This is a genomic window from Terricaulis silvestris, from assembly GCF_009792355.1.
GTDB lineage: Bacteria > Pseudomonadota > Alphaproteobacteria > Caulobacterales > Aquidulcibacteraceae > Vitreimonas > Vitreimonas silvestris.
Genome location: NZ_CP047045.1, coordinates 1,452,501 through 2,340,044 on the forward strand (window position 1 = coordinate 1,452,501; position 887,544 = coordinate 2,340,044).

The 887,544-nt window shown below is 63.5% G+C and carries 910 protein-coding genes, 23 tRNA genes, 2 rRNA genes, 6 pseudogenes and 1 riboswitch (2 of these 942 running past the window's edge); of the genes and pseudogenes, 493 read left to right on the plus strand and 448 right to left on the minus strand.

Features of this window, described 5'->3' with window-relative positions; all coding sequences use genetic code 11:
- The 12 genes from DSM104635_RS07295 to DSM104635_RS07350 all read left to right on the plus strand — a co-directional run.
- Positions 1-1,581, plus strand: a 23S ribosomal RNA gene (locus DSM104635_RS07295) (it extends 1,209 nt beyond the left edge of the window).
- 111 nt (positions 1,582-1,692) lie between these two features.
- Positions 1,693-1,807 (plus strand): 5S ribosomal RNA (rrf, locus tag DSM104635_RS07300).
- Positions 1,808-1,929: 122 nt separating this feature from the next.
- A tRNA-Met gene (locus DSM104635_RS07305) sits at positions 1,930-2,006 on the plus strand.
- Positions 2,007-2,061: 55 nt separating this feature from the next.
- A complete protein-coding gene (locus tag DSM104635_RS07310; RefSeq protein WP_158765573.1) occupies positions 2,062-3,078 on the plus strand; it encodes a glycosyltransferase in 1,017 nt (338 codons plus the stop codon).
- Positions 3,075-3,851 (plus strand): class I SAM-dependent methyltransferase, encoded by a 777-nt coding sequence (locus tag DSM104635_RS07315; RefSeq protein WP_158765574.1) that lies wholly within the window; start codon positions 3,075-3,077, stop codon positions 3,849-3,851. The genes DSM104635_RS07310 and DSM104635_RS07315 overlap by 4 nt, the downstream gene beginning before the upstream one ends.
- A gap of 205 nt (positions 3,852-4,056) precedes the next feature.
- Positions 4,057-4,932, plus strand: coding sequence for a class I SAM-dependent methyltransferase (locus tag DSM104635_RS07320; RefSeq protein ID WP_158765575.1), 876 nt, complete (start codon positions 4,057-4,059; stop codon positions 4,930-4,932).
- A gap of 58 nt (positions 4,933-4,990) precedes the next feature.
- On the plus strand, positions 4,991-5,269 hold the full coding sequence (locus DSM104635_RS07325; RefSeq protein WP_158765576.1) for a hypothetical protein: 279 nt from the start codon (positions 4,991-4,993) through the stop codon (positions 5,267-5,269).
- A 134-nt stretch (positions 5,270-5,403) separates the two neighbouring features.
- Positions 5,404-6,501, plus strand: a complete 1,098-nt coding sequence (locus DSM104635_RS07330) for a sensor histidine kinase (RefSeq protein WP_158765577.1) — start codon at positions 5,404-5,406, stop codon at positions 6,499-6,501.
- A complete protein-coding gene (locus DSM104635_RS07335; protein WP_158765578.1) occupies positions 6,467-7,261 on the plus strand; it encodes a LytR/AlgR family response regulator transcription factor in 795 nt (264 codons plus the stop codon). Before DSM104635_RS07330 ends, DSM104635_RS07335 begins: the two co-directional genes overlap by 35 nt.
- Before the next feature lie 146 nt (positions 7,262-7,407).
- Entirely contained in the window at positions 7,408-8,082 is a 675-nt protein-coding gene (locus DSM104635_RS07340) for an SDR family NAD(P)-dependent oxidoreductase (protein WP_158765579.1), read from the plus strand.
- Positions 8,083-8,133: 51 nt separating this feature from the next.
- Positions 8,134-9,126 (plus strand): tRNA dihydrouridine(20/20a) synthase DusA, encoded by a 993-nt coding sequence (gene dusA, locus DSM104635_RS07345; protein WP_158765580.1) that lies wholly within the window; start codon positions 8,134-8,136, stop codon positions 9,124-9,126.
- Positions 9,123-9,938 (plus strand): sulfite exporter TauE/SafE family protein, encoded by an 816-nt coding sequence (locus DSM104635_RS07350; protein WP_158765581.1) that lies wholly within the window; start codon positions 9,123-9,125, stop codon positions 9,936-9,938. The genes dusA and DSM104635_RS07350 overlap by 4 nt, the downstream gene beginning before the upstream one ends.
- Here DSM104635_RS07350 and DSM104635_RS07355 read toward each other — a convergent pair.
- Positions 9,931-10,119 carry a DUF1289 domain-containing protein gene (locus DSM104635_RS07355; protein ID WP_158765582.1) on the minus strand — a complete coding sequence of 63 codons (189 nt, stop codon included), beginning with the start codon at positions 10,117-10,119 and terminating at the stop codon, positions 9,931-9,933. The two genes, DSM104635_RS07350 and DSM104635_RS07355, sit on opposite strands and share 8 nt — an antisense overlap.
- A 205-nt stretch (positions 10,120-10,324) precedes the next feature.
- On the opposite strand from DSM104635_RS07355, the gene DSM104635_RS07360 reads away from it, so the two are divergent.
- The 5 genes from DSM104635_RS07360 (at position 10,325) to DSM104635_RS07380 (ending at position 14,030) form a co-directional block, all read left to right on the plus strand.
- Complete coding sequence (locus DSM104635_RS07360; RefSeq protein WP_158765583.1) at positions 10,325-10,675, plus strand: hypothetical protein; 351 nt, start codon at positions 10,325-10,327, stop codon at positions 10,673-10,675.
- Positions 10,676-10,738: 63 nt separating this feature from the next.
- Positions 10,739-11,014, plus strand: coding sequence for a hypothetical protein (locus tag DSM104635_RS07365; RefSeq protein ID WP_158765584.1), 276 nt, complete (start codon positions 10,739-10,741; stop codon positions 11,012-11,014).
- A 36-nt stretch (positions 11,015-11,050) separates the two neighbouring features.
- Positions 11,051-12,241 (plus strand): acyl-CoA dehydrogenase family protein, encoded by a 1,191-nt coding sequence (locus DSM104635_RS07370; RefSeq protein ID WP_158765585.1) that lies wholly within the window; start codon positions 11,051-11,053, stop codon positions 12,239-12,241.
- Entirely contained in the window at positions 12,238-12,876 is a 639-nt protein-coding gene (locus tag DSM104635_RS07375) for a DUF2306 domain-containing protein (protein ID WP_158765586.1), read from the plus strand. The genes DSM104635_RS07370 and DSM104635_RS07375 overlap by 4 nt, the downstream gene beginning before the upstream one ends.
- A gap of 11 nt (positions 12,877-12,887) precedes the next feature.
- Positions 12,888-14,030 carry an acyl-CoA dehydrogenase family protein gene (locus tag DSM104635_RS07380; RefSeq protein WP_158765587.1) on the plus strand — a complete coding sequence of 381 codons (1,143 nt, stop codon included), beginning with the start codon at positions 12,888-12,890 and terminating at the stop codon, positions 14,028-14,030.
- A 105-nt stretch (positions 14,031-14,135) separates the two neighbouring features.
- Here the strand turns inward: DSM104635_RS07380 and DSM104635_RS07385 are convergent, their stop codons facing one another.
- Entirely contained in the window at positions 14,136-14,855 is a 720-nt protein-coding gene (locus DSM104635_RS07385; RefSeq protein WP_158765588.1) for a tetratricopeptide repeat protein, read from the minus strand.
- Positions 14,856-15,062: 207 nt separating this feature from the next.
- Here DSM104635_RS07385 and DSM104635_RS07390 point away from each other — a divergent pair, with 207 nt between their 5' ends.
- From DSM104635_RS07390 to DSM104635_RS07405, 4 genes are all read left to right on the plus strand, one after another.
- Complete coding sequence (locus DSM104635_RS07390) at positions 15,063-16,493, plus strand: AlkA N-terminal domain-containing protein (protein WP_158765589.1); 1,431 nt, start codon at positions 15,063-15,065, stop codon at positions 16,491-16,493.
- The gene (locus DSM104635_RS07395) at positions 16,490-17,041 is read left to right on the plus strand and encodes a methylated-DNA--[protein]-cysteine S-methyltransferase (protein WP_158765590.1); all 552 of its coding nucleotides are present in this window, start codon (positions 16,490-16,492) and stop codon (positions 17,039-17,041) included. The genes DSM104635_RS07390 and DSM104635_RS07395 overlap by 4 nt, the downstream gene beginning before the upstream one ends.
- Positions 17,042-17,060: 19 nt before the next feature.
- Positions 17,061-17,513, plus strand: a complete 453-nt coding sequence (locus DSM104635_RS07400) for a hypothetical protein (RefSeq protein WP_158765591.1) — start codon at positions 17,061-17,063, stop codon at positions 17,511-17,513.
- Positions 17,514-17,732: 219 nt separating this feature from the next.
- The gene (locus tag DSM104635_RS07405) at positions 17,733-17,957 is read left to right on the plus strand and encodes a putative quinol monooxygenase (protein ID WP_267129075.1); all 225 of its coding nucleotides are present in this window, start codon (positions 17,733-17,735) and stop codon (positions 17,955-17,957) included.
- Here the strand turns inward: DSM104635_RS07405 and DSM104635_RS07410 are convergent.
- Both DSM104635_RS07410 and DSM104635_RS07415 read right to left on the minus strand, forming a co-directional pair.
- Positions 17,893-19,854, minus strand: a complete 1,962-nt coding sequence (locus DSM104635_RS07410) for a DUF2339 domain-containing protein (protein ID WP_158765593.1) — start codon at positions 19,852-19,854, stop codon at positions 17,893-17,895. The two genes, DSM104635_RS07405 and DSM104635_RS07410, sit on opposite strands and share 65 nt — an antisense overlap.
- A gap of 115 nt (positions 19,855-19,969) precedes the next feature.
- Entirely contained in the window at positions 19,970-20,869 is a 900-nt protein-coding gene (locus DSM104635_RS07415; protein WP_158765594.1) for an SDR family NAD(P)-dependent oxidoreductase, read from the minus strand.
- 98 nt (positions 20,870-20,967) lie between these two features.
- Here DSM104635_RS07415 and DSM104635_RS07420 point away from each other — a divergent pair, with 98 nt between their 5' ends.
- Positions 20,968-21,588, plus strand: coding sequence for a glutathione S-transferase family protein (locus tag DSM104635_RS07420; RefSeq protein WP_158765595.1), 621 nt, complete (start codon positions 20,968-20,970; stop codon positions 21,586-21,588).
- Here DSM104635_RS07420 and DSM104635_RS07425 read toward each other — a convergent pair.
- Genes DSM104635_RS07425 through DSM104635_RS07435 form a run of 3 tightly spaced genes read right to left on the minus strand, consistent with a single transcriptional unit; the run spans position 21,585 to position 23,339 of the window.
- Complete coding sequence (locus tag DSM104635_RS07425) at positions 21,585-21,995, minus strand: low affinity iron permease family protein (RefSeq protein WP_323368350.1); 411 nt, start codon at positions 21,993-21,995, stop codon at positions 21,585-21,587. The two genes, DSM104635_RS07420 and DSM104635_RS07425, sit on opposite strands and share 4 nt — an antisense overlap.
- 46 nt (positions 21,996-22,041) lie before the next feature.
- The gene (locus DSM104635_RS07430) at positions 22,042-22,845 is read right to left on the minus strand and encodes a CHAD domain-containing protein (RefSeq protein ID WP_158765597.1); all 804 of its coding nucleotides are present in this window, start codon (positions 22,843-22,845) and stop codon (positions 22,042-22,044) included.
- A 20-nt stretch (positions 22,846-22,865) separates the two neighbouring features.
- Positions 22,866-23,339 carry a PaaI family thioesterase gene (locus DSM104635_RS07435; RefSeq protein WP_158765598.1) on the minus strand — a complete coding sequence of 158 codons (474 nt, stop codon included), beginning with the start codon at positions 23,337-23,339 and terminating at the stop codon, positions 22,866-22,868.
- Between the two features lie 66 nt (positions 23,340-23,405).
- Here DSM104635_RS07435 and DSM104635_RS07440 point away from each other — a divergent pair, with 66 nt between their 5' ends.
- The 4 genes from DSM104635_RS07440 to DSM104635_RS07455 are packed head-to-tail and all read left to right on the plus strand — an operon-like array spanning position 23,406 to position 26,121.
- Complete coding sequence (locus tag DSM104635_RS07440) at positions 23,406-24,029, plus strand: hypothetical protein (protein ID WP_158765599.1); 624 nt, start codon at positions 23,406-23,408, stop codon at positions 24,027-24,029.
- The gene (locus DSM104635_RS07445) at positions 24,029-25,174 is read left to right on the plus strand and encodes an acyl-CoA dehydrogenase family protein (protein ID WP_158768032.1); all 1,146 of its coding nucleotides are present in this window, start codon (positions 24,029-24,031) and stop codon (positions 25,172-25,174) included. The genes DSM104635_RS07440 and DSM104635_RS07445 overlap by 1 nt, the downstream gene beginning before the upstream one ends.
- Positions 25,174-25,611: a hypothetical protein gene (locus tag DSM104635_RS07450; protein WP_158765600.1), complete on the plus strand. Its 438-nt coding sequence runs from the start codon at positions 25,174-25,176 to the stop codon at positions 25,609-25,611. Before DSM104635_RS07445 ends, DSM104635_RS07450 begins: the two co-directional genes overlap by 1 nt.
- Positions 25,612-25,617: 6 nt before the next feature.
- Entirely contained in the window at positions 25,618-26,121 is a 504-nt protein-coding gene (locus DSM104635_RS07455; protein WP_158765601.1) for a CbrC family protein, read from the plus strand.
- A 488-nt stretch (positions 26,122-26,609) separates the two neighbouring features.
- Here DSM104635_RS07455 and DSM104635_RS07460 read toward each other — a convergent pair whose 3' ends face one another.
- A complete protein-coding gene (locus tag DSM104635_RS07460) occupies positions 26,610-27,878 on the minus strand; it encodes an alpha/beta hydrolase family protein (protein ID WP_158765602.1) in 1,269 nt (422 codons plus the stop codon).
- Between the two features lie 253 nt (positions 27,879-28,131).
- Here DSM104635_RS07460 and DSM104635_RS07465 point away from each other — a divergent pair, with 253 nt between their 5' ends.
- The 3 genes from DSM104635_RS07465 to DSM104635_RS07475 are packed head-to-tail and all read left to right on the plus strand — an operon-like array spanning position 28,132 to position 30,559.
- Positions 28,132-28,572, plus strand: a complete 441-nt coding sequence (locus DSM104635_RS07465; protein ID WP_323368351.1) for a uracil-DNA glycosylase family protein — start codon at positions 28,132-28,134, stop codon at positions 28,570-28,572.
- A complete protein-coding gene (locus DSM104635_RS07470) occupies positions 28,512-29,543 on the plus strand; it encodes an alpha/beta fold hydrolase (protein WP_158765604.1) in 1,032 nt (343 codons plus the stop codon). The genes DSM104635_RS07465 and DSM104635_RS07470 overlap by 61 nt, the downstream gene beginning before the upstream one ends.
- 26 nt (positions 29,544-29,569) lie before the next feature.
- Positions 29,570-30,559 (plus strand): hypothetical protein, encoded by a 990-nt coding sequence (locus DSM104635_RS07475; protein WP_158765605.1) that lies wholly within the window; start codon positions 29,570-29,572, stop codon positions 30,557-30,559.
- Here DSM104635_RS07475 and DSM104635_RS07480 read toward each other — a convergent pair.
- The 3 genes from DSM104635_RS07480 to DSM104635_RS07490 are packed head-to-tail and all read right to left on the minus strand — an operon-like array spanning position 30,526 to position 34,147.
- The gene (locus DSM104635_RS07480; RefSeq protein ID WP_158765606.1) at positions 30,526-31,536 is read right to left on the minus strand and encodes an ABC transporter ATP-binding protein; all 1,011 of its coding nucleotides are present in this window, start codon (positions 31,534-31,536) and stop codon (positions 30,526-30,528) included. The two genes, DSM104635_RS07475 and DSM104635_RS07480, sit on opposite strands and share 34 nt — an antisense overlap.
- Complete coding sequence (locus DSM104635_RS07485) at positions 31,533-33,110, minus strand: ABC transporter permease (protein ID WP_158765607.1); 1,578 nt, start codon at positions 33,108-33,110, stop codon at positions 31,533-31,535. Before DSM104635_RS07485 ends, DSM104635_RS07480 begins: the two co-directional genes overlap by 4 nt.
- Positions 33,101-34,147 carry an extracellular solute-binding protein gene (locus tag DSM104635_RS07490; protein WP_158765608.1) on the minus strand — a complete coding sequence of 349 codons (1,047 nt, stop codon included), beginning with the start codon at positions 34,145-34,147 and terminating at the stop codon, positions 33,101-33,103. The genes DSM104635_RS07485 and DSM104635_RS07490 overlap by 10 nt, the downstream gene beginning before the upstream one ends.
- A gap of 145 nt (positions 34,148-34,292) precedes the next feature.
- Here DSM104635_RS07490 and DSM104635_RS07495 point away from each other — a divergent pair.
- Together DSM104635_RS07495 and DSM104635_RS07500 are read left to right on the plus strand one after the other, a co-directional pair.
- Positions 34,293-34,367: transfer RNA gene (locus DSM104635_RS07495), tRNA-Val, on the plus strand.
- A 243-nt stretch (positions 34,368-34,610) separates the two neighbouring features.
- Positions 34,611-34,853 (plus strand): phosphoglycolate phosphatase, encoded by a 243-nt coding sequence (locus DSM104635_RS07500; protein ID WP_158765609.1) that lies wholly within the window; start codon positions 34,611-34,613, stop codon positions 34,851-34,853.
- A gap of 17 nt (positions 34,854-34,870) precedes the next feature.
- On the opposite strand, the gene gph is transcribed toward DSM104635_RS07500, so the two are convergent.
- Complete coding sequence (gene gph, locus DSM104635_RS07505; RefSeq protein WP_158765610.1) at positions 34,871-35,563, minus strand: phosphoglycolate phosphatase; 693 nt, start codon at positions 35,561-35,563, stop codon at positions 34,871-34,873.
- 86 nt (positions 35,564-35,649) lie between these two features.
- Between gph and glmU the strand changes: the two genes are divergently transcribed.
- Entirely contained in the window at positions 35,650-37,014 is a 1,365-nt protein-coding gene (gene glmU / locus DSM104635_RS07510) for a bifunctional UDP-N-acetylglucosamine diphosphorylase/glucosamine-1-phosphate N-acetyltransferase GlmU (RefSeq protein WP_158765611.1), read from the plus strand.
- Complete coding sequence (rpiA, locus tag DSM104635_RS07515) at positions 37,011-37,712, plus strand: ribose-5-phosphate isomerase RpiA (protein WP_158765612.1); 702 nt, start codon at positions 37,011-37,013, stop codon at positions 37,710-37,712. Before glmU ends, rpiA begins: the two co-directional genes overlap by 4 nt.
- On the opposite strand, the gene DSM104635_RS07520 is transcribed toward rpiA, so the two are convergent.
- Both DSM104635_RS07520 and DSM104635_RS07525 read right to left on the minus strand, forming a co-directional pair.
- Positions 37,709-38,215 (minus strand): SET domain-containing protein, encoded by a 507-nt coding sequence (locus DSM104635_RS07520; protein WP_158765613.1) that lies wholly within the window; start codon positions 38,213-38,215, stop codon positions 37,709-37,711. The two genes, rpiA and DSM104635_RS07520, sit on opposite strands and share 4 nt — an antisense overlap.
- Before the next feature lie 110 nt (positions 38,216-38,325).
- Positions 38,326-38,400, minus strand: a tRNA-Gln gene (locus DSM104635_RS07525).
- A 136-nt stretch (positions 38,401-38,536) separates the two neighbouring features.
- Here DSM104635_RS07525 and DSM104635_RS07530 point away from each other — a divergent pair.
- The 3 genes from DSM104635_RS07530 (at position 38,537) to DSM104635_RS07540 (ending at position 39,950) form a co-directional block, all read left to right on the plus strand.
- A tRNA-Pro gene (locus DSM104635_RS07530) sits at positions 38,537-38,613 on the plus strand.
- A gap of 115 nt (positions 38,614-38,728) precedes the next feature.
- On the plus strand, positions 38,729-39,109 hold the full coding sequence (locus DSM104635_RS07535) for a putative quinol monooxygenase (RefSeq protein ID WP_228445935.1): 381 nt from the start codon (positions 38,729-38,731) through the stop codon (positions 39,107-39,109).
- 4 nt (positions 39,110-39,113) lie between these two features.
- A complete protein-coding gene (locus DSM104635_RS07540) occupies positions 39,114-39,950 on the plus strand; it encodes a glycosyltransferase family 25 protein (protein WP_158765614.1) in 837 nt (278 codons plus the stop codon).
- On the opposite strand, the gene DSM104635_RS07545 is transcribed toward DSM104635_RS07540, so the two are convergent.
- Complete coding sequence (locus tag DSM104635_RS07545) at positions 39,938-40,369, minus strand: hypothetical protein (RefSeq protein WP_158765615.1); 432 nt, start codon at positions 40,367-40,369, stop codon at positions 39,938-39,940. The two genes, DSM104635_RS07540 and DSM104635_RS07545, sit on opposite strands and share 13 nt — an antisense overlap.
- 185 nt (positions 40,370-40,554) lie before the next feature.
- Here DSM104635_RS07545 and sppA point away from each other — a divergent pair, with 185 nt between their 5' ends.
- Positions 40,555-42,309: a signal peptide peptidase SppA gene (gene sppA, locus DSM104635_RS07550; RefSeq protein ID WP_158765616.1), complete on the plus strand. Its 1,755-nt coding sequence runs from the start codon at positions 40,555-40,557 to the stop codon at positions 42,307-42,309.
- Between the two features lie 178 nt (positions 42,310-42,487).
- Entirely contained in the window at positions 42,488-45,133 is a 2,646-nt protein-coding gene (locus DSM104635_RS07555) for an AAA family ATPase (RefSeq protein WP_158765617.1), read from the plus strand.
- 3 nt (positions 45,134-45,136) lie between these two features.
- Here DSM104635_RS07555 and DSM104635_RS07560 read toward each other — a convergent pair whose 3' ends face one another.
- The 3 genes from DSM104635_RS07560 to DSM104635_RS07570 are packed head-to-tail and all read right to left on the minus strand — an operon-like array spanning position 45,137 to position 47,456.
- Complete coding sequence (locus DSM104635_RS07560) at positions 45,137-45,541, minus strand: hypothetical protein (protein ID WP_158765618.1); 405 nt, start codon at positions 45,539-45,541, stop codon at positions 45,137-45,139.
- On the minus strand, positions 45,538-46,200 hold the full coding sequence (gene purQ / locus DSM104635_RS07565) for a phosphoribosylformylglycinamidine synthase subunit PurQ (RefSeq protein ID WP_158765619.1): 663 nt from the start codon (positions 46,198-46,200) through the stop codon (positions 45,538-45,540). Before purQ ends, DSM104635_RS07560 begins: the two co-directional genes overlap by 4 nt.
- A 41-nt stretch (positions 46,201-46,241) precedes the next feature.
- Positions 46,242-47,456, minus strand: a complete 1,215-nt coding sequence (locus DSM104635_RS07570) for a cytochrome P450 (RefSeq protein ID WP_158765620.1) — start codon at positions 47,454-47,456, stop codon at positions 46,242-46,244.
- A gap of 151 nt (positions 47,457-47,607) precedes the next feature.
- On the opposite strand from DSM104635_RS07570, the gene DSM104635_RS07575 reads away from it, so the two are divergent.
- The 3 genes from DSM104635_RS07575 to DSM104635_RS07585 all read left to right on the plus strand — a co-directional run bounded on the left by DSM104635_RS07575 (position 47,608) and on the right by DSM104635_RS07585 (position 49,171).
- Positions 47,608-47,835, plus strand: a complete 228-nt coding sequence (locus DSM104635_RS07575; protein WP_158765621.1) for a hypothetical protein — start codon at positions 47,608-47,610, stop codon at positions 47,833-47,835.
- A gap of 72 nt (positions 47,836-47,907) precedes the next feature.
- Positions 47,908-48,936 (plus strand): PstS family phosphate ABC transporter substrate-binding protein, encoded by a 1,029-nt coding sequence (locus tag DSM104635_RS07580; RefSeq protein WP_228445937.1) that lies wholly within the window; start codon positions 47,908-47,910, stop codon positions 48,934-48,936.
- Between the two features lie 79 nt (positions 48,937-49,015).
- Positions 49,016-49,171, plus strand: coding sequence for a hypothetical protein (locus DSM104635_RS07585; protein ID WP_158765623.1), 156 nt, complete (start codon positions 49,016-49,018; stop codon positions 49,169-49,171).
- A 19-nt stretch (positions 49,172-49,190) separates the two neighbouring features.
- Here the strand turns inward: DSM104635_RS07585 and DSM104635_RS07590 are convergent, their stop codons facing one another.
- From DSM104635_RS07590 to purC, 4 genes are all read right to left on the minus strand, one after another.
- Positions 49,191-50,009 carry an alpha/beta hydrolase gene (locus tag DSM104635_RS07590; RefSeq protein ID WP_158765624.1) on the minus strand — a complete coding sequence of 273 codons (819 nt, stop codon included), beginning with the start codon at positions 50,007-50,009 and terminating at the stop codon, positions 49,191-49,193.
- A gap of 79 nt (positions 50,010-50,088) precedes the next feature.
- Positions 50,089-50,631, minus strand: coding sequence for a hypothetical protein (locus DSM104635_RS07595; protein ID WP_158765625.1), 543 nt, complete (start codon positions 50,629-50,631; stop codon positions 50,089-50,091).
- 4 nt (positions 50,632-50,635) lie between these two features.
- Positions 50,636-50,881, minus strand: a complete 246-nt coding sequence (purS, locus tag DSM104635_RS07600) for a phosphoribosylformylglycinamidine synthase subunit PurS (protein ID WP_158765626.1) — start codon at positions 50,879-50,881, stop codon at positions 50,636-50,638.
- Between the two features lie 65 nt (positions 50,882-50,946).
- Positions 50,947-51,708, minus strand: a complete 762-nt coding sequence (gene purC / locus DSM104635_RS07605) for a phosphoribosylaminoimidazolesuccinocarboxamide synthase (protein WP_158765627.1) — start codon at positions 51,706-51,708, stop codon at positions 50,947-50,949.
- Between the two features lie 216 nt (positions 51,709-51,924).
- On the opposite strand from purC, the gene DSM104635_RS07610 reads away from it, so the two are divergent.
- Positions 51,925-52,248, plus strand: coding sequence for a DUF1476 domain-containing protein (locus DSM104635_RS07610; protein ID WP_158765628.1), 324 nt, complete (start codon positions 51,925-51,927; stop codon positions 52,246-52,248).
- Positions 52,249-52,310: 62 nt separating this feature from the next.
- On the opposite strand, the gene DSM104635_RS07615 is transcribed toward DSM104635_RS07610, so the two are convergent.
- Both DSM104635_RS07615 and DSM104635_RS07620 read right to left on the minus strand, forming a co-directional pair.
- Positions 52,311-52,760, minus strand: a complete 450-nt coding sequence (locus DSM104635_RS07615; protein WP_228445939.1) for a hypothetical protein — start codon at positions 52,758-52,760, stop codon at positions 52,311-52,313.
- 65 nt (positions 52,761-52,825) lie between these two features.
- Positions 52,826-53,374, minus strand: coding sequence for a hypothetical protein (locus DSM104635_RS07620; protein ID WP_158765630.1), 549 nt, complete (start codon positions 53,372-53,374; stop codon positions 52,826-52,828).
- A 196-nt stretch (positions 53,375-53,570) separates the two neighbouring features.
- Here DSM104635_RS07620 and DSM104635_RS07625 point away from each other — a divergent pair, with 196 nt between their 5' ends.
- The gene (locus DSM104635_RS07625) at positions 53,571-54,119 is read left to right on the plus strand and encodes a hypothetical protein (protein WP_228445941.1); all 549 of its coding nucleotides are present in this window, start codon (positions 53,571-53,573) and stop codon (positions 54,117-54,119) included.
- On the opposite strand, the gene purB is transcribed toward DSM104635_RS07625, so the two are convergent.
- Positions 54,116-55,423, minus strand: a complete 1,308-nt coding sequence (gene purB / locus DSM104635_RS07630) for an adenylosuccinate lyase (protein ID WP_158765632.1) — start codon at positions 55,421-55,423, stop codon at positions 54,116-54,118. The genes DSM104635_RS07625 and purB overlap by 4 nt on opposite strands.
- Before the next feature lie 97 nt (positions 55,424-55,520).
- Between purB and DSM104635_RS07635 the strand changes: the two genes are divergently transcribed.
- A complete protein-coding gene (locus tag DSM104635_RS07635) occupies positions 55,521-56,045 on the plus strand; it encodes an RDD family protein (protein WP_158765633.1) in 525 nt (174 codons plus the stop codon).
- Positions 56,046-56,073: 28 nt separating this feature from the next.
- On the opposite strand, the gene DSM104635_RS07640 is transcribed toward DSM104635_RS07635, so the two are convergent.
- From DSM104635_RS07640 to map, 3 genes are all read right to left on the minus strand, one after another.
- Positions 56,074-57,444: a spinster family MFS transporter gene (locus DSM104635_RS07640; RefSeq protein ID WP_158765634.1), complete on the minus strand. Its 1,371-nt coding sequence runs from the start codon at positions 57,442-57,444 to the stop codon at positions 56,074-56,076.
- 119 nt (positions 57,445-57,563) lie between these two features.
- Complete coding sequence (gene radC, locus DSM104635_RS07645) at positions 57,564-58,370, minus strand: RadC family protein (protein ID WP_158765635.1); 807 nt, start codon at positions 58,368-58,370, stop codon at positions 57,564-57,566.
- Between the two features lie 5 nt (positions 58,371-58,375).
- Positions 58,376-59,203, minus strand: coding sequence for a type I methionyl aminopeptidase (gene map / locus DSM104635_RS07650; protein WP_158765636.1), 828 nt, complete (start codon positions 59,201-59,203; stop codon positions 58,376-58,378).
- A gap of 120 nt (positions 59,204-59,323) precedes the next feature.
- On the opposite strand from map, the gene DSM104635_RS07655 reads away from it, so the two are divergent.
- Positions 59,324-59,782 carry a DUF1036 domain-containing protein gene (locus DSM104635_RS07655; RefSeq protein ID WP_158765637.1) on the plus strand — a complete coding sequence of 153 codons (459 nt, stop codon included), beginning with the start codon at positions 59,324-59,326 and terminating at the stop codon, positions 59,780-59,782.
- Positions 59,783-59,785: 3 nt separating this feature from the next.
- Here DSM104635_RS07655 and DSM104635_RS07660 read toward each other — a convergent pair whose 3' ends face one another.
- From DSM104635_RS07660 to DSM104635_RS07670, 3 genes are all read right to left on the minus strand, one after another.
- Complete coding sequence (locus DSM104635_RS07660) at positions 59,786-60,304, minus strand: hypothetical protein (RefSeq protein ID WP_158765638.1); 519 nt, start codon at positions 60,302-60,304, stop codon at positions 59,786-59,788.
- Between the two features lie 93 nt (positions 60,305-60,397).
- On the minus strand, positions 60,398-61,798 hold the full coding sequence (locus tag DSM104635_RS07665; RefSeq protein ID WP_158765639.1) for a PleD family two-component system response regulator: 1,401 nt from the start codon (positions 61,796-61,798) through the stop codon (positions 60,398-60,400).
- A gap of 10 nt (positions 61,799-61,808) precedes the next feature.
- Positions 61,809-62,174 (minus strand): response regulator, encoded by a 366-nt coding sequence (locus DSM104635_RS07670; protein WP_158768034.1) that lies wholly within the window; start codon positions 62,172-62,174, stop codon positions 61,809-61,811.
- Between the two features lie 135 nt (positions 62,175-62,309).
- On the opposite strand from DSM104635_RS07670, the gene DSM104635_RS07675 reads away from it, so the two are divergent.
- The 4 genes from DSM104635_RS07675 (at position 62,310) to DSM104635_RS07690 (ending at position 66,289) form a co-directional block, all read left to right on the plus strand.
- Positions 62,310-63,197, plus strand: a complete 888-nt coding sequence (locus tag DSM104635_RS07675; RefSeq protein ID WP_158765640.1) for an ROK family protein — start codon at positions 62,310-62,312, stop codon at positions 63,195-63,197.
- A gap of 145 nt (positions 63,198-63,342) precedes the next feature.
- Complete coding sequence (locus DSM104635_RS07680) at positions 63,343-64,605, plus strand: DNA polymerase IV (RefSeq protein ID WP_228445943.1); 1,263 nt, start codon at positions 63,343-63,345, stop codon at positions 64,603-64,605.
- Between the two features lie 28 nt (positions 64,606-64,633).
- Positions 64,634-65,095, plus strand: a complete 462-nt coding sequence (locus DSM104635_RS07685) for a RidA family protein (protein ID WP_158765641.1) — start codon at positions 64,634-64,636, stop codon at positions 65,093-65,095.
- Between the two features lie 42 nt (positions 65,096-65,137).
- The gene (locus DSM104635_RS07690; protein ID WP_158765642.1) at positions 65,138-66,289 is read left to right on the plus strand and encodes a GNAT family N-acetyltransferase; all 1,152 of its coding nucleotides are present in this window, start codon (positions 65,138-65,140) and stop codon (positions 66,287-66,289) included.
- Here DSM104635_RS07690 and DSM104635_RS07695 read toward each other — a convergent pair whose 3' ends face one another.
- From DSM104635_RS07695 to plsY, 8 genes are all read right to left on the minus strand, one after another.
- On the minus strand, positions 66,290-66,598 hold the full coding sequence (locus tag DSM104635_RS07695) for a hypothetical protein (protein WP_158765643.1): 309 nt from the start codon (positions 66,596-66,598) through the stop codon (positions 66,290-66,292).
- Between the two features lie 67 nt (positions 66,599-66,665).
- Positions 66,666-67,061 carry a hypothetical protein gene (locus DSM104635_RS07700; protein WP_158765644.1) on the minus strand — a complete coding sequence of 132 codons (396 nt, stop codon included), beginning with the start codon at positions 67,059-67,061 and terminating at the stop codon, positions 66,666-66,668.
- A gap of 32 nt (positions 67,062-67,093) precedes the next feature.
- Positions 67,094-69,391: a ribonuclease R gene (gene rnr, locus DSM104635_RS07705; protein WP_158765645.1), complete on the minus strand. Its 2,298-nt coding sequence runs from the start codon at positions 69,389-69,391 to the stop codon at positions 67,094-67,096.
- A gap of 131 nt (positions 69,392-69,522) precedes the next feature.
- Positions 69,523-72,156, minus strand: a complete 2,634-nt coding sequence (gene topA, locus DSM104635_RS07710) for a type I DNA topoisomerase (protein ID WP_158765646.1) — start codon at positions 72,154-72,156, stop codon at positions 69,523-69,525.
- Positions 72,157-72,364: 208 nt separating this feature from the next.
- Positions 72,365-72,511, minus strand: a complete 147-nt coding sequence (locus DSM104635_RS07715; protein WP_158765647.1) for a hypothetical protein — start codon at positions 72,509-72,511, stop codon at positions 72,365-72,367.
- Positions 72,512-72,540: 29 nt separating this feature from the next.
- Positions 72,541-72,792, minus strand: a complete 252-nt coding sequence (locus DSM104635_RS19880; protein ID WP_323368353.1) for a DprA-like winged helix domain-containing protein — start codon at positions 72,790-72,792, stop codon at positions 72,541-72,543.
- Positions 72,681-73,643, minus strand: a complete 963-nt coding sequence (gene dprA, locus DSM104635_RS07720) for a DNA-processing protein DprA (RefSeq protein WP_228445947.1) — start codon at positions 73,641-73,643, stop codon at positions 72,681-72,683. Before dprA ends, DSM104635_RS19880 begins: the two co-directional genes overlap by 112 nt.
- Entirely contained in the window at positions 73,640-74,317 is a 678-nt protein-coding gene (gene plsY, locus DSM104635_RS07725; RefSeq protein ID WP_158765648.1) for a glycerol-3-phosphate 1-O-acyltransferase PlsY, read from the minus strand. The genes dprA and plsY overlap by 4 nt, the downstream gene beginning before the upstream one ends.
- Before the next feature lie 88 nt (positions 74,318-74,405).
- Between plsY and DSM104635_RS07730 the strand changes: the two genes are divergently transcribed.
- The 3 genes from DSM104635_RS07730 to DSM104635_RS07740 all read left to right on the plus strand — a co-directional run bounded on the left by DSM104635_RS07730 (position 74,406) and on the right by DSM104635_RS07740 (position 78,732).
- Positions 74,406-75,857, plus strand: coding sequence for a glycoside hydrolase family 1 protein (locus DSM104635_RS07730; protein ID WP_158765649.1), 1,452 nt, complete (start codon positions 74,406-74,408; stop codon positions 75,855-75,857).
- Between the two features lie 847 nt (positions 75,858-76,704).
- Positions 76,705-77,595, plus strand: coding sequence for an AraC family transcriptional regulator (locus DSM104635_RS07735; RefSeq protein ID WP_158765650.1), 891 nt, complete (start codon positions 76,705-76,707; stop codon positions 77,593-77,595).
- Positions 77,596-77,904: 309 nt separating this feature from the next.
- Positions 77,905-78,732 carry an alpha/beta fold hydrolase gene (locus DSM104635_RS07740; protein WP_228445949.1) on the plus strand — a complete coding sequence of 276 codons (828 nt, stop codon included), beginning with the start codon at positions 77,905-77,907 and terminating at the stop codon, positions 78,730-78,732.
- A gap of 102 nt (positions 78,733-78,834) precedes the next feature.
- Here the strand turns inward: DSM104635_RS07740 and DSM104635_RS07745 are convergent, their stop codons facing one another.
- The 4 genes from DSM104635_RS07745 to DSM104635_RS07755 all read right to left on the minus strand — a co-directional run bounded on the left by DSM104635_RS07745 (position 78,835) and on the right by DSM104635_RS07755 (position 81,751).
- Positions 78,835-79,206 (minus strand): hypothetical protein, encoded by a 372-nt coding sequence (locus DSM104635_RS07745; protein ID WP_158765652.1) that lies wholly within the window; start codon positions 79,204-79,206, stop codon positions 78,835-78,837.
- A 126-nt stretch (positions 79,207-79,332) separates the two neighbouring features.
- Positions 79,333-80,613: a dihydroorotase gene (gene pyrC / locus DSM104635_RS07750; RefSeq protein ID WP_158765653.1), complete on the minus strand. Its 1,281-nt coding sequence runs from the start codon at positions 80,611-80,613 to the stop codon at positions 79,333-79,335.
- Positions 80,610-80,759 carry a hypothetical protein gene (locus DSM104635_RS19785; RefSeq protein WP_187448175.1) on the minus strand — a complete coding sequence of 50 codons (150 nt, stop codon included), beginning with the start codon at positions 80,757-80,759 and terminating at the stop codon, positions 80,610-80,612. The genes pyrC and DSM104635_RS19785 overlap by 4 nt, the downstream gene beginning before the upstream one ends.
- The gene (locus DSM104635_RS07755; RefSeq protein WP_158765654.1) at positions 80,759-81,751 is read right to left on the minus strand and encodes an aspartate carbamoyltransferase catalytic subunit; all 993 of its coding nucleotides are present in this window, start codon (positions 81,749-81,751) and stop codon (positions 80,759-80,761) included. The genes DSM104635_RS19785 and DSM104635_RS07755 overlap by 1 nt, the downstream gene beginning before the upstream one ends.
- A 163-nt stretch (positions 81,752-81,914) precedes the next feature.
- Between DSM104635_RS07755 and DSM104635_RS07760 the strand changes: the two genes are divergently transcribed.
- Positions 81,915-82,166 (plus strand): hypothetical protein, encoded by a 252-nt coding sequence (locus DSM104635_RS07760; protein WP_158765655.1) that lies wholly within the window; start codon positions 81,915-81,917, stop codon positions 82,164-82,166.
- Here the strand turns inward: DSM104635_RS07760 and DSM104635_RS07765 are convergent.
- Together DSM104635_RS07765 and ruvX are read right to left on the minus strand one after the other, a co-directional pair.
- Positions 82,163-83,080 carry an AEC family transporter gene (locus DSM104635_RS07765; protein WP_158765656.1) on the minus strand — a complete coding sequence of 306 codons (918 nt, stop codon included), beginning with the start codon at positions 83,078-83,080 and terminating at the stop codon, positions 82,163-82,165. The two genes, DSM104635_RS07760 and DSM104635_RS07765, sit on opposite strands and share 4 nt — an antisense overlap.
- Positions 83,073-83,549 (minus strand): Holliday junction resolvase RuvX, encoded by a 477-nt coding sequence (ruvX, locus tag DSM104635_RS07770; protein ID WP_158765657.1) that lies wholly within the window; start codon positions 83,547-83,549, stop codon positions 83,073-83,075. Before ruvX ends, DSM104635_RS07765 begins: the two co-directional genes overlap by 8 nt.
- A gap of 90 nt (positions 83,550-83,639) precedes the next feature.
- On the opposite strand from ruvX, the gene gatC reads away from it, so the two are divergent.
- From gatC to DSM104635_RS07800, 7 genes are all read left to right on the plus strand, one after another.
- Positions 83,640-83,930, plus strand: a complete 291-nt coding sequence (gene gatC / locus DSM104635_RS07775; protein ID WP_158765658.1) for an Asp-tRNA(Asn)/Glu-tRNA(Gln) amidotransferase subunit GatC — start codon at positions 83,640-83,642, stop codon at positions 83,928-83,930.
- Positions 83,931-83,932: 2 nt separating this feature from the next.
- Positions 83,933-84,205, plus strand: a complete 273-nt coding sequence (locus DSM104635_RS19885; protein ID WP_228445951.1) for a hypothetical protein — start codon at positions 83,933-83,935, stop codon at positions 84,203-84,205.
- Positions 84,202-84,666: a GNAT family N-acetyltransferase gene (locus DSM104635_RS07780; RefSeq protein ID WP_158765659.1), complete on the plus strand. Its 465-nt coding sequence runs from the start codon at positions 84,202-84,204 to the stop codon at positions 84,664-84,666. The genes DSM104635_RS19885 and DSM104635_RS07780 overlap by 4 nt, the downstream gene beginning before the upstream one ends.
- 4 nt (positions 84,667-84,670) lie before the next feature.
- Positions 84,671-86,149 (plus strand): Asp-tRNA(Asn)/Glu-tRNA(Gln) amidotransferase subunit GatA, encoded by a 1,479-nt coding sequence (gatA, locus tag DSM104635_RS07785; protein ID WP_158765660.1) that lies wholly within the window; start codon positions 84,671-84,673, stop codon positions 86,147-86,149.
- Positions 86,150-86,273: 124 nt separating this feature from the next.
- On the plus strand, positions 86,274-86,555 hold the full coding sequence (locus tag DSM104635_RS07790; protein ID WP_158765661.1) for a hypothetical protein: 282 nt from the start codon (positions 86,274-86,276) through the stop codon (positions 86,553-86,555).
- Positions 86,556-86,625: 70 nt separating this feature from the next.
- Positions 86,626-87,051 (plus strand): DUF3126 family protein, encoded by a 426-nt coding sequence (locus tag DSM104635_RS07795; protein ID WP_158765662.1) that lies wholly within the window; start codon positions 86,626-86,628, stop codon positions 87,049-87,051.
- Between the two features lie 4 nt (positions 87,052-87,055).
- The gene (locus DSM104635_RS07800; protein WP_158765663.1) at positions 87,056-87,439 is read left to right on the plus strand and encodes a hypothetical protein; all 384 of its coding nucleotides are present in this window, start codon (positions 87,056-87,058) and stop codon (positions 87,437-87,439) included.
- Here DSM104635_RS07800 and DSM104635_RS07805 read toward each other — a convergent pair.
- The gene (locus DSM104635_RS07805) at positions 87,436-88,128 is read right to left on the minus strand and encodes a DUF6058 family natural product biosynthesis protein (protein ID WP_158765664.1); all 693 of its coding nucleotides are present in this window, start codon (positions 88,126-88,128) and stop codon (positions 87,436-87,438) included. The genes DSM104635_RS07800 and DSM104635_RS07805 overlap by 4 nt on opposite strands.
- A gap of 154 nt (positions 88,129-88,282) precedes the next feature.
- Complete coding sequence (locus DSM104635_RS07810) at positions 88,283-89,050, minus strand: PhoH family protein (RefSeq protein ID WP_158765665.1); 768 nt, start codon at positions 89,048-89,050, stop codon at positions 88,283-88,285.
- 297 nt (positions 89,051-89,347) lie between these two features.
- Between DSM104635_RS07810 and DSM104635_RS07815 the strand changes: the two genes are divergently transcribed.
- The 3 genes from DSM104635_RS07815 (at position 89,348) to DSM104635_RS07825 (ending at position 92,017) form a co-directional block, all read left to right on the plus strand.
- Positions 89,348-89,890, plus strand: coding sequence for a gamma carbonic anhydrase family protein (locus DSM104635_RS07815; protein WP_158765666.1), 543 nt, complete (start codon positions 89,348-89,350; stop codon positions 89,888-89,890).
- A 45-nt stretch (positions 89,891-89,935) separates the two neighbouring features.
- Positions 89,936-90,787 (plus strand): TonB family protein, encoded by an 852-nt coding sequence (locus tag DSM104635_RS07820; protein ID WP_158765667.1) that lies wholly within the window; start codon positions 89,936-89,938, stop codon positions 90,785-90,787.
- Between the two features lie 75 nt (positions 90,788-90,862).
- Positions 90,863-92,017, plus strand: a complete 1,155-nt coding sequence (locus DSM104635_RS07825) for a L,D-transpeptidase family protein (protein ID WP_158765668.1) — start codon at positions 90,863-90,865, stop codon at positions 92,015-92,017.
- Here DSM104635_RS07825 and mepK read toward each other — a convergent pair whose 3' ends face one another.
- Positions 92,018-92,596, minus strand: a complete 579-nt coding sequence (gene mepK / locus DSM104635_RS07830; protein ID WP_158765669.1) for a peptidoglycan L,D-endopeptidase MepK — start codon at positions 92,594-92,596, stop codon at positions 92,018-92,020. It abuts the gene before it with no gap.
- A gap of 168 nt (positions 92,597-92,764) precedes the next feature.
- On the opposite strand from mepK, the gene DSM104635_RS07835 reads away from it, so the two are divergent.
- Positions 92,765-93,310 (plus strand): M23 family metallopeptidase, encoded by a 546-nt coding sequence (locus tag DSM104635_RS07835; RefSeq protein ID WP_228445953.1) that lies wholly within the window; start codon positions 92,765-92,767, stop codon positions 93,308-93,310.
- On the opposite strand, the gene DSM104635_RS07840 is transcribed toward DSM104635_RS07835, so the two are convergent.
- Positions 93,307-93,843, minus strand: coding sequence for a DUF4339 domain-containing protein (locus DSM104635_RS07840; RefSeq protein ID WP_158765671.1), 537 nt, complete (start codon positions 93,841-93,843; stop codon positions 93,307-93,309). The two genes, DSM104635_RS07835 and DSM104635_RS07840, sit on opposite strands and share 4 nt — an antisense overlap.
- Before the next feature lie 87 nt (positions 93,844-93,930).
- Positions 93,931-94,548 carry a PilZ domain-containing protein gene (locus DSM104635_RS07845; RefSeq protein ID WP_158765672.1) on the minus strand — a complete coding sequence of 206 codons (618 nt, stop codon included), beginning with the start codon at positions 94,546-94,548 and terminating at the stop codon, positions 93,931-93,933.
- Positions 94,549-94,666: 118 nt separating this feature from the next.
- Between DSM104635_RS07845 and DSM104635_RS07850 the strand changes: the two genes are divergently transcribed.
- From DSM104635_RS07850 to DSM104635_RS07860, 3 genes are read left to right on the plus strand one after another with little or no spacing between them, the layout of a single operon-like run.
- Positions 94,667-96,340: a choline dehydrogenase gene (locus DSM104635_RS07850; protein WP_228445955.1), complete on the plus strand. Its 1,674-nt coding sequence runs from the start codon at positions 94,667-94,669 to the stop codon at positions 96,338-96,340.
- Positions 96,337-96,975, plus strand: a complete 639-nt coding sequence (locus DSM104635_RS07855) for a Pr6Pr family membrane protein (protein ID WP_158765673.1) — start codon at positions 96,337-96,339, stop codon at positions 96,973-96,975. The genes DSM104635_RS07850 and DSM104635_RS07855 overlap by 4 nt, the downstream gene beginning before the upstream one ends.
- A gap of 43 nt (positions 96,976-97,018) precedes the next feature.
- On the plus strand, positions 97,019-97,531 hold the full coding sequence (locus DSM104635_RS07860) for an OmpA family protein (protein ID WP_158765674.1): 513 nt from the start codon (positions 97,019-97,021) through the stop codon (positions 97,529-97,531).
- A 35-nt stretch (positions 97,532-97,566) separates the two neighbouring features.
- On the opposite strand, the gene DSM104635_RS07865 is transcribed toward DSM104635_RS07860, so the two are convergent.
- The gene (locus tag DSM104635_RS07865) at positions 97,567-98,094 is read right to left on the minus strand and encodes a PAS domain-containing protein (RefSeq protein ID WP_228445957.1); all 528 of its coding nucleotides are present in this window, start codon (positions 98,092-98,094) and stop codon (positions 97,567-97,569) included.
- Positions 98,095-98,262: 168 nt separating this feature from the next.
- Between DSM104635_RS07865 and DSM104635_RS07870 the strand changes: the two genes are divergently transcribed.
- Positions 98,263-99,063, plus strand: a complete 801-nt coding sequence (locus DSM104635_RS07870) for a hypothetical protein (RefSeq protein WP_158765676.1) — start codon at positions 98,263-98,265, stop codon at positions 99,061-99,063.
- A gap of 107 nt (positions 99,064-99,170) precedes the next feature.
- On the opposite strand, the gene DSM104635_RS07875 is transcribed toward DSM104635_RS07870, so the two are convergent.
- Positions 99,171-99,629 carry a hypothetical protein gene (locus DSM104635_RS07875; protein WP_158765677.1) on the minus strand — a complete coding sequence of 153 codons (459 nt, stop codon included), beginning with the start codon at positions 99,627-99,629 and terminating at the stop codon, positions 99,171-99,173.
- Positions 99,630-99,734: 105 nt separating this feature from the next.
- Here DSM104635_RS07875 and DSM104635_RS07880 point away from each other — a divergent pair, with 105 nt between their 5' ends.
- The 3 genes from DSM104635_RS07880 to DSM104635_RS07890 all read left to right on the plus strand — a co-directional run bounded on the left by DSM104635_RS07880 (position 99,735) and on the right by DSM104635_RS07890 (position 102,125).
- A complete protein-coding gene (locus tag DSM104635_RS07880) occupies positions 99,735-100,166 on the plus strand; it encodes a hypothetical protein (RefSeq protein ID WP_158765678.1) in 432 nt (143 codons plus the stop codon).
- Between the two features lie 130 nt (positions 100,167-100,296).
- Positions 100,297-101,781 (plus strand): Asp-tRNA(Asn)/Glu-tRNA(Gln) amidotransferase subunit GatB, encoded by a 1,485-nt coding sequence (gene gatB / locus DSM104635_RS07885; protein ID WP_158768037.1) that lies wholly within the window; start codon positions 100,297-100,299, stop codon positions 101,779-101,781.
- Positions 101,778-102,125: a gamma-glutamylcyclotransferase family protein gene (locus DSM104635_RS07890; protein WP_158765679.1), complete on the plus strand. Its 348-nt coding sequence runs from the start codon at positions 101,778-101,780 to the stop codon at positions 102,123-102,125. Before gatB ends, DSM104635_RS07890 begins: the two co-directional genes overlap by 4 nt.
- Here the strand turns inward: DSM104635_RS07890 and DSM104635_RS07895 are convergent.
- On the minus strand, positions 102,122-102,304 hold the full coding sequence (locus DSM104635_RS07895) for a hypothetical protein (protein WP_158765680.1): 183 nt from the start codon (positions 102,302-102,304) through the stop codon (positions 102,122-102,124). The genes DSM104635_RS07890 and DSM104635_RS07895 overlap by 4 nt on opposite strands.
- A 136-nt stretch (positions 102,305-102,440) precedes the next feature.
- Positions 102,441-102,947, minus strand: coding sequence for an RcnB family protein (locus tag DSM104635_RS07900; protein WP_158765681.1), 507 nt, complete (start codon positions 102,945-102,947; stop codon positions 102,441-102,443).
- A 309-nt stretch (positions 102,948-103,256) separates the two neighbouring features.
- Between DSM104635_RS07900 and DSM104635_RS07905 the strand changes: the two genes are divergently transcribed.
- The 3 genes from DSM104635_RS07905 (at position 103,257) to DSM104635_RS07915 (ending at position 105,125) form a co-directional block, all read left to right on the plus strand.
- Positions 103,257-104,009 (plus strand): glutathione S-transferase N-terminal domain-containing protein, encoded by a 753-nt coding sequence (locus tag DSM104635_RS07905; RefSeq protein WP_158765682.1) that lies wholly within the window; start codon positions 103,257-103,259, stop codon positions 104,007-104,009.
- Positions 104,010-104,141: 132 nt separating this feature from the next.
- The gene (locus DSM104635_RS07910) at positions 104,142-104,411 is read left to right on the plus strand and encodes a hypothetical protein (RefSeq protein ID WP_158765683.1); all 270 of its coding nucleotides are present in this window, start codon (positions 104,142-104,144) and stop codon (positions 104,409-104,411) included.
- Between the two features lie 204 nt (positions 104,412-104,615).
- A complete protein-coding gene (locus DSM104635_RS07915) occupies positions 104,616-105,125 on the plus strand; it encodes a thermonuclease family protein (RefSeq protein WP_158765684.1) in 510 nt (169 codons plus the stop codon).
- A gap of 10 nt (positions 105,126-105,135) precedes the next feature.
- On the opposite strand, the gene DSM104635_RS07920 is transcribed toward DSM104635_RS07915, so the two are convergent.
- The 5 genes from DSM104635_RS07920 to DSM104635_RS07940 all read right to left on the minus strand — a co-directional run bounded on the left by DSM104635_RS07920 (position 105,136) and on the right by DSM104635_RS07940 (position 109,618).
- Positions 105,136-105,873 (minus strand): proteasome-type protease, encoded by a 738-nt coding sequence (locus DSM104635_RS07920; RefSeq protein WP_158765685.1) that lies wholly within the window; start codon positions 105,871-105,873, stop codon positions 105,136-105,138.
- 21 nt (positions 105,874-105,894) lie between these two features.
- A complete protein-coding gene (locus DSM104635_RS07925; protein ID WP_158765686.1) occupies positions 105,895-106,830 on the minus strand; it encodes an alpha-E domain-containing protein in 936 nt (311 codons plus the stop codon).
- On the minus strand, positions 106,830-108,344 hold the full coding sequence (locus DSM104635_RS07930) for a circularly permuted type 2 ATP-grasp protein (protein WP_228445958.1): 1,515 nt from the start codon (positions 108,342-108,344) through the stop codon (positions 106,830-106,832). Before DSM104635_RS07930 ends, DSM104635_RS07925 begins: the two co-directional genes overlap by 1 nt.
- Before the next feature lie 31 nt (positions 108,345-108,375).
- Positions 108,376-108,837, minus strand: coding sequence for a biopolymer transporter ExbD (locus DSM104635_RS07935; protein WP_158765687.1), 462 nt, complete (start codon positions 108,835-108,837; stop codon positions 108,376-108,378).
- Between the two features lie 97 nt (positions 108,838-108,934).
- The gene (locus DSM104635_RS07940) at positions 108,935-109,618 is read right to left on the minus strand and encodes a polysaccharide biosynthesis/export family protein (protein WP_158765688.1); all 684 of its coding nucleotides are present in this window, start codon (positions 109,616-109,618) and stop codon (positions 108,935-108,937) included.
- Positions 109,619-109,757: 139 nt separating this feature from the next.
- Here DSM104635_RS07940 and DSM104635_RS07945 point away from each other — a divergent pair, with 139 nt between their 5' ends.
- Both DSM104635_RS07945 and DSM104635_RS07950 read left to right on the plus strand, forming a co-directional pair.
- The gene (locus tag DSM104635_RS07945) at positions 109,758-111,281 is read left to right on the plus strand and encodes a GumC family protein (protein WP_158765689.1); all 1,524 of its coding nucleotides are present in this window, start codon (positions 109,758-109,760) and stop codon (positions 111,279-111,281) included.
- Positions 111,278-111,964, plus strand: coding sequence for a hypothetical protein (locus DSM104635_RS07950; RefSeq protein ID WP_158765690.1), 687 nt, complete (start codon positions 111,278-111,280; stop codon positions 111,962-111,964). The genes DSM104635_RS07945 and DSM104635_RS07950 overlap by 4 nt, the downstream gene beginning before the upstream one ends.
- Here DSM104635_RS07950 and DSM104635_RS07955 read toward each other — a convergent pair.
- From DSM104635_RS07955 to DSM104635_RS07975, 5 genes are read right to left on the minus strand one after another with little or no spacing between them, the layout of a single operon-like run.
- A complete protein-coding gene (locus DSM104635_RS07955; protein WP_158765691.1) occupies positions 111,952-112,860 on the minus strand; it encodes a glycosyltransferase family 2 protein in 909 nt (302 codons plus the stop codon). The genes DSM104635_RS07950 and DSM104635_RS07955 overlap by 13 nt on opposite strands.
- Complete coding sequence (locus tag DSM104635_RS07960; RefSeq protein WP_158765692.1) at positions 112,857-113,618, minus strand: polysaccharide deacetylase family protein; 762 nt, start codon at positions 113,616-113,618, stop codon at positions 112,857-112,859. The genes DSM104635_RS07955 and DSM104635_RS07960 overlap by 4 nt, the downstream gene beginning before the upstream one ends.
- Positions 113,615-114,544 (minus strand): glycosyltransferase family 2 protein, encoded by a 930-nt coding sequence (locus tag DSM104635_RS07965; protein WP_158765693.1) that lies wholly within the window; start codon positions 114,542-114,544, stop codon positions 113,615-113,617. Before DSM104635_RS07965 ends, DSM104635_RS07960 begins: the two co-directional genes overlap by 4 nt.
- A complete protein-coding gene (locus DSM104635_RS07970) occupies positions 114,528-116,012 on the minus strand; it encodes a lipopolysaccharide biosynthesis protein (protein WP_158765694.1) in 1,485 nt (494 codons plus the stop codon). The genes DSM104635_RS07965 and DSM104635_RS07970 overlap by 17 nt, the downstream gene beginning before the upstream one ends.
- Positions 116,009-117,652: an exopolysaccharide biosynthesis polyprenyl glycosylphosphotransferase gene (locus DSM104635_RS07975; protein WP_158765695.1), complete on the minus strand. Its 1,644-nt coding sequence runs from the start codon at positions 117,650-117,652 to the stop codon at positions 116,009-116,011. Before DSM104635_RS07975 ends, DSM104635_RS07970 begins: the two co-directional genes overlap by 4 nt.
- 141 nt (positions 117,653-117,793) lie before the next feature.
- Between DSM104635_RS07975 and DSM104635_RS07980 the strand changes: the two genes are divergently transcribed.
- Positions 117,794-117,884: transfer RNA gene (locus DSM104635_RS07980), tRNA-Ser, on the plus strand.
- Positions 117,885-117,952: 68 nt separating this feature from the next.
- On the opposite strand, the gene DSM104635_RS07985 is transcribed toward DSM104635_RS07980, so the two are convergent.
- Positions 117,953-119,299, minus strand: coding sequence for a GH1 family beta-glucosidase (locus DSM104635_RS07985; RefSeq protein WP_158765696.1), 1,347 nt, complete (start codon positions 119,297-119,299; stop codon positions 117,953-117,955).
- Between the two features lie 260 nt (positions 119,300-119,559).
- Here DSM104635_RS07985 and DSM104635_RS07990 point away from each other — a divergent pair, with 260 nt between their 5' ends.
- The 9 genes from DSM104635_RS07990 (at position 119,560) to DSM104635_RS08030 (ending at position 132,913) form a co-directional block, all read left to right on the plus strand.
- Positions 119,560-120,600 carry a LacI family DNA-binding transcriptional regulator gene (locus DSM104635_RS07990; protein ID WP_158765697.1) on the plus strand — a complete coding sequence of 347 codons (1,041 nt, stop codon included), beginning with the start codon at positions 119,560-119,562 and terminating at the stop codon, positions 120,598-120,600.
- Between the two features lie 4 nt (positions 120,601-120,604).
- Positions 120,605-123,526, plus strand: a complete 2,922-nt coding sequence (locus DSM104635_RS07995) for a TonB-dependent receptor (RefSeq protein ID WP_158765698.1) — start codon at positions 120,605-120,607, stop codon at positions 123,524-123,526.
- Between the two features lie 65 nt (positions 123,527-123,591).
- Positions 123,592-125,013: a glucoamylase family protein gene (locus tag DSM104635_RS08000; RefSeq protein WP_158765699.1), complete on the plus strand. Its 1,422-nt coding sequence runs from the start codon at positions 123,592-123,594 to the stop codon at positions 125,011-125,013.
- The gene (locus tag DSM104635_RS08005; protein WP_158765700.1) at positions 125,010-126,281 is read left to right on the plus strand and encodes a sugar ABC transporter substrate-binding protein; all 1,272 of its coding nucleotides are present in this window, start codon (positions 125,010-125,012) and stop codon (positions 126,279-126,281) included. Before DSM104635_RS08000 ends, DSM104635_RS08005 begins: the two co-directional genes overlap by 4 nt.
- Positions 126,278-127,159 (plus strand): carbohydrate ABC transporter permease, encoded by an 882-nt coding sequence (locus DSM104635_RS08010; protein WP_158765701.1) that lies wholly within the window; start codon positions 126,278-126,280, stop codon positions 127,157-127,159. Before DSM104635_RS08005 ends, DSM104635_RS08010 begins: the two co-directional genes overlap by 4 nt.
- Positions 127,156-127,977 carry a carbohydrate ABC transporter permease gene (locus DSM104635_RS08015; RefSeq protein WP_158765702.1) on the plus strand — a complete coding sequence of 274 codons (822 nt, stop codon included), beginning with the start codon at positions 127,156-127,158 and terminating at the stop codon, positions 127,975-127,977. The genes DSM104635_RS08010 and DSM104635_RS08015 overlap by 4 nt, the downstream gene beginning before the upstream one ends.
- Positions 127,974-131,096 carry a discoidin domain-containing protein gene (locus tag DSM104635_RS08020; protein WP_158765703.1) on the plus strand — a complete coding sequence of 1,041 codons (3,123 nt, stop codon included), beginning with the start codon at positions 127,974-127,976 and terminating at the stop codon, positions 131,094-131,096. Before DSM104635_RS08015 ends, DSM104635_RS08020 begins: the two co-directional genes overlap by 4 nt.
- A 12-nt stretch (positions 131,097-131,108) precedes the next feature.
- Positions 131,109-132,203: an ABC transporter ATP-binding protein gene (locus DSM104635_RS08025; RefSeq protein WP_158765704.1), complete on the plus strand. Its 1,095-nt coding sequence runs from the start codon at positions 131,109-131,111 to the stop codon at positions 132,201-132,203.
- Positions 132,200-132,913, plus strand: a complete 714-nt coding sequence (locus DSM104635_RS08030; RefSeq protein ID WP_228445960.1) for a carboxylesterase family protein — start codon at positions 132,200-132,202, stop codon at positions 132,911-132,913. Before DSM104635_RS08025 ends, DSM104635_RS08030 begins: the two co-directional genes overlap by 4 nt.
- Here the strand turns inward: DSM104635_RS08030 and DSM104635_RS08035 are convergent.
- Positions 132,910-134,550, minus strand: a complete 1,641-nt coding sequence (locus tag DSM104635_RS08035; protein ID WP_158765705.1) for a sulfatase-like hydrolase/transferase — start codon at positions 134,548-134,550, stop codon at positions 132,910-132,912. The two genes, DSM104635_RS08030 and DSM104635_RS08035, sit on opposite strands and share 4 nt — an antisense overlap.
- 100 nt (positions 134,551-134,650) lie before the next feature.
- On the opposite strand from DSM104635_RS08035, the gene DSM104635_RS08040 reads away from it, so the two are divergent.
- Together DSM104635_RS08040 and DSM104635_RS08045 are read left to right on the plus strand one after the other, a co-directional pair.
- Positions 134,651-135,556: a haloalkane dehalogenase gene (locus DSM104635_RS08040; RefSeq protein ID WP_158765706.1), complete on the plus strand. Its 906-nt coding sequence runs from the start codon at positions 134,651-134,653 to the stop codon at positions 135,554-135,556.
- Between the two features lie 2 nt (positions 135,557-135,558).
- Positions 135,559-136,134, plus strand: a complete 576-nt coding sequence (locus tag DSM104635_RS08045) for a TetR/AcrR family transcriptional regulator (RefSeq protein ID WP_158765707.1) — start codon at positions 135,559-135,561, stop codon at positions 136,132-136,134.
- Here DSM104635_RS08045 and DSM104635_RS08050 read toward each other — a convergent pair.
- A complete protein-coding gene (locus tag DSM104635_RS08050; protein WP_158765708.1) occupies positions 136,127-137,053 on the minus strand; it encodes an SUMF1/EgtB/PvdO family nonheme iron enzyme in 927 nt (308 codons plus the stop codon). The genes DSM104635_RS08045 and DSM104635_RS08050 overlap by 8 nt on opposite strands.
- Before the next feature lie 81 nt (positions 137,054-137,134).
- Here DSM104635_RS08050 and DSM104635_RS08055 point away from each other — a divergent pair, with 81 nt between their 5' ends.
- Positions 137,135-137,923: a glycerophosphoryl diester phosphodiesterase membrane domain-containing protein gene (locus DSM104635_RS08055; protein WP_158765709.1), complete on the plus strand. Its 789-nt coding sequence runs from the start codon at positions 137,135-137,137 to the stop codon at positions 137,921-137,923.
- On the opposite strand, the gene DSM104635_RS08060 is transcribed toward DSM104635_RS08055, so the two are convergent.
- Genes DSM104635_RS08060 through DSM104635_RS08085 form a run of 6 tightly spaced genes read right to left on the minus strand, consistent with a single transcriptional unit; the run spans position 137,920 to position 143,898 of the window.
- Positions 137,920-138,780: an RDD family protein gene (locus tag DSM104635_RS08060; RefSeq protein WP_158765710.1), complete on the minus strand. Its 861-nt coding sequence runs from the start codon at positions 138,778-138,780 to the stop codon at positions 137,920-137,922. The genes DSM104635_RS08055 and DSM104635_RS08060 overlap by 4 nt on opposite strands.
- Positions 138,777-139,772, minus strand: a complete 996-nt coding sequence (locus DSM104635_RS08065) for a stage II sporulation protein M (protein ID WP_158765711.1) — start codon at positions 139,770-139,772, stop codon at positions 138,777-138,779. Before DSM104635_RS08065 ends, DSM104635_RS08060 begins: the two co-directional genes overlap by 4 nt.
- Complete coding sequence (locus DSM104635_RS08070) at positions 139,772-141,085, minus strand: DUF58 domain-containing protein (RefSeq protein ID WP_158765712.1); 1,314 nt, start codon at positions 141,083-141,085, stop codon at positions 139,772-139,774. The genes DSM104635_RS08065 and DSM104635_RS08070 overlap by 1 nt, the downstream gene beginning before the upstream one ends.
- Positions 141,082-142,038: an AAA family ATPase gene (locus tag DSM104635_RS08075; RefSeq protein WP_187448176.1), complete on the minus strand. Its 957-nt coding sequence runs from the start codon at positions 142,036-142,038 to the stop codon at positions 141,082-141,084. Before DSM104635_RS08075 ends, DSM104635_RS08070 begins: the two co-directional genes overlap by 4 nt.
- Positions 142,025-143,254, minus strand: coding sequence for a hypothetical protein (locus DSM104635_RS08080; RefSeq protein WP_158765713.1), 1,230 nt, complete (start codon positions 143,252-143,254; stop codon positions 142,025-142,027). The genes DSM104635_RS08075 and DSM104635_RS08080 overlap by 14 nt, the downstream gene beginning before the upstream one ends.
- The gene (locus DSM104635_RS08085; protein WP_158765714.1) at positions 143,251-143,898 is read right to left on the minus strand and encodes a DUF4129 domain-containing protein; all 648 of its coding nucleotides are present in this window, start codon (positions 143,896-143,898) and stop codon (positions 143,251-143,253) included. The genes DSM104635_RS08080 and DSM104635_RS08085 overlap by 4 nt, the downstream gene beginning before the upstream one ends.
- 145 nt (positions 143,899-144,043) lie before the next feature.
- Here DSM104635_RS08085 and DSM104635_RS08090 point away from each other — a divergent pair, with 145 nt between their 5' ends.
- The 8 genes from DSM104635_RS08090 (at position 144,044) to DSM104635_RS08125 (ending at position 156,108) form a co-directional block, all read left to right on the plus strand.
- The gene (locus DSM104635_RS08090) at positions 144,044-145,330 is read left to right on the plus strand and encodes an FAD-linked oxidoreductase, L-gulonolactone oxidase family (protein ID WP_158765715.1); all 1,287 of its coding nucleotides are present in this window, start codon (positions 144,044-144,046) and stop codon (positions 145,328-145,330) included.
- A complete protein-coding gene (locus DSM104635_RS08095; RefSeq protein ID WP_158765716.1) occupies positions 145,330-146,466 on the plus strand; it encodes a DSD1 family PLP-dependent enzyme in 1,137 nt (378 codons plus the stop codon). Before DSM104635_RS08090 ends, DSM104635_RS08095 begins: the two co-directional genes overlap by 1 nt.
- 103 nt (positions 146,467-146,569) lie before the next feature.
- Positions 146,570-147,634 carry an NAD(P)/FAD-dependent oxidoreductase gene (locus tag DSM104635_RS08100; RefSeq protein WP_158765717.1) on the plus strand — a complete coding sequence of 355 codons (1,065 nt, stop codon included), beginning with the start codon at positions 146,570-146,572 and terminating at the stop codon, positions 147,632-147,634.
- Between the two features lie 83 nt (positions 147,635-147,717).
- Positions 147,718-149,391 carry a M28 family peptidase gene (locus DSM104635_RS08105; RefSeq protein ID WP_158765718.1) on the plus strand — a complete coding sequence of 558 codons (1,674 nt, stop codon included), beginning with the start codon at positions 147,718-147,720 and terminating at the stop codon, positions 149,389-149,391.
- Between the two features lie 91 nt (positions 149,392-149,482).
- On the plus strand, positions 149,483-150,091 hold the full coding sequence (locus DSM104635_RS08110; RefSeq protein ID WP_158765719.1) for a glutathione S-transferase family protein: 609 nt from the start codon (positions 149,483-149,485) through the stop codon (positions 150,089-150,091).
- A gap of 79 nt (positions 150,092-150,170) precedes the next feature.
- Complete coding sequence (locus DSM104635_RS08115; protein ID WP_228445962.1) at positions 150,171-151,028, plus strand: sulfite exporter TauE/SafE family protein; 858 nt, start codon at positions 150,171-150,173, stop codon at positions 151,026-151,028.
- 70 nt (positions 151,029-151,098) lie between these two features.
- Complete coding sequence (locus DSM104635_RS08120; protein ID WP_158765720.1) at positions 151,099-155,526, plus strand: hypothetical protein; 4,428 nt, start codon at positions 151,099-151,101, stop codon at positions 155,524-155,526.
- A 78-nt stretch (positions 155,527-155,604) separates the two neighbouring features.
- Positions 155,605-156,108, plus strand: coding sequence for a hypothetical protein (locus tag DSM104635_RS08125; RefSeq protein WP_158765721.1), 504 nt, complete (start codon positions 155,605-155,607; stop codon positions 156,106-156,108).
- On the opposite strand, the gene DSM104635_RS08130 is transcribed toward DSM104635_RS08125, so the two are convergent.
- A tRNA-Thr gene (locus DSM104635_RS08130) sits at positions 156,087-156,161 on the minus strand. The two genes, DSM104635_RS08125 and DSM104635_RS08130, sit on opposite strands and share 22 nt — an antisense overlap.
- Positions 156,162-156,522: 361 nt before the next feature.
- On the opposite strand from DSM104635_RS08130, the gene murA reads away from it, so the two are divergent.
- Genes murA through DSM104635_RS08180 form a run of 10 tightly spaced genes read left to right on the plus strand, consistent with a single transcriptional unit; the run spans position 156,523 to position 162,713 of the window.
- Complete coding sequence (murA, locus tag DSM104635_RS08135; protein ID WP_158765722.1) at positions 156,523-157,803, plus strand: UDP-N-acetylglucosamine 1-carboxyvinyltransferase; 1,281 nt, start codon at positions 156,523-156,525, stop codon at positions 157,801-157,803.
- Complete coding sequence (locus DSM104635_RS08140; RefSeq protein ID WP_158765723.1) at positions 157,803-158,240, plus strand: DUF2948 family protein; 438 nt, start codon at positions 157,803-157,805, stop codon at positions 158,238-158,240. Before murA ends, DSM104635_RS08140 begins: the two co-directional genes overlap by 1 nt.
- Positions 158,237-158,713, plus strand: a complete 477-nt coding sequence (locus DSM104635_RS08145) for a UPF0262 family protein (protein WP_158765724.1) — start codon at positions 158,237-158,239, stop codon at positions 158,711-158,713. The genes DSM104635_RS08140 and DSM104635_RS08145 overlap by 4 nt, the downstream gene beginning before the upstream one ends.
- Before the next feature lie 5 nt (positions 158,714-158,718).
- Positions 158,719-159,174, plus strand: coding sequence for an arsenate-mycothiol transferase ArsC (locus DSM104635_RS08150; protein ID WP_158765725.1), 456 nt, complete (start codon positions 158,719-158,721; stop codon positions 159,172-159,174).
- A gap of 46 nt (positions 159,175-159,220) precedes the next feature.
- Entirely contained in the window at positions 159,221-159,439 is a 219-nt protein-coding gene (infA, locus tag DSM104635_RS08155; RefSeq protein WP_135210512.1) for a translation initiation factor IF-1, read from the plus strand.
- Entirely contained in the window at positions 159,439-160,311 is an 873-nt protein-coding gene (locus DSM104635_RS08160; protein WP_158765726.1) for an SDR family NAD(P)-dependent oxidoreductase, read from the plus strand. Before infA ends, DSM104635_RS08160 begins: the two co-directional genes overlap by 1 nt.
- A complete protein-coding gene (locus DSM104635_RS08165) occupies positions 160,308-160,862 on the plus strand; it encodes a Maf family protein (RefSeq protein WP_158765727.1) in 555 nt (184 codons plus the stop codon). Before DSM104635_RS08160 ends, DSM104635_RS08165 begins: the two co-directional genes overlap by 4 nt.
- Positions 160,859-161,941 (plus strand): ribonuclease E/G, encoded by a 1,083-nt coding sequence (locus tag DSM104635_RS08170; protein WP_158765728.1) that lies wholly within the window; start codon positions 160,859-160,861, stop codon positions 161,939-161,941. Before DSM104635_RS08165 ends, DSM104635_RS08170 begins: the two co-directional genes overlap by 4 nt.
- Positions 161,938-162,120 carry a DNA gyrase inhibitor YacG gene (locus DSM104635_RS08175; RefSeq protein WP_158765729.1) on the plus strand — a complete coding sequence of 61 codons (183 nt, stop codon included), beginning with the start codon at positions 161,938-161,940 and terminating at the stop codon, positions 162,118-162,120. The genes DSM104635_RS08170 and DSM104635_RS08175 overlap by 4 nt, the downstream gene beginning before the upstream one ends.
- Complete coding sequence (locus tag DSM104635_RS08180; RefSeq protein ID WP_158765730.1) at positions 162,117-162,713, plus strand: hypothetical protein; 597 nt, start codon at positions 162,117-162,119, stop codon at positions 162,711-162,713. The genes DSM104635_RS08175 and DSM104635_RS08180 overlap by 4 nt, the downstream gene beginning before the upstream one ends.
- Here the strand turns inward: DSM104635_RS08180 and DSM104635_RS08185 are convergent.
- The 3 genes from DSM104635_RS08185 to DSM104635_RS08195 form a co-directional block, all read right to left on the minus strand.
- Positions 162,697-162,984 (minus strand): hypothetical protein, encoded by a 288-nt coding sequence (locus DSM104635_RS08185; protein WP_158765731.1) that lies wholly within the window; start codon positions 162,982-162,984, stop codon positions 162,697-162,699. The two genes, DSM104635_RS08180 and DSM104635_RS08185, sit on opposite strands and share 17 nt — an antisense overlap.
- A 157-nt stretch (positions 162,985-163,141) precedes the next feature.
- On the minus strand, positions 163,142-163,927 hold the full coding sequence (gene xth, locus DSM104635_RS08190; protein ID WP_158765732.1) for an exodeoxyribonuclease III: 786 nt from the start codon (positions 163,925-163,927) through the stop codon (positions 163,142-163,144).
- Positions 163,928-163,958: 31 nt separating this feature from the next.
- A complete protein-coding gene (locus DSM104635_RS08195) occupies positions 163,959-164,117 on the minus strand; it encodes a hypothetical protein (RefSeq protein ID WP_158765733.1) in 159 nt (52 codons plus the stop codon).
- A 90-nt stretch (positions 164,118-164,207) separates the two neighbouring features.
- Between DSM104635_RS08195 and DSM104635_RS08200 the strand changes: the two genes are divergently transcribed.
- Complete coding sequence (locus DSM104635_RS08200; RefSeq protein ID WP_158765734.1) at positions 164,208-164,540, plus strand: hypothetical protein; 333 nt, start codon at positions 164,208-164,210, stop codon at positions 164,538-164,540.
- A 387-nt stretch (positions 164,541-164,927) separates the two neighbouring features.
- Here DSM104635_RS08200 and DSM104635_RS08205 read toward each other — a convergent pair whose 3' ends face one another.
- The 3 genes from DSM104635_RS08205 to erpA form a co-directional block, all read right to left on the minus strand.
- Positions 164,928-165,587 carry a nitroreductase gene (locus tag DSM104635_RS08205; RefSeq protein WP_158768042.1) on the minus strand — a complete coding sequence of 220 codons (660 nt, stop codon included), beginning with the start codon at positions 165,585-165,587 and terminating at the stop codon, positions 164,928-164,930.
- An 84-nt stretch (positions 165,588-165,671) separates the two neighbouring features.
- On the minus strand, positions 165,672-166,301 hold the full coding sequence (locus DSM104635_RS08210) for a tetratricopeptide repeat protein (protein ID WP_158765735.1): 630 nt from the start codon (positions 166,299-166,301) through the stop codon (positions 165,672-165,674).
- The gene (erpA, locus tag DSM104635_RS08215) at positions 166,301-166,627 is read right to left on the minus strand and encodes an iron-sulfur cluster insertion protein ErpA (protein WP_158765736.1); all 327 of its coding nucleotides are present in this window, start codon (positions 166,625-166,627) and stop codon (positions 166,301-166,303) included. Before erpA ends, DSM104635_RS08210 begins: the two co-directional genes overlap by 1 nt.
- Positions 166,628-166,753: 126 nt before the next feature.
- Between erpA and DSM104635_RS08220 the strand changes: the two genes are divergently transcribed.
- The 9 genes from DSM104635_RS08220 (at position 166,754) to serS (ending at position 174,493) form a co-directional block, all read left to right on the plus strand.
- Entirely contained in the window at positions 166,754-167,947 is a 1,194-nt protein-coding gene (locus DSM104635_RS08220) for a deoxyguanosinetriphosphate triphosphohydrolase (protein ID WP_158768043.1), read from the plus strand.
- A gap of 123 nt (positions 167,948-168,070) precedes the next feature.
- The gene (locus DSM104635_RS08225; protein WP_158765737.1) at positions 168,071-168,682 is read left to right on the plus strand and encodes an SPOR domain-containing protein; all 612 of its coding nucleotides are present in this window, start codon (positions 168,071-168,073) and stop codon (positions 168,680-168,682) included.
- Between the two features lie 9 nt (positions 168,683-168,691).
- A complete protein-coding gene (gene nagZ, locus DSM104635_RS08230; RefSeq protein WP_158765738.1) occupies positions 168,692-169,714 on the plus strand; it encodes a beta-N-acetylhexosaminidase in 1,023 nt (340 codons plus the stop codon).
- A 124-nt stretch (positions 169,715-169,838) separates the two neighbouring features.
- Complete coding sequence (locus DSM104635_RS08235; RefSeq protein ID WP_158765739.1) at positions 169,839-170,660, plus strand: segregation and condensation protein A; 822 nt, start codon at positions 169,839-169,841, stop codon at positions 170,658-170,660.
- Positions 170,657-171,385 (plus strand): SMC-Scp complex subunit ScpB, encoded by a 729-nt coding sequence (gene scpB, locus DSM104635_RS08240; RefSeq protein ID WP_158765740.1) that lies wholly within the window; start codon positions 170,657-170,659, stop codon positions 171,383-171,385. The genes DSM104635_RS08235 and scpB overlap by 4 nt, the downstream gene beginning before the upstream one ends.
- Positions 171,386-171,427: 42 nt before the next feature.
- Positions 171,428-171,640, plus strand: a complete 213-nt coding sequence (locus tag DSM104635_RS08245) for a twin-arginine translocase TatA/TatE family subunit (RefSeq protein WP_158765741.1) — start codon at positions 171,428-171,430, stop codon at positions 171,638-171,640.
- 23 nt (positions 171,641-171,663) lie between these two features.
- Positions 171,664-172,200: a Sec-independent protein translocase protein TatB gene (gene tatB, locus DSM104635_RS19995; RefSeq protein WP_158765742.1), complete on the plus strand. Its 537-nt coding sequence runs from the start codon at positions 171,664-171,666 to the stop codon at positions 172,198-172,200.
- Entirely contained in the window at positions 172,197-173,048 is an 852-nt protein-coding gene (tatC, locus tag DSM104635_RS08255; RefSeq protein ID WP_228445964.1) for a twin-arginine translocase subunit TatC, read from the plus strand. The genes tatB and tatC overlap by 4 nt, the downstream gene beginning before the upstream one ends.
- Positions 173,049-173,080: 32 nt before the next feature.
- Positions 173,081-174,493 (plus strand): serine--tRNA ligase, encoded by a 1,413-nt coding sequence (gene serS / locus DSM104635_RS08260; protein WP_158765743.1) that lies wholly within the window; start codon positions 173,081-173,083, stop codon positions 174,491-174,493.
- Positions 174,494-174,633: 140 nt separating this feature from the next.
- Here serS and aat read toward each other — a convergent pair whose 3' ends face one another.
- Entirely contained in the window at positions 174,634-175,278 is a 645-nt protein-coding gene (gene aat, locus DSM104635_RS08265) for a leucyl/phenylalanyl-tRNA--protein transferase (protein ID WP_158768045.1), read from the minus strand.
- Between the two features lie 100 nt (positions 175,279-175,378).
- Here aat and DSM104635_RS08270 point away from each other — a divergent pair, with 100 nt between their 5' ends.
- The 8 genes from DSM104635_RS08270 to DSM104635_RS08305 all read left to right on the plus strand — a co-directional run bounded on the left by DSM104635_RS08270 (position 175,379) and on the right by DSM104635_RS08305 (position 181,436).
- On the plus strand, positions 175,379-177,337 hold the full coding sequence (locus DSM104635_RS08270; protein ID WP_158765744.1) for a ferritin-like domain-containing protein: 1,959 nt from the start codon (positions 175,379-175,381) through the stop codon (positions 177,335-177,337).
- A gap of 215 nt (positions 177,338-177,552) precedes the next feature.
- The gene (locus DSM104635_RS08275) at positions 177,553-177,900 is read left to right on the plus strand and encodes an ArsR/SmtB family transcription factor (protein WP_158765745.1); all 348 of its coding nucleotides are present in this window, start codon (positions 177,553-177,555) and stop codon (positions 177,898-177,900) included.
- A 46-nt stretch (positions 177,901-177,946) separates the two neighbouring features.
- Positions 177,947-178,384: a hypothetical protein gene (locus tag DSM104635_RS08280; protein WP_158765746.1), complete on the plus strand. Its 438-nt coding sequence runs from the start codon at positions 177,947-177,949 to the stop codon at positions 178,382-178,384.
- A 93-nt stretch (positions 178,385-178,477) separates the two neighbouring features.
- Entirely contained in the window at positions 178,478-178,978 is a 501-nt protein-coding gene (locus DSM104635_RS08285) for an SRPBCC domain-containing protein (protein ID WP_158765747.1), read from the plus strand.
- A 14-nt stretch (positions 178,979-178,992) separates the two neighbouring features.
- A complete protein-coding gene (locus tag DSM104635_RS08290; RefSeq protein ID WP_187448177.1) occupies positions 178,993-179,496 on the plus strand; it encodes an SRPBCC family protein in 504 nt (167 codons plus the stop codon).
- An 11-nt stretch (positions 179,497-179,507) separates the two neighbouring features.
- Positions 179,508-179,987 (plus strand): VOC family protein, encoded by a 480-nt coding sequence (locus DSM104635_RS08295; RefSeq protein WP_228445966.1) that lies wholly within the window; start codon positions 179,508-179,510, stop codon positions 179,985-179,987.
- 4 nt (positions 179,988-179,991) lie between these two features.
- Positions 179,992-181,062: a DNA alkylation repair protein gene (locus DSM104635_RS08300; protein ID WP_158765750.1), complete on the plus strand. Its 1,071-nt coding sequence runs from the start codon at positions 179,992-179,994 to the stop codon at positions 181,060-181,062.
- 8 nt (positions 181,063-181,070) lie between these two features.
- Complete coding sequence (locus tag DSM104635_RS08305; protein WP_228445968.1) at positions 181,071-181,436, plus strand: VOC family protein; 366 nt, start codon at positions 181,071-181,073, stop codon at positions 181,434-181,436.
- Here the strand turns inward: DSM104635_RS08305 and DSM104635_RS08310 are convergent, their stop codons facing one another.
- The 5 genes from DSM104635_RS08310 to aroQ are packed head-to-tail and all read right to left on the minus strand — an operon-like array spanning position 181,437 to position 184,470.
- Positions 181,437-181,664 carry a hypothetical protein gene (locus tag DSM104635_RS08310; RefSeq protein ID WP_228445970.1) on the minus strand — a complete coding sequence of 76 codons (228 nt, stop codon included), beginning with the start codon at positions 181,662-181,664 and terminating at the stop codon, positions 181,437-181,439.
- 31 nt (positions 181,665-181,695) lie between these two features.
- Positions 181,696-182,163, minus strand: coding sequence for a hypothetical protein (locus DSM104635_RS08315; protein ID WP_158765752.1), 468 nt, complete (start codon positions 182,161-182,163; stop codon positions 181,696-181,698).
- A 1-nt stretch (position 182,164) separates the two neighbouring features.
- Positions 182,165-183,520, minus strand: coding sequence for an acetyl-CoA carboxylase biotin carboxylase subunit (gene accC, locus DSM104635_RS08320; protein ID WP_158765753.1), 1,356 nt, complete (start codon positions 183,518-183,520; stop codon positions 182,165-182,167).
- 3 nt (positions 183,521-183,523) lie between these two features.
- On the minus strand, positions 183,524-183,994 hold the full coding sequence (gene accB / locus DSM104635_RS08325) for an acetyl-CoA carboxylase biotin carboxyl carrier protein (protein ID WP_158765754.1): 471 nt from the start codon (positions 183,992-183,994) through the stop codon (positions 183,524-183,526).
- Between the two features lie 17 nt (positions 183,995-184,011).
- On the minus strand, positions 184,012-184,470 hold the full coding sequence (gene aroQ / locus DSM104635_RS08330; protein WP_158765755.1) for a type II 3-dehydroquinate dehydratase: 459 nt from the start codon (positions 184,468-184,470) through the stop codon (positions 184,012-184,014).
- A gap of 78 nt (positions 184,471-184,548) precedes the next feature.
- Between aroQ and thiS the strand changes: the two genes are divergently transcribed.
- The 4 genes from thiS to DSM104635_RS08350 are packed head-to-tail and all read left to right on the plus strand — an operon-like array spanning position 184,549 to position 186,036.
- Positions 184,549-184,749 (plus strand): sulfur carrier protein ThiS, encoded by a 201-nt coding sequence (gene thiS / locus DSM104635_RS08335; protein ID WP_158765756.1) that lies wholly within the window; start codon positions 184,549-184,551, stop codon positions 184,747-184,749.
- Positions 184,746-184,955 (plus strand): DUF433 domain-containing protein, encoded by a 210-nt coding sequence (locus tag DSM104635_RS20155; RefSeq protein ID WP_158765757.1) that lies wholly within the window; start codon positions 184,746-184,748, stop codon positions 184,953-184,955. The genes thiS and DSM104635_RS20155 overlap by 4 nt, the downstream gene beginning before the upstream one ends.
- Positions 184,955-185,263: a hypothetical protein gene (locus DSM104635_RS08345; protein ID WP_158765758.1), complete on the plus strand. Its 309-nt coding sequence runs from the start codon at positions 184,955-184,957 to the stop codon at positions 185,261-185,263. Before DSM104635_RS20155 ends, DSM104635_RS08345 begins: the two co-directional genes overlap by 1 nt.
- Positions 185,260-186,036: a thiazole synthase gene (locus DSM104635_RS08350; RefSeq protein WP_158765759.1), complete on the plus strand. Its 777-nt coding sequence runs from the start codon at positions 185,260-185,262 to the stop codon at positions 186,034-186,036. The genes DSM104635_RS08345 and DSM104635_RS08350 overlap by 4 nt, the downstream gene beginning before the upstream one ends.
- A gap of 8 nt (positions 186,037-186,044) precedes the next feature.
- On the opposite strand, the gene DSM104635_RS08355 is transcribed toward DSM104635_RS08350, so the two are convergent.
- Both DSM104635_RS08355 and trmFO read right to left on the minus strand, forming a co-directional pair.
- Positions 186,045-186,512, minus strand: coding sequence for a nuclear transport factor 2 family protein (locus DSM104635_RS08355; RefSeq protein ID WP_158765760.1), 468 nt, complete (start codon positions 186,510-186,512; stop codon positions 186,045-186,047).
- A gap of 9 nt (positions 186,513-186,521) precedes the next feature.
- Positions 186,522-188,057 (minus strand): methylenetetrahydrofolate--tRNA-(uracil(54)-C(5))-methyltransferase (FADH(2)-oxidizing) TrmFO, encoded by a 1,536-nt coding sequence (gene trmFO / locus DSM104635_RS08360; protein ID WP_407703508.1) that lies wholly within the window; start codon positions 188,055-188,057, stop codon positions 186,522-186,524.
- 23 nt (positions 188,058-188,080) lie between these two features.
- Between trmFO and DSM104635_RS08365 the strand changes: the two genes are divergently transcribed.
- Both DSM104635_RS08365 and DSM104635_RS08370 read left to right on the plus strand, forming a co-directional pair.
- Complete coding sequence (locus DSM104635_RS08365) at positions 188,081-188,947, plus strand: hypothetical protein (RefSeq protein ID WP_158765761.1); 867 nt, start codon at positions 188,081-188,083, stop codon at positions 188,945-188,947.
- Between the two features lie 42 nt (positions 188,948-188,989).
- Positions 188,990-190,321 (plus strand): MATE family efflux transporter, encoded by a 1,332-nt coding sequence (locus DSM104635_RS08370; RefSeq protein ID WP_158765762.1) that lies wholly within the window; start codon positions 188,990-188,992, stop codon positions 190,319-190,321.
- On the opposite strand, the gene DSM104635_RS08375 is transcribed toward DSM104635_RS08370, so the two are convergent.
- Both DSM104635_RS08375 and DSM104635_RS08380 read right to left on the minus strand, forming a co-directional pair.
- Positions 190,318-191,208: a cobalamin biosynthesis protein CbiG gene (locus tag DSM104635_RS08375; protein WP_158765763.1), complete on the minus strand. Its 891-nt coding sequence runs from the start codon at positions 191,206-191,208 to the stop codon at positions 190,318-190,320. The two genes, DSM104635_RS08370 and DSM104635_RS08375, sit on opposite strands and share 4 nt — an antisense overlap.
- Position 191,209: 1 nt before the next feature.
- Positions 191,210-192,208, minus strand: a complete 999-nt coding sequence (locus DSM104635_RS08380) for an NADP-dependent oxidoreductase (RefSeq protein ID WP_158765764.1) — start codon at positions 192,206-192,208, stop codon at positions 191,210-191,212.
- Between the two features lie 129 nt (positions 192,209-192,337).
- Between DSM104635_RS08380 and gltX (DSM104635_RS08385) the strand changes: the two genes are divergently transcribed.
- Both gltX (DSM104635_RS08385) and DSM104635_RS08390 read left to right on the plus strand, forming a co-directional pair.
- Positions 192,338-193,675 (plus strand): glutamate--tRNA ligase, encoded by a 1,338-nt coding sequence (gene gltX / locus DSM104635_RS08385; protein ID WP_158765765.1) that lies wholly within the window; start codon positions 192,338-192,340, stop codon positions 193,673-193,675.
- A gap of 6 nt (positions 193,676-193,681) precedes the next feature.
- Positions 193,682-194,506 (plus strand): CPBP family intramembrane glutamic endopeptidase, encoded by an 825-nt coding sequence (locus DSM104635_RS08390; protein ID WP_158765766.1) that lies wholly within the window; start codon positions 193,682-193,684, stop codon positions 194,504-194,506.
- On the opposite strand, the gene DSM104635_RS08395 is transcribed toward DSM104635_RS08390, so the two are convergent.
- Positions 194,488-195,972, minus strand: a complete 1,485-nt coding sequence (locus DSM104635_RS08395; protein WP_158765767.1) for a TLP1 C-terminal extension domain-containing protein — start codon at positions 195,970-195,972, stop codon at positions 194,488-194,490. The two genes, DSM104635_RS08390 and DSM104635_RS08395, sit on opposite strands and share 19 nt — an antisense overlap.
- 130 nt (positions 195,973-196,102) lie before the next feature.
- Here DSM104635_RS08395 and DSM104635_RS08400 point away from each other — a divergent pair, with 130 nt between their 5' ends.
- Entirely contained in the window at positions 196,103-197,248 is a 1,146-nt protein-coding gene (locus DSM104635_RS08400) for a nitronate monooxygenase (protein ID WP_158765768.1), read from the plus strand.
- 109 nt (positions 197,249-197,357) lie between these two features.
- Here the strand turns inward: DSM104635_RS08400 and DSM104635_RS08405 are convergent, their stop codons facing one another.
- Complete coding sequence (locus tag DSM104635_RS08405) at positions 197,358-197,933, minus strand: LOG family protein (RefSeq protein ID WP_158765769.1); 576 nt, start codon at positions 197,931-197,933, stop codon at positions 197,358-197,360.
- 83 nt (positions 197,934-198,016) lie between these two features.
- On the opposite strand from DSM104635_RS08405, the gene DSM104635_RS08410 reads away from it, so the two are divergent.
- Positions 198,017-199,858 carry an ABCB family ABC transporter ATP-binding protein/permease gene (locus DSM104635_RS08410; protein ID WP_158765770.1) on the plus strand — a complete coding sequence of 614 codons (1,842 nt, stop codon included), beginning with the start codon at positions 198,017-198,019 and terminating at the stop codon, positions 199,856-199,858.
- A gap of 6 nt (positions 199,859-199,864) precedes the next feature.
- Here DSM104635_RS08410 and DSM104635_RS08415 read toward each other — a convergent pair whose 3' ends face one another.
- Positions 199,865-200,092 (minus strand): hypothetical protein, encoded by a 228-nt coding sequence (locus tag DSM104635_RS08415; RefSeq protein WP_158765771.1) that lies wholly within the window; start codon positions 200,090-200,092, stop codon positions 199,865-199,867.
- A gap of 178 nt (positions 200,093-200,270) precedes the next feature.
- On the opposite strand from DSM104635_RS08415, the gene DSM104635_RS08420 reads away from it, so the two are divergent.
- The gene (locus DSM104635_RS08420) at positions 200,271-200,504 is read left to right on the plus strand and encodes a hypothetical protein (protein ID WP_158765772.1); all 234 of its coding nucleotides are present in this window, start codon (positions 200,271-200,273) and stop codon (positions 200,502-200,504) included.
- An 845-nt stretch (positions 200,505-201,349) separates the two neighbouring features.
- Here DSM104635_RS08420 and DSM104635_RS08425 read toward each other — a convergent pair.
- The 3 genes from DSM104635_RS08425 to DSM104635_RS08435 form a co-directional block, all read right to left on the minus strand.
- Positions 201,350-201,787, minus strand: a complete 438-nt coding sequence (locus tag DSM104635_RS08425; protein ID WP_158765773.1) for a hypothetical protein — start codon at positions 201,785-201,787, stop codon at positions 201,350-201,352.
- On the minus strand, positions 201,784-203,421 hold the full coding sequence (locus DSM104635_RS08430; protein WP_158765774.1) for a phytoene desaturase family protein: 1,638 nt from the start codon (positions 203,419-203,421) through the stop codon (positions 201,784-201,786). The genes DSM104635_RS08425 and DSM104635_RS08430 overlap by 4 nt, the downstream gene beginning before the upstream one ends.
- A 110-nt stretch (positions 203,422-203,531) precedes the next feature.
- A tRNA-Asn gene (locus DSM104635_RS08435) sits at positions 203,532-203,606 on the minus strand.
- Positions 203,607-204,196: 590 nt separating this feature from the next.
- Between DSM104635_RS08435 and DSM104635_RS08440 the strand changes: the two genes are divergently transcribed.
- The 11 genes from DSM104635_RS08440 (at position 204,197) to DSM104635_RS08490 (ending at position 214,060) form a co-directional block, all read left to right on the plus strand.
- Positions 204,197-204,673 (plus strand): hypothetical protein, encoded by a 477-nt coding sequence (locus tag DSM104635_RS08440; protein ID WP_158765775.1) that lies wholly within the window; start codon positions 204,197-204,199, stop codon positions 204,671-204,673.
- On the plus strand, positions 204,673-206,040 hold the full coding sequence (locus tag DSM104635_RS08445) for a phage portal protein (RefSeq protein WP_158765776.1): 1,368 nt from the start codon (positions 204,673-204,675) through the stop codon (positions 206,038-206,040). Before DSM104635_RS08440 ends, DSM104635_RS08445 begins: the two co-directional genes overlap by 1 nt.
- Positions 206,033-207,865, plus strand: a complete 1,833-nt coding sequence (locus tag DSM104635_RS08450; RefSeq protein WP_158765777.1) for a prohead protease/major capsid protein fusion protein — start codon at positions 206,033-206,035, stop codon at positions 207,863-207,865. Before DSM104635_RS08445 ends, DSM104635_RS08450 begins: the two co-directional genes overlap by 8 nt.
- Positions 207,865-208,086 (plus strand): phage head-tail joining protein, encoded by a 222-nt coding sequence (locus DSM104635_RS08455; protein WP_158765778.1) that lies wholly within the window; start codon positions 207,865-207,867, stop codon positions 208,084-208,086. The genes DSM104635_RS08450 and DSM104635_RS08455 overlap by 1 nt, the downstream gene beginning before the upstream one ends.
- 1 nt (position 208,087) lies before the next feature.
- Positions 208,088-208,453 carry a DUF2190 family protein gene (locus tag DSM104635_RS08460; RefSeq protein ID WP_158765779.1) on the plus strand — a complete coding sequence of 122 codons (366 nt, stop codon included), beginning with the start codon at positions 208,088-208,090 and terminating at the stop codon, positions 208,451-208,453.
- Between the two features lie 5 nt (positions 208,454-208,458).
- Positions 208,459-208,716 (plus strand): hypothetical protein, encoded by a 258-nt coding sequence (locus DSM104635_RS08465; RefSeq protein ID WP_158765780.1) that lies wholly within the window; start codon positions 208,459-208,461, stop codon positions 208,714-208,716.
- 167 nt (positions 208,717-208,883) lie between these two features.
- Positions 208,884-209,372 carry a hypothetical protein gene (locus tag DSM104635_RS08470; RefSeq protein WP_158765781.1) on the plus strand — a complete coding sequence of 163 codons (489 nt, stop codon included), beginning with the start codon at positions 208,884-208,886 and terminating at the stop codon, positions 209,370-209,372.
- Complete coding sequence (locus tag DSM104635_RS08475; protein WP_158765782.1) at positions 209,369-210,853, plus strand: DNA primase family protein; 1,485 nt, start codon at positions 209,369-209,371, stop codon at positions 210,851-210,853. The genes DSM104635_RS08470 and DSM104635_RS08475 overlap by 4 nt, the downstream gene beginning before the upstream one ends.
- 250 nt (positions 210,854-211,103) lie before the next feature.
- Positions 211,104-211,472, plus strand: coding sequence for a hypothetical protein (locus DSM104635_RS08480; RefSeq protein ID WP_158765783.1), 369 nt, complete (start codon positions 211,104-211,106; stop codon positions 211,470-211,472).
- Complete coding sequence (locus DSM104635_RS08485; protein WP_158765784.1) at positions 211,469-213,307, plus strand: phage terminase large subunit family protein; 1,839 nt, start codon at positions 211,469-211,471, stop codon at positions 213,305-213,307. The genes DSM104635_RS08480 and DSM104635_RS08485 overlap by 4 nt, the downstream gene beginning before the upstream one ends.
- Positions 213,308-213,565: 258 nt before the next feature.
- The gene (locus DSM104635_RS08490; protein ID WP_158765785.1) at positions 213,566-214,060 is read left to right on the plus strand and encodes a hypothetical protein; all 495 of its coding nucleotides are present in this window, start codon (positions 213,566-213,568) and stop codon (positions 214,058-214,060) included.
- Here the strand turns inward: DSM104635_RS08490 and DSM104635_RS08495 are convergent.
- Together DSM104635_RS08495 and DSM104635_RS20160 are read right to left on the minus strand one after the other, a co-directional pair.
- Positions 214,057-214,479 (minus strand): hypothetical protein, encoded by a 423-nt coding sequence (locus DSM104635_RS08495; RefSeq protein WP_158765786.1) that lies wholly within the window; start codon positions 214,477-214,479, stop codon positions 214,057-214,059. The two genes, DSM104635_RS08490 and DSM104635_RS08495, sit on opposite strands and share 4 nt — an antisense overlap.
- A gap of 61 nt (positions 214,480-214,540) precedes the next feature.
- Positions 214,541-215,029 carry a DUF3551 domain-containing protein gene (locus DSM104635_RS20160; RefSeq protein WP_158765787.1) on the minus strand — a complete coding sequence of 163 codons (489 nt, stop codon included), beginning with the start codon at positions 215,027-215,029 and terminating at the stop codon, positions 214,541-214,543.
- Between the two features lie 152 nt (positions 215,030-215,181).
- Here DSM104635_RS20160 and DSM104635_RS19895 point away from each other — a divergent pair, with 152 nt between their 5' ends.
- On the plus strand, positions 215,182-215,373 hold the full coding sequence (locus DSM104635_RS19895; protein ID WP_228445973.1) for a hypothetical protein: 192 nt from the start codon (positions 215,182-215,184) through the stop codon (positions 215,371-215,373).
- 18 nt (positions 215,374-215,391) lie between these two features.
- On the opposite strand, the gene DSM104635_RS08505 is transcribed toward DSM104635_RS19895, so the two are convergent.
- The gene (locus DSM104635_RS08505; RefSeq protein ID WP_158765788.1) at positions 215,392-216,603 is read right to left on the minus strand and encodes a tyrosine-type recombinase/integrase; all 1,212 of its coding nucleotides are present in this window, start codon (positions 216,601-216,603) and stop codon (positions 215,392-215,394) included.
- A 211-nt stretch (positions 216,604-216,814) separates the two neighbouring features.
- A tRNA-Cys gene (locus DSM104635_RS08510) sits at positions 216,815-216,888 on the minus strand.
- An 83-nt stretch (positions 216,889-216,971) separates the two neighbouring features.
- On the opposite strand from DSM104635_RS08510, the gene DSM104635_RS08515 reads away from it, so the two are divergent.
- Positions 216,972-217,688, plus strand: a complete 717-nt coding sequence (locus DSM104635_RS08515) for an extensin-like domain-containing protein (RefSeq protein ID WP_158765789.1) — start codon at positions 216,972-216,974, stop codon at positions 217,686-217,688.
- On the opposite strand, the gene DSM104635_RS08520 is transcribed toward DSM104635_RS08515, so the two are convergent.
- The gene (locus tag DSM104635_RS08520; RefSeq protein ID WP_158765790.1) at positions 217,685-219,064 is read right to left on the minus strand and encodes an APC family permease; all 1,380 of its coding nucleotides are present in this window, start codon (positions 219,062-219,064) and stop codon (positions 217,685-217,687) included. The genes DSM104635_RS08515 and DSM104635_RS08520 overlap by 4 nt on opposite strands.
- Positions 219,065-219,160: 96 nt before the next feature.
- Here DSM104635_RS08520 and DSM104635_RS08525 point away from each other — a divergent pair, with 96 nt between their 5' ends.
- The 5 genes from DSM104635_RS08525 to DSM104635_RS08545 all read left to right on the plus strand — a co-directional run bounded on the left by DSM104635_RS08525 (position 219,161) and on the right by DSM104635_RS08545 (position 224,960).
- Positions 219,161-219,811 carry a protein-L-isoaspartate O-methyltransferase family protein gene (locus tag DSM104635_RS08525; protein ID WP_158765791.1) on the plus strand — a complete coding sequence of 217 codons (651 nt, stop codon included), beginning with the start codon at positions 219,161-219,163 and terminating at the stop codon, positions 219,809-219,811.
- A 221-nt stretch (positions 219,812-220,032) separates the two neighbouring features.
- Positions 220,033-220,536, plus strand: a complete 504-nt coding sequence (locus DSM104635_RS08530; RefSeq protein WP_158765792.1) for a DUF2497 domain-containing protein — start codon at positions 220,033-220,035, stop codon at positions 220,534-220,536.
- A gap of 114 nt (positions 220,537-220,650) precedes the next feature.
- The gene (locus tag DSM104635_RS08535; protein WP_158765793.1) at positions 220,651-223,503 is read left to right on the plus strand and encodes a valine--tRNA ligase; all 2,853 of its coding nucleotides are present in this window, start codon (positions 220,651-220,653) and stop codon (positions 223,501-223,503) included.
- Positions 223,503-224,465 (plus strand): NAD-dependent epimerase/dehydratase family protein, encoded by a 963-nt coding sequence (locus DSM104635_RS08540; protein ID WP_158765794.1) that lies wholly within the window; start codon positions 223,503-223,505, stop codon positions 224,463-224,465. Before DSM104635_RS08535 ends, DSM104635_RS08540 begins: the two co-directional genes overlap by 1 nt.
- Before the next feature lie 6 nt (positions 224,466-224,471).
- A complete protein-coding gene (locus DSM104635_RS08545; RefSeq protein ID WP_158765795.1) occupies positions 224,472-224,960 on the plus strand; it encodes a DUF4396 domain-containing protein in 489 nt (162 codons plus the stop codon).
- On the opposite strand, the gene DSM104635_RS08550 is transcribed toward DSM104635_RS08545, so the two are convergent.
- Positions 224,957-226,480, minus strand: a complete 1,524-nt coding sequence (locus DSM104635_RS08550; RefSeq protein WP_158765796.1) for a carboxylesterase/lipase family protein — start codon at positions 226,478-226,480, stop codon at positions 224,957-224,959. The genes DSM104635_RS08545 and DSM104635_RS08550 overlap by 4 nt on opposite strands.
- An 81-nt stretch (positions 226,481-226,561) precedes the next feature.
- Here DSM104635_RS08550 and DSM104635_RS08555 point away from each other — a divergent pair, with 81 nt between their 5' ends.
- Positions 226,562-227,542, plus strand: coding sequence for a DUF3137 domain-containing protein (locus DSM104635_RS08555; protein ID WP_158765797.1), 981 nt, complete (start codon positions 226,562-226,564; stop codon positions 227,540-227,542).
- Here the strand turns inward: DSM104635_RS08555 and DSM104635_RS08560 are convergent.
- A complete protein-coding gene (locus tag DSM104635_RS08560) occupies positions 227,532-228,542 on the minus strand; it encodes a WD40 repeat domain-containing protein (protein WP_228445975.1) in 1,011 nt (336 codons plus the stop codon). The genes DSM104635_RS08555 and DSM104635_RS08560 overlap by 11 nt on opposite strands.
- Complete coding sequence (locus DSM104635_RS08565; RefSeq protein ID WP_158765799.1) at positions 228,539-229,582, minus strand: CobW family GTP-binding protein; 1,044 nt, start codon at positions 229,580-229,582, stop codon at positions 228,539-228,541. Before DSM104635_RS08565 ends, DSM104635_RS08560 begins: the two co-directional genes overlap by 4 nt.
- 71 nt (positions 229,583-229,653) lie before the next feature.
- On the opposite strand from DSM104635_RS08565, the gene DSM104635_RS08570 reads away from it, so the two are divergent.
- From DSM104635_RS08570 to DSM104635_RS08580, 3 genes are all read left to right on the plus strand, one after another.
- Entirely contained in the window at positions 229,654-231,609 is a 1,956-nt protein-coding gene (locus DSM104635_RS08570) for an AsmA family protein (RefSeq protein WP_158765800.1), read from the plus strand.
- An 84-nt stretch (positions 231,610-231,693) separates the two neighbouring features.
- A tRNA-Phe gene (locus DSM104635_RS08575) sits at positions 231,694-231,769 on the plus strand.
- 187 nt (positions 231,770-231,956) lie between these two features.
- Positions 231,957-232,763 carry a M48 family metallopeptidase gene (locus tag DSM104635_RS08580; RefSeq protein ID WP_158765801.1) on the plus strand — a complete coding sequence of 269 codons (807 nt, stop codon included), beginning with the start codon at positions 231,957-231,959 and terminating at the stop codon, positions 232,761-232,763.
- Between the two features lie 508 nt (positions 232,764-233,271).
- Here the strand turns inward: DSM104635_RS08580 and DSM104635_RS08585 are convergent.
- The 13 genes and pseudogenes from DSM104635_RS08585 to DSM104635_RS08645 all read right to left on the minus strand — a co-directional run bounded on the left by DSM104635_RS08585 (position 233,272) and on the right by DSM104635_RS08645 (position 247,065).
- On the minus strand, positions 233,272-233,514 hold the full coding sequence (locus tag DSM104635_RS08585) for a hypothetical protein (RefSeq protein ID WP_158765802.1): 243 nt from the start codon (positions 233,512-233,514) through the stop codon (positions 233,272-233,274).
- Positions 233,515-233,677: 163 nt separating this feature from the next.
- Positions 233,678-234,844, minus strand: a complete 1,167-nt coding sequence (locus DSM104635_RS08590; RefSeq protein ID WP_228445977.1) for a hypothetical protein — start codon at positions 234,842-234,844, stop codon at positions 233,678-233,680.
- A 225-nt stretch (positions 234,845-235,069) separates the two neighbouring features.
- On the minus strand, positions 235,070-237,304 hold the full coding sequence (locus tag DSM104635_RS08595; protein ID WP_228445979.1) for a hypothetical protein: 2,235 nt from the start codon (positions 237,302-237,304) through the stop codon (positions 235,070-235,072).
- Between the two features lie 167 nt (positions 237,305-237,471).
- Positions 237,472-237,681, minus strand: coding sequence for a hypothetical protein (locus DSM104635_RS08600; protein WP_158765805.1), 210 nt, complete (start codon positions 237,679-237,681; stop codon positions 237,472-237,474).
- Complete coding sequence (locus DSM104635_RS08605; RefSeq protein ID WP_158765806.1) at positions 237,668-238,675, minus strand: ArdC family protein; 1,008 nt, start codon at positions 238,673-238,675, stop codon at positions 237,668-237,670. Before DSM104635_RS08605 ends, DSM104635_RS08600 begins: the two co-directional genes overlap by 14 nt.
- Positions 238,676-238,771: 96 nt before the next feature.
- Complete coding sequence (locus DSM104635_RS08610; RefSeq protein ID WP_158765807.1) at positions 238,772-239,134, minus strand: single-stranded DNA-binding protein; 363 nt, start codon at positions 239,132-239,134, stop codon at positions 238,772-238,774.
- Positions 239,135-239,372: 238 nt separating this feature from the next.
- Entirely contained in the window at positions 239,373-239,831 is a 459-nt protein-coding gene (locus DSM104635_RS08615) for a hypothetical protein (RefSeq protein WP_158765808.1), read from the minus strand.
- On the minus strand, positions 239,828-242,194 hold the full coding sequence (locus DSM104635_RS08620) for a CehA/McbA family metallohydrolase (RefSeq protein ID WP_158765809.1): 2,367 nt from the start codon (positions 242,192-242,194) through the stop codon (positions 239,828-239,830). Before DSM104635_RS08620 ends, DSM104635_RS08615 begins: the two co-directional genes overlap by 4 nt.
- Positions 242,195-242,727: 533 nt before the next feature.
- Positions 242,728-243,366 carry a DNA/RNA non-specific endonuclease gene (locus tag DSM104635_RS08625; RefSeq protein ID WP_158765810.1) on the minus strand — a complete coding sequence of 213 codons (639 nt, stop codon included), beginning with the start codon at positions 243,364-243,366 and terminating at the stop codon, positions 242,728-242,730.
- Between the two features lie 528 nt (positions 243,367-243,894).
- Positions 243,895-245,229: a sensor histidine kinase gene (locus tag DSM104635_RS08630; RefSeq protein ID WP_158765811.1), complete on the minus strand. Its 1,335-nt coding sequence runs from the start codon at positions 245,227-245,229 to the stop codon at positions 243,895-243,897.
- Positions 245,230-245,334: 105 nt separating this feature from the next.
- Positions 245,335-246,353 (minus strand): annotated as a pseudogene (gene hemB / locus DSM104635_RS08635) (porphobilinogen synthase).
- On the minus strand, positions 246,350-246,568 hold the full coding sequence (locus tag DSM104635_RS08640) for a hypothetical protein (protein ID WP_158765812.1): 219 nt from the start codon (positions 246,566-246,568) through the stop codon (positions 246,350-246,352). Before DSM104635_RS08640 ends, hemB (DSM104635_RS08635) begins: the two are co-directional and overlap by 4 nt.
- Positions 246,565-247,065, minus strand: coding sequence for a S26 family signal peptidase (locus DSM104635_RS08645; protein ID WP_158765813.1), 501 nt, complete (start codon positions 247,063-247,065; stop codon positions 246,565-246,567). The genes DSM104635_RS08640 and DSM104635_RS08645 overlap by 4 nt, the downstream gene beginning before the upstream one ends.
- A 264-nt stretch (positions 247,066-247,329) precedes the next feature.
- Here DSM104635_RS08645 and DSM104635_RS08650 point away from each other — a divergent pair, with 264 nt between their 5' ends.
- A complete protein-coding gene (locus DSM104635_RS08650; protein WP_158765814.1) occupies positions 247,330-248,025 on the plus strand; it encodes an SDR family NAD(P)-dependent oxidoreductase in 696 nt (231 codons plus the stop codon).
- A 35-nt stretch (positions 248,026-248,060) separates the two neighbouring features.
- Here the strand turns inward: DSM104635_RS08650 and DSM104635_RS08655 are convergent, their stop codons facing one another.
- From DSM104635_RS08655 to DSM104635_RS08665, 4 genes and pseudogenes are all read right to left on the minus strand, one after another.
- Complete coding sequence (locus tag DSM104635_RS08655; protein ID WP_158765815.1) at positions 248,061-250,883, minus strand: alpha-L-rhamnosidase; 2,823 nt, start codon at positions 250,881-250,883, stop codon at positions 248,061-248,063.
- A pseudogene (locus DSM104635_RS20210) lies at positions 250,884-251,207 on the minus strand (glycoside hydrolase family 78 protein); the annotation flags it as partial. It lies immediately after the preceding gene.
- Between the two features lie 52 nt (positions 251,208-251,259).
- A complete protein-coding gene (locus tag DSM104635_RS08660; RefSeq protein ID WP_158765816.1) occupies positions 251,260-252,558 on the minus strand; it encodes a sugar isomerase in 1,299 nt (432 codons plus the stop codon).
- An 11-nt stretch (positions 252,559-252,569) separates the two neighbouring features.
- Positions 252,570-254,672: a bifunctional rhamnulose-1-phosphate aldolase/short-chain dehydrogenase gene (locus tag DSM104635_RS08665; protein WP_158765817.1), complete on the minus strand. Its 2,103-nt coding sequence runs from the start codon at positions 254,670-254,672 to the stop codon at positions 252,570-252,572.
- 82 nt (positions 254,673-254,754) lie between these two features.
- Here DSM104635_RS08665 and DSM104635_RS08670 point away from each other — a divergent pair, with 82 nt between their 5' ends.
- The 3 genes and pseudogenes from DSM104635_RS08670 (at position 254,755) to DSM104635_RS08680 (ending at position 258,550) form a co-directional block, all read left to right on the plus strand.
- Positions 254,755-256,179, plus strand: coding sequence for an FGGY-family carbohydrate kinase (locus tag DSM104635_RS08670; RefSeq protein WP_158765818.1), 1,425 nt, complete (start codon positions 254,755-254,757; stop codon positions 256,177-256,179).
- Positions 256,176-257,303, plus strand: a pseudogene (gene lldD, locus DSM104635_RS08675) (FMN-dependent L-lactate dehydrogenase LldD); the annotation flags it as partial. The gene DSM104635_RS08670 and the pseudogene lldD, both read left to right, overlap by 4 nt.
- A 140-nt stretch (positions 257,304-257,443) precedes the next feature.
- Positions 257,444-258,550, plus strand: coding sequence for a cellulase family glycosylhydrolase (locus DSM104635_RS08680; RefSeq protein WP_158765820.1), 1,107 nt, complete (start codon positions 257,444-257,446; stop codon positions 258,548-258,550).
- A gap of 132 nt (positions 258,551-258,682) precedes the next feature.
- Here DSM104635_RS08680 and DSM104635_RS08685 read toward each other — a convergent pair whose 3' ends face one another.
- The 5 genes from DSM104635_RS08685 to DSM104635_RS08705 form a co-directional block, all read right to left on the minus strand.
- Positions 258,683-259,987, minus strand: coding sequence for an MFS transporter (locus tag DSM104635_RS08685; RefSeq protein ID WP_158765821.1), 1,305 nt, complete (start codon positions 259,985-259,987; stop codon positions 258,683-258,685).
- A 115-nt stretch (positions 259,988-260,102) separates the two neighbouring features.
- Positions 260,103-263,393, minus strand: a complete 3,291-nt coding sequence (locus DSM104635_RS08690) for a glycosyl hydrolase (protein WP_158765822.1) — start codon at positions 263,391-263,393, stop codon at positions 260,103-260,105.
- A gap of 65 nt (positions 263,394-263,458) precedes the next feature.
- A complete protein-coding gene (locus DSM104635_RS08695; protein WP_158765823.1) occupies positions 263,459-264,328 on the minus strand; it encodes an SMP-30/gluconolactonase/LRE family protein in 870 nt (289 codons plus the stop codon).
- Positions 264,325-265,746 (minus strand): FAD-binding oxidoreductase, encoded by a 1,422-nt coding sequence (locus DSM104635_RS08700; protein WP_158765824.1) that lies wholly within the window; start codon positions 265,744-265,746, stop codon positions 264,325-264,327. The genes DSM104635_RS08695 and DSM104635_RS08700 overlap by 4 nt, the downstream gene beginning before the upstream one ends.
- Positions 265,733-266,584 carry a fumarylacetoacetate hydrolase family protein gene (locus DSM104635_RS08705; RefSeq protein ID WP_158765825.1) on the minus strand — a complete coding sequence of 284 codons (852 nt, stop codon included), beginning with the start codon at positions 266,582-266,584 and terminating at the stop codon, positions 265,733-265,735. Before DSM104635_RS08705 ends, DSM104635_RS08700 begins: the two co-directional genes overlap by 14 nt.
- A gap of 99 nt (positions 266,585-266,683) precedes the next feature.
- Here DSM104635_RS08705 and DSM104635_RS08710 point away from each other — a divergent pair, with 99 nt between their 5' ends.
- Complete coding sequence (locus DSM104635_RS08710; protein WP_158765826.1) at positions 266,684-268,495, plus strand: beta-L-arabinofuranosidase domain-containing protein; 1,812 nt, start codon at positions 266,684-266,686, stop codon at positions 268,493-268,495.
- 195 nt (positions 268,496-268,690) lie between these two features.
- On the opposite strand, the gene DSM104635_RS08715 is transcribed toward DSM104635_RS08710, so the two are convergent.
- Together DSM104635_RS08715 and DSM104635_RS08720 are read right to left on the minus strand one after the other, a co-directional pair.
- Complete coding sequence (locus DSM104635_RS08715) at positions 268,691-269,611, minus strand: SMP-30/gluconolactonase/LRE family protein (protein ID WP_158765827.1); 921 nt, start codon at positions 269,609-269,611, stop codon at positions 268,691-268,693.
- A gap of 34 nt (positions 269,612-269,645) precedes the next feature.
- Positions 269,646-270,980 (minus strand): alpha-hydroxy acid oxidase, encoded by a 1,335-nt coding sequence (locus DSM104635_RS08720; protein WP_323368355.1) that lies wholly within the window; start codon positions 270,978-270,980, stop codon positions 269,646-269,648.
- A 40-nt stretch (positions 270,981-271,020) separates the two neighbouring features.
- Here DSM104635_RS08720 and DSM104635_RS08725 point away from each other — a divergent pair, with 40 nt between their 5' ends.
- From DSM104635_RS08725 to DSM104635_RS08765, 9 genes are all read left to right on the plus strand, one after another.
- On the plus strand, positions 271,021-271,935 hold the full coding sequence (locus DSM104635_RS08725; protein WP_158765829.1) for a LysR substrate-binding domain-containing protein: 915 nt from the start codon (positions 271,021-271,023) through the stop codon (positions 271,933-271,935).
- Positions 271,936-272,126: 191 nt separating this feature from the next.
- Positions 272,127-274,361 carry a TonB-dependent receptor gene (locus tag DSM104635_RS08730; protein ID WP_158765830.1) on the plus strand — a complete coding sequence of 745 codons (2,235 nt, stop codon included), beginning with the start codon at positions 272,127-272,129 and terminating at the stop codon, positions 274,359-274,361.
- A gap of 95 nt (positions 274,362-274,456) precedes the next feature.
- Entirely contained in the window at positions 274,457-275,818 is a 1,362-nt protein-coding gene (locus tag DSM104635_RS08735) for a spinster family MFS transporter (protein WP_158765831.1), read from the plus strand.
- Positions 275,815-276,576: an HpcH/HpaI aldolase family protein gene (locus DSM104635_RS08740; protein ID WP_158765832.1), complete on the plus strand. Its 762-nt coding sequence runs from the start codon at positions 275,815-275,817 to the stop codon at positions 276,574-276,576. Before DSM104635_RS08735 ends, DSM104635_RS08740 begins: the two co-directional genes overlap by 4 nt.
- A gap of 30 nt (positions 276,577-276,606) precedes the next feature.
- Positions 276,607-277,860, plus strand: coding sequence for a glycoside hydrolase family 183 protein (locus tag DSM104635_RS08745; RefSeq protein ID WP_228445985.1), 1,254 nt, complete (start codon positions 276,607-276,609; stop codon positions 277,858-277,860).
- 231 nt (positions 277,861-278,091) lie between these two features.
- Entirely contained in the window at positions 278,092-279,387 is a 1,296-nt protein-coding gene (locus DSM104635_RS08750; RefSeq protein ID WP_158765833.1) for an MFS transporter, read from the plus strand.
- Positions 279,388-279,489: 102 nt separating this feature from the next.
- Complete coding sequence (locus DSM104635_RS08755) at positions 279,490-280,620, plus strand: SMP-30/gluconolactonase/LRE family protein (RefSeq protein WP_158765834.1); 1,131 nt, start codon at positions 279,490-279,492, stop codon at positions 280,618-280,620.
- Between the two features lie 57 nt (positions 280,621-280,677).
- Complete coding sequence (locus DSM104635_RS08760) at positions 280,678-282,999, plus strand: DUF5060 domain-containing protein (RefSeq protein WP_158765835.1); 2,322 nt, start codon at positions 280,678-280,680, stop codon at positions 282,997-282,999.
- Positions 283,000-283,117: 118 nt separating this feature from the next.
- The gene (locus DSM104635_RS08765; protein WP_158765836.1) at positions 283,118-284,818 is read left to right on the plus strand and encodes an alpha/beta hydrolase-fold protein; all 1,701 of its coding nucleotides are present in this window, start codon (positions 283,118-283,120) and stop codon (positions 284,816-284,818) included.
- Positions 284,819-284,834: 16 nt separating this feature from the next.
- Here the strand turns inward: DSM104635_RS08765 and DSM104635_RS08770 are convergent, their stop codons facing one another.
- Positions 284,835-285,575 (minus strand): GntR family transcriptional regulator, encoded by a 741-nt coding sequence (locus DSM104635_RS08770; protein WP_158765837.1) that lies wholly within the window; start codon positions 285,573-285,575, stop codon positions 284,835-284,837.
- A 125-nt stretch (positions 285,576-285,700) separates the two neighbouring features.
- On the opposite strand from DSM104635_RS08770, the gene DSM104635_RS08775 reads away from it, so the two are divergent.
- From DSM104635_RS08775 to DSM104635_RS08880, 22 genes are all read left to right on the plus strand, one after another.
- The gene (locus DSM104635_RS08775) at positions 285,701-286,669 is read left to right on the plus strand and encodes a C-terminal binding protein (protein WP_158765838.1); all 969 of its coding nucleotides are present in this window, start codon (positions 285,701-285,703) and stop codon (positions 286,667-286,669) included.
- Positions 286,670-286,680: 11 nt separating this feature from the next.
- The gene (locus DSM104635_RS08780) at positions 286,681-287,754 is read left to right on the plus strand and encodes an alpha/beta hydrolase fold domain-containing protein (RefSeq protein WP_158765839.1); all 1,074 of its coding nucleotides are present in this window, start codon (positions 286,681-286,683) and stop codon (positions 287,752-287,754) included.
- 70 nt (positions 287,755-287,824) lie between these two features.
- On the plus strand, positions 287,825-288,598 hold the full coding sequence (locus tag DSM104635_RS08785) for an SDR family oxidoreductase (RefSeq protein ID WP_158765840.1): 774 nt from the start codon (positions 287,825-287,827) through the stop codon (positions 288,596-288,598).
- Positions 288,595-289,662 (plus strand): hypothetical protein, encoded by a 1,068-nt coding sequence (locus DSM104635_RS08790; protein WP_158765841.1) that lies wholly within the window; start codon positions 288,595-288,597, stop codon positions 289,660-289,662. Before DSM104635_RS08785 ends, DSM104635_RS08790 begins: the two co-directional genes overlap by 4 nt.
- Entirely contained in the window at positions 289,659-290,423 is a 765-nt protein-coding gene (locus DSM104635_RS08795; protein ID WP_158765842.1) for an SDR family NAD(P)-dependent oxidoreductase, read from the plus strand. Before DSM104635_RS08790 ends, DSM104635_RS08795 begins: the two co-directional genes overlap by 4 nt.
- On the plus strand, positions 290,423-292,519 hold the full coding sequence (locus DSM104635_RS08800; protein ID WP_158765843.1) for an alpha-galactosidase: 2,097 nt from the start codon (positions 290,423-290,425) through the stop codon (positions 292,517-292,519). Before DSM104635_RS08795 ends, DSM104635_RS08800 begins: the two co-directional genes overlap by 1 nt.
- A gap of 228 nt (positions 292,520-292,747) precedes the next feature.
- Entirely contained in the window at positions 292,748-293,113 is a 366-nt protein-coding gene (locus DSM104635_RS08805) for a hypothetical protein (RefSeq protein ID WP_158765844.1), read from the plus strand.
- A gap of 288 nt (positions 293,114-293,401) precedes the next feature.
- Positions 293,402-294,148 (plus strand): autoinducer binding domain-containing protein, encoded by a 747-nt coding sequence (locus DSM104635_RS08810; RefSeq protein WP_158765845.1) that lies wholly within the window; start codon positions 293,402-293,404, stop codon positions 294,146-294,148.
- A 204-nt stretch (positions 294,149-294,352) separates the two neighbouring features.
- Positions 294,353-296,392 (plus strand): type IV secretory system conjugative DNA transfer family protein, encoded by a 2,040-nt coding sequence (locus DSM104635_RS08815; RefSeq protein ID WP_158765846.1) that lies wholly within the window; start codon positions 294,353-294,355, stop codon positions 296,390-296,392.
- A complete protein-coding gene (locus DSM104635_RS08820) occupies positions 296,393-296,848 on the plus strand; it encodes a hypothetical protein (protein WP_158765847.1) in 456 nt (151 codons plus the stop codon). It abuts the gene before it with no gap.
- Positions 296,845-297,813 carry a P-type conjugative transfer ATPase TrbB gene (gene trbB, locus DSM104635_RS08825; protein WP_158765848.1) on the plus strand — a complete coding sequence of 323 codons (969 nt, stop codon included), beginning with the start codon at positions 296,845-296,847 and terminating at the stop codon, positions 297,811-297,813. Before DSM104635_RS08820 ends, trbB begins: the two co-directional genes overlap by 4 nt.
- A complete protein-coding gene (locus tag DSM104635_RS08830; RefSeq protein ID WP_228445987.1) occupies positions 297,810-298,142 on the plus strand; it encodes a TrbC/VirB2 family type IV secretion system protein in 333 nt (110 codons plus the stop codon). The genes trbB and DSM104635_RS08830 overlap by 4 nt, the downstream gene beginning before the upstream one ends.
- Positions 298,143-298,145: 3 nt before the next feature.
- Positions 298,146-298,409: a VirB3 family type IV secretion system protein gene (locus tag DSM104635_RS08835; protein WP_158765849.1), complete on the plus strand. Its 264-nt coding sequence runs from the start codon at positions 298,146-298,148 to the stop codon at positions 298,407-298,409.
- 11 nt (positions 298,410-298,420) lie between these two features.
- The gene (trbE, locus tag DSM104635_RS08840) at positions 298,421-300,868 is read left to right on the plus strand and encodes a conjugal transfer protein TrbE (RefSeq protein ID WP_158765850.1); all 2,448 of its coding nucleotides are present in this window, start codon (positions 298,421-298,423) and stop codon (positions 300,866-300,868) included.
- 10 nt (positions 300,869-300,878) lie between these two features.
- The gene (gene trbJ / locus DSM104635_RS08845) at positions 300,879-301,598 is read left to right on the plus strand and encodes a P-type conjugative transfer protein TrbJ (RefSeq protein ID WP_158765851.1); all 720 of its coding nucleotides are present in this window, start codon (positions 300,879-300,881) and stop codon (positions 301,596-301,598) included.
- Between the two features lie 14 nt (positions 301,599-301,612).
- Positions 301,613-302,653 carry a type IV secretion system protein gene (locus tag DSM104635_RS08850; RefSeq protein WP_158765852.1) on the plus strand — a complete coding sequence of 347 codons (1,041 nt, stop codon included), beginning with the start codon at positions 301,613-301,615 and terminating at the stop codon, positions 302,651-302,653.
- Positions 302,650-303,333: a conjugal transfer protein TrbF gene (gene trbF, locus DSM104635_RS08855; RefSeq protein WP_158765853.1), complete on the plus strand. Its 684-nt coding sequence runs from the start codon at positions 302,650-302,652 to the stop codon at positions 303,331-303,333. The genes DSM104635_RS08850 and trbF overlap by 4 nt, the downstream gene beginning before the upstream one ends.
- Entirely contained in the window at positions 303,330-304,181 is an 852-nt protein-coding gene (locus DSM104635_RS08860; protein ID WP_158765854.1) for a TrbG/VirB9 family P-type conjugative transfer protein, read from the plus strand. The genes trbF and DSM104635_RS08860 overlap by 4 nt, the downstream gene beginning before the upstream one ends.
- The gene (locus DSM104635_RS08865) at positions 304,178-305,257 is read left to right on the plus strand and encodes a TraB/TrbI/VirB10 family type IV secretion system protein (protein ID WP_158765855.1); all 1,080 of its coding nucleotides are present in this window, start codon (positions 304,178-304,180) and stop codon (positions 305,255-305,257) included. Before DSM104635_RS08860 ends, DSM104635_RS08865 begins: the two co-directional genes overlap by 4 nt.
- A 146-nt stretch (positions 305,258-305,403) precedes the next feature.
- Positions 305,404-305,577, plus strand: a complete 174-nt coding sequence (locus tag DSM104635_RS08870) for a hypothetical protein (protein WP_158765856.1) — start codon at positions 305,404-305,406, stop codon at positions 305,575-305,577.
- Positions 305,578-306,075: 498 nt separating this feature from the next.
- Positions 306,076-307,515, plus strand: a complete 1,440-nt coding sequence (locus tag DSM104635_RS08875) for a toll/interleukin-1 receptor domain-containing protein (protein ID WP_158765857.1) — start codon at positions 306,076-306,078, stop codon at positions 307,513-307,515.
- A 371-nt stretch (positions 307,516-307,886) separates the two neighbouring features.
- Positions 307,887-309,041, plus strand: coding sequence for an argonaute/piwi family protein (locus DSM104635_RS08880; protein WP_158765858.1), 1,155 nt, complete (start codon positions 307,887-307,889; stop codon positions 309,039-309,041).
- Positions 309,042-309,070: 29 nt separating this feature from the next.
- On the opposite strand, the gene DSM104635_RS08885 is transcribed toward DSM104635_RS08880, so the two are convergent.
- Together DSM104635_RS08885 and DSM104635_RS08890 are read right to left on the minus strand one after the other, a co-directional pair.
- A complete protein-coding gene (locus tag DSM104635_RS08885) occupies positions 309,071-309,655 on the minus strand; it encodes a hypothetical protein (RefSeq protein WP_158765859.1) in 585 nt (194 codons plus the stop codon).
- The gene (locus DSM104635_RS08890; protein ID WP_228445989.1) at positions 309,652-310,395 is read right to left on the minus strand and encodes a hypothetical protein; all 744 of its coding nucleotides are present in this window, start codon (positions 310,393-310,395) and stop codon (positions 309,652-309,654) included. Before DSM104635_RS08890 ends, DSM104635_RS08885 begins: the two co-directional genes overlap by 4 nt.
- A 338-nt stretch (positions 310,396-310,733) precedes the next feature.
- On the opposite strand from DSM104635_RS08890, the gene DSM104635_RS08895 reads away from it, so the two are divergent.
- From DSM104635_RS08895 to DSM104635_RS08960, 15 genes are all read left to right on the plus strand, one after another.
- A complete protein-coding gene (locus DSM104635_RS08895; protein WP_158765861.1) occupies positions 310,734-311,852 on the plus strand; it encodes a hypothetical protein in 1,119 nt (372 codons plus the stop codon).
- 167 nt (positions 311,853-312,019) lie between these two features.
- Positions 312,020-312,937 carry a DNA-processing protein DprA gene (locus DSM104635_RS08900; protein ID WP_158765862.1) on the plus strand — a complete coding sequence of 306 codons (918 nt, stop codon included), beginning with the start codon at positions 312,020-312,022 and terminating at the stop codon, positions 312,935-312,937.
- The gene (locus DSM104635_RS08905) at positions 312,885-313,541 is read left to right on the plus strand and encodes a hypothetical protein (RefSeq protein WP_158765863.1); all 657 of its coding nucleotides are present in this window, start codon (positions 312,885-312,887) and stop codon (positions 313,539-313,541) included. The genes DSM104635_RS08900 and DSM104635_RS08905 overlap by 53 nt, the downstream gene beginning before the upstream one ends.
- A 147-nt stretch (positions 313,542-313,688) precedes the next feature.
- The gene (locus tag DSM104635_RS08910; protein ID WP_158765864.1) at positions 313,689-314,396 is read left to right on the plus strand and encodes a hypothetical protein; all 708 of its coding nucleotides are present in this window, start codon (positions 313,689-313,691) and stop codon (positions 314,394-314,396) included.
- Between the two features lie 54 nt (positions 314,397-314,450).
- Positions 314,451-314,579: a hypothetical protein gene (locus DSM104635_RS20000; protein ID WP_267129076.1), complete on the plus strand. Its 129-nt coding sequence runs from the start codon at positions 314,451-314,453 to the stop codon at positions 314,577-314,579.
- Between the two features lie 157 nt (positions 314,580-314,736).
- On the plus strand, positions 314,737-315,012 hold the full coding sequence (locus DSM104635_RS08915; RefSeq protein WP_158765865.1) for a hypothetical protein: 276 nt from the start codon (positions 314,737-314,739) through the stop codon (positions 315,010-315,012).
- Between the two features lie 19 nt (positions 315,013-315,031).
- Positions 315,032-316,285: a tyrosine-type recombinase/integrase gene (locus DSM104635_RS08920; RefSeq protein ID WP_158765866.1), complete on the plus strand. Its 1,254-nt coding sequence runs from the start codon at positions 315,032-315,034 to the stop codon at positions 316,283-316,285.
- A gap of 101 nt (positions 316,286-316,386) precedes the next feature.
- A tRNA-His gene (locus tag DSM104635_RS08925) sits at positions 316,387-316,462 on the plus strand.
- A 124-nt stretch (positions 316,463-316,586) separates the two neighbouring features.
- On the plus strand, positions 316,587-317,585 hold the full coding sequence (locus tag DSM104635_RS08930; RefSeq protein ID WP_158765867.1) for a hypothetical protein: 999 nt from the start codon (positions 316,587-316,589) through the stop codon (positions 317,583-317,585).
- Positions 317,582-318,790 carry a glutamate ligase domain-containing protein gene (locus DSM104635_RS08935; protein WP_158765868.1) on the plus strand — a complete coding sequence of 403 codons (1,209 nt, stop codon included), beginning with the start codon at positions 317,582-317,584 and terminating at the stop codon, positions 318,788-318,790. The genes DSM104635_RS08930 and DSM104635_RS08935 overlap by 4 nt, the downstream gene beginning before the upstream one ends.
- A gap of 38 nt (positions 318,791-318,828) precedes the next feature.
- Complete coding sequence (locus tag DSM104635_RS08940; RefSeq protein WP_158765869.1) at positions 318,829-320,061, plus strand: patatin-like phospholipase family protein; 1,233 nt, start codon at positions 318,829-318,831, stop codon at positions 320,059-320,061.
- An 88-nt stretch (positions 320,062-320,149) separates the two neighbouring features.
- On the plus strand, positions 320,150-320,764 hold the full coding sequence (locus tag DSM104635_RS08945) for a hypothetical protein (RefSeq protein WP_228445991.1): 615 nt from the start codon (positions 320,150-320,152) through the stop codon (positions 320,762-320,764).
- 58 nt (positions 320,765-320,822) lie between these two features.
- The gene (locus DSM104635_RS08950; RefSeq protein ID WP_158765871.1) at positions 320,823-321,893 is read left to right on the plus strand and encodes an NAD(P)/FAD-dependent oxidoreductase; all 1,071 of its coding nucleotides are present in this window, start codon (positions 320,823-320,825) and stop codon (positions 321,891-321,893) included.
- A complete protein-coding gene (locus DSM104635_RS08955) occupies positions 321,890-323,062 on the plus strand; it encodes an acyl-CoA dehydrogenase family protein (protein WP_158765872.1) in 1,173 nt (390 codons plus the stop codon). Before DSM104635_RS08950 ends, DSM104635_RS08955 begins: the two co-directional genes overlap by 4 nt.
- Before the next feature lie 76 nt (positions 323,063-323,138).
- A complete protein-coding gene (locus DSM104635_RS08960; RefSeq protein ID WP_158765873.1) occupies positions 323,139-323,903 on the plus strand; it encodes a transglycosylase SLT domain-containing protein in 765 nt (254 codons plus the stop codon).
- Here the strand turns inward: DSM104635_RS08960 and DSM104635_RS08965 are convergent.
- Positions 323,900-325,096, minus strand: a complete 1,197-nt coding sequence (locus tag DSM104635_RS08965) for a CaiB/BaiF CoA transferase family protein (RefSeq protein WP_158765874.1) — start codon at positions 325,094-325,096, stop codon at positions 323,900-323,902. The two genes, DSM104635_RS08960 and DSM104635_RS08965, sit on opposite strands and share 4 nt — an antisense overlap.
- Positions 325,097-325,219: 123 nt before the next feature.
- Between DSM104635_RS08965 and spbR the strand changes: the two genes are divergently transcribed.
- On the plus strand, positions 325,220-326,365 hold the full coding sequence (spbR, locus tag DSM104635_RS08970) for a SpbR family protein (RefSeq protein ID WP_158765875.1): 1,146 nt from the start codon (positions 325,220-325,222) through the stop codon (positions 326,363-326,365).
- Here the strand turns inward: spbR and DSM104635_RS08975 are convergent.
- From DSM104635_RS08975 to DSM104635_RS08985, 3 genes are all read right to left on the minus strand, one after another.
- A complete protein-coding gene (locus tag DSM104635_RS08975) occupies positions 326,362-327,030 on the minus strand; it encodes a hypothetical protein (RefSeq protein WP_158765876.1) in 669 nt (222 codons plus the stop codon). The genes spbR and DSM104635_RS08975 overlap by 4 nt on opposite strands.
- A 71-nt stretch (positions 327,031-327,101) precedes the next feature.
- Complete coding sequence (locus DSM104635_RS08980) at positions 327,102-327,596, minus strand: Hpt domain-containing protein (RefSeq protein ID WP_158765877.1); 495 nt, start codon at positions 327,594-327,596, stop codon at positions 327,102-327,104.
- A 43-nt stretch (positions 327,597-327,639) separates the two neighbouring features.
- On the minus strand, positions 327,640-328,398 hold the full coding sequence (locus DSM104635_RS08985) for an NAD kinase (RefSeq protein WP_158765878.1): 759 nt from the start codon (positions 328,396-328,398) through the stop codon (positions 327,640-327,642).
- Between the two features lie 75 nt (positions 328,399-328,473).
- Between DSM104635_RS08985 and DSM104635_RS08990 the strand changes: the two genes are divergently transcribed.
- The 4 genes from DSM104635_RS08990 to DSM104635_RS09005 all read left to right on the plus strand — a co-directional run bounded on the left by DSM104635_RS08990 (position 328,474) and on the right by DSM104635_RS09005 (position 334,280).
- Positions 328,474-329,238, plus strand: coding sequence for a class II aldolase/adducin family protein (locus DSM104635_RS08990; protein ID WP_158765879.1), 765 nt, complete (start codon positions 328,474-328,476; stop codon positions 329,236-329,238).
- 14 nt (positions 329,239-329,252) lie between these two features.
- Positions 329,253-329,897 (plus strand): hypothetical protein, encoded by a 645-nt coding sequence (locus DSM104635_RS08995; protein ID WP_158765880.1) that lies wholly within the window; start codon positions 329,253-329,255, stop codon positions 329,895-329,897.
- A gap of 69 nt (positions 329,898-329,966) precedes the next feature.
- A complete protein-coding gene (locus tag DSM104635_RS09000; RefSeq protein ID WP_158765881.1) occupies positions 329,967-331,133 on the plus strand; it encodes an efflux RND transporter periplasmic adaptor subunit in 1,167 nt (388 codons plus the stop codon).
- 6 nt (positions 331,134-331,139) lie between these two features.
- Positions 331,140-334,280 carry an efflux RND transporter permease subunit gene (locus tag DSM104635_RS09005; protein WP_158765882.1) on the plus strand — a complete coding sequence of 1,047 codons (3,141 nt, stop codon included), beginning with the start codon at positions 331,140-331,142 and terminating at the stop codon, positions 334,278-334,280.
- Here the strand turns inward: DSM104635_RS09005 and DSM104635_RS09010 are convergent, their stop codons facing one another.
- Both DSM104635_RS09010 and DSM104635_RS09015 read right to left on the minus strand, forming a co-directional pair.
- Positions 334,281-334,751 (minus strand): c-type cytochrome, encoded by a 471-nt coding sequence (locus tag DSM104635_RS09010; RefSeq protein ID WP_158765883.1) that lies wholly within the window; start codon positions 334,749-334,751, stop codon positions 334,281-334,283. It lies immediately after the preceding gene.
- 71 nt (positions 334,752-334,822) lie between these two features.
- Positions 334,823-336,085 carry a S8 family serine peptidase gene (locus DSM104635_RS09015; protein WP_158765884.1) on the minus strand — a complete coding sequence of 421 codons (1,263 nt, stop codon included), beginning with the start codon at positions 336,083-336,085 and terminating at the stop codon, positions 334,823-334,825.
- A gap of 98 nt (positions 336,086-336,183) precedes the next feature.
- Between DSM104635_RS09015 and DSM104635_RS09020 the strand changes: the two genes are divergently transcribed.
- A complete protein-coding gene (locus DSM104635_RS09020) occupies positions 336,184-336,696 on the plus strand; it encodes an RNA polymerase sigma factor (protein ID WP_158765885.1) in 513 nt (170 codons plus the stop codon).
- On the plus strand, positions 336,696-337,427 hold the full coding sequence (locus DSM104635_RS09025; protein ID WP_158765886.1) for an anti-sigma factor family protein: 732 nt from the start codon (positions 336,696-336,698) through the stop codon (positions 337,425-337,427). The genes DSM104635_RS09020 and DSM104635_RS09025 overlap by 1 nt, the downstream gene beginning before the upstream one ends.
- 80 nt (positions 337,428-337,507) lie before the next feature.
- On the opposite strand, the gene DSM104635_RS09030 is transcribed toward DSM104635_RS09025, so the two are convergent.
- Positions 337,508-337,936, minus strand: coding sequence for a hypothetical protein (locus DSM104635_RS09030; protein ID WP_158765887.1), 429 nt, complete (start codon positions 337,934-337,936; stop codon positions 337,508-337,510).
- 125 nt (positions 337,937-338,061) lie between these two features.
- Positions 338,062-338,137: transfer RNA gene (locus tag DSM104635_RS09035), tRNA-Thr, on the minus strand.
- 89 nt (positions 338,138-338,226) lie between these two features.
- Here DSM104635_RS09035 and DSM104635_RS09040 point away from each other — a divergent pair.
- The 5 genes from DSM104635_RS09040 (at position 338,227) to DSM104635_RS09060 (ending at position 342,725) form a co-directional block, all read left to right on the plus strand.
- Complete coding sequence (locus tag DSM104635_RS09040) at positions 338,227-338,424, plus strand: glycine zipper 2TM domain-containing protein (RefSeq protein WP_158765888.1); 198 nt, start codon at positions 338,227-338,229, stop codon at positions 338,422-338,424.
- Between the two features lie 157 nt (positions 338,425-338,581).
- Complete coding sequence (locus tag DSM104635_RS09045; protein WP_158765889.1) at positions 338,582-340,030, plus strand: N-acetylmuramidase domain-containing protein; 1,449 nt, start codon at positions 338,582-338,584, stop codon at positions 340,028-340,030.
- Positions 340,031-340,071: 41 nt separating this feature from the next.
- The gene (gene metG, locus DSM104635_RS09050; RefSeq protein WP_158765890.1) at positions 340,072-341,778 is read left to right on the plus strand and encodes a methionine--tRNA ligase; all 1,707 of its coding nucleotides are present in this window, start codon (positions 340,072-340,074) and stop codon (positions 341,776-341,778) included.
- The gene (locus tag DSM104635_RS09055) at positions 341,778-342,269 is read left to right on the plus strand and encodes a GNAT family N-acetyltransferase (protein ID WP_158765891.1); all 492 of its coding nucleotides are present in this window, start codon (positions 341,778-341,780) and stop codon (positions 342,267-342,269) included. The genes metG and DSM104635_RS09055 overlap by 1 nt, the downstream gene beginning before the upstream one ends.
- Before the next feature lie 93 nt (positions 342,270-342,362).
- Positions 342,363-342,725: a hypothetical protein gene (locus tag DSM104635_RS09060; protein WP_158765892.1), complete on the plus strand. Its 363-nt coding sequence runs from the start codon at positions 342,363-342,365 to the stop codon at positions 342,723-342,725.
- On the opposite strand, the gene DSM104635_RS09065 is transcribed toward DSM104635_RS09060, so the two are convergent.
- Entirely contained in the window at positions 342,722-343,381 is a 660-nt protein-coding gene (locus tag DSM104635_RS09065) for a TrmH family RNA methyltransferase (RefSeq protein WP_158765893.1), read from the minus strand. The genes DSM104635_RS09060 and DSM104635_RS09065 overlap by 4 nt on opposite strands.
- A 190-nt stretch (positions 343,382-343,571) precedes the next feature.
- Between DSM104635_RS09065 and DSM104635_RS09070 the strand changes: the two genes are divergently transcribed.
- Both DSM104635_RS09070 and DSM104635_RS09075 read left to right on the plus strand, forming a co-directional pair.
- Positions 343,572-343,657 (plus strand) — tRNA-Tyr (locus tag DSM104635_RS09070).
- A gap of 33 nt (positions 343,658-343,690) precedes the next feature.
- Positions 343,691-343,764, plus strand: a tRNA-Gly gene (locus DSM104635_RS09075).
- A gap of 99 nt (positions 343,765-343,863) precedes the next feature.
- On the opposite strand, the gene DSM104635_RS09080 is transcribed toward DSM104635_RS09075, so the two are convergent.
- Positions 343,864-344,064: a dodecin family protein gene (locus DSM104635_RS09080; RefSeq protein WP_158765894.1), complete on the minus strand. Its 201-nt coding sequence runs from the start codon at positions 344,062-344,064 to the stop codon at positions 343,864-343,866.
- 67 nt (positions 344,065-344,131) lie between these two features.
- On the minus strand, positions 344,132-345,997 hold the full coding sequence (locus DSM104635_RS09085) for a TonB-dependent receptor domain-containing protein (RefSeq protein WP_158765895.1): 1,866 nt from the start codon (positions 345,995-345,997) through the stop codon (positions 344,132-344,134).
- A 147-nt stretch (positions 345,998-346,144) separates the two neighbouring features.
- Positions 346,145-346,350, minus strand: a riboswitch (cobalamin riboswitch).
- A 142-nt stretch (positions 346,351-346,492) separates the two neighbouring features.
- On the opposite strand from DSM104635_RS09085, the gene tuf reads away from it, so the two are divergent.
- The 26 genes and pseudogenes from tuf to DSM104635_RS09215 all read left to right on the plus strand — a co-directional run bounded on the left by tuf (position 346,493) and on the right by DSM104635_RS09215 (position 363,525).
- The gene (gene tuf, locus DSM104635_RS09090; RefSeq protein ID WP_158765896.1) at positions 346,493-347,683 is read left to right on the plus strand and encodes an elongation factor Tu; all 1,191 of its coding nucleotides are present in this window, start codon (positions 346,493-346,495) and stop codon (positions 347,681-347,683) included.
- A 192-nt stretch (positions 347,684-347,875) separates the two neighbouring features.
- Positions 347,876-349,816 (plus strand): alpha/beta hydrolase family protein, encoded by a 1,941-nt coding sequence (locus DSM104635_RS09095; protein WP_228445993.1) that lies wholly within the window; start codon positions 347,876-347,878, stop codon positions 349,814-349,816.
- 457 nt (positions 349,817-350,273) lie between these two features.
- A complete protein-coding gene (locus DSM104635_RS09100; protein WP_158765897.1) occupies positions 350,274-351,311 on the plus strand; it encodes a GIN domain-containing protein in 1,038 nt (345 codons plus the stop codon).
- A 404-nt stretch (positions 351,312-351,715) separates the two neighbouring features.
- Positions 351,716-352,030, plus strand: a complete 315-nt coding sequence (rpsJ, locus tag DSM104635_RS09105; protein ID WP_066774278.1) for a 30S ribosomal protein S10 — start codon at positions 351,716-351,718, stop codon at positions 352,028-352,030.
- Between the two features lie 4 nt (positions 352,031-352,034).
- Positions 352,035-352,832 (plus strand): annotated as a pseudogene (gene rplC, locus DSM104635_RS09110) (50S ribosomal protein L3); the annotation flags it as partial.
- Positions 352,833-352,849: 17 nt separating this feature from the next.
- Positions 352,850-353,554 carry a 50S ribosomal protein L4 gene (gene rplD, locus DSM104635_RS09115; protein ID WP_158765898.1) on the plus strand — a complete coding sequence of 235 codons (705 nt, stop codon included), beginning with the start codon at positions 352,850-352,852 and terminating at the stop codon, positions 353,552-353,554.
- The gene (locus tag DSM104635_RS09120; protein ID WP_158765899.1) at positions 353,551-353,847 is read left to right on the plus strand and encodes a 50S ribosomal protein L23; all 297 of its coding nucleotides are present in this window, start codon (positions 353,551-353,553) and stop codon (positions 353,845-353,847) included. Before rplD ends, DSM104635_RS09120 begins: the two co-directional genes overlap by 4 nt.
- Positions 353,847-354,683, plus strand: coding sequence for a 50S ribosomal protein L2 (gene rplB / locus DSM104635_RS09125; protein WP_158765900.1), 837 nt, complete (start codon positions 353,847-353,849; stop codon positions 354,681-354,683). The genes DSM104635_RS09120 and rplB overlap by 1 nt, the downstream gene beginning before the upstream one ends.
- Positions 354,684-354,687: 4 nt before the next feature.
- The gene (gene rpsS / locus DSM104635_RS09130; protein WP_158765901.1) at positions 354,688-354,966 is read left to right on the plus strand and encodes a 30S ribosomal protein S19; all 279 of its coding nucleotides are present in this window, start codon (positions 354,688-354,690) and stop codon (positions 354,964-354,966) included.
- A gap of 1 nt (position 354,967) precedes the next feature.
- Complete coding sequence (gene rplV / locus DSM104635_RS09135; RefSeq protein WP_158765902.1) at positions 354,968-355,366, plus strand: 50S ribosomal protein L22; 399 nt, start codon at positions 354,968-354,970, stop codon at positions 355,364-355,366.
- On the plus strand, positions 355,366-356,175 hold the full coding sequence (gene rpsC, locus DSM104635_RS09140; protein ID WP_158765903.1) for a 30S ribosomal protein S3: 810 nt from the start codon (positions 355,366-355,368) through the stop codon (positions 356,173-356,175). Before rplV ends, rpsC begins: the two co-directional genes overlap by 1 nt.
- A 6-nt stretch (positions 356,176-356,181) precedes the next feature.
- Positions 356,182-356,598, plus strand: coding sequence for a 50S ribosomal protein L16 (rplP, locus tag DSM104635_RS09145; protein WP_158765904.1), 417 nt, complete (start codon positions 356,182-356,184; stop codon positions 356,596-356,598).
- A complete protein-coding gene (rpmC, locus tag DSM104635_RS09150; RefSeq protein ID WP_158765905.1) occupies positions 356,598-356,813 on the plus strand; it encodes a 50S ribosomal protein L29 in 216 nt (71 codons plus the stop codon). The genes rplP and rpmC overlap by 1 nt, the downstream gene beginning before the upstream one ends.
- A gap of 3 nt (positions 356,814-356,816) precedes the next feature.
- Positions 356,817-357,056, plus strand: coding sequence for a 30S ribosomal protein S17 (gene rpsQ / locus DSM104635_RS09155; protein WP_158765906.1), 240 nt, complete (start codon positions 356,817-356,819; stop codon positions 357,054-357,056).
- 4 nt (positions 357,057-357,060) lie between these two features.
- Positions 357,061-357,429 carry a 50S ribosomal protein L14 gene (rplN, locus tag DSM104635_RS09160; protein ID WP_158765907.1) on the plus strand — a complete coding sequence of 123 codons (369 nt, stop codon included), beginning with the start codon at positions 357,061-357,063 and terminating at the stop codon, positions 357,427-357,429.
- Entirely contained in the window at positions 357,429-357,758 is a 330-nt protein-coding gene (gene rplX / locus DSM104635_RS09165) for a 50S ribosomal protein L24 (protein ID WP_158765908.1), read from the plus strand. Before rplN ends, rplX begins: the two co-directional genes overlap by 1 nt.
- A 127-nt stretch (positions 357,759-357,885) precedes the next feature.
- The gene (gene rplE / locus DSM104635_RS09170; protein WP_228446041.1) at positions 357,886-358,416 is read left to right on the plus strand and encodes a 50S ribosomal protein L5; all 531 of its coding nucleotides are present in this window, start codon (positions 357,886-357,888) and stop codon (positions 358,414-358,416) included.
- Between the two features lie 46 nt (positions 358,417-358,462).
- The gene (rpsN, locus tag DSM104635_RS09175; protein ID WP_158765910.1) at positions 358,463-358,768 is read left to right on the plus strand and encodes a 30S ribosomal protein S14; all 306 of its coding nucleotides are present in this window, start codon (positions 358,463-358,465) and stop codon (positions 358,766-358,768) included.
- Between the two features lie 13 nt (positions 358,769-358,781).
- Positions 358,782-359,177, plus strand: coding sequence for a 30S ribosomal protein S8 (gene rpsH, locus DSM104635_RS09180; protein ID WP_158765911.1), 396 nt, complete (start codon positions 358,782-358,784; stop codon positions 359,175-359,177).
- 1 nt (position 359,178) lies between these two features.
- Complete coding sequence (gene rplF / locus DSM104635_RS09185) at positions 359,179-359,712, plus strand: 50S ribosomal protein L6 (RefSeq protein ID WP_158765912.1); 534 nt, start codon at positions 359,179-359,181, stop codon at positions 359,710-359,712.
- Positions 359,713-359,715: 3 nt separating this feature from the next.
- Positions 359,716-360,072 (plus strand): 50S ribosomal protein L18, encoded by a 357-nt coding sequence (gene rplR / locus DSM104635_RS09190; RefSeq protein WP_158765913.1) that lies wholly within the window; start codon positions 359,716-359,718, stop codon positions 360,070-360,072.
- A 10-nt stretch (positions 360,073-360,082) separates the two neighbouring features.
- A complete protein-coding gene (gene rpsE / locus DSM104635_RS09195; protein WP_158765914.1) occupies positions 360,083-360,811 on the plus strand; it encodes a 30S ribosomal protein S5 in 729 nt (242 codons plus the stop codon).
- Between the two features lie 3 nt (positions 360,812-360,814).
- On the plus strand, positions 360,815-361,027 hold the full coding sequence (gene rpmD, locus DSM104635_RS09200; RefSeq protein ID WP_158765915.1) for a 50S ribosomal protein L30: 213 nt from the start codon (positions 360,815-360,817) through the stop codon (positions 361,025-361,027).
- A 30-nt stretch (positions 361,028-361,057) separates the two neighbouring features.
- Positions 361,058-361,543, plus strand: coding sequence for a 50S ribosomal protein L15 (gene rplO / locus DSM104635_RS09205; protein WP_158765916.1), 486 nt, complete (start codon positions 361,058-361,060; stop codon positions 361,541-361,543).
- A gap of 66 nt (positions 361,544-361,609) precedes the next feature.
- Positions 361,610-362,965, plus strand: a complete 1,356-nt coding sequence (gene secY, locus DSM104635_RS09210) for a preprotein translocase subunit SecY (protein WP_158765917.1) — start codon at positions 361,610-361,612, stop codon at positions 362,963-362,965.
- Positions 362,962-363,525: an adenylate kinase gene (locus tag DSM104635_RS09215; protein WP_158765918.1), complete on the plus strand. Its 564-nt coding sequence runs from the start codon at positions 362,962-362,964 to the stop codon at positions 363,523-363,525. The genes secY and DSM104635_RS09215 overlap by 4 nt, the downstream gene beginning before the upstream one ends.
- Before the next feature lie 155 nt (positions 363,526-363,680).
- Here the strand turns inward: DSM104635_RS09215 and DSM104635_RS09220 are convergent, their stop codons facing one another.
- Positions 363,681-364,244: an NADPH-dependent FMN reductase gene (locus DSM104635_RS09220; RefSeq protein WP_158765919.1), complete on the minus strand. Its 564-nt coding sequence runs from the start codon at positions 364,242-364,244 to the stop codon at positions 363,681-363,683.
- Between the two features lie 47 nt (positions 364,245-364,291).
- Between DSM104635_RS09220 and DSM104635_RS09225 the strand changes: the two genes are divergently transcribed.
- From DSM104635_RS09225 to DSM104635_RS09265, 9 genes are all read left to right on the plus strand, one after another.
- A complete protein-coding gene (locus DSM104635_RS09225) occupies positions 364,292-364,735 on the plus strand; it encodes a winged helix-turn-helix transcriptional regulator (RefSeq protein WP_158765920.1) in 444 nt (147 codons plus the stop codon).
- A gap of 129 nt (positions 364,736-364,864) precedes the next feature.
- Positions 364,865-365,245 carry a 30S ribosomal protein S13 gene (rpsM, locus tag DSM104635_RS09230; protein WP_158765921.1) on the plus strand — a complete coding sequence of 127 codons (381 nt, stop codon included), beginning with the start codon at positions 364,865-364,867 and terminating at the stop codon, positions 365,243-365,245.
- Between the two features lie 12 nt (positions 365,246-365,257).
- Positions 365,258-365,647: a 30S ribosomal protein S11 gene (gene rpsK / locus DSM104635_RS09235; protein WP_066774332.1), complete on the plus strand. Its 390-nt coding sequence runs from the start codon at positions 365,258-365,260 to the stop codon at positions 365,645-365,647.
- 58 nt (positions 365,648-365,705) lie between these two features.
- The gene (locus tag DSM104635_RS09240) at positions 365,706-366,725 is read left to right on the plus strand and encodes a DNA-directed RNA polymerase subunit alpha (protein WP_158768052.1); all 1,020 of its coding nucleotides are present in this window, start codon (positions 365,706-365,708) and stop codon (positions 366,723-366,725) included.
- A gap of 11 nt (positions 366,726-366,736) precedes the next feature.
- Complete coding sequence (gene rplQ, locus DSM104635_RS09245) at positions 366,737-367,156, plus strand: 50S ribosomal protein L17 (RefSeq protein WP_158765922.1); 420 nt, start codon at positions 366,737-366,739, stop codon at positions 367,154-367,156.
- Between the two features lie 113 nt (positions 367,157-367,269).
- Complete coding sequence (locus DSM104635_RS09250; protein WP_158765923.1) at positions 367,270-367,737, plus strand: VOC family protein; 468 nt, start codon at positions 367,270-367,272, stop codon at positions 367,735-367,737.
- Positions 367,734-368,069, plus strand: coding sequence for an ArsR/SmtB family transcription factor (locus DSM104635_RS09255; protein WP_158765924.1), 336 nt, complete (start codon positions 367,734-367,736; stop codon positions 368,067-368,069). Before DSM104635_RS09250 ends, DSM104635_RS09255 begins: the two co-directional genes overlap by 4 nt.
- A complete protein-coding gene (locus tag DSM104635_RS09260) occupies positions 368,066-368,533 on the plus strand; it encodes an SRPBCC domain-containing protein (RefSeq protein ID WP_228445995.1) in 468 nt (155 codons plus the stop codon). The genes DSM104635_RS09255 and DSM104635_RS09260 overlap by 4 nt, the downstream gene beginning before the upstream one ends.
- A gap of 91 nt (positions 368,534-368,624) precedes the next feature.
- Positions 368,625-370,097 carry a Do family serine endopeptidase gene (locus DSM104635_RS09265; protein WP_228445997.1) on the plus strand — a complete coding sequence of 491 codons (1,473 nt, stop codon included), beginning with the start codon at positions 368,625-368,627 and terminating at the stop codon, positions 370,095-370,097.
- A 5-nt stretch (positions 370,098-370,102) separates the two neighbouring features.
- Here the strand turns inward: DSM104635_RS09265 and DSM104635_RS09270 are convergent, their stop codons facing one another.
- Positions 370,103-370,513 (minus strand): VOC family protein, encoded by a 411-nt coding sequence (locus tag DSM104635_RS09270; RefSeq protein WP_158765926.1) that lies wholly within the window; start codon positions 370,511-370,513, stop codon positions 370,103-370,105.
- A gap of 35 nt (positions 370,514-370,548) precedes the next feature.
- Here DSM104635_RS09270 and DSM104635_RS09275 point away from each other — a divergent pair, with 35 nt between their 5' ends.
- The gene (locus tag DSM104635_RS09275; RefSeq protein WP_158765927.1) at positions 370,549-371,850 is read left to right on the plus strand and encodes a replication-associated recombination protein A; all 1,302 of its coding nucleotides are present in this window, start codon (positions 370,549-370,551) and stop codon (positions 371,848-371,850) included.
- Positions 371,851-372,002: 152 nt separating this feature from the next.
- Positions 372,003-372,749 carry an SIR2 family NAD-dependent protein deacylase gene (locus DSM104635_RS09280; protein ID WP_158765928.1) on the plus strand — a complete coding sequence of 249 codons (747 nt, stop codon included), beginning with the start codon at positions 372,003-372,005 and terminating at the stop codon, positions 372,747-372,749.
- 2 nt (positions 372,750-372,751) lie between these two features.
- Here the strand turns inward: DSM104635_RS09280 and DSM104635_RS09285 are convergent, their stop codons facing one another.
- On the minus strand, positions 372,752-373,150 hold the full coding sequence (locus DSM104635_RS09285) for a hypothetical protein (protein WP_158765929.1): 399 nt from the start codon (positions 373,148-373,150) through the stop codon (positions 372,752-372,754).
- Here DSM104635_RS09285 and DSM104635_RS09290 point away from each other — a divergent pair.
- The 12 genes from DSM104635_RS09290 (at position 373,149) to DSM104635_RS09345 (ending at position 383,807) form a co-directional block, all read left to right on the plus strand.
- Positions 373,149-373,886 (plus strand): RluA family pseudouridine synthase, encoded by a 738-nt coding sequence (locus DSM104635_RS09290; RefSeq protein ID WP_158765930.1) that lies wholly within the window; start codon positions 373,149-373,151, stop codon positions 373,884-373,886. The genes DSM104635_RS09285 and DSM104635_RS09290 overlap by 2 nt on opposite strands.
- Before the next feature lie 31 nt (positions 373,887-373,917).
- Positions 373,918-374,421, plus strand: coding sequence for a CC0125/CC1285 family lipoprotein (locus DSM104635_RS09295; RefSeq protein ID WP_158765931.1), 504 nt, complete (start codon positions 373,918-373,920; stop codon positions 374,419-374,421).
- The gene (gene crcB, locus DSM104635_RS09300; RefSeq protein WP_158765932.1) at positions 374,422-374,781 is read left to right on the plus strand and encodes a fluoride efflux transporter CrcB; all 360 of its coding nucleotides are present in this window, start codon (positions 374,422-374,424) and stop codon (positions 374,779-374,781) included.
- Entirely contained in the window at positions 374,778-375,776 is a 999-nt protein-coding gene (locus tag DSM104635_RS09305; protein WP_158765933.1) for an RluA family pseudouridine synthase, read from the plus strand. Before crcB ends, DSM104635_RS09305 begins: the two co-directional genes overlap by 4 nt.
- On the plus strand, positions 375,773-377,578 hold the full coding sequence (locus DSM104635_RS09310) for a 2OG-Fe(II) oxygenase family protein (protein ID WP_158765934.1): 1,806 nt from the start codon (positions 375,773-375,775) through the stop codon (positions 377,576-377,578). The genes DSM104635_RS09305 and DSM104635_RS09310 overlap by 4 nt, the downstream gene beginning before the upstream one ends.
- Before the next feature lie 21 nt (positions 377,579-377,599).
- Positions 377,600-378,052, plus strand: a complete 453-nt coding sequence (locus DSM104635_RS09315; RefSeq protein WP_158765935.1) for a cupin domain-containing protein — start codon at positions 377,600-377,602, stop codon at positions 378,050-378,052.
- Positions 378,049-378,753, plus strand: coding sequence for an ATP12 family protein (locus DSM104635_RS09320; protein WP_158765936.1), 705 nt, complete (start codon positions 378,049-378,051; stop codon positions 378,751-378,753). The genes DSM104635_RS09315 and DSM104635_RS09320 overlap by 4 nt, the downstream gene beginning before the upstream one ends.
- A 7-nt stretch (positions 378,754-378,760) precedes the next feature.
- Positions 378,761-380,293, plus strand: coding sequence for an acyl-CoA carboxylase subunit beta (locus tag DSM104635_RS09325; protein WP_158765937.1), 1,533 nt, complete (start codon positions 378,761-378,763; stop codon positions 380,291-380,293).
- A 7-nt stretch (positions 380,294-380,300) separates the two neighbouring features.
- Positions 380,301-381,209, plus strand: a complete 909-nt coding sequence (locus tag DSM104635_RS09330; protein ID WP_158765938.1) for an Imm63 family immunity protein — start codon at positions 380,301-380,303, stop codon at positions 381,207-381,209.
- A gap of 125 nt (positions 381,210-381,334) precedes the next feature.
- A complete protein-coding gene (locus DSM104635_RS09335) occupies positions 381,335-381,802 on the plus strand; it encodes a GNAT family N-acetyltransferase (protein WP_158765939.1) in 468 nt (155 codons plus the stop codon).
- An 837-nt stretch (positions 381,803-382,639) separates the two neighbouring features.
- Positions 382,640-383,119, plus strand: coding sequence for a DUF992 domain-containing protein (locus tag DSM104635_RS09340; protein WP_158765940.1), 480 nt, complete (start codon positions 382,640-382,642; stop codon positions 383,117-383,119).
- Between the two features lie 163 nt (positions 383,120-383,282).
- Positions 383,283-383,807 (plus strand): hypothetical protein, encoded by a 525-nt coding sequence (locus tag DSM104635_RS09345; protein ID WP_158765941.1) that lies wholly within the window; start codon positions 383,283-383,285, stop codon positions 383,805-383,807.
- On the opposite strand, the gene DSM104635_RS09350 is transcribed toward DSM104635_RS09345, so the two are convergent.
- The gene (locus DSM104635_RS09350; RefSeq protein ID WP_158765942.1) at positions 383,808-384,296 is read right to left on the minus strand and encodes a cupin domain-containing protein; all 489 of its coding nucleotides are present in this window, start codon (positions 384,294-384,296) and stop codon (positions 383,808-383,810) included.
- A gap of 39 nt (positions 384,297-384,335) precedes the next feature.
- Positions 384,336-385,079 carry an arginyltransferase gene (locus tag DSM104635_RS09355; RefSeq protein ID WP_158765943.1) on the minus strand — a complete coding sequence of 248 codons (744 nt, stop codon included), beginning with the start codon at positions 385,077-385,079 and terminating at the stop codon, positions 384,336-384,338.
- 238 nt (positions 385,080-385,317) lie between these two features.
- Here DSM104635_RS09355 and DSM104635_RS09360 point away from each other — a divergent pair, with 238 nt between their 5' ends.
- Complete coding sequence (locus tag DSM104635_RS09360) at positions 385,318-385,539, plus strand: hypothetical protein (RefSeq protein WP_158765944.1); 222 nt, start codon at positions 385,318-385,320, stop codon at positions 385,537-385,539.
- On the opposite strand, the gene msrB is transcribed toward DSM104635_RS09360, so the two are convergent.
- The 3 genes from msrB to DSM104635_RS09375 are packed head-to-tail and all read right to left on the minus strand — an operon-like array spanning position 385,536 to position 387,726.
- Positions 385,536-386,003 (minus strand): peptide-methionine (R)-S-oxide reductase MsrB, encoded by a 468-nt coding sequence (msrB, locus tag DSM104635_RS09365; RefSeq protein WP_158765945.1) that lies wholly within the window; start codon positions 386,001-386,003, stop codon positions 385,536-385,538. The genes DSM104635_RS09360 and msrB overlap by 4 nt on opposite strands.
- Positions 386,004-386,053: 50 nt before the next feature.
- Positions 386,054-386,458: a hypothetical protein gene (locus DSM104635_RS09370; RefSeq protein ID WP_158765946.1), complete on the minus strand. Its 405-nt coding sequence runs from the start codon at positions 386,456-386,458 to the stop codon at positions 386,054-386,056.
- Positions 386,455-387,726 carry an AAA family ATPase gene (locus DSM104635_RS09375; RefSeq protein WP_158765947.1) on the minus strand — a complete coding sequence of 424 codons (1,272 nt, stop codon included), beginning with the start codon at positions 387,724-387,726 and terminating at the stop codon, positions 386,455-386,457. The genes DSM104635_RS09370 and DSM104635_RS09375 overlap by 4 nt, the downstream gene beginning before the upstream one ends.
- A 163-nt stretch (positions 387,727-387,889) precedes the next feature.
- On the opposite strand from DSM104635_RS09375, the gene DSM104635_RS09380 reads away from it, so the two are divergent.
- Genes DSM104635_RS09380 through gshB form a run of 4 tightly spaced genes read left to right on the plus strand, consistent with a single transcriptional unit; the run spans position 387,890 to position 392,118 of the window.
- Complete coding sequence (locus tag DSM104635_RS09380) at positions 387,890-389,215, plus strand: MgtC/SapB family protein (protein WP_158765948.1); 1,326 nt, start codon at positions 387,890-387,892, stop codon at positions 389,213-389,215.
- Positions 389,216-389,226: 11 nt separating this feature from the next.
- Positions 389,227-390,606 (plus strand): class II 3-deoxy-7-phosphoheptulonate synthase, encoded by a 1,380-nt coding sequence (locus DSM104635_RS09385; protein ID WP_158765949.1) that lies wholly within the window; start codon positions 389,227-389,229, stop codon positions 390,604-390,606.
- A 2-nt stretch (positions 390,607-390,608) separates the two neighbouring features.
- Positions 390,609-391,172 (plus strand): hypothetical protein, encoded by a 564-nt coding sequence (locus tag DSM104635_RS09390; RefSeq protein WP_158765950.1) that lies wholly within the window; start codon positions 390,609-390,611, stop codon positions 391,170-391,172.
- Between the two features lie 7 nt (positions 391,173-391,179).
- A complete protein-coding gene (gene gshB / locus DSM104635_RS09395) occupies positions 391,180-392,118 on the plus strand; it encodes a glutathione synthase (protein WP_158765951.1) in 939 nt (312 codons plus the stop codon).
- Here the strand turns inward: gshB and folE are convergent.
- Together folE and DSM104635_RS09405 are read right to left on the minus strand one after the other, a co-directional pair.
- Positions 392,115-392,690, minus strand: coding sequence for a GTP cyclohydrolase I FolE (gene folE / locus DSM104635_RS09400; protein WP_158765952.1), 576 nt, complete (start codon positions 392,688-392,690; stop codon positions 392,115-392,117). The two genes, gshB and folE, sit on opposite strands and share 4 nt — an antisense overlap.
- A 35-nt stretch (positions 392,691-392,725) precedes the next feature.
- A complete protein-coding gene (locus DSM104635_RS09405) occupies positions 392,726-394,171 on the minus strand; it encodes an SLC13 family permease (protein ID WP_158765953.1) in 1,446 nt (481 codons plus the stop codon).
- A 105-nt stretch (positions 394,172-394,276) separates the two neighbouring features.
- Between DSM104635_RS09405 and DSM104635_RS09410 the strand changes: the two genes are divergently transcribed.
- A complete protein-coding gene (locus DSM104635_RS09410) occupies positions 394,277-395,356 on the plus strand; it encodes a M23 family metallopeptidase (protein ID WP_158765954.1) in 1,080 nt (359 codons plus the stop codon).
- Between the two features lie 4 nt (positions 395,357-395,360).
- On the opposite strand, the gene DSM104635_RS09415 is transcribed toward DSM104635_RS09410, so the two are convergent.
- Positions 395,361-395,447: transfer RNA gene (locus DSM104635_RS09415), tRNA-Leu, on the minus strand.
- Positions 395,448-395,594: 147 nt separating this feature from the next.
- On the opposite strand from DSM104635_RS09415, the gene DSM104635_RS09420 reads away from it, so the two are divergent.
- Genes DSM104635_RS09420 through DSM104635_RS09435 form a run of 4 tightly spaced genes read left to right on the plus strand, consistent with a single transcriptional unit; the run spans position 395,595 to position 397,877 of the window.
- Complete coding sequence (locus DSM104635_RS09420) at positions 395,595-396,155, plus strand: YqaA family protein (protein WP_228445999.1); 561 nt, start codon at positions 395,595-395,597, stop codon at positions 396,153-396,155.
- 53 nt (positions 396,156-396,208) lie between these two features.
- The gene (locus DSM104635_RS09425; protein WP_158765956.1) at positions 396,209-396,706 is read left to right on the plus strand and encodes a disulfide bond formation protein B; all 498 of its coding nucleotides are present in this window, start codon (positions 396,209-396,211) and stop codon (positions 396,704-396,706) included.
- Positions 396,703-397,260 carry a demethoxyubiquinone hydroxylase family protein gene (locus tag DSM104635_RS09430; protein ID WP_158765957.1) on the plus strand — a complete coding sequence of 186 codons (558 nt, stop codon included), beginning with the start codon at positions 396,703-396,705 and terminating at the stop codon, positions 397,258-397,260. Before DSM104635_RS09425 ends, DSM104635_RS09430 begins: the two co-directional genes overlap by 4 nt.
- Positions 397,257-397,877 carry a GNAT family N-acetyltransferase gene (locus DSM104635_RS09435; RefSeq protein ID WP_158765958.1) on the plus strand — a complete coding sequence of 207 codons (621 nt, stop codon included), beginning with the start codon at positions 397,257-397,259 and terminating at the stop codon, positions 397,875-397,877. The genes DSM104635_RS09430 and DSM104635_RS09435 overlap by 4 nt, the downstream gene beginning before the upstream one ends.
- Here the strand turns inward: DSM104635_RS09435 and DSM104635_RS09440 are convergent.
- Positions 397,874-398,761 (minus strand): methyltransferase domain-containing protein, encoded by an 888-nt coding sequence (locus tag DSM104635_RS09440; RefSeq protein ID WP_158765959.1) that lies wholly within the window; start codon positions 398,759-398,761, stop codon positions 397,874-397,876. The genes DSM104635_RS09435 and DSM104635_RS09440 overlap by 4 nt on opposite strands.
- Between DSM104635_RS09440 and DSM104635_RS09445 the strand changes: the two genes are divergently transcribed.
- Genes DSM104635_RS09445 through DSM104635_RS09465 form a run of 5 tightly spaced genes read left to right on the plus strand, consistent with a single transcriptional unit; the run spans position 398,760 to position 401,370 of the window.
- On the plus strand, positions 398,760-399,521 hold the full coding sequence (locus tag DSM104635_RS09445; protein ID WP_158765960.1) for a ComFC family protein: 762 nt from the start codon (positions 398,760-398,762) through the stop codon (positions 399,519-399,521). The two genes, DSM104635_RS09440 and DSM104635_RS09445, sit on opposite strands and share 2 nt — an antisense overlap.
- A gap of 16 nt (positions 399,522-399,537) precedes the next feature.
- Positions 399,538-399,792, plus strand: a complete 255-nt coding sequence (grxC, locus tag DSM104635_RS09450) for a glutaredoxin 3 (protein WP_158765961.1) — start codon at positions 399,538-399,540, stop codon at positions 399,790-399,792.
- Entirely contained in the window at positions 399,792-400,619 is an 828-nt protein-coding gene (locus tag DSM104635_RS09455; protein ID WP_158765962.1) for a carbon-nitrogen hydrolase family protein, read from the plus strand. Before grxC ends, DSM104635_RS09455 begins: the two co-directional genes overlap by 1 nt.
- Positions 400,616-401,041, plus strand: coding sequence for a DUF1178 family protein (locus DSM104635_RS09460; protein ID WP_158765963.1), 426 nt, complete (start codon positions 400,616-400,618; stop codon positions 401,039-401,041). The genes DSM104635_RS09455 and DSM104635_RS09460 overlap by 4 nt, the downstream gene beginning before the upstream one ends.
- Positions 401,041-401,370, plus strand: coding sequence for a hypothetical protein (locus tag DSM104635_RS09465; protein ID WP_158765964.1), 330 nt, complete (start codon positions 401,041-401,043; stop codon positions 401,368-401,370). Before DSM104635_RS09460 ends, DSM104635_RS09465 begins: the two co-directional genes overlap by 1 nt.
- On the opposite strand, the gene ubiG is transcribed toward DSM104635_RS09465, so the two are convergent.
- Positions 401,348-402,073: a bifunctional 2-polyprenyl-6-hydroxyphenol methylase/3-demethylubiquinol 3-O-methyltransferase UbiG gene (gene ubiG / locus DSM104635_RS09470; protein ID WP_228446001.1), complete on the minus strand. Its 726-nt coding sequence runs from the start codon at positions 402,071-402,073 to the stop codon at positions 401,348-401,350. The genes DSM104635_RS09465 and ubiG overlap by 23 nt on opposite strands.
- Positions 402,074-402,177: 104 nt before the next feature.
- Between ubiG and DSM104635_RS09475 the strand changes: the two genes are divergently transcribed.
- From DSM104635_RS09475 to DSM104635_RS09510, 8 genes are all read left to right on the plus strand, one after another.
- Entirely contained in the window at positions 402,178-403,440 is a 1,263-nt protein-coding gene (locus tag DSM104635_RS09475) for an aspartate kinase (RefSeq protein WP_158765966.1), read from the plus strand.
- 32 nt (positions 403,441-403,472) lie between these two features.
- On the plus strand, positions 403,473-405,734 hold the full coding sequence (gene ptsP, locus DSM104635_RS09480) for a phosphoenolpyruvate--protein phosphotransferase (protein ID WP_158765967.1): 2,262 nt from the start codon (positions 403,473-403,475) through the stop codon (positions 405,732-405,734).
- Between the two features lie 109 nt (positions 405,735-405,843).
- Positions 405,844-406,683, plus strand: a complete 840-nt coding sequence (locus DSM104635_RS09485; RefSeq protein ID WP_158765968.1) for a helix-turn-helix domain-containing protein — start codon at positions 405,844-405,846, stop codon at positions 406,681-406,683.
- 67 nt (positions 406,684-406,750) lie between these two features.
- On the plus strand, positions 406,751-407,890 hold the full coding sequence (gene ispG / locus DSM104635_RS09490; protein WP_158765969.1) for a flavodoxin-dependent (E)-4-hydroxy-3-methylbut-2-enyl-diphosphate synthase: 1,140 nt from the start codon (positions 406,751-406,753) through the stop codon (positions 407,888-407,890).
- A 3-nt stretch (positions 407,891-407,893) separates the two neighbouring features.
- Complete coding sequence (locus DSM104635_RS09495) at positions 407,894-408,310, plus strand: hypothetical protein (RefSeq protein ID WP_158765970.1); 417 nt, start codon at positions 407,894-407,896, stop codon at positions 408,308-408,310.
- Positions 408,311-408,319: 9 nt separating this feature from the next.
- Positions 408,320-409,402, plus strand: a complete 1,083-nt coding sequence (prfA, locus tag DSM104635_RS09500) for a peptide chain release factor 1 (RefSeq protein WP_158765971.1) — start codon at positions 408,320-408,322, stop codon at positions 409,400-409,402.
- Complete coding sequence (gene prmC / locus DSM104635_RS09505; RefSeq protein ID WP_158765972.1) at positions 409,399-410,250, plus strand: peptide chain release factor N(5)-glutamine methyltransferase; 852 nt, start codon at positions 409,399-409,401, stop codon at positions 410,248-410,250. The genes prfA and prmC overlap by 4 nt, the downstream gene beginning before the upstream one ends.
- A 313-nt stretch (positions 410,251-410,563) precedes the next feature.
- Entirely contained in the window at positions 410,564-411,256 is a 693-nt protein-coding gene (locus DSM104635_RS09510) for a DUF4167 domain-containing protein (protein WP_158765973.1), read from the plus strand.
- Here the strand turns inward: DSM104635_RS09510 and DSM104635_RS09515 are convergent, their stop codons facing one another.
- Entirely contained in the window at positions 411,257-411,943 is a 687-nt protein-coding gene (locus tag DSM104635_RS09515; protein WP_158765974.1) for an alpha/beta hydrolase, read from the minus strand.
- A gap of 179 nt (positions 411,944-412,122) precedes the next feature.
- Here DSM104635_RS09515 and DSM104635_RS09520 point away from each other — a divergent pair, with 179 nt between their 5' ends.
- The 10 genes from DSM104635_RS09520 to DSM104635_RS09565 are packed head-to-tail and all read left to right on the plus strand — an operon-like array spanning position 412,123 to position 419,740.
- Positions 412,123-412,566: an Rrf2 family transcriptional regulator gene (locus DSM104635_RS09520; protein ID WP_158765975.1), complete on the plus strand. Its 444-nt coding sequence runs from the start codon at positions 412,123-412,125 to the stop codon at positions 412,564-412,566.
- A gap of 5 nt (positions 412,567-412,571) precedes the next feature.
- The gene (locus DSM104635_RS09525) at positions 412,572-413,750 is read left to right on the plus strand and encodes a cysteine desulfurase family protein (RefSeq protein ID WP_158765976.1); all 1,179 of its coding nucleotides are present in this window, start codon (positions 412,572-412,574) and stop codon (positions 413,748-413,750) included.
- Positions 413,747-415,234 carry a Fe-S cluster assembly protein SufB gene (sufB, locus tag DSM104635_RS09530; RefSeq protein ID WP_158765977.1) on the plus strand — a complete coding sequence of 496 codons (1,488 nt, stop codon included), beginning with the start codon at positions 413,747-413,749 and terminating at the stop codon, positions 415,232-415,234. Before DSM104635_RS09525 ends, sufB begins: the two co-directional genes overlap by 4 nt.
- Positions 415,231-415,719, plus strand: a complete 489-nt coding sequence (locus tag DSM104635_RS09535) for a hypothetical protein (RefSeq protein WP_158765978.1) — start codon at positions 415,231-415,233, stop codon at positions 415,717-415,719. Before sufB ends, DSM104635_RS09535 begins: the two co-directional genes overlap by 4 nt.
- Positions 415,720-415,724: 5 nt before the next feature.
- A complete protein-coding gene (gene sufC, locus DSM104635_RS09540; protein WP_158768054.1) occupies positions 415,725-416,486 on the plus strand; it encodes a Fe-S cluster assembly ATPase SufC in 762 nt (253 codons plus the stop codon).
- Entirely contained in the window at positions 416,483-417,355 is an 873-nt protein-coding gene (locus tag DSM104635_RS09545; protein WP_158765979.1) for a SufD family Fe-S cluster assembly protein, read from the plus strand. The genes sufC and DSM104635_RS09545 overlap by 4 nt, the downstream gene beginning before the upstream one ends.
- The gene (locus DSM104635_RS09550) at positions 417,352-418,584 is read left to right on the plus strand and encodes an aminotransferase class V-fold PLP-dependent enzyme (protein WP_158765980.1); all 1,233 of its coding nucleotides are present in this window, start codon (positions 417,352-417,354) and stop codon (positions 418,582-418,584) included. The genes DSM104635_RS09545 and DSM104635_RS09550 overlap by 4 nt, the downstream gene beginning before the upstream one ends.
- A 5-nt stretch (positions 418,585-418,589) precedes the next feature.
- Complete coding sequence (locus DSM104635_RS09555; protein WP_158765981.1) at positions 418,590-418,940, plus strand: SUF system Fe-S cluster assembly protein; 351 nt, start codon at positions 418,590-418,592, stop codon at positions 418,938-418,940.
- 4 nt (positions 418,941-418,944) lie between these two features.
- On the plus strand, positions 418,945-419,307 hold the full coding sequence (locus DSM104635_RS09560; RefSeq protein WP_158765982.1) for a HesB/IscA family protein: 363 nt from the start codon (positions 418,945-418,947) through the stop codon (positions 419,305-419,307).
- A 4-nt stretch (positions 419,308-419,311) separates the two neighbouring features.
- Complete coding sequence (locus DSM104635_RS09565) at positions 419,312-419,740, plus strand: TfoX/Sxy family protein (protein ID WP_158765983.1); 429 nt, start codon at positions 419,312-419,314, stop codon at positions 419,738-419,740.
- On the opposite strand, the gene DSM104635_RS09570 is transcribed toward DSM104635_RS09565, so the two are convergent.
- Together DSM104635_RS09570 and DSM104635_RS09575 are read right to left on the minus strand one after the other, a co-directional pair.
- Positions 419,737-420,525 carry an enoyl-CoA hydratase/isomerase gene (locus DSM104635_RS09570; RefSeq protein WP_158765984.1) on the minus strand — a complete coding sequence of 263 codons (789 nt, stop codon included), beginning with the start codon at positions 420,523-420,525 and terminating at the stop codon, positions 419,737-419,739. The genes DSM104635_RS09565 and DSM104635_RS09570 overlap by 4 nt on opposite strands.
- A 52-nt stretch (positions 420,526-420,577) precedes the next feature.
- The gene (locus tag DSM104635_RS09575) at positions 420,578-421,633 is read right to left on the minus strand and encodes a GGDEF domain-containing protein (protein ID WP_158765985.1); all 1,056 of its coding nucleotides are present in this window, start codon (positions 421,631-421,633) and stop codon (positions 420,578-420,580) included.
- A gap of 160 nt (positions 421,634-421,793) precedes the next feature.
- Here DSM104635_RS09575 and DSM104635_RS09580 point away from each other — a divergent pair, with 160 nt between their 5' ends.
- Positions 421,794-423,245: a coniferyl aldehyde dehydrogenase gene (locus DSM104635_RS09580; protein ID WP_158765986.1), complete on the plus strand. Its 1,452-nt coding sequence runs from the start codon at positions 421,794-421,796 to the stop codon at positions 423,243-423,245.
- Here the strand turns inward: DSM104635_RS09580 and DSM104635_RS09585 are convergent.
- From DSM104635_RS09585 to parE, 3 genes are all read right to left on the minus strand, one after another.
- Positions 423,242-424,096, minus strand: a complete 855-nt coding sequence (locus DSM104635_RS09585; protein ID WP_158765987.1) for a CPBP family intramembrane glutamic endopeptidase — start codon at positions 424,094-424,096, stop codon at positions 423,242-423,244. The two genes, DSM104635_RS09580 and DSM104635_RS09585, sit on opposite strands and share 4 nt — an antisense overlap.
- A gap of 21 nt (positions 424,097-424,117) precedes the next feature.
- Positions 424,118-425,650 carry a DEAD/DEAH box helicase gene (locus DSM104635_RS09590; RefSeq protein WP_158765988.1) on the minus strand — a complete coding sequence of 511 codons (1,533 nt, stop codon included), beginning with the start codon at positions 425,648-425,650 and terminating at the stop codon, positions 424,118-424,120.
- A gap of 242 nt (positions 425,651-425,892) precedes the next feature.
- The gene (parE, locus tag DSM104635_RS09595) at positions 425,893-427,902 is read right to left on the minus strand and encodes a DNA topoisomerase IV subunit B (RefSeq protein WP_407703512.1); all 2,010 of its coding nucleotides are present in this window, start codon (positions 427,900-427,902) and stop codon (positions 425,893-425,895) included.
- Positions 427,903-428,169: 267 nt separating this feature from the next.
- Between parE and DSM104635_RS09600 the strand changes: the two genes are divergently transcribed.
- Positions 428,170-428,649: an outer membrane beta-barrel protein gene (locus tag DSM104635_RS09600; protein WP_158765990.1), complete on the plus strand. Its 480-nt coding sequence runs from the start codon at positions 428,170-428,172 to the stop codon at positions 428,647-428,649.
- A gap of 70 nt (positions 428,650-428,719) precedes the next feature.
- Here the strand turns inward: DSM104635_RS09600 and DSM104635_RS09605 are convergent, their stop codons facing one another.
- Positions 428,720-429,433: an NIPSNAP family protein gene (locus DSM104635_RS09605; protein WP_158765991.1), complete on the minus strand. Its 714-nt coding sequence runs from the start codon at positions 429,431-429,433 to the stop codon at positions 428,720-428,722.
- A gap of 121 nt (positions 429,434-429,554) precedes the next feature.
- Between DSM104635_RS09605 and DSM104635_RS09610 the strand changes: the two genes are divergently transcribed.
- Positions 429,555-430,517 (plus strand): helix-turn-helix transcriptional regulator, encoded by a 963-nt coding sequence (locus DSM104635_RS09610; RefSeq protein ID WP_158765992.1) that lies wholly within the window; start codon positions 429,555-429,557, stop codon positions 430,515-430,517.
- A 61-nt stretch (positions 430,518-430,578) separates the two neighbouring features.
- Here the strand turns inward: DSM104635_RS09610 and glnA are convergent, their stop codons facing one another.
- On the minus strand, positions 430,579-431,982 hold the full coding sequence (gene glnA, locus DSM104635_RS09615; RefSeq protein ID WP_158765993.1) for a type I glutamate--ammonia ligase: 1,404 nt from the start codon (positions 431,980-431,982) through the stop codon (positions 430,579-430,581).
- Between the two features lie 91 nt (positions 431,983-432,073).
- Entirely contained in the window at positions 432,074-432,412 is a 339-nt protein-coding gene (locus DSM104635_RS09620) for a P-II family nitrogen regulator (protein WP_158765994.1), read from the minus strand.
- Positions 432,413-432,589: 177 nt separating this feature from the next.
- Between DSM104635_RS09620 and DSM104635_RS09625 the strand changes: the two genes are divergently transcribed.
- From DSM104635_RS09625 to DSM104635_RS09675, 11 genes are all read left to right on the plus strand, one after another.
- Entirely contained in the window at positions 432,590-433,162 is a 573-nt protein-coding gene (locus tag DSM104635_RS09625; protein WP_158765995.1) for a histidine phosphatase family protein, read from the plus strand.
- Positions 433,159-434,637: an NAD(P)H-hydrate dehydratase gene (locus tag DSM104635_RS09630; protein ID WP_158765996.1), complete on the plus strand. Its 1,479-nt coding sequence runs from the start codon at positions 433,159-433,161 to the stop codon at positions 434,635-434,637. Before DSM104635_RS09625 ends, DSM104635_RS09630 begins: the two co-directional genes overlap by 4 nt.
- A gap of 71 nt (positions 434,638-434,708) precedes the next feature.
- Positions 434,709-435,431, plus strand: a complete 723-nt coding sequence (locus tag DSM104635_RS09635) for a hypothetical protein (RefSeq protein WP_158765997.1) — start codon at positions 434,709-434,711, stop codon at positions 435,429-435,431.
- Positions 435,432-435,531: 100 nt separating this feature from the next.
- Positions 435,532-435,616 (plus strand) — tRNA-Leu (locus DSM104635_RS09640).
- A 193-nt stretch (positions 435,617-435,809) separates the two neighbouring features.
- Entirely contained in the window at positions 435,810-437,219 is a 1,410-nt protein-coding gene (gene tig, locus DSM104635_RS09645; RefSeq protein ID WP_228446003.1) for a trigger factor, read from the plus strand.
- A 105-nt stretch (positions 437,220-437,324) separates the two neighbouring features.
- Positions 437,325-437,969, plus strand: coding sequence for an ATP-dependent Clp protease proteolytic subunit (locus DSM104635_RS09650; protein WP_158765998.1), 645 nt, complete (start codon positions 437,325-437,327; stop codon positions 437,967-437,969).
- A gap of 337 nt (positions 437,970-438,306) precedes the next feature.
- The gene (gene clpX / locus DSM104635_RS09655; protein ID WP_158765999.1) at positions 438,307-439,575 is read left to right on the plus strand and encodes an ATP-dependent Clp protease ATP-binding subunit ClpX; all 1,269 of its coding nucleotides are present in this window, start codon (positions 438,307-438,309) and stop codon (positions 439,573-439,575) included.
- A gap of 197 nt (positions 439,576-439,772) precedes the next feature.
- The gene (lon, locus tag DSM104635_RS09660; protein WP_158766000.1) at positions 439,773-442,175 is read left to right on the plus strand and encodes an endopeptidase La; all 2,403 of its coding nucleotides are present in this window, start codon (positions 439,773-439,775) and stop codon (positions 442,173-442,175) included.
- 124 nt (positions 442,176-442,299) lie between these two features.
- Positions 442,300-442,572 carry an HU family DNA-binding protein gene (locus tag DSM104635_RS09665; protein ID WP_158766001.1) on the plus strand — a complete coding sequence of 91 codons (273 nt, stop codon included), beginning with the start codon at positions 442,300-442,302 and terminating at the stop codon, positions 442,570-442,572.
- 94 nt (positions 442,573-442,666) lie between these two features.
- Positions 442,667-442,972 carry an ETC complex I subunit gene (locus DSM104635_RS09670; protein WP_158766002.1) on the plus strand — a complete coding sequence of 102 codons (306 nt, stop codon included), beginning with the start codon at positions 442,667-442,669 and terminating at the stop codon, positions 442,970-442,972.
- Between the two features lie 27 nt (positions 442,973-442,999).
- Positions 443,000-443,076 (plus strand) — tRNA-Arg (locus tag DSM104635_RS09675).
- A gap of 37 nt (positions 443,077-443,113) precedes the next feature.
- Here the strand turns inward: DSM104635_RS09675 and DSM104635_RS19900 are convergent.
- Positions 443,114-443,992 carry an integrase core domain-containing protein gene (locus tag DSM104635_RS19900; protein ID WP_228446005.1) on the minus strand — a complete coding sequence of 293 codons (879 nt, stop codon included), beginning with the start codon at positions 443,990-443,992 and terminating at the stop codon, positions 443,114-443,116.
- A gap of 165 nt (positions 443,993-444,157) precedes the next feature.
- Between DSM104635_RS19900 and DSM104635_RS09685 the strand changes: the two genes are divergently transcribed.
- A complete protein-coding gene (locus DSM104635_RS09685) occupies positions 444,158-444,652 on the plus strand; it encodes a hypothetical protein (RefSeq protein WP_158766003.1) in 495 nt (164 codons plus the stop codon).
- Between the two features lie 23 nt (positions 444,653-444,675).
- Here the strand turns inward: DSM104635_RS09685 and sseA are convergent, their stop codons facing one another.
- The 4 genes from sseA to recG all read right to left on the minus strand — a co-directional run bounded on the left by sseA (position 444,676) and on the right by recG (position 449,852).
- On the minus strand, positions 444,676-445,524 hold the full coding sequence (sseA, locus tag DSM104635_RS09690) for a 3-mercaptopyruvate sulfurtransferase (protein WP_158766004.1): 849 nt from the start codon (positions 445,522-445,524) through the stop codon (positions 444,676-444,678).
- A 70-nt stretch (positions 445,525-445,594) separates the two neighbouring features.
- Positions 445,595-446,842, minus strand: a complete 1,248-nt coding sequence (locus DSM104635_RS09695) for an SAM-dependent methyltransferase (RefSeq protein ID WP_158766005.1) — start codon at positions 446,840-446,842, stop codon at positions 445,595-445,597.
- Between the two features lie 87 nt (positions 446,843-446,929).
- Positions 446,930-447,709, minus strand: coding sequence for a glycosyltransferase family 2 protein (locus tag DSM104635_RS09700; protein WP_158766006.1), 780 nt, complete (start codon positions 447,707-447,709; stop codon positions 446,930-446,932).
- Positions 447,710-447,749: 40 nt separating this feature from the next.
- The gene (recG, locus tag DSM104635_RS09705) at positions 447,750-449,852 is read right to left on the minus strand and encodes an ATP-dependent DNA helicase RecG (RefSeq protein ID WP_158766007.1); all 2,103 of its coding nucleotides are present in this window, start codon (positions 449,850-449,852) and stop codon (positions 447,750-447,752) included.
- A gap of 83 nt (positions 449,853-449,935) precedes the next feature.
- Here recG and DSM104635_RS09710 point away from each other — a divergent pair, with 83 nt between their 5' ends.
- Together DSM104635_RS09710 and mfd are read left to right on the plus strand one after the other, a co-directional pair.
- Positions 449,936-450,199, plus strand: a complete 264-nt coding sequence (locus tag DSM104635_RS09710; protein ID WP_158766008.1) for an FAD assembly factor SdhE — start codon at positions 449,936-449,938, stop codon at positions 450,197-450,199.
- Positions 450,199-453,690, plus strand: a complete 3,492-nt coding sequence (gene mfd / locus DSM104635_RS09715; protein WP_158766009.1) for a transcription-repair coupling factor — start codon at positions 450,199-450,201, stop codon at positions 453,688-453,690. The genes DSM104635_RS09710 and mfd overlap by 1 nt, the downstream gene beginning before the upstream one ends.
- Here mfd and DSM104635_RS09720 read toward each other — a convergent pair.
- Positions 453,687-454,982 carry a PleD family two-component system response regulator gene (locus DSM104635_RS09720; protein ID WP_228446007.1) on the minus strand — a complete coding sequence of 432 codons (1,296 nt, stop codon included), beginning with the start codon at positions 454,980-454,982 and terminating at the stop codon, positions 453,687-453,689. The genes mfd and DSM104635_RS09720 overlap by 4 nt on opposite strands.
- A 109-nt stretch (positions 454,983-455,091) precedes the next feature.
- On the opposite strand from DSM104635_RS09720, the gene DSM104635_RS09725 reads away from it, so the two are divergent.
- The 5 genes from DSM104635_RS09725 (at position 455,092) to DSM104635_RS09745 (ending at position 458,280) form a co-directional block, all read left to right on the plus strand.
- On the plus strand, positions 455,092-456,198 hold the full coding sequence (locus DSM104635_RS09725; protein WP_158766011.1) for a CaiB/BaiF CoA transferase family protein: 1,107 nt from the start codon (positions 455,092-455,094) through the stop codon (positions 456,196-456,198).
- Positions 456,199-456,418: 220 nt separating this feature from the next.
- Positions 456,419-457,126 (plus strand): CoA transferase subunit A, encoded by a 708-nt coding sequence (locus tag DSM104635_RS09730; protein WP_158766012.1) that lies wholly within the window; start codon positions 456,419-456,421, stop codon positions 457,124-457,126.
- Positions 457,127-457,146: 20 nt separating this feature from the next.
- Positions 457,147-457,386, plus strand: coding sequence for a hypothetical protein (locus DSM104635_RS09735; protein WP_158766013.1), 240 nt, complete (start codon positions 457,147-457,149; stop codon positions 457,384-457,386).
- Positions 457,387-457,402: 16 nt separating this feature from the next.
- A complete protein-coding gene (locus tag DSM104635_RS09740) occupies positions 457,403-458,050 on the plus strand; it encodes a 3-oxoacid CoA-transferase subunit B (protein WP_158766014.1) in 648 nt (215 codons plus the stop codon).
- Between the two features lie 89 nt (positions 458,051-458,139).
- The gene (locus tag DSM104635_RS09745; RefSeq protein ID WP_158766015.1) at positions 458,140-458,280 is read left to right on the plus strand and encodes a hypothetical protein; all 141 of its coding nucleotides are present in this window, start codon (positions 458,140-458,142) and stop codon (positions 458,278-458,280) included.
- 43 nt (positions 458,281-458,323) lie between these two features.
- Here the strand turns inward: DSM104635_RS09745 and DSM104635_RS09750 are convergent.
- A tRNA-Ser gene (locus tag DSM104635_RS09750) sits at positions 458,324-458,413 on the minus strand.
- A gap of 165 nt (positions 458,414-458,578) precedes the next feature.
- On the opposite strand from DSM104635_RS09750, the gene DSM104635_RS09755 reads away from it, so the two are divergent.
- The 9 genes from DSM104635_RS09755 to DSM104635_RS09795 all read left to right on the plus strand — a co-directional run bounded on the left by DSM104635_RS09755 (position 458,579) and on the right by DSM104635_RS09795 (position 465,928).
- Entirely contained in the window at positions 458,579-459,757 is a 1,179-nt protein-coding gene (locus DSM104635_RS09755; protein ID WP_158766016.1) for a septal ring lytic transglycosylase RlpA family protein, read from the plus strand.
- Positions 459,758-459,841: 84 nt separating this feature from the next.
- Positions 459,842-461,023: a D-alanyl-D-alanine carboxypeptidase family protein gene (locus tag DSM104635_RS09760; protein WP_158766017.1), complete on the plus strand. Its 1,182-nt coding sequence runs from the start codon at positions 459,842-459,844 to the stop codon at positions 461,021-461,023.
- A gap of 7 nt (positions 461,024-461,030) precedes the next feature.
- Positions 461,031-461,639 (plus strand): dTMP kinase, encoded by a 609-nt coding sequence (tmk, locus tag DSM104635_RS09765; RefSeq protein ID WP_158766018.1) that lies wholly within the window; start codon positions 461,031-461,033, stop codon positions 461,637-461,639.
- A complete protein-coding gene (locus tag DSM104635_RS09770) occupies positions 461,636-462,640 on the plus strand; it encodes a DNA polymerase III subunit delta' (RefSeq protein WP_158766019.1) in 1,005 nt (334 codons plus the stop codon). Before tmk ends, DSM104635_RS09770 begins: the two co-directional genes overlap by 4 nt.
- A 2-nt stretch (positions 462,641-462,642) precedes the next feature.
- Positions 462,643-463,428: a TatD family hydrolase gene (locus DSM104635_RS09775; RefSeq protein WP_187448182.1), complete on the plus strand. Its 786-nt coding sequence runs from the start codon at positions 462,643-462,645 to the stop codon at positions 463,426-463,428.
- Positions 463,429-463,561: 133 nt separating this feature from the next.
- The gene (locus DSM104635_RS09780; protein WP_228446009.1) at positions 463,562-464,383 is read left to right on the plus strand and encodes an MBL fold metallo-hydrolase; all 822 of its coding nucleotides are present in this window, start codon (positions 463,562-463,564) and stop codon (positions 464,381-464,383) included.
- A 30-nt stretch (positions 464,384-464,413) separates the two neighbouring features.
- Positions 464,414-464,788, plus strand: a complete 375-nt coding sequence (locus tag DSM104635_RS09785) for a four helix bundle protein (protein ID WP_158766022.1) — start codon at positions 464,414-464,416, stop codon at positions 464,786-464,788.
- A 92-nt stretch (positions 464,789-464,880) separates the two neighbouring features.
- Positions 464,881-465,690: a nucleoside triphosphate pyrophosphohydrolase gene (gene mazG / locus DSM104635_RS09790; protein WP_158768056.1), complete on the plus strand. Its 810-nt coding sequence runs from the start codon at positions 464,881-464,883 to the stop codon at positions 465,688-465,690.
- Positions 465,691-465,694: 4 nt separating this feature from the next.
- The gene (locus DSM104635_RS09795; RefSeq protein ID WP_158766023.1) at positions 465,695-465,928 is read left to right on the plus strand and encodes a hypothetical protein; all 234 of its coding nucleotides are present in this window, start codon (positions 465,695-465,697) and stop codon (positions 465,926-465,928) included.
- A gap of 355 nt (positions 465,929-466,283) precedes the next feature.
- Here DSM104635_RS09795 and DSM104635_RS09800 read toward each other — a convergent pair whose 3' ends face one another.
- Positions 466,284-466,817 carry a hypothetical protein gene (locus DSM104635_RS09800; RefSeq protein WP_158766024.1) on the minus strand — a complete coding sequence of 178 codons (534 nt, stop codon included), beginning with the start codon at positions 466,815-466,817 and terminating at the stop codon, positions 466,284-466,286.
- Positions 466,818-466,826: 9 nt separating this feature from the next.
- On the minus strand, positions 466,827-467,669 hold the full coding sequence (locus DSM104635_RS09805) for an LD-carboxypeptidase (RefSeq protein ID WP_187448178.1): 843 nt from the start codon (positions 467,667-467,669) through the stop codon (positions 466,827-466,829).
- 53 nt (positions 467,670-467,722) lie between these two features.
- On the opposite strand from DSM104635_RS09805, the gene DSM104635_RS09810 reads away from it, so the two are divergent.
- A complete protein-coding gene (locus DSM104635_RS09810) occupies positions 467,723-469,126 on the plus strand; it encodes a UDP-N-acetylmuramate--L-alanine ligase (RefSeq protein WP_158766025.1) in 1,404 nt (467 codons plus the stop codon).
- A 123-nt stretch (positions 469,127-469,249) separates the two neighbouring features.
- Here the strand turns inward: DSM104635_RS09810 and hflX are convergent, their stop codons facing one another.
- From hflX to dusB, 8 genes are all read right to left on the minus strand, one after another.
- Positions 469,250-470,611 carry a GTPase HflX gene (hflX, locus tag DSM104635_RS09815; protein WP_158766026.1) on the minus strand — a complete coding sequence of 454 codons (1,362 nt, stop codon included), beginning with the start codon at positions 470,609-470,611 and terminating at the stop codon, positions 469,250-469,252.
- Positions 470,595-470,858, minus strand: coding sequence for an RNA chaperone Hfq (hfq, locus tag DSM104635_RS09820; RefSeq protein WP_158766027.1), 264 nt, complete (start codon positions 470,856-470,858; stop codon positions 470,595-470,597). Before hfq ends, hflX begins: the two co-directional genes overlap by 17 nt.
- Before the next feature lie 105 nt (positions 470,859-470,963).
- Positions 470,964-471,809 carry a D-amino-acid transaminase gene (locus tag DSM104635_RS09825; protein ID WP_158766028.1) on the minus strand — a complete coding sequence of 282 codons (846 nt, stop codon included), beginning with the start codon at positions 471,807-471,809 and terminating at the stop codon, positions 470,964-470,966.
- Positions 471,806-473,194, minus strand: a complete 1,389-nt coding sequence (gene ntrX / locus DSM104635_RS09830; protein WP_158766029.1) for a nitrogen assimilation response regulator NtrX — start codon at positions 473,192-473,194, stop codon at positions 471,806-471,808. The genes DSM104635_RS09825 and ntrX overlap by 4 nt, the downstream gene beginning before the upstream one ends.
- Positions 473,195-473,196: 2 nt before the next feature.
- Positions 473,197-475,431, minus strand: a complete 2,235-nt coding sequence (locus DSM104635_RS09835) for a sensor histidine kinase NtrY-like (protein WP_158766030.1) — start codon at positions 475,429-475,431, stop codon at positions 473,197-473,199.
- A gap of 60 nt (positions 475,432-475,491) precedes the next feature.
- Positions 475,492-476,874 (minus strand): sigma-54-dependent transcriptional regulator, encoded by a 1,383-nt coding sequence (locus tag DSM104635_RS09840; RefSeq protein WP_158766031.1) that lies wholly within the window; start codon positions 476,872-476,874, stop codon positions 475,492-475,494.
- Positions 476,871-477,953: a two-component system sensor histidine kinase NtrB gene (locus tag DSM104635_RS09845; RefSeq protein WP_158766032.1), complete on the minus strand. Its 1,083-nt coding sequence runs from the start codon at positions 477,951-477,953 to the stop codon at positions 476,871-476,873. The genes DSM104635_RS09840 and DSM104635_RS09845 overlap by 4 nt, the downstream gene beginning before the upstream one ends.
- A complete protein-coding gene (gene dusB / locus DSM104635_RS09850) occupies positions 477,950-478,933 on the minus strand; it encodes a tRNA dihydrouridine synthase DusB (protein ID WP_158766033.1) in 984 nt (327 codons plus the stop codon). Before dusB ends, DSM104635_RS09845 begins: the two co-directional genes overlap by 4 nt.
- Positions 478,934-479,030: 97 nt before the next feature.
- Here dusB and DSM104635_RS09855 point away from each other — a divergent pair, with 97 nt between their 5' ends.
- Positions 479,031-480,170 (plus strand): bifunctional 2-C-methyl-D-erythritol 4-phosphate cytidylyltransferase/2-C-methyl-D-erythritol 2,4-cyclodiphosphate synthase, encoded by a 1,140-nt coding sequence (locus tag DSM104635_RS09855; RefSeq protein ID WP_158766034.1) that lies wholly within the window; start codon positions 479,031-479,033, stop codon positions 480,168-480,170.
- Here DSM104635_RS09855 and DSM104635_RS09860 read toward each other — a convergent pair.
- Complete coding sequence (locus DSM104635_RS09860; protein ID WP_158766035.1) at positions 480,167-482,887, minus strand: fused MFS/spermidine synthase; 2,721 nt, start codon at positions 482,885-482,887, stop codon at positions 480,167-480,169. The genes DSM104635_RS09855 and DSM104635_RS09860 overlap by 4 nt on opposite strands.
- An 88-nt stretch (positions 482,888-482,975) precedes the next feature.
- Between DSM104635_RS09860 and DSM104635_RS09865 the strand changes: the two genes are divergently transcribed.
- The gene (locus tag DSM104635_RS09865) at positions 482,976-483,467 is read left to right on the plus strand and encodes a CinA family protein (RefSeq protein WP_158766036.1); all 492 of its coding nucleotides are present in this window, start codon (positions 482,976-482,978) and stop codon (positions 483,465-483,467) included.
- Here the strand turns inward: DSM104635_RS09865 and DSM104635_RS09870 are convergent.
- A complete protein-coding gene (locus tag DSM104635_RS09870; RefSeq protein ID WP_158766037.1) occupies positions 483,447-483,911 on the minus strand; it encodes a type II toxin-antitoxin system RatA family toxin in 465 nt (154 codons plus the stop codon). The two genes, DSM104635_RS09865 and DSM104635_RS09870, sit on opposite strands and share 21 nt — an antisense overlap.
- Before the next feature lies 1 nt (position 483,912).
- The gene (gene lipA / locus DSM104635_RS09875) at positions 483,913-484,878 is read right to left on the minus strand and encodes a lipoyl synthase (protein WP_158766038.1); all 966 of its coding nucleotides are present in this window, start codon (positions 484,876-484,878) and stop codon (positions 483,913-483,915) included.
- A 204-nt stretch (positions 484,879-485,082) separates the two neighbouring features.
- Between lipA and DSM104635_RS09880 the strand changes: the two genes are divergently transcribed.
- On the plus strand, positions 485,083-486,651 hold the full coding sequence (locus DSM104635_RS09880) for an AMP-binding protein (RefSeq protein WP_158766039.1): 1,569 nt from the start codon (positions 485,083-485,085) through the stop codon (positions 486,649-486,651).
- A gap of 23 nt (positions 486,652-486,674) precedes the next feature.
- Here DSM104635_RS09880 and DSM104635_RS09885 read toward each other — a convergent pair whose 3' ends face one another.
- The 17 genes from DSM104635_RS09885 to DSM104635_RS09965 form a co-directional block, all read right to left on the minus strand.
- The gene (locus DSM104635_RS09885) at positions 486,675-487,496 is read right to left on the minus strand and encodes a hypothetical protein (RefSeq protein ID WP_158766040.1); all 822 of its coding nucleotides are present in this window, start codon (positions 487,494-487,496) and stop codon (positions 486,675-486,677) included.
- Complete coding sequence (locus DSM104635_RS09890) at positions 487,493-487,876, minus strand: RidA family protein (RefSeq protein WP_158766041.1); 384 nt, start codon at positions 487,874-487,876, stop codon at positions 487,493-487,495. The genes DSM104635_RS09885 and DSM104635_RS09890 overlap by 4 nt, the downstream gene beginning before the upstream one ends.
- Before the next feature lie 427 nt (positions 487,877-488,303).
- Positions 488,304-489,713: a dihydrolipoyl dehydrogenase gene (gene lpdA, locus DSM104635_RS09895; RefSeq protein WP_158766042.1), complete on the minus strand. Its 1,410-nt coding sequence runs from the start codon at positions 489,711-489,713 to the stop codon at positions 488,304-488,306.
- Between the two features lie 67 nt (positions 489,714-489,780).
- Complete coding sequence (locus DSM104635_RS09900) at positions 489,781-490,425, minus strand: MarC family protein (RefSeq protein WP_158766043.1); 645 nt, start codon at positions 490,423-490,425, stop codon at positions 489,781-489,783.
- A gap of 180 nt (positions 490,426-490,605) precedes the next feature.
- Positions 490,606-490,956 carry a hypothetical protein gene (locus DSM104635_RS09905; protein WP_158766044.1) on the minus strand — a complete coding sequence of 117 codons (351 nt, stop codon included), beginning with the start codon at positions 490,954-490,956 and terminating at the stop codon, positions 490,606-490,608.
- A 71-nt stretch (positions 490,957-491,027) separates the two neighbouring features.
- A complete protein-coding gene (locus DSM104635_RS09910) occupies positions 491,028-491,702 on the minus strand; it encodes a DUF4386 domain-containing protein (protein ID WP_158766045.1) in 675 nt (224 codons plus the stop codon).
- 58 nt (positions 491,703-491,760) lie between these two features.
- Positions 491,761-492,165, minus strand: coding sequence for a hypothetical protein (locus DSM104635_RS09915; RefSeq protein WP_158766046.1), 405 nt, complete (start codon positions 492,163-492,165; stop codon positions 491,761-491,763).
- Complete coding sequence (locus tag DSM104635_RS09920) at positions 492,162-493,499, minus strand: pyruvate dehydrogenase complex dihydrolipoamide acetyltransferase (protein WP_158766047.1); 1,338 nt, start codon at positions 493,497-493,499, stop codon at positions 492,162-492,164. Before DSM104635_RS09920 ends, DSM104635_RS09915 begins: the two co-directional genes overlap by 4 nt.
- Positions 493,500-493,510: 11 nt before the next feature.
- Positions 493,511-493,954, minus strand: coding sequence for a nuclear transport factor 2 family protein (locus DSM104635_RS09925; protein ID WP_158766048.1), 444 nt, complete (start codon positions 493,952-493,954; stop codon positions 493,511-493,513).
- A 12-nt stretch (positions 493,955-493,966) separates the two neighbouring features.
- Positions 493,967-494,401 (minus strand): nuclear transport factor 2 family protein, encoded by a 435-nt coding sequence (locus DSM104635_RS09930; RefSeq protein WP_228445643.1) that lies wholly within the window; start codon positions 494,399-494,401, stop codon positions 493,967-493,969.
- A gap of 14 nt (positions 494,402-494,415) precedes the next feature.
- Positions 494,416-494,826 carry a GFA family protein gene (locus DSM104635_RS09935; protein ID WP_158766050.1) on the minus strand — a complete coding sequence of 137 codons (411 nt, stop codon included), beginning with the start codon at positions 494,824-494,826 and terminating at the stop codon, positions 494,416-494,418.
- A complete protein-coding gene (locus DSM104635_RS09940; protein ID WP_158766051.1) occupies positions 494,823-495,236 on the minus strand; it encodes a hypothetical protein in 414 nt (137 codons plus the stop codon). The genes DSM104635_RS09935 and DSM104635_RS09940 overlap by 4 nt, the downstream gene beginning before the upstream one ends.
- Entirely contained in the window at positions 495,236-496,642 is a 1,407-nt protein-coding gene (locus tag DSM104635_RS09945; protein ID WP_158766052.1) for a pyruvate dehydrogenase complex E1 component subunit beta, read from the minus strand. Before DSM104635_RS09945 ends, DSM104635_RS09940 begins: the two co-directional genes overlap by 1 nt.
- Positions 496,642-497,040 (minus strand): MAPEG family protein, encoded by a 399-nt coding sequence (locus DSM104635_RS09950; protein WP_158766053.1) that lies wholly within the window; start codon positions 497,038-497,040, stop codon positions 496,642-496,644. The genes DSM104635_RS09945 and DSM104635_RS09950 overlap by 1 nt, the downstream gene beginning before the upstream one ends.
- Complete coding sequence (locus DSM104635_RS09955) at positions 497,037-497,480, minus strand: ABZJ_00895 family protein (RefSeq protein ID WP_158766054.1); 444 nt, start codon at positions 497,478-497,480, stop codon at positions 497,037-497,039. The genes DSM104635_RS09950 and DSM104635_RS09955 overlap by 4 nt, the downstream gene beginning before the upstream one ends.
- Positions 497,477-498,466, minus strand: coding sequence for a pyruvate dehydrogenase (acetyl-transferring) E1 component subunit alpha (gene pdhA / locus DSM104635_RS09960; RefSeq protein WP_228445644.1), 990 nt, complete (start codon positions 498,464-498,466; stop codon positions 497,477-497,479). The genes DSM104635_RS09955 and pdhA overlap by 4 nt, the downstream gene beginning before the upstream one ends.
- Before the next feature lie 225 nt (positions 498,467-498,691).
- Positions 498,692-498,961: an FtsB family cell division protein gene (locus DSM104635_RS09965; protein ID WP_158766055.1), complete on the minus strand. Its 270-nt coding sequence runs from the start codon at positions 498,959-498,961 to the stop codon at positions 498,692-498,694.
- Positions 498,962-499,393: 432 nt separating this feature from the next.
- On the opposite strand from DSM104635_RS09965, the gene DSM104635_RS09970 reads away from it, so the two are divergent.
- Together DSM104635_RS09970 and DSM104635_RS09975 are read left to right on the plus strand one after the other, a co-directional pair.
- Positions 499,394-500,101, plus strand: coding sequence for a M15 family metallopeptidase (locus DSM104635_RS09970; protein ID WP_228445645.1), 708 nt, complete (start codon positions 499,394-499,396; stop codon positions 500,099-500,101).
- 100 nt (positions 500,102-500,201) lie between these two features.
- Entirely contained in the window at positions 500,202-501,443 is a 1,242-nt protein-coding gene (locus DSM104635_RS09975) for an SH3 domain-containing protein (protein ID WP_158766056.1), read from the plus strand.
- Here DSM104635_RS09975 and DSM104635_RS09980 read toward each other — a convergent pair whose 3' ends face one another.
- Together DSM104635_RS09980 and DSM104635_RS09985 are read right to left on the minus strand one after the other, a co-directional pair.
- On the minus strand, positions 501,444-502,472 hold the full coding sequence (locus DSM104635_RS09980; protein ID WP_158766057.1) for a D-alanine--D-alanine ligase family protein: 1,029 nt from the start codon (positions 502,470-502,472) through the stop codon (positions 501,444-501,446).
- Positions 502,469-503,518, minus strand: coding sequence for a putative zinc-binding metallopeptidase (locus DSM104635_RS09985; RefSeq protein ID WP_158766058.1), 1,050 nt, complete (start codon positions 503,516-503,518; stop codon positions 502,469-502,471). The genes DSM104635_RS09980 and DSM104635_RS09985 overlap by 4 nt, the downstream gene beginning before the upstream one ends.
- 6 nt (positions 503,519-503,524) lie before the next feature.
- Here DSM104635_RS09985 and DSM104635_RS09990 point away from each other — a divergent pair, with 6 nt between their 5' ends.
- Positions 503,525-505,357: a SulP family inorganic anion transporter gene (locus DSM104635_RS09990; RefSeq protein WP_228446045.1), complete on the plus strand. Its 1,833-nt coding sequence runs from the start codon at positions 503,525-503,527 to the stop codon at positions 505,355-505,357.
- Here DSM104635_RS09990 and eno read toward each other — a convergent pair.
- From eno to rpmF, 3 genes are all read right to left on the minus strand, one after another.
- Positions 505,354-506,634, minus strand: a complete 1,281-nt coding sequence (eno, locus tag DSM104635_RS09995; protein WP_158766059.1) for a phosphopyruvate hydratase — start codon at positions 506,632-506,634, stop codon at positions 505,354-505,356. The two genes, DSM104635_RS09990 and eno, sit on opposite strands and share 4 nt — an antisense overlap.
- Positions 506,635-506,726: 92 nt before the next feature.
- Positions 506,727-507,287: a hypothetical protein gene (locus DSM104635_RS10000; protein ID WP_158766060.1), complete on the minus strand. Its 561-nt coding sequence runs from the start codon at positions 507,285-507,287 to the stop codon at positions 506,727-506,729.
- 45 nt (positions 507,288-507,332) lie between these two features.
- Positions 507,333-507,515, minus strand: coding sequence for a 50S ribosomal protein L32 (gene rpmF, locus DSM104635_RS10005; RefSeq protein WP_158766061.1), 183 nt, complete (start codon positions 507,513-507,515; stop codon positions 507,333-507,335).
- A gap of 159 nt (positions 507,516-507,674) precedes the next feature.
- Between rpmF and DSM104635_RS10010 the strand changes: the two genes are divergently transcribed.
- Entirely contained in the window at positions 507,675-508,121 is a 447-nt protein-coding gene (locus DSM104635_RS10010; RefSeq protein ID WP_158766062.1) for a CBS domain-containing protein, read from the plus strand.
- On the opposite strand, the gene DSM104635_RS10015 is transcribed toward DSM104635_RS10010, so the two are convergent.
- Genes DSM104635_RS10015 through DSM104635_RS10025 form a run of 3 tightly spaced genes read right to left on the minus strand, consistent with a single transcriptional unit; the run spans position 508,122 to position 510,520 of the window.
- Positions 508,122-508,937: a metallophosphoesterase family protein gene (locus tag DSM104635_RS10015; RefSeq protein WP_158766063.1), complete on the minus strand. Its 816-nt coding sequence runs from the start codon at positions 508,935-508,937 to the stop codon at positions 508,122-508,124.
- An 8-nt stretch (positions 508,938-508,945) separates the two neighbouring features.
- Positions 508,946-509,863: a diacylglycerol/lipid kinase family protein gene (locus DSM104635_RS10020; protein ID WP_158766064.1), complete on the minus strand. Its 918-nt coding sequence runs from the start codon at positions 509,861-509,863 to the stop codon at positions 508,946-508,948.
- A gap of 42 nt (positions 509,864-509,905) precedes the next feature.
- Positions 509,906-510,520 (minus strand): GIN domain-containing protein, encoded by a 615-nt coding sequence (locus DSM104635_RS10025; protein ID WP_158766065.1) that lies wholly within the window; start codon positions 510,518-510,520, stop codon positions 509,906-509,908.
- Between the two features lie 113 nt (positions 510,521-510,633).
- Between DSM104635_RS10025 and DSM104635_RS10030 the strand changes: the two genes are divergently transcribed.
- Positions 510,634-511,488: an alpha/beta hydrolase gene (locus DSM104635_RS10030; protein WP_228445646.1), complete on the plus strand. Its 855-nt coding sequence runs from the start codon at positions 510,634-510,636 to the stop codon at positions 511,486-511,488.
- Here DSM104635_RS10030 and DSM104635_RS10035 read toward each other — a convergent pair.
- From DSM104635_RS10035 to tpiA, 4 genes are all read right to left on the minus strand, one after another.
- A complete protein-coding gene (locus tag DSM104635_RS10035) occupies positions 511,485-512,069 on the minus strand; it encodes a TerB family tellurite resistance protein (protein ID WP_158766067.1) in 585 nt (194 codons plus the stop codon). The genes DSM104635_RS10030 and DSM104635_RS10035 overlap by 4 nt on opposite strands.
- A gap of 81 nt (positions 512,070-512,150) precedes the next feature.
- Positions 512,151-513,785: a CTP synthase gene (gene pyrG / locus DSM104635_RS10040; RefSeq protein ID WP_158766068.1), complete on the minus strand. Its 1,635-nt coding sequence runs from the start codon at positions 513,783-513,785 to the stop codon at positions 512,151-512,153.
- A gap of 58 nt (positions 513,786-513,843) precedes the next feature.
- Complete coding sequence (gene secG, locus DSM104635_RS10045) at positions 513,844-514,620, minus strand: preprotein translocase subunit SecG (RefSeq protein ID WP_158766069.1); 777 nt, start codon at positions 514,618-514,620, stop codon at positions 513,844-513,846.
- A gap of 111 nt (positions 514,621-514,731) precedes the next feature.
- On the minus strand, positions 514,732-515,490 hold the full coding sequence (gene tpiA / locus DSM104635_RS10050; protein WP_158766070.1) for a triose-phosphate isomerase: 759 nt from the start codon (positions 515,488-515,490) through the stop codon (positions 514,732-514,734).
- Between the two features lie 89 nt (positions 515,491-515,579).
- On the opposite strand from tpiA, the gene DSM104635_RS10055 reads away from it, so the two are divergent.
- The 7 genes from DSM104635_RS10055 (at position 515,580) to lexA (ending at position 523,385) form a co-directional block, all read left to right on the plus strand.
- Complete coding sequence (locus DSM104635_RS10055) at positions 515,580-517,493, plus strand: peptidylprolyl isomerase (protein ID WP_158766071.1); 1,914 nt, start codon at positions 515,580-515,582, stop codon at positions 517,491-517,493.
- The gene (trpE, locus tag DSM104635_RS10060; RefSeq protein ID WP_158766072.1) at positions 517,490-519,037 is read left to right on the plus strand and encodes an anthranilate synthase component I; all 1,548 of its coding nucleotides are present in this window, start codon (positions 517,490-517,492) and stop codon (positions 519,035-519,037) included. The genes DSM104635_RS10055 and trpE overlap by 4 nt, the downstream gene beginning before the upstream one ends.
- 9 nt (positions 519,038-519,046) lie before the next feature.
- The gene (locus tag DSM104635_RS10065; protein WP_158766073.1) at positions 519,047-520,150 is read left to right on the plus strand and encodes a DNA glycosylase AlkZ-like family protein; all 1,104 of its coding nucleotides are present in this window, start codon (positions 519,047-519,049) and stop codon (positions 520,148-520,150) included.
- Positions 520,151-520,286: 136 nt separating this feature from the next.
- Positions 520,287-520,862: an anthranilate synthase component II gene (locus DSM104635_RS10070; RefSeq protein ID WP_158766074.1), complete on the plus strand. Its 576-nt coding sequence runs from the start codon at positions 520,287-520,289 to the stop codon at positions 520,860-520,862.
- Complete coding sequence (gene trpD / locus DSM104635_RS10075; RefSeq protein ID WP_158766075.1) at positions 520,859-521,869, plus strand: anthranilate phosphoribosyltransferase; 1,011 nt, start codon at positions 520,859-520,861, stop codon at positions 521,867-521,869. Before DSM104635_RS10070 ends, trpD begins: the two co-directional genes overlap by 4 nt.
- Positions 521,866-522,642: an indole-3-glycerol phosphate synthase TrpC gene (trpC, locus tag DSM104635_RS10080; protein ID WP_158766076.1), complete on the plus strand. Its 777-nt coding sequence runs from the start codon at positions 521,866-521,868 to the stop codon at positions 522,640-522,642. The genes trpD and trpC overlap by 4 nt, the downstream gene beginning before the upstream one ends.
- A gap of 71 nt (positions 522,643-522,713) precedes the next feature.
- The gene (gene lexA, locus DSM104635_RS10085) at positions 522,714-523,385 is read left to right on the plus strand and encodes a transcriptional repressor LexA (protein WP_158766077.1); all 672 of its coding nucleotides are present in this window, start codon (positions 522,714-522,716) and stop codon (positions 523,383-523,385) included.
- Here lexA and DSM104635_RS10090 read toward each other — a convergent pair.
- Positions 523,376-525,490: a ComEC/Rec2 family competence protein gene (locus DSM104635_RS10090; protein ID WP_158766078.1), complete on the minus strand. Its 2,115-nt coding sequence runs from the start codon at positions 525,488-525,490 to the stop codon at positions 523,376-523,378. The genes lexA and DSM104635_RS10090 overlap by 10 nt on opposite strands.
- A 79-nt stretch (positions 525,491-525,569) precedes the next feature.
- Between DSM104635_RS10090 and gltX (DSM104635_RS10095) the strand changes: the two genes are divergently transcribed.
- The gene (gltX, locus tag DSM104635_RS10095) at positions 525,570-526,958 is read left to right on the plus strand and encodes a glutamate--tRNA ligase (RefSeq protein ID WP_158766079.1); all 1,389 of its coding nucleotides are present in this window, start codon (positions 525,570-525,572) and stop codon (positions 526,956-526,958) included.
- A gap of 4 nt (positions 526,959-526,962) precedes the next feature.
- Positions 526,963-528,270, plus strand: coding sequence for a citrate synthase (gene gltA, locus DSM104635_RS10100; RefSeq protein ID WP_158766080.1), 1,308 nt, complete (start codon positions 526,963-526,965; stop codon positions 528,268-528,270).
- 1 nt (position 528,271) lies between these two features.
- On the opposite strand, the gene lpxB is transcribed toward gltA, so the two are convergent.
- The 17 genes from lpxB to DSM104635_RS10185 all read right to left on the minus strand — a co-directional run bounded on the left by lpxB (position 528,272) and on the right by DSM104635_RS10185 (position 545,879).
- Positions 528,272-529,408 carry a lipid-A-disaccharide synthase gene (gene lpxB, locus DSM104635_RS10105; RefSeq protein ID WP_158766081.1) on the minus strand — a complete coding sequence of 379 codons (1,137 nt, stop codon included), beginning with the start codon at positions 529,406-529,408 and terminating at the stop codon, positions 528,272-528,274.
- Positions 529,405-530,259 carry an LpxI family protein gene (locus DSM104635_RS10110; protein ID WP_158766082.1) on the minus strand — a complete coding sequence of 285 codons (855 nt, stop codon included), beginning with the start codon at positions 530,257-530,259 and terminating at the stop codon, positions 529,405-529,407. Before DSM104635_RS10110 ends, lpxB begins: the two co-directional genes overlap by 4 nt.
- Before the next feature lies 1 nt (position 530,260).
- The gene (gene lpxA, locus DSM104635_RS10115; protein WP_158766083.1) at positions 530,261-531,052 is read right to left on the minus strand and encodes an acyl-ACP--UDP-N-acetylglucosamine O-acyltransferase; all 792 of its coding nucleotides are present in this window, start codon (positions 531,050-531,052) and stop codon (positions 530,261-530,263) included.
- The gene (gene fabZ, locus DSM104635_RS10120; RefSeq protein WP_158766084.1) at positions 531,049-531,534 is read right to left on the minus strand and encodes a 3-hydroxyacyl-ACP dehydratase FabZ; all 486 of its coding nucleotides are present in this window, start codon (positions 531,532-531,534) and stop codon (positions 531,049-531,051) included. Before fabZ ends, lpxA begins: the two co-directional genes overlap by 4 nt.
- Positions 531,521-532,525: a UDP-3-O-(3-hydroxymyristoyl)glucosamine N-acyltransferase gene (gene lpxD / locus DSM104635_RS10125; protein WP_158766085.1), complete on the minus strand. Its 1,005-nt coding sequence runs from the start codon at positions 532,523-532,525 to the stop codon at positions 531,521-531,523. The genes fabZ and lpxD overlap by 14 nt, the downstream gene beginning before the upstream one ends.
- 42 nt (positions 532,526-532,567) lie before the next feature.
- A complete protein-coding gene (locus tag DSM104635_RS10130) occupies positions 532,568-533,197 on the minus strand; it encodes an OmpH/Skp family outer membrane protein (protein ID WP_158766086.1) in 630 nt (209 codons plus the stop codon).
- A gap of 14 nt (positions 533,198-533,211) precedes the next feature.
- A complete protein-coding gene (gene bamA / locus DSM104635_RS10135) occupies positions 533,212-535,638 on the minus strand; it encodes an outer membrane protein assembly factor BamA (RefSeq protein WP_158766087.1) in 2,427 nt (808 codons plus the stop codon).
- A gap of 79 nt (positions 535,639-535,717) precedes the next feature.
- Positions 535,718-536,920 carry a M50 family metallopeptidase gene (locus DSM104635_RS10140; protein WP_158766088.1) on the minus strand — a complete coding sequence of 401 codons (1,203 nt, stop codon included), beginning with the start codon at positions 536,918-536,920 and terminating at the stop codon, positions 535,718-535,720.
- Positions 536,921-536,970: 50 nt separating this feature from the next.
- Positions 536,971-538,167 carry a 1-deoxy-D-xylulose-5-phosphate reductoisomerase gene (dxr, locus tag DSM104635_RS10145; RefSeq protein WP_158766089.1) on the minus strand — a complete coding sequence of 399 codons (1,197 nt, stop codon included), beginning with the start codon at positions 538,165-538,167 and terminating at the stop codon, positions 536,971-536,973.
- Positions 538,164-539,120: a phosphatidate cytidylyltransferase gene (locus DSM104635_RS10150; protein WP_158766090.1), complete on the minus strand. Its 957-nt coding sequence runs from the start codon at positions 539,118-539,120 to the stop codon at positions 538,164-538,166. Before DSM104635_RS10150 ends, dxr begins: the two co-directional genes overlap by 4 nt.
- Positions 539,014-539,766 carry an isoprenyl transferase gene (locus DSM104635_RS10155; RefSeq protein ID WP_158766091.1) on the minus strand — a complete coding sequence of 251 codons (753 nt, stop codon included), beginning with the start codon at positions 539,764-539,766 and terminating at the stop codon, positions 539,014-539,016. Before DSM104635_RS10155 ends, DSM104635_RS10150 begins: the two co-directional genes overlap by 107 nt.
- A 6-nt stretch (positions 539,767-539,772) precedes the next feature.
- A complete protein-coding gene (gene frr, locus DSM104635_RS10160) occupies positions 539,773-540,339 on the minus strand; it encodes a ribosome recycling factor (RefSeq protein ID WP_158766092.1) in 567 nt (188 codons plus the stop codon).
- 10 nt (positions 540,340-540,349) lie between these two features.
- Complete coding sequence (gene pyrH / locus DSM104635_RS10165; RefSeq protein WP_407703482.1) at positions 540,350-541,093, minus strand: UMP kinase; 744 nt, start codon at positions 541,091-541,093, stop codon at positions 540,350-540,352.
- A 121-nt stretch (positions 541,094-541,214) separates the two neighbouring features.
- Positions 541,215-542,153, minus strand: coding sequence for a translation elongation factor Ts (tsf, locus tag DSM104635_RS10170; RefSeq protein ID WP_158766093.1), 939 nt, complete (start codon positions 542,151-542,153; stop codon positions 541,215-541,217).
- 64 nt (positions 542,154-542,217) lie between these two features.
- Entirely contained in the window at positions 542,218-543,030 is an 813-nt protein-coding gene (rpsB, locus tag DSM104635_RS10175; protein ID WP_158766094.1) for a 30S ribosomal protein S2, read from the minus strand.
- A 234-nt stretch (positions 543,031-543,264) separates the two neighbouring features.
- Complete coding sequence (locus tag DSM104635_RS10180; RefSeq protein ID WP_158766095.1) at positions 543,265-544,506, minus strand: amidohydrolase family protein; 1,242 nt, start codon at positions 544,504-544,506, stop codon at positions 543,265-543,267.
- Positions 544,503-545,879: an amidohydrolase gene (locus tag DSM104635_RS10185; protein WP_158766096.1), complete on the minus strand. Its 1,377-nt coding sequence runs from the start codon at positions 545,877-545,879 to the stop codon at positions 544,503-544,505. Before DSM104635_RS10185 ends, DSM104635_RS10180 begins: the two co-directional genes overlap by 4 nt.
- A gap of 146 nt (positions 545,880-546,025) precedes the next feature.
- Here DSM104635_RS10185 and DSM104635_RS10190 point away from each other — a divergent pair, with 146 nt between their 5' ends.
- Positions 546,026-547,183: an acetyltransferase domain-containing protein gene (locus DSM104635_RS10190; RefSeq protein WP_158766097.1), complete on the plus strand. Its 1,158-nt coding sequence runs from the start codon at positions 546,026-546,028 to the stop codon at positions 547,181-547,183.
- Here the strand turns inward: DSM104635_RS10190 and dnaE are convergent.
- The 34 genes from dnaE to DSM104635_RS20005 all read right to left on the minus strand — a co-directional run bounded on the left by dnaE (position 547,180) and on the right by DSM104635_RS20005 (position 579,050).
- Positions 547,180-550,596 carry a DNA polymerase III subunit alpha gene (dnaE, locus tag DSM104635_RS10195; RefSeq protein WP_158766098.1) on the minus strand — a complete coding sequence of 1,139 codons (3,417 nt, stop codon included), beginning with the start codon at positions 550,594-550,596 and terminating at the stop codon, positions 547,180-547,182. The two genes, DSM104635_RS10190 and dnaE, sit on opposite strands and share 4 nt — an antisense overlap.
- 55 nt (positions 550,597-550,651) lie before the next feature.
- Positions 550,652-551,341: an ABC transporter ATP-binding protein gene (locus DSM104635_RS10200; protein WP_158766099.1), complete on the minus strand. Its 690-nt coding sequence runs from the start codon at positions 551,339-551,341 to the stop codon at positions 550,652-550,654.
- On the minus strand, positions 551,334-552,608 hold the full coding sequence (locus DSM104635_RS10205) for a lipoprotein-releasing ABC transporter permease subunit (RefSeq protein ID WP_158766100.1): 1,275 nt from the start codon (positions 552,606-552,608) through the stop codon (positions 551,334-551,336). The genes DSM104635_RS10200 and DSM104635_RS10205 overlap by 8 nt, the downstream gene beginning before the upstream one ends.
- Positions 552,608-554,140 (minus strand): aminoacyl--tRNA ligase-related protein, encoded by a 1,533-nt coding sequence (locus DSM104635_RS10210; RefSeq protein WP_158766101.1) that lies wholly within the window; start codon positions 554,138-554,140, stop codon positions 552,608-552,610. The genes DSM104635_RS10205 and DSM104635_RS10210 overlap by 1 nt, the downstream gene beginning before the upstream one ends.
- A 72-nt stretch (positions 554,141-554,212) precedes the next feature.
- Positions 554,213-554,461, minus strand: coding sequence for a DUF1467 family protein (locus tag DSM104635_RS10215; RefSeq protein WP_158766102.1), 249 nt, complete (start codon positions 554,459-554,461; stop codon positions 554,213-554,215).
- Complete coding sequence (gene mce, locus DSM104635_RS10220) at positions 554,458-554,883, minus strand: methylmalonyl-CoA epimerase (protein WP_158766103.1); 426 nt, start codon at positions 554,881-554,883, stop codon at positions 554,458-554,460. Before mce ends, DSM104635_RS10215 begins: the two co-directional genes overlap by 4 nt.
- 32 nt (positions 554,884-554,915) lie before the next feature.
- Entirely contained in the window at positions 554,916-556,595 is a 1,680-nt protein-coding gene (locus DSM104635_RS10225; protein ID WP_158768062.1) for a ribonuclease J, read from the minus strand.
- The gene (locus DSM104635_RS10230; protein WP_158766104.1) at positions 556,595-557,371 is read right to left on the minus strand and encodes a type III pantothenate kinase; all 777 of its coding nucleotides are present in this window, start codon (positions 557,369-557,371) and stop codon (positions 556,595-556,597) included. Before DSM104635_RS10230 ends, DSM104635_RS10225 begins: the two co-directional genes overlap by 1 nt.
- Positions 557,372-557,374: 3 nt before the next feature.
- Positions 557,375-558,124 (minus strand): biotin--[acetyl-CoA-carboxylase] ligase, encoded by a 750-nt coding sequence (locus DSM104635_RS10235; RefSeq protein WP_158766105.1) that lies wholly within the window; start codon positions 558,122-558,124, stop codon positions 557,375-557,377.
- 13 nt (positions 558,125-558,137) lie between these two features.
- Entirely contained in the window at positions 558,138-559,595 is a 1,458-nt protein-coding gene (nuoN, locus tag DSM104635_RS10240; RefSeq protein WP_228445648.1) for an NADH-quinone oxidoreductase subunit NuoN, read from the minus strand.
- Positions 559,592-561,103 carry an NADH-quinone oxidoreductase subunit M gene (locus DSM104635_RS10245; protein WP_228445649.1) on the minus strand — a complete coding sequence of 504 codons (1,512 nt, stop codon included), beginning with the start codon at positions 561,101-561,103 and terminating at the stop codon, positions 559,592-559,594. Before DSM104635_RS10245 ends, nuoN begins: the two co-directional genes overlap by 4 nt.
- Positions 561,100-563,127, minus strand: coding sequence for an NADH-quinone oxidoreductase subunit L (nuoL, locus tag DSM104635_RS10250; protein WP_158766106.1), 2,028 nt, complete (start codon positions 563,125-563,127; stop codon positions 561,100-561,102). The genes DSM104635_RS10245 and nuoL overlap by 4 nt, the downstream gene beginning before the upstream one ends.
- A 2-nt stretch (positions 563,128-563,129) precedes the next feature.
- Positions 563,130-563,438, minus strand: a complete 309-nt coding sequence (gene nuoK / locus DSM104635_RS10255) for an NADH-quinone oxidoreductase subunit NuoK (protein WP_158766107.1) — start codon at positions 563,436-563,438, stop codon at positions 563,130-563,132.
- A complete protein-coding gene (locus tag DSM104635_RS10260) occupies positions 563,438-564,046 on the minus strand; it encodes an NADH-quinone oxidoreductase subunit J (RefSeq protein WP_158766108.1) in 609 nt (202 codons plus the stop codon). Before DSM104635_RS10260 ends, nuoK begins: the two co-directional genes overlap by 1 nt.
- Positions 564,047-564,112: 66 nt before the next feature.
- Entirely contained in the window at positions 564,113-564,604 is a 492-nt protein-coding gene (gene nuoI, locus DSM104635_RS10265) for an NADH-quinone oxidoreductase subunit NuoI (RefSeq protein ID WP_228446047.1), read from the minus strand.
- Positions 564,605-564,611: 7 nt separating this feature from the next.
- A complete protein-coding gene (locus DSM104635_RS10270) occupies positions 564,612-564,851 on the minus strand; it encodes a hypothetical protein (RefSeq protein ID WP_158766110.1) in 240 nt (79 codons plus the stop codon).
- The gene (gene nuoH, locus DSM104635_RS10275; RefSeq protein WP_158766111.1) at positions 564,851-566,005 is read right to left on the minus strand and encodes an NADH-quinone oxidoreductase subunit NuoH; all 1,155 of its coding nucleotides are present in this window, start codon (positions 566,003-566,005) and stop codon (positions 564,851-564,853) included. Before nuoH ends, DSM104635_RS10270 begins: the two co-directional genes overlap by 1 nt.
- Entirely contained in the window at positions 566,002-568,062 is a 2,061-nt protein-coding gene (nuoG, locus tag DSM104635_RS10280) for an NADH-quinone oxidoreductase subunit NuoG (protein ID WP_158766112.1), read from the minus strand. Before nuoG ends, nuoH begins: the two co-directional genes overlap by 4 nt.
- Positions 568,063-568,295: 233 nt before the next feature.
- A complete protein-coding gene (locus DSM104635_RS10285; RefSeq protein WP_158766113.1) occupies positions 568,296-568,595 on the minus strand; it encodes a YciI-like protein in 300 nt (99 codons plus the stop codon).
- Positions 568,596-568,599: 4 nt separating this feature from the next.
- Entirely contained in the window at positions 568,600-569,913 is a 1,314-nt protein-coding gene (gene nuoF, locus DSM104635_RS10290; RefSeq protein WP_158766114.1) for an NADH-quinone oxidoreductase subunit NuoF, read from the minus strand.
- Positions 569,900-570,157: a hypothetical protein gene (locus DSM104635_RS10295; RefSeq protein WP_158766115.1), complete on the minus strand. Its 258-nt coding sequence runs from the start codon at positions 570,155-570,157 to the stop codon at positions 569,900-569,902. The genes nuoF and DSM104635_RS10295 overlap by 14 nt, the downstream gene beginning before the upstream one ends.
- Positions 570,154-570,807 (minus strand): NADH-quinone oxidoreductase subunit NuoE, encoded by a 654-nt coding sequence (nuoE, locus tag DSM104635_RS10300; protein WP_158766116.1) that lies wholly within the window; start codon positions 570,805-570,807, stop codon positions 570,154-570,156. Before nuoE ends, DSM104635_RS10295 begins: the two co-directional genes overlap by 4 nt.
- A 2-nt stretch (positions 570,808-570,809) precedes the next feature.
- Positions 570,810-571,007, minus strand: coding sequence for a hypothetical protein (locus DSM104635_RS10305; RefSeq protein ID WP_158766117.1), 198 nt, complete (start codon positions 571,005-571,007; stop codon positions 570,810-570,812).
- On the minus strand, positions 571,004-571,384 hold the full coding sequence (locus tag DSM104635_RS10310) for a hypothetical protein (protein WP_158766118.1): 381 nt from the start codon (positions 571,382-571,384) through the stop codon (positions 571,004-571,006). Before DSM104635_RS10310 ends, DSM104635_RS10305 begins: the two co-directional genes overlap by 4 nt.
- The gene (locus DSM104635_RS10315) at positions 571,381-571,821 is read right to left on the minus strand and encodes a hypothetical protein (RefSeq protein ID WP_158766119.1); all 441 of its coding nucleotides are present in this window, start codon (positions 571,819-571,821) and stop codon (positions 571,381-571,383) included. The genes DSM104635_RS10310 and DSM104635_RS10315 overlap by 4 nt, the downstream gene beginning before the upstream one ends.
- The gene (locus DSM104635_RS10320; protein ID WP_158766120.1) at positions 571,818-573,032 is read right to left on the minus strand and encodes an NADH-quinone oxidoreductase subunit D; all 1,215 of its coding nucleotides are present in this window, start codon (positions 573,030-573,032) and stop codon (positions 571,818-571,820) included. Before DSM104635_RS10320 ends, DSM104635_RS10315 begins: the two co-directional genes overlap by 4 nt.
- Positions 573,032-573,430: a VOC family protein gene (locus DSM104635_RS10325; RefSeq protein WP_158766121.1), complete on the minus strand. Its 399-nt coding sequence runs from the start codon at positions 573,428-573,430 to the stop codon at positions 573,032-573,034. Before DSM104635_RS10325 ends, DSM104635_RS10320 begins: the two co-directional genes overlap by 1 nt.
- Positions 573,427-573,690, minus strand: a complete 264-nt coding sequence (locus DSM104635_RS10330) for a hypothetical protein (protein WP_158766122.1) — start codon at positions 573,688-573,690, stop codon at positions 573,427-573,429. Before DSM104635_RS10330 ends, DSM104635_RS10325 begins: the two co-directional genes overlap by 4 nt.
- A gap of 35 nt (positions 573,691-573,725) precedes the next feature.
- Positions 573,726-574,340 (minus strand): NADH-quinone oxidoreductase subunit C, encoded by a 615-nt coding sequence (locus DSM104635_RS10335; protein ID WP_158766123.1) that lies wholly within the window; start codon positions 574,338-574,340, stop codon positions 573,726-573,728.
- Complete coding sequence (locus tag DSM104635_RS10340) at positions 574,337-574,900, minus strand: NuoB/complex I 20 kDa subunit family protein (RefSeq protein WP_158766124.1); 564 nt, start codon at positions 574,898-574,900, stop codon at positions 574,337-574,339. Before DSM104635_RS10340 ends, DSM104635_RS10335 begins: the two co-directional genes overlap by 4 nt.
- A 4-nt stretch (positions 574,901-574,904) precedes the next feature.
- The gene (locus tag DSM104635_RS10345; protein WP_158766125.1) at positions 574,905-575,282 is read right to left on the minus strand and encodes an NADH-quinone oxidoreductase subunit A; all 378 of its coding nucleotides are present in this window, start codon (positions 575,280-575,282) and stop codon (positions 574,905-574,907) included.
- 343 nt (positions 575,283-575,625) lie between these two features.
- Positions 575,626-575,702 (minus strand) — tRNA-Asp (locus DSM104635_RS10350).
- A gap of 83 nt (positions 575,703-575,785) precedes the next feature.
- Positions 575,786-576,280 (minus strand): hypothetical protein, encoded by a 495-nt coding sequence (locus tag DSM104635_RS10355; RefSeq protein ID WP_158766126.1) that lies wholly within the window; start codon positions 576,278-576,280, stop codon positions 575,786-575,788.
- A gap of 145 nt (positions 576,281-576,425) precedes the next feature.
- Positions 576,426-579,050 carry a M10 family metallopeptidase C-terminal domain-containing protein gene (locus DSM104635_RS20005; protein ID WP_158766127.1) on the minus strand — a complete coding sequence of 875 codons (2,625 nt, stop codon included), beginning with the start codon at positions 579,048-579,050 and terminating at the stop codon, positions 576,426-576,428.
- A gap of 347 nt (positions 579,051-579,397) precedes the next feature.
- Between DSM104635_RS20005 and DSM104635_RS10365 the strand changes: the two genes are divergently transcribed.
- Positions 579,398-579,604, plus strand: coding sequence for a hypothetical protein (locus tag DSM104635_RS10365; protein WP_158766128.1), 207 nt, complete (start codon positions 579,398-579,400; stop codon positions 579,602-579,604).
- Between the two features lie 15 nt (positions 579,605-579,619).
- Here DSM104635_RS10365 and DSM104635_RS10370 read toward each other — a convergent pair whose 3' ends face one another.
- A complete protein-coding gene (locus tag DSM104635_RS10370; RefSeq protein WP_158766129.1) occupies positions 579,620-580,891 on the minus strand; it encodes a beta-barrel domain-containing protein in 1,272 nt (423 codons plus the stop codon).
- Positions 580,891-582,624, minus strand: coding sequence for a type I secretion system permease/ATPase (locus DSM104635_RS10375; RefSeq protein ID WP_158766130.1), 1,734 nt, complete (start codon positions 582,622-582,624; stop codon positions 580,891-580,893). The genes DSM104635_RS10370 and DSM104635_RS10375 overlap by 1 nt, the downstream gene beginning before the upstream one ends.
- Positions 582,625-582,899: 275 nt before the next feature.
- Between DSM104635_RS10375 and DSM104635_RS10380 the strand changes: the two genes are divergently transcribed.
- Both DSM104635_RS10380 and DSM104635_RS10385 read left to right on the plus strand, forming a co-directional pair.
- Positions 582,900-583,748, plus strand: coding sequence for a YjiK family protein (locus tag DSM104635_RS10380; protein ID WP_158766131.1), 849 nt, complete (start codon positions 582,900-582,902; stop codon positions 583,746-583,748).
- Positions 583,741-584,901 (plus strand): metallophosphoesterase, encoded by a 1,161-nt coding sequence (locus tag DSM104635_RS10385; RefSeq protein WP_158766132.1) that lies wholly within the window; start codon positions 583,741-583,743, stop codon positions 584,899-584,901. The genes DSM104635_RS10380 and DSM104635_RS10385 overlap by 8 nt, the downstream gene beginning before the upstream one ends.
- Here DSM104635_RS10385 and DSM104635_RS10390 read toward each other — a convergent pair.
- The 4 genes from DSM104635_RS10390 to DSM104635_RS10405 all read right to left on the minus strand — a co-directional run bounded on the left by DSM104635_RS10390 (position 584,879) and on the right by DSM104635_RS10405 (position 587,441).
- The gene (locus DSM104635_RS10390; protein ID WP_158766133.1) at positions 584,879-585,928 is read right to left on the minus strand and encodes a hypothetical protein; all 1,050 of its coding nucleotides are present in this window, start codon (positions 585,926-585,928) and stop codon (positions 584,879-584,881) included. The two genes, DSM104635_RS10385 and DSM104635_RS10390, sit on opposite strands and share 23 nt — an antisense overlap.
- A 165-nt stretch (positions 585,929-586,093) precedes the next feature.
- Positions 586,094-586,168, minus strand: a tRNA-Val gene (locus DSM104635_RS10395).
- Positions 586,169-586,179: 11 nt separating this feature from the next.
- Positions 586,180-586,986 carry a potassium channel family protein gene (locus DSM104635_RS10400; RefSeq protein WP_158766134.1) on the minus strand — a complete coding sequence of 269 codons (807 nt, stop codon included), beginning with the start codon at positions 586,984-586,986 and terminating at the stop codon, positions 586,180-586,182.
- Complete coding sequence (locus DSM104635_RS10405; RefSeq protein ID WP_158766135.1) at positions 586,983-587,441, minus strand: GFA family protein; 459 nt, start codon at positions 587,439-587,441, stop codon at positions 586,983-586,985. The genes DSM104635_RS10400 and DSM104635_RS10405 overlap by 4 nt, the downstream gene beginning before the upstream one ends.
- Before the next feature lie 49 nt (positions 587,442-587,490).
- Here DSM104635_RS10405 and DSM104635_RS10410 point away from each other — a divergent pair, with 49 nt between their 5' ends.
- Positions 587,491-588,705, plus strand: a complete 1,215-nt coding sequence (locus tag DSM104635_RS10410) for a CaiB/BaiF CoA transferase family protein (protein ID WP_158766136.1) — start codon at positions 587,491-587,493, stop codon at positions 588,703-588,705.
- Between the two features lie 79 nt (positions 588,706-588,784).
- On the plus strand, positions 588,785-589,138 hold the full coding sequence (locus DSM104635_RS10415; RefSeq protein WP_158766137.1) for a YMGG-like glycine zipper-containing protein: 354 nt from the start codon (positions 588,785-588,787) through the stop codon (positions 589,136-589,138).
- 167 nt (positions 589,139-589,305) lie between these two features.
- Here DSM104635_RS10415 and DSM104635_RS10420 read toward each other — a convergent pair.
- The 8 genes from DSM104635_RS10420 to DSM104635_RS10455 all read right to left on the minus strand — a co-directional run bounded on the left by DSM104635_RS10420 (position 589,306) and on the right by DSM104635_RS10455 (position 595,792).
- Positions 589,306-589,382: transfer RNA gene (locus DSM104635_RS10420), tRNA-Pro, on the minus strand.
- 46 nt (positions 589,383-589,428) lie between these two features.
- Positions 589,429-589,917: a DUF192 domain-containing protein gene (locus DSM104635_RS10425; RefSeq protein WP_158766138.1), complete on the minus strand. Its 489-nt coding sequence runs from the start codon at positions 589,915-589,917 to the stop codon at positions 589,429-589,431.
- A 64-nt stretch (positions 589,918-589,981) separates the two neighbouring features.
- Positions 589,982-590,056, minus strand: a tRNA-Glu gene (locus tag DSM104635_RS10430).
- An 84-nt stretch (positions 590,057-590,140) separates the two neighbouring features.
- A complete protein-coding gene (locus DSM104635_RS10435) occupies positions 590,141-591,370 on the minus strand; it encodes a pyridoxal phosphate-dependent decarboxylase family protein (protein WP_158766139.1) in 1,230 nt (409 codons plus the stop codon).
- 36 nt (positions 591,371-591,406) lie between these two features.
- Positions 591,407-593,146 (minus strand): single-stranded-DNA-specific exonuclease RecJ, encoded by a 1,740-nt coding sequence (gene recJ, locus DSM104635_RS10440; protein ID WP_228445650.1) that lies wholly within the window; start codon positions 593,144-593,146, stop codon positions 591,407-591,409.
- Positions 593,147-593,237: 91 nt separating this feature from the next.
- A complete protein-coding gene (gene glpX, locus DSM104635_RS10445) occupies positions 593,238-594,185 on the minus strand; it encodes a class II fructose-bisphosphatase (RefSeq protein WP_158766141.1) in 948 nt (315 codons plus the stop codon).
- Between the two features lie 75 nt (positions 594,186-594,260).
- The gene (locus tag DSM104635_RS10450) at positions 594,261-595,463 is read right to left on the minus strand and encodes an LL-diaminopimelate aminotransferase (RefSeq protein WP_158766142.1); all 1,203 of its coding nucleotides are present in this window, start codon (positions 595,461-595,463) and stop codon (positions 594,261-594,263) included.
- The gene (locus tag DSM104635_RS10455; protein ID WP_158766143.1) at positions 595,460-595,792 is read right to left on the minus strand and encodes a hypothetical protein; all 333 of its coding nucleotides are present in this window, start codon (positions 595,790-595,792) and stop codon (positions 595,460-595,462) included. Before DSM104635_RS10455 ends, DSM104635_RS10450 begins: the two co-directional genes overlap by 4 nt.
- A 110-nt stretch (positions 595,793-595,902) precedes the next feature.
- On the opposite strand from DSM104635_RS10455, the gene DSM104635_RS10460 reads away from it, so the two are divergent.
- Positions 595,903-597,885 (plus strand): PHA/PHB synthase family protein, encoded by a 1,983-nt coding sequence (locus DSM104635_RS10460; RefSeq protein ID WP_158766144.1) that lies wholly within the window; start codon positions 595,903-595,905, stop codon positions 597,883-597,885.
- On the opposite strand, the gene argC is transcribed toward DSM104635_RS10460, so the two are convergent.
- From argC to DSM104635_RS10480, 4 genes are all read right to left on the minus strand, one after another.
- Positions 597,878-598,828, minus strand: coding sequence for an N-acetyl-gamma-glutamyl-phosphate reductase (gene argC, locus DSM104635_RS10465; protein ID WP_158766145.1), 951 nt, complete (start codon positions 598,826-598,828; stop codon positions 597,878-597,880). The genes DSM104635_RS10460 and argC overlap by 8 nt on opposite strands.
- A gap of 334 nt (positions 598,829-599,162) precedes the next feature.
- Positions 599,163-599,657, minus strand: coding sequence for a 30S ribosomal protein S9 (gene rpsI, locus DSM104635_RS10470; RefSeq protein WP_158766146.1), 495 nt, complete (start codon positions 599,655-599,657; stop codon positions 599,163-599,165).
- A gap of 2 nt (positions 599,658-599,659) precedes the next feature.
- The gene (gene rplM / locus DSM104635_RS10475; protein ID WP_158766147.1) at positions 599,660-600,136 is read right to left on the minus strand and encodes a 50S ribosomal protein L13; all 477 of its coding nucleotides are present in this window, start codon (positions 600,134-600,136) and stop codon (positions 599,660-599,662) included.
- Positions 600,137-600,246: 110 nt separating this feature from the next.
- Positions 600,247-601,272, minus strand: coding sequence for a COX15/CtaA family protein (locus DSM104635_RS10480; RefSeq protein ID WP_228445651.1), 1,026 nt, complete (start codon positions 601,270-601,272; stop codon positions 600,247-600,249).
- Between the two features lie 79 nt (positions 601,273-601,351).
- Between DSM104635_RS10480 and DSM104635_RS10485 the strand changes: the two genes are divergently transcribed.
- Positions 601,352-601,555 (plus strand): DUF2842 domain-containing protein, encoded by a 204-nt coding sequence (locus DSM104635_RS10485; protein ID WP_158766149.1) that lies wholly within the window; start codon positions 601,352-601,354, stop codon positions 601,553-601,555.
- Positions 601,556-601,609: 54 nt separating this feature from the next.
- On the opposite strand, the gene DSM104635_RS10490 is transcribed toward DSM104635_RS10485, so the two are convergent.
- Positions 601,610-602,074: an RcnB family protein gene (locus DSM104635_RS10490; RefSeq protein WP_158766150.1), complete on the minus strand. Its 465-nt coding sequence runs from the start codon at positions 602,072-602,074 to the stop codon at positions 601,610-601,612.
- A 290-nt stretch (positions 602,075-602,364) separates the two neighbouring features.
- Between DSM104635_RS10490 and otsB the strand changes: the two genes are divergently transcribed.
- The 4 genes from otsB (at position 602,365) to DSM104635_RS10510 (ending at position 606,443) form a co-directional block, all read left to right on the plus strand.
- Positions 602,365-603,120, plus strand: coding sequence for a trehalose-phosphatase (gene otsB / locus DSM104635_RS10495; protein ID WP_158766151.1), 756 nt, complete (start codon positions 602,365-602,367; stop codon positions 603,118-603,120).
- Complete coding sequence (locus tag DSM104635_RS10500; protein WP_158766152.1) at positions 603,117-604,904, plus strand: glycoside hydrolase family 15 protein; 1,788 nt, start codon at positions 603,117-603,119, stop codon at positions 604,902-604,904. The genes otsB and DSM104635_RS10500 overlap by 4 nt, the downstream gene beginning before the upstream one ends.
- Positions 604,901-606,331 (plus strand): alpha,alpha-trehalose-phosphate synthase (UDP-forming), encoded by a 1,431-nt coding sequence (locus tag DSM104635_RS10505; RefSeq protein ID WP_158766153.1) that lies wholly within the window; start codon positions 604,901-604,903, stop codon positions 606,329-606,331. Before DSM104635_RS10500 ends, DSM104635_RS10505 begins: the two co-directional genes overlap by 4 nt.
- A 34-nt stretch (positions 606,332-606,365) precedes the next feature.
- Positions 606,366-606,443 (plus strand) — tRNA-Pro (locus DSM104635_RS10510).
- A gap of 13 nt (positions 606,444-606,456) precedes the next feature.
- On the opposite strand, the gene DSM104635_RS10515 is transcribed toward DSM104635_RS10510, so the two are convergent.
- The 5 genes from DSM104635_RS10515 to DSM104635_RS10535 form a co-directional block, all read right to left on the minus strand.
- Entirely contained in the window at positions 606,457-606,906 is a 450-nt protein-coding gene (locus DSM104635_RS10515) for an OmpA family protein (protein WP_158766154.1), read from the minus strand.
- Positions 606,907-606,966: 60 nt separating this feature from the next.
- Positions 606,967-607,278, minus strand: coding sequence for an integration host factor subunit alpha (locus DSM104635_RS10520; protein WP_158766155.1), 312 nt, complete (start codon positions 607,276-607,278; stop codon positions 606,967-606,969).
- Between the two features lie 82 nt (positions 607,279-607,360).
- On the minus strand, positions 607,361-608,329 hold the full coding sequence (locus DSM104635_RS10525; protein ID WP_158768065.1) for a beta-ketoacyl-ACP synthase III: 969 nt from the start codon (positions 608,327-608,329) through the stop codon (positions 607,361-607,363).
- Complete coding sequence (gene plsX / locus DSM104635_RS10530; RefSeq protein WP_158766156.1) at positions 608,326-609,384, minus strand: phosphate acyltransferase PlsX; 1,059 nt, start codon at positions 609,382-609,384, stop codon at positions 608,326-608,328. The genes DSM104635_RS10525 and plsX overlap by 4 nt, the downstream gene beginning before the upstream one ends.
- Positions 609,385-609,472: 88 nt before the next feature.
- Complete coding sequence (locus tag DSM104635_RS10535; protein ID WP_158766157.1) at positions 609,473-610,084, minus strand: ubiquinol-cytochrome C chaperone family protein; 612 nt, start codon at positions 610,082-610,084, stop codon at positions 609,473-609,475.
- On the opposite strand from DSM104635_RS10535, the gene DSM104635_RS10540 reads away from it, so the two are divergent.
- A complete protein-coding gene (locus DSM104635_RS10540; RefSeq protein WP_158766158.1) occupies positions 610,083-610,568 on the plus strand; it encodes an outer membrane protein assembly factor BamE in 486 nt (161 codons plus the stop codon). The genes DSM104635_RS10535 and DSM104635_RS10540 overlap by 2 nt on opposite strands.
- A 70-nt stretch (positions 610,569-610,638) precedes the next feature.
- On the opposite strand, the gene DSM104635_RS10545 is transcribed toward DSM104635_RS10540, so the two are convergent.
- The 10 genes from DSM104635_RS10545 to glyA all read right to left on the minus strand — a co-directional run bounded on the left by DSM104635_RS10545 (position 610,639) and on the right by glyA (position 619,806).
- Entirely contained in the window at positions 610,639-612,819 is a 2,181-nt protein-coding gene (locus tag DSM104635_RS10545; RefSeq protein WP_158766159.1) for a sodium-translocating pyrophosphatase, read from the minus strand.
- A gap of 164 nt (positions 612,820-612,983) precedes the next feature.
- Positions 612,984-613,454 carry a hypothetical protein gene (locus tag DSM104635_RS10550; RefSeq protein WP_158766160.1) on the minus strand — a complete coding sequence of 157 codons (471 nt, stop codon included), beginning with the start codon at positions 613,452-613,454 and terminating at the stop codon, positions 612,984-612,986.
- A 36-nt stretch (positions 613,455-613,490) separates the two neighbouring features.
- The gene (gene thiL, locus DSM104635_RS10555) at positions 613,491-614,564 is read right to left on the minus strand and encodes a thiamine-phosphate kinase (RefSeq protein WP_158766161.1); all 1,074 of its coding nucleotides are present in this window, start codon (positions 614,562-614,564) and stop codon (positions 613,491-613,493) included.
- An 11-nt stretch (positions 614,565-614,575) separates the two neighbouring features.
- Complete coding sequence (nusB, locus tag DSM104635_RS10560; protein WP_158766162.1) at positions 614,576-615,043, minus strand: transcription antitermination factor NusB; 468 nt, start codon at positions 615,041-615,043, stop codon at positions 614,576-614,578.
- A complete protein-coding gene (gene ribH / locus DSM104635_RS10565) occupies positions 615,040-615,516 on the minus strand; it encodes a 6,7-dimethyl-8-ribityllumazine synthase (RefSeq protein WP_228445652.1) in 477 nt (158 codons plus the stop codon). Before ribH ends, nusB begins: the two co-directional genes overlap by 4 nt.
- Positions 615,513-616,640, minus strand: a complete 1,128-nt coding sequence (gene ribB, locus DSM104635_RS10570; RefSeq protein ID WP_158766163.1) for a 3,4-dihydroxy-2-butanone-4-phosphate synthase — start codon at positions 616,638-616,640, stop codon at positions 615,513-615,515. Before ribB ends, ribH begins: the two co-directional genes overlap by 4 nt.
- A complete protein-coding gene (locus DSM104635_RS10575) occupies positions 616,637-617,248 on the minus strand; it encodes a riboflavin synthase (RefSeq protein WP_158766164.1) in 612 nt (203 codons plus the stop codon). The genes ribB and DSM104635_RS10575 overlap by 4 nt, the downstream gene beginning before the upstream one ends.
- A 9-nt stretch (positions 617,249-617,257) precedes the next feature.
- Positions 617,258-617,923 (minus strand): bifunctional diaminohydroxyphosphoribosylaminopyrimidine deaminase/5-amino-6-(5-phosphoribosylamino)uracil reductase RibD, encoded by a 666-nt coding sequence (ribD, locus tag DSM104635_RS10580; protein WP_158766165.1) that lies wholly within the window; start codon positions 617,921-617,923, stop codon positions 617,258-617,260.
- Between the two features lie 73 nt (positions 617,924-617,996).
- Positions 617,997-618,461, minus strand: a complete 465-nt coding sequence (gene nrdR / locus DSM104635_RS10585; RefSeq protein ID WP_158766166.1) for a transcriptional regulator NrdR — start codon at positions 618,459-618,461, stop codon at positions 617,997-617,999.
- 43 nt (positions 618,462-618,504) lie between these two features.
- On the minus strand, positions 618,505-619,806 hold the full coding sequence (glyA, locus tag DSM104635_RS10590) for a serine hydroxymethyltransferase (protein WP_323368303.1): 1,302 nt from the start codon (positions 619,804-619,806) through the stop codon (positions 618,505-618,507).
- 217 nt (positions 619,807-620,023) lie between these two features.
- Between glyA and DSM104635_RS10595 the strand changes: the two genes are divergently transcribed.
- Entirely contained in the window at positions 620,024-620,461 is a 438-nt protein-coding gene (locus tag DSM104635_RS10595) for a Ros/MucR family transcriptional regulator (protein WP_407703483.1), read from the plus strand.
- Here DSM104635_RS10595 and DSM104635_RS10600 read toward each other — a convergent pair.
- Both DSM104635_RS10600 and hemA read right to left on the minus strand, forming a co-directional pair.
- Positions 620,458-620,685, minus strand: a complete 228-nt coding sequence (locus DSM104635_RS10600) for a DUF6898 family protein (RefSeq protein WP_187448145.1) — start codon at positions 620,683-620,685, stop codon at positions 620,458-620,460. The two genes, DSM104635_RS10595 and DSM104635_RS10600, sit on opposite strands and share 4 nt — an antisense overlap.
- Positions 620,682-621,905 carry a 5-aminolevulinate synthase gene (gene hemA / locus DSM104635_RS10605; RefSeq protein ID WP_158766167.1) on the minus strand — a complete coding sequence of 408 codons (1,224 nt, stop codon included), beginning with the start codon at positions 621,903-621,905 and terminating at the stop codon, positions 620,682-620,684. Before hemA ends, DSM104635_RS10600 begins: the two co-directional genes overlap by 4 nt.
- An 87-nt stretch (positions 621,906-621,992) precedes the next feature.
- On the opposite strand from hemA, the gene hemB (DSM104635_RS10610) reads away from it, so the two are divergent.
- Positions 621,993-623,003, plus strand: coding sequence for a porphobilinogen synthase (gene hemB / locus DSM104635_RS10610; RefSeq protein WP_158766168.1), 1,011 nt, complete (start codon positions 621,993-621,995; stop codon positions 623,001-623,003).
- A 7-nt stretch (positions 623,004-623,010) separates the two neighbouring features.
- Positions 623,011-623,394: a hypothetical protein gene (locus DSM104635_RS10615; RefSeq protein WP_158766169.1), complete on the plus strand. Its 384-nt coding sequence runs from the start codon at positions 623,011-623,013 to the stop codon at positions 623,392-623,394.
- A gap of 3 nt (positions 623,395-623,397) precedes the next feature.
- Here the strand turns inward: DSM104635_RS10615 and DSM104635_RS10620 are convergent, their stop codons facing one another.
- From DSM104635_RS10620 to DSM104635_RS10640, 5 genes are all read right to left on the minus strand, one after another.
- A complete protein-coding gene (locus DSM104635_RS10620) occupies positions 623,398-623,826 on the minus strand; it encodes a nuclear transport factor 2 family protein (RefSeq protein ID WP_158766170.1) in 429 nt (142 codons plus the stop codon).
- 9 nt (positions 623,827-623,835) lie between these two features.
- Complete coding sequence (locus tag DSM104635_RS10625) at positions 623,836-624,888, minus strand: hypothetical protein (RefSeq protein ID WP_158766171.1); 1,053 nt, start codon at positions 624,886-624,888, stop codon at positions 623,836-623,838.
- A gap of 65 nt (positions 624,889-624,953) precedes the next feature.
- Positions 624,954-625,805 carry a response regulator gene (locus tag DSM104635_RS10630; protein WP_158766172.1) on the minus strand — a complete coding sequence of 284 codons (852 nt, stop codon included), beginning with the start codon at positions 625,803-625,805 and terminating at the stop codon, positions 624,954-624,956.
- A gap of 93 nt (positions 625,806-625,898) precedes the next feature.
- Positions 625,899-626,765, minus strand: a complete 867-nt coding sequence (locus DSM104635_RS10635) for an NAD(P)-dependent oxidoreductase (protein ID WP_158766173.1) — start codon at positions 626,763-626,765, stop codon at positions 625,899-625,901.
- A gap of 2 nt (positions 626,766-626,767) precedes the next feature.
- Positions 626,768-627,268 carry a flavin reductase family protein gene (locus DSM104635_RS10640; RefSeq protein WP_158766174.1) on the minus strand — a complete coding sequence of 167 codons (501 nt, stop codon included), beginning with the start codon at positions 627,266-627,268 and terminating at the stop codon, positions 626,768-626,770.
- Between the two features lie 84 nt (positions 627,269-627,352).
- Between DSM104635_RS10640 and DSM104635_RS10645 the strand changes: the two genes are divergently transcribed.
- The 3 genes from DSM104635_RS10645 (at position 627,353) to DSM104635_RS10655 (ending at position 629,550) form a co-directional block, all read left to right on the plus strand.
- Complete coding sequence (locus DSM104635_RS10645; protein ID WP_158766175.1) at positions 627,353-628,270, plus strand: flagellar motor protein MotB; 918 nt, start codon at positions 627,353-627,355, stop codon at positions 628,268-628,270.
- Positions 628,271-628,366: 96 nt separating this feature from the next.
- Positions 628,367-629,233, plus strand: coding sequence for a TorF family putative porin (locus tag DSM104635_RS10650; protein WP_158766176.1), 867 nt, complete (start codon positions 628,367-628,369; stop codon positions 629,231-629,233).
- A gap of 14 nt (positions 629,234-629,247) precedes the next feature.
- Positions 629,248-629,550, plus strand: a complete 303-nt coding sequence (locus DSM104635_RS10655; protein ID WP_158766177.1) for a hypothetical protein — start codon at positions 629,248-629,250, stop codon at positions 629,548-629,550.
- 20 nt (positions 629,551-629,570) lie between these two features.
- Here the strand turns inward: DSM104635_RS10655 and DSM104635_RS10660 are convergent, their stop codons facing one another.
- On the minus strand, positions 629,571-631,619 hold the full coding sequence (locus tag DSM104635_RS10660) for a M13 family metallopeptidase (protein WP_158766178.1): 2,049 nt from the start codon (positions 631,617-631,619) through the stop codon (positions 629,571-629,573).
- Between the two features lie 542 nt (positions 631,620-632,161).
- Between DSM104635_RS10660 and DSM104635_RS10665 the strand changes: the two genes are divergently transcribed.
- Positions 632,162-632,488, plus strand: coding sequence for a PadR family transcriptional regulator (locus DSM104635_RS10665; RefSeq protein ID WP_158766179.1), 327 nt, complete (start codon positions 632,162-632,164; stop codon positions 632,486-632,488).
- Position 632,489: 1 nt separating this feature from the next.
- Positions 632,490-633,647 (plus strand): PspC domain-containing protein, encoded by a 1,158-nt coding sequence (locus tag DSM104635_RS10670; protein ID WP_158766180.1) that lies wholly within the window; start codon positions 632,490-632,492, stop codon positions 633,645-633,647.
- A gap of 60 nt (positions 633,648-633,707) precedes the next feature.
- Here the strand turns inward: DSM104635_RS10670 and DSM104635_RS10675 are convergent, their stop codons facing one another.
- The 16 genes from DSM104635_RS10675 to folK form a co-directional block, all read right to left on the minus strand.
- On the minus strand, positions 633,708-634,109 hold the full coding sequence (locus DSM104635_RS10675; RefSeq protein WP_158766181.1) for a hypothetical protein: 402 nt from the start codon (positions 634,107-634,109) through the stop codon (positions 633,708-633,710).
- A gap of 2 nt (positions 634,110-634,111) precedes the next feature.
- On the minus strand, positions 634,112-635,179 hold the full coding sequence (locus DSM104635_RS10680) for a M48 family metallopeptidase (RefSeq protein WP_228445653.1): 1,068 nt from the start codon (positions 635,177-635,179) through the stop codon (positions 634,112-634,114).
- A gap of 12 nt (positions 635,180-635,191) precedes the next feature.
- A complete protein-coding gene (locus DSM104635_RS10685) occupies positions 635,192-635,767 on the minus strand; it encodes a LemA family protein (RefSeq protein WP_158766182.1) in 576 nt (191 codons plus the stop codon).
- Between the two features lie 52 nt (positions 635,768-635,819).
- Complete coding sequence (gene parC, locus DSM104635_RS10690) at positions 635,820-638,063, minus strand: DNA topoisomerase IV subunit A (protein WP_158766183.1); 2,244 nt, start codon at positions 638,061-638,063, stop codon at positions 635,820-635,822.
- Between the two features lie 95 nt (positions 638,064-638,158).
- A complete protein-coding gene (gene recO / locus DSM104635_RS10695) occupies positions 638,159-638,887 on the minus strand; it encodes a DNA repair protein RecO (protein WP_158766184.1) in 729 nt (242 codons plus the stop codon).
- Positions 638,887-639,099 carry a DUF433 domain-containing protein gene (locus tag DSM104635_RS20165; RefSeq protein WP_158766185.1) on the minus strand — a complete coding sequence of 71 codons (213 nt, stop codon included), beginning with the start codon at positions 639,097-639,099 and terminating at the stop codon, positions 638,887-638,889. Before DSM104635_RS20165 ends, recO begins: the two co-directional genes overlap by 1 nt.
- Before the next feature lie 31 nt (positions 639,100-639,130).
- The gene (era, locus tag DSM104635_RS10705) at positions 639,131-640,063 is read right to left on the minus strand and encodes a GTPase Era (protein WP_158766186.1); all 933 of its coding nucleotides are present in this window, start codon (positions 640,061-640,063) and stop codon (positions 639,131-639,133) included.
- The gene (rnc, locus tag DSM104635_RS10710; protein ID WP_158766187.1) at positions 640,056-640,754 is read right to left on the minus strand and encodes a ribonuclease III; all 699 of its coding nucleotides are present in this window, start codon (positions 640,752-640,754) and stop codon (positions 640,056-640,058) included. Before rnc ends, era begins: the two co-directional genes overlap by 8 nt.
- Positions 640,751-641,521, minus strand: a complete 771-nt coding sequence (lepB, locus tag DSM104635_RS10715; RefSeq protein ID WP_228445654.1) for a signal peptidase I — start codon at positions 641,519-641,521, stop codon at positions 640,751-640,753. The genes rnc and lepB overlap by 4 nt, the downstream gene beginning before the upstream one ends.
- A gap of 121 nt (positions 641,522-641,642) precedes the next feature.
- Positions 641,643-642,062, minus strand: a complete 420-nt coding sequence (acpS, locus tag DSM104635_RS10720) for a holo-ACP synthase (protein ID WP_158766188.1) — start codon at positions 642,060-642,062, stop codon at positions 641,643-641,645.
- A gap of 9 nt (positions 642,063-642,071) precedes the next feature.
- The gene (locus DSM104635_RS10725; RefSeq protein ID WP_158766189.1) at positions 642,072-642,830 is read right to left on the minus strand and encodes a pyridoxine 5'-phosphate synthase; all 759 of its coding nucleotides are present in this window, start codon (positions 642,828-642,830) and stop codon (positions 642,072-642,074) included.
- The gene (gene pyrE / locus DSM104635_RS10730; protein WP_158766190.1) at positions 642,827-643,411 is read right to left on the minus strand and encodes an orotate phosphoribosyltransferase; all 585 of its coding nucleotides are present in this window, start codon (positions 643,409-643,411) and stop codon (positions 642,827-642,829) included. Before pyrE ends, DSM104635_RS10725 begins: the two co-directional genes overlap by 4 nt.
- Positions 643,412-643,566: 155 nt before the next feature.
- Entirely contained in the window at positions 643,567-644,304 is a 738-nt protein-coding gene (locus tag DSM104635_RS10735) for a hypothetical protein (protein WP_158766191.1), read from the minus strand.
- Positions 644,291-646,522 (minus strand): RelA/SpoT family protein, encoded by a 2,232-nt coding sequence (locus DSM104635_RS10740; RefSeq protein WP_158766192.1) that lies wholly within the window; start codon positions 646,520-646,522, stop codon positions 644,291-644,293. The genes DSM104635_RS10735 and DSM104635_RS10740 overlap by 14 nt, the downstream gene beginning before the upstream one ends.
- 4 nt (positions 646,523-646,526) lie before the next feature.
- The gene (gene rpoZ / locus DSM104635_RS10745; protein ID WP_158766193.1) at positions 646,527-646,877 is read right to left on the minus strand and encodes a DNA-directed RNA polymerase subunit omega; all 351 of its coding nucleotides are present in this window, start codon (positions 646,875-646,877) and stop codon (positions 646,527-646,529) included.
- A gap of 90 nt (positions 646,878-646,967) precedes the next feature.
- Entirely contained in the window at positions 646,968-647,492 is a 525-nt protein-coding gene (folK, locus tag DSM104635_RS10750) for a 2-amino-4-hydroxy-6-hydroxymethyldihydropteridine diphosphokinase (protein WP_158766194.1), read from the minus strand.
- Between the two features lie 47 nt (positions 647,493-647,539).
- Between folK and DSM104635_RS10755 the strand changes: the two genes are divergently transcribed.
- On the plus strand, positions 647,540-648,184 hold the full coding sequence (locus tag DSM104635_RS10755) for a uracil-DNA glycosylase (RefSeq protein ID WP_158766195.1): 645 nt from the start codon (positions 647,540-647,542) through the stop codon (positions 648,182-648,184).
- 113 nt (positions 648,185-648,297) lie between these two features.
- Here the strand turns inward: DSM104635_RS10755 and smpB are convergent, their stop codons facing one another.
- Together smpB and dapA are read right to left on the minus strand one after the other, a co-directional pair.
- A complete protein-coding gene (gene smpB, locus DSM104635_RS10760) occupies positions 648,298-648,771 on the minus strand; it encodes an SsrA-binding protein SmpB (protein WP_158766196.1) in 474 nt (157 codons plus the stop codon).
- Between the two features lie 4 nt (positions 648,772-648,775).
- Complete coding sequence (gene dapA, locus DSM104635_RS10765) at positions 648,776-649,675, minus strand: 4-hydroxy-tetrahydrodipicolinate synthase (RefSeq protein WP_158766197.1); 900 nt, start codon at positions 649,673-649,675, stop codon at positions 648,776-648,778.
- 97 nt (positions 649,676-649,772) lie between these two features.
- Between dapA and DSM104635_RS10770 the strand changes: the two genes are divergently transcribed.
- The gene (locus DSM104635_RS10770; RefSeq protein WP_158766198.1) at positions 649,773-651,830 is read left to right on the plus strand and encodes a lytic transglycosylase domain-containing protein; all 2,058 of its coding nucleotides are present in this window, start codon (positions 649,773-649,775) and stop codon (positions 651,828-651,830) included.
- Between the two features lie 87 nt (positions 651,831-651,917).
- On the opposite strand, the gene DSM104635_RS10775 is transcribed toward DSM104635_RS10770, so the two are convergent.
- Both DSM104635_RS10775 and hrpB read right to left on the minus strand, forming a co-directional pair.
- Positions 651,918-652,862, minus strand: a complete 945-nt coding sequence (locus DSM104635_RS10775; protein WP_158766199.1) for a threonine ammonia-lyase — start codon at positions 652,860-652,862, stop codon at positions 651,918-651,920.
- Positions 652,862-655,294: an ATP-dependent helicase HrpB gene (hrpB, locus tag DSM104635_RS10780; protein ID WP_158766200.1), complete on the minus strand. Its 2,433-nt coding sequence runs from the start codon at positions 655,292-655,294 to the stop codon at positions 652,862-652,864. Before hrpB ends, DSM104635_RS10775 begins: the two co-directional genes overlap by 1 nt.
- 98 nt (positions 655,295-655,392) lie before the next feature.
- Between hrpB and DSM104635_RS10785 the strand changes: the two genes are divergently transcribed.
- Entirely contained in the window at positions 655,393-655,932 is a 540-nt protein-coding gene (locus DSM104635_RS10785; RefSeq protein WP_158766201.1) for a hypothetical protein, read from the plus strand.
- On the opposite strand, the gene tgt is transcribed toward DSM104635_RS10785, so the two are convergent.
- The 6 genes from tgt to gyrA form a co-directional block, all read right to left on the minus strand.
- A complete protein-coding gene (gene tgt, locus DSM104635_RS10790; protein ID WP_158766202.1) occupies positions 655,929-657,053 on the minus strand; it encodes a tRNA guanosine(34) transglycosylase Tgt in 1,125 nt (374 codons plus the stop codon). The genes DSM104635_RS10785 and tgt overlap by 4 nt on opposite strands.
- A complete protein-coding gene (gene queA / locus DSM104635_RS10795) occupies positions 657,050-658,108 on the minus strand; it encodes a tRNA preQ1(34) S-adenosylmethionine ribosyltransferase-isomerase QueA (protein WP_158766203.1) in 1,059 nt (352 codons plus the stop codon). Before queA ends, tgt begins: the two co-directional genes overlap by 4 nt.
- Before the next feature lie 72 nt (positions 658,109-658,180).
- Entirely contained in the window at positions 658,181-658,642 is a 462-nt protein-coding gene (locus tag DSM104635_RS10800; RefSeq protein WP_187448146.1) for a peptidylprolyl isomerase, read from the minus strand.
- Positions 658,615-659,505, minus strand: coding sequence for a peptidylprolyl isomerase (locus DSM104635_RS10805; protein WP_158766204.1), 891 nt, complete (start codon positions 659,503-659,505; stop codon positions 658,615-658,617). The genes DSM104635_RS10800 and DSM104635_RS10805 overlap by 28 nt, the downstream gene beginning before the upstream one ends.
- Positions 659,505-660,008, minus strand: a complete 504-nt coding sequence (gene coaD / locus DSM104635_RS10810) for a pantetheine-phosphate adenylyltransferase (protein ID WP_158766205.1) — start codon at positions 660,006-660,008, stop codon at positions 659,505-659,507. The genes DSM104635_RS10805 and coaD overlap by 1 nt, the downstream gene beginning before the upstream one ends.
- Positions 660,005-662,755, minus strand: a complete 2,751-nt coding sequence (gene gyrA, locus DSM104635_RS10815) for a DNA gyrase subunit A (protein ID WP_228445655.1) — start codon at positions 662,753-662,755, stop codon at positions 660,005-660,007. Before gyrA ends, coaD begins: the two co-directional genes overlap by 4 nt.
- A gap of 119 nt (positions 662,756-662,874) precedes the next feature.
- Here gyrA and DSM104635_RS10820 point away from each other — a divergent pair, with 119 nt between their 5' ends.
- Entirely contained in the window at positions 662,875-663,459 is a 585-nt protein-coding gene (locus tag DSM104635_RS10820) for a superoxide dismutase family protein (RefSeq protein WP_158766207.1), read from the plus strand.
- On the opposite strand, the gene DSM104635_RS10825 is transcribed toward DSM104635_RS10820, so the two are convergent.
- From DSM104635_RS10825 to ssb, 3 genes are read right to left on the minus strand one after another with little or no spacing between them, the layout of a single operon-like run.
- On the minus strand, positions 663,443-664,336 hold the full coding sequence (locus DSM104635_RS10825; protein WP_158766208.1) for a DMT family transporter: 894 nt from the start codon (positions 664,334-664,336) through the stop codon (positions 663,443-663,445). The genes DSM104635_RS10820 and DSM104635_RS10825 overlap by 17 nt on opposite strands.
- 46 nt (positions 664,337-664,382) lie before the next feature.
- Positions 664,383-665,372, minus strand: coding sequence for an LLM class flavin-dependent oxidoreductase (locus DSM104635_RS10830; RefSeq protein WP_158766209.1), 990 nt, complete (start codon positions 665,370-665,372; stop codon positions 664,383-664,385).
- Positions 665,373-665,422: 50 nt separating this feature from the next.
- Positions 665,423-665,902, minus strand: a complete 480-nt coding sequence (gene ssb / locus DSM104635_RS10835; RefSeq protein WP_158766210.1) for a single-stranded DNA-binding protein — start codon at positions 665,900-665,902, stop codon at positions 665,423-665,425.
- Between the two features lie 348 nt (positions 665,903-666,250).
- Between ssb and ygiD the strand changes: the two genes are divergently transcribed.
- From ygiD to uvrA, 3 genes are read left to right on the plus strand one after another with little or no spacing between them, the layout of a single operon-like run.
- Positions 666,251-667,024 carry a 4,5-DOPA-extradiol-dioxygenase gene (ygiD, locus tag DSM104635_RS10840; RefSeq protein WP_158766211.1) on the plus strand — a complete coding sequence of 258 codons (774 nt, stop codon included), beginning with the start codon at positions 666,251-666,253 and terminating at the stop codon, positions 667,022-667,024.
- On the plus strand, positions 667,021-667,428 hold the full coding sequence (locus DSM104635_RS10845; RefSeq protein ID WP_158766212.1) for a hypothetical protein: 408 nt from the start codon (positions 667,021-667,023) through the stop codon (positions 667,426-667,428). Before ygiD ends, DSM104635_RS10845 begins: the two co-directional genes overlap by 4 nt.
- Positions 667,425-670,409 (plus strand): excinuclease ABC subunit UvrA, encoded by a 2,985-nt coding sequence (uvrA, locus tag DSM104635_RS10850; protein WP_158766213.1) that lies wholly within the window; start codon positions 667,425-667,427, stop codon positions 670,407-670,409. The genes DSM104635_RS10845 and uvrA overlap by 4 nt, the downstream gene beginning before the upstream one ends.
- A gap of 13 nt (positions 670,410-670,422) precedes the next feature.
- On the opposite strand, the gene DSM104635_RS10855 is transcribed toward uvrA, so the two are convergent.
- Genes DSM104635_RS10855 through dapF form a run of 5 tightly spaced genes read right to left on the minus strand, consistent with a single transcriptional unit; the run spans position 670,423 to position 673,489 of the window.
- Complete coding sequence (locus DSM104635_RS10855) at positions 670,423-671,397, minus strand: hypothetical protein (RefSeq protein ID WP_158766214.1); 975 nt, start codon at positions 671,395-671,397, stop codon at positions 670,423-670,425.
- Positions 671,398-671,451: 54 nt separating this feature from the next.
- Positions 671,452-671,880 (minus strand): VOC family protein, encoded by a 429-nt coding sequence (locus tag DSM104635_RS10860; RefSeq protein ID WP_407703484.1) that lies wholly within the window; start codon positions 671,878-671,880, stop codon positions 671,452-671,454.
- A 22-nt stretch (positions 671,881-671,902) separates the two neighbouring features.
- Positions 671,903-672,253, minus strand: coding sequence for a VOC family protein (locus DSM104635_RS20170; protein WP_407703485.1), 351 nt, complete (start codon positions 672,251-672,253; stop codon positions 671,903-671,905).
- Positions 672,254-672,257: 4 nt separating this feature from the next.
- Positions 672,258-672,680, minus strand: coding sequence for a hypothetical protein (locus DSM104635_RS10865; protein WP_158766215.1), 423 nt, complete (start codon positions 672,678-672,680; stop codon positions 672,258-672,260).
- Complete coding sequence (dapF, locus tag DSM104635_RS10870; protein WP_158766216.1) at positions 672,677-673,489, minus strand: diaminopimelate epimerase; 813 nt, start codon at positions 673,487-673,489, stop codon at positions 672,677-672,679. The genes DSM104635_RS10865 and dapF overlap by 4 nt, the downstream gene beginning before the upstream one ends.
- A 133-nt stretch (positions 673,490-673,622) precedes the next feature.
- On the opposite strand from dapF, the gene DSM104635_RS10875 reads away from it, so the two are divergent.
- Together DSM104635_RS10875 and DSM104635_RS10880 are read left to right on the plus strand one after the other, a co-directional pair.
- Positions 673,623-675,731, plus strand: coding sequence for a prolyl oligopeptidase family serine peptidase (locus DSM104635_RS10875; protein ID WP_228445656.1), 2,109 nt, complete (start codon positions 673,623-673,625; stop codon positions 675,729-675,731).
- A 59-nt stretch (positions 675,732-675,790) separates the two neighbouring features.
- Positions 675,791-676,129, plus strand: coding sequence for a DUF1475 family protein (locus DSM104635_RS10880; RefSeq protein WP_158766217.1), 339 nt, complete (start codon positions 675,791-675,793; stop codon positions 676,127-676,129).
- Here the strand turns inward: DSM104635_RS10880 and DSM104635_RS10885 are convergent.
- Positions 676,126-677,037 (minus strand): hydrogen peroxide-inducible genes activator, encoded by a 912-nt coding sequence (locus DSM104635_RS10885; protein WP_228445657.1) that lies wholly within the window; start codon positions 677,035-677,037, stop codon positions 676,126-676,128. The two genes, DSM104635_RS10880 and DSM104635_RS10885, sit on opposite strands and share 4 nt — an antisense overlap.
- Positions 677,038-677,196: 159 nt before the next feature.
- Positions 677,197-678,573, minus strand: coding sequence for a sensor histidine kinase (locus DSM104635_RS10890; protein WP_158766218.1), 1,377 nt, complete (start codon positions 678,571-678,573; stop codon positions 677,197-677,199).
- 115 nt (positions 678,574-678,688) lie between these two features.
- Between DSM104635_RS10890 and DSM104635_RS10895 the strand changes: the two genes are divergently transcribed.
- The 12 genes and pseudogenes from DSM104635_RS10895 (at position 678,689) to ftsY (ending at position 688,670) form a co-directional block, all read left to right on the plus strand.
- Positions 678,689-679,783, plus strand: coding sequence for an NAD(P)/FAD-dependent oxidoreductase (locus DSM104635_RS10895; protein ID WP_158766219.1), 1,095 nt, complete (start codon positions 678,689-678,691; stop codon positions 679,781-679,783).
- 160 nt (positions 679,784-679,943) lie between these two features.
- Positions 679,944-681,434 (plus strand): signal recognition particle protein, encoded by a 1,491-nt coding sequence (gene ffh / locus DSM104635_RS10900; protein WP_158766220.1) that lies wholly within the window; start codon positions 679,944-679,946, stop codon positions 681,432-681,434.
- Between the two features lie 23 nt (positions 681,435-681,457).
- Positions 681,458-681,957 (plus strand): annotated as a pseudogene (gene rpsP, locus DSM104635_RS10905) (30S ribosomal protein S16); the annotation flags it as partial.
- A gap of 591 nt (positions 681,958-682,548) precedes the next feature.
- Positions 682,549-683,052 (plus strand): ribosome maturation factor RimM, encoded by a 504-nt coding sequence (rimM, locus tag DSM104635_RS20080; RefSeq protein ID WP_323368359.1) that lies wholly within the window; start codon positions 682,549-682,551, stop codon positions 683,050-683,052.
- Between the two features lie 14 nt (positions 683,053-683,066).
- Positions 683,067-683,465 (plus strand): hypothetical protein, encoded by a 399-nt coding sequence (locus DSM104635_RS10915; RefSeq protein WP_158766223.1) that lies wholly within the window; start codon positions 683,067-683,069, stop codon positions 683,463-683,465.
- A 4-nt stretch (positions 683,466-683,469) separates the two neighbouring features.
- The gene (trmD, locus tag DSM104635_RS10920) at positions 683,470-684,132 is read left to right on the plus strand and encodes a tRNA (guanosine(37)-N1)-methyltransferase TrmD (protein WP_158766224.1); all 663 of its coding nucleotides are present in this window, start codon (positions 683,470-683,472) and stop codon (positions 684,130-684,132) included.
- A 1-nt stretch (position 684,133) separates the two neighbouring features.
- Positions 684,134-684,478, plus strand: coding sequence for a hypothetical protein (locus DSM104635_RS10925; RefSeq protein ID WP_158766225.1), 345 nt, complete (start codon positions 684,134-684,136; stop codon positions 684,476-684,478).
- A gap of 43 nt (positions 684,479-684,521) precedes the next feature.
- Positions 684,522-685,037, plus strand: a complete 516-nt coding sequence (locus tag DSM104635_RS10930; RefSeq protein ID WP_158766226.1) for a hypothetical protein — start codon at positions 684,522-684,524, stop codon at positions 685,035-685,037.
- A gap of 107 nt (positions 685,038-685,144) precedes the next feature.
- Entirely contained in the window at positions 685,145-685,558 is a 414-nt protein-coding gene (gene rplS / locus DSM104635_RS10935; protein ID WP_158766227.1) for a 50S ribosomal protein L19, read from the plus strand.
- A 5-nt stretch (positions 685,559-685,563) separates the two neighbouring features.
- The gene (locus DSM104635_RS10940; RefSeq protein WP_158766228.1) at positions 685,564-686,379 is read left to right on the plus strand and encodes a class I SAM-dependent methyltransferase; all 816 of its coding nucleotides are present in this window, start codon (positions 685,564-685,566) and stop codon (positions 686,377-686,379) included.
- Positions 686,380-686,415: 36 nt separating this feature from the next.
- A complete protein-coding gene (gene mtaB / locus DSM104635_RS10945) occupies positions 686,416-687,717 on the plus strand; it encodes a tRNA (N(6)-L-threonylcarbamoyladenosine(37)-C(2))-methylthiotransferase MtaB (RefSeq protein WP_158766229.1) in 1,302 nt (433 codons plus the stop codon).
- The gene (ftsY, locus tag DSM104635_RS10950; RefSeq protein ID WP_158766230.1) at positions 687,714-688,670 is read left to right on the plus strand and encodes a signal recognition particle-docking protein FtsY; all 957 of its coding nucleotides are present in this window, start codon (positions 687,714-687,716) and stop codon (positions 688,668-688,670) included. Before mtaB ends, ftsY begins: the two co-directional genes overlap by 4 nt.
- Positions 688,671-688,785: 115 nt before the next feature.
- On the opposite strand, the gene DSM104635_RS10955 is transcribed toward ftsY, so the two are convergent.
- Positions 688,786-688,926 carry a hypothetical protein gene (locus tag DSM104635_RS10955; protein ID WP_158766231.1) on the minus strand — a complete coding sequence of 47 codons (141 nt, stop codon included), beginning with the start codon at positions 688,924-688,926 and terminating at the stop codon, positions 688,786-688,788.
- Between the two features lie 93 nt (positions 688,927-689,019).
- Positions 689,020-689,934, minus strand: coding sequence for a peptidylprolyl isomerase (locus DSM104635_RS10960; RefSeq protein ID WP_158766232.1), 915 nt, complete (start codon positions 689,932-689,934; stop codon positions 689,020-689,022).
- Positions 689,935-690,026: 92 nt separating this feature from the next.
- Between DSM104635_RS10960 and DSM104635_RS10965 the strand changes: the two genes are divergently transcribed.
- Together DSM104635_RS10965 and DSM104635_RS10970 are read left to right on the plus strand one after the other, a co-directional pair.
- On the plus strand, positions 690,027-690,692 hold the full coding sequence (locus tag DSM104635_RS10965) for an inner membrane-spanning protein YciB (protein ID WP_158766233.1): 666 nt from the start codon (positions 690,027-690,029) through the stop codon (positions 690,690-690,692).
- A gap of 111 nt (positions 690,693-690,803) precedes the next feature.
- Positions 690,804-691,379 carry a MarR family winged helix-turn-helix transcriptional regulator gene (locus DSM104635_RS10970; protein ID WP_158766234.1) on the plus strand — a complete coding sequence of 192 codons (576 nt, stop codon included), beginning with the start codon at positions 690,804-690,806 and terminating at the stop codon, positions 691,377-691,379.
- On the opposite strand, the gene DSM104635_RS10975 is transcribed toward DSM104635_RS10970, so the two are convergent.
- From DSM104635_RS10975 to ccmA, 5 genes are all read right to left on the minus strand, one after another.
- Complete coding sequence (locus DSM104635_RS10975; protein WP_158766235.1) at positions 691,376-691,900, minus strand: DsbE family thiol:disulfide interchange protein; 525 nt, start codon at positions 691,898-691,900, stop codon at positions 691,376-691,378. The two genes, DSM104635_RS10970 and DSM104635_RS10975, sit on opposite strands and share 4 nt — an antisense overlap.
- Positions 691,897-692,043, minus strand: coding sequence for a heme exporter protein CcmD (locus DSM104635_RS10980; protein ID WP_158766236.1), 147 nt, complete (start codon positions 692,041-692,043; stop codon positions 691,897-691,899). Before DSM104635_RS10980 ends, DSM104635_RS10975 begins: the two co-directional genes overlap by 4 nt.
- Positions 692,040-692,759 (minus strand): heme ABC transporter permease, encoded by a 720-nt coding sequence (locus tag DSM104635_RS10985; RefSeq protein ID WP_158766237.1) that lies wholly within the window; start codon positions 692,757-692,759, stop codon positions 692,040-692,042. Before DSM104635_RS10985 ends, DSM104635_RS10980 begins: the two co-directional genes overlap by 4 nt.
- A gap of 100 nt (positions 692,760-692,859) precedes the next feature.
- On the minus strand, positions 692,860-693,510 hold the full coding sequence (gene ccmB / locus DSM104635_RS10990) for a heme exporter protein CcmB (protein ID WP_158766238.1): 651 nt from the start codon (positions 693,508-693,510) through the stop codon (positions 692,860-692,862).
- 259 nt (positions 693,511-693,769) lie between these two features.
- Positions 693,770-694,384, minus strand: coding sequence for a heme ABC exporter ATP-binding protein CcmA (gene ccmA, locus DSM104635_RS10995; RefSeq protein WP_158766239.1), 615 nt, complete (start codon positions 694,382-694,384; stop codon positions 693,770-693,772).
- A gap of 76 nt (positions 694,385-694,460) precedes the next feature.
- Between ccmA and DSM104635_RS11000 the strand changes: the two genes are divergently transcribed.
- Positions 694,461-695,468, plus strand: a complete 1,008-nt coding sequence (locus DSM104635_RS11000) for a DUF4349 domain-containing protein (protein WP_158766240.1) — start codon at positions 694,461-694,463, stop codon at positions 695,466-695,468.
- Positions 695,469-695,520: 52 nt separating this feature from the next.
- Here DSM104635_RS11000 and DSM104635_RS11005 read toward each other — a convergent pair whose 3' ends face one another.
- Positions 695,521-696,750: an OmpA family protein gene (locus DSM104635_RS11005; RefSeq protein ID WP_158766241.1), complete on the minus strand. Its 1,230-nt coding sequence runs from the start codon at positions 696,748-696,750 to the stop codon at positions 695,521-695,523.
- A 325-nt stretch (positions 696,751-697,075) separates the two neighbouring features.
- On the opposite strand from DSM104635_RS11005, the gene acnA reads away from it, so the two are divergent.
- Positions 697,076-699,769: an aconitate hydratase AcnA gene (gene acnA / locus DSM104635_RS11010; RefSeq protein ID WP_158766242.1), complete on the plus strand. Its 2,694-nt coding sequence runs from the start codon at positions 697,076-697,078 to the stop codon at positions 699,767-699,769.
- Positions 699,770-699,823: 54 nt separating this feature from the next.
- Positions 699,824-700,552, plus strand: coding sequence for a DUF1223 domain-containing protein (locus DSM104635_RS11015; RefSeq protein WP_158766243.1), 729 nt, complete (start codon positions 699,824-699,826; stop codon positions 700,550-700,552).
- On the opposite strand, the gene DSM104635_RS11020 is transcribed toward DSM104635_RS11015, so the two are convergent.
- From DSM104635_RS11020 to DSM104635_RS11035, 4 genes are read right to left on the minus strand one after another with little or no spacing between them, the layout of a single operon-like run.
- Positions 700,553-701,581, minus strand: coding sequence for a DUF4340 domain-containing protein (locus tag DSM104635_RS11020; protein WP_158766244.1), 1,029 nt, complete (start codon positions 701,579-701,581; stop codon positions 700,553-700,555).
- Positions 701,578-703,521 (minus strand): GldG family protein, encoded by a 1,944-nt coding sequence (locus DSM104635_RS11025; RefSeq protein WP_158766245.1) that lies wholly within the window; start codon positions 703,519-703,521, stop codon positions 701,578-701,580. The genes DSM104635_RS11020 and DSM104635_RS11025 overlap by 4 nt, the downstream gene beginning before the upstream one ends.
- A gap of 3 nt (positions 703,522-703,524) precedes the next feature.
- Positions 703,525-704,277, minus strand: coding sequence for an ABC transporter permease (locus tag DSM104635_RS11030; RefSeq protein ID WP_158766246.1), 753 nt, complete (start codon positions 704,275-704,277; stop codon positions 703,525-703,527).
- Positions 704,274-704,996: an ABC transporter ATP-binding protein gene (locus DSM104635_RS11035; protein WP_187448147.1), complete on the minus strand. Its 723-nt coding sequence runs from the start codon at positions 704,994-704,996 to the stop codon at positions 704,274-704,276. The genes DSM104635_RS11030 and DSM104635_RS11035 overlap by 4 nt, the downstream gene beginning before the upstream one ends.
- A gap of 510 nt (positions 704,997-705,506) precedes the next feature.
- Between DSM104635_RS11035 and DSM104635_RS11040 the strand changes: the two genes are divergently transcribed.
- A complete protein-coding gene (locus DSM104635_RS11040; protein WP_158766247.1) occupies positions 705,507-705,818 on the plus strand; it encodes a DUF2794 domain-containing protein in 312 nt (103 codons plus the stop codon).
- A gap of 66 nt (positions 705,819-705,884) precedes the next feature.
- Here the strand turns inward: DSM104635_RS11040 and DSM104635_RS11045 are convergent, their stop codons facing one another.
- Complete coding sequence (locus DSM104635_RS11045; protein ID WP_158766248.1) at positions 705,885-706,649, minus strand: Bax inhibitor-1/YccA family protein; 765 nt, start codon at positions 706,647-706,649, stop codon at positions 705,885-705,887.
- A gap of 256 nt (positions 706,650-706,905) precedes the next feature.
- Between DSM104635_RS11045 and DSM104635_RS11050 the strand changes: the two genes are divergently transcribed.
- A complete protein-coding gene (locus DSM104635_RS11050; RefSeq protein ID WP_158766249.1) occupies positions 706,906-709,521 on the plus strand; it encodes a transglycosylase domain-containing protein in 2,616 nt (871 codons plus the stop codon).
- Positions 709,522-709,597: 76 nt separating this feature from the next.
- Here DSM104635_RS11050 and DSM104635_RS11055 read toward each other — a convergent pair whose 3' ends face one another.
- A complete protein-coding gene (locus DSM104635_RS11055) occupies positions 709,598-710,359 on the minus strand; it encodes a M48 family metallopeptidase (RefSeq protein ID WP_228445658.1) in 762 nt (253 codons plus the stop codon).
- A 57-nt stretch (positions 710,360-710,416) separates the two neighbouring features.
- On the opposite strand from DSM104635_RS11055, the gene DSM104635_RS11060 reads away from it, so the two are divergent.
- Positions 710,417-710,770 (plus strand): GFA family protein, encoded by a 354-nt coding sequence (locus DSM104635_RS11060; protein ID WP_158766251.1) that lies wholly within the window; start codon positions 710,417-710,419, stop codon positions 710,768-710,770.
- Between the two features lie 190 nt (positions 710,771-710,960).
- Here the strand turns inward: DSM104635_RS11060 and DSM104635_RS11065 are convergent, their stop codons facing one another.
- On the minus strand, positions 710,961-712,250 hold the full coding sequence (locus tag DSM104635_RS11065; protein ID WP_158766252.1) for a polyhydroxyalkanoate depolymerase: 1,290 nt from the start codon (positions 712,248-712,250) through the stop codon (positions 710,961-710,963).
- 229 nt (positions 712,251-712,479) lie between these two features.
- The gene (locus DSM104635_RS11070; RefSeq protein ID WP_158766253.1) at positions 712,480-713,184 is read right to left on the minus strand and encodes an SCO family protein; all 705 of its coding nucleotides are present in this window, start codon (positions 713,182-713,184) and stop codon (positions 712,480-712,482) included.
- Between the two features lie 115 nt (positions 713,185-713,299).
- Between DSM104635_RS11070 and DSM104635_RS11075 the strand changes: the two genes are divergently transcribed.
- On the plus strand, positions 713,300-714,073 hold the full coding sequence (locus tag DSM104635_RS11075; protein ID WP_158766254.1) for a phosphodiester glycosidase family protein: 774 nt from the start codon (positions 713,300-713,302) through the stop codon (positions 714,071-714,073).
- Positions 714,074-714,209: 136 nt separating this feature from the next.
- Here the strand turns inward: DSM104635_RS11075 and DSM104635_RS11080 are convergent, their stop codons facing one another.
- Positions 714,210-715,184, minus strand: coding sequence for a DUF6607 family protein (locus tag DSM104635_RS11080; RefSeq protein ID WP_158766255.1), 975 nt, complete (start codon positions 715,182-715,184; stop codon positions 714,210-714,212).
- 13 nt (positions 715,185-715,197) lie between these two features.
- A complete protein-coding gene (locus tag DSM104635_RS11085; RefSeq protein ID WP_158766256.1) occupies positions 715,198-717,414 on the minus strand; it encodes a TonB-dependent hemoglobin/transferrin/lactoferrin family receptor in 2,217 nt (738 codons plus the stop codon).
- A 134-nt stretch (positions 717,415-717,548) separates the two neighbouring features.
- On the opposite strand from DSM104635_RS11085, the gene DSM104635_RS11090 reads away from it, so the two are divergent.
- The 4 genes from DSM104635_RS11090 (at position 717,549) to DSM104635_RS11105 (ending at position 720,314) form a co-directional block, all read left to right on the plus strand.
- A complete protein-coding gene (locus tag DSM104635_RS11090) occupies positions 717,549-718,859 on the plus strand; it encodes an ActS/PrrB/RegB family redox-sensitive histidine kinase (RefSeq protein ID WP_158766257.1) in 1,311 nt (436 codons plus the stop codon).
- A gap of 48 nt (positions 718,860-718,907) precedes the next feature.
- Positions 718,908-719,456 (plus strand): ActR/PrrA/RegA family redox response regulator transcription factor, encoded by a 549-nt coding sequence (locus tag DSM104635_RS11095; RefSeq protein WP_158766258.1) that lies wholly within the window; start codon positions 718,908-718,910, stop codon positions 719,454-719,456.
- 9 nt (positions 719,457-719,465) lie between these two features.
- On the plus strand, positions 719,466-719,810 hold the full coding sequence (locus DSM104635_RS11100; RefSeq protein ID WP_158766259.1) for a hypothetical protein: 345 nt from the start codon (positions 719,466-719,468) through the stop codon (positions 719,808-719,810).
- Positions 719,811-719,897: 87 nt separating this feature from the next.
- Positions 719,898-720,314, plus strand: coding sequence for a hypothetical protein (locus DSM104635_RS11105; protein ID WP_158766260.1), 417 nt, complete (start codon positions 719,898-719,900; stop codon positions 720,312-720,314).
- Positions 720,315-720,336: 22 nt separating this feature from the next.
- On the opposite strand, the gene DSM104635_RS11110 is transcribed toward DSM104635_RS11105, so the two are convergent.
- Positions 720,337-721,542, minus strand: coding sequence for an exo-beta-N-acetylmuramidase NamZ family protein (locus DSM104635_RS11110; RefSeq protein WP_158766261.1), 1,206 nt, complete (start codon positions 721,540-721,542; stop codon positions 720,337-720,339).
- A complete protein-coding gene (locus DSM104635_RS11115; protein ID WP_158766262.1) occupies positions 721,539-722,060 on the minus strand; it encodes a DOMON-like domain-containing protein in 522 nt (173 codons plus the stop codon). The genes DSM104635_RS11110 and DSM104635_RS11115 overlap by 4 nt, the downstream gene beginning before the upstream one ends.
- Before the next feature lie 202 nt (positions 722,061-722,262).
- On the opposite strand from DSM104635_RS11115, the gene tyrS reads away from it, so the two are divergent.
- Entirely contained in the window at positions 722,263-723,516 is a 1,254-nt protein-coding gene (gene tyrS / locus DSM104635_RS11120; RefSeq protein WP_158766263.1) for a tyrosine--tRNA ligase, read from the plus strand.
- A 64-nt stretch (positions 723,517-723,580) separates the two neighbouring features.
- On the opposite strand, the gene DSM104635_RS11125 is transcribed toward tyrS, so the two are convergent.
- Together DSM104635_RS11125 and DSM104635_RS11130 are read right to left on the minus strand one after the other, a co-directional pair.
- Positions 723,581-724,081, minus strand: coding sequence for a hypothetical protein (locus DSM104635_RS11125; protein WP_158766264.1), 501 nt, complete (start codon positions 724,079-724,081; stop codon positions 723,581-723,583).
- Positions 724,082-724,149: 68 nt separating this feature from the next.
- On the minus strand, positions 724,150-727,710 hold the full coding sequence (locus tag DSM104635_RS11130) for a YhdP family protein (protein WP_158766265.1): 3,561 nt from the start codon (positions 727,708-727,710) through the stop codon (positions 724,150-724,152).
- A gap of 129 nt (positions 727,711-727,839) precedes the next feature.
- On the opposite strand from DSM104635_RS11130, the gene bcp reads away from it, so the two are divergent.
- The 4 genes from bcp (at position 727,840) to DSM104635_RS11150 (ending at position 731,293) form a co-directional block, all read left to right on the plus strand.
- The gene (gene bcp / locus DSM104635_RS11135) at positions 727,840-728,319 is read left to right on the plus strand and encodes a thioredoxin-dependent thiol peroxidase (protein WP_228445659.1); all 480 of its coding nucleotides are present in this window, start codon (positions 727,840-727,842) and stop codon (positions 728,317-728,319) included.
- A 182-nt stretch (positions 728,320-728,501) separates the two neighbouring features.
- Positions 728,502-729,740, plus strand: coding sequence for a peptidoglycan DD-metalloendopeptidase family protein (locus tag DSM104635_RS11140; RefSeq protein ID WP_158766267.1), 1,239 nt, complete (start codon positions 728,502-728,504; stop codon positions 729,738-729,740).
- 19 nt (positions 729,741-729,759) lie between these two features.
- Positions 729,760-730,278 carry a bactofilin family protein gene (locus tag DSM104635_RS11145; RefSeq protein ID WP_158766268.1) on the plus strand — a complete coding sequence of 173 codons (519 nt, stop codon included), beginning with the start codon at positions 729,760-729,762 and terminating at the stop codon, positions 730,276-730,278.
- A gap of 277 nt (positions 730,279-730,555) precedes the next feature.
- The gene (locus DSM104635_RS11150) at positions 730,556-731,293 is read left to right on the plus strand and encodes a hypothetical protein (protein WP_158766269.1); all 738 of its coding nucleotides are present in this window, start codon (positions 730,556-730,558) and stop codon (positions 731,291-731,293) included.
- Positions 731,294-731,298: 5 nt separating this feature from the next.
- Here the strand turns inward: DSM104635_RS11150 and DSM104635_RS11155 are convergent, their stop codons facing one another.
- The 7 genes from DSM104635_RS11155 to DSM104635_RS11185 form a co-directional block, all read right to left on the minus strand.
- The gene (locus tag DSM104635_RS11155; RefSeq protein ID WP_158766270.1) at positions 731,299-731,688 is read right to left on the minus strand and encodes a DUF1761 domain-containing protein; all 390 of its coding nucleotides are present in this window, start codon (positions 731,686-731,688) and stop codon (positions 731,299-731,301) included.
- A gap of 22 nt (positions 731,689-731,710) precedes the next feature.
- A complete protein-coding gene (locus tag DSM104635_RS11160) occupies positions 731,711-732,313 on the minus strand; it encodes a TetR/AcrR family transcriptional regulator (RefSeq protein WP_158766271.1) in 603 nt (200 codons plus the stop codon).
- On the minus strand, positions 732,313-732,882 hold the full coding sequence (locus DSM104635_RS11165; RefSeq protein ID WP_158766272.1) for an SRPBCC family protein: 570 nt from the start codon (positions 732,880-732,882) through the stop codon (positions 732,313-732,315). Before DSM104635_RS11165 ends, DSM104635_RS11160 begins: the two co-directional genes overlap by 1 nt.
- A 43-nt stretch (positions 732,883-732,925) precedes the next feature.
- Positions 732,926-733,921, minus strand: coding sequence for a hypothetical protein (locus DSM104635_RS11170; protein ID WP_158766273.1), 996 nt, complete (start codon positions 733,919-733,921; stop codon positions 732,926-732,928).
- Between the two features lie 18 nt (positions 733,922-733,939).
- A protein-coding gene (prfB, locus tag DSM104635_RS11175; RefSeq protein ID WP_158766274.1) for a peptide chain release factor 2 occupies positions 733,940-735,071 on the minus strand; the annotation gives its coding sequence in 2 pieces (ribosomal slippage) (positions 733,940-735,001 and positions 735,003-735,071; 1,131 coding nt in all).
- Positions 735,072-735,127: 56 nt separating this feature from the next.
- The gene (locus DSM104635_RS11180) at positions 735,128-737,716 is read right to left on the minus strand and encodes a penicillin-binding protein 1A (RefSeq protein WP_158766275.1); all 2,589 of its coding nucleotides are present in this window, start codon (positions 737,714-737,716) and stop codon (positions 735,128-735,130) included.
- A gap of 105 nt (positions 737,717-737,821) precedes the next feature.
- Positions 737,822-738,967, minus strand: a complete 1,146-nt coding sequence (locus DSM104635_RS11185; protein WP_158766276.1) for an N-acetylmuramoyl-L-alanine amidase — start codon at positions 738,965-738,967, stop codon at positions 737,822-737,824.
- Positions 738,968-739,114: 147 nt separating this feature from the next.
- Here DSM104635_RS11185 and DSM104635_RS11190 point away from each other — a divergent pair, with 147 nt between their 5' ends.
- The 4 genes from DSM104635_RS11190 (at position 739,115) to DSM104635_RS11205 (ending at position 745,370) form a co-directional block, all read left to right on the plus strand.
- Positions 739,115-740,386 (plus strand): hypothetical protein, encoded by a 1,272-nt coding sequence (locus DSM104635_RS11190; RefSeq protein WP_158766277.1) that lies wholly within the window; start codon positions 739,115-739,117, stop codon positions 740,384-740,386.
- 410 nt (positions 740,387-740,796) lie between these two features.
- Positions 740,797-743,118, plus strand: coding sequence for an Rne/Rng family ribonuclease (locus tag DSM104635_RS11195; RefSeq protein WP_158766278.1), 2,322 nt, complete (start codon positions 740,797-740,799; stop codon positions 743,116-743,118).
- A gap of 86 nt (positions 743,119-743,204) precedes the next feature.
- Positions 743,205-744,584 (plus strand): M48 family metalloprotease, encoded by a 1,380-nt coding sequence (locus DSM104635_RS11200; protein ID WP_158766279.1) that lies wholly within the window; start codon positions 743,205-743,207, stop codon positions 744,582-744,584.
- A 63-nt stretch (positions 744,585-744,647) separates the two neighbouring features.
- Positions 744,648-745,370, plus strand: coding sequence for a DsbA family protein (locus DSM104635_RS11205; RefSeq protein WP_158766280.1), 723 nt, complete (start codon positions 744,648-744,650; stop codon positions 745,368-745,370).
- Here the strand turns inward: DSM104635_RS11205 and DSM104635_RS11210 are convergent.
- The 12 genes from DSM104635_RS11210 to DSM104635_RS11265 form a co-directional block, all read right to left on the minus strand.
- Positions 745,367-746,080: a phytoene/squalene synthase family protein gene (locus DSM104635_RS11210; protein ID WP_158766281.1), complete on the minus strand. Its 714-nt coding sequence runs from the start codon at positions 746,078-746,080 to the stop codon at positions 745,367-745,369. The two genes, DSM104635_RS11205 and DSM104635_RS11210, sit on opposite strands and share 4 nt — an antisense overlap.
- A gap of 105 nt (positions 746,081-746,185) precedes the next feature.
- The gene (locus DSM104635_RS11215; RefSeq protein WP_158766282.1) at positions 746,186-746,815 is read right to left on the minus strand and encodes a urate hydroxylase PuuD; all 630 of its coding nucleotides are present in this window, start codon (positions 746,813-746,815) and stop codon (positions 746,186-746,188) included.
- Positions 746,816-746,904: 89 nt separating this feature from the next.
- Entirely contained in the window at positions 746,905-747,894 is a 990-nt protein-coding gene (gene secF, locus DSM104635_RS11220) for a protein translocase subunit SecF (RefSeq protein WP_158766283.1), read from the minus strand.
- 9 nt (positions 747,895-747,903) lie between these two features.
- Positions 747,904-749,505 (minus strand): protein translocase subunit SecD, encoded by a 1,602-nt coding sequence (gene secD / locus DSM104635_RS11225; RefSeq protein WP_158766284.1) that lies wholly within the window; start codon positions 749,503-749,505, stop codon positions 747,904-747,906.
- Positions 749,506-749,510: 5 nt separating this feature from the next.
- Positions 749,511-749,861 (minus strand): preprotein translocase subunit YajC, encoded by a 351-nt coding sequence (yajC, locus tag DSM104635_RS11230; RefSeq protein ID WP_158766285.1) that lies wholly within the window; start codon positions 749,859-749,861, stop codon positions 749,511-749,513.
- A 151-nt stretch (positions 749,862-750,012) separates the two neighbouring features.
- The gene (locus DSM104635_RS11235; RefSeq protein WP_158766286.1) at positions 750,013-751,032 is read right to left on the minus strand and encodes a M23 family metallopeptidase; all 1,020 of its coding nucleotides are present in this window, start codon (positions 751,030-751,032) and stop codon (positions 750,013-750,015) included.
- Between the two features lie 37 nt (positions 751,033-751,069).
- Entirely contained in the window at positions 751,070-751,714 is a 645-nt protein-coding gene (locus DSM104635_RS11240) for a protein-L-isoaspartate O-methyltransferase family protein (protein ID WP_158766287.1), read from the minus strand.
- The gene (gene surE, locus DSM104635_RS11245; RefSeq protein ID WP_158766288.1) at positions 751,711-752,499 is read right to left on the minus strand and encodes a 5'/3'-nucleotidase SurE; all 789 of its coding nucleotides are present in this window, start codon (positions 752,497-752,499) and stop codon (positions 751,711-751,713) included. Before surE ends, DSM104635_RS11240 begins: the two co-directional genes overlap by 4 nt.
- Positions 752,500-752,541: 42 nt before the next feature.
- Entirely contained in the window at positions 752,542-752,946 is a 405-nt protein-coding gene (locus tag DSM104635_RS11250) for a DUF1761 domain-containing protein (RefSeq protein ID WP_158766289.1), read from the minus strand.
- Positions 752,947-753,060: 114 nt separating this feature from the next.
- On the minus strand, positions 753,061-753,429 hold the full coding sequence (locus tag DSM104635_RS11255; protein WP_158766290.1) for a DUF2155 domain-containing protein: 369 nt from the start codon (positions 753,427-753,429) through the stop codon (positions 753,061-753,063).
- Positions 753,426-753,908, minus strand: a complete 483-nt coding sequence (locus tag DSM104635_RS11260) for an MlaD family protein (protein ID WP_228445660.1) — start codon at positions 753,906-753,908, stop codon at positions 753,426-753,428. The genes DSM104635_RS11255 and DSM104635_RS11260 overlap by 4 nt, the downstream gene beginning before the upstream one ends.
- The gene (locus DSM104635_RS11265; protein ID WP_158766292.1) at positions 753,905-754,309 is read right to left on the minus strand and encodes an NADH:ubiquinone oxidoreductase subunit NDUFA12; all 405 of its coding nucleotides are present in this window, start codon (positions 754,307-754,309) and stop codon (positions 753,905-753,907) included. The genes DSM104635_RS11260 and DSM104635_RS11265 overlap by 4 nt, the downstream gene beginning before the upstream one ends.
- Before the next feature lie 194 nt (positions 754,310-754,503).
- On the opposite strand from DSM104635_RS11265, the gene DSM104635_RS11270 reads away from it, so the two are divergent.
- The 3 genes from DSM104635_RS11270 to DSM104635_RS11280 all read left to right on the plus strand — a co-directional run bounded on the left by DSM104635_RS11270 (position 754,504) and on the right by DSM104635_RS11280 (position 758,413).
- A complete protein-coding gene (locus DSM104635_RS11270; RefSeq protein ID WP_158766293.1) occupies positions 754,504-757,293 on the plus strand; it encodes a TSCPD domain-containing protein in 2,790 nt (929 codons plus the stop codon).
- Between the two features lie 67 nt (positions 757,294-757,360).
- The gene (locus DSM104635_RS11275; protein WP_158766294.1) at positions 757,361-757,894 is read left to right on the plus strand and encodes a pentapeptide repeat-containing protein; all 534 of its coding nucleotides are present in this window, start codon (positions 757,361-757,363) and stop codon (positions 757,892-757,894) included.
- A gap of 63 nt (positions 757,895-757,957) precedes the next feature.
- A complete protein-coding gene (locus DSM104635_RS11280; protein ID WP_158766295.1) occupies positions 757,958-758,413 on the plus strand; it encodes a pentapeptide repeat-containing protein in 456 nt (151 codons plus the stop codon).
- Positions 758,414-758,649: 236 nt separating this feature from the next.
- Here DSM104635_RS11280 and aspS read toward each other — a convergent pair whose 3' ends face one another.
- Positions 758,650-760,452, minus strand: a complete 1,803-nt coding sequence (gene aspS / locus DSM104635_RS11285) for an aspartate--tRNA ligase (protein WP_158766296.1) — start codon at positions 760,450-760,452, stop codon at positions 758,650-758,652.
- Positions 760,453-760,555: 103 nt separating this feature from the next.
- On the opposite strand from aspS, the gene DSM104635_RS11290 reads away from it, so the two are divergent.
- Genes DSM104635_RS11290 through rnd form a run of 3 tightly spaced genes read left to right on the plus strand, consistent with a single transcriptional unit; the run spans position 760,556 to position 763,354 of the window.
- Positions 760,556-761,203, plus strand: coding sequence for an SOS response-associated peptidase (locus DSM104635_RS11290; protein ID WP_158766297.1), 648 nt, complete (start codon positions 760,556-760,558; stop codon positions 761,201-761,203).
- Positions 761,200-762,174 (plus strand): MBL fold metallo-hydrolase, encoded by a 975-nt coding sequence (locus DSM104635_RS11295; RefSeq protein WP_158766298.1) that lies wholly within the window; start codon positions 761,200-761,202, stop codon positions 762,172-762,174. Before DSM104635_RS11290 ends, DSM104635_RS11295 begins: the two co-directional genes overlap by 4 nt.
- A 31-nt stretch (positions 762,175-762,205) precedes the next feature.
- Complete coding sequence (gene rnd / locus DSM104635_RS11300; RefSeq protein ID WP_158766299.1) at positions 762,206-763,354, plus strand: ribonuclease D; 1,149 nt, start codon at positions 762,206-762,208, stop codon at positions 763,352-763,354.
- Between the two features lie 135 nt (positions 763,355-763,489).
- On the opposite strand, the gene DSM104635_RS11305 is transcribed toward rnd, so the two are convergent.
- Genes DSM104635_RS11305 through DSM104635_RS11330 form a run of 6 tightly spaced genes read right to left on the minus strand, consistent with a single transcriptional unit; the run spans position 763,490 to position 771,321 of the window.
- On the minus strand, positions 763,490-765,520 hold the full coding sequence (locus DSM104635_RS11305) for an adenylate/guanylate cyclase domain-containing protein (protein WP_158766300.1): 2,031 nt from the start codon (positions 765,518-765,520) through the stop codon (positions 763,490-763,492).
- 57 nt (positions 765,521-765,577) lie between these two features.
- Positions 765,578-765,835 (minus strand): DUF3297 family protein, encoded by a 258-nt coding sequence (locus DSM104635_RS11310; RefSeq protein ID WP_158766301.1) that lies wholly within the window; start codon positions 765,833-765,835, stop codon positions 765,578-765,580.
- Positions 765,832-767,325, minus strand: coding sequence for a Ppx/GppA family phosphatase (locus DSM104635_RS11315; RefSeq protein WP_158766302.1), 1,494 nt, complete (start codon positions 767,323-767,325; stop codon positions 765,832-765,834). The genes DSM104635_RS11310 and DSM104635_RS11315 overlap by 4 nt, the downstream gene beginning before the upstream one ends.
- Before the next feature lie 12 nt (positions 767,326-767,337).
- Positions 767,338-769,548 carry an RNA degradosome polyphosphate kinase gene (locus tag DSM104635_RS11320; protein WP_158766303.1) on the minus strand — a complete coding sequence of 737 codons (2,211 nt, stop codon included), beginning with the start codon at positions 769,546-769,548 and terminating at the stop codon, positions 767,338-767,340.
- A 3-nt stretch (positions 769,549-769,551) separates the two neighbouring features.
- The gene (locus tag DSM104635_RS11325; protein ID WP_158766304.1) at positions 769,552-770,238 is read right to left on the minus strand and encodes a P-loop NTPase family protein; all 687 of its coding nucleotides are present in this window, start codon (positions 770,236-770,238) and stop codon (positions 769,552-769,554) included.
- A 12-nt stretch (positions 770,239-770,250) separates the two neighbouring features.
- Positions 770,251-771,321, minus strand: coding sequence for a DUF8605 domain-containing protein (locus DSM104635_RS11330; RefSeq protein WP_228445661.1), 1,071 nt, complete (start codon positions 771,319-771,321; stop codon positions 770,251-770,253).
- Between the two features lie 81 nt (positions 771,322-771,402).
- Here DSM104635_RS11330 and purM point away from each other — a divergent pair, with 81 nt between their 5' ends.
- The 7 genes from purM (at position 771,403) to DSM104635_RS20015 (ending at position 776,711) form a co-directional block, all read left to right on the plus strand.
- A complete protein-coding gene (gene purM / locus DSM104635_RS11335; RefSeq protein WP_228445662.1) occupies positions 771,403-772,443 on the plus strand; it encodes a phosphoribosylformylglycinamidine cyclo-ligase in 1,041 nt (346 codons plus the stop codon).
- Positions 772,444-772,623: 180 nt separating this feature from the next.
- Positions 772,624-773,196: a phosphoribosylglycinamide formyltransferase gene (gene purN / locus DSM104635_RS11340; protein ID WP_158766307.1), complete on the plus strand. Its 573-nt coding sequence runs from the start codon at positions 772,624-772,626 to the stop codon at positions 773,194-773,196.
- 119 nt (positions 773,197-773,315) lie between these two features.
- Entirely contained in the window at positions 773,316-774,035 is a 720-nt protein-coding gene (locus tag DSM104635_RS11345; protein WP_158766308.1) for a Crp/Fnr family transcriptional regulator, read from the plus strand.
- Positions 774,036-774,207: 172 nt separating this feature from the next.
- Positions 774,208-774,399, plus strand: a complete 192-nt coding sequence (locus DSM104635_RS19910) for a hypothetical protein (protein ID WP_228445663.1) — start codon at positions 774,208-774,210, stop codon at positions 774,397-774,399.
- A gap of 54 nt (positions 774,400-774,453) precedes the next feature.
- A complete protein-coding gene (locus DSM104635_RS19915; protein WP_228445664.1) occupies positions 774,454-774,903 on the plus strand; it encodes a Crp/Fnr family transcriptional regulator in 450 nt (149 codons plus the stop codon).
- Positions 774,904-775,713: 810 nt separating this feature from the next.
- Positions 775,714-776,523: a methyltransferase domain-containing protein gene (locus DSM104635_RS11355; RefSeq protein ID WP_158766309.1), complete on the plus strand. Its 810-nt coding sequence runs from the start codon at positions 775,714-775,716 to the stop codon at positions 776,521-776,523.
- A gap of 56 nt (positions 776,524-776,579) precedes the next feature.
- Entirely contained in the window at positions 776,580-776,711 is a 132-nt protein-coding gene (locus DSM104635_RS20015; protein WP_267129024.1) for a hypothetical protein, read from the plus strand.
- A gap of 58 nt (positions 776,712-776,769) precedes the next feature.
- On the opposite strand, the gene ndk is transcribed toward DSM104635_RS20015, so the two are convergent.
- The 7 genes from ndk to DSM104635_RS11390 all read right to left on the minus strand — a co-directional run bounded on the left by ndk (position 776,770) and on the right by DSM104635_RS11390 (position 780,619).
- Positions 776,770-777,192: a nucleoside-diphosphate kinase gene (ndk, locus tag DSM104635_RS11360; RefSeq protein ID WP_158766310.1), complete on the minus strand. Its 423-nt coding sequence runs from the start codon at positions 777,190-777,192 to the stop codon at positions 776,770-776,772.
- A gap of 112 nt (positions 777,193-777,304) precedes the next feature.
- Complete coding sequence (locus DSM104635_RS11365; protein WP_158766311.1) at positions 777,305-777,625, minus strand: I78 family peptidase inhibitor; 321 nt, start codon at positions 777,623-777,625, stop codon at positions 777,305-777,307.
- A 12-nt stretch (positions 777,626-777,637) separates the two neighbouring features.
- A complete protein-coding gene (locus DSM104635_RS11370; RefSeq protein WP_158766312.1) occupies positions 777,638-777,967 on the minus strand; it encodes an I78 family peptidase inhibitor in 330 nt (109 codons plus the stop codon).
- Between the two features lie 10 nt (positions 777,968-777,977).
- On the minus strand, positions 777,978-778,319 hold the full coding sequence (locus tag DSM104635_RS11375) for an I78 family peptidase inhibitor (RefSeq protein WP_158766313.1): 342 nt from the start codon (positions 778,317-778,319) through the stop codon (positions 777,978-777,980).
- On the minus strand, positions 778,316-778,759 hold the full coding sequence (locus tag DSM104635_RS11380) for a DNA polymerase III subunit chi (RefSeq protein ID WP_158766314.1): 444 nt from the start codon (positions 778,757-778,759) through the stop codon (positions 778,316-778,318). The genes DSM104635_RS11375 and DSM104635_RS11380 overlap by 4 nt, the downstream gene beginning before the upstream one ends.
- Complete coding sequence (locus tag DSM104635_RS11385; protein WP_158766315.1) at positions 778,752-779,042, minus strand: hypothetical protein; 291 nt, start codon at positions 779,040-779,042, stop codon at positions 778,752-778,754. Before DSM104635_RS11385 ends, DSM104635_RS11380 begins: the two co-directional genes overlap by 8 nt.
- Before the next feature lie 83 nt (positions 779,043-779,125).
- Complete coding sequence (locus DSM104635_RS11390; protein ID WP_158766316.1) at positions 779,126-780,619, minus strand: leucyl aminopeptidase; 1,494 nt, start codon at positions 780,617-780,619, stop codon at positions 779,126-779,128.
- A 140-nt stretch (positions 780,620-780,759) separates the two neighbouring features.
- Between DSM104635_RS11390 and DSM104635_RS11395 the strand changes: the two genes are divergently transcribed.
- The 6 genes from DSM104635_RS11395 to rsmA all read left to right on the plus strand — a co-directional run bounded on the left by DSM104635_RS11395 (position 780,760) and on the right by rsmA (position 788,470).
- Complete coding sequence (locus tag DSM104635_RS11395) at positions 780,760-781,887, plus strand: LptF/LptG family permease (RefSeq protein WP_158766317.1); 1,128 nt, start codon at positions 780,760-780,762, stop codon at positions 781,885-781,887.
- Between the two features lie 3 nt (positions 781,888-781,890).
- Positions 781,891-782,991: an LPS export ABC transporter permease LptG gene (gene lptG, locus DSM104635_RS11400; RefSeq protein ID WP_228445665.1), complete on the plus strand. Its 1,101-nt coding sequence runs from the start codon at positions 781,891-781,893 to the stop codon at positions 782,989-782,991.
- A 102-nt stretch (positions 782,992-783,093) separates the two neighbouring features.
- Positions 783,094-785,340 carry an LPS-assembly protein LptD gene (locus DSM104635_RS11405; protein ID WP_158766319.1) on the plus strand — a complete coding sequence of 749 codons (2,247 nt, stop codon included), beginning with the start codon at positions 783,094-783,096 and terminating at the stop codon, positions 785,338-785,340.
- 13 nt (positions 785,341-785,353) lie between these two features.
- Positions 785,354-786,586, plus strand: coding sequence for a peptidylprolyl isomerase (locus DSM104635_RS11410; RefSeq protein ID WP_158766320.1), 1,233 nt, complete (start codon positions 785,354-785,356; stop codon positions 786,584-786,586).
- Positions 786,587-786,590: 4 nt separating this feature from the next.
- A complete protein-coding gene (pdxA, locus tag DSM104635_RS11415; RefSeq protein ID WP_158766321.1) occupies positions 786,591-787,601 on the plus strand; it encodes a 4-hydroxythreonine-4-phosphate dehydrogenase PdxA in 1,011 nt (336 codons plus the stop codon).
- Entirely contained in the window at positions 787,598-788,470 is an 873-nt protein-coding gene (gene rsmA, locus DSM104635_RS11420) for a 16S rRNA (adenine(1518)-N(6)/adenine(1519)-N(6))-dimethyltransferase RsmA (protein WP_158766322.1), read from the plus strand. Before pdxA ends, rsmA begins: the two co-directional genes overlap by 4 nt.
- On the opposite strand, the gene DSM104635_RS11425 is transcribed toward rsmA, so the two are convergent.
- The 3 genes from DSM104635_RS11425 to DSM104635_RS11435 all read right to left on the minus strand — a co-directional run bounded on the left by DSM104635_RS11425 (position 788,460) and on the right by DSM104635_RS11435 (position 790,721).
- Positions 788,460-789,140, minus strand: a complete 681-nt coding sequence (locus tag DSM104635_RS11425; protein WP_158766323.1) for a YceI family protein — start codon at positions 789,138-789,140, stop codon at positions 788,460-788,462. The two genes, rsmA and DSM104635_RS11425, sit on opposite strands and share 11 nt — an antisense overlap.
- A gap of 83 nt (positions 789,141-789,223) precedes the next feature.
- Positions 789,224-789,862, minus strand: coding sequence for a guanylate kinase (gene gmk, locus DSM104635_RS11430; protein WP_158766324.1), 639 nt, complete (start codon positions 789,860-789,862; stop codon positions 789,224-789,226).
- Entirely contained in the window at positions 789,852-790,721 is an 870-nt protein-coding gene (locus DSM104635_RS11435; RefSeq protein WP_158766325.1) for a YicC/YloC family endoribonuclease, read from the minus strand. Before DSM104635_RS11435 ends, gmk begins: the two co-directional genes overlap by 11 nt.
- 107 nt (positions 790,722-790,828) lie before the next feature.
- On the opposite strand from DSM104635_RS11435, the gene DSM104635_RS11440 reads away from it, so the two are divergent.
- Positions 790,829-791,131: a hypothetical protein gene (locus tag DSM104635_RS11440; RefSeq protein WP_158766326.1), complete on the plus strand. Its 303-nt coding sequence runs from the start codon at positions 790,829-790,831 to the stop codon at positions 791,129-791,131.
- Between the two features lie 89 nt (positions 791,132-791,220).
- On the opposite strand, the gene mltG is transcribed toward DSM104635_RS11440, so the two are convergent.
- From mltG to fabD, 7 genes are all read right to left on the minus strand, one after another.
- Positions 791,221-792,249 carry an endolytic transglycosylase MltG gene (gene mltG, locus DSM104635_RS11445; protein ID WP_158766327.1) on the minus strand — a complete coding sequence of 343 codons (1,029 nt, stop codon included), beginning with the start codon at positions 792,247-792,249 and terminating at the stop codon, positions 791,221-791,223.
- Positions 792,249-793,529, minus strand: a complete 1,281-nt coding sequence (gene fabF, locus DSM104635_RS11450; RefSeq protein ID WP_158766328.1) for a beta-ketoacyl-ACP synthase II — start codon at positions 793,527-793,529, stop codon at positions 792,249-792,251. Before fabF ends, mltG begins: the two co-directional genes overlap by 1 nt.
- A 16-nt stretch (positions 793,530-793,545) precedes the next feature.
- Positions 793,546-793,782, minus strand: coding sequence for an acyl carrier protein (locus tag DSM104635_RS11455; protein ID WP_135210639.1), 237 nt, complete (start codon positions 793,780-793,782; stop codon positions 793,546-793,548).
- Positions 793,783-793,905: 123 nt separating this feature from the next.
- A complete protein-coding gene (fabG, locus tag DSM104635_RS11460) occupies positions 793,906-794,646 on the minus strand; it encodes a 3-oxoacyl-[acyl-carrier-protein] reductase (RefSeq protein ID WP_158766329.1) in 741 nt (246 codons plus the stop codon).
- Between the two features lie 26 nt (positions 794,647-794,672).
- A complete protein-coding gene (locus DSM104635_RS11465; RefSeq protein ID WP_158766330.1) occupies positions 794,673-795,191 on the minus strand; it encodes a DUF1697 domain-containing protein in 519 nt (172 codons plus the stop codon).
- Entirely contained in the window at positions 795,188-795,505 is a 318-nt protein-coding gene (locus DSM104635_RS11470) for a hypothetical protein (protein ID WP_158766331.1), read from the minus strand. Before DSM104635_RS11470 ends, DSM104635_RS11465 begins: the two co-directional genes overlap by 4 nt.
- Positions 795,506-795,514: 9 nt before the next feature.
- A complete protein-coding gene (gene fabD / locus DSM104635_RS11475) occupies positions 795,515-796,453 on the minus strand; it encodes an ACP S-malonyltransferase (protein ID WP_158766332.1) in 939 nt (312 codons plus the stop codon).
- 162 nt (positions 796,454-796,615) lie between these two features.
- On the opposite strand from fabD, the gene DSM104635_RS11480 reads away from it, so the two are divergent.
- The 14 genes from DSM104635_RS11480 to DSM104635_RS11545 all read left to right on the plus strand — a co-directional run bounded on the left by DSM104635_RS11480 (position 796,616) and on the right by DSM104635_RS11545 (position 808,790).
- Positions 796,616-796,879, plus strand: a complete 264-nt coding sequence (locus DSM104635_RS11480) for a hypothetical protein (RefSeq protein WP_158766333.1) — start codon at positions 796,616-796,618, stop codon at positions 796,877-796,879.
- A gap of 236 nt (positions 796,880-797,115) precedes the next feature.
- Complete coding sequence (locus DSM104635_RS11485) at positions 797,116-797,433, plus strand: VPEID-CTERM sorting domain-containing protein (RefSeq protein ID WP_158766334.1); 318 nt, start codon at positions 797,116-797,118, stop codon at positions 797,431-797,433.
- A gap of 22 nt (positions 797,434-797,455) precedes the next feature.
- Positions 797,456-799,096 carry an exosortase E/protease, VPEID-CTERM system gene (gene xrtE / locus DSM104635_RS11490; RefSeq protein ID WP_158766335.1) on the plus strand — a complete coding sequence of 547 codons (1,641 nt, stop codon included), beginning with the start codon at positions 797,456-797,458 and terminating at the stop codon, positions 799,094-799,096.
- 218 nt (positions 799,097-799,314) lie between these two features.
- Complete coding sequence (locus tag DSM104635_RS19790) at positions 799,315-799,908, plus strand: hypothetical protein (RefSeq protein WP_187448148.1); 594 nt, start codon at positions 799,315-799,317, stop codon at positions 799,906-799,908.
- A gap of 6 nt (positions 799,909-799,914) precedes the next feature.
- Entirely contained in the window at positions 799,915-800,775 is an 861-nt protein-coding gene (locus tag DSM104635_RS11500) for an OmpA family protein (RefSeq protein WP_158766336.1), read from the plus strand.
- Positions 800,776-801,009: 234 nt separating this feature from the next.
- Positions 801,010-801,417: a 30S ribosomal protein S6 gene (rpsF, locus tag DSM104635_RS11505; protein ID WP_158766337.1), complete on the plus strand. Its 408-nt coding sequence runs from the start codon at positions 801,010-801,012 to the stop codon at positions 801,415-801,417.
- Positions 801,418-801,420: 3 nt separating this feature from the next.
- A complete protein-coding gene (rpsR, locus tag DSM104635_RS11510) occupies positions 801,421-801,702 on the plus strand; it encodes a 30S ribosomal protein S18 (protein ID WP_158766338.1) in 282 nt (93 codons plus the stop codon).
- Between the two features lie 13 nt (positions 801,703-801,715).
- Positions 801,716-802,297: a 50S ribosomal protein L9 gene (rplI, locus tag DSM104635_RS11515; RefSeq protein ID WP_158766339.1), complete on the plus strand. Its 582-nt coding sequence runs from the start codon at positions 801,716-801,718 to the stop codon at positions 802,295-802,297.
- 126 nt (positions 802,298-802,423) lie between these two features.
- Positions 802,424-804,352, plus strand: a complete 1,929-nt coding sequence (locus DSM104635_RS11520; RefSeq protein ID WP_158766340.1) for a S9 family peptidase — start codon at positions 802,424-802,426, stop codon at positions 804,350-804,352.
- 110 nt (positions 804,353-804,462) lie between these two features.
- Positions 804,463-805,938 carry a replicative DNA helicase gene (locus tag DSM104635_RS11525; RefSeq protein ID WP_158766341.1) on the plus strand — a complete coding sequence of 492 codons (1,476 nt, stop codon included), beginning with the start codon at positions 804,463-804,465 and terminating at the stop codon, positions 805,936-805,938.
- Positions 805,886-807,001, plus strand: coding sequence for an alanine racemase (gene alr / locus DSM104635_RS11530; RefSeq protein WP_158766342.1), 1,116 nt, complete (start codon positions 805,886-805,888; stop codon positions 806,999-807,001). Before DSM104635_RS11525 ends, alr begins: the two co-directional genes overlap by 53 nt.
- Before the next feature lie 38 nt (positions 807,002-807,039).
- Entirely contained in the window at positions 807,040-807,768 is a 729-nt protein-coding gene (locus tag DSM104635_RS11535; RefSeq protein ID WP_158768075.1) for an MlaE family ABC transporter permease, read from the plus strand.
- A gap of 4 nt (positions 807,769-807,772) precedes the next feature.
- On the plus strand, positions 807,773-808,534 hold the full coding sequence (locus DSM104635_RS11540) for an ABC transporter ATP-binding protein (protein WP_158766343.1): 762 nt from the start codon (positions 807,773-807,775) through the stop codon (positions 808,532-808,534).
- 28 nt (positions 808,535-808,562) lie between these two features.
- Positions 808,563-808,790: a hypothetical protein gene (locus tag DSM104635_RS11545; protein WP_158766344.1), complete on the plus strand. Its 228-nt coding sequence runs from the start codon at positions 808,563-808,565 to the stop codon at positions 808,788-808,790.
- Between the two features lie 2 nt (positions 808,791-808,792).
- Here DSM104635_RS11545 and DSM104635_RS11550 read toward each other — a convergent pair whose 3' ends face one another.
- Entirely contained in the window at positions 808,793-809,281 is a 489-nt protein-coding gene (locus tag DSM104635_RS11550; protein WP_158766345.1) for a glutathione peroxidase, read from the minus strand.
- Between the two features lie 57 nt (positions 809,282-809,338).
- Between DSM104635_RS11550 and radA the strand changes: the two genes are divergently transcribed.
- Positions 809,339-810,715: a DNA repair protein RadA gene (gene radA / locus DSM104635_RS11555; RefSeq protein ID WP_158766346.1), complete on the plus strand. Its 1,377-nt coding sequence runs from the start codon at positions 809,339-809,341 to the stop codon at positions 810,713-810,715.
- Here the strand turns inward: radA and DSM104635_RS11560 are convergent.
- Entirely contained in the window at positions 810,712-811,677 is a 966-nt protein-coding gene (locus DSM104635_RS11560; RefSeq protein WP_158766347.1) for an MBL fold metallo-hydrolase, read from the minus strand. The two genes, radA and DSM104635_RS11560, sit on opposite strands and share 4 nt — an antisense overlap.
- A 182-nt stretch (positions 811,678-811,859) precedes the next feature.
- On the opposite strand from DSM104635_RS11560, the gene DSM104635_RS11565 reads away from it, so the two are divergent.
- Genes DSM104635_RS11565 through DSM104635_RS11575 form a run of 3 tightly spaced genes read left to right on the plus strand, consistent with a single transcriptional unit; the run spans position 811,860 to position 814,699 of the window.
- Positions 811,860-812,465, plus strand: coding sequence for a CvpA family protein (locus DSM104635_RS11565; protein ID WP_158766348.1), 606 nt, complete (start codon positions 811,860-811,862; stop codon positions 812,463-812,465).
- Between the two features lie 6 nt (positions 812,466-812,471).
- The gene (purF, locus tag DSM104635_RS11570) at positions 812,472-813,995 is read left to right on the plus strand and encodes an amidophosphoribosyltransferase (protein ID WP_158766349.1); all 1,524 of its coding nucleotides are present in this window, start codon (positions 812,472-812,474) and stop codon (positions 813,993-813,995) included.
- Entirely contained in the window at positions 813,992-814,699 is a 708-nt protein-coding gene (locus tag DSM104635_RS11575; protein ID WP_158766350.1) for an SDR family NAD(P)-dependent oxidoreductase, read from the plus strand. Before purF ends, DSM104635_RS11575 begins: the two co-directional genes overlap by 4 nt.
- Positions 814,700-815,086: 387 nt before the next feature.
- On the opposite strand, the gene DSM104635_RS11580 is transcribed toward DSM104635_RS11575, so the two are convergent.
- Positions 815,087-815,449 carry a hypothetical protein gene (locus tag DSM104635_RS11580; protein ID WP_158766351.1) on the minus strand — a complete coding sequence of 121 codons (363 nt, stop codon included), beginning with the start codon at positions 815,447-815,449 and terminating at the stop codon, positions 815,087-815,089.
- A 647-nt stretch (positions 815,450-816,096) separates the two neighbouring features.
- Between DSM104635_RS11580 and DSM104635_RS11585 the strand changes: the two genes are divergently transcribed.
- Positions 816,097-817,275, plus strand: coding sequence for a BaiN/RdsA family NAD(P)/FAD-dependent oxidoreductase (locus DSM104635_RS11585; RefSeq protein ID WP_158766352.1), 1,179 nt, complete (start codon positions 816,097-816,099; stop codon positions 817,273-817,275).
- On the opposite strand, the gene DSM104635_RS11590 is transcribed toward DSM104635_RS11585, so the two are convergent.
- From DSM104635_RS11590 to DSM104635_RS11625, 8 genes and pseudogenes are all read right to left on the minus strand, one after another.
- Positions 817,263-817,730, minus strand: coding sequence for a hypothetical protein (locus DSM104635_RS11590; protein ID WP_158766353.1), 468 nt, complete (start codon positions 817,728-817,730; stop codon positions 817,263-817,265). The genes DSM104635_RS11585 and DSM104635_RS11590 overlap by 13 nt on opposite strands.
- 48 nt (positions 817,731-817,778) lie before the next feature.
- A pseudogene (gene der / locus DSM104635_RS11595) lies at positions 817,779-819,113 on the minus strand (ribosome biogenesis GTPase Der); the annotation flags it as partial.
- A gap of 12 nt (positions 819,114-819,125) precedes the next feature.
- A complete protein-coding gene (locus DSM104635_RS11600; protein ID WP_158766355.1) occupies positions 819,126-820,484 on the minus strand; it encodes a BamB-related PQQ repeat family beta-propellar protein in 1,359 nt (452 codons plus the stop codon).
- On the minus strand, positions 820,481-821,194 hold the full coding sequence (locus tag DSM104635_RS11605; RefSeq protein WP_158766356.1) for a tetratricopeptide repeat protein: 714 nt from the start codon (positions 821,192-821,194) through the stop codon (positions 820,481-820,483). Before DSM104635_RS11605 ends, DSM104635_RS11600 begins: the two co-directional genes overlap by 4 nt.
- A 66-nt stretch (positions 821,195-821,260) precedes the next feature.
- Entirely contained in the window at positions 821,261-822,124 is an 864-nt protein-coding gene (gene panB / locus DSM104635_RS11610) for a 3-methyl-2-oxobutanoate hydroxymethyltransferase (RefSeq protein ID WP_158766357.1), read from the minus strand.
- Positions 822,125-822,257: 133 nt separating this feature from the next.
- Positions 822,258-822,650: a hypothetical protein gene (locus DSM104635_RS11615; RefSeq protein WP_158766358.1), complete on the minus strand. Its 393-nt coding sequence runs from the start codon at positions 822,648-822,650 to the stop codon at positions 822,258-822,260.
- Positions 822,647-823,204 (minus strand): RNA polymerase sigma factor, encoded by a 558-nt coding sequence (locus DSM104635_RS11620; protein WP_158766359.1) that lies wholly within the window; start codon positions 823,202-823,204, stop codon positions 822,647-822,649. Before DSM104635_RS11620 ends, DSM104635_RS11615 begins: the two co-directional genes overlap by 4 nt.
- Before the next feature lie 10 nt (positions 823,205-823,214).
- Positions 823,215-823,595: a DUF6249 domain-containing protein gene (locus DSM104635_RS11625; protein WP_158766360.1), complete on the minus strand. Its 381-nt coding sequence runs from the start codon at positions 823,593-823,595 to the stop codon at positions 823,215-823,217.
- 181 nt (positions 823,596-823,776) lie between these two features.
- Here DSM104635_RS11625 and DSM104635_RS11630 point away from each other — a divergent pair, with 181 nt between their 5' ends.
- From DSM104635_RS11630 to DSM104635_RS11665, 8 genes are read left to right on the plus strand one after another with little or no spacing between them, the layout of a single operon-like run.
- Entirely contained in the window at positions 823,777-824,109 is a 333-nt protein-coding gene (locus tag DSM104635_RS11630) for an ArsR/SmtB family transcription factor (RefSeq protein ID WP_158768076.1), read from the plus strand.
- Positions 824,109-824,744, plus strand: a complete 636-nt coding sequence (locus DSM104635_RS11635) for a glutathione S-transferase family protein (RefSeq protein ID WP_228445667.1) — start codon at positions 824,109-824,111, stop codon at positions 824,742-824,744. The genes DSM104635_RS11630 and DSM104635_RS11635 overlap by 1 nt, the downstream gene beginning before the upstream one ends.
- A 1-nt stretch (position 824,745) precedes the next feature.
- Positions 824,746-825,204, plus strand: a complete 459-nt coding sequence (locus DSM104635_RS11640) for an SRPBCC domain-containing protein (protein ID WP_158766361.1) — start codon at positions 824,746-824,748, stop codon at positions 825,202-825,204.
- On the plus strand, positions 825,201-825,659 hold the full coding sequence (locus DSM104635_RS11645; protein WP_158766362.1) for an SRPBCC family protein: 459 nt from the start codon (positions 825,201-825,203) through the stop codon (positions 825,657-825,659). The genes DSM104635_RS11640 and DSM104635_RS11645 overlap by 4 nt, the downstream gene beginning before the upstream one ends.
- Positions 825,660-825,666: 7 nt before the next feature.
- A complete protein-coding gene (locus tag DSM104635_RS11650) occupies positions 825,667-826,146 on the plus strand; it encodes an SRPBCC family protein (RefSeq protein ID WP_158766363.1) in 480 nt (159 codons plus the stop codon).
- Positions 826,147-826,148: 2 nt separating this feature from the next.
- Positions 826,149-826,709 (plus strand): dihydrofolate reductase family protein, encoded by a 561-nt coding sequence (locus DSM104635_RS11655; protein WP_158766364.1) that lies wholly within the window; start codon positions 826,149-826,151, stop codon positions 826,707-826,709.
- A 10-nt stretch (positions 826,710-826,719) separates the two neighbouring features.
- Positions 826,720-827,076, plus strand: coding sequence for a YciI family protein (locus DSM104635_RS11660; RefSeq protein WP_158766365.1), 357 nt, complete (start codon positions 826,720-826,722; stop codon positions 827,074-827,076).
- Positions 827,077-827,085: 9 nt separating this feature from the next.
- Entirely contained in the window at positions 827,086-827,754 is a 669-nt protein-coding gene (locus DSM104635_RS11665) for an alpha/beta hydrolase family protein (RefSeq protein WP_228445668.1), read from the plus strand.
- Between the two features lie 203 nt (positions 827,755-827,957).
- On the opposite strand, the gene DSM104635_RS11670 is transcribed toward DSM104635_RS11665, so the two are convergent.
- The gene (locus DSM104635_RS11670) at positions 827,958-828,317 is read right to left on the minus strand and encodes an ArsC family reductase (RefSeq protein ID WP_158766366.1); all 360 of its coding nucleotides are present in this window, start codon (positions 828,315-828,317) and stop codon (positions 827,958-827,960) included.
- 35 nt (positions 828,318-828,352) lie between these two features.
- On the opposite strand from DSM104635_RS11670, the gene DSM104635_RS11675 reads away from it, so the two are divergent.
- Genes DSM104635_RS11675 through DSM104635_RS11685 form a run of 3 tightly spaced genes read left to right on the plus strand, consistent with a single transcriptional unit; the run spans position 828,353 to position 831,803 of the window.
- Positions 828,353-828,985, plus strand: a complete 633-nt coding sequence (locus DSM104635_RS11675; protein ID WP_158766367.1) for a glutathione S-transferase family protein — start codon at positions 828,353-828,355, stop codon at positions 828,983-828,985.
- A 46-nt stretch (positions 828,986-829,031) separates the two neighbouring features.
- Positions 829,032-830,492: an IMP dehydrogenase gene (gene guaB, locus DSM104635_RS11680; RefSeq protein ID WP_158766368.1), complete on the plus strand. Its 1,461-nt coding sequence runs from the start codon at positions 829,032-829,034 to the stop codon at positions 830,490-830,492.
- A 33-nt stretch (positions 830,493-830,525) separates the two neighbouring features.
- Entirely contained in the window at positions 830,526-831,803 is a 1,278-nt protein-coding gene (locus DSM104635_RS11685; RefSeq protein WP_158766369.1) for an RsmB/NOP family class I SAM-dependent RNA methyltransferase, read from the plus strand.
- A gap of 171 nt (positions 831,804-831,974) precedes the next feature.
- Here DSM104635_RS11685 and DSM104635_RS11690 read toward each other — a convergent pair whose 3' ends face one another.
- The gene (locus DSM104635_RS11690) at positions 831,975-832,694 is read right to left on the minus strand and encodes a hypothetical protein (RefSeq protein WP_158766370.1); all 720 of its coding nucleotides are present in this window, start codon (positions 832,692-832,694) and stop codon (positions 831,975-831,977) included.
- Positions 832,695-833,193: 499 nt separating this feature from the next.
- Here DSM104635_RS11690 and DSM104635_RS11695 point away from each other — a divergent pair, with 499 nt between their 5' ends.
- Positions 833,194-834,750 carry a toll/interleukin-1 receptor domain-containing protein gene (locus tag DSM104635_RS11695; protein WP_158768079.1) on the plus strand — a complete coding sequence of 519 codons (1,557 nt, stop codon included), beginning with the start codon at positions 833,194-833,196 and terminating at the stop codon, positions 834,748-834,750.
- Positions 834,751-834,758: 8 nt separating this feature from the next.
- Here the strand turns inward: DSM104635_RS11695 and DSM104635_RS11700 are convergent, their stop codons facing one another.
- The gene (locus tag DSM104635_RS11700) at positions 834,759-835,682 is read right to left on the minus strand and encodes a hypothetical protein (protein ID WP_158766371.1); all 924 of its coding nucleotides are present in this window, start codon (positions 835,680-835,682) and stop codon (positions 834,759-834,761) included.
- 91 nt (positions 835,683-835,773) lie between these two features.
- Here DSM104635_RS11700 and DSM104635_RS11705 point away from each other — a divergent pair, with 91 nt between their 5' ends.
- A complete protein-coding gene (locus DSM104635_RS11705; protein WP_158766372.1) occupies positions 835,774-836,013 on the plus strand; it encodes an acylphosphatase in 240 nt (79 codons plus the stop codon).
- A gap of 50 nt (positions 836,014-836,063) precedes the next feature.
- Entirely contained in the window at positions 836,064-837,662 is a 1,599-nt protein-coding gene (gene guaA / locus DSM104635_RS11710; RefSeq protein ID WP_158766373.1) for a glutamine-hydrolyzing GMP synthase, read from the plus strand.
- Between the two features lie 66 nt (positions 837,663-837,728).
- On the opposite strand, the gene DSM104635_RS11715 is transcribed toward guaA, so the two are convergent.
- Positions 837,729-838,133 (minus strand): OmpA family protein, encoded by a 405-nt coding sequence (locus DSM104635_RS11715; RefSeq protein WP_158766374.1) that lies wholly within the window; start codon positions 838,131-838,133, stop codon positions 837,729-837,731.
- Positions 838,134-838,350: 217 nt separating this feature from the next.
- Between DSM104635_RS11715 and DSM104635_RS11720 the strand changes: the two genes are divergently transcribed.
- Together DSM104635_RS11720 and DSM104635_RS11725 are read left to right on the plus strand one after the other, a co-directional pair.
- Positions 838,351-838,947 (plus strand): DNA-3-methyladenine glycosylase I, encoded by a 597-nt coding sequence (locus tag DSM104635_RS11720; protein ID WP_228445669.1) that lies wholly within the window; start codon positions 838,351-838,353, stop codon positions 838,945-838,947.
- 38 nt (positions 838,948-838,985) lie between these two features.
- Positions 838,986-839,369: a VOC family protein gene (locus DSM104635_RS11725; protein WP_158766376.1), complete on the plus strand. Its 384-nt coding sequence runs from the start codon at positions 838,986-838,988 to the stop codon at positions 839,367-839,369.
- Here DSM104635_RS11725 and DSM104635_RS11730 read toward each other — a convergent pair whose 3' ends face one another.
- Both DSM104635_RS11730 and DSM104635_RS11735 read right to left on the minus strand, forming a co-directional pair.
- Positions 839,370-840,080 carry an RlmE family RNA methyltransferase gene (locus DSM104635_RS11730; RefSeq protein ID WP_158766377.1) on the minus strand — a complete coding sequence of 237 codons (711 nt, stop codon included), beginning with the start codon at positions 840,078-840,080 and terminating at the stop codon, positions 839,370-839,372.
- Positions 840,077-841,120 (minus strand): Ppx/GppA phosphatase family protein, encoded by a 1,044-nt coding sequence (locus DSM104635_RS11735; RefSeq protein ID WP_158766378.1) that lies wholly within the window; start codon positions 841,118-841,120, stop codon positions 840,077-840,079. The genes DSM104635_RS11730 and DSM104635_RS11735 overlap by 4 nt, the downstream gene beginning before the upstream one ends.
- A gap of 239 nt (positions 841,121-841,359) precedes the next feature.
- On the opposite strand from DSM104635_RS11735, the gene hspQ reads away from it, so the two are divergent.
- Complete coding sequence (hspQ, locus tag DSM104635_RS11740) at positions 841,360-841,683, plus strand: heat shock protein HspQ (RefSeq protein ID WP_158766379.1); 324 nt, start codon at positions 841,360-841,362, stop codon at positions 841,681-841,683.
- A 484-nt stretch (positions 841,684-842,167) separates the two neighbouring features.
- On the opposite strand, the gene DSM104635_RS11745 is transcribed toward hspQ, so the two are convergent.
- From DSM104635_RS11745 to DSM104635_RS11775, 7 genes are all read right to left on the minus strand, one after another.
- The gene (locus DSM104635_RS11745) at positions 842,168-842,473 is read right to left on the minus strand and encodes an addiction module antidote protein (RefSeq protein WP_158766380.1); all 306 of its coding nucleotides are present in this window, start codon (positions 842,471-842,473) and stop codon (positions 842,168-842,170) included.
- The gene (locus DSM104635_RS11750; protein ID WP_158766381.1) at positions 842,470-842,778 is read right to left on the minus strand and encodes a type II toxin-antitoxin system RelE/ParE family toxin; all 309 of its coding nucleotides are present in this window, start codon (positions 842,776-842,778) and stop codon (positions 842,470-842,472) included. The genes DSM104635_RS11745 and DSM104635_RS11750 overlap by 4 nt, the downstream gene beginning before the upstream one ends.
- 54 nt (positions 842,779-842,832) lie before the next feature.
- Positions 842,833-844,173 carry an N-succinylarginine dihydrolase gene (gene astB / locus DSM104635_RS11755; RefSeq protein WP_158766382.1) on the minus strand — a complete coding sequence of 447 codons (1,341 nt, stop codon included), beginning with the start codon at positions 844,171-844,173 and terminating at the stop codon, positions 842,833-842,835.
- Positions 844,170-845,618 (minus strand): succinylglutamate-semialdehyde dehydrogenase, encoded by a 1,449-nt coding sequence (gene astD, locus DSM104635_RS11760; protein ID WP_158766383.1) that lies wholly within the window; start codon positions 845,616-845,618, stop codon positions 844,170-844,172. Before astD ends, astB begins: the two co-directional genes overlap by 4 nt.
- Positions 845,608-846,642 (minus strand): arginine N-succinyltransferase, encoded by a 1,035-nt coding sequence (gene astA, locus DSM104635_RS11765; RefSeq protein ID WP_228445670.1) that lies wholly within the window; start codon positions 846,640-846,642, stop codon positions 845,608-845,610. Before astA ends, astD begins: the two co-directional genes overlap by 11 nt.
- Positions 846,639-847,904: a hydrolase gene (locus DSM104635_RS11770; protein WP_158766384.1), complete on the minus strand. Its 1,266-nt coding sequence runs from the start codon at positions 847,902-847,904 to the stop codon at positions 846,639-846,641. The genes astA and DSM104635_RS11770 overlap by 4 nt, the downstream gene beginning before the upstream one ends.
- Positions 847,905-848,031: 127 nt before the next feature.
- Entirely contained in the window at positions 848,032-849,078 is a 1,047-nt protein-coding gene (locus DSM104635_RS11775; RefSeq protein WP_158766385.1) for an OmpA family protein, read from the minus strand.
- 549 nt (positions 849,079-849,627) lie between these two features.
- Between DSM104635_RS11775 and DSM104635_RS11780 the strand changes: the two genes are divergently transcribed.
- Positions 849,628-849,963, plus strand: coding sequence for a hypothetical protein (locus DSM104635_RS11780; protein ID WP_158766386.1), 336 nt, complete (start codon positions 849,628-849,630; stop codon positions 849,961-849,963).
- An 11-nt stretch (positions 849,964-849,974) separates the two neighbouring features.
- Here DSM104635_RS11780 and DSM104635_RS11785 read toward each other — a convergent pair.
- The 6 genes from DSM104635_RS11785 to DSM104635_RS11810 form a co-directional block, all read right to left on the minus strand.
- Positions 849,975-850,047 (minus strand) — tRNA-Lys (locus DSM104635_RS11785).
- A gap of 62 nt (positions 850,048-850,109) precedes the next feature.
- Positions 850,110-851,603 (minus strand): glycerol kinase GlpK, encoded by a 1,494-nt coding sequence (gene glpK / locus DSM104635_RS11790; RefSeq protein WP_158766387.1) that lies wholly within the window; start codon positions 851,601-851,603, stop codon positions 850,110-850,112.
- 107 nt (positions 851,604-851,710) lie between these two features.
- Positions 851,711-852,031, minus strand: a complete 321-nt coding sequence (locus DSM104635_RS11795) for a hypothetical protein (RefSeq protein ID WP_158766388.1) — start codon at positions 852,029-852,031, stop codon at positions 851,711-851,713.
- Positions 852,032-852,043: 12 nt separating this feature from the next.
- On the minus strand, positions 852,044-852,499 hold the full coding sequence (locus DSM104635_RS11800) for a hypothetical protein (RefSeq protein ID WP_158766389.1): 456 nt from the start codon (positions 852,497-852,499) through the stop codon (positions 852,044-852,046).
- An 11-nt stretch (positions 852,500-852,510) separates the two neighbouring features.
- The gene (locus DSM104635_RS11805) at positions 852,511-852,726 is read right to left on the minus strand and encodes a hypothetical protein (protein WP_158766390.1); all 216 of its coding nucleotides are present in this window, start codon (positions 852,724-852,726) and stop codon (positions 852,511-852,513) included.
- Between the two features lie 186 nt (positions 852,727-852,912).
- Positions 852,913-853,872, minus strand: a complete 960-nt coding sequence (locus DSM104635_RS11810) for an NAD(P)H-dependent flavin oxidoreductase (protein ID WP_158766391.1) — start codon at positions 853,870-853,872, stop codon at positions 852,913-852,915.
- A gap of 78 nt (positions 853,873-853,950) precedes the next feature.
- On the opposite strand from DSM104635_RS11810, the gene DSM104635_RS11815 reads away from it, so the two are divergent.
- The 10 genes from DSM104635_RS11815 to DSM104635_RS11860 all read left to right on the plus strand — a co-directional run bounded on the left by DSM104635_RS11815 (position 853,951) and on the right by DSM104635_RS11860 (position 863,185).
- Complete coding sequence (locus DSM104635_RS11815) at positions 853,951-855,828, plus strand: methylmalonyl-CoA mutase family protein (RefSeq protein ID WP_158766392.1); 1,878 nt, start codon at positions 853,951-853,953, stop codon at positions 855,826-855,828.
- Entirely contained in the window at positions 855,825-856,595 is a 771-nt protein-coding gene (locus DSM104635_RS11820) for a glycoside hydrolase family 25 protein (RefSeq protein WP_228445671.1), read from the plus strand. Before DSM104635_RS11815 ends, DSM104635_RS11820 begins: the two co-directional genes overlap by 4 nt.
- Positions 856,592-856,975 carry a hypothetical protein gene (locus DSM104635_RS11825; protein ID WP_158766393.1) on the plus strand — a complete coding sequence of 128 codons (384 nt, stop codon included), beginning with the start codon at positions 856,592-856,594 and terminating at the stop codon, positions 856,973-856,975. The genes DSM104635_RS11820 and DSM104635_RS11825 overlap by 4 nt, the downstream gene beginning before the upstream one ends.
- Positions 856,972-859,125, plus strand: coding sequence for a methylmalonyl-CoA mutase (gene scpA, locus DSM104635_RS11830; RefSeq protein ID WP_158766394.1), 2,154 nt, complete (start codon positions 856,972-856,974; stop codon positions 859,123-859,125). Before DSM104635_RS11825 ends, scpA begins: the two co-directional genes overlap by 4 nt.
- A 3-nt stretch (positions 859,126-859,128) precedes the next feature.
- Positions 859,129-859,356, plus strand: coding sequence for a hypothetical protein (locus tag DSM104635_RS11835; RefSeq protein WP_158766395.1), 228 nt, complete (start codon positions 859,129-859,131; stop codon positions 859,354-859,356).
- On the plus strand, positions 859,347-860,057 hold the full coding sequence (locus tag DSM104635_RS11840) for a lysoplasmalogenase (RefSeq protein WP_158766396.1): 711 nt from the start codon (positions 859,347-859,349) through the stop codon (positions 860,055-860,057). Before DSM104635_RS11835 ends, DSM104635_RS11840 begins: the two co-directional genes overlap by 10 nt.
- Positions 860,054-860,665, plus strand: coding sequence for a class I SAM-dependent methyltransferase (locus DSM104635_RS11845; RefSeq protein WP_158766397.1), 612 nt, complete (start codon positions 860,054-860,056; stop codon positions 860,663-860,665). The genes DSM104635_RS11840 and DSM104635_RS11845 overlap by 4 nt, the downstream gene beginning before the upstream one ends.
- Positions 860,666-860,680: 15 nt before the next feature.
- Entirely contained in the window at positions 860,681-862,513 is a 1,833-nt protein-coding gene (gene recQ / locus DSM104635_RS11850) for a DNA helicase RecQ (RefSeq protein ID WP_158766398.1), read from the plus strand.
- Between the two features lie 63 nt (positions 862,514-862,576).
- The gene (locus DSM104635_RS11855) at positions 862,577-862,960 is read left to right on the plus strand and encodes a VOC family protein (RefSeq protein WP_158766399.1); all 384 of its coding nucleotides are present in this window, start codon (positions 862,577-862,579) and stop codon (positions 862,958-862,960) included.
- 51 nt (positions 862,961-863,011) lie between these two features.
- A complete protein-coding gene (locus DSM104635_RS11860) occupies positions 863,012-863,185 on the plus strand; it encodes a hypothetical protein (protein WP_158766400.1) in 174 nt (57 codons plus the stop codon).
- A 3-nt stretch (positions 863,186-863,188) separates the two neighbouring features.
- Here DSM104635_RS11860 and DSM104635_RS11865 read toward each other — a convergent pair whose 3' ends face one another.
- Genes DSM104635_RS11865 through DSM104635_RS11875 form a run of 3 tightly spaced genes read right to left on the minus strand, consistent with a single transcriptional unit; the run spans position 863,189 to position 865,748 of the window.
- A complete protein-coding gene (locus DSM104635_RS11865) occupies positions 863,189-864,445 on the minus strand; it encodes a helix-hairpin-helix domain-containing protein (protein ID WP_158766401.1) in 1,257 nt (418 codons plus the stop codon).
- Entirely contained in the window at positions 864,445-865,569 is a 1,125-nt protein-coding gene (locus DSM104635_RS11870) for an OmpA family protein (protein WP_158766402.1), read from the minus strand. Before DSM104635_RS11870 ends, DSM104635_RS11865 begins: the two co-directional genes overlap by 1 nt.
- Positions 865,566-865,748, minus strand: coding sequence for a hypothetical protein (locus tag DSM104635_RS11875; protein WP_158766403.1), 183 nt, complete (start codon positions 865,746-865,748; stop codon positions 865,566-865,568). The genes DSM104635_RS11870 and DSM104635_RS11875 overlap by 4 nt, the downstream gene beginning before the upstream one ends.
- Positions 865,749-865,850: 102 nt before the next feature.
- Between DSM104635_RS11875 and DSM104635_RS11880 the strand changes: the two genes are divergently transcribed.
- Genes DSM104635_RS11880 through DSM104635_RS11890 form a run of 3 tightly spaced genes read left to right on the plus strand, consistent with a single transcriptional unit; the run spans position 865,851 to position 868,349 of the window.
- Positions 865,851-866,657, plus strand: coding sequence for a TrmH family RNA methyltransferase (locus DSM104635_RS11880; protein ID WP_158766404.1), 807 nt, complete (start codon positions 865,851-865,853; stop codon positions 866,655-866,657).
- Positions 866,638-867,576: a class I SAM-dependent methyltransferase gene (locus tag DSM104635_RS11885; RefSeq protein ID WP_158766405.1), complete on the plus strand. Its 939-nt coding sequence runs from the start codon at positions 866,638-866,640 to the stop codon at positions 867,574-867,576. The genes DSM104635_RS11880 and DSM104635_RS11885 overlap by 20 nt, the downstream gene beginning before the upstream one ends.
- On the plus strand, positions 867,561-868,349 hold the full coding sequence (locus DSM104635_RS11890; protein ID WP_158766406.1) for a crotonase/enoyl-CoA hydratase family protein: 789 nt from the start codon (positions 867,561-867,563) through the stop codon (positions 868,347-868,349). Before DSM104635_RS11885 ends, DSM104635_RS11890 begins: the two co-directional genes overlap by 16 nt.
- Here the strand turns inward: DSM104635_RS11890 and DSM104635_RS11895 are convergent.
- Genes DSM104635_RS11895 through DSM104635_RS11905 form a run of 3 tightly spaced genes read right to left on the minus strand, consistent with a single transcriptional unit; the run spans position 868,343 to position 873,868 of the window.
- Positions 868,343-871,669 (minus strand): error-prone DNA polymerase, encoded by a 3,327-nt coding sequence (locus DSM104635_RS11895; protein ID WP_158768082.1) that lies wholly within the window; start codon positions 871,667-871,669, stop codon positions 868,343-868,345. The two genes, DSM104635_RS11890 and DSM104635_RS11895, sit on opposite strands and share 7 nt — an antisense overlap.
- A complete protein-coding gene (locus DSM104635_RS20175) occupies positions 871,666-873,327 on the minus strand; it encodes a Y-family DNA polymerase (protein WP_158766407.1) in 1,662 nt (553 codons plus the stop codon). Before DSM104635_RS20175 ends, DSM104635_RS11895 begins: the two co-directional genes overlap by 4 nt.
- Positions 873,233-873,868, minus strand: a complete 636-nt coding sequence (locus DSM104635_RS11905) for an ImuA family protein (RefSeq protein WP_158766408.1) — start codon at positions 873,866-873,868, stop codon at positions 873,233-873,235. The genes DSM104635_RS20175 and DSM104635_RS11905 overlap by 95 nt, the downstream gene beginning before the upstream one ends.
- Before the next feature lie 153 nt (positions 873,869-874,021).
- Here DSM104635_RS11905 and DSM104635_RS11910 point away from each other — a divergent pair, with 153 nt between their 5' ends.
- Together DSM104635_RS11910 and DSM104635_RS11915 are read left to right on the plus strand one after the other, a co-directional pair.
- On the plus strand, positions 874,022-874,564 hold the full coding sequence (locus DSM104635_RS11910) for a methylated-DNA--[protein]-cysteine S-methyltransferase (RefSeq protein ID WP_158766409.1): 543 nt from the start codon (positions 874,022-874,024) through the stop codon (positions 874,562-874,564).
- A gap of 132 nt (positions 874,565-874,696) precedes the next feature.
- A complete protein-coding gene (locus DSM104635_RS11915; RefSeq protein WP_158766410.1) occupies positions 874,697-876,739 on the plus strand; it encodes an alkaline phosphatase D family protein in 2,043 nt (680 codons plus the stop codon).
- 7 nt (positions 876,740-876,746) lie between these two features.
- Here DSM104635_RS11915 and DSM104635_RS11920 read toward each other — a convergent pair whose 3' ends face one another.
- From DSM104635_RS11920 to DSM104635_RS11935, 4 genes are all read right to left on the minus strand, one after another.
- On the minus strand, positions 876,747-878,573 hold the full coding sequence (locus tag DSM104635_RS11920; RefSeq protein WP_228445672.1) for a DUF885 domain-containing protein: 1,827 nt from the start codon (positions 878,571-878,573) through the stop codon (positions 876,747-876,749).
- Between the two features lie 78 nt (positions 878,574-878,651).
- Positions 878,652-879,077 (minus strand): PaaI family thioesterase, encoded by a 426-nt coding sequence (locus DSM104635_RS11925; RefSeq protein ID WP_158766411.1) that lies wholly within the window; start codon positions 879,075-879,077, stop codon positions 878,652-878,654.
- A gap of 3 nt (positions 879,078-879,080) precedes the next feature.
- On the minus strand, positions 879,081-880,316 hold the full coding sequence (locus DSM104635_RS11930; RefSeq protein ID WP_158766412.1) for an acyl-CoA dehydrogenase family protein: 1,236 nt from the start codon (positions 880,314-880,316) through the stop codon (positions 879,081-879,083).
- 353 nt (positions 880,317-880,669) lie between these two features.
- Complete coding sequence (locus DSM104635_RS11935; RefSeq protein WP_158766413.1) at positions 880,670-881,785, minus strand: acyl-CoA dehydrogenase family protein; 1,116 nt, start codon at positions 881,783-881,785, stop codon at positions 880,670-880,672.
- A gap of 144 nt (positions 881,786-881,929) precedes the next feature.
- Here DSM104635_RS11935 and DSM104635_RS11940 point away from each other — a divergent pair, with 144 nt between their 5' ends.
- The 3 genes from DSM104635_RS11940 to DSM104635_RS11950 all read left to right on the plus strand — a co-directional run.
- Entirely contained in the window at positions 881,930-882,502 is a 573-nt protein-coding gene (locus tag DSM104635_RS11940) for a hypothetical protein (RefSeq protein ID WP_158766414.1), read from the plus strand.
- 58 nt (positions 882,503-882,560) lie between these two features.
- The gene (gene pepN, locus DSM104635_RS11945; RefSeq protein WP_158766415.1) at positions 882,561-885,164 is read left to right on the plus strand and encodes an aminopeptidase N; all 2,604 of its coding nucleotides are present in this window, start codon (positions 882,561-882,563) and stop codon (positions 885,162-885,164) included.
- A 133-nt stretch (positions 885,165-885,297) separates the two neighbouring features.
- Positions 885,298-887,544 carry the 5' portion of a PAS domain-containing sensor histidine kinase gene (locus tag DSM104635_RS11950; protein WP_158766416.1) on the plus strand. Its footprint extends 201 nt past the window's final position, so the window shows 2,247 of its 2,448 coding nt (coding positions 1-2,247); it begins with the start codon at positions 885,298-885,300; its stop codon lies off the right edge, out of view.

Below are 887,544 nucleotides of genomic sequence, written 5' to 3' on the forward strand. Positions count from 1 at the left end.
ATACTGAGCGGTAGCGGAGCGTTCCGTAAGCCTGTGAAGGTGAACCGTAAGGTTTGCTGGAGGTATCGGAAGTGAGAATGCTGACATGAGTAACGACAAACAGAGTGAGAGACTCTGTCGCCGAAAGACCAAGGGTTCCTGTTCAATGTTAATCAGAGCAGGGTTAGCCGGCTCCTAAGGCGAGGCCGAAAGGCGTAGTCGATGGGAAGCACGTAAATATTCGTGCGCCAGTTGGTGTGTGACGAATGACGGAAGTTGTGTGAGGCAGTTGGTGTCCGAGCGCAGCCTAGTTGTTCCAGGAAATAGCCCCAACATAGACCGTACCCGAAACCGACACAGGTGGTCAGGTAGAGTATACCGAGGCGCTTGAGAGAACTATTGTGAAGGAACTCGGCAAATTGCCCTCGTAACTTCGGAAGAAGAGGGACTGATTTCGCGCAAGCGAACGTCAGTGACACAAGCCAGGGGGTGGCGACTGTTTATCAAAAACACAGGGCTCTGCGAAGCCGCAAGGCGACGTATAGGGTCTGACTCCTGCCCAGTGCCGGAAGGTTAAGAGGAGAGGTGCAAGCCTTGAATCGAAGCCCCGGTGAACGGCGGCCGTAACTATAACGGTCCTAAGGTAGCGAAATTCCTTGTCGGGTAAGTTCCGACCTGCACGAATGGAGTAACGACTTCCCCGCTGTCTCCACAATAGACTCAGTGAAATTGAATTCCCCGTGAAGATGCGGGGTACGCGCGGCTAGACGGAAAGACCCTGTGAACCTTTACTGCAGCTTCGCTGTGGCGTTATCGACGGTTTGTGTAGAATAGGTGGGAGGCTTTGAACCTTGGGCGCCAGCTCGAGGGGAGCCACCAGTGAAATACCACCCTAATTTTCGGTGACGTCTAACCGCGATCCGTTATCCGGATCCGGGACCCAGCGTGGCGGGCAGTTTGACTGGGGCGGTCGCCTCCCAAAGAGTAACGGAGGCGCGCGATGGTAGGCTCAAACCGGTCGGACATCGGTTGTTGAGTGCAATGGCATAAGCCTGCCTGACTGCGAGACTGACGGGTCGAGCAGAGACGAAAGTCGGTCATAGTGATCCGGTGATCCCGTATGTGGAGGGTCATCGCTCAACGGATAAAAGGTACTCCGGGGATAACAGGCTGATCGCCCCCAAGCGTCCATAGCGACGGGGCGGTTTGGCACCTCGATGTCGGCTCATCACATCCTGGGGCTGGAGCAGGTCCCAAGGGTATGGCTGTTCGCCATTTAAAGTGGTACGTGAGCTGGGTTCAGAACGTCGTGAGACAGTTTGGTCCCTATCTACCGTGCGTGTTGGAAACTTGAGAGGATTTGTCCCTAGTACGAGAGGACCGGGATGAACGCACCTCTGGTGCACCAGTCGTTCTGCCAAGAGCGCAGCTGGGTAGCTAAGTGCGGACGGGATAAACGCTGAAAGCATCTAAGCGTGAAACCCCCCTCGAAACTAGGTTTCCCTTGAGAGCCGTAGTAGACCACTACGTTGATAGGCTAGGTGTGGAAGAGCCGCGAGGCTTGAAGCTGACTAGTACTAATCGCTCAATCGGCTTGAACGGTCATTGTTCATGCACGGCGACGATTGCGTCGCCCGACCACGATAAAATTTGAACGCAACAGACGATGTCTTCTCTTGTCTTGTACAAGAGCTTTCGCGCGGGTCTTGCCGACCTGGCGGCTATGCCGGGGGGTCCCCACCTGATCCCATCCCGAACTCAGTCGTTAAGTCCCCCAGGGCCGATGGTACTACGTCTTAAGGCGTGGGAGAGTAGGTCGCTGCCGGGTCTGCTGGATCCGTGTGAAAATCGAAAAATCCTTAGAACCCTCAATCACAATGTAACGGCCTCGGCCGTCTTAAGCGGCCGCCATAAAAAGCGGCCGTTTGTGTTAGAAGAACTGAAGTTTGCCGCGGGATGGAGCAGCCCGGTAGCTCGTCAGGCTCATAACCTGAAGGTCGTAGGTTCAAATCCTACTCCCGCACCCAAACACGACGGCCCCGCTGGCGACGGCGGGGCCGTTGTCGTACAATCGGAGCGCGCATGTTCGTGCTGCAGGCAGCGGTGGTGAAAGGTCGCGGCGGCATCGCAACAGCGGTCGCGCACTACGAGCGTATGTTTCGCGCCGTCGGCGTACGCTCCGCCGTTCTGTTTTCCGGTCCGTCGACCGACACGCTGCGCGAACAGGGCAACGATGTAATCGAAGCGCCGTCGCTGCTCACGTCGCCGCTCGCCGGCGTGCTGCCGCTACTGAGCGCGCTCCGCAGCGCCATAGAACAGCGCGCCGCCGGCGAAGACATCCTGGTCATCGTCCATAGCGATCTCACGCTGCCCGCGCTCAAGCGTCTCTTCCCGCGCGCACGTTTCGCGACGCCCTGCCACTCCGACAAGTTCAAACACAAAGCCCGAACCGATCTCGTCATCACGCTGAACGACACGCAGCACGCGCTGGTGCAAGCCGGCTTGCCGAGCACCCGCGTTGCGCTCCTCGGCAACCCTTATGTTGCGTCAGAACCCGTACCGCTCGCTACAGGCGCTGCGCCCCGCTTTAATTTCGTCGCGCGCTTCACGCCGACCAAGGACCCGCTGACGTTGCTCCGCGCCGCAGCACTTCTAAGCGCACGCACCGAAATTCGCTTCATCGGCGCAGGCGAGCTCGATGCCGAGCTGCGCGCGGCAGCGGCGAGCTCGGGCGTAAACGCCACCTTCCCTGGATGGCTCACAGCGCCGCTCGCTCACTTCCACCGCAACGACATCCTCGTCCTTCCATCGCAATGGGAAGGCCTGCCGTATCTCCTCCAAGAAGCGATGGATCACCGCGTCCCCATCATTGCCGCAGATAACCCCGGCAATCGCAAAGCCTTGGCCGATGGCGCCTACGGCGATTTGTTTCCGTTTGGCGACGCAAGCGCGCTCGCCGCCGCCATGCGCGCGGCCTTGGCCGATCTTGACGGCCTTCGGGCCAAAGCTGAGAAGGGCCGCGCGGCGCTCAGGCCCGCGTGCGGCGCCGAAGCGTTCTGGCGCAAACTCACGGCCGAGCTGGAAAAATCACACGCATGATCGAGTGGCGTTCTCTTTCTTCCGATCCGACAAACCGTGCCGCCACCATGCGCATGGACGAATTTCTGCGCTCCATCACGCGCGTCGAACGCGTTACGCGCATGGATATGATCCTCGATTTCTGCCGTGGCCAGGATGTCCTGGACATCGGCGCCGGCGAGCATGACGTCGCCTTCTATTCGGAGGAGGGCTGGGAGCATGGCCGCATTGTGCGAGTCGCGAAGAAGGCCGTCGCCGTCGAGATCAATCCCGAACTCTGCGCGCACTACAAAGCCAAGGGCTTCGACTTCCGTTGCGTCGACGCCACCAGCGACGCCGATCTCGGCGAACGCTTCGATCGCGTATTCATCGGCGACGTGATCGAACACGTGAACGATCCTGTCGCGTTGCTCGCTTTCACAAAGCGCCATCTGAAACCGGACGGCCGCATTCTGCTGACGACGCCGAACCCGTTCGCGCCGCGTTTCCGCCGCCACCGCAGCGAGCGCCACACGCGTTACGTCATGGCCAATCTCGAGCATACGCGTTGGGTGTCGATCTCCAACATGCACGAACTTGCATGGCGCGCCGGTCTGCAACTTTCCGCCCTGCGCTGGCCGCTTCTGAAGAAGCCGAAGACAGGCCTCGCGCGCACATTGGCGCTTTTCGGCAAGGAATGTCTCCTGGCCATTGCGCCTATCGAAGACGTGTTCGTCGAATACGCTTTTGAGCTTGCGCAGCCCCGCGAAAGCCGCTCGCCGAAGGCGTCCGACGTCGCGAAGAGCGCTGCGTAGGCCAAGTTTCGTCCTCACAAGCCCATTGACCGCCGGTTTGCGCGCCAAGGCGGAGAGGGCCGCGCGGCCTTGACCGCAACGTATGGCGCGACAGCGTTTTGGAGCCGTCCGCAACGCGAGTTGCATGAGTGCGCGACATAGTCTGCTTCGCGTCGTAAGAAGCCCAAATGGCATCCCAGGTCTTCGCCTGGGTGGAGGTCGCTGCGTGGGTGTCAGCAAAGAGGCTCTGGGTCTGTTGGGTTTGGCGCGCGTAAGCGGCGCCGATTTTTCACGCGTGATCACGATTGGGCGCCAGAGGCTCGACGTGGAGATGCCTTTCGTCGAACAGTTTTTTCGCGATCGCGGGCGCGGTGATTTGGCAACCCAGCTAGCGGGGACGCCGGGCGACGGTTATTGCGAGTCGCTCTTGAAGATTGCTTTCGGCGCTGGCGTCATACAATCCATTGATGCGTCGGACTATGAGCATGCCGACATCATTCATGACATGAATACACCGATCACAATCCCTGAACGCTACTCGCTTGTTGCTGACTTCGGCACGATTGAGCACGTATTCAACGTGCCTGTGGCGCTGGACAATGTTGCGATGCTTGCACGCCCTGGCGCCTTCATCTTGCACATGCTCCCGAGCAACAATTTTGTAGGCCATGGCTTCTATCAATTTTCACCCGAGCTCTTCTTCCAAGTTTATGCAGCTGAGCGCGGCTTCGACGGAACTCGCGTGTTCGTCGCGCCTGGAGGCACGCCTGATTTGTGGTACGAAGTGCGCTCGCCGAAGGAACTGGGAAGACGTGTCGATATCACCAGCCGAGATCAACTACACGTCATGGTGCTGACGAGGAAGATCGGCGAATCTGTTTCACTCACCCAAAGGCCGGTACAACAGTCGGATTACGTTGAAACCTGGAACAAAGGTGCTTCCAAAGCCAAGGTGAAACGTTTGCGTAGCGGCTTTGAGCGCCACGTGCGAGATGCGTTCAGCGGCGTGCGCCAGCAACGCAAAGTCGATCGCAAAGACTTAAGGCGCTCACGTGGAGACTTGGTCCCCCGTCCATTGCGCAACCTCGTGCCAAACTTCTAATCGCGAGCTTCAGCTCACAACACGCTCGTTCGCGTTCATCGCCGAGGCGGATTATGTCATGGCCAATCTCGAGCACGCGCGCTGGCTCTCGATGTCGACGATGCATGAACTAGTGTGGCGCGCGGGCCTTGAGATGACGGCGCTGCGTTGGCCTCTGATGAAAAAGCCGAAGACGGGCCTCTCGCGCGATGTCGCGTTATTGGCGAAGAAGGCGCATCTCGCCATCGCGCCTCTCGAAGAAGTGTTCAGCGAATACGCTTTTGAGCTTGCGAACCGCACTGAAAGCCGCTCGCCTACGCAGGTCGGGACGGAACGGGCGTCTGCGCAAACCAGCTAAGAAACCGCGACGAACCGACGTGTGTGTACGACGAACGGCGTGAGCTGCATTGGGTCATTCCAAGCACATGCGCTAAGTCGTTAGGCTGGCGCTGGATGACACGACAGGCAGATGGGGACGAGCGTGCGGTGAGCATGGCGAGGGATCTCCTCGACCATCCCGCATGGACGCGCTGGGGCGCGCACGTTGCGTTTTGGTTGGTCTATCTCGCCGTCCGCACCGCCGCCGCCGCCGCGGACCCGCCAGATGATGTCACAGACTTCCCGTATCTGCTGAATCGTGTGCTCGTGGTGGCGAGCTATTTTGTGCTCACGGGCGTGTTGCTGGCGTTGATCGCCGGCCCGCGGGCGAGCCGCTCCAACTGGGCGCGCAATCTAGCGCTGGTGCTGGGCGCGCTCGCGGTTGCACCGATCACGCAATGGAGCGAGCAGGCCTGGCCACTCGCGCTCGCTGGTTTCTCACCAGAGCCGTATCCTTTCGTGATCTACCTCTTCCAGTTCGGCTGGGCCTTGCCGCTGTGGGGGCTGACGCAAGCGCTGCTCGGCTACCACTTCGAGACCATGGCGCAGGCGCGCGCCGTCTCTCGTGCGCAAGCGTTGGCGTACGATGCGCAGCTCAAGATGCTGCACTATCAGATCAATCCCCATTTTCTGTTCAACACGCTGAACGCGATCTCGACGCTGGTGCTGGAGAAACGCAACGAGCAGGCCGAGAACATGATTCTCAGGCTCGCGGGTTTCTTACGGTATTCGCTCGATCGCCAGCCAACCGAACTCGCAGCACTCGCCGCTGAGCTGGAAGCGCAACGCAAGTATCTGGAAATTGAACGCACCCGCTTTGACGATAAGCTCAAGGTCAATTTCAACATCGAGCCGGGGCTCGAGACCGCGCGGCTGCCGAGCCTCATCCTGCAGCCTATCCTCGAGAACGCGATCAAGTACGCTATCACGCCGCGCGTCGAAGGCGGCAGCATCGACGTGTCGGCGCGGCGCGACGGCGAGTTGCTGCGCATCTGTATCGAAGACGACGGGCCAGGCTTGCCGCCCAACGGTGACGTGCGCGCGCGGCGCGGCGTTGGCCTCGCCAACGCACGCGAGCGGCTTGAACTGATCTACGGCGAACGCGCGGGCCTAACCGCGCGCAATCGCGACCCCAACGGGTGTCGCGTGGATATATGGCTACCATTGGAGGAAGACCGTGTCGGCAGAACCCCTGCGCCTGCTCTTAGCTGACGACGAACCGTTAGCGCTGCGCCGCATCAAGCTGGCGTTGCAAGATATACCGGACGTCGAAGTCGTCGGCTCGGCGAGCGATGGCGCGCAAGCGATCACGTTCATGCGCGATCTACGCCCCGACGTCGTGCTGCTGGACATCAAGATGCCCCTGGCCGACGGCTTCGAAGTCGCGAATGCCGTCGAGGATTCTGGTGGTCCCGCCGTGATCTTCGTGTCTGCGTTCGAATCCTACGCAGTCCGCGCGTTCCAAACCTCTGCGGTCGACTATCTCGTCAAACCGGTGGAATTCGAACGTCTCGCCTCAGCACTCGATCGCGCGCGCGAACGTCTCGCCTCGAAGGACGCCGGCCGGCGCGCCGAAGAACTGCAAGCCGTGCTCGAAGCGCTGAAGAAGGAGTCTGACGAGCGCGAGGGCCCGCGTTACGAAAAAGAATTCTGGATCCGCGATCGCGGTCGCTTCTTGCGCGTTCCAGTTGCGGACGTCGAACGCATCGAAGCCGAGCGCGACTACGTGCGACTTTACTGGGAAGGGCGCACGCTTCTGCATCGGGAAACCATGTCTCACCTCGAAGAAAAGCTCGATCCCAACATGATGCTGCGCGTTCACCGCTCGGCGTTCGTGAACTGGAAGCGCCTCAAGTCCGTGCGGCGCGACGCCAATGGGCGGCTTATGGCCGTGCTCGAAAGCGGTGACGAAGTGCCGGTGAGCCGCGCCTACGCCCAGCGCGTGATGCAGGAAATGAAGGCCCGCAGCTAAAGAAAAGGCGGGCGGCCGAAGCCGCGCCGCCAAGGTAGGCATAAGGCAGACGAGACAATCTCGTCTCCCTAGTTGGATGCCGGCCAATGCGGTTTCGGATGCAGAGGCGCTGAGAGCCCGCTAGAAGAACGCCCGGAGGCGTTCGAATGCGCGACAAGACCATCGTCATCACCGGCGCGTTTGGCGTGCTGGGCCGTGCCGCGGCCGATCTGGCCGCGCAGCAAGGAGCGCGGGTGGCAATGCTTGATGTGAAGGTCAGCGCGCAAAGCGTCACCGCGCCGGACCTGGCGATCGCTGTGGACCTGACGGACCTCAAGGCCACGACGCGTGCTATGCAGTCGGTCCGCGCGGCGACGGGCGCCATCGACGCCTTGCTCAACATTGCCGGCGGCTTCGCTTGGGAAACCGTGAGCGACGGCGACGTCGCCACCTGGGAGCGCATGTTCGCGCTCAATCTCAAAACAGCGCTGACGGCGAGCAAAGCCGCGCTGCCGCATCTGATCGAAGCGCGTGGCGCCATCGTCAATGTCGGCGCTGCAAGCGCGCTCAAAGCCGAAGCGGGCGTCGGCGCTTACACGGCATCGAAGCAGGGCGTGATGAAGCTCACCGAAAGCCTCGCCGCTGAACTCAAAGGCCAAGTGCGCGTCAACGCGGTGCTGCCGTCGATCCTCGACACGCCGCAGAACCGCACCGACATGCCCATGGCTGACCCAGCCAAATGGGTGCAGCCCGCCGAGTTGGCCCACGTCATGCTCTTCCTCGCATCAGACGAAGCCAGCGCCGTCACCGGCGCGCTCGTTCCGGTGACCGGCCGCGTCTAGCTGGCGTCATGGCTTGACCCAAACGCGCGGCTGCCCGAAGCAGCGCCACAGATGAAGCAGCTCGACCGCCGATTTTCCATCGCCCCCATGATGGACTGGACCGACCGGCATTGCCGGGCGTTCCATCGCGCGTTGACAAAGCACGCACTGCTCTACACCGAAATGCTGACGGCGGACGCCATCATCCACGGCGATCGCGAACGGTTGCTCGGCTTCGACGACGTCGAGCATCCCGTCGCGCTTCAGCTTGGCGGCAGCGATCCCGCGAAGATGGCCGAAGCCGCGCGCATCGGCGCGGCGTTCGGCTACGACGAGATCAATCTCAATATCGGCTGCCCGTCTGACCGCGTGCAGGCCGGACGCTTCGGCGCATGTTTGATGCGCGAGCCGGCGCTGGTGGCGGCGCTCTGGAGTGCGGCGCAAGAGGCGGCGCCGAACATCCCAGTCACGATCAAGTCGCGCATCGGCGTCGATGACCAAGAGCCACGCGATGCGCTTTACGAACTGGTCGATACTTCAGCGCGCGCGGGATGCAGCACCTTCGTCGTGCATGCGCGCAAGGCCTGGCTCGACGGGTTGTCGCCGAAAGAAAACCGTGACGTGCCGCCGCTGGATTACGAACTTGTCCGCCAGCTGAAGCGTGATCGTCCTGACCTTGAGATCATCCTCAATGGCGGCCTCAAAGACCTCGATCACGCGCTCGCCGAACAGCACGGCGTCGATGGCGTCATGCTCGGCCGCGCGGCTTATCAGCAGCCGGCGACCTTGCTCGACGTCGATGAGCGTGTGTTCGCCACCGCCGCGCCGTCGTGCACGCGCGAAGAGGCCGCGTTTGCGTATCTGCCGTACATCGAAACGAAGCTCGCGGAAGGCGTAGCCTTGCACGCGATGACCCGGCACATGCTCGGCCTGTTCAATGCGCGGCCCGGCGGCCGGATTTGGCGTCGCGTGCTCTCCGAGCGCGGCGTGCGCCGTGGCGCGGGTGTCGAGGTTGTGCGCGCGGCGTTCGATGAAATGAACCAAGCCGCTGCGCTCGCGGCATGAGCGCCGAACTCGTCTGGTTCGCCGCCGGCCTGATCGGTGCGGGCCTTCTAGCGGGATTTGTCGGCGGTCTTTTCGGAATCGGCGGTGGCGTTGTCGTCGTTCCCGCTCTTTATTTCGTGCTCACCGCGCTTGGTGTGCCCGAAGATATTCGCATGCATGTGGCCGTCGGCACTTCGCTCTCAACCATCATCTCGACATCATGGCGATCGCTCGCCGCGCACACAAAGGCCGGCGCAGTCGACTACGACATCCTGAAAGCCTGGGCGCCGTGGATCACCGTCGGCGCGTTGCTCGGCGCGGTTGCCGCGGGGTTCGCATCAACGGAGGTGTTGCTCATCGTGTTCGGCGCGGGACTGTTGCTGATCGCGGCGCAGATGGGCTTGGGCACGCCGGATTGGCGCGTCGCGCAAGCCATGCCCACCGGCGCGCCGCGCGCAGCCCTTGGCGGCGGCATCGGTTTCTTCTCAGCGATGATGGGGATTGGCGGTGGCGCGTTCGGGGTCACGTTGATGACGCTGTGCGGTCGGCCGATCCATCGCGCGGTAGCGACGGCGTCCGGCTTTGGCGCCGCGATCGCGCTGCCGGCCACGCTTGGCTACGTGGTGGCCGGGTGGGGTCGCGAAGGCTTGCCGCCGTATTCGCTGGGCTTCGTTAGCGTGCCCGGCTTACTCGCGTTGGCGGCGCTGACCGCGATCACCGCGCCGGTTGGCGCGCGGCTTTCGCATCGCCTGCCTCAGCTCACTTTGAAGCGCGCTTTCGCCGGGCTGCTGGCCCTTGTCGCGCTCAACATGCTGCGCGAGGCGCTCAGCTGACCGGTGGCGCCGCGGCCAAACGCTGCGGCAGCTCTTCCATGATGGTCCTCCGCTGGGCTTCATCCATCCCGCCCCAGCCAGCGATCTCCGCCAGCGTGCGCCCACAGCCGATGCAAAGCCCGGTCGCGCCGCTGACGGCGCAGAGCTTGATGCAAGGGGTGGAGACGATCGGCCGATCCATGTCGAAGAGCTAAGACGCTGAATTCGTGAGAGCAATCGCCTCAGTAGAATCCGTATCGAATTTCGATAAATTCACGTTGACTCTCGATAAAGAATATCGTATATCGATATCTGTCTGAATTCGCGGACAGAACGCATCCGGAAGCTGATCCGGCCGCATCTCAAGGTGAACAGACGCCAAACTTTGCTCTGTTGGAGGGTTTTCAATGCGTTTCGCTCTTATCGCCACCAGCGTCGCCGCCGCCGTGGCCGTGCCGTTCGCGGTCGGCGCCAGCGGCCCGCAAATGTCCGGTGACCAGTTTTTGTCCGCCGTCCGCTGCACGGCCTACCAAGACATCGCTCGCCCAGACGCCGAACTGGCCGAGGTGAAATACCAGCTCAACACCGAGGCGCGCTTGCAGCCGGCCGCGACGGCCGCTCAGGCGCGGGCCGAGGTCCGCGACATTGCTCGCAATGCTGTGAACAGCGCTGCGGACGCGAACGTGTCTATGATCAGTCAGCCTTCCTGCGCCGGCGCACAGCTGGCGACGGGTGCGGACTCGCCCGAGGCGGTCTAAGGGCTTAGAGAAAGCGTGCTGTCGGCTCGGGAGCGGGGCGCCACACGCGGGGAGGGACGTGACATGAAGGTCTGGGTTCTCGCCGGTGTTTTCACGGTGGCGACGGCGCCGATGGCGTTCGCGACCGAAGACACCACCGAATGTCAGCTCGACGACGCGCGCCGTTCTGCGCAACAGCAGGTCGAAGCGCCCGCCTCGCCCACCATCGCCCGGCCCACCGTCGCCGAGCGCGAAGTCGTGGACCCGGCCCCGGCGCCATCACGCGCACCTGCCGAGCGGCGCCGTAGCGGTAAGCGAATTCCCGACGCTCAGTTGATAGGCCCTCGCGGCGCCTTATAGTCGTGCACGCGCGATCAACGCGCGTGGGCCGACATCATGGATCTGAATTTTTCGCAGGAAGAAATCGCGTTCCGCGACGAAGTGCGCGCGTTCATCGACGCGAACTATCCGGCGCAAGTTAAAGGCAAAGGCCTGCGCGAAGATCTCTCGAAAGAGGACTTCCTCGCCTGGCACAAAATCCTCGGCAAGAAGGGCTGGTCCGCGCCCGCATGGCCGAAGGAATACGGCGGCACCGGTTGGACCGCGACGCAGCGCTACATCTGGCTTGAAGAGAACGCGCGCGCCGAAACCATTCCGCCGCTGCCGTTCGGCGTCTCGATGGTCGGCCCCGTCATCTACACGTTCGGCACGCCGGAACAGAAAGAGCGCTTCCTGCCCGGCATCCTCAAAGGCGACGTTTGGTGGGCGCAAGGCTACAGCGAACCCGGCGCCGGCTCCGATCTCGCTTCGCTCAAAACCAAAGCCGTGCGCGAAGGCGATTTCTACGTCGTCAACGGCCAGAAGACTTGGACCACGCTCGGCCAACACGCCGACTGGGGATTCTTCCTCGTCCGCACCGATGCAAGCGCCAAACAACAAGAAGGCATCAGCTTCCTGCTGATCGACATGAAGTCGCCCGGCGTCAGCGTCCGCCCGATCAAGCTGCTCGATGGCGGTTACGAAGTGAACGACGTCTTCCTGCAGGACGTGAAAGTCCCGGTCGATCAGCGCATCTATGAAGAAAACAAGGGTTGGACCTGCGCCAAATTCCTGCTCGCGCACGAACGCGCCGGCATCGCCGGCGTGGCGCGCTCCAAGCGCAATGTCGAAAAGCTGAAGAGCATCGCCAAAGCCGAGATCGGCGACGACGGCAAGCCGCTGATTGAGGACGAAGACTTCCAGCGCAAGCTCGCGGAACTCGAGATCGACCTTTCCGCGCTGGAAATGACCGAACTCCGCGTCCTCGCTCGCGAACACGCCGGCAAGGGCCCTGGCCCTGAAAGCTCCCTGTTGAAGATCAAAGGCACCGAAATCCAGCAGCGCCTCACTGAGCTGACGCTCGAAGCCGTCGGCAATTACGCGCAGCCCTACACGCGCGAATTGGGCGAGGGCAACGAGTTCGCGGTCGGCCCCGATTATTCGCGTGCCGCATCGCCGATCTATTTCAACTGGCGCAAAGCCTCGATCTACGGCGGCTCCAACGAAATCCAACGCAACATTATCGCGAAGATGGTGCTGGGGCTGTGACCATCGCCGCCAACGCAGCGCCTGCCGCGCCGCGTTGGCTCGGCGCTCTTGGTTGGGGGCTGATGGCGTTCCTGTCGCTCGGAATCGCCGCGTATGGGATCTCGTACCTGGCCGGCACACAGGCGCCGCCCGTCGTTGAAGACAACGGCATGGGCATGCGCGTGCTGATGATCCATGCCAGCGCCTCGGGTATCGCTCTTTTGCTCGGCCCGCTGCAATTTCTAGAACTGATCCGCCGCCGCGCGCGCGTGTTGCATCACTGGATCGGGCGCACATACATCCTGGCCTGCTTGGTTGGCGGCATCTCCGGCGGTCTGCTCGCGCCCTTCACCGCTGCCGGACCGATCGCGGCGTCGGGCTTTCTCATGCTGGCGCTGCTCTGGCTCTGGGTAAACGCCTTCGGCTGGCGTGCTGCCGCGGTGAAGCGCGATTACGACGAACACAAAAATTGGATGGTGCGCTCGTTCGCACTCACCTTCGCCGCTGTGACTCTGCGGCTTTATCTCATCCCGCCGCAGATCGCCGGCATCGATTTCGTCACCGCCTATCAATGGATCGCCTGGCTCGCCTGGGTGCCTAACATCGCGATCGCCGAATGGTGGATCGCTTCGCGCCGCACACGCCTGGTTCAGTAAGGAACTGCACGATGAACTTCGACTACACCGACGAACAGAACGCAATTCGTGACTCGCTCTCCAAGTGGGCGGCGCAGCAGTATGACTTCGACAAGCGCCGCGAAGCGCTGAAGATCGAAGACGCCTGGAAAAAGAACTGGGCCACGTTCGCCGAGTTCGGCCTACTTGCCGCACCGCTGCCGGAAGATTTCGACGGCTTGGGCGGCGGCGCGATCGATGTCAGCGTCGTCACCGAGGAATTCGGCAGGGCGCTCATCGTTGAGCCCTATGTGCCGACCGTCGTCATCGGCGGCGGCGCGCTCAAATACGCCGGCAGCGACGCGCAGAAAGACGAACACCTCACCGCCATCGCCGGCGGCGAGCGTGTCATCGCCTTCGCGCAAGGCGAACCCAAGAGCCGCTGGGCGCTGAACGATGTCTCGACCGCCGCAAAGAAGGACGGCGCGGGCTACGTGCTGAACGGCCAGAAGGCGGTGGTGCTCGGCGGCCCGCAAGCGGATCACTTCCTCGTCACCGCGCGCACCGCCGGCGGCCAGCGCGATGCAAAGGGCATCTCGCTCTTCCTCGTGTCGAAGACCGCCAAGGGCGTCACCACGCGCGACTACCCGACCATGGACGGCACGCGCGCCTCGGAAGTGTATTTCGAAAACGTCAGCGTCGGCGCCACCAACCTGATCGGCGCGGCCGATGGCGCGCTGCCGCTGGTCGAACGTCTCGTCGACGAAGCCAACGCCGCCTACTGCAGTGAAGCCGTTGGCTGCATGCGGATGATGACCTCTTCGACGCAGGAGTACGCCAAGACCCGCAAGCAGTTCGGCAAAGCCATCGCCGAATTCCAGGTGATCCAGCACCGCCTGGTCGACATGTTTATCGCCACCGAGGAAAGCGTCTCCATGGCGCTTTTGGCCACGATCAAACTCGGCGAGAGCGACGCCGAGCGCGCCAAGGCCGTCTCCGCCGCGAAAGTCTCGATCGGAAAAGCAGCGCGCTTCGTCGGCCAAGCCGCGGTGCAAACCCACGGCGGCATGGGCGTCACCGACGAAATGCGCGTGGGACACTACTTCAAGCGCGTGACCATGCTGGACGCCACGTTCGGCAACGTCGATTATCACCTGAAGCGCTACACCGCGCTGAACGCGAAGGCGGCTGCCTAGAGCCCAGATCTTCGCAGGTTGGAGCGCGCGCCTTCAGGCGCGCACTTCTTCACTAAGCGAGGCGCTTGTATTCAAGCGGGGCTGAAGCCCCGCGCTCCAACCTGCTTAGAGCCCGAAAGCCGCAAACGCCGGGTTATCCGGATCGAGCGTTTGCGCGCGGTCGAAGTCCGCCAGCGCACGCGTCATGTCGCCCATGGCGCGGTAAGCTTTGCCGCGATTGTTGTAGGCGCCCGCGTAGTCCGGGTTGATCGCGATCGCCTGCGTGTAGTCGCGGATTGCCGCATCGTGCTGACCCTGCGCGCGATAAGCATTGCCGCGATTGTTGTAGGCGTTGGCGAACTGCGGATTGAGCCGGATTGCAGTATCGTAGTCAGAGATCGCGCGGGCATGATCGCCTTGGTCGCCATAGGCGCTGCCACGGTTGTTGAATACGTTGGCAAAACCCGGTTCGAGCGCGATGGCTTGATCATAGTCGGCGATGGCGGCCGTCAGGTTGCGTTGAGCGCGATAGGTGATGCCGCGATTGTTGAAAGCGTTGGCATAGCGCGGATTGAGCGCGATGGCCTGATCGTAGTCGGCCAGCGCGCGGTCAAGTTCGCCCTGGCCGCGATAGGCATTGGCGCGATTGTTAAAGGCGATCGCCAAACCCTCGGCGTTGACGCTGCCATACTGGATCACCGACGTGCAGGCGCGGATCTGATCCTCGCGCGAATACGTGCCGCCTTGGTTGGCGCACTGCGCGCGCTGGTGGCCGACCTGCGCATGCGCTGGCGCACCGGCCAGCATCACGCTCGCGAAAATCAGAGTTGCACTGAAAGCGCGCATGCGCGGCTCCTGCTGCGGCGCTGAACCGGTTAACGCGCCACGCCATTTTGGACAGTTGGACACTAGCGGCGCGCGCCTTCAAGTGCACGCGATCACGCGCCTCGCGGGCATTTTGGCTGCAGTATGGTGAAGGGCCGCGCCACGGCGATGCACATATATGTCCGAATCCGGCGAGACGTTCCGGTCGGTTCGCCCCATATTCCGCCCATGAGCTTGGACGCCGAAACCTGCCACGCCGCCTGTGAGGCCAAGGACCGCCGATTCGACGGGCGCTTCTACGTCGGCGTCACCTCCACCGGCATCTATTGCCGCTGCATCTGCCCGGCCCGCACGCCGAAGCCACAGAACCGCACCTTTTGGCCCTCCGCCGCAGCCGCCGAGGCCGCCGGCTTCCGCCCCTGTCTACTCTGCCGCCCCGAACGCGCCCCAGGCCTCGCACCGATCGACGCCCCAGCGCGCCTTGCCGCCGCCGCCTACGCCCGCATCGAAGCGGGCGCGCTGGAGGAGCAGGGCCTGGAAGCGTTGGCCGACGGCCTCGGCGTCACTTCGCGCCATCTCCGCCGCGTGATGAACGCCCAGTTCGGCGCCAGCCCCATCGAGATCGCACAGACCGGGCGTCTGCTCGCGGCACGGCGGCTGCTCAACGAAACCGCGCTCCCCGTCACCGAGATCGCCTTCGCCGCCGGCTTCCGTTCGCTCCGCCGTTTCAACGCCACCATGAAAGATCGCTACGGCGCGCCGCCGTCGAAGATGCGCGGCCGCAAAACCATCGCGCGCGGTGAGACTTTCACCGTGAGCCTAAGCCCGCGCGGCGATTACAACATCGCCTCGATCGCGGAATTCCTGCGCACGCGCGCACTGCCGGGCGTCGAACTCGGCGGCGCCAAGACCTACGCACGCACGCTGAAAATGGGCGACGCGCTGGGCTGGATAGAGATCGGCATGGGTCCGAAGGGGCTGATGCTCACGCTCTCTGAAAATCTAGCGCCGCACTTGCGCCCACTCGTCGCCAACGTCCGCGGCGCTTTTGATCTCGATGCGGAAATGACGGCGGTGGACGCGCACCTCTCCACCGATGCCGGCCTCGCCAAGGACATCAAACGCGAGCCAGGCGTGCGCATTCCAGGTGCGCTGAACGGCTTTGAAACAGCCATTCGCGCGGTCTTGGGCCAGCAAGTCACCGTCGCCGGTGCGCGCACGCTGACGGATCGCCTCGTCACCAAATTTGGCGCGACGCTCGAACGCGGACCCGAGGGGCTCAACCGCGCCTTCCCTGATGCACCCACGCTTGCCAATGCCGGCGCCGCCGCCATCGCCAAGATCGGACTGCCGCTAAAACGCGCGGAAACACTGCACCGCCTCGCGGTCACGTCGAGCAGCGGCAAGCTTCCGCTCGATCGCGGCGCTATCGCGTCGGGGCGCGCAGCGCTTGCGGAGATTGCCGGCATCGGGCCGTGGACGATCGAGTACGTCGCCATGCGCGCGCTGGGCGATCCCGACGCGTACCCCGCGACGGACATCGCACTCATCAACGCGCTCGGCCGCAAGGGCGAGACGCTCGAACACCTAAAGCCGTGGCGCGGCTATGCGGCAATCCGCTTGTGGCGGCGCGGCGCCAAGAAAGGAATTCGGCCATGATCAGTTCAGTGTACGACAGCCCCATCGGCCCGCTCACGCTGGCATCGAATGGCGCAGCGCTAACGCAGCTCGAGTTCGAGAATCCGAAGCATCCGCTGCCGCCCGTCGCACCGGGCAACGACAAGATCATCGAGCAAGCCAAACGCGAACTGGACGCCTACTTCAAAGGCAAGCTGAAGACGTTCACCGTGCCAGTCGCGCCGCAAGGTACTGAGTTTCAGCGAAAAGCCTGGGCCGCGCTGCAGAAGATTCCGTACGGCACGACGCGTACCTACGGCCAGCAAGCGAAGGTCATCGGCAGCCCAGCCGCCTCGCGCGCGGTCGGCGCAGCCAACGGCCGCAACCCAGTCGCGGTAATTATCCCATGCCATCGCGTGATCGGATCCAACGGCAGCCTGACTGGTTTCGGCGGCGGTATGGAACGAAAGAAGTTCCTGCTCGACCTGGAGCAGGGCGAATTGCTGTCCGCTGAGGATTACGAAGTCGCAACGGCCTTAGCCCATCGCGTTTCCGTCGGCGATCGTGCTAGCAAATCGCGCCGAGGGTGATTTTGTGGGAGACGGCGGAATGCGGAAATCGTTGGCGGTGATTGTGTGCGTGACGGCTCTGGCGGCGCCGAGCGTAGCGCCGGCTCAAGGCGCGGGTTGGTCGTACGCCTACACTGCCGGCGTCGCGACGGCGACCGAGCGCGACGACAACGGCCGCGTCACCGCAACGCTGACATGCCGTCCGCCGACGGGCGATATCGTTGTAACCGATTACACGCTGGGCCGCGCCGGCCGCCGCGCGTCGCAAGCTGCGGTGCGGATTGGCGCAATGAGCGTGAACGTGCCCGCCAGCGTAAACGGCCGCGGCAGACAAGCCGCCCTGGTGATCAATCTTCCGCAGCGCCCGCCGATTCTCGCCGCGGTGCAGCCGGCCGATCGCTTGAGCGTCACGGTCAACAACCAGACCCACACGTTCCGCGAAGGCGGCCCCGCCAAGATGCGCGAAGTGGCGTACGGCTGCTGGGGCAGTTGAGCAGCTACGGCTGAGCCTCAGGGTTGCGCGGCGTAAAGATTACAGCCTAACCTTCGCCTCAATTGGGCAAAGGACCCGCCGGGGGGCGGTGCGTGTGCACAGATGGGGTGGGCTGAACCAAGTCAGACACGGCCAGCGCGAGCGCCGCGTCCACGCGCGGTGTGCGCGATTTTACGCGCCGAGACGCGTCCGGGCGTCGACAACGAATTCGAAGCTTTGATGAGCGATCTCGCGCACCACGTCCGCGCCAGCGAGGCGGGATGCGATTCTTATACGGTGACGCGCGCCATGGGCTCTGAAGCCCATTTCGTCGTGCATGCGCGCTTCTTGGATTGGAACGCGTTCGAGGGGCACGCCGACACGCCCCACCTGAACCGCTTTATGCCGCGTCTGAGTGCGCTGCTTGCCGCTCCACTCTCGATGGAGATTTTTCTGGAAGTTTGAGCGGCTCTGGCGCTCGCGTGACGCCAGGCGCGAAATTGACGCCGATCGCCGCGCCGATGCTCAACGCCACTGCCGCCGCGCGCGCCCATTCAGGCAACGTCTCCGCGTGCGCCGCCTCAATGATCAGGAATGTTGCTGTTGAGACGGCTGCTGCGCCCAAAGCCCAGCGCGCTTCGGATTCATCCCGGCGCGTCCGCCAGAACGCCCAATGCCCCCAGAACAACGCGGCCGGCAGTGCAAACCCAAGTGACGCACGCGTCATCAGCCCAGCATCCAGAGGCGCAGCGAACGTCGCGGCATGAAGCCCAGCGCTGACCGTCAGCGCCGCCAATGCCAACAGGCCCAGCGCGCGCATCGCGAATTCCCGCGCGCTCACCGCGCCAAGCTTGGCGCGCGCACCGATCATAAGCGCCGCCGTCAGCCAGATCGCGGCATGCACGCCGGTCTCCACGAACGTCACCGGCCGCAGCAGCGGCGCACCTTCGGTGAAGCCGACGCGCACGGCCAGATTGGCGGCGCCGAGCGCGAACGCGATCGCGCTGAGTTCGAAGAAGGCCGATATCCGCGCCGATTTGGTGCGCATGAGAACGAACGCCGTCGCGCCCGCGAGCGCCGATGAGAGCACCACACCCGTCGCGATAACGGCAAACGGCGGCCACGCGACCGCCTCGCCGAGCACCGCGCGCGCGGTGAGAGCGGCAAACATCAAGGCGCCCACGCCAGCCATGGCGGCGAAAAAGCGCCAAACGTCGTTGCGCAGGCGTTCATCGAGCGCGACGAGGCCGAGCGCCAAGGCGGCACTGGCCGGCGCCGCGAGCTGAACAGGCAGCGCAAGCGCAATTGCAGCGCTGACGGCGACGAAGGCGCCAAGCACCAGCACCCAAAGTGTGACGCGCAAGCCCTCCAAACCGCGCGCGCGCCGCAGCGCGCTCTGCGCGATCACCCCAGCCAAAAGCGCCGCCAAGCCGAGGAATGCGCCTGCGGCCGCGTACGGATTAGCAAGACCATGCTGCGCGGCGTTCAGGGCGGCGATCGCGCCCAGCGGAGCAAACGCACCGGTGCCCGCAAGCGCTACGCCCCGCGCGCCGAGCTGCGGCACGCGCACAGCGGCGATCGCCAGGAACAGGGCGCCGGCCCAGGCCGCAGCCGGCGTGAACCAAATCGCGGCGCTCGGTTGGCCGCTCAGCACGAACAACCCGATCACCGCGGCGCCGAACGCCGCAAGATGCATAGCCTCCAGGCGCAAGCTCATGGCGCCGACGATGGCGGCCACCGCGACAATCATGCCGAACGCAACACCCGCCGCGCCAACCATGCCGGTCTGGCTCGCCAGCGCCAGCGCCGCCGCGGCCATGGTCAGCGCCATCGTTGAGCCAGGCGTGGCGCGGCGCAGGTGTGCGTGCGTGATGCCGGCGACGGCGCAGAACGCCACGAAGATCGAATAGCTGGCGGGATCGGCGTGCGCCGCGCCAAGTGCGAAGCCGACAAGCGCCCAAGCGCCGGCGGTGCAAACTGCCGCCCAAGCCGCCGCCCGCCAGATCGGCCGCAGCGCGATGATCATCATCGCCGCGGCGATGGCCAAGCCGGACGCAACGATGGCTGGCTGATCGGCCTGGAAGAAGAAGGCGATCGCCGGCGAGGTGGCCATCAGCGCCAGGACCAGCCCGCGCCCAGTCTCAGGTGAAAGCGTCGGTCCGCGCAGATTCCCCGCGACCGCCTCGGCGCGTTCGCCCCAGACCCGCGCCGCCCGCGTCAGCGGATTTTCCGGCCGCGCTTCGGCTGAACCGTCGCGCAATGCGCCGAGCTGAGCCTCGAGAGACTCGATGCGCCGCCACAGCACCGCAAAGCCGGCAATGCTCAAAACGACGTGGAGCGCGAGGAGGAGAACGAGCGCCATGCGACGGGCTTCCTAGCGGAAGCGCCGGTGGAAAACATTCCCAAATCCGGAGAACAGGCGCCCGCGCTGCCGTCGGGTTTGACGCGCGAGCCGGCGCAATTGTTCCCGATCGTCGCTAGACGGCTGATTTTCGCAGGAATTTCTGCGTCTGCAACGCGCCTGCGCCGTACGCCTCAGCGCCTTCAGGGTTCTCGATCTGGGTCCAATGGTCGCGAACCGCCTCAGCGCTTGCCGTAGCGCCAAGGTAGGCGCCTTCGGTCTCCACGATCCGCGCCACGGCGAAAACGCCAGCGCCGGCGGTGAGGATCGCGCCGTTCGGCGCTTCTTTCGAGGCGAGATAGACCACGCCCGGCGTCACGTGCTCGGGCCCGAACTTCTCGAGCATCGCCGGCGGCATGATGTTGTCCGTCATCCGCGTGGCGGCCACCGGCGAGATCGCGTTGATGCGGATGTCGTTCTTGCCGCCTTCGAGCTTCAGTGTGTTCATCAGCCCGATGAGCGAGAGCTTGGCCGCGCCGTAGTTTGCTTGGCCGAAATTGCCATAGAGCCCGGTGGACGAGGTGGTCACCACGACGCGCCCGTAATTCTGCGCGCGCATGATCTCCCACATCGCTTTCAGCGGCTTCACCGCGCCCATCAGGTGCACGTCGACCACGGCGGCGAAGTCCTTCAACTCCAGCTTGGCGAACGATTTGTCGCGCAGAATGCCGGCATTCGCGATCAGCACGTCGATGCGGCCCCACTTTGACATGGTGCGCTCAACCAGATTGGAGACGCCGGCATCGTCCGTGACCGAAGCGCCGTCCGCGATCGCTTCACCGCCTGCCGCAACGATCTCCGCAACCACAGCGTCCGCAGCCGCTGACGAGCCGCCTGAACCACCGAGCGTTCCGCCCAGATCGTTGACCACAACCTTTGCGCCCCGACGTGCGAGTTCCAGCGCGTGGCTTCGGCCCAAACCGCCGCCGGCGCCGGTGACGATTGCAACTTGGCCGTCGAAGCGGATGTCAGACATTGTGTGGGGCGCACTTCGTGATCTTGGCGCTTTGTCGCGGAAGCGCTTAGCTGCGGTCAAGACGGCGCCCGTAGGGCGCCCGGCGTTCGGGGATCGGGATGAAGCTCTATGTCGCGCCTTATGCGCCCAACCCGCGACGGGTGATGATGTTCTTGGCCGAGAAGGACATCACCGATATCGAACTCGTGACGCTCAACCTGCAAGAAGGCGAGCACCGCACCGACGCCTTCCGCGCCAAGAGCCCGCTCAGCCAAATCCCAACGCTTGAGCTTGATGACGGCCGCACGCTCACCGAAAGCCGCGCCATCTGCGGTTACATTGAAGCGATGCAGCCTGAGCCAAACCTGATGGGCCGCGACGCATTCGAACGCGCCTTCATCGAAATGTGGGACCGCCGCATGGAGTTGTTATTCTCGGTGCCGCTGATGATGTGGGTCCGCCACGGCAATCCGGTACTCGGCGCCGTCGAGCGCGACCAGAACGCCGAAGTAGCCAGCTACAATCAAGGTCAGGCGATGCGCATGGCGAAGTGGCTGAACAGCGAACTGGGGGCACGGCAATGGATCGCCGGCGACCGCTTCACCATCGCCGACATCACCGCCGCTTGCGGCATGGATTTCGCCAAGATGATGCGCTGGCGTCCCGGTGACGATCTCCCGCACTTGAAGCGCTGGCGCGGGATGTTGGGTAATCGCGCGGCCGGAAACGTCGCCGCCTAAGCTGTCTTGCGCTTGCGTGCCGGCGGTTTTGAGCCACCGCGCTCGCGCTTGCGGCGTTCTTCGTGCAGCTTCTCGGCGCTTTGCTCGACTTCCTTCAGGATGTCCTCGAGTTCTTCATCACTCATGTGCTCGATGCCGATGAACTTGTTGTCGGAATCGCTGGTGCGGATGATTTCGTCGAGCTTGGCTTGAATGGCGGCGTTGTCGCGGTTCTGTGTGTTCTGGATCAGGAACACCATCAGGAAGGTGACGATGGTCGTCGTCGTGTTGATGACGAGCTGCCACGTGTCGGAGAAGCCGAACAGCGGCCCCGAGAGCGCCCAAACCAGCACTAGAGCGCAGCATAGAATGAACGCGATCGGCCGGCCGGTCCATTTGGATACGGTGGTCGCGAAACGAGTGAACATTTTGCGCATGGCGCTGGGCAACAGCGCAGCGACCCTGGAAGTTCCCTTAGGCCGCGCCGCTGTGAACCCGTGCGCCCAACGCGTCCGCGCGATCGGCGAACCGAACGCAGCGTTTGCGCAGTACGCGCGTAGCGCGTTTGGCGGCATTGCCTTCGCCAGCCATGGCGGGGTCGGCCTCAATCCGGTCCATCAACAGCAAGGCGTCGCGCTCAACGCCCAATACATCGCCCAGCTTGTCGCCAAGCTTCAGCCGCCGCGCCGTTGGCCAAGCATCATCCAACAGTAGTGCCGCGTAGTAACGATCCTTCTCGCGCTTGCGCCATTCGTGCCGGTGCGCCGGTTCATCCGAGCCACGGCCGCGACGGCGCGCCTTGCGCGCGCGTCGAATGACGCGCTCGGCGCCGCGCTTGATCTGGCGATGCGACGCTTCGGGCCAGACCTGCGCCAGCGCGAGCAAATCCTTCAGTCCCGCCCGCGCGCCGTCGATATCGAGCGGCGGCAGAAATCCGCGTTCGACATCCAAAGTGGAAGCGACGTCGAGCAGCGCTCGCGCTTCGCGCTTATCACCCTTCTTCGCCGCGCGCCGTGCTGCTTCCGCCAGCGCCACGAGATCGCGCGCTTGACCAAGCGTGCGCATCACCCCGCGCGCGGAATCGTTGAACACTTCAGCCAAGCCTGGCGCGCCAGCACGGCCGATGCGCGCCAACGCACGCGCGCGTTTAATGCGCACGCGGCAGCGATGCACGCCCTTCGGACGCCCGCCGGACATATCGAGTTCTTCAATGGCGGCGCTCAATTCCCGCGACAACGCCGCGCGCAAGTCGAACGCCGGTCCAGGCGATCTCATCATCAACTACCCCCGCTCACGCGTTAGCCCCGCGGTAGCGGATTGATTTTCTTGAGCGTGCCGGAAAATGCAAGCAGCGGACGTGAATCTTGTGTCACAAGTCCGCGCACGAAAATCAGCGAGCGCGTCTCGCGCAACACTTCGCCGTCTGCGTACACAAAGTTATCCACAGCGCCGGCGCTCAGAAATTCGCTGTTGCACGTCAGCGTCACCGCGTGCGCGCCACGCAAAGCATTGTGGGCGATGGCAAAAAGCGAAAAGTCGGCGAAGCTCATCAGCGCCCCGCCATGGATTGTGCCGCCGCCGTTCAGGTGCTCGCGCCGCGGCTGGAACGCGCAGCGGGCGCGGCCATCGGCCTCGAGGCGAAAGCAGAACGGCCCGATCGCGGTTTCGTACGGGTCCGCACCGTTGCTCCAGGAGGTCCAGCCCTGGAACGGGCCTTCCGTGATCACAACGGGCTGACTTGGGCTCTGCTCGGCCCCTCCATCGGCGCTCATGGAACGATTTCTCCTTGCTGGCGCCGCGTGCTCGCATGGTATCAGAGGCCGGGCAAGGCAGGGCAGATGCGGTTTGTTTTCGCGATCCTAGCGATGTTCGCGCTGGCGACGTGCGCCAGTTCGGGCGAGGACGACCGCTTCCGCGTCGGCGCTTCCCAGCGCGCCTTTGTCATCATTGGCGTCGCCGAAGCGGCCGAGAACACGTCAGCCACGTACGATCTGCTATGGCGCCGGCTTGACCCCAACGGAAATTTCACCCCCGAGATCGATGGCGGCCGCACCGCTTTCCAGGCCGAGACCAACGAACGCGGCACGCTCCGCATGCGCGGCATTCCCGGCGAATTCGTGATGCGCGAAATCGATCCTGGGGTTTACGCGCTCGACAGCGTCTTCGCCGTAATCGCCGACGACCGCGTCAACTACATCGCCAACGGCGTCATGACCGGCCCCGAGCGGCCCGCCTTTGAAGTTCGCGCCGGCGAAGCGATCTATCTCGGCATTTGGCAGGTTAACATCGAGGACGTCACCGCCGTAGCGCGGCCGTGGCGCCTGAGCGAAGCCGATCTCCGCGCCGTCCTGGATCGCCGCGACAAAGTCGCCGGCGAAGTGCGCCTGCGCGAAACCCATACCCGCGCCGTGCCATGCACGCCGCAGCGTCTCAATTCCAGATCACAACGCCGGGTGTGCTGATGCACGACAACGAGATACTCACCCAATTGCTCGACGCCATCCGCCGCTTCGTCAACGAGCGCCTGATCCCGCTTGAGGCCAAAGTTTCCGAAGACGACGCTATCCCTGCTGACGCGCTCGCGGAAATGCGCGCGCTCGGCCTGTTTGGTCTCTCCATTCCGGAAGAGTACGGCGGTCTCGGCCTCTCCATGGAGGACGAGTGCCGCGTCATGTTCGAATTCTGCCGCTGCTCGCCGGCGTTTCGTTCGGCGTTCGGCACCAATGTCGGCATCGGCAGCCAGGGTCTCGTCATGTTCGGGACCGAGGCGCAGAAGGAAAAGTGGCTCCCGGGCATCGCGTCCGGCGACACCGTCACTTCATTCGCGCTCACTGAACCCGAAGCCGGCTCAGATTCCGGCGCCGTGCGCACCAAAGCCGAACGCGATGGTGATCACTACGTCCTCAGCGGCTCCAAGCGCTACATCACCAACGCCAACCGCGCTTCGCTCTTCACCGTGATGGCGCGCACCAATCCCGACGTGAAAGGCGGCGCCGGCGTCTCTGCCTTCCTGGTGCCGAGCGATCTGCCTGGCGTTTCCGTGGGCAAGCCCGAAAAGAAAATGGGCCAGCAGGGCGCTCACATCTGCGACGTCAACTTCGACGGCGTGCGCGTGCCCAGCGAGCTTCGTCTCGGCGAAGAGGGCCAAGGCTTCCGCATCGCCATGCAAGTGCTCGATCGCGGCCGGCTGCACATTTCGTCCGTCTGCGTCGGCGTTGCCGAGCGTTTGATCGAAGAGAGCGTCCGCTACGCCGCCGAGCGCAAACAATTCGGCCAAGCCATCGCCAACTTCCAGATGATCCAAGCCATGCTCGCCGACTGCCGCGCCGAAGCCAACGCCGCGCGAGCCATGGTGCTCGACGCCGCCCGCAAGCGCGATGCCGGCGCCGACGTCACAATGGACGCCGCCTGCGCCAAGCTCTTCGCTTCAGAAATGGTCGGCCGCGTCGCCGATCGCGCGGTGCAGATCTTCGGCGGCTCCGGCTACGTTGCCGATCACGGCATCGAGCGCTTCTACCGCGACGTCCGCATCTTCCGCCTCTACGAAGGCACCAGCGAAATCCAGCGCCTCATCATCGCGCGCGAGATGATGAAGCGGGGCAAGTGATGGCTGACGAACCCAAGCCACAGAAGACTCTGGCCGACCATGCGCGTGGCATCGCAGCGCTTCCGGGAGAGAAATTCGCTGAGCTGAAAGCGTACGGCGCGGAAAAACTCCAAGATACCATGGCCGCGTTTCAATCGGCGTTGCCCGCGCTACGGCGCGCTGGTTATGAGATGCGAGAGTTCGAAGTCGAACTCGGCCTGGCACCGAAGATCATCGCTCACTTCACACCAGCAGCCACCCATGACGCGGCCATTGTCGAAGCGCGTGAAGCGCTGAAGGACAACAAGATCGGCGCCGCCATGCTGAGCGTGCTCGCGCGTGCCGGCGACATACACCGCCAGATCAAGGCACCCGGCTTCTCTTGTGGACACATGGAAATCGACGTCGGCTTGTTGCCAGCCGTGCGTTTGCGCTACCGCGCGGACGAACTGGAATAGAGACACGTGACAGACAAGCCGTTCTTCCGCTTCCACCCCGACGCGTACGATCACGGCGTGTTCGAGGAGTCCGACGAGCCTTGCAGTGCATGCGGTAAACCCTGCGTCTGGAAATACACCCAGCACATCTACGCGCTGCCGCCCGATCCCGAAGCGATCTGCGCGCGTTGCATCGCCGACGGCACCGTCACCAAGGCGGTTCCTGAAGGCGATTATGGCCTCCATGATTTCTCGTTCGACGAAGAACCATCCGAAGCGCTCGCCGCCGAAGTCGAGCAGCGCACGCCGGGCTTCGCCACCTACAATCCCTTCGTCTGGCCCGTGCGCGATGGCATGCCGCTGGCTTTCTTAGGCTTCGGCGAAGACGCGAACTTGGCCAACGTTCTCGGCGTGAAGGCCGCGATCGCGGCGCTAGCGTCAGACATGGGCGGTGAAGTGGCGCCGGGCTACGCGATGATCTTCAAGACGCTAGAGGGCGACACCTACATCGCCACCCTTGATATGGATTGATGGAATGGGGGATAGAGCCGCGCTCTATCCCCCACTTTGCGCAAGCGTTGGCAAGTTGGAGCGCCCGGCTCCGCCGCGCTTAGCGCTTTACTTTCAAGCATTTTCGCCAATGCGCGGCAGAGCCGGGCGCTCCAACTTGCAAGAATCTATCCGACCGATTTGAACCACCCCTACACTGCCGGCATCTCTCACACGGGAGGTTCAAGTGCTAGCCGAACACCTGAGCGTGAGAGACGTGATCGAACGTGAGATAGCCAGCGGGGCTTGAAACCGCTGGGGTCCGGGCAGAGGCACTGTCCGCACGTCTCGAGCGTCCGGCTCCGGAGTGAACAGCTCCTCACCCGGTGCGCTAGAGCCAAACGATTGCGCGGGACGTGTCGTGCGCGCGAAAACACTCACTCTCCCTTTGGTCCAGCGCTCACGGCGCGTCCCGCTCTCCTGTTGGAGAGGACTTGTCGAACCCGTGCAACGACGTTGCGACGGCGTCGCTAGCGCGTCTTCAGATGCGCATCGAGAAAATCGAGAAACACGCGCCAATCCTGCGCCGTGACGCCGTGCAAGCCGGGCCGCGTGTAGTAGGCGAGATCGGCCTCCAGGTTCGGCGTGCGCATATCCTCCTGCGCCAAGCCTTGTGCGCCATAGAGCTCGTACGCCGGCGTCGCGGCACGCGCAGCTTGCCAAGCGCCATGCGGATCGGACCAAGCATCGCGCGCGCCGTTGCCGAGCAACACAGGCCGTGGCGCGATCAACGCCAACAGCTGATGCTGATCCATCGCCGGATCGCGTGGCGCGTCGGCGAACGCCGGCGGAAACCACCACGGAAACGCCTCCATCATCTCGGCAATGCTCTCGCCTTCGTCGCTCCGAGACAACGAAGCGCCGCCGCGTCCGGATTGGTGCGCAATAACGGCCGCGATGCGCGGATCACGCGCCGCCGCGTAGAGCGCCGCCTTGCCATTGCGCGAATGCCCCCAAACCGCGACGCGACGTGCATCCACGCGCGGATCGGCGGCAAGCACATCGTAAGCCTGACTATAAAGCCACGCCCAAACCGCAACCGCGCCGGTATTCTCGGCGTCGTCGCCATAGAGCCGCGCCAAACCCTCGCGCGCGCCGACCGCTTCGTCCGCGACGACGTCGCCGGCATAGAACATCGCCAGCCCGTAGCCGCGCGCGAGAATGTCTTCGTACGGCGGCCCATTGATGTAGCGGCCAAACACAGTCTCGATCAGCGGATACGCCCAAGGCGCATCGCACGCCCACAACACTTCGGTCAGCGGCCCCGCGATCTCGTCTGGCGCATCAGCCATCGCAGCGCGATTGCCGCAGAAATTCTCCATGATGACGAGCGGAACGGGTCCGGTCGCATCACGCGGCAACACAACCACCATGTTGAAATGCGGCGGCGCGTCGGCAGGTCCGACTGCAACACTCCATTGTTCGATGCGCGCGACGTCAGCCAGCGGTGCGTAGCTGATCTCATCGCGCGAAAGCACGCGCGCCGGCGCGGCGTTCGGCGGGTAGGGGCCGTACACCTCGCGTTCGAACGCCGCATGCAAGAGCGGTGCACGGCGCGTCTCCCATTCCATCGTGGTGCTGATCGGCGGATCTTGCCCAAACGCGCCAAGCAAAGGCGGCGGCGCTGCGGGGCCGAGCGTTGGATCGAGCGCGACTGCCGGCAGCCTGATGGCGGCGCATCCCACCAGTCCCGCGCTCACAACCGCGATCGCCGCCAAAGCGATCAAACCCCACCGCATGCGTGTTCCCCTCGTTGGAACGGGAAACTCCGCCGCCGCGTGCGACTTGTCGAGCGCTTATGCAATGCAACCCTTGGCGCCGTGGGGAAGCGCGCCCAGTACAACGCAAGTGACGCACGCTCTGACCAAGCTGGTGAAGGACATCGAAGCCTGTCGCGTGTGCGCAGAAGTGCTGCCGCACGAGCCGCGCCCCGTCGTTTGGGTGCATCCGGAAGCACGCATACTCATTGCGGGCCAGGCGCCGGGCCGGCGCGTGCACGAAAGCGGCATTCCGTGGAACGATCCGTCCGGCGATCGTCTGCGCAGCTGGATCAATCTCGACCGCGAGCAGTTCTACGACAAACGGAATATTGCCGTCGCGGCGATGGGTTTTTGCTATCCCGGAACAGTGAAAGGCGCGGATTTACCGCCGCTCCGCGAATGCGCGCCGTTGTGGCGGCCGCGCCTTCTGCCATTGCTGCAAAAAGTTCGTCTAACCCTCCTCGTCGGCGCTTACGCACAGCGCTATCATCTCGGCGCCGCGGTGAATCGGACGCTGGGGGAGACAGTCCGCGCTTGGCGCGACTATCCCGACAACGTCATGCCTTTGCCGCATCCTTCGTGGCGGAATAGTGCATGGTTGAAACGCAATCCATGGTTCGAAACGGAATTGATCCCCGAGTTGCGGCGAAGAGTTTCCTCAGCTTTGCGCTGATGCTGCTCGCGGCGTGCGTGCCGACGGTGCAGCGCGCGCAATCGCAAGTCGATGGCTTCACCGGCCCGCGCTTCAACGTTGCGGCGGAGCGTTTCGTCTCGTTCGACGGCGCCGAACTTGGCCTCACCGCGTGGTTGCCGCCGGAAGGGCAAGAGCCGACCGATGTCATCGTCGGCCTTCACGGCATGAATGACTACGCCAACACCTTTTATCTGGCTGGTCCGTGGTTCGCTGAACGCGGCGTCGCTGTCTATGCCTACGACGCACGGGGCTTTGGCCGTTCGCCCAATCGCGGTGTCTGGGGTGGCGAGCGGCTGATGACGGAGGATCTCCGCACCGCCGTGCGCGTCGCGCGGCGCACCCACCCCAATGCGCGCATCAGCGTCGTGGGTGACTCCATGGGCGCGGCCACCGCGATTGCGACGTTCGGCGCACCCAATGCGCCCCAGATTGATCGCCTGGTCCTGGTCGCGCCCGCGGTGTGGGGCTGGTCGACAATGCCGAACGAGTACGCGCTGGCGCTCTGGGTTGGCGCGCACACCTTCCCGTGGCGGGCAGTGCAGCCGCCACAGCGCGTCTATCGCCGAATCACGGCGTCGGACAATCAGGAAGCGTTGCTGCAAGCCGGTCGCGCGCCGCACATGATCTGGACCACGCGGATCGACGCGGTTTATGGCCTCGTTGGCCTGATGGAAGAAGCAACGGACCGCTCCGCCAATCTCGAGGGCGACGTGCTCTTCCTCTATGGCGGACACGATCAGATCATTCCGCGTAACTCCGCCATCGCTACCGCGCGGCGCCTGCCAGGTACGGTGCGCACCGCGTTCTATGAGCATGGCTGGCATTGGCTGCTCCGCGACCTACAGCGCGAGGTCGTGTACGAGGATATCCTCGCCTACATCCGCGACCCCAACATCCAGCTGCCCTCGCAGGCGCCGCCGCTTTTGCCCGTCGTCCAAGCAAATCGTTAAGACGACCCGGCTATGCTTGCCGCACTATGGCGGCACTTAACACTCTGTTTAACAAGAAAAAGCTCGCGCTAACGCGCGCGAAGCTAGCTGCGTGGTGGGACGGCGAAGCCTTCGACGAAGCCGCCGCCCTGGCCGCGTTCGAAGCCAAGGCCGCAAACGAAAACACCGCCGCCGATAGCGGCGCCGATGACGAATTGTTCGACGCCCCAGTCTACGACATGCCGCCCCGCCTCGCCGCACTCGGCTTGCTCTGGGGCGAAGGCCGCGTCCGCCCCGGCGATTCGACCGCCGACGGCCTGGAGCCGGCGCGGATCGGTTTGAGCAGCGAAGGCGTGCTCGCCGTGCTGGGCCCGGGTCTGGAAGGCTCGCTTGCAGCCGTCGCCGCCGCCCACCCCGGCAAGATCGAAGTGTTCGAGTGGCGCGAAGAAACCTTCGACGCGCTGAAGCACGGTGTTGAAAGCGCCAAGCTGGATGAACGCGTCTCCGTCTCTCGTATAGATCTCGAAGCGCACGTGTTCACGCCGGCAAGCTTCGACGGGCTGTTGAGCACCGACGACTTCGCCTATTGCGGCTACCCTCCGCACTTGGCGCAGCAGATCATGAAGAGCCTAAAGCCGGGCGCCTGCGCCGTGGTGGAATGCTACGTCGGCTTCAAGTCCGACGCGCTCGCGACTGCCTTCGCCTCGTCCTTCGCCGAACCACAAATCCGCGCCCACGGCGACATCCTGCAATTCTTCACCGACGCAGGTCTCGCGTTGGAAGCCGACGAGGATCTGACCGACGAATTCCTCGACACCGCGCGCACCGCGTTCAAGAGCCTCGGCGCCAAGCTACAGGAAGCCGGCGCCGTGGAGCCTGCCGTCGCGCGCGAGCTAGCGTGGGAAACCGAAGCTTGGCGCGTTCGGCTGCTGCTGTTGGCGCAACGGCGGTTGGAGCGCCGCCGCTTCATTCTGCGCCGGCCGGTCGATGATGCAGCGCCGGCTCAGGCTGAAAACGCAAACGCGCCTGCGGGCTGAATCGTAACATCAACGGACTCGCCGAGCGTCGAGCGCGCGGGAACGAGCGCGCGCCAGATGGCGCCTTGCGCCTCGATGCGCACCAGATCGTGTGCGCCGTGCGGGCGAACTTCGATGACGCGCGCCGCGGCTCCGGGGCTGAGCGCAAGCGCTTCAGCACGTACGGCGGCCTGCGCCGCTGTCCCGTTCGGCAGTGCAGCCGCGACCGGCCCGAACGGCGTCGTGATGGCGCCGCTCTCGACGCGGCCAGAAAACACGTTGATCGGGCCCAGCGCAGCCGCGGCGTCGATCGAGGTCGGACGGTCGTAAGCTTCGCGCGGCGTCGCTTCTTGCAACAGGCGTCCGCTCTTCAGGATCGCGAGTCGATCAGCCACTTGTAGCGCGTCCTCGGCATCGTGTGTGACGAACAGCGCCGTGGTCTTGGCTTCGGCGAGTGTCGCCAACGTAGCGTCGCGCAGCTCAGCGCGCTGCACGGGATCGAGCCCGGAGAACGGCTCGTCCAACAGCACCGCGCGCGGTTGCGGAGCGAGCGAGCGCGCAAGTGCGATGCGTTGCTGTTCACCGCCCGAGAGCTCGTGCGGATATGCGTCGGCGCGATGCTTCAGACCAACACGATCGAGCCACCGCAGCGCCAGCGCGTCTCGTTCGGCGCGTGCAAGCTTATCCAGGCCGAAGCCCACGTTCGCTGCGGCTGTGAGATGGGGAAAGAGCGAGTAGTCCTGGAACACCATGCCGAGGCGGCGTTGCTCAGGCGGCAGCGTCACGCCAACGGATGAAGCGAGTTGATCGCCGATCCTGATCTCGCCGGCGTCCAACGGTTCAAGCCCGGCGATCAGCCGCAGGATGGTGGACTTGCCCGAACCCGAAGGGCCGAGCAGCGCGAGCACCTTGCCCTCGGGCGCGGTGAGCGAGACGTCGTCAAGCGACCAAGCGCCGTTGTAGGCGCGGCGTACGCGGGTGAGCGTGACGGTGCTCATCGTGCGCCCGCCCGTGCGCTGGCGATGCCGTGTGACAGGATGAGAATGGGCGCGAGGCCCGCGACGAAGATCAGCAGCGCAGGCGCCGCGGCTTCGAGCAGACGTTCATCGGAAGCGTAGGAATAGGCCTTCACCGCAAGCGTATCGAAGTCGAACGGACGAAGTATGAGCGTGGTCGGCAGCTCCTTCAAAATTTCAACGAACAGGATCAGCGCTGCCGCGGCAATGCTTGGCGCGGCGATCGGCAGATCGACTTCGATTAGACGCCGCCAAGGCCCAGCGCCCAACGTTCGCGCCGACGCGTCGAGCCCCTTGGAAAGCCGCGATAGACCAGCGTCGATCGGTTGTACGCCAGCCGATGCAAACCGCGCCGCGTAGGCCCAAAACAGCGCGGTCAGCGCGAGGCCTGTGCTTAAGCCGCCGATCCAGCCCGCTTCGCGTGCGGCGGCGAAGATCGCAAGCGCGCCCATCGCGAGCACCGCGCCAGGCGCGGCGTAGCCCATCGCTGCCGCGAACAGCGACGCTTGTCCCAAGCGGCGTGAACGGCGCGCGGTCACGGCGATAGCAGCGGCGAGCGCGAGCGTGATCAGCGCGCCCATAGCCGAGAGCACGATCGAGTTTACTAGCGCTGGCGCAATGTCGCCGATGTTGGCGTGCAAAAGCGCCAGCCGTGCGAGCCATGCCAACGGCAAGGCTGCTCCAAAGAAGACAAGCAAAGCGCAAAAGGCGGCCGCCAACATGCCCATCGGCGCGGAGAGCCCATAGCGTGGCAGTGGCCGCCAACGTGTCGAACCGCCACCGAACGCCGCGCGCCCGCGTGCCCGCCGCTCCAGCATCAAGAACACCAACGCGGCGATCAGGAGCACGGCCGAAATCTGAAGCGCCGCGTGTAAGCTTTGGTGTGCATACCAAGCGCGAAAGATCGCGGTGGAGAGCGTCGTCAGGCCAAAGTGCTGGGCCGCGCCGTAATCGGCGGCGATCTCCATCATCGCCAACGAGGCGCCTGCGGCGATGCCGGGCCGCGCGAGTGGCAACGCCACGCGCCAGAACAGCGAGCCAGGCGAGGTCCCCAGCGTGCGCGCCGCCTCAAGCGCGCAGGCCGATTGGCTTGTGAACGCCGCGCGCGCTGCGAGGTACACATAAGGATAGAGACCAACCGCGTAGACGAAAGCCGCGCCCCAGATGCCGCGTACTTCGATGGGGCTGACGCCGCCAGCCCAGCTGAAGCTTGCGTAGGAATACGCAAGCACGTAGCTCGGCGCGGCCAGCGGTAGCACAAGCGCCCATTCGAACAGTCCGCGCCCTGGAAACTTGCACAGACTCACCAGCCACGCAGCGCCGGCGCCGAGCACAGTCGCACCGCCACCGCCCAGGAGCATCTGCGTCAGAGTGCCGAGAGCACCGTCGCGCAAGAGATTGCCGCCAAAGGCGACGCCTTCGCGATCAGGCGAAAGTGCAAAGCTAATGACGGCGATAGCTGGCGCGGCGCACGCCAATGTCGCCAGCACCGCGACGAGCGCGACGCCGTCCACCGCGAAACCGCGAGAGCGCGCCGCTACAACGTCTATCGCCACCCAACCTCTTCAAAAATCCGCGCCGCTTCGGCCTGATGGCGCCCCAGCGCATCGAGCGGGATGTTCTCTTCCTTGAAATCACCAAGCGCCGCAAGCGCCGGCGCAGGCGCTATGGTCGGTCGGATCGGGAATTCGGAGTTCAACGGCGCCAGCGTGGTCTGCGCTTCGTCGCTGACGAGATATTCGAGGAAACGAACCGCGTTGTCGCGGCGCTGGGCGTGCGCGGTGACGCCGCCGCCGGAAATGTTCACGTGGGTTCCCGCCCCAGCTTGATCCGGGAAAACAAGACCGGTGTTGGCGATAGTCTGACGGTCAGCCGGATCGTCCGACTGCGTCATGCGGAAATAGTAATAGTGATTGCAGAGCGTGGCTTGCGCCTCACCGGCGCCGACCGCTTTGATCTGATCGGTATCGGCGCCTTGCGGGTCGCGCACGAAGTTCGCCCGCACGCCTGCCGCCCAAGCGCGCGCATTCTCCGCACCGAGGCGTTCGATGCGCGCCGCCAACGTGGAGAGCTGATAGACGTTGGTAGAAGAGCGCATCACGATTTGGTTGCGGAAGCGGGGCGTCGCCAGCGTGTCGTAGGTGGCGACTTCGTCCGGTTGCACGTTCGCCTTATTGTAAATGATGACACGTGCGCGCTTAGCAAAGCCCCAGAACGCTCCCTCCGGATCGCGCAGGTGCGCAGGTACGCCTTGCTCGAGTGCAGGCGTTGCCACGTTTTGGAAAAGGCCCGCGTCCTTCACGCGCCAGAGATTGCCCGCGTCGGCGCTGACAAACACGTCGGCGGCGGTGGCGTCGCCTTCGGCGCGCAAACGCTCCAGCAATTGTTCAGCGCTGCCGGTCAGTGCACGCACGGCGATGCCGGTGGCCTCTTCGAACCCAGAGTAAAGCGCGCGGTCGGCCTCGTAGTGACGGGCGGTATAGACGTTGATGAAATTTTCGCCGCCGCGAACGCCGCCGCTCGGGTTACAGGCCGCAAGCGCTGTGGCGGACGCGCCGAGGGTAAATCCACGGCGGCTTAATCTGAAGGTCACGAGCGTCTCCCGCCAGAAATTGCGAATGGTTCGCAGTTGCTCATTTCGGCGGTGTCAGGTCAAGCCCGGCGCGGCGCGCGGCTTGACGCAGGCGCCGCCGCGCTTATGGTCCGCGCCCTTCGAGACCGCCGATTTGGCGGGTTTCGGGCGCGTAGCTCAGCGGGAGAGCACTCCCTTCACACGGGAGGGGTCACAGGTTCAATCCCTGTCGCGCCCACCATCTCCAACGCCGCCTACGACGCCATGGCGCCCCCGGTTACCCCCTGCGACGATCAGGAAATCGTGAGTCGGATTGCGCGCTTGTCGTGGTCCCGCCATATCCGCGCCTCGCTCAGCGTCCATAAGGAACGCTGCTGCGAAGCGATCAGGGGGCTGACGCAAGGCGCGGAGCGTTTACCGCGCGACCGGTCCCGGGGCCATTGAGCCCAACCCCGGAACCGAACGAACGAAGTGGTGGAGCTGAATGGATCACGATTTCTGCAATGTGGACGGCGCTAGGCGCTTGAAACAGCGGATCGAGGAGTATTGGCGGGAACGTGGGTTCACCGTCGATGTGAAGCTCATTGAGGCGGGCTTTGTCGCCGCAATGCGCTCGGCGCGCACGGACGTGCGCAGCGACATGGTCAACGGATTTCCGACCAAGCGCGCCTCGAATGAAAAGGAACGCGCAAGCCCTAACCTGCGCGGCTTGATGGAAGTCGCGTAAGCGCCGCACCCTGTGGGTTACGGGCGCGCCGCCAAGAGGCGGCGACAGGCCGGCGCCAACTCCGAAAATCGATTGAGAAGCACATCGGCGCCGAGTTTCTCGGCGCCGATGTCGCAATAGCCGAACGCAACCACCGCCACAGGCGCGCCCGCGGCGCGCGCGGAAGCGACGTCGGCCGCCGTGTCACCGACCATCATCGACCGCCGCACCGTGCCGCCCGCGCGCGTTACGGCAGCGCGATAATGATCCGGATGCGGTTTCTTCTCTGCCACAGCATCAGCGCCGACGATCGCCGAGAAGCGCTCCGCCATGCCGAGGGTTTCCAGTAGTTGCACAGAGAGCGCCGTGCGCTTGTTGGTGCATACGGAGAGCTTGGCGCCCAAAGCGCTCAGCGTATCGAGCGCCTCCAGTACGCCAGGAAACGGCTTCGTCTCGCGTGCGATATCGGCGGCATAGAAGCGGACGAGTTCGTTTGTGAGTTCGTCCAAGCGCTCGCCAGAGAAACTCACCCCATGCAGTGCGGCCACCCGCTCGATGAGATTCCGCGCCCCTTGGCCGACCAGGAGGCGCGCGGTATCGACCTTGGCGTGCGGCAACCCTTCCAAGTCCATGGTTTCGTTCAGGGCCCGCACCAAGTCCGGCGCGCTATCGACGAGGGTGCCGTCGAGGTCGAAAACAATGGTGGCGTCGGCGAGTTCGCCGCTGGTCATGGGGTGCCTCGGGAGCGGGGGCGTCCATCGCGCCGCCCGCCGGTTTCCGCTAGAACGCCGCTAGGATTCGGACAAGCGAGTAACTCATGAGCCGGGCGCGCGCCGCGATCATTCTAGCCGCAGGACAAGGCACCCGGATGAAGTCCGAGTTGCCCAAGGTGCTGCACCCTGTCGGCGGGCGCGCGATGCTGGACTGGGCGATTGCCGCGGCGGCGAAGATCGGCGCGACGCGGACAATCGTCGTCACCGGCGCGCATGCGCCCGCAGTTGGGGAACACGTCGCCAAGGCGCTTGGGCCGAACGCGTCGGTTATACAGGATCCGCCGCTCGGCACCGCGCACGCGGTGCGGGCTGCGGAAACGGCGATGGCCGGCTTCGACGGCGACGTCATCATCCTCTACGGCGACGCGCCCTTCGTCCCGCCGGCGCGGCTTGAAGACATGTTCACGCTGCGAACGGAAAAGAACGGCATCGTCGTGCTGGCGTTCGAGGCGCGCGATCCGACTGGATATGGCCGCGTGGTGCGCAACGCCGACGGCACGCTAGAACGCATCGTAGAACACAAGGATGCGAGCGAGGCGGAGCGCGCGAACACGCTCTGCAATTCGGGCGTGCTCTGCGCTGACGCCAAGACCCTGTTCGGGCTGTTGGCCAAGGTGAAAAACGAGAACGCCAAGCGCGAATATTATCTGACAGACATTCCCGCCATCGGTCGCGCCGAAGGCGTGCAAACGCAGGTGCTGATCGGCGAAGAGTCCGACGCCATGGGCGTGAACTCCAAGGTCGAACTCGCTGCTGCGGAAGCCGCGTTCCAACAGCGGGCGCGGATCGGCGCGATGGAAGCCGGTGTCACGCTGATCGATCCGGCGACCGTGTTTTTCTCCTACGACACCGAAATCGCGCCTGATGTCGTGATTGAGCCCAACATATTCTTCGGCCCCGGCGTCAAGATCGCCAAGGGCGCGCTCATCCATGCGTTCTGCCATTTCGAGCGCACTGAAGTCGGTGAAAACGCTGCGATCGGTCCGTTCGCGCGCTTCCGGCCCGGATCGAAGCTCGGCAAGAAAGTGAAAATCGGCAATTTCGTTGAAGTGAAGAATTCCGTGTTTGGCGAAGGCGCGAAGGCAAGCCACCTCGCCTATATCGGCGACGCCGATGTCGGTCCGCGCGCCAACCTCGGCGCCGGTACCATCGTCTGCAATTACGACGGCTTCGACAAATATCGCACCACGATCGGCGCCGATGCCTTCATCGGGTCCGACACCGCGCTGGTCTCGCCCGTGACCATCGGTGATCGCGCTTACACCGGCACAGGCAGCGTGATCACGAAGGACGTGCCCGCCGGGGCGCTCGGAGTCGCACGAAGCCGGCAAGTCAATCTCGAAGGCTGGGCGGACAAGAACCGCGAAAAGAAGCTCAAGGCCAAAGCCGAGAAGGACAAGCGCGAATGACCGAGGATCTCTCCAAGTTCAACGCCGCGCAAGCCGCGCTCGAATACGTCAAGGATGGCATGGTTGTCGGCCTCGGCACGGGTTCGACCTCAGCGCACTTCGTGCGTCAGCTTGGCGAGCGCGTGCGTCAGGGCTTACGGGTGAAAGGCGTCCCCACGTCGGAGGCGACGCGCAATCTGGCCGAACAGGTCGGCGTGCCGCTCTTGGAGATTTCGCAGGTGACGGCAATCGATCTCGACGTCGATGGCGCCGACGAAGTGGATTCCGCCTTCCGCCTTATCAAGGGCGGCGGCGGCGCCTTGCTGCGCGAGAAGATCGTCGCGGCGGCCTCAAAGCGCATGGTGGTGATCGCGGATGAGTCAAAGTGGGTGGAAACGCTAGGCGCCTTTCCGCTCCCCGTCGAAGTCACGCGTTTCGGTTTTGCGCTGACACAAACGCGCGTTGGCGAAGCTCTACGGACTTCAGGGTGCGCCGGCGGTGAAGTGGTGCTGCGCATCAGCGGCAAGGCCAACGAGCCGGTGATCACCGATGGCGGCAACTACATCCTCGACGCCCATGCCGAACGCATTCCCGATCCCGAGGCGTTGGCCGTGGCGCTGAAGAATATCGCGGGTGTTGTCGAACACGGTCTCTTTATCGGTCTCTCGCAAGTCGTCATTCTCGGCAAAGCCAAGGGGGCCGACGTCAAGCAAATCTAGGCGCGTTTCTTCGCTTTCTTCGTCTTCACTTTCGCCGTCTTTGTTTTGGCCCGCGTGCGCGCTGCGGCCGCTGCACGCTTGGCGACCGGCTTCGCGCGCCTGGCTTCGCACTTCGGGCAGGCGCAGACGTCTTTCAGGTATTCTTTGAAATAGTTTTCGCCGTAGTCGTAATTGAGCTCTTCGCCCGACTTGATGCGGCGCAGTGCGTGAATGAAGACGCGGCCTTTATGGATGTTGGGCTCGCAATTGGCTTTGCAGGAATGATTGATGTAGCGCGCGGTGTTGTAGCGCGGCGCGCCGTTGATGGTTTTGCGGGCGTTGACCTCGAACAGATAGAGCGAGTTGATATTGTCTTCCTCGCCCTTGGGCACCACCGGGCCGACGTACTCGATGACGCAGGCGCCCTTTGGAATCTCTGTCTCGCCAACGAAGAGCCCGAGCCCGGACTTTGACCGCTTCACGACCAGGTCAAAGTCGCCAGGGGTGTAGCTCTTTCTCGCCATCGTTTGCTCCGAACGCGTTCTGCGGCCGCTGCAGGGCCAGCCGGCGCGTTTATGTGATTTGCGGAGGGGCGGCTAGTCCCTTGGTTGGAAGGGGCATGCGCGTTGAGGGATGGCTGGGGTGCTAGGATTCGAACCTAGGAATGGCGGTACCAAAAACCGCTGCCTTACCGCTTGGCGACACCCCAAAACCGGGAAGCGGGTACTTAGAGGCGCCCGCCAGCCGATGCAACAGCGCCCCTTGGACGCGCCGGTCTGGGCCGCAGTTTGTCGGTTTCGAGTGCGTTGCAAGGCCCGCGGTCGCGGTCTATAAGCCCGCCTCCTCGGAGTATAGCTCAGCCTGGTAGAGCACCACGTTCGGGACGTGGGGGTCGTAAGTTCGAATCTTGCTACTCCGACCATCCTTCGCTCGCGCAGCGAGTGCAGGATGGTCGTCCGCCGAAGCCTTGGCGAAGGGGGACTTTCCATCGCGAGCTTCGGATGGCTCACGCCACCTAAGCGATCTAGAACTTCCCGATGACGCTGAAACGCCGCACAATATTGGCCGCAGGCTTCGGGCTTTGCGCCAGTTCGGCGCTGAGCGCCTGTATCGCGGAGGGGGCCATGTACGGCCTGATCGGCAAGATGATCGCAAAGCCCGGCCAGCGCGATGCGCTGGTGGCGATTTTGCTTGAGGGTACGGGCGAGATGCCCGGCTGCCTCAGCTACATCATCGCCACCGACCCAACCGACGCCAACGCGATCTGGATCACTGAAGTTTGGGACACACAGGACCAGCACGACCGATCGCTGCAGTTGCCTGCGGTTCAGGCTGCGATCGCACGGGCGCGACCGCTGATTGAAGGTTTCGGTGAGCGCTTCGTCACGGAGCCGGTTGGCGGCGTGGGGCTGAGCTGAAGCTATGAGCGCGCCGTTCAACGCGCGTGTTTTCACGCAAGTGCTGAACATGGACCGCAGCGCCGCGCGTTTGGCGACGATCGATGGTTATCTCAAGGCAGCCGGCATCGAGTACCAGCGCTTCTCCGCGATCGACGGCAGCAAACTCGATATGGCGGCGCCGGAGATCAAGGCGATGTTCGATCTCGATGCCTGGGTTCGCGGGCATCACCGCAATCCCACCAACGCCGATGTGGGCTGCTATCTGAGCCATTATCGCGCGCTCGAAGCGTTTCTCGTGCAAGACAAACCGTTCGGGCTAATCTTCGAGGACGATGCGACAATCCCAGCGGATTTCATCGAAAAGGTTAGCTACGCGCTCAACGACATCGAGGCGTGGGACATCCTGAAGCTGCACGTGCGCCATCCGGGCCCGTTGGTGTTGCGCCATACCTATCGCGATGATGTGCGGCTTTGCTCGTTCCTGGTGCGACACGCGGGCGGGACCGCCTACATCGTCACGCGCGCAGCGGCTGCGAAAATGCTGCGCCACATGAAGCCCGCGCGCCGGATGATCGATTGGACTTACGACGAAGGTCACCGCATGAATCTGCGCGTGCGCACCATCGCGCCGATGATCATTGGCCTGCAGCCGGTACCCACCACGCGCGACACCGGCATGAGCCGCAAGCGCTCATGGATCGAGCGACAATCTGACAGACCGTTGCTGCCGCGCTGGTCGTTGCCCTTCCGCCGGCTTGGCGACGACTTCTATCGGCTGCTCTTCAATTTGTTCGGCGACGGCGGTCTGCGCGCACTCGTGCTTGGTCCGGATCGGCCGCAGGGTCCTCACACCACGTAGTGCGTAACCATCCACACGGCGCCGAAGCCGATCGCGATCAGCAGCATCCAGCGTGTCGTCTCCGCCAGCATGTGCACGAACCGTCGCAGCGGGCCGAACATCGTGAGCGCAAGCGTAACGGCGAACGTGGCGCCGACAGCGAGCCACACTTCAAACTCGCCAAGCTGCGAGTCCACTGCCGCGAGGAAGGCGAGATAAGCGCCGAACGCCGCCAGCGTGAAGCGCACGACGGCTTTGAGAATGGTGCTGCCGGTTTGATGTGGATCGATCTGCGTCGAGGGGGCGGTCGCTTGTGCTGGAGGTGGCGCGGCCAACTCATGTCGCAGGCGCCGCCAGGCCTCAGCCTCAAGCTCGGCGCGCATTTGCTGCTCGTGCATCCAGTCGTCACTGGCGAACACTGGCCTTTGTGAGCCGGACATCGACGCGCACCCTCCAAACCCATCATGCGTCAGCTTCGCGGTCTGGGAAATACGCTGCGTCAGCATTCCGGCCAGGGACGTGGTTACTGCGGTCTTATCATTTTTCGATAAGAAGATGCTTGCCTTCCGGGCTCGTTCATATCATTTATCGATAAAATCGGCTTGGGTCTCGTGGAGTAGGGTCGTTGAAGCAGTTCCTGATTACCGTAGGCGGCGTTCTGGTCGGCCTGGTCGTTTTCCTCTTTCTGATGCCGTTTCTGATCATCGGCATGATCACCGCGTCCGCCAGCCCGCCGCCGCAACCGGCGCGCATGGTGCTGCAGCTGGATCTGCGTGAAGCCATGACGGACCAGCAGCCGACGAACGCCTTCGCGGCGTTCGGCGGCGAGCAGGCTCTGCTGGACGTTCTCGGACGCATCGACGCCGCCCGCACCGACAATGCGGTGCAAGGCATCTTCATCCGTTCCAACACTGGCGGCATGCCGGCTTCGCAAGCGGAAGAAATCCGCACCGCGATCGCGGCTTTCCGTCAGACCGGCAAGTTCGTGATCGCCCACGTCCAGAATGACGGCGTGCGCATGTCGATGCCCGGCTACTTGGCTGTCGCCGACGCAGACGAAGTTTGGCTGCAAGAGTCGAGTGAGTTCATGCCCATGGGCCTCTCGGCGGAGGTCACGTTCTTCGCCGGCACGCTGCAGCGCTATCATATGCTGGCGCAGTTCGAGACGCGCGAGGACTACAAGAATGCCGCGGCCACGCTCACGGATCGCACGTTCTCCCCGGCGCACCGCGAGTCGATGACGAGCCTGATGACGGGGCTCTATGACAACATGCTCGCGTCGATCGCCGCGGATCGCGAAATCGAACCCGCCGCGGTGCGCACCGCCGTGGAATCCACGCCTTTCACAGCGGCGCGAGCCGTTGAGCTGCGGTTGGTCGATCGTCTCGGCCGCCCCGAAGAAGCCGCGCGCGCGGCGCTTGCTCGCGCGGAAAACGCGGAAATGGTGGAATTCGCGGAGTATCGCGCGCCGACGCACAGCGGCGGACGCGTGATTGCAATCGTCCAAGGCGAAGGCGCAATCGTGTCAGGTCCAGTGGACGACGACATCTTCGCCGACGACAGCGCCATGAATAGCGACCGTATCGCCGAAGCGCTGCTTGATGCTTCGGATGACGAGGATGTGGCCGCCATCGTGTTCCGCGTGTCGAGCCCCGGTGGTTCGGTGGTGGCTTCGGACCAGATCCTCGCCGCGCTGCGCACGGCCCAGGAACGCGGCAAGAAGATCGTGGTCTCGATGGGCGATGTTGCCGCGTCCGGCGGCTACTACGTCGCCGCCTACGCCGACGAAATCGTCGCCGAGCCGTCAACCATCACAGGTTCAATTGGCGTGGTGGGCGGCAAACTGATCATCGGTGGCGCGATGGATCACTATCTCTCGTCCAACACCGAGACCATCACCGTCGGTTCGCCGTTGGTGGAAATGTTCTCCGCCGACCGGCCGTTCAATCAAGCTGAGCGCGCCGCCTTCGCAGGCTTTATCGATCGCGCCTACGCGCAATTCATCGCCCTGGTCGCCGAAGGCCGCGAGATGACACCGGAACAAGTGCGCGCCGTCGCTGGTGGGCGCGTGTGGACCGGCCAACAAGCGCTGCAGCACGGCTTGGTGGATAGCCTCGGCGGCTTCAGCCACGCCGTCGTGCGAGCACGCGCGTTGGCCGGGATCGAAGAAGACGCTCGCGTTCAGCTTCGCTTCTATCCGGCGCAGGAAAACCCGTTCGAGTCCTTGGGTCGTCTGTTCGGCGCATCCTCGGAAAGCGTCGAGGCGTTGGTTCGTATTAACGCCGCGTTGTCCGACCCACGTGTGCAGCGCGCGATGTCGATGTTGCGTGAAGAGGACGCCAACGTCCGCGCCGAGGCGGACCCCTTCACCGTGCGCTAAACGCAAAAGCATCCATTCCCCTCACGGCCCTCCTTCGGGAGGGCCGTTTTGTTTGCGCTTGGTGAACGTGCCGTTAGCGATCCTTGCTAATTGGTTCGCAAGAAAACCAAGCGAGCATCAATGCCGGTATGGGTTGGGATGCTGCGACAAGCGGCGCCCGTTGCAATGCGGACGCTTCGTGATCGACGCTGCAAGCAGACAAAGAGCGCGTACGCGCGCCAGGCGCGCGCGGTCGGGTGCGGGCGTATCGCCTTACGCGCCGAGCGAAACGCCGTTTCCGGCGAACGCGTTGGACATCGAGGGCGAGGCGGAGTTCGTTCCGGAGCGATCGAGCGCGCCGGTTCTCTCGCTGGTCTCGACGCCCCCACTCGAACGCGCCGCTGATTTCGACGCGGAGGAAGAGACGGAGTTTGTTCTCCAGACTCCTGCGCTCGGCGATGAGCCGGCGCCCAACGTGCTCGTCCTTGGGGACAGCGGCGAGGACGAGTTGCCGCCGTTCGATCCGCCGGACGTTGAAGACCTTCTCGGCGTCGCCGAGCCCGAACTAGAGGACGACGCGCCGTTCGATCCGCCGGAAACGCTGGAAGAGTTCGTGCGGGCCGCCAGCGTCGCGTCGGCGCCGCTTGTGGACGACGAAGCGCAGCGACCGGCGAATGAAAATACCGCGCCGCGCCCGCTATCGCGTAGGCCGGCTGAGGATCAGCGTCCGCACGCGCCGACGCCGCCGATCTCCGTCCACATCAGTTGGGATCGCGGCCATTCGGGCGAACTCGCGGGCGCGCTTGCGTCGGATCGCCGAATGGCGCGCGCCGACATTAGTCACGAACGCGGCGGCCTCGACGGCGCCATCGTGCGCTTCGCCGCTCAACAAAGTCCGGATCTGCTCATCATCGACACCACGCTAAGCGGGCTGGCGATGTTCAGAGCGTTGGAGCGCCTCACCGGCCTGCTCGACGCCAAGACCAAGCTTGTCATCATTGGTGCGGTCAACGATGTCGGACTCTTCCGCGAACTCGCGGCGCGCGGCGTCAGCGAATATGTGCTGACGCCGGCCTCGCCTGAGCAGCTTGTTGACGTGGCCTGCCGCCTGTTCGCGGAAACCGACAGTTCGCACGTGATCGCCGTGATCGGCGCCCGTGGCGGCGTCGGCGCTTCAACGATCGCCCGCAACCTCGCCTGGTCCATCGCCGAAGAGCATGAGATCGCGGCGGCCCTGGTGGATCTCGATTGGTCGTTCGGCACGGCGGCGTTCGAGGCGCAGATCGAAACGCCGCGATCCATTGCCGATGCGTTGGCTCAGCCCGATGACGAAGGCGCACCGGATCGCGTCGCGGTCCAGTGCGGCGAGCGGTTGCGCATCCTGAGCGCGCCGGCTTCGTTGCAGAAGGAAGATCACCTTGATCCAGAGCACGTCGAAACGTTGATCCGCCGCGTCCGGCGTTTGAGCTCCTTTGTCGTGTTGGACCTGCCCCACACATGGGCGCCATGGGTCAAGCAGGCGCTGGTCGCGGCCGATGACATCGTCATGGTGGCGTCGCCCGATCTCGCCAGTCTGCGCAATGCCGAAGCCATCCTGCGCGCCGTGAAGAGCGAACGCGCCGGCCGCGCCGAGCCGATCGTCGCACTGTCCATGGTTGGCGTGCCGAAGCGGCCGGAGATCACGCTCAAGGATTTCGCGGAAGCGTTAAACATCGCGCCGGTGGAATCATTGGCGTTCGATCCTGCACTCTTCGGCGCGGCGGTCATCAAGGGTCAGATGCTGGCCGAGGTGGCGCCGCGTTCGAAGGGCGCCGTCTCCATCGCCAAGCTCGCTTCGCTGATCACCGGCCGCGAACCTGTTCAACGCGCGCGCATCGCGAAGCCGCCAAGCATTCCGCAGGAAGAACCGCCCATCTCCACTGATGGCATCGCGAGCGAAGGTTCCGAAGAGATCGCCGCCGAACAAGCGCCACTAGAGCTTGTCGAGCCAGCGCCGCCCATCGCGGATTACATCGTCAAGGCGCGCCAGGCCGCCGAGGCAGAACTCATCACGCCGACCCGCAGGCGCGAGGACCCCGAAGAAGAGTTTCGCTTTCCGATCGGGCTCGTGAAGGTCGCGGCGTGTGTCGGGGCGCTTGGCTTCGGCGCCTTCTGGTATGCGCAGAGTGAGGGAGAGGTTGTCGCCACGATTGAACCCGCATCGGCGGCGGCGGTGATCTTGCCTGCGCCACAGTCGGCCAACGATCTGCCGCTGCGCTATGAAACCGCGCTGCAGCTGATCGATCAGGGTGATCAGGCGGAAGGCATCGCGCTGCTTCAGGAAGCAGCTGACGAGAACTTCGCGCCAGCGCAGCACCGGTTGGCGCAAATGTACGCAGCCGGCGAAGGCGTCGCCGCCGATCCGGCGCTCGCGCGGCAGTGGACTGAGCGCGCGGCTGCCGCCGGCAACGTCCGCGCCATGCACGACCTCGGTGTCTATTTTGCGCGCGCCGAGCGTGCCCCCGCCGATGAAGCCGCCGCGTTCCGCTGGTTCAGACAAGCGGCGGAGCTCAATCTCGCCGACAGCCAATTCAATCTCGGAATCCTCTACCAGCAAGGCCGAGGCGTGAACGCGAGCGCCGAAGAAGCGCTGTTCTGGTTCATGCTCGCCGCGCGCCAGGGTGACGAAGGCGCGGCCGAGCGCGCGGCGCAACTTGAGGCGCAACTGCCGGCAGCACAGGTTGAACAGGCGCTGGCGCGCGCTCAGGCGTTCTCGCCGCGTGAAGTCAATGCGCGCGCCAATGTCGCGCCGGATGTCGTTGAAGCGGCAACAGAGGCGCCTGCGGGTGAAGCCACGCCGGGCTGAGGCTCAGCCTTTGTTCTCGACTTCGTACTTCGGCAGATCGGCGCGCAGCGTTTCGTACAGGCGCTCCACAAAGCGCGCCGGATCGTCATCGACGAAATCGTCGAAGTACGCTTCCAGATTGCTCTCGAACACGTACTCGCCGTCCTCGGCGAAGATGAAGCCAAGCTCTTCGTCGGTTTGAACGTGGATGACGGCGATCTGGGTTTCGTCGTCCTCATCGTCGGCGAGGGCAAACGCAAGCCGGCGCGAGCGGATTTTGTCCGCGAGAATTGGCGCGAGCGCCTGCAGTGCAGCGAGGTCGTCGAATCCCGTTTCCTCGTTCAGCGATGCTTCGAGACGCTTCCGCGCACCATCGACTTCGGAGTCGAAGTCCGAGCCTGACGCGCTGGCTTGTTTCTTCGCGCTCATGCGGCCTCGAGCAAGCTCTGGAACACCGCCGTACCGCCAGTGCGGCCTAGCACCGGATCGGACGCGCGTTCGGGGTGCGGCATCATCCCCATCACGTTGCCACGCGCGTTCATGACGCCGGCGATGTCGCGGTCGGAGCCGTTGGGGTTGGCGAGATAGCGGAAGATCACTTGGCCTTCGCCCTCGATGCGATCGAGCGTGTCCGCGTCGGCGATGAAACGGCCGTCGCCGTGCGCGATTGGGATTTCGGTTTCGCGCGTCTCGCGATAAGCCCGGGTAAAAGCGGTGTTCACATTGGTGATAGCCAGCGGCACTTCCTTGCAGCTGAACTTCAGGCCCGCGTTGCGCGCCAGCGCGCCGGGCAGGAGCCGCGTTTCGGTAAGCACCTGGAAGCCATTGCAGATGCCGAGCACCAGTCCGCCGCGTTCCGCATGCGCAATGACTGCCTTCACCACCGGGCTCTTCGCGGCCATAGCGCCGGAGCGAAGGTAATCGCCGTAAGAAAAACCGCCTGGCAGCACCACCAGATCGGTGCCTTCGGGTAGATCGGTATCTTTATGCCAAACCATCTTCGCAGGCGTGCCGGTAATGCGCGTCAGCGCGCGGGCGGCATCACGGTCACAGTTTGACCCCGGAAAGACGATCACGGCGGATTTCATGGGCCGTAGATAAAGGCTGGCGTGATTCCGGCCAAGAGCGATCAGCGGCTGAGAGGTATGCGGGCATAGCCGCGGAAGCCGTAGGTGGTCTTTTTTCGCGGCATGTCGGTGGGAACGAGGCTGAGTCCCGGGAAGCGTGCGAGCAGGCGCTCGACCGCGAGTTGCGCTTCCAGCCGGGCCAAGCCCGCGCCGAGGCAACCGTGCGCGCCGCCGCCAAAGGCGAAATGCTTGGGGACAACGAGCCGGTCGATGCGGAAGGCGTGTGGTTCTTCGCACAGGTCGGGGTCGTGATTGGCCGCCAACAGCGAGGCCTTCACGGTACCGCCTGCGCGCATCGGGCACCCCATGACCTCTCCGTCCTCGACCACGTGGCGCGCGACGGCGCTGACTGGTGGTTCAAGGCGCAGCGACTCTTCTACCGCGCAGGCTACCAGCCTCGGATTGCCTTCGAGCAATGCGCGCTGATCGGGGTTCTGCAGCAGCAAGACGATGGTGTTGCCGATCAGGTCCGTCGTGGTCAGGCTGCCGGCGATCATGCCGAAGATGCAAAGCGGCGCGACCTCGGAATCGTCGAGGCGGCGGCCGTTCGCTTCGGCGAGGACGAGGGTAGAGAGCAGATCGTCCCGTGGCTCGGCGCGTCGCGCGGCGATGGTGTCGAACACCAGCTTCCGCAGGCCTGCCGCCGAGGTCATTAGGCGGATGTTCTGCTCGGTGGTGCGATTGGGATGCATGCCCAGCACCGCGGCGTCTTCTGCCCAATCGCGCAGCTGTGCCAGATTGTCTTGTGGGAGGCCGAAGATCGCAGTCATGACGCGGATCGGAATAGGCGCCGCGAAATCGCGCATCGCGTCAAAGCGCGCGCCAAGACCGTCGAGCGCATCGTCGATGATTTGCGTGATCAGGCCGCGGCGGCTCTCCACGCCGCGCGTATCGAACGCTCGCGCCACCAGCATGCGGCCAAGCGCTAACTCCTCGCCATCCTTGTCGAGCAGCGTGTCGGGCACGGCCTCGGCGCCGCGCGAGTAGGTCTTCTTGGTGTCCCGCGTCAGCGATCGATCGATTAGTGCCGCGCGCACGTCGGCGTGGCGGGTCAGAAAAAGCCGCCCAGTCTCGGACGCGGGATCTTGGTAGCGCGGCGCTTCGCAGCGCAGACGGTCCAGCCGCGCGTGCGGCTGCTCGCGATAGATCGGATCGAGTTCGCTGAGTTCGAGGCCCTCGGGCAAGGGCTGCGGAATGGCGCTCCGAATATCCTTCATAGCGCCTCCCCCGAGTCACCGCAGGCCGAAGCCCAGTTGCGCGAGGGTACGTTGCCGTACTGTCACATGCAACGCGATGGAACCTGAAACGTAGCGCGCTTTACGCGGTCGGCATGACTTCACCCCGCCGCCTTGCTAAGAGCCAGCGCCAATGATCCCGACTTTCACTATCGTCACGACACTGGTCACGATCGGCGTCACAGCGTTGCTGATCGGCATCCTGGTGAGGATCAACAATCCCAACCGGCAGAAGCGAGACGACGGTGATGGCGCCGCAACGCCGCTGGTTGTGGACAACGGCGGGTCAAGCCGGCGTCAGGACCAGGACAGTTCGGATGGCGGCAGCGACAGCGGTGGTGATGGCGGCGGCGGGGACTGAGACGAGGCTGTCACAAACGGTGGGCAAGACGCGGGCGCTGCGATTCACGGCGAAGCAATGAGGGTGAGTATGATGACGCGTGGACTTTCAATACGTGCGGCGGTGGTCGTCGTTGCAATTGCCGCGCTCGCGGCGTGCGGCGGCGAGGGCCAACAGCAAGCCGGCGGCGGCGCGGGCTCCGAACAGATCGCTATCGACGGGTCGTCCACGGTGTTTCCGCTGGCCGAAGCGGCGGCGGAAGGCTTTGGACAAAGCCAGCGTGGCGGCGCGCGCGTCACTGTCGGCGAAAGCGGCACCGGTGGCGGCTTCGGTAAGTTTTGTCGCGGTGAGACGCAAATCTCCAACGCGTCGCGTCCGATCTCAGCGGAGGAGATGGCCATTTGCGCCGGCGCGAATATTCAGTACGTCGAAATCCCGATCGCGTTCGACGGCATCAGCGTCGTCGTGCATCCGTCGAACCCGGTCTCCGGCGTGACGATGGCCGAGCTCCGCCGCGTCTGGGAGCCGAGCGCTGAACGCACGGTGACGACCTGGCGGCAAGTCAACCGCAGCTGGGCGAACGCCCCGTTGCAATTGTTTGGCCCGGGCACGGCGTCGGGCACGTTCGACTTCTTCACCGAAGCCGTGAACGGCGACGGCGGCGCTTCGCGCACAGATTATACGCCGAGCGAGGACGATAACGTCATCGTGCAGGGCGTGGCGGGCAATGCCGGCGGCATGGGCTATTTCGGCTATGCTTACTACGAGCAGAACCGCGAGCGGCTTAAAGTGCTGGCTATTGATGGCGTGACGCCGTCGCCGGAAACGATTGCGTCGGGCTCCTACGCGCTCTCGCGGCCGATGTTCATCTACGTCAACGCCGAAGCGCTCCGGCGCCCGCAAGTTCGCCGCTTTGTCGATTACTTCGTGCAGAACGCGGCCACGCTGGCGCCGCGCGTTGGCTACGTGGCGCTGCCGGCGGATGCTTACACCGCGATTGGCGAACGCGTCGGAAATTCACAAACCGGCACGGCGTTTGGCGGTCACAACGAAGTGGGCTTGTCGATCACCGAACTGATGGCGCGGCCGTTGAGCAGTGAAGCGGCGCTCGTGCCGCAATAACATAACACCGAAAATGCATCAGGCGTCTGCAGTTGCGGCGCCTGACGCGACAGGTGCAACGCCCCACCTAAGGGGCATGATGACGATTGAGATCCTCGCGGTCGCGATCGGTTTGGCGAGCCTGATAGCGCTTACGCTCCTTTCCATCCGCGGCCCACGCGATCGCGGCGGACGCCTTCGTGGCAATGGCGGCCCAATTGTACCGCTGGGCGATGACGACAGCGGCGGTAAATAGCCTGAGCGCTTGCCGCGGTTCAGCCGTCGTTGCGCACGCGGCAGCTTTCGCGCTCTTGCGGGATTTCGACGGCGTGAGGATCGGCAAGATCGAACAGCCACGCGACCGATCCAGGAGAGACGTTGCGCCATCCGCTCATGTCGTGGTGCCACAGGCCGATGCATTGACGGAGGGGCCGGTCGCCGATCGCGATGGCGATGCGTGAGCTGAGCAGCGCAACGGCGCCTGCACGTTCGCTTTGCCCGGCCGTCAGCACCCACCGCGTGTCCGGCTCCGACCTGAACCAGCTGCGCAAGTCGTTGACCGGCGAATGCGCCAGCACAGCGCTAAAGAGATCCGGCCGGCGCGACGCAGCAGCGATGGCGAAGTCGGCGCCGTTCGACATGCCGCCGACGCCGCGTTGAGAACGCTCGGTTGAGGCCCCAGCGTGAATCTCCGCCCAGGGCAGCACGGTGTTGGTGAACCACGCGAAGTGCGCTTCCCAAATCGGGCTGTCGCGCCGCCCCAGCGCATATTCAACGCGGCGGTATTCCGGATTCGCCGCCATCGCGACCACGACGATCGGGCGCGCACGCCCTTCAATGATTGCGGGGCGGATACGAGAAACAGCGACCTCCAGGCCGGCAAAACCGTCCGCCATGTAAAGCACCGGCAACGGCCCATCCGACGCGTTCGGCGGGCGCCAGAAAAAGACTTCCCGCGTCTCGCCTTCGTTGGGGCCAGGAAGCATCTGGTACAACGTCTCGGCCGCGATTTGCTCCGTAGGCGACCACTCCTGCGCCGATGCGGGTGCGGCAAGGCAGGCGAGCGAGAGGGCGGCGATCAGGGTTCGAAGCATGACAAAACGCTAAGGGGCGGCACGCCACGCTCAAGCGTGATGCGACGAAGCACGCGCCCGATCAGCAAAGTGTGATCGCTCAGGGAGTGTTCGCGGGCGCCGGGATACGGGTGAAAATCGCCGTCTCGCTGCCCGGTTCGCCGTTTTCGAGATAGGTCTCGTTACGCGCGAACGTCCCGTCGGCGTGGCGGCGTATCCAGAATTCGTGCTGATGCGCGACGTTGGCATCGGGCAGGTTGGTGGCGTCCCGAAACGTGAAGTGCAGTCGCTCGTTCGATGTCTCCGGGCGGTATTGCAGGCGAGGCTGATTGCCTTGCGGGCAGTAATGCGTCGCGATCAGCGCATTGCCATCCATGTGATCGACCGTCATCGATTGGGGCGTTGGCGACATGGTCCAGGTTTCGACCAACACGGTGTCATTCGCGGTTAGGCGATAGCTGACCTGGAATTGGCGCTCGCTCTCCGTCACGCCCTGCCAATCGCCGACAAAGGATTTCAGCGTTTGAAACGCTTGCTCGGGGCGAAGGGGGCCGGGTTGAGCGTACGCTCGCGAACCGCTCGTGCCGACACCAAGCATCATCGCCGTCAGCGCAAGCATTGCGACGCGGCGCGTGGCGACCATCGCGCTAGCGCGAAATCTCGACGCGGTAGCTTTCGATCACGGTGTTGGCGAGCAGCTTTTCGCACATCTCGCGGACCTGCGCTTCAGCGGTTTCCGGATCGAGATCGCCGTCGAGCTGGATTTCGATCTGCTTGCCGACGCGCGCGTCGTGGACCGCACCGAAGCCAAGCTCTTTCAAAGCGCCGGCTACGGCCTTGCCTTGCACGTCAAGGACGCCCGGCTTCAGGCCGACAGTCACGATCGCTTTCATAACGCTCCCCCTCGAACCGAACGCGCCCGCGTAGCAAACCGGCGAGGAGGGTTCGTTGAACTCACTCAATGCACTATGTCGCCGCCACCGCCGGCGGCGACGTTCTGCTTGACGATGCCAAGCCGCCGCGCGACTTCGACATAAGCCTCGGTGACGTTGCCGAGGTCGCGACGGAAGCGGTCCTTGTCCATCTTCTCGTTGGTCTGGACATCCCACAGCCGCGCGCTGTCCGGGCTGATCTCGTCGGCGATCACGGTGCGGACCATGTCGCCCTCGTAGAGGCGGCCGAACTCGAGCTTGAAGTCGACGAGCTTAATGCCGACGGCGCCGAACATGCCGAACAGATAATCATTCACGCGCAGCGTCAGCGCCATGAGATCGTCGATCTCTTGCGTCGACGCCCAGTTGAACGCGGTGATGTGCTCTTCAGCGACCATCGGGTCGTTGAGCTCATCCTTCTTGTAATAGAACTCGATGATCGAGCGCGGCAACGGCGTGCCTTCCTCGATGCCGAGGCGCGTCGACAGCGAGCCGGCGGCGATGTTACGGCACACCACTTCGAGCGGGATGATCTCGACTTCACGCACGAGCTGTTCGCGCATGTTCATGGTCTTGATGTAATGAGTGGGTACGCCGATCGCGTTCAGGTTCTGCATGATGAACCCGGAGATCTGATTGTTGATCACGCCCTTGCCTTCGAGGATCGCCTTCTTCTGCGCGTTGAAAGCGGTCGTGTCGTCTTTGAAGTATTGGATGATGGTGCCGGGCTCGGGACCTTCGAACAGGATCTTGGCCTTACCTTCGTAGATCTTCTTGCGACGCGACATGGGTGGCTCCCTCCTCGAGGGGCGGCGCTCCGAAGCGCCTTGGTGGCTCAGATGCGGCGCCAAAGGCGGAATCGCTCCGCCCGGGCCTAGCTAAGTACTTAGGGGAGAAGCCCAAGCGCCACAATTGGCGGACTCCGCTGGCGCGAGTTCAGGCTGCCATTGATCCGCCCGTGTGACGTCCCTATTCAGAGGCTGAAGACGAGGAGAAGCCCGGCCATGAGCCAATTCGACGATCGCAAGCGCGGCGAGGAAATGAAATACCAGCTCGATCAAGAGCTTGAGTTCAAGGCCCAGGCGCGCCGCGCCAAGATCGTTGGGCGTTGGGCGGCGGGGCTCATGGGCCTCACCGACGAGGCCGCCGAGGACTACGCCAAGTCGGTTGTCATCGCCGACCTGGAGGAGGCCGGCGTCGAAGACCTGTTCCGTAAGATCCGAGGCGATCTCGACCTGCACGCGGTCCAGCTCTCCGACCACCAAATCCGCGCCAAGATGGAAGAAGCGCTGGGCGAAGCCCGCGCCTCGGTGAAGGCCGGGACTTAAGCGTCACGTTGCATTGAGTTTGCCGAAGGGCGGTCGCGCGAAAAGCACGGCCGCCCTTTTCGTTAGCGCAGGATGCCGCGCTTCGTCGCGAAGCGGGCGTACCAGATGAAGAAGACACAGCTCGCGGCGATGACGCCGCTCATGACGATGGCGATCATGCCGTTGACTTCGGCGCCGTTGGTGAAGCCGTAGGTGTAGATGACGCTCAGCACGAACGCGGCGAACGAGACGACGAAGACGTGGAAGGCCCATTTGCTGCGGAGCAAGAACAGGGCGGAACCGAGCAACGCGCCCCACACACCAACTGCCCAAGCGCCCGTCATCCACGCGGGCATGGCATGGTAGAAAGCGATCTGCGCTGCGGTCATGCCATAGGAGCGGAGGTATTCATCACCGCCCGTGTTGGTCATGTAGTAATCGTAGCAGCCGAACGCATTCCATAAGAGCGAAACGACGCCGACAACCCACAAGTGCCAAGGCGCGCCGGACTTCGCTGGTGCAGTATCAGTCACGATTCCCTCCCGCGTTTCGCCCATGTTAGCGCCGCGGGAGGGGCTCGTCAGGTCTGTAATGGGCCCTACTGGATGCGGGTGAGATTCATTTCGATTGTCTGCGTCCAGGTCGCGCCGTTGTCGCGCGACATCTCACCGATTTCATTCCACGTATTGGCGCCGAGGGTGATCGTGTAGCGGATGATGACGGGCGAGAAATTCATCGTCCATTGCAGGCGGCCATCGTCCAGGAAATGTGCTTCCGCGGTCGCGGCGCGACCGTCATTGTAGACACGGAATTCGTAGATCTGGCGCGCGTCGTCGTACGAGATGACACCGAGCGCGTTGAAGATCGGCGCGCCGGTCCGGTCGGCCGTTGCGTAGCCGTTGCCGTGAATGACAAGCAGCAGCCCGTTCATGTCGCGCTCGATATGCTCGTTTTGATGAACCGTGCGCGTCGCCGGGAAAGTGACGTTCGCCTCACCTCGCCAATCGCCCGCCATGCCAGCGATGCGCTCCATTGCGGCGCGCTGGGCAGCGAGGTCGGGGCCCTGGTGCGCTTGCGCGTAGGCTGCTGTGGCGGGGGCTAGAATTACTGCAGCCAGCAGGGCGACGGTCATAGCAACGATACGCACGATTGATCTCCTGTAAAAGAACTTTGTGATACAAAGCACATGGGGCGACGAAGGTCAAGCGACTGCGGTTAAGCAGGATTAGCCCCGTTAATGAACGGTTCCTCTACGCTGCCAAGGCATTGTTCCCTCGATGCGGCGGGCGTTAGCGAGTGTGTTGGTCTTGGCGACGGCGGCGTGCGCGCAGGCGCCTGTTCGCATGCCGGCGGCCGAGGCCAGCGAACTCCTCGCGCGCTTCGCTGCAGGGTCAGGCGGCGCGGACGTGTGCACGTCCGAGGGCCGGGCGGTGCTGCGCGGCGCCGTGCGGGCCTACAGCGCTGAGATGCAGGCCAATGGCGTCACGTGGCCGATGATCCCAGCCATGGGCGGCGATCCGAATGCACTCAGCAGCATCGACGTCAGTGTTCTCGTCGCCTTCGCCGCAGGGTTCGTCGATGCCTCCGATTTCCGCGGCCAGGCGCGCCAATTGGTCGGCCATCTCTCATTCGCGCAATGGCCGGAGATACGCAGCATGCGCCAAGCCGCCCGGGTGGCGTGCTCTGACGTCGTAGAATTGCAGCAAGCGGCCGCACGGTTCGTGTTGGAGAGCGAGCGCCTGCGCGAGATGGCCGAGCGCGCGGAAAACGCACGCAACAGCCAGCGCGCCGTCGAGCGGTTGCAGCGCCAATCCGTCCGCGTTGAGCGCGCGCAGGCGCAGATGCAGACCATGGCCGCTGTCGTGCAGGCGCGGATGAACGACGCGAGCTAGCCGAAAACGCGCGCGAAGATCTCATCGACGCGCGCAAAGTGATGTGCATCGTCGAAGCAGCCTTCGAGCGTCTTGGGGTCAAGCTTGGCGGTGACGTCGGGGTCCGCCCTCAGCCGATCGATCAGCGCTGTGCTCGGCCGGGGCGGCGGGCTTTGCCACACCGCCATCGCGTTGCGCTGTACCAGGCGATAGGCGTCTTCGCGGCTCACGCCGGCTTGCGTCAGAGCGAGCATCACACGCTGCGAATTGTGCAGTCCGCCGAGCAGCGCCAGATTGCGCGCCATGTTCTCGGGATAGACGACAAGCTTCTCAATCACCATCGCCACTCGGTGCAGCGCAAAATCGAGATGGATCGTGGCGTCCGGGCCGATGCCGCGCTCGACCGAGGAGTGGCTGATATCGCGCTCATGCCAGAGCGCCACGTTTTCCATCGCCGGCGTCACCGCGCTGCGCACCAGTCGCGCCAGGCCGCACAGGTTTTCCGTCAGCACGGGGTTGCGCTTGTGCGGCATTGCCGACGAACCCTTTTGGCCGGGCTCGAAGAATTCCTCTGCTTCCAACACCTCGGTGCGCTGCAAGTGGCGCACTTCAGTCGCCAACCGCTCGATCCCAGCGGCGACAACGCCGAGCGCCGCGAAAAACGCCGCATGGCGATCGCGCGGGATGACTTGTGTTGAGACCGGCTCAGGGACTAGCCCCAGCTTCTCGGCGACATAAGCCTCAACGCGCGGGTCGATCTGCGCGAAGGTGCCGACGGCGCCGGAGATGGCGCAGGTCGCGATCTCGAAGCGCGCCATGTGCAAGCGCTCGAGATTGCGTGCGAACTCGGCGTAGTGGCCGGCTAGCTTCAGCCCGAACGTCGTGGGCTCAGCGTGGATGCCGTGACTGCGGCCGATCGTCGGCGTCATCTTGTGTTCGATCGCGCGCTTCTTAAGAGAAGCCATCACGCGTTCGCAGCCGGCGATGAGCAAATCACTCGCGCGTGCCAGCTGGACGGCCAAGCACGTGTCCAGCACATCGCTTGAGGTCATGCCTTGGTGGGCAAAACGGCTTTCCGGCCCGACGTGCTCGGCGACGCTGGTGAGAAACGCGATCACGTCGTGCTTCACCTCGCGCTCGATCTCGTCGATGCGGGCGACGTCGAACTTGCCCTTGGCGCGATACTCTACCGCCGCACTCTTTGGGATCGTGCCCAACTCCGCCATCGCCTCCATGGCGAGCGTCTCGATCTCAAGCCAGATGCCGTAGCGGCTCTCAGGCTCCCAAATCGCCACCATGTCGGGGCGTGCATAACGTGGAATCATGGGCGGTTGATGCGGCGGGGAGCGTCGTTCGTCAACGGACGCGCCCCCTTTTGCGCCGCGCGGGCTTGTTGCTAAGGTTGCGTGGGGGAGAAACACGATGGCGGACGTTCAGAAAACGGCGGTTCAACAAGCTGCTGAAGACATGGACACAGGCGGGATCTTGGTGCGCCGTTGGCTTGGCTGTTGGATCGATCTGCTTGCGCTGGTGGCGCTGTTCTTCGTGCCCGCCTTGGCGATCGGCCTGATCCCGAACGGCAGCGAGCTTCCCGCGAACACCATTCTCATTCCCGCGCTCGCACTCTCAGTGCTCTACTTTCCGGTCACCGAAGGCTTTCGGGGCCGCAGCCTCGGCAAGCTGATCACAGGGTTGAAGGTGGTCGATAAGGACGGCCGTACGCCAGGTATCGGTCGCGCTTTCGTGCGCACGCTGACGCGGCTCGTTGAAGTCAACCCGGTCTTGGCGGGCGGCGTGCCGGCGGGAATCGTCGTGCTCTGCACCAAGCGCAAGCAGCGCCTCGGCGATCTGCTCGCCGGCACCTATGTCATGAGCGCCGACAGCCTGAAGCAAATGGCCGATGTGGACGCGACCCTCGCGGCAATGCGAAGCGCGCGGGCGCAGTAGGCTTACGCTACCCGTCCCGCCGCGCTTGTCAGCTGATGCGGTCCTTCACCAGCGTACGGCCCGCGAGCAGGAAGTGCAGCGCCGCCCAGCCGAGGAAGAAGATCGTCGCGCCGAGCGCGTATTTTAGACCGAGGCCCTGGGCGCTGGCGCAAGCGGCGGCGTTCTCGGGCGCCACGGTTCGTGGATCGCATTGCGCAAGCGTCAGCGTGCTGGTGTCGGACAGGATCTGGGAGGCGAAGAAGTCGTTGGCGGCGCCGACGAAGGGCGGGCCGAGGCCAAGGCCGATCAGGTTTACGATGAGGATCAAGATAGCGATGGAGGTGGCGCGCTGCAGCGGCGTCGAGACGCCCATCGACACGGCATACATGGAGCCAAGATAAAGATAGTGGAAAATCGGCGCGAGCATGAGGAATGCAAACGCCCAGATGAACTGGGTTTGCAGGAACGAGAGAACGTAAAGCGGAATGGCGATGCCGACCCCTAGCGCAGGCAGCCATGAATTTACCCGCGGATGCCTGGGTGCGAGGCGGTCGGCAAGATAGCCGCCGAAGAATGTGCCAAGCGCGGTCGAGAGGCCGGCGACCGCGCCCATCGCATAGGACGCGTGGGCGATTTCCAGTGCTGGCGTGGCGCCCAATTCGTAGTTGCGCACAAGGTGCGACACCAAGAATTGCGCGCTGCCATAGCCCACGAAGCTGATAAGCGCGCCGCCAAAGGCGACGTGCCAAAAAGATGCCTTCTTAGAAAGCGCGCGTAGTGTCTCGCCGAAAGTTGGTGGCTTGATCTGCGTGCCGGAGCGCGGAGGTTCTTTGACAGTGAATTTGAGAAGCAGGGCAGCAATGATCCCTGGAGCGCCGAGGATCCAAAAGGCGGTGCGCCAGTCGAAATTGGACACCAACCAGCCGCCGCCAAGATAGGCCAGCGCGCTGCCAAGCGGAATGCCGAGAGAGAAGATCGCCAGCGCCGAAGCGCGGCGGCTGGCTGGGAAGTAGTCGGCAATCACGGATTGTGAAGGCGGTACGCACGCCGCTTCGCCGATGCCCACTCCCAGGCGGAAAATCGCGAGCTGCACGAAATTGCCGGCAAAGCCGCAGGCTGCCGTCATCAGGCTCCACAGGAACGCGCCGATCGAGACGATGGTGATGCGGTTGGCGCGTTCGGCGAGGCGCGCGATCGGGATGCCGAGCGTCGTGTAGAGGACGGCGAAGACAGGCCCGCCAAGCAGACCGAGATAGAAGTTGGAAACGCCGAAGTCTTCGCGGATCGCTTCCTGCACGATCCCGATGAGCTGGCGATCGATGAAGTTGAAGGTGTAGATAACGACGAAGACGCCCAGCACGTAGGCGCGATAGCTCTTGGTGCCGTAGCCCTGAAAGGCCGCCGCTGGTGCGTCGGTCATGCGTCCTCCCGCTTATCGTTGCGGATGTTGTGGCGGGCGGGGACGGCGCGGTCAAACGCTCTCGCGGGCGCCGAACCTGAACGCTTGCTGCCGTGGCGCGATGGCGCCGTCAGGTTCAATCAGAGCAGGCCAAGGCTCTTGAAGCTCTCGACCCCGTTGCGGCCGATCACGAGGTGATCGTGCACTTTGACGCTTATCGCCTCTGCGGCGGCCACTATCTCGCGTGTGATCGCAAGATCGGCGGTGGAGGGCTTCGGGTCTCCGGAGGGATGATTGTGCACTAGGATGACCGCCGCCGCCGAAAGCTCCAGCGCCCGCCGCGCCACCTCGCGCGGATAGACCGGCGCGTGATCGACGGTGCCCTCGTTCATCACCTCATCGGCGATCAGCTGGTTCTTGGCGTCGAGAAAGAGCACGCGGAACCGTTCGCGCGGTTCGTGCGCCATGCTCATGCGGCAATAGTTCACCAGCTGTGACCATGAGCTGATGACAGTGCGCTGCTTCAACTCGCCCTTCGCCGCGCATTCGAGCAACGCCTGCACGAGCTTCAAGTCCTGCGCGACGGCAGGGCCGGCGCCCTTCACCTCGGCAATGCGCTGCACCGGCGCGGCGAACACAGCCGCCAGCGTTCCAAACTTCGCGAGCAGTGCTTTCGCCAAGGGCTTAGTGTCTTGGCGCGGAATGGTTCGGAAGAGCGCCATCTCCAGCAACTCGTAATCGGCAAGCGCAGCGGGGCCAGCCTCGTCGAATTTTTTGCGGAGGCGTTCGCGGTGCTGAAGGTAGTGCGGCCGATCCTTGTGGATTGTTGGCGGATCAGGCCGAGCGACCACGATCGGCGGCGTCGCATCGCGCTTGAACGGGAAAAGTTCGCTGTCTTCGACATGCGGCACGGCGGCGTCGCGTGATTTGCGCGAGCCCCCCGCCATCGCCGTCACGCCGCCTTGATGGCATGCGGCTGATCCAAACCAGCCGGTGATTTTGTGAAGATCTCGACGCCTGCTTCGGTCACGCCGACTGAGTGTTCGTATTGCGCAGACAGCGATTTGTCCTTGGTCACTGCCGTCCAGCCATCGCCCAGCACCTTCACCGACGGTGACCCCAGATTGAGCATCGGCTCAACGGTGAAGATCATACCCGGCTTCAGCACTGCGCCCTGACCGGGCTTGCCGAAGTGGAGGATGTTCGGCGCGTCGTGAAAGACTTTGCCCAAGCCATGGCCACAGAACTCGCGCACCACGGCCGTGCGCTCACCCTCAGCGTAGCTTTGAATCGCATGGCCAAGATCGCCCAAAGTCGCACCAGGCTTCACAGCATTGATGCCGCGCATCATCGCTTCGTACGTCACGTCCATCAGCCGCTCGGCTTTGCGCGCGACTTCGCCGATGCCGTACATGCGGCTCGTATCGCCGTGCCAGCCATCGAGGATCACGGTGACGTCGATGTTGACGATGTCGCCGTCCTTCAACATCCGATCGCCCGGGATGCCGTGGCAGACGGTGTGGTTGAGCGACGTACAGATCGTGTGGCGGTAGCCGCGGTAGAACACGCACGCCGGCAGCGCGCCGTTGTCGAAGACGAATTGCCGCGCGAGGTCATCGAGACGCCCGGTGGTCACGCCTTCCTTCGTCTCGGCCACGAGCATGTCGAGGCATCGCGCCGCGAGCCGGCCGGCCGCAGCCATGCCCGGAAAAGCGACCTTCGGGTCGTGGATCTTGATCTGGCCAGCGCGGTCGTAAGCTTCGGCCTCGGCGTAACTCATGCCCACTCCAATTTTGGGATCCTCATAACATAGGCGAGGCGGCTTAACATGCGAAGGGGCGCCAATTGACGAGCGCCGCCGCGTGGGTTTTCTTGCCGGGGCGAGGATGGAGGGCCGTTGATGAGCTTGAGATTTCTGGCGGCTTTGGCGGCGTCGCTGGTGTTGACGTTCGGACCGGTTCCGACCGCCCTGGCCCAGAAAGGCCCCACCACGGGCGGTGAACAGATCGCCATCCGGGTCTGCAACAACGCCAACGACAACGCCCGCATCGCCCTTTCGTACCAGCCCGTCGGAAGCGATCAGTTCTTCAACGAAGGCTGGTTCGCGGTGCCGTCTCGGTCGTGCCAGGACATTGCGACCACCAGCAACGGCTACTTCTACGGCTATGCCGAAGTGGAAGGCGACGGCGCGCGGCACTGGAACGGCGATTTCCCGCTCTGTGTGCAGTATCCCGGTCCGTACGAGTTCTGGAGCGTTGGGCACACGTCCTGCGACTCACGCCAAGCGCTTCAGTACTTCGTACAAATGCACTCCGAACGATGGGGCGTTTACACGTGGACGCTCGACCCTGGGCCGTGAGTGTTACGAAGCCCGGCGCCGATAGATAAAGTCGTAGTCGGTCGTCCACGTCGCGCCGTCGGTGGAGGTTTCGCCATGCTGACGCACCGTGCCGTCCGCGCTGGGCGTGAAGGTCATTCGGGTTTGCCGCGGACCGTCCTGACCGGCCGAGATATTCGCGGGATCGACGAGCCGCATCCCGCCTTGGTACGGCGCGCCGACAAAGCGCGTCACCTCGCCGGTGGAGTCCGCGTAGAACTGGTTCCACTGGCCGGTGACGCGATCGTAGATGTTTATGCTTTGGCCGGTGTAAGCGCTGCGTGCGCTGGTCCAGTGTTCGGTGATCACGCAGCCGGCATTCTCGCTGCGGATCGAGCTTCGGCCGGCGAGATTTTCAGTGCCGGCGACATAGGCGTCCCATTCACCAATCCAGAAATCGAACGCACGGTGCTCCGCGGCCGCGCAAGTCGGCATTTGCGGCGGGGCTTGCTGTGCATGAGCGCAAGCGGTCAGCAAGACAAATGCAGCGAGAGTTTTGAGCATGGAGATCTCCCGCGCCAAGCACGCGCCGACGAACGCGCTCGCGCAACGCCTTTGCGACGCGACGCGGATTTCCTCGTACGAATGCGTGAGGTGCTAGCGAACCACGCGTGCGGTGTTCAACTCGCCGTGATCGAATGCCTTGCCGATCACGCGATTGCGACCGGTGCGCTTGGCTTCGTAGAGCGCTTCATCGGCGCGCTTCAGCAGTGTTTCGACGCTGTCATCGCTGTTGGTCGCGGCAGCGACGCCGATTGAGACCGTAACGTCGATCGCATGGGCCACACCCGGCACCATAAAGGGCGAGGCACATACTGAGCGCCGCAGACGTTCCGCCGCGAGACAAGCGATGTCGCCGGATGTTCGCGGCATGATCACCACGAACTCTTCGCCTCCCATTCGGCACGCGAAATCCGATGGCCGCGTATTGGAGCCAAGCCGCACCGCGAAATCGCGCAACACAGCATCGCCGGCATCGTGACCATAGGTGTCGTTCAACCGCTTGAAGTGATCGATGTCGATTGTCATCACCGACACCGCTTCGCCGCCGCACTGTGAACGCTGCACCAAGGGCGCGAGCTGCCCAAACAGGAAGCGGCGGTTGTAAAGCCCGGTGAGCTGGTCGGTGATCGCGAGTTCAAAGCTCTGGTCAAGCCGTGAGCGAAGTGCGTCCATGTAGCGCTTGCGGCGCATCAGCGTGCGCGCGCGCGCTTGGATTTCTTCTTCGTCGATTGGGCGCGCGATGATGTCGTGGGCGCCAAGCTCCAGCGCGCGGACTAGGCGCTGGCGATCATCGGGATCGACGACGGCCAGGATCGGCAGGTGCCTGGTCGCTTCGCCTGAGCGCATCCGCGCGATAATACGGAAGCCGTCGAAGCTCTTGGCGGTGACCGAAACCACGCAGAGATCGGGCGCTTCAGCCGCGTCGGCCTCGCCTAGCATGCAGACGCGATGCTCGACTTCGAGCGCCGCCTTGATGCGTTTGACCTGAGAAGCGTTGTCATCGACCACGAGCACATTGCCAGCGGTCAGGCGGTGCTGCTCCAGCGGATCGCGCGCGTCTTCGCCGATCACGCCCATGCGCTTGCCGCTGGCCTCGCGCGCGCGGAGTTCGTCGATCACCACTTTGAGGGCGAGCAGACTTTTCACCCGCGCTATCAGCTGCACGTCATCAATCGGCTTCGTCAGGAACTCTTCCGCGCCGGCTTGCAGCCCGCGCAACCGGTTCTCGCGATCATCGAGCGTCGTGAGGATGATAATAGGGATGTGCCGTGTTTCCGGCATCGACTTCAGCCGGCGGCAAGCTTCGTAGCCGTCGATGCCGCCTGGCATCATGACGTCGAGCAAAATGAGATCGGGCTTCTCGCGCTTGGCCAGCTGCACCGCTTCTTCGCCGCGCTGAGCCGTCAGCACGTCGTAATAGTCCGCGCCCAATTTCGCCTCGAGCAGACGGCGGTTGGCTTCGAGATCATCGACGACGAGGATACGCGCGCTCAAGCGTGCCTCCTCATCCGATAAACTTGCGGATGGTTTCCAGAAAGGTCGTCACCGAGATCGGCTTCGACAAATAAGCGTCGCAGCCGGCGGCCATGATCTTCTGCTCGTCGCCGCGCATCGCGAAGGCGGTGACGGCGACCACCGGGATCGATTTCAGCGCAGGGTCTTTCTTGAGGCGATCGGTGATTTCCAGGCCGGAGATTTCCGGCAGCTGGATATCCATGACAATGAGGTCGGGCCTGTGCTCGCGGGCGAGAGGGAGCGCCTGGCGGCCGTCGCGGGTTTTTACCGTGCGGTAGCCAAACGCCTCCAACAGGTCGTTGAACAGCCTCATATTGAGTTCGCTGTCTTCGACGATGAGAACGGTCTTGGCCATTACCCGCTTCGCTTTCGCGACCCCGGCGCCCATTCGGACGCACATTCTTGCGCCCTTATAGCGTCAGGGCCTTAACAACCCATCGCAACACCAGCAATCTCGCTCCTCTCGTTAAGAACCTCTTAAGGAATGAAAATGCGCCTCGGCGTGGACTTTGGCGGCACCAAGATCGAAGGCGCGCTGCTTGATTCAAAGGGAGAAATTCTAGTGCGCCAGCGTGTCCCCAATCCTGGGGATTATCATAGCGCCGTGCGTGCGCTGGCCGATCTGACCGCGCGAATCGAACAAGCAGCGGGCGCCCGTGCCGACACGGTTGGCGTAGCGCTTCCCGGATCTCTCTCTCCAAAGACTGGAATGATCCGCAATGCGAACTCTGTGTGGATGAACGGCAAGCCGTTCTTAGAGGACCTGAAGGTCGCGCTCGGACGCCCGGTGCGCGTCGAGAACGACGCCAATTGCTTCGCGCTCTCGGAGGCGGTGGACGGTGCGGCGGCGGGCGGACGCGTGGTGTTCGGGGTCATCATTGGCACGGGTTGCGGCGGCGGCGTGGTCGTTGATCGCAAGGTCGTGACGGGCGCGAACGCCATCGGCGGCGAATGGGGACACACGCCGCTGCCCTGGCCGCGCGAGGACGAGAAGCCGGTGCGCGATTGGTGCGGGCGCTGGGGTTGCCTCGAACAATGGATTTCCGGCACCGGGTTCAAACGCTGGGCCGGCATGAGCGCGGGTGACGCCGACAAGGCAGCGCAAGCTGGCGATCCCAAAGCGCGGGTCATGCTTGATCTGCTGGCGGATCGCATTTCGCGCAGCCTCGCCGTCGTAATCGATATTCTTGACCCAGACGTGATCGTGTTCGGCGGCGGCGTGTCGAACGTGGAAAGCTTGTATCCCAGCATCCGCGGCAAACTGCTGGCGCACATCTTCTCCGACGTGCTGCATACGAGGCTCGTGCAGAACAAGCACGGCGATAGCTCCGGCGTACGCGGCGCCGCTTGGCTGTTCACGGCCGAGGAGGCGGCGTGAGAAGCACAAACCGCAACCCTCTCCCTCGCGGAGAGGGTCGGTCGCGTAGCGACCGGGGTGAGGGGCGTTCCAACACGCAGGCGCCTGATCGTCTGAACGCCTCTCACCCCCTGACCCCCTCTCCGCAAGGGAGAGGGGGAGCGCAGTGATCCTTTGCCGCGCCTGCGCTCGACCAACCGCAACATCACTCTGTGTGTGCGGTGAAGAGCAACCGCTTGAGCATGCTGAGCTGAACACGCTCTCAATCGCGCACCTCGATTGTGACGCGTTCTACGCTTCGATCGAAAAGCGCGACGATCCGAGTTTGCAACCATTTCCTGTAATCGTCGGTGGCGGCAAGCGCGGTGTCGTCTCCACCTGCTGCTATGTCGCGCGCGCGTACGGCGTTCGCTCTGCCATGCCGATGTTCAAGGCGCTTCAGCTCTGCCCGCAAGCCAAGGTCGTGCACGGCGACATGAGCAAATACGTCGAAGAGGGCCGTCTCATCCGACACTTGATGGAAGACCTGACGCCCCAAGTGCAGCCGCTCTCCATCGACGAGGCGTTCATGGACCTGACAGGCACCGAAGCGCTGCATGGCGGCTCTCCGGCGCAGTCGCTCATCAAGCTGCAAAACAAGATCTGGGACGAGCGCCGCCTCACCGTTTCGATCGGCCTGAGTTTCAACAAATTCCTGGCCAAGACCGCGAGCGATCTCGACAAGCCGCGCGGGTTCTCCGTCATCGGCCGCGCCGAGGCGCTGACCTTCCTTGAGTCACGCTCAGTCAGCACTCTGCCAGGCGTCGGTCCGGCGGGCGCCACGGCGCTCGAACGCAATGGTCTGAAGAAGATCGGCGACATCCGCACCGTCGGCCCACAGCGTATGCGCGCGCTCTATGGTGATTGGGGCGCGCAGCTGTTCTCGCTCTCGATGGCTGACGATCCGCGCAAAGTCGATCCAGATGGCGAACGCAAGAGCATCTCGGCGGAGACGACGTTCTTCGAGGACATCAGCGATCTCGAGGCGCTCGAAGATATTCTGTGGCCGTTGTGCGAGAAGGTCGCCACACGGTGCCGCGCCAGCGAGACGGCGGGGCTCACGCTGACGCTGAAGCTCAAGGACACCAAGTTCAAGATCATCACCCGCCGACGTCAGCTGCCGGAGCCTACGCTGCTGGCTTCCCGCATTTTCGCCGCTGCGCGCGAGCTGCTTGCTGGCGACGCTAATGGGCGCACCAAGTATCGCCTGATCGGCGTCGGCCTCTCAGACTTCAGCGATGCCGGCGGCGCCGACAAAGGCGACATGCTCGACACCGAGACCCCGAAGCGCGCCGCGGTTGAGGGCGCTATCGCGAAAGCCCGCGGCAAGTTCGGCCGCGACGCTGTGCAGACCGGACGGGCATTGAAAGCACAGCACGATGATGAGTAGAACGGCCTAACTTTGAGGGAGCAGAACGATGGCAGGGGTTGAAGCACGGCTGCGGGAATTGGGCATCACGCTGCCGACGCCGCCGGCGCCGGTCGCCTCCTACGTGCCGTTCGTGATCGTGGGGAACGTGGTCCACGTCTCCGGCCAAGTCTCGGTCGATGCCGCAGGCGGCATCAAGGGCAAGCTCGGCGACGCCATCGAAGTCGAGCAGGGCCAAGCCGCCGCTCGGCTGTGTGGCCTGAACCTGCTGGCGCAAGTGAAAGCGGCATGCGGTGGTGATCTGGATCGCGTCAGGCGCGTGGTGAAGCTCAACGGTTTCGTGAACGTCACGCCGGACTTCGATCCAATCCCGCAAGTGATGAATGGTTGCTCCGATCTCATGGTGTCGGTGTTCGGCGACGCCGGCCGCCATGCGCGCTCCGCCGTCGGCATGGCCAACCTGCCGCTGAACTACGCAGTCGAAGTCGATGGGCTGTTCGAGATCGCCTGACGGGCTTGGTTTTGCCGCAGGCGCGGCCCTAGATAGCGTCCGATGGACGGGTCAGACGCTCTGACAATCTCAGTGGTTGGCGATCTCGCCAACATTGATCGCGTGTCATGGGATGCGTTGGCGAACCCGTCTGACGCGCCGTACGATCCGTTCCTCTCTTGGGATTTTCTGCAAGCCTTGGAAGAGAGCGGCTGCGCCAGCGCCGAGCAGGGTTGGCAACCGGCGCACCTCGTCGCGCGCGATCCGCGCGGCGCCCTTGTCGGCGCCATGCCGCTCTACGCCAAAGATCATTCCTACGGCGAATACGTGTTCGACCACGCTTGGGCCGATGCGCTGCATCGCGCGGGCGGGCGCTATTACCCGAAGCTTCAATGCGCCGTGCCGTTTACGCCAGTACCGGGCCGGCGCATCTTTGCGCGTGAGCCGAGCGTGGAGCTTGCGCTGGCGCAAGGCGCGCTTGGCCTGGCGCAGCGGGCCGATGCGTCGTCAGTGCACGCGACGTTCGCAAGCGAGGCGCTTTGCGCACGGCTGAAGCCGCTCGGTTATCTCACGCGCATCGGAGTCCAGTATCACTGGTTCAATCGCAGCTACGCGACGTTTGCGGATTTCCTCGCCGATTTATCCTCTCAGAAGCGTAAGACCATCCGCCGCGAACGCGCCCGCGCTTGCGAGGGCGTCATAGTGCGTCGCTTGCGCGGGCCGGAGATTACGGAGCGCGATTGGGATTTCTTCTTCCGCTGTTACATGGATACAGGCTCGCGGAAATGGGGCTCGCCGTATCTCAACCGCGAATTTTTCGCGCTGCTCGGCAACCGCATGGCCGATCAGTGCGTGCTCTTCATTGCTGACATCGATGGCCGTCCCGTCGCGTCAGCGCTCAATCTGATCGGCGGCGAGGCGCTCTATGGGCGCTACTGGGGCCGCGTCGCGGAGATTCCGTTTCTGCACTTTGAACTTTGCTATTACCAGGCGATTGAACTGGCGATCGAACTCGGTTTGGCGCGCGTCGAAGCTGGCGCGCAAGGCGATCACAAGCTCGCGCGCGGCTACGTAGCGACGCCCACCTACAGCGCGCACTGGATTGGCCACCCTGGCCTCCGCGACGCAATCGCTCACTACCTCCGCGCCGAGACGCCTGCTGTCGTTGAGGAAGTGGAAGCGCTTGCCGAGGCAACACCCTTCAAGAAGGGCTGATCAGCCGGGCGTGGTTTCTTGCGCCAACTCAGCCCGCGTCTGACGCTCGTACTCCTTCGGATCGAGCTTGCAGTAGTTGATCTCGTTCTCGATGCGCTGCGTGTCGCGCACGTCGGTGCTTGGATTGGTCAGCCTCGACGGCACGCTCGACACGTACCAAGCCGCGTAGCCCTGGCACCAACCTTCTCGCGCTTCGAATGGCGCAGTGGCCTCCGGCGCCGGCAACGCCGGTCGCGACGGCTCGACTTGCGCCAACGCCGCCGTGGTAGCGGAAGCAAGCAGTAGTGTAGCAGAGATGACTTTGTGCATGGCGTGATCCTTCGGGAGGGCAACGCCGCGCGACAGGCCCCGTTCCGATCACACCACCGTCATGTCCTCAGCAGCGTTGAGACATACCGTAGGAACCGTCAGCGTTGCCGATCATCAAGGTGTTCCGATCGACAATGGCGACGCGCACCTGAAACGTGCCCTCGGCGCCGGTCATGCTCATGACGTCACCGTTGAGCGACCATGTGCCGCCACCGCCGGTGTACGAAGCAAATGTGCCATCCGCGTTGAAGACGACGTCCTTGGTGCAATCGCCATTGTCACCCCAACGACCCAAAAGCATGGCGGGCGTAAGCGCGCCTGTTGCTGGCGTCGCCGTATCGGGCTTGGCTTCATCGCTCGTCGTTGTCGCGGTTTGTGCCGGCGCCGCCGCTGGCGCGGCAGGCTGACCGCAGGCGGCGAGCAACACCACGAGGCTTGCTGCAATTGATCGGATAACGCTCATGATGTTCCCCTCTAGCTTGATAACCGCCGCAATCAGCGACGTTTCTTGCCGCGATGTTTCTTGCCGCCGCCCCGGTCGCGGTCGAACCCGCGCGTCTGATTGCTTTGGCGCGATTTCTTCCAGCCTGGCGCCGGCGGCAGCGGATCGGTCATGACCGCAAACACAAGTCCGCCGCTGATCGGCGTCGCTTCCTCCAGGCGCACTTCAACCCGCATGCCCAGCGGATAGCGATAGCCCGATTGTTCTCCAACGAGTGCATGCGCTGTTTCATCATGGACCCAGCGTTCGTTGCCGAGCGTGGAGATCGGCGCGAGGCCATCAGCCTGGGTTTCGTCGAGCCGGATGAACAAGCCAAAGCGCGTGACGCCTGTGACGCGTCCCTCGAACTCGTTGCCGATACGATCGGCCAGGAACGATGAGATGTAGCGCGCGGTTGCGTCGCGTTCGGCCGCCATCGATGTGCGTTCGGTTTCGCTGATGTGCTGAGCTGTTTCCTCGTAGCGTTTCTCTTCGGCATCGGTGGCGCCATCGTCGCCCAACCTCAGCGCGCGGATCAGCGCGCGGTGAATGGTGACGTCAGCGTAGCGGCGGATTGGCGAGGTGAAGTGCGAGTAACGCGCCAGGTTCAGGCCGAAGTGGCCGATATTGTCGGGCGCGTACACAGCTTGTGACTGCGTGCGCAGGACGACTTCGTTGATGATGTCCTTGTTCGGGGATTGCTCGGCGAGATGCAGAATGCGGTTGAAGCGGGCGGCCGTGACGACCTGGCCCTTGCTCCACGCCATGTCGACCGTCGGCAGGAAGTCGGAGATCGCTGCGATCTTCGTGTCGCTGGGCTTGTCGTGGATGCGGTAGATTTGCGGGCGCTGCTTCTGCTCCAGCGTCTCCGCCGCGCAGACGTTTGCCTGGATCATGAATTCTTCGATCAGCTTATGCGCATCGAAGCGCTCGCGCCGCTTCACGCCGGCGACCTTGCCGTCCTTGAAGATGATCTTGTGCTCCGGCGCGTCGATCTCGAGCGGCTGGCGCTTCTCACGGCCCTTCCACGCGCAGGCGTGAGCGGCCCACAGCGGCTTCAAGATCGGCTCAAGCAGGGGACCGGTTTTCTCATCCGGCTTGCCGTCAATCGCCGCTTGCGCCTGTTCATAGGAGAGCTTCGCCGCCGAACGCATCAGCCCGCGCGTGAACTTGTGGCTCTTCTTCCGGCCTTCGCTGTCGAACACCATTTCGACCGCAAGGCAGGCGCGATCCTCGTTTTCACGCAGCGAGCACAGATCGGCCGATAGCGATTCCGGCAGCATCGGTGCGACGCGATCGGGGAAATAGGTGGAGTTGCCACGCCGCCACGCGCCGCGATCGAGCGCGGAGCCGGTCGTCACGTATGCGGCAACATCCGCGATTGCTACCCACACGCGCCAGCCGCCTTTGTTGTTCGGCTCATCATCTGGCTGCGCGAACACGGCGTCGTCGTGATCCCGCGCATCTTCAGGATCGATCGTGATCAGCGGCAGCTTGCGCAGATCGGTACGGCCCTTGAGCGTCGGCTTTTGGGCAGCTTCCGCCTGCGCGTTCTCCTCCGGCGTGAAGCCCGGCATGATGCCATGCGTGTGCATCGCCAGGATCGACGCCGCGCGCGGATCGCTCTCTTTGCCGATGATCTCCTTGATCGTGCCGCGCTTCGGCCCGTGCGCGCGTTCGTTTTGACCTATGCGGAGTTCGACCAGCACCAGATCGCCTTCATTGGCGTCGCCGACGTCTTGCGGTTCAACCAGGATGTCGTGCCGCGTCTTGCGATCCGCCGGTACGACGCGCCCGCCGCCGAAGCGCCGGCCGCGATCGTCTTTGATGGCGCGGAACACGCCCAGCACTTGGTGCGCACTTTGGCCAAGGCGTTTGACGACGCGCGCTTCGTGCTCGCCCTCGTCGTTGCGTGTGATCTTCGCCAGCACGCGATCGCCGACGCCGACGGCCGGTTCGCCTTTGCGTCCGCGCGCTTCGCCTGGAGCAAGACGCACGGTGGGGCCAAACAGGCCCTCTGGTCCGCGCATGCGCGCAAGCAGCTCGCCATCGTGATCGCGGTCGACGATATCCATCACGCCGGATTCCGGCAGCGCGTGCGCGTCGGCGTAACTTTTGCGCCCGGTGCGGCCGAGCGCGCCGGACTCCTCCAGTTCGCGCAGGATGCCGCGGAGTTCTTTTTTCTGATCTGGCCCGATGCCCAGGTCGTGCGCGATGTCGCGTTTCTGCGCCTTGCCACCCGCTTTGCGGATCGCCTCAAGCACGCGCTCGCGGGTCAGGGGTTCATTCGTTGGTGGTCGATTCTTCGCCATATTCTCAATCTGTCATCTCTCGCCCACGAGGGGGAGAGGTCGCACCGAACCTTGTTCGAGCGGGTGAGGGGCGTGGCGCAAGCGCGCGCACGCCGTTGATGTAGGTTTTGTGGCGCCGTGGGGCTGAGAAACTAGGCTTTCTTCGCAGCCTTCTTCGCCGGCGCCTTTTTCGCGGCGGCCTTTCTTGGAGCAGCGGCCTTCTTTGGCGCCGTAGCTTCCTTCTTCGGCGCCGCTTTCTTCGCAGCGGGCGCCTTTTTCTTCTTCTTTCCGCCGCCGGCCTCTAAACGCGCCGCGAGGAGCGACAGCGCTTCATCCAGCGTCACGTCCTCCGGTTTTGTGCCGTTGGGAACGTTGGCGTTGATTTCGCCGTCATTGATGTAGGGGCCGTAGCGGCCGTTGAGCACGCGCACCGGTTTGCCGGTCACCGGGCTTTCACCGAGTTCCTTGATCGGCGCCGGCGCCGCGCGACCGAAGCGGCCTTTGCCGCCGCCGGCTTTCTTTTCGTCGATCACCGCGACCGCGCGGTTCATTTGGATCTCGAACACGTCTTCGATCGAAGGCAGGTTCGCGTACATCTTGCCCATCTGCAGGTACGGGCCGTAGCGGCCGACGCCGGCGAGCACCATTTCGTTCTCGCTCGGATGCATGCCGACTTGGCGCGGCAGTGCGAGCAGCGCGAGCGCTTTTTCTGGCGTCGTTGACTCAGCGGTCCAGCCGCGCGGCAAGCTTGCGCGTTTGGGCTTGTCGGGATCGTCGGGGTTTGGTGTTTCAAAGTACGGCCCGAAGCGGCCGCTCTTCAACACGACCGGGCCGGCCGGGCCGTCGCCGAACGGCAAGCCGTCCGATGGAATGGCGTTTTGTGCTTCATCACCATTGCCGGCGAGAGGACGCGTGAATTTGCATGGCGGATCGCCATTGTAGTTCGAGCAGCCAACGAACGCGCCGAACTTGCCGAGGCGTAGCGAAAGCTGCCCGACATTGCAGAGCGGGCAGACGCGTGGATCGCTGCCGTCTTCCTTCGGTGGAAAGATGTGCGGACCCAGCACTTCGTTCAACGTGTCGAGCACCTGCGTGATGCGCAGGTCGCTGATGTCGGTGATGGCGCCGGAGAAATCCGTCCAGAACTCGCGCATCAGCGTCTTCCACTTCAGACTACCGGCGGAGACCTCGTCAAGCTTGCCTTCCAGATCGGCGGTGAAATCGTACTCGACGTACTTGGCGAAGAAATTTTCCAGGAACGCCGTGACGAGGCGGCCGCGGTCATCGGCGATGAAGCGGTTCTTGTCCATGCGCACATAGTTGCGCTCGCGCAGTTTCTCGAGGATCGCCGCGTAGGTGGACGGCCGGCCGATGCCGAGTTCTTCGAGCTTTTTGACCAGGCTCGCTTCGGAATAGCGCGGTGGCGGCTCAGTGAAGTGCTGATCGGCTTTGACGTCGTGGACGTTGACGCTCTCGCCCTGCTTCAGCTGCGGGAGGCGGCGATTTTCTTCGTCTTCCTCGTCGTCGCGGCCTTCCTGATAGAGCTTCAGAAAGCCGTCGAAGAGAATGACTTGGCCGGTGGCGCGTAGCTCGACTTTGCCGGTCGGCTCGGTGAAATCGATGCTGGTGCGTTCGATCGACGCCGATTCCATTTGCGACGCGACAGCGCGTTTCCAAACCAGATCGTAGAGTTTCGCCTGATCGCCATCGAGGCTGAGTTGCTGTGGTGTGTTGGTCGGATCGGTTGGCCGGATCGCTTCGTGGGCTTCCTGCGCGTTCTTGATCTTCGACACGTACTTGCGCGGCTCAGCGGGCACATACGGATTGCCAAATTGCTTGCCGATCGCGGTGCGCAGCTCGCGCATCGCGCCTTCGTCCATGCTGACGCCGTCGGTACGCATGTAGGTGATGTGGCCAGCCTCATAGAGGCGTTGCGCCGTCTGCATCGTGCGCGATGCATTGAAGCCGAGCTTCCGGGACGCTTCCTGTTGCAGCGTCGAGGTCGTGAACGGCGGCGGTGGGTTGCGCTTGGTGGGCTTCGCTTCAACGGCGCTGACCTTGAAGCCGCCTTTCTTCACTGCATCACGTGCAGCATGCGCCACCGCTTCAGTGGCGATGTCGAGACGCTTTAGCTTCTTGCCTTCGAAGGCCGAGAGACGGGCGGGGAAAATATCGCCGCGCGTGCTCGAAAGCTGGGCGTCGACCGACCAGTATTCTTGCGGCTTGAATTTCTCGATCTCGACTTCGCGGTCGACGACGATCCGGAGCGCCACCGATTGCACCCGGCCAGCCGAACGGGAGCCCGGCAGCTTGCGCCACAGCACAGGGGATAAGGAGAAGCCGACGAGATAATCGAGCGCGCGGCGGGCGAGGTAGGCGTCCACCAGCTCCATGTCGATGTCGCGCGGCGCGGCCATCGCGGCTTGGACCGCCGCTTTGGTGATCGCGTTGAAGGTGACGCGTTTGACCGTCTTGCCCTTCAGCGCCTTGCGCTGATTGAGGGCTTCCAAAACGTGCCAGGAAATGGCCTCGCCTTCGCGATCAGGGTCGGTGGCGAGGATAAGGTGGTCGGCGCCTTTCATGGCGTCGGCAATTTCCTTAACCCGCTTTGACGATTTCGGGTCGATCTCCCAGTCCATGGCGAAATCGTCGTCCGGCTTTACCGAGCCGTCCTTGGCCGGCAAATCGCGGATATGACCATACGAGGCCAGGACCTTGTAGTCCGGGCCCAAATACTTGTTGATTGTCTTGGCCTTAGCCGGAGATTCGACGACGACGACGTTCATGTTTTGTAGGGTCTTTCGTTCTTGGCCGAGGCCAAAACGGGCCGGAAACTGGGGGTGGCGCCCCCGTAAGTCAACGCGCCGGACGGGCAGCCGGACAGCCCTTATCCGCCGAGGGACCTAATTTTCCTTTGCGGATCCAGGGCTTGATGGCGCGAGACGGTGAGCGCTTTATTAAGCAACCATGGGCTGATATCAGGCCGTAACACAACTAGAGAGCGCAACTCGCATGGCGGAGAGCAACGAGATAGGTGTTCGAGACGTCGCCGAATACGTCCGGGATTTGTCCCTGGAACTTGCCCATATGGCGCGTCGTGCCGGCCTCGTCAGTGTCGCCGGTGGCCTGGAGCAGGCTCATCGCGCCGCGGATGCCGAGTTGCGTGCACTTCAGTCGCCCAGCGGGAACGCCGCGCCAGACGAGGCCGCGTAGCCTCCAGGCAGCGATGCGGCGCGCCCACTCAATTCTAATTCCGTCAGCGCCGCCGCGACCGCGCCCATGGGCGCTTCCACCAGACGAGCCAGATCGTTCACATGGATCGGTGTCGGCGATAACAGCGCGGCGATCTTCTTCGGCAGACCTGGCGGCGGTGGCGGCGAGTCGCGTTCCTCGAACAACGGCCCAGCCGAGAGCGGGCGCAACGGCGGGCGCCGTCACCGAGCGCGGCGATGACGTCCTCCGCGTTTTCAATCAGCGTCGCACCTTGCTTGATGAGCGCATTCGAGCCGCGCGCTCTCGGGTCGAGTGGTGATCCGGGAACGGCCATCACGTCTCGCCCCTGATCCGCGGCGGCACGTGCGGTGATCAACGAGCCTGAGCGCAATGCTGCTTCGATGATGACGACGGCGCGAGAGAGGCCGGAGATGATGCTGTTGCGGCGGGGGAAGTCGCGCGCCCGCGCCACCGATCCCAGCGGCGCTTCGCTGACGACGACGCCGCGTTCGCAGATGGCTTCGTGCAGTTTCAAGTTCTGCGGCGGGTATGGGTGATCGAGGCCGCCTGCTAGCACCGCACTCGTTCCAGTCGCCAGCGCGCCTTTGTGTGCCGCGCCGTCCAGGCCGCGCGCCAGGCCCGACACGATGGTGAAGCCTGCTGCGCCGAGGTCGGTCGCGAGGCGTTCGGCGAACATCAGCGCGGCACCCGACGCTTCGCGTGAGCCGACGATGGCGATGGCGGGCTGCTTCAGCCATTTCGCGTCGCCGCGCACGGCGAGCAGAGGCGGCGGAGCGTCGAGTTGCGCAAGCAACGGCGGATAGTCGGGTTCGCTTGAGGCGATCAGGCGGGCGTTGAGGCGTTCGAGGTTGTCGATTTCAGCTTCGATGCGGTCGACAGGCGGCGGCGCCAAATCTGAGAAGCGCGGCAGCGCCTCGAGGGCTGCGCTTGCGGTGCGATATTTTGCGATCAGCCGGTGAAACGTAAGCGGGCCTACACGTGGCGTGCGCGCCAGCCGCGCCCAAGCGATCCGCTCGGGGCGCGAGAGCGTGCGGGTCATGTTTCCGTGGAGGGTTCGGTCGCGGGTGGCGCCGTGGCGACGGGAGGTTCTTCTTTCTTGTCGCCGATGCGCGGCTCGGTCCCCGCGCGCAGGCGCATGATGTTGGAGCGGTGACGCCAGAAGATCAGCAGGCCCAGTACGCCGGTGAAGGCGACTTCTTCCCAGCCGAAGCCCGCGACGGCCGCTGCGATCGGCGCAACAAGCGCCGCGCAAAGCGAGCCGAGCGAGGAGTAACGCCAGATCGTCGCGACGGCGAGCCAAGTCACGCCGGCGATGACGCCGAGTGGCCATGGTCCGGCGAACAGGACGCCGAAGAATGTTGCGATGCCTTTGCCGCCTTTGAAGCCGAGCCACACGGGGTAGCAATGGCCGATGAAGGCGGCGGCGCCGGCCACAAGGCCGATTTGGTACGCGGTGGTCTCCGGCACGCCGGCGGCGCCGGCGATCCAGCGCGCCAACACAAGCGCGATGCCAGCTTTCAGCGCATCCAGTAGCAACGTCGCGAGTGCGAGATCCTTGCGGCCGGTGCGGAGCACGTTGGTCGCGCCGATATTGCCGGAGCCGATCTGGCGAATGTCGCCGAGCCCCGCCGCGCGAACGAGCACCAGCCCAAACGGGACGGAGCCCAGGAGATAGCCGCCTATCGCGGCCAGAATGAATGAAACCACCAGCACGGGATCGTCTCTATCAGGACAAATTGCGCCTGGGGAGAGGCGACTTTGCGAGGCGGGCGGCTAAGCTGCCGGTGACAGGGGGAGTGCGATGGGCGTCACGCGGCGAGACTTGGCGTTGGGTGCGGGCGCGGTGGCGCTCGCGGGCTGCACGCGTACCGGCGATCTTTTTATGCCTGCGCCGCGTGAGCGGCAGTTTCCGGCGGACTTTCTTTGGGGCGTCGCCTCGTCGGCTTATCAGATCGAAGGCGCGCTCGACGCCGACGGGCGGGGCCGCAGCATCTGGGATGTGTTTCCGCGCGAGCGCATTCATGATGGCTCGGACGCGGCGATTGCGAACGATAGCTATCATCGCGCCGCCGAAGATGTGGCGCTGATCGCTGACGCTGGACTGAACGCCTATCGCTTCTCCATTTCGTGGCCGCGTACCGTGCCGGATGGAGAGAGCGCGCAGCAGCTGACGCCCGGCGGATGGGATGGCTTCAATCGTGCTGGCGTCGACTATTACTCGCGATTGATCGATGCGCTGTTGGCGCGGGGCGTCACGCCGTACGCGACTTTGTTTCATTGGGACTTGCCGCTGCAGCTGCAAGAACGTGGCGGTTGGACATCGCGCGACACGGCGCAGCGCTTCGCCGATTATGCGTCGGTGGTGAGCGAGACGCTCGGCGATCGGTTGAAGCATATTGTGGTTTTGAATGAAGCGGCGGTGCATGCCGTTGTTGGGCACGTCATTGGCGAGCATGCGCCGGGTTTGCGCGATGCGGATCAGTTGGGCGCTGTGATTCACCATCAGAATTTGGCGCAAGGGTTGGCGATCCAGGCGATGCGCGCGGGGCGTAGCGATTTGATCATCGGCACCACGATGGCGCTGATGCCATCGCGGCCGCAGAAGGCTGTCGTGCCGTGGCTGAACGAGCTGGCGGCGAAGGGGTTCGACGAAATTTGGAACGGCGCGTTCTTGGATCCGTTGTTCAAGGGCTCTTATCCGGGCGCGGCTGCCGACATGGTCGAGAGCGTTGTGCGACCAGGTGACCTCGCCATCACGCGTCAGGCGGTCGATTTTCTTGGCGTGAATTATTATTCGCCGTCGTACATGCGCTTCAACGCGAGCGCGCCAAGTTTCATCGAAGCGGGCGATCCGCCAGAAGGTGTTGAGCGCGACGCGTTCAACCGGCACGTCGATCCGAGCGGGCTCTATGAAGTGCTAGTGCGCTTGCGCAGCGACTACGGCAATCCGCGCGTGCTGATTACCGAGAACGGATGCTCCGATCCGTTCAGCGATGGTCCGGCCGATCTCGAGGACGATTTCCGCGTCGACTATGTGCGCCGTCACCTCGAAGCGGTGAAGAGTGCGATGGAAGCCGGTTCGGATATTGGGGGCTACTTCCATTGGACGCTGGTCGACAATTGGGAATGGGCTGAGGGTTATCGCTCGAAGTTTGGCTTGGTTGCGCAGGATCGTGCGACCGGTGCGCGCACGCCGAAGCAATCGTATGCGTGGTTCAGTGCGCTGGCGCGCAGTGGAGCGTTGGACGCGTAGGCGCGGCCGCCGATGCGGGTTTTCGGAATTTGCTCCGCAAGAGTGGGAGCCGGGGCGCGTGGTTCGCGCTGAGTAGTCTCTAGGGTGCTGCATTGCTGCAGCCTGCGCGTTGCACGCGCCCCCGTTTCCGGTCGTTTTTCCCGGCCTGGGACGAGGAGTTGTTGAACGCTGACGATGGCCAGCTCGCCTCCTGCACGGTGCGCTTCCGGCGTTACCCTTCACCGAAGGATGCGCCTTGGGGCTTAGCTCCATTCCCAATTCGCCGGTGCTGTGGGCAAGGCTTCCGAACCTTGGACTCGACGGTTTCACTCCCCGCCGACAAATCCCACCGACCGTGTCCACACATTCCAAAGTTTCGGAGCTCTTCGAAATCTCCCGTGTGCGGACAAGGGCGGTGTATGCGTGTGTCAATTCGGTCGGATAGATCGGCGCAAATATTTGCAAGTGGGAGCGCGCGGCTCCGCCGCGCATTGGCGCAAAGGCTTGAAAGTGAAGTGCTAGGCGCGGCGGAGCCGCGCGCTCCAACCTGCGGGCGTTAGCGTCTATCCTCCGGATTGAGGCTGGGTCTATCCCCGCTTTCCCGTGCGTCCGTTTTTCGCTGTGAGTTCAACCAATCGACGCAACACGTACCTTGGATCGAGGTCGTGGAGCGAGGCCAGGAGAAGATATCGCCGTATGTCCGCCGCTCAGAGCAGAGTTGTGGGAGCGCTGGAATGGGATGAAGCCGGCAAAGCAGTGCGAACGCGCCCTCACCTAGACGAGCGCTGCTGGTAGTCGGATGCAGAGACTGTGGTAGACTAGGGGCCTGCACGGAGTGGCCACCCGAAGGCGTCGAGGCCAGAGGAGCATGAACGAAACGCACCCCTCACGCGGTCGCTACCAGGTTGCGGGCGTCATCGAGTCGTCCGTCGGTCGCGGTTGGCGCGGAATATCCGCTGAGCTTCGATCACACGATCCAGGTGAGATCGCCGGGTATGAGCCTTTGCTCACCGAGATCGGCGTAAGTATTCGGGGCGACACCGTCGTAACCCGACATGCGCACGGCATTCGCCAGCGTATCGTTACGCGGCCTGGGACGATGGGAATTGTCCCTGTGGGCGTGCGTGAAGATTTTGCACACGTCTCGAACTTCGCCGACGAGATCGTGCATATCTATCTTGCGGTCGATTCATTCGCGGCGCTCACCAAGCGCATGTCTCGCAATTTTGGACCCGGCGCACTCCGGTACGATGCAGGCTTCGAAGATCCGCTCATCTTCGGCGTCGCTTTGGCCTTGGTCGGTGAACTTCGTGATGAGACGTCGTGCGGCGATCTCCTGGCGGAGACGCTCGCTGACACTCTCGCGATGCGCTTGCTCAACAAATATTCGACTTGGAGCGGCGGGCCGTATCAGGTCGTGCGCAAGGCAAAGGCATTGGCCGCTAGGCGGCTTAAGCGCGTGCTCAGCTACATTGAAGAAAATCTCACGCGCGAAATCACAATCGACCAGTTGGCCTCCGTGGCATCGCTCAGCCGTTTTCATTTTTCGCGGATGTTCAAGGCGGCTACGGGACGCTCGCCGAGCAGTTTCATCGGCATGCAGCGACTTGAATTGGCCAAGTCGCTGCTCGCTGACGGCGGTACAATCGCCGAGGTCGCAGACGCGTGCCGGTTTTCCTCGGCATCAAACTTCGTCCGCGCGTTTCGAAGGACGGCAGGGGTCACGCCGGCCCAGTATCGCAGCCAACGGGAGCAATAGGCCCCACGCGACCGGTGCTCAAGAGCGCACGCAATGAATACAGAACCGCACATGCGGAGCATGACCTGCTTCGGGTGTGCGCTAACGTCGTCGATAAAGTGTCCGTGGCTGGAAGCGCCGATGACCCGCAACCGCGATCGTCTCGCGAACAGCTGCCCCGGCCTTTGTACAGCGTTGAAGCACAAGCGTGGAGTTCACATGGCGGATTTCATCGCGTCGCGCAGAGACGTTGTTACCGGCGCATCAGCGAGCATCTTCTTGGCGGCCTCGACGTCAGCGTGCAGCACAATTCCTTCGGAGCAACCAGACATGGCGACCTTTCAGACGCGTGACGACGTGACGATTTTCTACAAGGATTGGGGTCCGAAGGCGGGTCCTGCGGTCGTTCTCTGTCACGGCTGGCCGCTGAGCGCCGACAGCTGGGACGGGCAGGCGTTTCATCTTGCCGGCAATGGCTTTCGCGTGATCGCACACGATCGTCGCGGCCATGGTCGTTCGAGTCAGCCGTGGGACGGCAACGACATGAATCACTATGCCGACGATTTGGCGCAGCTGATCGATCATCTGCGTTTAGCCAAGACGTCGATCTTTGGCTTTTCGGCCGGCGGCGGGGAGGTGGCGCGTTTTGTCGGACGTCATGGCACTGCGAAAGTAGAAAAGCTGGCGCTGATTTCCGCCGTGACGCCGTACCTTCTTAGAAGCGCAGACAATCCGAACGGCGCTCCGATGGAGGTGTTCGACGGGCAGCGCGCTGAACAGGTTGCGGACCGCGCGGGGTTTTTCCGCAATGTCGCGAACGGACCGTTCTACGGGTTTAACCGGCCCGGCGCGCGGACATCTCAGGGTGAAGCGGACTCGTGGTGGCGCCAAGCCATGATGTCCGGGCTCAAAAATACATACGATTGCGTTGCAGGATTCTATGAGGACTTCCGTCCGGACGTTCGCGCGTTCGACCGACCCACGCTTGTGATCCACGGCGATGATGATCAGGTCGTTCCGATCGACCTGTCGCTGCGCGCGGTTGAGCGATTGCTGCCGTCAGCTCAGTTCAAAATTTATCCGGGCGCGCCGCATGGTTTGACTTTCACGCATCGTGAGCAGCTGAATGCCGACCTGCTCACGTTCCTGCGAAGCTGACAAAGCAAAAGGGACAACCGCTCAATCCGCTTGCGGATCAGTCAAATTCGGCTTCGACAAAAGATCAAAGACCAGCGACGGCTTCGGACCAAGAGCCGAACGCTAACTCCCGCGGCAGTTCACCGGTGCGGCGCGGCCGACTTCCCATTGCGCGGCGTCGCCGCCGCCGCGGAAGGCGTAGCGGCCGTTGGAATAATATTGGTCGCCGGCGTTGGGCAGCACCATGGATGGGCCGCCGATGATGGCGACGCGGGCTTGGCTGCCGGTCGCTTCGACCATGAGCTGGGTGCCGTCGCTGCAGCGATACGCGATCGGGCCGTTGAGCGGGATCGGCGGCGGCAGGCCGTCGGGGCCTGGATCGCCGGGGCCGGGGCCGGGCGTGCTGCAGGCGGCGAGAGTCAGCAGTGTGATCGCGAGCGCGGCTTTTCTCCACCCATTCCCGGATTGGCGCGAAGCGACAGGTCCGGGACCCATAACCCCAAGCGTTGCGTCATTTCCCGCGCGGTGCCCGGCGCCATTCGTGTTTATGGGTCCCGGGCTCTTCGCCGCGCGAAGCCCCGGGAATGGGTGTGGGGTATTGGAGCGCATGTTCGTGACTCCCTATGCGGCGAAGACGGTTTTGCCGCCGATGAATGTCCGTTTGACGGCGCCCTGCAGCGTTTTTTCGTCGAACGGTGAGTTGTTGGATTTGGAGCGGAGCTTGTCGGAGTCCAGCCGGAACGGCGCGCCGATGTCGATCAGGATGATGTCGGCGGGTGCGCCTTTGGCGAGACGGCCAGCGGGGAGTCGCAGCAATTCGGCGGGGCGCTGAGTCATGGCGCGGATGAGTGTGTTGAGTTGGACGTCGCCGTTGTGGTGCAGTGTGAGTGCGGCGGCCAGCAGCGTTTCGAGACCGACGGCGCCGAACGCGGCCTCTTCGAACGGTAGGCGTTTGTCTTCGGCTTGCTGTGGGTCGTGGCCGGAGACGATGACGTCGATCAGTCCGTCGCTGACGGCGCCGACGAGCGCTTTGCGATCATCTTCGCTGCGCAGTGGCGGCGAGAGCTTTGCGAAGGTGCGATAGCCGTCGACGTCTTGTTCGTTGAGGACGAGGTGATGGACGTTGACGCTGGCGAATGCCTTCACGCCTTTCTGCTTGGCGCGTTTTAGCGCGGGCAACGTTTGCGCTGACGAGAGCATATCGAGCAGCAGCTTGCCGCCGGTGAGTTCGGCCAGCAGCAGATCGCGCTCGGCCATGATGGCTTCGGCGGCGGCGGGGATGCCGGGCAGGCCGAGACGCGCGGCGAGTTCGCCTTCGTGCATGACGCCGCCTTCGGCGAGGTACGGGTCTTGTGGGCGGTGCGCGATGAGGGCGTCGAATGAGGTGGCATACGAGAGCGCGCGGCGGAGCACGCGGGACGACACGATGGGCTTGTCGCCGTTGGTGAAGTAGGCGGCGCCGGCTTCGGCCATCAGGCCGATCTCTGTCATCAACTCGCCGTCGAGGTGCTTGGTGAGCGCGGCCGCAGGCAGGATGTGCACGCCGCCGGAGCGATCGACACCACGGCGCAGCACGAAGTCGATCAAGCTTTGGTCGTCGAGCACCGGTTCGGTGTTGGGCATCATCACCATGGTGGTGACGCCGCCCGCCGCCGCGGCGCGGCCGGCTGATTTGAACGTCTCTTTATGCTCGGCGCCCGGTTCGCCGATGGTGACGCGCATGTCGATCAGGCCGGGCGCGACGTGATTGCCGCCGGCGTCGATGATCTCGGCGCCGTCGGGCGCGCTTGTGATGGCGCCGACGTCGAGGATCTTATCGTCGAACAGGATCGCGCCGTCTTCGACCTTGTTCTTCGCAGGGTCGATCAGCTTGGCGTTGGTGATGAGAGTTGGTCGCGTCATTTGCCCTTCGCTACGACGGAGAGCGTTGTTGAGAACGCGATGGCGATGATGAAGGGCACCCAGATCGGCAGGTGGCCGAGGCCGGGCGTTTCGAGCGCGGCGGCGAGGTGATCGTCAACGGCCCACCAGAGCAGGAACATCCACATTAGCGCGCCTCCTCGTTGGCGCCGCTTTCGGCGAGGGCTTCGAGCACCGCCATGCGCACCGCGACACCCATGCGCACTTGGGTTTCGATGAGCGAGACGTTTGGGTTGTCGGCAACGGTGCTGTCGATCTCGACGCCGCGGTTCATCGGCCCGGGGTGCATCACCAGCGCGCCGGGCTTGGCGAACTTTAGCTTTTCTTCGTCGAGGCCGTAGAACCAGAAGAACTCGCGCGCGCTCGGGAAGAAGCCGCCAGTCATGCGCTCGCGCTGGACGCGGAGCATCATGACGACGTCGGCGTCCTTTAGGCCGTCGCGCATGTTGTGGAACACTTCCGCGCCCCAGCGGTCGGCGCCGATGGGCATCAGTGTCGGCGGGCCGACGAGACGCACGCGCGCGCCTAGTATGTTCAAGAGCGCCACATTGGAGCGGGCGACGCGGGAGTGCAGCACGTCGCCGCAGATGGCGATGGTCAGGCCTTCGATGTTGCCTAGGCGGTCGCGGATGGTGAAGGCGTCGAGTAGCGCTTGGGTTGGATGCTCGTGCTTACCGTCGCCGGCGTTGACGACCGCGCAGTCGACTTTGCGCGAGAGCAATTCGACGGCGCCGGAGGAGCCGTGGCGCACTACGAGCAGATCGGGGCGCATGGCGTTTAGCGTTGCGGCGGTGTCGATCAGCGTTTCGCCCTTCGCCACCGACGAACTCTTAACGCTCATGTTGACGACGTCGGCGCCCATGCGCTTGCCGGCCAACTCGAACGAGCTCTGTGTTCTTGTGGAATTCTCGAAGAAAAGATTGATCAGCGTTCGACCACGCAAGGTGTCGAGCTTCTTGACCTTCTTTTCGCTCAGCTCGGCGAAGGCCTCGGCGCGATCGAGTAGAGACTCGACCTCGAAACGATCGAGGTCAGCGATGGCCAGTAGGTGCTTGTGGCGGAAACGAACGGGACTGGAGCGCGCTTCGGATTTCTTCACGCCAGTCGGTCGCTGAGCCATGCGCGCTTGTTAGGCCGCATGCCCGCTTCGCCGCAAGGTGGCGTCACGGAGCTGGGGAGAAATCGTTTCAGCCACCTTGTCGCCGCAGACTCGGTGCTGTACTTGTTTTGTTCTAACGGGGAACAGGGCGGGTTTGGGCTGAACATGAAAGCTGCGGTCCAAGATGACGAAGCACTTGAAGCGCGAAGACCAAGCGTTGCCGTTGAAGCCTGTGGGCTTGGCGTTGGCGGCTGTGGTCGCCGGTCTCGGCGCGGGTAAGGCGCAGGCGGTCGAAGCGCGTCCGCACGCGCCGCTTGAGCCGGCGTCGCAGGGCAACAGCTATTTCGTCGATCCGACCAATCATGCTGGGTTTGAGGAAGACGCCGACATGGTCGTGGGCGCGAGCACGCCGGTCGCGCCGTTCGGCAAGCGCTAGCGCAGCGCAAGCGTAATCGCGATCGGCATGGTGATGAACGAGAGGATCGTGGTCGCCGTGATGATGGCGGCCATCAGACGCGCGTCGCCGCCCATTTCGCGTGCGAAGGTATAGGCGGCCGCCGCTGTCGGCGTGGAGGCGATGCCGACGGCGACGGCGGTCGGCAATTGCGCGACACCCAGCAGCGAACACGCGCTCCAGACCAGAATCGGCGCCAAGATCAGACGCATCGAAGAGGCGACAGCCACCTTCGCGCCAGCGCCGCGCAGGGCTTTGAAATCGAGCCCCGCCCCGACGCACATCAGCGCAACCGGCATCGCAGCGCCGCCAAGCAGGCGCAGGGCGTCTGTCACGGGGCCAAGGTCGCGCAATCCGGCGAAGTTGGCCGCGAGCCCGAACGCGCAGCCAAGGATCAGCGGATTGACCACGATCTGATCCAGCACGGCGCGCATCGAGGTGGCGCGCGCAGAGCCCCAGCGCGACAGCACGATGACGCAGATGATGTTGAGCGTCAGCACCAGCGGGCCGAAGGCGAGGCCAATCAGCTCCGGCCCGCGCTCGCCATAGAGGCTCGCCGCTGCAGCCAGTAGCGCAAAGCCATTCCAGCGCACGCTGCCTTGAAAGACGCTGGTGTAGGCGGCGTCCTCACCGCGAAACACTAAGCGCAGCGAAAGTGCGACCAACACGAGCGCCAGAAAGCCGCCGAGCACGGCAAGCAAAAACGGCCCCGCGTCGCCGCTAGCGAAGTTCGCGCCGGAGATCAGCGTGAACAGGAACGACGGATAGAGAATGAAATACCCGAAGCGGTTCACCATGCCGAACTGCTCGGCCGTCGCGATATTTGTGGCGCGCGCCGTGTAGCCCAGCGCAATCAGGATGAACGTCGGCAGGAGCGCGCTGAAGACCTCAGCCATCGAGCCGCCGCTCCTGCATCGCGTCGAGCGCGCCTTGCAGCATGTAGCTGGCCGCCACTTTGTCGACGACCTCGCCGCGCCGTTTCCGCGAGGCATCGCCTTCGATCAAGGTGCGCGTCACGGCGGCGGTGGAGAGCCGCTCGTCCCACATCAGCAGTGGGACATCGCGCTTGGCGAGCAGGTTGCGACCGAAGGCGCGGGCAGATTGCGCGGCTGGTCCTGTCGAGCCGTCCATGTTCAAAGGAAGTCCGATGACGAAGCCGGCGCATTGGCGCCCGTCATAAAGCTTCAGCAGCGCGTCGACGTCAGTGGCGGACTTTACGCGGATCACTGTGTCTAGCGGCGACGCGATCAGGCGCGTTAGATCGCTGATCGCGACCCCGATCCGCTTCTCGCCGGGGTCGATGCCCAGAATGGCGGCGCGCGCTGGTAGGGCGGCGGCAAAATCGGGAAGTTCGAGCAGGGCCAAGCGGCGGATGTGCGCGCGAAGCAGGCAAGGCGTCAATCTAGCACGCGCGGTCCTTGAAAGCCCGGGCAGGCGCCTTTAAGCCCCGCTTCCATGTCGATCGATGAAAAAACTGTCCGCAAGGTGGCCAAGCTCGCGCGCCTGGCGCTGCCCGAGGAGCGCGTCGCGCCCATGGCCAAGGAGCTCAACGGCATCATGGCCTGGATCGAGCAGCTCAACGAGGTCGATGTCGAAGGCGTCGAGCCAATGACGAGCGCGGTCGAAGGCTTGAGCCTGCCGATGCGCGACGATGTCGTCACCGCGGGCGACGATCCGGGCAAGGTGTTGAAGAACGCGCCGAAGAGCGAAGACGGATTCTTCGTGGTGCCGAAGGTGGTGGAGTAGCCGTGACAGGCTCCGATCTGATGACGATTGGGTTCGTCGCGCTGCTGACTATGGCAGTCGCGGTGGCGAGCTATGTCGTTATGAGCGTCGCGCAGAAACTCTTGCGAGCACCTTCATGGCGTTGGCTGCCGTTGATCATTTCCCTTCTCGTCACAACGATTGTGTTCTGGGGCCCATGGGGGCTTCTGAATCCAAAAATGATTCTCGTTACCGGCGTGGGGCACCTGTTGGCTTTCGCCTCTCGAGCAATGCTTACGAAGCGAGCGTCATCGTGAGCTTCACCATCGCCACCGAAACAGCGTTGTCGGACGACGTGCGCGCGCTGGTGAAACAGCTGAACGAGTTTACGTTCGAGCTGACGCCGGCCGAGTATCGCCATCACATGACGGTCGAGCAGATGGCGCAGGACGATACGACTTTGTTTGTGGCGCGTGATGCGAGTGGCGCGCCGCTGGGCATGGGCTGCATACGGCGTCACGAGAATGGCGTTGGCGAAGTGAAGCGCATGTTCGTGAAACCGGAGGCGCGTGGGCTTGGTGTTGGCGGCGCGATCCTGGCGCGGATCGAGGATCTCGCACGACAGGAAGGCTTGAGCCAAATCGTGCTGGAGACTGGCTCCAACTTTGACGCCGCCAAGCGTGTTTATGAGCGCGGTGGCTTTCAACCCTGCGAGCCCGTTCTCAATTATCCGCCGAGCGCCTGGACGGCGTTCTACGCAAAACCTTTGAGTGCCTGAATTTATGACCAACCTCACCACCCTGACTTTGGCCGAAGCGCTCGACGGCATGGAGAAGAAATCCTTCTCCTCGCTCGAGATCACCAACGCGTTCATCGACGCGATCGATAAGGCCAATCCGCATCTCAACGCCTATGTCGTCACTACGCCGGAGCTGGCGCGGGAACGCGCGAAGCAGAGCGACGCCAAGCGCGCGCAAGGCAAAGCTGGCGCGCTTGAGGGCGCGCCGCTTGGGATCAAGGATCTGTTCTGCACCGAGGGCGTGCGCACGACGGCGGCGTCCGGCGTGCTTGGCGAGTTCACGCCGACGTATGAGAGCACTGTCAGCGGCAATCTGTTCCGCGATGGCGCGCTGATGTTGGGCAAGCTCAACATGGACGAGTTCGCGATGGGCTCGTCGAACGAGACCTCGCACTTTGGGCCGGTGGTGTCGCCTTGGCGGCGCGGCAACGAGGATTCCAAGCTTACGCCGGGCGGCTCGTCCGGCGGCAGCGCGTCGGCGGTTGCGGCTGATCTTTGCCTAGGCGCCACGGCGACGGACACTGGCGGCTCGATCCGCCAGCCCGCTGCCTTCACAGGCACCGTCGGTATCAAGCCGACGTATGGCCGCTGCTCGCGTTGGGGCATTGTCGCGTTTGCGTCGTCGCTGGATCAGGCGGGGCCGATTGCGAAGACGGTCGAGGACGCGGCGATGCTGCTGCAATCGATGGCCGGTCACGATCCGAAGGATTCGACGTCGCTGCCGAATGCGTTGCCGGATTTCCGGGCGGCGACGCAGCGTTCCATCAAGGGCATGACGATCGGCGTGCCGGAAGAGTATCGCGTCGACGGCATGCCGCAGGAGATTGAGGATCTTTGGCAGCAAGGCATCGCCTGGGCCAAGGATGCTGGCGCGACGATCAAGCCGATTTCGCTGAAGCACACCAAATACGCGCTGCCGGCGTACTACATCGTGGCGCCAGCCGAAGCGTCATCAAACCTCGCGCGCTATGACGGCATGCGTTATGGCGCGCGCGTCAGCGGCAAGGATTTGAACGCGACGTACGAGAACACGCGCGCGTCTGGCTTCGGCGCCGAAGTGCAGCGCCGGATCTTGATCGGCACCTACGTGCTGAGCGCGGGCTATTACGACGCATATTACCTGCGCGCCCAGAAAGTCCGCCAACGCATCGCGCAGGATTTTCGTGATGCGTTCGGTAGCGTTGACGCGATCCTCACGCCGGCGACGCCGTCTGCGGCGTTTGCGCTTGGCGAAAAGGGCGACGATCCGGTGGCGATGTATTTGAACGACATCTTCACGGTCACTGCCAACCTCGCCGGCCTGCCGGCGCTCGCGCTGCCCGCTGCGGTGGACAAGCAGGGGCTGCCGCTGGGTCTGCAGGTGATCGGCAAGGCGCTGGACGAAGAGAGCGTCTTCGCGGTCAGCGCGGCGCTGGAGAAAGCCGCGGGCTTCCGCGCCAAGGCCGCGAAATGGTGGCTCTGAAATGAACCGCCCGTCGCCCGCGCGCATTTTGGCGCGGCGGGCGCATGCGCGCATTCGTTACGCTAAGCCAACGGTGCAAGCATCGGCGCGACGTGTGGCGCCGAATCCCGCTAACATTGCGCCCATGAGCAAGCGCAAAGCCTCCGCGTCCAAGCCGCAACGCCGTCCGCGCGGCGAGATCGACCGCAACTATTTCTACGGCGACGTGCTGATCAAAACCGGGGTCGCCGTCGGCGTCGCACTCGGCCTGATCGCGCTCTACACGCCGTTCACGCTGATGGGCGCGATCAATGACGGCATGTACGATTACCTGGCGGTGATGGGGACGTTCGGTGTCATCGGCATCGTGGCGTTTTTCGCCGGCCGGCACCTTCGGCGCGAAGCCACCCACTGGGACTTCGACTAAACTTCACCAGTGGGCGCCTTGACCTCGCCCGCCCAAGAGCCGAGTTTCCGCCGACGAACGGGAGCCGGTCTTGAACGCAGCAGAATGCACACGCCTTGGCGCTTATCTCAGCAAATTGCTGGGTTCGCCCACTGTGTCGGTGGTGTCGAAGAGCGCTGAAGAAGCCAACGTCCTGGTCGATGGCAAGAACATAGCCACGCTGATCCGTGACGAGGACGAAGGCGAGTTGAGCTACGCGCTCAGCCTCGCTGTTCGCCCCGCGCCGGGCGTCAAGAAGAATGCGCCGATCGACGACGCCGAACGCGCGCGCTTGCAAACCGAATTGCGCACGGTGCTGCATGCTGCCGATCTCGACGTGCGCGCCCGTCCGCGGAAGACCGATAGCGCCGAGGTTTATGTGCACGACGAATTCGTCGGCACTGTCTCGGTGGATGAGGATGATGGCCAGGTGCTGACCATGAGCATCCTCGACATCGATCTCGACGGCGAAGAGTAACGCCATGGCGGACGATTTAGTCCGCCTCCTTTCCTACATGCTGGCGTCGACGGTGGTGCTGGCGGTAGTCATCGTTTTTGTCGGCGGTTTGCGCGGTGGACGCGCGCCGGGGTGGCCTGCGGCTCCCGGCGTTGCGCTGCTGATTTCGGTGGTCGGGATATTGTTTGGCAAGTACGGCGAGAATTTCGACTTGCCTTGGTGGATCTATTACACCGTGCCGATGCTCGCGACGGTGCTCATCCCGCCGCTCGCGTTTCGCTTCAATCTTTGGCGTGCGGCGCTCTACGTACTGCTTGCCGTTGCAACAGCGCCCTTGATCCACGCTGCGTTCTTTTATGCGCTCGGCTGGGGCGACTTCATGCCGTTCCTTGCGCTGCCGGCGCTCTAGACGGCGTAACGTTCGCGCATCGCGTCGATATATAGCCCCGGCGTCCCGTGTGGGCGTTCAAAGGGCGCGAATGAAAGCATCACCGCGTCGAGGCTTTCGATCGCATCCTGCAACGCCAAGCGCTCTGCCGCTGAGAGCGTGTCGCGCGTCCCGTCCGCTGTGATCGTGCCGATCCGCGCCCGCTCCAGGTCTTTGGTGACGACGTGGTAGCCATTCCAACGGCGCAGGCACACCGCCCAGCCACCATTCATCCAATCTGCGTTCAGAGACTGCACCTCCGCAGCCAGCGCATCGCGATCCACTGCGCCGTCCGTTGTAAAGAGGCGCGCCCATCCGTGCACACGCGCGTCCGGTGCTTGCGCTAGGAGCGCCGCCTCGAAGCTCTCGCCGAACCAAGTGCGCAGCGCATCTGCATCAAGTAAGGCCGCGCGGCGCAGCCATGCGATGACGGCTGGTGCGTAGAAGGCGCGTCCGCCTTGCTGCGGCGGTTCTCCCAATTCCCGGATGGCGCTGCGGATGGCGCCGTCAAACAGTGTGTAGGTTGCGGCAGGCATGCCGCCAGCTTCTTCAAGCCCCTGCAGCGTCGCCTCATCCACGCCGCTCGCCGCGGCCAGCAGCTCGCGCGGCGTGCAGGTGGATTCGACGTAGGCGCGGGAGCGCTCGAAGAGATCACGATCGGCATCAAACATGGTCGCACGCTAGCACCAGGCCCGCGCGTGATGTTTCGATCCCGGTCGAACCGATCAAGAAAAACCCCGGCCTCTTGAGGCCGGGGTGAAGGTCGTTCGTTAAATCCAACTCAATTCAACGCGATCTCCAGAGGAAACAGCGTGGCGCGGGCGCTTACAAGACGCCCAGCATGGCGGCGACCAGGGGATGGCGGACGATGTCTGAATCGGTGAGGCGGCAGACCGCGATGTTGCCGATGTTCTCCAGCTTGTCGGCGACCGAAGCCAAACCGGAGAGATCCGGCAGCAAGTCGGTCTGGGCCGGGTCGCCGGTGACGACCATGGTGGAATTCCACCCAAGGCGCGTCAGCAGCATCTTGATCTGCCCGTATGTGCAGTTCTGCGCTTCGTCGATCACCACGAACGCGTTGTTGAGCGTACGTCCGCGCATGAAGCCAACCGGCGCGATTTCGATCAGCCCTTCCGCCATCAGCGCCTTCAGGCGCTTCGGCGAAAGCCGTTCCTGCAGCGCGTCGTAGAGCGGGCGAAGGTAAGGGGCGAGTTTGTCTTCCATGGCGCCTGGCAGGAAGCCCAGCGTTTCACCCGCTTCAACCGCGGGCCGCGACAACACGATGCGGCCGACTTTGCCGCCTTCGAGCGCTTCGACCGCCTTGGCGATGGCGAGATAGGTTTTCCCGGTGCCCGCCGGGCCAAGCGCCAGGCAAAGGGCGTGCGTGTCGATCGCCTCCATCAGGGCAGTTTGCCCTTTGGATTTGGCGCGGACGGTTTTGACGAAGCTCGTATCGCGTGCGGCGGCGTCATTGGCCGGTTTGTAGCCGCCATCGAGCACCTGCAGATTGCGCTGCCGACGGTCATCACGCTGAAATTCCTGAACGTTGAGCACGCCTTGTGCATGCCGACGCTTGGTGGTGCGCTTCGCCATTAAGGTCTCCTTCCGGGAGCGGTGATTGCCCGCGCGGCTTCTGCCGGGCGGGTGTTCGAAGAATTGATCCAAGGAGTCGTCGAGGGGAACGCCGGGCGGCGGTATGTCGAGTGCGCTGATCTTGCGCCGTGCGCCCACATTCTCCCCCAGATGCGAACGCTGGCTACCAGCGCTCTGGAGACGGGTGGATCAGAAAAGCCCTGATCCGATGGGTTACAGGAGACGCTACATCGGTTAACGACGCGTTGAGGAAGCGGAACGTCTCAAATATTTCGCACAAGCTCGGGAGCCGAAACGATGCCGATATTTGCCCTGGCTGATGCCGACCTCGAGGTCGAGGACGAGGACGAGGACGCCTACTGGGTCGCGCCGACCGCGGTGCTGATTGGCCGGATCGTTCTGAAGCGGAACGCGTCGGTGTGGTTCGGCGCCGTGTTGCGCGGCGACAATGAACCGATCGTGGTGGGCGAAAATTCCAACGTGCAGGACGGCAGCGTACTCCACACCGACATGGGTGCGCCGCTGACGATCGGGCGCGACGTCACCATTGGCCATCAGGTGATGCTGCACGGCTGCACCATTGGCGACACCTCGCTCATCGGCATCAAGGCGACGGTGTTGAACCACGCGGTCGTCCCCCGTCACTGCCTTGTCGGCGCGCATGCGCTGGTGACGGAGCGCAAGACGTTCGAGGAAAACTCGCTCGTCACGGGCGCGCCCGCGCGGGCCATTCGAACATTGGACGAACCGCAACGGCAGATGTTTCAGTTCTCGGCCGCGCACTACGTTGAGAACTGGAAGCGCTACAAGCGGGACTTGAAACCCAGCCGGCTCGCCTAACCAGCGCCTTCACATGGCCATCCTGCAAGCCTAGCTTACCGCCACATGACCGACGTGCCAGAACCACCATCGGGGCCGCCGCCAGAGCCGCCGCCGCAAGCCGCGCCTGAACCGGCGCCAGCGCCGGCGTCGCCGCAACAGCGTCCGCCTTGGCTGCCGATCGCGATCGGCGTCGCGGCCGCTCTCGTTCTTGGTCTCGGATTTTTGGCGTATCGCAGCATGAGCGGCGGCGCCGTCGAGGACGCCTACACCGTCGAAGCCTATGCGCCGCAAACCGAACTCGTCACCGCAAGCGAGCGCGTGGCGGGATACGAAGCGCCTGACGCTGCAAGCCCGCAGGCGGTGGCCTTCGGCGCTGGTGTTACGTTGAACGTCACTGGCCGGGTGTCGCGTGGATTGGGCGGTGATTGGTACGCTGTTGGATGGAATGAACGCACTGTCTTTGTGCGCCAGTCTGATGCCGTCGCGGGCGCAGGCGCGCCGCCGCCTGTCGCTGAGCGTGAGGAAGAGCCGGAAGAAGAGGTCAAGGAAGACGACAAACCAGATCCGCTCGAAGAGCCTGAAGAAGAACAGGTTGCCGAGGGCCCCGCGCCGACATGGGGTCTCGAGATTTCGGACGTGAGCTGGGTGCGCGAGCCAAGCTCGCGCGACTTCGCGCGGTATTTCCCGCGCCGCGCATTGGATCAAGGTCAGTCCGGCCGTGTGACGCTTGACTGCGTCATTGCCGGCAATGGCCGTCTTGATTGCTCCGTGGCGCAGGAAAGTCCGTCCGGTTACGGCTTCGGTGATGCAGCGCTCAGCATTTCGCGCAATGCTCGGGTGCGGCCGACCTTGCCGGACGGTTCGTCGGGTGCCGGTCGGCATCTTCGCTTGCCGCTTTCGTTCCGCGCAGGCTGACGCGCGAAGTTCCGGCGCGGAACGAAACCGCGCGCCGCCGATTGAGCACCTGAGGGATTATCAGGGGTAGCTCACATGAAGTTCATCGCCGTTGTCACGCCGTTGGTTTTGCTAGCGGCTGCGTGTTCGCCGCCTGCCGCCGATACGCAAAGTTCCGCACCCGTGGTGCAGATGGCCGAAGCCACGCGCGCCGAGATGGATCGCGTCAACGCTTCGCGCTTCACGACGCCCATGCCCGCGCAGGCGCCGGATCCGACTGAGCGTTTGCAGCCGGCCGCCGCGCCGACGCCCGCACCGCCGCCGGCGGGTGAATCGCCGACGGCGACGACCCCCGCATCCACGGTGAGCTACGATGCTGGCCTGGTGCGCATTCAAGTGCTACTCGACCGCGCGCATTTCTCGCCGGGTGTGATCGATGGCTATGACGGTGAGAATGTCCGCAAAGCGGTGTCAGCGTATCAGCACGCGAACAATTTGCCCGTGAACGGTCTCGCCGACGATGCATTGTTGACGCGCCTGGAGCAGGCGGATTCGTCGCCTGCGCTCGTGGCCTATGTGCTGACGTCAGAAGACGTGTCTGGGCCCTTCGTGGATGTGCCGCAGGATCTCGAAGCGATGTCACGCCTTGAGCGCGTCGGCTACGAGAGCGCCGCCGAGGCGATCGCCGAGAAATTCCACATGGACGAGGATCTGCTGCGCACGCTGAATCCCAGCGTGGACTTTGCGACGGCCGGCACGGAAATCGTTGTCGCCAACGGCGGTGGTGAACTTAGCGCCACAGTGGCGTCGGTCCAGGTTGATATCGATGAAGGCGCGGTGCGTGCGTTCGATGCATCGAACCAACTCGTTGCCTACTACCCCGCCACCATCGGCAGCGGCGATGCGCCTGCGCCGGTCGGCGAGCACACGGTGCGCGGCGTCGCGTTTGACCCGACCTATCGCTACGATCCAGCGCGTTTGCCGACGTTTGGCCGCCGTAGCCACGGTGCGGTGGACATCGCCGCGGGTCCGAACAATCCGGTCGGCGCGGTGTGGATTGCGCTGAGTGCGGAAACCTACGGCATCCACGGCGCTGCCAACCCGGCGCAAGTGAGCAAGACGCAGTCACACGGTTGCATCCGTCTCACCAACTGGGATGCGACTGAACTTGGCCGCGCCGTCAGCGTCGGTGTGCCAGTGACGATTCAGGAAGGCAGTGGCCTGGCCGCGCGCGAAAGCGGGCGCGGCTAACTACCAGCGGCGAACGCGGCCGGTATCGACGTGGATGAAGTCGGAGGCTTGGTAATAGCCAACGCCTCCGGCGGCCATGTCAAGCGCCGCGTCGCGCAAGCGGGCGGTGTCCACGCCGCGGATGCGTATGTCGATGGCGCGGCCTTCCATGTGCAGGCTGCGCGTTGCAACGCCGCTCGATCCTTCGTGCAGCGCGGCGTTGGTCACGGGCGAGCGATAGCCGGAAATAATCTGGTAGGGTGTTTGCGTTTCGACTGCGCCTCGCAGCGCGTGCAGCTGATCGAGCAAGCGCGGATCGATCTCGTGCGCTTCGCTGGAGCGGTGATCGCGCATGACGTGATTGATCGCCGCCATCGCGTCGGGGACGTAGTTGCCCGCTTCCCAGTACGCGTCGGCGAACGTGTCGCCCGTGTGCGTGTTGACGAATGCGAGCCGCCGCGCCTCAGCCGCGCGCGTGGCAGGCGGCCCGGTTAGCGTAGTCGCGTTTGCGGGCAAGATCAGCGCTGCAGCGCCGCCGCCGACCAGCGCGCCGTTCAGCAAAGTTCCGCCCGCGAATTGCAGCAAGTTCCGTCGGTTCATGCGCCCTTTGCTCCGCAGCAGCAGTGGCCTGACGCAGCGTCGCGACCATTATGAGGCGTTAAGGCGCCGCTTGTGTAGCGGGAACTTCAGCGACGCGCGGCGTGTTGCGGTAGGATGAGAGGCGTTTGGCTTCATATCATCGGATTAGTCGCGACTTTGGCTGTGGGCGTGGCGTTGTGGCCGCGTCAGGCGCCTGTGCCGCTGTCTGCGCCCGCTCAGGATGCCGAACTCCTCGTCAAACACCGCCAGCCCACGACGCCGCAGCAGCGTCTGCGTGCGCGTCTCATGATACCGGTCGAGGGCGTGACACGCTCCGAGTTGCAGGACACCTGGGGCGACGCGCGGTCCGAAGGACGCACACATCAAGGCATCGACATTATCGCGCCGCAAGGAACCCGCGTGCAGGCCGTGGCGGACGGGCGCATTGTGAAATTCTTCGACAGTGTCCGCGGCGGGATCACGATCTATCAATTCGATCAGACCGAGCGCTTCGTCTATTATTATGGTCACCTCAGCGCGCGCGCCGCTGGGTTACTCGAAGGCGATCAAGTCCGCCAAGGCGCGACGATTGGATATGTCGGCATGACGGGCAACGCGCCGGTGCCGCATCTGCATTTCGAGATTCAACGTTTGCGTGGGACCGAGCGCCGCTGGTGGCAGGCGGACTCGATGAACCCGTACCCGTACCTGATGACGGGTGTGCCGCCGACTTAGGCTTTCGCTTCCGCGCGCAGCGGGCCGTTCCACACTTTGCCGATGCGGACATCGACTTCCGGGCCGAGGTTGAACCAGGCCAAGCGATCGCGGGTAGCGTCGACCACGACAAAGCGATCGCCGCGTTCGAGTGTTTGCGAAAGCGTGTTGCGAACAACGCCAGAGGTGAACTTGGTGCGCACGAGCCAGAGGCCGGGCGCGAGGTCGCAGACTTGGCCCATGCTTTCGAGCGCCGCCATGAACGCCATCCACGAACCGGAGATGATCTCGGCGTGGACGAAGATGTTGGCGGCTTCCGAAGCGCCGGCGTCGTTGCTAGCTTTCGGCGTGCGCATGGCGCGCAGTTCGGTCACGCGGCGGGCTTCGGTCCAACCGGTGTCGGGCTGTTGCGAAACCATTGATGTCTGGCGCACGCGGCCTTCCGCGAGAAAGCGCGCCATTTGCTCAAGGGAGTATGGGCCAAACGCTTTGCCGCGGATCTGCACCCACCAGGTCGAGGCGGTTGCGATCTTGGGAGGGGCGACGTCGCTCACGGGCTCATGCTCCAATTCAGCACGATGAGTTACTCGCCTCATCGGTGAAGTGGAACGGAAGCAATCGCCGTGCCGGAGAAGAGTTTATTAGGGACGTTTGTGCTGGTCGAAGTCGATGGCGAAGCCGCCCTCGATTAAGCGAGCCACGCGGCCATACACCGTGCCCACCCGGACCCACACGCCAATCAGGGGCGGCGGCCGCTTACTCTTTATGGTGATGCCGGCGAGCGAGAAGTCGACGACTTCGCCCTCGTACGCTTCGCCAGTCTCGAATTCGAGTTTCACCAGCTGAGCGCCGTCGCTGATCGTCGGGCGCACCGGCGCCTCGATCCCGAGATCGCGGTTAACGATCAGTGTCAATTGCTCGGCGAGCTTCTCGCGCTTGTGCGCAGTGAAGTCGAAGATGACAGCGACTTCGCCTTCGCCGCAGCTGCGCGCGACTTTGCCGGACACGCGGCCGATGCCTTCAAGATAGATAATGACGCGTTCGCCGATCGGCGGCAGCGTGGTGGCCGCGATGCGGACGTCACCGGGCGAAATGTCTTCAGTCCGGCAATCGTGTTCGCGCCCGAACGTATCCAGCAGCCGGCCGCTGACTTGGATCGGCATGCGGCGGAAGCGGCGGCGTTCGCGCAGGCCGACCTGAGCGGCGGTGAGCCGGCGCGCGGCGGCGGCGAGATCGAGCTTTGCTGCAATCTGGGTCATCGCATCATCAATGCACTGTTCACCGTAAACGTTTGATTAAGCTTTGACGGAGGGGCAGGGCTTGGCGCCGGGGCGGCGGGCGCGCAAAGGTTCCGGCAACCATAAGAGGGACGGAAACGTGGCGGATATAGAGAGTGGCGATCGCTTCGATTACGTGATCGTGGGCGCCGGCAGCGCCGGGTGCGTGCTGGCGACCCGGCTGAGCGAAGACCCGAATATCAGTGTCGCGCTGCTGGAGGCGGGCGGCCATAACGACACCCTGCTCGTGAACATGCCGGCGGGCGCCAGCCAGCTCTTCAACAACAAGAACGCGACGAACTGGGCGTTCGAGACAGCGCCGCAAGCTGAGCTCGGTGGCCGGCGTCTGTTTCAGCCGCGCGGACGCGGTTGGGGTGGCTCATCCTCGATCAACGCGATGATGTATATCCGCGGCCACGCGCGCGATTACGATCACTGGCGCCAGACGGGCCTGACCGGCTGGGGCTATGCGGACGTGCTGCCCTACTTCAAGCGCTCGCAGAACAACGAGACCGGCGGCGATGCTTGGAACGGCGAAGGCGGGCCGCTCTACGTTTCCAAAAGCCCGCCTGGGTATCCGCTGCAGAAGGTGTTCATCCGCGCCGCCGCGCAAGCCGGCTTCCCGGTCACGCGCGACTTCAACGGCTATCAGCAGGAAGGCGCCGGCATCTACAGCCTGACCATCAAGGATGGGAAACGCTGGTCGACAGCGAACGCGTATCTGCGCCCGGTTGTCGGTACGCGCCCGAACTTGACGGTGATCTCCAACGCGCATGCTGGGCGCATCATCATTGAGCGCAACATGGCGGTCGGTGTTGAGTATTCCGCCGGCCTCGGCAAGCCGGTGAAGACTGTTTACGCCAAGCGCGAAGTGCTGGTGAGCGCGGGCGCATTCCAATCGCCTCAGCTGCTGCTGCTCTCAGGCATCGGGCCTGCTGACGACCTGAAGAAGCTTGGCATTCCGGTTGAGGTCGATTCACCGGAAGTCGGCCGCAACCTGCAGGATCACATCGATTGCGGTGTGCTGTACGGATGCACCAAGCCGATTACGCTGTACTCGCTGCTTCAGGGCTCGAAGCAGACGATGGTCGGCATCGAGTACATGCTGCGCGGCACCGGGCATGGCCGAACGATCCACTTGCACTCGGGCGCCTTCATCAAAACGCGCGGCGAGTTGGACCGGCCGGATGTGCAAATTCACTTCGTCAACGCCCTGATGCGCGATCACGGCCGGGTTAAAGCGGAGGCGGACGGTTTCACCATTCACACCTGCCCGCTGCGGCCAGAGAGCCGCGGTACGGTGCAACTGGCGTCGCGCGATCCGTTCGCGTCGCCGATCATCGATCCGCGCTATCTCAGCGAGCCAAACGATATTCGCTGCATGCGCGACAGTATCCGGTTGATCCGGGACATCGTCTCGCAAGAGGCGTTTGATCGTTATCGTGGCGCGGAGATCGCGCCGGGTGCGCACATCCGGACGGACAGCGAGCTGGATGCGTGGATCCGGTCCACGGCGGAGACGCTCTATCACCCCGTCGGTACCGTGCGCATGGGCGTGGATGCCAAGGCGCCGGTGGATCAAGAGCTCCGCGTGCGTGGCATCGACGGGCTGCGCGTGATCGACGCGTCGGTGATGCCGACCTTGATCGGCGGCAACACCAATGCGCCCACCATCATGATCGCGGAGAAACTCTCCGACATGATCCGGGGCAAGGCTTTGCTGCCGCCGCAGGATGCGCCGATCGCCGAGGACGAACGCGTGGGCGCCGTATGAGCGCCGCGCGGCTTGCGGCTATCGTGGGCGCGTTGGTCGGCGTGTTCGGACTCATTCTGCAGCACGTGCTACTGTACGCCGACATGACGTCGAACGGCGCGTCGCCGGTCGAAGCGACGTGGCGCTACTTTGCGTATTTCACGATTCTCACTAACACGTTCGTCACGTTGGTGATGGCGCGTGCGGCGCTCAATCCTGCTAGCGCCACCGGCCTCAACAGTCGTCGCGTCGAGTTGATGGCGGTGACGTCGATCCTGTTCGTGTGCATCACCTACAACGTGCTGCTGGCGGCGCGCTGGGACCCGCAAGGCTGGCAGAAGGTGGCCGACGTCATTGTCCACAACGTCGTGCCGATCCTGTTTGCGATCTTCTGGGCGTTGCGTCCGCATGGCGGCCTGACTTGGCGCGATGCGGCGTTCGCGGCGCTGTGGCCCGCCGCTTATGCAGTTTATGGGCTTACGCGCGGCGCGTTCGACGGCTTCTATCCGTACTTTTTCATGGATCCGACAGCGATCAGCTATGTCCAGATTGCGGTGAACCTAGCCGGCCTCGTTGTCGCGTTCATGATCGGTGCGGGGATCATCGTCGCTGTCAGCGGCGCGCTGGGGCGGCGCAAGGCCCCAGATTCGCCATAGACGCGGAACACATCAGCGGCGGTTGCTGTGAGGGAGCCGTCCCATGCGTTCATTGCTTGTGGCCATTGCACTGGTAGCCGCGTCCGTCGCACCGGCCTTCGCGCAGCAAAGCGAGATGGACCGCGCTGAGCAGGACTTGCGAACCACCATGGCGCCGTCTGCCTCCGCTGGCGCGACGGTCGAGCGCGTATCGCCCAACGAAGTCCGCGTGCGGATGCCGTCCGACATCACCTTCGACTTCAACCGCGCCAATGTGCGCTACGAATTTACGCCGCAAATCCGCCAACTGGCGCAGACCCTGTCGCGCTATCCCGGCATGTCAGTGACGATCATCGGTCACGCGGACGCCATCGGCTCTGACGATTACAACCTTCGCCTCTCCGAACGCCGCGCCCGATCCGTCGCCGATGCGCTGACGGATTATGGCGTCCGCCATCGCCGCATCGACACCGACGGCATGGGCGAGTTCGAGCCGATCGCTACAAACGCCAGCGAATGGGGCCGCGCACAAAATCGCCGCGTGGAAATTCGTATCGCCTCGGCTTCGGCGAAATAACTCAGGATCGGGTCGCATTTGCTCCGCGTACGCATCTAGTCGTTCACGACGACGAGCCGCATGCCCTTCGGCGCCTTGGCCGCCGGCGGATGCAATGAGCCCAATCGTAACAGCTGAATCGAACATCCATCCAGGAACGGTTCGCCGCCGAGCGATTGGAAGAGGCCGAGAAAGCGGTTGCCTAGCTTGTGGTCGACCTTAAGCGGCGTCAGCAGGATTTCCGCGCCGAGCACTGATCCGCCGGCGGTCTCCGCGGTAATGCGTGCAATGCCGGGTTCGCCCGCGGTCGCGCACGCATCGATTAGCGCATTCATCATCGCGAGATCAGGGGCCAAGAAGAAGCGCGCGAAATCGTGTTCGCGCAGGTCGCGGCCGAATAGCTTAACCAGATCTTGCCCGAAGGTGCGGATCGGCATGCGGCCGTCCTTGGTGCGCTCGATCACGAACAGACGCTCAAGCACCTGATCGGCGCCGCCCTTCTTAGGCGGCGCGCCCGCGCCAGCGAGCGCTCGGCCATAGGCGAGGAGCGCGCGTGTGTCGGGATGAAAGGTCTCTTCCCCCATCATTAAACTTAACAGCCGTGATGTTGCTTCGAGTGCGCAAGGGCACACGCAAGCCTCAGGCCCAAGCGAGACAAGGGAATTGCGTGCTGAGAAGGGGCTGTTTCGCCGTTAACGCGAGACTGGCCCCTCGCTTGCAGCACGCCGGGAGAAGTTAAGGAGAAACGGCATATGACCGTTCCAGCCCGGTACATTCTGGCCGCGATCGCGTTTGGCGTCGCAGCCCTTGGTTTTCTGACGCTGCCGACGGAAGCGTCTGCGGATTGCGGCGGCAATAGCTGCCACCGTCCGCCCGCGTGCCATCACGGCTGCAACCCACCCCCGCCGCCACCGCCGCCGTGCTGCACGCCGCCGGTCGTGATCGTGCCGCCGCCGAATGTGCCGCCGCCGAATATCGTGGTAGTGAACGCCGGCGCCCGCGCTCAGGCTAGCGCTTCCGCGTTTGCCATTGCGGTCGCCAACGTCCGCACGGGCGACACCATCATTCGTCAGAACATGGTGATGGAAGGCGGCGCGACTGCTGCTGTCACGTCTGGCGCCTTCGCTGTGGGCGAAGCGTCGGTCGAGATGGAGAGCGTCACCCGTGAGCGCGATTTGCTGATCCAAGCGATCTGCATCGACGCCAGCAACAACCCGCACCCGGCGTCGCAAACCTTTGGCGGCCGTGATGTCGCCCACGGCTATCGTGGCGAGATCTATCGCTGCATGTCGGGCACCCGCATGCGCTACACCATCGACGGCCGCTCGGCCGACTGCGCCCAGGGCGAAGCGCTTTGGTACGAAGGCGGCCGCGTTGAGTGCCGTCCGCAGATCGCGCGCCGCCCGTGCAACGAGCGTTCGCTGCTGCGCCGCCACGGCCCCGGCGACAAGCTGGTCCGCATCCGCGACACCGAAGTGCGCGCCTCGCGCACCGAAACCACCTTCAACGGCGCCATGACTATGGATGGCGGCGTTGGTCAGAGCGTGTGGTGATCCCACACGCAAACGCTTCGACCTCTCTCCCAATCTAACTCAAGGCCATCACCCCTCGGCCTGCCCCCGCGAAAGCGGGGGTTTTTATTTTGGGCCGAGGGGTGTGCCTATTGGGCGGTGACGATGTCGGTGATTTCAGCCAGCTGCTGGCCGCCGCACATGATGCGCACGGCGCGATATTGCTGCGCGATGGCGGGGCCTTCGTAACGCACGGGCGTTGGCGTCACGACTTGCGCGACGATGCCGCTGGGCGCTGTCGAGGTGACGATGAGCTGCTGCACCGGAATCGCGCTGCGGTCGGCGGGGCCGAGATCGAGCGTCGCGGCGTAGCCTGGCGTCGGCAAATCCACTTCGCCGGTCACGATCAGCGTGCGCTGTGCACCCGGCCCAGGCATGGCGTTGACGTGAGCAGTCCAATTGCGGTTGGCGATCACGGCGCATGAGCTCGCGGCCGGCGCTTCCGCGACGGGAGCGGGCGCAGTGATTGGGTCGGTGGTGGCGTTGGTTTGGCCGCAGGCCGCGAGCGCCGTGATGGCGCAGGCCAGCATTAAGTGGGTGGTCTTCATCCGAGTGCTCCGAGCGCCCGTCCCCGGCCAGATACTTGCGTACCGATGGCCAATTGGAAAGCGAAACCGGGTTCTCCGCAGGCGTCGTTGGTTTAGAGTTGTGTCATGAAGCGGCTTGTTCTCGCCCTTGGCGTTGGCTTTCTCGGCGTAGCGCCCGCGCGCGCGCAGGATCGCAGCATCAGCGTGCAAGCGATCTGCATGGATGCCCGTGGCATGCCGCACCCCGCGTCGCAGACCTTTGCCGAGCGTGATGTGGTCGCGACCTATGCGGGCGAGCTGTTTCGGTGTCTGCCCGGCACATCGATGCGTTACGTCGCGGACTCCCTCAATCACGATTGCGCTGCGGGTGAGGCGCTTTGGTACGAAGACCGGCGCTTGAGCTGCCGCGCCGAAGTTGCCTCAGACGCTGAGCAAGAACGCGAAATGCTGCGCCAGTTTGGACCTGGTGAAAAGGCGGTCCAGATCGCATCCGGCCCGTCCGCCGAGCCCGCGCGCGCTGCCCCGCGGATTGTCAACGGTTACGCCCGGACGCGTTGAGGTTGGAGCGCGGGGCTTCAGCCCCGCTTGAACACAAGCGCCTCGCTTAGTGAAGAAGTGCGCGCCTGAAGGCGCGCGCGCCAACCTGCAGCCGGTTGCGTGGTTCGGCCAATCCTCTTATCTCCGCACCATGACTGCACTCGATATCCGCTCCGCCCGCCCTGACCAGCTTGTTGCCGGCCAGAAGACCCAATGGGAAATCATTGTGGGCCTCGAAGTGCACGCGCAGGTGACTTCGAACGCGAAGCTGTTTTCGGGCGCGAGCGCCGCTTATGGCGGTGATCCGAACGCGCATGTGTCGCTAGTCGATGCGGCGATGCCCGGCATGCTGCCGGTGATCAACAGATTTTGCGTGGAGCAAGCGGTCCGCACCGGCCTTGGCCTCAATGCGCATATCAACAAGAAGAGCCGGTTCGACCGGAAGAACTATTTCTATCCCGATCTGCCGCAAGGCTACCAAATCAGCCAGTACCAACACCCGATCGTTGGCGAAGGCGCGATCGAGATTGAGCCGGATGGCGAAGCGCCGATCGAGATCCGCATCGAGCGCCTGCACTTGGAGCAAGACGCTGGCAAATCGATCCATGATCTGTCGCCGAACGAGACGTACGTCGATTTGAATCGCGCGGGCGTCGCGCTGATGGAAATCGTCTCGCGGCCGGACATGCGTTCATCGAAGGAGGCGGCGGCTTACTTCAATAAGGTGCGCTCGATCGTGCGCGCGCTCGGCACCTGCGACGGCAACATGGAAGAAGGCTCCATGCGCGCCGATGTGAACGTCTCGGTGCGCAAGGCCGGCACCAAGGAATGGGGCACGCGGTGCGAAATCAAGAACGTGAACTCGACGCGCTTCATGCAGCAAGCGATCGAGTACGAAGCGCGCCGTCAGATTGAAATTCTCGAAGGCGGTGGCAGCATCGATCAAGAGACGCGCCTGTTCGATCCGGACAAGGGCGAAACGCGCACCATGCGCTCCAAGGAAGACGCGCACGACTATCGCTACTTCCCAGACCCGGACTTGCTGCCGCTGGTGCTGGACGATGCGTGGATCGCCGAGATCAAGGCGTCGCTGCCTGAATTGCCGGACGCGAAGAAGAAGCGCTTCGTCGCCGATTACGGGCTGACGGCGTATGACGCTGGCGTGCTGTCGGGCGATAGCGAAGCGGCGGCGTATTTCGAAACAGTCGCCAAGGGCCGCGATGGCAAGCAAGCGGCGAACTGGGTGACGCAGGAACTGTTCGGCGCGCTGAACAAGAGTGGCCTGGAGCTGGCGCAATCGCCGGTGAAGGCCGACGCGCTCGGCGCGCTGCTCGATCTGATCAAGGACGGCACCATCAACGGCAAGATCGCTAAGGACGTCTTCGCCAAGATGTTGGAGACCGGCGACGCGCCCGGCGCCATCGTGGATCGCGAAGGATTGCGCCAAGTCACCGACACCGGCGCAATCGAGAAAGCCATCGACGAGTTGATGGCCGCGAACGCCGATAAGGTCGCTGACGTGCAGAAGAACCCGAAGGCGTTCGGCTGGTGGGTCGGCCAGGCGATGAAGGCGACCGGCGGCAAAGCGAACCCAGCGGTGGTGAACGAGATTTTGAAGAGGAAGCTCGGCGTGTGAGCGAGGCGAGCGAGCGCCTCTTCTCCTACGGGACACTGCAACTGCCCGAGGTGCAGCGCGCCACGTTTGGGCGGTTGCTCGACGGCGCGGCAGACGCGCTCGTGGGCTTCAAGAAAGAGTTGGTCGAGATCACCGATCCCGATGTGCTCGCCAAGAGCGGCGAGCGCTTTCATCCGATTGTGGTGCGCTCCGAATATCCGGCAGACCGCGTGCCAGGCACGGTGTTCGCGATCACGCCAACGGAACTCGCCGCCGCGGATTCCTACGAAGTGTCAGACTACAAGCGCGTCGATGCCGAACTCGCGTCCGGCCTGCGTGCTTGGGTCTATGTGAAGCGCAGTTAGCGCGCGCGAGCCGCAAGCGGTGTGTAGCGCGCCACGTGCCCAGCCGCGCCAATCACGGCAGGGCCGTCGATCTCGGCCCGGAGGTGCGCTTCGAACGAGCCGGCCTGGAGCGAGGCGATGCGATCGCCGCCGGGCACGAAGGCTTGCACCATCACGCACATCCAGATGTACATCAGCATGTGAAAAGGCTCCTCGGTGGTTCGTTGGGGAGCCTCAATCAGTTTAGTTGAGCGCGGGTTAATGCACATAAAGTGCGCCCCGCAGCCGGGGAGGTGCTGCGGGGCGCTTTGAAGGCATCAGGCCAACAAGGGAGGGTTAGTTGTCGGCCAGCATGATGCCCAAGATCACGCCGGTCGCGATGCCGACGAGCAGCAGATCGCCGCGGTCATCGCGGACGTAGTGGTAGCCGCGCGGCGGACGGCGATAGCCGTAGCGATCATAGTCGCGCACTTCGACATAGCGGGTGCGGTAGTATGACGGCAGGCGGTCGCCACGGCGCCAGCTGCGATAGCCGTAGTCGGCGTAGTCGCGATACGCAGCGGGCGGCGGGCCATAATACCAGCGGCCGCGATAGTTGTAGCCATTGTAGCGGCTATGATCCCAACCGCGGTGGCGGCCGCGATCTCTGCGGTCACGGCGATCGTCGCGATCCCAGCGGCCGTCACGGTCGCGACGATCATAGTCACGATCTCGATCTCGATCACCGCGGTCACGGTCACGATCCCAGTCTCGGTCGCGATGTTGTGCAGCGGCTTGAGCCGGCAGAGCCAGCGGCGCCGCGAATGTAGCAGCGGCAAGCGCCGCCATCACAAAGCGTTTCATAACGAGGTCTCCTTCCTGCTTCCCTTGAACTGCTCCGTTCAAAAGAAGGTCCCTCTTTGCCCTGCGAGTTTGTCGTCGCTTGACTGAACTGTGTCTGAATGAATGCGGAACTCTGTGCTTAGGCTTTGTCAGAGTTTGTCATCGCGTTGATTTGCAATACTCAGACGTATCTTTTGACCGCGTCTTGCAGTGTTCCGACCGAGCGTCACGTCCTCGTGAAGTCTTTGTCGGAGGCGAACTCACTCTGCGTGAGCTAGCGCGACGCGCGATCTGTTCCCATGTTCGTTCAGGTTAGATTCAGGAACGCCGATGCCGCAGCCGATTGAAGCCTACATCTGGCCTACGCCGAACGGCCACAAGATCACGATCGCGCTCGAGGAAATGGGCCTCCCACACGTGATCAAGCCCGTGAACATCGGCAAAGGCGAGCAGTTCACGCCGAGCTTCATGGCGATCTCGCCGAACAACCGGATGCCCGCGATCATCGATCCCGATGGGCCGGGTGGAGCGCCAATTTCGATCTTCGAGTCCGGCGCCATCCTTCAGTATCTCGGACGCAAGAGCGGCAAGTTCTATCCTGCGGATGAACGCGCACGCGTCGTGGTTGACGAATGGTTGATATGGCAGGTGGCCAATCTTGGCCCGATGGCCGGGCAGGCAAGCCATTTCATCAACTACGCGCCGAAGCTCGTCGATGATGAGACGCTGATCGAGTACGGCCGCACGCGGTACGTGAATGAGCTCAATCGTCTCTGCGGTGTCGTCGAACGGCGGCTGAGTGAACTGCCATATCTCGCAGGCGAGTATTCGATCGCCGACATGGCGTCGTGGCCATGGCTGCGCGGCGCGCATCGGCTCGGGCAGAGCTATGATGATTTCCCAAAGCTTAAAGACTGGATCGATCGCATTTATGCGCGCCCGGCCGTGATGATTGCCGTCAAAACCGGCGAGGCGTTACGCGCCGCAGCAGATCAAAACGCCGCGGAAAATAAGGAAAGCGCGCGCTTCCTGTTCGGACAGACGGCGAAGTCAGTTTCCGATGCGCTCAAGAAACAAAGCTAGCGGCGCTTAAGCTTATCGCAAGTTATGCACGTTATTGATCCACCTCTGACGGCGCGAAAAATGCACGTCATTGGGGTGGAACGGATATGGCTAAAGCCAGACGTTCCTAAGTGGTACAAGGGAGCGGCCAGAATGGCGTTTACAGATCATGAAATCGCTGAGGCGCACGAAGCCGTGCGTACGCAAAGCGATAGCGACAACCTCTACAAGCTGGGCTTGATCTATTCGACCGGCCAAGAGCTGGACCTGGTGCAAGCGCACATGTGGTTCAATCTCGCCGCGTCGCGCGGTTCGGAAGCGGCCAAGGAATGCCGCCGCGAACTCGCCGACCAAATGTCGAGAGATCTTATCGCGGAAGCGCAAAAGCGCGCCCGCGAGTGGCTTTCGGTTAAGCACCACTAAACAACGGGGTCGAGCTCAGGGCGCGGCCACTTGTGCATGCCTTCCCGATTTCTTCGGCCGGCGTACGCGCGCCGGCGTCGGCGGTCCAAGTGGCCGCTTAAGTTGGTCTCCGGGACGACCATCTCGGTGGTCGTTGGCGCGTGGGCGTTTGATCTCCCTGCAGAGCTTGCCGCGCTACCTGTCACGAACGTCGAAACATTTGCGATGGCGACCGCTGCGGCGGTGGTCATCGTCGGCGCAGCGCTCATTCCGACGCGCTACGGATATTTCCTTTGGCACGCGTTCGCCAACGCGCTCGCCGAAAAAAAACCGCATCTCCTTACACAGCCGTGGATCATAGACGGCGACACCATCGATGACCTCGCGACGGGCATCCGCTATAGGTTCGCCAACATCGACGCACCGGAAACCGGCGACAACGCAAAGTGCTTCTGGGAGCGCTCCCGCGGTGAAGACGCTAGATCGGCGGCCATTCGATTGGTCCGCAGCGCGAGTGTCGTTAGCGTCCGCCGCACATTTCGTCATGACATTTATGGCCGCCGCATCGCCTACGTGCTCGTAGATGGTCAGGATCTCGGCACACTCCTGGTGAACGAGGGCCTAGCGCGGCCATGGCGCGGCACGCGCCGAAAATGGTGCGGTCCGCGAGGTGGGCTGTCGCTGATCGCTCGTAGCGGCGCGCGCGGCCATTCCTGCAAAACTTGCGGCGCCTAGTTTAGAGGCGTCAGCTCAGCCAGGGCGGGGCCGGCAGGTCGCGATAGGCTTCGCGCAGCGCTTCCGACCAGCGCGTGCGGATATCCTTGAAGTACGGATCGTCCTCGGCGATCCGCTCATACGCCGCGATCTCCTGCGAGTCACGCCGGTAGATCAGGAGGTCCGCCGGCAGGCCGACTGAAAAATTCGACCGCAGCGTCGAGTCCATCGAAATCAGCGCCAGCTTCACCGCGCCGTCGAGCGGCGTGTCGTAGCGTGCGACGCGATCCAGGATCGGCTTGCCATACTTGGCTTCGCCGATCTGGAAGAATGGCGTGTCCACCGTCGCCTCAATGAAATTGCCCGCCGCGTAGATGTGGAACATCTTCATCTTGTCGCCAGCGATCTGCCCGGCGACGATGATGCTGGCGTCGAACATGAAATTCTGCGCATTCGGCCCCGACGTCGCTGAGGTGTAGACGCGGCTGACGGCGTTGCCGATCAATTGCGCCGCCTCGTACATCGACTTCACTGTCATCAGCGTATCGAACGGCTCGTTTGGATCGAGACCGAGGCCATCGATCACGCGCGCCACCACCGCTTGCGTGACGGCGAGGTTACCGGCGCTCATCATGGCAATGACGCGATCGCCCGGGGCGACCACGTTCATCTTGGTGAAGCTGGCAATATTGTCCGGCCCCGCATTGGTGCGAGTGTCGGACAGGAGCACGAGCCCCTCCTGCAAACAAAGACCAACGCAATACGTCATAAAATCCCGCCGAGAGCGCTGCTAACGCATGTACAGATTCGCTATTTGATCGCCTAGTTCTCTCGTCTTATCGATGTGGTCTGTCAGTGCTTCATGCAGACCGGTCTGGAAAATGTCCTCGATACGGCCGAAACGAAGTTGAGCGGCGATGGCTCCGGCCTGCCGGTGGCACTCGCCGCGTTTGCCGCCGTGGATTTTGGAGAGTTCCTCGAGGCAGCCAACGATGCCGTCATAACAGGCGCGCAACGATCGCGGCATCTCGGGCCGCAGGATCATCAGTTCGGCGACGTTCCAGGGCTGCACCTCTTCGCGGTAGACCCACTGATACGCGCGCACGGCGGACACCGCGCGGAGCACGCTGGTCCACTGGTAATAGTCCAGCATGCCGCCGACGCCGGAGGACTCGCGTGGCAGCAGCAAGTGATATTTTACGTCGAGGATTCGCGCCGTGTTATCAGCGCGTTCAACAAAAGTGCCGAGCCGCACGAACCAATAATTCTCATTGCGCAGCATCGTAGTTTCGTACGCGCCGGAAAAGCGCGTCGAGAGCGTGCGCACCCAGTCCAAGGTTTCCGCGAGGCGCGCGGACGAAAAGTGCTGTTCAGTCAGCGCGCGCGATTCGAGCCAGCCCTGATTGACCGCCTCCCACATGTCGCGTGTTAGCGCCGTGCGCATCGCCCGCGCATTGATGCGGGCTTGATCGAGGCAGCTGATGATCGAAGAATCGTTGTCGGGGCCGGTGCACAAAAAGCGCGCCGCGGTATCGGGCGTCACCTCATCGTAGACTTCGTCGAAGAGCTCATCGACGCCCGCGGCCGCAAGCGCAGAGCGCCATTCTTCGGCTTCGCTCGAGACGCCGGCCATGCTTTGCGCCGCTTCGATCAGGCGGGCGAGGTTGTCGATGCGCTCCATGTAGCGCGCGAGCCAGAACAGGGCGTCTGCGGCGCGCGCGAGCATCAGCGCCCGTTTCCGTTCGACCGCAGCACCCACGTGTCCTTGGTGCCGCCGCCTTGGCTCGAGTTCACGACGAGCGAGCCGTCCTGCAGCGCCACGCGCGTCAAACCGCCAGGAACGATGCGCACGCCATCGACGCCCGATAGCACGAAGGGCCTGAGATCGACGTGGCGCGGCGCGCAGACAGAGCCAGCAAAGGTCGGGCAGGTGGAAAGCGCCAAGGTCGGCTGCGCCACGTAAGCCGAGGGGTTGCGCTGCAGTTTCTTTGCGAACGCATCGCGGGTCTTCTTGGTCGCGTGCGGACCCACTAGCATGCCGTAGCCGCCAGAGCCGCGCGTCTCCTTGACGACCAGCTCTTCCAGATGATCCATCACGTATGCGAGTGCGCCTTCATTGGCGCAATCCCATGTCGGCACGTTCTTTAGGATCGGTTCTTCGCCCAGATAAAAGCGCACCATCTCCGGCACGTGCATGTAAACGGCCTTATCGTCCGCGAGCCCCGCGCCTGGCGCATTGGCAAGCGCCACGTTGCCTTCACGGTACGCTTCCATCAGCCCCGGTGCGCCGAGTACGGAGTCCGCGCGGAACGCGAGCGGGTCGAGGAAGTCGTCGTCGATGCGCCGGTAGATGACGTGGACGCGCTTCAGCCCGTCGGTGGTGCGCATGTAGACTTTCTTGTCCTGCACCGTGATGTCCACGCCTTCGACAAGCTCGACGCCCATCTCATCAGCAAGGAAGGAGTGCTCGTAATAGGCGCTGTTGAACTGGCCCGGCGTTAGCACCACGACGCAGGGCTCTTCGCCGATCGGCGTCGTCAGCGAGCGGAGTGTCGCCAGCAGGTCTTGCGGATAACGTGCAACCGGTGCGACGCCCACGCGCGCGAACAGCTCCGGAAAGAGCCGCATCATCACGGCGCGGTTTTCCAGCATGTAGGAAACGCCGGATGGCGTGCGGCAATTGTCCTCCAAGACGTAGAACTCGTCGGCGCCGGTGCGCACGAGATCGATGCCGGCGATGTGGGTGTAGATGCCGCCTGGCACCGAGACGCCCTGCATCTGCGCGCAATAGGCGGGTTGGTTGTCGATGTATTCGTTGGTGAGCTTGCCGGCTTTGACGATCTCACGGGAGCCGTAGGCATCGGCGAGGAATCGATTCAGCGCGGTGACGCGCTGGACGAGGCCGCGTTCGAGTAGAGACCATTCCTCGGCGTCGAGCACGCGCGGGATGATGTCGAACGGGATCAGCCGTTCGGTGTCGCCGCCTTCGGTGTAGACCGCGAAGGTAATGCCGACGCGGCGGAAGAGGCGCTCGGCTTCCTCGCGCTTGGTCTCCAGTACGTCGGACGGTGTATCGGCGAGCCATGCGGCGATGGCGGCGTAGGCGTTGCGGACCTCGCCGTCAGTTCCGTACATGTCGTCGAAGAAGTTGCGCATCTGTCGCGATGATGCGTCCGATCTGCGGCGGAGCGCCAGGGCTTTCGCCGCGTTTGGCGGCGCCCGCGCCCAAGTATGCAGCATTCGCGGCGCGGGGCGCCGGTTTCAACGGCGCCTAGGGGGCGTCCGCGTCCTGCGCAACGATGCTGACGCGCTGGAACTGAGCCGCCTGCAAACCCTCAACGACCGAAACGACGTCCTGGTAGGAGACCTCGAGGTCGGCGCGCACGAACAGCTTTCCCTCCGTGAGCACGTCTTCTCGTGCGAGCGCGGTATTGGCGGCCAGAATATGGGCCATTGCTGCGGCCGGTAGCCCAGCACGTGAGACCTCTTCGCCGTTCAGGAAAACGCGGGCGCCTGTGGGCGACGCGCGAACTTGGACAATGGTCGGCTCAATGACGAGATGCACGGATGGTCCTGGCCGGGGCAGGTCCACGCGCAAATCGGTTGTGGGCTTCGGCGCTGTGACCATGAAGATGATCAGTAGAACCAGCAGCACGTCGATGAACGGAATGACGTTCGGGTCTACGTTGGGTGCGAACGAAACGCGCGCGCGGCGTGCCAGCGCCATGGCCATGATTTGCCTCCCTTATCGTTGCAAGGAAGCGTGCGCGCTTGCCAGCAGGCGCGGCAAATCACGTGACTGAGAGGCCGATCACAAGCCCGAGATCGGGCTAGTTGTTACGGTCGCCGCGGAGATCGTAGTAGAAGCTGAACTGCACCGGCAGAGCGTCGCGAACATACTGCTGCATGAACAGGTTCACTTGGCTGATCGCCGAGCGCGGCACGTAGACGACGTCATAACGCTGCAACGCCTGCGCATTCGGAAAGCCCTGCCGCATTGCGCGCGGCGAGAGATCGACTTCCGACACCGCTGTTGCGCCGCTCGCACGTGACAACACTAGCACATCGCCGCGCCGCGCGCTCGGCAGGAAGCCGCCGGCGAGGGCTACGGCTTGGAACGCATCGATGTTCGCCGGCATCTCGTAGATACCAGGCCGCGCGACTTCGCCGCCGACGAACACTTGCCGCGAGCCATACCCACGCGGCGTCACGCTAAGCTCGGGCGTGCGCAGTTGCGGCGAGTAGGCGGCGATCAGGCCGTCGTGCAATTCTTCCGCGGTGAGATCGGCCGCGCGGACGGCGCCGATCAGCGGCAGCGCGATGCGGCCGTCAGGACCGACGGTGACATTCCGGCTTAGTTCCGGCGCCGAAAAGACCGTGATCTCGATCTCGTCGCCTGGATAGAAGCGATAGGCGGGCGTCGTATCCGTGTAGGCCATCGGCGCCGGCGCTTCCTGCGCGCTCGCGCTAGCCAACCCAAGCGCCGCCACAATGGCCAGAACTGCGATCCGCATACTTAAAGCTCCAACGCTTTGTTAGCGCGCGCCCGTTAACGGTGCGTGCGCTTGCGGGAGACAGCCTGCGTGATGGTTGGTGAATGATCATTTACCAAATGGCGCCAAGCTTCGTTTCGCGCACGACCCAGGAGCGCTGATGAGACCGAGCACCGAGGCGGCGAAGCCGAGAAACGGCTGGACCGAAATGCCACGCATGGGGATCGCGGACTTTGCGGCCATGCTGTGGGCCGAGCGCGTGCTCGTGCTCGGGATCGGCGCGGCCATCTGTGCGCTTGGCCTGGTCGCGGCGCTCATGGCGCCAAAGTCCTACACCGCGCGCAGCGAGCTCATCGTCCGCATGGGCGAGGAATACGTCTACCAGCCCGCCTCCGGCGGCGCGGCAACGCCTGACATGCAGACTGTCGTGAACTCCGAAATGCGTCTGCTTGGCTCCGGCGCCGTTGTGCGTCGGGCGATCGAAGCGGTTGGCCTCGCGACGCTTTACCCGGATATCGCCAGCGCGCCTGAGAGCGACGCGCGCAAGCTCGCCGCCGCCGAGCGCGCCTTTTCCGAGCACCTTACCATCGAAACCGCGCCACAAACGCCGTCGATTGGACTCTCCTTCGAGCACCGCAATCCCGAGGTCGCCGCGCAAACGCTAAACGCGCTGGTCGCGGAATATCTTGAGCACCGCCGCACCGTCCTCGTCGGCGGCGAATTCGAAGCGCTCTCGGCCGAGACCACCGACCTCAGCTCTCGCGCCGCCACCGCCAGCACGGCGCTCGCGGCCTTCCTTACCGAGCACGAGATCGGCGACTTCGAAAGCGAGCTTGCAGCGCTCGCCGCCCGCTCCGGCGACATCGAAACGCAGATGCTCGATGCCCAAACGCGCCGCCGCGAAGCAGAGGCCCGCGCGGCTTCGCTGCGCGCGCGCTATCAATCCGAGCCTGAGCAGATCGAGCTTTATGCGGAATCCGATGCGCGCCGTGATCTCGTCGAAGCCCAGATGGAGCGCGAGCAGTTGCTGTCGCGCTACCAGCCCGACGCCATGCCGGTGCGCGAAGTCGATCGCCGCATTGCGCAGCTGGAATCCTTCCTCGCCGGTGGCGATCCGCCGAGCGTCACGCGCCGCGGCGCCAACCCGGTGCGCCAAGACATCGCGAGCCAGCTCTATGCGATGGAGGCTGAGGCTCGCGCCCAACGCGGCCGCGAAACTGCGTTGACGCAGCAGCGTACTGAAGTGCGCGCGCGTATCCGCGAAATGCAGGTGCTTGAACCGCGCTTCCGCCAGCTGCAACGCGAGCGCAGCACTCTTGAGATCAACGCCGGCACGTTCGCCACGCGCGCCGAAGAAGCGCGCACCCGCAGCCAAATGCTCGGCCGCGCCACTGACAACATCTCGCCGGTAGAACAAGCCAGCGTGCCGACGCAAGGCAAGAGCCTCCGCTGGCCGATCATGATCGTGACGATTTTGATCGCCGGCATTGTTGCCGTCGCCGCCGGGCTCTCGCGCGCGCTGATGCGCCGGTCGTTCCCGACGCCATCCAGCGCTGGACGCACGCTCGATACGCCCGTCCTCGCAGTGATGCCGCGCCCGCCGCAAGCCAGGCCAGTGAAGGCGAAGCCGGATAAGTCTGCGAAAGCAAAACCTGAGCTGACAGTCGTGGAGGGCGGCGCGTGAGCCAACCGGCGTTTTCCGTCGAGGGCGTGCTGGATGCGCTGGCGATGCAGCCGCGCCGCGGCGCCGGTGATGGCCGCGCCATCATGTTCATCGCCGCCCGGCGCAAGGAAGGCGTCACCACCGCCGCCCGCGCTGTCGCACGGGCCGCAGGGCCAGGCGCGATCTACGCCATCGACCTCGATCTGAAGCGCAACGCGTTTGCGCGCGAACTCGCCAACATCGAACCGCTCGGCCCGAAGATCGACGGCCGCCTCAATGCCGCGAGCTTCTACAGTGTGCGCGGCCCGAACGGGATGCTGCTGCCAGAACGCGCGCCTGCGTTCTCCTATCATCGCGTCGGTCGCACACGTATTTATGCAGGCGTGTTCGACCCGCGCTTGTTGCCGGAGGGCGGTCGCGTCGTAATTTCCTCAGCGCCGCAGTATTGGGATGCTGCTCGCGCCGGTGGTGCGATAGCTGTGGTGGATGCGCCCGCGCTTGAGCGTAGCGAGATCGGTTTGCGGCTTGCACGCAATATGGATGGTGTCGTGCTCGTCGTGGGATCGGATCGCGGTGCAGCGCCAGCGGCAATTGCCGCAAAGCAGGCGCTTGTCGATGCTGGCGCCAATCTTATGGGGATCGTCTACGCAGGCGCGTCAGCGCCGGTTATCGCCATTGAGCGTTTGCTCCGTCAGGCCGGCTGACGCACAAGCGCTTCGCCGTAGAAGCGCTGCTCCCAGAACCAAAACACTTTGCCCGCTCCGCGCGCGGCGCGATCGAGTAGCGCCAGCGCGCGTGGCGTAGAGCCGGCGAGCGCGATCGCGCTCGCGGCGCCGAACACGATGGCTTGGCCTGCGCCAATCGCCATGTGCTTGGCGAGGCCGGCGAAGTCGCGTGTGGCCCACGCGGTTTCGCACGGACCTTGCCCATATGCGAACGCCCGCTTCAAGCCGTGCTTCAAATGCGTGCGTTCGGGGCCGAGATGCTCGATCACCCAAGCGTCTGCTGCCCAAGCGAAGCGCGCGCCGACATCGGCCCAGGAGGCGAACAGCGCGTCATCCTCGCCGCCGGTCTGATTGGCGCGCGGATCGAACGGCTGCGCTTCCTCGAACATCAGGCGCGGCTGCAGCGAATTGCCGATGCCGTAAGCGCGCTCCGAATAGCCGCTCTCGGTCGGCCCGCTGCGCGAGTACAGGTTTTCGTAGAAGTCGGCATTGTCCTCACACGCGCACCGCGCCCGCACCGGGCCGAACACACTTTGCGCGCCCGTTTCGCGCCGTACGGCGATCAGCGACGCCAGCCAATGCGGCGATGCTTCTTCGTCGTCGTCGAGCCACGCCGCCAGATCGCCCTGCGCCAACGCTAGCGCCGCATTGCGCGCGTGCGCGACGCCGGCGCGTGGCTCATGCGCCCAGCGGAACGGGATGGACGCGTCGCCTTCGAGAATGCGAAACGCTGCCAGCGCCGAGCCTTCCGGCGAATTGTCGACTGCAATCAGTTCGACGCCCTCGACGCCTTGCTGCGCCAGCACGCTCCGCGCCGCGCGCAGGAAGCTCTCCGGACGACGGAACGTCGGAACCAGAACACTAACGCGGATCATGAGAGTCTCCGTTCCAGCGCCGGGGTGACAGGCATCACCACAACGCCCAGCGCTTTTGCCGCCTTGAGCAGCGCGTCAAGATCAGCCGCGCTCGTGCCCCACGGCGACGGCGTGTCGGAGATGTCGTGCGTGAAGGCGATCAACCAAGCTTTGCGCTTCGCCGCGCGCTTCAGCGCGTCGCAAACCCGAGCCATGCCGCCTTCGCCGAACATCGGATACGAGCGCAACTGCGCGAGATCGGTGCGGCCAAGGTTCAAGCCCGGCAGAATGCCGCGCGCGCTGTAGAAACGCGGCGGCAGGCTGGCTTTGAGTTTCGGTTGCGTCTCGCCGTACGGATACGCCAGCGTGCGCGACGGTTCGTACGCGCCCATTTCGTTTAGCGCATCGCGGTTCTTTGCCAGGCCGCGCAGCGTGTCGTACACGCCGCGCTTGGCGCAATCGCCGTGATCGTAGGTGTGGCACCCGATCTCGTGGCCGGCGGCGATCAGGCGCGGGATGTCATCGCGATTGAAGTTTGACCCGCACGGGCCGTCAGTCTCCGCGAGGCCAGCGGCCGCGTAGAAGGTGCCGCGTGCGCCGTGGCTTTCCAAAATGCGAGCGCCGAGATCGCCGGCGCTCACCGGGAAGTCGTCGAACGTGATGGAGAGGATCGGCTCATCGAAGCGCAGATTGGCCGGTCGCGCGGCGCGCCACTGGGTCCAGCGTCGTTGCACTTTGCTCAGCGCGTCGCGTGACGGGGCGTAAGATGTCATGGTCATGCGAGGTGCTCCGCAAAGTGGCTCGCCCGGTAAAGCTTGAACGCGGCGCGTCGGATTGGCATCGGCGTCGCCCGCAATGGATCGCGCGCAAACCATGCGAATGCACTGCGCAGGCCGCGCACCGGCCGCACTGTCCGCGCCGCGCGATAGGCGGCGAAGCGGCGCACCGCTTTCGGGTGCTTGGCGGCGAGGCGTGCGAAGTTCGGGCCGGCTTCGGCGCTCTTGCGCATCAGCGTGGTGATTGAATCCAGGCCCGCATGCGTCACCGGGTTGTCGATGTGCTGGATGCGCGTGTGGCGCGCCGCGGTCAGCGCCCAGTCGGTGTCTTCGAAGCCCCAGCCCGTGAAACCGTCATCGAATGGCGTCGCCAACAGGAAATCGCGGCGCACGAGCAGGTTCGAGGCTGCGGTGCTTTGCGCCGCTGCGCGCGCGCGCAGGCGGGCCGGCGCGCAATCGGAGCGGCCGAACAGATTAAAGTGCAGCGCGGTATCGGGCGTCTCTTCCGCCTGCTCCAGCGACAAGCCGCCGAACGCGACGAGTGGACGCTCGTTGCGGATCGTGGTCAGCCAGCGATGCAGGAAATCGCTTTGGTCCGGGATGAGATCGGCGTCGAGGAAGAGTACGTACTCGCCGCGCGCTTCTTCGATCAGCCGATTGCGCCCAGTGGCGCGGCCGCGGTTGCGCGCCCAGATTACGATGCGCACGCTCGTTCTCAGCGCTTCGGCCGCCTTCACGACGTTTGACAATAGCTCGGCGCTCGCCGAACCGTCGTCCAGTAGCACGAACTCGACGTCTCGTGACGCGGGCGCCATGCGCTGCAACAGCGCTGACGGGTCGTGCTTGTGGAACGGCGTTAGCACGCTGAGCCGAGGCGCGCGCGCCTGCGGCCCGATGCAGAGGACGCGTTGCTCAAGTGCGGCGGACATTGACGCGCTCCATGAAGGCGGTTTGAGCAAAGGCGCGCGACGTGTTGCGCAACGCGGCGGCAGCGCGGACGCGAACGCCAAGGATGTTCAGTGCGATTGCGGCGGCAAGGTAAGCAGCGGCGCCGACACTCACCTTCACGACGAGCCCGAACAGACCGGGATAAGCGGGTGTGGCGATCACGGCGGCGCTCATAAGCGCGGTAGCGGCGCTGACCTTGGCCAACAGCCGCCACGACATCGGCAGCGCGATCAGGCGGCGGCCGATCAGTGCAAGCAGGATGGTGCCGGTGATCGCGCCCGCCGCAGCAGCCATCGCCGCGCCAATCGCGCCGAACGTGGACGTCCACAGCAGCGTCAGCACCAGCTGCACGACGCCGGGCGCAACCATTACGGCCGCGCGCAAGCCGGTCCGGCGCGTCAGCTGAAACGCCTCCGACAAGTAATAGAGATTGAAGCCTGCCGCGACGCCGCCTAGCGCCAACCACGGTAGCGTCCGCGCCGCCGTGTCACACAACCCGTCGCCAACCAGCAACGCAGAGAGCGGCTGCGCAACCAGCGCCAGACCGGCCGCCGCTGGGATCACCAGCGCGGCAAGGACGGCGAATGTCTTGCGCGCGACATCACGCGCGGCGTCAGCGCCTTTGTCTTCGTACGCTGCGAGCATCAGGGGCGCGAATGCCGCGCCAGCGCCGAGGAAGATCAGATCGAGCGGACGCGCCAACCCGAAGGCCGCTGCGTAGGCGCCGAGGTCGGCAACGCCGCTTTGGTGCGCGAGGATGAAGCGTGCGATCGTCTGCACGCCGAGGTCTAGCGCCAGCGCCAGCGCCAACGGCGCACCGTAGGACGCATACGTCGTGGCGCGGTCGAGCGATGGCGCGCCGCCCTTGGCGCGCTTCAGCAGTCGCGGTGCGTCGATGAGAAAAATCACAGCGCCCGCCAGCAATAAGCCGGCAAACGGCGCTATCGCGCCCAGGTCGAAGCGCATCAGCAGCGCAACGCCAGCGGCAAACCCGACAGCCAGGTACGCCGTTTCCAGCGCGGCATAGCGGCTGATATCGAACGCGGCCCGGTCGCTCTCGCGCGTGATGCGGGTGAGAAAGCGGAACACTGCGGCGCCAGCCGCGAATGCTGACAGCGCCGCAACATCTTCGCGAACGCCAACGAACGCGAGCAGCGCGCCTGTCGCTACTAGAACAATGGCGCCCAGCGCCACCGCGAGCGCTAGCAGCGTCGCGAAGTGATCAGCCAAGCGCTTTTCGGCACGGGCGGCCGCGAAAAAGCGGAAGGCAGCCGCCTCTGCCCACGTGAACAGCAGCGTGTGCGCCAGCATCGAGGCGGAGAGCACGAGCGCGTAACGGCCGAACTCTTCCGGGCTCATCAGGCGCGTGAACGCGGCGATCGCGCCAAGCCCGACGAGGGCTTGGGCGATCTGCAACGGCGCAAGCGTGAGTGCGCGGCGTGCGTTCACCGCACCGCCTCGTAGTCGCCCAGCAGCGCCGGCGCCGAACGCACCAGGATTTCCAGATCGAGCCAAAGCGAAGCACGCGACACGTATTCCAGATCAAGCTTCACGCGGCGGCGGACAGCGGCGGGGCTTTCCACGGGTCCGCGCGAGCCATTGACTTGGGCCCAGCCGGTGATGCCCGGCTTCACGCAATGGCGGTGCGCGTACTCGGCGACGATCTGCGTGAGTTCACGCTCGTCCGCCTTCATGCCGATGGCGTGCGGGCGCGGACCAACCAGGCTCATCTCGCCGCGCAGTACATTGATAAGCTGCGGCAGCTCGTCGAGGCTGGTGCGGCGGAGATAGGCGCCGATCTTGGTGACACGCGGGTCGTTGTGTTCGACCTGCTTCAGCGCGGCATTCGGTTGATGCTGCATCGAGCGGAACTTCAGCACCGTGATGACGCGGTTGTTGAAGCCGTGACGGCGTTGGCGATAGAGCACCGGGCCGCGGCTGTCGCATTTGATGGCGATCGCGATCGCCAGCATCGGCAAAGCGAACAGAGCCAGGAGGCCCGCACCGATGACGATGTCCTGCGCGCGCTTCACCAGCGCACGGCGATGATTGCGCGGACGGCCGGAAACGCACGCCACCGCCGAACCGGTGAGGCGGTCGATGCGTTTGCCGCGCACGTTCAGCGTCTGATAGTCTAGCAGGAGGTCAACCCGGTTCGGCGCCACGCGCAGTCGCTTGATGATGTCGTTGACGCGGCCCTCGGCCTTCTGCGTCACCGTGATCACGATGCGATCAATGTGCGGCAGGCCTTCCCACTTCAGCAGATCGTCGAGATTGCCGCCCACGGGCGCATCGCCGTGGATGGGGCCAACGCGCGACAGCCGATCGTCGACAATCGCGACGACTCGCGCTTCGCCGGTTTTCGCGGCGCGCTTGGCCATGCGTTCGGCGGCTTCGGTCGCGCCGACGAGCACGATGGTTTCGGAGAAGACGCCCTTTGCGTGGGCGGCGCGGATCCAAACCGCGAGTGCTGCGTGCATCCCCGCCAGCAGCATCGCGGCGACCGGCAGCACTGCCGAGAGCGCCGCGGAGGATCGCGCGTCCGGTGCAAAGAAGGTGGCGACGCCAAGGCCCAGGATCGTCCCGAGGGCCAAGCCGCCAATGCCGCGCTCGGCGCGGATGCGCGCAACGCTGAGGCGATAGGATTCAGTGAGCCAAAGACCGGCCTTCAAGGAAATGGCCGCGGCCAAGAACGCCGCCGCGCCGCCGATGGAAAGCTCCGCCAGGCCCATGCCCGCGCCCCAAAGGGCGGCGACTTGCGCGGCGACAAGCACCATCATCCAATCCAGCGCCTGGATGAATTTCACCGGAGCGGTGGGGTCGATGTGAACGCCGCGACGGTTCAGATCAGGAAAGGTAAATCCGGGTTTCGCGTCATTGGCCGGCGCTTCTGGCGCCGCGTCCTCGACGCGGTAGGCGGCGTCGGCTGTCCACAGGCTCTCGTCTTCAAGGCAGATGTTCAGGCCAAAGAGGCAGAACTCCCCCGCCAATTCCGCCAAGCGACGCGCCTCCGTGGCGTCATCAACCACATAGGTCAGCACCGGCTGATCCAAATCGGCGCCGGCGAGCAGCAAAGCAGGCTGGGACATTGGTTAATTCGCCCTTCAGACTAAGTTTCTGGAGGGCGCTCGCGCAAAGCTTACGCCAGTTAACCAAGGGTCGATCCGGACGGGGGCTGGGATTTGCGCCTTGCGGGCGAAGCCGGGGGCAGGCTAAGGCGATGCTCTGCCGGAGACGTGGCCGAGTGGCTTAAGGCGGCGCCTTGCTAAGGCGTTGTACTCGAACAGGGTACCCAGGGTTCGAATCCCTGCGTCTCCGCCAGGACTAGCCATTTCGCCCTTAACGCCCTGGCGGGCTCCGCACTGGAAGTAGTTAATGCGTAGCACGGTTCAGGCCAGCGCAGCACCGCCATTGCTAGCGATCACCTCGGCATAGAAGCGCGCGCTGTCCTTCGGGGTCCGCTGCTGGGTTTTGAAGTCGACATGAACAATGCCGAAGGTCTTCGAATAGCCCAGCGACCACTCAAGATTGTCGAGCAACGACCACACCATGTAACCGCGCACATCGACGCCGGCCTTGATCGCGTCGTTAACGGCGGAGAGGTGCGTGCGCAGGTAATCGACACGATGCTGATCTTGCACGCGACCACCAGCAATCGGAGGGTCCTTCATGGCCGCACCGTTCTCTGTCACGTAAAGCGGCAGATCGCCGTAGCGCTCCTTCATCCACACCAGCGTGTCCGTAAGGCCCTTCGGAAAAAGCTCCCAACCGGTCTCCGTCAGCACCGCGCCTTTCGGCGGCTCGTTGCGTCCGCCCACCGGCCACGCCTTGGGATCGGCTTTGGTGACACCGCGCGTATAGTAATTAAGTCCGAGCCAATCGATCTTCTGTTGGATCAGCGCGTAGTCCTCGGCCGGCCATTCGGGCCACGCTTCACCGAACACCTCTTTCATCTCCCCTGGGTACCTCCCGAAGAAGATCGGATCGAGATACTGGCGGTTCATGTAGGCGTCAGCGCGCTTTGTGGCGGCGATATCGGCCGGATCGTCACTCGCCGGATGCTTTGGCTCGATGTTGACGACAATACCGATCTGGTTCTTGCCCTCGGCGCGATAAGCCTTCACCGCAGCGCCGTGCGCGCGCAGCAGATGATGCGAAGCGATCGGCGTCTCGAACAAATTCTCATGCCCCGGCGCCAGCGCGCCATGCAGATAGCCGCCGTCCGTCACCACCCACGGTTCGTTGAGCGTCGCCCACTTTTTCACGCGCCCGTCGAGCTTGCGGTACATCACGCTTGCATAGTCGGCGAACCAGTTGGCGATATCCGGATTGAGCCAACCGCCGCGATTGTCGAGCGCTTCCGGCAAATCCCAGTGGTAGAGCGTGCACAGCGGTTCGATGCCATTCTCCAGCAGCGTATCGACGAGACGGTCGTAGAAGCCGAGACCTTTCTCGTTCACGCGGCCGTTGCCGTCCGGCAGCACGCGGCCCCAACCGACGCTGAAACGGTACGCTTGCATGCCGAGTTCGCGCATCAGCTTCACGTCATCGGCGTACCGTCGGTAGTGATCGCAGGCGATATCGCCAGTATCGCCATTGACCGTTTTGCCTGGGGTATGACTGAAGCGCTGCCAGATGCTCGCGCCCGCACCATCGGCGAGCGGGGAACCTTCGATTTGATACGCAGCCGTCGCGCTGCCCCACAGAAACCCTTTCGGAAACTCGCGGCGTGTCATTCGTTGTCCCACTCGAAAGCGGCATGTTGCGGTGCATCAAAACGCGCGACGCGCGTAAGCCTCTGGCTTGATCTTGATGATTTCCCGCAACAACGCACGCTCGAAAATCGCCCCCAACGTGTAATCGTTTACACCGGTGATGTAAACGATTACAGTTTGAATCGACGCTTGGCGAAGACCGGGCGCGAGGCATAAGGGAGGGTTCGCGGCTTGGCGGTCCCACGGCACAAATTCAATCTGCATCGCGCTGAGCTGCGGTCATGACGCGCCGCGCCCGCGAACGCAGCGCCACGATCAAGGACGTGGCCCGCGAGGCTGACGTTTCAGTCGCCTCCGCATCTCGCGCGCTTAACGGTTTCTCCAACGTCGCCGAACCAACACGCCAACGCGTGCTCGCCGCGGCGCAACGTCTTCGCTACGTCCCGCACATCGGCGCGCGCAACTTGATTATGCGCCGCACCAACATGATTGGTGTCGTCTTGCCGGACATGTACGGCGAATTCTTCTCCGAACTCATTCGCGGTGCGGATTCCGGCGCGCGCGAGCACGGCATGCACCTGATCGTCACCAGCGCGCACGGCGACGCGCGGGAGGCCGGCGAGATCGTCCGCGCTATGCGTGGCCGCGTCGACGGCATGATTATGATGTCGCCGCATGTGACCGAAGATTTCGCGGACGAGTACTTCGACCACGATCTGCCTCTGGTCCTTATGAACGGTCGCACCGGCCGCGCAAGTCACACCACAATTAACATCGACAACCGGGGCGGCGCCGAGACCATGGTGCGCCATCTCCATGCCAGCGGTCACCGCCGCATCGCCTTGATTGGCGGCCCTAAAGGCAACTTCGACGCCGAAGAGCGCTTGCGCGGTTGCCGTGCTGCTCTACGCGCGTTGAAGCTCGAAGTGAGCGCGACACTTGACGGTGATTTCTCTGAAGAGTCTGGCCGTTCAGCCGCGCTCAAACTGCTCAAAGCCAAACGATTGCCGGACGCTGTCTTCGCACTGAACGATATGATGGCGATCGGTTGCATGGCGGCTCTGGAAGATGCGGGCGTCGACGTTCCGGCACAGACATCGGTCGCCGGCTTCGACGACGTTCCGATCGCCGCTTACGTGCGGCCGGGCCTCACCACGATGCGCGTGGATATTGCAGGCCTTGGCCGTCAAGCGGTCGAGCAACTTCACACTTCTATTCGCGGCACTGCGAAGGCGGCCGGCGAAGCCACGACGGCGCCGCTGGAACTGATCGTGCGGGGGTCGACGCGCACAAAGACGAACAAAGAGAACCGGGAGGGATAGGGAAATGGCGGACAAAGTCAGAAAGCTGTTCGGCGCTTCATTGGGCGCGATAGCGGCATCACTCGCGATGAGCGGCGCAGCCACCATCGCGTTCACAACGCCGGCGCTCGCGCAAACCGCGACGGCTGGCATTGCGGGTGTGGCATCGGCTGATGCGGAAGTCGTCGCACGTAACGTCGATACCGGTTTCACCGGCCGCGACGTCGCGGATTCCGGCGGCGGCTACACCATTCGCGGCCTGCAGCCGGGCACGTACGAGGTCACTGCCGCCGGCGGCACGGCGCAGCGCATTCGCGTGCTCGTTGGCCAGACCGCGACACTCGATTTCGTCGATGACGCCGGAGGCGAGATTGTCGTCGTCGCTACCCGTTCGGGCGTGGACATCACGTCGTCGGAGGTCTCGACCAACGTCACCCAAGAGCAGATTGAAAATCTGCCGCAAGTGAACCGCAATTTCATCAACTTCGCGGCGCTCGCGCCCGGCGTCGGCGTGTCGCAAGACGAGCGTGAAGTCACCTTCCGCGCCGGCGGCCAGAACGCGATGGCGGTCAACGTCTTTATTGATGGTCAGAGCCAGAAGTCGCAAATCATCGATGGCGGCGTGGCTGGCCAGGACGACAGCCGCGGCAACCCGTTCCCGCAGCTCGCCGTTCAGGAATTCCGCGTGCTGACGCAGAATTTCAGCGCCGAGTACGACCAATCGTCGTCGGCGATCATCACGGCGGTGACGCGTTCCGGCACCAATGAATTCCACGGCGAAATTTTCGGCGTCTACCAGGACCCGAACTGGGTCCATTACAACGACATCGCCGGCTTCAATCCGTCGAGCCACCCCGAGGTCGAGCGTCAACAATACGGCGCGGCGTTGGGCGGCCCGATCATTCAAGATCGCCTCCACTTCTTCGTTAGCTATGAAGGCAAGCAGGAAGATCGCTTTGGTGTCGTCACGCTTGGCCGGTCAGGTTACGACGCGCAATTCCCCGGCGTGGAAGGCGTTGTCGGCACTCCGTTCGAGGAAGACCTCTGGTTCGGCAAACTGAGCTGGCAGCCGAACAACGATCACCTAGTCGATCTCAGCGCGACCATCCGTGGCGAACAGGATATTCGCGACGTCGGCGGCCAAGACGCCGCACAACGCGCCAACTCGCTCAACGTCGACGAAACCAAGATCAACTTCCGTCACCAATGGTCTGGCGAAGGTTGGTTCAACCAAGCTCAGGTCGACTACCTTGAAAGCAACTACAATCCGCGCGCGTTGAACTTCGACGATTTCGGCCAGGATCACGTAATCTTCCGCGACGCCGACAACATCACGCCGGGATTCCAATTCAACGTGGATCAACAGGAAGCCACCGTGATCCGTCTCGGCGGCCGTGGCGACAACCAGGACATTCGCCAGCGTTCATTGACGGTGCGCGACGATCTGACCTTCGACTCGGTCAACGGCCACACCTTCCAGATCGGCGGCCGCGTCACCTTCAACAACTATTATGTTGAAAAGCTGTTCAGCGGAAACCCGGTCTTCCTGTTCGACGTCGATGGGCGCCCGGAGATCAATGGCGATCCGGATATCCCGGTCCGCGTCCGCGTCGGCGCGCCGACGGAGGCGGCCGACGTCGACAACACTGTCTATGGCCTCTATATCCAAGACGATTGGCAGGTCACTGATCGCCTCGAACTCAATCTCGGCCTCCGCTGGGACTATGAGGACAATGCGTTCAACAACGACTACACGACGCCCGACGACATTGTGGATCTGCTCAACGCCTACGAGACGTTGCCGGGCTACGTGATGGCGTTCGATCCGGACGACTACATTTCGGATGGCGATCGTGAGGTCTTTGCCGAGGCGTTTCAACCGCGGATCGGCTTCTCCTACGATCTGAGCGGCGACGAGACTTTGGTGCTATTCGGCGGGGCGGGCCGCTACTACGACCGCGTGCCGTACAACTTCGCCTTCGACGAACGTTTCAAGCCGCGTCAGTTCGACGTCCAGATCAATTTCTCAGAAGATGGCGCGCCGGGCACCACGCTCTGGGATCCGGCCTATCTGACGCCGGAAGGCTTACAGCCATTGATCGACGCCACGCCGGGCGCGGGTGAAGTCTTCCTCGTGCGGAACGGCGCCGAACCGCCGGTCACCGATCAGTTCAACCTTGGTCTTCGCCATGTCGTGAACGATTGGCGCCTGTCGGCCACCCTTGCGCACGCGGAATCGCGCAATGGCTTCGGCTGGTACATCGGCAACCTTGGCACCGGGCCGGACCCGCGCTTCAACGGCCCGACGCCGTCGTCTCTGGGCTTCACCCAGTTCCGCAACCTGGTCTTCATTTCGAACCATGACCAGGAACGCGAGTTCAACGCGCTCTACCTGACGGCCGACAAGCCGTACACGGAAGAGGCGGGTTGGGGCTTTGGCGTGTCGTACACGTATAGCCGCGCCACGCAGAACGGCAGCCGCGACAGCAACACCGCGCCGTTCGACTTCGACTACGCGACGATCGATCTCTCGCCGACCTATCCGTCCGCGAACGACGAGCGCCATCGCTTGGTCATCTCGGGCATTGTGGACCTGCCGTTCGACTTCCGGGCGTCGGCGCTTGCGACGTTTGGTTCCGGTTCGCCGTTCACGGTGTTCGGACCGAACCCACCGGGCTGGTATTCGGGCACGCCTGAAGCTGACAACATGTTCTTCTTCGGCGATCTGTTCGCTTATCAGAACATCGATCTGCGGTTGTCGAAGGACATCGAGTTCGCCAACGGCAGTGAGACGTACTTCTACGTCGATGTACTGAACGCAACGGACCAAGAAAATCCGAGCGCCTCGAACGTGGAGCAATGCTCTTGCGCTTCTAACTTCGGTCAGATCACGCCGCGGACCCTGCAGGGTCGGTCGTTCCAGCTCGGCGTGGGCTACCGCTTCTAACTCTCTCCCCGACTTGAGGGGCGTCGCCACTAGCGCGACGCCCCTTTTTGTTTTTGGAATAGACAATGCTTAGACGGACGTTTGCGCTGGGGGCGGGGGCCTTACTGACGCTGCCCGGATGCACCGGCGCGTCTCCCCTGATCGCACCCGATGCTCCTGTCGATAGCGATGACGCGTTCATCGTCGAGCTGCAGGAACGCACCTTCCGCTGGTTCTGGGAGCAGACCCCCAACGACACCGGTCTCACGCCCGATCGCTGGCCCACGCCATCGTTCTGTTCAATCGCCGCCGTTGGCTTTGCGCTGACCTCGTGGGGCATTGGCGTCGAACGCGGCTGGGTTACGCGCGCGCAAGCGTTGGAGCGGACGCTCAACACGCTCCGCTTCTTCCGCAACGCGCGCCAAGGTGACGCCGCATCGGGCGTCATCGGCCATCGCGGATTCTTCTATCACTTCCTTGATGCCCGCGCCGGCACGCGCTTCGAGCGGACGGAGCTCTCCAGCATCGACACGACGCTGCTGCTCGGCGGCATGCTGTTCGCCGGCGCCTATTTCGACGGCGATAGCGCCGACGAACGCGAAGTCCGCCTCCTCGCTGACGAGATCTACGCCCGCGTCGAATGGACTTGGATGCGGCCGCGTGCGCCGCTGGTGTCGATGGGCTGGCATCCGGAGAACGGCGGCGCCTTCATCGCTTACGATTGGGATCAGTATAACGAAGCGGCTTTGCTCTATGTGCTGGCGCTGGGTTCGCCGACGCATGCGTTGCCGGACCGCGCCTGGGAGGCGTGGACGGCGCGGTTTGAGCGGCAATGGGGCGTGCATTGGGGCCAGGAGCACCTGCATTTCCCACCGACGTTAGCGGCTCACTACAGCCCGACCTGGATCGATTTTCGCGGCATCCAGGACGCCTACATGCGCGGCAAAGGCATTGACTATTTCGAGAACAACCGCCGCGCGGCCTACGCGCAGCAAGCCTATGCAATCGCCAATCCTGGCGGCTTTCGCGATTATGGCGCGAGGATTTTCGGGCTTACAGCGTGCGATGGCCCGGGTGATTTCGTCCTGGAGGTTGACGGACGCCGACGCGAATTCTTCAGCTATTCAGCACGCGGACCAGGAGACCGCGATGACGGCACGCTGTCGCCGTGGGCCGTCGGCGGCTCGATCCCGTTTGCGCCGGAGATCACCATTCCCGCGCTCAAGGAAATTCGCAACCGCTACGGCGAAGGCGTCTACACCCGCTACGGCTTTCTCGATTCCTTCAACCCGACGCTCACCGACACTAGCGTTCGCCTCCAGCACGGACGCATTGTTCCAAATGTCGGCTGGGTTGACGGCGACTATCTGGGCATCGATCAAGGGCCCATCGTGTGCATGATCGAAAACTGGCGCAGCGGCCTGATCTGGAACGTGATGCGCCGCAGCCCACATATCCGGCGCGGGCTTGAGCGCGCGGGCTTCACCGGCGGCTGGCTCGCGGGATGACGACAACCCGCCGTCGCGTCTTAGCCGGCATCGGCGCAGCGGCGGCGACATCAGCATGCGCGCGCAACACCGACCCCAACGTGCTGACGATGTGGGCGATGGGGCGGGAGGCGGAGGTTGTCGGCGAAGTGCTGCCGGGATTTCTGGCTGAGCATCCCGGTGTCCGCGTCGAAATACAGATGCTGCCGTGGACGGCGGCGCATGAGCGCCTGCTCACGGCGTTTGTCGGCGATTCACTTCCAGACATCGCCCAGCTCGGCAACACGTGGATACCGGAATTCTCGTCGCTCAACGCGCTTGAGCCGCTCGACGCGCGCGTCTCCGGGTCCTCGATCGATCAAGCCGACTACTTCCCCGGCATCTGGAACACCAATCTCTACGGCGACACGCTCTACGGCGTGCCCTGGTACGTCGATACCCGCGTCCTGTTCTATCGCCGCGACATCCTGCAACGCGCTGGCGTCGCGCGCGTGCCGCAAACGTGGCCGGACTGGCGTGCGGCGATGGAAGCGGTAAAGCTCGAAGTCGGCCCGCAGAACTTTTCCGTGCTGCTACCGCTCAACGAGTTCGAACCGATGCTGGCGCTCGGCTTGCAGCAAGATGAGCCGCTGCTGCGCGACCAAAACACGCGCGGCAACTTCCAAAGCGAAGGCTTCAAGCAAACGCTCGCCTTCTACAAAGCGCTGTTCGACGACGGTCTCGCGCCGCCATCCTCGAACACGCAGATCTCCAACGTCTATTCCGAGTTCGATCGCGGTTACTTCTCGTTCTACATCACCGGCCCCTGGAACATTGGCGAGTTCCAGCGCCGCTTGCCCGCCGATCGCCAAGACACTTGGATGACGGCGCCGCTGCCAGGCCCGCGAGGTCCGGGCGCATCGATCGCCGGCGGCTCAAGCCTCGTCGTCTTCCGCACCTCGCCGAAGAAGGAGCTTGCCTGGGCGCTCACCGAATATCTCTCGCGCCCCGAAGTGCAGATCGACTTCCACGCCAAGACCGGCGACCTGCCGCCGCGCCGCAGCGTTTGGGAGACCAGCACGCTCGCCGACGATCCCTACATGGCTGCGTTCCGCGACCAGCTCGAGCGCGCTAAGGCCGCGCCGCCGGTGCCGGAATGGGAGCGCATCGCTGACGAACTCCGCCTTGTCGGTGAAAGCATGGTGCATGGCGAGATGGACGTCGAGCAGGGCGCAGCCGCCCTCAACGCACGCGCCGATCGCATTCTCGAGAAGCGCCGCTGGATGGTGTCGGAAGGGCGCGCGGTATGAAGCGCTCGGCAACCGGATGGCTGTTCGCCGGCCCGGCCGTGTTGGCGATCTTCGTCTTCTTCTTCATTCCGGCGACGGCAGCGCTCATCCTCAGTCTCACCGACTTTGACATCTACGCGCTCGCTGACATCCGCAATCTCCGCTTCGTCGGCCTCCGCAACTACGCCGAACTGCTACAGCTGCCACTGTTCTGGCTCGCGCTCGGCAACACGCTCTACTTCGTCTTTGTCGGTGTGCCGCTTTCGCTCGCGGCTTCACTTGGCGCGGCGATGCTGATCAATTCTAAGCTGGTCCGCTTCAAGCCACTTTATCGCACGATCTTCTTCGCGCCGTTCGTGATGACGCTCGTCGCCGCCGCTGTCGTCTGGCGCTATCTGCTGCACACGCGCTACGGCATGGCGAATTATGGCTTGGAGCAAATCGGGCTTCAGCCGATCGATTGGCTTGGCGATCCGGCGTGGGCGATGCCGTCGATCATCCTGTTCGCGATCTGGAAGACGTTCGGCTACAACATGATCATCTTCCTTGCGGGGCTGCAGAGCATTCCGCAGGACCTCTACGAAGCCGCGCGCATCGACGGCGCCTCACGCTGGCAGCAATTCCGCCATGTCACGCTGCCCGGCCTGACGCCCGTGCTGCTGCTGACCGGCGTCCTGACCATGGCGCAATACTTCCAGCTCTTCGCTGAGCCGTACGTGATGACGCAAGGCGGCCCAGCGCAGCGCACCGTCACCGTGCTCTACTTCATGTACGAGCAGGGCTTTAAATGGTGGAATCTCGGCTCCGCGTCGGCCGTTGCGTTCGTGCTCTTCGTCTTCATGTTCATCTTCACGATGTTGCAGTTTGCCATCGCCCGCCCGCCACGAGGCCGCGCATGAGCCGCCGCACCGAAACCATTCTCATGAACGCGCTGGTGATCGTGGTGGCGCTGTTCACTGCTTTCCCGCTGGTCTGGATGCTCTCGGTCTCGTTTATGTCGCCGGGCGAAGCGTCTGTCTTTCCGCCGCCGCTCTGGCCCGCGAATGCGACCCTTGAGAACTACGTCGAACTCTTCGCCCGCGGCGGTGTCGGCCGCTACGTCTTCAACTCGTTCCTGATCTCCACGTGCGCCACGTTGCTCGCGCTCACGTTCAACGTCACCGCCGGATATGCCTTTGCCAAGATGCGCTTTGCCGGCCGCGACGCGGTGTTCGGCATCCTGCTCGGCGCGCTCATCATCCCCGCCCAGGTTGGCATGATGCCGCTGTTCCTGATGCTGAAATCGATGGGCATCATCAACACCTACGCCGGCGCACTCGTGCCGTGGATCGCCAGCGTGTTCGGCATCTTCTTGGTTCGCCAGTTCGCGCTTTCGATCCCGGACGAGATGATCGAAGCCGCCCGCGTTGACGGCGCCAGCGAGTTTCGCATCTTCCGGTCCATCATCATGCCCGTGCTGACGCCGGTGCTCGTGACCGTCGCGCTCTTTACGTTCCTCACCAGCTGGAACGACTTCATGTGGCCGCTGATCGTGCTGACGGGTGAGCAGAACTACACGCTGCCCGTCGCACTCGCCGCGCTCTCGCGCGAGCACGTGCAGGACAATGAAATGATGATGGCCGGCGCTGTCATCACGACAATCCCAGTGCTGTTGCTCTTCCTGGCGCTGCAGCGCTTCTACATCCAAGGCATGCTGAGCGGGAGCGTGAAGGGATGAAGCGCATCCTCCACGCAATCGCCGTTATTGCGCTGATCGCCACGCTCGGCAGCGCCGAAGCGCAACAACGCGCGCGCGTGCTCGATAGCTTCGACACGATTGCGCCGTGGGGCACGGTGCTGTCCGATGGCGTCTCCGCCGCGATCACACAAGTCGAGGGCCAAGAAGGCGGCGCGGCGCGCTTTGCCTATAATTTCAACGGCGGCGCCGGATACGCTTCGATGCGCCGTGCGCTACCGTTGCGCTTCCCCGCGAACTACGAAATCTCCTTCCTCATCCGCGGCGAGGGGCCGGCGAACAATCTAGAATTCAAGCTCGCGGATGAAAGCGGCGAAAACGTCTGGTGGCGTGTCCAGCGCAACTTCACGCCATCGAGCGAATGGCAACGTGTCACCATCCGTAAACGTCACATCGAGTTCGCCTGGGGCCCGACCGAAGACCGCGCGCTCCGCCAATCTGCCTTCCTCGAATTCGTCATCAGCGCCGGGTCAGGCGGGCAGGGAGCGATCGAGATCGACCAACTCACCATCCGCGAACTCCCGCCGGCGCCCGCGACCTTCCCGACCATCCGTGGCAACGCCACTTCCGGCGCCAACTTCGCCGCAGCACTCGACAACAACCTTGAAACCGCTTGGCGCAGTGAAGCCGCCGGAGCTCAATCCATCACCTTCGACCTCGGCCTCGCCCGCGAATTCGGCGGCGTCGTTTTGCGTTGGGCACCCGACGCCCACGCTGTGCGCTACGCACTGGAGTCATCGCTCGATGGCGAAGAGTGGCGCGCGCTAGGCGAAACCGCGCAAGGCGACGGCGGTGTCGATCCGTGGATGCTTCCCGAGTCCGAAGCGCGCTATATTCGTCTCCGGCTACAAGAAACCAACGCGCCCGCCTACGCCCTCGCCGAATTCCAGCTCCGCGATCTCGCCTTCGGCGCGACCCCTACGGCCTTCTTCCAAGCGCTCGCCCTGGAAGCCCCTCGTGGCGCTTATCCGCGCGGCTTCGTCAACGAACAAACGTACTGGACTCTCGTCGGCGTCGACGGCGGCGGCCCGCGCAACGCATTGCTCGGCGAAGAGGGCGCCGCCGAACTCGGCCGCGGCGGCGTTTCCGTCGAACCCTTCGTGCTCGCCAACGGCCGGCTCTTTTCCTGGGCGGATGTTACGCTGACGGCCTCGCTGCGCGACGCCTATCTACCGATCCCCAGTGTCGAGTGGCGCACGCCGCAATGGCGCATGACCGCGACCTCGGCCGCCAACGGCAACCTCGCCGTCCCGCATCTCGCGCAGACCTACGTCCTCGAAAATCTCACGGATCAACAGCAAGAGCTGGCGTTCATCCTCGCGATCCGCCCATTCCAAGTGAACCCGCCACAGCAATTCCTCAACACGCCAGGCGGCTTCAGCCCGATCCGCGACATCGCGTGGACCGGCTCAACGCTACGCGTGAATGACTGGGACACGATCCATCCCTCCGTCGCGCCCGACTCCGTGCAAGCCATTCCCTTCGACGATGGCGCGTGGCTCACCGCGACCAGCACCGCAACGTCCGCCGCCAGCGCGCAAGGATTCGCCGCGGCAGCGCTGCGTTACACCGTGCGTCTCGCCCCACGCCAACGCGCCGAGTTCGGATTCGCCGCGCCGTTGGCCGAGCGCGCCGAGATTCAGATTCCCGCGCGCATCACTCAGGCTTGGCTCCAGCGTGAGCAAGATGCCGCCGCCCGCAGCTGGCGCCGTCAGCTTGATCGCGTCCATTTCACCGTGCCGGACGAGGGCGCTCGCCACGTCAACACGATCCGCTCTTCCATCGCTTACATGCTGATGTCGCGCGATATCGCCGCGTTGCAGCCCGGCACGCGCTCATATGCGCGTTCGTGGATCCGCGACGGCGCCATGATGTCCGAGGGATTGCTTCGCGTCGGCCTCGACCAGCCTGTGCGCGACTACCTCGAATGGTATCGCCCTTACCAGTTCGAGAACGGCAAGGTCCCGTGCTGCGTCGATGCGCGCGGCGCCGATCCCGTGCCCGAGAATGATAGCCACGGCGAACTTATCCATCTCGCCGCCATCGCCTATCGCTACACCGGAGAGCGCGCGCTGCTCAACGAAAGCTGGCCTCATGTCGAACGCGCGATCGCGTATATGGAAGAGCTGCGCGCCTCCGAGCGCACCGCCGCGAACCAAACGCCCGAACGCCGCATGCTCTACGGCCTGATGCCGCCATCCATCAGCCACGAAGGCTACTCGGCGCGTCCGGCGTACTCCTATTGGGACGATTTCTGGGCGCTGCGCGGCTATATCGACGCCATCGACCTTGCAGAAGCGCGCGGCGATAGCGTCGCCGCCGCACGCATCGCCGCCCAGCGCGACGAATTCCGCACCGATCTCTTCGCCTCGATCAGCGCCTCCGCGGCGCACTTCAACGTCAATTACATCCCCGGCGCCGCTGACCTCGGAGACTTCGACGCCACCTCCACCACGATCGGTCTCGCGCCAGGCGGTCAGCAAACCGCGCTACCACAAGAGTTGATGCGCGCCACGTTCGAGCGCTACTGGCAGAACTTCGTCACCCGCCGCGATAGCGCGACCTGGGACGCCTACACCCCCTACGAACTCCGCGTCGTCGGCACATTCGCGCGCCTCGGCTGGCGCGATCGCGCCAATGAAGCGCTGGCGTTTTTCTTCGACGATCAACGCCCCGCCGCATGGAATCACTGGGCTGAAGTCGTCGGCCGCGAAGAGCGCACGCCGCGCTTCATCGGCGACATGCCGCACGGCTGGGTCGCGTCCGATTATCTCCGCTCCGCGCTCGACATGTTCGCTTACGAACGCGAGCCAGACCAGGCCATCGTCATCGGCGCCGGCCTGCCCACATCGTGGTTCGACGGGCAGGGCGTCGCCATCTCGGACCTCAACACGCCATTCGGCAAGGTCGCTTACAGCATCCGCCGCGCCGGCGACGGCTATCGCATCCGCATCAGCGGCAACACGCGCCCGCCCGGCGGCTACGTCGCGCAATTGCCGTGGCCGAGTGCGCAACAGCGACTTTGCATAGGCAGCCGGCCTGTCGCAGGCGAACTCGTCATCCAACGTCCAGGCCAAACCGTCACGGTGCGCCCATGCTAAGCGAGAGACCTCATGGCGCACGTTGAGATCAAACAGTTGAGCAAATCGTTCGGCGCAACCAGCGTCCTGAAGAGCATCGATCTCGCCATAGACGACGGCTCGTTCGTCGTATTCGTCGGACCTTCCGGTTGCGGCAAATCTACTCTGCTGCGCGTGATCGCCGGCCTCGAAGACGCCACCAGCGGCCAAGTGTTGTTTGACGGCAAAGTCGTCAATGACATGACGCCGGCGCAGCGCGAGATCGCGATGGTGTTCCAATCCTACGCGCTCTACCCGCACATGACCGTCGCCGAGAACATGGCGTTCAGCTTGAAGCTGCGGAATGCGTCGAAGGAAGAGATCGACCAGGCCGTTGCGACAGCCGCCAAGATGCTCGGTGTCGAAACTCTGCTCGACCGCCTCCCACGCGAACTCTCCGGCGGTCAACGCCAGCGCGTCGCCATCGGCCGCGCCATCGTGCGCAAGCCGAAAGTATTCCTGTTCGACGAACCGCTCTCAAACCTGGACGCTGAACTCCGCTCCCGCATGCGCTACGAACTCGCGCGCCTGCATAAGCAGCTGGCGACGACCATGATCTACGTCACCCACGATCAGGTCGAAGCCATGACGCTCGCCGACAAGATCGTCGTCCTCTCGGCTGGCCACATCGAGCAGATCGGTGCGCCGCTCGAACTCTACCAGCACCCCGCCAACATCTTCGTCGCGGGCTTCATCGGATCACCGAAGATCAACTTGATGCCGGCCGAAGTCGTCGGCGCGGACGCCAATGCAATGACGCTGGGCGTTACGCAGCAACTCACCCTCCGCGCCGCCGTCAACGGGGGCAGCGCCAAGCCCGGCGACAAGGTCAGTATCGGCATCCGCCCTGAACATCTCACACTCGGCGATGGCGAGAACGCCTTCGACGCCCGCATCGACTTCATCGAACGCCTCGGCGGCGTGTCTTATGCCTACGCCAACGGCCCCATCGAAGGTGAAGCGCTGACGCTCCGCTTGGCTGACGACAGCACCGCCGCCATCGGTGACACCGTCCGCGTCGCGCCATCGCCCACCGACGCGCACGTCTTCAACGCCGACGGCGCCGCGTTCCCGCGCCCGCGCGCATGAGAGCCGCGCTCGCCGCAGCACTCCTCTGCGCCGCTTGCGCGAGCCATACGCCAACCATCGGCATGAGCGCTCAACATTTCGAAGGCCAAGTGAGACGCGCCGTGCAGTACGAATACCTGCTCTACCTGCCGCCGTCGTACACCGAGAGCGACGAAGCATGGCCGCTCGTCATCTTCCTCCACGGCTCCGGCGAATCCGGCGCCGATCTCGGCATGGTCCGCGCCCACGGCCCGCCGCGCCTCATCACCGAAGGCCGCGATTTCCCTTTCATCATGGTGGCGCCACAAGCACCCGAAATGCGCCCCTGGGACATCGATGCGCTCGATCTCTTGCTCGACGACATCATGCGCACGCACCGCGTTGATCCAGATCGCGTCTATCTCACCGGCCTCAGCAACGGCGGCAAAGGCGCCTGGAGCTGGGCCATCGCGCGCGCCGATCGCTTCGCGGCGCTCGCGCCCGTCGCCGGCTACGGTGACGCCAACCGTGTTTGCGCTCTGGGTCAGCTGCCAGTCTGGTCCTTCCACGGTGCGCTTGACGACGTCGTTCCTGCGGCGTTCGACACCGCAACCGTCGAAGCGCTGCAACGTTGCAACGGCAATGTTCGCTACACGCTCTACGAAGATGCGAACCACGATTCCTGGACACGCACCTACGCCAACGACGAACTTTACACCTGGCTGCTCAGCCAGCGCCGCGCGCAGCGCTAGTTCGACCAGTAGATGTATTCCTGCTCCTCGCGCCACGGCGTGTTGAGCGGCACATCGATTCGCACGGCGCCTTCGATCAGAGCCGGCCAAAGGGGCGCCGGCATCTGAGCATTTTGCGCTTCGATCATTGCCCGCATTGCCGCCACACGCTGAGGCTCTGCCGTGGAAAGATCGCGTCGCTCAGTGGGATCGTCGCGTAGATTGAACAGCCATGCTCGGTCTGGTGTCTCCGAAACCTGCAGCTTCCAATCGCCGTCCCGCACGACGCGATAGGGCCCTGAGCGCCAAAATAAACGTCGATGCGGCGCACCCTGCGCTCGTCCGGTCAAATACGGTAACAGATCCACACCATCCAGATTCTGCGCGGCTGGCGCGCCCGCCGCCGCGGCTGCAGTCGCGAAAATATCCATATGCGTCACTGGACCTTCGACACGCGTAGCCGCTGGCAGTCTTGCCAACCAACGCGCGAAGAATGGCGTGCGGATGCCGCCTTCGAAGAACGTCGCCTTCCAGCCGCGATAGGGCCGGTTAATGTTCGGCAAGCCGACGTACCAGGCGCCGCCATTGTCGCTGGTGAAGATGACGAGCGTGTTCTCGTCCAAACCTTGTTCGCGCAACGTCTCCATCACGCGCCCGACGCCACGATCCAGCGCGGTGATCATCGCGCCGTAGACACGCTCGGTATGGTCAGGAATGCCGCTCAGCGCGTCATAGTCTGCGCGTGTCGCTTGCAACGGCGTGTGCGGCGCGTTGAAGGCCAGATACATGAAGAACGGCCGGTTGCGGTTCGCGACGATCGCGGCGGACGCTTGCTCAGCCAAATAGTCCGTCATGTAGCCACGTGGCCGAAAGCGTTGCCCGCCATTCAACTGAACTGCGTAGGGCAGGTTCGCCCACAGGAAGCGATCGATCGGATCGAACGGCAGTTCGGCGTTGATCACGTCAGGATCGTTCGGGCGCATATACATCGCAGCGCCCGCCATGAAGCCCAAGCTCTCGTCGAAGCCTTGCGCCTCCGGCCGCATTTCCGGCGCTTCGCCGAGGTGCCATTTGCCCAGGTGCAGCGTGTGATAGCCCTGATCGTGCATCACTTCGGCAATCGTCACTTCGCTTGCCGGTACGCCCAACTCTTCCAGCGGCGGCATGTCTGCCACGCGTTCGTTGTGGAAGATCGGCTGGTGCAGCGCGTTGGAATCGGAGTGCGAGAGATAGCGCGCGAATGCTTGCGGTGCGCCAGTGAACTCAAAGCCGAACCGCGTCGGGTAGCGCCCCGTCATGATCGCCGCGCGCGATGGCGAGCACGTCGCGTTGCTGGCGTAGGCCTGAACCACGCTCACGCCTTGCTGCGCCAGCGCGTCGATGTTGGGCGTGCGCACGACGCCGCCGCCGACGCCGCCATTGATCGAAATGTCGTTGAAACCTAGATCATCCGCCACAATCACGATCACGTTCGGCGGTCGCACGCCCTCTGCCGCATGCGCTGGCCCGCTGGACCACGTCACTTCGTGATACGGCGCGATTGGGTCGCGAATGTTGCTGATGATGCCCGGCAGATAATAGCCGTACTGCTTGAACGCGAGGAAGCCGCCGAGCGCGAGCAGGGCGAGGACGCCCACGCCAATGACAAGCCGCTTCATCTCTCACCCCGCTTGACGGCCAGCCGAAACAAGTGGCACTAATAGTGCCACTATATGGACGTGCCAAAACGCCGTCAAATGGCTTCCGATGGAGGGCCTCATGGATGTCCTGCGGACACCGGACGAACGCTTCGAGGCGCTTCCGGATTTTCCCTACGCCCCGCATTACACTGAAATCGCGGATGAATCCGGCGCCCATCTCCGCATCGCCGCGATCGACGAGGGCCCACGCACCGCCGCGCCCGTCCTGCTCCTGCACGGCGAGCCGACTTGGTCCTTCCTCTACCGAAAGATCATCGCGCGCCTCGCCGCCGCCGGTCATCGCGCTGTTGCGCCTGACCTCATCGGCTTCGGCCGCTCCGATAAACCCGCCGATCGCGCGGATTACACCTATGAGCGCCACGTCAAATGGATGAGCGACTGGCTCGTCGCCACCGACCTCCGCGACATCACGTTGTTCTGCCAAGATTGGGGCGGGCTCATCGGTCTTCGTCTGGTCGCCGCATTTCCCGAGCGCTTCGCTCGTGTCGTCGCCGCCAACACGTTCATGCCAGAAGGCTCAGGCGCTACGCCCGCGTTCGAAGCATGGCTAGCTTTCAGCCAAGGCGTGCCGGTGTTTCCGACACCCATGATCGTCAACGGCGGCACCGTGCGCGAACTGAGCGAGGCCGATCGCAACGCCTACGAAGCGCCATACCCCGATGAAAGCTACAAAGCCGGCGCGCGGCAATTCCCAGCGCTCGTGCCAGTCAAACCGGAGATGGCGTCGGTGAAAGAAAACCGAGAAGCCTGGAAAGTGCTGGAGCGGTTCGAAAAGCCATTCCTCACCGCCTTCGCTGATCAAGATCCCATCACCCGCGGCGCCGACGCGCGTCTGCAAGCGCGCATCCCCGGCTGCAAGGGTCAACACCACACCACCATCGTCAACGCCGGCCATTTCCTCCAGGAAGATCAACCCGAGGAAATCGCCAAGGTGATCGACGATTTCATCAGGGCGACGCCATAGACATGGCGCGCGCAGCCGAACAACTCGATGGCCGCCGCCAGCGTGCCGACGTCAGTCGCCGTCGTATCGCCCTCGCCATGCTCGAGCTCGTCCGCGAAGGCGAGGTGGAGCCGAGCGCCGACCTCGTCGCCGAGCGCGCCGGTGTCGGCCGCCGCACGGTGTTTCGACTGTTCTCCGACATGGAGGGCGTCTACCGCGAAATGCACGCCGTTATGGTGGAGCGCCTGACGCCGGACTTCATAGCGCCGTTAGAGGGGGCTACCTGGCGTGAACGACTCGACGAGATCGTCCTTCGTCGCGCCCGCATGTTTGATCAGATGCTGCCCATCAAATCGGCATCCGACGCACACCGCTATCGCTCGAAATTCTTGCAGACCGAACACCGCAAGCTCACGCGCATGCAGCGCGACAGCCTGCGCCGCGTGCTCCCCGCCAATGTAGCCGATGGTGAAGCGTTCGAAGCGCTCGATCTGGCATTGAGCTTCGAAGCCTGGCGACGCCTGCGCCAGGAGCAGGGGCTCAGCGCGAAGCAAGCCATCGGCGTGTTGCGCCACGCAACGCGGGCGCTTGTCAGCTAGGCGGCGCGTCGCCAGCGGTTCGGAATCCAAGATGCGACATGCCCAGCCCTTCATCGCCGGGCTGGCGTGACCCACTGCGGAAGCGCGAGCAGAAGTTCGAGGCGCAGAGGTTTGAGCCGCCCTTGAGCACGCGCATCGGCGCCTCGCCGTCGCGCGCGACATCGCGCGGCGCTGCGCCAACGAACGGATCACTCGTCCACTCCCAGACATTGCCGATCGTGTCGTAAAGCCCGCGCGCGTTGGGCGGGAAGCACGCCACGGGCGCAGTTCCCGTGAAGCCGTCCGCGCCCGAGTCCTGGAATGGAAAAACGCCCTGCCAGGTGTTTGCGATCGGCGTGCTGCCTGCCGCATACGCTTCAGCGCGTACATCCGCCGAAGCCGGCCCGGCGCCGCGCGCGGAAAATTCCCATTCGTTTTCTGTCGGCAGCCGCCGATGCGCCCAACGTGCGTAGGCAACAGCGTCTTCGTACGCGACCGCAACGACGGGATGGCGCTCGCGTCCGCGGATCGACGAGCCACGTCCTTCGGGATGGCGCCAATTCGCGGCCGGATCGATGCGCCACGCGCCCGTCGCCCGATCGAACACCGCCGCGCCCATTGGCGCGCCATCAGCGCCCAGGCGCTCGGCGAGTGTTGCGTACGCCGTCGCGTCCACGAACGCCGCATACTGCGCGTTTGTCACTTCGTGCGCGTCGATCGAAAACGCGGCGACGTCGCCCTGACCGCCGTTGTGTTCTTCCGGCTCGAACACGTTCGCGCCGCGCGCGACGTGGCCAGCCGGGATATCGACAGCTGCGCCGAGCGCGGCGGCCGAACATTGGCGCGCTTGCTCCGTCCGCGCGCATGCCGCGAGCGCGAGAGCGGTGAGAAAAACCGCGGATATGACAATCCAATGATGCACGACGTTTGAGTACCGCATCGTAAGTCCAGAGCAAGCCCGCCAACCCCGATGACTTCGCGGCGCCCACATGCTTTAAATGTCCCAACGGAGGGGCGATTCATGGCGGATATCACAGCGGGCGGACCGCAAGAGCGGTTCGATTTCGGCCGGGTCGTCGGGCAAACATTCAGCCTGATCGGTCGCAACTTCGTGCTCTTTTTCGTGTTGGCGTTGCTGTTCGTCGGCGTACCGCAATTCGGTCTGCTCTATGCTCAGAGCTACATGACGCAAACGCAGGGTCTCGGCGGCTTGTGGCAGGTGGCGCTGATGGGCGTCGTCGTCATGATGGTGAGCGCCTTCGTTCTGCAGGGATCGCTGACACGCGCCGCGGTGGACGATCTCTCGGGTTCAGGTGTGAAGTTCGGCGCAGCACTTGGCGATGGCTTTCGCTATTTCTTTCCGTTGTTGATCGTCGGCATCCTCGTGACGCTCGGGATCTATATTGGCCTCGTACTGCTGATCATCCCCGGCATCATTCTCGCGCTACGCTGGTCGATCACGGCGCCCGTAGTTGTTATCGAACGAGATGGGCCGACGCGATCGATGGGCCGCAGCGCCGAACTGACTGAAGGTCATCGCTGGGCGATCTTCGGCCTGTTCCTGCTCTATCTCATCGCTGCGTGGATCATGCAGATCGTAGTCGGCGCCGTGTTTGGCGCGCTCGGCGTCGCGCGCGGATCGCCGGTGATTGGCCTCAGTACATTCGGGCTCGTGTTCATGGGCGTCAGCGCCGCCGTGCAGGCTTTGATCACCTTGATCAGCACCGTGGGCACAGCGGCGCTTTATTTCGAACTCCGGCGCGTGAAAGAGGGCGTTGGCGTCGAACAGATCGCGTCGGTGTTCGACTAACTCAAATCGTGCTTGTCGCGCTTGCGCTTGCCGAACAGCAGCCGCTGTTCCAAGCGCCGGCGCAGCGCGGCGTAGTAGGCTGAGAGAAATTCCGAATCGAGTTCGCGCCCGGTCTTGCGCCAGCTGATCTTGGTGCGAATGCGCTCGGCGACGGCGGTCATTGCCGTTGGGTCCGCATTGCGCAGCACGCTCTCCAGCACCTGCAATTCCTTGACGCCGTACTGATCGAGCTGGGCGTCCGTGAACACAAAGGCAGGGTCACCCGCCCGCGCGCTCGCCATGTCGGGAAGCAACACTTGCTTCGGCGCCTTGATCACCCATGTCCCGGCGATGATGTCGCCCAGCCGCAACCGGTCGCGGTTGAAGAGGGGAAGGAAAACGAAGATCGCGCACCAGACGATGCCGCAAAGGATGATCAAAGCTTCGACGTCGCTCCCGTTGGCGAAGAGAAAGCCAATCGGCAAATAGAGCTCAAGCTCACGCATCGCGTTGCGCGCGACCACCTGATCGACCCGAAGCGCCCCACCACTGCGGGCGGCGACGCGGAGGCCCAGGATACGCTTGCCTGGCGTCGCCCCACGCGCTCCGCATTCGAACGCTGTGAAGTAGAAATTGCGCAGCAGGAAAAATCCTAGCAGCCAGATGATCGCCGCCAGCTGGCCGCTGGCGCCCTGCATGCCCGTGGCCATGCCAAAGCCAGCGACCACCAGCGTTGCCGCGATCAGCGCGGCCACGATAATCGCCAAGTCGATCAGCAAGGCCGCGCCGCGTTCGCTGACAGGCGCGATGCGCACGCGAAGGTCGACGCCCTCTGGCGTCACCAGCGGCCGCACTTCAGGATCGGCGGTGACGGTCATCTGCGCTGCCCGCGCGGGATGTAGAAATAAAGCGCCCAGATCACGGCGCTGGCGCCGGCGATGCTCCAGCGCACCAGATCGGCCTGGATCAGCTGGCGTGCGAAGCCTTCCAGCAGCCCCGCCAGCATCAGCATGACGACAACGCCGATCATGGCGACGCCGCCTTCGCGCCCCGCCCGTTCGGCCGCCTCGAGCCGCGACAGCGCGCCAGGAAACGCGACGGCCCAGCCAACGCGCAAACCCGCTGCGCCGGCGAGCGTAATGGCCAAAAGCTCGGTCACGCCGTGGATCAGCACCCAACCGCCAAACTCGAACGCCAAACCATGCGCGGCAAACACCGCGAACATCGCGCCCAAGGTGCAGCCGTTGTAGGCAATCAAGAATATGCTCGGCAGACAGAACGCGACGCCCAGCGCAAACGCAAAGATCGCGATCTGCGCGTTGTGGGTGAACAGAAACGTCGCGAACACGCCGAGCGCGTCATCGACGTCGACGGGTTGGTAAAGCGTCTCGCGCAACTCCGCCGCGCTGGCCCCTGGATCACGACCGCCGGAGAGCTCCGCGGGGACGAACGAAAAGTAAAACGCCGGGTCGCTCTGAATTAGAAAGAACGCCGCGAGAGCGCCGACCGCCATGATCAGACCCGCCGCAATGGTCTCGCGCCACATGTTACGAACCGCGTTCGGCCAGGAATAGGCGAAGAAGTCGCCGATCCGCTCCACCAGCGTCGTGCGTGCGCCATAAACGAAGAAATACGCCCGCGCACACAACGCCTCGAGATACTCGATCAGCGCCAAGTCCAACGACGTGGCCCGCGCCACCGAGAGCGAGGACAATGTCGCCCGATAAAGGCTGGGGATCGCCAGCATGTCTTCATCGCTCAGGCTCGCCGGTGAGCGGCGCTCCAAACGCTTGAGCAAGTCTTCGAGCTGAACCCAAGTCGCTTCCCGTTCCTGCCGGAAGCGCAGGCTGCGCAGCGAGACATTCGCCATCAGACCCGCTCCCGACGCCGGAGATAATCGTAAGCACGCACCAACGCCGGCCCGAGGTTCTCAACCGGCGCCGACACGATGTGCACGCCCAGGCGTTTTAGCCGTGCCAACACCACCGCACGCTCCTGCAGCAAACGCTGCGCGATCACCGCGCGCGAAACATCATCGCTGGTGACCGGCGTCGCGTCGCGCAGCGTTTCCAGCTCCTGGTCCGCGAACGCCACGAACACAATCATATGCCGCCGCGCCAGCCGCGTGATGTTCTCCACCATCAGCTCCGCGCTCACGGAATCCGCGAAATCCGTGAACACGATCACCATGGAGCGCCGCTGCAGCTTCTCCATCAGCGTCGCCAGACCCCAGGTGTGGTTGGTCTCTTCGGTCGAGTAATCGATTTTCGCCGTCTGGCTCAGCAGCAACGGAAACGCCCGTGCGCCGGAGACGAACCCAGTCGAAACATGCGGCCGCGAGTCAAAGCCGAAGAAGCTCACCCGATCGCCAAGCTTCAAGCCGACATAGGCCAGCAGCAGCGAAGCGTTGATGCTCCAGTCCACCCGCGGCGCACCCGCGATCGGCTCACACATGGTTCGGCCGGTATCGATGGCGAAGGCGATTTGATGGTTGCGCTCGGCGCGTACTTCTTTCGCCAGCAGCTTCGCGTGCCGCGCTGTTTGCTTCCATTCCACCAGCCGGCGATCCATGCCAGGTGCGAACTCCGCCAGCGAGTCGAACTCGGAGCCATCGCCGCGATCCCGAAGTGGCTTGATGCCGTGAATAAGGCTCCGCGAGAACAGCCGCTCCGCCTCGCGCTGAACACCGGCCAAGTCCGGCGCGATACCGACGTGGCGATTGAGCGGCTGAACGATCTGCCGCCACGCGAGGCCCAACGGCCCGGTCCAGCGTCCATGCACGTTCTCGATTACGCCATCGCCGCGCCGCATCGGCTTCAGCCGCAGCGCCAGCTCGGCCTCACCTCCGCCCACATCGCCGCGCTGTGTTGGCGGCGCTGCTAGCACAGCGTTCGTTTCCAACGCGACATCGACCGCGCGCGGTCCACGTCCGGGCCACACCAGCCGCACCAGCGTGTCGAATGCCCCAGCGCCGATCGGCGCAAGCCGCGGCGCCGTCACCGAAATGCTCGCGCGCTTCGGCGCCGGCGCCAGCACGCCATCGAACACCGTGAGCATCGCAATGCCCAACGCCCACGCGACGCCCAGCAGCCAAAGGTTCGGCGCAACCGCCGTCGCCAACAAGAGCGAGAGCGGCGCGCCGATCATGGCAAGCAGAATGGCGCGGCTGGTGGGTGCGATCATCGCGGCGCTTCGACCTGATCGAGGATGTCCTTCAACGCGGAGTCCGACGTGCGCCCCTCAATCTCCGCAGCCGGCGACAGCACCACGCGGTGCCGCAGCGCGGGACCCGCGAGCGCCTTCACGTCATCCGGGATCACATAATCGCGCCCGTCCAGCGCGGCCCAAGCGCGCGCGCCGACGCCCAACATCGCCGCCGCACGGGGCGACGCGCCAAGCTCGAACGCCGCGCCGTCACGCGTCGCGCGCACGATGCTCACGATGTAGCGGATCACTTCCGGCGTGAGGCGCGTCTGGTTCACCGCCGCCACTGCAGCCGTCAACGCATCGCCAGTGACGATCTTGCGCAGACCGAGAGCCACCGGATCGTGCCGCTGACTATGCGCGCCCTGTTCGCTAACGATCCGCAGCTCGTCCTCGAGACTCGGATAGGAAAGCACGTGCTTGAACAAGAACCGGTCGAGCTGCGCCTCCGGCAACGGGTAGGCGCCTTGTTGCTCGATCGGGTTCTGTGTCGCGATCACCGTGAAATGGGCGCTCAGCGCGTGCCGGACACCATCCAGCGTCACGCCACGTTCCTGCATTGCTTCTAGCAGTGCCGCCTGTGTCTTCGGTGGCGTGCGGTTGATTTCATCGGCCAACAACACATCGCAGAATATTGGCCCTTTGGTCAGGGTGAACGCGCTGGTCTGGAAGTTGAACAGGTTCGAGCCAAGGATGTCGCCCGGCATCAAGTCCGGCGTGAACTGAATACGCCCGAACTTGAGATCGAGCGTGTGCGCAAAGCTCTGCGCCAGTAGCGTCTTCGCCGTGCCCGGCGGCCCTTCGAGCAGGATGTGCCCCCCTGCCAGCACGGCGGTCAGCATCAAATTGACGCTGTCGGTTTGCCCAATCACCGCCTTGCCGATCTCGCCCCTTACGGCGTCGGCCATCTGTCGCAGCTCAGCGAGTTGCACGTGTCATCTCCTCTTTCCAAGCGTGCAGCTTGCGCGCCGCTTCCAGCATCTGGTGTGGTGTCTTGGCGTTGGCGGCTTCCGCCTCCAACTGCGTATAGTTCGGCGTGACGCCATGAATCCCCGCCAATCGGTTGAGCAAGGCAGCGGCTTCCTCATCGGATTTGCGTGATCCCGATATCAGCTCCGCCAAATCACCAGCGATAAGACGCGCGTAACCTGCGCCCATGCGCTGCTCGCGCCGAGCCAAGCGGATGAGCGCTGCGGAATTGTCTGCAAGAGCCGCCTTGCCCAGCGCAATCGCGCGCCTTGCGGGTGCCGCCGGCCCAAATCGCGCCGCCGCGCGCCAGCCAAGCAGGCCCGCACCTATCGCCAACCCCAGCGTCGCGCCCAGGAACGGCGGCTCGAACGCGAGACGCAACGCACTCCGCGAAGCGCCCAACCCGTTCAGCGTGACGTCAAATATGATCGGCTCGTTCTCAACGCGCATTTGATCGAGCATCGCCAGGCCGGCCTGCGCCGTGTTGCGGTCGCCCATGCCGAGTGTGTTGAGGAAGTCAGGATCGGCCAGAATGTAGATCGGCAGGAAGCCTCCGCGATCGAAGCGTGCAAGCACGGTGCGGCCCGAGCCATCGGTGACCATCGGCGTCAGGTTCGGCCCACTGATCGTTTGCAAGCGTTCAATACGGCCGCTGGTGCGGGTGGTCTTGTCCCGATAGCTGAGTCGCACCGCGCCTTCGCCTTCCGCCTGCGCGAACACCACGCCAGGCGCGATCTCGTTGATCAGAACGCCCAAACTGCCATCGTCGTATTGCGAGTAGCGCGAAACCCAGCCGCGATGGGTCGGGTGCGGACCCACCGCCCATTTGGGTAACACCACAAGCGTTGCCGAACCTGCCGCGTCATCGAGTTCTTCGATCGAAATCGGATTCTCGGGCGTCAGCACCACCAGCGACTCAAGCCGCGCCGGGTCCATCGGTTGGCGTCCGATCGAAACGTCCACGCCGCGCACGCGCTCTAGCCGTACAACGCCCGCGAACCCGACTGCCGACGTCGAAAGAGCGTGTGCGCGCCCGTCGCGTCCTGTGGTGAGCTCCGGCGCGAACGCCGAGAGCGTGAAGAACGCGGCAAACGAAAACACGCCGACGAGGATGACCGCGAGCATCACCATCGGCGAAAATCCGCCGCCACCGCGGCGAGCAGGGGCAACGGCCGTCATCGCCGCGATCCTTGCAATGCGAACGACGCGTACGCTTCACGACATTGCGCAAAGTCCTGCGCGCCCAACGCTCGCCCGCCGAACAAGCTCATCTCCACCGCGCGCGCGATACCTGAAAACACGTCACGCCCTTGCGGCGATAGTGGATCGAGCCGCGCGATCTCGCGGCTGGTCAAACCCGGCCCGATCGCCAAACTGAAAACTTGTTCGAGGTCCTCGATGCTTCGATGCAGTAGCACGCGCGCCGCTTCGCTGTAGCGGCCTTGGGCGGCGAGGCGGTCGGCCTCTTCGAGCAACGCTTTCGCGCGCGCGTAAGCGGGACGATAGGCCGGCGCGGGTTGCGCCTCAGTTGCGGCATCTCGTTTGCGCCCGGGCAGGCGGCGCATGATCTCAGTGCCGATCACGTACAGAATGAGCAGCGCGACGACCGCGACGCCTGCCCAAAACACGTAAACGAGAAACGGTGCGATCGCCTGCAGGAAGAGGGCGAGGGGCTCCAACCATGCCGGCGGTTCCGGCGGCACGAGTGCGTCCATCTGGAATTGGAGGCTTTGGTCCGCGCGTAGCTCGGCGTGCGCCTCCGCGAAGGCGCTATCAGCCCCGCCGGCGCTTGCGGCCTGCTGCGGTCCCACCGGTACGGTCATGCTCCCCCTTAGCCCAGCTTTTTGCCAGCACCAGGACAGGACACGCAACCTCGGGGGGCGCCGATTTGGTGAACCAGACAGCCCGGCTTGCTAGCGCGGGCGGGGCCCGGCTATGCCCGATGACGGTTTTGCGTAGGGCGAGTGCATGGCGCGCGGGTGGAAAAACTGGTCTGGCAGCGTGCGGAGCCAACCTGCGGTGCTGGCGCGCCCGGCGATGTTGGCTGAACTCGGCGGGCTGGTGCGGCGATCCGCCCATGTCCGCATCACCGGCGCTGGCCACTCTTTCACGCCGCTATGCGACACCAGCGGCACGCTGATCTCCCTCGCTGACCTTGAAGGCGAGCTTGAACTTAGCGCCGATAAAGCGCGCGCTTGGGCGCCCGCCGGATGGAGCCTGAAGAAGCTCACCACAGCGCTCTGGGAAAAGGGCGTCTCGCTGATCAACCAGGGTGACGTCAATCCGCAAGCACTCGCTGGCGCAATCGCCACCGGCACACACGGCACCGGCGCGCAACTGGGATCGCTTTCCACCGCTGCGCGTGCGTTCGAACTGATGCTCGCGGACGGCTCGCTCGTCACTTGCAGCGCCACCGAGCGCGCTGATCTCTACGAAGCGGCGCGCCTCTCGCTCGGTTTGCTTGGCGTGGCTACGCGCATCGAGATCGACGTGCTGCCGGCATATCATCTGGAAGAGAAGATCGAGTCCCATCCTCTTGGCGATGTCGAGGCGCAGTGGAGCGAACTCGTCGCCGCCAACCGCCACGTCGAATTCTGGATATTCCCCTACAACGACTACGCTATCCTAAAGCGCCTAAACCCGGCGCCCTCCGAAGGCCCGCTGAAGCGCATGAGCGACATGGACGATCGCGCCTTCAGCGTCATCTGCGACCTCTGCGCCACGTTCCCGTTCCTCACGCGCAAGCTGCAGCCGCTCATCGTCGGCGCCGGCGTGAAGCAACGCCGCGTCGGCCCGGCGTACCAAATCTTCCCGTCAGATCGCTCGGTGCGCTTTGAAGAGATGGAATACGAAATGCCGCTCGAAGCGGGCTGGCCGGCACTCCGCGAAGCGATCGAGCGCATCAAAGCGAAGAAGCTCCCAGTCACGTTCCCGTTCGAATTCCGCATCACCGCCGGCGATGACATCTGGCTCAGCCCCTTCAACGGCGGGCCGCGTCTCTCCATCTCCATGCACCAATACGCCCGCATGCCGTGGAAGGGCGTGTTCGGCGAAATCGAGCCGATCTTCCGCGCGCATGGCGGCCGACCCCATTGGGCCAAGCGGCACTCGTTGACAGCGCAAGATGTCAATGCGCTCTACCCGCAAGCCAGACGTTTCGGCGCCGTACGCGCCGAGTACGATCCCACCGCCAAGTTCGCCAACGCGCACTTGGCGCAATTGTTCAGCATCGACGCAGCACGGAAAGCCGCCTGATGACCGACTTCGATCTTCACCGCCCACTAATTGGCCAACAAGGCTCACGCGCTGCACTCAACACCCCCGCGCTCGTGATTGACCGTGACGCGCTCGATCGCAACATCGCCGCCATGGCCGCCTTCGCAAAGCAGAATGGCCTCGCGCTCCGCCCGCACGCCAAGACCCACAAAAGCATCGACATCGCCCGCCTGCAAATGGCGGCAGGCGCGCTCGGCGTCTGCTGCGCCAAGCTTGGCGAAGCCGAAGCCTTGGCCGGACAGGGCATCAACGCCATGCTCATCACCTCGCCCGTCGTCACGCCGCAGGCGATCGCGCGCCTCGTCGCGCTGCACGAACGCATCGGCGATCTCATGGTCGTCGCCGACAATCCCGCCAACGTCGCAGCTCTTGCCACCGCCACCAAAGACGCTTCGCGCCCGCTGCCAATCCTCGTCGACATCGATCCCGGCATCCGACGCACTGGCGTTTCATCACCCGAAGCCGCGGTCGCACTGGCGCAGGCGATCGCCGCCGCGTCATCACTCCGCTTCGCCGGCGTCCAGTATTATTGCGGCGCGCAGCAGCACATCGAGAAATACGAAGAGCGCCGCGCCGCCATCGTGGACCTCACCACCTACCTCACATCGGTCATCGATCAGCTCAACGCTGCCGACCTCGCGCCCAAGATCATCTCGGGCGGCGGCACGGGCACGCACCGCATCGATGCCAGCCTCGGCGTCTTCACCGAACTCCAAGTCGGATCCTATGTTTTCATGGATCGCCAATACGGCGATTGCGATCTGGGCGGCGAGGCGGCGCAACCGTTCGAACGCGCGCTCTTCGTCGATGCGCACGTCATCAGCGCCAATTCGCAAGGCATGGCCACGATCGACGCCGGCTTCAAAGCGCTCTCGACCGACGGCGGCTCGCCCAACGTCATCTCCGGCGCCCCGGAGAATGCGATGTTTGTGTTCATGGGCGACGAACACGGCGCGCTCATCGCCATGGATCACGCCTTCAAGATCGGGGACGCCGTCTCGCTCTCGCCGCCGCACTGCGATCCGACTGTAAACCTCTATGACGCGTACCACATTGTGCGTGAGGGCACGTTGATCGACATCTGGCCCGTCACGGCTCGCGGCCGCTCGCGCTAGGTTCTGCGGAAATAGCGCCCAGATATGCGTCGGCGGCGCATCATCCGCGAGACGCGGGCGCAAGATCGCATTAGATCAGAACCAGTCCGGTTTGGAGTTGGGAATGACGCAGGGCCACGTAAAAGCAGAGCAGGCGACGCCCGGCGAAGCGTACGAGACTGACGTCATCATCGTCGGCGCCGGCCCCGTCGGCCTGTTCGCTGTGTTCGAACTGGGCCTGCTCGACTTGAAGTGCCACGTCGTTGACGTGCTCGATCGTCCGGGCGGCCAGTGCGCCGAGCTCTATCCCGAAAAGCCGATCTACGACATTCCTGGCCTTCCTATCGTCAGCGGACAGGAACTCACCGACCGGCTCATGCAGCAGATCGCGCCGTTCCACGCGACATTTCATTTACAGCAAATGGCGGAGTCTCTCGAACGTCTGCCCGACGGCAAGTTCAAACTCCGCACCGAGCTCGGCACGACGATCACTGCGCCCGTGCTCGCGATCGCCGCGGGCGGGGGCTCATTCGTGCCGCGCAAGCCGAAGATCGAAGGCATCGAGCCGTTCGAAGGCAAGACCATCCACTACTCCGTCCGCCAAATGGAGCGTTTCCGCGACAAGGACATCGTCATCGCCGGCGGCGGCGATAGCGCACTCGACTGGGTGCTGAACCTGCAGCCGATCGCTAGGAGCACCACGCTGATCCACCGCCGCGATGATTTCCGCGCCGCGCCGCACTCCGTTGCCAAGATGCGCGCGCTGGTAGCGGAGAAGAAAGTGCGCCTCGAAATCGCTGATCTCAAATCCGTCGTCGGCGCCGATGGGCAGCTCACCTCGGTCGGCTGCGTCACCAAGGAAAAAGGCGCCTACGAAATCCCGTGCAGCGAGCTACTCGCGTTCTACGGTCTCACCATGAAGCTCGGCCCGATCGCGAATTTCGGCCTGAACCTCAACGAGAACCTCATCCCGGTCGATACCGAGAAATTCGAAACCAACGAACCTGGTATCTTCGCTATCGGCGACATCAACACCTATCCTGGCAAGCTAAAGCTCATCCTCTGCGGCTTCCACGAAGGTGCGCTGATGGCGCAAGCGGCGTTCCGCATCTGCCGGCCCGGCGAGCGCTTGGTGTTTCTCTACACGACCTCATCCACCGACCTACAGAAGAAGCTCGGCGTCGCCTGACGAACGCCCCCGACGCTGATCGCAAGGCGCTTCCATCGCCGCGACGCCTGTATAAGCTGCCGGCGAATCTTGGGGACGCATTGATGAACCTACGTCACGCCTTCGCGGCGGCCATGCTCGCGCTCAGCGCCTGCGCCACCGGCGACAACGCCAGCGCGCCGGAACCAACGCAAGCCTTCGCGGGCGCGCCGAACTCACCCGAAGCCTTGATGCAACACATCCGTGTCCTCTCATCCGATGAATTCGAAGGCCGCGCACCCGGCACCAACGGCGAGCGTCTCACGCTGGAATACATCGAACGCATGTTCGCCGGCGCGGGCTTGCAGCCTGGCGTCACGCTGCCCGACGGCACGCGCTCCTGGCGCCAGGAAACGCCGCTCATCGCCGCCACGCTTACCGAAGCGCCGACGCTCACGTTCACCGGCCGCGATGGCGCGCGCTCCTACGCGTACGCCACGCAATTCTCCGCTTGGACGCGCCGCCTGCAGGACACCGTCACTGTCGAAAATGCCCCGCTCGTCTTCGTCGGCTACGGCGTCGTGGCGCCCGAACTGAACTGGAACGATTACGCCGGCATCGACATGCGCGGCAAAATCGCTGTCATCCTCGTCAACGATCCCGACTTCGAAACCGGCGTCGATGGCGGCTTCGGCGGCCGCGCCATGACCTATTACGGCCGCTGGACCTACAAGTTCGAGGAAGCCGCGCGCCAAGGTGCGGCCGGGGCCATCATCATCCACGAAACTGGCCCCGCCGCGTATCCGTGGGCCGTCATACAATCCGCCACCGGCAGCACGCGCTGGGACATCGTGCGCGAAGACCGCGGCATGGGTCGCGCCGCTTTCGAAGGCTGGATGCAAAACGATGTCGCGCTGGAAACTTTCCGTCGCGCCGGTCTCGACTTCACCCAGCTAAAGACCCGCGCGCAGCAGCAAGGCTTCCGCCCGGTGCCAATGAACCTGACCGGCTCAATGACGCTGCACACGAGCATTGAACAGCGCACCACCTACAACGTCGTCGGCGTATTGCCGGGCGCCGCGCGCCCGAACGAGACGATCCTCTACTCAGCGCACTGGGATCATCTCGGCCGCTGCCCTGCCATCGACGGTGACGACATCTGCAACGGCGCGGTCGATAACGCGACGGGCGTCGCTTCGCTGATCGAACTCGCGCGCCGCTTCTCCGCCGAGGGCGCGCCAGAACGCTCCGTCGCCTTCATCGCGCTCACAGCCGAAGAGCAGGGCCTGCTCGGCGCACTCTCTTACATGCAGCATCCGCTGTTCGCGCCACGCGATACCGTCGCCGCCATCAACATAGACGGCGTCAACAATCACGGGCCCACCCACGACATCGAAGTCATCGGTTTCGGCAAGAGCGAGATGGACGCTCTCATAACAGCCGCGGCGCAGGCCCAAGGCCGTCGCGTCGAGCCAGACTCCTCGCCGCAGGCAGGCTATTTTTATCGCTCCGACCACCTGCACTTCGCCCAGCTCGGCATCCCGGTGCTCTATATGAAGCACGGCATCGACATGATCGAAGGCGGCCGAGAACGCGGCGAGGCGCTCAATGCCCGCTACGTCGCAAACGATTATCACAAGCCGTCCGACGAAGTGACGGACGAGTGGGACATGTCCGGCGGCGTCCAGGATCTCGAACTGCTTTACACGGTGGGCCACGGACTCGCGGATGGCTCAAGCTGGCCGCAATGGAACGCCAACGCCGAATTCCGCGCAGTGCGCGAAGAATCGCGGCGCTAGAGTCCAGCGAGCATCGCTCACACACGGTGTGATCGTGTTTCGCTTGATCGGGTAAGGGCGCTGCAATATGGCGGCGCCCGGAGGGCGGCTCATGACAAATGGCTTCACACTTTACGGCAGCTCCATCAGTGGCAATTGCCTAAAACCCAAATGGGTGGCCGAACGACTCGGCGTGCCGGTGAAATGGATCGAGATGGATTCGTTTGACGGCTCGACGCGTACGCCCGAGTTCCTCGCACTCAATCCCGCCGGCCAAGTGCCGCTCGCAATATTCGATGACGGTCGCAAGCTCGCGCAGTCGAACGCCATCATGATCTACCTCGCGGAGGGCAGCGATCTCATTCCGCGCGACGCTTACGATCGCGCGCGCATGTTCGAGTGGTTGTTCTGGGAGCAGTACAGCCACGAACCGGTCGTCGCCGTGCGCATCGCGCGTCTGCACTATCTGAAAACGCCCGAAGCCGAGCTTGATCCCAATCTGCTCAAGAAGGGCAACGCCGCACTCGCGCGCCTCGAACTTCAGCTTACCGAGACGCAATACTTGGTTGGCGCCACGCTAACCCTCGCCGACATCGCGCTGGTCGCTTACACCCGCAAATCGCAGTTGGGCGGCTTTAACCTTTCCGATTATCCCGCTGTTATGGCCTGGATTGCGCGCGTCGATCGCGATCTTGGAATTGAAGGCCAGTATTTAGCGTAGCTAAAGTGAGAGGGAACCGCCGCGCTCTAGCCGTATTGCGTTGCAACGGGTTATGCTGGGCTTCGAGCAAAGAGGGCGCATGGACGTTTACGGGGATTTTTGGCCCGTTCTGCTGACGACGTTCGGCCTCTTCTTGGCGGTCGGCTTCCTCGCACAATTGATCGATGGCGCGGTGGGGATGGCCTACGGCGTCATCTCGTCTTCCGTCTTGCTCGCGTTCGGCGTGCCGCCAGCGCAGGTCTCCGCCACCGCGCACGCGGCGGAATGCTTCACCACCGGCGCCTCGGGCGCGTCGCATCTCATCCATCGCAATGTCGACTGGAAACTGTTCTGGCGCCTCGCGCCCGCCGGCGTGGTCGGCGGCGTCATCGGCGCGTATCTTCTCACTGGGTTCGACCCAACCTTCATCAAGGCCGTCGTCATCGCCTATCTCGGCGTGCTCGGCGTGTTCATGCTTGGCCGCGCAATCGCGGGTCCAAAGGAAGAGCCGCCGCATCTGAAACACGTCGTGCCACTCGGCGTCGTCGGCGGGTTTCTCGACGCCAGCGGCGGCGGCGGCTGGGGGCCGATCGTTACATCAACGCTGCTCGGCCGCGGTCACCCGCCGCGCTATGTCATCGGCAGCGTCAACTCCGCCGAGTTCATCGTCACCGTAGCCATCTCGCTCACCTTCCTCTGGACGCTGATCACCGGCCGCTTCGAACTGGAAGGCGGCCTCGTCGCTGGCGGCGCGGCGCTGGCGGGCCTCATTGTTGGCGGCTTGATCGCTGCTCCGCTGGCTGGCTACGTCACCAAGATCGCCCCGGCGCGATTCCTCCTCGGCGCCGCCGCGATCCTCGTCATGGGGCTGTCAATCTGGCAGGGCATCCAGCTCTGGCCGCGCCTGTTGGAATATCCGGTTTTCCGCGAGTTCGCCGAGAGCGCGGCGCTGCATTAACCTTTGAGTGCGAACGCCGTGTTTACGACCGCTAAGCGAAACTAAAGGCGCTTCGCGGAGCAGGCGGTTCGTGGTCAGCACGGTCAATTCAGCCATCGCGTCGGCGCTCTTCGGGGCGTCGTCCAGCGATTCGGTCGGCGTCAGCGCCGACATGCTGACCGCGTGGGCGCGCGCCAAAGCCGGCGTCGGCGTTGATACCGCGACGGCAACACAGGACCCCAACGCGCCAATCACACCGGTCTGGACCCCGGGCATTTCGCCCAGCGCTGCCGCGCTGGTGCAGCGTGCGCTCTCCAACAAGGCGTTCTTCGACACCGACGCCAAGCTCTATTCAGATCTCGGCGCCACCGGCGACTACAAACGCCTGTTCGCGCTCTACTCCGGGCTCTCGACGCTGCAGGCGCTTGCGGGCCATTCGGAAGACACATCGCTCTCGAAATCGCAGCTCGCGCAAACCGCCGCGCAATTCACGCGTGGCCTCGGCGAGCTTGAAGCCTTCTTCACGCAGCAACAATTCGAAGACATCCGCTTGGCCCAAGGCGATCGCGTCGATGCCACGCAATCGACGCTCGCCATGCCGACCAAAACCGAGGACTACACGACCGCGATTATCCATCGCGGCGGACTCTACAACACAGTCTCCGGCCTCGCCGACGACGCGAAGTTCAACATCGTCGCCACTTCCGCGGGCGGCACAGTGAACACCATCGCTATCGATCTCTCCGAGATGGGGTCGATCACGCGCACGCTCGGCAATGTCGTAAGCTATGTAAACGGCAAGCTTGCCGCCGCCGGCGCCGCATCGCGCATCGAGACTGTGGATCTGACGCCGAAGACCAGCTCGATCGTGGTCGGCGGCCGCGCTATCGAGACGCGCTACACCGGCCCACGCCAGTACGCGCTCAGGGTCGATGTGCGCAGCAGCGAGAAAGTTGCGTTCGAGCCAATCGCCGCCGATCCCGCCTTCTACGTCGTCGGCCAGACCGCCAACGGCGCGCGGCTCATCAAGCTCTCCGACGTTGACGGCGCCGCCGGCCAACCCGTCCTGCTCGATCGCCCGGGCGCCGCCACCGATCCGACCGGCGCCAACGTCGCCACCGGCTGGCTCGGCCCCGGCGCGCCATACACGTCCATCACCAACGCCAGTGAGCAACGCACCAACGCGATGATGACGGGCGGTCTGGGGACGTTTGAAACGCTGCTGCGCGACGCCGGCGAAGCGGTGCTGCAACTCGAGTTCGCCGATGGCCGCAAGCTTTCCGTCAGCACCGGCTGGCGCAGCGACGATCTGGAAGCCTGGCGCACACGCGCGGGCGAAAGCAACGATCGCGCAATCATGGACGATCTTGCCGAACGCTTAACGCAGCTCTTGCATGAGCAGGGCGTCGCGGCCGCCGTCGATGTCTGGGAGGACGCTGGCAATATCGGGTTCTCGGTGTTTGGCGCCGAAGGCGTGCGCGCGTCGAACCTTTCGGTCAGCGGCAGGAACGCCACGATCACCACAATTGAACCGCCCGGCATGGTCGGCGGCTTGCGCGACGGCGTGTTCGCGCGCCGCTTCGAAGCCGGCGCCGTGGCGGCCGCAAGCGCGCTTTTCGCCGGGAGCCAGACATTCGTCATCACCACCACGAACGGCACCCACACCATCACCATCGACGGCGGCGAAGATGGGGTCGACGCCGCGACCTTGACCGAACGGCTCAACGAAAAGCTGATCGAACGCGGCGTCTCCGCGGCAGCCTATCTCATCGATAATAGCGGCGCCCTCACGCTCCGCTTCGATGCGCTCCACGACGTCACCGCAATCAGCGCCACGCTTAACGAAGACGAGTTCGACGCCACGCTGCAAGCGCCCGGCGCCTGGGCCAATGGCGGCTTGCCGGCGTCGAGCGCCGGCCAACCCTACGGCGACGCTATCCGCACCTACACCGCCGCTGGTTCTCCGCTCACCACCCATGCCGGCGCGCTCAGCATCGAACTCGTCGTCGCTACGCCGACAGGTAACAAGACCGTCAGCGTCTCGATCAGCGCGCAAGAGCGCCTCGATCATCCCGACTCCGGCGGCGATCTCAACCAACTCTTCCAAGATCGCATCGCGACCGCGCTCAACGCCGCTGGCGCATACGTCGGCGCGTCGAGCGGCGATCTCACGCAATGGCAAGTCGCCGAAGTCTCCGGCCAGCGCATCGCATCAATCACCGTCAACGGCGACGCCCAAACGCTAACCGCCCTGCAACCGAGCTTCGCGCTCGGCGGGGCACAATCGGCCGAACGCAGCTTCACCGGCGCCCAAGCCGCCACTGGCGTCAGCGATGACGTCGCAGCACTATTAAGCGACGACAATGTCTCCATCACCTTCAGCACCGTCTGGGGCGACCGCACAGTCTCCGCTTCGCTCCAACCCGGCGACCCACGCACACTCGAATCCGCAGCGCTCCGCCTCAACGAAGCGCTCGCGTCACAAGGCTACGACCTCGGTGTCGCCGCCACCGCGCTTTCCGGCGCCGGCGCTGGCTTGCGCGTCGTCACCGGGGCCTCGCACACAGTTCGCGGCGTCTCCAACATCGCACTCGGCGCTTCGAACAACGCGAGCACACTCGACGCCATCGATTCCACCAGCAGCGCCGACGATCCCATCGGCGCCCTCGGCGTCGCCCAGCGCGCATCGCGCGGCGCTGCTGTCAGCGAAACCGTTCCTGCCTCCTCGTCACTCGTCGCGCCTTCCGCCAACGGCGCCGCATGGTTCCCCGGCCGCGCGTTTGACGTCAGCATCGGCGGCGGCGCCAAAGTCGCGACCGCCCGCGCTGTCGCCACCGGCGCCGACGGCGCGGTCTACGTGCTCGCCGATCTCTCCGGTGACTCCGCCAACCGCGCCATCAAAGGCGCGCGCGACGTAGCACTGCTCAAATACGATTCCGCCGGCAAGCTCGCCTTCACGCAGATGCTCGGCGCAAGCCAATCCGCCAGCGGCTTTGCGCTTGCCGTTTCCGCCGATGGCAAGGTCGCCGTCGCCGGTTCGGTCGAAGGCCAACTCTCCGGCACGACCGGCAAAGGCGGTGCGGATTCCTTCGTCACCGTGTTCGACGCCAACGGCAAAGAAGCATGGACCGCGCGCCGCGGCGCAACCTCGGACGACCAAGCCCTCGCCATCGCGTTCGCACCGAACGGCAGTCTCGTCGTCTCCGGCAAAACCAATTCCGCGCTCGGCGGCCAAGTCGCGCTCGGCCAAAGCGACGGCTACGTCCGCGGCTATTCCCCCGCTGGAGCCGAACTCTTCACCCGCCAATTCGGCACTGGCCGCGATGACGCCGCGTCCGCCTTGCTCGTGCGCGACGATGGCTCGGGCGGAATAGAAATCTTCACCGGCGGCGTCGAGGACAATCGCGGCGTCCTCCGCCGTTTCACGTACTCCAGCAGCGCCGGCTTCGCCACCGGCGCCACGCGCGACATCGGCTATTTCCACGGCGGCGCCATCAACGCCATCGCCGCTGACGGTAGCTCACTCTATGTCGGCGGCGAAATCGGCGCTGATCGTTTGACGCTCGGCACAGCTGCGCGCGGTGCGGTCGCGGGCAAGGACGGTTTCGTTGCGCGCCTCGACACCGGCCTTATCTCAACGTCGCTCGATCGCGCTACTTACATCGGCTCATCGCAAGACGACGCCGTGAAGGGGCTCGCCATCGTAGGCGGCCAAGTCTACGCGGCAGGCACGAACGGCGGCGTTCTCGTGGGGGCAGGCTCAGCCAACGCGCCGCAAAGCTTCCTCACCCGGCTCGACGGGGCGGGTGACATCGACTGGAGCCGCACCTTCACCACCGCCGGCGGCGCGATGACCATGAGCAGTCTCGCCGTCGATCAATCCGGCGCCTCGCCGCTCGACATTCTTGGACTGCCGCGCGGCGTCGTCGCTTCGAACCAATCCGCACCGTTGGTCGATCGCAACGCGCTTCGTGTTGGCGACGAATTCCGCATCGGCGCCGAAGGCCGCCGCATGGTCACCATCCGCATCACCGAAAAAGACACGCTCGCTACGCTGGTCAATTCGATCACCCGCGCTATCGGCTCAGCCGGCCGCGCCGAGATCGTGAAGGAAAACGGCGTCGAGCGGTTGAAGATCAGCCCGCGCGGCGAACAAGCCGTTCGCATTGACGCCGGCCGCGCCGATCAGAACGCGCTCCCCGCGCTCGGTCTCGCGCAAGGCGTCGTTTCCGTGAACACGGCGGGCCGCGGCTCGATCAAGACGTTCGGCCTCGGCATCATCGCGGCCGATCTGAAGCTCGACAGCAAAGAATCCATCACGCGCACCAAGGCGGAGCTCTCCGCCGCAATCTCCATCGTGCGCCAAGCCTACGACACGCTCTTGAACCCAAACGCCAAAGAGCTGACCGAGGAAGACAAAGCGCTCGCCGCCCGCCGCCAAGCCGCCGGCGCAGCACCTGAGTACTACAACGCGCAACTCGCCAACTACCAAGCCGCGCTGGCGCGGTTGGGCGGTTAGGGGGGGCAGCTAGACCGCCGCATGTGCTATGTTGCGTGCGTCAGTGCCTAGACTGGCATCAGGTGTTAGGTGGCAACCTTGAAAGCGATAGCCGGATTCATATTGGCAGCGTCCACGTTGCTGGCGGCAGCTTGCAGTCAGTCGGTCGAGGAAGTCTTACCGATCGAGACCATTCACTTGAATGTGCCGATTGAAACGCGCTCTGACTTCGTGCGTACACTTCGCGGTTATGCTGACGAAGGCGGTTACAGAGTGGGAATTCGCACCGGATCAACGTCGCGATGGGGAGAACCGCTCGATTTCGAACTGCGCCGCCGTGATTTCTCAATCCTTGGGCATTGCGTCCTGCTCGATGGCGCCCCGAGCGGAATAATCGTGGCGGACGGTAGACCTCAGATAGATGCGGCAATCGATCCGGAGATGTTTGAGGTCTCATTCTATCCGGGCAACCAGGGTCGCAGTGATGCGCAGTACTCCGCGATGATTGACCGGTTTGTCGGTCGAGTGGATGCCCTGGAAGGAGTCGAGGTCGTCACAGGCGAAGGCCCTCAGTTTGCGACTGGTGCCACGGGTGAGGATTGAACTCACGACCTCACCCTTACCAAGGGTGCGCTCTACCACTGAGCTACCGCGGCGTTGCCAGGAGCGGCGAGGCCCAGCGGGCCGCCGTCGAGACCGGGGCTTCTAGCCCGCGTCGCCGGGCGATGGAAGCCCGGCGCGGCGGGGCGCCGCAGACGCCGTCTTGCGGTCACGCATGTCCGTCCGCAGGATGCGCCAGAGACCGGATCGAATCGCGCCCATGACCACCAAGCCGCCGCCCGCGAACCCGCGTGACAAGCGTCTCGCCGAAGCGTTGAAACGCAACATCGGCCGCCGCAAAGCCGCGCAAAAGCCGGATCAACGCAAGAAGTAGCGCGGCCGCTTGGGCTCGCCTTGCTTAGGCCCGGTCCGCACCCCATAACGCGCGCTTGGGGCCGGGGCCGACGAAAGCACTTCATGGACCGCATTGTCATTACGGGCGGGGCGCCCCTCAACGGAACTATCCCGATTTTCGGGGCGAAGAACTCAGCGCTGAAACTGCAGGCGGCGTCCTTGCTGTCGGCCGAGCCGCTGATGCTCGAAAACATGCCCGACCTCGCCGACACGCGCTTCATGGCGCAGCTGCTGATTACGCTTGGCGTCGACGTCACCTGGATCAAGGAAACGCACACGCTCCGGCTCCACGCAGCCGACATTGTCTCGACCATCGCGCCCTACGACCAAGTCCGGAAAATGCGCGCCTCGTTCAACGTGCTGGGCCCGCTGCTGGCGCGCGCCGGGCACGCCACCGTGTCGCTGCCCGGCGGCTGCGCCATCGGCGCGCGTCCGGTCGATCTCCACCTCAAAGCTTTCGAAGCGATGGGCGCCGATATCGTCATCGAGCAGGGCTATGTGAAAGCTGCGGCGCTGCGCGGTCTCAAGGGCGCTGAGATCGACTTTCCGTTCGTCTCCGTCGGCGCCACCGAGCACGCCATGCTCGCCGCCGTGCTGGCGAAGGGCGATACGGTGCTGAAGAACGCCGCCCGCGAGCCCGAAATCGCCGACCTCGCCGATTGCCTCAACGCCATGGGCGCCAAAGTCGAAGGCGCGGGCACGAGCGAAATCCGCATCCAAGGCGTCACGTCGCTCAGCGGCGCCAAGCACGCCGTCGTCGCCGACCGCATCGAAGCGGGCACTTACGCCATGGCGGCTGCTGCCGCGGGCGGCAACGTCCTGCTCTCGGGCGCGCGCTTCGAACATCTGGGCGCCATGATCAAATTCCTGCGCGACGTCGGCGTGACGGTGGAAGCCGAGGGCCGGGGCCTGCGCATCGTGCGCAAGGTGAATGGTCGTCTCAAAGCCACCGATTTCGAAACCGAAGCCTTCCCCGGGTTCCCGACCGACCTGCAAGCGCAAGCGATGGCGTTGATGAGCCTCGCCGAAGGCCGCTCGCGCATCAAGGAAACCATTTTCGAGAACCGCTTTATGCATGCGCCCGAACTCGCGCGTCTCGGCGCGCAGATCGCCGTGCATGGCAACGAGGCCATCGTGACCGGAGTCGATAAGCTGATCGGCGCGCCGGTGATGGCGACGGACCTTCGTGCTTCCGTCAGCCTCGTCATCGCCGGCCTCGCCGCCGAGGGCGAAACCGCGGTGAACCGCGTTTATCACCTCGACCGCGGCTTCGAGAAACTCGAAGCCAAGCTCGTCGGCGTCGGCGCTCAAGTCGCGCGCCAGCGGGAGGAAGAAGCGGCCTGATGAGCGGCTTGCTGAAACTGATGGCCGAAGACGCCGCCGATTTGGAAATCATCGGCGCGGCGGTGCAAGACGCGTTGGTGCGCGTCGGCGAGATCAATGTTGATAAGCGCGCGCGTCGTTTCGCCATGCTCATCAGCCGCTTTCGTTGGGAAGAAGCCGGCGCCACCGGCCCCTTCGAGCGCATCCGCGCAGCACTTTCATTCGAAAGCGTGCTCGGCATCAAAAGCCGCAAAGTTCGCCTCGATTCCAAGGAAGCGCTCGCCTCGCTCCTCTCCGTTTCGTTCACGCCCGCCGAAGAACCACCCGGCGGCATCGTCCGCCTCGTCCTCGCCGGCGGCGGTGAAATCGAACTTGAGGTCGAGTGCCTCGACGCTTTGCTGATGGATCTCGGCGCCACCTGGCAAACCCCGCGCCGCCCCGATCACGAAAAGGCATGAGCGAGGAGCGCAACCGCCTCGCCGACGTCACGCTCGACGAAGCCTCGCTCGCGCCTGCTTCGCCCGACGCCGAACACGAACGCCGCATCGCGCTGTTCGATCTGAAAGAGAGCAATTCCTTCGTCGTCATCGGCGAAGATCGCGGCCCCTACCTGTTGACGCTCGCAATGTCCGACGGGCGTCTCGCGTTCGACGTTGCAGTGGAAGCCGGCGAGCGCGTCATCCTGCATCACATGCCGATGTCTGCGCTGCGCAAGATGATCAAAGACTACTTGATGATCTGCGACAGCTACCAGAACGCCATCCGCAACGCGTCGCCCATGCAGATCGAAGCGATCGACATGGGCCGTCGCGGTCTCCACAACGAAGCCGCCGAAGTTCTGCAAGATTCCCTGCAAGAGCGCATAACCATCGACCTCGAAACCGCACGGCGCCTGTTCACGCTGGTCTGCGCACTCCATGTGCGGAGCTAAAGCTCGTGTCGGGGGTATTGCCGGCGTCGGTGCTGTTTGCGTGCACGCACAACATCATCCGCTCGCCCATGGCCGCTGGCCTGATGCAACTCCAATTCGGCACGCTGGTCCGCGTCGATAGCGTCGGCGTACGCCCCGGCGAGGAACTCTCCACCATGGCCGCCTTCGTCATGGATGAAGCTGGCATCGACATCTCGCGCCAGCGCCCAAAGGGCCTCGACGCCTTCGGCGAGTATTACGACGACGGCCCGTTCGACCTCATCGTCACGCTCAGTCCCGAAGCGCACCACACCCTGCTGGACCAGATTCCCCAGCTGGGTGCGGCCGCCGAGTACTGGCCGACTTTCGACCCCTCCCTGGCGGAAGGCTCACGCGATCAGGTTCTTATGGAATACCGCGCGGTTCGGGACGGTCTGGCCAAAAGGATCGCCCAGCGCTTCGTCCGCCCATCGACGGGCTAAGCTGGCCCCCCTATAAGGCCCCCGCCGTGCCGATTCAGGAGAAAGAATGGCCAAGGAAGAACTATTGGAATTCGCGGGAACCGTGGTTGAGCTACTGCCCAACGCGACGTTCCTGGTGAAGCTCGAGAACGACCACGAGATCATCGCCCACACCGCCGGCAAGATGCGCAAGAACCGCATCCGCGTTCTGGCCGGGGATAAGGTGCTGGTTGAGATGACCCCGTATGATCTGACCAAGGGTCGGATCACGTACAGATTCAAGTAATGGCATCAGGCTCACTCGATCGCGCCGTCGTTGTCACCGGCGCCAGCACCGGCATCGGCCGGGCCGCCGTCACGAAAGCCGTGCGGGAGGGCGCTCACGTCTTCGCCAGCGTCCGCAAGCAAACCGACGCTGACGCACTGCAAGCCGAGTTCGCTGACGCCGTCACCCCGCTCATCTTTGACGTCGCCGACGAAGCCGCCGTCCGCGCTGGCGCCGCGCAAGTGGCCGCCGCGCTGGGCAACCGCAAGCTGTTCGGCCTCGTCAACAATGCCGGCATCGCCGTGCCTGGCCCGTTGCTGCATCTCGACACCGACGACATGCGCCGTCAGTTCGAGATCAACGTGTTCGGCGTCCACACCGTCACGCGCGCCTTCGCCGATCTGCTCGGCGCCGAGGAGAGCCGCACCGGCAATCCCGGCCGTATCGTGATGATCTCGTCCGTCGGCGGTCAAAACGGCGCGCCGTTCGTTGGGCCTTACGCGTCATCGAAGTTCGCCATCGAGGGCTATTCGCAATCGTTGCGCCGCGAACTCATGCTCTACGGCATCGACGTCATCGTCATCGGCCCCGGCGCTATCGCCACGCCGATCTGGGACAAGGCTGAAGGCGAAGACCTGAAGCGCTTCTCCAACACCAAGTACGCGCCGATGGTGGAACGCGTCGCCGACTACATGCTGAGCCAAGGAAAAAAAGGTCTGCCGGCGTCCGACGTAGGCGACCTGATCTGGTTCTGTCTCAGCGATCCTAAGCCCAAGACGCGCTACCACATCCTGCGCAATCCCTTCATGGACCGCACACTGCCGCGGCTTATGAACCCGCGCTTAGTGGACCGTATCATCGCTGACCGCCTGGGCTTCCCGAAGCGCCCATGACGCGTCTTGTGCTGGCGAGCGCGAGCCCGCGCCGTCTGGCGCTCTTAGCGCAGATCGGGATCACACCCGACGAAGTCGTCGCCACCTACATCGATGAAACCCCTCTCAAAGGCGAAACCCCACGCTTGCTCGCGCTCCGCCTCGCGCGCGCAAAAGCCGAAGCGGTGAACGCCGACAACGCCATCATCCTCGCCGCTGACACCGTCGTCGCCGTTGGTCGCCGCCTTTTGCCCAAAACCGAAACCGAACAACATGCGCGCGAGTGCTTGGCACTACTCTCCGGCCGCTCGCATCGCGTGCTCACCGGCGTCGCGGTGAAGGCCAAGGGCGTTACACGCACGCGCCTCGCGGAAGCCCGCGTCGCCTTCAAGCGCCTCAGCGCGCAAGAAATCGACGCCTACATCGCCAGCAACGAATGGCAGGGCAAAGCCGGCGGTTACGCCATTCAGGGCCTGGCCGCGCGCTACGTCACCAGCGTCATCGGCTCCTACACCGCCATCGTCGGCCTGCCGCTCTACGAGACGGCAAACCTTCTCGAGTCCGCGCGATGAGCGAACCGCTCGAAACCTGGATCGACGCCGCGATCGGCGAAACCCGCGAAGCGCTCGTGCGCGAAGGCAAGCCGATCGCGCTGCGCGTTGCGCGCGCCAGCGACGAAGGCCGCCGCGCCCGCTGGGGCGAGCTTTATTGTGCGCGCGTTCGTGAAGTGGATAAACGCCGTCGCGGCGCCTACCTCGATCTCGGCCTCCGCGATCAACAGGGCTTCCTACCCCTCGGCGACGACGGTCGCGTCCGCATGCGCAAAGAGCGCGTCGTCTTGCACGAAGGCCAAGGCGTCATCGTCGCCGTCACCCGCGAAGCCGCGCGCACCAAGAACCCGGTGCTCGACCTCAGCGAAATCGGCCACGATGGTGAAGCCCCGCACCGCATCGGCCAACACGAATGCGACAGCGAACTCATCCTCGCCCGCGCCGCCGATCCCGCCATCCGCGCCAAGCTCGATGCGTCAATCGAAGACTCTCTCGCCCGCACCGCGCCCATTCCCGGCGGCGGCGCGCTCACCATCGAACCCACATCTGCGCTCGTCGCCATCGATGTCGACGCCGGCGGCCGCGCCGGCTCCGGCGATCCCGAACGCTTTGCGCTCGATCTCAACGTCGCCGCCGCAATCGAAGCCGCCCGCCAGATCAGGCTCCGCAATCTCGCCGGCATCATCGCCATTGATTTCGTGTCGATGCGCGCCAAATCGCATGGAAAGCAATTGGAGGAGGCCGTGCGCCAAGCCTTCGCCGGCGATCCGTGGAGCATTCAGTTCGGCGCGCTCTCCCGCTTCGGCGTGTTCGATCTCGCCCGCGCGCAACTCCGCACGCCGCTGCACGAACAACTCCGCGACGTGGACGGCCGCCTCAGCACCGAAACCGTAGCGTTGATGGCGCTCCGCGCCATCGAACGTGAAGGCCGCGCCCAGACCGGCCGCCAGATCGCCTGCACAGTGTCACCGGATGTGAAAGCCTGGCTCGACGCCGCCGAGATCGATTGGCGCGCGCAGCTCTCCAATTCCATCGGCATGCGCTGGACGCTCGACGCCCAACCCGGCCCGCGCGACCGCATCGATGCGAGAGCGCTATGAGCAAGTGCGCCATCTGCGGCAAGCCGCAGGACCCAAAGTTCAAACCGTTCTGCTCAAAGCGCTGCGCCGACGTCGATCTGAACCGTTGGTTCTCCGGCGGTTACGCTATCCCAGCCATGGAAGAAGACGATCCGGACGGCGAAGCGCCGGACCCGCGCAGCGAGCGCGGCGAGACGTGAGCCTGGAGATTATCCTCAGCGCACTCGGCATCGCCATCGGTGGCATCGCCATCGTGTTCGCGCTGATTGCGCTCGCGCCCGCGCGCACGTTGCTCGAACTCGACAGCGCCAAGGGCCTCGCTCACATGCGCGTACGCCCGCTTTGGGGTCTCGCTGCCGAAACCGAGTTCATCCGCAACCGCGGCAACACCAAGAAAAGCCGCGTCGGAAGCTTGCTGAAGCGCATCCGTGAGCTCCCGCGCATGGCTCACGCCGCGCTGATCGCGCCGAAGCTCGTCGCGCCCGCGCGGCAATTGCTCCGCGACATCGGCGCACTAAAGCCCAAGGCCAGCACCATCGTGGTATTCGTCAACGCTGGTCACCCGATGGCCAATCTGGTGATTGAAGTTGCGCAAGGGCTGAAGGCGACGTCACCACTCGGCTTCGAAATCCGCACCCGCGAAGGCCTCGGCCTCGATCTCACCGCCCACATCGAAGCCAACGCCTCGCCGCTCACGCTCTGGAGCGTCTATCGCCGCTTTCGCACCGAGCCGAACGTCCTGGAATTCCTGCGCCGCCTGCGCAAGGAGAGCGAGCCTAAGCCGCCGAGATAAACACCGTGAACGGCTGCGGCTCGCGCCCGGCGTCCTCCGCCATGTGCAGCGAACCGATCGCGACCACCGTCTTCATGTCCTTGTTCTTCACCACGCCATTGAGTTCGTATTCGACATGCCCGCGCGTGAACACTTCGCGGTCAGCGTGCTCGAAGAACGCCGCCACGACATCGTCCGCCGGCCGGCTCATCAGGTCGTCGCGGTGTTCGAACTTGTAGGAACCTTCCGCGCCAGTCGCGGAATCCATCATGCGCGCGATATAGGTCGCCATCGGTGAGCCTCTCAATGAAAGGGTCACGCCATAGCCGCGCAACGCGACAGCTCCGTGACAATATGGACCGCCGGCGCCTCGCCGGCATACGGAGCTTCAACCGCCGACGCGATTGCAGGATGAGCGAAGAAGCCGGCGAGGGCGCCGGCGGTCCATATTAGTCCGCGAACGTCCCAATAATCGGCACGTGGTCGGACGCCTTCTCCATCGACCGCGCCTTCTTGTAGATATCGACGTTCTCCAGCGCGTCCGCCGCTTGCGGCGAGAGCAGGAGGTGATCGATGCGGATGCCGTTGTCGCGCTGCCAGGCGCCGGCTTGGTAGTCCCAGAACGTGTACTTATGCGCCGCGCCATCGGCCTGCATGTAGGCGTCCGTCAGCCCGATATTCTGCAGCGCGCGATAGGCGGCACGCGTCTCCGACTGAAATAGCGCATCCGTCACCCACGTCCGCGGATCGACGCAATCCACGTCGCGCGGGATCACGTTGTAATCGCCCGCAATCACGAAGCGCTCTTCCAGCGGCAGCAAAGATTGCAGATGCGTGCGCAGCGCTTCCATGAACTGCAGCTTGAACTGAAACTTCTCCGTCCCGATCGGATTGCCGTTCGGCGCGTAAATCGAAGCCACGCGCACCGGCCCGCCGGGCGCCGCAATCACTGCTTCAATGTAGCGTGAATGCTCATGCTCAAGGCCGGGAATGCCGCGCGTGAATTCCTCGATGCGATACTTCGAGAGAATGGCGACGCCGTTATAGCTCTTTTGCCCGAACGTCTCGACGTTGTAGCCCATCGCCTCGAACTCAAGCCGGGGGAAGCGCGGGTCTTCGCACTTGATCTCCTGGAGGCACCAAATGTCGGCGCCCACGTCCTCGAACACCTTCAGCGCCGTCGGCAGGCGCGCGAGGATGGAATTGACGTTCCAGGCTGCAATCTTGAGGGCCATGCGCCCGCCTTAGCGGGCGTCGGGCTAGGGTTCAATTGCCAAACCAGAAGGCGCCAAGCGCAAGAAAGCCGATCAGCACCAGAACGATCGACACCACCATGATGTAACGAACGTGCTGCGTCCCGGATTGCCCGGCGCGGGCCTCTTCGGCTTCCACTTCGACGTGGTCGCCAACCTTATGGGCGGTCATGGGCGTACTCCTTCGCCCCCGTTCTCGACAGTTTCCGCCTGTCGCAAGCCCAAGGGAAGCCAATTTCACGGCGCCGTGTTAGAAAGCGCCATGACTGTAATCCTATGGGCCTTCACCTTGTTCCATGTGGCGGTAGGGCTGGCGAGCCTCGCCGCCGCCGTACGGTTGCTCACCCCGCAAGAACGCGCGCACTGGCGCTCGACGGTAGCGCTTCTCGTCGCTGAGCTGCTGTGCTGGATTTACCCGATCGCTGCGTTCGTGAGCGTGAAGAGCGCCTGGGCCGCCAACGCAGCCGGGCACCCGTTCGCGATGATCATGCTGCTCGCACCAATCCTCTGGCTCGTGCTGATGGGCGTGATGTTCGCCATCGTGGACTTCGCGGAGGACGGCGTGTTGGGGAATGCGCGGGATAGGGGCGCGTAAGCGTAGCGCCGGTAGTTCGTCACGTCCGACGTCGCCACCTAGTGAAGAACGCAATTGCGTAGAGCAACGCTGAGATCGTCAAGAGAACCGCTAGACCGAAGATCACGAGGTTCACCTCGGCTCTCTGAGGAACGACGAAGCGACCAAGAAGGACGCCTGAGGTTACAAGCAATCCGCATATCGCCCACGGTATAGACAACAGCATATACGCCGTGGCGAGTTGAAGCGCGCCAGGTGTGGCGGAAGCCAAAATGAGTGATCCCGGAACGAAGAACAACGCCGGCAAGAACACATAATGCTCAGGCAAGCCCGCGACATATATCGCGAGCCCGGTGAGGCAGAGCACGCCGCCCGCGACGTGTTGCAACCTCAAGCTTTTCGCCAACATCAGAATCCCCGAAACTCCGCAATCTCATCCACCTCTGCCCGATCGCTGCGCAGCGCATTCACCGGCTTCGCCGTGTCCGCGTATCCCAGCGCCATGCCGCAATAGATCATCTCTTCGTCGCGCAGCGAAAAATGCGCCGCCAACGGCGTGCGCACGCGCGCCCAAGCTTCCTGCATGCAGCTTTGCACGCCGCGCTCGATCGCCGTCAGCGCCACGCTTTGCATGAACATGCCCAGATGCGCCCATTGGCCGTGACCCATGGCTTTCTCGATCACAAAGAACAAACCCACCGGCGCGCCGAAGAAATTGAAATTCTCCGCCAGGTGCATCAGCCGCGCGCCCTTGTTCTCGCGCGGAATCTCAAGCTTCGCATACATGTCCTCGCCCAGCTTGTAGCGTCGCGTGCGATAGGGCTCCCAAAGGTTCGCGGGATAAACCAGCCGCTCGCCCTCATCCCCCGGCAAGTTCGCCCGCGCCAACGCCACCACCGCATCGCGCTCCGCGCCCGCCACCGCGATCACCTTCCAAGGCTGCAAATTTCCGCCCGATGGCGCAAACCGCGCCACATCCAAAATCTCGCGCACTAGCGCTTCGGGGATGGGGTCAGGCTTAAACGCGCGCACAGAAATGCGGGTCTTGATGGCTTCAGTCACGTTCATATCGGCAGTAGGCAGTCGGCAATCGGCAGTCGTCAACAGATTGGCGCCCGATTGCCGACTGCCGACTGCCGATTGCCGGGCGCGCTAGCGCCGCGCATCCCGCGCCCGCTGCGCAATGTCCTTAGCGTAAACCCGGCCGGCCTTTTGCGCCGCGTCGATCTCCGCCGCCGTCATCTCCCGCGCCAGCGCCTTGGCGCGCTTGCGCGCCGCATCATTCCCCGAAAGCGACACGCCCGCATAAAGCCAAGACAGCGCCTCCACCGGATCGCGCTTCATCAGCATGTCCGACAGATGCATCATCGCTGGCGCATGTCCGAGCTCGGACGCCCGCAGCAACCAACGCCGCGCGTCGTCCGGCTCACTCAGCGTCGCCAGCTCGATCATCGCATCGCGATCGCCCGCACCCGCCGCCGAGCGAAACAGCGTCCGCGCTTTCTCTACGTCCTTGTTCACGCCAGAGCCAGCGCGCAGCGCAATCCCGTACGCGGTCTCCGCGCCCGAATGCCCGCCATCCGCCGCGCGACGAAAGCACGCCACCGCGGCTTCCTTCTCGCGCGGCCCGCCAAGCCCGCGCCAATACAGGATGCCAAGATGGTAGAACCCCGCCGCGCGCTCTTCGTCTTGCGTCGCTTCTTCCAGCAACCGCCGCGCACGGCGCCAGTTGCCTTTCTCGAACGCGTCCAAGCCGCTGTCGAGTTTGGAGCGGCCGAACATCAGACCGAGAAACTCACGCCGCACCCACAGGCCGACGTCGCGTTGGGGTTCTTCACTTTGAACGAAGCGCCGATCAGCTCCTCGACCCAATCCACCTCGGAGCCCAACAAGAAGGGCAGCGAAACCGGATCGACGAACAGCCGCGCCCCATCGCGCTCGATCACCAGATCGTCGGTGTTGGCCGCGCCCGCCACTGCGATCTCGTACTGAAAACCGGAGCAGCCGCCGCCTTCGACCGCCACGCGCAAGCCAGCGCCGGCGGGCTCGGTAGCCACCACGGTCTTGATCCGCTCGGCGGCGGAGGCGGAGAGGGCGATGTCAGCCATTCGTTAACGCAAATCCATGAGCGCTTTCTCAAGCGACTGTAGCCCATATATGGTCTCAACCAGACCAAGAGGAGAAGCCAGTTCGTGGCTGACGGGCAGAAAGCTGTGAAACGCACCAAGGCCAAACTGGCCGGCGAGGGCGGTTACGTCCGCCCGCCACGCGCGCCCTACGCCACCGATCCAGCGAAATCCCGCGGCCGCCTGCACCCGGAACCCGAAAGCCGCAACCGCAATCCGTTCGAGCGCGACAGGGACCGCATCGTCCACTCCAGCGCGTTCCGGCGTCTGCGCGGCAAGACCCAAGTATTCGTCGCCCACGAAGGCGATCACTACCGCACGCGGCTCTCGCACTCGCTCGAAGTGGCGCAGATCGCGCGCACCGTCGCGCGCCAGATGGGCCTCGATGACGATCTCGCCGAAACCCTCGGCATCGCTCACGATCTTGGCCACCCGCCATTCGGCCACACCGGCGAAGACGTCCTCGACGCCGCAATGGAAGGCTACGCCGGGTTCGATCACAATGCGCAGACCCTGCGCGTGCTGACCAAACTCGAGCGCCGCTATCCCACCTTCGACGGCCTCAACCTCACTTGGGAAACGCTGGAAGGCGTCGTCAAACACAACGGCCCGCTGATCCGCTATGGCGCCACGCTGCAGGACCTTCCGATCGCGATCCAAGAATACGTCGCCACCCACGATCTCGAACTCGAGTCCTGGCCCGGTCCAGAAGCCCAAGTTGCCGCCTTCTCAGACGACATTGCCTACAACAATCACGACATCGACGACGGCCTCCGCGCCGGCTTGTTCACACTCGCCGAAATCCGCGCCGACGTGCCGATGGTCGAACGCGTGCTCGTCACCGTCGAACGCGACTACCCGGACATCGACGAATTCCGCACCTCAGCCGAAATGGTTCGCCGTCTGATCGGCGTGCTGGTGGATGATCTGGTCTGGGAATCCACTAATCGCCTGAACGATCTAAAGCCGCAAACCCCCGAAGACATCCGCGCCGCCGGCAAGCCCCTCGTCGGCTTCAGCGATGTCATGAACGAGCACCAATCCGTGCTGCGCCGCTTTCTGATGCAGCGCATGTACCGGCACTGGAAGGTCAACCGCTCCCGTAGCCACGCCAAGCGCATCTTGCGCGAGCTGTTCGATCTCTTCCTCGGCGAACCGGAACTCTTGCCTCCGGCGTGGCAAGAGGGCGGCGACGGCCCCCGCGGCCAACGCACCGCCCGCCGCGTTTGCGATTATATCGCCGGCATGACCGACGATTACGCCATCGAAGAACACCGGCGCCTTTTCACCTTAGAACGCTAAGGCTTCCGTTACGCCTGCGGAATTATGGATTCCTCGCGGAGTTCCCGCGCGCATTAAGCGGTGGTGAACGCCGCGCGTGGTAAACAACCGTAAACGCCCGCGATTCCGGGCAGGTGGCGCACAATGAGCAGAAGCTACGATCCACGCATGCACGCGTATGACGATCAGGCGCGTCACGCGGGCATGGTCTATATTCTGATGCTTGTCGTTGCGGTCGCGTTCGGTGGCTTCCTTTGGCAGCTCTACAGCGCCCCAGAAATCCCGCGCATCACAGCGCCAACATCGCCGTACAAAATCGAACCGCCAGCCGAAGCGCGCAACGCTCCGGATCAAGTTGAGCAGGGCGCCTTCGCGGATTCGCTCGAAGGCGTCAGCGAACAAACCGCCGAAGTGACCCCGCGCCCCGCGCCGGAAACGGTCATCGTCGAAAACGCGCCGGCCGAAGGCCCGCCACAACTGGGCACGGCGCCGATCTTTGCCAACAACGGCCCTTACGTGGCCCAACTCGCCGCACTGCAATCGGAGGCCGCGACCGACCAAGCCTGGCGCCGTCTTTCTTCACGCGCACCGCAACTCTTCGCCCACGCGCGTCTCGACGTCGAGCGCGCCGATCTCGGCCAGCGCGGCATCTACTACCGCGTCCGCGCCGGCTACTTCGCCGACCGCGCCAACGCCGCCCGCTTCTGCGAGCGCATACGGCAGATGGGCCAGGACTGCATCGTGGCCGCGCGCTAAGAGACCGCCATGCTTTCAATTGCCTTAGGCGTGCGCCAAGCCAAGCTCGACGCGGAGATGCGCGCGTTCTTCCAAGATGCGCGCCCGTGGGCGTTCATCCTCTTCCGCGAAGCCTGCGTCTCACGCGTTCAGGTGCAAGCGCTCTGCAACGAACTGCGCGAAGCCGCTGGTCACGACGCCATTGTCTGGATCGATCAGGAAGGCGGCCGCGTCGCGCGTCTCAAAGCGCCCGAATGGCCAACGTGGCCAGCTGCTGCAAAATATGGCGAGGCGTTCGCGCGCGACAATGTCACCGGCATCGAAGCGACCTATCTCGGCCACCGCCTCATTGCGCACGAACTAAAGTCCATCGGAGTCGATGGCGACTATGCGCCGGTGCTGGATGTGCCTGTCGAAGGCTCAGACAAAATCGTCGGCGATCGCGCCTTCTCCGCCGAACCCAAGCTGGTCGCCACGCTCGCGCGCGCCGCGCTCGAAGGCTTGCACGATGGCGGCGTCGCCGGCTGCATCAAGCACATGCCCGGCCACGGCCGCGCCACCGCCGACAGCCACCTTGCGCTGCCGCGCGTGAGCGTGAGCGAAGCCGAACTCATCAACGACATCTATCCCTTCACGCGCCTCGCCGACGCCGAAGCCGCGATGACCGCGCACATTATCTACGAAGCCTGGGATCCCGATCGACCCGCGACTTGCTCGCCGAAGGTGATCGACGAAATCATCCGCGCCACCATCGGATTCGAAGGCCTGTTGATGAGCGACGACCTCGACATGCACGCGCTGCAATTTGCCATGAACGGCGGCCTGCAGCAGCGCGCCGAAACCGCGCTCAAAGCGGGCTGCGATGTGGTGCTGCAATGCTCCGGCAAGCTCGCCGACATGCAGGAAGCCGCCAAAGGCTGCGCCAATCTCACCGGCCCCTCCATGGTTCGCGCCCGCGCCGTGGAATCCTTCGCAAAACGCCCAGCGCGCGAATTCGACGCAGACGCTGGCTGGGCCCGTTTCAATCTGTTGATGAATAGCCAAACCAGCTAAAATCCGTCATTCCGGGGCTCGCGAAGCGAGAACCCGGAACCCAGGGGCAACCACACTGGTCTATGATCCCCTGGGTTCCGGATCGCGTGTCCCACGCGTCCGGAATGACGAACGTGATTTTGAGATGAGCAGCGACGACATCGAAATCATTGAAGGTGATCTCTTCGCCGCCGAGCAGGCGGACGAGGGCGAAGCGCTCATGCTCGCGCTCGATCACTTCGAGGGTCCGCTCCATCTCCTGCTCGAACTTGCGCGCGCCAAGAAGATCGACGTCGCCAAGGTTTCCGTCGGCGAGATCGCTGACCAGTATCTCGCCTTTATCGCTGAAGCGCGCTCGTCGAACGTGGAAATCGCCGGTGATTATCTGGTCATGGCCGCGTGGCTCGTGGTGCTGAAATCGCGCCTGCTGATCCCCAAGCCACAACTCGCAGAAGACGAACCAGACCCGCAAGCCATGGAAGCGGCGCTCCGGCAGAAGCTCATGAACCTGCAACTCGCGCGCGCCGCCGCGAAACGCTTGCAGGAGATGCCGCAACTCGGCCGCGACGTGTTCCTGAACGGCCAGCCCACGACGACGGTGCTCACCAAGCACACCGTCTGGCGCGCCGATCTCTACGAATTGCTCAACGCCTATTGCGCCGAACGCGCCAAGAGCATCCGCAAGCGCGCCTACACAACGCAAGTCCGCCGCGCTTATCCGCTCGAAACTGCGCGAAAGCGCCTCGAACAGGCTCTTACGCGCCTGGAAGAATGGAGCTCTATCCGCTCCATCACGCCGCCGATGGACTCCAGCGAAGACGCACCGCCGGCGGAGAGCTATCTCGCCTCCACCTTCGGCGCCGCCCTCGAACTCGCCCGCGAGCACAAGCTCGAACTGCGGCAAGCGGAAGCGTTCGCGCCGCTGTTCGTGCGCGCGCGCCCAGTCCAGAATGGCCCCACCGAATGAACTCGCCCGACCAACCCGTCGCTGACCAGCTGCGCCGCCTCGAAGACGCCTTCACCGAGGGCGGCGATCGCCCGCGCGCCGAACCCAGCGCCGACGCCATGCGCGCCGCCGAAGCTTTGCTGTTCGCCGGCGGCGAACCTATCACCGCCAAGGCGCTCGGCGAAAAGCTTGGCCCCGCCGTCGACGTCGCCACCGTGCTGATGAAGCTGAAAGCCGATTACGCCGAGCGCGGCGTCCAGCTGGTCGAAGCGGGCGGCGCCTGGCGCTTCCAGTCGGCCCCTGATCTTTCCAGCCTCTTCACCGAAACCCGCGAAGCCCCCAAGCGCCTGCCCAAGGCGGCGATGGAGACGCTGGCGGTAATTGCATACCATCAGCCCGTGACCCGGGCCGAGATCGAGGAAATCCGTGGCGTCAGCCTCTCGCGCGGCTCCATGGAGCTGCTGCTTGAGATCAGCTGGATCCGGCCCCGGGGCCGGCGCCGCACACCTGGCCGTCCACTTACCTTTGGTACTACCGACGCATTCCTGAGCCAGTTCGGCTTGGCGTCGCTTGACGCCCTCCCAGGCAAGGACGATCTCAAGGGCCTAGGCCTGCTCGATCCACGCGCCGCCAGTGCTTTGGATGTGCCGCGCCCGAGCGAGGAGCTGGCGAGCGACGAAGAACCGCTGTCGGATGGTGACGACGCGGCAAGCTTTTTCGTGGATCATATGGATCAAGACGAGTAAGCGCCGCGCGCGTCCTCGAGTTGGAGTTCCGTTCAAATGCATATGCCTGGGTTGATCCCGATTCTTATCGTCCTGGTGCTGGCGTTCCTGCTGTTCAGCCGCCCGGGCCGCATCTCCGGTCTGATGGAAGATCTCGGCAAGGGCATTAAGGGCTTCCGCAAAGGCCTGTCCGAGCCCGAAACCCCGCCGCCGGCCGCCGGTGATCCGCCGCGCCAGGTGCCGGACCAGACCACCAACGGAGACCGCGCGCAGTAATCGAGCGCGCGGGCTAAACCGCAATGCTTCCGAGCCTCGGCTTCAACGAGATCATTATCCTCGGTATCCTCGCCCTCGTGGTGGTGGGGCCGAAGGATTTGCCGTTGCTGTTCAGGAAGCTCGGCAAATGGACCGCGAAGCTGCGCGGCATGGCGCAAGAATTCCGCACCGGCTTCGATGAACTCGCCCGCCAAGCCGAACTCGACGAACTGAAGCGCGAAGTCCAAGCGCTCCGCCGCACCACAAACCTCGGCGAACTCGCCCGCGAGATCACCAAACCGCTGCCGACGCTCGAAGACTACGCCGGCATCTCGAAGCCGACGCCGGTGGTGCCCGAGCGCATGGCCTCCTCCTCGATGGAGGAGGCGCCACGAAGTGGCGGAGGAGGTGCGCGCGTTGAAGGTGAAGACGAGCCATTAGAGGGCGCTCCCGTAGAACCGAGCGTAGCACCTCCTCAGTCATCGCTACGCGATGACAGCTCCTCCATCGAGGAGGAGCGGAAGGCACTCGACGTCCCCGAGCACGCCGACGCCGCGCCGATCGCGCGGAGCGCTCCGTGAGCAACACTGCGCTCAAAGACGACGAGGAAGTCGAAGCCTCGCGCGCTCCGCTGCTCGATCACCTCGCCGAACTGCGCAATCGGCTGATGGCGTCGCTCGCTTGGGTCGTGCTCGGCGTCATCATCTGCTTCTTCTTCGCCGACAAGATTTTCCTGTTCATGGTTCAACCGTTCCAGACGGCAATGGCTAGCAGCAACCCCGAGAACGCGGGCCAAGCCATCGAACTCATCAACACCGGCGCCTTCGGCTTCTTCTCCGTGAAGATGCAGATCGCGCTGTTCGGCGGCATCATCTTCGCGTTCCCCATCATCGCGTGGCAAGCCTACGCGTTCATTGCGCCGGGGCTCTACAAGAAGGAGCGCGCGGCCGCGGCGCCGTTCATGGTCGCCGCGCCAATCATGTTCGCGCTGGGCGCCGCGTTTGTCTTTTATGTCGCCATGCCCATGGCCCTCATCTTCGCGTTGGGACAGCAAGTCAGCGAAGGGCCCGTTCACGTCCGCTATCTGCCCAAGGTTGAAGAATACATGGGGCTGGTCACCACTCTGGTGCTCGCCTTCGGTCTGATGTTTCAGATGCCCGTCGTGCTTTCGCTCCTGGGTCGCGTCGGCATCGTCTCAGCCTCGGCGCTGCGCAAGGGCCGCCGCTACGCCATCGTCGGCATCGCGGCGTTCTCGGCGCTCGTCACGCCGAACGACGTCGTGTCCATGGTCGTCATGGCCGTGCCGGTTTACCTGCTCTACGAAATCTCGATCTGGATCGTCGCCGCCATCGAAGCGGCGCGGAGCAAACGCGAGAAGGTCGAGGCCGCGGCGCTCGCCGCTGCCGACGTTCACTCTCCCGGCCCGTAGCGCGCGCGCGCGCGTTCCGCTAAGCAGCGCCCATGCACGATATCCGCGCCATCCGCGACAACGCTGTCCTCTACGACGCCGCCTGGGCGCGCAGAGGCCTGGCCGCGCAAGCCAACAAGATTCTGGAATTCGATACCAAGCTCCGCACCGCCTCGACCGCCAAGCAGGACGCCGAAGCCCAGCGCAACGCCGCCTCCAAAGCCATCGGCGCCGCCAAGGCCAAGAAGGATGACGCCGAAGCCGAGCGTCTGATGACCCAAGTCGCCGCGCTGAAACTCCGCATCGATGAAACCAGCGCCGACGAGGCGCAGTGGCAAAAGCAACGCGACGATTTACTCGCCTCGCTGCCAAATCTGCCAGACCCACAAGTCCCAGACGGCGCCGATGAGCATGGCAACATCGAAGTCCGCCGCTGGTACAAGGCCGACGCCGCCGGCCCGCCCAATGTCGAACTCAGCGCCGATCACGTCACGCTCGGCGAAGCGCTGGGCATGATGGATTTCGAGGCCGCCGCCCGCATGAGCGGCGCACGTTTCGTTGCGCTGAAAGGCCAACTCGCCCGCCTCGAACGCGCGCTCGCCGCCTTCATGCTCGATCTGCATACGATCGAGTACGGCTACACCGAAGTCGCGCCGCCGCTCTTGGTCAAGGACCACGTCATGTTCGGCACCGGACAATTGCCGAAATTCATCGACGATCAGTTCACCGCCGCGCGCACCGTCAGCCGCGAGGAATTGCTGTTCGAGGCGCTCGAACGCTTCGACGACGAATTCGCGCGCCGCAAGGACGCCAAACCCACCGAAGTGCTGAAGGACGTCCTCGAACAAGCCCCAACGCGCGAAGATTTCTGGCTGGTGCCAACCGCCGAAGTCGCGCTGACCAATCTCGTCCGTGAGCAAATCCTAGACGAAGCGCCGCTGCCAAACCGCATGACCGCAGACACGCCGTGCTTCCGTGCCGAAGCGGGCGCGGCGGGCAGGGACACGCGCGGCATGATCCGCATGCACCAGTTCCGCAAAGTCGAACTGGTCTCGATCACCACGCCCGAACAAAGCCACGACGAACACGAGCGCATGGTCCGCTGCGCGGAAGAGGTGCTAAAGCGCCTCGAACTTCCATTCCGCACCATGCTGCTCTGCACCGGCGACATGGGCTTCAGCGCCAAGCGGACTTACGATCTCGAAGTCTGGCTCCCAAGCCAAGGCAAGTATCGCGAGATCAGCTCCTGCTCGAACTGCGGCGATTTCCAAGCCCGCCGCATGAACACGCGCTTCCGCAACAAGGACGGCAAAACTGAATTCGTGCACACACTCAACGGCTCCGGCCTAGCCGTTGGCCGCACGTTGGTTGCGGTGCTGGAAAACTATCAAAACGCCGACGGCAGCATCACCGTGCCGAAGGCGCTGATCCCATACATGGGCGGCCTGGAAAAAATCTCAAAGTGAAGCGCGCCGGAAACCCTCTTCCTTGCGGAGAGGGTCGCCGCGCAGCGGCGGGGTGAGGGGCGTTCAAACGATCAGGCGCCGGAGCGGTTGAACGCCCCTCATCCCCTAGCCCCTTCTCCGCAAGGGAGAATGGGAACGCGCTACGCCTGCAAAATCTCCAGCAACGCCGCGCCACTCGCATCCTCCGCCAGCGCACCAAAATCCGCCGGCGCATCCAGCGCCACGCCAAGCATTGCCTGAAAAATCCGCCGCGGCAGCGTCTGCGCGCCGAACTGTTCCAAATGTGGCGTGATGAACTGCGCATCGAGCAACTTGAACCCGCCGTGCCGCAACCGCGCGGCCAAATGCACCAGCGCCGCTTTACTCGCATCGGTCGCCCGCGCGTACATGCTTTCGCCGAAGAACGCCCCGCCCAGCGCTACGCCGTACAAGCCGCCGACTAACTCGCCGCCGATCCGCGCCTCGACGCTATGCGCCACGCCCTTCGCTGCCAGCGCCAGATAAAGCGCGCGGATGTCGGCGTTGATCCAGGTGTCCTCGCGCCCCGCACCCGGCTGCGCGCATTCGTCGATCACCGCCGCGAAATCGCGGTCGATCGTGAAGCTGAACCGCCCCGACCGCAGCGTCCGCGCCAACCGCTTCGGCACATGAACGCGATCCAGCGGAAACACGCAGCGCCATTCCGGATCGACGATAAAGAATCCGTCGTCTGCGCGGCTTTCCGCCATCGGAAAGACGCCGCGCCGGTAGCAGGCGAGCAGATCCTCGGTCGAGAACGGCTTCATGGACGCGCCAGTATGCCCGGACTCGCGCCAACCGTCACGCGCCCGCGCCATACGAAAGGATAATCTCGCGGCCGCGCGGTACTGAGAGTAAGCTCCACCCATGGACGCGCCCGTACTCCTGCCCACCCGCGAGCAGCTCATCCACGCGCTCTACGAAGCCGCCGAGATCGAGCACAACCTGATGTGCACCTACCTTTACGCAGCCTTCAGCCTGAAGGATGGCGAAGCGGAGGGTCTCAACGCAGAGGAGGCGGAAGCCGTCAAGCGCTGGCGGCGCGCGATTGTCGATGTCTCAATCGATGAGATGGGCCACCTCGCCGCGGTTTGGAACATCACGGCGGGCGTCGGCGGTATGCCGCGCTTCGGCCGCGTGAACTTTCCCATCGACCCGGGCTATCTGCCCGCCGGCATCGTCGTGAAGCTCGCGCCCTTCAGCGAAGACGTGCTGCAGCACTTCATCTTTCTCGAACGCCCCAAAGGCTCGGACGAGCCCGAAGGCAAGGGCTTCGAGTGCACGCGCACGTTCTCGCGCGCCGCGCCCGCCCCCCGGCTCACGCCCATGGGCTTCGACTACGCAACCGTCGGCGAATTCTACGAAACGATGGAGGCCGGGCTCGACATCATGTCCCGCAAGCTCGGCGAGAAAGAATTGTTCTGCGGTGATCCGGCGCTGCAACTTTCGCCAAGCGAAATTGATCTCAGTGGCGCCAAGCCCGTGCTCTGCACCAAGACCGCGAAGCAAGCGTGCGCCGCCATTATCACGCAAGGCGAGGGCGCTTCCGAGGAAAACCCGGATTCGCATTATTGTCGCTTCCGCAAAATCCGCGAAGAGCTGACGGCACTGAAGGCCAAGAACCCGCGCTTCGAACCCGCGCACGCCGCCGCCACCAATCCGGTGTTGCGCCGCCCGCCACAGCCGGAAGGGCGCGTCTGGATCGAGGATCCGGAAGCGTCAGCGATCGTCGATGTCGCCAACGCCTCGTACCAAACCATGCTGCGCCTCATCGCGCACGCTTACGTCGTGCCAAGCCCCAGTGCGGAAAAGAGTCTCGCCGTCGATCTGGGCATCGATCTGATGAAGGCGTTGGCGTTGCTCGGCGAGAGCGCAGCGCGACGCCCCGCCGGGCCATCCAACCCCGATTGCAACGCCGGCGTCTCGTTCACCGCGCTGCGCGATTCCGCGCCGCTCCCGCGCGCTGCCAGCACGCGGCGTTTCTTCGTCGAGCGCATGGCGGAACTCGCCAAGGGCGCCGCCAGGCTCGACCAATCCGACACCCGCGTCGCCCGCGCCGCCGGTCTGCTCAAAGCGCTCGCCGCGCGCGCGACAAAGTTCGCCGACATGAGCGACGAACCGGTTGCGTCCTCACCGTCACAAGCCGCCGCGCCGCCGTCAAAGCCCGCCCCACCACAGCACATCGTCGATGGCGTCGAGATCGTCGAAGGCGAGACGGTCACGATCCATTACCAGGGCAAACTCTGCATCCACTCGCGCTTCTGCGTGACCGGCGCGCCAAAAGTTTTCCTCGCCAACGTCGAAGGCCCGTGGATTCATCCCGACGACATGGACGCCGAAGAGCTGATGGCCGTCGCGCGCGAATGCCCATCCGGCGCGATCCAATATCGCCGCAACGACGGAGGCCGCGAAGAACAAGCGCCGCCGGTTAATCTGATCCGTACACTCGAAGCAGGGCCCTACACCTTCCGCGGCGATCTCCGCATCGATGGCGAGCCGATCGGCTTCCGCGCCACGCTCTGCCGCTGCGGCGCATCGAAGAACAAACCGTTCTGCGACGGCTCGCACCACGAGATGGGCTTCACTGCCTCAGGTGAACCGCCCACCGGCGACAAAACCGCCATGCTCGCCGTCCGCGACGGCCCCATCGACATCGCGCCGCAACTCGATGGCCCACTGATGGTGCGCGGCAACATGGAAATCATCGCCAGCACCGGCCGCATGGTCGCGCGCATGACCGCCGCACGCTTCTGCCGCTGCGGCCACTCCAACACCAAGCCGTTCTGCGACGGCACCCACGCCAAGATCGGCTTCAAGTCGACCTGAAGAAGAAGCGCCGGCGTCCTCGCCGGCATGGTTGGCCCGCTTGCCCTTCGACAGGCTCAGGCTGACGCTACTGGGATAGCGACGCCAGAAATGGCGTCACCCTGAGCCTGTCGAAGGGCGACGCCACGCACCACCAGAAATCACCCGCAAAAAACCCCTTGACCCTGCCGCGAGCCGATATATAACCAAAACAGAATATAACCAATCGGCTATCAATGAACCTGGACGCCACATTCTCCGCTCTCGCCGATCCAACCCGCCGCGCAATCCTCGCCCGGCTGGCGGAAGGTGAGGCCTCGGTGATGGAGCTCGCCGCACCTTTCGCGATGAGCCAGCCCGCGATCTCAAAGCACCTTCGCGTGCTCGAAAACGCCGGCCTCATCACCAAGGGCCGCGACGGGCAGAAGCGCCCATGCCGCATCGAAGCCGAACCGCTCGAAGCCGCCAACGAATGGCTCGAACGCTATCGCGAGTTCTGGGAGCAGAACTATCAGCGCTTGGACAATCTGCTCGAGGCGCTGCTCGAAGAAACCAAACCAAAGCCGAAACGCAAAAAGAAATAGCGCCGCGATGTCGGCGTTGGGTGGGTGCGATCAAGGAGAGAGGATCATGGCGGACAACAACAATTATCGCGTCGCGGAATTGCCGCTTACGCCTCATCCGGAGCTGAAGAAATGCGGCCACCTCATTGGCTCTTGGAGAAATGAAGGCGGCGCGCCAGGAACCTCAACTTACAAGTGGGGTTTGGGCGGACACTTTCTCATTCAACAATTCGAGACGGAAACGCCCAGGGGCCGGCGCCTGAGCGGCGTCGAGTACATCACGTGGGACCAGGACACGCAGTCCTTACGTTCGCACCTCATGGCCGATGACGGCAGCAATTTCACCTACACGCATCAAGTGGACAACGACGGGACGGTTTGGAGCTGGTTCGGAGCCGACAACTTCTTCAAAGGCAAGATCAACGAAGACGGCAAAACAATCACCGGCCGCTGGCAATGGCCGGGCGGCGGGTTCGATGCGACCTCAACGCGGGTCTCAGATTAGTCAGCAAACGCAAAAACAAAGAAAGCGCCGCTGTCGGCGCAGGTGGGGACCCGTTCGTCCTTCGGACGAACAACGAAACAAGGAGAGAAGACAATGCCAGCACCAGCACAAGTCACGTTGCCGAGCGATCGCGAAGTCCGTGTCGTCCGCCAATTCAACGCGTCGCGTCAGCTCGTCTACGATGCGCATACAAAATCCGAACTCCTGCCGAAATGGCTCGGCTATGATAGTTGGGATATGCCGGTGCGCGACATGGACGTCCGCGTCGGCGGCAAATACAAGTGGCAGTGGAAAAGCCGCGAAGACGGCAAGCAGTTCGGCTTCTTCGGCACTTTCACTGAAGTGAATGCGCCGGCGCGGCTCGCGCACGATCAATACTTCGATCCGGGCGATATCGGTGGTTCGATGCCGGCAGGCGATCCGTGCTTCGTGTCGCTCGATCTGCAAGAAGCGAACGGCGTCACCACGCTCGTTTGCACCATGAAGTTTGCGTCGAAGGAAGCGCGTGATGGCGCCGTCTCAACCGGCATGACTGACGGCATGGAGTTTAGCTACACCCGCCTCGACGACATGTTCGCCAAGCAAGCCGCGTGAAAGGAGAGATGATAATGCCAGCACAAGCTCAAGTCACGCTGCCAAGCGATCGCGAAGTTCGCGTCACGCGCCAATTCAACGCGCCGCGTCAGCTCGTCTACGACGCGCACACCAAGCCCGAATTGATCGTCAAATGGATGCTCGGCCCACCCGGCTGGGACATGCCCGTCTGCGATATGGATGTCCGCGTCGGCGGCACATACAAATGGCAATGGAAAAACAAGGAAGACGGTAAGCAGTTCGGCTTCTTCGGCACGTTCACTGAGGTCAACGCGCCCGCGCGTGTCGCGCATGACGAATACTACGATCCAGGCACTGTCGGCACGTCGATGCCGGTCGGCGATCCAGCGATCGTGTCACTGGATCTCAACGAGCAAGCGGGCGTCACCACGCTCAGCTGCACCATGAAGTTCGCGTCGAAAGAAGCGCGTGACGGCGCGGTCTCCACCGGCATGACCGACGGCATGGAGATGGGCTACGCCCGCCTCGACGACATGTTCAAAGCCAAAGCCGCCTGAAGGAGGAAATGATGTCAAAGAACAAGATCACGCCCTTCCTCTGGTACGACAAGGAAGCCGAGGACGCCGCCAAGTTCTACGTGTCGATCTTCAAGAACGCGAAGATCAACCAGGTCGCGCGCTATCCAGAAGGCAGCCCCTACGAAGCGGGGACGGTCATGACGGTGGCGTTCGAACTCGACGGCCAGCACTTCACCGCCATCAATGGCGGTCCGCACTTCAAACTCGATGAGGCGATCTCCTTCACCGTGGATTGCGATGGCCAGGCCGAAGTGGATCATTATTGGGAAAGCCTGCTCGCCGGCGGCGGCACGCCAAGCCAATGCGGCTGGCTGAAGGATCGCTACGGACTTTCTTGGCAAGTGACGCCGAAGCAGCTGATCGAACTCACCACCAGTTCGGACAAGGCTCAAAACAACCGTGTCTTCGCCGCGATGATGAAAATGTCGAAGATCATCGTCGCCGATCTCGAACGCGCCGCGAAAGCATAAGCCGATGTCGGCCAAGGACGCGGACGCCTATCTCGCCAAGCTCAGCGCCGATAAACGTGCGACGCTGGACGAGGTGAGAAAGGCGATCCGCGCCGCGGCGCCAGATGCGGAGGAGGGCCTAAGCTACGGCATGCCCGCCTTCATCCAAGGCAAGCCGATCGCCGGCTACAACGCCAGTGCCAATCACTGCTCATACTTCCCCATGAGCGGCGCCATCACCTCCAAGCTCGCCGCCGATCTCAAACAATACGAAGTAAGCAAAGGCGGCTTCCGCTTTCCCATCGGCAAACCGCCGTCCGCCGTGCTAATCAAGAAGCTCGTTCAAGCGCGCCTCGCGGAGATCGGCAGCGTGGCAAAGAAATCTCCCGCGAAGAAGGCCAAGAAAGCGGCGGCGAAAACCGCGGCGCCCGATGTCAAATCCGTCCTCGCCGAACTAAAACGCGGCTCATCGCCCGCCTACAAAGCCGATCTAGCCAAGCGCTATGGCATCGTCACCAAAGCGCCGGTCTATGGCGTCGCCGTCGGCACGCTGCGCATGATGGCGAAGCGCATCGGATACAATCGCGCGCTTGCCGAACAGCTCTGGAAGAGCGGCGTCCACGACGCCCGCATGCTCGCCACCATGATCGACGATCCCGCCGACGTGACGCCCGCGCAAATGGATCGCTGGGTCAAGGATTGCGACAATTGGGGTTTGGTCGACACCGCGTGCTTCCACTACTGGGACCGCTCGCCCCACGCCTTCAAGCAGATCGAAAAGTGGGCCAAGGCCAAAGAAGAATTCACCAAGCGCGCCGCTTTCGCATTGCTCGCGTCAGCTGCGCTGCACAAAACCATCACCGACGAGCAATGCTTGCGCGGCCTCGAGCTGATTGAGCACAACGCCAGCGACCCGCGCAACTTCGTCAAGAAAGCCGTCAACTGGGCGCTCCGCGCCATCGGCGGCAAGAAGAGCTCAAAGTGCCGCGCCGCCGCGCGCGAACTCGCCGAACAGCTCAGCGTCTCGGAAGACGCCACCGAACGCTGGGTCGGCAAGGACGCCATGCGCGCGTTCGATAGGCCCGCCAAGAAATAGGGGAGAGAATGATGATCAAGAAAGTCGCCTTCACGATGTTGCCCGTCACCGATGTGCCACGCGCCCGCAAATTCTATGAAGAAACGCTCGGCCTCACCGTCGGCCTCCACGGCGGCAAGGGCGACAATTGGTGGATCGAGTACGACCTGCCGCTAGGTGGCTGCATCGCGCTCTCCAGTTTCGGACCCAGCAAGCCAGGTGACGGCATCACGCTCGCGCTCGAAGTCGAAGATCTCGATAGCTTAATGGAGCGCCTGAAGGCTGCCGGCGTCGAGTTCAAGCACGGCATCATCCCCGGCCCACACTGCCGCATGGCGCCGTGCAGTGACTCAGAAGGCAACCCGATCCTCCTGCATCAACTGAATCCGAAATAGTTACTCGCTGCCCAGCCGGTCACGCAGCGCATCGTTGCTGATGTGCGCGTCGTGAAACTCAGCCGGCGCGTCGATCGGGTCGGCTGCCAGGACAGGCGCGAACTGCGCCTGTTCCGAACTGGCGCAAGCGCTGAGCGCCATGATGAGAAACGCCATCGCCACCAGCACGGCGACGCCGGCAATCTGTTGTTGGCCCATGGTGAAAAGTCCGCTTGTTGCCGAGTGCAATACGAACTCTGCAAGCCGCGCGCCGTTAACCTCAGTTGGCCGTCATGATCGACGCAGGCGCACCGTAACGCTGCGGCCAGTCGGCGTAAGCGACATCCGTCGGCCCCACCGCGAACGCCACCACGCTCCAGGTCCCGTTCTGCTTCCGCAGCAGCGCATAGGTGGTCCCGCCGCCATCGAGCACGCCATCCGCCGCACGCTGCGCATACCGTGTCGTCGACCAATCGATCTGCGCTCCCTCGCGCGTCCAAGGCTGCGCCACCAGCCAGCCCCACTCGCCCTCGACCCGCTTGGTCGTCACCTCGAATGTCACCGGCAGCCCAATCTCGACGCCTGCCTGCGCCGAAAGCGCATCAACCATCGCATCGCGCTCAGGATCGGGCGCCTGCGCTGCTTGCCCAGCCTGTCCCTCGGTCGCCGCCGTCTCTTCGCTCGGCGCCTGCGCCGGCGGTGTGCACGCAGCAGCCAACACGGCGAACGCCACGATCAATGCGCGCATCTCAGCTCTCCGCCGCCGCTTTGGCAGCCAAATTCTTCTCAAGCCAATGGATCGAGTAATCGCCGTTGATCACGTCCGGCTCGTTCATCAGATCGCGGAACAGCGGCAGCGTGGTCTCGACGCCGGTGATCACCATCTCGTTCAGCGCGCGCCGCAGGCGCATCAAGCACTCCGCGCGATCGCGGCCATGCACGATCAGCTTGCCTATGAGCGAGTCATAGTTTGGCGGAATTGAGTAACCGGCATAGATCGCGCTGTCCAACCGCACGCCCAAACCGCCCGGCGGATGGTAGCTCGTAATCTTGCCGGGCGATGGCCTAAACGTCGCCGGGTTCTCGGCGTTGACGCGGCACTCGATGGCGTGGCCGTTAAACTTCACGTCCTTCTGCTTCACCGAAAGCGGCGCGCCATCGGCAATGCGGATCTGCTCGCGCACCAGATCGATGCCGGTGATCATCTCCGTCACCGGATGCTCGACCTGCAGCCGCGTGTTCATCTCGATGAAATAAAACTCGCCATCCTCGTAGAGGTACTCAACCGTACCCACACCGAGATAGCCAAGCTTCTGGATCGCCTCCGCCGTCACGCGTCCAATCGTGGCGCGGTCTTCCGCGTTTAGAGCCGGCGAGGGCGCTTCTTCCAGCACCTTCTGGTGACGGCGCTGCAGCGAACAATCGCGCTCGCCCAAATGGATCACGTTGCCATGGCTGTCCGCGACCACCTGGATCTCGATGTGACGCGGGTGCGTCAGATACTTTTCCATATAGACTTCGTCATTCCCGAATGCCGCCTTCGCTTCCGCGCGCGCGGTCTGGAACGCTTCGACCACATCATCTTCCGTGCGCGCGACCTTCATGCCGCGCCCGCCGCCGCCGGCAGCGGCCTTGATCAGCACCGGATAGCCAATCTTCTTGCCGACCTTCTTGGCTTCCGCTTCCGTCGCGATGCCGCCATCGGAGCCACGCACCACAGGCATGCCCGTATCGATTGCCGCTTGCTTGGCCGCGATCTTGTCACCCATCAGCCGGATGTGCTCGGCCGTCGGGCCGATGAACGTCATGCCGTGCTGCGTCACGATCTCCGCGAACTTCGCGTTCTCGCTCAAGAACCCGTATCCCGGATGGATCGCCTGCGCGCCGGTGATCTCGGCCGCCGCGATGATCGAAGGAATGTGCAGATAGCTCTTCGCCGCCGGCGGCGGCCCGATGCAGACGCTCTCATCCGCGAGCCGCACATGCATCGCGTCGGTATCCGCCGTCGAGTGCACCGCAACCGTGGCGATGCCCATCTCCTTGCACGCGCGGTGAATGCGCAGCGCAATCTCGCCCCGGTTCGCGATGAGGACTTTTTCAAACATCTCTTATTCCAAGATCACCAGCGCTTCACCGTATTCGACCGGCTGTGCGTCGGTGACCAGAATGGCGACCACCTTGCCCGCGCGCGGCGCCGGGATCGGGTTGAACGTCTTCATCGCTTCGACGACGAGCATGGTCTGGCCTTCGGTCACCGCGTCGCCGACTTTGATAAACGGCGCAGCACCCGGCTCAGCTGAAAGATAGGCGGTCCCCACCATCGGCGAAGGCACCGCGCCCGGATGCGAAGCAGCGTCAGCGGGCGCCCCACCCACCGCCGGAGCAGGAGCCGCTACCATCGGCGCAGCCGCCGGAGCGTAGTGAACCGCGGGCGCCGCCGCCGCTGTCAGCGTCCGCGCGATGCGCAGCCGTAGCTCGCCGTGCTCAACCTCGATTTCCGACAGCCCGGTGTCGTCCAGGATCGCCGCCAGCTCGCGCACAAGGTCGGGATCAATCGCGGAATTTTTCTTTTCGCTCATCGTCTGCGTTTTCCTGCTCACGCGGTCTGGCTCTCTTGTGCAATCAAGGCGGCCGCTTCTACGGCCAGCAAATAGGACGTCGCCCCAAACCCGGCGATCACGCCCTTCGCGGCTTGGCCCACCAGCGACACATGGCGAAACTCTTCGCGCGCCGCCGGGTTCGACAAATGCGTCTCGATCACGGGGATCCCGATTGCCTTGATCGCATCGTGAAGCGCGACCGAGGTGTGGGTATAGGCGCCCGCGTTTAGAACAACCGCCGCCGCCTTGTCGCGGGCCTCCTGCAGCCAATCGACCAGTTCGCCCTCAATATTGGACTGCCGGAACACCACTGTCCGACCAAGCTGGGCGGCGCGCTCGGCGCAGGCTTTCTCGATGTCCGCGAGGGTGGCGCGGCCATAGATTTCAGGCTCCCGCGTCCCCAATAGGTTCAGATTGGGGCCGTTCAGCACATAGATCGGTTTGGCGTCCGGCATCGTCCTCTGCGCGGGCGGTTGGGGCTTTACGTTGAACCCCGGCTCAAGGGGCTCTAAGTCGGGCGGATAGGAAGGCCTATGCGTCTGACGGTCAATGGAGAAACGCGCGAGGCGCCCGATGAGGCGACGCTTGCCGACCTCCTCGCCTCCCTGGGGATTGACGGCCGCCGCGTCGCCGTAGAACGCAACCGGGAGATCGCGCCTAAGTCTCTGTGGTCGCAGATTGTTCTTGCTGAGGGCGATCAGCTGGAGATCGTGCAATTCGTGGGGGGCGGGTGAGCTTGGATTGGTCTCAGTGTCCAGCCGTTGAACGCAACCCGGCTAAGGTCAGCGGTGCTTGGTTGTTCAAAGGTACGCGCGTGCCGGTCGTCGCATTGCTTGAGAACCTCCGTGGCGGCGCCACAATCGACGACTTCTTGGCTTGGTTTCCCGGCGTTGAGCATCGACAGGTCATCGCCGTCCTCCAACACATCGGAGATAGCTGATGCGGCACGGACCGGATTACGGCGTGCCTCAACGTCTCGCGCATCTGTTAGGTTTGGCTGATCCGTCAGAGGATGGCGAAGGCGTTGTGTTTGGACAGGATCTGCTTTCTCGCAGTCAGTATTCGCCAGGTGAGCTTCGACGGCTCGGAGCAGAGCTAGACGCATTGCTGGCAGACGAGACGATTGGAAAGGCGGAGTTGAAAGGCATTTTGAATCGTTCGATGGGCAAAGCATGGGGCGTGCCTTTCAGCTTCCGAGGCCCGCGAGAATTTCTGGAGGCAGTTGCAAAGCAACTGCGGACACAATGACAAACGACTCCCCACTCACCATCGCCGGCAAGAGCTACGCCTCCCGCCTCATCATCGGCACCGGCAAGTACAAAACCTACGCCGAGAACGCCGCCGCGCTCGAAGCCAGCGGCGCTGACATCGTCACGGTTGCGGTGCGGCGCGTGAATCTGTCCGATCCCACCAAAGAGCGCCTCACCGATCACATCGATCCGAAGAAGACGACGTTCCTCCCCAACACCGCCGGCTGCTTCACCGCCGACGAAGCGTTGCGCACGCTCCGCCTCGCGCGCGAGGCCGGCGATTGGAAGCTGGTGAAGCTCGAAGTCCTGGCCGACCAGAAGACGCTCTATCCCGACATGGAAGAGACGCTCGCCGCCGCCAAAATCCTCGTCGCCGAAGGCTTCGACGTGATGGTCTATTGCAGCGACGATCCAGTGTACGCGCGCAAGCTCGAAGACGCCGGCTGCGTCGCTATCATGCCGTTGGGCTCGCTCATCGGCTCCGGCCTCGGCATCCAGAACCCCGTGAACATCCGCCTCATCGTCGAACAATCCCGCGTCCCCGTCATCGTCGACGCCGGTGTCGGCACCGCCAGCGACGCCGCCATCGCCATGGAGCTCGGCGTCGACGGCGTCCTCATGAACACCGCCATCGCCGAAGCGAAGGACCCAGTGCGCATGGCGCGCGCCATGAAGCACGCGGTGATCGCGGGGCGCGAAGCGTATCTCGCCGGGCGGATGGGCAAGAAGAAGTACGCCGATCCGAGTAGTCCGCTGGCCGGACTGATTTAGTTTGTTGGCTAAAATCGCGAATGCGGATTGACTGCGCCCTCAACCGGTCCCGCCACGACGTCCCAGTGCTCGACTATGCGGCAGTCCTGAACGCGGAAGACGTCAGCGAGTGCGTATGCAGGGGCGCCTTCCGCAGGGGTGAAACGCACGTGCAGAAACACGAGATCGCCTTCAGCGATCGTGCGGACAATCTCCCAGCGCGCTTGAGGCACTGCGGCGATCACCCCCTCTAGAAAGCTGGCGGTCGCTTCGCGTGTGCCGCCGGGAATGTCAGGTTTATGCTCGATGAAGTCGGGCGCCATGTAACGTTCAAAGGCCGCGCGTGGATGACGCTCGGGCTCCACGAGTGCTTCAGTGTAGAACGCGACCACCACGGCGCGGTTATCGCATTGCGCGCCGCTAGTGGGAGACCCGCGATGCGCACACGACGCAAGTCCCACGCTCGCCGCAGCGAGCAGAAAAACAAAACCGCGCATTCGCTTCCCCTAGGCCGCCGTTAGCCAGCTGTTCAAATCCTGTAACGCCCGCTCCGCCATCGCGAGCTTCTTTGCGCGCCCGCGCTCTTCGCCCTTGAGCTTCTTCCCGTCCGCCCCATGCGTCGGCGCGGCGATCTCCGGAAATAGCCCGAAGTTCACATTCATCGGCTGAAACGAGCCCTTGCCGCCGGCAATATGCCCGCCCGTCACGTGCGCAATCAACGCGCCCAGCGCAGTCGTGGCAGGCGGCGGTTCAATCGCACGCCCCAAACGCTCCGCCGCAGCAAAGCGCCCCGCCATCATCCCCATCGCCGCACTCTCGACGTAACCCTCAACGCCCGTCACTTGCCCCGCAAACCGCACGCGCGGCTCCGCGCGCAGACGCAGCGTGCCGTCGAGCAGCTTCGGCGAATTCAGAAACGTGTTGCGATGGATCCCGCCCAGCCGCGCAAAGCGCGCGTTTTGCAAGCCGGGGATCATGCGGAAAATCTCTTCCTGCGCGCCGTACTTCAGCTTGGTCTGAAAGCCCACGATGTTGAACAGCGTGCCAAGCTTGTTGTCCTGGCGAAGCTGCACCACCGCATGCGCGCGCTTGCCGACGCGCGGGTCCAACAGCCCCACAGGCTTCATCGGCCCAAACCGCAACGTGTCGAGCCCCCGCTCCGCCATCACCTCGATCGGCAAGCAGCCTTCAAAGTAGGGCGTATTCTTCTCCCATTCCTTGAACTCAGTCTTCGCGCCCGCGTTCAGCGCATTGATGAACGCCACATACTGCACCTCATCCATCGGACAGTTCACATATGCGGCTTTGTCGCCGCCCGGACCTTCCTTGTCATAACGCGACTGCTTCCAAGCAATGTCGAAATCAATCGAGTCCGCATGCACGATCGGCGCGATCGCATCGAAGAACGCGAGCGAGTCTTCGCCCGTGAGATTGCGAATGGAGTCAGCGAGGGAAGGCGAAGTCAAAGGTCCTGTCGCGAAAATAATACTCTCGTCATCCCGGCCGGAGGCGCGCAGCGCCGTAGAGCCGGGACCCAGGGGATCGTAGAGCGCATCATTTGCCCCTGGGTCCCGGATCGCGCTCCGCGCGTCCGGGATGACGGAAAGGAGTTGATCGAGTGATTTGATCTCTTCGCGCTCCACCGTGATCAACGGATGCGCCACCAACGCCGCCGTCACCGCATCGCTAAACACATCGCGATCCACCGCCAAAGCGCTGCCAGCCGGCACCTGCGCCGGGCCAGCGCTCGCCATCACCAGCGAGCCCAACCGCCGCATCTCTTCATGCAGCAGCCCAACAGCATTCCCGCGCCAGTCATCGCTACGGAACGAATTGGAACACACCAGTTCCGCGAACTTCTCCGTGTGGTGCGCGTCGGTTTTCACCAGCGGCCGCATCTCGTGCAGCACCACCGGCACGCCAGCGTTCGCCAACGCCCAAGCGGCCTCGGATCCAGCCAAACCGCCGCCAACGACATGCACAGGTTTCATCTCAGACCACATGCCGCGCCGATGCCGATCCTTCAACCCTCGCGGCGCCATGCGATTCCATGCATAAGCGCCCCATGAGCGCTCCGATCACCCAGCCGAACCGGCTTCCCGTTCGCGATTCCGTCGGCGCAGCGCTCCGCTTCGTGCGCGAGAATTGGCGCTTCATCGCTGCCGCTGCCGCCGCCGGCGCCGTCGCCACCACTATCGCGGGCGCTCTGGCGCTCGCCGTACCGCCGCTTGGTATTGTCACCAGTCTTGCCAGCGGTTTCATCCAAGCGACAACCTACGCCGCCTTCACCGGCGCCATGTTGTTCGGCGCCGCCGCTACGCGCGGGCGCCTCGCTGGCGATGGCGGCCGCGTCTGGGTCGCGATGGCGATCATCGCGTTCTTCATGATGCTGGTCATGGTTGTGCTCACCATCCCGGTCTTCATGGCGCTCGCCGTCGGACCGATGGCGCCGTACCGCGACGATCTCGCCGCCGCCGGTCAAGACCGCGAGCGTGTCAGCGCGATCATGCTGCAATTCGCCGAAGCCAATCCCGGCGCGCTGTTGCTGGTTGCGCTATTCTACTTCGCCGTCTGGTTCGTCCTGACATCGCGCCTCTATATCGCGGCGCCCGCAAGCGTCGATCAGCAACGCATCCTCAGTTTCGAAACCTGGGCTTGGACCAAGGGCGCTACGTTGCGCATTATCGGCGCGCGTCTCATGCTGCTCTTGCCGGCTAACATCTTCGTCGGCGCACTGGGCTATCTCATCGGCCAAGCCGTGGGCGTCAACACGATCGACGTCGTCGCAGCCACCACCGCCGCGGCCGCCAATCCCGTCGGTTTCCTCACCTACATTTTGATCTCGACCTTTCTCACCTTTGCGCTTTATTCCGCGCTCGAAGCAGGGCTTTCCGCCGCGATTTATCAGCGCCTGAAGCCGCCCGCGCGCTAAGTCTCGACCGACTCGTCGCCCTCCGCTAAAGAGCGCGTCCCCATGGCCCAGACGCGCCCATACGTCGCCGCATTGCTGCGGCTCGCCGGACCCGTTGCGCTCGCACGCCTCGGCATTATCGGCATGGCCATTGTCGACGTCGTCGTTGTCGGCCAACTTGCGCCCGACGAACTGCCGCACCAGGCGCTCGGTTGGGCGCCGACGGCGGTCTTCCTCGTCGCAGCGATCGGATTGCTGCAAGGCGTGCAAGTTCTCGCCGCGCGCACGCTCGGCGAAAAAAATCCAGAAGGCGCAGGCGTTGCACTCCGCCGCGGCCTCGTCCTCGCGCTGGTCGCCGGCTTGTTGTCAGCCGCGCTGATGTGGCTCGGCGGCGAGCGCATCTTCACGGCATTCGGCATCGGCGCAGATCTAGCGGGGCCATCGACGCCCGTGATGATGGTGCTCGCGCTCTCGATCCCGCTGCATCTGCTTTACATCGCCGGCACTTACTTCCTTGAAGCCATCAAGAAGCCCGGCATCGGCAGCGCCGTGATGTGGGCGGCCAACATCGTTAACCTCGCGCTCAATCTGCTCTGGGTGCCCGAGCACGGCGCCATCGGCTCCGCCTGGGCCACCGTCGCCGCGCGCGTTTTCCTCTCCGGCGTGCTGCTAGTCTGGATTTTCCTGCTGCGCGACGGCGCTCATTACGGCGTGCGCAAGCTCGGCGCGAAAGGCCCAAGCTTCAGCGCTCTGCTCGCCGTCGGCGTCGCCGCCGCTGTCAGCCAGGCGGTGGAAGCGGGCGCGTTCTCGGCGATGACGGTGATCGCCGGCCGCATCGGCGCGCATGTCGTTTCCGCTTACCAGATCATGCTCAACCTGATGGCGTTCGTTTTCATGGTGGCGCTCGGCCTCGCCACCGCAACGGCCGTGCTGGTCAGCGAAGCCATTGGCCGCAAAGCGCCGCACGACGCCGCCCGCGCCGGCTGGACCGGCATTGGCCTCAACGCCATCGCCATGATCATCGCCGCCATCGCGATCCTGATGTTCGCCGAACAGATCGGTCGCGCCTACACCGCCGACGCAACGCTCGCGGCGCTGCTCGCCTCACTGATGTGGGTCGCAGCCCTCGCACTCCATCCTGATGGCGCACAAGTCGTCGCTGCCTCCGCGCTCCGCGCCCGTGGTGACAATTGGTTTCCCACCTTCAGCCATATCTTGGCGTACGCCGTAGTGATGCCAGTGCTCGGCTATTGGCTCGCCGAGCGCCAAGGCATGGGCGTCGCTGGCCTTCTGTTTGCGATTTTCTGGGCCAGCGTCCTGAGCGCCGCGGTTCTGCTCTTGCGCTGGCGCGTGCTCGCGAACCGCTTGCCAAAGCAAGCAACGCAAACCGACTAAGCGCCCACACCCAAAATCCAGCCTTCCTCGCGCTCCACCACGTCGCGCCGCGCATCATCCTTCGCCGGCCCAAACAGCGCGCCGAGCTGAAACTTTTCATCCAGCGCATTGAACCGCTCGCAAGCGCCGCGCACCTGCGCCGCGTCCCTCACTTCGGCGCCCTTGGCCGCCGTCGCGAACATGCTTGGATAAATCTCAGCGAACACCGCGTCCACACCCGCGACATCGTCCGCGCCCAAAGGCTTCCACCCCGTCTCAAACGGCCACAGCTTTGCCGGCCGCGCATCGCGCAAGCGCTTCACCACCGGCATCCCCGTTAGCGCCTGACCACCAACCGAGCCTTGATAATAGAGCTTCCAGACCGAAGAGGGGCCCTTCACGGCATCCTCCGCCAACCGAAACTCCGGCAGATCGCTTTCGCGATGTTCGCGCACGCGTTTGGCCGAGAGCATCGTCTGCTCGTCGCGCGCCGGCGCGCCCCAGAACGGAAACGCTTCGCCCGTCATCAACCGGTTCATCTTGGCGCCGACTTGAAACCGGTTGTTCGCGTTGTCGGCCTTGTCCTTCACTTCCTTGGCGACGAAATCCATCACCGCGCGCCATGGCTCACCCGGCAACTTCAGCGCCGCCGCCGTGCCGCGCGGAAACGCGAACGGAAAGTCAAAGCCCACCAGCGCGCGCTCCCGTTTGCGCTTCAGATCGTCGAGCACATCGTTGAGTAGCTTTTCGGCTTCAGCGCGCGTCGGGGGATTGTGCGCCTCGAACGCCATCTGGAAGCGCACATTGCGCTTCAGTACGCCAACCCAAATGGAATCCGCGCCCGTCGCGGGTTTCGCCGCGGCGCTCCAATCCACCATCACGTACGCTTGGAACAGCCGCGCCGACATCTCAGTCCAGCTTCACCAGCATTTTGCCGGCATTGCCGCCGCTAAACAGGGTGAGAAACGCTTTCGGCGCATTCTCGATCCCGTTCTCGATCGTCTCTTGCCACTTGATGCGGCCGTCCTTCACCCATTGCGTCATCTCAGTGATGAATTGCTCACGCATGTCGATGAAGTCGAACACGATGAAGCCCTGCATCTTGATCCGCTTGCCGACGATGTACGGCATGTTGCGCGGACCCGGCGACGGCTCCTTGTCGTTATAAACCGAGATCATGCCGCACTCGATGAACCGCGCCCACGGCCGCGCCACCTCGAGCGCCACTTCCAAATGCTCGCCGCCGACATTGTCGAAATAAATATCGATGCCCTTGGGCGCGGCCTTGCGAACGTTCTCGAGCAGGTTGCCCTTCTTGTAGTTCACCACCTCATCGACGCCGACGCTCTTCAGCCAGTCGAGCTTTTCATCGCTGCCGGCCGACGCCACCACCGTGCACTCACGGATCTTCGCGATCTGACACACGGTCGAGCCCACAGCGCCGCCGGCGCCGGAGACGAACACCACATTCCCAGGCTTCGGGTCACCGATGCGATGGAAGCTCGTGTACGCCGTCATGCCCGGCATGCCGAGCACGCCGAGATATGCTTGCGGCGGCACGCCACCTGCGAGCTTGGTCAGCGGCGCGCCCGTCGAGACGAACGCCTCGCGCCAACCCAGATTGCTCTCCACCAGATCGCCCGCCGCAAAGTTCGGATCGTTGGACTTCACGACTGTGCCAACAGCGCCGCCCTGCAGCGCTTCGCCTAGCGCAAACGGCGGCACGTAGCTCGGTCGGTCATACATCCGCCCGCGCATGTACGGATCGACGGACATCCAGCCATTGCGCACCAAAACTTCGCCCGGTCCCGGATCCTTCAGCTCTACCGTCACCACCTCGAAGTTCGCCGCTTCTGGCATGCCTACTGGCCGGCTCTTCAATCGGATTTCGCGCGCCTGCTTGGCCATGGATGTCTCCTGTGCGTAGGTTTTGCACCCTAGAGCGGCCCATGGTCCTGGCAAGCTGATCCGGCCCGCTGGACAGGTGAGGGCGGCGCGCCGCATAACCCGGCGCTCCCGAAAGGTCAGTCTAACCGAATGTCCATCCGTCTCCGTTTCGCGCCGTCGCCAACCGGCAACATCCACGTCGGCAACGTGCGCACCGCGCTCATGAACTGGCTGTTCGCGCTGAAGCACGGCGGCCAAGTGCTGCTGCGCATCGACGACACCGACATCGCGCGCTCGACGAAGGCCTACGAGGAAGGGATCGAGAGAGACCTCACGTGGCTCGGCCTCGCCTGGCAGGACCGCGCCAACCAATCCGCGCGCTTCGACGTCTACGAGAAAGCCGCCACGAAACTGAAAGACGGGGGTCTTCTTTACGCCGCCTACGAAACCGAAGAAGAACTCGACCGCAAGCGCAAGATCGCTCAAGCCACCGGCAAGCCGCCAGTCTACGATCGCGCCGCGCTGAAGCTCACCGACGCCGACAAAGCCAAGCTCGAAGCCGAAGGCCGCAAGCCGCACTGGCGCTTCAAGCTCTCCGGCGCGCGCAAGGATTGGGACGATCTCGTCCGCGGCCATCAATCCATCGACACCGCCTCGCTCAGCGATCCCGTGCTGATCCGCGAAGACGGCGCCTTCCTCTACACGCTGCCCAGCGTCGTCGACGATATCGACTTCAAGATCACGCACATCGTCCGCGGCGAAGACCACGTCACCAATTCCGGCGTGCAGATCGAAATCTTCGAAGCCCTCGGCGGCCCGGTTCCGCTATTCGGTCACTTTCCATTGCTGGTCGGCGCTGACGGCAGCGCGCTGTCCAAACGCATCGGCTCACTCGGCGTCGGCGAACTTGCTGCCGACGGCTATGAGCCGATGGCCGTGCTCTCGCATCTCGCCAAGATTGGCACCTCCGATCCGGTCGAAGCACGCCTCACGCTGAAGCAGCTCTCCGAAGAATTCGACTTCGCCAAAATCGGCCGCGCCCCCGCACGCTTCGATCCGGAAGAGCTGAAGCGCGTCAACGCTTCAGTCTTGCATCAACTCGATTACGCCACCGCGAAACCAAAGCTCGCGCAGTACGACGCCGACAAAGGCGAAGCGTTTTGGACCGCCGTTCGCGCCAATCTCGCGCTTTGGCCGGACGTGAAAGAATACGCCGCGATCGTCGACGGCCCGATCACGCCCGTCATCCCCGACGCCGCTTTCGCCACCGCCGCCGCCGAAGTGCTCCCAACTGGCGCCTACGACGCCACCACCTGGCAAGCTTTCACCAATGCCGTGAAAGAAAAAACCGGCGCCAAGGGCAAAGCGCTCTTCATGCCGCTCCGCCAAGCCCTCACCGGCATGGACCATGGCCCAGAGATGGCGGCGCTGTTTCCGCTGATCGGCGAAGAGCGTGCGCGCAAACGCCTGCAAGGCCAGGCGGCTTAAGCGCCGATGTTCAATGTCCTGAAGAATCCCGCCGGCCGTCTCCGTAGCGGCTGGTGGGTCGCGATCTTCTTTATCGTCCTCGCCGCGCTGCTGGTTCCGCTGATCCTGCTCTCAGGCCAACAGGCGGGCGTGCCGATCTGGGCCCAAGCGCTGATCATCATTTTCGCGACCGTCGTTTGCCAAGCGCTCCGCCGCAAACCGCTCGCCGAAGTCTCTGGCGCGTTCAACACTACCTGGCTCATCCAACTCGCGTTCGGCGCCGCCATCGGCGCGCTCCTGATGATCGCACCGGCATTCGTCCTCTTCGCCACCGGCGCCGCGCGCTGGACCATGAGTGAGCAGGGCGCCGCCGCCCTTCTCCCCGCCGCGATGCTGATGGCCGCCGTCGCCATAGCGGAAGAATTTCTTTTCCGCGGCTTCCTCTTCCAGCGCCTCATTGACGGCCTCGGCCAGTGGTGGGCGAAGCTCATCATCGCCGGACTCTTCGTGCTGACGCACTCGACCGCACTCGAAGGCGCAGGAGATATCCGCTATCTCGCCGGTCTCAACATCTTCGTCGCCTCGTTGATGTTCGGCTTTGCGTTCATCAGAACGCGCAGCCTCGCCATGCCCGTCGGCATCCACTTCGCCGCCAACTTCGTCCAAGGCGGCGTCCTAGGCTTCGGGGTCAGCGGCAACGATGAGCAGGGGTTGCTGATGCCCACACTGGACGGCCCGGACTGGCTCACAGGCGGCGCGTTCGGTTTGGAAGCGAGTGTGCCCGGCCTCGTCTGCGTCATCGCCATCACCGTAGCGCTGTGGCGCTGGCGTGCTCAGCCCAATGCCCAATAGGCGACATCGTCGCGCATCCGCGCTTCGCCGCGGGCCCCAACGGGCTCAGCGTTTCCATCCGTCAGGAACGCGATCGTCTCAGCGTCAGCACCAGCGACTTGCGCCAAAAACCGCCGCCCATCGTCGGTCAGTCCAACCACGACGCCACGCTGCGCCGCGCCCTCGCGATCGTAGAACACCGTGTAAGTCTCAATCACACCCGGCCCCGCGTATTCCTGTGTGAACACCGGCGCGCGCCCGCGCTGCGCATCCGCCTCGGCCTGCACATCAAACGGCCGCGCCTCATCGGCGCCATCGCCAGCCTCGCGCAACAACACCACCGCGTGGTTCGTGTTCGCAAACCCGCCATTGCCAAACAGCAGCCCACGCGACCCCTCGCGCCGCATCAGCTCCACCATCCGCGCCACCGCGTGGCTCATATAGTTCCCAACCGGCCCGCCGCCGAACGTCAGCCCGCCAACCACCGACATCGGCAATTCCACCGGCCACCCAATCGCCCGCCGCGCCATTTTCGGCACGCACGGAAAGCACGAATAGAGCTCCACCAGATCCAAATCCGTTGTCGCCAGTCGATTGAACTCCAGCGTCATCTGCAGCGTCGTCTCCAACGCAATCGAGCGATCATAACCTTCACGCGTCAGCACATCGCGCGGCTCACTCGCGCCGGCGCCCCGCCCAACATAAACAAGTCGCTCATCCGCCACGCCCATCGCCCGCGCCTTCGCCAAGCTTGCGACAATGAACCCCGCGCCCTGGTTCACCGATTGGTTCGCCACCATTAGCTTCGTGTACGGAAACGCGATCGGCCGATTGTTGGCCGAAGCCGCCGCGATCTCCTCCGCGCTCACACGCTTGCGCAACCAAGCATGCGGATTAGCCTCCGCCACCGCTGAGAATTGCGCCCAAATCTGCGCACTCTCGGCTTGGCCCTCTGCCAAAGTCTGCCCACGCGCCGCCCGCAGCGCGTTTTCGTAGAGCGGATAAATATCCGTCGGCGCCACCAAGCCATGGCGCTTCCTCACATCCTTCGCCACACGCTGCGCCGACTCCCGCACCGCATCGCGCGCGCCGGCGCCCGCGTTCTTCGCCCGCCGCGCCGCCGTCCGCAGCGCTTCGCCGCCGACAACCGCCGCCACCTCGATCTCACCCGCGCGCACACGCTCCGCCGCCGCATTCAGCAACAGCACCGGGCTTTCGCCGCTCGGATACGCCGTCTTCATCAGATGCTTCGGCGTCGCGCCAAAATACGCCGCCACCATCGCCGGCAGTTCAACCAGATCCGGAAACGAAAGCTGATCCACCACCGCCAGCGACTGCATTTGCTTCAGCCAGCCGCCGCCCGCATCGCGCTCAGCCTCCGTCAGCGCCGCCAGCATCAGCCCCAGCGAATCCAGCGCCATCTCGTCCTCAGCGCGGTCATTCACCTGACCCACGCCCACAATCACCGGAATTCGAGATGCATCCATGAGGTGACCTTAGCACAAGCCTATGCAGGTTGGAGCGCGGGGCTCCAGCCCCGCATCTTCCGTTGCGTCCAAGTTGCGAGGCTGAAGCCTCGCGCTCCAACCTCCGAACAGAGCGTGCTAGAGATCGTAAATGCTCAACTCCGCACTCTGCCAGCGCCTCGGCATCGAATTTCCGCTGTTCGCCTTTTCGCACTGCCGGGACGTCGTCGTCGCCGTGTCCAAGGCGGGCGGCATGGGCGTGCTCGGCGCCGTCGGCATGTCGCCCGACCGCCTGCGCGAAGAGCTCGACTGGATCGAGGCCCACGTCGCCGGCAAGCCCTACGGCCTCGACCTCATCGTCCCCAACAAGTTCGAAGGCAAAGCCGAAGCGTTCGACTCCGACAAACTGCTCGCCGCGCTCCCCGCCGAACACAAAGCCTACGCTGACGCCATCCTCAAACGCCACGGCGTCGATCCAACCGCGCTCGAAGAGAACCGCAAGCTCTCCACCAACTGGTCGCAAAATCTGCGCGAAGAGGGCGCGGCGAGCGGCCTCGAGGTTGCGTTCCAGTACCCGATCAAGCTCATCGCCAACGCACTCGGCCTGCCGCCGCCTATCATGTTGGAGCAGGGCAAGAAACACGGCGTCGCCGTCGCCGCCCTCGTCGGCGCCAAGGAGCACGCGCTCGCGCAAGTCGCGGCCGGCGTCGACTTCATCATCGCCGCGGGCGGCGAAGCCGGCGGCCATTGCGGCGACGTCTCCACCATGGTGCTGATCCCCGAAGTCTGCGCCGCACTACGCGCCATCAACTCCGACGTGCCCGTGCTCGCCGCCGGCGGCATCGTCACCGGCGCGCAAATGGCCGCCGCCATGGCGATGGGCGCCGCCGGCGCCTGGTGCGGCTCGGTCTGGCTTACCACGCCGGAAGCCGAGACCAACCCCATCGTCAAACAGAAGATGCTCGCCGCCACCTCGCGCGACACTGTCCGCTCGCGCTCGCGCACCGGCAAACCCTCGCGCCAACTCCGCTCACCCTGGACCGACGCGTGGGAAAGCGAAGACGCGCCGAAGCCGCTGCCGATGCCGCTGCAAAGCTTCGTCTCCGAGCCCGCGCTGCGCTACGTCGATAAACTCAGCCAAAGCGGCCACGAAGGCGCGCGCGAACTCGCCACCTACTGGGTCGGCCAAGGCGTCGGCCTCATGAACGAACCGATTTCCGCAGGCGCCGTGGTGCAAGCGTTCAAGGAAGACTTTATCGTCGCGACAGAGCGGCTCGCGAAATTCGTGGAGGCGTAGCTCGAAAAATATGGACCGCCGGCGCCCTCGCCGGCATGCGCACGAACGATCAAGCACCAGCGGCGTCTTGTGTTTACGAAGAAACCGGCGAGGGCGCCGGCGATCCATATTAAGCCGTAACCGGCACACCCAGCTCCGCAAAGCATTCCTCAATGCTCCGCGCGTACGCCACCGCGTCGTGAAACGAGTCCGGCGTCAGCTTCGCTTCGATCGTGTGTTGCATCAGTGTAAAGAACGGCGCCCAGAAATCGTCTTCCGACAAAAACACCACCGGCTTGCGATGCAAATCCAGACGCCGCCACGACAGCGTCTCGACTGCTTCCTCAAGCGTGCCAATCCCGCCCGGCAGCACCACAAACGCGTCGCTCTCCTCGAACATGATCATCTTGCGCTCGTGCATGGTGTCGACCATGCGGTGCGGCACGCTATCGAGCACGATCTCGCGCCGCTCTAAAAAGCGCGGCATCACGCCCAGCACGTCGCCACCCGCTGCGTGCGCCGCTTTCGCCGCACGTCCCATCAGCCCGATCGAGCCGCCGCCATAAACCAAACGCAATCCGCGCGCCGCCAGCGCTTCACCAAAGCGCGTCGCCAAGTCGTGATATTCGGGCTTCGTCGACTCCGAAGAGCCGCAATAGACGCACACCGAACGCAAAGGACGGGGGACGGAACTGGAATCATCCATGCGCATAACCAAGCTTAGCCAAGATGGCGCCATTGCGGGGAAAAACCCCCGCGCCTAAGTCCTCCCTTCAAGGAATGTTCCAAATGGCGCGCGGTGAAGGAAAAGTGGTGTCGAAGGCGGAACCACCCGTCGACCCGTCGCCGCCGATCACGCGGACGATCGGCCGTTTGATGAGCCTTATCGGCGGCTTACGCGGTCCGGGCTACCGGCTCCGCCTTGTGGTCGCCTTCCTGCTCACGCTGTTCGGCAAAGTGCTCGCGGTGTTTTCGCCGCTCGTTTTGGCCGAAGGCATCAACCGCTTGTCCGAAGGCGACGCCACCGGCGCGCTGCCAACCTTCATCGGCCTCGCCGGCTTCTGGGCAGCGCTCCGTTTCGCCTCCACCGCAGGCCCGCAAATCCGCGACGCCATCTTCCAGCCCATCAGCGAAGAAGCCCAGCGCCGCGCTGGCGCTAATGTCTTCAGCCACGTCCACAATCTTTCGGTGCGCTTCCATCAATCCAAGCGCACCGGCTCAGTCTATCGCACCATCGAACGCGGCGTCCGCGCGATCGACTTCCTGCTGCGCTTCCTCGCCTTCAACATCGCCCCGACGGTGATCGAACTCCTGCTCGCCGCGGGCGTGCTCGGATTCCGCTATGGCTGGTGGTTCGCGCTGATCGCCGGCGCCACTGTGTTCATCTACGCCTGGATCACGTTCGGCGTCACCGAGTGGCGCTTGAAGCATCGCCGCGAAATGAACGAGGCCGACAGCGAAGCCGCGGGCAGGGCGGTCGACTCGCTCCTGAACTTCGAAACCGTGAAAAGCTTCGCCGCCGAGTCACGCGAAACCGAGCGCTACGATCGCGCGCTCTCCAGCTACGCCGACGCCGCCATTCGCTCCAACACCTCGCTCGTTCTGCTCAACGTGCTGCAGAACCTGCTCATGAACATCGGCCTCGTCGGCATGGTGATCGCGGCCGGCTATCTCGTCGCCAGCGGCCCGATGGGCCCCGGCGACATCACCGCCGTCATCCTAATCATGACGAACCTCTACGCGCCGTTGAACATCCTGGGCTTCGCCTATCGCGAGATCAAACAGACCAGCATCGACATGGAAAAGATGTTCACGCTGCTCGATGAAGCGCCCGACGTCTCAGACAAACCCAACGCCGCCGTGCTAAAGCCGGCGCGCGGCGAAGTCGTGTTCGACGCCGTTGGCTTTGCGCACGAGGGCCGTGACACCGGCCTCGACGCTGTCTCCTTCACCGCGCCCGCCGGCAAAACCACCGCCATCGTCGGCCCTTCCGGCGCCGGCAAGTCCACGGTGCTGAAGCTGCTCTTCCGCTTCTACGATCCCACCGCAGGCGCCGTGCGCATCGACGGCCAAGATCTCCGCGATGTAACGCAAGCAAGCCTACGCAGCGCCCTCGGCCTCGTCCCGCAAGACGTGGTCCTCTTCAACGACACGCTCCGTTACAACATCGCCTACGGCAAGCCCGAAGCTGCGCAAACCGAACTCGATGACGCCGCCCGCCACGCGCAATTGCTCACCTTCATCGAATCTCTCCCGCAAGGCTGGGACACCCGCGTCGGCGAGCGCGGCTTGAAACTCAGCGGCGGTGAAAAGCAACGCGTGGGCATCGCCCGCGTCGTGCTGAAGGACCCCGCCATCCTCATCCTCGACGAAGCCACGTCCTCACTCGATTCTGGCACCGAGTCCGAAGTGCAAGACGCGCTCGAGGACGCTTCTCGCGGCCGCACTACGCTCGTCGTCGCCCACCGCCTCAGCACCATCGCCAACGCCGACCAGATCCTCGTCCTCGACGCCGGCCGCATCGTCGAACGCGGCACGCACGCCGCCCTCATCGCCCAAGACGGCCTCTACGCCACCCTCTGGCGCCACCAAGCCGAAGAACCGGAAGCCGCTGCGGCGGCGGCGGAGTAGTGTGCGTTACAGCGTCCGCCCACTCGGCTTCGCCACAGCCCGCAACGCCGCGCCCAAATGCTCGCACTCCAACACCCGCGCTGCGACCGGCTCGCCAGCCGCACTCGCCGCGCGCCCCACCGCGCATCGCCGCGCGCATTCTTCCGCGTCAAAGCTCGTGGTGCTGCGGTCGCCGGTTTGAATGAGGGTGGCGGCTAGCCCGCATTGGCCGCACGCAACGCGCTGAATGGACATGGGCGCGAGGATGTCCCGAGTCCGAGCGCCCCGCTACTCACGCCAGCGCGAGGCGGCGCTTCAATCCACATCCGCCTGAACATCTCAGTTTTGTGACAGCACACGCCCAAAAAGCGTATCGCACACGGTTCTTCGCAAACCTGTTATAGGAACTGCGTCGAACAGCCAGGGATCGGCCATGTCACAAAAGAAAGACCTGAAGCGCGCGGTCAAGGCGATTTGGGACGAAGTGAAAACGCTGCGTTCCGAACAAGGAAAGCGCTATGCACCGGAAGAGATCGAGGTCGCCGCCGCCGAGCTCGGCCGCCACGCCAAGGATCTCCGCCTGTTGTCGCAGCGCATGAGCGCCCTCAGCGCCATGCCGCCAAAACCGGCAAAACCGAAAAAGAAAGCGTCATCCGCGGAAAGCTGAAGCCACGAGTCATTCCAGACGCGCGCAGCGCGATCTGGAACCCAGGGCCACCAGTGCGACGTTTGCCCTTGGGTTCCGGGTCTTCGCTTCGCTCCGCCCGGAATGACTCAAGAATAGGGGGATAGAGCTCACCTCTATCCACGCACAAACACGCAAAAACCCAGCACCATCAACGCGCATGCGAAAATCAATCCGACCGAGTTCACACGCCCATAAACTGCGTCCATCCCCTGCAGGGAGGCTACTGGATCCAACAGCCAACTAGCGCAGGAGATGCGGTTTGAACGCGATGCGAGATGAAGCCCGTGAGGATCAAAGCTCGCAGCTTCGGCGAGGAAAGGAAGCCGGAGGTCCTAGGTCGATGTTGGGTCGATCTACGCGTCAGCCGGGAACGAACATCAGGCGCTAAGACGTCTGTCGGACTCCCAGCGTTGTGGGCGACCGGTCCTGGAAGCAGGCTGCATGACTCGGTTGGTCGTGCACGAAGCGGAGAAGGAGCTCACCGGTCAGACAATCCAGAGCGAAGCATCGCGTAAGCGAAGCGAGCGAAGGCCCACCTGCCATAGACGCATGGTACACCGAGACGGCATCAACGCCTCATGTTCGCCGGCAGCACAACAAACCGTGCGAGGGCGCGCTTCGGCACACCCCACGAAACATAATCTTTGAAGCTTCACCCGAAGCGCGCCCCGCTCTCCCCTCTCCGGAAACGCAAAGCGTTGTCCGGCTAAAGCGCTGTCCCATGGAGCGCCGGCGTCTCGCCGGCGGCGAACGAATGTTCAGGCGCGGGAGAATGTGGATGAAGCACCGCCGGCGAGACGCCGGCGGTCCAAGACGGTCCGAACTCAGTCCTTCAAAAACGAGCCGACATTCAGCACTACTGTGCACGCATAGAGCGGCTCGGCGTTGACGTTCGGAGAATCGCGCCAGCAATAATCCAGCCCGATCGTGTCGCGCTGAATCCGGTTGCTGAAGCGCCACGTGCGGATGCCGACAACCATCTCGGAGCCTTCAGCCGCCGCGCGCTCCGCTAAGCCGGCGAAGAACCGTTCCGCGACATCGCCGTCGCAATTGAAGCGCAACAGCTCGTCATTGTGCTCTTCCCGAAAGTACGTGTGCTCCGCTGCCGCTTGCGCGATGCAATCGGCATAGAATCGCGCGCGCTCCGGCGCCGGCACATTGGCGGACACCTCAAGCGAAGGCTGTCCAGCAATCTCATCGCCACCGCCGCCGGTCGCGCAGGCGGTCAAAGCCGCCGCCAACACCAAAGCCACAAATCTCATCGCACCGCACCTCCACGAAAATCGCGCTTCACCACTTGCGCCGCATTGTGCCCTGGCGCGCCAGTGACACCGCCGCCCGGATGCGTGCCCGCGCCGCACATATAAAGCCCCTTGATCGGCGCCCGATAGTCGCCATGACCCAACACTGGCCGCGCGCTGAACAACTGATCCAGCGAAAGCGCGCCATGCATGATGTCGCCCGCGACAAGCCCGAACGTCCGCTCCAAATCCAGCGGCGACATGATCTGGCGGCCCAGCACGCTCGCCTTGAACCCCGGAGCATACTTGTCGACCGTCGCGATCATGAGATCGGCCACCTCCTCACGGTGATCGTCCCAAGACCGCCCACCCGACAACTCCGGCTGCACGTGCTGACAGAACAGCGAAGCCACGTGTTTGCCCGCAGGGGCGAGTGAATCATCAAGCGTCGAAGGAATAAGCATCTCCACGATCGGCTCATCCGACCAACCCTTGGCGCGCGCCGTATCGTACGCACGCTCCATGTACTGCATCGACGGTGCGATGATGATGCCGGCGGTGAGGTGATCGCCAGGCTCTGGCTTACACGTGAACCGCGGCAGCTCAGAGAGCGCCACGTTCATCCGGAACGTGCCCGAGCCGACACGGTAGCGCGTAATCCGCTCCGCGAAATCCTCGGGCAGGGCATCGAGGGGTACAATGCGTCCAAACAGCAGCTTCGGATTGAGATTGGAAATCACCGCCTTCGCCACGATGCGCTCGCCATCCTCGGTAACGACGCCGCGTGCCGTCGCGGTCTCGCGCACGACAACACCGGCCTCGCGCGTCGGCTCATTCTCGAGAATGAGCTCCTTCACCGAAACGCCGGTGCGGATTTCCACACCACGCTCCCGGCAACACGCCGCCATCGCCTGCGTAATTGCGCCCATGCCGCCGATGGCATGCCCCCACAAACCCTTCTTGCCGTTCACTTCGCCGAACACGTGATGCAGCAACACGTACGCCGAGCCTGGCGTGTAAGGGCTCGCATAATTGCCAACGATGGAATCGAACCCAAGCAGCGCCTTGATCGGCGCGCTCTCGAACCACCCATCCAGCCAATCGCCCGCGCTCTCGGAGAAGAGATCGAGCAGATCGCGCTTGCCGGTGATGTCCAGCTTATTCAGCCGGCCACCCAACCCCGCCGCGCGCATCGCTTCTTCGACGCCGCGCACAAAGCCGTGCTCCACCAAATTCGGCGGCTGCTCCAGCAACAGCGCCCGCACCACGTCGGCGATCACTTCAAGCCGGCGCTCGTACTCCTCCAACCGCATCGCATCGCGATTGGAAAACTTCGCCACTTCGCTCTGCGTGAGCCCCGGCGCCGACATGAAATAGGAATCGTCCGACAGCGGCAGGAAGTTCGAAATCTTCCGCTCAACTACGCGCAGCCCGTGCCGCGCCAACTCCAAATCCGCGATCACCTTCGGATTGAGCAGCGACACCGTGTAGCTCGCCACCGAATTGCGGAAGCCAGGATAAAACTCCTCGGTGACCGCCGCACCCCCAACGACATCGCGCCGCTCCAGCACCAGCACCTTCAGCCCGGCCTCGGCCAGATACGCCGCACAAGTCAGCCCGTTATGGCCCCCGCCAATGATCACCACGTCGTGCAAGCGCGCCTCCCACCACCGTCATGGCCGACGCGCACGCAAAAACAAAGCCCGCCGGCGGCTGCCTGCGGGCTCGAGAAAAACTTCCAACCAACCAGATGAAGAAAGGAGAATGGCTCCCCGGGTAGGATTCGAACCTACGACCAACCGGTTAACAGCCGGTTGCTCTACCACTGAGCTACCGAGGAACACTTCTAGCTTCGCCGACGAAGCAGGCGGGGTCTCTATCAAGTTCGGCGCCGGGGGGAAAGTCCCGCGGCGCAGAGTCCGAATAAAACGAGGGCCCCTTGCGGGGCCCTCGAAGGCGTTGGGTATGGTGGGGTGTCTCCAAGGGAAGACAAGGTGAAGATCGCACTAACCGGTAAACGCCAGGTTAATAGGCAAACGTTCGCTAACGAAGCCTGCGAGAGTATTGAGATGTAAGGGAAATAAAGAGTGGAGGCCTCGCCCGGAATCGAAGATCGTTGATTATCCGATATAAAATCGACACTGGCGCCAACACGATACCAACGAATCCCCCGAACTGAATTCGACTCCCCGAGTATAGATCAACACGGCCAAAGCGCAAAATCGGCGCGATCTAAGTCAGATGCCAGTTGATCTAATTTCAGCCACAAATAAAACGGTCAAGACCACCTCGTAAATACTTCAGACCGAGGCGTGGACTCTTCGGCTTATCGGTGCTTGGACAAGATTAGTCTAGGCACAGAAAGGCCAGGAGATGCACGAGGGTATGTGGCCGAGCGAAGCCGGGAAGGCGCTCGCGGCGGCGTGCGAGATGGGCGAACCGGAGGCCCTGGGGCGCTTCCGGCGCTTCCATGAGGCGCGGGTTATCGACCCCTGCGGACGGCAAGGAGTCGGCCCCACGGCGGCCTTTGTGTGGGCGCCTGAAACGGTCGCGGCTACCGCTGTTCTCTTCGCCATCTTCGACCGCGCGCGCATCGGCGACGCGCCCCGGCTGCGCAAGCTTCACGACTACCTCATGCGACCCCAGCCGGAGGGCGGACGGCTAATCGAATTGATCCTGAGCGACATCGCCAGCGGCGGCGCGCCGGTCATGTGGCTGACCGTCTGGCGCGGCCCTGAGGATGGCGAGCAAACGACCTTCAGCACGCGGCTGAGCGCCGAACTGGACGCGCCCATCGTCTCGCCCGGCCATGAATGGGAGCCGCTCTTCTACGGCAAGCTAGACCTTAGGCCGCTGCTTCAGAACTTCGCTGGCGCCAACGTAGTGCCGCTGCGGGCGGTGAACTAATGGCGGCGCAGCGACCCTTCTCCCTGCGCGCCTTCGCGGTGAAGACGCTGAGCCGTTGGCTTGGCGTCAACACGCGCGGCTATGACGCTGGACGCTGGGGGCGCTTCAGCCGTGAAGCGAGCATGGGCCGCACGGCGCAAGAGACGATGCAGGCCGCGCCGCAGATACGCAGCCGCGCGCGCTACTTCGCCGGGAATGACGGCCATGCCGCCGCAGCGGTCGCGGCGCTCGTTACCTACGCAGTCGGCGCCGGGGCGATGCCTGCAAACGCCAACAGCGAGCTAGTCGACTCGTTCACGAACGATTGGTGGAACGTCTGCGATGCGGACGGGCGGACGGATTTTGGCGGCCTGATCGCGCTCATGGTGCGCGCGCTCGTTATCGACGGCGAGTGCTTCGCGGTGTTCGTGAACACGGCGGACGGCCTGCGGCTGCGGCTCTATCCCGCCGAACAGATTGACGAGTCGCTCACGCGCGACCTTGGCGGCGGCGCTTTCATCGCGGGCGGCGTAGAATTTGGACCGGACGGAACACGGCGCGCCTATCACATTCAGCCGTTCGCGCCGACGCAGCAATTCGACACTTACGCGCCGCCGGTTCGTATCGACGCGGCGGACGTGCTGCACTTGATGCGCCCCGTTGGCGTCGGCCAAGTGCGCGGCGTTTCGTGGCTCGCGCCGACCATGCTGAAGCTCCACGACCTGGGGCTTCTGAATGACGCGCTGCTGAAGGGCTTTCAGGTTGCAGCCGCGCACGCTGGCTTCCTGACTGATACGGGCGGATCGTCCGCGCTTCCATTCGATGGCGAGAAAGACGGCGACGCGCTCGACGTGAGCCTAGAGCCGGGAGTCGTTCGCCGACTTCCGCCCGGCATGGACATCAAATTTAACGCTCCGCACCCGCAAAGTCAGAGCATCGAATTCCGCACGTCGATTGTCGAAGAGATCAGCGCGGCGCTTGGCGTCCCGGCGTTCATGGTGAGCGGCAATGTTTCTCGCGCCAACTATTCGAGCCTGCGGGCGGCGCTGCTGACGTTCAAGGCCGCGCTCGAAGCGCTGCAATTCAACGTGCTCGTTCCCCAGGCGCTCGCGCCGATCTGGCGCCGCTTCGCGATTACCGAAGCGCTGCGGAATGGCGCCGATGTCGGCGACCCCGATCTGAATTGCGAATGGCGTTTCCCCGCCATGCCGTCCGCCGATGCGGTGAAAGACGTGCAGGCGACCACGCTCATGCTGGACGCCAAGCTAATGAGCCGTCGCGAAGCCATCGCGGCGCGCGGCGAAACCATCGAGCGCGTTGACGCCGACATCGCAGCGGACCCGCACGCGCAAGAGCAAGAAACCGAAAGCGAGGACTCCAATGCGTAACCAACTCATGTTGCGCGCCGCCGCGCTCGCGCCGACGACCTATGACGCCAAGACGCGGACGATTGAGGTTGTGCTTTCGACTGGCGCGGCTGTCGCGCGTTACGGCTACGTCGAAAAGCTGGACATCAACGGCGCCGACTTGCGCGGCATCGTCGGCGCGCCGGTTCTCGACACACACAATCAAGGAAGCACACGCGCCGTTCTCGGTGTGATCGAAAAGGCATGGAAGGTGGACGGCGAAATCCGCGCGCGGCTTAGGCTGAGCGCGCGCGATGATGTCGCTGGCACCGTGCGCGACATCGCCGAGGGCATCATCCGCAATTTGAGCATCGGCTACAGCGTGTCGCGCTGGGCTGACTCCACGAACTCCAAGGGCGAGCGAACAAGGACGGCTCTCGCTTGGAGGATTCTCGAAGCGTCCTTTTGTTCAATCGGCGCCGATCCTGGCGCGCGAACCCGGAGTCATCCCATGAAGACGAAGACTAAGAAGGGCGCCGCGAGTTCCGCGCCGCCGCAAGATGACGTGATCGACGATCAAATCATCGAACGCGAAGAGCCGACCGTTGCTGAGACGCGCGCCGAAATCCGCACGATCATCAAGCGCGCGGGCGGAACGGCTGAGCAAGCCGACGATCTGATCGACCAAGAGGCGACCGTGGAGCAAGCCCGCGCCGCCGCTTATGAGATCATGACGGCGCGCACGTCCAACACGCCGCGCGTTCGCATCGTCGGCAGCAATGAGGCGCCGCAGGCGATCATGCAGCGTCGCCAAGATGCGCTCTACGCGCGTGTCACTGGCGCGGCGCCGAAGCCGGAAGAGCGTGAGTTCTACAACACGCGACTCGTCGATCACGCGCGCGCCATGCTCGCCGAACGCGGCGTCCCGGTTGTCGGCCTCTCTGAGTTCGACATCATCACGCGCGCTCACACAACGTCGGATTTCCCGGAACTGCTGACCGGGACTGGCAATCGCATCCTGTTGGAGCAATTCCAAGCGGCGCAATCGCCGCTCATTCAGCTTGGCCGCACGGCGACGGCGCCGGATTTCCGTCCGCTCAATCGCCTGCGCATCTCTGAAATGGGCGCGCTTCAACCGCTTGGCGGCGAAAACTCCGAACTGAAAAACATCAGCCGGAGCGAGATCGCCGACGCTTACAGCATCGAGTCGTTCGGTGGCATCTTCGCGTTGAGCTTCAAAGCCCAGCAAAATGATGACCTTTCGGCCTTCGCCGATTTCGGTCGCGCCGCTGGGCAAGCCGTCGCGCAATATCAGCGCGCCGTGATCGTCGATCTGATCGAAGGCAACCCGAACATGGGCGAAGACAATCAGCCCTTGTTCTCTGCGGCTCACAACAACAACATGGACCCGAGCCGCATCCTTACGGCTGGCGGCGCGCTCACGCCGCTGGAAGACGCACGGCTTGCCATGCGGATACAGAAGGGCTTGGACGGTGTGACGCCGCTCAATCTCGCGCCGAAATTCCTGGTTGTCGGCGCCGAACTGGAAACCGAAGCGCAGCGCGCCATGAGCCTCGTTTACGCGGCTCAAGCAAGCGATGTGAACGTGTTTGCAGGCTCTCTCGAATTGCTCGTGGAGTCGGCGCTCGATCCGGTCAACTGGTTCTTGTTCGCCAATCCGTCTGCGGCGCCGGTGTTCGAACACAGTTGGTTGCAAGGTTTTTCTGGGCCTCAGTTGGCGTCTCAGGAAAACTTCCGCACGCTCGCGCGCGACTATCGCGTTGTCGCGCACTGGGGTGCGGGTCTGCTTCCTGGCGGCTGGCGCGGCGCCGTGGCGAACTTCGCCACGAACGACAGCAACAGCTAATGGCGCTCGACCTAACCTCCCTGCAAACGCTCCGGGACGCGCTCATTCGCGCGCGTCTCGGCGGCGTGCGCGAGATCGAAGATCAAAACGGCGAACGCATCGCTTACAAGAGCGACGCTGAAATGGCGCGAGCCATCGCCGATGTTGAAACACGCATCGCGCAATTGCAGGGCGGGACCGTCAACGTCATCCGATTCAATAATTCCAAGTTTGGAGAGTGAAATGAGAAACTACGTTCAACCCGGCGATAACATCGACATTGCGTCGGCGCCGTATGCAGTCGACTCTGGTGAAGGCGTGCTCGTCGGCTCGCTCTTCGGCGTTGCCAACAGCGACGCGCTGATTTCCACGGCGGTCGTTATTTCGTGCGTGGGCGTGTTCGACATCGCCAAGAATGCCGCCGACGTGTTCACGGTCGGCGCGCCGGTCTATTTCGACATCACGTCGAAAACCGCGCGCTCGCACACGGACACCGACTCCAACAGCGTTGGCGATAGCGAAGCGCTGATCGGCGTCGCTATCGCGGCGGCTGGCGCGGGCGCGACGACGGTTCGCGTTCGCCTCGGTCAGCCGGTCACGTTGGCCTAAGCGTCATGCAGGTTGTCGCGCCGAACGGCTATTTCCATTGCGTCATCGAGGACTCGAACGGCGTTTTTCAATCGCCGCACTGGGTTCTCGGTTGGGCGATGGATGACGATGGAAGCGTAACGCCGCTCACCATCGAAGGGCTGCAAGCCGAAGCCGTGGGCATCGTGCGGCCAACGGGTGAGGTCGAATTATTCGGCCTTGGCGTGTTCGCCAACATGGGCGAGGCGCGCACGGCTTGGCTCGATAGGAGCGACGCAGAGTAGGTACGTCGGCGCCGGGAGGTTTTGTTTTAACCCGGTCATTCAGGAAGCGCCCTCTCGGTGCCGACGATACCGAAAATGAAAAAGGTCCCCGCACGCGACCAACGTGCGAGGACCCGGAATAACGGGGCGCGACCCCCTAACCATCGGCGAACAAGGAGAAAAGCCAAATGGCTACGAGAGTTCTAAGTGCGCGTGCGGAGGCGGTCAACGCCGCGCCTCGCTATGGTCACGACCGCAGTTGGTATGATTGGCCTTATTGTATCGAGCGCCAGCCGGACGGCACTTGGCTTGCCCTCAATCGCGATTACAGGGCGCTGGGCGAGCGCGCCGGATGGTGCGTGTACGAGACGCACCCGGCGCGGACGCCGCTCCCCGGTCTCACGCGGCGCGTCGTGCGGCAAATCTCCATTGAGCCGATAGGCGCCGCGATCCCCGACCGCATCTATTTGTATAGCGACGCCACGTCCCCGCGCCGTTCGCCGGAGCATCGGGCCGCCTACAAGAAGAAGCTGGCGTTGCTGTTGGACGCGGGACTGCCGCTCTCAGAGAGGCGACCGTGCGCGCGCGCGGTGACGCCAGAGCAAATCCGCGAGGCCGCGCGAAAGAGGCCACGGAGCCGCAGAGCATGGCCCATGTGGAAGGAAGTCGCGGAATGACGACCACGACTAAACAGCGGCGCAGCGCGGCGGAGCTTCTTGGCGATCCGGTTCAACCGACCGCGCTCGACACCATCGAGTCCGCCGTGCTCATTCTGGGTCAAAGCTCTGGCGGCGACACAAGCAACGGCTTCGAGTTCTATCAGCGCTGCGGCGGAACTACCTGCTATGTGCCGGAACTGAAAATCTGGCTGGCGTTCGTCGATGGCGTTTGGTCCCCGACCGATCCCGAAACCCTCATGCAAGCGTTCTGCGCGGACCTAGTTCGTGAAGCCGCTGAGCAATATCGAGATGCTAAACGCGGCGCCATTGAAGATGCAAAGCGGGCGCTCTCTCGCGCGGGCCAATTGTTTGATGATCGCCGCATTCAGGAGCGCGCGCTTAAGCAGGCGCGCCCGCACATGTCCATTTCTTCGGCGCGGTTCAATCGCACGCCGCACCTGCTGGGCGTCGCCAACGGCGTGCTAAACCTGAAGACGCTCAAGCTCGTTATGGCGCCAGCGAGCGAATACATCAGCAAGCGCATGGGTTGCGTTTACGATCCGCACGCCGACGCGCCGATGTGGAATCGATTTATCTGCGAAGTCCTGCCGAACGCTGACGAACGCGAGCTATTGCAGCGCGCGATCGGCGCCGCGCTGTTCGGCGTGATCCTAGATCGCGCCATCGTGTTTCTGCTGGGCGAGAGCGGCGCCAATGGCAAGAGCGTGCTTTGCAACGTGCTCTCGCGGCTGTTCGGCGACTATCACCTTACCGCCAGCGCGGACCTGCTGCTGCAAACCAAGCATGACAGCGATTACAAGCGCGAGCTTACGGCGCTCTCTATGGGCGCGCGGTTCGTGTCGATTAACGAACTGCCGAAGCACGCGGTTTGGGATGATAAGAAGATCAGAGACATTGCGTCGAAAGACGACCTTGCGGCGCGGCGCCTCTATGGTGAGTCGTTCTCGTTCACCCCGACGCATCATGTGTTCGTGCGCGGCAATTTCGCGCCGGGAAGTCAGGACTCAAGCGATGCCTTCTGGGGCCGCATCATCCCCGTTCCCTTCGACGTGCAGATTCCGCGCGCGCGGCAAATCGGGGACCTAGATGAGAAGATCGCCGCGCGCGAATTGGCGGGCGTGCTCAATTGGGCGTTGGACGGCGCGCGTGCGTGGCGGGCCGATGGGGAGGCGAGCGGAAGCCTGGGCAAGCTGATACTGCCCAAGGTCACAATCGACACCCGCGAGCGCTACAGGGCCAAGACGGATTATGTGGCGCGATGGCTCGGAGAATGCACTGAAGAAGGCGACGATTTCAGCGAAGCGCGGCCCGCGTTGTTCGCGAGCTATCGCGACTTTTGCCATGCGAGCGGCCTACGCAATGCTGGCCTAGATCGCGAGCTTTTCGACGAACTGGAGAAGCGTGGTTTCCGGCGCGGCGCTCGCAAAGGCGTGCGCGTATTGCGCGGGCTGCGGCTTAGAGATGAGCGCTTCACATGATCCGGGGTGCAGCGGGTGCAGGTCTCTCCAAGAGTCCTCTTATACGCGACTCTAAAAGAGTCTTGGCTAGACCTGCACCCGCTGCACCCCGCACGTCGCCGTCAATCAACAATGGCAATGAGTCGACGGGTCCTTTCCGGCGGCGCCCGGCTGCGGGTGGCACTGAGCCGCAGAACATCGCCCGATTCAAGCAAACCCGATTCCAGGCCGATGCGTTGTGTTCGCCGTCGCTCATGGGGAAGATGACGGCATGACACGCGCACGCCGAACCGCAGCCGAGCTTCTTGGCGACGATCCGCCGAAGACGGCGCGACCGCATCAAGTGAAAGATCATCGACAGCGCCTTGTGCTGGCGCAGGCCGAACACGCCGAACTGAAAAACCGCGCGCTGAAGGGCGAGCTTCTGTCACGCGGCGCCGTCGTCGCCGAATGGAGCGCGATCCTGCGCGAGGTTCGAGCGGGCGTGCTGTCCGCGCCGTCGCGCATCCGGTCTAGGCTGCCTCACCTGACTCAACACGATGTAGCCACAATCGACGAAGTTTTGCGCGCGATCCTGACTGACCTTGCTGCGGATTCGAACGCTGAGGCCCCTAGCGTCGCCGTACAGGCCGTCCAATGACGACCGCGACCCGAGAGGCCCGCGTGCTGCACGAACGCGCCAGCGCCGTTTCCAGCGGCGACGGCGGAGTCCTTGTCGCGAGAAAACAAGCTAAGGCCGTGCTCGCGCCGCCGCCGCGTCTGTCGCTCGCCGATTGGATGGAAGCCGAGATGCGCCTTCCGGCGGGTGTCAGCGCCGAGCCGGGCCGCGTGCAGCTATGGGCGTATCAGCGCGAGATCGCCGACGCGATCAGCGACCCGGCGTGCGAGCGAGTGACGCTCTGCAAGTCCGTCCGGGTTGGCTTGTCGACTCTGCTGACCGGCGCCATCGGCGCGCATGTGGCGAACGATCCGGCCAACATCATGTTGCTGCTGCCTACGGAGTCGGACTGCCGGGATTACGTCGTTTCCGACCTAGAGCCGATTTTCGAGGCGACGCCGGTGTTGCGCGGCCTTGTCAGCGGCGACGCCGACGAAACGGGCCGCAGCACGCTCCTGAGCCGCCGCTTTCCTGGCGGTTCGCTGAAGATCGTTCCGGCGCGCGCGCCGCGCAATCTCCGGCGCCACAACGTCCGCATCTTGCTCATGGACGAATGCGACGCCTACGAAATCACGAATGAAGGCTCGCCGATTGATCTGGCGATCCGCCGCACGCTCTCATATCCCGACCGCAAGATCATCATGGGCAGCACGCCGACGAATTACGAAACCGGCCACGTGCTGCGCGCCTATGAGCAATCGGACCAACGCATTTACGAGTCGGTCTGCCCTGAGTGCGGCGGCCTGACTGAGATTCAATGGCGCCATATCGAATGGCCGAAGGGTGAGCCGGAGAAGGCTGCTTTTCGGTGTCCGCATTGCGAGGCGCTGATACCGGAGCGTTTCAAGGCTCAGATGGTGAGCAACGGCGCGTGGCGCGCGACGCGGCCCGAAGTGAAAGGCCATGCCGGTTTCCGCATCAATGCGCTTGTGAGCACGCTGGCGAATGCATCATGGGCGAAGCTCGCCGCAGAGTTCCGCGATGCGAAGCGACATCCCGACAAGCTCCGCGTGTTCGTCAACACGATCTTGGCCGAAGAGTTCAAGGAGGATTTGGGCGAAGGTCTCGACGAAGGCGAGTTAGCGACGCGCGCGGAATCGTTCTCGCTCGAATCCATTCCGGCCGAAGTGTTGTGGATCACGTGCGGCGTTGACGTGCAGCGCGACCGACTCGAATGCAGCTACTTGGGCCACACGCGCGACGGCGACATCCTCGTTCTGAAGCATGAAGAGTTTTGGGGATCGCCGCAGGCCGATGACGTTTGGCAAGAGCTAGACGACGCACTGAAGACGACATGGAAGCATCCGCTAGGCGGGACGTTGCGCGTTGACGCTTGCGCCGTTGACGCTGGCGACGGCGAGACGACTGACTCCGTGATCGGCTTCACGAAATTCCGTGCCGCGCGCCGCGTCTATGCGGTGAAGGGTGTTGCGGGGCAGCGCCCGATGATCGAAGCGAGCAAAACGCAAGGCTCAAAGCTTTTCATCATCGGAGTCGACTCCGCCAAGTCGCAATTGCTTGCGCGCCTATCGAAAGGCCGCAGCGTGCGGTTCTCTCACTCGCTGGGGCCGGAGTATTATTCTCAACTCACGTCTGAGCGCCGCGTGGTGAAGTATCTTCGCGGCTCGCCGGTCGCGCGATGGGAACGAATTAGCGGACGCCGCGCCGAAGCGCTCGACTCGTTCGTGTATGGCTGGGCCGTGCGCCAGCTAATCAAGATGTCGCCGGACACGCGCGAGAATGAGCTACGCAACCTCGCGATGGCGCCAGTGATGAAAACTGTGCATCGCTCGAAATGGATGCAGGGTGAACGGTGATGGCTCACTATCGACGCAAGCCGAACAAGCGTTGCGTGATCTGCGCCGATCTGTTTTCGCCGAGGGCCGCCGCGATCACATGCAGCGATGAATGTGCGCTGGCGCGTCGGCGCAACGTGAAGCGTGAGTATATGCGGCGGAAGCGTATGAGTGCGCCCGCGAAGTTTATGGAGAACCGCGACCCAGAGGTGGTGGCGCGGCGTGCGCGTGAACGCTGGCGCCGTGGTCAAGCCGCGCGGCGCGAGCGGTTGAAGTCAAATGCTCTCTGAGCAGGAGAAGCGCGACCGCCAGATTGCGCGCGAGATCGAAGGGTCGAGTCGGCTAGCAAATGGCGACGGCCCGCTGACGAAGCGAGAGCGGCGGCGCGCATCCAAACGAAAATACGAAGCCAACAATCGCGAGCGCATCTGGGCGCGAAGGCGAGAAAAACTCGCGCTCGATGAAAGTTTGCGCGAGCGGCGAAGGGAAGCGTCGCGGAAATACAAAGCGAAGCAGCGCGCGTTAAAGGCGATGACGCCGGAGCAGCGCGAGCGTGAGCTACACCGAAGACAACAGGCGAGATGGGCAAAGGCGAACCCCGATTGCATCGCCGATGCGCAACGCAAATGGCGAGAGAAGCAGGACCCCGAGCTATTCCGCAAATACGATGCGAAGCGCTACGCCCTACACGCCGAGAAGATCAAAGCGCGGAAGCTCGCCTACTACTACGCCAATCGAGAGCGCATCAAAGCGAAGCGGCGCGCGCAAAGCTAGTCGGCGGTTCTCCGCCGCTCACGAAACACCGCGTCAAGTTGTTTGGCGGATCGCTGCTTTGCGCGCGCGAGATCAGCCGCAGTCACGCCGCCACCTTCGCCTTGCAAGGCGTCTTGACCGGAGCCGAGAAGCATTAGCCCGAACGCCATCTCCTCACGCGTGAGCGACTCCTTCTTTGCCTTCGCATCAATCTGTTGGACGAACCACTGCGGGACATCGATCTCTAAGCCGGTTGGGCGATGCCGCCCGACGCGACGATCCGCAGAGTCGTGATGGCGAGTCTCCATCGCGATTAACGCCAGCCGTCGCATTGCTTCGGCGCGCGTGGGCAAGTCCTTTTGCTCGCGCCGCCACTTATCGAGTGCATCAAGGAAATCTGGCGTCGCGCGGACTAGAACTTGGTCGCGGTGTTCTGACATGGGCCGTCGCCACGCAAGGACGGCGCCAGCTTGCTAGCGCGCTATCGTTAACCGTCGCGTTTCACTGTGCCAACGCTCGGCAATACTCGCCGCGTCCACGGAATTGGCTCGAAGCGTAGGCGTATTCCTCTGCGGTCATGGGCGGGTTAAAGCGCGACCTGAAAGATTCTAGGTCGTCGAAGTAGCTCTGTTCCATGTCTCGACACATTTCGAGCCATCGCCGTTGCCGCGCCGACAAACCAGATGTGGCGGGTGCGGGGGGAGTTGTTGCTTCTCGCGCTCGCCGCATGTCGTCGTATATGCCGACGCTGCTGCCTGGGCTGATAAAGTCGAAGCGGTTTCGACTCTGACCTTGTTGATTGACGACGCACGCGCCGCTCGGACCTGCCGCCTGACGGCAGGCGTCCATAGAGTAGTAGTAGCAGTTAAATTGAGTGCCGGTATTATCGACCGTGCAGAACGGAGCGCTCCCGCTTTGCGCAACTGCATTGCTCGCGAACGCTGCAACGCCAATTGTTGCAAGGGCCATTGCCAGTAGGATGCAGCGCATCGGTGCTCCCCAATTACTTCGCGAACGCAACAAATACACAAACCTAGGCGGCTCGGCGAGAGGTCTTTCCGAATATCTTAAGCTCGATTCACCCCTTGCGCGCCAAATCACTCCAGGCTCACGGCCCCCTGTGATGATTCGGAGGTAGCGAAATGCAAGTTGGTGATGAAGTTCAATACCCGCCGTTCAGGCACAAATGGACCATTGTAAAACTCGTTGACGACGACAAGGCGGAATGTGTCCGCGAAGATAACGGCGCCGTTGAGATATTTGAATTGGCGCTGCTGGAGCCTTATGAGCCGCCTCGCGAGTCTCTCGTCGCTCGCGGAAAATCTTGGATTTAGCCTCTGGGTTTAAGCGCCCTAGCCGAACAGACCTTCATGCCAAGTCGCGCTGCCGTGCAGCTTGTCCAATTCATCGGCCCACCATTGCAGAAGCTCGCGCCGCTTCGGCAGGTGTTCGGCGCTGTTGTAGGCGCGCCGGACTTCACTACCGGAGACGTGCGCTAGGCAAAGCTCGATCACATCGGGCGCCCACAAGCCGGACTCGTTGGCGATGGTGGAGAACGATCCGCGCCAGCCGTGCATCGTGGTCTTGTTGCGATAGCCCATCGCGTAGCAGTGAAAAATCATCGTGTTGTTGGACATCGCGCCGTGACCGCCGCGCCCCGGAAAGACGTAGCTGCCAAGCCCGCGCTGAGCCTGCAATTCCTTCACGATGGCGAGCGCCTGCGGAGACAACGGAACGATGTGTTCGCGGCCTTCCTTCATGCGCTCGCCGGGGATGCGCCAGAGCGCTTTCGACGGGTGACGCAGGTTCTCGAATTCATCCCATTGCGCGCCGATGGCCTCGCCAGTGCGCGCGGCGGTCAAGATCGTGAAGAGGATCGCCGACCGCGTTTGCGGCTCGCATTTGCTGGCGCGCAGCTTCGCGAGAAAGTCTCCGATTTCATCGCGCTTCAGCGACTTATGGTGAACCGGGCGTGGCGCGGGCTTCAGGCGACCTTTGAGCGCGGGTGTCGGATCAATCACGTTGTCATCATCTGAGAAACGGAAGATGCCGCCGATGTATTCGCGGACTCGATGCGCCGTTTCGATGATGCCGCGATCTTCGATCTTGCGGAGCACGGCGAGCACGTCGGACTTGCGAACGCTGCCGATGGGCATGTCGCCGATGTGGGGGAAGACGTAGGTTTCCAGCCGCTTCAGAACGATGTCCGCGTATTTGCGATTCCAGCGCGCTTCCTTGTGCCGATACCAGCGGCGCCCGATCCGCTCGAAGGTCTCGCTGCTGTCCATGGTCACGGCGACGCGGCCCGGATCGCGGCCCTCCTTAAGCGCCTTCTTGGCGGCCTCCCGTGCGGCGCGGGCTTCAATCAGTCCGTTGGCCTTCGGATCATAGGCGCCGAGCGCCAGCGTCTTCTGCTTGCCGCCGTGGCGGTAGCTGAGCCGCAGGAGCTTCGACCCGTTGGGGTTCACAAGCAGGTGCAGCCCGCCGCCGTCGCTGACCTTGTAGGGCTTCGGCTGCGGCTTCAGTTGCTCGATTTTCGTTTGGGTAAGTGGCGCGGTCGGCATGTTGATTCCCGGTTCGATTCCGCGTTGCGGAACTTTGTTGGTATCGATTTTCGGCGCCAACACGATACCAACAAACCCGGCTGAAACATGCCGATTCGCCTGACTCTGCGAAAACCCGCTGAAAACGCTGGATTTCCGGTCTAGGCGGATGAAAGCGCAGGCGTTTTTGGTGTTGGTATCGCCTGCAAAAACACGTCTGAAATGAGGGGGTTGGAGGCCTCGCCCGGAATCGAACCGGGGTGCGCGGATTTGCAGTCCGCTGCGTAGCCACTCCGCCACGAGGCCCTCTATGGCGCTAGATGGTCGCGCCGGGGGCGAAGTCCTAGGCGCTAGTCACGGAATCGGTCAAGGCGAGCGCCCTCAACGCAATGCGAATTATCGGATCGATCCCGCCGCCCTCCAAGCAGGAGCATGAACGCGCCCGCATCTGGGCGGCGTCCGGCTTGGCCGCGCTCGCGTTGCTGATGCTGATGCTGCTGATCGGCGCGCCGCCGCCGGAAGAGGCTGACTTGATGCCGCCGGCGTTGCGTGTCTCGGAATTGCAGCGCTTCACCGTCGATAGCGGCGCCTGCCGCGCGGCGCTGAACGGCGCGGGCTTCAAGACTGAGCGCATTCCGGATGTCAGCGAAGGCGCGTGCGGCTATCGCGGCGCTGTGGAACTGACGCAATCGGTGCACCCGTACTCGCAGACCGTCGCCGCGAACTGTGGCCTGGCGGCCGGGCTGGTGCTGTGGGAGCGTGACGTGGTGACACCCGCCGCGCGGCGCTACCTCGGCCAGGACGTCGAGCGCATCCAAGTGGCTGGCGCGGCCTACCAGTGCCGGCCTATCGCCGGCCGGCGGGATCGGCGCCTGAGCGAACACGCCCATGCCAATGCCATCGACATTGGCGGGTTCACGTTGGCCAATGGCCGCGAGGTCACCGTCGAGCGCGGCTGGCGCGGCACACAAGCGGAGCGCAACTTCTTGCGCGCCGTGCGCAACGGCGGCTGCCGCCACTTCGTCACCGTACTCTCACCGGATTACAACCGCGCCCACCGCGATCACCTGCACTTCGACATGGGTGGCGACGACCTCTGCCGCTAACGCTTGCGCCACAAGGCCAGCGCGTAGAGCACAACGCCCGAAAGCAGCAGCACCGCGGACGCCAACAGCAGCTTCAGCGTCGTGCCGAGCTGGTCCTGCGCGTCGGGGCTCGGCACGAGCGAGCACAGCACCGCGCTCAACGTGACGAGAAACCCGACTGTCCCGATCGCCACGGCGCCACGCTTGCCGCCCGGCGCCACCCACGCGCCGACGCGCGCCGGCATACGCTGCGCGATGAGGTACGCCGCGAACAGGAACAGGAATGGCAAGGTGTATGAAAGCGTGCTCATAGAGATGAGGAAATCATAAGCCTCACGTGCGTTCTCGCCGTCGGCTTGGCTAAGCCACACCAAAGCCACCACCGCGATCGTCTGCACGATGATGGACGCGACGGGAGCGCCCGTCTTTGGATCGCGGAACGCGAACACACGCGGCAACACGTGATCGAGGCCTGCTGCGTACGGCAACCGCGCCGCCGCGCCGAACCACGCCGCATAGCTGCCGAGCATAACGAGCGCGAGCAGCAGCATGGCGAACGGCGCGAGGCCGCCAGCGCCAACACGGCCAAGGCCAAGCTGCAACGCCTCCGGCAAGCCGGAAAGCCGCGTCGCTTGCTCGGGCGAGACAATGGTCAGCATCGCAATCGTACCGGCCACATAGGCGACGACGAGAAAGACACCGATCATCGCGATCGCCCGCACCAGCCGCTTCATGCCGCCGGCAATGTCGTTGCGCAGCAGCGCCACCGCTTCGGCGCCGGCAAAACCAAACACCATCGTCGCCCAGAGTATCGCACCATTGGCGTCGAGCGGCGGTGTGTAGTCGGCGGTGGCGAAGTTGGTGGCAGGGCCGTCGCGCAGGCCGAGCATCCAGCCAACGATGAGCAGCGTCGCGAGCAGCGTGAGCGAAGCGATTGCGCCGAACACCGGCAGCCACTTGCCCGCCGCCATGCCGATCAAATTGGCGCCGGCAATAACGATGGCGACGATTGTCGCGATCGCAAGCCGCACCGGCGCAGGCTCCAGCGCCGCTTGCAGGTCAGGTGAGATGTGAGAGAGCGCTTCGATGAAGAAGAACAGCACGCTTGAGAAGAACGGCAGATTGCAGACCCAATAGATCCAGCCGCACACGAAACCCGCGAACGGCCCCATCGTGTCGCGGGTCCAGGCGTAAACCGCGCCTTCGCCCTCGTACCGTCCCGCCAATTCCGCGGTGGCGATGGCCAACGGCGCCAAGAAGCCGACCGCGGCCAGAATCCAGATCGGCAGCGAAGCGGGGCCGATCGCGGCGGCGGTGGCGAGCCAACGGATGCCGAAGGTCAGCGCCGTGGAATAGAGCACCAGCTCCCAGAAATTGATCGTCCTCGGCGCGGTCATGTGCCTGCCTAGCGTGATCCTGGCCGCCGGGCAAAACGACGCGCTTGCGGGCCGGGGCGGGGCGGCTTAACCGGGGCGCTCCGAGGAGAAGCGTTCATGGACTTCGCGCGCGCCCGCGACATCATGGTGGAAAGCCAAGTCCGTCCCAGCGACGTGACCGATACGCGCATCATCCACGCGATGCGCACGCTGCCGCGCGAACGCTTCGCGCCGGCCCAGAGACGCACGCTCGCTTATGGCGATCTCGAACTGGAAGTCGCGCCCGGCCGCACCCTGATGCGCCCGCGCGACCTGGCCAAGCTGATCCACGCGCTGGCGCCGCAAGCCAACGAACGCGCGCTCGAAATTGCGGGCGCCACAGGTTATGGCGCGGCGGTGCTGGCCGCATGCTGCAAGCACGTGATCACGCTCGATCCGGACTCGTCGCTCTCGTTCGCTGCAGGCGCCGCGTTGGAATCTTGTGCGCTGACGAACGTCAAAGCCGTCTCCACGCCGGCCGTCGATGGCTGGAGCGACGAAGCGCCGTACGACGTGATGCTGGTAAACGGCAGCGCCGAGATCGTGCCGGATGCATGGCTGGCGCAACTCGCGCCGGGCGGCCGCCTCGGCGTCATCGTACGCCAAGGCGCTGCCGGCAGTGCGCGCATCTACACGCGCGCCGGTGAGTCCGTAGCCTATCGCACGGTATTCGATGCCGCGCCGCCCGTTGCGCCGGGCCTGGAACGACCGGCCAGCTTCGCGTTCTGACGCGATAACCGCGCGTTTCCACGCCGGAACAATACAGCGACGTTAGGGATGTTAACGATCCCTTATGTCTAAACCCGCAAACGTAACGACGAACAGAAGCGGTGATTCCGCACACGCGCGCTCTGCTGTGCATGTGGCAAGCGCTCAGGTGGACGGGAATCACCGCGATCCATAACCTTCGAGTCGGTATCGACTCGATTGGAAGTCGCAAGGGGCTCGACATGGCGCTGCAAGATCCGCAAGCCGAACCTTCAATGGAAGAAATCCTGGCGTCGATCCGCCGGATCATCTCCGAAGAAGAGCAGGCGCCGAATGCCGCGCCAGTGCTCGATCTCACGCAAACCGACGAACCGGCGCCGCCAGCGTATGCGCCTGCACCCGAGATTGAAGACGACATCGTATTTGAAGCGGTCGAGCAGGCCGTCATTGAGGAAACGCCCGTGCCAGCTGAACCCGCCTACGCACCCGCTCCGGCCCGCGCTCACACGCCGCAGCCCGTCGTCGAGACCATGCTCTCGATGCCGACCACCAATGCCGCCGCCGGTTCGCTGGCGCGCCTGGCCGGCTCGCTCCGCGTCTCCGACATACCCGGCCAGACGGTCGAAGGCGTTGTCCGCGAACTGCTGAAGCCGATGCTTAAGGAATGGCTCGACCGCAACCTCCCAGGCATCGTCGAAGCCCGCGTCGAAGCCGAACTTGAGCGCATCGCGCGCCTGGCGCGGTAAGCGTCCGGCCTATCGAACACTGAAGCGCCCCGGCGGAAACGCTGGGGCGCTTTGCTGTGCAGGTGCGAGATGCCATCTCGCCCTCCCAGGCTTTGCCCTGCTATACGCTCGGCGATGATCGAGACCACTTTCAACCCGAAAGCCGTGGAGCCGCGCTGGAGCGAGGCTTGGGAGCAATCCGGCGCCTTCAAGCCCAAGAATGACCCCAAGGCGGAGACGTTCTGCATCGTTATCCCGCCGCCGAACGTCACCGGCTCGCTGCACATCGGCCACGCACTCAACAATACGCTGCAAGACGTGCTGATCCGGTTCGAGCGGCTGCGCGGCAAGAGTGTGCTCTGGCAGCCCGGCATGGACCATGCCGGTATCGCCACGCAGATGGTGGTGGAGCGTCAGCTCGCCGAGGGCGGCAAAAACGAAGACCGCCGCACCATGGGACGCGAGGAATTTCTGAAACGCGTCTGGGCGTGGAAAGAGCAAAGCGGCGGCACGATCTTCAATCAGCTCCGCCGCTTGGGCGCCTCGTGCGATTGGTCGCGCGAACGCTTCACCATGGATGAAGGGCTCTCGGCGGCCGTGCTGAAAGTGTTCGTCCAGCTCCACAAGGAAGGGCTGATCTACAAAGACAAGCGCCTGGTGAACTGGGACCCGCACTTCGAAACCGCGATCTCCGATCTCGAAGTCGAGAACCGCGAAGTCAACGGCCACTTCTGGCACTTCAAGTATCCGCTCGAAAACGGTGAGACCTATCAATTCCCGATCGCGCACGACGAAGCCGGCAATCCCACCGAATGGGAAACGCGCGACTACATCGCCATCGCCACCACGCGTCCTGAAACGATGTTGGGCGACGGGGCCGTCGCGGTGCATCCGAGCGATACGCGCTACGCGCCGATCGTCGGCAAGAAGGTGCTGCTGCCGCTGGCGGATCGCTACATCCCGATCATCACCGACGAATACCCCGATCCGGACTTCGGCTCAGGCGCGGTGAAGATCACCGGCGCGCACGATTTCAACGACTACAAGGTCGCGCGCGCGCACAACATTCCGCTCTACATCCTGATGGACACGAAGGGCCGCATGGCCGACGCTGAGCATGTGCCGGCGAAGTATCGCGGCCTCGATCGCTTCGAAGCGCGCAAGCAGGTGGTCGCGGACATCGAGGCGATCGGTTTGCTTGATCGCGTCGAGAACAAGAAGATCATGCAGCCGTTCGGCGATCGCTCCGGCGTCGTGATCGAGCCGATGCTGACGGATCAGTGGTACGTCAACGCCGGCGAGCTTGCGAAAGAAGCGATCAAAGCGGTGGACGACGGCCGCACCAAGTTCGTCCCTGAGCAATGGACCAAGACCTACTATCAGTGGATGAACAACATCGAGCCGTGGTGCGTCTCGCGCCAGCTCTGGTGGGGTCACCGTATTCCGGCGTGGTACGGGCCTCTGTTCCAAAACGACAGCGTCAATCAAACCATGATGGGGCAGATTTTCGTTGCTGAGACCGAGGAAGAGGCCAAGCGCTTGGCGCTTGAACTCTACAGGCAAGACAAGCGGCTGAAGATCAAAGGTATTGTCATCAAAGGCAATTGGAACGACGCGCTCGCGCACAACTCGTTCGATGCCGACGATGTCGCGACGATCGCCATCTATCGCGACGAAGACGTGCTCGACACTTGGTTCTCGTCCGGACTCTGGCCGTTCTCGACGCTCGGCTGGCCGGAGAACACGACGGAACTGAAGCGCTACTACCCGACCTCCACGCTCGTCACTGCACACGACATCATCTTCTTCTGGGTCGCGCGCATGATGATGTTCGGGCTGCACTTCATGAAGGAGACGCCGTTTCACGAAGTCTACATTCACGCGCTCGTGCGGGACGCCAAAGGCGCGAAGATGTCGAAGTCCAAGGGCAACACCATGGACCCGTTGGAGCTGATCGATAAGTTCGGCGCTGACGCGCTCCGCTTCACGCTGGCGGCGATGGCCGCGCAGGGCCGCGACATCAAGCTCAGCGAACAGCGCATCGAAGGCTATCGCAATTTCGGCACCAAGCTCTGGAATGCGGCGCGCTTTGCGCAAATGAACGAATGCGCGGTGTGGGACCAGTACGATCCGCGCACGCCAGAGCAGACCGTCAACAAATGGATCGTCGGCGAAACCGCGAAAGCAGCGGCGGCGGTGACGCGCGAACTGGAAGCGCGGCGCTTCAACGAAGCGGCGGGCGCACTCTACAAGTTCGTCTGGAACGTCTATTGCGATTGGTATCTCGAGTTCATCAAGCCGCTGCTGAATGGCGAGGATGAAGCCGCGAAACTCGAAACCCGGCGCACCGCGGCCTGGGTGCTGGATCAGATCCTGATCATGCTGCACCCGTTCATGCCCTTCATTACCGAAGAGCTCTGGGCGCGCACCGGCGAGTATGGCGCCAAGCGCGAGCGGATGCTGATCGTCGAAGAATGGCCCAACCTCAGCGCCGATCTGATCGATCCGGCGGCGGAAGCTGAGATCGACTGGATGGTGCGCCTGATCGAAGAGACGCGCTCCACTCGCTCTGAGCTCAACGTGCCGGCAGGCGCGAAGATTCAACTGCTGCTGATCGGCGCCGACGACGCGAGCAACGCCCGCCTCGAACGCTACCAGGATCTGATCGACCGCATGGCGCGGCTGGAATACTCCACTAGCGCCGACGCTGCGCCGAAAGGCTCGGTCACGTTCGTGCTCGACGGCGCAACGGTGGCGTTGCCGCTCGAAGGCGTGGTCGATCTGCCGGCGGAAGCGGCGCGGCTGGCGAAGGAAATCTCCAAGCTTGAAAGCGAAGTCGCCAAGATGGACGCCAAGCTCAACAATGAAGCGTTCGTGTCGAAAGCGCCTGAGGAAGTCGTCGATGAATTGCGCGAGCGTCGCGACGATGAAGCGGCGTCGGCGGTGAAGCTGAAGCACGCGTTGAGCCAGATCAAAGGTGGCGCCTGATGCGCATCTTCGTCACGGGCGCGTCTGGCTTCGTCGGCGGTGCGGCGGTGCGAAAGCTCGTCGCAGATGGGCACGATGTCCGCGCCATGTCGCGCTCGGAGAAGAGCGACGCCAAGATCGCAGCACTCGGTGGCAAGTCGGTACGCTGCGATTTGGAAGACGTCGCAGCGGCGCACATCGGCGATGCCGAGGCGATCATCCATGCCGCCGCGTTCGTCGAGCAATGGGGCCCACGCGACGCGTGGCGCAAGTTCAACGTCGACGGGACGGCGCGCATGCTCAAAGCTACGCGTGAAGCGGGCGCTAAGCGCTTCATCCACATCGGCACGGAGGCGGCGCTCTTCCACGGCCAACATCTACGCGGCGTGGATGAGACGTACCCGATCGCACCGAACTCGCCCTATCCGTACTCATCGACGAAGGCGCAAGCTGAGCAATTGGTGCGCGACGCGAACGCGCCGGGGTTCGAGACTATCGTGCTGCGCCCGCGCTTCATCTGGGGTCCAGGCGACACCACGTTGCTGCCGCTGATTGTGCAAATGGCGCGCGCGGGCAAGTTCATGTGGGTGAATGGCGGGCGCTCGATGACATCGACGACGCATATCAACAACCTCATCCACGCCATCGACCTGGCGCTGAGCAAAGGCCACGGCGGCGAGGCGTACTTCATTCTCGACGATGGTGTGCGGCCCATGCGCGAGATGATGAGCGGGATGGCGGCGTCGCAGGGCGTCGATCTCGGCGATAAATCCGTGCCGGGCTGGCTGGCCGATACGATCGGTGCGACTTGCGAGATCGCATGGAGCACGTTGCCGCTCAAACGCGATCCGCCGTTGACGCGCTTCTCGGCGATGATCATGTCGCGCGATTCAGTCTTGAACGACGCCAAGGCGCGCACAGATATGGGTTATCGGCCGTTGATCTCGGTCGAAGAAGGTTTGCGGGCGCTCGCCGCCCGCTGAGGCGCAATGAGCGAACACGAGCATCACCACAGCCAATCGCAACCCGTAAAGAGTGACGGTCTCGACCGCGTCGCGTGGTCGGCCACGCTGCACTGCCTTACCGGGTGCGCGATCGGTGAAGTTCTAGGCTTAGTGTTGGCGACCTGGTGGGGTTGGGGTGTCGCGTCGAGCATTGTGCTCGCGATCGCGCTGGCGTTCCTGTTCGGCTATGGGCTGACCATCGTGCCGTTGCTGCGCTCGGGCCTTGGCGTGAAGCGTGCGCTGCCGCTGGCGTTCGCATCCGACACGCTCTCAATCACCGTGATGGAAATCATCGACAACGCGATCATGCTGGTCGTGCCCGGCGCGATGACCGCGGGCCTGACGTCCTGGCTGTTCTGGATCAGCCTGGTCGTTGCGCTGACGATCGCGGCGGTGGCCGCGTTCCCGGTCAACCGCTGGCTGATCGCACGCGGTCGCGGTCATGCCGTGCTGCACGAACATCATCACCACTAAGTGCCCGGCTGCACATAAGGCACGCGCGCAAATAACTCGCGTTCGGCTCGGCGCGGATCGTTCTCAACGCGCGATGTGGTATCGAAAATCATCGTTGAGCGCGCCGGCAGCGTATAGGGCGCCCAGCCCGGATCGCCGGTGCGGGCAAAGCGGATGAAGGCGTCCATCAAAGTGCGCGACATCGCCTCGGCCTCCCGCGTGCGCGCGCCGATCCACTCCGATGCTTCGAGAGTGCCGAACACCAACGGAATATCGAGCGTGTGCGGCGCGCCGAAAATGCCGCCCTCCGCCGATGCGCGCCAATCGAGCTGGTAGGCGTATGCTGGCGCGCCTGCTTTCGCCCGCTCCTCCAGCTCGATTAAAGCGCCGCGCCACGATCGAGCCGCGGTGGACGCGGCGAAGTACACATCGCTCGGTGTATAGTGCGGATAAAGCCGGCGATACTCGCTGACGACGTAGCTCGGCAGAATGTCGACGCGCATCGCGCCTGCGAGCCGTGCAGGCACTTCGTCCCATGTCATTGCGAACACACCGCGATCGCTGCCGACAAACCCGCGCGTCTCGTCGTGCGTGTTTCCAATCATCATCGGAATGCCCAGAGATTGCGGCGCGGCGTCAGGATAGAACGGATGCCGCGTGAGATGGCGCTGATCCAGCACCGGGCCGAAATAGAGCGAGCCGAAGCCAAGCACGGGATCGGTTGGCGTTAACGCCTCGACAAGACGATCGGCGGACAGGGCCGCTATGTTGCGCGCAGTCTCCGCGCCTAAACCAAGCGCTGCCAGGTAGGCGTCTGTGCGCCGCGCGGCGTTGCCCGGCCCCGACGCCGTAACTTGCTGACCGCTCATCGTGAAAGCGCGATGGAAGAGTCCGGCTGCCGCGGGCATCGCCATCAATGTCGCGATCTTCGCGCCGCCGCCGGACTGTCCGAACACGGTGACGCAAGCGGGGTCGCCACCGAAGTTGGCGATGTTATCGCGCACCCATTCGAGCGCGAGAATGAGATCGAGCTGGCCGGCATTGCCGCTATCGGGGAAGCCGTGGCCGGCGAGATAAGCGTATCCGAATGCGTTGAGCCGGTGGTTCAGCGTGACGACAACAACGTCGCCATATGCCGCGAGGCGCGCGCCATCGGTAACCGGGCTTGAGCCGGAGCCGGTGTTGTAGGCGCCGCCGTGGATGTAGAGCGCGACCGGCCGCGAGCCGCTCAGCGCCGGCGTCCAGACATTGAGGAAGAGGCAGTCCTCGCTCTGCGCCTCGCCGTCCAAGCCCCGTTGCGGACACGCGGGGCCGAACGCCAGCGCATCGCGCACACCGCGCCACGCTTGTGGCCGTTCTGGCGCCTGAAACCGCCGCGTCGACGCGCCATAGCGCACGCCTTTGAACGACAGCACCTCGCTCGCAACAGCGCCGCGCACCCGGCCGTGCCGGGTGCGCGCGATGGGCGCCGACTGCGCATGCGCGGCGGTCGTTGCCAATGCGAGCGGAGCGGCGATCAGGGTGCGGCGGCTGAACTGCATACGGGATAACTCTATCGGCGCCAGTCGCGTGGTTGCAAACGCCAGGCGGCTGGCGCCAAGCTCGCGTGGGGAGAATCGGGCGTGGATACTGGCACTCAGCCAATCGATCTTGCGCGGCTCGACGACGCGCTGTTCGACCGGCTCTACAAAGGGCGGATCGAGCCGTGCTTTGCATCCAATGAGGAGGGCCGCCTCGGCGCGGTGAAGCAATTCAAGCAGCGGCTCCTGATCGGCGGCGGCATCGTGCTGGCGATCATCGTGCTGGCGTCGATGTTCTGGGATCTTGGCGGGGGCGTCACGCTTGGCCTCATGACGGCGGTGTTCGCCGGCATCGTCGCCTACCAGCCGCTCGCGAAACTCGGCCACAAGCTGAAGCAGGAATATTGCACCGCGATCGCTCAAGCGATGGGCGCCACCTTCAAGATCGGCGCGTTCGACCCGCCTGCGTTTGCGCGGCTCAAAGGCTTGCGCCTTGTGCCGGGCTACGCGCGGTCGAGCTTCGAGGACTTGTTCAGCGGCGCACACAAAGGCGCGCGCTACGAGCTCTATGAGGCGCATCTCGAACAGCGGACCACCGACAGCAAAGGCCGCACCCGCTATAGCACGGTGTTTCGCGGCCAGCTCATCCGTATGCATTTTCCGCGCGAGTTTCTGGGCGTCACCATCGTTCGCCGCGACGCGGGCGTGTTCAACGTATTCGGCGGTGGCGAGTTGGATGGACGCAAGCTTGAGCGCGTGCGCTTGGTGGCGTCGGAATTCGAGAAGGCGTTCGAGGTTTGGGGCACGGATCAAGTTGAGGCGCGCTATCTGCTGCATCCGGTGATGATGGAGCGGCTGATCGAGCTGGAGAAAGGCCTGCACGGCAAGCGGCTGCGTTGCGGGTTCGAGAACGGCGATCTGCTGGTGGCGGTGGAAGGCGGCAACTTGTTCGAGCCGGGTGATCTCTTCAAACCGCTGGTCGACCCTGCGCGCGCGCGCCGCATCATCAACGAGATCGCCGGCGTGGTGAAAGTGATGGATCAAGTGGTGACCGCGCAAAGCGCACGGCCGCCTACGAGCTGAGACTGATGATCGCGCCGCGCCCGGCTTCGTCGCCGATCGCGATCTGCTTACCATCCGCGCTCCAGGCCAGCGCCGTAACGGGCCCTTCACCGGGCTCATCGAGTTCAACGCCCATCTGATCGTTGAGCCGCACCGCGAGCGCTGCGCCATCGGCATAACCAATCGCCAGCACCTCTTCGTTCGGATGAAACGCGACCGCCGTCACCAATGCTTCACGCTCGCCAGGCTGCATCGGCGGTTTGCCCTGCGGCCCAAGCTTGCCGACGAACGGCCACACGATCGCTGAATTGGCGCCAGAGGTGGCGAGCCAACGGCCGCGTTTGTCCCAAGAGAAGCTGCGTGTCTTGGCCGGGTAGCCATCCATCCGGAGATCGATTTTCTCCGGCAGCCGCCAGCCATGCAACGCGTTCTCTTGCATGGCGGAGATCACGTAGTCGGCGTCCGGAGAAAGCGTGATAGCGAGATGCGAGCCGGACCAGTTGAGCGTTTGGCCTTTGTCGTCTGGCATCAACACGTAACGCATCGTGATGCCGTTATAATGGCTGGCAGCGAGACGCCTGCCCTTGGCGTCGAGCGCGAGGCCGCCGACCGTGGACGGGTAAGTGAACGTGTGGACGACCTTCTGACTGTCCTTACGAAACACCGACACGGATTTGCCCAATGCCGCAGCGAATATTCCTGATGCTGAGTTCGACACGAGGTGGTTGATCCACTTGCCGCCGAACTCTTCAACGACTGACAAGGTGCCATCCGACTCTGTCTCACAGAGAAATCCATCGTCGCCTCCAGTGAGAAGTGCGCCTGCGATCGGATGAGGAGCAGCGCACAGGATTGGCCCGCTGTGCACCTCCCTTTTCATCTGAAGGGCGCCTGCGTCATCGAAAACGTGCACGGTGCCGTCGCCAAGCGCGAAAAAGCAAAGGCCCTTTATCCAGTGAACGCTTGTCGCGCTCGCGCCGAGCGCCAAGCGGCGGCCGGTTTCGTAGACCTGCGCCGTCACGCCGCGCACGCGGCGAAGGCTTGCTCCAGTTCGGCGCGGTCGAGGTTGCGGCCGATGAAGACGAGGCGTGACGTGCGCGGCTCGCCTTCGCGCCAATCGCGCTGCGTGTCGCCTTCGATGATCATATGAACGCCCTGGACGACGAAGCGCTTCGGCTCGTCCGGGAACGCGAGGATGCCTTTGAGCCGCAGAATGTCCGGCCCGCGCGCCTGAGTCAGATCATTGAGCCAGGGCAGCAACTTCTCAGGATTGATCAGCTTATCGGTAGAGAGCGAAACGCTGGAAATGCCGGCGGCGGCGACGTGATCGTGCGCGTGGTCATGATCGTGGTGGTGATGATCGTGGCCGTGGTGATCGTGATCGTCGTGATGCGCGCAGGCGTCGTCGCAATCGTGGTCGGGCAGGAAGTGCGGATCGAGTTCGGTGACGCGATCGAGGTCGAACGCGTGCAAGCCCATGATCGCGTCGAGCGCAATATCGCCGCGTGTCATGCGATGGAGCCGGGCGGTCGGGTTCACCGCCCGCACTTGGCGTTCCAACGTGACCAGTTCGTCCTTCGACACCAAATCGGTCTTGTTCAGCAGAATCACGTCCGCGAATGCCACTTGCTCCGCGGCCTCTTCGGACGTCTCCAATTGCCGCGCCGCGTGCTTGGCGTCCACGACCGTGACGATTGCATCTAGCTTCGTCTTTGCGCGCACATCAGCGTCCACAAAGAACGTCTGCGCAACCGGCGCCGGTTTCGCCAAGCCGGTGGTCTCCACCAGGATCGCGTCGAAGCGGCCCTTGCGTTTCATCAAACCTTCAATGATGCGGATCAGGTCGCCGCGCACGGTGCAGCAGACGCAGCCATTGTTCATCTCGAACACTTCTTCGTCAGCATCGACGATCAGATCGTTGTCGATGCCAATTTCGCCAAACTCGTTGACGATGACCGCGTACTTCTTGCCGTGCTGTTCGGTCAGGATGCGGTTCAGGAGCGTGGTCTTGCCCGCGCCCAGGAAGCCGGTGAGCACGGTGACGGGAACGGGTTCAGTCATGGGCGCATAGATAGCTATTCCGGGCCGCTTCGCCAGCGGCTAGGCTTGTCCGGAAACGTGGGGAGACGGCCATGAAAGGCTGGATGCGCTGGGTATTGCTGATCGGGGGCGGTCTGTTCGCGGCGGCGCTGATCGCGGCCGGGGGGCTGGCGTACCTGGTCTACCGTCTCGACGTGCGCGGCGAAGTTGAGCGCGCTGTGGAAAACGCCACCGGGCGCGACCTCACGATCAATGGCGACGTCGGTGTGTCGTACTGGCCCGTGCTGGGCTTGCGCGCCATGGACACGACGCTGGCGAATGTCGAAGGCGGCCGGGCGCCGTCATTCATTTCGGCTGACGAGATCGATATCGGTGTTGAGTTACGGCCTCTGCTTGATCGTCAGGTCGTCGTGCGCCGGCTTGTATTGCAGCGGCCGCAGATCGCGCTCGAAGTCGATGCTGAAGGCGATCCGAACTGGGTGCTGGCGCCGCGTGCCGCGCCGCCGGGTGCGCCACCGACGCGTCCGACAGAACCCGGCATCGATATCGCGCGCACGAACTTACGCGAGGTGCGCGTCATTGATGGTGAGGTGAGCTTCTACGACGCGCGCCGCGGTTCGGGCTGGGTGATTGGCGACGCCGACCTCAGCACCGCCATCACCGCGCTCGATGCACCGATGACCGTGGAAGGTTCGGTGAAGTACAATGACCGTCAAGTCGAACTCACCGCCGTCATCGCTAATCCGGGCGCCGCCACCAAGGGTGAGCTGACGCCGCTCACGCTCACCGTCGAAAGCGAGTTGATCAATTTCGAGTTTACGGGCCAGACCGTCGCCACCTCCGGCGAACTGGCAGGCACAGTGCGCGCGACAGGGCCGAACTTGCGCGACCTCGCGTCTTGGGCAGGTTCGCCGCTTCAAGGCGCAACCGCGTTTGGGCAATTCGCCGTGACAGGTCGTCTCGTGATCGGCGGCGGCGCTTACGATTTCTCCAACGCCGGCTTCTCGATCGATCAGCTGCGCGGACGCGGGGATTTCATCGTCTCCGAAGTGCGCGGAAAGCCCTATATTAGTGGCCGTCTTGAGCTGTTTGATTTTGACCTGAATCCGTACCTCACCGGCGAGCCGCCGCCGCCGCCAAGCGAAGACGCGGCCGTTGCAGCTGCGGTGCTGCCGGAACAGGGCGAACCCCAGACGACCGCCGAAATCGCAGTGATGGAAGCGCCGCCACGCGCGCTCGACGTGCAGGCGGCGCCAAGCGCTGCGCCCGTGAGCTTCGCCGGCTTACAAGCGTTCAACGCCGACCTCGAACTGGTGACTCACGCGGTGCTGGTGCAGCACCTGCGCATCGATAGCTCGCGGCTCAACCTCGTGCTGAACGATGGCTTCATGGCCGCCACACTGCACAATCTGGCGCTCTATGGCGGCTCCGGCCGCGGGCGGTTCGAGATCGACGCACGGGCGCCGGCGACGCGGATCGTTCAGGATCTGGCGTTCAGCAACGTCGATGCACGCCGTTTCCTCGGCGACGCGATCAACTTCACCAATATCGAAGGGCGCGCGGAGATTGGTCTCAACATACGTGCTCAAGGCGCCACGCAGGCGGAGTTGCTGGCGAGCGTCGATGGCACGACCCATCTGGAAGTCGTCAGCGGGGTTCTGCACGGCGTCGATCTCGGCGGCGTTGCGTCCACCATCCGCAACGCGTTGCGCGGCGAGCTGATCGCGCCGGAAGCGCGGACCCCGTTCCAGGGTTTCTCCGGCACCTTCGCCATCGCCGACGGCGTGCTCGCCGCCGACGATCTTTCCTTCAACACCGAGAACCTGCGCATCCCCGGCATCGGCGTCATCGACGTGCCGCAGCGCCGGGTCGATGTGCGGCTCGCGCCGCGCTCGCCGCGCGGTGGCATCGTGTTTCCATTCTCGGTCCGGGGACCGTGGAGCCAGCTCAGTTACGCCAGTGACCTAAACGACCGCGCTCAGCGTGATATCCTGGCCCGGGTGCGGGCGACGGAGGCCGCGTCTCGGGCCGCCGAGGCTGCGGAATAGGGCCGCCGGGCGGCGTGGACAGGGCCGGGCGGTCCCGCTATAGACCCCGCTCCGCGCCGGGAGGCTAATCCGGCGGCCGGGTTTGCCTGGGTAGCTCAGTTGGTAGAGCAGCGGATTGAAAATCCGCGTGTCGCTGGTTCGATTCCGGCCCCAGGCACCAGCCTTCGCTGCGCGCAGCGGAGCGTGGGATGTCCTCCGAAGCCTTGGCGTAGGAGGACTGTTGGACGCCTTCGCGCAGCTTCGGATGGCAGGCCAGCCTCTCATCATTAAAACGCCACTTGCCTCCGGCGCGTCTCGGTCGAAGATAGTCCTGCAAGGGATCAACGCCCCGGGTGTGGAGGAAGCTCATGTGCAATCATCACGGCGCAGCTGACGACGAAGCTCAGATCAAGCCCACCACCATCGGCCGGCGCGACATGCTGCGCGGCGTGGCCGCCGGCGCGCTGGCCCTGACGGCCGGCGCGTGTGCCACCAATCCGGAAACGGGCCGCAGCCAGTTCATCATGATCGACGACGCGCAGCTGCAGCAGGCGGCGCTGCAAGCTTGGGCTCAGCAGGTGCAGCAACAGCCCACCTGGAACAACCGCGCAGCGCAAACCCGCCTCGAGCGCGTTGGCCAGCGCATCGTCAACGCCGCCGGGCGCGGCAACCAGCAATGGGAATTCCGCTTGTTCGACAGCCCGCAGAAGAACGCGTTCGTGCTGCCGGCCAACAAAGTCGGCTTCTATCGCGGTCTCTATGAGATCTGCGACGTCGATGATTACATGGCGACCGTGCTTGGCCACGAGACCGGCCACGTCACTGGCCGCCACGCCGCTGAGCGCTACAGCCGCGCCGCCGCGACGCAGACCGCGCTGCAAGTCGCGGGCACGCAAGTGAACAGCCAGCTCGCAATGGCGGCGCTGGGCATGGGCGCGCAAGTCGGCGTGCTGTTGCCGTTCGGGCGCGAGCAAGAAGCGGAAGCCGATATTCTCGGCCTCAATTACATGCAGCGCGCTGGCTTCGATCCGAAGCTGGCAATCCCGTTCTGGCAGCGCATGCAGGAAAGCGGCGGCTCGCGTCCGCCGGAATTCCTCTCCACGCACCCCGACCCGGACAACCGCATTCAGCGCATCCGCAACTACATCAACCAGCAAGGCTGGGGACCGGTGTAAACGGGCGAAATCAGGCGCTTGAGCCCGCCTTGCTTCAGCCGGTTCGCGGCGCTAGGTTCCGCGCCCCGAGCATGCCGCCTTAGCTCAGTTGGTTAGAGCACTGGTTTGTGGAACCAGTGATCTAACCGCCGGCGTTGCAACCTAACCTCTTGAATTTACTTGTTTAAAGCGGGCGCGGCGACCGTTGCTTCATTGCACATTCCGTCGTGTAAAAAATTGATGCATTTCAATCCGTTGTGTTCTGTCGCGTTCTGACGTGTGGAATAAATGTGCAACGAAAATCCAGCGCGCAAATCTACTTTTGTTCTGCATCGCGGGCTGTGCACTGACGCTCCCGTGCTTGCGTCGGGCGCGGGTGCCTCGGCAGTTATTGCTCCCAGCGCTCCGCGTGGGCGCGGGCGCAATACCACATGGGCCGCTGTGAGAGTTCTCGAGGATGACCGCGGCGCGGGCGTATGACGCTGTGTGCGCCGAGCAACGGCACCCGGCGGCTACTTGCTCCTGCAACTCAGCGTGTTCGGACACCGGCGGCGTAGGCCAGACAGCCGATCAAGAACCGAACCCCGAGCGCTCCAATGATAAAAGCCCAGAACACCTGTCCGGGATCGGTGGGATGCCGTTCGAGAGTGACCTGCATCGCGGCGAGCGCGGCGAGGATCGGTGCGAGCCATAGTAACGCAACCGCCAAGAGCCGGTACGTGGCCTCCAAGAACAAGCCCAGAAAGGCGAGAGCAAGAAAACCAGACAGCATGAAAGCGCCTCCAAAAAAAGAGCAGGCGTCTCAGCAAGGCCCGAACATGTGTTGATCCCGGCCTAACGGGATCCAGTCACTTCCCGCTTAGCGGGTCGAACAAGGGCTTCTGTGCAGATTCTGGCAAAGGCCCGCACTCCGCGCAAGCGCGAACGCAAGAACCTCAGCGATCCATCAAGCCTTTCGGTAGAGGCGGCATAGGACGCTGCTGAATGAGACCGCGTTCAACGCGTTCGCGAACGATGCGCTTTCGAATGTCGAGGTGAAGCTCCATCGCCTTGAGGCGGTCGTGCCAATCGGGAGACAGAGCGAACACGTTGCGCTTGATTTCCTGAGCCAGCCCTAAGCGCTCTAGCTCGCGGACACGGGCTTTCACGGCCTGCGTGAGGGATGGGTCGCCATTGGGTGCGGCGAGTTCGGCGACCCGGACGACATTGCCGTGCGCCTGCGCCGCGATGATGGGATCAAGCCGGGTCGGGCCGTGGCGGAAGGCTTCACGCGCCAGGGCGCGGCGCTCCTGCTCGGGCGTGCGCTCCCCAAGCCACTCAGTCGCCACGTCCCGCGCCAGGCTACGGAAGCCGTGCTTGATGAAGTCGCGCGGCAGGACGAGGTCCTGACCATTGGCGCGCCGGCCGCGGAGGATGATGTGCGTGTGGGCGTTGTCCGTGTCGTGGTGGTCGACAGCAATCCAACTCAGCTTAGTCCCAAGCGCGGCGCCTGCGCGCGCCATCACCTCCCGGGTGTAGCCAGGCAGGTCGCGCAGCCGTCCGCCTTCCTCTGCTGAGAGGATGATCCGAAAGTGCCGGCGGTCGGACGCAGCCCAGCGTTCGACTCTTCCCGCGCCGTCCACATGGGCGCCGTCAGTGTCGTAGAAAATGCCTCGCTTGCCGCCGCGATCCAGATAGTCCGCGTGGGCCTTCGCCTTTTCCTTGTCGGGCGCCTTTGCTTCGTCGGCGCCTACAGGAGACGACAGGCCGTCACGGGCCGCGGCGTCACGCGCGACGTATTTGGTATGGGCCTTCAGTGCCGCGCCGCCGCCGCCGCCATGCGCGAAATAATGCACCTTTACGACCGCGCGCTGACGGCGATCGAAGGACATGGCGCCGATGCTGACCTTCGTTCCTCCTGCACGAGGCGTCTTTTGCTTCAGCCGGTTCGCCAACTTATCGATGAGCTTTCCGCCATTGGCCGAACCGCCGCCGGCGCTGCCTCGGGAGCGTTGGACCTTCCCTTCAAAGCGCTCGCGATCTGGACGAGTAAGCCGGATCGATCGATCGACGATGAACTCGCTCTTCTCCATCGCGCTCATCGCGAGGCGAGAAGATTTCACTAACCGCTCGAAGCTAGACTCAGTCATCGGTGCTGCTCGATCGTGCGGCCCACACACGGCCCGTGTTGCACGCTACGGCCCGCGAAAAACTCAACGCGCGCAAGCGCTTTGCGCGGCCACGGGCCGCGGCTTTATCTTGCCCTAAGTCCTTCCTTCGTCCCGTCATGCGCTGATTGTAGATGAAAACGAAATTAGTGACGCCAAAACTCGCCTCGCACACGAGGTTCAGGTTTCAGCTGCCGCAGCACGCCGACGGTTCTGAAAGAACACGGCGTCTGTGATGTTGGCCATATCATTGAAGTCGGTGGACACTTCATCGATGTCGAATTCGATCTTGGTCCGTTCGTATGTGAAGTACGGTTCGAGTTCGCGATCGGTCAGCAGAATCGCCCGCAACCGTGGTCCATCGTTGAGCGGCTTGATCAGCGCGATCTCATCCTCGGTGAAGGGGGCGAGCTTCGAGAACACAATGAACGTGTTGAAGCGCGCCGAAGGAAACGCATCCGCGACAGCCTTCAGCTTGGCGACGTCATCCGCGGTTATGGGCTTGCGCGTCTTGCACTCGCCAATGGCGACTTGAACGCGTTCCTCCCGCCCATGAGACGCGATTACGACGAAATCCGTTTCGCAGGTGCGGATGCTCGCCGTAAGCGATGTGAGGTCCATGCCGGTGCAGTAGAGTTCGCCATCCCGCATCCCCCCGTGCCGAACCAGTTGCTGCAGCGTCAGCGTGACCGGAAGAGCGCCTTCCTGGTTGTCGTCGCGCCCGAACAGGCCGGAGCGCCGAAACGCCCAATCCTTGTCCTTGAGCTGGCGCGCCACGTTGAAGCTGTGGCCGCAATACTCGCACTCGAGCCGCCCGGCCGCCTCTTCCAGGCTCTTCCAGAATGTCAGCTGACAATTGGGGCAGGCGAAGTTGAGCCCTCCGCGGAAGACGCCGTGGTCGAGCAAATAGCCCAAGACGTCGGAATTCTTCAGCTCCGCCCCGGCCGGTCGTTGTTCGATGTGGAGCCATTGATAGGCCGATAGCGGAAACGGCGTATGCGCCGCGCGTATGGTCTGCATGGCGTCGGATCGGCTGAACGTGTCGTCCGGCCGATGCCGTTCAATCAAGGTGCGCACGCCTGAGATCTTGAACGGCCGGCAGCCATTCAAGCCGCCCATCTGGTGGATGAGCGTCGTCCCAACCAATCCGGCTTTGCTGGGTGTCGCCTTGATCCCCACGGTTTCGAAGATCGCCGCGATCAGGGCCGTGGTGTCGACGGCCGAGATCGATATGTCTTCCGTGTCGGCGGAGGTGATGAACCCGAGCCCAGCAGGCTCGGCCCGGACGTGCCGAGACGAGGAAAATGCGGTGCGCCCCAGGAAAGGGTTGAGCGCGGGCACGAACGGCGGGCGCAGTGTTGCTCTGGATTGGGCCGGCAGGTCGACAAGGGGATCAACCGACAACACAAAATGCTGCCCCGTGGTCGGCAGGACGTCGCTGAAGGGCTTGTCCGCCAGCGCGAAGGCGGCCGTCGGCGCTTTATGGCGGTCATCAACGGTGGCGAGCGCCGACCTCTCAGCGAAATACTGGATGGGCGCGCGCAGATTGAGACCATTCCACAGCGCGGGATCGACGGCGCAGTCAAATATGGGCGGCGCAAAACCTAGGTCGGCCTCCAGGGGGCGTTCGCGGCGATGCCAAAGGGCGATGCCGCGATTACGGTCCTGTTCTGATCGGAAGCGCTGAACGCGGTCGATCCAGGCAGGGCGGGCGCCTTCGTACCGCGCCGCCTGGCTTGGGTCGAAGAACAGGAGATCGACGCCCGCCGCCTTGATGTTCCAATAGGCGACGAGATCGTCGAAGTTGCTCGCCTCGCCGACATAGAAGCCGGGGTAACGCCACGAATTGCGTACCGCATAATGCTGCTCCAGATACTCGCCCTGCACGGACGCCAGCGGCATGCGGCCCCACTCGAAAGGCGGCACGACACCGTCCTTTTGGATCGTGATACGCCGGCCCATGAGGCGCCGGACGATGCTGTCGGTGTAGTCACGGCTTTCCTCGCCTTCCGGCAGGGCGCCAAACGTCGCCAAGAAAACATCGGCGAGAGGATCGGTTGGGTCCCATGTCGCCATGTCCACGCTGGCGCCGTCCCGCGTCGCCTCGGCGCGATCCCTGAAGATGTAGCGGTCGAGAAGCGCGATCGGGTGTTCAAGATCGACGAGCCGCGGCGATCGCCGCTTGAACAATTCCTTGCCTAACAATGGCCAGGGCAAATGCGTCTGGGCCTCGACGAACCTGGTGACCGGCGCCGTGTCCGATGCGGTGACGAGTGCGTCAACGCGGAAGAGATCAAGCAGCGCTCGCGCCTCGGCGGCATTTCCAATCGGCACGATTGGGTGCCCGCCGCCACCCCACATGGTGAAACTGCGGCGCATCGAGCGGCGCACCGCCTCGAAATCCCCGTGCTCCACACACCAGCCGAGCCGGAGCGGTCGATATCGAAGCCGGAGCGAGAGTGTTTGCATGCGCAGGCGAGGCTACAAGCCTTGGCGTACGAGCGCGAGTGTTTCGGACGATCGCGGGCACTATGGCGGCGGTCTTCCGCCGCGCCCCCGCGGAGGCGCGGCGGAAGACAATTTCACCAAACCTGGCGGGACGGGATCAGTTCGCGGCCCGTTAGATCTTCGACGGCCATCTCAGCATTGTCATAGGTGCTCACGCGGCAATTGATCCATGCGCAGTCTGATGATTTGGCCTGCTCCAGCGCGGCATGCGCGCTGGATGCTTCAATCTCGACTTCGTAACGCACGCAGGCATCGCGAAACTGAATGACCTTAAACCGATGCATGGACGCCTCCCGACGCTTGATATGACGTAAGCGCCTCGACCTCGGCTTCGGACGTGTGGGCCGTCAAGGAGGGCCCGGCAGGATGGCCGGCGTGTGCGATCAGCCAATCGACGGCTGCCTGCGCCTTTGCGCCCGCGGACAGAAATGCGCGCGGTGACTCGCGTACGAGCTTCGCCCAATCGGAAATGTACGCCGCATGATCTTCAAGATGGCTTGGCGCAAGACCGATCATGGCGCCGAGCGTAGCGGACGCCAGTTCCGCGACGAGCTCTTCATGGAATTTCGCCTTGCGGTCGGTGAAATAGTCGCCCAGCCGATCAAGACGGCTGGTGTGGCCCGTCCAATGCGCCAGCTCATGATATTTTGTGGCGCGTTCGTGCTCGTCGCTAAGGAACGAAACGCGTGGCGGCATGTGAATCGTGTCGGTCACGGGGGCGTAGTGTGCGCTCGCGCCGCCGACTATGATCTTGGCGCCGAGGCGTCCGATCCAGGCGTCGAGCGCGTCAGGCGCCTGCGGCTCCGGTGTGATTTCCACACCGATATGCGGCGGCAGATCGTCGATCTGCTCGCAATTAAAGACAAGAAACAGCTTCACGAAGCGATAGCCGCGCGCTGGCTCACCGTCATCACCCATGGCAGGGCGCTTCTCGTTCTTTGCAATCGCTTGACCGTAATAGATGACGGGGCAGGCTTTCTCGCCCTTGCGAACCTGGCCGCCTAGTTGCGCCGCCTGCCGATAGGTCAGCCAGGTACGCTTGGAATATCCGCGCGCCATTTGTGCTGCCCAAAGCAGAACAACATTGGCGCCTCTATACGGCTCGCCCGTGTGGCGGAGCGGCAGGCCGGGCGTCGCCGCCATGGCGAGTTTGGCATCCCACGGCGCGCGCCATGGCATGACGCCCTCATCGAGGAGCCGAACGATTTCGGCAGTGACGTGCGCCAGTGCATCTTGCGCAGAGCGGCGCGGCGAATGGGGTTTGAAAGAACGTGTCATCGACTTGGTCCTGATGGCGCGTGATCGCATTCGCCCTCACGCGCGTTGATGAAGAAGAAGGTGAAGCGGCCGCGCTTGCACGCGGCCGCGAGAGCCTCAAACGGACGCGTTAGCCGTCTCGGCGGGTGCGCTTTTGGCCCGGCCATTGGCCTTGGGCTTGGCGCCGCGTTGGAAACTCGTGATTTCGAGCGCGGTTTCGTAGGTCTTCTTGTCGGCGGATTTGTCACGCACGCGCGGGACGAGACGACCTTCGAAGGTGACGAGCTGACCCTTTTCGAGTTCGACCAGCATCTGCTTGTTGAGTTCGGCGTCGAAGGAGACGCAGCGCATCCATTCGGTCGCGGTGTATTGGCCATCGCGCCCTTCGACGAGGCGGTCGGCTGCGACGGAGATCGAGAGCGTGTTGCTGCGATATTCGTTGATCGAGCCGATGCGGCCTTGGACGGTGAAGCGGAACATGGGTGTTCTCCCGTTTGCGCCGGAGAGCTCCGGCTGGCTCGCGGGTCCATTCCCGCGATGGGTTGCGGGAGGCATGGGCGTAAGAGGGCGCGCGCAAGGGGTCGCTACGCGACCGAAGGCTTGCCCCTTGCGCGCGCCCGCGCCCATGCGAAGGAGCAGACCAATTAAGCGGGATGGATCAGTGAGCTGCTGAAGCGAGATGCGGACGGGAGAGCACTCGCTTGTGCTGGCGGACAGCTTAGCTCTGGCGACACAACAAATGCAGATTGACACGCCGAGCTTCGGTCAACGCGGTGGGATCATTGGCCAAGGCAAATTCAATCGTAACATCGCTGGGAGCAAGCTCGGTTCGCGAGAGAGACAACATGCGTGTTTCCATCGGAACGCCTCGAAGCACGTCGCCGCTGAAAGAGAGCGTCGTTGTGGAAGCATCAGCACCGACCAACGTCGCGCTGAGATTCGACGTGACGAAGCCTTCGTTGTGGATGTGTACGAGAATGTCCAGACGAGGCTCGCACGCGTTCGGCCGCGTAGCGTCGCTCCATGCGGCCGCTACCCGCGCTTCGGGGTTAATCGTGACCACAATCGTGCCTGGTGGAGGCGTGTGCCCTGCCAAGGGATCGTGATTATGCTGCTGACCACGCGCGGAGCCAGCCATGCTTGCGAGTGCTAGAGCTGCGACGACGAGGGGTTTCATGTCCCGGCCTCGGATTCCGAGATGATGGCGTCATAGGCGCGACGCGCGTGATCGTACGCCGCACGCGCGGCGCCTTGCTCGGATTCGCGAATGAATGGGCGTTTCTCGTCCCAAATCTTATCGACGCATTGGCGGCACCATTCCGCGCTACGGCGCGATGCGCGGATGGGTTGCTCGGCAACGGTGACGAAGATCGGATGCGTGTGCCCTGAGGGCAGAATGCGCAAGGCGACCCAAGACGAGCGCTCAAGTGCTACGGAAAAACGCAGGTCATGCGGTTCGCCGTCGGCTTCCAGGGGCGCTTGCGCCGCCACTTGGCCGTTGACCACCAGCTCGACCATGACCGTACGCGTGTCGCCGATGCGCGCTTTCTCAAGATGCCAAATGCTCCAGGTGCCGCGCGCATCGCGGATTGAACGCGTTTCGTCGGTTTGCTCCGATTCCAGCCGTGCGCAGATCGTCGCTTCAACTTGGACGGCGCCTGACGTTGAGAGCGCAACGTTCGCCGTTCCTTGCGGGTGTCCGTTGACACTGAACGCGAGGAAGTGGCTGCGTCCGTCGCCGGAATAGACTTTCCCGAGCTTCAGATTGGAGATCCACGCATTGTAACCCGCGTCGTCCACTGGTCGTTCGGGCATTTGAACGTAAGTGCGCCCGTGACCTGGTCGCTCGCCGGTGATGCAAGGAAAGTCTGTCTCGCCGAGGAAGCCGAGGCGATAGCCGCAGTTCAAGAGATGATACCAAATGTTGAGTTCCCACGCTGGCGGAAACTGGCAACCGGAGATGAAGTCGAGCGCGTCATGGGTGACGTCGATAATCGCTTCGTTGGCGCCGATCGAGTCGAACTGCGGGATCTCATAATTTGGAAGTTCGTTCGACTGCGTGCGAAGCCCCAACGCAGAATGCGTAAATCCGACGATTGCGTTTTGCGCTTTGCCCCATTGCAGTATTGGCAGACACCAAGATGGCCAATCCTCGATGGCGGAGGCGCCGGGATAATTTTGGTCGGCGAGCCGAAGTAGCGAGACGTGTCCGGAGTGGCTGGACGGGAAACCAGAGACCTCAACGCCGTAGCGTAACCAGCTTTCGTCATCTTGCGCCGTCGGGCGAGGGCGCCATTCAGAATTGTTGGCTTCTTGGAATTCCGGGTGCTCCAGTGTCGCTGGCGGGCTCACTGCACGTCCACTGAAAAACTGCCGCTGGTAATAATACCCAGGTCCCCAGGTCAAAACGTCGGCCATGGAAAGCGCTTCGCCGCGAACGTGGCGGATCATCGTTTCTGGTGTGACGCCTTCGGTTGGATTGTCGTAATGGGCGCATCCAGAAGCGTGAATGTGTGGGTCGCCGGAATACCAGCCCCATTCACTAGGATCGATCCAGCGCTGTAGCTGGATGTCGACGGCGCGGCGTCCTCTCGCGACGTGGAACGACTGAGTTGATTTCAAATATTCAGGTCCACGCCAGCTCTCGATTGTATACGGCCCGTCCGGCAGACGGACAGTTTCGCCGGTAGCTCGATAAATTTGGGGCTGAAAGAAAAGGTCAGGCGCGACGCGCATACCCTGAAGCGGAAAGATGCGACTTTGGGAATCACGAGTGATCACGGACGCCATGCAGCTTTCGCCGTGTTGGTCTCGTATACGCAGCACAACGTCATTCGATGGCGTCGCTTCGAAGATGATCGGAATAGGATCGGAAAAGCGCGCCAAATATGCGCGCGGCGAGGAGAGACCGGGATCGGCGCCCGAGATCAACACAATCTCCGAGCGGCGACGCCCACGATCTCTACTGTAGACTTGAACGACTTTGTATTCGACCGCCGCGCCCGAGAGCGGATTGCCGTCGGCAAATTCGTAAACGATCCACGGGCGCTGGAGCGAAGCCTCCGCGCGCACCGTGTAGCCCCCAGGCGGTAGAGCCCGCGCTGCGCCGCTTCCGCTGCGACGGCCTATGCTGGCCGCAGACGGCGTGATGGCGAGCGGCAACACTTGGGCGGAAGGATTTTCGACTCGAATGAGGAAGACACGCCAGCCTTGCTCAATCAGTGTCGGTGTAGCACCGCCTTGCTCAGCACGCCCGACAGAGCTGCCATTCAAGCTGCCATTCAAGAGTACATGGGGCGCAAGGAGCGCCTCGGCCTCCGCAACAGAAGCGGACGTGCCAGCGCCGGCAAGCGTGGCAATACGGGAGCGCACTCGGTCGGAAATCGGGGCGCCAAGCCGCTCCAGCGCGGCGATTACGCGGTCAACGCCTTCGAAATAAGGTTGCGGCGGGATCGACGGTTCAGTCGCGAACGCCGCCGGCCCCGTGGCAGTAGCACCGATCGCCGCCAGTAACGCTCGCCGGTCAATTAGAGCACCCATCGCCAACTCCCCAACTGATATCTGAGATGCCTTTGGGGAGCGCTCGCGTCAAGGATCGAAGCCCGATAGGGCGAAGACGCGACTATGCGCGGCTTCGTGCGCAGCACGAGAGCCTGGCCCAAAAGGCGGCGACGCCCAACCAATCCAACTCCTCTGACTTGCGCGCCTCCGACCGCATGCAAAGCCAAAGACCAAGGAGCGGAGAGGAACGAGGCAATGCCGGATTGATGGCGTTGCTGGGAAATAGCCTTCCGCGTGCGGTCAGGCGCCAGCGGCGCGGCGCATTAAGAATTGCAATACGACTCGCTCGGCATTGAAGAAGCGTCTCGCAACTTCGAATAGGATCGACGCACATGGCGATGAAGAAGAAGGCGAAAGCCAAGGCCGCGCCGAAGGCAAAGAAGGCCAAGAAGAAGAAATAGGAGCGCCAAGCTCTACGAAGCGGACTCCCCACCGTCCGCGCACAAACGCCGCCGCGAGACCGAATCCTCGCGGCGGCGTCTTCATGTTCCGAACCGGTAGCTACTGGGCGTCTAGCAGCCAATCTCTCGCGCTAATGGTCGTAGCGCGTTGGGGTCGACGGCCGGGAAGAGATTAAGTCCGCTACGGCGTTCGATCTCCGAGATGTCGCGTTGGAAGGCGCAATATCGACCGGTTTCGCGGCGGTTCTCGAAGATGAAGCCCAAAGCGCGCCCATCGGCAGTCGCTACAATCTTCCAATAGCCGGACGGGACGCGATGCGGTTCGTCGGCGCGCGGCAGTGCGGGCATTGGCCGCTCATAGAGCGGACCGGTGATGACGAAGACAGGAACGTGCTCGCGTCGCGCCAGATTGCGTTCGGCGTCTTCCAGGCGCCGCCAGCGGCCTCGGTTCAGGTTGAGGCTTTGGGGCGTGATGTTGGAGATATAATTGGTCTCTGGCCAATCAGGCGCGTTGGTGAATGAGCCAAGCGGCGCTTGGTGGCCGCGATCAGCTTGAAGTGCGGAGATGTCATCGTAGTCGCGCGTCTCAAGCGTTTCATCCGGGTCGAGATCGGGATCGTCGGCCCAGCCGCGGTCTTCCTCGGGACCGATCCATTCTTCTCGAACGACGTACGCCACCCAGTCGGCAAATTTGGTCTCCCTATTGTTGGAGAGCGCATAGAGGTGACGGACAATAAGTTCGTTGCTCATACTTGCGCCAAGCGGACAGCCATAAAGGCATTGCGCTGGCGCCGCGGGCGGCGCGCTCCATACTGGCGGTGAGCTTGTGGGAAGAGACGGCGCGGGCGCAGGCGGCGTAGCACAGCCCGCGAGCGCCAGGGCGAGCGCGACCAGCATTGCATTCAGGACCGATCGCGTGGGACTCACCTGCATCAGCGGAGCTTTCAATCTCAAAGGCGCCAAAGCAAGGGGTCGGATTTTGCATTGGCCCCTTGCGGGCGAACGCCCGTTTGCGAAGAGCAAGAGCCAAGAGCGGGTGAAGGGCTGTGGCGTCGACGAAGGGTCGTGCAGCGGAGATGCAACGCCTTACTGAAACGCCCAAGGACGGGATCGGACCGCCAATTGGCCAAGCGGCAGTTACTCGGCTGCGATCGCTAACGGCTCATCGGTAGGAACAGACGTCCGAAGCACCTCCGGCAACACGCGCTGCCTTTGAAGATGCGTTTTGCTCGGCGTGTGGCGGCCATGGCGCCCGGCGCGGGTTATGGCGGGGCGGCGTTAGCTGGCGAGGCGCGTTGGTTCGACGCTAACGTGGCCCGAAGGCACGCGGAGCGTAAAGCATGAGCCAGCCCCCGGCGTGCTCGCAGCCGTCAACTCCCCTCCCATGGCGCGTGCAATGCGGCGCGCCGCGGCAAGTCCTAAACCCAGTCCGTCCTTGCTTCGTGTGTTCGACATATCGCTCTGTCGAAACGCTTCGAAGATAACTCCAAGCTGGTCGGCCGGTATGCCGGGCCCGGTATCTTCGACCGAGATCAAGGCGCAATCGCCAACCGCTCCGACGCGAACGACAATGCGCGCACTCGACGTGTGTTCACGGGCATTGGCGAGCAAGCATCCTATGCATTGCGCGAGCCGGTCCTTATCGGCGAAAATTGTGGGCGCTTCATTGTCGGCGAAGATCAGCGCAACGTGGGTGTCGCGATCAATCTCGGTCTTCCGGATCAAATCGCGTATGAACATGTCGACATCGATGGGAGTGGGAGTGAGACGGAGTTTACCTGCGTCGAGATCTGCGAAGTCCAAAATGCGGTCGAGCAACCCCAACAAGCGGCGAGCGGCCTGGGTGATCTTACCAGCGTCTGACGCGATCGCCCCTTCGGAATCTTCTTCGATCATCTCGGCATAGTTGATGACCGCGTTGAGGGGCGTGCGCAGTTCATGCGTCATCGTTGTCAGGAACTGCGTCTTGGCGATGCTGGTTTCCTCGGCGGCTTGACGCTCGGTATTGGCACGCATCATTTGGCCGACCAGCGCCGATAGGCGACCGCGCAAGAAGTAAGTGCAGAGGAGGAGATTGGCGAACGCCGCCAGAAAAACGCCGGCGGCCGCCAAATTCTCGAGGCGCATCGCAAGCACCGCCAACATGGCCAGCACCGGTGGACTGCAATAGGCAAAGAAGACTCGCTCGGACTGCGAGAACGAGACGACGCCGCGGATGAGCGTTGCGCCGACCAAGGCCGCGGCGACGAAGTCGCCTGCCGGCCCGGCGGCAAGCCAAGCGGGGAGCCAACCCAAGAGGTAGAGACATGACGTCATCAGGAGGATGAGGACGCTGGCGCGTTCAGCTCTGCGCGCTTCGTCCTGGGCGAAGGGTCGAACGAAGCGCTGGAGCAGCCAAGGGCTGATGCGCATTTCGTAGAGAGCAAAGGCCACGCACCAGGCGAACGCCCAAGGCCAACCCAGCCAGTAAGCGCTGACCAAAGTCTGCACAACGCCGAGGGAAATCCGTCCGGGTCCCAGACGTGTGGCCGTCTCTGCAAAAGCGCCGAGTGAAACGCTCTGCGCCAATGCGCTGGCCTCAACGCGTTTCGCTGTTTCGTTATCGCTAATCATGCTGTTCGATTGTGACGCCTACGAAGGCAGAATCGGAGCTTGGCGGCTTGGCGCCGCGCGATCCAATAATCCTGAGCTATGCGCCCATACGCCAACGAATATGGATCAGCCTGACGGCGCCGATATGAGCTGGGCGGCCTGAGGCGCAAAATAAGTCACTACGCCGTCGGCGCCTGCGCGTTTGAAGGCTAACAATGATTCCAGCACGGCCTGGTCTTCGTCGAGCCAATTGTTCAGTGCAGCCGCTTTGATCATGGCGTATTCGCCTGAGACCTGGAACGCGTAGGTGGGCAAACCGAATTGGCGCTTCACGCGTGCGACGATGTCGAGATAGGGCATGCCTGGCTTGATGAGCAGCATGTCGGCGCCTTCTGCGACATCCATCGCCACTTCGCGCTCGGCTTCATCGGCATTGGCACAATCCAGCTGATAGGTGCGTTTATCGCTGGGAGCGTGATTGGAGCCTCGACCAAGCGCCGCCGAACCGATGGCGTCGCGGTAGGGGCCATAGAATGCGAGGCGTACTTCGCGGCGTATGACATGATGAGCGTGTCGTGATGGTAGCCGGCTTCGAGCGCGTGCCGAATGGCGCCAACGCGTCCGTCCATCATGTCGGACGGCGCTACGATATCGGCGCCTGCTTCCACTTGAATGATCGCTTGTTCGACCAAAAGTTCGATGGTGGCGTCATTCAGGATTTGACCGTTTTGGACAAGCCCATCATGGCCGTGGTCCGTGAACGGATCGAGCGCGACATCCACCATGATGCCGACGCTTGGCGCCGCATCTTTCAAAGCGCGTACGGTGCGGCAGACGAGGCCGTCAGGGTTGAGCGCTTCTCGTCCTTCAGAGTCCTTTTTGGCCGGCTCGATGTGCGGGAAAATGGCAAGGGCCGGAATGCCCAAATGCTCAGCGCGCTTCGCAGCAGCCGCTGCGGCGCGAATGGAGAGTCGTGGCGCGCTCGGCATTGAGGCGACCTCAATCGCGTCTTCAGCGCCATCGTGCACCACGATGGCCCAGATCAAATCGTCGGGTGAAAGGGCATGTTCGCGGGTGAGCCGACGCGCCCAGTCTGATTGGCGAAGCCTGCGAGAGCGCGAAGCCGGGTAGCGAGCGATGGTCACGATTGCTCCGTGTTGGCTTGGTCTTGGCCCTTTGGATCGCCTTCAGCAGTTTTCTCGCCGGCCGCCAGCGCGCGATCATAGGCGCGAACCGCATCCATCAAATGATCCAGGATTTTAAACGTCGCGTTGGCGCGCGCGGCGGCAAGCAATGCTTCCACGGCAAGGTCGCGGGCATGCAGCAGGGCTGCAAAATCTGGCGGCGGGCGGTTCCTCATAGGGGCCGCCACACGCCTTCAATTTGAGATCGTGGGACCGGACCCCAATAGCGGCTGTCAAAGCTGTCGTCGCTTTCGCCCATAAGAAAGACTTCGTCTGCGGCGAGCGGACGGCACTCTGTCCATTGCGGCAGTGCAGCGCCCGCAGTGTCAACAGAAGCGCGCGTGGCGACGACAATGCCATTCAGGACTATGCGCGAGCCAACCACGCAGACGTGGTCGCTTGACGTTGCAACTACGCGCTTGATGAAGCGATCTCCGCTGTCGGTGAAGTTGCGTCCCAGCGCATAAGCTTCAGCGACATCGCGCGCACGTACGGTGACGATCGCGCCAATGGTGATTGGCGCATCTGACCGAACATAGAAGCCCACCGGCATCGAGGGGGAAGGGTTGTAGAGAATGATGTCGTCGGCATTCGCCGCCACCATTGCGGCGGCCCCGAAGGCGCAGACAACGAGGATGACGATGAGGCGGCGACGGCGCGGGTCAGGACGCACGAATGACCTCGCAACCTGGTGCCGAAGGGCCGCCGCGCCGCCACTTGGAGGAGTGAGACGGCGCGGCGGAGTTTCGGGAGGAGGACGCTCTTAGGGCTCGCAGGCTCGCGTTCCCTCCCGTGTACGAGGGGCGCGAGGCCCGAGCGCAATGCCGTGGAGCCCGCCCCCGCTTGCCCCTGTAAGCTGGAAAGCTCCACGCCACCGCTGCTTGACTGATATCTAAGATGTCATAGGAGTCAAGCGAGCAGCGAGCGATTAGGTGCCATGGAACTGAAGGGCAAGACAGTGCTCGTGACCGGCGCGAGCCGCGGTTTGGGCCGCGCCTGCGCGATCGCGTTCGCCAAGTCGGGTGCGCAAATTGTCGGGACCGGCCGCGACGCGAGTGCGCTGGCTGAGACAGCAGCAGCGCTTGAGGCATTGGGCGCCCAGTTTCAGCTGGCTGAGATCGATGTAACCGACGAAGCGGAGGTCATAGGTTTAGTTCAATCGCTCGACCGCATTGATGTGCTCGTGAACAATGCAGGGATCGCGCGTGTGGCGCCGCTATTGGATTGCTCGACAGACGAGGTGCGCGAGATCTTCAACATCAATGTGCTGGGCGCGTTCATTGTCATGCGCGAAGCGGCTCGGAAAATGGCGGATCAGGGCGCGGGCGACATTATCAACATCGCCTCCGATGGCGCGCTTCGTGGTTTACCGCGCATGTCGGCCTATGCGGCGTCGAAGCACGCTTTATTGGGTCTTTCTCGCTCAGCGCGCCTTGAACTGCGGCCGCTTGGCATTCGCGTCCTCTGCGTTTGCCCCGGTGCTATCAATACTACCATTTTGGGAGAAGGGGTCGAAGGCGCAATCAATTCGGAAAGCCTCGCGCAGCTCATCGTGCGTTTGACCGAGGCGCATCGAGATTTGGTGTGCAGTGAGCTTCTCGTTCAATCCGCTGATCTCGGGATGGCGATGTGACCGATGCTTCTGGCAGAATTGGGCGAGGGCGTTTCCTAATCGCTGACCCTGAAGTGATATGTGCCGGACCCGATGCTGATTTCTATCTCGTGATCGAGGCGACGCTCAATACGCATGTCGGTTCGTCGATCAACGAGGCGGCCGCCTTCTCGCACGATCGCACTTGGTCGCGCGGGTACCGAGACGACAGCTTCGGTGTTTGCCGGAATGGTTACATCGAGATGGAGTGTCAAATCGGAATGTTGCCACCAAGCGGTGGAGATCCTCCCGACGACAGAGTCATAATCCGCGCCGCCGCGCCTCACGCGAGGGTTCAGCACTGGGCGAACGGCGATTTTCTTAAAGCCGGGCTCCAATGCGTGGACGCCCGCAACGCGGCGAAAAAGAAATCCGCACACAGACCCTAGAGCGGGGTGATTGTAGGAGTTCATGGCGAGATTGCCTTGGTCTCCGTTCCAGCGCTCCCAAATGGTCGTGGCGCCTTTTGCGATCATGTATCCCCACGATGGGTAATCGGTGCGGAGTAAAAGGTCATAGGCGAGATCAGAGTAACCCGCGTCGACGAGTACGTCTAAAATGTGCGCCGTTCCGAAAATGCCAGTCGTCATCAGCGTGCCGCGCACGCGTATGTTGTCAGCCAATCGTTCCGCCGCAATCGCCCTCAGCCCCTCTGGTACAAGCCCGTATTGGAGCGCCAGGACATAGCTAGTTTGGCTCCCATTGCCGATTATACCGTCAGGCCCCACAAAGGCGGCGATGAATGCGGAGCGGATATGCGCGTGTAGGCGTTGAAGGTTGTCGGCGTCATCGATGCGTCCAATGGCTGTCGCCATGCGGCCCATGCGCTCCGTAGCGCTTGCCCAATTGGCGGTGGCGACGAGGTCGTAAGGGGTGGTGGGAACGTTGTCCTTTGTCGCATCCACTGCCAGCCAGTCGCCCATGTTGAATTGGGACCTCCAGATGTAGTCTGGGTTGGCTTGTTCGAGATACTGGAGGAAACGCGTCATGGCGCTCCAGTTTTCACGAATGATGTCGTTGTCGCCGTAACGACGCCAATTGGACCAGACGAATGTAATGCTGGCGTCCGCCCAACCAGGCGCGCCCTCGACGAGCGTGTTGAACCTCGGGATCGCGCCGGGCGACAAAGCCGGAAGGTTGCCGTTTGGAGATTGATCTGTTCTGACGTCATCCAGTTGGCGGCGCGTGAACGCAGCGACGTCCATGTTGAACGCGGCAGCGTCATAGAAGACACTCGGGTCGGCCAACCAAGGCAGGCGCTCGTCGCGTTGGGGACAATCGGTGAAGACCCCCATGAGATTTGAACGCTGCGTCCACACCGCATTGCGCCAAATCTGTTGGATGAGTGCGTTGTCGGTGAAGAGGCGTCCCGTCACCGCGAGATCGCTGTGAACGACAATGCCTTCGACCGAATTCAGCGTCGGCAGCGTGGGCAGGCCGACTATCTGCACATACCGAAAACCATGATAGGTGAACTTGGGCTCGAAGGTTTCTCCGTTTGTATGCCCCGCCAATATGAAGACATCCAGCGCCTCAGCGCCACGGAGATTGGATTGATCGACCTCGCCAGTTGCCGTGAGAAGTTCCGCAAAGCGAAGCTCAACACGTGCGCCGACCGGGCCTTTGGTGCGCAGGCGGCACCAACCTGCAAAATTCTGTCCGAAGTCGAATACGTAGACGCCCGGCGCCGGATTGGTCAGCTGCGTGGCCTTTAGTGTTTGCGTGGCGCGGATGGGTGGGCTGCATTGCGCCGCCAGCTCGCATGTCGGGCGATCGGCGGCCTCGGCGTAGGCCCAACGAGTATCGTCGAAATCAATTGTGTCCCATCCGGCTTGTTCGTAACGGCCGTCATAGACTTCCCCGTTATAGATTTCGGACCGGCGAATGGCGGAGTCGGAGGTACGCCAGTCGCAATCGGTATTGATCGTTTCTCGCAAGCCATCGTCATAGGTAAGCTCAAGCTGCGCCAAGATCCGGGATGGCGGCGCGCCCCACGGGTAACGTCCTCCAGGTGTGATCGGGCCAGCATACCAACCATCTCCAACGATGACGCCAAGGACATTAGAGCCGTCGTTGATCAACGGCGTGACGTCATAGGTGCGATATAACAAGCGCTTTCGGAAATCCGAGACCTCAGGCGTTAGCACTGCGTCGCCGACGCGTTGGCCGTTAAGGCGAGCCTCAAGGAACCCGAGCGCTGTAGCGTAGAGGCGTGCGGATCGGATTGGCTTTTCGACGCGGAATTCCTTGCGCAGTAGAGCGGCCGGTTTAGCAGGCCAAGGCTCTCCCGCATTTTCCGACGAGGGGCGCGCAGGCATCCATGAAGCGTCGTCATAATCGAACCCGAACCAGCCGGGTTCCGCTTCGAGGTTTGTCGTCCAACCTGATGCGCCCGTCAGCCGAACCACGCTCCCGTCTATCGCATGGATCCGGACAAAGGGCGCCATGGCGGCGGCGCTGGATGATATCGATCCACTCATGCGATCATCAGTCGGCGCCATTTCGATCGCGAGAACGTGCTCGCCTGGCGACATTGGTCCGAGCGCCAATTCTTGCATCGCCGGTCGCGTCGCTGCATATTGTTTTGGCGCAGTAAGGTCGACCGACGTCCCGTCAACCCGAACGCTGCGGAGCTGTTCGGTTATGCCCGTCCCAACATAGAACACGCCGTCCGATGAGGGCGTTCTGAGCGAGAATTTCAAACGGAAATAGCGAGGACGTTGATCGCGGGAGGTGTCTCCCCAAATCCAATGCAAGCCTGCGCGCCGATCAGCTCGGGCTACTTCGTCTTCGGCCGCAAGCCATGTGGCCGTCCAATCGGCAGGTTCGATTAAACCCATTTCCCACCAGCTTGCGGCGCTTGTTCTTGGCGGATCCTCCGCGCTTTCCCAAACCTGGACACGCCACCAGCATCGATCGCGTGAAGAGAGCGGGCGGCCCTCATATCTCACATCAAAGGAGCTGCTCGAATGGATGCGCCCGCTATCCCAAAAATCGCCATTATCCGCCATCAACGCCGCTTCGCTGCTGGCTACGACGATGCGATATGCGTATTGATGAACATTGCGCCTATCCGACAGTAACTGCCAGGATAGGCGGGGGCGCGTGTTCGCTAAGCCCAGGGGGCAGTCTTGCAGGTCTACCTGGAGGCCGAGGACTTTCATGTCTGCCGATCGTTGGTCTAGCGGCGACCGCGTCACCCAATTTCTCCCGCTCTCATACGATACCTGGTGCGGCGGACGCACGTCGCCGTTCTTGCGCCTTGCGATCGCGCCAACCGCTTTTGCGGTAGAGCGCGATTGGATCAGCGGCGCCGCCGGCTTCCACGCGGGCGAGCGCGAGCAGTGGCCTGACATCATGGTTGTAGGCGCGCCGCAGGGTTTGGAAGGCGGCCATGACGTCGTTTGCGTCTTGCGCGGCGGCCAGCTCATCACGATTGACGACGAGCGCATGTGTGAAGGCGGCGGCGATAGCTTCCGCGCTCGAGAGCAGGCTTTCTATCGGATCAGTTATATTGTGCGATTGATCGATCATGTAGGCCGGATGAAAACGCGCGCTATTGCGTGCTTCGGCTTCCACGAGTTCATTGAAGATTAGAAAGAGCTGGTGGGGATTGATCGAGCCGGAATCCAGGTCGTCATCGCCATACTTCGAATCATTGAAATGGAAACCGCCGAGTTTTCCCGCGGCATCCAGCCGGGCGACGATTTGCTCGATGTTGACGTTGGGAGCGTGGTGTCCGAGATCAATGAGGCATTGCGCTTTGGGCCCGAGTTCTTGAGCAGCGAGGAGGCTTGAGCCCCAATCAGAGATGACGGTGGAATAGAACGCCGGTTCGTAAAGTTTGTGCTCCAGCAGCATGAACCAATCGTTTGGCAGCGCACTGTAGATCTGGGCGGCGCTGTCGAGATAGCGGTCGAAGGATTTCGAGAGGCTTTGCTGGCCTGGGAAATTGGCGCCATCGCCGATCCAGACGGTGAGCGCCTTAGAGCCGAGTTTCCGGCCAATCTCTATGCATGCGAGATTGTGTTCGATGGCTTGGTCACGCGTTGGCGCTTGCGTGTGTGTAAGCGAACCGTAACGATAGGAACGCTTCTGATCGGATTGATCCTGAAAAGTATTTGAATTTACCGCGTCGAAGCCTAGGCCGAGCGCGGCGGCTTTGTCTTTTAGCGCGGCCGGGTCTTCGGTCCAGTCCCACGGAAAATGCGGTGAGACGCGCGGGGTGTTGCGGCCAAGTTGTTGAACTACGGCGCAATCTTCGAGCTTCTCGTCGATGTTGGTCGGTTCGCCGGGCATCGGAAATTTCGCAAAGCGCGTGCCGCCGACGCCCGCGCCCCACGTCGGCGTTGCAAGTTCCAGTCGTTTGACGCGTTGTTTGATCTTGTCGGCATCAACGCCGCTGCGGCTCAGGCGGCGCTTCAGATGATCGTAATCGTCTTCCAGCACTTCCCTATGCGCTGTGTTGTGGCTTTCGATCAGTTCCATGGCGATGGGCAGATCGGGCGCGATCATGTACGCCTCCCTTACCGAACGAACGCTTGCGCGTTGCCGGCGTCAACATTGATCACGTTGCCGGTGGATTTTGCTGAGGCGTCTCCCGCGAAGAACAATACAGCCTCCGCAATGTCTTCGGGTAATACGTTGAGTTTCAGCATTGAACGTTTGCGGTAATGCTCTTCCAATTCCTCGCCGGAATCGACGCCGTAGGCGGCCGCACGTTGCTGGCGCCACTCGCCATCCCAAATGCGTGAGCCGCGGATCACCGCGTCGGGATTGACGACGTTGACCCGAATACCGGCTTCGGCGCCCTCCAGCGCCAAGCAGCGAGCCAAATGCACCGCAGCGGCTTTAGCCGAAGCATAAGCGGATGCATTAGGCGTCGCCGCCAATGCATTCTTTGAACCGATGAAAATGATCGATCCCCGATTTCGGCGCATCAAGGGGAAGGCGGCGCGCGCGGACAGAAAATAGCCCTGGGCGAGGACGTCGTAATTCTGTTTCCAGAGCGCCACACTTGTCTCTTCGATCGGTGCGGAGGAGGCGAGGCCCGCGTTCGCGACCATAATGTCGAGGCCGCCGAAAGCGCGCACCGCCACGTCGAAGGCCGCCTGTACCTGAAGTTCATCAGTGACGTCGCAAACGGCGGAAGCGACGACATCTTTGCCGAATTGTTGTACGAGAGCGGCGTGCATCGCCTCTAGCGCTGTTGCGTCGCGGTCGACGAGCGTGACGCATGCGCCTTCGTCTAAAAGCCGTGTTGCGGTCGCAGCGCCGATGCCACCGGCTGCGCCCGTGACGAGCGCCGCTTTGCCGGCCAGCGGCTTAGGTTTTGGCATACGCTGCAGCTTGGCTTCTTCTAGCGTCCAATATTCGATGGCGTAGGCTTCGCTTTCAGGCAGGCCCACATACACACCGGTGGCCTCGGCGCCGCGCATCACATTGATAGCGTTGGCGTAGAATTCACCCGCTAAGCGCGCGGTGGTTTTGTCGCCGGCGAACGTGAAGCGCCCAACGCCCGGTAACAAAATCACCACCGGATTTGGATCGCGCATGGCCGGATCGCCTGGCTTGGCGTTGCGGTCATAATAAGCGCGATAGTTGCAGCGATAGGCTTCCAAGGCTTCATTCAAATAGCCCTCTGAATCGGCCTTCGCCGGATCAAGCGCGAGCGGGGCAATCTTCGTGCGCAGAAAATGATCAGGGCAGGATGTGCCGACTGCAGCGAGGCGCTGGAATTCCTTTGAGCCCACGAATTCCAAGGTTTCCGCATCGTCGCTGAAATGACCAATGCGACCACGTGCGCCAGCCATCAGGCCGCGTAGTCGCGGCATCAACTTTATGGCGGCGGCCTCGCGCTCCGCCGGTCCCAGCGCGGTCACAACTTCGCCGCCGAACGCGGGTGCCTTGGCGAGCTTGGCGTTCAAATACGTCGCGGCGCGCGCAATGAGGTCGATCGTATTTTCGTAGCACGTCTTGGCGCTGTCGCCCCAGCAGATGATGCCGTGCCCGGCGAGCATGACGCCGCGCAGGTGCGGGTGGTATCGCACATAGTCACGCAGATCGACACCCAGCTGGAACCCTGGCCTACGCCAAGCAAGCCAGCCAACTTGGCCCTCATATATCTCCTCAGTGGATTGTTCGCCGCCGGATGACGCCGCCAGCGCAATCACAGCATCGGGATGGACATGATCCACATGTTCAAAAGGCAATAGCGCGTGCAAAGGCGTATCGATCGATGCGGCACGCGTATTCAAATTGAAGGTGCAGTGCGGCAGCAGGGCCACCATCTCGTCCTCCAAATGGAAGCCACGATAGAGCCCTTCGAGCTGCACGAGTTTGTCGAGGTAGAGCGTCGCGAAGCCGTCTCGCTTCATCGATCCGATGTCGCCGCCCGAACCCTTCACCCAAAGGACACGGGCGTTCGCGCCTGTCAGGGGATCGGTATTGGTAAGTTTCGCCGACGTGTTGCCGCCGCCGAAATTTGTGACCGTGAGATCCGAGCCAAGCAGGTTGGAGCGGTAAAGCAGCAAGTCTGCCGCGGAAAGTGAAGCGGCCTTCTCGTCGGACCAGCGACTAGTGGGGACGGCGAAGGCAATACCTCCGCGGCATCGAGCGGTATCGGACATATGTTTCGTCTACCAAGCGGACAGCCATGATGACAAGCATCTAAGATATCAGTAAGGAAGGGGGTGTTGTAAAGGATGCTGTATGGCCGGGGACTGCGTGCTCGTCCTCGACGTGGGTAAGAGCAACACGAAGCTCACCCTTTGGACCGCAGCGGGACGCCGTCTGGCAGGTCGCGTTCGGCCAAATTCGAGCGTGCGGGCGCCGACCCATGCCGCCCTTGATGTTGAGGGTATCGAGAGCTGGCTCGAGGGCTCGCTCGCCGAGCTTTCCGAAATCGCCGATGTCGGGTTCATCGTTCCTGTTGCGCATGGCGCGGCGGCCGCTCTGCTCGACGGTGATCAATTGGCGTTGCCGCCGGCGTGCTATGAGGAGTTTCCCCCGCCGCCGCTTTACGCCGAATATGATGCGCTGCGCGATCCCTTCGTCGACACCGGATCCCCACGATTCCCTGAAGGGCTGAACCTCGGCGCTCAGCTCTATCGGTTGGAAACCCTCGCGCCGCAGATTTGGCCGAGCGCGGGCGTACTTGTCACCTATCCGCAGTATTGGGCTTGGCGCCTATCAGGTATTGCTTCGACGGAGGTCACCAGTCTCGGCTGTCACTCGGATTTGTGGCGCCCCTTTGAGCGTCGCTTTTCCAATCTCGCGGTGAAGCGCGGATGGGCGGAGCGATTTGCGCCCCTCCGTGACGCGCGCGAAATATTAGGTCCAATCACGCGTGAGTGGGCGCATCGCACGGGTTTGCCTTCCGATTGCCAAGTGCTGTGTGGGGTTCACGATAGCAATGCCGCTTTCCACGGAGCGCGCGCGCATAGCGAACTCGCCGGCCGGGATGTCACGGTGATTTCGACGGGCACTTGGTTTGTCGCGATGCGCGCCCCGGCCCCGGAATCACCATTTGACCCTGGGCGGCTCTGCCCCGAGCGCGACACGCTGCTCAATGTGGATATCGACGGCAATCCAGCGCCTTCCGCCCGCTTCATGGGCGGCCGCGAGGTCGAGTTCTTAGTTGGTGGAGACGACAGTCCGCTCCGCGCCCCGGACTTTGTCCGCGATGTGGCGCCTAAAGCCATCTGCGACGTGCTGGTTAGCGGCAGCATGATAGCGCCCACTTTTGCACGCGGCGTGGGACCCTTCCCTAAACGGGAGGGACGCTGGGAAGGCCCAGAACTCAAGGGCGCAGCGCGTCGCGCTGCCGTCGGGCTCTATCTCGCACTCGTCGCGGACGCCTCGCTTTCGCTCATTGGTGCGTGCGATGCGATCGTGGTGGAGGGGCGCTTTGCAGAAGATGCAAGTTTTATCGGCATGCTCGCATCGCTTCGTTCCGATGCCGACGTGTACATCACGACTTCCAACGATGCGCTGGCGTTTGGAGCGCAACGCCTCGTCAATGACGCTCTAACGCCGCCTGAAGCGCTCAAAAAAGCGTCGCCTCTGCCCTATGAGGTGGGCGCTTATGCGTCGAGATGGAAGCATGCGCTCGTGGGGGGCAGAGAACGGGCATGATAGCGGCATCGATCTCGGATTATCGCGAACTCGCCCGTAGAAGGCTGCCACGCTTCCTTTTCGACTATATCGACGGTGGCTCATGCGGCGAGGAGACGCTTCGGCGCAATCGTCAAGACCTCATGGAGGTCACGCTCCGCCAGCGCGTGCTGCGGGACGTCTCCCAAATCGACTTGAGCACGACATTGCTTGGCCAACATTTGTCCTTGCCGGTTGCCTTGGGGCCGATCGGGCTTGCGGGGATAAACGCAAGACGTGGCGAAGTGCAGGCTGCGCGCGCCGCGGAGGCCGCTGGCGTACCATTTACACTCTCAACCGTCGGCGTCTGTTCATTGCAAGAGGTCAGCGCCGGGATCGCTAAGCCCTTCTGGTTTCAGCTCTACATGATCCGCGATCGCGGTTTCATGAGCGAATTGCTGGCGCAAGCGGAAACGGCGCAATGCAGTGCGCTGGTGTTCACCGTCGACATGCCCGTGCCGGGCGCGCGTTATCGCGATGTGCGTTCAGGCCTTGCTGGTGCGCCGGGCCTTCGAGGTCAGTTGCGCCGGTTCGCCCAGGCCATGACGCGTCCATCGTGGGCATGGGACGTGGGGGTGTGCGGAGGCCCCCACAACCTTGGCAATGTCGCACCAGTTCTCGAAGGCCGGAGCGGCGTGGAAGACTTCTTTACGTGGATGCGCGACAATTTCGATCCTTCCGTCAACTGGTCGGACCTCGAATGGGTGCGGGCACGATGGCGCGGACCGCTGATACTGAAGGGTATCCTCGATCCAGAAGATGCGGCGGCGGCCGCGCACATGGGCGCTGACGCTATCGTTGTCTCCAATCATGGCGGCCGCCAACTGGACGGCGTGAGTTCAAGCGCACGCGCACTTCCACGCATTGCTGATAAAGTTGGAGACAGCCTCACAATCCTGGCCGATGGCGGCGTCCGTTCTGGCCTTGATGTCGTGCGTATGCTCGCTCTCGGCGCTAGGTGCGTCTTGCTCGGTCGCGCTTGGGCACATGCGTTAGGCGCGCGCGGCGAGCGAGGCGTCGCTCATGTGTTGGACATCATCGGCAAGGAAATGCGTGTGGCAATGTCCCTATCCGGGGTGACCCGTGTCGACCAAATCACGTGCGAGATCGTCGACGACGTCGCGCGGTGTGACATGCGGCGCGAGATCACGAAGCGCCTGAGAGACGTGCGTAGAGGGGAACCTTGGGCAGGGCGCGCGTCGCGGCCCGAGAGTTCGAACGATACTGATGCTTGAAAGGGTGTAATATGCATTCGAACGGCAAAGAGGCGTCCGCAATGGCGGCAAGCGGATCCGGCTCACCGCCGTCAGGAATTGTTGGGCCGTCCACACAAGCTTCGGCGGATATATGTATCCAGAATACCGACTGGGGCCGGATTCGCGGTTTCAATTACCACCCAAGTTACGCAACAAATCTGATCGAAATTTGGGATCGATTTGATCCGGCAATTATCGCCATCGAGTTGGCGCGAGGGAAGCAGTATTTTCCCAGCATCAATGCGTTGCGATGGTGGTTGTCATGGGACGCGTTTTTGCGCGACCCGTCGGCTTTCCTCGAGAAGGTCCGAGACATCATTGCATTGTCCGAAGCGATCGGATGCCGCGTGATGCCCGTGCTTTTCAATCGGACGCATTTGCCGCCGCTGGATTTTGGAAGCATTTATATCGACCATTTCCTTCCAGGCAGCTTCCTCAACCAAGAAGGCATGTTCAACGACTACATCGACAGTCTGGTCGGAGAGTTCGCGGGCGATCCACGCATTTTGGCGTGGGACTTATGCAATGAGCCGTTTTGGTATGCAGATCGGCCGATGCAAAAGCGCGATGGAACGATGTTTCCTGGTGTCCACCACAGCATCGCGGACGCCGAAGCGAGCTGGCTCTCATCCATTTTTGAGAGATGCAAACGCCAACAACCGAGCGCGCCTTTGACAGTCGGGGCATGGGCGAATGCATCATTGCACCGTGTGAACGATTATTCGGATGTGCTCTCCATGCATTGCTATTACAATCCCGGTGAGGAGAGCGCAGCCCAAACGAGCGTGGATCAATCCGCCTTTGAGCAGAGCTTGGATGATAGCCTTGCATTTGCGAAAAAGGTTGGAAAACCGCTGTTCGTAACAGAGTGCTGCTGGGGCAATCTGAATGACGCGATGCGTGTCCGCCGCGCCGGCGTTGAGCTCGCCCAGTTAAGCAGGCGAGGGCTCGGGTTCATGGCTTACGTAATGCATCATTCGCGGATGCCAGATTCCCATGGTCGGGACGGAGGCCCCGTGGGTATGCCGCAGGATCTGAGCTTTATTGATGCAAATGGACGCCTGCGCCCAGGGCACGAGTTTTTTAATGCCTTCTAGCTTCTTGTGGAAGCTCTCGAACCTTCCCCTCCGCTGAGCTGAGCGATAGAGCTTGTAGGACGGTCTTTCTATCTTTCTTGCATTCTCACTGGACCGAAGTTTGCGCGGGCGCGCGTTGCCAGTTGTCAGTGACTAAGGCGTCGCTTCGCGTGCAGCGTTAAGGATGGAATGCTGGCGGTGTTCAGCTGCCCTCTGGTCTAAATCGGCTGAAGCCGTCGTGCTCGCGTTCCAAGCGAGAACTGCTGCCGCAAAGCTGCCTGGTGCGAGGAGCATTAGAGCAAGCTGGAGAGATCCTTCTCCCGCCACGCCATGCAAGGCATCGCTCAGCGCCCCAGTAGCGAGAGGTCCCAATCCGCCCCCGACGATACTCAGCAACACATACAAAGCGGCGATCGCTCTGGCGCGCTGCCGCGGCGCGACTAAGCCATGCATGATCGACATAGTCGGCGCAGATTGAAGAGAGAAGACGAACGAATTTAGCACCATGGCAGCGAGAATAATGTCAGTGCGGGGTATAAACAGAATCGACGTGGTCAACACGCTGCCGAAAGCTATGCAAACAGCCGCCGCCCTTAGTTGGAGCGTTTCTCGATTGGTCGCATAGCGCGAAGCCAACTCGCCACCTAAATATGTGCCGAGGAGAAATCCCAAACTGGCCATACCGAACCAGGTACCGGTTTCTCCGACGCTCCATTCGTAACGTCTAATGAAATAGGTCGGCATCCAACCGCCGATTGCGGATCCAAAGAAGGATGCGGTTGTCGCTGTGAGCGCGAGGTATCTGTACGTCTTGACGCGCCACAATGTCGTCAACACGCTAAGCCAGCTGGCCGTGGCGATTTCGGTCTCCTGCTGTTCCTCCAACGACGCGGTCGAGGGGCCTTGCTCACGGATTCTACGAGGTTCGCGCAACGACAACCAAGCGAGAGCCGCAAGCGCAATTCCTGGAGCAGCTAAGATAACAAACATCAGTCGCCATCCAAAAAATTGGGCTAGCCATCCGCATAGGATACTGCCCGCGACAAGGCAGACGGCGTTGCCGGACATATATACTCCGACCGCTCTTGCCCGCTCAGTGCGATCGTAGTGATCAGCAATGAGAGAATGTGCGGGAGGATTAAGACCCGCATCGCCAATTGCTGCAGCGCCTCGCAGCATCAGCAACGGCAAGAAGCTTGTGACGAATGCGCTTGAGGCGACTCCGATGCTCCAGATGATAGTTGTCAACGATACAATCCGGGGTCGATCGCCACGGTCCGCCCAGCGGCCAACGAATACGCCGGCGATGGAATAAACCAGGGCAAACACAAGGCCGCTCAGCAAACCAATCTGGGTGTCGCTAATGTTGAGGTCGACCTTGATCTCTTGCAGCACCAGAACGAGTGCAGTGCGGTCCATTGAGTTGACGGCCGTGAGGACCGTCAGGAGCGCCAGCATGTACGATCGGTATTTCATCGAGCCTCGCGATTTTCTTCAGCCGTGAGGCGCTTTCCGAGTGCGCGTTATGTGAACTGATATCTGAGATGTCTTAGAGGGTCAACGCGCGCCCTTTTCATTCGCGGACCCGCGCACCGGGTTCAAGACACACTTCAACTATGCGTACTGGACCTAAAAGCCCCGAGGCGGACAACGGCGCGTCGGCCTGGCATGGGTTGAAGGTTGTGAACGCCACAACACTCGCGCCAGGTTGCTTGTCTCCAATGAGCCGGTTGCGCCACAGGTTGGCGACGCGGATTTGAACGTGATTGATCCCTTGCTGAAGGGCGTCTGTGATGTCCGCTCGGAACGGCGGCTTCCACACCGTCGCAACCGGGTGTCCATTGATCACTATTTCCGCCACGTTTTTCACAACGCCAAGATCGAGTTCGAGACGTCGAGCGTCGGACGGAAGGGTTAGGTCGACGCGGCAAGAATAAACAACTTGCCCTGAAAAATAGCGGACGCCGGGGTCGTCGATTTCAGTTAGGCATTGCAATTGGTCGAACTTTAGGCGCTCGGTCGCTCCGCGGCCGGATTCAAATTCGAGATCCCATGGGCCGTCGAGGTTTGCGATTTCAGCACACGCGGGAGCGCGCGTTTGAAACTCCGTTTCCGTGGTCGCGTGGCGAAAGAGGACGAAAAAGGCGTCGTACGGTTCCATTTCGAGCGGGACGATGGTGCGCCCCTCGTGCCTTCGGTAGTTTGCGGGCGTCGCTTTGCCGGTGTCCGCTCGCCAAATCTCCGCCGCTCTGCCTGCCACGCGAAATGACGCTTCAACACTCAGGGCATGGGCGCATGAAGAGCGGACAAAATAGATGTCCTCATTGGGCAGAGCGCGGTGAACGAATTGAACATGCTCGGTGCTGTCTTGCGGCGTGAAGACAACATCGGGACTAGCTTGTTGTGATAGGGCGGTCTCGAAGTCAGCCAGTGTCTCCACGTTGGGCCGAGACCATGTTGTCGCAGCAAGATCGGCGAAGCGTTCTTGGTCATCTCCTAGGCTCGCGCATTTGGGTAAGACGCCGGCAATCAGGACGCCCGCATCGGCGAGTTCAGCAAGCTTGCGCAGTAGCGCCAAAGACATCCGGCTGGCCGAGGCATCAATAAGAATGGCTGCGTAGTGCATGCCGCTAGGCGTGACAGCTCGAGCGTTGGCGGCCGAGATTTCACTGATCAGCGCGCTGGCATTGACGAAGTCGTAGGCGAAGCCTTTTGGAAGTATCGGGCCCGCTCGGGCAAAGCGGTTGGTAAGATTGGTGTCTTCGCCGTAAAGCACGGCTATGTCGGCCACGAATACCCCTTGGCGTAATAGGTGAGATGATCGGGCAAGATAGTCGATCCAAGCACCAGCCAATTCGGCCCAGGTTTCTTTTCGTGTGAACCATTGACCGAAAGGGCCGAGCGTCAGTCCCGGACCGATTTCGGCCTGGGGCTGATGGACCGATGTGTGAATGACGAACTGATTGACGCCGTGGGCCATCATGCGGTCGGCGAGGGGTTTCAGTGTCTCGGGCGCAAAGGAATAGGCGGCGTTGGGATCTGAGATTGCCTGCGCTGTAAAGGATTCGGCGGCGACCAAATTTTGTCCGTAGATGTGGGCCACGGATGCGGATTCGCGAATATCAATGTCGTGCATGGCCTCGGGATAAAGCCCCGGCTGTTGCCATGCGGCGCTCATGGGGATGTCCGCGGTTTTCTTGACGTCCATGCCGTCGCCAACGAAGGCTCGCCAAGCTTCGTGGGATTCGCTGTAGCGCCTCATCCCGTGCGCGCGCAGGACACGCTGGATCTCTCCATAGTGTTCTTCAGCGATGAGCTCGCTCAGCGTTTTACGAAAATCCCAAAGGAAGGCTTCAGACGCCTCAGAATTTTCGACTACTCGTCCAGTGAGCGTGGGGAGCCAAGGCCGCATATCGTAACCACGCGCTTGTTCAAATTTTGCAAGAAGGTCCTCAGTCCAATTAGCGCTACCTGCCTCATAGGAATCGTTGACCATATGGGTCAGGCCGCGTGAGCCGATGAAATCAGCGCCGATCGTCTCGCGCAAGATGCCGAGATAGTTTTCAATGTATGAGCGCACGTGATCGCGATTCAATTTGTCCACCTCCAGCCCCGTGCCTGACGGGGATGCGGGATGGTTCAAACTTCCAGTCAGTGAATAGCCTATACGCAGCAGCGTCCACCTTCCCGGCGGAGGCGACCAGTCGATCCGTCCATCCCGCCGCTGGGAGCCAGTGAGGTCGATGATCTCTTGTTTTGGGATCAGGCTATCGCAGGTCACGACAACGGGCGGGCGGTCGACATCAAAATACGGCGCGTAGCCAGCTTTGCCTTCGAACTGATCGAGGCGCGAAGCGCCTAACAGAACAAACCGCCGAATGCGACGGCGTTTGGGCGAGGCCGTGGCGGCCTTCATCGATTTCGCACTGGGCGCAAGAACAATTCGGAAAAACCGCGCGGCCACAGGTTCGAAGCTGACGGTTGTCTGGGGGCAAAAGCCGATTGGAATGTTCGTCACGTGACGGAAGTGCTCGCCATCGTCGCCGCATTGGAGCGTCGCTTGAGGAGGGTCGGAGAACCCTTCAAATTTTTCCCGCGTCAGTCCGATCGAGGCCGATTGGATCGTTTGACGTGTAGACAATTCGATCTCGATCCACGCTTCGGGTTCGCCTGGCCGGGCGCAGAACTCAAATGTTTGAGTGAGATCCTCGCTTGAGAGCGCTGCGGGATCGATGGTTGCGCCATCGCTTGTGCGCGCGCCGCGCACGTCTATCGGACGCTCGGCTCGCGGGGTGGGGAAAGCCAGGACTGCCACGTCGCGATAAAACGCCTCGACTGGTCGAACCGTTTGGGAGAGTGACGATGTTGCGGGCGCATTGCCGAAGGGCCCAGCGACGTCAGCCGGGTGAGGCAGGGCAAATGTAGAACCGCCTTGGCCTTCGACTTCCGTTTCACTCCAAACCAGCTTTTTCATCGCCTGCTCGGCTTGCACCCAGGGCCCGCCAGTCGTGCTCCATCCCGGCGAGGAGGCGCAGGTGAACTCAAGCCCTAGGCGATCGGCCATCCGAACGGTGTCGCGGAGCGTGCGGCGCCATTCCTCCGAAAGGAAGGGCAGGTGCCGGTCGACGATCAAAGGCGTTTGCAAGGAAGCGTCGAAGTTGTGAACGCCGCCGATGCCCACACGTTTCATCCATTCGAAATCGTGTTGGACGCCTTCGATCGATACATTGCCGTTCATCCAGTGCCACCAGACGCGCGGACGCGCTTCGCTGGGCGGATGACGAAACTGTCGCAGCAACAGGTCTTCCGTGTCGCTGCTCGGTGAGGCGATCTTGTGCACGGTCAACGATTTGCTCTTCGCCATTCAGCCCCCAACACGGCCGCTTGTTTCTTCACATCGCACGCCAGTCGTGGCGTCCGTTTGCAGGCTCATGCATTGACTTCGCCCTGCACCCGTCCGGGCTTCTCAACTTCGAAAGCGAAGAGCCCGCCCGCGAGGGGCTGGGCTTGCTTGTCGTCCGCTGAGAAGTCTAGTTGCGCGGTGGTGACATAAAGCGTCTTCAAATCCTTGCCGCCGAAGGCGGGCTTCGTCACTTGCGCGCAGGGCAATGCAATTTGGTCAATGCGTTCGCCGGCGGGGGAAATTAAGTCCAGCCGCCAGCCATTGAAGAGCGCTACCCAGATTTCTCCTCGCTCGTTCATCGCCATGCCATCTGGAAAGACGTTGGGCTCGAATTGAACGAATACGCGCTTAGCTGAAAGATCGCCCTCAGCGTTCACATCGAACGCATAAATCGCGCCTTCCACGGAATTGCAGTGATAGAGCGTTCGCCCGTCTGGGCTGATCACGGGACCATTTGTGACGACATAGCCGCTGTCACAGGTAACGATGCTGCTTTCTCGTCCATTCCACCGAAACAGTTTACCCGTCGCCATGGTGTTGGATTCGTTCAACGTGCCAAACCAGAGTTGGCCCTTGGTATCGGCATAACCGTCATTGATGCGGTCGCCGGGCGGGTGGTTGGGGATCGAGGCCCGGGTCGTCACCGCGTTTGTGTCGGGATCCCAAACGGCGAGCTTGTTGCCCATCCCAATCACGAACCCGCCTCCGCGTCGCGGCAGCACGAAGCCGGGCGGTCCGGGCGTCACCCAAGACGTTCGCCCGTCAGTGGCGGGCTTATAGCGGTGGATGGCGTGGCCTTTGATGTCGACGAAATAGAGCGCTTGTTCCCGCTCGATCCACACAGGGCCTTCGCCAAGGTGGCAGCGCGCCTGCCATACGCATTGGGGCGTGGTCATGGGCGTGCTCCGCCGTCGACAAAAATCTTGCCCGGATTGAGAATGTTGGCGGGATCGAGTGCTGCCTTGATGGTGCGCATCAGAGTGACATTAGTCTCGCCGCGCTCGGCGATCAGTTTGTCGCGTTTGCCAATGCCGATGCCATGTTCGCCGGTGCAGGTGCCGCCGGCTTCGATCGCGCGCGATATCATGCGCTCATTGATGCGAGAAGCGCGCGCCATATGGGTCGGGTTTTGCGGGTCGATCGCGAACATGACGTGGTAATTGCCGTCACCGACGTGGCCGACAATGGTGGCAAGCGCGCCTTCCGCTTCAATATCCGCGCGCGTCTTCAAGATGCTGTCGGCAAGAGCCGCAATCGGCACGCAAACGTCGGTGGTCCAGACGACGGCGCCTGGCAGCAACGCCTTTGCCGCGAAATAGGCGTCATGGCGGGCCTTCCAAAGCCGTGAGCGTTCTTCTGGCGTGCGGGCGATGATGAGCGCGCCGCCGCGATGGCCAGCGGCGATGTCAGCGAATTGCAAGGCTTGCTCTTCAACCCCTGCAGGCGAGCCGTGAAATTCGAGCAGGAGCGTGGGTTGTTCGACGAGCCTAAGCTTCGAAAACGCGTTCGACGCACGCACCTGAGTTTCGTCGAGCAATTCAATGCGCGCGACACCCAGACCCAATTGAATGGTCTCAATGACGGCTGAGACCGCGCCATCCAGGTCCTTGAAGACGCAGGTGGCTGAGAGGATTTTCTCCGGTATGCCATAAAGGCGAAGCGTGACCTCGGTGATGACGCCAAGCGTTCCTTCGGACCCAACGAAGAGCCCGGTCAAATCGTATCCCGCTGACGACTTTGCTGCTCGAACGCCTGTCTCAATGACGGCGCCGTTGGCCAGCACGACTTTCGCCGTCAGCACATTGTCGCGCATGGTCCCGTAGCGCACCGCGTTCGTGCCCGACGCGCGCGTCGCTGTCATGCCGCCCAAGGTGGCGTTAGCGCCAGGATCGATCGGAAAGAAGAGGCCAAGGTCGCGCAAATGATGGTTGAGCTGCTCGCGGGTGACGCCGGCCTGCACGGTGGCCAACAGGTTTTCGGCGCTTACGTCCAGAATCGCGTTCATGCGCGTTAGGTCGAGCGAGACGCCGCCGTGGATGGCTGACAAATGGCCTTCGAGCGAAGTGCCTGCGCCATGCGCTATAACCGGTAGGTCATTGTCAGCGCACCAGCGGATGGCGTCAGCGACGTCTTCATTGCTCTCCGCGTAGATCACAGCATCGGGCGCAAGCGAGGCGTGATGGCCTTCGAGCCCGCTATGTTGCGAGACGATAGCGTGGGCTGTGGAAAGGCGTTCGCCAAAGCGTTCGCGCAGCGCGTTGAGCGCTGCGTCGCCGGCGTCATCGAATTCGCGCCTAATCTTAGGCTCGCTCATAAGCTTTGACCGTTTGGCGTTGTTCGCCGAGGCCGCTAATGCCCAAGCTCATGGTGTCGCCGGCCTTCAAGAATGTTGGAGGTTTGCGCCCCATGCCTACTCCAGGCGGGGTGCCCGTGGTAATGACGTCCCCGGGCATCAGCGTCATGAACCGCGACACGTAGGCTACGATCTCAGCGCACGAGAAGATCATCGTCGACGTGTTGCCGCGTTGGGCGGGCGCGCCGTTCAGATCCAGCCAAAGGTCGAGATTTTGCGGGTCGCCGATTTCGTCGCGCGTCACAAGCCAGGGGCCTAGCGGCCCAAAGGTGTCGCAGCCCTTGCCTTTATCCCAAGTCCCGCCGCGCTCATTTTGAAAGGCGCGTTCGGACACATCGTTGACGACGAGATAACCGGCGACATGATCGAGCGCTTTGCCTTCGCTCACATAGCTTGCGCGTTCGCCGATGACGATCCCAAGTTCGACTTCCCAATCTGTTTTTTGCGATTCAAGCGGAAGCATGACATCGTCGTTCGGTCCTACGATGCAGGAGGGCGCCTTCATGAAGACGACCGGCTCGGTCGGAATGGGGAGGCCCGATTCTTCGGCGTGGTCGCGATAATTGAGCCCGATGGCTATGAACTTGCTGGGCGTAGGTACGGGTGGTCCGAGCTGCGGAGAGTCAGTGACGATCGGCAATGTCTCCGCGTTGAACGATGAGGCGCGGGAGAGGGTGCGAAGATCGAACCCGCCTTGCAGCGAGGCCTGAATGTCTGCGGGCAGGGTGCGAAGCCCGCCCGCATCGTCCACGGAGGCAAAATTTAAGCGGCCAGATGTGCGATACGTTGCGAGCTTCACGCCTTTTCCCCACTTCAGAAATGATATCTGAGATGGTAGATGTTTCGTCAGCGTGCATCAAGCCGTCTGTCGCGGCTATGTTCGCATAGGATTTGGATATTGGACCGTCCCACAAGCGTGCCGATTATCTCAGAAGTACCCGCCGTGAGGTTATTCGTGCTGCAAAGGCTCCCAGTTCGCGCCGTGAGCTTGAGCGGCGAGTTTGGGCGTCGGATCGACGCCATCATCAATCAAAACATCCTGGCTCTGAACTTGGACGAGGTGTTCCTCGCGCCTTTTCGTGACCGTGGGGACAAAGGCTATATCGGCTTTGGCAAATTCATCGACGCTGTCTGTCACCTGGCAGCAACGACAAATGATCCTCGCCTTGTCGAGTTGAAGCGGAGAGCGGTCGACGGTTTGATCGCGACCCAAGAACCGGACGGCTATATCGGCATCATCAAGGAGCCGGCGCAGCGCGTGCAAAGCCTGTGGGACCTCCACGAGGGCGCTTATCTCATCTGGGGGCTGCTCTCTGATTACATTCTCTACGAAAATGCCGCGGCGCTCGACACCGCAACGCGGCTCGCTGATTTCCTCATAGACCAGATCTCCGACCCTTCTGTCGTGATCGACAGCCGAGATGGTCTTCTCGGTTTTGAAATTGCGGCGCTGGGGTTGGATCGCGCCTTGATCCGGCTATTCAAACTGACCGGTGACGAGAAGTATCTGGACTTCGCAAAACGCAGCTACGAAACGGGTGCGCGCGAGATAGCGGTGCAGCACGACCTTCGCGATTGTAACGGCCACGCTTACACGTTTCTCTCAAATAGACTTGCCGAATTGGATCTGTTCGAACTTTCGCACGACGCAAGACTTCTTTCGAACTCTTACAGCCTCATCGAGTTTTTGACGAAGCAAGACGGCCTTCTCGTTACGGGCTCGTGCAGCCTCTGGGAGAGCTTCCACAACACGCAAGTTGGCGTCGGCAACGTCAGCGAAACCTGCGCCGGCACATATGTCGCGCGCTTCATGGACGCGATGGTCCGCATAGCCGGCGACAGTCTCTACGGAGACATCCTCGAGCGCGACATTTACAACGCACTTTTCGCCGCAACCACGCCGGATGGACGATTCAGTCGATACCACACTCCGTTCGAAGGAGAACGTTGTCTAGATCCGCACGCTCCGCGGTTTTGCTGCGCCAACAACAATAAGCGATTTTTGGCCGATTTGAGCAGCTGGATTTACTATCTCGATCCCGATGAAAAGACGGTGGTCGTGAATTTGTACTCGGCCTCACGGGCGAAAATAGAACTCGACGGCGTAAGCCTCGTCGTCGAGCAAGATACTGCATATCCGCGCAATGGAGACGTTCGCATCAAGGTCGATCCTTCGACCGAAGTAGAGTTCACGTTGAAGCTGCGCATCCCGCGATGGTGCAAAAGCGCAAGTTTTTCCATTAACGGCGGCGCAGCAACCGAAGCGGCCAGCGGCGCTTTCCACGCAATCAAACGCGTTTGGAAAACTGGCGATACGATTGAGCTCAGACTGCCAATGGCCATTCGTTTTGTCCGCGGTCGCCGCGCTCAATTCGGACGCGTAGCCGTGATGCGAGGGCCGGTGATCTATACCTATAACCCCGAGCAAAACACGATCGCGGAGCAACTCCCGAATTTTGACATCCGCGCCGCGGCTATTAATCCAGACGAGGCCGAGATGCAGATTGCGTCGCGTGATCTATCCGGCGCGACTGCGTGCAACATTGCGGCTTGGCCGCCATCGCCAATCATCAATCCTTATCCTCAAGTCCCGCAGACCACGCTCACACTGACCGAATATCCAGACCCCGGCGGGCGAGCCATCTACTTTCTCGTTCCCAATCTATCCTCCTCCGCACTGGTCGACGATGAGCTGATCTCGGCGCGTTAGCAGCCGTTATCACGGGAAGTGGCAAACAACATTTTGCAATGGTGCGCGCGCTCGATCGGATCGACCGCCTCGAAAGGTCGTATCGGATTTGGCCAGACGAGGTGCGCGAGACGGGATTCCAAGCTTCATGTTGGGAATGCGGGTCGTCTTTCTTGGCCCCACGTGCAAAGCCCTACCTCAGTCACTTCGAACGCATTAGCGATCGTCCCGCGCCGCGTGGGAGAACATTGCAAGCCCAGGGGCCGGCAAATCCGCCGTTTGAATGGTCCCGCTTTCAGATTCTGTGATGAAGAGGCGCCTGCCGTCTGGTCCGCCGAAAGCGATATTGGTCCCAAGCTTGCCGCGGCACATATTGATCCGCAGTTGCGGTTGTCCGATTGCATCAAACAGCCAGACCGCTCCCATCATCGGGTGAGCGACCGCAAGTCCGCCGTCGCGATCGATGGCCAAGCCGTCAGGGCCTCCGCCGCCTGAGAGCTGGATATAGGTTTGCACGCGCACAGCGCGTCCATCGATGAGGGTGGCGCGGATGACGCTGTTAGCGCGCGTCAACGCCACAAAGAGTTCGCGTCCCTCCGCGTCGAGCGCGATGCCGTTGGGACTGGGTAATTCGTCGAGTACGACCTCCAGTTTGCCGCTAGGCTTCAGCCGCAACACACGCCCCGTGCGCTGGGCAAGGTCGGACATGCCTTGGTCAGTGAAATAGAGATCGCCATTGGGCGCAAATACGAGATCATTGGGCCCCCTGAACCGCTCAACGTCCAACTGATCTGCGATCACCTCCATTTTTGTCGCGTCGCGGTCGATGACGAGAATGCCGAGCCTTCGATCGGCGACGAAGATCCGGCCATCGGCGTGAATCTTCAGTCCGTTTGGCGAACCGTCATAGGCGATGACAGTGTCAAAATGGCCGGATGCGTCGACGCGAAAAATTCGTCCGTGCGCCAGGTCCACGCAAAAGAGATTGCCGTCGCGATCGAAGGAGGGGCCTTCAAGGAATGAGTCGATTGGACGTCCCAATAGGCGCGACATCGTTGTGGTTGCCTCGGCGCGCCGCAAGGTCTTGGGCAAGCTCGCAAAAATGCTGGTCTCAACGGCTGGCGGCGGTGCAAACATTCAATCGCCTTTCGCGCGCCGTTGGAGTTCAGGTTTAGATTCGAGCACGGCGCTGCAATCCTTCCGGCGAAGGTTCTGCGAGGCGGACGGCTGAATCAGATTTCGGCTGGCGTGGCATGCGCCATTCGGCAGGACTTTGGACGAAATCGGACCCAAGCTCGTCCAGGCTAGCGCAGCCGAGGCCTGCGAGACTTCTCGTCAAATCTTCTTGCAACAAAGTGAGCAGCCGGGCGACCCCCGCGGGGCCAGACGCCAAACCATACAGATATGGCCGACCGATCAGGACGGCGCGTGCGCCAAGCGCCAGTGCCTTGAGCACGTCGGTTCCGCGGCGAACGCCGCCATCCAGCATGACGACCGCCGCGTCCCCGACCGCGTCAACGATTTCGGGCAGGGCGCGCAAACTGGGCGCGACGCCGTCCAGGCCGCGCCCGCCATGATTGGACACGATGATGCCTTGCGCGCCGCACGTGACCGCAAGTTCTGCATCTGCCGCCGTCAGCACGCCTTTGACGACGATAGAGCCGGGCCAGGCCTCGCGGAGCCAGCCAAAATCATCCCAATTGAAATACGACGTGCTCTGCTTGCCCAAAGTGGCGATGTCGCTTGCGTTCATGCTGCGGCCATCGGGGAGTCGCGCGTTGGGGACAGCGCGGCGGCCGCCTTCGCTCAAGAACCGCAACACCCAACCCGGGCGCGCCAGCATTTGCGGCAAATAGGGCGCGCCTTCAATCCAGTCGTGATCAAGCAGGACGTCAAGGCCGTTACGGACATCGCGTTCAAGCAGTGCGCGCGTATTGTCGATGGTGACAACGAGAACGCGGAAGCCTGCGTCCCAAGCCCGCTTCAGCGCGGGCTCCAAGACGTCGCGGCCGCCATATTTGTAGACTTGATACCAGAGTACGCCGTCACTTACGGCGGCGACGTCCTCGCTCGCGGTGCCGCCGAGGTGCGGGACCACATAGCCAACGCCGGCGCGCGCCGCTTCACGCGCCACCACGCGCTCGCCATCCGGATAGACCACGCGTGTCGATCCACATGGCGCAAGCAGGATCGGGGATAGCAAACGATCGCCAAAGAGTTCGATGCTGGTGTCGATGCTGGCAGGCGGATTGGCCTGACGCGGGCGAAGCATGACCGCTTCGAACGCGCTCCGATTTGCGCGCAGCGTCGTCTCATCGCCGGCGCCGCCGTCGATTGAGTCGAACACAACTTGAGGGAGCCTTCGGCGTGCGAGCGCGCGTAGATCATCTACGCTGCTCGCCCGGCGCAGCGCCCAACCCCACCTCGTCAAGGCATCCTCCCGTGCGCCGACGATTAATGTTGGCGTAGCGACGATACGGTGGACGCCAGTCCATATCCAGTCCAATATCCGATGGCTATAGTTTAATATCTAAGGGTTATGGAGCATGGAGCTTCGCCACTTACGCTATTTCGCCGCCCTGGCCGAGGAATTGAGCTTTACCCGCGCCGCTGCGCGGCTGCGGATCGCGCAACCGGCGCTCAGCGTCCAGATCAGAAAACTCGAGATCGAGGTGGGCGCCGAATTGGTTTCGCGGGAGGGGCGAAGCGTAACCTTGACCGAGGCGGGCAAGGTGTTTTTAGAGCAGGCGCGGCAAATGCTGGCGCAGGCAAGTCATAGCGTCGCCTTGGCGCGTCGCGCCGCCAACGGCGAATTGGGCAATCTCTCAATTGGATATGCAACGGCGGCCGAATTTCGTGTTTTTCCGCGCGTGTTGCCGGCGTTCTTGGCGCGGCGTCCCGGTGTTCACGTCGCCTTCAAAGCGCTCAAAGTGGTCGAGCAAATCGAGGCGCTCCGGCGCGACGAGCTCGATGTCAGCCTGGTCTGGCTGCCTATCCCAAGTGATGAGTTTGACGTGCAGCCGCTCACCCAAGAGCCTTTGATGGTGGCGGTGCCCGCAGAACATCGGCTGGCCAAATCGGCTGTTGTGGCCATACGCGACCTATCACGCGAGCCGCTCATTTTGTTTGCGCGCGCACAAGACCCAGAAACCTATCACCAGATTGAACAACTCTTCCTCAATGAGGGCGCCACCATGAACGTGGCGCACGAACTAGAGACATTGCTCTCCGCGATCAATTTCGTCGCTATGGGCGCGGGCTGCGCGCTCTTACCGGATTATGCCCGGGGCAATCCAAAGGCGGGCGTTGTCTATAAGGCGTTGAAGCCAACTTTCTCCAAGACGCTCGCGATCGCCAAAAAAAAGCGCGGTTCGCAGCTTGCCGAGGCATTCTACCGCTTCGCCATCGACGAGCTTGCGCCCACCTCTAAGGCCCGCGCGAAGAGCAAGGATGCAGGCTGACAGCTCATATCTTTGAATTATGCCAAAATAGCCAATCGCTATTGGACGGGTTATTACAAGCAGGTGAATGTTCCCCGTCGCGCTACGTAAGGGATTGCGCAGAGGCGACGGGTTGGCGCGTTCGCAGATATTCGGCGCGCCTGCCCCAACACGCGAGGCCATGCAGTTTCGCGCACCAAGGGGGAGGAATTATGAAGTCGCGAGCGTTCGATACCAGAAGTGTGTTCAGCCGCAACCGCACGGCGCGCGCAGCGCTGCTTGCTGGCGCCGCACTGTTCTTGCCCGGCGTCGCGCTGGCTCAAGAGGAGCCGCAGGACGACGACTCCCGCGTTGAAGAGATCGTCGTAACCGCACAGCGTTACGAACAGAATCTCCAAGACGTGCCGATTTCAGTCAGCGTATTTAGTGGCGACGACATCGAAGAACGCTCGACCGAGGGTTTGCAAGCGTTTTCTCAGTTCGTTCCGAACTTGCAGTTCTCGAATGCACCATCGTCCGGGGCGAGCGGTAACGTCATCTACTTGCGCGGCGTGGGCAACAACGACAGCGGTGTAGAGTTCAGTCCAGGCGTCGGTGTGTATGTTGACGGCGTCTATATCGGCGTTATGCGCGGTCTCGATCTCGACCTCGTTGGCGCAGAACGAATGGAGGTGTTGCGCGGTCCGCAGGGCACTTTGTTTGGGCGCAACACGACGGGCGGTGCGATCAACATTGTTTCGCGGCGGCCGAGTGACGAGTTTGAAGGTGACTTCTCGCTCACCGCAGGCAGCTTTGATCGGCTGGATGCGCGAGCCAACCTCAACATTCCGATCATTCCCGGCGAGTTCGCCGCGAGAGTGGGTATCGCCTCTCGGAATCAGTCGGGTTACGGGCAGAGCTTGGACCTAACCACTGGCGACACTATTGCGGAACTCGGAGACGTAGAGGCGACGTCGGGCCGCGTGCAATTCTTGGTGACGCCGACGGACGATCTTGAATTCCAAATCTCGGTGGACGCTACGCGTTCGCGCGGTGGAGTGCCTCCATATCATATCATTGCTATGAATCCGGGAGCGTTTTTCGCGTCTCCTGGTCTGAACCCCGCCTACATCTCGAATGATCCGTTGACGAACTATTCTAACGGTCCGAACACAAATGATCTTGATTCCTTTGGCGCAAGTCTCGTTGCGACTTTGGACCTCAACGAGCATTGGACTCTCAGGTCCATTAGCAGCCACCGCGAGGTGCAAACACGCTATGAGATCGATGTCGACGGCACGCCCTGGCAGATTTTGCATTCGTGGCAAGAGACCGAGCAATCGCAGAGTTCACAAGAGTTTCTGCTGACGGGGGAGTCCTTTGACGAGCGATTGCACACGGTGTTGGGCGTCTTCTATTACAAGGATGAAGCATTCAGTTTACGTCCATCGGCAAGCACTGCGAATCCCGGAGCGACCGTAACACCCGGATCGCCGACGGCGCCAAACTGGAATCCTGCAGGTGGGCAAGTTGGCGAGAACGTCTCGCGCGCTGTTTACGGCCAGGGCACATTCGCACTCACCGACCAATTGAGTGTTACAGGCGGGCTTCGCTATACCGAAGACGAGGTGACGGCTGCTGGTCCGTTTCACGCAGCTGATACCTTTAGTTGGGACGCTCTAACCGGCCGGGCGGGTCTGGAGTATCGGTGGAACGATGACGTCATGACTTATGTCTCGGCCGCGAGAGGCTATAAGAGCGGCGGGGTAAATTCGATTGGTTCGGGTCTTGCGTTCGCACCATTTGATCCTGAGTTTTTATGGACCTACGAAGTTGGGCTGAAGTCGGAGTGGTTTGATAACCGTCTGCGGCTGAACGCGGCTTTGTTCCAGAGTGACTTTCAGGATATGCAGTTCCGGCAACGCATAGTTTTGAGCGACGGGACCTTCATAGCTGTAATCGGCAACGCGGCGGCTGCAGAAATTAGTGGCGCAGAGTTGGAGGTTGAAGCTGTCCCAGTTGAGGACCTCACACTCAACCTTTCAGTCGGTTACCTCGATGCCGCGTATAGTGAGGTCGATCCTCTGGTCACGGTGGCTACGGGGCTAACGGCGGACAAGCATCTGGTTGAAACGCCAGAATGGACGGCGTCAGCGGGGGCAGAGTATGCCTTTCACTTGAGCGAGGACTCTGAGCTGACAGCGCGGGTCGATTACAGTTATCGAACGGCGATTGAACATGAGATTACGAACAATCCGCTGCTGCGCCAACCGGCCTATGGCCTGCTCAACGCGCGGCTTACGTACAATTATGAGCCTGGTGGTTGGTCGTTAGCGATATTTGGCACGAATCTCACGGACGAAGAATACATCCTTAACGGCATTGATTTCCGGGCTGCCTTTGGTGTCGCCGTCTCACAATACGCGCGCCCAGCCGAGTGGGGTGTAACGTTGCGCAAATCGTTCTGAAACCAGTCGGGTTGAACGAGACTACGACGGGCGTCGCACTGGTAGAGGTATGGCCTCTGCGTGCGGCGCCTGAATGCGCGAGCAAGGCACGGGCAATGGGCGCTCAGGCGACGGTCAATGCGAGCCAAGGGTGGACGCAGACTTGGCCGCCAGCGCGTGCTGCGTGGTGGGCCGTCGCTGTGTTGACGACAGCCTACATTGTTTCGTTTGTCGATCGGCAGATTCTATCGTTGCTGATCGAACCTATCCGCGCCGATCTAGCCATCAGCGACACGCAAGTGAGTTTGCTGGGCGGCTTTGCATTCGCGCTACTTTATACCTTCGCTGGAATTCCCTTGGCCTGGGTCGGTGACCATCATAGCCGGCGCTGGCTCATTGCCGCTGGCGCGGCGTTTTGGAGTGTGATGACCGCGCTCTGTGGCTTGTCACAGACGTTTTGGCAAATGTTCTGGGCGCGCGTCGGCGTGGGCGTCGGCGAAGCGTCACTTACACCATCTGCCTATTCGTTGATGGGTGACTATTTTCCCCCCGATAAGCTGGGCCGTCCGATGGGTGTCTACATGGCGGGCGGCGCTGTTGGTTCAGGTGTCGCGCTCGTCGTGGGCGGAGCGGTGATCGCGGCGACAGCGACGCTCCCCAGCATCAGCGTGCCGCTCGTCGGCGCGCTCAAGCCATGGCAACTCGTGTTCGTAATTGTCGCTATCCCTGGCCTTGTCGTTGCGCTTCTGGCGCTGACGGTCAGAGAGCCCAAGCGGGTGCGCGAGCCTTTGCAACCAGCGCCCGCACAGCGCGAAGGGCGCAAGATCGGGCCGAACGCCGCCCGCTATCTTGGGCGCAACTGGCGGCTCTATCTTCCCTTGTTCGGCGGCTTTGCGCTCATCTCTTTGATGAAGAACGCGATCCTTATCTGGACGCCTACCATGTTTATGCGCGCGCATGGCTGGGATGCGAGTTCAATTGGATATTGGTACGGCGCTTTCTTGCTGACACTGGGGCCATTGGGCGCGATCGGCGGGGGATGGATCGCTGATCATTTGAGGGGGAGGGGGATTCGGGAAGGCGCGCTTTGGGTTGTCGTTGTCGCTACGTGCGCGAGCGCGCCAATTGCTGTGTCCATGCCCCTTGTTCAGTCGTCATCATTGGCGCTCGTGCTCCTGGCGTTGCTCACATTTGTGCTTTTCGTTGTCGGGTCCGTTACGCCGACGGCGTTTCAGCTTGCGACGCCCAATCAAATGCGCGCGCAGGTGTCCGCGGTGGCGCTCTTTGTCAACAATCTCCTGGGCATCGGCTTTGGTCCGACCTTAGTGGCCTTGATCACCGACTATGTCTTCGGCGCCGATAGCGCGCTGTCTTATTCGATCGCCATCGTCGCGCTTGTTTTTGCTCCACTCAGCGCGCTTGCTTTTTGGCTTGCGTTGAGTTGTTACCGCGCCGCGGCGCCGGGAGAAGCAACATGAGCCCTCCTTCGACGGCAAGCGCGCTTTCGCGCCTTCGCGCTGGCGGGCACGTCCATGGCGTGCTGCAGACAATGCCCAGCTCTGCGATCAGCGAGCTTGCGATCCTGGTTGGCTTTGATTTCGTCATCCTGGATTGCGAACACGGGCTTATTGATGCTGGAGCGCATCTCTCCTGCCTTCAGGTCATCTCTGCGACACCGGCGTTCTCGGCCGTGCGCGTGCGGCCGCATGACCTGCACGCCGTCGGTCGCTATCTCGACCTCGGCGCGGACGCCATTCTCATGCCGAATGTTCGTAATACGCAAGAAGCGAAGGCGTTTGTCGCTGCCGCGACGCATGGACCGCGCGGGACACGCTCTTCGACCGGGAGCGGGGCGCGCGCGTCACGCTATGGCTTAGGCGCGGAGGGCGAGCGCGCTGAACCATTGTTGCTTGCAATGATTGAGAGCCGCGAAGCGGTCAACGACATTGAAGCGATTGCGAACACGCTCGGCCTCGGTGGCTTCGTCATTGGCCCGCATGATTTGTCGTCGGATCTGGGATGCGAGAAAAGCACGCTGGCCTATTTGGAGGCCGTGACCGCAATCGAGGGCGCCGCCAAGCGCGCGCATCTTGTGCTGGGGACGGGCGCCTATGCCGGCGCCGGGCTCGATGCGCTCAAAGAACGAGGCTATCGTTTCATCCTGTCCAGTGTTGACGTGCTTGCGCTGCGCGATGGCCTTGGCGCGCACCTGGCCGCTGCTTGTGGGGTGTCGTGAAACCCAATGCAGAAAGCCAATATTCGACCCATGCCTAAGCATCAGCCACGAGACCCGATCCGTGTGCGGCGATTGATTTTTCGAGACGAGACGATCGTGCGCACCAATGTTGTGGGCGATTGTCTGCACATGAGCTGGACTGCCGATGATCGGCAATTGGCGGCGCTCTGCGATGGCTACGGCATCGCCGAAGATCCCAGGCACACATTCAACAGCCGCCTGCTTGAGATCAACGGGGGACCGGAAACACCAGTGTTTCAGGAAGTGGCGGGCTATCCTTTGCTCGAGCCCGCGACCGACGCGCCGCGCTATTACGGGTTCGGGACACTCGCGCTCGACGGCAAGGTATTTCAGTTCTTGAATACGTTAAACAACCAGTTCGTGGGCGGTTCGGGCGACACCGCGGCGGGTACTGGTTTTGTCGGCGCCAAGCTCATCTATTCGCCGGACAATGGACGAACCTGGTGCAATCAAGACGGTTCGTCGCCGGTGCATTGGGAGCGCTGGGAGGAGCGCAATCGCGATACGATGGCATTCTTCAACGAACCCCAGGATGCCTTCTGTCTCCTCAGTATCCTTCAGATGGGACGCAACTACGAAGCTAATCGCGATGGGTACATTTACGTTTACGGGCCTAACGGCAATCTCGAAGGAACGATGAATGAGCTCGTGATGTTCAGAGTGGAGCGCGACCGTCTGCTTGATCGTTCAGCGTATGAATATTGCACCGGCGTGGATAGCGAGGGCGCGGCCAGCTGGGCGAGCGAATTCGACGCGCGTAAGCCGGTACATCGCTTTCCTAGCGGATGGGTGAACACGAAAAAGTTCGCGCATGCCTGGCAACCGAGCCTTGCTTACAATGAGCCCCTCGGCCTCTACATGATGGCCAATTACGGCATCGGCTCGGCCCCCGACGGCAACTGGTTTGGCAAGCCCAGCTATTTCGGCTTCTGGACCGCTCCCAATCCGTGGGGGCCCTGGACGCAAGTCCATGAGGAAAAGGCCTGGGCGCCAGGCGGCGACACGAAGGCGCGAGGCTACCAGCCGCAAATCGCGCCCAAATGGATCGCGGCCGACGGCAAGTCATTCTGGCTGGTCTGGGGCGATTTCCAGGGCGTCACCGACATACCGGCCGACGACGCGAATCGTCTGCTTGAGATGAGGCGCGCCAGCGACATGGTAGGTGCGACCAAGTTCGGCGCCGAAGTGATTGCCCGCTACATGCCGCACTATTCGTTCAATGCGCAACGCGTCGACCTCGAACTCGAACTCGAACTCGGCTGAAGCGGATGACGTCACACTTCCGCACGCCCAGAGTGTTCGCCAGCGAAAGCCCAGCTCATGCGCGCCGCGTCTGGAGCGATGACGGGTGCGCGATCACCACTGTCACCATTGGCGCGCCTTATGAAGCAAACGGGCGTCGTGGGTATCTGGTCGGGAGCATTTCTGACCGCCACATGCTTGCCTGCGCGCCGAGGGATACTGATGATACGTAACTCAGAACATCAAGGCCGCATGCTCGAGGATCGCGTAATCCGCGCGATCACGTGGCGCGTCTTGCCGCTGGTCTGCCTCATCGTTTTCTTCAGCGCGCTCGACCGGAGCAACATCGCCTACGGCGCGGTGACGATGCTCCACGACCTTTCGATGACGAATACGGGTCTGGGTTGGGCCTCGGGGGCGTTCGCGCTGGGCTATGTCCTGTTCGGCGTCCCGAGCACGTTGATGTTTCAACGCATTGGCGCACGGCGCTGGCTAAGTCTGATCATGATTGTTTGGGGTGCGTTGTCGGCGGCGACGGCGTTTGTTTCGACCCCCCACGAGCTTGCAGTGGTGAGGTTCCTGTTAGGCGCTGCCGAGGCTGGGGCAAATCCCGGCCTCGTCATCTACATCGGCCGTTGGTTTCCCGAGAACGTACGCGGTCGCGCGTTTTCGATAATGTTTTTTGCAATGGGGCTTACGACGATCTTGGGCGGGCCCTTCGCCAGCGTGTTGATGTCTCTCGATGGTGTTGGCGGCTTTGCAGGATGGCAGTGGCTCTTTGTCGTCGAAGGACTGCCGACAATCATGCTCGCGCTCATCGTTCTGTTTGCGTTGCCCGACACACTTGAAGACACCAAGTGGATGGCAGCTCCCGAGAAGGATTGGCTCAGCGCTCAGGTTAAGTCGGGGGAGGAGCGTCAAAGCGACGGGTTGTGGAGCGCATTTAGCAATGCGCGTATTTGGCCGTTGCTGCTCATCAATGTCCTTGCGGGTTCAGCAATCGCAGGCACAACCGCGTTTACGCCGCTGGTCATTGGATCGATGGGGTTTGCGCCGACGCAGATCGGCTGGGTGAACACTGCGCCTGCGCTTCTTTCGGTGTGTTTCCTCCCGCTTTGGGGATACCTTACCGACAAACATCACGATCGCGCGCAGGTGGCGGCCGGGGCCTGTGTTGTGATGTGCATAGGGTTGATAGGGGTTTCGCTTCTTCTGCCTTCGCCATGGGCGCTTGTGCCGCTTGCTGTCTTGATGATTGGCATGTTGGGTTACTATTCCCCGTTCTGGACGCTGCCCACGACGTTTCTGCGCGGTTACGGCGCTGCGGCCGGTGTTTCACTCATCAATCTTGTCGGAACGCTCGGCGCCTTTTTCGGCCCCATTGTGATCGGGGCTCTGGCCGACCGGACACAATCTTATGCGGCGGGTCTCCTGGCCTGCGCCGGCATGGCAGGGGCCGGGGCGATACTCTTGCTCATGCAGAATGAGCGCCGGCGGCTGCGTCGATTAGAGAGCAAAGCGGCGCTAGAAGGGGCGGGCCGTGACTAACATGCCATGTGCGACCTGCGCCTCTGCAGGCGGCCTTCGGCAGAACCGAGGCCGGCCAGCGACGACACAGACACGGGGCGCACCAGATTGTGTGGAGCGTTCATGAACAAGGGCGTGATGACGCGGGGACGGCGCTTCCCGGCCTGGGTGTCTCGAATGCTATGGGGCGCGGTGGTGATTGGTCTCACTGCATTGCTCTCGCTCGGCGGTGTTGAAGTCTTCCTCGCCGCGAAATTCGGTCAGTTTGAGCACATACCTGCTGACACACGTTTTGCCTGCCAGCGCATCAGCGGCATGCCGCCGAGTGCGAAGGCCGCAGTGGATTGGGATTTACGCCGCGCGTTTTTACCTGCCGCGAACTTTTTCGATACGACCGCCGATCCTCGCCAGAATGGAATCTATCTTCTTGATCTCGAAACTCTCGTCGCGAGGAACGTGACGCCCGCCGACGTCACGATGAAGCCGTTGTCGGCGTCGCTCTATGTTGGACCCGATGGCAGTCGGCGCCTTTTTGTTCTTGATGTCACGGCCGATGGGCCTTTGGTTGTCATTTTCGATGTTGACGAAGCGGGGGGGCTCTCGCTTGTCGACCGCGTCGGAGGCCCTGAACTGTTCGCCGCCGACGACTTGGTCGCAGTGGGTCCCCGGCAATTCTACTATGTCAATTCTTCGCGGATGACGGGATTTGACTCGCCGCAAAATAGGTGGCGCATTCTGCTTGGCCTCGACGCCTCCGGCACCGTGTTGTTCTACGATGGCGCACAATTTCAGACGTTAGCCACGGAGGTGACATATCCAAATGGTGTTGCGATCTCACCCAACGGTGAAGAAGTCTACATTACGCAGACTTACCCAATGCGCGTTGCGATTTTTGACCGCGACGCAGCCACGAACGGGCTCACGTTCCGCGAGTACGTGCCGGTGCCCGGCGCCCCCGATAAGGTGTTCGTCGCGCCAGATGGCGCGGTGTTCGTGACGGCGCTGCCGCATATGCTGAGCAATTTAGAATACGTGCTCAAGCCAAACCAGCCGCGCGCGCCGGCGCAGATTGTAAGGCTCAACCCAGCTGGGGCCTCGCCACGCGTGGAACGGGTCTGGAGCGATGACGGACAGATGATCACGTCGGTGACGAGCGGCGCGCCCTATGCCCACACAAATGCGGGCTACAGCTTCCTGATTAGCGGCATTAGTGACGCTTACGCGATGGCGTGCGCGCCCGGCGAAGCGCACTGACGACGTCGCCCGGGTGGGGGCGCCAAAGCATGACGCGTAAAGCGCAAGGCGGACACAATGTTTGAAGCCACTTTTGAGTCAGCCAAGAGCTACGAGAACCCGTTCCGCGACGTCGACCTTGATGTTCACTTCACTGACGGAACACAAAGCTGGCGCGTGCCCGCCTTTTGGCGTGGGGCAAATCGCTGGGGCGTGCGGTTCGCGCCCCCGTCCGCGGGACGCTACTCGTACCGCATCCAATGCAGCGATCTCAAAAATGGGGACCTCAACCAATCTGACCAGATCGTGGAGGTCGACGCGTATGAAGGCCCCAACAGGTTGTTGAAACGCGGGCCGTTTCGCGTGAGCGCGAGCGGGCGATTTTTTGAGCACCGGGACGGCACGCCGTTCTACTGGTTGGGTGACACCTGGTACACCGGACTTTCGGATCGTCTCTCCTGGGAAGCGTTTCAGACGCTCACCGCCGATCGCAAGGCGAAGGGATATTCCGCCGTTCACATCGCGGTGATGACAGTATCGAACGAGGAAGACGCCCCGTTCGATCCGGGCTTTTGCAATGAAGGCGGCAGAGCGTGGGACGCTGGGTTTGAGCGTTTGAACCCGGCGTTTTTCGACTACGCGGACCGGCGCATCGCGCATCTGGTGGAGGCCGAGATCGCGCCCGTTATTTTCGGCGCCTGGCGCCAAGCGCTGGCGCAGATGGGCCTTGAGACAGCAAAGAAGTTCTGGCGCTACATCATCGCGCGCTATGGGGCTTACCCAGTCTTCTGGGTAGCCGGCGGCGAGGTCTACGACAACGTCAATGACCCACGAAGGGGCGTTGTCGGCTGGACCGATCTGGTCCGCTATATCCGGGAGACAGACCCTTATCATCATCCGCTCGCGGTGCACGAGCTACCGCCCTCCATGGACACTGCGATAACAGACGAGTCGCTGAGCGACTTTGATCTCTTCCAGCCAAGCCATTCGGGATGGGCAAGCATTCGCGCCGAGATAGTGCAGCTCAACATGCACTACGCGCGAACGCATGTGAAAAAGCCGCTCATCGTCGGTGAAGTCGGGTGGGAGACGTTGGGCGGCCATCATTACGAGGACCTCCAGCGCATGGCATTTTGGCTGGCCATGCTGAACGGGGCGGCGGGCTTCGCCTACGGCAACGCGATCACTGGTCTCGCATACGATGTCGATAAGCCATTCCACCGTATCCGCTTCTCGTTTTTGCGATGGGACGAGGCGATGAATTTTCCCGCCTCCAACCAATTGGGCATCGCCGCGGCATTGCTGCAAGGATATCCATGGCAGCGCCTTGAGCCTCGTCCAGATTGGATCTCTCCCGGCGGTCCGACTTTTCTCGACCCGCAGAGCGAAGTCGGCGGCTTCGACATCGATCTCATTGGATCACTAGGCAAACGTCCAGAAGCGCTCGATCGGGAATTCCCGAGTGGCGCGTGGCAAACGCGCGATGCGGATTTCCGCTTGCCATACGCGGCAGGAATTCCTGGCACGCTTCGCATCATCTATATCCCATCGACCGGTTTCCCCGGCGTCGGAAGTCCAACCGTGCTCAAGCTCGAGCCTGGCATTGTTTATCGTGCCTATTATTGGGAACCCACGCTGGGCGTAAAGGTGGACTTAGGGAAGGTGGAGGCAGGAAAGGCCGGAGAGGTCGTGCACACGGACACGTTTGAAGCGGGGTCCGTAAACTGGGACCACGCCCTTGGGCGCAGTGAATGCACCGCCCGCGGACTTCTAACGCGTGAGAAGACACTGCTTGTACTTCGTAACGTGTGGGAAACCGATGCCTTGGTGTCGGTCGAGGCGGAAACGAACGCGGATGTGGGCTTGGTTCTTCGCTACCGAGATTCGGACAACTACACTGTCGCGACCTACTATGCTCGAACACAATCGATAGGCGTCGTTGTTCGCCGGGATGGAACGGACAGTGGATTGCTTGGCCGCACACCTATTCCTTTTAAGGTCGATGCGCGCGCGCGCCTTTGCGTTGAGGTGAAAGGCAATTCAGCGATTGTCTCGCTAGTCGATGAGCGGGAGATAGCGACTTCGCCTATTGTCGACATTGCACCGCTCCATGCCCCAAGCGATGTGGCCCCTGCGTTCAAACCGGGACGAGTAGGGTTGCTCGCATCGGATGACCAGAGTCAATGCTTCACCAAGTTTGAAGTGCGCCGCTGCGCGGTTCGCGATAGCGACGAAACGCTTGATCGCGAACTCTACGATGCGCGAGGGACATATCGTGGCGCGCTACGAGGGAAGAACTGGGACGCCTATGGCCGGAACAAAGACATCTTGTTGGATGCCTACCGCCCTGAGCGGCCGCCATTCCCGCAAGATTGGGTTTTGGTGCTGGAAGCCATTTAGAATCGGGATTGGCGTTCCGTTGAAAAGTTTTGGAGGGACGGTGCGGAAGCTCTGCCTGCTCATATGTTTCTTATTCGCAGGATGGGACTGTGCGAATTGTAATGCATCGGCGCAGCAGATGTCGGTCCATCGTGATGATCAACCTGCGCTCGGCCAAAACTCCCTCCGCCAGCCCAACGTCCCCGAAGGCGAGTGGTTGGAGTTCAGCCTCGGTTCGTCGCGGTTTTATCCAGGTTCGCTCAGGCGCGTGGAAGTCTACATTCCGGCGCAATATCGGGCAGAGCACCCGGCCTGCGTGATGATCATGTTCGACGGGATCGGCTTTGAAGCGCCCGTAGTGGTCGACAATCTGATTCATCGCGGCGAGATGCCGGTGACCGTTGTGATCGGCATCAGACACGGAACCACGCCTGCGCCGCTCGAAAACGCCGGCCGCCATGATCGCAGTCTCGGCTACGACACCTTGAACGGCGATATGGCTCGGTTCATCCTTGAGGAAGTGTTGCCAGAAGTCGAACGGCGCCGCACGGTCGCAGGCTTGCCCATCGTACTTTCGCGAGACCCAAACGACCGCGCGGCAGTTGGCGGAAGCTCCGGCGGCATCGCGGCGTTCACTTTGGCCTGGGAGCGCCCAGACGCGTTTCGACGGGTCTTCTCAGCGGTCGGAAGTTTCGTGGATCTCCGCGGCGGCGACGTGTATCCCTCGCTGATCCGGAAGACAGAGCCGAAGCCGATCCGCGTATTCTTGCAGGACGGGACGAATGACAATCTGGATACGCTCCTAGGAGAGATGGGGCAGTGGCATCTAAGCAATGTCATGATGCTGAGCGCCCTGGAATTCGCCGGCTATGACGTCGCCCACGTCTGGGGTGACGGTGGGCATAGCGGCCGTCACGCCACCAACATCTTCCCGGAAGTCATGCGCTTCCTGTGGCGCGATTACCCGATGCCAATAGAAGCTCGACCTTCGCGCAATGTCGCGTTGGGAGAGATATTGGCGCCTGATGAAGCCTGGGAAATGGTCCAAGGAGACTATGGCGCTGCCGTCGCGCTTGCCGTGGCGCCCTCTGGCGATCTGGCGATGAGTGACGGAGCGAGTATTTGGCGCGTAAGTCAAACAGATCTGCGGCGCGAACCAATGTCCGCGCGGGGGGGCCATGCATTGGCGTATGGGTCGGATTCACGTTTGAGCGTAGCATCGGCGGGCGGCCTAACGCGCTACGATGTCAGCGGTAGCCCCCGTGAAGATCTAGCGCGGATTGCCGCAACGCGGTTCGTCGTCACCGCGGAAGGCGATGCTTATGCTCTTGAACCACGGACTCGCGACCATAGCGGAAGGCTCTGGCTACTGCGCGCCAGCGGCGTGCGCGTCTTGCTTGATGATGAACTAGATGATCCTTCGGCCATTGCGATATCACCTGACGGGTTTTGGCTTGCAGTGGCCCAGCGGCATTCACCCTGGGGCTATAATTATGCGATCACGCCGGACGGCGGCGTAGCACACCGAATGCGGTTTTATTTGTTCGACATCGGCGGCGATGGCGAGAACGCCAGCGTGACTGATATGGCGATGGATCGCTTCGGTTATCTCTATGCGGCGACGCGACTGGGTGTCCAAGTGCTTGATCGCAATGGGCGAACGCGGGCCATAATTCCAGCACCGGGTGGAGTAGTGCGTGCGCTTTCATTTGCGGACGCGGATTTTGGTTCACTCTATGTCGCAGGTGGCGATGGGCGCCTCTATCGTCGACGCATGCGAACTCGCGGTGCGCCCGCATGGCACGAAGCGATCGAGCTTCCCGAGAACCCTTGGTGGTGAGCGGAGTTCACGTTGTCTAAGCGCCTGCGCGCCGGCGTCGAGGCCGCTTACCCGAACCAAACTTGGCATCGCCCACCGCGCGCGAGTGTACCTCCTGGGTGCGGGAGATGTGTTCGCGCAGCAACTGGAGCGCGGTGCCGAGGTCGTTATTCTTAACGAGATCGACCATGAGCCCGTGCTCTTCGAGCGAGCGCTTCAGCAAGTAGGGCTCAGGTGTTGAAAGATGAGTGCGGAGGGCAGCAACGCGCGGATTAATCGCTTCATAGGCCTTCGCCAGCAACGAATTGCCGCAATAGACGAAGAACGAATTGTGGAACGAGTTGTCCAATTGCTGGTAGGCCACGGGCTTCTTTAAGTCGAAGCAGACGCGCATGTCGTCGACGATACTCGCCAGAAGTGCGGCCAGCTGGGCGCGATCACGCTGCATCGAAAAGCGGAGCCCCGCTTGTTCAAGTTCGAGGCGCACTTCGCAGAGTTCTCGCACTTGCTCAGCGTCCGGCTTGAACACAAGGCCGCCCCGTTGGGGCAGGATCTGCACAAGCCCAATCGCCTGAAGCTGCAGGAGCGCCTCCCGCACAGGCGATTTACTGACGCCGAAGGTCAGGGCCAGGGACTTTTCGCTGAGCAGCTCGCCCAATGGGTAGGAGCCGTCGATGATGCCCGTGCGCAGCCGGTCGGCGATCACCGCCGATAGTGTCCGAGCGCGCTCGACCTGCTGCACAACGGGCAAGGCCGGGGCCGGGGCAAATGGCGCCACTGGCTTTCGACCCTTGTCCCGTGGCTTGACTGATATCTTAGATGGCATATTGCTCTGTTGGTCCGCACTTTGTGGGCATAGTCTAGTCCCGCCTGTCATCCAGGGCGAGGCCTTGCACCTTAGATATGAGAGTTAAAGACTTGCGCAAAATCCTGGTGACAGACGCCACCTTCCCGTCGTTTGACCACGAGAAAGCAGTGGCGGCGCGCCACGGCGCCTCTTTTCACGTGTGCCAATGCAAGGGCGCCGAGGAGGTGGCGGCGGCTGCCCAGGGCGTCGATGTGTTGGTGGTCCAGTTCGCCCAAGTGGGCGCAGACGCCATTGCAAAGCTCAATGATGGCGCCGCGATCGTCCGCTACGGCATCGGCCTCGACAATATCGATCTCAAAGCCGCCCAGGCCCGCGGCGTGCCGGTCGCCTACGTGCCCGACTACGCCACCGGCGAAGTGGCCGATCACACGGCCGCACTCATCTTGGCGGCGAGCCGAAAGATCATCGCGCTCGATCAATCCGTTCGTGCCGGAAGGTGGGATCCGGTCGGCGTCGCGCGGCCGATGAAGGCCTATTCGGAATCGGTTGTTGGTTTTGTCGGCTTTGGGCGGATTGGGCGCGGGGTTTATGCGCGTCTGGCGCCCTTCGGTTTCAAGGCGGTTGCCTATGATCCATTTGCGGACAAGGTTGAGCTTGCCGAACTCGGCGTCGAAGCGGTCGATCTCGACACGGTGTTCAAACGCGCCGATGTGCTGACGCTCCATAGTCCGCTGACCGACGAGACCCGCCACGTGGTCAACGCAAAGCGTCTGGCTTCGATGAAGCGGGACGCCTTTATTGTGAACACAGCGCGCGGCCCCCTGGTTGACCCAATCGCCCTCGCCGACGCCCTCGACCAGGGCCTTATCGCGGGTGCGGCGCTTGATGTGTTCCAAACGGAGCCTCTGGCGCAAGATTCACCGCTCAGAACCTGTCCAAATCTAATCCTCTCGCCGCACGTGGCTTGGTATTCCGCAGGCTCGGCGATCCGCGTTCAGGAGCTGGCGGCTGATGAGATCGAGCGTCACCTGACTGGCCGCGCCGCGCGAAGGCCGGCTTACTAGGAACGCCAGCGATGTCGCGCCGATTTTCGATTGTTCTGATGCTTCTGGTGCTGAGTATGACGTCTTCGGCCGCTTCTTTCGAGACTGAGCAGGACATTGACGAGGCTGCTGTGGAATTCCCTGCGGCGGTCGTCCCTTACTCGGGAATCGCAAGCGCGGAGGCGCGAGCAAACTACATCGAGAACAGGGCTGCTTCTGATCGCGCATTTTCTCCGGCAAGCAGCGTGTCGCTTCGCCAGAGCGTCGATAACGAGTTACTGATCCCTGGGCTCGTGCGGTTGCGGGAAACGTTTGCCGTCGACATCACGCCGCAGCTGATCAACAACGTGCACACCGATGTGGTGACGCCTCAATCTGGCGTCTCCTCGCGCAATCAGCACCGGGTGCTGATCAATCTACATGGTGGGGCCTTCATGTTCGGCGCGCGCCTTGGCGGGCAGATGGAATCCGTGCCGATCGCTAGCCTTGGCCGGTTCAAGATCATCACGATCGACTATCGGATGGCGCCGGAGGCGTCATTTCCGGCGGCGAGCGAGGATGTCGCCTCGGTGTATCAAGCGCTCCTTGAGGACTATCGTCCCGAGAATATCGGGATCTTTGGGTGTTCAGCGGGCGCAATTCTTGGCGCGGAAAGCGTCGCTTGGTTTCAGCGCCATGGCTTGCCGCGGCCCGGCGCTCTGGGCATGTTTGGCGCGGGCGCTGGTTACGGTCGCCTTGGCGACGGCGATGCCATCGGTGCGCTTTGGCAAGGGCGAGCGCCGTCCCGGGCCGGCGTCTTGCCGTACTTCGCCAACGCTGATCTAGCTGATCCCTTAGTGTCGCCCGTTGGCGACGACACCGTGCTGCGCGCGTTTCCGCCTTCGCTTCTAATCAGCGGCACGCGTGATTTTTCGCTCTCGAACGTCGTTCACACCCACGCGCGCCTCGTATCGCTCGGCGGGGATGCTGACCTTCATGTGTGGGAGGGGGCGACACATTGTTCTTTCGCTCAAGGCATCGTCGATCCAAGCGTTCCAGAACATCAACAGGCGTGGCGCGTAATCGTGAATTTCTTTGACCAAAGGCTGGGTGCGCGCCGCAGGTAGCAAGACAACTTTCGAGAGGTTTAGAAAGTCGTGCGCAAGACACGGCGATGAGCAGAATAGGGAGGCCGGCGTGAAGCGACTGAAAGGTAAGACGGCGATTGTAACAGGCGCCGCCCAAGGTATTGGGCGGGCGATCGCGCAGTGCTTCGTCACTGAGGGCGCGCGCGTCGCCTTGGTCGACATCAACACCAAACGCGGGCGCGAAGCCGCCGATGAATTGGCGGCGTCGGGCGCTCAGGTGTGCTTCGTCGAGGTCGATGTCGCCGATCCCGCTTCCGTCAACACCATGGTTGCCGAGGTGGTGAAACAGCTTGGGCCGCCCAACCTGCTCGTGAACAACGCCGGCATCGCCGTCTTCCGCGACCCGCTCGAAACCAGTGTGGAAGATTGGCGTCACTGCTTTGCCGTCGACACCGATGGTGTCTGGCATTGCAGCCGCGCAGTGCTGCCTCACCTCTTGGAACTGGGGAAGGGCGATATCATCAATATCGCTTCGGTGCATGCGTCCCAGATCATCCCGAAATGCTTTCCGTATCCGGTGGCAAAGCATGCGGTCGTAGGTCTGACGCGCGCGCTGGCTATTGAGTATGCCGACCGCAACATTCGCGTGAATGCGATTTCACCGGGCTATATTGGCACCGAGATCGTCGAGAAAATCTTCGCCGATGCCCCCGATCCAGAAAAAATGCGCGCGGAGACCGATGCGCTCCATCCTGTCAAACGCATCGGGCGTCCCGAAGAGATCGGCTGGGCGGCTGTCTTCTTGGCGTCCGACGAAGCGCGATTTTTGACCGCGCAGAACATTGTCATCGATGGCGGCCGCTCTGTCGTATTTCATCAATGAGAAGCTTCGCCGCAACCGTTGCAGCCCTTGAGCGGGCGAATATCCCGGTCGAGGCGGCGTGCGATCAGGGCTGCATGGCGCTGACCACGCACGGTGCGCGCCTCATCGGCCTCAGTCTTAGCGAGCGCGATGAAAACCTACTCTACACCCATCCCCGTCTCGAAGAGACTGAGGTTGTGATCCATCGTCCTGAGGTGCTTGCGGCGGGTATTGGCGGTGACAGGCTCTGGTTTGCGCCCGAGCTTCGCTATCATTGGCGCGGCGCGCCCGATTGGGTCAGTTTTTCCAACAACAGCGTCCCCAAAGAATCCGATCCGGGCGCCTACGTGTTCGTGGACGCTGGCGCCAATGCCCTCAGTGTTGCGGGCGCCGTGAGTTTGCCTACAACCACGGACGCGCCGCCATTGCCCATCCGCGTCGGCCGCACAATCTCCTTTGCGCCGCCGCCGCTCCCACACGGCCACGCCCTCATGCGGCCTGTTGATTATGTCGGCGTACGATCGGATTGGCGGCTCGATATTGAAGAAGGCGCAAAGGTTGGCCGCGTCGACCTCTGGCACATTCTGCAGGCAGAGGTCGATGCCCGCGCGATCGCGCCGGTCAACCCAGGCAGGGGCAAAGATCTACTTCTATATAGCCCGAACCACAGCGACTGGACCGTCCGTGATGATCACGTGCATTGGCGTTTTCGTGGAGCAGCGAACGCTAAGTTAGGCTTGAGCGCAAAGGCCACAACGGGGCGCGCAGGCTTCGTGCGCCGTCTGAGCGATGGCCGCACCTCCCTTATCGTGCGCGATTTTCCCGTGCGGCATGATCGCGAATATGGCGACCATCCTCATGGCGCCCCGCGCAATGACCAGGTGCTGCAGCTGTGGGACGGCTTCGGCTTCGGTGAAGTTGAGTATCACAGCCCGGTGCTCGACGCGGCAGAGGGCGCGCGCAGCCTCGAAGAGAGTGATCACATCTGGGCCTTTGCGAGCTCCGCGACAGCGATCGCCGCGCTTGGGTCCGCTCTGCTCGCCGTCGACATCCATTCCTACGTTACAAAGGAAATGCGGGCATGAGCGCGCTCGAAAGCCAACGCTTCAGAAATCAAGTCGCTATTATTTCCGGCGGCGCGCGCGGGTTGGGCTTGGCGACGGCGAAGCGGCTTGCCGCGGGTGGCGCGCGGCTTGCGCTGTGGGATCTTGATGAAGCTGCACTCGCTGCAGCGTCGGCAGAATTTATGCTGCAAGGCGTCAAAGTTCTTGTCCGCAAGCTCGACGTAACCGATGCCGATGCCGTTGAAGCGGCCGCAAAGGAGGTCGCGGACGCCTTCGGCAGGATCGACATCCTCGTGGCGAGCGCAGGGATTACCGGACCCACGGCCAACGCCTGGGAATACCCGCTGAACAGCTGGCGCGCGGTCATGAACATCAATCTTGATGGCGTCTTCCACTGCTGCAAGGCGGTGGTGCCGCACATGATCGCCAATGGCTACGGACGCATCGTCAATGTGTCCTCGATCGGCGGCAAGGAGGGCAATGCGAAAGCCTCCGCTTACGCGGCCTCGAAGGGCGCCGTGATCGCGTTCACCAAAGCGCTGGGCAAAGAGCTCGCCAAGGAAAACATCCGCGCCAATTGCATCTGTCCAGCCTCAATCGAGACCGAACTTCTAAGGCAAATGGACGACGCGTTCGTGAAGGAGCTCCAAGCGAAGATACCAATGGGCCGTCCCGGACAACCCGAAGAGGTTGCAGCCTTGATGGCGTGGATGTGTTCGGAAGAGTGTTCCTATTGTACCGGCGCGGTGTTTGACTGTTCCGGCGGCAGAGCGACCTATTGATGAATTCGATCCGCGCCAGGGAGACAATAGATCGCGCCAACTTAGGCCCCGCTTGGGCAAAGTCCGAGACGCGTTTTTCGCGCTTGCTCTCGCCTGGCGTGGGCTTTTCCTTCTTCTATCAAGGCAAGGCTCATGGCCCCGAGCTCGATGCGGCATGGAGCGCCGGCGAACACCAGGCAACCGGCGACGGCGACGCCTATGTGTTTGACCATGTGAGCGGCCTGCGCGTCACGAGAACCGTTCGCGCAGTGGGGCCTAGAGCTATCGAGTATCAGCTCACCCTGCAGAATTTGAGCGAACAGCTGCTTGATCCAATCAGCTCCTTTCAACCGCTCAACATCGTATTTGTCGAAGCGGAGCGCACCAGCACGACGGTTCATTCGTTCGGCGGCGGCGCATCGGATGGCTGCTTGCCGCCCAGGGCGTTTGCATTGCGCAAGCAGGTGCTGACGCCGTCCATGGTCGAACACGGCATGGTCGAACTGGGTGCTGAGGGCGGGCGATCCTCGGGCAAGGATATGCCGTTCTTCTTCGTGCACAAGGACGATCTCCACGAAGGGCTCTTCGCCGCCCTCGGATGGTCGGGACAATGGGGTGCCGTGGTGCGCGCAAACCCTATGCAGCAGACGCTCAACATTCGTGGCAAGATTGCGGATCTCAATCTGTCGCTTGAAGCCGGTGAGGAGATTGTAGGTCCCACGATATTGCTGGGCTTTTATCAGGGCGAACTCAGCGAGGGATCAAACCAATTGCGGCGCTTGATCCGCGAACACTACGCGCCGCGCCTTAGCGATGCGGAGTACACGCCGATCGCCACCTACGACACGTTCTTTGGCTTGGGCGGGTCATTCGATGAAGAGCTGCTGACACGGGTTGCCGATGAGGCGGCGGCGCTCGGTCAGGAATGTTTTCTGCTCGATGCGGGCTGGTACAAGGGTGACGATTGGTTCGTAAGCCTGGGTAACTGGGACGTAAACGAGAAGAGATTTCCCAGCGGCCTTCGCGCCTTCGCCGATCACGTGCGCAACAAGGGCATGAAGTTTGGCTTGTGGTTCGAGCCAGAGCGCGTCGCGGAGGGCTCAGCCCTTGCCAGCGTGCATCCTGAGTGGGTGCTTTGGGACTATGGGCGCGGCAATGGCGAGGATGGCCGCCCGCCTTGGTTTGGGCACGTGCCTTGGACGGAAGACTTTCGCACGTCGCTCCCAGAGAGCTGGTTTTCGACGCGCTTTGGTCTCCTCAATTTCGCGCGCAGCGACGTGCAAGATTACGTTGTCGAACTCATCTCACGCTACATCCGAGACTTCGGCGTTGGCTACATTCGCTACGATTGCAATCTGGACCCGCTGCCTTATTGGAACGCTACTGACGAGCCGGGTCGGCGCGGCATCACGCAGCTCAAATACATCCAAGGTTTCTACGCCGCGTTCGATCTCCTGCGCACACTCCATCCGGACGTGATTCTCGAAGGATGTTCAAGCGGAGGGCGGCGCATTGATTTGGAGACCGTGCGGCGCTTTCACACCATGTGGATCAGCGATTGCACAGTGGATTCCGCGATCGTCCGTTTCCATCTGTTTGGGCTGAGCCACCTCTTGCCGGGCAGCTACAATTACGTGGCTTACGCGCCGCCTGTGCAGCATCCGGTCGAGACGGATAGGATCAGCACCCAACACATGTTCGCCGGCGCGATTGGTACGGGCGGGCGGCTCGACCTCTGGCCGCCGGCCATGAGAGCCAACGCCATGCGCGACTTTGACGTGTGGAAGCGCCTTAGGCTCTATCTCATGGAGGATTACTACGCGCTCACGGACCAGCCGGGTGATCTCAACAGCTGGAGCGCTTGGCAATTTCACGACCCAGACGATCAATCGGGATTTGTGCAAACATTCAGAGGAGTTGACGCAAAAGAAAATCGCCACTTCAATTTGCGCGGTCTCGACGCGCACGCTCGCTACCGTTTCGTCGACGCCTTCAGCGGCGATACTTTCGAAACCACGGGCGCGGACGCGCTCGAAGCGGGCATCGAAACCAGACAAGCGCAGAACGCGTCTCGTGTCTTTCAGTACTCGCGAACGGCCGGACCGGCATCGCCATGACGGCGGCGATAAACATCAAAGGAGCGTGGCTGCCCGGGGATGGGCGCCTCCAGCATGCATTCGGTGCGGGCCCGGGTTTCTCATTCAAGCTCGATGGCGTTCGCCTGAGTGCGGAGTTCGGCGAGGACTGGACGATCACGCGCAGGGGCGGCGGCGCGAACGGGCGGGTTGAGATGAGACACAAGAGGGGCCTCACCGTCACGCGGGAGGTCCGCACGTTCGGCGCGAGTGGCGCTTTTTGAGCACACAACAACATTCAAGAACACCGGAGCGGAACTGGCGCCGGTCAGCATGGGCGAAGCGATCATGCCGCCCAAGGCGCTCACGATTGCGCGGCATGCGTTCTCAGAGATTTTCGACTACACTGCCTCTGTTGATCTCACCACCGAGGGCGGGCGGGCGTCGAACCGAGATCTGCCGTTCTTCTTCCTGCACAACGCTCCACTTGAGGAGGGGTTCTTCTTCGGCTTTGGCTGGTCGGGTCAGTGGGAGGCGGCAGTTGTTCGAGACCCGCGCGCCGTCAAGCGCACGCAGGCGGTCGCCTATGCGATCTACACGCGTGCGATCAATCTCGAAGACATCTTTGGAGCTTGAGGATGGAAATCGCGAAGCTGTTTGATGTTTTCTTGGCCTTTGTTTTGGTCGCGTGCTCCACCGAAGCCCGTGAGGGGCTTCTAGCTGTTTTGAGGTTAGGCGTGGGCCCCACCCACGGGTTGGCATTCAAGCCATCGAGCCTCAAAATCGACCGGCTGCAATGCGTCCCTATTCTATCTGAGATATCAGTTATGCATTTTCGGGGTTGTACAACCTGGACTTGAGGGAGTTAGTCTACTCGCCTCGCCACCATCTCACGTGGTCAGGCTATGGTCGCGGGAGAGGGCGTTGGGGTCCGGATCCAAACTCGATTGGTGGTTTTCCGACCAGTGCGCCCGCGCTCGGATCCTGGAGGATCTCGCCGATCTGCTGGAGGTAGAGTTTCAACGCCTTGGCTTTCGCTATTTCGCGCTCGTCTCGCACGTCAATCCCGCTGCGCCGCCAAAGGGCGCAGTAATGCTGCACAATTACCCAAAGCCTTGGATCATCCGCTTTGCCTCAAGCAAATATTGGCGCCGCGACGCCGTCTATCTGTTTGCACGCGAAACCGCGCAGCCGTTCCTCTGGACCGACCCGAAGTTCTTGAAATCCATTGACCCGGATCAGCGGCTCATTCTGGAGGAGGCGGCTCAACACGGATTGAAGTATGGCGTGACCATTCCGCTGCATGGCCCAAACCGCTTTTCGGCCTCATGCTCTCTAGTCTCCGAATATGACGATATCGACTTCGATCGCGTCCAACGTGCCGGCGCATTAGCCGCATGCGCATACGAGGCCGGCCGAAGAATACAGGGGCCGATGGAGGATCTCCGCCCAATGATCAAGCTGGCGAGACGAGAGCGGCAGTGCCTCGTGTGGGTCGCCCGTGGCAAAGACGACGAGGCCATCGCTATCATCCTCGGCATTTCATCTGAAACCGTGAACGGCTACATCGAGGGCGCCAAACGCAAACTCAACGCGGTCAAGCGGACGCAAGCGGTCGCCTACGCGATCTATACGGGGGCGATCAACCTGGAAGACATCTTTGGCGCATGATGCCTCAACGCATGAAACATGTTCGCGCCTTAAGTCTCCGCAAAAAATCGCCCATTGCGCGTGTGACACGCGCATCACTCACATCGAACGAGAAATAGATACACCCGCGCCCCTGCTTTCCCGCCGCTCGACTGCGCCGCAACGCTCGGCTTTTCTGCGAGTGTGCACTCGCCGTCACGGCGCTTGTGCGACGGCGAATGGGATATGCGCGCGATTGTCATCATTGCGATATCGATCGGCGTATGCGTGCTTGGCGCGAGTCTGGCAACGCAGTTCATCGCAGACGCCTTCAACGCTCAGCCCGCGCTAGGCGCGCCGCTGTTTTCGCTCAACGGGGTGAAGGTCTACGCCCCCTGGTCGGTGTTCAGCTGGACTGAGCGTTGGAGCGACAACTTCCCCAAGCCGTTTGCGATCGCGCGGCTGATTGTGCTCCTTGGGTTCATAGCTGGCGTCGTGATCGCCGCGCTCGCGTTCAATGTAAAGCGCTCGCTCCCCACCTTTGGCGAACAGGCCTGGGCCAAGTTCGCGGATCTCGAAGATGCTGATCTATTCGATCAGACCGGTTGTGTGCTTGGAAAATTCGAAGGCGAGATCCTGGCCTACAACGGACCGGGCCATCAATTGCTCATTGGCGCCTCCCGCTCGGGAAAGGGGCGCGGCCACATCGTGCCGACACTATTCGCGTGGGATGGATCCGCGGTCGTGCTCGACATCAAGGGCGAGCTTGACCGCGGCGACCCGCGGCATGGGTTTCCGGGCACTTCGGGATTCCGCGCCACTTTTGGCCACGTCATACGCTTCTCGCCGACCGATCCCGCTTCCGCCTACTTCAATCCTCTGTTCGAAGTCCGCCCGGGTTCCAACGAAGTCCGTGACGTACAAAACATTGTCGACATCATTGTCGATAGCCGTGGCGAGGCGCGTGGCGCGGAAGCGTTCTGGAACGAAACCGCCAAGGCCATTCTGACTGGCTCAATACTTGACACGCTCTATTCAGAGCCGCCCGAACGAAAGACGTTCGCGGTGGTTCGAGAGAAGCTCCGCGACCTCGATCGCACGGCCGAGCTGATGCGCACGACTCTGCATCGGCGCAATCCGAAGACGAACGAGCTGGAGGTGCATCCCGAGGTGCGCCACGCCGCGGAATCTTACCTCGCCGGTGAGGAGCGATTGAGGTCGAGCATCAAGGCGACGGCGGAATCGTTCTTCGGGCTCTTCGCCGATCCATTGGTGGCGGAAAAGACGTCACGTTCCGATTTCCGCATTGGCGATCTCATGTGTGACGAGAAGCCGGTCACGCTTTATCTGCAGCCTCCGCCAGGCGATGCGCCGCGCCTTATGCTGCTCATGCGCCTGATGATCTCGCAAATCGCGCGTTCGCTTATGGAGCATCAGACGGAAGACAGTGCGGGCCGGCCGAAGAAGCATCGGCTGCTGCTGATGTTGGATGAATTCCCGCAACTCGGGCGCATCGATTTCTTTGAAAAAATGATGAGCGCCATGGCAAGCTATGGCTTCAAGGTGTCGATTGCATGCCAATCGCTCAATCACATCACGCGCGCTTATGGGCGTGAGAATGTCATCATCGACAATTGTCATTTGGTGACGGCGTTTTCCGCGGCGGATCCCGAGACCGCGGAGCGCATTGCCAAGATGACTGGTGAAGTCTGGGAAGTCCGTCCGGTGCGCACCGAACAGCGTCCACGCTCGCTGTTCGGTCCTCATAAGGGCACGATGACCTATCGTGAGGAGCGCCGACCGTTATTGCTCCCGGCCGACGTGCGCAAATTGCCGCGCGATGAGCAGCTCATTTTCGTCGCGGGCGCAAAACCCATCCGCGCGAAGAAGTTGCGTTTCGACACCGAGCCGTTGTTCGCCAAACGCATGCGCCCAGCGGCTTCAGGCACGCCGACCCTGACCGTGACGCATGATTGGGAGAACGTCGCTCCAATCGGACGCCTGCCGACCGCACGGAAGCCTGCGACCGGTGGTCAGGCCGAAAAGGGCGCTCGTGCGCGCCCCGCGAAGCCGGCCGCGCCGACGCAGCCTGAACTCTTCATCACTGAACCGGCGGCAGGCGGCCAACCGCGTGCGCCGAAGATTTCCGAGATCGCACTCAGCGGCTTTCGTGCCCCAGACAGGCAAACGCCGTCGCCGGTTGAACCTGCCGTGACGACCGAGATCACGCCTGCACAAGCGGTCCATGCGCCGCCGCAGCGTCGGCTTCGTGCGGAGGGCCTCTAGATGTCGCTGGTGCCGATGAAGACCTATCTTGAGCCTGACCTGGCGCAATCTGTTTCGCGGATGGCGGCGAGCCAGAGCCGGTCGGAATCAGCCATCATCGCCGACTTCATCCGTGCGCGCGTCGCGTCGGGTTCGGACGAGGCGATCAAGGCTGAGAACGCAACAAACAAGCGCCAGCTCAATCGCATTGAGGCGCGGCTGGATAAACTGATCTGGGAGCAAACGCAGTTCAAGGCAGCTTTGCTGCTGTTTGTGCATGTGTGGCTGAAACACAATCCACCGCTCGACGCCGATCTAGAAGAGAGCGCGACGTTGAGCGCCGAAGCACGCTTCGCACGGTTCATCGACGCATTGGCCAACGAGCTGGCCGCAACCGGCGGTGGCGATGATCTGGGCCAGCGGTTGAGCGAGATTGCACTCAACCATGCCGGACAGGACGCGGAGATGGCGCCGTGAGCGGCGCGCGTACCATCGGCCTTGAGCGGCGCCGCTCGGCGCTCGCCCGCGCGCTGGGTCCAGCGATCGCGGATGCGTTGGCTGCTCCCGACGTCGTCGAAGCGCTCATCAATGCCGACGGCCGCGTGTGGCTCGATCGGGTGGGCCACGGCCTGGTGACGACCGAGCATGTGCTGCCGGCCTCTGATCGGGAAACCGCGATCCGACTGCTGGCGCATGAAGCAGGTGACGCGGTGGGCGCCGATCGGGCCGCGCTCGCGGCGATCCTGCCAGACTCGTCCGCGCGCGTTCAGGCGCTCTTGCCGCCTCTGGTCGAGGCGCCAGTGCTCGCCATCCGCAAGCGTCCGTCGCGCATTTACACGCTGCAAGACTATGTGGCGGACGCCATCGCTTCGCCGCAGCAGGCCGAGCGGCTCGCCCGCGCAGTCGAAGCGCGGCGCAACATTATCGTCGCCGGCGGCACGGGTTCGGGGAAGACAACGCTGCTGAACGCGCTTTTGGCCGAGAGCGCATTCCTCCAGGCCCGCATCCTCATCCTGGAAGACACCGCTGAGCTTCAATGCGCCAGCCCCAACAGTGTGCAACTTCTGACCAAGCGCACCGACCCTCATGTCACCATGCGCGATCTCGTGCAGATGACGCTTCGCTTGCGTCCGGACCGCATCGTCGTCGGTGAAGTGCGCGATGGCGCGGCGCTCGAAGTCTTGAAAGCGTGGAATACAGGCCACCCCGGTGGGCTTCTCACACTGCACGCCAATTCCGCTGCCGATGCGCTCGCGCGGTTGGAGGATTTGGCGATGGAAGCCACGGCGCATCCGCCGCGCCGGCTCATCGCCAGCGCCGTGGACATGATCGTCTTTATCGCTCGCACGGCCACAGGTCGCGCCATCGCCGAAATTATCGAGGTCAAGGGCGTCGTGGGCGACACCTACGAGCTTCAGTCGTTGGAAGGGGGAGCAACATGAGAATGAATAGGTGGGGCGCTGTTGCGCGCGCAGTGAGGCTTGGCGGGGCGGCGCTGCTGCTGCTCGCCCTGGCGGGCCCAGCTTATGCCTCCGGCTCCGGGATGCCGTGGGAAGGTCCGCTCGAACAGATCCTCGACTCGATGACCGGTCCCGTTGCGCGCGCCGCGGCAGTGATCGCCATCGTTGTCGCTGGCATCGGCATCATGTTCTCCGAAGGCGGCAGCGGCATCAGGAAGTTGATGTTCGTTGGGCTTGGTATTGCCGTCATGTTCGCGGCCGTGTCGTTCTTTCTGGACTTCTTTGGTTTCGCCGGCGGCGCGGTGATCTGATCGATGGAGAACACGCCCGAAACCTATCGCCTGCCACTGCGCGTGTCGTTGACGCGCCCGATTCTGATGGGCGGCGTGCCGCGCGCCTTTGCGATCCTGAACGCCACAATCGGCGCTGCGATTGGTCTGGGGCTGCAGCAGCCTTTCATCGGCTTGCCGTTGTGGGCCGCGCTGCAAGCGGGCGCGGCTTGGGCTGCCACGCGCGATCCTTGGTTTTTGGAGACTTGGCCGCGTCACTTGGCCAAGCCGAAATATTTCAGCGTGTGAAGGGATGAGCGATGCTTGAACTCTCGCACTATCGCCAAACAGGCGCCGCCCTCGCGGACTACTTACCGTGGGCCGCTCTCATCGCGCCGGGCATCGTCCTCAACAAAGACGGCGCGTTTCAACGCACGCTCGCGTTTCGCGGGCCCGATCTCGATTCCTCGACATTGGCCGAGCTGGATGGCGCGAGCCGACGCATCAACAATGCGCTGCGCCGGTTTCAGTCAGGGTGGTGTCTCCATGTGGAAGCGCGCCGCGGTCCAGCGCTCGGCTATCCTGAGAGCCGCTGGCCCGATCCGCTATCTTGGCTGATCGATGAAGAACGGCGTGCTGTGTTCGAAACCGCAGGCGCGCGGTTTGAGAGCCAGTATTTTCTCACCATAACCTGGCTGCCGCCGGCGGAGCGCCAAGGCAAACTCGAAAGCCTCTTGTTTGAGGGCGGCGAGACACGCGCCGAGGCCGTTGACTATCGGCGTCACCTCGAACGGTTTCAGCAGGAGACCGATCAGCTCCTGTCCTTGCTTGAAATCATCATGCCGCATGCAACGTGGCTCAGTGATGAGGAGACGCTGACCTATCTGCACGATTGCGTCTCCGATCGTCCGCACCGCGTGGCTGTGCCGACCACACCGTTTCATCTCGACACGTTCTTGCCGGATGCGCCTTTGCTGGGCGGGCTCGCCCCGATGCTTGGGCGGCGCCATCTCCGGATCATTTCGGTGCGCTCGTTCGTCACCGAGACCGAGCCAGGTTTGCTAGATGCGCTGAATCGGCTGCCGATCTCCTATCGCTGGGTGACGCGCTTCCTGCCGCTCGACCGGGAAGAAGCGCGCCGCGAATTGGAAAAAATCCGCAAGCGCTGGTTCTCGAAGCGCAAAGGCTTTCTCACCATGTTGCGCGAGGCGCTCTTTCGCGAAGAGAGCACGCTGCAAGACAATGACGCGGCCAACCAAGCCGAAGACGCAGACATGGCGCTGCAGGAGCTTGGAGCCGACGCCGTCGCCGCCGGTTACGCCACGCTCACCATCACGATTGCCGAGGAATGCGAAGAAGCGGCCAACGAAGCCGTACGGCAAGTGCAGCAAGTTGCCGACGGCATGGGCTTCGTCACGCACGTGGAGACCGTGAATGCGGTAGAGGCGTGGTTTGGCTCCTTGCCAGGCCAGCCTTACGCCGATGTGCGTCGGCCGATCCTGATGACGCCCTCTCTGGCGCACCTGATGCCAACCAGCGCGGTATGGGCGGGACCACTCAAGAACAACCATCTCAACGCGCCGCCGTTGATGATGACCGCCACTGATGGCGCCACGCCCTTTCGGCTCGATCTGCATGCAGGCGATGTCGGTCACACCATGGTGGTTGGTCCAACCGGGGCGGGTAAATCCGTGTTGCTGGCCACGCTCGCGGCTCAATGGCTGCGCTACGCCGATGCGCAAGTTTATATCTTCGACAAGGGACGCTCCTGCCGCGCTGCCGTTTTGGGCCTTAGCGGCGACTTCTTCGACTTGGGCGAAGAAGATGCGCTTGGCTTGCAGCCGCTTGAGGCGGTGGATGACGATGGCGAGCGGGCTTGGGCGCTCGACTGGCTGGGAGATCTCCTGGTCGCGGCGAACGTGCCCGTGACGCCCGAGCTTCGCGCCGAGTTGTGGCGTGCGCTAGACATCCTCGCCAGCCGTCCCCGCGAAGACCGCACGCTCACCATGTTCACGGCCTTGGTGCAAGACGCGCGCGTACGCGCGGCGCTGCAGCCCTTCACCCATGCGGGGCCGTACGGCCGATTGTTGGACCGCGATCAGTCGAGCTTGGGCTTTGGCCGGGTGCAGGCGTTCGAGATGGAAGATCTGATGCGGCGCCCGCAAGCGGTGCGCGCTATGCTGCCGGCGCTCTTTCATGTGCTCGACCGTCGCTTCACCGGCGCCCCGACCTTGCTCATTCTCGATGAGGCCTGGCTCTTCCTGAAAGAGAGCGCGTTCGCGGCGCAAATTCAGGATTGGCTCAAGACACTGCGCAAGCGCAACGTGGCGGTCGTGTTCGCGAGCCAGGAATTGGCGGACGTGGAAGCCTCCCCGATTGCATCCACCATCATCGAAGCGTGCCTCACGCGCATCTTCCTGCCCAATGACCGCGCCAGCGAGCCGCGGTCGAAAGCGTTCTATTCGGCGCTTGGACTCAATGAACGACAGATTGATCTCATCGCCAACAGTATCCCGAAAAGGGACTATTATCTGAGCGCGCGTGAAGGCTGCCGCGTTTTCGAGTTGGGCTTGGGCGCCGCCGCACTCGCTTTTGTCGCCGCCTCACGTCCGGAAGATCATCAAGCCATCGATGCTGTGCTTGCACGCGCGCCAGAGAGTTTTGCGGCCGCGTGGCTGGAAACCAAAGGGTTGCGCGACGCGGCTGACGCTGTTCGGCGCTTTAACGCCTCGGCTGGGCCCGCCGAGCAACTCGTGGCTGCAGAATAGGAGGGTGAAGATGAGAGTCTGGAGATGGATCACCACGAGTGTCACAGTCGTTGCGCTCGCCATGGCGGCGCCAAGTCCGGCGCGTGCGCAGCTGACCGTGATCGACCCGACCAATTTGGCTCAGAACCTGCTGCAGGCGACACGCGCGTTAGAGCAGATCAATAATCAAATCCGCCAGATCGAGCAGGCGACGGCCATGTTGCGCCAGAACCCGCTGCAGCTGTCGCCGGAATTGTCGCAATCGGTGACCGAGGCGCGCGCCTTATTTGACAGCGCGCGCGGCATTGCTTTTCAAGTCGATGGTCTGGGCGAGAATATTCGCACGCTCTATCCGGAGACCTGGGAAGACTTCGATCTCGAAGGCGTACTGTCGCAATCGCGCCACTGGGAGGCGGAGAGCCGCGAAAGCCTCGAACGCGCCATGGCCGCTGAAGCACGCGCGGCGCAATCGATCGCGACAACACGCGGCCGGATCGACCGGGCGATGCAATCGTCGACCGGCGCGGAGGGGCAGACCGGCGCCATCCAGGCCGGCAATCAGCTTCTCGGCATTCAGGCTTCCCAGCTCGCCGAGATTCACGCGTTATTGATCGCGCAAGGCCGCGCGCTTGAGACCGAGCGCATGGAGCGTCTCGCGCGAGAAGATCGCGCCCGTGAAATTCAACGTCGCGCCTTCCCCACAACAGCCAGTGCAACGACCGCGTCCGCGCGCTCGGCGTTCGACGACTAGTAGAGGCACACACCATGGATCCCGCCTCGGTCAATTCGTTCCTCGACCAGTTTCTGGCCGTCGCCGATTCCGGCTTCGGGCTGATCCAGGGTGACGTAAATTACGTGCTGAACGCGTTGATCGTCATTTCGATCACGCTGGCTGGCGCGCAATGGGCGCTCGCGGGCGAAGCGCCGATGGCGCCGTTCTTCCGCAAGGTGTTGTTCGTCGGCTTGTTCGCGTTCCTCGTGAACAATTGGGCAAGCCTCTCGAGCATCATCGTGCGCTCCGGCGCACAGCTTGGCCTCAATGCCGGCGGCGGCTCGATGACGATGGCGGAGCTCCACAATCCCGGACGCGTAGGGCAGATCGGCATCGAGATGTTCGGGCGCACGGTCGCCCTCGCCGAAGGCATGAACTTCTTCACCGACACGCTGACGATGCTGCTCATCTTCATCGCCGCCTTGTTCGTGGCGCTGGGCTTCTTTGTCCTGGCCCTGCAGCTCTTCGTGTCGCTGATCGCCTTCAAGCTTGGTGCCTTGGCCGCGTTCGTTGCGCTTCCATGGGGTGTTTTCAACGGCACCGCCTGGGTGGCGGAGCGTCCACTCGGCTGGGTGGCTGGCTGTGCCATCCGGCTTTTCGTGCTGGCGCTCATTGCCTCCGTCTCCATCACTTTCGTCGAGACGCTGCCGCCGCAATTCGTGCTCGATGATGGTGGCGGCCTGCAGGTGCTCTTCTTCGGTTTGACCGTGCTTGCGCTCGCGTGGTTTGCGCCTCAGCTCGCCAGCGAGGTGGTGTCTGGTCAACCGCATCTCTCCGGGTCAGACGCCGTTCGCGCTGGCATTGGCGCGACCTTCACCACGGCTGGCGGCGCGATGCTCGGCGGCATGATCGCCAGACCGGCGCTGAAGCTTACGGGCGCAGCCTTCGGCGCTGCTGGGAAAGCTATCGCGGGCCGGCGTCCGAATAGTCGGGGCGGTGGAGGTGGTGGCGGCGCGAGTGGCGCGCGTCCGGCGCAGATCAATTATGCGGGCATGCAGCCCAAGCCCGCATCGAAGAGCGGGGGGAGTCCATGAATTTTCCATTTCGTTCGCCGGCGCGGTCTTATGCGCCAGAACCGGCCGACACACCGTATCGCCGCGCCCAGCAAGAATGGGATGCACGCATGGGATCGGCCGTGCTCTCGGCGCGCGCCTGGCGCGGAATCGCCTTCTGCTCACTCGCGCTCGCCGCGATCCTAGGCGCCTCGCTTACAGCGGTGGCGCTGCAGAAGCGCACGTTTGTACACGTGGTCGAAGTGGCGCCGGAAGGCCAAGTGATGAATGTGCGCGCCGCTGATGGCCGCTGGTCGCCCAGCAATGCGCAGGTCGCCTTCCACTTAGGCCACTTCATCCGCTTGGTGCGATCCCTGCCAACGGACGGCGTGGTGTTGCGGGAGAATTGGCTGCAAGCCTATCGCTTCCTCACGCCGCAGGCGGCGGCCCAGCTCACAGAGATTGCGCGTCAGGACGATCCGTTCCTCAGCCTCGGGCGCGTGGGCCGCACCGTGCACATCCGCTCCATCATCGCGCGGTCGAACAATGCCTGGGAAGTCTCTTGGGTCGAACGCGCCACCAATGCGACCGGCACGACTGACCCGGAGATCTATACGGGCGTCTTCACGGTGACCACACGTGCGCCGCGCAATGCGGATGAAATCGCCAACAATCCCCTTGGACTCTTAATCTCTGACTTTTCCTGGAGCCGTGAACGATGAGGAGCGCTTGTGTTAGTGTCGGCTTGGCGCTCATTGCGTCTTGCGCGTTCGCCGACTTGGCGTCAGCGCAGGCGCGACGAACGCGTAGTGAGACGCCGGTCGAAGTTCTCGCTGCCGCCAATCGCGATGCGCGGCAAAGCCCAACACGGGATGGCTTTGCTCAAGCGCGTCACGTCTATGCGTACGAGCCTGGGGCGCTCTACGAGGTCTACGCCAATCCAAACTACGTCTCGACCATTTTGCTGGAGCCCGGTGAGACGCTGGCAGACATCGCTGCTGGCGACACGTCGCGCTGGATGGTCAGTCAGGCCGAAGGCGAGAGCGAGGGCGACGCGCGCACCATCGTTCTAGTGAAGCCGAACGCAGCCGGACTTCGGACCAACATCGTCTTGATAACGGACCGCCGCACCTACCTGATCGAGGCCCTCTCACAGGCGGGCACGGCGTATTCAGCGCAGATCGCCTGGAGCTATCCGGCTACATCCGGGGGCGAAGGTGCGGCGCCGATTGACGCGATCAATCTCGCTTATCGCATCCGCACGACGCAGGGGCGGCGTCCGCCATGGATACCGACGCGCGTGTTCGACGATGGCCGCCGGACTTGGATAGAATTCGCGGCGGACATCGTCGCGGCGGAACTGCCTCCGCTGTTCGTGGTGACCGGCGAGGGCGCCGAACTCGTGAACTACCGAGTCCAAGCGGGGCCGTCAGGCCAGCGCTACATGGTGGACCGCGTTTTTGATGTGGGCGAGCTTCGTCTCGGCGTGCGGTCTCCGATCGTCGTGCGCATTGAACGCAATCCAACCGATCCGCGCACTTCACGCGCGCGCCACGGGAGCCGCCGATGACCACGGCGACGCAAGCCAGCGCGCAGACGCCGCCGCAACTCGCGTTGCGCTCCAAGCCGCCATCGCCAAAGCGCCTGTCGCGCAAGGTGTTGCTCGCTGGCGCGCTACTGGCGGGGACAGTGATTGTGTTTGCCTTGGTGTACGGCCTCTCGGAGCGGCCTGATCGCAGGGCGGCGCAGGAGGAGGCCGCGGTCGCGGCCGCGGGTGGGCCGCCGGAATCCATTCGCGGCGCCAGCGACCAATATGGCGCCAACGATCTCGTGATGCCGGCCGGTTACGAAGATGGATTGTTCGCGTCCGAGGAGACGCCCGGGCTAACGGCGCCGCAGGATGCTGTGTGGGGTGGCGGCGCGCCGGAGGCAGGCCAACACGTCGCCAGCGGCCGCGCGGAACCCGATCCTCAAACGGTGGCGCGCGCATCTGCGATTCTGTTTACGCAGGACGGCGCGGCAGCGTCCGAGGTTGATGCGGACGCGCGGCTCAATGCGCGTCTGACGCCGCCAGGCTCGCGCTATGAGATTAAGGCTGGCGACGTCATTCCCGCTGCTCTGTTGACGGCGCTTAATTCGGACGCGCCGGGGCGCGTCATCGCGCAAGTGACCGCTCCGGTCTATGACACGGTGAGCGGTCAGCACCTGCTCATTCCCCAAGGCGCGCGCCTTCTTGGCACGTACGACAATGGCGTCACCTATGGAGACCGCCGCTTGGTGCTAGTTTGGAATAGGCTCATCCTGCCCAATGGGTGGTCCATCAACCTGCGGGAGATGAACGCGTCTGATCCAACCGGCGCCGCCGGTCTCCGAGACCGGACGGATCATCATCTCGATCGTCTCGGCATCGCGATTGGTTTGTCCGCCATCATCAGCGTCATCGCCAATGAAGCCGAAGACGAAGATGAACAGGGCACGCTGGCCCAATCCGTGGGCGACGCCGCCGCACAGCAAGCTGCGCAAACCGGCGCGCGCATTGTCGACCGAGAACTGACGGTGCGTCCGACTTTGCGGGCGCGCGCCGGTGCGCCGGTCAGAGTCCTTGTAACGAGGGACGTCGAACTTAGACCTTACCGGGCGCGATGAAGCTTAAGGATCATCTCCCGCTCAAGGCGGTCGCGGACGATCTAGGCGTGAGCCGGTGGACGCTTTGGCGTGCAGCGCGCAGCGACATCGCCGACTTTCCAGCGCCCGTCGTGCTCCGACGTCGGGTGTATTGGAAGAAGTCGCAAATGGAGGCGCTTGAAGCGGCGCTGCTGCAATTCCAAGGGCGCTGCACCTTCGATCGGAAACGGCGCCACCAGAAACTGGCCAAGAAGGTGGCGCTGGCAAAGCGGAGCGCCGGCCCAAAACAAAAACAATCCCGACCCGAAACACTGCCCGGCCAGCGGGATCTCTTTTCATAAGCTGGGGCTAGGCGACGCCGTCGGCCCCAGGCTCAGATCTCAAGCAATAGCCCTGTGTTCGGCCCAGCCCGGAGGGCAGGGCGAACCAATTTGTCGGAGGCGCCCTGCGCCCCGACAAGCTCTGCTCGGCCATCGCGCGCAAGCGCGGGTCAAGGGCGAAGAGGCGGAGCCGTCCCTTGAGGCGCGCGAGCACGATGGCAGCTGGCACAAAGGCGACAATCGCGGGACGCGCAGGGGCCCCTGTCGCCGTTCGAACTTATTAGATCATGCCCGCGCCTTGACGATGAGGCCGCGGACGCTATCCGACATTTTGAATCCGGAACGATGCGCAATGAGAACGTGATGCTCTGTTCAAGGCCCGCAACTAAGTCGTAACGTTATCGTTGGGGTAGAATCACTCCACCGCTGTAGATTATGTCGACAACAGGACCATCTAAGAATCTGGACGCGCCGGACGCTCGGCGTGCGCCGATAGCGCCGATCGAGGATCGTGGCGTGGTGTTTCTCAGCCATGCCAATCCGGACGATAATGCGATCGCCGCATGGTACGGCGCTCGATTGGAGGCCGCAGGATATACGGTCTGGAGCGACCTCACGCGCCTGTTAGGCGGTGAAGAGATGTGGTTGGACATCGACAATGCGTTGCGGTTCCACGCCCGCAAGATCGTCGTCCTCCTCTCCAAAGCCTCGACCGATCCCAACAAAGAAGGCGTGCGAGCAGAGCTCGATCGCGCGCACGCGCTCCGAAAGAAACTGGGCGACAACCGGTTCGTCATTCCAGTCAAGATTGATGATGCACCTTTCGAAGATCTTCCTCCGACGATAAGTAATCGAACGATCATTGCCGCCGGCAATCACGCCGATGCGTTGGCTCGCGTCTTGGATATTCTGGAGAAGGATGGCGTACGCCGTAGCGACGGACCGTCAACGGACGCACTGCAACGCTGGCAAACCGCGTTCGCGCCGGAGCAAGTAACGCTCGAACACGCCGAAGACATTCTTGTGTCTAACTGGCACCCAATCGTGCGATTGCCAGCCGAGCTCAAATTCTATGAGATCGGAAGACCGCTAAAGAACATCGAGACAGAGCCCGCAGCGATCGCCAAGGAGCATCCGCTTCCGATGCTTGGATACATGCGTCGCTTGGTGACGTTCGCTGATTGGGACGAGGTCCAAGAGCCCATCGCGGACACAACACCGGTGAGCCTTCACCACGCGATGCCGATCGAGACCTTTTTGGCCGGTGGCGACGAGCGGATTCGGTTTGCAAAAGGCGTCCCGAAAAAGATGCTCGCAAGCCTGCTGCGGCAAGCCTTTGATCGTATGGCGGCGGGACGTTCCTTGAATGCCTTTGCCTTGAGCGACAAGAAGAATGCTTGGTGGATGCCCGCAGGCGTGCTTCCGGGCGATAAACAGTCTTTCGTGCGCGCAAGCGGCACCACTGGCTATCGCAAACTCACCGGCATGTATGGACTGCGCGAGAGAGACTGGCATTTCGGCATCACGGCGACGCCGCTGACCGATGAGCCGCTCCGTCTCAAGTTCACGCCCCACGTCATCTATACCGATCCAACAGGTATAAAGGAGCCGACCGCATCCTATCGGCGCGCGCACTGCAAATTGTGGTTCAACGCCAAATGGCGGGATTTGCTCTACGCAATGACCGCCTATCTCTCCGACGAAAAGGGCGAGATTGTCCTGCCGTTCGGACGTGATGCACTGGGCGCAGTCAGCGCCAGAGCAGTCGTCGCTTCTCTCTCAGTGCGGCCATCGACTGTACTTGAACGAAAGGCGCGGAAGGTTGCAGACACCGAGGGTGACGCGGCGGATCTAGATGTGAGCGACTTGATGAACGACCCTGCGTTCGCTCGCCTTGACGATGAAGAGCCAGACGAGGGTGAGGGCAACACCGACGACGACGCTGAAGGTGACGCATGAACATGAGAACCCTTCATGTCGAAGAACCGAAGCTCACCTTCGGGCTCGGTCAAACCGCGTTGCACCCTAAGGATGGACTTTTTCTATATGGGCCAGCAGCGCCGCACGCCGCGCGTGAAATTCGCATTGGCGCAATTGGTTCTGCCGCCGGATTGGAGCGATTATCCCGTTGGATGGCGGCCGTGCGGGGTTTCATCCCGGCGTTCAATGACAAGGCGCACCACTCTCCGTTTCCAGGTGTGCAGGCCGCCTTTGGAATCGCGTGGCCCGACAAACCGCACCAATCGATTGTCTTGCCCGACGGCGAACTCGAAAAGCGCATTCGCTATGACGACAAACATCGGCGGGTCTACGACACCGTCGATCTGCTTGTGAACGAATTGCTTGAGTTCAAACGCCGCTCGGATTTTCGGCCAGATCTTTGGATCGTGGTCCTGCCGGAAGATGTTTCTAAGTACGGGCGGCCCAAATCAATTGTGCCCAAGGGCCAGCGGATTCCGACACCGCAACCAGCCGACGCAGTGCAGAAGCGCAAGAGCGCCGATGCTTTCCTCTTTCCTGAAGATGAAGCGGCGCGGTTGCCGTATCAGTATGAGCTGAATGTTCACAACCAGCTAAAGGCGAGACTGCTGGAGGCGGAGGTCGTCACCCAGGTCATTCGCGAGACGACGTTGACGCCGCACGACTTTCTCGACAAATTCGGCGGTCTCATTCGCGGCGTTCAGGACCCAGCGACAACCGCGTGGAATCTGATCACAACGCTCTATTACAAAGTCGCTGGTCCGCCGTGGCGCCTTACCAACGTTCGTCCTGACGTTTGCTATATTGGACTTGTCTATAAAGAAGACCCAAGCCGCGCCGCGTCACAGCGTGTATGCTGCGGCGCGCAAATGTTCCTGGCGACGGGTGAGGGTGTCGTCTTTCGAGGTCACCTTGGACCCTGGGATAGCGTTCGCGCCGGCGAGCATCACCTCGACGAAGAGACAGCCGAGCGCATCATTGCCGAGGTGGTTGAAAGCTATGCTCTCGAACACAAGCGTGCGCCGGCCGAGGTGTTCATTCACGGGCGAACGCGCTTCACGCCAGATGAGTGGCGGGGATTTCAGAGGGGCGCGAAAGGCGTTGGTATTCTAAGCGCGATCCAGATTCAAAAATCGAAGGACATTAAGTTCTTCAGAGACAAGACCGAGGAGGTGGAGGCGACGCTAAACCTTCCCCGCGGCACAGCGCTCATTCTGGATGACCGCACAGCTTATCTGTGGACTGCCGGTTTCGTGCCGCGTCTGCAAACCTACCCCGGATGGGAAGTGCCAAACCCTTATCGAATCTCGGTGCAGCGCGGCGATGCCGATATCGAGACGGTGCTTAGTGATGTGCTTGGTCTGACGAAGCTTAACTTCAACGCCTGCATTTATGGTGACGGTCAACCTGTGACGCTGCGCTTTGCTGACGCAATAGGCGAGATACTGACGGCGGGACACAATCTGGAAAAGCTGAAGCCGTTGCCCTTCAAGCATTACATTTGACGTGCTCGGCTTCTCGCAAATCGCGCGCTTCACTCGTTACCGAGCACCTTTTTCTCGAAGATCACAGTGCGCCAGGCGAGATAGTAAACGCCAAGCAGGGAATGACTGAGGATGTGGCCAATCAAGAAGCAGTAGACGAAGATGAATCCGCCTCGCGCCAGAGCATAAGTGCCCGCTGATAGTCCAACGGCCGGCGGCGAAACCGAAGCCAGCATCACGTTGGCGATTGCGAACACAATGTAGGTCGCAAGTGTCGCGAGCGTCAGGTAACCGAACAAAAGGCAAAGATACATCCGTCTCGTGAGCACGAGCGGCTCGCTCCGATCGGGAAGCGACAAGGTCGCGCCGTCGCCGAGCATGGCAGCGTCCATGCCTGCGCGGTCGAAGCTCGCCACGGCCGCCAATGCGGCAATGAAGAAACCGATCAGCAGCGCCAACAGGGCGTTGAACGTCTCTACGAGGCCGTTATCGCCAACAACCGTATATTCGATCGGCGCAAAGACGAGCAGCGCCGACAGCGGCGCCGAAAACATGATCGGATAGATGACGCTATACCAGATTTTGACTGGGTGACGGACTTTGAGATAGACGAGCGGCGTCAGAAGACGGTTCACGCGGCGAGACCTGCAACGTGGCGCTGCAATAGTGCATCAAGCTTGCGGGAGACGTCTGCGCGAATTTCTGCCTCGCACTGAGCAAGATCATCCTCGACCTCGAATTGCGACGCTTTAGCCACGAAGGCCTCGAAGTTCTCAGCGCGGCTAATGTCAAACGTGGGCTGTTTGGTCTTGCCGTCTTCGTTGGTGAAGACAAACTTCGCGCTGGTATAGCCTTTGTCTCGGCCCGACTTGATCAGCCGGTTCATGAGGGCGACGACGCCCTTGCCGCTACGCTCAGCGACAGCTTGAAGCCGGTAGGTCTCTTCCTTGGGAAGGACAGCTGGCTCGTTATCAAATCCGTCGCCGAGTTGCTCATGCCGGATGAACACAATTTGGTTGAGCTGGCCTTTCGCGACCTCCGCGAAGAGGCTTTCTTGCAGACGCGTCGAGAACGACAAGACAGGATAGGCTTGCCCGGACAGCCCATTGATATCTGCAAATCGATAGCCGGCCACTTTGCGCACGACGGACTGAAGCGCCTGTTCGACATAGTATTTGGTCAAACCCGGCACGTGCTCCAGGACCGCCTGGTAGACGTGTGGATTGCGTGCAGACGGCGTCAGATCGATGACCATGTGGGCGGACACCGCCACGCCTTCACCCAGGCCCTTCTGCTCGGTGCGTGTCTCACCTGTCACGAGTTCGGAAAATGAAGGATCGGCGGCATCTCTGTCGCTGTGCTGAAACAGCAGCACAGCTCGCGAGCCGTTGTTGTGAATGCGAACGCGCGCGATCCGGATGACGGACTTGCCTTTGTTTCGGCGCCAGATTGCTTCGCCCTTGGACGAGAGCTCCGCGACGGCGCGTATGATGGTCAGCAAACTCTGAGCAGGCGCGTGCGCCGGCGACGACCCGACGCCGACGTCATAATGGAGCGCAGTTCTCTCGACCCGATGGAGCACCTGCCGATTGGATGCTGCTTCGATGAACGGTTTCTAAACGGTCCGATTCAGCCAAGCCTGATTTGGGTGTATTCGGTGTCGCAATGAGGCACTGACGACATCAATCGCCTGTTGGCTCAGGCGGCGCTAAGATGATTCGTTTCGTCGGCGTGATAAGGATTGTCATCTTCAGCACTGGAGGCGCAGGCTTGGCCAAGCGGTCACCAAAGCAATCCCATTCCGCGCCACTCGGCGCTGGGCGTAAGTTCCATCAGCGCCCGGATGATGCATACTGCGCACGGTTTCGTGCTCACATTATCAAGCACGGTACACCCGTGACTTTTCCGGGGCTCGCATGGACGAAGCCGGATCCCGACGACCCGCCTAAGCCGCTCACTGATTTCGCCACGCCTGAAACCCTTCGCAAGCGCGTGCCGAAAAGCCCATGTCCCATTTGTTCGCCGCACAGCCCGAAATACTACGAGGGAAAGCTTTGTTGGTCTGCTGGCGACAAACGTGTGCGCGCGATCGGACACGAGTGCGGTCATGACTTCTATGACGGCGACACCTACGCCGATGAGGTTCGTGAGTTTGAAGAAAAGGCTGCCGAAGACGCCGCGCGCGGCTATTTGCAGGACGCCATATCGAAGCTGCCCGAGCATGTGATCCTCGCACGATGGTCGATGAGAGACTTCGACGCCCTGTTTGCCGCCCGCGAGGATTTGGTCGCGACCGTGACGAAACGGGCGTCTCAAGAGTTATTGCGAGCGCTCGACGCCCAAGGGCGGTTGAGCGTTGAAATCGAGACCGGTGCGCGCGATGGTCAGGGAAGGCGCGTCGCCATGCGCCAGAGCGTGACTTCGCGCGTGAGCGTGGCCGGGCTCAAAGTACGCGCCAAGGCTCGCAACGAACTTACCGAACTGGCGCTCCTCGTCGGCGGGGCAGTTGTTCTTCGCCGCCACGCCCACCCGTTATGGCGCGATGACGTCTCGCAGGCTGAAGCGGTCGCAGCGATGGACCGCGAACAGGTCGTGGCGCTCGAGCGGTTGTGCAGAACCTTCGAAGACACCCGCAACTGCGTGGACCAAGAGGTGGCGGACTTGCGCGCACTGCTCAGTGCGACCAACCTTACCGAGCTCTCGCGATGGGGAACCCATCTGCATTGCCCGACGCCATTTTGGATTAGTCACGGTCCGTCGGGGGTCACGGCGGGCAAGGGGCCGCATACTGGTTCGGCCGGCCGCCGCATCCGGAATCTGCCTTACTCGTAGTCGGCCACTGCTTGGTGCCGGGCGGTTCCGCTGGCCGCGCCATTCGGTATGGTGAGCGCCGTCAGCAATGGATTCTTGACTAGAATCAGATGTTCTGTTTTCGTTCCACGTGGAACGGACCTCCGAGCCCATGGTTGCCGCCATAGGAATCGGACGAGGATGAACTCATGAGCCCCGCCGCAGCCTTGGCCGCTACAATCGAAGTCGAAGCGATCTCGCCGCGCATCGAAATGGGCGCCTACGAAGCCCTTTGGCTTCAAAAAGAGACTACCTTCAAACGGATCGCCGACCGGTTCCGCGAGCATCCAGGAGCGCTTCCCTCCAACTTTGTCGATCCCGCGACGGCCGAGCTAACCCAACAGCGCGCCGCTGCGCGACTGGCGGCTGCCGGAATTAATCGCTTCGGCATCCGCATTCACGGCGCTGGCGATTATCCCGTGCCCCTCCGGGATGCGAAGGAGCCGGTCGAGCTGCTTTATTATCGCGGCTCCTGGGAGTTGGCGTTCACGACCTCCGTCGCCATTGTCGGCACGCGCAGCCCGACGGCTGAGGGCGTGAAGCGCGCAGAGCGGTTGGCCCGCATGCTCGCCGGCGCCGGCTACACGATCACGTCAGGTTTGGCGACCGGCATCGACACCGCCGCACACCGTACCGCGCTCACCTGCAACGCACCGACGATCGCTGTGATTGGCACACATATCGGTCAGGTCTATCCGCGCGAGAACGCCGATCTCCAGAAAGAGATCGCAACCAACCACTTGCTCATCTCACAAGTACCGGTACTCCGGTCGGAGCAGCAGGATTATCGCGCTAATCGGCTGTTTTTCCCTGAGCGGAATAAGACCATGAGCGCGTTGTCGGCGGCGACCGTGATCGTGGAAGCCGGGGAGACGTCGGGAACGCTCACTCAAGCCCGCGCGGCCCTGCATCAGGGCCGCAAACTCTTCATTCTGGACAATCTCTTCCAACGCCCAGATCTAACCTGGCCTAAAACCTTTCTTGAGAAGGGAGCCATTAGGGTGAGGAACGAAGATGACATCCTCGCAGAACTCCCCCCTCCGACTAAGGCGCATCGAGAAGGATGACCTACCGCTTCACACGTTCCTGAGTGAGGCGGACGAATGCTATTACCTTTACGAATACACAAGCGGGCGCAATTTCAGCCACAGCCCAGCAAACGATCGCATCAACAATCTCAAGAAAGACGTTCGTTACAAAGGTACGGCGGCGTGGGGCTATAAGGACGGCGCCGTCCTTCAATGCGCCAATGAGTTCAAACAGACCTTGAACCCGGAATTCTTGGCCGCCGCGGTCATTGTGCCAGTGCCCCCGTCCAAGGCGAAATCAGATCCAGCCTATGACGATCGCATGCTCCGTATGGCGCAGGCGATGTCGGGAAATGTGCGGGAGCTTGTCGCGCAAACCGCCTCGCGTCAGGCCGCTCACGCCAGCCAGCCTGGCGAGCGCACATCGATTGACGAGTTGAAGAAACTCTACGTCGTGGATGAAGCGCTTACGCAGCCCGAACCTGGGCTCGTCGTCATCTTGGACGATGTGCTGACGACCGGTCGCCATTATGTGGCCATGCGCGACATTCTCCGCGGTCGATTCCCAAATGCACGGATCGCCGGCTTATTCGTCGCGCGCCGCGTATTCCCGACAGAGGGTGACCTAGCCGATTTCATCTGAGGTCTTTTCGAGCGCGTGAAAATCCGTGCTAAACGCTGCCAACGACCAGCGCTCAAATGCATAGAGCAGTCGGCTTTTAAGAGAGCGGTTTTCGGTTCGAGACCATGGGGCGGCATTCTCCTGAGGGTTGTTGTGACGGAGCGCGGAATGAGCTTCGGGTCAGGCGAAGAAGGCGGCTTCAACGACGTGTCGCGCGCTTACAAACAAAATCCCACTTTGGAAAACTACCTGGCGCTCAGACGCGCGGATCCTGATGCAGAGATTGAAGTCGCGGTGCTCGGCGGCATCGACGACCTGTTTGCCGTGGAAAAAGAGTTAGAGCGCTATGGGATTGGCGCTCACCCGCTGATGACCGGCGTCTTGGACGCGAACCAAGCGGCCGTCAGCGAACTTTCGCTGAAGCTCATGGATCACATTGTTCGTGCGCGCGAGCTGACAGAAAACGGCGAGACGCAATTGGTTCGTCGCGGCATGGTCATGCCCGACAGCCTTATTGACTGGTTGATCTGCGTTGCGCTGGACGCACAAAGTTGGACCGACTCTATGGAGTTGAACCGCGACCTGATCGTTCTCATCCGAGAGCGGTTGGGTGGCGCCAACCAGCACTACAAGCAAGCCGTCGCGGCACACACACGGCAGAGGAATGCGCCTTGGATCGGCGCGCAACTGAAGGCGCGCGGCATCGAGCCTACCGTTAGGAAAATCGCCGAGCTGTTGGAGGTCGCGCCGAGCACCGTGACGCGTTGGTATCCAAACAATGCGGAGCTGCAGGAAGAGATCGACCGGCTGTCGCGACTCTTCGACAGCAATGGCTCGTTCCACATATCGCGGCTATCCACGAAGAAGGAGCCGTAGCTGTTGCGTGCGAAAGAATTTGCGCAACAAAGCAGCGACCGACACGCTCCTGGCATGGAACGTTTTTGGCAAATACTTGAGCGCGCGAGCCTGCGCATCGGCAACGCTGACGCCACCGGCCTGGGCGTGATCTGTCTGACGATCATCTGTGTGGCGGCGTTGCTTACAATGGCCCAACCGTGAGCGGCTAGGCCGTTTTCGACGTCCGAATCCCATAGCCCGGCAACCACCGGCACCAAGAGGCAATCAGAAGATGGGAGCCGCAGGTTGCCCAAGTGGGGCCGGCGGCGCGGCCCACGGCGAAAGGTGGGCGCCCCTCAATACGTCGAGGACGTGCGAGATGAATGAGTTGATACTTGAACCAGCGGCGCTTTCGTTGCGCGAGCCCGTGCTCTTGAGCCCGGATCGGCTCAACGGCGTTGATGCGATCGCTGCTTACCTTCGCTGCACAAATGACGCCGTGTACTACGCGCGCCGCATTGGCTCGCTGCCAATCAGACGCTTGGGCCGCAAGGGCGAGCTTTACGCGTTCAAGAGCGAGCTTGACGCGGCCCAGAAAGCGGATTCCACTTTGCCTGAGAAATGGCGAGAGGGATCGCTTTCTGCGCCATCATAATTCGACGGAGCCGCCCCCCATGTCGAACGACATCGACAGCTACGAGACTAAGAGCGGCAAGCGTTATCAAGCCCGTTGGCGCGATAGCGCCGGCGTCCAGCGCTCGAAGTCGTTTCGAACGCTGACCGAGGCGCGTGAGCACCAAAAGAAGGTGACCGGCGGGCAGCGCGGCGGGATCGGTTGCTCGCTAGACTGGTTGATCGACACCTATTTGATCGCGCGCGAAGCTGAGGCTGCTGCGGGCGTCATCGAACTCACCACATACGAGAATTATGAGGTGCACCTGCGGCTGCACGTTCGATCGGACGAGATCGCCCGCAAAAAGCTCTCAGAGCTGGATACCCCGGCAATCCAGCAATTTCTACGTCGCCTCGCGGCACGCCTGTCCCCACCGTATGCGCGCAAAATCCGCGTTTCTCTCTCGGTGATGCTGAAATGGGGCGTGGGCGAGGGCTACCTCACTCACAATCCCGCGCGCGACGCAAAATTCGCATTGGCGAAACGTCACAAAGCGCCAAATCTCGATCTCGTCGAGAACTTCGATGAAGTCGACGTCGAGGCCATCAAGATACCGACACCGGCCGCTGCGGTGGCGATCCTTGCCGCTGCCGACGCCTTTGACGAGACCGGCCAGGCAGGCGCCCAGTTTCGCCTGTTGTTTGCCGGCGGCATGCGTCCGTCCGAGATGCTCGGCTTCCCCGTCAAAATGATGCGCTTCGGTCCGGACGGCCGGGCTGAATTGAAGATCGTGCAACGCTCCGAGCATATGCGCGGAACGATCGGGCCCGTGAAAAGCGCTGCGAGCCGCCGCAAGATCACACTCGGCAAAGAAGCGAGTTCGGTGCTTCGGAAATATTGGATCGCCATTGGTCAGCCGACAGATGGTCTGCTCTTTCGGACCCGCAGCGGGAGGGCGCATCTTTACTCAAACTTCCATCAGGACGTCTGGTCACCCATTCTCGCGGCGGCCGGTTGTGCGCATGAGGTGAGTTCCATCCGCACTTTTTGCGGCAAGCGCCTTGCCGAAGGCGGACGCGAAAAGGTGAAGCGCGAAGTCAAACGTTGGAAGCCGATTTATACGCCCCACCATGGCCGCCACTTCGCGGCATCGGCTCTGATCGCCGCCGGCGCGGCGCCGAAGAAGCTGCAGCGTTTCCTGGGCCATTCGCGCATTGAGCTGACCATGAATGTCTACGGCCACTTGTTTCCGGACCAGCGCGCCGACGACGATTTCGCGGACGCGATCGACCGGCAATTGGCGTCTGCCAGCTAAGCGCCGCTTCTTGGTGAAGGGGGCGAACTGAGTAAGTTCCGCCTAGACGTGCGCGTCGGCTTGCGCCGGAGCGCGCGTCTCGTTATCTCCTCCAGCGTTGTGCCGCCTTAGCTCAGTTGGTAGAGCAACGGCTTGTGGAGCCGTGGGTCGCTGGTTCGAGCCCAGCAGGCGGTACCAGTTTCCCCAAACCGGCGTGTGCAACGGTTGTGGAAAAGTCATTGATTAAGTGATTGATCTTCAATGTCTTTTTCTGCGGTTGTGGAACCAGGGGTCCCCGGTTCGAGCCCGGGAGGCGGTACCATTGCCATTACAGGGCAATTCCATCTCCGAAGTCACGCTGAAGAGCGCCCACGCGCGCTACGCGGCGCATGCGGCGGCGGCGTGCGGCTACGCGTTTCGTTCGCTCGACGGCGCTGACGGTTATCTGTTCGAAGTCCGCGACGGTGCGCGTGTCGCTGCGTTCGCGGCGGGTGCAGGCACGCCCTACGCGCTGAACGATGCGCGCGCGGCGTCGGTTGCGCGCGACAAGGCGTTCTGCGCAGAAGTGCTGCGGCAAGCCGACGTGCGGGTGCTGCCGGGCGAGAAATTTTTCGTCACCAAGCGCTGGTCGGAGATGCGGACGCCGGGCCGGGAGCCGGAGGACGCGCTGCGCTACGCGCGCTCGGCGGCGTACCCGATCTTTTGCAAACCGCTCTCGGCGTCTAATGGGCTGCATGCCGAAGTGATTGAGAGCGAAGCGGCATTCGCCGACTACATGCGTCGCGTTGCACGCGAACATTTTGCAATTGTGGTGCAGCCCTACGTGCGCGCTGCGGAGCATCGCGTGTTTGTTTTGAATGGGCGGGCCCTGTTCTCGTACCGGAAATCGCCGCCGCAGCTAACGGGCGATGGACGCTCGACCGTGCGGATGCTGGTGCAGACGTTGCCGCGTGATCCAGAAACGCCTGAAGCTCTCCTATTGCCTCGGGATGAGCGCGGGCATCGTTTGAGCTTGGACGAAACTCCGGCAGCCGGCGCGAAGATTACGCTCGACGGCCCCGCCAACCGCTCCGCTGGCGGAGGCGCGCACGATCTGCGAGATGGCGCGAAGGCGGCGCTTGAGCACGTGGCGCTGGCTGCGACGGACGCGCTCGGCCTGCGACTCGCGGGTGTCGATATGTTCGATCTCTCCGGCGACGGCCGCGACCTCTGCGTGATCGAGGTCAATTCCAATCCGATGATCGCTACTTTGGAAGAGGCCGGCCGTTGGGATCTGATCGACGCGATCTGGCGCGCCAATTTCGACGCGGCGCTGCGATGAGGCTGTGGCGCGTGCCGTATCCGAAGTTCGGCCATGGGCCGGGCTTGGAGCGGGTAAGCGCGATTGCTGATAAGCTCGGGCTTGATCTGGCGGGCTTTGGTGAAAAGGGCGCCGTCATCGTCGGCAGCAATGGCAAAGGCTCTACGGCCGCAATGACGGCCGCGCTGTTGGCGCAAGGCGGCGCGAACGTCGGCCTCTTCACCTCACCGCACTTGTTCGCACTCAATGAGCGCTTCCGCATCGGTGACGAGGACATTTCCGACGAGGAGCTGGAGCATCATTGGGATCGTGTTGCGGCAGCCGTAGAGGTGTGCGGCAAGACGGGTGAGCTCGGCGGTTTCGAATTCCTGTTCTTGGTGGCCGCCGATTGGTTCGCCGCGCGCGGTTGCGCACACACGGTTTGGGAAGCTGGGATCGGTGCGCGGCTCGATCCGGTTCGGCTTATAAGGCCTAAGGTAGTAGCGCTCACCTCGCTCGATCTGGAGCATACCGCTCTTCTCGGTTCGACGCTTGAAGAGATTGGACTCGACAAGGTCGAGGCGGCGCCTCCTGGCGCCACGATTTACGCTGCCGTTTGGACATCAGTGCGGGAGGTATTGGCGCGTCATTGCGCGGCCATCGGTGTTCGCTATGTGACTGTGCCACCGTACTATAGCGTCGACCTGTCGCTAATTGGCAAACATCAAAATCAAAACGCCGCTTTGGCGCTGAGTCTTGCCATGGCCATCCTTGATGTTGACGAGGGGGTCCTTGCTCCATACTTCGCCGCAACAAGATGGCCGGGTCGGTTGGAGGTCATAGGCAACGATTCGCTCATCGTCATCGATGTCGGTCACACGCCGGCAGCGATCGCAGCCGCGCGCGCGGGCTTTGACGCGATGCGCGGTGGGCGCGATGCGGTGCTGGTGTGCGGCGCCTCCGTCGACAAGGAGGTCGCCGCGCTGATCGGTGCGCTGGCGCCCGGCTTTTCCACAATCATCTGCGCGGCGGCTCGCCACAAAGGCGCGCCAGCCGCTGAGATTGCCAGCGCGGCCTACGCCGCCAATCCACAGGCTGAACTCGTGATTGCAGACTCCGTTGCCGAAGCACGGCGCTTGGCGCTGGCCAAGGCGAGGCCGATTTACGTCGCCGGCGGACTTTTTCTCGCTGCGGAGTTCAAGTGGGTTCATTTAGGCCGCGATCCGGCGCTCCTGGCTTTCTTTTGAGACGCGCGCGCGGCTAAAGTGACCTCATAAGGGGACGCATGCCGAAGACGTTGTTTGAACACCTGTCGCCCGACACCGGCGCCAAGCGCATCCTCGCGCTCGATGGCGGCGGTGTGAAGGGCATCCTGACGCTCGGCATGCTGAAGGCGCTGGAGGACGAACTGCGCCGTCGCGCCGGCGGCGATAGCGCGTTTCGGCTCTCCGACTACTACGATCTGATCGGTGGCACCTCGACTGGCGCGATCATTTCGTCTGGTTTGGCGCTTGGTATGAGCGTCGATGAGATGATCGAGCTTTATGCGCGCCTTGGCCCCGACGTGTTCGGGCGCACGGCGGGCGATGGCGTTTTCCTGCAATCGAAGTTCGAGTCAAAGAAGTTGCGTCGCGCGTTGACTGCCGTTCTTTCGACCAAGACGCTTGGCTCGCAGGATCTGAAAACCGGCCTCGCCATTCACGCCAAGCGCATCGACACGGGTTCAGCGTGGGTGGTGACGAACCATCCGCTCGGCGTGTTCTACGATCCGGCGTCGGACAGTGGCGTGTTTCCGAACAAGCGCTACCGGTTGGTCGATCTTGTGCTCGCCAGCGCCGCCGCGCCGACCTTCTTCGACGAGATCACCATCGACATCGAGTTCGACGATAAGCGCCGCCCGATCCAGAAGGGCTACTTCGTCGATGGCGCCGTCAGCGCCAACAACAATCCGAGCATGCAGCTCTTCATGCTGGCGCTCGAACCCGCGTACCGGTTCGGCTGGAGGGCGGGCGAGAGCAATCTGATGATGACGTCCTGCGGCACCGGCGCGCGCCGGCCGACCGTTGACGGCAAAGCATTCCAAGGTCTGCCGCCGGGCTTGCGAGGCGTGCACGCGCTCCGCGCCATGGTTTACGACACGCAAATCCAGGGCGTCATGATGATGCAGGCGTTCTCCAACCCGAAGAAGCCATGGCGCGTGAACTCTGAGGTCGGTGACATGGCGGGCGTCTGCATCAGCGGCACGCCGCTGTTGGATTATCAGCGCATGGACGTTGTGCTCGACACCAAGCCCAAGCGCCGCCGCGCCAGCGATCCAGTCCCGCCAATGACGGGGCTCGAGCGCTTGCTGGGCCGTGAGCTTGAAGCCGAAATCATGGAGGCGCTCGATCTGATGGACAACGGCAAGAAGGCCAACATGGACCTTCTGCTCGAAGTTGGCATCGGCGCAGGGCGGTCGTTCGTGGACGCTTCGTACCCCGATCCGAAGTTCGATCTGCTGGAGTGGCGGGGCTCCTGAAACGCGAGCCGCTTTGCGCTTTCCTAAAGAATGCTTGCTAAGGTGAGGGATGGCCTCGGTTGGCAAAAGGCGACGAGCCGATCCTGTGATGGATGCGGCGGTGGAGTATTTCGCCGCGCGCTCGCACGATGCGTGGCGCAAGCAGCTGCTGCAAACCAATCCTGAACAAAAGGGAAAGCCGCGGATGCGGTTGCGCGGCGGCGTTATGGTTGACGTCAATCAACCATGGGCGAAGCTGCACGCGAAGGCGAAGGCCGACAACAAGCGCGCGGCGCAAGATGCATTCGCGGCGGTGCGAAAATTCCCAAACGATCGCGAGGCCGCGTCGGACTACGCTCACAAGGCCTGGATCAAGCGCAACAAGAGCGATCCAAGCCTGCCGAAGCATCTGTTCAAGCCCTATAGCGCGCTCTCCAAGGTCGAGAAGGACAAGGACCGCGCGCACGTCGACAACATGAAGAAAGCGATCGCGGCCACGCGGAAGCCGGTGGACAAGGTCAGCAAGGCGAAGAAAGCCAAATCGGCGCGCGCCATCGTGCGCATCGACGCTAAGAGCTGGGCTGGCTTACAGGCCGCCGCGAAGCGCTTGTCGGCCGCTCTCGGCCACGAGGTTCCGGCGGAAGCGTTGCTCGCCGTCAGCGCCGACGCCATGGCGGCTTTGGCCAAGTCGGTCGCGTCGGACGTGCGGCGTAAGCGCGGCTGACGCGCCGCGCCGTCGCGCCGCCTTGCGTGCGGCGCAAATTCCGAACACATGACGGCTCATGAAGCGTGTGGTCATCGTCGGCGGTGGCGTCGTCGGCCTGTTCTGCGCCGTGCGGCTAGCCAAGGCCGGCGCGCGCGTGACAGTGCTGGAAGCCGAGGCCGAGCACGCCGACATTTACGGCCCCGCCGCTTCCGCCGCCGCCGCGGGCATGTTGTCGCCGCTCGGTGAAACTGGCTCGGCGCACGACGCGCTCTCGTTTGCATCGCTGGCGTTGTGGCGTGAGTGGCAGCCGGGCGCCGAGTGGGCCGATGGTGTGCGCTTCGATGGCGGCGTTATCATCGCGGCGAACGAAGTAGAAGCGGCGGCAGTGATCGCGCGCGCCATGACCAACGCGACAAGCGCGGCGCCTCTTTCCGCAAGCCAGTTGAAGAAGCGCACTGGATTGCGGGCTAAGCACGATCACGCGGTGTTCGTGGTCGATGAAGGCGTCGCTGATCCGTTGCGCGTGCTGAGCGGTCTCAGCATGCAAGCGCGCGCGCACGGCGTGATCATCGAGTATAACGCCGACGTCGCCAACGTGACGGCGATCGCCGCCAAGACACATGACGACAAAGTATACACAGCCGACGTCGTGCTGCTGACGCCTGGCGCGTGGGCCACGGACAAGCTCATGGCCACTGCGCCGGCGTTGAAGTGCATCCGCCCAGCGAAGGGTCATCTCTTACCGGTGCGCCTCCAAGAGCCGCTTGCGCCGAACGTCCATGCGCCGGGCTTCTACCTGTCCACACGGCGTGACGACGTCGTGCTCGGCGCCACGATGGAGTTCGACCGTTTCGATCGGGCGGTGGAAGAAACGCAAGTCGCGTCGCTCCTGGCGGCCGCCGAAGCAGCGCTCCCAGGTGAAGTGCGAGCAGCGGGCCGCGCCTGGGCCGGCATCCGCCCGATGTCGCCTGATGGCTGGCCTATGATCGGACCGTCGGGCGAGGTTCTCATTGCTGCAGGGCACTCCCGCAACGGTTGGCTCTTGGCGCCGATTACGGCGGAGATCATTACGGGCTATGTGTTCGGCGCGGAGATGCCGCCCGCGTGGGCGGCGCTGTCGCCCGATAGATTTGAGAAGCAAGCATGACGTTCGCCATCGGCCTCACCGAAGAACAATCGGCCATCAAGCACGCGATCGAAGAGATCTGCGCCAAATACGACGACCATTACTGGCTGAACGTCGACAACACCGGTGAATTCCCGAACGCGTTCGTCAACGACATCGCCGCCGGTGGCTGGTTGGGCGTGGCGATGCCGGAAAGCGTCGGCGGCGCGGGACTTGGTCTCACCGAAGCCGCGCTGATGATGCAGACAGTCGCGGAATCCGGCGCGGGATTCTCGGGCGCGAGCGCCATCCACCTCAACATCTTCGGCCTGATGCCGATCGTGAAGTTCGGCACGAAGGAGCAGCAAGAGCGCTTCCTGCCGCCTGCGATGGACGGCACCGATAAGGCCTGTTTTGCGGTCACGGAGCCAAATTCCGGCCTCGACACTTCGAGCTTAGAAACGCGCGCCGAACGAACCAATAGCGGCTATCGCATCAACGGTCGGAAAATCTGGACGACCAACGCGCAACGCGCGAACAAAATACTGCTCATCGCGCGCACGACACCGAAGGATCAGGTGAAGAAGCCGACGGAAGGCTTGTCGCTGTTCTACGCCGATTTCGATCGCAGCAAGATCGAAGCGCAACCGATCCCGAAAATGGGCCGCAAGGCCGTGGAGTGCAACACGCTCTTCATCGAAGACCTCGAAGTCTCCAACGCCGAGCTGATCGGCGAAGAAGGCGCGGGCTTCAAGATTTTGCTCAGCGGCCTCAACCCGGAGCGCGTGCTGTTTGCCGTGGAAGCCATCGGTCTGGGCCGAGCGGCTCTGCGCCGCGCCGCGCAATATGCGAAGGAGCGTGTGGTGTTTGGCCGACCCATCGGTCAGAACCAAGGCATCCAGCATCCGCTCGCAAAAGCGTGGGCCGAACTGGAAGCCGCGAACTTGATGGCGTTCAAAGCAGCGGCGCTTTACGAGGCGGGCCGCGAGTGCGGCGCCGAGGCGAACGCTTCGAAATATCTCGGCGCTGAAGCCGGCTTCAGCGCGTGCGAGACCGCGGTGCTCGTGCATGGCGGCATGGGCTACGCGAAGGAATACTTCGTCGAGCGCTACTTCCGTGAAGCGATGATCGCGCGCATCGCGCCGGTGTCGCGCGAGATGATCCTAAACTTCATCGCCGAGCGCGTGTTGGGCTTGCCGAAGAGCTACTAACAGCAGCGGGCAGGTCGTTTCGGCGTCGACGCGCGTCGTTAACTTTTGATTCACCATAGCGGCTCAGTCCGAAAGCATGAGCGATCCGATCGCGTCTGTCGGCCAAGATGCCGTCCGCGCCGCGATCCGCCGAGCAGCGGACGCGACGGGTGTCAATTTCTCGCTGCTGGTGGAAACCGCGCGCCGCGAAAGCGCGCTCAATCCTAACGCGCGCGCCGGCACGTCGAGCGCGACAGGGCTGTTCCAGTTCATCGAGAGTACGTGGCTCGACATGATGCGCCGCCACGGCGGCGAACACGGCCTTGGCCAATACGCGGCACAGCTGCAGCAGGGCGCTGACGCCGGCACGCGGCGTGAAATCCTGGCGCTGCGCAATGATCCAGAAATCTCGGCGCGCATGGCGGCCGAGCTTGCGCGCGAAAATGCAGGCACGCTGCAAGCGCGCTTGGGCCGTGCGCCGAGCGCTGGTGAACTCTACGCCGCGCACGTCATGGGCCCGGGCGGCGCGATCCGCCTGATCGAGGCAGCGTCGCAGGGCGCGCCAAGCGCAGCGGCGATTTTCCCGCGCGAAGCCGCCGCCAATCGCGGCCTCTTCTACGCCGATGGCCAAGCCCGTTCCGCGCAGGCCCTGCTCGATCGCTTGCAACTCGATGCCGACGCCAGCATGGGCGCCGAGGGCGCCCGGCGCTTGGAGTATGGCCGCGACGGAGAAGCCATGTCGCCAGCGCTTGCACATGCGCTGTTCGCGATGGCGTTGCTGCCCTTGCTCAGTAACAACGAAGACCGCGAACAGCGCGATCCGATGCAGGCGATCAACGCCTACATGCGCACGCAGCGCTAGGCGGCCGCGCCGCTGGCGAAGAGCGCATCGATCTCAGTGTCCGAATAGCCAAACTGCGCCAGTACGGAGCGTGTATGTTCGCCGACCTTCGGCGCCGGCCCCTTTGGCCCATCGTCCGCGCCCGGAAAGCGGATCGGCGCGCCCGGTGCGTTGATCGTGGTGCCGTCGGCCTGTCGTGTTTGCACCACCGCGCCGGCGGCGATGGCCTGCGGATCGACGGCGGCTTCAGCCGCGCTCAATACCGGCGCCCAGATCATTTCTTCTGCATCTAAGGCAATACTCACCTCAGCCCACGAACGCGAACCAAAAGCCTCATCGAGCAGATCGACCAACTCGCCGCTATTCGTGCGACGCCCCTTGGCGCGCGCGAAGCGTTCGTCTGCGATCAGATGCTCGAGCTTCAGCGCGCGACACAGCTTTGGCCAATCGCCCTCACCCTGGCGTGAAAGCAGGCTGATCCAGCGCTCGTCCTTCGTCTTGAAGAAATTCACCAGCGGCAGAGAAACGTCGCGGCGCGCGCGGTTGGATGCGGTGCGCCCGTATGTGTGTTGGATTGCCATGTCCGAGCCCGCCGCATAGTGCGCCACGCGCAACAGCGATGCTTCAACCAAGCGGCCCTTGCCCGTGCGCGTGCGCTCGTACAGCGCCGACATCACGCCAGCGACGATCGCCATCGACGCGACGTGATCGCCGAACGCGGTGCGCAGTTGCACCGGTTCGCCGCCCTTCGGCCGAAACAGCGCCGCTACGCCGGAGCGCGCCCAGAACGCGGCAGAGTCCATGCCGGGCCGGTCGGCGTCGGGTCCTTCGAGGCCGTAGCCGGTGAGGCTCGCGTAGATGAGCTTGGGATTGCGCGCGAGCAGGCTGTTGTGATCGAGGCCCGCGCGCTTGAGGCCGCCTGGGCGGACGTTGGTAAGGAACACATCGGCGTCGTCAATCATGCGCAACAGCGCGTCGCGCCCTGCATCTTGCGCGGTGTCGAGCACAACGCCGCGCTTGCCACGATTGTCCAGTTCGAAAACCGGATTGAGCGTTTGCCCCTCGATGCCGACGGAGGCGAAGAACATGCGGATCGGATCACCACCGGGCGGCTCGACCTTGATCACGTCGGCGCCCCAGTCGGCCATGATGCCGCCGGCGCCGGGCGCTGCGATGTAGCTGGCGTACTCTACGACTTTCAGCCCTTCCAGCATCGCCCGTTTCCTTCCCGCAACGTTCGTAACGCTCGCAATCAAGGCTTCGTTAAGCCTCAGGCGCAACTGTCGGACCTCTAATCGGCGCGGCGAGAGTCGCTGTCGCCAAAGCGCGAGCGTCCCATGTCGATCGTCACCATGCGCGCCAACCTCACGGATAGCGACATCCGCACCCTGATCAAGGGCGTGACGGAGGAAGATCGGGCACAGGCCGCGCACAAGATTTGCCGCTGCATCGAAGACGCTGAGCTTTCCCCTGAGGAACGCGCGCACGCCGAGGGCGTGATCAACATTATGGCGCAAGACGCCGCCGTGCTGGTGCGCCGCGCGCTTGCGGTGGCGCTGAAGAATTCGCCGAAGCTGCCGCGCGAAATAGCGAACAAGCTGGCGCGAGACGTCGAGACGATTGCTCTGCCGGTGATCTTGAATTCGCCGGCGCTGACGGACGCTGACCTAGTCGAGATCGTTCGCACATGCCCGCCGACAAAGCAGGTCGCGGTGGCAAGCCGCGAAACGTTGTCCACGACGGTGACCGGCGCGATCGCGGCGCACGCTGCGCCGGAAGCAGTGTGGCGCGCTATCGCGAACGACAATGCAAACTTCGATGAAGCCGGCCTCGACCTCACACTTGAACGTTTCGCCGGCGTGTCGTCGATCACCAAGGCGATGGTTCATCGCAATGAGCTTCCGCTAGCGATCACGGAGAAGCTTGTCTCGCTGGTCGCGGGCGAAGTGTTCGATCACTTGGTCAACACACACGAGCTGCCGCCGCAGATCGCCATCGATCTCGCCATGGGCGCGCGCGAGCGCGTGACCATCGACATTGTCGAGCAAGCTGGACGGCAGAAGGACATCGGCCGCTTCGTGCAGCAGCTCAATCTCAACGGCCGGCTCAATCCGTCATTGCTGATGCGCGGGCTGTGCTTAGGGCAGATCGAGTTCGTCGAGCACGCCATGGCTGAGTTGGCGGGGCTGCCGCATCAACGCATCTGGTTGCTCATCCACGATGGCGGGCCGCTCGGGCTGAAGGCGGCGTTCGAGCGCGCCGGCTTGCCGCCGCGGCTCTTCCCTTCTTTCCGCGCCGCGATCGAGGTCTATCACTCGATCGAACGCGAAGTCGTGGCGACGGATCGGATCACGTTCCGCAAGCGTATGCTGGAGCGCACGCTGACGCTGTTTCAGTCGGTGCCGAAGGACGATTTGGATTATTTGCTGGAAAAGCTCGACGCCACCGGGCTGCAGAACGACAAAGTCGCCGCGCTGGTCTAGCGCAAACCCGCCTCGGCAAACGGCCCGCCGCCGCGGTCGAACCCGGCGATCGCAAGGGTGCGCGCTTGGCCCGTCGTGCGCACGGTTTCAGCGGTTATGATGAGGCCAGCAGCTTTCGCGGCGAGCAGGCGGCGGCCCAGCGGGCTACGGTCGCCATCTTCCATGGCCAGGAAGGGATCGTTTTCGAGCGGCGCTTCCAACACAAGCTCGCTGTAGAGTGCCCGAGCGCGGACGCCGAACGGCAGCGGGCACTGGGGATCGCCGCGCAGGGCAACACCCCAGCCGCGCGCGCGCAGTTCTTCCGCGAGCGCGCCGCCGTCAGCGATGACGCGGCGCTCGCACAACTCGAACGACAGGGCATGACGGGTGCATCCGGCTTCGATCGCCGCTTCGCTTAGGAGGTCGGCTTCGAGATCGGCGTGAACTTCGGGTGGGACCGCAAGCGTGAGTGGCGCGTGAATGCCGCGCTCGCGCCACGCCATCCGCGCCGCACGCAACAGGCGCGCCAGGTTTGAAAACGCGAACGCTTCCTCGGCCGTCGCGCGCGGGCGCACGACCCCGGCGGCCAGCGCGCCAACGCGCAGATCTACGCGCGCGCCGATGGCGAACGCGAGCGGCTCGTGTTGCGGCTCTTGGTGGCGGGGGCGGAACGGGATGACGGTCATATGGACCGGCCTTGTCGCACGCCCGCTGTTAAAATGCGGTCGGCGAACACGGTGAAGAGGGCGTTAGCGGATCACTCGGGCGCGACGCCCAGCATGTCCACGTGGGCCTCAAGCGCCTGCACCAATGCGCGCCCGATCGGGTGGGCGGTCGAAGTGATCTGATCGCGCGCGGCGGCCCGGAGCGCATCCACGTGCGCGGTGACGAGCGAAGGATTGGCGCGGGCCGCGTCCTTGCCCGCTTCGGTTTCGGTCAAGCGACAGAGCGATGCCGCGAGTTGAGTCACCAATGGGAAACCATAAGTGGCGCCCATGCCTTTGAGGTCATGTGCAGCCGCGAACACGACGTGCAGCGAGTGATCGGACCATTGCGCCGCTTCGCCAGCCATGCGCGCGGCTTGCAGCTTGGCGATATCGCCATCCAGCCACTCTGCGAACGAGCCGCTCATGGCTTTCAGCGTTTCGTCGGCGCGGGAGATGGCCTTGGCGTCGAACACAGGCTTGTCGAGCTGCACCGCGCGGGGCGCGGCTTCGCGCGGGTCAATGAATTCGACCTTAGGCTTTGACATGGGGCGGAGCATCGCCGCCCGCGGTGAACAGAGCGTTTACGGGCTAGACGTTAAATTGTTCGCGAAGGATGCGTTCATCGAGCGCGTGGCCTTCGTCAAACATAATGGGCACCGCGGCGCCGGTATCTTCCTTGATATCAACGGCGATCACGTCGCGGGTCTCAAGATTGTCGGCCGCGGCGCTAACCGTACGTTTTTCCGCCTCGAGCACTTCGATGCGCACTTGTGCGCGGTGCGGCAGCAGCGCACCGCGCCAGCGGCGGGGGCGGAAAGCACTAATGGGCGTTAACGCAAGCAGGCGCGAATTGATCGGCAGAATAGGGCCGTGCGCCGAGAAGTTGTACGCTGTCGAGCCCGCTGGCGTCGCCACGAGCACGCCGTCGCAGAGCAACTCTGGCATCCGTACGGCGCCATCGACGATGATCTTGAGCCGCGCGGATTGTGCGGTCTCGCGCAGCAGCGACACCTCGTTGAATGCCCGCTCCTCGAGCACCGTGCCGGCGGCGGTCTCGCAGCGCATCACCAGCGGCCGGATGCGCACGGTCGCCGCCTTCGCCAGCCGCTCAGGCAGCGTGTCCTCGTTATAGTCGTTCATCAGGAACCCGACCGTGCCGCGGTTCATGCCGTAAACCGGCTTCTTGTCCTTCAACCGCCGGCGCAGCGTTTCCAGCATGTGGCCGTCGCCCCCGAGCGCCACGATCACGTCGGCCTCTCTCTCCCCACTCTCCCCATAAACATGCCGCAGCCGCCGCAGAGCTTCCTGCGCCTCCGGGCGGGCGCTGGCGGTGAAGGCAAGTTTCATGGGAGGTCAGCGCTCTTTGCTTATCGTCCAGGCCAGCCTAGACTTGTTACCACAGACCAAGACGGAGCGCGAACCATGGCTGACGACGCCGGCACATCCTTGAAAGGCCGCGTGAGCGCCGAGGAATGGCAAGCGCGCGTCGATTGCGCCGCGCTGTATCGTCTGGTCGCGCTGCATGGCTGGGACGACATGATCTTCACGCACATCTCGATGCGCGTGCCTGGCCCAGAGCATCACTTCCTGATCAATCCGTACGGGATGTTCTTCGAGGAGATGACTGCCTCGTCGCTGGTCAAAGTAGATCTCGACGGCAACATCGTCTCGCCGACCCAATATTACATCAATCCGGCGGGCTTCACGATCCACTCGGCCATCCACGGCGCGCGCGAAGATGCGCTCTGCGTCATCCATCTGCACTCCGACGCCGGCGTCGGCGTCTCGGCGCAGAAGGAGGGGCTTCTCCCCCTTACCCAAAACGCGCTGCTCGTGATCCCGCAGCTTGCCTATCACGGCTACGAGGGCGTGGCGTTGAACCTCGATGAACGTGAGCGTCTGGTCGCCGACATTGGCGACAAAAAGCTCATGCTGCTCCGCAATCACGGCACGCTCGCTGTCGGCATGAGCGCCGCTGATGCGTTTGTCGGCATCTTTTTCCTCGAGCGCGCGTGCGCCGAGCAAGTGGCCGCGCTGAGCGCCGGCCGTGACAATGTTTTGATTGCGCCGGAAGCCGCGCAACAGGAAGCGCTGGGCCCGAGCAAGGGTCTGGCGATGGTGTCGGGGTTGGCGTGGCCGGGGCTAAAACGCAAACTGGATCGTCAACTGCCGGGCTACGACTCCTAAGCCTGATCGCAGCATTGACGCCAACGCCGGCGCTCGCCGGAGCCTGGATCGCGCCCGAAGGCGGTCAGGAGATCTGGACTAATGCCGCGGGGCAACGCGACGACGCCGCGTTCTTCGAAACGTCCGCCTACTGGGAAATTCCGGTGGGGAAAAACAACTCGTTCGTCGCCGCGCCTTGGTTCGAGAACAACGTCAACACCGATGAGGGTTGGCGCGCGGAGGCCGTCGTGGGTCTCAAGCAAGCGGTGTTTCGCGACGACCAGACCGTCATGGCGCTTCAGGTCGGCGCGCTGTGGGTGTCGGCCCCTGGGTACGGGTGCGGCGAAGGCGGCGTTGAGGCGCGCTGGTTAGGTGGCCGCAGCCTCGGCGACGGCGCCTTCGTAAACCTTGAGGTCGCGGCCCGCGCCCTCGAGGGCGGCTGCGTCGGCGAAAGGCTCGATATCACCGCCGGATACCGCCCAAGCGAGAACTGGCTGGCCATGGGTCAGATCTTTTTCGACGCTCCCAGAGACGGTGACGAGACTGTCAAGGCGCAACTGACCTTGGTCCGGTTCGGAGAACGCGGCCGTGGAATCCAGGTCGGACTGCGCGCCAGGATCGATGGCGGGCCACAAGAGCCGACGCTTGTGGTAGGCTTGTGGGGCCGGCCGGGCGATTGATCGCACGCCGCTGGACTCGCGGGGTCCAAAGACACAAATCCGCAAAACTTTTCTTGTAAGGCCGGTTACATGCTGGGGTTGTTCAAGCGCTATGGCTTCGCGGCTGTCGTTGCCGTCGGGCTGGGCCTGATCACACTTGTCGTGGTCGGCAAGACGCTGTTCGACAGCTTGGGCGGCGAGGGCGCGGCGACGGCGGCGCCTCCGGGTGCGGACCGAGGCGGTGGCGGTGGAGGCGGTGGCGCGCCCAACGTGCTGGCGGCGACCACGACCATGCATACATTTACTGATGGCTTGCAGGCGCTGGGCTCAGCCCAGGCGCGCGAAAGCATCGTGCTGACCCCGAAGGTCGCCGACACTATTCGCGCCCTCCGCTTCGATAGCGGCGACCGCGTGCGGCGCGGCCAAGTTCTGGTCGAGATGTCGAGCGTCGAGCAGGCCGCCGACATGGCCGAGGCGCGCGCCGCCAACGACGCGGCACAGGAAGAATTGCGCCGCTACCAGGAACTGTTTGAGCGCGGGTTCGCCTCGCAAGCGCGGCTCGATACCGTGCGCGCCGCCGCTGACGCGACTGAGGCGCGGCTGAATGCTGGTGGTTCTCGCATCGCCGACCGAACCATCCGCGCCCCCTTCGCCGGTATCGTGGGCCTGCGCACCGCAAGCCCCGGCCAATTCATGCGTCCAGGCGACCAGATCGGCACGTTGGATGACGTCTCCGAGATCAAGCTCGATTTCGATGTGCCGGAAACGCAGCTCGCGCGCGTGACTCAAGGCGTCGAGATCATTGCGCGCACTGCCGCCTATCCCGATCGCGTCTTCACCGGCCGCATCGCCAACGTCGATAGCCGCGTCGATCCAACGACGCGCACCGTGCGTGTCCGCGCGATGTTGCCGAACGCCGACGAAGTGCTGCGTCCGGGCATGCTGCTGACTGTCGAAGTGCGTTCCAACCCGCGCCAGGCGCTCGCCATTCCGGAGATCGCCATCCTCGATCAAGCGGACGGCGCTTACGTCTATCGCGTCGTTGCGCGCGAAGGTGGCCAAGCGGTTGATCTGGTGCGCATCCAAACCGGCCAGCGCGCTGGCGGCATGGCGGAGGTGCTAGAAGGCCTGAGCGTCGGCGACCGCGTGATCACCGAAGGCGTGCAAAGCGTTCGTCCCGGCCAGCCAGTGCAACTGGGCGAACCGCCTGCGACGGGCGACGCAGCCCAACAGCTCCCACTGCGGCCGCGGGGATAAGTCCGCGTGACGCTCTCCGACCTTTCCGTCCGCCGGCCCGTTCTGGCGACGGTGTTCTCACTGATTATCATCGCCTTTGGCCTGATCGCGTTCACGCGCCTGCCGCTGCGCGAGCTGCCTGACGTTGACCGCCCCGTCGTCTCGATCAATGCGAGCTATCCGGGCGCTTCAGCGCAGGTCGTCGAAAACCAGATTACGCGGCCGATCGAAGATCAGCTCTCCGGCATCGACGGCATCGACATTATCAACGCGACCAGCCGCGACGGCCGATCTTCGGTCAACATCGAGTTCACGCTCGAGCGCGATCTCGAAGACGCGACCAATGACGTGCGCAACGCTGTCGATCGCGCGCGCGGTCAGCTGCCAGCGGATATCGACGATCCCACCATCCGTAAGGCTGACGCCGACGCTGACGCGATCCTCTGGTTCAGCCTAGAGTCGACCAACCTAGACCGCATGGCGCTGACTGACTACGCGGACCGCTACATCGTCGATCGTCTCGCCGTGTTGAACGGCGTCGCCAATGTGCAGATCGGCGGCGGCTTCCGCCGATCGCTCAAAATCTGGCTCGACACTAACGCGCTCGCAGCGCGGGGCCTTACCGTGCAAGACGTCGAGACTGCGCTGCGGGCGCAAAACGTCGAACTCCCGGCGGGCTACGTGCAGAGCCAGGAACGCGATTACCAAGTCCGCGTCGCGCGCGCGTTCGAAACGCCGGAGCAATTCCAGCGCCTGCCGCTGAACGACCCTGGCGCCGACGGCGCGGTGGTGCGGCTGGGCGACGTGGCGCGCGTCGAGATCGCGCCGGAAGAAGTGCGCAGCATCTTCCGCGGCAACGGCGCCAACCAAGTCGGTATCGGCATCGTGCGCCAGTCGCGATCGAACGCGCTCGAAGTGGCGCGCGCGGTGAAGGTCGAAATGGAGCGCATCCGGCCGGGCCTGCCCGAGGGTACGAACGCCGTCCTCACCTACGATGCGACCCTCTTCATCGACCGCGCCATTCAGCGCGTCGGCCAGGCGCTGTTGGAATCAACGTTGCTGGTCGTGTTCGTGATCTATTTGTTCCTGGGATCGTGGCGCGCGGCGTTCATCCCGGCGGCGGTCATCCCGGTCTGCTTGATCGGCGCCTTTCTGGTGATGATGATCTTCGGCTTCTCGATCAACCTTCTCACTTTGCTCGCCCTCGTGTTGGCGATTGGATTGGTTGTCGACGACTCCATTGTCGTCCTCGAAAACGTGCAGCGGCGCGTCGATACGCTCGGCGAGCCGCCGCTGTTGGCGGCCGAACGCGGCACGCGGCAAGTGTTCTTCGCGGTGGTGGCGACGTCGGCGGTGTTGGTGGCGGTGTTCCTGCCGCTGCTGTTCGTTGGCGGCTACGTCGGCCGCCTATTCGTCGAGCTCGCGATTACGATCGCAGGCGTCGTGGTGATCTCGGCGTTCGCGTCACTCTCGCTGTCGCCCATGATGTGCTCGAAGCTGGTCAAGTCCGTAAAGACCAGCACGCGCCTGTCGCGCGTGGTCGACAGCCTGCTGGGCGGCTTGCGCGCGTCCTACCGCGCTTCGCTCGAAATGGCGCTCGCCGCGAAGCCAATCGTGTTTGCCGTGTTCGGCGGCGTGCTGTTTCTCGGCTTTACGATCTTCTCGCAGCTCTCCTCTGAGCTGACGCCGCCTGAAGATCGTGGCAGCATCAACGTGCAGATCCAGGCGCCCGAAGGCGCTGGGTTTGAATACACCAGCCGCGTCGTCGGCCAGGTCGAACAGGTGCTGATGACCTACGTCGAAAGCGGCGAGGCGCAGCGCATCATGATCGTCGCACCCGGCTTCGGCGACGCCGGCACCAATCGATTTTCCTCGGGTTTCGCGCGGGTCTTCCTCGCCAACTGGGAAGACCGTCACCGCACCGCCGCCGAAATCGAAACGGACATGAATGCCGCGCTCGGCCAAATCCCCGGCGCGACGGTGCGTGCACGCGCGACCAGCCCATTCCAAAGCGGCGGCGGCGGCGGCGGGGATGGCGCGTCCATCGTGCTGCTTGGCTCGACCTACGACATGCTGGCGCCGGTGGCCGAACGCATCATGGATCGCATGCGCGAGAGCGACACGTTCCAACGCCCCCGCATGAATTATCAGCCGACATCGCCACGTGTGCTGGTCCAGATCGATCGCGAGCGCGCGGCTTCACTCGGTGTCTCGGTGCAGGCAATCGGCCGCACGCTTGAAGCCACCATGGGATCGCGGCGCGTCAACACCATCACCGACCGCGGCGAGGAGTACTACGTCTACCTCCAAGCCGAGCGCGACGAACGCTCCGACATCGCGGATTTGAGCAATAAATATGTGCGATCCGATCGCACCGGTGAATTGGTCCCGCTGGCAACGTTGGTGACCATGGAAACCGTCGGCGATTCCGCCGAACGCCGCCGCATGAACAGGCAGGCGGCTGTCACCATTGGCGCCTCGATCGGCGGCGACACTGCGATCGGGGATGCGCTGACGGAGCTGGAGCAGATCGCGCTCACAGAAATCGGCGATCAGCCGATCTCGATCGACTACACTGGCCAGGCGCGGCAGTTCAAACAAGCCAGCGGCGCCATCATCTTCGCTTTCGGCTTCGCGCTTCTGGTCGTGTTCTTGGTGCTGGCGGCGCAGTTCGAAAGCTTCGTGCACCCGATCGTCATCATGCTCGCGGTGCCGCTTGCCGTGATGGGCGGGCTATTCGGGCTCTTCCTGTTCGACAACACGCTGAACATCTACAGCCAGATCGGGCTCATCATCCTGATTGCGCTGGGCGCCAAGAACGGGATTCTGATCGTCGAGTTCGCCAATCAGCTGCGCGATGAAGGCAAGTCCGTGCGCGAAGCCATCATCGAAGCGGCGGATCTGCGGGTCCGGCCCATCCTGATGACGTCGATCGCGACCATCGTGGGCGCCATTCCGCTTGTACTTGGCCACGGCGCCGGCGCCGAAAGCCGCATGACCATCGGCACTGTGATCGTGTTCGGTCTCGCCGTCGCGACGATGCTGACGCTCTTCGTCGTGCCGGTGTTCTACGATTTGCTGGCGCGCTACACCAAGTCGCCGGAAGCAACGGCGAAGGCGATCGAAGACTACGAGCACGCCGAGGCGCTTGCGCGTCCAGCTGAGTAATCACTGCGGCGCGGTTTCGGCCATCAGATAAGCGATCACGTCACGGCGCTGCGTTTCATCGCGCACGCCTGCGAACGCCATGCGGTTGCCGGGCAGGAACGTCTGCGGGTTCGCCAGCCAATGATCGAGATGATCGGCGTCCCAGACAAAGTTCGCGTCTTGCACGGCCTGCGAATAGGTGAAGCCTTCGGCCGTGCCAATTTCGCGCCCGAAAACGCCATGCAGGTTCGGTCCGACGCGGTTGCCGCCGCCAGCGTCGATCGTATGGCAAGAGCGGCATTGCGCGAACACACGACGGCCGCCCTCGTAGCTGGCTTCGTTGTACGGCGCCGGCAACGCCGCGATACGCGCCTGCATTTCTTCGTTGGAGACTTCAGGCGCTACTGGCGCGGGAGGTGCGGACGAATCCGGCTGCGAGGGTCCGCACGCGGCGAGGGCGAGCAGCAAAGCAGGCAAAACCAGAATGCGCATGCGGATATGTCCTCCGAGGGTGGCGCAGTTTTGCCTCGGGCGCGCCGAACGGCAAGCTCGCGTCGAGCGGCTTAGCGCCGCGCCAGGCGCCGTGCGCTATCGCGGATGTCTTGGCCAACGAGGCCGGCGCCGAATGTCCGGTCGGCGCCGCGTGGCCCGAGATCGATCGCGTCATTTGCCAGCGCCGCCGCGTTTCCACCGGCGCGCGCAAGGAGCCCGGTCACGATGGGCGCTGCATAAGAGGTGCCGCGTATCGCGGCATAGCGCCTCCCGAGCGAGGCCGCCGAGAAGTCCGAGCCGGGCGCAGCGAAGTCCACCTGCGCGCCGCGGCCCGCCTCGGGCAAAACACGGTTGCGCGCATCGACGCCGGTGACGCCAACGACTCCGGGATACGAGGCTGGATAGAGCGGTGCTGCGGCAGGGCCGTCATTGCCGACGGCGGCCACGATCACGGCGCCTCGCGCGATCGCGGCGCGAACCGCTGCGTCCACTGCGCGATTGTTTGGCCCAACTAGCGAAATGTTGATCACGCGCGCATGGGATTGCACGAGCCACCCGAGCGCCGCGACAATCGCGGTTGCGCCGCCCCCTGTCGGCGCGCCGCCGTACACGTCTGCTACGTAAAGTGTAGCGCCGGGCGCCGCACCTTGTGTGCCGGCAATCAAGGAAGCCACCGCTGTGCCGTGTGCGCCGACGCGGGCCTCTCCTCCGAAACCACGCTGTTGAATATTTGCGCCGGCGAAGGCCGGATGATCGGCGTCCACGCCGGAATCGATGAGCCCGATGCGCACGCCCGCCGTAGAGCCAGTTCGATCGCGGGCTTGCTTGGCGATCGATGGCGTGTCGCCAGCGCCGAGATAGATGTGGTTGTAGTCGTATGCGCCATCGGGATCGATCTCGCGCAAGAGTTCCACGGCGCGGCGCGTCGGCATGTTCGCCGGCGCGCGCAACACCACCACGTTGAGCCCAAGGTCCCCGGACTCCACCGCCGCACCGACCGTGAATCCGCGCGCTTGCGCCGCCGCAAGCGCTGCCTCACTAGGGGCAATGGCGACGATCTCGCGGCGAACGACGATCGCGCCGTCCGGGTCGGTATCGATCTGATTGGGGTAGCGGCGCAGCAATTGGCGTGCGGCGACATCGCGCGCGTTGCGTAGTTCGCGGGTGGACACGCGAGAGACGTCTCGCGTGGTTTGCTCCACTTCGCCGAGCGGATCGCTGAGCACGCCGCCCACGGTCCCGCCAACGCCAGGAACGCCCGGCAGCACTTGCGCCGAAGCGACGCTGGCCGCCGCGACGGCAACAGCCAAAATGAGAAGGCGTTTGAAGAGCATTCGGCAGTTCTAACGGATCGCCGGGCTAATTTCTTCCGTCAGCTAAAGTTCCCGTCAAATGGATGAAAATCGGGGGGCGTTCCGTTGTAGGAGGTGGAATGGCCGCCCCTGGCGATCCAGTCCGCCGCGAATTGCTCGCGTTGCTGCCGCGCCTGCGGCGCTTCGCGCGCGCGCTGACGCGAAACCCTGACGAGGCCGACGACCTCGTTCAGAACGCGGTGGAACGCGCGTTACGCAATCTCGCGGCGTGGACGCCGGGCACGCGGCTGGATTCGTGGATGTTTCGCATCATGAAGAATGCCTGGATCGATGAAGTCCGCTCCCGCAGCGTCCGTGACCGTGTGCTTGCGCCGGAGGAGACCGGCTTGAATGTGGGAACCGGCGGCGCCGCCGAGATGGAAACGCACTTGGAGGCGCAAGCCGCCCGTACGGCGATGGAAGCGTTGCCGGAAGAACAACGGCTGGTTCTGGCGCTGGTGTTGGTCGAAGGATTTTCGTATCGCGAAACGGCTGAGATGCTCGATGTGCCGATTGGAACGGTGACGAGCAGGCTGGCGCGGGGCCGTGCTGCGATTGAAGCGCGCTTGTCCGGCCGCGCGGAGGGCGCGTGATGAAGCTCACAGATGAAGAACTGATGGCGTACGCCGACGGCGAGATGCCGGCGATGGACGCAAAGCGCGTCGAAGCGGCTATGGCCGAAGATCCACCACTTGCAGCGCGCGTGGCGCGGTTCCGTGCGGTGCGCCGCGCGCTGCATACGGCTTACGATTCAGTACTCACAGAACCCGTCCCGGAGCGGCTGCGCGCGCTACTCGGCGATGTCGCTGCCAATGAACCGCCGCCGGTCGTGGACCTGGCGGTGCATCGTGACACGCGCAAAGCGCGCTTCGGCCCGCCCGCATGGGCCGCGATGGCAGCGAGCCTCGTCGTGGGAGTGCTGGTTGGCCACGCGGTATTACCGTCCAACGATTTGCTTGTCGGCGATGGCCGCTATGCCGGCGCCGATCTCGCGCGTGTGCTCGACACGCGCCTTGCCAGCGACGCCACCAATCAAAGCGCCGCCACCCGCATCGGCCTCACCTTCCGCGCCAATGACGGCCAAGTCTGCCGCACATTCTCGCATGCGGCGCAAGCGGAGACGACATCGGGGCTGGCGTGCCGCGAGAACGATCGCTGGGCCGTGCAGGTTGCGGTCCACGGCGATGCGCAGGGCGAGTTTCGCCAAGCGGGCGCCGACGCGCCGGCTATTCTCGACGCCGTCGATGCGATGATTAGCGGGGAGCCGTTTGACGCTGAACAGGAACGCGCCGGTCGTGAGAGCAACTGGGCGGTCGTTCCGTAAGTCTCTTCCCGTCATCGCAACAAAAGAAGCGGCGGATCCGAAGATCCGCCGCCAGTCATCCAAGAGAGAGTTTCGTGCTGTTAGCGCGGCGTGGCCGTTGCGTTGGCGTTGACGCTCGCATTCGCGTTTGCGCCGTTGGTGTCGGCGTTGGCCGAACCGGAGGCGCCGCCGCCGGCATTCACGCTCGGGTTGATGCTGCGCGCTTGGTCGGCCGCGGCTTCGCCACGTTCGCGGGCTTCACGCGCGGCGCGACGTGCAGCGCGTTCGGCACGGCGGGCTTCACGTTGTGCGCGTGCGGTGGTCCGATCGACAGTCGAACGCGCGGTGCTGGTGACGCCGCTGGTGTCGGCGCCTACAGAACCGTTGCCCGTCACGCTGCCAGTGACGCTGCCGGTCGTGCCGCTGACGACGCCGCCAACGCCGCCACTGCCGCCGACCAATTGCGCCGTAGCGGGCGCGGCGGTGAGCAAAAGAGCGGCCGCGGCCGCGGTGAACAGGGTGGTTTTCATGATCGGTCTCCTCGTCAAGCAGCCGGCGTCTGCCGGGTTCGATGGGAGAACGGGTCGCCGTTCAGATTTCTTCCGCGCATTCCGAAGATAGGAGCGGGAACCCGATCACAGCCGCGTGAGCAGGATGGTGCCGCCAGAGGGACTCGAACCCCCGACCCCCTGATTACAAATCAGGTGCTCTACCAGCTGAGCTATGGCGGCATACGACATCACGTTTCTGCCAGGACTAAGTGTTCCGTGGAACGGCATTTTTCACGAGCCGTTGGCTCCATGTAGAATGGAGAACGGACATGAAAGCCCTGAAAACGCTTCTGGCCGCAACGTTCGCCCTCGGCTCACTGAGCTTGGTGTCAGCTTGCGGTACGCTTGTCGGCGCCGGTGTCGGTGCAGCGGCAGGTTGCGCCATCGATGATGAAGATTGTGAACGCGGCGCGGCCGTGGGCGGTGTGACCGGCGCCGTCGCTGGCACGATCATCGATCCGCCGTAACACACGGAAAATGCAGGAAGGTTAGGGCGCTCATCCGGAAGGATGGGCGCTCTGCCGTATCCGGCTCGCGATTGCAACGTTCGCGAGATAAGGTTAATGCCGCTGCCTTGGCGCACGGGGACTGCGCCTGCGTCTGAGCACGATATCGGGGGATAAAATGAGCTTCTGGGATTCAGTGTTCGGCGCAATCTTCGGCCGCCGCTCTTCAACGCCGCCGCGCCCAACGTCCCCACCGCCTCCGCCACCGCCGCGTCCGCCCGCGACACCACCCGCACCGCCGCGTCCGCCTGCAACGCCGCCCGCGCCGCCGCCGCCGGCGAGCCCGCCTGCTTCACCACCAGCTGCGCCGCCGCCAGCCGCGCCGCCTGCGCCACCGCCGGCCGCGCCATCAGGTCCGCCTGCTGGATTCTCGCTCGATAGTTTGCGCGCAACAGATGCCGCGCGACTTGCCGACGATGCGATCATCACCGGCGCGACGCAGCTCGGCGTCGCGGACGCGAACGTGCTGAAAGCCATTCTGCGCGTCGAAAGCGGCGGGCCGGGATTCTCCGGTCAGAAGTTGCTGATCTCGTTCGAGCCGTTCTACTTCAGCCAAGCGACTGGCGGCCGTTTCGACGCCAGCAACCCGAGCATCTCAAACCAAAGCCGCGCGCCGCTCGGCGGCACTCAGTCCTCGCGTTGGACCAAAGTTGCGGAAGCTTACGCACTTGATCCGGCAGCGGCGCTTGGCGCGACGAGCTGGGGCGCGTTCCAATTGCCCGGCCGCTACTACGCGACCGCTGGTTACGCCAACGTCTGGGCCTTCGTGCAAGACATGGCGCAATCGGAAGCGCGTCAACTCGCTGCGTTCATAGCGTACGTGACGCGCGGCGGCTTGGCGGACGAACTGCAACGCCGCGATTGGACCGCGTTCGCCGGCGAATTCGAAGGCGGGCCAGGCGCTGCCGCCTATGCAACAGCGCTGGCCAATGCGTTTGCGGCGCTACCACCGCTGGTCAATGACGGCTACCTCACCACTTTGCGCGCAGGCAGCACTGCGGCGCTGACGCGGGCGGACTACGAGGTCATCGCCACGGAACTCGGCTGCGAGGTCGAAGCTGTGCAGGCGGTGGTCGAGGTCGAAAGCGGCCGCGCCGGCGCGTTTGGCCCGGATGGACGCCCGATCATTCTGTTCGAGCCGCACATCTTCTCGCGCCGCACCAATCGCCGCTTCGACGCGACCAACCCAACCATCTCGTATCCGACCTGGGACGCGTCGAAATATCCGCGCACCCAGGCCGAGCGCTGGGATCAGCTCGCGGCCGCCTACGCACTCGATCCGCAAAACGCGGTCGCATCGGCGAGCTATGGTCTGTTCCAGATCATGGGCTTCAACCACGCGGCGTGCGGCTTCGCCGATCCGAAAGCGTTCGTCACCGACATGTGCCGTTCACAAGCTCAGCAGCTCAAAGCGTTCGCCGCTTTCGTGCGCTCCAACAACCTTGCGGACGAACTCGTCCGCAAGGATTGGGAGGGCTTCGCGCGGGGGTATAACGGCTCGGGCCAAGTCGAGCGCTACGGCGGCATGATGCGCGACGCTTACACCCGCCTGAAAGCCACGTCGTAACCTTGCGGAGCGATAGGGCGGCGTCCTAGGTAGCGGGCTTCATGGCCCGCTACCTCATCACCTCCGCGCTTCCGTACATCAACGGCATCAAACATCTCGGCAATCTGGCCGGTTCGATGCTGCCATCAGACGTACACGCGCGCTTTCGCCGGCTGCAGGGCCACGAGGTTCTGTTCATCTGCGCGACCGACGAGCACGGCACGCCGGCTGAGTTGGCGGCCGCTGAGGCCGGGCAAGACGTGCGCGAATACTGCGACGCGCAGTTCAGAATCCAGAAGGATGCGTGCGACGGCTTCCGGCTGTCGTTCGATCATTTCGGCCGATCGTCCAATCCGCCGAACCACGAGCTAACGCAGCATTTCGGTGAAGTGCTGGAGAAGAACGGTTTGATCGAAGAACGTGTCTCGAAGCAAATCTACTCGATCGACGACAAGCGCTTCCTGCCGGATCGCTACGTCGAGGGCACATGTCCGGTTTGTGGTTTTGAGCGTGCGCGCGGCGATCAGTGCGACAATTGTCAAACGCTGCTCGACCCGATCCAGCTGATCAATCCGCGCTCAAAAATCTCCGGCTCAACCAATGTCGAACCGCGCGACACGGCGCATCTCTTCCTGAAGCAGCCCGTGATGCAGGATCGCGTCCGCGCTTGGGTGGACGCGTCAACAGATTGGCCAGCGCTGGCGCGTTCAATCGCTTACAAGTGGCTCGATGAAGGCCTGATCGAGCGCTCGATCACGCGCGATCTGGTTTGGGGCATCAAGGTCATCAAGGACGGCGAGGTGCGCCCTGGCTTCGAGAACAAGGTCTATTACGTCTGGTTCGACGCGCCGATTGAGTACATCGCCTCGACGATCGAGTGGAGCGAAGCCACCGGCAACGATTGGAAGCGCTGGTGGCGTCATACTGACGGCGCAAACGACGTCACCTACATTCAGGTCATGGGTAAGGATAACGTTGCCTTCCACACCGTGAGCTTTCCGGTGACTATCATGGGCTCAGATGAGCCGTGGAAGCTGGTGGATCGCCTAAAGGCGTTCAACTGGGTGACTTGGTACGGCGGCAAGTTCTCGACCAGCGAGAAGCGCGGCATCTTCATGGACCAGGCGCTTGAGCTTTTGCCGAGCGATTACTGGCGCTGGTATCTGATGGCCAACGCGCCGGAGAGTTCGGATGCCGCGTTCACGCTTGAGCAATTCCAGCAAACCATCAACGCCGATCTCGCCAACGTCTTCGGCAATTTCGTCAACCGCATCACGCGATTCGCGGCGTCGAAGTTCGACAGCGTTGTTCCTGATGGCGGCGCACCTGGCGCGCACGAGGAGAAATTGGCAAAGGAATTTGCCGAACGTCTCGCCGCGCTCACGCGCGCGCACGAGCAGATGGAATTCCGCAAAGCCGCCGCCGAACTCCGCGCGATTTGGGTCGCGGGCAACGAATATTTGCAAGTCGCCGCACCGTGGACTGCACTGAAAACGGATCGTGACGCCGCCGCCGTCGGCGTGCGCACCGGACTAAACGCAGCGGCGATCTTTGGCATCCTGGCGCAACCGTTCATTCCCGATGCGGCGAAGACCGTTCTCGATGCGCTTGGCGTGCCGGAAGCCAATCGTACTTGGCCGAAGCCGGATGATGCCGGTGTCTGGGACGCGTTGCCGCGCAATCACCCGATCACGCCGCCGGACGTGCTGTTCAAGAAGATCGAGGACGAGCAAGTCGCGGAGTGGGCAGCGCGGTTCGGCGCCGGCTGATGGACGTCCGCCGTCTCACCGTCGCCAATCTGGCCGAGTACCGGGCGCTGCATCGCTACGGCATGATCGAAGCGCCGCTGGCCATGGTCGACACCGAGGAGACCGACGCTGCGCAGCCCGACGAAGTCGTCGCGGCCATGCTGAAGCGGGGCGATGCGTGGGGAGCGTTCTTGGAGACGCGTCTGGTCGGCAAGCTTTCGATCGACGCGCTTCCGTATCCTTCGCTCGCGCACACGTTCTGGGTGCACGCCGTTTACGTTCACCCGGACGGGCGCGGCACCGGCGCCAGCACCGCCCTGATGCGCGCGGCCATCGACGGCGCGCGCGAGCGCGGCGCCTCGCGGATCGCGCTCTGGGTCAACGGCGAGAACACCCACGCGCACCGGCTCTACGAGCGCCTTGGCTTCCGCGAGAGCGGGCGAATTCCAGGCGGAATCTTCGTCGGCGGCAAGCAGTGCGACGATGTTCTGATGTCACTGGTCCTGGAGTAGGACGCCCTAAAGGAACCAGGGGCCATTTCGGCGTTGCCGAGGCCGGGTTTCCTCCCTAAAAATTCGCCGCCGGGCGGCAGGGGAACGCGCCCAATGGCCAAGTGGAGGGGCGAGCCTATGGAATACGTCGATCAAGCCGTCGAATATCTTCGCCAGGGCTTTGGCACGGTGAACGACCCCAAGGGTCTCATCATCGCGCTGGCCGCGGTGATCTTCATGGGCTCGTGGAGGCAATGGCTTCCGATCTCGCTGGTCGCCGTGATCATCCACATTGCCATCGAGCGCTTGGCCCCAGTGCTGGCCGGCGGCGGTGGTGACGTGACCTTGCCGCCGATCATGGAAGAGACGTTCTGGACGCGCGTACTCGTCCTCTTCCTCGGCTATCTCATCATCACCGGCGTGTTCTTTCTGATTAAGAGCATGTTCTTCCGGGGCGGAGCCAAAGCCGCGCACTAGCGCGAGCGTTTGGCTTCGTAGAGAGCAACCGCCGCCGCAGCCGACACGTTCAAGCTTTCCATCACTGACGCAATCGGGATGCGTGCGCGCTTCTCGCACGCCTCCGCGACGCCTGGGCGCAAGCCTTTGCCTTCAGCGCCGAGGACCAGCGCAACAGGGCGCGGATCGTTGAGCGCTTCATCCAGCGCAAGCTCAGCCTCGCCTTCAAGCGCAACGGTGAGATATCCAAGCGCGCGCAGTTCTTCGACAGCGCGTCCGAGATTCACGGCGCGCACATGCGGCACGAGTTCGATCGCGCCGGCCGCCGCTTTCGCCAGCACGCCCGTCATCTGCGGCGACTTGCGGTCCTGCAAGATCACCGCACGCGCACCGAACGCGACGGCGGAGCGGAACGCGGCGCCGACATTCTGCGGATCGGTCACGCCATCGAGCACCAGCACGCTGCGCCCATCGGCTGGCCCACACGCGGTCTCTACCGAATGCGGTTCCAACGGAAACGCGCGCACGGCCAACCCTTGATGCACCGCGCCTGGCGGCAGCATGCCGTCGATGGCGTCCGGCCCGAGGATGTGCGGCTCAATGTTGTCAGGCAGCCGTGAGGCGGCGTTGCGCGTCGCGATGACGCGCTCGACCTTCCGAACAGGGTTGGCCAGCACGGCAAGCGCCGCGTGGACGCCCCAAATCCAGGACGGCCCGCCGGTTTCTTCCTCAAACTCGCGGCGCGGCAGCGGATTGATAGGCCGTGCACGGCCAGACTTGAGTGGGGGTGGGGGCTTAGGTATAGGACGCGCTCCGCGAAACGAGGGCTCTGCTTATAGAGGCTTTGCCGGTCGCGGAAGCATGGCCGGAAGGGTGGCCGAGTGGTTAATGGCAGCAGACTGTAAATCTGCCCGCGAGAGCGTACGCTGGTTCGAATCCAGCCCCTTCCACCAGCCGTGCTAGCGACGACACTACCAAGAGCGGTTGCGGGTATAGCTCAATGGTAGAGCCGCAGCCTTCCAAGCTGAAGACGAGGGTTCGATTCCCTCTACCCGCTCCATCCTACGCTCGCGATAGCGCGCGTAGGATGTCCTCCGAAGCTGGGCGTAGGAGGACTGCGCGTCCCACCCGCGAGCTTCGGATGGCAGGCCAATCCAGCTCAGTTCAGCACGAACGTCACTTTCATATTCACGCGCCATTCGCTGATCTTGCCGTTCTTGGCGGTGACTTTGATGTCCTGCACCCAGGCGCCTTCGATGTTCTCGAGTGAGTCCGACGCTTTCGCCATGCCTTGCTCGATGGCGTCTTCGAGACCCTTCGCGGAACCGGCGGTGACTTCGATCACTTTGGCGACAGCCATGGCGTCCTCCTGTTTTGCAACAAGAGGACGCTAGGCCTGCCGCAGGCGCATGCAAGCGCCGCCGCTGTTAGAACCGCGCGCGCACACCGATGAAGCCGCTGCGCGGCGCGCCGGCGTAAGCTTCCACGGGTTCGTAGTCTTCATCCGTGATGTTATCGACGCGCACGAAAAGTTCCGCGTGGTCGTCTAGGTCAAACGTCACATTGCCGCCGCCGACGCTGTAGGAATCGACCTCGGCTGTGCCCGCGAACACACCTGTAGGCGTGTAGACGGTGTCATTACGCGCGCCGACATAGCGCCAATTCACGGCGACGCTCAGACGATCAGCAGGACGGAAGGTTGTCTCAAGCTTCGCGCCATGCTCGGGGCGCCGCGACAATTGCACGCCCGTTGCGCCATCCTGTGCGTCGGTCCAGGCGTAATCCACTCGAACGTTGGCCCAAGGCAACACATCGACGTCGACATAGAATTCGGCGCCGTCGATCTCAGCTTCATCGATGTTGATATTCTGCAGATCGCCAAAGCTATAATTGATCATGTTGTCGATGCGCGTTTGATAATAAGACGCGCCGGTGCTGATCGCCTCCGAGACATCGAAGTCCCAGCCGATCTCCCACGATTCGGATTCCTCCGGTGCAAGATCGGGATTGCCGATGTTGAAGAAGCCTGTCTCATAGCGCTCGCTCAAAGAAGGCGCCTTGAACCCGGCGCCGAAGGAAGCAAACAAGCGGAACGCATCGAAGGTGGCGACGGCGCCCAGCGAATACGTCGCCTGGGCGCCGAACGCCTCGTAGTCATCGACGCGCACCGAGCCAGTGGCCACCACGCGCTCACCGATGTCGAACTGTCCGATCACGAACGCGGCGCTTTGATCTTCGTCAGTTGTGAGCGGGTCATTGAATTGCGAGACGTTGTCGATGGTGTTGTTCTCGAATGACAGCCCGCCGTTGAGCGATCCGCCAGTGAGGTCATAGTGCGCCGTCAAGTCAGCGAATTGCCGATCAAACGCCGCAGAGAATGTCTGCAAGCCGCCGTCCCGCTCTGCGCGATCGAGTGAAACCTCACCGCCAGACAGTCGCACATTGAATGCGTCACTGAGGGTGTAGTCGCCGCCCAGCCGCCAGACCGTCTGCTCCTGTTCGTTGCCGAGATCCGGATCATCGGCGCGCTGGTCGAAGCCGGGGCCGCCGCCCAGCGTGTCGTATTCAGATACAGACTCCCGATACCGCGCCAACACATCGAAACCCCAGTTTCCAGCTTCGTGGCGGGCCGTACCGGTAAACGTCGAAAGTGTTGATCCGTCTTTGTCGCCTGTGCTGAGCGGGAAGCGCTCGGGCACATTGTCGAAGCCCTCGGTGTCATAGAACTCGACGCTTACGCCGTAAGACGTGGCGCTGCCGCCGCCCGCCGCGCCCAACAAAGTGCGGAAGGTTCCGAACGAACCGATTTCGGCTTCCAAGAACGGTTCGAACGGCGTCTCGCCGCCGCGACGCGTAATCATGTTCACCACGCCACCGACCGCGTCAGATCCGTAGATTGCCGATGCAGGGCCACGCAGCACTTCGACGCGCTCAAGCGCGCCGAGTGCGTCCTGACCGAAATCGTACGCGGATGACGGGCTCGAAGCGTCGTTCAGACGGATGCCGTCGAACAGCGCCAGCACATGCTTCGAGTTTGTGCCGCGCAAAAACACAGAGGTCTGCTGGCCTGCGCCGCCACTTTGCACCGCCTGAGCGCCGAGCGCGTCAACCAGAGTGACAAGTCCGCGTGCTTCAATGTCGGCGCGATCGACGACTTCAATGCGGGCGGGGAGACGTGACGCCTCGGTTGGTTCACGCGTCGCGGTGACGACGATGTCTGTCTCCTGCGCAAATGCGGGCGACGTGATGAAGGCTGTGGCCGCAAATAGCGCGGCCTTGAGTATGTTACGCATGGGATCATCCCCCTAAGCGGCGCGTCTCGTCCCCAAGGACACGCCAAGCAGCGACAAGCGGGGCCCAAAGAACGAATTCTTTGCGCGGGGCCGCCCGCGTCGCTGCTGCGGAGACATCCGGTTCGACGGCTGAATCCCGGCCGGGCGAACGAGCGACGTGCGACGGCAGGTCTCCTGGCTCACGGCTCGATCGCGTTTCCGCCGCCTTCCCAGGTCCTTCGGACCCAGTGGCGTGATGGCGGATCAGCTCGCCGCTTACAGTTGCGGGCACAGCCGCGGATTTGGGGTTGTGATCCCCGCACCGCGTTCCCATTTCGCGTCCTCATCGGACGACCGTCGCGCTAAGACGTTTAGCCGCGCCGGATCGGCCCGCCAAGGTGCGCCAGGGCTTGACGTGAGCGGCGCGACGGCTAAAGACCCGCACCTTACGCGCGCTTCGGCCGGGCCGAAGCGTCGCACTAGCATTTTTGGACGCCGGAGAGACAGGACCTCACAATGGCCAAGGAAAAGTTTGAGCGGAACAAGCCGCACTGCAACATCGGCACGATCGGCCACGTCGATCACGGCAAAACCACGCTCACAGCGGCCATTACTATGGTGCTGGCCAAGACCGGCGGCGCAAAGGCCATGTCCTACGCCGACATCGACGCCGCGCCAGAAGAGAAGGCCCGCGGCATCACGATCAACACGGCGCACGTCGAGTACGAGACCAAGGCGCGCCACTACGCCCACGTCGATTGCCCCGGCCACGCCGACTACGTGAAGAACATGATCACCGGCGCCGCTCAGATGGATGGCGCCATCCTCGTCGTATCCGCCGCCGACGGCCCGATGCCGCAAACGCGCGAGCACATCCTGCTCGCCCGTCAGGTCGGCGTGCCGGCGCTGGTCGTGTTCATGAACAAGGTCGACATGGTCGACGACCAGGAACTGCTGGACCTCGTCGAAATGGAAGTCCGCGAGCTGCTGACGTCTTACAACTTCCCGGGCGACGACATTCCGATCGTGAAGGGCTCGGCTCTGGCCGCCGTTGAAGGCCGTGACGCGCCAATCGGCGAAGACTCGATCATGAACCTCATGACCGCTGTCGACACCTACATCCCGCAGCCGGCGCGTCCGCTCGACCTGCCGTTCTTGATGCCGGTTGAAGACGTGTTCTCGATCTCGGGCCGCGGCACGGTCGTCACGGGCCGCGTCGAAAAGGGCATCGTGAAGGTCGGCGAGGAAATCGAGATCATCGGCATCCGTCCGACCGTGAAGTCGGTCTGCACGGGCGTTGAAATGTTCCGCAAGCTGCTCGACCAGGGCCAAGCCGGCGACAACATAGGCGCCTTGCTGCGCGGCATCGATCGTGAAGGCGTCGAGCGCGGCCAGGTTCTGGCCAAGCCGGGCTCGATCACGCCGCACAAGAAGTTCGAAGCGGAGATCTACGTTCTGACGAAGGAAGAAGGCGGCCGTCACACCCCGTTCTTCACCAACTATCGTCCGCAATTCTATTTCCGCACCACTGATGTGACCGGCATCGTTCAGCTGCCGGAAGGCGTCGAAATGGTCATGCCGGGCGACAACGTGAAGATCTCGGTTGAGCTCATCAACCCGATCGCCATGGACCAAGGCCTCCGCTTCGCCATCCGCGAAGGCGGCCGCACGGTCGGCTCGGGCGTCGTGGCCAAGATCGTCGACTAGGCCTTCAGCGTCACAAACTGACATCCCAGAAGCCCCGGAGTTCGCTCCGGGGCTTTTTCGTTGCAGCGCAGCAGCTGTCCGTCGTGCGTGCGCGCCTTGGCGCGTGCAATGCGTGGTGTTAATTGTGCCCCATAGTTCCAGGCCGCGTGTGCGGTCGCCGGAAGCTGCTCCGGCGTGAGAACGGGGGAAGTCATGAGAAACCGCGTTCTGGCCGCTCTGGCCGGGATTATGGCGCTCGGCGTGTGCATCACCGCGTCAGCTGCGCCGATAGAGGCCTACAGCCGTCTGCCGGCAATGTCGAACGTCCGGCTCTCGGACAACGGGCAAAACGTCGCTTACGTCACTTCGCGCGATGGTCAGCTTCGCGTGATGGTCCAGCAATTGAGCGATGGCGCCGCGCTCGCCGTGCTTGACCTTGGCGACGCCAAGATTCGCGACGTTGAATGGGGCAGCCCCAATCACGTCGTCATCATCGTCTCCAGCACGACCGCCATTCCCTACGTGACGTTCGTCGGTGAACTATATCAGGCGGTCAGCTTGGATATTCGCACCGGGCAAGCCGTTCAGCTTATGCAGCGGGCCGGCGGTTCGACCACCTACGCGACAGTGCTGGCAGGTTGGCCCTCTTATGGCACGCACGATGGCGACCCGGTGATGTACGTGGAAGCGATACACGATGAGCCGCAGACGCGCGGCGACTGGCGTCTTGATCTGATCCGCGTCGATCTCGACGATGGCGAAACCCACCAGCACCAAATGGGTTCGAAAAGCGCGCACAACTTCCTGGTTCAGCCGGACGGCACGCTGCTTGCGCGGCAGAACTTCGACTATGACACTCGCGAATGGTCGCTTGAAGCCCGCGTTGGCGGTTCGATGCGCGTTGTGCATCGCGTGCGCGATACGCTCGAAAGCCCCTATCTGGGAGGGCTAACAGCGGACGGTCAGTCGCTGATCGTCGACCTTTGGGACAGCACCAACCAAGTCTATCGCCCAACGCCGCTCTCGATGCAGACCGGGCAGTTCGGAGAGCCGATTTTGCCGCCGAATGACGTCGCGGTGTTATATAACGAGAGTCAGCGCATGGTCGGCTACGCCGAGAACGGTGTCTACACGCGCTACAATTTTACCGATTCAAATCGCGCGGCCGCTTGGGAGCGAATCCGCGCCGTGTTTCCAAATCGCCAAATCTCTATTGAATCGAACACGCCTGATTTCAGCCGGGTCATCGTTTACGTCGAGGGCACGGGCTACCCCGGCAACTACATCATGTATGACGCCGCTAGCAGTCGCATGACCCAGATCGGGCGCACGCGGCCCGATCTTACGCCGGCTGACATCGCGGAAGTGCGTTCGATCACCTACCGCGCGGCGGACGGCTTGGAGATTCAAGCCTATCTCACGCTGCCGCCGGGCCGCGATCCGACCAACCTTCCGCTTGTTGTGATGCCGCACGGTGGTCCGCAATCGCGCGACATCGCGGGCTTCGATTGGATTGCGCAGTCGTTGGCGTCACGTGGTTACGCCGTGTTGCAACCGAACTTCCGCGGCTCCGAGGGCTTCGGCAACGCGTTTGTTGAAGCGGCGTACGGCGAATGGGGCCGCAAGATGCAGACCGATCTTTCGGACGGCGTCACCTATCTCGCCGGTCGGGGCATGATTGACGCGTCCCGTGTGTGCATCATGGGCGCAAGCTATGGTGGTTACGCTGCGCTCGCAGGTGTCACGCTACAAAGCGGCGTCTATCGCTGCTCGGTCGCCATCGCGCCGGTCGCTGACGTCCGCGATTTTATGGATTGGATCGTCCGGCGTAATTCAAGCGAGTCCGACAGATATCTCTATTGGCAACGCTACATCGGCTTCTCGAACCTCAACGATCCGCTGCTGAACGAGATCTCGCCGGTCCGCCACGCAGGGAACGCCAGTGCGCCGGTCTTGCTCATCCATGGTCGCGACGACACCGTCGTGCCGTTCTCTCACAGCGCGGGGATGGAGCGGGCGCTGCGCAGCGCCGGCAAGCCCGTCGAACTCGTGACCCTCCGCGAAGAGGACCACTGGCTCTCCCGAGAAGCGACCCGCATGCAGACCATGAGCGCCGCGCTGGCATTCCTGGAGCGGCACAATCCGCCGAACTGAGGTCGCAGTTATTGCGGTCCGAAGACTAGCGCCAAGTCAAAGCTCCCGGATTGCAAGATCAGGGAGCTTTTTCTTTGCCGCAGTGCACACGCGAGTTCCTCACAACAGCCCGTAGACCAACTTTTGGCCTAGGCCTTCGCTGACCATTTCCATTTCATTAACCATGCGCTAGAGTTCCCATCGTGGCGCAAATAAGGGGTGAGCCAAACCCCAGGGCGTCGTGTTTTGTGAGGGAGACGGGTATGAAATTTTTCGTGTTGGCTTCTCTGCTGGTTATGGCCGTGAGCTCGATCGGCCCGGGTCCGTGCTGGATCTGCTGATCAAGCGTCAAAAGTTTAGAAAAGGCCGCCTTTCGAGGCGGCCTTTTACGTTCTAGCGGTAGTCTGCATCCGGCCGCCGTCGCGCGTGCATCCTTCAGGGGAATGGACGCCGTTTCAGCGGCGCGAGGGAGACGTGGATGGAACGGTTTGTCTTTATCACGGCGGTGACGATCGCTATTCTCATGGGCCTCTGGGCCATGTTTGGCCGCTCGAATTTCGACTTTCACATGGATGCCGATGGGCGCGGCATCTCGCCGGTCGTCGAGCTCGCGCCTGGCACAATGGCGGCGCAGACCTTTGCCGGCACGTATTTGGATATTCGCTCAGCCGCCGCGAACGTCACCATAATCCCCGAGGACCGGACCGATTTCTCAGTCGAGATCGACAATTCCGCCGGTCTGGCCCCGATGCCCACGGTCGGCGTCGAGGGCGAGAACCTCATCATTGACGGCCAATTGCGCGGCCGCATTCATGGCTGCGACGGCGACAGCCTCTCGTTGCGCGGCTACGGCGACGTGGCCCAAAACCAGCTCCCCCGCATCACCATCCGCACCCCGCGCGCGCTCGATGTGGATCGCAGCGGCGCCGGCAACACCGAGATCGGCGCCGCCGAGAGCGTTTCCCTTGATTTCAGCGGTTGCGGCACGGCCCGTATCGGCGATGTCACCGGTGATCTCGACCTGGATATCGCCGGCGCTGGCGAAGTCACGGCTGGCGCTGCGCGCCACGTGAGCGCCGATGTGGCCGGTGCAGGCGATATTACCTTGGGCGCGATCTCCGCCGGCGCGGACCTCGATATCTCGGGCGCCGCCACCGTGACCATCGCCTCCCTGACTGGCGATCTCTCTACCGACGCCGCCGGCGCCAGCGAGATTCGCATTAACGGTGGCTCGATCGGGACCGCCGAGATCGACATGGCCGGCTCGGGCGACCTGGAGATCGCCGCCAACATCGCAACCATGAACGTGTCCATCATGGGCGTGGGCGACATCGACGTGGCGGGCACGGTAGGCGACCTCGACGTCGATATCGCCGGCCCGGGCTCGGTCACGGTCCAAGCCGTCACCGGCAGCCTGCAGCAGGACATCGCCGGCCCCGGCAGCGTCACGGTTACCGGCAGCGCCAGAAGCGCACCGCCCGCGCCGCCGGCCGCACCGGCCGCGCCGACACCTTGAAGGTGGTCGTACGCGCGGGACATGAGGTTCCGCGCGTATAAAAACCACGGCGCCAAGAGCCTATCGCGGCAAGGATGACGCCCATGCAAAAGCGTCGCTGCGATGGGCGAAACGAGCCTTGACGGGGGTCTAACGCCTCTGTAGGACACGCCCCTTCGAACCGGCTGTAAGCTCTGGCTTAGACGCGGTTCGCAGCTAACGCGGCAGCGATCCCCACGAGTGGCGATCCAAATCAGGGCCGAATGCCCTGCTTCGCAGCGTTTTTTGCGATCCCAACGTCTTTTGAGCGCCGTCCGGTTCGGGCGGCGTTTTTCTCGTCGGCAGCTCAAATGAGCTCGCCGCCGTGTTCTGCGTCCGGCGATGCAAGTCGCGGCGCTAGGGAATTGAGATCGGGAAGTTTGGCGATGATGCAGCAAAATATCCGGATCAGGCTGAAAGCCTTTGATCACCGCACGCTCGATCTCTCCGCAAAGGAGATCGTGTCGACGGCAAAGCGCACTGGCGCGACCGTGATCGGTCCCGTGCCGCTGCCGACGCGTATTGAGAAGTTCACCGTCAACCGCTCGCCGCACGTCGACAAGAAGAGCCGCGAGCAATTTGAAATCCGTACGTTCAAGCGCGTGCTCGATATCGTTCAACCGACGCCGCAAACCGTCGACGCGCTGATGAAGCTCGATCTGTCGGCCGGCGTCGATGTGCAAATCCAAGTTCTGGGCTGATCCGATGGCTAAAGAACCCTCCCGTCGCACCGGCGTCATCGCGCGCAAGGTCGGCATGATGCGCGTCTTCGGCGAAGACGGCGCGCATACCCCGTGCACCGTTCTCGATCTCGCCGGCTGCCAAGTCGTTGGCCGTCGCACCGTAAACGCCGAAGAGTACAAAAACGCTTCGGGCGAAGCGGTTGCGCTGAAGCCGAAGAAGTCGCGCAAGAACGAGAAGCGCACCCCCGCCGCGCGCGAAGCGAAGGGCGATGGCTATAACGCCGTACAGCTCGCCGCCGGCGCCACCAAAGCAAAGAACAAGAGCCAGGCGATCCGTGGCCAATTCGCGCGCGCCAAGATTGAGCCGAAGGCGATCATCCGCGAATTCCGCGTCAGCGAAGACAACCTCCTGCCGGTCGGCGCCGAAATCAGCGCCGACCATTTTGTTGTCGGCCAAAAGGTCGATGTCGCAGGCGTCTCGATCGGCAAGGGCTTCGCCGGGGCCATGAAGCGCTGGAACTTCGGCGGCCTGCGCGCCACGCACGGCGTCTCGGTCTCGCACCGTTCGCACGGTTCGACCGGTCAGCGCCAAGATCCGGGCAAGGTCTTCAAAGGTAAGAAGATGGCCGGCCATCTCGGCGACGAACGCGTCAGCACGCAGAATCTGCAAATCGTCCGCGTCGATGCAAAGCGCGGGCTTTTGTTTGTGAAGGGCTCGGTGCCCGGCGCCGACAATGGCTGGGTTGAAGTGCGCGACGCCGCCAAGGCTGCGCTGCCAAAGGACGCGCCGAAGCCGGCGGGTCTGATCCAAGCGCAAGCGGCTGAGTGAGGGCTCCGATGAAACTCGACGTTCAAACCCTCGACGCCAAGAAGGCTGGCTCCGTCGATCTCGACGACGCCATCTTCGGCATCAAGGAAATCCGCGCCGACATTTTGCATCGCATGGTGAAGTACCAACTCGCCAAGCGACGCGCCGGCACGCACAAAACCCAAAGCCGCGGCGAAGTCTCCGTTTCGCACTCCAAGCTCTACAAGCAAAAGGGTACGGGCCAGGCGCGTCACGGCGCTGCCAACGCCCCGATCTTCCGCGGCGGTGGTCACGCTCACAACCGTCTGCCGCGCGATTACTCGCACGACCTGACCAAGAAATTCCGCGCGCTCGCACTGCGTCACGCGCTCTCGGCCAAGGCCAACGCTGGCGACATCGTCGTGATCGACGCGCTCACGGTGAAGGACGGCAAGACTGCAGCCCTCCGCAAGTCGCTCGGCAATCTGAAGCTGGAAACGGCGCTCTTCATCGCAGGCGCTTCGGTTGATGCAGGCGTCGCCCGCGCCGCCCGCAACATCCCGTACGTCGACGTACTGCCGAACGCTGGTCTCAACGTTTACGACATCCTGCGCGCCCGCAAGCTGGTGCTGACGCAGGAGGCTGTCGACGCCATCCACGAACGCTTCAAGGACAAGACCGGCAAAGCCGATGCCGCGCCGAAGAAGCGCGCCCCGGCGAAGAAGAAAGCCGCTGAGCAAGGAGCCGCGGCATGACCGCGATCAAACACTACGACACCATTCTCGCGCCGGTGATCACGGAAAAGGCCACGCTGCTCTCCGAGCAGAACAAGGTCGTCTTCCGCGTGCCGCTGAACGCGACGAAGAAAGACATCAAGGAAGCCGTTGAAGCTTTGTTCAAGGTCAAGGTCGGCGCGGTGAACACCATCGTCCGCAAAGGCAAGACCAAGAACTTCCGCGGCACGGCGGGCAAGCGCTCTGACCACAAGAACGCGGTCGTCACGCTGCTCGACGGTTACTCCATCGACGTGACCACGGGGCTCTCGTAATGGCGCTTAAGCAATTCCGCCCGACCTCGCCGGGTCGCCGTCAGCTCGTGATCGTCGATCGCGCCGAGCTGCACAAAGGCAAGCCGGTGAAGGCGCTGACCGAAGGCCTGACCAAATCAGGCGGCCGCAACAATGCTGGCCGCGTCACCGCGTTCCGTCACGCCGGCGGCCACAAGAAGACGTACCGCAAGATCGACTTCAAGCGCCGTAAGTGGGGCGTTGAAGCGACGGTCGAGCGTCTCGAGTACGATCCGAACCGCACGGCGTTCATCGCGCTGATCAAGTACTCTGACGGCGAGATGAGCTACATCATCGCGCCGCAACGCTTGAAGGCTGGCGACACCATCATCGCCAACGAAAAAGTCGACGTGAAGCCGGGCAATGCGATGCCGCTGAAGTCGATCCCGGTCGGCACCATCGTGCACAACATCGAACTGAAGCCGCTGAAAGGCGCCCAGATGGCGCGTTCGGCCGGCACCTACGCGCAAGTCGTCGGCCGCGACACGGGCTACGCCCAACTCCGCATGGCCTCGGGCGAAGTGCGCATGGTCCAAGACGTTTGCATGGCCACGATCGGCGCCGTGTCGAACCCCGACAACATGAACGAAGTCTGGGGCAAGGCTGGCCGCGGCATCTGGTTGGGCCGCAAGCCCAGCGTGCGCGGCGTCGCCATGAACCCGGTCGATCACCCCCACGGTGGTGGTGAAGGCAAGACCTCCGGCGGCCGTCACCCGGTCACGCCATGGGGCAAGAAAACGCGCGGTCCGAAGACCCGCAAAACCAAGCCGTCGGATCGGTTGATCATCCGTCGTCGTCACTCGAAGAAAGTGAGCTAACCGAATGCCGCGTTCTGTTTGGAAAGGCCCGTTCGTCGACGGTTATCTGCTCTCGAAAGCCGAGAAGGCTTCGGGCAGCAGCCGTCGCGAGACCATCAAGACATGGTCGCGCCGCTCCACCATCATGCCGCAATTCGTCGGCCTCACGTTCCAAGTTCACAACGGCAAGCAATTCACGCCGGTGCTCGTGAGCGAGGACATGGTCGGCCACAAGCTCGGCGAGTTCGCGCCGACGCGTAACTATTTCGGCCACGGCGCCGACAAGAAGGCCAAGAGGAAGTGAGATGAGCAAGCCTAAATCTCCTCCGAAGCAGGCGACGAACGAAGCGCGCGCCGTGTTGCGCACGCTCCGTATCAGCCCGCAAAAGCTGAATCTGGTCGCGCAATCGATCCGTGGCTTGTCGGCTGAAAAGGCCGTCAACGAGCTGCGCTTCAGCCAGAAGCGCATCGCCAAGGACGTGCTGAAGTGCCTGAACTCGGCAATCGACAACGCTGAAAACAATCATGGCCTCGACGTTGATGGCCTGGTGGTTACGCAAGCGCACGTCGGCAAGAACATCACCATGAAGCGCATGCACGCCCGCGCCCGCGGCCGTGGCGTTCGCATCGAAAAGCTCTTCTCCCAAATCACGATCGTGCTGCGCGATACGACCAAGCAGCCCGAAAAAGCTGAGGCTGCCTGATGGGTCAGAAAGTCAATCCGATCGGCTTGCGCCTCGGCGTAAACCGCACCTGGGACTCGCGCTGGTACGCGAGCGGCGCCCAATTCTCGACGCTGCTCCATCAGGACATCGCGATCCGCAAGTTCGTGCGCGAAAAGCTGAAGGCCGCCGGCATCTCGAAGATCATCATCGAGCGTCCGCTGAAGAAGTGCCGCGTCACGGTTCACACCGCGAAGCCTGGCGTCGTCATCGGCAAGAAGGGCGCCGACATCGAGAAGCTGCGTAAGGAACTGGCGCGCATGGCGCCGGGCGCCGAAGTGCACCTGAACCTCGTTGAAGTCCGCAAGCCCGAAACCGACTCGATGCTCGTCGCCGAAGGCGTCGCCCAGCAGCTCGAGCGCCGCGTTGCGTTCCGCCGCGCCATGAAGCGCGCGATGCAGTCGGCCATGCGCTTGGGCGCGCAAGGCATCCGCATCAACGTTTCGGGCCGTCTCGGCGGCGCGGAAATCGCGCGTATGGAATGGTACCGCGAAGGCCGCGTGCCGCTGCATACGCTGCGCGCCGACATCGATTACGGCTTCGTCGAAGCGGACACCGCCTACGGCAAGATCGGCGTGAAGGTCTGGATCTTCAAAGGCGAGATCATGGAACACGATCCGATGGCGCAGGATAAGCGCTCGATGGAGAGCGGCGAAAGCCGTGAGCGCCGTGACCGCGATGATCGCGGCCCGCGTCCGCCGCGCGATGATCGCCCGGGCGCTGACCGCCCGCGTCGTGGCCGTCGTCCGCCGCGTGGCGCCGACGACGCCGCCCCTGAAGGGGAGGCATAATCCGCCATGATGCAGCCGAAGAAGACAAAGTTCCGGCGCGCCCATAAGGGCCGCATCAAAGGGAACACCAAAGGCGGCGCCGCTCTCAATTTCGGAGAGTACGGCCTGAAGGCGCTCGAGCCGAACCGTGTCAACGCACGCGAGATCGAAGCCGCGCGCCGGGCCATCACGCGCGAAATGAAGCGCCAAGGCCGCGTCTGGATCCGCATTTTCCCGGACGTGCCGGTGTCGCAAAAGCCGGTCGAAGTCCGCATGGGCAAGGGCAAGGGCGCTGTCGAATACTGGGCCGCGCGCGTCGCGCCTGGTCGGATCATGTTCGAAGTCGACGGCGTGCCGGAAGCGGTCGCTCGTGAATCACTGCGCCTCGGCGCCGCGAAGCTCTCGGTGCGCACCAAGATCATCGCCCGGATGGAGGGGCTCTGATGAAATCCGCCGAGAACGACATCAAGAACATCCGCGACAAGGATGCAGGCCGGCTCAAGGATGAGCTCGCTTCGCTGAAGAAGGAGCAGTTCAACCTGCGCTTCCAGCAAGCCACCGGTCAGCTCGAAAAGTCATCGCGCATTCGCGAAGTCCGCCGCGCCATCGCGCGCGTGCAGACCGTGCTGCGCGAAAAGTCACCGAAAGCGAAGGTTTAAGACATGCCGCGCCGTGTAATGACCGGAACGATCGTGAGCGACAAAGGCGACAAGACCGTCGTCGTGCAGGTGGAACGCACCTATCTGCACCCGCTGCTCAAGAAGACCGTCCGCCGGTCTGCGAAATTCCATGCTCATGACGAGCAGAACGCCTTCAAGACCGGCGAAAAGGTCAGCATCCAAGAATGCCCACCCAAGTCCAAGCTGAAACGCTGGGAAGTGGTGGGGCGCGTCGGAGCATAATTCTATGATCCAGATGCAAACCAACCTCGAGGTCGCCGACAATTCCGGCGCGAAGCGCGTCATGTGCATCAAGGTGCTTGGCGGCTCCAAGCGCCGCTACGCCACCGTGGGCGACATCATCGTCGTCTCGGTGAAAGAAGCGATGCCGCGCGGCCGCGTGAAGAAGGGCGATGTCCGTAAGGCGATCGTCGTGCGCGTGTCGAAGGACATCAAGCGCAAGGATGGCTCGACCATCCGCTTCGATTCCAACGCCGCTGTTTTGATCAACAATACGGGCGAGCCGATCGGCACCCGGATCTTCGGACCGGTTCCGCGCGAGCTTCGCGCCAAGAACCAGATGAAGATCATCTCGCTCGCTCCGGAGGTCCTCTAATGGCCGCCCGCATTAAGAAAGATGACGTCGTCATCGTGCTCGCCGGCAAGGACAAGGGCCGCTCCGGCAGAGTCCTGAAGGTGATGCCGAAGGACGAGCGCGTCGTTGTCGAAGGCGTGAACATGGCCAAGCGCCACACCAAGCCTGACGTCGCTCATCCGCAAGGCGGCGTGATCGCCAAGGAAGCGTCGCTCCACATTTCGAATGTGGCGCTGCGCGATCCGAAGACCGGCAAAGCCACGCGCGTCGGTTACAAGTTCGTGGGCGAGGGCGCCTCGAAGCGCAAGGTTCGCGTCGCGAAGGGTTCTGGGGTGCAGATCGATGTCTAAGGACCCAAAAGAAGCTCAAAAGCTGGCGAACATTGCCGCCAAAGCTGAGCGTAAAGCCGCTGCCGACAAGAAGGCCGCCGCGCCGAAGAAGGCGCGCACGCCGAAGCCGGCCGATTACACGCCGCGCATGAAGCAGCGTTACACGGCTGAGATTCGCGCCAAGCTGAAAGAAGAGTTCAAGTACACGAACCCGATGCAGATCCCGCGTCTCGAGAAGATCGTGATCAACATGGGTGTCGGCGAAGCTACCGCTGACTCCAAGAAGCTCACTTCCGCGATGGAAGCGCTGACGGCGATCGCCGGTCAAAAGCCGGTGGCGACGAAGGCGAAGAAGTCGATCGCGGCGTTCAAGCTTCGCGAAGGCATGCTGGTCGGCGCGAAGGTCACGCTCCGCAAGGACCAGATGTACGAATTCCTGGACCGCCTCGTCACCATCGCGCTGCCTCGCGTGAAGGACTTCCGCGGTCTGAACGGCAAGAGCTTCGACGGCCGCGGCAACTACGCTCTGGGCGTCAAGGAACACATCGTGTTCCCGGAGATCAATTACGACCAGATCGATCAGGTTTGGGGCATGGACATCGTCGTCTGCACGACCGCGCGCAGCGATGCTGAAGCCAAGGCCCTTTTGAAAGAGTTCGATTTCCCGTTCCGGAACTGATTGCGAAAGCGATCCACCCCAGAACGCATCGGGAGAGTAGAGAAGTATGGCGAAGACAAGTTCTATCGAACGCAACAAGAAGCGCGAACGCCTGGCGAAGAAGTTTGCCGCGCGCCGCATCAAGCTGCGCGCCCTCGCGCTGAACGAAGCGCTTCCTCTGGAAGAGCGTTTCGCCGCGCGCCTGAAGCTCGCGCAGCTGCCGCGCAATTCGTCGCCGACCCGCTATCGCAACCGTTGCGAACTGACGGGCCGCCCGCGGGGCTTTTATCGGAAGGTGAAGCTCTCGCGTATCGCCATGCGCGATCTGGCCTCCAAGGGCCAGATTCCCGGCATGATCAAGTCGAGCTGGTAAGGGGACACATCAGATGAATCTGAACGATCCCATCGGCGATCTAATCACCCGCATCCGCAACGCCCAGATGCGCGGCCGCTCGAAGCTGTCGACGCCGGCTTCAACCCTGCGCACCCGCGTGCTGCAGGTGCTGAAGGACGAAGGCTACATCCGCGATTTCCGTGACATCGAAAACGAAGGTCACAAGGAAATTGAGGTCGAGCTGAAGTATTTCGAAGGCGCGCCCGCGATCCACGAGATCCAGCGCGTGTCGAAGCCCGGCCGCCGCGTCTATTCGTCGATCAAAGATCTTCGCCTGGTCCGCAACGGCCTCGGCATTTCGATCATCTCAACGCCGAAGGGCGTGATGAGCGACAACGCCGCGCGCGACGCCAACGTCGGCGGCGAAATCCTCTGCGAGGTCTACTAAGATGTCCCGCCTCGGTAAAAGACCGATCCCGGCTCCCAATGGCGTCACCATCTCGGTGAAGGGCCAAGAGGTGAGTGTAAAGGGCCCGAAGGGCACGCTGAACTTCCGTGCGCACGACGACGTCGAAGTCGCCTTCGGCGACAACCAGCTCACGGTGAAGCCGCGTCACGAAACCGCCCGCGCTCGCGCGTTGTGGGGCACCACGCGCGCTGTGATCGCCAACAACGTCAAAGGCGTCACCGAGGGGTTCGAAAAGAACCTGGAAATGACGGGCGTCGGCTATCGCGCGGCGATGCAGGGCAAGAATTTGCAGATGCAGCTCGGCTACAGCCACGAGATCATCTACACCCCGCCGGAAGGCATCACGATTGCGGTGCCGAAGCCGACCGAAGTGAAGGTCAGCGGCATCGATCCGCAAGCCGTCGGCCAGGCAGCATCGGAAATCCGCTCCTATCGTCCGCCCGAACCCTACAAGGGCAAAGGCGTGCGTTACGCCGGCGAAAAAATCCGCCGCAAGGAAGGCAAGAAGAAGTAAGCCATGGTCCGGAAACTCAACCCCACCGACCGCCGCGCCCAACGCAACCGCAGCCGCGTGAAGAAAAACGCCGGCGAGGGCCGCTTGCGCCTGTCCATCTTCCGCTCGTCGAAGAACATCTCGGCGCAGCTGATTGACGACATCAAGGGCGTCACGGTTGCTTCGGCCTCTACGCTCGAAGAAGCCGTGAAGGCCAAAGGCTCGAACAAGGATGGCGCCGCCGCCGTCGGCAAGCTGATCGCCGAGCGCGCGATCAAGGCCGGCAAGAAGAGCGTCGTGTTCGATCGCGGCCGTTACATTTTCCATGGCCGCGTGAAAGCGCTGGCCGATGCCGCCCGTGAGGGCGGTCTCGAATTCTGAGGAAGACGCGATGACCGACGAAACAGCAGGCGGACCGCCGGCCGACGCGCCAGCCCCCGATCAGCAACGCCCAGCGCGCGGCCCGCGCGGCCCGCGTCGTGGCCCGGGCGGCGGTGGTGGTCCTGGCGGCGGACGTGGCGGTGGCCCAGGTGGCAATCGTGGCGGCCCGCGCCGTGACGACCGCAATCGCGGCGGCAACGAAGAGCGTGCTGAAGGCGAATTGGTCGACAAGCTCGTCGCCATCAATCGCGTCGCCAAGGTTGTGAAGGGCGGCAAGAACTTCGCGTTCGCCGCGCTCGTCGTCGTCGGCGACAAAAAGGGCCGCGCTGGGTTTGGCCACGGCAAGGCGCGCGAAGTGCCGGAAGCGATCCGCAAGGCGACGGAAGAAGCCAAGAAGTCACTCATCCGCGTGCCGCTGCGCGAGGGCCGCACCCTGCACCACGACGGCAGCGGCCATTGGGGCGCTGGCAAAGTCATGCTGCGTGCAGCGCCCGCCGGTAAAGGTTTGATCGCCGGCGGCCCGATGCGCGCCGTACTCGAAGTGCTGGGCGTCTCCGACGTCGTCGCCAAGTCGAAGGGTTCGTCGAACCCCTACAACATGGTGCGCGCCACGTTCGACGCGCTGAAGAAGCAAAGCTCGCCGCGCCAAGTCGCGAACCGCCGTGGCCTGAAGGTCGCCGACATCGTCGGCCGCCGTAAGGACGGCGCGAGCCTCGGCGAAGTTGCGGCGGAGGGTTGATAGATGGCGACCGCAAAGAAAACCGCGAAAGCCAAGAGCGGCGCCACTGTCAAGGTGCGCCGCATCGGCAGCCCGATCCGCCGCGAAGGCGATCAACGCAAGACGCTTCTGGGCCTCGGCCTGAAGCGTGCGAACCAAGTCGTTGAACTCCAGGACACGCCTTCGATTCAAGGCATGATCCGCAAGGTCCATCACTTGGTCGAAGTCGTGAAATAAGAGACGGCCTAGCCGTCGGAGCAAAGTACGATGAAACTGAACGAACTGGCCGATAATCCAGGCTCCACCAAGAAGCTGATGCGCGTCGGACGCGGCGTCGGTTCTGGCAAGGGCAAGACCAGCGGGCGCGGCGTGAAGGGGCAAAAGTCCCGCCGCGGCGTGTCGATCAATGGTTTCGAAGGCGGTCAGATGCCGCTGCACATGCGCATGCCGAAACGCGGCTTTAATCCGCTGAACCCCAAGAAGCATCAGTGGATCAACCTGACGACGCTGCAAAACGCCATCGATAACAAGAAGATCGATATCAAGGACGAGATTACCGAAGACGCGCTGGTGGAAGCCGGCGTGTTGCGCCGCAAGAAAGACGGCGTGCGCCTCCTTGCGCGCGGCGAGCTGAAAGCCAAAGTGAACATCACCGTTTCCGGCGCTTCCGCCGCGGCGATTGCCGCCGTGGAAAAGGCCGGCGGCAAAGTCACGCTGCTTAATCCGCCTGCAGCGGACGAAGCAGCCGCTTAAGGTTCGCTCTCCGGACGGGGAGTTTTCCGGCCTCGCCGGGATCAAGATTCGGAGCAGCACGCCCACATGGCTTCAGCCGCAGAACAACTAGCCGCCAATATCAACTTCGCGGCGTTCGCGAAGGCGACAGATCTTCAAAAGCGCATTTGGTTCACGATCATTGCGCTGGTCGTTTATCGCATCGGCACTTTCATCCCGATCCCTGGCATTGATCCGGCGGCGTTCGCCGCCGCGTTCCAGAGCCAGGCCGGCGGCATCCTCGGCATGATGAACACGCTCGGCGGCGGCGCCATCGAGCGTATGGCCATCTTCGCGCTGAACGTGATGCCGTACATCTCGGCATCCATCATCGTGCAGCTGATGGCGACATCGATCCCGTCGCTTGAGCGCTTGAAGAAGGAAGGCGAAGTCGGCCGCAAGCAACTCAACCAGTACACCCGCTACCTCACGCTGTTGCTGGCGATCTTCCAATCCTACGGCATCTCGATCGGCCTTTCTTCGAGCCCCGGCGTGGTCGCCAATCCCGGCGTCTTCTTCATGGCCTCCACCGTCATCACGCTGACGGGCGGCACCATGTTCCTGATGTGGCTGGGCGAACAGGTCACGGCGCGCGGCGTCGGCAACGGCATCTCGCTCATCATCTTCGCCGGCATCGTCGCGGAGATGCCGCGCGTCATCATGCAGACGCTCCAGCTCGCCGCCGCCGGCGACATCAACGGCTTTGCGCTGTTGGCCCTGACTGTGGTGATGCTCGCGGTCATAGTGTTCATCGTCTTCATCGAGCGCTCGCAGCGCCGGCTCGTGGTTCAGTATCCGAAGCGCCAGCAGGGCAACCGGATGTTTATGGGCGAAAGCTCGTTCCTGCCCCTGAAGATCAACACCGCCGGCGTCATTCCGCCGATCTTCGCCTCATCGCTGCTGCTGCTGCCGACGACGGTGGTGTCGTTTATGGGCATGGGCGCCGACACCCCCGAGTGGGTGAACACGATGCAGGCCTATATCGGCTACGGCCGGCCGGGCCACATGATCCTTTACGCGCTCGGCATCATCTTCTTCTGCTTCTTCTACACGTCGATCGTGTTCAACCCGGAAGAAACCGCTGACAACCTGCGCAAGTACGGCGGCTTCCTGCCCGGCATTCGTCCCGGCAAGAAGACGGCGGAGTATCTCGATTACGTGCTGACGCGCCTCACTGTGATCGGCGCCTTCTACATCACGGCGGTCTGCTTGTTGCCGGAGATCCTGATCAGCGCCTACAGCGTGCCATTCTATCTTGGAGGCACCTCGATCTTGATCGTCATATCGGTGACGCTCGATACCGTGGCGCAAATCCAGTCGCACCTTGTCGCGCACCAGTACGAGGGCTTGATCAAGCGCTCGAAGCTGCGTGGCTCGACCGGCGGCGGGATGATCAAGAAGTGAATCTGATCCTGTTCGGCCCACCCGCTGCGGGGAAGGGCACGCAGGCCAAGCGCCTCACCGCGGAACGGGGTTACGTTCAGCTCTCCACCGGCGACATGCTGCGCGCCGCGCGCAAGTCCGGCTCCGAACTCGGTCAGCGCGTCGCCGCCATTATGGATTCCGGTTCGCTGGTGTCCGATGAGATCGTGATCGCGCTGATTGAAGACGCGCTGGCGCACAACAAAAGCGCGCCAGGTTTCATCTTCGACGGCTTCCCGCGCACGGTCGCCCAAGCTGAAGCGCTGGACGCCATGCTCGCCAAGCACGGCAAGCAAATCGACCGCGTCGTTCGTCTCGAAGTCGATTCCCAGAAGCTGCTCGATCGCGTGGCCAAACGATTCGCCGAAGAAGGCCGCGCCGACGACAATCCCGAAAGCTTCAAAGTCCGGCTCGACGCTTATCTCGCGCAAACAGCACCGCTGGTGCCGTACTACGAGCGCCAAAACAAAATGCGCGGCGTCGACGGCATGGCCGATATCGACAGCGTCTCGCGCAGCATCGCCGGCGCCATCGACGCCTAAAACACCCATCCCCGGCGTGCGCGAGGCGCACTGCCGGGGACCATGAACACGAGAGCCTTGGAGGAGTCTCGCGGCGCGCACAGCCTTTGCGCTGCCGCGCTCATGCTCACGGCGCTCGGGCGTGGAGGGGAGTTCGCCCGAGCAGGGTGAAGCGATTAGAACGAGAACGCAGGCGCTTTCAGTCGTCCGATCCAATCCGCGAACTTCGCGGTCCAGTCCGTGAGCAGCGTGCGGAAACCTTCGTCGGCGATCTCGCCGTCCTTCAGCGTGTCCGGCCGGAAATTGAGATAGATCTCCGGTCCGGCTAGCAACGGAATGCCAATGTGGGCAATGACGCTGCGAAGCTGCGATTGAGCCGCCGCCGTACCCACCGTCCCCAGCGTGGCGCCGACGATTGCTCCAGGCTTGCCCGGCCACGAGGTCTTGCCCCACGGCCGCGAACCCCACTCGATCGCGTTCTTAAGGGCGCCCGAGAAAGTGCGATTGTATTCCGGCGTCACGAACAGCACGGCGTCGGCGCTTTCAATCTGATGCTTGAAGCGCACCACGCTCGCCGGAGGCTCAGCCTCGAGATCTTCGTTGTAGAGCGGCAGGTCGCCGATCTCGACGATTTGCAGGTCCAGCTTCGGGCGGGCCAGCTTGGCTAGCGCCTGGGCGAATTGCCGGTTCACGGAGCCTTTGCGCAGGCTCCCTACGATCACGGCGACTTTGGCGGTCATTTTCATTCCCCTAGTAACGGTTAGTAACCAGGGCTATATGAGTGCCTATGAAAGACGCTCAAGAACGCACAGCGACGTCACCAGAGCACACCCGTGTGTCCGACATTGAGTCCCACGACTGCCGGGCGGTCAGCGGCATCCTCCAGCGCATCGGCGACAAATGGAGCGTGCTGATCATTTCCAGGCTCGGCGAGGGCTCCAGAAGATTCAATGAAATCAAGCGGATGATTGGGGGCATCTCGCAGCGCATGCTGACCCTCACGCTTCGCAATCTGGAGCGGGACGGGCTGGTGAAGCGCACCGTCACCCCCACGGTCCCGCCCCGGGTCGATTATGAGCTGACTGACCTCGGCAAAGAGCTGCTTATCCCGGTCCAAGCTCTCGGCGCGTGGGCCATCGAGCACACCCCTTGTATTACGGCGGCCCGCGCCCGATTTGATGCTGCCGAGGCGGCGGAAACGCCGCAACAGCAACGCGTTTCGACTGGTTGACGCGGCATTTCGCCCCGTCTAAGACCACGCCCTTCGCGAACACCCAACGCGCGATGCCCCACCGGCCCCCCCTTGCTAAGAGGGCGGCCGGGCGGCGTCGTGCCTATTGCGTTTTGGAGCACGTCCACAATGGCTCGTATCGCCGGCGTAAACATTCCGACCCAGAAGCGCGTCGTCATCGCGCTGCAGTACATCCATGGCATCGGCAAAGCCCACGCCAAGGAAATCACCGAGAAGGTCGGCCTCGCGCCAGAACGTCGTGTCAGCGAATTGACCGACGCGGAAATTCTTCAAATCCGCGAAACCATCGACAAGGATTACACGGTTGAGGGCGACCTCCGCCGTGAGAATTCCACCAACATCAAGCGCCTGATGGATCTCGGCTGCTATCGCGGTCTGCGTCATCGCCGCGGCCTGCCGGTTCGCGGTCAGCGCACGCACACCAACGCGCGCACGCGCAAAGGTCCGGCGAAACCGATCGCCGGCAAGAAACAAGCGACCAAGAAGTAAGGACACGCCGCAATGGCTAAGGAATCCACCCGCGTTAAAAAGCGCGAGCGCAAGAACATCGTCACGGGCGTGGCCCACGTGAATGCGTCGTTCAACAACACGATGATCACGATTGCGGATGCACAGGGCAACACCATCTCTTGGTCGAGCGCCGGCACGATGGGCTTCAAGGGCTCGCGCAAATCGACTCCGTACGCTGCACAGGTCGCCGCCGAAGATGCGGGCCGCAAGGCGATGGAGCACGGCATGCGCACGCTCGAAGTGAACGTGTCGGGTCCGGGCTCGGGCCGTGAAAGCGCGCTGCGCGCTCTGCAGGCGGTGGGCTTCACCGTGACGTCGATCCGCGACGTGACGCCGATACCTCACAATGGATGCCGTCCGCCGAAGCGTCGCCGCGTCTAAAGCCTTCTCCGTTGGGCGCGCGATGAATCCGCTGCGCCTCTGATTGGAAAACCGAATGATGTCGATTGAAAAGAACTGGCTAGAACTGATCCGCCCGAAGAAGCCCGCTGTTGAGCACGGCTTCGATCCCGCGCGCCGCGGCACGCTGATCGCTGAACCACTCGAGCGCGGCTTTGGCCTCACGCTTGGCAACGCGCTTCGCCGCGTGCTGTTGTCGTCGCTGCAAGGCGCGGCCATTCAATCCGTGCAAATCGACGGCGTCGTGCACGAGTTCAGCTCGATCCAAGGTGTGCGCGAAGACGTCACCGATATCGTGCTGAACCTGAAGCAGGTCGCCATCCGCATGCGCGGCGAAGGCCCCAAGCGCGTGATGCTGACCAAGGTCGGCCCGGGCGAAGTGAAGGCCTCGGACATTCAGACCGTCTCCGACATGGAAATCCTGAACCCTGATCTCGTCATCTGCACGCTCGATGACGGCGCGAACCTCCGCATGGAGCTCACGATCAACAACGGCAAAGGCTACGTCCCCGCCGAGCAGAACCGTCCGGACGATGCGCCGATCGGCTTGATCGCGATCGACTCGATCTACTCGCCGGTTCGCCGCGTCGCCTATCGCGTCGAGAACACCCGCGAAGGCCAAGTGCTCGACTACGATAAGCTCATCATCGAAGTCGAAACCAACGGCGCTGTCCGTCCTGAAGATGCGATCGCGTACGCCGCGCGCATTCTGCAAGACCAGCTACAAACCTTCATCACGTTCGAAGAGCCTAAGCAGAAGAAGGAAGGCGGCGAGAAGCCCGATCTTCCGTTCAACCCGGCGCTTCTGAAGAAGGTCGACGAACTCGAACTTTCGGTACGTTCGGCGAATTGCTTGAAGAACGACAACATCGTCTACATCGGCGACCTGATCCAAAAGTCGGAAGGCGAAATGCTTCGCACTCCGAACTTCGGCCGCAAGTCGCTGAACGAGATCAAGGAAGTGCTCGCTTCGATGGGCCTTCACCTTGGCATGGCTGTCGAGAACTGGCCGCCGGACAACATCGAAGACCTCGCCAAGAAGTACGAAGATCAAATTTAAGGTAGTGCGCCATGCGTCACGGCTCTGGACATAAGAAACTCAACCGCACGTCGGCTCACCGCGAGGCAATGTTCGCCAACATGGCGGCATCGTTGATCAAGCACGAGCAGATCGTGACCACGCTGCCGAAGGCGAAGGCGCTCCGCCCCGTCGTCGAGCGTCTGGTGACGTTGGCGAAGAAGGGCGACCTCGGATCGCGCCGCTTGGTGCTCTCGCGCATGCGCGACGAGACCCAAACCAAGAAGCTGTTCGACACGCTGGCCCCGCGCTACGGCAGCCGCGCCGGTGGCTACACCCGCGTGCTGAAAGCGGGCTTCCGCCACGGCGACAACGCCCCGCTCGCGGTGATCGAGTTCGTCGATCGCGACGAAGCGGCCCGTGGCCAAGACAGCGGCCCGCGCCCAGAAGCGATCTACACCGACGAAGGCTGAGCCCTTCGCGCCCACAAGTTCCAACGGGCCGTCCTCGCGGGCGGCCCGTTTTTGTTTGACTCGATAGTTGGCCGAAAGTAGAAATATTGCCGGAACAGCGAAGGAGATCGTCAATGTCGGACTTGTATCGCCCCAAGGGCCTCTCCAGCGCCGTCTGCTACCTCGATCCCAAGGCTGCGTTCCGCTGGTTGGAACAGGCGTTCGGCTTCGAACCGCTCCTGGTGATCCTGGATGAAAACGACAACCTCGCGCACTCGGAGATGAAGTACGGCGACAGCGTCGTCATGATCGGCAACGAATGGAGCGCCGATCACAAGAGCCCCAAATCGGTGGACGGCAAGAATACGCAGACCGTGCACGTCCAGCTCGCCCGCGGCGAAGACATCGACGCCCATTGCGAGCACGCGCGCAAGGCGGGCGCGGAAATCATGCAGGAGCCCAGCACGCAATTCTACGGCGACCGCACCTACCGCGCGCGCGACAGCGAGGGCCACATCTGGACCTTCGGCGTCACGATCGAGGAAGTCGGTCCCGAAGCGTGGGACAAGGCGACCGGCCTCAAAACGAAAACGCGCCTGTGAGCGCAGGGCGCAGCATCGACAAAACGCTCGCCGCGCTCGCCGATCCGCATCGGCGGCGCGCGGTGGAGTTGCTCGGCCAGCGCCCGCGCCGGGCGGGAGAGCTGGCCGATGCGCTCGGTTTGCCCGCGCCGGCGATGAGCCGACATCTGCGCACGCTCAAGCAAAGCGGCCTGGTGGAGGAATCCCATCCAGAGTTCGACGCCCGCGTGCGCATCTACACGCTGAAGGAAGGCGCCATGGCTGATCTGAAGAAATGGCTCGCCGACACCGAGCGGCTTTGGGCCGATCAACTCTCGTCTTTCAAAACGCACGTGGAGAAGAAGCGGAAGTGAGCGCCGTTGTCGTATCCCTTCGCGTGAAAGCGACGCCTCAAGAAGCGTTCGACGTTTTCACCCAAGAGATCGCGGCATGGTGGCGCCCCAGCGGCTTATTCCAGCTCACGCCGCGCGGCGACGGCGAATTGCGCTTCGAACCGGGCGAGACCGGTCGCCTCGTCACGACGCTGCCCAACGGCAAGGACTTCGAGATTGGCCGCGTCACAATCTGGGCACCAGGCGAACGTCTTGCTTTCACCTGGCGCCAAGCGACATTCACGCCCGATCAGGTCACGCACGTCGATGTCCGATTTGAAGCGCTTGAGCAGCAAACCCGCGTCACCGTCGAGCATCGCGGCTGGGACGCAATCCCGGAGGATCACGCGGCCCGCCACGGCTTTCCGCTCGCCGCCACGCAGATGCGGCTGGCCGAGCATTGGCGCGCCTTGCTGGCCGCCTTGAATGAAACACTGGGCGCCTAAGGGTTCTCCGCAGTTCCCGAATACCACCGACGCCATGTTTCCGCCCATTCCCCGCGCCAAAGCCGAACCCCGAGATTTTGTGGGGTCAGCGATGAAAATTACCCGTGACACTTTGCTGAAGGCGTCGCCGTTCGCGGCGATTGTGGCGGGCTTCGCGGGCGGCGCACTCGCCATCTCGCCGATCGGCCAACAAATCGTGGCCCCACAGCCCGCCGTCGAACGCCAGCAGGAAGGCGCCGACCCTTACCTCCAACTCGTCCAAGCCCAGCCGCTTGCGCGCACAGCGCCAAACAGCCGCGGCGAGATGCAGCTTTCGTTTGCGCCCGTCGCCGCGCGCGCCGGTCCCGCCGTCGTCAACGTCTACGCCCAGCGCGTCGTGCGCGGCATGTCGCGCGATCCGTTCTTCGGCCGCTTCTCCGCGCCGCGCGTAGAGCAATCGCTCGGCTCCGGCGTCATCGTCCGCGCCGACGGCATCATCGTCACCAACAACCACGTCATCGAAGGCGCGCAATCGCTGAAGGTCGTGCTCTCGGACCGCCGCGAGTTCGACGCCGAACTCGTCCTCGCCGATCCGCGCGTCGATCTCGCCGTGCTGCGCATCCGCGCCGGCGAGAACCTGCCGACGCTGCCGTTCGCCGACACCCAGCACGACACCCAAGTCGGCGATCTCGTGCTCGCCATCGGCAACCCGTTCGGCCTGCAGCAGACCGTCACCAGCGGCATCATCTCGGCGCTCGCCCGCACCGAAGTCGGCGTCAGCGACTACGCCTTCTTCATCCAGACCGACGCCGCCATCAATCGCGGCAACTCGGGTGGCGCGTTGGTCGACATGAACGGCGCACTCGTCGGCGTGAACAGCGCCATCTTCTCCGAAGGCGGCGGCTCCAACGGCATCGGCTTCGCCATTCCGGCCGAGATGGTGCGGCGTGTGGTCGAAAGCGCCGTCTCCGGCGGCAGCACTGTCGTGCGCCCCTGGCTCGGCGCGCGTCTGCAAACCGTAACTGCAGAACTCGCCCGCTCGCTCGGCCTACCGCGTCCCGAAGGCGCCGTGGTCAGCGATCTCTACCCGCGCTCAGCCGGCGAACGCGCCGGTCTGCGCAGCGGCGATGTGATCCTCACCGTCGCCGGGGTCGAAGTGCGCGACGAAGCCAGCGTCCGTTACCAGTTCGCCACCCAACGCCCAGGCTCACGCGTTCCGCTCACAGTCCTGCGCAACGGTCGCCAATCCACGCTCACGGCGACGGCCGAGGCGCCGCCGGGTGGTTCGCCCGAAGCGCGCGCGCTCACCGGCCGCCATCCACTCGGCGGCGCCCGTGTCGTCACGCTGACGCCCGCGACGGCCGAAGCCAACGGCATCGACCCGTTCAAGACCGGCGTCTTCATCCAAGCCCTCGATCGCGGCGGCGTCGCCGCGCGCGTCGGCTTCCGCACCGGTGACGTGATCGACGCCGTCAACGGCCAACCGGTGCGCGACGCCGCTCAACTCGATCGCGCCATGGCCAACGCGCGTTCTTGGGTGATCGGCGTCGAGCGCGGCGGGCAACGCGCGGAGATACGGTTCTAGACGCGTTACTTCTTCACCGGCGCGCCGATCGACCACGAGTGCCCGTACGGATCGCGCAGCTGTCCATAGCGGTCGCCCCAGAATTGGTCGGCGAGGGGCATCTTGATCTCAGCGCCGGCGCTCACGGCGCGATCCCACCACTGATCGGCGTTGTCGACTTCTAGATGGATGGTGACGCCCGATGGCGGCGGCGCTTCACTGCCGCCACGAAACTCCGGAAAATCGTCCGACAGCAGGATAGCCTGGCCGTTGACGCGAAAACGCGCGTGCATGATGCGCTCGCCATCCTGGCCGTAGTTGCGGAATTCCTCACTAGCCCCAAAAGCGCGCGTGTAGAACTCCAGCGCCGCCTTGCCACCTTTGACCGTGATGTAGGGGTAAACGCCAACCGGTATGGAGGATGTCGCTTCAGCCATCGTTTCTCTCCCATGATGGGCTTATCTAGGAAGCCATGAGCGATCTATTCCAAGCTGCGGGGCTGGACCAGGGCGCGCCGACGCCGCTGGCCGAAAGGCTGCGGCCAAAAAAGCTCGACGAGGTGGTCGGCCAGGATCACCTGCTGAAACCCGAAGGCCCGATCGGCCGCATGGTGGCGCAAAAGCGGCTGTCGTCGATGGTGCTTTGGGGACCGCCAGGCGTCGGCAAAACCACCATCGCGCGACTGCTCGCCGAAGAAACGGGCCACGAATTCCAACAGATCAGCGCGGTGTTCTCCGGCGTCGCCGATCTGAAGAAGGCGTTCGAGACCGCCAAAGGCCGCCGCGCCTCGGGCAAAGCGACATTGCTGTTCGTTGACGAAATTCACCGCTTCAACCGCGCCCAGCAAGACGGCTTCCTGCCGTACGTGGAGCAGGGCATCGTCACCCTCGTCGGCGCCACCACCGAAAACCCCAGCTTCGAGATCAACGCGGCCTTGCTCTCCCGCGCGCAAGTGTTCGTGCTAAAGCGACTTGATGAAGGCGCGCTCGATCAGCTGCTGCAACGCGCCGAAACACTGTTTGGACGCAAAGTGCCGCTGACGGATGACGCGCGCATCGCGCTCACCAATCTCGCCGATGGCGACGGCCGCTATCTGCTCACGCTCTCCGAAGAACTCTTCGCGCTGCAAACCCAAACGCCGCTCGACGCCAAGGCGCTCGGCGAGCTGCTGCAAAAGCGCGCGCCCGCTTACGACAAAGATCGCGAAGAACACTACAATCTCATCTCCGCGTTACACAAAAGCATTCGCGGCTCAGATCCCGACGCCGCGCTCTATTGGCTCGCGCGCATGGTCACCGGCGGTGAAGACCTGCTCTTCATCGCGCGGCGCCTCGTTCGCGCCGCCGCGGAGGATGTCGGCCTCGCCGATCCCACCGCACTCCTGATCTGCAACGCCGCCAAGGACGCCGTGGACTTCATCGGCCCGCCCGAAGCCGAGCTGCATCTCGCGCAAGCCGTGATCCATCTCGCCACCGCGCCCAAATCCAACGCCGCCTACGTCGCCTGGAAACAGGCTCGCAGCGCCGCGCAAGAAACCGGCACGCTCGGCCCGCCCATGCACATCCGCAACGCGCCGACCAAGCTGATGAAAGATCTCGGCTACGGCAGCGGCTACGCTTACGACCACGACGCTGAAGGCGGCTTCTCCGGCCAAAACTACTTCCCCGACGAAATGCCCCGCCGCCAATTCTACCAACCCGAAGGCCGCGGCCGCGAAGGCACCATCAAGGAACGGCTAGAACACTGGGCAAAACTGCGGGCTGAGCGTGAGTAGAAGCGTGCGCGGACCAACCCTCTCCCTTGCGGAGAGGGTCGCCGCGAAGCGGCGGGGTGAGGGGCGTTCCAACGCTCAGGCGCCTGCATGTTTGAACGCCCCTCACCCCCAACCCCCTCTCCGCAAGGGAGAGGGGGCTATTGGCGTCACGCATGTCCAACGCTGAAGCGCTCGCGACTCTTTTGAAGAAGGCAACCCGCGTCGTCGTCTTCACCGGCGCCGGCATTTCGACCGAAAGCGGCATCCCTGACTTCCGCAGCCCGGGCGGTGTCTGGAGCAAGATGAAGCCCATCATGTTTCAGGACTTCGTCGCATCACCCGGCGTGCGCCGTGAGGCCTGGACGCGCGTCTTCAACAAGACGGCAGGCTGGACCGGCGCTCAACCAAACGCCGGCCACCACGCCGTGGCCACTCTCGCCAACGCCGGCAAAGTCAGCGCCATCATCACGCAGAACGTCGACAACCTGCACCAAGATTCCGGCGCTCCACACGACAAGGTGATCGAGCTTCACGGCAACGCCACGTACGCCAAGTGTCTCGATTGCGGTCAGCGCCACGAACTCGATGTTTTAGAAATGCCCTACAGCCGCGGCGAAGAAATCGTGTGCGACCACTGCGCGGGTTTACTCAAGACCGCCACCATCTCGTTCGGCCAAGCCATGCCGGAGGCTGAGATGACGCGCGCAACCGAAGAGTCGCGCGCCTGCGATCTCTTCCTCGTACTAGGCTCCTCGCTGGTCGTCTTCCCCGCCGCGGGTTTGCCGATTGAAGCCAAGCACCACGGCGCCAAGCTCGTCATCGTCAACCGCGAGTCGACGGACATGGACGATTACGCCGATCTCGTTCTCAACTCCGAAATCGGCCCGCTCATGAGCGAAACGCTAAGGGTGATGGCGTGAGTTCACGAAGAGGGCGACACGATGAAGGACTCTGCAACGCACTCGAACGTGGTGTCGTGGAAGGTCCACACGAAATGCCGGTAGCTATCAAACAGCGAGTCTACGTGACGGGGGTGGACCCGGTTCATATCGCGGAGGTCCTTGATCCATCGAGAATTGTCGACCTCGAACGCGGCGTAGTGAGTCAATCCGAACGCCGCCAGAGGATGGCCGTGCAATGCTTCGTCGTTGGGCGGCCCAAAATAGTGGGCCAATGCGCCACTGAATTCTATCTGAACTGCGCTGTCGTCGAAGTCGAAGTACCTAAGCGAAAGGGCAGTATCCGTCGCCGTGACGGTTGGGCGAGGCGAGCCGGTGTCCATCTGAGGGGCCTTGATCTCGCGAACGATTGGGTCGGGCATGTCTAAATCTGCGTCTTCCGGTCCATCAGATCAACAGCCCAACGCCCGCGATTTCCTCATCCACGAAGACGCGTACATGCTTGTCTTCAACAAGCCCGCTGGCCTTGCCGTGCAGGGCGGCTCCGGCGTTACGCAATCGCTCGAAACGCTGCTCACCCAGTTCGCCAAGTCCAACGGCAAAACCCCGCGCCTCGTGCACCGCCTCGACCGCGAAACCTCCGGCGTGATCGTCGCCGCGCGCACCAAGCCGGCAACCGCATTCCTCTCCGAAGCCTTCGCCAACCGCGACGCGCACAAAACCTATCTCGCCATCGTCTGCGGCGGCGCGCCCGAGCCGCGCGACGGCGAGATCGCGCTGGCGCTCAAAAAAGCCAACCGTCGCGGCCTCGACATCATGGAGATCGCCGCCACCGGCCAAGCTGCCCTCACGCGCTACCGCACGCTCACCGCCACGCCAGCCGCAGCACTCCTCGAACTCACCCCCGAAACCGGCCGCATGCACCAGCTCCGCGCCCATCTCGCGGCCATCGGCCACCCCATCGCCGGCGACGGCAAATACGGCGGCCTCTTCAGCGTCGCGGGCGTCGAAATCCCCAGCCTGACACTCCACGCCGCAGCCCTCGACATCCCGCATCCCGCCGGCGGCCGTAAATCCTTCACAGCGCCGCCGCCGCCCGCGTTCCTGCAAGCGCAGCAATCACTCGGTCTTGAAACCGCCGTGGCCCCAGAAACTTGATAGAGTGACTGAAAGCCGGAAGGACCTCCCCATGCTCCGCTCCCTCGCCATCGCTGCCGCGCTCGCGCTCAGCGCCTGCGCCTCGACACCAACCTACACCCCGGCCCGCGCCGATGGCGGCGCCGGCTATTCCGAAACCCAGATCGAAGCCAACAGATATTTCGTCACTTACCGCGCCCCAGGCGCCGCCAATGAATCGCTCGTCCACGACTACGCATTGCTGCGCGCCGCCGACATCACGCTCGAGCGCGGCAAGGAATGGTTCTGGGGCGATCGCCGCAGCTTCGACGGCCAGTCGCGCGGCGGCCGCAGCGGGCCGAGCATTGGCGTCGGCGTGGGCGGCGGTCGCTGGAGCGGCGGCGGCGGCTCGTTCGGCAGCGTCAGCATTGGCGTGCCGCTCGGCGGCGGCGGTGGCTCGACTGTGCGCTCAGCAACGCTAGAAATTCGTCTCGGCGAAGGTCCCAAGCCCGATGATCCGAACGCCTACGACGCGCGCTCGATCGCGACCAATCTCCGCGCAAGGCAACCGTACTGAATGATGCAGGTGCTGCTGGTTGCGCTCGGGGGAGCGGTGGGATCAATGGCGCGCTACGGCGTGGGCATCGCCGCCGCGCGCTGGTTCGGGCTCGCGTTTCCATGGGGCACGCTCGCGGTGAACGTCCTAGGCGGCCTCGCCATCGGCGTGCTCGCCGCGCGCGTCGGCCCCGAAGGTGAGAACATGCGGCTGCTCCTAGGCGTCGGTCTCCTTGGCGGTTTCACCACCTTTTCGGCGTTTTCGCTGGAGACGGTGCGCCTCTTGGAGCACCAACCCGGCCTCGCCATCGCTTACGCCCTAGCTTCGCTTCTGCTCAGCGTTGGCGCATGCTGGCTGGGGCTGAATTTGGGGCGCGTATGAGGTCGGTCGAGACCATTGAAGTGCATGAGGACGACGGTGTGGCGCGGATCGACCGCTGGCTGCGCCGCCGCTACCCGCATTTGACCCAAGGCCAAGTCGAGAAAATGATCCGCACCGGTCAGGTTCGGGTCGATGGCGCGCGCGTGAAAGCGTCCGACCGCGTCTCGCCTGGCCAAAGCGTGCGCATCCCGCCGATCCCCGAAGCCACGGAACGTTTGCCTGCCGGCATTAGCGGCAAGGACGCCGACTTCATCCGCTCGCTCGTCATCCATCGCGACGACGATGTCATCGTTCTGAACAAGCCCGCCGGCCTCGCCGTGCAAGGCGGCACCAACACCACGCGCCACGTCGATGGCATGCTCGATGGTCTAATCTTCGACGCCGAGAAGCGCCCGAAGCTCGTGCATCGCCTGGATCGCGACACCTCCGGCTGCCTCGTGCTCGCGCGCCACCCGCGCGCCGCGGCGTGGCTTGGCGAAGCCTTCCGCGATCGCGACACAGATAAAATTTACTGGGCCATCGTTCTCGGCTCGCCGCGCCCGAAGGTAGGCGAACTCCGCTCCTGGATGCGCAAGGCGCCAGGCCCGCGCGACGCCGATCGCGAAATGATGATCTCCGCCGAACAGCGCGAAGAGGGCGCAGTCCACGCCGTTACGCAATACGCGGTGCTCTCCGAAGCAGGACAGAGCGTCTCCTGGGTCGCACTCCGCCCCGTCACCGGCCGCACGCACCAGCTCCGCTTTCACATGGCCGAGTTTAGTCACGCCATCGCCGGCGATCCCAAATACAGAAGCGATCGCCCCACGCCGAACGATCTCCAGGACCAGCTCTTGCTGCACGCTCGCGCCTTGCGGCTGCCGCATCCGTCCGGCGGCGAGCTCAACGTCACCGCCAAGCTCTCGCCGCACATGGTCGCCGCGTTCGACATGCTGGGCTTTGACGAGCGCGACGAGCGCGACCCGTTCGCGCCATTCCCGCAAGCGGCGCGAAAATGAGACTCGCGGAAGCCGCCGCGTTTGCGCAAGCCAGCCGCGAGCTGCTGAACAAAGGCGACGCTGTCGGCGCCGAGCAGGTGCTTTCCCCCGTCATCGGTCAACTCGGCAGCGACGCCAAAGCGCTGCACCTGATGGGCCTGATCAAGCGCGCGCGAAACCAGCTCGCAGAAGCTGAGCGCTATTTCCGCGCCGCCATCTCCCACGCCTTCAACGAGGGCGGCTACTACAACGATCTCGGCGTCGTTCTGCAGGCGCGGGGAGAATACAAGGAAGCCATCCGCGTCTATCGCGCAGCACTTGCGCTGGTCCCCGAAGCGGCGGCGACCCGCGTCAACGTCGTGCGTTGCCACATGGCGGCGGAAGATTATGCGGGCGCGGAGGAGGATGCGCGCGTCTATATCGCCGCCGCACCGGGGCCAGAGGCCTGGACTCTGCTCGGGCAAGTGCAGCGCGCACAGGAGAAGAACGAGGAAGCGCTTATCTCCGCCGAAACGGCGCTCAAATACGCGCCCACCATGCGCGGCCTGCAGCTCAACCACGCCACCGCGCTCGACCGCGTCGGCCGCGCCAAGGAAGCGCGACAGATCTACGCCACGCTCGCCGACAAGGAAGTCGACTCGCAAGAGCTAGCACTAAACTACGCCCGGTCGCTCTTCGCCGACGACAAGAAGAAAGAAGCCGAGGCGCTGTTGGAAAGCGCGATTGCAACCTGGCCAGCGTCCGTCACCTTACACGGTCCGCTCGCGCGCATGCGCGAATTGCGCGGCGCGGGCGAGGCCGCGACTGAGCTAATCGAAGCCGAGATCGCACGGCGCCCCAAGGATATCTCCTTGCGCCTCGCCGCCGCCGATGCGCTCCACCGCGGCGATCACCACCAGAAGGCGCTTCGTGTTCTCGACGAAGCGCTCCGGCTGGCGCCAGATTCGCCACCGTTGCTGACGGCAGCCGGGATCGTGCTCGACGAACTCGAACGTCCGCGCGATGGTTTGAAGCTGTTGCGGCGGGTGGCAGAGCTTGATCCCAAGTCAAAATCCGCCCAACGCAACTTACTCTCGACGCTGATCCGCGCTGGCATGCCGGAAGAAGCGCTGAGTATCATCCGCACGCTCCGCGAAGACGATCCCGACGAGCAATATCTGATCGCCTGCGAAGCGCTGGCGTATCGTGTTCTCGGCGAACCCGGCTACGCGACGCTCTGCGACTACGATCGCATGATCCGCACCTACGAAATCCCGGCGCCGCGCGGCTTCTTCACCGTGGAAAATTTCAACGCAGCCCTCGCCGACGTGCTGCGCCGTCAGCACCGCATCAACGCGCACCCGCTCGATCAGCACATCCACCACGGTTCGCAAACCGGCCGCAGCCTGCTCTCGATCGACGAGCCCAACATCACGGCCTTCCGCGCCTCGGTCGAAAGCGCCGTGCGTGATTACATCTCGCGGCTCAAGTCGGAAGACGGCGATCCACTCAGCCGCCGCCGCAAGGAGCGCTACCGCTTCTCCAGCATGTGGTCAGTGCGGCTCGGCCATGAGGGCTATCAGCCCAACCATGTCCACGACCACGGCTGGATCAGTTCCGCTTACTTTGTGTCACTGCTACCGTACGAAAAACGCCGCGACCCCAAGGCCGGCTGGCTCAAGTTCGGCGAACCGAACCGGCCCGTCGCCGGGTGCACACCGGAGCGCTTCATCGAGCCAAAACTCGGGACGCTCGTCCTATTTCCCTCCTATTTCTGGCACGGCACAGTGCCGTTCGAGGGCTCCGAGCGCCTATCCGCCGCCTTCGACGTGGCGCCCGCCTGAGCGGCCCGCTAAAACGCGGCCATGAAGAAGATCGATCTTGAGGCCGCGCCGAAGGGGCAGGGAACGCGCTACCCGCCGCCCCATAACGAGCGCTGCAAGGACCGCCGTTGGATCCGCGTCGGCGACGCTGCGGGGCTGACGCAGTTCGGCGTCAACATCGTCACGCTCGATCCCGGTGTTTGGTCAAGCCATCGCCATTGGCACGAGAAGGAAGATGAGTTCGTGTTCATGCTCGAAGGCGAGCTGGTGATGGTCACCGACGCCGGTGAAGAAATCATGCGCCCGGGCGATTGCGCCGGCTTCAAAGCCGGCGTGCGCGACGGCCACAATCTGGAGAACCGCTCCGACAAGCCCGCGCGTTTTCTGGTCGTCGGTTCGCGCGACGAAACCGATTGGGGCGAATACTCCGACCTCGACATGAAATTTCTCCCCGGCCGCGGCGGCTACGTGCGCAAGAACGGCGATCCGATTTGACCATCGACTTGCCGCGCCGTTTCTACACCAACGCAACCGTCGCCGATGACGGCGCCGGCATCATGCTCGACGCGCGCCGACTCAAAACCGCGCGCGGCGACGCCTTCGCCGCACCGGCGCGTACGCTTGCCGATGCGATGGCTGCGGAGTGGGCTGCACAAGGCGAGTTCATCGTCCCGTCAAGCATGCCGCTCACGCAACTCGCGTTCGCCGCCATCGATCACACACCGGCGCGCCGTGACGAGCTCGTGAAGTACATCGCCAAGTTCGGCGAAACGGATCTCGTCTGCCACCGCGCCGCGAGCCCGCCGCCGCTGGTCGCGCGGCAGAGCACGATGTGGGATCCAATCGTCGTCTGGGCCGCCCACGATCTCGGCGTCGTGCTGCCCGTCGTCATCGGCGTTGTCGCCGCCCAAGTCCCGTCGGAGTCGCGCGAGACGCTCGCCGCCCACGCCGCCGCCCTTGACGATTTCCAGCTCACCGCGCTCGCCCAGGCGACAGGCCTTGCCGGCTCCGTGCTGATCGCCTTCGCGCTTCTCCGCCAGCGCATCGACGCCGAAACCGCGTTCGCCCTGGCCGCGCTCGATGACTTATGGTCCCAAGAACAATGGGGCCAAGACGCCGAAGCCCAAGACCGGCTAGACAGCCACCGCGCCGAGTTCGAAAACATTGTGCGATTCATCGCGCTGCTGAACGCCTGAGGACCCAATGAAAGACATCATCGCCGCCCTTGAAGCCAAGCGCGAAGCGGCGCGCGCGGGCGGGGGCGAGAAGCGCCACGCGTCCCAGCACGCCAAAGGCAAGCTCACCGCGCGCGAACGCATCGAGCTTCTGCTCGATGAAGGCAGCTTCGAAGAGTTCGACATGTTCGTCGAACATCGCAGCCACGAATTCGGCATGGAGAAAACCAAAATCCCCGGCGACGGCGTCGTCACCGGCTGGGGCACGATCAACGGGCGCCTCACCTACGTCTTCTCCAAGGACTTCACCGTCTTCGGCGGCTCGCTCTCCGGCGCGCACGCCGCCAAGATCTGCAAAGTGCAGGACATGGCGATGAAGAACGGCGCGCCGATCGTCGGCGTTTTCGACGCCGGCGGCGCCCGCATCCAAGAGGGCGTCGAATCCCTCGCCGGTTACGCCGACATCTTCCAGCGCAACATCCTGGCCTCCGGCGTCATCCCGCAAATCAGCGTCATCATGGGCCCATGCGCCGGCGGCGATGTGTATTCGCCAGCGATGACCGACTTCATCTTCATGGTCAAAGACACGAGCTACATGTTCGTCACCGGGCCGGACGTGGTGAAAACCGTTACCAACGAAGTCGTCACAGCCGAAGAGCTCGGCGGCGCGCGCGTGCATGCGGCCAAATCCGGCGTCGCCGACGGCGCTTACGAAAACGATTTCGAGACGCTGACGCAAATGCGTCGCCTCATCGATTTCCTGCCGCTCAGCAATCGCGAAAAGCCGCCGACGCGCCCGCACTTCGATGACGTCACGCGCGAGGAAACCTCGCTCGATCGCCTGATCCCCGACAATCCGAACAAGCCCTACGACATGAAGGAGCTGGTCGAAAAAGTCGCCGACGAAGGCGATTTCTTCGAGATCGGCAGCGAGTTCGGTAAAAACATCCTGACCGGCTTCGTCCGCCTCGACGGCTCCACCGTTGGCATCGTCGCCAACCAGCCCATGGTGCTCGCGGGCGTGCTCGACATCGACGCCTCCCGCAAAGCCGCGCGTTTCGTGCGCTTCTGCGACGCCTTCAACATTCCGATCGTCACCTTCGTCGACGTGCCGGGCTTCCTGCCGGGCACGCGCCAGGAACTCGGCGGCCTCATCAAGCACGGCGCGAAGCTCCTGTTCGCGTACGGCGAAGCCACGGTGCCGAAAGTCACGGTGATCACGCGCAAAGCCTATGGCGGCGCCTATGACGTCATGAGTTCAAAGCACCTGCGCGGCGACGTGAACTACGCCTGGCCCTCAGCCGAAATCGCGGTGATGGGCGCCAAGGGCGCCGTCGAAATCATCTTCCGCGCCGACATCGGCGACCCGGAAAAGATCGCCGCCCGCACCAAGGAATATTCCGACCGCTTCGCCAACCCGTTCGTGGCGGCAAGCCTCGGCTACGTCGACGACGTCATCATGCCCCGCGAAACCCGCAAACGCATCATCCGCGCGCTGGGTACGCTCAAGAACAAAAAACTAGAGAACCCCTGGAAGAAGCACGACAACATTCCGTTGTGAGGACGTGATGGGCCATCACATCACCGGCGTGATCGCTAAAGCGGAGATCTGCCGAGCCTTGTCCCTCAAATGGGGAGGTCGGGCCATCTGCGCGCTCGAGCAAGGCTTTGGGTTTTTGCCGCTCGATTATCAGAACCTTAGATCGGTAAAGGATGCCGACGTTACAGGTGCATTTGAGAAGTTTGTCTATCTGACGCCCAACCTCGTAATCGCCTTCAGTGAGGCATCTCGCGAATGCGAGTTCGCGTACATCGAGACCGAGTATCATGGCGGTGCTGGCGCGCAGGGCGCCGTACTCTTCAGAAACGGTGCCGTGAGTTGGGGGCCGGTACAAGGCGACATAGGACCGATCAACAACGTGCTGAAGCTGGTCGGCGTTTCCAAAGGCGAGAAGCACGACGAGTTCGAAGCGGTTGGCCTCGTCGACTTTCGGAGCAATGAGGCCGCTCGAACTGCCGCGCTGTCGCCTCAGGATCAGAGAAAAATCTTAGTTGAGTTGTATGCGGAGATCGCTCGACTGGGTGCCTTGATTGACGCGCCGAAAGACTGGTTGCCAGGGCCAAAGAGTGGCCCTGCCTCATCGCATTCCTGGCTGCAGATCGAGTTTCAGGAGGAAAATGACGGAGACGACGAGGACGGCTATTTACTTTCCGTCCAGAGCGACAGTGACGGACCTTGGGTTTGCACCGCAGAGTGCTCAGTCCAATTTTCGGACTCCCTGCTGCACGTCCTATTCGAGGGCATTACGCACAACATGGCGATGGCAGCTCGCCGCCCCGCTAAGGGTGACGATCCGAGACGTAGCCTATTTAGAATCCAAGAGGAGTTGTTAGCGCAACTCAAGCCGGAGTGGGCAGCGCGAACCGCACAGAGTCACGCGCAAATCTTGCGAACTCTTCCCTTCAAGGATGGGTGAAATTCGTCATTCCGGGGCATCGCGCAGCGATGAGCCCGGAACCCAGGGGCAGACGACGTGCTGGTGGCCCCTGGGTTCCGGATCGCGCTTCGCGCGTCCGGAATGACGGGTAGGGTGTGGTGCAAATGTTGAGCATCACTTCCTTCACTGCCACCGATCTCCCCGCCATCACACAACTCTTCCGCGCTTACGCCGCCTCGCTCCCAATCGATCTCGGCTACCAGGGCTTTGACGGCGAGCTTGCGTCGCTCCCCGGCAAATACGCACCACCCGCCGGCGCGCTGCTGATCGCGCGCGACGCAAACGGCGCCGCTCTCGGATGCGTCGCCATGCGTCCGCTTCACCAAGAAGCCGTCTGCGAAATGAAACGCCTCTACGTGGCGCCGGAGGGCAGGGGCATGGGCCTCGGCAAACAGCTCGCGCACGCCATCATCGAAGCCGCCTGCGCCGCCGGCCACCACGAAATGCGCCTCGACACGCTTAGCACCATGCACGAAGCGCAAACGCTCTACCGCGCGCTGGGGTTTGTAGAGATCGCGCCGTACTATGACAGCCCGATCGAGGGCACGGTGTTTATGAGCCTGAAGCTCTAGCGCTCAACGCGTCCCTTCTCCCCCGCGAGGGGAGAAGGTGGTCGCGAAGCGATCGGATGAGGGGGCGGGCTTCAGGATGAAGCGCACTCTAGCGGCGCGCTAAACTGGCCAGCTCCCACCCTCATCCGGCCTTCGGCCACCTTCTCCCGCCCATGCGGGAGAAGGAAAGACGCGATCTATCCAACACAAATTGCGCGAAAACCGTTGCAACTTGCGGCCCGCGCAAAAATCTATCCCACACCTCGCCACCAGCACTATCATGCGCGCATCGCTCCGCAGGAGAGCAGTCGGCCGCTGTTCAACCGATGCGATGAGCGAGGTGATTGAGCGTGATGGTTCTGATGTTGTCCGCAAACGATCGCGGACAGGCGCAAAGCCCAGAGGGCGAAAACGAGCCTCTTAAGCGTTGCGTATCGCATCAGCGCTGAAGCCCGCGGGATAAAAACCGCGAGGAGCGAACCGGGGACATGTGCGAACAGCGCATGCCTGCACGCCGCCGGCGATCCGCCAGAGGAGTGAAACACCTCCTTGTGCGGAGCCGATGGAAGCCAATCACGGGACGCGGGTGGTCCGCGTCATCAGCGCCGTTCACGCGGCGCAAACTTTGCCGGCGCGAGCCACCCGCGTCCCGCTCTCCGCTTTTTCGCGCGCGCGCAACAAGGCTAACGCACGTCCATACTTCGCGCGTTGCGTGTCGGAACATGAAGTTCCTGCGCAGAAACCGTTGCAAACACACCACTCACGCAGTGCGACCCAGTGTTACCGGAACGGTACGCGCGACGCGTTCGTTTCCACCGCATCGGAGGGTCTCGACGCTTAAATGCGAGGAGAGTTGAAATGCGCATCAGGAATATTCTGAAAGCCGGTGTTGTCGCCGCCGCGTTCGCGATGATTAGCGCGCCGGCGCAAGCGGCAGGTTCCGGCGTGCATGTCGGCACGCTCGAATGCCATGTGCAAGAAGGCTGGGGCCACGTCATTGCCTCGAACCGCGACATGGATTGCGTGTTCAAGCCTGTCGACGGCGGCACCGAACACTACACCGGCGAACTGTCGCGCTACGGAATCGACCTTGGCTACACCAGCGACGCCACGCTGATCTGGGGCGTCATCGCGCCTGCATCAGATCTCGCCACCGGCGCGCTTGAAGGCGATTACGGTGGCGCGTCTGCTCAGGCGACTGTCGGCGTCGGCCTCGGCGCCAACGTGCTGATAGGCGGCCTCGATCGCTCGATCGCGCTGCAGCCCGTCAGCGTTGAAGGCAACACTGGCCTTGCCGTCGCCGCCGGCGTGGGCGTCATCACGCTGCGCCAAGGGTAAGCGACTAACGCAAGGAATGCGGTGCGGCCTTATCCCCGCGCCGCATTTCTGCGTTAGACTGTCCGCGATGATTGCCGTTTGCCGATAAGCGGGACGATCAGCCAGCCCGTTTTTGCGATGGCCGGGCATCGCGTGCTGAGAAGGCTAGGCGTAAATACAGCGCATGCGGGGCGCGCTTCTCTTTGGACTGTCGGTCGCGCTCGCGGCATGTGGCGAAACCCGCGCGTCGAACGAGCCGGCGCACGCCGAGGTGTTGGTCGGCCAATACAACGCCGCGTCAAACACCGCCCGCGAAGCCACCGGCGGCGTCTCGATCGAGCGCGGCGGTCTTTTGTTTGCGAAAGGCCTCGTCCTCTACACCCGCACGTTAAATCCGCGCAGCGGCCTAGAACGCATCGCCCGCGACGGTCAAAGCTACGCGACAATCGCAACCGGCCCCGACCTCACCATCGAACTCCGCCGCGTCACCGAACAAGCCCTCACCGGCAACGCACGAGGCCTCTGCGGCGACGCCGCGCCCGGGTACGTCGCGCTCGCCTACGGAGAGCGCGCAAACACAGTCACGGTGTTGGTCTTCGCCGGCGACGAACCGCCCGGTCCCAACGCAACACAAAGCCGCCTCTGCGCAACGCTCGCCTACTCAGCTCCCGGCGGCGCGCGGACGAGCCAGGGCGTCGTGCTGTGGTGATCAGTCCGGCTTGCCCATGGGTTTGATCGGCTCGCCAAGCTCATAGAACTCGGTGCCTTTGTCGGTCTGCATCAGGAGGAAGCGCTTCTCGAGTTCAGGATAGGAGACCACATCAATCGGCCGATCCTCGCCGCCCATCAGATAGACGCACTCGTCCTCAAACGTATTGCGCAACACGTGCGGTACGGAAGGCGTGGCAAAGCCCATGAAGTCGCCCGGCCCAACTTCCGCACTCTTGCCGTCAATCTCGGCAATGGCCCGCCCGGAGATGATGTAGATCCATTCCTCCTCAAGCATGTGCGCATGATATGCGAAGCTGTCCTTGCCCGGTGGGAGCTTCACCAAGCTCACATGCGCGCGGCTCATGCCCGCCAGGCGCGAGAGGCCAGCAGCGCGGAAGAGGGAGTTGGGGTTGAGCTTCTGCGTGAACGGCCGCATCGCGTGCGGGATTTCGGCGGCGCGCCACAGGGGCTTCTTCGACTCAGGCATGGCCCAAATCTATCCCACACATCCGAAGCTGTGGGATAATCAGAACTCGACTGGTGTGTAGGGGCGCCATTCCCCACCCAGCAGGAGTTCAAGCGGCCGGAAGTGCGCTTTATAATCCATCTTCTCAGAGCCCGGGATCCAGTAGCCGAGGTAGAGGTGGGTGAAGCCCGCGGCGCGGGCCTGCTGGATGTGGTCGAGGATGCTGTAGATGCCCAGGCTGCGCTTGGACTCTTCGGGATCGAAGAAGGAGTAGACGAGGCTGAGGCCGTCGCCGAGCACATCGACGAGCGCTGCAGCGGTCAGGTCACCCTTCTTGGGGCCGGCGGAGTGGCGATACTCGACGATGTGCGTGCGCACCGCCGTCTCTTCGACCATGGCGCCGTAATCGGAGAAGCTCATGTCGGCCATGCCGCCTTCGGCGTGGCGCGAATTGAGGTAGCGGCGCAGGAGACGGAATTGCTCTTGAGTGGCCTCAGCGGGACGCAAAGCGCGCGTGAGATCGGCGTTCTTCGTCATGATCTTGCGCCAGCGGCGAGTGAACTCGAAACGTTCAACCGGCACCCGCGCCGAGACGCACGCTTCGCACGCGTCGCAAGAAGGGCGGTAAGCGATGTTTTGTGAGCGCCGGAAGCCGGCATTGGTCAGCACGTCGTGCAGACTGCTGGCGTCGAGACCATCCAGCGCGGTGAACACTTTGCGTTCCCGCTTGCCCGGCAAATACGGGCAGGGCGACGGCGCAGTCAGGAAGAACCGCAGGTTCTTGGTTGGGAACGGCTTAGTCACGTTGGCTCATATTGGTCGCCGAACCTTTCACCACGTCAAGCTTCGCGTGCTGCACGAGTACATTCCGTCCGAACGCGCTTAACAAAGGCTTTCATCCCGCTGCATTTGCGCCGCCTTCTAAAAATGTGGCGAGAAAGCCTGTTTTCTCTCCGCTCTGGGGAAAAGCTCTGTTACAGTCTCCGCCTCTGCCGCGCGGACTGGGGGAACGTTCGGCCCGGATAGCAGAGAGGCTACGCCCATGGCGCAACCTGTAACGGCCATCCTGTCGAGCCACGGCGAACTCGAAGCCAAGGCGCGTCAGTTCACGAACGACACCAACGAAGCCAATCTGCTCGTGGGCAAGGTGGTTTCGCGCGCGTTGACCAATTTCCGCGACGGCGCCGCCGATGACGTGATCCTGCACTCAATGCGGCGCGACCTCGACCGCATGATCGAAGCGCTGCGCAAGGCCCACCACTAACCGAGGTGATCACCCCGGCCCAACGGGTCGGGCAGCGGCTCGCCATCCGGCACGAAGCTCAGCGACACCGAATTGATGCAGTACCGCAGCCCGGTCGGGCGCGGGCCATCCGGGAAGACGTGACCCTGGTGGCTGTCGCACCGCGCACACCGGGTCTCAGTTCGGCGCATGCCGTAGGCGTTGTCCTCGAGGCCGACCACGTGCTTGGGATCGATCGGCGCGGTGAAGGACGGCCAGCCGGTGCCGCTATCGAACTTGGCGTCCCAACGAAACAGCGGCAAGCCGCAGAGCCGGCACGCGTAGACGCCGGACTTCTTCTGGCCGAGCAGGCCACCGCAAAACGGCGCTTCAGTGCCGTGGTGCAGGAGCACGCGGCGTTCTTCATCGTCGAGCGTCGCCTCAAGGCGCGCGCGCTCGTCGGCGTTTGGCGGGGTGAGATCGAAGCCGGATTGAGAAGTTGTCATGGGTCCTAACCTGGGAAGGCTGGTCTCATTCGTCCACCTAGACCTTAGGGTTACACTACAGTCTCGCGGTCCCCGTAGAGCTTGGCGAGATGCGCCACCAGGCTCTTCGCGCCTGCGCGGATCTGGTCGTCGGAGAACTTGGTGCGGAGGTGCTTCGTCGCGTCGGCCAGGCCTTTGGGCTCAATCCCAAGTTTACGCCGGTGCTTCTTGGCGATGTGCTCAACCAGCATGTCCGCCTTCTCTGACGCCGGACCCAGGATCGGCTTCAGCGTTTGCTCTAGCACACGCACCAACGGATCGCCGCGCTTGGGTTTCTTCTTTGCCGGGCGTAGGGCAGCCAGCAGCGTTTTGTCATCGTGCGCACGGACCGTCGCGAAGAGGGCTTTGGCCTCCTTCGGCGTACGTCCGCGCAAAGCTGTGCGCAGGAACTTCGCTTGGTCCGCGCTGAGCTTCATGAGCCGGCTCGGCGCAGGATTGAGGCTGCGGCGCGTGTCAGCGCTTCTTTCGCGGGACGGCCGCCGACACGCATCATCGCCGTGACATTGATCGGGTTGGCCGCAATCCGCTCCGTCGGCGCCGATCGCAGGACGGCGGAATACGGCACTTCGTCAGGCAGGAGCGCGCCACCGAAGAACGGCGCATTGGCGATCTCGGTGCGGGTTAGCGCGTCTGCATCGCCGGTTTCGCCAGATCGGGTGCGGTCGTTCACGCCGTTGAGCAGGACGGAGAATTCCCCCGCCTGCAATGGTCTTCCCCTGACCTCGCGCACGACCTGTTCCAGCATGTTCAATCCGGTGAGCGAATACTTCTCCGGCCTGACCGGGGCGATGATGTGATCGGCGCAAGTGATCGCGAGGCGCGTGAGGAAGGTGGCGCAGGGGTTGGAATCGATGATCACCGCATCAGAGCGCGCGCGCAGAGCCGAAACCAGAGCGCGGAAGCGTGTAAACGCCTCGGCCTTATCGCGATCGGCGCGGGTGTCGAGCGTGTATTCGAACAGCCGCTCGTCGCCGGCGACCAGTTCGAAATTCGGCTGCTTGCCGCGCTTGATCCGGTTGAGCGGCACGGCGATGCCGCCGAAGTCTCCAACGGGAAGGCTCGTATCGCCGCGCGGATTGACGATGCTGTAGATGGTGTGATTGCGGTCGCGGATGCGGTTGCGTTCGCCCGGTGAGAGAAAATACTGGGTGAGATTGTGCTGCGGGTCGAGGTCGATGAAGCTGATCGAGCGCTTGTCGGCCAAGTGCGCCGCGGCGAACAAGTTGGCGGCGAGCACCGTTTTGCCGACACCACCCTTGATGTTCAGCATGGCGATCACGCGCCCACGTCCACTCGCTGCGCGTGCGCGTTCGACAATGCGTGTCAGCACTTCGGATTCAGTGCCCTCGCGAAGGTCGATCGCGGTGCTGGTGTCGAGCGTCGCGCGAATCCACGAGTCCGGCGGGAGATCCGCCGTCTGGACGATAAGGATCGGTCGTCCGTTATTGAGCGCGGCCACCACCTCGCGCTGTATCCAGGCGCTGTCGAGCGCCGCGGGCGAGGTCAGCACAATGAAGACGGCCGCTTCGCCGATGGCCTGCACCAGTGCCGGAATACGATCCTGCACCCGAAGTTCGGAACTGGACCGCGTGACGCTCCAGCCGTTGCGCTCAAGTTCAGCTGCGACGCGGCGCGCCGCATCCTCCTCAGACGGCTCAAAGGCGAGATACGCCGTAGTCGCCATTGCGAAATCTGCCCCGTCCTCAGCCCCTTAACCCTTAGGCGGCCCGGTTGCGCTTTGGCAATGCCGCGCCCACCGCTTCGCCTGAGAGGCGCGTGGATTGGCCCGACGAACCGTCGCCGCGCACCATCCGGAACCACCTGAACCGAGAACGCATTGCCGCCTCATGCCTGATCCGCTGCTGATAGACATGTTCCAGCGTTTGGCCGTCGCGCTGGGCATCGGCTTCCTGATCGGCGTGGAGCGCGGCTGGAAGCATCGCGACGCGCCCGAGGGCACGCGCGCGGCTGGCCTGCGCACGCACGCCGTGATCGGGCTGATGGGCGGGACGACGGGCGCGCTGTTGCCCGCGATCGGCGCCGTTGGCTTTGCCGCGATTACGCTCGCCTTCGCGGCGGCGTTTATCGTCTTCAAGGTGCGTGAGAGCTTGAAGGACGACGACGTCTCGGTGACCGGCACGATCGCGGGGCTCTTGGTCTATGCGGTGGGCGTCTACGCAATGTGGGGCGATTTGCGGATTGCGGCGGCTGTCGCAGTCGCCCTGGTTGGTCTGCTCGCGTTCAAGGAGGCGCTGCACGATTGGCTCGATAGCGTGACGTGGAAGGAGCTGCGCTCGGCGTTACTCATCTTGGCTGCCACCGCGATTGCGCTGCCATTGCTACCCGACCGCACCATCGATCCTTGGGACGCAATCAATCCGCGTGAACTTTGGTTTCTGACGATCCTCGTGGCGGGCGCTTCGTTTGCTGGCTACGTCGCCGTGCGTGTGCTGGGCGGCGACATCGGCGTCCTCGCTGGCGCGGCCGCAGGTGCGTTGGTGTCCTCGACGGTCGTAACGGCAGAGCTCGGGCGGCGGGTGAAGACAGGCGAAACGCACGCCATGGTCGCCGCCGCCGCGGCAGCGCTCGCGGCGGCGATTAGCGTTGGGCGCGTTATCGTGCTGCTGGCGGTGACGGCGGCGCCGCTTGTTCCGGAAGCGGGGCCAGCCTTGGCGGCGGCAGTCGTGATGTTCGTCGCCGCCGCGTTCGCGCTGCGCTTTTTTGATCGCGAGGGCGACAAAGGCGACAATTCGCAGAAGCTGCGCAGCCCGCTCGATCTGTGGTCGGTGGCGCAGTTCGCGCTCTTCCTCGGTGGCGTGATCATCATTGGCCGCATCGTGGCGGACGAATTTGGCCAAGCGGGGCTATTACCGTTCGCGGCGACCGCGGGGTTGGCGGACGTGGACGCCGTGACCTTGGCGACCGGCAGTTTGGTGCGCGGCGGGCTCGACCCAGCGGTCGGGGCACACGCGGTGATGATCGCGGTGCTGATGAATACGCTGGCCAAGGGTGTGATCGCCTTCGTGACAGGCGGGTGGCGCTATGCGGGGCTCTATTTCGCGGCGGCGCTGGCGGCGACTGCGGCGGCTGCGGCGGTTTGGTTCTTGGTCACGCCCTTTCTTACGCCCATGTTCAGACAAGGGGCCTCGCTCGCGCCCTCATTGCTGGGCTAAGTACTCTGACAATGCGCGAAAAATGGACCCCCGCCGGCTGGCGCTCGAAGCCCGCCAAGCACATCCCGACGGATTATCCCGATCCGGAGGCGCTCACGCGCGTCGAGCATCAGTTGCGCTCGTACCCGCCGCTAGTGTTCGCCGGAGAGGCGCGCAACTTGAAGGCAAAGCTTGCCGAGGTCGCCGCCGGCAAGGCGTTCCTGCTCCAAGGCGGTGATTGCGCCGAGAGCTTCAAGGAATTCCACCCCGACAACATCCGCGACACCTTCCGCACGCTGATGGCGATGAGCGTCGTGCTGACGTTCGCGGCTTCGCGTCCGGTGGTGAAGATCGGGCGCCTCGCGGGTCAGTTCGGCAAGCCGCGTTCGGAGCTGACCGAGACCAAGGACGGCGTTACGCTCCCCTCCTATCGCGGCGACAACATCAACGGCATGGACTTCACGCCGGAATCGCGGACACCCGACCCCGAGCGGCTGATCAAGGCGTATTCGCAATCGGCCGCGACGCTGAACTTGATCCGCGCGTTCGCCAACGGCGGTTATGCCGATCTGCACAACGTGCATCGCTGGATGGTCGGCTTCGTCGCCGATAGCCCGCAAGGCAAACGCTACCAAGAGATTGCGGATCGCATCTCGGAAGCGATCGACTTCATGGAAGCGTGCGGGATTACGCCCGAGAGCGTGCCGCAGATGAAGCAGGTGGACGTCTACACCAGCCACGAAGCGCTGCTGCTCGGCTACGAAGAGGCGATGACGCGCGTCGATTCCACGACGGGCGATTGGTACGACACCAGCGCGCACTTCGTCTGGATCGGCGATCGCACGCGGCAGCCGGATGGGGCGCATGTCGAGTTTGCGCGCGGCATCAAGAACCCGATCGGCATCAAGTGCGGCCCGTCGCTCGACCCGGATGAGTTGCTGCGGCTGATCGATGTCTTGAACCCGAACGACGAGCCGGGCCGGCTCACGCTGATTGCGCGGTTTGGTTCGGATAAAGTGGAAGCTGGGTTGCCGAAGCTAGCGCGCGCGGTGACGAAAGCCGGGCGCAACGTGGTGTGGTCGTGTGATCCGATGCACGGCAATACGCTTAAGACTGAAAATGGATTCAAGACGCGGCCATTCGATCGCATCCTCGCCGAGGTGCGTGCCTTCACCAGCATTCTGCCGGCGGAAGGCGCCTATCCGGGCGGCGTGCACGTCGAGATGACGGGTCAGCAGGTCACGGAATGCTTGGGTGGCGCCGCCGCAGTGACGGAGGAGGATCTCTCCAGCCGCTATCACACGCATTGCGATCCGCGCCTCAATGGCCAACAGGCGCTCGATCTGGCGTTTCTCATCGCGGAGCAATTGCGCGGTCAGCGCACCAATGGGCGCAGCGCCAAGGCAGGGTGATAATGCGTAAGGTGGCGTTCGCGGCGCTCTTGGTGCTCTCCGCATGCGCGTTCAGCTCCGAGCGCGCTTTCTTCGGCGCTGCCGATGCCAGTCAGCCGATCGCCGATGGCGCGCGTTATGTTTGGCAGGCGCCGGGCGACGAGGTGATGGACGTAACCTTCCAGCTTCGCGGCGCCGAGTACGAGCTTACAGAGCGCAATCACGCCGACGATACATTGGCGGGCCTGTTGTTCATTGATGTGCCTGAAACGTCGGCTGATGATTACATCGTGCAATGGCAGCAGGAGCAGGGCAGCGACGTTCGCATCTACGCCTTCATGTGGGCGGATGGCGCTGGCTATCGGATCTACTCAAGCCCTTCTGCGTTCGATGCTCCGGATGGCTCGAAGCCGACGGAGGCGTATTGTCAGGCGATGGCGTACGGCGAGTGCCGATTTACGACGCGCGAACAATTGCTCGCGTTCTACCAGAACGTCGTTTATCCGGCGCTTGCGGGTGGCAGCGTGACGTCGGATGACTATCTGGAACTCACGCCGTTTGCCGACGCGGCGCCAGACAGGAAATAGCATCTCCGTGAAGTCACTTCGTATCGCCGTGCAGATGGATCCGATCGAGAAGATGATCGTGAACCATGACACTTCGCTTGCGCTCATGGTGGAAGCGCAGACGCGCGGGCACGAACTGTGGTGGTGGGCGCCGAACGATCTGTTCTACGACACAGGCGTGGTGAAGGCACGGGCGCGACGCGTGTCTGTGAGCTTCGACGAGGGCAAGCACTACGAGACGCACGAAGAAGCGGTGCGCGCTGCGGATGATTTCGACATCATCCTGGTGCGCCAGGATCCGCCATTCGACATGGGCTATGTGTCGAACACCTATTTGCTGGAGCTGACCAAGGCGCTGGTGATCAACCCGCCGCCCGGCATCCGCAACATCTCCGAGAAGATGTCGATCCTGCAGTTTCCGGAGCTGACGCCCACGACTTGGGTCGGGCGCGATCTCGATGCGCTGGAGGCGTTTTCGAAACGCTTCGATCAGGTGGTGCTGAAGGTGCTTTTCCTGATGGGCGGCGACGGCGTGATCAAATTGGCGGCGTCGGAGGCGGGCTTTCGCGACAAGGCGAAAGCGTTCCTCGCCGCTGCCGGTCGCGAGCCGATCCTGGCGCAAGAATTTCTGCCCGCGGTGAGTGGCGGCGACAAGCGCGTGTTCGTGATCGGCGGAGAGCCGTTTGCGGCATTGCGGCGCGTGCCGAAAGAGGGTGACTTCCGCGCCAATCTGCACGTCGGCGGCAAGGCCGAGGCGGGCGAGCTGGATGACGATGATCGGCGCATCGTCAAAGCGGTCGCGCCGTTGCTAGAGCGCGAGGGCATCGTCTTCGCCGGCCTCGACGTCATCGCGGGCAAGCTGATTGAGATCAACGTGACGTCGCCGACCTTGGCGCAGGAGCTGCAGCGATTCAGCGGTCTCGACCTGCCGAAGGCGTTTTGGGATCGCGTCGAAAAGCTGGTCTAGTAATGTTCGCGCGCGATGCGCAGAAACTCATCGCGCGTTCGCGGGTCATCCCGGATCACGCCCATGAGGCGCGATGTGATCAGGTTTGAGCCAGGCGTGTTAACCCCACGCATGGTCATGCAGGAATGCTCGGCTTCGATGATCACGCCGACTCCTTGCGGTTGCAGCACTTCCTGGATCGCTTCGGCGATTTCCGCCGTCAGCTTCTCCTGAATCTGCATGCGTCGCGCAAAGCCGTTCACGACGCGCGCGAGCTTAGAGATGCCGACGACGCGGTTGGTCGGCAGATAGCCGACGTGGGCGCGGCCGAGGAACGGCAGCATGTGGTGTTCGCAGAAACTGACAACGCGGATGTCGCGCAGCACGATCAGTTCGTCGTAACCGCCGACCTCCTCGAATGTCTTTTCCAGATAGTCGCGCGGGTCCTCAGCGTATCCGGCGAAAAGTTGTTTGTAGGAGCGTGCGACGCGGGCGGGCGTTTCGACCAAGCCTTCGCGGTCGGGGTCTTCGCCAGCCCATTCGATGAGGACGCGCACCGCTGCTTCGGCTTCCGCTTGTGTTCGTTTCGTCATGACGTGCTAACCGGTGCGCGCCGGGGCTAGTTCCGTCAACCCGCCGCAAACGACATGATCAGCACGATCGCCGCGACGTTGAGGCCGAAGCCGACGGCGAGCATGCGCTTCAATGTCACGAGCCCCGACGAATAGGCGATCGCGTTCGGCGCTGTCGCGACCGGCAGCATGAAGGCGAAGCTCGCGGCGAGCGCGACCGGGAACGCCAGCGGCTGCAGCGGCGTGTCGGTCGCGCCGGCGACCGCGGCGACGACCGGCAGCATCGACGTGAGCGTCGCGACATTGCTCGCGAGTTCGGAAATTAGAATTGTCACCACGACGAGGAGCGCCACGAGGCCGAATGCGCTGACGCCGTCGAGGCCGGCGATCCATTCACCGATCCAGGCTGCAAGGCCAGTGCTTTGCATCGCCGCGGCGAGCGAAAGCCCGCCGCCAAAGAGAATCGCGATGCCCCACGGAATGCGTTCGGCCGTCTTCCAGTCGATCAGCTTTTCGCTTTGACCGCGTCCGGACGGAATGAAGAACAATGCTAGAGCGCCGATCATGGCGATGCCGGTGTCAGTGAGGTCCGCGAGGCCGGGGATTTTCACGAGTTCGGTGCGCGTCATCCACGCGAGTGCGACCAAGGCGAACACAGCGCCGATACGAACCTCCGGCGCTGTGATGCGCCCGAGTTTCGCCAGTGCGTCTTTCACAACGGCGCCGATGGCGTCGAACCGCGCATGAGCCGTGCGGCCAAACAGAGGCAGGCACAACAGCAGCCACGCGACCGGCAGCATCAGCAGCATGATCGGAATGGCGCGCGCCATCCAATCGATGAACGCAATCGGTTCGCCCGCCCGTTCGAAGAAGGCGATGGCGATGAGGTTAGTCGGCGTGCCGACCGGCGTGCCGATGCCGCCAATGGTGGCCGCGTGAGCGACGCCGAGCGTCAACGCGCCACCAAGGGCAAGATCGGCTTTGCCGTCAGCGGACAGTGCGCGCGCAGCGCCGATGGCGATCGGCGCCAGCATCAGCGTGGTTGCGGTGTTGGAAATCCACATGGAAATGAGCGCGGACGCGATCATGAAGGCGGCCACGAGCGCAATGGGCCGTCCGCCGGCGACCGAGGCGATGGAGAGCGCGATGCGTTCATGCAAATGCCAACGCTCGACGCAGGCCGCCAGAATGAAACCGCCGATGAACAGAAAGACGATCTGGTCAGCGTAGGGAGCCGTCGCTTCACCGATGCTGGCGGCGCCGATCAGCGGCAATGCGGCGATCGGCAGAAGCGCGGTCGCCGAAATCGGGATTGCCTCGGTGACCCAGAAGACGACCATGAGCGCCGCGAGCGAGACGACGCGCCATGCTTCGACAGACAGCCCCTCTGGCGGCGGGATGAGTTGGAGGCCGATGGCGAGCGCCGGGCCGAGGATGAGGCCGATCCAACGGCCTATGCGGCCAAAGCCGGTGCTCTCGCCGATGATTTCGGTGCCCGCCATCGTTCGTCTCCGCCCTCTAAGCGCTGTACCCATCGAATCTCACCGCGTCGAGCATCCGGCCGGGGCTCCGGCGGCATCCCTGGAGCGATTGAACGGGAGAAGTGAATGCGGCGGCTGATAGTATGGTGCGCGTTTGTGTTGGCGTTTGTGTTGTCGGGCCAAGCCGCGGCGCAGGACATCAACGCACGGATATCGCCCGAGCTGCCGTACGCTGAGCCAGTACGGCAAGGGCAAGCTCTGAATTTCGATGTGATCGTTGCGAACCAAAGCCAGGCGATGGTCGAGCTGTCGAGCATCGAGGTCACGTATCTTGATGCGCGAGGCTCGGTGCTGTTTCAGCGCGAAGCCGACGCGAACGGCTCGAACCCGTCGATCAATACGATGGCGGGCCGCGTCATTGGAGTTGGTGAAGGCCGGATGTTCTTCAACCCGTTTCCCGTGATAGCGCCAGAACTTGCAGTGAGCTCTGCGCGCGTACGCATGGAGTTTAGCGTTGAGGGCCAGGACGCGACGCTGGAAGTCATCGCGAACCGCGATGTGCGCCGCGATGCGACCGTGAATGTGCGCTTGCCGTTGCGCGGCAATCTCTTGGTGTGGTCAGCGCACGACCTGATGGCGCATCATCGCCGCTTCGACTACGCGATCCCGGATGTGCGGGCCTTCGGCATCAACAGCAATTCAGGCCGCTATGGGTATGATTTTGTCATGCTCGACAGCGAAGGCCGGCGCTTCGTGGGTGATGAGAACGACGCGGAAAATTGGGTTGGCTTCAACGCGCCCGTGATGGCGCCGGGCGATGGCGTGGTCGTCGAAGTTCGGTCCGACATGCCGGACAATGGGGAATGGGATCAGTCGCAAATCCCCACTGATCCGAACATCATTTTCGGCAATCACATCATCATTGAGCACGCGCCGGGGCAGTTCTTCGTTCTGGCGCATTTGCGCCAAAACAGCCCAAGCGTGCGCGTCGGTGAGCGCGTGCGCCAAGGTCAGGTGATCGCCGCTCTTGGCCACTCGGGCAGTTCGCTCTTCCCGCACCTGCATTTCCAAGCAATCGATTCGCCGAGCTTCCTCGGCGAAGGCATACCCAGCAATTTCGAGAACTTCGATCGCCTTGCGGGCGGCGCCGCGATCCGCGTGCGGCGCGGTTCTGTGGAAACCGGAGACTACGTCCGCCCCCGCTAAGCCATGGTGCCCCAAGTCCGACTCGAACGGACACGTCCTTGCGAACGGCAGATTTTGAATCTGCTGCGTCTACCGATTCCGCCATTGGGGCATGTCCAAGGGCTTGCGGGAGCGGAGGGTTAAGAGGGCGCGCGGCGGCTGTCAAATAGGCCGCACTTTAGGCGCAGACGGGCGCCCTGACCTTTGGCCCGAACCATGCTACCCGGCGCCCATGCTCCAAGGCCTCAGAGAACGGATGATGTCCGCCGCCCGCAGCCCCAATGCGGAGCGGGCGCTGTTTACCATTTCGTTCGCCGAAAGCTCGTTCTTCCCACTGCCGCCCGACTTGATGTTGGGCCCGATGGCTGCGGCGGAGCCGAAGAAGTGGGTGCGATACGCCATCATTTGCACCATCGCATCCGTGCTGGGCGGCTTGCTCGGTTACGCGATCGGCATGTTCCTGATGGATCAGGTCGGACGGCACATCCTCAACTTCTTCGGCTATTCCGGCGACCGCGAACTGGAGTTGCGCGCGTTCTACGATCAGTACGGCGCGTGGTTCATCTTTCTGAAGGGCCTGACGCCGATCCCGTACAAACTGGTGACCATCCTCTCCGGCGCGCTGCACTTCTCATTGCCCATCTTCATTCTCGCGTCCGCCGTTACGCGCGGTCTGCGCTTCGGCTTGGTCGCCTACGTCTTCCAGCGCTTCGGTCCGCAAATCGCCCCGATCATGGAAAAGCGTATGGGTCTGGTGCTCGTCGTGGTGGCTATCGTGATCGTCGCGGCGGTGCTGGCGCTGCGATTCATGCCGCACTAAGCGCGGCTGCGCGCCGCAGACGGGGCGCTTGGTTCTGAGTTAGAGTGCCGCCGATGAACGCCTTGGCCGACCGCCTGCGCCCGATCTGGCCGCTGCTTATGCTGCTCGCCTCCGGCGCAATGCTGGCCGCGGCGCACCTCTACTTTCAGTGCTATCTCGGTTTGACGCCATGCCCGCTGTGTCTCGACCAGCGCAACTGGCATTGGGGCGTTGTTGGCGTCTCGGCGCTGGCTCTGCTCGTCGTGCGTTGGAAGCCTGGGCTTTTGCGCTGGGCCGTGCTGATCATTGGTCTCGCGCTGCTCGGCAGCGCGGCACAGGGCGCCTATCACGTCGCTGTGGAGCAGCATTGGGTGATTGCGCAGTGCGATGCGCGCGGCGCCGTCGGCCAAATTCGCCCGCTCGATTTCGAGGGCACGTTCGAAGTGCCGAAGTGCGATGAAATCGCCTGGTCGATGTGGGGCATATCGATGGCGGGCTGGAACGCGTCTATCTCCCTGCTGCTGGCGCTGGCGAGCTTCCTCGTCGCCGCGTTGCCGGAGCGAAAGGCATGAGACAGACACCGCCAATGCCTGGTGAAGATGCGCGCGAACGCCGTTTGGCCGAGATGATCCGTGTCGATCACGCCGGCGAATACGGCGCGGTGCAAATCTATCGCGGCCAGCGCGCGGTGTTCGACCGCATCGAAGGCAAGGCGCATGCAGCGCGTTTGATCGCGGAGATGGAAGAGGGCGAACAGGAGCATCTGAAGACGTTCGACCGGATGATCGCCGAGCGCGGCGTGCGGCCTACTCTAATGGCGCCGATCTGGCGCGTTGCTGGATTCGGCCTCGGCGCGGTGACGGCGCTGATGGGCGAGAAGGCCGCGCACGCTTGCACGGAAGCGGTCGAGGACGTGATCGAGGAGCATTACGGGCGCCAGAGCGAAGCGCTGCGTGGCGTGGATTCAGAGTTGAAGCATGTCGTCGACAAATTTCGCGAGGAAGAAATCGCGCACAAGGAAACCGCGATCGAACAGGGCGCACGGCACGCGCCGGGTTATTCGTTTCTTTCCGCGGTGATAAAATTTGGTTGCCGCGCGGCGATCCGTATCTCGGAAAAGGTATGAGCGCGCCGCCGGATGTTCGGCCTGCGTGCTCCGATGAGACGCAAACCGTCGCTTCCGTTTTGACCGACGCTTTCGTCGATGAAGCCGGGCTAAACTATTGGCTGCGCCAAGGCGACGCCAAGACCGCCGTGCGTCGGCGTTTCTTCAATGCCGCCGTAGGCGACGTGATCCACAAGGAACGAGAATTGTGGCTAGCGCAAGCGGACGGCGCCCCCGCGGGCGCCGCTATCTGGCTGAAGCCGGGCGATCACGCCTTTGCTTTCACCCCGCTGCAGCAACTGCTGACAACGCCGCTCTTCATCTCGATCGCAGGCTTTGAGGGGATGAAGCGAGCGCAAGAGCTAGGAGCGGCGCTCAATTCGCATCATCCAAAGCAGAAACACGCGCATCTCGTGTTTCTGGGTGTCGCACCATCAGCGCAAGGCCGCGGCGTTGGCTCGGCCATCCTGAAGCAAACACTGGCGCCTTTGGACGCGCGTGGCGTCACCGCGTATCTTGAATGCACGGCCGAGCGGAACGCGGCGCTCTACAAACGCCATGGCTTCGAGGTTACCGGCGAGTTCGATTTTCCCGGGCTGCATTTCTGGACCATGACCCGCGCGCCGCGCCCGGTCTAATCGCCGGCCTTTTCGCCGGTGCTTTGTTCAGTTGTTTTCAGCACGTCGGCCAAACGCGCTTTTGCGCTGCCAGGCTTAAGCGGCTTTGGCTGGCTCTCGTGCGGCGCCCATCCTGTAGCGGTAAGAATCTCGAACGTAGCGCAAATGCGACCGTCAGCATCGCTGAAGCGTTCGCGGTAAACCTCGAACGCTCGCGCAAGCACACGTCGGCTCAGCGCGCGCGGATGACGTTCGGTGAGCGCCGCCGTTTCACCCATCGCGCGCAGATCGGCTAAGAGCCGCATTGGTTCAGCATAGCGCACCGTGACCTTGTCGCGATCGGCGGCGGGTAACGCAAAGCCTGCGCGTTGGAGCAGCGCCGCTAAATCTTGGAGATCGGCAAAGGGTGAGACACGCGCACCCGCACCGCCGGTAAGTTCAGCTTCGGCGGTGAGCAGAGAGGTGCGCAACTCCGTCAACGTGTCGCCGCCGAACAGTGAAGCGAGGAGTAACCCATCCGGCTTCAGCGCGCGCCGTAGCTGGATCAGCGCGCCAGGGACGTCGTTCACAGTATGAAGCGCGAGAGGCGAGACGATCAGGTCGAACGCCGTCTCCGCGAACGGAAACGCTTCCGGATCGAGAACCACGGCGCCGACCGCCACATCCGCTTCGATAATCTCGCCGATCCGCTCGGCGAGCGCGGGCCGCTGCCGCACCTCTTCACCGAACAGTCCGCTGCCGCCCAAGGCGAGCGCGCGCGAAAATGGGCGCGGGATCGCCTCGAGCCGGTCGGCCAAATCCGCGACCACCCGCTGGTGCAGAAAAGCGGCGTCGCGAAAGCCCGCCGCCGCGCGGCGCTTGCGCGCGCGCACCAGACGTGGCTCGAATGGGCGGGGGGCCGACATGACCTCATCCTATCGCCCGACTGGCGCGTTCCGGAAACGCGGCGTGATCTCGCGGCTGTCAGACCTGATCTGGCCGCCACGCTCGCTGTTGTCCGACGCCATCGTCGACCGGCCCGGCGTGATCGAGGCGGAGCTGTGGGGCGAACTCAAGTTCTTGGCCGACCCTCTCTGCTTCCGCTGTGGCTTCCCGCTGCCGGACGAGGTGGGACCGGAGGCGATCTGTGGCGCGTGTTCTGGCCGAAAGCCAGCCTACGACACCGCCAGGGCGGCCTTGGTCTATGAAGATCATGCCCGGCGTTTGATCCTGGATCTGAAGCGCGGCGGCCGGCGCGATGGCTTGCCGGTGTTCGCGCGCTGGATGGGCGCGGCGACCGCTGAGGTGCTAGCGAAGGCCGATTACATCACGCCTGCGCCGATGCATTGGACCCGGCTTGCGGTGCGAAGCTTCAATCAAGCCGCTTGGCTGGCGCAGGCCTTATCCGCCGCCAGCGGCAAGCCGTGGAAACCGGGCGCCCTAAGGCGGGTTAAGAGACGCAAGAGCCAAGCTGGGCTTTCGGCGTCGGAACGGCGGCGGAACGTGGGTGGGGCGATCAAGGCGTCGGGGCGGTTCGAAGGCAAAATCATCCTTGTGGTTGACGACGTTTTCACCACAGGGGCGACTTTGGAGGCATGCAGCCGTGCATTGCGTAAAGCTGGGGCTGCAGAAGTGCATGCAGTGACCCTGGCGCGTGTTGTTAGGCCAATGGATATTTCTATCTGACAGGATTGAGTCGGATATGCCGCCGGTAACCGTCTACACGCGTTCCTTCTGCCCCTATTGCACGCGGGCCATCGCGCTGCTGCAACGAAAAGGCGCGCCTGTGACTGAAATCGACGCTGGTTGTCCTGTGAAGCGCCAAGAAATGATCCAGCGCTCCGGCCGTTGGACGTTCCCGCAGATCTTCATTGGTGAGACCCATGTCGGCGGCTGCGACGATCTCCATGCGTTGGAACAGCGCGGCGCGCTTGATCCGATGCTGGCAGGCGCCTGATGCGCAAGCTCCGCGCCGCCGCAATTCAGCTTCGCTCCGGCATTGAGCCGGCGGCCAATCGCGCCGCTGCGATGCCGTTGCTGCGCGAGGCTTCGGCGGCGGGCGCGCGGTTGGTGTGTACCCCGGAATGCACAATGGTGCTCGATCGCGACAAAGAGCGGATGCTAAAGACGATCAGCTCGGCGCAGATCGAAAGCGAAGTGAAGGCGTGGGGCGCGGCGGCGTCGGAGCTTGGTGTGTGGCTGCTGCTTGGTTCTGGCTCGGTGCCTGCCGCGAGTGGCAAGGTTTACAATCGCTCTTTCCTGTTTTCGCCAGACGGCAAGGTCGCGGCGCAATACGATAAGATCAATCTGTTCGACGTGACGCTGAGCGGCACTGAGCAGTATCGCGAGAGCGATACGTTCGAAGGCGGCAGCAAGGCTGTGTTGGTTGATGGCCCGATGGGCGCGAAGATCGGCATGACGATTTGCTACGACGTGCGCTTCGCGCCGCTCTACAGCACGCTGGCGCGCGGCGGCGCCGAGATCATCACGGTGCCGGCGGCGTTCACGGTGCCGACCGGGCAGGCGCATTGGGAGACGTTGCTGCGCGCGCGGGCGATCGAAACGCATTGCTTTGTCATCGCTCCGGCACAGGGTGGGCGGCATGAGGATGGCCGCGCGACCTGGGGCCATTCTGTGATCATCGATCCGTGGGGCAAGGTGCTGGCCAAGCTCGACCATGACGAACCGGGTTTCATCGTCGCCGATCTCGACCTAGATCAGGTGGCGGACGCGCGTGGGAAAATCCCCGCCTGGCAGGGTGGGCGTCCGTTCGAAGGCCCATGATCAAGTACGACCTCAAGTGCGATAATGGCGACGAGTTCGAAGCGTGGTTCGGCTCGATCGCCGACTACGACAAGCAGGCCGACGCCGGTTTGGTCGAATGCCCGCACTGCGGCTCCAAGCACGTGACCAAAGCGCCGATGGCGCCGGCGGTGCGGACATCACGAAAGCAGGAAGCGCGCAAGGACCGCGCCGTCGCCATGGCGATGGCCGCGAAAGTGCGCGAGCACATCAAGGACAATTTCGACTATGTCGGCGACAAATTCGCTGACGAAGCGCGCAAGATGCACGAAGGCGAAAGCGAAGAGCGCGCGATCTGGGGTGAAGCGACGCCGGAAGAAGTGCGTGCGCTGGAGGAGGATGGCGTGCCGGCCTCACCACTGCCGCCAGAATTGGCGCCGGTGCAGCCGAAGAAGCTGAACTGATGATGCGCGTCGCCTTGATTGCGTGTGCCGCGTCGCTCTCAGCGTGCACGACTGCGCCTATGGAGGGCACATACGCGGGAATGTACTTCAGCAACTTTGAAACGAGTTCATTCACGCCAGATAATTCTCGCGTTTCATGGGTGGCTCATTTCGAGGACCAGTCCGACGTGAAGCGGATATCGACGCTCATGCGCGACGGCGCAGTTCGAGCGCGATCGGTTATGCGCGGCCGCGTCGAAAGATGCGGCGGGTGCGGCAATCTCGGCGCATTCGATTACATTTTTCACGTGAGCGACGTGATCGAACTCACGCCGGTGGTCGCCGACTAGCAATCAAATAATTGACGGAGATGTCGCTGCTCAGCGCCCAGCCCTTGCCCAGCGGTTGGTAGCTGATCCCCACCGGCTCGTCCCATTGCAGGTCTGGCGCGCCGGCGCGGATTTCTTCGGGGGTGACGAGCTTCTCGAAATCGTGCGCGCCTTCGGGCGCCCATTTCAGGATGCGCTCGGCGCCGACGATGGCGAGGGCGCGGGCCTTCTGGGTGCGGTTGATGGTGGAGAGCACGAGGACGCCGTTGGGCGCGACCAACGCGGACGCGGCCGAGAGAAATGCGCCGACGTCGGAGACGTGCTCCACGATCTCCAGCGCGGTCACCAGTTCGAACGTCTCGCCGCGTTCGACGAGCGCTTCCGCCGTCGTCGCCTCGAACGCGATCTCCAGCCCAGCCTGATCGGCATAAGCCCGCGCCGCGCCGATCGCTTCCTCCGACGCATCGATCGCCGTCAGGTTCGCGCCCATGCGCGCCAGCGGCGCTGACACCAAACCGCCGCCGCAACCAAGGTCGAGCGTCTTCACGTGCTCCAACGGCTTGCGTGCCGACGTGTTGAAATGCCGAAGCGCCAGTTCGCGGATGTATTGGAGGCGCACCGGGTTCATGCGGTGCAGTGCGCCGAACGGCCCCTTCGGATTCCACCACTCAGCCGCGAGCGCGCTGAACTTGGCGATCTCGGCGGGATCGGTCGTGGTGGCCATACCCATTCAGATCGGCGGGGAAACGAGGCCGGTCAAGCCGGTATCGCGCCGCAGCATGACATGCTATTCGCGGGACGAATTCGCTTCGAGTACGGCCAACTTCCATGTCGCGTCTGGTGATGAAGTTCGGGGGCACGTCGGTGGGCGACGTGGACCGCATCGGCCGCGTCGCCCGCTTGGTCGCGTCTGAGCTGAAGCCGGGCCGCGGAGTTGCCGTGGTGGTCTCCGCCATGTCGGGCGAAACCGATCGTCTCGTCGGTTTGGCGCGCGGCGCCGCAGGTGAAGGCGGCAACACGCCGGTAATGGCCGCGAAGGACTTCAACGACGAATACGACGTGGTCGTCTCCGCCGGTGAACAGGTCACGACTGGCTTGCTGGCGCTCGCACTGCGCCGCCTGGGCGTGCCCGCGCGCTCGTGGCAAAACTGGCAGATACCGTTCCGCACCGACGCCGCGCACTCGAAGGCGCGCGTAGCGGATGTCGTTGAGCGCGAGATCGGCGCGTCGATGGATGAGGGCGTTGTCGCAGTGGTGCCGGGTTTTCAGGGCATCACCGAGGACAACCGCATCACCACGCTCGGCCGAGGCGGGTCGGACACGTCCGCTGTCGCGCTTGCGGCCGCTTTGAACGCCGAGCGTTGCGACATCTACACGGACGTCGATGGCGTCTACACCACCGATCCGCGGATCGTCTCCAAAGCGCGGCGGCTCGAAAAAATCTCGTACGAAGAAATGCTCGAAATGGCCTCGCTCGGCGCCAAGGTGCTGCAGACGCGCTCCGTCGAGCTTGCCTTCGCCAAGCGCGTGCCGGTGCGCGTGCTCTCAAGTTTTGTTGAGCCGGGAGTTCCCAACCCTGGCACGCTGGTTTGTCCCGAGGATCAGATCGTGGAAAAGCAAGTCGTCTCCGGCGTCGCGTATTCGCGCGACGAAGCCAAGATCACGCTGCTCGGCGTCAACGATGACATCGGTAGCGCGGCTGAGATTTTTGGCCGTCTCGCCGACGCCAACGTCAACGTTGATATGATCGTGCAAACCGAAGCGCGCCAATCCGGCAAGCGCAACTTCGTGTTCACATGCCCGGATCGCGACGCACCGCGCGCGGTTGAGACAATCGAGGCGGCGCGCGACAAGATTGGCGTGGAGGAAATCCATACCCGCCGCGATGTGGCCAAGGTTTCCGTTATTGGCATCGGTATGCGCAGCCAAGTCGGCGTGGCGCGCACGATGTTCAGCGCGCTTGCGCAAAAGGGCGTCAGCATCGAGGCGATTGCGACCTCGGAGATCAAAATCTCGGTTTTGATCGATGCGGCGTACACGGAGCTTGCGGTGCGCGCGCTGCACACGGCTTATGGGCTAGACGCCGTTTAACGGCGCGAACACGGAGGATTGGCGCAAGCGCAATGGTCGTGCCGTCCAACATCGGCGGGTCCCGGGTGCTCCTGCGCAAGTTGCGGGAGATCATGGGCACGGACGACGAGGCGCAAACGCGCCTCGATCGGCTCGTGGCGATGGTGGCCTCCACCATGGTCGCCGACGTTTGCTCGATCTATCTGACGCGCGGCGCCTTCCATGAATTGTTCGCGACACAAGGTCTGAAGCATGAAGCCGTTCACCGCACGCGGCTGAAAACGGGCGAAGGCCTTGTCGGCCTTGTTGCCGAAACGGCGTCACCGCTGAACATAGCGGACGCGCAGCATCACGAACGTTTCGCGTATCGCCCCGAAACCGGCGAAGAGCCGTTCAACGCGTTCCTCGGCGTGCCGATCGTGCGCTCGGAACGGACGTTCGGCGTGCTCGTCGTGCAGAACCGCGCGCAGCGCGTGTATGGCGAAGATGAAGTCGAGGCGCTGCAGACCGTCGCCATGGTTTTGGCGGAGATGGTGGCGTCCGGCGCGTTCGGCGATCTCTCCGGCCTGGCCGATGTCGAAGCACGCGCCAGCCGGCCGGAGTTGCTGCAGGGACGGGCGTTTTCCGACGGCATTGCGATCGGCACGGTGGTTCTGCACGAACCGCATGCCCCGCTGGGCCGCGTCATCGCCGACGATCCTGTACGGGAAGAAGCGCGGCTCGACGCGGCGTTGGGCTCCGTACGTGGCGCGCTTGTCGAAATGCTGGAGGGCGACCCTGGACGCATCTCTGGCGCGTCGCGCGAGGTGCTTGAAACATTCACCATGCTCGCGGCCGATCCGAGCTGGGAGCTGAAGCTGAAGCACGGCGTGCGTGCGGGGCTTTCCGCGGATGCCGCCGTCGAGCGTGTGCGCGGCGAACACCGCGCTAAGTTCAACGCCACGCGCGATCCGTATTTACGTGAGCGCCTGCACGACTTGGAAGACTTGGACAATCGCTTGCTGCGAGCACTCGCTGGCGTCGACGCCGCAGCGCGCCCGATGCCCGAAGACGCTATCTTGGTGGCGCGTGAGCTGGGGCCAGCAGAATTGCTCGACTACGGCGCAGAACGGCTCAAAGGCGTTGCGCTGGAAGAGGGCGCGAACACAGCGCACGCGGTGATCGTGGCGCGCGCGCTCGGCATTCCGATGGTGGGATCGCTGCACGGCCTGCTCTCGCGCGTCGAGGATGGCGATGCGCTGGTGCTCGATGGCGAGCGCGGAGAGGTGCGGTTGCGGCCCGAGCCGCAGATCATCTCGGCGTATCAGCAGCGCGTTACTCTGCGTTCGGCGCGGGCGGCCGAGTTCGCGCGGCTGAAGGACATCCCACCCGTTACGGCGGACGGCGAGCGCATGACGTTGCTGCTCAACGCCGGACTCGCGCTTGACGTGCACCACCTCGACGAAGTCGGCGCCGAGGGCATCGGGCTTTTCCGCACCGAGTTTCAGTTCATGGTCTCCGAGACGCTGCCGCGGCTCGAGAGCCAAACCATGCTCTACCGCGACGTGCTTGAAGCCGCGGGCAATCGCCCCGTCACATTCCGCACCCTCGACCTCGGCGGCGACAAGGTGCTGCCATACGTGGCGGCAGAGCGCGAGGAGAACCCGGCTTTGGGCTGGCGCGCTGTCCGCATCGGCCTCGATCGGCCGGCGCTGCTCCGTTACCAGCTCCGCGCGCTGATCAACGCGGCTGCGGGCCGACGGCTTAGGGTCATGTTTCCGTTGGTGACGACTGTGGCGGAATTTGACGCTGCGCGGGCGTTGGCGGATCGCGAGTTGGAGTGGGGCCGCGCGCATGGCCGCAAGCCGCCTTCGCTGGTCGAAATCGGGGTCATGGTTGAAGCACCGGCGTTGGCGTGGAGCATTCCCGACTTGAAGGGCCGGGCGGACTTCCTCTCCATCGGCACCAACGACTTGATGCAATATTTCTTCGCCGCCGATCGGGGTAACGCGCGTGTTTCCGAACGCTACGACATCCTTTCCGCGCCGGCGCTGCGTTTCCTGAAGCGTATTCGCGAAGATGCCGATGCGGCCGGACTGCAAGTCTCGATCTGTGGTGAAGCCGCGGGCCGGCCGCTGGAAGCGATCGCGTTTGCGGCCTTGGGTTTCCGCCGCTTGTCCATGCCAGCATCAGGCGTCGGGCCGGTGAAGCGGATGATCCTTTCGTTGGACGCGCGTGAAGCTGCGACGGCAGTTGCGCGAATGATGCGTTACGACATGCCAACGATCCGCGGCGAACTCACAGAATTTGCCGCTTCACGCGGATATGCGCTGTGATGCGTCGCTGCGCGCCGTTGAGGCTCGTGTGATTCGGGATTAAGCTCGTTTCGTGGCTTAAAATTTGCCTTTGTAAACGAATGGTCTCTAGGAGGGACCCGTCGCACTGATGTTGCAACCCGTACCCACCGATCCGCAAGCCGAGCCGGACGCCGAAGCGCGCACGCAACGCCAGGCGCAGACGCGCCCGGTTGCGCCGCCGCCTGAGCTCGACCCGGCGTGGCGGGCAGGGCGCAAGTTGAGCGAAGCGCGCCGCCAACGCGGTTGGACCATCGAAGAAGTCGCGGATCGCATTCGGGTGCGGAAGGAATTCCTCGAGGCGCTCGAGGACATGAACGTCAAGCTACTGCCCGGTAAGGCCTATGCGCTGGCCTTTCTTAAGTCCTACGCCCGCGAGCTGGGCATGGACGAGAAGGCGATCCTCGACCAATTCCAAGACGAGAGCGCGCTGACCCGCGAGGACGCCAACAAGCAGATCCGCAATCCCAGCTCCAAACCGCGTCGTGAACGGCCCTGGGTGGCGGCGGCGGGCCTCCTAGTCATCGCAGCGCTGTTCGTGGGCTGGCGCGCCTATCAGACCAACAATGCGCCCGCCGAGGAGGCCGTGGCTTCGGTCCCGGCAGGCTCCAGCGCCGCGCCAGCCAATACCTCGGCGCCCGCCGCCGTCCGCAGGATCGTGGAGGTCCGGGCCCTCCAGGAGGGCTGGCTTGAGGCACGCGGTCCAGACGGCACCGTGTTCCTCTCGCGGACCCTGCAACCGGGCGATGTTTACCGTCCCGACGCCAGCCCTGGCTGGACCCTTCACGCCCGCGATGGCGGAGCATTTGAGCTGTTCGTGGACGGTGCGGTTGCAGGCCCGCTGGGCGCCGCCGGGATGCCGGTCTTGGGCCGTCAGATCGACCAAATCCAGCCGTTGACCCAGGCCGAGCTTCAGTCCCCGCGCAGCTAGCCGCAGGCTGGAGGGCTGTTAGGGCCGCCCGCGAGGGTTTATCTCCGGCGTGAAAGGATGCCCTCCCATGGACGGCGCGCACGGCGACTTGCACCACATCCGCCCCTGGCGGCGGATTGAGCGCCGGCGCTCACGCAAGATCCGCGTGGGCAACGTCGAGGTCGGCGGCGATGCGCCGATCACCGTCCAGTCCATGACCAATACGCCGACTGCCGACGCCGCGGCGACCATCGATCAGATCCGGCGATTGGAAGAGGCCGGCGCCGACATCGTGCGGGTGTCCTGCCCCGACGAAGAATCCACGGCCGCCTTCGCCAAGATTGCACGAGCGGCGAAAGTACCGCTCGTCGCGGACATCCACTTTCACTACCGACGCGCCCTAGAGGCTGCTGCCGCCGGCGCGGCTTGCTTGCGCATCAACCCCGGCAACATCGGCGCGGCGTCACGCGTCAAAGAAGTGGTGCAGGCCGCAAAGGATCATGGTTGCTCGATCCGCATCGGCGTCAACGCCGGTTCGCTTGAGCAGCATCTACTGGAGAAGTACGGCGAGCCTTGTCCCGAAGCGATGGTTGAAAGCGCGCTTGGCCACATCGCTTTGCTCGAGGAGCACGACTTTCGCGAATACAAGGTCAGCGTGAAGGCGTCGGACCCGTTTCTCACCGCTGCCGCGTATCACGCGCTCGCGGACGCCACCGACGCGCCGCTACACCTCGGCGTCACCGAAGCTGGCGCGCTGCGCACAGGCACAGTGAAGTCGTCTATCGCCATGGGCTCACTGCTGTGGGCAGGCATTGGCGACACCATTCGCGTTTCGCTTGCCGCAGACCCGGTTGAGGAGATCAAGGTCGGCAACGATCTGCTGAAGTCACTTGGCCTGCGCCACCGCGGCGTGACCATCATCGCGTGCCCCTCATGCGCGCGGCAGGGCTTCAACGTCATCGCGACCGTCGACGAGCTTGAAAGGCGCGTCGCACACATTGCCGAGCCGATCACTCTGTCGATTATCGGTTGCGTCGTGAACGGGCCGGGCGAGGCGCTGATGACAGACTTTGGCTTCACCGGTGGCGGCAAGGGCGCCGGCATGGTCTATGTCGCCGGTCAAGCCGACCACAAGGTCGACAATGCCTCGATGATCGACCATATCGTGGGCTTGGTTGAGGAACGCGCCCGCGCGATCCGCGACGCCAGCGAACCGGCGAAGGGTTAATCCATGCTGCAGCGGCACCTGCAGGACACGTACGAATATCTGTTCGACGCCGCGCATCGCGCGATGCAGGCCGGAGGTTCATTCGCGCCGTTCGGCGCCGGCATCCGCAAGACCGGCGAGCAGATTCACACCAACGTCGACTTGCCGATCGACACTTCCGCACCCGCTGATCACATCTCCGGTCTCATCGCAGGCTTCCGCCTCGATGAAGAAGAGAACGGCTTGATCGCGGCCGGTTTGGTGTTCGACGGCCGATCGCGCAGCGATGACGCCGCGGCGCTTTGCTTTCATATTGAGGCAGCGAACGGCAAGGCCGTCGAAGTCATCGTGCCTTACCAGCGCCGCGACGCGACGACGATCGCCTTCGACGAGCCGCAGATTTCGGAAGTCGAAGCCGAGATTTTCAGCGAAGTGATGTGAACGCGCGTCATGTCTGATCTAGCGCGCCTGGAACGCCGCCTGAACCAGGCAGTCGATCGCTTTGAGCGTGTGGAAGCGCGTTTGGCGGCTGCCACCGATGGCGCCGAGATCGTCAAGCTTGGCCAAGAGCACGCTGAGCTCAAACCTTTGGTGGATGCGATCTCTGCGGTGAAATTCGTCCGTTCGGACATTTCCAATCTCGAAGCGATGGCCAAGGACGGCGACGCCGAGATGGCGGCGCTTGCACGGGATGAACTCCAAGCCGCAAAGGACAAGCTTCCCGAGTTGGAGCAAGCAGCGCTGCTGCTCCTCGCGCCGAAGGACAAAGACGAAAGCGCCTCCGCTATCCTCGAAGTTCGCGCAGGCACGGGCGGCGACGAAGCAGCTTTGTTCGCCGCTGATCTTTTCCGCATGTATCAGAAATACGCGTCGTCGCGACGTTGGCGGTTTGACGTTGAGAGCCTCTCCGAAACCGGCCTCGGCGGATTGAAGGAGGCCACTGCCAGCATCACCGGTCCCGGCGTGTTCGGTCGCCTGCGCTTCGAAAGCGGCGTGCATCGGGTGCAACGTGTGCCGGAGACTGAAGCGGGTGGGCGCATTCATACATCGGCAGCGACGGTGGCGGTGCTGCCGCAGCCCGAGGGTGACGTCGACATTGTCGTCGACGACAAGGACATTCGTATCGACACCATGCGCGCATCCGGCGCCGGCGGTCAGCACGTCAACAAGACGGACTCCGCTGTCCGCATCACGCACATTCCGAGCGGCATCGTGGTGATCGCGCAAGAAAAATCGCAGCACCAGAACCGAGCCAACGCCATGAAGGTGCTGAAAGCAAAGCTCTACGATGCAGAGCGTGCGCGCCAGGACGCGGAGCGCGCTGCGGAACGCAAGGGACAAGTGGGTTCCGGCGATCGCAGCGAACGCATCCGCACCTACAATTTTCCGCAGGGTCGCGTCACAGACCATCGCATCAATCTGACACTCTACAACCTCAGTGAAGTCATCGAAGGCGCGATCGATCCGGTGCTTGATGCGCTGGCAGCCGAGGATCGGGCGCGGAAGCTGGCAGCGCTTGAGGACGACGCGTGAGTACAGCGCTCGTCACGCTCTGGACGGATGTGAAGCGACGCCTGGAGGCGGCGGGCGTGGATACGCCGGTGTTTGATGCGCGGCTGTTGGTGGAAGCGGGGGCAAGTGTTTCGCGCCTGGATATTGTCACCGATCCGCGCCGTGTTCTGAGCGATGAGCAAGTGGCCGCTGTCGATGCGCTGACGCGCCGCCGCGAAGCGCGCGAGCCGGTGGCGCATATCATCGGGCGTCGGCACTTCTGGACAATCGAACTCGCCGTCACGCCGGACGTGCTGATCCCGCGTCCAGAGACAGAGCTGCTGGTGGAATCCGCGATCCACGTCTTGACGCCAGACCAGCCCGCGAGTGTGCTCGATCTGGGCGTCGGCTCTGGTGCAATCCTTTTCGCGATCCTCAAGGAACGCCCACACGCGATTGGCGTGGGCATCGACGTGAGTGGCGATGCGCTTGGGATCGCACGGCTCAATGCCGATGCACTAGGCTTGTCCGACCGCGTTGACTTGCGTGTCAGCGATTGGGCTTCAGACGTCGAAGGTCAGTTCGATCTCGTCGTCTCCAACCCACCGTACATTCCATCGAAGGACATCGACACGCTGGAGCCTGAAGTGGCGCGGTTTGAACCGCGCCTTGCACTCGACGGCGGCGCTGACGGTCTGAATGCGTACCGCGCGATCGTCGCCGCTCTGCCGCGTTTACTCAAACCCGAGGGGACGTTCGCGCTTGAGGTTGGCATCGGCCAAGCAGAGGACGTTCGCGCTTTGGCGGAGGCCGCAGGCTTATCCACTGGCCCTGCCAAGCGGGATCTCGCGGGAATCCCCCGTGTGGTGAATGGCTGGCGTGCGGCATGAATACCGTCCCTGAAATATTCCTTGGAGCCGGGCCAGACACGCATTACCTTAGTCCTCGGAATCGATGGTCCAGTTCGAGGGGCTCGGCGGACGACGGTTCCATGAAGGCGAGCGTACTCTCAGACGCCGCCCCAGCTTCCTCAGCAAGAGGTCAGGAAACGAAACGCGGCAATGACCGCTCATACGGCCCAAAGTCGAACGCGACAGGCCCATTTGGCTTTTCATAACGAGGCGCGAGCCGACACGAGACCGATAAGGTCTCGGGCGCGGCGGCGGACCCTCAACGGAACACTCAATGCACGGTGGACATTCGATGAAGCGTCAACGAGGCCGCGGTCGTAGACCAGGCGGCGGCGGTGGCGGAGGCGGTGGTGGCAGCCACCAGCCACACAACAACAACCCGAACCGGACCATGGAAAGTAATGGTCCCGAAACCAAAGTGCGCGGACCCGCGTCCGTCATATATGAGCGCTACCTGCAGTTGGCGCGCGATGCGACGAGTTCTGGTGATCGCGTCTTAGGCGAGAACTACCTCCAGCACGCCGATCACTATTTCCGCCTCGTGCGCTCGATGCAGCCGGCGCAGCCGCATCCGCAGCAACAACAGGATCGCTTCAACGACGCCGAGCGCGACGGCTACGAAGAAGGCTCGCAAGAGATGGATCGCGCCGAAGGCGGAGAGACGTCACCTGAGGGCGATGAGCAGCCGGACGCTGAATTCTCTCAAGGGCAACCGCAACACGGACAAGACCGCGAAGGCGGCAACCGTCGCCGCGGCCGTCGCAACCGTTTCCGTCCGGGTGAAGGCGAAGGGGCGGAAGCCGCGCCCCGCGAAGGCGGCGGGGAAGAACGTACGGAAAGCCGCCCGCCGCGCGAGCCTCGCGCTGAAGGCGAAGCCCGCGAACCACGCCGTGAACGCGCACCGCGCGAACAACGCGAAGAGCGTGAGGCTGGTCCGGAAGGCTTCTCCAGCGGTCCTAAGCCCGCGTTCCTGCGCGGCGACTGATTAGCGCTTAGACGTCGGCGGACGAGGCGGCGCTGCGAGGCGTCGCTCGAGATAGGTGCGCGCGTGCACATCGACTTCGGCGAGGTGATCTTCGCCGGGATCGCGGCCACGGAAGAAGTGATCGGCGCCTTCAATTGGCGCGCCATCGACCTTGATATTCTTCTGCGTGCGGATGCGCCCAATGACGCGTTCCATATCCTGCGCAGTCGTCACGCTGTCTCGCGTGCCGTAGATAATCACGCCTGAAGCGGGGCAGGGTGCGAGGAACGAGAGGTCGTAGTGGTTGGCCGGCGGCGCCACCGCGATGAAGCCGTCGATCTCCGGACGACGCATCAGCAGTTGCAGCCCGATCCAAGCGCCGAACGAATAGCCGCCAACCCAGCACTGCTCGGCGTTGGGGTTCATGCCTTGCAAATAGTCGAGCGCGGAGGCGGCGTCCGAAAGCTCGCCCATGCCGTTGTCGAACACGCCCTGGCTGCGGCCGATGCCGCGGAAGTTGAAGCGCAGAGCGCCGAAGCCCTTATCGACGAAAAGCTTGTAGAGTTGGACCGTGACACGGTCCTGCATCGAGCCGCCGGCGCGCGGGTGGCCGTGCAAGATAAGCGCGATCGGCGCGCCTTCCTTCGGCGGCTCCTGGTACCGGCCTTCAACACGCCCGGCTGCGCCCGGGAAAATCACTTCTGGCATTCACGACCCCGGCCGGCGCGATGGAACTATCGGCGGCGAATTCTTGACTAAAACACTCAGGTATCTTAGCTAGCAACCTAAGAATAGGCCCGAGAGAGGGTCTCTCAGGCCAGCCCCGAAGGGGGCGCCTTCTAGCACATGAATTTGGGGGCGTGCGAGGGCGCGGGAAGGGATCAGGTATGCGTTTGACCTCGAAAGGCCGCTACGCGGTCATGGCAATGGCGGATCTAGCACTCCACGGCGGCGGCGAACGCGCCGTGCCGCTGCAGGAAGTGGCGCGCCGGCAAGAGATTTCGCTCTCCTATCTCGAACAGCTGTTCGCCAAGATGCGCCGGGCCGGGCTGGTGTCCGGTGTGCGCGGACCCGGTGGTGGTTATCGCCTAGCGCGGTCGGCGGATAGCGTGACTGTCGCTGAAATCATCGCGGCTGTGAACGAACCGATCAAAGCGACGCGCTGCGACGACGCCTCCACCAAAAGCTGCATCGGCAAAACCGGCCGCTGCATTGCGCATGGGCTCTGGCAAGAGATGGGCGATCGTATCCACCTCTTTCTCGCGTCCGTGTCACTCGCCGACGTGCTGGAGCGCCGTTTCGACGGCGGCGCACGCGTGGCCGCGGAATAAAGCTGATGACCAAGACGCCGATCTATTGCGACTACAACGCCGGCGCGCCTGTGCGCGCTGAAGCGGCGGTCGCGATGGCGCGCGCCTTGGCTGTTGCGGGCAATCCGTCCTCGGTGCACGCCGCAGGCCGCGCGGCGCGCGCGGCGATCGAGGACGCGCGTGAGAAGATTGCGGCGGCTGTGGGCGCCAGCGCCGAGAACGTGGTGTTCACGTCCGGCGCGACCGAAGCGCTGCATCTGGTGCTGGACGCTTTCGATGTTGCCCAACGCAAAGATCCGGTTGTCGATGACGAAGGCTTCATAGAAGAATTTCCGCCGCCACCGTCACTGATTGTTTCCGCCGTCGAGCACGACGCGCTGTTTGAACACGCTAAGCATCGCGAGATGTTGCGCGCACCTGTGCAGCAGGATGGCACGATCGATCTGGCCGTGCTGGAGAGCATCGTGCGCGAAGCGCCGAAGCCGGCGCTCGTCGCCGTGCAGCTGGCGAACAATGAAACCGGTGTGATCCAACCGATCGCCCAGATTGCCGCGATCTGCCGCGAGCACGGCGCGATGTTGCTTGTCGACGCGGCGCAGGCGTTCGGGCGTATCCCAGTTAACATCGCTGATCTCGATGCGACCTATCTCGTCGTCTCCAGCCACAAGCTCGGCGGCCCGCAAGGCATCGGCGCATTGGTGCTTGCGCCCGGCGCGCCTTACGTGACGACGCGTTTCGGCGGCGGCCAAGAGCGCGGGCGCCGGCCTGGCACAGAGAATGGTCCGGCGATTGTCAGCTTCGGTGTCGCCGTTGACTGGGCGCTGCGCGACGTTGACGAAGAGGCGTTGCGTCTCGCGGCCTTACGCGATCGCTTTGAAGCAGGCCTTCCGCGCGACGCCGTCGTATTTGGCGCCGGCGCCAGGCGTCTGCCTAACACGTCCAACTTCGCGCTTCCCGGCCTCACCGCCGAAACCGCCGTGATCGCAATGGATCTAGAAGGCGTCGCGATTAGTTCAGGCGCTGCATGCTCTTCCGGCAAGGTGCGTTCAAGCCGTGTACTCGCGGCGATGGGCGTTGCGCCTGAAGTGGCGAAGGCCGCGTTACGAGTGAGCTTCGGCCACGAGTCGAAAGAGTCCGACGTCGATGAAGTCCTCAACGCGCTGACCAAGATCGCCGCGCGCCGCGCGCAGGGAGCGGCGGCATGAGCGCGGTAAAAGAAAGCATCGACAAAAACACGGTCGCCGCCGCGCGTGCGTTGGAGGGCGAGAAGTACAAGCACGGCTTCATCACCGAGCTCGAGCAGGATTTTGCGCCGCCGGGTCTCAACGAAGATATCGTGCGCTTCATTTCCGCAAAGAAGAGCGAGCCAGAATGGATGCTGGCTTGGCGCCTCGAAGCGTTCAAGCGCTGGCAAACGATGGAAGAGCCGACTTGGGCGCTCGTCCACTATCCGCCGATCAACTATCAGGCCGCGCGCTACTACGCAGCGCCGAAGTCTGGCGCGAAGTACAAGAGCATCGAGGACGTCGATCCAGAGATCCTCGAAACCTACAAGAAGCTCGGCATCCCGCTCCGGGAAGCCGAAGTGCTGCTCGGCGTTGAAGGCAGCGCTAAGGTGGCCGTCGACGCTGTGTTCGACAGCGTCTCAGTGATCACGACGTTCAAGGAAGAACTGGCCAAGGCCGGCGTCATCTTCTGTTCGATGAGCGAAGCGGTGCGCGAGCATTCCGATCTGGTGAAAAAGTATCTCGGCTCCGTGGTGCCTGCGTCGGATAACTTCTTCGCGACGTTGAACAGCGCCGTCTTCTCCGACGGGTCGTTTGTTTATGTGCCGCCGGGCGTTCGCTGCCCAATGGAGCTCAGCACGTATTTCCGCATGAACGCCGAAGGCACCGGCCAGTTTGAACGCACGCTGATCATTGCCGACAAGGGCGCTTACGTCTCGTACCTCGAAGGCTGCACGGCGCCGATGCGCGATGAAAACCAGCTGCACGCCGCCGTGGTTGAACTCGTCGCGCTCGATGACGCCGAGATCAAATACTCGACGGTTCAGAACTGGTGGCCGGGTGATAGTGAAGGGAAAGGCGGGATCTATAATTTCGTGACAAAGCGCGGAGATTGTCGCGGAAAGCGCTCAAAGATTTCGTGGACACAAGTGGAGACCGGCTCGGCGATAACGTGGAAATACCCCAGCTGCATCCTGCGCGGCGACGATAGCTCCGGCGAGTTCTACTCGATCGCCGTGACCAACGGCCGTCAGCAAGCCGACACCGGCACTAAGATGATCCACCTCGGCAAGAACACGCGCTCGCGTGTGATCTCGAAGGGAATTTCTGCTGGGCGCTCATCGAATGCCTATCGCGGCCTAGTCTCAGCGCACGCCAAGGCCACCGGCGCGCGCAATTTCACGCAATGCGACTCGCTGCTGATCGGCGACAAGTGCGCGGCGCATACCGTGCCATACGTCGAAACGCGCACGCCGGACGCGCAGTTCGAACACGAAGCCACGACGACGCGCCTGTCCGACGATCAGCTGTTTTACCTGCGTTCGCGCGGCATTCCGGAGGAGGCGGCGGTGGCGCTGCTGGTGAACGGGTTTGTGCGCGAAGTGCTGCAGAAGCTGCCGATGGAGTTCGCAGTGGAAGCGCAGAAGCTTTTGGAAGTCAGCCTCGAGGGGAGTGTCGGATGAGACGCTGGGGTTATGCAGTTCTGGGTCTGGCGGCGTTCGCGCTCGCCGCGTGTGGGCAATCCACGCAGCCGGATGAAACGAGCGCGCCGCCGCTCGCCGAAGAAGAGATCATCGATGAGGCGCCTGGTTTGCCGCCAGTCGAGCCCGCTCTGTTGGCTGCGCCGACGAGCACCTTCACCGCGTTCGAGCCCAGTGAGATCGGCGTCACCGGCGCGCCGGACATCATGACGGCGATTGATCCGCTCATCGCTGCAGGCGCGCACGAAGAAGGCGGCTCGCTCTATCTCACAATCCGCGAGGAAGGCGACATTGCGACCGCTGACGTCGTCCGCGCGGGCTCCCAAGACGATTCAGTGGCGGCCGGTCATCTTCGCATAGAATTTCGCCGCGAGCCGGAGGGGTGGTTTCCGACCAACGCCTATCGCCGCGTTCGATGCGCGCGTGGCGCACTGGCGAACCAATGGACGAACGGATTGTGCCCCTAATGACTTTGTTTGACGTCCAGAATTTGCACGTTGCTGTTGGCGGCACGGAGATCATCAAAGGTCTCACGCTCTCCGTTCCAGCGGGTGAGACGCACGCCATTATGGGACCCAACGGGTCCGGCAAGTCGACGCTCGCCTATGCCTTGGCCGGGCGTGACGGGTACGCGGTGACGCAAGGCTCCGCGACACTAGATGGCCTGAACTTGCTTGAAGCATCTCCCGAGCAGCGCGCAGGCGGCGGCTTGTTCTTGTCGTTCCAATACCCGGTGGAAATTCCAGGCTTGTCCGCAATCGCCTTTCTGAAGGCGTCGCTCAATTCGCTCCGGGCGCAGCACAGTGAAGTGGCGCTCAGCGCGCCTGAGATATTGAAGCTGATCCGCGCCAGGGCGGATGCGCTCAAGATCAGCGACGAGATGCTGAAGCGGCCGCTCAATGTCGGTTTCTCCGGCGGCGAGAAGAAGCGGTTCGAAGCGTTGCAGATGGCCGTCCTCGCGCCGCGTTTCGCCATTCTGGATGAAACCGATTCCGGCCTCGATATCGACGCGCTGAAGATCGTGTCCGAAAGCGTAAATGCTCTGCGCAAGCCGGAGAACGGCGGCGCCGAGCGCGGCATGCTTGTGATCACGCACTATCAGCGCCTGCTCGACTACATCAAACCCGATCGCGTGCACGTGCTGGCCCAGGGCCGCATCGCCGCGAGTGGCGGGCCGGAGCTTGCGCTCGAACTTGAGCGCGAAGGCTATGACAAATATCTGAGGGCGGCGTGATTGCGTCGGAGTTCCCCAATCGCCGCGTCGAGGCGTGGAAATATTCCGATCTGCGCGCGGCGCTGGCGGACGAGCGCCCGGTCCTGCGCGACGGGCGCGACATCATCGAACGTTTGGCGCCGGGGACCCAGCGCATGGTGATTCCGGCCGGCGAGCATCGCATGTTCGTCGAACGCATGGACGACGACCGCAACATCGATGCGCGGTCATTCGACTTTGAGCTGGACGAGGGCGCGTCGCTGACGCGGATCGTCATTCAGACGGGCGCGGCGTTTCCTTTGGCGATGGCGCGCGTGGCGCTGGGCCAGCGCGCTCGGCTTAAGCAGTTCGTGCTCGCCAAGGGCGGCAAGCTGGCGCGGATTGAGACGCATGTGGATGTGCGCGGCGAAGGCGCCAAGGTGGAAATGAACGGCGTCTACCTCGCCGGCGCCGGACGGCACGCGGACCTGACCTCGGTCATCACGCACAACGCGATCGGCGGCGAAACGCGCCAGCTCATCAAAGGCGTCGCCGTCAAAGGCGGGCGCGGCGTGTTTCAGGGCAAGATCGTCGTCGAGCGCGGCGCGCAGCAAACCGATGCGCGGCAGTATCACCACGGCATGTTGCTCGAAGCGGGCGCCGAGGTTTTCGCCAAGCCGGAACTCATGATTCACGCCGACGACGTGCAATGCGCGCACGGCAACACTGCCGGCGGATTGGATCAAACCGCGCTTTTCTACATGCGCAGTCGCGGCATCAGCGAAGCAGAGGCGCGCGCGTTGCTGATCGAGGCGTTCCTGGTCGAAGCGGTTCCGGGTGGTTTGCCTGTCGAGCTGGTCGAGGAGCTCACTGGCTTGATGCGTGATTGGCTGGCGGAGAGCGCGTCATGAATGCGCCTCTGATCAAGCGTTCCTTCGACGTTGAGGCTGTGCGGGCGCAGTTTCCGATCCTGGAGCGCACCGTCCATGGGCGGCCGCTCGTCTATCTCGACAACGCCGCGAGCGCGCAGAAACCCGAAGCCGTGATCGAGGCGATGGCCGGCGCCATGCGCGGCGCCTACGCCAATGTGCACCGCGGTTTGCACGCGCTCGCTAACGAGACGACGGATGCGTTCGAAGGCGCCCGCTCCACGGTGGCGCGGTTCATCAACGCGCCGTCGCCGCAGACCATCGTGTTCACCAAGAGCGGCACGCACGCGATCAACATCGTCGCCGCCGGGCTCGACATCCAGCCAGGTGACGAGATCGTGTTGTCGGTGATGGAGCACCACTCCAATATCGTGCCGTGGCATTTCCTGCGTGAGCGCAAAGGCGCGGTGCTGAAATGGGTCGATATCGATGACGACGGCGTCATTGATCCGGGCGCGCTGGACGACTTGATGGGCCCAAGGACGAAGCTCGTCACGCTGTCGCACATGTCGAACGTGCTGGGCGTCAAAACGCGCGCCGACGAACTGATCCGCCTGGCGCATGGCAAGGGCGTGCCGGTGCTGCTCGACGGGTGCCAACGCGTTGTGCACGGCCATGTCGATGTGCAGGCGCTCGACGTCGATTTCTACGCCTTCACCGGCCACAAGATTTATGGACCGACCGGCATCGGCATTCTTTACGGTAAGCCTGAGCGACTTGCTGCACTGCCGCCCTTCGAGGGCGGCGGCGAGATGATCGATATCGTCGAGCGCGAGCGTGTCACCTACAATGAGCCGCCGCACCGCTTCGAGGCCGGCACGCCGCCGATCTTGGAAGCGATCGGACTAAAAGCTGCGATCGATTGGTTCACCGGTCAGGACCGCGGCGCGATCGAGGCGCACGAAGCAGCGATACGTGATCGCGCTATGGCTGCCTTGCGCGGATTGAACTGGGTGACGCTGCACGGGCAGGCGGCCGATAAGGGCGCCATCGTCGCGTTCTCCGTCGAAGGCGCCCATCCGCATGATATCGCGCAGATCTTGGATCGCCAGGGCGTCGCGGTGCGCGCGGGTCACCATTGCGCGCAGCCGCTGATGCAGCGGCTTGGCGTTACCGCCACGGCGCGGGCGAGCTTTGCGTGCTACAATCGTATCGAAGAAGTCGATGTGTTTATCGAGGCCTTGCACAAGGCCAGGAAGCTTCTGAGCTAGGGATCATGGACGGCGTCACTTCCCCTCCGAGCGCTCTGCCGCAAGCCGAGCTGGATCGCATCACCGATGACCTGGTGATGCAGTTCAAGACCGTGTTCGACCCGGAGATCCCGGTTGATATCTACGAACTCGGCCTCATTTACAAAGTCGACATCAACGATGAGGCCCATGTCGATATCGAGATGACGTTGACCGCACCGGGCTGTCCTGTGGCTGGCGAGATGCCGGGCTGGGTGGAGCAGGCGGCGCGGAAGGTCAAAGGCGTTAGCTCGGTGAATGTGAACCTGGTGTTCGATCCGCCGTGGACGCCAGCGCGGATGAGCGATGAGGCCAAACTCGAACTGAATATGTTGTGAGACAATGACCCGCAGACCCCGCCCCAAGATCGTGACGCTATCTGACGTCGCCGCCGATCGCGTGAAGGCGATTATGGCAAAGAGCGAAAAGCCATATCTGCGCGTCGGCGTCACCAATGGCGGCTGCGCCGGCATGGAATACGTGATGGACTACGCCGATGCGCCGGAAGCGTTTGACGAAGTCGTCGAGGATCATGACGTGCGCATCCTGGTGAAGGCGGAAGCCGTGATGTTTCTGCTGGGCTCCGTGATCGATCACGAGACCACGCGGCTTTCGTCGCGCTTCGTCTTCCGCAACCCGAACCAAACCGATGCGTGCGGCTGCGGCGAGAGCGTCACTATCGAACCGGCAAAAATCGAAGGCTGAGACGATGGCCGACAACAGCTTCCACGATTACGTGCGGGAGCTGTTTGCTGGGGTCGGCCCGGTGCAGGTCAAACGCATGTTCGGCGGCGCCGGCGCTTGGTGTGATGGCGTCATGTTTGTGCTGATCGCCGACGATACGATCCACATCAAAGTCGATGACGCGTTGAAAGCGGAGTTAAGCGCCGAAGGGTGCGGGCCGTTCGTGTGGGAGCCGCAGAGCGGGCCGCGTGCGGGCGAGAAGATCGATCTCGGCTATTGGCGCTTGCCCGACAGCGCGTTGGACGATCCAGATGAAGCTGCGATTTGGGGCCGTAAAGCATTAGCCGTCGCGAAGGCGAAGGCCAAAGCCAAGAAACCGAAAGCGAAGAAGGCATCGAAGGCCAAGGTCCCGGTCGGCAAAGCGAAAGCCAAAGGCAAGAAAGCGAAACGCTAGCTACCTTTGAAATTCGGCGGGCGCTTCTGGAAGAACGCCTGCACGCCTTCGCGAAAGTCTTCAGTGCGGCCGGCATCGCGCTGCGCGAAACGCTCTGCTTGAATCTGTTCGCCCCAGGTGTTGTCCAGAGACGCCCATGAAAGGCGACGGATAGCGCCCAGTGTTTTCGTCGGCCCGTTGGCCAGCTCAAGCGCGAGCATCTTTGCCGTCGGCAACAGCTCGACATCCGGCACACAGCGATTGATCAGACCCCACTGCAGCGCAGTCGCTGCCGGTATCTTCTCACCGAGCAGCATCATCTCCATGGCGCGGACACGGCCGATCATGCGCGGCAGGTGATAGGTGGCGCTGCCATCCGGCACCAAACCGATGCGGCGAAACGCTTGCAGGAAGTAGGCGCTCTCGCCAGCCACGATGAGATCGCCCAGCAGCGCGAACGAGCAGCCAATGCCAGCCGCGGCGCCGTTCACAGCGGTCACGTATGGGATCGGCAGGTCGCGGAGCATGGTGACGAACGGATTGAAGCTCTGCTCCAACGCACCGCCCAAATCGGGCCGGCCATCGGCATCGACCGGCGGCGCGCCGCTGGCGAGATTGGCGCCGGAGGAGAACGCGCGGCCCTCGCCGGTCATCACGATGCAGCGCGCTTCGTCCACGGCGCGGCCGAACGCGTCGGTCAGCTCCACTGTCATATCGACGGCGATCGCGTTCAACGTGGCGGGATCGTTCAGGGTGATGAGCGCGACATCGTCTTCGAGTTCGTATTTGACCTTAGCGTACGCCATCGCGGCCTCCGTGGAGGCGCGATGCTAAACGCTTCAGTGCACGATGGAAGTGCTACGCAACGTAAAGCACTGGCGTGGCGTCGGTGGTGACCTGATTGCGGCCGTTGCGCTTGGACGCATAAAGGCACGCGTCGGCGCGCTCGATAAGGCCCTGCGGCGTATCACCCGGTTGCAGGCGCGCGATGCCCATCGACACCGTGACTTGGCCGAGATCCTCGTTGGTGGACCGGCGGCGTAGCCGCTTGGCTTGGATCGCGGAGCGCAACGCTTCGGCCGTCTGCGCGGCGGCGCGGGCGTTGGCGCGCGGCATGATCATGGCGAACTCTTCGCCGCCGTAGCGTGCCACCAGGACGTCTGGGCGTGCATGCGCTTGCATGGCGCTTGCGAGGAAGCGCAGGATTTGATCGCCGGTGTGATGGCCCCATGTGTCGTTGAAGCGCTTGAAGTGGTCGATGTCGCAGAGCACGAGACAGAGCTCGGTGTGTTGTGCGCGGGCTTCTTCGAGTCGCATGCGCAGTGTTTCGTCGAACATGCGTCGATTGGAGAGGCCGGTGAGGCTGTCGGTCAGCGATTCGACGCGCACCGATTCCAGGCTCGTGCGCAACGTGTCGATCTCGCGCGTGGAGCGGTGGAGCTGCTCATTGAGTGTCTGATTGTGATTGGCCATGTCCAACGTCGCCGCAGCGAGGCTCGAGACAACTTGACGGACCTGATCGGTATTGAGGCCCCGGTTCAGGTCGGTTGCGGCGGATTCCAGCGTGCGTCCGTAGTCGTCGCTCTTGGCTTCGGTTTCTTTTAAGAACGAAACGACTTGGCCGAGATCGCGGGCGATCTGTTCACCGGCGAGGACGATTTGCGCGGACGCGCCGAGGCCGGTGAAAAAGTGTTCGTAGGTCTGGGCGTTGAACTCTGCCGTGAAGCTGCCGCCCGCGCCGATGCGCGCGTCTATCGCTTCGCGGAGCGCTGCGTTGCGGCCTAGACGATAAGCCAGCCAAACCTCGTAGTTCGCGCTTGTTGGCGGCACGCCGTGCAAACGCATGAGGTCCAAGGTCTCCTGGCCGACGGTTTCGCCACCCGGGCCTTGCATGAGAGCATCTTGATCGGTCACGCGTTATTCGATCCGCGAATCTGAGGTCACTGACCTTTGGACCGTAGGAGGGAGGGTATGGACGAGTGGTAAATGACCCTCCGTAAGCCGTTGAAATGAGTAATTGCGCTTACGCTAGCGGCAAGCGCTAAGGTGCCTGTAAAGACCCAGGGAGAGGCGCGTGAACAAGCCGGTTGAGCCTGCCATCGAAGAAGCCAAGGCGCGCATGCGCACCGTGCTGGACATCCAGAAGCGAACGAACGTGCGCAAGGGGCCGCCAAGCGCCGCCTTACGCAAGGACCGGCTGACGCGATGCATCACTCTGCTGCTGACGCATCAGGATGATTTCGTCTCCGCAATACAAAGCGACTTCGGCACACGCTCGCGCGACATGACGCTGCTCACCGACGTCGCCGCTGCGATCGGCCCGTTGAAGCAAGCGCGCGCCGAGCTGGATGGCTGGATGAAGCCGCGCAAGCGCAAGGTGACGCCATCGGCGCTTGGTCTGTTCGGGGCGAAAGCGGAAGTCCGCTACCAGCCCAAGGGCGCGGTCGGCGTCATGACGCCGTGGAATTTTCCGGTGCAGTTGGCGATGGACGCCATCGCCGGAGCGTTCGCCGCGGGCAACAGCGTGATGCTGAAGCCGTCGGAGTTCACGCCGGCGACATCGGCGCTGCTCGCGGAGACATTCGATCTCTATTTCGACGAAGAAGAGATCGCCGTGATCCTCGGCGGGCCGGATGTCGGAGCAGCTTTCTCAGGTCTGCCGTTCGATCATCTGATTTTCACCGGCGCCACGTCTGTCGGCCGCCACGTCATGCGCGCCGCCGCCGACAATCTGACACCCGTGACGCTCGAACTCGGCGGCAAGTCGCCAGTGGTCGTGGGCCGCAGCGCCGACATGGCGAAGACCGCAGCGCGCGTGATGCAGGGCAAGACCATGAATGCGGGACAGATCTGTCTCGCGCCTGATTACCTCCTTGCTCCGCAGGAAAGTGTGGCGGGGTTCGTTGACGCGGCGAAAGCGTCGGTGGCCAAGATGTATCCGACAATCAAAGACAATGGCGATTACACCGCGATGATCAACCAGCGCCACTTTGATCGAGTCAAAGGCCTCATCGCCGACGCCAAAGCTAAGGGCGCAGAGGTGATCGAGATCAATCCGGCGGGCGAGGACTTCACGCAGCAGGAGCACCGCAAAATTCCACCCACGCTGATTGTCGGCGCCACTGATGACATGAGCGTCATGCAGGAAGAAATCTTCGGCCCGGTGCTGCCGATCCGCACCTACACCGCGCTCGATGAGACCATCACCGAGATCAACGCACGTCCGCGCCCGCTCGCGCTCTACTATTTCGGCGAGGATAGCGCCGAGAGTGAAGCGCTGCTCTCGCGCACGCATTCTGGCGGCGTCACCATCAATGACGTGATCTTCCACTTCAGCATGGACGATCTACCATTCGGCGGCGTCGGCCCGTCAGGCATCGGCGCCTATCACGGCCATCGCGGCTTCCTGGAATTCAGCCACGAGAAGGCGATCTATCGCCAAATCTCCGGTGAGCTGCTCGCGATGCTGCGCCCGCCGTACGGCGAGACGTTTAAGAAGCAAGTGGCGGCGCGGCTGAAGCCTTAGGCGGATTGCGCGGCGGCGGTCTCACGCGAAATCCGCGCGCCCATGATCCAGAATGGGACGCAGACGACGACCGTTGCCGCCGCCAGCACAACGCCGAACTCGCTCACCATGGTGATCTCGTTCGCGCCGCGTGTGGTGAGCGGATCGAAGATGCCCTGAATGAACAAGTTGTGCGATGCATGCAGCGTCGCCGCCGGCCAGAGGCTGCCGGACTCTAGTCGCAGCCACGCAAACGCGCCGCTGATGGCGATCACCATGATCATGAACGAGGCAATCTCGAAGCGCTGATCGCCGCCGCCATTGTAGTCGCTCAGCACGAGCATCGGCACATGCCAGCTTGACCAGATCAGGCCGGTGATCAGTGTCGCGACGATAAAGCCGCTGATCGCGGTGAGCCGTGGCGTCAGAAACCCGCGCCAGCCGATCTCTTCGCCGAGGCCCGTCGACATGCTCTGCACCATGCCGATTGTGCCGATGATCAGAACAGCCGCCGCAAAACCCAGCGCCGGCGAGAGACTTTGCAGGCCAAGGCCTTCCGTCAAGGCGGCTTGAGATGTCGGCAAGGCGAACTGGATCAGGCCAGCGGCGGCAGCGCCGCCATAGGCGATGCCGGCATAAACGAGCGGGAGCAGCAGCGCGATCCAGTGGTAGCGGGCAGGGCCCCAGCTCCAACCGAGGCTGGTCAGCGATTGGCCAGTTAGCTTCAGAGTCAGCATCGCCGCGATGCCGACGGACCACATCAGAGCGGTGACGAAGAAGCGCGTGAAGCCAAACGCGACGATCGCTGACTCAAGGGCGACGGCGAACACGAACCACAGAGCGAAGAAGATCAGCAGCTGCTTGGTTCGCATCGTCACCCCCATTCGTTTTGCCTACTTCCCCTTTGGCCGAAGGAAGGCCGGCATGTCATCCCCAAACCCCTGGACGCCGGATTTTTCCGGCGCTGGAGCGGGCGCCTGGCGCTCTTCGCGCGGACGATCACGGTGCGGCTGCTCCGCCCGCGGCCGATCGCGTCGCGGTTGCTCTACGCGCTTTTCTGGGCGAGGTTCGGTCGAAGCTTCTTCTTGCGGAGCCACTGGCTGCGTCGATGCTTCGGGGCGTTCTGGATCGCGCTTCACGTAGCGCTGCTTTTTTTCGCTGAGGCGCTTGGAATGCTCTTTCTTCAGCTCCTCAGCGCGACGGCCGCGGCCACCGCGATCGTTGGGATCGCCTAGCGCTGCCTCCGGCACGCCTTCGATTGTTGCCTTCTCAATCGGTTTGCCCGTGAGCTTCTCGATGGCATCAAGGCTCTTGCGATCCTGCGGCGCGACCAGCGTGAACGACGCGCCCTGCTTGCCGGCGCGGCCAGTGCGGCCGATGCGGTGAACGTAGTCTTCGGCGTGGCGCGGCGGCTCGTAATTGAACACGTGAGAGACATCCGGCACGTCGAGGCCGCGCGCCGCGACGTCAGACGCGATCAGGAACTGCAAATCGCCGGAGCGGAAGCGGTCCAACGTCTTGGTGCGCACCGATTGATCGAGATCGCCGTGGATCGGCGCCGCGTTAAACCCGTGGCGCTTCAGCGAAAGCGCTACCACATCGACGTCGGTCTTGCGGTTGCAGAAGATGATGCCGTTGCGGACGTTGACACTGGTCATAGCCGCTCGCAGCGCCGCGCGGCGCGTGCGCGGATCGCCACCGGGCAGCATGATGACGCGCTGTTCGATCGTGGTGGCGGTGGTGGCGGGCCGCGTCGCTTCGATGCGCTTGGGGCTAGACAGAAACGCTTCCGTGAGGCGCGTGATCTCCGGCGGCATGGTGGCGGAGAAGAACAGCGTCTGGCGCGTGAACGGCGTCAGTTTGAAGATGCGCTCGATGTCGGGGATGAAGCCCATGTCGAGCATACGGTCGGCTTCATCGACCACCATCACTTGCACGCCGTTCAACAGCAGCTTGCCGCGCTCAAAGTGATCGAGCAGGCGACCTGGCGTGGCGATCAGCACGTCGACGCCGCGCGCGAGGAGCGCGTCTTGGTCGCCGAAGCTAACGCCGCCGATCAGCAGCGCCTTGGTGAGCTTTTGGTATTTGCCGTACTTGTCGAAATTCTCCGCCACTTGCGCCGCGAGTTCGCGTGTCGGCTCGAGGATGAGCGTGCGCGGCATCCGCGCACGGGCGCGACCGGCGGCGAGGATATCAATCATCGGCAGTACGAAGGCTGCGGTCTTGCCGGTGCCGGTCTGAGCGATGCCGAGGATGTCTCGGCCCTTCAGCACTTCGGGGATGGCCTGCGCTTGGATCGGGGTTGGCGTGTTGTAGCCGCCCTCCTTCACCGCGCGCAGCGTCGCTTCGGAGAGGCCGAGATCATCGAACGTGATCTGCGACTGGGCAGTTTCTGCGCCTTCGGGCGCGGCATTTTCAGAGGTCATTTATTCTCACTTGGGACCGCCGCCGGCGCGGGTTTGCGGGGCGAGGGTCGCTGGGTTGGCGCTTTGCCGGCATCGTCTCCGGACGAGACGGGGGCTTAGCGAGGGGCGAGCACGCCCTCTCGGCGCGCACAACGGACGGGCGGGATGTGGGTCAGTTCGGACGAAAAGTCAATTAATATGGACCGCCGGCGCCCCCGCCGGCCAGCTCTGGCGTTGGCCGGCGGGGGCGCCGGCGGTCCATATTAAACGTCCACATCCTCCACGAACTTCGCATTCGCCTGAATGTAGTTGAAACGAAGCTCCGCCTTTTTGCCCATCAGCGTCTCGATCAGCACTTCGAAATCCGGCGCGCCGCTGTCATCCAACACCACGCGCGCGAGCGTGCGGGTGGCGGGGTTCATGGTGGTGTCCTTCAAGTCCGCCGGCATCATTTCGCCGAGGCCCTTGAACCGCGAGATGTCGACCTTGCGACCCTTGAACTCGCCATTGAGCAGCGCCTCTTTGTGCGCGTCGTCCCGCGCGTAGATGCTCTCTTTGCCCGCGGTGACGCGATAGAGCGGCGGCATGGCCAGAAAGAGACGCCCAGCACGGATCAGCGCCGGCATCTGCTTATGGAAATACGTGATCAGCAACGAGGCGATGTGGGCGCCGTCGACGTCGGCGTCGGTCATGATGATCACGCGCTCATAGCGCAGGTCATCAGTCTTGAACTTCGCGCCCATCTGCACACCGAGCGCCAAAGCGAGATCGGCTAGCTCTTGGTTGCCGCTCATCTTCTCGGCGCCGGCCGAAGCGACGTTTAGGATTTTGCCGCGCAGCGGAAGGATCGCTTGCGTCTCGCGGTTGCGCGCTTGTTTGGCTGACCCGCCGGCGCTGTCGCCTTCGACCAGGAATATCTCGGTGTCCTTGTCGCCTGCGCGCGAACAATCGGCGAGCTTGCCCGGCAGACGCAGCTTGCGCGTTGCGCTCTGGCGCGAGACTTCCTTCTCTTTGCGCCGCCGCATGCGGTCTTCGGCTTGCTGAATGCACCATTCGAGAAGCCGGTTGGCTTCGTTCGTATTGGCGCCCAGCCAGTGGTCAAACGGATCGCGCACGGCTTGCTCGACGATCTTCGCCGCTTCCGTCGAAACGAGCCTGCCCTTGGTCTGGCCCTCGAACTGCGGATCGCGAATAAAGACGGAGACAAGCCCGGCGCCAGTGTTCATCACGTCTTCCTGCGTGATGACGGAAGCCTTCTTGTTGTTGCGAAGCTCAGCGTAAGCGCGCAGCCCCTTGGCGATCGCCGCGCGGAAGCCGGCTTCGTGAAAGCCGCCGTCGGGCGTGTACACCGTGTTGCAGTAAGAACGCAGAAACCCATCGGCTTCGCCAAAGCCGTCGCTCACCCAAGTGATCGCCCACTCGACGCGGCCGTGCGGGCCATCCTTCTCGGTACGCCCCGCGAAAGGTTCGGCGACCACGGCGCGCTTGGATTTTGTCAGCTCGCCAAGAAAGTCTGCCAAGCCGTTTGGGAAATGCAGGATCGCTTCGCCGGGCGTGTCGTCAGTGATGAGCGACGCGGCCGCCTTCCAGCGGATTTGCACTCCACGCTGTAGGTACGCCTTCGAGCGCGCCATCTGAAACAAGCGCGCCGGTTTGAACGCCGAGCCTTTGCCAAAAATCTCCGCATCCGGATGAAAGCGCACGGTCGTACCACGGCGATTGTGCGCGGCGCCGGCTTCAACGAGCTTCGACGTCGGCGCACCACGCGAGAAGGTTTGGCGATAGAGCTTGCGGTCCCGCGCAACCTCGACTTCGACCATATCAGACAGCGCATTCACAACGCTAACGCCCACGCCGTGCAGGCCACCACTGGTGTGATAGACCTTGCCCGAGAACTTCCCGCCCGCGTGCAGCACCGTCATGATGATTTCGAGCGCGGACTGCTTCGGAAACTTCGGGTGCGGATCGACAGGCATGCCGCGCCCGTTATCGGTCACGCGCAACGTGCCGTCGGCTTCGAGTTCCACTTCGATGCGATCGGCAAAGCCAGCGACCGCTTCGTCCATCGAGTTGTCGAGAACTTCCGCAAACAGATGGTGCAGCGCGCGCTCATCAACGCCGCCGATATACATACCAGGGCGCTTGCGCACCGGTTCGAGGCCTTCGAGAACCTCGATGTCCTTTGCGGTGTAGCCATCTTTCGCTGCGGGCGGCGGCGGATCGCTTTCGCCGAAAAGCCCGCCTTCCCAGAGATTGTCGTCGTCCTTGGCCATCGGAGATTTCTTCTGCGCTTGCGCCATGACGGTTCCTTAAGGCGCTTCGCGCTGCCTCAGCAATGCTATGGGCGGGGCAACACAGCACTCCAATTCGGTATTCGTGGAGTTAATGCGCGGAGTGGGGGAATTAAGTGTCATTCCGGACACGCATCTTTGTGGCGCTCAGGAAATGGCAGTTCCCGCCGAAACCTAGCCGCACAATCGCCGTTCGCCTCCCGTCACACGGGCGTTATGGGGCCGCTCGAGAACGAGGAGACTACCAAGATGAAAAAGTTCGCAATGATGGCCGCTGTCGCGGCGGCGGCGTTGTTCGCCGTACCGGCCTTGGCCAGCGCGCAGAATGTGTACGCGAACCTTGGCTACAGCCAGTACGACTTTGACGACGCTGAAGTCGGCGGCGTAACGGGCCGGCTCGGCTACAACTTCAACCAGAATTTCGGCGTTGAAGGCGAAGCAACGTTCGGCTTGGACGATGACGCCGGCGTGGAACTCGACAATGCGCTCGGCGGCTTTGCAGTGGGCCGTCTGCCGCTTGGCAACACGTTCGCCGTGCACGGCCGCGTCGGTTATCAGTCCGTCGAACTGAGCACGCCTGGCGGCGACGTTGAGGACGATGGCGTCGCCTATGGCGGCGGCGTGTCCTGGCAAGCGACGCCGGGCCTCGGCATCCGCGCCGACTACACCCGCATGGAAGGCGACGAAGAGTCCGACGCCATTTCGCTCGCGGGTACAGTGAACTTCTGATCCGGGGAGAACCGGAATCATCGCTAGAACGGCGAAGCGGGCCGGAGAGCAATCTCCGGCCCGTTGCCTTTTAGCGCAGTAGCGAGCGCGCGGTCGGCTGCAACCGCAATGCTTGCGTAGGCGCGATGATCCATGGCTGCACAACGCCGGCGACGTCCCGCAACGCCGCACTGGTCGCGCTCATGTGCTCCCGATGCGCCTGTTCGGACGCGAAGTACGAAAGCGTGACGAAGACCGTTTCTGTCTCGCGTACCGGCAAGCGCGGATAGCTGTTGGGCGCGTGTTCGGTGGCGAAGGTAGCGAACGGCTCGGCGCCTATCTCTCGAAGGATGGGCAAAACCTCGCGCGCATAGAGGGCGGCGAACGCATCATCCTGACGATCGGCCAGGAAATAGGTCGTCGAAACGATTAGAGTTTCAGGGATCGCGGTCGCGCCCATTGCTGGTCGCAAAGTCGCGCCGAGCGTGGGGTCGCCGGAGATGGGGCGGAGTTGCAACACATCGTCGGAGTCTATGATGGTCGCGTTGGCGGCGGTGCGGCTCGCTTGCCAGATTGGGCCGCTGTAAAAGCCGTCCAATGCCGCGGCACGCGCGGCGATGGTCTCGAAACTGCGAATCCAGACGAAGCGATCAGGATTGTCGAGATTGCGGAACGTCGCGACTACGCGCGCGCCGAGAGTCTCCTGGCTCTCGATAAACTCGCGCTCGAACAGTGCGATCAGAACATCGCGTTGGCCGGGTTGCGTGGTGTAGTTGCGAAGCTCGTAAACGGCTGGGGAAGGCATTGGCGGCTCCGTGGCGCAAGCGGCGAGCGTCGAGGTAAGAAGCAGGCGGCGCGTTATCATCGGCCGGTTCTAGCGGGAGAAACCTGACACGGAGCGTCAGGTATTCGTGCTACACAGAGGAATGCGTGCGAGCCGGCTGCTTTCGATCCTGATCCTCCTGCAAATGCGTGGGCGTCTCAGCGCCGAGACGCTGGCGCAGGAATTCGAGGTCTCGGTCCGCACCATTTATCGTGACATCGATCAACTCAGCGCCGCCGGCGTGCCCGTCTATGCCGAGCGCGGACGGGCAGGCGGCTTTGCCTTGCTCGATGGTTACCGCACCCGTCTCACCGGTTTCACGCCAGCCGAGGCCGACGCGCTGTTGCTAGCGGGTGTCGGCGGCGCCGCGAGCGATCTCGGCATTGGCGCGGAAGCTGCCGCCGCGCAGCTAAAATTGCTTGCCAGCTTGCCGCCCGATTCCGGCGCGAGCGCGCAACGTGTCGCCTCGCGTTTTCACCTCGATCCCATCAATTGGTACAGCCGCGCCGAAAGCATCGACATTTTGCCCGCGCTCGCAACAGCGGTCTGGACCGAAAAGCGTATCCGTATCCGCTACGAGAGTTGGACCGATCTCGTGACGCGCGATGTCGATCCGCTTGGTTTGGTTCTGAAAGCAGGCATTTGGTATTTGGTCGCCGCTGTAAAACGCCAGCCCCGCACCTATCGCGTTTCCAACATCCGCGCGCTCGACGTTCTCGGCGGGCAGGGCAAACGCCCTGCGCGTTTCGATCTCGCACGCTTCTGGACCACTTGGGCCAAGGATTTTGAAGCACGGTTGCTGAAGGAACGCGCGGTGGTGAAACTATCGCCGGCCGGCTTGCGCGGACTTCGCGGCGTCAACGAAGCAGCCGCCGAAGTCGCGCGTGACAGCGGCCAACCATGCAAACCCGACGGCTGGATCAAGGCCGACATTCCAATCGAGAGCATCGGCCACGCGACGGGCCAGATGTTGCGCCTCGGCGCCGACGTCGAGGTATTGAAGCCGCCAGCTTTGCGCGAAGCAATCGCACGCGAAGCACAGAAGGTGGCCAGTATCTACCAGTGAGCCAAAACGAAACGGGCCGAAGTCGCCCTCGGCCCGTCCGTCGTCGTGATCACTGCGTCGTTTACGCCTTATAATACATGTCGAATTCCACCGGGTGAGGGTGGGTTTCGAAGCGGTCGAGTTCTTCCTTCTTCAACTCGATGTAGGCGTCGATCAGATCGTCGGTCATGACGCCGCCCTTCATCAGGAAGTCCCGGTCCGCGTCGAGCGAGGTCAACGCTTGGCGCAAGCTTGAGCAAACAGTCGGCACGTCCTTCAGTTCTTCCGGCGGCAGATCATAGAGGTTCTTATCCAGCGGATCGCCCGGATGGATTTTCTTCTCGATGCCGTCGAGGCCAGCCATCAACAGCGCCACGTACGTGAGGTACATATTGCCGGCCGGATCGGGGAAGCGGACCTCCACGCGCTTGGCTTTCGCGCCGGTGCCGTGCGGAATGCGGCACGAGGCGGAGCGGTTGCGCGCGGAATAGGCGAGCAGCACCGGGGCTTCGTAGCCTGGCACCAGACGCTTGTACGAATTGGTCGTCGAGTTCGCGAACGCGTTGATGGCGCGCGCGTGTTTGATGACGCCGCCGATGTAGTAGAGGCAATTCTCGCTGAGATCGGCATAGCGATCGCCGGCGAAGGTGTTGTTGTTGCCCTTCCAGATCGACATGTGCACGTGCATGCCCGAGCCGTTGTCCTTGTAATAAGGCTTCGGCATGAAGGTCGCGGACTTGCCGTAGGATGCAGCCACTTGGTGGATGATGTACTTATACAAGTTCATGTTGTCGGCCATCGTCGTCAGCGTGTTGAACTTGAGGCCGAGTTCGTGCTGCGCGGGCGCGACTTCGTGGTGATGCTTCTCCGGCTGCATGCCGAGCGAGCCCATGATCTCCAGCATTTCGCCGCGCATGTCTTGCAGCGAGTCGATCGGCGGCACCGGGAAGTAGCCGCCCTTCGGGCCCGGACGGTGGCCCATGTTGCCGCCTTCGTATGCCTTGCCAGTGTTGTACGGCAGTTCGGTTGAATCGAACGAGTAACCGGTGTTGTTCGGGTCCGTACTCCAGCGCACGTCGTCGAACACGAAGAACTCAGCCTCGGGGCCGAAGTAAGCAACGTCGCCCGCGCCCGATGACTTCACGTACGCCTCGGCGCGCTTTGCGATGCCGCGCGGGCAGCGCGAGTAGGGCTGCAGCGTGCCCGGTTCGAGAATGTCGCAGAACATCACCAGCGTGGTCTGCTGATAGAACGGGTCGATGTGCGCGCCTTTGGGGTCAGGGCGCATGACCATGTCGGACTCGTTGATCGCCTTCCAACCGGCGATCGACGACCCGTCGAACATCGTGCCTTCGGTGAAGATGTCCTTGTCGATCATCGACACGTCGAAGGTGACGTGTTGCATCTTGCCGCGAAGGTCGTTGAACCGAAGGTCAACGAACTGGACTTCCTTGTCCTTGATCAGCTTCAGAATTTCTTCTGACATCGGAAACTCCCCCGAGTTTTATGTTACAAATATACGGCGCCGCGGACGTCTCGGTCCGCCGCGGCGCGCGAGAATCAGGTCGTTCGGCTGATCAGACTGCCGCTTGGCCCGTTTCGCCAGTGCGGATGCGCACCACGTTCAGGACATCGAGCACAAAGATCTTGCCGTCGCCGATTTTGCCGGTCTTGGCCGCCTTTTGGATCGCTTCCAGCGCCGCGTCGACTTGATCGTCGGCGACGACGACTTCGACCTTCAGCTTCGGAAGGAAATCAACGACGTACTCGGCGCCCCGATAGAGCTCGGTATGGCCTTTCTGACGCCCGAAGCCCTTGGCCTCGACTACCGTCATGCCTTGCAGGCCGATCTCCTGAAGGGCCTCCTTTACGTCATCGAGTTTGAACGGCTTGATGATCGCTTCGATTTTTTTCATCGGAGCACCCCTCTCTTTGGTTAGAGCCCAGTTTGATGGTCTCTTGGACGCCGGGGGGCGAGTCTGGAAGGCGACGGGCTGTGGGTTCCGGGCCGCGACGTCAGGGCGCCCAAGGATAGGGCGCCGGCGCCCAATCAAACGGCTGGCGCAGGCGCCGACCGCGACTAAGTTGGCTGAATGCCAAGATTGTTTCTGGTCCGACACGCCGAACCCGCCACCAGCTGGGGCGGCGAGGCATTGGATCCAGGTTTGAGCGACTTGGGGCGCGAGCAGGCGGAGGCCGCGGCGAAGTCGCTATCGGCGATTGGAAACCTTGCGGTCGTATCCTCACCCATGCTGCGCTGCCGCGAAACCGCGGCGCCATACGCGGCGCTTCGGGGTGTCGCACCGCGCATAGAGCCGCGTGTCAGCGAGGTCGTGGCCCCCGCGAGCGTGCAGGATCGGCGCAACTGGCTGCGGGAGACGTTTCCCTGGGACGACGGCGTGGTGCGTCGGCAGTGGAACGACGTCGCTGAAGATCTGCGCGCGTGGCGCGAGGCATGTGGCGCGGCGCTTCGCGAGATGACGACTGACACGGTGGTGTTCACGCACTTCATCGCAATCAACGCCATAGTGAGCGCGGCGAGCAAAAGCGCCGAGACCATCGTGTTCCGACCCGCCCATTGTTCAATCACCGAACTAGAATTGGCCTCCACCGGCTTGCGCGTTGTCCGCTTGGGCGGCGAAATGCGTTCGGCAGACGTGCGATGAGCCGCGAGATCATCACTGTTGAAGAAATGCGCGCGATCGATGCCGGCAGCGCCGCCGCCGGCGTGCCGACGCGTACGCTTATGGAAAATGCGGGCCGCGCTGTGGCCGATGCCATCGTCGCACGCTTTAAGCCGCGTCCGACCGCAGTGCTCTGCGGTCCTGGCAACAATGGCGGCGACGGTTGGGTCGCCGCGCGCTATTTGCTCGAACGCGGTTGGCCCGTCTGGGTCGAAACGCTCGTGCCGCGCGACACGCTCAAAGGCGACGCCAAGGACGCTGCCGCAGCGTTCACCGGTGAGACCTACGCGCTGAGCCGTGACAATCCGCGTGCGGAACTGGTCGTCGATGCGCTCTTCGGCGCCGGGCTGTCGCGTCCGCTTGAAGGCGAGGCCGCGCGCGCGGCAAACGCATTCTGGAAGCGAGCCGATCGCGTCGTCGCCATCGACGTGCCAAGTGGCATAGACGGCGACACCGGTATGGCGCTCAACGAAATCAGCTTTGGCGCAGCCCTCACGGTCACGTTCGTGAGCAAGAAGCCGGCGCATGTGTTGATGCCGGGGCGTGCGCTGTGCGGTGAGATCGTGGTCGCTGACATTGGCGCGCCGGAGGATGTTGTCGCGGCGCAGAAAGTCAGCTTGTTCGAAAACGATCCGTCGCTGTGGTCGCTGCCATGGCCCGAACCGGATGCGCACAAGAATGAGCGCGGCCATGTCATCGTCGCCAGCGGTGGCCGCGCGCGCACTGGTGCAGCGCGGCTCTCAGCGCGCGCGGCGCTTCGCGGCGGGGCAGGGCTCGTCACGGTCCTCAGTCCGCCGGACGCGTTGGATGAAAACGCCGCGCAGCTGACAGCGATCATGGTGCGCGAAGCGCGCGATGAAGCCGCATACGCCCAAGCAGCACGCATAGCGCGCGCGCTCGTCATAGGTCCCGCCTTCGGCACGAGCGATGATCACTATAAGCTCTTGCTCGCGGCGATCGGCGCCGAACCACGCGCGCCGCTCGTGCTCGATGCGGACGCGCTCACGCTGCTCTCGCCCATCACGCACGGCTTCACATCGCGCGACGTGCTGACGCCGCATGTCGGGGAATTTCGCCGCGCGTTTCCGGGCATCTGGTCGAGTTCGAGCAATCGCATCGACGCCACACGCGCCGCGGCCGCCTACGCACGATGCGTCGTGTTGCTGAAGGGACCAGACACGGTGATCGCGGCGCCCGACGGGCGAGCCATCGTCAACACCACGGGCTCACCGTTCCTCGCGACCGCCGGCTCGGGTGACGTGCTCGCGGGGCTGATCGCAGCTCTGATATCGCAGGGCATGGAAAGCTTCGAGGCCGCCGCCGTCGCCGTCTGGTTGCATGGCAAAGCAGGAGAACGGCTCGGCCCTGGCCTCATCGCTGAGGATGTGACTGAGATTTTGCCCGCTATCCTCAACGATTTGGCGCCGATGGACCTCAAGGCCGCCCTCAACGGTTGATCGGACCTGTTTCAACACGGTCTTTTGGGTTAACCCTGGAGCCGGGACGTACGCTCGAAGAGGGGTCGGTTATGGTTTGGTGGTGGTGGATTATCCCGGGCGTGGTCGGCGTGATCGGTTTGGCGATTGCGTTGAGCGGGCTTGGTTGGATGTTCCGCGGCCGTCCCTTTAAGGGCGGGCGTGGCGTTCTCGGCGGTGGTGTGTTCTTGGCGATCGGCGCCATTGTCGCGCTCATCGGCCTCAACATTCAGACCTATCACCGCCTCGGCGAAGCGCAGCGCCAAGTTGCGACTATCAGCTTCGAGAAAGTGCAGGGCACCGAGCGCACCTATGATGTGACGCTGACCGAAATCGTCGACGGTTCTCCGGGCGCGACGCACACATTCCAAGCGACCGGTGATGATTGGATGATCAGTTCGCGCGTGATCCGCTGGAAGTCATGGGCAACGGTGCTCGGACTCGACGCGCAGTATCGCTTGGATCGCTTCGATAGCCGCTATCGCGATATCACCACGGCGCAAACGACGCCGCCGTCCGTGTACGATTTGCGCCCCGCGCGCCGTACCGGTGTGGATTTCCTGCCGATCGTGCGAGCAACAGGCGATCGCTTGCCGCTCGTCGATACGCCAGAGCACGGCCAAGCCGTGTATTGGCCGATGGCGGATGGCGCCTCCTATCGCATCGACATTACCGCTCAGGGCCAGCTGCTCCCGGATGAGGTCAACGAGGCCGCCGCCGAGGCTGTCGCGACGTGGGGCACCACACGCGTCGCCAACGAGCAGCCCGCCGACTAACAGCGGCCCACCCCTGCGCCCGAAGGACGCAAGGTCGACCACAACTTGGGGTTAGGGCGTGGACGAGGGGCTGCCGGGTCTCTAAACGGGGCGCCCAATTGCGGACGTGGCGGAACTGGTAGACGCACCAGATTTAGGTTCTGGCGCCGAGAGGCGTCCGGGTTCGAGTCCCGGCGTCCGCACCATCCTACGCTCGCCAAGCCCGCGTCCGAGGCCCTGGCGTAGGAGAGGACAGCGCTCTCGACACCTGAGCTTCGGTGGCTTCGCCACGCGCCTTTTGGGGCGTCGTCGGCGCGTGGACAGCCCATTTCGCGCGTGCCATAAGCCCGGCTTTCCCGAATAGACGCCGTCGGCAGAGGATTTGCAGCGACGGCGCGCATGTTGAAAGCACGCCCAATGCAGCTCACCGAGCGCCGTTCTGAAGGTCTTTTGCGCGTTTACGACGTTGTCGTCCCGGCCTCGGAACTGCAGCAGAAACTCAACGCCAAGATTGCTGAAGTGCAGCCGAACGTGCGCCTTAACGGCTTCCGTCCCGGCAAAGTGCCGGTCAGCCACATCCGCAAGGTGTACGGCCCGTCGATGATGCAGGACATCGTCAACGAGACGGTGCAGCGCTCCGCACGCGAGAGCCTCGAGAAGGTGCGCGCCGCGTCCGAGCCGTCGCTGGATCTGAAAAGCGACATGCAAAAGGTCGTCGACGGCACGCAAGATCTTCAGTTCGAGCTCTCGCTCGAAGTGATGCCGGATTTCGAGCCGGTCGACCTGAAGACGATCTCGATCACCCGCCCGGTTGCGGCAGTGACCGACGCGCAGGTCGAAGAAGAACTCGCCAAAATTGCGCAAGCCAATCGCGGTTTCGAGGACAAGGACGGTCCCGCTGCCGACGGCGACGAACTCAATATCGATTTCGTTGGCCGCCTAGGGGACGAGGCTTTCGAAGGCGGCTCAGCGCAGGGCGCACGGCTGGTCATTGGTTCCAAGCAATTCATCCCCGGCTTTGAAGAGCAGCTCGTCGGCGCCAAAGCCGGCGAAGAGCGTGTGCTCAGCGTGACGTTCCCGGACGACTACGCAGCCGCGAATCTGAAGGGAAAAGCCGCCACCTTCGAAACCAAGATCAACGCCGTTCGCAAGCCGAAGGAAGGCGCCCCCGATGATGCATGGGCGGCGCAACTTGGCTTCGACAGCTTGCCCGCGCTCAGAGACGCGTTGAAGCAGCGCATCGAAAACGAGCACGGCGCGCAATCGCGCGCTAAGGCTAAGCGCGCTCTGTTTGACACGTTCGACGCCCAACACGATTTCGAACTGCCGCCGCGCATGGTGGATGCGGAGTTCAACCAGATCTGGCGTCAGGTCGAAGGCGATCGCGCCGCCGGCCGCGCCGATCCGTCGGACGAAGGCAAGAGCGACGACGACCTGAAGGCCGAGTATCGCAATATCGCCGAGCGCCGCGTGCGCTTGGGGCTGCTGCTCGCCGAGATCGGACGCCGCAACAAGATCGAAGTCACCGACGAAGAAGTCGGCCGCGAGATCTCCGCGCAAGCGCGCCAATTCCCCGGCCAAGAGCGCCAAGTCATCGAAGCGTATCAGCGCAACCCGCAACTGGTCGCCCAGGTCCGCGCGCCGCTTTACGAGGAGAAGGTGGTCAGTTTCATCCTCGAGCTGATCAAGGTCACCAACAACGAAGTGAGCCGCGAAGAGCTGTTCACCGAGGACGAGCCGCCGGTCCCGCAAACCGAGGCGAAGCCCAAAAAGACCAAGAAGGCCAAGGCCGAAAAGGCCGAGGATTAAGCTTGGCGCTGTCGCCCGCGGGCTAACGGGGCTTGCGGGGCAGGGCCAAGCGTCAAATATGGGAGCCGCGCCGGAGCGATTCCGGCCGCTTCCCGAAAGGCCCCCATGTCGACGTTCGATCCCATCGCCAGATACGCCAACCTCGTTCCGATGGTGGTTGAGCAGACCAGCCGCGGCGAACGCGCGTTCGACATCTTCTCGCGCCTACTCAAAGAGCGGATCATTTTCGTCACCGGCGGTGTCGAAGATGGCATGGCGAGCTTGGTGACCGCGCAGCTTCTGTTCCTCGAATCCGAGAACCCGAAGCGCGAAATCGCCATGTATATCAATAGCCCGGGCGGCATCGTGACCTCGGGTCTCGCGATCTACGACACCATGCAATACGTCCGCAGCCCGATTTCCACGGTCTGCATCGGCCAGGCCGCGTCGATGGGGTCGCTGCTGCTAGCGGCCGGGGAGAAGGGCCTCCGCATCTGCCTGCCCAACGCTCGTGTCATGGTTCACCAACCCTCCGGCGGCTTCCGCGGCCAGGCTTCGGACATCGAGCGCCACGCCGAGGACATCATCGCCACCAAGCGGCGGCTGAACGAAATCTACGTGAAGCACACCGGCCAACCGTACGAACGGGTCGAAAAGACCCTGGACCGGGATCACTTCATGACGGCCGAGGAGGCCAAGGCCTTTGGCATTATTGACCGCGTTTATGAGAAGCGCGAACTGCCCGAAGGCGGCCTCTCTGGGGCTGCTTAAGGCACGCTAAGGGGATGCTGGCCTTGAACCGTAACGGTTTTAGAGCCACATCCGGTAGTCAAGAAGGCCCGCCAAGCCGGGTCGTATAAGAACCGGAAGCGCCCACAAACCTCGTTTCGGGGCCGCCTTCCGCCGATGGGCCGACCCAGGACCGGACCGGTCCGCTTGCGGCCCCATCCTTGCTATGATCGTATTGCCCGGCCAGGGCGGCCGGGTGGTGAACGTTTTTGAAAGGGATCGCGTTCAAGCATTCGTTAGGCAGGGTAGCAGCGGGGGCCATCAGCCCGCCGTTTTCCGAGCTAACGATTGAGCGCGTAACGCCCTCGAAGGATCGCTTATGAGCAAAGGCGCCACCAGCGGAGAGTCCAAGAACACTCTCTACTGCTCGTTCTGCGGCAAGTCCCAGCACGAGGTCAGGAAGCTTATCGCCGGACCGACCGTGTTCATCTGCGATGAGTGCGTCGAACTCTGCATGGACATCATCCGCGAGGAACACAAAACCTCGCTGGTTAAGTCCAAGGAGGGCGTGCCGTCTCCGAAGGAGATCAAGGGCGTTCTCGACGATTACGTCGTCGGCCAAGAACACGCCAAGCGCGTACTCGCCGTCGCTGTGCACAATCATTACAAGCGCCTGAACCACGCCGCGAAAAACGGTGATGTCGAGCTGGCGAAGTCGAACATCCTGCTGATCGGCCCAACCGGCTGCGGCAAGACGCTGCTCGCGCAAACGCTGGCGCGCATCATCGACGTGCCGTTCACGATGGCGGATGCGACGACGCTGACCGAAGCCGGTTACGTCGGCGAAGACGTAGAGAACATCATCCTGAAGCTGCTGCAGTCCGCCGACTACAACGTCGAACGCGCTCAGCGCGGCATCGTCTATATCGACGAAGTCGATAAGATTTCGCGGAAGTCCGACAATCCGAGCATTACACGCGACGTGTCGGGCGAAGGCGTGCAGCAAGCGCTGCTGAAAATCATGGAAGGCACAGTCGCCAGTGTTCCGCCGCAAGGCGGCCGTAAGCATCCGCAGCAGGAGTTCCTGCAAGTCGACACCACGAACATCCTGTTCATCTGCGGCGGCGCATTCGCCGGTCTCGACAAAATCATCAGCCAACGCGGCAGAGGCACGTCGATTGGCTTTGGCGCGACTGTGCATGCCGAAGAAGATCGCCGCACCGGCGAGATTCTCCGTCAGATCGAGCCGGATGACTTGCTGAAGTTCGGCCTGATTCCCGAATTCGTCGGCCGTCTGCCTGTGCTCGCGACGCTCGAAGATCTCGACGAACCGGCGTTGGTGACGATTCTCACCGAGCCGAAGAATGCTCTGGTGAAGCAGTATCAGCGCATGTTTGAGATGGAGAACGTGAAGCTCTCGTTCCCGGAGGAAGCGCTCCGCGCCATCTCGCGCAAGGCCATCGCCCGCAAGACCGGCGCGCGCGGCTTGCGTTCCATCCTCGAAAGCATCCTGCTCGACACCATGTTCGAGCTGCCGACGATGAGTGGCGTGGAAGAAGTGGTCGTTTCGGCTGACGTCGTGGAAGGCCGTGCGAAGCCGCTTCAGATTTATGCCGAACGCCGTGACGGCGCGGGCGCGACCGGCTGAATCCAAACTGAACGTTAGGACGAATCGTCCGGTTCTACGCGTGGAAGCGCGCGTGGAACTTCGCGTTCGGCGTGCTTCCACAAAGCCGTGTCTGACCGGCACTTGAAGCAGGGGGCAAACGCTTCCACATTTTCATTCGTTAAGGCTGGATGCGCTCGTCCGAACGGACCGAGTTTCCTCCAGCGAAGGAGCACCGAATGGCCGAGAGCCGCATTCTTCCCGTTCTGCCGCTGCGCGACATCGTCGTTTATCCGAAGATGGCGGCGCCGCTGTTCGTCGGCCGCGAGAAATCCGTCCGCGCGCTCGACGAAGTCATGAAGAAGGACAAGCAGATCGTCCTCGCCGCGCAGATCGATGCGTCGGAAGACGAGCCCTCTGCCGACCGCATCTACACCATCGGCACCGTGGCCACGGTTGTGCAGCTTCTGAAGCTGCCTGACGGCACCGTTCGCGTGCTGGTCGAAGGCGGCTACCGCGCGCGCCTCAAGAATTTCACTGACAACGCCGAGTTCTTCGAAGCTGAAGTCGAAGAGATCGCTGAGGAGAACGAGGACACTCCGGAAGCGCGGGCGATCGCGCGCGCCGTGACCGACCAGTGGGACAATTACGTCAAACTCTCACGTAAGACGCCGCCGGAAGTGCATCAGGCCATCGGCCAGATCACCGAGCCGTCGCGCCTGGCGGACTCCGTCGCCGCGCATCTCACCGTGAAGATCCCGGACAAGCAGGCGTTGCTCGAGTTGATCGACGTGCCGCAGCGTCTCGAGAAGATCATGTCGCTGATCGAAGGCGAGATCGGCATGCTGCAAGTCGAGCGAAAAATCCGTAACCGCGTGAAGCGTCAGATGGAGAAGACGCAGCGCGAATATTATTTGAACGAGCAGATGAAGGCGATCCAGCGCGAGCTGGGTGACGGCGACGAAGGCCGTGAAGATATCGCCGAACTCGAAAACCGCATCAAAAACACCAAGCTGTCGAAGGAAGGCAAGACCAAGGCTGACGCGGAGATGAAGAAGCTCCGCCAGATGTCGCCGATGTCAGCGGAATCGACAGTGGTGCGCAATTATCTCGATTGGCTGCTCTCGCTCCCTTGGGGCAACAAGAAGAAGGTCAAAAAGGATATCGACGCCGCGCAAGCGGTGCTCGACGAGGATCACTACGGCCTCGACAAGGTCAAAGACCGCATCCTCGAATATCTCGCCGTGCAGGCGCGCACCAACAAGCTGCGCGGGCCCATCCTGTGCCTCGTTGGCCCTCCGGGCGTCGGCAAGACCTCGCTCGGCAAATCGATTGCGCGTGCGACAGGGCGCGACTTCGTACGCATGTCACTTGGCGGTGTGCGTGACGAGGCCGAAATCCGTGGTCACCGCCGCACCTACATCGGTTCGATGCCGGGCCGCGTGATCCAGTCGATGAAGAAGGCCAAGAGCGGCAATCCGCTCTTCCTGTTGGACGAAATCGACAAGCTCGGCGCCGACTATCGCGGCGATCCGTCGGCGGCGCTGCTGGAAGTGTTGGATCCGGAGCAAAACTCCACGTTCAACGACCACTACCTCGAAGTCGATTACGATCTCTCGGACGTGCTGTTCATCACCACGGCGAACAGTCTCAACATGCCTCAGCCCTTGCTGGACCGCATGGAGATCATCCGCATCCCTGGCTACACCGAGGATGAAAAGGTCGAGATCGCCAAGCGCCACCTGTTGCCGAAGCAGTACGAGAACAATGGCCTGAAAAAGAGCGAGTTCAGCGTTTCAGAAGACGCGCTGCGCGATCTCGTGCGCCGCTATACACGTGAAGCGGGCGTGCGTTCGCTCGAACGCGAAATCGGCAACCTCGCGCGCAAGGCCGTCCGTCAGCTTGAGCAGAAGAAGCTCGAAAAGGTCGAGATCACGGCCGCGAACCTGCCGGAATACGCCGGGGTCTGGAAATATCGCTTTGGCGAGACGGACGCGGAAGATCAGGTCGGTGTCGTTACCGGTCTCGCGTGGACGGAAGTCGGCGGCGAACTGCTGACGATCGAAGCGGTGTCGATGCCTGGCAAAGGCACGATGACTGTCACCGGCAACCTAAAGGACGTAATGCGTGAATCTATCTCGGCGGCATCGTCCTACGTGCGCTCGCGCGCGGTCCACTTCGGCGTGAAACCGCCGACCTTCCGTTCACGCGACATCCACGTGCACGTACCAGAAGGCGCTACGCCGAAGGACGGTCCGTCCGCCGGTGTAGCAATGGCGACAGCGATCGTGTCGATCCTCACCGGCAACCCCGTCCGCAAGGATATCGCCATGACAGGCGAGATCACGTTGCGCGGGCGGGTGCTGCCGATTGGCGGCCTCAAGGAAAAGCTGCTGGCGGCGCTGCGTGGCGGCGTAAAGACGGTGCTGATCCCGAAGGACAACGAAAAGGATCTGGCCGAAATCCCCGAGAACGTGAAATCGGGGCTGGAGATCATCCCTGTGGCCACCGTCGACGAGGTTCTGAGCCGAGCCCTCACGCTCCCACTCAAGCCTGTTGAGTGGAGCGAGGAGGACGAGCTCGCCGAGACCCGCCGCAACGAAGGCGGCGGCGAGGGCCGCGAAGGAGCCCGTCCGCACTAGGTTCCAAGGTTGTTTCCGCACTGCAACAAGGCCCGGTGGCGCTTGCGCCCCGGGCCAAATTGCTCATAGCGTCCGCCGTGATGAGGCTCAAAACGAGCGATTCCACACCGTCGAGGGGGTTTGAATGAACAAAGCAGAATTGGTCGCCGACGTTGCGGATCGCATGGGCGATTCCAAACAGAAGAGCGAAGAGGCCGTGAACGCCGTGTTTGAAGCCATCGTCGCCGCCCTCAAGAAGGGCGACGAAGTGCGACTGCCGGCCTTCGGCGTGTTCGACGTGAAGGACACCGCCGCCCGCACCGCACGCAACCCGCAGACGGGCGCCGAGGTCAAAGTGCCGGCCGGCAAGAAGGCCCGCTTCAAGCCGGGCAAGGCGCTCAAAGAAACGCTGAACTGAGAGGCCCAGGGTCAGTTCGCAAAGGGCGGCCCTGGCGGCCGCCCTTTTCATTTATGCGGGCCTTGTGTACCGACGCCCGCGAAGAGGCAGACGAATGCTGGCGAAAATCTACCGCCCCGCGAAGAACGCCATGCAGTCCGGCAAGGCGGGCGCAAAGAAGTGGCGGCTCGAATTCGTGCTGTCGGATGCGCCACGCCCAGACGTACTGATGGGCTGGATCAGCGGCGCCGACACCAACGAACAGGTGCGCATCGAGTTCGACGACAAGGACGCAGCCATCGCCTTCGCGCGCACGCACGCCATTCCGCATCAGGTCATCGACACGCCGGAGCCGGCGCGTCAGATCAAATCCTACAGCGACAATTTCGCCTTCCGCAGACGCGAACCCTGGTCGCACTGACAGGCCGACGTGCTAGAGCGGCGACACGCGCCCATAGCTCAACTGGATAGAGCATCCGCCTTCTAAGCGGACGGTTGCAGGTTCAAGTCCTGCTGGGCGCGCCAGCTCAGGCGCCTATCACCACCTGTCCCTTCCGAAAACTCATTTTGAGCGAATTCTGAAATAGCGGCGGTGCAATCCGCCGAGTACGCGGCGCGAGACAATGCGGCCGTGCGCTTCGACGGCCCGCGTTTCGGGCGCATCCTTGGCGAGGGCCAAGTGCGTGCGGTCGTCGTTGTAATAGGCGGCGTAGGCGCCGAGCACCCGGCGCAGGTGCGCGGCGTTGAAAATGATTTGATGATCGAGGCATTCGCGCCGGATCGAGCCGATCAGCCGCTCGACGTGGCCGTTCTGCCAGGGCGAACCGGGTCGGGTCGGTCGATCGTCAAGACCAAGCGCCCGCACCTGGTCGCGAAACGCCGCGCCGTAGGCGCCGTCGTTGTCGCGGACGAGAACGCGGACGCCGCTGCCGGCGCCGAGGACCTGCGCGACCTGGGACGCCAGCCAGAGTGCTGTTGGATGAGTGGTCACCTCGATGCGCAGAATGCGGCGCCGGTCGTGCGACAGGACGACGAAGGCATAGAGGCATTCGAACGCGAACGTCCGCACCGTGAGCATGTCAATGGCGGCGATAGCGCTGGCGTGATTGCGCAAGAACGTGATCCAGCTCTGCGCCGGGCGTCCCTTGCGCGGGATCATGTATTTGGACACGGTCGATTGGGAGAGGCGGAAGCCCAGCTTCAGCAGCTCGCCATGAAGGCGCGGCGCGCCCCAGAGCGGGTTTTCCAAGCTCATGCGGCGGATGAGGGCGATGAGCGCGGGATCGATCCGAGGCCGTCCGCCTTTGTGACGGGACCGCCATCGCCACCAGAGTCGGAAGGCTTCGCGATGGGCGTGCAGGATCGACGCACGCAAACCGCTGACCCAGAGGCTGCGCACCAACAAGCCGCAAGCGAAGCCGAAAGCAATTCCCCATGCCACCTTATCTTAGTCGGACGAACACAGCAGAAGTTTAGGGCACACAGTGTAAAAAAGCGGGGATACACACCCGCTCTATCCATGCTCGCGTCGCGCCAACGCGCTGAAAACAAACACTCCGCGCCAAATCAATCCGACCGACTTCACACCGCGCTCATACTCGCGCGCATGCGTTTCAACGCCCCGCCCATCTCCGAGCATCGACTCAACCGGTATCACCGGTGGATGCTGCTATGGCTCACATGGTTCGCGGCGTTCCTCAAAAATGCGCGCGCCTTCGCGCCGTTCTCGGCAGAGGCCACAGCCATCGCGCATCAATGGCTCGACCGCATCGAGCGGCTGCTGACCAACATCGTCCTCCTCCGCGCCGCGCCCCACGTGCGCGTCATGAACGCGCCAAGGCACTCGTCGCGCCGCAGGATTGAAACGCACATGCGCCGCGCCATCTTCGGCTCAGCCATGCGCCGCACGTTGCGCTCGAATGATCTGAACCAGCGCATCGCAGCACTCTCGCAAGACGTCGGCGTCCTGGTTCAGTGCTTGCTGAAGCGCCTGCCGCGCGGCCTCACACGCCGGCGGCCGCATCGCGTGTGCCCTGAAGCTCGCGGCGTAGCGCGCGCCATCGCCGACGCCGAAGCCGCGCTCGCTCCCAACACGTCCTGATCGCGGCCGCGGGGCGCGCCGGCTCAGGCGCCCGTCACCACAGGCACATCGTCCCGCGATCCCCACTCGGCCCATGAGCCGTCATAGACGGCCGCGTCCCAACGTCCGAGTCGCGCCAACGCGAGCGCGATGATCGGCGCGGTGACGCCGGAGCCGCACGTGGTGATGGCCGGCTGCGCCGGATCGGCGCCGGATTCGCCAAGAATGCGCTGCAGCTCTTCGCGAGAACGCAATGAACCATTTTCATTGACCAGTGCCGAAGAGGGAACGCTATGAGCGCCCGGCATATGGCCGCTCTTCAAGCCAGGGCGCGGCTCCGGCGCCTCGCCGCGAAAACGCGGATTGGGCCGTGCGTCCAGAATCTGCGCGCCCGCCTCAACGGCACGGCGCATGTCGGAAAGATCGCGCACCAAATCCGCACGTACACGCGGCGTGAAATGCCGCTCCGTCTTGGGTGCCGGCGGATCGGTTTCGATCGGATACCCGCCGCGTTCCCAGGCCGGCAAACCGCCGTCGAGAACAACGACATCGTCATGGCCCATGACACGAAACGTCCACCATACACGCGCCGCCGAAAAAAGCCCCTGGCTGTCATAGACCACGACACGCGCGCCATCGCCGACGCCAAGCTTCTTCATGCGCGACGCGAACTTCTCCGGCGCCGGCAGCATGTGCGGCAGGTTGGTCCCCTTGTCGGCGATCTCGTCGATGTCGAAAAAGATCGCGCCCGGAATGCGCCGCGCCGCATAGAGCGCCTTGGCGTCGCGCGCATCCCGCGGCAAGAACCAGGTCGCGTCGATGATGCGGATATCCGGCGCGTCGAGCCGCTCCGCGAGCCACGCACAAGAGACGATCGGATCAGTGTGTTCCATGGCCCGGAGGCTAAGCCCGGCGCGGCGGACCTTCAACTCCCGCCGGCGTTCAACTCACACGTCGGCAAGCTCAAGCTGCCGGTTTGGCGAGCGCAAGTTGGATCACATCGGTGCGCCCGGTGCGGAACCCGGCTTCGCAATAGCCCAGATAGAAAAGCCAAAGCTTCTTGAAGCGCTCATCAAAGCCCATAGCGCTGATCTCGCGCCACTTGGCGCTGAAGCGCTCCGCCCAGGCGTGCAGGGTTTCGGCGTAAGACTGACCGAACGCTTCTACCTTGCGCCAGGCCAGACCGGCATTCGCGGTTTCCTGCTTCAACCGCGCGATGCTCACAAGCATGCCGCCAGGAAACACGTAGCGCTGAATGAAATCCGCGCGTTTCCGGTAGCTCTCAAACAACCGATCCTCGATCGTGATGATCTGCAGCCCCGCGCGTCCGCCTGGCTTCAGCACTTCGGAGATCTTGGCAAAGTACGCAGGCCAATATCGCTCGCCGACGGCCTCGAACATCTCGATCGAAGCGACCTTGTCGAACTGGCCTTCGACATCGCGATAATCCTGACGCCGAATGTCCACCAGGTGTGAAAGCCCAGCCCGCTCAATCCGCGCCTGGGCGTAAGCCAGTTGTTCGTCGCTGATCGTGATGCCGGTGACGCGCGCTCCATACTCGCGCGCCGCAAATTCAGCGAAGCCACCCCAGCCGCAGCCGATCTCCAACACATGGTCGCCAGCCTTGAGTTCAAGCTGTTGCGCCAATGCGCGATACTTCTCGACTTGTGCGCCCTCCAGGTCATTGGCCTTGGCGTCGAACTTGGCGGACGAATACGTCATCGTGCGATCGAGCCACGCTTCGTAGAAGCGATTGCCCAGATCGTAGTGCGCCAGAATATTGCGGCGCGAACCCGCGCGGGTGTTGGCGTTTGTGACGTGACGCAGCCAATTCACCGCTTTGCCGATGACGTTGCCATCCATCAACCGGGTGAAGCGCTCAATGTTGTCTGCCAGCAGCGTCAGCAGCGCAGGCAGATCGCTTGTCTCCCATTCGCGCGCCATGAAGCCTTCGGCGAAACCGATGTCGCCATTGATCAGGACGCGCCGCCCAAAGCGCCAATCGCGCACAGTCATATCAGCGCGTGCTTGGCCTTCACCGAAATCGACGATGCGCCCATCCGGCAGGGTGATAGCCAGCACGCCGCCCTTGATCTGCATCAAGCCGAACAGGACGGCCTTCGCGCTGGCAGGCGCTTTGAGGCCGCTGACAAGCGCCGTCGTGGCGCGTTGTCCAGGGAAGGGCGGGGTCTCAAGCTCCATCGGCTTCATGTAGGCACTGCTCCAGGTGCTCCAAGCGCGTCTACGGTAACGCGCGAGGTCACACTGGGTTGCATACGCAGCGGGGACGAAGCTGGATCAGTCCTCGCGCCCCTGGCGATTGCGCAGATGGATTTCCACCATCAACGCGTCCTTCATCCAGCGTCCGTGCGCCGCGATATTGGCCACCGCGAAGCCGTACCAGCCGGCGCGCCAAAGACCACGTCGGACATACTGGTTGAGGAAATAGAACGGCTTGCCGAACACGACGCGCAGTTGCAGCAGCCAAAGCGGTTTCAGCTTTGTGTTTCGCGCGCGGCCGGCGGAGTTGCGCGTGAACTTGTCTTCCAGGTGCGCCAGATCGCGGAAGGAATAGTGCAACAGCGGAGCGCGCAATTTGCCAACCGACACCCCGCTCGGCACGTCGAACTGATCGTAGTTCGCATGGTCCGGCGCACGCACGACGCGTCGATCGTAAAGCTTCCTCCGATCTACCAAATTGAAATCACGCCAAACCGCGCCAACCGGCGGCGCCGTAGCCATCATCATCTGATACACCGACCGCTCGGGCGCGCCGTTGGCGAACAGCACCCCGATCTCGCTTGCAAGCTCCGGCGCTACGATCTCATCGGCATCCAAGTCCAGCAGCCAATCGTGCGTACAAGCGTCTTCGCCCAACCGTTTCTGCTTGCCGCCGCCCAACCACGGCGACCGCACCACGCGCGCGCCGAGCTCTTCAGCGATCTCGATCGTCTTGTCCGTCGACCCAGAATCCACCACCACGACTTCGGACACGACTTGCTGCGCGGCGCGGATCACGTCGCCGATCATGCGCTCTTCGTTCTTGGCGCGGATGAAAGCGGAGATCGGCGCGGTCATGGCGCTGGCAAACCCGAGTGCGGAGCCAAAAGCAAGCCCGTTAGCCCGAACGCGCCAGTTCGGCCGCGTCAGCGTAGCCGAAGAGCTTCAGCACCAGGCGGATCGCCTCGCCGCGCGATGTCGCCAAATCCGGATCGCGCTCGATGGCCAGCCGCGCTTCTTTGTCCGCGGCGCCTAGCATGTCCGCATGCGCCTCGGGCGAGACCAGCCGGAACGGCGGCAGACCAGATTGCTGCGTGCCCAGCATGTCGCCGGCACCGCGCAGCCGGAAATCGATCTCCGCGATGGCAAAGCCGTCATCGTTCCGCCGAACCGCGTCCAGCCGCTCCTTCGCGTTCACGCCCAATGGGGGCTTCCAGAGCAGCACGCACGAGCCCTGCTTGTCGCCCCGACCGACGCGACCACGCAACTGGTGCAGCTGCGCCAGGCCAAAGCGCTCGGCGTGCTCAATCACCATGATCGTCGCTTCCGGCACGTTGACGCCCACTTCGATCACCGTCGTCGCCACCATCAGAAACGACTCGCCCGAACGAAACCGCTCCATCGCCGCTTCACGCTGCGTCGGCGAGATGCGCCCGTGCACGATCTCCACGCCCTTGCCGAAATACGCCTTCAGCTCTTCGTATCGATCATCGACCGCCGCGAGATCGACCGCTTCGCTCTCTTCGATCAGCGGGCACACCCAATACGCTCGCTCACCGCGTTTTGCGGCGTCCGCGATCGCTTCAATCACCTCGCTCATCCGCGACGTCGGCATCGTCGCCGTCTTGATGATCTGGCGCCCCGGCGGCTTCTCATCCAGCACTGACAAGTCCATGTCGCCATGGATCGAGAGCGCCAACGTGCGCGGGATCGGCGTTGCGCTCATCACCAGCACGTGCGGCGAATATCCCTTCGCCACCATGCGCGCGCGGTCGGACACGCCAAACCGGTGCTGCTCATCGATGACAATAAGACCCAAATCCTTGAACGCGACATCGTCCTGGAAGAGCGCGTGCGTGCCGATCACAACCGAAAGGTCGCCCGACGCCATGCGCTCAAGGATCACCTTGCGCTCCTTGGCCTTGTCGCGCCCCGTCAGCACTGCCATTGCAATACCGGCGGCTTCCAGCAACGGCGCCAATGTTTGTCCATGCTGTCGCGCCAACAAATCCGTCGGCGCCATCATCGCGCTCTGAAAACCAGCCTCGGCGGCCCGTGCCATCGCCAGCGCCGCGACCAATGTCTTGCCGGAACCCACGTCGCCCTGCAGCAAACGCAACATCGGCGCTGGCTCGGCCATGTCGGCGTAAATCTCCTTAATCGAGCGCAGTTGCGCGCCGGTTTGTGCGAACGGGAGACTATCGATGATCTTCTGTGCGAACCGTCCGTCGCCAACCACCGCGCGCCCTGGTTCCTTACGTCGATGCTGACGCCGCAAGCGCAACGCGCACTGGCGCGCGAACAATTCGTCGTAGGCTAACCGCGTGCGAAACGGGCCCTCGGGCAGCACGTCCTCCGGTGAAGCGGGCCGATGCAGGTGTTCGAGCGCCGTACGGAAGTCCGGCCAATCATGCGCCTTCACCGTTGTCGCCTCGAGCCACTCCGGTGCTTCAGGCACGCCATCCAAGCCCGCGAGAATAGTGCGTGACAACGTGCGTCCGAACAGCCCCTGTGTCAGCGGATACACAGGCTCGACCGCCGGCGGCGCTTCGCCTTTCTCCGGATCGACGACGTGATCGGGGTGCAGCATCTGGCGCATGCCGTCATACATGCCGATCTTACCGCTCACGAGCCGCGTCTGGCCTACCGGCCACATCCGCTTCAGCATCTCTTCGTTGCCGCGGAAGTAAGCGACAGTGAGAAACCCAGTCTCGTCGCGCAGCCTGATCCGATGCGGCAAGTTTTTGTAGGCGGCCATGTGGCCATCGATCTCGGCCTCTATGGTGGCGATGTCGCCGTCGTTCGTCTCCGCGATAGGCACGCGCAACCGCCGATCAATCGCCGAGTTCGGCGGCAGGAACACGACGTCCCGCACGAGCCGCCCGCCCGCGACTTTTTCGATCAGATCCATCGTCTCCTTACGCGCGCCCTTAGGCGCCCGCGCCTCGGTGAGCAGCGCGGCTTCGATGGCCGTGGGGGAAGGGGACGTTCCGTCGCTCATTCTGTGCTCTGGGCGGCGCTGACAGCGTCTCCCATATGGGTTATAGCGCGGCCCCGCTTAAGCCGCCTGCCTCCCCAGGGATCATGGACGACCGCCGCAAGAAGCTACAATTCCGCGCGTGGCGTCGGGGATTTCGGGAGATTGACTTGATTCTAGGCGGCTTTGCCGACCGGAAACTTGACCTTCTCGACGAAACCGCTGTGGACGCCTTCGAACGGTTGCTCGATGCCTCTGACCAGGACGTCTACGAGTGGATCACTGAGCAGGCGCCCGCGCCCGCTGAACACAACACGCCAACCCTCGCGCTGATTCGCGCGTTCCGCTTCGAGATGTCCAAACCCGCCTGATGAAAGACCCAGCTCTCTCCCCGCGTCTGATCGAGACGCTGGCGAAGTCGAAGGACGCGCTGGTTGTCACCGGCGCGCCGGAAGGTGTGGACGCGGCGGGGTTGGCCGAAGCCGCGAGCCTGCGCGGCGGCGTGACTTTGTTCGTGGCGCGCGATGAAACGCGGGCGTCGCAGTTTGAAGCCGCCGCACGCTTCTTCGCACCAGAGCTGGCGACGTTACGTCTGCCGGCTTGGGACACGCTGCCCTACGATCGCATCTCGCCAGCGGCCGCTGGCGCTGCACAACGATGCGCGGCGCTCACTCAACTTGCACGCCGCACTGACCGCGAGTCAGCGCTGCTCGTCATCGCGACGGCGTCCGCCGTTGCCCAGCGCGTGCCGCCACGCGCACGCATGGGTGACGCGGCGCTGCTTGCTGCCGCCGGCGAAGAAGCCTCCATGGAGGTGTTCGAGGGCTATTTCGGCGTCAACGGCTACAATCGCGCCTCGACCGTCCGCGCGCCCGGCGAGTTCGCGGTGCGCGGTGGCCTGATCGACGTGTTTCCTCCTGGCGCGGCCGAGCCACTCCGGTTCGATTTCTTCGGCGACACGCTGGAGACGATCCGCAGCTTCGATCCAGAAACGCAAATCTCGAAGGCCAAGCACAAGAACGCACTGCTGACGCCAGTCAGCGAGGTGTTGCTTGATGAACTGACGGTTCTCCAGTTCCGCCGCCGCTTCAACCAAGCGTACGGCGCCGTCAGCGATGCGATCTACGACAGCGTCAGCGCCCGCATCCGCCGCCAGGGCGTCGAACAATTCTTGCCGTTCTTCTACGAGCGCCTCGAAACCGTGTTCGATTATGCCGGCGCCGATGCGCTAATCGCGTTTGACGCCTTGGCGGAGGAAGCGATCAAGGAACGCGTCGAAACCGCCCGCGATCACTACGATTCCCGCAAAACCGCGCCGGTCGCGCGCGGTGGATCAGTGTTCCGCGCGCCCGAACCAGATTTACTCTACCTCAATGACGATGCACTTCGCGCCGCGATCGGCGCACGCGCGCAGCGGCGCTTCACGCACTTCGACACCGACGCCAAGAAACAACTCGACCTCGGCGCCCGCCCAGGACGCGACTTCGCCACCGAACGCCAAACCGCCGACGCCAACGTCTTCGAAGCTGCCGCAAAGCATGTCGAAGCGCTGAGCAAAGCCAAGAAGCGCGTCGTCATCGCGGCATGGTCTGACGGTTCAGCCGAACGCCTTGCCGGCGTCTTGGCCGATCACGGCGTCGAAGGCATTGGCCGCGTAGAGACTTGGCGGCACGCAGCGGCGCTGCCGAAAGCCGCCCACGCACTAGCGGTGCTGCCGATCGAGCATGGCTTCGAAACCGACGCGCTCGCCTTCATCGCCGAACAGGACATCCTCGGCGATCGCCTCGCGCGTCCGCGCAAGCGCCGCAAGGCCAGCGCGTTCATCGCCGAAGCCGCCGCGATGAGCCAAGGCGATCTCATAGTCCACCAAGATCACGGCGTCGGCCGCTACGAAGGCTTGAAGACGCTCGACGTTGCCGGCGCGCCGCACGATTGCTTGGATCTGACCTACTCCGGCGGCGACAAATTGTATTTGCCGGTGGAGAACATCGAACTCGTGTCGCGCTACGGTGCCGAAGACGCCGAAGCGCAACTCGACAAGCTCGGCGGTGTCGCCTGGCAAAGCCGGAAGGCGCGCGCCAAGCAGCGTCTTCGCGATATGGCGGAAGAACTGCTCCGCATCGCCGCGCAACGCGTCACCCGCACCGCCGAACCCGTCGCGCCGCCGGAAGGCTTGTGGGACGAGTTCTGCGCGCGCTTTCCGTACGAAGAAACCGACGATCAGCTCACGGCAATCGACGATGTGGTCGGCGATCTCGCCGCCGGGCGCCCGATGGATCGCCTGATCTGCGGCGATGTCGGCTTCGGCAAAACTGAAGTTGCACTCCGCGCCGCTTTCCTAGTGGCCATGACAGGCAAGCAAGTGGCCGTAGTTGCGCCGACAACGCTGCTCTGTCGCCAACACTATCGCACCTTCACCGAACGCTTCCGCGGCCTGCCGATACGCGTCCGTCAGCTCTCGCGCCTCGTTACCGCCAAGGAGCAAGCCGAGACGAAGGTGGGCCTCACCGCGGGCACGGTGGAGATTGTCATCGGAACGCACGCGCTGCTGTCGAAGACCGTCAAGTTCTCCGATCTCGGGCTCATGATCATCGACGAAGAACAGCATTTCGGCGTGAAGCACAAAGAGCGCCTGAAGGATATGCGCGCCGAAGTTCACGCGCTCACGCTCTCCGCCACGCCGATCCCGCGCACGCTGCAGCTCGCGTTGGCCGGCATCCGCGAGATGAGCCTCATCACCACGCCGCCGATCGACCGCATGGCGGTGCGCACCTATGTGACGCCGTTCGACAATATGACCGTGCGCGAAGCGTTGTTGCGCGAGAAGTATCGCGGCGGGCAGAGCTTCTTCGTCTCGCCGCGCATTTCCGATCTGGATGAAGCCGCAAACTTCCTGCGCCGCAACGTGCCGGAAGTGACGTTCGCTATTGCGCACGGCCAAATGGCCGCCGGCAGCCTCGATGAGATCATGACGAGCTTTTACGACGGCGCTTACGATGTGCTGCTCTCCACCAGCATTGTCGAATCCGGTCTCGACATTCCACGCGCCAATACGCTCGTCGTGTTCCGCGCCGACATGTTCGGCCTGGCGCAGCTCTATCAGCTGCGCGGCCGGGTAGGGCGCTCGAAAGTGCGCGCGTATGCGTATCTCACCACTGCCGCCGAACAGGCGCTCACCGTAAGCGCCGAAAAGCGGCTTAAGATTCTATCGTCGCTTGATAGCCTCGGCGCAGGTTTCACGCTGGCAAGCCACGATCTCGACATGCGCGGCGGCGGCAATCTGTTGGGTGAGGAGCAATCCGGCCACATCCGCGAAGTCGGCGTCGAGCTTTATCAGTCCATGCTCGAAGAAGCGGTCGCCGCCTTGCGCGACGGGCACGAGGATGAAGCCAACGAAAAGTCCTGGTCGCCGCAGATCAATGTCGGCGCGTCGGTGCTCATTCCTGAAGCCTACGTCGCCGATCTCAACGTGCGACTTTCGCTCTATCGCCGCTTGGCCGATCTGGATTCCGATCAAGAGCGCGAAGCGTTCGCCGCCGAGCTGATCGATCGCTTTGGCCCGCTGCCTGCGGAAGCGGATCAGCTCATCGCGGTTGCTGCGTTGAAAGCGCTCTGCCGTCGCTGCCTAATCTCGAAACTCGACGCTGGTCCAAAGGGGGCTGTGCTCACGTTCCGAGATGGCGGTTTCCCGGATCCGATGGCGCTGGTGCGTCACGTTCAGGAACGCCCGGACGATTACAAGATGCGACCGGACGGCAAGCTCGTGGTGCAGGGCGGTTGGCCGGAAGCGACGCAAAGGCTGAAGGCGTTGCGCGCGGTGCTGGAAGCGTTGTCGCGGATCGCGATGAAGAAAGCGGCTTAAGCCGGGATCGCTTCGACTTCGAGTGCCCGCATCGCGCGCGCTAGCATCGCGGCGCCACTTTCGCCCGGCTGCATCTCAACAGCGCTCTGTTCGAACACCAGCGGGCCGGCGCCGCCTTCGCCCGACGCGAACGCTGTGCACTCCGAAACGGATGCAATCCGCTCAGCCGTCCGGCGCGCGCCCTTCAGCACGCTGGCCGGCATCGCGACCGCGATGAAGTCACGGCCGATCGCCGTGCCGCAATCGGCGTCGCGCATCAGACGGCCAGCAAGGCTCGCAATCTCGTTGAAGCCGCGCTTCCACACCGCGTCGCTCGGTTCGCGCGACCCCGGCGCCGGCAACACTCGCAGCACGGCCAGCGAAAGCGGCCGGCCGCTGACGTGATGGTCGCTGGCGAGCCGAGTCAAATGGGCATCGAACGCGGCACGCTTGAACAAGCCGGTGCGTGAATCGCCCATTCGATCGCGCAGCGCGCGGATATCGTGCTCAGCGGCCCGGCGGCGGCGTTCGCGGCGAACCGCTTCGAATAACCACCCTAAGCTCGGCCCACATGGCGCATTGGCTTCCGCGACCGCCGATGCGCCGCGCGCGATTGCCGCAGTCGCCGTCGCAATATCGCCGGGCGCCGTCACTAGCATCGTCGGCAAGTGGTAGAGCGACGCATTCCGGCGCAGCGCGGCGCAGAGCGAAATCGCGGTGCTTGCGTCCTGCGCACCGTTGAGCACCACTGCGTCGAACGGTTCATCGTGCAGGTGGTCGAAGCCGGCGTATGAGGAGAAGGCCGCAGCGACCAAGCCGCCCTGATCGGCCAGCACACGCTCCAGCGCCAAGAACATCGTGCTCGGCGCGCCAATATAGAGCGCCTTCAGCTTGCGCCGCTCCTGCGGCTCCACAGGAGCTACGCCATACTCCGCAGCCGTCAACACGCGCCGCGCGCGTTCTTCTTCCGCGATCGCAACGCGGGTGCATGCTTCGACTTGCGCGGACAACAGCTTCGACGGCGCATCGAGAGCGATTGCGCTCGTGAACACGCTCGCTGGCCCCAGCCCCAACGCCGGCGGCGATCCGCTCTTCAGCCCGATCAAGCGCGCCAACGGCGCAGGCTCCGCCGCCAGCGACGTAACGGCAAGGCGCGCGACGTCATCGACGTCGCCGCTCATCGCCGCGAAAATGGAAATGTCTTCGCCATCGGGCGCCGCACGGTAAGCGCCGGGCAGAGCAGCGGCCTCAACGCCCGCGGTTGCGAGTAGCGCTTGCGCATCGCGCGCAAGGCGGGCGTCATGGGCTCGCACGACAATGCGCAAAGGTTAACGCTCCGCACCCGCCCGCCACAGGGAGGTCTGTTGCAACTATGGCCCGTTCGCGCGACGAAGCAAACGCACAAGGTAAACGAGGAACACGATGGCGTCGGGACCGCTTGATGGCGTGAAGGTGGTGGAGTTCGCCGGCATTGGCCCGGGGCCGTTTTGCTGCATGCTTCTATCGGACATGGGCGCCGACGTCGTGCGCATCGACCGCAAGGGTGGGCGCCCTTCCTTCAAGAACGACATTCCCGCGCGCGGCCGCCGCCACGTCGCGCTCGACCTCAAGGATGCGAACGACGTTAACGTCGCACTGGCGATGATTGAGAAGGCGGACGTGCTGATCGAGGGCTTCCGCCCGCAAGTGATGGAACGCTTAGGCCTTGGCCCCGACGTCGCGCTAGCGCGCAATCCGCGTCTCATCTACGGGCGCATGACGGGTTGGGGCCAGACTGGGCCGCTTGCGGAAGTCGCCGGCCACGACCTCAACTACATCGCCCTCTCCGGCGCCCTCCACGCGATGGGTCGCAGGCACGACGCGCCAGCGCCGCCGCTTAACCTCGTCGGCGATTACGGCGGCGGTTCACTCTATCTTGCGATGGGTGTGTGCGCGGCGCTCTTCGAAGCAAGCAAGTCGGGGAAGGGGCAGGTGATCGATGCGGCGATCACCGATGGCGCCGCGTCGCTGATGAGTGTCATTTACGGTTTGCGCGCGTCCGGCATCTGGAGCGATGAGCGCGACGCCAATCTTTTGGATGGCGGCGCACACTTCTACGACGTGTACAAGACCAGCGACGGCAAGTTCGTCTCCATCGCGTCGCTCGAACCGCAATTCTACGCCCTGCTCCTGGAGAAAACGGGCCTGAAGGACGATCCCGCGTTCGCCGCTCACATGGTGAAGCCCGAATGGTCAGCGCTTTCAGAGAAAGTCGGGGCGCTCATCGCCACCAAGACCCGCGACGAATGGACGGCGCTCATGGAGGGCACCGATGTCTGCTTCGCGCCCGTCCTATCCATGGCTGAAGCGCCGACTCACGCTCACAACGTCGCTCGCGGCACGTTCGTCGAGGTCGACGGCCTCACCCAGCCTGCGCCAGCCCCGCGCTTCTCGCGCACCCCCTCCGCCGTTCAGGGACCGCCAGGCGGGATGGGCGCGGATGCTGTTAAAATCCTGTCTGACTGGGGAATTTCGGCCCGTCCCAGCTGATTTATTCGTTCAGCGGGGGTTCAACCGGGGTTTGGTTATATCCTCCCCGGTTCCGGACGATTTTCGTCCCTCGCTCGTACCGGGGCCAGGTTCTCGATCCACCTCAGGATCGAAGCGAAAGCGCCGGTGGCCGGCTCAGCCACCGGCGCAATCGTTTCTGCACACCACTCTGCCGTCTCGGCATGTTGCGCCGCAGCGCCGCGCTCCGTAAACGGACGTCATGGCCAACAAAGTTTACAAGGACGCCAAGTCCGCGCTCGAAGGCATGACCTTCGACGGTATGACGGTGATGAGCGGCGGCTTCGGTCTCTGCGGCATCCCCGAGAACCTCATCATCGCGCTGCGCGATAGCTGCGTTAAGGACATCACGGTCATTTCCAATAACGCCGGTGTCGATGGCTGGGGCCTCGGGCTGCTGTTGGAGACTAAGCAGATCAAAAAAATGGTCAGCTCGTACGTCGGCGAGAACAAAGAGTTCGCGCGCCAGTATCTCGCGGGCGAACTCGAGCTTGAATTCAACCCGCAGGGCACGCTCGCTGAGCGCTGCCGGGCAGGGGGCGCGGGCATCGCCGGCTTCTATACGAAAACGGGCGTCGGCACGCTCGTCGCCGAAGGCAAAGAGACCAAGACGTTTAACGGCGAGGAATGCGTGCTCGAAACCGGCCTGGTCGCCGACCTCTCTATCGTCAAAGCCTGGAAGGGTGACAAGGAAGGCAACCTGATCTTCCGCAAAACCGCGCGTAACTTTAATCCGATGATGGCGACGGCCGGCAAGAAGTGCGTCGCCGAGGTCGAGATCCTGGTCGAAACCGGCGACCTCGATCCCGACGCGATCCACACGCCAGGCATTTACGTCGATCGCATCGTGCAAGGCGCGTTCGAGAAGCGTATCGAGCAGCGAACCATCACCAAGCGGGAGAATGTGTGAGGTTTCGAGTGGTTCAGCAGGTGGGCGGCGCCGATCGCGTCCTGCAGGATCAGAAAGTGCCCAAAGAACTGAGAGCGAGGTTTCTTGAGCAGATGGAGCGCTTTCAGCGGGAGCTGAACAAGCACCCGCCGTCCGACGAACCGCTCCTGTTCACATTTGGCGACTTCAGCGTGTCTGGATGGTCGCGCGGGATCGAGCATACAAGCGAGAACGGCGAGCCGATCGTCATTCTCCGAGTTACGGACGTGTTTCCGTATTGAACGGATGGAGAGCTAGTTGGCCTGGACCCGTGATCATCTGGCGCAACGCGCTGCTAAAGAACTGCGCGACGGCTTTTATGTTAATCTCGGCATCGGCATCCCGACTTTGGTGGCGAACTACATTCCCCAAGGCATGGAAGTCACGCTGCAGTCGGAAAACGGCATGCTGGGCATGGGCCCCTTCCCGTTCGAGGAAGACATCGACGCCGATCTGATTAACGCGGGTAAACAAACCATCACGGCGCTGAAGAAGACGTCTTACTTCTCGTCATCGGACTCGTTCGCCATGATCCGCGGCGGCCACATCGATCTTTCCATCCTCGGCGCCATGGAAGTGAACGAACGCGGCGACCTCGCCAACTGGATGGTGCCCGGCAAGATGGTGAAGGGCATGGGTGGCGCCATGGATCTCGTCGCCGGCGTCAAACGCGTGGTCGTCGTGATGGAGCACACGTCCAAAGACGGCGCTTCGAAGCTGTTGAAGCAGTGCACGCTGCCGCTGACCGGCGTGAACGTGGTTGATCTCGTGATAACCGATCTCGGCGTGTTCGAAATCGACAAGCATGGTTCACAACCAATGAAGCTGCTTCAACTTGCTGACGGCGTGACGCTCGAAGAGATCACGGCGAAGACGGAAGCAACCTTCGTGAACGCATTGCGCTAAGCAACCACTCCCCCGGCTCTCGTCGCCGTGGCGCCTATCGGCAGGGGAGTGGTGCAAGGCCATAAAGTTCTCACACAGATGACCGACAGGTGAAATGGAGCGGCGCCCTGCAGTTTGGCATGAGCTTCCGCGCCAGCGAGCGGCTCACGCTCTCCTCCAGTGTGGATGTCGGCGTCACCGCGGACGCCCCAGACGTCCGGGTTTCCTTCCAAACCCCGTTCCGCTGGTAAGCAAACAGCAAAAAACCCGGCCAAAAGCCGGGCTTTTTCTTTGTGGCGGAGGGAGTGGGATTCGAACCCACGGTGGACTTTCATCCACGCTAGTTTTCAAGACTAGTGCCTTAAACCACTCGGCCATCCCTCCGGAACGGAGCCCGATATCAGCGTGCGGCATTTCCTGCAATGCGACAGCCGAGCATGGTGAACGCGCGTTATTGGTAAAACTGAAAAAAGGATAAAAGCTTACGCGCCCTAAAGACCGGCGCGCGTATTAAGGACGCTATCGCATTCACTGCGTTGGGGTCGTCCTTTGAAATTTCGCCAAGCGTCTCGCGCACTCGCTCTTTCGTGCGCCGGCCTGATCGCCTTCGCGAGCGCCGCCTCCGCGCAGCACGCACCGATCGTGTACGCCGGGCAGGGCAGTGGTTCTGTGTCTGCGGCCACGCCGGCAGAAACCGCGGCGCTCGCCGGCGGTGGTGACAATTCTTATGGCTATGGTTCGACTGCACGCCGCGATCGTCCAGGCGCAGTGATCGATCTGCGCCGTGCGGGCGCTGTGCGCGTCACGCCTGTGGTGTTTCAAGAAGCCGCCGCCGAAGAAGACGACGTTGCCGAAGTCGCGTCGCCCGCTCCGGCCACCGCGCCTGCCGCCGCTGAACCTGCACCGGCGACGGAAGAGGGCGCTCAGCCCTGGCTCGAGCGTGAGCGCGTCGGCCCGCCATACCAGGCGAACGGCCAATGGTATGTTCCGACACCGGAGCCCGGTTACGCGCAAACCGGCACGGCTTCGTGGTACGGTTCGCAATTCCATGGCCAGCGCACCGCCAGCGGCGAAGTGTTCGATCAACAAGCACTCACCGCCGCGCATCCCACGTTGCCGATCCCGAGCCTCGTGCAAGTCACCAATCTCGAAAACGGCCGCGAGGTCATCGTGCGCGTCAACGACCGTGGACCGTTCGTGGGCGAACGCGTGATCGATCTGTCGCGCGGCGCAGCGCAAGCGCTCGACTTCGAAGGCGCTGGCCACGCCCGCGTTCATGTCCGCTACCTCGGCCCGGCGCCGCGCCGCGTTAACGCGGATGGCAGCCAAGCCCCCGCCTCACCGCCCTCACCGCCCTCTGCTGTGCCCGCGCAAGCGGACCAGGAGGAGGGGCCCCGCTCCCTGCTCCCGCCCTCTTCCGGCACTGACCTCGCCGGCGCGCCTGTGGACAACCCGCCCTACGCCGCGCCGCAGCCGGCCTACTCGGCCCCGGTTTCCGGCGGCTATTTCGTCCAAGTCGGCGCCTTCTCCGACCTCTCCAACGCCCACCGCGTCCGCGACACAATAGGGGCGGCGGGTCCGGTGGTTGTGGATGTCCGGCAGACCGCCTCCGGCGCCGAGTTGTTCCGGGTCCGGGTTGGGCCTTACGTCAGCCGCGAGGAGGCCGATGCCGCCCGCCGTACGCTGTCATCGATGGGCTACGGCGAGACCATTGTGGCCTCGCGCTAAACGCCGGTTTGTTGACGTGAAAGCGCCGCGCCGGTCTGCTTAAACACCAAGGCGCAAGACGCGCGGACGATTCGGCGGGACGGAATGAAACTCCAACGCGCGCTCTGCGCGATCACACTAATAGCAGCCATGGCGCTCGCGCCGACCGCGGACGCGCAACGCCGCCGCGTCCGCACACCCGCGCCGCCACCACCGCCTGCCGTCGCCCAGCACGTCACCATCATGGACGGCGCGTCAGGCGCGCTCCTCGACTGCGAGAACTGCAACGAACCGATCCCGCCGGCTTCGATGGCGAAGCTGATGACGGTGCTGGTCGTGCTTGAGGAGCTGCAATCCGGCCGCATCACCTACAACACCCGCTACACCGTCAGCGAATACGCCTGGCGTGAACACGGCGCGATGTCGTCTGGCTCGCATATGTTCTTGCCGATCAACGAAAGCGTTGCGGTGCGTGACTTGATCCAAGGCGCGGTTATCGTCTCCGCCAACGACGCCTGCGTGGTTCTCGCCGAAGGCATCGCTGGCTCCGAAGAAGCCTTCGTCGCGCGCATGAACCGCCGCGCCCGCGAACTCGGCCTTACCACCGCGCGCTTCCGGAACGTCACCGGCCTCGACGATCCCGAACAGCGCATCAGCTCGTCCGACCTCGCGCGTCTCGCTCGCCACCTGATTGTGAATTATCCAGCCTTTTATCGCGTCTACGGCCGGCGCGAGTTCACGTACAACAACCACACGCAGTCGAACCGCAATCCGCTACTCGGCGCCTATCCCGGCGCTGATGGCATGAAGACAGGCCACACCGACGAATCCGGATACGGCCTGATCGGCTCTGCTGTGCTCAATAACGAGCGCCGCATCATTGTATTCAACGGTCTGCCGACAATGGCCGCGCGCAATGCCGAAGCGCAGCGCCTGATGCGTAGCGGCTTCAACGATTTCGCGCTGACCACGCTCGCCGAAGCCGGCGCTGAAGTAGGCCAAGCGCAAGTACGCCTCGGCGGCCGCCGCACCGTGCCGCTGGTGGCGCAGCAGCGCATCGTCATTGGCGGCACACGCGCAGTCCAGGCCGGCCTTACCGCGCACGTCGTCTACGACGGCCCACTCCATCCGCCGATCCGCGAAGGCGCTGAAGTGGCCCATCTCGTGGTGGAGGGGCCGGGATATGAGACGCAGCGGTTCCCGCTGGTCGCTGGACGCAATGTCGGCAAGGCCAACTGGTTCTCCCGCGCCTGGGAAGGCTTGCGCCTGACCTTCTTCGGCCCTTGATAGGGCAATGGGCGCAGGCCGGTTCATCACCCTCGAAGGCGGCGAAGGCACGGGTAAATCCACGCTCGCGCGCGGACTGGCCGAAGCGCTACGCGCTGACGGCCGCGAAGTCCTCGTCACCCGCGAGCCAGGCGGCGCGCCCGGCGCCGACGCCATCCGTGCGCTGCTTGTTAGCGGCGACGCCAATCGCTGGAGCGCCACCGAAGAAGCGCTGCTGTTCGCCGGCGCTCGGTTGAACCATCTCAATCACACCATTCGCCCAGCGATCGCACGCGGGGCCTGGGTGATCTGCGACCGCTACTACGACTCCACACGCGCCTACCAAGTCGCCGCCGGCGGCCTCGATCCAAGCGTGCTCGACACGCTCAACGCATTGATCGATGCGCCCGCGCCCGACCGCACGTTCGTGCTCGATCTCGACGCCAATGCGGGCCTCGCACGCTCGCAAGGCAAACACATGGGCGAAGATCGCTTCGAGAAGAAGGCCGCGGACTTTCACGCTCGCGTTCGCGCGGAATTCCTGGCCATCGCCGAACGCGACCCAAAACGCTGCATCGTCCTCGACGCCAGCAAGCCAGCCGCCGACGTGCTCGCCGCCGCAACGGCAGCGCTATGAAAGCCGAGAAGGCCGCCCCCGAAACTGACAAAGAGCCAGAAGCCCCGCACCCGCGTGAAACGTTCTCGTTCGTCGGCCACGATGCCGAGGAGCAAGCGCTGCGCGACGCACTGCATGGCGCGCGCATGCATCATGCTTGGCTGCTCGCCGGCGCCAAGGGCCTCGGCAAAGCCACGCTCGCCTACCGCTTCGCCCGCATCGCGCTTGGCGCCAAGCAGATCGGCGCACGCCCGCTCGATGTCGATCCCGAAGACCAAGTCGCGCGCCGCATCGCCGCGCAATCGCATCCCGATCTTTTCATCCTGCGCCGCGGCCTCAACGATCGCGGCAAACCACGCCGCGAGATCGCCGTCGACGACGCACGTGAGCTTGGCCAGTTCTTCTCGCTCGCGCCCAGCGAAGGCGGCATGCGCATCGCCATCATCGACGCTGCCGATGATCTGAACAACAACTCCGCCAACGCGATTCTGAAAACGCTGGAAGAGCCGCCCGCGCGCTCCGTCTTGCTGCTCGTCTGCCACGCGCCCGGCGCGATCCTGCCGACGATCCGCTCACGTTGCCGGCGCTTGGCGCTTCGGCCTGTGAGCGACGATCTCGTCCGCCAAGCCCTCGGTGGCGCCAAAGGCGACGACGCGCTGATCGATCTCGCCAAGGGCCGCCCAGGTCGCGCCATCGCGCTCAAAGCCCAAGGCCTCGACGCCGGCAGCGCCGATCTGCGCCGCGCGCCGGCGTCGATCGCGCGTGGCGAAGCCGCGTCCGTACTCAATCCGCTCTACGATCAGATGAGCGGCGAACCGTTCGAGCGCCTCGCGGCCGTACTCGAACTCGCGGAAGAATGGACGAGGGCGCAGGGGGCAGGCGAGGGCGGTGAGCCGTGGGCGGAAGCCTGGTCGCAACTCGAAACGCTCCGCACCGAAGCCGAGGGCCTCGACATGGATCCGCGCCACGCGCTCGCCCGCGCTGTCGGCGTGCTTGATCGCGCAGCAGCGGCGCGGCGATGACGTTGCTGATCGACAGCCACGTGAACCTGCATCACCACGCGTTCGCGGAAGATCGCGAGCAGGTGATCCAACGCGCACGCGAGGCCGGCGTCGGCCGCATGATCACGATTTGCGATAAGATCGAAAACTTCGCCGACGTCATCGCCATCGCCGAACAACACGACGACATCTACGCCAGCATCGGCGCGCATCCGCACTACGCCAAGGATCACCTCGATCTCACGGCGGAGAAACTCATCGAACTCGGCCGCCACGAGAGGGTGGTCGGAGTAGGGGAAACCGGCCTCGATCAGCACTACAAGTTCAGCCCCCTCGAAGATCAGGTCGCCGTTTTCCGCGCCCACGCAAAAGCCGCCCACGCGCTCGGCAAAACGCTGATCATCCACACCCGCGAAGCGGATGCCGCCATGGCGGAGCTGCTGGAGGAGGAGGCGGGAAGAGGGCCCCTACGCATCCTCATGCACTGTTACACGAGCGGCCCAGAACTGGCCCAGCGCGCGCTCAAAATCGGCGCGTACTTTTCGTTCTCCGGCATCATGACATTCAAGAACGCCAACGACGTCCGCGCCATCGCGCGGGAAGCGCCTTTGGACCGCGTCATCGTCGAGACCGATTGCCCATATCTGGCCCCTATTCCTTACCGCGGCCGGCGCTGCGAACCGATGCATGTGCGCGAGGTGCAAAGCGCGTTCGCTGAGTTGCGCGGCCTCTCGGAATCCGAGTGCAGCGCCCTGCTCGCCGATAACTTCTTCCGTCTGTTTCCAAGCATCCCACGTGTGGCGTCATGATGAGGCGCCGCTCTCGGCAGGTTGGAGCGCGGGCCTCCGGCCCGCATATTTCCGTCGCGCCAGATGATGTCCTTGAGTTGGCGCATAGTGCATGCGGGCCGGAGGCCCGCGCTCCAACCTGTGGAGGTCGCGAGTGAGCACGTTGCGCGTCACCGTGCTGGGCTGTGGCTCCTCCGGCGGCGTCCCGCGCGCCACTGGCGACTGGGGCGTGTGCGATCCGAACGAGCCGAAGAACCGCCGCACGCGCTGCGGGCTGTTGCTGCAGAAGTGGAGCGGGGCGCCCGCCAGCGCGGAGGAGGCGACCACCGTCCTCATCGACACCGCACCGGAACTCCGCCAGCAGCTCGCGGCCGCCGGCGCAGCCAGGCTCGACGCCGTCATCCTCAGCCACGACCACGCTGACCAGACCAACGGCTTCGACGACGTCCGCGCCTTCTTCATCAAGCAGCGCGCGACCATCCCAGTCTGGCTCGACGCCCACACGCGCGAAACGTTCATGCGCCGCTTCGGCTACACCTTCATCTCGGACACCGGCTATCCCGCCATCGTCCGCGAAGCCGGGCGCATCACGCCGCTCACGCCGATCGTCACCGACGGCCCAGGCGGGCCGCTGGAGATCCTGCCGCTCGATCAAGACCACGGCTTCAGCCGCTCGCTCGGTTTCCGCGCCGGCCCCGTGGGCTACTCGAACGATCTCGTCGCCATGCCCGAGGAAAGCTTCGCTGAACTCGATGGCCTCGCGCTCTGGATCGTCGACGCACTGCGCGACCGCCCGCATCCCACGCACGCGCACGTCGCGCGCAGCCTCGAATGGATCGCGCGCCTCAAGCCCGCGCACGCGCTGCTGACGAACATGCACATCGACTTGGACTACGCCGCGCTGAAGGCGAGGCTGCCGGCCGGCGTCGAACCAGCCTACGATGGCTGGGCTGGCGATTACGATATAAGCGAGTAGCGAATGGTGAGTAGCGAATAGGGATTTTGAATGACGATTACATCGTATCGCGACCTTAAAATCTGGCAGTTGGCGATTGATCTCGCTGAGGCGGCCTATTCGATCACGCGCGACTTCCCAAACTCCGAACTCTACGGGCTGACGTCTCAAATGCGGCGCGCGGCCGTATCGATTGCGGCCAACATTGCAGAAGGTCACGGTCGCGAAACGACCGGCGCTTTCATCCAATTTCTGCGCATTGCTCAAGGCCCACTCAAAGAGCTAGAGACCCATCTCATCATTGCCCGGCGTCTCGACCTCACGTCGTCCGACGACTCTGGCAAACTGCTTGGTCAGTGTGACGAGCTTGGGAGAATGGTGCGAGGGCTCATCCGATCTCTTCAGGAGAAGGAGGCTGCGGCGTGAGCCTACTCGCCATTCGCTATTCGCTACTCACGGATTGCTCATAATCTATCTTATGCGAGAACTGTATGCCTGGCCAAGCTGCTGATAAGGCGATGGAAAAGAGCGCTGAGACCCTCTCCCGCAATGCCGCCGCTACTCAGGCCGTGCTCGATGTGATGGCGCGGCTGCGCGATCCGCAGCGCGGCTGTCCGTGGGATATCGAGCAGACTTTCGCGACCATCGCGCCGTACACGATCGAGGAGGCCTACGAGGTCGCCGACGCGATCGATCGCAACGATCTGAAAGCGCTCAAGGAAGAACTGGGCGACCTCCTCTTCCAAGTCGCCTTCCACGCCCGCATGGCCGAGGAGCAAGGCGCGTTCGATTTCGCCGACGTCGCCCAGGCGCTCGCCGACAAGATGATCGAGCGCCATCCGCATGTGTTCGGTGAAAAGGTTGAGCGTACGGCGGAGGAGCAGACGGCGGCCTGGGAGACGCTGAAGGCCGAGAAGCGCGCCGCCAGCGGCGCCTCGCTGCTGCACGACGTGCCCATGGCCCTGCCCGCCCTCATGCGCGCCGAGAAGCTCACCAAGCGCGCCGCGCGCATCAACTTCGATTGGCCGACGCCTGAGCCCGTGCTGGAGAAGCTCGAAGAAGAATTGGCCGAACTGAAGGAGGCGCGCGCCAGCGGCGATCAAGAGCACATTGCCGAAGAGATGGGCGACATCCTCTTCGTCATGGCCAACCTCGCCCGCAAGCTGAAGGTCGACCCCGAAGAAGCCCTCCGCCGCGCCAACGCCAAGTTCACGCGGCGGTTTCAGTACATCGAGACGAAGCTCGCGGAAGCGGGCCGCACCGGCCCACAGCCGCTGGACGACATGGAAGCGCTTTGGCTTGAGGCTAAGCGGGCTGAGAAGAGATAGCGCTATGGACTGGAGCAAAGTGGCTTACGCGCTCGGCATTGTCGTTCTCATCGCCTGGATCGCGTTTTCCACTTGGATTGCCATCTTGTCGCCGCTCTACACCGTAGGCGGGGCCGATGCTGGATGGTGGCTCGTTGGCTTTCACTGGCTCGGAGCGATCTTGGCTGGCGTAGCCTTGGCGCTGACGCTGAAGCTCCGCAAAGCCAGACGCCTAACGGCGGTGCTATTGCGTGGTTGACCGCGCCGCTGAGCTACGTCGCATGGCTAGGGTTTTATGGGCTCTACAACGCTGTCCTGTTGCCCGGTGGCGGCACCGTAGGCATGCCGGTCTAGAAACGCGATCTATCCCACACCTCCGCCCCAAAATTCCGCGCACAATCAACGCTCGGCACAAAATCTATCCCACACCCGCAAACCCGCGCGATAATGCGCTCGTCCCTCGCACGGGAGGTTCATGGGCTAGCCGAGCCACACGAGCGCGAGGGACGGGATCGAGCGTGAGAAAAACGCGGATCGCGCGCCCCGTCCTCCCATTTGCGGAGGCCACAATGATGCGAACACGGAAACGCCGCGCGTTGTCCGAACGAGACGCGCTAGGCCAGTTCAAGCACCGTGAAGCGAGGCTCACCCCAATCGAACCGCCAACGATCGTGCTTGTAGGGGCAGACGGAAGTCGCAGTCTCGAGCGGAACGTCGAAAACAAAATCAACACCGGGCTCTTGGCCGTCATGCTGATCTTGCTCCTTTAGTAGTCGCTCCCTGACCTGCGCAAAGGCGGCCGGTGGCGTTCCAGTTACCTCAATGTGCCGAAGGTCTTGTTGAGCGTCGTGGAGTATCGCCCATTTTTGTTGCCCCCTTTCGTACCCGTAGGACACGGCAACCATCACACCTTCGTGCACTTGGCACGCCACCACTTCGCAATTCTCCGACAGTCTCGCCAAGCGATCCTCTGAGGCGAACGAGAAGTCGTTGGCGAACAAGGCGAACCAGCCGCCTGGAATTTCGGCTCCTGAGAAAGGCGCCTCGTTCGCTTCATCAGGCTCGCGCGTATCCACGGCGTTCAGCGAGCGCAGGGCATCTTCCTTGCTCAGGCCCCTGAATCCGATCCAAGAGATTTTGAATCCCAAAGCCGGTCCCTACCTCTTCAACGCCCCAAACGGCACGACCTTGTTCTCGACATCGTGTCCAATGTCCGCGCGTCCCAGATACGCAATGCCAGCCTTGGCGCACCAATAGCGCGCGATTTCTTCTTCGTTGGCGCCGAACGGCTTGTCGTTCTCCGGCACATCGGAGACGCGCCCGAGCTTAATCCCCTTCACGCTCCGCACATTGGCGGAGGAGGTAATCTGGAAGAGGGCGCGGTCTAGCCGGTAGAGGTACTCCCCCACATCCTCCAGCATCAGCACGTGGCCTTCGAGATTTGGCTCCAGCGACGTGCCCATGATCGACTGCAGCACCGCGATGTTGAACGCAGCGGTTTTACCGTCGAACATCACCCCGAGTTCAACGCTCTCAGGGGAGCGGTCGATCAACCAAGAGAGCGCCCTCTTCACCGCGCCCTCGCCGCCTGTTCGCGTCAGGTCCACCGGGATCGGCCCGTGCGCCACGTTGGCGTAACCGCGCGCGTACAAGCCACCGAGGATCGCGCCGTTGTCGCTGTAGCCGAGATAGGTCTTGGTGCGCGACGCGCCGTTGAGCTGCGCCAGCGCCGCTTCAGCGATCCTGCACGCGCCGTAGCCGCCGCGTGCGAACCAGATCGCGTCCAGCGCCGGTTCGTTGGCGTATTCCACAAACGCTTTGAGCCGCGCGTCATCATCGCCGGCGAAATGGCCCGCGCTCAGGAAACATTGCGGGTGAACAACAATCTCCGGCGCGCGGTCGAGAAAATGGTCCGTCGCGAACGCTTTCAGTCGCTCGGCCAAGTCCCGGTCGATGCGCGTGCCGGGCGCGACAACGCCGATGCGGATCGATGGGGCCATTCTGCGTTCGCATCCTTGCCGGTGGCCGGCGTTTCTCTTCATAACGGGAGCCCATGAGTCCGGCCAAATCCTATTTCATGAGCGGCATCGGCGGCTCCGGCATGCTGCCGCTGGCGTTGATCCTGCGCGGCAAAGGCGTGACGGTCGCCGGTTCCGACCGTTCACTTGATCAAGGCCGCTTGGGCGCGAAGTTCGAATACCTGAAAGCCCAAGGCATCGCCCTCTTCCCGCAAGACGGCTCCGGCATCACCAGCGCCGACCAGATCCTGGTGCGCTCGGCCGCCGTGGAAGACACCGTGGGCGACGTCGTCGCCGCCAAGCGCGTCGGCGCAGAAGATTTGAAGCGCCCCCAGCTGCTTGCAGAGCTGTTCAACGCCGCACCCGTGCGCATCGGCGTCGCCGGCACCAGCGGCAAGAGCACGACCACCGGCATGATCGCTTGGCTGCTCTACCGCGCCGGCCGCGATCCCACGGTGATGAACGGCGCCGTGATGAAAAACTTCGTCACGCCGGACGCCCTATTCGCCAGCGCGCTCGTCGGCAAAGGCGATGCGTTTGTGTCTGAGGTCGATGAGAGCGACGGTTCGATCGCCCGCTACGAACCCACCATCGCCGTCGTCAACAACATCGCGCTCGACCACAAGAGCATGGACGAGCTGCGCGAACTCTTCACTGGCTTCGTCAACAAGGCCGAAATCGCCGTGCTCAATCTCGACAACGAGGAGACGGCACACCTCGTGATCAAGGCGCGCGGCCGCACTCGAACCTACTCACTGCGCTCCGGTCTCGCCGATCTGCACTGCCCCGCCATCCGCCCAGCGCCCGACGGCATCTCGTTCGACGTGCTGGAGAAAGACACCCGCGACACCGCCAGCGTCGAACTCAGCGTTCCCGGCGAACACAACGTCGCCAACGCGCTCGCCGCGCTCTCAGTTGCGCGTGCGTACGGCCTGTCGCTCAAAGAAGCCGCCGAAGCGCTGAAAGGCTTCTCCGGCACCAAGCGCCGTCTCGAAGTCGTCGGCAAAGCCAACAGCGTCACCGTCATCGACGACTTCGCGCACAACCCCGACAAGATCACTGCCACGCTGGCCACGCTGCACGCGTTCCCCGGCCGCCTGCTGATTATGTTTCAGCCGCACGGCTTTGGCCCGCTGCGGCTGATGAAAAACGAGTTCATCGAGACCTTCGCCAAGCACATGGCCAGTGACGACGTCCTGATCATGCCTGACCCCGTCTATTACGGCGGCACCACCGACCGCAGCGTCACCAGCGAACACATCGTCGCCGGCGTCCGCGCCCGTGGCCTCGAAGCCATGGCCTTCGCCGAACGCAACGCCTGCGGCGACAAACTGATTGAACTGGCCGAACCCGGCGATCGCATCGTGGTGATGGGTGCGCGAGACGATACGCTTTCAGTGTTCGCGGCGGAGTTGGTTGAAAGACTGTTGCGCCGATAATTCTTTCGTCATCCTGGGGCTCGCGAAGCGAGAGCCCAGGACCCAGGGGATCGTCGAACTGAGTGGTTGCCCCTGGGTCCTGGGCTCGCACTGACGTGCGCCCCAGGATGACGAATGTGTCCCCTACTCGGCCGCCGGCCGGATTTCTTCGGGCAGGGGCTCCAACGGTGCAAACCGCGCCGCATCTTCCACCAGCAGCTCAGCGCGCAACGTGATCGCGCCGGCATCGTCGCTGGATTCCTCGAGAATGCGCCCAGCCGACGCGATTTGCGCGCGCAAACGGCCGGCATCGTCTGGCGACAAGGTGAGGGTGATGACGCGCGTCGCCGAGAAGGCGGCGCGGTCGATCACCGCGAGTAGGGCGTCCATGCCCTCCCCCGTCTCGGCCGAGATCGCAACAGGGGGCAGGGCGCCCTGCCCACCTCCTTCCGCCGCCACGCTCGCCCGCCGCATACGGCCCGCGCGCGTGGCTTCGTCAAGCAGATCGATCTTATTCCACGCCTCAAGCACCGGCGGCGATTTCCCGCCGGCATCCTTCGCCAATTGCGAAAGCACCGCGAGGACATCGGCTTTCTGCTTGTCGGTGTCCGGATGCGAGATATCGCGCACATGGATCAGCAGATCGGCTTCGGTCACCGCTTCAAGCGTCGCGCGGAAGCTCTCAACCAGCTCGTGCGGCAGATCGGAGATGAAGCCGACGGTGTCGCTCATGATTACTGCGCGCCCGCTCGGCAGCTTCACTTGTCGGGCAGTCGGATCGAGCGTGGCGAACAGCATGTCCTTCGCCAACACGCCAGCCTGCGTCAGCCGATTGAACAGCGTCGACTTCCCGGCGTTGGTGTAACCCACCAGCACAACAGCCGGCAGACCAGCCCGCGAACGCGCACGCCGCTGCAGCCCACGCGTACGGCGCACGTCCTCAAGCTCGCGCTTCAAGCGGATGATGCGGTCAGCAATGATGCGGCGATCGAGTTCGATCTGCGTTTCACCAGGGCCGCCCGTCTTACCGAGACCACCGCGTTGGCGTTCCAAATGCGTCCACGTCCGCACCAGCCGCGAACGCTCGTAGCCTTGGCGCGCCAGCTCGACCTGCAGTTTGCCTTCCTTGGTCTTCGCACGAAGGCCGAAGATTTCGAGGATGAGACCCGTGCGGTCGATCACCTTTGAGCCAATGTCGGTCTCAAGATTGCGCTGCTGCACCGGCGAGAGCGCGCCATCTATGACCACAACGCCGGCGCCGAGCTCTTCAGTCTGATCCTTCAGCCGCTCAACGCGCCCCGAGCCGAAGTACGTACGCGGGCTGATCTGCCGGAGCGGCGCCGCTTCTGCGGCCGCCACATCGAGCCCCAGCGCCTGCGCTAGGCCGACGGCCTCAAGCAACCGTGCTTCGCCGTCGCGTACGCTCTCTTGCGCGCTCGCAAGCGGGCGCAGCACGATGGCTCGGTTGATATCCTTCGGTGGTGGCGTTTCAGGCGTCGGCTTCATCTGCCGCTTTGTCGATCTCGTAGAGCTGGACCGGAGCGCCCGGCATGATGGTCGAGATCGCGTGCTTGTAAACAAGCTGTACTTGGCCGTCGCGGCGCAACAACACACAGAAATTGTCGAACCAGGTAACGACCCCTTGGAGTTTGACGCCATTGACCAGGAAGATCGTGAGTGGCGTCTTGGCCTTGCGGACGGCGTTGAGAAACGTGTCCTGAAGGTTCTGCTTCTTGTCCATGGCGAGCCCCATGCAAAAGTTTTATGGCGCCGCGTCGAACCGCGCGGCTGGAGGCGAGCTATAAGGGGCGTTGGCGCCGGCGACAACCGAAACGCGAATGAGGACGCCGTTGACGGCTCAGGCGCCCAAATAGGCGGCGCGTAGTGCACGCGCTACCGGTCCAGGCCAGCCTTTGCCGATCTTAGCGCCGTCAATAGCAGTTACTGGAACCGCCGGATTGCTCGCTGCGCTGATGAACGCTTCCTGCGCGGCCTTGGCCTCCTCGATCGTGAACGGCGTCTCGGACACAGTCATTTGATGTTCGCGCGCGATCCGGAGCAGCACCGCGCGCGTCACGCCGTGCAGCAGATCGTGCGAGAGGCCGCGCGTACGGATGCGGTTCTCAGCATCCACGATGAAGGCCGTCGATGACGTGCCTTCGGTGACAAAGCCGTCTTCATCCACAAACCAAGCCTCGAAGGCCCCCGCCTCTTTCGCCGCTTGGCGCGCCAGCACATTCGGGAGGAGGTTGACCGACTTGATGTCACGCCGTGCCCAACGCGTCTCGGGCACGCTGATGACTTTGACGCCAAGTTCGGCGCGCTTGGCGATCGCGCGGCGATCGAGGTTCTTGGCGGTGATGACCATGGTTGGCTTCACGCTGGCCGGCGGAAACACGTGGTCGCGGTTGGCCACGCCTCGGCTCATTTGCAGGTAGACGATGCCGTCGCGCACGCGGTTGCGGCGCATCACTTCGTGGATCACGAGAATCAACGCCGTCTCTGACATCGGCGCTGCAATGCGCAGTTCTTCGAGCGAGCGCTTGAACCGCGCCAGGTGTTCGACGGCGTCGTAGAGCCGGCCGTCGCGCACGGCCCAGACTTCGTAGATCGAATCCGCGAACTGGAAGCCGCGGTCCTGAATCGAGATCGCCGCCTGCGCCAGCGGCACGTATGCGCCGTTGACGTAAGCGACGCGGCTCATTCGGCGCCGTCGTGTCCGTTGCGGCCCGGCGCTTCAACGCCGAGCGATTTCAACTTCCGGTGCAGCGCGGAACGCTCCATGCCGATGAAGGCCGCCGTGCGCGAAATATTGCCGCCAAAACGCGTGATCTGAACGTTCAGATACTCACGCTCAAACCGCTCACGCGCATCCCGCAAGGAAAGGCCGATGACTTCCTGCAAGCCGTCGCGCTTCGACCCCGAAGACGGCCAGGCATCAGCTGGGAGCGAATCCACCGTCACCGGCGTATTGATGTCGCCCGTGGCCAGGATGAGGATGCGTTCGATCACGTTACGAAGCTGTCGTACGTTGCCTGGCCAATCCGCCGCCTGCAGAGCCGCCAGCGCATCTTCGCCAATCTGCCGCGCCGGCACGCCGGACATGCCCGCGAGACGGCCAACGAAGTAGCCCGCGAGGTCCGGAATATCCTCGCGGCGCTCCGCCAAACCCGGCGCGCGCAATGGCACGACGTTCAGGCGGTGAAACAGGTCTTCGCGGAAGCGGCCTTGCTCGATGTCGCCACGCAGTTCGCGCGAGGTGGACGAGACGACGCGCACATTCACTTGCACGTCCTGCGCGCCGCCAAGGCGTTTGAAGCGCTGCTCCACCAGAACGCGCAGGATTTTGGATTGCGTCTCAAGCGGCATGTCGCCGACTTCATCGAGAAACAGCGTGCCGCCATGCGCCTGCTCGAACACGCCGATCTTGCTCGGGCGGCCATTGGCCTCCTCGCCGAATATCTCGCTCTCCATCCGCTCCGGCGCGATCGAAGCAGCGTTGATCGCCACGAACGGTCCGCCACGCGCGCTGCGCTCGTGCAGTAGCCGCGCCACTAGCTCTTTACCCGATCCAGCGGGGCCAGCGATCAGCACGCGCGAATTGGTTTGGGCGACGCGATCGATGGAGCTTCTCAACGCGCCCATGATTGCGGACGAACCGATCAGATCATCCGCGCCAGAGGATTTTGCGCGCAGCGCCGTGTTCTCGCGCTTCAGCTTCGATGTCTCCAGCGCGCGCTGCACGACCAGCAACAGGCGATCCGCCGTGAACGGCTTCTCGACAAAATCGTAGGCGCCCTTGCGGATCGCGGCGACCGCCGTTTCGATCGTGCCGTGGCCCGAGATGACCACCACCGGCAGATCTGCGTCGATCTCCTTCAGCATCGTCAGCAGTTCGAGGCCGTCGATGCGGCTGCCTTGCAGCCAGATATCCAGCACCACCATCGCTGGACTACGCCGGCGCAACGCATCGAGCGCCTCGTCGCTGTCGCGCGCGGTGCGCACTTGATGGCCGTCATCTTCGAGAATCCCCGAAACGAGATCGCGGATGTCGGCTTCGTCGTCGATGACGAGGATGTCTGAGGACATGTTCATGCTCCTGCGCCGTGTTCTGACGGCGCCTCGGGCGGCTCTTCGCCGCGCTTGGGAAGGACAAATCGAACGACGGCGCCTGGCCCCGGTCCAGGCGCGTCGCCCAGCTCAATCAACCCCCCGTGGTCTTCAACGATACGCGCAACGATGGCGAGCCCCAGCCCGTGACCCTTCGCGCGCGTGGTGACGTACGGTTCGATCAGGCGATGACGATCCTTCTCCGGAAAGCCCAAGCCGTTATCGATCACTTCAAACTGCACGCCAAAATCGAGATCGCGCAGACGGAGCAGCACGAACCCATCCTTTGGCTCGCCATCACGCGCCCGGCGCGCTTGCACGCTTTCAGCGGCGTTCTTGATCAGGTTCAGCAGCGCTTGCGAGATCAACCGCTCGTCGCTGACCAGCCCGATCGGCTGATCCACGCCCTCGACCTCAACGCGCACATCCGCAAACGCCAAACGCTGCCCGAACACCGTTGAACGCGCGATGTCGCTCATGTCCGAGAACGCCATGCGCGGCGTCGGCATCCGCGCGAACGACGAGAATTCATCGACCATCCGGCCGATGTCGGCGACCTGACGCAGGATCGTGTCCGTGCACTTCAAGAAGGTGTCGGGATCGGATTTGATCTCGCTCGCGTACTTTTTGCGCAAACGCTCGGCCGAGAGCTGGATCGGCGTCAGCGGGTTCTTGATCTCATGCGCAATGCGGCGCGCCACGTCTTTCCACGCTTCCTGACGCTGCGCCGAGATGAGCTTAGTCATGTCGTCGAACGTCAGCACGAGGCCACCTTCCGCGTCGGGGCTCATGCGCACGCTCAGATTCACCGAACCGCCTTCGCGCACAAGATCGACGCGTTGAGATGCCGTCTCCCCTGTCGGGGCAGGTTGGTTCAGCAACTCAGAGAATTCCGGCGCCACGTCGATCAAACGCCGGCCAACAAGCTGCGCTTCTTCCAGGCTCAGCAACTGCGCAGCGCTCCGGTTCGTCGCCGTGATGCGCCCGTTCGCGTCGAGACCCATCACGCCGGCGCTGACGCCGCCCAGCACGGCTTCTATGAAGCTTCGGCGTGTTTCGGCGTCCTCCTGCGCGGTCACCAAATCGCGCCGTTGCGTCTCAAGTTGCGCTGTCATGCGATTGAATGCGGCGCCCAGCGCATCAATCTCATCGCGCTCTTCGCCAATCGCGACGCGCGCTTTCAGATCGCCGGATGCAACCCGACGCGCCGCGCCCACCAAGCGCCCGATAGGCTCGGCCACGCGTGTTGCGCTGGTCAATCCCACCCAGCCTGCAGCCAACAACACGATCAGGGCGGTGCAAACGTAAGCCAGCCCAAAGAGGCCGCGCAGCGAACTCTGCTGCAGGCGCGCCGCGCGATAATCTTCGACCGATTCATCAAACGCACGAAGCTGCGTGACCAGACCGGGCTCGATCGCCTTGGACACATAGACGTACGCGTTGTCGTAATCCGCGAGCCGATAGAGCGCGACAAGACGGTCGTTCTCCTGGTCAAACCGCAGCGACACCGAACCTTGGTCCGCCGCCGCGAACGCTTCGCGCGACGGCGGCTGCGCAGTGGCCGTGTCCGTGAAAGCGCCGCCCGCAAGCACACGGCCCGTGCCGTCGATCACGCGCGACGATGTCAGCTCTCGCCGCTGCGCTTGCAGCTGCAGGAACGCTTCGTAGCGCGTCGGATCTTCGGTCATGCCGCGCCGCGCGGCGTTCAAGTCCTCGGCCATGGCCTGAACTTCATCGCCCAGATTGCCGGACGCGAGATCGACGTAAGCGCGGCCGACGTCCGCCGCGTTCTCGATCGTGCTTTCGACACGCAAGCTGAACCAACGCTCAACACCTTGGCTGAAGGTGAAGCCCAGAAACGCAGCGACGATGATCGCCGGCGCCAAAGCCGCGAGGCTGAACAAAGTAACGAAGCGCACGTGCAAACGCGCGCCAGTCGCCGCGGCGCGCCATGCGGCGGCGACGCGGATTAGCCGATGCGCGAGAATGCCGCCCAGACCCACGCCAATGACGAGGCTCGCGATTAACAGCGTGCGGATCAGATTGTTGGCGTCGCCCGCCAGGCCTTCACCCAGCAACAGCATCACCGTCGCGGCGGCCGTTAGGACGCCGGCGATGATCAGCCCGCCGATAAAGATCAGCGAGCTTCTGCTCTGCGGTTGATCGCTGAGAACGGCGACTTCTGCCGGCTCTCCAGCGGTAAGCGGAAGCACCATGGCCGGGGGATCCCATGTTGCAAGATGGCAACATGGTGTTGAACCAATATCACGCTGGCGTCAATCGCCGCGCCCAGTTTGGAGTCCGAGGGTCTGGATCTTCTTCCGGAGCGTATTCCGGTTGATCCCCAGCACGGCGGCGGCGCGGATTTGGTTGCCGCGGGTGGCCGATAGCGCCTGCAGGATCAAAGGCCGTTCGACCTCCGCCAACAGGCGATCGTAAAGGCCCGCCTGCGGAAGACCAGGGCTGGCAGCAGCGAATTCACCGGCGAGCCGGCGCGATACTGCGCTCTCGAAGTCGTCAGTCACTTCGCCCGTCTGCACTTCTTCACGCGCGGCCTGACCAAGCTCTTCGCCAATCTCGCGCGCTGTGATGACCGACGCGGGGCTTAGTGCAGCGGCGCGCCGAAGCAGATTCTCGAGTTCGCGCACGTTACCCGGGAAGCTGTGCGCCTTCAGCCGCTCGATTGCGGCGTTGTCGATGGATTTCTCCGGCAGGCCTTCGCGCTTGGCGCGCAACAGAAACGCGCGCGCCAGATCGTCGACGTCATCGAGGCGATCGCGCAGCGGCGGCACGCGGATGGCGACGACGTTCAGCCGATAGAACAGGTCCTGCCGAAACGCCCCTTGCCGCGAGAGGGCCGCCAAGCTGCGCTGCGCCGCCGCGATGATACGCACGTTCGGACGCGCGTTGGGATCATCAGCATGCAACAGGCCAGCAAGACGCGTCTGCGCTTCGCTCGGAAGTTCGTCGAGATCTTCGAGAAAGAGCGTGCCGCTTTGCGCTCGCGCAAATGCGCCGGACGAACCGAACAGATCTTGGTCGATTTGCGCGGGCGCCGCGCCGGCGAGGCTGACCGTAATGAATGGGTGGGCCGCGCGGCGGCCGTGTTCGTGGATCGCACGGGCAACGCGCTCTTTGCCAGTGCCGCTCTCCCCTTCGATCAGGACAGTCAGATCGGTGCCCGCGACGCGCGCCATCACGCGATAAACGTCCTGCATCGCCGCTGAGCGCCCGATCAGCGGCAAGCGCTCTTCCTTTTGCGCCTTGGTTGTTTGCGCGCGCGTTTTTGCATCCGGAGCGCCCGAGAGCGCGCGTTTTACCGCCGCCATCAGCACGTCGAGATCGAACGGCTTCGGCACATAATCGTAAGCGCCGGCGCCGGCGGCTGAGAGCGCTGTCGCCACCGTCGACTGCGCGCTCATGACGATGAATGGCAAGCTAGGGCGCGCCTGGCGCATGCCGGGCAGCGCGTCGAACACGCATTCGTCGCCCATATAGACGTCGCTCAGAACCAGATCGCCTTCGCCCTCGCGCACCCATTTTGCCAGCGTCGCAACGTTGCCTGTGGCGCGCACGTTGTAGCCTTCCTTACCGAGCGCTTGGCTCAACACGAAACGCAGCGATGAATCGTCATCCGCCAGGAGAATACGTGCGCTCATGGTGTGTCTTCCGGATCGATGGGGAGGAGGATTTTGAACGCGGTACGTCCAGGTTCGCTGTCGACCTCGATGCGCCCGTCATGGCGCGCAACGATGTCGGCCGAGACGGTGAGGCCAAGGCCCATGCCGTTGGGCTTGGTCGTGGCGAACGCCTCGAACAGGCGATCAGCGACCTCGGGATCGAGGCCTGGACCGTTGTCGACGATCTGTACTTCAAGCTGTGCGCGCGCAGCACCGCTGGCGGCAGAGCGGAATTTTACACCCGGGCGATACGACGTGCTGATGGCGATCTCGCCGTCGGCCTGGCCAGCGACCGCTTCAGCGGCGTTCTTGGCAATGTTCAAAAAAGCCTGGATCAGCTGATCCAAATCGCCACGCACCAGAGGCAAACTCGGATCGTAGCGCTCGCGGATCATCACGTCCGGCGCGCTTGAGCCCACCAGTTTGCGTACACGATCCAACGCTTCGTGAATGTTGAAGGGCTCAAACCGCGGTGGCTCGAATGCGCCAAACGGATCGATACGATCAGTTAGACGATGGATGCGATCCACTTCATCGCAAATCAACTTTGCCAGCTCCGATGATTCCGCATCATCGTTGCGCGAGATCAGCTGCGCGGCGGCGCGAATGCCAGCGAGCGGGTTGCGCACCTCGTGTGCGAGCGTGCGCGCAGCGGAATGCCCAGCAACCGGCGGCGTTGCGCGCGGACGCGGCGGCCGCGTCAGCACCAGCGCGATGTAGCCATTCTCCCCCACCGGGGCGGCGGCCACTGTCGCGCGGCCAAGCGCGAAGCCCGGGCCAACCAACGCAACGTCCGCTTCCGCGACGCCGGTTGTACCCGTCAGCACACGCCGCGCCAACGCAGTCATCGGCGCATCGGGGCCAAAGATTTCATCGAGCCGCCGGCCGAGTAGCCCTCGGCCAACGCCGGCAAGCAGTTCAGCAGCGGCAGCGTTTACAAACCGAATGCGTTCGCCGGCATCGATGCCGATCACCGGCGCCGGCAGCGCCTCTAACCAACGCTCCGCATCGGGCTGTGTCGCCCGCAACGGCAAGGGACGGACGACGCGGTCATTCATGCTGCGGCTGCCAAGTCAGGCGCTTCGAACAGCGCGATCAACGCCTCGCGCACTTTGCGCGGGTCCTCCAGCATGCAGACTTGCTTGCGGGTCTCCCGCGCCGCTGCGCCGAAAACGGCGTCGATGCTCCAAGCAATGTGCTTGCGCGCGACGCGGACGCCATGCGCGCCGTCATAGAACGCGAGCGAATCTTCGTAGAGCGCCAGTAGGCTTCGCAGCAGCCGATCCGGCGCAGGCGCGCTGACTTCTCCGCCATCGCGCAGCGCGCGCTCGATCGCCGCCGGAAGCCAAGGCTTGCCTTGCGCCGCACGCCCAATCATTACGCCGGCCGCGCCCGAGAGCGTCAGCGCTTCGCGGGCGTCCGCTGCGGTGGCGATATCACCGTTTGCAATCACCGGAATGCTCACAGCGTCGACGGTCGGCTTGATCGCCGCCCAGTTCGCCGTCCCGCGAAAGAACTCCGCGCGCGTGCGGCCGTGGATCGTCAGCATGCGCACGCCGGCGTCTTCGGCGCGCTTTGCCAGTTCTGGTGCATTCAAGCTCGACGCATCCCATCCCAGTCGCATCTTCAGCGTCACTGGCAACCGCGTCGCGCCCACGGTCGCTTCAATCAAGCGCAGCGCATGATCTGGGTCGCGCATCAGCGCCGAACCGCAGAGTCCGCTCGTCACGCTCTTGGCGGGACAGCCCATGTTGATGTCGATGATGTCGGCGCCTGCGGCTTCCGCGAGCCGAGCGCCCTCAGCCATCCAGCGCGTTTCACGTCCGGCGAGCTGGATCACAAGCGGCTTGATCACGCCGGCGCCAGCGGCGCGGCGCACCATGTCGATCCGCTCGCGTGCGAGCTGATCCGACGCCACCATCTCCGAGACGCAGTAGGCGCCGCCGAACGTTTTGACCTGGCGACGAAACGGGATGTCCGTCACCCCGGCCATCGGGGCGAGCGAGACAAGCGGCGGAATTTCGTTCACATCGAACATCGACGCCCCGTTTGACCTGGAGCTTAAGGCGCCTAAAAAGCGGGCGCCAAGGGTTTTATGCTGCGATGCAACAAGTTCGCGCCGGTTTCCCCAATCCATGAAGGCGGCGGCGCTCATTGTAGCGGCGGGCCGGGGCGAGCGGCTAGGCAGTGATACTCCTAAGCAATACAGGCGCTTACGTGGGCGCCCGGTGCTGTCATGGTCCGTGGAAGCAGTGGCTGCGGCGGGCATCGAACAAATCGTCATCGCGATCGCGCCCGAGCATGCCGAACTATGCCGCAACGCAACCAAGGGTGGGCCGGCGGTTCGCATCGTCGAAGGTGGCGCCAGCCGAACGGCGTCGGTGCGGGCGGGATTGGCGGCCATCGCGGACGCCGAGGCGATCCTTATCCACGACGCCGCCCGCCCGGGTCTCTCCCCTTCCACCGTCACCGCACTGCTCGCTGCGCTCGCTAGCGCCGACGGCGCCGCGCCGGCGCTGCCGGTCGCGGATTCACTCCGTCGCATCGATGCGGATCGGCGCGTGATTGGCGAAGTCGAACGCGACGGGCTGATGCGCGTGCAGACGCCGCAAGCCTTCCGCGCCGACATGTTGCGTGCCGCTTACGCGGCGCTTGGCGATCAGGTCATGAGTGATGATCTCGCAGTCGTGCGCGCGGGTGGCGGACGCTGCGTGCTCATCCTGGGCGATCCGCGCTTGATGAAGCTGACATACGCGGAGGACTTCGCTGTGCTGGATCGTTTGATGGGTGAGCGCGTCACCTGCGTTGGTAATGGCATCGACGCGCATCGCTTTGGGCCTGGCGAGTTTGTCACGCTCTGCGGCGTACGTATTCCGCATGACAAGGGCCTCGTTGGCCATTCCGATGCCGACGCCGGTTGGCACGCGCTGGTTGACGCCATTCTCGGCGCGCTCGGCGAAGGCGATATCGGCGCGCACTTTCCGCCCAGCGATCCGCAATGGAAAGGCGCTGATAGCGAGCGTTTCCTCCGCCACGCCGTGCAGCTGGCGGACGCCGCAGGCGCGCGCATTCTCCACGTCGACGTCACGCTGATCTGCGAGAAGCCCAAGATCGGCCCGCACCGCGACGCGATGCGGCAGCGCACGGCTGCGGTGCTTGGTCTGCCACTTGAGCGCGTGAGCGTGAAGGCGACCACCACAGAGCGCATGGGCTTTCTCGGCCGCGAAGAAGGCCTTGCCGCTCAAGCTACCGCGACGCTCGATCGTCCGCTTTAGGGCGCGGCCGGCGCCGTCTGTTCTGGCGCGGCCGCCGCCGGCTGCTCTTCCTGGATTGGCACGCCCGGGCATCCGGGCGATTGCCAAATTCGGCACTCTTCAACCGAACGCCCACGATCGCCGATCGGCAGGCCCTCCCACAGCGCGCGCGGCATGTTGATATAGTCGTCGGTCCAGGGGCGTCCAGGCGGCGCCTGGAAGTCGCGCCAATCGCCGCTTGGCAGCGCCAATGTCGAGAGCACCATCGGGTCGCGCGCGACAATCATCACGCTCGCGGCAAGACCGCCATAGAACGACACGTAAGGCTGCTCGAAGCGGTCACTCAGCCTGTAGAGCGTCGGCGCGTGAAGCGACGCCGCCACGCGCGCGGCTTCCGACACCAACGCCAGATTGCGGTTCGAGAGGTGGAGCACAACGATGCCCGTCGGCTTCACCTTGCGCAGATAGAGCGCAATTGCTTCGCGTGTCAGCAGATGCGCCGGGATTGCGTCGGATGAGAATGCATCGACGACGATGACGTCATAAGCCGCATCCGGCTCCTCCGCGATCTGCAGACGCGCATCGCCTAGCTCCACACGCGCGTGAGGCTGACATTCCGGCACATAGGTGAAGTCGCCACCAGGCATCGCCGACAAGCGCACCACGGCGGGGTCGATCTCGAAGATCGTCAGCGTGTCGCTCTCACGCATCAAGCACGCAGTAGAGCCGGCGCCGAGGCCGATCAGCGCCAGGCTCGACGGTTCATTCGTGCTCAGGCCCGCGACAATGGCTTCGCCCAGCGCCGTGCGCGGATTGTAGTAGGTCAGCGGTTGGCGCGTGAGACCTGGTGCGGCGATTTGCGCGCCGTGGATCGTGGTGCCATGCATCAGAATACGCACCGGCGGCACGCGTGGATCTTCGCTGTCAGTGATTTCACGCGTCCTCAGCACGCCGAAGAAGCTGCGTTCTTGCGTAATGATGCGCCCGTTGCGGGCGTCGTCGAGAAAGATCATCACGAACGCAATCAGCACGATCGAGGCGAGCACGTAGGGCGCGCCGCGATTGAGGAAGATCGCGAGGCCGCAAAACAAGAGCCCGACGATGATGAGCGCTTGGGGGCTGTCCATTTTGGCGCCCAGGAGAATGAGCATCAGCAGCAGAATGGCGCTGGGCATCGCAGCGCCCAGCGCGAAATCGCCAATGCGCCTGCCGTCACGCCGCGGCTGGATGGTGCCGTGAACGGCAAAGACGATGATCATGAAGCTGGTGATCGTGAGCAGGATGCCCCACGGCGAGACGAAATCGAGCTGCGGGCTTCCCTCCACCACTGTGCGCGAGATCGCGGTTTCGACGTTGAACGCGATCCAGATCACCACGGCGGCGTGGGCGACGCCTGTGCCAAGAAAGCCGTACCGATAGAGCGCCGGCTTCTCGTCGTCGCTCCAGCCGGCGGCGATCATCGCCGCTGCGGCGCCGAGAGCGCCGATGATGAGCACGGTCTCCAACGGGTTCTGCGTCATCAGCAGCACTGCCATCACACCCATCGTCACCGCCGCCGCGAACGACGCGTCGCTGAGGCGCGGCATGTCCGAGTCAACACGCGGCCGGAACAGGCAAGCGGCGGCCATCGCCAGCGGGAATTCGTAGACGTTGTTGAAGATGAGCGGCGCGACGAACGCCGCGAAAGCGCCGCCGATGACGCCGCCCAACGAGACGTAGAGATAGAACTCCGTCAGCCGATCGGCGCTCGGGCGCGAACGCGAAAGCGCCAAATGGCAAATCAACGCGCTGAAGAAGAAGCCGGCGAGGATAAGCGAAATCGAAAATATCCAATTTCCGGAGGCGAAGTACATCGCCACCATGCAGGCAAGCGCCAATGGATGGACCAGCAGCGTCCCTGCATCCATCCGCTCGCTGCCCTTCATGAAAGCGAGCACGAACGTGGCCAGATAGAGCGCGAGCGGGATCACCCATAGCATTGGCGCTGAAGCAACGTCGGTGGAGATGTGCAGCGTCACACCGAGCGAGAGCGCCGATGGCACCGCGGCTGCGGCGATCCAGTAGCCGCGTTCGCGCCATGTCGGCGCTGGGGCCGTGTGTTCGAGCGGCTTGGGGTCGGGCCCGTGCGCTGAGATCGCAATGGCCGCCGCGACGATGATCAGCGCGCCGACGCCGATGTACGCCGCGGTCCAAGCTACACTCTGCGCTTGGGCGCCGAGCAGCGGCTCAATCAGGATCGGGTACGCGAGCAGCCCGCCGAAGCTGCCGAGATTGCTGGCTGCATAGAGATAGTAGGGATCGCCCGCGTCTTCGCGGCCAGTGCGGGCGAACCAGGATTGCAGCAGCGGCGCTGTTGCGGAGGCCGCCGCGAACGGCGCGCCGACTGAGAGCGTAAGCACACCGAGCAACCACATCGCCGGGTGCTCGGAGTCCGGTGGGCCGATCGCGGTGCTGACATGGATCGGCAGCACAAACCACGCGCCCGCCAACACCACCACGTGAATGGCCGCCTGCACGCGCAGGTCAGTCACGCGCTGTAACAGGTGCGCGTAGAGATAGCCGACCAGCAGCGCGCCCTGGAAGAACGCCATCGAGGCGTTCCAGACTTGTGGGCTGCCGCCCAACAGCGGCGTGACCATGCGGCCGAACAGCGGCTGCAGCACGAAGATGAGGGCGGCGCTGGAGAACAGCGCCAGCGCAAATACGGGCGCTGCGGCGCGGCGCGCTAAGGCTTGCATGCTCTCTCCCCTCGGTCCGGCCCGGTCTGCCATTGGCTTCGATTCAGGGGAATGGACTTTTTCCAGCTGCGCGCGTTATCGCTGAACCATGGTTTCGCTTCCGAACTACGACGCAGCAAGCGCCTTTCTCGACGACGCGAAGGCGCGTGGGCTCTCCGTTGCGACGGCCGAGAGCTGCACCGGTGGATTGATCGCGGCGTCGCTTGCGGCAGTTCCCGGTGCTTCGGCGGCGCTGGAGCGCGGGTTCGTCACCTATTCGGACGAGGCCAAGACCGAGATGCTGGGCGTGCCGGCAGCGCTGATCGATGCGCATGGCGCGGTGAGCCGAGAGGTGGCGCTGGCGATGGCCGAGGGCGCTTTGGCGTACAGCCGCGCCAACATCGCTGTGGCGGTGACCGGCGTCGCCGGGCCTGATGGCGGTAGCGACGTCAAGCCTGTCGGCCTGGTGCACATCGCTGCGGCGCGGCGAGGCGGCGAGACGCTACATGAGGAGAAGCGTTACGGCGATCTCGGGCGCCACGAAATCCAAGCGCAGACCGTGCTTGATGCGTTGGGGCTGCTACGCCGGCTGTTGGACTAGCCGGCGGCGCGCTTCGTTTTCGAACGCGTTCATGATGCGGCCGGCGAGCTTGTCTTTGTTGGCGGAGATCGCAGCTTGCAGCACCGGGTTCTTGAACTCGTAGGCGATCCAGTAGCGAACGTGCGCGCCCGTCTCGTGCGGCTTGAACCACCAGCGGTTCTGTAGCGCGTGCAGCGGGCCTTTGACCAGCGCGACTTCCACTTCGCCTTTGTCCGGTTCGCAGCGCACGGCGGTTGAGAACGTCACCTTGATCGCCTGCCAGCCGACATTGGCTTCCGCCACGCCCTTCCAACCGCCGTCTGGCAGTTTCTCTTCTTTCGTGATGCGCATGCTCTGCAAGAACGGCACGAATTGGGGATAGACGCGGACATCGCCGACGAGGCGGCACAGATCATCGGGCGCGTACGGTAGGATGCGCGCGGCTTCGATGATGGTGCGGGCCATGTTAGGCTTGCGTTTGCGCCAGGCGCGCGGCTTTGAGACGCGCGAAGTCTTCGCCGGCATGGTGCGAGGAGCGCGTTAGCGGGCTGGCGGATACCATCAAGAAGCCCTTGGCGTAGGCGATGGTTTCGAGCGCTTTGAACTCCTCCGGCGTCCAGAAGCGGTCGATGGCGGCGTGCTTCTTGGTCGGCTGCAGGTATTGGCCGATGGTGAGGAAATCGACGCCGGCGACGCGGAGATCGTCCATCACCTGCAACACTTCGTCCTTGGCTTCGCCAAGACCGACCATGAGGCCGCTCTTTGTGAACTGGGTCGGATCGCGCTGCTTCACGGAGTCGAGCAAGCGCAGCGATTGGTAGTAACGCGCGCCGGGGCGGATCGAGTGGTAGAGCCGCGGTACGGTTTCGAGATTGTGGTTGAACACATCGGGCTTCGCATCGATGACGCGGTCGGCCGCGCCTGGCTTGCGCAGAAAGTCAGGCGTTAGAATCTCAATTGTTGTGTCCGGCGCAGAGCGGCGGATGGCTTCGATGGTGCGCACGAAGTGATCGGCGCCGCCGTCGTCGAGATCATCGCGATCGACGCTGGTGACGACGACGTGCTTCAGGCCCATCTGCGCTGTGGCGTAGGCGACGTTGTCGGGCTCATTCTGATCGAGCGGCAGCGGTTTGCCCGTCGCCACGTTGCAGAAGCTGCAAGCGCGCGTGCAGATGCCGCCGAGGATCATGAAGGTGGCGTGCTTTTGGCTCCAGCATTCGCCGATATTGGGGCAGCCGGCTTCTTCGCAGACGGTGTGAAGCTTTAGCTCGCGCACTAGCTCCTTGGTTTGGTGGTAGCCGAGGCTTGTCGGCGCCTTGACCCGGATCCAGTCTGGCTTCCGAGGACTAGGCGAATCCGGCCGGCCCTCCTTTTCAGGGTGGCGGGGGCGGCTCTTCTCCCCTTCCTGGCGCAAATCAATCAGCGTCGGCACGGACTGAACATGACCCTCCCGGCCTTATCCCGCAACGTCCAGACCTGGATGGCGCCCTTGCGGCTTCAACGGGTTAATGGCGCCTTCACTTGCCCAGCCTTAATTGCCCCGCTAGTTTCTGTTACAGCCGTGAAACAATAATCACGGGTTGAGCGTCTCCTCCGTAGGACGCTTAGGGCGGATCAGTTCGGAGGCTTAAGTCTCATGGCGCATCGACCGTTCGAGCTTGCGCGCACCCGCGTCACCTTGTTCGAAGCTCTGCTCAGGGCCCGCGACCAGCGCGGCGGCAAGTATCCCATTCTCGAAGATCACGAGCGCAAGGTGCTGTCGTATGACGACCTCGTGCGCGCGGCGTTCGCGTTGGGCGGCAAGCTCGATCTGCAGATCAAGAAGAACGAGACCGCTGGCGTGATGCTGCCGACAGGCGCGGGCGCCGTGGTGACATTCTTTGCCCTGCACGCGATCGGCCGAACGCCGGCGATGCTCAACTTCACCGCTGGCGCGATGAATTTGAAGTCCGCGTGCGAAGCGGCGAATGTGAAAAAGATTCTGACCTCGCGGCTCTTCGTGAAGAAGGCCGGACTCGAAGAGCTCGCCGCCGAACTTTCGAAATTCGCGACGCTGATTTACCTCGAAGACATCCGCAAATCGATCGACTTCGGTGACAAGCTGATTGCCCTTACCAAAGGCTCGTTCCCGCGCGTGTTCGCGGCCAAGGGCAGCCCGGACGATACGGCGGTCATTCTCTTTACGTCGGGCTCCTACGGCACGCCGAAGGGCGCGGTGCTGTCGCACGCCAATCTCGTGTCGAACGTCGAGCAAGGCTACGCGCACGTGCCGTTCGAGCCGGATTGGAGCTTCTTCTCGCCGCTGCCGATGTTCCATTGTTTCGGCTTGCTGGGCGGCGTGCTGTTGCCGCTCTTCACCGGCCACAAGACTTTCCTCTTCCCCTCCCCCCTGGCTGTGAAAGAGATTCCGAAGCTGATCAAAGACACCGGCGCCAACGTCTTCTTCGCCACCGACACGTTCGCGCAGCAATATGCGCGCAACGCCGACGACGAAGACATGAAGGGCATCCGCCTCATGGTGCTGGGCGCCGAGCGCGTGCGGCCTGAGACGCGCGAGATGTATCAGAAGCGCTTCGGCGTTGAGTTGCTCGAAGGCTATGGCGCCACCGAAGCGTCGCCGCTGATTTCTGTGAACGTGCCAGCGCGCAATCGTCATGGCACGGTAGGCCAGTTCGTGCCGGACCTGGAGTGGAAGCTTGAGCCGGTGCCGGGCATCGAAGGCGGGCAAAAGCTTTATGTGCGCGGCCCGAACGTGATGCGCGGCTATCTCGATCCGACCAAGCCGTTCGGCATCGATCTTTTGCCGCAAGGTTGGCACGACACGGGCGACGTCGTTGACGTCGATGCCGAGGGCTACATCCGCATTCTTGGCCGCGTGAAGCGTTTCGCCAAGGTCGGCGGCGAGATGGTGTCGCTGAACGCCGTCGAGAGCTATGCGCAGCAAGTGTGGCCGGGCGCGACGCATGCGGCGATCGCGATGCCCGACTCGCGCAAGGGCGAACGCATCATGCTCTTCACCAGCCAACAGGACGCTGAATCGAGCGCATTCACGGCGTGGTGCAGGGCCAATGGCGTGGCCGACATCGCGGTGCCGAAGAAGATCGTGCCCGTGGAAGAAATTCCGCTGCTCGGCACCGGCAAGACCGATTACGTCGCGCTTGGGCGTTTGGCGGCGGACTTGGTGGCGCAGGCCGAGGCGGCTTGAGGCGCCACGCCGTTGCGGGACTTCTAGCGTTCGTCGGTGTTTCGGCGTGCGCTACATCGGCCAACGATCCGATTGTTGGGTGCTGGGAACGCGAAGCCGATGAAGGCAGTGTTGCGCTGATCCTCGACGGCGACGGTAACGGCGAATTCAGACTGAGCGACGAGGCCAGCGAATGGCCGGTCAGTTTCGTCTTTCCTCGCGTCCGTTGGAATCGAAGCGCCGACGGCTATGTGCTGCGCTACAGCGAAACATCGCTGCAACGGGCGCACGTACACCTCGCAAGTATCGAACAGTCTCAGCTTTTGATCGGCGCTCAATCTGAACGTTACGTCCGCTCCGACGGCAATGCGTGCCGATAACTGCGGTCTCAATCGCGGCCGTCTATCGTCATCGTGCCGTCGGCACGTGAGCATGTGACAGTCCAGGTTGCTGTCCAGAAATTTGAAGCGCGCGACGCGGCGTTCGGCGGTGTCTTCGATGATTGCCGCCGGCTGACCGAGGCTGGTTGCGGTGCTGGCGATGGTCTCCAGACACGATTCAAATGGTACGGACTGTACCATGGGTGCGTTCGGGTCGGCGCTTGCGGCTGGATCGCCTTGGAACGTGGCCGCGTACTCGGAGGCTTCCGATACGGTTGGTGAGGACGGCTGCGGTTGTTGCGCCGGCATCTCAGGCAACGAGAACTCGGGAAGACTGAATTCCGGCATCCGCCAATTGCCAAGCGCTCCACTATTTGGTCCCGTCGTCAGAACGACAATGGCGGCGACGATCACGATGAGTGCTGCACGGCCCGGCCAGCGCGGCGGTTCGTCGGCTTCATGCGTGGGTTCGGGCCATTGGCTCATGCGGCCGCCACCACTTCGATTTCGAGCAGCCAGGCTTCCTCGAAGATGCCGCAGATGATGACGGTGATCGCCGGCGTGCGGTCGCCCATGATTTCGTTGCGGATGGCGCGGTTTTCGAGATTGTATTTGCGGTCGCTGAGGAACGTGGTGACCTTCACCAGATTGTCGAGCGTCATGCCGACTTCGGCGAGTTGCGCTTCGATGTTCTTCCAAATCAGGCGGGATTGGTCGGCGAAGCTTTCCGGCAGGGCGCCGTCACGCGTCGCGGGCACTTGGCCGCTGACGTAGGCGAAGCGCGTCGCGGCGGAGACCTCGACGATCTGCGCGTAGCCGCCGGTGGGTTGCGGGGCCGAGGATGCGTTGTGGGCGGTGAGCTTCATGACAGCGCACTTTTGCTATGGGACGACTGAGCGGGCATCGAACTTGTGCGTCTCGTGTTGCTGAGGCGTCGCGGACATTCAAACTCACGATAATAGTCTAGTCTCGATTGAAGGATGTTTCGCCGGACTGTTGCCGCCTCTCGCAAACGGCCCTCCCGTTCATGGTGCGCAGCAAGGCTGAGAGACAGCCCGGTGTCGTCATGCAATTCCACCGGAAACTGCCAGCTACCATAGTCGAGAGCGACGAGCTCAGTTTTCAATACTTGATTGGCGCCTTGGAAGTCGCCGTTGCCAATCTTTAGCTCGGCCGCTGCGACAGAGCTGAGCCCGCGCGCCAACAACGGGTCGGTGCACTCTGCGGATGGCGCTCCACAAGCTGCGAGTGTCGCCAAGACCACTATGGCGAGAGAATTTTCAAATCGCGGCATCAGACGTGCAGCACGCGACCGTACGCATCGAGCACAGCTTCGTGCATCATCTCGCTCAGCGTCGGATGCGGGAAAACCGTTTCCATGAGTTCATGCTCGGTGGTCTCCGTCTGCATCGCAATGGCATACCCCTGGATCAATTCGGTGACTTCGGCGCCGATCATGTGGGCGCCGAGGAGTTCGCCGGTCTTGGCGTCGAACACGACTTTGACCATGCCCTGATCCTCACCGAGCGCGATGGCTTTGCCGTTGCCGACGAAGGGAAAGCGGCCGACTTTGACGTCGCGGCCCTGCTCTTTCGCTTTGGCTTCGGTGAGGCCGACGCTGGCGACTTGCGGATGGGAATAGGTGCAACCGGGAATGCGCTCCTTGATCATCGGGTGCGGCTTCTGGCCAGCGATGGCTTCGATGCAGATGATGCCTTCGTGGCTGGCTTTGTGCGCCAGCCACGGCGCGCCGGTGACATCGCCGATCGCGTAGAGGCCGGCGATGTTGGTTTTCCCATAGCCGTCCGTGACGATGTGGCCCTTCTCGGTTTTGACGCTGAGCGCTTCAAGACCGAGGTTCTCGATGTTGCCGGTGATGCCGACAGCGACGATGGCGTGGCTGGCGGTGAGCGTTTCTTCTTTGCCGTTTGAGGACACGACGGCTTCGACGCCGTTCGCCGTCGCCTTCAGTGACTTCGCTTCGGTGGAGGTGAGGATCTTCAGCCCCTCCTTCTCGTAGCGCTTCTTGGCGAAGGCTGAGATTTCTTCGTCTTCGACCGGTAGCACTCGATCGAGCAATTCCACCACCGTCGTTTTCACGCCGAACGTGGCGTAGAAGCTGGCGAACTCGATGCCGATGGCGCCGGAGCCGAACACGAGCAGCGAGTCCGGCCACGATGGCGGCGTCATCGCATCGCGATAGGTCCAGATGCGTTTGCCGTCAGCCTTCAAGCCAGCCGCAGGAATTTCGCGGGCGCGGGCGCCTGTAGCGAGGATGACGTGCTTGGCGTCGTAAGTGGCATCTTTGCCGTCCTTGGCCTTCACGATCACCTTCGGCGCAGCACTCCCCTTCTCAAGGCGCGCCTCGCCTTCGATCACGGTGATCTTGTTCTTCTTCATCAGAAACTGGACGCCCTTCTCCATGCGTCCGGCGACGCCGCGTGACCGCTTCACCACCGCCTCAGGATCGAACTTCACGTTTTCGATGGTCAGTCCGAAATCCTTGGCGTGTTGGGCGTTGCGATAGACTTCGGCGGAGCGCAGCAGCGCCTTTGTCGGGATGCAGCCCCAGTTGAGGCAGATGCCGCCTAAGCGGTCGCGTTCGACGATGGCGGTTTTCAAACCGAGTTGCGCGGCGCGAATGGCGGTGACGTAGCCGCCGGGGCCGGAACCGATCACGATGACGTCGAAGGAGGTGCTCATGGGTCGTACTTAGCAGTCTAACCCGCCGCGTGAAGGTGGGGATTGGCGATGCTGCGATGCGAAATCGTTAAGCGGCGATGCCGAACACGTTGCGGATGCCATCGACGACGAATTGCGCGGCCAGTGCGGCCAGCAGAATGCCGAAGATGCGGGTCAGCATCGAGGCGACAGTTTCGCCCATAATCTTGGACAACGGACCCGCCGCCAAGAACGCGATCAGGCAGAGCGCGAGATTGGCGCCGACACCTGCGAGGATCACGCCGCGTTCGGCGATTGCCTCGTGCTCGGCGAAGAACAGCATGATCGAGGCGATGGCGCCGGGGCCGCTGATGAGCGGGATGGCGAGCGGGAAGACGGAGATGTCGTCCTGGTGGCTCGGGTGCTGCGCCTGTTTGGCGGCGACTTCCTCTGCCCTCTCCTCCCGGCGTTCGGCGCGCTTTTCGAACAGCATGTCAACGGCGATGAGGAACAAGAGGATGCCACCGGCGATGCGGAACGCGTCGATGGAGACGTGAATCTGTTCCAAGAGCCAGGCGCCGCCGAAGGCGAACGCGAGCAAGATGCCGGTCGCGATTGCGATCGATTTCCACGCCATCGTGCGACGCCATTCGGGCGTCATGCCGGCAGTCATGGTCGTGAACATCGGCGCCATCGCCACCGGATCGATGGCGACGAAGAAGGTCACGAACGAGGCGAGCAGCAGCGAAAGCATGGAGCGCGTTTAACCGATTCAGCGGGCGATTGCTTGGAATTCTGACGGGGCGTTGGCGCTTGATCGTTCGTGCGTATGCCGGCGAGACGCTGGCGGTCCATGGGACAGCGGTCTATCCGGACAACGCTTGGCGATTATGTTTCGTGGGGTGAGCTTGACGCGGCGGTGATGGCCGAGTGATCAGGTTGGCGGCGGATCTGAAGAGCGTGTGCAATGCTGCACCGTCGGTTCTTCGCCGCGCACGCCCCAGCGATAGATCCCGACGTTGGTATCGAATTCCTGCAGCAAATTGAGCATCTCAGTATATAAAGTGAACACGCCAGCGGTCCAACTGCACTCCGCGTAGGCATCGCAATTGTTTGGAAGCCAGCGCGGCGCCCCGCCGTCCTGCCAATGCCTGAATTCATTCGGTCCGACACGATAATAGAACGCGACGCCATCTTCCTCGCATCGAAACACCGCAGCTTCTTGCGCTTGCGCCGGTAAAGCCAGGACCGTCAGTGCGAGAAATGCCGCAACAATGACACGCATAGGCCCCTCCTCCCGCAAGAGGGGACGTTCGCGCCGATGCAATGCTTCGTCAATCCGCACGCGCACCGGGATCACGTCGGCCGTTTGTCTTTCGCGCCTAGGATCAGGAACCACAGGCACGTGCCGAGTTCGCCGATGGCGCTGGGGGTGTGGATGTAGTCGGCGATGGGCGTTGCTTCGTAGCCGGGCGCGAAGAACGACAGGAAGAAGTGCGTGACGTAGCCGATGCAGCCGAGGATGAGGAAGATGCCGAGGATGCGCGGGATCGTGCCGCTTTTGGCGATGAGCCAGCCGAGCGGTGCGAGCCACAGGCCCCAGAAGATGCCGACGAGCGACGCGCCGCGATTGTAGGCGTCGGTGTGTTGGGCGATGGCGGCGATCGTGTTGGCGGCGCCCTCCCCGGTTGCGAGTTGAAGGATCGCCATGTGCTCGCTGATATTGGCGAACGAGATCGGCACGCTGACGAGCGCGAAACCGAGCATCAGCAGCGCTGCGATGCGGCCGAGCGGCGCGAGCAACACGTAGAGCAGCACCGGCGTGATGACGAAGAAGATCTGGCAGACGATGCCGGCGGTGATGCCGAGGCGGAAGAGTTGCGCCTGAGCTTGGGCGTTGGCGAACGTTGTCGCGGCGTCGGCGCCGATGATCTCGGCGGGGACGATGAGCAGATTGAACGCGCCAGTGAGGGCTACGACGAGGTAGCTCAGGCCGGCGATGCGGGCTTGGGTGGCGTAGGAAAGGGTCATAACGCATTCAAACGCGCTACGATCGGGCGCGCCACCTAATTTTGGCGTGCTACGTGACTTAGCCGCGCTCCTTCGCGGGCATGTAGCCCGTGATGTCTTCCGGCCACTCGAGCAAACCATGTGCTTCGAGCAGATCTACCCGACCATCCTTGATGAAGAGCACGATGCCAATATCGCGAAGCACATCATCCGGCTTGTCCGGCGGATATGCACGTCCACTGATTGGCCCGCTCGCTTGCAACACCGGAACATCAGTTGGCAGCTCAAAACTGAGAAAGAAGCCCCACCCGCTGTATTCCATGGACCCGAACGTCAGCGCCCTAACCTGAGCCGTCAGGACATCGCGGAATTCTTCTTGGTAAGTCGCGAAGAACTCAAGGGCTCGACGCGCTAGTGCTTCGTACTCTTCCCATTGGGGCCGAGGCGCCTCCTCTGGCTTCGGCGCGGTAACGATCCGCTTCACAGCAACATCGCCATCGGGTCTTCCAGGAAGCTCTTGAAGGCTTTGAGGAACGCTGCGCCGAGCGCGCCATCAACGACGCGGTGATCGCACGTCACCGTGACCGTCATCATAGTGGCGATGGCGAGGGCGTCGTTCTTCACGATCGGGCGTTTTTCGCCGGCGCCGATGCTCATGATCATGCCGTGCGGTTCGTTGATGATCGAGGCGAAGCTCTTGATGCCGAGCATGCCCATGTTCGAGATCGTGAACGTGCCGCCTTGGAATTCTTCGGGCTTCAGCTTTTTGTTGCGCGCACGGTCGGCGAGATCGGTCATTTCGTGGCTGATTTGCGCGAGGCCCTTGGTTTCGGCGGCCCAGACGATCGGCGTGATTAGGCCGTGAGGGATGGCGACGGCGACGCCGATGTCGGCGTGGTGGTGCATGGCTAGCCCATCGGGCGTGTAGCTGGCGTTGGCTTCGGGCACGAGCTTTAGCGCGAGGGCGGCCGCCTTGATGCACATGTCGTTGACGGAGATTTTCACGCCGTTGTCGGCGAAGCGCTTGTTGATCTCGCCGCGGGCTTTCAGCAGCGCGTCGATTTCGAGATCGATGGTGAGCGGAAAGTGCGGCACGTCGCGGAACGAGGCCGTCATGCGCTTGGCGATGGTTTTGCGCATGAGGTCGAGCGGGACGAGATCGTAGCTTCCGGGGCGGATGCCTTGCTGTTCGAGCGACAGATGCGCCGGCGCTTGTTGCGGCGCGGGCTTGGCGACTTCGCGCGATTGTTGCGGCGCTTGGGCGGCGCGCGGGGATTTGGCGGCGGCTTCGATGTCGGACTTTACGATGCGGCCGTTGGGGCCGGAGCCGCGGAGGCCGGAGAGATCGATGCCGCCTTGCTCGGCGAGACGGCGGGCGAGTGGGGAAGCCAACACGCGCTCCCCGCCCCTTGTGGGCGCGGTTGGGGGCGGGGTAGCGGCGGTGTTCTCTCCGGATGAAGCGCCGCCCGCACCCCCCTCGCTGCCCTCCCCCACAAGGGGGGAGGATGACTGAGTTTGCGTCGCCTTCTTTTGTGCCTGCAACGTCTCTTCCTTCTTCACCGGCTTCGCCGCTTCGCCTTCACCCGCAAGCGTTGCGATCGGGGTGTTGACCTTCACGCCTTGGCTGCCCTCAGGCACCAGAATTTCCGCGATCACGCCTTCATCGACGGCTTCGACTTCCATCGTCGCTTTATCGGTTTCGATCTCGGCGATGACTTGGCCGGGTTCGATCTTGTCGCCCACCTTGACGTGCCACTTGGCGAGGTTGCCCTCTTCCATCGTGGGCGACAAAGCGGGCATGGTGATCGAAGTCGTCATAGTCGGTGAACCTATTGCCGAACGAAGGCTTTGGAGACAATTTTCCAGACGCCGTTGATCTTCGCCAACGTGATGGCGTCGTAGTAGCGAGCCTCGTAGCGGAAGAACACGGTGGCGAGGCGGCCATCGAGAATGTGGACTTCGAGGATTTCGCCATCGCGTGCGCCGTTCGCCGGGCTTGGGCCTTCGACCCAAGTCGTGATCACGTCGCCCATATCGCGAAACGTGCGCAGGGTATCGACGCCCTGCTGATTGGGTTGCACTGAGACCATGGTGGCATCATCGGCGGCGAACGCGCGCTCGAGCCGCTCGCGACTGTGCTCGCCCTGGCCGTGGAAATAATCGAACACGACGGCGCGGATCGCCTCTTCATCGCTGGCCGCTGTTTGTGCGCTTGCGGGCGCAGCAAAGCTTGCGAATGCAGCGAAGAAGAGGACGGCGAAAAAGCGAGGCATGGATCTTAAGTCCTATTGTCTGATGAAGGCTTTGGCGACGATGCGCCATTGGCCGTCGATCTTCATGAGCGTGAGCGCGTCGTAGAACATCGTGGTTGAGCGGAAGATCACCGTGGCGATGCGACCGTCGACGACTTGCATGTCGAGAATTTCGCCGTCGCGTCCGGGAGCGGCTGGATTGGGGTTGGCGGACCAGTTGGTGATGACTTCGTTCATGTCGCGCCAGGTGCGGAGCGATTCCGTGCCGTCCTGCGCGCGCATGAGGCCGACCATGGTGGCGTTGTCGGCGACGAAGGCGCGGTTGAGTTGCTCGGCGCTGGAGACGGTCTGCCCGTTGAAATAGTCGAACACGGCGGCGCGGATGCCTTCTTCGTCGCTGTGGTGCTGCGCCAACGCGGGCGCGGCGGGGGCGAGGAAGAGGAACAACGCGGCGATGAAGCGAAGCATGGAAATCTCCCGGATCATGTTGGTTCGGCCAGCGTCATAGGCGTCCAACGCGATGCGCGGCGCTTCAAGCGCTCTTCGACGGATTCACCTTCCAATGACGTCAGCGTGACCGGGAGATTTTTGAGTTCGCCGATTTGAAGGCCGACGACGTTGATGACGCCGATCGCGCCGCGCTCGCTCTCCATGTGCGTGGCGACGTATGTGCCGCAAGCGGGGCAAATGAGGTAATCCGCGGTCTTGTGGCCGAAGCGGTAGCGCGTGAGGGGCTTGGTTGCGGTGAGCTGCAGGATGCCTTCTGGGTCGCTGGCGGATTTAGCGCCGCGCGACGAGCAGAAGCTGCAGCCGTCAGCGCGGAGACGGACGGGTTGGTCCGTTTCGTACGTGGCGCTGACCACGCCGCAATGGCATGCGCCCCGGTAGATCATTGCGTGACCTCCCGCACCCGGTACCCACCTTGGCAAACGACTGAAATGCTATTCGCCATGGCAAGGATATAGAACTCGCTTAGTCCAACGCCGTGCTCCGCGAACGCGGGTTGAATCGCCTTTCGAAAGTGATCAACACGAGGCGTTTCATCACTGCGGTAGATACGCGCCGGTCGATTGAGCTGCCCGCGCTCGGCTTGCTGACCGGACATGGCGTCGAAGAACTCGTCCGTGAAGTCAAACGCCCACACGGGAGCAAACGTGACAGAAAACCGGCGTGGAGATTTCCGCACCGACACGCCGACTTCTAACGGTCCTCCGTAGTAGGAAAAGGTCACGTTCTCGATCTCGACGAATTCAAATTCATCGAGCGGGGATTCTTCCGCATGCCAGATGGTACTTGTCGGCATCAGCGATACGTCACGGCTTTCACGGCATCGACGATGTCGTCCACGTTTGGCAGCGCGAGCGCTTCTAAGTTGGCGGCATATGCGAGCGGCGCGTCGACTTGGTGGATGCGGGTTGGGGGGGCGTCGAGATAGTCGAACGCTTCGCTCATGACGCGGGCGCAGATTTCGGCGCCGACGCCGGATTGGCCCCAGCCCTCTTCCACGGTGACGAGGCGGTTGGTTTTCTTCACGCTCTCGATGATGGTCGCGCTGTCGAGCGGGCGGAGGGTGCGGAGATCGATGACTTCCGCTTCGATGCCTTGCTTGGAGAGTTCGTCGGCGGCTTTGAGGGCGTGGCCGACCATGCGCGCGTGCGCGGTGATGGTGACGTCGACGCCCTGGCGACGGACTTTGGCTTTGCCGATCGGGACGATCCAATCGGCGACGTCGGGGATTTCGAACTCGGTGCCGTAGAGCATTTCGTGTTCGAGGAAGACGACCGGGTTCGGATTTCGGATGGCGGCTTTGAGCAAGCCTTTGGCGTCAGCGGCGTCGTAGGGCGCGATGACGATGAGGCCGGGGATGTGAGAGTACCACGACGAGTAATCTTGGCTGTGCTGCGCGGCGACGCGGCTGGCTGCGCCGTTGGGGCCGCGGAAGACGATCGAGGACTTGATCTGGCCGCCGGACATGTAGAGCGTTTTGGCGGCGGAGTTGATGATGTGGTCGATCGCTTGCATCGCGAAATTCCAAGTCATGAACTCGACGATAGGCTTCAGGCCCGCCATCGCCGCGCCGACGCCGAGGCCGGCGAAGCCGTGTTCGGTGATGGGGGTATCGACGACGCGCGTCGGGCCGAACTCTTGCAGGAGTTCGCGCGTGACTTTGTAGGCGCCTTGGTACTCGGCGACCTCTTCGCCCATGACGAAGACTTTGTCGTCGCGGCGCATCTCTTCGGCCATGGCGTCACGCAACGCGTCGCGGAGCGTGATTTTAATCATCTGCGTGCCGGCTGGGATTTCGGGATCTGTTTGCGCGGTTGGGCCCCCGCCCCCTTGCGGGGCGGGGGTTGGGGGTGGGGGGCGGTCCGTCGTGCGTGTGCTTGCAGGCGTTGGCGCGTCGGAACGCCCCCCCTCACCCTGCCCTCTCCCCCGCGAGGGGGGAGAGAGTTTTTGTTGCACGGCTTCGCCTTCGCCCTGCAGCTCGGCGATCGGGGTGTTCACCTTCACACCTTGCGCGCCTTCTTCGATCAGGAGCGCCGTCACTGTGCCTTCGTCGACGGCTTCGACTTCCATCGTGGCTTTGTCGGTTTCGATCTCGGCGATGACTTGGCCGGGTTCGATTTTGTCGCCGACCTTCACCAACCACTTGGCAAGGTTACCCTCCTCCATCGTTGGAGAAAGCGCGGGCATGAGGATTTGCGTCATCAGTTCAAGATCCCGAGAACGGCAAGGAAGATAAATGCGCACGCGACGATTCCAGCGAGCCAAAACAGCGGACGAATGACCGGCCAGCCGGCGAGGTAGATCACGGCGTGGCCCACGCGCGCCCAGAAGAAGAGCTGCGCGCCGAGGATTGTCCATTGGTTGGAGATGTTGGCGACGGCGGCGATGAGAACGAGCGGTACGAAGAACCAAAGGTTTTCGCGCAGGTTCTCAACGTTGCGCTTGGCGCGCGCCGGGAACGTGTTGGACGCGGGAAGATTGTCGCGGTTGTTGGCGAGGACGAGGCCGCCGTGCTGGCGGATGTTGGCGCTGGCTTGGATCATCACGACGATGAAAAGCAGCAGGATCGAATAGGCGAGATAGGTAAGCTCCGGCGTCATTGTTGTTTCCCCCTGCGCGCAAGCATCATCAGCATCAGCCGCGCCATGCCGTAGTAGAAGAGCGCCACGCCGGCGGCGATGGCGAGCACTACGCCGATCATGTCGCCGATACCCATGAGCATCGCCGCCGTAGCGGGATCGAGCAGCATCACAATCGCCATCAGCGTGCATGAGACCGTGATGGCGACGGCGACATAACCGAGCGCAAGGTTGTGGCGATCGCGGCCGGTCCATTCGCGACGCGCCGCGAAGCGGCTGCCGGCCAGGTACACGAGCGCTGCGAACACGCCGATGCCAATGCCGGTGCTAGGCAAGTCCACGCCGACGGTGCGCAACAAGTTCACGATGAAGCCGAGCAGGATCAGCGCAACGATATACACAACCGCAAACCAGCGCAGGTTCGCGGCGACGGAGTACGTCGGTTGCGCGGCTTCGCTCACAGATAGATGTCCGTCATCAGCTCGGACGGATCGGGCTCTGGGCTTTGTTGCGCGAACTCGGCGCTTTCGGTGACCACGGTGCGGATGTCGCGGTCGATTTGCTTCAGTTCATCCTCGGTGGCGTGGCCGGCGTCGATCAGCAGCTTCTTCACGTGCTCGATCGGGTCGCGCTTGGACTTCTGTTCGTCCACCTCTTCCTTGGTGCGATATTTGGCGGGGTCAGACATGGAGTGGCCGCGATAGCGGTAGGTCTTCATCTCTAGCAAATACGGCCCCTCGCCCGTGCGCGCGCGTTCGACGGCGCGTCTGCCGGCTTCACGCACGGCAACGACATCCATGCCGTCCACTTCTTCGCCCGGAATGTTGAAGCTGATGCCGCGCTTGTGCAGATGCGTCTCCGAGGTTGAGCGCTGGATCGAGGTGCCCATGGCGTACTGGTTGTTCTCGATCACGAACACGACCGGCAGCTTCCAGAGCGCGGCCATATTGAAGCTCTCGTAGACTTGGCCTTGGTTGGCGGCGCCGTCGCCGAAATAGGTGAGACAGACTTTGCCGTCGCCGCGATATTTGTTGGCGAAGGCGAGGCCGGCGCCGAGCGAGACTTGCGCGCCGACGATGCCGTGGCCGCCGTAAAACGCCTTCTCGATGCTGAACATATGCATCGATCCGCCCTTGCCCTTGGAGTAGCCGCCACTCCTGCCGGTGAGTTCGGCCATGACGCCGTTGGCGGTCATGCCGGCGGCGAGCATGTGGCCGTGATCGCGATAGGCGGTGATCACTTGGTCGCCGTCTTTCAGCGCGGCTTGCATGCCGACGACGACGGCTTCCTGGCCGATATAGAGGTGGCAGAAGCCACCAATCAGCCCCATGCCGTAGAGCTGCCCGGCGCGCTCCTCGAAGCGGCGGATCAGCATCATGTCGCGGTAGTACTGAAGCAGATCGTCCTTGGTCGCTTCGGCGCTTGCCTTGCCGTTGCCTTTGGCCATTCGCACGTTCCTCCGCCACCACGACATGACGCGCGCACGCGCGATGTCCACGTCGCGCGGCGCGTTTCTCTTATGCGGTAATGACTTGGCTCGCCAGGAAGCTTTGCGATGCTGCATTGCAGCAGAGGACCGCCGGCGCCCGCTCAGACGCGCCGGGAAAATCGGGCGCTGCCTCCGAGGGGGATGCAAGGCGTCCCAAACGGGCGCCGGCGTTCTTGGTTGCGCTCAGGGATCGAGCGCGAAGACGAGTTCGTCGCTGTCGCCGGCGGCCAGCGTGATGCGGGCGCGCTCGTCGAGATAGTCGAGGTCGAGGGTTTCGGGGCGCAGACGCGCGGCGCGGGCTTCGAGGTCGGCATGCTCTTCTTCGAGGCCGGCGACGCGTTGCTCGAGCGCGCGTTCCTGCGCTTGCAGGTCGACGTACGCGACGAGGCCTTGGCGGCCTGTCACGGCGTGCGCGCCGAGATAAAGAATGCCCGCGCCTAGAGCGATGCTCATTGCAGCGGTTCCACGTTTCGACATCGTACCGACCCCTCGGAGGCCGGGAAGATGAGTCTCGGTAGTTAATGAAATATTTACGGACTCGAAGAGGCGCGGAACAAAACGAGTCCAAAGAGTCTCGCTGAATCAGCAACTTAGAAGAATGGCGCAAGATGTGGTGGGGCGGAGTCGAGGCGACTCCTACATGGAGACCCGGCGCTTGGTGAAAAATATTTTTGCAGTGATCAGCCAAAAAGGCCGCCGAAAGCGTCGGGAACGAACGAGACCAGACCAAACATCAGCACCGCGAAACGGATCAACATCGTCTTGCGCTCCTCGACCGCCCTCCCCGGCGATGCATTCAAGCTAGGCGCACCTGCGCCCGTTCGCCGTGACAGCCGTCACTGCTTGGGCGGTTCGGCGACGCATGCGAAACTCCCTGAGATGTGGATGACGAAGGCCTGGGGTGCGGTGGCGTTTGCGATGGTGCTGAGCGCCTGTGCGCCGGAACGCGCGCCAACGCCAGAGCCAACGCCGGCTACCGAAACGCAGACGCCGGACTTCGTCGATGTGCGCGCCTTGGCGCCGGATATCGTGGTCGAGATACGCTACGCGGGCGCGGACAATTTCGTCGGCCGGCCGATCGCGGGGTACGAGGCGGCGGTATGTTTGCTGAGCCGCGACGCGGCCACGGCTCTGGCGGCGGTGCACGAGCGGCTGCGCGCGTCCGGGCGTGCGATCAAAGTGTACGATTGCTACCGCCCTGCCCGCGCGGTGGCGGATTTTGCCGTGTGGGCGCGCGATCTCGACGATCAGCGCACCAAGGCGGAATACTATCCCAACGTCGACAAAGCGCAGCTGTTTGAGCTTGGCTACATCGCCGAACGCTCGGGGCATTCGCGCGGATCGACCGTGGATGTTACGCTTGTGGACTGGGCGACAGGCGCCGAGATCGACATGGGCACGTCGTACGACCTGTTCGATCCGCGCTCATGGCCATCGGATGAGAGCGTCGGCGCCGCGGCGCGGGAAAACCGGCGGGTGCTGGCGGCGGCGATGCGGACCTATGGCTTTACCCCGCTCCAGGAGGAGTGGTGGCATTTCACGCTAGAGAACGAACCGTATCCGCAGACGTTCTTCGATGTGCCAGTGCGCTGAGGCCTGTTCCCCCGTGTTCGGTCAGCCACTGTTCATGTGACTTGAGTTACGCGCGTGTGAACGGCGTATGCCCAAATACGGCTGGGAGCTAAGCTACGTCATGTCCAACGCCGACGACCGGTTGAAAGTGTTCATTCTGCACGCGCGGGCCGACGCTGGCTTTGCCGGACAGGTTGAGGCGTTCTTGCACGAGGCGGGGTACAGCGCGAGCAACGGCGTTCAGAGCGCGGATGTCGTGGTGTTCGTGCTGAGCGACGCCTCGGGGCGCTCGGCGGAGTGCATCCGTGAAGCGCAGGAGGCCAGTAGGCTCGGCAAATCTATAGCGCCCGTGCTGCCCCAGCCTTTGCGCGAACCGGCGCCCGGCGGCATCGCGCAGCGTGGGCTGATCCGGTTCTATATCGATCCTGCCGCGCCGAACTCCGGGTTCTTCGATGGCCAAAAGCGGTTGATCGACACGCTGGAGGCGTGTGCTGAGGATGTGGTGATGGCGCGCCAACGTGTGCATGCGGGGCGCAGCGACCTTGACGCTCTGAACAAGGAGCTCCGCAAAGCGCGCGACGAGATCGAGCAGATCAAGCGCAGTGCGCGCGATCAGCAGCGCAGGCAGGCGCCCCGCCCTGCTCCGCCGGACCTGCCGCCGATCTATTACGATCGGCCACCACGGCGCGGCCCGCGTATTCCTTGGCTGCGTGGCGGCTTTCTGTTGCTGGTTGGCGCTTGGGTGGTCGGCTTTTTCGTGAGCGACACCGTGAGCGACGGCACGCGCGCCATCGCTGCGAATGCCGCAACGTGGGCGACCGATCTTTATGGTGCGTCGGATCCGCCCAAGCAGCGCACGGTGTTGGCAGAAGACTTTACGCCGGAGCGTGATGCGTTCGCCGCCGCCGCGGGCGCGAACGTGCGCGACTATCCGCTGACGACCGGCAACCTGCTGGTAGAACTGCCGGCGCGATCGCCGCTGGCGATCAACGGGCGCGTGATGATTCAGGGTGAATGGTGGTTTCGCGTTACGCTGCCTGATCAGCGCGTGGGCTTCGTGCATCAGAGCACGGTTGCGTGGGGTTCGCCGCCGGCGCCGCCCGCAACACAAGCGCCGAACATCACCGCGGTTGATCCTGCGGTTGCCGCAGCTGCGGGACGCGCGGGCGCGAAGATCCGCACCAGCCCAAGCCGATCGGCGCGCGTGATCGTGCGGGTGGCGAGCGGCGCTGCGCTTACGATCACCGGCAAACGGCGCATTGGCGAGCATTGGTGGTACCGCGTGCGCACAGCGGAGGGCCAAGAGGGCTTTGCCCGCGATGACGTGCTGACCGCGCCGGGCGGCGGGACGCTTAGCCTCTAGCTATTCCGCTTCGACGCCCGTACGCGCGATGGCGAGCGCGAGGATGCGGTTGATCAGCTCGGGATATGGCAGGCCGTCATGGGCGGCGCTTTGGGCGTATTCTTCACTGCGGGCGATTTCCGGGTTGGGGTTGGCTTCGATGAAATACGCGACGCCGTCATTGCCAAGCCGGAAATCAATGCGAGCGTAGCCGTCGACTTCGAGCACCCGGCAGATGCGCTTGGCGACGTCGCGGATGCGGATGCTGGCGTTGGGCGCGATGTCTTCGGCGGGGCCGATTTTTACGCCGACTTGTTCTTGATATTTGACGTTGCGCTTCACGCGCTCGGTTGCGATGGCGTGATTGCCGTTGGTGAGCTTTTCGAACTGCAGTTCCCACACAGGCAGCGCTTTCAGGCGGTCGTTGCCGAGGACGCCGACGTAGATTTCGCGGCCGTCGATGAATTGCTCGGCGATCGCGGCAGTGCCCAGATGTTCGTGGATGAAGCGGACGCGCTCGCCAAGTTCTTCGTCGTTGTTGACGACCGACGCTTGCGAAATCCCCATCGAACCGTCTTCGATGTTGCTCTTGACGATGAGCGGGAAGCGCAGCCGCGCGGGGCGATTGATCTTGCGGCCCGGTTGAAACACCGCGAACGCGGGCGTGGCGATGCGGTGATACTTCAAGAGTTTCTTCGACAGGTCCTTGCCCTGCGCCAACACTTGGCCGCGCGGATTGCAGCCGGTGTACGGTACGCGCATCAGTTCGAGGAAGCTTGCGATGTTTTGGCCGTAGACGGCCTCGCCGTGGAATTCGATCAGCAAGTTGAAGACGACGTCGGGCTTCCAGGTTTCGATCTCATCACGGATCGGTTTCAGATCGTACTGGACGCCGAGGACGTGCACTTCGTGGCCGAGTTCGGCGAGTGTGGAGATGACGTCGTATTCGGTCTTGAAGAAGTTGATCTCTTTGTCGGAGAGGCCTTCCATCGTGGCCGGCGGCACACCGTCCGGGTGGCAGAGCACGAGGACGCGAAGCTTTTCCTTCATACCGCGAACTGCTGGCGGCGGCCGGCGCTGTAGAGCGACGTGACCGATCGCTTCGTGAGGAGCGCGGTGATGTCGTTGCGGATGCGTATTTCGCTGCCCGCGGCGCGCAGCTTCAGCACGCGCGTGCGGTCCATGACGTCTTCAAGAGCGGCGTCGAGCGCCAACGGATACTCCCCCGTGCTTTGTGAGACGGATGTCATGATTCTGTTGCGGTGGCGCTTAATCACGCTGGATGCGCTTGGGGCATTCTGCTGATCGTTGGCGAAGATGCGCTTCAGGTCACGGTCGAACACGGTTGGCGCATCGACGGCGAAACGTTTGCGCTTCGCGGCGTAGTGTTCGCCGAGCGTCATGCGCAGCTCGCGCATCGGGTCCATTTGGGTGCGGCGTTTCGGCAGCGGTTTGACGCCGGCGAGTTCGCTCATCAATTCATCGACGTATTCGAGCTTCTTCAGCGCCGGCCAGTCGGCGTACTTCTTCCGCCAGCTTGAGCGCGGCGTGAGCCAAACCGCGAAAGTCTCTGCGAAATCTTCGTCGGGGTGGCATTGCGCATACCAACGGCGGAGGTGTTGGACGTAGCGTTTGCTGGTCGGATCGGGACGGTAATGGTCGGGATAACGCTTGCCGGCGTTGCCGAACAGTTGCTGCCAGCGGCGGCGGCGATGCAGGCCGTACGCGCGCTGCACGACGTGACCGGCTTCGTGCCGAAGTATGCGCATGCATTCGCGCGCCGTGCCGCCCTCCACTTCCATCACCATCTTGCGCTCGAGACGCATCAGGCGTGGGTGCGCGAGATAAAACGGAACGGCGATGCCCGGCGTGTCGTGCGGGCTAAACCATTCGTGCGAGAGCCAAGCGTGCGCCCGTACCGCTACGTCACGGCTCGCGAGCTCGTCGTGCATCTGCTCGAGCTGGCCCTCGAGCCAGCTGCCTTTGATGGCGACACGCAAGTCCTTCATTCGGACATTGAGCAGATCGTCATCGGAGTAGCTTGCCCAGGCCGGTTCTCGCTTCTGCGAGGATTTGGGTCGGCGCTTTAGACTCATGGCTTGATGCTAGCCACGACGCTTAGCGGCGCGCAATTGTTCCGCTGGGTGACGGCGCAGGTCGCCGCGCCCCTTGCAGACTCAGGCGCCGCCGCCTCAATCTTCCTGATCCTCATGACCAATCCCACAGCCTCCGGAGCGACACCGTCAGCGCCGCCGCAAGACTGGCGTACGTTCATTCCGAAATCGATAACCGTGATCGCGCAGGAGGGTTATTCGCTGGCCAAACTGCGCGCCGATGCAGTGGCCGGCCTCACGGTGGCGATCGTTGCGGCGCCGCTCGCCATGGCAATCGCGATCGCCTCCGGAGTCACCCCGGCGCAAGGGTTGATCACGGCGGTCGTCGCGGGCTTTCTCATCTCGGCGCTAGGCGGGTCGCGGTTTCAGATCGGCGGACCGACCGGGGCGTTCATCGTCGTCGTGTACGGTGTCGTGCATCAGTACGGCTATGACGGGCTGGCGCTGGCGACGATGATGGCGGGCGCCATACTCGTGGTCGCCGGGCTGCTGCGCGTCGGGACGTGGATCAAGTACATCCCCGAACCTGTGGTAACGGGCTTCACCGCCGGTATCGCGGTGATCATCTTCACCAGTCAGATTCGCGATCTGCTGGGGCTCTCCATGCAGGAAGTCCCAGCGGATTTCATCGAGAAGATCGCTGCGTTCTGGGCCGCGCGTGAAACGGTCGCGGCGCCGGCAATTGCGGTCGCCGCCGGCGCGCTGGCCGTCATCCTGCTGATCAACCGCCATTTGCCGCGCTGGCCCGGCATGCTGATCGCGGTCGCCGGCGCGACGTTAGCGGTGTGGGCGCTAGACCTGCCGGTGGAGACCATCGGCACGCGCTTCGGCGCCGACGCCGCCACCACGTTGCCGCCGTTCGCCGTGCCCGAGATCAGCGTCGCGCGGATGCAGCTGCTGCTGCCGTCGGCGCTGACGATCGCGTTCCTGGCGGGCGTGGAGAGTCTGCTCTCGGCGATGGTGGCTGACGGCATGACGGGCCGGCGGCATCGTTCGAACTGCGAGATCGTCGCGCAGGGCGTGGCGAATCTGGTCTCGCCGCTGTTCGGCGGCATCTCGGCGACGGGCGCCATCGCGCGCACCGCGACCAACATCCGCGCCGGCGCGCAGACGCCGATCGCAGGCATGTTTCATTCGCTTTATCTGCTGATCTTCGTGCTCGGCGCCGGGCCGCTGCTGGCCTACGTGCCGCTGGCGGCGCTGGCGGCGGTGCTGACCGTGGTCGCGTGGAACATGAGCGAACAGGAACGGTTCCGGCATTTGCTGCGTGGGCTCAGCGGCGACCGCGCCGTGCTGCTGGCGACGTTTCTGCTGACGGTGCTGGTGGATCTGACGATGGCGATCGAAGTCGGCGTGGTGCTGGCGGCGATCATCTTCATGCACCGGATGGCGGAAGCGAGCGCGGTGGAGCGCGGCGTCTCGCTGATCGAGCGCGATCAGGACGATTTCGCGCAGGCCGGGCGCGAAGCTTACCAGGCGCGCGCGGAATTGCCGGCGGGCGTGGAATCATTCGAGCTTCGCGGGCCGCTCTTCTTTGGCGCCGCGAGCCGGCTGATCGATGCGCTGGAGGCAGCGTTTCCGCCGCCGCGCGCGTTCGTGCTGCGCTTCCGCGACGTACCGATGGCGGATGCGTCGGGCGTGAACGCCGTGGAGCGTTTCCTGAAGCGCTGCGAAAGCCATGGCGTGCACGTGGTGTTCTGCGAACTGCGGCCCGGCGTGCACGCGGTGTTGCGCAAACTCCACGTGCTTGAGCGCGTCGAGGAGGCGGCGAGCTACGAGGACGCGATCACCGTCGCAGCCGTGGCAGCTGAGCGGCGCTAGCGTCCGACGATTGTGCTGGCGCCGGCATACTCCGCGCTGTCGTCCAGCATCTCGGCGATGCGGATGAGCTGGTTGTATTTGGCAGTGCGGTCCGAGCGCGAAAGCGAGCCGGTTTTGATCTGGCCGCAATTGGTGGCGACCGCGAGATCGGCGATGGTGTAGTCCTCGGTTTCGCCGCTCCTATGGCTCATGACGGCGGAATAACCGGCGCGCTGGGCCATATCGACGACGTCGAGCGTTTCGGTGAGCGTGCCGATCTGGTTGACCTTGATCAGGATGGCGTTGCCGAGGCCCTTCTCGAAACCGATCTCGAGGCGTTTCATGTTGGTGACGAAAAGATCGTCGCCTACGAGCTGGCATTTATCGCCGATCAGTTCGGTGAGTGCGGCCCAGCCTTCGAAATCATCCTCCGACATGCCGTCTTCGATCGAAACGATCGGATAGCGCGAAACGAGGTCGGCCAGGAATTCGGCGTTCTGTTGCGGCGAGAAGGACTTGCCCTCGCCGGCCATCTCGTACTTGCCTTTCTTGAAGTACTCGGTCGCGGCGCAATCGAGCGCGAGCGCGATGTCGTCGCCGACGGCGTAGCCCGCCTTCTCGATCGATTTGAGGATGAAGCCGATGGCTTCTTCTGCGCTCTTCAGGTTCGGGGCGAAGCCGCCTTCGTCGCCCACGTTGGTGGAGTGGCCGGCGTCCTTCAGCTCTTTGCGCAGCGTGTTGAAGACTTCCGAGCCCATGCGCACGGCGTCGGCCATCGTGGTCGCGCCGATCGGCATGATCATGAATTCTTGCATGTCGATCGGGTTGTCGGCGTGGGCGCCGCCATTGACGATGTTCATCATCGGACACGGCAGCACGCGCGCTTGTACGCCGCCGAGATAGCGGAACAGCGGCTGGCCGTTGCTTTGCGCGGCGGCTTTGGCGGTGGCGAGCGAGACGCCGAGAATGGCGTTGGCGCCGAGGCGGGCTTTGTTGTCGGTGCCGTCGAGTTCGATCAGGGTGCGGTCGATGCGGCGCTGGTCGTCCGCGTCGAGGCCCATGATGGCGCTGGCGATCTCGCCACCCACGGCTTCGACGGCGTCGCGAACGCCTTTGCCGAGATAGCGGTCGGGCTCGCCATCGCGTTTTTCGTTGGCTTCGTGGGCGCCGGTGGAGGCGCCTGACGGCACGGCCGCGCGGCCCATGGCGCCGTCCTCCAGCCAGACATCGACTTCGACGGTAGGATTGCCGCGGCTGTCGAGGATTTCGCGGCCAACGATGTCGGCGATGCCGGTCATGGGGACACCTGCTTAGGGCTAGATTTGATAGGCGTTTGGAGCGCGGCAGCGGCCAAAACGCAAGGCAAACCGGCGCAGGGCGCGTATGCGCTTTAGGCGCAGCCTTCCATGTAGCGGATCGAAGGGCCGCCGGCGTGGACGGCGGTGACGACGCCGGTTTCGCTCACTTCGAACAGCAAGCCGCTTTGATCCGGGACGGTCCATATCAGGAGATTGTGCGCGGGCGGCGGGTTGTAATGCGCGCCTTCCTCGATGACGTTTTGGTACGCGGCTCGGACTTCAGCGTCGGTTGAGCCGACGCCAACGTTTTGCGCCGTGCGGGTACGTGGCGCTTCGCTGCTCGCGGTGACACGCGTCAGGCGATCGCCTTCGAACATCAGCCAGAGCTGATCGCCGTCCGTCGCTGTGTATTGCTGTTCGACGCAAGCGCCGGAAATTTCCGGCTCAAGTGCTTCGTTGTTCATTGGCCGGCCAGAGACTTGGCGCGCTTCGGCGAGCGTCATGCCGATGCGCATGTCGCCGTAGCCTTCCACGGTGAGCGCGGGAACGGTCGAATCCCGCGCGCCTTGCGACTGCGGGTCCTGCTGGCACGCGGCCAGCGCCAAGATGGAAAGAGCGAGCGCGAAAGCGCGCATCGAGCCAACGCCGGTCATCTCGTCAACCCCTGGGTCCCCGCTTTCGCGGGGACGCGCTCGGACTTAGTCCTCGCGCGGCTTCAGGATTTGCTTGCCGCGATAGCGGCCGCTCTTCAGGTCGATGTGGTGCGGACGGCGGAGTTCGCCGGACTCCGCGTCTTCGACGTAGGTGTTCTTCGCCAGCTTGTCGTGCGACCGGCGCATGCCGCGGCGCGAGGGCGTGGTTTTTCGCTTCGGAACGGCCATAGCCGGTAAACTCCTGGACCCGGGTCAGACATCGGGAAAGCGGGGCTGATAGGCCAAACGGGGCTTTCCGGCAAGCCTCAGCCCTGCCCGGAACCCCGGCTCAAACGTCGCGTTGGCCTGGGGATTCCTGGGGCTGCGCGCCAGAGACGGAGATAACCGATGATCGTTCAGCATGTCATGAGCCGCGACGTCCGCACCGTGACGCCGGAAGCGACGATCCGGGAAGCCGCCCGGATCATGGCCGACGCCGATGTCGGCGCCCTCCCCGTTGCCGCCGGGGACCGCCTAGCGGGGATGGTGACGGACCGGGATATCGCCATTCGGGCGGTAGCGGTCGGCAAAGGGCCGGAGACCACCGTGGGCGAGGTGATGACCCATGACGTCCTCTACTGCCACGAGGACGAGGACGTACATCATGTCAGCGACAACATGGGCGAGATGCAAGTGCGCCGGCTGCCCGTCGTGGACGTGGAAAAGCGGCTTGTTGGGATCGTGTCGCTGGCCGACATCGCGCTGGCGGTGAACGCCGAGGAAGCGGGCGAAGCGCTGGAAGGCATCGCGCGGCCGGGTGGCGAGCGCAGCCAATCGATCGACGGACGCGCCTGATCAAGCCTGCGCGTGAACCACAGCCGGCGCGCCGGGTTCGAGCGGGGCATTGAGGCGGAATTGGCGGATGCTGGCGGTCTCGCACACGCCTTGGACGATGTAGATCACCTCAGCCTCGATGGTGTCCTCGAGCGGCCGGCGGATCACGGTGAACGCGCACGGCTCGTGGCGCACGCGCTGGGAGAGCGTGCCGCTGACGACGCTCAGCGCGCGGGTGCCGACCAGGCGCGCGGAGGCGAAGTGGAGATGGCCGCTGAGGAAGAGTTCGGCGCCGGCGTCGATGAGTTTTTCCAAACCGCGCTCGCCACCGCGCGTGATGCCTTTGATCGGAGCGTCGTTGGGCCATGCCAGAGGATGGTGTGTGATGAGGATGCGCAGCGCGCCGGGCTGAGCTTTCTGCAATTCGGCGGCAGCAATAGCGGTCTGGCCGCGCGAGATCTCGCCTTGCGCCCAGTTGAAACGGAATTGCCAGGCGCGCGCGGTGTTGACCGGCACGATGGAGAAAAGCTGCGTGTGCCAAGCTTGGGTTTGGATGCCGTGCGACGCATTTCTAAAGCGTGTCCAGGGGTACGCGAGCCGGCCCCACATTTCGTAGTACGGCACGTCGTGATTGCCGGGCGTCATCATCACCGGCGCCGCGAGATCGCGCATCCAGGCGCAGGCGTTGTCGAGTTCGACGGCCAGGCCATCCTTGGAGACGTCCCCAGTGATGATGACGGCGTCGGGCTTGAGATCCGCGATGTATTTCGCGGCCGCCGCGAGCGCGTGTTTATCCTCGCAGCCGAAGTGGAGATCGGTGAGATGAACTAGCTGCACGCTTGCGCTCACGCTGCTTCGGGTTCCAGGGCCAGAACACGCGGCCCGTTGGGATCGTACTTGATGTGAACGCGCGAATAGAAGCGGCGGGGTTCGCCGTCGAGCGTGGCGTGGATGTAACCGAGCTTGGCGTCGATGTCGCCGGACTTGCAGCGGCTGATCTCTATGGCGGAATCGTTGCGCCAGCTCGTGGTGAGCGCGCGGATGCTGACGCGGGCGAAGTCGAGCAGATGACGCGCGTCGAGACGGACCCATTCCAGATCATCGGCTTCAATTCCGCCAGAGAAGCTTGGGAGCAGAACGCCAATGGCTTCCATCTTCTGCATCGCACCACGTCCAGTGCGCGCGCGCAGATCGCGCGTGAAGGAACGTTTGAACGCAATGCGGAGCCGGCGCCAAGCCGTCAGCGGTTTCCCTTCGCGTACGGCTTCGCGGACGTGAACAAGTTGCGTTGTGCCGCCAAAGAGCGCGGCAACGTAGAATGGCTCGTCATTGGCGCGGCCGACAGGCAGCTTCTTTATGACACCGTGCTCAAGTGCTGCGGCGAGCGCCTCGGGCCAAGGCAGTTCGCCGTAGAGCGCACGCGGCAGGATATTGAGCGTGCCGCCCGGCAACAGGATCAGTGGCGGACCGTTGCGCGGCGCGAGTTCGGCCGCGGCGCGCGCGGTGCCGTCGCCGCCAAGTACAATGATGACATCGAACTCCTTGGCGCGGGCGAAGAGCTTGCGCGAGATTTTTTCGGCGTCGATCATTGCAACCTGACCGATGTCGGCGGTGGCGAGGGCGGCGACGAGTTTCTCACGATCAGCGGCGGTGACGCTGCCAGCCTTTTCATTAAAAAAGACGAGCGCCTTCGCGCCCGAGCCGATCGCGCGAGCGCGTTCCGGCGCGGCAGCTTGCGCCATTGTTTCGCTGACCTGTTCCATGTGGGAACCCAACGCGGCGCCGTCGCGTGGGTTCCCAATGGCTCAGTTTACCGAGGCGCCCATCGAGGCCGACACATCGCGGGCGGCGCCGGCGCCGGAATTGTTGACCGATGCGCCCATGGAAGCCGAGGCGTCGAACGACTGAGTGGCGTTGAGTTCGATATCGGCCCCCATTGAAGCAGAGACATCGGCTTCGTTGCAGATGAGGTGTTCGGCATCGACCGAGGCGCCCATGGCGGCCGTGATATCGACGCGGCTGCAGGTTCCAGACACATCCAGCTCGGCGCCCATGGCTGCGGCGAGATCAAGGTTGCCGGCGCGGATGTTGGTGGCGGTGAGTGTGGCGCCTTTGGCGGCGGCAAGGTTTTCGATGGCCGGCATGGTGACGCGGACGGTGGCGTCGAGATCGGGCGTCCCGCCCCACCAGGACCGGCTACGGGACGATATTTGCAAAACGTTGCCATCGCTGACTTCGGTGCGGACGCGGGCGGCGTCGCGGCCTGTGACCTCGACGCGGAAACCTTCACCCTGGGTCACATAGACGTCGATTTTGTCAGCAGCGCCGACGCCATCGAAGCCGGTCAGGTTGCGGGTTTCGGCCTGGGCGGCTGTGGCCAAGGCCAGGGCGATCAGCGCCGGCGCGATCAGGTACTTCATGGACTCCTCCGAGCTGCCGCGGGCATGGGCGCTTTCGTGGGGAGGATGCATTGACCTCGGGGTTTGGATGCGGGCTTGGCATCCGAACCAGGGTGGGAGACGTAAGAGCCATGATGCGCCGCCGGACCCTGCTCGCCGCCCTGCCCTTTTTGGCTGGGTGTACCCCCTCGCTGGGGACGTTCGATTCCCTCACCCCGCGCGATGCGGGCGTGCGGCGGGTCGCGCGCGACATGGCATATGGCGAGGGGGCGCGACGAAAGCTCGACGTATATGCGCCGACGGATGCCGCTGCGGCGCTCCCGGTGATCGTGTTCATCTATGGCGGTTCATGGGCGACGGGCGACAAGGACGACTACGAGTTTCTCGGCGCGGCATTGGCGTCACGCGGGTTCATGATTGTCGTGCCGGACTATCGGCTGGTGCCAGAAGTGCGGTTTCCCAGCTTTGTGGAGGATTGCGCTGCGGCGGTTCGCTGGGTCAGCGATCATGTCGCTGAGTATGGCGGCGACGGCCGGCGGATCGTGCTCGTGGGCCATTCCGCTGGCGGGTACAATGCGGTGATGCTGGCGTTGGCTGGCGACTATCTGCGCTCTGCCGGCGTGGCGGATGGTTCTATTCGTGGCGCCGTGGGATTGGCGGGGCCGTACGATTTCCTGCCGTTCGATGTCAACGCGACGCGTAACGCGTTCGGGCAAGCGCCCGATCCACAACTAACGCAGCCTGTCCATTTCGCACGCGCGGATGCACCGCCTTTGCTGTTGTTGTGGGGCGTCGACGACGACACGGTCGGTCCGCGCAATCTCGAGAGTTTGGCCCGGGTGCAGCGCGCCGCGGGTGGGCGCGTGGAGACCAAGATCTACCAGAACGTCGATCACATCGACATTCTGATCGCTTTGTCTCGGCCGTTCCGAGGGCGCGCCCCTGTGCTGGATGATGTGACGGCGTTCGCGCGCGCGGTGACGGACTAGGTTATATTGCCGCGCGAGAAATCGCCGGCGATGCGGCGCAGCGTTTGCGGCGCGCTCTGGCGATCGAAGCCGACGGCGGCGGTGTAATCCACCAAAGCGGCGTGCTCGATTTCATCGAAGGCGCCGTCAGCGACAAAGACCGCGAGCAGAGCCCTCAATAGCGCCGACTTCTGTTCATGCGTGAACGCACCTGCCCGCGAAGCAAGATAGGCGACCAACTCCGCCTTGCTGAGGCGCGCATGCGCCAGCGCCGTTTCAACGCGCGCTTCATCGAAGGTGGGTCCAGCGATGTCGCGCATGGCGCTTGCGATGGCTGTGCGTTCGGCCGGATTAAGCCGGCCGTCGATACGAGCCGCATTGGCCAACGCTTCGAGAACATATTCCTCGAAACTTCCACCGACCGCTGCTTGGGCTTTTCGCGCGCGTAAAGCACGCGCCACGACGCGGAAAGAAATCCACGCGACGACCACGAATATGAAAAGCGCGAGAATGGCGCTTCCGCTCGGCGCAGAAGCCGTGGGCGTCGCGGCGGCGGCGGGCGCGGCGGACAGGAGCGTTGCGATGAGTGGCAATCGGTTCATCCGTCCATTGTCCTTTGTCGCGCACGAAAATGTGAGGATGAAAATCGACCAACGGCATTGTCGCAAAGGATTTTCACGCGATTAGACGAGGCGGCTCTGCTCCACCGCTGCCGCGATGAAGCTCGCGAAGAGCGGGTGCGGTTCGAAGGGGCGGCTCTTGAGCTCGGGGTGATATTGCACGCCGATGAACCACGGGTGGTCGCGGCGTTCTACGATTTCGGGGAGCACGCCGTCTGGGCTCATGCCCGAAAAGATAAGTCCGGCTTCTTCGAGCTTGTCGCGGTACTTGGTGTTCACTTCGTAACGGTGGCGGTGGCGCTCGGAGATTTCGGTGTCGCCGTAGATGGCGGCGACTTTGCTGTCGGGATCGAGCGCTGCTTTGTAGGCGCCGAGGCGCATGGTGCCGCCGAGATCGCCAGCGGCTTGGCGTTTTTCCAGTTCGTTGCCTTTGAGCCATTCGGTCATCAGGCCGACGATGGGATGCTTGGCTGGGCCAAACTCGGTTGAGCTGGCGCCTTTGAGGCCAGCTTGGTTACGCGCGGCTTCGATGCAGGCCATCTGCATGCCGAAGCAGATGCCGAAGAATGGCGTGTCGTGTTCGCGCGCGAAGGTGACGGCGGCGATCTTGCCTTCGCTGCCGCGCTCACCGAAGCCGCCCGGGACCAGCACGCCATGCACACCGTGCAGATCTTCGTGCCACGCGGCGCCCTTCTCCTCGAACTTCTCGGACTCGATCCAACGGATGTTGACTTTGACGTTGTTGGCGACGCCACCGTGATGCAGCGCTTCGATCAGCGATTTGTAGGCGTCTTTCAGCTCAGTGTATTTGCCGACCACGCCGATGGTGACATCGCCATCGGGTGATTTGAGGCGATGAACGATCGTCTCCCACTTCGTGAGATCGGGTTGCGGGGCGACGGTGACGCCGAAGTACTTCAGCAACTCGGTGTCGAAGCCCGCGGCGTGATACGCCATCGGCGCTTCATAGATCGTCGGCAGATCGCGCGCTTCGATGACGGCGCCTTCGCGCACGTTGCAGAACAGCGCGATCTTCTTCTTCTCTTCCTCGGGAATCGGACGATCGCAGCGGCAGAGCAGAATATTGGGCTGGATGCCGATCGAGCGCAGTTCTTTCACGCTGTGCTGCGTCGGCTTCGTCTTCATCTCGCCGGCTGACGGGATGTAAGGCAGCAGCGTGAGGTGCACGAACGCGGCTTGGCCGGGATCCAGTTCTTGGCCGAGTTGGCGGATGGCTTCGAAGAACGGCAAGCCTTCGATGTCGCCGACGGTGCCGCCGATTTCGCAGAGCACGAAGTCCGCGTCGCCGTGATCGGAGAGGATGAATTCTTTGATCGAGTTGGTGACGTGCGGGATCACTTGCACAGTCGCACCGAGATAATCGCCGCGGCGTTCCTTGGCGATGATCTCCTGGTAGATGCGGCCGGTGGTGATGTTGTCGGCTTGTTGCGCCGACACGCCGGTGAAGCGCTCGTAGTGGCCGAGGTCGAGGTCAGTCTCGGCGCCGTCGTCCGTGACGAAGACTTCGCCGTGCTGATACGGGCTCATCGTCCCCGGATCGACGTTGAGGTAGGGATCGAGTTTGCGGAGGCGGACCCGGTATCCCCGCGCTTGAAGCAAAGCGCCGAGAGCGGCGGAGGCGATGCCCTTCCCAAGGGAAGAGACCACGCCGCCGGTAATGAACACGTAGCGCGCCATAACTTTCCAAATCAGCCCGGCCGCGTTCTGCCCCAGCCCGGCTTAGACGGACTAAATCTTACTGGTCGGGGCCGGCGCGTTCGCGCCGTACGGCTTCCACTCCGCCGCCAATCTCTATCGATTCGGTCTGATGCGTTGGATCATCCGTCAGAGCGATGCCGGTTACCGAGCCAGAGGTGTTCGGCAGGACCAGCGGCGCAGGCGTCGACGTGGCCGTTGCGCCAGCGGAACGTTGCGTTGCCGCAGGTTGCGGACGCACTGTCGCCGTGCCGGCTGTCGACGCTGGAACCGTTGTGGCGCCGGAACGGGTGGTGGCCGGCGGCGGCGCGGTGGTGCGGGTTGTGGTACGCGCGGTCGTCGGCTGCGCGGCGGAGGCCGTGGTCAGCGGGCCAGCGCGGGTGGTGCCTGACGTTGACGGCGCAGCCGCTGCTGGCGCGGGGCCAGGCATAATCGACGCGAGGCGCGTGTCAGTCGCTTGCGGCGCCCTGCTTTCGGTCGGATCAGGGCGGGTTTCGGCAGGCGTCGGCGCGGGCGCGACTGGCGCCGCCGGTGCGATCATGGAGCTGCGCGGGACGATGTTGTCGAGCACCGAGCCGCCAGCGGAGGCGGATGAGGCACCGGACAGAACTGTAAGGCCGAGCGAGGTCACTAGGAAGAAGCCGCCGGCGACGGACGTCATCTTGGCAAGCGCGTCGGCTGCGCCACGGCCGCTCATCAGCGACCCGCCGCCGCCACCGCCCATGCCCAGCGCGCCACCCTCGGAGCGTTGGAGCAGAACGAGGCCGATCAAACAGACGCAGACCAGCAGGTGAATGATGAGGACGACGAGTTCCATAGGCTGCCCGCACTCCCAGCGCACATCGGCGCCCGCCCGGACATGGGCGCGCGCGAAAGGGCGCTCAATAGCTGAGGGCCATCCTAAACACCAGCCCGGCGCAGCGCACCCCTAAGACGCAGCCGGATGGGCCAAAATAATCGCTGCAAAGTCAGCTGCCTTGAGGCTAGCGCGGCCCACCAGGGCGCCATCGACGCCCTCGACGGAAAAGATCTCCGCCGCGTTCTTGGGACCCACGGAGCCGCCGTAGAGGATGCGGATGGCGTTCGCCTGATCGCCGAAGCGTTCGGCAAGGACGCGCCTGATGAGGGTGTGGACCTCGGCGATCTCCGGCAAAGTCGGCGTGCGCGTCCCGCCGATGGCCCAAACCGGCTCGTAGGCGACGACGATGTTGGCGCCCTGCTCCGGCACGCTTTCGCGCACCTGCAGGCCGACGATTTCAGCGACGCGGCCGGCTTCGCGCTCGGCTTGGGTCTCACCGACGCAGATGATGGGCGTGACGCCCGCGGCGAGCGCTGCTTCCGCCTTCCGGCGCACCAGGTCGCTGGTTTCCCCGTGCAACGTACGGCGTTCGGAGTGACCGACGATGATGCAGCGGGCGCCAGCATCGGCCAGCATGGCCGCGCTGATTTCGCCTGTGCGTGCGGAATCGTCGGCGATGGCGCTGCAGTCCTGAGCGCCGATCAGGATGGTCTTGCCCCTCACCTGCTCAGCGGCGGCGGCGATGTAGGTCGCGGTCGGGCAGATCAGCACGTCGACAACGCCTGACGCCGGGCCGATCGTCTCGGCGAGCGCCGCGATTTCGCCCAGATCGGCGCTGCGGCCGAACATCTTCCAGTTTCCAGCGATCAACGGCTTGCGCGCGGCCATTTGGCCTCCCTCTCGACCCAGCTCCGGCGATTGCCCCCGCCTGGGGGCGTCTTTATGGTCCGGCGCCTTCACGCTTACCGGATGCGTTCATGCTTCTGCAATTTCGTAAACTCTCCCGCGGCTTCATCGCCAGCGTCATTCTGGGTCTGGTCGGCCTGGCGATGGTCGCGTTCCTCATTCCGCAGAGCGGGATTTCGATGCCCGGTTCGGCGAACCTGGTTCAAATCGGCGCGCGGACGGTGACGCCGGCCCAACTCTCGCGCGAATTGGAGCTGACGCTCCGAGGAGGACGCGCCAACGGACGCAATGTCTCGCAACAGGAGGCAGTCGACGCCGGTCTGCATTTGCGGTTGCTGGAAGGCATTATCGGCCGGCGCGCGTTCGACAATTACGCGCAGAAGATCGGCGTCAGCGCCAGTGACGCTCAGGTCGGCGAGCGCATCCGTTCGATCCCAGCCGTGATGAACCCGGTGACGCGCCAATTCGACCGCGCGGCATACGACGCATTCCTACAACAGCTTCAGTACAACCGGGCTGAGTTCGAAAACGACATGCGCGGCGACATCACGCGGGAAATGCTGATGCAGTCACTGGTCGCCGGCGTGCGCGCGCCGTCGAGCTTCGGCGCCATCGGCCTCGCCTACCAATCCGAGACCCGCGTGGTCTCCATTGCCGAAGCCCCGCTCTCCGCCGCTGGCGCGATTCCGCCGCCGACCGAAGCGCAGTTACAGACGTTCTGGGAAGAGAGCCAAGATTCGCTTCGCGTTCCGGAGTTCCGGGCGCTGACGCTGGTGTATGCGCGGCCGCAGGATTTCATCGCGCGCGTCAACATTCCCGAGACGCGGTTGCAGGAGGAGTTCGAAGCGCGCCGTGCGGCGCTGACGCAACCGGAACGCCGCACCTATGTCCGCATCTCGGCGCAAACAGAGGCGCAGGCGAACGATGCGGCGGCGCGGCTTGGCCGTGGCGAGCGCGCGGACGCCGTTGCGGCAGCGCTCTCGCTCCAGGCAACGCGTGGCGAGAACCACGCGCGCGCAGAAGTGACGGACGCCAACGTGGCCGCAGCGGTGTTCGAAATGCGGGCGGGCGCCGCGCCACGCGTCGTGCGCGGTTCGCTGACGCCGTGGGCTGTCGTTCAAGTGCAAGCGGTGACGCCGGCGGTTGAGCCAAGCTTAGCCGCGATGCGCGACGAGCTGCGGCAGGCCATCGCCATCGACGAAGCTGGCTCGCTCCTCAACACCGCGATCAACACGTTCGAGGATGCGCGGGCGAGCGGCACTCCAATTGCCGAGGCCGCGCGTCAAAGCGGGCTGGGCGTGGTCTCCATCCCGGCGGTTGAAGCCGGCGGTCACGACGCCCAAGGTAACGAGATCGAAGCTCTCGCGGGCATGGAAGAGCTGGTGACGACTGCCTTCGCCACCGACGAAGGCGAAGCCACGGATTTCGCGCCGGTCGGCGATGCGGATGTGATCATCTCGGTCGATAGCGTGACGCCGTCCTTCGTGCGCCCGCTCGACGATGTGCGTCCGCAGCTGACCGAAGTGTGGATTGGCCGCGAACGGGCGCGACGTCTCCGCGACATGAGCCAAGACGTCATCGAGGCCGTGCGCGGCGGTCAGAGCTTTGCGGCCGCGGCGCGGGCCAACCGCTTCAACATGCTGGTGAGTTCGCAGCAGATCGACCGGCGCATGGCGTCGCAGATTCCTGCGCGCGGTTTGGCCGGACAGATCTTTGCCGACCAACAGGGCGCGGTCGTCGCTGACGCGCGCGCCGACGGCCAAGCCATGCTGGTGGCGATTGTGGAACAGATCAATCGCGTCGATCCGGCGGAACATCCCGAAGAAGTCGAGGCCACGCGCTTGCAGCTTCAGCAAACGCTTGGCGAGAGCTTTGCCGCCGCGCTGCAGGACGAAATCATTCGCCGCGCCAACCCACGCCGGAACGAGCAATTGATCAACCAAACCTTCCGCCAGTCCGGCGACGAGGAAGCACCGGCGCAATGACCTCAGAGCGACCACCGCTCGAGCCATCTTTAGAAGACTTCGCCGCCGCCTATGCAAAGGGCGGCGGTGTTGTATGGACCAAGCGCGTCAGCGATCTGGAGACGCCGGTTTCGGCGCTGTTGAAATTCGGCGCCGACAGGCCAGGCACGTTTCTGTTGGAAAGCGTGCAAGGCGGCGATTTCCGCGGCCGCTATTCCATCATCGGGCTCCGGCCCGATCTGGTGTGGCGCGTGAAGGATGGCCGCGCCGAGCAGAGCCGCGGCGGTTTCGCCGACAGCGCCTTCCGCGCCCACAAGGACGCACCGCTGAAGAGCTTGCGCAAATTGTTGGCGAAGTCGGCGCTGGAGTTGCCGCCTTCCCTGCCGCCAATGGCGGCGGGGCTGTTTGGGTATCTCGGCTACGACATGGCGCGCTTTATGGAGAAGCTGCCGGACAACACGGCAGATCCCATTGGCACGCCGGATGCGCTGCTGGTGCGCCCGACGGTGATTTGCGTGTTCGACAACGTGACCAGCGAGATCACCCTGGTGACGCCAGCGCGGCCACGCAGCGGACAAGGCGCAGCGGAGGCGTATCACGCAGCCGGGCAACGCTTGATGCGGATCGCGCGAGCCTTGGACCGGCCGTTGCCGAAACTCCCATCAAGACCCGCTGCTTCCAAGCCGCGCGAGCCGGTATCGAACACTACGCCGGATGATTACCGGGCGCTGGTCGAAAAGTGCAAAACGTACACGCGCACTGGAGACATCTTTCAGGTGGTGCCAAGTCAGCGTTTTTCGGCGCCATTCGCGCACGAGCCGCTGGCGCTTTATCGCTCGCTGCGGCGGCTCAATCCTTCGCCGTTTATGTACTACCTCAACTTCCAGGATTTTAGCGTCGTCGGATCGAGCCCGGAGATCCTGGTGCGTCTACGCGGTGACACGGTGACGATCCGGCCGATCGCGGGCACGCGGCCGCGCGGCGCGACGCCGGCCGAAGACTTGGCGTTGGAGCATGAATTGCTCGCCGACCCGAAAGAGCGTGCCGAGCATCTGATGCTGGTGGATTTGGCGCGCAATGATTTGGGGCGCGTTGCGGTGCGTGGCGGCGCGAGCGGCAATCTGGCGGCGGCGGCGGACGCCGGTTCAAAGCACGTGCGCGTGACGGAGTCGTTCACGATCGAGCGCTACAGCCACGTGATGCACATTGTCTCCAACGTCGAAGGCGAACTTGCGCAAGGGCTAAACGCGCTCGATGCGCTGATCGCGGGCTTTCCGCACGGCACGGTGACGGGCGCGCCGAAGATCCGTGCGATGGAGATCATCAACGAAGTCGAAAAGCACAGGCGCGGCATCTATGCCGGCGGGGTCGGCTATTTCGGCGCCGGCGGCGATATGGATACATGCATCGCGCTCCGAACCGGCGTGGTGAAACACGGCATGCTGTATGTACAGGCTGGCGGTGGCGTCGTGCTGGACAGCGACCCCGAGGCGGAGCTGCAGGAGACGCTGCACAAGTCGCGCGCGGTGTTTGGGGCTGCCGCGGAAGCTTGGCGCTACGATTGATTTCGCTTGATGGCTACACAGCCGCCCACCTTTGACGATCTCCGCCGCTACGCGGTGGCGCGTACGCTGTTTATGCCCACCACGCTGCCGCGCGCCATAGAACGCCTCGGCTTCGTGCAAGCTGATCCGATACGCGCGCCAGCGCGAGCCCAGGACCTGATCCTGCGCCACCGCGTGCGCGATTATCGCGCTGGCGATCTCGAGCGGCGCTACGCAAAGCTTGCGATCGAAGAGGACTTCTTCATCAACTACGGTTTCCTGCCGCGGGCGACGCATCAGCTCATGCACCCGCGCACGCCGCGCAAGCGATGGACAAAATCGCGGGCGGCGAAGGCCGCCGCTGTGCTCGCCTTCGTTCGCGAACGCGGCGTCGTGCATCCGAGCGAGGTCGACGCGCGGTTCCAACACGGCAAGGTGCGCAATTGGTTCGGCGGGTCATCGAATGCCAGCACGCAATTGCTCGACGACATGCACTATCGCGGGCTCGTCCGCATTGCCGGCCGAGCGGGCGGCGTGCGGCTTTACGAAGCGCGCGCCGAGACGCCCCCCGTCGAGGACGCGCCGGCTGCGATGGATGCGCTCATTGATGTGATCGTGCGCAAGTACGCGCCCATACCTGACCGCTCGCTTACCCAGCTCGCCTACCATTTGCGGGGCGGCGCGCCGCAATGGAGACGCCAACACCGCGCCGCGCTCAAGCGCGCACGCAAACGTTTGCCGTCGGCCGAGATCGATGGCGTGCGGTGGTTTTGGGCCGAAGGCGAGAACCCGCACAGCGCGCGCTGGATGACGCAATCGAGCGGCAGCGACTCCGTTCGCCTGCTCGCGCCGTTCGACCCTGTGGTTTGGGACCGGCGACGGTTCGAGATGCTTTGGGGTTGGGCTTATCGCTTCGAGGCCTACACGCCGGCGGCCAAACGCGGGCGCGGCTATTACGCGCTGCCGCTATTATGGCGCGACACCGTGATCGGGTGGGGCAATCTTTCCGTTGTGGACAATCGGCTGATCGCGCAATTGGGCTACCAATCCGGCAAGCCGCCTCGCGACGCCGCGTTTAAGTGCGCGCTCGATGAAGAGCTTGAGCGAGTAAGGGTGTTTTTGGGCATCGGCTGATGGCCAATGGGCGAGCCCTATTTCATGAGCTGGATTTTCAGCTAAGGTGCCCACGCATGACGCTCTGGTCCCCCACTCGATGGCGCGCGAACGAACGCTGATCCGTTTTGTTCACGCTTAGCCTTTGGGGCCGCTCATGATCCTCGTCATAGATAATTACGACAGCTTTGTTTATAACCTCGTCCACTACATCGAGGACTTCGGCGTGCAAACGGAAGTCCGCCGCAACGATGCGCTTTCCGTTTCCGATGCCCTGAAGATGAAGCCGAAGGCGGTGGTGCTCTCGCCCGGACCCTGCACGCCAAACGAAGCCGGCATCTGTTTGGATTTTCTGCGTGAGGCGCCGGAGAGTTTGGCGATCCTCGGCGTGTGTCTCGGGCACCAGGCGATGGGGCAAGCGTTCGGCGGCGAGGTGGTGAGTGCGCAGGCGATCATGCACGGCAAGGTTTCCGACGTGACGCATCGCGGCGGCGGCGTGTTCAAAGGCCTGCCCTCCCCCTTCAAGGCGACGCGCTATCACTCGCTCGCGGTTAAGCGCGAGACGTTTCCGGACGTGATGACAATCGACGCGGAGACGGCCGACGGCGAAGTGATGGGCATGTCCCATAAATCGCGGCCGGTGTTTGGGGTGCAGTTTCACCCGGAATCGATCGCGTCCGAGCATGGGCACGCGATCGTCGCGAACTTTCTGAGTGTGGCAGCGTTGCGATGAGCCTCGCTGCGACGCTTTCGGCGCTGAAGGATGGCGGCTACGTCCAGTCATCCGAGATCGACGGCGCCTTCTCCGAAATCATGGATGGCGTCGCTTCGCATGATGACATCAAACAGTTCCTGACGCTCACCATGCCACTGATGAACGCACCGCCGCTGATCGCAGCGGGCGCGCGGGCGTTGCGGTCGCGCATGGTGCGGGTGGCGGCGCCAGAAGGCGCGATCGATGTCTGCGGCACGGGGGGTGATGGCGCGCACACGCTGAACATCTCGACGGCGGTGGCGTTCGTGGTGGCGGGTTGCGGCGTGCCCGTGGCCAAGCACGGCAATCGGGCGATGAGTTCAAGGTCTGGCGCGGCGGATGTGCTGGAAGCGCTGGGTGTGAAGCTCACGGGCGATGTGCCGACATTGGAGCGATGCTTGCGCGAGGCGGGGTTGGCGTTTCTGTTTGCGCAGAACCATCATCTGGCGATGCGTCACGTGGCGTTGGCGCGGCGTGAACTGGGGAAGCGGACGATTTTCAATCTGCTGGGGCCGCTCTCCAATCCCGCTGGCGTGAAGCGGCAGTTGATGGGCGTATTCAGCGTGGACTTTCTGGAGCCGGTGGCGGGGGCGCTGAAAGAGCTTGGTTGCGAAAAGGCTTGGGTGGTGCATGGCGCCGGCGGGCTGGATGAGCTTTCGGCGCAAGGGAGTGACGCCAACACCGTGGCGATCCTGGATGCCGGCGCGGTGACGATGGTGCGCGCGACGAGGGATGCGGAGATCAATCCGGACATACGCGGTGGCTTGGCCGCAGAAAACGCCGAAGAGATGATGGCGTTGCTCAATGGCGGCGGACGGCCGGGGCATCGCGACGCGGTGGCACTGAACGCGGCGGGCGCGCTGGTGGTAGCGGGGAAGGCTAAGGATGTGCCAGAGGGCTGGCCGATGGCGCTGAAGTCGATCGATAGCGGCGCTGCGCGTGGGGCGTTGGCGAACTTGATCGCCGTTTCGCAGAGCGCGCCATGAGCGTGCTGGCGAAGATCGTCGCGTACAAGCGCGAGGAAGTGGCGGCGCGGAAGCGGGAGCGCTCGCTGGACGCGTTGGAACGCGAAGCAGCAGAAGCGCCGGCGGTGCGCGGCTTTCGTGCGGCGCTGGAGCGGCAGACGACGGCGCTGATTGCGGAGATCAAGAAGGCGAGCCCGTCGAAGGGGTTGATCCGGCCTGACTTCGATCCGCCCGTGTTGGCGCGCGCCTATGCCGATGGCGGCGCGACATGTCTTTCCGTGCTGACAGATGCGCCGAGCTTTCAAGGGCATGAGGACTATCTGGTCGAAGCGCGGCGAGCGTGCGCCCTGCCCGTGCTGCGCAAAGATTTCATGATCGATCCTTGGCAGATCGCCGAGAGCCGGGTCATCGGCGCGGACGCGATCCTGATCATCATGGCGGCGGTTGACGATGCATTGGCGCATGCGTTGGCCGATGCGGCGGCGGCGCACGCAATGGATGCGCTCGTGGAAGTGCATGACGAGCGCGAGATGGCGCGGGCGTTGGCGCTCGATGCGAAGTTGATTGGCGTCAACAACCGCTCGTTGAAGACATTCGAAGCCGACCTCGCGACCACGGAGCGCTTGGTGACGATGGCGCCGAGCGACGTGCTGCTGGTCTCTGAATCTGGTATCGCGACGAACGCCGACATCGCGCGACTACAGCGCGCCGGGGCTCGCGCGTTTCTCGTGGGCGAGAGTTTGATGCGGCAAGAGGATGTGGCGGCGGCCACGCGGTCACTACTTGGCCGTTAACTAAACTGGACTTGACCGGGCGCCGTGAACGGATATAGAACACAAATATCGTTCACCCTTTGGTCCAGGTCATGCTGACAGCGAAACAAAAAGAACTGCTGCTCTATATCCATGAGCGGATCAAAGAGAGCGGCGTTTCGCCGTCCTTCGATGAAATGAAGGAGGCGCTCGATTTGGCGTCGAAATCCGGCATCCACCGGCTGATCACGGCGCTCGAAGAGCGCGGCTTTCTGCGGCGCCTGCCCCACCGGGCGCGGGCGCTGGAAGTGCTGAAGATGCCGGAAAGTGCGGCGCCTGCCGCGCCTGCGAAGGGGCGCAACTCGTTTAGGCCGAGCGTGGTCGGCGAAGGCCGCTCCAATAGCGGCAGCATCCCTATTCTGGGCCAGATTGCGGCCGGTGTGCCGATCGAAGCGCTCCAAACCGAGATTGGCCGCATCACGCCACCGGACGATTTGCTCGGCAACGGCGATCATTTCGCGCTCGAGGTCAAAGGCGACTCGATGATCCAGGCCGGTATCCTCGATGGCGACGTGGTGCTGATCAAGAAAACCGACGTGGCCGATAGCGGCGATATCGTCGTGGCTTTGATCGACAACGAGGAAGCGACGCTGAAGCGCTTGCGCAAGCGCGGCAACTCGATTGCGCTCGAAGCGGCGAACCCAAACTATGAGACGCGCATCTTTGGCCCTGACCGTGTGCAGATCCAGGGCAAGCTCGTCGCCATGATCCGGCGTTATTCCTGATCGCTGGCGCCGCCGCGTGGTGTCCACGGTCGGCTGATGGCCGGTGAGAGCGCGCGTTCGATGCGGACGCCGTGCTCTGTCGCGTAGATCAACGCGCCGCCGCGTAGGGCGAGATCGGGTGCATCTAGGATTGCTGCCGTGCCGCAGCGCTGTGTGAAATCGGCTGGCGCGGTGGCGCGGCTCATCACGATAGCGTCGCGCTGACAGGCGCGGGCGAAGCCGGTCTCATCTGTAACGAATGCAAATGTGCGGTCGGCGGCGAGCCAGGTGCAGCCGCCCTCCCCGCAGTTTTCTGGCGGCGCGAGACGTTCGAGTGTCGGCGGCGAGAGGCCGAGCATGGCGCCTAGGCGGTCGCGTGCGTAGGTGGAGCGGCCGGGGGCTGCGATAAGCGTCCACGCCGAAGCGCCGTCAGCGCGGGCATAGACGGCGCGTGTATCGGCGTCGAAAGCCACCATCGGTGTTGGTGCCTTGATGTAGAGCGCGATGCTGGCGGCGAAGAAGATCACTCCGAGCCAGCGCAAGGCTCCGCGCCACAACCCCACCCAAAGCAATGAAACGACGCACAAGATGAACGCCAAGTCCGGCGGACGCGGCATGGCGCGGACCGCTTCGGGTCGCTCCCCGAAGGTTTGGCCGACAGCGGCGATGAGATCGAGGGCGCTGGCCATCACTTCGAGCGGAATATCCGCCATGCCAAAGGGCGCGAGAACGGCGGCGACGGCAGCCGCTGGCGCGACCAAAAACGACATGATCGGGGCGGCGATTAGGTTGGCGGGCAGCGCGTAAAGCGAAAAACGCTGGAAGTGGTAGATCGCAAATGGATCGGTCGCGAGGCCGGCGACGAACGAGATCAGCAACACGCCGCCGATGCCGCGCGTCGTGGCTTGCAGCGCGCCGATCAGTGGACCGGGCGTTGGCAGCGCTGGCTCGTGTGGCGCGCGCTTCAGGATTTCGAACAACGCGACGAGCGCCATGGTGGCGGCGAAGCTCATCTGGAAGCCGGGTTCGATCACGGATTCCGGAAAGATCAGCACGACGATGAACGCCGCAAGCGCGAGGCCGCGCATGGAGATGGCGGGGCGGTCGAGCAGAATCGCGCCGAAGGCGACGCAGGCCATCACGAACGAGCGCAGCGCCGGCACGCTTGAGCCGGAGATGATGAGGTACGCCGCCAGCACGAGGAGCGCGCCGACGGCGGCGATTTTCTTGATCGGAAATCGTAGCGCGATCGGCGCGATCAGCGAGAGCGTCCAAACGAGCGTCGCGAACACCAGGCCGCCGACGATGCCCATGTGAATGCCCGAGACGGAAAGCAGATGCCCAAGGCCGGAGTCGCGGAGAGCGGCGTTGGTGTCGGCGTCGATCGCGCTGCGGTCGCCCGTGATCAGCGCGGAGGCGATCGCGCCACCGCGCCCAGGCGCGGCGTCGACAATGGCCGCGGCAAGATCGGCGCGGACGGCGGCGAGTAAGAGGCGCTGTTGGTCGAGCCAATCCGGCGGCGGGGCGAAATCGGCAGGACGGCAACGGCCGAAGGCGAACCCGGTAGCGGCGAGCCGTTCGAAATAGGCGCGGCGGGCGAAGTCATAGGCGCCGGGCGCCATGGGGCCTGAGGGCGGACCGAGGATGCCGCGGCAGCTTGCGGCGCGACCTGCGGTCAGCAGTCCTGCTTCGCTCACCGAGAGGCGCACGTAACGCGGCGGCTCGGCGACGCCTTCGATGCTGCGCACGAGCAGACGCAATCGTGGGCCGTTGTCGTTGGCGTCGTTGGCGACGACCCAGCCTTCGACGCGCACGGGTTCTTCGCCGCCGATGTAGGCCGGCTGCGCGACGGTGAGGCCGCGCAGGTGGGCGGAGGTGAAGCCAAGCCCTGCGGCGGCGATGAGCGCGCAAAGGCCACCGAGGACGTGGCGTGTCGTCATGGCCCAGCCGTCGGCGCGCTCGCTTGTCCATGCGGCAATGGCGATGGCGGTGGCGGTCCCCAGTACGAGGAACAACGGGCCGATCCACCAGGGCGGATCGGTGGGCGCGGTGAGCCAGAGGGCGGCGCCGGCGACCATGCTGACCGGCAACCACAAGATCCAACGGTCGCGCTGCAGTGCGACCACGGCGGCCAGCGCGCGACTAGGAGAAAACGCGGGCGCCGTGCTACCACGCGCGCGCTTTGACCACCCTGAATTCTCCCCGATGAGCGTCGTCACACGCTTCGCCCCCTCGCCCACAGGCTACCTCCATATCGGCGGTGCGCGAACGGCTCTTTTCAACTGGCTTTACGCGCGCCGAATGGGCGGCAAATACCTGATGCGGATCGAGGACACCGATCGAGCGCGCTCGACGCCGGAGGCTGTTGATGCGCTGATCGATGGCCTGAACTGGCTCGACCTCCAGCACGACGGCGAAATCACGTACCAGTTCGCACAGGCGCCACGGCATCGCGACGTGGCCGAGGCGATGGTCAAGCGCGGCGCCGCGTTCCGCTGCTACATGACGGCGGAAGAGCAGGAAGCACAGCGCAACGCGGCGCACGCCGAGGGCCGCGCCATTCGCTCTCCGTATCGCGACGGGAAAGCGCCGCCGGCGCCGGACGCGTCGTTCACAGTGCGTTTGCGCGCGCCGGATGACGGCGATGTGCTGAACGCGGATCTGATCCAGGGTGATGTGCGGATCAAGGCGCGCGATATCGACGATCTCGTCTTGCTGCGTGCCGATAGCAATCCCACCTACATGCTATCGGTCGTGGTCGACGATCACGACATGGGTGTGACCCACGTGATCCGCGGAGATGACCATTTGACCAACGCGGCCCGGCAGATCGTGATCTTCCGGGCGATGGACTGGACGCCGCCGAAGTTCGCGCATGTGCCGCTCATTCACGGCGAAGATGGTAAGAAGCTTTCCAAGCGCCACGGCGCGCAGGCCGTACACGAATGGCGCGACATGGGTTACCTGCCTGAAGCGATGAACGCATATTTGATGCGTCTGGGCTGGAGCCCGGGGCACGATGACATTTTGACGAAAGAGGACGCGGCGCCGATCTTTGACGTGACGCAAATCGGCAAGGCGCCGTCGCGGCTCGACTTCAAGAAGCTCGACTCGGTCAACGCGCACTTCATGGCGCTTACGGACGATTCGCGGTTGGCGCGGCTGGTCTTGGGTTTCATCGAACAGCGCGGTGGCGAGACTTTAGGCGGCGCGGAGCGCGTCGTTTTGGCAAACGCCATTCCGCTGCTGAAAAAGCGGGCAAAGACGATTCCGGACCTCGCCGAGCAAGCGCGTTTTGTGCTGGCGAAACGACCGCTTGCGCTTGACGAGAAGTCCCAATCGCTGCTGAAAGACGACTTCAAGCAACGCCTTCTGCGCCTGCGCGACAGGCTCGCGAACGAGCCGGCCTGGGACCATGTCTCGCTGGGCAGCGCGCTTAAGGCTTTCGCTACCGACGAAGGCGTTGGATTAGGTCAAATCGGCCCCGGTTTGCGGGCGGCGCTGACGGGCGGCACGCCTTCGCCGGACTTGGGGCAGACATTGGAATTACTCGGTCGCGAGGAAGCACTCGCGCGCATATCGGATCAGGTGTGAGACCATGGACAGCAAGATCGTCAAGAAGCCTTCGGCTACCCTCACAGTAAACAACAAGCAGCTTGAGCTGCCGGTTTATGGCGGCACGGTCGGCCCTGACGTGATCGACATCCGCAAGCTCTACTCGGACGGCAAGGTCTTCACCTACGATCCAGGCTTCACCTCCACGGCCGCGTGCGAAAGCCAGATCACTTATATCGATGGCGACGAGGGCGTGCTGCTCTATCGCGGCTATCCGATCGATCAGCTGGCCGAGAAATCGAGCTTCCTTGAAGTGTGCTACCTGCTCGCCAATGGCGAGCTGCCGAACGAAGGCGAGTTCAAGCGCTTCGAAAAAGACATCACCTACCACACCATGCTGCACGCGCAGTTCGATCGCTTCTTCGACGGCTTCCGGCGTGACGCGCACCCGATGGCGATCATGGTCGGCACGGTCGGCGCGCTGGCCGCGTTCTATCACGACAGCACCGACATCAACGATCGCAAGCAACGCACCATCGCCAGCCACCGTCTGATCGCGAAGATGCCGACGATTGCGGCGCGCGCATTTAAGTACTCGATCGGCCAGCCATTCGTGAGCCCGCGCAATGAACTCGACTATGCGTCCAACTTCCTACGGCAGTGCTTCGCAGTGCCGGCCGAGGACTACAAGATCAATCCGGTCATGGCCCGTGCGCTCGATGTCTTCATGATCCTGCACGCGGACCATGAGCAGAATGCGTCGACCTCCACGGTGCGGCTGGCGGGTTCGTCGGGCGCCAACCCGTTTGCGTGCATCTCGTCGGGTATCGCGTGTTTGTGGGGCCCGGCGCATGGCGGCGCCAACGAAGCGGCGCTGAACATGCTCGAAGAGATCGGGACGGTCGATAATATCCCGGAATTCATTCGCCGCGTGAAGGATCCGAACGACGACATTCGGCTTATGGGCTTCGGCCACCGCGTATATAAAAATTACGATCCACGCGCGACGGCGATGCAGAAGCTTTGCCACATGGTGCTGAAGGAAGTGGGCGCCGAAGACAATCCGACGCTCAAGGTGGCGATGGAGTTGGAGAAGATCGCGCTGAACGACGAGTATTTCGTGTCACGCAAGCTCTATCCGAACATCGATTTCTATTCGGGCATCACGCTCCGCGCGATGGGCTTCCCGACCTCGATGTTCACGGTGTTGTTCGCGGTCGCGCGCACTGTGGGCTGGATCGCGCAATGGACCGAGATGATGGAAGACGACAGCCAGAAGATCGGCCGTCCGCGCCAAGTCTACACTGGGCCGACGCTGCGCGCTTACGTGCCAGTGGGGCAGCGCAAGTAAGCTAGCCGCGCATCATCTTCAGCACTGCATCGGCGGCGAACTCAGACGCCGGGCGATCGCCCCTGCCCATCTTAGCGAGCGCTTCGTCTTGCGCGCGCACCTGGTCTTCGCGCGCATCCGCATCGTCGAGCAAAGGCGCGGCGGCGGCGGCGATGTTTTCCGGCGTGCATTTGGTTTGGATGAACTCGGGTGCGACTTCCTTGTCGGCGGCGACATTCATCAGCGTGGCGTATTTCGACTTGAACAGAAACGCGCGCGCGAGCGCCCACGTGATCCAGCCGAGCTTGTAGCCGATCACGAGCGGCGTGCCCTGGAGAGCGACCTCGGTTGTAACCGTGCCGGATGCCGCGAGCGCCACCGTGGCCGCGGCGAAGGCGTCTTCCTTCTCGCGCTCATCCAAAATGCGCACGGCGGCGGGCGCCTGTTCGAGCACCTGTTGGCGCACGCTGTTGGCGGCTACGACAATGATGCGGACGTCGCGGTCGCGATCTAGGAGTTCGGCAGCGGCCCAGAGCGCTGGACCAATGCGACGGATTTCGGCGGTGCGGCTGCCGGGCAGAACGAGAATGATCTTTTCGTTCGGCTTGTAGCCTTGGCGCGCGCGCAATGCTGCGCCATCGCCTGGCTTGTAGCGGCCGAGCGCTGGATGGCCGCATACTGTGCAGTCGAGGCCGTAGGGCTCGTAAAATGGCACTTCGAAATCGTGGATGCAGATCAGGTGATCGACGGCGGCGGCGAGCGTCTTGGCGCGACCCGGACGCGTCGCCCACACTTGCGGGCCGACGTATTTAACGAGCTTGATGCTCGGATCGGCGGCGCGGACGCCTTGGGCGACGCGAAGCGTGAAGCCCCAGGAGTCGATCAGCACGACGATGTCTGGTTTGGCCTTCAGGATCGCGGCGACGGTCGCCGCGACGGCGCGTTTGACGCGGGCGAAGGCCAGGAAGCCGTCGATGAAGCCTAGGATGGCGAGGCCGCTAATGTCGGCTTGGGTGGGCACGCCCTCTTCCGCCATGAGTGGGCCGCCGACGCCCGCGAGTTCAAGTGTCGGATCACGCTCCTTCAGCACGCGTGCGAGGTCGGCGCCGAGGGCGTCGCCGGACGATTCCGCTGCGACCAGAAAGATGCAGCCGCTCAAGCGTCGCCTGCTTCGGCGCAGGTGAAACCGTAGAGGAAGAGGCCGAGCCGGTCGGCCTCGGCGATCATCTCGGCGCGGCGAACTGCGAGGGCGCCGTGGGCTTCGACGGCGATGCCGGCAAGGCCAGCGCGGGCAGCGCCTTCGACGGTGCGAATGCCAACGACTGGGAGATCGATGCGCCGCTCTTGGATCGGCTTTGGGCGCTTTACGAGTGCGCCGCGGCGGTTGTCCGGCGTGCCTCGTAACGCATCCGGCAACGCGGCCACGCGGTTCAGCATTTCGTCGGTTCCTTCGGCCGCTTCCAAAGCTAGCACGTGGCCGTCGCGGACGACGACGCCTTGCGCTATGTCGAAGGCGCCGATCGCGTGCGCGACTTTAGCGCCTTTGATGATGTCCTTCATTTGCGCTGGCGTCGGTGCGATGGCACCCCAGACGCCTTCGGGCGCAAGCAGATCACCCATCACGGCTTCCGCGCCAACGACCTGGAAGCCGGCGCGTTCGTGCTCGTTGAGGATGGCGCGCAGGAGCGCATCGTCGCCCTGCGGAAGCGCGGCCATGATGGCAGGAAGCATGGCAATGGCGCCGTCGTCGAGATCCAGCTTCGAGACGTCGGGACGTGGAACTTGCCCGATTAGCACCACAGCATCGACGCCGGCTTCGCGCATCGCTTTCATCCGTCCGCCCAAATGGCCGAGACCGTTGTCAGTGCCCGGATGCGCGTTGAGTGCGGCGTCAGCATACGGGGTGATGCGGGCGACAAAATATGGACGGTTCGTTGCCGCGCAGTGTTCGGCGAGTACGACGGGCAGTTCGCCGCCGCCCGCGATGACGCCGAGCTTGCGCCAGGTCATCTCAGTCTCGCGGCATGCAGAGCGGGCGCGCGGCGTCGGCGCGGATGAAGTCGACGATCTCCATCACTTGCTGATTGCTGGCGTAAGCTTCGATGCAATCCTCGATGCGCTCCTGGAAGGTGCCTTCTTCAGCAAACAGCAAGCGATAAGCAGCGCGCAGATCGTGGATTTGTTCACGGGTGAAACCGCGGCGCTTCAGGCCGACGACGTTGAGGCCACCGAGGTGGGCGTGGTTGCCGATGGCGGAGCCAAACGGGATCAGATCGGTTGTCATCAGCGCCGATGCGCCGACGAATGAATAGCGGCCGACGCGGCCATGCTGATGCACGCCAGCGAGGCCGCCGAGGAAGGCGTAGTCGCCAACTTTGACGTGGCCGCCAATGGTGGCGGTTTGCGCCATGATGACATTGCTCCCGACGATGCAATCGTGCGCGACGTGGCAATTGCCCATGATCAAGCAATCATTACCGACAGTCGTGACCGCGCGGCCGCGCGCAGTGCCGCGGTGAAGCGTGGCGTGCTCGCGGATGACGTTGTTGTCGCCGATGACGAGCTTGGTCGGTTCGTTCTTGTAGGAGAGATCCTGCGGCGGGCAACCGAGCGCTGCGAATGGATAGACGGTGTTGTTCTTGCCGAGCTCGGTGTGGCTCTCGATGAAAACGTGGGCGATGAGCTTGGTGCCTTCGCCGAGCTTCACGTTCGGACCGATGAAGCAGCTCGGGCCGATCTCGACGCCAAGGCTGAGTTCGGCGGACTTATCGACGACCGCGGTTGGATGAATAGCGGCGTTCACGACGGACGATCCGCTTTCATGGCGGCGAATTCGCAATCGGTGGCGAGTTCGCCGCGGACTTCGACGCGGCCGCGGAACTTAAAGATGTTGCGGCGCTGGAAGAGCACCTCGACCACCATCTCCATGGTGTCGCCCGGCATCACCGGTTTCTTGAAGCGCGCGTTCTCGACCGACATGAACAGGATCAGGTGCTTGGTGATGTCGGCTTCAAGCGTCTTCGACATCAGCACGGCGCCGGTCTGCGCCAACGCTTCAATCTGCAGCACGCCCGGCATCACCGGAGCGCCGGGGAAGTGGCCGGGAAAGAACGGCTCGTTGATGGTGACGTTCTTGATGCCGCGGATCGATTTGTTGGGGATGTAGTCGATGGCGCGGTCGATCAGGAGGAACGGGTAGCGGTGCGGGAGACGGCGGAGGATTTCGCCGATCTCGATCACATCGTCCGTGGATTTTTGCTGTTCGGTCAGATCATTCGCCTTCATTGCGCGCCCCTGCCTTGCGGCTCAGCCATGCTGCTTCGCGCAGCCATTTGCGTAACGGCTTGGCGGGATATCCGCTCCACACTTCACCTGGCGGCACGTCTTGGAACACCGCCGCGCCGCCGGCAAGGGTTGCGCCCGCGCCGATCTTGCGATGGTCGGCGATGCCGACGCGGCCGCCGAGCGTGACATTGTCTCCAACCACGGTGGACCCCGAAACACCGCCGAACGCCGCCATGAGGACGCCGCGTCCGATCTGACAATTATGTGCGATGTGGCAGAGATTATCGATCTTGGTTCCTTCGCCGATCACGGTGTCGTCGAAGACGCCGCGATCGATGCAGGAATTTGCGCCGACGGTAACGCGATCCTGGACGATGACGCGCCCCAAGTGTGGAACATCGATGGGCCCGGATGCGTCGCCAGCGACGCCGAAGCCCTGCTCGCCGATCACCGCGCCGGACAGAATATTCACGTCATCGCCGATCAACGCGAAAGCGATTGAGACGCGTGGGCCGATTTTTGCGCGACGTCCGATCGTGACGCCGGGTCCGATCACGCTGTTGGGGCCGATTACGGCGCCGGCGCCGATCTGCGCGTCCGCGCCAATGACGACGCCTGCGCCAAGCTGCACGCCTTCCTCGATCTTGGCGGAAGGGTCGATGCTTGGTGCGCCGGGCGGGAAGCCGCGTGGACGCAGGAGCGCAGGCACGAGCCGCGCGAACGCGCCGCGCGGGCGATCGGTGAGAATGAGCGCGCCGGCATTCGGCGCGAGGTGCGCTTGTGCTGGCGTAATGATGCAGGCGGCAGGTGCATTGGTCAGCGCTGTCGCGCCCCGCTTGCCTTCGAAATAGCAGAGGTCTGTCAGACCGGCCTGATCAGCAGGTGCGGCGCTGGAAACCAGGCGTTCGGGGTCGCCGCCAATGTCCGCGGAAGGCGCGAGCGCCCGGACCGTCACCGGTCCGAGCGCCTGGTAGAAACGGGGGTCGATCATGCGCCGACTATGTGGCGCCGCCGCCGCCCAATGTCACCTCGATTACTGGCCCGCAGCCCCCTGCTGCATCGCCGCGCATTCGCTGATCGCGTGACGCGCGGCCGTGGACGCGCGGTTAGCGGCGTCGAGCTGTTGGAGGACCGTATCCGTCACATCGACAGCGGGATCAAACGATTGCGTGGTGCCGGAATCGATCACGACGCTGGCGCCGCGCGATTGCATCACGCCACGCACGATTGGTTGCAGCGCGTTGCGCAACTCGAGGCCGGCCAGCGCTTCCGAGCACTGGTAATCGCCTTGAAGGCCCTGCTGGCGGCGTTGGAATTGTTCGGCTCGGGTGTTGAACGCTTCGACCCGTGAATTGATGCTCGAATTGTTGCGAATCTGATCGGCCGTCATGTTGCGCGTTGCGGTCGCCAGACTTGAGCGCTCTTGTTCGATCGATTGAGCTTCCGGCGCAAGCGACTGCGCTTCCGTCTGAATTTGGCTGCGCACTTGACCGAGCTTGGCCGCCATGTCGCGGCCCATAGCGGAATCGGAAACGACACGGTTGAAATTTACGACGATAACCGACGAAGTCTGGTTTCCGCGCCGTTGCGCTGACGCGTCGGGCGTCAGGGCGATCGCAGCCGCGATAGCCGCGACCGCGCACATTGCACTCATAACACGCATATTGCTTCTTTCCCTTAGAAACGCGTCCGGGTTGAGAACCGGAACTCTTCCGTTTGATCGTACTCTTCGTTTGCCAGCGGTTGGGCGAAGTCGAACTGCACGGGGCCGAATGGCGAATCCCAGAAGACGGAAATACCAGCGGTGGCTCTGAGGCTCGCTTCATCTTCGACGATGAGCCTGTTGGGGCCGAGAATGTCGATGGTATCGACGCTACCCGGATCGAGAACGCCCAACGTACCGAAGTCCGTGAAGAGCGCTGCATCGAGACCAAATGAATCCGGCAACGGCAACGGCACATCGAGTTGGATCGTGCCGATCGCGTAGAGATTGCCGCCGAGCGAGTCACCCGCGGTCACAAGTGTGCCGTCGGCATCAGTCACCTGCAGTTGCCGCGGACCGAGACCCGCGACGTCGAACCCGCGGAACGATGCGCCGCCTTTGAAGAAGCGGTCATTGATCCGGATCTCGTCACCGCCCCAGCCGACGATGTAGCCAGCGCTGCCTCGAGCCGTGAGACGCCAACCCTGCCATGGCAGGCCGTAGTACAATCCTCCTTCAAGTTCCGTACGAAGGTAATTCACCTCACCGCCGAGACCCGCGAGGTCTTGGCTGAAGGACAGATCGAACCCTCGTGTGGCGAAAATAGGATCGTTACGGCGGTCCCAATTGACGGTGACGCCAACCACTGACGTCAGGAACACGCCTTCCTGATCGCACAGCAGCGGCGGCAGCGGATTGCTGGGGTCGCACTGCGAACTGGTGATTTCGGTGTCGTCCTGCACCAACGAGTACGTCAGGCCCAGCGAGGTCCGCTCAGCGACCGGGAAACTGAGGCGCAGACCCATCCCGGTCGATTGGTTTTCAAACGACGACTGACTGCGGAAGTTCGTGCGTAGCGAATAGAGGTCAAAGCCCGCCGCGAGTTCGCGGCCCAAGAAGCGCGGCTCGGTGAAGCGGAAGTCTACCTGCTGGCGTTGCGAACTGATCGACGCGCGCAAACGCAGGAACTGGCCGCGGCCTCGCAGGTTGCGCTCGGTGATCGAGGCGTCGAACAGGAAGTTCTCAGTCGACGAGAAACCCGCAGCGAACGCGAGTTCGCCGGTGGATTGCTCGGTGACGTTGACCTGTACCACGGAGCGATCCGGCGCCGAGCCGTCAGTGTCCTCGACGGTGACGGTTTCGAAGAATCCAAGCGAACGAACGCGTTGCTGCGAGCGATCGAGGAGAACCCGGTTGAAGGCGTCGCCTTCATTGACCCGCATCTCGCGGCGGATGACGCGATCCAACGTGCGGGTGTTACCGACGATGTCGATACGCTCGATGAAGACACGCGGGCCTTCGTTGACTTCAAACGTGATGTTGACGACGCGGTTTTCGCGGTCGCGCACGACGTTCGGCGTGATGACGACGTTGGCGTAGCCAACAGTGCCAGCGACGTACGTCATGGCGTCGATCGCCGATTCGATCAGATCGCCGCGGAACTCGGTGCCGGTGCGGATCGGCACGGCGGCCAGCAGCAGATTCTCGGACAGACGGTCCAGCGCGGTTTCGACGCTGATCGTGCCCCACTCGTAGCGGGTGCCCTCATCAACCGTGAAGGTGATGTAGAAATCCTTCTGGTCGGGCGTGAGTTCGGCAACGGCGGAGACAACGCGGAAATCGGCGTAGCCGCGGTTGCTGTAGAATTGACGCAGCTGTTCGCGGTCGTACTCGAGGCGATCGGGATCGTAATTGTCGTTGGTGTCGAAGAAATTCCACCAGCTTGACTCGGTCGTCACAATGGCGTCGCGGAGGTTGCGGTCGGAGAATTCCTCGTTGCCGATGAAGTTGATGTCGCGGACGCCGGTAACCGGGCCTTCATCGACTTCGAAGATGAGATCGACACGGTTTTGATCGAGTTCGCGGACTTGCGGGGTCACTTGCGCGGCGAAGCGGCCGGCGCGGCGATACACTTCGATGATGCGCTGCACGTCGGCTTGGGCGCGCGCCGGCGTGAACACCGAACGGGGCCGGGCTTGCACTTCTTCTTCGAGATCGTCTTCGTCGAGGGTGCGCAGGCCTTCGAAGATGACGCGGTTGATGATCGGGTTTTCGATCACGGCCACGACAAGGTCGGCGCCGCGCTGTTCGATCTGCACGTCAGCGAAGAGGCCAGTGGCGAAGAGTGTCTTGAGCGAAAGGTCGATGCGCTCGGGATCGAACGTGTCGCCGGGGCGGACCAGCAGGTAGGACGAGATTGTCGCCGGCTCGATCCGCTGGTTGCCTTCCACGACGATGCGGCGGATGGCGACGCCACCCGGCTGCGCCGCCTGCGGCGATGCACTTTGTCCTTCTTGCGCGTGCGCGTCCGTCGCTGTCGCCAGCAACGCCCCCGTACCGGCGCCGACCGTGGCGACAGCGCTTACCGCGCTCACCACGACATCCCGCAGAACCCGCTTCATCAAGCCCTCGTCCCGGCGCTCCCCAGCGCCGTTTTTTTAAGACCCCATCCAGCCTGGAAAGACAAGGACGGGACGCTGTTCACCCTGCTCCTGGGAGGAGTCGTGTGATGTCATTCCACGTCGCAAACAGAAACAAACTCGCCATCACGGCGAATCCGGCGCGATAGGCCCATTCTTGCGCCGCCGCCGGAATAGGCTTGCCGCCACGCAAGGCTTCGATTGCGTAGAAAAGAAGGTGGCCGCCATCCAGGATTGGAATCGGCAATAGGTTCACGAAACCCACCGCCACAGAAAGCACCGCCGCGAGATTAAGCAGCGCCAGGCCGAGGCGCTGGAGCTTTTCGGGCCAGCCAATTTCGTCGCCACCAAGTGCGCCCTCTGCAACCTGGCCCGACACATTGATGATGCCGAGCGGGCCCGCGATCTGATCGCCTGACTCACGGCCGGAGAATATGGCGCCGATATACGCGCCGGTCTGCGCAACGATGCCCCAGGTGTCCTTGGCGCCCCACACCAGTGAGTCGACCAAGCCGTAGCGCTGATAGACACGCTCTTCATCGAGCACGAGCGGACCTGTGACGCCCAGCATGCCTCGGCCGGCGCGCGGCAGGCCTTCACCGCCAGGCGACGGACGCGGGGTGACCGTGATCGGCGTCAATTGGCCATTGCGCTCGACCTGCAAAGCAAGCTGCTGATTGGCGGAGCGCCCGATCACCGACTGCAGCGCCATGAAATTGGTGATCTCTTCGCCGTTGGCGCTGCGCACGATATCGCCGGCCTGCAAGCCGCCGACGCCGGCGGCGCTATCGGCCTGTATTTCCGCGAGACGCGCCGGCACTGGCGACGTGCGCCCGATGATCAGCGTGAGCGCGGCAAAAGCGAGAATGGAGAAGATGAAATTCGTAATCGGGCCAGCAGCGACCACCATCGCGCGCGATGACAGCGGCTGCGCGTGGAAGAGGCCTTTGCGGCGCGCTTCGGCCATCGCAGCCGGATCTTCGATCTTTTCGCGCGGGCCTGTCGACATCGCGTCGGCGTCGTCGGTGAACTTCACATAGCCGCCGAGCGGCAGCGCGCCGACTTTCCACTCAACGCCCTGCTTGTCGCGCCAGCCGAGCAGTGTTTTGCCGAAGCCAATCGAGAAGGTGTCGATCGCGACTTTGCACCAGCGCGCGACCTGGAAGTGACCGAACTCGTGCACGAACACGACTACACTGAGGACAACGACGAACGACGCCGCGTACAAGAGTATTCCTTGGATGCCCTGCAGCACGTCCGGCATTCGTCCGCTTCCTTCCCGCGCCTGTAATGTTCTTGGAGCGCCGCCAGCCTTTAGGCTGCCGCCAGACTTCCCGCAATCCGTTGCGCCACGCGACGCGCGGCCTGATCCACCGCGGCCACATCATCGAAGGATGAAGGCGTTTTTGCGATAAGTCCTGCTTCGGTCCCCTCCAGAGCAGCCAGAGCGTCCTCGACTATGCGGCAAATGTCGAGGAAGCGGATTCGGCTCTCCAGAAAGGCTTGCACAGCGATCTCGTTCGCCGCACTGAGCGCCGTGGTGGCGGCCGCGCCGGTTCCCAGGGCCGTCCGGCAAAGCGCCAAAGCCGGGAAGCGAGCGTGATCCGGGGCCTCAAAGGTCAGCCGCCCCAAAGACGCGAGATCGAGGCGCGCAGTGGATACCGCCGCGCGATCCGGCCAGGCCAGCGTCGAGGCGATCGGAATGCGCATGTCCGGGGTGGCGAGCTGGGCCAGGACCGAGCCGTCCACATAATGGACGAAACTGTGCACCGTGCTCTCGGGATGGACGATGACGTCGATCTTTTCCGGTGAAAAACCAAAGAGATATGACGCTTCGATCAACTCCAGTCCCTTGTTCATCAGGGTGGCGCTATCGACGGAGATCTTGCGGCCCATGCTCCAGCGAGGGTGGGCGCAAGCCTCGGCCGGTGTGGCGCGGGCCATGGTTTCGCGGCTCGCCGTGCGGAATGGGCCACCAGACGCCGTAAGCGTCAGTTTTTCCACACGATCCGGGTGCGTGAGCACCTGGAAGATGGCGTTGTGCTCGGAATCCACAGGCAGCAACGTCGCGCCGTGGGCCTTGGCGGCATCGATAAAGAGCGGCCCGGCGCTGACGAGGCACTCCTTGTTCGCCAGTGCAACAAGCGCCCCCCTGCGCACGGCAGCCATGGTCGGGGTGAGGCCAGCCGCACCGACGATCGCAGACATAACCCAGGCCGCGGGCCGCGCGCCGGCCTCTTCGAGAGCCGCAGGCCCTGCCCCGACATCGACGTTGAGCCCGGCCAACGCTTCGCGGGCGGCGCCGAGTAGGCTTGGATCGGAAACTGCAGCGAAACGTGGTTTGACGCGGCGACAGGCGTCGGCGAGCGCCGCAATGTTTTGACCGGCAGTGATGGCTTCGACCGGGATGTCAGCGCCCTGCCCGCGCAGTTCTTCGATCACGGCGAGCGTCGATTGGCCGACTGAGCCAGTGACGCCGAGGATCGAGACACTGCGGCCGTGGTGCGTCATAGGCCGGTTCCGAACAGCAGTGTTGTTGCGCGCGGCCCGAAGGCGAGTGCTGCGCCCACAAGCAGCGTGGCGGCCATGAGGCTGTCGATGCGATCGAGCACGCCGCCGTGGCCGGGAATAAGTTTGGACGCGTCTTTCACGCCGAACCGCCGCTTCAGGAATGACTCGAACAAGTCGCCCGCCAATCCAGTGACAGCGATCAGCGCGCCGATGGCCAACCATGCCACACGGAGTTCGGGGTCGGCGTGAAACAGAACGCCGCAGCCATAGCCGGCGAGCGAACCGGCAAGTGTTCCAGTGGCGAGGCCCGACCAGGTTTTCTTCGGCGAAAGTCCCTCGGCCACTTTCAGGCCGCCGATAATCTTGCCGCCGAAATACGCGAAGATGTCCGCAGACCAGATAATGGCGAAAAGCGCAAGGATCGTTTCCAGACCTTCAGGGCCGCGGTCGCGCAGCCACACGAAGAGTGCTGCGGGCAGACCGATATAGATCGCGCCGCCCGCGGTTTCGATGAACCCGCGCGCTGAGCGGCGGCGCAACGCTGAAGCGATGGCGCAGGCGACAAGCCAGGCAAAGCCGTAGTTCAGGAACTGCCAACTCGAAAACATCACTGCGCCAAGCGAACCCGCGAGCGCGAACATGAAGGCGGGCCGGATGTTATCGGGCTCGCTCATGCGCGCCCATTCGTAACTCATGGCGACTACGGCTGCGCCGCAAGCGCCCGCAAGCAAGGGACCGCCGAACCACGCGGCGGTGACACCGGCGATAGCGAGGATAAGCCCGGACGCGATGCGCGGGCCCAGGTCGGACCAGTCGGTGCGCTCGCGGCGAACGGGCGCGACTTGGTCAGACGGGCTCAGGCTCTGATCCCCCGAACCGGCGGTCGCGCCGGTGAAATTGACCGATCGCCGCTTCGAGTGCGGCTTTGTTGAAGTCGGGCCAGAGCACGTCAACGAACACGAGTTCGGTATAGGCCGCTTGCCAGAGCATGAAGTTGGAGAGCCGCGTTTCGCCGGAGGTGCGGATCAGCATGTCCGGCGCGGGCATGTCGGCGGTGTCGAGATAGCTCTCGAAGCGAGCGTGATCGACATCGGCGGGCGCGAGCTTTCCGGCGGCTACGTCCTCGGCCAAACGGCGCGCGGCGCGCGCGATTTCATCTTGACCGCCATAGTTGAAGGCGATGGTGAGATTGAGCTTGTCGTTGTGGCGCGTTTTGGCTTCGGCATTTTCGATGATGGCTGCGATGTCGGATTGCAAGCCATTGCGTTCGCCGATGACGCGGACACGAACGCCCTCGCGCGCGAGCTTGTCGAGATCGCGCGCCACGTAGAGGCGCAGCAGATCGAATAGCGCGTTCACTTCTTCGACCGGGCGGCGCCAGTTCTCCGTCGAGAAGCCGAACACGGTGAGATAACGCACGCCGAGGTCGCCCGCAGCTTCCACTGTGCGGCGCAAGGCTTCGACGCCTTCGCTGTGGCCGAACGTGCGCGGGCGCGAGCGCTGTTTGGCCCAGCGGCCGTTGCCGTCCATGATGATGGCGATGTGAGCGGGCGGGGACGCCTGCGCGGAATCGGGAGATGGCTGCGCCATCAATGACATGCAGGCCTAGACCTGCATGATCTCCTGCTCTTTGTGACGGAACTCGTCGTCGATCTTCTTGATGTGATCGTCAGTGGCCTTCTGCACCTCGGCGCCGTGCTTCTTGTGCTCGTCTTCGCTGATGCCGTGGTCTTTCTCGAGCTTCTTCAAATGCTCCATCGCGTCACGGCGAATGTTGCGGACGGCGATGCGTTGTTGCTCGGCGTACTTCCCGGCGATCTTAGCCAACTCGGTGCGGCGTTCGCCGGTGAGCGGCGGGATCGGAATGCGGAGCGTCTGGCCATCGACGATGGGGTTCAAACCCAGATTGGCCGAGCGGATCGCTTTATCGACGGCGGAGACGACCCCTTTGTCCCAGACGTTGACCGAGATCATCCGCGCTTCTGGAACGCTGACGCTGGCGACGGAGGTCAGCGGCGACGATGCACCATAGGCATCGACCATGATCGGATCGAGCAAGGACGCCGAGGCGCGGCCGGTGCGGAGGCCGCCGAACTCGTGCTGGAGCGCGGTGATCGCGCCGTCCATACGCTTGTTGTAGTCGTCGAGCTTGAAAGGCGGCGAGGCTGCCATGGGCTGTCCCTTAGTCCGTAATGGTGGTGCAGATGCCGCGGCCGGCGAGCACATCGGCAAGGCCGCCGCGTTTTTCGATTGAGAACACCACAATCGGGATGCCGTTGTCGCGCATCAGGCTGATAGCGGAGGCATCCATGACGCGGAGATCACGCGCCAACACTTCGTGGTAACTGAGCTTGTCGTAGCGCGTCGCGGTTTTGTCCTTCTTCGGATCGGCGCTGTAGACGCCATCGACTTGCGTGCCTTTGAGCAGCGCGTCGCAACCCATCTCGGCGGCGCGGAGCGCTGCGGCGGTGTCGGTGGTGAAAAACGGATTGCCGGTGCCGGCGGCGAAGATGACGATGCGGCCCTTCTCCATATGACGCATGGCGCGGCGGCGGATGTAGGGCTCGCAGACAGTCACCATCGGAATGGCCGAGAGCACGCGCGCGTAGCCGCCCAGACCTTCAATCGCATTCTGCATCGCAAGCGCGTTCATCACGGTCGCGAGCATGCCCATGTAGTCGGCGCTGGCGCGCTCCATGCCTTTGGCGGCGCCGGCCATACCCCGGAAGATATTGCCACCACCGATGACGAGGCAAATCTCGGCGCCGGCTTTGCGCGCGTCCAAGACCTCTTGGGCCATGCGCTCGCAGGTCGCCTGGTCGATGCCGTATTGGCCGTCGCCCATCAGCGCTTCGCCTGAGATTTTCAGCAGGACGCGCTTGTAGCGCAGCGCGGGGTTCGGCTGGGGCATTTCGGCAAGGCTCATGAAGAGGACTCTATAGACCAAGCCGGACTGGCAAGTCAGCCGTGTCCTGCGCTTGTTCCCGAAAGAAAAAGGCGCGGACCTCACGGCCCGCGCCTTTCGCTTTGGCAGTGTTACCTGCCGCTTAGCTTTTGCCGGTCATCGACGCCACTTCGGCGGCGAAATCATCGGTGCGCTTCTCAACGCCCTCGCCCACCGCGAAGCGGACGAAGCCCTTGATCGCGATCGGCGCGCCGGCGGCCTTCGAAGCTTCGGCAAGCGCCGCTTCGACGGTCTGATCCGGGTTCAGAACGAAGGCCTGCTTGGTCAGCACGGATTCCTCGAAGAACTTGCGCATCTTGCCTTCGAGCATCTTGTCCAACACCTGCTGCGGCTTGCCGACCGCTTTGGGGTCTTCTTTGATGGTCTCGGCGATGACGGCCTTCTCGCGCTCAATGCGATCGGCCGGGATTTCGCCTTCGCTCAGCGCCAACGGATTGGCCGAGGCGATGTGCATGGCGACCTTCTTGCCGAAGGAATCCAACGCGACTTTGTCACCGGTGGATTCCAGCGCCACCAGGACCGCGATGCGGCCGAGATTGTCAGACCCGTCCACCTTGGCGTGGACATAGTTGGAAATGACGCCGTTGCTGACGGCGAGCTTGGCCGAACGACGCAGCGTGATGTTCTCACCGATGGTGGCGATGAGTTGCGTCACCGCATCCGACACCTTGGCGCCGGCATGCGAGGCGTCGAGCAGCGCGGCGTGATCGCCCGCGGTCAGAGCAAGCTTGGCAAACGCGCTAGCCGACTTTTGGAAGTCGGCATTGCGGGCGACGAAGTCGGTCTCGGAATTGAGTTCGACGACGGCGCCTTCCTTGTCGGCGATCGCGACAGCCACGATGCCTTCAGCGGCGGCGCGGTCGGCCTTCTTGGCCGCTTTCGACAAGCCCTTGGCGCGCAGCCAATCGACGGACGCTTCCAGGTCGCCGTTGTTCTCGGCGAGCGCCTTCTTGCAGTCCATCATGCCAACGCCAGTCTTTTCGCGCAGGTCTTTGACCAGCGCAGCGGTGATTTCCGCCATTTCTCTACTCCTGATACGCCTGCGCGCTTGGTTAGCCGCAAAGCGCGCGTCTGATTGGGTTCGCTTAGTAGTTCGCGCCAGAGGGGCCATCCATTGGGCTTTCTGCCGGCACATGTGGGCGTTCTTCTCGCACCGCGGGTTCCACCGGAGGACGGGCCGACGCGCCAATATCGGCGCCACCACGCACCTGGCTCTCGGTCAAGCCATCGAGCACGGCGTCGGCGATCAGATCGCAATAGAGCTGGATCGCGCGCGCGGCGTCGTCGTTGCCTGGGATCGGGAACGTGACTTCGTCCGGATCGCAATTCGAGTCGACGATGGCGACAACCGGGATGCTGAGCTTGCGGGCTTCCTGGATGGCGATGGCTTCCTTGTTGGTGTCGATCACGAACATCAGGTCCGGAACGCCGCCCATTTGCGAGATGCCGCCGAGCGAGCGGTCGAGTTTGTCGCGTTCACGGGTGCGGTCGAGCACTTCGCGCTTGGTGAGGCCGACAGCGCCACCGGCGGCGATCGTCTCGAGCTCACGAAGACGCGCGATCGACTTTGAAACCGTTTGCCAATTGGTCAGCGTGCCGCCGAGCCAGCGCGAGTTCACGTAATACTGCGCGCAACGCTGAGCCGACGCTTTGATCTGCTCAGAGGCCTGGCGCTTGGTGCCGACGAACAGCACGCGGCCACCCTTCGCGGCGACTTCGCGCACCTTGAGCAGCGCTTGGTGCAGCAACGGCACCGTCTGCGACAGGTCGATGATGTGGATGTTGGACTTCTGACCGAAAATGTATCGGTCCATTTTCGGGTTCCAGCGGTGGGTCTGGTGTCCGAAGTGCGCGCCAGCTTCCAAGAGCTGACGCATGCTGAATTCAGGCAGCGCCATAGGTTCGTTCCTTTTCCGGTTTGCCGCCACGGGAAAGACCCTGGTTCCACCCTTTTTCCGGGAGAAACTTCGGGACCGGATGGAGGAAACGGCCGCTTTCAGACCGCCCCGCCGCTCCCGCGTGCGAAGTGAGGCGCGGATATAGGGGATTGGGCCTGAGGGAGCAAGGCGAAGCCCTGGCATGGCCGCCATCCCTCCGGGCGGGCCAGAAACGCCACGCCTGCGCCGTCCGGCCTAGCGCCGCACCGGGTTGTAGCGGTCGCGGAGGCGGGTTTGGCGGGAGACGAGCGGCTGCTCGACGCCTTCGATGAAGACCGCCGTCGGCGCGCTTTGCACTTCCAACGGGTCGCCGTCCCAGATTACCACGTCGGCCAGATAATTGCTCTCGAGGCGGCCGATGTTCCCCGCGCCGAAGATCTCTGCGGGCGTTCGCGAGATCGCCGCGAAGGCGGCGTCCCACGGCAGACCGTTGGCGACGGCGTTGCCGGCGAGTTGCAACACTAGGCGCGGTTGCTGCGCGTCGCCCGCGCTTGGCGCGATGGCGATCTCAACGCCGGCGGCGTGCAGCAGCGCGGCGTTGTCGAGCCGCGCGGACAGCTGTTCGAAACTCGAGGGCAGGTTGGTGAGCACGTTATCGAGGATCACCGGCATGCGCGCCGCGGCAAGTTCATCAGCGACTTGCCAAGCTTCGCCGCCACCTTGGATGGCGATGCGCAGGCCGGGGTTCCCGCGCTTGAAGCGCAACAGGCGACGAATGTCCGCCGCGCTCTCGACATGTACGAGCAACAACCCCTGCCCGCGCGCGAATGGCGCAAGCGCCGCGGCGTCGATCTCATTCAGCACCGCGCCGCCTTGGCCGCTGCGGTAGCGGTTCGGGTACTCGCGTGCGTCCTGAAGCGCGGCTTCGAAGGCGGGCCACACGGCGGCGCGGGAGCTCCCGGTACGCGTGGCGCCAGTTTCGCCGAGTTCGACGACCATAAAGGCGCGTTGCTGGAAGACGCTGTCGGGATCGCCGCTGAGCGACACCAGCGCGCCGCGACCGCCGAACATGGTGGCTGTCTCGGATGGCGCGATGGCGGCGCGGGTGACGCCTTCCATGCGGGTGATTGCGATGGCGGTGACGTCGGGGTTGAAGGCGCGGCCGGCGTCGGCGGCGGCGGCGATCAGGTCGCCCTCCACGCTGGCGTCATCCGGTGCGCCTGAACCGTTGATCTCCGACAGGCCGAGCGAACTCATGGCGGCGAAGGCGCCAGGCGTCACGAAGCGGCCCTGCGCTTCGACGATGCGCGCGCCGCGTGGCCCACCGATGTTTTCACCAACAGCGGAGATGCGGCCATCGACGATGAGCACGTCGCCATTTTCGATCGTCCCGGCCGCGCCGTTAGTGACGACGCGGCCGTCGCGGATCAGCACGGTTTCAGCGGCGGCCGGCGTTGCGATTATCGCGGCGAACAGGAGTGCGGAGAGCAGTCTCATTGGGTGGGCTCCCGATAGGTTTGGCCAAGTTCGAAGTCGGATCTGTGATCCTGGCCTCCACCGCGTTCGTACATCAACGCGCCGTCGATATAGACCTGCTGCGCTACCGCGTAGCTCGACAGCGGATCGGCGGACCAGACTACGACATCAGCGCGGCGGCCCTCTTGCAGCGTGCCGGTTTCGTCTTCAACGCCGAGCGCGCGGGCGGGATTGCGTGAAAGCCAAGTCCAGACTTCGCCACGGCTGATCTCGACGCCGGCGCGACGCCCATCGGCCCACGCTTTCGCGGCCTCCTGGTTCAAGCGTTGACCGCCGATGTCGCTGTCGGAGTGAACAATGGCGCAGGCGCCAGCGGCGTGCACAAACGGGATGTTCTCGCGGATGCCGTCATAAGCTTCGATCTTAAAGCCCCACCAATCGGCCCACATCGCCGAGCAGATGTTCTCGCGCGCGAGCATCGGACCAATTTTATAGGCCTCAACGGCGTGGTGGAAGGCGGCGATTTGGAAGTCAAACTCGTGGGCAATCTCGATGGCATTGGCCATTTCGTCGGCGCGGTAGCAGTGCCATTGCAGCAGGATTTCGCCGCTTAATACGCCCGCAAGCGTTTCCAGCTGCAGATCACGATCCGGCGCTTCACCGTCGCCGTTCTCGGCGGCTTCAAGCTGTTCGGCGTAGTGCTGGGCGCGGATAAAGGCGGCGCGATAGCCGGCAACCGTTCCCATGCCGGTCGCGGGCGATGAATTGCGTTCGCCATAGACGCGCGCGGGGTTTTCGCCGCAGGCCATTTTCAAGCTTTGCGGCGCGTCAGGAAATTTCATCTCTTGCACGGTGATGGCGCCGAGTACGGGCCGCAGCGTGACGCCGCGGCCGCCGAACAAGTTCGCTGAGCCCGGCAGGATATGGAGCGTGGTGACCCCGCCCGCGACAGCGCGGCCAAAGCCGGGGTCTTGCGGCCAGACGGAATGCTCGGCCCAGACTTCCGCGGTGTTGGGGCTGGTGGCCTCGTTGCCGTCGGCGGTCGCATCAATGCCGGGCGATGGATAGACGCCGAGGTGCGAGTGCGCATCTATGATGCCGGGCGTGACGAAGCGGCCGGTTGCGTCGATCACAGTGGCGCCGGCCGCGTCGATGTTCTGCCCGACGGCGACGATGCGACCATCGCGCATCAGGACGTCGGCGTTGGCGAACTCACCGCCATTGCCGTCGAGCACTGTGGCGTTGCGAAGGAGCGTCGGCTGAGACGGGCGCGGCGTGTAGCTTGAAGCGTAGGGCTCGCGCGCTGTGGTCTCGGTGTCGGTGGCAGCAGGCGTGGTGGCGCACGCCGCCAGGCACAGTCCCGCGCCAAGCGCGATCAGCAGACGATTTCTCATGTCCCCTCCGTCACGAGCATTTGTGAGCGATGGCCAGGGCCAGACAAGACTTTGCACGCCTTTCGGGAGAAATCTGCGACGAGCGTGCCGCGCGGGTCTGGGTTTGAGGCTCGATCTGCGCGAAGGTGACGCAAAGGGAGGCAAGGATGGCGACTGTCCAGCGGATCGGATCGCTCGACATCGCGCGCGGGCTGATCGTCGCGGTGATGGCGCTGGATCATGTGCGCATTTTCTTTTCGAGCGCGCAGTTTGATCCAGTCGATCTCAGCCAGACGACGCCGGACTGGTTCTTCATGCGGCTGGTGACGCACATCTGCGCGCCAGGATTTTTCTTCATCGCCGGATTTGGCGCAGCACTTTCGGAGCAGAACGGGCAATCGAAGCGCGCGCTCGCGGGGTTCTTGCTGACACGCGGGCTTTGGCTGATGGCGCTTGAGTTCACAGTGATGGGCGTGGCGTGGTCGTTTGGGTTTAACGGCTGGTTTTGGTTCGGGGTAATCTGGAACTTAGGCGCTTCGATGATCGTGCTGGCGGCGCTGATCTTTGCGCCGCGGCTCATCCTGTTGATCGCGGCACTCGCAGCCGTGCTGTTGCAGGAGCAGTGGCTGGCGTTGATCCCGTACCAGGAAGGCTCGATCTGGGCGCTGTTCGCGACCGGCGGCGTTTGGGCTGCGCCGGAGCTTGGACCGAAGTTGGTGCTGTTTCCACTGTTGCCATGGCTGAGCTTAATGGCGATCGGCTACGCGGCGGCCCCGATGCTTATGCGCAATGACAAACCACGTGGCGCGCTGATCATGGCGACGGGTATCATTCTGCTCATTCTCTTTGTAGCGGCGCGCGTGCTCGGACTTGGGGGCGGCGTGGCGCCGGACGACCCGCAACAGGTTCTGGCATTCCTCAATGTCGAGAAGTATCCGCCGTCGCTGCAATTCACATTGCTGACGTTGGGCGCGTTGCTGACATTCTTTGGCGTCGTGGCGACGCTTGAGGCTCACCGGCGGCCGATGCGGATGCTGCATCCGTTGCGCACGTACGGGCGTGTGCCGTTCTTCTTCTACATCCTGCACATTTATCTGATCCACGGCGCGGCGCTGTTGTGCGCGGCGCTGTTTGCGTGGCCGCGCGACCATCTGTTCTGGCCTGGCACGTCCTGGCCGCAGCTGACGCCGCCGGACGGCTACGGCTTCGGCGTACTCGGCATTTACCTGATGTGGATCGCGGTGCTGATCGTGCTCTACGCGCTGTGTCTGTGGTTCGCGGGCGTGAAAGCGCGCCACCGCTGGTGGTGGCTGCGCTACCTCTAGATCACGCGCTCGACGCCGCGGGCGGCTTTCAGCGCGGCGCGGGCGGCCGGCGCGCCTGACACCAAGGTGCGCGCTCTAAGCTCGATCTCGCGGCCGTCTTTCAGCCGGAGCACGAGTCGGAGCGGACGCGCCTCACCCGGATTGGGCTTCGGCAACGCCGTGATGGTTTGCGCCAGGAGTTCGAGCGGCGCACCTTCTTTCAGGACGATACGGAGATCCTCCTGCGTGCGCGCTTCGGCGGCTTCGACCGGCTCGAACGTGTCGGCGGCGAGCTTCATATCACCATCGCGCCAGCGCACGCGGCCACGGAAGACGAACGCCTTACCGACTTCGAGCACATCGCGCGCCTGCTCGACATACTCAGGCATCACCATGCCCTCGAAATCGCCAGTGGGGTCTGACATGGAGACGAACGCCAACGTCCCGCCGGTCATGGCGGGGCGATACTGGATGCGTCGAAGCACGCCACCCATCGGATACGAGCGCGGCTCGGTTTCACCGTCGTCGAGGATGTCGACGTAAGTTTTGTAGCGATCACCTGCGTCAAGGAAGAAATCCGACAGCGGGTGGCCTGAGAGATAGAAGCCGACGCTTTCGCGCTCGGCGTCGAGTGTATCCTGCGCCGACCATGCCGGCGCTTTCGGAAACGCTGGGCGCGCGCTTGGTTCTTCGGCGCCGAACAGGCTGGTTTGCGCGCTGGCGCGCTCTTCGGCGACACGTTGGGCGTAGAGCGAGATCGTTTCGCAAGCCGCCAACGCGCGGGCGCGGTCCGGCTCGATGGTGTCGAATGAGCCAGATTTGGCCAGGTTTTCGAGTTGACGTTTGTTGACCGACTTCGGATCGATGCGCTCGGAGAAATCGTAGAGCGCCTTGAAGGGTCCGTTGGCTTTGCGTTCGGCGACGATAGTCTCCATCGCCGCAAGGCCAACATTGCGCAATGCACCAAGCGCATAGCGTACGGCGACGCTGCCCTCTTCCGTGGGTTGCACGCTGAAATCCGCTTCCGACGCATTGAGGTCCGGCGGCAGCACCGGTGCGCCGATGCGGCGGGCGTCTTGATAGAAACTCGCGAGCTTGTCGGAGTTCGAGATATCGAGGCTCATCGAGGCGGCCACGAAGTCCACCGGGAAGTGCGCTTTGAGATAAGCGGTCTGATACGCGACGACGGCGTAGGCGGCGGCGTGAGACTTGTTGAAGCCGTAGCCGGCGAATTCTTCGACCAGATCGAAGATGTGGGAGGCCAAGTTCTCGTTAACGCCCTTTTCTTTTGCGCCATCGATGAAGCGCGACTTCTGCTTCGCCATTTCGGCGGGCTGTTTCTTACCCATCGCGCGGCGGAGCAAATCGGCTTCGCCCAGGCTATAACCTGAGAGCACCTGCGCGATCTGCATGACTTGTTCTTGGTAGACGATGACGCCGTACGTCTCTTCCAGAATCGGCTGCAGCGTCTCGTGCAGATAGTCCGGCTGCTCGCGGCCGTGCTTCACGTTGGCGAAGCGGTCGATGTTTTGCATCGGGCCCGGGCGATAGAGCGAGATGAGCGCGATGACGTCTTCGAGCGAGGTTGGCTTCACCTTGCGCAGCGTGTCACGCATACCCTGACCTTCGAGCTGGAACACACCGAATGTCATGCCGGAGCGCATCAGTTCATAGGTAGCTTCGTCGTCGTAGCCGGTGGCGTCGAGATCGATCTCGACGCCGCGTGCGCGGATCGACTTCACTGCGCGATCGATAACGGTGAGCGTCTTCAGGCCGAGGAAGTCGAACTTCACGAGCCCCGCCGCTTCGACCCACTTCATGTTGAACTGGGTGGCCGGCAAGTAAGCGCGCGGATCGCGGTAGAGCGGGACGAGATCGATCAGCGGCCGATCGCCGATCACGATGCCAGCCGCGTGCGTGGAAGCGTTGCGGTAGAGGCCTTCGAGTTCGAGCGCCGTGTCCGTGAGTTCGCGGATCTCCGGCTCGTTCCGGCGCATCTCCTTGATCTTGTCTTCGGTGTCCAACGCTTGCGCGAGGGTCACCGGGTTCGCCGGGTTGGCCGGGATCAGCTTGGCGAACTTGTCGACCATGTGAAACGGCAGCTGCATCACGCGACCGACGTCGCGCACCACGGCGCGCGCTTGCAGTGTACCGAACGTGATGATGTGAGCGACGCGGTCTTCGCCGTATTTGTTCTTCACGTAGTCGATGACTTCGCCGCGGCGCTCCTGACAAAAGTCGATATCGAAGTCCGGCATCGAAACGCGTTCGGGATTGAGGAAGCGCTCGAACAGCAGACCCCACCGCAGCGGGTCGAGGTCGGTAATTGTCAGCGCCCAGGCGACAACGGAGCCCGCGCCCGAACCGCGGCCCGGGCCAACCGGAATACCTTGCGCCTTCGCCCACTTGATGAAGTCCGAGACGATCAGGAAGTAGCCCGGAAACTGCATCTGCGTAATTACGTTCAACTCGTACGCCAGCCGCTTCTCGTAGTCCTCCATCGGCGCGGCGAGGCGATCGCCGAGTGCTTTCAAGCGCGCCCTAAGGCCGGCCTCCGCCTGTGCCTTCAATTCCGCCGGTTCGTCGCGACCGCGCTTGGTGTCGAAGCGCGGCAGGATTGGTGCGCGCTTTTCGACACGGACGGAACAACGGCGCGCGATCTCGGACGTGTTCTCGATCGCTTCGGGCAGATCGGAGAACAGCTCCGTCATCTCCTTGGCGGATTTGAAATAGTGGTCCGGCGTAACGCGCGGGCGATCCTCTTCGCCGAGGTACGATGAATTGGCGATGCACATCAGAGCATCGTGCGATTTGTGGCGCTTGCGTTCGCTGAAGCGGATGTCGTTGGCAGCGACGATCGGCAGGCCGTGCTTGTAAGCGAGGTCAATCAGCGCGCCTTCGGTGTCGGCCTCGATGCGTTCGCCGTGGCGATGAAGTTCGACGTAGAGCCGATTGCCGAATACGCCGGCGAGTTGCTTCAGCGCGGCTTCGGCGATGTCGGTCTTGCCTTCGGCCAGCAGCGGCGCGAAGGCGCCATCGCCGCCGCCAGTGAGCGCGATCAAGCCTTCGGCGTGTTCGAGCACGCTCGTGAACGGCACGTGCGCGTCTTCGTTACCGGCGGTGTCGAGAAAAGCGGCGCTGGAGAGGCGCATCAGGTTGGCGTAACCGGCGTTGGTTTGCGCGTAGAGTGCGAGCACACCGGCAATGCCGCCCTCGCCTTTCACGTCAAGCGCGAGGCCAACGATGGGCTGGATGCCGGCTTCGGCCGCGGCTTCGGAAAATTCGAGAGCGCCGAACAGATTGTTGGAATCCGCCAGACCAAGCGCCGGCATTTCGTGCTTGGCCGCAAGCTTGACCAGGTCCTTCACCTGCACCGCGCTTTGCAGCAGCGAGTAAGCCGAACGGGCGCGGAGGTGGATGAAGGGCTGGGTCATGATTCGGCCCGCCTAATATAGGCGCTGGTGGGCCGAAACGCGCCGCCGGAACAGCTTACTTCTTTTGCACCAGATGGCCGTGATCCACGGACATCACGCGATCCATGTACTTCGCCAGCTCAAGGTTGTGAGTAGCGATCAAGGCCGCTGCGCCCTCGTTGCGGACCAGATCGCTGAGCGCGGCGAACACCACCGTCGAGGTATCGGGATCGAGGTTGCCGGTCGGCTCGTCTGCCAGGATCAGCACAGGGTTGTTGATCATGGCGCGCGCGATGGCGACACGTTGCTGTTCGCCGCCCGAAAGCTGCGCTGGCTGGTGACGCAGCCGATGCCCCAGATTCAACACACCGAGCAAACGTTCGGCCTCCGCCAACGCTTCACGCCGTGGCCGCCCAGCGATCAGCGCGGGCAACGCCACGTTATGAATTGCGTCGAATTCCGGCAGTAGGTGATGGAACTGGTACACGAAACCGATGCGGTTGCGGCGGATACCGGTGCGTTGTTCGTCGTTCGCACTCCAGCCGGAATGGCCTTCGATCAAGACATCGCCGCCACTCGGGCGTTCCAACATGCCGGCGGCGTGCAGCAAGGATGACTTGCCCGAACCAGAGGGTCCGATCAGGCCAACGATCTCGCCGGGCATGATGTGCAAATCGACCTTGTCGAGCACGACGAGTTCGTCTTCGCCGGACTGGTAGCGGCGTGAGAGATCCTTGAGCGTCAGGACGGGCGCGACGTTACTCATAGCGCAGCGCCTCCACTGGATCGAAGCGCGACGCCCACCAAGACGTCACGAGGGTCGCCGCGAAAGTGATGGCGATGGTGAAGAAGGAGACGATCACCACCTCGCTCCACTCAATGCGCGCTGGCAGCGTCTCGAGTGAATAGACTGTGCCTGGAAAAATATCGAAGCCGAACACCGTCGAGAGGAAGTTCTGGATCGGCTCGATGAAAATGCAGAAGCCAATGCCGAACAGAAGACCCAGCGAAAGCCCGATCACACCGAGGCTCGCGCTGGCCATGAAGAAGACACGCATGATCGCGCCTTTCGTGGCGCCCATAGTGCGCAGGATGGCGATGTCGCGGCTCTTGTTTTTCACCAACATGATAAGACCGGTGACAATGTTGAGCGCGGCAAGACCGACGACGAACATCAGGATGAGCCGCATCACGTTGCGTTCAACCACGAGCGCGTCGGAAAGCCCCTGGCTCTTGGCGCGCCAATCGTAGATCGTCACGTCCGGCCCGAGCCGATCGCGCAGATCCATCATCACGGCGAGCGTTCGGTCGGGGTCGCGAATGCGGAGTTCGAGTTCGTCGGCGCCATCGCCGCGGCTGAACAGGATCTGCGCCTGCTCCAACGGCATGTACACCAACGCGGAATCGAACTCCGCCATGCCGACGCTGAATACACCGCCGATCAGGAACGATTTCCGCCGCGGCGTGAGGCCAAACGGGGTTGCGGCGCCTTGCGGCGACAGAATTGAGATCGCCATGCCCTCGGCGACGCCCAGTGATGCGGCCAAACGATCGCCGACCAGGATGGTAGGCGACTCGATGCCCTCAAAGCCGTCGAACCCGCCGCCGGGGCGAATACTGTTGGCCACGATGGGTAAGCTTTGCAGCTCGGCGCGCGGAATGCCCCGGACGATGACGCCAGACGCCATGCCGTCGGATGTGGCAAGTCCCTGCGCGTTGATGATCGGCGTAACGTGCAGCACTTCCGGCGATTGTTGCGCCAGCTGCGCCAGGCGTTGGATCTCGGTGCCGGGGATATTCTGTACGTTGATGTAAACGTGCCCGTTAACGCCGAGAATCCGCGAGAGCAGCGTCTCGCGGAAACCATTCATCACCGACATCGTCACGATCAGCACGAAAACGCCGAGCGTGATTGCAAGCACGGAGATGACAGAAATCAGCGCCACGCCGCCATGCTGGCGCTTGGCGCGGAGGTAGCGGCCGGCGAGCATGCGCTCGAACAGACCGAACGGTTTTGCATTTCCAGCCGTCATCAATAGGCCCGCGCAATCAGGATTTCTTCGACGGCAGGCGCGCCGGTGAAGATGCATGTGCCATACGACGCAGGCTGCGCGCTGGGCGCGTTGCGGATGCTCAGCTTCAACGCCTTCAAACGCGTACCCACCTCTTCCAGCGCAGCGCCGGTCGGGCGCGACCAGTGTACGCGCGCCCAGCCCTTGAACTCGCCGCTTTCGTCGTCGGTTCCATAGTACCGCTCGAGGTCGGCGAAGGTGTTGAAACCATCGCGGATATTGGACTGGAGCCGCGTCTTGGCTTCGTCGAACATTTCCTTCTGTGCCGTTTCCAATAAGCCCGTCGCCTGCGCAATGAAATCGGCGCGCGGCAGCGTGTGCGACTTGATCTTCTCGCCTTCGCGCAGTGCGTTACGCTTGATGAAGGTGACTTGGCCGTTGGCGGCGTCGCGCGGGCCGATTTCGCAGATCAGCGGCGCGCCGCGGCGCACCCAGTCCCAGCGTTTGTCGGCGGGACGGGCGTCCTTGATATCGACATGCGCGCGCAGTGGCCAGCCAAACGCGAAGAGCTTGTTCAGTTCCGCGACGATCTCGTGGCAGTACGCTTTCAGCTCTTCGTCTTCCGGCTTTCCGCGCAGCATCGGGACGATGACGATCTGGCGTGGCGCGGCAGCGGGCGGCGTGCGCATGCCGTCGTCGTCGCCGTGCACCATGATCGCCGCGCCGATCATGCGCGTGGTCATGCCCCAGGACGTGGTGTGAGCGTGCGAGATGCCGCCATCTTTGTCTTGGTAAGTGATGTTCTGCGCCTTGGCGAAATTGGTGCCGAGATAGTGCGAGGTCGACGCTTGCAGCGCCTTGCCGTCCTGCATCATGGCTTCAAGCGAATAGGTGTTGACGGCGCCGGGAAAGCGCTCGTTCTCGGGCTTCTCACCGGGGATGACCGGGATGGCGAGGAAATCTTCGGCCACCTGCCGATAGATTTCGAGCGCGAGCGCCGTCTCGGCGCGCGCGTCTGCTTCATCGGCATGAGCGGTGTGGCCTTCCTGCCAAAGGAATTCGGCGGTGCGCAGGAAGAGACGCGTACGCATCTCCCAGCGCATGATGTTGCACCACTGGTTCAGCTTCAGCGGCAAATCGCGATACGATTTGATCCATCGGCTGAACGCGTCGCCGATGATCGTCTCCGACGTGGGGCGAATGATCAGCGGTTCGGAAAGCTCGGCCTCGGGATCGGGCTTCAGCTCGCCATCGATAGACTTCAGGCGATGGTGCGTGACGACCGCCATTTCCTTGGCGAAGCCTTCGACATGCTCGGCTTCCTTGGCGAAGAACGAGAGCGGGATCAGCAGCGGGAAATAATAATTCTCGTGCCCGGTCTCTTTGATCTTGCGGTCGAGTTCGCCCTGGATGCGCTCCCAAAAGCCCATCCCCCACGCCTTGATGATCATGCACCCGCGCGTCGGCGACAGTTCCGCCATATCCGCCTCGCGAACCACGGCTTGGTACCATTCGGGAAAATCTTCGGCGCGCGTGACCTTAAGCGCATGCATGGGGAGGGGTTGTCCTGTCTCTACCGTACGGCCCGCCTGGATAGACTGAGCCGGGACGCCCCGCAACGCGGCCTAATGCGGCCGCATGCCCACCAGATCGACCGAAATGGCCCAGGCCACGAAGAGCCACAGAACCGCCGCGATTCCGGTCGCGATCAGCGCCTTGAGCCGGAGGTTGTGCACCTTGGGCGCGCCATGCTCAGCGCCGGGGACGTATTGCTCGCCCGCCTCATGGGCGCTCTGCGCGCCCATTGGCAGCATGGTGAAAAACGCAAGCCACCACAGGATCACGAAGATCGCGATACCCAGGAAGAGGTTCATCCGTGCGCGGCCTTCGGCATTTCCATCAGCTCGATGAGCACGCCGTTGGAATCTTTCGGGTGCACGAAGATGATCGGCGTGCCGTGGGCGCCGATGCGCGGCTCGTTCAACACCTTGGCGCCGCGCACCACCATGTCGTCGCGCGCCGCATAAATATCCGCGACCTCAAAACAGACGTGGTGCTGGCCGCCCTTTGGATTCTTCTCAAGGAAATTGTTGATCGGGCTATCGGCGCCGAGCGGCTCGATCAATTCGATCTGGCTGTTGGCGAGGTTGACGAAGGCGAATTTCACACCTTGCGCAGGTAGTTCCTTCGTCTCTGTGATCGCGTCGGCCGGCACGCCGTAGAGATCGCGATAGGTCGCTTTCGCGTCCTCAATGGACGGCACAGCGATACCGACATGATTCAAACGGCCGATCATGGCCCTACTCCCAAATATCCCGCGTCAGCACTCTAGATGCGCAATACCGTCACGTCGACAAGCGGACGCTTGCGCCACAGCTTTTCCGCCGCCTTGCGCACCGCGCGGACGAGCACCTGCTCCACCGCTTCGTCGTCTTCGCGTTCCTGGTGCTTTAGGCGCTGGAACGCAGCTTTTGCGGTGTCTTCCAGCTCCTCGAGCGCGATCTCGAAGTCCTCGTCATCGTCCATGGTGAGCCCGCGGACAGTGACGCTGGGGCCGGCGACGATGCCGCCTTTTGCGTTAACCGCCAGCGACACATTGACCGCGCCTTCAGCGCCGAGGCGGCGGCGGTCTTTCAGTGCTTCATCTTCGGCCTCGATGATGGTTGAGCCATCGACGTAGAGCCGGCCTGATGGGACTTCGTCGATGAGCGTCGCCGGGCCGGGCGCGAGGCGAATGAGATCGCCGTTGCTGGGCGCAATCGCCTCCGGGATCTGCAGTTCTAGCGCCAGTTTCACGTGTTCGCGGATGTGACGTTTTTCGCCGTGCACAGGCACCGCGATGCGCGGGCGCGCCCACGCGTACATCTGCTTCAGTTCATCGCGCGCCGGGTGGCCGGAGACGTGGATGAAGTGATCGTCGGCGGTGATGAGTTCGACGCCGCGTTCGAGGAAGGCATTCTGCATGTCGTGGATGGCGGCTTCGTTGCCGGGAATGACGCGGGACGAGAAAATCACGGTATCGCCTTGGCGCAGCGAGACATTGCGATGCTCGCCGCGTGCAATGCGCGACAGCGCAGCGCGGGCTTCGCCTTGGCTGCCGGTGCAGAGGAAGAGAACGTTTTCGTCCGGCAGCGTGCCGGCTTCCTCTTCGTCGATGGTCAACGGTGCATCAGCCAACATGCCCACGCTCTTCGCCGCGGCGACGATGCGGTGCATGGAGCGCCCAACGAGGCACGGCGTGCGTCCCGCCGCCTTCGCCGCGAGAAGTGCAGTTTCCACGCGCGCGACATTGGAGGCAAACGCTGTGACGGCGACCCGGCCCTTCTGCTGCTTAATCACTTCGGTGAGCTTTACGCGCACCTCGGCTTCGGAGCCGGCGGTGCCTTCGACGAAAACGTTGGTGCTGTCGCACACCATCGCCAGCACGCCTTCGTCGGCCATTTGGCGGAGCTTGGCTTCGTCGGTTGTCTCACCGATCAGCGGATCGGGATCGATCTTCCAATCGCCGGTGTGCCAGATCAGGCCGAGCGGCGTCCGAATGGCGAGGCCGTTTGGCTCCGGGATCGAGTGCGTGAGTGTAACGAAATCGATCTCGAACGGACCAAGCGTGAGCTGGCCTTTGAGCGGGATTTCAGTGAGCGGCACTTTTTCCAGCAGACCACGTTCGCGCAACTTTTCGCGCACCAGCGCGGCGGTAAACGGCGTAGCGTAAACCGGCGCTTTGAGGCGCGGCCAAAGCCAGCCGAGCGCGCCGATGTGGTCTTCGTGCGCGTGCGTCAGCACGATGCCGATGATGTCGTCGCGGACGCCTTCGAGGTAGGACGGATCCGGCAGGATAAGTTCGATGCCGGGCGTTGAGTCTTCGCGGCCGAAGGTGACGCCGATGTCGACGATGATCCATTTGCGCGCATCCGGCGGGCCGTAGCCGTACGCGTTCAAATTCATGCCGATTTCGCCGGACCCGCCGAGCGGGAGAAACACCAGTTCGTCGTCAGCCTTCGGCTTAATCAAAACGTGCCGCCATTCCGCTTAAAGATTTCCAGAAGGCCGCGGGAGGTGAGGTCCTGGTCGAAGTGATCGATCGACGGGAACGCGCCTTCGAAGATCGAGGCGACGCCGCCGGTGGCGATCGTGATCATCGGCTTGCCGTACTCCGCTTTGATGCGGTTGCAGAGCCCTTCGATCATGTCGATCGAGCCGAAATAGATGCCGGATTGCATGGCGCTGACGGTATCCTTGCCGATTACGCGGCCGGGATCGCGGATCTCAACCCGAGGCAAGCGCGCGGCTGCATCGTGCAACGCCTGCAGCGACAGATTGATCCCCGGCAGGATGATGCCGCCTTCGAAGGCGCCGTCGGCGGCAACGATATCAAACGTGGTGGCGGTGCCGCTGTCGATAACGATGGCGGGGCCGCCGTATTCGATGAAGGCGCCGACGGCGTTCACGAGGCGATCGGCGCCGGCTTCGTTGGGCTTATCGATCCGCACTTCGATACCGAGCTTCAGGCCATCTTCTCCGACCACCATGGGTTCGGCGCCGATGTAGCGGCGGGATAAATTGCGCAGATTGAACAGCGCCTGCGGCACCACGGTTGAGATAATGCAGGCTTTGACGTCGCTAAAGGTCAGGCCGCTGAGCACCATGATCTGGTTCAGCCACGGCGCGTACTCGTCGGCAGTACGGCTTGTGTCGGTGGAGGAGCGCCATTGCGCGCGCCAGCTCTTGCCATCGTGGATGGCGAACTTGGTGTTGGTGTTGCCGACGTCGATGGCGAGAAGCATGGGTTAGGCCACGTTGGGTAAGAAAACATCGCCGGCGGTGATAAGGCGCCGGCCCGTGACTGTATCGAGTTCAAGCTCTCCGCGCGAGGACAGACCCGCGATGCGGCCCTCCAGAGTCTGATCGCCCTGCACTACGCGCGCTCGCTGGCCCAAGCCGTGAGCGCGCTTGAGCCAGGCTTGGCGCAACGGCTCGAAACCGTCGCGGTCCATACGCGCAGCGTACGCTTCCAGTTTCGGGCGCAGGCTGGCGAGGAAGTCGAGCGGTTCTGGCGCGATTGCGTCCGGCGGCAGCAAAGCACGGAGGCTTGTCGTGCGCTGGTCCGGAATTTCAGGCGCGACAGCGAGATTCACGCCGAATGCGAGTGCCGCCCAGAGGCCGCCTTCACCTAAAGAACCGGAGTCCAGCATGATGCCCGACGCTTTGGCGCCGCCGATCAACACATCGTTTGGCCATTTGAGCGACGCTTGGCCCGGACCAATCACTTCATCGATCGTCTCGACGATGGCGAGGCCAGTGGCGAAGCTCAGCAGCGCGATCTCGGCCGGTGGGCGCTTGGTGGCGAAGAGGTACGTCGCCATCAGGTTGCCGTCGAGCGAGGCCCAAGTGCGGCCGCGGCGGCCTCGTCCTGCTGTCTGCGAGCGCGCGATCAGCCAGACTGGGCCAAGTTCGTTGCGTTCGGCGCGGCGACGCGCCTCCAGTATGGTGGAGTCGATTTCGTCGAACGTTTCGACAGGCGCTTGGCCGTCGATCATCGCGCGCGCTTTCTCAATAGCTCATCCGCACCGCGGCTTCGGCCCAAGTCTGCAGCGCGCCAAGCGCCAACACCAGGACGGGGAAGCTGAGCGCTGCGGCAGCCGTCGCAGTCAGCGCGATCACCGGCCCGTAGCCTTGCAACGGCGCTGCTGCGGGCGCGCTGAACCAGATCGAGGCGAGCAGCCGAAGGTAGTACGCGGCGGCCACAACGGCGGCGATGGCGCCGACGATGGCCAGCCCGACCAAACCGGCGTCGATCGCGGCGATGAAGACCAGCAGTTTGCCGATAAAGCCGGCGAATGGCGGAATGCCGGCGACGGAGAACAGCAGCATCGTGAACAGCGCCGCCATCCACGGCCGCGTCTGCGCGAGGCCGGCGAGATCGCCCACGGTCTCGACCGCCTCACCGTCGCGGCGCATGGCGAGGATGAGCGCGAAGATGCCGATGGTCGCGGGCAGATAGAGCGCGAGATAAATGAGCGAAGCCACCGGGCCGCTCTGCTCTCCGCTTGAGAGTCCCATGAGCACGAAGCCCATGTTGGCGATCGAAGAATACGCCATCAGCCGCTTCAGGTTCGTTTGCAATAGCGCGCCAATCGAACCCCAAGCCATGGAGATCGCCGAGAGGGCGGCCACGACTTGCTGCCACTGGCCGTCGAGGCCGGCGAACGGCTCGTAGAGGAGGCGCGCCATCAGCGCGACGGCGGCGACCTTCGGCGCAGCGGCGAAGAACGCCGTCACTGGCGTTGGCGCGCCTTCGTAGACGTCGGGCGTCCACATATGGAACGGCGCCGCGCTCATCTTGAAGCCGAGTGCGCACAGCATCAGCACGAGACCGAACATGAGGCCGAGGCCCCCCGCCCCTTCGCCGACGGCCGAAGCGATGGCGTCGAAACGGATCGAGCCGGTGAAGCCGTACACGAACGACGAGCCGAACAGCAGCAGGCCGGACGAGATCGCGCTGAGCACGAAATACTTGAGGCCGGCTTCCGAAGAGCGCGCGTCGTCGCGACGCCAGGCGGCGAGCACGTACGCTGCGAGCGATTGCAGTTCGACGCCAACATAGAGCGTGATCAAGTCTTGCGCCGAGACCATGACGAACATGCCGAGCACGGCGAGAACGATCATGATCGGGTATTCGAAGCGTTGTTCCTTGGTGCGCACAAAATGATCAGCGCCGAGCGCGAGCGTCGCCGCGGCCGAGAACGCGATCAGCGCCTTGGCGAAGACGCCGACGCCATCGACGACCATGGCGCCTTGCAGGATTTCGACCGGCGCCGCCGGCGCAAATGCGATGGCGAGGCCAGCGGCGGTGAGCAGCGCTAACACGCCCAGCACCGACAGCGCGACGAAGGATCGATCCTTGAACCACGCGCCCAGAATCACCGCGATCAACGCAAAACCAGCCAGCAGCAACTCAGGCCGGGCCAACGGCAAGCTATTGGTCAGGTCCACCATGGGCGAGTTCATGGCGTGGCTCCGAGATAGGCCGACGAGATGGCCTCAGCGGAGACACTGGTGAAATCGAGCACGTAAGCGGGCGCTAGACCCATGATGAGCGTGGCGATAACGAGCGGGATGAACGTGATCCACTCGCGCGCGTCGAGATCGGTGATGCCGTCGAGCTTTGGGTTCTCGATCACGCCGAACGCGACCTTACGGTAGAGCGTCAGCGCGTATGCCGCCGAGAAGATGACGCCGAGCGCTGCGCCCGCTGCGACCCAGGCGTTGATCTGGAAGGCGCCGACCATGGTGAGAATTTCACCGGGAAATCCGCTCGTGCCCGGCAAGCCGACATTGCCCATGGTGAACAGCATGAACACCGCGGCGTAAACCGGCATGCGGTTCACGAGACCTCCATAGAAAGCGATCTCGCGCGTGTGCATGCGATCATAAACGACGCCGACGCAAAGGAAGAGCGCGCCGGAGATGACGCCGTGCGACAGCATCTGGAAGATGGCGCCCTGGATGCCCTGCACGTTGCCGGCGAAGATGCCCATGGTGACGAAGCCCATGTGTGCGACCGATGAGTACGCAATCAGCTTCTTCATATCGACCTGACGGAAGGCGACCAACGAGGCGTAGACGATGGCTATGACGCTCAGGATGAACACCAGCGGCGTGAAGAAGTGTGACGCATCCGGGAACATCGGCAGCGAGAAACGCAGAAAACCGTACCCGCCCATCTTCAGCAGGATCGCTGCCAGCACCACAGACGCCGCTGTCGGCGCCTCGACGTGCGCGTCCGGCAGCCAGGTGTGCACCGGCCACATAGGCATCTTCACGGCGAACGACGCGAAGAACGCGAGCCAGAGCCAGATCTGCAAGTCGGGATCGAAGCCGGTGGTCTGCGCGTATTCGGTTAGGCGCTCGATATTACTGGTGCCAGCGATGGCGATGATGACGACGATCGCGACCAGCATCAAAAGCGAACCGAGCAGCGTATAGAGGAAGAACTTGAACGCGGCGTAGACGCGCCGCTCGCCGCCCCACACCCCGATCAGGATGAACATCGGGATCAGGCCGCCTTCGAAGAACAGGTAGAACAGGATGATGTCCTGCGCGCAGAAGACGCCGACCATCAGCGTCTCGAGCAGCAGGAACAGCACCATGTAGGAGCTGACCTGTTTTTCGATGTGCCAGCTGGCGAGAATGCAGAGCGGCGTCAGGAACGTCGTCAGCAGCACCAGCGACATGGCGAGCTGATCGACACCCATGGCGTAGCTGGCGCCAAACGCCCAAGGGATCTCTTCTTTGAGCTGATAGCCTGGCGCATCCCAGTCGAACGCGGCGAAGGCAAACAGCGAGACGAAGAAGGTGGCGATGGTGACGATCAGCGTCAGCACGCGCACAGCGCTGTCGTAACCGGGGTTGTGGCCCTGTTGCGACGCGCGCGACAGCAGGATCAGCAGCGCACCCGCCGCCGGAAAGAACGTGGTGACGGAGAGCAGCGGCCAGCTCGCGAACATCTCGCTCATCGCCCGTCCCCGATGCCGGCGAAGATCGCGTAGGCGCCGAACGCGACCGCCGCGATCAGCATGATGAAGCTGTAGTGATAGACAAAGCCGCTCTGCACCTTCTTGAGGCCGCGCGAGACGACACGCGACGTCGTCGCGACGCCATCGGGGCCGAGACCGTCGATGATTTTCTGATCACCGACTTTCCAGAACAGATCGCCGATGGCGCGCGAGCCTTTGACGAAGATGAAGTCGTAGAGTTCGTCGAAGTACCACTTGTTGTAGAGGAACGCCCATACCGGGCCCCGCGCCATGGCTTTGGCGGCGCCGGTGTTGAAGAGATAGAAGACGACGGCGAGAAGGAAGCCGGTGACGGTGACGGTGAGCGGCGCCCAGATCACCCAGGCTGGGAAGTCGTGCTCGCCATGCGTGAGCGGCACCGCGTGGTCCCAGAACGCTTCGGCGTGCTCGCCAAGGAAGTACGGCGCGAACAGGAAGCCTGCGGCGATCGCGCCAGCCGCCAGCACCATGAGCGGCACGAGCATGACCCACGGCGATTCATGCGCGGGCGCTGAGCGGTCCGCCGGTTTGGCGTGCGCGTCGTCGTGGCCGAGGCCGTGATCATCATGCGCGGCGTGCGCGTGATCGTCGTGATGGGCGTTTGGGTTGCCGCGATACATGCCTTCGAAGATCATGAAGGCGAGGCGCCAGGAATAGAAGCTCGTGAGCAAAGCCGCCGTAACGCCGCACCAGAACGCGAACTGGCCGCCGATGCCGTGGCTGCCGTAGGCGGCTTCGATGATGGCGTCCTTGGAATAGAAACCGGCGAAGCCGCCCAAGCCAGGAATGCCGAACCCAATCAGCGCCAGCGTGCCGATCGTCATCAGCGCCCAGGTGATCGGCATCGATTTGCGGACGCCGCCCATGTAACGCATGTCCTGCTCATGATGGAGGCCCGTGATCACGGAGCCTGCGCCGAGGAACAGGAGCGCCTTGAAGAAGGCGTGCGTGAACAAGTGAAACATCGCCGCGTTGTAGGCGCCGACGCCCGCGGCGAAGAACATGTAGCCAAGCTGCGAACAGGTTGAGTACGCGACGACGCGCTTGATGTCGTTCTGCGCGAGGCCGACTGTGGCGGCGAACAGCGCCGTGGTGGCGCCAACCACAGTGACGAAACCGCTCGCCAACGGCGCCAGGTGATAAAGCTCACCGCAACGGCTCACCATGAACACGCCGGCGGTGACCATGGTCGCGGCGTGGATCAGCGCCGAGACCGGCGTCGGGCCTTCCATGGCGTCCGGCAACCAGACATGCAGGAAGAACTGCGCGCTTTTGCCCATCGCGCCGATGAAGAGCAGCACGCAAATGACTTCGACGGCGCGGAACTGCACGGCGCCGACGCCGAGCATCAAGTCTGGATTGGCGGCGGCGGCGTGGAAAACTTCATTGAACTGGATCGAGCCGTAGCAAAAGAACGCGGCCATGACGCCGAGGGCGAAGCCGAAATCGCCGACGCGGTTGGTGATGAAGGCCTTGATGGCGGCGTCGTTGGCGCTGCGTTTATGGAACCAGAAGCCGATCAGCAGGTAGGAGGCGACGCCCACGCCTTCCCAGCCGAAGAAGAGTTGCAGGAAGTCGTTTGCCGTCACCAGCGCAAGCATCGAGAAGGTGAAGAACGACAGGTAGGAGAAGAACCGCGCCTTGTGGGGATCTTCCGCCATGTAGCCGATCGAATAAACGTGAACCAGGAAGCTGACCGTGTTGACGACGACCAGCATCACCGCCGACAGCGCATCAATGCGGACGCTCCAGGTCGACGTGAAGCCTCCGACGTCAATGAACGTGAAAAGTTCGATCAGCCGCGCGTGGCCCTCGCCCCAGACGAAGTCGGCAAAGATCGGCAGCGACAGCGCGAGCGACAGGCCGACCGAACCAGTCGTCACGGCCATGGCGATCTTGTCGCCAATGTAGCGTTGCAACAGCCCCGCGAACGCGGCCGCGAACAAGGGGCCGAGGACGATCAGGACTTCGGGTGAAAACTGCACGCCTAGCCCCGCATCTGGTTGATGTCTTCGACGGCGATGTTGCCGCGATTGCGGAAGTACGTAACCAGGATCGCCAGTCCCACAGCAGCCTCGGCGGCGGCGACTGTGAGCACCATCATCGCAAAAATCTGGCCTTCGAGGTTCTGCAGGTACGCCGAGAATGCGACTAGGTTGATGTTCACCGCGAGCAGGATGAGCTCGATCGACATCAGGATAATGATGACGTTCTTGGCATTGGCGAAAATGCCGAAGGCGCCGATCGTGAACAGGGCGGCGGCGACAATCAGATAGTGGAAGAGCGTGATTTCCATCAGCCGAGTCCCTGCCCCGGACGAATGTCTTTGAGTTCGACGCCCTCGGAGCGCTTACGCCCAACTTGTGCGTGAATGTCCTGCTTCCTGACGCCGGGCCGATGGCGCAGCGTCAGCACGATGGCGCCGATCATGGCGACCAAAAGCACGAGCCCGGCGAGTTGAAAGACGAGCAGATAGTCGGTGTAAAGCACCTGACCGATGGCTTCGGCGTTGGTGACTGCACCCGGCTGCGCGGGCGTCAACGCGATTGGGGCGCCGTCAGCGGTGATCGCAGCGCCCGCCACCAGACCGAGTTCGATCATGAGCGCGATGGCAATCAAGGCGCCGACAGGCATGTAGCTCAGGAAGCCGCGCTTCAGTTCGGTGAAGTCAACGTCGAGCATCATGACGACGAAGAGGAAGAGCACCGCTACTGCGCCGACATAAACGACGACCAACAGCATCGCCAAAAACTCGGCGCCGAGCAGAACGAACAGACCTGCCGCAGTGAAGAACGTCAGGATCAGGAACAGCACCGAGTGCACAGGATTGTGCGCGGAAATGACCGCGAACGCGGACATCACCGCGACCGCGGACAGCGCGTAGAAGGCGATTGCCGCCAGCATCCGTTACGCCCTCCCAATCCGATTGCGCGGGGCTCTTCTGAACCGGCGCGATGAGACAAACGCGGCCTATCTGTAGGGCGCGTCCAGTTCTAAATTCTTCGCGATCTCGCGTTCCCAGCGGTCGCCGTTCGCGAGCAGACGTTCTTTGTCGTAGTACAATTCTTCGCGCGTCTCGGTGGCGAACTCGAAGTTCGGGCCTTCGACGATGGCGTCGACCGGGCACGCTTCCTGGCAATAGCCGCAATAGATGCACTTCACCATGTCGATGTCGTAGCGCGTGGTGCGGCGGCTCCCGTCTTCGCGCGGTTCGGCTTCGATGGTGATGGCTTGCGCCGGGCAGATAGCTTCGCAGAGCTTGCAGGCGATGCAGCGCTCTTCGCCATTGGCGTAGCGGCGGAGCGCATGTTCACCGCGAAAGCGCGGGCTCAGCGGACCCTTCTCGAACGGGTAGTTGATCGTCGCCTTGCGCTTAAAGAAATACTTCATGCCGAGGTAAAAACCCCCGATCATGTCGAGCATCAGGGCGCCTTTGGCGGCTTGGAGGATGCGTGACATCAGAGCGTTCTCATCGGAATGCACACCGGTAGGTGCGATAGGCGAAGCCGTCGAAGCCGGTTTGTTGGCTGACGTAGCCCGCCGCGCCGTTGGAGCAATGGCTGTTGGCCTTGGCGTCCACTTCGGCTTGGGTTTGCACCGCCGCGTCGTAGCGCACGTCGAAGGTGTCGCCCTCGCGCTCGACGATCTGCGGAAGCTGCGTGGCGCAGGCTGCGAGTGCAACAAGCGCGGTGAGAGCGAGGCGGCGCATCACCCACCCGCCACGGTGCTGCTCGCGGCGGGCGCGAGGAAGGTCACGTAATAGCCCATGGCGACGACGGCGACGAGCGAGGTCGGCAGGAAGATTTTCCAGCCGAGACGCATGAGCTGATCGTAGCGGTAGCGCGGCACGATCGCCTTCACCATCGCGAACAGGAAGAACATGAACCAAAGCTTGGCGTAGAAGATCACGAAGCCGATCACGCCAACGCCGACCCAGCTAAAGAACGGGCCCACGACCGGCCACATCAGCATGCTTTCTACCGGCCCCCAAGGTGGATGCCAGCCGCCGAGGAACAGGATCGACGTCATCGCGCACATCAGTACGATGTTGAGGTATTCACCGATCATGAAAAGGAGATACGGCGTCGAGCTGTACTCGACTTGATAGCCAGCGACGAGTTCGGACTCGGCTTCAGGCAGATCGAATGGCGGCCGGTTGGTCTCGGCAAGCGCCGAGATGAAGAACATCCCCATCATGGCGAGCATGGTGACGCCGACGAGAATGTTGTTCGGGAATTCGTTGAAGTTGAAGATGCGGAAGCCGGTCCACATCCAGATGCCGTCGCGCTGACTTTCGACGATTGTGGTGAGGTTAAGCGAACCGACCAACAGCAGCACGGTGATGATGATGAAGCCGATCGAGACTTCGTAGCTCACCATCTGCGCCGCCGAGCGCAGACCGCCGAGGAACGGATATTTCGAGTTCGAAGCCCAGCCGCCCATGATGATGCCGTAGACACCGAGCGAGCTGATCGCGAACAGGTAGAGGATGCCCACGTTTAGATCGGCGATCACGACATCCGGCGCCCACGGGATCGCGGCCCAGCCCACGAAAGCGAGCACGAACGTGATGAGCGGCGCCAGGATGAACACGGTTTTGTTCGCGCCGGCCGGGATGACGATTTCCTTGAACACGAACTTGAAGAAGTCGGCGAAGGATTGGAGCAAGCCGAACGGCCCGACGACGTTGGGACCCTTGCGCAGCTGCACTGCCGCCCAAACCTTGCGGTCGAACAGCAACAGGAACGCGAGCGACAGCAGCAGCAGGATCATGATGAGCAAGACCTGCCCGGTCTTCATGAGCGCCCACTCGACCTCAACCGGCCAGTTCACGAACCACGTATAGTTGGCGTCCGGGTTCATTCCGCCGCCACCTTTGCGCCAGCGCCGGCGCGCAAACGCGAGCACTCGGCCATCGTCTTGGACGCGCGCGCGATCGGGTTGGTGAGATAGAAATCGGTCACCGGGCTGCGGAACGGCTCGTTCGAGACTTGGCCGTCGATGCCAATCTTGGTGGCGTCGAAGCTGGCAGCATCAGCGGCGCCTGGCGCGTAGTCGACTTGGCCGAAGCTCGGATGATCCGCGATCATCTTGGCGCGGAGCGCGGTGATCGAGTCGTACGGCAGCGTCTTGCCGAGTGAGGCAGACAGCGCCCGGATGATGGCCCAATCGTCTTTGGCTTCGCCCTTCGGGAACGTGGCGCGGCGCCCGTATTGGACGCGGCCTTCGGTGTTCACCCAAGTCGCGTCTTTTTCGGTGTAGGCGGCGCCCGGCAGAATGATGTCGGCGCGGTGCGCGCCGGCGTCGCCGTGGGTGCCGATGTAGATCACCGTGCCGGCCTTCGGCAGCGCGACTTCGTCAACGCCAAGCAGCAGCAGCGTATCCATGCCGCCCGCGAGCATTTCGCTGGCGCTCTTGCCGCCCTGCCCCGGCAGGAAGCCGAGATCGAGACCGCCGACACGTGAAGCCGCCGTGTGCAGAACATTGAACGCGCCGGCTTTGCCGAGGCTAGCAGCGAGTTTGCCCGCCGCACGCAACACCGCACCGCCGTCCTTACGCGCGAGCGCGCCAGCGCCGACGATGATCATCGGCTTTTGCGCGTTCTTCAGTACGTCTCCGAATTTGCCGAGATCGCTCAGCGACTGCGGGCCGGCGCCGAGGTGCTGGTACTTGTAGCTGAGATCAACAGCCTCGCCGACGACGCCAATGTCAGCGCCGCGTAGCCACGCCTTGCGCAGACGCGCGTTCAGCACCGGCGCTTCGAGGCGCGGGTTCGTGCCGATGAGCAAGATCGCATCGGCTTGATCGATGCCGGCGATGGTTGAGTTGAAGATGTACGACGAACGCTCGCCACCAACTTGCGCGCCATCGGCGCGGCAATCCGTGTTCGGCGAACCGAGCGCACGGAACAGGTCCAGCGTCGCCTTCATGCTTTCCGCGCAAGCGAGATCGCCGGCGATGGCGCCGATCTTCTTGGCGTCGCCGGAGAGCGCTTTTGCCGTCGCTTCCAGAGCCTCGGACCAGGAGGCCGGACGCAGCTGACCGTTCTCGCGAATATACGGACGATCGAGCCGTTGGCGACTTAGGCCATCCTCGGCGTAGCGCGTCTTATCCGAGATCCACTCTTCGTTGATCTCTTCGTTCAAACGCGGCAGGACGCGGAGCACAGCGTCGCCGCGCGCATCGACACGGATATTGGCGCCGAGCGCGTCCATCACGTCGATGGTCTCGGTCTTCGTCAGCTCCCAGGGGCGGGCGTTGAAGGCGTAGGGCTTCGAGGTCAGCGCGCCGACGGGGCAAAGATCGATCACGTTGGCCGAAAGCTCGCTGGTGAGCGCCGCTTCCAGGTACGTGGTGATTTCCATGTCTTCGCCGCGGCCGGTGGCGCCAAGCTCGGAAACGCCAGCGACCTCGGTAACGAAACGGATGCAGCGCGTGCATTGGATGCAGCGCGTCATCACGGTCTTCACCAGCGGACCCATGAATTTCTCTTCGACCGCGCGCTTGTTCTCATCGAAGCGCGAGCCGCCGCGACCGTAGGCCACCGACTGGTCTTGCAGGTCGCACTCGCCGCCCTGATCGCAGATCGGGCAGTCCAGCGGGTGATTGATGAGCAGGAACTCCATCACGCCGTTGCGTGCGCGCTTCACGGCGGCGCTCTTGGTGACGAGTTCGTTGAGCTTGTCGTCGCGCGGCGGCGGCAGGTCTTTCACTTGCTGCGCGCACGATGCGATCGGTTTCGGCCCAGACTTGCCGCCAACCTTCACTTCGATCAGGCACATGCGGCAATTGCCGGCGACGCTGAGCCGCTCGTGATAACAAAAGCGCGGAATCTCTGCGCCGGCGGCTTCGCACGCCTGCAGCAAAGTGAGCTCTGGAGGAACGTCGACTTCAACGCCGTCGACGAGAATTTTCGTCATAGAGTCAGACCGCTTTCGCGGACGCGAATGGACGATTTATTGCGTCGCCGCAAGTGGGCGAAAGAGCCGCTACGGCGGCGGGTTAGATGAGAACTATTCGCAAGAATTGGTAGTGGTCAAAGGCGCTCGACGCGGTAGTCGATTGAACCGTAACCGCAATTTGAGCCCTTCAACCTAACTATCTGATATTCTGTGTCTTCTGCCGAAACAGCTGGTGCCTGCGGGGCGCGGACTCAGACTTTGGTCAGAGCGCCCTCACCCACCACCGTGATCCATTCGCGCACGCGCCAAGTGGTGACGACGCCTTCGCTCACATACGGATCGGCGCGCGCGAAATCCTCGGCGACTTGCGCGGTCTCGGTTTTGAACAACAGCAAGCCAAACGGCGGATCGTCGCTTGGCACGGCACCGCCAAGCTGCAGTTCGTCACGCGCGACGGAGGCCCGCGCAAGTTCGAGGTGCGCGGGGCGGACGGCGGCGCGCTTTTCGACGTAGTCGGGCGCGTAGGTGTAGAGGAGGAGGAAGTGTTTCATTGCCCTACTCCGCCGCAACCGGCGTGATGACCTGGTGCACGCCCTTGGCGCTGCGATAGCGATCAATCCGCTGCTCGATCTCGCCGCGGAAGCAGCGGATCAGGCCTTGGATCGGCCAGGCGGCGGCGTCGCCCAGCGCGCAAATGGTATGGCCTTCAACTTGGCCAGCGACGTCGAGCAGCAGGTCGATCTCGCTGTGATCGGCTTCGCCTTTCGCCATGCGCTCAAGCACGCGCCACATCCAGCCGGTGCCTTCGCGGCACGGCGTGCACTGGCCGCAACTTTCGTGCTTGTAGAAATACGCGATGCGCGCAATGGCGCGGATCATGTCGGTGGACTGATCCATCACGATCACCGCAGCCGTGCCGAGGCCCGAGCGATGTGGCGCGGCCATTAGCGCATCGAAGTCCATCAGCATCTCTTCGGATTCTTGCGCCGTGATCATGCGCACCGATGAACCACCCGGGATCACTGCTTTGAGATTGCCCCAACCGCCCCGCACGCCGCCGGCGTGCTCCTCGATCAGCTGCTTTAGCGGAATACTCATCGCTTCTTCGACGTTGCACGGCTTGTTCACGTGGCCGGAGATGCAGAACACCTTGGTGCCGGTGTTGTTGGCGCGGCCGAAGCCAGCAAACCACTTCGCGCCACGGCGCAGAATGGTCGGCACCACCGCGATCGATTCAACGTTGTTGACCGTCGTCGGGCAACCATAGAGGCCAACGTTCGCCGGAAACGGCGGCTTCAGGCGCGGCTGGCCCTTCTTGCCTTCAAGGCTTTCAAGTAGCGCGGTTTCTTCGCCGCAAATGTACGCGCCAGCGCCGTGGTGCATGTAGATGTCGAAATCCCAGCCATGCACGTTGTTCTTGCCGACAAGCTTGGCGTCGTACGCCTCCTTGATCGCGCGCTCCATCGCCTCGCGCTCATAGACGTACTCGCCGCGGATGTAGATGTAACAAGCGTGCGCCTGCATCGCGAACGACGCGACGAGGCAGCCTTCGATCAGCAAATGCGGATCGTGACGCATCATGTCGCGGTCTTTACACGTGCCCGGCTCTGACTCGTCCGCATTCACGACGAGATAGTGCGGCCGATCCTTCACCTCTTTCGGCATGAAGGACCACTTCAGGCCGGTCGGAAAGCCGGCGCCGCCGCGCCCCCGCAAGCCGCTTTCCTTCACCTGGCTGATGATCCAGTCGCGACCAGCCGCGATCATGTCTGCGGTGCCGTTCCATGCGCCGCGCTTCTTCGCGCTCTCCAAGTCGGGCCCGTGGGCGCCGTAGAGATTGAGGAAGATGCGATCCTTATCCGCGAGCATTGGAACTCCAGATCATAAACAAGCGAAGCGCGAACCAAACCGCGCCAATAGCGGGAGCGATAACGTAGGGGCTGGTGAGATCGAGCCCCTGCACCATGGCGTTGTAACCAGCCAGGCCGCCAAGAACGGCGACAACGGTGGCATAGATGACAAGCTTGCCGCTCTTCAGCGCGCTGCCTTCGAGCGGCTGCTCGACTGCGAGCTTCTTGCGCGGCGGCAAATTCGGGGGCGGTGTCTCGCTCACGCCTTCTCCGGCAGAGCAGGCAGAGTGAGCGGCTTGCCGAGCGAGCCGTCATAGAGCGATGGATCAGTCAGCGTCTTCGCAGCTCCTTCAGGCGCCGAGGTTTGGCGCTCAATGGCGGAGCCCGGCTCAATCTTCTCACCGCGCGCGAGCTTATCCATGATGGCTTCGAACGCGTCCGGCGAGAGATCTTCGTGGTAGTAATCGTGGATCGCCACGATCGGCGCATTCACGCACGCGCCCATGCACTCCATCTCTTCCCACGAGAACAGGCCATCCGCCGTCACAGTGTGCGCGGGACCGATGCGGCGTTTGCAGACGGCTTTCAGTTCTTCTGAACCGCGCAACATGCACGGCGTCGTGCCGCAGATTTGAAGGTGATGTTTGCCGACCGGGTGCAGCTGAAACATCGTGTAAAACGTCGCGACTTCCAACACGCGGATCGGCGGCATCTCTAACAGTCTCGCGATCTCCTGGATCGCGGGTTCGCTGACCCCGCCTTCCTGCTTTTGCGCCAACCACATGATCGGGATCACGGCTGACGCCTTGCGCTCCGGCGGATACTTGGCGATCCACCAGCCCGCTTCGTCCATGGTCTCTTTCGAGAACGCGAAGCTGTCTGGCTGCTCTAGGGCGAGGCGGCGTACGCTCATCGTTAGATTTCCAACTCTTCGGTCACTAGGCTCTCGCCCAGCATCTTCTTGCGGATGATCACCAGCTTCGATTTGCCTTGCCGACGCATCAGAAACGAATGCACCAACGAACCAGTACTGGGGTCAGCAGCGGCGCTGTAGTTCGCGACCTCCCATCCTTGGGAGGTGAAAGCGGTCAGCGGCTTATCCATGTCGCTCATGGTTTAGACTCCGGCGGACGAGGGCCGAGCCGCTCCATCACGGCTTCGACACGAGCGCGGTGCAGGTCCTTCAGCAGCGGCCCCGTCGCGGGCAACGCGCGCAGAAGAAAAATTACGCCGATGCCAACGGCTACGGCGATCATCACGTCAATCCCGGCCGGCAGCCGACCGATCAGCAGGATGATCACAACCGGAATTGGGATCATGAAACCAGCCGCTTGAACGGTAAGCGCCGCCAGATAACGCCGATTGCCGCCCGGATAAAGCGCGCGCGTGCGCGGTCGGCTGAAATAGGTGAACGCCACCGCCAACGCGATAGCGATCACAACCCAAAGCGCGATCTGCGCTAGCAGCGACCAGCCATCGATCACGTTCATGCTGAGGCCCTCCGGCCTTCGATGACGTCGAGCTTGGCCAGCGCCTTGTTGGCGTCATCACGCGCTTTCAGCAGCGTCGCGCGGCGGTAGGCACGGAGATAAGTCGAAAGCACCGGCGCCTTCAGCAACGCGCCGCGGCGGATGACGATCAGCATCAACAGCGCCGGCAGAAACGAAAGCGACGACATGCCGGGCGACAAGCCCGGATCAAACCCTCGCACATCCATCACCTGCATCCGCAGCGGCACGATAACGAAACCGATCAACAGCCCGATCGTGAGCCCTTGGATGGCCGCGCCGATGCGCACGCGCGCCGGATGATGCTCAACGTGCTCCGGTCTGAAGGCAAAAAACGAATGGATCACGAACGCAAGCATGATCACGAGAGCAACAATGCCCTCGATCCAAAGCATGAGCGGTGCGTCTTCCGCGCTCACCGATCGATCTCACCGAACACGATGTCGAGCGAACCGAGCACGGCGGAAACGTCGGCCAGCATATGGCCCTTGCAGAGATAATCCATGGCCGCGAGGTGTGGGAAACCGGGGGCGCGGATCTTGAGGCGGTACGGTTTGTTTGTGCCGTCACTAACGAGATAAACGCCGAACTCGCCCTTGGGCGCCTCGACAGCGGCGTAAGCTTCGCCGGCGGGCACGTGGAAGCCTTCCGTATAGAGCTTGAAGTGATGGATCAAAGCTTCCATCGAGTTCTTCATCTCGGCGCGGCGCGGCGGCGCGTACTTGGAGTTCTCCGTCATCACCGGACCGGGCGTCTGCCGCAGCAGCTTAATGCATTGCTGCATGATCTTGGTGGACTCGTACATCTCCTCCGTGCGGCAGAGATAGCGATCGTAGCAATCGCCGTTCTTGCCGAGTGGAATTTTGAAATCGAGTTCGCTGTAAATCTCGTACGGCTGCGAGCGGCGCAGGTCCCAGGCCATGCCGGAGCCGCGCACCATCACGCCGGAGAAGCCCCAGTTCAGCGCGTCCTCTTGGCTGACGACGCCGATATTGACGTTGCGCTGTTTGAAGATGCGGTTGTCAGTGAGCAGGCCTTCGATGTCGTGAACCTTGGGCGGAAATTGCTCGCACCACGCTTCGATGTCGTCGATCAGTTGCGGCGGCAGGTCTTGATGCACGCCGCCTGGGCGCACGTAATTGGCGTGCATGCGCGACCCCGAAGCGCGCTCATAGAACACCATCAGCTTTTCGCGTTCTTCGAAACCCCACAGCGGCGGCGTCAGCGCGCCAACGTCCATCGCCTGCGTGGTGACGTTCAGCAGATGGTTTAAAATGCGGCCGATTTCGGAATAGAGCACGCGGATGATCGAAGCGCGGCGCGGCACGTCGATGCCAGCGAGCTTTTCGATCGCCAGGCAGAACGCGTGCTCCTGGTTCATCGGCGCGACGTAGTCGAGCCGATCGAAGTACGGGATCGCCTGTAAGTACGTCTTGTACTCGATCAGCTTCTCGGTGCCGCGATGAAGCAGTCCGATATGCGGATCGACACGCTCAACAACTTCGCCATCGAGTTCGAGCACCAAGCGCAGCACCCCGTGCGCGGCCGGGTGTTGCGGACCGAAATTGATCGTGAAGGTGCGCCGGTCTTCTGAGACGCCTTGCGAATGGGAGGCGATGTGGTCAGCCATCACGCCGCCCCCGAGATGTCGTGACCGAAAATTAGAAGATGGCCGTCGAAGTCGCGAATTGAGAACTCGCGCATCATGTAGACCTCATCCTGGGGTTCGCAGACGATGTCAGCGCCCGCGGCCTTGAATTCGGCGTGCAGCGCGTCGGCGTCTCGCACCCAAAAATAAGCATCGGCGCGCCCGTCATAGTTGGCGTTGGGATGAATCGGCGCGCCCTGGTCGACCTGATTCAGCATCAGCGAAACCTCGTCGCGTTGCGGGATGGCGAAGCGCGGCGGATCGCCCCACAATTTCGGCGAACGCATGCCGAGCTTGGTGGCGTAATAGTCGTGCGCCTTCACCACGTCAGCGACCAGCAGCACCGGCGACGCGGCGAAGATTTGCTTGCCGCCGCTCATTCGCTTCGCTCCGCCGCCGCCTTCGCCTCGGCCATACGTGAATTGAATTTGCTGCTGATCGCGTCGTCCTCGGCAATCGATGCATCCATTCCCTTCAGCATGACTTCGGTGACGAACAATCCGCCAAGAAGCACGGCGGCGATGAGCAGAAACACGGCACTAGTTAAGAAGCCCGAGAACTCGTTGCCGTGGACAATGCCGCTATAAGGAGCAACCGCCATGCATCCCAAGCCGACTGCTAGCAAAACCAGCGTCGCCATCGAAGGCGCGCGCGCGGGGGCGGATACGTCCGCCACTATTTCTTCTCTTCCGGCGGAGCGCCCGCTTTTTCATCGCCGGGCAGCGTCATGCCTTCCCACGGCGAGAGGAAGTCGAAGTTGCGGAACGCTTGGGTGAGTTTCACCGGCTCATAAACAACACGTTGCTGCTCGCTGTCGTAGCGGACCTCGACGTGGCCGGTCAGTGGGAAGTCTTTGCGCAGGGGATAGCCTTGGAAGCCGTAGTCCGTCAGCAACCGGCGCAGGTCGGGGTGGTTGGCAAACAGGATGCCGTACATGTCGAACGCCTCGCGTTCAAACCAGTCGGCGCAGGGATAGATGTCGGCGATGCTGGCGACCGCGGTCTCTTCGTCGGTCTCAATCTTGATGCGGATGCGGTGGTTTAGCTGCATCGAGAGCAGGTGATAGACGACATCGAAACGCTTGCCGCGCTCCGGATAATCCGCGCCACAAATATCGATCATGGTGGTGAACTTGCACCGCGGATCGTCGCGCAAGAATTTGATGACGGGATAGATCTGATCGGCGCGCGCGGTGAGGGTCAGTTCGCCGAACGCCACCGAAGCGCCCTCGATGGCGCTGGTCATCGACGCCTTGATGTGAGCGCCAAGGTCTTCAAGCGCTTGGCTCATCGCACGATATTCCCTGAGCGGCGGATTTTGCGCTGTAGCTGCAGCACGCCATACACCAGCGCTTCCGCCGTCGGCGGGCAGCCCGGCACATAAATATCGACGGGCACGATACGGTCGCAGCCACGCACGACGGCGTAGCTGTAGTGGTAATAACCGCCGCCGTTGGCGCATGAGCCCATTGAGATAACGTAGCGCGGCTCCGGCATCTGGTCGTAAACCTTGCGGAGCGCCGGCGCCATTTTGTTGGTCAGCGTCCCGGCAACGATCATCACGTCGCTCTGACGCGGCGAAGCCCGCGGCGCAAACCCGAAGCGCTCCAGATCGTAACGCGGCATCGAAGCCTGCATCATCTCGACCGCGCAGCACGCAAGCCCGAACGTCATCCACATCAGCGAGCCGGTGCGCGCCCAAGTGATGAGATCATCAGCAGCGGCAACGAGAAAGCCCTTGTCGGCAAGCTGGTTCGACAGACCCGTGTAGAACGGATCGTCCTCTTTCACCGGATAGCCGCCCTCAACGCCGCTACGCGCGGCGCCGCCGGCTGGAGTGACAATGGTCATGCGCTCACTCCCATTCCAGCGCGCCTTTTTTCCATTCGTAGATGAAACCCACCGTCAGCACACCGAGGAACGTCATCATAGACCAGAACGCGAACTGGCCGATCTCGGGCGGCATGTCGCCCAACGTGATCGCCCACGGAAACAGGAACGCGACTTCGAGGTCGAAGATGATGAAAAGGATCGAGACGAGATAAAAGCGCACGTCGAACTTCATGCGCGCATCGTCAAACGCGTTGAATCCACACTCGTAAGCCGAGACTTTTTCCTTGTCGGCGTTCTTCGGCGCGATCACCCAGGCGGCGATCAGAAAGCCCGCGCCCATGACGAGCGCGATCGCGAAAAAGATCAGGATCGGCGCGTATTCGAGGAGGTCCAAACCCATGCGTTTCACCTAGGCGCGTCGGCGTCTCGACGCCAGGGATCCAGGCGCCGCAGCCGCGAAATCGGCGCGGACGCTAGTGGCGCCCGCCTCGGGACGCAACCAGCGGAATAGCTGCGAACTACTCGCAATAAACGCTCAGCGGAACGGATTCGGACGGTCGCGGATCCACTGCGGGAAGATCCACTTTCTGCCCGCGGTTGATCGAGCGCGCGGCACATGTCGCCCGGTGACGAATGCGTGAGGCAAGCTTGCGCGCCGTACGCGGCGCTGACGTTATGCCTGTGGCACGGCACTAAGTGATTTGGCGGCTGGCGGAAGTCGCTGAAGCGAACGCTGACAAGAATGGCGCGAGTGACGGGGCTCGAACCCGCGACCTCCGGCGTGACAGGCCGGCGCTCTAACCAACTGAGCTACACCCGCGCATCTTTCGCGAGAGGCAGGGGGTTAGGACAAGCCGCTCCACCGGTCAAGCGCGGCAGAAAGGCCCTTCTGACAGACAAAGCTTAAGGCTGCGCTGCCTCGGGATTGTCCCACGCGCGCGTGGGCGAGTTGAGGCGGAGCAGCGCTTCCACGCGCTCGTTGGGCGCCAGCACGTCGGCGCCGCCGACATCGCGGACGCCGGCAAAAGCCACCCCGGTGGCGACGTCGATCGCCACGATGGAGACCCCTTCTTCGCAGCCCTGCTCCGAGCAACCCCGGAACACCAGAGCCTCGGCCCCGCCGCCGGTCAGCAACGCACTTGGCGTCGCCTCCGCCATGCCTCGCCACAGGCGAACCCTGTCCGCCGCCGGAATACCCAGGGCGTCCGGGCTATAGCTAGCGCCGGCAGCCGCCACGAACTCTGAATAGGTCTGACCCGCGTGCGGGCTAACGTCCGGCGCCACCGCGGCCAACGCGGGGGCCGGGCCAGGCGCAGTCCGTTCGGGCGCGAGCTGTCCGCACCCACCGGCTGCCGTGAGCGCGGCGACCACCAGCATGCGCGAGAGATTGCACGTCATTCCCGGACCTTAGCCCCGATCGCGGCATGGGGGGAAGCGCCCTCCCCATCCATCGACGATGCGGGCCAGCGGGCGAGCGCAACCGACAAAAAAATGGCGCGGAAGCCAGGAGGCCTCCGCGCCATCGAAAGCAAAACTGTTCAGCTTAGCCGAACAGGAAGCTGTCCTTGGTCAGGTTGGTGACATCGTCGATCCGAACGACATCGACGCCGCCCACGCCGCCATTGGCCAAGCCAAGGTCGATGAAGGTGTCGCCGCTCGCAACGCTGACATAGAGGTCGGCGTCGTCGAGCTTGTTGTTGGCGTTGGAGTCGAGATCACTCCAAACCAAGTCTGTCGGTCGAAGGTCGATCAGATCCGTGTTCTTTTTGAAGTCGGTGATGCGGTCTTGGCCGTCGCCGAAAGCGAACACGAAGTGGTCGCGGGCGTTGCCGCCGGTCAGCGTGTCGTTGCCGATGCCGCCGTCAAGCGTATCGATCCCGTTGCCACCGGTCAGCTTGTCGTTGCCGGCGCCGCCCGAGAGCGAGTCGTTGTCGTTGCCGCCATCGAGCTTGTCGTCGCCGTCGCCGCCCGACAGGGCATCAATGCCGTTGCCGCCGTAGAGCGTGTCGTTGCCATCGCCGCCGTCGAGCGTGTCGTTGCCGCTGCCGCCGTCGAGCTTGTCGTTGCCGTCGCCGCCAGTCAGCGTGTTGTTGCCGCTGTTGCCGGTCAGCGTGTCGTTGAACGCGCTGCCTTCAACGGCTTCGATGTTCGTGAGGCAATCGCCGGCGGCATCGCCGCCGCTGCCGGAGCCGCTGGCCAACGAGACGTTCACTGCTGCGCCGGAACCTTGGTAGCTGGCTGTGTCGAAGTCAGCGCCGCCGTCCAGTTTGTCACCGCCTGCGCGGCCCATCAGGAAGTCATCGCCGGCGTTGCCGTAGAGCTCATTCTTCGCCGAGTTGCCGATCAGGACATCGTCGCCCGATCCGCCGCGTGCGTTCTCGATGACAACGCCGGCGGCGATCGTGAAGCCGCCCCAGATGCCATCAACGAAAGAGACCACGCCACCACCGGTCGGGCTGTAGTTCAATGTGGCGGCGGTGAGATCGATGCGGGCGTTACGGGCGCCATCGTAGCGGATGGTGTCTTTGCCCTTCGTATCCCAGATCGTCTCGTAATAGGTGCCGACCGCTTGGACGTCTTTGATCGTGTAGGTGTCGTTGCCCTCGGCGTAGTGATTGTTGGCGCCGTAACGCTCTTGCAGCATTGCGATATCGAACGCGCTCAGAGTGCCAGCCCAACCATTGCTCACGCCGGCAATCGTGAAGGGTGACTCGCCATTCGGGCCGGTTTCCCATGAGCTGTTGTAGCTCATGACCGTGTAGACGCCCTGGTTCAGGTCGTAGATGCCGTACGAGCCTTGCGCGGCGGTGACGCCGAGCATGATCTCAGAGCCGCCGCCGTTGTCGTGCGGGTGCGCCAGGCCGTGACCGTGGCCGAACTCGTGCAGGATGGTTTCGAACGAATACCCGCCTTGCTCGAGGCTTTGCGGGAACGCGCCCCAACCGCCGCTATCGACGTTGAACGCCGCGATGCCTTGCGCATCACCGAACGCCGGATCCTGCGGATACATGTAGGCGCCGAACGAAGCGGACGTCGTCGTGAACAACCGGAATGTGGCTGCGCTCTCGTCAGTGGTGATTTCATAGTTCACGCCGAGGACTTTCTCGTATTCCTCAAGCGCCTTCATCACTTGTTGCTTTTCGAAATCGGTCCAACCAAACGACGGCAGCCCTTCGCCGAAATCGTTGCCCGCCTCGGCAAAATAAACATAGGCGGTGTTGCACTCGTCGAACTGCACGTTGTTCGCGCTGACCCAGTTGATCGAGTCCAGCGGATCGTAATCAGCGGGATTGATCTCCGAGGACGTAATCGAAAATCCGCCGCTGTAGGGCTGATAGGAAAACACGTCGAGATAATAGGTTCCGCTTTCTTCGGCGAAGAAGCCGACGCGCGACCCAAGATCACCGCCGAAGAAGTTGATGTCGTCGTTCAATGCGACCAGATTTCCGTCACCGTCGTATATGGCGATAACCGTGTCGAGTTCGCCTGCCGGAAGATTGAATATATCCGAATTGTAGTCGGCGCCGCCGGCGATCTCGAATGAGTAGAACATTCCCGCTTCCGCGGTGAACGAATAGGTGTCTACTTCGCCGAAACCAGGACCGTATGGGCCGTCGGGGCCGGCGTCGATAAAGCCGTAAGCGACAGTGCCGATCGTTAGCGACGGGGCGCCAGCGAACGTGTCGCCGACGATATCGGTTGGGGGCTGCAGCAGAGCGTCGAGCGTGTACCCGCCGGTCTGGCTCGCGCTAAAGCCCTCGACGCCGATAATATGAAGACCGGTGTAGGTCGCCGTGTACGTCACCAGCGAGTTGACGCCCGCGCCGCCATCATCGTCGAAGTTAAGCAGTCCAAAACCGCCGTTGAGAACATACAGAAACGTATCAGGCAGCGGCGTGGCGCCGGACCCGTACACGCTGAACATGTAGGTTTGGCCCGCAACCAAATTGAAACCGAAGAAATCCGTTTCGCCGGGATTGATCGTGCCGTCGATTGCGACGTCATTGGAGGGCGCAGCGATCGTAGTCAGATTGCCCTGCGAGCTGGTGGACGGTGAGTGAACAGCGCTGCCGTCTTTTCCGCTTGAAGCGGCCGCGGCGCACCCTGCGCAACCACAGGCGAGGGCATGGAACGTCAAGCCGCTCGTGTCTTCTTGCGGCTTGTGCAAAAGGCCGCCCACATCGCCCCTGGATAAGCTCGAAGTCCCCCAAAAATCAGATGATGGGCCGGTCCCGTCCTGACGTAGATACATCTGCGTTCCCCTGTTCACCAAGCCTGTGCAAATTGACTTGCCGAGGATTTCAAAAGGACCGCACAATCCCGTTCGCGATGTTGGATTGCGCTCGTTCGCCAGTGGCCCAAATGAACTCCACGCTACGCTCAACCTATGCGGCGCTTTTTTGGATCGCAACGCTAATCGTGGCGGCGTGTTCGTGCAATCCAACGGTTCCAACCGCATATGCTGCGCCCGCACAGGAGACGCCAAACATGCAAGAAACACGCGAGGATGGAGGCGTGTCAGGGTTGCCTTTTGCGCGCGGCGCGATTTTCCGTTGCCTTGACGACTATCTCGTTCACTTGGAAGCACATGGCGCGATCGATCTGCCCTGGTGGCGAGAGATCAGTCCGGGCGTTTATGAGCGCGTTGTAAGAATGACCGGCGCCGAGCGCGAAGTCGCGACGCGAGAAGAGCTGATGCAACGTTTCGGGTTTGAATGTTGAACGCCCTGATCGCGGTCAACCCTCGCGGAAGCTGCTCCAAATCGATTGGTTGAGCGGCTCTAAAAGGTACTGAAGTGCGGTGCGCTTTCGGGTCGGGACCACGACCTGCGCCGGCAAGCCAGGGCGTAACTGGCGCGCGCCGGATGCTTCAGGATTCAGCCGTTCCAGCTCTTCGCGCGACACCGCCATCTGTAACAAGAAATAAGCATTGCCGTTGCGCTCATCGACAAAACGGTCGGCCGATACGCGGCGTACTTCGCCGCGCAATCTCGGCATGTTGCGTCCCGAGAACGCGGTGATCAGCACTTCGCCTTCCAACCCCTGATGCAAATCGTCGGCATCCTCGGGGCGCACCTGGGCTTCGACAATCAGGTCTTGCCCTTCCGGCACAATGTCCATCACCGCTTCACCGGCCCGCACGACGCCACCGACCGTGTTGGCTTGCAGGCCGACGATGACGCCGGCCACCGGCGCGCGCATCAGCGTGCGTTCCAGTTCGGCTCTGGCGCCGGCGAGCTGCGGCAGCAACTGCGCAAGACGCGCTTCGATGTCCCGTAGCTCTTCGGCGCGATCTTCCATGGCGCCCGCGATGGCCGCACGCAGTTCGGCGCGGCGGCCGTCGAGTTCGGCCTGAGAGCGCTCCAATGCGCGCACGCGCGTGAGCGGCATCAGGCCCCGTTCAGCGAGCGAGCGCACGCCGGTCAGTTCGTCCTCAAGCAAGCTGTGCTGGCGGTTGATCGCAACAATTTCTTCCTGATAGCCGGCGATGCGGGCTTCAACCGCGCCGCCACCGGAGCGTTGCGTGCGCAGCGCCGCGCGCCGCGATTCCGCTTCGATGCGATGGCGCTCAAGCGCGGCGTCAGCGATGGCGCGATCTTCGGGCGGCAACGCCGCCCACTCGGCGGGCGCTTGTATCTCAGCCCCGGTATCGCGTGAGGCGAGCAACTGAGCGCGCTGCATTTGCAGATCGAGCGTTTGCGACAAGATCGCTTCCTTGCGCGCCAGCACTTCCGGCGCGCTGAGTTCGATCAGCAGTTCGCCCTCCTGAACGCGTTGGCCCTCCTCCACCGCAATGCGGGAGATCACACCGCCATCGCGATGTTGCACGGTCTGGCGGCTGCCGGCGACGACGACGACGCCGGGCGCGACGACAGCCGCATCGAGCGGCGCAAACGCCGCCCAGCCGAGAAACAGGCCAAAGAAGCTGAGCAGCGCGATCACGCCAAATCGGATCTCTCGCCGCGCATCATCGCTGGTCAGCGCTTCGTCGGCGTCGGAGATCGCCACTATTGGCTCTCCCGCGCCCGAATTGGCGTCAGATTTCCGGAACCGGATTGCGCCGCGTTCAAAGTGCGCATGATCTCGTCGCGCGGTCCGAAAGCGTCGATGCCGCCGTCGCGGACGACCAGCACCTTATCGACCGCGGCGATAACACCGGCGCGGTGCGCGACGGTGAGCACCGCGGCGCCCCGCGCCTTGGCGCGATTGATCGCTTGGATGAGGGCAACCTCACCCTCGGCGTCGAGGTGCGCGTTGGGCTCGTCGAGCACAAGCAACACGGGGTCATCATAGAGCGCGCGCGCCAACGCTACACGTTGCGCTTGGCCAAGCGACAAGCCGCGACCCATCGGGCCGAGCTGTGTGTCATAGCCCTTCGGCAAACGCAGGATCATGTCGTGGGCGCCAGCGGACTGCGCCGCGGCGATCGTTAGCGCATCTGCTTCGTTTGACGATGGCGCGAAGCGACGAATGTTCTCGCCTACCGTGCCGGCGATCAGCGCGACTTCCTGTGGCAAGTACCCGACGTGGCGTCCCAAGGCGTCCGGATCCCAGTGCGCCAAGTTGGCCCCGTCCAGGCGCGCGACGCCAGCGTCTGGCGCGATAGCGCCGGCTGCGACACGGGCGAGCGTCGATTTACCTGCGCCGCTTGGGCCGATCACACCCAACACCTCACCGCGTTCCGCGGCGAAAGAGATGTTGTTGAGCGCGAGCCTATCGCCTTCAGGGAGGCGCACGCTAACCCGCTCGAAGCGAAGGCCAGTCGTCGGCGCCGGCAGCGTGGTGCGGTCGATCTCTTGGGGCGCGTCATCAATCAGTTCAGTCAGATTGCGGAACGCCAGTCGTGCCTGCTCGACCTGGCGCAGCCCGCCCACGACCTGTTCCAGCGGCGCCAGAGCGCGCGCTGCGAGGATCGAGCCGGCGATAAGAGCGCCTGGCGAAATTTGTCCGTTCACGGCGAGGTAGGCGCCCGCGGCCAAAACCCCCGACTGCAGCAGGAGACGCCAGAAGCGCGAGGTCGAGCCATATGCCGCTTGCATCATGGCGGCTCGTGTTTGCTCGGTCAGCAATTCCTGGCGGCGCTCTAACTGGCGGTCGATCAGAACGCCGCGCATGCCGAGCGCGCGTACCGCTTCGGAAGCGCCGCGATCGGCCTCCTGGGCCGCGTAATAGCGCGGCGCGAGAGCCGTGGTGCGTTGGATGATCGGGCGCATGGCGTGTTCGTTGCGCAGGGCAATGAGCAACAGAATGATGCCGCCAGCCAAAGTCAGGACGCCGATCAGCGGGTGGATCATGAAGCAAACCGCCACGAACACGATGGTCCAGGGCGCATCGAGAATGGCGGTGGCGGCCGGGCTGGCGAAAACTTGTCTCAGCGTATCGAAGTCGCGCGCCGCTTGCGTGCGCGAGAGGTCGGCAGGTCCGCGCCCCGCGCCGAACCCAAGCTGGATAACCTGGCGCGAAAGCAGCCGATTGAGCCGGAGGCCAATGCGCGCGCCGATGCGTTGACGCGTCAAATCGAGGAGTGCGAGCACGCTCAGCGCGAAGATCAGCACAACACCGAGCAACCCCAGTGTCGCGATGCCGCCCGTGTTCAGGACGCGATCGTACACCTGCATCATGAAGATCGACGGCGCGAGGTAGAGCAGGTTGATGCCGGCGCTGAAAACGACCGTCCAACCGAGCAAGTTCCGGCACGCCCGTACCGCGCCGCGCAGGCCCGATGTCTGATTTGCCGCCAAAGGTCACCCACCATCCATCGGACCGTCACCGGACCGGCCAGTCCACCTAACCAAGGCCAGCCAGCCCGGCAATGCCCGCGCGCACGCCCCGTACGCGACAACCGCCCCTAAATTCCCCTTGGAACCTGGCGCTCAGGGGATCGGAGGCCGCAAAACAATGAGGGCCTAGCGGCCAGCTACCCGTCAGCACGAAAAGACCCAAGACCATCACGATCGAGCGCGATAGTGTGCACCGAGGCATGTCGAACGCGCCGAAGCCGTCGGTGAGGACAACAATGGCTAAACGCGCGCGCGCCATCTTCGCTGTCGCAACGCTGCTTGCCGGCTGCGCGGATCCAACGCTTTCCCCCGCTCAGCCGACCTTATCATCGCAGTCTGACTTCGCCGTAGAACCCGTCCGGCAATGGCGCTTGCCATCCGCGCTCGATGAAATTTCAGGGCTCGCCGCGGCCACGGATGGCCGGTTGTTCGCGCACGACGACGAGCGCGCGGTCCTCTACCAGATCGACCCGGCGCAAGGCCGTCTCGCATCGACGTTCGCGGTGGGCGCGCCTGAGACAGGTGACTTCGAGGGCCTCGCCATAACGCCTGACGGCGTATTCTGGTTAGTCACCAGCGCCGCCGAATTGCTGAGTTTTCGCGAGGGAGAAGGCGGTTCGCGTGTCGCCTTCGAACGCTTCGACAGCGGTCTTCGCGATATTTGTGAAGTCGAGGGACTGGCCTATCTGTCGGCCGACGACGGCCTCATTCTCGCCTGCAAGCACATGGACGCTGGCGACATGCGCGATCAAGTTCAACTGTATGCTTGGCGTCCGGGCTCGCCGGCCAGCCTTTGGCGCTCGATCCCCAAACGCGATGTGACGGAGGCTGCGGGCGTCTCGGACTTCCAGCCGTCATCAGTGGAGATTGAAGCGTCCACCGGCGCGTTCTTTGTGCTGTCGGCGCGCGACGGCGCAGTCGCATGGTTCGGCGCGGACGGATCGCTACGCAGCGCGTGGGCGCTGAGCGCGGAGCACACGCAGGCGGAAGGGCTCGCGCTCTTGCCGGACGGCCGGCTCGTTATCGCGGATGAGGGTGCGCGCAGGGGCGCACTGCTTTCGATCTATGAGCGGCGTCATGATTAGATATTTGCGCACATTCCTCGCGGCATGCGCACTCCTCGCGGGCGCTTGCGCGTCTGCGCCGGCGGCGCGCGCGCAAGCGCATTGGGATGGCGTTTCCCGTGTGGTGGCCGTTGGAGATCTTCACGGCGATTACGAAAAATTTGCCGACATGCTGCGCACTGCGAACTTGATCGATACGCAAGGCAATTGGGTCGGTGGCCGCGCGCATCTGGTGCAACTCGGAGACATTCCCGATCGCGGCCCCAACAGCCGCATGATCATGGACCATCTGATGCGCCTTGAGCCACAGGCGCGGCGTGCGGGCGGCTACGTGCACGCTTTGATCGGCAATCACGAGGCGATGAACGTCGAAGGCGATTTGCGCTACGTGCATCCCGGCGAATACGCCGCCTTCGCCAACGCCGGTTCAGAGCGCCGCCGCCAACGCTATTATCGCGCCACGCTCGACGCGCTCCGTGCACGGCCGCCAGCGAGTGGCCTGCCCGTGTTCGATGACGCCTTCCGCGCTCAATGGGAAAGCACGTATCCACTGGGTTACGTCGAGCATCGCGAGGCCTGGGGACCAAACGGACGATACGGCCGCTGGATCGCGAGCCACGACGCCGTCATCCGCATCAACGACACACTGTTTGTGCATGGTGGCCTCGGTCCGAGTTTTGTCACACCGAGCGCAGACGTGATGAACGACGCTGTTCGTGGGGCGCTGCAGGGGCGACCTGACCCGGTCTATCTGGACATTGTCACCAATCAGGAAGGCCCGCTTTGGTATCGCGGCCTATCTCTCAACGCCGAAGAGACCGAACGCGCCAATCTTGAGGCCCTGCTCACGCGGCATGGCGTAGCGCGGATCGTTGTTGGCCACACCAAACGCGCGTCCACGGTGTGGCCCCGCTTCAACGGGCGTGTCCTGATTGCCGACATCGTGGTGCCTGCCGGCTTCAGCGACCCACATGCCTATCTTGAAATCGACGGCAACCTGACGACGATCTATCGCGGCACGCGCGTCCCGCTTCGGGCTGCAACGCGGGACGAAACTTGCGCTTATCTCGCGGCCATTGCCGCTCTCGATGAGGCTGGCTCGCCCAACACCACGGCCGCGGCGCAGTGCGCCACGCCCGCCGCCGCCGAAGCTATCCCCGGCAGCGCTGAATAATCTGAGACTGCACCCGCGCCGGGTTCTCGATCATCTCGAAGAAGTCGTCGATGTAGCGCTGCGCTTCGCGGCGCTTGCTTTCGGTTAAGCGAGGTTCATTGGCGATGACGGCTGTCAGTTGCGCACGGCGAGCGCGGAACGTTTCGATCGCGGCGGGAATTTCGGCGTTGTGCCGGCACATCCCGCGATAGAGCCGGGTCCGGATATTGTTGATCGGGAGCCCTTCGGGAACCGCTGCGTAGGGCGCGTCGGCAAAGCCCGAACCATCGAAATCGTACGGCACCGGGATCACGGCTTGGCGTGACTCTTGGGTTGCCGCGAGCAGCTTGCTGTTGTGGCAGCAATCTTCGCCCGGCACGCCGGTGACCAAATCCCAATCGAGATTGCCGATCATCATTTGAAACAGCACGTACCGCGCAGTGGCGGCCGCATCGAGATGCGGGGTACGAACGCCGCCCGTCATCACGTCTAACGCGACACGCTGATTGCGGTCGGCGACGTCGTCGATGTCCTCGATTAGAAAGTTGAACTGGGTCTCGTCACGGCGCCGACCCTCCGTGTCGCGATAGGTCACGCGTAGAGGACGCACGCGATAACTCAATGGCGTGATCTCGTTATAAAGCCGATAGGCCAGATATTCGTGGACGATGATCTGCTCGTAGTTGCGGCTCGGACGGCAGGTCGTCACCAGCTTAAGACGGTTCTGTCCTTGCAGCACTGTGCCGCCCAACGTGTCCGCGTCGAAGTCCAATCGCAGTGGCGGAAACGCACAATAGCCGCGTGTGCGACGCGAGAGCCCTCGTGCCGACAGTGCGATCTCGAAGCGCGACGGTTCGCCGGCGCCGATCAAGGTCACAACGGCCGGATGCGGATCGGTGCTGCGCGGCGCCTGGCGGAGCAGCGTCGACAGCGGCGCCTCGATCGTCAGCTCGAGCTCTGTGTCCGTCGAAAACAGCGCCGTTTGCGCGGATGCCTGGCCAGCAAACGAAAGAGCGGCCGCCACCGCCAATAAAGCCAACCATCTCATGGCGCCCTCCCAGAACGGACTCGAGCCACTATGGGCAAGGATGAGCTTGGCTGGAAGTCCGCCGATGACATGGGATGGCCTACCATCCGAAGCTCGCGGGTGGAGCGCGCAGTCCTCCTACGCCAAGGCTTCGGAGGACATCCCACGCGCTGCACGAGCGTAGGATGGTGGGCGGTGAGGGGATCGAACCCCCGACCCTCTCCGTGTAAAGGAGACGCTCTACCGCTGAGCTAACCGCCCCTGTCCATTGGCTATCTGCCGGCCTTCCCTCTGGCCGTCCGCGCAATCCCGCGCAAGGGCGCCGTGAGCTCTGTGCCGCAGACCTTGCAGTGACGCGCATCGAGATCGTGTCGATCCGCGCCGCACTCGGTGCAGCGGACAATCTTTTTCTCCGGCGCGAAGGCCTTTTGAGCGATCGAGAAAAAGAGACTGATGCCGGTGATCATCAACACAATGGTGAAGATGCGCCCGCCCGCGGTCCCCAAGGTTATGTCGCCATAGCCGGTCGTCGTGAGCGAGGTGACCACGAAATACATGGCATCGACGAAATTGTTCAGCCCAGGATGGTGACCCAAGAACAGCGCCTGCGTCACGCCGGCGGCGAGGAAGATGAAGACGACCATCGTGACGATCGCCTTGCTCAGCTCCTCCACGTAGGTGTCATCCCAACGCCCGCGCGCCAGCACGTTCCAGAAGCGCTCGCTGTGCACCAGCGTCCACAGCCGCAGAATGCGCAGGAAGCCCCAATTGTAGAGAACGGCGGGGAAAAACAACGTCGCCAGCACGATGAGATCGATCCAAGTGGTCGGATATTTCAGCCACCGCCGCAACGTTCCGAACGCGAACAGGCGCGCGAGCAGATCGATGGAGAGAAAAGCCGCGATGGCGGCGTCAATCAGCCAGAAGTACGGTTGCTCGGCGATGAACTGGCTGCCGATGAAAAAGCCGATGATCAGCAGATCAAGCGCCAGCAGCACGCCCTGAAAGCGCACGGCCGATTGCGTGTGTCCAAAGTAGAGCGCTCGGACGCGCGAGCGCAGACGATTGCCCGGCTTCACCCTTGGTTGCTCGTCATCGTCTTGAAGAACTCGGCCGATGCGGCGTCCTCGCCAGTCTTCTCAGCCGGCACGTCTTCGCAGAACTTAACCCACGGAACGCGGCTCTCGATCCCGTATTGGATAATGATCGGCGCCGCCTCCGGCTCATCGAGCGTGCCGGTGGTGACGTAGAAGCGCGCGTCCGGCGTGTTGTAAGCGAATGAGAGCGGCGTGCCGCAATCGCGGCAAAAAGCGCGCGACGCCAGGTTGGAGCTGGCGAACACCGCGGGTTCGCCCTTGGTCCAGGCGAAGTCCGCCTTCTTCGAACCCACGAGCGCGGCGAACACCCCGCCGGTGGCGCGCTGGCACATGCGGCAGTGGCAGACGTGACTGTTCTCAAGCGGCACGTAGAAGGCGTAGCGCACGGCGCCGCATTGGCAGCCGCCGGTGACAACGGGCGTTCGCGTCTCGGTCATGATGTCGCTCTAGCTCCGTTCGCCGGGGCGAGGCAACGTGCGGCGCATCATGAACACATCTCCAACCGCGCTGGCCGGCGTACGCGTGCTCGATCTCTCTCGCGTGCTGGCGGGACCGTGGGCGACGCAGATCCTGGGCGATCTGGGCGCGGACGTGATCAAGGTGGAAAAACCCGGCGCCGGCGATGACACGCGCAGCTGGGGTCCGCCCTTCACCACCACGCCCAACGGCGAACGAGGCGACGCCGCCTACTATCTCGCCGCCAACCGCAACAAGCGCTCGGTGGCGATCGATTTCGCAAAGCCGGAGGGCGCAGCGCTGATCAAAAGACTCGCACCGCAGTGCCAAGTCTTTGTCGAGAACTTCAAGACCGGCGGGGTGAAGCGCTACGGCCTCGATTACGAGAGCATAGCGGCGCTCAATCCGGCGATCGTCTATTGCTCGATCACCGGTTTTGGCCAAACCGGCCCGTACGCGAAACGGCCTGGCTACGACTACATGATCCAGGCCATGGGCGGGCTGATGAGCCTCACTGGCGAACCCGACGGTGAGCCGATGAAATCCGCCGTCGCGGTCGCCGATCTCTTTACAGGCATGTACGCCGTCACGGCCATCCTCGCGGCGCTGCGCCACGCCGAGCGCACCGGCGAAGGTCAGCATCTCGATATCTCACTGCTCGATTGCCAGATCGCGATGCTCGCCAATCTCGGCATGAACTATCTGGTCTCAGGCGAGGAGCCAAAGAGGCTCGGCAACGCACACGCATCCATTGCGCCTTACCAGGTGTTCGCGACTGCCGACGGACACGTCGTGTTGGCCGTCGGCAATGACGGCCAGTTCCATGATTTCTGTGTGGCTGCGGGGCTGACTCTGGCCGACGATCCTCGCTTTGCCCACAACGCCGCGCGCGTCGCCAATCGCCTGGCGCTGACGGATGCGATTGGCGCGGCGATGCGGCAACGGCCGACGGCTGAGTGGATGGGCGCGCTTGAAGCCGCAGGCGTGCCGTGCGGGCCAATCAACACACTGCCGCAAGTGTTCGCCGACCCGCACGTGATTGCGCGGCAAGCCGTACACACAATGACGCGCGAGAAAGGCGCTGAAGTCCGGCTTACCGCCAACCCAATCCGCATGAGCAAGACGCCGCCGCGCGCCGATCACGCACCGCCTGCGCTAGGCGCAGACACTGACGCGATCCTCGCCACGCTGCTCAACGCCGACGAGATGGAACTTCGTGCGCTGCGGGAAACGGGCGTGATCTGACATGTCATTGCAGCAATGCGAGGAACTGCCGCCAAGGCGGGACGTTTAGGGCGACTGAGTTCCAGTGAGGAGAAACTCTATGCGTCTAACGCTTATAGCACTTGCGGCAGCGGGCCTGTTGGCCACTGCATGTACACAATCCGGCAATGTTGAGCGTGGCGCAGCGACGGGCGCGGTGCTTGGCGGCGTGGCTGGCGCAGTGATCGGCAACAACACCGGCGACGGCGACGCGGCGCAGGGCGCCGCGATCGGCGCGGCCATTGGCGCGGCAGGCGGCGCCTATGCCGGTTGCGTGCGCGACGGCGGCTGCGGCGCGAACAACGGCCAACAAGTGAACCGCCGCCAATCGTACGACGCCCGCAGCGGCCGCTATTACTTCCAAGACCCGCGTTCGGGTCGTTGGTACTACGAAAACGGCGACCCCTACCCGTAGGGTCTTCCTTAACGTACAAGAACGCCGCGTTCCGGAAGGAGCGCGGCGTTTCTCATTGGGCGTGCTCTGGACGGCCTGCCATCCGAAGCTCGCGCGGGTGAGCTACGGTCCTCTTTCGCCTGGGCTTCGGAGGACGACCATCCTCCACTCGCTTCGTGAGCGAAGGATGGTCGGGGCAGAGGGATTCGAACTCTCGACATCCAGCTCCCAAAGCTGGCGCTCTACCAGGCTGAGCTATACCCCGACTGGGGCGCCGATCTGCCATGCGCCAGCGCGCGGGGCAACAATCCTCAGCCGGCGAAGATGCGATGCCGCACCCGGTCTCCAGGGCGGATGCCGCGTTCCGCGGCAAGTCCGGCGCGAATTTCGAGAACGCCGCGCGCCTCACCTGTCGAAGGGATCATGTTTTCCGAATACGGCGTGGTGTGATCGGCGATATTCAGGACTCGGCCGTCCGCTCCGATAAAGATGATGTCGAGCGACGATGGCGTATTGCGCATCCAGAACGTCACCCGGCGAGGCTCTGGGAAGTCGAACAGCATGCCGCGATCGTCCGGCAGGGGCTCGCGGTACATGAGGCCGTGATCGCGCTCCTGGTCGTCGTCCGCGATTTCGACATTGAAGCGCACGGCGCCGCCGGAGGTTTCCACGGTTAGCACTTCAGTCGGCGCTTCAGGCCCGACGCTTGCGCCACTGGCGGTTTCCGCCGCCTGCTGCGCACAGGCGCTGCCGGCGATTAGCGCGGCGATCGCGATGGCTCGCAACGTGGTCTTGAGCATGTCCCAGTCCTTCAGTTCGGCGTGCTTCTAGCACGGCCTCTGAACGCGCGATAAGGCGGGAAAGTGGCAGGCCCTAGGGGAGTCGAACCCCTCTTTTCAGGTTGAAAACCTGACGTCCTAACCGATAGACGAAGGGCCCACGGAACCACGTGGAAACGCGGGAAGCGGCCATATAGAGGCGCCCGCCGAGGCTGGCAAGCCGGACCATCCGCCGCTCTCCGGGTTAACTGGCGTACCCGCTGCTGGCTGCGGCCTTCGCACCGCCGACCTCAACGAGGGCCTCTTCCAGATCCGCCAAATAACGCTCGCTCGCCTCCAGGTGCACCGGCGACAGCATCAAATGCAGCGCGGACGGATCGACCAACGCACCGGTGATCCAACCCTTGTGATGGAGCTTGCCGAGCAGCGCGAATGTGTCGGCCTCCGGATGGCGGAACGCAACGATGCCGAGTTGCGGTTTGCCGAACACCTCGAAGCCAAGTCGCCTCACCCCCGCCTCCACTTTCTCGCGCGTGTCGGTAACCATCTTCTGCTTGGCGCGATAGCCGTCGACGCCTAGGAAATTGATCACTGCCCACGCCGCGGCAATTGCGCCGCCAGGGCGCGTACCGGCGAGCGTCGGTGTGATCATGCGCCCAAGCGGCCAGGGGCCGGCGTCGAACGGCATGAATTCCTTCAGCGCCTCGGTCCGGAAGAAGACGGTCGAGGCGCCCTTCGAGGCGTAACCGTACTTGTGCAGATCGCCCGAGATCGACGACACACCCGGCACGGCAAAATCCCACGTCGGCAGATCCGCGCCGTTCATCTTCACAAACGGCGCGATGTAGCCGCCGACGCAAGCATCGACGTGCAGCCAGAGCTTCTTGCGCTGCGCGACTTCCCCCAGCGCTTCAATTGGATCGATCAGGCCGTACGGAAAATTCGGCGAGGATCCGACGATCATGATCGTGTTCTCGTCCGCCGCCGTTTCGATCGCTGCCAGATCGGCGAGGCACTCCTTTAGCGGCGTCCGGCGGACTTCTATGTCCATCACCATCGCGGCCTTGTGGAACGCCGGATGCGCCGAGTACGGCGTGACGATGTTCGCCGGCCCCTTCTGGCCTTTTGATCGCGCGTAATCCCGCGCCGCCTTCACGGCCATGAAGATGGAATCCGTGCCGCCGCTTGTCATGCCGCCCGCCGCGCCCTTCGGCGCATTGAGCAGCTGCAGCCCGAACGCCACCACTTCGCGTTCCATCCGCGCAAGGCTCGGAAACGCCGCCGGCCCCAAGCCGTTCTCTTCAGAGAACATGGCGTAGGCGGTCTTCTTCACGCGCTCGATCTCTTCGCCGGCGTTGAAGATGTAGATCGCGGTTTTGCCTTCGCGCCATTTAACATCGCCCGCGCCCATCTCGCGCATGCGGGGTTCGAGGTCGCTCCAAGGCGTGCCGTGCTGTGGGAAATCCGTGCTCATGCGCTGAACCAAGCACGCGGACGCGCTGGGTTCAACTCACGACGCGAGCGCCAAATCCACGATCTCGACTTCGGCCTTCACGGTGCCGTTCCACTCGTTCTTCTTGATCCGGACAGCGGCGTGGTAGGTCGCGTCGCGCTTCATCAGCGCTTCGCCAAGCGGGCTCTTCATGGCGCGGAAGGCGATGCCGCTGACACGGGCGCCGCGCGCGTCCTCCAGTGTGAAACGGACGTGCTCTTCCTTCACCAGCTTGGCGAAGCATACGCGCACGTCCGGTAGCGCAAACACCGGCTCCGGGTGGCCCTGCCCGTATGGCCCGATCTGCTCAAGTGCATCGAGCAGCTGCAGATCCATCGTGCCAACGGCGCCCGCCGCATCGATTGAAAGCGCGCGCGCTTCGCCGGCTGCAGCCGCGATCTCAGGCGCAAGGTAATCGGACAGAAAATCCTTCAGCGCTTCAACCTTGTCCCACTCAACCGTCAGACCCGCCGCCGCCGCGTGACCACCACCGTTGATGAGCAGTCCTGCCAACTTCGCGGCAGCCACGGCCGCCCCGAGATTGACCCCTGGCGTCGAGCGGCCTGAGCCTTTTGCCGGTTCATGCTCGGAGACGCCGCCGAGCACGATGGTCGGCTTCATCAGCCGATCCTTCAGCCGGCCCGCGGCGATGCCGATCACGCCTGGATGCCATAGGTGCGAGCCGACGATGACGACGTTGCGCTTCTCGGCCTCCGCCAAAGCTGCGGTCTCGGCATCAGCCAACATTTCGGTTTCCCGCGCGCGGCGCTCCTGGTTCAAGGCCTCGAGCGTAGCGGCGAGTTCGCGGGCTTCTTCTTCGTTTTCGGTTGAGAGCAGTTTCGTCGCCAGCGACGCATCGCCGACACGCCCACCCGCATTGATGCGCGGGCCTAGAATAAAACCAAAATCGTAGACGGTCGCCTCGCCCTTGCGCCCAGCGTTCTCCGCCAGCGCGACCATGCCGATGTTCTTTCCGTTGCGCAGAATCTTCAGCCCCTGTGCAACGATGGCGCGGTTGAACCCAGTGAGCGGCGCGACATCACACACCGTCCCGATAGCCGCGAGATCGAGCATCTGGATCAGGTCGGGCAGATTGTTTGAGCCAATCGACCCGCGCTTGCGCGCTTCGCGGTTCACGGCGGCGAGTGTCACTAACACCACGCCGGCGGCGGTAAGATGCCCCTGCCCCGATGTGTCGTCGAGCCTGTTCGGATTGACCACCGCGCGCGCTTTTGGCGGCGGGCCGGCCATCAAGTGGTGATCGAGCACGATGACATCGAGGCCGAGATCCGCGGCTGCGTTCAACGGCTCTTCAGCCGCCGCGCCGCAATCGACGGTGATGACGAGTTCGACGCCTTCCGCCTTCAACCGCTCGAACGCCAAAGCGGAGGGCCCATAGCCCTCCTTCATCCGATCCGGCACGTAAATCTTCAGCTCACGCCCGCGCGCGCGAAAGTAGCGCACGAGCTGCGCCGCGGAGGAGCCGCCATCGACATCGTAGTCTGCCAGCACGGCGCAGGAGCGGCCGCCGACAATCGCATCTTCAATCACGCGCGCGGCTTCATCCATGTCCTGAAACGACGACGGATCAGGAAAATGCGTCTTCAGCGTCGGCGCCAGAAACGCTTCCGCCTCATCCAGAGAAATCCCACGCGCTGCCATCAGCCGCGCGGCGATCTCCGGCAAGCTGAAACGCCGGCGAAAGACCTCGGTCAGTCCCAGATCGGCCTCGCGCGCGCGCCAGCGCCGGCCCGTCAAGGAGCGTTCCACGCCAAGAAACGCGGACTCCGTTGGCTTTTTTGCGATCGCCGCCGTGGCCATCCCCCTCGGTAGCCCGATTCGCAGGCGTTCAGACCGGCTGGCGCACCCGGAGTTCGCTCACCGTCCGCGTATAGGAATTCAGCACCAGCGTATGCGTGTGCGCGACGCCGTTCACGACGCGGACGCCATCGAGCAGTGAGCCCTGCGTCACGCCAGTCGCCAAGAACAGCGCATCATCCGACACCAGCTCCGTCAGCGTATAGCGGCGCTTGAAATCGGTGACGCCGGTGCGCTCGGCGCGTTGCTTTTCGTCGTCGTTGCGGAAAACCAGGCGCCCCTGGAATTGGCCGCCGACGCACTTCAACGCTGCCGCCGCCAGCACGCCCTCGGGCGCGCCGCCTTGGCCCACGTACATATCGATGCCGGTTTCCGGCTTGGTGCAGTTGATCACGCCGGCAACGTCGCCATCGGTAATAAGATGTACGCGGCAACCGGCTTTGCGCAGCGCGGTGATGATGTCGGCGTGGCGCGGACGATCGAGCACGCACACGCCAATGTCTTCGATCTTCACGCCCTTGGCCTTCGCCAGCGCCTTGGCGTTTTCATCAGCCGGCTTGTCTAGATCAACGATCCCGTCTTCGAAGCCCGGGCCAACGGCGAGTTTGTCCATGTAAGTATCGGGAGCATGCAGCAGCCCGCCGCGAGGTGCGAACGCGATGACGGCGAGCGCGTTGGCCATGGCTTTGGCCGTCAGCGTCGTGCCTTCGAGCGGATCGAGCGCGATATCGAGTTCGACGCCCTGGCCCGTGCCGACTTCTTCGCCGATATAAAGCATCGGCGCCTCGTCGCGTTCGCCTTCGCCGATGACGATGCGGCCCTTCATGGGCATCTGGTTCAGCATGTTGCGCATGGCGTCGACGGCGGCCTGGTCGGCGGCCTTCTCGTCGCCCCGGCCCGTCAGCTTCGCAGCCGCGATCGCCGCCGCGATCGGCACACGCGCCGCCGAAAAGGCGAGGTCGTCGGTCATGTTATGCATGCGGAACTCCGAAAATGTGGCGATGGCTTTCCCCGCCGGGAGGCCCGGCGTCAAGCGCGAAGCGGCGATGGAAAGCTACTCTGCAGCCGTGGGGGCCGCATTGGACTGAAGAAAACGTTTTAGGTTGCGCGCGGCTTGGCGAATGCGCTGTTCGTTCTCCACCAAGGCGATGCGGACGAAGCCGTCGCCGTATTCACCGAACCCAGCACCCGGCGCGACGGCGATCTCGGCGCCCTCCATCAGGCGCTTGGCGAACTCGATCGAGCCCAGGTGTTTGAATTGCTCCGGCAACGGCGCCCAAACGAACATCGACGCGCTTGGCTTCGGCAGCGTCCAGCCTGCCTTGGCGAAGCTATCGAGCAACACGTCGCGGCGCTGCTTATAGGTGCTTCGCATCTCTTCAACGCAATCCTGCGGCCCGTTCAGCGCGGCGGCAGCGGCAACCTGCACTGGCGTGTAGGCGCCGTAATCGAGATATGACTTCACTCGCGCCAGCGCCGCGATCAGGCGCTCGTTGCCGAGTGCGAAGCCGACGCGGAAACCGGCCATCGAATACGTCTTGGAGAGCGTGTTGACCTCCACGCACACATCAGTCGCGCCATCGACTTGCAGGACCGATGGCGGCGGATCGCCTTCGAAGTAGATCTCCGAATACGCCATGTCCGAGAGCAGAAACATCTCGTGCTTCTTCGCCAGCGCGACTGCGTCTTTGTAGAAATCGAGTTCTACCGTCTGGGCGCTCGGGTTGGCCGGATAGCACGTCACCATCGCGATCGGCGGCGGCACAGAGTGGCGCGCGGCGCGGCTGATGCCGGAAAGGTATTGCTCGGGCGAATGCGCTTCGATCGAGCGGATCACGCCGCCGGCCATGATGAAGCCGAAGGCGTGAATCGGGTACGACGGATTGGGCGAGATGATCACGTCGCCCGGCGCGGTGATGGCTTGCGCCAAATTGGCGAAGCCCTCCTTCGAACCCAACGTCGAGACAATCTGGGTGTCTGGATTGAGCTTCACGCCAAAACGGCGATCGTAATAGCCGGCCATCGCCTTGCGCAGCCCCGGAATACCGCGCGACGCGGAGTAGCGGTTGGTGCGCGGCTTGGCCGCCGTCTCACACAACTTCTCGACGATGTGCTGCGGCACCGGCAAATCCGGATTGCCCATGCCGAAATCGATAATGTCCACGCCCTGATTGCGCAGGCGCGCTTTCAGCTTGTTGACCTCCTCGAACACATAAGGCGGGAGGCGGCGGATCTTGTGAAAGTCGGAGGCGCTCACGGTTCGTGCGACTGACGCGTCTCTTCCAAATCCTCGCGGGCTTCGTCGAGGAATTCGGCTGGCGTCTCGGCCAGCGAAGCGGGCTCTGAGCGCGGGTTCTGCTTCACGGCTTGGCCCGCGGCGACAACATCGGCCTCCACCGCCGCCCAATGCGCGGGATCGACGTTAGCGTCATGGTCCCGCGGAACGGATCGAAGGCTCGGGTACGACGAGTCGTTCTCAGCACTGCGCTCGCTGAACCATTCCGGCGTCTCTACCGAGGAGGTGTTGATGCAGCCGCCGAGGCCGACGAGGCCCGCGAGAGCTGCAAGAGCGATGGTTCCGCGCATGAAAAGACTTCCCTGGAGGGATTTGGACCCCGATTTCCCTCCTATACCAGAGCCTGCCTTTGCGCCACCACGCGAAGCGGCATTACAATATCTCCAATAGGGAGAACACGATGACCGAAGCTGACGGCGGCGCCCCAGGCCCCGCCGCGCCCGCGCCAAAGCCCGCCGCCAAGCGGGCGCGCAAGCGTGCATCGGGTACGCGCAAGCCGCGCGCTGCCAAGGCCGAGCCGGCGCCTGAAGCGGTAAAAACCGAGGCGCCGAAGCCAACCGCGAAACCACCGGCGGAAACGCCAGCGCGGCTCAATGACCTCATCATGGAGCAAACCGCCGAGAGCCTTTCAGCACTCTCATCGAACCTGACCGCCGCGATGACGCGCGCGAACCAGGTGTTCTCCACCGCCTTCATGGATCAGTCGAAGAACACGGAGACGTGGCAACCCGATCCGCTCGGCATGCAGAGCGCGCTGAACGATGTGTGGGGCCATCTTGCGTCGCAGCCGGAAACACTGCGCGAAGCGCACGCCACTCTGTGGCAGCGCTACGCCGACATCTGGGAACGCCACGCCGGTTACATGCTGACCGGCCAAACGCCAGATGAGGGTCCCATCCGCGACAAGCGCTTCCGCGATCCGGAATGGCGCTCTAACCCGGCGTTCTCAATGCTCCGCGAATCCTATCTCGCGACTTCGCAATTCATCACAGACTTGGTCGAACGCACTGAAGGCGTGGACGAAGCCACCAAGCGCAAAGCGGTGTTCTTCATCAAGCAAGCGGTAGATGCCGCTTCGCCTTCGAATTTCCTGATGACGAACCCCGCCGCGTTGCGGGCAATGTTCCAGTCCGGCGGCACGAGCTTGATGAAGGGCGTGGAGAACCTCGCCGAGGATCTGAAACGCGGCAAAGGCGCGCTGGCGATCTCGCAAACGGACCTAGACGCCTACAAAGTCGGAGAGAATGTTGCGACGTCGCCGGGCAAGGTCGTCTTTCGTAATCGCGTGTTCGAACTGATCCAGTACGCGCCGTCCACGGAGAAAGTGCACGAGGTTCCCCTGCTGATCTTTCCGCCCTGGATCAACAAATTCTACATCCTCGATCTCCAGCCCAAGAACTCGATGATCAAGTGGCTCACCGATCAAGGCCACACCGTGTTCTTGGTCTCCTGGGTTAACCCGGGCGAGGACATGGCGGAGGTCGGCTTCGAAGACTACATGCGCGAAGGCATCTACGCCGCCGTCGAGGCAGTGACGAAGGCCGCCAACGTCGATCGCATGAACACGGTTGGCTATTGTGTTGGCGGCACGCTGCTGGCGGCAACTCTCGCGCATATGGCCAAGCTTGGCGACGAACGTATCCAGAGCGCGACGTTCTTTGCGTCGCAGGCTGACTTCAAGCTCGCCGGCGATTTGCTCGTTTTCTCCGACGAGGCCGGCATCAAGTTTCTCGAAGACAAAATGGATCAGGCCGGCGGCGTGCTCGACGCGCAGACCATGGCCGATACCTTCAACTCACTGCGGTCCAATGATCTAATCTGGAATTACGTCGTCGACAATTATTACATCGGAAAACAACCACCACCGTTCGATCTGCTCTATTGGAATGCCGACCAGACGCGCATGCCCAAGGCGCTGCACCTATTCTATCTGCGCCAGTTTTATCGCGATAACGCGCTGAGCGAAGGCAAGCTCAGCCTGCTCGGCGAGAAGCTCTCGCTGAAGGACGTGAAAATCCCGATCTTCATGCAAAGCTCAAAAGAAGATCACATCGCGCCCGCGCCCAGCGTTTATCGCAGCGCGCTCTCATTTGGTGGCCCGGTTGAGTTCATCGTGGCGGGCTCTGGCCACATCGCCGGCGTCATCAATCACCCGAGCGCCAACAAATACCAATACTGGACCAACAAGAACCTCAAAGGCTCGGTCGACGACTGGATGGCGTTCGCCCACGAGGCGCCAGGTTCGTGGTGGCCGTATTGGGATAAATGGCTGGGCGAACGCAGCGGCGAAGACGTACCCGCGCGCACGCCGGGCGACGGCGAACTGAAACCGCTCGCTGACGCGCCAGGCGAGTACGTGAAGGTGCGATCGAGCTCTAGCTGAGCCCAGCGCCCTCATCCAATCCGAGCGCGATGTTCAAATTCTGCACCGCTGCGCCGCTGGCGCCTTTGCCGAGATTGTCCAACAGCGCCACGAGGCGCGCTTCTTCGTCGTGACCGAACACGAAGAGCTTGAGCTGGTTCGTTCCGTTCAGGCTTTCGGGATCGAGCGTCTTCAGCGCGCGCGCTTCTTCCGGCGAGGCGACGGTGACGAAACGTTCGCCTTTATAAGCTTGAGCCAGCACCGCATGCACGTCTTCGAGTTTGGCGCCTTTGCCCATCGCAGCCAGCGGCAGCGGGACTTCGACGATCATGCCTTTGTAATAGCGCCCAACGCTCGGCGCGAAAATCGGCGCGCGAGCAAGCCCGGCGTATCTCTGCATTTCCGGCACATGCTTGTGCTTCTGCGCCATCGAGTAGATGCGGTACGGCACACGCGTAAAGCTGGGATCAGCCTCGTTCTCGAACTCCGCAATCATCGCCCTGCCGCCACCGGAATAACCGCTGACAGCGTTCACGCTGATCGCCCAATCGCGCGGAACGATCCCAGCTTCCGCTAACGGTCGCACCAACGCGATAAAGCCGGTAGGATAGCAACCAGGATTGGAGATGCGCTTCGACGCCGCGATCTTGGCGCGCTGATCCTTGGCCATCTCCGCAAAGCCGTAGGCCCAATCGGGCGCAACACGATACGCCGTCGACGCATCGATCACCTTCACCGCGTCGTTCTCGATCAACGACACAGCCTCACGCGCCGCATCATCCGGCAAGCACAGGATCACCGCGTCGACACTATTCAGCAGCCGCTTGCGCTCGTCCGCGTCCTTGCGCTTGGCCGGATTGATCGAGACAAGCTCAACGTCGCGACGGCTTTCCAGTCGCTCGCGGATTTGCAGGCCGGTTGTGCCCGCTTCGCCATCAATGAAGACTTTAGCGCTTGAGATCATTTCTGCGGACTCGCCAATCTTCGATGGAAGAATAGAGGACACACGTGACACCACCCGGGCCACGTATCGGTAAATGCATCTCCGCTACACGACCATCCGACACTCGAAACAAAAACTCGTCCACTTCGGAGTTCTCAGCGATTGCCTCTAGCGTCTCGGGGTCGAGAGGGAATGTCGGCGGAAGAGCGCGCTTAAACTCTCCACGCAGTCGCACACGAGCATTCTCGTCGACCTCGCGCCAGCCATCCGGCCAAGTCTGCATCGCTCTCTCCAAAAACAAAACGGGCGCTTCCCGAAAGAAGCGCCCGTCCCGTAACCCAAACCTTGAAGCGGCTTAGCGCTTCGAGAACTGGAAGCTCCGGCGGGCCTTCTTGCGGCCGTACTTTTTACGCTCGACCACGCGACTGTCGCGGGTGAGGAAGCCGGCGTGCTTCAGCGGCGGACGAAGCGCCGGTTCGTAATCGCAAAGCGCCTTCGAGATGCCGTGACGCACCGCGCCGGCTTGACCCGAGAGGCCAGAACCGACGACCGTGCAGAACACGTCGAACTCGCCTTCGCGGTTCGTGATCTTGAACGGCTGGTTGATCATCATGCGCAGAACCGGGCGCGCGAAGTATGCATCCGACTCTTTGCCGTTGATGGTGATCTTGCCCTTGCCGGGCTTCACCCAAACGCGCGCGATGGCGTTCTTGCGCTTGCCGGTGGCGTAAGCGCGGCCGAACTTGTCGACCTTGCGTTCACGCTCGATGGCGATGTGTTCGGTGCCAGTCCCCGGCGGACGGCCGGTGATTTCGCCGAGTGACTCAAGGCCTTGGCCGATGTCGCTCATGATTAGCCAACCCTCGAGTTCTTGCGGTTCTTGGATTTGAAGTCGATCGAGACCGGGTTCTGCGCCGCGTGCGGATGATCGGCGCCAGCATAGACGCGCAGCTTCGCGAGCTGACCACGCGCCAACGGGCTTTCCTTCGGCATCATGCGTTCGACGGCTTTCTCAAGCACGCGCTCGGGATGCTTGCCAGCGAGCACCTTGCCCGCGACGCGCTCCTTGATGCCGCCCGGATAACCGGTGTGGCGATAGTAGATTTTGTCGGTCAGCTTCTTGCCGGTCAGGGCGACCTTCTCGGCGTTGATGACCACGACATGATCGCCGGTGTCGACATGCGGCGTGAAATCGGCGCGATGCTTGCCACGAAGGCGCAGCGCGATGAACGAAGCGAGACGGCCCACAACCACGCCTTCGGCGTCCACCACGATCCAGCCGTGGGTGATCTCCGAGGCCTTGGCCGAGCGCGTCGATTGGGTGCGCATTGGAATAAGTCCTGACGAAACGAAGGCGCGCGTGTAGTGGAGACGCGAATCGGCGTCAATAGGCGACGTTTTCTTCCGTGTTTTCCATAACTTACTATTACGGTAATATTCTACCGCCGCACCAAACGGATGGTCCCGACCGTCGCAATCCAAAGCGCTACGGCTCCAAACTGGTGCAGCAAGCTCAAGGAGAGCGGCGCAGCGGCCAGAACCGTCAGCACGCCCAACATCACCTGAAGCAGCGCCAAAGCCCCAATCGCGAGGCCAGCAGCCCTGCCCTCGCCCTCGCCGCGCAGCAACGACGCTAGCGCTACGCTCACCGCAGCTAGCGCCACGACATATCCGCTAGTTCGGTGCAGCAGATGCTGCGTTGCGTGGTCCTCCGTGAAGTTCGCCCAGAACGATTCCAGCCCAAACGCGGACGATGGAATCCACTCCCCACCGATCGTCGGCCAATCCGCATACGCGCGCCCGCCGTCGCTACCCGCGAGCAACGCGCCGAGCATCGCCTGAACAAAGACTAGCACGAGCAACAGCGACGGCGCCCAACGTGGCGCTCCGAGTTGCGTCGGCGTACGCGGCCAACCAAACGCGCCCAGCGCTACGCTAAACGCAAGCGCGAGAATAAAGAGCGCCATGCCCAGATGGATCGCTAGACGCACTGGGCTTACATCCAAGCGATCGAACAGTCCGCTCGTCACCATCCACCAGCCAATCGCGCCCTGCAGGCCGCCGAGCACGAACAGTAGCCCCGTCACGCGAAAGCGTCCGCGCAAGCGTCCGGTGAACAGGAAGAACAGCGCCGGCAAAGCGAACGCCATGCCAATCAACTGGCCCAAAAAGCGATGGCCCCACTCCCACAGATAGATCTGCCGGAATTGCGTGAGGCTCATGCCGTAATTCTGGTTCTGGTACTCAAGCGTACGCTGATAGAGCGCGAACTCCTGCGCCCACGCCGTCTCGTTCATCGGCGGGACGAAGTGCTTCATGACGTTCCATTCGGTGATGGAAAGGCCGCTATCGGTCAGCCGCGTCGCGCCGCCGACGAGGATCATGCATGTCACCAGCGCGCAAATGACCAGCAGCCAGATGCCGACCCATTTGTCGCGCGGCGGCCAGATGTCGTCGCTTGCCATGCTTGTCGTCCCTCGCTCGCCTCCATAGAACCGGGCGAGCTTGGCGGAAACGCGGCGCGCCGCCGCGTAGGGACGTTTCATGAATATCCGCACACGCAAGGCGGTCGGCTGCTTGGCGCTGCTGGCGTACATCGCGCTCTACGCCGTGCTGGCGGCAAGCCTCGGCGTGGCGCTAGCGCCGTTGCTGCCGACCTGGGCGGAACTCGTGTTCTACGCCATTGCCGGCATCGTCTGGATTTTTCCGCTGAAGCCGCTGTTCGCCTGGATGAACCGCGGCGCATAAGAAAACCGCCCCGAAGCGAGGCTCCGAGGCGGCTTCATCATCGCGACTGAAGCGTTATTGGTTGAGCAGGATGCTCAGGATAACGCCGGTGGCGATGCCGACGAGCAGCACTTCACCGCGATCGTCGCGGACGTAGTGGTAGCCACGCGGCGGCGCACGCAGGTGCTCACGGCGATAGTCGACTTGGCGATAGCTCGACCGCGCGTAGTTCGGGAGACGGTCGCCACGGCGCCATTGCTGATAGGCCGGGCGATAGTCGCGGCGTTGCATCTGCGCGCCGTTCGGTTGGCCGTAGTAGAATCGGTTGCCAACATAATAGCCATTGTGGTTGCGCTGATTCCAGCGTTGCGCTTGGCGCACGTCCCGACGCTGCTCACGCAAGTTCTGACGCGCATCGCGCACGTCCTGGCGCTCTTCCCGAACGTCGCGGCGCGATTGCGCGGCAGCTGTGCCGGTCATCGCCAGCGGGCCGACCGCAACAAGCGCTGCAAGCGCCGCGGTTTTGAAAATCTTATTCATGACTTCTGCTCCTCTTCCGACGAGACCTCGTCATCTCGTTGTGTGTGAAGCTAACGTCCGGCCCCTGAATGCGTTCTGAGGAGGTGTGTCCAATCAATAACTTAGCGGCGCCAACCTGTGTCAGCGGCCGCGTTGGACAGAGCTTGGCGCAACTTTTTTCAGCTTATTGAATGCGGGAACCTGTACGGTGCTGAAAGCGTTTCACCCTGCCCATTGCGCGCGGGGCGGCGTTGGGCGCGCCGAAGTGTTTTCACGCTGCGCGGCCGTCCGACAAACCAGTAAGAGGACGCGTGCCCCACGATTGCGCATCACCATCGAAAGCGCCGCCACCCCTCGACCTTCGCGCTCATGCTCTCTTCCTCGATTTAGATGGCACGCTCGTCGATATCGCCGCGCGTCCGGAGGACGTTGTGGCTGGCGAGAACCTTCGCACCTTGTTGCGTGACCTCGCACGCGCGCTCGGCGGCGCAATGGCGCTGCTGACCGGACGTACAATTGAAAGCGCCGAAAGCATCCTAGGCGGCGCCATAGACTCCATCGCCGGGTTGCACGGATTTGAAACCCGCTTCCACGGCGCCACGCATCGAGCTGAAGACGATCTTTCGCCGGTGACGGCCGCACTCGTTGCAGCGCGCGCGATGCATCAATCGGGTGTCCTTCCCGCGCGCATTGAGGATAAACGAGCAGGCTTTGCTCTGCACTACCGTGATGCGCCGGAGGCGGGCCCTGCTGTCCGGCAGATCGCAGAGATGATTGCCGAAGCGCACGGGCTCACCGTGATCGAAGGCAAGATGGTTGCAGAACTCACGCTTGGGGTGCGCACCAAGGGCGATGCGCTCGCCGCGTTCATGCAAGAGGCGCCGTTTCGCGGCCGCACGCCCATCGCTCTCGGCGACGACGTCACCGACGAAGACGCCTTCACGGCGGCGCGCGAACGCGGTGGATATGGCGTGCTGGTTGGCGCGACGCGGATCAGCGTCGCCACCTACGCAGTGCGCGACTCTAGCGCTGTCACCGCCTGGCTCGCCGCGGGGCTCCGCGCATGACCAGCCTTGACCTCTCTCCCATCGGCAATTGCGCGCAATCCGCGCTGATAGACCGCAACGGCCGCTTTGTCTGGGCCTGCGTGCCGCGCATCGACGGCGATCCGATGTTCTGCGCGCTGATGTCCGGGCGCGACGCGGCGGAAGATCAAGTCGGCATATGGGCAATCGACCTGATCGACCAAGTGAGCGCCGAGCAACGCTACGAGCGCAACACGCCAATCCTGGTGACAACGCTCACCGACGCGCGCGGCAACGTGCTGGAGATCACCGATTTCTGCCCGCGCTATCGCCGCCACAACCGGCTCTATCGGCCAAACGCGTTCATCCGCATCGTGAAGCCACTCTCCGGCGCGCCACGCATCCGCGTCCGGCTGAAGCCCGCGATCGATTGGGGCGCACAGGGCGCGGAGACGACTTCGGGCTCCAATCACATTCGCTACCGCGTGCCCGGTGTGATGCGGCTCTCCACATCATCCCCCATCTCGCACACGCTGAGCGGCCAGGTGTTCCGGCTTGAGCAAGAGCACGTCTTCTTCCTCGGCCCTGACGAGCCGTTTGACGAGGATCTCCGCGTCCGCGTCAGCGCGATGTACGACAACACCAAACTCTACTGGCAGCACTGGTCGCGCATGCTGGCGACCCCGCTAGAATGGCAAGCCGACGTCATCCGCGCCGCCATCACGCTGAAGCTCTGCGTCCACGAGGAAACCGGCGCCATCGTCGCGGCGATGACGACGTCGGTGCCGGAGTTTCCGAATAGCGGCCGCAACTGGGACTATCGCTATTGCTGGCTGCGCGATGCTTATTACACGGTCCAGGCGTTGAACCGCCTCGGCGCAGCAGACATCCTCGAAGGCTATCTCGGCTATCTGCGCAACATCATCGACGCAACGCCGAGCGGTCGCATCCAGCCCGTCTACGGCGTCGGCATGGAGCCGATCCTGCAAGAGGCGATGATCGACTCCCTGCCCGGCTATCGCGGCATGGGGCCTATCCGCGTCGGTAATCAAGCGCACGAACACCACCAGCACGACGTCTACGGCCAGATTGTTCTCTCCACCGTGCAAGCCTTCTACGACACGCGCCTACTGCGCCCGCCTGGCGTGGATGATTTCCGCGCCCTCGAGAGCGTCGGCGAACGCGCCTACGACGTGCATCTGAAACCGGACGCCGGACTCTGGGAATTCCGGACTAAAGCCGCCACGCACACGTACTCGACGCTGATGTGCTGGGCCGCCTGCGATCGTCTCGCCAACGCCGCCAATCGTCTGAGTTTGCCGGATCGCGAAGCCTATTGGCGTGACCGCGCCACGGCGATCCGCACGGCGATCGAGACCAAAGCCTGGAACGGCAAACTCGGCCGCTTCGCTGCCACACTCGGCGGCGCCGAGATGGATGCGAGCCTGTTGCAGATGCTCGACACGCGCCTCGTTGCGCCCGACGATCCGCGCTTCCTCGCCACCCTCAAAGCCATCGAACACGATCTTCGCCGCGGCGATCACGTGCTGCGCTACGCCGACGAAGACGATTTCGGCAAACCCGAAACCGCCTTCAACTTCTGCACGTTCTGGCTGATTGAAGCGTTGTATCTCGTCGGGCGTCACGAAGAGGCTCGTTCGCTTTTTGAACAGATGCTGGCGCGCCGCACCCACGCCGGCCTGCTGTCGGAAGACTGTGATCTCGCCACCGGCGCGCCCTGGGGCAACTACCCGCAAACCTATTCGCTGGCCGGCCTCATCAATTGCGCCGTCCTTCTGAGCAACCCATGGAGCACAGTGCGATGAGCCGCCTCATCGTTGTTTCCAACCGCATCTCGCCGCCGGCGCCCGAAGGCGCGTCGAGCCAAGGCGGCCTCGCCATGGCGATGTCGGCGGCTTTGCGCGAATATAGCGGCGTTTGGTTCGGCTGGAGTGGCGAATCCACGGGGCAATACACCGGCCAAATCGCGATGCAGCGCGTCAATGGCATCACCGTCGCGACGCTCGATCTCGAAGAACAGGATATCGAAGAGTACTATAACGGCTATGCCAATCGAACGTTGTGGCCGCTCTTCCACTATCGGATCGATCTCACCCAATACGAGCGCTCGTTTGGCGAGGGCTACGAACGCGTCAACAAACGCTTCGCCGAAACGCTGCTGCCCCTGATCGAGCCGGACGACATTATCTGGGTGCAGGACTATCACCTAATCCCGCTCGGCCGGGAATTGCGCGAACGCGGCGTCAAGAACGCGATCGGCTTTTTCCTACACATTCCTTGGCCCGCACGCGAACTTATCCTCACGCTGCCACGCCACCGCCAATTGGTTGAATCGCTGTTCCACTACGACGTCGTCGGCTTCCAGACCGATGAGTGGAAGAACGCGTTTCAAAGCTATGTGGTTTACGATGCCGATGGCATGACGCTCTCGGACGGGCGCATCCGCGCCTTCGGCCGCACGGTCCGCCCGCAAGCGTTTCCGATCGGGATCGATGCGAAAGGCTTCGCCGCGTTCAAGAACTCCGATGTCGCGCAAGAGAGCTTCACGCGCATGACGGAGAGCAAAGCTGGGCGCAAAATGCTCTTAGGCGTCGATAGGCTGGATTATTCCAAGGGCATCGACGAACGCATGCTGGCGTTTGAGCGCCTCCTGATCGAGAATCCAAAACTGAAGCGGAAGATCTTCCTATTGCAAATCTCGACGCGCACCCGCGAAGATGTTGAGGCCTATCAAGATATGATCCATCGCCTCGACGCACTGTCCGGGCGCATCAACGGCGCCAACGCCGAAATGGATTGGATACCGATCCGCAACGTCCACCGCATGCACTCGCGTGAGGAGCTCGCCGGCATCTACCGCGCCGCCGACGTCGGCCTCGTGACGCCGCTGCGCGATGGCATGAATCTGGTCGCCAAGGAATTCGTGGCGGCGCAAAACGAGACCGATCCTGGCGTGCTGGTGCTGTCGCGCTTTGCCGGCGCCGCGCAGCAGATGCGCGAAGCCTTGATCGTGAACCCCTTCAGCCAAGAGGACGTGGCCGACGCCATCAAGCGCGGACTCGCCATGCCAGTGGCGGAACGGCGGCGCCGTTGGCGCGCCTTGATGGATGGGGTGGAGAAAGACGATGTCGTCGCCTGGCGCGACAACTTCGTCGCGGCGCTTGAGGAAGCCCGCGACGCAGGGCTCAAGCCGCCACGCCCGCGCATTGCCGCGGGCGGCAAGGACAGCTAAGAGGGCCGTCCCGCGGGCGACCCTCGCGGGGTGTCGGAGCGTAGCGCAGCCCGGTTAGCGCACCAGTCTGGGGGACTGGGGGTCGAGAGTTCGAATCTCTCCGCTCCGACCAACACTTTTCCGCGTTACGGCGCCGATGCAGTAGCCACGACACGCGCGCGGCTGCGCAGCGGCCGGTTCAAGCCTTCCTCCGTCACCGCGCCACGATCACCACGCGCGCGCAGCTCGAACTTATCGTGGTCCCAGCGGAATTCGCTCTCCAGATAGGCGCGAATGGCGCGGGCGCGCGCTTCGGAAATCTCGATGCTGATCTCAGCCTCAAGCGCGGCGTCGGCCATACCGATGATGCGCACGTGATCGATCCGGCAGCCGCGCAACGCGGTGCCGACCGCGCTGATCGCTTCGCGGGCCTCAGGAGACAGCGTCGCGTCGGCGCCGTCGAAATAGACGTTGAAGTCGCGCTCGTAACACGCCGCCGGATCGAACGCCGTGGCGGCGTCGCTCGAGCCTGGCAACGTCTCGCACGCACCCAACGCAGCAGCGAACACAACGGCGGCAAACATCTTATTCAGCATCGAGGATCCCCCTGACTCGGAGCCAACTACTCGGAGCAACATACGCGGAGCGAACTTAGCTTAGGATTTGGCGCGGCCGCGACCGCCTTTTTCGACGAAATCGCGCATCATCTGTGAGGGCCGGAACGTCACGACGCGGCGCGGCGTGATCGGCACTTCCTCGCCCGTTTTCGGATTGCGGCCGATGCGTTGACGCTTGGCGCGCACATTGAAGTTCCCAAACCGCGAGAGCTTCACCGTATCGCCGTCGACAAGCGCGTCCTGCATCATTTCGAGCATACGCGTGAGCAAGCGATTGGCGTCAGTGCGCTGCATATTGGCGCGACGCGCCAGCGCTTCGACTAGATCGGCGCGTGTGACAGTCTTGGCCACCGGAGCCCCCTCCGCTTGCGCGTCCTCGCGCGCCAGGAAAAGCTAGTCGTCCCTGATGGTTAGGTCAAATATTGCGGAGCGGTCATAGTCGGACTAGTGCGGCGCCCCAGGTGAGCCCCCCGCCCAACGCTTCCATCAGCACTAGGTCGCCCGTTTTGATTCGTCCATCACGCACCGCAACATCGAGCGCCAGCGGGACCGAGGCGGCCGAAGTGTTGCCGTGAATGGCGACAGTGGCGACCACTTTGTCCACATCGATGCCGAGCTTGCGCGCCACACCGTCGAGAATGCGCTGGTTGGCCTGGTGCGGGACGAACCAATCGACCGCGTCGAGTGATACACCCGCCCGCGCGCAGGCTTCGAGCATAGCGCCGGAGATATGCTCAACGGCCTGGCGGAAGACGGCGTTGCCCACCATGCGGACTTTGCCAACGGTGCCCGTCTCGGACGGGCCCCCGTCGACATAGAGCAGATCGTGCATGCGTCCGTCAGTGCGCAGGAACGTCGAGACGATCCCACGGTCGCCGGCATCCTCCTGCGCCTCGAGCACGACCGCGCCAGCGCCATCGCCGAACAGCACGCAGGTGCCACGATCCTCCCAGTCCATGATGCGCGAGAAGGTCTCTGCGCCGATCACCAACGCGCGCTTGGCCTGACCGCGCGCGAGAAAATTGTCCGCCGTGGCGAGCGCGAAGACGAAGCCAGAGCACACCGCCTGCAGGTCGAAGGCGATGCCAGGCCCTGCGCCAATCGCGGCCTGAACGCGCGCGGCGGTGGCGGGGAACGTGAGATCAGGCGTTGCGGTGGCGAGGATGACGAGGTCGATGTCTTTCGCCTCTCGTCCGGCTTGTTCGAGCGCAGCGAGTGAAGCCTGGCAAGCGAGATCGGATGTCTTCTCATCGTCAGCCGCGATGTGGCGTTGGCGGATGCCGGTGCGCTCGACGATCCATTCGTCGCTGGTATCAACCTGCTTGGCCAGCTCTGCGTTGGTCAGAACGCGCTTGGGCAAATAGGAGCCGACGCCCAGCAGCACGGAGCGCAACGCCATCAGCCGGCGTCCCCGACCTTCGCCGCCGCCGCGATTTCAGCGTGCGCGAGCCGTTCAAGATTGTGTGCGATCTCTTCGCGATAATGGCTGCGCGCCATCTTCTCGGCGACGCCGATCGCGGCTGCGAAGCCGCGACCGTTCGCGCTGCCATGGCTCTTCACCACAAGGCCGTTGAGACCAAGGAAGAGCGCGCCGTTGAAAGTGCCGGGATCCATGCGCTTCCTGAGTTGCTGTAACGCCGGATAGGCGATCAGGGCGCCAAGCCGCGCCATCACGCCGCCGGTTAGCGCCTCACGCAGGAATTGGCCAACGAGCCGCGCAGTGCCTTCCCCGGTTTTCAACGCGATATTACCGGTGAAACCGTCCGTCACCACAACGTCCACGGTTCCCTTGGCGATATCGTCGCCCTCGACGAAGCCTTGAAAGTTCAGATCGACGCCGGTCTCGCGGATGAGCTGCGCCGCCGCGCGGATTTCCTCGTGGCCCTTCTGCTCCTCGGCGCCGACGTTCAGCAGCGCCACGCTCGGCTTGTCGACGCCAGTTACAGCACGCGCGAAAGCTTCGCCCATGATTGCGAACTCGACGAGCTGTTCACCGTTGGCTTCCACATTGGCGCCGACGTCGAGCATCACGGTGTAGCCACCCTTGGCGTTCGGCCAGCGCGTGGTCAGCGCGGGACGGTGCACGCCTTCCATGGTGCGCAGACGGAACATCGAGATCGCCATGAACGCGCCGGTGTTGCCGGCTGAGACCACCGCGTTGGCGCGGCCTTCCTTCACCGCCTCGACGGCGTTCCAAAGGCTTGAGCCCTTACCTTGGCGCAGCGCTTGGCTCGCCTTGATTTCCATGCCGATCGCTTTCTCAGCGGGCACGATTTCGGATTGCGCCTTGGCGCGCGGATATTTCTCGAGCAGCGCTGCGAGCTTTGTCGGGTCGCCATGGATCAGGAACCGCGCATCAGCGCTGCGGCGCGCGGCGATATCCACGCCTTCGACCACAATGTCGGGAGCGTGATCACCGCCCATGCCATCGATGGAGAGTACGAGGCCGTCGCTCATGCGGCGTGATTGTCCTGGGTGTCCCTGGCCGCCTGGGCCGCAGGGCGCGGACCATAGTCCTCGCGCCAGGGAAAGCCAAACCAACCGCTCATCCGGGGAAGTCTGGCCAGGCCGAGCTTTCAAACAATGCGACGAACGGCGCCTCAGCCTGCTGCGCCACAATCCGGAGCACATGCGGCGCGAGGCGGCTGGCGAAGTCCTCGGAGACGCCGGCATTGCGAACCAGCGCTGCCGCCAGGGCCGTCGCGTCCTGATCTGTGATCGCGCGCCCGTACGCGTCGAGCCGTCCGTAGAAATCGCCCGCTAGCTTATGCATGCGCTTGGGGACCGAGGTGTCGCCGACACCGTACTCCCGCAACCCAGCGTCGAAATGCCGGAAAAGCGTGTCCGTAAAGGCTTGGGCCAGGGGCGCCGCCTGCGGTTCCGCGCCCAGGCGCAGCAGGGCTTGCCCCGCGTACAGCGCCATGATTTCAAATCGCCCCTCCAAGGTATCTGGCGCCCTGCCTGCCCCGAACAAGGCGGGCCGCCGGCCAGCGGCCTGAACCGCCTCCAGCAAACGTTGCGCATCCGTCCCCACGCGGGATCGCCGAAACGGCCATATTCCCATCCCCTGTCCTGTGCTCCCCTCTTGCCCGTCCGCGCGGTCCGCCTTACCCGTGACCCGGTTTTTGGGGCCGATGCGCCCGCGAGGTGAAAACATGAATCGCGGTTTCTTGCGTTTGTCTGCTGCGGCTCTGGCGCTCGGCGCCGCCGCAGCCTGTGCGCCGGTGACGACCTACAGCGGCTTCCGTCCTGAGCGCAACGACGTCGAGATCGCCGATCCGCAGATCGGCGTAGACACGCGCTCCACGGTACAGCAGCGCTTCGGCTCGCCGTCCACGACCGCGGTGTTTGACGCCACGTCCTGGTATTATGTCAGCCAGACCCAAGAGCGCATCGCCTTCTACACGCCGCGCACCACCGATCGCCGCGTCATGATCGTGCGCTTCGACGGCGATACAGTTACGGCGGTCGAGAAGTTCGGCCTGGAGCGCGGGCGCCTCGTCAACTACAGCAGCGACTACACGCCGACGCGTGGCCGCGAACTCGGCTTGATCGAACAATTGCTCGGCAACGTTGGCACCACGCCACCGCTTCCGAACGCTAACGAAAACGAACAAGGCCCGCGCCGCGACCGCGAATAGGCGCAGAGCTCTAGACAAAAAAACGCCCCGGCTTTTGGCCGGGGCGTTTTGCTTTTCGGGCTAAGCCCGATCAGCCGTTCCAGTGCGCCAGCACCGCGAGCAGCAGCAGCGCCACAATGTTGGTGATCTTGATCATCGGGTTCACAGCCGGACCAGCCGTATCCTTGTAGGGATCGCCGACCGTATCGCCCGTGACAGACGCCTTGTGCGCCTCGGAACCTTTCTTGTGAACGACGCCGTCCTTGTCCTTGAAGCCGTCTTCAAAGCTCTTCTTGGCGTTGTCCCAAGCGCCGCCGCCAGACGTCATCGAGATGGCGACGAACAAGCCCGTCACGATCACGCCGACCAGCAGCGCGCCGAGCGAAGCCAGCGCCATCGAGACACCGGCAATGGCCCAGATCACCAGGAACAACACGATCGGCGCCAACACCGGCAGCAAGGACGGCACGATCATTTCGCGGATCGCGGCTTGCGTCAGGATGTCGACCGCCCTGCCGTAATCCGGCTTCGCCGTGCGTTCCATGATGCCCGGAATTTCGCGGAACTGGCGGCGCACTTCGGCAACCACCGCTTCAGCCGCACGTCCAACCGCCGTCATCGACCAGCCGCCAAACAGGTAGGGCAGCAGGCCGCCTATGAACAATCCGACGATCACGTACGGATTGCTCAAGCTGAAGTCCGGCACCACGCCTTCGAAGAAGCGGAATTCCGCAGCGTTCGCGGCGTAGTACTTCAGGTCTTCCGTGTACGCAGCAAACAGCACCAGAGCACCGAGACCGGCCGAACCGATCGCATAGCCCTTGGTGACGGCCTTGGTCGTGTTGCCAACGGCGTCGAGCGCATCTGTCGTTTTGCGCACTTCCGGCGGCAGTTCGGCCATTTCGGCGATGCCGCCGGCGTTGTCCGTGACCGGACCAAACGCATCGAGCGCCACCACGATGCCCGCGACCGAAAGCATGGCGGTGACCGCGATCGCGATGCCGAACAGGCCGGCAAGCGTGAACGTTGCGATAATGCCTGCAACGATGGTGAGCGCCGGCAGCGCCGTCGATTCCATCGAGACCGCGAGACCTTGGATCACGTTGGTGCCGTGACCCGAGACCGAGGCTTGCGCCACTGAACGGACCGGACGGAAGTTCGTGCCGGTATAATATTCCGTGATCCACACGATCGCGCCCGTGACAAGCAGACCGATCAGACCGCAGACGAAGAGATCTTGGCCAGTGATGTTCGCGAGTTCAGACGTCGCGCCGAGGCTTGGTGCGATAGAGCCCCAACCGACCGTGACTTGGAGTGCGGCGTAAAGACCAACGGCCGAAAGGACGCCAGCAACGATGAGGCCCTTATAGAGCGCGCCCATGATGTTGTTGGACGGTCCGAGCTTCACAAAATACGTGCCGATAATCGAGGCGATGATCGCGATGCCGCCGATCGCGAGCGGCAGCAGCATGATGGCCGATACTTCCGCCGCTTCGCGGAACAGGATCGAGCCCAGCACCATGGTCGCGACCGCCGTCACCGCGTAGGTTTCGAACAAGTCAGCAGCCATACCGGCGCAATCGCCGACGTTGTCGCCAACGTTGTCGGCGATGGTGGCGGGGTTGCGCGGATCGTCTTCGGGAATGCCAGCTTCAACCTTGCCGACCATGTCGCCGCCGACGTCCGCACCCTTGGTGAAGATGCCGCCGCCGAGACGGGCGAAGATCGAGATTAGCGAAGCGCCGAAGCCGAGCGCCACGAGCGAGTCGACAACGGTACGGCTGGTCGGTTCGTGGCCCAGCCATTGCGTCAACACGAGATAGTAGAACGCGACGCCAAACAGCGCACCGCCGGCCACGAGCATGCCCGTCACGGCGCCCGCCTTGAACGCCATCTTCAGGCCGCCCGCCAGCGAGTGGCGCGACGCTTCCGCCGTGCGCACGTTAGCTTGCACCGAGACGTTCATACCGATGAAGCCGGCCGCGCCCGAAAGCACCGCGCCGATTATAAAGCCCACCGGGATCGTCCAGTTTTCGTGGATGGGCAAAAACGCGATCGTCAGCACGATCACAACGCCAACGCCGACCATCGCGATGGTGCGGTATTGGCGATTCAGGTAAGCACGCGCGCCTTCCTGGATCGCCGCGGCGATCTCTTTCATCCGGTCAGTGCCGGCGTCGGCCTTGGTGATGGCTTGGGTTTCGAGCCAGCCGTAGAGCGCGGCGATGACGCCGCTGGCTACGACCAGCCAAAGGATAAGTTCTTGGCTCATGGTACCTGTCCTGGGCGTGGGGAAGACCCGTGGCGCCGGTTGGGGAAATGGGTTGGCCGCCGCGCGACAGTCCGTCAGCGCTACGCTTCCCCCAGAGGTCGCGCGGGTTACTGCCAAAAACCGCGCTTTTAGGCAATGGACGGCTTAACGCAGGGCGGCCGTGCTCAGATGCCGGACCCTTGGCTGGAATAGGTCGCCACGATCTGGATGGGTCCGACCGCCCGCTCGCCCAGCGCCTGAACCGCTGCCGCGCGATAGACCTGCAGCGCTAAGGCCTCGTTGAGGGCGTTGTTGTTGTGCGGATCAGCCAAGTCGTTGGAGTGGCTAGCCCGAACCAGGGCGTCGCGCAGAAAATGAGCACGCTCGCGGGTGCGCCAGAGGTCGACTTGCGGCGCGATCTCAATCCGAAGCGACACGAATAGGTAATTGACGAGATGGCCATCTCGGACGACCGGCACCGCCAAGTACGGCGCATCCATGGAGCGCGCCGTGGTGGACGGTCCCTCTTCTTCCTTGGCCTTTTCCTTCTCCCCGCCGTGGCCGCCCCCGCCCGAAGCGTTGGCGAGGCCAGCAAGCAGCGTCGAAGCGATCATGGCCGCGGCGATGGCGCGGGCAACGGCGTGACTACGTTTCATACCGACGGAAAGTCCGCCGCATTGGTTAGCGAGAAGTTACCGGCCGAGCGTGTGACTGTAGCCCGCCGAAACGATCGGCACAGCCGCACCAGTTGCGTCAAGAACCTGAACACCCTCGCCTGCCTCGACCCAACCAATCCGCGACAGCCGCAGCGCCTGATCTCTTTCCGCAGCCGCAATGGCTTCGCGTTGCTCACGCGGCGCCGTGAACAGCACGACGTAGTCGTCGCCGCCGGTGATCAGCTTGCGGAAATCGCCGCCGGTGAAAGCCCAACGTTGCGCCGGGATCGAGAACGGAATGTCGTTGGCCGAGATCCTAATCGCGACGCCTGACGCCGCCGCCATCTTGGCTGCATCCGTTACCAGCCCGTCCGACACATCCATCGAAGCATTGGCAAAGCGCGCAACGATGTCCGCGCATTCGAGCCTAACGAACGGCGAGAGATACGCCGATTGAAGCCACGCGGCTTCAGCGTCGAACTTGTGGCCCGGCAAAGTCAGATAATCCGGCATCGCGTCGGCGAGCGCACGCGACTCCGCCTGTGCCAGCTCCTCATCGCGATCACGCCGCAAATCGTCGAACGCCATGGCCCCGCTGCGCAGTTGCAAGCCAAGCCACGCCGAGCCAATTTCACCGCCCACCAGCCAAACATCATCGCCAACCTTGGCGTCCGCCCGCGCAGGCGTACGCGCGCCAAGCGGTTCGCCGAACGCGGTGATCGACACCATCAGCGGCCCCGGAGTCGACGTCGTGTCGCCGCCAATCAGCGCGACTCCGAAATGCTTGAGGTCCCGGCCCAGCGCTTCAGCGAAGACGGCGATCTGATCCGACGGACGATCTTTTGGCCAAACCAGCGTCAGTAGCGCGGCGGTCGGCTTGGCGCCCTTTGCCACCAGGTCCGAAATGTTCACCCGCAACGCCTTCATCGCGATCGTTTCGATCGGATCGTCGGCGAGGAAATGTACGCCTTCGACGATGGCGTCTGTGGTCACAACAAGCGCGCCGCGCGCCTCCAGCACCGCCACATCATCGGCGAGCGCGCGGGCGCCGGCGTGCGTCGCCAGCGGCGCGAACAGATCGCGAATAATTTGGAACTCGTTGGCGGCCATTTGGCTCGCGCTTATGCGCCTTGTTCGCCCGAACGCAAGTCACGCGCGGCAGCATCTAATGCCGCATTGATAAAGCCCGGCTCCGGCCCTTCGAAGAACGACTTCGCGATATCCACGTATTCGTTGATCACCACGGCCGTCGGCGTGTCGCGCTGCTGCTCCAGCTCGGCGGCGCCGGCGCGAAGAATGGCGCGCGCCACGGCGTCGAGGCGATCCAGCCGCCAGCCTTTACTGAGATGACGCGCGATGGCGCGGTCCAAGGTAGCCTGTCGCTCTACGGCCTTCTCGATCAAGACTTTGAAGAGTTCGAGATCGCCTTCGCTCTCGGTGTAGGTCGCCTCAGTCTCGCGCGGCAATTTGCCAGCGACAAAGTCTGCGATCACATCGGCGGTCGAAGCGCCGGAGACCTCCATCTGATACAGCGCCTGCACCGCGCCCAAGCGAGCAGCGCGCCGCGATGCAATCTCCGCCTGGTTCATCGCGGCAGCTCAGCGAAATGCCGCTTTAGCGCAATCATCGCCAACGCCGCACGCGCGCTCTCGCCGCCCTTGTCGCCACGCCCCGGGTCGGCGCGCTCTTCGGCCTGCGCCAGCGTGTTCACAGTGAGAATGCCGTAGCCGATCGCGAGCCCTTCGCGCACCGTTAGATCCATCAATCCGCGCGCGTTTTCACCGCAGACGTAATCGTAATGGCTGGTCTCACCACGCACGACGCAGCCGAGCGCGAGATAGCCGTCCCAGCTTTCCGTTTTGGCCGCCAACGCAATCGCCGCCGGAATCTCAAATGCACCCGGCACGAACACGCGATCTAGCGTCGCTTTCGCGTCTTCCGCCGCCGCTTCCGCGCCGCGCTGCATCATGTCGGCGACGCCATTGTAGTAGGGAGAAATCACCATCAGCAGCCGCGCGCCAGGCACGCTGGCGACCGGGAATTTTTCAACGTCGGTTTTCACGACTTGAATCCGCGCCAACCGTCGATCGACAGCCCATAGCCTTCCAGCCCCACCAGCTTCTGCGGCGCGCCCGCCAGCACCGTCATACGCCCGACCCCTAGTTCGCGCAGGATCTGCGACCCCAAGCCGATCACGCGGCGCATGTCATCTTCCTCGAACTCTAGCGGCTCACCCGACAAACGACGCGACAACGCATCCGGCACCAAGTCGCGCAACAGCACCACAACGCCTGCGCCTTCCGCTTCGATCTCTGCCACCGCGCGCTCGACCAACCCAGCGCGCGCGCCATAGCCGCCCATCACGTCAGCAGCGAAATCAATGCGATGCACGCGAACGAGCGACGACTTATCCGCCCCGATCTCGCCCTTCACCAGAGCAGCGTGCTCAACGCCATCCAGCTTGTTGCGAAACACGACGAGCTTGAAGTCCTTGCCGCCGCGCACCTCAAACGGCGCCTCGGCAACCTTCTCAACCAAGCGCTCTTGCACGCGGCGGTACGCGATCAGTTCATCGATCGCGCCAATCTTCAGATTATGGAACTGCGCGAACGCGACCAGCTCAGGCAGCCGCGCCATGGTCCCGTCGTCGTTCATAATCTCGCAGATCACCGCCGACGGGTTCAGCCCCGCCGCACGAGAAATATCGACGCTCGCTTCCGTATGCCCAGCGCGAACCAAAGTGCCGCCCTCACGCGCCGTCAGCGGAAACACGTGGCCAGGCGAAACGATATCGCGACGGTCCTTCGTTGGATCGATCGCGGTTGCGATGGTTAGCGCACGATCGTGCGCGGAGATGCCGGTGGACACGCCCTCACGCGCCTCGATCGATACCGTGAAGGCCGTACCCATCCGCGTCTGATTGCGCGGCGTCATCGGATCGAGCCCCAGCGTCTCCGCCCGCTCCGGCGTCAGCGCCAGGCAGATCAGGCCACGCCCGTGCTTGGCCATAAAGTTCACTTGCGCCGGCGTCGCGAACTGCGCGGGGATGACGAGATCGCCTTCGTTCTCGCGATCCTCTTCGTCGATCAGGATGAACATGCGCCCCTCGCGCGCTTCCTCGATAATCTCGGGGACCGACGAGATCGCGCGCTTGAACTCAGAAATGGCAGACGGCTTGGCCGTCATGTGTTTCTCCGCGCTTCGATGATACGCGCCGCATAGCGCGCCATCATGTCCGCTTCCAGGTTCACCTTATCGCCCGCTTTGAGCTTCGACAAAGTCGTAACGCTCCAGGTATGCGGAATGATCAGCACGCCGAAGCCCCGATCATCGACTTCGTTCACCGTCAGCGACACGCCAGCAATCGCAATCGAGCCCTTGGACGCGATGAGTGGCGAAATCTCATGAGGCGGCTTGATCTGAATCCGCCAGCCCTCGCCGTCTTGGCTGATCGAGAGCACTTCGCCTAAACCGTCGACGTGCCCCAGCACCATGTGCCCGCCCAATTCGTCGCCGACGCGAAGCGAGCGCTCCAGATTCACCTTGTCGCCTTCGGCAAGCGAACCCAGCGTGGTCAGCGCCAAACTCTCCGCCGCCACTTCCACGACGTGCCTCATGCCGCCTTGCTGCCCGCTCGTCTCCACCACCGTGAGACAGCAACCATCGTGCGAAATGCTAGCGCCGATCTCCACGCCCGCGGGATCGTACGAACTCGCAATTGTGAGGCGCACGAGACCAGGCAAGCGCTCGACCGCCTTCACCTCTCCAAGCGCGCTGACAATCCCAGTGAACATGAATCTCTCTTACGAGGCCCGCTCGTAGCTTTCCCACACATCGGGGCCAAGCTCGCGCAATGCAACGCGGGTGAGGCGTGGCGCATCCGCAAGCCTGTCCAGCGCCAATGCCGCGACGGCAGGGCGGCCTTCCTCGCCCAGCACCATCGGCGCCCGGAACCACTCAAGCCGATCCACCAGCCCGCCCTGGATCAAACTAGCGGCCAACTTGCCGCCACCCTCGACCAGCACCCGCTGCACGCCGTCAGCCGCGAGCTGCAACAGCGCCTCAGACGCATCCACGCCGCCAGCACCGCGCGGCACCACCGCGACACGCGCGCCAGCCGATTGCAGCCCAGCACGACGTTCGAACTCCGCATCCTCCGCACCGATCACCAGCAGCGGCGCTTGGGCGAGCGTCTCGAACAAGCGCCCCGCCGGCGGCAGATTGAGATTGCTGTCCAGCACCACGCGCAACGGTTGCTTCGCCGGCGGTGGATCGGTGCGCGCCAACAGCTCCGGATCGTCCGCCCAGGCCGTGCCGGCGCCGATCATCACCGCATCATGGTTCGCACGGAGCTTCTGCACTTCTGCGCGCGCCAGCTCGCCCGTGATCCAACGGCTCTCGCCCGACGCGGTCGCAATGCGCCCGTCGAGCGAAGTCGCAAGTTTCAAAGTGACGTAAGGGCGAACCATGCTCGCAATATGGACCGCCGGCGCCCTCGCCGGCCAGCGCCGAAGCATGCCGGCGAGGCGCCGGCGGTCCATATTACCCGCGCTTGGGCGACTTCTCGGCTTCTTCGATGAAGTCCGCGAAGTCCGACGCTTCGCTGAAATCACGATAGACCGACGCGTAGCGGACGTAGGCCACGGTATCGAGGTTGCGTAGCGCCTCCATCACCATGCCGCCGATCACCTCCGACGTGATCTCGCTCTCGCCCTGGCTCTCAAGCTTGCGAACAATACCGGATATCATCTGTTCGATCTGATCCTGCTCGATCGGGCGCTTCCGGAGCGCGATGGAGAGCGAGCGCGCCAGCTTGTCGCGATCGAACGGCACGCGCCGGCCCGAGCGCTTCAGCACCACCAGATCGCGCAATTGCACCCGCTCGAACGTCGTGAAACGCGAGCCGCACTTGTCGCATTGGCGCCGGCGCCGGATCGCGGCGCCGTCCTCAGTCGGACGGCTGTCCTTCACCTGGGTGTCTTCGTTCTGACAAAACGGGCAGCGCATTCGGCGGACTCCCGGCGGGCAGCCGAATCAGCGCCGCGCCGCCTCAAGTGTAGATGGGAAACCGCGCCGTGAGTTGTTCGACCTTGGCGGCAACTGCAGCTTCGACCGAGGAATTGTCCCCGTTCGTTCCCTGCAAGCCGTCCAAAACTTCACAGATCAGGTCCGCCACTTGGCGGAATTCCGCCGGGCCAAACCCGCGCGTCGTGCACGCGGGTGAGCCCAACCGGATGCCGCTCGTAACAAACGGCTTTTCCGGATCGAACGGGATGCCGTTCTTATTGGTGGTGATCGACGCGTTCTCCAGCGAATGCTCGGCCACCTTACCGGTGGCGCGCTTCGGCCGCAGATCGACCAGCATGACGTGGCTGTCGGTGCCGCCCGAGACGACCGCGAGGCCGTTCTCGATCAGCCGCGCCGCCAACGCGCGCGCGTTTTCGAGCGTGCGTTGGGCATAGAGCTTGAATTCCGGCTGCAGCGCTTCGCCGAAGCTCACGGCCTTCGCCGCAATGACATGCATCAGCGGCCCGCCCTGCAAGCCAGGGAAAACCGCTGAGTTGATGCGTTTGCCGATCTCTTCGTCGTTCGAGAGGATCATGCCGCCGCGCGGGCCCCGCAACGTTTTGTGGGTCGTCGTCGTGACCACGTGCGCATGCGGCAGAGGAGACGGATAGACGCCGCCCGCAATGAGCCCCGCATAGTGGGCCATATCCACCATCAGGATCGCGCCGATTTCATCGGCAATTTCGCGGAAGCGCTTGAAATCGATGTGCCGCGAATAGGCGCTCGCGCCCGCCAGGATCAGCTTCGGCTTCTCGCGATGCGCAATTTCGCGGACCTCATCCATGTCGATCAGATGATCGTCCGGCCGCACGCCGTACGCGACAGGATTGAACCACTTGCCCGAGATGTTCACCGGCGAGCCGTGCGTCAGGTGACCCCCGCACGCCAGATCCATGCCCAGGAACTTATCGCCCGGCTGCAGCAGCGCGAAGAACACAGCTTGGTTCGCGTTCGCGCCCGAGTGCGGCTGCACGTTGGCGAATTTGCAATCGAACAGACGCTTGGCCCGGTCGATGGCGAGGCGCTCGACTTCATCCACGAACTCGCAGCCACCATAATAGCGGCGGCCCGGATAGCCCTCCGCGTACTTGTTCGTAAGAACCGAGCCTTGCGCCTCCAACACCGCCTTCGAGACGATGTTCTCGGACGCAATCAGCTCGAGCTGGCGCTGTTGGCGCTGCAGCTCGGCGTCGATCGACGCCTTGACGTCATGATCCACGCGCTCGAGCGCCGCCTCGAAGAAACGGTCGCGTTCACCGGCGGAGCGTCCCGCGGCCTGCATCATGCCAGTTCTCACCATTCGTCTGGGTCCGCCGAGATTCGGCTCGCCCATCATAATTCTCCGCACCGATGTAAGCAAAGCGCGGGATTTCCCAAGGGTGAGGCGCGACTTCTGTAAATATCGCGAAGCTAAACGGGTTAGACCGATAGTAATACTTGCCAGAAATACCGCAAACCGCGTATAGCGGCGCTGAGGGCATTGTATTAGCTAGGAAATTCGCTTGGCTATACGAGATGAAGACGATCAGGATATCGCCGCAAGCGGCGATGCGCTGCGCATGACCGCAGATATCGTCGCCTCCTTTGTCAGCAACAACAAATGCTCTTCTGACGAACTGAGCGAGATCATCCGCTCAGTTCATAAGGCCGTTACAGGATTGTCGGTTTCGAACGGAGCGGCGCCCGCGGAAAGGCCCAAACCGGCCGCGCCAATCGGAAAATCCGTCCACAACGACTACATCATCTGTCTCGAAGACGGCAAAAGGCTGAAAATGCTGAAGCGCTATTTGCGTTCGACTTACGGCATGTCGCCGGATGACTACCGCAAGCGCTGGGGTCTGCCCGCCGATTATCCGATGGTCGCGCCCTCGTACGCCGCACGCCGCTCCGAGTTCGCCAAGAAGATCGGCCTCGGCAAGGGCGTGCGCCGCAAAGACTAGACGATCTTGCCCGGCCGCTCCGGCGGCGGTTCCTCGTCTTCCTGATCGTCTCTCAGGGCGCGCTCCAGCTTTCTGAGCGCGAGTGTTCGCACATCGACCAACGCCGCATGCGCAGGCGCTTGGATCACGACTTCAATACCTGTCGCGACATCCACTGCCGCAACGCGCTGCGCGTCGCCGATGCGCGTAATCTCGAAGATGACTTCGCGATCCTCGCCGCTCACCCGGCCACATGCACCGGGCACTTGGCCCACACGGTTTTGAACGCCTCGATCAGCCGATCCATCAGCTCATCGTCATGGAATGGCGACGGCGTGATGCGCAGCCGCTCGGTCCCGCGCGGCACCGTCGGGTAGTTGATCGGCTGCACGTAGATGCCGTGATCATTCAGCAGAATGTCGGAAATCTTCTTGCAGCGCGCCGCATCGCCCACCAGCACTGGCACGATATGCGTGGTGCTTTCGACCATCACCGGGATGCCAGCCTCGCGCAGCAGCGCCTTCAGCCGCTCCGAGCGCTCCAACAGACGATCGCGTAAATGCGGGCATTCCTTCACGATCCGTACGCTTTCCAGCGCCGCAGCCGCAATCGAAGGCGCAAGCGAAGTGGTGAAAATAAAGCCCGAGGCGGTCGAGCGAATAGCGTCAATCGCCACCGACGGCCCGGTGACGTAGCCGCCCATCGTGCCGAACGCCTTGGCCAGCGTGCCTTCGATGAAATCGACGCGGTGCATCACGCCATCACGCTCAGCAACGCCACCGCCGGTCGGCCCATACAAGCCAACGCCGTGCACTTCATCGAGATACGTCATCGCGCCATACGCTTCGGCGAGATCGCAGATCTGTTCGATCGGCGCCGTGTCGCCGTCCATCGAATAGACGCTCTCGAACGCAATTAGCTTGGGCGCATGCGCCGGCGCCTCGTTCATCAAAGCTTCCAGGTGCTGCACGTCGTTATGACGGAACACGCGACGCTCGCACTTGGCGCGCTTGATGCCCTCGATCATCGAGGCGTGGTTTTGCGCGTCCGAGAAAATCCAGAGGTCCGGAAACAGCTTCGCCAGCGTCGACAACGTCGCGTCGTTCGAGACATAGCCCGACGTGAACAGCAGCGCCGCTTCCTTGCCGTGCAGCGACGCTAACTCCAGCTCCAGATCGACGTGATAGCTCGTGGTGCCCGCGATGTTACGCGTGCCGCCGGCGCCAGCGCCGACTTGATCCAGCGCCGCATGCGCCGCGTCGAGTACTTCGGGGCTCTGGCCCTGGCCGAGATAGTCGTTCGAGCACCACACCACGATGTCGCGGTACGCGCCGTCCTCGCCGCGCAAGCGCGCATGGGGAAAACGCCCGCGTTCGCGCATGATATCGGCGAACACGCGATAGCGCCCTTCGTCGCGAATGCCCGCGACGGCGCTCTCGAAAACCTGAAGGTCCTGGTCTCTCATCCTATCTGCTAGTGTATAGGCACTCCGCGCCGCCGAAGTAACTGAGACGCGAGCGCGCAACTGAAAGAGAATTTGCGAACCATTCGCATGAATTACACCGGACGCTACCCCTCGAGCCGCCCACGCCGCCTTCGCCAAAGCGATTGGGTGCGCCGCCTCACGCGCGAGCATCGCTTGAGCGTGGACGATCTGATCTGGGCGATGGTCGTGCACGACGGCGCCGAAGACGAAATCCCTGTCGCCGCGATGCCTGGCGTTGCGCGCTATTCCGTTCGCGCCGCCGCCGAAGCCGCCAAGCGCGCCGCGAAGCTCGGCATTCCCGCCATCGCCGTCTTCCCGCACATCGACGCCGCGAAGAAAGATGCAACAGGGAAGGAAGCGCTCAACAAGAACGGTCTCATCTGCACAGCCGTGCGCGCCATGAAGGATGCCGCGCCTGATGTCGGCATCATGGTCGATGTTGCGCTCGATCCCTTCACCGATCACGGCCACGACGGCCTTCTGCGAGACGGCCGCATCGTCAACGACGACACGGTGAAGGTGCTGACCGAGCAGGCGCTCGTCCAAGTCGAAGCCGGCGCCGACATTGTCGCGCCGTCCGACATGATGGACGGCCGCGTCGGCGCCATCCGCACAGCACTCGACGCAGCCGGCAAACACGACACCCTGATCATGTCCTACGCCGCCAAATACGCGTCGGCGTTCTACGGCCCGTACCGCGAAGCCATCGGCTCAGGAAAGCTCGGCTCAGGCGCCGTCGCCAATCCCGGCGACAAGCGCACCTACCAAATGGATTTCGCCAACTCCGACGAAGCCATGCGCGAAGTCGCCATGGATGTCGCCGAAGGCGCCGATATGCTGCTGGTGAAACCGGGGATGCCATACTTGGACATCGTCGCGCGCGTGAAGCAGGAGTTCGGCCTGCCCACCTACGCGTTCCAAGTCAGCGGCGAATACGCCATGATCAAAGCCGCCGCGCAAAACGGCTGGATCGACGAAGACCGCGCGATCATCGAAAGCCTAACCGCCTTCAAACGCGCCGGCGCTGATGGCATCGTCACATACTTCGCGCCAAAAGCGGCGGAGATGTTGGGGTAAAACGCTCATGGGCGTTCTGTTCAAATCGGCCGTCGTCGCGGCGATCCTGGCGCTCTTGGCTTACGCCGCAATCGCCATGCCTTTGCCTTTCGTGAGCGCGTGGTGGAACTGCACCTTCACGTCGCAAGATCACTCGGCATTAAACGTGCGCCATCGCATCGCCGACGGGCTCGTGATCACTCGCTCGCTCGTTGGTGACAATCGCGAGGCTGTTGAGCGCTTGCTAGGCGCTCCACTTAAGCCGCCATACAACGGCCTGAGCACCCCATCCAGCGACATGGTCTACTATCTCGGACCCGAGCGGGGCTTTATCGGGATCGACTCCGAGTGGCTCATCGTTCGATTTGACGGCAGTCAGCGCGTCTCGCGGGTAATCGTTCGATCAGATTGATGATCACCCCTTAAAATGCGGCAGAACCGCTGCCAGCCGCGCACCCATTTCCGCGCCCAGCGCCTGCAACCCATTGAACGGCCGCACCATTACTTCGAAATCAACGATCTTCCCGTCCGCGTCGAACGCAATCAGATCGATGCCCTTCAAGCTCCGCTCACCAACACGCGCGCTGAACTCCAGCACCACGCTCAGCCCATCCTCGCTCACCAGCTCGCGGTGATACGCGAAGTCCTCAAACACATTCATCACCGTCGAAATGATCAGCGTCACCGCCTGCGCCGAATGATACGGCTTGAACGCCATCGGCGAGCGGAACGTCGCATCGGGATGCACGATAGCGCCGAGCGCCGACATATCTTGCCGCGCCACCATGTCATGCCAGCGCGTTAGCGATGCGGCGACGTTGGCGTTCAAGTTCGGCAATGTCATGAGCCGAGCCTAGCCGGAGCTCCGGCAAAATTCCAACGTCACGCGCCCTTGCAAACCGCCCCCGCGCGGGCCGGAGAGGCCGTATGTGGTGCTGGCGCCATCGCGCAGCGGCAACGTGACGTTTGGCGGGGCGGCGCCCAGCACGCTGGTCTGGCCACCTCCGTGACCGAAGCATTGAAACGTAATCGGATGATCGACCATCGATGTCTGGTAGAGCGTGATCTCCGCCATCTCGCCATCGGTGTGCAGATTGCCCGCGAGTGGCTCGGTGAATTCCGCGCCGCTGGTGACCGAACAGCCGCCGACCATGCGATAACGGCCGGTGGCCTGACCCACGCCGCGCATCAACATCTCGCCGTTCTCATACGCGGCGTAGTGGTTGAACGCGACTTCGCCCTCGGTCCGAAGCTCGTCACCGCCGCCCAGCTGTTCGCTGAACGTGACGCGCGCGTTCGAGCGCTCCAACAAGCGCACCAAGGCATGACGCAGCACCTGGATCTGCGCGCCATACGCTTCCACTTCCTCCGCCGCGCGATCGGCGCCGTGCATGGCATGATACGGCCGATAGCCGATGGCGCGGCAGAACGCGTGATGGCGCTCCTCATGCGCGCGGAGCGCTTCGCCAATGTCCGCACACCGCGACGCCCGCGCGGCTTGCTCAAGCCGCTGCATGCTTTCGGCGCTCAGCGCACACAATTCGTCGGCGCCGTGCCGATCCCAGTTCTGTTCATCGATCGCCTCGCCGCGCGCGCCATAGTCGAATTCGCCGGTGCGCGACCCATCCGTCTGCTCCAAGCCTTGGCGCGCCGGGCCGTTGGCGAATTGCTGTAGCGCGATGCGCGCGCTTTCCGGCCCCATCCGCCGCAACTCCGCGATCTGCGCCTGAAACGCCCGCTGCAGCCGTTGCGCATTGCGTAGTTCAGCCTGCAGCTCGCCGATGTCCTCGCACGAGCACGCGCGCGATCCGTCATTCTGCGCGCCGGCAACAGGCATCAGCGCCACGGTCGCCACTACGGCGACCAAAACAACAATAACCGTCAGCTTGGGATTACGCGCAAGCATGGCCGCTCCTTCGTCAGACGAAGCCGCAGCCTGCACCCTAGCTCTGTTGTGGTTTCGCGCTAGCCCTAGGCCGCGCGCTGCATCGATGCTTTGCCCACCGCCTGGCGCACGCCTTCCGCGATCTCTTCGCGGCGCGGCGCCTGATCGGCGCCCAACGACACCAGCTTCACCACGCCGTTGACGCACACTTCGAGCGCAGCGCGCACGGCCTCCGGCCGCAAGCCCTTGGCCGAAGTGAGCTGCAGCGCAAACGCGGCGCACGCCCGCATCAGCGGCCCGTCGCCCGCATTCACGGCGTAGGCTTGAACTTGGCGCAGCGCTAGTTCGCACGGCTCAAGCTTCGAGGAATCCACCGCGTAGGCAGCCGCTGCACCCACCAGATTGTCCAACGCCAGCTTCAGCGTGTTCTGCGCCGCGGCGGTATCAGCGGTATCGTCCGCCTGGCGGCGCTTGCGCGGCGCGCCGGCCGTCACGATGCCAGCGCGACGGCACGGGCCGACATAGCCTGTTTCGGTATCGATGAACTCGCGCGGCTGGGTCAGCACTTTCTTGATCGTCGCGAGCAGCACCTTGCCGGACAGAGGCTTGCCGATCAGCGCGTTGCAACCGGCATGGCGGCAGTCCTCGGCCATGTTGCGCGAGAACGCGCCTGACGTGATGAAAATCGCGGCCTTGCGGCCCGGCAGTTTCTTGTTGCGGCGGTACACCTTGGTCCACGCCGCGCCATCCATCGGCGCCATCTCGTACGAGGCGATCACGACGTTGGCGTTATAGACCTCGAGCAGATCGAGCGCATCGACCTGACTTGCGACCACACGCACCTTATCGACGCCCGCATTGCGCAGCAGATCGAGGATGATCTGGCCTTCGAACTTGTTGGGTTCGATGACACACACGGTCCAGCTCTTGACGTCCATAATGCCCGCGCTCCGCCCCACACGAAGACGTGACACTACAGCGACGGCCTTAAAATACGTTGAAAACCATGCGTAACGTTAGCTACGCCGCAACTATGACTTAGCGCGCTCCAAGCGCGCGATCAGGCTCGACGTGTCCCAACGCTTGCCGCCCATTGCCTGCACGTCCGCATAATACGCATCGATCAACTTGGTTAGCTCAAGCTTAGCGCCATTGAGCTCCGCTTCATCGAGCACGAGCCCCAGATCCTTGCGCATCCAGTCGACCGCGAAGCCAAAGTCGAACTTGCCATCGCGCATCGTCTTCCAGCGGTTCTCCATCTGCCAGCTTTGCGCCGCGCCCTTCGAGATTGCCGCGATGACTTTCTCAACGTCGAGGTCAGCGCGCTTGGCAAAGTGAAGCCCCTCCGCCAAGCCCTGCAGCACGCCGGCGATACAGATTTGGTTCACCATCTTCGCCAACTGCCCCGAGCCTGCCGGACCGATGAGTGTCATGTTCGCCGCGTAGGCGGCCATGATCGGCTGCGCTTCAGCGAACACACTCGTCTCGCCGCCAGCCATCACCGTGAGTTTGCCCGCTTCCGCGCCAGCTTGCCCACCAGACACAGGCGCATCCAGAAAGCCCAGCCCCATCGCTTCGGCCTTCTCCGCCAACTCGCGCGCGATCGCGGCCGAGGCCGTGGTGTGATCGACGAAGATCGCTCCCTTGCGCATCTTCGACGACGCCGCTTCGAACACCTCGCGCAGATCGCGGTCAGTGCCGACGCACGAGAACACAATGTCGGCGCCATCTGCCGCGTTGGCCACGGAGCTATACGTCCGCCCCTTGTGCCTCTGCGCCCAGTCACGGGCCTTATCCTCGCTGCGATTGTAGACCGCTACATCATGACCGGCCGCGGCGAGATGGCCCGCCATCGGCCCGCCCATCACTCCCAACCCAATGAACGCGATCTTCGCCATGCCTAGCTCCCGGAATTCTGTCTCGGTTCGTCGATGCGGCTATAGAGGCCGCGAAAAAACGTAAGCGCGGCGCCGGGCTTCACCCGGAAATCCAGCACCTCGCCAATGATCATGAGATGGTCACCAGCGGTGCGCTTGTCATGGGTGCGACATGCAATGTGCGCGATGCCCGAGCGCAGCACCGCAGCGCCCGCGAACAGCTCCGCTTCCTCCGGCGCCACGGCCTCAGTCTCGGCGCGCGCGAAACGGCGCGCTACGGCTTCGTCGTCGGCGCCCAGAACCGTCACGCCCCACAGGTCAGCGCCCGCGAAAAAGTCGTAGCGCGCCGACTGGTCGCCCACGCACCACAACAGCAGCCGCGGCTGCAGCGACACCGAGGTCAGCGAGTTGACGGTGATCCCCGCCATGCGGCCGTCGGCGCCCGCCGCCGACACCACCGTCACGCCGGTGGCGAAGGCGCTCATGGCGCGCCTGTAGCCCTGTTCGGGTCCGTCCTCCGTCACGTCTGCTTCAATCTCCGAATGTTCAACACGATCTTAACGCTGTTCGGCGAGGGTCGCGCCACTCTCCGCCAGAACGGACGGACTATGACTGCTGCGACCAATCAACGCCCTATCATTATTAAAAAGATCAAAAAGGTCGTCGGCGGTGGTCACCACGGCGGCGCCTGGAAGGTCGCCTACGCCGACTTCGTGACCGCCATGATGGCGTTCTTCCTGCTGATGTGGCTCATCAACACCACCAGCCCTGAGCAGCGCAGGGGTATTGCCGAGTTCTTCGCGCCGGCCAGCGTCAGCCGCGTCTCCTCCGGCGCCGGCGGGCTGCTGGAGGGCACCAGCTTCGCCGAGAGCGGCGTCCGCCACGGCCATTCCGCGCCGGTCGCCGCCGCATCAGAACCGCAATACACCTCGAACGCTGAGAACACCGAAGACACGCAGTCCGCCAACGAAACCGGCGGTCAGCAATCGCCCAACGAAGACAGCCTCTCTCGCGCCCGCACGATGCGCGAGACCGCCGAGTTCGCCCGCGCCGAGATCGCGATCCGTCAGGCCATGCAGGACATGCCGGACATCGCCGAACTCTCGCGCAACGTCATCATCGAACAGACGCCCGAAGGCCTGCGCATTCAGATCGTCGATCAGGAAGGTCGCTCGATGTTCAATTCGGGCGACGCCGCCCCCAACGATCGCGCGCGCCGCCTGATCATCGCCATCTCCGCCGTCATCGCCCAGCTGCCGAACCGGCTGACCATTTCCGGACATACAGACGGCTCGCAGCCTGGCGGCCGTTACAACTCAAACTTCGAACTTTCAGCCGCACGCGCCAACGAAGCGCGCCGCATTCTCATGGCTCAAGGCATCCCGTCAGACCGCATTTACGAAGTCGCCGGCCGGGCCGACAGCGAACCATTGTTCGCGGACGATCCAACCGTCCCCGGCAACCGCCGCATCGCCATCACGCTCTTACGCGAAGCGCCGCCGCTGCCAGCCGATCACGACCTTTAGCCGCTGAGGCGCCCAAGAGGCCTCCGACGGCATGGCTATCCATCCTGTAATAAACTACCATCGCCACAGCGTGATGGGTGGCCAGGGGATGCGCCCATGTTGAACGAGCAACCGCTCGTGCCGCCGAGATCGGTGGTCTCCGCAGTGGGGTCATTCGAAATGCCAAGTGCGGCCGCGGCGCCGGCGGAGATGCTTGAGTCCGCCCCTGCGCCGGAAAAGCTGAACGCCCGGCCTAAATACCCCGCGCGTGAGCGCGACACGACGCTGCGCACCGAGCTCGTCGACTTCAAATCGACCTCGCCAGTGGCGGGCCACACCGCGAAACCTGCGAGCGCCGCCGAGGAGCGCACGATCGATGTCTCGTTCGATTTGGCCTTTGTGTCCGACTATCGCCGCGCCGGTGTCAGCCGTTCAGACGGCAATGCCGCAGTCCAAGGCGCTGTTGATCTGGAGTTCGGCGATGGCTGGAGCGCGGGCGTATCGAGTTCAACCACCGACAGCAAGCACGCGAACTTCGAGATCGCTTTCTACGGCGCCAAAGAGTTCGATTTCGGCGACACCGAACTCACGATCGGCGCCTTGGCGATCGTCGATGTCGATCGTCAACGCCTCGATTTCGGCGTTGCGCAAGCAAGCATCGCGCACCCGATCGGGCCATTCGATGTGACGCTCGCCGTGAACTACGCGTGGGAGCAATCCCACTTGGACGACCAGGACAATCTCTACGTCGCGGTGCGCGGCAAGAGCTTGATCGGGCGCGCGTTCGGCGCGCCGCTCACGCTCGGCGTCAGCGCGGGCCGCATGGAGGGCCGCATGGCCATGGCCGATGTGCGGCTCGATTGGTCCGCCAGCCTGACCGCGGACGTGGACGGCACTGACATCGCCTTGTCCTATGTCAACAACGATCTCGACGGGGAACGCGGCGAGGCGGCGTGGATTGTCTCCATCGCGCGAACCTTTTGAAAGGATTTGACGCCATGCTCGCCGCGTACCGCAGCTTGGAGCGTTCAATCGTGAAAGCGATGGCTCTTACCGCAATAGCCGCCGCGATCACGCTGTTCAGTGGCGGCAGCGCTGAAGCGCGCATATTCGAACCGCAACCGAATTGGTGGAACTCAGGCCGTACCTGCGCCGCTTCACGCGAGCCAGCCGGGCGCCGCTGGAATGCGCTCCCGGCGCGATCGTGTCGAAGCGCCGAGCCCGACGCCGAAATCGCAACCGCGATACGCGACTCCCGAAAAGCCAAGGCCCGATCCGATCGCGGCGCCGACGTCGCTTAAACGCCGGCGCCTAGATCAAATCACCAAACCCGAACGCGCGCGTCCGGCGCGAGGTAGAGCGTCGCGTTCGGCTGCACGTTGAACGCTTCGTACCAGCCATCGAGATTGCGCACCGTGAGCGCGCGGTATTGGCCCGGCGCGTGTCCGTCCGTCATCACTTGCTGGCGCAGCGCTTCTTCGCGTGTCTTGCTCGCCCAGGCTTGTGCGAAAGCGATGAAGAAGCGCTGGTCGCCGGTCAGCCCATCGATTACCGGCGCTTCACGGCCGCCGAGCGATGCGTGGTAGGCGTCGAACGCCGCCTGCAAACCGGCGACGTCGGCGATGTTTTCACCGAGCGTGATTTCGCCGTTGATGTGCAAGCCCGGGAACGGCTCGTAGGCGCTGTACTGGCGCGCCAGCGCATCGCCCTGCGCGCGGAACGCGGCCAGATCGGCCTCGGTCCACCAATTGCGCAGCATGCCGGTGGAGTCGAACGAAGCGCCGCTATCGTCGAAGCTGTGGCTGACTTCGTGGCCGATCACGGCGCCGATGGCGCCGTAATTGAAGGCCGCGTCGGCGCTGGCGTTGAAGAACGGCGCTTGCAGGATCGCGGCCGGGAAGTTCATCGCGTTCTGCACCGGCAGGTTCACCGCGTTGACGGTCTGCGGCGTCATCCACCATTCGGCGCGATCCAGCGGACGGCCGATCTTCGCCAGCTGATGGCGATACTCCAGCAACTCGGCGTTGACGACGTTGGCGTAGGCGTTGTCGGCCGACACTTCGAGCGTCGAATAATCGCGCCAGCTGTCGGGATAGCCGACGCCCACCACCAGCGTCTCCACCTTGCGCAGCGCTTCCGCCTGCGTGGTGTCGGCCATCCAGTCGAGACCACGAATGCGCTCGGCAAACGCCGTCTTGATGTTTTCGACCATTGTCCGCACCTCGTCGCGCGCGGAGGCCGGGAAATAGCGTTGGGCATAGGCTTGGCCGACAGCGTCGCCGAGAAAGCCGTTCACCGCGTCGAGCGCGCGCTTGGCGCGTTCACGCTGCTGCGGCGTGCCCGAGAGCGTGGTGCCGTAGAACGCGAATGAGGCGGCATCGAGCTGCGTCGGCAGCACGTCGGTGTAGGCATTGATGTGATGGAACGTCAGCCAATCCTTCCAAGCCTGAATCGGCTGCGAGCCAACCAGCGCCGCAAGGCGCGGGATGGAACCGTCATGATACGCCGCGAAGCGCTGCTGGTTGCCCAGCTGAGCGGCCGTCAGGAACGCGTTCCAGTCGATGCCCGGCGCGCGCTGTTCGAGTTCAGCACGGGTCCACACCGCGCCGCGCGACGGGAAATCGCCGGTCTCGGCGCGCGTCATATGTGCGCGCGCGATCGCCACTTCGAGATTGTAGATGCGCTGCGCCTTGGCGGCGGCGTCTGAAACGCCCGCCAGGGTCAACAATTGTTCGATGTAGGCGCGATAGGCCGTGCGAATCTCGGCCATCTCCGGATCGTTCGAGAGATAATACTCGCGCTCCGGCAGGCTCAAGCCGCCTTGCATCAGGTACGGCATGACTTCCGGCGCACCCAGCGCTTGCGTCACGAACACGCCAAACAGGTTTGAGGTGTTATAGTCGGTCGCGTTGAAGGCATCGACATCGGCGCGAACGGTCGAGCCCAGCACGCGCGAAAGATCGGCGCGCGTGGTGATCGCATTGATGCGCTGCAGCTCGGCTTGAACCGGCGCCATCCCCGCCGCGTCGATCGCCGCGGTGTTGGCGTAAGCATTGTAGAAGTTGGCGATGCGCGCTTCGTTGGTGCCCGCCGCTGGATTCGAACTGACGATGCCCTGCACCAGCTCAGTGGTCTGCCGCTCCGTCTCAAGGAAGGCGATGTAGAAGCCGCCGATGCTAGCGCGATCAGCTGGGATTTCCGTCGTGCGCTGCCAATTGCCGTTGGCGTAGCCGTAGAAGTCGTTGCCAGGCTGGACGGTCGTGTCCATCGCCTCGAGATTGATGCCCACGTCGCGCGCGCGCTGGCCGCAAGCGGCGACCGTGCATGCCAATCCGGCGCTCAAAACGAGAGCGGAGAGAAAGCGTCCCATTGTCGTTCCCCGTAAAACAGCTGTGCCGAGCCCATAGAGCGCTCAGCCCGCGCTTGGAAGCGTCACGCGACGACACGTAGGGCGAACCGCATGAACGGCGAGGATTGGGGGATAGATCAGGAGTCTATCCATGCCTTCGCGACGCTAAGCCGTTGATCTTGTGCGATACACCGAAAATCGATCCGACCGGCTTCAGCACAGCTGCATACTGGCCTCAACTCTCGCACGGGAGGTTCAAAGGCTAGCCGAGCCCCACGAACGCGAGAGCGGTGATCGAGCGTGAGCCCTGAGTTTCAGGGAGTAGCCAGCGGGGCCTGAAACCGCTGGGGTCCGGGCAAGGCACGCCCGCGCGTCCGAGCCTCCGGCTCCGGAGTGAAAAGCTCCTCAACCGGTGGGCCTGAGCAGAACGATCACGGCGGGACGCGTAAAGCGTCGCCCCTTTTTCACTGGCCACCCCGACGCGGCCTACGCGTCCCGCCGCTCCCTTGCTGGCCTTGACTTCCTTCCCATACCCGCATACCTTTATTACACAAGGTAGCTTTATGCCGAACGCAGACGAACAATTCGCCGGCCTCCGAAAGGGCCTCTTGGAATTCGCGATCCTGACCATCGTGTCGGGCCGCACCGTCTACGTTGGCGATATCCTGGCCGCGCTCGCCCCGACCCCGTTCGCGACCCAGGAAGGCACGCTCTACCCACTCCTCTCCAAGCTCCGGCGCGAAGAGCAAGTTGACTACCAATGGGTCGAGAGCGGCCAGGGTCCGCCGCGGAAATACTACTCGCTGACCGACAAAGGCGCCGCGCGCCTCGACGAACTCGCCGCCTATTGGCGCCACCTCACCGCAACCTTGGAAGGCTTGGGACGATAAGATGGAACGCGTCGTCACGATCAATCTCAACGGCAACCCGTACCAGCTCGAAGAGCCGGCCTACGATGCGCTGCGCGCCTACCTCGATCGCGCCCGCGCCGCCCTCGCCGCGGATCCGGATCAGTCCGAGGTCATCCGCGATCTCGAGCAGGCCATCGCCGACAAATGCGGCGGCTACCTCTCGACGAGCAAGAGCGTCGTCAACGCCAGCGAGATGACGCGCATCCTAGAAGAGATGGGTCCAGTCGAAGGCGAGAGCACGGATGCGCCGCGCGCCGAAAGCGCTGTGCCGCCAGGCTACGGCCCCACCAAGCGACTCTATCGCATCAAGGACGGCGCCTGGATCGCGGGGATCTGCTCGGGCCTCGCCGCCTACTTCGACATCGATGTCGCCATCATCCGTCTGCTCGCGGTGTTCGTCGGCCTCTTCACCGGCGGCTGGGCGTTCCTGCTCTACATCATCGCGATGTTCATCGTGCCCTCGGCCAACACCAGCGAAGAATGGGCCGCCGCGCACGGCGTCCCGTTCAACGCGCAAGAGGTGATCGACCGCGCCAAGCGCGAGTACGCAAAGTTCACCGACGAGAGCGGACCAAAGTGGCGCGCAGAAATGCGCCGCCAACGCCGCGAATGGCGCGAGCGCATGAAGAACCGCCCGTTCTTCCGCATGCAGGCGGGCTTTGACCGAAGTGGAGGCGCGTCCGATCACGGCGCGGGCCCTAGCATGCCGCCGGCACAGCCGGCGGGTTATGTCACGCGCGTGTTCGCGGGCCTCATGGCCTTCATCTTCAGCATCATCGGCGCAGCGCTGCTGATCGCGTTCCTGGTGACGATCTTCACGCTGCTCGGCACCGGCGGCTTCATGGGCTGGACCCCGCCGCTCGACATCCCGTTCTGGCTCGTCATGGTGATCGTCTGCATCGCGTTCGCAGCAATCTCGGCGCCCATCGGCGCCCTCCGCCGCGCCTCCTACGCCACCGTCAGTGGGCGTGCGCAAGGCGGCGGGGGTGCGGACGCTCTCATCACGCTCGCCATCGTCGCGTTCGTCGGTTGGTTCGCTTGGCTCTACGTGCCCGAAGCGCGCGACCTGATGGAGACAAGCTACGTCATGATCCGCGACTTCGCCGATCACTGGAATACGGACTGGTTCTGGAACTGAGGTTCCGACAAGGCTCCATAGCCTAGGGCGCGGCGGCTCCAACCCGTCGCGCCCAATTTTTTACCTGGGACCGGGACGCGTCTCGACGCGAGCGCCGCCTACTGAACGGCGATCAAGTTCAGGCGCACTGCGAGCCGGATAATGCAGCACAAGCACGTCACCTTCCCACGCCATGTCGCTACCGCCATCGATCGCGAGGAAGTCGGAAGTAACGCGAGCACCGGCAGGCTTGCCGTCCAACGCCGGCAGTCCCGGAAACCAGCGATCCTGCACCAAGACCTCGTTGCTAAAAGCGTTCATGCCACAATCAATGCTGAGCCAGCGAGCTACATAGCGGCCGCTGGGCGACACGTTCTCGCTGATGATGTCGTAGCTACAGCCACTGAAACGTAAGAGTGCGAAGGCGACGAGAAGGACCAGACCAATCGCCACTGCCGCCAACGCGATCAGCAGCGTTCGCATGTTCATCCCCACGGCCCCTTGCGATACTGCGGCCGTGCAGAGGGCGCGGTCGGAGCAATCGGTGGCGCAGCGGCAGGCGCGTTAACGCGACCGCCCGCGTACTTCATCAGCACTTCGATGCGCTTCTCAATCGGCGGATGCGTCGCGAAAATGCTGGCGAAATCGGAATGCGGATTCTCGATGAACATCTCGCGCACTTCCGACGGCGCATTGACCGCCGCGTTGCCGGAAATCTTCTGCAGCGCCGAGATCATGGCGTCTGGATTCTTAGTCAGCTCAACGGCGCCGGCGTCGGCCAAATACTCTCGCCGCCGCGACAGCGCGAAGCGAATGACAATCGCCAGCGCATAAGCAATGGCAATGATGGCGATGGCAACAACAATGGCTACGATCGCACCGCCGCCGCCGCGATCCGACGATGATGAAGAGCGCCGCGACGAGCCGCCGCCGTAGGCGCCAAAACGCAACCCACGAAACGCCAACTCGCCGACGAACGAGAAAATGCCAACAAAGATCACCGCGATAATGAGCAGCCGAACATCGGCATTTCGGATGTGCGTCAATTCGTGCGCCAGCACCGCTTCCAGCTCTTCGTCCGTCAGCGTGTTCATCAGCCCACGCGTCACCGTGACGGAGTAATTGCCCTTGTGCAGCCCAGTGGCGAACGCGTTCAGCCCATCCGTCTCAATGATCCGCAGCGAAGGCATGGTGATGCCGCGCGAGATGCAAAGGTTCTCAAGCAGATTGTAGAGCTTCGGCTCCACCTTCCGCTCAACCGGCTTCGCGCCCGTCGCCGCATCGATGATGTTCTGGTAGAACGCGTATGCAATCCCGAACCACAGGATCGCGCCCGCAATTGCGAACGGCCAAGATTGCGCCAGTGCTTGTCCAGCCCAGATGAAATAGCCGGCAGTCCCGCCCGATCCCGCCGTTGCACCGGACAGGCCCGCGAACCCCAAAAACAGCGCATAGATCAGCAGCAACAGCAAAACAGGAAAACCGAGCATCAAGAGCACGGTCTTCCCGTTGTTGTTCCAGATGTGCGTCTGCAGGCCGTAAGCTTCGCCCACGGGCGTTGGCCCTTAGCTGAACTTGACCTGAGGCGGCGCCGCATCCATCGACGCGCGGCTCTCTTCGCCGACGTCGAAGAACTCACGCGGACCGAAGCCGAACATGCCGGCGAAGATCACCGCCGGGAATTGCTCGCGCGCGGTGTTGTACTCGCCGACAGCGTTGTTGAAGAAGCGGCGCGCCGCGGCGAGCTTGTTCTCGATGTCCGAGAGCTCGGCTTGCAGTTGCTGGAAGTTCGCGTTGGCCTTGAGGTCCGGATAAGCCTCGCTCAGCGCGATCAGCCGGCCCAGTGCTTGGCCGAGAATGCCTTCCGCCTGGCCCATCGCCTTCGGATCGCCGGTGCGCTCAGCGCTGACGGCGGCGTTGCGCGCCTGGATCACCGCTTCGAGCGTGCCGGCTTCGTGCGCGGCGTAGCCCTTCACAGTCTCGACCAGGTTCGGGATCAGATCGTGCCGCTGCTTCAGTTGCACATCGACGTCGGCGAAGGCTTGGTTGCAGTTCTGCCGCAACGCGACGAGGCGGTTGTAGATGCCGATCAGCAGCACCGCCAAAACGACGATGACGATCAGGACAATAATCAAAGTCATGGAGACCCTTTCCCGGACGAAGAGACCTATTAGCGGAAGCTTGTGGGTAACGCTATCCAATCACGTCAGAGAAGCGCCCCGAGCGCGAGAAGCCCTTCGGCGCCACTTTGCCGGCGCCGCCGCGCTTGCCGCGATAGTCCTTCCATTCAGGCACCTGACGCACACGGCCCGCGCCATCCTCCCAGGTGAGGCCCTCGTCCTTCTCGAACACTTTCACGTCGGCTAGCCCGCGATCGTGGTAGCCCTGCAGCTTCACGCCCTTGCCGCGCGTCATCTCCGGCAGATCGCTGAGCGGGAAGATCAGCATCTTCTTGCGTTCGCCGATCACCGCCACCTGATCACCAATCACCTTCGCCGCCTGCATGGCGCGACCGTTGAGCACCTGCTTGCCAGAGCGCTTGGTCGCCAGCATCTCGCTCTCCGGCACGACAAAGCCGTAGCCCTCATGGCTCGCCACCACGCGCTTGGCGCCTTCCTCGTACACGAACAGCGCCACCGCCTCGTCGATGTCGCCCATCTCGATCGTCAACCGCACCGGCTCGCCGTGTCCGCGTCCGCCCGGCAGCTTGTGTGCATCGAGCGTAAACGCGCGTCCATCGGAGGCGAACAGCAAGAGCTTATCGGTCGTCTGGCACTGCACAATGTGCTGCGCGCCATCGCCTTCCTTGAACTTGATCTCGGTCAGGTCGGCGACGTGGCCCTTCAACGCGCGGATCCAACCCTTCTCCGAGAGCACCACCGTCACCGGCTCGCGCGTCACGAACGCTTCAAGATCGATCTCCGCGCTCACGGCCGCCGCTTCGCCCAGTTCGGTGCGGCGCTTGCCTAGACTGGTCTTCGGGTCAAACAGCTTGCGCGTTTCCTTCAGCTCGCCCGCGACCTTGCGCCATTGCTTTCGCGTGTCTTCGAGCAGGCCTTGCAGCTCCTTCTGCTCTTCACGCAGCGCCGCATCCTCACGGCGGATTTCCATTTCTTCGAGTTTGCGCAATTGACGGAGACGCGTGTTCAGGATCGCTTCCGCCTGCACATCGTTCAGCCTGAAACGTGCTATCAGCTTCGCCTTCGGATCATCCTCATTGCGGATGATGCGGATCACTTCATCCAGATTGAGAAAGACGATCAGCAAGCCCGCCAACACGTCCAACCGCGCCGCGATCTTCTCCAAGCGATGCGCCGTGCGCCGCTGGAGTACGTCCCGGCGGTGATCGAGGAAAGCGCGCAGCACCTCCTTCAGACCCATCACCCGCGGCGCACCCTGCGCGTCCAACACGTTCATGTTGAGCGAAATACGCGTCTCCAGCGCTGTGAGCTTGAACAAGCTCTCCATCAGCACAGCCGGCTCAACCGTCCGCGCCTTCGGCTCCAGCACCAGCCGCATCTCTTCAGCGCTCTCGTCGCGCACGTCACCGAGCAGCGGCGCCTTCTTGTCCTCAATCGTTGCGGCGAGCGCTTCCACAAGCTTCGACTTCTGCACCAGGTGCGGAATCTCGGTGACAACGATGCGCCACATCCCGCGGCCGAGATCTTCCGTATGCCAGCGCGCGCGCACGCGGAAGCCGCCACGCCCAGTCTCGTAAGCTTCGCGGATCGCTTCGGGGGACTCCACCACGATGCCGCCTGTCGGAAAATCCGGCCCAGGGATGACCTTCAGCAAATCATCCGTCGTCGCCTTCGCATTCTCGATCAACAGCAAACAGCCATCGATCAGCTCGGCGACATTATGCGGCGGAATGTTCGTCGCCATGCCGACGGCGATGCCGCTTGAGCCGTTCGCCAGCAAATTCGGAAACGCCGCCGGCAACACAACGGGCTCTTCCTTCGAGCCGTCATAGCTCGGGCGGAAATCGACCGCGTCTTCGTCGATACCTTCAAGCAGCGCTTCGGCCGCTTTGGTCATGCGGCTTTCGGTGTAGCGCATGGCAGCGGGGTTATCGCCGTCGATGTTGCCGAAATTGCCTTGGCCGTCGATCAGCGGATAGCGCGAGTTAAAGTCCTGCGCGAGGCGCACCAGCGCGTCGTAGATCGATTGATCCCCGTGCGGGTGAAAGTCGCCCATCACGTCGCCGACGACCTTCGCGCTCTTCCTGAACTGGGCGTCCGCCGTGAGGTTCAAGCGCCGCATCGCGTAGAGCACGCGGCGATGCACCGGCTTCAAGCCGTCGCGCACGTCCGGCAGCGCCCGGCTCGTGATCGTCGAGAGCGCATAGGCGAGATAACGCTTGGCCAGCGCTTCGCCGATCGGCTCATCGATGATCCGCCCGCCTTCTTCCGGCGACCTAGTGATGTCGTCAGCCATTCTAGCTTCCAGGTGTCAGGTCTCGGGTGTCAGGTGTCAGGAATCGCTGGGAAACGCCAGATGCCCGCTGACACCTGACACCCGGTACCTGACACCTAAAGTCGTCCTGCAAATCCTAAACGCTGGATCAGCTGGGCGCGTGCTTCAGGCATGTTCTCCCCACGCTGATCGAACAAACGACGCTCGAGGAAATACCCAGCCAGCGCGAAGGCGTCGGCCACATCACCCGATTTCAGTTGCGCTTCCGGATCGATCAGAAAGCGCGGCAGCCTCAAAAGAACATCGGCGTGCGGGAGCCCAGCGTCATAAGTCGCTGCGCGGCCCGTGCGCGGGCTGACCCAGGCCAAGTTCTCCGTCTCGCCCGTCACCGCGCAGCGCGTGAGATCGATGCCGTAGCCGATCGCGGAGAGCAGACCGAGTTCGAAGCGCGCATAAAGCGCCGGCCACACATCGTTCTGCGGCATCGCTTCGATCAGCACCATGAAGGCGTCATAGAGCTGCGGATAAGCCTGCCGCTCCGGCAGCGCTGCGCGCACAAGCGTGACCGCCGACGACAATCCCGCGAGCGCAATCGGATCATCGAGCAGGCGCGTCGCGTGCGGTTCGGCTAATTCCAACGGACTGAAGAAGCCAAGCTGCTCCGAGAGCCGCGCCTTCCAGCCAGCATGCACGACGTTGCCCGCCTGCAAAATCGGCTGCGACTTCCGCCCTGCATGCACGACGCCGCCATAACGGCCGTGATCGCGCGCAAACACTTCCGCGACGAGCTTACCCTCGCCGAAGTGCCGCGCACCCAGCACGATCGCGTCGTCCACCCATTCCATCAGCGGACTTCTACGGACGAACCGAGCTGCTTTGACGCGTACGCCACACAAGCGCGAAGATCATCTGCTTCAAGACAAGGATAATCGCGCAGTATGTCTTCGTTAGTCACTCCGCTGGCGAGTACGTCGATAACGCGAATGCGCATCCCCCGGACACAGGGCCGTCCGTTCATCTTGCCAGGCTCGACCGTGATGCGATCCAAAAGTGTCATGCCGCTTATATCGCGCAATTCGCGCGCTGCGTCACGCCTCGTAATCCAGCCCCAAGCGTTGATACAGCGCGCGTTCTTCGGTCCAGCCTTCGCGCACCTTCACGTGTAGGAAGAGGTGGATGCGGCGATCGAACGCCTCCTCCATCTCTTTACGCGCGAGTTCGCCGATGGTCTTGATGGTCTGGCCCTTGGCGCCGATGGCAATTTTGCGCTGACTTTCGCGTGAGACGAAAATGGTCTGATCAATCTTGGCAGAGCCGTCCTTGCGCTCTTCCCACGTCTCGGTCTCGACCGTGAGTTCGTACGGCAGCTCTTCGTGCAAGCGCAGAAATGCCTTCTCGCGCGTGATCTCCGAGGCGAGCACGCGCGCCGGCGCGTCCATGGTTTGATCTTCGGGGAAAAGCCACGGACCCTCCGGTGCGCGATCAACAAGCGTACGCGCGAGATCGTCAACGCCTTCGCCCTTCCGCGCAGAGATCATGAAGACGTCGGTGTAAAGGCCTTGCTCAACCAGATCGCGCGTGATTTCCAACAGCGCCGGACGCGCGATGGCGTCCGTCTTATTGAGCGCCAGAATCGATGGCGTGTCGCGTTCCTTCAACGCCCGCGTGATCGACGCGGTGTCTTGCACCGAATGCGCGTCAGCGCCCTTCTTGGCGCCATCCGGCGCGTGCGCCGGTGAATCCACGACGTGCACGATCGCGTCGGCGCCTTCGAGCGCGCTCCAGGCCGCCGCCACCATGGCGCGGTCGAGACGGCGCTTCGGCGCAAACACGCCGGGCGTATCGATCAGAATGAGCTGCACCTGGTCGCGCATGGCAATGCCGCGAACCAAGGCGCGCGTGGTCTGCACCTTCTGCGTCACCGCCGCGACCTTGGCGCCGACAATCGAGTTCACCAGTGTGGATTTGCCAGCGTTCGGCGCACCGAGCACCGCAACGACACCACAACGTCGCTCAGCCATGAACGCCTCGCGCCTTCAGAAACGACGACGCCGCCGCACGTTGCGCTTCGCGCTTGGAGCCTCCCTCGCCGCGCACTGGCGGAAAGCCGTCGACCCGCGCTTCGACGACGAAGTGCGGCGCGTGCTCTGGTCCGGATTGTTCGATCACGGCGTAGCTTAAGCCCTTCTTGCGCGCCGCCGTCCACTCCTGCAGCGCGGTCTTGGCGTCGCGGGGCGCGGTTTTGACATCGTCGAACGCATCGCCCCAGAAGCGCGTGATGAAAGCCTTGGCCACCTCGAAGCCGCCGTCGAGGTAGAGCGCTGCGATCACGGACTCGCAGATATCGCCCAGAATGGCTTCCTTGTTGCGCCCGCCATTGGCCTCTTCGGAAGGGGAGAGAATGAGCGCCTCGCCGAGCCCAGCTGCGCGCGCAGCGGTGGCGCAGGCGTGCATGTTGACCAGCGCATTGTAACGCGGCGCCAACTCGCCCTCTTGTTCGCTTTGATGTTCGGCAAAGAGTCGCTCGGACACGACCAAGCCCAGTACGCGATCTCCCAGAAACTCGAGTCGGTCGTAATCGCGCTGCTTCTTGCCGTCTTGCACGCTGCCGTGCGTCAGCGCTTCGCGCAGCAGCGCACGCTGTTTGAAGACGTAGCCGATGCGCTGTTCCAGCTCCGCAAGCTGGCCGTCGTGCTGGTGCGCCGTGCTCAATTCACAGACTTGAGGAAGCGCTCGCCGCGGAAGCCGGTAAAGAGCGTCCACGGGCGGAAGATCGACGTGCTGGAATCAAATGATACCACCGTGAACTGCGCCGGACCGACCAAGTTGTCGTACGGCACGAAACCCACGACCGACGGCACGCGGCTGTCAGCGGAATTGTCGCGATCGTCGCCCATCATGAAGTAATTGCCGTCCGGCACCACAAATACGCGGGTGTTGTCGAGTTCGCCGCGCGGGTTCTTGTCGAACGTCGTGTAGCTGACGCCGTTCGGCAGCGTTTCGCGCCAGGCCGGGATCTGTTCGACGAAGCCCGCTTCGTTTTCGAACGACACGGCGCCCAATGATTCACGCGTGATCGGTTCGCCATTGATGTGTACGGCGCCGTTGATGACCTGGATGCGGTCGCCGGGCATGCCGATGAGGCGCTTAATGAAGTCGCGGTCCGGTTCGGGCAGCGGACGGAATACGACAACGTCGCCGCGTTGCGGTTGGCTGCCGAACAGACGCCCACGAGGCAGCAGGCCTTCGAGCGGCGCAAACGAAAAGCGCCCGTAGCCGTAGGACCATTTTGTCACCACGATGTAGTCGCCGACTTCCAGCGTCGGCTGCATCGAGCCGGACGGAATGCGGAAGGGCTGAGCGATGGTGAAGCGGAGCACCATGGCCAGCGCCAGCGCGTAGAGGATCGTCTTCACGTTGTCCCAGAAGACATCCATCGCCGGCTGCTGCGAAGAAGAAGAGGTAGTGCTCATGCTCATGCGTTTCTCGCTCGTGGGGCCGCGCCGCGGAGACTTTCGCCCGCGCGGGCAAACTGGCGTGCATTCCTTGACGTAGCCGCCCCCTTGGCGGCGATGGGTTTCCCCAGGCGCGGCAGCCGGATCACTCGCCCGGCTCCTTCCGGTCTAACTCAGCCGAAATGATGACGAAGCCGACAGCCAGCGGATAGTCGTCCGTCAGGCTTACGTGGATGTGCGCGGTATGGCCGGGCGGGGTCAATTGTTCCAAGCGCCGCAAGGCGCCCCCCGTTAGCCGCATGGTGGGCTGGCCGCTGGGAAGGTTCGCCACACCCATGTCCCGCCAAAAAACCCCTTGTTTCATGCCTGTACCGAGCGCCTTGGAGGTCGCCTCTTTGGCCGCGAAGCGCTTGGCGTAGGTGGACGCTCGCTGCTCGGGTCGGCGCTCCGCCCGGCCGCGTTCCTTTTCGGTATACACACGGCGGGTGAAGCGATCGCCAAAGCGGGCGAGCGTCTGCTCGATGCGGCGGATGTCGATAATGTCGGAGCCGATGCCCAGGATCATGGGCGCTGCTTAACCGGGCGCCCGGGCCGCGTCGATGCGCCGCCGCATTTCCGACACGGCGTCCGCCAGCCCGATGAAGATCGCCTCGCCCACTAGGAAGTGGCCGATGTTGAGTTCCGCCACCTCGGGGATGGCGGCAATCGGCGCGACCGTCTCGTAGTCGATGCCATGACCGGCGTGGACTTCCAGCCCGAGCGACGCCGCCTGCTGAGCGCCGGCAACAAGCTGCGTGAGGATGGCGCGTGCTTGGCCTTCGTCGCCGTCACGCGCGGCGTCGCAGAAAGCGCCGGTGTGTAACTCGATCACCTCGGCGCCGGTGCGGCTCGCCGCTTCAATCTGCAGCGGATCGGCGCCGATGAAGAGCGATACGCGGCTGCCGTTGTCGCGGAGCTTCTGCACGAACGGGGCGATCCAGTTGTGGCCGTGCGCGACATCAAGCCCGCCCTCGGTCGTGCGTTCCTCGCGCCGCTCCGGCACCAGGCACACCGCGTGCGGTTTGTGATGCAACGCGATCGCCAGCATCTCTGACGTCACCGCCATTTCCAGATTCAGCGGCCGATCCCGTTGGCGCAACATCTTTGCGAGCCGCGTGATGTCGTCGTCAGAAATATGCCGGCGATCTTCGCGCAAGTGCGCCGTGATCCCGTCGGCGCCCGCTTCAAGCGCGACAACAGCGGCGCGCGCTGGATCGGGATAGGAAACACCACGCGCATTCCGGATCGTCGCGACGTGGTCGATGTTGACGCCGAGCCTGACGCGCTTCGTCATGCTGCGAGACCGCGCGAGCCTGGTTTGATCGCGGGGAGCGCCGCGAGTTCCGGCGGCAGTTGATCAGCGGGATAAGCTGGCGCGTTGACACTCGCGAGCGAAACGAGCTTTGCGCCAATGTCAGCCTTGCCGCCGGAGCGATCGATCAAGCACGCCGCGCCAACGAGTTCTCCGGGATGGCCACGAATAGCGTCTAAGCATTCACGCGACGACAAGCCCGTGGTCACCACGTCCTCGACCATCAGCACGCGCTCCCCCGGCTTAATCTCAAACCCGCGCCGCAACTGAAACTCACCCTTCTCGCGCTCCACGAACATCGCGCGCGCCCCGAGATGGCGCGCCGTTTCGTATCCCGGAATGATCGCGCCAACTGCTGGCGACACCACCACGTCGATCTTGCCGAACGCCGCCTCCGCCTTCTTCGCCAGCGCTTTGCACAGTCGCTCGGTCCGCGCCGGATCCATGAACACGGCGTTCTTCTGGAAGAACACCGGCGAATGGAGACCAGAAGAGAGGATGAAGTGCCCCTCCAGCAAGGCGCCGGCCGCGCGGAACTCGTCGAGAGCTTGGTCTTGATTCATGCGCCGTATGTAGCGGTTCAACCGCGTCGCGTCGATTGCTGGCGCGCCGCATGGTATGGGATCGAGTCGGCAGGAGGCCGGCCAACCAGCCGCGCACACGCTCCACGTCGTTCACCGTATTGTTCGTTCGCGCGGCAGCGACGGCTTGGCTTGCGTCACTGCTTTTCACGCTCCATCTCCAGGAGCACGCGCTGGTCGAGAGAGAGATCAGCGAAAGTCTTCAACAGTTCGCCACACGCCTTCAGCAGCGGCGCGGCGAAGGTGTCCGCCATCAGGGCTTCCATCGGCCCGTGGGTGACATGCGATCCGTCTGAGACCAAACAGGTGATGCGCGCCTGACCAGGCGACGGCGCGGGGCGGTCAGTCGTTCGCGGTCCGCTCTTGGCCGCGAAGAGAACAGCTGCCTTCATCACGCGGCTCGTCGCGGCGACCAGCGGCGGTACGATACCGTCGGAAAATGCCACTTTGCCCTCGCTGTTGATGTAACGGATGCTGCCATCCGTGAAGACGGCGAACACGTCCTGTCCGCCTTCCATCGGCACTTCGGCAACCACACCGCACACAGTGACCTCGGGAGAAGATTTTCTCTTGGCGGCCGCGAGTTGATTGCCAGCAAGCGCACGATAGCGCGGATGCGTCTCGGGCGACTCCGCAATGGCGCGCACCTTCTTTTCATCGAAGCGATCCACAAGGGGCTTCAGAGCCGGTGCAACCCCCTTCGCGTGCTTGGCCAACAGGTCCGCGTCATCGCAGAACATCAAATTGTAGAAGGTATTCGTGGCTTCGCTCACGTACGGTTTGATCTTCACCCTGTCCCCCGTTTTTGGCAGCACTGCCGCAATTTGCCCCTGCCTACACGGTCCCGTCGCAGTCGAAAAGCTAGCCGCGCACACGCTCGACTTCCTTCACCGCCTTCGACGTCCGCATGGCGGCGACGATGTTGGTGAGGTGGCGGGCGTCGGCGACTTCGACGTCGAAGACCATGTCGAAGAAATCGACGCTGCGCTTGGCGAGCCGGAGATTGAGGATGTCGCCCTCGTTCTCCGCGATGATGCCGCACAACTCCGCCAAGACGCCGCGTTTGTTCTCAACGGTGGCGATGATCCGCCCGACCGCGAGCGTCCGCGTCAGCGCGTTCGGCGTCCAGGCCAGATCGATCCACGCTGTGGCTTCGTCCTCGAGCTTGCCAAGTTCTTCGCAATCGATGGTGTGAATCATGATGCCCTTGCCCGGCAATTGCACGCCGAGAATCCGGTCACCCGGAATCGGCGAGCAGCATTCGGCGAAATGCAGCGCCACGCCCGGCGTTAAATCGCTGCCGCGCACGTAGAGCTTGGCCTTCTCCAGCTCCATGGGTCGCCGCTTTTCGTCCTTCCGGACCTTGTCCTCAAGCCCCGGAAATGCCGCGACAGCAACCGCGCTGGCCTTGATCGCCCCTTCGCCGACGGCGGCGAACAGCTCGTCCTCGTCGTGCTTGCCAAGCCGCTCAGCGGCTTGCTTCAGCGCAGTATCCGCGAGTTCGTGGCCATAACGGTGCAGTGCGTGCGAGACCAACTCGCGCCCAAGCTTGCCGAACTCCTCGCGGCGGGCCGCACGTTCCAGCCGGCGTTGCGCCGATTTCGCGCGACCGGTCTTCGCCAGCGCTTCAAACCCCGGCAGCGGTGCGATCTTTTCCGACGTGATGACTTCAACGACGTCGCCGTTACGCAGCACTGTGCGCATCGGGCGCTCGGCACCGTTGATTTTCGCGCCGATGGCGCGGTCGCCGATGTCGGAGTGGACCGCGTAGGCGAAGTCGAGCGGCGAGGCGCCCTGTGGCAGCGGGATCAGCGCGCCTTTAGGCGTAAAGGTGAATACGTGGTCGGAATACATTTCGAGCTTGGCGTGCTCGAGGAATTCCTTGGCGTCGCCGCCATGCTCGGCGATTTCCAATAGCGAACGGGTTGCTTCGCGCGCGTCGAGCCCGGCGGAGGCCGCAAGCTCTTCGTCAAAGCCGTAGGCTTCGTTCTTGTAGCGCCAGTGCGCGGCGACGCCATTCTCGGCGATCTGATCCATCTCCTCGGTGCGGATCTGGATTTCGACGCGCACGTTGCCAGGACCGATCACCGTGGTGTGGATCGAGCGATAGCCGTTCGGCTTGGGGTTGGAGATGTAATCTTCCACCTGATCCGGCACGCAGCGCCAAGTCTGGTGGATAAGGCCAAGCGCGCGATAGCAATCATCCGGATTGTTGACGATGACGCGGAACGCATAGACATCCGCGAGATCGGAGAATTCGAGGTTCTTGCGCTGCAACTTGCGCCAGATCGAGTACGGGAGCTTCTCGCGGCCGAACACGCGCGCATCGATGCCGGCGAACTCGAACACCTCCATGATCGTCTGGATGATGATCGCGACGTTCTGGCCTTTCTCAGCGCGCAGCTGCTCTAGGCGCACATTGATAGCGGCCTCGGCTTCGGCAAACGCTTCGTGGAACGAAAGGCTCTCCAACTCCCGCGCCATCTTCTCCATGCCGATGCGGCGCGCCAGCGGCCCGTAGATTTCCAGCGTCTCCATCGCAATGCGGCGGCGCTTCTCGGGTTTGGGGATGTGGCTGAGCGTGCGCATATTGTGCAGCCGGTCAGCGAGTTTCACGATCAGCACGCGCACATCGCGCGACATGGCGAGGATGAACTTCTGCAGGTTCTGCGCCTGCTTGTTTTCCTCGCTCTGAATTTCGAGCTGCGAGAGCTTGGTGACGCCTTCGACGAGATCCGCGATCTCACCGCCGAACAGCTTGGCGATGTCTTCCTTGGTGGCGTCCGTGTCTTCGACTGTATCGTGCAACAGCCCCGCCACGATGGTCGCAGCGTCCAACTTGTACTCAGTCAGAATGCCCGCGACCTGAATCGGGTGCGCGAAGTACGGGTCACCGGAGTGCCGGAGCTGACTGCCGTGTTTCGCCGTCGCGTACACATAGGCGCGGTTGACCAAGCTCTCATCAAGCGAGGGATCGTACGCACGCATGCGCTCGACCAGCTGGAACTGGCGCAGATAACGCGGCGCATCGCCCGCGCCAGCCTTTGCTTGACCAGCCGGGGCTTGGGCGGCGACTCCGTCACCGCCTGACATGGGCCTAGTACCGCTCGTCGCGCTGCGCTTCGGCTTCCTGCTGGAGCGCGCGGAGGACGTCTTCTTCGCTGGTCTCGACTGGCGCTGCGATGGCCAGACGATCCTGCTCTTCCTCGGCCGCGGCCGCCGGTTGCACGTCCTGGTAGAGCATCACGTAGCTGTCCCGGAGCTCTTCCGGGGTAATGGCGCCGTCGCCGATTTCGCGGAGCGAGACGACCGGGTCTTTATCGCGGTCGCGGTCGACCAGGGGCTCGGCGCCGGAGGAAATGTTGCGCGCGCGGTGCGCGGCCAGGAGCACCAGCGAGAACCGGTTTGGGATTTTTTCTACGCAATCTTCGACGGTTACGCGGGCCAAGGCGTGCTTCCTTCAGGTCAAATCGGAGCGGAATGGACGCACAACCTAGTGGGTCTCGCGGTATTTCGCAATGCGGCAGGGACGCTGGCCCTACCCGGCCTCCACGGCCAGATCGCTAAGCCGCCGGTAACGGTGTCCCGGCGGCAGCAAGTCGAGCATCTCCGAGGGCGACAAGCCCGTCTCCGGGTGCCGCCAATCGGGCGCCACCTCGTCCATTGGGGCCAGCACAAAGGCGCGCTCGTGCATGCGCGGATGCGGCAGTGTGATCGCACCGAAGGTTCCGGCGAACCCTTCCACCGCGATGATGTCGAGATCCAGCGTCCGCGCCGCATTCGGTTCGCGCCGTTCGCGGCCAAAGTTGAGTTCAATGTCGCGCAGCGCCGCGTACAGCGCTTGCGGCGATAAGCCTGCTGGGTCCAGCGCCGCCACCGCGTTGTAATAGTCGGGCTGATTGCTCAGCGGCCAGGCCGCGCTCTCCCATACTCCAGAGAGCGCAAACGGGGTGAAACCCGCAAGCTCGATCGCCGACACAGCACGCGCCAACACGCGCGGCGCCGGCACGCCCTCAAATGGCATGTTGGAGCCCAGTGCGATGTAGGCGATTGGTTTGGTCATGCTGCGCACTCATAGCACGGCGCGAGGATTGAAAAGGAAATGCAGCGGTGAGCACCGTTCCACCAGAGGCGCCGCGGGACTGCCCGCTGTGCCCACGCTTGGTGGCGTACCGCGAAGAAAATGCGCGTAAAGAGCCAACCTGGTTCAACGGCGCGGCGCCCTCGTTTGGCGATCCGAATGCGAAACTGCTTGTCGTCGGCCTCGCGCCGGGACGCATGGGCGCCAATCGCACCGGACGCCCCTTCACCGGCGATTACGCGGGCGACTTGCTCTACGGCACGCTGAAGAAGCTGGGCCTCGCAGAAGGGGAGTATCGCGCCGATCCCAATGACGGCTTCACGCTGAAGAACACGATGATCACCAACGCCGTCCGCTGCGCGCCGCCGGAAAACAAGCCAACGCCGGCGGAAATCGCGACGTGCCGGCCGTTTCTCTCGTCGCGGATCGAAGCGCTGCCAAAATTGAAAGTGCTCTTCGCTCTCGGCTCCATCGCCCACGAAAGCGTGCTGCGCGCGCACGGTCTAAAGCCCACCTACGCCAAATTCGCGCACCAATGCGAAGCTGAGCTCCCCGGCGGCCGCTGGCTCGTCTCCAGCTACCACTGCTCGCGCTACAACACGCAGACGCGACGGCTGACGACGGAGATGTTCGAAGCAGCGATGGCGCGCGCCAAAGAATTAGCGCTGGCCTAATATGGACCGCCGGCGCCCCGCCGGCACGCGCGCGAACGATCAAGCGCCGGCGTTCGCGGGATAGAAAAGAGCCGGCGAGGGCGCCGGCGGTCCATATTGCTTGTGGCGTTGGCTTAGCCCTTGTCCCGCAGCAAACGCCCCTGCTGGCGCTTCCATTCGCGATCCTTCGTAGCAGCGCGTTTGTCGTGGGACTTCTTGCCGGTCGCCAACGCGATCTGGACCTTCGCGATACCGCGATCGTTGAAATAGAGCTTCAGCGGCGCAAGCGTGCGGCCCTCGCGATCCACGGCGCTAACCAGCTTCTTCAGCTCGCGCCCGCGCACCAGCAGCTTCCGCTTCCGGCGCGGCTCGTGATTAAACTGCCCGGCCGGCGGATACACCGGAATGGTCGCGTTGATCAGCCAAAGCTCGCCTTTCTCTGTGCTGGCGTAGCTCTCAGCAATGTTGGCGCGTCCGCTGCGCAGCGACTTCACCTCGGTGCCGACAAGTTGGATGCCGGCTTCCAGCGTGTCCTCGATCGCGTAATCGAACCGCGCGCGGCGGTTCTCGGCGATCAGCTTGCGGTTTGGATCTGCTTTCTTGGCCATCGGCTTAGAGCAACCCAGCCTGCGTCATCACCGCTTTGATCTTCGCCTTCGCCGCATCACTGCACGGAATGATCGGCAGCCGCACGTCTTCCGTGCAATGCCCCAACAGCGAACACGCATACTTTGCCGGCGCCGGCGACGGTTCGAGAAACAGCACCTTGTGTAGTTCGGCCAAGCGCTCCTCGATCTGACGCGCTGCATCGAACGCGCCCTGCAGCGAAGCGTCCTGCAGCTGCGCGCAAAGTTTCGGCGCCACGTTTGCTGTAACGGAGATGCAGCCCCGTCCGCCCGACGCATTGAAGCCCACCGCGTTCGGATCGTCGCCAGACAATTGGATGAACGCGTCTCCGCAGAGCGTGCGATGGCGCGACACGCGCCCCACATCGCTGCTCGCGTCCTTATCGCCGATCACATTGGCGAGCTTCGAAAGCCGCCCCATCGTCTCGACGCTGATGTCCACCACCGTGCGGCCTGGCACGTTGTAGACGACAATCGGAATATCGACCGCGTCGTTGATCGCTTTGAAGTGCGCGCAAATGCCCTCTTGGCTCGGCTTGTTGTAGTACGGCGCCACCACCAGCACCGCGTCGGCGCCCACGGCCTTGCAGCCCTTCGCCAACTCAATCGCATGCGCCGTGTTGTTCGAGCCCGCACCCGCAACGACCGGCACGCGCCCTGCCGCTGCCTCAACGCAAAGTTCCACAACCCGAACATGTTCCGCGACGCTCAGGGTCACCGATTCGCCCGTCGTCCCGCACGGCACAAGCCCGTGTGAACCTTCGGCAATTTGGTGTTCTACAAACAGCTGGAACGCCCGTTCATCTACGATTCCGTCACGGAATGGCGTAATAAGAGCCGGTATCGACCCGTGAATCGTGGCGGCGCGCTGGGTGTGGGGTGGCATTGGCGCGATTCCTGCCACACTGTCGGGCGAGGTTAAATAGCGGCTCGTAGCCAGAAGGCTCACGGGCCGAAGCTGTTTCGGTTCGAGGCGGGGAAGAATGGACACTCCCAGAATGGTTCGCATCGCGGCAATCGCGGCCGTTTCGAGCGCGCTTTTGGTCGCCTCGAGCGCAGGCCAGTCAGGCACGGCGCCCGGCCCGGCGACGGCCGAAGCCGCCGTTTACACGCCGCCTCCACCGCTGCCGGTGCAGGCCGAGCGGATGCGGCTGCGCGATGGTTTGGCTGCCGCTGAACGTGAAGACTGGGGCGGCTTGGCCGCGCTACGCGACAGCGCAACTGATCCGCTAGTGCGGCGCATGCTGCAATGGCGCTGGGCGGCTTCGACCGAAGCGCCGCTCTATTTCTCCGATATTTCCCAGGCGCTCGACGAACTGCAAGGCTGGCCTGGCCGCACCACCATGCGCACGCGCGCCGAGCAAGCGATCTTTGACTCCAGCCTGCGCCCGGCGGAGCGCATCGCGTTCCTGCGCCAAGACGGCGGACCCATTACGGGCGACGGCCGCATCGCGCTCGCGGTAGCGCTGAAAGAAGCCGGCCAACGCGGCGAGGCCAACGACATTGCCCGTAACGCTTTCCGCGACAGCGGTCTAACCGCGCGCGCCGTTCAAGTCGCCGAACAAGAGTTCGACTTCAGCAGCGAAGACTACGCCGCCCGTGTCGATGGCCTGCTCTGGCGCGACCAACGCAGCGAAGCCCGCGGCCTGTTCGGCCATCTCTCATCGGCCGATCGCGCCCTCGCCAACGCCCGCATCGCGGTGCAGTCGCGTCAACGCCGTGGCTTGCAAGCCGCGATCGACGCCGTGCCGTCCTCGCGCCAAGACGATCCCGGCCTGCTCTACGATCGCGCCCAGTACCGCCGCCGCACCGACCAACCCGTGGACGCCATGCAAATGGCCGCGCGGATCGATGCGCGCCAAGCGCCGATCGCGGCGCGCTCCGACATTTTCCAGGAGCGCCGCCTCTACGTCCCGCGCGCGTTGCGCGCCGGCAACTACCGGCTCGCGTACGACCTGGTCTCCAATCACGGCCTCACGTCGGGCGAATCTTTCGCCGACGCCGAATGGATGAGCGGCTGGCTGATGCTGCGCTTCCTCGATCAGCCGCAGCGCGCCGCCGAACACTTCGCGCATCTCTCGGAAAACGTCTCCGCGCCCGTCAGCCGTTCGCGCGCGCTCTATTGGCGCGCCGAAGCCGCCCGAGCCATGGGCCAGGCCGGCGACGCCGAGCGCCTCTTCAACGAAGCGGCTCAGTACAGCTTCACTTATTACGGTCAGCTCGCCGCCACTCGGGGCAACCGCACGGCGACGCTGTCGCTGCCACAAACCGCCGCCGTCAGCGACGCCGCGCGCAACCGCTTCGAGAACCGCGAACTGGTCCGCGCGCTGCGGCTCATGGCCGAAGTCGGCGCCCAGAGCGATTTCGAGTCGATTGCGTTCTATCTCGATGACACGCTCGACGATCCGCAAGAGGTCGAACTCCTGTCCAATCTCGGCCGCGAGCAATCCTATAACCGCACGGCGTTGCGCAACGCCAAGGCCGGTCTTTTCCGCAATGTGATCGCCGTCAACGCCGCCTATCCGCTGATCGATCTCCCGGAGACGGTGCGCAGCGGCAACCGCATCGAGCCGGCGCTGGTGCTGTCAATCATCCGCCAAGAAAGCGAGTTCGACCCAAGCGTGGTCTCGCACGCCAACGCCCACGGCCTGATGCAGCTCATTCCCGGCACGGCGCAGATGCAGGCGCGCCGCGAAGGCTTGAGCTATCAGCGCGCCTCGCTCACGGGCGATCCGCAATACAACATGACACTTGGCTCCGCGCACCTTGCCGATTTGGTCAACGATTTCGGTGGCTCCTACGTGCTGGCGATCGCTTCCTACAACGCCGGCTCCCACCGCGCCCGCGAGTGGATCGCCGATTGGGGCGATCCACGTTCAAGTTCGGTTGACGTGGTGGATTGGATCGAACTGATCCCGTTCGCGGAGACGCGCAATTACGTGCAACGCGTCACCGAGAACCTGCAAGTGTATCGCTATCGCTTGGCCGGCGAACCAACGCAGATTCAGCTCGAACGCGACCTGCGCCGCGGCAGCTACTAAGCCGCCCTCGTGGACCGCCGGCGTCTCGCCGGCGGTTTGCTTCAATCGCGACGACCTTGAGTTTGGAGACGCCGGCGGTCCGAGAGACTAAACCGCCAGCGCCCGGACGAAGGTTTCCGCATCCACGTTGCCGCCGCTGGCGATGATCGCCACCGTTTGGCCGCGTACATCGACGCCGCCTTCCAACAGCGCCGCGAGCGAGGCCGCACCCGACGGTTCCAGCACGAGCTTCAAGTGCCGAAACGCGAACTTCATCGCGCGCAGCACGGCTTCATCCGACACTGGCACCACGCGTTCGAACCGCGCGCGGGCGATCGGGTAAGTGAGCTCCCCCATCTGCTCCGTCAGCAGCCCGTCGCAGATCGAGCGAATGCCCGGCGCGTTGCGCTGGATCGAGCCGGTCTCCAGCGTGCGTTGGATATCGTTGTGCTCGGCAGGCTCCACCGCAAAGATGCGCGCCTTCGGCAGCGCAAGCGCCGTACCGGTCGACAACCCGCCGCCGCTCGCCGGCACAAATACGATGTCGGGGCTGATCTCTTCACCGATCTCCAAACCCGCCGTGCCTTGGCCGGCAATTACGAACGGATCGTCGAACGGCTTGATCATGGCCAAGCCGCGATCGCCGGAAAGCTTCGCGCCAATCTCTTCACGGCTTTCTTTCACACGATCGTAAGTCACCACCTCGGCGCCGAGTGATCGCGTGGTGTCGAGCTTAATCTTCGGCGCATCGATCGGCATTACGATGACAGCGCCGACGCCAAACCGTTTCGCCGCCGTCGATACCGCGATGGCGTGATTGCCGGACGAGAACGCGATCACGCCTCGCGCGCGCACCTCCGGCGCAAGCGCGGCGATCGCGTTGGTCGCGCCCCGCATCTTGAAGGCGCCGCCGCGCTGCAGGTTCTCGGCTTTCACGAACACCTTCGCGCCAGTCTGCGCATCAAGCGCGTCGTTGCGGATCAGCGGCGTGCGCACGGCGATGCCTTTGATCCTTTCGGCGGCTGCCTTCACGTCACCAATGGTCGGGAGCATCAAGAGCCTCTTGGTTTGGCGCGACGCGTCGGCGGCGCGCTCAGGGGATCTTCGGGCCAGGGGTGCTTTGGGTAACGGCCGCGCATTTCGGCGCGCACCGCGGCGTAAGAGCCGCGCCAGAAGCCTGGCAAGTCCTTCGTCGTTTGCACCGGCCGATGCGCTGGCGAAAGCAGGCGCAACGTCAACGGCACGCGGCCGCCGGCGATTGTGGGATGCTTGTCCATACCAAACAGCTCTTGCAGGCGAACTTCGAGCGCCGGTCCGCCCTCGGCTTCGTAGTCAATTGCGAGGGAGGAGCCAGCAGGCGTCTCAAAGCGCGCCGGCGCCTCAGCATCGAGCCTGCGGCGCTCCTCGTAGTCCAGCGTGTTTTGAAGCGCCCGCGCAACATCTACATCACCGAGACGCGACGCTAGCGCCGGCGCAAGCCAATCATCGAGCTTGGCGCTCAGCGCGTCGTCAGACCAATCCGGCCACGCCTCACCCTCCAGCGACAGCATCAGCGCCACGCGCGCCCGCACCTGCTTCGCGGCGTCATCCCAATCCAGCAGCGCCAGGCCATCGTCGCGCACAGCATCGAGCAGCGCCTGCTTCATCTCGTCGGCGTTCAGTTTCTCAAGCGGCGCTTCGGAAAGAACCACGCGGCCCAACCGCCGCGTCCGCCGTCCACGCACGGCGCCGGTTGCCGCGTCAACGCTGACTGCTGCACGCGTTTCGATCTGAGCGGAGAAGGCCTCTTCAACCTCTTGCGCGGAGATCGCGGCAAACGACAGAATTCTGCTCTTGCCCGCTGTGCCTGTGGTTTCACCGATGACAATGAACGGCGCGGAGGCCATCGGCTCGGACATGTCCATGCTAGCCGCCCGCCCATTGACCATAAGGAACGCGCCGCCGCCGCGCGATTTCGCGACGCGGTCTGGAAAAGCGCGCGCGAGCACCCGACCAGACGCAAGTTCATCGTTGCGACCAGTTCCGCCGCCTGCGGACAGTGAGATGCGGCGGGCTAAACTTCGCGCGGCATCGGCGCGTTTTCCTTTGTCCCACTCGAGTTGATTCACGCGATCAGCCAAATCGGGGCTGCGTCCTCCTAGACCCTGCTCAGTCAGCAGCACCGCAAGAGTCGCGGCCAACCACGTCTCGCCGAATTGTTTGGACTCAATGACCATGTGCGCCAAGCGTGGCGGCAACGGCAGCGTCGCTATCGCCGCGCCATGCTCCGTGAGCCGCCCAGCCTCATCCAACGCCCCGAGCCGCGTCAGCAGCGCAATCGCTTCGTTCCACGCCGGCTTCGGCGGCGGATCGAGCCACGCCAAGGTCGTCGGGTCGCCCACACCCCACGCCGCCAAGTCGAGCGCCAAGCCCGAGAGATCAGCATCGAGAATTTCTGGTCGCTCAAACGCCGGCAGCGAACGCGTTTCACCCTCGCTCCACAAGCGCCAGCAAACCCCCGGCTCCAAGCGCCCCGCGCGCCCAGCCCGTTGCGTGATGGCGGCCTGGCTCGCTCGCACTGTTTCGAGACGCGAGAGGCCTAACGCCGGTTCGTAGCGCGGTCGCCGCGCCAATCCAGCGTCGACGACGATCCGCACGCCGTCGATGGTCAAGCTGGTCTCAGCAATCGACGTCGCCAGCACCACCTTGCGCCGTCCCGCTGGCGCAGGAGAGATGGCAGCGTCCTGATCCGCCGGACTCATGGCGCCATAGAGCGGCCGGATGTCCACGTTCGGATCGCGCAGATCGGTGCGGAGCCGCTCTGCCGTCCGTTCGATCTCCCGCACGCCCGGCAGAAACACAAGTGCGCTGCCCGACTCCGCCGCCAGCGCAGCGCGCACAGCGTTCGCGGTTTCCTGCTCCAGCAGCGCGCGCGGATCGCGTGGACGATAGACATGCGTGACCGGAAACCTCCGGCCTTCGCTCACAATAACCGGCGCATCACCCAACAGCGCCGCGACACGCGCGGCGTCTAACGTCGCTGACATCACCACGATCTTGAGATCAGGCCGTAGCGCCGATTGCGTGTCACGCGCGAGGGCTAAGCCAAGATCACCCTCCAAACTGCGCTCGTGAAATTCATCAAACAGCACGGCCGCAACACCGCGCAGCTCCGGATCGTCCGAGATCATCCGCGTGAACACGCCTTCGGTGACAACCTCGATCCGCGTCTTCGGCCCGACGCGCGAATCCAGCCGCACGCGATAACCGATCGTACCGCCCACGGCCTCGCCGCGTTCGCTCGCCATCCGCGCCGCCGCGGCACGTGCCGCGATCCGGCGCGGCGAGAGCAAGATGATTTTCCCTGTCCGCGCCCACGGCTCATCCAACAGAGCCAGAGGCACACGCGTCGTCTTGCCCGCGCCGGGCGGGGCGACCAGCACGGCCTCGCCGCGTTCGGCCAGCGCCGCGCGCAAAGTCGGAAGAACGTCCTCAACCGGAAGCATGGGGCGGGATTAACCCGCCGGGATGGCCATGTCTCGCCACATTGGCGTGGCTTGGTCGCCCGGCTATAGGGCTGACTGGAACGAGCTGGGAGCGGAACATGCGGGTGGCGATTTTTGGTCGGGTGGCGGCAGCGGCCATCCTCGCGATCGGTTTGGCGGCGTGCTCGTCTGGCCGCACGGCAGACACCCGCCGCGGCGTCGGCGACGCGGCTTACATCCCGCTGCGGGACGTCGGCTTGATGCGCCCGGAAATCCCGCTGCTGCTGCGCAATTTGCAATATCCCTATTCCACCGCGACCTTGGCCGATTGCCACGCCGTCACGCGCGAGATCGCCGCGCTCGATGGCGTGCTTGGCCCGGAGAGCTATCAGCCTGGCCCCAACCGCAACGTCTGGGACCGCAGCGGCGACTTCGTCGAAGAACAAGCCATCTCCGCCGCCGAAAGCACCGCGCAAGACCTGATCCCGTTCCGCTCATGGGTGCGGCGCATTTCGGGCGCCAGCCGCGCGGAACGCGACGCGCTGCGCGCTGTCGCCAACGGCCAGCAGCGGCGCACGTTCTTGCGCGGCTATGGCGCCTCGCTCGGTTGCCCCGGCATGATCCCGCCGCCGCCGCCCAACGTTGCACGCCAGCGTTAGTCTTCGACCTCGGGCGTAAGACGTGCGCGAAACGCGGCACGGAAGTCATCGAGATTCTGCGCGGCGATGGAGTCACGCAGGCGCTGCATCAAATGCTGGTAGTAGGCGACGTTGTGCCACGACAGCAGTACTTGGCCGAGTAGCTCACCGGCTTTGAACAAATGGTGCAAATAGGCTTTGGAATAGTCACGGCTGGCTGGGCAATCGATGCTCTCATCCACCGGCGTCAGGTCTTCCGCAAAGCGCGCGTTCTTGATGTTGAGCGGCCCGGCGTCGGTCCACGCTTGGCCATGCCGGCCGGAGCGCGTCGGCAGAACGCAATCGAACATATCAATCCCGCGCGCCACGCTTTCAACGATGTCTATCGGCTTGCCGACGCCCATCAGGTAACGCGGCCGTTCCTGCGGCAGACACGGCGTGGTGACGTCGAGCGTCGCGAGCATGGCGTCATGGCCCTCGCCGACCGCGAGGCCGCCAATCGCGTACCCATCAAAGCCCTCGCTCACCAACGACTCCGCGGACTGTCGGCGCAACACGGCGTCCGTGCCGCCCTGCACGATCGCAAACAAATTCTGCGCATCACGCGCACCGAACGCACGCTTGCAACGCTCGGCCCAACGCAGGGATAGCTCCATCGCTTTCTGCACATCCGCGCGCGGCGCCGGCAGCGCGGGACATTCGTCCAGCTGCATAACGATGTCGGCGCCGATCTGATCGGCTTGAATTTGAATCGCGACCTCCGGCGTCAGCCGATGCTGTGCGCCGTCGACATGGCTGCGGAATGTCACGCCCTCAGCGTCGAGCTTCCGCAGCTGAGAGAGCGACATCACCTGGTACCCGCCACTGTCGGTGAGGATCGGTTTGTCCCAGCGCATGAAGCGATGCAGCCCGCCAAGTCGCGCCATGCGCTCGCCGCCCGGACGCAGCATCAGGTGATAGGTGTTGCCGAGAATGATGTCTGAGCCGGTCGAAGCCACTTGCTCCACCGTCAGCGCCTTCACGGTACCCGCGGTCCCCACCGGCATGAACGCAGGCGTGCGGACTTCGCCGCGGGGCGTGCGCAGCACACCGATGCGCGCCGCGCCGTCGCGCGCGTGAATCTCAAACGGAAAGCCGCTCATTCCGCTCGCCATAACAGGCTGGCGTCGCCGTAGGAATAGAAGCGGTAGCCGTTAGCTATCGCATGCGCATACCCCGCCTGTATGCGTTCAAGCCCAGCGAACGCCGACACCAGCATGAACAGCGTCGAGCGCGGCAGGTGGAAGTTGGTCCAAAGTCCGTCGACCACGCGAAAGCGATAGCCCGGCGTGATGAAGATATCGGTGCCGCCGGAGACCGCGCTGACGCGTCCGCCCTCATCCGACGCGGATTCCAGCGAACGCAGTGCGGTGGTGCCGATCGCGATAACGCGCCGGCCCTCGGCTTTGGCGCGATTGACCGCGTCCGCCGTTGCTGCACTGATTTCGCGCCACTCCGAATGCATGGTGTGCGCCTCGGTATCTTCGGCCTTCACAGGCAGAAAAGTGCCGGCGCCAACGTGCAGCGTCACGCGCGCACTCTCTACGCCAGCATCCTCCAGAGCGAGGAGCAATTCGTCCGTGAAGTGCAAACCAGCGGTCGGCGCCGCGACCGCGCCGTCGTTTGCCGCGAACACGGTCTGATAGTCGCGCGCGTCTTCGGCGTCCGGCGCGCGCTTTCCCGCGATGTACGGCGGAAGCGGCGGCGCGCCGACCAGCGCGATCGTCGCGTCCAGCGCGGCGCCCGAGCGATCGAAGCAAAGATCGACGGCGCCTTCGTCGTGTTTCGCCTGGATTGTCGCTTTTAGGCCGTCCTCGAACAGCAATAGGTCCCCCGGCTTCAATCGCTTCCCCGGCTTGGCCAGGGCGCGCCAGCGATCTGGCGCGAGACGCTCAATCAAATTGAGCGAGACCTGGACATCCGGCGCCTGCGCATCCCGGCTCGGTCGCACGGCTCTCAACGCGGCCGCGATTACACGTGTGTCGTTGAACACCAGAAGATCGCCCGGCCTAAACAAGCCCAGCGCGTCGCGCACAGTTCGATCCTCAAACCCGCCCTCAGCCGGCACGAGCAACAGCCGCGCGCTATCGCGCGGCCGTGCGGGGCGGAGCGCAATCAGCTCTTCGGGTAGCTGGAAATCAAAGAGGTCAACGCGCATGTCATGGACCGCCGGCGCCCACGCCGGCTAATGCTGCGTTATGCCGGCGAGGGTGCCGGCGGTCCATGTAACTCACTCGGCCCGCGCGCTCACGATCTTGCCGGGCGTGCGCGGCGGCTCGCCCTTCGGCAGCGCGTCGATGGCCTCCATGCCTTCCTCGACCACGCCCCAGACGGTGTATTGCTTGTCGAGGAAACGCGCGTCGTCGAGGCAGATGAAGAACTGGCTGTTGGCCGAGTTCGGATCGTTGGTGCGCGCCATCGAGCAGACGCCGCGCACATGCGCCTCGGCGGAAAATTCCTGCTTCAGGTTCGGCTTCTTCGAACCGCCGGTGCCGTTCTTGTTTCCGCCGTCGCCGCCTTGCGCCATGAAGCCGGCGATGACGCGGTGAAACGGCACGCCGTTGTAGAAGCCTTCATTGGCGAGTTCGCCGATGCGCTGCACATGGCCCGGCGCCAGATCGGGCCGCAGCTTGATCTGCACCGTGCCGGTGTCGAGCTCGAGCGTCAGTCTATGAAAGGAATTATCGACCACCAGCGTCTCTCTCTGTTTTCAGTGCGCGGAACCCGCGCGGGAATTTGCACATCGCACACCGAGAAATCGGCTGACCGTTCGCGGCGCGTATCGTCAATCAAATCACGGAACGCCGGGCCATCGGTGCGCAGCACGTATATAGGCGCGCGCTCGGTCTCGGGCACGTCAGCCGCGATCCGCACCGCGACCATGCGGTCCGGCGTGGGCGGGGGGTTGCCAACGGCAAGCGCCATCACGGCGTTCTGGCCCCACACAACGCGGCCGAAGATCGAATAGCGCTTGTCGAGATCGGTGTTCGGCGCACGCATGATGAAAAATTGGCTGTTGGCCGAGTTCGGGTTATCCGCCCGCGCCATCGAGACGACGCCCGGGCAGTGCAGCGCATTGGCGGCAACACGGCCGTCAGCGGTCACCGCCATTTGCGCATCCGGCTGGCTCTCGATCGGGATCGCTTTGTAAAACCCGAGCCGCGCGCCGCCTTGGTTGGCGGCTTCCACAAACGGCATGTCAGGGCCACGGCGGAAGCGGAACTCCTCGCGTATATCCGGCAAGCTCGATGCACCTTCGCCGGTGCCGAGCGGATCGCCGGTCTGCGCCATGAAGCCATCGACGACGCGGTGGAACATGAGGCCGTCGTAGTAGCCCGCCCGCGTCAACGTCTCGAGGCGCTCGACGTGGCGCGGCGCGATCTCCGGATACATCTCGATCACGATGCGGCCATGGACCGTGTCGATGTAGAGCGTGTGCTCCGGATCGACCTGACGCCAATTGCGCGGATCGGGCGCCGATTGCGCCGCCGCGTCCATACTCAGAAGCGAGAGCGCCACAGCGCCCGCCGCCAAAATTCCACATACGCGCAGCATCAAGACACCCCGAACTTTGCCTTCAGTCGTCTTTCTACTTCTTGAGGCACGAAGTGCGCGACGCTTCCTTGCAGTCGCGCGATTTCTTTCACCAACCTGGACGCGATCGCTTGGTGCGTCGGGTCGGCCATGAGAAATACTGTTTCGATGGCTGGGTTTAGCTTCTGGTTCATCCCAACCATGGCGAATTCGTACTCGAAGTCGGCGACCGCTCTAAGTCCCCGGACGATGATTTGCGCCCCTACGCTTTCGGCGAATGACATCAGCAATGTGTCAAAAGGTTGGATGACGATCTCGGCTTCGCCTTTGATCTTGGCGCACTGCTCCTGAACCATCTCCACCCGCTCCTGGAGGGTGAAGAGCGGGCCTTTGTCCTCATTGATAGCCACGCCGATGACGAGGCGGTCCACCAAAGTGGCGGCGCGGGCAATGATATCCACATGGCCGTTGGTCGGGGGATCGAAGGTCCCGGGGTAAAGGCCAACGCTGACTCTTTTGCTCACTCGCCGCCCTCCTCAGACGCGCCCTCAACAGCTTCGCCCGCCTCGCCGCCCAGCGCCTCTAGGCGCTCGGCCGCGACGACGTGCTCGTCTTCGCTGACGTTGATCAGGATCACGCCTTGGGTCGCACGTCCAGCGATGCGGATCTGATCGATCGCGGTGCGGATGAGCTGGCCCTTGTCGGTGACCAGCAGCAGCTCCTCGTCCGTCTTAACCGGGAACGACGCAATCAACCGCGCCTCACCCGTGAGCTTGTGCGCCCGCAGTCCTTTGCCGCCGCGACCGGTGATCCGGTATTCGTACGACGAAGCACGCTTGCCGAGGCCGCCGGACGTCATCGTCAGGATGAACTCTTCTTGCGTCTTCAACCACGCCAGGCGCTCGAACGGCACATCCGCGACTTCACCGGTGTCCTCACCAGCTTCCGCGTCGGCCTCCACGTCAGCGTCGCCCGCGTCACGCGATTGCGCGTCCCACTTAAAGTAGGCGCGCGCTTCCGCTGGCGTCACCTCTATGTGGCGCAACACGCCCATCCCGATGACGCTATCGCCTTCGGCCAGATTGATGCCGCGGTTGCCAGTCGAGGTGCGCCCTGAGAACACGCGCACATCCGTTGCCGGGAAGCGGATGCACTGAGCATTTTGCGTCGTGAGCAGGATGTCGTCCGCCTCCGAGCACACCTGCACCGACACGATGCCGTCGCCCTCATCCGGCTTCATGGCGATCTTGCCGTTGCGGTTCACCTGCACGAAGTCGCTGAGCTTGTTACGCCGAACACCGCCGGAGCGGGTTGCGAACATCACGTCGAGCTTATCCCAATCGCGCTCATCCTCCGGCAGCGCCATCACCGATGTGATGGTCTCACCGGCGCCGAGCGGAAAAAGATTGACCAACGCCCTGCCCTTTGTGCGCGGATCACCCGCTGGCAAGCGCCACGTCTTCATCTTGTAGACCATGCCCGACGACGAGAAGAACAGGATCGGCGCGTGCGTGGAGGCCACGAAGATGCGCGTGACGAAATCCTCGTCCTTCATCGTCATGCCGGAGCGACCGCGCCCGCCGCGTCGCTGCGTGCGATAGGCTGCCAGCGGCGTGCGCTTCACGTAGCCGCCATGCGTAACGGTAACGACCATGTCTTCGCGCGGGATCAAAGCCTCGTCGTCGATGTCGCCTTCGGACTCAGAGAATTGCGTGCGGCGCACAAAGCCGAACGCTTCCTTCACGCCCGTTAGTTCGTCGCGGATTATCGTCAGGATACGTTCGCGGGAGCCGAGGATCTCAAGCAGTTCCTTGATCTCTTCCGCGATCTCGTTCGCCGCCTTCGCGATGTCATCGCGGCCAAGGCCGGTGAGGCGCGAGAGCTGTAATGCCAGAATGGCGCGCGCTTGTTCGTCGGACAGCCGGATCGCATTGCCATCTTCAACAATCGTGCGCGGGTCAGCGATCAGCGCGATCAGCGGCATCATATCGCCAGCCGGCCAAGCCCGCGCCACCAAGCGCTCGCGCGCCGTGCCCGGATCGGGGCTTTCGCGGATCAGCTTGATCACGTCGTCGATGTTGGCGACAGCAACGGCGAGACCCACCGTCTCGTGACCGCGCTTCCGCGCTTTGGCCAAGCGAAACTTAGTGCGGCGCGTGATGACCTGTTCGCGGAAGCTCAAGAAGTGGATGAGCATCTGCCGCAAGCCCATCTGCTCGGGCTTGCCGTTGTTCAGCGCCAGCATGTTGACGCCGAACGAGGTCTGCAGCTGTGAGAAGCGATAGAGCTGGTTCAGCACCACATCGGCCACCGCATCGCGCTTCAGCTCGACAACGAGGCGGATACCCAAGCGGTTCGATTCATCGCGCACTTCGGCGATGCCTTCGATGCGCTTCTCACGCACCTGTTCGCCGATTTTCTCGACCATCTCGGCCTTGTTCACCTGGTACGGAATCTCGGTGAACACCAAAGCTTCACGACCACGGATGGTTTCGGTGTGATGCTTGGAACGGATCGTCACTGAACCGCGGCCCGTCAGCAGCCCCATGCGCGCGCCGGCGCGGCCGAGGATTTCGCCGCCGGTCGGAAAGTCCGGCCCAGGCACAATGTCGAGCAATTCGAGATCGGTGATCGCCGGATTATCGACCATCGCGACAGCCGCATCGATCACTTCGGACAAATTGTGCGGTGGAATATTCGTCGCCATGCCGACGGCAATGCCGCCTGCGCCGTTCACAAGCAGGTTCGGATACTTCGCCGGCAGCGCGCTCGGCTCTTGGCGCGACCCATCATAGTTGGCGACGAAATCAACCGTGTCTTCGTCGATGTCGTCCAACAGCGCGCGCGCCGTCTTGGCCAAGCGGCTTTCGGTGTAGCGCATCGCCGCTGGCATATCGCCGTCGATCGAGCCGAAGTTTCCCTGCCCGTCGATCAGCGGCAGGCTCATGGCGAAGTCCTGCGCCATGCGGACGAGCGAGAGATAGATCGCCTGGTCGCCGTGCGGGTGATAGCGGCCCATCACTTCGCCGACCGTGTTGGCGCTCTTGCGGTAGCTCTTGTCGTGCGTGTTGCCGGCCTCATCCATGCCGAACAGGATGCGCCGGTGCACCGGCTTCAAGCCGTCGCGCACGTCTGGCAGCGCGCGCGAGACGATGACGCTCATCGCGTAATCGAGGTAAGAGCGCTTCAGCTCATCCTCGACGCTGATCAGCGCGATGCCTTTGGGAAGAGTTGGTCCGCCGTTCTCGGCGGGATCGGACGTGTCTGACACGAGATCGCCGGTTCTAAATCTGCTGTTCAGGAGTTGATGAAAACAGCGAGAAAAACTCGCCTTCGATTCCATCGGAAACTAACATTGTGACGCCGCCGTCGCAAACCAAGGAGCCCCTGATGCGCCCTCTCGCCGCCCTCCTTTTTGCAGCCCTGCTGACCGCCTGCGCCAGCGGCGCGGGCCGCAGCGACGACTATCCCCAGGCTACGCCGCGAACGGTCTGGATTGTCGGTCCGGATGGGCGGGCCCTAGGCCAGGCCAATTTCACCGGCGGACCACACGGGGTGTTGATTCAACTCGAATTTTCAGAGCGCGCTTTGCCCCCTGGCTGGCACGGCCTGCACCTGCACGATCGCGGCGACTGCAGCGACTTCGCCGCCGGCTTCCAAGCCTCCGGCGGCCACCTCGGCATGAACCGCCGTATCCAGCACGGCCTGATGAACCCGGAAGGTCCCGAAGCGGGCGATCTGCCCAACATCTTCGCGCCGCCATCGGGCGTGTTCGCGGCGGAAGTCTTCGCCCCTTACGTCACCCTGAGCGGCGAACGCATCCCTGGCAATGCCAACAGCCGCGAGCGGCTCCCATTGCTGGACGAAGACGGCACAGCGCTGCTGATCCACGCGGCACGCGACGATCAGATGGGCCAGCCTGTCGGCAACGCAGGCGCCCGCATCGCCTGCGCCGCGCTCACGCCACAGCCTTAAAGCGCCGCTCGGCTAGAGCCACCAATGCGACGCCAGCAAGCGTCGCTGCGGCGCCGATCAGAATTTGAACCGTGATGCGGTCATGCAGGATCGCGATAGCGAGCGCAAAAGAGATCACGGGCGTCAGCAGCAAGAACGGTGTCGTGCGCGAGACTTCGTATTTCTGCAGCAGCTTGAACATGAAGGCATTGGCAACGACGGACGACACCAACGCGCCAAACGCGATGAACACCCAAACGCTCCAATGCGCTGCCTGCGCTGCTTCCACATGGCCGCGTTCAAACGTGAGAGACGCAATCAATAGCGTCGGCGCCGCGGCCAACGCGATCCAAGCTTGCGTCGCCCACGGATCAAGTCCGCCGCCCAGCTTGCGCACCATCACGGTGCCCGCCCCGTAAATGGCTGACGCGATCGCCACGAGGAAAAGCGGCCAGCCTTGCGCCAACACGGTCGGATCGAAATTCATCGACGCCGCGCCGACAAACGAGATACCCACACCCGCCCAACGCAAGCGGCTCACGTGCTCGCCCAAAAACAGCGCCGCAAACACCACCGACGCGGGCGCCCATAACTGCATCGCCACGATCATCGGCGGCAAATCGGTCGCGAGCTTCAAGCCGATGGACTGAATGGCGAAGTGCAACGGCCCGATGAAAGCCAGCATCGCGAAGAACAGCGGCAATTGCCCCTTCGGCGGCGGCTTCAGCCAAACGGCCAACACCGCCAGCACAATGATGAACCTGAGCGCCGCCATCATCATAGCCGGCAGCGCGTCCACCGCGATTTTCGCCAGAATATTGTTCACGCCCCAAATCAGCGCGATCGACAGCAGCATGATCAGATCAAGCGGCGCGAAGGCGCGAGAGGGCGTTGTCACGCCCGCTGGCTACGCCCGCCCGCGACTCGCCGCAAGCGGGCCGCCGCTACATTTCAGCCCGAACCGCTGCGGCAATCTCGTAAGCCCGCACCCGCGCAGCGTGGTCGTAGATGTGCGACGCTAATATGAGTTCGTCGGCGCCAGTACGGGTCACGAACGCCGCGATGCTGGCCTTCACCGTCGCCGGCGAACCGATGGCCGAGCATTGCAGCACCTGATCGAGCTGCGCCCGCTCCATGTCATTCAACGTCGCTTCAAACGCAGGGTCTGGCGGCTGCAACCGACGCGGCTCACCCCGCCGCAAGCTTGCGAACGCCTGCATCAACGATGTCGCCAGCAAACGACCTTCCTCGTCCGTCGGCGCCGCGAAAATGTTGAAGCCCAGCATCACGTACGGCTTCTGCAATTGGTCGGACGGCCGGAATGTCGCGCGATAAATCTCGATCGCGCTCATCATCTGCGCAGGCGCAAAGTGCGACGCGAACGCGAACGGCAACCCAAGCGCCGCCGCGAGCTGCGCGCCGAACGTCGAAGACCCAAGCATCCACAGCGGCGTACTTGCGCCCTCACCCGGCACCGCGCGCAATCGTTGCCCAGGCTCGCTCGGCCCGAGCAACGCCTGCAATTCCATCACGTCCTGCGGAAACCGGTCCTCGCCGCCAATCAACGTCCGCCGCAGCGCACGCGCAGTCAGCCCATCGCCACCAGGTGCGCGCCCGAGCCCCAGATCAATGCGCCCCGGAAACAGCGCCTCAAGCGTCCCAAATTGTTCAGCAATGATGATCGGCGCGTGGTTCGGCAACATGATCCCGCCGGCGCCGACGCGGATCGTCTTGGTCGCCTGCGCCGCGTTCATGATGGTGAGCGCCGTCGCCGCACTCGCGACACCCGGCATGGCGTGATGCTCCGCCAGCCAAAAGCGCTTGTACCCCAACCGCTCCGCGGCTTGCGCCAAATCGCGGCTATTCGCCAACGCCTGCGCAACGCTCCCGCCTTCAACGATGGGCGCGAGATCGAGAACCGAGAATGGGATCATGGGCGCGATATGGGCGCTTCATGCGAAGCGCCCAAGTTCACACTGAGTGATTAGAACGGAATCTCGTCGTCCAGATCCTGGCTGAAGCTTTCGCGCGGGGCGTCGCCGCCGCTGCGCTTGCCGCCAGCCTTCGCGGTGAAGCCGCCGCCATCGTCCTCATAGGACTTGCCTTCGCCGCCGCCTTTGCCGCCGAGCATGGTGAGCTCGCCGCGGAACTTCTGCAGCACGATCTCGGTCGAGTATTTCTCGACGCCGTTCTGCTCGTACTTCCGGGTCTGCAGCTGGCCTTCGATGTAAACCGTCGAGCCCTTCTTCAGATATTGCTCGGCGACCTTCGCGATGTTCTCGTTGAAGATCACGACGCGGTGCCACTCGGTCTTTTCCTTGCGCTCGCCGCTCTGCTTGTCGCGCCAGCTCTCCGACGTCGCGACGCTCAGGTTCACCACCGGATCGCCATTGTTGAGCTTCCGCACTTCCGGGTCCTTGCCCAGATTGCCGACCAAAATCACCTTGTTGACGCTACCAGCCATGACGGCCTCCGTTTCCTACGCTCACAAACCAAATCGACTGCGGAGTCCAAGATCACCCTTAGCCTGGGCGTCCGGGCCTTTGATCGACACACCACCTGATCCTTGCCCGTAGACCGGGCGGAACTTTGTTCTTATTATGTTCTCACGAATCAGGTTCGCCTGCAAGGTTAAAGCGGGTCGGATCGGGCCGGGAGGGCCAGGGAGCTAAAGCCTCATGAATTCGCAGCGGTTCGGCCATTCGAACTACGGCAAAGGAGCCCCTGAGCGCCTATTTAGCGCTTATCTCCAACATGGCGTCCCCGCTTGCCCACAGATATGGGCTGGGGACCATTCGGCAGGACAGCACGCATGACCAGGGCGCCCGCCCTCTTCATAGGCCATGGCTCGCCCATGAACGCGATCGAGGACACGCCGTCCTCGCGCGGCTGGGCCGAGATCGCGCGCGCGTTTCCGAAGCCGGCCGCCGTCGTGGTGATTTCCGCGCATTGGGTGACCGAAGGCGTGCGCGTGACGTCGAATGCTAAGCCGGAAACGATCCACGATTTCGGCCGAGGCTTCCCGCAAGCGCTATTCGACGTGCAATACCCTGCTCCGGGCGATCCGGCGTTGGCGCGCGCGATTGTCGAAAAGCTGACAGCCTTCGGCGCACAACTCGACGATAGCTGGGGCCTGGACCACGGCGCCTGGAGCGTCCTTCGCCGCATGTATCCCGACGCCGACATTCCCATCGTGCAAGTGAGCCTAGACGCGCGCCGTCCGCCGCAAGAGCACTACGCCATTGGCAAAGCGCTTGCCGATCTGCGCGATGATAACGTGCTCGTCCTCGCCGCCGGCAACATCGTGCACAACTTGCCAGCCTTCTTCCGCACAAAAGAGCTGCTGCCATGGGTTCGCGAATTCGACGATTTCATCACTGGCGCAGCCTCGACTGGCGATGACGCGGCCGTTCTAAACTACGCTTCGCGACCGGACGCACGCGACGCCGCGCCGGACTGGGAACACTTCTTTCCGGTTTTCTACGCACTGGCCGTCCGCCGCGACGGCGAAACGCCCTACATCTTCAACAAACACTACGAACCCGGGATCTCGATGACAGCTTTCGGCTACGGTCTGCCAGCATGAGAGGCCGATTTCTTCCTTATGCAGCGATCGCCTTGCTTGCAGTGACCATCGCAGTGGGTGGCGGCATCACAGCAGTTTGGCTCGGCGCGCGGCTTGGGGCTCCGGTCTTCTTCACGGTGGTGTTGCTCTTGCTATGTGGCGAATTGATCGCATCCACTCGGCTCAATCGATCCTGGACGCTACGCGTTGTAATTGCGGTTGCGCTCACCCTCGTCCAAATTCCAACAACGTTTGGCGGTGCGACGATGTTTGCTTCTGCATTGTTCGGGACAGCGGATAGTCAGCTGCCTGCATGGCTCAACAATGCGCAAATGATGTCCATGCAAATGCTGATCATAGGATTGTGGAACGTCGTTAGTCATTTCCTGGTTTGGCGATTTCTTCCGACAAAGGCGCCGGCATGAGAGACGCACTCACCCACATCCGCGTCCGCGGCGCCCGAGAGCACAATCTCAAGGGCGTGAACGTCGATATTCCCCGCAACGAACTCGTGGTCATCACGGGCCTCAGCGGCAGCGGCAAATCCTCGCTCGCGTTCGACACCATCTACGCCGAAGGCCAACGCCGCTACGTGGAGTCACTCTCAGCGTACGCGCGTCAGTTCTTGGAGCTGATGCAGAAGCCCGATGTGGATTCCATCGAGGGCCTCTCTCCTGCGATTTCGATCGAGCAAAAAACCACTTCGCGCAATCCGCGCTCCACCGTCGGCACCGTCACCGAAATCTACGACTACATGCGCCTCCTGTGGGCGCGCGTCGGAATCCCATATTCGCCAGCCACCGGCCAACCAATCGCGGCGATGCAAGTCAGCGAAATGGTCGATCGCATTATGGCGCTGCCCGAAGGCACGCGGCTCTATTTGCTCGCGCCGGTCGTGCGCGACCGCAAGGGCGAATACAAAAAGGAAATGGCTGAGTACCTGAAGAAGGGCTACCAGCGCGCCAAGATCGATGGCGAGTTCTACGAACTCAGCGAACCACCGACGCTCGACAAGAAATTCAAACACGACATCGACATCGTCGTCGATCGTATCGCCGTCAAAGCCGGCATCGAAACGCGGCTCGCGGATTCACTCGAACAAGCCCTGAAGCTCACCGAAGGCATCGCCTTCGCTGAAATCGCCACCAGCAAGAGCGAAGACGCCACCGGCAAAGCCACGCTGAAGAACAAGTCCGCCGCGCCAGAGCGGCTCATCTTCTCACAAAAGTTCGCCTGCCCCGTCTCCGGCTTCACCATTCCAGAAATCGAACCGCGCCTCTTCTCCTTCAACAATCCAGCCGGCGCCTGCCCCGCATGCGACGGCCTCGGCGTCCAGCTCAAGTTCGACCCAGAACTGATCGTCCCCGAACACGACAAAACGTTGAAGGAAGGCGCCGTCGCGCCGTGGGCGAAGGGTCCCTCGCCGCTCTACGCCCAAACGCTGGAAGCGCTGGCAAAGCACTTCAAAGCCAAGATCACCGCGCCGTGGAAAGATCTGCCGAAAGAACTCCGCAACGCCATTCTCCACGGCACCAAAGACCCAATCAAGTTCGTCTATGACGACGGCGTCCGCCGCTACGAGACCACGAAGAATTTCGAAGGCGTGCTGCCAAACCTGGAACGCCGCTGGAAGGAAACCGACTCCGCCTGGGTGCGCGAAGATCTGGAGCGCTACCAATCAGAAGCGCCGTGCCCGACGTGCGAAGGCAAGCGCCTAAAGCCCGAAGCACTCGCCGTGAAAGTCGCGATGACCGATATCGCCACCGCCTCCACGCTCTCGATCCGCGCGGCGCGTGATTGGTTCGGCGCGCTGAACGATCAGCTTAACCCGAAGCAAAAGGAAATCGCGGTCCGCATCCTGAAGGAGATCAACGACCGCCTGCGCTTCCTGGTCGATGTCGGCCTCGACTATCTCTCGCTCGGGCGTGGCTCAGGCACGTTGAGCGGCGGCGAAAGCCAGCGCATCCGGCTGGCGTCGCAGATCGGCTCTGGCCTCACCGGCGTGCTCTACGTGCTCGACGAACCCAGCATCGGCCTGCACCAGCGCGACAACACGCGCCTGTTGGAGACGCTGCGCCGTCTGCGCGATCTCGGCAATTCAGTGCTCGTCGTCGAACACGACGAAGAAGCCATTATGACCGCCGATCACGTCATCGACATGGGTCCGGCGGCCGGCATCCACGGCGGGACTATCATTGCCGAAGGCACGCCCGCCGACATCGAGAAGAACAAGAACTCCATCACCGGCGCCTATCTCACCGGCCGCCGCGAAATTCCGATCCCGGAGAAGCGGCGTTGGATCAACAAGAAGCGCGTCATCACGGTCAAAGGCGCGCGCGGCAACAATCTGCAGAATATCGACGCCGATATTCCGCTTGGCACGTTCACGTGCGTCACCGGCGTGAGCGGCGGCGGCAAGTCCACGCTGGTGATCGAGACACTTTACAAAGCTGTAGCGCGACAATGGCACGGCGCCGGCGACGTGCCGGCCGAACACGACAAGATCGAAGGCCTCGAACACATCGACAAGATCATCGACATCGACCAATCTCCGATCGGCCGCACGCCGCGCTCGAACCCGGCCACCTACACCGGCGCCTTTACCCCGATCCGCGATTGGTACGCCGCGCTGCCGGAATCCAAGGTGCGCGGCTACGGACCAGGCCGCTTCTCGTTCAACGTCAAAGGCGGCCGTTGCGAAGCGTGCCAAGGCGACGGCGTCATCAAGATCGAGATGCACTTCCTGCCGGACGTTTATGTCACCTGCGACACCTGCAAAGGCAAACGCTACAACCGCGAAACGCTCGAAGTGCTTTACAAGGGCAAGTCGATCTCTGACGTTCTGGACATGACGGTGGAAGAAGGCGCTAACCTCTTCAGCGCTGTCCCGAGCATCCGCGATAAACTCGAAACGCTAAAGCGCGTCGGCCTCGGCTACGTGCACATCGGACAACAAGCGACGACACTCTCCGGCGGCGAAGCGCAACGCGTGAAGCTGTCGAAAGAACTCAGCAAACGCGCCACCGGCCGCACGCTCTACATTCTCGACGAACCCACCACCGGCCTCCACTTCGAAGACGTGAAGAAGCTGCTCGAAGTGCTTCACGAACTGGTGGATAGCGGCAACAGCGTACTCGTCATCGAGCACAATCTCGACGTCATCAAAACCGCGGACTGGGTGATCGATCTTGGCCCGGAAGGCGGCGACGGCGGCGGCAAGATCGTAGCACTCGGCACGCCGGAAGATGTGGCTAAAGTGAAAGCCAGCCACACCGGCCGCTATCTCGCGCAAGCGCTGAAGCGCCATGGCGAACGCCGCGGCGCCCAAGCGCCAAAGCTGAAAGCCGCTGCCGCCGAAGCGACGCCGGTGAAGACTACAAAACGCAAAAAGAGCGCGACGGGTTAAGCAGAGCGAGCGTTTACTCGAAAACTTTCCCGATGTTCGGCGTGTGGCCCTCGATCTTGCCGTCGTCCACCGCCGCGATCGCGGCGCGCGCGTTCACGCCATAGCTGAACACGACATAGATGACCCCTGTCACCAGCATCAAAAAATACAGGCCGCCGATGATCATCAAATTTTGCAGCGTCCATACTGCCGCAAAGGCATTCGCCACTTGCTCCGGCGTAGCGTTCACACCGGGCCATCCGCCACGAAATACAGAAGCGAACACAAAAACCAACAATGCGCCAAACACGACGAAATAGCCCAGCATCAGCACGAAGAACGACCCGAACAACTCCCAGAACCGCCATTTGGTGACGGTCCACGCTTCCAGGAAGGAGAACTTCTTTCGCGCGATCGATGTCGCCGCCGCCGGTCCAAGGCGCACGCCGAGGAAGATCAGCGGAATGTATTGAAGCACCGTGATCGGCACCTGCACCATCAGTTGCCACTGCAACATCGCTGCAGGATCGGTCGGGTTGGCCATCACGTCGCCCATGGTAGCGAACATGATCGCAACCATGATGGTGGACACCACTGTCGACACCACCATTTGCACAATGAGCCAGCACCAATAGACGCCGTAGACGCGCCACATGTCGGCATCGAGCGTAAGGCCAAACAAGCCCGGCGCTTCGCCGCGTATCATCCATCGCAAACACGCAGCCTCATAAGCGGCCACCGCCATGTAGGTTGGGAACAACAACAGCAACGCGCTGCCAAACAACCCAAACATTGCAAACACGGCGTCCGTGCCCGTCTGCTGGTTCACCGCGCCCGTAGCGCCGGCCTGGAACAGTTCCGCAAAAAGCGTCACGCCGCGCCAATTCAGCGCCACGAACGCCCCGAAGATCAGCGCCAGAATGGCAATCACCACCAATGTCGCCGGCAACAATATCGCGCGGTCGCGCTTTTGCAGCGCAAAGAATGTCGCGTTTAAACGCTGCGCCATCTGGTCCCCCTCCGAATTGGCCGGAGCGGACCATGGCGCGCGATGGTGACAAGATCAATCGCGGCCGGAGCCGGCCTCGATCATGAGTGTGGGGACCCCACAGGTCCCGTCACGTACGGTGAAAACACGCGTCCCAGGCTTCATGCCCAGGCGGACCTCGGAGACATCGAGCTCCGCCTGCGTCAGCCGCGCTCGCTCCGCATCCGCATCAGCCACGCGCCAAGAAAGCCCCCAGAGCCGGTCACCGCGGTCCGCGTCGGCCTTGTGCTCTGCGATCTCCACAACCGTATCGCCGACGCGGAAGAACATTAGGCGCCGGCCTCCGACTTCACGATCCAACCGCATATCGAGCCCAAGACGTGCGCCATAAAACGCCGCCGCGCGCTCCATGTCGGCGCTACGCACCACGAGGTGATCCAGCGCCAACGCTCCGTCCGCCACTGCCGGCGCATCACATCGCGCGTCGCGCTGGAGAACGAACATGCGAACACCATGCGTGCGATCTTTACCGATCCGAAAACTGCGCCACGTTTCGCGTGTCGCGATCTCTTCCGGCGCCAAACCAACACGCGCGCAACGGCGATGCGCGCGCTCGATATCGGATGCGACGAACACGATGCTCTTCAGACCCCTCGCCGCCATCGTCCATCGCCGCGCGCAAGCGCGTTGCATCATCGCTTTCGCCGATTGGGGCCATGAGTTCGACAGCGACATTGTCCGTAGCGATCAGCGCCGTCGCCACGGCGTTGTGCTCAACGCGCGCAGTGGCGCGTCGTCCCAGCAACGTCTCGTAGGCTTGAATGCCGGCGTCCAGATCGCGCACGCCGATGACGACATGATCGATGCCCTCGATCATGGGCTCAGTCGCAGCCGTCGCGTTCGCCCTGGAAGACGATGCGCTCGGAGCTATCGTCAAAGATCGAGATGCGGAGGCGATCGTAGGCCGCGTCGATGAAAACGCGCCCGCCCTCGAGCGAACCGCTCTCGCCCTCGGCCACAACCCAGCAGCGCGGGGCAGGATCGTAGGACTGGCAGAACGTCCATCCCTCGCCCTCTGGGCGGAGCGTGTAGCTGCCCCGGTCAGCGCCGACGCCCGCTGCGGTGTAGGTCATGCGTTCGCCGCGCAGTGCGCCTGGGTTCTCCAGGTCCGCCAGCCAGCGCATGGTCGTGGCTGTGTTATCGGCCTTGCGGTCGATCCAGCAGCCTTCCAGGCGCTCCGGTGGAGGCGGTACGATTGTCGTCGCGCAGGACGCGACGAGCACCGCTGCAAGCAACGCTCTCATGCCGACGGCAACTCCCCTGTGTTCTCGAGTTCAACCGGCCCGGTCATCAAAACCCGATCGTCCCCCGCACGCCATTCAATCTCAAGTGATCCGCCGTCAACCAGAACTTCGACTTTGCGGCCGGTTCGGCCCTGACGATGCGCCGCAACCACAGCCGCGCAGGCCCCGGTGCCGCAGGCCTTGGTCAGCCCCGTCCCCCGCTCCCAGACCCGCAACCGCATCTGTTCGGGCGAGCGGATCTCGGCAAACCCTACGTTCACCGCCTGCGGGAACAATGGGTCATGCTCGATCTTGGAGCCGAGGCTTTCGATCGGTACAGCGCGGACGTCGTTGACGAAGAACACCACGTGCGGGTTGCCCATGTTGACTGCGCCGGGTTCGGAAAAGCCGCCTGCCTCGAAGTCTAGACGCTGCGTGTCCATCGCGCGCGCGATTGGAATTTCCTCCCAACGCAGCAGCGGCGATCCCATATCGACTGTGATCAGCGTACCGTTGCGTTCGGCGTAGAGCATGCCGGCCGGCGTCTCGATCCGCCGCGACGCCGCGCCGCCTTCTTCCATCAGCATCCACGCGACACAGCGCGCGGCGTTGCCGCACGCTTCGACTTCGCCGCCGTCGCTATTCCAAATGCGCATGAACGCGTCGGCCCGAATCGAGCGCTCGACCGCGATCACCTGATCGCAGCCGACGCCGGTTTGGCGGTCGGCGATGGCCTTGGCTTGCGCCGTCGAAAGCGGCAATGAGCCGCGCGAGCGCGCGTCAAGAATGACGAAGTCATTGCCGCAGCCGTTCATCTTGAGATAGCGCATCGGTTCCAATGTAAGGGGGTTCGGCTGCGCACGCCACGCCTTAAGGCTGAGCCGCGACGTCTCGGCCGTCTATGCCCTCTTGGCGTGGAGGGGCGGTTCTGCTTGGTTTGCCGTCCCTTGGGGAGGGAATCCAGTGCGCCTGTCCGCCATCGCCGCCGCGTGTGCGTCCGCCTTCATTCTCGGCTCGTGCGCCACATCAGAGTCACCGAGTACAACCGCCATGACCAGCACCGATCCCTATCTCTGGCTCGAACAGGTTGAAGGCGAGCGCGCCATCGCCTGGGTGCGCCAACAGAACGAGCGTTCGCTGGGCCAACTCGAAAGCGACCCGCGTTTCGCCGAACTGCACGCTGAAGCCTTGGAAATCGCCAACAGCCGCGATCGCCTCCCGCTCGGCGAAATCCGCGAAGGCTACCTTTACAATTTCTGGCAAGACGAAACCCATGTGCGCGGCATCTGGCGCCGTTCGCCGCTCGCCGCCTACGCACGCGGCGAACCGCAATGGGAAACACTGCTCGACATCGACGCGCTCGCCGCGACCGAAAGCGCCAACTGGGTCTACAAGGGCGTCGACTGCCTCGAAGGCCACAACCGCTGCATGGTGCAGCTCTCCGACGGCGGCCGCGACGCCTCTACCTATCGCGAGTTCGATCTCAGCACGCGCCGCTTCGTCGAAGGCGGCTTCGTTGTCCCCGAAGCGAAATCCTCCACCACATGGATCGACGCGGACACGCTGCTTGTCGGCACCGACTGGGGTCCAGAAAACGGAACGGCCACAATGACGGAGAGCGGCTATCCCTTCGTGATGAAACGCTGGCGCCGCGGCACACCGCTCGCAAGCGCCGAAGAAGTGATGCGCGGCGCCGCAAGCGATGTCGGCGTCTATGGCGGCACGTTGGAAGACGTCGACGGCCGCCGCGTTCCCGTCGTTGTCGAAGCTGATACCTTTTTTGAATCTACGTTCTGGCGGCTCGACACGCCGAACGCCGAACGCATCACGCTTCCCGCCAAAGCCACTTTGATCGGCCTCTATCGCGGCCACCTCCTGTTCACGCTGGAAGAAGCCTGGCGCGGCCTGCCGCAAGGCGCGCTCGCAGCCTATCCGCTGGCCGACACCAACAGCGACGCACCGCGCGCCGTCGCGCTTTTTTCGCCGAACCCACGCCAATCGATCGAGAGTGTCACCGTCACGCATGACGCGGTCCTCGTTGCGCTCTACGACAACGTTCGCGGCCAGCTCCTGCGCATCGCGCTCGACGGCAACGAATGGACCCAAAGCCAAGTTGATCTGCCGACCACCGGCTCGATCAGCTTCGCCGGCTCCTCAGCCACCGACGAACGCGCGTTCGCTGTCTATGAAGATCACCTGACGCCCTCAACGCTCTACGCGCTGGAAAACCGCGCCACCACTGCGCGCCGCATCCGTTCGCTCCCGCCGCAGTTCGACGCCTCGCCCTATGTCGCCGAACAATTCGAAGCGACCAGCCGCGACGGCACGCGCGTGCCCTACTTCGTGGTGCGCCGCCGCGACATGCCGCTGAACGGCGAGAACCCGACGTTGCTGTGGGCCTATGGCGGCTTCCAGGTGTCCTACACGCCGACCTATTCGCCGAACGTCGGCAAGCTTTGGCTCGACAATGGCGGCGTCTATGTGCTGGCCAACATCCGCGGCGGTGGCGAGTTCGGACCGGCTTGGCACCAGGCGGGGCTGCGCACCAATCGCCAAGTCATCTTCGACGACTTCTACGCCGTCGAGCAGGATCTCGTGAACCGCCGCATCACCAGCCCACGCCGGCTCGGCATCATGGGTGGATCGAACGGCGGTTTGCTGATGGGCGTCATGCTCAACCAGCATCCCGAGATGATCAACGCCGCCGTCGTGCAGGTGCCTCTGCTCGATATGCTGCGCTATGATCAGCTGCTCGCGGGCGCCTCCTGGGTCGATGAGTACGGCTCGCCCTCGAACCCAACCGAACGCGCGTTCCTCGAACAGATCTCGCCCTATCAAAACCTGCGTGCGCGCGAAGACTTCCCGCTGCCGTTCGTGCTGACGTCCACCAAGGACGACCGTGTCCATCCCGGCCACGCACGCAAGTACGTGGCGCGGATGATCGAACTCGGCATGCCGGTGCTGTACTATGAAAACATCGACGGCGGACACTCGGCCGCGGCCAATCTCAACGAAGCCGCCCGTCGACGCGCGCTCGAATACACCTATCTGATGCGGCGGCTGATGGACTGAGCGCAGCGGCTTGACGGCGCGCGCGTCCGCGCCAACAAGCCGGGCTAGGAGACTCGAGCATGAACGTTTTGCGCGCAGCGATTGGCATTCTGGGACTGGCCCTGCTCGGCTTGGTGATCTGGGCGGCGGTGGCGATGCAAAATCTGCACGGCTCGTTCTTCGACCAGATCGCCGTCGTCACCACGCTGCCGTGGGGCATCGCGATGCTGGCGGATCTCTATGTTGGCTTTGTGCTGTTCGCGAGCATCGTGTTTCTGACCGAGCGCTCGTGGCTGGTCGCAGCACTTTGGGCGGCGCCCATATTTATTCTCGGCAACCTCTGGGCCGCGCTCTGGCTGGTGATCCGCTTGCCGCATCTGGCCAAGCAATTGTCGAAGCCCGACTGGCCGACCTCCTAGAACAGCTCGCGCAGCACCTCGCCCAGCATCCGCGCTTCCGCTTCACGCTGACCGCCCTCGCGCCACGCAACGCCAATAGCGCGCCCCGCGATCGGCGTCTCAAACGGCCGGATCGCAACGGGCGCCCCTGCCACTGCGCCGCCTTCCGCCGCGATCTTCGGCAGCAGCGTCACGCCCATCCCGCCCGCCACCATCTGCACCAACGTGTGCAAGCTGGTCGCGCCCATCTCACTGCTGCGCCGCGGTGTGAGCTTGCAGGCCGATAGCGCGTGATCCCGTAAGCAATGCCCGTCCTCCAGCAAAAGCACGTCTTCGTTCTTCAGATGCTCCGGCGAAAGGTCATTGCGCTTCGCCAGCGGATGCGTGTCTGGACACAACAAATAGAATTCGTCCTCGGCAATCGCCGCCGTCGCTACGCCGTGTGCTTCATACGGCAACGCAATCAGCGCGGCGTCCAACGTGCGCGTGCGCAACCCCTCCACCAAACGCGCTGTCAGATCCTCGCGCATCTGCAAACGCAGCTTCGGAAACTTGCGCTTTAGCAAAGGCAGCGCACGTGGAAGCAGGAATGGCGCAATGGTCGGTATCGCGCCCAGGCGAAACACACCGCTAAACGGCTCACCCGCCGTCTGCACCGTCCGCACCATGTCCTCGACTTCGCCGACTGCGCGCACCGCTCGCTCGGCCGCTTCCTCGCCGGCCGGCGTCAACACCGCGCCAGTGCGGCCGCGCTCCACCAGCACCGCCCCGAGCACCGCCTCCAAGTCCTTGATGCCAGCGCTCAGCGTCGGCTGCGTCACACCCACGGCTTCGGCCGCGCCGACAAAGCTCCCCTGAGCGCGGAGCGCGATGAGGAATTGAAGCTGCCGAAGCGTCGGCATCGAGGAGGCTGGTAGTCGGTCTTCCATAGGCATTCTCTATATAAGAAGGCCTCTGCCATTTGCAGCGGAACTCACTCCACGTGCGTGCGTTCTCTCACCATACCCCGCTGCGCCTCTGACCCTCCCCCCGCACAGGCGCATTCCTCTCCCAACAGGGAGAGGGCGGGGTTCTTCCTTTTTGGAGTTCTAGGCCGCCGCGAGCGCCGGCGCCGCAGCGTTTTCGCGCATCGGCAGCCGGATCATGAAGGTCGAGCCCGAGCCAAACTCGCTCGTGGCCGTGATCTCGCCGCCGAGCGCCTGCGCCATACGCTGCGCGATGGAAAGCCCAAGCCCCATGCCGCCCTTTGAACGCGTGGTCGCGCTCTCAATCTGCGTGAACGGCTGGAACGCGCGCGGCAGGTCTTCCTTGGCGATGCCAATACCGGTGTCCGATACCGCGATCACCAGCACGTCGCCGTTCATGTGGCCTTCGACTTCCGCCGTCACCGCGATCAATCCGTTGTGCGTGAATTTCACCGCGTTCGAAAGCAGCGCCGACAGCGAAACCGCGAGCTTGTTACCATCGGTGTGCGCACGCTCGGCGTCAGCACTGATGCGGATCGAAATCCGATTGTTAGCGGCGCGCGCCTCGTCCTGAGCATTGGTCACGGCGTCCTCGATCAGCCTGCGCACATCGACATCGCGCAGCGCCAAGCCCTCATGGCCTGCATCCATGCTCGACATATTGAGAATCTGATCGATCAGACCCAGCAAATGCCGCGCCGAACTGGTGATGCGGCCAGCATCGTCACCTAGATCCTTGCGACCCTCAGCGGCCAAATCTTCTTGGATCATTTCCGCGTAGCCGATCACGGCATTCAGCGGCGTCCGCAATTCGTGCGTCATCACCGCCAGGAATTCCGACTTGGCGCGGTTGGCTTCTTCAGCTTCCGCCCGGCGCACTTCGGCTTCGAGTTGACGCTCCTTCGCCGCCGCGTTCGCAGCGCGCCAGCCCGCCACCATCTTGGTGTTGTTGAACGCCGAGCGGCCCATGTACGCCAGGAACCCCGCGACGCCGCAGCCAACGCCGAATGTGGCTTGAAACGCGTCCGCGTGCGCCGGTCCAAACGGAATTAGCGGTATGATGAGCAACGCCGCCGTCGCCGGCAGCGACGAAATCAGCATGAAGCGCGGCGCCTGGAACGTCGATAACGTCACACTCACCAGCGAACTCGCCGCCATCAGCACCCCGAGCACCCGGCCTGGACCGCCGCCCATGGCCGCAAGCGCAATCGGCATCGCCGCAAACACGCAGATGCTGAAAAAGCTGCCCCGAGCGTATAACCCACCTGCGGTGCGGCGATCGTCCACCCCGCGAGAGTCGATGTAGGACTTCGCGAGCACCTGATCGAACGCCATCGCCAAGCACAGCACGAGAAACCAGCTTAAACCGGCCGCAATCGAGTTCAGCACGGCCATCGACCCGGCCATGAACAGCACGCCAACGCCGGTGCGCCAGCGCAGCGTTGCGTGACGCCCGCGCGCAGCAGCCAGCATGGTTGGATCGTTGAAGTTCAGAATCACGCAGCAAGCCTCGCCCTACGGAAGAGGCTAGGCACAGCTGCTTGCCTATAGATTAACCGGCGCACGATACTTCGAAGAACACTGGGCGACATTCTAGACATGCAACGATCGCAACATGGCTGATTTCGATGTCACAATTGTCGGTGCAGGCGCCGTTGGCCTCGCTTGCGCCTACGCGCTCGCGCGCCGCGGCCAAAGCGTTGTTGTATTGGAACGCGAGAACCGCATTGGCGCCGGCGTTTCCTCGCGCAATTCCGAGGTCATCCACGCGGGGCTGCACTACGCCACCGGCTCGCTCAAAGCGCGGCTCTGCGTCGAAGGCCGTCGCGCGCTCTATCCCTTTCTCGACGCCCACAGCGTCGCCTACGACAAATGCGGCAAACTCATCGTCGCCACCGAAGACGCGGAAATCCCAGCACTCGAAGGATTGCTCCAACAAGGCGAGATCAATAGCGTCGAAGGCATGCGCCGCATCGAAGGCGCTGAAGCCCGCGCACTCGAACCGCAACTCCGCGCCGTCGCCGCGATCGAGTCCGTCGAAAGCGGCTTGATGGATGCGCACGGCTATATGCTGGCGCTCGAAGGCGAGATCGAAGCGCGTGGCGGCGCCATTGCTCTCAACGCGCCGTTCCTCGGCGCTTCACCGGGTACTGACGGCTACAGCGTGCGCGTCGGCGGCGAAGCAGCGACGACGATCAGCACAGGCCAACTCATCATCGCCGCTGGCCTCGGTGCGCAAACGTGCGCGCGGGGCGTCGAGAATTTTCCCGCCGCCCGCATTCCCAAACTCTATCTCGGCAAAGGCAGTTACTTCGCGTTGCAAGGCGTCAAAGCGCCATTCGCGCGGCTGATCTACCCGCCGCCCATCCCCGGCGCGCTCGGCACGCACTATCGACGCGACCTCGGCGGCGTCGCCCGCTTCGGCCCCGATCTCCAGTTCGTTGACCACGAAGACTACGTCGTCGATCCCGCCCGCGCCGCCAGCTTCTACGACACCGTCCGCCGCTTCTGGCCATCGCTCCCCGACGGCGCACTCCAGCCCGACTATTCCGGCATCCGTCCTAAACTCCACGGCCCCGGCGAACCCCAAGACGACTTCGTCATCGACGACACCGTCGAAAGCCTGATCTGCCTCTTCGGCATCGAAAGCCCCGGCCTCACGTCATCGCTGGCCATCGGCGAAGAAGTGGCGCGGCGGCTTGGCGTTTGACCCGCTACCGCTAACCGCCTAAACACCCGCCCACGCGCCAGCTTAAAGCTGCGCTTTGACCGGCACACGACCCCATATCAGGGTCCGGAGGCTGGCGAGGCACCCCGCCCGACGTGATCGTCCGGCGGGGTAAAACCGCTTTGGCGCATGGAGTTACGTATTGTTTGAGGCTCTTTCAGAACGCCTAGGCGGCGTATTCGACAAACTCACTGGGCGCGGCGCGCTCAGCGAGGCCGATGTCGACGCCGCCCTGCGCGAAGTGCGCGTGGCGCTGCTGGAAGCCGACGTCGCGCTGCCGGTGGTGAAGGATTTCATTGCCAAGGTTCGCGTCGAGGCGGTGGGCGAGAACGTCATCAAGGCCGTCAAACCCGGCCAGCAAGTCATCAAGATCGTCCACGACGCGCTGGTTGAAACGCTGGGCGGGGATGGTCCTCCGGAAGGTCTCCGCGTCAACGGCGAGCCGCCGAACGTGATCATGATGGCCGGCCTTCAAGGCTCCGGCAAAACCACCACCACCGCGAAGCTCGCGCTGCGGCTGACCAAAACCGACAAGCGCCGCGTGCTGATGGCCTCGCTCGACACCCGCCGCCCCGCGGCGATGGAGCAGCTCGCCACGCTCGGCAAATCCATTGGCGTCGACGTGCTGCCGATCGTCGCCGGCCAGACGCCGCAAGAGATCGCCAAGCGCGCGCTCACCACCGCGCGCCAATCCGGCCACGACGTTCTCATCCTCGACACTGCCGGCCGCACCACGCTCGACGACGAGATGATGAGCGAAGCCTCATCGATCGCGCAGATCGCCAAGCCCGGCGAAACGCTGCTCGTCGCCGACAGCCTCACCGGTCAAGACGCCGTCGAAACCGCCAAGCGTTTCCACGAACGCCTGCCGCTCACAGGCCTCGTGCTGACGCGCGCCGATGGCGACGGCCGCGGCGGTGCAGCACTTTCGATGCGCGCCGTTACTGGCCTGCCGATCAAGTTCCTCGGCATGGGCGAGCGCGCCGAAGCGCTGGAGCCGTTCGACGCCCGTCGCATCGCCGGCCGCATCCTCGGCCAAGGCGACATCGTCGGCCTGGTCGAAAAAGCCGTCGAAAACGTCGATCGCGACGAAGCCGAGAAAATGGCGAAGAAGATGGCCAAGGGCCGCTTCGATTTCGACGACATGGAAAAACAGCTCGGCCAGCTGATCCAGATCGGCGGCCTGAAGGGCGTCATGGGCATGCTGCCCGGCGTGCAGAAGATGAAAAACCAGATCAGCGAAGCGTCGCTCGACGATAAGCAGATCCACCGCCAGATCGGCGTCATCCGCTCGATGACGAAGGCCGAGCGCGCCAAGCCGGACCTGATCAACGGCAAGCGGCGCGCCCGCATCGCCAAGGGCTCAGGCGTCGAGGTGGCTGAGGTCAACCGCCTCCTCAAGATGCACCGCAACATGGCCGACATGGCCAAGCGCATGGGCAAGGGCAAATCCCCGATCCCAGGCATGCCCAATATGCCCGGAATGCCCGGCGGGATGGGGGGCGGCATGCGGTCCCCGGAACAACTGAAGGCGCTCGGCGGCGGCAAACCGTTGCCGGGCCTTAACCCTGCCACTGGAATGCCTGGACTTCCCGGCCTGCCGGGGCTTCCCGGAAGCGACAAAAAAAGCTAAGAGTTCAAAGGAGAAGCGTAGAAATGTCCCTGAAAATCCGTCTGGCCCGTGGCGGCGCCAAAAAGCGTCCGTTCTACTCGATCGTAGTGGCCGACAGCCGTAGCCCCCGTGATGGGCGTTTCATCGAGAAAGTTGGAACTTACAACCCTATCCTGAAGGCTGACGACCCGGCCCGGGTCGTCCTCAAGCTTGAGCGGATCCAGGACTGGATGAAGAAAGGCGCTTTGCCGACCGATCGCGTCGCCCGGTTCCTTGACCAGGCCGGCGTTTTCAAACGCGAAGCCAAAAACAACCCCAACAAGGCCCAACCTGGCAAGAAAATGACCGAACGCGCGGCGGCTAACGCCCCGGCGCCGGCCGCTGCTGCCGAGGCTGAGGCTGCGCCGGAGGCATAAGGAAGACCGTGCCCGACAAGAAGACCGCCAAGACTGCCGCGAAGCCGGCAGCCAAAACCGCCCCGGCCGCCAAGAAGGCAGCGCCGGCGCCCCGCCGCGAACCGGCGGCCAAGAAGGCTGCGCCTGCCAAACCGGTGAAGGCCGTTAAGGCCGTGCCGCCGCCGAAGGCCGAGCCGAAGAAGGCCGCTACCAAGCCTGCCGCGCCCGCCCCCAAGGCGGCGCCCCCGGCCAAGGTCGCCAAGAAGGTGGAAACCAAGCCCGCCTCGGCCCCGAAGGCCGCGGCAAAGCCTGAGCCGAAGGCCAAGGTCGCTGCAAAGCCCGAGGCCAAACCGGCAAAGCCAGCCGCGAAGGCCGCGCCTGAGCCCAAGGGCAAGACCAAGGTTGCCCCGCCTGTGAAGGCGGCGAAGCCAGCACCCGCGCCTAAGCTTGAGAAGGTGAAAGCGGAAAAACTGCCGAAGCCACCGAAGGCTCCCAAACCACCGAAGCCGCCCAAGCTTGCGCCGGTCGCTGCTGCGTTCGCCGGGCCAATCCCGTCGAAGCCGCTCGCCGTCGCCGCTGGCCGCGCGCAACCCGTACTGCGCTCGCCGATCGCAACGCCGGCGCGCGCTGCACCGAAGCCGCTCGCCGCGCCGAAGCCGGTCGCGGCGGCCGAGCCCGAACACGTTGGAGACTCCCAAGCCGTGCCATCGTTCAAAGCCAAAGCGCCCGACAAGAAGGGCATGGTGCTTGTGGGCGCCATCGCCGGCGCGTTCGGCGTCAAAGGCGAAGTCCGTTTGCGCGCTTTCACCGACAAGAACGAGGGCGTCATCTCGTACGGCCCGCTCTACGGCGAAGACGGCAAGATTTTGCTCAAGCCCAAGAGCTGGCGCGAGCTGAAAGACGGCGTCGCGATCGTCACGGCCGAAGTGAAGTCGCGCGAAGAAGCCGAGAAGATGAAGGGCCAAAAGCTCTTCGTTCCCCGCGCCAACCTGCCGACCACGGCGGAAGACGAGTTCTATGTCATCGATCTGCTCGGCTCGCGCGCTGAAGCGCTCGACGGCACGGTGCTGGGCGACATCGTCGCGGTGTGGAACTTCGGCGCCGGCGACATCCTCGAGTACAAGCCGCCGAACGGCGGTCCCAACGTGCGCATCACCTTCACGCGTGAAGCCGTGCCGCACGTCGACCTTGCCGCCAAGCGCGTCGTGCTCGATCCCCCGCCGCCGGAACCGCCGGGCAAGTAGCGCAGGAGACAGCAATGCAAGTTGCAACCGCGTTGGCGCTTCTGGCCTGCGCGGTGTTCGTTGCTTGCGCGACACCGCCGCAAGTGAGCGAACATGACCGCTCGTGCGCCGTTTTGGCCTCCGTAGCTGCAACGCGGTCAACAACGCCTTGGCCTCAACTGAACGGTCGCGACGAAGAAAAAGTGCAGGCCATCCCGACAACACGTATTGCCGATACTGGCTACGCGTGCGGCAACACTATGCACTTGGAAACCGGCCGCGGCCCGGCGGTCTTCTTCGACATCGGCCTCAGCGCAGATCAGCGCTACGCCTCGTTAGGCATGGGCTCTGCCGATCACGGCGAACGGTGCCTACTTCAAAGACGGCAAGACGATTGGACCGTCATCGGCTGCATGATGCTCTGGGTCGCCTGATCGCATGAGCTTCGCCGCAACCGTCATCACGCTTTTTCCGGAAGCGTTTCCCGGCACGCTCGGCGTTTCGCTGATCGGCAAAGCGCTGCGCGATGGCGCGTGGTCGCTCGACGCCGTGCAGCTCCGCGACTTCGGCCAAGGCCCCCACAAGAACGTCGACGACACGCCCGCCGGCGGCGGCGCCGGCATGGTGCTGCGCGCGGATGTGGCGGCCGCCGCGATCGACTCCATCCCGCGCAACGACCGCCCGCTGATCTACCTCTCGCCGCGCGGCAAGCAATTCGATCAAGCCATGGCCGAGGAATGGTCCGCCGGTCCTGGAATCATCCTCTTCTGCGGCCGCTTCGAAGGCTTGGACGAACGCGTCATCGAAGCGCGCAACATGCAAGAAGTCGCTGTCGGCGAAGCCGTGCTCGCAGGCGGCGAAGCCGCGGCGATAGTAGTGTTAGAAGCCTGCGTCCGCCTCATCCCCGGCGTCCTCGGCAACGACGCCTCCATCGTCGAAGAGAGCTTCAGCGACGGTCTCCTAGAGCACCCGCAATACACCAAGCCCCGCGAGTGGGAGGGCCGCGCCATCCCCGAAATCCTCACGTCCGGCGATCACGCCAAGGTCAAGGCTTGGCGACGCGCCGAACGCGAGCGAATCACGAAACTTCGAGGAAGTTGAAATGTCGGCGAACTTCTATGCTTGGCTGCCCGAGTTGGCGCTCGATCCGAAGGCGAAGTCCTTTCAAGACGACGTAGAAGCCCTGTACGAGCAATCAGAACCGCCGCATCCAACGCTTACGGCATTCGTCGCTGCGCTGCTCGAACGCTATCCGGACCCTGATGACGACGACACCGATACCGTCTGGGCAGACGGGCCGATCCAGGACGAAATCCTCGGCCGCTTTATCAATGTCGCGGTGATCTGGCCGCGCGCCGACGAGACGTGGGCTGTCTTCCTCAAGAGCGGGCACGCGTGCGGTCTCGTTTGCTACGACCCTCAATCGGACCGCGTGTATCCACCGTGACTGCCCAAAGACGGCCCGATTTGAAGCCGACCACCGGACGCGAATGAAACTCGCCCCGCTCCTCGCCGCGCTCGCGCTGATCGCACTCCCCGCTTCCGCGCAGACGCGAGTGGTCACCCCGCAGGATATGCGCGCGTCCCAAGCTCTAGCCGCGCTCTGGCGGCCGCTACCCATAATGACCGCGGAAGCCGCCGACACCGCCTGCCGCGGCGCGGAAGCGGAGATCGAAGCGCTCGAAGCCGCCCTACCTCCGGTGCTCACACCGGAATCCCTCGCCCGCGTCCGCGCCCTGCGCGGCTTGCTCGTGATCCCGACCGCCGAGCCGAGCATGTCGTATTTCTTCCCCGACCGATCCATGACCTGGTTCGCCAGCGGCCTGGGCGCCGTCGCCCTGATTGACGAGGGCGACGGCTTCATCGGCGTCCGCGATGCAGCCGGAACCGACATCGCCATCCAGTACGGCCAGGCCGGCGGCCGCCCCATGATCCGGGTCCAGCCGCCGCAGGGCGAGATCCAGACCTTTGTCGGCTGCGCCCAGACGTCGCCCGCCCAGAATTGAGCCTTTCGGCCCCTCGACAGGGCCGGTTCGTTCCCTTATACGCCCCGCTTTCCCGTGGTTTCCAGAAGGAAGCGCCGGCCTTTAGCCTGTGCGCTCCGGTAGTGCCGATGAACCTGATCCAGACGCTCGAACAAGAAGAAGTCGCCCGCATCACCAAGGGCAAGACCGTCCCATCCTTCGATCCGGGCGACACGCTGCGCGTGAACGTCAAGATCAAGGAAGGCGATCGCGAGCGCGTTCAGGCGTACGAAGGCCTCTGCATCGCCCGCTCGGGCGCTGGCCTCAATGCGAACTTCACCGTCCGCAAGATCAGCTTCGGCGAAGGCGTCGAGCGCGTCTTCCCGCTCTACTCGCCGACCGTGGATTCGATCGAAGTGGTTCGCCGCGGCGCCGTGCGTCGTGCGAAGCTTTACTATCTGCGCGATCGCCGCGGTAAGTCGGCCCGTATCGCTGAACGTGGCGGCGGCGCTCGCGAAGACGATTTCGTCGGCGAAGCCGCGGACACACCCAGCGAAAGCTAAGACCGTTGCGCGCGGCGCTGCTGCGCCTTCTGCGCGCCACGCATCTCATCCAGTTTGCCGACCGCATCGCCGCGCACCGCGCCGTGCACGCGAACGTGCAAGCCAACGCTGACTACCGCGCCGCGCATCCCAAGCGCGCGTTTCCCGATCCAGCGCTCGTGTTCGAAGTGGCCGGCCATGCCAAACTCAAATCGTTCGATCTGAGCGGCCAAGCGCACGCGCGCGAGATCGCTTGCATTCTGCGTGAGAACGCGCTCGCAGCATCGCCATCGATCCTCGATTGGGGCTGCGGTCCCGCAAGAATTCTGGCGCATCTGCCTGCCGTGTTGAACGCGCCCGACGCGCGTTTTCACGGCTGCGACCCCAATCCTCGCGCCATCGCGTACGCGCGCGCGGCGCTTGCGCACATCTCGTTCGAGCACAGCCCCGCAACGCCGCCCCTGCCCTATGCCGCCGAGAGCTTCGACGCGATCTACGGTGTTTCAATCCTTACGCACCTCCCTGAAGCCCAGGCGCAAAGTTGGGTCGCCGAATTAGCCCGCGTTGTCCGTAATGACGGCGTTGTGCTGCTGAGCGCCCACGGCGCCAACGCGGCCGCAAGGTTACCGGCTCCCGTGCGCGCCAGGTTCGACGCAGGCGACTACGTCGAAGCCGGCGGCGCCAAGGCTGGCAGCCGCACCTACGTCTCCTACTTCAATGAAACAGCCGGCCGGCGTCTCTTTGCTCCATATTTCGCCGAGGTCGTCCACAGGTCGGCGAACGCCGTCATCGGCCACGATTTGTGCCTGCTGCGCGCGCCACGCCGCAGCGGCAAAGCTTGACGGAACGGCCGTGCCCGCGCACCTCCGCTCTGACCCATGAACAACCAGGTGAAGCCCCCGCCGGCGGATGTCGAGATCGTGACGCTCGGCTGCCGCTTGAACGCTTACGAAAGCGAAGCCATGCGCTTGCTTGCGGGCGAGGCGGGTTTAGCGAACGCCGTCATCTTCAACACCTGCGCGGTCACCGGCGAAGCCGTACGCCAAGCGCGCCAAGCCATCCGTCGCGCCCGCCGTGAACGGCCAGACGCGAATATCATCGTCACGGGCTGCGCCGCGCAGATTGATCCGCAGAGCTTCGCCGACATGCCGGAAGTCAGCCGCGTCATCGGCAACGCCGAGAAGATGCGCGCCAGCAGCTTCGCGCCACAACACGAACGCGTCGCCGTCGCCGACATCATGGCCGTACGCGAAACCGCGTCACACCTGATCGACGGCTTTCACGAACGCACTCGCGCTTACGTCCAAGTCCAGAACGGGTGCGATCACCGCTGCACGTTCTGCGTCATCCCGTACGGCCGCGGCAATTCACGCTCCTCGCCCGCTGGCGAAGTCGTCGAACAGATCCGCCGCCTCGCCGCCAACGGCGTGCCCGAAGTCGTCCTCACCGGCGTCGACCTCACCTCATGGGGCCACGACCTGCCTGGCACGCCACAACTCGGCTCACTCGTCGCGCGCATCCTGAAACTCGCGCCCGATCTGCCGATGCTGCGTCTCTCCTCCATCGACGCTGCTGAACTCGACGATCAGCTGTTCGAACTCGTCACCCAGCACGACCGCATCGCGCCGCATTTGCATCTCTCACTACAGCACGGCGACGATCTCATCCTGAAGCGCATGAAGCGCCGCCACTCCCGCGCGCAAGCCATCGAACTCTGCGGCCGCTTAAAGAGCGCGCGCCCCGACATCGCGCTCGGCGCCGATCTCATCGCCGGCTTCCCGACGGAAGAAGAGCACCACTTCGCCAACGAGCTCTCGCTCATCGGCGAATGCCAACTCGCTTACGTCCATGCCTTCCCCTACAGCCCGCGCCCCAACACGCCCGCCGCACGCATGCCCCAAGTCGATCGCGCCGTGATCAAGCAACGCGCCGCGCGTCTCCGCGAAGCGGGCGATGCTGCGCTGGGGCGGCATCTGGATGCTTGGGTCGGTAAGGAAGCGAATGCGCTTGTTGAGCGCGACGGATTCGCACGCCTCGCTGATTTCAGCACCGCACACTATGGAGCGCCGGCGTCCTCGCCGGCCAGCACTGTAAATGCCGGCGAGGACGTCGGCGCTCCATACAAGCGCCTCCGCTTCACCCACCATGACGGCGCGCATCTTCACGGCGTCGCCGCATGATCTGGGGCCTGTTCAACAAGCGTAACCCGGCTGAACAACAGGCCGAGCCAAAAGGCCTGTTCGACGGCCTGCGCAAATCGTCGTCGAAGCTCGCCGACAGCATCGGCGCCGTCTTCACCAAGGAAAAGCTCGACGCCGCCGCACTCGCCGAACTCGAAGACGCGCTCGTCACGTCCGACATGGGCGCCAGCGCCGCCGCGCGCATCGCGTCCGCGCTCGCCGATCAGCGCTTCAGCAGAGAGGACAACCAGACCGAAGCGCGAGAAGCCCTAGCAGCGGAGGTCGCGCGCATCTTAAAGCCCCGCGAAGCCACGCTCGATCTCAGCGCTGGCCCGAAACCGCGCATCGTGCTTGTCATCGGCGTCAACGGCTCAGGCAAAACCACCACCATCGGCAAGCTCTCCAAGCTCCTCACTGACGCTCAAGCCAAAGTCGTCATCGGCGCCGCCGACACCTTCCGCGCCGCCGCGATCGAACAATTACAAGTCTGGGCGCAACGGACCGGCGCATCCTTTGTCAGCTCCCATCAAGGCGCCGACGCCGCCGGCATCGCCTTCGAAACCGTAAAGCGCGCCAAGGCAGAAAACGCCGATGTCGCGCTGATCGACACTGCCGGCCGCCTGCAAAACAAAACCGAGCTGATGGCGGAGCTGTCGAAAATCGTCCGCTCCATCCGCAAGATCGACGAAGACGCCCCGCACGAAACCCTGCTCGTACTCGACGCCACCGTCGGCCAGAACGCGCTCTCCCAAGTCGAGAGCTTTCGCTCCGTCACCGACATCACCGGTCTGGTCATGACCAAACTCGACGGCACCGCGAAAGGCGGTGTGCTCGTCGCGCTAGCCCAACGCCACGCCATCCCGATTCACTTTGTCGGTGTCGGCGAGAAAGCCGAAGACCTGCGCCCGTTCGACGCCACCGCCTTCGCCCGCGCGCTGGTTGGCTTGGGCTAAGCGAACGCCAAGCGCAGCGCGTTCAAGAGCAGCCCGATAAAGGTAGTCGGAGCGGCGACGACGCCCACCACAAAGAGAACGCCGCCGACACTGCGCAACAAGTCGCGCGTCATGGCTAACCCACCAATCCGCTCGCCGTCGCCAGCGCCCCAAACGCCAGGCCGCCCACGATAACCCAGGCCGCCACAACGCTGACGGCGCGGTGAAACGATGAAAACGCGCTTAGGTTCGCGGTCCAGAAATCTTGGTCTTGCATGGCTCACTCCATCTGTTGCGATGAAGATGAGCCCTGCTGGCCGGCGTTACGAACGATGCCTCGTCCACCCGCTTGTGAGGGATTTTCACAGCCTCAAGGCGCAGGCCGCACCGGCGCAGAACCATTGCAAACGCCCAGCCGGTTGACCGGATTGGCCGCAAAGAACGCCTCGCGCCGCGTGCGTCGCGCATCGACCACCGACGCCCACGTCCCGCTATCCGTACGCAACACTTGCAGATTGGTGCGCTGCGCCGCCGGCACGTCGGACGCCACGCGGATCGAGCGCAGCACCGCCATCTCGCCCGGCGTTTCATAGAACCCCAATGCGCCTGAGCCGCGCGGCTGCGTCGAGAGCAGTTCCATGCCCTGCACCACGCGACCGACCAACGTGATGTTGCGATCGAGATTACGCGGTGATTGCCCGATCACGACATACAACTGCCCGCCATTACCGCCATCCAAACCATCGCCACGCGCCGAGCCGACCACCGCGTAGCAATGCGTCATCCACGTGCCGCTCTCATCGCGCGCAACTTGAAAGCCATTTGAGAAGCCGACTTCATCCGCATACGTGTCCGGATCAGGCAACGGCGTGAACTCGACACCCGCGCGCGGTCGCACGACTTCGCCGCGCACCACTTCCGTCGCCGCACCCAGCGACTTTGGATCCTCGTCGCGGCGGCCCCATTGCACGACGTAATTGTCTTGCGAGCGCAGGATGTTCGCGGCGTCGAAATAGTTCGCCCGCGCCAGCGCGCGGATGTTGGCGGCATGGTTCGGCGCGTACTCGGTCGCCAGTTCGATGATCACCCGGCCGCGCTCGAGTTCCATGTAAATCGTGTTTTCAGGATTGAGCGCGCGCCAGTCCGAGGCCGGCGACGCATCGAGGATTTCCTGCACCGAACGAACCGGCGCCGCAGGGTCCGCGGGCGCCGCCGGCGTGTCAGCCGCGGGCGCGCTCGCGCATGCGCTCAGAGCCAGAACCGCCAAAATCCCCAAAATCCGCATCGCGTCCTCCCAATTTGCCCTGCATTTCGCCCGGGACGATGCTTCAGCGCAAGCGGCTGGTCTGCCGCCATGCGATCAGCGTATCAGGGGGCATGACCGATACCCCGACCGACAGCCAGCCCGCGAAAGCCCAAGCCGCCGGAGGCGCGGGCCAGCTTTGGGTCGATCTTGGTCCCGTCCTTGTGTTCGTGGTGGCGTTCAACGTGCTTCACCGCATCGAAGCCACCAAGGACGATGCGATCTACATCGCCATCGGCCTCTTTATCGCCGCAACCTTGATCGCCATCGGCTGGTGCAAGCTGAAGCGCGGAAAAATTCCGCCCGTGCTCATCGTCACCGGCGTGCTGGTTACCGCCTTCGGCGGTCTCACCATCTTGCTGCACGATCCCAGCATCATTCAGATCAAGTTCACCGTCACGTTTCTGTTTTACGCCGCGGCCATCTTCATCTCAGTGCTTATTCGCCAGAACGTCTGGAAGCTGCTTTTCCGCCACCTCTTCAACCTGCCCGACCGGATCTGGACCGTCCTCGCGCTACGTTGGGCCACGTTCTATGTGGCGGTTGCGATCCTCAACGAAGTGCTTCGCTATTTTTATAACGAGGCCAACGGCAACTTTGATGTCTGGCTCAATCTCCGGACGCTGCTCACCTACCCCGCCTTTATCGTTTTCGCCCTGCTCAACACCCCGATCGTGCTGAAGCACCAGATTGAAGACGATGCGCCGGTTGAACAGCAGCCCGCGGCGCCCAGCGCTTAATCGCGCTCACTTTTCGGCTGATTTTCGCCTTTGTGGCGAATGACGCTCGTCGTCATGATTGATCGCGCTCGCCGCGGCGCTAAGGTTCGCCCAGCTTCTGGGGCGAAAAACATGGCTCGGTCGACGTCGGACTCTGAGTCCGAGCCGTACAGGCTCGCGACCTCGGCCAGCCATTTGCTGCACCGCGCCGAACAGCTCGCCGCCGATCGCTTCACTCAACTTGTAGGCGAAGCCGTCACGCTCCGCCAATTCGCCGTCCTCGCCGCCATCGCCGAGCAGCCGGGCCTGAGCCAAAGCGACCTCGTCCGCGCCACCGGCATCGACCGCTCCACGCTGGCCGATCTGATGAACCGCCTGGTCAAACGCGGCCTCACGGAGCGTAAGGAATCCCCATCCGACGGCCGCGCCTATTCCGTGCTGCTGACGGCATCGGGCGCCTCAATCCTTCACGGCGCCACTCAACACGCCCGCGCCGCCGACGCCGCCATTCTCGATCTGCTCCCGCGCACCAAACGCCGCGCCTTCCTCGGCACGCTGACGAAGCTCTCCAAGCTCGCGGAGGAAGCCGCCGAGAAAGCTGAGCGCCACGCTCGGAAGCTGGCCAAGCAGCGGGCGCGCAAAGAACAAGAAGCGAAAAAGAAGGCAAAGGCTGCCGCCGCGCACGGCCCACGCAAGCAGCGCGCTTAACGCGCCTCGAGCGCCGGGCGGATCGCCTCCCCGATCGCCTCAGCCGTCAGCGGCCCACGATAAACGGCACGGATCGTCCCATCGGCTCCGATCACGAACGTCTCCGGGACGCCGACGAGCCCAAGCTCCAGCCCGAACCGCCCCTCCGGATCCATCGCGACGGCGCTGTACGGATTGCCGAGGTCGGTCAGAAAGCGCGCCGAATTCTCAGCGCGATCTTTGTAGGCGACGCCCACGATCTCCACGCCGCTCGCCTGCAGCGCCATCAGCTGCGGATGCTCGGCACGGCACGGCGTGCACCACGACGCGAACATGTTGATCACATAAGGCCGCCCACGCATTGCATCGCTGGTCAGCAACTCGCCGCCTTCAAGCCGCGTCAGCGCAAACGTCGGCGCCGGCCGCCCGATCAAGCCTTCGGAAATCGTGTTCCGCTCGCCCTCGCGCGTAAGCAGAAAAATCGCAACGCCCACCAGCGCCACGAGCGCAATCAGCGGAATGGTGGCGAACGCGCGGTTCACGACTTGCCCCGCTTCGCATCAAGCGCTCGCGCTTCCTTGGCCCAATGCGCCAAGCGCAGCCACACGATTGCCGCCAACGGAATGAGCGCACCGAACGTCACCGCGTACGCCGTCCACACAAAAGGCCAACCGCCTTCGATCATGCCGCCCCCCTCAACCGCGCCGCTTCGACACGCCGTCGATAGATCGAGGCGCGCATGTTCATCAGCAGCAGCGCCACAAACAAAAAGAAGAACGCCGCGATCATCGTCAGCAACGGCACCAGCATGGAGCCATGGATCGACGGCCCGTCAGCGCGAATGATGCTCGCGCCCTGATGCAGCGTGCTCCACCATTCCACGGAGAAATGGATGATCGGCAAATTGATGCATCCCGCCAGCGCAAGGATCGCCGCCAAGCGCCCAGCTTTCTCTTCGTCCTCCACCGCGCTCCAAAGCGCGATGTAGCCAAGATAAATCACAAACAGGACGAGCATCGACGTCATGCGCCCGTCCCATTCCCACCACGTTCCCCACGTCGGCGCGCCCCAGAGCGAGCCGGAGATGAGCGTAAGCCCTGCGAACGTCGCGCCAATCGGCGCCGCCGCGCGCGCCGCGACATCGGCGAGCGCATGGCGCCACACCAAGCTCACAAAGCTCGCCGCGCCGATCATCGAATAAATCGCCATCGACCACCACGCCGACGGCACGTGCACGTACATGATCCGCACCGTCTCGCCCTGCTGGTAATCCGCCGGCGAAAACACCAGCGCCCACGGCAAACCAACAGCGAACAACACGGCCGCCACCACCGCGCACAACGGCGCCGCCCAAGCCGAAAAGCCCATGAAGCGGGCCGGGTTGGCGAAGGTGCTCAGCATGTCAGGTGTCGGGTATCAGGTGTCAGGTGTCGTCGGGCAGGCGTCATGATGTCCATCGCAGCAATTCTGACACCTGACGCCTGACATGCTGGCACCTGAATCACTCCGCCTGCAGCCGCAATGCCGCAGCCGCAGCGATCGGCCCCAGCGCCGCCGCGCCCAGCGCAATGCCCGCCAGCACCAGCAACGCACCCTGCACTTGTTCACCGCCCGCGACCGCCGCGCCAAAGATGATCGGAGGCGCAAAGAACGGCAGCACGATCAGCGCAATCAAAACGCCACCGCGTTTAACCCCCGCCGTTACCGCTGCACCGATCAACCCCACGCCAATGAACGCCGCCGTCCCCAGCATCAAACTCAGCACGATGGCAGGCACGAGCGCGACCGGCGCCTGCAACGCAATCGCCGCCGGCGCAGCCGCGAGCGACAACGGCAATCCCACCGCGCACCACAACGCCGCGCCCTTCGCCAGCACCAAGCCTTCAAGCGATTCATGCGAGAGCAGCATCTGATCAAGCGAGCCGTCTTCCAGATCCGCCTGAAACAATCGCTCCAACGTCGCCAACACCGCCAGCGCCGCCGCAATCCAAACCAATGGCGGCCCAGCGCTCTGCAACAACGCGCGCTCCGGCCCCATCGCCAACGGCACCAGCATTGTCGCGCCCAGAAAGAAGCCCAACGGCGCCAACACGCCGCCGCCACTCCACATCAGCGCAATCTCGCGCCGGAACGTGACGCCCAACGCGCTCATCTCCCCCTCCTCTTGAGAGGAGGGGGTCGGGGGGTGGGGTGATGCGCGACGTTCGGGAGTTCGCGCGAAATATGGACCGCCGGCGCCCTCGCCGGCATGCGCTCGATTGAACAAGCACTTGCGTTTGCAGCACAGGACTGCGCCGTGCCGGCGAGGGCGCCGGCGGTCCATATCAGCGCGCGATTCTGAGAGTGCGGAGCTTCACCCCGCCCCCCGACCCCTCCTCTCAAGAGGAGGGGGTTCAGTGTACACGCCTGAGTCATGCGCCCACCGTCAGTGTTTGCGACGGCGCAGGGCCAAGCGGCTCATGCACCGCAGCCACAACAATCCCGCCACGCGCGCGATGTGCTTCAATCAGTTCCGACACCAGCGCATGCCCGGACGCATCCAGCGCCGCCGCAGGTTCATCGAGCAACCACAGCGGCCGCGGCGCGATCAGCAAACGCGACAACGCCAACCGCCGCGCCTGTCCTTGGCTCAACGTTCGCGCCTCACGCTGCTCCAAGCCGCTCAACCCAACGCGCGCCAATAGATCAGCATCAAACGCGCCGCCAAATAGCCCAGCCCAATAGCGCGCATGCGACGCTACGCTTGCATTCGGCTTCAGCGCATTCGCGTGCGCAACATAGTGCAGCGACGTTTGCCGATCCTCGGGCCCCTGCAACACAAGCGTCCCGGCGAACGGCTTCAGAAATCCAGCGATTGTCCGCAGCAAGCTCGTCTTCCCCGCGCCGTTCGCGCCCCGCACTTCGACATAGCTTCCCGGGTCCGCTGCAAAGCTCAGTCCCTCGAACAGCACGCGCCCGCCGCGTGAAAGGGCTAGGCTTTCAACGCGGAGCGTCAGCTTGTCTTGGAAAGGTCCGGACCCGCTCATAATGCGGCCCTGGTTCTAGAAAGGGTTGCGCTGTCCGCCAAGGCGCGCCTTGGTGAGATGTCGAGGGAGGACATTCATGCGTCGTTTTGTGGCGGGGCTGGCATTGGCCAGTCTGCTGATCGCTTGCGGGCAACCGCGGTCCGTAGACGTGTCCCAGGAGGAGGCCGCGACAGGCTCAGCCGCCTATGGCGGCATGGCCGACATGGACCGCGCCGCCGGTGAGCAAATGGCGCCCAACGCCGCGCCCGCACCGGCCGCGCCTCCGCCGCCAGCAGACGGCAGAGTGGATCCGCAGGGCCCCGGCCAACCACCGCCAACGCAAGGCGGCGGTACGGCGTCGCCCATCCTTTTTCTCGCCTACACTTTCTCGCGCGGTCTCGAGATCCCGAGCGAGCGGCTTTCCGGCGTGATGGACGCCCACGTCCAAGCCTGCCAAGCCGCCGGCCCACGCGTGTGCCAACTTATCGGCTCGAACCGCACCGGCGATCCCGAGAGCCGCATGGAGGGCTACGTCCAGCTCCGCGCCGAACCGATGTGGCTGCGCACCTTCATCGCCGGCCTGGAAGCGCAAGCCGACGAGGCAGGCGGCCGCATCATCGCCGAGAACGTCAGCAGCGAAGACCTAACACGCCAGATCGTCGACACCGAAGCGCGCCTGCGCGCGCAGACCGCACTGCGCGATCGCTTGCAGGAATTACTGCGCTCGCGTCCCGGCCGCCTGGCCGACCTGCTCGAAGTCGAACGCGAACTGGCGCGCGTGCAAGGCGACATTGACGCGGTGCAATCCGCGCTCGCCGTCATGCGCACGCGCGTGGCGATGTCGGAGCTATCGATCCACTACCAATCAGCCCCGCGCCCCGTCGGCAGCGACACGTTCGAGCCACTCCGCGACGCCTTCGCCAACTTCCTCGGCATCATCGTCGGCGGCTTCGCAGCGATCATTGTGATCATCGCCGGCCTCATCCCGTTCGCGGTGGTGATCGTGCCGCTGGTGTGGCTGGCGCTGCGCTGGCGCAAACGCCGTGGCGGGCGCTTCTTCAACCGCGCGCCGAAACCGGCCGAAACGCCGCCACCTGCCGCATAACAAAACGGGCCCGGATCGCTCCGGGCCCGTTGGTCTTTCGTGGTTGTCACGCTTAGCGGAAGCTGATCGTCACCGCCGTGCGGCGGTTCATGCCTTCGCGCACGCCATCGCCGGTCGCACGGGCGAGATCGCGTTCGCCGCGGGCTTCGGTGCGGATCATATCCGCCGCGATGCCACGCTCGATCAGCGCGCCACGCACCACGGATGAACGGCGCTCCGACAAGGCCACATTGTAGGCATTCGAGCCCGACGTGTCGGTGTGACCGATCACGACCGCGCCATTGATGTTGCACTGACGCGCACGCGCCACGGCATTCTCGATGACGCTGATAGCTTCGCGATTGAGGTTCGAGCGGTCCCACTCGAAGTGCACCAGGAAGTTCTCCGCCGGGCATGCGACAGGCGCAGCCGGTGCAGCTACGGCGACCACTTGGGGGGCGTCGTTGCGGCTCGGGCACGGTGTGCCGGCTTCTTCCATGGCCGTGCGAACGTCGTCATCCACACACATCAGCGATGTCGCCGCGCGGTGATAACCCAACGCCACGAGTTGGCGCGAGTTCTTCAAGCGTTGGCAATTGTCGTCCTGCCAAGTCGTGCCGATCGACAGGCCGAACGACACGGCTTGCGCGCCGAGCGAGCTCGAACCCATGCAGGTGTCTTCGCCGGAGGTCAGCGGCGCGGCGAACGCGGTGTGAACCGGATCGCGCTCGTCATAGGAGTTCACGTTGACGTTCTGGCTCGAATTGTTCGAGCTGGAGGTATCGGCATTGTTGTTGACGGTCTGCGACTGATCCTGCGCGTTGGACGAGCTGGAGTTGTTGTTGCCGTTGTTGCCGTTGTTGCCGTTGTTGCCGTTGTTGCCGTTGTTGCCGTTGTTGCCGTTGTTGCCGTTGTTGCCGTTGTTGCCGTTGTTGCCGTTGTTGCCGTTGTTGCCGTTGTTGCCGTTGTTGTCGGCGCTCGATGAACCGCCCGTCGCGGAGCTCGAATTGTCGGCGTTATTCGTGTTGCTGTTGCTGGCCGTGCCGCCCGCGCCCCCGGCGCCGCCGGCGCCGCCTGCACCACCGTTTGCCGTCGCGCTACCGCCGGCGCCGCCAGTCGCATGCGCGAAGTTGGCGCTATATTGGTTCACATCGTTCTCGACGTCGACGCTGACGCCGCCGTCATCATGGCCGTTGCCATTGCCGTTGTTGCCGTTGCCGTTGTTACCGGCGTAGGCCGCCGGCGTCACCGCAAACGCGATCGCCATGATCGCCGCGGCCAGATATGTCTTCGAAACGCGCACTGCTGGTCTCCTTCGGATTGTGCTTGTCGATCCGAGGGATGCAGCGTCCGCGCCCCGCATTTGCGCGCCGTCCCGGCACGAAACAAACGGCGGCTGGCTAACGCGAACGGTTCGCAAGTGCGCGTGGGGCGAAAAATCTCGCAGTGGCACGACTTTCGGCCGTTGCGGCAGTGTCGACTGCAAAAGCCACGGAGGCGGGAACGGCGGCAATTGCGCGTTCACATTTCGGCGCTACATAAGTCTTGCCGCGCGCCCGGTTTGATTCCGGATTTGGGGCGCACCCCAACGCGTTTGCATCTCGTCCCTCTGACTAGGATGCATACCCATGCCATCTCTGAACTCATTCAACGCCCGCTCGACGCTTAGCGCCGGCGGCAAGTCCTTCACGTATTTCGATCTCCAAGCCGCCAGCGCCAACGGCCTCGGCGACATCTCCAAGCTGCCGATGTCGCTCAAAGTGCTGGTCGAGAACCTCCTGCGCGCCGAGGACGGCGTCGCCGTGAAGAAGGCCGACATTCTCGCCATGACCTCGTGGCTGGTGAACAAAGGCAAGAACGAAGTCGAAATCGCCTTCGTCCCCGCGCGCGTGCTGATGCAGGATTTCACCGGCGTGCCCGCTGTGGTCGACCTCGCCGCCATGCGCGACGCCGCGTCGAAGCTCGGCGCCAATCCTGAGCGCATCAATCCGCTGGTGCCCGTCGATCTCGTGATCGACCACAGCGTGATGGTCGATCACTTCGGCGCCGCCGGCGCCTTCAAACAGAACGTCGAACTCGAATACGAACGCAACGTGGAGCGCTACCAATTCCTGCGCTGGGGCCAACAAGCGTTCCAAGACTTCCGCGTCGTCCCGCCCGGCACCGGCATCTGCCACCAGGTGAACCTCGAATATCTCGGTCAATCGGTTTGGGTGCGCGAGATCGACGGCGAAACCTTCGCCTATCCGGACACGGTGGTCGGCACCGACTCTCACACCACCATGATCAACGGCATCGGCGTGCTCGGTTGGGGCGTCGGCGGTATCGAAGCCGAAGCGGCGATGCTCGGCCAATCGATCTCGATGCTGATCCCGGAAGTGATCGGCTTCCGTCTCACCGGCAAACTACCCGAAGGCTCAACCGCCACCGACCTCGTCCTCACCGTCACGCAAATGCTGCGCAAGAAGGGCGTGGTCGGCAAGTTCGTGGAATTCTACGGCCCCGGCCTCGACACCATGAGCGTCGAAGACCGCGCCACCATCGCCAACATGGCCCCCGAATACGGCGCCACCTGCGGCTTCTTCCCAGTCGACAGCAAAACCATCGACTACCTCCGCGCCACCGGCCGTGATCCCGCCCGCGTCGCGCTGGTCGAGGCCTATTGCAAGCAACAAGGCCTCTGGCGCACCGAAATCGAACCGGAATTCACCGACACGCTCGAACTTTCGCTCGCCGACGTGCGCCCATCGCTCGCCGGCCCGAAACGCCCGCAAGACCGCGTCGTTCTCGGCGGCATCGCCGAAGGCTTCACCAAGGTGATGACCGAGGAATTCCGCAAAGGCGCGGAACTGAAAAAGCGCGCGCCAGTCGCGGACGCCAACCACGACATCGGCCACGGCGACGTCGTCATCGCCGCCATCACCTCATGCACCAACACCTCGAATCCCAGCGTCATGCTTGCCGCAGGCCTCGTCGCCCGCAACGCGCGCAAGAAGGGCCTCGAAGTGAAGCCGTGGGTGAAAACCTCGCTCGCGCCGGGCTCACAAGTCGTCACCGATTATCTCGCCCGCGCCGGCGTCGATGACGATCTCAACGCGCTCGGCTTCAACCTTGTGGGCTACGGCTGCACCACCTGCATCGGCAATTCCGGCCCGCTGCCTGTGCCGATCTCGGCCTCCGTCGCCGAACACGATCTGGTCGTCGCGTCAGTCCTCTCCGGCAACCGCAATTTCGAAGGCCGCGTGAACCAGGACGTGCGCGCCAACTATCTCGCATCGCCGCCGCTTGTGGTGGCCTACGCGCTCGCCGGCTCGGTCTACCTCAATCTCGAAACCGAACCGCTCGGCAAAGGCAGCGACGGCCAGGATGTCTACCTCCGCGATATCTGGCCCACCAATGCCGAGATCGAACAGATGGTGCGTCACGCCGTGACACCGGAAATGTTCGCCTCGCGCTACGCCGACGTCTTCAAGGGCGACGAACATTGGCAAGGCATCAAGGTCGGCGCCGGGCGCACCTACGCCTGGGATATAAACTCCACTTACGTGCAAAACCCGCCGTACTTCGAAGGCATGAGCATGACGCCGAAAGCGCCAGGTGATGTCACAGATGCACGCGTTCTCGGCCTCTTCGGTGACAGCATCACCACCGACCACATCAGCCCCGCCGGCTCGATCAAGAAGGTTAGTCCCGCTGGCGCCTACCTCACCGATCACGGCGTGCCGCAAGCGGAGTTCAACTCCTACGGCGCGCGTCGCGGCAATCACGAAGTCATGATGCGCGGCACGTTCGCCAACATCCGCATCAAGAACCAGATGGTGAAAAACGAAGACGGCACCGTCGTCGAGGGCGGCTACACCATCCATCAGCCTTCCGGCGAGCGCATGTACATCTACGACGCCGCCATGCGCTACAAACAGGAAGGCCGCGAACTCGTCATCTTCGCCGGCAAGGAATACGGCACCGGCTCCTCGCGCGACTGGGCCGCTAAGGGCACCACGCTGCTGGGCGTCCGCGCCGTCGTGGCCGAAAGCTTCGAGCGCATCCATCGCTCCAACCTGATCGGCATGGGCGTGCTGCCGCTGCAGTTCGTCGATGGCCAAAGCTGGGCCGGCCTGGGCCTCACCGGTGAGGAAAAGGTCTCGATTGCCGGTGTCGCCACTTTGGGTCCTCGCCAAAAAGTGACGCTCAAAATCGAGCGCTCCGGCGGCAAAACCGATACCGTCGAGGTCCAATGCCGGATCGACACCGAGAACGAGGTCGAATACTTCCGGAACGGGGGAATTCTTCACTATGTCCTGCGTGGCCTGGCCCGAGCCTGAGCATTTTCCGCCCCGTCACGTTGGTTTGATTCGAACCGCGGGGGCGGGGCGGTCATGTTCCCCGGCATGACCGGCCGCATTCTCGCCGCCGCGCTTCTTTGGCTCTTGGCGTTCGTCTCACCAGCGAGCGCCCAGACGATCAACCGGGCGCAGGCGGTCGTAGAACTCTATACCAGCCAGGGCTGCACGCAGTGTCCGCGTGCAAACCGGATTGTCGGCACCTTCGGCGCCGAGAACGGCGTCCTCGCGCTTACGTTTCCCGTGGCCATCTGGGATTATCTCGGTTGGCACGACACCTTCGCCCAGCCGGAATTCACCAACCGCCACCGCGCTTATTCCAGAACCCTACGCGTACGCGGCCGCTTCACTCCACAGCTCGTCTTCAATGGCGCCAGCCAGATGAGCGCCTCCGATTGGGACGAGGCGCGCGCCATGCTCACCCAAACGCCGCCGCTCGCAAACGGTCCGGACGTGCGCATTACGCGTCCACGCACAAACCGCACCCGCGTCACCATCGGATCCGGTGCGCCGCGCGCCGAAGCGGACGTCTGGGTGCTGGCCTATGATCCGGGCCCGGTGACGATTTACGTCACCGACGGCGTCAACCGCAGCCGGCGCATCGACCACTACAATCTGGTGCAATGGACGGATCGCGTCGGTGGCTGGAACGGCGGCGCGGTCTATTTCGAACGCGGACGCTGCGCACCCGAGTGCGCCGTGATCATCCAAGAACCGAATGGCGGGCGCATTATCTCCGCGGCCTACACGCGCGCCAACCGCTAATTATTGCGGCGGACCAATGCCCGGGACCAGCGCGACCAGCGGCGGCGCCAAGCCGTCGACATCCATCCCGCTCAGCGCATACGCCCACGGCGCCACGCGATTGTTGATCTCCAGCGCCGCCGGCTCCTGCTCCGGTGCGCCGGCACGAGCCACCAGCTTCAACCAGGTCTGGCCGTCGCTTGGGATCAACTCGGCATCAATCGCCACGCCATCGAAGGTCGTGGCGCGCACGCGTGCGATTGCCGTGCCCTGAATCGCCGGGGCCGGCTGCACATCGACCGGCGACACTTGCGTGATCCGCTCCGCGGCAGCCGCGACGCTCGATTGCGCCATTGCCGCCAACGCCGGCACGGCGATGCGCCAAGGCTGCTCAGCGCTATCGCGCGCGAGAATGTAAGCACGTCCTTGCGCCGGCATGATTTCCACGCGCGCCAACCTGTCGGCGCTCATGTCGATCGGCCGGAGTTCAAGCCAAGACGCAACGTCCCGGAGCGGCGGCAGTTCGCCTTGCGCGGCCCACGTTTGCGGATCGTCCGGCCGGCGCACGTAAAGCCCGCTCGCCTCGACACCCAGGATCAAGTTCACCAGCAACGCGCCGCGCGCGTCCTCGACCTGCACCAGCACGCCGCGTCCGCCCTCACGCGGATCGGTTACGCCCAGCCGCTGATGCTTCGACGGGTCCGCCGTCATGCGTCGCGTAAACCGCAACTGCTCCAGGCCCTCCGTGAGCTGCGCCAAGCGCGCCGGCAGCACTGGATAATCGCCACGATCGCGCATCACCCACACCGAGGACTCGCCCCGCTGCGCGCGCTCGATGCGATAGGTCGCGTCGGCGCTGGTGATGATGATGCGCTGGCCGTCTTGGATTTGGTCTTCCAGGCCCGGCAGCACCAAGCCCGACGCCAGGTCTGGACGCGCCGAGCGAAACTCGATCGCCGCCGTCACCGCCGCAATCGCGACAAGGGCGCCGGCGATCAACGCCAGCGTCAAAGCGCGCCCTTTGCGGCGCTCGGCGAGATTGGTGCTCATCGCCGTACTCTCCCGCGCCGCTGACGGCGCCAGAAAAAGAACAGCCCCGCCGTCGCGATCAGAAGCGGCGCAAGCCAGATGTTGATGAAAACGACGATCGTTTCCAAACGGTCGATGTCGCCGCGCAAGTCGCGCTCGGTGCGCCGCAGCTCGCCGCGCACTTCCACCACTTGAGCCCGGAAGCGCTCGATTTCGGCGTTTTCTTCCGGCGTCAGCTCGGCGCCCAGATTGCCCGAAAAGAAGCCCGATCCGCGTCCGCGTTCTTGCAGCGCAGCGAGGCGCGCTTCCGTTTCCGCGAGTTCGCCTTGCAATTCTTCCTGACGGCGGCGGATGCGGCGCTCGGCCTCCGCTTCCATGTCGTCGACCATATCCATGCGCCGCACCGACGGCGCCCGCGATCGCAACGATACCAGCGCGTCCGAACCGCCCAGCACATCGATCGCGTTCAACGCGAAGGACGCATTGTCCGCGGCGGTGACGCCGTTGCGCGGATCGACATAGAAATTGTCTTCCAGAAAGTCGGTATCCGCGACGATCACGATTTCCGCCGGCGTCGCCGAACGCGCAAGCGGCTCAGCGGGCTCTTCCGGCGCTGGCAGCTCAGCTGCAGGCGGCGGCGCTTCGCCTTCGATCACCGGCGCCGGCTCATCCGCCGGACGGCCCTCGGGAAACGCTGTTTCGAGATTGCCGGAGAGCCGCAGCGCAATGGTCTCAATGCGCCCGCTCGCTGACGGCCAGCGGTTCATGATGTCGATCGGCGAAGGCTGCATCATCGCTTCTTGCGCCGACATCCGCATCGTCTGCCCGCTGGTGCGGATGAGCGGTATCACTTCAACGCCATCACGCTCACTGGCGCTCAGGCTGCCCGCTAGGCCGAAATTGATCTGACGGCGCAGCCACGCCGTCATCAGGTCTTCGCGGTCGAGCTGCGCTGCCGGCACCGAGAAGAACAGCGGCTGCGGCATCGGTCCTTCCTGACCGGTCGCCGGGTCCTGCACCGTCACTTCAAGCGCGCCTTCGCGGTCGAGCACGACGCCCGGCGTCATCGTCACGCCCCAGCGCCCCAGCAGCGGTTCAAGCGTCGACGAGGCCGGCGCTGGCGCCACCGGATTGAACGGATCGAACCCCGCCGATTGCATCGACACCATCGACGCAGGGTCGAGCGCCAGGAACAACCGTCCCTTGCGCAGCACGAATTGATCGACCGCGTAGAGTTGAGCTTGCGAAAGCGCGCCCGGATGGATGATCGCAAGCACGTCGACGTCCGGAATCTCGGTGAAGTCCGGCGCAAGCCTGGTGACGTCGAGCAACCGGCCCAATTCTGTGGCGAACACCGATTGGCCGCCCGCGGGCGCGCCCGGCCTCGCGGCTGCCGCCGGATCTATCGGCAGTGAGGTGATCAGCGCCACACGCGTGCGGCTCGGGTTTTCCAGCTCGTAGATCAGCCGGGTGATTTCGTACTCAAGGAAGCCTTCGCGCTGCGGATCGACGAACGGAATGACGCGCTGATCGTCGATCGCATTCGCGCCGATCAGGCCGAAATAAATCGGGTCGGCCCCTTCATACGGACGGATCGGCTCGATGCCGGCCTCGACCGCATCGTCCTCCGCTTCGGAAAACGCCTCGACATCCACTTCCACGAACCGGACCCGTCCGTGCGAGCGCGCGGCGAAGGTTTGCAGCATCTCGCGCACGCGCGCGGCGTACGCGCCCAGTTGCGGCGAAGGCGCGGCCGCGTCACGCGAATAATAGAGCGTCAGCTCCACCGGTTCGCTCAGATCGTTGAGCGTCTCCTGCGTGCCGCGTGAGAGCGAGTAGAGCTGGTTTTCAGTGAGATCGAGCCGCCAGGAGCGGAACCACGAATTGGCGGTTATGTTCGCGGCGATAAACATCACGAACAAAGCCAAAGCGGCGAAGAAGGCGAAACGGCGTGCGCTCATGGCTCAGCCTCCCCGCCGCGCATCGACCGCCAACGCGGTGAAGCCAAGACACAACGAAATCAGCGACACGAAATAGAAGATCGATCGAAACTCCACCACGCCGCGTTGCGCAGCGTCGAAATGGTGCATGATCGAGAACCGCGCCACCGTTTCCGCGACAGCGCCACCAACCACGCCAGAGAAGAAGTCCAGCACCAGCGGCAAGCCCAAAGCCGTCAGCAGGAACGAGATCAGCACCGCCAGAACGAACGCCACCACCTGCGCCGGCGTCAGCGCCGACATCGCCGAGCCGATCGCGATATACGCGCCCGCCATCAGCAAGCTGGCCAGATACGCCGTGAAGATCGCCGCATTGTCAGGCGAGCCCAGCACGTTGACGGTGATCCAGAGCGGGATCGTCAGCAGCAGCGCCACCGCCGCAATCGTCCACGCCGCCAGGAATTTTCCCAGCACCAACGACCATGTCGGCGCCGGCAACGTCATCAGAAGCTCAACCGCACCGGAGCGCGTCTCTTCCGCCCAGAGCCGCATCGACACGGCCGGCAGGAACACCATGAAAATCCACGGGTGAAACGCGAAGAATGCGTTCAAGTCCGCGCGCCGCGCTTCAAAGAAACCGCCGACCTGGAACGTGAAGAGCCCGATCGCGAACAGAAACACGGCGACAAACACGTAAGCTGTCGGGGTGGTGAGATAGGCGAGCAGCTCACGGCGATAAATCGCCGTCATGCTGGCCAAACCGGGACGCTTCTTCATACGCGCTCTTCCCCGCGCGTCAGCGTCTGGAAGGCGCGCTCCAGCGAGCCGTGCTCTTCCTTAAGCGCTTCCGGTGTTTTGTCCGCCACGATCCGCCCCTGATCGATCACGATAGCGCGCGTGCACACCGCTTCCACTTCCTCAAGCGAGTGCGTGGAAATGATGAGCCCGCGCTCTTCGCCCAGCTTACGGATCAGATCGCGCACCGCGTGGCGCTGGTTCGGATCGAGGCCGTCCGTGGGCTCGTCCAAGATCAGCAGCAACGGATCGTGCAGCAGCGCCGACGCCAGCCCCACGCGCCGACGGTAGCCCTTGGAGAGTGTCTCAATCGGCTGGTCGATCGTTTCACCCAAACGCGCATCCTGCGCCGCCCGCCGCACCGCGTGCCGCGCAGCTTCACGGGACATGCCTCGCGTCTCGGCCACGAAACGCAGGAATGTCCACGGTGTCATTTCGCCATAAAGCGGCGCGCCTTCCGGCAAATAGCCCAGCCGCTCCTGCGCACGACGGCGTTCCTGGGCGACGTCGATGTTGAAAATCTTGGCGACGCCCTCGTCCGGCTCGAGATACCCGGCGATCATCCGCATCGTCGTGGTCTTGCCGGCCCCGTTTGGGCCGAGAAATCCTACGATTTCCCCAACATCGAGCGAAAACCCGATGCCGTCCACGGCAACGCGCCGACCGAACGTTTTGCGCAAGCCGTCGACCTGCAGCAGCATGTATTGGAAACCCCGTCGAAAATCGAGCGCCGCTCATAGAGCCCTTTAGGGGAAAACGCCACCGTTCTTATCCACAGAAGCGCGAATCACGACGCGTGATTCCGTCGCTGGTTTCGCGCCTGTTAACGCCCTCTTCGACGAGCCGTCGAATACGTGCGCCGATCAGCACACAGAGCATTCAATCACGCCGCTTCGCGTGTTCAATGCACCACGAAAATCCACTGATTTTGCTTGGAAAAGCGATAGCCACGAAAAAGAAAAGCCCGCGTCTTGCGCGGGCTTTTCGGAGAATTCAGTGTGACCGAGCGAAGCGCGTACTGGGGGGGCTGGGGGGGCTGATGGATACCCAGCACGAGCCTTTCTCCGCCCGGTCACGTCACTAAGCTTGCTCCGGAGTGCGGCGAGAGCAAGCACTAAATCAGGCTGAAACCCGACCTCTGCCGATATTTAATCTAGCCGCGTAAGCCACCAGATTGTTGTACACAGGTAGCTCACAGGAGGCTCACGCGCATGAGCGGACGCACCGTTTTTTTCGAGCGTCTGGAATTGGATCGCCTGTTACGTTTCTACGGCCGCATGGTCGCCGCTGGCGAGTGGCGCGACTATGCACTTGATGCTCTACCGGACCGCGCATTGTTCAGCGTCTATCGCCGCACCAGCGAAGCACCGCTCTACCAAATCGAGAAACGCCCCGACGAAGCGCGCAAGCAAGGCGCCTACAGCGTGAAGGCTATCGACGGCAGGGTCTTGCGGCGCGGTCACGATCTCGCGCGCGTGATCGCCGTACTCGAGCCCAAGCGCATGCAAGTGGTTGGCGACTAGCTCGCAAAACAAAAACGCCCCGGCCGAAGCCGAGGCGCTGTCGTTTCCGACATCAGCAATCGACGGTTAGTCGCGGCTCATAAAGCTCAGCAGCGTTTGGAAGATAGCGACGAACGCGATGTACAAGTTCAACGCGCCAAAATTGGTCATCACGGCCTGACCGCGCTGATCGTTCGCCAGATAATAATAGCTTTCGCGCAGCTGGTTGGTTTGCGTCGCCACCAGCACCGAGAACAGCACAAGGGTTGCTGCCTGCAGGATCAGCTCGAACATCTCGGACCTGAAGAAGAAGCTCAGCAGGCCGATCGCGAACAAGCCCCAAGCCGACATGATCACCATTGAGTGCAAGCCGCTCAGATTGCGCTTCGTGGTGTAGCCAAACAGTGAGAGCGCACCGAACGCGCCGGCTGTGATCAAGAACGCTTTCGCCATCGTTGCGAACGTGACTGTTAGCGTCTGTCCGCCAACCGTGGACACGCTTGTGGCTTGCGCGGCGACCGCGACCCAGAAGCCAAGCCCCAAGCCCATCAGCGTAACGACTGTCCAATAAAGGATGCCGGACGCCATTGGCGACGCATTGCGCATAAAGAAGTTGGAGCCCAACAGGATCGCAACCGGACCCCACTGGACGATGTAGACCACCGGCGGCGTCAGCACCGCGTATGTGATTTGCGGGATCGTACCGACGGCGAACGCCAAGCCCGCCGACCAAATCAAGCCGAGCGCCATTTTGACGTACACGCCGAGCATGAACTTCCGGAGCCCCGGGTCCAGCGCCGCCTCTTCGCGCCCAATCGGGATTGAGCCCGTTTGAGAGTGGTAGTCGCTCATCCGAATTAACCTCCTTGCCGCAGGGATATCCCGCAGCGCTGAGCAAATATGGCCATGGTCTCCCGTCGCAGCAAGCTAAACCGGGCGCCTGTTCCTATTGCGAACTGAGCGCCGGAAGCGGAAACTTTGCGGCGAGAACGGGGCGGGGAAACAAAGTTCCCTTGCCTCGCGTTTACCGTACGAGCCCGCACGCTGCCTTCCTTTGGGCAGGGCTGCGGGAGAATCGCGCTAGTTGGAGCGCGGAGGTTGCGCCGGGGTGGCTGACGAAAACGATCCGACCGAGCCGGAGGACCTGCCTCCGACTGAACCGCCTGCCGAAGGCGGCGAATCCAGCGTTCCCGAGGAGCGTACGGTCGCGGACGCTGAGCCGGACCTGCCCGCCGACGAGCATCAGTTGTTCGAGGAAACGACAGCAGCAGACACGCCCGAGCCCGTGGAGGCGTCGCCAGAACGAGAGCCCGAATTAGCGTCTCAGCCCTATTCGGAGCCGGAGTTCTTCACCGCAGCGCCTGAAGAGCCCGCGCCAGTCGAAGAGACGGAGTCGTACCCAGAGCGTGAGGCCGTCGCCGAACCATCTGAAGAGCCTGCGCCTGTCGGAGAGGCCGGGCCCTACGAAGAGCCAGCGATCGCCGCTCGCGACGAAGAACCCGAAGCCATCGCCGAGCCTGACGCGCCTATCGCCGCCTCACCGGTGGCGGAGCCCACCGATCTGCCGCCGCACTATTTCCGCGCCGCCGGCGATCCCGACGAAGGCGAGGCCGAAGCGCCGCCATCGCAATGGGGCCGCATCAAAGCGCGCATCGAAGAAACCCGGCGCGACATCTGGGCCGCCATTGAACCGGGCTGGGTCAAATTCTGGGGCGTCACCAACACGATCGGCGCCGAGATCTGGCGTCGCATCCGCGGCGTCAAACGCCCGCGCAACATCCGCGAAGCCGCGGTGTGGAGCGGCTACGCCGCCGGTGGTTTCGTCGCACTCATCATCGGCTTCTTCTTCTTCGTCACCTGGGGCATGCCTTCGACCGACGATCTCTGGGAAGCACGCCAAGGCCAGTCGATCACCTTCCTCGACCGCAATGGCAACGTGATCTTGCGCGAGGGCGCGCAAAACGCGCCGCCCGTCGATATCGCATCGCTGCCGCCCTACGTCGCCCAAGCCTTCATCGCCATCGAAGACCGCCGCTTCTATGATCACTTCGGCGTCGATTTCGGCGGCATGATGCGCGCCGGCGCCGAGAACTTCCGCGCCGGCCGCGTCGTGCAGGGCGGCTCGACCATCACGCAGCAATTGGCGAAGAACCTCTTCCTCACCAACGAACGCTCCTGGCGGCGCAAATTCCAAGAGATCGCCATGGCGATCTGGCTGGAAACACGCTTCACCAAGGACGAAATCCTCGCGCTCTATCTCAGCCGGGTTTACTTCGGCGCCGGCGCCTACGGCGTCGAAGCCGCCGCCGAACGCTATTTCGACCGCCCCGCGCGCGAACTCACGCTGCTGCAATCAGCAATGATCGCCGGCCTCGTCAAAGCGCCATCGCGTCTCAATCCGGCCCGCCAAGACATCGCCGCCGCGCGCGACCGCGCCACCACTGTGCTCAACGAAATGGTGTCGATGGGCTTCATCAGCGCGTCCGAAAGCGAAGCAGCACTTCAGGAAGAACTCGTCATCAGCCGCCGTAACCCGGCGGGCGTGCTCTCGTACTACCGCGACTGGATCGATCCGCTGCTGAACGACGTCATCGGCCAACAACGCGACGACTTCATCATCGAAACCACCATCGACATCGCCGCCCAGCGCTCCGCCGCTGAATCGATCGAGACCGTTCTCGCCGAGCAAGGCGAAGAGCGCCGCGTCTCGCAATCGGCGGCGCTGGTCATGGACGACACCGGCGGCGTCCGCGCCATGGTCGGCGGCCGCGACTACGATGTCAGCCAGTTCAACCGCGCCACACAAGCGCGCCGCCAGCCCGGCTCGTCCTTCAAGTTCTTCATCTATCTCGCCGCCATGGAAAACGGCTTGACGCCGTGGAGTGTACGCGAAGACGCGCCGATCACGATCTCGATCGAAGGCCAGCCCGATTGGACGCCCGGCAACTACACCAATGAGTTCAACGGACCGGTTTCGCTCAACTCGGCCTTCGCCAACTCGTTCAACATGGTCGCGATCCGCGTCGCCAACGAAGTTGGCGGCCAGAAGGTGATCGACGTGGCGCGTCGCCTCGGCGTCCGCTCGCCGCTGCACAACTACCATTCGCTGGCGCTCGGCGCCCAAGAGATGACGCTCCTCGAAATGACGCAGGCCTACGGCGCCATGGCCGCCGACGGCTTCAACGTCGAAGCCCACGGCGTCACGCGCATCCGCCGCGCCAACTCCAACGAGACCATGTGGAGCTGGCGCCAGGAGAACCGCTCGCGCGTCATCGAAGAGCGCCCAATGCGGTACATGAACATGATGATGAGCCGCGTCGTGCAAGCCGGCACCGGCACGCGCGCGCGCATGACCACGCACCAAATCGGCGGCAAAACCGGCACCGGCAACGACTACCGCGACGCCTGGTTCATCGGCTTCACGCCCGGCATGGTCGGCGGCGTTTGGGTCGGCAACGACAACTTCACCGAAACCGCGCGCGTCACCGGCGGCTCACTGCCCGCCGACATCTGGGCGCGGTTCATGCCCGTCGCGTTGCGCAACACGCCGTCGCGTCCACTCGAAATGCCCGGCGAAGGCGACTACGACCTGGGTATCGCCGCCGTTGAAATGCCCGAGCTCACCGCCGTTGGCGCGCCGATCGGCGCAACCATCGGCGCCGAAGCCGCGCCCGCGCCGCCCGACGATCAGGATCGCTCACTAGATTTTGGACCAGAGGGCTGAGCTAAAGGAGCGCGGGTCTTCAGACCCGCTCTTGTTTGTGTGTTTGAAGAATGCGGGTCTGAAGACCCGCGCTCGGTTACCGCGCCAACCCCACCGCATGCAGCGCGCAACCATGCTCATGCAGCCAATCCCGCCCGCGCTCGTAGTCAGCGATGCAGCGCTTCACCTGCGCCCAGAACCGGCGCGAGTGGTTCATCTCGCGCAAGTGCGCCACTTCGTGCGCGGCGAGATAATCCAGCACGAACGGCGGCGCCAAAATCACACGCCACGAAAACGAGAGCACGCCATCGACGGAGCAAGAACCCCAGCGCGAACGCAATTCCTTCACCTGGATCTTCACCGGCTTCACGCCCAGCGTCACCGAATGCGTTGCGACACGATCGATCAGCTCTTCGCGCGCCTGATCCTTGAAGAAGCGCAGCAGCCGCGATTCAAACAAAGCCGGGTCAGGGCACGGCACCACGATGCGCGGGATCAAGTCCGGCTCAATCCGCGCATGCCCACGCCCGCGCTCCAACACCAATTCGTGCTCCACACCGCGGAAACACACGAACGACCCCGGCGCCAGCGTCACGCCCTTCGGCAGCCGCGACAATTCCTGCGCGATCCAACCCGCGCGTTCGGCCGCAAATTGCGCCGCGTGTTTCAGATGCCGCTTCGTCGGCGCCGTCGCGATCGCTTGCCGGCGCGTCGGATCGATCCGCACAGAGACATGCCGCGCGCGCGGGTTCACTATCAACTTCACCGACATGCGGCGACCGTCGATCGTTTCGATCTCGGTTTGAGTTGGCGTCTCGGCCTTCGGTTTCGAATCGAAGCGCATACGCAAGAATCTCATGCTTCGCGCGTTCCCGCGACTGCCAGCGTCGGCTAGTCTGCTGAGGAAGGTGAGCACATGACGCACTATCGCGGATCCTGCCATTGCGGCGCGGTTCAGTTCGAGATCGAAACTGAAATCACCGAACTCACGATGTGCGATTGCTCGCTATGCAGCAAGAAGAATGCACTGATGTGCGCGGTGCACGAGAGCGGCTTCAAGCTCCTCGCCGGCGAAGACAAGCTCAGCCTCTATCAATGGAACACCGGCGTCGCGCGCCACTATTTCTGCAGCGTCTGCGGCATCTATCCGTTTCACCGCAAACGCTCGATGCCAGATCACTACGGCATCAACGTGCGGTGCCTCGATGGATTTGACCCAACTGGCATTCCGGTGCGCGCGGCGGACGGAAAGACGATGTCCGTCGCCTAACACCACACCCATTCCCCGGGCTCGGCGATAGCCGAGAACCGGGGACCCATGAGCACAAATTCATCCGCGAGAAGCGCGACGAGAGTCGTGCTTAGGTCGGACCGGCCGGTGTTCATGGGTCCCCGGTTCGATGCTGCGCATCGCCCGGGGAATGGGTCGAAGCGGTTGTTCGCTTATCGAAAGCGACGAGCTACTCGCTCACGACCTTCAGCCGCAGCTTCGGCGTCCGCGATTTCGCGCTCTGGAAGCTGCGCATGAACTCACGCATGCGCGGATAAATTTCCGTGCGGAAGCGGCGGCCCGAGAACACGCCATAATGGCCGACACCCGGCTGGATGTAGTCGCGGCGCATGTTTTCCGGAATGTTGGCGCAGATATCGTGCGCGGCCTGCGTCTGACCGATGCCGGAAATGTCGTCGTTCTCACCTTCGACTGTCAGCAGCGCCGTCTTCGTAATCGCACCCGGATCAACGCGGCGGCCGCGATGCATCATCGTGCCGTTGGCAAGCGTGTATTCCTGGAACACTTCGACCAGCGTCTGGATGTAGAACTCTTCCGAGAGATCCATCACCGCCAGATACTCGTCGTAGAAATTGCGGTGCTTCTCGGCGGGTTCTCCGTCGCCCTTCACCAAATTCTGAAAGTAGGCTTGGTGCGCATCGACGTGGCTCGATAAATTCATGCCCATGAACGACGCCAACTGCAGAAAGCCCGGATAGACCCGGCGGAACGCGCCCGGATAAATCGCTGGCACCGAATGGATCATGTTCTTCTTGAACCATTCGATATCGCGCGTTTCGGCGAGCTTGTTCGGCGCCGTCGGCGATTTACGCGCGTCGATCGGCGAGCCCATGATCGTCATTGTTGCCGGCGTGCACGGATCGTCCTCATCCGCCATCAGCGCCACCGCCGCCAACACCAGCGGCCCCGGCTGACACACCGCGACAACATGCGTCTCCGGACCCAAGGCCCGCACCATGCCCATCACGTAATCGATGTAGTCATTGAGATCGAAACGGCCCGACAGCATCGGCACCGTGCGCGCATCGGCCCAATCGGTGACGTACACTTCGTGCTCGCCAAGGAACGCGTTCACCGTGTCGCGCAGCAGCGTCGCATAGTGCCCAGACATCGGCGCGACGATCAGCACGGTCGGATCAGTGCGCTCGCCGCGCGCCGCCACCAGAGCCTCAGCATCGCGCTCGAAGTGGATCATGTTGCACCAAGGCGCGGACCACGCCGTCTTCGGCGTCACCGCGACCTCAACGGCGTTCACCGTCGTCGTCGGCAAATTCCAGTCGGGCTTTCGGTAGCGTCGCGTCACCGATTCAAACAGGTCCGCCGCGGCCGCGGCCGTGCGTCCGATCTCGGTGTCAGCCATCGGATTGAACGGCGAGCGCAGCACAGAACTCTGCATCAGCGCCGCAATGCGCATCGGCGTCACCGACAGGTGGCCGAGTTCGTATAGTGAATAGAGCATGCAAGCCCTTCTGCTGCGTCGCAGCAATCCTAGAATCGGATGCTGCGCGCTCCCCCGTTTCCAACAAGCTAAGACGCCTGATGGCCGTATCCGCTGCACTGCGGCATCAGACGAAGCGGCCTAGGTCAGACGTCTTAACCGGCTGCCGGGTTCCCGCCCTGGCCGCCAAACCTGAACGTAATGTCAGTTACGGGCCACGCAAGCGCCAACGGCGCCCCGCTTCACATAATCAGGCCGCCCGCTCCAGCCCCGCCGCGATGCACGCCGCGATCGCCTGCGGCGACGCCGGGACCAATGGACTGCGCGGATTCATCGGATCTTCCCGGTTCATGGTCTGCATGATGGAGACCGTCCGCCAGTTCGCGTCGACCACGTAGAGCAGCGACGAGTGATCCACATTGTAGACGTCCGCCGCCGCGCCCTCGATCGGCACGCGCGAGTGAAACACCTGGAACTCAGACGCCGCCGCATCAATCTGAGCAGGCGTGCCGCTCAAGCCTGACAAGCCCTCCGGAAAGCCCTGCGTCCGCACGTACTCGCCCATGCGCGCCGGGGTATCGCGCTCGGGATCGACCGTGATCAGGATCGGCTGCACGTCGTAACCGCCCGGCTGCGCCAACGCTTCAGCGACGGCGTACATGCTGGTCGGGCAAATATCCGGGCAGTGCGTGAAGCCAAAATAGATGACAGCCGGCTCGCCCGCGAAATCCGCCTGCGTCACACGCGACCCATTGGCATCCACCAGATCGATCGCCCCGCCCACACCGTCAGCGTTCTCGATAATACAGTCGCGTGGCACGGACGCCTGCTTGGCGCGCTCGGCGCCGTTTTGGCCAACCAGCAGCATCGCGCCAACCGCCGCGAGCGCGGCAGCCGCCAGCGCTGGCACCACGGCGGCGGTCAAATTGCGCCGCGGAGTTTCAGGTTCGCCCATCGCCAAACCTAAGCGCGGCGCGCAGCCGCCAAGCAACGCGGCGCGAGCGCACAGGGGGCGCAATGCCGCAGCCCGCTCTTGAGCTTGCCGCCGAAGCAGCCCCATGTGCCGCGTAATGAAGCTTTCGCGACTTGCCCTCGCCGCCATTGCCGCAGGTTGCATTGCCGCTGGCGTTGCAGTGTTTTCGGTATCGCGCGGCGCCGACCGCGAACCTGACCCGTGTGTCACACGCGAGTTCGAAGGTTCGCGCTTCATCGTCTGCACCTACGACGCAACGCGCGACGAACTGCGCCTCACTTCACAGGATGCTGACGGCAACTACATCCGCAGCTTCGAAGCCCTCGCCGCCCACCTCGGCCGCGACGCAAGCCGCGTGCGCTTCGCCATGAACGCTGGAATGTATAACGACGCCGGCGCACCAATCGGCCTCTACATCAGCGAAGGGGAGCAGGAGCGTGCGCTAAGCCGCACCGACGGCCCGGGCAACTTTCACATGAAGCCCAACGGCGTGTTCTGGCAGGGCGAAAACGGCGCCGTGCACGTCGCCGCCACGGACGACTATGCTGCCGAACCCCGCGCCGCTCGCTTCGCCACGCAATCCGGCCCCATGCTCGTCATCGACGGCGCGCTGCATCCGCAATTCCAGCACGACGGCCCCTCACGCTATCTCCGCAACGGCGTCGGCGTCCGCGACGAACACACCGCATTCTTCGTCATAAGCTCCGGCGTCGTCTCCTTCGGCCACTTCGCCCGCTTCTTCCGCGACGAACTCAATTGCGATAACGCGCTGTTCCTGGATGGCTCCGTGTCCAGCCTATGGTCGCCACAGATGGATCGCCGCGACGAAAGCACCGATCTCGGGCCGATGGTGGTGGTGCTGGGCCGCTAATGCTCCCCGCTATGCGGGGAGATGCTGACGCCCGCGAAGCGGGCAAAGCGGAGGGGCGCGTCACGCCGCAGCGCAACACGCCCCTCAGTCTCACGCTTCGCGTTCGACAGCTCCCCGCAAAGCGGGGAGCATGAATTTAAGCCGCGCTTGTCGCCGTCGCGATCGCGGTTTGCGCTTCGGCGAGCGCCGGCGTCGTTTCGATTTCGTCGCTGTGGATGCGGTCGGCCAAGCCCATCAGCGCCGGGCCGGTAATCGCGCCGTTCTGCGCTTCTTCCTCGACCCACACGCCACGGCGGCGCGCGATCGCCGCGTCCCACATGCCGCGCACGCCCGCCCAGTACTCGCGCGTGTCGGTCCAGTACGAATCCGCCGCCGCCACAGGATATTCAGTGAAGCGTTCATAGGTGTTGACGCCGTCCTCATGCACGATCGCCACCAGCTGGCCGTTGCGATCACCGATCTTCTCGTTGTCCTGCTCATGCACCCAGCCATTCGGCGTCAGCGCATGGCGGTTGATCGAGTTGTAGCGATTGTAAACCGGATTGCGGATCGCATCGCGGCGCGCCAGCGGACGCAGCGTCGGACCGCTGGTCCAGATCGTGCGGCCATTGTCGTAATTCCAGCGGCCAACACCGCCATAACGCGGCGAGTCATCCGTTTGCCAAACCGTCTGCGACCACGCACCACGACGATCGGCGCTGCTCACATTCGCCAGCGTCCAATAATTGCGCCGCTCATACACCAGCACATTGCGCGGCTGGTAGGTCCAGTCCTGTCGCCAGTGCTTGATCACGAAGGTTTGGCCTTCGTGTTCGGCCACCAGCATGTGCTGCAGTTGGATGAACGTGCCGGTGTCCTCAATCACGCGCACGCTTTCATAGCCGCCGCTCGTCTTCGGCTCGAGCGGCGTGTAGTCGCTCACGAACGGCACCGTTTCGTTGAAGTTGAACCGCACATGATAATCGCCCGCCATCGCCAAAATGGATTGGCGATCGCGCTCCACCGCCGCCGGCAAACGCCGCGTGGTCTGCGCAAGCGCGGGGGCGGCGGCCACAACACCAGCGCCAGCCATCGCCAGCATCGAAGCCCGGCGGGTGAGAGATACGTGCATCGCGAAAGCCCCTTTAGAAGCGGTAAGAAATCGAAGCGGAGACGTTGCGGCCAGGCTGCGTGTAGGCATCCAGCGCCACGTTCGTAATGTCCAGCCCGCGCGCGTCGCTCCACCACCAATAGGTTTCATCGGTGAGATTGAACACGCCCACGCGGAACGTCGCGTCCTCCGTCAGACGCCAATAGCCTGTGAGGTCGAGCAGCGTAAAGCCCTCCGGCACGAAGCAGGGTGACGACGAACCAAAGGCGTCGGTGCAAGTCTGGGCTATATCGACTTCGTCTTTCTCGGCCACCAAAGTGGCGATGAACTGTCCGCCGAAACGCCCATTCGGATCGTGATATGACAAGCCGGCGACGATCTTCAGCGGGTCGATCGTGTTGAGCGGGGCCTCAATGCCGGCGCCGTCGTCCTGATCGCCCTCGGCGATCGACGCAGCGGCCGTGAACCCCCAGCCGTTCTCCCAGGTCAGATCGGCGCGGCCTTCCAAGCCGAGGATATCGACCTCTCCCAGATTGACGTACTGGAACACGGCCGGATCCATCGGCGTGAAGCTGCCGCTAATGACGGCCTGCTCGATGAAGTCCTCGTAGTGCGATTGGAACGCCGAGGCGCTGGCGCGGAGATCGGCGCCGAGGAAGCGCACGTCGCGCAGCCGCACGCCGGCTTCGATCGATTCGCTCGTCTCCGGCGTGAGATCAGGGTTCGGCTCCGAGCGATAGCCTTGCGCCAGATTGACGAAACCGTTGTTCACTTCACTCGGCGACGGCGCCCGGAATCCGCGCGCATAGTTCGCGAACACGCCGACATGATCGCTCGCCCACAGCACCGCGCCGAGACGCGGCGTAATTTCGGAATCGCTTTGTCCCGCCACCGGCAGCACGTAGAGCGCGTCGTCTTCCGGCTGCAGATCGTAGGAATCGTAGCGCAGCGCTGGATAGAGCACGAAACGTCCATCGCTGAAGCTGATCTCGTCCTGGATGAACAAGCCGGCCAGCTCATAGTCCGTGTTGGGGAAAGGCCGCGTTGGGAACGTCTCGCCGCCGGGCGGCACGGTGCCGTCGCGAATGCCTTCCTGACGCGTCAGCGAATAGTCGCCGCCATAGATGAGCCGGTGCTCGACGTTTCCAACCGAGAACGCGCTCTCCAGCTGCAACGCCGCGCCCCACACATCATTGTCGAACGTGGTCAACCGTGTGCGGTCCGCGAGGACTGCGCGATCCTCGTCGCTGAACTGCAGCAGGCTGCTTTCTTGTACATAAATCGCGGCAAACGCGCGGTCGATGGCGCCGCCATCGTTTTCATAGGTGTAGTCCAACCCAAACCGTGCGCGTTCGCCTTCGTCGCGGCCATCGAGATCAGCGACAGAGGCTGAACGCGCCGTCAGCGATTCCGTGATGATCTCGCGCTGACCCCAATCGGCGGCCAAACGGAAGCGATGCGCATCGCTTGGCTCAAACACCAGGCGCGCCATGGCGGAGTCCGAGGTGACATCTTGCGGGTTGGGCTCTGTGCGCAGCGCGCCCACGCCGGCGACGTCGCCCTGATTGTCTTGCTCATGGCCGTCGCGCCGCGTGTATCCGCCGATCACCGACCAGTCGCCCCAGCGTCCCGCCGCCGACGCGCCTTCGCTAAAGCTGTCGTCGGCGCTGGCATACGACGCGCGCACGCGCGCGGCGAAGGATTCATCGCCATAAAGAAAATCTTCCGGGTCCTTGGTGATGAAGCTCACCACGCCCGCGAGGCCGTCGCTGCCATAGAGCGCCGAGCCGGGACCGCGCATGATCTCAACCGACTGCAGCAAATCGAGATCGACATAGTCGCCGCGCCCAAACGAAGCCGGCCCGAACGAGAAGCCTTCCGGCACGCGCACTCCATCGACTTGGAACAGCACGCGATTGCCACCGAGCCCGCGAATGTTGAAGCCGCTATTGCCGTCGCGGCCGGCCGAGGAGAACGCGGCGGAGAAACGCGAAGGGCTCGTCGGCACCGAAACGCCGGGCTCGAACCGCACCAGGTCTTTGATGTCGGTGACGAGATTTTCTTCGATGTCCTCGGCGGTGATAACGCTGACCACGCTCGGCACGTCGAACGTGTCCTTCTCCGACCGCGTCGCCGTCACGGTGATCTCGCCGGCGTCGGCAACTTGCACTTCCTGCGCGTTCGCCGCTCCAGTCGCCAACGCACCGCCCATGACCAGGGCTAGCGCCGTCGTCCCCCAAAGTCCCCGCATCGATAGCCCCGCCTTCCGCAAACCGTCCGTCGTCCATTATTGCGAACGCTTCGCAGAAGCAATGGCAAATGTAGCGGCATTTACGGGCGCCGCCCTTGAGCAATTGCCGCACCCCGGCGCATGACCTTCCGGCAATGGCCGTATCGGACACCCGCTCACAGACCCCGCTCCCCACACTCTGGACCGCCCAGAGCCGGGTCCGCGTCCGCACCCTCATCCTGCTGCGCTGGCTCGCCATCTTCGGCCAGACCGTCTCGGTGCTGTTCGTGCGCTATGGCCTCGACGTCGATTTCCCGATCGGCTGGGCGCTGGCGGCGATTGCGGTTTCGGTCGCACTCAATCTCGGCCTCATCGCCACCCGCCGTGCGCAAGAACTCGCGCTCGAGTGGGAAGCCGCCGCGCAACTTGCGTACGACGTCATCCAACTTGCTGTGCTACTCGCGCTGACGGGCGGCCTGCAAAACCCGTTCGTGTTTCTCTTCGTCGCGCCAGTGGCCGTATCAGCAACGGTGCTGCGCCCCGCCGTCACCGCGATGCTCGCAGCGATCACCTTCGTTTGCGTCGGCGCCATTTCAGTTTTGCGTTTGCCGCTACCGTGGCCGGACGATGCGACCTTCTCTCTGCCGCCGCTCTACCAGATGGGCATCGCCGCCGCCGTGCTGGTCGGCCTCGGCTTCACTAGTGTCTATGCCTGGCGCGTCGCCGCCGAAGAAGAGCGCCTCAACATCGCACTCGCCGCCGCGCAAGCGGTTCTGGCGCGTGAACAAACGCTTTCCGCGCTCGGCGGCCTCGCCGCCGCCGCCGCGCACGAACTCGGCACGCCGCTCGCCACCATCCATCTCGTCGCCAAGGAAATGGCGCGTGGCATCCCCGCCGACGATCCACGCTTCGAAGATCTGCAGCTCCTCGTCACCCAAAGCGAACGCTGCCGCGCCATCCTCGCCCAGCTCTCCGCCAACCGCGAGCAGAGCGACATCATGCTGCAGCGCGCACCAATCCGCGTGATGCTCGAAGAAGTGATCGCCCCACACGAAGGCCTCGGCGCCGACATCATCATCGATGCGCAGGGCGATGGCCCGCTCGAAGTCCGTCGCATGCCGGAGATCATTCATTCCCTCGGCGGCATCGTCGAAAACGCGGTCGGCTTCGCCAACACCCGCGTCGACATCGAAGCGCGCTGGGACGCGAACCAAGTCGCCATCACTGTCCGCGACGACGGCCCCGGCTTCGCGCCCGGCGTGCTCAATCGCCTCGGCGAACCCTACCTCACCGAGCGCGACCGCGAAGGCGTCGCCGGCGGTCTGGGCCTCGGCTTCTTCATCTCCAAAACGCTGCTCGAACGCACCGGCGCCAAGCTCGAAATGCGCAACCGCCGCCCGCCCAATCCCGGCGCTGTCGTGAAGGTCACTTGGCCGCGCCCATCCATCGAAGCGCCAGCGCTTTAATTTCTAAGAAAATCCACTAAATACACTGCATCACAGCGGGACTTTCAGATGAGCACCGAAGCGCCCCTCGAAGGCGAAAAAACTCTCCTCATTCTTGATGACGATGCGGCCTTCCGCACGCGTCTGGCGCGCGCGCTCGAACAGCGCGGCTTCGCAGTCAACGCCGTCGCCACCGTCGCCGAAGCGACCGAGATCGCCACCAAGACCCCGCCCGCCTACGCCGTGCTCGATCTGCGGCTCGAAGATGGCTCCGGCCTCACCGTCGTCGAAACCCTGAACAAGAGCCGCCCCGATTGCCGCGTCGTGATGCTGACCGGCTACGGCGCCATCGCCACCGCCGTCGCCGCCGTGAAAGCCGGCGCTATCGATTATCTCGCCAAGCCCGCCGATCCCGAAGACATCGTCAAAGCGCTGCTCGCCGCGCCCGACGCCACGCCCGAACCGCCGGACAATCCCATGTCCGCCGACCGCATCCGCTGGGAGCACATCCAGCGCGTCTACGAACTCTGCGGCCACAACGTCAGTGAAACCGCCCGGCGGCTAAACATGCACCGGCGTACATTGCAGCGCATTCTAGCGAAACGCGCGCCGCGCTAGCTTCTGTTCTTGGCCGAAGCGCACATTGCGGGAGAACGTGCTAACGTGAGCGCTGTGACCGTCGGCAAGTCAACATCGATAACAGCCGGGCTCGTTGCCTCTGCGATGTTTCTACCTCTCGGTGTTCTGTTTCCCGCGCGGATGAAACTGCACGTCTTGGATTTTTTCGGCGATAGCTTCATGCCAATCGCCTTTGCGCTGCTCATCGCCTGGGCGGGGTTGACGTTATGGGTGGTTCGTCGCTCGCCCGACAAGCCGATCTGGCTTTTCCTGTTTGGCGCGCCGGGAGTGTTGTTTGCAGTGACTTGGGCTTGGTTTGCGGCCAGCTGCGTCTACCTCAACGCTTGTATTTGAACGTCCGCCCCCGGCGAAAAGCTACGAAGATCGAGCGCAGGGATCGGATGCAGTCGGACCGCCGGCTGCCAGGAAAGGCCGAAAGCAATGTCTCGCTACGTTTGCATTGTCGCAAGTGCGTTGGCTCTGATCGTCCTCAGCGCATGCCAGGGCGCGCCATCGCGGGCCGGCGAGACGCTGACCGGCTCTTGGGGCGGTCAGCATGTCGCATTGGAGCTGGCGCCACTGGGCGGAACGCTTGAATACGATTGCGCCGCCGGCACGATAGACGAGCCCGTGCGACCCGATTCATCGGGCCGTTTCTCGGTGCGCGGCACCCACACACCGGGACACGGCGGACCTGAGCGCGTCGGTGAGGAAGCCCTCGTGCTGCCCGCGAATTACGAGGGCCGAGTGAGCGGCTCGCGCATGACGCTGAGCGTGCGCGTAGTCCCATCGGGGCTGGAACTCGGCCCGTTCACGGTCGAACGCGGAGCGACGCCAGTGATTGTGCGTTGCTTGTGACTTAGTTGGGGCCCCGTCCGCGCTAGTAGATCAAATGCTTCGCGCACGTCGCAAGCCAAGCTTGCTCATCCGGCACCGTGATCGCCTCAAGATCACCCGGCGTCGCGTTCGCGTCATCAACCCACTCGCGCAACAGCGGCGAGCCGTTAATCACATCGATCGGCAATTTCCCAAACGCGTACTCGTACGGAAAATCGCGCCATAGATCGTAGTCCGGATAAAGCCGCCGGATCGCCTTGAAACCAAGCGCCTGCACCCGCCACGGCTTGAACGCCTGGTGATCGTAATAATCCGGCGTCTCGCAATGGATCTGCACGCCATTGCAGAGCTGCTTCACGTGCTTGTGGAACGTCGGCTCGAAATAACAATCGCGCAGCTTGCACCCGCGCAGCCAATCCGGCGCCAGCCGCTGCATTTCCGCGATCACATCGCGCGCGACAATGTCCGGCGCCCCGAACAATTCCAACGGCCGCGTCGTCCCGCGCCCTTCGCTCAACGTCGCGCCTTCGAGCATCACCGTGCCCGCATAAGCGCGCGCCATCCAAAGGTTCGGCGCATTCGGCGAAGGATTGATCCAGGTGCGCTCACCAATCGGCCAGCCATACCCCGGCGCATCATCCGGAAAGTAGCCTTCCATCTCAATCACGCGATACGCGACATCGAGCTTGAAGTGCTCAATGAACCAATGCCCGAGTTCGCCAAGCGTCATCCCGTGCCGCATCGGCATCGGCCCCGCGCCGACAAAGCTCTCCCAGCCCGCCCGAAGCGTCAGCCCTTCAACCGGCCGTCCCGCCGGATTGGGCCGATCCAGCACCCAGACTTCCTTGCCGTCCTTCGCGCACGCTTCGATCATATAAAGCAGCGTGGTGATGAACGTGTAGATGCGGCAGCCGACGTCCTGCAGATCGATCAACACGACATCGAACGTCGACATCATCTGGCCCGATGGTTTGCGCACTTCGCCATACAGCGAAAACACCGGCACGCCGTGCAGCGGATCTGTGTAGTCCGCCGTCTCCATCATGTTGTCTTGCTTATCGCCGCGCATGCCGTGCTGCGGGCCGAACGCTGCTGTGATACGAATATCCTCGCATGCCGCCAGCGCATCGAGCGAATGCGTGAGATCGCGCGTCACCGAAGCCGGATGCGCCACCAGCGCCATGCGCTTGCCCTTTAACGGCGCACGCAAACTCGCGTCTTCGAGCAACCGATCGATGCCAAACTTCATACCAGCTCCAACGCAAAGCCTTCAGCGTGATGAAAGTCCGGTTTCCCCGCCGGATGCTTCAGCGCCCAATACGATTTGGCGCCGCTCGTTTCTTCAATCACCACCGCCAGCCCGAGCCACCAAGTTTCATAGTTCGGCGGCAAATAAATCAGAGCATCAACATCCACATGGGTCGCGTTAGCGCCCGTGATGATCGCCGGCGGCGCCAACTCCGCCAGCGCCATGCCATCGCGATAGCCGACGAAGTGATACGCCGCCCATTGCGTCGAGGGCGCCAGATTGAACTCGTAATAGCCCGCACCCGGCGCCGTGCGCACGAACGCTTCAAAGCATGTCGTCTGCCAAAGCTGATCGGCCCGCAGCGGCTCCGTCGGCGGCGCTATCCGCACGCCCGCAATCCGCCCGCTCACGGTGTAACGCAGCGCCAGCAACCCCGGCTGCGGCCGCGCGACGGCCACGTCGATGCGATCGACGGCGTCGCACAGGGTGTCGGGGTGGCGGATAAGCTCTTGAACCACGCCGCTGTCCTAATTCAGAGTCCTTAACACCGCCATCAACACCGTCATCCCGGCCGACCGAAGGGAGAGCCGGGACCCAGGGGCAAACACTGGGCTTGCGGACCCTGGGTCCGGATCGCGCTCCGCGCGTCCGGGATGACGGATATTGTGCATCCGAGTCCGGATGCATTGCGTCCTTCATCGTGCTATCCGCCGCCCCGTTATGACCACCCTAGCCGACGTCCGCTCCGATTTCCTCCGCGCCGCGATCGCGCGCGGACAATTCCATCAGTGCACCGATCTCGAAGGCCTGGATAAAGCCGCGAGCGCGGGCGTCACCGGCTACATCGGTTTCGACATGACGGCCCCCAGCCTCCATGTCGGCAACCTCACCCAGATCATGTACCTCCGCCGCCTGCAGCAAGCCGGCGGCAAGCCAATCGTCCTCCTCGGCGGCGGCACCACGCGCGTCGGCGATCCTTCCGGCAAAGAGGAAATGCGCCAGCTCTTGAGCGAAGAACAAATCGCCAAGAACACCGCCTCGATCAAAGACACGTTCTCGAAATTCCTCACCTTCGGCAAAGGCGCTTCCGACGCCATCCTGGTCGACAACGCCGAGTGGCTGATGCCGCTCAATTACTTGGACTTCCTCCGCACCGTTGGCCGCTACATGAGCGTCAACCGCATGCTCTCGATGGACAGCGTGAAGCTCCGGCTCGAGCGCGAGCAGCCGATGAGCTTCATCGAATTCAACTACATGATCCTGCAAGCCTATGACTTCGTCGAACTGAAGAAGCGTTACGGCTGTAGCTTACAAATGGGCGGCAGCGATCAGTGGGGCAACATCGTCAACGGCGTCGAACTCGGCCGCCGCATGGAAAGCTTCGAACTCTTCGGCCTCACCCAGCCGCTCATCACGACCGCATCCGGCGCCAAGATGGGCAAGACCGCACAAGGCGCTGTCTGGCTCAACGCCGACATGGTGAGCCCCTACGACTACTGGCAGTACTGGCGAAATTGCGAAGACGCCGACGTCGGCCGCTTCCTGAAAATCTTCACCGATCTCTCTCTCGAAGAGATCGTGCGTCTCGAAGCGCTGCAAGGCGCCGAGATCAACGACGCCAAGAAAGTGCTCGCCACCGAAGCCACCGCGCTGCTGCACGGCCGCGAAGAAGCCGAGAAAGCCGCCGGCGCGGCGCAAGCCACCTTTGAACAAGGCGTCCGCAGCGACGATCTCCCCACGGTCGACATCCCCGCCGCCGAACTCAACGGCCTCCGCGTCGCCGCGGCCTTCGTCCGCACCGGGCTTGTCGCGTCCAACGGCGAAGCCAAACGCCACATCGCCGCTGGCGCGCTGCGCGTGAACGACGTCGCCGTGACGGATGAAAACGCAAGCCTAAGCGCCGCCGACATCGTCGCCGGCGCCATCAAGCTTTCACTCGGAAAGAAGAAGCACGCACTGCTTAAAGTGAGCTAGACCGCCCACAGGTTGGAGCGCGGGGCTCCGCCCCGCATTTTAGCCACGCACGCTTCAGCGCACTTTAGCTAGCCGACGTCGCCACCGCGTCCGCCACCTTCGTCGCAAAGCGCCGCATCGCGCGCCGCGCATCGCCCCAAGTGTCGGCGTTGAAGCGCGCGTGCCAGAGATCGTGCGAGTAGTAGCGATGCTCGACCGTCTGCACCTCGGCGCCCGCCGAATTGCGCACCACACCGCGCAACTCCGCGCCGCCCACGGAAATCGAGTTGAAAATATCCAGCCCAGGGCGATCCATCGCCTGCTCGAACGTCGGCCGGTTCGGCCTGGCGTCGACAATCGAAAGCTCGATCTGCACCTCGCGCCCGCTCAAGCCGCGCGCTTCCAGCGCCTCCGCCACATAACGCGACAACGTCTCGCTCAGGTACGCCCCTTCGCGGACGCCGAGATCATCCTCGAGCGCTTCCTGAAAATCAGGCGAATACGAAACCGGTTGGATGCTTTGAGCCGAAGCCGCGCCGGCAAAGCCGAACGCCAGCGCGCTCACGACAAGAGATGCAATGCGCATGGACGAACCTCCACGGAGATCCATCAAATATGGAGCGTTCGCGCCGAAGCGCTACTCACGATCCCGTGCTACTGCGCCGCAACCTCGGCCGCGGGCGCTGACACATCCTGCAGTGTGGGCGGCGGCTCCGCCGACGCCGGAACGCTAGCCGGCGCTTCAACCGCGGCAGCCTCAGGCGCTTCCTCAGCCTCCCGCGCGTGTGCACCGCCAGTGGACGCCGGCCGTTCGCGCGGCTGCACCGGTTCAAAAATCCGCCGCAGAATTCCCGGTGTCAGCGCCGACACCGGATTGACGCCGACGCGCGGCTCAGCCGCATGCCCATTGATCGAATAGGTCATCCCAAACACGCCTTCGCCCCGGCGCGACACCAACAAATCGCCGATCACCGGCACTTCGCTCAGCATCGACAAGTTCAGCACCGGCGACGGCGCAACCACGCCGTCGATATCGAGATTGTCGCGCGTGATGTCATAGGAGCCGCTGCCCGTTAGCCCGAGCGACGGCCCCGCCATGCGGCCCTCGGTGAAGGCCACGCGATTGTTGGCGTAGGTCATCTCAGCATCGAGCGCGTTGAAGCCGATGCCTTCGCCGTTGAGCATTTCCACCATGCCCGTCAGCGAACCAGCCGACGAAAGCAGCCGCGCCATCGCCGGCAGCCGCACGACCTGGAAATCGCGCATCCGCACCGTGAAGCGCGCCGTGCTCGGCGGCCCCGGCCGCCACGCGCCATCCGCCGAAGCCGTGCCGCCGACAACATTCTCCGCGCCGGTCAATGCGCGCATTGCGAAGCCCGCATCGTCGGACCGGAAACGCATCCCGCCACGCGGATCGGTCGAGCGCGCGCCCAACGCCAAGGAGAACGCGTGGTTGCCCGGCGAGCGGCCTTCCGCCACCAAAGTCTGCAACGCGCCGCGCGCCGTCAGCAGCTCCACGCGCGCATCGTTCAACGTCGCGCCACCGCGCATCTTCAAGCGATCAACAATCACGCTCGTCCGGACCGGCGGCTCAGCGTTCGCGGCAGGCGCACGCGTGCTCGCCGGCGTCGCCGTCGCCGCGGCTTGCGGCTCGTCATCGCCCGAGCCCATGAACGGCGCAGCATCGAACAGCGCGCCACGCACCGCGATATCGAGCCCGCCATCCGCAGCGCGCGCCGCCGTCAAACGCGCGTCGGAGCGGCCTTCGATCGCCAGCCGTGTTAGATCGACTTCGATAATCCTGTTGTCGCGCGTCAGCCGCATCCGGCCCTGCGCCGTCAGCCCGGCGCCGCGCGCGTCGATATTGTTGAACTCGAGCGTTCCGTCGGTCTGGCGCTGCACCACGAAACGCGCTTGGGCCGCGACGCCCGCGCGCTTGCTCCAGAACGACCACGGGGTCTCCACCGCCGCGCGCGTCAGATCGAGATCGATCCGCGCATTGTCGACATCGAAGCCACGGCCCTGGCCCGTCACGGTGACGCCGATGCGTCCTTGGGCGTACTCCGCCACCGAATAGCCAAGCCGCTCCAGGTCGTCGGCGTCGAAATCACCGGAGATTTGATACTCCGACGAAGCGCCTGGATTGCGTCCCCGTTGCCCAATGTGCTCAGTCCAGCGCACGTTCTGAATCGCTGACGTTCCAGCCCGGATCGGACCCGACACCGTCACCGCGCGCTGATCGCCGCGCACTGTCAGTTGGCCTTGGCTCAGCGCCACACGCCGCGTCGTCATGTTGCCGGCGAAGTCGCGGATCGTGCCGTCGACATTGAAGCGCCACACCTCAAACGGCGCCTCGTTCTGCATCGGCCGCTGCATGCGGATATTGACGCTGCCGCGCCCCGTAGCACTCGCGACATCGATCGGCAGCCGATCGCCCAGCCCAATCGGCTCCTGCAGCAGCACTTCCAGCAGATTGCGCGCCGCGCCATCGACACGCGCCGAGATCGTCGCCATCTCGCCGCGCGGCTTGAAGCGGGGAATGTCGATACGCGCGTTGCTGATCGCCATCCCGTTCATGCGCGCTTCCGGGATCGTCATCTGGAAGCTGTTGCCGCGCAGCACGCCCGAGCCACGCGCATCCGTCACCGGCGACATCGTCGAGATGAAGCGCATCGCGCCGCCCGTCACGTTGAAGCGCACGTCCACGGCTTCATCGCGCCAGATGCCCGCGGCGAAATCCGAAGGCCGGATATCAAGCCGCGCCACGGTATCCGTGACGCGTCCGCTCTGCAGCGTGCGTTCCAGAAACGCCCGCGCGCCTTCGCCCAGCCCCATCGGCCACACATGCGCGACCGTGCGCGCATCGAGCGGTCCAGCGATCTGGCCCTGCATCTCGATGCCCGGCCGCATGCGGCGGTTCTCACCCACACCGGCTTCGGCCCAATAGACGCGCCCAGCAGCCGTGATCGTCGCTTCACCGGTTTGCGCGGTCAGCGTCGTGAAATTGATGCTGCGCTCGGCGCTGACAATCGAGCCCACCACTTGCACGTTCGAAAACGCAATCGGTTGCGAGAATGTGCCGGGCACTTCAAGCCGCATCGACGGCAGCGAAATGTTGAACGCCGCCGGCTCGTTCGGCGCAGCCCGCATGATCGCCGACACGTCGCGCACCCTCACTTCGCCGCCGACACGCGTGCGTCCGCCGTTCAGCGCGAGCTGGTCGATGATGAGTTCGTCGCTCTCGATGTCGTAGCGGCCATGGAAGCCGCCGCCTTCGACGGTGAAGCGCCCGTCGCCCATCTCCGCCGAGCCACGCCCCAGCGCGACATCGCCTTCGAACCGGTTCACGCCGGCCTCACGATCGAGCCCGATCGAGATGTTCGCCGTCATCGGCGCATCGAGGCCCGCGAACGGTCCCAACGCAGCCGGCGAGAACAACGCACGCGGTCGCACGTTCTCGGCGCCAAAGTCGACCACCGCCGCTTGAAAGCGCGTGTCCGTGGAAATCCGCAGCGTTGCCGGCGCCAGGCCATCGGGGCCCTCAAGCCGCGCGTCGGCGACAAGTGCTAACGATCGCCCGCGCCGCGCCAATTCAAAATTCGCCGCATCCGCCGTCCAGCGCCCGCCGCCGCCTTCGTCGATAATCGTCAGCAGCGCGCCCCGCACGGAAAGCTCACGCAAGCCGCCGCCCGGACCCACCGGTCTGAACGCCGCTTCCATGCTGTCGAGCACGCGCGCCACGCGTTGCTCCATCGTCTCGTTCAAGTTCGTCGTCGGCAGGATGATGTCGGCCGGCGCGCCCTCGGGTCCCAATGCGATGTGCAGTGCGCCGTTCGGTTTGCGCGTAAATGTCAGCTGACCGCCTTCAAATTCAGCGCGCTGCAGCGAAATGCGCCCGATCAGCAGGGGCAGCACGTTAAGCTCGATCCGCGCCCGCTCGACCCGCGACAGCACGCCGCCGCGCCCATCTTCCACCGTCAACCCAACCGCCCGCAGCTCAAGCGCGTTCCTGGCCCACGCCAGCTCCACGTTCTCGATGCCAACCGGCCGGCCCGAGCGCGCAGCCGAAAGCTCGGCCTCGACGTGGTCGCGGATGGCGTTGAGTTCGATCGGCCCTTGGCTCAGCCGCCACCACGCCAAGGCGACCCCGATCACCAAGGCGGCGACCAGGCCCAACAGGATCTCGACAGCAATAAGCGTCGAGCGGCGTATCATCCGCACGTCTCCAACGCCCCGCGCGAAACTCTAGCGCGAACAATGATTTTGAAGCAAAGCAAAGCCCCAGCGCTCGCGCAGTCGTGTGCGCGCCCGACGGCCCGAGGGCCGGCGCCGTGGAGGCCCGTCTTGGCGAAAGTACTCAAACCCGGAGACCCCGCGCCCCCGTTTGATCTGCCGACGGCGGGGGGAGGCGCCGTCAGCTTGGCCAGCCTGAAGGGCAAGCAAGCAGTCGTTTACTTCTATCCGAAGGACGACACGCCTGGTTGTACAACAGAAGCGCTAAACTTCACTGAAAAGGCCAAGGCGTTCAAAGCCGCCAAGGTCACGGTGGTCGGCATATCCCGCGATAGCGTCGCAAAGCATCACAAGTTCGCGGCTAAACACGGGCTAGACCTGATCCTTGCCTCCGACGAGGACGGCGCGGTCTGCGAGCGCTACGGGGTCTGGGTCGAGAAGACGCTCTATGGACGCAAGTTCATGGGGATAGAACGGGCGACTTTCCTGCTCGACTCGAAGGGCGTCATCTCCCGTGTCTGGCGAAAGGTGCGGGTGCCAGGACATGTGGAAGACGTTCTGAAAGACGTTAACGCCAAGGCCCAAAAATAAGGGTGTTTTTACTATAAAGGGCGAGGTTACGGCGCGGTTCTCGCATAGACGTCGTTAACAACCCTGAAATCTCTGTAAACGGCCGTTACCGACTGTTGCAATTGGAGAGCGTTTCAGGTTTGGATGGTTGAGGTGGGGCTAAGCGAGATTTTGTTTAGCTGAGTAGCGGCGGTGGCGGTTCAATGAGCCAATTCGGATCGCGGGCGCGGGCGTTTTTCGACCGCATGTTCCCGGAACGTCAGATTTACCATCGTAGCGGGGGGACTGTCCGTTACGTTTCCTTGTCTCCAGGCAAGCAGGCCCTGCTGGCGCTGAGCGCTGTGGGCTTTGCCGGTTGGTGCGTTTACGCGACCGCCAACACCTTGCTGGAAGGCCCGCAAGCCACAGCCTCCAACGCCGAAATTGAGCGCGAACGCGCCAAATACGACCGTTGGCTCAACGAATCCCGCGCCCAGGCTTCGGCCGCCCAGGCTCAGCTGCAAGAGCGCACCCGCCAGTTCGACCAAGCCACCGCCGAGTTCGAGAGCCGCCACGAAGTGCTGCGCTCCCTGCTCGAATATGCCGGCGGCACCAGCCTCCAGCTCGCAGCGGCCCGCCCGATCGAGCGTGACGGCGCCCGCATCATCATGGCCGCCTCGATCGACGAGGCCGAGCCGCGCCAATCCCGCGCCATCACCTCTGAGCCATATCAGGTCACGACAGTAGGCTATCGCGTCGGCCGCGATGACCGTCTCGAGGCCGACCAGGATCACACCCTGGCCGAGCTGGAAGACCAAGTGGTCGAGCGCTCCGAGCAGACCCGCGGCGTTCTGCGCCTTACCGGCGTCTCCATGGCCAGCCTGACCGGCCCGGACGCTGACACCGCCGCTGGCGGCCCGCTGGTTCCGCAAGACTTCGTCGCCTACCTGCGCGACTCGGGTCTGAACCCCGCCTTCTCCAGCCGCGTCGCCCAAGTGGCCGCCCGGATCGGCGAATCGCGCCGCCTCGGCGCCATCGCCGGCGCAACGCCGCTCGCAGCGCCTGTGGCCGTCGATTACCGCGAGACCTCCGGCTACGGCCAGCGCATCGACCCATTCAACGGCCGCGCCGCTTTCCATTCCGGCCTCGACCTAGCCGCCTTCGAGCGCGCGCCGGTCGTGGCCACCTCGCCTGGCACTGTGGTCTTCGCTGGCACTCGTTCTGGTTACGGCTATACGGTCGAGATCGACCACGGGCACGGCTTCAAGACTCGCTACGGACACCTTCGCGACATCCAAGTCCAACGCGGCGATCGCGTTGCGATTGGCCAACGCGTCGGTTCGATGGGTTCCACGGGCAGAAGCACGGCGACCCACCTTCACTATGAAGTGTGGTTCCGCGGCAGGGCGGTGGATCCTGTCAACTTTTTGAGGGCTGGCCGGCATGTTCACGAACAAGGGTAATTCACGTACGGATTCCAACTTGCCAGCACTTCCTGAAGCCCCCGTTCAACGCCGTTCCTCGACCACCCGCAGCGGCATCGCGTCGATCATCGCCAATGGCGTGAAGATCACCGGCACGATCGAAGCCGACGGCGCCGAGCTGCAAGTTGATGGCGAAATCGAAGGCAACGTGCGCGGCGGTTCTGTCACCGTCGGCGATACCGGCATGGTCAAGGGCGACATGGTCAGCGAAAGCGTGACCGTCCACGGCCGCGTCGAGGGTTCGGTGCGCGCGCGCAAAGTCATGCTGGCCCGCAACGCTCATGTGCTTGGCGACATCGTCCACCAATCGCTCTCCGTCGAGATGGGCGCGGTGTTCGAGGGGCAGTGCCGCTACCTGCAAGACCCGCTCTCGCAGTCCGGCCCCGGCGCTCCGGCGCAACCGCAAATCGTTCAACCGACCGAGCGCTCAGCGTTCGGCGGCGGCAACTCGGTGTTCGGCGAAGCCTCCAACGACGACCGCATGGTCTCAGGCGTGATCGTCACCGGTTCGAACTAAGGTCGCTGCAAACCAAATTCGGAAAGGCCCGGTGCAAACCGGGCCTTTTTCTTTATGGACCACCGGCGCCCTCGCCGGCTTTTTTTGTGGGATAGACCCCGCTCTATCCGACCGAGTCGCCCAAGCTTTCGCAGGTTGGAGCGCGCGCCTCCAGGCGCGCATTTTCGCCGCGCACCCAAGCGTTTGCAGCCAAGCGGGCTGGAGCCCCGCGCTCCGACTTGCAAGCTTTCGCGCCAATCAATCCGACCGACTTCTCACCGCCCGCATACTCGCGCCCGTGACAACCACCGCCGCCCCCGACACCCGCACCGCGCCCCTCCCCCTCTGGCGCAGCGCCGGCGCGTTCATCACCACGCTCTTCAACCTCTTCGGCGCGCCACAAGATCTCGCCGCCGACCACACACTCACGACCAAAACCCACGCCCTCATCCTCTCCTGGCTTCGCGTCGCCGAAGCCTTCCTCCGTCATTTGCTTCTGATCGAAGCCAGCGCGCTCGACTGCGGCAGTTGCGGAGCGCCGGCGCTTGCCCGCCGAAGCTTCAGCGAAGGCGGGTCCAGCCGGCATTATGCGCGCGAGCGCAAGCGCGTGGAGTTCTTCGCCAACGAACCAGAGACGTGGCGCGTCAGCTTCCGCTGCTTCCCATCTTCCCCCGCTTGCGGGGGAAGTGTCATTGGCAAAGCCAATGACGAAGGGGGCGCACCCGCGCAGGCGTTAGACGCCTTCGCCCCGCACCGCACCCTCAGTCACGCGTCGCGTGACAGCTCCCCCGCTCGCGGGGGAGCAAAGTTCCACTCCGCCTGGCCCATCGCCGAGCGCTTCGAAGCGCTGCTGCGCGTCTACAACAACCCCGCGCCCTACGCGCGCCGTCTCGCACGCCGTCTCCGCGCCCTTCCGCGCCTCATCGCAACGGTGCTCCACAAACCAACCGATTTCGAACACCGCCTCGACGAAGACACGCGCGTCGAACTCGACGCACACATCGACCGCGCAAAACCCGAACTCGACTCAAGTTGAACGCCTTACTTCCACGCCCCAACAATCGCGCCGATCAGCGTAAACGCGACGGCGTTGTATCCCGCATTGATGAGCGCGAGCCTGACACTCTTGCGCTCAAACAAATACTGCACGCCAAACGCCGCGCCGACCCAGCACAGCCCGGCGCACAACCCATACAAAGCCGCTTCCGGATTGCGCACCGGTCCAAGAAACATCGCAAACGTCGAAGCCTGGATCAGCGCCAACACAAACGCACCGCCGAACACGATCGCCGGATTGCCCGACTTCGCCTTCTCGTCCGTCATCCCAACTTCAGCCGCCCACGCCTTACCGAACAGCGGCCCATACCAAACGAAGCCCACCGGAAACGACGACAACGCCGCCAGCACCACCGCGAACCAGTTGATCTCCATGACGCTCCCCTCTCGCTCGCGCTCAGCCGCGCGCTTTGGTTTTCGCCATCGCTTCCAGCATGTCGAAGTGCGCCCGCAACTGCTTCACGGCGCGATCGAAATAGCCAACGTCGCGGTGCGTCCGCGCCTGCATCACGCCGCCTTCCATCGCCGTCAGTACAAACTGCGCGAGCGCGCGCTTATCCGTGCGCGGCGGAAGGCGTTTGCCGGCGTCGGTCAGGCAACCCTCGATCGCCTTGGTCCAGTTCTCGAAATTCACCGCGATCAGATCGCGCACCTGCGGATCAGGCTCGTGCAGCTCAAGCGCCAACGACCCGATCGGGCAGCCATAGGTGCAATCGGTCTCGACGATCATGGTGCGATAGAGCGCCAGCAGCGCGAAAATCTTCTCGATCGGATCATCGACGCCCTTCCAGGCCGGCGCCAACAGCATCTCCTCGATGCCGTCGCGATACGCTTCCAGCACGCCGACCAGCACGTCCTGCTTCGACGGAAACACGTGATAGAGGCTGCCGGAATTCAGCTGCGTGCGGCTCAGCAAATCCGCCACCGAAGTGGAATTGTAGCCCTTCAGCCAAAACAGCTCCATCGCCGCCCCCACGATCTTTTCTCGCGCCGTCGGCATCACCGCGCCCCTTCTTGCCGCGCCCAATCGACCGGCCCGGTCATCACGCGCTCATTCAATTTCTGCAAAGTCCAAGCGTTGCCGCGGTCAAAGAACGCGAACAGCGCATCAAACGCCTCGCCCTCGCGAAAGCCCATCATCGAAACACGAAGCCGCGCGTGCGTCGCATCAACGGGCTCAACCGCCATCACCGTCGTCAACTCACGCGCTTCAGCGCCGTGCGGAAAACCCGGCGGCGCGTCGGCGATCTGGATCACCAGCAGCGTCTCCGGCGCGAACGCCACCACGCGATTGTGGATGTTTCCCGCATCGCCGATCCGCGCGTTGCGATTGTACGAAGACTCAAACGCGCCGCCGACGCGCAGATCAATCGCCACAACGGGCGCGGCCCATGTGCTGAAGCCTTCGGCGGTGGAGATCAGCCGCCAAACCTCGGCCGCTGGCGCCGCCACCACAATCTCATGGCAAAGCACCCGCTCGCCGCCATCGCAGCGCGTGACCTCTTGCGCATGAACCGGCGCCGCGAAACACGCGAATGCCAAAGCAAAGATCGCAGAAAGTCCGTGCATGACGCCTCCGTTGAACGATCATTCAACGGAGTTGAACGTTCAGTCAAGAGCCTTTGCGAACCGCCGGCGCAACCGCCTCAAAGTCCGCCTTCCCGAGCGAAAGCGAACCCAACGGCAATGCCTGTCCCCGCTCCAGCAGCACCGCCAACCTTCGTTTGAACAGCCCGCCCTCAACATAAAACACCGCCGCCCGCGGGCCGTGCTGCGTATCCACGCGATACGCGTAGCCGCTCTTCTTCGGCCCCTCCGGCCAGATACTCCGCATCTCGATCGGCCCACTGCGCGAGAAGTCCGAAAAGCGCAGCCCGGCCATATCACAGAGCGACGCGATCGAAGCGAACGCCGGCACACGCTGCATCTGATCCGCGCGAACCCGCGCGTTCTCTTGCTGGCGGCGCGCACGCAGCGGGTTGAGCGCAGCGAGGCGTTCGACGTGCTGAGCCACCTCTGCGTCCGGCGCGAACTTTACCTTCCGCAAGCTCTTCAGCCACGCCTTGTGACGCAGCATCAGCGGTTCTTTTTTCTCAAGCGCCACCAAGCGCCGATCCAGATCCGCGAACGCCGCCGCGGCACTGCGATAACCCTTCTGTACAGCGAGCTTTTTCGCGCTCTTCGCGTCCGCCCGCTTCAGCCGCACCATGAACTGGAACAACTCGAAGTGCGGATCGGCGACCATGCTTTTCAGCGCCAAGCCGCAGCACTCCAACGCCACCGCATCGCCGCCGCGCATCATAAAGTAATGCGCGTGCCCGTGCGCCAAAGCGTCGGTCACATAATCATGCGCAAAGAAACCCCACACCGCTTCCGGCGCGTATTCGCCGGCGATGAAGAAGGCCTGCTTCTGCATCGCCTCGGCCCAAGCATTGGCGGCTTCGACAAGAAGCTTCGGATCGCGCGCGTCGGCCGCACTTCGCGGCAGCACGATCTCGTCAGCGATCAAGCCTTGGTAGGTCTCAAGCGCGCTTTCGCCCGAGCAATGCTCGCGCTGATGTTCAGCCAGCCAGCCCCCTGGCTCCGCAATGACAAGCGTCTCACTCATCGCCCCCAGCCTGACACCTTAGTCGATGTCCTCCACCGCTGTTTCGCCCGCTCCACTCACCCGTGCGGCGAGCGACGCCGCCATAAACTGGTCGAGGTCGCCATTCAGCACGCCCTGAGTGTCAGACGTTTCAACACCGGTCCGCAAGTCTTTGACCATCTGATACGGCTGCAGCACGTAAGACCTGATCTGCCTTCCCCAGCCGATCTCGGTTTTGCTGTCCTCCAGCTGTTGCGCCGCCGCTTCGCGCTTGGCCAGTTCGGCCTCGTAGAGCCGCGCCCGCAGCATGTCCCAAGCCGCTGCCCGGTTCTTGTGCTGCGACCGTTCCGCCTGACAGGCGACCACAATGCCCGTCGGGATGTGCGTCAGGCGAACAGCGGAATCCGTCTTGTTGATGTGCTGACCGCCAGCGCCGGAGGCGCGATAGGTATCGGTGCGCACGTCCTTGTCGAGAATCTCGACCACAATCGAGTCATCGATCTTCGGGTATATCCAAACGCTCGCAAACGAGGTGTGCCGGCGCGCGTTAGAGTCGTACGGCGAAATCCGCACCAGCCGATGCACGCCGGCTTCGGTCTTCAGCCAGCCATACGCATTTTCGCCCTGCACCAAAATCGTCGCCGACTTGATGCCGGCCGTATCGCCGCCTTGCTCTTCCAACAGGTCAGCTTTGAATCCACGCGCATTGGCCCAGCGCAAATACATGCGCAGCAACATCTCGGTCCAATCCTGGCTCTCGGTGCCGCCGGCGCCGGAATTGAACTCGATATAAGCGTCGTTGCTGTCAGCCTCGCCGGAGAGCAGCGCCTCAAGCTCGGCCTTCGCCGCACGCGCTTGCGCCGCTTCCAACGTCGCCTGCGCTTCGTTTATCAAGCTCTCGTCGCCTTCGGCTTCAGCCATCTCGGCCAGCTCGAGCGAATCGCGCACATCGCGCTCGAGCACGGTGATGTTGGCCATCCCCGCTTCGAGCTTGGTGCGCTCGCGCATCAGCTTTTGGGCTTTTGCCGGATCGTTCCAGAAATCCGGACGCTCCGAGAGTGCAGTCAGTTCGTCAAATCGGACGACGGCGCGATCCCAGTCAAAGACGCCTCCGCAGCAAAGCGACGGCGGATTGGATCTGTTCAGCCAGAGCAGCGATTTCGGCGCGCATGTCTCAAGTCCCTCGTGTTCTTCGAGGGGCTAGATAAGCGATGCTTCGGGCGAGCGCTAGTAAAGCCCGCCCAAATCCTCGGACTGCTGCTCTTGCAGCTCGCGCTGCTCCTGCTGGCGTTCGCGCTCGTTGCCGTAGCTCGCGGTAACGCCAGAGAGCACGCGCGGATCAATCGGATCGGTGCCGCCGAACACGAACGGTGACGCCGCCACATCGCGCGTCGGCTCCGTATCCGGCCGGAACGCCTCCAGGATGGTCGAGGTCGAGGCCGCGTTCGGCAGCAAGCCGGTTTGCGTATCCACGCGCACCAGACGCACGCCGGCGGGAATCCGGAACGGCGTCGGCTGGCTCTCACGCAACGCTTCGCGCATGAAATCGCGGAAGATCGGCGCCGCAATGCGTCCGCCGGTCTCGCCTTCGCCCATATCGCGCGGCGTATCGAAGCCGGCCCAAACACCGACCACGAGGTCCGGCGAATAGCCGATGAACCAGGCGTCCTTGTAGTCGTTGGTGGTGCCGGTCTTGCCGCCGAGCGGGAAGCCGAGGTCGGCGATCACCGTCGCGGTGCCGCGTTGAACCACGCCTTCGCTCATCGAGACGATCTGATAGGCGGTGACCGCATCGAGCACCTGTTCGCGCGTATCCGGCAGCGAGGGCGCCGACATGCCACGACGCCATTCGGCGTTGCACTCAGCGCAGGTGCGTTGATCGCGGCGGAAGACGCTGTGACCGGTGCGATCTTGGATACGGTCAATGATGATCGGCTGAATACGCCGGCCGCCATTGACGAACATGCCGTAGGCCGTCGTCATCCGCATCAAAGTGGTTTCGCCAGAGCCAAGCGCGAGCGCAAACACCGCACTCGTGTCATCGCCATAGACGCCCATGCGGCGGCCATAATCGAGCACGCGCTCGGGCCCCATTTCGTAAGCCACCCGCGCCGTCATCGCGTTCCGCGACAATTCCAAACCGCGGCGCAAGGTCGTCGGACCGTAATATTCGCGCGAATAGTTTTCCGGCGACCAATTGGTGCCGTCGCCCGCTTCGATCGCAAGCGGGCCGTCATCGATCAACGTCGATGGCGTCAAACCAAAGTCGAGCGCCGCCGCATAAACGATCGGCTTGAACGACGAACCGGGCTGACGCATCGCCTGCGTGGCGCGATTCAAGCCGTTCGCGTCGTTGAACGAATAGCCGCCGACCATCGCCAGCACGCGGCCAGTGTGCGGATCCATCGCGACCAGTGCGCCCTGTATCTCCGGCACTTGCTTCAGATTATAGCGCCCGTTCGTGGCACGCGCCGCATAGACGATCGCGCCACGGGTCAGCGCTCGAGACGCTTCGCGACGTGCGCCTTGGGCGGCCCATTGCGCGTCGTTGTCGCTCAAGCGGCCGGTCTGGCCATTTTCATCCGTCAGCGTGATAGCGCCACTGCCCGTCGCGGTGACCATCGCCCGCACCCAGCTCGAAAGCTGCGGCGGCGCTGTGGCCTCGCGCAATTGCGCTTGCACATCGCCGGAGGGATCGCCAGCGCCGAGCGGACCACGCCACGAATAGCGGCGGTCGTAGGATTCCAAGCCCGCACGCAGCGAACGCGCGGCAGCAAGCTGCAAACGCGTATCGATGGTGGAGCGGATCGAGAGGCCACCATTGTAGAGCGCGTCTTCGCCGTACTGGCTTTCGATCTGGCGGCGGACTTCTTCCACGAAGTGCGACGCAGCCACGAACTGATCGCCCGCAAGACGGTTCGTCACCGTCAGGTCGGCGGCGCGCGCTTCGGTCGCTTGCTCTTGATTGATGTAGCCGCGCTCAAGCATCCGCGAGATCGCGTAGTTGCGGCGATCAATGGCGCGGTCGTGATTGCGCGGCAGCTGATAGTTGGCAGGGCCCTTCGGCAGGATCGCGAGATACGCTGCTTCCGAAACCGTGAGCTCCGAGAGCGGCTTGTTGAAATAGTTGAGCGACGCAGCGGCGACGCCGAAAGCGCGGTTGCCCAGATAAATCTGGTTCAGATAGAGCTCGAGAATGCGCTCCTTATCGAGCACGCGCTCGATACGTTGCGCGACCAGACCTTCGCGCAACTTCGTCCAAAGCGCGCAGAACAAGCCGCCAATACCGCCGGAGCAAGCCGCGGCGCGGCCCGTCAGCATGTTGCCCGCAACCTGTTGCGTGATCGTGGAAGCGCCCTGAACGCGATTGCCTTGGATCACATCGAGTGGAATGCGCAACACGGCGCGCGCCAAGCCCTGATAGTCCAAGCCCGAGTGTTCAAAGAAGCGCGCGTCTTCGACAGCGACGAACGCGTTCTTCACGTGATCTGGAATCTGTTCGATCGGCACAAACACGCGCTGTTCGCGCGCGAACTCCGCAACCAACGCGCCGTCGCCGGCGTGCACGCGGCTCGTCACCGGCGGCGTGTAGTCTTCAAGATCGGCAAGCGACGGCAAGCCTTGCAGCGCCGCGATGATGAAGCCCACCACAAGCACGAAGCACACGGCTGCGAAGATGCCGAGGCCAACGAGAATCTTCCGCCATGGCGGACCGCTGCGCGGTTCGCGATAATCGTCGTCATCGCGATCGCGCCGGCTCCAGCGGCGATCTTCGTGGTCGGCGTAGGGATCGTCTCGCAGCATTGCGCCCCGCATTCTTGCGCTTTGGAAATCGGCCCGGGGTCGCCCCCTAATGAGGCGCGATTATGGCCCGAGCAGTGTCACTCAGCGGCTGACATTAGCGTAAGATTCGCGCCGATTTTAGGCGCTTGCGTAGGTCTGCGGCGCGGCAAAATACGCGTCCACGGCGCCCGCCATGGCGTTGGCCATGCGTTCACGGGCGTTCGGGTCGGAAAGCCGGCGCTCGTCCGTGACGTTGCTGAGAAACCCAGTCTCAATCAGCACCGCCGGAACATCCGGCGCCAGCAACACGAACAGCCCCGCATTGCGATGCGTGTTGCGCAGCAGCGGCGCGACTTCGCCGAGCCGGGGGATAACCACCTGCGCGAATTGGGCCGAACGATTGGTCGTCTCGCGCTGAGCCAGATCGACTAGAATATCGTGCGTCACGCCTTGGCGCGGCGCATCGCCCAGATCGAGATCCCAGTTCTGCGCATTCATCATGCCCTGCGCCCGTGCTTCGCCGCGCTCCGAGAGCGTGTAGACGGAAGCGCCTTGGGTTTCGCGATTGTGGTTCGCGTCGGCGTGCACCGAGATGAAGAGGTCAGCGTTCTGCGCACGTGAGAATTGCACGCGCTGCTCAAGCGGAATGAAATTGTCGGCGTCACGCGTCAGGCGAACGCGGTAATTGCCCCGCGATTCCAATGCGTCCCGCAGTTTCAACGCCGCATCGAGAACCACATCCTTTTCGCGCACACCGGTCACGCCCACAGCGCCCGGATCGCGACCGCCATGGCCGGCGTCGATCACAATGGTGCGGCGTTGGGCGCTACGGCCAGGACGCTCAACAGGCTGCGGCGCGGCCACGAACGGCGCATTCGGCGCAAGATCGAAGCTCACTTCGGGCGAACGGCGCCCACCCAATTCTTGGCGCATCAGGCTCGCTGGCGCTTCAAGGTCGAGCACCAGCCGCGAAATCCCATCGGGCCGCGGCGCGTAGCGATAACGGCGGACAACCCCGCCACCCGGACCTTCGCCGCTCGTGCCGGGCAATGCCAACGTCGTGTTGGCGAGATCGATCACGAAGCGATGCGGATCGGCCAAAAAGAAAGTGCGCGCCGTGGCAGGGCGATCGAGCGCGATCGTTACCCGGCTAGAGGCTCCGGAAGCCTGAACCAGCACGCCACGCACCGCCGCCGGGACATCGGCCCAGGCGTTGCCGCTCACCGCCGCGCCCATAAGGGTCGTGGCGCCAGCGGTCAAAAGGGTGCGGCGGCTGATATTCATGAACGCCGAGAAACTAACCGTTCCGGCTTGATATCGAGTTGAAAAGGAAGGTGAATCTGATGGTAACCACAGCTGGTGACGCAGTCGTGACACAGCGTCCGTCGCGAACAGGCTTGCGCTAGGGAATAGGCGCCTGAAAGTACGTTCATGCGGAGCCTGGGAGGAGTGCTCGTCGCGGCCTTAGTGGGCCTTGCCGCGCCCGCGGGCGCGCAAGACACCCTATTGGCGTCCAGCGCCGCCATCGAACTCCGCCAGATGTGCGAGGCCGACCGCGCCACCCTTTGGGGCGCAGACCTCTGCGGACCCCTCATCGTGGTCGATCCTGCCACCCGGCAAGCGTGGGCGACGCAGCCGGATCAGGACGGGACGTTCCGGTTCTCAGGTTCTGGCTGGAGTGGAGCCCTGCCCGCCAGCGTGCCCGTGGCCAATTCCACGGTCGCGTGGGACGGCGTCCGCTGGATCATGGTTATGGCCCCGTTACCGGAGGACGCCACCGAGCGCCGGGTGCTGATCGCGCATGAGGCCTGGCATCGCGCCCAAGACTCGCTCGGTCTAACCGCGCGCGGGGCTGACAACGCTCATCTCGAGACCGAACGCGGCCGCTTGCTGATGCGCCTGGAATTTCGCGCGCTAGCGACGGCCATGCGCTCCCGAAGCGCGCCCCGGCGTCGCGCGGCGCGGGACGCCATGTTCTTCCGCAACATGCGCCTCGCAGAGTTTTTGAACGCGCCTTATGCCGAAGCGAGCTTGGACCGTAACGAGGGTTTGGCGTCCTACACCGGTGTTAGGCTCGGCGCCGGCAGCGGCGCGGCGGCAGATCTTTATGCGGCGCGCACGCTCGATCGCTATGATCGTCATGACGCATTGGCGCGCTCTTACGCCTACGCGAGCGGCCCCGCCTACGGCCTTCTGCTCGACGAAAATCGCCCGACATGGCGCGGCGCGCTTGGCGAGGCCTCGCCAGGTGACTTGCTAAACGTCGCGGTCCGTCCCGACCCCTACAGCCCCGAGACCTTCATCCGGCTTGCCGCCCGCTATGGCGGGGACGCCATCGCCGCCGAAGAGCGCACCCGGGCCCAGGAGCGCGCGGTGGTGGTGGCGGCTTTTCGCGCCCAGTATGGCGCGGGGCCTCGGCTCGTCTTGAACGTGGCGCGCATGCAGATGGAGTTCGATCCAGAACAGGTCACCCCGATCGATGGCCTGGGTAGCGTCTACCGAACCCTTACGGTTCGGGATGCCTGGGGTGAGTTGAGAGCAACCGAAGGCGCGCTAATTTCTAGCGACTTCACGCAGATCGTGGTGGCTAATCCTGGCCCAGATGGCCTGAGCGGCCCCGGTTGGGCGCTTTCCGCCCGACCCGGTCTTTACGTGCTGCCGCCCGATCAAACCGGCGCGCGCAGCATTGTAGAGGCGCCTTAAGGTAGCCATTTACCTCATCGTTCCGGCTCGCAGTGCTTTCTTTCGCAACACAAATCATGCATGGTGCCGCTCATCGCCGCGTGCGCCGCCTGAGGAGCGTCCTCAAGAGCGCCCGGCGCGCTCCCGCCTCGCGGATCGGCGTCTGGCCCCGCGGCGCTTTTGGCGCCGGTTTTCGGACCAAAAGACACGTTCGCACCGGAGCGTAAGCGCCGCCCGCAAGCGGCGTACTTTGGAGCCACGTATGAACCTCGTTGCGTTTGATTTGGGAGCCGGCCGCTTCTGCGCCGTTCGCCCGGTCGCGTCCGAGGCTCAATCTATTCACTTGAATTCGCGCCGCCTCGCCGCCTCCGCCCCGGATCTCTCCGGACGCTCGGAAGCTTGTGCGCGCCGCGCGACCGGAGCCCTTATTTATGGCCAAGACCATGCTGATCGACGCTGCCCACCCGGAAGAAACCCGGGTCGCGGTGCTCGACGGAAAAATCGTTGAAGATTTCGACTTCGAGACACAGAACCGGAAGCAACTCAGAGGCAACATTTACCTGGCGAAGGTGACGCGCGTTGAGCCGTCGCTGCAGGCAGCGTTCGTTGAGTACGGCGGCAACCGCCACGGCTTCCTGGCCTTCTCCGAAATCCACCCCGACTATTACGCGATCCCGCACGCCGATCAGGAATCGATCAAGGCGGAGCTCGCCGAAGCGGAAGCCGAAGCCGAGAAGGCTGATGAAGATGACGACGCGCTCGATGAGCGCCGTCGCCGCATCCTGACGCGCCGCTACAAGATCCAGGAAGTGATCCGCCGTCGGCAGATCATGCTGGTGCAGGTTGTGAAGGAAGAGCGCGGCAACAAAGGCGCGGCTCTCACGACGTATCTCTCGCTCGCCGGCCGCTATTGCGTGCTGATGCCGAACACCGGCCGTGGTGGCGGCATCTCGCGCAAGATCACGCAAGCGACCGACCGCAAGCGTCTGAAGAAAATCGCGCAGGACCTCGAAGTGCCACAAGGCCAGGGCCTCATCATCCGCACCGCGGGCGCCAAGCGCACCAAGACCGAGATCAAGCGCGACTACGAATATCTCTCGCGCGCGTGGGAAACCATCCGCGACGAAACGCTGAAGAGCGTGGCGCCGGCGTTGATCTACGAGGAAAGCTCGCTGGTAAAACGCGCGATCCGCGATCTCTACGACAAAGACGTCGATGAAATTCACGTCGATGGCGAAGGCGCCTACAAGGAAGCCAAAGACTTCGTGCGGATGCTGATGCCGTCGCACGCCAAGCGCGTGCATCTGTGGAAGGACGAAACACCGATCTTCGCCAAGCACGGCGTCGACCAGCAGCTGGATTCGATCTATTCGCCAATCGTGCATCTGAAGAGCGGCGGCTACATCGTGATCAACCAAGCGGAAGCCTTGGTCGCGATCGATGTGAACTCCGGCCGCTCCACGCGCGAGCGCAACATCGAACAAACCGCGTTCAAGACCAATTGCGAGGCCGCCGACGAAGCGGCCCGGCAAATGCGTCTGCGCGATCTGGCCGGGCTGATCGTTATCGACTTCATCGACATGGAGGAGCCGAAGAACGATCGCGTCGTTGAAAAGCGGATGAAGGACAATCTCCGCTTCGATCGCGCTCGCGTGCAGATGGGCAAGATCAGCGGCTTCGGCTTGCTTGAGCTGTCCCGTCAGCGCCGCCGCACCGGCGTGCTGGAAGGCACCAGCCACGTTTGCGAAGTCTGCCAAGGCGCAGGCCGCGTACGCTCGGTGGAATCCGCCGCGCTCGCCCTGCTCCGCGCGCTGGATGAAGCCAGCGCCAAGCAGAAGAACCACACCATCGAAGCGCGCACCGCAACGGAAGTCGCCCTCTACCTGCTGAACGAAAAGCGCGAGTCGCTCGCTGTGATGGAAGCGCATCGCCACGTCCGCGTGCGTATCTCGGGCGCGTCCGGCATGACGTCCGGCGATTTCGAGATCAACATCGGCGCAGACACCTTCGAGGAAGAGGAAGTCGGGGCCGAGGCGACGCCAGTGCGGCGCGGCAGGGCGGCAGTCGAAGCGGCGGAAGAAGAACTCGACGCCGAGATCGAAGAGATCGAAGACGAAGCCGAGGAAGACGCCGACGCTGACGCCGAACTGCCAAAACAAGTCGCGGCGAGCGATGCCGATAGCGACGACAAGCGCGGACGCCGCCGTCGCGGACGCCGGGGCGGCAGACGCCGCCGTGAGGGCGAGCCAGCTGAGCCGCGTGAAGGCGGCGAGGAAGAGGAGGCGCAACCTGTCGTCGCGCGCGAAGTGCGCGCCGAGCGTCCCGAACGTGAACGCGCCGAGCGTGGACGCAACGGCAAGCGCCGCCGTCGCGGCCGTGGCCGCGGCCGGCGCGTGTACGAAGTGGACGGCGGCGAATGGCTCGATTTCGTGGGCGCGGACCTGAAGCACCTCTCGCCTCGTCCAGAGCCGCGCGGACGCAACGGGGCCGCGCACCGGTCAGACCGGCCCGAACGCGAGCAGCCCGAAGAAACCCACGCGGAAGCCGAAGTGATCGTGCATCAGGCCATGGAAACAGCGCCTGAGCCTACGCCAGCGCCCATCGCTATGGCGGCCGAAATCGCGCCACAGCCCGGCACGGTGGAAGAGCCGCCGCCGCGGTTTGACGAGTCGTCGATCGACTACGAGCCTGACCAGGAGCGGCGCGACAAATTCCTGTCGCGGTTCTCGCGTTGGGCGAAGAAGGGCGGATGACCAAGCGCTAAGGCGGCTGGCCTTGCTGGCGCCTTAAAGCGTGGCTTCAAACGCTGTAACGTCTGGACGGCATCCAAGGAGCGGGTATGGCCGCGTCACTTTCCCATGCGCTGAAAACTTGCGCAGGCTTTGCGGCGGCGGCGAGTGCCGCTGTGCTTTTGTCGGTCAGCGACGCGTCAGCGCAATCGATGATCCGCGACGCCGAGATCGAGGATTCGCTTCACGTCTATACAGCGCCGCTGTTGACCGCCGCCGGTCTCACCCCGGCGGACATCGACCTCTACATCATCAACGACGACTCGATTAACGCGTTCGTCTCCAACGGTCAGAACATCTTCGTCCACACCGGGCTGATCCTGGCCGCGGACAACCCAAACGAATTGCTCGGCGTGCTCGCGCACGAAACCGGCCATATCGCCGGCGGTCACTTGGCGCGTTCGCGCGAAGCGATCGGCCAATCGATGGGGGTGTCGCTGATCTCGATCGGCCTGGGCGTGCTCGCCATCGCCGCCGGCGCGCCGGACGCAGGCGCTGCCCTCATCTCGGGCTCGCAGGCCTTCGCAATGGGCAATTATGTGCGCCACACGCAAGTGCAGGAATCGGCCGCTGACCAGGCGGCGATGCAGTACCTCGAACGGACGGGCCAATCCGGCCAGGGCCTCGTCGATTTCTTCAACGAGAACATGCGGCCCTACGAATTCATGATGCGCCGCGCCCCGCCGTATCTGATCACACACCCCTATTCGTCCGACCGCGTCGAATCGCTGCGCGTGAGAGTCGAAGAGCAACCGCACCATGACGCGACGGACTCGGCGGAGAATTTGCGCCGCTTTGCGTTCATGCAAGCCAAGCTCGTCGGCTTCCTGCGCACCGAGGCGCAGACGCTCTCGCGTTATCCGACCAGCGACACCTCGCAGCCGGCGCGGTATGCGCGGGCGGTGGCGTATTATCGCGCCTCGCAGCTCGACTTGGCGCGCGGTGAACTGAACGTGCTGATCGCCGAGGATCCCAACAACGCCTACTTCCAGGAGCTGATGGGCCAGATCCTGTTCGAGAACGGACGCGCCGAGGAATCGATCCCGTACCACCAGCGCTCCAACGATCTGGCGCCGAACCAGCCGCTGCTGCAAATCAATCTGGCGCGCGCGCTGACGGCCGCACGTGGCCGTGCTGGCGCGGACGCGGCCGTGCCGCTGCTGCAAGCCGCGATCGACCGCGAACCCGACAACGCCTTTGCGTGGCGCGAATTGGCGCAAGCGCGGAACCAGCAGGGCAACGAATCCCTGGCCGAGCTCGCCTCCGCCGAACAAAATTTCGCGATCGGCAACTTCCCGGCGGCGCTCAACTTCGCCGAGCGGGCGCGCCGTGGGTTGGCGCGCAACACGCCATCCTATCAGCGCTCGGTGGACATCGTGACGTTCTCATCGACGCAGATCCGCGACATGGACCGCGAGCGCCGCCGCTAGCGCAAACGCTTGCGCGGCGAGCGCGGAGCGGTCATGTCCTCAGCGCAATTCTGGAGACGCCCCATGGCGCGCTTTCTCGCGGGCCTCGCCGCCCTTTTCGCTCTCATCTTGACGCCGGCTTCGGCGCAAAGCTTCAACGCGCAGGAGCAGGCCGAGATGCGCGCCATCGTGCGCGAGTATCTGGTCAACAATCCCGACGTGCTGCGCGAAGCGCTGGATGCGCTGGCGGAGCGGACGGAGTCCGAACGCTGGCAGCGGCTCAAATCCGACAACCGCGATTTCTCGCTGGGGCCGGCGGACGCGCCAATCGTGATCGTGGAATTCTTCGACTATCGCTGCGGTTTTTGCCACGCGGCTTTGGAATGGGTGACGGATGTTTCTCGCACGCGGCGCGATGTGCGCGTCGTGTTCAAGGAGTTTCCGATCCTCTCCGAGGAATCCATGGAAGCCTCGCGCGCGGCGATCGCGGCGATGCCGCAAGGGCGTTATTGGGCGTTTCACCAGGCGCTGATGGGCTTTCGCGGCGATCTAACGTCAGCGCGGATCGATCAGCTTGCACGCGACAGCGGCATCGATGTAGCGCGGATGCGGCGCGGCATGGAGTCCGAAGCGATCACGCAGCTGATCATGGACAACCGCGCCCACGCCATCGAGATGGACAACACCGCAACGCCGATCTTCATCATCAATGGCGAAATGGTCGCCGGCTTCAATCGCCCGCTGCTGGAAACGCGTCTACGCGAAGCTACGCGCGAAGCACGGGCGCGGCGGCAAGCGTCGCGCTAAAGCCGGCCGGTTGCTGACGCGGCGACGAGCTCGAGCTGACGAAACAGTAGCGGGCGCTCGGCGCCGCCTGTCTTCAACGTCGCGGCGTAGCCGGGCGTCAGCGCCAAGTAGCCGATAGCGGGGAACGCGTCCGCGGGGACGGCGTGAGTGCGCGCTTGCGCGTATGCGTTCATGGCGCGCGTGATCTCATCGTCCCTTGAAACGCCGGCGAGCGACGTGCGGCGATTGCGGACGAAACCCAGACCGCCCCAGGCGCGCGCCGCTTGAGTGATAAACGCCTCAGGCATCTCTGCGCCGCACGCGATTAGGGCGAGGCGCATGAGTTGGCCGGCGGTGGCGTCCAGGTAGGCGCTGAACGCTGCTTCGTTCTCGAATGGCGTCGCATCGAGATCGCGGGCGCGCGCGTCGATCAGATCTTCAAGGGCTTGGCGCGGCCAGAGCTTGCGGCTTTGCGCGAGTGCATCGACCACCGGATGCGCGCGCGGTGTCCGGCCTTCATGGATTTCAGCCATCGCCTCGCGCCACCAGGCCAAGCGGATATCGCCCAGGGTTGGCTGCGACACGATTTCCGCGGTACGGGCGAGTTCGTAGTTGAGCGCATAAAGCGCAATCAGGTCGCCGCGCACGTCCGCCGGCGCAAAGCGGCTGGCGAGCCAGCGATCTTCATCGACGCGGCGAACGGTTTCGCTGATGTCGCCAATCTGAGTCATTCCAGGATCGCGGAGCGATACCTGGAATCCAGGGCAGACGATTCGTCATTGGCCCTGGATTCCAGATCGGCCTCCGGCCGTCTGGAATGGCTCATAATCTCGTCCCTAGAACAACGTGCTCGCGCCGGTCATCGCCACCAGCATCGGCACGGACAGGAACGTGTTCGTGCGCGAGAACAGCATCGCGGTTTTGCCGGCGGCGGCTTTCGCGGCGGGCTCGAGGCTCGCATAGCGATCGCCGATGTTGAGCGCCTTTTGCTGGTTCGGCCAGATGATGAACCACACGTTGAACCACATCGCGATGGCCAGCCACATGCCGATGCCGATCAGAATGTGCTTCGGCACCGCAAACGCCGGATCATCAGCGGCGCCGAGCGTCAGCGCCTGCAATAGATAACCCTGGTTCCAGGCCAACAAGAGCCCAGTGATCAACGTCAGCATCGCGCCCCAACGAAACCAATAGAGCGCGGCCGGCGCAATCACTTTGGTGACCGCCGGTTTCTGCTCATCCGGAATCTTCGGCATGTTCGGGATTTGCGTGAAATTGAAATAGTAGAGATGGCCGACCCACATGATGGCCACAAGCACATGACCCCAGCGCAGCGCGGCTTCCCAGAACGCGCCGTCACCGAACGTATAGCCGGCGACGCCCATCGCGAAGTAAATCAGAAACAGCGCGCCAACGGCGAGCGCCGTCCAAGCGACGTAACGCAGATTGCTCAGAAACCAGGCCATGATCTCTCCTCAAGCCCATGCGCGAAAACCCCCTGTGGCTTGAGGGACTCAATTGCGCTGGGGGAACATAGAGTGTCCCAGCGTCCGGGTCACGGGTGGGAATAGACCTCGTCGCCCTTCGGCTTGTTCTTTTTCTTATCTTCGGAGGTCTGGAAGTTATCGCGCCGGCCGACGCCAAGCACAGTCAGCATAGGCGCCGCGATATAGATCGACGAATAGGTGCCGACCACGATGCCGAAGAACATCGACACCGCGAAGGCAAACAATGCTTCGCCACCGTAATAGGCCATGACGCCCAGCGCCATCAGGCCGGTGACGCCGGTAATGATGGTGCGGGAGAGCGTTTCGTTGACCGAAAGATCGATCAGCTCCTTCATCGGCATGCGCTTGTACTTGCGCAAATTCTCTCGAACGCGGTCCAGAACGACGATTTTGTCGTTGATAGAGTAGCCGATGATGGTGAGGATCGAGCCCACGGCCACCAGCGTGAATTCCATCTGGAACACGGCGAAGAGGCCGAACGTCAGGATCACGTCGTGCGCCAGCGCGGTGACGGCGGCAGCGCCGAACGTGAACCCGAAGCGGAACCAGATATAGAGCAGCATCAGCGTGATGCCGGCGCCGAGTGCTGCGGCGCCCAGCAGGAAGAGCTCACCCGACACCTTGGCGCCGACGACATCGGCGCGACCGAAATGCACACCCTCGCCCAAACGCTCGGTGATGGCCGCGCGCATGATCGCCTGCGCCTCATCGCTGCTCATGTTTTCGGGCGTCTCATATTTCACCATCGCCGCGGTGGGATCGGTGAAACCCTGAACCTGAACTTCGCCGAGGCCGATGTCGTTGAGCGAGCGGAGGGCATTCTGATCGACGCTTTGCGGCGCGGTGGAGATTTCGATCATCGAGCCGCCCTTGAAGTCGACGCCGCAATTAAGGCCGCCGCACGGCGGCGTAAACGGCACGACCGTCAGATAGATCGACGCGAGACAGGCGAGCAGCGAGATAACGCACAAGAACGGCGCGACCGCGACGTACTTGAAGTTCGTCTTCTCGGGCAGGAGCTTAATCAGAGGCCACATCGGACTTGCCTAACTAATCGGGAGTTTCTTGGGCCGGAAGGTGCGATACCACCAAGCGACCAGCACTTGCGTGATCAGCACCGCCGTAAACACGGACGTGAACACGCCGATCAGCAGCGTCCACGCAAAGCCTTTCACCGGCCCTGGCGGCGCCAGGTTGAGCATGATGAAGGCCGCGCCCAAGTGGGTGATGTTTGCGTCGAAGATGGTCAGCATGGCGCGGTTGAAACCCGCCTCGATTGCAAGCGCCGGCTGCCTGCCCGCCCGCGCTTCTTCACGCATGCGCTCATAGATCAGCACGTTGGCGTCGAGCGCGACAGCGAGCGTCAAGATCAGACCGGCAACGCCGGGCAACGTGAGTGCTGCCCCGGTGATTGTCATGATCGCCATGATCAGGATGCCGTTGACCACGAGCGCCACAACCGAAATGCCGCCAAACAGCAGCCCGTACGCCAGCACCATGAACAGCAGCACGAGGCCAAACGCGATGAAGGTGGATTTTGTACCGGCATCGATGGCGGCTTGGCCGAGTTCAGCGGTGACGCTGCGCTGTTCGATCACCGTGAGCGGCGCAGGCAACGCGCCGGCGCGGAGCATCACAGCGAGTTCGTTTGCGCTTTCGGCGGTGAAGTTGCCCGAAATCTGGCCGCTGCCGCCGCAGATCGGTTCGTTGATCGTCGGCGCGGTGAGCACCTGGTTGTCGAGCAGGATGGCGAAACGCTGGCCGGTGTAGCGCTGGGTAATGCGGCAAAACAGACTTGAGCCTTCGCCGTCGAGCCTGAAGGCGAGAACGAACGCGCCATTTTGATCCGTTGACGGGCTGGCGCTTGTCAGCCGTTCGCCGGTGAATTCCGGACGGCGCGCGACGACATCGGGTGAGTCGCCGATACCGGGATACGGCTGCACCACCATGGCGCCCGCCGGTATGCGGCCGGCGGCCTGGTCTTCGGGAGACACTTCGCGCACCATGTGGAACGTCATCACGGCGGTTTGGCCGATGCGCGAGCGGAGCTGTTCGGGATCGGAAACGCCCGGCGCTTGTACGGCGATACGGTCGTCGCCTTGGCGTGAGATAGACACTTCGGCGGTGCCGTCGGGGTCGATCCGTCGGCGAATGACTTCAATCGATTGCTGAGCGGCTTGCCGGCTCAATTCGCGCAAATGCGCTTCAGTCATACGCGCTTCGACGAGCCCGTCCGCCGCTTCGGTGAACTCCAGCACGTCACCGCCCGCGGTCGTTTGCGTGCGTCCAACTTCGCGCATGATCGGACGCGCGCGCGCGATGTCGGCGACGTTGACAAGGCGCACGCGCGCGACATCGCCTTCCAGGCTGGCGCGCGCCGTGCGAATGGTGGGCTCGGCCTCGCGCAAAGCGCGGATCAGCTGATCCTGGATATTCTCGACCTGCGACCGGCGCAGCGTCGCGACATCGACTTCGAGCAGCAATTGCGAACCGCCGCGCAAGTCGAGACCCAGATTGATGGTCTTCTGCAGGAAGCTCGGCAGCTGGTTGCGCGTCGATTCCGGCAACAGGTTCGGCGTTGCGAACACGATGCCAAGCAAGGTCACGACCAGAACCAGGATCACGCGCCAGCGCGCAACTTGAAGCATGGGTATTAGCTCGCGGCGGAGTCGTTGGCGGGCGCGGGATCGGTCTTGGAGCGCACCTCGCCGATGGCGCTGCGGATCACCCGCACTTCGACATTCGGCGACAGCTCAACGCGCAGCTCATCATCAGCAACGCTCTTCACTTTGCCAATCAAGCCGCCGGACGTGACGACGACATCGCCCTTCTTCAGCGCGGCCACCATGTCCGTGTGCCGCTTGCGCGCTTGTTGCTGCGGGCGGATCAGCAGGAAGTAGAACACGACGAAAATGAGCGCGTACGGGATGAGCATAACGAGCCCACCCATGCCGCCATCGCCGGCAGCGGCTGCGCCCTGCGCATAAGCATTCGAAATGAACATTGATCCTCGCTGGAAGCGGCGCGTCGGTGCGCAGCCGAGATGGGCGTTCGCCGCCCTGGAAAGAAGGCCGGGACTATAGCGACCGGCCCCGCCTTATCAATCAGCGCGCGCCGTATCCGCGCGCCGTTTCGCCGCAGGGCCAAAATCGCAATCAGGGGCCCAGCAACGGCGTCGGGTCAATCGCTTCAGCGCCGCGGCGGACTTGAAACAAAAGTCGTGGGCGCCCATCGGAACGCGGCCCCAGTTCGGCGATCGCCTCGCCGGCGCGGACATGCTGGCCTTCACGCACCAAAGCGCGGCGGGCATGGCCGTAGGCGGTCACGTAATTGTCGGCGTGGCGCACCAGGACAAGCGTGCCGTAGGCGGCCAAGTCCGAGCCGGCATAAACGACATCGCCCTCGGCGGCGGCGCTGATCTGGGCGCCTTCGCGGCCGGCGATCTCTACGCCATCGATGCGCGCGCCGTCGGGCTGAGCGCCGTAGCGCGTGACGAGCTGTCCGCGCAGCGGCCAAGCGAAGCGGGCATTGGTCTGAACCGCCGGCGCCTCGCCGGCATTTGCAGCGCTGGCCGGCGGGGGCGCCGGCGATACAGACGCAATCTCCATCGATCGCGCCATCGCAGGCAGCACGATGCGATCGCCTTGGCGCACGCGATACGGCGCCTGCATGCGGTTCAGCAGCGCCAGCGATCGCGTGTCGACATTGTAGCGGCGCGCTACGTCCTCGAAGCTTTCACCGCGCGCAACCGTGTGAAAACGGGGCGGCGGCAATTGCAGCTCGCTGCCGGGGCGAAGCGCGTAAGGCGGCTCAAGCCGGTTCTGATCGATCAGCGCACGCAGTGGGACTTGGTAGGTCGTGGCGACATCGTAAAGCGATTCATTCGCGCGCACGCGATGGGCGCGCGGCAGATGCGCGGGATCGAACGGCTGCGCTTCGTTCGGTTGCAGTGCGTAAGCAGAGAGCGCCGTGCCTTCGCCGTCGGCCCAGTTCGGCGCTTCTTGAGCGATTGGCGCGCTCGGCGTCTCTTGTTCGACAACCGGACGTGGCGCTTGCCGAACCGGCGGCGGCGCTGCAACAGGCGGCTGGGCGCCACCGCCATAGGCAATCGGCGCCGCTTGGCCGGAGGCGCATGCTGTCGCCAGCAACGCAAGCAGGAGGCTCCCGCGCATCATGCTGGGAGCATCCGCCAGAATCAGAGCGCCACGCAAATTACGCGGGCTGTTCGGCCTCACCCTCTTCCACCCCGCGCTCCAGCGGCGCCAGTTTGATGGCGCCAAGATCCTCGCGCTCACCGTTGCGATAGCGGATCAAACGTTGGTTTTGCGCATCACCCAGCGGAGCGAGCAGAACGCCGCCGGGCGCGAGTTGTTCGAACAGCGCCTCAGGAAAATCGTCGAGCGCCGCGTTCACGACGATGCGTTGGTACGGCGCTTCGTCCTCCCAACCCTCGGCCCCGTCAGCGACATGACAATAGGTGCGCATCAGCCGCGCCGTGCCGAAGCGGCCACGTGCGTCGGCGGCGAGTTCGCGCCAGCGTTCGAGCGTGATGACTTTGCTTGCGAGCGTTGAGAGCGCCGCGGCCTGGAAGCCGGAGCCGGTGCCGATTTCCAACACAGTGTCAGTCGGCTGCACCTCGAGCGCTGTGATGATGCGGCCGATGACCGACGGCTTCGTCATGGTTTGGCCGTGCGCAAGCGGCAGCGCGACATCGTCGAGCGCCAAGCCTTCCAGATGCCCCGGTGCGTAATGCGTGCGTGGCGCGCGTTCGAGCGCTGAGAGAGCGCGCGCGTCGGTAATCCCGGCTTGGCGCATCTCCAGGACGAAGCGCATCAAGCGTGCGGGATCGATGCTCATGCAGGCGCCTTAGGGGGCGCGCCGCCGAGCACCCCTTTGAGCGCGTGGACCGTTTCCATGTGCGTCAGGTCGATGTGCAGCGGCGTCACGGCGATGCGGCCTTCGTAGATCGCGCGCAAGTCCGTGCCTTCCGGCGGATTGGACAAGTTGCCGCGAAAACCCAGCCAGAAATACGCGTTGCCGCGCGGATCGGTGCGCTTGTCGGCGTAGATGATGTGCTGATCGCGACGGCCCTGCGTCGTGACTTCCACTTCTTTCACTTGATCCGGCAACACATCCGGAAAGTTGACGTTCATCAGCACGTCTTTCGGCCAACCGTGTTCGAGCAACTTGCCAACAACGCCCGGGCCGTAGGTTTCGGCCGTCTCCCAAGGAATTGGCGCTTCCTCGCCGCGAAAGCCGCGCGCTTGGCTGAGCGCAAGCGCAGGAATGCCGAACTGCATGCCCTGCATCGCGCCGGCGATGGTGCCGGAAAACGTGACGTCTTCAGCGATGTTCTGGCCGCGATTGACGCCGGAAAGGACGAGATCCGGCATCACGCCTTCAAGCAAATGCTCGACGCCGAGCAACACGCAATCCGTCGGCGTGCCGGAGACGGCGTAGCGCTTCGGCCCGGCTTGGCGCACGCGGATCGGCGCTGTCAGCGTAAGTGCGCGCGAAGCCCCGGAATGCTCGACCTCCGGCGCGATCACCCAGACATCGTCGCTGAACGTGCGCGCGATTTTTTCGAGGACCGCGAGGCCGGTCGCGTGGATGCCGTCATCGTTGGTGCAGAGAATGCGCATGGCCGCCCGCTTAGCGCGAACGGCCATGGCTGTCGAATAGGGCTACTTCCAGGCGCCCAGCACCGCACCCGCCGCAGCCCAGCACACCAGGAAATGCCCGAGATTGACGAGCAAATAGTGCGGGGTGTGCGGTCCATAGACGAAGCCGTAAAGGCTGGTCCCGAACGCAAACAGCACGGCGAGGATGATACCCGTCATGGCGCCACCCTGCAGCGTCTGCGCGCCACGCCACTTGATGCAGAGCGAAAGCCCAATTGCCGCAAACAGCGGCGGAATAATGCCGAACGGCATCCGCGCTTCGCCGCCATCAACCTGAGCTTGGGTAATGCCTGTAAACGCCATGTACTGCTCCGGTGAGATCAGCACGGCGAAGATCACGAACTCGATGACGTAAATCAGCAGCGCCGCGACGATGATCGCGAACACATTGTGGCCCATAACACGCATGCAGTGTTCCTCCCTCCGAACGGCGTACGTGCGCCGTCCGCTCGGGTGGAGTTTAGCCGAGTCCGAGAGGATTACAGATGTGTCCGATGAAACGCAGACGAAACGAAGTCCGCGTTACGCCCGGCAGTCGATGGCCCAAATGTCATAAGTCGGGTGATCGACGGCGTTGAGGCCAGGCGAGGACGCGAACAGCCAGCCGTGGAAAATCTCGCGGCGTTCGCTTTCTTCGCCCTCGCGCACGGGCGGCGTGTCGAACACCTCGACGTAGATGCGCACTTCCGGCGTCTCTTCCGGCGCGCTCTTAGTGCAGGCGCGCGCGATCACTTCGAGCGAACCGATCCGCGCCGCGCGGCCGACGGTCAGCGTGTAATCCGATGCATGGCCCGTGATCTTGTCCAGCCCACGAATGACGGCGCGCTGCGCATAAGCAGGCGCGGTCATGGCTGAGAACATCACGAATGCTGCGACAAAGGCACGGATCATGGAGCGGCTTCCTCGGTAGACTCTGAGTTGTTGCCCTGCCCCTGTGCGAAACTTGCGAACAAGGTCAGCAGATCGACCGCGCCTTGCGTGTTTGGAATTTCGCCGCCAGCCGGCAGCGGATCCATGCCCGCTGGTTCGATTGCTACGTATGCGCCGCCGAGCAAACCATCACTGGCGATGCGCGCGGTGGAGTCGTCAAGCACGTGCACGCCGTCTTCGATCGAGAGCGTGAGTTGGGCGAGATAGGTTTCCGGATCGAGCGCGACCGCGCGCACAACGCCGACTTTCACGCCCGACACGCGCACGTCCGAACCGACAGCAACGCCATCCACGCGCTGAAAGCGCGCGACGAGATCGTAGCCGTTGCCGCCGCCGGTCTGTCCGGCTTGCGCCGCCGCGAAGGCGAAAAATCCAATCGCCACGATGGCGACGATGGCGCCCAGGATGGTCTCACCCCAGCGTTCGAAATTGATGCTCACGAGCGGTCTCCCGAATCTGGAGTCCATGCTTCGTAGTCAGCGCTTGACGCTTGCCTAACGCCGCCGCGCGCCAGCGACCCTTTCGGCCGATACGCTTTCACGGTGCCGGTCAAATTCGGCACGTGATCCTTCTCCCACCTCTGCCGCTTCAGTGGCGCGATGGTGGGCGGCTCGCTGACGGTGTGGTGCATCCAGCCATGCCAATCGGGCGTCACGCGCGATCCCTCGGCGAGGCCGTTGTAAATCACATAGCGCCGCTTGCGGCCCTCGATGCTGGGCCGGCGCTCCTCGTAATAGCGATTGCCTTGTTCGTCCTCGCCCACGAGCGCCCCACGACGGCCAATATCAAACAAGGCCCCCAGGGTGGCCCCGTTCCACCAGGTGAAAATCCGCTTGAGCATGGGCTTTTGTTTGTCTCCGCGAGGCCAGGAATAGGCCCGAAGCAGCTGGCGGCCGGGAATATGACTAAGCGCCTCCCCCACGTCCAGTGCAGTTGCGAAACAATATGTGGGGTTTATACCCAGATGTCACATACCAGATATTGATTGCGTGTCCGAAGCAAGGGTATCTTCCGGACGGTATGAGGGAGGCTGCCATGGCCCAGGATTTCGACGACGACGCGCGCCCGGTGGCAATCGCCCCGCCTGCGTGGAGCGAAACCATGGCCCAGGCCGCCCTCGAGGCTGGTTTGGCCATCGAGGGCGACATCCCGGCGGCGATCACGCGGGTGGCGAAACGCGTCGGCGCCTGGGGCGAGGACGAGACGCTGGCCCCGGCGGTGCGCGACCTCCTGCTCGAAGGCAAGATCGCGTTCGACGCGCCGCTAATCCGTGCGGCGCTGTCGGCTGGCGCTGAACTCGCGGTCTCTGCAGCGCTGCTAAAGTGGCCCACCGATCAGCGCGACGAACTCAACGCCATCGCGCGCGCGCAAACGCTGCTCGCAGCGGGCGCGAAGATCGGCATTGTCGGCACCCCGAGTGCTGCGGCGCTCGATGCGCTCGACGCGGCGGCGCGGCTTGCGGCGCCTGGCGTGAACGGCGCAGCCATCTTGGTGCGGCCGGAAGGCGAAGCGGCCAACGCAATCATCGCCGACGATGGCGCGCGCTTGCGCGCAAGTGCTGCACTCGCGGCCGGCGCACGCGCGCTCGACGCGGCGCTCGCGGAGCTGGCGATCGAAGCCGTGCGCAATGGGTTGAACATCGAGAACGGCGGCGTACGCCACAAAGCTGCGGCGGCGCGTCTCGCCGGCGCACCAGATGCCGACATAATCGCAGCACTCGCCGGCGCGGTGGCGCGCGGCGCGTATAGCGCGGCGCTCGATGCTGGCGCCGATCCATCCCGGCGCCGCTTGGTGATCGCAGCGCCTGAAGGCAGCGCGCATCCGCTGACGGCGTTTGGCGCAGGCGCGATCGATCCGACGGGCGTCGCCAGCAGCGCAGACGAGTGCAGCGCCATCGCCGCCAGCATCGCATCCCAGCTGTTCTGGATCGACGGCGCGTTCGACATCAATGCGTTTGAGGCCGCCATCCGCACACTGACACGCGCGCTCGACGCCGCGCACGGCTCGCATGGCGCGTCCCCGCGCCGGCCGATCGTCATTCGCCTCGAAGGTCTGGCGTCGCTGCTGATGCGCGCCGGGCTTGCCTATGACAGCGACGAGGGCCGTGCGTTGGCGACGGACGTCGCGGCGCTGGCGCATGCCGTAGCAATCTCTGAAAGCGCAGCTCTCGGCGCCGCCACGAGCGCCTACCCAGACTGGTCGCGCGACAAAAAGGCCGCCGAAGCCGCGGTCAAAACCGCGCGCGACGCGGCCGCGGCGCTGACCGGGCCAATCGCGGCCCGGGCGCAGGCGACCTATCGCGCGCTTCCCGGCGCGAAGAATGCGGGGCTGCGCGTTTCGGCTGCAATTGCGTTCGCCAACGATGACAGCGCCGCGCGTGCGCTCGGCGTGAGCGCGAGCGGTTTGGCGCCGTTAGCTGGCGTCGCTGCGTATGGCTTGCGCGACGACGGCGGCTTCGGCCGCGTGCTGACCCACGACGCGCGTTTGGGCTTGGCGGCCCTTGGCTATGACGACGACGCGATTGCAGCGTTGACGCGGCACATCGAGGGCCATCGCACCCTGCGCGGCGCGCCCGGCGTGAACCTCGATGCGCTCGCGGCGAAGGGGCTTACGGAGCCCGCGCTGGAGGCGATCGAGGAAGCGGCAATCGATGCGTTCAATCTGCGCGCGGCGGTGCACCCGTTGGTGATCGGCGCGGAGCTTTGCGAGGACGTGCTGAAGCTGCCGCCGGATGTGGCCGCAGGCAAGCGCGGCGACCTTCTGATGACGCTCGGTTTCAGCGAGGCCGACATCGCGGCGGCGGAAGCGTTCTGCATGGGCGCCGGCGATTTTGCCGACGCGCCGCTGGACGAAGCGCACACAGCAGTGTTCGCCGGCGAGCGCGCGATTGCACCGGACGCGCGGATTGCCATGGCGGTCGCTGTGGCGCCGTTCGCGCGCACGGCGCTCGAAATTACCTTGACGCAAACGGACGTGCAGCGGCGCGATGCGTTGCTCGCTAGCGCGCAAGCTGCTGGCGTGGCGCTGATCGCCATCCGCGTCGAAGCCCCGCCGATCACGCTCAGCTTGCCGGCGCTTGAGGAAGACATCGAGGAGCCTCGCGCAACGCCCGCCGCTGCTGCCGCGACGCTTGCGCCATCACAAGCGCAGGAAGCGCCTGCCCGCGTGGAACGCCGCCGCCTACCCGAGCGCCGCAAAGGCTACATCCAGAAAAGCACCGTCGGCGGCCACAAAGTCTATCTGCACACCGGCGAGTACGACGACGGCGAGCTCGGCGAAATCTTCATCGACCTGCACAAGGAAGGCGCCGCCTTCCGCTCGCTGATGAACAATTTCGCCATCTCGATCTCGATCGGCCTGCAATACGGCGTGCCGCTGGAAGAATATTGCGACGCCTTCCTGTTCACGCGCTTCGAGCCCGCCGGCGAAGTGAAGGGCAACGAAACCATCCGCCACGCCACCTCGATCCTCGACTACATCTTCCGCGAACTCGCCGTCTCGTACCTCGGCCGCGCCGATCTCGCGCAGATGGATCCATTCGACGCGCGCGGCGACGGCCTCTCCAAGCGCGCCAACGACGCCGAAAGCGCCGCGCGGCTCATCTCACGCGGCTTCGCGCGCGGGGCGTCGCCGGACAATCTGGTGATGTTGCGGCCACGCTCCGTCGTCGAAAACATCCGCGACCGCCGCGAGCCGATCGCGCCGTCACGCCCTGCCGCCACCGGCTATCGCAACGAACCCTGCGACGCCTGCGGCCACTTCACCGTCGAGCAAACCGGCAAATGCGCTGCCTGCGGCGCAACCGGCGAAGCCAGCGGCGGTTAACGCGCTCTAAGCGTTGGTGGCGCGCGTTCTGCGAGGGTCGCGGCAACACCTTTAAGGATGCGCCATTATGAAACGCGCCGCGCTTATTGCTTGCCTGTTGGCCTTAACGTCCCCCGCGTTCGCGCAGGACGCGGACACCGGCGGCCCGATTACGAACCAAGCTGAACGCGACGTGGTCGCCCAGCGCGTGCGCGGTGGCGCTTCATGCGGAGGCTGCGACCTGTTCCAGATCGATCTCTCCTATCAGGTCGTCTCCGGCCGCAATTTCACCGGCTCGCGCATCCGCCAGTCGGACATGACGATCGCCATCGCTGACCACACCAATTTCACCGGCGCCAATCTCTCGTTGGCCAACCTGTTCGGCGTGCGCGCAACCGGCGCAAACTTCACCGGCGCGAACTTGGATGAAGCGTCGTTGGTCGGCGCCTATTTCGGCAGCGCCAACTTCACTGGCGCGCGGCTGCGCGGCGCGAACCTCTCGGGCGCCGACATGGCGAATGTACGCGGCCTTACACAAGAGCAATTGAATACTGCTTGCGGTGATGCAACGACCACGCTGCCGTCTGGTTTGACTGTTCCGGCTTGCGGTAACAACCAGTAACAAATCTCACTTACTGCATGTTCACTGGCGCGATGTCTTGAGCAGGCATAACTCGGCGCCGTGGTGACACAATTTCGCCTCGCCGCGTTCGCGGTGGCTGCGCTAGTCGTGGTCGGGGCGGGCCAAGCCTTCGCGCTCTGGCCGTTCACCGCGCCACCGCGCCTTGCGACGACACCAGCCTATGGCGGCGTGTGCGAGGAGTGCAATTTAGCCGGCCGCGATCTCAGCGGCGCGCGCATGACCAACTCCGTGTTCAACCGCAGTGATTTTTCAAACGCGAAGATGGCGAGTGCCAATGCATCCGGCTCGGCGTTCGCGGAAGCGAACTTCACCGGCGCCGATCTGCGCGGCACGCGCTTCGCGCAGGCTGACGTCACCAGCGCGAACTTCAGCGGCGCAAACATCGCCGGCGCCGATTTGGAGACGGCGGAAGGTCTAACGCAACGCCAGCTCAACGGCGCATGCGGCGACTACACCACCCGCGTGCCGCGTGGCATGCGCGTGCGGGAGTGCGAGTAACTCAGCGGGTCACAAGCCAACGAGGGCGAGCATAACCAAAAAGCTACCGCACCCGACAAAAATGATCGGCAACCGCAACGCGCCAAGTCGTCTAAACCAAAGCGGATGCGAGACTCCCCACGTGGAAGGCTGAGGCGGGTGCTTCCGGTGCCACGCGCGCGCATAGGGCCACATCAACCCGCCGACACAGATCGCCAAGCCGCCAACAACCAGCGCCACGATCCTGTCTGGAGTCATCAGCTCTTCGCCTGCCCCACGATCCGAATGTGCAGCTCCTTGAGCTGTTTCGGCGTCACTTCGCCTGGGGCGTTCATCATCAGATCTTGAGCCTGCTGGTTGAACGGGAAGACGATGACTTCGCGAATGTTATCGACGCCGGCGAGCAACATGACGATCCGGTCCACGCCCGGCGCCGAGCCACCGTGCGGCGGCGCGCCGAAGCGGAACGCGTTCAGCATGCCACCGAACTTCTCCTCGACCACGCTCTGCGGATAGCCGGCGAGTTCGAACGCCTTGATCATGATCTCCGGCTTATGGTTCCGGATCGCGCCTGAGCTCAGCTCCACGCCGTTGCAGACGATGTCGTACTGGAACGCCGTGATCTTCTCGATCGTCTCACGGTCATTGACGTCGAGCTTCTGAAACGCTTCGTGGTCGTAGTTCGGCATCGAGAACGGGTTGTGAGAGAAGTCGATTCGCTTCTCATCCTCGCTCCACTCGTACATCGGGAAATCGACGATCCAGCAGAACTTGAACTGATCCTTATCGGCAAGATTCAACTCGTCCGCGACCTTGTTCCGGGCGAGACCGGCGAATTTGTAGAAGACGGCCGGATCGCCAGCGACGAAGAACGCCGCGTCGCCGACTTTCAAGCCAAGCTGTTCGCGGATCGCGGCGGCTTTCTCCTGGCCTATGTTTTTCGCGATCGGTCCAGCGCCGCCCTCTTCGCCCTCGCGCCAGAAAATGTAACCAAGTCCCGGCTGACCTTCGCCCTGCGCCCACGCGTTCATGCGATCGGCAAACGCGCGCGAGCCGCCGTTCGGCGCGGGGATCGCCCACACCGCGTGCTTCGGCTTCTCCAGAATGCGCGCAAACAGGCCAAAGCCGCCGGCGCGGAAATGCTCGCTAACGTCTTTCAGGATGAGCGGGTTGCGCAGGTCCGGCTTGTCGGAGCCGTACTTCGCGATCGCTTCGGCAAACGGAATGCGCGGAAATTCGTTGGCTGGCGTCACGCGCTTGCCGCTGCCGAATTCCTCGAACACGCCGGCCAGCACTGGGCCGATGGCGTTGAACACGTCTTCCTGCGTCACGAAGCTCATCTCGAAATCGAGCTGGTAGAACTCGCCGGGCGAACGGTCGGCGCGAGCGTCTTCGTCGCGGAAGCACGGCGCGATTTGGAAGTACTTGTCGAAGCCGGCCACCATCAGCAGCTGCTTGAACTGCTGTGGCGCCTGCGGCAGCGCGTAGAACTTGCCCGGATGCAGACGCGACGGAACGAGGAAGTCGCGCGCGCCCTCGGGCGACGACGCCGTCAGGATCGGGGTTTGAAACTCGGTGAAGCCCTGGTCGATCATGCGGCGGCGCAATGAGGCGATCACCTGGCTGCGTAGCAGGATCGACTTGTGCAGCTTCTCGCGGCGCAGATCGAGGAAGCGGTACTTCAAGCGAAGCTCTTCCGGATAGTCCGGTTCACCGAACACCGGCAGCGGCAGCTCCTCGGCCGCACCCAGCACCTCGAGCGCCGACGCCTGCACTTCGATGCCGCCCGTCGGGATGTTGGCGTTCTTAGTCTCTGCCGTGCGCTCGACCACCTTGCCATCGATCTGGATCACGCTCTCGGCGCGCACGCGCTCAGCGGCGGCGAACGCAGGCGACGAGGGCGCGATGACGATTTGGGTCAGCCCGTAATTGTCGCGCAAATCGATGAACAGCAGCCCGCCATGGTCGCGCTTCCTGTGCACCCAGCCCGAGACGCGCACGTCCTTGCCGGCATGCTCCGGCCGGAGGGCGCCGCAGGTATGGGTACGGTAGGCGTGCATCAGGAAACTCCAGCGAGTCGTGGCTCGCATATTTCGCCGGTTAGGCGCATGGGCAGCGCCGCCTTGTCAAGGCGCGCCCGACCCCGGCAGAACAGCGCTGCGCATGTGCAACCTCTATTCCATGACCAAATCCCGCGAAGCGCTGGTGGCTTACACCCGCGCCATGCGTGATCGGACGGCGAACCAGCCGCCCTTGCCCGCGATTTTCCCGGACCAGATGGCGCCAGTGGTGGGCACCTCGAAAGAAGGCCTGCGCGAGGTCACGATGATGCGCTGGGGCTTTCCGGCTGCCGGTGGCGGCAAGCGGCCGGTGACCAACATCCGCAATCTCGGTTCCAATTATTGGAAGGGCTGGCTCGATCAGCCCCGTTTTCGCTGCGTCGTGCCGGCGACAAGTTTCGTGGAATACACGGACTCGACGCCAAAGGTGGCGCATTGGTTTGCGCTCGGCGACGACCGGCCGCTTTTCTGCTTCGCCGGCCTATGGCGGCCATGGACCGGCGTGCGCGGCAAGGAGGACGGCACGCACCTGCTGTTCGGCATTCTCACCACCGAGCCGAACGAGCTGACCAAGCCGATCCACGCTGAAGCGATGCCGGTAATGCTGACGGGCGACGAGATCGAGACTTGGCTCGAAGCGCCGCTTCAAGACGCCGTGAAGCTCGCGAAACCGTTTCCGCCAGAGCGGATGAAGATCGTATTGTCGGGACCAAGGGAAGATTTAGGCGAAGATTCGGGGGAAGCGTCATGAAGTGGCTGATTGGACTAGGCGTCGTTGTCGCCATCGCTGGCGGCGCGTTCTGGTATTTTGTTGCTGATGGCGCGACGCCAACGCAGGCCGATGGCGAGTTCGATATCGCGGCCTACCGCGCGCTCGTCGCCAACGATGCGCCAGAAACTCTACCTCAAGAGGTGCGGGTCGAGTTCGTGGGTGAGAGCGCCGCGCCGAGCTTTGCGGCTGTCGCGGGCGATTTCAGCGGCGACAAGACCTTCGCCTACGTCTCGTTCCAGATCGTCGCGCCCGATGGCGCAACCATCATCGACGGCGCGGTCGATGCCGAGACACTGAGCGTGATGTCCGACGGCAGCGGCGCGTTCGATGCGGCCGCCTATCAGCGCGTACTCGACGCTGAAACCCAAGCCGCGCGCGTAATGATCACGCACGAACACTTGGATCACGTCATGGCAATCGCGCGCCACCCCCAACCGGCCGCCATCGCCGCGCAGCTTCGCCTCACGCAGTCGCAACTGGACGGTTTGCCGGAGCACGCGCCCGGCGGCGTGCTCGGACCCGAAATTGCGGGCATCACCACTATCGATATCAGCGCGCCGACGCGCATTGCGCCGGGCATCGTCGCGGTCGCCAAGCCTGGTCACGCGCCGGGTGAGATCGCGATTTACGTTCGCACGACGTCGGAGCGCGAGTATTTGTTCATCGGCGACATCGCTTGGCTTATGGGCGCCATCGAGCGCACTAGCAGCCGACCGCGCTTCATCCGGTTCATCATGCCGGGCGTCGATCCCGACCGGCCGGCAGTGTTGCGCCAGATTCGCGCGCTTCACGATCTACGCACAGCGGAACCGGACCTGGTGATCGTCCCCGCGCATGACGACGAATATCTACGCGGATTGGTGGGAAGCGGCGCATTGATCGAGCAATTCGTCGTCAGGGCTGCGGAAACACCGGCTCCAAGCGGCGAATCGCCGCCAGCCAGCCCTTGACCCCGCCAGCGGCGCGGACCAGTCACGGCTAATGCGCGTCATCACCAAGACGGCCGACCTCGAAACGCTGCGCCAGGAGCTGGCCGCGGCGCCCTTCGTCGCGGTCGACACCGAGTTCATGCGCGAGACCACGTACTGGCCCAAGCTCTGCCTCATCCAGGCTGCGGCCGAGGGCGTCGAAGCGGTGATCGATCCGTTGGCCGAGGGCTTGGACCTCGGCCCGTTCATGGCGCTGATGGCCGACCGCAACGTGCTGAAAATCTTTCACGCCGCGCGGCAGGATTTGGAAATCTTTCTTAAGCTCGGTGGTGCGCTGCCGCATCCGGTATTTGATTCACAAATCGCCGCGATGGCATGCGGCTACGGCGACACCGTCGCCTACGACGCGCTGGTGCAGCAGGTGCTGAAGCGGCGGTTGGACAAGAGCTCACGCTTTACTGATTGGAGCCGCCGGCCGCTGTCGGAGTCCCAGCTCGCGTACGCGCTCGCGGACGTGACCCATCTCCGCGATCTGTATCCGAAGCTCCACACCAAGCTCGAGAGCGAGGATCGGCTGTCGTGGCTGGACGAGGAGCACGCCAACCTGCTCAATCCGGCGATCTATGACACGACACCTGAGAACGCCTGGAACCGATTGAAGCTGCGCAAGACGACGGCCGACTTCGTACTTGGCCTGCAGGTCGCGGCGGCTTGGCGCGAGCGCCAGGCACAGTTGCGCGATGTGCCGCGCGGGCGGATCGTCAAGGACGAGGCGCTTTACGAAATCGCAGAGCAGCGGCCGAAAAACGCGGCGGACTTCGATCGCATGCGCGCCGTGCCGCGCGGGTTTGGCAATTCGCGCTCAGCGCAGGAGCTGATCCAAGCGCTTGACCGCGCGTTCTCCGATCCGAACCGGGATCAGTACAAGCACGAACGCTTGCCGCCGCTGCCGTCGGGCCTAGGGCCGACAGTGGAATTGCTGAAAGTGTTGTTGCGCTTTGAAGCCGAGCATCACCAAGTGGCGCCGCGATTGATTGCGTCCGCTTCGGATGTGGAAGCAATCGCGGCGAGCGACACCGCCGATGTGGCGGCGCTGCGCGGCTGGCGGCGCAAGGTGTTCGGCGAACGCGCGCTAGCGCTGAAGCACGGCAAGCTGGCGCTGAAGCTGAAAGACGGCAAAGTCTTCGTCGAAGACGTTTAGCAATATGGACCGCCGGCGCCCTCGCCGGCATGCCGCCAGATCGAACAAGCGCCACCGCTTGTCGGTAGCAGGCGCGCCGTGCCGGCGGGGGCCGGCGGTCCATATTGGCGTTGCGTCCAATTTATATCATGGGCGCTAGGCGTTGAGCGCGGCCTTGCAGGCAGCTTTGAAATCGTAATCGACATACGCGGCGCAATCCGGCCACTTGCCGCTCTCGACCCAGTATTGCGCCAGCCCCAAGCGCGCAGCGAGGCGCGGAAAGCGCTGGGATTTCCAGGCAGGCTCGCCGCCAGTGGCGACGAAGAGTTGCAACGGCGCTTGCGCGCGCGCCATGCCGAAACCGTCGTGATTGTCCGGCTTCAGGCCGCGGCCCGTATCCAGCGCATTCCCGATCAAGTCGAACGCGCGCTCCGCACAGCCGTAGCCAGCCGCGACCAGGCAGGTTGAGAGCGGCAGAGGCGAGTTTTGCGTCGAGAGCATGGTGAGCAGCTGATCGCAAGCGTCACGGCGCTCGGTCTCGCCGAGACGCAGCAGATTGATGTAGTTCTGCAGCACCGCGATGTCGCGGTCGATGACGGCGCGGCGCGGCGGCACGCCGGGTGCGGCGAGCGCTTCGGCTTCGTCCGGCCGCTTGGCGACACAGAGCGTCGTCCACATGATGTACCAAGTGAACGCGGAATCCGGCCAACGCGTCCATGCGGAACGGATCACTTCGATGGCGGTGAACGGATCGCCGCGCGCGCTGATCAAGCTGGCGCGCAAGCCTTCGACGGCGGGGCCAAGCGGATCGAGCACGCTCGCGGTCTCCAGCGCTTTTGCCGCGTCCCTGAGCCGGCCGACGCCGTAGAGCCATGCGGCGCGCGCGACGTGAAGCGACGGATCGTTTGGCGTGCGCTTCAGCGCTTCATTCACCAGCCGGAGCTTTTCACCATGCTCGTCGAACGCGGGCTTCAGCAGCGACAGCGCCGCGTAAGCCTGCGCACAATCGGCATCGAGTTCGAGCGCGCGGACAGCGGCTTCGACGGCGGCGTCGTGTTCGGGCTCGCCAATGCAATCGCGGTCGCGTGGTAACAGCAGCGCGCGCACGCTCGCCAGCATCGCCCAGGCCGGCGCGAAGTCCGGCGCCAAGCCAACGCAACGCTCCAACAACACCGATGCCTGGTCCTCCTCGATGTCGTTCATCATCAGCCAGATTTGGCGGGCGCGCAGGTAGAGTTCATAGGCCGCGGGATCGATTGGCGCTGCGCGCTCGGTTTGCGCAAGTGAACGCCGGAGCGATGCCGCGACCTTGCCGGCGATATCGTCTTCCAGCGCGAAGACGTCGGCGCGGTCGCCGTCATAGTGCTCGCTCCAGATCGCCGCGCCGGTCGTGGCGTCGATGAGCTGGGCGTTGACGCGGAGCTTGGTCCCGCTGCAGCGGACCGAGCCGTCGAGAACGTGCGACGCCTTTAGCGCCGCCGCCGCTTCGCTCTTGCGATCGCCGCGGAATTGAAACGCCGAGGTGCGGCCGATGACCTTGATCTTGGATTGGCGCAGCAGCGTATTGATGATCTCGTCGGCGACGCCCTCGGAGAAATAATTCATCTCCGTTTCGTCGCTCTCATTATCGAACGGCAGCACGGCCAACACCGGATCTGGCTTGCGCGTGCGTGGTTTCTGAGCGGCGACATTCTCGAACGTGAAGATGTCGATGGTCTCGGCCATCTTATCGAGATGCGCCGAGCCCGCTGGATGTAGCCGCTGCGCCAGCGCGCCACGAACGGCGCGGCGGACGTCCATCGAGACCAGCACCACGCCAGGCTGCGCCAATTGCTGCAAGCGCGCCGCGACGTTGACGCTGTGGCCGAGCAGATCACCGTTTGGCGCCTGCATCACATCGCCGACGTGCACGCCGACACGCACACTACGGCGCTCAACGCGCCCATCCCACAACAGCTCGGCCGCACCCAAGGCACCGGCGGCCGAGCAGAACTCCAGCATGAAGCCGTCGCCGGCGGTGTTGAAGATGCGCCCGCCGTGCACGAGCGCTGCGCCCTCAAGCGCACTGCGCAGCGCGCCGACGCGATCCAGCGCTGCGCCTTCATCGACTTCGCTGAGCGCAGAATAGCCGACGATGTCGATCGACATGATCGCCGCCAGTTTCCGTGGGCCAGGTTCCTCGGTCACGTTGTCCCCGCGAGTGCGGGTTGGTTCTAGCACGCCAAGCGGCGCGGGCGATGCCCGTCAGGCGCCGGAATCGCGTGGAATATCCTCAAAGTACGGCTCCACTTTGCCGCTGTACTTGATCGTCAGCTGCTTGCCCTTGCGGTCGAGCGTCTTGCCGACGGCCAAGCGCACCCAGCCCTCGCTCACGCAGTATTCCTCGACGTTGGTTTTCTCGTTGCCGTTGAACCGCACGCCAATGCCGCGCTCCAACAACTTGGCGTCGTGATACGGGCTCGCGGGATCGACCGAGAGGCGATCTGGGGGCGTGTCGCTCATACGATTTTCGTCTCCGCGGTGAGACCCAGCGCCTGGGCGGCGGCATCCAGCCGGCGCGACGCAGTCTCGGTGACCAAATGTGCTACGCGCTTCTTCACACGAAGCACCAGCTTGTCGTCAACTGCGGCAATGTCGAACGAGGCCAGCAATACCTCGCTGCGGCCCGACAAATCCGCGCCAAGCCGGAGCGCCGCACCCAAAGCGGCGGCGGCGGCCTGCTGTTCTTCATTGAGCAGCCGCAGATAGGCGTCGGCGTGGCGCGGCTGGGCCTTGGTGTAGCGGTGATGGATGGCGGCCGCGAGGAACGCGCGTTCTTCGTGACTGATTGCGGCGAGTGGCGCGCGTAGGATCAGATCGAACATCACCTCGACGCGCTGGTCCGGATGCAGCGGCCCGCCCACGTCGGCCAACCGCGCAGCCGCGCCGCGCACAACTTCGTCGCGCTTCTTGCCGAAGATCGGCACTTGGCCAACGAACATCGGCGCGATCCACTGCTCCAGCGATTGCCCAAACGCCCGCGTCCGCGACCAGCGGCCAGCCAGCGCTTCAGCTGCTGCGATCAACGGATGCACCGAAAGCGCCTGCTCGCTCATGCGCTCCAACAGCACGCCCTCGCGCAAGCCAAACGCAGAGAGGATCACGCGGTCAAAATTCCCCGCCATCATCACGCGCTCGAGCACGACGGCCGCGTACGGCAGAGTATCCGCGCGCTTTGCGGCGGCTTCTTCCAGTTTTTCCAGGGAGCGCCGGCTCTGCTTACGCACAACGTCGGCCACCTTCAGCACTTCAGCGCGGCTCATCTGGTGATGATGCAGCACGCCGAGCGGGTGGTTGGTCAGCGCGATATCGATGCGGCCAAGCGCGCGCCAAGCGCCGCCAACGGCGTAGAAATCGCCACCGCGTCGGCCGAGCAGCTTGGTTGTGGTCAGCACCTTCTCGACTTGATCGCTGACGCGCTCATAGTCGAACTCCTCGCGTGCCAGCGTCAGCGGCCCCAGCGGAAACGTCTCACCACGCCCAAGACCCTTCGGGCTGATCTCAATCAGCTCAAGGCTAGCGCCGCCAAGATCGCCGACAATGCCTTTCGCGTCCGGCGCGCCGGCGCTGACTCCCAATGCGGACAAACGGGCCTCGTCATCGCCGCTCAAGATACGGAGCTTCAGCCCGGTTTCGTCATAAATACGATCGGCGAAGGCGCGGCCATCATTGGCCTCGCGCACGGCGGCAGTGGCGACGGGAAACACTTCGCGAATCTGCAGCGCCTCGATCAACGTCGCGAAGCGTTTGATCGCGCGCACCGCTATCTCCACGCCTTCGGGCGAGAGCATCTGTGTGCGGTTCAGATCGCGGCCCAGACCGGCCATGACCTTTTCGTTCAAGATCGGTGTCATGGCGCGGCCGTCGATGCGGTACACCACCATACGCACGGAGTTAGAGCCGACGTCGATGACGGCGGCTTCCTGGCCGTCTCGGAGGACGGACCGGCTCACGATGAAACGACTTTAGTAGGTGCGCGCGCCGATGTGATCGAACGCGGCAGGCGCATCGCCCTTGAGCGCGCGGCCGCGGCCCGAGAGGCTCGGGTTGCGCATGAAGTACACGTGCGCCGAGAACGGATTATCCAGCTTCGAAACATCGACCCGTGTGAACACCCCGTCCTGGTCCATGTACCAGGACTGCGCCTCATCGTTGAGGTTCGCGACCATGATTTGGTCGAGTACTTGCTGGTGAACGGTTTGATTTTCAACCGGAGTCATGACTTCGACCCGGCGCTCCAGGTTCCGGGGCATCCAATCGGCCGAGGAAATGAACACCTTGGCGTCCGGATTGGGGAGTTTCCGCCCGGCGCCGAAACAAACGATGCGCGCGTGCTCCAGGAACCGCCCGACGATCGATTTGACGGTGATGTTCTCCGACATGCCCGGCACGCCGGGGCGCAAGCAGCAGACGCCACGCACGATCAGTTCTATTTTCACGCCGGCGTTGGAAGCGCGATAAAGCGCGTCGATGATCTCGGGATGCACCAGCGCGTTGAGCTTGGCCCAGATCGCGCCATCGCGCCCGGCGCGGACGTGGTCGATCTCCGCTTCGATCAGATCGAGGATGGTCTGCTTGGAGTTGATCGGCGACATCGCGAGTCGTTCAAGTTCAGCTGGGCGCGCGTAACCCGTGACGAAGTTGAATAGCTTGCCGGCGTCCCGGCCGAGCGCTGGATCGCAGGTGAAGAGCGAGAGGTCGGTGTAAATCCGCGCCGTGATCGGGTGATAGTTGCCGGTGCCGAAGTGGGTGTAGGTGCGCAGGCCCTCGGCTTCACGGCGAACGACGAGGCTCACCTTGGCGTGGGTTTTGAAATCGATGAAGCCGTATACCACCGAAGCGCCGGCGCGCTCCAAAGTCTGCGCAACTTTGAGGTTCGCTTCTTCGTCGAAGCGCGCTTTCAGTTCGATAACAGCGGTGACGTTCTTGCCGGCTTCGGCAGCCGCTATCAGCGCCGCGACGATCGGGGAATCTTTCGAGGTGCGGTAGAGCGTCTGCTTGATGGCGACCACCGCTGGATCGGCGGCGGCCTGGCGCACGAACTGAACCACCGAGTCGAACGATTCAAACGGGTGATGGACGAGGATGTCCTTGGCCCGGATCGCAGCGAAGCAATCGCCACCGAAATCCTTGATCCGCTCCGGGAAACGCGGCTCGTAGCGCGTGAACTTCAGATCGGCGCGCTCTTCATTGACCAGCGCCGAAAGCGCCGACAGCCCCAGCATGCCGTCCACAACAACGACGTCGCGCGCATCAGCTTCCAGTTCGCGGATGATGAAGCCGCGCAGGTCCTCCGGCATCTGCGCTTCGATCTTCAAGCGCACGATGTCGCCGAGACGGCGTTCTTTGAGGCGCGTTTCGAACTCGCGCACAAGGTCTTCGGCCTCTTCCTGGATTTCGATATCGCTGTCACGGACGATGCGGAACGCGCCCTTGGCCTCGACGTGATAGTCAGGGAAGAGCTCGCTCAAGAACTCCATGATCGTGTTTTCGAGCGTAAAGAACCGGCGCTGCGGGCGCTCGCCGGGCGCGAGTTCCGTTTGCGGATGCGCCAGCGTGACGTCGATGAAGCGAGCAACTTGGCTCGGCACCGGGATTAGCGCGTTAAGCGGGCGGCCATCGCCCCGGCGTTTCAGCTTCAGCGCGATGGCGAAACCCAGGTTCGGAATGAACGGGAACGGGTGGGCCGGATCGACCGCGAGCGGCGTCAGCAGCGGAAACACTTCGGACATGAACAGCGAGCGCAGGAAAGCGCGCTCCGCGTCGGTCAGCTCTTCCGGCGCCAGCACGGCGATGCCGGTGGCGCGCAGTTCACCGCGCAGGAAACGCCAGTTCTCTTGCTGGCGCTCGATCAGCTCCTGCGCGTCAGCGTGAATGCGGTTGAGCTGTTCGTTCGGCGTCAGGCCATCGAGGCTCAGCACCTGCGCGCCGACTTTTACCTGCTCGTGCAGGCCCGCGACGCGGACCATGTAGAATTCATCGAGGTTGGACGCGGAGATCGAGAGGAAGCGCAGGCGTTCGAGCAGCGGGTGGTTGGCGTTCTCCGCTTCTTCCAGAACGCGCGTGTTGAACGCGAGCCACGACAGCTCGCGATTGATGAACCGCTTCGGGCTCGTCAGCAGCGACACATCTTCGGCCGCCGCTACAGCGCGCGTTTTTCTGCGCGTCTTCGCCATCTCTTAACCGTCTCCGACACCCCACGCGGCCTGCGCTTTTTCGAGCGCCAAACGCGCCGCTTTGAGAGCGACGGGCTTGGCCCCCTTCACCAGATCCGCGTCCAGCGCCGCCGCCATTTGATGCGCCGCGGCGAAAGTCCGCGGCAGCCGGCGGGCCAGATACCGAGCAGCATCATCGCTCAATAAGATGAATTGTTCACGACAAACGCGCCGCAGAACCACCTCCATCAGCGTTTCATCCGGCTCCCCAAGCCGCGCCACGGCCAAGGATTTTAACCGGGAGGCAAGGTCTGGGATCGGTGTCGGCCAGTTTGACGGACTGTCGCCACCCACGAGCAGCACCGCGCCGCCCTCGGTGCGGGCGAGATCGAGGATGCGCCAGAACATCGGATCGTCCCGCTCGCCGTCGGCGTCATCGATGAACAGCCGCCCACCGCTTTCGCGGAAGATCGCCGCGGCATCGTCCGGGCTAGCGGCTGGCGTGATCTGGCGGGCGCCGGCTTCGAGCGCCCAGGCGAGCGCCAAATGCGTCTTGCCTGAGCCTTTCGACCCCGTCAGCGCCAGCGCTCCGTTCGGCCACGCGCGCCAACCGGTCAGCAGGTTGGCCGCGTCGCGATTGGCTTCGGAGACCACCAACGTCGCAGGCGAGCGCTCGCCCATGCGGAACTCGAACAGGCGGGGCTGGCTCATGGGGCGGCCCGGCTATCTCCCGCCAGCCACGCGCAGGACGGGGCCGTTCGAACTATCGGCCAAAGCAATGCCGCGCCGCGCGAGTTCAGCGACGAGTTGATTGCGGTCGCCGACAAACGAGAACGACACCAGCGCGCCTTCGCGGCCTACCGCTTCGATGCGGATTTCCGAGATTAGCGTCGAGGCCGCGCCTTCGAGCGCATCCTTGATCTGCTCCCATTGCGCTTGGTTGCCGTAGAGCGCCGACGCCGAAATACGCGCGCGCTGCCCGCCGCCGGTGGCGATGCGGCCCTTCCAGTCGTTCTGAATGCGCGTGCTGGCTTGATCCGCGAGCGAAGCCAGCGCTGCGCGCGTAGCGGCGGCGTCCGTGCCATCGATGCGCGCGGTCACTTCGCCACGATCGCGGCTGGCGTTGCCATCGACTTCAACCAGCGTGGCCGTCGCCGTTGAGCCTTGCACGCGCAACGTCGCGTAAAGCGCCGAAGCCGCAGCGGCCGCTTGGGCGAACGGCGCGGCGCTAGTCCAAGCCGGCGCGCCTTGCAGGGAGGCCGGAGCGACGGCGAGCGGCACCAGTTCGTCGCCAAAACCGCCTTGCGCCCAAACTTCGCGCCAGAGCGTGGCCGTCTCTTCCGGCACGCCGCTCGACACCAGCGGCGCAACCAGGACCGGCGCGGTGCGGGTATCGACAACAGTCAGGCCCTGCTGGCGCAACAACGCGCGCACGCCCGACGGATCGAAGCGCACGGTGAGGCGGCCGATGTAGCGCGTAGCGGAGCGGCGCTCTTCTTCCACGTCCACGCTGAGCACCAGCGCCTCCAAAGCGGCGCCCTCGGCCGCAGGCATCCCGCGAGCGACCAATTCGTTCGGCACCGTCAGCCGGCGCACCAGCCGCTCAAAGGCCGCCCGCTGGGCCGAGGTGAACCCTGCCTGCTGCGCCGCGGCGGCGTTGGCGGCCGTCGCGTCCACATGGACCCCAGACACCGCGTAAACATTGTCGCGCCCCTGGGCGCTTGCGACGCCGGGCGACACCGCGCACAACGCCGCGAAGAACGCGGCGATGGCAGCCAGAGACGTTATTTTCATTCTGGGACCTCGTTGCGGGCGGCGGCCGACCCTAACCGGCGCGGAATCGCCTATCAATGTGGCGGCTTCTGGACTCATGACGTGACCAATCCTCAAAACCCGCGCGGAACCAACGGCCTGACCTACCGGGACGCCGGCGTTGATATCGATGAAGGCGAACGGCTGGTCGATCTGATCAAGCCGGCGGCGAAATCCACAGCCCGGCCAGGGGCGGAAGCGGGTCTGGGCGGATTCGCCGCCGTATTCGACCCTAAGGCCGCAGGCTTCAAGGATCCTATCTTTCTTGCAACCACGGATGGCGTCGGCACCAAGTTGAAGATCGCGATCGAAAGCGGTCGCCACGAGACGGTGGGCATCGATCTGGTCGCCATGTGCGTGAACGACCTCTCCGCCCAAGGCGCCGAGCCACTGATGTTTTTGGACTATTACGCCACTGGGAAGCTCAACGCCGACGAAGCCGCCCTCGTGGTGCAAGGCATCGCCGAAGGCTGCCGCCAAGCGGGCGCAGCACTCGCGGGCGGCGAGACCGCGGAAATGCCAGGCATGTACGGCAAAGGCGACTACGACCTCGCCGGCTTCTCCGTCGGCGCTGCTGAGCGCGGCACCCTGCTGCCGCGCGTCGACGAGATGCAGACGGGCGATGTCATCATCGGCATCGCCTCAAGCGGCCCGCACTCGAACGGCTACTCGCTGGTGCGCAAAGTGGTGGAGCGTTCCGGCCTCGCCTGGGATGCGCCGGCGCCATTCGCGAACGGCAAGACGCTGGCCGAAGCGCTGCTCACACCGACGCGGATCTATGCAAAGGCGCTGAAGCCAGTGTTCGAATCGAAACTGGCAAAGGGCGCCGCGCACATCACCGGCGGCGGCTTGGTCGAGAACACCCCGCGCGCACTACCGGATCATCTCGCCGCCGACTTCGACTGGAACGCATGGAAGCGCCCTGCCGTATTCGAGTGGCTGCAATCCACCGGCGGCGTGCCGGAAGAAGACATGCGCCGCACCTTCAACTTGGGCGTCGGCATGATCCTCATTGTTGCGCTTGAGCGTGAAAAGGACGTGCTGGCGATGCTGACGGCTGGCGGAGAAAGCGCGTTCAGAATCGGCGTGCTGAAAGCGGTCTAGTGCAAGCCGCCACCAACGCCCGTGCTCTCCCGATAGGGAGAGCTGTCATCGCGCAAAGCGGGATGACTGAGAGGGTGGCGCCGACGTTTGCAACTTTCCGCGCTGCCCTTTCCGTCTCGCGTGCTCCGCACACGAGCCACCTTTCCCTACTGGGAAAGGACGGATGGTGAGAGCGGCCCCATGACCAAGAAGCGCGTCGCCGTCCTCATCTCCGGCAGAGGCTCCAACCTGCAAGCGCTGCTCGATGCCGAGCAAAACGCCTACGAAATCGCCCTCGTCATCTCCAACGTCCCCAACGCCGGCGGCCTCGATCGCGCACGTGCGGCGAACATCGAAGCGCTCGAACTCGATCACAAACCCTTCGGCAAAGACCGCGAAGCGTTTGAGCGCGATCTCAACACGCTGCTCACCGCGCGCACCATCGAGATCGTCGCCCTCGCCGGCTTTATGCGCGTGTTAACGCCCTACTTCGTGCGCGCCTGGGCTGGGCGCCTCGTCAACATCCATCCCTCGCTTCTGCCCAAGTTTCCCGGCATCAACACCCACGCGCGCGCGCTGGAAGCGGGCGACATTGAACATGGCTGCACAGTTCATCTCGTCGTCGAGGAGGTGGATTCAGGCGAAGTCCTCGGCCAGGCGCGCATGAGCATCGAACCAAGCGACACCGCCGAAACGCTCGCTACGCGCGTGCTCGGCCTCGAACACGACCTCTATCCGCGCTGCCTCGCTGCGCTGGCGTCGCGAATGCCCTGATTGCGACGTTGCCTAGCATGGTGCGGAAGCGTACCCTAACCGCATCGCTTGCCGGCAATTTGGGCGCAAGCGGCTGAGAGAGACGCAATTTGCACTCTTGCCCTTAGGCGGCGAGAGTCATGTCCAGCACCGTTTCCGATTCTCAAGTTTTTTCCTCCACCAATCGGCTCCTTTCGCTGTTGGGTCACTCAGATCTCGCGCTGCTGACACCACATCTGACGCGCATTCCGCTCGCGACGCGCCAAAGCATCGAGCGGCCGAACGAGGACATCACGCATGTCTATTTCGTTGAAAGCGGCATCGTATCGATCGTCGCGCACTCGGCTGCGCATGAGAGCATTGAAGCGGGCCTGATTGGCTACGAAGGCGTGACGGGCATCTCTGTCATCATGGGCGATCATCGCACGCCGCACGAAGCCTTCGTTCAGTTCGAAGGCGGCGCGTTGCGCATCGAAACCGCCGCGTTCCGAGACGCCTTGGCGCAGAGCGAAACACTCACCCGGCTCATGCTGCACTTCGTGCACATCTTCAACATTCAGGTCGCGCACACGGCTCTAGCCAACGGCCGCGCGCACATCGAAGAACGCCTCGCACGTTGGCTGCTGATGGTGCATGACCGCACTGTCGGCGACGAAGCGACGCTCACGCATGAATTCATCGCACTCATGCTCGGCGTCCGTCGGCCCGGCGTCACCGACGCGCTGCATGCGCTCGAAGGCAAAGCCATGATCCGCTCCACGCGCGGCATCGTCCGCATCGTCGATCGCGAGGGCTTAGAGTCACTTGCGAGCGGTACGTACGGGGTGCCAGAGTCCGAGTACCGTCGCTTGATCGGCTGATGCGCCGAACGCGCGAATCGCCAGCAGGATCAAGGAGTTCGTCCGCTTCCGTACAGGCGCACTACGCGCTCAAATCAGATGCTAGGCCACGTCTGAGATTTTGTGGGCGCCGCAAAGAAAACGCGGCTGAAGAGACTGTGAGCTCTTGCCCTTTCGGCGAGGGCTTTCACGCGTGCTTCAGCGACCGTCCAACACTCTGCTTGCGTTGTTGCCTGATGCGGACTGGGCGTTGATTGCGCCGAAGCTGGAAGCCGTCGAACTCGTGCATCGTCTGCCGATCGAAGTCGCGAACGAGCCGATCGAGCACGCCTATTTCCCGACCGCCGGCATTATCTCCATCGTCGCCAAAGCGCCGACCGGCTAGCAAATCGAAGCGGGCGTCATCGGCCGCGAAGGCATGTCGGGCTTGGCGATCGTCATGAGCAATCATAGATCGCCGAACGACGCATTCGTTCAACTCGCGGGGCGCGCAGTTCGCATCACCAGCGATGATCTGCGCGAGGTCCTCAGTCAAAGCACTGCGTTCCGTCAGCTGGCGCAACGCTTCGTGCAGGTGTTCATGGCGCAAGTGGCGCAGACCGCACTCGCCAACGGCCGCGCCAAGATCGAAGAGCGCTTGGCGCGCTGGCTGCTGATGGCGCAGGACCGGCTCGACGATAGCAACCTAACGCTGACGCACGAGTTCATCGCGTTGATGCTGGGTGTCCGGCGCCCGGGCGTGACCGACGCGCTGAACGACCTCGAAGGCAAAGGCCTGATCCGCTCCAGCCGCGGCGCGCTGCGGATTATCGACCGGCACGGCTTGGAAGCCACCGCCGGCGGCATCTACGGGGTGCCCGAAGCTGAGTACAAACGCCTGATCGGCTAACTCAGCCTGCACAATTGGTGACGAACGCCGCAATGCCCACGATCCAGCAAAACGAGATGCAGATCGTGAACAACCACCAGCTCCGCCCTCGCGATGGCCTGTCCATGCTGTGGATTATACGGGGGGTGGAACTTGTTTCAGGCTCAATCCGAAAGTGAACAAATATCCGCCGATTAGGGGGATAGAGGCGCCCTCTATCCCACACTTCGCGCCAGCCTTAGCAGGTTGGAGCGCGCGGCTCCGCCGCGCATTTTCACCACACGCTCAAGCGTTTGCGGTCAAGCGGGGCTGAAGCCCCGCGCTCCAACCTGCAAATATTTGCGCCAATCTATCCGACCGAATTGACTCCGCCCTACAGTGCGTCCGTCCGCACACGGGAGATTTCGAAGAGCTCCGAAACTTTGGAATGTGTTGGATCGGAATCGGCGTGGTGATGATCGCCAAGCAACGGCAAGTCCGAAGCGAACGATGATCACATTTGCCCGCTTAATCGGCGGGGCCCATCGGGACTTTCGGGACCCGAAGCGCGCGGAACCGGGAACGGCGCCTGGAGCTAAGGCAAAGTCAAGCTGGGGAGGCTTGGCCAAGTCCCAAGAACTCCACATCCCGTCCGGGAAAAACGATTTCGTCACGGGGCGCGCGAAGCGCGCAAGCGTTGGTTGGAGACAACCGGCGCACCTAGAGACTACCTCAGCGCGGATCGCGCGCCCCGGCTCCCATTTTTCACGGAGCACGACCATCTCAACGTCCGCTTCCGGCGAGACGCAGCGTTTCCGCGCGCCTATATTTTCCGCACACGGAGACCGCCACATGGCTGAACGCGACTACGTCCTTGGCACCCATGACGACGAAATCTACCGCCTCGGCTACCAGCACCGCGTTTGGCGCCCTCGCGCGCTCGATGCCTGGGCCCGCGCTCACATCGGCGACGGCTGCAAGGTGATCGATTTCGGCGCCGGACCAGGCTTTGCGACCATGGACCTAGCCGAAATGGTTGGTCCGACCGGCGAAGTCCACGCGCTCGAACGCTCGCGCCGATTCCTCGATACGCTCGAAGCCCAAGCCAAAGCGCGCGGCTTTGCCCAAGTGAAAGCCCACGAGATCGACATCGTCACCGACGCCATCCCCGTGAAGGACGCCGACGCCGCCTGGGCCCGTTGGATCTTTGCGTTTTTGCCCAACCCGAAAGACGCACTGAAGAAGCTGGTCGCGGCGCTGAAGCCGGGCGGCACGCTCGTGTTCCACGAATACATCGACTACCAGACCTGGAAGCTCGCGCCGCCGGCGCCAAACTTCGAGAAGTTCGTCGACGAAGTCTCCGCCAACTGGCGCGCCTCAGGCGGCGAACCGGACATAGCGCGACACCTGCCAGCGTGGCTGACGGAAATGGGCTTAAAAGTTGAAAGCCTGAAGCCCTACGTCGACGTCGTATCCAAGAACGACAACGTATGGCGCTGGCCGATCGGCTTCTTCGACATCCACATCGATCGCCTGCTCGAACTCGACCGCATCACGCCGCAGACTGCGAAGGACATGCGCGATGAGTTCGCGCGCGTCTCGCAACTGCCCGGCACGCTGATGGTGACGCCGCTGGTGCTTGAGATCATTGCGCGGAAGTAGTTGTCGAACGCGCGAAGGCGGGCTTAGGCTCACGCGGTCAACCAAGGAGTTTTTTTATGCCAGATAAACGCCCAGGCGGTCCGTTGCCCGGTCAAACCGGCACGACGCAAAAAAATCCCGCGCCAGGCAAAGGCACAGCGCCTGCGAAGCCAGGCCCAGGCGGCAAAGGCGGCGGCGGCAAGAAGTAGATCACGAGAGTCATTCCAGATCACGCTCCGCGTGTCTGGAATGACTCAGGTTGACTAGCTAGCCAACGATCTCTTGATCGGTGAAGAAGAACTCGATTTCGCGTGCGGCGTTCTCTTGGCTGTCCGAGCCGTGCACGGAGTTCGCTTCGATCGATTCAGCAAACTCCTTGCGGATCGTGCCTGGCGCCGCGTTGGCGGGATTGGTCGCGCCCATCACGTCGCGATACTTGGCCACCGCGTTGTCGCCTTCGAGTACTTGGACGACGACTGGGCCGGAGATCATGAAGGTCACGAGATCGCGGAAGAACGGCCGCTCCTTGTGAATGGCGTAGAAGCCTTCGGCTTGGCCTTCCGAGAGCTGGACGCGCTTCTGGCCAATGATGCGCAGACCCGACTTCTCGATCACCGCGTTGATCGCGCCCGTCAGATTGCGCTTGGTCGCGTCCGGCTTGATGATCGAGAAGGTGCGTTCGACGGTCATTGGCCCCAGGCTCCTGAATTTGGAGCCGGGTCTATAGCCTTCGCACCTGCACTCGCCAAGTGCGTCAGAAGCACCCGGCGGCGGCCTATTCGGCCGCCGCCGGGTGCTTGCTTCAGTAGCACTCAACCGCGGTAATCAGACCGTTCGCGTCGGTGAGGAAGTTGATGCGCTCGGCCGAGAAATCCATCGTCACCGGCGTGTCCGGCGCGATGATGCGGTGGTTGAGACCAGTGGGGATCGTAATCGCCGCCACGTTTGTGCCGATCATCGCGCGATAGCCGCTGGCGCCGCACGTATCCTGCGCGGTGGCTTCTTCGCGCGTCGTCGGCGCAGCGGCGACGGGCGCCGGCGTTTCGGGCTCAGGCGTCACGGTGGTGGTCTGACCACAAGCGACCAACGTCAGCGCCGCGGCTGCTATCAACAAAGCGCGCATCTGCATCTCTCCTCAATAACAATTGAGCGACGCGACGTTGCCGTCGGTGCCGGTGGTGATGTTAAGCCGCGTCGGCACGAAATCCTGCGTGACCATCGTCTCGGGCGTCACGATGCGCGTGCCTGGCGGCAGCGTGGCGAGATCAATGCCGCTGGCGGGCGTGCCGATCAGCGCTTGATGCGCGGCGGCGCCGCACGTGTCGGCGGCGGTTGCTTCAGCAGCATTGGTCGGACCGACCGGCGCTTCAAAAGCCGCGGGCTCAGCCGGCGGCGGCGTATCGGCGGCAGGCGGCGTGCAGGCGGCAGCGAGCAGAGCGAAGGCGAACAGCGATGCGCGGATCATGTGGGCTCTCCTAGTAACACTGCAGCGCGATGATCACGCCGTGCTCGTCGGTGATGATATTGAGCCGATTGGAGCGGAAGTCATCAGTCACGGCGGTTCCCGGAGCGATCACGCGGACGCTCGCGGGAACTTGCATGTCCGCGACCGGTGTTCCGATCCGATCACGGAAAGAGCGCGCGCCGCAGGTGTTGCGCGCAGTGGCGTCCTCCGCGTTTTGGGGCGCCGCAATTCCGCTGACGCCGCCGCGTTCGTAGACGGAAGCGCTCCGCTCCAATTCGCGATAAGTCGGCGTGCGTTCGGTGGCGCAGGCGCCAAGCAAAAGCAGCGCACCCAACATCCCCGCCAGTCTCATGCCTGCTTCTCCCACTTGCCCGCAGCACTCTCGCGCCAGTATGAGGCCGCGATGCCGGCCTCCTTGGCGGCTTTCCAACGCAACCGCGCCGATTCCAAGGCAGCCTGGTCGCGACCGTCGAAGACGAGGCATGCGCGTTCAAACGCCGCGATGTCGCCAGCCTCAGCGCCGTCGATCAGGAAAAGCACCTGCGCGCCGTTGGGATTGCCGCCTTCGGTGGTGAGCCAAATCGGCTGCCGCGCGGGATCACCCTCGCGGGCGTGGGGGAGAAAGCTCTCCTCGCGGTACGTCCACAGCGTGTCGTCCAACGCATCGAGGCGCTCCGGCGCGCCGCCACGAATCAGCGCACGCCAGCCACGCTGCAAGCACTTCTCCAACAGCGGCGGCAACGCCCGCTCAAGCTCGCTGCGCTCCAGATGATAGAACCAGAGTTCAGCCATGCGCCAAGAAGTCCTGACCATCGCAAACAATGCGCGAGGCTACTTTGATCTCTGCATCGGGAATGGCGGCCCCGTCAGCGAGACTGCCGGCGCTGATGCGATCGCGGCGCACGTCGAACGAACATACGGCGCCGATCGCCGGCACTGGTTCGTCGTGCGTGAGCTGAAGCGCATACGCGGTGCGACGACGCTCTCCTTGTCGCACGTCAAACCGTATCCACGTGGCGATAATCCCGGCATCCACACGCCAAACGCCCGATGTCGAGGCAATGGTCGCGTTCACCCACTGCAAACTTTGCCTCGGGAGTGCATATGCGCCCGTCGTGCTGAGCAATGCCCCCGCGAGAATGAGCGATCGAAACAGCATCAATCTTCGTAGCGGTTTGCGATCAAGCGATTGAGCAGGCGGACTCCGTAACCCGTGGCCCAAGCAGGCGACAACGGATCATCATACGGCCCCGACTTCCACGCTGTGCCCGCGATATCGAGGTGCGCCCAAGGCGTGCCGTCTTTGACGAAGCGCTTGATGAATTGCGCGCCAATGATCGAGCCAGCGACGGGCTTGCCGGCGATGTTCTTCATGTCGGCGTTCGGCGTATCGATCAGCTTGTCGTAAGCGGCGCCGAGCGGCAGACGCCACACCGGCTCGCCTTCGGCGGTCGCGGCGGAGATGATGGCTTGCGCCAAATCTTCGTCGTTCGAGAACATGCCGGCGTGTTCGTTGCCAAGCGCAACGATCACGGCGCCCGTCAGCGTAGCGAGATCGATCACGGCGCTCGGGTCGAACTTGTCCTGCGCGTACCAGACAGCGTCGGCGAGGATGAGGCGGCCTTCGGCGTCGGTGTTGAGCACTTCGATGGTCTGGCCCGACATCGTTGTGACGATGTCGCCCGGACGCTGCGCGTTGGGGCCGGGCATGTTCTCGACCAGCGCCACCACGCCGACGACGTTCGCCTTCGCCTTGCGCAGCGCGATCGCCTTCATCGTACCGGCAACAGCTGCGGCGCCGCCCATGTCGCCCTTCATTTCGTCCATGCCGCCGGCGGGCTTGATCGAGATACCGCCAGTGTCGAACGTGACGCCCTTGCCGACGAGCGCCACCGGCTTGGACTTCTTCGAGCTAGAGCCCTTCCAGCTCATGGTCACTAAACGGCCCGGACGCACGCTGCCTTGCGCGACGCCGAGCAGCGCGCCCATGCCGAGCCGCTCCATCGCGGTGTGATCGAGCACGTTCACTTCAATGCCAATGGTTTCGAGATCGCGTAGCCGCTCAGCGAAACTCTCGGGATAGAGAACATTCGGCGGTTCGCTGACGAGATCGCGCGCAAAGAATACGCCCTCGACGATGGCCTCATCCTTCTCAGCGCGTGCACGCGCTGCGGCGGGGCCGTCGATCGAGATTTCGACCGTGGTCAGCGTCGGTTGCTGCTCCGGCTTCAACTTGGTGCGGTAGGTGTCGAAGCGGTATGAGGCGAGGCGCGCGCCCATCGCGGCGTGCGAACCGGCTTCGGCCTTGGACACGCTCGGCAGCGCGTCCGGCTGCAGCACCAGCTTCTCAGCGCCAGACGTCAGCGTGCGCTTCACGGCGTGGCCGGCCCAGCGTTCCACCGCCATGCCGTCTGCAGCGTCAGCCTTGCCGACGCCGATCACCAACACGCGGGCGAAATCGACGCCATCCGGCGCCAATACATCGACGACCTGCCCTGGCCCGCCTTTGAAGTTGACGGCCTTGGTCGCCTTGGCGATGCGCCCGCCAGACGCGGAGTCGAGCGCCTTGCCGGCGTCCAGCAATTCGCCGCCTTCACTGGCCATGACTGCCACAACGTCGCCGCCGCCGGCGGTCACAAATCGGATGTCCATGATTTCCCTTGGGGCACATTCGCGGGATCGCCCGCTTCAACCTCGGTCAAGCGAGTGGTAGCCATGCCCGAAGCAATTGAAAAGCTGACCGCGACGGTTAGGGAAGGCGCGCGGCGCCGCCGGGGCGGCCAAGGAACGCGATGAACACCATCTCGACCTACGTGTTCCGGCAGGCGCTGGGCCCGCTCCTGGCGATCCTGGGCGGGCTGGCGGCGATCGCTATCCTGACCCAAGGCCTGAACCAGCTCGACATCATCATCACCAACCGGCGCGCCGGGTTCGCCTTCGCCTGGGTGACGCTGCTGGCGCTACCGCAACTGCTCTCCCTTATCCTGCCGATGGCCGTGTTCATCGCGGTCGCCTACGCGCTGAACCGGATGCAGTCGGAAAGCGAAGTCGCGGTGCTCTACGGCGCCGGCATTTCGCGTCAGCGCATCGCTCGGCCAATCATTCAGCTCGCCGTGCTGGCGGCGCTGGCGCATTTGGCCATCAATGTCGTGGTGCAACCGTGGGCGTTCAAGGAACGACGCGAGACGTTCTACGCGCTGCGCACGGACGTTGCGGCGAGCCTGATCGAGGAAGGCGCCTTCACGTTTCCGAGCGACCAGCTCACGCTCTATGCGCGCGAGCGCGGCGGCGGCGGCGAGTTGCGCGATCTGCTCATCAATGACGCCCGGCCCGATTATCCGATCACCTACACCGCGCGCGCCGGCGCCATCGCCACGATCGAAGGCCGGCCGGCCATGGTGATGCGCGATGGACAAATTCAGCGGCAGACCGAAGACGGCACTGTCGATGTGCTCGATTTCGACCGCTACGTGCTGCCGCTCGATTCCGGCAATTTCGATGAGCCAGCGATTTTCTATCTGAAGGCTTCCGACCGCACGCTCTACGAGCTGCTGATGCCGGATCTCACGGCGCACTACGATCAAGGCAACATCGTGCGCTTCCAGGCCGAAGCGCACGCGCGGCTTTCGTCGCCGTTGTTGAGCATTGCGCTGGCCATGATTGCGCTTGTCACCGTGCTGGGCGGGCAATTTAACCGTGGCGGTTACGCGCGGCGGATCGGGATTGGCGCGGTGATTGCCCTGGTGATCCGCCTCGCATCGTTGACGCTGCAAGCGACCGCGGAAGAAGATGTGCGCATGAACGTGCTTCAATACGTGCTGCCGCTGGTCGTCATACTGGCGTGCGGATCGATGCTAGGCGGGCGCGGGGCGCGCAAAAGGCGCCATTCGCTTGGCCCATCCCTTTTGCAGGAGGCCTGAGCCATGGGGTTCATGTTCTCCCGTCTTGGTCGCTATGTCATCTCGCGCGTGGTGTGGGGCATCGTCATCGCCCTGATCGCGGTGCTGGCGTCGATCCTGCTGATCGATCTCGTCGAGCAGATGCGCACCGTGGGCACGCGCTCCGAGCTTTCGCTTTGGGAAGCACTCCGTCTGACGTTGCTCAAGACGCCGATGCTGATCGAGCAGACGCTGCCGTTCGTTGTGCTCGCGGGCTCGATGATGGCGATTGTCGGCCTAAACCGTTCGAGCGAACTCGTCGCCATGCGTGCGGCCGGCGTTTCGGCGTGGCGTTTCCTGGCGCCGGCGGCGCTGGCAGGCATCGTGCTCGGGCTCTTCACCATCACGGTACTCAATCCGATTGGCGCGCACCTGTTTCAATCATTCGAGACGGAGCGATCCGACGCGCTCTCCGACCGCCCCGCCGGTGAAGCCAATGCCGGCGTGTGGATTCGCCAGGGCGATCCCGACGGCCAAGTCGTCATCCATGCCGACACCGTCGACGCCAGCGGATCGACGCTGCAGGGCGCGACCTTCATGTTCTTCGGCGTCCGCGACAACGCGCTCAGGTTCGAGCGCCGCATTCTGGCCGAGCGCGCTGAGCTGCGGCCTGGTTTTTGGCAACTGACCAATCTTGTGGAAGCAACACCGGGGGGCCGGCCGGTGCGGCACAGCCACCTGGCGATCCCGACGACGTTGGACGCCACCGAAATGATCGACCGCTTCGTCAGCCCAGCGTCGCTCTCATTTTGGGCGCTGCCCGGCTTCATCGGCGAGGCTCGCGCGGCCGGTTTTGCGCCGACGCGCTATGAGCTGAAGTGGCAGAGCCTGCTGGCCTACCCGTTGCTGCTGGCGACAATGGCCGGGCTTGGGGCCGCTTTCTCGCTGCAGTTGCAGCGCTTGGGCAATTTGGCCCGCTGGGGCGCGGCAGGGGTCGGAATTGGGCTCTTCTTGTTCTTCTACAGCCAGCTGGCCGGGGCTTTTGCCATGACCCAGACCGTTCCGGCCGTGGTGGCGGCATGGAGTGCGCCCTTTGCCGGGATGTTCATCGCCCTGGCCATGGTGGCCTTCCTCGAAGACGGCTGAGACGACACAGGGGCCGGAAACGATTCCCCGTGCGGCTTCCGGCGCTGGACGCCTTATGGCGCAGGCGGTTAGGTAGGCCGGGGAGTCGCCAGAGGGATGCGCATGCGCCGTTCGGGGGAGATGGCCGATCGTTCGGCCGAACGCGCGCCGTTCGGCTGGGCCGCGCTCGCCGCGGCCGTGGCGGTCACGGTTGCCCCCGCTGCCGTCGCGCAGGAACAGGTTCCCGCGCCATCACCTACCGCTGAGCAGACCGATCGGGTCCTCCTCGAAGCCGATCAACTGATCGACGATCAGCAGGCGCGCACCATCATCGCCGAGGGCGACGTCCAGATCCGCTACCAGGGCCGCACCATGCGCGCCGACCGGCTGGTGTACGATCTCAACACCGGTTCGATCCACGCCATCGGCAATGTTCAAATCGTGCTCGAGGACGGCTCGACGACTTACGCCGAAGAGGTCGAAGCCGACGAGGCGATGAATGTCGGCGCCGCACGTGAGTTGCGTGCGCGGCTTGGCCAGACAGGCACACTCGCGGCGCGCGCCGCGCTCAGGCACGGCGAAGGTGAGAGCGAACTTCGCAACATTATCTACACCAGCTGCCCGATCTGCGAGAACGGCGACCGTCCGCCGACATGGAGCTTGCGTGCGCGGCGCGCGATCCAGGATCGCGAGAGCCGCACCATTTCGTATCAGGGCGCGGTGCTGGAAGTGGCCGGCGTGCCGGTGCTTTACATTCCGTATCTCGCACACCCGGATCCGTCCGTTGGCCGCGCGTCGGGTTTCCTGACGCCTGACATCGGCCGTAACCGCCGTCTCGGCACGTTCTACGATCAGCCGTATTTTTGGGCGATTTCACCGTCGCAGGATTTGACAGCGTCGTTGCGCATCCACGGCAACGTCAATCCGATGGCGGGCCTCGAGTATCGCAAGCGCTTCTGGTCGGGCGAACTCGAAGTCGACACCACGTTCACGCAAGAACAGTTGTTCGACACCGAGGGCAACCGCTTCGGCGACGAGATTTTCCGCTACAGCGCCTTCGCCGAAGGCCGCTTCGAGATCAATCGCCATTGGGATTGGGGTTTCGGCGTCGAGCGCACCTACGACGACGAATATCTGCGCCGCTACGATATCGAAGGCGCTGGCGAGCGCCGTGGTCCGTACATCGGCCAAGACACGCGCCTCATCTCGCAGCTCTATGGCATCGGCCAGACGCGCCACTCCTACACATCGGTGTCATTCGTCGGCTTCCAGGGTCTGCGCGAAGAAGACACGTCTGACTTGCTGCCGGTGATCCTGCCGTTTGCGGAAACTGACCACGTATGGACGCCGCCCGGCATCGGCGGACAAATTCGCTTCCAATCCAACACAGCCGTGCTGCTGCGCGACGACAATCCCGCGACCGTCGATTTCGAAGGCAGCGACGGCCGCTTCTCGTTCAGCACCTCGTGGCGCAAGGATATGATCTTCGGGCCGGGCATGGTGTTCAGCCCGTTCGCCCAAGGCCGCGGCGATATCTATCACGTCGAAACCAGCGACGATGAGTTCGAGACGATTTCGCGCGGCTTAGGTCTCGGCGGCGCTGAGCTCAGCTGGCCGTTCATGCGCCCAGGTGAGCGCTTCGACCTGATCGTCGAGCCGGTGGTGATGGCGGCGGTCGCGACCGACAACGCCGAAGACCCGCGCATCGTCAACGAAGACAGCCTCGCGTTCGAGTTGGACGACTCCAACCTCTTCCGTCCCAACGCGGCGCCCAACTACGACCTCTGGGAACCCGGCGCACGTGTGAGCGCTGGCCTGCGGGCGACAGCGCGAGCGCGCACGGGCGAGAGCGCATCGCTCATGTTCGGCCGGCGCTGGCGCGAGGAACAGGCGGACGGTTTCACCGAAGAAAACAATCTGGGTGGCGAGACCTCCGATTGGGTGGCCGCCGCACAGGCCGATCTCGGCAGCGGCTTCGGCGCTGAGGCGCGGTTCCGGTTGGACAATGAAACGCTGGAAGTCCAGCGCATCGACTTGGGGGTGCGCGCGTCAGCGGGGCGCTTCACCGTCAACACCCGATATTTCGCCGTGGACGAGTCTTTGACCCCGCCAGGCGACCCCAATGAGGAATTGTCGGCCAATGTGGGCGTTGAACTGGCACGCGGCTGGCGGGCGCAGTTCGGTCTGACCCGTGACCTAGATTCAGACATAAATCTGCGCCAGGACATCCGCGCGATTTACGAGGATGACTGTACTTTCCTCGAGATCGCCTACACCCGCTCGGAAACGCAGCGGGGCACGATCGGTCCGGATGAGGGGCTACAAATCCGGATCGGGCTGCGCTCGCTAGGGGTGTTCGGCGGGAGCTGAGGCGGAGCAAGTGATGAATTGGAAGCAAGTTTTCGCAGCGGCGGCCGTGGCCTCCGCGCTGGCCGGCGGCGCCTCGCCGGCTTCGGCGCAGATGGCCGAAGGGGTCGCGGCGGTCGTGAACGACCACGTCATCTCGACGTTCGACGTGCGCCAACGCGCCAATCTGTTGATCACGTCGGCGGGCCTGCAGTCGACACCGGAAATGCAGCAACGTGCGCGCGCCCAAGCGCTGCGCGATCTGATCGATGAGCGGCTGCAGATCCTGGAAACGGCGACGTACGAGATCGCTGTTACGCCGCAAGAGATCGACTCGCGCCTGAACGACATCGCGCGCTCGAACAACACCGATCTCGCAGGCTTCACCCAGCAACTGGCGCAAGCCGGCATTTCCCCAACGACGCTGCGCACGCAGATCGAAGCTGACATCGCCTGGAACCGATTGATCGCGGGCCTCTATGGTACGCGCGTTCGTGTTTCCGACGTCGAAGTCCGTGAGACGCAGGAACGCATCGCCGCCAACGCTACGCGGCCGCAGTATCAGATTTCGGAGATCTTCCTGCCGGCCGAGTCCGATGCAGAGTTCAACGAAATGGAGCAAGGCGCGCTCCGGCTGTTGCAGGAAATGCAGCGCGGTGCGCCGTTCCCCGCGGTCGCGCGCCAGTTTTCGCGCGCGCCCTCCGCTGTCGCGGGCGGCGACGTCGGCTGGATTGCCTCGACCGATCTCGCGCCCGAACTGCAACCGATCGCGGATCGCCTGGAGACGGGTCAAGTCTCGCTGCCAGTGCGGACACCGACAGGTGTTTACATCATCGCAATGCGCGATCGCCGCGCGGGCGCCGATCCGGGCGCGAGCTCGACCATCTCACTGCGCCAGGTTAGTGCGCCAACGGCGAGGCAGAGCGCTGTCGAGCGCCTCCAGCGGCGCGGCGGCTGCAGCGATCTGGACTCACAAGTCGCAGGCATCGAAGGCGGCGTTGTGGTCGACTTGGGCGAAGCACGCGAAACCGACCTGTCTCCCGCCATTCGCGCACGCGTAAACGGCGTGGCAGCCGGTTCGGCGTCACCGGTCGTGGTCGACGGCGAAACCGCGAACACGATCTTTGTGTGCGGGCGTCAGACTGGCGGCGGCGCCGTGCCGGCGCGCGAGGAAATCGAGAGCCGGTTGCGCGAGCAGGAGCTGGCGCTCCTGTCAGAACGCTATCTGCGCAACCTGCGGCGCGAAGCCACGATCATCACGCGCCAATGACGTCATGAAGCCGCTCGCCGTTTCGATGGGCGATCCCGCCGGGATCGGCCTCGAACTGGCGGCGCGCGTCTGGGCCGAACGGGACGGAGACACGCCGCCGTTCTTCTTTGTTGGCGACGCGGATGCACTCGAACGCGCGAGCACGCGGCTAGGCTTGGCAACGCCCGCGCTCAATGTTGTCGACAGCGCTGACAAGATTGCGGTCGATGGCGAACAGCTTTCGATCCTCTCCGTTCCGCTCGCGATGGAAGAGACGCCAGGCGCACCGGATCCGGTCAACGCCGACGCCACGATCGCGGCGATCGAGAAGGGCGTGGCGGCGGTGCGCGCTGGGGCGGCGTCGGCGCTGGTGACGCTTCCGATTGCGAAGGCAGTGCTGCACACCGCCGATTTCGGCTTTCCAGGGCACACGGAATTTCTCGATCACCTGACGCAAGACATGCCGTGGCAACAGGCGCGCGGCCCGGTGATGATGTTGGCGGGGCCATCGCTCAAAGTGGCGCTGGCCACTATTCACACCCCGCTGGCGCTGGTCTCCAAGCAATTGACCAGGGAGCGCATCGCGCATGTGGGCCGCATCGTGGGCGAAGCGCTGCGGCGCGATTTCGGCATCGAAGCGCCGCGCATTGCACTCTGCGGACTCAATCCGCATGCGGGTGAGGAAGGCAACATCGGCCGCGAAGAGATTGAGGTAATCGACCCGGCGGCGCGATCTCTGCGCGGCGAAGGCTGGCAAGTCGCCGACGCGCGCTCGGCGGATGCGCTGTTCCACGACGAAGCGCGCAAGACTTATGACGCCGTGATTGCGCTCTATCACGACCAGGGCCTCATCCCGATCAAGACGCTGCATTTCTGGGATGCGGTGAACGTCACGCTGGGCTTGCCGATCGTGCGCACGTCGCCGGATCACGGGACGGGGTTCGATATCGCCGGCAAAGGCGTGGCGCGCGCCGACAGTTTCCGCGCGGCGCTGAAGCTGGCGTGGGAGATGGCGCAGCGCCGCGCCCGCGCATGAACGCCGACGAGTTGCCGACGCTACGCGAAGAACTCGAAGCGCACGGGCTGTGGGCGAACAAGGGGCTCGGCCAGCATTTCCTGCTCGATCTCAACATCACGCGCCGCATCGCGCGCGCGGCCGGCGATATCGCGGGCAAGCCGGTGATCGAAGTGGGCCCCGGGCCGGGCGGGCTGACCCGCGCGTTGTTGGAAGCCGGCGCCGACGTCACCGCGATTGAGAAGGATGCGCGCTTTCTTCCCCTGCTCGAGCCGCTGATCGAATGGAGCGAAGGCCGGTTGCGCATCATTCATGGCGATGCGCTGGAGGCGGATGAGGCGACCTTGCTTTATGGACCGCCGGCGCCTCGCCGGCCGGCTTCGGCGCATGCCGGCGAGGCGCCGGCGGTCCATATTGTGTCCAACCTGCCCTACAATGTTGGGACGCCGCTGCTGGTGAAATGGCTGAAGGCGGGTGCGTGGCGCGGGGACATGACACTGATGTTCCAGAAGGAGGTTGCGCAGCGCATTGTGGCGAAGCCTGGGAGCGATGCCTACGGGCGCCTTGCTGTGTTGGCGCAGGCGCGATGCGAGGCGCGGTTGGAGTTCACCGTCCCCGCCCGCGCGTTCACGCCGCCGCCAAAGATTGCGTCGGCCATCGTGCGCCTGACCGATCGCGCCGATCCCTACCCGCATCTCGACGTACTGGAGCGCGTCACGGCGGCGGCGTTCGGGCAACGGCGGAAAATGCTGCGGTCGGCGCTGAGATCGCTGACGCCGGAAACGGAAGCGCTACTCCGCGGTGCCGACTTGCCGCCGACGGCGCGCGCCGAAGAGATCGACCAAGCGGGGTTTCGCCGCCTGGCCGATGCGTGGCGCGCTAGGGCGTAGCCGGCGTGGGCGCCGCCAAGGCCGGACCGTTGAACTCGGTCTCGATGATCAACTCGACCTGATCGCCAACGCCAAGATTGCTGCCTTCAGGCGGCAGGCCGTAGCTCATGCCGAACTCCGAGCGATTGAACACGCCATGCGCCGAGAAACCGACACGCGCGTTCGGATCGAGCGCCGGCATGCCTTCGTAACCGCCGTTGAATCGCGCTTCGAGCGTGACCGGCTTGGTGACGCCAAGCAGAGTTAGATCGCCGGTGATGCGCGCGGTGTTCGGGCCTGTGGGTTCGACGCGCGTCGAGCGGAAGGTGATCTCCGGGTGCGCGGGCGCCTGGAGGAACTCGTTGCGCATGATGTCGATGAAACCGGTCGGCGCATTGTCGGACGCGATGGAACGCGGATCAATCGTGACGTTGATCGACGAATTCGCAGGCGCCGCCGGATCGAGATTGAGCGACGCGTCCCAATTCACGAAGCGCGCGGTGAAATTGGAATAGCCGATGTGATTGACGCGGATGACCAAGCTCGCGTGCGGCTTGTCCAGCGTGTAAGCGCCGGCCGGCGCCGTATGTGCGACAGCAGTTTCGGCGGGCGCCGGCTCGGGCGCGGGTTGGGTCGGCGCGCCGCAGGCGATGAGGGCGAGCGCTAGCAGGGACGGGGCGAAGCGATACATGGGTGTCTCCTCAAACTCGTCCCAAGGACGTGGGAGACCCGCTCGTCCCGACAACCACCTGACACGTTATTGACGAGGAAAACTCAAATACCCTGCTTCAGCCGCTCTACATGCAGCCGCAGCCACATCTGGCGGAGACGCTTTAGCCGTTCGGCGGCAAGGATTTGTTTGATCTGGCCAAGCGTCTGTTCGAGCAGCGTGTTGACGAGCACGTAATCGTACTCTTCCCAGTGGCTGATCTCGTCGAGCGAGCGCGCCATGCGCCGGGCTATGACCTCTTCGCTGTCTTCAGCGCGAGCATGGAGCCGGCGCTCGAGTTCGGACATCGACGGCGGCAGGATGAAAATGCCGACGACGTCCTGCGGTTCGGCGGCGCGGAGCGCGCGGGCGCCCTGCCAATCGACATCGAACAGGACGTCTTTGCCCTGGATCAACATAGCTTCGACGGGCGCGCGCGGCGTGCCGTAATGATTGCCGAAGACGAGCGCATGTTCGAGAAACTCGCCGCGATCGGCCATTTCTTCGAACGCCTCGCGCTGCATAAACTTGTACTCGCGGCCGTCGACCTCGCTCGGGCGAGGCGGACGCGTTGTCGCCGAGACCGAGAGCGACATGTTGGAATCTTCCTCCAACAGCTTCCGGGCCAGCGTGGACTTGCCGGCGCCGGAGGGGCTCGACAGCACGAACATGAGGCCGCGCCGCGCGACATGCTCATTCAACATTGGCGGCCTGCTCCTTGATCTGATCGACCACGGTTTTGAGATCGAGGCCGATCCGAGTCAGTTCGAGATCGGCGGACTTCGAGCACAACGTATTGGCTTCGCGCGTCAGTTCTTGGCTTAGGAACTCGAGACGCCGGCCAGCGGCCTCTGGCTTCGAGATTAACATGCGTAATTCGAGCGCATGCGCGGCGAGGCGTTCCAGTTCTTCCTGCACATCCGCTCGCGTGGCGGCGATGGCTGCTTCCTGCGCCAGGCGCGTTGGATCGATCTTGAGTTCGGGCGCGAGCGTCTCCAAGCGTTGGCGGATGCGCTCCACGGCGGCGGCGGGCGCCGCACTGGCGGAGGAACGCGCCGCGGCGATCAACGCATCCATGCGGTCGGCCGCTTCTGAAAATATTGCCGCGAGCGCGCGGCCCTCGGTTTGACGAGCGGCAGCGAGTCCATCCAGCGCTATAGTGAAGCCCGCCATCAGCGCGGCTTCGAACGCGGCGCGCTCCGCTTCGCTGAGTTCGACCGAGTCTTCGCTTTGCACGACGCCGCGTATGGCGAGCAGGCCGTCCCAACTCGGCTTCTTCACGCGGCCCTCAAAGCTCTCACCTGCCGCAAGCAAGCGCTCCACCAGTGCGAGATCGATCTTGATCGGCGGCGCCGCGGTCGGATCGCGGGCGAGATTGAGCGACGCCTGCACCGAACCGCGCTTGAACTTGCCATTCGCCGCGGCGCGCGCTTGCGGCTCGAGCGCATCGAAGCCGGGCGGCAACCGAAGCTTCAAGTCGAGGCCCCGGCCGTTGACGCTGCGCAGTTCCCAGATCCAGCGCTGGCCAGCGTGCTCGCCTTCGGCGCGCGCGAATCCGGTCATGCCTGAAATCGTCATTGGGGCATTGTCGCGTATTTGTGCGCCAAGTGTCACGGGGGCTTTGCGCGAATCACCGACAAGCGGCGCGGTTTCGGCACGCGGAGGCAGCCATGCTCGCGCCTACACTGGACGGCAATCGGCCTAGAATTGCGCCCATTGCCCGCGTTCGTGAACGCAGCGTAGCGCTGGATATGGCGCTCCTCTTTGCTGCGTTCGGCATCGCTGGAGTTTTCTTCTTCCAAGGTGGCCTTGAGGCCCTGGTCGGCGGCGCCGTCGGCGCCCTGCTCGGCCTACGCAACGTTCATTGGCGCAATGCCCGCCTCGCGGGCGCGATTTCCGGCGCCTTTGCCGGGCTCTTCGCTGGCGCGCTGTTCGCCGGCTTCTTCCACGATGCGCTTACTGCCTTCTTCTAACCAGCCAGCCCCCGGAACGGCATCACGCCGTTCCGCCCGTACCTAGCGTCCCCTTCACAAGAGGGGACGCAGTTTTGTCTGCTGTGTGGTTAGCGGCCCGCGCGTTCGGCGGCGAGACGCTCGGCCTCGATCGCGCGCCAACGGGCGACGTTGGCGTTGTGCTCGGCGATGGTGCTGGCGAAGACGTGGCCCCCGGTGCCGTCGGCGACGAAGAAGATCGCGTTGGATTGCGCCGGGTTCGCCGTGGCCTCGAGCGCCGCTCGACCAGGATTGGCGATGGGCGTCGGCGGCAGGCCGTCGATGCGATAGGTGTTGTAGCCGGTGTCGAGCGCGATCTCGCTGGCGCGGATGGTGCGGCGATGGCCTTGCGCATCGACCAAACGGCCGTCGTTGCAGCGGGCGGGATAGCGCAGGCAGACGCCGTAGATGATGGTCGGATCGGTTTCGAGCCGCATCGGACGGCGCAAGCGGTTGATGAAGACGGCGGCGACGAGCGGGCGCTCGGAAGCGACGCCGGTTTCGCGCTCGACAATGGCGGCGAGGTTCACGAGATCCTCGGGCGTCGCCAGCGGCAGGTTCGGCTGACGGCTGGCCCAGATTTCCGCCAGAGCACGATCGTGTGCATCGCGCATCTGCTGCAGCAACGCGGCGCGCGTCATGCCGCGCTGGACGTGGTAGGTGTCGGGCAGGATCGAGCCTTCCGGCGGCGTCTCCGGCATGTCGCCGGTCAAGACTTCGCTCTCTTCGATGATCTTCATCGCGGCGCTAATGGTGATGCCCTCGGGAAAGGTGAGCGCGTGCTGCAGCGCATCGCCGTTCGCCATCAGCTCCACGATGTCTTTCACCGAAGCGTGCGCGGGAATTTCGTACTCGCCGGCCTGAAGCACGGCGCCGCTCGCGTAAAGGCGATTGGCGACTCGGAAGAGGAAGGGATCGGTGATGAAGCCTTCTTCTCGCAAAGCCGTGGCGATCGAGGCGCCGGTCGAGCCTTGTTCGACGGTGAAGGCGCGCGGCTCAGCGATCGGACCGGGGCGACCGATGGCGCTGGTGAAAAAGAAGAATGCAAACACGGCCGCTGCGCCGCCGAACACAAGCAGCCAGAACAGAAACCGTCCCATCAATCCACCGCGGTTAGGATCACGGCGGCGTTGGTGCCGCCAAATCCGAACGAGTTCGACATTGCCGCCTTCACAGGCCGTTTCTTGGCTTTGTGAGGCGTCAAATCTATGGCGGTTTCGACGGACGGATTGTCCAGATTCAGCGTCGGCGGTATGATGCCGTCGCGGATCGCGAGCGCGCAGAAAATGGCTTCCACAGCGCCCGCGGCGCCGAGCAGGTGGCCGATCGCGGATTTCGTGGACGAGAGTGAAAGGTTCGACGCCGTATTGCCGAACAGACGCTCGATCGCCTTGAGCTCAATCTCGTCGCCAAGCGGTGTCGAGGTGCCGTGCGCGTTGACGTAGTCGATGTCGCCCGGCGTCATGCCGGCGTCGTTGAGACACGCGGTCATGGCGCGGAAGCCGCCGTCGCCATCCTCGGACGGCGCGGTGATGTGATAAGCGTCGCCGGAGAGGCCGTAACCTTTCACTTCAGCGTAGATCTTCGCGCCGCGCGCCTTGGCGTGCTCGTACTCTTCCAGCACGACACAGCCCGCGCCTTCGCCCATGACGAAACCGTCGCGGTCCTTGTCGTACGGACGCGAGGCTTTTTCCGGCGTGTCGTTGAAGCTGGTCGACATCGCCCGCGACGCGCAAAAACCGGCCATGCCGAGCCGGCAGATCGCCGCTTCAGCACCGCCAGCGACCATCAAGTCGGCATCGCCGCGCACGATCAGCCGCGCGGCATCGCCCAAAGCGTGCGCGCCCGTTGCGCAAGCGGTGACGACAGCGTGGTTCGGGCCCTTCAAGCCGTAACGGATCGAGACTTGGCCGGAGACCAGGTTGATCAGCGCGCTTGGGATAAAGAAGGGGCTAATCTTGCGCGGCCCTTCGCGCTCCAACAGAAGCGCGTTGGCTTCGATGGTGTTGAGTCCGCCGATACCGGAGCCGATCAAGACGCCGGAGCGTACTTGCTGTTCGTGCGTCTCCGCCTTGAAGCCCGAATCCGCCATTGCTTCGTCAGCGGCCGCCATGCCGAACAGGATGAAGTCATCGACGCGGCGCTGTTCTTTGCCTGACATGGTCTTGTCGGGATCGAACGCATGCGGATCACCAGCGCCGCCGCCGCGGCCATCGGCGCGCGGTACGATGCAAGCGATCCTGCACGTCAGATCGTCCACCTTGATGTGTTCGATTCTGTTCGCGCCGGATTTGCCCGCGAGCAGCCGTTCCCACGTCGCGTCGCGATTGCCCGCGAGCGGTGTGACCAGCCCAATGCCTGTGATGACGACGCGCCGCATCAGCGCGGTCAGGGCGTTAGCCCTGTTTCTCCGAGATGAACTTCACAGCGTCGCCGACGGTCTGAATGTGCTCAGCCGCGTCGTCCGGAATCTCGATGCCGAACTCTTCTTCGAACGCCATGACGAGTTCGACGTTGTCCAAGCTGTCAGCGCCCAGATCGTCGATGAACGAGGCCTTCTCGACCACCTTCTCCGGCGGGGCTTCGAGGTGCTTGATCACGATCGCCTTTACGCGCTCAAAAACTTCCGACATGCACGCCTCGCCAAGTGCTGAAAAAATGGTCACGCCCCGTACGGGGCGCTTGGTAGCGGCCTTTTGACCACAGGTACGGCGTCGCGCAAGCCCTTTTCTCTGCGGCCAGCGCAAGCCTGCCCCTCAGATCATGGCCATCCCGCCGTTCACGTGCAGGGTCTGGCCGGTCATGTAGGCCGCTTCATCGCTGGCCAGATAAACGGCCGCAGCTGCGACGTCTGACCCCTCGCCGAGACGCCCAGCCGGGATCTTGGTCAGCAGCGCCGATTTCTGCGTCTCGTTGAGTACGTCTGTCATCGGCGAGGCGATGAAACCCGGCGCGATGCAATTGGCGGTGACGTTGCGGCTGGCGACTTCCGCGGCAAGCGCCTTGGTGAAGCCGATCATGCCGGCTTTCGACGCCGCGTAATTCGCCTGTCCGGGGTTTCCGGTGACGCCGACCACTGACGTAATCCCAATGATGCGGCCCCAGCGGTTTTTCATCATGTTCCGCAGCGCCGCGCGCGAGAGGCGGAAATAGCTCTCGAGATTGATCTTGATGACGTTCTGAAAGTCCTCGTCCTTCATGCGCAGCATCAGCCCGTCCTTGGTGATGCCGGCGTTGGCGACCAGGATGTCGAGCCGACCGCCGAGGGCGGCTTCAGCTTGACCGACGAGGGCATCCACAGCGGTGGGATCGGAGAGATTGCAGGGTGTAATCGGGTGATCGGCGCCGAGTTCGGCGCGAACTTTCTCCAGCGCCTCAACGCGGGTGCCGGAAAGCGCCACGCGCGCGCCCTGTGCGGCCAGCGCCTTGGCGATCGCGCCGCCAATGCCGCCGGAGGCGCCCGTAACAAGCGCGGTTTTGCCTTTGAGATCGAACATGAAGCACCCTCGGTTTCCGGCGTGGCTTATGCCGGGCGGAGCATGGCGGCAAGTTTCGTGACCGTGTTCCAGTTTCGCGCCGTGCCGCTCTTCGGCATTTTGAGCTTCGACACGCCCTGGCCTTGCGGAAACTTGATGTAGAGACAGTCCTTGCCCTGGCGGATTTCTTCGCCGGTAAGCGCGGTGTTTTCCATCGCTTCCAGTTCGGCCTTCGTTGCCGAACTGCGCATGAAATTCACGACCAGGAAATTGGGATTGGTCTTGGTGAAAGCCTTGAACGGATTGGCGTCGATGACGGCGTCGAGCTGATCGGCGTCGCGGACGAAGACATCTGTCTTCAGCTCCAGCCCTGCGAGGATCACCTTCTCCAACTTCGCCTCCAGCTTGGCGCCGGTGAACTTGGCGTTGAGCACGAGATTGCCGCTCGCGATCAGGGTGCGAACATTGCTGAAGCCCGCAGCTTCGCAGACTTCGCGCAGTTCGGACATGACGACTTTGCGTCCGCCCAAATTGACGCCGCGTAGAAGAGCAATTTGGCGGCTCACTCTGACTTGTGTTCGGGCGTGGTGTCCTGTCCTGCAGCATTTGTCCGGTCTGCTCTGAGCTGAGCGAGTATCTCGATCAACAGCGCCGCTTGCTCATCGGTGGCCGCCCGTGCCTCGTGCATTCGGCAAAGAACATAGACCAGAGAGGCCGTTAGCATGAGTGCTAGCGACCCCTGAATATCTGCGCCCGATAAGTAGCCGATGCCGCGACCCATCAAGCTGAGCACGACCGAGGCCACTCCAAGGGCGAACATAATCGCCCCGATGACAATGACGACGACGCTGAAACTGCGGATCAAAGCTGTGAAAGGCACCGGCTTCCCTCAGACCGTTTTCGCGAAAGCTTCGAGATCGCCCGGCTCGTTCAGCGCCAGCGCTTCCGCATCGGGCGCATTGCGCTTGACCATGCCGGTGAGCTGCTTGCCGGCGCCGACCTCGGCGAAGCGGGTGACGCCGCACCGCGCCATCCATTCGATGCTTTCGCGCCAGCGCACGCGGCCTGTGACTTGCTCCACCAACAGCTTGCGAACCGTCGCTGGCTCGTGAACCGGTTGCGCCGTAACGTTGGCGACGAGGGCCGGATTGAACGGCGCAAACGAAGCGCTTGCCAACGCTTCCGCCATTGCGTCGGCGGCGGGCTGCATCAGCGGCGAGTGGAACGGCGCCGAGACGTTGAGCGCAATGGCGCGAGCGCCTTTTTCCTTCGCGTAGGCGAGCGCCGCGTCGATGCCGGCTTTCGAGCCGGAGATGACGACGTTGCCGATGTTGTTGTCGTTGGCGACCACGCAGATCCCAGCTTCTGCGCCCTTCGCGGCGATCTCTTCGGCGAGCGCCACATCGACCTTGCCGATCAGCGCCGCCATCGCGCCTTCGCCAACGGGCACGGCAGCCTGCATGGCGTTGCCGCGCGTGCGCAACAGTCTCGCGGTGTCGGAAATCGTCAACGCGCCAGCGGCGGCGAGCGCGGAATATTCACCCAGCGAGTGGCCCGCGACAAACGCGGCTTTGCTTGCCGGCACGCGAAACTCCCGTTCCAACGCGCGCATCGCTGCGAGGCTGACGGCCATCAACGCAGGTTGCGCATTGGCGGTGAGCGTCAACTCTTCCGCCGGGCCTTCAAAGATGAGCCGCGAGAGCTTCTCGCCGAGCGCTTCGTCGATTTCTTGAAACACTTCGCGGCTTGCGGCGAAAGCGTCGTTAAGGCTCTTGCCCATGCCGGGCGCTTGGCTTCCCTGACCGGGAAAGATGAATGCGAGGGTCATGGCGCGGGGCGTATCGCGCAGGCCGTCGCTCGGCAAGCAGTTCACTCGCCCGCCGGTAGTGTTCCGTCGCGGGATGGCATGACCTGTGATTGAGTCTGTGTCGTACAGCGGGGTACGTACGTAACCCTACGCGTGGCGGCGCGGCAAAGAAGGAGGATAACCTTGATAAAGGTTGTTAAATCCGTCCTCGGCGCCGGCGCGATTCTAGCAGCGATGACGACACATGCTGCGGCGGAAACTTGCATACTTTTCCTCTGCCTTGGCGGCGACGGCAAGTCCGGCGGCGACACTGGTGGCGGCGGTGGTGGTGGCAGTGCGCCGTCAGCGCCGGAAATCGACGCTTCGCAAGGTCTGACCGCGATCGCGGTGCTGGCTGTTGCAGTGCTGTTAATGCGCGAACGCTTCTTGCGCCAACGCGCGATCTAAAACCGGACGACCTGCTAGATGAGCGCGCTCCCCCTCCCAGGCGCGCGCGTCCGGTGCTTGGCGCAGCAGCCCCCCAGCGCTGCGCCAAGCTATCGCCCCGCGCGAAATATTACGAATTGCACACGGACGCGTGGAAAGCCGTCGCGCGCATCCGCGGCGCATGGTTCCAATGAACCAAGTGGGGAGCTTCTCCGGCGCACGACGCGGCGGAAATCCTCAGCTGGGGGATTTCGTACGTGCAAAAGTTTTTCAACATGGTGGCCACTGCGGCTGCGATGACAGCGGCGACCGTGACCACGGCGTCGGCCAAGACCTGCTTCCTGCTCTTCTGCTGGAACGCCCCGACCAAGGGCAACGGCGGCAACCACGGTGGCGGTCATGGCGGCGGCCACGGTGGTGGTCACGGTGGCGGCCACGGCGGTGGTCATGGCGGCGGCGGACATCCGTCGGCGCCGGAAATCGACGTGACGCAAGGCGCGGCAGCTTTGGTGATCGTCGCGATCGCGGTGCTCATCCTGCGCGAAGCCTATCTGCGCCAACGCGCCAAGGCCTAATTCTTGCGTCTAGCGCCGCACGATGAGCACGATGAACATCGGCGACCGTGCGGCGCACGCGCCTAAAACCTGGCGCATAGGCGCACGCGGGGCTGCGCTTGCGCTGCTGTTGCTTGTCGAGATCGTCCTGCTCGACGGCGCCTATTCATTCCGTGACATTGTAGGCGGCGCACCTTCGCCGGCGTGGAGAGTCTTCAACGATACGCTGCAGGTTCTCGTTTACGTCGCGCTCTATGCCGGCATAGCGTTCTGCTTTCTCGCCTTCGCGCAATCGCGCGCCATCGTCGCCGATTGGCTGACGGACGCGCGGACCCACCGCTGGGGCCGCTGGCTCGGCGCCCAGACGGTGCTTTTCCTCGGCTTGCTTGCAGCGCTATCAGCGCTCAGCGGCGCGAATGCGACGCCGTGGGCCGGTGTTTCGCTCTGGATGGCGGCGGCGGGCGCGATGGTGGTTTGCGCGGTGATCGCGCTTGCGCCGATCTCGTTTTGGTTCGGCTTTGCGCGCAAACACGCCGGCCATGCCATTGTAGCGCTGGCGTTCGGCGCACTCACCTACGCGGCGATCGAGTTCTCGCGCAACAGCTGGCATGACCTCTCGGCCGCGACGCTCTACACGTCGCACTGGCTCTTGCAGCTTTACGAGCCGAGCGCGTTCATCGATGTGCCAAACCGCATGCTTGGTGCCCTCGACTTCCGCGTCATCATCGGTGCGCCTTGCTCCGGCTACGAAGGAGTCGGCCTCGTGCTCGGCATGATGAGCTTTTACATCTTCGCCTTCCGCCGCGACCTGCGCTTCCCGCACGTGCTGGTGCTACTGCCGCTTGGCGCGCTGACGATCTGGGTGCTGAACGCGGTGCGGCTGACGTTGCTGGTCAGCATGGGCGCTCACGTGTCTCCCGAGGTCGCCATTAACGGCTTCCATTCGCAAGCCGGCTGGGTGTTCTTTCTGACGGTGACGATCTCGCTGATGCTGATCGCGCACCGCGCGCCGATCTTCCGGGCGCATCCCGTCGTCGATAAAAAGCAAGAGCGCGATCCGGCGCTCTATCTCGCCGCCGCACTGCTCACGCCTTTCGCGGCGCTGATGGCGGCCCGCATTGGCGGCGCCGTGTTCGGCGACAGCTCCCGCTGGGCCGGCGTTCTGCTGATCGCCATTCCGGTGGCGACGATCTGGATCTACCGCGACGCCATTCGCGGCCAGCTGGCCAAGATCGGCGCGGAGCCGTGGCTTGTTGGCCTCGCCGTCGGCGGGCTGTGGATTGTCACCGAGCCAGCGGCGGAAACATCGACGCTCGGCGCCTGGCTCGAAACGCAGCCGCCGGCGGCTGCCGCGGCGTGGCTCGCGCTTCGGATTTTCGGCTTCGCACTGATCGTCCCAATCGTTGAGGAACTGGCGTTCCGGGGCTATCTGCACCGCGCGCTGATCAGCCGGCGCTTCGAAGCGGTAGCGCCTGGCGCGTTCACGTGGGTAGCGCTGATCGTCACCAGCGTGCTGTTCGGTGCGCTGCACGGGCGTTGGCTTGCGGGCGCGCTCGCGGGCGCAGCATTCGCGATCACTCTCTATCGCTCGAAGACTCTCTCCGGTGCGATCGCGGCGCACGTCGCGGCCAACGGCATCATCGCGATCTATGCGGTGATGATGGAGCGTTGGGAATTGCTCTGAGCGCGCCGCGCGTCAGAGTTCTCCACAAACATGCGGGCGCGCGCGTCGAGCGCATGAACTCGTATTTATTGTAAGCGCAATTGACAGTTTGCGGCGGATGACCGGGAGTGAGTCGAGGTCTGGGGGAACGCGCACACGCGCACTTCCAGGGGGACCATCCGATGCGGGCTCGGAGCTTTAGCCTTGCCGTTTTGACGTTGGCGCTAGGCGCGATCGTTATGATCGGACCTGCCGCCGCCACTGGTGGCACGCATTGCCATCACAACAGCTGCAATGGCGGACAAAACGGTCAGAACGGCGAGAACGGAAACAACGGACAGAACGGCCAAAATGGTCAGAACGGGCAGAATGGTCAGAGCGGTCAAAATGGCCAGAACGGTCAAAACGGACAGAATGGTGAGAACGGGCAGAACGGGGAAAATGGCCAGAACGGTGAGAACGGTCTCAATGGCGAGAACGGAGAGAACGGCCAAAACGGTCTGAACGGCGACAACGGAAAAAATGGGCGCGACGGACGCGACGGGCGCGTTACTGAAATCCCCGTCACCACCGCCTACGCGCCGCCGACGATCGCCACCGAAGACACCTGCATGGGCTCGAGTTCTGTCGGCGCGCAAGGCGTCGCATTCGGCGTTTCGTTCGGCACGACGTGGCGCGACGAGAACTGCCAGCGGCTGAAAAACTCGCGCGAACTCGCCGCGATGGGCTTCGCGCCGGCAGCTGTTGCACTGCTGTGCGTGGACAACGACGTGCGGGACGCCATGACCACGGCGGGCACGCCATGTCCCGGACGGCGCGAAGACGACCGCTAGACGTCGATGTATCCGCGCGCGCTCACGCCGGTGATGGCGTCGCTTGTGTTCGGCACAAGTGTGCAACCGTCATTCGCTTACGCCGACGAGAGTTATGATCTCGGCGGCGACAGCGCGCGGCTCGGCGCCGATGGCTACGAGGTCACGGGCGTGATCGAGACCCAGGAGCAGAGCGCGCAGCGGGGTGCGAGTTATCACGGGCCCCGAATTCCCGTGCCTACCGCCTACTCGCCCCGGATCGTCGCGTCCGAAGACACCTGCATGGGCTCACGCTCGTTCGGCCTGCAGCTAGCCGGCTTCGGCGTGTCGTTCGGCACGACCTGGCAAGACCGCCAATGCATGCGCATCAAGAACGCGCGCCAGCTCAATGCGCTCGGATACCAGCGCGCGGCGATCGCGCTGCTGTGCCAGGACGACGAGGTGTTTGACGCCATGGAGCGCGCGGGCACGCCGTGCCCCGGCCTTGAGCTGGTGACGTTCGAACCGCCGCCACCTGAGGTACCGGCCGAGCCACCGCTCATCTCGTTCGACGACGTGCTGTTCGACTTCGACCGCGCGACGCTGCGGCCCGAAGCGGATGCGATCCTCGCGCCGGCGCTGGAGCTGCTGCAGGCGGATCCGGCGATGGCCGTCGAGATCGAGGGCCACACCGACTGGATCGGCAGCGACGGTTACAACGACGGCCTCTCGCGGCGCCGCGCCCAGGCCGTGGTGGAATGGCTCGTGGCGCGCGGGATCGAACGCGAGCGGATCAGCGCCGTGGGGCGTGGGGAAAGCGAGCCGGTCGCCACCAACGCGACGGCGGCCGGCCGCCAGCTCAATCGGCGGGTCGAGGTGCGACGGCGGGCCGGAACAAGCTCCTCCTGACGCGCAAGCGAAGGAGGTTCGGAAGGGGCGGCGCCCACCACCCGGCTAAAACCGGCGCCGCCCCTTTCGGTTACCGTCACCTTGGGGATAACGCCCCTTGCTTCCCGGGCCGAAATGCGTATTTTCCGCGCCTTCGCGATCTGCGGCCCCGGGGGCATCCGCCGCCCGGGGTCCATCGTTTTTGCCGGTTCTTCCCCGGCAGAGGCGCCGCAGATCACTCGGAAGAGGACAAGAATGGCTTATTACGAACACGTGCTCATCGCACGTCCCGAAATCTCGCCGCAGCAAGTCGATGCGCTGGTCGAGGACATCACCAACACGATCAAGGAATTGGGCGGCGCGGTTGGCAAGACCGAATACTGGGGCTTGCGCAATCTCACCTACCGCATCCGTAAGAACCGCAAGGGCCACTACGCCCTGCTGAACCTCGATTGCCCGCCGACCGCGGTGCACGAGCTCGAGCGGCGCTTGAAGATCAACGAAGACGTCATGCGCTTCAAAACCATCCGCGTCGAAGAGCTCGATGAAGAGCCCTCGCCCATTCTCGCTCGTCGCGATCGCGAAGAGCGCCGTCGTGCGCGCCGTGAAGGCGGCCGCGATGGTGAAGAAGGTGGCGGCGAGTTTGAAGGCGGGGAGGACTAAATCATGGCCAACAAGAAAATCGTCAAAGGCGCCCCGAAGTTCAACATTTCGAACATTCCGGCGCGGCGTCCGTTCGGCCGCCGGCGTAAGGTGTGCCCGTTCTCCGGCTCTGCTGCGCCGAAGATCGACTACAAGGACGTGAAAATGCTCCAACGCTACATCAGCGAAAAGGGCAAGATCGTCCCGGCGCGCATCACCGCCGTTTCCGCCAAGAAGCAACGCGAACTCGCGCGCGCCATCAAACTGGCTCGCGAACTCGCACTGCTTCCGTTTGCCGTTCAGTAAGGGAGACAAAGCAATGCAAGTCATCCTGCTCGAACGCGTCGAAAGCCTTGGCGCCATCGGCGACGAAGTGAAGGTGCGCGACGGGTTCGCCCGCAACTTCCTGCTGCCGCAGAAGAAAGCGCTCCGCGCCACCGACGATAACCGCAAGCTGTTCGAAGCGCGCCGCGCCGAGATCGAAGCTCGCAACGCCGAACAAAAGGCCGCCGCCGAAAAGGCGTCCGGCAAGATCGACGGCTCGAGTTACCTCCTCATCCGCTCCGCCGGTGAAGCGGGCCAGCTCTACGGTTCGGTTTCCGCGCGCGACGTGGCCGAAGAGATCCTCAAGAGCGGCGCCAAGATCGAACGCAGCGCCGTTGTGCTCGACAAGCCGATCAAGACCATCGGCGTCTATGACGTGCGCGTCCGCCTCCATGCGGAAGTGTACGCCAACGTAAAGGTCAACGTGGCCCGCTCGGCCGACGAAGCTGAGCGTCAAGCGAAGGGCGAAAACGTCATCGCGTCGGCTGCTGAAGCCGATCGCGCGGACGCCGAGGCGCAAGCCAAGGAGCTTTCCGCGAACTCGATCACCAACGATCCGTCTGCTCGCGCCGAATAACGTCGCGGCAACGCATCCAAAGCTTGAGGCCCGTGCATCGAAAGGTGCACGGGCCTCTCGCATTTTGCATACGCGCGCATACGCGTGCGCGCTAGGTTGGCCCGCTGGACACTCGGAGGGACGCCCATGATCAATCGTCGCAATATTCTCTTGGGCGCTACCGCGCTTTCGCTGACCGCCGCCTGCGCTTCGACGCCGGACGCCAATACGCCCGCAGCGCCGGCGACTTACACCGCCGCCGCGTTCTTCCAGACCACCGCTTATGCGATGTCAGCGCCGACGGGTTTGGGCTTCTCGCCGGACGGGCGCAGCATCCTGATCTCGAACGACTCCAGCGGCGTCTTCAACGCCTACGCGCTATCGATCGAGGGCGGCGCCGCCGTGCCGCTTACAGCATCGACGACGAACGCCACCTTCGCCGAGAGCTATTTCCCGAACGACGAACGCGTCATCGTCACCGCCGACCAAGGCGGCAACGAACTGACCCACGTCTATGTCCGCGAACGCGACGGCACGCTGCGCGACCTGACGCCGGGCGACGAGTTGAAGGCCGATTTCCTGTCGTGGCGCGACGATGGCGCGGCCTTCTACGTGATCTCGAATGAGCGCAACCCGGAAGCGTTCGATCTCTACGAATACGACGCGACCAGCTACGAGCGCCGCCTCGTCTACGAAAACCCCGGCATGGAGATCTCCGATCTCTCTCCGAACGGCCGCTGGCTCGCCCTCGTGCGCCCACGCACCAGCGCCGACAGCGACATCTTCCTGGTCAATCTGCATACGCGCGACATGCGCGAACCGCGCCTCATCACGGAGCACACCGGCAACATCTCGTACAACACGCACGCTTTTACACCAGACACCTCGGCGCTGCTCTACAGCACGGATGAACACGGCGAATTCACTCAGGCCTGGCGCTACGATCTGGCCACCGGCGCGAAGAACGCGGTCATCGAGACCGAGTGGGACGTGATGTTCATCACCTACTCGCCGACTGGGCGCTATCAGGTCTCGGCGGTGAACGCTGACGGATCAACCGAAGTGAGCATCGTAGATACGCGCAGCAACAATCCGATCCGCCTCACCGGCGTGCCCGCAGGCGATCTAGGCGGCGTGCGGTTCAACCGCGATGAGACACGCATTGCCTTCACAGTGGCGGCCGATACCTCACCCGCCGACGTCTTTTCCGCGCCGCTCAACACCGGCGTCGCGACGCGACTAACGCACGCGCTGAGCTCTGAGATCAACGAAGACGTACTCGTGGAAGCCACAGTCGTACGTTACCCGAGCTTCGACGGTCGCGAAATTCCCGGCATTCTCTACCGACCACGCGGATCGAGCGCTGACAATCGCGTTCCCGCGCTCGTCTACGTGCATGGCGGCCCAGGCGGCCAAAGCCGCCGTGGCTATTCCGCGTCGGTGCAGCACTTGGTGAACCATGGCTACGCGGTGTTCGCCGCCAACAACCGCGGCTCATCCGGCTACGGCAAGACGTTCTTCCATTTGGACGATCGCCATCATGGCGAAGTCGATCTGCAAGACATCGTACACGCGCGCCGCCATCTCGAAACACTGGACTGGGTCGACAACGACCGCATCGGCATCATGGGCGGCAGCTACGGCGGCTACATGGTGGCGGCAGCGCTCGCGTTTGAACCGGAAGCGTTCGATGTCGGCATCGACATTTTCGGCGTCACCAATTGGGAGCGCACGCTGAACTCGATCCCGCCGTGGTGGGCTTCGTTCCGCGAAGCGCTCTACGACGAAATGGGCGACCCCGCGACCGACGCCGAGCGTCACCGCCGCATCTCGCCGCTCTTCCACGCCGCGAACATCAGCAAACCGCTGCTCGTGATCCAAGGCGCCAACGACCCGCGCGTGCTTCAGGTGGAAAGCGACGAACTGGTCGCAGCAGTGCGCGCCAACAACGTGCCGGTGGAGTACGTGGTGTTCCCCGACGAAGGTCACGGCTTCTTGCGCAAGGAAAACCGGGTCACGGCGCAGGACGCGTATCTGCGCTTCCTGGATCAGCACCTCCGGGGCGCTGCGAGCTGATTCCATCATTACGGGTCAACAACAAAGACCTGGGTGGGACTCAGAAAAAGCGGGGTCAAGATTTCGGGACGTAAACGATTGCCGCCCCGAATCGCCTCATCTTGCCCGCGATGTCGAACCAGCAGTCCCTTCCGCTTGCCGTCCCGGCCGCGCCGCCGCAGCCGCGCGTCGCGCCGCACAATCTGGAGGCCGAGCAAGCGCTGCTGGGCGCGATTCTGTTCGACAACGAGACCTACAACCGGATCAATTCGAGCCTCCAAGAGAAGCACTTCTACGATCCAGTGCACGGCCGCATCTTCTCGGCGTGCGCCGACCTAATAACCGCCGGGCAGCTCGCCGACGGCGTTACCCTGAAGGAACGGTTTTCGCGCGACGGCGGCATCAAGGAAATCGGCGGTGCGGTCTATCTTTTGAAACTCATGGAGGCGGCTGCGCCGCTCTCCGCGCATGCGCAATCTTATGCTGATCTAATCTATGACTTGGCGCTCCGACGGGAACTCATTCGCGTTGGCAACGTCATAAGCGATTTGGCCGAGAGTCCGCCCGACGATCACGACGCGAACGATATCATCGAGGAAGCGGAGCGCACACTGTTTGGCCTTGCGGAAAGCGGAACGACCAGCCGTGGTTTTCAGGATTTCAAGACTGCGATTACGAAATCGATCGAGGTCGCTGCGGCAGCAAAGAACCGTGGATCGGATGTTTCGGGCATATCGTCCGGATTCCGAGAGTTGGACCACAAGCTCGGCGGGTTTCATGGCTCGGATTTGATCATCTTAGCTGGTCGTCCTTCGATGGGAAAAACCGCCCTCGCGCTTAACATGGCAATGAATGCGGCGCTGGCGAAACTAAAGGGCGATCAAACAAAGGACGAAAGTCATGCGGGCGGTGTAGTCGGGTTCTTTTCGCTCGAAATGTCGGCGGAGCAACTCGCGACACGTTTGCTGTCTGACTACACATCCATCGAATCGCACAGGCTCCGCCAGGGAAGGATCGAGAAACACGAATTTATGCAGATCAACGATGCTGCGCAAATGCTGCATACGCTTCCCCTGCACGTCGATGAAACGGGCGGTATCTCAATCGCGCAGCTGCACAACCGTGCGCGACGCTTGAAGCGTACGGCGGGTCTTGACCTAATCGTTGTCGACTATCTTCAGTTGGTGACCACGAACTCACGCAAAAATGATGGTCGCGTCCAGGAAGTGAGCGCTGTCACTCAGGGACTTAAGACTCTGGCCAAGGACCTAAACGTTCCGGTGTTGGCTCTTTCCCAGCTCTCCCGTCAGGTTGAATCACGCGACGACAAAAGACCGCAGCTTTCCGACCTCAGAGAGTCGGGTTCGATCGAACAGGATGCGGACGTGGTGATGTTCGTATATCGAGAAGAATACTATCTAAGCAGAACGGAGCCCGAGCCTAATTCCGACAAGCATATCGAATGGCGTAGGAAGATGGACGCCGCTATGAACAAGGCGGAGTTGATACTTGGCAAGAATCGCCATGGGCCGATTGACACAGTGGACCTGACGTTTGAAGGAAAGTTCACCCGCTTCTCATCAGCAGCAACGCAAAGACAGCGTTGACGCTCCTAGGTCGCGCCTGGCGCGGCTGACGGTCAACCACGCCGCCATCGTCGAGAACTGGCGCTTCTTCAAACAACGCGCGCCAAGTGCTGCTGTGTCCGCCGTTGTCAAGGCGGATTCCTACGGGCTCGGTTCTGTGGGCGCGTCGCGCGCATTGGCGCAAGCGGGCGCGCGCGTGTTCTTCACGGCGACGTTTGGCGAAGCGCTGCTCGTGCGCAAAGCGCTCGGCGAAGGCCCGCAGATCTTCGTGCTGAACGGTCCCTCGGAAGAGGACGCCGAACAATACGCGGCGCCAAAGCTAACGCCGATCCTGAACTCGCTGGCGCAGATCAAGCTTTGGAATGCGCGTGGGCCGGCGGGCTTGCACATCGACACCGGCATGAATCGGCTCGGCATCGGCCCGGAGGAATTGGCGCAAGCCGCCGTCGCGCTCAAGGGCGCGGCACTGGCGCTGGTGATGAGCCACCTCGCCTGCGCGTCCGACGTGAAAAGTGAGATGAACGCCGTGCAGCTGCGTCGCTTCGTCGATGCAGCAACGTTGTTTCCCAAAGCGCTTCGCAGCTTGGCGTCTACAGGCGGGGTGCTGATCGGCCCGGATTATCATTTCGATCTCGTGCGTCCGGGCATTGGTCTTTACGGCTCTGGCGGTCTGGACGCCGACAACCCGCCTCTGGCCGCGGCAGCCACCGTGGAAGCACCGATCGTGCAAGTGCGCGACGTCGAGCAAGGCGAAACGTTCGGCTATGGCGCGACGTTCACCGCGCCCCAAAAGATGCGCTCCGCCACAGTCGCGATCGGTTACGCCGACGGCTACTTGCGGTCGCTCTCCGGGCGCGGCTATGGGTTCCTCGGCGGCGCGCGGCCACCGATCCTGGGGCGGGTTTCAATGGATCTGATCATCATCGACGTGACCGGCTGCGCCGAGGCGCAACCTGGTGCGATGGTCGAATTTCTCGGCCCCAACGTGCGCCTCGATGACCTCGCCGCGCTCGCGGGCACCGCGCCCTACGAAATCCTGACCACGTTCGCCGGCACAGTGCGCAAGACCGGAGCGCGCGCGTGAATCCGTTTGCGGCGATTGGACGTGGGACGTTGGGGCTGATGGCCGAGATCGGGCGCTTCTCGGCGTTCGCCGGGCGCTCGGCTGCGTCCATTTTTGCGCCGCCCTTCTTCATCGGCCAATTCCTACGCCAGTGCGCGCAGATCGGTTATTTCTCGCTGCCGGTGATTGGCGTGACCGCCGTGTTCATCGGCGCGGCTCTGGCGCTTAACATCTATGTCGGCGGCGCGCGTTTCAACGCCGAGCAATTCGTGCCGAACATCGTGGTGCTCGGCATCACGCGCGAGCTTGGCCCTGTGTTGGCCGGCTTGATGCTGGCGGGACGCGTCAGCGCCGGCATCGCCGCCGAAATCGGCACCATGCGCGTCACCGAGCAGATCGACGCGATGACGACGCTCTCGACCGATCCGTTCAAGTATCTCGTGGCCCCGCGCATTCTGGCGGCGACGCTGACGCTGCCGATACTGGTGCTGGTCGCAGACATCATCGGCGTGATGGGCGGCTATCTGGTCGCGGTGAACAGCCTCGACTTCAATGGCGCGGCGTATTTGCGCAACACGTTCGAATTCGTGGAGCCGCAGGACGTGATCTTGGGCCTGGTGAAGGCGGCGGTGTTCGGATTCATCATCGCCGCAGTCGGCGCCTACCAGGGCTACAATTCCTCCGGCGGCGCCCTCGGCGTCGGCCGCGCGACCACCAACGCCGTCGTCGGCGCCATCGTTCTCATTCTCGCGGTGAACTATCTCATCACCGCCTTCTTCGTGGAGTGACGCGATGACCGCGAAACTCCAGCTTGTCGGCGTCAAGAAGAAGTTGCGCGGACGCCAGGTGCTCGATGGCGTCGATATCGACGTCAACAAAGGCCGCTCACTCGTCATCATCGGCGGCTCGGGCCAAGGCAAGTCCGTGACCCTGAAATGCGCGCTGGGGCTGATGAAGCCGGACGCCGGCCAAGTGCTGGTCGATGGCGCCGACGTCACGCGTATGCCGCAGGAAATCCGCGCGCGCGTGATGCGCAAGTTCGGCATGCTGTTCCAGGGCGGCGCGCTGTTCGACTCGCTGACCGTCTGGGAGAACATCGCGTTCCGTCTGATCTACGCCGACAAGATGGCGCGCCCCGAAGCGCGCGAGCGCGCGATCGAAACCATGCGCAAGGTGCGCCTCGCGCCAGAATTCGCGGATGTGCGCCCGATCGAGCTCTCCGGCGGCATGCAGAAACGCGCCGGCCTCGCCCGCGCCATCATCGCCAAGCCGGACATCATCTTTTTCGACGAACCCACCACCGGCCTTGATCCGATCACCGCCGACGCCATCAACGATCTCATCCGCGAGATGGTGGATGATCTCGGCTGCGCCGCGGTGTCGATCACGCACGACATGCCAAGCGCGCGCAAGATCGCAGACGAAATCGCAATGCTGCAGGACGGCAAGATCGTCTGGCGCGGCCCGACCGCGTCGCTTGAGACCAGCGGCAACGCCATGGTCGACCAATTCGTCGCCGGGCGTGCGGATGGACCGATTCAAGCGGTAGTGTGAACCACACATGGGCCGCTGATGGAAATGGATGAACCGGACCGCAGTTGTGTTGGCCGCAATTCTTATCGTCGTCTATGCGATCGAGGCCGCCGTCGCGATCAGTCACAATCAGATCGTCGTAGGGCAGAACTACTGGAACGCTCCGCTCTTCGCTCTCCTTCAACTCGTCGTCGTCACGGTCGCCGCACCCACGCTACTTTGGTACGCCTTGCGCCATTGGAATGACGAACGGCCTCCACGAGACCGCAGCGACTAACCTCAGAGCTTCCGCGCAATTACTGCGTCGAGTTCTTCCGGCTTCGCAGTCGGCGCGTAGCGGCCGATCACCTTGCCGTCGCGGCCGATCAGGAACTTGGTGAAATTCCATTTGATTTTACGGCCCAACAAGCCGCCGCCCTTCTCTCGCGTGAGATAGTCATAGAGCGGATGCGCTTGTGGTCCGTTCACATCAATCTTGGCGAACATCGGAAATGTCACATCGTACGTCAGTGAGCAGAAGTTCTTGATCTCGTTCTCGTCACCCGGCTCCTGTTTGCCGAACTGGTTGCTCGGAAAGCCAAGCACTTCGACACCCTGCGCCGCGTACTTTCGGTGCAACTCTTCCAGCCCTTTGTACTGATAGGTGAACCCGCACTGGCTGGCGGTGTTCACGATCAGCAGCAACTTGCCGCGATACTCGGAGAGCGAGCGCTCCTTGCCGTCGATGTCGCGGGCGGTGAAGTCGTAGATGTTTGCGGCGCCATTCATCCCTATGCGTTAGCAGACCCGGCGCGCTAATCTCAACACTGGATTCGCGAGACCAGAATGGCCAAACCCGACCACGTCTTCACTTGCCAAGCCTGCGGCGCAATTTGGCCGAAATGGGCGGGCAAGTGCGACGCCTGCGGCGAATGGAATACGCTGGTTGAGGAAACCGCGCGGCCCGTCGTGCCCGGCGCGTTCTCCGCACCCGTCGGTAAGAAGAGCAAAGCGCTCGCCTTCGTAGAACTCACCAGCGAAAGCGAGCCACCAGCGCGGCTGGCCACGGGCATCTCGGAATTCGATCGCGTTTGCGGCGGCGGCTTGGTGCCCTCGTCCGCAATTCTGATCGGCGGCGATCCGGGCGTCGGCAAATCCACGTTGCTGCTGCAGGTGGCGGCAGCGCTGGCGACGAGCGGACGCAGCGTCGCCTACGTCACTGGCGAAGAGGCCGAGGCGCAAGTTCAAGATCGTGCACGACGGCTGAAGGCAGGCGATGCCCCAGTGCAACTCGCGGCGGAAACCGATCTGCGCAAAATTCTCGAAGGCCTAAAGGCACTGAAGCCCGACGTCGTAGTGGTGGACTCGATCCAAACAGTCTGGGCCGACGGCGTCGAAGCCGCGCCCGGCACCGTGGCGCAAGTCCGCGCGTGCGCGCACGAATTGGTGCGCTTCGCCAAGAAGAGCGGTTGCGTCGTCATTCTGGTGGGCCACGTCACCAAAGACGGACAAATCGCCGGGCCGCGCGTGGTCGAGCACTTGGTCGACGCCGTGATCTATTTCGAAGGCGAGCGCGGCATGCCGTTCCGCATTCTGCGCGCCGTGAAGAACCGCTTCGGCCCGACCGATGAGATCGGCGTATTCGAGATGGTGGACCAGGGCCTGGTGGAGACGCCAAATCCATCCGCGCTGTTTCTTGGCGGCGCGGGCGAGCGGCCCTCGGGCGCAGCGGTATTCGCGGGCGTCGAAGGCTCGCGGCCCGTGTTGGTGGAAATCCAAGCGCTAGCGGCGCCGACGGCCTACGGCACGCCACGGCGTGCTGTCGTCGGTTGGGATTCAGCGCGGCTGGCCATGATCCTCGCCGTACTGGAGACGCGCTGCGGCCTCTCGTTTTCCGGGCGCGACGTTTATCTCTCCGTGGCGGGCGGCTTGCGCATCACCGAACCGGCGGCTGATCTGGCCGTTGCAGCGGCGCTGATCTCTGCGCTAGCCGACAAACCGCTACCCAAGCAGTGCGTCGTGTTCGGCGAAGTGGCGCTTTCCGGTGAAATCCGCGCAGCCGGCCGCGCCGATCTCCGTTTGAAGGAAGCCGCAAAGCTCGGCTTTTCATCAGCGCTTGCGCCGCCACAAAAAAAGAACGGCGCAAGCGGCGGTGTGAAGGTGCGCCAACTGGCGCATATCGCGGACCTCGCCGCAGTGATCGGTGTTGAAGCTGTCGACTAAGAACTAAGGCACGTCGGCGCCTTGCCACCGTTCTCGCGTAGGTAGCCTACATAGTAGGTGGCGTACTCGGTCGCCTCGCTAAGATCGGCGACGCTCGACAGCGTCGCAACGCCTTCACTCCAAATCGCAGCACACGCGCCAGCGTCAGCCTCCGAGTCCACACAATCCATGAATGCGCCGAACGCGTGGCGATAGATATCGAACTGCGCGCGTGTCATTGGCGCGCCGTGGCCGGGGATGGCGATGCGGAACGGCGTCGCCCACACGCGATCAAGTTCGGCGCGCCATTGATCGGGGCATGCCGTCTCGAAGAATGGCGACGGAAACGTCACCAGATCGCCCAACACTGCAACGCGCGAGCGGCGATCGTAGAGCCAGATATCCGCGTCGGTGACGGCGCCGGTGCTGATATGCACATCGAGGCGCCGGCGCGCGAAATTATAGCGCCCTGACTCCTGCATAGAGAGCGTGGGACGCAAGAACCGAGAGGCGTCCATCGTAGCGAGGAAGTTCTCACGCTCTTCTCGCTCGACGGCGCCAACGTCCGGCGCGGCGGCGCGCGCTCGCGCATTCGCGACATTGCGCTCCAAGAAGCCGCCCGGCTCCAGCGTGCGATCAACCGCATCAGTGGCGAAGATCGTCGCGTTCGGAAACACTGCCTTGAGCCGCCGATTGCCGCTGGCGTGATCGAGATGCCAGTGCGTGTTGATGATGGAGTCGATCGGCTCATCACGCTCTCGCGCAAACGCCAGGATCGCATCGCTGTGCCAGACGTGGCGCCCAGTATCGACAACGACCAAGCCATCCGGCGCATCGAAGATCACCGTGTTTCCGTCCGGGCCGCGCCCCGGATACATGGCGCCCGCTATCAGCGTGACGCCCGGCGCAATGGTCTGCGGCGCTGGTGCGCGCGGAGTGTCATCAGCGGCAAGGGCGGCGGCGAAGAGGAGCGGTAGGAGCATTCGCCGCGATGATGACGGCGAAATGCGCCGGCGCGCCTCGGATTCGACTAGCCGCACCGCTCGCGCGATGGGCGAGCACAGCCTTAGCGGGCTTTCCAGGAACCTCTGGGCCGGGTATCGATGGCCGGCGGGACATAGTCGGACCCTTTGTTTCGGGACCGAAAAGTGGGGAGCGAAAGCGAATGGATCTCGGTTTCACCTGGTTCGACTTCGCCGCCCTCGTGGTTTTGGGCCTTTCCGGCGTCATGGCCTTCGCTCGCGGCCTGATCCGCGAGGTGTTTTCCATCATCGCCTTTATCGGTGCGGCGATCGCGGCGGTGTTTTTCGCCGGCATGCTTTCGCCCTTCGTCGAGAGTTTCACACCCCTTTCCGGGCCTCTGGCATCCGTCGCCGCAGGGCTCCTGGTGTTCCTGATCGTGTTCATCGTGATCACCGTGATCACCTCAACGGTCGCCAAAACCGCCCACCAATCCACGGAAATCGGCTCTTTTGACCGCGCTGCAGGCCTCGCGTTCGGCATCCTGCGCGGTATTTTGGTGGTGTCTCTGTTCGTGCTCTTGATGCGCCAAACCACCACCGAGGACGCTGCCTCTGCTGATCCCATGCAGGACGCCGTGCGCGGTGCACGGACCTATCCTATCTATGGGAGTGTCGCTTCGGCACTTGAGGCAGTTCTGCCCCAGGCTCGCCAACGTGCTCATGATATAATCGAACGCAGACGAGGCGAGTCGGCTGCCATTCCACCGGCCGAACCCGCCCCGGAACCCGCCCAGGCCCCTCCAACCTGAGGAAACATGACCGCCGAGCGCCCCTCCCTCCACTTCCACCAGGCGCCTGCGGACCCGGCGGACAAATGGGAATTCGACGATAAGCCCCGCGAAGAATGCGGGGTTTTTGGCGTCTTCGGCAGCGAGGATGCTTCGGTGCTCACGGCGCTCGGCCTGCACGGGCTACAGCATCGCGGCCAGGAAGGCTGCGGCATCGTCAGCTATGATGGTCGTTTCCACAACGAGCGCTATCTGGGCCTCGTCGGCGAGCACTTCGCCGGCGCTGATATGCCGGTGCGCCTGCCCGGCAATTCCGCCATCGGCCACACACGCTACGCCACCTCCGGCGGCACCATTCTCCGCAACGTGCAACCGCTGTTTGCCGACCTCGCACTCGGCGGCTTCGCCATCGCGCACAACGGCAACCTGACCAACGCGCGCGATCTGCGCGAGCGGTTGGTTGAGAACGGCTCGATCTTCCAATCGACCTCCGACACCGAGTGCATCCTGCAGCTGATCGCCAAATCGAAGAAGGCCCGCGTGGTCGACCGCTTCGTCGAGGCGTTGCACGACATCCAAGGCGCCTACGCGCTCGTCGCGCTGACCGACACCATGATGATCGGCGCACGCGATCCGATCGGCATCCGCCCGCTGGTTCTGGGCGATCGCGAAGGCGCCCCTATCCTGGCGTCCGAAACCTGCGCGCTTGACATGATCGGCGCGAAATTTGTGCGCACGATTGAGCCCGGCGAAGTCGTGGTGGCGTCACGCGGCAAGCTGGGCAAGATCGAGATTGTCAGCCACTTCCCGTTCCCGCGCCGCAAAGCGCGGCCGTGCATTTTTGAGTTCGTTTACTTCTGCCGGCCGGACTCGGTGGTAGACGAGCGCTCCGTCTACGACATACGCAAGCGCATGGGCCGCCGCCTCGCGGAAGAAACCGGCGTCGAAGCGGACGTCATCGTGCCTGTGCCGGATAGCGGCGTGCCGGCGGCGATGGGCTTCGCCGCTGCAAGCGGCATCCCCTACGAGCTCGGCATCATCCGCAACCACTATGTCGGCCGCACCTTCATCCAGCCGAAGCAGGAAATCCGCGCGCTCGGCGTGCGCCTGAAGCACTCGGCCAACCGCGATGTACTCAAAGGCAAGCGCGTGGTGCTGGTGGACGATTCCATCGTGCGCGGCACCACGTCGCGCAAGATTGTGCAGATGGTGCGCGAAGCGGGCGCCAAGGAAGTGCACTTCCGCAGCGCCTCGCCGCCGATCAAGCACCCGGACTTCTACGGCATCGACATGCCCGCCGTCGCCGAACTGATGGCGGCGCAAATGACGATCGAAGAAATGCGCAAATCTCTGGGCGTGGACTCGCTCGGATTCCTCTCGGTCGAGGGTCTCTACTGGGCCATGGGCGAAAACGCCCGCAACGCCGAGAACCCGCAATTCACCGACCACGCCTTTACCGGCGACTACCCGACGCCGCTGCTTGACCACTCGCGCGACCAATCCGGTCGAGACGTTCAGCTCTCGCTGCTCGCTGACAAAGCCGCGGAATGACCAATGCCAACGGCCGGACCGCGCTGGTCACCGGCGCGTCGCGCGGCATTGGCCGCGCTGTCGCCGTTGAGCTGGCGAAGCAAGGCTGGCGCGTCGTGTGCGTGGCGCGCAGCCAAAAAGCACTCGAACAACTCGATGACCGCATCCGAAGCGAAGGCGGCGAAGCCACCCTCGTGCCGATGGACCTGAAGGATTTCGTCGGCATCGATCAGCTCGGCGCGGCGCTGTTCGAACGCTTCGGCAAACTCGACGCCCTTGCGGCCTGCGCGGGATCGCTCGGCTCGGTCACGCCCGCGCATCAAGTCACGCCCGCCGTGATGGACGAGGCGATGGCGGTGAACTTCACCGCGAACTATCGCCTGATCCGCTCGATGCATCCGCTGCTGCGCGCGTCGGATGCGGGCCGCGCCGTCTTCGTCACCAGCGGTATCGCCACCAACCCGCTCGCCTATTTTGGCCCCTACGCTGCTTCGAAAGCCGCGCTCGACGCGCTGGTGAAGACTTGGGCTGCCGAGATCAACATCACACCGATCCGCGCCAACCTGTTCAGCCCCGGCCCCGTGCGCACCGCGATGCGCGCCAAAGCGTTCCCCGGCGAAGACCCCAACACACTACCGACACCGGAAGAGGTCGCGCCGCAGATCGTCGCGATGCTCGCGGCGGACTACGCGGCCAACGGCGAAATTGTGCGCTTCAAACGATGAGTCTGGAACGCCGTAGCCCTTGCCGGCACGTCTTCCGCTTTCGCCCAGAGCGGACTGTGGGACCAAGCTAGAAGGTGGTCTATGTTCGCTGTGTTCTTCAGAAAGTGCTCCCGCATGAACCGAAGCCTGCGAACATTGGTCCCCATCCTCGTTCTCGCTCTGACGAACTGCGCGCCGACAATCCAAGGTGAGATGGATGTCACGACTGGCTCGCTCACTTACGAAGAGAGCGCCTTTCCTGCTCCATCTGTAACGGTGGCACTGCCGTTGGTACAGCTTGTCGGCCCACTCGGCGCCACAGATTGCGGGTTGGCAGGACCGCATCAACGCGGTGCGCCGTGGCGCGGCGCACTCGATGAAGATCGCACGACGACGATTTCGCTACCCTCAGCTTACGCGCGGCGAAACACGCTCCCGACAATAAGGTATCAGTGCCGCGTAGTTTCTGCGGCGTTTCCGAATGGTCACATCGTCGTGCGAGATGTTGACTATATAGAGCTTCCGCTTGAGCCCGCAGCTCGCGAGAGCCGTTTCGCCGCGCAGCGCGAGCGGCGACGCGCGGGCTGCGCGGTGCGCCCAGAAGTCATGAGGGAGTTTGGACTCAGTTGCGACATTGAACAACTGCAGTACATCCCTGAGCGGAGCATCCAGCCGCTGATAGTTCACATAGGCGAACTCGATGAGCGTGCGCCCGGCCGATGGGCGAACCTGCGTGCCCGCGTTGCTGAACAATGCCGCGCCGTACCGCATGGACCACTATGCTCGGACCTCGAAAATGGAACTTGGGAAGTGATGGAGGCCGTCGATTTGGGTCGTATGTCCGGATCCCACTAAGTCCGCTTCGAGCCACCTGCAGACGCTTCGCGCCAATCTATCCTACACCTTTGCAGTCAAAAACCGCGTGATTTCAAAGCTCGGCCAAAATCGTATCCTACACCATCATAACCGAGCGATACTGCGCCTGTCTCTCGCACGGGAGGTTCACTGGCTAGCCGAGCCGACGGACGTGAGAGACGCGATCGAAGCGTGAGAGAGCCGGCGCAGTGCGATTTTTAAGGTAGTTGCGCACGTAAAGCGTCGGGGTCCGGGACCATGGCTGGCCCGCACGCCGTCGGGGACTTGGGGTTCACCTGCGCAAACAGCGCTAACCCAAGGCCTGTCGAGCATAGATCGCGACGGGGCGCGCGAAGCGCGCGGCGTTGGTCGGAGACGATCAGCGCAACCCTTAGAACTTACTCTGCGCGGATCGCGCGCCCCGTTCTCCCTTTCGGAGGGAGTAGTGAATAGCGAGTAGTGAATGGAGCGGGTCGCGCCGCTCGCCAGCGCTGCGCGCATTCCTATTCCCCATTCGCTACTCGCTATTCGCCACTCGCCCTTTGCCCTATTCCCTTCTGTGAATGACCTTCGACACCATCATCATCGGCGGAGGCGCGGCGGGACTCTATTGCGCCATGCACGCAGGCCAGCGCGGACGGCGTGTGCTGGTGCTCGAGCACAATGCCGAAGTCGGCGCCAAAATCCTGATCTCCGGCGGCGGGCGCTGCAACTTCACCAATCTCGGCGTTGCGCCCGATCGTTTCCTCGCCACCAATCCCCATTTCGCGCGCTCTGCACTGGCCCGGCACACGCAACACGATTTCATCGCGATGGTCCGCAAACACGGCATCGATTTCTACGAAAAGACGCTGGGCCAGCTCTTCTGCGAAGGCCCGCGCTCATCGCAAAAGATCGTTCGCATGCTGCTGGACGAATGCGCGGCCGGCGGCGTCGATGTTCGCACCGAATGCGCCGTGAGCAGCGTCAAGCTCAGCGAGCGCTTTACCGTCGAAACCAGCGCTGGCGCCTTCGACAGCGAGACGCTCGTCATCGCAACGGGCGGTCTTTCCATTCCCAAACTCGGCGCTACGCCGTTCGCGTATCGCGTCGCCGAACAGTTCGGCATTCCGCTAGTGGCCCCGCGCGCAGGCCTCGTGCCGCTGACGTTCAACGAACAGGACATGACCTGGATGCGTGCACTGAGCGGCGTATCCACGGATGTACGCGTGTCGATCGGCAAGACCGCCTTTCGCGAAGCCGCATTGTTCACGCACAAGGGCCTCTCCGGCCCTGCGATCCTGCAAATCTCGTCCTATTGGGCGACACCAACGACATATCTCGAAGTCGACTGGCTGCCGGACGCGAGCGAGGACGTGTTGGTCGCCGCCAAACGCGTGCAACCCAACGCGCTGCCGAAGACGGCGCTCTCGCACGTCCTGCCCGAACGCCTCGCCACAGTGCTGTGCGCCGCGCATCCGCCGCGGCCACTCGGTGAGTGGAAAGACGAAGCGCTGATCACCTTCGCCCAACGCACGCTGAAACGCGCTCTACTGAAGCCGCACGGCACCGAAGGCTACGCCAAGGCCGAAGTCACCGTCGGCGGCATCGACACCAACGCGCTCTCACAACAAACCATGGAAACCCGCGCGGTCCCCGGCCTCTTTTTCATCGGCGAAGCGGTTGACGTCACCGGCTGGCTCGGCGGCTATAATTTCCAATGGGCGTGGTCGAGCGGCTGGGCGGCTGGTCAGGCTTGCTGAGGCGCGAAGCGTTTGGCGATCAGCGCGATCACATAGCCCACGCCGAACGCGTGGATGAGCAAACCGCCGAGCAGGAATTGTCCCTCCGGATGATTGCCGCCACCTGCCGCCGATAACGGCAGCACTACAAACTGCATCAACGCAAAGATCGCGAGCCCGTACGTTGGACCAGAAAGCAGCGACCAGCGGTTGAGCGCGGGGACCATGCGCGTCCATGCGACGAAGAACGCGGCCATGATCGTCGTCAGCAACAAGTGCAGCGCTAGCCCGACGCCAGCCGTCGTCAATCCGCCCGCACGCGCGGCCTCGCCGCCGTAAACGCCAGCGGCGACCGACTGAAAAATCCGCGTCGGCGGAATGTCGTAGACCAGCCCGTAGTGCACACACGCATATGTGATATCGAGCACGCCCGCGATCAGGCCGCCGAGCAGGATTGCGATCACAGCTTTCGTCATTCGAGAAACTCCCGCGCACATGAAATGCGTGAGCGTTCGCCGCCGCTACTCGTTTTCGACGAACGGGTTCTTTGCGCTCTTCAAAATCAGGCGAATGGGCGCGGCGTGGAGATCGAACGCCTCGCGCATGCCATTGACCAGATAGCGCTTATAGCTTTCCGGGATGTCTTCCGCCCGCGTTGCGATAATCACGAACGTCGGCGGGCGCGCCTTGATCTGCGTGATGTAACGGAGCTTGATGCGTCTGCCAGCGGTCGCCGGCGGCGGGTGACGTTCCTGTGTGGCGTGCAACCACTCGTTCAGATCCTTGGTCTTGACCCGCGCCGTCCAATCGCCGTGCGCTTCGCTCACGGCTTTCATCAAGCGATCAAGACCGACGCCAGACAGAGCCGCAACGGTCACCAGCGGCGCACCGCGCGCTTGGGTGACCCGCTCCTTGGCGACGAGTTTCAATTCCTCGAAATGCGCGCGCGGATCGGCAACTTGGTCCCACTTCGCCAACGCAAACACCAGCGAGCGGCCCTCGCGCTCGACCAAGTCAGCAATCACGACGTCCTGTTTCTCGAACGCTTCGTTGGCGTCCATCACCAGCACGCAGACATCGGCAAAGCGGATCGCATGCAGCGTGTCGGCAACGGACATGCGCTCGAGCTTGGCTTGCACCTTGGCCTTCTTGCGCATGCCTGCGGTATCGACGAGGCGATAGCGCTTGCCGCCCCATTCCCAATCGATGGCGATGGAGTCGCGCGTGATGCCCGCTTCGGGCCCGACCAAAAGCCGGTCCTCGCCGATCAGGGCATTCACCAGCGTCGACTTGCCCGCGTTGGGCCGGCCGACGATGGCGAGGTGGATCGGGCGTGCATTCTTCACGTCGTCGCCTTCGTCCGGCGACGGCGCGTGCTGAGCAATGCCTCTGTAGAGGTCGCTCATACCTTCGCCGTGTTCGGCGGAGAGTGGAATCACGTCGCCGAGCCCCAAAGCATACGCTTCGTTGACGCCGGCATCCCCGGCGCGGCCCTCGGCTTTATTGGCGACGAGTACAACTGGCTTGTCCGCGCGTCGCAGCAACGCCGCGAACGATTCATCGAGCGGCGTGATGCCGACTCGCGCGTCGATGAGAAAGAGAATGACGTCCGCCTCGGCGATAGCGGTTTCCGTCTGCGCGCGCATGCGCGATTCCAGCGAGGCGTCGGTGACGTCCTCGAACCCTGCGGTATCGATCAGCGTGAAATCGAGATCGCCCAAACGGCCCGCCGCCTCGCGGCGGTCGCGCGTCACGCCCGGCGTGTCGTCGACAATCGCCAGCTTCTTGCCGTGCAGACGGTTGAAGAGCGTCGACTTGCCTACGTTGGGGCGCCCGACGATCGCGAGCTTGATCGTCATGGCGCCATCACATCAACGAAAGACGACGAGTCGTGCGTCGTCCGTCACAATGTAGATCTGGCCGTTGGCGGCGATCGGCGGAATGAACACAGCCTCGCCCACGCGCTCGCTCGCAAGCGTTTCGCCGTTCGCAGGCGACACCGCCACGACGTCGCCCAGCGAGTTCGCGAGAATAAGGCGGCTGCCGACCATGATCGGGCCGGTCCACGAAACGCGACCGGTGCGATCCTCTTCGTCGCGGTAACGCCGAAGTTGCTGCATCCAGTAGATGTTGCCGGTCACGCGGTCGAACGCGACCAGTTCGCCATCGACGCTGACGGCGTACAGCACCGGACCCGAAACCCACGGCGTTTGCGTGGACGCAAAGGTCCGCGCCCAGATGCGCTGGCCCGAACGCAAATCGATTGCCGCGAGCACGCCGGAGTGGCTCGCCGCATACACGGCGCCCCCATCGACGACAGGACGTCCGGCGATATCGTTGATCGCCGACAGCGACGTCAGACGGCCGCTGCGCGATAGCGAGTCCGACCACAGACGCCGACCGTTGGCGCCCAGCAGCGCCACCACTTCGCCAGAGGCGAACGGCGCGACCACGGAATCATTGTCGACAGCAACACTCGACGCCGAAAGGATGCGCGCCGGCTCGGCGATGGCTTGATAATTCCACTGCACGGCGCCGGTGGTCACATCGAACGCCATCAGCTCGCTATCGTTGGTGGTGGCGTAAACGCGCCCGCCCGCGACGGTCGGCGCAGACTGGAACGGCGCGCCGCCATCAGTGCGCCACACCTGATCGCCGGTGTCGCCGTTGAGTGCAGCGATGAAACCGAAGCCTGTCGTCACGAAGACGCGATTGCCAAAGGCGGCAACGCCGCCGCCGCGCGCGGTGCGGTCGCGGCCTTCGTCGGGACGAAGCGATTCCGTCCAGAGCGTGTCGCCATCGGCGGCGCTAATGGCGTGGACGCGGTGGTCGCCGTCGAGAAAATACAAACGCCCATCGGCGATGACAGGCGGCGCGGCGATCTGCACGCGATCGGTAGAGCCTTCGCCCAGGCCCGTGGTCCACGCACGATCGAGCGCAGCGGCGCCGGCGGAGTTCGGCGGCGAATTATCCGCTGTGCCACCAGGCTGGCTCCAATCCACCATGTCCACGGGCGCCGGCGTCGTAATGGCGCGGCCCTGCAGCGCTGCATCCGGCGTGAGTTGCTGCTCGAACGCCAGGATCGAAACGCGGCCGTCTTCCGGCACGGTTTGCGTCGGCTCGTCGCCGTTGAACGGATTGATGGCGTCACCAATGCGGCTCACGGTTGAGCACGCCGTCAGAGCAGCCGCGGCCGCGATAAGTGCGATCGGTCGCAACGGCTTCATCATTTAGTTTCTCCTTCGGATGGCGCGGGCGCGGGCGCGCCGTCCGCTGGGGCTGTTGGCGCTGGGCCAATGACGGAAAGGGCGACTTGCGCGCGCTGACGCACCGCTTCGGGTGCATCAAACGCGAGCGTGAGGTTTTCGAGCTGATCGCGTGCGAGATCGTTGTTGCCCGCTTCCCAAGCTTCGAGCGCGAGCAGTTCGCGTGCAAGGAAGGAAAGCCGGCTTTCGGATTCGATCAGCGGAGTGAGGCGTGTCTGCAGCGCGGCGAAGTCTTGCGTCTCGGCCACGATGTACGCGGCGCGCAGCTGCGCAGTTTCGCGCATTACAGGATCGTTTGCGGCCTCGGCGGCTTCATCGAACGCGGCGAGCGAAGCTTGGAGATCGCCCTGCGCCTCGAGCACGGCGCCGAGCTCCATCTGCGCCATGACGCGATAGTTGCGCGGACCTTCATTGCTCAGGCGATCGAAGGCGATCTTCGCTTCTTCAAAATTGCCCTCGCGTGCAAGCGCTTGAGCGGCGGCGTATTCGCCCGCGTGGGCGCGGCCTTGATCGATCGAAAAGGCCTGCCAAGCCTGCCACGCCAGGACGCCGGCGAGCAGCAGCACGAACGCGCCGATGAGCCATGGCCCCCAACGCTTGACCAAGTCGAGCATGCGGTCCTGCCGCAAACTCTCGTCGACTTCCTGAATGAAACTATCGCTGTCGTTGGTCACGCAACCGAATCCTGACCCCTATGGCCCGCGTTGCGCGAGCCAGGCCCCCTCAAAATCGCCGGCAAGCTAGCCGCGCTTGTCGCCCCGAGCAACGCGGGGCGCCCGCGCTGCATTGACCCGTAGGGCATAGGTTTCAGCTGCGGCAGGAAAACGGCGGCCACGGACGTCGGCTGCATATTCGGCCGCTGCCTTGTCGATGACGCCTTTGAGGTCGGCGTAGCGGCGGACGAACTTAGGGGTCCACTCGAACAGGCCCAAAAGGTCGTCCGTGACCAGAATCTGACCGTCACACTGGGCCGAGGCCCCGATTCCGATGGTGGGAGCCTGGACCGCGGCTGTTATTTCGGGGGCAAGCGTTTCGTCCACGCCCTCGATCACGATCGCGAAGGCCCCGGCCTCATCAGCCGCCTTGGCCTCGGCCAGGACGATTTCGCGCTCTTCGGAGGTGCGGCCCTTGGCCCGGAATTTCCCGTCGACGTTCACGGCCTGGGGCCGCAGACCGACGTGTCCCATCACCGGAATGCCGCGCTGCACCAGATAAGCGATGGTCTCGGCGATGTAGGTCCCGGCTTCGACCTTCACGGCCTGCGCGCCAGTTTCCTTAAGAACACGGGTAGCGTTGGTGAAAGCCTGCTCGGCGCTGGCTTCATAAGTGCCGAACGGCATGTCGATCACGACCATGGCGTGTTCGGAAGCGCGCATCACGGCTTGGCCGTGCATGATCATCATCTCGAGCGTGACGCCCACCGTGTTCGGCAAACCGTGCACCACCATGCCGACGCTATCGCCGACAAGCAGCAGATCGCAGTGCGGATCGAGGATCTGCGCCACGGGTGCGGTGTAAGCCGTGAGACACACGATCGGCTCGCCGCCCTTGCGGGCGCGAATGTCGGGCGCGGTGATGCGTCGGATGTCTGTGTGACGGGACATGGGGCCTCGGTGGCTTAGGGCCCGTATGTATCCCTTGCTGCACTGCGGCGCCAGCCGCGACCCCAGCGCGGCGAGCCAAATACAAGGAAGGCGGCCCGCAAGCCGCCTTTCTAACACGCGCGTTGAGCGACGTTTATTCTTGGGTTGAGCGATAGGCGACCGCGCCGCCAGCCAGCGCCGCCGTGATCATCAGGATTTGCGAGAGGCCCGCGCCAAACGACTGCACCACGCCCTGCGCTGCAACGCCGACGGACGGCGCATTGCTGACCGCGCCGTGCGCGCGCGCAACTTCGAGGCCCGCCGTTGCGAGGAAATCTTGGCCAAAAGTGGAGAGGAAGCCGTAGCCGCCGTAGCAGATGGCGGCGCCCGCCGCGGCCATGCCGACAGCGTAAACGCCATTGCGCAGTTTGTTGCTGAACTCACGACGTGCAACCGCGTGGCCGACATTGACCGAGAACCCGTCATCGACCGGTTCGTCGTGGGCTTCAGCGAACGCCCGGGTGAGTACTGCATTGAATTCTGTCATGTCGCCGGCTCCAACATTCGGCGGAGTTTATCTGTTCCCCTTAGTACGTGTGATTTCACGGTGCCCAAGGGAAGACCCGTAATGTCTACAATTTCCGAGTGACTGAGCCCTTCTCCGTGGTTCAACGTCACACACAGTCTCTCAGCGTCCGATAACCTTGCAAGCGCCTTCTCCAGGTCGATCTTGGCGCCGGCCGCCGCTTCCGGGGTTGAGTCTTCCGAGGCGATCGGGGACGCGTCGTCGATCTCTTCGAAGATCGCCTTCTGCTTCCGTTTGGCCATCAAAAACGTCGTTACCGCAATCCTTCTAAACCAGCCCGGAAAAGCCGCCGGGGTCTCCAAGTCTCTCACTCTATCCCACGCTTTGATGAACGCCTCTTGAGCGAGATCGTCAGCTTCGGCATGGCTCCGACACATCTTCCGCAGCAGCGCCCGGGCCCATCCTTGTCGTCGCTTCACGAGCTCCGAGAAGGCCGCCTGGTCCCTTGCCTGAGCCGCTACGATCAGCGCGGCTTCCGTGGCCTGAGCCAGGTTGATGAGCCCCCGAGACGCCACCTATCACCACTCACCGGTCCCTTTTCTTGGCGGCATAGTCGATAACCGCGAGCAACGTGAAGGCGATGCCCAAAGAGCCCAGAATGGCGGCCGCCATGATCATGCCGTCGCCGCCGAAATCGCCGCCGTCCATCAAACCGGCCGCCAGAAACCCGCCGGCCAGCGCCAAGAGCACAACACCGCTGCCCAGCGTGCGGCGCGGGCGATCCTGTTGCTGCTTCGGGGCGTCAGTCAGCTGGTGCAACAACGACGCGTCGAGTGGCTGGCCCTTTTCCAGGGCCTGCGAAATCAGATGATGCGCCGACTGTTTCGTTCGCTCTCGCAAGTAAATCGGCACCAAGATGATGGCGCCCAAAAAGACAAAAAACACAAGTGGAATAAAGGCTTCCATATTCGATCGCGCTCCATAGCCCAGGGGTCTTCGCCCCATTTGACTTTGTAGATGCGCCCGCGGCGCGCATTGGATGCACCCTAGCCCGGGCGGGCTCTCCGTTGTGTCATGAGCCGCCCCTCTGCCGCCAGGGCGCAATTTGGGCTTGTCAGACGACACTTAAGCATCTACTTAAGTGTCTATGTTTAGAGACACCACGCTCGATCTTGCCTTTCAGGCTCTGGCCGACCCAAGCCGCCGTGCCATGGTCGATCGTTTGGTCCAAGGCCCCGCTACCGTCAGCGAACTCGCCAAGCCACTGGCAATGTCGCTCCCGGGCGTGATGCAGCACCTGGCGGTGCTTGAGGCCTCAGGTCTGGTGATCTCGGAAAAGGTCGGCCGCACCCGCACCTGCCGGATCGAGCCAAAGGTACTCACCCAAGCCGAACACTGGATCACCGAACGCCGTGCCCTCTGGGAGCGCCGCTTGGATCGGCTGGGGCAATTTCTCGACGAAACCAAGGACGAAGACTGATGCTCACGCTCTACGGACACCCGATATCTTCCTACACCTGGAAGGTGCTGATCGCGCTCTATGAGAACGGCACGCCGTTCGAGTCAGTGACGGTCGATCAGAACACCTACGCAGACTTCATCGCCAAATGGCCGATGGGCAAATTTCCGATCCTCCTCGACAGCGATCGCAAACAGATGGTCACCGAGACCAGCGTGATCATCGAATATCTCGACGCATACTATCCCGGCCGCACGCGCTTCGTGCCGAAGCATCTCGACACGGCGCTTGAGGTTCGCCGTTGGGATCGCGTGTTCGATCATCTCGGAAACACGATGACGAAGATCGTCACCGACAACATCCGCCCGGACAGCCAACGCGACCCGTACGGTGTCGAAGAAGCCAAGCGCATCGTCCGCGGCATCTACACAGTCATCGAAGCACAGGTCGGCGATCGTGACTTCATTGTGGGCAACACCGTCACACTGGCAGATTGCTCAGCCGCTCCCTCACTTTGGTACGGCACACGCAACGCGCCGCTCGACGGCGGCTTCCCACGCATCGCTGCTTATCTCGAACGTCTGAAGGCGTGGCCGGCGTTTGCCCGCGCGGTGAAAGAGTCTGAACCCCTGTTTCACATCTATCCTGGAGCCTGAAATGAGCCAGCGTTCTCTCACCCACGCCACACTCGTCCTGGAGCGCACCTACAAAGCGACGCCGAAGCGCGTATTCGCCGCGTGGGAAAACGTCGAAGCGCGCGAACGCTGGCAGGCGCCGACGCCCGACGTAAGGCTGCAATATATCGAAACTGATTTTCGCGAAGGCGGACGCGATCTGATGCGCTGCTATCAAGCGAACCAGTTGGTCTGGGAAGGACAAACCCACTATCTCGATATTCAGCCCAACAGCCGCCTCGTCTTTTCTGAACTCGTAAGCGGCGACGGTCGGCACGAGTCCCTGACCATGGTCGGCGTTGAGTTCATGCCGGTTGCCGAAGGCACGCACCTGCTGTTGACGCTGCAGATCACCGGGTTTGACGGTGCTGCGATGGAGGCGGGTTACCAGTACGGCTGGAACGCGGCGCTCGACAATCTCGCCAAGGAATTATCGCAATGACAAAACGCTCAACGACCCACGCCACGTTTGTAATCGAACGCGACTACCCGGCCGCGCCCGCGAAAGTGTTCGCCGCCTTCGCCGATCCGCAATCGAAAGCCAAATGGTTCGGCGGTCCTGACGACTGGGAGAAATCCAACCATAAGCTCGACTTCCGCATCGGGGGCAAAGAAGGCGTCAGCGGCGGCCCTCCTGGCGGAACAGTTCATTCCTACAACGGTGAGATCTGGGACATCGTCGAGAACGAACGCATCGTCATCGCCTACCAGATGCACCTGGGTATTCAGCGCATCTCGGTTTCGCTCGGCACCACCGAGATCAAGCCAAACGGCACGGGCTCAAAGCTCATCTACACCGAGCAAGGCGTCTTCCTCGACGGCTACGACGACGCCGGCCAGCGCGAACAAGGCACGCGAGAGCTGTTCGATCACCTCGCAACCTTCTTAAGCAAGTGAGGACGCCATGACCACAACAACACACGGCTCCTTCATCATCGAACGCCGTTACAGCGCCGCCCCCGAACGCGTGTTCGCCGCGTGGGCCGATCCAAAAGCCAAGCGCGCTTGGTTCGCTGAAGGCGAAGGCTGGGACATCAAGAGCTACGAACTCGATTTCCGAGAGGGCGGAACCGAGCGCAGCCGCTTCCGCGTCGTCGGCGGCAACAACCCGTTCCCGCCCGACACCGAGTTCGGCAATGAAACCGTGTTCGACGAAATCATCCCGAACGAGCGCATCATCTTCACCTACTCGATGGATCGCGACGGCATGCGCTTTTCGGTCTCGCTCGCCAGTGTGGAGTTCAGCAAAGCCGAGAACGGCACGCGTCTCGTCTTCACCGAACACGCCGCATTCTTCGAAGGCGGCGACGGCGTGCAGATGCGCGAAAAAGGCTGGCGTGAGTTGCTCGCCAAGCTCGACGCCTATCTCGCGCAAGGAGACTGATCATGGCCAAACTCATCATCTGGAACATCATGTCGCTCGACGGCGCGTTCGAAGGCGCGACGCCCTGGGATCTTTCCATGCACGAGACGGTGTGGGGCCCGGAGCTCGAGAAACTCTCGAAAGAGCAGCTTGCGGAGTCCACACTCTTGCTGTTCGGCAAGAGAACCTACGAAGGCATGTTTGAGTATTGGTCGAAAGAGACCGAGACCGGCGAGATCACCGACGGCATGAACAGCGCGCCGAAAGCGGTGGTCTCCACCACTCTCAAGTCGGCGGACTGGAACAACTCGCGCCTGCTGCGCTCGATCGACGACGTGAAAGCCTTGAAGAACGACGCCGGCGACAAGAACATCTTCGTCTTCGGCAGCGCCAAGCTCACTTCATCGCTGCGCAAAACGGGGCTGATCGACGAATACCGCATCTGCATCGCGCCGCTGCTGCTCGGGAAAACCGGCGGCGCGCCGATGTTTAAGCCAACCGACGAACGTCTGCGCCTCGACCTTATCAAAGCCGAACCCATCACCGGCGGTGGCGTTCTCTTGTTTTATCAACCCGCAGCTTGAGGAGTCGCGCATGAAAAAGTTCCTCGCCGTCTACACCGGCAACATCTCCGCGCAAGAGCGCTCCGGCTGGGATCAACTGAACGAAGGCGATCGCAACAAGCGCATGAAGGACGGCATGGACGCTTGGATGGCATGGGGCGAGAAGCACAAGTCGGCGATTGTCGAAAACGGTGGACCGCTGGGTAAGACCAAGCGCACCGGCTTGAACGGTGTCACCGACATCAAGAATGCGCTCGCCGGCTATATCGTCGTGCAAGCAGAATCGCACGAAGCGGCCGCTAAGATGTTCGAGGGCCATCCGCATTTTACGATTTTTCCGGGTGACTCGGTCGAGATCATGGAGTGCCTGCCGATCCCAACCATGTAGTATCGCGCGGTGACCCCGAAGCCGATCACAATAGCGCTCGATGGCGACGCCACAGTCTCCGGCCTGTGGCTCGCACCGCCCAACGCGAAGGCCGCCTACGTCTTCGCGCACGGCGCAGGCGCTGGCATGGCGCACAAATCGATGGCGGCGATCGCCAATGGTTTGGCCGAACGCGGCGTCGCCACGTTGCGCTATAATTTTCTCTACATGGAGCGCGGCTCGAAACGGCCAGACTCGCCGGCTCTCGCGCACACCGCGGTTCGCGCTGCGGTGAACGAAGCGGCGCGCCTTGCGCCAAAGCTGCCGCTGTTCGCCGGCGGCAAATCGTTTGGCGGACGGATGACGTCGCAAGCGCAAGCGATTGAGCCGTTGCCGAATGTGCAGGGTCTCGTGTTCTTTGGCTTTCCCCTGCACCCTGCTGGCAAGCCCGGCGATGAACGCGCGAAACATCTGGATGACGTGAAAATTCCGATGCTGTTCTTGCAGGGTACTAACGATGCGCTTGCGACGCTCGACCTGCTGAAGCCCGCGGTGAAGAGGCTCGGCAAACGCGCGACGCTCGCTCTATTTGAACGCGCAGATCACAGCTTCCATGTGCCGGCGAAATCGGGACGCAAAGACGCTGAAGTGTTGGCGGAGATCTTAGATACTGCGGCGACTTGGATGCTCGACAACTAGCGTCTCGCTTCTCCTCGATGGAGGAGCTGTCGGCGCGCAGCGACGACTGAGGAGGTGAGGCCCGCCTACGGCGCCGATGAGCCCCTGGAGGCTCCTTCGTCACCACCGAGCGCGCACCTCCTCCGCCGCTTCGCCCGCCTACGCTCTTCGAGCTTCGGCGGACAAGCGGCGCCTCCTCCATCGAGGAGGAGGCTTGATGTGCACTAGTCGAACTGCTTTTCGTAAACGTCCGGCTTGAACCCAACCAGCAACTTTCCACCAACATCCAACACCGGCCGCTTGATCATGCTGGGTTGCGCGATCATCAGCGCGATTGCTTTCTTCTCGTTCAGCCCTTCCTTCTCCTTCTCCGGCAGCCCGCGAAACGTCGTGCCGGCTCGGTTCAAGAGAACTTCCCAGCCCACCTCCTTCGCCCAGCGCTCCAGCGACGCCTTGTCGATGCCTTCGGCTTTGTAATCGTGGAACGCGTACGCGACGTCATGCGCGTCCAACCACGTGCGCGCCTTCTTCATCGTGTCGCAGTTCTTGATGCCGTAGATCGTAATCTGCTTGCTCTTGGCCATGCTGGGCTTATGCCAAACAAAACGGAGGATCGTCCATGGCCGACACGCTCACCTTCTACACCAACCCAATGTCGCGCGGCCGCATCGTGCGCTGGATGCTGGAGGAAGTTGGCCAGCCTTACGAAACCGTCGTGCTCGACTATGCGTCGACCATGAAGGCGCCTGAGTATTTGAAGATCAACCCGATGGGCAAAGTGCCGGCGATCACGCATGGCGACGCTGTCGTGACCGAATGCGCGGCCATCTGCGCGTACCTGGCTGACGCCTTCCCGCAAGCCGACCTCGCGCCACCCCCGGGCGACAAAGCGCGCGCGGATTACTACCGCTGGATGTTCTATGGCGCTGGTCCGGTCGAAGCGATGGCGAGCAATCATTCGATGGGCTGGGCGCCGCCGGAAGAGAAGCGCGGCATGTTCGGCTACGGCTCGCGCGAGCAGGTGATGGATGCCCTCGAGTTCGCCGTGTCGCAAAACGACTATCTCGCAGGCAACAAATTCTCCGCCGCTGACCTCTATTTGGGCGCTCAGATCGGCTGGGGCCTCCAGTTCGGCACCATCGAAAAACGCCCGGCTTACGAGACCTACGCCGCGCGGATTTTCTCCCGACCAGCCGCCGTCCGGGCGCGCGAAATTGACGATGGTTTGATCGCGGCCGCTGCCAAGGGATAGCTGCCCTGCCCTTGCCAAGGCTAGTGACTCTCCTTACTAGCTCGCCATGGAAATCCGTGAAGCTTTGACCTTTGACGACGTGCTCCTCGAACCGGGCGCGTCTGAAGTGCTGCCCGCCGACGTCGTCACCAAGACCCGGCTCACCCGTGGCATCGAGCTCAACATCCCACTCATTTCGGCCGCGATGGACACTGTCACCGAAGCGCGCCTCGCGATCGCCATGGCGCAAGCTGGCGGCATGGGCATCATCCACCGCAACATGACACCCGCCGAACAGGCCGACCAGGTGCGCATGGTCAAGAAGTTCGAGAGCGGCATGGTGATCGATCCGATCACGATCTTTCCGGACCAGACCGTCGGCGAAATCATCCTGATCAAGGAAGCGCGCAAGATTTCGGGCTTCCCGGTGGTGGACCGCGAAACCGGCAAGCTGGTCGGCATTCTCACCAACCGCGACATGCGCTTTGCCGAAATGAACGAGCGCGTCGCCGACATGATGACGAAGGACAATCTCATCACGGTGCGCGATGGGGTGAACGAAGGCGAAGCCAAGCGCCTGCTGCACAAGCACCGCATCGAGCGTGTGATCGTGGTCGATGATGCAAACAAGGTCACCGGCCTGATCACGGTGAAGGACTTCGAAAAAGCGCAGGCCTTCCCGGCGCGCGCCAAGGATGAACGCGGCCGTCTGCTTGTCGGCGCCGCCTCCACTATTGGCGATGCAGGCTTTGAGCGTTCGCTGGCGCTGATCGAAGCTGGCGTCGATGTCGTGGTGATCGACACGGCGCACGGGCATTCGAAGTCGGTGCTTGACTCCGTCAGCCGGATTAAGCGCGAGTCCAACCGCACGCAGATCATTGCCGGCAATGTCGCCACCGCCGACGGCGCGAAAGCGTTGATCGATGCGGGCGCGGACGCGGTGAAGGTCGGCATCGGGCCGGGCTCGATCTGTACGACTCGGATCGTCGCCGGCGTTGGCGTGCCGCAGCTCACGGCGGTGATGGATGCGGCGCGCGCGGCGCAGAAGGCCAACGTGCCGATCATCGCCGACGGCGGCATCAAGTTCTCGGGCGACCTGGCAAAGGCGCTCGCCGGCGGCGCGGAAGTGGCGATGATCGGTTCGCTGCTCGCGGGCAGCGAAGAAGCGCCCGGTGAAGTGATCCTCTATCAAGGCCGCTCCTATAAGAGCTATCGCGGTATGGGCTCGCTCGGCGCCATGGCGCGCGGTTCGGCCGATCGATATTTCCAAAAGGAAGTCACCGATCAGATGAAGCTGGTGCCCGAAGGCATCGAAGGCCGCGTGCCGTTCAAGGGGCCGGTCTCCAACATAATCCATCAATTGATCGGCGGGCTGCGCGCCTCGATGGGCTATGTCGGCGCCGCGAATTTGAAAGAGATGCGCGAAAAGGCGAAGTTCGTGAAGATCACCGGCGCGGGCCTCCGCGAAAGCCACGTGCACGACGTTTCGATCACGCGCGAAGCGCCGAACTATCCGCTCGGGAGCTAATTCCGCTCCGTTCCTTTTTGTGGGGTCTCTCCCATGCGCCACGGCGCACGTCAGCAAGCTGCCATCGAAATTCTCTCCACGCTTGAGAACCAGCGCCGGCCCGCGTCCGATGCGGTGAAGGACTGGATGCTGTCGCATCGCTTTGCGGGATCCAAGGATCGCGCGGAGATTGGCGACCTCGTGTTCGGCGCGTTGCGCTGGAAGCAATCGAGCGCCTGGCGCATGGGCGCCGACGACCCGCGCGCTTGGGTGTGGGGCGCTTTGCGTTGGGGCTTTGGACGCGAGGCGGAGTGGATCGAGCAGAGCTGTTACGACGATCCGCACGCGCCGCCGCCGCCGACTGAGGCGGAACGTGCTGCGCTTTCTGGGGCTACTTTGGATGGCGCGCCGGCGCATGTGCGTGGCGATTATCCGGAATGGTTGGATGCCAGCTTCGCGCGAGCGTTTGGCGATGCGCGTGCTGAAGAAGGTGCGGCTCTTGCTGTGCCGGCTTCGTTGGATTTGCGTGCGAACACTTTGAAGTCGGACCGCGATAGGGTGATCGCGGCGTTGGGCGAAAGTCCGAAGCTGAATGAGCCGCCATCTCCGACGCCGTATGCATCGAATGGCGTGCGCATTCCTTGGGCGCAGGGGCGGACGTTTCCGTGGGCGACGGAGCAGAGTTTCGTCAAAGGCTGGTTCGAGGTGCAGGACGAAGGCAGCCAGCTTGCGGCGCTGCTGAGCGGGGCTGAACCTGGGATGCAGGTTGCTGACGTTTGCGCTGGGGGTGGCGGCAAGACTTTGGCGCTGGCGGCTTTGATGCAGAACAAGGGGCAGATTTTTGCGCATGACGTTGATGGCCGCCGCCTTGCGCCGCTGAAGGAGCGGCTTGATCGGGCTGGGGTTCGCAATGCGCAGATCCGGGCGCCGATGCGGACCAAGGATGCGCTGGAGGATTTGCGCGAGCGGATGGATGTCGTGTTCGTCGATGCGCCGTGCACCGGTTCGGGGACTTGGCGGCGCTCGCCGGATTCGAAGTGGCGGTTGCGTCCGAACGCTTTGCTGAAGCGGCGGGACGAACAGCAGCAGGCGTTGGCTATGGCGGCGCCGTTGGTGAAGCCTGGTGGGCGGCTGATGTATGTTACGTGTTCGGTGTTGCCGGAGGAGAATGAGGATGCGGTGGCTGCATTCCTCGGATCATATGCCGGTTTTGCGCCTGTGGGATTGACGCTCGACGCGCCGCATTATGTGCGGACGATTGGGGTGCAGATGACGCCGCTTAAGACCGGATGCGATGGGTTTTACGTCGCGGCTTTGCAGCGGACGGCTTAGACTTTGATGTCGACCCGGCGGCGTTCGCGATTTTCGCGGCGTTCTCGTTGATGCTCAGCGGCATCGTCGCGGCGCATGGCGCGGGTTTGGCGTTTCTTTTCGGCCAAGGCTGCGGGATCGACGCGGTGATTTTCGCGCACTTGATCGCGATGGCTGACCGCCGCGCCATAGTCAGCGGCCGCGCGGTCCCGTGGGGAGTCGCGCTGGGGCGTGTAGGCGCCCGCCGATTCTATGCCTGAAATCGCGGCCATTTACGCAGCGTGACACGCCGCGGTTAGGATCGCGTTCAGAAGTATTGCTAATTTTAAGTAGGCTTGACGAAACGTTAGGAGCGATCGGCGCGGGCGCGGCGAGGCTCGCGTGCGGCTCGCGCGATGCGGTGAGCACGAGCCCAGACCCGTGCGGCGTGCGCCAGAGGGCGGGTAGCCGCTTCAGCACGCGGGCGACGAATGGCGCGGGATTATCGAGCATCGCGCGCAGGCGCCTGATGCGCGCACGCAGCGAACCGCGATGCATGCCGGCGACGATGCCCGCCGTGGCGAGACGCCAAACTTGACCGCGCCCGCGCTTGCCGGCGCGCACGCCGGGGCGGACGCCGCGCGAGATTCTGTGAATGCCTTGACGCGCACATGTGGCGCGGAACGCGTCGTTGGCGCGGAGGAAGAGGATTTTGCGCAACTTGCGCGTGGCGCGGCGGAGATCGGCGGCGATCGCGCGCTTCGACGCGGCGTAGGCGTCGCGCAACAGCGGACAGCGCCACGCCGCGCGCGGCAACGCGTCGACCACCTCGCAGAACCACGCCAACAGCGCGATCAACCAGCCGCGCATCGACGCGGTGACGGCGTCGACGATGGCGAGGTTGGGTCTGTTGGGCTGGGCGACGAGGCGCATGCGCGGAGTATGCGGGCGGTGCGGGGTCGGTCGGATAGATTTTTGGGTGGGGCGAACGAAATCAGGGAGTTGGATCGAATTCTTCGAGGATAGACACGTGCCCTATCCGTGCACTGCATCAGCGATCCAGCATTCAACTGCGTAACACTCGGGGATGTCTGAACCGGGGCCGGCGGCTGAGCATCCGCCCCTGTAGTCCTTACACTCTCCTGATCCAGTCTCGAAGGGCGCGCTAAATCCCACCCACACGGTCAGCACAAGAAACAACGACGCGCAGACTGTGACATGCATCCCTTTCCGGCGTTTTCGCGCTGCGCGTTGGTATTCGATGGTGTCCATCTCTCCTGTTCTTTCTCTATCGCACTGCGCCTCAGCGATGCCCGCTCCGGACGAGAAGGTGCACAGCCGGAGCGGTGCTCGGAGGTCGGCGCGATCTGAACCGAAGATTGCATTGCCTTAATTTGTTAACCATACTCCCTGCGCTGGGAGGCAAGTGGGAATGGCTCAACGTCCGGGGTCAGGCGACGACGCAGAAGGCCGAGGCGCGGACATTTTCATCTCGTATCAGCGGGACAACGCGGCGCAAGCAAAGCGACTGGCTGCCGCGCTTCGCCGCGACAACCGCAATGTTTGGCTGGACCAGAAGCTGAGTTCAGACAAACGCTGGCGCGCCGAAATTGAAGGCAAACTGAAACGCGCCCGGTGCATCGTTGCGATCTGGTCAAAAAAGGCAGCGACGAGCGGTTGGGTGAACTACGAAGCATTTCGAGCGCAGCAAGAAGACAAGCTCGTCGCGGTCACCTTCGATCCGCTGAAGCCTGACGAACTGCCCGAATGGCTTGCCGATCAACAGATCACCAATCTTCGCGACTGGAAATCGCCAGATCAAATTCACAACGGCTGGCTCAACGTCACCCGCACCGTCAGCGCCAAGTGCAACCAGCTCCCCGACTATAGGTTCAAAGGCTGGCTAGGTGGCGGACCGGTCCACGAGCGCGTCACTCACATCGCCTTTCACCCGACCGAAGACGCTCGACTAATCTCAAGCGGGTCCGAAGGACGCGCGTCGCTTTGGTTGGCTTCAAAGGCCAGCGTCGGCGGTCGTGGTACCTACGATGAGGACGGCGTCGCCATTCGTCCCGGGTTAGCCGAGCAAGGGAACGACGGCACTTACTTGTCGCCGGATTCCGGCAACGAATACTCCAAGAATTCCATAGCGCGCGCGCAGTTTTCCAGTGATGGCGAACGCGTCGTGCTTGCGTGCCGCGATGGCATCGCTCGGGTCCACGATCGCGCGTTGCAGCGATTGATCTGTGAACTTAGGCACAACGAGAGTTGTGGCGTTGCGGAGATGGCTTTCGCTAAGCGCGTCGGCGGCCAGCATCGTGATGGCGTATTGGACGCTTGCTTTCTCCCCGATGGTGACATCGTCACCGTTGGAGGAGCGCGCGTCGCAACCTGGACTTCCGAAGGCACGCCGCGTCACCCACGCCCACTCCAGCTACGCGAGGGCGCGCACGCTATGGCGACGCGCGTCCTCTACTGCGACGTGCTTGAAGGTGTCATCGTCGGCGACAAGCTCGGCAAGGTCCGCGTTATCGACGCCAAGACGAACGAAGACGCGTTCCAGATTGATGATCGCTTCGACACGTTCGTCCAGTTCGCGCTCGGCCCGAAGCTGGTTGATGGTGAAATGAAGCAAGGGTTGCTTGCCATCGTTTCCGAAAGCCCGCTCGACTCTGAAGTTAAGTTTCACGACTGGGGTCCGGGGACTGGGCCGTTCATCAAGCCGCGTCCGCACACAATTTTGGACGACGCGCCTCCAGTGAAATCAATCGCGCTTCATCCGCGTGCGCCGGTTTTGGCCGTGGGATCGAGCGCTGTGCAACCGCGCTTGCATGATTATTCCGCGCACGAGGCGATCCCGCTTCCGCGCGAAGGCTGGCACGATCGCGGTATCACCTCGGTCGCGTTCTCTGCGAGCGGAAAGTATCTCGCGGCCGGGGCAGAAGACGGCCGCATTTCGGTCTGGGAGGATCGGTCGCAGCCGTTCTGAGCCGCCGTTCAAGAAGGCGGACGAGGCACAGTAACGGGGCGAGTCGTATCGACCTGTGTGCCGCCTGGTTCCGGCGTCGCGCCCCTGGCGCGATCTGTCCCTGGCCATGTGCCGTACATAAGCTGCATCGCGAGAGCGAAAATACTCGTGAGGACGGTCAACCAAGCCGTGGTCTTCACCTCTCGATCAGGATGAGCGGATAGCACGAACCACGGGCTCGTGTGAAATCGCATTCTGAATTGAACTGTTGCTTCTTGATCGGGCGCCGGTCGGCGTTTGGCCGCTCCCTCACGTCGCATCATCCTGTAAAGTGGGATTCGCTTGATGCGTTCCAATCGATCGATGGGTTTTCGAAGTTCGCGCTGAGCATTTGCGGTGATTGTGTCGCCGATTGACCCGGAAAGACAAACTGCTTCGCTATCTGGCTCCGTCACGTGGTCGAACGTGAGATTCTCGATACCTTCGTAAGCATCCTTGATCATCAGCGTCGCGAGATCAGGCCGGGCCGCTAACCTCCGTGGCAACACCGTCAGTTGCATGTGACGTTTGTAGACGGGTTTGTGCACCGACCGACCTCGCGCATCGACGTAGACGAGAAAGAATGTGCAGTTGGCCCACAGACCATCGAGCTTTTGGGGAATGATCGCGCGCGGAGCTTGAATGACTCGTTCATCCAATGGCCGTCCGGTCGGAGCACGAAACTCTATTGGCCCACTGAGACTTCGCTGAACTTCACCGCTGTAGATCAGCGCGATGAGCCAAACGATCAGAAAAACTCCTCCTAGAAGTAGGAGCGCCTTGCCGAGCGGATGATTCCAAAAGGTAAGCCACCACTCGTACGAATGGCCAACAACGTAGGCGCATGCGCCCATGACGCTCGCTTGGATCGCGCCGAAAGACGGCAAGTCCAACGAACCGAATATGCCGTCCATTCGCCCACTCCCCCGAGATGGTTAACGAACCTTAACATCTGGGGATAAGTCTGCAACGCTAGGATGCGCGTCAGTTGCGGAGAACCCAACCATGGCCAAAACGAGCGGCATCGTACGAGTTGCCAAGGCGGACGCGCCGTTGCTCGAAGTCTTGGCGTTGCGCGGATCGATGAATGTCGATCACTCGCGGGCCAGCGTTCAGCGCCGAGCCGATCGGTTTGTCCTAAAGGGATGGGCCCTGCTCTCCAACGGAACACTAAGCTGCACCGTCGAAGGCTTTCGGGCAGCCCAAAGCGCGAAGGTGCAAGCACTGCGGAAAAAGCGGGCCTGAATCGCATTTCCGCGAATTGACGATCGCCGCGACGCACTCCATTTCAGGCCATGGCGCAAAGCACAGCGAAATCCGCTCCCTCCACCGCTCCCTCCTCCTCCCACGAACGCGTTCTGATCATCGACTTCGGGTCGCAGGTTACGCAGCTGATCGCGCGGCGCGTGCGGGAGAGCGGGGTCTATTGCGAGATCCATCCGTTCAACAAAGTCGATGCCGCGTTCCTGAAGGCGTACGCGCCGCAGGCGATCATCTTTTCCGGCGGGCCGGCGAGCGTCACCGAGGGCGAGAGCCCGCGCGCGCCTGAGGAAGCGTTCAAGCTCGGCGTGCCGATCCTGGCGATCTGCTACGGGCAGCAGACCATGCATGTGCAGCTTGGCGGCGTGGTCGAAGGCGGGCACGCGCGCGAGTTCGGGCGCGCCGATGTCGAGATCAAGAAAAGCTCGCCGCTGTTCGAGGGCTGCTGGAGCGTGGGCGAGCGCTATCCGGTGTGGATGAGCCACGGCGATCGCGTGACGGAATTGGCGTCGGGCTTTGAAGTGATCGCGACGAGCGAGAACGCGCCGTTTGCGATCGCGGTCGATGAAAAGCGGCGCTTCTATTCGACGATGTTTCACCCCGAAGTGGTGCACACGCCGGATGGCGCGAAGCTGTTGCGCAATTTCACGCATCGCATCGCTGGGCTCAAAGGCGATTGGACCATGGCGGCGTTCAAGGACGAAGCCATCGCGCGGATTCGCGCGCAGGTCGGCGATGGGACGGTGATTTGCGGGCTGTCGGGCGGCGTGGATTCGTCGGTGGCGGCGGTGCTGATCCATGAAGCGATCGGCGACCGGCTGCACTGCGTGTTCGTCGATCACGGGCTGATGCGGAAGGATGAGGGCCGCCAAGTCGTGTCCCTCTTCCGCGATCACTACAATATTCCGCTGATCCATGCTGATGAGAGCGAGCGCTTTTTGGGCGCGCTGGCGGGCGTCAGCGATCCGGAAGTGAAGCGCAAGACCATCGGCAAGCTCTTCATCGATGTGTTCGAGGAGAAGGCGAATGGAATCGGCGGCGCTGCATTCCTGGCGCAAGGGACTTTGTATCCGGACGTGATCGAGAGCGTGTCGGCGATTGGCGGGCCGAGCGTGACGATCAAGTCGCACCACAATGTGGGCGGCTTGCCGGAGCGGATGAACATGAAGCTGGTCGAGCCGCTGCGCGATCTCTTCAAGGATGAAGTGCGCGCGCTCGGGCGTGAGCTTGGGTTGCCGGAGACGTTCGTGGGGCGCCATCCGTTTCCGGGGCCGGGGCTGGCGATCCGCATTCCGGGCGAAATCACCAAAGAGAAGTGCGATATTCTGCGCGAGGCGGATGCGGTTTATCTCGACGAGATTCGCAAGGCGGGGCTGTACGATAAGATTTGGCAGGCGTTCGCGGTGTTGTTGCCGGTGAAGACGGTCGGCGTGATGGGCGATGGGCGGACGTATGAGTATGTGTGTGCGCTGCGGGCGGTGACGTCGAGCGACGGCATGACGGCGGACTTCTTCCCCTACTCGATGGATTTCCTCGGCCGCGCCGCGACGCGCATCATCAATGAAGTGCGCGGCGTGAACCGGGTGGTGTACGACGTGACGTCGAAGCCGCCGGGGACGATTGAGTGGGAGTGAGATGAAGAGAGCGGCTCCCGTTCAACGGAAGCCGCTCTCTCGACCAAGCTCTATGACGCGACGGCGCTACGTCGCTGGTTCCGCAAGCGGCGTAGCTGGGCTTGCGGCAAGAACCACGGTGACGCGGCGATTGAGCCGGTCCTCGCTGTCCGATTGCGGCATGCTTTCGGCCGCCGCGGCGATGGCGATTTCCTCCGGCGGCACGCCCAAGGACACCAGCTGTTGCTTGACCGCTTCCGCGCGCTGCTGCGCAAGCCGGCGATTGCGGGCAACGGAACCGGTCGCATCGGTATGGCCGGTCAAGGTGATCTGCGTTGTGCAATCGGCCCGCCGCGCGTTAGCCACGTCTTGGAGCGAGCTTTGACTCTCGGCGTTCAGCCGCGCGGAGCCAAGATCAAAATAGACGACGCCCTCGGCGCCGATGCATTGCACGGGCGGCGGGGTGCCGGCCGGCGGGACCGTCTGCGCCATTGCCGCGCCCGCCAGAAGTGAACCCGCGCAAACGCTCAGAAGTAAAGTACGCATCTTGAAACTCCACCTTGCTCTTGGCGAAGAACTGCGTGGTTCGGGTCGTTGTTCCGGGCGCGCGGGGACGATGAGCTAACCAGCTGAAAGGCACGGACGAAAACTTACTTCCAACGCTTGCGGCCAGTTGCCTGCCGCCTTTTTCCGAGTCAGCTCTATGGGCATGACCCGAGAGCTTCCTGACAAGCCGCGATGCATATGGCCGGGCAGCGATCCGCTCTATCTCGCGTATCACGACAAGGAATGGGGCGTGCCGCTGCGCGATAGCCGCGCGTTGTTTGAGATGCTGCAGCTTGAAGGCGCGCAGGCGGGGCTGTCGTGGATCACGATTTTGCGCAAGCGCGAGAATTATCGCCGCGCGTTTGACGGCTTCGATCCGGTGAAGATCGCGCGCTACACGCCGGCGAAGGTCGCGAAGCTGATGGCCGATGAAGGCATCGTGCGCAATCGGTTGAAGATCGAGGGCGTGGCAGCGTCGGCGAAGGCGTATCTGGCGCTGGAGAAGGAAGGCGTTTCGTTCTCGGACTTTCTCTGGAACTTCGTCGGCGGCGAGCCGATCGTGAATCACCTGAAACCGGGAGGTCCGATCCCGGCGGAGACGGAGACTTCGCAGGCGATGTCGAAGGCGCTGAAGCAGCGCGGTTTCAAGTTTGTCGGGCCGACGATCGTGTACGCGTTCATGCAGGCGACGGGCATGGTCAACGACCATCTGGTCAGCTGCTACCGGCATCCGGATTTTAAGAAACGCGCGAAGCGCTGAGACTTGCCTGCGGCGGGTGCGAGCCCCAAATTTCGCGCATGGCGATCGAACTCAATCACACCATCGTGCACGCGGACGACAAGGCGGTGTCGGCGCAATTTCTCGCAGACATCTTCGGACTGGAAGCGCCGATCGCGTTCGGGCCGTTCCTGGTGGTGAAGACCGAGAACGGCGTCAGCTTGGATTTCATCAATAGCGGCGGCGATCCGGTGAAGAGCCGGCACTTTGCGTTTCTGGTGTCGGACGCCGAGTTCGATCAGATCTTCGCGCGCATCAAAGAGCGCGGGCTCACCTATTGGGCCGATCCGATGGGAAATGTGGAGAACCAGATCAACACGCACTTCGGCGGCCGTGGCTTCTACTTTCGTGGGCCGGAGGGTCATTGGTACGAAGCGATCACCAAGCCGTACGAGATGGGCTGATCACTTCCGTCCCAGCGCGACGAGAAACACTTCGGGGCTGCCTTTCCGGCTGGAGGGCGGTTTGGCGTGGCGCACTGACGAGAAGGTGCGCTTCAGTTCGGCGAGCAGCGTCGCGTCGAGGCCGCCTTGAAACGCCTTGGTCACGAACGCGCCGCCGGGTGCGGTGTGCTGGATGGCGAAGGTCGCCGCGGCTTCGGCGAGTGCGCCGGTGCGGATCTGATCGGTCCGGGCGTGGCCGGTGGTGTTGGCGGCCATGTCGGAGAGCACGAGATCGGGCTTGCCGCCGAGCGCTTTCAGCAGCGCGGCGGGCGCTTCGCGATCGAGGAAATCCATCTGGAAGACGGTGGCGCCGGTCACGGGTTCGATCTCCAAGAGATCGATGCCGACGACGGCGCCCGCGCCGCGCTTGATCGCGACTTGCAGCCAGCCGCCGGGTGCGGCGCCCAGGTCGACGATGCGCATGCCGCGTTTGATCAGGTGATACTTGTCGTCGAGCTCGATCAGCTTGAACGCCGAACGCGCGCGCCAGCCTTCGGCTCGGGCGCGGGCGACGTAGGGATCGTTGATCTGGCGCTCGATCCAGCGCCGTGAGCTTTCCGAGCGGATGTTCTTCTTGAGCACGCGTTCGCCGAGCGCGCGCGCTTCACTCGAGCCGCCGGTTATTTTGTTGCGCCAGCGGCGCTTAGGTTCTTCGGGTGGGTCGTCGGTCATGCGCGACCTCCGTGCTTGGCGATCAAGCGCATAAGCACGCCTTCGCGCAAGCCTCTGTCCGCTACGCGGATGCGCGGCGCGGGCCAAACGCGGAGCACAGCATCGAGGATGGCGCCGCCGAGGACCACGAGATCGGCGCGGTCCTTGCCGACGCAAGGGTTGGCGGCGCGCTCGTCGAGCGACTGGTGCAGCATGCGCGTGATCACGGCGCGGCAGTCGCCCGTGTCGAACCAATAGCCGTCGACGCGCGCGCGCTGGTAGCGCGGCAGTTCGAGGTGGACGCCGGCGAGGCTGGTGACGGTGCCGGAGGTGCCGATCACATGCGCGCGGCCATCGACAAACGCTTGGCGCAAATGCTGCGCATCGCCGACCTGCGAGATCATCTCGGCGAGCCGCGTGACGAGACCATCAAACCAAGCATCCCGATCCGTCTCCGGCTCACTCTCTTCCTCGGCCAGCGTGACGACGCCGAGCGGCGCGGTGCCCCATGAGAGAATTGGCGCATCCAGGCCTCCGGCGATCACCTCTTTAGGTGAGACCCACGAAAATTCGGTTGAACCGCCGCCAATATCGACGATCAGCGCAACCTCGGCGTCCGGCTCCAGCAAGCTGGCGCAGCCGAGCACCGAAAGGTGCGCCTCTTCTTCCGAGCTGATGACGTCGAACTTCAGGCCAATGTCCTTCTCGATGCGATTGAGAAACGTCTGCCCGTTCGACGCGGCGCGGCAGGCTTGCGTGGCCACGCAACCAATCGCGACAGGTCCGCGCGCTTCGATGCGTTGCGCGCAGGCTTGCAACGCCTGGTAAGAGCGCGACATCGCTTCGTCGCTGAGCTTGCCGGTGTGCGCGAGGCCCTCGCCCAACCGCACGATGCGCGAGAAGCCGTCGACCACGCGCAAGCCGCCGTTGTCATCGGCAGCCGCGATCAGCATGCGGCAGTTGTTTGTGCCCAGATCGAGCGCCGCGTAGAGCGGCGCACGCGATCGCGGGCCGTGGCGCGCGCCGCTCCGCGACGCTTGCGCCCGCCCATCCTTGTTCATCGTAAACCGTTCCGCCGGGGAAGCGCTGGCTGCCCGGCAATGCCTATTCGGGACAATGCTAGCCGAATTTGCCGGATGAACGCAGCCTGAATCGCGTGTTTCCAAGGGCTTCTGTGGCCGAACGGCGCCACCAGGACACACATATTCGTGTCGATGGCTCCAATCCTTGTGGCGCGCGTTATCGCTTCATACCTTATCCTGGCGAGAGGCAACGTTAGGAGGAGTAGAAGGAGGAGAAGATGCAGGAAGCCAAATTCTCCATTGGTCAGGTGGTCCGCCACAAGCTGTTTCCGTTCCGCGGCGTCGTGTTCGACGTGGATCCGGAATTCTCAAATACGGACGAATGGCTCGACGCCATTCCCGAACCCGTACGGCCGGACCGCAAGCAACCCTTCTACCATCTGTTCGCCGAGAACTCGGACAGCCACTACGTTGCGTATGTCTCAGAACAGAATTTGATCGCCGACGACACCGGCGAACCGGTCGAACATCCGCAGATCGAACTGTTGTTCGATGAAACGGATGACGGTGAATACAAGCTGCGTCCGGAGAGCTTGAACTAAGCGCTTCTGGTCACGTGGTTAGAACGACAATCGGCAGCTCGCATGGCCCGCGAGCTGCCGGTTTTGTTTTTAGCCTTGGATGAAGTCCGATACTCTCGACGGCGTCACCCGCGTCGTACACGATCGTCATGTTAATGTGGATCGACCCCTGTCGACGAAATGCCGAGGTAATAAGTGTCCGCGTGGTCGTCAGTAGCGTCGGGTTCGCCTAGAAGGTCGCGAACCAATACCCGGTTAACCCCCACTCGCACTCCCGCAGCACTCGCTGAACCGATCATCCCCGCGCGAGGATTGTCGAGATCATCAATGCCGCCGGCACCTTGCGCCCAACGCGTTCCGATCGAACTGTTGCTCACAAGCTGCGACGGACGCGACAAGTAACAGTGCAAGCGGGGCAACGACTTTTCAACGCAGCTCTCTCTGAAATGGATAGAAGTCTGAACCCAGCGGCAGGACGCGCGTGAGGTCGTCGCGTGGGTTAACATCACGCTCGTTCAAGCGCTTTGACGCTGAGACGCAGCCCCATGGCGTTGAGGACGCTGTTCAAGGTCGAAAGCGTCGGATTGCCAGCCTCGCTGAGCGTACGATAGAGGCTCTCGCGCGAGAGCCCGGTTTGGTCGGCGATCACGGCCATGCCCTTGGACCGCGCGACATCACCAAGGGCGGCGGCGATCAGCGATGTATCGTCGTGTTCGAGCGCGTCTTCAAACATCGCGTCAAGATAATTGGCTACGTCTTCTGGCGTATCGAGATAGTTCGCCGCATCGAACGGGCGGGTTTTTACACTCATTTCGAATCTTCCTTCTTGACCTCGCCCCACAATTTCAGCGCCGCCTTGATATCCCTGGCCTGCGTATCCTTGTCGCCGCCGCCGAGGATTATGATCAGCTCCTCGCCACGTTTGGCGAAGTATACCCGGTAGCCCGGCCCGAACCGGAAACGCAGTTCGCTTACGCCGTCGCCGACTGGCTTCACGTCTCCAGGCGATCCCGCCGCAAGGCGCTTGATCCTGGCAACGATCCGCGTTTTCGCGACGCTATCCTTGAGCGCGGACAGCCAAGTCGCAAAAGCCTCAGTCTCGATAACTTTCGGCACGCACCATTGTAGCGTATAAGCTACCCGCGTCAAGCGCCTAGCGCGGCAGGTCGATCACCCGCGCTGGAACTGATAGAAGTCCGCGCCGAGCGGCAAGATGCGCGACAGTTCGTCGAGCGCGCTCTGCGTTTCGGCGACGAGTGTGGGGTCGCCAAGATCATCCGGGGCTAGCTCTTCGCGGTAGTGTTTGCGGACCCAGGCTTCGAGGTTGTCGGCGAGTGCGTCGGTGAGGAAGAAGCCTTGCGCGGCGGCGGCGCGTTCGTTGGGGGTCATGACGATGCGGAGGCGCAGGCACGCGGGGCCGCCGCCGTTGCGCATGCTTTCGCGGACTTCGACGTATTCGACATTGCCGATTGCCGCGTTTGGCTGCGTGATCATCTCGGCGACATAGGACGCGGTGCGGTTGTTTTCGCGCACTTCGCTCGGCGCGATCAGCGTGAGCGATGACGCACCAGGCAGGCGCACCAGTTGCGAGTTGAAGAGATAGGACGTGACGGCGTCGTCCAGTCCCACACGCGCGCGCGGGACTTCGACGAACACCGGCTCGAAGCCCTTCGCCTTGGCGCGGATCTCGGCGTAGAGCGCGGCTTTGTCGGCGAACGCGTTTTCGTGGTGGAACAGCACCTGCTCGTGCGCGACGGCGACAACGTCGTTGTGGAAGGCGCCGGCGTCGATCGCTTCGGGGGCTTGGCGGGCGTGCACGGCGTTTGCAGTGTCGAGCCCATGCAGGCGCGCGATGGCTTGGCAGGCTTCGAGGGTCTGGCGCGCCGGGAAGCCGGCTTTGGTTTCGCTGGCTTTGCGGCCGTGAACAAAAATCTCGACGCCGGGTGAGCCGGCGTCTTTCGCCATGCGCATGTGGTTGGCGGCGCCTTCGTCGGAGAGCGCGTCGTGCGGCAATAGAGCGGGATGGATAGCGAAGCGCGCGTCGTCCGGCATCAGGCGGCGCAGCGTGCGTTCGGTTTGCTCCGCTTCGAGGATGCGGTGAAGCATGGTTTGCAGATTGGCGACGGTGGCGTGGAGACGGCCATCGGCGCAATCGGCGCTGGGTGAGATGGTGGCGGCGTTGGCGGCCCACATTGCGGACGCTGCGAGTGCTGCGCGCGCGATGGTGGGTTCGGTTTTCCACGCCTTGGCCCAGATTTCGCCGTCCGTACCGGTGAGGCCGAGTGAGCGCAGCCACGTGATGTTTGGCCGCTCGTGCGGCGGCAGCACGCCTTGTTGCAGGCCAAGCGCGCGCAGGCGGCGCATTTTGGCGATGCCTTGGAGTGCTGCTTCGCGCGGGCGCGCGGTCATGTTGGCGTTGCGGGCCGAGGCGAGGTTGCCTTCGGAGAGGCCGGCGTAATTGTGCGTCGGGCCGACGAGACCGTCGAAATTGATCTCTTCGGCGCCGCTCATTCTGGAAGGCCGGGCGCTGCGATCGGCGTTGCTTTCTCGGAGAGCTGCGTGGCGACGGGGTACGCGACGTAGTCAGCGGCGTAGTAGGCGCTCGGGCGCAGCGAACCGGAGAGGCCGGGGCCGCCGAACGGCATTGCGCCGGACGCGCCAGTGGTGGGGCGATTCCAGTTGAGGATGCCGACACGCATTTCGTTTTTCACCCGCGCCCACAGCGCTGGATCATCGCTGATCAGGCCGCCGGCAAGGCCGAAGCGGGTGGCGTTGGCGACATCGAGCGCGTGGTCGAAATCCTGCACGCGATAGACTTGCAGCAGTGGTCCGAACAGCTCTTCGTCGGGCACGTTGAGGCCGGTGACGTCGACGATGGCGGGATGCACGAAGGCGCCGTCGCGCTTCACCGGCAGAACGGCTTTGCCGCCCATGGCGACGAGGCCCTGCTCCATCTTCACGGCGCGATCGGCGGCGTGCGCGTTCACGAGCGGGCCCATGAACACGTCGCTGGCGCTGTCGGCGGCGCCGACGCTGACCTTCGCCGCGAGTTCGGCGGCAGCTTTGATGATGGCTTCGCCATCGGCATTGTCAGGCACGATGAGGCGGCGGGCGCATGAGCAGCGTTGGCCGCTGGTGGCGAACGCCGAATGGACGATGAGGTTGGCGGCTGCCTTCACGTCGACGGGCGGCCACACGATCAACGGATTGTTGCCGCCGAGTTCGAGCGCGAGCAGCACGTCGGGGTGGCCGGCGAATTTTTTGTGGATCAGCGCGCCGGTTTGCGCGGACCCGGTAAAGAGAACGCCGTTAAGTCCGGGTGCGTCGAGCAAAGCGGCGCCGGTTTCGCGCGCGCCTTGAAGCAGGTTGAGCACGCCGGCGGGCAAGCCCGCCTCTTCCCACGCTTCGACCATGATGTCGCCGACGCCTGGCGTGAACTCGCTCGGCTTGAACAGCACGCAATTGCCGGCGAGCAGCGCGGGCACGATGTGGCCATTCGGCAGATGGCCGGGGAAATTGAACGGCCCGAACACGGCGAGCACGCCGTGGGCGCGGTGTGAGAGCGTCATGGCGCCGAACGCGGCTTTCTCTTCCTTGCCGCCGGCGCGTTCAGCTTGGGCGCGGACGGAGATTTCGACTTTGCCGATGATGGTGCCGAGTTCGCCTTTGGCGTCCCATGTCACCTTGCCCATTTCGCGGCTGATGGTGCGGACGAGTTCGTCGCCGCGTTTCTCGATCGCCTTGGCAAAAGCGCGGACGATTTCAACGCGCTCTTCGACGGGACGGCGTGACCAGCCGGGAAATGCGAGACGCGCAGCAGCCATCGCGGCGGCGACATCGTCAGGGTCGGCGGCGCGGCCTTGCCACACTTTGTCGCCGGTGACGGGATCGTGCGAGGAGAAGCGCTCGCCGCCGCCTTCGCGCCATTGGCCGCCGATGTAGAGTTCAGTGCGCATTGTCGATCCAGATCAGAGCTTCGTCGCCGTCTTGCAAGCCGAGCGCCTTCAGCGTGTCGCCATCCACTGTGTGGGTGTCACCGTTGATCGCGACGCGCGCCGAGACGCAGCGATAGTCTTTCAGACGCGGCACGGCGATCAGCGCGCGCTTGGCGCCTTCTAGATTGGCGCCCGCATTGACGCGCACAAGGCGGCTTTCGCGCTTGGTGCGGATGTGATCGCGCGGCGCGCTGACGAGAGGGCCGCCATCGAAGATGTCGATCACGTTGGAGAAGCTGAAGCCTTCCCACCCCAGCAGCTTTCGGGCGCCCTCGCCGTCGCGGTGGCATTTGCCGATCACGGCGCGCGCGTCCTCCGGTAGCAGATCGATGTAGATCGGGTGCTGCGGCATGAGGTCGAGGATGAACTGGTTGTCGGTGGTGGCGCTGAGCTTGTCGGCTTCGGCGAAATCCATGCGGAAGAAGTGGCGGCCGATGGCTTCCCAGAACGGTGACACGCCTTCCGGCGAGACGACGCCGCGCAGCTCCGACACCACCTGATCGCGGAAGCGATGCGGCGCTGTCGCCATCAGCATGTAGCGGCATTGCGCAAGCGCGCGCCCAACGCCGGCGGCGCGGTGTTCGGGGCGCACGAACAGCGAACCGACTTCGGAGCATCCGGTGAAATCGTTGACGCCGATCAGCACGTCCATGTCGAAGCGTCGGTTCGCCGGCGCCGACGATTGTGCTTCGCGGATCATGCGGAAATTGAAGAACGGCGGCACTTCGCCGATCGTCGCCTTCACACCGCAGCAGCCGGCGAGCGCGCCGGTTTCGATGTGTTCGAGCGCGATGAAGTAGCGCTCGGCGCCAGGGCCTTGCGTGTCTGATGCGAAGCTCGTTTGCGACAGCTCCAGCTTCTTCAGCATCTGGTCGTCGTCGAGCATCAGGCTGGTGAAGCCCGCGCCGGCGATCTCGCGCAATTGCAGGAAGCCCGCAATATCGCCCGGCCCCGCGGCGCGCATCACATAAATCGGCGCTGTCACGGGCGGAGGCTCTTTGGATCGAACAAGCCGCGTTCGACGCCGGCGAGCATGAGGAAGGAGAGCTTCGCGCGTTCTGCGAAGCTCGGGATGATGGCGAATTCCTGGTCGCTGTGAAGGCCGCCGCCGCAGGGGCCAAGCGTGTCGATGTTCGGGCAGCCGGCGGCGGCGAGATTGTTGCCCTCGCAGACGCCGCCGGAGGGGCGGAATTGTAGGTCGAGGCCGAGCGCTTGGCCGGCGCGATGCGTCCATGCGGCCATGGTTTGTTGCTGCGCGTTGAGCGGTTTGGGCGGACGGGTGAAGCCGCCATGGAGATGCGCTTCGATGCCCTCACGCGCGTTGGCGGCGGCGGCGATGCGTTGCACTTCCGCTTCCGCCCATGCGCCGGACTCAACATCGGGCACGCGCACATTGAAGCGCAGCACCGCGCGCTCCGGCACGACGTTGACGGCGCTGCCGCCGTCGATGGCGCCGACGTTGAACGTGACGCCGTCGCGTTTGCCGTTGAGCTGGGCGAGCGCCATCGCGGCGTCAGCGGCGGCGATCACGGCGTTGCGGCCATCGCCGAAAGCGCGGCCGACGTGTGCGGCACGGCCGCGAATGGCGAGATGGTAGTTGGCAGAGCCCTTGCGCGCATCGACCAGCGCGCCATCGGCCATTGCCGGCTCGTAGGTCATGCCGAGATGCGCCTTGGCCCCGAGTTCGGCGAGCAGCGGCGCGCTACCCATTGAGCCAACTTCTTCGTCCGGGCTCAGCAGTACTTCGTAGCCGACGCGCTTTTCGCCGGAGAGCTGTTCGAACGCCTGCAGTGCGGCGAGCATCACGTTGATGCCGCCCTTCATGTCGGCGACGCCGGGGCCACGCAGCGTTTCGCCCTCGCGCCACGGCGCCTGGAAGGCGTGAACAGCTGGAAACACGGTGTCGTAGTGGCCAGTGAGCGCGATTTGGATTAGCGCATCGGGGCGAACGCGGAGGCGAATCGAAGCGCCGTGCTGGATCTCGGCCGCTTCGCCGTCGGGCTTGATGCGCTGTGAGGGTTGGAGCGGCACGACTTGGAGATCGCCCGGCAACGACGCGCACGCATCGAGCAGCGGTGCGCGCATGCGCTCCAGGCCGGCCAGTTCGAAGGAGCCTGAGTTGATTGCCGACCAGGCTTCGGTGCGCGCGACCATGGCCTCCGCCGCGTCATCGAGCGTGTCGAGCAAAGGCGCGACGTCGTCGCCCCACGCGAGGTGCGGGGTGGTGGCGTTGGTGGTCGCTGGCATGGCCGTGGAGTAGCCGAGGGGCGCCCAAAAAGCCAGCCGAGGCGCCTCGTCGGGCGCAAACGGCTCAGATGCAAAACGGGCCCGGATTGCTCCGGGCCCGTTCGCTTAGTTCAGCCGTGGATGGCGATTAGCGGAAGCTGATCGTCACCGCGGTACGGCGGTTCAGAGGCTCACGCACACCGTCGCGCGTGGCACGGGCGAGATCGGCTTCGCCGCGTGCTTCTGAGCGGATCGAGCCGGCCGCGACACCGCGCGCCACGAGGGCGTCACGAACCACGGAGGCACGGCGCTCGGAGAGGCCGATGTTGTAGGCGGGCGAACCCGAGGTGTCGGTGTGACCGACAACCACCACGCCGCCGACGTTGCACTGACGGGCGCGGTTGACCGCGGCGTCGATGGTTTCGAGAGCTGCTTGGTTGAGGTTCGAGCGATCCCACTCGAAGTACACCACGAATTCCGACGTCGGGCACGTCACCACTGGCGGTGGCGGCGGCGGCGGCGGCGGCGCTGGCGGCGGCGGCGGCGGCGGCGGCGGTTCGGCCGCTGCGAATTGATAGCGCAGACCGACCGTTACAGCTTGGTGTGTGTACTCGCCGTCAAAGGCGAGCGGTTCGGTTTGCTCGAAACCGTCGAACTCGAGTTCCGGCGCCACAAAATAGCGGTAGCCGATATCGAGATCGAGTTGTTCGGTGAGGCCGATGGCGACGCCGGCCAACGCCTGATAGGCGAGGCCAGTGTCATCGTCGTTGATGTAGGTCAGCGAGTCGTGGTCCGCGAGGCTCGCGTCCACACGCGCCGCGCCGACGCCGAGGCCGAGGTAAGGCTGCGCTGAGCCGTCACGGTTGAAGTCGTAGAAGGCGTTGAACATCGCCGACCAGGCGCGGGCGTTCCCGTCTTCCAGGAAGTCGCTGCGCAGATCGTTGAAGCGATGGCCGATTTCGCCTTCCAAACGGAAGCCGTTCATCATCGCGTAGCCGATGCCCAGATGCTCGGAAAATCCGTTATCGAGATCAAACGAACTCTCACCGGCGAAGGCCGGATCGAGGTCGAGCGTTCCATCAGCCGAATACCCAACGTCGGCGCGGCCGTACCAACCTTCAGTGGCGTTTGCGATGCCGGAAGCGCCGGCCAACAAGGCGGCCAACGCGACGGTCTTCGTGATGCGCGATTTCATAATCACCCCTCTTAAGCGAATTTCCCCTGCGCCTCAGATTGCCACGACGCAGCCACTCGCGCCTAAGCGCTCACAACCGGATCTGACAACCCCGATAACGCACGTCTTTGAAGAAGCCCCTTAAAAGAAGGACCCCCTCCGTGAACGACGGACGCCCAGAACAGGTTCCCCGCTCAGGCCGTTAAGCGCGATTTTGGCGCCGTGCCGCCACAGAGTCCATGAAAGTCCAGAGCCGAGGCGGTTATTTTTTGGGGGGCGTTGTGTTTGGGGCGCCCTTTTCCACTGTCATCTCAGACGGCCCCGAAACGAGCCAAAGAAAAGGGGCCGCGACCCTCCCGGCGCGGCCCCATCCCCTCAATCGCCCCTGCGTATGCAGTTCGGACGTCCCCTGAACTCAATTTCGGGCGGACCTTATCCTGAACTTCACGCACGCCGACTCGGCAAAGGCGCCTGGCGCGGTCATTTCCCGGCCATGTTGCCACAGCGTCACAGCGGAACCGAGCGCGCGGCGATGGGTTGGCCCTGGTAACCCAATAGGAGCGCCCCCCAATGCCCCGTGAGCAACAAGAACTGGATCCCTACGCCCCGCCGCCGCGCTATAAAATGAAGAGTGGCGGGATGGTGCGCGTCGCCATCCTGGCCGCCCTGCTTGGCTTAGGCGCCTGGGGCGTCATGGAATTTTATGATCCGAACGCGCCTTCGTTAGTCGCGGAGGAGCAGACCGAGCAAGTGGCGGAGAACCGCGCTGACGGCGGCTATGCCGTGACGCCGACGCCCGCACCTGCCGCACCGGCGACTGCGGCTCCGCAAGCCGCGCCAGCAGCGCCCGCGTCTGAACCGGTCCCGCCGCCGAGCACCACCATTGGTGGCGAGGCCGGACGTTAAGGGAAAAAGCGTGAGCCCGCCGGGATTCGAACCCGGGACCCTCTGATTAAAAGTCAGATGCTCTACCGACTGAGCTACAGGCTCTCACGCGAGGGCGGCACTTAAGCCGATGCCCTCCCCCGCGCAACCGCGCGGGCCGACAAAAGCTAGTGTTTGGTCGCCGCAGCTAACGTTGCGGCGACCGCTTTTTTCCAGCCGGCGACAAGAGTGGCGCGCTGATCGGCGTCGATGCGCGAGGTCCAACGAACGCTCGGAGCGCTGCTGGCGCTGTCGAGGCTCGGAATCGCGCCAGAACCGAACGCCGCGAGCTTGGCCGTGCCTAGCGCCGTCACTTCCTGGAACGCCGGGCGCGCGACTTCGACATCGCAAATATCAGCCAAGAATTGCATCGCCCACGCGTTCGCCGTGAGACCGCCGTCGATAAGCAAACAGGATATCTGCGCGCCATCGGCCCGCAGCGCGCCAAGCAAGTCGGCAGTTTGATACGCCACGGCTTCCAGGCCAGCTCTAACGATGTGATCGAGACGCGAGTCGCGCGTGAGACCGACGATTGTGCCGCGTGCTTCCGCGTTCCATTGCGGCGCGCCGAGGCCAGCGAATGCTGGTACGAGGTAGACGCCGCCATTGTCGGGTAGCGCCGATGCGATGGCTTCGGAATCGGCGGAGGTTTTGATCAGCTTCAAGCCATCGCGCAGCCATTGCATTGTGGCGCCGGCGGAGAAGATCGAGCCTTCGAGCGCGTAGGCGTGGCCGTGCTTGGTTTCGTAGCCAACAGTAGCGAGCAGCCGGTTGGCGGAGTGCGGCGGCGCCTCGCCCATATTCATGACGAGGAAGGCGCCGGTGCCGAACGTCGCTTTCGCCATACCGGGCTCGAAGCAGCCGTGCCCGACGAGCGCGGCTTGCTGGTCGCCGGCGATGCCGTGGATCGGGATTGCGCGGCCGAACAGTGAAGCATCAGCGTCGCCGAAATGCGCATCGCAGGCGCGGACTTCGGGCAACAGCGCGCGCGGTACGTTGAGCAACGCGCACATCTCATCGCTCCAGACGCGCGTATTGATGTCGAACACGAGCGTGCGTGAGGCGTTGGTGATGTCTGAGGCATGGGTGTGGCCTTGCGTGAGCCGCCAGACCAGGAAGGATTCCACCGTGCCGAACGCGAGTTCGCCGGCCTCGGCACGGCGGCGCAGCGCGGGATCGTGATCGAGGATCCAGGCGATCTTGCTGCCGGAAAAGTAGGGATCAAGCAGCAGCCCGGTGAGTTGCTGGACGCGTTTCTCGTGCCCGGCTTCGCGCAACGCAGCGCAAACGTCGGACGTGCGGCGATCTTGCCAGACGATGGCGCGATGCACCGGCGCGCCGGTTTTGCGGTCCCAGATGATGGTGGTTTCGCGCTGGTTGGTGATGCCAATGGCGGCGATGTTGGCGGCGCCACCGACTTGCTCGATCGCATCGCGGCAAACCTTGAGCGTCGCTGCCCAGATTTCCTCGGCGTCGTGTTCGACCCAGCCTGGCTGCGGATAGCGCTGCTGCAGTTCGATCTGCGCGGTGGCGCGGGGGTTGAAGTCGAGATCGAAGGCGATGGCGCGGGTGGAGGTGGTGCCCTGATCGATGGCGAGGATGTGCTTGCCGCTCGTGTTCATGGGCCGAACAAAGGACGGGGAGACGCCGAGGTCAATCTAGACCGGACCGAAGACCAGCGGTCAGGAGGGGCAATCTCCGGCCGGCGTCTCCCCTATGCGGCGGCAGGCTAAGGAGCGCCCGCCTCCGCAATCTCGAGCGCGGCGCGGAACGCCGCCGAGGCGGTGCGGACGCGCGCCATGGCCGCGTCCAGTTCTTCCGGCGACACGTTGCGGCCAGCCTGCGCCATCGCTTCGACTTCGGCGCGGATGGCGGCGAGCTTCACGGCGAGATCGTCGAGATTGGTCGCGATCGAGCCGCCAACCGAAAGCGCCTTGGCGACAACGTTCAGCACCTCAGCGGCGCGTTCGCGGCTGTCGTCCGGTGCGAGCGGCAGGAATGCGGAGAGCGCGGCGAGCAGCATCTGCAATTGCAGCATGAGATTGAGCATGGGTGTTCTCCTTCAGCCGCGACGCGCGCCGACGAGGTCTTCGAGTTCAGAAATCGGCGCTTCGGCGGCTTGCATGGCTTCGCTCAAGCGCCGCGCGGCGATGGTGAGCGCGGTGGCCGCACGTTCGAGCGTGGGCTGTGTGGCGCCGGAGGCGGCTTCGAAATCGCCGCGGGCGCGGATGTAGGCGACGACGGCAATCTCAAGCGTCTCCGCTGCCGGCGTCGCGACGCGTTCGGCTTGGCTGAGCGCGCGCTTGAAGCTGATCGGCGCAGCGGGATCGCGGACGATGTCTGTCGCCTCTTCAATCACAGCGGCGTAGGCGTTGAGGATGGCATAAGCGCGCTGATCGAGCGTGCGCGCGGCGGCGGCTGGGTTTTCGAGCCGCGTTTCGCCGATCTGCAGCGACGCGCAGGCGGGCGTTGCGGCAATGGCCAGCGAAAGCGCGAGCGCGCGGAGAGGATGATGCATGGTTGCCCTCCTCAAACCAGCGGGCCGCGGGCGCGGGTGCGGCCGACGGCGACGCCGACCAGACCCAGGGTGATGATGAGATCGACAGCGGCGGCGGCCAGCTCTTGCGCCGCGCCTTCAGGCAGCGTGACGCCAAGCTGGTTTGCGGCGGCCGCAATGGCGATGGCGGCGGCGCTGCGCAGCGTGAGCGAGTGGATCGCGCTTCGTTCGGTGGATGATGTGGTCATGGGCTCCTCGATTGATAGGAGGAGCCTACGGGCGCTCAGTACTCGGTCGGATAGAATAGCGCCGGCGTTGGCAAGTTGGAGCGCGGGGCTTCAGCCCCGCATGCTTGCAAACGCTTGAGGGCATGGAGAAAATGCGCGCCTGAAGGCGCGCGCTCCAACCTGTTGGCTTTGCGCTCCTTTGGCGGATTAGCTCGCGCAAATCCTCCGTTTTGCTTCGTCGTATTCGCGCTTCAGGCGCGCGACGAGGTCAGCGGTGGGCAGAACTTCGTGCACCGCGCCTACGCCTTGGCCTGCGCCCCAAATGTCCTTCCAGGCTTTCGCCTTCGAGCCGCTATCGCCGAACTTCATCGTGCTCGGATCGCTTTGCGCCAGATTCTCCGGATCGAGGCCGGCGTTGATGATCGACGGCTTCAGATAATTGCCGAGCACGCCGGTGAAGAGGTTCGAATAGACGATATCGCCCGCCGTCGCGTCGACGATCATCTGCTTGTAGCCCTGCGGCGCGTTGGCTTCTGTCGTCGCGATGAAAGCGGAGCCCATGTAGGCGAGATCGGCGCCCATGGCTTGCGCCGCAAGAATGCCGCGGCCCGAAGCGATGGCGCCCGAAAGCAGCAGCGGCCCGTCAAAGAATTCGCGGATCTCGTGGATCAGCGCGATCGGCGACAACGCGCCCGCATGTCCGCCCGCGCCCGCGGCGACGGCGATCAAGCCGTCAGCGCCCTTCTCCAGCGCCTTATGTGCGAATTTGATGTTGATGATGTCGTGGAGAACAATGCCGCCGTAGGAATGGACGGCGTCGTTCACGTCAGGCCGCGCGCCGAGCGACGTGATGACGATGGGCACTTTGTGTTTCACGCACGCCGCGACGTCCTGTTCCAAGCGTTCGTTGCTCTTGTGCACGATTTGATTGACGGCATAAGGCGCGGACGGGGCATGCGGATTGGCCTCGTCGTAAGCGGCCAGTTCATCCTTGATGCGGTTGAGCCAATCATCCAGCAGCGGTTGCGGGCGCGCATTCAGCGCGGGAAACGCGCCGACAATGCCGGCTTTGCATTGGGCGATCACCAGATCCGGGTTGGAGATGATGAATTGCGGGGCGCCGACCGCCGGCAGTCGCAACTTGTCGAACAAAGGTGGCAGGGCCATTGAGGTCTCCGGTTGCGACCAGGGTTACCCTGGCGCAAAAAGCGCGTCGATGCTGACATGGCGTCAACCGGAGCGAAAATGAGCAGCGACAAGACCTTGCAGCTGGGCGAGCCGGCCGACGAAGCCGACTGGCGCGCCCTGGTGGAGCAAGGGCTGAAGGGCGCGGCGTGGTCGCGGCTCGTCGGCAAGACCGCCGACGGCATTCCGCTGGAGCCGCTTTATCGCGAGCCGAACATGCACACGGCGGAGGATGTCTCCGGCATGCCAGGCGCAGCGCCGTTTGTGCGCGGCGCTGGCGCAGGCGCGTGGACGATCCGGCAGGCGTTTGGGCATCCTGATCCGGCGCGGACCAACGATGAAATTCTCGCGGACTTGCAGGGTGGCGTCGGCGCGATCGAACTGGTGATCGATCCGCACGGCAAAAAAGGCGTTGCGATCCGCGATGAAGCGGACTTCGACCTCGTGCTGGCTGGAGTTGTGCTGGAGGCCGCGCCGGTGTCGCTCGATGCGGGCGGTCAACGCGCCGCTGAGTGGCTCGCCGGCAAGCACAAAGGCGTCGCGGCGCCCGGGACGGCATACAATGTCGACCCCATCGGCACGCTGATGCGCACCGGTGAGATGGACCGTTACGGTTTGCTGGAAGCCGCGTTGTTCGCTGCGCGAATACGGGCGACGACTCCGGCGGCGACCGCTATCCGCGTCGACGCGCGCCAAGTGCACGAAGCCGGTGGGACGGAGGCGCAAGAGATCGCCACCGCGTTGTCGTGCGGCGTAGAGTATCTGCGCTCGATGACAAGCGAGGCCCTAACGGTTCAGCGTCTCGCCATCGAAGACGCCGGCGCGTCGATTGCCTTTGCCATGGCGGTCGGCCCCGACGTACTGATCGAGGCCGCGAAGCTCCGTGCCTTGCGTCTCTGCTGGGCGCGTGTGCTTGAAGCCTCAGGCGCCTCGCCCGCGGCGCGCGCGGCGCACATCCACGCCTTCACGTCGCGGCGCATGATGACCCGCTATGACGCGTGGACGAACATTCTGCGCGTTTCCACGGCTGCATTCGCTGCGGCTGTCGGCGGCGCCGATGACATCACCACCTACCCGCTCACGGACGCTCTGGGCCTGCCAACGCCGTTTTCGCGCCGCGTCGCGCGCAACACCCAACACGTTCTGCTCGAAGAGTGCCGGCTCGGTCACGTCGCTGATCCCGCCGGCGGATCGTGGTTTGTGGAAAAGCTGACGCGCGATCTCGCCGACAACGCCTGGGCGATCATGCAGCAGATCGAAGCGCGCGGCGGGATCGTCGCGGCGTTGCAGGCCGGCTTGCCGCAAGACATGGTCGCCACGGCGCGCACAGAGCGTCAGCGTGCAATTGCAACGCGCCGCGAAACCATCACAGGCGTGACCGATTATCCGCTACTGGATGCCGCCATGCCGGCGACGGAACCACGTGCGTTTTTCTCGGCAAAGCCGACGCCTGAACCCCCGCCTGATCTGAAATTCGCACCGCTTGCGCCGATCCGCTGGGCCGCGCCGTTCGAAGCGTTGCGCGGTCGCGCGGAGACCGGCAGCGCGCGTCCTGCTGTGTTCTTCGCCAATCTCGCCACGCTCGCCGAGTTCGCGCCACGCGCGCAGTGGTCGCGCAATCTGCTGGCGTCTGGCGGCGTCGGCAGCATCGGCCCGGAGGAAGCGCACGCTACTATGGAAACGCTGATCGACGCGCTCCGCCTCACCAAGGCGTGCGTCGCGATCATCACCGGCACGGACGCGCGCTACGCCGAACACGCGGAGAACGCGGCGCAACGGCTGAAAGCGGCCGGCGCGGATTGGGTGCTGCTCGCTGGCAAGCCGGGCGAGAACGAAGCGAAGTGGCGTGCGGCTGGCGTCGATCAATTCGTGTTCGCGGGGCAAGACGCGATCAAGGAACTCGAAACGCTGCACGTTGCGCTGAGGATCGCTCTGTGACGGCGCCGCCGATCATCACGCACGACAATTGCCGCACCGGCCGTGGGGGCCGTCAGCGGGCGGTGCTCATCGCGTTCGGCCTTGGCGCATTGATGCTCGTCGGCGCGCTTGTCGCGGCCGTTGGCGGGTGGTGGACGCCGTGGGCGAGCCGTTACATTCAGGGCGTCGATGTCTCGTGGCACCAAGGGGCGATCGACTGGCGCGCGCTCGCCGCCGACGATGTGGCTTTCGCCTACATCAAGGCCACCGAAGGCGGCGATCACGTCGATGAGCGCTTCACGGCGAACTGGAACGGCGCTGGCGATGCGGGGCTCTATCGCGGCGCGTATCACTTCTTCACGCTCTGCCAACCGGGCGCGCGCCAAGCCGCAAACTTCATCGCTGTCGTGCCGCGCGCGCCCGGCGCGTTGCCGGCGGCGCTTGATCTCGAACACATGGGGCCCTGCCGCGAGGGGCCGACGATGCCGGACGTGATCACTGAGGCGCGGACGTTTCTCGATCGGGTCGAAGCACACTATGGCGCGCGGCCGATCATCTACACGACGCGCGAGTTTCATGACGCGCACTTGGCCGAGTTGACGGGCGAGCGGTTCTGGATCCGCTCCATCGCCGCGCCGCCCGCGTTTCGTCAGAGCGATTGGGTGATCTGGCAACACCACAACCGCGGGCATAAACGCGGTGTCAGAGGGCCGGTGGATCTCAATGCGTTTCGGGGTGACGCGGCTGCGTTGGCGGCTTTTGCCTCTGGCGGGAGACCGAGTTCGTGAGCCTCAATAATCCCACACGCGTCCAGGTCGCGGCATGGATTGACGTCCTTGATGGCGCGGAGCCGCAGCATTTGCGCGGTCGTTGGGGCGAAGCGTACGACCGACTCCACACCGCCCTTCGATACGCGCGAAAAGTTCGTCGATACTCAGCCATCCCGTCCGCCCTGATTGCGGTCGTCCTGGTCATTATCTTTCACGGCGAAGTTTGGGATTTCGACGACATCTACAATCTCCTGGGCCTCGAAATGGCCGTGCTGTTCACCGGGTACTTCGTCCTGACCAAGATGTTCGCCGTACTTGCAGAGGAAAACCGCGTCCAATCGCTACTCCGCCATTACGGCGCACAGGACGTGCCGCATGAAGAAGAGGCTATGCAGTGACGTTGCCTGATTTCTCCAAGCTCTCGCTCGATACGGACGTCGCGAAAGCGCCACCGCCGCGCGGTGAGGACTGGCTCACACCTGAAGGCATCGCGGTGAAGAGCGCCTACACGGCGGCCGATCGCGCGGGGCTCGACTTCGTCGACGGCTTTCCCGGCATGGCGCCGTTTGGGCGCGGGCCGTATCCGACGATGTACGTGCAGCAGCCGTGGACGATCCGGCAGTATGCGGGGTTCTCGACGGCGGAAGATTCTAACGCGTTCTATCGGCGCAATCTAGCTGGTGGGCAGAAAGGTCTCTCCGTCGCCTTCGATCTCGCGACGCACCGTGGTTACGACTCAGATCACCCGCGCGTGGTTGGCGATGTCGGCATGGCGGGCGTGGCGATCGACTCAATTCTCGACATGCGCACGCTGTTCAGCGGCATTCCGCTCGATCAAATGAGCGTGTCGATGACCATGAACGGCGCGGTGTTGCCGATCATGGCGCTCTATATCGTCGCCGGCGAAGAGCAGAACGTGGCGCACGCCAAGCTCAGCGGCACGATCCAGAACGACATCCTTAAAGAATTCATGGTGCGGAACACGTTCATCTATCCACCCAAGCCGTCGATGCGGATCGTGTCGGACATCTTCGCTTACACCGCGACCGAGATGCCGAAGTTCAACTCGATCTCGATCAGCGGCTATCACATGCAAGAAGCCGGCGCGACGGCGGACCTGGAGCTTGCCTACACGTTGGCCGATGGCGTCGAGTACATTCGCGCCGGCGTTGCGGGCGGATTGGACATCGACAAGTTCGCGCCGCGGCTTTCGTTCTTCTGGGCGATCGGCATGAACCCGTTCATGGAGATCGCCAAGCTGCGCGCAGCGCGGCTGCTCTGGGCAAAGCTGACCGCGGAGTTCAATCCGAAGGACGATAAATCGCGCGCGTTGCGCACGCATTGTCAGACCTCGGGGTGGTCGCTGACGGCGCAGGACGTTTACAACAACGCGGTGCGCACGTGCGTCGAGGCGATGGCGGCGGCGTATGGCGGTACGCAATCGCTGCACACCAATTCGTTGGATGAAGCGTTGGCGCTGCCGACAGACTTCTCGGCCCGCATCGCCCGCAACACGCAGATCCTGCTACAGAGCGAAGGCGGCGTGACGCGACCGGCCGATCCGTGGGGCGGGTCGTACTATGTCGAGCGCCTTACCGCCGATCTCGCGGCAAAGGCTTGGGCGCACATCGAGGAAGTCGAGAAACTCGGTGGCATGTCGGAAGCGATCGACCAGGGCTTGCCGAAGGCGCGCATTGAAGAAGCCGCGGCGCGGACGCAGGCGCGGATCGATACGGGGCACCAGACCATTGTCGGTATCAACAAGTTCAAGCTTGATGTCGAAGAGGACGTGCCGGTCCTGAAGGTCGACAACGCCAAGGTCCGCGCGATGCAGCTGGAGAAGCTGACGCGGCTGAAGGCGGAGCGGAAGCAGCAGGAAGTGAATGCAGCACTCGACGCGCTCGAAGCCGGCGCGCGCGCCAAGGGCAATCTGCTCGATCTCGCCGTGAAGGCCGCGCGCGCGAAGGCCACCGTTGGGGAAATGTCGTCGGCGTTGGAGCGGGCGTTTGCGCGTCACCAGCCGCCGATCCGGCTGGTTACTGGCGTTTACTCGCGCGAAGCCGCCGACGACTCCGCCGTTGAGCGCGCGCGTCAAAGCGTGGCGGCGTTTGCGGAAGCCGAGGGCAAGCGCCCGCGCATCCTCGTCGCCAAGATGGGCCAGGACGGGCACGATCGCGGGCAGAAGGTTGTGGCGTCGGCGTTCAGCGACCTTGGCTTCGAAGTCGAGATTGGCCCACTCTTCGCAACGCCGGAGGAAGTGGCCGAGCAAGCCATCGCCAAAGGCGTGCATATCGTCGGCGTGTCTTCGCTGGCGGCGGGACACCTTACACTGACGCCCGCCCTGCGCGCCGCGCTGGTGGAGCGCGGCCGTGGTGACATCATGATCGTCATCGGCGGCGTCATCCCGCCCGAGGACATCGCCACGCTGAAAGAGATGGGCGCGGCTGCTGTGTACCCGCCGGGCGGCGTGATTGCCGATATCGCGCAGAATTTGCTTGGGGCGTTGAACGAGAGGCTAGGGTATGCGCAGCCGGCGCGGCGGGATTAGAGCATGAGCTGGAAAATCCACGCTGGCGTGCTCGGCATCGCTGCGTTCCTCGTGTTGTGCTTCTATCTCGGCGCCCTTGGCTGGGTGGTGTTCTTTGCTGTTGCGTGTGGCGTGCCGTTGGTGATCGGTGGATGGCAACTTATTGACGAGAGTGGAAACAAGCGCCTCGGCATTCGCCTATTGTTGCTGGCGGTGCTGAGTTTCTTCGGATTGTTGGGGGCATGGAATTGACTACGCGCGCGACGCCGAACCTGCAGTTCTTCCTCGCCCTCTCCGCTATCCTAGCCATCGCCTACGGCGCATTCGGTTCGAGCCTTTACGAAGGCGCGCCGCCTTTTGTGGTGGGCACGATCTTTAAAGCGTCGAGCATCGTCTTCCTCGGCCTGATCGCGCTCATCGCGCGGTCGCGGCTGCTTGCGGCGGGGCTGCTGTTTGGCACGCTGGGCGATGCGTTGTTGGCGTGGAGTCCGGATACGTTTCTCTACGGCGCGTTCGCGTTCCTGATCGGGCACCTGTTCTACATCGCGCTGTTCCTGCGCGCGGGGCTCGGGGTCTCGGCGCTGAAGCAACCGCCGCGCCTGCTCGCCGCGTTGGCGCTCATCGCCGCGTGCATCGTGATGACCGCACTGCTGGTGCCGCGCGACAACGCCATGTTCGCGCCGCTCAGCGTTTACACCGGTGTGCTGACGTTGATGGCGATCACGTCGTTCACGCTCCCCGCTGCGCGTTGGCTCGCCATGGCGGGGGCGCTGCTGTTTTTCATTTCCGACGGCTTTGTCGCCTGGAACATGCTTCACCCCGATCCGGACCCCACGCTCGCCTTCTGGCGCAGCTTCGCGGGCTGGATGATCTACTGGGCGGGGCAAGCTGCCATCTATTACGGCGCGCTTGGATTGCACCGCGCGCCGTCCGCGGCCAGCGCCCACGCATGAGCGGCGAGGACTCGGACACTCGAAGCGCCATCTTCACGAGTATATGGCGCAAGGATCTGTGGCAGGGCACGGAGTCTCGATCCGGTCCAGGTTCTGGCGTTGCGCGCACGGCGCCGCTGCGCGCTGCACTCGAGGCGCTGCTCGATCGAGAACAACCGCGCTTGTTCTACGACGCACCCTGTGGCGATTTCGTTTGGATGCAGCACGTGCGCATGCCCGAAGGCACGCACTATCTCGGCGCCGATATCGTGGCGCCGATGATCGCCGACACCGAGAGCCGTTTCGGCGCGGCCAATCGCACATTTCGAGTGGCTGACATTGTTTCCGCGCCGCCACCGCCGGCCGACATGTGGCTCTGCCGGGAGGCGCTTTTTCATCTAACGCTTGAGGACGCGCTTGCGGTTGTCGCGCATTGGCGTGCGTCGGCCATTCCGATGTTCCTTGCCAACACATCACCGACGGTCACGGACAACGCCGACATAACAACGGGCGATTGGCGTCCACTGAATCTAGAACGTCCGCCGTTCAATCTCGGTCCGGCTACGGAATATCTACCGGACGGGGCGCCAACCGATCCGCACAAATGCGTTGGCGTGTGGCGCCTCTGATGCGTTAGATCGGCCATGGCCGATCTAACCGCCGCCCGCGAAACGCTGCAGCGCGTGTTCGGCCATAGCGATTTTCGCGGGCTGCAGGCGGACGTTATCAGCGAAGTGCTCGATGGGCGCGACGTGATGGCGGTGCTGCCGACCGGCGGCGGCAAGAGCTTCTGTTATCAGATCCCGGCGATCTTGCGGCCGGGCGTTGGGCTTGTCGTTTCGCCGCTGATCGCGCTGATGCAAGATCAAGTCGCGGCATTGCGCACGGCGGGCGTTGCGGCGGCGCGTTTGGACTCCACGATACAATCCGACGCGCGGCGCGAGACGCTCAACGCCGCGCGCGAAGGCGCGCTCGATCTTCTGTACGTCTCACCCGAAGGGCTGTTCGCGCAAGGCTTCCTTGATTTCCTCGAACAATGCCCGATCGCGCTGATCGCCATCGACGAAGCGCACTGCGTCAGCCAATGGGGCCACGACTTTCGTCCGGACTATCGCGCGCTCGGGCAACTTGCCGGGCGCTTTCCCGGCGTGCCGCGCATGGCGGTCACCGCGACGGCCGACCTCAAGACGCAGGCCGACATTCGCGCGCAACTCAGACTCGAAGACGCGCGCGCGTTCATTGATAGCTTCGATCGTCCCAACTTGGTACTCGCCGCCGAGCGCAAACCGTCCAAGCCGCAGGACCGCATCTTCGACATCGTGCGCGAGCGGCGCGGCAAGTCCGGCATCATCTACGCGGCGACGCGCGACAACGTGGAGAAGACCGCTGCCAACCTGCAGGCGCTCAAGGTCCCGGCGCTTGCCTATCACGCCGGGCTTGACGCCGGCATTCGCGCAGAGCGCCAGCATCGCTTCCAGGAAGAAGACGATGTGGTGATGGTGGCGACCATCGCGTTCGGCATGGGCGTCGACAAGCCCAATGTGCGTTATGTCATCCATGCGGATTCGCCGAAGTCGATCGAGGCGTACTGGCAAGAAGTCGGCCGCGGCGGCCGCGATGGCGACGTGGCCGAAGGCTTTTGCATCTACTCCGCCAACGACCTCCGCCGCGCGGTGATGTTCGCGAACCAGGGCAACGCCAGCGAGCAAGTCAAAGCGGTGCAGATCAAGAAGGCGCGACAGCTGTTTGCGTTTCTCGATGGCCTCACTTGCCGGCGCATGGGCGTGCGGCGCTATTTTGGCGAAGAGAATGCCGAGCCATGCGGCGTGTGCGATGTCTGCACCGATCCACCGGTGTCCATCGATGCAACGGAGCTGGCGTCAAAAGCGATCTCCGCCGTGATGCGGATGGATCAGCGCGTCGGGCGCGGGCGCGTGATTGGCCATCTCATTGGTCGCACCGGCGACGGCATGGACGAACGTTATGCCTCGCGCTCGACGTTTGGCATTGGCGCCGATACGCCAGAGCCGGTGTGGCGCGGGGTGATTGAGCATCTGCTGTTCGAAGGCGTCTTGAGCGAAGGCGAAGACGAGCGGCCGACGCTCTGCATCGGCGATGACGAAGCGGTGCGCGCGATTTTCCGCAAGGAACGCGTCATTCGGATGCGCGAAGCGGCGAAGTCGACGCGGCGTAGCAAGGACGAGCGCCGCGCGTCACGCGGCGCGAAGGACGCGGTGAAGGCAGGATTTGCCGGCGCTGATGCGAAGCTGTTCGAGGCGCTTAAGGGCTGGCGGCGCGAAACGGCGAACGCCAGCGGCGTGCCGCCGTACGTGATCTTCCACGATGCTACGCTGGCGGGGATCGTCCAGGCCAAACCGGCGGACCTGGTGGCGCTCGGGCGCGTCTCCGGTATCGGCGAGGCAAAGCTCAAGAAGTACGGCGCAGAAGTGTTGGCGGTGGTGATCGCCGGTTGTTAGTTGTTCTTCTTTTGTTCTTGTCGGGTCGGGCGCTTTATGATTGAGTGCAGGCGGGAGGATCAAATGATCGGCTACGTCACCATTGGCGCCAACGATATCGCGCGCTCGACCGCGTTTTTCGACGCCGCGCTGGAGCCGCTCGGCTATGCGCGCACCTTCGAAGGCGGCGGTTGGGCGGGCTACGGCCCCGGAGGTCAGAAGGAAGGCCTCGAGATTTACCTGGCCACACCGGAGAACGGCAAAGAAGCCTGCTTCGGCAACGGCTCGATGCTGGCGTTCAAAGCGGCCTCACGCGCGGCCGTCGAAGCGTTTCACGCGGCGGCTCTGAGCGCGGGCGGCAAAGACGAAGGCGCACCGGGCGTGCGCGGCGAAAGCGATCCGCCCTTCTACGGCGCTTACGTGCGCGATCCCGAAGGGAACAAGTTCTGCGCTTATTACAAAGGGTAAGTTGACCGCGCTCCGGCGCGCACCACTCTCTTCGCACGAGGAGATAAAAGCATGGCGGAACAACACGTCGTCGAAGTACCCCTGCGCGAGCGCGCTGAACGCCAGATCGCGTTGGCGAAAGCGACCGGCAGCAAGGCTTATCCCAGCGCGGACTATCGTGTTGTGTTCGTGGAGCGCCGCGATGGTACGCGCGAAACAGTGCGGATCGAAACCGCGCCGCACTGAGCGCTAGAGCGCTTCTTCTTCGCTTACCCGCCGCGCGGCGGTCGGGCCTTCGCGCGCAAGCTCGTCGGCCTGCTCCAGCCATTCCTGGTCAGCGATGCGGCCGCGCAGGCGCAGATAATTGTCCACCCACGCAACATGATCCGGCGTCCAGGCCGCGATCTGGTCGAAGTGAAACACACCCAACGAATACAGCGTCGATTGCTGTTGCAAGCTGACGCCCTCGATCAGCGTGAAATCGTCCGGCGCGCCATTGCGCGCAGAACCAAGCACCGGCGGCTTCACGCCACGGTGCGCCGGCGCGGGCGGCGGTGGCGTGTCTTCGGCCGCCATCGCAGCCACCGCGCGTACCACTTCAACATTGATCGGCTGACGTTGCTCCAAGTGCCGCACGCGCGATTCCAGATAGCGCGCGCGCCATTTCCAGCGATCGAAATCCGGCGCCGCGTCCAGCAACGGCATCGGCGCGACCGGCGCGCGCGAGGCCGCCGCCTGCAGGTGCGCGACGCGCCGTTCGAGATAGAGCAAGCGCCACCGCAACAGCACGTCCACGTCGGCATCAGCAGCAAATGGCGACGCGGCGGGCTCGGGCGCAACTTCAGCAGGCTCTGCCGATGCCTGCGCCACGCGCAGCGCGTCTTCGAGGTAGGCCGCGCGCGCCTCTGCATCCCGCACGCGCCACTCCGGCAACGGATCGGCCGCGTCTGGTTCCGGCCCAGCGATAGGCTGAGCACGCGATTGCGTCTCCAGATAGCGCACGCGTTGCTCAAAATAGCGCAACCGCCAGAGCTGCAGCGCCGCGTTTTCCTCTGCGTTCGGATCGGCCTCGGCCTCGACGTCGATGGTGCGCGCACGTTCGGACTCGGTGTCGGCGACCAGGCCGCGAAGACGGCGCAACTCGTCGGCTTGCTCGGTGTCGTCGCCAAGCCCTCGACGACGCAATTCCGCAAGTTCACCAGTTAGATCATCAGTGCGCGCGCGCGCCGTTTCGAGCGCGCGTTCCAGCTCGGCAATGCGCCCGTCTCGAATAGTCAGCAAGCGCCGCGTCGCATCGGTCTCGCGCTCGTTCTCGACAATGCCGCTCGGCGCGCCGCCGTCCTCACCGGTCAACCTGATCAGGTCGCTCAGCAGATTTTCGCGGTCGCGCCGCAAAGCGCGTTGCGCCGGCGCCGCGCGTTCTGCCGCAAAGGCCCAGCCAGCGACGCCGGCAGACACCGCCGTCAGCAACAACCACACCCACAATTGGCCGATCAGATAAATCATCAGCTGCTCACGTAGAACTCAATGCGGCGGTTCGCGGCCTGCCCGGTTTCCGTTGCGTTGCTCACACGCGGGCGATCGGGTCCATACCCTTGAGCGCGAAGCCGCGACCGCGCGACACCCTGTGCCGCGAGATAGGCCGACACCGCATCAGCGCGCGCTTGCGACAATTGCATGTTGAGATCGCGCCCGCCGACATTGTCGGTATGTCCCGCGACTTCGATGGAGAACCGATCGCAGCGCAGCGCCACCGAGGCGAGACCGTTCAGCATTTGGCGGCTCGATGGATCAATCGAGGCCGACCCTTGCGCGAAGTTGATGACGTTGCGCTCCATCATGCGATCGAACGCGCGCTCACACGTCTCCGCATCGCCTGAAGCCAGATTGAGCCCCTGCAACTCGGGATGATCGACGTCCAAGCCGTCGACGGTCACAGCCAAGCGCGACCGGAAGGGCGGCGGCGGTTCAGCAAACCTGCGCCGGAGGGCGTTGACGGCTTCGCTGCCGCCATCGCCGATGAACACGACCTGCGTGTCGATGATGCGCGCTTCGCCGCTGTTGAGGCCGGCGAGCAAGCGCACGGCGTCTCGCGCCAGTGCGGTGAAGTCAGATGCCGGCGAGCCTCCCGCCACATGCATGTCGTTGACGGCTTCGGCGTTCGGAAATGCTTGGCCAGCGGCAGCGATCAGCTCCGTGCGTGCGGCTTCACTCGGCGCGGCGCCTGAAAGAACAATTCGCCCTTCCTCGCGACGCGCGCTCCAAGTGTAGGGCCGCTCGAACGCACCAACTTGCACGTCGGCGACGTTCACCGTGGTTACGCCACCCGCCCACGGGCCGCCCCCGCCTGCCGCGGTCAATGCCGCGCGGCGCGCGGTGACGATATCGGCTTCGTCCTCGACGATCCCGTGCAGCACAGCGTGCTGGCCTTGCATCTGAATATCCAGCCCAGGGTACCCAGCCGCAGCCAACGCCACCGACACGCGTTCGCGCAGCACAGTCGGCGCGCGCCAGACCGCGCCGTCATGCGGCGCCAGCATGCCGAGCAGCGTCGCGATCCCCGCGCCGGCAAGGCCGAAGATGAAGAGCGGCCGGCCTGGCTGCTCGCCGTCGCCGCGAAGCCAGCTCATGTGATCCGCGCGCGGCGGACTTGCGCATCGCTCAGTGCGCCGCGCAGGCGTTCAACGTCGCGCGCCTCGTCGCGATCGCGCTCCGCGGCCACGAACGCAAAGAAGCGCCAGCCGATGGCGAAGCCAAGCAGCGCCACCACCGCGAACAGGATCGCTTCGGAAAAGAAGAGCCCGATCATGATTCCCGCGCCACGCGCATTCCTTTGCCGCCTTAACGCCCTTCTAATGCCCGCCGAACTAAGCGAAAACCCGAAACACCCCCGTAAGCGTAACCGAGGCCCATGGCGCATCAGATCACCAGCGCGTCCAATCCCCAGATCAAGGCGCTCAAAAGCCTGCACCTGAAGAAGGGGCGCGCGGAGACCGGTTTGTTCCTGGCCGAGGGCGCGCGTCTGGCGGTCGAGGCCGCCGACCTTGGCGTGTGGCCGGAGATCCTGGTCTATTCGCCGGCAGCGCTGGCGCGCGAGCAAGTGCGCGCGCTGATCGGCCAGGCCGAAGCGCAGCGTGTGCGCGTGATCGAGACGAATGAGACGATCCTGGGTCAGATCAGCAAGCGCGATAACCCGCAGACAGTGATCGGCGCCTATCGTCAGCGCCTGTCGCCGCTTGACGCATTGCAGGGCGAGACCATCGTCGCACTCGAAGGCATTCGCGATCCCGGCAATCTCGGCACCATCCTGCGCACAGCGGATTCCACCGGCGCTAGCGGCGTCGTGCTGATCGGCGAAAGCTGCGATCCGTTTTCCGTCGAAGCCGTCCGCGCTAGCATGGGCTCGCTGTTCGCGATGAAGCTGGCGCGGGCTTCGTTCGAAGAGCTGCTGCGCTACAAGCAAGCGCGCGGCGCCGAGATGCTGGGCGCTTCGCTCAAAGGCGCGGCGTTCGATCCTAGTGCGCCCGCGCCCGCGCGCGCAATCGTGCTGATGGGCAACGAGCAATCCGGCCTGCCGCCAGAGATGGAAGGCGAATGCGACACCCTGGTGCGGCTGCCGATGCGTGGCCGCGCGGACAGTTTGAACCTTGCGATCGCAACGGGCGTGATGCTCTACGATCTTTGGCGGAGACGTGGCTATGACGGCGCACGCGCCTGAGATTCTGATCGCCGACGATTGGCGCGATTACCAGCTGCTCGACAGCGGCAATGGCGGCAAGCTCGAGCAGGTCGGCCCGTACCGATTCGTGCGCCCCGAACCGCAAGCGCTGTGGGCGCCGGCACGGCCTGCTGCCGAGTGGGATAGCGCTGACGCGATCTTCTCGCCCTCTTCGGGCGAGGACGACGAAGCCGGCCGCTGGCGCTTCAACCGCGAACTGCCGCAAAGCTGGACGTTGCAGTGGGATGACATCGCCTTCGTGTCGCGGCCAACGCCGTTTCGGCACCTCGCCTTCTTTCCTGAACACTCGGTGCATTGGCGCTACGCGCGCGACTACCTCAAAGCCCATCGCGGTGCGCAGCCCGAAGTGTTGAACCTGTTCGGCTACACGGGGCTTGCGTCGCTTGTGTGCGCGAAGGCTGGTGCGAAAGTCACGCACGTCGATGCATCAAAAAAAGCGATCGGCTTTGCCCGAAACAATCAACGCGAAGCCGGCTTGGCCGATGCGCCGATCCGCTGGATTTGCGACGATGCGCTCACCTTCGTGAAGCGCGAACTCCGCCGTGGCCGGCGTTATGACGGCATCATCCTCGATCCGCCGAAGTTTGGCCGCGGGCCAGACGGCGAAACCTGGAAGTTGGAGGAAAACCTCCCCGAATTATTGGACGCCTGCCAAACGCTGCTGCGCACCGATCCGAACGACCGCGCCAGCGCACGCGGCTTCATGATCGCCACCGTCTACGCCGTGCGGCTCTCCTACCTCGCGCTCGCGCAAACAGCGCAGCAAATGTTCACCGGCGGCGAATGGCAAACCGGCGAGATGGCGTTGCCACATGCAGGACGCAGCGAACTTCTGCCAACCGCGATCTTCGTGCGCTGGGCAACCTCTGACGGAGGCCGCGAATGGCCGAGAACGTGATTGTAGAGCGCAACGGTCCAGTCACGATCGTCACCATCAATCGCCCTGAACGGCGCAACGCCGTCGATGGCGCCACGGCGATCGCGCTTGAACAAGCATTCCGTGCATTCGACGCCGACGAGAACGCATTGGTCGCCATTCTCACCGGTGCGGGCGGCGGGTTTTGTGCGGGAGCCGACCTGAAAGCGCTGGCCAGTGGCGAGAGCGGCAAGCGCGTCGTAGAGGGCGGCCTGAATTCGTTCGGGCCAATGGGACCGACGCGGTTGCGGCTCTCCAAGCCTGTTATCGCAGCGATTGAGGGACACGCTGTCGCCGGCGGTATGGAACTCGCGCTCTGGTGCGATCTGCGCGTCGTGGCCGAGGACGCGACGTTCGGGATTTATTGCCGGCGCTTCGGCGTGCCGCTGGTCGATCTCGGCACCATCCGCCTGCCGCGCCTGATCGGCCACTCGCGCGCGATGGACTTGATGCTGACGGGCCGGCCGGTTGACGCGCAAGAGGCGCTGGCGATCGGATTGGCCAACCGACTCACGCCGTCTGGCGATGCACTCGTGCATGCGTTGACGCTAGCAAAAGACATCGCGGCGTTTCCGCAAGCGTGCATGCGCAACGATCGGCTGTCCGCGATTGAGCAATGGGATCACGACGAGAGCGCGGCCATCGACAACGAAATCCGTCGTGGGCTGGATACGCTACGCTCAGGCGAGACGCTGGCCGGTGCGAAGCGCTTCTCCGGCGGCAAAGGCCGGCACGGCGCGTTCGACGATCAGTGAAAGTTACGCCCCTTCGGCATCACGTTCGCAGCGGGACTCACATCCAGGTTGATCCGCACATTGCGCGGATGGCGCTGGCGCGCATCGCCCTCACCGCCGCGTTTGGGTTCGTCGGTGGGGCCCGTGGGATCGATCTCCGGACCACGATTGGACAACTGCGACAACAGCGGGGTCCAATCGTGCACGCGTTCGGCGATCACATGGATCACGCCACTCTCGCTCTGCACAGGCCCATCTACTGCGATCAGCCGCCCGCCGAGAATCTCTGGCCGGAATTGCTCGAAAATCTTCGGCCAGACCACGATGTTCGAAATCCAGCTTTCATCCTCAAGCGTCGCAAAGATGACACCGGACGCCGTGCCCGGACGCTGACGAACGAGCACGAGGCCTGTCACACGAACGCGTTGGCCGTTAGGTATCTCTCTCAGCTCTTCGGCTCTGATCGCTCCGCGCGCCGATAGTTCATCGCGGAGCAGCGCTGCCGGGTGCGTCTTCAGCGACAACCCGATAGTGCGGTAGTCTTCAACGATGTGCTCGCCAAGCAGCATCGACGGCAGATCGTAGTCCGGCTCCTTCGTCGGATCTTCCTCGCGCACGAACAGCGGCAAGTCCTCTTGCCCGCCCACACGATTGAGTGCGCGCGCCGCCCACAACGCCTCGCGCCGATCTAGCCCAAGCGACCGGAAGCCATCAAGATCGGCCAGACGGACGATCGTTGATGGTGAGAGGCCGCTGCGCAGCCACACATCGCGCACGGAATCATATCCGCGTCCACGACGCTCAATGAGCCGAATTATTTCTTCTTTGTCCAAACCCTGTGCCTGGCGAAAGCCTAACCGCAGCGCATGAGTGGATCGCACGTCTCCCCGCATGTCCTCATGGCGGTCATGCAAACGCTCTGAAGCGTTCGGCCCCTCTTCAAGAGAGTTGTCCCAGTCTGAGTGATTGATATCGATCGGCCGGGTTTCGACGCCGTGTTCGGCAGCGTCGCGGACAATCTGCGCGGGCGCGTAGAAGCCCATGGGCTGCGCGTTGAGCAAAGCCGCCGCGAAGACATCCGGGTAATAACACTTCAACCACGAAGAGGCGTAGACGAGAATGGCGAAACTCGCAGCATGGCTTTCTGGGAAGCCATATTCCCCGAAACCTTCAATCTGCGCGAACGACGCCTCGGCGAATGCCCTGTCGTATTTGTTCGCGATCATGCCATTGATGAATTTTTCTTTGAGCGAGCCGATCGTGCCGACACGTTTGAAGGTAGCCATCGCCCGGCGAAGCTTATCAGCCTCCGGCGGACTGAAGCCTGCGGCGACGATGGCGATCTGCATGGCCTGCTCTTGAAACAGCGGCACCCCCAGCGTGCGGATAAGAACTTCTTTCAACGCTTCTGACGGGTACGTGACCTTCTCGATCTCTTGCCTGCGTTTTAGATACGGATGCACCATGCCGCCCTGGATCGGCCCCGGCCGCACGATCGCCACTTCGATAACGAGATCGTAGAAATTCTTTGGCTTGAGCCGGGGCAGCATCGACATTTGCGCGCGACTCTCGACCTGGAACACACCGATCGAATCCGCGCGATGCAGCATCTTATAGACGCGATCATCGCTGGTATCGGTCGAATCAAGCTTGACCATTTCGTGCATTGGGTAATGCACAGCGCAAAGCTCGAATGCCTTCTTAAGGCAAGTCAGCATGCCCAAACCAAGCAGATCGACCTTGAGGATTCCGAGATCTTCCAGGTCATCCTTGTTCCACTCGACGACGGTGCGCTCATCCATCGCCGCATTCTGAACCGGGACAACATCATGAAGTTTTTCGCGCGTAATGACGAAGCCGCCGACATGTTGTGAGAGGTGCCGCGGGAAGCCTTGAAGCTCGTTGGACAACGCCACGCACTGCATCAGCTTTGAATCACTCGTATCGAGGCCCTGCTCTTTCAGATCCTTCTCTTCCACCCCGCTCGACCACCAATGCAACATCTTGGCGAAGCTTGCGATGCGGTCCTCGGAATAGCCGAAGGTCTTGGCGACTTCGCGGATGGCGCTGCGGCCGCGATAGCAAATCAGCGTCGCGGCAAGCCCGGCGCGGTCACGGCCGTACTTTTGATAGACGTACTGGATCACCTCTTCGCGGCGCTCGTGTTCGAAATCCACGTCGATGTCCGGCGGCTCGCCGCGCTCTTCGGAGACGAAGCGATCAAACAGCAGCGTGTTGTTGGCAGGGTTCACCGAGGTAACGCCGAGACAATAGCAGATCGTTGAGTTGGCGGCGGAGCCGCGGCCTTGACACAAGATCGGATCGACCGGATTGCCGTCCTTGTCTTTGCCCGAACGCGCGAAGGTGACGATGTCTGCAACGGTGAGAAAGTAAGGCGCGTAGCGCAAGCGCCCGACGATCTCCAACTCACGCTTCAATGAAGCCTCGACTTTCTCCGGAATCCCTTCCGGATAGCGCTCACGCGCGCCATCCCAGGCCTGCGCCTCCAGGGCCTGCTGCGGATCGGAATAGCCCTCTGACGTTTCTTCGGGGTACTCATAGCGCAGCTGATCCATCGAGAACGTCACGGCGTCGAGAAGGTGCAGGCTCTCCACCACCGCCTCGGGCGCATCTCGGTAAAGTCGTGTAATCTCACCGAACGGCTTAAGCTGACGCTCAGCGTTTTTCGCCAGAAGAGCGCCAGCGTTATTGAGCTTTTTCTTTTCCCGGATACAGGTCACGACATCTAGGAGTGCGCGCCGATCCGCGTGATGCATCAGCGGCTCGGTGGTGGCGAGCAGACGCGCATTGGTTTGCGCCGCGAGCGCTTTCAGCAAGCGGATACGGCGGCGATCTTCGCCATTGAATTGGAACGGCGCGGCGAGCCACGCATCACCTGCCGCGCCTTTGATCTGCCGTAAGTAAGGCGCGATACGGTCGGACACAGCACCGAGACCAAAATCCGGGATCAGAATAGTTTGCAAGCCGCCTGCGTGCGCGAGGTAATCGGCAAAATCGAGCCAGCATTCGCCTTTCGGCGCGCGGCGATTGCCCGTTGTTAGCAGCCGCGTAAGGTTCGCGTAGGCCGCGCGATCCTTCGGATAGACAATGAGATCCGGCGTCCCGTCGCGAAACACGAGGCGTGAACCAACGATGAGACGTAGCTTCTGTTCTTTCGCCTTCACATGCGCCCGCACCACGCCCGCGAGCGTGTTGCGGTCAGCAATGCCAATGCCGGAGAGCCCTAACTCAGCCGCCTGCGCCACCATCTCCTCCGGGTGCGAGCCAGAGCGCAGGAAAGAGAAATTCGTCGTCACGCACAGTTCAGCAAACCCGCTCATGCGAACAGCCCGTGCACATACCAACGCGGCTTCTCTTCGCTCTCGCCGTACAAGCCTTCGCGATAAAGCCAGTAGCGCCGTCCCTGTTTGTCCTCGACGCGGTAATAGTCGCGCGTCATCTCGCGCTTTTGCCAATCGCCGGCGATGCGTTCTGGGCCTTCGGAGCGCACCACTTCGCGCGTGACACGGCGCCAACGGAAGCGGATTGGCGGACCGTCGGGCACACCTGCCATGACTTCGATGGCTTGCGCTGGCGCATAGAGACGCACAGGGCGGCGCATCACGCTGTCGGCGGGTGGTTTTTTCTCTGGCGCTTTCTTCTTCTCTTTCCCGAGCGCCGAACGCCATCCTGCGGCGCGTTCCGGCGCATGCTCTTCATGCAGTTGTGGACGGAGGACGCGTTTGCCGCCGAGGCGGGAGCTTAGGATATCGACGATCTCGCTGATCTTTTCAGCGCCGGCCGCCGCTTCCTCCAGCGAGACCAGCGCCCGCGCGCGCTCCTCGATCGGCGCGGTGCGCACGGCATCGAGCCGCGCCGCTTCAAAGCCAAACTCAGCGTTTAGATTTTCGCCGACGACGTTGAGCTTTTCGCGGAAGAGCCGCATCAAGGCTTTCACATCGCGGAGCGGGCGGCTGACATTGATCGGCAGAATCCGGTCGCGACCGTCGACGCCGAACAGCACAAGCTCAGCGGCGAGCATGCCCACGCCACGCAATTCAAGCTTCGGCGCGGCGTCCTCGCACAACACCTGCGCGACTTCGAGCACAGCATCCGCCGTGAAGATCGGTTCGAGAAAACGCCGCAGCGCGAACACCATCGGCGGCGGCCGTCGCGGCGTCAGCACTTCGGGCACGCGCCCGAGCGCTTGATCGAGGTGCAACATGGCGTGCTCACCGCCGCGGGCGGTGAAGGAGCTGCGCGGGATTTCCGTGAGCTGGCCAATGGTCTTTAAGCCGAAGCGGCGGATGAATGCTGCGGCGTCGGGTTCGAGGCGGAGCGCTTCGATGGGGAGTGGGGATAGCGTCGCGCGCAAATCTTCTCCCCCGCCCCCTCGCGGGGCGGGGGGTGGGGGGTGGGGGGCGTTCAACCGCCCAGGCGCCTGCTTGTTTGAACGCCCCTCACCCCGCTGCTTCGCAGCGACCCTCTCCGCAAGGGAGAGGGTTTGTTTCCGCGCATAGCGTGCAAAAGCCCACGCCGCTCCAGGCGTACCGGCTACCGCCGCGCGCACTGTGAAGCCCTGTGCGTTCAGGTGCGTTACGATCAGCTTGCGTAGTGCTTCTTCCCCGCCGAACAGATGCGGACATCCCGTGATGTCGAGAAACAGCCCCTCCGGCGGATCAAGCACGACGATCGGCGTGAAGCGCTCGCACCACGCTGCGATGTTATCCAGGGCGCGCGCATCTTCCTCAGGCTCGGCCTCCACCGCTTCCAGCTTCGGCTGAATCGCGCGCGCGTCGGCCAGCGACATCGCCAGCCGCAAGCCGAGCGCACTCGCGCGCGCATCGACGCCGGTCAGCTGAAAGGCGCCGGCTTCCTTGGTGTACGTCGCGAGCGGACGATCGTCAGCCGGCGCGCGCCCGGATCGGATCAGCCGATCCGTCGACAAGCGCGGCAGATAGATCGCCAACCAGCGCGCGTTGTGCGAACCGGCGGTCATGTGCGTTCCAGTCGAGTGTAAAACGAGCGCCGGAAGGACCAGCGCGATTGCGTGTGAGTTCGGCCACGAAAGACGGCGGCCCGAGTTCGTCGTCCGGTGCATTGCTTTCCGCCGGCGAGATGCTCCACCGCGTCCACGCAGCACTTGGTCCGTTCGCCGGCTGCAGCAACAAACAGCGCGAATGGCTGCGCTCAGCGAACAGCAACAAACGCCGACTCGCCTTGAGATCGAGCGGCTTGCCATGCGCACCGAGCGCACAAATCACCACCGCGCGCGGCGCAGCGAGCGCCTGCTCCGCTGCCCACAGCGCTTGCTCGCGTTTCTTGGCGCGGATCACGATGAGCTTGTCGAGCGCCACGCCATACTGCGCGAGTCCGACAGGATAAGGCGCCCCCTCTTCAGAGAACGCCGCTTCCTCGCCTGCCCAGAAAATGCCTGCCGGCCCTGCCCAACTGGCGGCCAGCGCCAGGGAGAATCCCAGAGCAGACGCCTCGTACCCGGTCGCCGCGGGGCCGATCTCGTGCAGCGGAGCGCCGGCCATCTGCTGGAGAAAGCCAGCAAAGCCAGAAGCTTCAGGGTGTGGCTCCCCAAGGGGGCCAAAGGGGGCTGGACGCGGACTCATGTTCTCTATATGTTCTATACCCCTGACTCGCATTCTGCAAGGCGGTAGCGGAATGAACTTCGGAGCGCGCTGATGTTTGCCTACGCCCTCTTCGACACCGCCATCGGCCGCTGCGGCATCGCGTGGGGACCGCGCGGCGTCGTCGGCGTGCAGCTGCCCGAGCGCAGCGAAATGACGACCGTGACGCGCATCATGCGCCACTGCCCCAATGCCGAAGAAGCCGAGCCGCCGAAACCGATTGCGCGCGGCATCGAAGACATCCAAGCGCTGATGCGCGGCGAGAAGAAAAGCTTGCGCACCATCACGCTCGACATGAGCCGCGTGCCCGCCTTCAACGCGCGCGTCTACGAAACCGCCCGCTCCATCCCGCCCGGCAAGACCCGCACCTATGGCGAGATTGCCCGCGCGATCGGCGATCGCGACGGCGCGCGCGCCGTTGGCCAAGCCTTGAGCCGCAACCCGTTCGCGATTGTGGTGCCGTGCCATCGTGTCGTTGGCGCGGATGCAAAACTCGTCGGCTTTAGCGCCAGCGGTGGGATTGCGACGAAGCTGAAGCTCTTAAAGCTCGAAGGCTGGAGCGCGGAAGAGCAGTTGCTGTTCGAGGAATTGGCTTAGCGCCTAGCCCCAAACCGGCGTGACTGCTCCGGATTACCGCCGTCATCCGTCCCCTATTTTTGCGCTCCATCGCTATTTTCTTGCTCCGGCGCGGCCTTCTCTGAAAGCCTTTGCGCACTCGGAGGGACATCGATGGGCGGACATCCAACGCGTAGGTCGTTGCTGGCGCAGGCGGCAGCCCTTGGAGCGGCTCTCGCCTTCGGTCAGAGCTGTGCGCACACGGCCGGCGGCCCTCGCACCGAGAGACGCGATCTCTATCCGCACGGCGTGGCGTCGGGCGATCCCGCGCCGGAGAGCGTCATCCTGTGGACGCGCCGGGAGCCCGATGCAGGCGTCAGCGCGCATAGGCTGATGGTGGAGGTCGCTAGCGACGAGGCGTTTGCGCACATCGTTGCGCGTGGTGACGTGGAAGTGAGCGCCGCCACCGATTGGACGTGCCGCTTTCTCGCCGCGGGCCTCCGGCCTGCGCGCGAGTACTGGTACCGGTTCGTCGATGAAGCGGGAAACACCAGCCGCGTCGGCCGCACGCTCACCGCGCCTGCCGCGAACGATGATCGGCCGGTGCGTTTCGCGTTCGTCAGCTGCCAGGATCCGACCAACAGCGCGCTCAATGCCTACAGGCGCATGATCTACGAAGACGTGCGCCGTCCGCGTGCGGAGCAGCTGAGTTTTGTGCTGCACCTCGGCGACTTCATCTATGAGATTATCAAATATCCGGAGGACTCGCCGGACGGTCTTGATCGCGGCAGACGATTGCGCGGCAACGTGCGCTTTCCGACAGGCAAGAAGGTGCGCAACTTCCACTTCCCCGTCGACCTCAACGATTATCGCGCGCTCTATAAGCAGTTTCTCGCCGATCCCGATTTGCAAGACGCGCGCGCGCGTTGGCCGTTCGTGCCGGTGTGGGACAATCACGAATTCTCGTGGCAAGGCTATCAGAGCCAAGAGCAAATCTTCAACGAGCCGCAACCGGGACAGACATTGAAGGTCGCAGCGAGTCAGGCTTGGTACGAGTATCAGCCGGCGCGCGTCACCAAGCCCGGCGCGGGCGATCCGTTCGAAGCGCCGGCTGTCACCAATACGCCGCTCACGGATTTCGACGCGCGCGGCGTTTCACAAGAGCCCAACAACCTCATCGCAATTCACGCGCTCCGCATCGAACGCGCGTTTCGGTACGGCAAGAACATCGACATGATCTTGACCGACAACCGCTCCTTTCAATCGGCGCCCATCGACGGCTCAAACATACCTTCGTTGGACTTCGGCTTCTTTCCAGATACCGCCAACGACATTCTCGAAGCTGGCCGCGAATACCCCGGCGGCGCGCCAGCGACGATCCGTATTGGCGAAACCGAAGTCCCTAACCCGCAAATCAATGAACCGCCGCAGGCCTATCTCGGCATCGAGCAAATGGGTTGGTTCAAGGATCGCCTGCGTGCTGCGCAAGCGCCGTGGAAAATCTGGGGCCATTCGTTTGGCACGCTCACCTTGCGCAGCGATCCGCAAAATCTGCCGCCGGAATTGGCGCATACTTGGCCCAGCACCGAATACGGCGACTACAGCCGCTCCTACGTGGTCGAGCACGCCGAAATCTTCGGCATGGTGCGCAACGAGGGCATCACCGGGCTCACCATCTGCGTCGGCGACAAGCATTCATTCTGGGCCGGCTATACGAGCGAGACGCTGCCGCCGCGCCCGTTCGAGCCTGTGGGTGTCGAGTTCGTCACCGGCTCAATCTCGCAAGCGGGAGCGGCCGAGGTGCAAGCGCTGACCTTCCCGCGCGATAACGAGCTACGTCCATTCTACATGCACGATCGGCCCGACGGCTCCACGCAATGCGCGCTCAACACGACGCTGCTGCACGGCGTGCGGGCAGCGCTTGTGCTCCGCGACACCGACGACCTCGCGCAAACGCGCGCCGCGAGCAACCCGGACAGCGCCCCGAACCTCGAGTTCCTGGACTTCGGCGGCTACGGCTATTCGACGGTGCGCGCGTCGGCGGATGAGCTGGAAACGGAGTTCGTGTGCATTCCCCCGCCGTTGGAGCGCAGCGAAACTGAAGACGGCGGCCCGCTGCGTTATCGCGTGATCCATCGCGTGGCGCGTTGGGCGCCGGGGGCGCGTCCAGAAATGCGCCGCGAGATCGTCGAAGGCGACGTCGGGACCGCGATCTGAATTGGCGTTAGCCGCGCGCGCTGGCCACATAGCGCTCAACCACACGGCCAAGCACTGTCATCGGTACGTTGCCGCCGGTGATGACGGCGTCGTTGAACTTGCGGAAGTCGTAGCGAGCGCCGAGCGCCGTCTGCGCTTCGGTGCGCAAGCGATTGATCGCGCTGTGGCCGACTTTGTAGCCGCACGCTTGGCCCGGCCAGGCGCAATAGCGATCGACCTCGCTCTGCACTTCATCGGGGCTCGAGCCGTTATTGGTGACGAACCAGTCGATCGCTTGCTGACGCGTCCAGCGTTTGGCGTGAATGCCGGTGTCGACCACAAGCCGGCAAGCGCGGAACGCCAGCGATTGAAAATAGCCCAAGCGCCCAACCGGAAACTCATCATAGACGCCAAGCTCATCCGCGATCTGCTGCGCGTAGAGCGCCCAGCCTTCGGAATACGCGTTGAAGCCGAGCAGCGAACGTATCAGCGGCTGCCGGAACGTATACTCGCCCTGCCAGACGTGACCGGGGATCGCTTCGTGATAGGTGAGGTCGGCGAGGCTGAATTTGTTGTGCAGCGCAGGCGTGCGCAGATTGATCCAGAAGTGACCGGGCTCGCTGCCGTCGATGGTGCCGGCGCCGCCATAAGCGCCTGGCGCGCCGTCCTCGATCGCCGGCGCGATGCGCACGACTTCGAGATAGCCACGCACCAGAGTCTCGAACGCTTGCGGCATGCGCGCGCGAATATCGTCCACGCGCTCCTCGATGAACGCCATGATCTCGGCGCGGCCAGCGTCGCCATCGGCGAAGTGATAGCGCGGGTCCTCGCCCAACGCCGTCATGCGCGCGCCGACACTGCCCTCGGTGTAGCCGATTCCGCGCAGGATCGGGTCCATGCGGCCGTGCAGTTCAGCCAATTCCTGCACGCCCATCTCGTGCACTTCGTCGGGCGTCATGTCCGTCGTCGTGCCGGCGCGTAGCGCCCAGGCGTAATATTCATCGCCGCGCGGCAGCTTCCACACGCCGGCGTCGCTTGACGTGCGCGACCGCTGCATCTCGAGCGCCGCGATCTGCCGATCCAGCGCCGGAGCAATGCGCTCGCTCGCCAGCAACGCCGCGCGCCGCGCGAAATCGCCGCCAAGATTGGCGCTGCGCGTGGCCAGCGACGTAACAACGCCCCAATCCTCAACGGGCGCACCGCGCCCCTCGCGCAGTTGATTGAGCGACTTGTCGAGCAGAAAATCCGGCAACACCACGCCGCGCGAGAGATCGGCGCGCACGCGCTCGCTCTCGCCGTTGAGCTGATCGGCGTAATCTTCCATCCGCGCCAAATACGCCTCGGCATCCTCGGCGCTGTTGATGGAGTGACTGGAATCCAGGAACGATGGGATCTCGACGAAGGCGCCTGTGTTCTGCGCGACGACGTAAGGCGCGTTGCGATATGACCAGTTCGAGTTCAGCAGCGCGACATCGCCGTACGGGAAATCGAAGCCCTCCGCCGTCAGCTCGTAAGCGGTGCGGACGACGTCGACATCAATGCGCCGATCCGCGCTCAGAGCTTCAACATCGATCCGATTGAGATAACCAAGCGTCTGGCGCACACGGCGCTCAATCGTGTGCTGACCAGCCGACGAGCGATCGCTTAACCGCGAGCGCAAGGGCAACCGTGAGCCCTCATCCACGCCCGCCATCGTGGCGCTCTCGGGGTAGGTCCACATCAGCTGTTCGGTGATGTTGCCCAGCAGGCGCTGCGCGGCGGTGTCGGCGTTGGCCTGCGCGTTTGAGGGAAGAGCGCTCAAGGCGGCGGCCGCCGCGCCAGAGCGAAGAATTGTACGGCGATCAATGGACATCATGCGCTCTCCCCGAGCGCATCTGTCAGCTCAGATCAAGGCCGCGCAACCGCCAAGCGAGGAACGGCGCCCGAAGCGCGGCTAGCTCGCAAGCGCAACACGAAAACTGGCCCGCCCGCGCGCCACGGTCTCGCCATCGGCGCTGACATCGCACTCGGCGTAGCAGATGGTCTTGCCGGCGCGCACGAACGTGGTGTCGAACGTGAGCCACTGGCCGACCTTGGCGGCGCCGAGATAGTCGATCGCCAACGACGTGGTCCAAAGATTGACCACCTTCACCTGCTCGACCTTGAGCTTCACGCCGCACGACATGCCCATCGCCTGATCCGCCAACGCCGCGATCAAGCCGCCATGCGCGGTCGCGCGCGAGTTGGTGTGCGGCTCGCTGAGGTGAACGCCGAGGATGATGCGATCAGCTTCCGTGCGCGCATAAAGCGGCCGCCATGGATCCATCAGCGGGCTCGGCCGCGTGAACAACTCGAACCCGTCGGGCGCGGCGTCGGTCATGCGTCAACGCCCCGTCGGCAGATCCTTGAACGCGATGCCTTTATCGGCGCGGTGATCTTGCGGCAGGCCGAGCACGCGTTCGGCGATGATGTTCTTCAGAATCTCATCAGTGCCGCCAGCGATGCGAAGGCCGGGCGCGAACATGTAGCTTTGGTGGAAGGCGCCTTCGAGCGGGGCGAGATCGCCGTCATTGATGATGCCGTAATGATCCTGCGCTTCGATCGCGGTGTTGCCGATGTCCATCATCTGGTTGGCGTTGATCACTTTGCCGATCGAGGATTCCGGGCCCGGCGTCTGCCCCTTTGACAGCGCCGTCATGGTACGGAATTTCGCGAGCTTGTAACCCTCAGCGCGCACGATCCAGTCAGCCAGTTTCTGACGGAAGCTCTCGTCCTGGATCAGCGTGCCTTCGCCCGTTGGCGACGCGATGCCTTTGGCGAACTCGAAGATCTCCTTGTAGTCGGGGCCGTACGAACCGCCGACAGCGAGGCGTTCGTTCATCAGCGTCACCAATGCGACGCCCCAGCCTTGGCCCGGCTCGCCGACGCGACTGGAATCTGGAATGCGCACGTCGGTGAAATAGACTTCGTTGAAGTCGCGCCCGCCGGACATTTGATGGATCGGACGAACCTCGACGCCCTTCTGCTTCATGTCCACGATGAACATGGTGAGACCCTTGTGCTTCTCCACGTCCGGATTGGTGCGCACGAGCAGGATGCCGTAGTCGGAGAATTGCGCGCCGGTGGTCCAGACCTTCTGGCCGTTGATGATCCAATCATCGCCATCGCGGATGGCTTTGGTCTTCGATGCGGCAACGTCCGAACCGGCGCCAGGCTCAGAGAAGAGCTGGCACCAGATCTCATCGCCGCGCAGCGCCTTCTGGACGTAGCGGTCCTTGGTCGCTTCGTCGCAAAACGCGATCACGGTCGGCACGCACATGCCGAGGCCGATCGAGAACGGCGCGGCTGGCGCGTCGAACTTCGCCTCTTCCTGACCGAAGATGACCGAGAAGATCGGCGGCAAGCCGCGCCCGCCTTGTTCCTTGGCCCAAGTAATGCCGGTGAAGCCCGCTTCGGCCTTCTTGGCCTGATACGCCTTCGCCGCCTTCATGTAGTCGGCAGGAGAAAGCTTGCGCTGCAGCCGATCGCTCTCGGCGCTCTTCGGCTTCACATTGGCCTCGAGAAACGCGCGCGCTTCGGCGCGAAACTTGGCTTCCTCGGGCGTGTCGTTGAAATCCATTACGTTATTCCTCGGAAAGAACCCATTGATAGGGATGACCGGTTGAGACGCAGATTTCATCTGCCGTCAGATTAGAGCAAAGCGGTGCAATGCGCCCCGAAACGCAACCCCATTCAGGGCCGCTCGTGCGTGGCGCACCATCAACTCGATCCAAGCCCAGTCCAGCCGTGCTATCATCGCGAAACCGACTCACAGTGATGCTCACATTTTCGAATTCGGTCGTGAGCCAACCGCAGGTCGTCACACGCTGACCGACGTAGTTTTCTGGACGTTGCGCAAGATCGCCCAAGTCCACTGCTCTAGCAGGCGAGCTTGCGCACGCACTCAAGAGCAAAGGAGCCAGAGCGAATCTGCTAGGCAGCATTGCGCTGTTCCAAACGCTTCACCAATTTTTCCTTCCACACCGCCGGTGCGCCCGCTTGGACGGCGAGTAGTTTGGCGCGGCGGAAGAAGAGGTGGCAATCGACATCCCAGGTGAAGCCCATGCCGCCGTGCGTCTGGATGTTTTCCTTAGAGCACAGATAATAGGCGTCACTCGCAGCAGCGCGCGATGCGGCGGCGGCGAATGGGAGCTCCGCGGCTTCCGTCGAGAGCGCCCAGGCGCCGTAATAGGCGTTGGAGCGCGCGACCTCGATCGACACGTACATGTCGGCGAGCTTGTGCTTGATGGCTTGGAACGAACCGATCTGACGTGAGAAGGCGTAGCGCGACTTGGCATAGTCGAGCGCCATCTCCAGGCATGCCTGCGAGCCGCCGACTTGTTCGAACGCGATCAGCACCGCGGCGCGATCGAGAACCGCTTCCGCCAAGTCCCAACCTTGGCCGGCAGCGCCGAGGCGTTCGGCTTTGACGTTCTTGAACTCAAGCTTGGCGTGGCCGCGCGACGGATCGAGCGTCTTCAGCGTCGTGCGCGTAACGCCGGACTGGTTGAGATCGACCAGCACCAGCGAAACGCCGCTGCCCTCCTTGGCGACGACGACAGCGTGCGAGGCGCAATCGCCATCCGTCACCGGGATCTTAACGCCGCTCAGCGTCGAGCCGTCGAACCTAGCTTGGATGCTCGCCGCAGTCAGCGCGCCCGGCCCCTCGCTAACAGCGAACGCGCCAATCACCTCGCCCGCGGCGACCTTCGGCAGCAACGCCGCCTTCTGCGCATCGCTACCGGCAAGCATCAAAGCTTCAGCGAAGAAATACACAGTCGATGAAAACGGAATCGGCGCGACAGCGCGGCCAAGTTCTTCGGCCAGCGCGCAAAGCTCCAGTCGTCCAAGGCCCAAGCCGCCGTGCTCTTCTGGGATCGCAGCACCGAGCCAGCCCATCTCGGCTACCGCACGCCACAAGCCCTCGTCGTACGAGACCTGGGCGTCGTCCAAAACGCGCCGCGTTACCTTCGCGCCGGCTTTATCAGTCAAAAACCTTCGCGCTTCGTCTTTCAGCGCCTTTTGGTCGTCGGAGAAGTCAAAATTCACCCCGTTCCTCCCGGGTTATGGTTGCGCGCACCTTAACGCTGTCACTGCATCGCCCGAAAGAGTGTCTTGGCGTCAACGTCTGTTCACGAAGGCTCAATTCGACTGCGCTACGCTCGCGGTTCAAGTTTCGGGGTGAGTAGTCCTATGGCGAAGGCTGTCTTCCATAAAGGCCAGCGCGTCTACGTGAAGCCGGTGGCGACGTGGGCGGTGATCGAAAACGTACACCCGCAATGGGTCAAAGGCGTCGAAGAACCGCTGCGCGTTACCTACGACGCCGGCCTCGGCCGCGATTTCCAAGCGCATGAACTGGCCGCCGAAGAACGGGCGCCAGACAAGCCCGATCTGATCGAGACGGAAAACTGGCGCATCCTGCGCGCCGTCAACCGCCTCTCCCAAGACGGCCGCGATCCGCGCCACCCTTTCCCGGGAACCTTCCCGGTCGTCGTCACCGACGAAAAGGATTGGGGCGGCTGGCGCGTGCCGATGGCCGAATACGATCGCGATCCGCTACGTATCGAACACCAGTCACGGGTGATGTCGAACGCGCTCCGGCTGATGCGAGTGGCGCGCGAACTGATCGAGTTCACGCAAGATTACCCGCATGAAACGCCCGGCCAATTGCTCGAGCTTGCGAGGCAGGCCGAAATGGTGCTGGCGGCGGTCTATCACGAGCCTCAGCCCAAGGGCGCGGACCCGGCGACTGTCGCAGCCGAATAAGGCGCATTGATTTTCAGGGTCGCGCGGCTCATTTCAGGTCTCCCCTGGGAGATGCTGCATGCGCGACGCCGAGACCACGACGGTTCGCTTATCTGAGTACACGCCGCCCGCGTATTTGATCGACGAAATCGCGCTCGTTTTCTCGCTCGAACCGGAAGCCACGCTCGTCGCGGCGCGCAGTCACGTGCGGTGCACAGGCGATACGCCGGCGCCGTTGGTGCTGAATGGCGAGCGGCTTGAATTGCAAAGCATCGCCATCGACGGCGCGCTGCTGACCACGGACAAATACGAGCTCGAACCCGGCAAGCTGATCATTTTGGATCCGCCGGTGCAGTTCCGGCTCGATATCGTCACGCGCATTAGCCCGGCGACGAACACGCATCTCGATGGCCTCTACATGTCCGGCGGCCGCTTTTGCACACAGTGCGAAGCCGAAGGCTTCCGCGCCATCACCTACATGCTGGATCGGCCGGACGTGCTGGCGCGTTATGCCGTGCGCATCGAGGCCAACAAAGCCGCCTACCCCACGCTGCTCTCCAACGGCAACAAGACCGAGAGCGGCGACATGGAGAATGGGCGCCATTTCGCCGTGTGGGTCGATCCGCATCCGAAGCCGTCATACCTGTTCGCGCTGTGCGCGGGAAAGTACGAGTCGATCCACGATGCGTTCGTCACCAAGGGCGGACGCAATGTGGCGCTTGGCATCTATGTCGATCCAGGTGACTCCGAACGCGCGCGTTACGCGATGGACGCGTTGAAGCGCTCGATGAAATGGGACGAGGACACGTTCCAGCGCGAGTACGACCTCGATGTGTTCAACATCGTGGCCGTCCGCGACTTCAATTTCGGCGCGATGGAGAACAAGGGTCTCAACATATTCAACTCGTCACTGATCCTGGCTGACGCCGAGACGGCGACGGACGCGGACTTCGAAGCGATCGAAGCGGTCGTCGGTCACGAATATTTCCACAACTGGACCGGCAACCGCATCACCTGCCGCGACTGGTTCCAGCTCTGCTTGAAAGAAGGCCTCACGGTCTATCGCGAGCAGGAATTCTCGGCCGATCAGCGCTCGCGCCCGGTGCAGCGCATCAAGGACGTGAAGCGCTTGCGCGCGCGGCAGTTCGGCGAAGACGCCGGGCCGTTGGCGCACGCGGTGCGGCCGTCGAGCTATCAGAAGATCGACAATTTCTACACCGCCACCGTCTACGAAAAAGGCGGCGAAGTCATTCGCATGCTGAAGCGGCTGATCGGTAAGGATGCGTTTGAGCGCGGCATGCAGCTCTATTTCGAGCGCCGAGACGGCACGGCTTCGACGGTGGAGGATTTCATCGGCTGTTTTGAAGAAACCGCCGGCCGCAAGCTCGATGACTTCATGCGCTGGTACGATCAAGCTGGCACGCCGGCGCTGAAGGTGCACGGCGATTACGACGCCGCGGCGAAGACATATCACCTCACGGTATCGCAGCGCACGGCGCCGACACCTGGGCAGACCAGCAAGCACGCCCTCCCCATCCCGCTGCAAGTTGGCTTCATCGCCCCGGACGGCGCGATCATCGCCGGCAAAGCCGAGGGCGATGACATCGCGCGCACCGAACATCACCTCGTGCTCAATGATGCGCAGCGCACCTTCCGCTTCTCCGGCGTCCTCGAAGAGCCGATCCCAACCGTGCTGCGCGGCTTCTCGGCGCCGGTGACGCTGGATCAGAATCTCACCATCAAGCAACGCCTCGCCCAGATCGCGCACGATCCCGACCCGTTCACGCGCTGGGAAGCCGGCCAAGCCATCGCCCGCGGTGTGCTATTGGGCGAAGCGCCGGAAGCGGCGCCGGCCTTGGCGGAGGCGCTCGGCCGTGAGCTTGACCGCGCCCAGCAGGATCCCGCGTTCGCGGCGCTGGCGTTGCGGCTGCCGGATTTGAACGAGCTGCTGCTCGCCGCGGAGGATCCCGATCCGGAAGCATTGCATATATCTCGCGAAACTTTGCGCCGTGCGATCGCGTCGAAGTTGCGCGACCGGCTCTTGCCGATCGCGAGTACGCCGAGCGAAACGCCGTTCTCGCCGGGCGCGGATGCGGCGGGACGGCGCTCGCTCAAGGCGGCAGCGCTCGATCTGCTGGCGGCGCTGGGCCCAGAGCTGGGCGAAACGTTCGTCACCGTATTCGACGGCGCGCAGAGCATGACCGAAGCCATGGCCGCACTCGATGCGTTGGGCGCCTCCGGCAGCGACAAATTCGATGCGGCGCTCACGCGCTTTTACGAACGCTGGCGGGCCAATCCGCTCGTCATCGACAAATGGTTCGCGGTGCAAGCCGCGTCGCCGCGCGATAATGCGTTGGATCGCGCGGAGCGTTTGCGCACACACGCCGAGTTCAACACGCGTAATCCAAACCGCGTTCGCGCGCTCGCCGCCGCGTTCGCGATGCGCAATCCGCGCGCGTTCCATGAGCGCGATGGCGGCGGCTATCGCTTCCTCGCGGCGCTGGCGCAGGACATCGATCCGCACAACCCGGCCCTCGCCGCACGGCTCTTGACACCCTTCGAATCGTGGAAGCGATTCGATGCGAGCCGCCAAGCACACGCACGCGCTGCGTTGGAACACCTCGCGGCCCTGCCCACTCTCTCGAAGAACACCCGAGAAATGGTCGAACGGACCTTAGCCTGAGGTCTTTCGGTGACGGAACCGGAGGCGTCGGGGGTAGAAACACCCGGCGCCTCGACAGTCCGTTTACGTCCTAGTTACCATTGGCGCTATTCACGATTCCGAACGGCGATTCGGGGCGGGCCGGGGAATATCTGTGTCGAACGGAAAGAGCTTGGAAGCGAACGCGGGCGTGCAGCCCGAGCGGAGTACGCGCCCCTTCATGTGGCTCGTGTTCCTGTTCGTGTCTGCGTTCGCCGCCGCGACGTCGGCGCAAATCAAAGCGCACCACGATGATGCCGCCACCACGATCGTCGCCGCGCAACGCTCCGCCGCCGCGCTGATCGCGGAACGCGTGAACGCGAACTTCGCCGTGGCGATGGGCGCGAGCGCGGGTGTTGCGGACTTGGCGCGCAGTTCGGGCGGTGCGGGCGCCGCGGCAATCGTCAGCGCCGCCTCACAAGCGCCGCCGGTGAGTGCTGCCGCGATCGTGAACCGCGCCGGTCAGATCGAGGCCATCACCGATCCCTCGCAAGCCAGCCTCGCGGCAGCAGCCGTGCGCAGCGCAGATGGCGCGCAGGTCTGGAGCGGCGCACCCGATATGGGTGAACTCGCCACCGCGCCGACCATCGTGCGCCAGATCGGGGACCGCCACCTCGTCACAGTGATCGACCCAGCGCGGTTGCTTCCCGACCTCGACGTCAATGCGCGCGTGCTGATCGCATCGGAGTCCGGCACGGTGCTCTATGCTTCGCCTGCACTGCAGCAAGCCGGCGCGCGCGCGCAGCAGCAAGTGCTCGCCGCGACGCGCCAGCAGCGCGCGCTCATTCGCGATGGCGATGGCGGCGCGTGGGCCGCGGCGGAAGGCGCAGCACAAATCGGCTCGCTCCGCGTGCTCGCGGCGTCGCCGGCGCCGACGGAGATCTCGCTCTGGCTCGCGGCGCTGTTGCGCTTTGCGCTGGTGGCTGCTGCACCGATGGCGGCCATGGGCGTGCTCTATCTGCTGATGCGCCAAAATGCGCAGCGTGCGCGTTTCGCGGAAGCCGAAGTTGTGCGCGCGGAGACGCATTTCCGCATCGCCGCCGACGGCGCCAAGGTCGGTGTGCTGGAATGGCGCGCGAACGCAGACGAGGTGCAATTGTCGGAACAGGCCGCGCGCCTGCTCGGCGCGCCGCGCGATACCATGGCGCTGCAGGACTTGTTGGAGCTCATCGTCAACGAGGACCGCTTCGCCGTCGACGAAGAATTCCGCCGCGCCAAAACGTCCGGACTGCTGGATGCGCGCTTCCGCGTGGCGCGTGGCAACGGCATGGCGTGGATCGAAGCGCGCGGAGCGGCGGTCGAGGATTCCAGTGGCCGGGTGCAGACACGCCTGTTCGCCACCGTGGTCGACACGACGCAGCGCTACGAAGCCGAAGCGCGCGTTTCGCGGCTTGAGCATCAGCTCCGCGCGGCGCTGGAGAACTTCTCCGGCCCATTCGCGCTTTGGGACTCCCGCCGGCGCCTGCTGCTCTGGAATCAGAGCTTCGCCGAAGCCTTCAAGCTCGGCCCCGAATTGCTGCGCCCACGCGCCTCCTACGAAGCCATCGCGGCGGCGGCGGCGGCGAATATCCGGCGCGAGAAGCACGATCCGACCAACCCGGACGTGCGCATCATCGAACTCACCAATGGCGATTGGCTGCATATCGTCGAGCGCCGCGCCGCTGATGGCGGCATCATCACGGTGGGCGTTGATATTTCGCCGCTGAAGAAGAAGGAAGAAGAGCTGGCGCGCAACGAACGCCGGCTCTCGGACGCGCTCTCGCGCGCCGAAGGCCAGGAATACCGGATCAAGGCGCTGGCGCGCGAAGCGCATGAAGAGCGCGCTAAGGCGGAAGAAGCCAGCCGCGCCAAGTCAACGTTCCTGGCCAATATGAGCCACGAACTGCGCACGCCGCTCAACGCGGTGATCGGCTTCTCCGAGATCATGGCGAAGGAGCTGTTCGGGCCGATCGGCAACCCACAGTACAAGCAATACTCGACCGACATCTTCGACAGCGGCAACCACCTACTCGAATTGATCAACGACATCCTGGACATGGCGAAGATCGAAGCCGGCAAGTTGACGCTCTCACCGCGCCCGCTCGATCCGAGCGTGGCGATCGAGCAGGCTGTGCGGCTGACCAAGCGCAAGGCGGAGGAGAAAGGTCTCTCTGTCGTCGTCGATGCCGAAGAACTGCCGGAGATCGAAGCGGATCACCGCGCGGTGAAGCAGATCCTGCTGAACCTGCTCTCAAACGCCGTGAAGTTCACGGACACGGGCGCGATCATGGTGCACGCGCGCGGGAACAACGCGGGGCTGACGTTACGCGTCGTCGATACCGGTTGCGGCATCCCTCCCGAGCATTTGCCTCGCCTGGCGCGG

What these genes read in the sequence shown, in the direction of transcription:
- DSM104635_RS11090 (WP_158766257.1), top strand. Translation starts at nt 717,549, where the DNA reads ATGGCCGTATCGGACACCCGCTCACAGACCCCGCTCCCCACACTCTGG.
- DSM104635_RS11165 (WP_158766272.1), bottom strand. Translation starts at nt 732,882, where the DNA reads ATGCACGGACTTTCTGCGATCTTTGCTTTGGCATTCGCGTGTTTCGCG.
- DSM104635_RS08305 (WP_228445968.1), top strand. Translation starts at nt 181,071, where the DNA reads ATGATGATCAAGAAAGTCGCCTTCACGATGTTGCCCGTCACCGATGTG.
- DSM104635_RS11265 (WP_158766292.1), bottom strand. Translation starts at nt 754,309, where the DNA reads ATGCTCAAGCGGATTTTCACCTGGTGGAACGGGGCCACCCTGGGGGCC.
- spbR (WP_158765875.1), top strand. Translation starts at nt 325,220, where the DNA reads ATGTCGATCGTCACCATGCGCGCCAACCTCACGGATAGCGACATCCGC.
- recG (WP_158766007.1), bottom strand. Translation starts at nt 449,852, where the DNA reads ATGAGCGACGGAACGTCCCCTTCCCCCACGGCCATCGAAGCCGCGCTG.
- DSM104635_RS11815 (WP_158766392.1), top strand. Translation starts at nt 853,951, where the DNA reads ATGAGCAGCGACAAGACCTTGCAGCTGGGCGAGCCGGCCGACGAAGCC.
- DSM104635_RS10880 (WP_158766217.1), top strand. Translation starts at nt 675,791, where the DNA reads ATGAACGTTTTGCGCGCAGCGATTGGCATTCTGGGACTGGCCCTGCTC.
- radA (WP_158766346.1), top strand. Translation starts at nt 809,339, where the DNA reads ATGGCCAAACCCGACCACGTCTTCACTTGCCAAGCCTGCGGCGCAATT.
- DSM104635_RS09345 (WP_158765941.1), top strand. Translation starts at nt 383,283, where the DNA reads ATGCGGGGCGCGCTTCTCTTTGGACTGTCGGTCGCGCTCGCGGCATGT.
- DSM104635_RS09465 (WP_158765964.1), top strand. Translation starts at nt 401,041, where the DNA reads ATGATGCGCGTCGCCTTGATTGCGTGTGCCGCGTCGCTCTCAGCGTGC.
- DSM104635_RS10405 (WP_158766135.1), bottom strand. Translation starts at nt 587,441, where the DNA reads ATGACCGAGACGCGAACGCCCGTTGTCACCGGCGGCTGCCAATGCGGC.
- DSM104635_RS08625 (WP_158765810.1), bottom strand. Translation starts at nt 243,366, where the DNA reads ATGAGCAACGAACTTATTGTCCGTCACCTCTATGCGCTCTCCAACAAT.
- rplQ (WP_158765922.1), top strand. Translation starts at nt 366,737, where the DNA reads ATGCGTCACGGCTCTGGACATAAGAAACTCAACCGCACGTCGGCTCAC.
- DSM104635_RS07440 (WP_158765599.1), top strand. Translation starts at nt 23,406, where the DNA reads ATGCGGTTTGTTTTCGCGATCCTAGCGATGTTCGCGCTGGCGACGTGC.
- DSM104635_RS07360 (WP_158765583.1), top strand. Translation starts at nt 10,325, where the DNA reads ATGCGTTTCGCTCTTATCGCCACCAGCGTCGCCGCCGCCGTGGCCGTG.
- DSM104635_RS09295 (WP_158765931.1), top strand. Translation starts at nt 373,918, where the DNA reads ATGCTCCGCTCCCTCGCCATCGCTGCCGCGCTCGCGCTCAGCGCCTGC.
- DSM104635_RS11020 (WP_158766244.1), bottom strand. Translation starts at nt 701,581, where the DNA reads ATGAGCACCAATCTCGCCGAGCGCCGCAAAGGGCGCGCTTTGACGCTG.
- DSM104635_RS11520 (WP_158766340.1), top strand. Translation starts at nt 802,424, where the DNA reads ATGATCAATCGTCGCAATATTCTCTTGGGCGCTACCGCGCTTTCGCTG.
- hfq (WP_158766027.1), bottom strand. Translation starts at nt 470,858, where the DNA reads ATGGGGCTCGCCATGGACAAGAAGCAGAACCTTCAGGACACGTTTCTC.
- DSM104635_RS10665 (WP_158766179.1), top strand. Translation starts at nt 632,162, where the DNA reads ATGCCGAACGCAGACGAACAATTCGCCGGCCTCCGAAAGGGCCTCTTG.
- DSM104635_RS08275 (WP_158765745.1), top strand. Translation starts at nt 177,553, where the DNA reads ATGAACCTGGACGCCACATTCTCCGCTCTCGCCGATCCAACCCGCCGC.
- secD (WP_158766284.1), bottom strand. Translation starts at nt 749,505, where the DNA reads ATGCTTCAAGTTGCGCGCTGGCGCGTGATCCTGGTTCTGGTCGTGACC.
- DSM104635_RS08900 (WP_158765862.1), top strand. Translation starts at nt 312,020, where the DNA reads ATGAGCCCCGCCGCAGCCTTGGCCGCTACAATCGAAGTCGAAGCGATC.
- DSM104635_RS10550 (WP_158766160.1), bottom strand. Translation starts at nt 613,454, where the DNA reads ATGAAACGTAGTCACGCCGTTGCCCGCGCCATCGCCGCGGCCATGATC.
- fabD (WP_158766332.1), bottom strand. Translation starts at nt 796,453, where the DNA reads ATGACCCTCGCATTCATCTTTCCCGGTCAGGGAAGCCAAGCGCCCGGC.
- DSM104635_RS10535 (WP_158766157.1), bottom strand. Translation starts at nt 610,084, where the DNA reads ATGTTTTCACCTCGCGGGCGCATCGGCCCCAAAAACCGGGTCACGGGT.
- rnr (WP_158765645.1), bottom strand. Translation starts at nt 69,391, where the DNA reads ATGGCGAAGAATCGACCACCAACGAATGAACCCCTGACCCGCGAGCGC.
- DSM104635_RS07430 (WP_158765597.1), bottom strand. Translation starts at nt 22,845, where the DNA reads ATGATGAGATCGCCTGGACCGGCGTTCGACTTGCGCGCGGCGTTGTCG.
- mtaB (WP_158766229.1), top strand. Translation starts at nt 686,416, where the DNA reads ATGAACAACCAGGTGAAGCCCCCGCCGGCGGATGTCGAGATCGTGACG.
- DSM104635_RS11065 (WP_158766252.1), bottom strand. Translation starts at nt 712,250, where the DNA reads ATGCTCTATTCACTATACGAACTCGGCCACCTGTCGGTGACGCCGATG.
- DSM104635_RS11210 (WP_158766281.1), bottom strand. Translation starts at nt 746,080, where the DNA reads ATGACTCAGATTGGCGACATCAGCGAAACCGTTCGCCGCGTCGATGAA.
- guaB (WP_158766368.1), top strand. Translation starts at nt 829,032, where the DNA reads ATGGAAATCCGTGAAGCTTTGACCTTTGACGACGTGCTCCTCGAACCG.
- DSM104635_RS10965 (WP_158766233.1), top strand. Translation starts at nt 690,027, where the DNA reads ATGACCGATACCCCGACCGACAGCCAGCCCGCGAAAGCCCAAGCCGCC.
- DSM104635_RS09040 (WP_158765888.1), top strand. Translation starts at nt 338,227, where the DNA reads ATGAAAGCCCTGAAAACGCTTCTGGCCGCAACGTTCGCCCTCGGCTCA.
- DSM104635_RS11275 (WP_158766294.1), top strand. Translation starts at nt 757,361, where the DNA reads ATGAAACGCGCCGCGCTTATTGCTTGCCTGTTGGCCTTAACGTCCCCC.
- DSM104635_RS08485 (WP_158765784.1), top strand. Translation starts at nt 211,469, where the DNA reads ATGACGACCGCGACCCGAGAGGCCCGCGTGCTGCACGAACGCGCCAGC.
- DSM104635_RS08315 (WP_158765752.1), bottom strand. Translation starts at nt 182,163, where the DNA reads ATGCGCGCATTGATCGTGGCGTTCGCCGTGTTGGCTGCTGCGTGCACA.
- DSM104635_RS08045 (WP_158765707.1), top strand. Translation starts at nt 135,559, where the DNA reads ATGGCGCGCGCAGCCGAACAACTCGATGGCCGCCGCCAGCGTGCCGAC.
- purN (WP_158766307.1), top strand. Translation starts at nt 772,624, where the DNA reads ATGACCAAGAAGCGCGTCGCCGTCCTCATCTCCGGCAGAGGCTCCAAC.
- DSM104635_RS11930 (WP_158766412.1), bottom strand. Translation starts at nt 880,316, where the DNA reads ATGGATTTCAACGACACGCCCGAGGAAGCCAAGTTTCGCGCCGAAGCG.
- DSM104635_RS09810 (WP_158766025.1), top strand. Translation starts at nt 467,723, where the DNA reads ATGAGTCCGGCCAAATCCTATTTCATGAGCGGCATCGGCGGCTCCGGC.
- DSM104635_RS07470 (WP_158765604.1), top strand. Translation starts at nt 28,512, where the DNA reads ATGGTTCGAAACGGAATTGATCCCCGAGTTGCGGCGAAGAGTTTCCTC.
- DSM104635_RS09920 (WP_158766047.1), bottom strand. Translation starts at nt 493,499, where the DNA reads ATGACGACTTCGATCACCATGCCCGCTTTGTCGCCCACGATGGAAGAG.
- DSM104635_RS09445 (WP_158765960.1), top strand. Translation starts at nt 398,760, where the DNA reads ATGACCTCATCCTATCGCCCGACTGGCGCGTTCCGGAAACGCGGCGTG.
- parC (WP_158766183.1), bottom strand. Translation starts at nt 638,063, where the DNA reads ATGGCTGACGACATCACTAGGTCGCCGGAAGAAGGCGGGCGGATCATC.
- purQ (WP_158765619.1), bottom strand. Translation starts at nt 46,200, where the DNA reads ATGAAATCCGCCGTGATCGTCTTTCCGGGGTCAAACTGTGACCGTGAT.
- DSM104635_RS20170 (WP_407703485.1), bottom strand. Translation starts at nt 672,253, where the DNA reads ATGATCGAGGGCATCGATCATGTCGTCATCGGCGTGCGCGATCTGGAC.
- DSM104635_RS09985 (WP_158766058.1), bottom strand. Translation starts at nt 503,518, where the DNA reads ATGAGTCTAAAGCGCCGACCCAAATCCTCGCAGAAGCGAGAACCGGCC.
- rpsJ (WP_066774278.1), top strand. Translation starts at nt 351,716, where the DNA reads ATGATGCAGCAAAATATCCGGATCAGGCTGAAAGCCTTTGATCACCGC.
- DSM104635_RS08210 (WP_158765735.1), bottom strand. Translation starts at nt 166,301, where the DNA reads ATGTTCGGCCGCTCCAAACTCGACAGCGGCTTGGACGCGTTCGAGAAA.
- DSM104635_RS11060 (WP_158766251.1), top strand. Translation starts at nt 710,417, where the DNA reads ATGACGCACTATCGCGGATCCTGCCATTGCGGCGCGGTTCAGTTCGAG.
- DSM104635_RS09100 (WP_158765897.1), top strand. Translation starts at nt 350,274, where the DNA reads ATGGAACGGTTTGTCTTTATCACGGCGGTGACGATCGCTATTCTCATG.
- DSM104635_RS11425 (WP_158766323.1), bottom strand. Translation starts at nt 789,140, where the DNA reads ATGTATCGCTTCGCCCCGTCCCTGCTAGCGCTCGCCCTCATCGCCTGC.
- glpK (WP_158766387.1), bottom strand. Translation starts at nt 851,603, where the DNA reads ATGAACACGAGCGGCAAGCACATCCTCGCCATCGATCAGGGCACCACC.
- DSM104635_RS11590 (WP_158766353.1), bottom strand. Translation starts at nt 817,730, where the DNA reads ATGACGAAAGCTGTGATCGCAATCCTGCTCGGCGGCCTGATCGCGGGC.
- glmU (WP_158765611.1), top strand. Translation starts at nt 35,650, where the DNA reads ATGAGCCGGGCGCGCGCCGCGATCATTCTAGCCGCAGGACAAGGCACC.
- DSM104635_RS09555 (WP_158765981.1), top strand. Translation starts at nt 418,590, where the DNA reads ATGGACGGCGTCACTTCCCCTCCGAGCGCTCTGCCGCAAGCCGAGCTG.
- DSM104635_RS10960 (WP_158766232.1), bottom strand. Translation starts at nt 689,934, where the DNA reads ATGCGGATTTTGGGGATTTTGGCGGTTCTGGCTCTGAGCGCATGCGCG.
- rpsH (WP_158765911.1), top strand. Translation starts at nt 358,782, where the DNA reads ATGAATCTGAACGATCCCATCGGCGATCTAATCACCCGCATCCGCAAC.
- rpmF (WP_158766061.1), bottom strand. Translation starts at nt 507,515, where the DNA reads ATGGCCGTTCCGAAGCGAAAAACCACGCCCTCGCGCCGCGGCATGCGC.
- DSM104635_RS09485 (WP_158765968.1), top strand. Translation starts at nt 405,844, where the DNA reads ATGTTGCAACCCGTACCCACCGATCCGCAAGCCGAGCCGGACGCCGAA.
- DSM104635_RS11390 (WP_158766316.1), bottom strand. Translation starts at nt 780,619, where the DNA reads ATGGACATCCGATTTGTGACCGCCGGCGGCGGCGACGTTGTGGCAGTC.
- DSM104635_RS11675 (WP_158766367.1), top strand. Translation starts at nt 828,353, where the DNA reads ATGGCCGACACGCTCACCTTCTACACCAACCCAATGTCGCGCGGCCGC.
- DSM104635_RS11170 (WP_158766273.1), bottom strand. Translation starts at nt 733,921, where the DNA reads ATGAGTGAGACGCTTGTCATTGCGGAGCCAGGGGGCTGGCTGGCTGAA.
- DSM104635_RS11580 (WP_158766351.1), bottom strand. Translation starts at nt 815,449, where the DNA reads ATGCGGTACGGCGCGGCATTGTTCAGCAACGCGGGCACGCAGGTTCGC.
- DSM104635_RS07920 (WP_158765685.1), bottom strand. Translation starts at nt 105,873, where the DNA reads ATGACGTATTGCGTTGGTCTTTGTTTGCAGGAGGGGCTCGTGCTCCTG.
- DSM104635_RS07905 (WP_158765682.1), top strand. Translation starts at nt 103,257, where the DNA reads ATGCCGCAGCCGATTGAAGCCTACATCTGGCCTACGCCGAACGGCCAC.
- DSM104635_RS10855 (WP_158766214.1), bottom strand. Translation starts at nt 671,397, where the DNA reads ATGGCGCAGCGTTTAAACGCGACATTCTTTGCGCTGCAAAAGCGCGAC.
- DSM104635_RS07805 (WP_158765664.1), bottom strand. Translation starts at nt 88,128, where the DNA reads ATGTTTGATGCCGATCGTGATCTCTTCGAGCGCTCCCGCGCCTACGTC.
- DSM104635_RS07875 (WP_158765677.1), bottom strand. Translation starts at nt 99,629, where the DNA reads ATGAAGACCACCCACTTAATGCTGGCCTGCGCCATCACGGCGCTCGCG.
- DSM104635_RS07965 (WP_158765693.1), bottom strand. Translation starts at nt 114,544, where the DNA reads ATGTCCGCCGCACTTGAGCAACGCGTCCTCTGCATCGGGCCGCAGGCG.
- DSM104635_RS11000 (WP_158766240.1), top strand. Translation starts at nt 694,461, where the DNA reads ATGCGTCGTTTTGTGGCGGGGCTGGCATTGGCCAGTCTGCTGATCGCT.
- DSM104635_RS09905 (WP_158766044.1), bottom strand. Translation starts at nt 490,956, where the DNA reads ATGCGTGTCATTGTTGCGGCATTTCTCGCACTGACGGTCCTGGCTTTA.
- DSM104635_RS08820 (WP_158765847.1), top strand. Translation starts at nt 296,393, where the DNA reads ATGTCGCTGGTGCCGATGAAGACCTATCTTGAGCCTGACCTGGCGCAA.
- DSM104635_RS11205 (WP_158766280.1), top strand. Translation starts at nt 744,648, where the DNA reads ATGGCGCGCTTTCTCGCGGGCCTCGCCGCCCTTTTCGCTCTCATCTTG.
- pdhA (WP_228445644.1), bottom strand. Translation starts at nt 498,466, where the DNA reads ATGGCCAAAGGCAACGGCAAGGCAAGCGCCGAAGCGACCAAGGACGAT.
- DSM104635_RS08650 (WP_158765814.1), top strand. Translation starts at nt 247,330, where the DNA reads ATGGAACTGAAGGGCAAGACAGTGCTCGTGACCGGCGCGAGCCGCGGT.
- DSM104635_RS09805 (WP_187448178.1), bottom strand. Translation starts at nt 467,669, where the DNA reads ATGGCCCCATCGATCCGCATCGGCGTTGTCGCGCCCGGCACGCGCATC.
- DSM104635_RS09220 (WP_158765919.1), bottom strand. Translation starts at nt 364,244, where the DNA reads ATGACCGCCAAAGTCGCCGTGATCGTAGGGAGCCTGCGCAAAGGCTCC.
- argC (WP_158766145.1), bottom strand. Translation starts at nt 598,828, where the DNA reads ATGATCTCAAGCGCTAAAGTCTTCATTGATGGCGAAGCGGGCACAACC.
- mazG (WP_158768056.1), top strand. Translation starts at nt 464,881, where the DNA reads ATGGAAAAGAGCGCTGAGACCCTCTCCCGCAATGCCGCCGCTACTCAG.
- DSM104635_RS08060 (WP_158765710.1), bottom strand. Translation starts at nt 138,780, where the DNA reads ATGACCGTCACCGCCGATCCTGAAGTGCGGCCGCTGGTGACGCCAGAG.
- DSM104635_RS20015 (WP_267129024.1), top strand. Translation starts at nt 776,580, where the DNA reads ATGCCAGATAAACGCCCAGGCGGTCCGTTGCCCGGTCAAACCGGCACG.
- dapA (WP_158766197.1), bottom strand. Translation starts at nt 649,675, where the DNA reads ATGCCACCCCACACCCAGCGCGCCGCCACGATTCACGGGTCGATACCG.
- DSM104635_RS09510 (WP_158765973.1), top strand. Translation starts at nt 410,564, where the DNA reads ATGAAGCGTCAACGAGGCCGCGGTCGTAGACCAGGCGGCGGCGGTGGC.
- DSM104635_RS07390 (WP_158765589.1), top strand. Translation starts at nt 15,063, where the DNA reads ATGAGCTTGGACGCCGAAACCTGCCACGCCGCCTGTGAGGCCAAGGAC.
- DSM104635_RS11560 (WP_158766347.1), bottom strand. Translation starts at nt 811,677, where the DNA reads ATGCTCCTACCGCTCCTCTTCGCCGCCGCCCTTGCCGCTGATGACACT.
- DSM104635_RS09015 (WP_158765884.1), bottom strand. Translation starts at nt 336,085, where the DNA reads ATGCTCTTCAAACGCCTTCTCATTTTGGCTGTTGCCGTCGCGGCGGCC.
- DSM104635_RS09725 (WP_158766011.1), top strand. Translation starts at nt 455,092, where the DNA reads ATGGCGTCGGGACCGCTTGATGGCGTGAAGGTGGTGGAGTTCGCCGGC.
- ribB (WP_158766163.1), bottom strand. Translation starts at nt 616,640, where the DNA reads ATGACGGCCAAGCCGTCTGCCATTTCTGAGTTCAAGCGCGCGATCTCG.
- lon (WP_158766000.1), top strand. Translation starts at nt 439,773, where the DNA reads ATGGCCGAGAGCCGCATTCTTCCCGTTCTGCCGCTGCGCGACATCGTC.
- DSM104635_RS07690 (WP_158765642.1), top strand. Translation starts at nt 65,138, where the DNA reads ATGGACGGGTCAGACGCTCTGACAATCTCAGTGGTTGGCGATCTCGCC.
- DSM104635_RS10230 (WP_158766104.1), bottom strand. Translation starts at nt 557,371, where the DNA reads ATGCTTCTCGCCATCGACGTCGGCAACACCAACACCAAGTTCGCCATC.
- DSM104635_RS08185 (WP_158765731.1), bottom strand. Translation starts at nt 162,984, where the DNA reads ATGGCGACCTATATCGCGCGCATGATGGATTCCGCGACTGGCGCGGAA.
- DSM104635_RS07995 (WP_158765698.1), top strand. Translation starts at nt 120,605, where the DNA reads ATGGCGGACAAAGTCAGAAAGCTGTTCGGCGCTTCATTGGGCGCGATA.
- DSM104635_RS08460 (WP_158765779.1), top strand. Translation starts at nt 208,088, where the DNA reads ATGAGAAACTACGTTCAACCCGGCGATAACATCGACATTGCGTCGGCG.
- DSM104635_RS08550 (WP_158765796.1), bottom strand. Translation starts at nt 226,480, where the DNA reads ATGCAGTTCAGCCGCCGCACCCTGATCGCCGCTCCGCTCGCATTGGCA.
- DSM104635_RS09785 (WP_158766022.1), top strand. Translation starts at nt 464,414, where the DNA reads ATGACGATTACATCGTATCGCGACCTTAAAATCTGGCAGTTGGCGATT.
- DSM104635_RS10545 (WP_158766159.1), bottom strand. Translation starts at nt 612,819, where the DNA reads ATGAGCCAAGAACTTATCCTTTGGCTGGTCGTAGCCAGCGGCGTCATC.
- DSM104635_RS09055 (WP_158765891.1), top strand. Translation starts at nt 341,778, where the DNA reads ATGGACGTCCGCCGTCTCACCGTCGCCAATCTGGCCGAGTACCGGGCG.
- clpX (WP_158765999.1), top strand. Translation starts at nt 438,307, where the DNA reads ATGAGCAAAGGCGCCACCAGCGGAGAGTCCAAGAACACTCTCTACTGC.
- DSM104635_RS08290 (WP_187448177.1), top strand. Translation starts at nt 178,993, where the DNA reads ATGCCAGCACAAGCTCAAGTCACGCTGCCAAGCGATCGCGAAGTTCGC.
- DSM104635_RS19895 (WP_228445973.1), top strand. Translation starts at nt 215,182, where the DNA reads ATGCAAGTTGGTGATGAAGTTCAATACCCGCCGTTCAGGCACAAATGG.
- DSM104635_RS10010 (WP_158766062.1), top strand. Translation starts at nt 507,675, where the DNA reads ATGATCGTTCAGCATGTCATGAGCCGCGACGTCCGCACCGTGACGCCG.
- rpsN (WP_158765910.1), top strand. Translation starts at nt 358,463, where the DNA reads ATGGCGAAGACAAGTTCTATCGAACGCAACAAGAAGCGCGAACGCCTG.
- DSM104635_RS09280 (WP_158765928.1), top strand. Translation starts at nt 372,003, where the DNA reads ATGTCCAACGCTGAAGCGCTCGCGACTCTTTTGAAGAAGGCAACCCGC.
- DSM104635_RS08870 (WP_158765856.1), top strand. Translation starts at nt 305,404, where the DNA reads ATGGAGGCGCTTGAAGCGGCGCTGCTGCAATTCCAAGGGCGCTGCACC.
- DSM104635_RS10785 (WP_158766201.1), top strand. Translation starts at nt 655,393, where the DNA reads ATGCGGGTGGCGATTTTTGGTCGGGTGGCGGCAGCGGCCATCCTCGCG.
- DSM104635_RS08090 (WP_158765715.1), top strand. Translation starts at nt 144,044, where the DNA reads ATGGCGCGCGGGTGGAAAAACTGGTCTGGCAGCGTGCGGAGCCAACCT.
- DSM104635_RS09525 (WP_158765976.1), top strand. Translation starts at nt 412,572, where the DNA reads ATGACCAAGACGCCGATCTATTGCGACTACAACGCCGGCGCGCCTGTG.
- DSM104635_RS11885 (WP_158766405.1), top strand. Translation starts at nt 866,638, where the DNA reads ATGACGGCGCACGCGCCTGAGATTCTGATCGCCGACGATTGGCGCGAT.
- DSM104635_RS10415 (WP_158766137.1), top strand. Translation starts at nt 588,785, where the DNA reads ATGCGTCTAACGCTTATAGCACTTGCGGCAGCGGGCCTGTTGGCCACT.
- DSM104635_RS11190 (WP_158766277.1), top strand. Translation starts at nt 739,115, where the DNA reads ATGCGGAGCCTGGGAGGAGTGCTCGTCGCGGCCTTAGTGGGCCTTGCC.
- map (WP_158765636.1), bottom strand. Translation starts at nt 59,203, where the DNA reads ATGAGTTACGCCGAGGCCGAAGCTTACGACCGCGCTGGCCAGATCAAG.
- DSM104635_RS07435 (WP_158765598.1), bottom strand. Translation starts at nt 23,339, where the DNA reads ATGAGCGCCGATGGAGGGGCCGAGCAGAGCCCAAGTCAGCCCGTTGTG.
- DSM104635_RS09290 (WP_158765930.1), top strand. Translation starts at nt 373,149, where the DNA reads ATGTCTAAATCTGCGTCTTCCGGTCCATCAGATCAACAGCCCAACGCC.
- rpmD (WP_158765915.1), top strand. Translation starts at nt 360,815, where the DNA reads ATGGCGACCGCAAAGAAAACCGCGAAAGCCAAGAGCGGCGCCACTGTC.
- DSM104635_RS11685 (WP_158766369.1), top strand. Translation starts at nt 830,526, where the DNA reads ATGCGCCACGGCGCACGTCAGCAAGCTGCCATCGAAATTCTCTCCACG.
- DSM104635_RS09910 (WP_158766045.1), bottom strand. Translation starts at nt 491,702, where the DNA reads ATGACCCTTTCCTACGCCACCCAAGCCCGCATCGCCGGCCTGAGCTAC.
- DSM104635_RS10380 (WP_158766131.1), top strand. Translation starts at nt 582,900, where the DNA reads ATGGCTAAACGCGCGCGCGCCATCTTCGCTGTCGCAACGCTGCTTGCC.
- sseA (WP_158766004.1), bottom strand. Translation starts at nt 445,524, where the DNA reads ATGGAACACACTGATCCGATCGTCTCTTGTGCGTGGCTCGCGGAGCGG.
- DSM104635_RS11910 (WP_158766409.1), top strand. Translation starts at nt 874,022, where the DNA reads ATGTTTGCCTACGCCCTCTTCGACACCGCCATCGGCCGCTGCGGCATC.
- fabZ (WP_158766084.1), bottom strand. Translation starts at nt 531,534, where the DNA reads ATGAAGGCGAATGATCTGACCGAACAGCAAAAATCCACGGACGATGTG.
- rpiA (WP_158765612.1), top strand. Translation starts at nt 37,011, where the DNA reads ATGACCGAGGATCTCTCCAAGTTCAACGCCGCGCAAGCCGCGCTCGAA.
- DSM104635_RS09835 (WP_158766030.1), bottom strand. Translation starts at nt 475,431, where the DNA reads ATGGTGCTTCCGCTTACCGCTGGAGAGCCGGCAGAAGTCGCCGTTCTC.
- DSM104635_RS09120 (WP_158765899.1), top strand. Translation starts at nt 353,551, where the DNA reads ATGACCGCGATCAAACACTACGACACCATTCTCGCGCCGGTGATCACG.
- DSM104635_RS11500 (WP_158766336.1), top strand. Translation starts at nt 799,915, where the DNA reads ATGTATCCGCGCGCGCTCACGCCGGTGATGGCGTCGCTTGTGTTCGGC.
- DSM104635_RS09550 (WP_158765980.1), top strand. Translation starts at nt 417,352, where the DNA reads ATGAATGCGCCTCTGATCAAGCGTTCCTTCGACGTTGAGGCTGTGCGG.
- gltX (WP_158766079.1), top strand. Translation starts at nt 525,570, where the DNA reads ATGAGCGTCGTCACACGCTTCGCCCCCTCGCCCACAGGCTACCTCCAT.
- DSM104635_RS10770 (WP_158766198.1), top strand. Translation starts at nt 649,773, where the DNA reads ATGGACACTCCCAGAATGGTTCGCATCGCGGCAATCGCGGCCGTTTCG.
- dxr (WP_158766089.1), bottom strand. Translation starts at nt 538,167, where the DNA reads ATGACGCACCACGGCCGCAGTGTCTCGATCCTCGGCGTCACTGGCTCA.
- guaA (WP_158766373.1), top strand. Translation starts at nt 836,064, where the DNA reads ATGGCGCAAAGCACAGCGAAATCCGCTCCCTCCACCGCTCCCTCCTCC.
- DSM104635_RS11780 (WP_158766386.1), top strand. Translation starts at nt 849,628, where the DNA reads ATGCCCCGTGAGCAACAAGAACTGGATCCCTACGCCCCGCCGCCGCGC.
- DSM104635_RS10390 (WP_158766133.1), bottom strand. Translation starts at nt 585,928, where the DNA reads ATGAGATGGTTGGCTTTATTGGCGGTGGCGGCCGCTCTTTCGTTTGCT.
- DSM104635_RS09430 (WP_158765957.1), top strand. Translation starts at nt 396,703, where the DNA reads ATGAGACAGACACCGCCAATGCCTGGTGAAGATGCGCGCGAACGCCGT.
- DSM104635_RS09350 (WP_158765942.1), bottom strand. Translation starts at nt 384,296, where the DNA reads ATGCCTGAGTCGAAGAAGCCCCTGTGGCGCGCCGCCGAAATCCCGCAC.
- DSM104635_RS09030 (WP_158765887.1), bottom strand. Translation starts at nt 337,936, where the DNA reads ATGAAAACCACCCTGTTCACCGCGGCCGCGGCCGCTCTTTTGCTCACC.
- DSM104635_RS11240 (WP_158766287.1), bottom strand. Translation starts at nt 751,714, where the DNA reads ATGAGCATCGATCCCGCACGCTTGATGCGCTTCGTCCTGGAGATGCGC.
- DSM104635_RS08685 (WP_158765821.1), bottom strand. Translation starts at nt 259,987, where the DNA reads ATGCTGGCGCTCCTGACGGTCCTCACGGCCGTCAACTCAATGGACCGC.
- hemA (WP_158766167.1), bottom strand. Translation starts at nt 621,905, where the DNA reads ATGAGAGACCAGGACCTTCAGGTTTTCGAGAGCGCCGTCGCGGGCATT.
- DSM104635_RS11140 (WP_158766267.1), top strand. Translation starts at nt 728,502, where the DNA reads ATGAGCCAATTCGGATCGCGGGCGCGGGCGTTTTTCGACCGCATGTTC.
- DSM104635_RS11735 (WP_158766378.1), bottom strand. Translation starts at nt 841,120, where the DNA reads ATGAACAAGGATGGGCGGGCGCAAGCGTCGCGGAGCGGCGCGCGCCAC.
- DSM104635_RS08730 (WP_158765830.1), top strand. Translation starts at nt 272,127, where the DNA reads ATGAAGTCGCGAGCGTTCGATACCAGAAGTGTGTTCAGCCGCAACCGC.
- DSM104635_RS07500 (WP_158765609.1), top strand. Translation starts at nt 34,611, where the DNA reads ATGGATCACGATTTCTGCAATGTGGACGGCGCTAGGCGCTTGAAACAG.
- DSM104635_RS08350 (WP_158765759.1), top strand. Translation starts at nt 185,260, where the DNA reads ATGACAAACGACTCCCCACTCACCATCGCCGGCAAGAGCTACGCCTCC.
- dnaE (WP_158766098.1), bottom strand. Translation starts at nt 550,596, where the DNA reads ATGACCCAGCCCTTCATCCACCTCCGCGCCCGTTCGGCTTACTCGCTG.
- DSM104635_RS07670 (WP_158768034.1), bottom strand. Translation starts at nt 62,174, where the DNA reads ATGGCCAAGACCGTTCTCATCGTCGAAGACAGCGAACTCAATATGAGG.
- ygiD (WP_158766211.1), top strand. Translation starts at nt 666,251, where the DNA reads ATGACCAGGGCGCCCGCCCTCTTCATAGGCCATGGCTCGCCCATGAAC.
- DSM104635_RS10895 (WP_158766219.1), top strand. Translation starts at nt 678,689, where the DNA reads ATGGCTGATTTCGATGTCACAATTGTCGGTGCAGGCGCCGTTGGCCTC.
- grxC (WP_158765961.1), top strand. Translation starts at nt 399,538, where the DNA reads ATGCCGCCGGTAACCGTCTACACGCGTTCCTTCTGCCCCTATTGCACG.
- DSM104635_RS09495 (WP_158765970.1), top strand. Translation starts at nt 407,894, where the DNA reads ATGCTGCAGCGGCACCTGCAGGACACGTACGAATATCTGTTCGACGCC.
- DSM104635_RS08475 (WP_158765782.1), top strand. Translation starts at nt 209,369, where the DNA reads ATGACGACCACGACTAAACAGCGGCGCAGCGCGGCGGAGCTTCTTGGC.
- DSM104635_RS11920 (WP_228445672.1), bottom strand. Translation starts at nt 878,573, where the DNA reads ATGATGTCCATTGATCGCCGTACAATTCTTCGCTCTGGCGCGGCGGCC.
- DSM104635_RS11905 (WP_158766408.1), bottom strand. Translation starts at nt 873,868, where the DNA reads ATGGCCGGCGCTCCGCTGCACGAGATCGGCCCCGCGGCGACCGGGTAC.
- DSM104635_RS10620 (WP_158766170.1), bottom strand. Translation starts at nt 623,826, where the DNA reads ATGACATTGCCGAACTTGAACGCCAACGTCGCCGCATCGCTAACGCGC.
- DSM104635_RS08065 (WP_158765711.1), bottom strand. Translation starts at nt 139,772, where the DNA reads ATGGCGAATGTCTCGCTGCGCAGCCTGCGCTTCCGGCAGGAACGGGAA.
- DSM104635_RS11565 (WP_158766348.1), top strand. Translation starts at nt 811,860, where the DNA reads ATGGATCTCGGTTTCACCTGGTTCGACTTCGCCGCCCTCGTGGTTTTG.
- DSM104635_RS09460 (WP_158765963.1), top strand. Translation starts at nt 400,616, where the DNA reads ATGATCAAGTACGACCTCAAGTGCGATAATGGCGACGAGTTCGAAGCG.
- DSM104635_RS09370 (WP_158765946.1), bottom strand. Translation starts at nt 386,458, where the DNA reads ATGAAGCTCAGCGCGGACCAAGCGAAGTTCCTGCGCACAGCTTTGCGC.
- DSM104635_RS08165 (WP_158765727.1), top strand. Translation starts at nt 160,308, where the DNA reads ATGACGCGTCTTGTGCTGGCGAGCGCGAGCCCGCGCCGTCTGGCGCTC.
- DSM104635_RS08370 (WP_158765762.1), top strand. Translation starts at nt 188,990, where the DNA reads ATGGCCCAGACGCGCCCATACGTCGCCGCATTGCTGCGGCTCGCCGGA.
- DSM104635_RS08640 (WP_158765812.1), bottom strand. Translation starts at nt 246,568, where the DNA reads ATGAGGAACCGCCCGCCGCCAGATTTTGCAGCCCTGCTGCATGCCCGC.
- DSM104635_RS11720 (WP_228445669.1), top strand. Translation starts at nt 838,351, where the DNA reads ATGACCCGAGAGCTTCCTGACAAGCCGCGATGCATATGGCCGGGCAGC.
- DSM104635_RS11875 (WP_158766403.1), bottom strand. Translation starts at nt 865,748, where the DNA reads ATGATCGGGCTCTTCTTTTCCGAAGCGATCCTGTTCGCGGTGGTGGCG.
- DSM104635_RS07800 (WP_158765663.1), top strand. Translation starts at nt 87,056, where the DNA reads ATGGCGGACGATTTAGTCCGCCTCCTTTCCTACATGCTGGCGTCGACG.
- DSM104635_RS07580 (WP_228445937.1), top strand. Translation starts at nt 47,908, where the DNA reads ATGACGCGTGGACTTTCAATACGTGCGGCGGTGGTCGTCGTTGCAATT.
- DSM104635_RS10675 (WP_158766181.1), bottom strand. Translation starts at nt 634,109, where the DNA reads ATGCGAACGCTGCTGATCGCGTTGGCGGCAGTGGCGATTGGTCTGGTC.
- DSM104635_RS11545 (WP_158766344.1), top strand. Translation starts at nt 808,563, where the DNA reads ATGAACCGGACCGCAGTTGTGTTGGCCGCAATTCTTATCGTCGTCTAT.
- DSM104635_RS11185 (WP_158766276.1), bottom strand. Translation starts at nt 738,967, where the DNA reads ATGAATATCAGCCGCCGCACCCTTTTGACCGCTGGCGCCACGACCCTT.
- DSM104635_RS07745 (WP_158765652.1), bottom strand. Translation starts at nt 79,206, where the DNA reads ATGGGTCCCGGACCTGTCGCTTCGCGCCAATCCGGGAATGGGTGGAGA.
- DSM104635_RS07595 (WP_158765625.1), bottom strand. Translation starts at nt 50,631, where the DNA reads ATGGTCGCCACGCGCCGCGTCGCAATGCTTGCGCTGACGGCGATGATG.
- DSM104635_RS10325 (WP_158766121.1), bottom strand. Translation starts at nt 573,430, where the DNA reads ATGAGCGGCGGCAAGCAAATCTTCGCCGCGTCGCCGGTGCTGCTGGTC.
- gatB (WP_158768037.1), top strand. Translation starts at nt 100,297, where the DNA reads ATGACTGCACTCGATATCCGCTCCGCCCGCCCTGACCAGCTTGTTGCC.
- topA (WP_158765646.1), bottom strand. Translation starts at nt 72,156, where the DNA reads ATGAACGTCGTCGTCGTCGAATCTCCGGCTAAGGCCAAGACAATCAAC.
- DSM104635_RS10630 (WP_158766172.1), bottom strand. Translation starts at nt 625,805, where the DNA reads ATGGACGTCAAGAGCTGGACCGTGTGTGTCATCGAACCCAACAAGTTC.
- DSM104635_RS08015 (WP_158765702.1), top strand. Translation starts at nt 127,156, where the DNA reads ATGAGCCGCCGCACCGAAACCATTCTCATGAACGCGCTGGTGATCGTG.
- tsf (WP_158766093.1), bottom strand. Translation starts at nt 542,153, where the DNA reads ATGGCGGAAATCACCGCTGCGCTGGTCAAAGACCTGCGCGAAAAGACT.
- DSM104635_RS08670 (WP_158765818.1), top strand. Translation starts at nt 254,755, where the DNA reads ATGGCCGGGGACTGCGTGCTCGTCCTCGACGTGGGTAAGAGCAACACG.
- DSM104635_RS20175 (WP_158766407.1), bottom strand. Translation starts at nt 873,327, where the DNA reads ATGACCGCCGGTTCGCACAACGCGCGCTGGTTGGCGATCTATCTGCCG.
- DSM104635_RS09455 (WP_158765962.1), top strand. Translation starts at nt 399,792, where the DNA reads ATGCGCAAGCTCCGCGCCGCCGCAATTCAGCTTCGCTCCGGCATTGAG.
- dusA (WP_158765580.1), top strand. Translation starts at nt 8,134, where the DNA reads ATGAAGCAGCTCGACCGCCGATTTTCCATCGCCCCCATGATGGACTGG.
- DSM104635_RS08100 (WP_158765717.1), top strand. Translation starts at nt 146,570, where the DNA reads ATGACGCAGGGCCACGTAAAAGCAGAGCAGGCGACGCCCGGCGAAGCG.
- rpsM (WP_158765921.1), top strand. Translation starts at nt 364,865, where the DNA reads ATGGCTCGTATCGCCGGCGTAAACATTCCGACCCAGAAGCGCGTCGTC.
- DSM104635_RS10070 (WP_158766074.1), top strand. Translation starts at nt 520,287, where the DNA reads ATGATCCTCGTCATAGATAATTACGACAGCTTTGTTTATAACCTCGTC.
- rplN (WP_158765907.1), top strand. Translation starts at nt 357,061, where the DNA reads ATGATCCAGATGCAAACCAACCTCGAGGTCGCCGACAATTCCGGCGCG.
- DSM104635_RS08740 (WP_158765832.1), top strand. Translation starts at nt 275,815, where the DNA reads ATGAGCCCTCCTTCGACGGCAAGCGCGCTTTCGCGCCTTCGCGCTGGC.
- DSM104635_RS08490 (WP_158765785.1), top strand. Translation starts at nt 213,566, where the DNA reads ATGCTCTCTGAGCAGGAGAAGCGCGACCGCCAGATTGCGCGCGAGATC.
- DSM104635_RS10435 (WP_158766139.1), bottom strand. Translation starts at nt 591,370, where the DNA reads ATGAGCACGGATTTCCCACAGCACGGCACGCCTTGGAGCGACCTCGAA.
- DSM104635_RS10285 (WP_158766113.1), bottom strand. Translation starts at nt 568,595, where the DNA reads ATGAAACACTTCCTCCTCCTCTACACCTACGCGCCCGACTACGTCGAA.
- ntrX (WP_158766029.1), bottom strand. Translation starts at nt 473,194, where the DNA reads ATGTCCTCAGACATCCTCGTCATCGACGACGAAGCCGACATCCGCGAT.
- DSM104635_RS08960 (WP_158765873.1), top strand. Translation starts at nt 323,139, where the DNA reads ATGAGCGATCCGATCGCGTCTGTCGGCCAAGATGCCGTCCGCGCCGCG.
- DSM104635_RS08050 (WP_158765708.1), bottom strand. Translation starts at nt 137,053, where the DNA reads ATGCGGTACTCAAACGTCGTGCATCATTGGATTGTCATATCCGCGGTT.
- DSM104635_RS10035 (WP_158766067.1), bottom strand. Translation starts at nt 512,069, where the DNA reads ATGAACCGATTGCCACTCATCGCAACGCTCCTGTCCGCCGCGCCCGCC.
- DSM104635_RS07350 (WP_158765581.1), top strand. Translation starts at nt 9,123, where the DNA reads ATGAGCGCCGAACTCGTCTGGTTCGCCGCCGGCCTGATCGGTGCGGGC.
- DSM104635_RS20000 (WP_267129076.1), top strand. Translation starts at nt 314,451, where the DNA reads ATGGAACGTTTTTGGCAAATACTTGAGCGCGCGAGCCTGCGCATCGGC.
- DSM104635_RS09390 (WP_158765950.1), top strand. Translation starts at nt 390,609, where the DNA reads ATGCGTAAGGTGGCGTTCGCGGCGCTCTTGGTGCTCTCCGCATGCGCG.
- DSM104635_RS10020 (WP_158766064.1), bottom strand. Translation starts at nt 509,863, where the DNA reads ATGGAACAGGTCAGCGAAACAATGGCGCAAGCTGCCGCGCCGGAACGC.
- DSM104635_RS08765 (WP_158765836.1), top strand. Translation starts at nt 283,118, where the DNA reads ATGTCGGTCCATCGTGATGATCAACCTGCGCTCGGCCAAAACTCCCTC.
- DSM104635_RS07870 (WP_158765676.1), top strand. Translation starts at nt 98,263, where the DNA reads ATGACCGTTCCAGCCCGGTACATTCTGGCCGCGATCGCGTTTGGCGTC.
- DSM104635_RS07370 (WP_158765585.1), top strand. Translation starts at nt 11,051, where the DNA reads ATGGATCTGAATTTTTCGCAGGAAGAAATCGCGTTCCGCGACGAAGTG.
- secF (WP_158766283.1), bottom strand. Translation starts at nt 747,894, where the DNA reads ATGTGGCCTCTGATTAAGCTCCTGCCCGAGAAGACGAACTTCAAGTAC.
- DSM104635_RS09935 (WP_158766050.1), bottom strand. Translation starts at nt 494,826, where the DNA reads ATGATCTACCGGGGCGCATGCCATTGCGGCGTGGTCAGCGCCACGTAC.
- hflX (WP_158766026.1), bottom strand. Translation starts at nt 470,611, where the DNA reads ATGAAGCCGACGCCTGAAACGCCACCACCGAAGGATATCAACCGAGCC.
- DSM104635_RS09045 (WP_158765889.1), top strand. Translation starts at nt 338,582, where the DNA reads ATGAGCTTCTGGGATTCAGTGTTCGGCGCAATCTTCGGCCGCCGCTCT.
- DSM104635_RS08280 (WP_158765746.1), top strand. Translation starts at nt 177,947, where the DNA reads ATGGCGGACAACAACAATTATCGCGTCGCGGAATTGCCGCTTACGCCT.
- DSM104635_RS07695 (WP_158765643.1), bottom strand. Translation starts at nt 66,598, where the DNA reads ATGCACAAAGTCATCTCTGCTACACTACTGCTTGCTTCCGCTACCACG.
- DSM104635_RS08445 (WP_158765776.1), top strand. Translation starts at nt 204,673, where the DNA reads ATGGCGGCGCAGCGACCCTTCTCCCTGCGCGCCTTCGCGGTGAAGACG.
- gatA (WP_158765660.1), top strand. Translation starts at nt 84,671, where the DNA reads ATGACCAACCTCACCACCCTGACTTTGGCCGAAGCGCTCGACGGCATG.
- DSM104635_RS09840 (WP_158766031.1), bottom strand. Translation starts at nt 476,874, where the DNA reads ATGAGCGCACGTATTCTCCTGGCGGATGACGATTCATCGCTGCGTTTC.
- lptG (WP_228445665.1), top strand. Translation starts at nt 781,891, where the DNA reads ATGGGGTTCATGTTCTCCCGTCTTGGTCGCTATGTCATCTCGCGCGTG.
- DSM104635_RS10725 (WP_158766189.1), bottom strand. Translation starts at nt 642,830, where the DNA reads ATGACGAAGCGCGTCAGGCTCGGCGTCAACATCGACCACGTCGCGACG.
- DSM104635_RS08455 (WP_158765778.1), top strand. Translation starts at nt 207,865, where the DNA reads ATGGCGCTCGACCTAACCTCCCTGCAAACGCTCCGGGACGCGCTCATT.
- rplB (WP_158765900.1), top strand. Translation starts at nt 353,847, where the DNA reads ATGGCGCTTAAGCAATTCCGCCCGACCTCGCCGGGTCGCCGTCAGCTC.
- ribD (WP_158766165.1), bottom strand. Translation starts at nt 617,923, where the DNA reads ATGGTTCGCCCTTACGTCACTTTGAAACTTGCGACTTCGCTCGACGGG.
- DSM104635_RS08695 (WP_158765823.1), bottom strand. Translation starts at nt 264,328, where the DNA reads ATGACCACGCCCCAATGCGTATGGCAGGCGCGCTGCCACCTTGGCGAA.
- gltA (WP_158766080.1), top strand. Translation starts at nt 526,963, where the DNA reads ATGGACAGCAAGATCGTCAAGAAGCCTTCGGCTACCCTCACAGTAAAC.
- DSM104635_RS07955 (WP_158765691.1), bottom strand. Translation starts at nt 112,860, where the DNA reads ATGATCCGCGTTAGTGTTCTGGTTCCGACGTTCCGTCGTCCGGAGAGC.
- rsmA (WP_158766322.1), top strand. Translation starts at nt 787,598, where the DNA reads ATGAACGCCGACGAGTTGCCGACGCTACGCGAAGAACTCGAAGCGCAC.
- DSM104635_RS07675 (WP_158765640.1), top strand. Translation starts at nt 62,310, where the DNA reads ATGCGCCTCGGCGTGGACTTTGGCGGCACCAAGATCGAAGGCGCGCTG.
- DSM104635_RS10500 (WP_158766152.1), top strand. Translation starts at nt 603,117, where the DNA reads ATGACCAGCCTTGACCTCTCTCCCATCGGCAATTGCGCGCAATCCGCG.
- nrdR (WP_158766166.1), bottom strand. Translation starts at nt 618,461, where the DNA reads ATGCGCTGCCCGTTTTGTCAGAACGAAGACACCCAGGTGAAGGACAGC.
- DSM104635_RS11925 (WP_158766411.1), bottom strand. Translation starts at nt 879,077, where the DNA reads ATGACCGACGCCGCGCCCGACGGGTTCGAGTTGTTCACGCGGCCGAGC.
- DSM104635_RS09980 (WP_158766057.1), bottom strand. Translation starts at nt 502,472, where the DNA reads ATGAAGGAAAAGCTTCGCGTCCTCGTGCTCTGCCACCCGGACGGTGTG.
- fabG (WP_158766329.1), bottom strand. Translation starts at nt 794,646, where the DNA reads ATGTTCGATCTCAAAGGCAAAACCGCGCTTGTTACGGGCGCCTCCGGC.
- DSM104635_RS08790 (WP_158765841.1), top strand. Translation starts at nt 288,595, where the DNA reads ATGAGAAGCTTCGCCGCAACCGTTGCAGCCCTTGAGCGGGCGAATATC.
- DSM104635_RS11095 (WP_158766258.1), top strand. Translation starts at nt 718,908, where the DNA reads ATGAGCACCGAAGCGCCCCTCGAAGGCGAAAAAACTCTCCTCATTCTT.
- DSM104635_RS10775 (WP_158766199.1), bottom strand. Translation starts at nt 652,862, where the DNA reads ATGCTCCCGACCATTGGTGACGTGAAGGCAGCCGCCGAAAGGATCAAA.
- DSM104635_RS10245 (WP_228445649.1), bottom strand. Translation starts at nt 561,103, where the DNA reads ATGAGCGAGATGTTCGCGAGCTGGCCGCTGCTCTCCGTCACCACGTTC.
- DSM104635_RS10925 (WP_158766225.1), top strand. Translation starts at nt 684,134, where the DNA reads ATGTCGGCGAACTTCTATGCTTGGCTGCCCGAGTTGGCGCTCGATCCG.
- DSM104635_RS07540 (WP_158765614.1), top strand. Translation starts at nt 39,114, where the DNA reads ATGAGCGCGCCGTTCAACGCGCGTGTTTTCACGCAAGTGCTGAACATG.
- DSM104635_RS10970 (WP_158766234.1), top strand. Translation starts at nt 690,804, where the DNA reads ATGGCTCGGTCGACGTCGGACTCTGAGTCCGAGCCGTACAGGCTCGCG.
- DSM104635_RS09965 (WP_158766055.1), bottom strand. Translation starts at nt 498,961, where the DNA reads ATGAGCATCGCTCTAGGCGCGGGCATTCTTTATCTCGGCGCGCACGCC.
- DSM104635_RS08025 (WP_158765704.1), top strand. Translation starts at nt 131,109, where the DNA reads ATGGCGCACGTTGAGATCAAACAGTTGAGCAAATCGTTCGGCGCAACC.
- DSM104635_RS11325 (WP_158766304.1), bottom strand. Translation starts at nt 770,238, where the DNA reads ATGAGCCAGCCCCGCCTGTTCGAGTTCCGCATGGGCGAGCGCTCGCCT.
- DSM104635_RS11775 (WP_158766385.1), bottom strand. Translation starts at nt 849,078, where the DNA reads ATGAAATCGCGCATCACGAAGACCGTCGCGTTGGCCGCCTTGTTGGCC.
- DSM104635_RS08830 (WP_228445987.1), top strand. Translation starts at nt 297,810, where the DNA reads ATGAGAATGAATAGGTGGGGCGCTGTTGCGCGCGCAGTGAGGCTTGGC.
- DSM104635_RS09885 (WP_158766040.1), bottom strand. Translation starts at nt 487,496, where the DNA reads ATGAGCCAATGGCCCGAACCCACGCATGAAGCCGACGAACCGCCGCGC.
- DSM104635_RS11635 (WP_228445667.1), top strand. Translation starts at nt 824,109, where the DNA reads ATGCTCACGCTCTACGGACACCCGATATCTTCCTACACCTGGAAGGTG.
- DSM104635_RS07405 (WP_267129075.1), top strand. Translation starts at nt 17,733, where the DNA reads ATGAGCGATCTCGCGCACCACGTCCGCGCCAGCGAGGCGGGATGCGAT.
- DSM104635_RS08205 (WP_158768042.1), bottom strand. Translation starts at nt 165,587, where the DNA reads ATGAACGTGACTGAAGCCATCAAGACCCGCATTTCTGTGCGCGCGTTT.
- DSM104635_RS11575 (WP_158766350.1), top strand. Translation starts at nt 813,992, where the DNA reads ATGACCAATGCCAACGGCCGGACCGCGCTGGTCACCGGCGCGTCGCGC.
- DSM104635_RS08235 (WP_158765739.1), top strand. Translation starts at nt 169,839, where the DNA reads ATGAGCAGCGACGACATCGAAATCATTGAAGGTGATCTCTTCGCCGCC.
- astB (WP_158766382.1), bottom strand. Translation starts at nt 844,173, where the DNA reads ATGAGCGGCGCCGAAGAGATCAATTTCGACGGTCTCGTCGGCCCGACG.
- nuoH (WP_158766111.1), bottom strand. Translation starts at nt 566,005, where the DNA reads ATGAACCCGGACGCCAACTATACGTGGTTCGTGAACTGGCCGGTTGAG.
- DSM104635_RS11615 (WP_158766358.1), bottom strand. Translation starts at nt 822,650, where the DNA reads ATGACAGAATTCAATGCAGTACTCACCCGGGCGTTCGCTGAAGCCCAC.
- ispG (WP_158765969.1), top strand. Translation starts at nt 406,751, where the DNA reads ATGGACGGCGCGCACGGCGACTTGCACCACATCCGCCCCTGGCGGCGG.
- DSM104635_RS09310 (WP_158765934.1), top strand. Translation starts at nt 375,773, where the DNA reads ATGAGACTCGCGGAAGCCGCCGCGTTTGCGCAAGCCAGCCGCGAGCTG.
- rimM (WP_323368359.1), top strand. Translation starts at nt 682,549, where the DNA reads ATGGTGCTTGTGGGCGCCATCGCCGGCGCGTTCGGCGTCAAAGGCGAA.
- rpsE (WP_158765914.1), top strand. Translation starts at nt 360,083, where the DNA reads ATGACCGACGAAACAGCAGGCGGACCGCCGGCCGACGCGCCAGCCCCC.
- DSM104635_RS09535 (WP_158765978.1), top strand. Translation starts at nt 415,231, where the DNA reads ATGAGACGCTGGGGTTATGCAGTTCTGGGTCTGGCGGCGTTCGCGCTC.
- DSM104635_RS08070 (WP_158765712.1), bottom strand. Translation starts at nt 141,085, where the DNA reads ATGATCGCACCCACCAGCCGCGCCATTCTGCTTGCCATGATCGGCGCG.
- DSM104635_RS07900 (WP_158765681.1), bottom strand. Translation starts at nt 102,947, where the DNA reads ATGAAACGCTTTGTGATGGCGGCGCTTGCCGCTGCTACATTCGCGGCG.
- DSM104635_RS08950 (WP_158765871.1), top strand. Translation starts at nt 320,823, where the DNA reads ATGAAGCGTGTGGTCATCGTCGGCGGTGGCGTCGTCGGCCTGTTCTGC.
- DSM104635_RS11290 (WP_158766297.1), top strand. Translation starts at nt 760,556, where the DNA reads ATGTGCAACCTCTATTCCATGACCAAATCCCGCGAAGCGCTGGTGGCT.
- DSM104635_RS11835 (WP_158766395.1), top strand. Translation starts at nt 859,129, where the DNA reads ATGAGCTGGAAAATCCACGCTGGCGTGCTCGGCATCGCTGCGTTCCTC.
- DSM104635_RS10025 (WP_158766065.1), bottom strand. Translation starts at nt 510,520, where the DNA reads ATGAAGTACCTGATCGCGCCGGCGCTGATCGCCCTGGCCTTGGCCACA.
- DSM104635_RS11365 (WP_158766311.1), bottom strand. Translation starts at nt 777,625, where the DNA reads ATGCGCGCTTTGTTGATAGCAGCCGCGGCGCTGACGTTGGTCGCTTGT.
- DSM104635_RS09860 (WP_158766035.1), bottom strand. Translation starts at nt 482,887, where the DNA reads ATGCAAGCCTTAGCGCGCCGCGCCGCAGCGCCCGTATTTGCGCTGGCG.
- trbE (WP_158765850.1), top strand. Translation starts at nt 298,421, where the DNA reads ATGCTTGAACTCTCGCACTATCGCCAAACAGGCGCCGCCCTCGCGGAC.
- DSM104635_RS09990 (WP_228446045.1), top strand. Translation starts at nt 503,525, where the DNA reads ATGCTAGCCACGACGCTTAGCGGCGCGCAATTGTTCCGCTGGGTGACG.
- DSM104635_RS07385 (WP_158765588.1), bottom strand. Translation starts at nt 14,855, where the DNA reads ATGCGCGCTTTCAGTGCAACTCTGATTTTCGCGAGCGTGATGCTGGCC.
- DSM104635_RS09435 (WP_158765958.1), top strand. Translation starts at nt 397,257, where the DNA reads ATGAGCGCGCCGCCGGATGTTCGGCCTGCGTGCTCCGATGAGACGCAA.
- mepK (WP_158765669.1), bottom strand. Translation starts at nt 92,596, where the DNA reads ATGAACCGACGGAACTTGCTGCAATTCGCGGGCGGAACTTTGCTGAAC.
- DSM104635_RS07400 (WP_158765591.1), top strand. Translation starts at nt 17,061, where the DNA reads ATGCGGAAATCGTTGGCGGTGATTGTGTGCGTGACGGCTCTGGCGGCG.
- nagZ (WP_158765738.1), top strand. Translation starts at nt 168,692, where the DNA reads ATGCTTTCAATTGCCTTAGGCGTGCGCCAAGCCAAGCTCGACGCGGAG.
- DSM104635_RS08850 (WP_158765852.1), top strand. Translation starts at nt 301,613, where the DNA reads ATGGATCCCGCCTCGGTCAATTCGTTCCTCGACCAGTTTCTGGCCGTC.
- DSM104635_RS10270 (WP_158766110.1), bottom strand. Translation starts at nt 564,851, where the DNA reads ATGCGCCGCCTCGCTCTCACCGCGCTTGTTGCACTCGCAGCCTGCGCC.
- DSM104635_RS10455 (WP_158766143.1), bottom strand. Translation starts at nt 595,792, where the DNA reads ATGCGCGGAACCATCGCTCTTGCAGCTCTCGCGGGCCTCGTCGGCCTC.
- tmk (WP_158766018.1), top strand. Translation starts at nt 461,031, where the DNA reads ATGGGCGCAGGCCGGTTCATCACCCTCGAAGGCGGCGAAGGCACGGGT.
- purS (WP_158765626.1), bottom strand. Translation starts at nt 50,881, where the DNA reads ATGAAAGCGATCGTGACTGTCGGCCTGAAGCCGGGCGTCCTTGACGTG.
- DSM104635_RS07445 (WP_158768032.1), top strand. Translation starts at nt 24,029, where the DNA reads ATGCACGACAACGAGATACTCACCCAATTGCTCGACGCCATCCGCCGC.
- nuoE (WP_158766116.1), bottom strand. Translation starts at nt 570,807, where the DNA reads ATGAGCGTACGCCGCCTCGCCCTAGAGCAGCCAGACAGCTTCGCGTTC.
- DSM104635_RS10310 (WP_158766118.1), bottom strand. Translation starts at nt 571,384, where the DNA reads ATGAACGTGATCGATGGCTGGTCGCTGCTAGCGCAGATCGCGCTTTGG.
- DSM104635_RS09970 (WP_228445645.1), top strand. Translation starts at nt 499,394, where the DNA reads ATGACGAAGGCCTGGGGTGCGGTGGCGTTTGCGATGGTGCTGAGCGCC.
- DSM104635_RS07575 (WP_158765621.1), top strand. Translation starts at nt 47,608, where the DNA reads ATGATCCCGACTTTCACTATCGTCACGACACTGGTCACGATCGGCGTC.
- accC (WP_158765753.1), bottom strand. Translation starts at nt 183,520, where the DNA reads ATGTTTGAAAAAGTCCTCATCGCGAACCGGGGCGAGATTGCGCTGCGC.
- DSM104635_RS19790 (WP_187448148.1), top strand. Translation starts at nt 799,315, where the DNA reads ATGATCGGACCTGCCGCCGCCACTGGTGGCACGCATTGCCATCACAAC.
- DSM104635_RS10830 (WP_158766209.1), bottom strand. Translation starts at nt 665,372, where the DNA reads ATGATCCCATTCTCGGTTCTCGATCTCGCGCCCATCGTTGAAGGCGGG.
- DSM104635_RS08945 (WP_228445991.1), top strand. Translation starts at nt 320,150, where the DNA reads ATGGATGCGGCGGTGGAGTATTTCGCCGCGCGCTCGCACGATGCGTGG.
- DSM104635_RS11630 (WP_158768076.1), top strand. Translation starts at nt 823,777, where the DNA reads ATGTTTAGAGACACCACGCTCGATCTTGCCTTTCAGGCTCTGGCCGAC.
- dusB (WP_158766033.1), bottom strand. Translation starts at nt 478,933, where the DNA reads ATGTTCGATGTGAACGAAATTCCGCCGCTTGTCTCGCTCGCCCCGATG.
- DSM104635_RS11585 (WP_158766352.1), top strand. Translation starts at nt 816,097, where the DNA reads ATGACCTTCGACACCATCATCATCGGCGGAGGCGCGGCGGGACTCTAT.
- DSM104635_RS07815 (WP_158765666.1), top strand. Translation starts at nt 89,348, where the DNA reads ATGCCGATATTTGCCCTGGCTGATGCCGACCTCGAGGTCGAGGACGAG.
- DSM104635_RS11105 (WP_158766260.1), top strand. Translation starts at nt 719,898, where the DNA reads ATGTCTCGCTACGTTTGCATTGTCGCAAGTGCGTTGGCTCTGATCGTC.
- thiL (WP_158766161.1), bottom strand. Translation starts at nt 614,564, where the DNA reads ATGGCCGCCAACGAGTTCCAAATTATTCGCGATCTGTTCGCGCCGCTG.
- DSM104635_RS09275 (WP_158765927.1), top strand. Translation starts at nt 370,549, where the DNA reads ATGAGCGATCTATTCCAAGCTGCGGGGCTGGACCAGGGCGCGCCGACG.
- DSM104635_RS07340 (WP_158765579.1), top strand. Translation starts at nt 7,408, where the DNA reads ATGCGCGACAAGACCATCGTCATCACCGGCGCGTTTGGCGTGCTGGGC.
- DSM104635_RS08915 (WP_158765865.1), top strand. Translation starts at nt 314,737, where the DNA reads ATGAATGAGTTGATACTTGAACCAGCGGCGCTTTCGTTGCGCGAGCCC.
- DSM104635_RS08620 (WP_158765809.1), bottom strand. Translation starts at nt 242,194, where the DNA reads ATGGGTGCTCTAATTGACCGGCGAGCGTTACTGGCGGCGATCGGTGCT.
- DSM104635_RS07740 (WP_228445949.1), top strand. Translation starts at nt 77,905, where the DNA reads ATGGCGACCTTTCAGACGCGTGACGACGTGACGATTTTCTACAAGGAT.
- DSM104635_RS07755 (WP_158765654.1), bottom strand. Translation starts at nt 81,751, where the DNA reads ATGGCTCAGCGACCGACTGGCGTGAAGAAATCCGAAGCGCGCTCCAGT.
- DSM104635_RS10615 (WP_158766169.1), top strand. Translation starts at nt 623,011, where the DNA reads ATGGGCGTTCTGTTCAAATCGGCCGTCGTCGCGGCGATCCTGGCGCTC.
- DSM104635_RS09025 (WP_158765886.1), top strand. Translation starts at nt 336,696, where the DNA reads ATGAAGCTCACAGATGAAGAACTGATGGCGTACGCCGACGGCGAGATG.
- DSM104635_RS10670 (WP_158766180.1), top strand. Translation starts at nt 632,490, where the DNA reads ATGGAACGCGTCGTCACGATCAATCTCAACGGCAACCCGTACCAGCTC.
- DSM104635_RS11180 (WP_158766275.1), bottom strand. Translation starts at nt 737,716, where the DNA reads ATGCGGGGCGCAATGCTGCGAGACGATCCCTACGCCGACCACGAAGAT.
- DSM104635_RS07930 (WP_228445958.1), bottom strand. Translation starts at nt 108,344, where the DNA reads ATGCTGCATACTTGGGCGCGGGCGCCGCCAAACGCGGCGAAAGCCCTG.
- metG (WP_158765890.1), top strand. Translation starts at nt 340,072, where the DNA reads ATGGCCCGCTACCTCATCACCTCCGCGCTTCCGTACATCAACGGCATC.
- DSM104635_RS07560 (WP_158765618.1), bottom strand. Translation starts at nt 45,541, where the DNA reads ATGAGCGCGAAGAAACAAGCCAGCGCGTCAGGCTCGGACTTCGACTCC.
- trpE (WP_158766072.1), top strand. Translation starts at nt 517,490, where the DNA reads ATGACCTCAGAGCGACCACCGCTCGAGCCATCTTTAGAAGACTTCGCC.
- rpsK (WP_066774332.1), top strand. Translation starts at nt 365,258, where the DNA reads ATGGCTAAGGAATCCACCCGCGTTAAAAAGCGCGAGCGCAAGAACATC.
- DSM104635_RS11650 (WP_158766363.1), top strand. Translation starts at nt 825,667, where the DNA reads ATGACCACAACAACACACGGCTCCTTCATCATCGAACGCCGTTACAGC.
- DSM104635_RS08940 (WP_158765869.1), top strand. Translation starts at nt 318,829, where the DNA reads ATGCCGAAGACGTTGTTTGAACACCTGTCGCCCGACACCGGCGCCAAG.
- DSM104635_RS07570 (WP_158765620.1), bottom strand. Translation starts at nt 47,456, where the DNA reads ATGAAGGATATTCGGAGCGCCATTCCGCAGCCCTTGCCCGAGGGCCTC.
- DSM104635_RS07925 (WP_158765686.1), bottom strand. Translation starts at nt 106,830, where the DNA reads ATGCTCGCGCGCGCCGCAGACGCCCTGTTCTGGCTCGCGCGCTACATG.
- DSM104635_RS10505 (WP_158766153.1), top strand. Translation starts at nt 604,901, where the DNA reads ATGAGCCGCCTCATCGTTGTTTCCAACCGCATCTCGCCGCCGGCGCCC.
- trmFO (WP_407703508.1), bottom strand. Translation starts at nt 188,057, where the DNA reads ATGGCGCCGCGAGGGTTGAAGGATCGGCATCGGCGCGGCATGTGGTCT.
- lpxD (WP_158766085.1), bottom strand. Translation starts at nt 532,525, where the DNA reads ATGATCGACCCCCGTTTCTACCAGGCGCTCGGACCGGTGACGGTCCGG.
- DSM104635_RS10915 (WP_158766223.1), top strand. Translation starts at nt 683,067, where the DNA reads ATGCAAGTTGCAACCGCGTTGGCGCTTCTGGCCTGCGCGGTGTTCGTT.
- DSM104635_RS09625 (WP_158765995.1), top strand. Translation starts at nt 432,590, where the DNA reads ATGCCAAGATTGTTTCTGGTCCGACACGCCGAACCCGCCACCAGCTGG.
- trmD (WP_158766224.1), top strand. Translation starts at nt 683,470, where the DNA reads ATGAGCTTCGCCGCAACCGTCATCACGCTTTTTCCGGAAGCGTTTCCC.
- DSM104635_RS11235 (WP_158766286.1), bottom strand. Translation starts at nt 751,032, where the DNA reads ATGATGCGCGGGAGCCTCCTGCTTGCGTTGCTGGCGACAGCATGCGCC.
- DSM104635_RS08450 (WP_158765777.1), top strand. Translation starts at nt 206,033, where the DNA reads ATGCGTAACCAACTCATGTTGCGCGCCGCCGCGCTCGCGCCGACGACC.
- DSM104635_RS07790 (WP_158765661.1), top strand. Translation starts at nt 86,274, where the DNA reads ATGAGCAAGCGCAAAGCCTCCGCGTCCAAGCCGCAACGCCGTCCGCGC.
- hrpB (WP_158766200.1), bottom strand. Translation starts at nt 655,294, where the DNA reads ATGCTTCCGGTTGAGGACGTTCTTCCGACTTTGCGCGCGGCGCTGGCC.
- DSM104635_RS11435 (WP_158766325.1), bottom strand. Translation starts at nt 790,721, where the DNA reads ATGACCGGATTCGCGCGCGCCGAAGGCGAGCACGCTGGCCAGCGCTGG.
- DSM104635_RS07315 (WP_158765574.1), top strand. Translation starts at nt 3,075, where the DNA reads ATGATCGAGTGGCGTTCTCTTTCTTCCGATCCGACAAACCGTGCCGCC.
- mce (WP_158766103.1), bottom strand. Translation starts at nt 554,883, where the DNA reads ATGATCGGCCGTTTGAATCATGTCGGTATCGCTGTGCCGTCCATTGAG.
- tatB (WP_158765742.1), top strand. Translation starts at nt 171,664, where the DNA reads ATGCTTCCGAGCCTCGGCTTCAACGAGATCATTATCCTCGGTATCCTC.
- DSM104635_RS11035 (WP_187448147.1), bottom strand. Translation starts at nt 704,996, where the DNA reads ATGCTGCTGCAGGTCGACGGCTTGCGCAAAACGTTCGGTCGGCGCGTT.
- DSM104635_RS11295 (WP_158766298.1), top strand. Translation starts at nt 761,200, where the DNA reads ATGAAGTGGCTGATTGGACTAGGCGTCGTTGTCGCCATCGCTGGCGGC.
- DSM104635_RS10200 (WP_158766099.1), bottom strand. Translation starts at nt 551,341, where the DNA reads ATGAGTAACGTCGCGCCCGTCCTGACGCTCAAGGATCTCTCACGCCGC.
- hspQ (WP_158766379.1), top strand. Translation starts at nt 841,360, where the DNA reads ATGCAGGAAGCCAAATTCTCCATTGGTCAGGTGGTCCGCCACAAGCTG.
- DSM104635_RS08410 (WP_158765770.1), top strand. Translation starts at nt 198,017, where the DNA reads ATGGCGCGCGGTGAAGGAAAAGTGGTGTCGAAGGCGGAACCACCCGTC.
- DSM104635_RS08175 (WP_158765729.1), top strand. Translation starts at nt 161,938, where the DNA reads ATGAGCAAGTGCGCCATCTGCGGCAAGCCGCAGGACCCAAAGTTCAAA.
- DSM104635_RS11690 (WP_158766370.1), bottom strand. Translation starts at nt 832,694, where the DNA reads ATGCGCCTCGTCGCCCAGCCCAACAGACCCAACCTCGCCATCGTCGAC.
- DSM104635_RS09375 (WP_158765947.1), bottom strand. Translation starts at nt 387,726, where the DNA reads ATGGCGACTACGGCGTATCTCGCCTTTGAGCCGTCTGAGGAGGATGCG.
- DSM104635_RS08470 (WP_158765781.1), top strand. Translation starts at nt 208,884, where the DNA reads ATGGCTACGAGAGTTCTAAGTGCGCGTGCGGAGGCGGTCAACGCCGCG.
- nusB (WP_158766162.1), bottom strand. Translation starts at nt 615,043, where the DNA reads ATGAACCAGGCGGAGATTGCATCGCGGCGCGCTGCTCGCTTGGGCGCG.
- DSM104635_RS11380 (WP_158766314.1), bottom strand. Translation starts at nt 778,759, where the DNA reads ATGGCTGAACTCTGGTTCTATCATCTGGAGCGCAGCGAGCTTGAGCGG.
- DSM104635_RS07610 (WP_158765628.1), top strand. Translation starts at nt 51,925, where the DNA reads ATGAGCCAATTCGACGATCGCAAGCGCGGCGAGGAAATGAAATACCAG.
- DSM104635_RS08465 (WP_158765780.1), top strand. Translation starts at nt 208,459, where the DNA reads ATGCAGGTTGTCGCGCCGAACGGCTATTTCCATTGCGTCATCGAGGAC.
- DSM104635_RS09890 (WP_158766041.1), bottom strand. Translation starts at nt 487,876, where the DNA reads ATGAAGCTCACCGCCCACAACGCATCCTCGGCCCCGCAACCCACCGGC.
- DSM104635_RS09080 (WP_158765894.1), bottom strand. Translation starts at nt 344,064, where the DNA reads ATGGCTGTCGCCAAAGTGATCGAAGTCACCGCCGGTTCCGCGAAGGGT.
- DSM104635_RS07765 (WP_158765656.1), bottom strand. Translation starts at nt 83,080, where the DNA reads ATGGCTGAGGTCTTCAGCGCGCTCCTGCCGACGTTCATCCTGATTGCG.
- DSM104635_RS08345 (WP_158765758.1), top strand. Translation starts at nt 184,955, where the DNA reads ATGCGGCACGGACCGGATTACGGCGTGCCTCAACGTCTCGCGCATCTG.
- DSM104635_RS07945 (WP_158765689.1), top strand. Translation starts at nt 109,758, where the DNA reads ATGAGACCGAGCACCGAGGCGGCGAAGCCGAGAAACGGCTGGACCGAA.
- DSM104635_RS07475 (WP_158765605.1), top strand. Translation starts at nt 29,570, where the DNA reads ATGGCGGCACTTAACACTCTGTTTAACAAGAAAAAGCTCGCGCTAACG.
- pyrH (WP_407703482.1), bottom strand. Translation starts at nt 541,093, where the DNA reads ATGAGCCTTGCCGAAATGCCCCAGCCGAACCCCGCGCTGCGCTACAAG.
- infA (WP_135210512.1), top strand. Translation starts at nt 159,221, where the DNA reads ATGGCCAAGGAAGAACTATTGGAATTCGCGGGAACCGTGGTTGAGCTA.
- DSM104635_RS09760 (WP_158766017.1), top strand. Translation starts at nt 459,842, where the DNA reads ATGAAACTCCAACGCGCGCTCTGCGCGATCACACTAATAGCAGCCATG.
- DSM104635_RS09520 (WP_158765975.1), top strand. Translation starts at nt 412,123, where the DNA reads ATGCGTTTGACCTCGAAAGGCCGCTACGCGGTCATGGCAATGGCGGAT.
- DSM104635_RS10140 (WP_158766088.1), bottom strand. Translation starts at nt 536,920, where the DNA reads ATGCCGGACGTGCTGCAGGGCATCCAAGGAATACTCTTGTACGCGGCG.
- tpiA (WP_158766070.1), bottom strand. Translation starts at nt 515,490, where the DNA reads ATGGCCGCGCGCAAGCCGTTGATCGCTGGAAACTGGAAGATGTTCGGC.
- DSM104635_RS10955 (WP_158766231.1), bottom strand. Translation starts at nt 688,926, where the DNA reads ATGCAAGACCAAGATTTCTGGACCGCGAACCTAAGCGCGTTTTCATCG.
- DSM104635_RS10515 (WP_158766154.1), bottom strand. Translation starts at nt 606,906, where the DNA reads ATGCTGAATAAGATGTTTGCCGCCGTTGTGTTCGCTGCTGCGTTGGGT.
- ssb (WP_158766210.1), bottom strand. Translation starts at nt 665,902, where the DNA reads ATGGCTGGTAGCGTCAACAAGGTGATTTTGGTCGGCAATCTGGGCAAG.
- DSM104635_RS09085 (WP_158765895.1), bottom strand. Translation starts at nt 345,997, where the DNA reads ATGCGTAACATACTCAAGGCCGCGCTATTTGCGGCCACAGCCTTCATC.
- DSM104635_RS09265 (WP_228445997.1), top strand. Translation starts at nt 368,625, where the DNA reads ATGAAAATTACCCGTGACACTTTGCTGAAGGCGTCGCCGTTCGCGGCG.
- DSM104635_RS09855 (WP_158766034.1), top strand. Translation starts at nt 479,031, where the DNA reads ATGAAGGCGGCGGCGCTCATTGTAGCGGCGGGCCGGGGCGAGCGGCTA.
- DSM104635_RS11040 (WP_158766247.1), top strand. Translation starts at nt 705,507, where the DNA reads ATGAGCGGACGCACCGTTTTTTTCGAGCGTCTGGAATTGGATCGCCTG.
- DSM104635_RS08565 (WP_158765799.1), bottom strand. Translation starts at nt 229,582, where the DNA reads ATGACTGAACCCGTTCCCGTCACCGTGCTCACCGGCTTCCTGGGCGCG.
- DSM104635_RS08160 (WP_158765726.1), top strand. Translation starts at nt 159,439, where the DNA reads ATGGCATCAGGCTCACTCGATCGCGCCGTCGTTGTCACCGGCGCCAGC.
- DSM104635_RS09325 (WP_158765937.1), top strand. Translation starts at nt 378,761, where the DNA reads ATGAAAGACATCATCGCCGCCCTTGAAGCCAAGCGCGAAGCGGCGCGC.
- DSM104635_RS11855 (WP_158766399.1), top strand. Translation starts at nt 862,577, where the DNA reads ATGATCGGCTACGTCACCATTGGCGCCAACGATATCGCGCGCTCGACC.
- DSM104635_RS08540 (WP_158765794.1), top strand. Translation starts at nt 223,503, where the DNA reads ATGCGCATCTTCGTCACGGGCGCGTCTGGCTTCGTCGGCGGTGCGGCG.
- DSM104635_RS09665 (WP_158766001.1), top strand. Translation starts at nt 442,300, where the DNA reads ATGAACAAAGCAGAATTGGTCGCCGACGTTGCGGATCGCATGGGCGAT.
- DSM104635_RS09000 (WP_158765881.1), top strand. Translation starts at nt 329,967, where the DNA reads ATGCTGGGGTTGTTCAAGCGCTATGGCTTCGCGGCTGTCGTTGCCGTC.
- DSM104635_RS11155 (WP_158766270.1), bottom strand. Translation starts at nt 731,688, where the DNA reads ATGGAGATCAACTGGTTCGCGGTGGTGCTGGCGGCGTTGTCGTCGTTT.
- rpmC (WP_158765905.1), top strand. Translation starts at nt 356,598, where the DNA reads ATGAAATCCGCCGAGAACGACATCAAGAACATCCGCGACAAGGATGCA.
- tgt (WP_158766202.1), bottom strand. Translation starts at nt 657,053, where the DNA reads ATGAGCGGCTTTCCGTTTGAGATTCACGCGCGCGACGGCGCGGCGCGC.
- rplX (WP_158765908.1), top strand. Translation starts at nt 357,429, where the DNA reads ATGGCCGCCCGCATTAAGAAAGATGACGTCGTCATCGTGCTCGCCGGC.
- DSM104635_RS10980 (WP_158766236.1), bottom strand. Translation starts at nt 692,043, where the DNA reads ATGATCGAAGGCGGTTGGCCTTTTGTGTGGACGGCGTACGCGGTGACG.
- DSM104635_RS08780 (WP_158765839.1), top strand. Translation starts at nt 286,681, where the DNA reads ATGTCGCGCCGATTTTCGATTGTTCTGATGCTTCTGGTGCTGAGTATG.
- DSM104635_RS08400 (WP_158765768.1), top strand. Translation starts at nt 196,103, where the DNA reads ATGCTCAACTCCGCACTCTGCCAGCGCCTCGGCATCGAATTTCCGCTG.
- DSM104635_RS20160 (WP_158765787.1), bottom strand. Translation starts at nt 215,029, where the DNA reads ATGCGCTGCATCCTACTGGCAATGGCCCTTGCAACAATTGGCGTTGCA.
- DSM104635_RS11080 (WP_158766255.1), bottom strand. Translation starts at nt 715,184, where the DNA reads ATGCACGTATCTCTCACCCGCCGGGCTTCGATGCTGGCGATGGCTGGC.
- tuf (WP_158765896.1), top strand. Translation starts at nt 346,493, where the DNA reads ATGGCCAAGGAAAAGTTTGAGCGGAACAAGCCGCACTGCAACATCGGC.
- DSM104635_RS09095 (WP_228445993.1), top strand. Translation starts at nt 347,876, where the DNA reads ATGAGAAACCGCGTTCTGGCCGCTCTGGCCGGGATTATGGCGCTCGGC.
- DSM104635_RS11085 (WP_158766256.1), bottom strand. Translation starts at nt 717,414, where the DNA reads ATGCGGGGACTTTGGGGGACGACGGCGCTAGCCCTGGTCATGGGCGGT.
- mfd (WP_158766009.1), top strand. Translation starts at nt 450,199, where the DNA reads ATGAAAGACCCAGCTCTCTCCCCGCGTCTGATCGAGACGCTGGCGAAG.
- DSM104635_RS08525 (WP_158765791.1), top strand. Translation starts at nt 219,161, where the DNA reads ATGGACTTCGCGCGCGCCCGCGACATCATGGTGGAAAGCCAAGTCCGT.
- DSM104635_RS11030 (WP_158766246.1), bottom strand. Translation starts at nt 704,277, where the DNA reads ATGAAGAAGCGTCCCGGTTTGGCCAGCATGACGGCGATTTATCGCCGT.
- DSM104635_RS09590 (WP_158765988.1), bottom strand. Translation starts at nt 425,650, where the DNA reads ATGACCTCTGAAAATGCCGCGCCCGAAGGCGCAGAAACTGCCCAGTCG.
- DSM104635_RS10345 (WP_158766125.1), bottom strand. Translation starts at nt 575,282, where the DNA reads ATGGGTTTGGACCTCCTCGAATACGCGCCGATCCTGATCTTTTTCGCG.
- DSM104635_RS11125 (WP_158766264.1), bottom strand. Translation starts at nt 724,081, where the DNA reads ATGCGCATTGCATCTCTTGTCGTGAGCGCGCTGGCGTTCGGCTTTGCC.
- DSM104635_RS07535 (WP_228445935.1), top strand. Translation starts at nt 38,729, where the DNA reads ATGACGCTGAAACGCCGCACAATATTGGCCGCAGGCTTCGGGCTTTGC.
- DSM104635_RS10490 (WP_158766150.1), bottom strand. Translation starts at nt 602,074, where the DNA reads ATGAATAAGATTTTCAAAACCGCGGCGCTTGCAGCGCTTGTTGCGGTC.
- fabF (WP_158766328.1), bottom strand. Translation starts at nt 793,529, where the DNA reads ATGCGGCGCGTCGTCATCACAGGCATTGGGCTGGTCACACCGCTCGCG.
- DSM104635_RS10485 (WP_158766149.1), top strand. Translation starts at nt 601,352, where the DNA reads ATGAATATCCGCACACGCAAGGCGGTCGGCTGCTTGGCGCTGCTGGCG.
- DSM104635_RS08515 (WP_158765789.1), top strand. Translation starts at nt 216,972, where the DNA reads ATGCGAATTATCGGATCGATCCCGCCGCCCTCCAAGCAGGAGCATGAA.
- DSM104635_RS11025 (WP_158766245.1), bottom strand. Translation starts at nt 703,521, where the DNA reads ATGAGCGCACGCCGTTTCGCCTTCTTCGCCGCTTTGGCTTTGTTCGTG.
- DSM104635_RS09670 (WP_158766002.1), top strand. Translation starts at nt 442,667, where the DNA reads ATGCTGGCGAAAATCTACCGCCCCGCGAAGAACGCCATGCAGTCCGGC.
- rplE (WP_228446041.1), top strand. Translation starts at nt 357,886, where the DNA reads ATGAAGCAGCGTTACACGGCTGAGATTCGCGCCAAGCTGAAAGAAGAG.
- DSM104635_RS08665 (WP_158765817.1), bottom strand. Translation starts at nt 254,672, where the DNA reads ATGTCCGATACCGCTCGATGCCGCGGAGGTATTGCCTTCGCCGTCCCC.
- pyrE (WP_158766190.1), bottom strand. Translation starts at nt 643,411, where the DNA reads ATGAATCAAGACCAAGCTCTCGACGAGTTCCGCGCGGCCGGCGCCTTG.
- DSM104635_RS10930 (WP_158766226.1), top strand. Translation starts at nt 684,522, where the DNA reads ATGAAACTCGCCCCGCTCCTCGCCGCGCTCGCGCTGATCGCACTCCCC.
- DSM104635_RS10385 (WP_158766132.1), top strand. Translation starts at nt 583,741, where the DNA reads ATGATTAGATATTTGCGCACATTCCTCGCGGCATGCGCACTCCTCGCG.
- dprA (WP_228445947.1), bottom strand. Translation starts at nt 73,643, where the DNA reads ATGACCCGCACGCTCTCGCGCCCCGAGCGGATCGCTTGGGCGCGGCTG.
- ftsY (WP_158766230.1), top strand. Translation starts at nt 687,714, where the DNA reads ATGATCTGGGGCCTGTTCAACAAGCGTAACCCGGCTGAACAACAGGCC.
- DSM104635_RS10235 (WP_158766105.1), bottom strand. Translation starts at nt 558,124, where the DNA reads ATGATCGACGGCCAAGCGCCTGTCGAAACGTTCGACGAAATCGACTCC.
- DSM104635_RS08480 (WP_158765783.1), top strand. Translation starts at nt 211,104, where the DNA reads ATGACACGCGCACGCCGAACCGCAGCCGAGCTTCTTGGCGACGATCCG.
- DSM104635_RS10860 (WP_407703484.1), bottom strand. Translation starts at nt 671,880, where the DNA reads ATGTTCGTTCTCCAGCGCGACGCGCGATGTGATGCGCCGGCAGTGGCG.
- DSM104635_RS07910 (WP_158765683.1), top strand. Translation starts at nt 104,142, where the DNA reads ATGGCGTTTACAGATCATGAAATCGCTGAGGCGCACGAAGCCGTGCGT.
- DSM104635_RS11730 (WP_158766377.1), bottom strand. Translation starts at nt 840,080, where the DNA reads ATGACCGACGACCCACCCGAAGAACCTAAGCGCCGCTGGCGCAACAAA.
- DSM104635_RS10210 (WP_158766101.1), bottom strand. Translation starts at nt 554,140, where the DNA reads ATGCATGCGCTTAAGGTCACGCGCGCCGAAGATTTTCCCGAATGGTAC.
- smpB (WP_158766196.1), bottom strand. Translation starts at nt 648,771, where the DNA reads ATGGCCAAGAAAGCAGATCCAAACCGCAAGCTGATCGCCGAGAACCGC.
- acpS (WP_158766188.1), bottom strand. Translation starts at nt 642,062, where the DNA reads ATGATCCTGGGCATCGGCTCCGACATTATCGACATCCGCCGCATCGAG.
- rplI (WP_158766339.1), top strand. Translation starts at nt 801,716, where the DNA reads ATGCAAGTCATCCTGCTCGAACGCGTCGAAAGCCTTGGCGCCATCGGC.
- DSM104635_RS08295 (WP_228445966.1), top strand. Translation starts at nt 179,508, where the DNA reads ATGTCAAAGAACAAGATCACGCCCTTCCTCTGGTACGACAAGGAAGCC.
- DSM104635_RS09650 (WP_158765998.1), top strand. Translation starts at nt 437,325, where the DNA reads ATGTCGACGTTCGATCCCATCGCCAGATACGCCAACCTCGTTCCGATG.
- DSM104635_RS11705 (WP_158766372.1), top strand. Translation starts at nt 835,774, where the DNA reads ATGGCCAAAACGAGCGGCATCGTACGAGTTGCCAAGGCGGACGCGCCG.
- DSM104635_RS08580 (WP_158765801.1), top strand. Translation starts at nt 231,957, where the DNA reads ATGTGCAATCATCACGGCGCAGCTGACGACGAAGCTCAGATCAAGCCC.
- DSM104635_RS08775 (WP_158765838.1), top strand. Translation starts at nt 285,701, where the DNA reads ATGAGAGTTAAAGACTTGCGCAAAATCCTGGTGACAGACGCCACCTTC.
- DSM104635_RS10335 (WP_158766123.1), bottom strand. Translation starts at nt 574,340, where the DNA reads ATGAGCCAAGCGCTTGAAGACCTTGGCGCTCACATCAAGGCGTCGATG.
- DSM104635_RS07735 (WP_158765650.1), top strand. Translation starts at nt 76,705, where the DNA reads ATGAACGAAACGCACCCCTCACGCGGTCGCTACCAGGTTGCGGGCGTC.
- DSM104635_RS08095 (WP_158765716.1), top strand. Translation starts at nt 145,330, where the DNA reads ATGACCGACTTCGATCTTCACCGCCCACTAATTGGCCAACAAGGCTCA.
- DSM104635_RS11645 (WP_158766362.1), top strand. Translation starts at nt 825,201, where the DNA reads ATGACAAAACGCTCAACGACCCACGCCACGTTTGTAATCGAACGCGAC.
- DSM104635_RS07810 (WP_158765665.1), bottom strand. Translation starts at nt 89,050, where the DNA reads ATGGCGAAGCGCACCACCAAGCGTCGGCATGCACAAGGCGTGCTCAAC.
- DSM104635_RS20165 (WP_158766185.1), bottom strand. Translation starts at nt 639,099, where the DNA reads ATGACACTTTTGGATCGCATCACGGTCGAGCCTGGCAAGATGAACGGA.
- DSM104635_RS11015 (WP_158766243.1), top strand. Translation starts at nt 699,824, where the DNA reads ATGTTCCCCGGCATGACCGGCCGCATTCTCGCCGCCGCGCTTCTTTGG.
- DSM104635_RS11320 (WP_158766303.1), bottom strand. Translation starts at nt 769,548, where the DNA reads ATGGCGAAGACGCGCAGAAAAACGCGCGCTGTAGCGGCGGCCGAAGAT.
- bamA (WP_158766087.1), bottom strand. Translation starts at nt 535,638, where the DNA reads ATGAAGCGGGTTCTGCGGGATGTCGTGGTGAGCGCGGTAAGCGCTGTC.
- plsX (WP_158766156.1), bottom strand. Translation starts at nt 609,384, where the DNA reads ATGAGCGACGGCCTCGTACTCTCCATCGATGGCATGGGCGGTGATCAC.
- DSM104635_RS11915 (WP_158766410.1), top strand. Translation starts at nt 874,697, where the DNA reads ATGGGCGGACATCCAACGCGTAGGTCGTTGCTGGCGCAGGCGGCAGCC.
- xth (WP_158765732.1), bottom strand. Translation starts at nt 163,927, where the DNA reads ATGGCCCTCAAGATTGCAGCCTGGAACGTCAATTCCATCCTCGCGCGC.
- DSM104635_RS08420 (WP_158765772.1), top strand. Translation starts at nt 200,271, where the DNA reads ATGTCACAAAAGAAAGACCTGAAGCGCGCGGTCAAGGCGATTTGGGAC.
- DSM104635_RS08415 (WP_158765771.1), bottom strand. Translation starts at nt 200,092, where the DNA reads ATGTCCATTCAGCGCGTTGCGTGCGGCCAATGCGGGCTAGCCGCCACC.
- surE (WP_158766288.1), bottom strand. Translation starts at nt 752,499, where the DNA reads ATGCGCATTCTCTGCACCAACGATGACGGCATCCACGCGACCGGCCTC.
- DSM104635_RS08140 (WP_158765723.1), top strand. Translation starts at nt 157,803, where the DNA reads ATGAGCGGCTTGCTGAAACTGATGGCCGAAGACGCCGCCGATTTGGAA.
- DSM104635_RS07330 (WP_158765577.1), top strand. Translation starts at nt 5,404, where the DNA reads ATGGCGAGGGATCTCCTCGACCATCCCGCATGGACGCGCTGGGGCGCG.
- DSM104635_RS08405 (WP_158765769.1), bottom strand. Translation starts at nt 197,933, where the DNA reads ATGGATGATTCCAGTTCCGTCCCCCGTCCTTTGCGTTCGGTGTGCGTC.
- DSM104635_RS09565 (WP_158765983.1), top strand. Translation starts at nt 419,312, where the DNA reads ATGGCCGACAACAGCTTCCACGATTACGTGCGGGAGCTGTTTGCTGGG.
- DSM104635_RS11270 (WP_158766293.1), top strand. Translation starts at nt 754,504, where the DNA reads ATGGCCCAGGATTTCGACGACGACGCGCGCCCGGTGGCAATCGCCCCG.
- ndk (WP_158766310.1), bottom strand. Translation starts at nt 777,192, where the DNA reads ATGACCGTCGAACGCACCTTCTCGATCATCAAGCCGGACGCGACCAAG.
- DSM104635_RS08390 (WP_158765766.1), top strand. Translation starts at nt 193,682, where the DNA reads ATGTTCAATGTCCTGAAGAATCCCGCCGGCCGTCTCCGTAGCGGCTGG.
- DSM104635_RS11075 (WP_158766254.1), top strand. Translation starts at nt 713,300, where the DNA reads ATGAAGCTTTCGCGACTTGCCCTCGCCGCCATTGCCGCAGGTTGCATT.
- DSM104635_RS11375 (WP_158766313.1), bottom strand. Translation starts at nt 778,319, where the DNA reads ATGAGACTGGCGGGGATGTTGGGTGCGCTGCTTTTGCTTGGCGCCTGC.
- DSM104635_RS10215 (WP_158766102.1), bottom strand. Translation starts at nt 554,461, where the DNA reads ATGAACCTCTTCCTGGGTATCGCGATCTTCGTGATCCTGTGGTGGCTT.
- rplV (WP_158765902.1), top strand. Translation starts at nt 354,968, where the DNA reads ATGAGCAAGCCTAAATCTCCTCCGAAGCAGGCGACGAACGAAGCGCGC.
- DSM104635_RS08745 (WP_228445985.1), top strand. Translation starts at nt 276,607, where the DNA reads ATGCCTAAGCATCAGCCACGAGACCCGATCCGTGTGCGGCGATTGATT.
- rpsB (WP_158766094.1), bottom strand. Translation starts at nt 543,030, where the DNA reads ATGGCGCTGCCTGAATTCAGCATGCGTCAGCTCTTGGAAGCTGGCGCG.
- DSM104635_RS09635 (WP_158765997.1), top strand. Translation starts at nt 434,709, where the DNA reads ATGGTTTGGTGGTGGTGGATTATCCCGGGCGTGGTCGGCGTGATCGGT.
- DSM104635_RS07820 (WP_158765667.1), top strand. Translation starts at nt 89,936, where the DNA reads ATGACCGACGTGCCAGAACCACCATCGGGGCCGCCGCCAGAGCCGCCG.
- DSM104635_RS08680 (WP_158765820.1), top strand. Translation starts at nt 257,444, where the DNA reads ATGCATTCGAACGGCAAAGAGGCGTCCGCAATGGCGGCAAGCGGATCC.
- DSM104635_RS08270 (WP_158765744.1), top strand. Translation starts at nt 175,379, where the DNA reads ATGGACGCGCCCGTACTCCTGCCCACCCGCGAGCAGCTCATCCACGCG.
- ptsP (WP_158765967.1), top strand. Translation starts at nt 403,473, where the DNA reads ATGGTCGTGCCGTCCAACATCGGCGGGTCCCGGGTGCTCCTGCGCAAG.
- DSM104635_RS10820 (WP_158766207.1), top strand. Translation starts at nt 662,875, where the DNA reads ATGCGCCCTCTCGCCGCCCTCCTTTTTGCAGCCCTGCTGACCGCCTGC.
- DSM104635_RS08985 (WP_158765878.1), bottom strand. Translation starts at nt 328,398, where the DNA reads ATGAAACTTGCCTTCACCGCCAGCGCCCGCCCGGAGGCGCAGGAAGCT.
- DSM104635_RS10190 (WP_158766097.1), top strand. Translation starts at nt 546,026, where the DNA reads ATGGCGACTGTCCAGCGGATCGGATCGCTCGACATCGCGCGCGGGCTG.
- sufB (WP_158765977.1), top strand. Translation starts at nt 413,747, where the DNA reads ATGAGCGCGGTAAAAGAAAGCATCGACAAAAACACGGTCGCCGCCGCG.
- xrtE (WP_158766335.1), top strand. Translation starts at nt 797,456, where the DNA reads ATGAGCACGATGAACATCGGCGACCGTGCGGCGCACGCGCCTAAAACC.
- DSM104635_RS09880 (WP_158766039.1), top strand. Translation starts at nt 485,083, where the DNA reads ATGGCGCATCGACCGTTCGAGCTTGCGCGCACCCGCGTCACCTTGTTC.
- DSM104635_RS08920 (WP_158765866.1), top strand. Translation starts at nt 315,032, where the DNA reads ATGTCGAACGACATCGACAGCTACGAGACTAAGAGCGGCAAGCGTTAT.
- DSM104635_RS08195 (WP_158765733.1), bottom strand. Translation starts at nt 164,117, where the DNA reads ATGACCGCCCATAAGGTTGGCGACCACGTCGAAGTGGAAGCCGAAGAG.
- DSM104635_RS08835 (WP_158765849.1), top strand. Translation starts at nt 298,146, where the DNA reads ATGGAGAACACGCCCGAAACCTATCGCCTGCCACTGCGCGTGTCGTTG.
- DSM104635_RS07825 (WP_158765668.1), top strand. Translation starts at nt 90,863, where the DNA reads ATGAAGTTCATCGCCGTTGTCACGCCGTTGGTTTTGCTAGCGGCTGCG.
- pyrG (WP_158766068.1), bottom strand. Translation starts at nt 513,785, where the DNA reads ATGGCGCGCTACGTGTTCATTACCGGCGGCGTGGTCTCTTCCCTTGGG.
- DSM104635_RS09770 (WP_158766019.1), top strand. Translation starts at nt 461,636, where the DNA reads ATGAAAGCCGAGAAGGCCGCCCCCGAAACTGACAAAGAGCCAGAAGCC.
- DSM104635_RS10650 (WP_158766176.1), top strand. Translation starts at nt 628,367, where the DNA reads ATGTTGAACGAGCAACCGCTCGTGCCGCCGAGATCGGTGGTCTCCGCA.
- DSM104635_RS11660 (WP_158766365.1), top strand. Translation starts at nt 826,720, where the DNA reads ATGAAAAAGTTCCTCGCCGTCTACACCGGCAACATCTCCGCGCAAGAG.
- DSM104635_RS10460 (WP_158766144.1), top strand. Translation starts at nt 595,903, where the DNA reads ATGACCGAAGCTGACGGCGGCGCCCCAGGCCCCGCCGCGCCCGCGCCA.
- DSM104635_RS09630 (WP_158765996.1), top strand. Translation starts at nt 433,159, where the DNA reads ATGAGCCGCGAGATCATCACTGTTGAAGAAATGCGCGCGATCGATGCC.
- DSM104635_RS11440 (WP_158766326.1), top strand. Translation starts at nt 790,829, where the DNA reads ATGCTCGCGCCTACACTGGACGGCAATCGGCCTAGAATTGCGCCCATT.
- DSM104635_RS09335 (WP_158765939.1), top strand. Translation starts at nt 381,335, where the DNA reads ATGTTGAGCATCACTTCCTTCACTGCCACCGATCTCCCCGCCATCACA.
- rplF (WP_158765912.1), top strand. Translation starts at nt 359,179, where the DNA reads ATGTCCCGCCTCGGTAAAAGACCGATCCCGGCTCCCAATGGCGTCACC.
- DSM104635_RS08355 (WP_158765760.1), bottom strand. Translation starts at nt 186,512, where the DNA reads ATGCGCGGTTTTGTTTTTCTGCTCGCTGCGGCGAGCGTGGGACTTGCG.
- DSM104635_RS09845 (WP_158766032.1), bottom strand. Translation starts at nt 477,953, where the DNA reads ATGAATGACCGCGTCGTCCGTCCCTTGCCGTTGCGGGCGACACAGCCC.
- secY (WP_158765917.1), top strand. Translation starts at nt 361,610, where the DNA reads ATGGCTTCAGCCGCAGAACAACTAGCCGCCAATATCAACTTCGCGGCG.
- rplM (WP_158766147.1), bottom strand. Translation starts at nt 600,136, where the DNA reads ATGCGCACCCAATCGACGCGCTCGGCCAAGGCCTCGGAGATCACCCAC.
- DSM104635_RS11410 (WP_158766320.1), top strand. Translation starts at nt 785,354, where the DNA reads ATGAATTGGAAGCAAGTTTTCGCAGCGGCGGCCGTGGCCTCCGCGCTG.
- DSM104635_RS11535 (WP_158768075.1), top strand. Translation starts at nt 807,040, where the DNA reads ATGGCCGAGATCGGGCGCTTCTCGGCGTTCGCCGGGCGCTCGGCTGCG.
- DSM104635_RS10540 (WP_158766158.1), top strand. Translation starts at nt 610,083, where the DNA reads ATGAATCGCGGTTTCTTGCGTTTGTCTGCTGCGGCTCTGGCGCTCGGC.
- DSM104635_RS09700 (WP_158766006.1), bottom strand. Translation starts at nt 447,709, where the DNA reads ATGACCGCGCCGATCTCCGCTTTCATCCGCGCCAAGAACGAAGAGCGC.
- DSM104635_RS11840 (WP_158766396.1), top strand. Translation starts at nt 859,347, where the DNA reads ATGGAATTGACTACGCGCGCGACGCCGAACCTGCAGTTCTTCCTCGCC.
- DSM104635_RS08055 (WP_158765709.1), top strand. Translation starts at nt 137,135, where the DNA reads ATGGCGGATATCACAGCGGGCGGACCGCAAGAGCGGTTCGATTTCGGC.
- DSM104635_RS07990 (WP_158765697.1), top strand. Translation starts at nt 119,560, where the DNA reads ATGACGCGCCGCGCCCGCGAACGCAGCGCCACGATCAAGGACGTGGCC.
- DSM104635_RS09900 (WP_158766043.1), bottom strand. Translation starts at nt 490,425, where the DNA reads ATGCTTTCGCTGCTGCTCGCCTCGTTCGTGACCTTCTTCGTCGCCATC.
- DSM104635_RS09585 (WP_158765987.1), bottom strand. Translation starts at nt 424,096, where the DNA reads ATGCGAACCAAGCAGCTGCTGATCTTCTTCGCTCTGTGGTTCGTGTTC.
- DSM104635_RS08010 (WP_158765701.1), top strand. Translation starts at nt 126,278, where the DNA reads ATGAAGCGCTCGGCAACCGGATGGCTGTTCGCCGGCCCGGCCGTGTTG.
- DSM104635_RS08375 (WP_158765763.1), bottom strand. Translation starts at nt 191,208, where the DNA reads ATGTCGGCGCGGCTGTTCCAAGCGTACGTGATGGTGGATTGGAGCGCC.
- DSM104635_RS07590 (WP_158765624.1), bottom strand. Translation starts at nt 50,009, where the DNA reads ATGCTTCGAACCCTGATCGCCGCCCTCTCGCTCGCCTGCCTTGCCGCA.
- DSM104635_RS11725 (WP_158766376.1), top strand. Translation starts at nt 838,986, where the DNA reads ATGGCGATCGAACTCAATCACACCATCGTGCACGCGGACGACAAGGCG.
- glnA (WP_158765993.1), bottom strand. Translation starts at nt 431,982, where the DNA reads ATGTCAGAAGAAATTCTGAAGCTGATCAAGGACAAGGAAGTCCAGTTC.
- DSM104635_RS09410 (WP_158765954.1), top strand. Translation starts at nt 394,277, where the DNA reads ATGCGGCGGCTGATAGTATGGTGCGCGTTTGTGTTGGCGTTTGTGTTG.
- DSM104635_RS07985 (WP_158765696.1), bottom strand. Translation starts at nt 119,299, where the DNA reads ATGACACGCCGCGAGTTTCCGAAAGGGTTTCTGTGGGGCAGCGCGACG.
- DSM104635_RS08085 (WP_158765714.1), bottom strand. Translation starts at nt 143,898, where the DNA reads ATGACCGTACCGGTGGGACCGCAGCAGGCCGCAAGCGCCGGCGGGGCT.
- DSM104635_RS10805 (WP_158766204.1), bottom strand. Translation starts at nt 659,505, where the DNA reads ATGCTGCGCGTATGTGGAATTTTGGCGGCGGGCGCTGTGGCGCTCTCG.
- tyrS (WP_158766263.1), top strand. Translation starts at nt 722,263, where the DNA reads ATGACCACCCTAGCCGACGTCCGCTCCGATTTCCTCCGCGCCGCGATC.
- DSM104635_RS11330 (WP_228445661.1), bottom strand. Translation starts at nt 771,321, where the DNA reads ATGAAAATAACGTCTCTGGCTGCCATCGCCGCGTTCTTCGCGGCGTTG.
- DSM104635_RS07700 (WP_158765644.1), bottom strand. Translation starts at nt 67,061, where the DNA reads ATGAGCGTTATCCGATCAATTGCAGCAAGCCTCGTGGTGTTGCTCGCC.
- rplP (WP_158765904.1), top strand. Translation starts at nt 356,182, where the DNA reads ATGATGCAGCCGAAGAAGACAAAGTTCCGGCGCGCCCATAAGGGCCGC.
- DSM104635_RS08735 (WP_158765831.1), top strand. Translation starts at nt 274,457, where the DNA reads ATGGGCGCTCAGGCGACGGTCAATGCGAGCCAAGGGTGGACGCAGACT.
- DSM104635_RS07425 (WP_323368350.1), bottom strand. Translation starts at nt 21,995, where the DNA reads ATGTTCACTCGTTTCGCGACCACCGTATCCAAATGGACCGGCCGGCCG.
- DSM104635_RS07880 (WP_158765678.1), top strand. Translation starts at nt 99,735, where the DNA reads ATGAAGCGGCTTGTTCTCGCCCTTGGCGTTGGCTTTCTCGGCGTAGCG.
- folK (WP_158766194.1), bottom strand. Translation starts at nt 647,492, where the DNA reads ATGACCAAACCAATCGCCTACATCGCACTGGGCTCCAACATGCCATTT.
- erpA (WP_158765736.1), bottom strand. Translation starts at nt 166,627, where the DNA reads ATGGCTGACATCGCCCTCTCCGCCTCCGCCGCCGAGCGGATCAAGACC.
- DSM104635_RS10130 (WP_158766086.1), bottom strand. Translation starts at nt 533,197, where the DNA reads ATGCGTGTTATGAGTGCAATGTGCGCGGTCGCGGCTATCGCGGCTGCG.
- DSM104635_RS08395 (WP_158765767.1), bottom strand. Translation starts at nt 195,972, where the DNA reads ATGGATGCATCTCGAATTCCGGTGATTGTGGGCGTGGGTCAGGTGAAT.
- DSM104635_RS08570 (WP_158765800.1), top strand. Translation starts at nt 229,654, where the DNA reads ATGAAAGGCTGGATGCGCTGGGTATTGCTGATCGGGGGCGGTCTGTTC.
- DSM104635_RS11130 (WP_158766265.1), bottom strand. Translation starts at nt 727,710, where the DNA reads ATGATACGCCGCTCGACGCTTATTGCTGTCGAGATCCTGTTGGGCCTG.
- DSM104635_RS07760 (WP_158765655.1), top strand. Translation starts at nt 81,915, where the DNA reads ATGACGAAGCACTTGAAGCGCGAAGACCAAGCGTTGCCGTTGAAGCCT.
- DSM104635_RS09605 (WP_158765991.1), bottom strand. Translation starts at nt 429,433, where the DNA reads ATGCCTTCCCCAGCCGTTTACGAGCTTCGCAACTACACCACGCAACCC.
- rpsF (WP_158766337.1), top strand. Translation starts at nt 801,010, where the DNA reads ATGGCTTATTACGAACACGTGCTCATCGCACGTCCCGAAATCTCGCCG.
- DSM104635_RS11670 (WP_158766366.1), bottom strand. Translation starts at nt 828,317, where the DNA reads ATGGCCAAGAGCAAGCAGATTACGATCTACGGCATCAAGAACTGCGAC.
- accB (WP_158765754.1), bottom strand. Translation starts at nt 183,994, where the DNA reads ATGAGCGAAAAGAAAAATTCCGCGATTGATCCCGACCTTGTGCGCGAG.
- DSM104635_RS08910 (WP_158765864.1), top strand. Translation starts at nt 313,689, where the DNA reads ATGAGCTTCGGGTCAGGCGAAGAAGGCGGCTTCAACGACGTGTCGCGC.
- rplR (WP_158765913.1), top strand. Translation starts at nt 359,716, where the DNA reads ATGGTCCGGAAACTCAACCCCACCGACCGCCGCGCCCAACGCAACCGC.
- DSM104635_RS11070 (WP_158766253.1), bottom strand. Translation starts at nt 713,184, where the DNA reads ATGGGCGAACCTGAAACTCCGCGGCGCAATTTGACCGCCGCCGTGGTG.
- DSM104635_RS07520 (WP_158765613.1), bottom strand. Translation starts at nt 38,215, where the DNA reads ATGGCGAGAAAGAGCTACACCCCTGGCGACTTTGACCTGGTCGTGAAG.
- DSM104635_RS10185 (WP_158766096.1), bottom strand. Translation starts at nt 545,879, where the DNA reads ATGAGAAATCGTCTGCTGATCGCGCTTGGCGCGGGACTGTGCCTGGCG.
- DSM104635_RS08585 (WP_158765802.1), bottom strand. Translation starts at nt 233,514, where the DNA reads ATGCTGTCTGGTTTTCTTGCTCTCGCCTTTCTGGGCTTGTTCTTGGAG.
- DSM104635_RS08035 (WP_158765705.1), bottom strand. Translation starts at nt 134,550, where the DNA reads ATGAAGCGGCTTGTCATTGGCGTGGGCGTCCTCGCCCTGCTCGCGCTC.
- DSM104635_RS10320 (WP_158766120.1), bottom strand. Translation starts at nt 573,032, where the DNA reads ATGGCTGACCACATCGCCTCCCATTCGCAAGGCGTCTCAGAAGACCGG.
- DSM104635_RS08440 (WP_158765775.1), top strand. Translation starts at nt 204,197, where the DNA reads ATGGGCGAACCGGAGGCCCTGGGGCGCTTCCGGCGCTTCCATGAGGCG.
- DSM104635_RS11640 (WP_158766361.1), top strand. Translation starts at nt 824,746, where the DNA reads ATGAGCCAGCGTTCTCTCACCCACGCCACACTCGTCCTGGAGCGCACC.
- DSM104635_RS10340 (WP_158766124.1), bottom strand. Translation starts at nt 574,900, where the DNA reads ATGACCATTGTCACTCCAGCCGGCGGCGCCGCGCGTAGCGGCGTTGAG.
- radC (WP_158765635.1), bottom strand. Translation starts at nt 58,370, where the DNA reads ATGGCGGGGGGCTCGCGCAAATCACGCGACGCCGCCGTGCCGCATGTC.
- DSM104635_RS11345 (WP_158766308.1), top strand. Translation starts at nt 773,316, where the DNA reads ATGTCCAGCACCGTTTCCGATTCTCAAGTTTTTTCCTCCACCAATCGG.
- DSM104635_RS09600 (WP_158765990.1), top strand. Translation starts at nt 428,170, where the DNA reads ATGAAAAAGTTCGCAATGATGGCCGCTGTCGCGGCGGCGGCGTTGTTC.
- DSM104635_RS08815 (WP_158765846.1), top strand. Translation starts at nt 294,353, where the DNA reads ATGCGCGCGATTGTCATCATTGCGATATCGATCGGCGTATGCGTGCTT.
- DSM104635_RS19785 (WP_187448175.1), bottom strand. Translation starts at nt 80,759, where the DNA reads ATGTGGATGTTCCTGCTCTGGTGGGCCGTTGACGATCACCTCGCCGCC.
- DSM104635_RS11770 (WP_158766384.1), bottom strand. Translation starts at nt 847,904, where the DNA reads ATGCCAGCGACCACCAACGCCACCACCCCGCACCTCGCGTGGGGCGAC.
- DSM104635_RS10000 (WP_158766060.1), bottom strand. Translation starts at nt 507,287, where the DNA reads ATGACCGGCGTTGGCTCGATGCGCGCTTTCGCGCTCGCTCTTTCCATC.
- DSM104635_RS08935 (WP_158765868.1), top strand. Translation starts at nt 317,582, where the DNA reads ATGAGGCTGTGGCGCGTGCCGTATCCGAAGTTCGGCCATGGGCCGGGC.
- DSM104635_RS11405 (WP_158766319.1), top strand. Translation starts at nt 783,094, where the DNA reads ATGCGCCGTTCGGGGGAGATGGCCGATCGTTCGGCCGAACGCGCGCCG.
- DSM104635_RS11310 (WP_158766301.1), bottom strand. Translation starts at nt 765,835, where the DNA reads ATGAGCGACACGCCCCCAGATCGCCTCTCGGTCGATCCCGCGAGCCCG.
- DSM104635_RS09060 (WP_158765892.1), top strand. Translation starts at nt 342,363, where the DNA reads ATGGCCAAGTGGAGGGGCGAGCCTATGGAATACGTCGATCAAGCCGTC.
- DSM104635_RS11860 (WP_158766400.1), top strand. Translation starts at nt 863,012, where the DNA reads ATGGCGGAACAACACGTCGTCGAAGTACCCCTGCGCGAGCGCGCTGAA.
- DSM104635_RS10180 (WP_158766095.1), bottom strand. Translation starts at nt 544,506, where the DNA reads ATGAGACTGCTCTCCGCACTCCTGTTCGCCGCGATAATCGCAACGCCG.
- DSM104635_RS07325 (WP_158765576.1), top strand. Translation starts at nt 4,991, where the DNA reads ATGGCCAATCTCGAGCACGCGCGCTGGCTCTCGATGTCGACGATGCAT.
- DSM104635_RS11200 (WP_158766279.1), top strand. Translation starts at nt 743,205, where the DNA reads ATGGCCGCGTCACTTTCCCATGCGCTGAAAACTTGCGCAGGCTTTGCG.
- DSM104635_RS11940 (WP_158766414.1), top strand. Translation starts at nt 881,930, where the DNA reads ATGGCGAAGGCTGTCTTCCATAAAGGCCAGCGCGTCTACGTGAAGCCG.
- DSM104635_RS08020 (WP_158765703.1), top strand. Translation starts at nt 127,974, where the DNA reads ATGAAGCGCATCCTCCACGCAATCGCCGTTATTGCGCTGATCGCCACG.
- DSM104635_RS10885 (WP_228445657.1), bottom strand. Translation starts at nt 677,037, where the DNA reads ATGGAAGACCGACTACCAGCCTCCTCGATGCCGACGCTTCGGCAGCTT.
- DSM104635_RS08225 (WP_158765737.1), top strand. Translation starts at nt 168,071, where the DNA reads ATGAGCAGAAGCTACGATCCACGCATGCACGCGTATGACGATCAGGCG.
- pyrC (WP_158765653.1), bottom strand. Translation starts at nt 80,613, where the DNA reads ATGACGCGACCAACTCTCATCACCAACGCCAAGCTGATCGACCCTGCG.
- DSM104635_RS07635 (WP_158765633.1), top strand. Translation starts at nt 55,521, where the DNA reads ATGGCGGACGTTCAGAAAACGGCGGTTCAACAAGCTGCTGAAGACATG.
- eno (WP_158766059.1), bottom strand. Translation starts at nt 506,634, where the DNA reads ATGACCGGCATCGCCGACATCGTTGGCCGCGAAATCCTCGACAGCCGC.
- DSM104635_RS08725 (WP_158765829.1), top strand. Translation starts at nt 271,021, where the DNA reads ATGGAGCTTCGCCACTTACGCTATTTCGCCGCCCTGGCCGAGGAATTG.
- rplS (WP_158766227.1), top strand. Translation starts at nt 685,145, where the DNA reads ATGAACCTGATCCAGACGCTCGAACAAGAAGAAGTCGCCCGCATCACC.
- DSM104635_RS11540 (WP_158766343.1), top strand. Translation starts at nt 807,773, where the DNA reads ATGACCGCGAAACTCCAGCTTGTCGGCGTCAAGAAGAAGTTGCGCGGA.
- DSM104635_RS08040 (WP_158765706.1), top strand. Translation starts at nt 134,651, where the DNA reads ATGGATGTCCTGCGGACACCGGACGAACGCTTCGAGGCGCTTCCGGAT.
- DSM104635_RS11525 (WP_158766341.1), top strand. Translation starts at nt 804,463, where the DNA reads ATGTCGAACCAGCAGTCCCTTCCGCTTGCCGTCCCGGCCGCGCCGCCG.
- DSM104635_RS07660 (WP_158765638.1), bottom strand. Translation starts at nt 60,304, where the DNA reads ATGCTCAAAACTCTCGCTGCATTTGTCTTGCTGACCGCTTGCGCTCAT.
- astD (WP_158766383.1), bottom strand. Translation starts at nt 845,618, where the DNA reads ATGCGCACTGAACTCTACATCGGCGGCCAATGGCGCGAAGGCGGCGGC.
- rpsQ (WP_158765906.1), top strand. Translation starts at nt 356,817, where the DNA reads ATGCCGCGCCGTGTAATGACCGGAACGATCGTGAGCGACAAAGGCGAC.
- DSM104635_RS09475 (WP_158765966.1), top strand. Translation starts at nt 402,178, where the DNA reads ATGTCGCGTCTGGTGATGAAGTTCGGGGGCACGTCGGTGGGCGACGTG.
- DSM104635_RS11695 (WP_158768079.1), top strand. Translation starts at nt 833,194, where the DNA reads ATGGCTCAACGTCCGGGGTCAGGCGACGACGCAGAAGGCCGAGGCGCG.
- yajC (WP_158766285.1), bottom strand. Translation starts at nt 749,861, where the DNA reads ATGTTCATTTCGAATGCTTATGCGCAGGGCGCAGCCGCTGCCGGCGAT.
- DSM104635_RS07855 (WP_158765673.1), top strand. Translation starts at nt 96,337, where the DNA reads ATGAGCGCCGCGCGGCTTGCGGCTATCGTGGGCGCGTTGGTCGGCGTG.
- DSM104635_RS09240 (WP_158768052.1), top strand. Translation starts at nt 365,706, where the DNA reads ATGTCGATTGAAAAGAACTGGCTAGAACTGATCCGCCCGAAGAAGCCC.
- DSM104635_RS10410 (WP_158766136.1), top strand. Translation starts at nt 587,491, where the DNA reads ATGAACACATCTCCAACCGCGCTGGCCGGCGTACGCGTGCTCGATCTC.
- DSM104635_RS07940 (WP_158765688.1), bottom strand. Translation starts at nt 109,618, where the DNA reads ATGCGGATCGCAGTTCTGGCCATTGTGGCGGCGCTTGGGTTGGCTAGC.
- DSM104635_RS07860 (WP_158765674.1), top strand. Translation starts at nt 97,019, where the DNA reads ATGCGTTCATTGCTTGTGGCCATTGCACTGGTAGCCGCGTCCGTCGCA.
- DSM104635_RS09685 (WP_158766003.1), top strand. Translation starts at nt 444,158, where the DNA reads ATGCGTTTCAACGCCCCGCCCATCTCCGAGCATCGACTCAACCGGTAT.
- DSM104635_RS11715 (WP_158766374.1), bottom strand. Translation starts at nt 838,133, where the DNA reads ATGGCGCAGACGGTCCCGCCGGCCGGCACCCCGCCGCCCGTGCAATGC.
- DSM104635_RS08715 (WP_158765827.1), bottom strand. Translation starts at nt 269,611, where the DNA reads ATGTTTGCACCGCCGCCAGCCGTTGAGACCAGCATTTTTGCGAGCTTG.
- nuoK (WP_158766107.1), bottom strand. Translation starts at nt 563,438, where the DNA reads ATGGAAATCACGCTCTTCCACTATCTGATTGTCGCCGCCGCCCTGTTC.
- DSM104635_RS09730 (WP_158766012.1), top strand. Translation starts at nt 456,419, where the DNA reads ATGGCCAACAAAGTTTACAAGGACGCCAAGTCCGCGCTCGAAGGCATG.
- mltG (WP_158766327.1), bottom strand. Translation starts at nt 792,249, where the DNA reads ATGGGACGGTTTCTGTTCTGGCTGCTTGTGTTCGGCGGCGCAGCGGCC.
- DSM104635_RS08655 (WP_158765815.1), bottom strand. Translation starts at nt 250,883, where the DNA reads ATGGGTTTAATCGAACCTGCCGATTGGACGGCCACATGGCTTGCGGCC.
- DSM104635_RS11550 (WP_158766345.1), bottom strand. Translation starts at nt 809,281, where the DNA reads ATGAATGGCGCCGCAAACATCTACGACTTCACCGCCCGCGACATCGAC.
- DSM104635_RS11865 (WP_158766401.1), bottom strand. Translation starts at nt 864,445, where the DNA reads ATGATTTATCTGATCGGCCAATTGTGGGTGTGGTTGTTGCTGACGGCG.
- DSM104635_RS08990 (WP_158765879.1), top strand. Translation starts at nt 328,474, where the DNA reads ATGGCTGACGACGCCGGCACATCCTTGAAAGGCCGCGTGAGCGCCGAG.
- DSM104635_RS08380 (WP_158765764.1), bottom strand. Translation starts at nt 192,208, where the DNA reads ATGGCCAAGCAGGCGCGCGAAATCCGATTGAAGAGCCGGCCAGTAGGC.
- DSM104635_RS07415 (WP_158765594.1), bottom strand. Translation starts at nt 20,869, where the DNA reads ATGTCTGACATCCGCTTCGACGGCCAAGTTGCAATCGTCACCGGCGCC.
- DSM104635_RS09620 (WP_158765994.1), bottom strand. Translation starts at nt 432,412, where the DNA reads ATGAAAAAAATCGAAGCGATCATCAAGCCGTTCAAACTCGATGACGTA.
- DSM104635_RS08495 (WP_158765786.1), bottom strand. Translation starts at nt 214,479, where the DNA reads ATGTCAGAACACCGCGACCAAGTTCTAGTCCGCGCGACGCCAGATTTC.
- DSM104635_RS09405 (WP_158765953.1), bottom strand. Translation starts at nt 394,171, where the DNA reads ATGGCGGGCACCGAAATCATCGGCGAGAGCACCGGCTTTGGCCGCATA.
- DSM104635_RS11110 (WP_158766261.1), bottom strand. Translation starts at nt 721,542, where the DNA reads ATGAAGTTTGGCATCGATCGGTTGCTCGAAGACGCGAGTTTGCGTGCG.
- DSM104635_RS08610 (WP_158765807.1), bottom strand. Translation starts at nt 239,134, where the DNA reads ATGTTCCGCTTCACCGTCCAAGGCCGCATCGGCTCGATCAACGAATAT.
- ccmB (WP_158766238.1), bottom strand. Translation starts at nt 693,510, where the DNA reads ATGAGCGCGTTGGGCGTCACGTTCCGGCGCGAGATTGCGCTGATGTGG.
- DSM104635_RS09975 (WP_158766056.1), top strand. Translation starts at nt 500,202, where the DNA reads ATGTCCAACGCCGACGACCGGTTGAAAGTGTTCATTCTGCACGCGCGG.
- DSM104635_RS10685 (WP_158766182.1), bottom strand. Translation starts at nt 635,767, where the DNA reads ATGACTTTGATTATTGTCCTGATCGTCATCGTCGTTTTGGCGGTGCTG.
- DSM104635_RS09515 (WP_158765974.1), bottom strand. Translation starts at nt 411,943, where the DNA reads ATGCCAGAAGTGATTTTCCCGGGCGCAGCCGGGCGTGTTGAAGGCCGG.
- DSM104635_RS09710 (WP_158766008.1), top strand. Translation starts at nt 449,936, where the DNA reads ATGGACGACCGCCGCAAGAAGCTACAATTCCGCGCGTGGCGTCGGGGA.
- DSM104635_RS10030 (WP_228445646.1), top strand. Translation starts at nt 510,634, where the DNA reads ATGCGCCGCCGGACCCTGCTCGCCGCCCTGCCCTTTTTGGCTGGGTGT.
- DSM104635_RS09570 (WP_158765984.1), bottom strand. Translation starts at nt 420,525, where the DNA reads ATGGCGTACGCTAAGGTCAAATACGAACTCGAAGACGATGTCGCGCTC.
- gmk (WP_158766324.1), bottom strand. Translation starts at nt 789,862, where the DNA reads ATGTTGAATGAGCATGTCGCGCGGCGCGGCCTCATGTTCGTGCTGTCG.
- DSM104635_RS08755 (WP_158765834.1), top strand. Translation starts at nt 279,490, where the DNA reads ATGAACAAGGGCGTGATGACGCGGGGACGGCGCTTCCCGGCCTGGGTG.
- DSM104635_RS08615 (WP_158765808.1), bottom strand. Translation starts at nt 239,831, where the DNA reads ATGAAACCCCTCGTCGTCGCAGCTCTAGCACTCGCAAGCATGGCTGGC.
- DSM104635_RS08115 (WP_228445962.1), top strand. Translation starts at nt 150,171, where the DNA reads ATGGACGTTTACGGGGATTTTTGGCCCGTTCTGCTGACGACGTTCGGC.
- DSM104635_RS08860 (WP_158765854.1), top strand. Translation starts at nt 303,330, where the DNA reads ATGAGGAGCGCTTGTGTTAGTGTCGGCTTGGCGCTCATTGCGTCTTGC.
- rpsS (WP_158765901.1), top strand. Translation starts at nt 354,688, where the DNA reads ATGCCGCGTTCTGTTTGGAAAGGCCCGTTCGTCGACGGTTATCTGCTC.
- DSM104635_RS07640 (WP_158765634.1), bottom strand. Translation starts at nt 57,444, where the DNA reads ATGACCGACGCACCAGCGGCGGCCTTTCAGGGCTACGGCACCAAGAGC.
- DSM104635_RS11880 (WP_158766404.1), top strand. Translation starts at nt 865,851, where the DNA reads ATGGCGCATCAGATCACCAGCGCGTCCAATCCCCAGATCAAGGCGCTC.
- DSM104635_RS11250 (WP_158766289.1), bottom strand. Translation starts at nt 752,946, where the DNA reads ATGCGTGTTATGGGCCACAATGTGTTCGCGATCATCGTCGCGGCGCTG.
- DSM104635_RS09315 (WP_158765935.1), top strand. Translation starts at nt 377,600, where the DNA reads ATGAAGAAGATCGATCTTGAGGCCGCGCCGAAGGGGCAGGGAACGCGC.
- DSM104635_RS10065 (WP_158766073.1), top strand. Translation starts at nt 519,047, where the DNA reads ATGGCTACACAGCCGCCCACCTTTGACGATCTCCGCCGCTACGCGGTG.
- DSM104635_RS08965 (WP_158765874.1), bottom strand. Translation starts at nt 325,096, where the DNA reads ATGCTGGAAGGGCTGAAAGTCGTAGAGTACGCCAGCTACATCGCAGCG.
- DSM104635_RS07450 (WP_158765600.1), top strand. Translation starts at nt 25,174, where the DNA reads ATGGCTGACGAACCCAAGCCACAGAAGACTCTGGCCGACCATGCGCGT.
- DSM104635_RS10985 (WP_158766237.1), bottom strand. Translation starts at nt 692,759, where the DNA reads ATGCTGAGCACCTTCGCCAACCCGGCCCGCTTCATGGGCTTTTCGGCT.
- DSM104635_RS07975 (WP_158765695.1), bottom strand. Translation starts at nt 117,652, where the DNA reads ATGTCCCAGCCTGCTTTGCTGCTCGCCGGCGCCGATTTGGATCAGCCG.
- DSM104635_RS08530 (WP_158765792.1), top strand. Translation starts at nt 220,033, where the DNA reads ATGGCGCTGCAAGATCCGCAAGCCGAACCTTCAATGGAAGAAATCCTG.
- DSM104635_RS09385 (WP_158765949.1), top strand. Translation starts at nt 389,227, where the DNA reads ATGCGCGAAAAATGGACCCCCGCCGGCTGGCGCTCGAAGCCCGCCAAG.
- prfA (WP_158765971.1), top strand. Translation starts at nt 408,320, where the DNA reads ATGTCTGATCTAGCGCGCCTGGAACGCCGCCTGAACCAGGCAGTCGAT.
- dapF (WP_158766216.1), bottom strand. Translation starts at nt 673,489, where the DNA reads ATGCGCTATCTCAAGATGAACGGCTGCGGCAATGACTTCGTCATTCTT.
- DSM104635_RS11795 (WP_158766388.1), bottom strand. Translation starts at nt 852,031, where the DNA reads ATGCTCAATCTCATGCTGCAATTGCAGATGCTGCTCGCCGCGCTCTCC.
- DSM104635_RS09305 (WP_158765933.1), top strand. Translation starts at nt 374,778, where the DNA reads ATGAGGTCGGTCGAGACCATTGAAGTGCATGAGGACGACGGTGTGGCG.
- DSM104635_RS11810 (WP_158766391.1), bottom strand. Translation starts at nt 853,872, where the DNA reads ATGGCCCTGCCACCTTTGTTCGACAAGTTGCGACTGCCGGCGGTCGGC.
- DSM104635_RS08895 (WP_158765861.1), top strand. Translation starts at nt 310,734, where the DNA reads ATGATTCGTTTCGTCGGCGTGATAAGGATTGTCATCTTCAGCACTGGA.
- rpsC (WP_158765903.1), top strand. Translation starts at nt 355,366, where the DNA reads ATGGGTCAGAAAGTCAATCCGATCGGCTTGCGCCTCGGCGTAAACCGC.
- DSM104635_RS08105 (WP_158765718.1), top strand. Translation starts at nt 147,718, where the DNA reads ATGAACCTACGTCACGCCTTCGCGGCGGCCATGCTCGCGCTCAGCGCC.
- DSM104635_RS09945 (WP_158766052.1), bottom strand. Translation starts at nt 496,642, where the DNA reads ATGACGCAAATCCTCATGCCCGCGCTTTCTCCAACGATGGAGGAGGGT.
- DSM104635_RS10425 (WP_158766138.1), bottom strand. Translation starts at nt 589,917, where the DNA reads ATGCTCAAGACCACGTTGCGAGCCATCGCGATCGCCGCGCTAATCGCC.
- DSM104635_RS10305 (WP_158766117.1), bottom strand. Translation starts at nt 571,007, where the DNA reads ATGAGCGACATGGATAAGCCGCTGACCGCTTTCACCTCCCAAGGATGG.
- DSM104635_RS10660 (WP_158766178.1), bottom strand. Translation starts at nt 631,619, where the DNA reads ATGGGACGCTTTCTCTCCGCTCTCGTTTTGAGCGCCGGATTGGCATGC.
- DSM104635_RS10155 (WP_158766091.1), bottom strand. Translation starts at nt 539,766, where the DNA reads ATGTCATTGATGGCGCAGCCATCTCCCGATTCCGCGCAGGCGTCCCCG.
- DSM104635_RS08145 (WP_158765724.1), top strand. Translation starts at nt 158,237, where the DNA reads ATGAGCGAGGAGCGCAACCGCCTCGCCGACGTCACGCTCGACGAAGCC.
- DSM104635_RS08285 (WP_158765747.1), top strand. Translation starts at nt 178,478, where the DNA reads ATGCCAGCACCAGCACAAGTCACGTTGCCGAGCGATCGCGAAGTCCGT.
- DSM104635_RS09865 (WP_158766036.1), top strand. Translation starts at nt 482,976, where the DNA reads ATGGTTTCGCTTCCGAACTACGACGCAGCAAGCGCCTTTCTCGACGAC.
- queA (WP_158766203.1), bottom strand. Translation starts at nt 658,108, where the DNA reads ATGCGCGTTGACCTCTTTGATTTCCAGCTACCCGAAGAGCTGATTGCG.
- DSM104635_RS08365 (WP_158765761.1), top strand. Translation starts at nt 188,081, where the DNA reads ATGAGCGCTCCGATCACCCAGCCGAACCGGCTTCCCGTTCGCGATTCC.
- DSM104635_RS09610 (WP_158765992.1), top strand. Translation starts at nt 429,555, where the DNA reads ATGCGTGCGAGCCGGCTGCTTTCGATCCTGATCCTCCTGCAAATGCGT.
- rpsR (WP_158766338.1), top strand. Translation starts at nt 801,421, where the DNA reads ATGGCCAACAAGAAAATCGTCAAAGGCGCCCCGAAGTTCAACATTTCG.
- parE (WP_407703512.1), bottom strand. Translation starts at nt 427,902, where the DNA reads ATGGCCAAGGACGACGACAATCTCTGGGAAGGCGGGCTTTTCGGCGAA.
- DSM104635_RS11255 (WP_158766290.1), bottom strand. Translation starts at nt 753,429, where the DNA reads ATGATCCGTGCCTTTGTCGCAGCATTCGTGATGTTCTCAGCCATGACC.
- DSM104635_RS11160 (WP_158766271.1), bottom strand. Translation starts at nt 732,313, where the DNA reads ATGCCGACGGCGCGAGAAAAGATCGTGGGGGCGGCGATGGAGCTGTTT.
- rplD (WP_158765898.1), top strand. Translation starts at nt 352,850, where the DNA reads ATGAAACTCGACGTTCAAACCCTCGACGCCAAGAAGGCTGGCTCCGTC.
- DSM104635_RS09380 (WP_158765948.1), top strand. Translation starts at nt 387,890, where the DNA reads ATGCCTGATCCGCTGCTGATAGACATGTTCCAGCGTTTGGCCGTCGCG.
- DSM104635_RS09010 (WP_158765883.1), bottom strand. Translation starts at nt 334,751, where the DNA reads ATGCGCATTCTGGTTTTGCCTGCTTTGCTGCTCGCCCTCGCCGCGTGC.
- DSM104635_RS09420 (WP_228445999.1), top strand. Translation starts at nt 395,595, where the DNA reads ATGTCCGCCGCCCGCAGCCCCAATGCGGAGCGGGCGCTGTTTACCATT.
- DSM104635_RS07655 (WP_158765637.1), top strand. Translation starts at nt 59,324, where the DNA reads ATGAGCTTGAGATTTCTGGCGGCTTTGGCGGCGTCGCTGGTGTTGACG.
- DSM104635_RS11845 (WP_158766397.1), top strand. Translation starts at nt 860,054, where the DNA reads ATGAGCGGCGAGGACTCGGACACTCGAAGCGCCATCTTCACGAGTATA.
- DSM104635_RS09940 (WP_158766051.1), bottom strand. Translation starts at nt 495,236, where the DNA reads ATGCCGACAAGTACCATCTGGCATGCGGAAGAATCCCCGCTCGATGAA.
- DSM104635_RS09250 (WP_158765923.1), top strand. Translation starts at nt 367,270, where the DNA reads ATGTCGGACTTGTATCGCCCCAAGGGCCTCTCCAGCGCCGTCTGCTAC.
- purB (WP_158765632.1), bottom strand. Translation starts at nt 55,423, where the DNA reads ATGATTCCACGTTATGCACGCCCCGACATGGTGGCGATTTGGGAGCCT.
- panB (WP_158766357.1), bottom strand. Translation starts at nt 822,124, where the DNA reads ATGTCCCGTCACACAGACATCCGACGCATCACCGCGCCCGACATTCGC.
- DSM104635_RS09020 (WP_158765885.1), top strand. Translation starts at nt 336,184, where the DNA reads ATGGCCGCCCCTGGCGATCCAGTCCGCCGCGAATTGCTCGCGTTGCTG.
- DSM104635_RS09285 (WP_158765929.1), bottom strand. Translation starts at nt 373,150, where the DNA reads ATGCCCGACCCAATCGTTCGCGAGATCAAGGCCCCTCAGATGGACACC.
- aroQ (WP_158765755.1), bottom strand. Translation starts at nt 184,470, where the DNA reads ATGCCGGACGCCAAACCGATCTATGTGCTGAACGGCCCCAATCTGAAC.
- DSM104635_RS11625 (WP_158766360.1), bottom strand. Translation starts at nt 823,595, where the DNA reads ATGGAAGCCTTTATTCCACTTGTGTTTTTTGTCTTTTTGGGCGCCATC.
- purC (WP_158765627.1), bottom strand. Translation starts at nt 51,708, where the DNA reads ATGTCGCGTCGCAAGAAGATCTACGAAGGTAAGGCCAAGATCCTGTTC.
- DSM104635_RS08425 (WP_158765773.1), bottom strand. Translation starts at nt 201,787, where the DNA reads ATGAGATTTGTGGCTTTGGTGTTGGCGGCGGCTTTGACCGCCTGCGCG.
- rpsI (WP_158766146.1), bottom strand. Translation starts at nt 599,657, where the DNA reads ATGAGCGACATCGGCCAAGGCCTTGAGTCACTCGGCGAAATCACCGGC.
- DSM104635_RS11655 (WP_158766364.1), top strand. Translation starts at nt 826,149, where the DNA reads ATGGCCAAACTCATCATCTGGAACATCATGTCGCTCGACGGCGCGTTC.
- crcB (WP_158765932.1), top strand. Translation starts at nt 374,422, where the DNA reads ATGATGCAGGTGCTGCTGGTTGCGCTCGGGGGAGCGGTGGGATCAATG.
- DSM104635_RS07625 (WP_228445941.1), top strand. Translation starts at nt 53,571, where the DNA reads ATGCCGGCGGCCGAGGCCAGCGAACTCCTCGCGCGCTTCGCTGCAGGG.
- DSM104635_RS08200 (WP_158765734.1), top strand. Translation starts at nt 164,208, where the DNA reads ATGACTGTAATCCTATGGGCCTTCACCTTGTTCCATGTGGCGGTAGGG.
- DSM104635_RS10645 (WP_158766175.1), top strand. Translation starts at nt 627,353, where the DNA reads ATGACTGCTGCGACCAATCAACGCCCTATCATTATTAAAAAGATCAAA.
- DSM104635_RS08750 (WP_158765833.1), top strand. Translation starts at nt 278,092, where the DNA reads ATGCTCGAGGATCGCGTAATCCGCGCGATCACGTGGCGCGTCTTGCCG.
- trpC (WP_158766076.1), top strand. Translation starts at nt 521,866, where the DNA reads ATGAGCGTGCTGGCGAAGATCGTCGCGTACAAGCGCGAGGAAGTGGCG.
- pdxA (WP_158766321.1), top strand. Translation starts at nt 786,591, where the DNA reads ATGAAGCCGCTCGCCGTTTCGATGGGCGATCCCGCCGGGATCGGCCTC.
- DSM104635_RS11745 (WP_158766380.1), bottom strand. Translation starts at nt 842,473, where the DNA reads ATGAGTGTAAAAACCCGCCCGTTCGATGCGGCGAACTATCTCGATACG.
- DSM104635_RS09950 (WP_158766053.1), bottom strand. Translation starts at nt 497,040, where the DNA reads ATGACGCCGGAGCTTACCTATCTCGCCTATTCGATCCTGCTGCTTTTC.
- DSM104635_RS07355 (WP_158765582.1), bottom strand. Translation starts at nt 10,119, where the DNA reads ATGGATCGGCCGATCGTCTCCACCCCTTGCATCAAGCTCTGCGCCGTC.
- secG (WP_158766069.1), bottom strand. Translation starts at nt 514,620, where the DNA reads ATGGAACTCGTCGTCCTCATCATTCACCTGCTGGTCTGCGTCTGTTTG.
- era (WP_158766186.1), bottom strand. Translation starts at nt 640,063, where the DNA reads ATGGCTGAGCGACGTTGTGGTGTCGTTGCGGTGCTCGGTGCGCCGAAC.
- trbF (WP_158765853.1), top strand. Translation starts at nt 302,650, where the DNA reads ATGAATTTTCCATTTCGTTCGCCGGCGCGGTCTTATGCGCCAGAACCG.
- DSM104635_RS10330 (WP_158766122.1), bottom strand. Translation starts at nt 573,690, where the DNA reads ATGGCGACGCTGGTTTTGCTAGCAGTCGGCTTGGGATGCATGGCGGTT.
- DSM104635_RS08080 (WP_158765713.1), bottom strand. Translation starts at nt 143,254, where the DNA reads ATGACGGCCGTTGCCCCTGCTCGCCGCGGTGGCGGCGGATTTTCGCCG.
- DSM104635_RS11355 (WP_158766309.1), top strand. Translation starts at nt 775,714, where the DNA reads ATGGCTGAACGCGACTACGTCCTTGGCACCCATGACGACGAAATCTAC.
- glyA (WP_323368303.1), bottom strand. Translation starts at nt 619,806, where the DNA reads ATGATGCAGGCCGCGGGACGCTCCGCCGGTGAACGCGACCGTTTCTTC.
- DSM104635_RS09330 (WP_158765938.1), top strand. Translation starts at nt 380,301, where the DNA reads ATGGGCCATCACATCACCGGCGTGATCGCTAAAGCGGAGATCTGCCGA.
- DSM104635_RS11600 (WP_158766355.1), bottom strand. Translation starts at nt 820,484, where the DNA reads ATGATGAAGCCGTTGCGACCGATCGCACTTATCGCGGCCGCGGCTGCT.
- DSM104635_RS09440 (WP_158765959.1), bottom strand. Translation starts at nt 398,761, where the DNA reads ATGTCGGCCCCCCGCCCATTCGAGCCACGTCTGGTGCGCGCGCGCAAG.
- aspS (WP_158766296.1), bottom strand. Translation starts at nt 760,452, where the DNA reads ATGCACGCCTACCGTACCCATACCTGCGGCGCCCTCCGGCCGGAGCAT.
- DSM104635_RS10845 (WP_158766212.1), top strand. Translation starts at nt 667,021, where the DNA reads ATGAGAGGCCGATTTCTTCCTTATGCAGCGATCGCCTTGCTTGCAGTG.
- DSM104635_RS11700 (WP_158766371.1), bottom strand. Translation starts at nt 835,682, where the DNA reads ATGGACGGCATATTCGGTTCGTTGGACTTGCCGTCTTTCGGCGCGATC.
- DSM104635_RS08980 (WP_158765877.1), bottom strand. Translation starts at nt 327,596, where the DNA reads ATGTCAAAGCCTAAGGTCGAATTCATTGACCCGCGCGAAGCCGCGCCC.
- aat (WP_158768045.1), bottom strand. Translation starts at nt 175,278, where the DNA reads ATGAAGCCGTTCTCGACCGAGGATCTGCTCGCCTGCTACCGGCGCGGC.
- DSM104635_RS11370 (WP_158766312.1), bottom strand. Translation starts at nt 777,967, where the DNA reads ATGATCCGCGCATCGCTGTTCGCCTTCGCTCTGCTCGCTGCCGCCTGC.
- DSM104635_RS11055 (WP_228445658.1), bottom strand. Translation starts at nt 710,359, where the DNA reads ATGAGATTCTTGCGTATGCGCTTCGATTCGAAACCGAAGGCCGAGACG.
- DSM104635_RS08545 (WP_158765795.1), top strand. Translation starts at nt 224,472, where the DNA reads ATGAGCGAACACGAGCATCACCACAGCCAATCGCAACCCGTAAAGAGT.
- DSM104635_RS08000 (WP_158765699.1), top strand. Translation starts at nt 123,592, where the DNA reads ATGCTTAGACGGACGTTTGCGCTGGGGGCGGGGGCCTTACTGACGCTG.
- uvrA (WP_158766213.1), top strand. Translation starts at nt 667,425, where the DNA reads ATGAGAGACGCACTCACCCACATCCGCGTCCGCGGCGCCCGAGAGCAC.
- DSM104635_RS09425 (WP_158765956.1), top strand. Translation starts at nt 396,209, where the DNA reads ATGAACGCCTTGGCCGACCGCCTGCGCCCGATCTGGCCGCTGCTTATG.
- DSM104635_RS07730 (WP_158765649.1), top strand. Translation starts at nt 74,406, where the DNA reads ATGGGCGTCACGCGGCGAGACTTGGCGTTGGGTGCGGGCGCGGTGGCG.
- serS (WP_158765743.1), top strand. Translation starts at nt 173,081, where the DNA reads ATGCACGATATCCGCGCCATCCGCGACAACGCTGTCCTCTACGACGCC.
- gltX (WP_158765765.1), top strand. Translation starts at nt 192,338, where the DNA reads ATGTCCATCCGTCTCCGTTTCGCGCCGTCGCCAACCGGCAACATCCAC.
- DSM104635_RS08905 (WP_158765863.1), top strand. Translation starts at nt 312,885, where the DNA reads ATGACATCCTCGCAGAACTCCCCCCTCCGACTAAGGCGCATCGAGAAG.
- DSM104635_RS09825 (WP_158766028.1), bottom strand. Translation starts at nt 471,809, where the DNA reads ATGAGCCGCGTCGCTTACGTCAACGGCGCATACGTGCCGCTGGCGCAG.
- DSM104635_RS10625 (WP_158766171.1), bottom strand. Translation starts at nt 624,888, where the DNA reads ATGCTTGCGCGTAATCCCAAGCTGACGGTTATTGTTGTTTTGGTCGCC.
- DSM104635_RS09925 (WP_158766048.1), bottom strand. Translation starts at nt 493,954, where the DNA reads ATGCCTCGCTTTTTCGCCGTCCTCTTCTTCGCTGCATTCGCAAGCTTT.
- rnd (WP_158766299.1), top strand. Translation starts at nt 762,206, where the DNA reads ATGCGCGTCATCACCAAGACGGCCGACCTCGAAACGCTGCGCCAGGAG.
- DSM104635_RS07845 (WP_158765672.1), bottom strand. Translation starts at nt 94,548, where the DNA reads ATGACCCAGATTGCAGCAAAGCTCGATCTCGCCGCCGCCGCGCGCCGG.
- scpB (WP_158765740.1), top strand. Translation starts at nt 170,657, where the DNA reads ATGAACTCGCCCGACCAACCCGTCGCTGACCAGCTGCGCCGCCTCGAA.
- DSM104635_RS10055 (WP_158766071.1), top strand. Translation starts at nt 515,580, where the DNA reads ATGCTTCTGCAATTTCGTAAACTCTCCCGCGGCTTCATCGCCAGCGTC.
- hemB (WP_158766168.1), top strand. Translation starts at nt 621,993, where the DNA reads ATGAATTACACCGGACGCTACCCCTCGAGCCGCCCACGCCGCCTTCGC.
- DSM104635_RS08505 (WP_158765788.1), bottom strand. Translation starts at nt 216,603, where the DNA reads ATGCCGACCGCGCCACTTACCCAAACGAAAATCGAGCAACTGAAGCCG.
- DSM104635_RS11805 (WP_158766390.1), bottom strand. Translation starts at nt 852,726, where the DNA reads ATGACCACATCATCCACCGAACGAAGCGCGATCCACTCGCTCACGCTG.
- DSM104635_RS08660 (WP_158765816.1), bottom strand. Translation starts at nt 252,558, where the DNA reads ATGATCGCGCCCGATCTGCCCATCGCCATGGAACTGATCGAAAGCCAC.
- DSM104635_RS08605 (WP_158765806.1), bottom strand. Translation starts at nt 238,675, where the DNA reads ATGACACGTTCTTTCAAACCCCATTCGCCGCGCCGCTCTGCGCAAGAT.
- DSM104635_RS10655 (WP_158766177.1), top strand. Translation starts at nt 629,248, where the DNA reads ATGCTCGCCGCGTACCGCAGCTTGGAGCGTTCAATCGTGAAAGCGATG.
- DSM104635_RS07420 (WP_158765595.1), top strand. Translation starts at nt 20,968, where the DNA reads ATGAAGCTCTATGTCGCGCCTTATGCGCCCAACCCGCGACGGGTGATG.
- DSM104635_RS08110 (WP_158765719.1), top strand. Translation starts at nt 149,483, where the DNA reads ATGACAAATGGCTTCACACTTTACGGCAGCTCCATCAGTGGCAATTGC.
- nuoN (WP_228445648.1), bottom strand. Translation starts at nt 559,595, where the DNA reads ATGAACTCGCCCATGGTGGACCTGACCAATAGCTTGCCGTTGGCCCGG.
- DSM104635_RS11455 (WP_135210639.1), bottom strand. Translation starts at nt 793,782, where the DNA reads ATGTCGGAAGTTTTTGAGCGCGTAAAGGCGATCGTGATCAAGCACCTC.
- DSM104635_RS07915 (WP_158765684.1), top strand. Translation starts at nt 104,616, where the DNA reads ATGGCGACCGCTGCGGCGGTGGTCATCGTCGGCGCAGCGCTCATTCCG.
- DSM104635_RS08800 (WP_158765843.1), top strand. Translation starts at nt 290,423, where the DNA reads ATGAATTCGATCCGCGCCAGGGAGACAATAGATCGCGCCAACTTAGGC.
- DSM104635_RS08760 (WP_158765835.1), top strand. Translation starts at nt 280,678, where the DNA reads ATGTTTGAAGCCACTTTTGAGTCAGCCAAGAGCTACGAGAACCCGTTC.
- gph (WP_158765610.1), bottom strand. Translation starts at nt 35,563, where the DNA reads ATGACCAGCGGCGAACTCGCCGACGCCACCATTGTTTTCGACCTCGAC.
- DSM104635_RS07935 (WP_158765687.1), bottom strand. Translation starts at nt 108,837, where the DNA reads ATGGCCATGGCGCTGGCACGCCGCGCGCGCGTTTCGTTCGCACCCAAC.
- DSM104635_RS09340 (WP_158765940.1), top strand. Translation starts at nt 382,640, where the DNA reads ATGCGCATCAGGAATATTCTGAAAGCCGGTGTTGTCGCCGCCGCGTTC.
- DSM104635_RS08600 (WP_158765805.1), bottom strand. Translation starts at nt 237,681, where the DNA reads ATGCATCGGTTTAAGGTCATTCAGTTTCGCGATGCCTGCGTGCGTTAC.
- DSM104635_RS07310 (WP_158765573.1), top strand. Translation starts at nt 2,062, where the DNA reads ATGTTCGTGCTGCAGGCAGCGGTGGTGAAAGGTCGCGGCGGCATCGCA.
- DSM104635_RS11895 (WP_158768082.1), bottom strand. Translation starts at nt 871,669, where the DNA reads ATGAGCGGGTTTGCTGAACTGTGCGTGACGACGAATTTCTCTTTCCTG.
- frr (WP_158766092.1), bottom strand. Translation starts at nt 540,339, where the DNA reads ATGGCAGCCTCGCCGCCTTTCAAGCTCGACGACTACAACAAGCGTATG.
- DSM104635_RS07715 (WP_158765647.1), bottom strand. Translation starts at nt 72,511, where the DNA reads ATGAGCCTGCTCCAGGCCACCGGCGACACTGACGAGGCCGGCACGACG.
- DSM104635_RS08700 (WP_158765824.1), bottom strand. Translation starts at nt 265,746, where the DNA reads ATGAGCGAGCCTAAGATTAGGCGCGAATTCGATGACGCCGGCGACGCA.
- DSM104635_RS07380 (WP_158765587.1), top strand. Translation starts at nt 12,888, where the DNA reads ATGAACTTCGACTACACCGACGAACAGAACGCAATTCGTGACTCGCTC.
- DSM104635_RS07585 (WP_158765623.1), top strand. Translation starts at nt 49,016, where the DNA reads ATGACGATTGAGATCCTCGCGGTCGCGATCGGTTTGGCGAGCCTGATA.
- msrB (WP_158765945.1), bottom strand. Translation starts at nt 386,003, where the DNA reads ATGACAACTTCTCAATCCGGCTTCGATCTCACCCCGCCAAACGCCGAC.
- DSM104635_RS08245 (WP_158765741.1), top strand. Translation starts at nt 171,428, where the DNA reads ATGCCTGGGTTGATCCCGATTCTTATCGTCCTGGTGCTGGCGTTCCTG.
- recO (WP_158766184.1), bottom strand. Translation starts at nt 638,887, where the DNA reads ATGGAATGGGTGGACGACGCGATCGTGCTGGGTGCGCGGCACTTCGGC.
- DSM104635_RS08955 (WP_158765872.1), top strand. Translation starts at nt 321,890, where the DNA reads ATGACGTTCGCCATCGGCCTCACCGAAGAACAATCGGCCATCAAGCAC.
- DSM104635_RS07865 (WP_228445957.1), bottom strand. Translation starts at nt 98,094, where the DNA reads ATGGGGGAAGAGACCTTTCATCCCGACACACGCGCGCTCCTCGCCTAT.
- DSM104635_RS10575 (WP_158766164.1), bottom strand. Translation starts at nt 617,248, where the DNA reads ATGTTCACTGGGATTGTCAGCGCGCTTGGAGAGGTGAAGGCGGTCGAG.
- DSM104635_RS08690 (WP_158765822.1), bottom strand. Translation starts at nt 263,393, where the DNA reads ATGGCGAAGAGCAAATCGTTGACCGTGCACAAGATCGCCTCACCGAGC.
- DSM104635_RS09560 (WP_158765982.1), top strand. Translation starts at nt 418,945, where the DNA reads ATGACCCGCAGACCCCGCCCCAAGATCGTGACGCTATCTGACGTCGCC.
- DSM104635_RS07895 (WP_158765680.1), bottom strand. Translation starts at nt 102,304, where the DNA reads ATGCTGATGTACATCTGGATGTGCGTGATGGTGCAAGCCTTCGTGCCC.
- DSM104635_RS10110 (WP_158766082.1), bottom strand. Translation starts at nt 530,259, where the DNA reads ATGACCTGGCGCAAGCTCGGCGTCATCGCGGGCGGCGGCGAACTGCCC.
- nuoF (WP_158766114.1), bottom strand. Translation starts at nt 569,913, where the DNA reads ATGCTCGCGGATAAGGATCGCATCTTCCTCAATCTCTACGGCGCCCAC.
- DSM104635_RS11395 (WP_158766317.1), top strand. Translation starts at nt 780,760, where the DNA reads ATGAACACCATCTCGACCTACGTGTTCCGGCAGGCGCTGGGCCCGCTC.
- DSM104635_RS08535 (WP_158765793.1), top strand. Translation starts at nt 220,651, where the DNA reads ATGATCGAGACCACTTTCAACCCGAAAGCCGTGGAGCCGCGCTGGAGC.
- DSM104635_RS10355 (WP_158766126.1), bottom strand. Translation starts at nt 576,280, where the DNA reads ATGACGTGCAATCTCTCGCGCATGCTGGTGGTCGCCGCGCTCACGGCA.
- DSM104635_RS08170 (WP_158765728.1), top strand. Translation starts at nt 160,859, where the DNA reads ATGAGCGAACCGCTCGAAACCTGGATCGACGCCGCGATCGGCGAAACC.
- ccmA (WP_158766239.1), bottom strand. Translation starts at nt 694,384, where the DNA reads ATGAGCGGGTCCGGACCTTTCCAAGACAAGCTGACGCTCCGCGTTGAA.
- DSM104635_RS07460 (WP_158765602.1), bottom strand. Translation starts at nt 27,878, where the DNA reads ATGCGGTGGGGTTTGATCGCTTTGGCGGCGATCGCGGTTGTGAGCGCG.
- DSM104635_RS11890 (WP_158766406.1), top strand. Translation starts at nt 867,561, where the DNA reads ATGGCCGAGAACGTGATTGTAGAGCGCAACGGTCCAGTCACGATCGTC.
- DSM104635_RS10480 (WP_228445651.1), bottom strand. Translation starts at nt 601,272, where the DNA reads ATGGCAAGCGACGACATCTGGCCGCCGCGCGACAAATGGGTCGGCATC.
- DSM104635_RS19915 (WP_228445664.1), top strand. Translation starts at nt 774,454, where the DNA reads ATGAGCAATCATAGATCGCCGAACGACGCATTCGTTCAACTCGCGGGG.
- gatC (WP_158765658.1), top strand. Translation starts at nt 83,640, where the DNA reads ATGTCGATCGATGAAAAAACTGTCCGCAAGGTGGCCAAGCTCGCGCGC.
- ubiG (WP_228446001.1), bottom strand. Translation starts at nt 402,073, where the DNA reads ATGGCCACCACGACCGATCCCGCCGAGATCGCCAAGTTCAGCGCGCTC.
- DSM104635_RS08865 (WP_158765855.1), top strand. Translation starts at nt 304,178, where the DNA reads ATGACCACGGCGACGCAAGCCAGCGCGCAGACGCCGCCGCAACTCGCG.
- DSM104635_RS07410 (WP_158765593.1), bottom strand. Translation starts at nt 19,854, where the DNA reads ATGGCGCTCGTTCTCCTCCTCGCGCTCCACGTCGTTTTGAGCATTGCC.
- DSM104635_RS08520 (WP_158765790.1), bottom strand. Translation starts at nt 219,064, where the DNA reads ATGACCGCGCCGAGGACGATCAATTTCTGGGAGCTGGTGCTCTATTCC.
- DSM104635_RS10260 (WP_158766108.1), bottom strand. Translation starts at nt 564,046, where the DNA reads ATGCTGGCGGCAATCGCCTTCTACGCGCTGTCCGCGGTCGCGGTGATG.
- lexA (WP_158766077.1), top strand. Translation starts at nt 522,714, where the DNA reads ATGCTGACAGCGAAACAAAAAGAACTGCTGCTCTATATCCATGAGCGG.
- glpX (WP_158766141.1), bottom strand. Translation starts at nt 594,185, where the DNA reads ATGCATAACATGACCGACGACCTCGCCTTTTCGGCGGCGCGTGTGCCG.
- recQ (WP_158766398.1), top strand. Translation starts at nt 860,681, where the DNA reads ATGGCCGATCTAACCGCCGCCCGCGAAACGCTGCAGCGCGTGTTCGGC.
- murA (WP_158765722.1), top strand. Translation starts at nt 156,523, where the DNA reads ATGGACCGCATTGTCATTACGGGCGGGGCGCCCCTCAACGGAACTATC.
- folE (WP_158765952.1), bottom strand. Translation starts at nt 392,690, where the DNA reads ATGACGAAACGAACACAAGCGGAAGCCGAAGCAGCGGTGCGCGTCCTC.
- pepN (WP_158766415.1), top strand. Translation starts at nt 882,561, where the DNA reads ATGCGCGACGCCGAGACCACGACGGTTCGCTTATCTGAGTACACGCCG.
- nuoG (WP_158766112.1), bottom strand. Translation starts at nt 568,062, where the DNA reads ATGACGAAAATTCTCGTCGACGGCGTTGAAGTCGACGTTCCTCCAGAG.
- DSM104635_RS07960 (WP_158765692.1), bottom strand. Translation starts at nt 113,618, where the DNA reads ATGACCATGACATCTTACGCCCCGTCACGCGACGCGCTGAGCAAAGTG.
- rplO (WP_158765916.1), top strand. Translation starts at nt 361,058, where the DNA reads ATGAAACTGAACGAACTGGCCGATAATCCAGGCTCCACCAAGAAGCTG.
- DSM104635_RS10205 (WP_158766100.1), bottom strand. Translation starts at nt 552,608, where the DNA reads ATGACGGCTGGAAATGCAAAACCGTTCGGTCTGTTCGAGCGCATGCTC.
- DSM104635_RS11195 (WP_158766278.1), top strand. Translation starts at nt 740,797, where the DNA reads ATGGCCAAGACCATGCTGATCGACGCTGCCCACCCGGAAGAAACCCGG.
- DSM104635_RS07545 (WP_158765615.1), bottom strand. Translation starts at nt 40,369, where the DNA reads ATGTCCGGCTCACAAAGGCCAGTGTTCGCCAGTGACGACTGGATGCAC.
- DSM104635_RS08300 (WP_158765750.1), top strand. Translation starts at nt 179,992, where the DNA reads ATGTCGGCCAAGGACGCGGACGCCTATCTCGCCAAGCTCAGCGCCGAT.
- DSM104635_RS10740 (WP_158766192.1), bottom strand. Translation starts at nt 646,522, where the DNA reads ATGTCAGGCGGTGACGGAGTCGCCGCCCAAGCCCCGGCTGGTCAAGCA.
- DSM104635_RS08005 (WP_158765700.1), top strand. Translation starts at nt 125,010, where the DNA reads ATGACGACAACCCGCCGTCGCGTCTTAGCCGGCATCGGCGCAGCGGCG.
- DSM104635_RS11800 (WP_158766389.1), bottom strand. Translation starts at nt 852,499, where the DNA reads ATGCATCATCCTCTCCGCGCGCTCGCGCTTTCGCTGGCCATTGCCGCA.
- lepB (WP_228445654.1), bottom strand. Translation starts at nt 641,521, where the DNA reads ATGAGCATGAGCACTACCTCTTCTTCTTCGCAGCAGCCGGCGATGGAT.
- DSM104635_RS07395 (WP_158765590.1), top strand. Translation starts at nt 16,490, where the DNA reads ATGATCAGTTCAGTGTACGACAGCCCCATCGGCCCGCTCACGCTGGCA.
- DSM104635_RS09795 (WP_158766023.1), top strand. Translation starts at nt 465,695, where the DNA reads ATGGACTGGAGCAAAGTGGCTTACGCGCTCGGCATTGTCGTTCTCATC.
- trpD (WP_158766075.1), top strand. Translation starts at nt 520,859, where the DNA reads ATGAGCCTCGCTGCGACGCTTTCGGCGCTGAAGGATGGCGGCTACGTC.
- DSM104635_RS10865 (WP_158766215.1), bottom strand. Translation starts at nt 672,680, where the DNA reads ATGAGAGCGTTGCTTGCAGCGGTGCTCGTCGCGTCCTGCGCGACGACA.
- DSM104635_RS11045 (WP_158766248.1), bottom strand. Translation starts at nt 706,649, where the DNA reads ATGAGCGACTACCACTCTCAAACGGGCTCAATCCCGATTGGGCGCGAA.
- tig (WP_228446003.1), top strand. Translation starts at nt 435,810, where the DNA reads ATGTTGAAAGCACGCCCAATGCAGCTCACCGAGCGCCGTTCTGAAGGT.
- DSM104635_RS08795 (WP_158765842.1), top strand. Translation starts at nt 289,659, where the DNA reads ATGAGCGCGCTCGAAAGCCAACGCTTCAGAAATCAAGTCGCTATTATT.
- DSM104635_RS11215 (WP_158766282.1), bottom strand. Translation starts at nt 746,815, where the DNA reads ATGGCCTGGTTTCTGAGCAATCTGCGTTACGTCGCTTGGACGGCGCTC.
- DSM104635_RS09225 (WP_158765920.1), top strand. Translation starts at nt 364,292, where the DNA reads ATGAAAGACGCTCAAGAACGCACAGCGACGTCACCAGAGCACACCCGT.
- DSM104635_RS08975 (WP_158765876.1), bottom strand. Translation starts at nt 327,030, where the DNA reads ATGACCGTCATCCCGTTCCGCCCCCGCCACCAAGAGCCGCAACACGAG.
- DSM104635_RS08630 (WP_158765811.1), bottom strand. Translation starts at nt 245,229, where the DNA reads ATGATTAGCGATAACGAAACAGCGAAACGCGTTGAGGCCAGCGCATTG.
- DSM104635_RS08030 (WP_228445960.1), top strand. Translation starts at nt 132,200, where the DNA reads ATGAGAGCCGCGCTCGCCGCAGCACTCCTCTGCGCCGCTTGCGCGAGC.
- DSM104635_RS09695 (WP_158766005.1), bottom strand. Translation starts at nt 446,842, where the DNA reads ATGAAGCCGATGGAGCTTGAGACCCCGCCCTTCCCTGGACAACGCGCC.
- DSM104635_RS09930 (WP_228445643.1), bottom strand. Translation starts at nt 494,401, where the DNA reads ATGCTTCGCTTCATCGCCGCGTTGTTCCTCTTCCTCGCCCCCGCCGCG.
- DSM104635_RS09870 (WP_158766037.1), bottom strand. Translation starts at nt 483,911, where the DNA reads ATGGCCCGCACCATCATCGAAGCCGCGCGCATCCTACCGTACGCGCCC.
- DSM104635_RS07480 (WP_158765606.1), bottom strand. Translation starts at nt 31,536, where the DNA reads ATGAGCACCGTCACGCTCACCCGCGTACGCCGCGCCTACAACGGCGCT.
- DSM104635_RS10635 (WP_158766173.1), bottom strand. Translation starts at nt 626,765, where the DNA reads ATGGCGAAGATCGCGTTCATTGGGTTGGGAGTGATGGGCGGGCCGATG.
- trbJ (WP_158765851.1), top strand. Translation starts at nt 300,879, where the DNA reads ATGAGAGTCTGGAGATGGATCACCACGAGTGTCACAGTCGTTGCGCTC.
- DSM104635_RS11870 (WP_158766402.1), bottom strand. Translation starts at nt 865,569, where the DNA reads ATGAGCTGGCTTCGCGGCGACGGCGAGCAGCCAGGCCGGCCGCTCTTC.
- lpdA (WP_158766042.1), bottom strand. Translation starts at nt 489,713, where the DNA reads ATGAGCACCTCCTTCGACGTCATCGTGATCGGTTCCGGCCCCGGCGGC.
- DSM104635_RS07365 (WP_158765584.1), top strand. Translation starts at nt 10,739, where the DNA reads ATGAAGGTCTGGGTTCTCGCCGGTGTTTTCACGGTGGCGACGGCGCCG.
- DSM104635_RS07685 (WP_158765641.1), top strand. Translation starts at nt 64,634, where the DNA reads ATGGCAGGGGTTGAAGCACGGCTGCGGGAATTGGGCATCACGCTGCCG.
- DSM104635_RS09360 (WP_158765944.1), top strand. Translation starts at nt 385,318, where the DNA reads ATGGCGCAACCTGTAACGGCCATCCTGTCGAGCCACGGCGAACTCGAA.
- thiS (WP_158765756.1), top strand. Translation starts at nt 184,549, where the DNA reads ATGCGTCTGACGGTCAATGGAGAAACGCGCGAGGCGCCCGATGAGGCG.
- purF (WP_158766349.1), top strand. Translation starts at nt 812,472, where the DNA reads ATGACCGCCGAGCGCCCCTCCCTCCACTTCCACCAGGCGCCTGCGGAC.
- acnA (WP_158766242.1), top strand. Translation starts at nt 697,076, where the DNA reads ATGCCATCTCTGAACTCATTCAACGCCCGCTCGACGCTTAGCGCCGGC.
- DSM104635_RS09270 (WP_158765926.1), bottom strand. Translation starts at nt 370,513, where the DNA reads ATGGCTGAAGCGACATCCTCCATACCGGTTGGCGTTTACCCCTACATC.